We start from the raw sequence: 913805 nt of genomic DNA, 5'->3' as shown, positions 1-913805 counted from the left end.
CCACGGACGAGCGCGCGCTCGGCGTGCCGCGCTGCTGCTGCAGCGCCACGGCGGGCGGCAGGCCGTCGATCGAATCGACGGCGGGCACGCCGACCTGATCGATGAGCCGGCGCGCGTACGGCGCGACCGATTCGAAGTAACGACGCTGTGCCTCCGCGTAGATCGTGCCGAAGGCGAGGGAGGACTTGCCGGAACCCGACACGCCGCTGAACACCACGAGCGCGTCGCGCGGCACGTCCACGTCGACGTTCTTGAGGTTGTGCTCGCGCGCGCCGCGGACCTGGACGAAGGCGGCGCGTCCGGGGTGTTCGCGCACGGCATCGGGCGCCGCGACGGGCGCGGACGCGGACGCGAACGTCTGCTTGGACGCGGGCGTGGACGACGAAGAGGACGGTGGGCGGGCGGTAGGGCGTTTGGCCAAGACGGAACCTCGGGTAATCAGCGCGACGCGCGCTGGGACGGCGGGGGCGAAGTATCGGTCGATGGCACCGATCAGCAAGCAGGATGCCCACCGGGACGGACATGGCCCTTGCCGATGCCGATGCCGATGACGGGTTCCACTCCCGAGCCACCATGAAGCGCTCGACCGATGTGATGCCCGTGCGATTCGCGCCTGTGCTCAGGCGGTTCGGCGGGCCGGGAGCGGGACTTGCTGCGAAGGAGGGAAACCTTTCCACCTTTCACAGGAGTCCCCATGACCGACAAACCCCTCTCCGACACCGAGCGACGCGAGAAGCTCTGGGACCTCATCAAGGACATCAAGGTCGGCCTGTTCACGACGCATCATGCGAACGGGCATCTGCACTCGCGCCCGATGACGCTGCAGAACAAGGCGCTCGACGAGGGCGAGTCGCTGTGGTTCTTCATGTCCCGCAGCGGCGAGCCCTTCAGCGACATCGTCGCGTCGCCGCAGGTGAACGTCGGCTTCGCCGACCGGGACGACGACACCTACGTCTCGGTGTCCGGCACGGCGGAGCTCAGCGAGGACCGCGCCAAGCGCCAGGAGCTCTGGAGCAAGGCGGCGGAGGCCTGGTTCACCCAGGGCATCGACGATCCCGACCTGGCGGTGGTGCGCGTGCGCATCAGCCACGCCAGCTACTGGGACGTGAAGGCGTCCAAGCTGACGCAGCTCTACGCGATGGCGAAGGCGGCCGTGACCGGTAAGCCGCCCACCGGCCTGGCCGAGACCGGCGAGGTGCGCATGAAGTGAGGCCGTAATGAGGCCACATTGAGGCCGGCGGATCGCGAAGGCGGTCTGCCGGATTTCCTGCATCGAACGACGATCGGAGGTCCCCATGCCCAGAGGCGACAAGTCGTCCTACACGGACAAGCAGAAGCGACAGGCCGAGCACATCGAGAGCGGCTATGAGCACCGCGGTGTGCCCAAGGATGAAGCGGAACGGCGCGCGTGGGCCACGGTCAACGCGGAAACGGGGGGCGGCAAGAAGTCCGGCTCCGGTCGAGGTCAGCCTGAGGACCACGCGCCCGCCCGCAAGGGCGGGCACCTGGGCGGCAAGGCCGCAGCGAGCCGCACGGCTGCGGAGCGCTCCGCGTCCGCGAAGAAGGCTGCGGCGACGCGCAAGCGCAATGCGGCGGCACGCGCCGGTCATCACTGACGACGGATCTTTCTCCCGGCCCAAATGACAACGCCGACAGGACGAAGGTCCTGTCGGCGTTGGTCGTTTCGGGCTCCAAGCCCGAGGGGCAGTCTTAGCGGGCGGCAATGCCTTAGGTCGCAACGCCCTTGGCTTCCTTGGCCGCATAGCGCTGCACCAGCGCGGCGTACGTCGGCGACGCCTTCATCTCCGCGTAGCGGGCTTGCGCCTTGGCGCGTTGACCGGCATTCAGGCTGAAGTCCTCGGTGCGGTCGACAGCGGCCAGGCCGGACTCGCGATAGATCTCCAGGTCGGCCAGCACTTCGGCGCGGCTCTTCTGGCCTTGCGTGATCGGGTCGAGGTGGCTGTAGCTCTGCGCGAAGGCCGGCACGGCGGCGGCGGACAGGGCGATCAGGGCAGTAGCGATCAGGGTCTTGGCGGTCATGATGGGTTCCTTTGAGAGAGCGGTGGATCGGGGTGTCTGAGAGTCTTTGGCCGGCGTCGTCTGCCGATGACTGAAGGTTAGGCGTGGGACTCGTCCGGATAAACGGGCTGCGTCGCAATGCCTCGTTGTGAGGCTCGCAACAATCGACCGTCCTTCGATACGCGCGATTCACAGGGGCTGCTCGACGTGCTCGGCACAAAGCAAGACGCCCGGCATGAGCCGGGCGTCTTGCGTGGGAGCGAACCGAAGGTCGTCAGTCCGTGGATCGCTCCACCGACACAGCGCAAGCTGAAGCGTTCATTCGGCCGAGGTGTCCTGGTCGACAGCCGTGCTGCGGCGGCCGGTCACGTACACCGTGGGCAACTGCTCGCGCTTCACGGTGACGACCACCGGGTCCAGCGTGACGATCGAGGCGCGCATCTCGCGTTGGCCTTGTGCATGAGCGATACCCAAGCCGAGGGCCAGCGCCGCGATGGCACCGAAGGCGACAGCCTTGACGGTGGTGCTGGTGGCGGAAGTGATGGCGAGGCGGTGGGCGGTGTTCATGTCGATCTCCTTGGGGGCGTTGGCTGTGTCGATGGAGTCAGTGTCGTCATCGAGCCCCTTCGTTTCGAGCGCTCAGCGACGAAGCTGCGCGGCGGCGGTGTGAGATGCATGCCAAGCGGACAAGCCGTAGCAGTTCACACGCCGTTTCGCCCCTCCCAGACGAAGACGCCGGCGGGACCGAAGTCCTGCCGGCGCTTGTGGCCGAGGAGGGCGAGGGGATCACTCAGCGGGCGGAGACGCCTTCGGTCGTCGAGCCCTTGGCTTCCTTCGCCGCGAAGCGCTGCACCAGCGCCGCGTACTTCGGCGAGGCCTTCAGCTCGGCGTAGCGGGCTTCTGCCTTGGCGCGTTGGCTCGCGTTCAGCGTGAAGTCTTCCGTGCGGTCCGCGGCAGCCAGGCCGGACTCACGATAGATCTCCAGGTCGGCCAGCACTTCAGCGCGGCTCTTCTGGCTCTGCGTGATCGGGTCGAGGTGGCTGTAGCTCTGCGCGAAGGCCGGCACGGCGGCGGCGGACAGGGCGATCAGGGCGGTGGCGATCAGGGTCTTGGCGGTCATGATGGTTTCCTTTGAGAGAGCGTTGGATCGGGTGTCTGGGGTCTCGGGCCGGCGTCGTTTGCCGATGACTGAAGGTTAGGCGCGGGCCTCGTCCGGATAAACGGGCGGCGCCGCAATGGGCCGTTGTGACGGCCGCAATAATCCTGGCCACCGTCGACGCCCGAGAGCCTTTGATCCATGCAGACTGCCCGACTCACACTGTCTCCGCTCGTCGACGCCGATGTCGATGCGCTGGCGAATCTGCTCTGGGACGAACGCGTCTACAAGCACATCGGCGGTCTGCCGTCAGGCGCGGCAGAGGTCGCGCTGGGTCTGCGGAGGGCGTTGGCCGGGCCTCCCGCCCATCGAGCTTCGGAGCGGTGGCTCAACTACGCCGTGCGACTGCGCGGAAGTCATCAACTGATCGGGCGGCTGGAGGCGACGGTGCACGCCGGCATCGCAGAGGTGGCCTTTCTGCTGGCACCGGCGTACTGGGGCCACGGCTACGCCAAGGAGGGATTGAGCTGGCTCCATGACGAGTTGTCGCGCGTGTGCCCCGATGCGCGATGCTGGGCCACGACGCTGCCGGTCAACCTGCGAAGCGGCCGGCTGCTGAGCGCATGCGGCTACGAGCGGGTCGATCCGGCCAGGGCTCCGGACTTGCTGACCTATGACGAGGGTGACTGGGTCTTTCGCCGGGCTCACGCCTGACTGCAACGCGGCAGCGTGGACCGCCGGCGAGGCGGATGAACCGTTGAGCTCACAAAGCCAAGACGCCGGCAGGACCGAAGTCCTGCCGGCGTCCATGGCCGGGGAGGCGAGCGGCGCTCAGCGGGCGGAGACGCCTTCGGTCGTCGAGCCCTTGGCTTCCTTCGCCGCGAAGCGTTGCACCAGCGCCGCGTACTTCGGCGAGGCCTTCAGTTCAGCGTAGCGGGCTTCTGCCTTGGCGCGTTGGCTCGCGTTCAGCGTGAAGTCTTCCGTGCGGTCCGCGGCAGCCAGGCCGGACTCACGATAGATCTCCAGATCGGCCAGCACTTCGGCGCGGCTCTTCTGGCTCTGCGTGATCGGATCGAGGTGGCTGTAGCTCTGCGCGAAGGCCGGCACGGCGGCGGCGGACAGGGCGATCAGGGCGGTAGCGATCAGGGTCTTGGCGGTCATGATGGTTTCCTTTGAGAGAGCGGTGGATCGGGGTGTCTGGGGTCTTGGGCCGGCGTCGTTTGCCGATGACTGAAGGTTAGGCGCGTGCCCTGTTCGGATAAACGGGCTGCGCCGCAATGCCTCGTTGTGAGGCTCGCAACAATCGACCGTCCTTCGACACGCGCGATTCACAGGGGCTGCTCGTCGTGCTCGGCACAAAGCAAGACGCCCGGCATGAGCCGGGCGTCTTGCGTAGGAGCGAACCGAAGGTCGTCAGTCCGTGGATCGCTCCACCGAAACAGCGCAGCCTCAGGCGTTCACTCGGCCGAGGCGACTTGCGTGTCGACCGCGTCGGCGCTGCGACGGCCAGTGATGTAGACCGTGGGCAGCTGCTCGCGCTTCACGGTGATGACCACCGGATCCAGCGTGACGATCGAGGCACGCATTTCGCGTTGTCCTTGTGCATGAGCGATCCCGAGACCCAGGGCCAGCGCCGCGATGGCACCGAAGGCAACGGCTTTGACGGTGGTGCTGGTGGCGGAAGTGATGGCGAGGCGGGTGGCGTTCATGTCGATTTCCTGAAGGGGTTGGCTGTGTCGATGGAGTCAGTGTCGTCAGTGGCGCGCCGTCTTTCGAGCGCTGCGCGACGAAGCTGCGCGGCGGCGGTGTGAGATGCATGCCAGGCGGACAAGCCGTCGCGCTTCACACGCCGTATCGCCCCTCCCAAACGAAGACGCCGACAGGACCGAAGTCCTGCCGGCGCTGGTGGCCGGGGAGGGCGAGGGGATCGCTCAGCGGGCGGAGACGCCTTCGGTCGTCGAGCCCTTGGCTTCCTTCGCCGCGAAGCGCTGGACCAGCGCCGCGTACTTCGGCGAGGCCTTCAGCTCGGCGTAGCGAGCTTCCGCCTTGGCACGCCGATTCAGTTCCAGCGACGAGTCTTCGGTGCGGTCCACGGCGGCCAGGCCGGACTCGCGATAGATCTCCAGATCGGCCAGCACTTCGGCGCGGCTCTTCTGGCTCTGCGTGATGGGGTCGAGGTGGCTGTAGCTCTGCGCGAAGGCCGGCACGGCGGCGGCGGACAGGGCGATCAGGGCGGTAGCGATCAGGGTCTTGGCGGTCATGATGGTTTCCTTTGAGAGAGCGTGTGATCGGGGTATCTGAGGTCTTGGGCCGGCGTCGTTTGCCGATGACTGAAGGTTAGGCGCGGGGCCGAATCGCATAGATGGCTCAGGCGCGAATGGGTTGTTGTAAGGCCCGCAACAATCGCCCGTCCCCACGCGCGCAGGGCGCTGGGGGCTGAAGCTCCAGCAATCGCACGGACATTCATGGACCCTTCCATGAAGCGGCTCTATGATGAGAAGAATTCTCATTTGCAACAAAGCCCGTCGTCCATGTCTTTCCCGGTCTCACGCCTGCGGGGCGCAGTACCGCTGATCTCGCGCATCGCCGCGGCGATCGGCGGCGGTTACGCGCTGGCGGCGCTGGTCAGCGTCGCGGTGCTCGCGCTGCCGGTGAACCGCATCCAGGCGGTCATTGGCGGCATGCTCGGCAGCTTCGCCGTCTACGCTGGCGCGGTCGTCTGGGTCTTCGCGGTGCGTAGCGCCACACGGGCCTGGGTCGGGCTGATCGTCGCCGCGCTGCTCCTGCTGCCTCTCGCGTGGTCCGTCTGGACCGCGGTCGAACCCGCCGCCTTGCCATGAGCGTCGACGTCCAAGCCCCCTCGGCCGCGCCGCGGCCGCACGGCATCCGGCAGACGATGTCGGACCTGCACATCTGGACCGGCCTGCTGCTGGGCTGGTTCCTGTTCGCGATGTTCCTCACCGGGACCGTCAGCTACTTCAAGGAGGAGCTGTCGCAATGGATGCGGCCGGAGATCGCGCATCAGGCCGTGACGCCCGAGCCGGCCGTCGTCGCAGGCCGCATCGCCAGGGAGCTCGAGACGCTGGCCCCGGGCACCACGCAGTGGAGCCTGCGCCTGACCGACGATCGCCACAGCGTGGCCAACGCCTTCTGGCGCGTGCCGCCGAAGGACGGCGCCAAGCGCGCATTCAAGGACGCGAACTTCGATCCGCAGACGGGGGAGAAGGTCAGCGCGCGTGAGACGCTGGGCGGCGAGTTCTTCTACCGCTTCCACTTCCAGTTCCACTACATGCCGGTGGTGTGGGGCCGCTGGCTCGCGGGACTGGCGGCGATGTTCATGCTGGTGGCGATCGTCAGCGGCGTGATCACGCACAAGAAGATCTTCACCGACTTCTTCACCTTCCGCTGGGGCAAGGGCCAGCGCTCGTGGCTGGACGCGCACAACGCGCTGTCGGTGTTCGGGCTGCCCTTCCACCTGATGATCACGTACACCGGCCTGGTGACGCTGATGACGCTGTACATGCCGTGGGGCGAGCAGGCCGGCATCAACTCGCCGGCGATGAAGAAGCAGCTGACCTCGGAAATGAACGCGTTCCTCCAGCCGGCCAAGCCCTCGGGCGAGGCGGCCCCGCTGGCCTCGATCGAGGCGATGGTGCGCGAGGCCGAGCGCCGTTGGGGACCGGGCAGCGTGGCGCGGGTCACCGCGGTGAATCCGGGCGATGCCGTGGCGCGCGTGGCGATCACGCGCGGCGAGGGCGGTCGGGTCTCGATGAGTCCGCAGTACCTGCTGTTCGACGGCGTCTCCGGACGACTGGTCGAGGAGAAGAACGGCGTCGGCGCGGCGGCGGAGACCCGCGGCGTGCTGTATGGATTGCACCTCGGGCGCTTCGGCGATGACGCGACCCGCTGGCTGTACTTCATCGTCAGCCTGGCCGGCACGGCGATGGTCGGCAGCGGGCTGGTGATGTGGACCGTCAAGCGCCGCCAGAAGCTGCCTGACCCGGACAAGCCGTACTTCGGCTTCCGCGTCGTGGAGCGACTGAACATCGCCGCCATCGCAGGCCTGCCGCTGGCGATGAGCGGCATGTTGTGGGCCAACCGGCTGTTGCCGACGGGGCTGGAGAAGCGCGCCGAGTGGGAAGTGCACGTGGTCTTCATCGTGTGGGCAGTGACGCTGCTGCACGCGCTGGTCCGGCCGGCGAAGCGCGCCTGGATCGAACTGCTGTGGCTGGGCGCGGTGTCGCTGGCGCTGCTGCCGGTGGGCAACGCGCTGACGACGGACCGTCCGCTGTGGCGCAGCGTCGCGCAGGGCGACTGGACCTTCGCGGGCGTGGAGCTGATGTGCTGGGCGTTCGCGGCGCTGCTGGCGTACCTGGCGATCCGCACGGGGCGCCACGCCCCTCGGGCGTTGAAGGGGCGGCCGGTCGCCAAGGACAGGCCGCATGCCCAGGCCTCGCGGGCGCCGCTGGCCGCGTCGTCGGCCTCGTCTTCCGGAGAGGTCGGCTTGGCGCTGCGATCCGGCGGGGAGGGCGCGCGGTGATGCACCTCCTCAGCCTGTTGATCTGCGTGGCCGCCTTCGCGGCGCTCGCGATGGCGACGGACCGCGCGCAGTGCGACGTCCTGGGCCGCGAGCTGCCCGCGGCGAAGTCCCGCGCGCTGCGCACCGCCGGCTGGGCACTGCTGCTGGCAAGCCTCGCGCTCGTCGTGACCGAACAAGGCTGGGGCCTGGGCCTCGTCAGCTACAGCGGCCACACCAGCGTCGCGGCGGGCGTGGTGTTCGTCGCGTTGATCGTGCATCAGCGGCGCCAGCCTCGGAAGCGCAGGCGCTGAGCCCCGGCGCGGCGTGAGCGAAACCCGTCGCCGTGTAGTCCTTCGCCTGACTTCCTGTCGGCCAGCGGGCCCACCCTGGCTGGGGGCCGGTCAGTCTCGAAAAAGATCCGCGCATCCACCATCATGGAGTCACACAGGGAGACAAGACATGAAGGTTGCACTGATCGAGGACAACGCGCTGCTCCGACGCCTGATGGTGTCGCGCCTGGAGTCCGAGGCGTCCATCACCGTGGTGAGCCAGGCCTCCAGCGAGAACGCCGCGATCAGCACGATTGCACTGAGCGCGCCGGACGTGGTGCTGGTGGACCTGAGCATCGACGGCGGCTCCGGCCTGGGCGTGATCGAACGCCTGCGCGCGGCGCGCTTCCGCGGCCGCATCCTGGTGCTGAGTTCGGAAGACCGCTCGGCCTACGAGCCACGCGTCCTGTCCTGCGGCGCGGACGGCTTCTACGACAAGGCCTGCGACTTCGAACGCCTCGTCGGGGAGCTCTGCACGCTGTCCAACAGCGCGTGGATGGCGGACTGAGCCGCCAATCCGAGGAAGCAGCGCTTCCTCAATGCGCGTGGTCGCCGTGACCACCGCCCTTGTCGTCCTTCGCCGGCATCGCCCCATTGAGCGCGCGCACCGGCGCCTTCACCTCGACGGTCTGTCGGACACCGCCGCGGTCCTCGAAGATCAGCGTCAGCGGCACCTGGTCGCCCGCCTTCACCTGCGCGGGCAGGTCCAGGAACATCACGTGATACCCGCCGGGCTTGAGCTCGATCGTCTTGCCCGCCGGCAGCTCGATCGCCGGGACCTGGCGCATGCGCATCACGTTGTCCTGCATCGCCATCTCATGCACCTCGGCCTTGGGCGTCAATGGCGTGGTGACGCCAATGAGCTTCGTGTCCTTCGTCGCCGTCAGCTTCATGAAGGCGCCGGTGGCCTTCTGCTGCGGCACGGTGGCGCGCACCCAGGCGTCGTCGATCTTCACCTGGGCATGGGCGATGGAAGCGAGCAGCGAGCCCGCGACGAGCAGCAGCGAGTGGATCTTGAAAGTCATGTCGGTTCTCCGGAATGGGTGTGTTGGGATATGGAGGGTCAGGTGTTGAGCAGTTGGCGCACGTCCTCGGCGAGGTCGGCGGCGCTCATCTCGTGCTTGATGGCCAGGCGCGCCTTGCCCTTGCGGTCGAACACGGTGCTCAAGGTCGAGTGGTCCATCGTGTAGCTGGCACCCGTGGGCACCTTGCCGTAATAGACCTTGAACTCCTTGGCGACGGCGGCGGTCCCGGCGAGGTCGCTGTAGAGCCCGAGGAAGCTCGGATGGAACGCGGCGGTGTAGGCCGCCAGCACCGGCGCGGTGTCGCGCTCGGGGTCGATGGTGACGAAGAGGACCCGGAAGTCCGCGGCGTCCGCGCCGAGCATCTGATGCACCGCCGCCGCGCGCGCCAGCGCGGTCGGGCAGACGTCGGGGCACTGCGTGAAGCCGAAGAACATCATCACGACCTTGCCGCGGAAGTCGGCCAGCCGATACGGGCGGCCGTCCGCGCCTTGCAGCGCGAAATCGCTCGCGTAGCTCACCAGCGAGAGATCGATGCCGTGGAAGGTCGGAGAGGGCTTGCACGCCGCCAACGGCAGCAGGCAGGCGGCGATCGTCAAGGCGCGACGACGCGCGTCGGGCTCGGCGACGGGATCGCCATGAGGGGAACGCGCGCGGAGCGCGAGGGAAGGGAGTCGCATGATCGAAAGGGCGTGGACCGACCTTGCCGCGCATGAGCGCATGAGCGCAGAGACGCAGAGGCGCATTCGCGCGAGCGAAGGCGACAGGTCAGTCGTGGAGTGCTTCGCGTCCGGGACGGAGCGAAGTGCGCATCGGCCGCGAGGCGGCGATCAGGCGACGGCGGGAGGTCCGCGAGCGAGCGAAGGCGCCCACGCGAAGAGTGGGCGCGGCGCGACGAGGAACAGGCGCGGACGCTCGAACTTCAACGCGTCGGGCGGCGTCCATTGCACCGTGGCCGGCGGCAGGTCCGGCGCGCCATGGTGGATGGCGCAATACGGGCAGTCCATCGACGTCTTCATCAGCGTCGGGCTGTCGCGACCCGGATCGACGTTGCCGGCGGCGTCGATCACCACGAGCCTGGCGCCGGTCGCGGAACAGATCTCCGCGAAGGTCGCGCCCTGATGGACCAGCATCGCATGCGACAGCGACGGCAGCATCGCCGCGAGCAGGATCGTGAGACTCACGAGCCATGCCCAGCGCCTGGTCGAAGTCCGCGTTGCATGCATGCGCTGGATTCTATGTTGCAGCGCCATTTGCTTCGAGCGCTGGCAAGTCCTGACCCTTATGGGGGAGGTGACTCCCACCGCATTCCCTCTGAGGAAGGGAGTGCCAGATGTCCTTGATCCAGATCAGAAAACGCAATCGAGATTGGATGGAGCATGGGCACCGGTGTTTCAGAAGCGCCGCGCTTTTGACATCTCGCCCGTCTCTTCGCTCGATCTGAAGTCATGCAGCCAAGGCATGGCTCCGGTTGCTTCAAGCCTGGACGGAAGCCCTTGTCACTCCGTCCGCACTGATGAAAAATTCCCTTGACGGAATATTCCTTTAAGGGAATGATTGAGCTCTTCTCAACTTCAAGAGGTGCGCTATGTGAGGTCCCGTGAATGGAAAAATGATGGACTGGGAAGTAGAAGTTACTGATGAATTTAATGCTTGGTGGGATGAGCTTGGCGACGGGGAGCAGGTGTCAGTTGCTGCCTCCGTTGCTCTCCTTGAGGCACGGGGGCCCAATCTGGGGTTTCCGCACACCTCTGGAATTCATGGCTCTCGACATGAACATATGCGGGAGTTGCGCACCCAGCACGCTGGCCGACCTCTGCGTACGCTATATGCCTTCGACCCTAGGCGAACCGCCATTCTGTTGATCGGCGGTGACAAGACCGGTGATGACAGATGGTATGAAACCATGGTGCCGATCGGCGACGAGCTGTACGACACCCATATTGAGCTACTTCGAAAGGAAGGGCTGATGAAATGAGCAAGAAGTTCAGCGAATTGCGCGCCAAGATGTCGCCTGAAGCGCAGGAACGAGCGGCAACTCAGGCCAAACAGATGTTGGCCGAGATGCCTCTCAATGAACTGCGCCAGGCTCGAGGCTTATCTCAAAAGATGCTGGCTGAAGCGCTGCATGTGCAGCAGCCTGCCATAGCCAAGCTGGAGCAGCGCACCGACATGTACATCTCCTCGTTGCGTGGCCATATCGAGGCAATGGGCGGGCAGTTGGATGTGGTGGCGAGATTCCCTGATGGCTCTGTGAAGATCACCAACTTCGGTGGACTCAAGGCCGCAGAGCGTCCCTAGCGCGCTGACCTGTGCCACGTGGGAAGACTCCACAGGAGGCAAGGAAGCCGTGGCCGCCACCTCGGTGCAGATAAGTTCGCCGATTCCGTCGGGGGACTGAGTTCTCAATACGTCTTGTACGGCAGGAACTTCCCGCTCATCACGATGCTGACGCGGTCGCCCTTCGGGTCGGGCTCGCGCTGCAGGTCCATGCGGAAGTCGATCGCGCTCATGATGCCGTCGCCGAATTCCTCGTGGATCAGCTCCTTGAAGGTCGTGCCGTAGACGCTGATCAGCTCGTAGAAGCGGTAGATCAGCGGATCGGTCGGGACCGACGTCGGCAGGCTGCCTTTGTAGGGCACGACCTTGAGCCACTGCGTCTCCGCCTCGGTGAGGTCGAAGAGGCCCGCCAGCGTCGCGGCCTGCGCGTCGTCGAAGGTCATCTGGCCCAGGCAGCCGGCCGTGACCCATTCCTTGCTCAGGCCGACGGCCTCGGCCACGTCGGACCACTTCAGGCCCTTGGCCACCTTGGTGGCGATGATCTTTTCGGTGACGTCGAGTCGGCTCATGGGATGCTCCTTGGAGGGGTGACGGGATGGCTGCGCTCCACCAGGAAATCCATCAGGTGGTTGCGCATCGGGTAGTACTGCGGGTCGTGATGCAGCGTGGCGCGCTGGCGCGAGCGGGGCATCGTGTTGACGACGATCTCCGCGACCCGCGCGTGCGGGCCGTTCGACATCAGCATCACGCGGTCGGCCAGCAGGATGGCCTCGTCGACGTCGTGCGTGATCATGAAGACCGTCTGCCGCGTCGCGGCGCAGATCTTGAGCAGCTCGTCCTGGATCGTGCCGCGCGTCAGCGCATCCAGCGCGCCGAAGGGCTCGTCGAGCAGCAGCATCCGCGGCTCGATCGCGAAGGCCCGTGCGATACCCACGCGTTGCTTCATGCCGCCGGAGAGCTGGCTCGGCTTCTTGTCGAGCGCCGGCGTCAGGCTGACCAGGGCGACGTACTTGCGGACCTGCTCGTCGACCTGCGTCTTCGACCAGTCCGGCCACTTGCTGCGGACCGCGAAGGCGATGTTCTGCCGCACCGTCAGCCAGGGCATCAACGCATGCCCCTGGAAGACGACGCCGCGATCGAGGCCGGGGCCGGCGACCTCGCGGCCGTCGACGATCACGTGGCCCTCGCTGGCCTGCTCCAGTCCGGCGAGCGTGTTCAGGATCGTCGTCTTGCCGCAGCCGCTGTGGCCGACGATGCAGACGAACTCGCCCTGGCGCAGCGTGAAGTCCACGTCCTCGAAGATGGTCGTGTCGCCGTAGCGCTTGGCCAGGCCCTCGACACGCACCAGCACCGGTGCCGCATCGACTGCCGCCGCGGCGCCCTGTTCCAGCGGATCAATCCGCATACGTCACCGCCTTCTGCGCGCGGGCGAAGAGCCCGTCCAGCGCCATGCCCACGAGGCCGATCACGAGGATCGCGAAGATCACGTTGGGCAGGCTGAGGTTGTTCCACTCGTTCCAGACGAAGTAGCCGATGCCGGTGCCGCCGACCAGCATCTCCGCCGCGACGATCACCAGCCAGGCGATGCCCATGCTGATGCGCATGCCGGTCAGGATGGTGGGCGCGGCGGCGGGCAGGATCACCTCGAAGGCGCGGCGCAGCGGCCGGACCTCCAGCGTGCGCGCGACGTTGAGCCACTCCTTGCGCACGCCGGCGACGCCGAAGGCCGTGTTGATCAGCATCGGCCAGACGCTGCAGATGAAGATCACGAAGATGCCGCTCGCCGCCGAATCCTTGATCGTGTAGAGCGCCAACGGCATCCACGCCAGCGGCGAGATCGGCTTGAGCACCTGGATGAAGGGATCGAGCGCGCGGTGGACCAGCGGGCTCATCCCGATCGCGAAGCCCAGCGGGATCGCGACGAGGGCCGCGAGCAGATAACCCAGCGCCACCCGCCCCAGCGAGTACGCCAGCTGCAGGCCGATGCCCTTGTCGTTGGGGCCCTTGTCGTAGAACGGATCGGCGAGGTGATGGACGACGGTCGCGCCCATCTGCGCGAGCGTCGGGAAGCCGCTCTTGGCCGCCACGGCGGAGGCGCCGCTGCCGCCCGCGTCGGCGGGCACGGGCTTGCCCATCAGCCTGGCGTATTCGATCTGCTCGGCCGTCATCGCCGGGCCCGCGGTGGACGCCGCGGACGAGGCGGTCCCCGTGCCCATCGTCGCCAGGTGCCAGATGCCCAGCACCAACCCGAGCATCAGCAGCGAGAGCAGGGCGGCGCGCGCGTTCAGCGAAGTCATCGCGGCTCCCGCTCAGGCGCGCTTGATCGCGAAGCCGGCCACGTAGGCATCGGGCTGCGCGGGGTCGAAGGTCTTGCCCATGACGCTGAACTTCGGATACGCGCCGTCCGGCACGGCCTGGTCGAGCGCCTTCATCTGCTTCTTCGCGTCGGTGAGCAGGAAGACCTTCTCCGCGATCTGCTTGTAGTTCACGTCGCCCTTCAGGTAGCCCCAGCGCTTCATCTGCGTGAGCATCCACACGGCCATGCTCTGCCAGGGGATGGGGTCGAAGTCGGCGCGGTCCGGCACGACCCGCACGTTGCCCAGGCCGTCGGCGAACTTGCCGGTCAGCACCTGCGCGATGACCGTCTCCGGCTGGTTCAGGTAGGCCTGCGGTGCGATGACCTTGGCGATGAGCTCGCGGTTGCGCGCCTCCCGCGCCATCGCGGCCGAGGTCAGCACCGCGCGGTACAGCGCGGCGAAGGTGTTGGGGTTCTTCTGGATGAACTCGGTGCTGGTGCCGAAGGCGCAGCAGGGATGGCCGTTCCACAGTTCCTTGGAGAGGATGTGGATGAAGCCGACCTCCTCGAACACGGCGCGCTGGTTGAACGGATCCGGGCCGAGGAAGCCGTCGATGTTGCCGGCGCGCAGGTTGGCCACCATCTCCGGCGGCGGCACGACGCGGATCTGGATGTCGCGGTCGGGATCGAGGCCCGCTTCCGCCACGTAGTAGCGCAGCAGGAAGTTGTGCATCGAGTACTCGAAGGGCACGGCAAATTTGAAGCCCTTCCACGACTTCGGGTCGCGCTTGTCCTTGTGCTTCATCGCCAGCGTGATCGCCTGGCCGTTGGTGTTCTGGATCGTCGCCACGTTCATCGGCGTGGCCGTCGCGCCCAGGCCCAGGCTGATCGCCAGCGGCATCGGGCTGAGGAAGTGCGTGGCGTCGTACTCCTTGTTGATCATCTTGTCGCGGATCAGCGCCCAGCCCGCGGTCTTCACGACCTCGACGTTCAGTCCCTGCTTGCTGTAGAAGCCCAGCGGGTGCGCCATGATCAGCGGCGTCGCGCAGGTGATCGGGATGAAGCCGATCTTGAGGTCCTTCTTCTCCAGCGCGCCGCGCTCCTGCGCCATCGCCTGCAGCGGCGCGATGGGCAGCACGCTGCCGATCGCGGCCATCGCGCTGCCGCGACCGACCGCGCGCAGGAAGCGGCGTCGCAGCGCGTCCTGCGGGAACAGCGCCTTCACCAACGCGGCCTCGACGAACTGGTTGGACTCGGCCTCGATGTCGGTCGTGTCCATCGCGTCGGCGCGTTGGCGCAGCGTCGCCGCAGCGCGGTCGCGGTCCAGCTCGCGGACATGCTCCGCCTCGCTGCCATGGCGTCCGCAGGCGCAGCGCATCAGCAGCGGGCGATCGGCGTCGTAAGGGTCGTGGCGGAGGTCGCTCATCGCTGCTTTCCAGGTCGGTGGACGGATGCATCCACTCTAGGAAAGCGCGACGGATCACGGCATCGTGCGCGCCGTGGTTCTGATGTAGGGCTGGAACTACACGACCGCGGGCGAGCCGTCCTCGGCCGCCGACAGGATCATCCGCACATACGCGAGCGCGTCGTGCGCGCCGCTGGTCACCGGGCGGCCGTTGATGATCAGCCCGGGGACCGCGTTCAGGCCCTGGCTGCGAGCACGTCGTTCGTCGGCTTCCACTTCGGACAGCCGCGACAGTGACCGCGTCACGGCACCCGGCGCCATGCCGGAGGCCGCCGCGATCTTCTCGAGCACGGTGTCGTCGCCGATGTCCTGCCCCTCGCTGAAGTAGGCGACGAACAGCGCCTCGACGAGGCGCGTCTGCAGAGCGGGTCCGCCCTCGACAAGCGCCTGGCGGACCAGCAGATGCCCGGCCAGCGTGTGGGACGTGCGCGTCTGCAGGTCGTACCGGAAGACCGCGCCCACGGCACTGCCGGCGGCCATCGCGCGGCTGTCCATCGCGACGGCGGCCTCCCAGCTGCCGAAACGCGCGCTGCGGAAAGTCTTGCGATCCATGCCCGCCTTGGGCAGCGTCGGATTGAGCTGGAAGGGCAGCCATTCGACCTGGACCGCGACGCCCTGGTCCTGCAGGACGTTCAGCGCCTTGTCCAGGTGCCGCTTCCCGATGAAACACCAGGGACAGATGATGTCGAACACCACTTGAACGTGGATCGCTTGCTGCTTGTCGGATGCCATGTCGGCCCTCTGTGGTCAGTGTCGCGGCATGCTATCGAGGGCTCCCCGGAGGCGGGAGCCGCGATCACTGCACAGCGGGTGAGCGAAAACGCACGGCGCCGCCGTCGACGTGATCGGGCGGTCCCGCTACGGCGCCAGCAGCTCGCGCCGGACGGCGAAGAGCGTCAGCTCCACGTCGTTGCGCACGCCGGTCTTCTCGAGGATGCGGGCGCGGTAGGTCGACACGGTGTTGGAGGACAGCACCAGCTGCTCCGCGATCTCGCCGACGCTGCGTCCCGCGACCAGCATCTGGAAGACCTGGTGCTCGCGGTGCGATAGCACCTCATGCAACGGCACCGTGTCGTCCGCGGCGAAGCCGTCGCCGATGGCAGCGGCCAGATGCTCGGCGACGCTGGGCGTGATGAAGCGGCGGCCCCGGGCGACGGTGCGCACGGCGTCGATCATCTGCTCGCTGTCCGCGCTCTTGTTGAGGTAGCCCGCCGCGCCCAGCTTGAGGCTGCGCACCGCGTACTGTCGGTCCGGATAGGTCGAGAGCATCAGCACCGGCAGCTTGGGGAACTCGCTCCGGAGCGCCTTGAGGATGTCGAGCCCGTCGCGCTGCGGCATGGCGATGTCCAGCAGCACGACGTCGGGGCCCGAGCCGGCCGCCGCTCCCGCGCGGACCTGCTGGATCGCCTCCGGTCCGTTGGCGGCCTCGCCCATCACGCGCAGGTCGCTGGCCTCGGCGAGGATCTGCTTGATGCCTTCGCGCACGATGCGGTGGTCGTCGCAGATCAGCACGCGGATCGTCATGACGGCGCTCCTTCGCGCCGTGGCGCTTCCCGCCCCGGCTCGTGGCGCCGCATCTCTTCCAACGGCGCGCCTTCCAGGGGCATGACCAGCCGCACCGTCGTGCCGCGCCCGGGCGCGCTGGCGATGCCGAGCAGGCCGCCGAACTGCGCCGCGCGCTCGCGCATGCCGAGCACGCCGTAGCTGCGCGCGTCGTTGAGCGCCTCGTCCGGCGCGCCGATGCCGTCGTCGCTGACCTGGAGGTAGAGCACGGGCTGCGGCGGCGCGTCGACGTCGATCCGGATGTCGACGCGCGATGCCTGCGCGTGGCGCGCGACGTTGGACAGCACCTCCTGGAAGATCCGGAACACCGCGATCGCCAGGCCGCCTTCGGGCGGAGCGACATCGGCGGCGACGAAGATGCGGAAGCGCACCTCGCGCTCGTCGCTGCCGGCGAGCTGGAACTCCTGCGCCTGCCATTCCAGCGCGGCCCACAGGCCCTGGTGGTCGAGGATGCTCGGGCGGAGGTCCGTGATGATGCGGCCCACGGCATCGACGGCCGTGTCGACGAGGCCGCCCATGCGGTGGCACTTCGCCACCATCGCGGCGCGCTGGCCTTCGTCGCCGACGCGGCGCTCCAGCCAGTTGACGTCCATCTTCAGCGCGACCAGCAGCGAGCCGAGTTCATCGTGGATCTCGCGCGCGATGCGCTTGCGTTCGGTCTCGCGGACGGCCTCGAGGTGATGCGCGAGCTCGCGCAGCTGCGAGGTCCGCTCGGCGACGCGTCGTTCGAGCTGATCGTGGCTGGCGCGCAGCAGCTCTTCCGCGTGCTTGCGCTTGGAGATGTCGACGAAGGTGACCACGGCGCCCTGGACCTGGCCGTGCTCGAAGAGCGGGTAGCTCGAGTACTCGGCCGGGAAGGCGCTGCCGTCGGCGCGCCAGAGCACCTCGTCGTCGATGCGGCAGGGATCGCCGCGGCGGAAGGCGTTGAAGATCGGGCAGTCGCACTCGCGGTAGTCGCTGCCGTCGCCATGCGAGTGGTGGATCAGCGCATGCATGTTGCGCCCGAGCACCTCGTCGGTGCGCCAGCCCAGCGTGTCGCAGGCGGCGCGATTCACGAAGGTGCATCGGCCGTCCATGTCGATGCCGAAGATGCCCTCGCCGGTGCTGGCCAGCAGCAAGGCGAGCCGGCGCGCGGCCTCGTCCGGCGAGGCTTGATCGACGGCATCGGCGGAAGCGGGCAGGGCGGTCGACGTGGACATGCCCCGCGTGAGTGCAAGGGATGTGCCACGTCGGGCCGCCGTGCGCACTCAAGCGCGGCGCAGCTTCACCGACGGGAAGTCGACCGGCACCGCGAAGGCGACGTTCACATAGTTGGTGAACAGGTTCAGCGCGACGTGCGCCAGGATCTCGACGATGGCGCCGTCGTCGAAGCCGACGTCGCGCAGCGACTGCACGTCGGCGTCGTCGACCTGGGCGCGGTCGCTGACGACCTTCAGCGCGAAGCGCAGCGCGGCGGCGGTCTTCGGATCGGCGGACTCGCCCATCTGCGCGGCGGCCATCTCATCGGCGCTGGCGCCCGCCTTGCGGCCGAGCGCGGTGTGCGCGGCCAGGCAGTACTCGCAGGCGTTGCGATCGGCGATGGCGACGGCGATCTGCTCGCCCAGCTTCGCGGGGATCACGCCGCCGCCCAGGGCGCCGAAGCTGCCCCACAGGCTCTTGATCGCGGCGGGCGAGTTGGCCACGGCGCGGAACATCGCCGGCGTGGCGCCGAAGGCGGCCTGGATCTGATCGAGCGCGACCTTGGCGTCGCCTTGGGCTTGCTTGGGATCGACGAGGGCGACGCGGGACGTGGTGGACATGATGATTCCTTTCGATGGTGGATGACGGGGGCTGTGTCAGGCAGCGTCTGGTGTTGGCTGCCGGACGTCAGTGTGGTCCTCGCAGGAGTACCATTGGCCGCGTTTCATCCATCAAACGCATCCAAACGTCCATGGCTGCCAAGTTCGCGTCCTCTGCCGGTGCGTCCCCCATAGCGACCACCAAGGCGCCCCCCGCATCGACGGCGTCGCTCCCGCCGATCGACCGGCTGTCCTCGCTGCTGGAGCATTTCCGCGTGCGTGCGCGGCTGTTCCACGTCGGGCCGCTGTGCGGGGTCAACCCGTTCGATCCGCTGCCGGGCCGGGGCTTCCTGCATGTGATGAAGCGCGGCGAGATGGAGCTCCGCCACCCGGCCAGCGCCGGCCTGCCGCGCAAGCTGCGCGTGGACGAGCCCTCGCTGCTCTTCTATCCGCGACCGGTCGCGCACGAGTTCCGCAACCCGCCGCGCGAGGGGTCCGACTTCACCTGCGCGGAGCTGGAGTTCGACGGCGGCCCGCTCAATCCGCTGGTGCGCGCGCTGCCGCCGCTGGTGCTGCTGCCGCTGGCGCGCGTGGAGGGGCTGGAGATGTCCTTGCAGCTGCTGTTCGCGGAGACCGAGCGGCTGCGCTGCGGTCAGCGCGTGCTGGCGGACCGGCTGTTCGAGGTCGTGCTGATCCAGCTGCTGCGCTGGCTCATCGACCACCCGGCGGAGGCGGGCGTGCAGCCGGGGCTGGTGACGGGCCTGTCGGATCCGCGCGTCGCGCTCGCGCTGGCGGCGGTCCACGAGGCGCCGGGCGAGCCGTGGTCGCTGGAGCGCATGGCGGCCCGCGCGGGCATGTCGCGCAGCGCATTCGCGGCGCGCTTCCGCGAGCTGGTGGGGCAGGCGCCGGCGGCGTACCTCGCCGATTGGCGGCTGAGCCTTGCGCAGGAGCAACTGCGACTGGGGCGCTCGATCAAGCAGATCGCCGACCAGCTCGGCTACGCAAACGCTTCGGCGCTGTCGCGCGTCTTCACGCAGCGGGTGGGGCGATCGCCGCGGGAATGGCGGCAGGGGATGGTGGCGCAGGGCGAGTCGAGCGCTTCTTCTTGAGACTTGCGTCCCCAGCCGACGGTGGAGCGTGGGCTTTGGGCTAGGCTTGCGGGCATGGATCTGCAGACGCTCATCGATACCGTGTATGAGGACCTTGATGCCTGCGTGAGCTCGGTGTCATTGGACGAGTCGGGCGACCTTCGCCTGCACATCGAGTACGACAGTTTCGTTGGGCCTGAAGAAGCGCAACGCGTCGAACTCAGGTGCCTGCGGCCCAAGGAATTCAATGTCACTGCGGGCTGCTTCAGATCGATTGATCAGTTCAAGGAACACGTGCTGCTGGCTGACCATCACGGACCGCAGTCGCAGATATTCTTTTCCTCTGCGCCGACATCGCCGGAAGAGGTGTTCTATCTGGCCCACGCCATGCTCACAAAGGAGTTCGGGCATTGGCGCGATCCAGCGACGTATCTGAACGGTCCACCCGAGCAACTGCGAAGGCACCTGGCTGGCGGCTACGGATTGCTGGCCCGCGGCCCCCGTTTCGCGATGGACGCGCTGGCTGCCGCCGTCGATCCACTCTTGACCGTCAAGACAATCGAGTCACATTCGCTGCAAAGCTCCGTCATGGTTTTGATACTCGACCGTCAATTCGTGATCTGCGAATCGGTCGAGGTTCTGCGCGGGGACCACTGATCGTGTCGCTGCAGCAGAGCGTCCAGCAACAGAGCGAGGAGTGCCGCTTCTGCCACATGGAGATCGCGCCGGATCCGGTCATCGAAGAGATCGCGCGCGAAGGCTTCGCGATCATCGATCGTCCTGACGGTCCCAGTCCTCCGTCCCTGCGCCTTCAGCCCCTCACACGCGGCGCGCAGCAGCGCGGTGGCTACCGAAGTCGATCCCCGAGTTTGGCGGACGGCAGGATTCGCTGACCTGAATTTGCGCGACAAGCCAGCCTCGGAGACGAAGCATGATCCGGGTATGACGATAAGCAGATTTGCACACGTCTTCCTGGCCAGCCTCCTGGCGGTGGGAACCCTGTGTGCCGCGGCCGCCGATGCGATCCGCATCCCGTTCAAGAGCGCCACGCCGGCCACCTTGTACGACGTCGCGCGGGAGAGGAGAGACCGGTGGCCCGTCACGGAGGTCTGGGGAGACCTCAGCTTGCCGGCCGGCACGAACGGCCCGATCCCGGCCGTCGTTCTCGCTCATGGCAGCGACGGCGTCACGCCGAGCCTCGCCCAGTGGGTGAATCTCTTCAATGACCTGGGTGTCGCCACGTTGGTCGTCGACAGCTTTGGCCCCCGCGGCGTGTCATCGACCGCCGCGGACCAGACATCAGTGCCTGCTGCTGCGAACCTCATGGATTCGTTTGCGGCGCTGCAACTGTTGGCTCACGATCCCCGGATCGACGCCACGCGCATCGGCATCATGGGGTTTTCGCGCGGTGGGACGGTGGCGTTTCAAACCGCTCAGCGGCCGTTCCTTCGAGCCGCCGTCAAAGGCGGGGAGACATTCGCCTTCCACATCGCTGCGTACGCGGGCTGTTTGCAGATCTACACCTCGCAGGACGTGACGCTGGCACCGCTGCTCAATCTCGTCGGCGCAGCGGACGACTACACCCATCCAGAGCCGTGCGAAGCCTTGGCTGCCGAGTACGCGGCCCTGGGAACACCGGTGAAGAGCATCCGTTACGAAGGCGCCCACCATGCCTGGGACAGCCTGCTTCCGGTGCGATGGCTCCCGAACGCCACCAGCGGGTACGCCTGCGGTGTCGTGCGGACCGACATACCCAGCTGGACCGTGACGGCCCTGCGCACCGGCGCCACTATCCCGACCGCGGACGTCGCGGCGTTCTACAGCAGCTGCGTCACGAGAGGTGCGCATGTCGGGCGCAACGCCGCAGCCTTCGAAGCGTCGCGCAAGGACGCTGCGCGCTTCGTCCTGGACCTTCTTTCCGCCCCGGGAAGATGACCAATCCTCGGTCCAGCCGCAGGTGCCCCGGCCAGCAGGCAAGGAATTTGCCGCCCTTGCCGTCTGGAGACGTTCCTGAAGCAGTTTTCAGACGGCCCGGCTCCAGCGGATCAGATGATGCGAAGACGCATCGCCACGGACGCCATTGATCGGACACCGGCCTTGTGGTCGACTGAGCTTCTGGGGGAAATCTTCCGATGCTTGACAAGCCTGCTGTACTCCACGGTCGATGCGCTTGCGGTCGCGTCGAGTTCGCGGCGCACGCGCTGAGCACGACGGCCTGCGTGTGCTACTGCGATACCTGCCGCCACGCGTCTGGTGGCGCAGGCATTGCGTGGGTCGCGGTGGATGAAGCGTCCTTGCGCATCAATGGAAATGCGACCTCGTGGCACTCCCGCGAGGGATTGCGGCGCTTCTGCGGTTGCTGTGGCAGTCAGCTCTTCGCAGTGGACCATCCAAGGTCGAGCACCTTTCAGGTCACCGTCGGCTCTCTGACCAACGATGAACTCATTGTGGGAACTCAAAGCGCCTCGGCGGAAACCCGCCGACGATGGGACGCCACGCACACCCTACGCTCCCGTAGCGAGGAGGTCTCGGTTGAGCAGGTCGTCTCAGCTCAACCACCGGACTTGCCGCAGGCGGGCGCGCGCTTCGACAACCTTCTCGCGAACGCGCCCGATGCGTTCGTGACGATAGACCCCAAGGGGCTCATCTCCGACTGGAGCCGACGCGCCCAGGAGACTTTTGGATGGAGCTACGCCGAAGCCATCAGACAACCGTTGCACGAACTCATCATCCCGCCCGAACATCGGTCCGCCCATGTACGAGGCCTCTCGCGCTTGCAACTGACCGGTCATGGACCTGTGCTGGGTCGGCGTTTCGAGGTGGACGCCCTTCGCAAGGACGGCAGCAGAATTCCCGTGGAGCTGTACGTGGCACCCATGAGCATGAATGGTGGCATGGGAGCAACCGCGTTTCTGAGAGACCTCAGCGCGCAGCGCGCCGCGCAAGCGAGGGCGGAAGCCGAGGTCCGCTCCACGACATCGTTGCTGCAGCGCACTGGAGAACTGGCATCCGTAGGAGCGTGGGTCGTCGACCTGGTCGCCGAGCGCATCACGTGGTCACCGGTCGCCAGGCAGATTCATGGGGTCGACGACGCGTTTGAACCCACGGCCCAGAGTGTCGCGAAGTTCTATTCGTACGAAGCGCTGAAGACCCTGCAGGCCGCCTTCAAGCGGGGTGTGGAGACTGGAGAACGCTGGGCACTCGAACTTCCCATCGTCACCGGCGATGGCGAGGCACGTTGGGTGCGCGCCATTGGCGACACTGAGTTCGATGCGAACGGCTCCGCGATTCGGGTCGTGGGCGCCGTCCAGGACATCACCGAACACAAGCGGCTGGAGGAAAGGATCGCGGCCAACGAGCAGTTCATGCGCAGCATCACCGACAACTTGCCTGTTCGTATCGGATATCTTGACCCGCAGGGGCGTTACCGATTTTCCAACCGCGCCAACTGCGAGCGTCTGCGGGCTGCGCGGGAGATGGTCCTGGGCCGGACTCGCGTCGAACTGTTGGGGCACAAAGGGAACGAGGCCGGCACTGCTCATCTCGATGCGGCGCTCAAGGGCATTCGTCAGCGGTTCGAGCAGACGGAGAGGGTGGATGGAAAGCTCGTTCACACGGAGAGCCAGCTCATCCCCGATCTCAACAGCGCGGGCGAAGTGCAGGGCATCTTCACCATTGGCGTCGACATCACCGAGCGCAAAGCCGCAGAAGAATCGCTGCGTGTACTGACTCAGATCTTTGATGCCACGCCGGACTACGTTGTCCAGGCAGATCGAGATGGACGCGTGACCTACATGAATCCTGCCGTGCGCAGGGCTGTGGACATTGCCGTCGACGCCGACATATCGAAGTACAGCTTCCTGGACTTCAATACGCCCGAGACCACCAGGCGATACAGAGCCGAGATCATCCCGGAGGTGCTTGCCCGAGGCGTGTGGATCGGCGAGACGTCCGTGGTCGTTGCGTCAGGCGTCATCCCCGTCAACCATATGGTTCTGGCTCACAGCGATGCGTCCGGGGAGGTCGTTCGTTACTCATCGGTCATGCGCGACATCTCGCAGGTGGCGGGACGCGCTCACCGGACTGGCCAACCGCCAGGGCCTTGAGTCCTTCCTGCGCAGCATTCCGCCAACGCAGGTCAGGGGCACCGCCATGCGCTACGTGGACCTCGCCGCCAAGTCGCGCCACCCAAGGTGGCCTGACCGATTCGAAACGTTGGCCGAGGGTCGGCGCGGACAGGGCATCGATCTTGCCCGTTCTATCCATCACGCAACGATCCAGACCGTCGCACTGGCCGGGACGCGATTGCCGCGAGACATCAGCGTTCGAAGGATCCCATGTCTCCAGCGCAAGCTTCACGACGCGACTCGACCGAGCAACGGTGCCGGCATCCGACGGGTTTTCCGCTCCACTTCCTTGTCGCCGCCAGGTCGTGGACGCCATTGCGCAGGGCGGCGCGAGAAGGACGCAGCCATGACGCTCAAGTCGAAGCTCAATTACTCGTTCGTCGCACTGGTGGGGTTGGTCGTCCTCATGGGCGCATTTGGCCTGGTGCAGCTGGCTCAAGTGAACGCGGTCGCCAACGACATCGCGAGTGAACAGTTGCCCAGCGTCACTTCGCTGGCCAACATACGCGCAACCGCCAATCAGCTCCGACGCGCCGAGGCGGAGCACGTGCTCAGCAAGAACGAGCCTGAGATCAAGGCAGCGGATGCGCGAATCGCAAGCCTGCGAGCCGCGCTCGCCAAGCAGGAAGAGGACTACAAGCCCCTCGTCGCTCCCGGCGAGGAAGCGCAAGGGTTCGCCGACTATCAAAAGCTTCGAGACACCTTCATCAAGTCCATGGACGCGGTGCTGGCGCTATCTCGCGCCGGGGAAGACTCGTTCTCCCAGGCGAGAGAAGCGCACCTCACCACGTCCAAGCCCACGTTCGAAGCCTGGGTCGCGGCAATCGGTCGCTTGGTCGACATCAACAACGCGAGCGCGGCGGCCGCCGCGCACCAGGCGTCGGCCACCTACAGCTTTGCCAAGGGCGCGTCGTGGAGTCTCATGGCCCTTGCGGTCGTGATCGGCGCCATCCTGTCCACGGCCATCGTCCGCAACGTGCTCGGCCAGATCGGCGGCGACCCGGAGGTTGCCGTATCACTGGCAAGGAAGGTTGCCGACGGGGACCTCACGACTGACATCCAACTCGGCGCAAGCGATGAACGGAGCGTTCTTGCGGTGCTCAGGCAGATGCAGGGAAAGCTCAGCGGCGTCGTTTCCTCAGTCCTCGAGAACGCCCACGGCGTGGCCACGGCTTCCGCGCAGATCGCACAGGGCAACTCCGACCTGAGCAGCCGCACGGAACAACAGGCGTCCGCGCTGGAGGAGACCGCCTCCTCGATGGAACAGCTCGGCGCGACGGTGCGCCAGAACTCGGACAACGCCATGCAGGCCAACCAGCTTGCAAGTAGCGCTTCGGAGGTCGCAAAGCTGGGAGGTCAATCCGTCTCCGAGGTCGTGGCGACCATGCGCGATATCAACGAATCCTCGCAGCGGATTGGCGACATCGTTGGAGTCATCGACGGCATCGCCTTCCAGACAAACATCCTCGCGCTGAACGCCGCGGTCGAGGCCGCGCGCGCCGGAGAGCATGGCAAGGGTTTTGCGGTCGTGGCGCAGGAAGTTCGTACATTGGCCCAGCGAAGCGCTACCGCGGCAAGAGAGATCAAGACGCTCATCGCCACCAGTTCCGAACGCGTTGAGCGGGGAACATCGCAGGTGGATACGGCCGGACAGAAGATGCAGGAAATCGTCACCTCGATCCAGCGGGTCACGGACATCATGGCAGAGATCAGTGCCGCATCGCTTCAGCAGAGCCAAGGTGTCGCCCAGGTGGGCGAAGCCATCGGGCAGATGGACCGGACCACACAGCAGAACGCCGCACTGGTCGAACAGAGCGCCGCAGCCGCAGAGAGTCTGCGCGCCCAATCCGAGCGCCTGGTGGGGCTTGTTGCCATGTTCAAGGTTCGGTAGACATCCGAACACGCTGCCTTGGATGTCCGCAGTTCCTGTCGGCGACCACCGCGACCCAAGCCTTTCACGATGACGCACCGGACCCCAAGGCAGAATCCGGACGAACGGGGCGAGCCCGGCGTCAAGCCTGCCGGGAAGCCCATCTTGAGGAATGGAGCAGCATCAATGGCACTGACGAAGAAGGGCGAGTTCTGGTACGGGACCACGTCCGGCGACACCCAAGCCGAACTGCGCAGCTACAGCGTTGCGAATCGCCATGAGGCCGTCAGGTTCGCCTCGTCCAAATGCGATTGCGGATGCCGGACCTTCGCGCTGCAGACTGATGAAGAGGCCGGTGTGGCAATCCGCACCTGCACCGACTGCGGACAGGAACACCTGATGGGCGACAGTGAGGACTACGTTGAAGAAGCCTCGCCTGAGGCGCACGAGTGCGTGTGCGAGAACGAGGTGTTCGAGCTGGTGTCCGGCGTCTCCGTGTACGAAGGCACGCATGACGTGCGCTGGTACTACATTGCTTGCCGCTGCGTGGAATGCAACCTGGTCGGGGTCTTCGCAGACTGGAAGTGCGAAGCAGGTGACGCAGCGGCCTTCCTCGCCAAGGTCTGAGATGACGTCATCGATGGACTGGGCTGCATCAATGATCCCCAGCGCAGCAATGCCGCCGCGGCTTTAGGCTGGAGGCGGGCATTGCGGCAACTTCGAGGCTTCCTCGCAGCGACTTCATCAATCCTCAGATGGCTGATGATGAAGACCAAGGCGCACCCTTTGTGCGCCGGACTGACAGGTGGCGTCTCGCAAGCAGGAAGCGGTTGGGTCTCCTCAGGAGTGATACGGGCGCATAGGACCAAAAGCCAAATGGGGACACGACAAGGCTCCACCGGTCATTGGTCCCAAAGTAGCCGAAAGCTATCTCATTCTCCGAGACAAGGGTCACGTCCTGAATAAATCCGAACTCGTCTGGCATTCGCAGTTGATCGATGGGATGACCGTCCGCTCCCAAAAGGTAGATCCAGTGGTGACATCCATCGAAGTAGTCGTAACTAGTGCCTAACAGCGTGTAGCGACCGACCGTCATCTGGAGGCCAATTTCGTCACCGTTCACTATGCAGATCGGCCCGTCTTTCCCGACCAGGCGGGTTCCAAATTGGCCAAGAGGATGCCAGTGCGGAAGCTTCTGTAGCGAGTAGAAGGATGACTCAATCACACGAGTGGAACTGAAGATTCGCCGGGGCGGTAAGCTCTGACGCACCATCGAAATGGAAGCACGGTCGTCAGCAGCGGTCTGGGGACCGAGTCTAATGTCTGCTTCCGCTGCAAAACTGAAGTCCACTTCAGGCTGGGCGCGGTCCTTCACCGGGGCTGGGTGGACAATCGCTCTCGAACCGCTGCCGCCCTCCGCCTCACGGATTACGTCGGCCGCTGTGCAACGGATTGTCGCCAATCGCAGATGGCGGACGAACTCAGGCTTCTCGGCGACAAGCAGCCGTTGGGCCTAGGGCTGCTACCACGCGCTCCGACCAATCTTCTCTAGATTGCTGAGCGCGCTGAATGAGGTGATTCAGGTCGCGTCCGACAAATTCCTCGCTGGCGGAGCCGCGCCGAACCAGCGAAGTGCCGCAGCGACACGCTCTTTCGAAGGGAAACGAGGTTGCATTGCCACGATGCGCCAAAAAACCGGATCCTCCGCGGCCTGTTGCACGACGGAATGCTCCACGTTGATGGCGGCGCGAAGGTCGACGAGAGCGCTTGCTTCGCCTCGCTCCTGTTCCATGGTGGCAAATGAATCGGCTGCTGTCTGAAGCCTCGCTGCCAAGCCCGCATCGCGCACGAGTTGGCCGAACACGCCGGAGTTGCGATAGGCCAGAAGCGCCAACTTTAAGAAGAGCGGCCGGTCGCCGACGCGAAGTGGCCAAGGTGCTGGCACATCAGGGGCTGGTGCAGCTCGTGCCAACGCCCAAAGCAACGAAAGAGATCGCCCGATGCGCTTCAGACGCCGCGGATTGGTTCCAAGAAGCTCGACAGTGAGGGCGACTTCCTCAGGTGTGAGGTCGACGCCTGTCGCGCAATCTGCCAGCATCCGCTGGGCGTCAATTGCTCCAAGCGGCGGCAAATCAAAGGAAAGACTGATTGTCTTCTCGATGTACTCGTCGGGTTCTACCATGCCGGCCCCTGCCTCCCGATAGCGGATCGCCAGACCGCGGCGAATGACATCCCTGTCCAGCGCCACGACATAGATGCACTGCGGCGCATCGAGAAAAAGCTTGATGGCCTCGAAGACCTCCAGCGCGGACTCCGGCAAGCAACGGTCGAGGTCGTCCACCAGGACACACAGGCGTCGTTCGCCAGCAAGCTTCACCAGATCACGAAAGCCGTTCAGAAACTGCTCGATCGATACGACCTGATGAACTTGCTTCTCGGTCACGGCACGGGTGAGAACCTTGCCGACTCGCTCGACGCTCTTGGCCACGTCGTCGTCCTCACCCTTTCCGACCTCTCGTCCGAAAAAGCCGTTGATGAAGTCACCGATGCGATCGATCGCGGTTCCCGGGACGAGGTTCGTCGTCCCCACCCGTATCGCTAGCAGCATCGCTTCGGTCGCCGCAGCGCCCCAATCCACCTTCAGTGAACCCGATTCCTTCATCGTGAAGCCTGCGTACAAGGCGCGCTCCAGGCAGTCGATCTCCTCAGGCTCACCGACACCCGCAGCGCGCAGCGATTCAAGGACCTGGATGATGAGGGCGCGCCAGAGCGTCTCCCGCGCTTGGTATTTCCACGCATTGAAGGGGACGATGATCGCTGGGGCGTCTGTGTTCAACCGCGCCTCGATCGCTGCCATCAATGTCGTTTTGCCGGCACCCCACGGCCCGTGGATGCCGAGCACGAACGCGCCTTTCCTCTCTTCTCGGAGAATCCCGATCAACGTTTCTGCCAGAAGCGGATAGCCGTATCCCGGCGCTGGCGCCGGAATGTCTTCGGTGAGAACTTCGCTCATGGGTCACGCTCCCGGCAAAAGAGTGGTCAAGGTTGCGGAACGGGCTGGTCGCGTACTTCTTCCGGCAAATCACTGTTTGCGTGCTCGATCGCATTCTTGAAACCGCCTGATGCGTCGGGAGCGTCAATGAGCCGGTTTCTCACGCGCATCAACTCGTCACTTGGTGTCATCCTGATTAGGAGTTCCTCCATCTTCTGGCGGCCCCAGCGTTGGTAGCGCACGAACGCTCGTCGCTCTTGCTGGTAGCGGCGAAGAAAAAAAAGCATTCCGATGAACAAGAAAACGATGGCCTCCAAAAGGAATATCGAGACCATTGTTCGCGAGGAAAAAGGGAGGATCGAATAGATCCATTCACGGTCGACCACGCTCGAAAGTACGAAGGCGGAGCTCGCGATCAAGATGACGAGGAAAGGGAAACTTGTTGGTGCAAGCACGGTGGACACGAGAGTGGGTTCCTGCGCGCGCATGCTCTCTGAGAAACTATCAAGCGTTGCCGCGTCTGCACCGTAGGCAGAAGTGCTGGCCGCAGGCGAAGTCTCCCTCGCCAGAGTCGCCGCTGCGATACCTCGCTCATCGGATCCGAAGTCGATATTCAATATACGGTCTCGAGTTGCCTCGGCCTCTATATCGCGTGCCACCCGCGCTTGGCGCAGCGACTCGCGGGCGGCCTCATCTTCTTCCAAGACTCTCTCGCTGTTTGTCCCTGGGGTGTCGAGACTCTCTTCCAGCGCTGACATCACGGCCCCGCGCAACGACTCCTCCCAACGCGGCCCCTCGCCAGGCAGAGCGTCGACCCCATTGAGTCGATCGAGCAGCGCAAGCGCAGCTCCGTCCAGCGCGCCTGTCGCGACGACGAGGCCACGCACCTTCGGATGTCGAGTGCGAAGCGCACGGATCGCTATGCTGAAGTCATCGAGAATGCGAGTCAGTTCTGCAGACGATGACGCGTGGCGAACGTCCACGACCAAACGCAGCTCCTGTCCACGTCGCACCGTCAGGTCGAAATGAAGACGGCCCAGTAGCGCCTCGTTCCTGCTGACGCGACCGCCTGTTGCGCGCGCGGTCGACTCCACGACTGCGTCGGGACGTGCAGTTTCGGATGCCAGGCGTCGACGCCGATCGACGGCCGCGTCCGCTTGCACGATGCCGATTGGCTCGGTACCGACGGCCGTGTCGGCGTGCAATTGGTGTAGCACTGCCATCACTCGCCGAATGTTCCGCCCCCCACCCTCGGCCACAGCTTCGAGCGCGTCGTCGTCAAGTCGCCGTCCCCATTGCGGGGCATATTGCATGACAAGTTGGCCAATCTCCTTTCCGCTGAGCGTCACCAGGTCAACGGCAGGTCGCCCGCCAAAGCGCGCCTTAAAGTCCGGCAGTTGCTCCCATGCGCGCCAGTGCCCTGCAATCACAACCAATGCGCCTGCGGCCGTCATTCCCTCCAAGAGACGCTTGACCGTCGTTGCATTGCGTTGAGTGTCAGTGCGGCGATCTTCCGCCATGAGGTGTTCAAACTCATCGATCATTAGTACGAAGAGGCCGCCGCCGCGTACCGCGGCGCCCGCGATTGAGACCAGCACGCTCGACGCTTCAGCAACCACATCCAATTCGCGTGCGACACCCAGCAGGTCACGCTCGTGGGCGCTGAGCGAGCCACCCGTCAGCCATTTCATCGCCCCGCCTTGCCGTTCCGGCCACGCCAAGGCTGCCAGTACCGTACGAAGTTCTTCCGATCCCCGTGGAGCAATCTCGGCAATCGCTTTGCGAAGACCCCTCTCAACATCCGTCTCGCTCAAGAGACCGTCGCGCAATGCTGGGTAGACCTCCATGGGGTCATTTCGGATGTCATCCGCGATACCCAGCGTGAGTGGCACTTGATCGGCAACGTCGCAGGCCACCGTTGCAAGCAAATTTTCGAAAATTCTCTCGATGCCAAGGTGGCCCAGAAGAGGGACGACCGTCGTGAGAAACCAAGCAGAAAACGGGGCTTCGGTCGCTTGGGCGGAGAGCACCGTCACCTCGTCTGGACTACCGGGCCAGAGCTTGCGCAACTGCGCCTTGGAAAAGACCAATAGATGCGTCTTGCCAGTTCCATAGTCGCCGCGTACGGGAATGGCAAGTCCTGTTCGATGGCCCCCCGTCGCTTGTTGAACGTAGCCGCGGATGGCGCCATCAAGCGTGCTCACCGCCTCAGTGAAAACCGTCTTCTCCAGAATGTCAGGCGCGATGTCTCGCAGCGCCGACACGGGGTAGACCGGAAAAGGGTTCTGGAGCGATGCGTCCGACGTGACTTGCATGTCAAGCCTCGGGCATCAAGTAGTCGATCAAGGACTCCGCGGGCGCCTGTGAAAGAGGCACGTGGCCTGGGCGCGCGCGCAACTTCTTATCGTGGCGCACGAGTTGCCCGCGGAAATGGGTGTTTAGCTGTCGCAGAACGATCGGTACATCGCCGTCGTTTGCCGTCCTCTGAACGACGCGGCCGGCGAACCCTTGCGGCAGAGGAAAAGTCGGGGACAGCGCATCAAGTTCCTGACGCATCGGGTCACGAAACTGCGGCATTCGGTGAGCAACGTAGGCGTCGGCGTCGGCCGGCGTGATCTGACGCAGCGTAAACACTTCGATCCTCGCCGAGCCCCCCAGAGTCTTGGCGTCGGCATCCAGTAACTTCAAGTTGCTTGTGGTCAACACGAACAGACGTGGCCACGAGACTAGTTCTTTGAAGCACGCGATCGCTGCAGTCATGCTTGCTGCAGTAACATTTTCGATCAGCGCGGCGACATGGTGGCCTCGAGGAACTGCAGCTATCCGTTCGCGAAGTCCATTCATCGACGCAATCCGCGCAGCATCGCTGTCTTCGGCCGGATCGGGAACGTACGCGCAAGCCAATGGGTTGCCAGGCAGCCGCGCCAACTCCGCCACCATCCACGAACCGAGCGTCGTCTTACCCGAGCCGATGGCGCCACGGATCACTACCAGGGCGCTGTCCATGGCTCGCGCTCCCTCGCCGTCAAGCACGTAGCCTCGCTCGCTCATCAATTCGTGGAACCGTGCCTGATGCGTCTCCAGACCAAGGATTTGTGCGCAGAAAAGCGGCCGCAGCAAATCGCCGCATTCGTCAAGGCGTAACGGCTGTCGATCGAGATCCATCAAGAACGCGAGCCGATCGAGGTTTCCTGGACTAGCTGGAAAGCTCGGACCGAACGGATTTGTGTTCAAAGCCAATGTGTTCTGAAACACGGTCTCCCCCTCGTAGTGCAGAGATTCAAGAATGTCTACGCCACCAATGCGACCAGGCCGAGAGCGGCGCACGGCCATCTGCGCGACGCAAGCGCCGTCATGGTCGGCAACACCGCATCCGCAGAACTACTCGAGAGCCGCCCGGATACTGGACAACACATCGAGCGTGAACTGATCTATACCAATGTGGGGTTGCGTCATCAAAGCCGCAACGCATCGAAGCCGCTCACATCTTGGAGCAAGAACGTGCTGTGGTGCCTAGCTCAAGATCACTTTCTCCACAGTCTTGAGGATGGCGCGGCCGGCGCACACGTACCTGGCTATCTGTATCGATTAGCCAGTGCCGATCGGCGGCCCAGCCATCCGGCTGTGTAAACACACGGAGCGAGTGTCCGCTCACCGGATGAGCGCCCTAGAAATCGAGGAACAGAAATGGATCGCTATGGATAGCTCTGCATAGCGACCTTGACCGCTCATGGGTCTGAACGCCGCGTACGGCTGCTTGTGGCCGATAGGTGCCACGCGAGCAGCTAACCTGACTGACCGCAATCGCTGCGATGCCGTCGCGGCTCCAGGCTGGTTGCGGTCCTCCGCACAGCGGCCGCCGGCTGACTCCTATCGACCCTGAGCCGACATCCACTGTCCTGACCTCGCCGCCCTGAAGCTGCCGGTCAGACACGCCCACAGTCACCCGTAGGAGGCCCCGCAGCGCAGGGCACACGTCGGCGGACAGCACTCAGGGGGATTGAGGCGTAGCGCGCGCTCGCTGTTTCAGCTGATCGAGGGTCTGAGGTACGCGTTCCTCCAGGCGGCCGAGCGCACCCTGGCGCGCACGCCGCGCATCGTCGAGCTGCACGAGCGGGTGGCCGAGCAAGCACGGATGACGGCCTATCTGCGCAGCGAGCGGCGCATTGCGTTCAACGAGCAGGGCACCTTCCGTCGTTACCCGGAGCTCGACCTTGCCTGAGTGGTGGTGATGCTGCTGGCGCGAATCAGATCTTGATCAGGCGAACCCAGGTCCGGATGAAGGTGCGGGGGCGTTGCGCTTCTTCGTTCAGACCGTTCTGAAGCAGAGGGCTCTCATTGAGCTTGACGCTCAGCGGCCTTCGCTTGGCCTTGACGGCTTCAGTCAGCTCGGGGCCGTTCTGCGGGGCGATCTTGTCCGAGATGCCGTGTTTGTTGTACTTGTCGATGCTGCCCGTGCCCGGGAGCGCCTTCCAGAAGCTCAATGGGCTTGGGTAGCGGTCGCGCCAACCGTACAGCTCCCGAAAGGCGTAGCCGAGCTTGCTCAGCTCGGGCGCCAGTACATCCCAAGACTCCACGGTGACCTGAGCCTTGCTTCCCTTCTTGTCTCTGAAGAAGTCAAAGATGCGCTGGGGCTCGTAGTTGACCTTGTAGTACTCGACGATGCCGCGGTAGAAGTGCGGGGCGTGGCCAGCTCGGCCCAGGTACTTCTCTACCGTTTCAACGTCGTCCGTGGGTGGGGCCTCATGCTCGATCCGGTGCCCGAGCAGGGGCGTGCTGTGCCAGACACTCGGGTCGCTGAAGCTGATGCGCGCATACGGGTCGACTTCTTCTTCCTTGATGTCCCCCGAGGCGAGGCCCTTTTGCGCATAGCCCAGGCGTCGAGCCTTCAGGTCTTTCTGCACCTCGTCGGGCAGCCCCTCTTCGAGCTTGGCCTGCCCTTCGAGGTCGGGCTTGGTGGAGGCGCCTTGCATCTTCAAGGCGTTGTCGTAGGTGAGGTTCACGAACAGCGTGGTGCCGCGGCTGTCCTTGTGGAAGCCGACGTCGCTCTGCGTGCGTTCGCGGTACCAGTCCACGTCGACGATCACTTCGTGGGTCTTGCCGATCTCTTCTGAATTCTTTTCGAGGTACGCCAGTTGCCCGGCGGCCTGAAGAGTCGAATGAACCAGCAGCTTGATGTCTCCCAGGTTGTCGTCGATGTCGGCCGGCCAGGGCTTCATGCCGTGTTCTTCGTCGTGGGTCTTGCGCTCGTCCTTCTCGAATTCGCCCGCTCGATAGCTGAGCGAGACCAGCCGGTAGCCGAAGCCAACTTGTCCCACTTCCTTGAGCTTGTCGATCAGCCTCCTTTGCAGCCCTTCCGCAGTGATCTCCTTTTCGCCTTTCACCGGCATGTCTTTGAGCGAGCCGACCGAATCATCAGGGAGCTCCTTCAACTGGGCGCTCGGCACCCAGGGGGACACACGCCGTTCGCCGAGCAGATGGCTGAGCTGCCGGCGCTGCAGGGCCATGCGCGGCCCGTGGTGGATGCCGTCGATCAAAGCCCGCTGCACCGAGGCGCGTGCACCGGGCTCGAACCCTCCTGAGGAGGCGTCTGCAGCCTGGGACCGCGCACCCGCAGTCGCGGCGGGCTCGGAGGGGAGCTGGCGGGCGGCTGCCTTGTCTGCATGTTTCATGCAGCCAGCGTGGCCTTGCGAGCCCATTGCAGCCATCGGCAGATTGCGGACAACGCGCTTCAGGATTGCTGATGCCCTCCCGCCGATGCGCCGTGGCCGCAGGGCACCCGCTTCGGGCGCGAGTCTCGAACGGGCCGCGTGGCAAAGCGCGGCGACCCACAGCCAAGGCCTACAGCACCCCCGGCGGTGGCAATGGGGTTACCTCAGTTCAACTTCCGATTGCTTCGATATCGGCGTGACGGTGTGCAAGGCCCTGCAGCGGTATCAGGTCACCGGTGACGCACCGTCATCTGCAGATGCCCCGAAAGCTGCCGCTTGTCGATGACTCCTTGCGGCCGGTTGCTGACATTGGCGTCCATCGCTCTCAACGGCTGCACCCGCTGCGATGCCGTCGCGGCTCCAGGCTGTGTGCAGCCGTTCAGTGTCGGCAGGTGACGGTCAGCTCGCACCTCAGGCAGACGCAAGTATCGAGGCCCTGTGAGATCGAGCCGACGCCTGCGAGAACGGGGGGGCCAGCAACGCGTCGGACGTGATCCCTCCCTGATCCTGCAGTTCAAGGGCCTCGGGTTCATCGTCGAACTGGAAGGCTGGATCAACAGAACTCTGGCGGATTCTGACCGGGCCGCTGAGCCGAGCGCCGCTCCTGCTCAAACCTTGGTAGGGGTTGGATAAACCTACCTCCGATGGTGAGGCCGTGTCGAACCTGATGTCATGCGTCAACTCCTCTGAAGAGCAACCATGATCCGCACGAACCCATCCACTTACGCGATCTCAATGCCCAGTTCGCCTGCGAATCGCGCATCTCTGTCGACGCTCTACCTGTGCCGCGGCTTGCTCGCGCTGTTGTGGGCAGCCGCCTTCGCCCCGGCACACGCGACCTTGGGCCCCGCGGCGACGGCATTGCTCGTGAGCTATCCGCTGATCGACGCAGTCTCATCGCTGGTCGACTACCGCGCGCTGAAGCGCGACGCGGAGCGCCGCATCACCGCCTTCAATGCGGCTCTGAGCACTCTTGCGGCGATCGCCACTGGCTCTGCGTCAGCCTACGGCCCCGCCGCCGTGCTCGCCGTCTTCGGCGTCTGGGCGGCCATCGCCGGTGCGGCGCAGTTCGCGCTGGGCATTCGCAGGCGTGGCCAGGAACTCGGTCAACAGTGGCCGATGCTCATCTCCGGTGGCCTGTCCTTTCTCGTCGGCATCGCGTACTGCATCCAGGCCACGGGGCCCATGCCGTCCCTGGCCGTGCTGTCGGTCTATGCGACCGGAGGCGGTGGATTCTTCGTCATCCAGGCGGGACTGCTGGCATGGCGCTCGCGCCGCCAGCGCTGATCCCGACACCTCGTTCGTTGATCGCCGGCCTGCCGACTCGTCTGCAGAACCCTTTCAGCACCCCATCTGTCTCCACGTCGGAGCAATCAAAGGACACCCAATGCACAAGCAGCCCGTATCGACATCCGATGCACCGACTGCCATCGGCATCTACTCCCAAGCTGTTCGAGCTGGCAGCACCATCTGGCTATCGGGCCAACTCCCATTGGATCCGCGGACCCACAGGATGGTCGACGGCAATCCCGAGTCGCAGATCCGGCAGGTCTTCGAGAACCTCCGCGCGGTCGTCACGGCAGCCGGCGCGACGTTCGACGACGTCGTGAAGGTCAATGTCTACCTGACCGACCTTGCCCATTCCGCGCTCCTCAACAGCGTCATGGCGGAGTACTTCCAGAAGCCTTACCCCGCACGCGGCACGGTCGGCGTGGCGGCACTCGCTGGCGGGGCGCTGGTCGAGGTCGAGTGCGTCGTCGCGCTGTGAGGCGCCAGATCCAGTTCAAGACGAATACACCATGACAAGAACCGTTGCAGATCAGTTCGTGGACACCCTTCGGGCTGCTGGCGTCAAGCGCATCTTCGGCGTCGTCGGGGACAGCCTGAACGGGTTGACCGACGCCGTACGCCGTCGAGGCGACATCGAATGGGTGCCCGTCAGGCATGAGGAGGTTGCCGCCTTTGCCGCCGGGGCGGAAGCACACCTGACGGGATCGCTCGCCGTCTGTGCCGGAAGCTGCGGGCCGGGCAACCTGCATCTGATCAATGGACTGTTCGATTGCCATCGCTCAGGCGTGCCAGTGCTTGCCATCGCAGCTCATATTCCTTCACCGGAAATCGGCACAGGCTATTTCCAGGAGACTCACCCGCAGACACTCTTCCAGGAGTGCAGCCACTACTGCGAATTGGTCTCCGACCCCGAGCAGATGCCTCGGACCCTGGAGATCGCGATACGCGAGGCAGTGAGCAAGCGGGGGGTCTCTGTCGTGACGATCCCGGGCAATGTCGCGCTTCTTCCGGCCACCGAGGCACCCACGGCGAGGACGTCGAGCCTCCTGCCGGCGGCGCCCTTGGTGACGCCCGCCGGAGACGAGTTGGTCAAGCTCGCGGAGATGTTGAACAGCGGTCGGCGGATCACGGTGCTGTGCGGCTCCGGATGCCAGGGTGCCCACGATCAACTGATCTCTGTCTGCGAGCGATTGAACGCGCCCGTGGTGCATGCGCTCCGGGGCAAGGAACACGTCGAATGGGACAACCCCTACGACGTCGGCATGACGGGCTTGATCGGCTTCTCGTCGGGCTACTACGCCATGCTCGATTGCGATGTCCTGCTGATGCTGGGGACCGATTTCCCCTACCGGCAGTTCTATCCCCGCGAGGCGGGTGTGCGCATCGCCCAGGTCGACATCAGAGCGGAGCACATTGGACGTCGTGCACCGGTCGACCTCGGAATCGTGGGAGACGTCCGAGCGACGCTGGAGGCCTTGCTGCCGCTGCTTCAGCAGAATCCCGACGCCGCCCACCTGACGCAGGCGCGCGAGCATTACCGGAAGACTCGCAAGGGTCTCGACGATCTCGCGGCGCCTGGTCGACGGGGCATCCATCCACAGCAGATTGCCAAGGCGCTCAGCGACCAGGCCGCCGACGATGCGGTCTTCACCTGCGACGTCGGCCTGCCGACCGTGTGGGCCTCTCGATATCTCGCCATGAACGGCACGCGCCGATTGATCGGCTCGTTCTGGCACGGGTCGATGGCGAACGCGATGCCACACGCGATCGGCGCGCAAGCCGCATTTCCTGGCAGACAGGTGATCTCGCTTTCAGGCGATGGCGGGTTCACGATGCTGATGGGTGACTTCCTGAGCCTCGCCCAGTTGGGACTGCCGGTGAAGGTGGTGGTCTTCAACAATTCGGCCCTGGGATTCATCGAGCTGGAGCAGAAGTCGACCGGCACGCTCAACGTCGGTACGGAACTGAAGAACCCGTCCTTTGCAGCAATGGCGGAGTCCGTCGGCGTGCGCGGAATCCGGCTCGAGCATCCCGACGAGGTGGACCGAGGCATCGCGCAAGCGTTGGCACATGACGGGCCTGTCCTTGTCGATGCGGTCGTGAACCGAAGCGAGCTTGCGATGCCTCCCGCCATCACGCTTGAGATGGCCAAGGGCTTTTCGCTCTACATGCTTCGGGCCGTGATGAATGGCCGCGCTGACGAAGTCATCGAGCTCGCACGCTCGAACCTGTGGCGCTGAACTGCGGGAGTGAAATGAAAAGAGATGTTGAAAGCGCGCCCACGGATGCAGCCTGGGACGCTGCGCGAATCACGCGGGCATCGTCTGAACTCTGGCGGCTTCCCGCGACCGAGCTTGCGCAGCTGGTGCGGCTGCGCAAGGTCTCCGCTCGGGAAGCTGCGGCGGATGCACTGAAGAGACTGGACGAGGTCAATCCGCGGATCAACGCGGTGGTGGCGCATCGACCCGAACAGGTGCTCGCGCAGGCAGATGAGTTGGATCGCAGGATCGGACGCGGCGAGGACGTGGGGCCATTGGCCGGCGTTCCCGTGACGGTCAAGATCAATGTCGACATGGCGGGCTTCCCCACGACGAACGGGACCCACCTTCAGAAGGACTTCGTCGCCAAGGTGAACAGTCCCGCGGTCGAGAACCTGGTACGTGCAGGCGCGGTGCTCCTGGGACGTAGCAACGCGCCGACCTTCGCGCTGCGCTGGTTCACGAGCAATTCGCTCGACGGCGCTACCCGCAATCCGCGCGGTTCCGCGCTGACCCCTGGCGGCTCGTCGGGCGGTGGTGCCGCCGCCGTCACCGCCGGCATCGGACACCTCGCCGTAGGTACGGACATCGGCGGATCGCTGCGCTATCCGGCCTACGCCTGCGGCATCCATGGTTTGCGGCCCACGCTCGGGCGGGTTCCCGCCTACAACGCCTCCTCTCCTGAGCGCCCCATTGGCCCGCAGATGATGTCGTCCACGGGACTGATGGCCCGAACGATCGACGACCTCCGGATCGGCCTCGCGGCCATGGCGGCGCCCGATCTGCGGGATCCCTGGTGGGTGCCGGTGCCCCTCGAGGGGCCCGAGACGCCACTGGTTGCGGCGATGTGTCTTCGCCCCGGGGGCATGGAGATAGACGAGCACGTCGAGGCGGCCCTGCTGGACGCGGCACGACGCCTCTCTGACGCCGGGTGGACCGTGACGGAGATCGACGATGTGCCGCTCATGCGAGAGGCGGCTGACGTGCAGATGCAACTGTGGCTGGGCGACGGCTTCGCCAACCTCGTCGATGCCGCTCGCCGCGACGGCGATACAGCCGCACTCGCCGTGGTCGATGCGGTCAGGGGCATGGCCGAGGCGCTGCCTGGCGATGTCGTCAGCCGCGCGTTGGTGTTGCGCACCACCGTGCAACGGGCTTGGCGGCGGTTCTTCACCGAGTATCCGGTACTGTTACTGCCGGTCTCTGGCGAATTGCCTTTCCAGGACGGACTCGATCTACAGGGACAGGCGGGATTCGAGCGCGTATGGCGAGCTCAACTTCCCATGAGAGCGCCGCCGGCGCTTGGCCTGCCTGGGCTTGCTGTCTCCACCGACCTTGTCGGCCCGGTACCCGTCGGCGTGCAGATTCTCGCCAGTCACTACAGGGAGGATCTGTGCCTCCTGGCCGGCAAGGCCATTGAGGCTCGCGGGACGCCTGCCTCGCCCATTGATCCGATCGTCTGAGCGAGGGCAATCGATTCATGGGCAACTGCCTGCTGGTGCTGGGGGATATTGCCCCCTGCCTGTTGGCATTGACCACATCCGCAGAGGCGGATTCAACCGGTCGCCAAGCAAACCTACCCGCAGGACGAGAACCTCCACGTGTCTCACGAGACCATCTATCGCCGCCTATTTGTTCAAGTGCGCGGCGCATTGAAGAAGGAGCTGCTGGAGCACCTGAGGCGCACTCGGGGAATGCGGCGATCCCGCCACCATACGCAGAAGACGGTGAGCCAGGTCTACTTCTGCGACCCGCGGAGCCCGTGGCAGCGCGGCAGCAACGAGAACGTCAACAGTCTGCTCAGGCAGTACTTTCCAAAGGGCATGGACCTTTCCGAGTACACGCAGCTTGAGCTCGACGCCATTGCCCGACAATTGAACGAGCGGCCGCGCAAGACGCTCGTCTATCAGACCCCGGCAGAGATGTTCAACCCATGTGTTGCATCCACCGGTTGAATCCGCCCTGCAAAGCAGCCGTCAGCGCCAGGCCGAGCCCGATCCTTCGCCCCGTCACGGATTGGCGTACTGCGCCACCCCATTCCCGAACGACCAGTTCTCGCGCTTGACCTCGACCAGGTTGATGAAGACATCCTCCGGCCGGACGTCCAGCGGTGCCAGGCGCTCGACGATCGTCTTGTACAGCGCGCGCTTCTGATCCAGCGTCCGTCCCTCGTTCAGCGTGATCTGGATGTAGATCAGCCGGCTCGAGCGTGGGATGTCCAGATAGCCGGGGTCGAAGACGAAGTGCGTCTCGTCGTGCTCGGTCAGGATCTGGAAGTTGTCCTTGTCCGGGACATTGATCGTGTGGCGCATGGCCTCGTAGACCGCGGCTCCCACCTGGCGCGGATAGCTGGGGTCGGACTGGCGCTGCATGTCGATTCGAACCAAGGGCATGACGGCATCCTGTTGTTCACCGGAATTGGCCCCCTCATCCTGTCATGCCCGGGAATGCCCAGCGGGCTCAGGGCCATTGCATGGGGTCAGGCCGTGCGCCGTCACGTCGACCGCCTGCAGTCGCCGTGCTCGGTGGCAGCCATGATGGAGCGCCGCGCGCAACGTCTCCTCCGGTGGCTCGTGGATCACGCCTTTCCCACCCCCGATCTCAGCGAATCGCCGATATCCGCCACCGGCGACCGGTCACAGCATCAGGTGTCCCGACGGAGTCGACACCCATGCCCGAAGAGAACCCCTTTCGTCCGTCCGAGTACACCGCCGCGTTGCTGCGGCAGTTGCGGCTGATCGGGCCCTTCAGCGGCCGCGCGCTGGAAATGGGCACCGGCAGCGGCGTCGTGCTGGCCGCGCTGGCGGCGGCCGGCGCGCGCGAGCTGGTCGGCGTCGACATCGAGCCCGAGGCCGTCGACCATGCCCGCGCGCTGCTGCGGGCGCAGCGCATCCCCCATGCCACCGTTCATCACGGCGACCTGTGGGAGCCGCTGCGCGGGGAGCGCTTCGACCTGATCGCCTTCAACCCGCCCCAGTTGCCCTTGCAGGACGACTGCACCGACGGCGCCCGGCTGCGCAGCTGGAGCGACGGCGGCCGGGAGGGCCGCGAGGTGCTGGACCGCTTCCTCGACGGCCTTGGCGACCACCTGGCGCCGGCGGGCGTGGCCGTCCTCACCCACAGCAGTTTTGTCGGACTGGAGGAGACCACCCGGCGCCTGGCGGTCCAGGGCCTGCGCCTGGACGTCGCGCAGACCGTGTCGGCGCCGGTCCCGGCCTGGAAGGTGCGCCTGCTGCCTCCGCGATGGCTGGAGAGCCACCTGGGCCGCGCGTTCCATGTCGTCGGCCCCTACGTGTTCTGCGACTTCCATGTCGTCGAGATCCGGCATGCCTTGCTCGACCCGTGCGCGTGACTGGCGGCTGACGCTCCCGTGCCTCGTCCTGGCGCTGAGCGGCTGGGCGGCACAGGCGGCGCCCGACACCCCGGACGCCCGCGACGCCCGCGACCTCCCGTCCACCGTCCATTGCGACGCCGCTCCCGACACGCTGTCACGCGTGCGCTGCCGCGGCGAGGTCCGCATCGGCGTGCGCGCGTTCTACCCGCCGTTCAGTCAGTCGACGGCGGACGGTCCGCAGGGCTTCGAACCCGCGCTGGCGCGGCTGTTGGCGGCGCGGCTGGGCGTCGGCGTGCGCTTCGTGGAGGTCGACGCCGCGAACCGCATGGTGACCCTGGGCGACGGGCGCGTCGACCTGCTGATCGCCACCACCGGCCATACCTCGCAGCGCGACGGCCAGGCGCTGTTCGTGCGGCCGCACTACTACGAATCGCATACCGTTGTCGTGGGACTGCGCGGCACCGGGTCGCCCGAGTTGCGCACGCTGTCGGCACTGGCGGGGCGCACGGTCTGCGTGACCATCGGCAATTCAACCAATGCCGAGCTGGCGGTCAACGGCGCGCGACTGATGCTCTTCGGCACGGCGCGCGCGCTGGTGGAGCAGCTGCAAGCGGGCACCTGCCCCTTGGCCGCGCATGACGACAGTCTGCTGTTGCCCTTGCTGCCGGCGAGCTACGAGGTGAAGCTGTCCTTCGCGCCGCTGCCGTGGGGCGTGGTCGTGCGCCGCGACGGCGCGCCGCTGGCATCGCTGCTGGCTCGCGAACTCCGCCAGTTGCACGCCGACGGAACCCTGCTGCGCCTGGCGCATGAACACGGCGTGCCGGAGGACTGGCTGGAAGCACAGCGACGGCGATGGTCGTCGCCTCCCTGCGATGCGCCCGCGGCGCTCGAGCCGGCGCCTTGTCTCGACCCGCCGCGCGACAACCACCTGGCCCCGACGCCGATTGCCGACGCTGTCGAACGGCTGGAGGATTGGCTGCAGGAGCACTGGCGGCTGGAGGTGACGCTGGCCATGCTCAAGACGCGGGTCGCGCTGCGCCTCTTCCTGGAAGGCATCGGCTACTCGGTCGCGCTGGTCGTCGGGGCGGTGCTGTCGACGGTGCTGCTGGCGCTGGGCTTCGGCGCCGGTCTGACGGCACGCGCGCGCGCGCTGCGCTGGCCTTTGCGCGGCGTGCTGCTGACCACCCAGTCCACGCCGATGGTGTTGATGATGACCGTCGCCGGCCTGCTGCTCAGCGGCGCCGGCCAGTCCACGCCGGCGACGGCCTCGCTGGTGGCGGTCGTCGTGCTGGGCCTGTTCAACGGCAGCAACGCCGGGCAGGCGGTGGCCGAGGCCCGGCGGGCCCTGCGCGACGAAGGCCGCAGCGCCGGCCTGCGCGCGGCGGCGCTGCGGGCGAGGGCGCAGATCGCGGCCTTCGCGGTCAACGCCACGCGCGGCACGCCGGTGGCATCGCTGATCGGTGTGCCGGAGCTGCTCGCGGCGCAGACCGACATCGCGTCCTTTTCCTCCCGGTCGACGACGACCTTCGCGCTGCTGCTGGTCTTCTACATGGCGCTGGTGTCGCTCGTCGTGGCGCTGCTCCACCGCGTGGAGTCGCGGCTGCAAGCGGCGCCAACCGCGCCGCGACCGACACAGGCGCCGCAATGAGCGCGCCGGACGCCTCGCTGCTTCAGGTCCTGTCGGTCTTCGCGCCGACCTTCGTGCGCGCGCTCGGCACGAACCTGTCGCTCGCCCTGGAGGCGCTCGCGATCGGGCTGCCGGCGGGGCTGGCGCTCGGCGCGTTGCGCCTGCCCGAGACCCACGGCGAGCCATCGACGTGGCGGCGGCTGAGCGCGAGCGGGGCCGGCACCGTGGTCGCACTGCTGCGGGCGGCGCCGGCCTTTGTCGTCATGCATGTGCTGCTGCATGCGCTGCCGGCGCGCTGGGCGATGTCGCCGGGCGGCGCGGTGGCGTGGTCGCTGTCGGCCTATGCCGCCGCCTACGTGGCGGACAACCTGCGGGTGGCCGTCCTGGACTGGCGGGCCGGCGCGCGTGGCGGCTTGCCGCTGTTCCTGATGGGGCTGGCCCGGGCCTATTTCGTCATGGTGCTGTCCAGCGGCTTCGGCGCCGCCGTCGGCGTCAAGGAAGCGACCGCCGTGACGCTGCGCGCGCTGGAGCAACTGCCCCAGGCCGCCGATCGGCTGTGCCTGATCGGTGGCGTGGTGCTGGTGTTCGTCGCGCTTCGCCAGGCGGTGGACGCGGCGATCCTGGCCGCGCAGCGGGCGGTGGAGCGCCGCTCCGGCTAGGCGCCGCTGAAGGGCGCTCGCCCGGGCTCAGCCCGCCGACATGTGCGGACGCAAACGCTCCAGCCGATCACGCGCGATCTGCTCCTGGCCCTGGCGCAGGATCACCGGCTCGACCATCCGGAACAGCATCCGTCCCCCCCAGCCGGGGCGTCCGCCGCGATCGACACGCCGCTGCAGCCAGCCGAGCCACCGCAGTGCGATGCCGAGCAACGCGGCCTCGATGAAGCCGGTCAGCGAGGTGAGCGTGCCGAAGGCCGACACCACCGCCACCAGGACCAGCACCGGTCCCCAATAGGCATCGACGACGCCGGCCACCGCGGCGGGCAGGTGCTCATACAGCCAGGGCGTGCCGCTTTTGGCCCATTCCAGCGCCAGCGGATGCACCGGCAATGCCGCGCCGGTCTGGCGCGGGTAGTCGCCCGGATCGGACACCAGCGTCTGGCCCTTGTGAACCTCGTTCATCGCCTGCAGCAGCGCATAGAGCACGGCGGGATGGAGGTCCTCGCGGACGACGACGTTGACCGTCGCGCCCACCAGCGACACGTCGCGCGGCGGCAGCGGCCCCTGCAGGTCGAAGGCGCCGCGCACCAGCGTCGCGGGTTTCAGGTAGTCCAGGTTGCGGGCGATGCCCCGGCTGTCGCTCAGCGAGAACATCTGCAGCCCCGGATCGACCGCGAGCTTGCGCACCAGCGCGTTGTCGGGCGCCAGCATGAAGAAGCCGGCCTCGTGCTCGCCGCGCTGCAGCGCGTCGACGGCCTCGCTCATCTGCCGGAATGAGAAGGTGGCATTGGCCGCGCTGACGCCGTAGCGCGCCAGCACATCGTGGGCGGCTTGCGCGGTCGCGCTCCCCTCGAGCGGCATGACCAGTCGGCGGCCCTTCAGGCCGGCCAGCGTGGCCGGCTCCGACCCTTCGCGGCGCAGGAACAGGAACAGCGGCTGCAGTTCGACCACGCCCGCCGACAGGACCTGCGGATGCCGCGCCGCATCGACGCGCTGCGCGGTGAAGCCGATGTGCACGCCGGTGCTGGACGTGTCGAGCTTGTCGATGATGCGCAGGCTGTCGTTCTGGTTGCGCACCTCGGCCTGCAGGCCATGCGCGCGCAGATGCTCGGCGTAGCGGTGGGCATGGTTGTCGAACGATCCACCGGGCGGCCCCGCCTGGATGACGACGCGCTGCGGCGGCAACGCACGTCGGACGCCGCCCGACACTGCCCAGCACAGCGTCGCCAGCACGATCAGAACCCAGAGACTCAAGCGCGACATCGTGACCTCCCGGACTGCGCCATCGCGGCGCCGTGGCCATGATGATTGCCAACGCCGCGTCTGGCGCGGCCCACGGCGCGATCGCGGCATTCCGGAGGCGAAGAATCAGATCGGTTCCTAGGCCGACGGGGCGATCCGTTGCGAAGGCGCCGCAAGGCGCAGGCCCGATTCAGACCGTGACCGCGCTGGTGCCGTGCCGGTGCTCTCGACGATGTGGCTGAGCGGCCAATCGCGGGGCGTACCTCTGGGGCTGGAACGCCGGCTGGCGCCTACTCACGCTCGATGGGGGAGCCATCGCTTCTGGTGAAACGGCGTCCGCTACCGTCGTGATGCAGGACCACGTCGTGGTCCGGGTAGTGGACGGTCCCTGTCAATGCCCGGGTGCCCACAACGAGGTACACGGCATCGGAGGTGGTTCGATTCTCCAGGCAGTGAGCCACAGGCGACCCCGCGGCCCAGGCGGCGGCCTCTCCGGCATGCAGAACGGACTCTTCGTTCTCGATGAGCACCAGCTCGCCGGAGAGCACGTACACGAATTCATCTTCCGTTTCGTGCCAGTGTCGATGCGAGGAACGAGAACCCGCCGGGAGGCGTTCGAGCCGCGCGCCGAACTGCGTCAGGCCGGCCTGGTCACCGAGGACAAGCTCGGCATAGGGACCATCGTTCTGTCCGGAGAAGCGATTGACGACGCCGGGATGGTCGGTCCAGAGAGCGGTATTGAGCTTTGGCATTGCAGCGGCTCGGTGATGCGCGGGCTGGGAGGCGATGCGCGGGCCGGGTGTTCGGCGCCTTGAATCGCGAATGTACTAGCGCGGAGTCGGACCGACCGACTTGATGCAGCAATGCAGTGATGCCGCGCGGACCCTATCCGGCCGAGACGCGTAGACGCGGCTGAATCCGTTCAACGTCGCCAGCGCTTCGGGGCTCGTCCTCATCCACGGCAATCACTTGCTCCGCGGCTCGCAGATAGGCCAGCGCCGCGTCGGGATCGCGTGAGCCACGCGCCACCTCTTCCAGCGAACCGGAGCGGCGCAGCGCCTTGTTGAGCTCGGGCACCTCGTCGCCCAGCTTGCGGGCCGCATCCAGCGCGCTCATCAGGTCGAGCAGGCCGCCGTGCTTCGGACGCGAGACGTCGGGGCACAGACGGCGCACCAGCTCCGGCTGCGTGCGCAGCGCGTCGGCCAGCGCGATGGCCTCGCGGTCGCGCAACGGGGCGAGGTGGCCGGTGCCGTGCAGCAGCATCGGCGCCACCGCGCGCAGCAAGCGCGAGGGCAGGTTGGCGTAAAGCTCGCGCAGCAGCGTCGCGGCCTCATGCAGCTGCAGACGGATCGCCGCCCGCGCCACCGGCAGCGTCGCCGGGTCGTTCTCGACCTGGTAGCGCCACACGCAGGCGGCCGCGAGGTAGAGCGCGGCGAGCACGTCGCCCAGGCGCGCCGACAGCAGCTCCATGCGCTTGAGCTTGCCCCCGAGCAGACCCATGGCGAGGTCGGCGGTGAGCGCGTAGCGGGCCGACAGCGAGGCGATGAGCGTCGCCTCGGCGCGCAGGTCGGCGGGCGGCTTCCCGCGCAGCGGCGTGTGCGCCAGGCTGCGCCAGAGGTTGCGCATCACATGGCCGACATGGCCCGCGAGCGCGCGGCCGAGTCGCTCCTCGTCCTTGGCCTGCACGGCCGACATCTCCTCCAGCACGAAGGGATGGCAGCGTGTCGCGCCCTGGCCGAAGATGATCAGCGCCCGCGAGAGCAGGTTGGCGCCTTCCACCGTGATCGCGATGGGCGCATGGCGGTAGGCCACGCCCAGCAGGTTGCGCGGCCCGGAGATGATGCCCTTGCCGCCGAGCACGTCCATGCCGTCGTTGACCGCGCGGCGTCCCGCCTCGGTGAGCTGCACCTTGAGGATCGCGCTGGCGACGCTGGGCTGCTCGCCGGCATCGAGCGCCGCGGCGGTGTAGCGCCGCGCGGCGTCGGTGGCGTAGAGCCGCGCGGCCATCTGCGCGGTGATGCCCGCGATCGCGTGGAACCGTCCGATGGGCAGGCCGAACTGCTCGCGCACCTGGCCGTAGCCGTTGACCACGAACAGCGCCGTCTGCTGCATCGCCGCGCCCAGCGCCGGCAAGGAGATGGCGCGGCCGGCGGCCAGGCATTCCATCAGCATGCGCCAGCCCTGGCCGACACGTTCCTCGCCGCCGATCACCCAGTCCATGGGCACGAAGACGTCCTCGCCGCGGATCGGGCCGTTCATGAAGGCCGAGTCCATCGGACGGTGGCGGTGACCGATCTCCATGCCGGGCGTGGGCACGGGCAGCAACGCGCAGGTGATGCCGAGTTCCTGCTGACCCTCGGGCCGCGAGGGATCGATCGCCTGGAAAGCGAGGCCCACCACGCTGGCCACCGGCGCGAGCGTGATGTAGCGCTTGTCGAAGCGCACGCTGAAGCCACGCACCGAGCGGCCGTCGATGACGCGCTCGGTGAGTACGCCGCGGTCGGGGATGGAGGCGGCGTCCGACCCCGCGTACGGCGAGGTGAGGCCGAAGCAGGGCAGCTCGCGGCCATCGGCCAGGCGCGGCAGGTAGTGCTGCTGCTGGGCCGGCGTCCCGTAGCGCAGCAGCAGTTCGGCCGGGCCCAGCGAATTGGGCACCATCACCGTCACCGCGCAGGCGGTGTTGACGGTGGCGATGCGGGTCACGACCTCGGCGTGCGCGTAGTGGCCGAAGCCCAGGCCGCCGTATTCCTTGGGAATGATCATCCCGAAGAAGCGGTGCTCGCGCAGGTACCGCCACACCTCTGGCGGCAGGTCGCCGGCCGTGTCGATGGCGTGGTCGTCGAGCATGCCGATGAGCGTGCTCACCTCGTGATCGAGAAAACGACGCTCCTCGTCGGTGAGGCGATTGGGACCTCGCGCGATCAGCACGTCGAAATCGGGCTGGCCGGCGAAGAGCTGGCCCTCGAAGCCCACCGTGCCGGCTTCGAGCGCGGCACGTTCCGTGTCGCCCATCGCGGGCAAGGCCTTGGAGAAGGGCGTCATCGCCAGGCGCCCGAGGAGTCGGTGGAATCCCATAGGCACAGCCTAGGTCCCCGTGCCCGTCGGCGACGTCAGCCTGGAACGCAGGCGCGCGTAGGACGCACGGCCACGATGGGCGGCCGCCAGGCACGCGGGAGCCGGTGGCACACTCCGCCGACCTGTTCAGGAGGGGCGCATGGGTTTTGTGACGACGCGCAACATGGCGCGCGACTACGACGTCATCGTCGTCGGCTCGGGCGCCGGCGGCGGCCAGACGGCCTACACGCTGGCCCTCGAGGGCGTGAAGGTGCTGATGCTGGAAGCCGGCCGGTACTACGACTTCCGCACCGAGACGCCGATGTTCCAGGCCTCGCACGACGCCCCGCTGCGCGGCGCGGGCACGCCGGACAAGCCCTTCGGCTTCTACGACGCGACCGTGGACGGCGGCTGGCAGGTGCCGGGCGAGCCCTACACGCAGGCCTCCGACAACGAGGAGCAGCGCTTCGACTGGTGGCGCGCCCGCATGCTGGGCGGCCGCACGAATCATTGGGGCCGCATCTCGCTGCGCAACGGGCCCTACGACTTCAAGCCGCACAGCCGCGACGGCCTGGGCTTCGACTGGCCGATCGGCTATGAAGACCTGGCCCCGTACTACGACAAGGTCGAGAGGCTGGTGGGCATCTACGGCAGCAACGAGGGCCTGGAGAACACGCCCGATTCGCCCGACGGCTGCCTGCTGCCCGCGCCCGCCGCGCGCGTGGGTGAACGCCTCATCGCCCAGCGCGCCGGCAAGCTCGGCATCCCGGTGGTGCCCATCCACCGCGCGGTGCTGACGGCGAAGCTCGACGACACCCGCCTCCCCGCGCTGCTGCATCCCGGCAACCCGCGCGCGCAGGCGCTGGTCGCGCAGTCCATGCGCGAGCGCGCCGCCTGCTTCTGGGCCACGCCGTGCTCGCGCGGCTGCTCCATCGGCGCGACCTACCAGAGCCCTGCGGTGCACCTGCCGCCGGCGCTCGCCAGCGGCAACCTCGACGTGCTGTGCGACGCCATGGTCTACGAGGTGACCACCAAGGACGGCAAGGCCAGCGGCGTGCGCTTCGTCGATCGCAAGACCGGCAAGCACATCGAGGCCAGGGGCCGCGCGGTCGTGCTGTCCGCCAGCGCCTGCGAGTCGGTGCGCATCCTGCTCAACAGCAAGACCAGCGCCTATCCGCAGGGCCTGGCCAACAGCAGCGGCAAGGTCGGCAAGTACGTCATGGACACCGTCGGCAGCGACCTGTCCGGTCAGGTGCCGCTGCTGGAGAACCTGCCCCCGCACAACGAAGACGGGGCAGGGGGCTCGCACATGTACGCCCCCTGGTGGCTGTACGGCCGGCAGGGCAAGGGCTGGGCCGAGAAGGGCCTGGGTTTCCCCCGCGGTTATCACATCGAGCTGGGCACCGGCCGCCGCATGCCCGGCGCCAGCACCGGCGCGAACCTGGAGTGGCTGACGAAGGGCAGCTACGGTGCGACGTTCAAGCAGGACGTGCGCCGCACCTTCGGCTCGTTCGTGTACCTCTCCGGCCGCGGCGAGATGATCCCCAACGAGCACTCGTTCTGCGAGATCGACCCGACGACGAAAGACCGCTTCGGCATTCCCGTGCCGCGTTTCCACTGGCAGTGGGCCGAGCACGAAACCCGCCAGGCCGCCCACATGCAGAAGACCTTCGCCGAGATCATCGCGGCCATGGGCGGCCGGGTGCTCGAGGGCGGTCCCGAGCTGGACGGCCGCAAGGCCATCGCGCCCGGCGGCTCGATCATCCACGAGGTCGGCGGCGCCATCATGGGCGCGGACGCCAGGACCTCCGTCACCAACGGCTGGGGCCAGACCTGGGACGTGCCCAACCTGTTCCTGTCCGACGGTGCGCCTTTCGCCTCCAATGCCGACAAGAACCCCACGTTGACCATCATGGCGCTGGCCTGGCGCCAGGCCGACCACATCGTCGACCGCTTCCGCAAGAAGGAGCTCTGAGCATGGACCGCAGAACGACCCTGCAATGGATGCTGGCCGCCGCCGCGGCGCTCAGCGTCGACGTGTCGGCCGGTGCCACGCCCGCCACCAAGGGTGGCAAGGCGGGCATCGGTGGCAAGCCCAAGGGCTACGGCACCGACCCCACGCTGACGAAGAGCTACCAGTCCGGCGAGCTGTGGCCGTTGACTTTCAACGCCGCGCAGAACCGCACCGCGCAGGCGCTGTGCGGCCTGATCATCCCGGCCGACGACCAGTCGCCCAGCGCCGCGCAATTGCAGGTGCACCGCTTCATCGACGAATGGGTCAGCGCGCCGTACCCGAACCAGGCCAAGGACAAGCCCGTCATCGTGAACGGACTGGACTGGCTGGAGGCCGAGAGCCACCAGCGCTTCGGCGGCAAGCGCTTCGACCAGCTCGATGTCGCCCAGCAATCGCAGATCGCCGACGACATCTGCTGGACCGAGACGGCCAAGCCCGAGTTCGCCACCGCCGCGCGCTTCTTCAAGCGCTTCCGCGACCTGACCGCCGGCGGCTTCTACACGACGCCCGACGGCATGAAGGACGTCGGCTTCGTCGGCAACATCCCCTCCGTCACCTTCGACGGCCCGCCCCTCAAGGTCCTGCAGATCGTTGGAGTCGCCTGATGCGCCTTGCCCCCGTTGTCGCCGCGGCTGCTGCCGCCTTCACCCTGTCCGCCACTGTCCACGCCGCCGACATGCCCAACACGCTCACCGCCGAAGAGACCGCCGCCGGCTGGCAACTGCTGTTCGACGGCAAGAGCCTGGACCACTGGCGCGCCAGCGACCAGCCCGGCTCCTTCAGCGTGAAGGACGGCGCCATCGTCGTCCGCGGCCCGCGTTCGCACCTGTTCTACATGGGGCCGGTGCAGCAGCACGACTTCAGGAACTTCGAGCTGAAGGTCGACGTGATGACCTTCCCCAAGGCCAACTCCGGCGTCTACTTCCACACCAGGTGGCAGGAGGTGGGCTGGCCCGAGCTGGGCTACGAGGTGCAGGTCAACAACTCCCACAGCGACCCCAGCCGCACCGGCGGCCTGTGGGGCGTGCAGGACTACATGAAGGTCGTGTCTCCGGACCACCAGTGGTTCACGCTGACCGTGCGCGTCGAAGGCAAGCACGTCACCACCTTCGTCAACAGCGAGAAGACGGCCGACTACACCGAAGAGTCGCCCCTCGTCCGCAAGAAGGGGTTGGAGAAGCGCTACCTGGCCAGCGGCACCTTCGCGCTGCAGGGCCACGATCCGGAGAGCGAGGCGCACTTCCGCAACATCAAGGTGAAGGTGCTGCCCTGACGGATCGGGAGCGCGAAGACGCGGAGGCGTTCAGCGTTCCTTCTGGCCCTGCTGGCCCTTCTGGCCCTTTTCCACGTCCATCTTGCTGTCCGGATCCAGCGTGCGCACGAGGTAGCGCGTGCGCGCGTCGAAGGACCCGCGGGCGATGACGACGCCGGGGTTCTCCGCGTGATAGACCGCCGCCTCGAGGATCACCGGATCCTTGGACGGCGCGATCAGCCAGCCGCCCGGCGCCACCTTGGGCAGCGGCGAGCACGGCATCGGTCCGGTGTGTTCCGCGATGCCCTTCTCGGGATACCAGATCACGCACTGGCCCTTCTTGAGCGGCAGCAAGGGCGCAGGGATGCGGTTCTTCGCCGTGACGTTGAAGTAGGAGTTGTCCTGTCCCGGCGCGGCGCGGCCGACGTCCCGCTCGGGGTCCGAGGCCTTGCCGACGGACTGGGCCGCGGCACCGAGGCCGGTCAGCAGGGCGGCAGCGCCGAGGACGGCGGCGGCCAGGTGGCGATGGGTCATGACGATCTCCTGTTGTGCTGGCGGCCTCCTCCTGAGGCCCTCGCCGACAACAGGCAACCGGCATGCCAGCGCCGCGGTGCCGGGGGAACCCGGCCCGGCGTGCCCGGGCGCCCGACCTATCATCGTGCCCGCGCCGCCGGCAGGGAGTGAGCAGCCGGCGCGTTCACGACGACTTCGGAGCCGCCTGCAATGACGCCTCTCTCTCCGGCCCGCCACCCGACCCCCGGCGCCGCGACCTGCCACAACTGCGACCTGTCGCTCCAGCCGGGCGGGCACTTCTGTCCCCATTGCGGTCAGGAGGCGCATCTGCATGCGGCCTCGATGCGGGAGTTCATCCACGAGTTCGTCGGCCACTACGTCGCGCTCGAAGGGCCGTTGTGGCGGACCTTGTGGGCGATGCTGTTCCTGCCGGGGCGTCTGACGCGCGAGTACTTCATCGGCCGGCGCCGGCGCTATGTCCAGCCACTGCGCCTGTACCTGAGCCTGAGCTTCGTGTTCTTCATCGCCGTGCATCTGCTGCCGGGCGATCACATGCTCACGGTCAAGCGCGACGAACAGGCCATGGCGCAGGCGCGTCAGGGCAGTTGCTCCAGCCCGGGCAGCACCTGCAACTGGTGGGAGCGCCGCCTCGACCACGTCGGCGAGCGTCTGGCCGGCGGCTCGGTCGCGCAGGTGCAGAAGCGCATGGACAAGCTCGCCCCCTACGCAATGCTGCTGATGCAGCCGATCTTTGCCGGCCTGCTGGCGCTGATGTTCCTGCGACGGCGGATGAAGTATGCGGAGCACTTCGTCTTCGCGCTGCACCTGCATGCCTGCTGGTTCGTCGCCTACCTGCTGGCGCTCGTGATGCCCGCGCTGGCGACGGTCATCGCCGCGCTGGTGCTGCTGCATGGCGTGATCGCGCTACGGGTCGTCTACGGCACGAGCTGGTGGGGCGGGATCTGGCGTGGCGGGCTGCTGGCGGGGCTCTATCTGCCGCTGCTGCTGATGGGCGTCGTTGGACTGGTGATCGGGGCGGCGCTGCTGGCTTGAGCAGTCGGCCGGTCAGTGGCTGGCGTCCAGCAGCTCCTGCATCACCTGCTCCAGCTCGTTGAACTCCACCGGCTTCACCAGGTGGGCGTCGAAGCCCGCGGCCGCCGTGGCGTCGCGATCGGAGCGCTGGCCCCAGCCGGTGATCGCGATCAGCGCGAGCGGCTCGGCGCCGCGCGTCGCTCTCAGCCGCCGCGCGACGTCCGTCCCGGAGAGCCCCGGCAGCCCGATGTCCAGCAGCACCACGCGCGGCTGCGTGTCGTCGAACACCGCCAGCGCCTCCTCGCCGCTGTACGCGACCGTCGCGCGATAACCGACGCCGCGCAGGACCTCGGCCAGCGTGTTGGCCGCGTCCACGTTGTCGTCGACGACCAGGACCAGGGTCTGCGCCTGCGTCGCCGTCGGGCGTGTCCCATCGCCGCCGGTCCCGGGCTCGTTCGCGTGCGGGGTCTGCCCGTTGTCCGCCAGCGGCAGGGTGACCGTGAAGCGGCTGCCGTGCCCCAGGCCCTCGCTTGCCGCGGTGATCGTGCCGTTGTGCAGCTGCACGAGCTGCTTCGACACGGCCAGGCCGATGCCCAGCCCCGACGGCGCCGCCCCGCGCGCGTCGATCCGCGTGAAGAGCTCGAAGACCCGCGGCTGCATCGCCGGCGCGATGCCCACACCCCGGTCCGTCACCGTGATCTGCGCCCGGTCCGCGACCACCGCCACGTGCACGTGCACCTCGCCCGGCTCCGGGCTGTACTTGGCCGCGTTGTCCAGCAGGTTGCCCAGCACCTGCTGCAGCCGCGTCGGATCGCCGTCGACCGGCACCGGCGTCGGCGGCAGCGACAGCGTGACGCGGTGCTTCATCTCGCTGTACAGCGGCTCGATCGCCTCCAGCGCCTGCCTCACCACCGTGCGCAGGTCGATGACCTGACGCTTGAGCTCCACCACGTTGCGCGTGATGCGGCTCATGTCCAGCAGGTCGTCGAGCAGCCGCGCCATGTGCGCCGACTGCCGCGCGATGATGTCCGTGGCCTGCGCGCGGGTGTCGTCGGACGACGACTGCCGCAGCATCGCCACCGCGTAGCGGATCGGCGCCATCGGGTTGCGCAACTCATGCGCCAGCGTCGCCAGGAACGAGTCCTTGCGCTCGCTCTCGCGACGCAGTTCCTCCTGCGCGGCGGACAGCTCGGTCACGTCGACCGTCGCGCCGATCACCCGCTGCACCTGCCCGTCGTGCGCCGTGATCGGCCGCAGCGAGGTCAGCAGCTGGTAGGTCCTGCCGCCGTGCGTCGTGCGCTGCGCCAGGTTCATCGCCTGGCCCGTGATCACCGCCTCGCGGACGATGCCGGCGAACTCCGGCTCGCCGACCAGGCTGCCGACCTCCGCGCCGATCAGCGCCTCGCGCGTGAAGCCCATCGGCGTGTTGAAGGCCCAGGTGTAGCGGCCCTGGACGTCGCATTCCCATGCCATCACCTTGCCGCTCTGCAGTGCGAGGTGGAAGCGCTCCTCGGCCGCCTGGCTCGCGCGCAGCGCCTCCTGCTGCGAGGTGACGTCGACCGCGACCCCGTAGGCATGCACCGCGCGGCCCTTCGCGTCCAGGCTCACGTAGCCGTCGAACTGCGTCCACACGACCTCGTCGTTGTCCGCGCGGGTGATCGGGCAGGCCAGGCTGAAGCGGCCGCCGCTCTCCGTCGCGTAGCGGTAGCGGTCGCGGAAGCGCGCGGCGTCCTGCGCGGACATGCCGGCGAGCATGTCGTCCATCGACGCCCAGTTGCGCCCGAACAGCTGCTTCGCGCCGCCGCCGGTGGTGGCGAATCCGGTGACCGCGTCCCAGTCCCAGGTGATCATGCGGCCCGCCGCCAGCGCGAGGTTGAGACGGCGCCGGCTGTTGCGCTCCTTCTGCATCAGCCGGCCCGCCCACGCCGAGACCGTCGCGACCAGCGAGCCGGTCAGCAGGAACAGCACGACCATCGCCGCGTCCGCGAACGAGTTGACCGGGAACATCTGCCCGACCGGCTCGATCCAGAAGTAGAGGATCGCCAGGCTGGCCGCCACCAGGAAGGTCAGCGCCGGGGCGAGGCCGCAGACCAGCCCGACGATCACCAGCGACGGGAAGTAGGGCAGCAGCGGCTCGCGGCTGTTGAGCGCGGGCTGGAGGAACAGGTTGAGCCAGGTCGCGGCGACGAAGACAAGCACCGCCGCGGGCCAGCGTAACCAGAACCTCTCGATCACCATCTCCCTGCCCCTCCCCCGTGCTGCCGCGGCGCCGCTTTGGGCGCACCGCGTCGTTGCAAATCCTCGCCATAGCCCCGCTATGGCTCCGGTTTGCGCCTGGCGCTGCATCCCAAATCGGAGCCGCGTCAGCGCGGGGGAATCATGCGGGACTTTGCTGTGGGGCGAGCATACAGAGGGTGGGCGGGGTTCGAACGCTCGGCGTGTCACCGACGTGTGTCGAGGGATGACAGCGGTGCAGGCAGGCGAGTGGGTCAGGACCGGCGCGCGCGTCGCCGCGCCAGTCCGCCGACCGTCAGCAGGCCGGCAACCATCAGCGCGTAGCTCGACGGCTCGGGCACCGCGCTCGCAGTCAGGAAGCCGCGGATCTCGCCGCCCGGCGCGAAGGTCGAGTGCACGTTGAGGTAGGCACTGCCGCCCGCCAGCCCCGTCGACAGCGCCGCGAAGGCGCCCGCGATCGTGCCGCCGTTGGCGTTGATGAAGGCCGCGTTCCAGCTGCTGGTCTGCGTCAGGTCGAAAGTCTGGTCGTAGCTCCCGGAGCTCACGCCGAGCGGGAAGTTCGGGAAGGTCGGCGTCGTCGTCGCGACGCCCGCGTTGCCGGCGCCCGCCACCGCCGTGCAGCAGTGGATGTGCGCCGCCGTCGTCGTGCCGGTCAGCCCGGCGAAGCTGACCTGCACGCGCATCGTGAAGTCGTCGTCGTTGAAGGTCACCCGCGCCAGCCCGGTGCCGGCGGAGGCGTTCGGCGGGAACTCGGCCGCGCCGCTCAGCGGCGCGGTGTAGACGATGTCGTGCGCGACGGCGGGCATCGCAAGGCTCGCGGCCGCGATCGCCAGCGCCGCGAGGGGCAAGGACTTCATGGACTTCAAGCACTTCATGGACGTCGTCATGACGGTCTCCTGGGTTCGGCTCCGCAACGGGCTGCGCGGAACTCAGGCGGCGGTATACGTCGATGCCATCGGGCTTGTGCGCGACCGGCAGCCCGGCGTGGGGAGATGAAGTCCCTGGCGGGGACGGGAGGCAACCGGATCGCTGAAATCAGGCACACGGTCCGATGTAACGGCGTGTGCGTGGCGGGCACGCGGATTGCGCGAGCCATCGTTGGGACAGTCTCGGACGGCGGTGGAGACGGACGAAAAAACGGCGCCTTGAAGGCGCCGTTGTCATCGAGGAGCGCGGCGGCTCCCGTGTCGTCAGGCCGGCTTGACCAGCAGCGAACGCGCCCAGGCGTCCGCTTCGCGGGCCGGCGTCTGGCCACTGACGCGGATGCGGTCCAGCAGCTCGGCGACGCGGCCGCGGATCTGGCCGACCTCGGCCATCACGGCGTTCTCTTCGCCTTCGTTGCGGAACTCGCGCGCGACGCTGATGATGCCGCCGGCGTTCACGAGGTAGTCCGGCAGGTAGGTGATGCCGCGGGCCTGCAGCGCGTCGCCGTCGGCGGCGGTCGCGAGCTGGTTGTTGGCGGCGCCGGCGATCAGCGCGGCCTGCAGCGCGGGGATGGACTGCGCGTTCAGCGTCGCGCCCAGCGCGCACGGCGCGACCACGTCGACGTCGGCGGCCAGGATCTCATGGATGCCGACGGCCTTCGCGCCCAGCTCGGTCTGCGCGCGCGCGACCTTCTCGGCGTTCACGTCGGCGACGACCAGCTTCGCGCCGGCGCGGTGCAGGTATTCGGCCAGGTGCCAGCCCACCGCGCCCAGGCCTTGCAGGGCGACGCGCACACCCTCGAGCGACTCTCGGCGCAGCACGCGCTTGACGCCTTCGTCGATGGACACGAACACGCCGTACGCGGTCTTGGGGCTGGGGTCGCCGCCGAAGGCGCCGTCGCGCGGGATGCCCGAGACGTACTGCGTGTGCGCCATCATGCCCAGCATGTCGGCGGTGGTGGTGCCGACGTCCTCGGCGGTGATGTAGGCGCCGTCCAGCGACTGCACCGCGCGACCGAAGGCCGCGAACAGCGCGGCGCGGTCGAAGTCGCCCTGCGGCTTGATGATCACGGCCTTGCCGCCGCCGAAGGGCAGGTTGGCCAGCGCGTTCTTCAGGCTCATGCCCTGCGACAGGCGCAGCGCGTCGTTCAGCGCGGCCAGTTCGTTGTCGTAGCTCCAGAAGCGGCAGCCGCCGAAGGCCGGGCCGCGCGCGGTGCTGTGCACCGCCAGGATGGCCTTGAGGCCGGTCACCGGATCGGCGGCCAGCAGCACGCGTTCGTGCGGGGCCTGGTCGGGCAGGCCGAAGAGGGAGGAGGGGATGGCGTCGGTCGAGCCGGCGGCGAGCGCGCGGGCGATGTCGGTGATGGCGTTCATGGGAACCTGCACTTGTGATGCTTGAAGAAGACCGGATCGCGGCGATCCGGCGGGGTCCGCTGCGCTTGTGGCGCGCCGGCCCCGGAGTTTAAGCCGCCCTGTCGCGCCCGCGCCGCAGCACCCCGAGGTCCCCATGTCGGGCGATTGGCGCACGAGCAACGACGTGTTACACCTATCCATCGGAGAAGGACACAAGACGAATCCAATCGTCAGGGAGGCTCCGCATGTCAACTGATCGCAGCGACGACCGGTACCGGTCGATCGTGGAGGCGATCCCGAGCGCCATCGTGCTCGTGGATCGCCAGCGCCGGATCCGGCTGGTCAACCGCAAGGCCGAGGAGCTCTTCGGCTACGCCCGCGACGAGTTGCTCGACGCCTCGGTGGAGCTGTTGATCCCCAACCGCTTCCATGGCGACCACCCGCGTCACGTCGCGCAGTTCTTCGCGCAGCCGGAAACGCGGCCCATGGGCGCGGGGCGGGACCTCTTCGGACGGCGCAAGGGCGGCGAGGAGGTGCCGATCGAGATCGGCCTGAGTCCGATCGAGACCGCCGAGGGCCTGTGCACGCTCGCCTCCATCATCGACATCACCGAGCGCAAGAGCGCGCGGGAACGTTACGAGGACGAGCTCCGGCGCAGCAATGCGGACCTGGAGCAGTTCGCCTACGTCGCCTCGCACGATCTGCAGGAGCCGCTGCGCATGGTCGCCAACTACACCGAGCTCCTGGCGCAGCGCTATGCGGGCCAGTTGGATGAGCGGGCCGACAAGTACATCCGTTACGCCTCCGACGGGGCGCGCCGCATGCAGCGGCTGGTGGCGGATCTGCTGGCCTACTCGCGGGTGGGATCGCAGGGCAAGCCGCTGGCGCCGGTCGCGGCGGACGAGGTGCTCGCCGCGGTGACGCACGGCCTGCAGCGTCTGCTGAGAGAGTCCGGCGGCACCGTCGACGCCGGGCCGCTGCCGCTCGTGCTGGCCGACGAGGTCCAGTTGCATCAGCTGCTGCAGAACCTGGTGAGCAATGCCATCAAGTTCCGCTCGGAGGCGGCGCCGCGCGTGCGCGTCGAGGCCCAGCGCGAGGGCCCGCGCTGGCGGTTCAGGGTCGGCGACAACGGCATCGGCATTGACATGCAGTACGCGGAGCGCGTCTTCCAGATGTTCCAGCGGCTGCATGAGCAGGGGCGATACGACGGCAGCGGCATCGGCCTGGCGATCGCCAAGCGCATCGTCGAACGGCATGGCGGCACGATCCGGATCGACTCGGAGCCGGGGCGCGGCAGTGTCGTGTCCTTCACGCTGCCCGCGGCCCAACCGGAGCAGCTCTCGTGAGCCGGCCGCTGAGCGTGCTCCTGGTCGAGGACAACCCCGGCGACGCCGATCTGGTGATCGAGACCCTGGAGCAGGGCAAGCTGATGCTGGACATCGCGGTGGCCGTCGACGGCGCGCAGGCGCTGGCGCGGCTGCTGCGCCAGCCGCCGTTCGAGGCGGCGATGCCGCCCGACCTCATCCTGCTCGATCTGAACCTGCCCAAGGTGACCGGCCGCGAGGTGCTGGCGCGCATCAAGCAGGAGCCCGGCCTGCGGGAGATCCCGGTGGTGGTGCTGACCTCGTCCGACGCCGAGCACGACATCGTCCGGAGCTACCAGCTGGGGGCCAACTGCTACGTGACCAAGCCGGTGGGGCTGGTGGCGTTCCAGTCCATCGTGCAGGCGATCGAGGGCTTCTGGTTCACCGTGGTGAAACTGCCATGAGCGCCTTGCCCGACGACCTGGCCCTCGAGCCTCGACGCGCGCCCTGGCCGATCCTGCTGGTGGAGGACAACGACGGCGACGCCGACCTGATCACCGACCTGCTGGCCGAGGGCGGCACGGTGCCGCCCCGTCCGGTGCTGCGGGCCGCGCGGCTGGACGAGGCCGTGCGCGCGCTGCAGCAGCAGCGCATGTCGGCCATCCTGCTGGACCTGCGCCTGCCCGATGGGGAAGGCATCGACTGCGTGAAGGCCGTGCGGGCGCAGGCGCGCGACACGCCGATCGTCGTGCTCACGGGCATGGAGGACGACCAGCTCGCGCTGTCCTGCATGACGGCCGGCGCGCAGGACTATCTGTCCAAGCAGGACGTGCGCCCGCGCTCGCTGCTGAGGGCCATCGACTACGCGATCGTCCGCGCCCGCGAGGGCCGCGAGCGGATGCGCTCGCAGGCGCTGCGGCTGCGCAGCGCGGAGCTGGAGCTGGAGAACAAGCGCATCCTGGAAGTCAGCCGGCAGAAGGGCCGGGTGCTGGCCAACATGTCGCACGAGCTGCGCACGCCGCTGAACGCGATCATCGGCTTCTCCCAGCTGCTGACCGACGGCGCCGCCGGCCCGGACAGTCCGGCGGTGCAGCGCTACGGCGGACACATCCTGGCCAGCGGCCGCCATCTGCTGGCGTTGATCAACGACATCCTCGACATGGCCCGCATCGAGGCCGGCGGGATCGACCTGCATCCGGAAGCGACCCCCGTCGCCGAGCTGGCGCGCGAAGTGGTCGACGTGGTGGCGGGCAGCTTCACCGACAAGGCGATGACGGTGCGGATGGAGATCGATGACGGACTGGGGAGCGTCTGGACCGATCCGCTGCGCTTGCGTCAGGTGCTCTACAACTACCTGTCCAACGCCTGGAAGTTCACGCCGGCGAACGGCGAGATCGTCGTGCGCGGCCGGCGCACCGGGGCACAGGGCTTCCGGGTGGAAGTCTGCGACACCGGCCTGGGCATCGCGGCCGAGCATCTGCCCCGGCTGTTCACCGAGTTCACGCAGCTGCCTTCGGAAGAACGCCGCCGCTATCGCGGGACCGGCCTGGGTCTGGCGCTGAGCAAGCGCATCGTCGAGGCCCAGGGCGGCAGCGTCGGGGTGATGAGCTCGCCGGGCAACGGCTCGACCTTCTTCGCCGAACTGCCCGACCCGGGCGTGCCGCTCGTCAGCGCCCCATGAACGCGTCCGCGCGCAGCGTCACGACCAGCGTGTCACGATGGCCGGCATGCGCGGGATCGATGGGCTGGATGGGCGTGGTCTCGTGGATGACGCGTTCGTCGTCGAGCAGCAGCAGCGTCCACGGCTCCATCATCGTGAAGCGTTGGCCGCGCGGGCCATCCGCTTCGAAGACGCGCGACTCGCCGCCCTTGATGCCGTGGCGCGCCAGCATGAACACCGCCACCAGGTCCACGCCGTCGCGGTGCGCGCCCTCGGGCGTGGGCCGGCCGATGCCGCCCGCCGTGTCGATGCGGAACTGGTGCGCCTCGATGAACCAGGGCCGCGCGCCCTTGAGCCGGTCCGCGACCGAGGCCAGTCCCAGCAGCAGCCGCGGCCAGATCGGCAGGTCGACGGCGGCGGGATCCATCGGCTCGAACCAGCGTTCGATGCCGCCGTGCAGCGCGTTGTAGTCCACCGGCTGCCAATGCGCGCGATGCGGCGCCAGACGCACCGACGGCTCGGCCTGCGAGTCCACGACGAAGCTCGCATGCCGCCGGAACCGGTAGCGGCCGCCGTCGCGCAGGTAGGCGTCCGGGGGCAGGTCGTTCCAGTAGGTCTGCAGCGCGCGCAGATCCCCGGCCTGGCAGTGCAGCCAGTGCGTCAGGCTCTCGGGCGCGATGACGGTGTGGCCGAGGTTCTGCAGTTGATGTTCGAACTGCGCGGCGCTGGAGTACGGCGGCGGGAAATGCTTCATGCGCGAAAGTATGGAGCGTCGCGCCCGGGATGGCACATGTCACGCCGTGAACGCGGGATTGCCGGGGCGCTACGTGGACCGGATCAGCCCGCGTGTTTATCCAATTCGGACGTGAACGCGTCGGCGTAGAACTCTTCGGCGGGCAGGCCGCAGGACGCGACGAAGTCGCGCTGGGCGGACTCCACCATCACCGGCGCGCCGCACGCATAGACCTGGTGCTTCGACAGGTCGGGCAGGTCCGCCATCAGGACCTGGTGGACGAAGCCGGTGCGGCCGGTCCAGCCGTCCTCGGCCTTCGGCTCGGACAGCACCGGCACGTAGGTGAAGGTCGGCATCGCGGCGGCGGTCGCCACGGCCCAGTCGTGCAGGTAGAGGTCGGCCTGGGACCGGCAGCCCCAGTACAGCGTCACGGGCCGGGTGATGCCCTCGTCCTGGATGCGCTCCAGGATCGCCTTGATCGGCGCGAAGCCCGTGCCCGAGGCGAGCAGCACGATCGGCTTGTCGCTGTCCTCGCGCAGGAAGAAGCTGCCGAACGGGCCTTCCATGCGCAGGATGTCCTTCTCCTTGAGCGCGCCGAAGACGTGGTCGGTGAACTTGCCGCCGGGCATGTGGCGGATGTGCAGCTCGATCGCCGGCGGCGTGCCGAGGCGGCTCGGCGCGTTGGCCATCGAGTAGCTGCGTCGCGCGCCGTCGCGCAGGATGAATTCGACGTACTGGCCGGCCCGGTACTGCAGGTTCTGCGTGGCCGGCAGCTGGAGCTTGACCACGGCGACGTCGCCGGCCGGCTTCTCGACGGTGATCACGCGGCTGGGCAGCTTCAGCACCGGGAACTCGCCGGCGCCGGGCACGGTGCGGGCCTCGACGGTGCAGTCCGTCTGCGGCTTGGCGCAGCAGGTCAGGATCAGGCCGGCGGCTTCTTCTTCAGGCGACAGCGCCTTGGTCTGGTGCTCGCCGTGCACGACCTGACCCTCCATCAGCCGGCTCTTGCAGGAACCGCAGGCGCCGTCCTTGCAGCCGTAGGGCAGGCCGATGCCCTGGCGGATGGCCGCGGCCAGCACGGTTTCGTCGTCATCGACGGTGAAGTTGCGGCCGGCGGGCAGGACGGTGACCTGGAAGCTCATGATGCGGAGTCGGCGCGGCACGGGGCCGCGCGATGTCGTAAGAGGAGAGGGCGGAAGCGACACGGCCCGCGCGGTCCGCAGACCGGGGCGCGAGCCGTTCGAGCCATGAAGGCGATCTAAACTGGCCCGCCATTTTGCCCCAGCCCCGCTTCGACCCGCCATGTCCGGTGCCAATCCCGCCTCGCCTTCCGTCAACCGCCGTGGCCGTCGCAGCCGTCTGCTGATCGTCGGATGCGGCGATGTCGGGATGCGCGTGCTGCGGCAACTGGCCGGGCGCTGGACGGTGATGGCGTTGACGAGCAGCGCCGCGCGGGTCGATGAACTGCGCACCGCCGGCGCGATCCCGCTGATCGGCAACCTCGACGACGGCGCGACGCTGGGGCGGCTCGCGGGGCTCGCGGATCGCGTGCTGCATCTGGCGCCGCCGGCCGCGCAGGGGCGGACCGACGAGCGCACCCGGCGGCTGTTGCAGGCGCTGTTGCGCTCGGCGGCACCGGCGCATCTGGTCTACGCGAGCACGAGCGGGGTCTACGGCGATTGCGGGGGCGCGCGCATCGACGAGACGCGCCGTCCCAATCCGTCCAATGACCGCGCCTGGCGCCGGGTCGATGCCGAGGACCAGTTGCGCCAGTGGGGCCGCGCGACGGGCGCGCCGGTGACGATCCTGCGCGTGCCCGGCATCTACGCGTTCAACCGCGACGGCGGGCATCCGCGCGAGCGCCTCGGCAAGGGGTTGCCAGTGCTGGCGCGCGAGGACGATGTCTACACCAACCACATCCAGGCCGACGACCTGGCGCGCGCCTGCGTGCTGGCGCTGATGCGCGGCCCGACGCAGCGGATCCTGCACGCGAGCGACGACAGCGAGCTGCTGATGGGCGACTACTTCGAGCTGGCCGCCACCGTGTGCGGCCTGCCGCCGCCGTCCCGCGTCACGCGGACCGAAGCCCCCGGCGTGTTCTCGCCGATGCAGATGAGCTTCATGAACGAATCGCGCCGGATGGACAACCGGCGCCTCAAGCGCGAGCTGCGCCTGCGGCTGCGCTACCCGACGCCGCGCGAGGGGCTGCTCGCCGTCGAGGACTGAAGAGGGCGCGACGACTGAAGGGAAGGGCCGAGGGCGAGGGCGGCTCAGCGCCGGCGGCTGCCGCGCCAGTAGTTGATCATCAGCCAGGCGCCGAGCATGCCGCCCAGGTGCGCGAAGTGCGCGATGCCGCTGCCGCCGGTGATGCCCAGGAACAGTTCGAGCGCGCCGAAGATGGCGACGAAGTACTTGGCCTTCATCGGGATCGGCGGGAACAGCGGCATGATGACCCGGTCGGGGAACAGCAGCCCGTAGGACAGCAGCAGGCCGAACAGCGCCCCGGACGCGCCGACGGTGGGCGCGAGCGATCCCATCAGCAGCGTGAACACCAGTTGCGCCGCGGCGGCGGTCAGCGCGCTGGCCACCAGCAGTTGCGCGTAGCGCTTGCCGCCCCACACCGTCTCCAGCTCGGAGCCGAACATCCAGAGCCCGAACATGTTGAAGAACAGATGGGCGACGCTGCCATGCAGGAAGGCGTAGGTGATCGGCTGCCAGAACTCGAATCTGCCGGAATTCAGCGGCCACAGCGCCATCTCGACATTCATCAACGCCAGCGGCGTGATGACGATCGGGAGACAGAACAGGCCCACGCAGATCAGCATGAAGGCCTTGGTCACCGGAGGAATGAAGGGCATGGGGCAGGCGTCTTCAGAAGGCACCGCGGACGGCGCGTTGGGAAGGCGCAATGGACATGAGGTCAAGCCAATGCGTTCGGACCAGTGTAGCCCGGGCATGCGCAAGACCCGACCCGGGCCGCGCACGGCTTTCCCTTCAGCGGGATGACGGGAACCTGACAGAGGCGGCCAGGACGTCCGTGGCGTGGCTTGGCATGCGGAACGGCCTGCCGAAAAACGCGGAACGATTGGAAGAGGAGTCGCGGAAGAGGAGTTGCCAAGACCTGACCACCTGAAGGGTGGTGCCCGGAGCCGGACTCGAACCGGCACACCTTGCGGCGGGGGATTTTGAGTCCCCTGCGTCTACCGATTTCGCCATCCGGGCGTCACGGCAACTTTCTGCGTGCGAAGCCACCGGGGGGTGGCCTGCATGATCTGTTTCGGGGTTCGGAAGCGTTGCCGTGGAGGCAACGGTGAGCCGCGAAATGAGAAAGACATTATGCCACGCAGGAACACGCCTCCACTGAGAGAATGCATGCTTATGAGTGATGCAAGCGCCTTCGACCCCACGAGCTATCCGACCCTGGAAGACGTCATCGGCAACACGCCGCTGGTTCGGCTGCAACGCATGCTGGGGCCCGAACTGGCGGCGCGCGGCAACGTGCTGCTGGCCAAGCTCGAAGGGAACAACCCGGCGGGCTCGGTCAAGGACCGCCCCGCCATCAGCATGATCCGGCGCGCCGAGGAGCGCGGCGAGATCAAGCCCGGCGACACGCTGATCGAGGCGACGTCCGGCAACACCGGCATCGCGCTGGCCATGGCCGCCGCGATCCGGGGCTACCGCATGGTGCTGATCATGCCGGAGGACCTCTCGGTCGAACGCGCCCAGACGATGAAGGCCTTCGGGGCCGAGCTGATCCTGACGCCGCGTTCCGGCGGCATGGAATACGCCCGCGATCTGGCCGAACAGATGCAGCGCGACGGGAAGGGCCGGGTGCTCGACCAGTTCGCCAACAACGACAACCCGCGCATCCACTACGAAACCACCGGGCCCGAGATCTGGCGCGACACCGGCGGGCGCATCACGCATTTCGTCAGCGCGATGGGCACGACCGGCACGATCACCGGCGTGTCGCGTTTCCTGAAGGAGAAGAACCCCGAGGTGCGCATCGTCGGCGCGCAACCAGCCGAGGGCTCGCGCATTCCCGGCATCCGCAAGTGGCCGGCCGCGTATCTGCCCAAGATCTACCGGCCCGAGACCGTGGACGAGCTGGTGCTGGTCGGCCAGTCCGACGCCGAGGACATGGCCCGCCGCCTGGCGCGCGAGGAGGGCCTGTTCGGCGGCATCTCGGCCGCCGGCGCCTGCTGGGTCGCGATGCAGATCGCGCGCCAGGTCTCGAACGCGACGATCGTCTTCGTGGTCTGCGACCGGGGTGATCGATATCTGTCGACGGGCGTCTTCCCGGCCTGACGGCGCGCGGCCAATCAGGGATGATGGCCGCATCGCGACACGCAGGCGCCACCGCGCCCACGCCTCATGAGCTTCCGCTTCTGCCCGCAATGCGCCAGTGAACTGGCATGGATCGAGCTGCCGGAAGACGGCGGCCCGAAGACCCGGCTGCGTTGCCCGAACTGCGACTTCACCCACTGGAACAATCCGACGCCGGTGCTGGCCGCCGTGGTCGAATGCGTCGACCGCGAGGGCCAGGTCTTGCTCGCGCGCAACGCGGCGTGGCCGGGACCGTTCTTCGGCCTGATCACCGGATTCATGGAAGCCGGCGAGTCGCCGGAAGAGGGCATCCGGCGCGAGGTGCTGGAAGAGACCTCGCTGGAAGCGCTGGGTGCGACGCTGATCGGCGTCTACGACTTCCAGAAGAAGAACCAGGTCATCATCGCGTACCACGTGCCGGCGCGCGGCGAGGTCACGCTGTCGCCGGAACTGGTCGAGTACACGCTGACGCCGCCGGGGCAGCTCGAGTGCTGGCCCGCCGGTACCGGCCAGGCACTGGCGGACTGGCTGCGCGGGCGCGGCATCGAACCGAAGTGGATGGCGCCTCGCGGCTGAGGGGGCTGACTAGAATCCGCTTCATCGCCCCCGGTCATCGGCGGCAAGGACGCTCTCATGGACATTCACAAGGAACTCGACACCCGCGGCCTGAACTGCCCGCTGCCCATCCTCAAGGCCAAGAAGGCCCTGGCGGAGATGGAAAGCGGCCAACTGCTGAAGGTCGTCGCGACGGATCCCGGCTCGACGCGCGACTTCCAGGCCTTCGCGCGACAGACCGGCAACGAGCTGGTCGAGCAGAGCTCGGCGGGCGACGAGTACATCCACGTGCTCAAACGACGCTGAGTCGAAGACATCCCCGGAAACGAAGAAGGCCACGCGATGCGTGGCCTTCGTGCTTCATGACGCGGCAGTGACGGGAAGTCCTGCCGTCAGAAGTTCAGCGCGGTCAGATTTCCAGGGCCTTGAGGTACTCGCGGAAGCTGGCGCCCAGTTCCGGGTGCGCCAGCGCCAGTTCGACGTTGGCCTGCAGGAAGCCTTCCTTGCTGCCGCAGTCGTAGCGCTTGCCTTCATAACGGAAGGCGAAGACCTTCTCGCGGCGCATCAGCGCGGCGATGCCGTCGGTCAGCTGGATCTCGCCGCCGACACCGCGCGGCTGGGTCGCGATCTCGCGGAACACGCCCGGCGTCAGGATGTAGCGGCCGGCCACGCCCAGGCGCGACGGCGCGTCCTCGGGGGCGGGCTTCTCGACCATGTGGGTGAGATCCATCAGTCGGTCGCTGATCGCCGCGCCGGCCACGATGCCGTAGCGCTTGGTGTGCTCGGGCGGCACTTCCTGGACCGCCAGGATGGACGCCTGCCATTCGGCGAACTGGTCCACCATCTGCTTGAGCACCGGCGGCTTGCCGACCATCAGGTCGTCGGCCAGCAGCACGGCGAAGGGCTCGTTGACGACGACGCATTGCGCGCACAGTACCGCATGGCCCAGGCCAAGGGCCTTGGGCTGGCGGATGTAGATGCACTCCATGTCGTCCGGCTTGATCGAATGGACCATCGCCAGCAGTTCCTTCTTGCCGGCGGCTTCCAGTTCGGTCTCGAGTTCGAAGGCGGTGTCGAAGTGATCCGGAATGGCACGCTTGTTACGGCCGTTCACGAAGATCATCTGGCGGATGCCCGCCGCGTAGGCTTCCTCCACCGCGTACTGGATCAGCGGCTTGTCGACCACCGGCAGCATCTCTTTGGGCTGCGCCTTCGTGGCGGGCAGAAAGCGTGTGCCGAGTCCGGCAACCGGGAAGATCGCCTTGTTGATGAGGGCCATTTACGTACACTCCGACGGTAATTGCGCCGGCATTCTTGCACGGCGCAGCTGAAAGAAAATCAAACAAACCTCTCCAAACCGCTCATGGCAGTGCTAGTCCTGGAACCGCTGGAGGCTGACGTCCTGGAATGGCTGGCGGAGCGCCACGTCATCCAGGCCGCACCCGATCTGGCGGAGGCGCCGCACGCCTTGAGAGAGCATGTTGCGCAGGCCCAGGCAATTTTCTTGCCCGCCTCGATCGCGCTGGATGCGGAGATGGTCCGGCGCGCGCCTCGCCTGCGTGCCGTGGGCCGCATCGGCGCCGGCGCGGAGAACATCGATCTCGAAGCCTGCCGCGCCGCCAACATCGAGGTCGTGCGTGCGCCGACCGCGGCGGCATCGGCGGAAGCCGAGTTCGTCATCGGCGCGCTGCTGGCGCTGCTGCGCCGCGTCCCCGTGCAAGGGGCGGATGGCAACTGGGTGGGACGCGAGCTGGGTTGCGCCACGGTCGGCCTGGTCGGCCTCACGCCGTCGGCGCGCCAACTGGCGACGCTGCTGCCGGCCTTTGGTGCGCGCGTGATCGGTTATGACCCCAGCCTGCACCATGCCGACCCGCTCTGGGGTCAGTGGGGCATCGAGCCCTACGGCTTGCGCGAGTTGATGCAGGCCGCCGACGCGGTCAGCGTGCAGCTGGCCTACTTCCCGCGCTACCGCGGCCTGATCGGCGAGCGGGTGCTGAACTTCTGCAAGCCGTCGCAGGTGCTGGTGTCGACCTCGCACTCGGCGCTGTTCGATGAACAGGCGCTGGCCGACGCGCTGCAAGGCGGCCGGCTGCTGGCGGCCTGGCTGGATCTGATGGAGCCCGGCCTCATGGAAGCCGGGCGTCCCTTGCATGGCGTGCCCGGATTGCAGGTCACGCCGCGGATCTCGGCGACGACGCGCGAGTCACGCATGCGCGCCGCGTGGAGCGTGGCGCGGCGGATCTCGGAGATCCTGGCCACGCCCGCTGTCCAGCCTGAGTTCAGGCCGACCCACCCAGGCGCGCTGCCTGATCTTTTAGCCGAGCCACGGTGGCGCTGAAGTCGGCGATGCGCTGACGTTCCTGCTCCACGACGGCCGCTGGCGCGCGCGCCACGAAGCCTTCGTTGTCCAGCTTGGCCTTGGCCTTGGTGATCTCGCCTTCCAGACGGGCGGTTTCCTTGGCGATGCGGGCGCGCTCGGCCTCGACGTCGATCTCCACCTTCAGCGCCAGACGCGCCGCGCCGTGCACCAGGACCGGCGACATCGCGCTCTGCGCGTTGAAGGCGGTCTCGTCCTCGATCAGTTCGACGCTCTGCAGCTTGGCCAGCACCTTCAGCGCGGGCGCCGCCTCGCGCAGGAAGGACAGGTCGCCGCCAGCCAGCAGCGGCACGCGGTCGGACGGGCTCAGGCCCATCTCGCTGCGCAGGCTGCGGCAGGTGCCGACCACCGACTTCAATTGCTCGACCCAGGCCACGGCCTGCGGATCGATGCGCTCCGGCTGGGCGACGGGGTAGGCGGCCGTGACCAGGTACTCGGTGGACTTGCGACCCGCGATCGGGGCGACGGTCTGCCAGAGTTCCTCGGTGATGAACGGCGCGATCGGGTGCAGCAGGCGCAGGATGGTCTCCAGCACCCGGATCAGCGTGCGGCGCGTGGCGCGCTGCGCGGCGTCGTTGCCCTCGGCCTGCGCGGTCTGCAGCTGGACCTTGGCCAGCTCCAGGTACCAGTCGCAGTACTCGTCCCACACGAACGAATAGATCGCGTTGGCGACCTGGTCCAGGCGGTAGTCCGCGAAGCCTTGCGCGACGGCCTGTTCGACCTTCTGCAGCTCGCTGACGATCCAGCGGTCGGCCTGCGAGAACTGCAGGTAGCCGTGGGCGCTGCCGCCGGGGGCGCATTGTTCCTTCGTGTGCTCCACCAGGCCGCAGTCCTGGCCTTGCGTGTTCATCAGCACGAAGCGCGTGGCGTTCCACAGCTTGTTGCAGAAGTTCCGGTAGCCCTCGCAGCGCTTGCTGTCGAAGTTGACGCTGCGACCCAGCGTCGCCATCGCCGCGAAGGTGAAGCGCAGCGCATCGGCGCCGTAGCCGGGGATGCCTTCGGGGAATTCCTTCTCCGTGGCCTTGCGGACCTTGGGCGCGGTCTCGGGCTTGCGCAGGCCCTGCGTGCGCTTGTCCAGCAGCGGGGCCAGCTCGATGCCGTCGATCAGGTCGACCGGGTCGAGCACGTTGCCCTCGGACTTGCTCATCTTCTTGCCCTGCGCGTCGAGCACCAGGCCGTGGATGTAGACGTGCTTGAAGGGCACCTGGCCGGTGAAGTGCGTCGTCATCATGATCATCCGGGCGACCCAGAAGAAGATGATGTCGTAGCCGGTCACCAGCACCGATGACGGCAGGAAGAGATCCTGCTCCAGCGTCTTCGCCGGCCAGCCCAGCGTCGAGAAGGGCACCAGCGCCGACGAGTACCAGGTGTCCAGCACGTCCTCGTCGCGCGTCAGCGGGCCGGTGTAGCCGGCCGCCGTGGCCTTGGCCTGGGCTTCGGCCTCGTCATGGGCGACGAAGACCTCGCCGTTGCTGCCGTACCAGGCGGGGATCTGGTGACCCCACCACAGCTGGCGCGAGATGCACCAGTCCTGGATGTTGTTCATCCACTGGTTGTAGGTGTTGACCCAGTTCTCGGGCACGAACTTCACCTCGCCGCTGGCGACGACGTCGATCGCCTTCTGCGCGATGGACTTGCCGTCCTTGCCCGGCTTGCGGGTGGCGACGAACCACTGGTCCGTCAGCATCGGCTCGACGATCTGGCCGGTGCGGGTGCAGCGCGGCACCATCAGCTTGTGCTTCTTGACCTCGACCAGCAGGCCCTGGTCCTCGAGCGCCTTGACGATCAGCTTGCGCGCGGCGAAGCGGTCCAGGCCGCGGTACTCGGCCGGGATCTCGTCCATCGTGTCCACGACGGTCGCGTCCAGCGTGAAGATCGTCAGCATCGGCAGCTGGTGACGCTGGCCGACCTGGTAGTCGTTGGTGTCGTGCGCCGGCGTGACCTTGACGACGCCGGTGCCGAATTCCTTGTCGACGTACTCGTCGGCGATCACCGGCACCAGGCGGCCCGTGATGGGCAGCTTCACCTGGCGGCCGATCAGGTGCTTGTAGCGCTCGTCCTCCGGATGGACCATGACGGCGGTGTCGCCCAGCATGGTCTCGGGACGTGTGGTCGCGACGACCAGCGACTCATCGCCCTCGGCCATCGGATAGCGGATGTGCCACAGCGAGCCGTCTTCCTCCTCGCTCTCGACCTCGAGGTCGGAGACGGCGGACTTCAGGATCGGGTCCCAGCTCACGAGGCGCTTGCCGCGGTAGATCAGACCCTCGTCGAAGAGCTTGACGAAGGTGTCGACGACGACGGGCGAGAGCTTCTCGTCCATCGTGAAGTACTCGTGGCCCCAGGACACCGAGTCGCCCATGCGGCGCATCTGCTGCGTGATGGTGGAGCCGGACTGCTGCTTCCACTCCCAGACCCGGGCGACGAAGTTCTTGCGGCCCAGGTCGTGGCGGTTCTGGCCTTGGCCCTGCAGCTGGCGCTCGACGACGATCTGCGTGGCGATGCCGGCGTGGTCGGTGCCGGGGACCCACAGCGTGTTGTGGCCGCGCATGCGGTGGTAGCGCGTCAGCGAGTCCATGATGGTCTGGTTGAACGCGTGGCCCATGTGCAGCGTGCCCGTCACGTTCGGCGGGGGCAGCTGGATGCTGAACGACGGCTTGGCCGGATCGAGCGTCGGCTCATAAAGGCCCTTGGACTCCCACAGCGGGCCCCAGTGGGCTTCCAGGGACGCGGGTTCGAAGGACTTGGCGAGTTCGGTCATGGGGGCGCTCCGCCGTGAGGCGGTGTCATCTGGGCGAGGGACAAGGTGAGCCGGCGATTGTAGAGGGGCGGGGCCCTGCGACGCCCCTGGCGGGCGGCCGGAGACGGGGGACACCCCACAGGGGGATCAGAGGGGATCAGAGGGGGGGCGGCGGCCCGCCGGCGGACCGCGTGTCGAATTCCGACTCCCTGACGCGTCGTGTCAGCAGGGACGCTGTTTCCGCCGCCTTTCCTCCGTGCTTCGCCCAATTCCCCCCTTGGAGGCATTCCCTCGGACAGGGCAACGGCGATACAAAACGAAAAACAGCGATACCGCGGTGAGATGCCCTGGCGAGGGGGCATGGGAATCATGGCGACATGGATTCACCGCCCGGACACCCGGGCTTTACCGAGGAATTGCAACATGCATCTGTTTCGACGCTGGAGCCACCACCATGAACGTCAGCACGCTCACTTCGACCACGATGGTCGTTTCAGTCCTGTCGGCCCTGTGTGTGACGATGGCTACTACGGCCCGCTGCCCGTCACCGGCCCCTGGTACCGCTTCGGCGGTTTCGGCGGCTTCCCCTGGGGGTGGGGCGGTCTTGGATACGGGCATGGCGGTGGGCATGGCGGTGGACATGGACGCGGACACGGTCGCCACGGCCACCACGGTCGCCATGGTCACCACGGCGGTCATGGGTGGGGCGGCTTCGGCGGGGGCCTGGGATCCGATGCCCACCACGCCGGCCGCGGCGAGAGGCTGCAAGCCCGGGCCCGCGCCTTTCTGGACCTGAGCGACAGCCAGGCCGAACTGCTGGAGCGGCTGATCAGCCAGCTCGCCGCGGCGCGGCGCGCGGTCAAGGCGCTGGCGCGCGGCCCGGAGGTCGCCCGCCTCGTCGAGACCGAGAACTTCCGTCGCGACGAGGCGCAGGAGCTCTTCGACGGCCAGATCGAAGCGCTGCGCGCGACCGGTCCGGCGCTGGTCGCGGCCTCCGGCGACTTCTTCGACGCCCTGGATTTCGACCAGCAGCAGATGCTGCGCTTCCTGCTGCGCCGGCTGCGTCGCCGGGCGGGGCGGGGAGAGGGCCGCGACGGACGCGAGGGACGCGATGGCCGCGACGGTCGGGACCGTCCGGACCCGCGCGACGCCGCCGACGACCGGAGCCTCTGATGGACAGCCGCGACTGCCGGCAGCCCCCCGGGCTGCTGCGGCCGGTCATCGACCGCAACCGCTGCGAAGGCAAGGGCGATTGCGTCGAGGTCTGCCCCTACGGTGTCTTCTCGGTCGGCACCTTGCCGGTGGAACGGCGCAAGGAGCTGAACCTGTTCGGCAAGCTGCGCGGCTACGCGCACGGCTGGCAGCAGGCGTTCACGCCGAATGCCGACGTGTGCCGCGCCTGCGGCCATTGCGTCAAGGCCTGTCCCGAGCGGGCGATCACGCTGGTCCGGCACGGCCACAATGGACGCCACGATGCATCGATTGCTGCTGATTGACGACGACGAGGCGCTGGCCGCGCCGCTGGCGAGCTACCTGGCGCGCTTCGACTTCGCGCTGAGCGCCGTGACGCGGCCGAGCGCCGCGCTCGCGCGCCTGGCCGAGGAGCGCTTCGACGCGCTGATCCTGGACGGCATGCTGCCGGAGATGGACGGCTTCGCGTTCTGCAAGCGCGTGCGCGGCGGGACGGAGCCGTGGCGCGAGATCCCCATCCTGATGCTGACCGCGCGCGGCGACCTGACCGACCGCGTGGTCGGCCTGGAACTGGGCGCCGACGATTACCTGTCCAAGCCCTTCGAGCCGCGGGAACTCGCGGCGCGGCTGCAGACGATCCTGCGTCGCACGCGACTGTCCCCTGCGGCGGCGCCGGCGCCGGCCGCGACGACATTGCGCTTCGTGGGCCTGGACATCGATACCGCACGCCGACAGGTCACCGTGGCCAGCGGCCCCGTCGAGCTGACGAGCACCGAGTACGAACTGCTCGTGATGCTGGCGCGAGAACCTGGGCGCGTGTTCTCGCGTGACGAGATCCTGAACCAGCTGCGCGGCCAGGAGGCCGACATCTTCACCCGGGCGGTCGACATCCTGGTGAGCCGGATGCGCCGCAAGCTCGAACCGCTGGAGGCGCTCAAGACGCTGCGCAACGCGGGCTACTGCTTCGCGTTGCCGGCCGCGGGCGAGGAGGGCGCATGAACGATCCGCGCCATCCCTACGACCACTGGAACGATCCCCGCCACCATGAGCGGCGGCGCGACGACTGGCGTCGCCGGGAACGGCAGGTCCGGCGCCTGCACAAGCTGGAGAAGATGCGCCGCTGGGCGGAGATGGAGGCCAAGGGCATCCCGTTCCCGCGCGAGCGCGGCTGGCGCTGGCACATGCGGGCGCGCAACCGCTGGCACCAGCGCTGGCATCGGCATCATGCGCATTTCAAGCATTCGCTGGGCGCGCGGCTGATCGCGATCTTCGTCGTGCTGGCCTGTGCCGGGATCGGCATCCTGTGGGCGTCGATGCAGGTCGAGTACGGCCTGCTCTGGGCGATCCCGCTGCTGCTGCTGGTGACAGGTCTTGCCTACGGCGGCATCCGCCACCTGGTGGGGCCGCTGCGCGAGCTGGCGGCGGGGGCGGAAGCGTTCGGGCGGGGCGACCTCGCGCATCGCGTCCCCATCTACCACCGCGACGAGATCGGCGACCTCGCGCACCGCTTCAACCAGATGGCCGAGGACATCCAGGCGATGCTCGACGGCAAGCGCGCGCTGCTGCTGGCGATCAGCCACGAGCTGAGAAGCCCGCTGACGCGGGCGCGGCTGCATGCGGAACTGGTCGACGAGGGCGCTTCGAAAGCGGCGTTGCTGGACGAGCTGGGCCAGATGCGCGAGCTGATCTCGGCGCTGCTGGAGAGCGAGCGCCTGGGCAGCGGCCACCGTGCGCTGCAGGTCAGCGATTGCGACCTCGGCGCGCTGGCGCGGGAGCAGGACCAGCCGGGCGTCGCGCTGCGCGTCGACCGTGACCTGCCCGTGCTGAAGCTCGATCGCATGCGGGTGCAACTGCTGCTGAGAAATCTCGTCCACAACGCCCTGCGGCACAACGACCCGGACGTCGGGCCGGTGATGGTGAGCGTCGAACGTGATGGCGACGGCGCGACGCTCACCGTGCGCGATCACGGGCCGGGCGTGCCGGCGGAGGCGCTGCCGCAGCTCGGCCAGCCGTTCTTCCGCCCCGACGAGGCGCGGGCGCGCAGCGAGGGCGGCGTGGGTCTGGGCCTGTCGCTGTGCCGGCTGGTTGCCGAGGCGCACGGCAGCCGGCTGGAGCTGCGCAACGCGCAGCCGGGCTTCGAGGCGGTGGTGAGATTCCCCTGAGCGGCGGGCTCACCCACTCGTGCTCACCCACTCATGCAAGTGGGATCCGGCGATTCGCCTACCGAGACAGGTCGGTCCTCCTGCGAGAACCCGTGTGGCGCCGATGCCAACGATTTCATTGAATCGATTTCATTGATCTTTTCGTGCCAGGTCTTGCGGGTGCCGCAGGAAGATCCCTCTCCCGCGTCGTCAGGCGCGGTCCATGTCATCCCGACGAAGGTGATGTTTATGAATTGATCCGATCTGACTGGAGTTGTCCATGTCCCCGATGTCCTCGTCTTCCTCTTCTCAAGCCAGCCCTTGCGGCGCTTCCAACCCTTCCTTCTCTTCGGCCGCCTCGGCCACCTCGACCCGCTTCCGTGTCCCGGCCGGCTTCCACGCCAGCCTCGATGACGAGCTCGACGACGATCCCGGCGCCGACCTCGCCGCGAGGGCGCTCGACGCGATGTCCCTCGATGCGGGCGCCGGCGGCGGCATGCCGCCTGCGCCGCCCGCGCCGCCACCGGCGTCCGCCGCCGCTTCGGCTCCCCGTCGCGCGAAGACGCTGTTCATGCAGCGCCGCCTGATGGAGCTGCGACCGCTGCTGCGCCTGAACGGCGAGGAGTTCGAAGCCTTCCTCTACCAGTCGCGCATGTACCCGACGCTGAGCCGCTTCGCGCCGGGCAACGTCGAGTACTGCGTGCCGCGCCGCGACATCACGGTCGGCGTGGCGATGAAGACGCTGCGCGAGCGCATCGAGCATGCCGCGGTCATCGCCGAGCTGGTCTGTCGCCTCAAGCGCGACGACGACGAGGAGGGCGCGCTGTGCAACGACGACGAAGCGGTCGTGGCCACCGCCGCGATCCGCGACGACCTGCGCGAGGCGCTGGGCATGCTCGGCGTCTACGAGCAGGCGATCCGCGACGGCGTGCCGGTGGTGCAGTACCACGAGCCGGTGGAGGACGACGCCCGGTAAGCCGCGGGTAAGTCGGGGGAACGGAGGATGCGCCCTTAACATCCGCACTTCCGCCCCCGCTGCCCATGAACCGAATCGCCCTGGTCGAGGACCACGTCCGGCTGGCCGGCCTGATCCGTCAGGCCCTGCAGGCCGCCGGCATTCCGACCGATGTCTTCCACGCGATGGAAGCCGCCTGGGTCGCGCATCGCGACGTCGGCTACGCGGCGCTGGTCATCGACCGGGGCCTGCCGGACGGCGACGGCCTGTCGCTGGTCAAGCGCCTGCGCGCCGCGCATCAGGGCACGCCCTGCCTGATGCTCACGGCGCGCGACGCGCTGCACGACCGCATCGACGGACTCGAATCCGGCGCCGATGACTACCTCGCCAAGCCCTTCCCGATGGAGGAACTCGTGGCGCGCGTGCGGGCGCTGATGCGCCGGTCCGTGGCGGTACGGCCGTCGCGCGCCGTCTTCGGCGACATCGAGGTCGTCATCGAGGAGGCGCTGCTGGTGCGCGGCGAGGTCTCCGTGGCGCTGGCGCCGGCGGAGCTTCAGATCGCGATCGCGCTGGTGCAGCAGCAGGGGCGCACGGTGCGGCGCGCGGCGCTGGAGGCGGCGGCCTGGGGCCTGTCCGAGGCGGTGACGCCGAACGCGCTCGACGTCGCGCTGCATCGCCTGCGCAAGAAGCTGAATTCCCTCGGCTCGGCGCTGCGCATCGTCAATCTCAGGAACCACGGGTATGCGCTTCAAGATGCGGTGGCCGAATAGCCTACGCAACCGCGTGCTGGCGGTGCTGGGGGCCAGCATGGTGCTCAGCGCGGTACTGGTGGGCGTGGCGTCCATGGTGCTGTGGGAGCCCTTCACGCGCTGGGTGCTGCGTGACCAGATCGAGGACAACGGTGATGCACTGGCGCGCAATCTGCGCTTCGATGCGCAGGGCTGGCCGGTCGGCATCAACGAGAAGGCGATCGAGCCCTGGGTCTTCGACAGCCTGCGCAACGAGGTCATGTTGCGCGTGGCCGACCGCGAGGGCCGGGTCGCGTATGCCCCCGACGGATTGAAGACCACGTTCGCACCGGACTGGAAGCCCTTCGAGCCGCGACGCCAGTCCTTCACCTTCCACCGCAACGGCGTGGCGATGCACGCGGCCACCGTGCCCTACGACCATGCCGGGCGCCGCTGGTACATCCAGTTCGCCGTCACCGATCGTCTGGTGCTGCTGATGCGGAAGTCGATCGGTTTCGACGTGTTCCGGCAGGGGGTGATCGCCCTGGGCGCGACCTTCGTGCTGGTGTTCCTGATCACGATCCACGTGGCGCTGCGGCAGGCCTTGCAACCGGTGCGCGAAGCCTCCAGCGCCGCACGTCGCATCGAACCGCGCACGCTGGCCGACCGGCTGCCGGCGGCGGGTCAGCCGCGGGAACTGCGCCCGTTGATCGAGGCCTTCAACGCGGCGTTGGACCGCCTGCAGGGCGGCTTCAGGACGCAGCAGGAATTTCTGTCGAATGCCGCGCACGAACTGAAGACGCCGCTGGCGCTGATCCGCGCGCAGGTGGAACTGGTCGAGTCCGGCGCGTGGCGCGACCAGGTGCTGGACGACATCGACCGCGTCGCGCGGCAGGTGCAGCAACTGCTGCTGCTGGCGGAGGCCAGCGAGCAGCGCAACTACCGCGTCGAGGCGATCGATCCGACGCCGGCGCTGCGTGAGGTCTTCGAGTTCATGGAGCGCGTGGCCGCGAGGCATGACGTGACCCTGGGCCTGCACGTGAGCCCGTCGCTGCGCTTCTGGCGGGCGGATCGCGGGGCGCTGTTCACGCTGCTGAAGAACCTGCTGGAGAACGCGATCCAGCACAGCCCGCGCGAAGGCGTGGTCACGCTGATGGCGGGGCCGGACGGCTTCGCGGTCGCGGACCAGGGCAAGGGCGTGGCCGAGCAGGACCTGCCGCGCATCTTCGAGCGCTTCTGGCGCGGTGCCGACCGGCGAGAGCAGGGGGCCGGCCTGGGGCTGTCGATCTGCACCGAGATCGCGGCGGCGCACGGCTGGCGGCTGAGCGCGCATCGGCGGATGCCGGGGCCTGGGCTGGAGCTGCGGTGCGCCATGACGGCGGCGACCGATGCCTGGCCAGACCGAGGGGCTGCGCCAGCGATGCCCGGACGCGGCATCGAGCCACCGACGGCGCCGGAGACCACCGTAAGCCCCTCGGGCGCCGGGGTCCAGGCGGGCTACTCGCAGGCCTTGGCGCGCGCGTTGTTCTGAGCGGGGGCTGTCAACCGGCACACGCCGGGCTGCTTCGTGGCTATCATCGCCGCGATCAAGGAGACGACATGACCACACGCTTCTGGATGGCGCTCACCGCGGGCGCGCTCTTGGCCCTGACTTCCCTGTCTGCGGCGGCTCAGGAGGTCACGTTGACGCGGCTCGATTGCGGCAACGGGACCAACGACCCTCGGCGCTTCAGCGACACCTTCGCCTACACCGAGACGAGCAAGCCCTTCACCTTCAGCTGCTACGTCATCCGGCACGGCTCGGACGTGATGGTCTGGGACACCGGCTACCTGCCGGGCTCCGCGCCCAACGCGACCAACAAGCCGCTGGGCGATCTGCTCAAGCAGATCAAGGTCGATCCGGCCGACGTGAAGTACGTCGGCATCAGCCACTTCCACGCCGATCACACTGGCCAGGTGAGCCTGTTCAAGAACGCGACCCTGCTCATCGGCAAGGCCGATTGGGAAGCCATCAACGCGACGCCGCCGATGGCCGGCGCGAACGCCAAAGGCTTCGCCGAGTGGATCGCCGAGAAGCGCAAGGTCGATGCGCTGACCGCGGACAAGGACGTCTTCGGCGACGGCACCGTCATGGTCCTGCGCGCGCCCGGCCACACGCCGGGGCACAGCATCCTGCTGGTCCGCCTCAAGGAGATGGGGCCGGTGATCCTCAGCGGCGATTCCGTCCACTTCCACGAGAACTACGAGCACGACGGCGTGCCCGGCTTCAACGACGATCGCGCGCAGACGCTCGCCTCGATTCAACGCGTCAAGCAGATCGAGAAGAACCTCAAGGCGACGGTCATCATCCAGCACGACCCGCGCGACATCGGGAAGCTGCCGGCCTTCCCGGCGGCAGCGAAGTAACGGCTTCGGAGCGCCGAGACCGAGGCTGAAGCCAAGGCCGAAGCGCTCCGGATCGAGCCTCGATCAAGCGCCGCTCAAGCGCCGCTCAAGCCCTGCGTCAGGCTGACCTGCTGCCGCCAGGCATGGTCCACGCGACCGTCCTGCGTGCTGCGGTGCTCCGCGAAGTAGCGCGACGGGCAGTCGCCATAGCAGCGCATCCACACCTTCGCCAGGTGGGCGGAGTCGGTGAATCCCGACGCCTGCGCGATGGCGGTCAGGGCGCGTCCGCTGCCGAAGAACATCGCCGCGCGCTGGATCTTCACCGCCAGCGCGTATTGCCGCGCGGAGATGCCCAGCGATCGCAGGAAGCCGCGCGACGCCTGCGCGGCGGTCATGCCGACCGGCGCGCCGAGCGCGGCCAGATCCTGTGCGGGGTCGAGCCGGAGGCCTGCCATCATCTGCGCCACGCGCGGATCGAGCGGACGATGCGGCGCGACGCTGTCCGCCACGCTGCCCACCAGCATCTGCACCGACGCCCGCAGCCGCCGTCCGCTCAAGGCATCGCGGGCAAAGGCGGCGGCGCAGTCCAGCAGGCCCGCGAAGTGCTGGTCATCCAGCACCCGCACCGGCGCGCGATCCGGCCAGCGGCTGAAGGTGTTGTAGCGCGGGTGGGACGGCTCGAGGTCGATCAGCACGACCGGCTGCCCGCCGGAGTCGATGGCGCGCGATGCAAACGGACGCACCGCCACGAGGCGGCCTTGCCAGTGCTGGCCGTCGACGCTGACGCTCAGCGGTTGCGGCGTCAGCGCGCAGGCCAGCGTCACCGAGTGCCGCCGCACCCGCGAGCGCACGGCGCCGCTCGCGTAGATGAAGCTGTCGCCCAACAGGCCCAGGCGAGGGCCGACGAAGTTGCCAGACATCATGGCGGCATGCTGCGTCCTGCGACGCCGCCGCGTCAAGGCTGAACCGCGCCGCGCTCCTGGTCATAGCGGACCTGCGCGCGCATGGCCTTCTCCTCCATGCTGCGCGCCGTCGAGGTGTCCTCGCGCATGAGCTCCAGGATGCGACGCGCGACGGCGTCGTCCTGCGCGAACATCTGCTGGGCCGCTTCCGCGCCGAAGTGGGCGGCTCGCAGCGCCTGCATCGTCCGCAGTTGCGCCAGTCCCTCTTCGGGCACCAGCGGCGCCTGGCCCGGCGGGAATGCGGCGGCCTGGGCGGTCTGGTAGGCCTCGAACTGCGCCACCAGCTCGCGGGCGCGCGCGGCGGCCGGCGCCGGCAGGCCGGCGAGCTCGGCGTCCATGCGGGCGGCCAGCGCATCGCCTTCGTTGAGCGCCAGCATCGATTCGGCGCGCAGGCGCATCGGCTGGTCGACGACGAGCCGCCCCCGTGCATCGGTACGGAACACGCGTTGCGGCTTCCCCTCAAGACCTGGCACCGCTGCGGGCAATGGGACCGCGGCGCCCGCGTCGACCGGAACTCGGGCCGACGCTGTCGGCGTGCCGACCGCCTCGGAAGCGGCGGTCGAGCGGGACCAGGGGAATACGGTCTTCGGGTCCTCGACGACCGCCGGCGCGTGAGCGCCGGCGGCCAGCCAGGCGAGGAGGGCCACGGCGCCGAGGCCGGCGGCGAGGGCCAGCGCGACGCGCCGACCCCGTTGGCGATCGGACATGTGCGACATGGCGTCCTCCATCGGGCTCAGTAGGGGCAGTTCTGGTTGTAGCGGTCGAAGACCAGCGCGGTCGCGTAGGCCGTGTGCGGCGCGCCGCACAGGAACGGCGAGTAGCGCGTGTCCGCGTCCACGAAGCGCTTCATCCAGGTCACGCCGTAGCGGCCGATCGGTGTGTTGGTGCTGTTGGGCGTGAAGTGGGTGGCACCGTTGAGCTCCGCATAGGCCTTGAAGGTCGTGGCCGGCAGGCTGGCGTAGAAGGGCCGCGCATGCACGGCGACCGAGGCCACCGTGTCGCCGTCGGCGCCGACGATGAGTGTCGGCACCCGCACCTGGGTGAAGCTGGTGCTGAGGTTCCACGGCGTCAGCGGCAGCGCGGCCTTCAGCGTCGGGTTGTCCTCGGCCGCGATCAACGCGCCGCCGCCGCCCATCGAGTGGCCGGCCACGGCCAGCCGCGTGCTGTCCACGCGGCTTCTCACGGTGCTGCTGGCGCTGTTGACCACGTGGTTGAGCGCCGCCATCAACTGCGTGGCGCGGCTGGCGGGCTGGTCCAGCGTCGTGTTGGTGTTGATCGTGATCACGACCAGGCCGTGGGTGGCCAGGCGGCGGCCGAGCCAGGCGATGCTGGATTCGGTGGCGGTGAAGCCGGGGCTGATGGCGACCACGCCGTAACGGCCGGCGGTGGTGGGGTAGTAGATGGTGCCGCCACCGAAGCCGCGTGCGAGCGTCACGTTGCTGGTCGCGACCGCGAAGGATCCCGAGGTGGCGTTCAGGCTGGCGGAGGTGGGGTCGGGACCGATCTGGGCCGAGGCGCTGCCGGCCCCGAAGGTGGCGAAGGCTGCGCACAAGGCTGCGGTCCGCCAGGCGGTCCGCAGCGAAGCTGGCTGAGTCATGGTGTCTCCCTTGATGAGGTGCCGCGGTGCGAGATGCACCGGGCCAGCCCAGTCTAGGAAGCGCACCGTCGGAGTGCCTTGTATGCATCCGGGGGAGGCACCCCCTAGGATCGTTGAGGGAAAACCCTGAGCGGATCTCGCCGCTAGGATGCCGGCATGCCCACCGTCGCCCCTGAGGTCGCAGCCACGCCCGACGCCGCCAGCACCCGCCTGCGCGACCTCGCGCGCCTGCGGCGCGTGCGTGACCGCATCGACCGCGAGTACGCCCAGCCGCTGGACGTCGAGGCGCTCGCGCAGGGCATCGGCATGTCGTCCGGGCACCTCAGCCGGCAGTTCCGGCTGGCCTATGGCGAGTCGGTCTACGCCTACCTGATGACCCGCCGCATCGAGCGCGCGATGGCGCTGCTGCGCCGCGGCGACCTCAGCGTCACCGAAGTCTGCTTCGAGGTCGGCTGCTCGTCGCTGGGCACCTTCAGCACGCGCTTCACCGAGCTGGTCGGCATGCCGCCGAGCGTCTACCGCCGCGACTCGGCGGCCGAGGCCGAAGGCCTGCCGTCCTGCGTCGCCAAACAGGTGACGCGTCCGATCAGGAATCGAGAAGCGCCGGAGAAGACGTCCACCTAGACTGCCTTCCAAGGGTCCGGACCCCGGCGGCGACGGCCGCCGACCCCTCTGACACCACCCATCTGGAGACACGCATGGACATCACCATTCATTCGACCTTCCTGCCGCACACGGACGCCGAGGAGTCGCTGGCCTTCTATCGCGACGGTCTGGACTTCGAGATCCGCAAGGACGTCGCCTTCGGCGGCAACCGCTGGATCACGATCGGGCCGAAGGGCAAGCCGGACACGTCCATCGTCCTGTTCCCGCCCAACGCCACGCCCGGCCTCACCGACGAGGAGAAGCGCACCGTCGCCGAGATGATGGCCAAGGGCACCTACGCGATGCTGCTGCTGGGCGCGAAGGACCTGGACGCGACCTTCCAGCGCCTGCAGTCGCGGGACGCGGAGATCGTGCAGGAGCCCACCGACCAGCCCTACGGCGTGCGCGACTTCGGCGTGCGCGACCCGGCGGGCAACATGATCCGTATCCAGCAGCTCAAGAACTGACCCCGGAGACTCGAATGCCCAGCACCACCGATCCGAAGAAGAAGCCCTTGACCGGCGCCGCCAGGCACGCCGCGAAGTACGTGGCGAAGAAGGCGGTCACGCCGGTCGCCAAGAGCACCTTCAGGAGCGCCGCGCCCAGCGACGACAACGTGCCTGGCGTGGACGCTTCCAAGATGATCGATGCCCGCATCGCGGAGCTCGGCGACTGGCGCGGCGAGTTGCTCGCGCGGCTGCGCCAGCTTATGAAGGAGGCGGTGCCGGGTGTCGAGGAGACGTGGAAATGGCGTGGCACGCCGGTGTTCGAGCACAACGGCCAGATCTGCACCGGCGAGACCTACAAGGAGGTCGTGAAGATGACCTTCGCGAAGGGCGCGAAGCTGGCGGATCCGGGCAAGCTCTTCAACTCGAGCCTCGACGGCAACGCGCGCCGCGCCATCGACATCCGCAAGGGCGAGAAGATCGACGAGACGGCGCTGAAGGCGCTGTTCAAGGCGGCCGCGGCGCTGAACAACGCGGCCGCCAAGCCGAAGAAGGCCAAGCCGGCGGCTTGAGGCCGCCGGCTCGGTGCTTCAGCTGTCAGCCGTTGTCACCGGTCAGCCGTCGGTCTTCAGGCCTGCTGACTCGCGAAGGTCCTGCGGAACTCCGGCGCCGCGTCCTCGCGGGTGTTGACCTCGAGCATCAGCCGTCCCGGCATCCAGCAGAAGAAGCGCGAGCCGCGCGCATGCGAGATCAGCTCGGTCTCCATTGGCACGCCCGCGCCGAGCATGTCGGCGTGGATGCGCTGCAGATCCGTCAGCGTCGAGACCTCGACCCCGATGTGGAAGTTGCCGGGCCAATGGATGTCGCGATCGCGGGCGTCCTCGATGACGATGTCGAGGGCGTCCTTCTTCACGACGCGGCTGCTGCCCATCGAGAGCACGGCGAAGCCGAGGAAGTGTTCGAAGAACGCGGCGGTCGCGGGAACGTCGTGGGAGGGGAAGCTCAGATGGTTGAGCGTGGAACGGACCGTGGTGGTGTGCGTGGTCATGAAATGCCTATGCGCAAGCCGGCACGACGCTGAGGCGTCGGAATGCCAGTGGGGTTGCGCGTTGGCTGACGTAAACGCTTACGGCCCGGTGCCAGGGTGATGGCTGCGGAGCGGTTGTCATCGTAGTGGCGCCGCGCGAACGCGGTCAAGCGCGAGGATGCCGAGCGGCCCGTCGTCGTGCGATCAGCGGATGAGCGCCTTCATCGATCCCGTCGCGCCGTCCGGAACGTGATCGACCAGCGCAGTCGTTCCACCGGCGCGACGCTGTGCTGCCACGCCCATCGCGACGGTCCTCGCAGCGCGTAGATCGATCGCGGCTCGACGCTCACCTTGATGACGTCGGCGCGCTTGGGCGCATCGGGCGGGTAGGGGCGGAAGCGCAGCGTCGCGGCCGCGCCCAGCGAGACGCCGAAGACCTCCTCGAAGTCCGGCACGTCGCGATGCCAGCCCAGCGGCGTGCCGTGCGAGTACTCGGCCACCAGCGCGTGCACGAGCGCCTCCGGCGCAATACCTGCCCATTCCGCGACACGCTGCCGCAGTGGCTCCAGTTCCTCGATGAGCGCCTGTGCCGGGCGCAGCCGGTTGGTGTCGTAGTCGAAGCTGCCGCCGTAGCTGATGACGCGGCGCCGCGCGGTGTACTCCTTGTACTGCGCGGCCTCCAGCGGCAGCGAGCGGATCAGCTCGATCAACGTTTCTTCCTCCTCCGACGACAGGAAGCCCGAGCGATACGTCATGCCCTCGGGCAGCGCGTCGGCGGGCGGGTCGAGATCGTCGAAGAGGTTGGACTGAGCCATGACGGCAGGCGGGGCGCGGAGTGACGCGGAGAGCAGGGGGACCGGCGAGCCGGAGACGTCGCTCAGCCTTGCAGGTAGTTGTCCTTCACCCGGATGTAATGCTCGGCGGAGTACTTCAGGTAGGCGATCTCGTCGGCGGTCAGTTCGCGCACGGGCATCGCCGGTCGGCCGATGTAGAGGTGGCCGCTCTTGAGCACCTTGCCCGGCGACACCAGGCTGCCGGCGCCGAGCATCACGCGGTCTTCGATGACGACGTCGTCCATCACGATGCTGCCCATGCCGATCAGGCATTCGTTGCCGATGCGGCAGCCGTGCAGGATGACGGAGTGACCGACCGTCACGTGGTCACCGATGATCAGCGGCGAGCCTTCCGGCTTCTTCGGGTTCTTGTGCGAGACGTGCCCCATCGTCAGGTCCTGCACGTTGGTGCCGGTGCCGATCACAATGCGGTTCACATCGCCCCGCAGCACCGTGTTGCACCAGACCGAGCTGTCGGGACCGAGGGTCACGTCGCCGATCACCTGGGCGGATTCATGGACGAAGACGCGCTCGGCGAGCACCGGGGCGGTATCGAGGTAAGGGGACAGCGGCATGGCGGGCGAGGGCGGGCAGCGGAAGAAGAAGGCCATTGTCGCGGCGTCGAAGAAGACCGCCGCGAAGCCTGCTGCCAAAACCACAGCCAAGCCGGCTGCGAAACCGGCTGCGAAACCGGCTGCCAAACGGGCAGTCAAACGCGCGACGAAGCCCGCCGCCAAGGCGCCGCGCGAGAAGCGCCATCACCACTACGTCTACGTCGTCGAGCTCGCCGACCAGGTCTGGAACGAGCCGCGCTTCCGCAAGTCGAATCCGGACTATCGGCTCGGCATGCCCTTCGTCTACGTCGGCATGACGGGGCTCGATCCCGACCTGCGCTTCGACAAGCACAAGGCCGGCATCCAGTCCAACCGTTTCGTCTTCGACTACGGCCTGCGCCTGCTGCCGCAGCTGTATGAGGTCTACAACCCCATGCCCTACGAGGCCGCGCGGGAGATGGAGGTGGAGCTCGCCATCGGCCTGCGCGAGGCCGGGTACGGGGTCTGGCAGGCCTGAATGGCCGGCCCGACGCTGTTCCGATACAGCCCTGCGGCATGATGGCCCGGCCCTTCGTTCAGGAGCAGAGATGACCGCCACGTCCCCCGCCGCCGCCACGCCCGTGGCGCTCCCGACCTACGCCGACGTCGAGGCCGCCGCCCGCCGCATCGACAGTCACGCGCATCGCACGCCGGTGCTGACCTCGCGCACCGTCGACGAGCTGCTCGGCGCGCAGGTGTTCTTCAAGTGCGAGAACTTCCAGCGCATGGGCGCCTTCAAGTTCCGCGGCGCGTTCAACGCGCTGTCGCGCTTCACGCCGGAACAGCGCCGCTTCGGCGTGGTCACGTTCTCGTCGGGCAACCATGCGCAGGCGATCGCGCTGTCCGCGCGGATCCTCGGGATGCCGGCGACCATCGTCATGCCCAAGGACGCGCCCGCGGCCAAGATCGCCGCCACGCGCGGCTACGGCGGCAACGTCGTCCTTTATGACCGCTACACCGAGGACCGCCAGCAGATCGGCCGCGACCTGGCCGAGAAGCACGGCCTGACCCTGATCCCGCCGTTCGACCACCCCGACGTGCTGACGGGGCAGGGCACCGCCGCGAAGGAGCTGTTCGACGAGGTCGGCGCGCTCGACGCCGTCTTCACGCCGTTGGGCGGTGGCGGCCTGCTGTCGGGCACGGCGCTGTCGACGCGCGCGCTCTCGCCGAAGGCGACGCTGTACGGCGTCGAACCCGAGGCGGGCAACGACGGCCAGCAGTCGTTCCGCAGCGGCGCCATCGTCACCATCGACACGCCCCGCACCATCGCCGATGGCGCGCAGACGCCCCACCTGGGCGACATCACCTTCGCGCTGATCCGCCAGCACGTCGACGACGTCCTCACCGCGACCGACGCGGAACTGGTCGACGCGATGGGCTTTTTCGCGTCGCGGATGAAGATGCTGGTCGAGCCGACCGGCTGCCTGGGTTTCGCCGCCGCGAAGGCGATGAAGGATCGGTTGAAAGGCCAGCGCGTCGGCATTGTCATCAGCGGCGGCAACGTCGACATGGCGCGTTTCTGCGAGCTCGTGGGCGCCGCCGCGGGGGCTTGACCGGGGGGCGCTGGGCGCTCCGCGTTACCGTCCGTCACAGCTGAAAGGGACGCGAGCCCGTCGGCGTGACCTTGGTCAATGTCGCCGCCGCAGGTCGATGCCCAGAATGCATCTGCCATCCGACATCAGACAGCAAGGGGATTCCCGCGTGCAAGCTCATCTCATCGACTCCGTCGGCGCCGCCGGCAAGAATCGCAAGGCCGACGTCGAATCCGTCCAGCGTCTGCTGACGGCTCGTCATCTCTATCGCGGTCGCGTCGACGGCCTGTGCGGCCCGCTGACGGTCGACGGCATCCTGCGCTTCCAGCGCGGCTTCATGAGCAAGCCTGACGGCCGCGTCGACCCCAACGGCCGCACCTTCAAGCGCCTGAGCGCGCCCGCCGAGTCCGCGAGCACGCACGCCGCCACGCCGGCCGCGCGCGTCGCGCCGGCCGCCGCCGCCCGCCCGGTCACCGCCGCTCGCCCCACCTCCACGGCCACGCCCACGCACACCGCCACGGCGGCGTCGACCACCAGCGCCGGCAGCACCTCCGCCGCGACACCCCAGCATGTCGCCGCCAGCGGCGACGCCGGCAGCGCCCGCGCCCTGCTGACCACGCTCGTGCCGCGGCCCGACGCGCACACGATGAACCCCGGCCTGGTGGCCGTGTCCTCGTCCTACATGGTCCAGGCGCTGGGCCAGCCGCGTCACTCGTACTCGCAGGACTGCCAGCCGCTGACCAACGAGAAGCTGAAGAAGCACATCGTGTCGAAGTCGGTGGGCCCGTTCAAGGCCACCGGCCTGGACCTGGCCGTCGACAGCCTGGCTGCCGTGATGGAAGACATCCGCAAGGAGCAGCCCGCCGTCTACGCCGCGCTGGGCACCGCCGGCATGCTCTGCTGCCGCAACATCCGCGGCTCGACGACCGGCATCTCCAACCACTCGTGGGGCACGGCGATCGACCTGACCCTCAACGGCGTCCTGGACCGCCGCGGCGACAGCAAGGTGCAGGTCGGCCTGACGCTGATCGCGCCGATCTTCAACCGCCACGGCTGGTACTGGGGCGCTGCGTTCCGCACCGAGGACGCGATGCACTTCGAGGCCAGCCGCTCGCTGGTCGCGCAGTGGGCGCCGCGCCTGGTCTGAGCCACCTCGCCTGATCTGCCGGCCGGCGACCGCGGTCGCTGGCCCCGTGCGTCGGTCCCGACCACCGGGGGTGCCGCCCGCCGCGACACCCGTTGTTTCAATCTCCGCGACGCGCGCCCACCGGTGCGCGTCGCCGCATGGATACTTGTCGTCATGAAGCTCCGCCTGATCTCCGCCTTCCGCCTGCTGGCCCTGTCGGGCCTGGTGATGACCGCCGCCTGCCAGCCCACGCTGGCCGCCTGCAACGTGGCCACGCTGCCCGACGGCTGGGCCGCGGGATCGGCGCGCTGGGACGGCGCCTGCGCCGCCGACCGGGCCGACGGCCTGGGCGTGCTCAAGGAGCAGCAGGGCGCCGCCGTGAAGCGCATGTTCCTTGGCCGCGTGGCCAAGGGCGAAATGGCGCTGGGCGTCGTCGACATCCCCGACCAGGGCTACATGGCCGGCCGGTTCGAGCAGGGCAAGCTCGTCCCCAGCGACGACCGCCAGGTCTTCATCCAGGCCTTCGACGAGGCCGCGAAGGCCGCCACGTCGGTCGCGGACCGCTTCGAGAAGGCCGGCAACGCCGCCTCGGCGAAGTTCTACCGCGCCAAGGCCAAGGCCCTGCGCGAGCAGATGGACTGAGCCCTGCTGACAGGGCGCGCCGCGGCGCTCGCTACAGTCGATCGCATGACCGACAGCCCCCGCGCCTGGATCCGCCTGCCCTCCGGGGCGGCGCTCGACCTGATCAATCCGTCCCCCGACGCCTGGACCGACGAGGACCTCGCGCTGCGCCTGGCGCGCACCTACCGCTGGGGCGGCGAGTCCGTCTGGCCCTGGCCGCTGTCGGTCGCGCAGCATTCGCTGCTGGTGCTCGCGCTGCGCCGGTCATGGGCTGACGAGGGCGGCGAACCCTTGTCGCCCGCGCTGCAGCGCGCGGAGCTCCTGCACGACGCGGAGGAGGGCTTCCTCGGGTTCGATTGCATCTCGCCGCTCAAGCGCGTGCTGGGCGAGCCCTTCCGCGTCGTCGGCGACCGGTTGATGGCGGCGATCGCCGTCCGATATCAACTGCCCGCGTGGACGCCCGACACGCACGCCACGCACAAGCGCGCCGACAGCACCGCCGCCGCGACCGAAGCCGTGCGCTGCACGGGCTGGTCCGAGCGCGAAGTCCGCGAGGTGCTGGGCATCACCCACCCGGTGCTGGACGCGGATCCCTTGCATGCCGCGTACGGTGGGACGCCGTGGGAACCTTGGCCGTCGGATATCGCCGCGGGGCGGTTCCTGGAAGAACTGCGCCGGCTCAATACCTGACCCCAGGCGCTTCCCGGCGAGCAGGCGCCGCGCACCTGGCGGACGCGGCTGCCGCGATGGAATTCAGATGTGCCGCGCGATCGACCGCCAGGCGGCTTCGGCCAGGATCGCCCCCCGGTCCGCCGGGCTCGCCAGCCGGCGTCCCGCCAGCCACGAGCGGCTGTACCACTCCGCCGCGCCCAGCACGAGCGCCGGGATCAGTTCCTCCGGCAGCGGCATCACGCGCCCGTACTTCACGTCGCGCGCGAAACACGCGTCGATCGGCGCATATCGCGCCGCGATCCGCACCCGGAGGTCGTCGCCGAACGGCCCGCCCGCGACCACCTCGCGGGCGATGAAGTAGAAACGCGCCAGCTCCGCATGCTCGGTGATCCAGTCCACATAGGCGGTGATCAGGGCGTCAACCACCGCATGGCTGTCCTCCAGCCCGCCGATCCGCGCCGAGATGGCGCGGCTCTGGTCGTCCACCGCCGCGAACAGCAGCGCCGCGACCACGCCTTCCTTGTTCTTGAAGTGGTGATAGATCGTGCCCACACTCTGGCCGCTGGCCGCGCGCAGGTCGTCGATCGTCGTGGCCTCGATGCCGCGGGCGTTGAAGGCCGACAAGGCCTGCGCCAGGATCAGCCGCTTGGTCTCGGCACGGTCCTCCGGATAGGCGGCCTTCAATACTTGCTCGGTCCTCGCGACGGCCTTGGCGGTCTTCGTGGGCATGATTAGAATAATCTTCTAGAGTTGTCGGCGATCCCGTCCGGGGATCTGGAGATCGCGGGGCTGTAGCCGCGATCATCTCTCAAAGAACATGGTGTTCGCGCACGCATGAAACCCTCGTTGCTGCCCGTCCTGAATGCCCTCGGTGTCCTGGACAACCCAAACCGGCCATTGCTCCCGCATCTGCAGCCGACTTCCGGCGATCGTCGCGCGATGGCCTACGCCAGCAGCGCGCAGCACGTCGATGCGCGCTCGCTGGACGACGCGTTGGCGTCGGGGCTCTATGCGGTCAACGTCACGCTGGGTCATGTCGCCGGCAGCGACGATGCGCGTTCCGCCACGGAGCGCGACATCGCCGGCTGGGACGCGTTCATCGCGGCGCATCCGCAGTTGCTGAAGGTGGGCACGGGCGAGGACCTCGCCGCGGCGCGCCGGGACGGTCGCATCGGCGTGATCTACGGTTTCCAGAACACCGAGATGCTGGGCACCGACGTGGCGGCCGTGGACCACTTCGCCGACCTGGGCGTGCGGGTGATCCAGCTGACCTACAACGGCCGCAACGCGGTGGGCTGTGGCGCGACGGTGCCGGACGACGACGGCCTGAGCGCCTTCGGCGCCGAGGTGGTCGAGCGCCTGCAGCAGCGGCGGGTGCTGGTCGACCTGAGCCACAGCAGCGAGCGCACCTGCCTGGACACGCTGCGGCGGGCGCGGCAGCCGGTGGCGATCACGCACACCGGCTGCCGCGCGATCGCCGATCATCCGCGCAACAAGAGCGACACCGAGCTGCGGCTGCTCGCCGAGCGGGGTGGGGTGGTCGGGCTGTACTTCATGCCTTACCTGCGGATGAGCGGGCAGCCGCATGCGGAAGACCTGATCGCGCACCTGGAGCACGCGATCGACGTCTGCGGCGAGGACCACGTGGGCCTCGGCTCCGACGGCGGCAGCACGCACTACGACGACATGGCCGCCTACCGCAAGCACCTCGAGGACGAGATCGCGCTGCGCCGCAGCCTGGGCATCGGCGCGCCGGGCGAGACGGCGGACGTGGGGCTGTTCCTGCCGGACCTGTGCGGGCCGGACCAGTACCAGCAGTTGGCGCGGCTGCTGTCGGCGCGGGGACACCGCGCGGCGCGCATCGAGAAGATCCTGCACGGCAACTTCCGCCGGCTGATGACGGAGACCTGGGAATGACAAGAACGACGAAATGCCGGCTGACCGCCATGCATGCCGCGACGCGGGCTGCGGTGGGTGTGGCCTTGTGTGCGGCGCTCTGGGCACCGACCGCCCGCGCGCACGACGATCACGAGCGCCAATGGGCGCCGACGGCCGCCGATGCTCATGCCGCCCAGGCCGCGTTGCCCGCGCCGCAGGTGCTGCCGGGCGCGAAGGCGCAGCTGTCGCAGGTCCAGATCCACGGCATGACCGTCGGCCGGCAGGCGCTCAGCCGGCAGGGCGACGAGGTGCTGGTCGACTACGCCTTCAGCGAGCGCGGCCGCGGCGATCAGCTCCGCGCGCGCTGGACGCTCGATGCGCGCGGCCTGCCGCTGCGCTACGAGGCCGAAGGCAATGACTACTGGAAGGTTCCGCTCACCGAGCGCTTCGACCGCGCGGACGGCAAGGCGTCATGGAAGAACCGCGTGGAGCAGGGCGGCGCGGCGTGGCCGGAAGCGGGCGCCTTCTACCTGCCCGCCAACGCGCCGCCGGAGTTCACCGGCGTGCTCGCGCGCGCGCTGCTGAAGGCGCCGGGGCAACGCCTGGCCCTGCTGCCGGCGGGCGAGGCGACGCTCGCGAAGGGACCGACGATCGCGGCGGGCGGACGTCGGCTGACCTTGCATCTGATTTCGGGCATCGACTTCACGCCGGTGGCGGTGTGGCTGGACGAGCGCCTGCAGACCGCCGCCGTGATCGACGACTGGTTCGAGGTGCTGGAGGCGCGCGACGTGCCGGCGCTGGCGCGGCTCTCCGCGGCGCAGCGCGACGCGGACAAGCGCTGGTCCGCGGACCTGGCGAAGCGGATGACGCATGTGCCGCAGGGCGACCTGCTGATCCGCCATGCGCGGCTGTTCGAGCCGCGCGACCTGACGGCGCGGGAAGACATGCGGGTGCTGATCCGCGGCGGCTTCATCGTGCGCGTCGAGCCCGACGATGCTTCCCCGGCGCCGGCGGGCACCGAGGTCATCGAGGCCGCCGGCCGATTCCTGATGCCGGGGCTGTGGGACGTGCACCAGCACTTCTCCGGCACGGACGGTGTCTTCGACCTGATCGCCGGCGTGACGAGCGCGCGCGACATGGCCAACGACAACGTCCCGCTGATCGAGCGCGTGAAGCGATTCGACGCGGGCACCGAGCTCGGCCCGCGCGTGGTGAAGGCCGGCATCGTCGAGGGCGTGGGTCCGCTGGCGGGCCCGACCGATGTGCGCGTCGAGACGGTCGAGCAGGCGCGCAAGGCGGTCGACTGGTACGCCGACCGCGGCTACGAGCAGATCAAGATCTATTCGTCCTTCAAGCCGGAGCTGGTGCGTCCGATCGCCGACATGGCGCATGCGCGGGGGCTGCGCGTCAGCGGGCACGTGCCGGCGTTCATGCGCGCGGGGCAGTTCATCGACGCGGGCGCGGACGAGATCCAGCATCTGAACTTCATCGTCCTGAATTTTTTCCCCGAGGTCGCCGACACGCGCGGCAAGGACCGCTACACGGTGATGGCGGAGAAGCTGCTGCAGCTGGACCTCGACAGCGCGCCGGTGACGGGATTCATCGCGGAACTGAAGCGCCGGCACACGGTGCTCGATCCGACGGTGGCGATCCTGGAGGGCTTGTACTCGGGCGCGCCGGGCGAGCCGCCGGCGGCGCTGAAGGGCATGGTCGAGCGCTTCCCGCCGATCGTGCGAAGGCGGCTGCTGTCCGGCGCGGTGGCGGTGCCGCCGGGCAAGGAGGAAGCGTACCGCCAGGCGCTGCCTCGGCTGTTGCAGCTGATCAAGCGACTGCACGACGGCGGCGTGACGCTGATGCCCGGAACGGATGCCTTCGCGGGCTACACCCTGCACCGCGAGCTGGAGCTCTATGTGCGCGCCGGCATCCCCAACGCCGAGGTACTGCGCCTAGCGACGCTGACGCCTGCGCAGGTGCTGGGCGTGGCCGGCCAGCGCGGCGAGATCGCCGCAGGCAAGCAGGCCGACATGGTGCTGCTGGACGGCGATCCGCTGAGGGACGTCGCCGCGTTGCGGCAGGTGGTGAAGACGATCAAGGCGGGACGGGTGTTCGATCCGACGCAGCTCGAAGCGGCGATGGGGATGACGAAATGAGTCGATCCCAAGCGACCTTGGCGGCCAATCGACTGACGGGTCTGCGTCGCTTCTGGTTCACGTTCCGCGATCCTCCCCAGTTCAGTCCGCTCGGTCTGGGCTGCGGCGTCACAGCGCAGAACTACGAAGACGCGACCAGCATTCTGACGTCGACGGTGTTTGCGGGCGGCGCGATGCCCCCCGTCGAATCCGTCGTTGCAGACGTCGATGTCCAGACGCTGGATCGCGATCATGTGCTGCCAAACATGGGTTCGGTGTCGACGAGAGGCGTGTGGTTTCCGCTGGGCTACGGATCGGGATCTTAAAAATGGAATACACCTGCAAGTTGGTCTACCGGAACTCATCGCACAAGGCGGTGCTGCTGGTTCTGGAGCCGTGGGCCGAAGAGCACACGTTGGCGCCTGGTGGATGCGTGGAGGTGGCGGGAAGGGGTGGTGCAGAAAATTCGGCGTTTGAGCTCGAACAACTGGACGATCGCCTGATCATCTACGCGTGGCCGGGTTCGATCGCGGACATCATTCCGCTGGAACGTATCCCGCGGTGACGCGCGTTTCGCGACACACACGGAGAAGAGTGATCATGCATACGAACGAAGAGCTCGACGTCTATGTCGATGAATGCCACGCACAAGGCCTGACGATCGTGGAAACGATCAAGGCGGTGGTGGTCAAGTTCTCGATCGGTTTGCGGCAGGCCAAGGAAGTCGTCTCCTCACGACCCTGCTGGAACGACATCGTAAGTGCGTCGGAACCGCTTCAGCGTGAGGCGATCGCCATCGTGACGGGTGAGGTGGAGCGCTTCAACAGCGGCCTCGTCCTCCCCGCCAGCGTGCCGTTCCCCGAGGGCACTGCCTTTGGGCCGTTCGTCTTCCTGTCGGGTCAGCTGGGCAACAAGCCCGGCACGCTGGCGCTGGTCGAAGGAGGCATCCGTGCCGAAACGTTGCAGACGCTGCGCAACATCGAGACCGCGCTCAAAGCGCAAGGCCTCGGCGTCGAGCACCTGATGCGCTGCACCGTGATGCTCGCCGACATGGCGGAGTGGGGCGTCTTCAACGAGGTCTACCGCGCGTTCTTCGGCGACCGGCCGCTGCCGGCGCGCAGCGCGTTCGGCTGCAACGGACTCGCGCTGGGCGCGCGGGTCGAGGTGGAGTGCACCGCCGTCCGCGCGGCGCCTTAACGCGGTGCCTTAACGCCGCGCCGCGCCGCGCTCATTGCGTCGGACGGAAGACCAGCGCCGTCGGGACGCGCGTGCTCTTGTTGTATCGATCGGACGTGACCAGCACAACGTAACGCCGGTCCGTGAGCGTGTAGCCCTCCGGGCAGACGCGACCCGTCGACATGGGACCGGATTCGGTCGCGTTGCCGACCTTCCGCTCGCAATTGCCTTCGACATGACGCGTCATGACGCCGCTGTTGATCGCACCGGTGGCCGCATCGATCGTGAAGCCGGCCGGCAAGGGCGCGTCGTTGTCACGCAGTTCGACCTTTACGCCGCTCAGGCAGGCCGCGGTCATGCCGCGGGGCTGCGGGGTCCAGGTGTTGCGCTGGTTCAGCGCGTAGGTCAGTGCGTCCTGCGCCACCGTCCCCATGACCGGGACGCTGGGAGTGAAGTACACGTCGGCGCGTTCCCCGGTGACCTCGCAGTCGTCACCGCCTCCGCCGCAGCCGTTGAGCATCGCGGCGACAACCAATGACGCCAGAACGGACGTCACGCCGCGACCCCAGGACTTCGAATTCCGCGCCATCACTCACTCCCCGACTTGTCGTGTTTGTTGCTGAAGGGGCGGAATGCTAAAGGGCGCGCGTGTGGCTTCCGCGCGAAAGCTTCCCCCGCGTCGGGGGGAGGCGCCGTGATGGATGCCGCAGTGGCATCGCTACCAGTCAAGCGGGGTGCGATTGAAGGGCCGCGCGAGATTCGTCGCGCGGCCTCTCCTGCGACCTCATGCAGCTTCGAGCGGCTCAGAAGCCCTTCATGTCGTACCGCACCCCGACCCAGGCCTGACGGCCCAGGCCCTGGTACGAGTAGACCGGCTGCACATCGCGGTCGGCGACGTTGAGGACCTTGGCCTCCAGGCGCCACTGCGGCAGGAAGCGCCAGGTCGCGCGCAGGTCCGTCACCGCGTAGGCGCCGAGTTGCGCGCCGACATCGGGCCGCGCGCCGACTTCCGTCAGCGACGCGCCGACGCTCCACACGCCGGTGTCGTAGTCGGCGGAGACGCTCTCCTGATGCGCCGCGCGACGCGGCAGGCGCGCGCCTGTCTCCACATTGCGCGCGTCGAGGAAGTCGACCGTCGCGGTCAGGCTCAGGTTGCCGAAGCGATGCGCGCCGGACAGCGTCGCGCCCTGCAGCTTGGCGCGACCGATGTTGTCCGCGCAGCCGAAGAAGCCCGCCGGGCATTCGGTGCCGGTGGGATCGGGGTTGTAGACGATCAGGTCGCGGACCTTGTTGCGGTACACCGTGGCCGAGGCGCTGCTCGCGCCGGAGCGCCAGTTCACGCCGAGTTCGATGCTGCGACCGCGTTCGGGCTGGATGTCCGGACGACCATAGAACGGGAAGTACAGGTCGTTGAAGGTCGGCGCGCGGAAGCTGGTGCCGGCGAGCGCGCGCACCTTGAGGGTCTCGGTGATCGCGTAGCTCGCGCCCAGCGTGCCGGTCGTGAAGCCGCCGTAGGCGGAGTTGTCGTCGCGGCGCAGGTTGGCCTGCAGCGAGGTCGCGCCGAACTGGCCCGTGTAGCCGGCGATGTAGGCGTTGTTGTTGCGCTTGAGCGCATCCGTCACGACGCCTTCGGCCTTCTCCGACAGATGCTCGTAGGCGAGCAGCAATTGCTGGTCCGGCGCCAGGCGCAGGGCGTTCTGCCAGGTGGCCTGATCACGGGTCGTCTTGAACGGCACGGGATCCGGCGCGCCGGAGCGCGAGTCGTCGATGCCGTGCGTCGCCAGCACGGTCGTCGTCCAGATCGGCGACAGCGTGCCGCGGTAATCAGCGCTGACCACGCGGGTCGTCAGCCGGTTGCGGAAGTCCGGCGACGCATCCGGCAGGAAGTCCGGCGGATTGAAGTTGGCGCTGTCGTACTGCGCGTTGAGCTTGTTCTGCGAGGCACTGACGCCGATGCGATGCCCCTCGGCCGGCGTGAAGCCCAGCCGCGCCGTGGCCGACGTGCGGCGGAAGCCGTCGCGGTCGGGGTTGTAGTAGCCGTTGATGTCGTTCGGGCGGATCGACGACACGCCGTCGCTGGTCTCGCGACCGATGCTGGCCGCGTAGTCGAAGCCGGCCTGCGCGCCGCTGAGCGCGAAGTCCGCCTTGCGCGAGTCGTACTCGCCGACGGCGACGCCGGCGGTGATGTTCAGCGGGCCTTGACCCCGCTTCGTGAAGATCTGGATCACGCCGCCGACCGCGTCCGAGCCGTACAGGCCCGAGGCGGGACCGCGCAGCACCTCGATGCGCTCGATCTGGTCGAGGCTCATCGACTCGAAGGCCGCCTGGCCCAGCGTCGCGGAGCCGACGCGCAGACCATCGATCATCACGATGGTGCTGTTGGTGTTGGTGCCGCGCAGCAGGTAGCCGGCGGTCTGTCCGGGACCGCCGTTCTGCAGGACCTGCAGGCCGGCGTAGCGGCGCAGGACCTCTTCGACGCTGGCGGCGCCGCTGTCGCGCAGGGTGTCGCGGTCGATCAGGACGACGTCGGCCACGCTCTTGCTCAGCGCCTGCGGCTCACGGGTGCCGATGACGACGACGGGATCGAGGGAAGACTGCGCGAAGGCGCCCGTCGAGACGATGGACAGGGCGGGCAGGGCGACCAGCGCGGTCGCGGAAGCACGGGCGACGGCGCGCAACGCGGCGCGGGGAGAAGAGGCTTGCATGTCGGAATCGGATGAGCAGCGGCAGACGGCCGCTTCCCCGCGGCCGCATGCGGAATGGACGCACCGTCCCCCTGGAGGGACGGCGACGATCCGCCTGTTGGCCGGTATCCGGGCTGTCGGAAGAATGAACCCGTGTTGCCTTCCCGGACGACCGTCCAGTGGTTTTCAGACACGAGCCGCACGCTCTCAGCTTTCAGAAGAGGCGCGCCTTCCGCTTACCGTTGCGGGGGCAGCTCAGGTTGGGGCCACGACCGCGCGGGTGCGGCCCCTCCTGATTCCCGTTGAACTGCGCCGGCGGAAGGCCGGGCGCGAGCACCAACGGGCGGCATCATAGCCGGAGGGGCGGGGGCGCCGCGCCCCTGGGCTGCAGGAGGGCTGACGCCGACCTCAACGACGCAGGAAGGCATACCTGCGGCATCCTCCGATTGCAACGAAGAAGGAGCAGGACGACTTCCAGATTGGATGCACATGGGGCCGCCGCGCTAGAGGCGTGGGCATCCGCCAGGTGCGTTCCCGCGACCCGGACCGCAGCCATTTTTTCAGGCGGGGGTTGGTCGATAGTTGAAGAGGCCATCGACGATCAGCCAGTGGATGTCGGCTTCGAACGTTGGCGGGTCATAGAAGCGGTGTCCATTCACCACGTGGCTGGTTACCAGCCGTCCCGAAGGCTCCCTGCGACTAAGCACTGTGAATCCTATGACGCCAAGGACGTGCTTCTTGGAGACTCGTGCACGGATGCTCCGCAACTGCGCTTCGAAGACCTGCCCAAGATGGTGAAGTGAGAGCTCGTTCGTGGCGTCGAGTTGGAGCTCGGGGCGATTGCTGAAGTAGTCCGCCTGCGTCGGTGAAAGATCCAAGGCGATGATCCCCGGCATGCCGGACCGATCGATCTGCCCCTGAGCCTCTTTCGCACGCGTCAACAACTGCGCCATTGATTTCAGCCGCTTCGCCGCCACGCAAAAGCGAAAGCCATCTCGGTCGCAGAGAAGATCAGGCTCACCAGGTCGCACAGACACTCCTGAGGCCGCCAACCGGCCGGCGACATAGAGCTCAAACAGTGTGTCCCTGGACTTTGATGCCTTCGCGGGATTGCTCGGGATATGGCTCTCGGAAGTGGTCGCTTTGACAATGTGAGACCTCCATTCTTCGAGGTCGCTCAAGTTGGCGATGGCCGTGTGCAGTTGAAAGACTTCTTCGGTCCCGACCGAATCAAGGGTTGCGTTCTTTAAGCCAGCTCCCTCGTCCTTTAGATAGATCGCGAATCGGGACTGCTTTGGGAGCTTGATCTTCAATCGATCAAGGGCATTGACAACAGCTGGACCTAAGTCATCGAAGGGGGTGAGTTCATCGCTTCTCGCGTTCTCGCGAACTCGATAGCCATTTGGGGTATCAAAGAAGCGCATTGCGGTGAGGCAAAGGTTGGGACCCAACGATTGTGACCGGGCCATGCCAAAGATGGCAGGCCGGTCCGTCTGAGAACTCGCCCGGTCGTCTCAACGGCTGGCCCTGTGATTGCGCGTTCCTCTCGGCTTAGTCGCGAAGCGTAGGGGCCTCGGGCTCTTGGCTTACATGAACAGGTGTTCGCCGGCGTTTTCTCCGCCGAGGACCACGTAGTTCACCTTGCGCAGGTCGCCGAGGCTGCGGCCGCCGGCATAGGAGATCGAGCTCTGCAGGTCCTCCTCCATCTCGCGCAGCGTGTCGGCGAGGTGGCCCTTCACGGGCTCGAGGATGCGCTTGCCTTCGACGTGCTTGTACTCGCCCTTGTTGAAGTCGGACGCGGAGCCGTAGTACTCCTTGTAGCGCTTGCCGTCGACCTCGACGGTGTTGCCCGGCGATTCCTCGTGACCCGCGAAGAGCGAGCCGATCATCACCATCGCGGCACCGAAACGCACGCTCTTGGCGATGTCGCCGTGATGGCGGATGCCGCCGTCGGCAATGATCGGCTTCGTCGCGACGCGGGCACACCACTTCAGCGCCGAGAGCTGCCAGCCGCCGGTGCCGAAACCGGTCTTCAAGCGCGTGATGCAGACCTTGCCCGGACCGATGCCGACCTTGGTCGCGTCGGCGCCCCAGTTCTCGAGGTCGATGACGCCCTCGGGCGTGCCGACGTTGCCGGCGATGACGAAGGTGTCGGGCAGCTTGTGCTTGATGTGGCCGATCATGCGCTGCACGGCATCGGCGTGGCCGTGGGCGATGTCGATGGTGATGTAGTCGGCGCCGAGGCCCTCGGCGGCCAGGCGGTCGATGAGGGCGTAGTCCGCCTCCTTCACGCCGGCGCTGAGCGAGACCAGCAGGCCCTTGTCGCGCATCGTGCGGGCGAAGGCGATCGCGTCCAGGTCGAAGCGGTGCATCACGTAGAAGTAGCCGTTGGCGGCCAGCCATTCGGTGATGGACTCGTCGACGACCGTCTTCATGTTCGCAGGCACCGCCGGCAGCTTGAAGCGGCGGGGGCCGAACTCGACGGAGGTGTCGCACTCGCTGCGGCTGTTCACGCGGCACTTGCGCGGCAGCAGCAGGATGTTGTCGTAGTCAAAGATTTCCATGGTCCAAAGTCGCAAAGTCGGGCTGCGTTGATGCAGTGCACGCCCTGGGCTGCGAGCGCTTGACTTGGGACCCGGCCAAAAAAAACCGAGTCCCAAAATTTGGGCCCGGTGACCCATTCTACGCGTGCTGCGGGAAGTCCGCGCCGCGCTGCGGTGCAGCATGCATCGATCGGGGGCTTTTGGGCGCAGTTCGCTAAACTTCGCCCCCTTGGCCCTGCAACGGGCGACATCAGAAGACAAGCCACATGCATTCCGTCGTCATCAGCGGCACCGGTCTCTACCAGCCCCCGCACGTCATCACCAACGCCGAGCTGGTGGACTCGTTCAACCGCTACGTGGACCTGCAGAACGCCGAGCACGCCGAGGCCATCGCCGCCGGCACGCGCGAGGCGCTGGTGCACTCGAACGTGGAGTTCATCGAGAAGGCCTCGGGCATCAAGCAGCGCTACGTGATCGAGAAGGAAGGCGTGCTGGACCCGACGCGCATGTACCCGCGCTTCGAGGAGCGGGCGGACGACCAGCTGTCGCTGATGGCGGAGATCGCGGTCGACGCGTCGCGCAAGGCGCTGGCGGCTGCGGGCAGGAAGCCCGAGGACGTGGACGCGGTGTTCTGCTCGGCGGCGAACATGCAGCGCGCTTATCCGGCGATGGCGGTGGAGATCCAGCAGGCGCTGGGCGCGGGCGGCTACGGTTTCGACATGAACGTGGCGTGCTCGTCGGCGACCTTCGCGTTGGAGCAGGCGTACAACGCGGTGCGCTCGGGCGCGTCGAAGTGCGTGCTGATCGTGAATCCGGAGATCACCTCCGCGCATCTGGAATGGAAGGACCGCGACTGCCACTTCATCTTCGGCGACGTGTGCACGGCGATCGTCGTCGAGCGCGCCGATCTGGCGACGGCGCCTGAGCAGTGGGAGATCCTGGGCACGAAGCTGGCGACGCAGTTCTCCAACAACATCCGCAACAACTTCGGCTTCATGAACAAGGCCGAGGACAGCGATCCCGACGGTCGGGACAAGACCTTCCGCCAGGAGGGCCGCAAGGTCTTCAAGGAAGTGGTGCCGATCGCCGCGGCGCACATCGAGAACCATCTGGCCGCGCTGCACATCCAGCCCAATGACGTGAGCCGCTACTGGCTGCACCAGGCCAATCTGGGCATGAACCAGCTGGTGATCAAGAAGCTGGTCGGCGGCGAAGCCGGCGCCGAGATCGCGCCGCTGATCCTGGACACGTATGCGAACACGGCGTCCGCCGGCTCGGTGATCGCGTTCCATGAGCACCGCGCCAACCTCAAGCAGGGCGACCTGGGGGTGATCTGCTCGTTCGGGGCGGGGTACTCGGTGGGGAGCGTGATCGTCAAGAAGCGCTGAGCTTCCGAGGGGTCAGGCCTGAACGTCCACCAGGACGCCCTTGGCCTGGTCCGGCGCCTCCTGCGGCGCCTTGCCGACCGCACCGTCGTAGGTCACGGGCGTGGCGGTGCCATCGGACGTGGCGTCGTCCGCGGATCCCTCCGCCAAGGCCCCGTCGACTTCGGTCCCCGTCGCCGGGTCCGCCGCACCTGCCGTCGAATCGACCAGGTCGCTCTTGCTGGCCGCCTCCGTTTCGGCCTGTGCCATTGCGAGCGCCTGCTGCGCCTTGGGCGACAGGGCCTTCAGCTTCTCATCCTTGACCGCTTGCGGGATCGTCGTGTCCTTGTTGATCAGTTGCGCCTGGAGGCCGGTTTCGAGCAACGCGGCGGCGGCGCCCTTTAGCGCGGTGCCAGGTCTTGCCGGCCCGCTGTCTGCAGACGGCTTGAAGGCGCTCAGGGTCGAGGTGAGGGAGATGTTCATGGTCGCGGTTGAAGAGGCGAAAGCCTCGTCCCTCGTCGCAAAGGCGGAGGTCCTGCCATGACATCGGCGGGAACCTGCCAAGGCTGAAGGTCCCATTCGAGGTAGACCGTTGCCGGGCGGCGTGGTCAGGTCAGCAGTGGCTTCAGGTCAGGATCGCCCTTCGCCATGGCCCGTCGATAGGCCGGCCGTTCGCCGATGCGCTGCAGGTAGGCCCGGATGTTCGGATACGGCGCCAGATCGACCGGCATGAACAGCCGCATCGTCGTGAGCGAGAAGACGCTCATGATGTCGGCCGCCGTGAAATCGGCGCCGGCGAAATAGGGCGCTTGGCCGAGTCGTTCTTCAACGAGCGCCAGCACCTTGTCGAGCCGCTCCTGCGTTGCCTCCAGGACCGGATGATTCGCCGGCAACGCGCGCCCCAGCGTCATTCGTCGCAGCAGCACCGGCTGCAGATTGCCGTTGGCGAAGTGGAACCAGTACAGGAACGGTGCGTAGTCCGGATGATCGGCGCCGGGCTTCAAACGTCCATCGCCGTGCCTCGCGATCAGGTACTCGACGATCGCCGCCGATTCGGCCAGCAGCAGGTCGCCGTCCTCGATCAGCGGCGCGGCGCCGAGCGGATGCAGCGCCTTGAGCTCGGGTGGCGACAAGCGCGTCACCGCATCGCGCGTGTAGCGCTTGAGCTCGTAGGGAATGCCGAGCTCTTCGCAGAGCCACAGGATGCGTTCCGACTGGGAATGGCCGAGGTGGTGGAGAGTGATCATGTCGTTCCGATGAGGGCGTTGAAGCGGTTGAGTCAGTCCGCGCGCTCGTGCCCGCGGACGGAAGTGGGCGCGAAGCCGAATCGCTCGCGGAAGCGCACGGCGAAGCGGGAGGGCGACTCGTAGCCCACGGAACGGGCGATCTCAGACACGGGCTGTGTGGTCGCCTGGAGCAAAGTCAGCGCGGAGGCCATGCGGGCGTCGACGATCAAGGCTGTCATCGATGCGCCTTCAGCGGCCAGTCGGCGCCGCAGCGTTGCTTCGGACATCGCCAGCGCGTCGGCGACGCGGGAGGCTGTCCAGCCGTGATCCAAGCGGCCGGCGATCAACGCGCGCACGCTGATGGAGACACTGGCATCGACGGGCGCGGATCGCAGCACGACTCCGTCCTCCAACAACCAATGCATCACCTCCAGCACGCGCTGACGGGCGATGGCATCGGGCAACGCAGGGTCAGGTGCCAGTGCTTGCGTGGCGCGCTCGAAGGCGTCGGACAGGCCGGGCCGCACCTTCGACAGCAAGCGCACCGGGGAGGGCGGTGTGCCCCTTCGCTCGTGCTGAGCGACGCGAGCCGCGTAGTACGCGTCGTCCAGCAATTGGGCGTCGAAGAGCAGCCAACGCGCTTCGTACTGCGTTCCCTCGGCGACGAGGTTGGTGAAGTCGACGGTCTGGTTGCCGCTCAGCAGGATGGCCTGCCGGGGCTGCGCACGCACGCTGGCCCCGCGTGCCGGCTTGACGGTCTTGATGCCGCGATCGACGAGGATCAGTGCGGGCAGATCGACGCGCATCCGCAGGATCTGCAGGCCGCGCCCTTGCAGCACGTGAGCCGCGACACCGACGCCGGGGCGGATGTGCAGCTCGCGGGCCAGCGCGGACCCGTCGGGGGCGTAGATCGTGCTCGGCTTCAAATCGATTCCTCGTGAAGGGATGAATCGATCCTAGCGGGAGAGCCTCACGCCGCCGGTGCGGCGGCGATCAGGTTTGGTGCCGATCCGATCAGACCCGATCAAGCCGGGTCAAACGCGCCGACGGCGCCATGCGGCCACTCCGACCGCGATCCCGATGGCCGCAGCCAAGGCTGGCAACCACACCCACACCAGCTCCGACTGCAGCACCTCCCAGCCCCGCCCGCTGAGCACGCGCTTCAAGCTCAGCGGCGACACCTCGATGACCTGCGCGGAGAAGAAGACGCGTTCCTCTGAGAACGGCCACCACAGCGCGACGCCGTGGCCGCCGTCGGTGATCATGTCCAGCAGGCCGTGGGACAGGCCGGACAGAGCGACGAAGACGAAAGCCCACCAGCGCGGCGCCCGCAGTGCCCGCGCCGACAGGAACGCGATCAGTCCCATCAGCAGCGCAAAGACCAGAGAGTGCGAAGCCCCTCGATGTCCGAACGCATCCGCGTACGGGATGCCGATGCGGAAGGCGATGACGTCGAGGTCCGGGATCACCGAGGCGGCGATGCCGGCCATCAACAGGCGGTTGGAGACGAGCGGCTTGCCCAGGCCCAGTCGCGCGGCGACGGGGATGACGGCGTGGGTGAGGATGGTGGGCATGTTGGGGGGCTGGACCTCAGATGTCCAGGTCATCCACCATGTTGAAGACGAACTCCCGCTCCACGATCGCGGGGATCGGCAGTCCGGCGTAGGTGGCCGGCACGAACCTGGATCGCTTCATGGCCGCGATGCACAGCTTGTGGAACGCGCTCGGCGCGTCCGAGATGACCAGGAAGTCGGAGGCCGTGCCGTCAGTGTTGAGCAGGAACATCAGCTTGACCTTGAAGGTGCCGGCGTAGAGCGCTGCTTCCGAGTCCAGCTCGACCGGCGCGTCGTCGAGGATGCCGATATCCCCGTAGGCCTGGAAATCCATCGCCGGCAGGCTGATCAGCGCATCGACACGCGTGGGGAAGTGCTCGCGGATGAAGGCGTTGTGGGCATGCACGGCGTTGCGAGCCGGACACGCGCTGGCCGCTGGCGTCGACCGGCGCATGCGGCCGCAAGACCCGGTCGCAGTGGAGGGGCTTCTGAACCTCCGGTCCGCCCGCGTGCGCCGATGTCATCGCGACGGTCGTCGCCCAGGCCGCCAGCCAGAATGGGAAAGATCTGCTCGTCCGTAGATCGCTTCGAGCTTGCGCCCGAAGATGGGCCAGGGCGAGGCGACCGGACACCCGCACGCGAAGGCGCCGGGTTGCGATCAGGTCCTCCCGGGAGACTTCTTCCAGCAGGTTCTTGGACAGGCGCTCGCCCAGCTGTCGACGGACGCTTTCCCAACGCCCGATGGCCGTCGCGGACGACGGTTCGATGGCCGCGGCCATGCCTCACTCCCTGGATCGTTTTATTGGACGTGGAGCATACAAGCAGCGTTCATCGCGTTGCAGTAGGGCTTCGCCGTGTTCAGCGGCCGCTCGCCTCGATCCGGATCTCATCCCTGCGGCAGGTCCCGCCGCCGCTGCCGCTGGGCTGATCGCCCAGCAGCTCCTTCAGTGTTCCGCCGGCCTTGTAGTCCCTCGGCAGCTTCACCTGGATCTCGGTGAGGTACTGCCCCGAGCACATCAGCTTCACGCTGTCGCGGTAGGCGTCGCTGCCGGTTTCCGCCTTCAGCTTCTCGTAGAAGGTGTTGCGCGAGATCGCTCCGCCGATGTTCTGACGGATGTACTTGCCAACGCCCGAATCGTTGAACTGCTTCACCAGGTCCACCGCCCGGCGGAAGTACGCGTCCGGATTCAGCGTCGTCTGGCAGGTGCCGTGCTTGCGCCACTCGTGCTCGCCGAAGCCCTTCTCGTAGAGGAAGTTCGGCATCCACGGTCCGATGTACGACACCGTCTCCTTCGAGAGGTTCATCGGCGCATTGCCGCAGTCGCCGTAGCTGATCCCGCATTGCTGCCGGTTGGGCCACAGGCCGTGCAGCGTCAGGTTGGTCACCTTGAGCTTGCCGTCTTCCATCGCCTCGCACTCGGGCTTGCCGCGCCGGCCGCCCGCCGTCCATTCGCAGAAGCCGGGCTGCCACGACATCGCCAGCACGAAGCTGTCGTATTGATCCGGCGTCTTGCACATGCCCTGACCGGAGTTCGCCGCGGCGGTGTCGCCCGACGGCGCGCGGGCACCGGGCGATGTCGCGGTCGATGTCGACGGGGCGGCACCGCCCGCGGCCGCGCCGCAGTCGTTCTGCACCCAGCGCTCCGGCGGTCGCGCGCCGGGCACCTGCACCCGCGTCCAGCCCGCGTTGTGCGACTCCAGGATCGTGTAGCCCGTGCCCGGCGACAGCTTCGCGCCGTCGGGGTTGGTGCTCTTCCTGAAGGACTGGAAGGCGTCGCAGGCGCGCGAGGCGGTGAAGGTGCCGCTCGCGGGATCGGCCCACGCCGAGGGCAGGGCGCTGATCACCAGCGACAGGGCGGCGATTCGGAGAACGAGGCGCATGGGAGTCAGGCGATGCTGTCAGGACAGCCGGCTTTGTACGTCATCTCGGCGTCGACGGGAATGAGCCCGTGGCTCACATGACATAGCCCGTGGCTAACGGACGATCAGAACCCGATCGACACACCGACGCCCAGCACCCAGTCCGCCGTCTGCTTCGTCAGACCACGGTTGATCGACGCGTCCAGCTGGAGCTTCCGGTCGACCAGCCATGTGACGCCGGTACCCGCCGAGATGCTCCGCCCGCCGTTGCGGTTGGACGCGAGCTGGTCGCCAGCGACTTCGACGTAGCCCTTCCACGCCTCCGCGATCGGCCAGCCCAGCGACGCGCCGAGGATGCCGCCGACGAAGTGCTTGCCGTCGTCGCGGCTGTCGCGGTACAGCCCGCCGATGAGGCCGGCCGACCAGTCATGCGGCAGGTCCCATTCCGACGTCAGCCGCAGCGACGGGCGCAAGCCCTGACCCCGGAACGCGGACGAGCCGCTGTCCATGTCCACGTTGAACAGCCACGCGAGCCCCGGCTTGCTGCGCTCGGCGTCGCCGTCCTGCACGTGCCACTTCACGCCGAGCGCCGTGTCGGCCCAGCCGCTCACCTTGGCGGTGCCGCTGCCGTCGGACGCGCGCAGGCGCTGGTAGCCGTCGGTCTCGACGCGGAATTCCCAGTCCTCGGCAAAACCGAAACGCAGCAGCGTCGGCGTCGACCACAGCCGGCTGCGCACGCCTTCGCTCTTGTCGCGTTGGTAGCCCAGGCCTGTCTCCAGCAGCGCGCGGCCCTTGCCGACGGTGCTGCTCGATTCGACGATGCCCGGCTGGTCCGGTTCGATGGCCTCATCCGCCGCCCGGGCGGCGCCGGACGCCGCCGTCAGCAGCGCCGCAACGATCACCAGCGTTTTCGTCATGGAAGGGATCCTCTCACTGTCCGCCGCTGCGATCGCCGCCCATCCACCAGGACGGCGGCACGCCCGAGGCGCCCGTCGCAGGCCCCGAGGCCGCGTCCGACGCCGGCAGCGGCGGCGGCATCGGCCCGATCGTCTTCAGGCCCGCGTCGCCCGCATACTCGCTGAAGACCCAGTCGGGACCGAACGGGCCTTCCTCCTGCACCAGGCCGCCGTCCTTCGGCGGCTCGATCTCGGAGGGCTTGATGTCCTTCAGCGCGACCTGCATGTAGTCGATCCACGCCGGCAGCGCGATGCCGCCGCCGGACTCGCCCGCGCCCAGGCTGCGCGGCTGGTCGTAACCGATCCAGACCACCGTCGCCACGCGGCGCTGGAAGCCCGCGAACCAGGCGTCGACCGCGTCGTTCGTCGTGCCGGTCTTGCCGTAGAGGTCGTAGCGCTTGAGCGAGGCGCTCGCCTTGTAGGCCGTGCCGCGGATCGCCACCTCGCGCAGCAGCGAGCCGGTGATGAACGCGTTGCGCTCGCTGATGGCGCGGCGGTCGTCGGTGAGTTTCTCCGGCTCCGCCTGGAACAGCACCTGGTTCTGCGAATCCACGATCTTCGTCACCAGCAGCGGCTTGAGCAGGTAGCCGCCGTTGGCGAAGACCGAATAGGCGCTCGCCATCTGCAGCGGCGTCACCGAGCCCGAACCCAGCGCCAGGGTCAGGTTCTCCGGCTGCTTCTCGAGGTCGACGCCGAACTTGGCGGCCCAGGCGCGCCCGCGCGCCGGCGTGAGCTGCTCCAGCACCCGGATCGTGACCATGTTCTTGGACTTGGCCAGCGCCTGGCGCAGCGTCATCGGGCCGTCGAAATTGCCGTCGGAGTTGCGCGGATTCCAGTCGCCGACCGAGATCGGCGCGTCGTCCACCAGCGTCGCGGGGCTCGCGCCGACTTCCATCGCGCCGGAGTAGATGAAGGGCTTGAAGCTCGAGCCCGGCTGCCGCCATGCCTGCGTCGCGTGGTTGAACTGGTTGCGGTTGAAGTCGAAGCCGCCCACCAGCGCCAGGATCTTGCCGCTGTCGGGCTCGACCGACACCAGCGCGCCCTCGGCCTCCGGCGACTGCGTCACCGCCCACGCGCCCTTGGGGAACTCCTTGGTCGGCGCGCCGCGCAGCACGCGGATGATGGAGCCGCGCTGGATGCGCAGGTCGGGCTTGGCCTTGGCGGAGAGGGCCGACTGCACCGAGCGCAGGCCTTCGCCCTTGATCTCGATGTCGTCGCCGTCGGACAGGCTCGCCTGGAGCTTGTTGTTCGCGACCTGCGTGACGACCGCGGCGCGCAGGTCGTCGTTGTCCTGGTGCTCGTTGAGCGCCTGCGCGATCGCGGCGTCCTGGTCCTGCGCGTCCATGCCGTCGGGCAGGTCGACGTCGCCTTCCGGACCGCGCCAGGCCTTGCGGCGTTCATAGTCCATCAGCGTGCGGCGCAGCGCCTTGTATGCGGCGACCTGGTCGTCCATGCGCAGCGTCGTTGTCACGCGCAGGCCGCGGCTGTAGGCCTCGTCGCCGTATTGCGCGTGCACCACCTGGCGGACCATCTCCGCCGCGTACTGGCCGTAGGGCAGGCGCTGGTCCTGCGCGGTGCGCAGCTTGACCGGCTCGTCGCGCGCGTGCTGCGCCTGCTCCGGCGTGATCATCCCGACGTCCACCATCCGCTGCAGCACCACCGCCTGGCGGCGCTGCGCGCGGGGCAGGTTCATGATCGGGTTCGCGTAGTACGGGTTCTGCGGCAGGCCCGCCAGCATCGCCGTCTCCGCGGTCGACAGGTCCTTGAGCGACTTGCCGAAGTAGGCCTGCGCCGCCGCCTCGAAGCCGTAGGCCCGCTGACCCAGATAGATCTGGTTCATGTAGACCTCGAGGATCTTGTCCTTGGACAGCTGGCTCTCGATCTTGAAGGCCAGCAGGATCTCGACGAACTTGCGGGTGTAGAGCTTCTTCTTCGTCAGGTACAGGTCACGCGCAAGCTGCTGCGTGATCGTCGACGCGCCCTGGCTGCGCGACGAGAACAGGTTGGCGATCGCCGCCCGGAAGATGCCGGTGAAGGACACGCCCTGGTGGTCGTAGAAGTTGGCGTCCTCCACCGCGAGCAGCGCCTGCTGCATCTGCTTGGGGATCTTGTCCAGCGGCAGGTAGCTGCGCCGTTCCGCGCCGAACTCGGCCAGCAGCTGGCCGTCCTCGGTGTAGACGCGCAAGGGCTGCTTGGGGTTGTAGTCGGTCAGACGGTCCAGGTCGGGCAGGCCCGGCCAGACCACCGCGGCCGCGCCGGTGACCAGCAGCGCCAGGGCGAGCACGCCGGCACCGGACCAGACGGCGATGCGCTTCCACGTGGGCAGTTCACGCAGCGAGTCCCGGATCGGCGCGGTACGGCGCCAGAGCGCCAGGAAGAAACCGGCCAGGGAGCGGGCGACGGTGCGAGCGAATTGAGCGATCTGCTGCATGCGGGGCGCACGAGTTCAGGTCGGCGGATTATCGTCAGACATCCGGGGTTGTCCCGGCATCGCTGCGCACGGCAACAATCCGTACACAGAAGACACACGGCCGACTCACATTGATGGGAATCGGCGGGCAGGGCATCAACCGTGCCCGAGGTTCAAGGTCAGGAAGACCAGCGCGTTGAGCGCGAAGTGCAGCAGGATGGCGAGCTCGATGCGGCCGCTCAGCGTGTAGGCCAGGCCGTAGCCCAGTCCGGCCAGCATCGCCAGCGCCACGTAGGCGGTGCCGCCCGCCGCATGGGCCAGGCCGAACAGCAGGGCGGCCAGCAGCACCGGCAGCCAGCCGTTCATCGTGCGCAGGTCGGTGCCGAGGCGGCGCGCCAGCAGGCCCTGGATGACGCCGCGGAAGGCGGCCTCCTCGGCCACGCAGGTCAGGAACAGGTTGGCCGCCAGGTACAGGCCGGCGTTGTCCGGCCAGCGCAGCGTCGGCCGGCCGAGGCCGCCGACCACCGCCAGCAACCAGGGCAGGGCGAGCGTTGCGGCGACGACCGCCCCGAGCGCCCAGCCCGGCAGGCCGGGCAGGCCGGGCGAAGGCGCCAGCGCGACGCCTTCCGACCGCCTGCGCTGCTGCGAGGCCAGCACCGCCAGCATCAGCATGCCGGCGACGCCCTTGTCGAAGTTCAGGTACTTGAGCGACGGCGGCCGGGCGTCGGAGGTGGTCGCGAGGTAGGTCGGATTCAGGAACCCGGGCAGCAGGTGCAGCGCCAGCGCGAGGCCGATCACCAGCATCAGCAGCATCAGCGTGGCCTCGCGGCGTGGGCGGTGGCGGGCCTCGATCGCCATCCAGGCGAGCGACGCCAGGGCGGCCACCGGCACCATCGCGGCGACCGTGAGCTGCCCGTTCACCAGCCCGGCGGTGACCGCCATGATCAGCAGGGACAGCCAGGGCCAGGGCGCGCGCACCGGCAGCAGCGTGGCGGCAATCGACAGGCACAGGAGCAGGTGGCTGAGCGGCATCGGGGTCCGGGTTGTCATGGGGCAATCGCGCCGCAGTATCCGCGAAGCGGAGCGGCGTCCTTTCCAGGCGCGGTACGCACGCCCGTTGCGCGCCCTGTGGCGCCTCCCGTCGCCCGCCCGGATGCCCGCCCGGATGCCCGCCCCGATGCCCGGCATCGCCGCCCCGCTGAGGTATCGTCCCGCCCCATGCATGAGATGACTTTCTACTGGCACGACTACGAGACCTTCGGACGCGTGCCGCGCCGCGACCGGCCGGCGCAGTTCGCCGGTATCCGCACCGATGCGGACCTGAACGAGATCGGCGATCCGCTGATGGTCTACTGCCAGCCGCCGACGGACTCGCTGCCCGATCCGGAGTCCTGCCTGCTGACCGGCATCCTCCCGCAGACCTGCGCCGAGCAGGGCCTGGCCGAACACCGCTTCGCCGCCGACATCCACGCCGAGCTGTCGCGCCCGGGGACCGTCGGCCTGGGCTACAACACGATCCGCTTCGACGACGAGGTCACGCGCTTCCTGTTCTGGCGCAACCTGATCGATCCCTACGGTCGTGAATGGCAGAACGACTGCGGCCGCTGGGACCTGCTGGACGTCGTGCGCTGCGCCTACGCGCTGCGCCCGGAAGGCATCGAGTGGCCGAAGCACGAGGACGGCCGCCCGTCCTTCAAGCTGGAGCACCTGACCGCCGCCAACGGCCTGGCCCACGAGGCGGCGCACGATGCGCTGTCCGACGTGCGCGCCACGATCGCGCTGGCCCGCCTGATCAAGCAGAAGCAGCCCCGGCTGTGGGACTTCTGCCTGAAGCTGCGCCGCAAGGACGCCGTCTGGGCCGAGATCGGCACGAACCGGCCCTTCCTCCACGTGTCGGGCATGTACGGCACGGAGCGCGGCTGCATCGCGCTGGTCTGGCCGCTGGCGCCGCATCCGACCAACAAGAACGAGCTGATCGTCTGGGACCTGGGCAGCGATCCGGCCGAGCTGCTGGCGCTGGACGCCGAGGCGATCCGGTTGCGGATGTACACGAAGCAGGAGCTGTTGCCCGAGGGCGTGACGCGGCTGCCGATCAAGACGATCCACGTCAACAAGTCGCCGATCGTGATCTCGTCGATGAAGATCCTGTCGCCCGAGATGGCCGCCCGCTGGGGCCTGGACCTCGCGCAGGGGCAGGCGCATGCGCAGACGCTGGCGACGCGTGGCGGGGAGCTCGCGCGGCTGTGGCCGCAGGTGTTCCAGCGCCCGGCCGGTGAGGGCGCTGTCGACGTCGACGAGGACCTGTATGGCGGCTTCGTCTCGAACGACGACCGCCGTTCGCTGGAACGCCTGCGCGGGCTGTCTCCCGAGGCGCTGGCCGACCGCGTGGCGCAGGGCAAGGTCGCCTTCGAGGACGCCCGGCTGGACGAGATCCTGTTCCGCTACCGCGCGCGCAACTTCCCGGACAGCCTGACCGCGGACGAGCAGGCCCGATGGGAACACCACCGGGCCACCCGGCTGCACCTGGGCGAAGGTGGGGCACAGACGCTGGAAGCCTTCTTCGAACGCATCGACACGCTAGCCCAGGCAGCCGAAGAGTCGGAGGACGAGCGCGCGGGCGAAATCCTCTCCGCCCTGTACGACTGGGCCGAACAGATCGCCCCGCCGCCGCCCTGAGGCAACCCCGCTTTGGGCGCCCCGTGTCGTTGCAAATCCTCGCCATAGCAGGGCGATGGCTGTGGTTTGCACCTGACGGTGCATCCCAAACCGGGGTCGCCTCAGGCGGCGGCACACCGTGGCGGCACTGCGGCGGCACCGCGGCGGCACTGGAACGGGGGCCTTCCGGGGTTTCCAGGACCGGGTAAAACGGGTACACCTTCGTCAAACGCCAGGAGACGACATGCAATCCCAACACGACGCCGCCGACCCGATCGCCGCCCGCATGCGGGCGATGATGGTGCGGGCGCCGCTGGCCGTGGCCTTCGTGGCCGCCGGCCGCTTCGAGGTGGTCAGCGAGCACTTCAACCACCTGTTCGGCCACGGCGACGAGACCGACCTGACAGGCACCGACCAGCGCGCGTCGGTCGTGTCGGATTCGGCGCACCAGGCGCTGCAGGCCCGCATCGGCACCGCCTTCGGCGCGGGACGGCCGCTGGACGAGGAAGTGGAATTCGTCCGCCGCGACGGCTCGCGCTTCTGGGGCCGGCTGCAGGCGACGCCCGTGCACTGGGAACAGCCGGCGGGCGAGGCGATGTGGATCCTCGACGACGTCACCGCCGCCCGCCAGCAGCGGTTGCAGCCGACCTGGTCCGCCAAGCACGACGAGGTCACCGAACTCTCCAACCGCCGCGAGATGGAACGCCGCCTGGCCGAACACGTCGGCAGCCGCCGGCATGAGCCGGTGTCGGTGCTGTTCGTCGACATCGACAAGTTCAGCGAGATCCTGCAAGGCATGGGGGCGGAAGTCGCCGACCATTTCCTGTACGGACTGGGGCAGATGCTGATCACGAAGGTGCGGGCCTCTGACACCGTCGCGCGGCTGGAGAACGACCACTTCGTCGTGCTGCTGCCGGACTGCGACCAGCATTACGCCCAGATCGTCGCGGAGAAGATCCGCTCGTCCATCGCCGGCTATCGCCTGCGCTGGGGCCTGCACCGGGCGCGTGTGAAGGCCAGCCTGGGCGTGGTGCAGCTGCAGCCGTCGCTCGATACCGTGGATGCGGTGCTCGGCGCCGGGCAGTTGGCCTGCGCCGAAGCCAAGGCGGCCGGCGGGGATTCGGTCCGGGTGTTCATCTCGAGCGGAAGCTACGAGGAACTGGCGGGGGCTTGAGGCTCGCTCGTCGCTGGAGGCCCACGGACTTCGCAACGCCAGGCGCGGCCCATCACAGGGCATGAGGGCTCCCTCCAGGACCCTCACGCCCTGTTCCGGGCCCAGTGGCGTCTCTGCCCTCGTGAGAGGGCTCGTGGCCTGCGTGGGGGCGTCCTGGCTCAGTACTCGAACGAGGCGTTCACGCTGACCGTGCGCGGCGTGCCCAGCACCAGGTAGCCGCTGCCCGGGAAGCCGCCCGAGGACGCCCAGTAGTTGCGGTCCGCCACGTTGTCGACGCGGGCCCGCAGCGTGACCAGGTGGCCGCGGACGTCCATCGCATACCGCGCGCCGACGTCCACGCGACCCCAGCCCGGCACGCTCAAGGTGTTGGTCGCATTGGCGTACATGCTGCTGGTGGCGATCACCCGCGCATCCAGCGACAGGCCCTGCGCGCCGGGCACGTTCCACTCGGTGCCCAGGTTCAGCATCGCGCGCGGCACGCCGATCACGCGCTTGCCGTCGGTCGTCGCGACGCCGGTGCGCTTCTGCTCGGCATCCAGCCAGGTCAACCCGCCCAGCAGCTTCAGGCCGGGCATGGGTTCGCCGAAGGCGGTCAACTCGATGCCCTGGTGACGGTCCTCCCCCTCGGCGGTGAAGCTCACGTTCGTGACTACCACGGACCGCGGCTTGGCCGTCGAGAAGAAGGCGACGCCGCCGCCGATGCGGCCGCCATCGAACTTCAGGCCGACTTCCTTCTGCTTCGATTGATAGGGCGGCAGCATCGTGCCCTGCAGCGATGGGCCGGCCGACACGCCGGCCGTGTCGCCCTGCGTCAGCCCCTCGATGTAGTTGGCGTAGGCCGACAGCGACTTGCCGAGCTTGAACACGACGCCCGCCATCGGGCTGGTGCGGCTGAGGTCGTACGGCGCCGCCGGCGCGCCGGTGTTGTACGCATAGCTGCGGATGTCCATGGACTGGTGGCGCAGGCCCAGCGTCAGGCGCAGGGTGTCGTCGAGCATCACCAGCGTGTCCGCGAGCGCCGCGCTGCGCAGGCGCGTCATGCCGGTCGTCGCCGGGTCGTCCAGCTGGTTGCTGACGGAGAGCAGCGTCGGCAGCGGCGCCGCGCCACCGTCGTACAGATTCGTCGGGATCAGCCGCACTTGCGTGCTCGTCGTGGACACGCCGAAGGCGGCGCGCTTGTCCAGCCGGAAGGCACTCACCGAGGCCACCAGCTCATGCTTCACCGGCCCCGTGGTCAGCAGGCCCCGCACGCCGACCTCGCCGGTGCGGACGCGGTCCTCGCGCGTGTTGTCGAAGCGGGAAGTGGTGCCCGCACCGGTCGTGCTGTTGGTCAGGGTGAGGTTGGCCAGCGAATTGGCTTCGTCGCTACTGCGCGCGCCGGCGGCGAACCACGCGGTCCATCCCTCGCCGAGCCAGCGGTCCAGGTCGACCTCGCCGCGCAGCGTGCCAAACAGGTCGCGCTCGTTGGAGTAGGTCCACGGCTGCGCCCAGTTGGAATCGCTGTCGGGCGCCTTGGGCACCGCGGTGGCGGTCGCGCCCAGCGTGACGTTGGTGCGGGTGCGCTTGAGCTTGTGGTCCTGGTAGCCGACGTCGGCGGACAGGCGCACGTCGCGGGCGCGCCAGTCCAGACCGATGGAGGCCATGCCCAGGTTGACGCTTTCCTTGTCCACGCTGGTGTCGCCGGCGCGCGAGGCCAGGTTGACGCGCACGCCGGTGGCGTTGTCCGGGCCGAAGCGCCGAGCCACGTCGACGGCCAGGATGGTCTGCCCGCCGCTGGCCGTGCCGACCGTCATCTGCGTCAGCGGCAGGCTGGGCGCGCGCTTGGGCAGCAGGTTGATCGAACCGCCGATGGCGTCGCTGTTGGGCGTCGCGCCGTTCAGGAAGGCCGAGGCGCCGCGCAGCACCTCGACGCGCTCGAAGAGCTCGGCCGAGATGTACTGGCGCGGCAGCAGGCCGTACAGCCCGTTGTAGGCGACGCTGTCGGAGTTCAGGATGAAGCCGCGGATGAAGTAGCTCTCCTGGAAGTTGCCGAAGCCCCGCGCGACCCGCACGCCGGGGTCGTTGAGCAGCACGTCGCCCACGCTGTGCGCCTGCGTGTTCTGGATCAGTTCGTTGGTGTAGGCCGTCGTGCTGAACGGCGTGTTCATGAGGTCCTGGTTGCCGAGCAGGCCGACCCGGCCGCCGCGCGCCACCTGGCCGCCGGCATAGGACTTGATCAGGCCGCCGCGCGAGGCGTCCGCGCTCGCTTCGACGACCACCTTCTGCAATTGCGTCGTGGCAGCTGTTGAAGCTGCGGACGACGCCGCGGTTTCAGGGGCTTGCGGCGTCGACTGGGCGAACGCGCCACCATGCAACGCGGCGGTCAGGGCGAGCGCCAGCGGCGCAAGGGCGGGTCGGAAAGCGGCAGACGGCATGGCGATGAGAAGAGTTCGCAGATAAGAATATTTCGCATTATCTGGAGGCCAAGCCTCTGTCCGATGCGGCCGGCAGGTACGGCGCTGCAAACACCCCATCCGGGGTAGGTGGGACGGGCGTTTGGCGATCGAATTGCCCTCCGATGGCGCATTCGGCGTCGTTTTCAGGGGAAACCCGGACGGATTCGATCCAGAAAAATGAGCCGAAAACCCATTTCTTTTCTAAAGATCGGCTGGAAAGTGCCGATGACGGCGGGATGCCTGGTCGCTTGAGACCGGGATCCTGGGAAGAACGCCATGTCCAACGTCAGCCTGTCGACCGCCTTGTCCGGCATGTCCGCCGCCAACGAGCGCCTGCGCGCGTCCGCGAACAACGTCGCCAACGCCGCCACGCCGGGCTACCGCCGCGAGCGGATCGAGGCCCAGACGGCCGAGGACGGCAACGGCGTCACGACCAAGGTCGAGAAGCTGCCGGAACCCGGCGCCGACCTCGCGGCCGACATCGTCGAGCAGAAGTCGGCGACCTACGCCTTCGTCGGCAACCTGCGGGTGCTGCAGACGCAGATCCGGGCCGAGGGCGCGCTGCTCGACATCCACGTCTGAGCGTCCCGGCAAAGACTTCCCCGCCTCAATGACAAACGGCCGCTTCGAGCGGCCGTTGTCGTTTCCGGAACGCGGTGCAGGCGGCTGCCTTCGCCCGGCCAGGGCCTCAGCGCATGGGCTCAGCTCATGGCTTCAGCTCGAACAGCGACGAACCGTCGCCGTTGTCCTTGACCCGGGTTACCTGAGGCGTCTCCTTGAGATGCGCCGCGGCCCCGTTGCCGGACACGAACTGCATCGCCACGCCCGGGACAGGCCGGATGCGCCAGGACGACGCCGCGACCGCCGCGCTCAGCGACGGCTGCGCCGCGAGGAAGTGGGCCAGTGCCTCGCGCGTCTCGTCCGGCGCGTCGACGACGACCTTGTCCGCCGCCAGCGCCGGGAAGTGGCCGCCGCCATAGGCACGGTAGTTGTTCGTGACGACGAGGAAGTCCGCGCGCTCATCCAGCGGCTGGCCGCGCCAGGTCAGGTTCACGACGCGCTGTCCGTCGCCGAGCCGCTTGCCGTCCTTGTCGAAACGCGCCGGCTGCGTCACGTCGAGCTCGTAGCGCAAGGCGCCGTCCTGACCCAGCATCATGTCGAAGTTGAAGCTCGGGTAGCTCGTGTCCACGAGGTCCTGCCGCGCCGGCCCCTGCGGATCGATGCGGCGGAACTGGCCGGCGGACATCTCCAGCCAGTCGCGCACCTGGGCGCCGCTGAGCTTCACGACCTTGATCGTGTTCGGGTAGACGTAGAGGTCGGCCACATGCTTGATCGCGACCGGCCCGGCGGGGATGTCGGTGTACTGCGTCCAGCCCTGGCGGCCACCGGACTTGAAGGGCGCGGCGGCGCTCAGCATCGGCAGCTTTTCCAGCGCCGTGCCCTGGACCGCCTTCAGCGCGTAAGCCAGCTGCGCCTGCGCGACCAGCCGCACGGCGGTGCCGTCGAGCACCTGCGAGAAGTAGCTCTGGATCGGCTGGTCCGCCATCGCGACCTGGCTGCGGACGTAGTTGAGCGTCGCCTGATGCTCGCCAGCGATCACGACCGCGGGCATCGGGTCGGCGTCGACGAGCGGCTTGCGCGTGGCGCGGTCGAAGATCGGGCGCAGGCTGGACTGGCTGTCCACGACCTGCCACCGCTTGCCGCTCTTGCCGCCCTTGGCGTCCTTGCTGTCCGTCTGCTTCAGCGTCAGGTCGACGATGCCGAGGTGATCGCCCCAGCGGCCCGGCATCACGGCGGGCGTGCCGTAGAGCTGGCCCTTCGCGAGGTCCACGCCCGGGTAGCCGGCGAAGCCGGGGCCGGGGAACTCGGTATGCGCATGACCCAGCAACAGCGCGTCCACGCCCTTCACGCGGGCGAGCTGGGCGGCCATGTTCTCGGACAGCTTGGGCAGCTCGGTCTTGTCGATGCCGGTGTGGGCGATGACGACGATCAGGTCCGCGCCACGTCGGCGCAGGTCCGTCACCTGCTCGGCGGCGGCGTCGACCATGTCGCGCACCCGCACCTTGCCGGCGAGGTTCTGGCGGTCCCACTCCAGGATCTGCGGCGGCGTGACGCCGACGACGCCGATCTTCAGCGCGTGGTCCTGGCCGGCCTCGTCGCGCATCGTGCGCTCGAGCATCACACTGGGCGTGAACGCATGACGACGGCCGTCGGCCTCCATCACGTTGGCGTTCAGGTAGGGGAAGCTGGCGCCGGCGATGGCCTGGCGCAGGAAGGGCAGGCCGTAGTTGAACTCGTGGTTGCCGAGGTTGCCGGCGTCGACGTCCAGCAGGTTCAGGATCTTGTAGGCGGGATGGATGTCCCCGGCCTTCAGCGGCTTCACACGCGCGACGACGTCGCCCAGCGGATTGCCCTGCAGCAGGTCGCCGTTGTCGAACAGCAGGCTGTTGGGCGCCTCGGCGCGGGCGCGGTGGATCAGCGTGATCGTCTTGGCCAGGCCGAACTCCTGGGCCGGGCGGTCCTGGTAGTAGTCGTAGTTCAGCAGGTTCATGTGGATGTCGCTGGTCTCCAGCACGCGGAGCTTGACCTCCGCGGCGGACAGCGGCATCGACAGGACGGACAGGGCCGCCAGCCCCAGCGCCAGGACCAGGGGGCGCGTCGAGCGCGTGCGCATCGGGGTCAGGCCCAGTCGGTGCCGTCGACCAGCACGGCGATCGCGCGCTGGAAGCCGTCGGCGTCGATCGCGTCGAAGCGGGCGGGCTCGGGGCTGTCGAGGTCGAAGACCCCGCGCAGTTTCCCGCCGGCGACGATGGGCAGCACCAGTTCCGAACGCGAGGCCGCGTCGCAGGCGATGTGGCCGGGGAAGGCGTGCACGTCCTCGACGAGCTGGACCTCGCGCGTCCGCGCGCAGGCGCCGCAGACGCCGCGGCTGAAGGCGATGCGCACGCAGGCGACCTTGCCCTGGAACGGGCCGAGCACGAGCTCCTGGTCGTTCGTCGCGTTGACGAGGTAGAAGCCGGCCCAGTTCAACGTCGGGACGGCGTTGAAGACCAGCGCGGAGAACTGCGCCAGGTTGGCGAGCCAGTCGCGCTCGCCATGCAGCAGGGCCTGGGTCTGGGCGACCAGCGTGTCATACGAGGCGCGCTTGGCCTCGGGGCTGGACATGTCCAGCAGCGCGGTGGGTTCGAAGCTCATGGGGCGGGATTGTGGCGGAGGTCATGCCGGGCGGTCGTCCGTCACGGCGAGAATGCGCCCCGTTTCAAGGGAGATCGGAACGATGAACGCACGAGGGAAGACGGCGCTGCTGGCCGTCGCGACGGGTTGGATGATGGCGGTCGGCGGTCACGCGCAGGCCGACGAGGTGAAGGCCGCGGCGATCCCCGCATCCGCGGCGGCGCCGGCCTCGCCGCTGCTCGGTCCCGATGAGCAGGTCGGCTGGGTGACGCAGGGCGAGTGGTCGCGCCGCTGGTGGGAATGGGCCTTGTCCTTCGAGGACGACCTCAGTCCCGTCGCCGATCGCACCGGCGTCCAGTGCGGCAATCGCCAGTCGGGGGACGTGTTCTTCCTCGCCGGCACCTACGGCACGGCCCGCACCGTGCGCACCTGCCGGGTACCGGCCGACAAGTACCTGTTCTTCCCGCTGATCAACTACGTCTTCACGCCGACGCGTACCGGCATGCCGAGCTGCGCGCAGGTCACGCGCGACGCCGAGCGCATCACCGAGGGCGCCGAGATGCTGGTGCTGGAACTCGACGGCGTGCGCTACGACAACCTGCGGCGCCATCGGCAGGCCAGCCCGGAGTGCTTCAACGCCTGGGCGCGACATCCCAGCGGCGCGCGGCTCTTCCCGTCGGCGTCGAACGGCTACTACGTGATGCTGAAGCCGCTCGCGCGCGGCCGGCACACGCTGAACTTCGGCGGCGCGTTGCCGCGCATGTCGCAGGCGGTCAGCTACACCTTGATCGTCGAGTAGGTCTCATCCCGCAAGCGCCCGGCTGACCGGGCGCGCCGGGCCGCTCAGCCCCACAGCGCCGGCTTGTTCACCATCAGGTAGAAGACGACGAGCACCGCGATGAAGGCCGGGTAGCCCAGGCCTTCCCACCAGCGGGCATAGCGCCAGTACAGGGCCGGCAGCGGCTGGCCGCTGGCGAGCGCCGCGTCGGCCATCCGCGACAGCCGGATCTGCAGCCACACCACCGGCAGCCAGCAGGCGCCCGCGAGCAGGTACAGCACGATGGACAGCGCCAGCCACGGCGTGTCCAGCGACCAGCCGGCGGTCATCGCCAGCCACACGCCGGTGAGCGGCTGCACGATCACCGCCGGCGTCGTGAACCAGAGGTCCGCGCGCTTGACCAGCCGCGCCACCACGGCCTGAGCGGCGAGCGAGCCGCTGCGGTTCGCGAAGAACAGGTAGAAGGCCGAGCCGAAGCCGGTGCCCGCCAGCAGCACGCTCGACACGATGTGCAGCCACTTGATCACGAGGTAGGTGTTCATCTTCTTTCCTCCAGGATTCTTGTTCTTCGAGATGTCCGGTGCCGTCAGGCCGGCGCGTCCTCGTCGAGGATCAGCAGCAGGATCGCCACCGGCAGGTTCTTGGTCAGGCAGCCCAGCGGGTCCAGCCACAACGTGGGCAGGATCACCGTGGCCACCGCCGTCATCAGCAGCATCATCCCGCCCGCCAGGCGGTACACCCAGCGTCGATGCCAGCGCCACATCGCCGCGCCGATCAGCAGGTCCACCAGCGCGCCCGCCACGATGACCGGCGCGATCCAGGCCTCGGGCGTCTGCGCGGCGACCATCAGGTCGCGGCTGCGGCCGTCGAGCTCGATCAGGCTGGCCGCGCCGGTGGCGAGCCACAGCGCGATCAGCCCCGCCCGCGCGACGACGCGCGTGCGGCGATGCCGGAAGTTCACAAGTCCGATGCCCATGCGGCCTCCACGAATCGTTCGACGGGGACCGCCGGCCGGCCGAGCACGCGCTCGAACGCGACGGCGTCGCCGATGTTGTCCTGCTCCAGCAGGGCCAGGCTCTCGCTGCTCCACGGCTGGCTGCTGACGTGGTCGCCCAGCCGGGCGCTCCAGCGGCTGGGGGCGTCAGGCAGCGGGATCACGCGCGCCGGCTGCTGTCCGCGCTGGCGCCGGAGTTCGCCGATGAAGGCCGCCAGGCTCAGCGCCCGCGGGCCGACGGCGGTCACGATCTCCGGCCCGCCGTCCTGCAGCAGCCGCAGCACCGCCTGCGCGACGTCGGGCACGGCGACGGGTTGGACCTGGGCCTGGACGGCCGCGCGCGGCAGCACCAGCACCGGCAGTCGGGCCAGGTTCATGAACAGCGAGGCGCTCGCGCCGCCGCGGCCGTAGACGATGCTCGGGCGCAGCACGATGCCGTCGAACCGGCCCTCGGCGCGCAGGCGCAGCAGCACCTCGTCCGCGGCGCGCTTGGTCGTCGCGTAACGCGTGGGGCTGTGTGCCACGCCGTTCGCGGAGATCTGGATCACGCGCGTCACGCCCGCGCGGGCACAAGCCTCGAACAGCGCCGCGGGCGCCCGGTGATGGACCGGTTCGAGCTGGCGGCGCGGCGTGTCGCGCAGCAGGCCGACCGCGTTGACGACGGCATCGAAGCCGGTGACGCGCGGCACCCAGAGGTCGGGGGTCAGGTCTTGCTGGAAGTCCTGCGTGCGGGAGTTCCCCTCGGTGACGGCCAGGCCCGCCTCGCGCAGCGTGCGCACGATGCGGCGACCGACGAAGCCGCTGGCGCCGCAGACCAGGACCGATCGGATGGATGTCGGGTTCATGACGCGTCTCCGGTGTCGTCGCGCCGCACATGATGCGGATGCGGGTGGGGGTGGTATTCGCAGGCGTCGTCGCGGCACGCGGCGCGTCCGGCTCGGCGTTCCGCCGCGCGGCGCAGGCCGGTCTCGAAGACCATGCGCACGATCGGCCGGGGAATCCGGTAGCGGTTGCGGGCGACGACCGGATAGGTGCGGTCGCACACGGTCCGCAGCACAGGCAGGTCCATGATCCGCGCGATCCATCCGAGCTGCGCGCCGCGGTAGGCGAGCCGAATCGCCTCGGCACCGATCGCGAGCTGGCCATCGGCGCGCAGACCGTGCATCAGGTCCATCAGCGCGGGCATGTCCGTGCCCGGCGGAAACGCCGAGAAGCCTGGCTCGCAGATGTCTACGAAGCGCAGCAGGCCGGCGGTGTTGCGCAGCATCAGGTTGTGCATCTCGCCGCTGCAGATGGGGCAGGCGCCGTCGAAGTAGAGGGTCAGCGGATAGATCGACGGATCGGGGCCGGTGGTGGGGGCCGCGGGGAAAACTCGCATGGTGTTCTCCGGTTTGTGGTCTTGTTTGATATTTCAGTAGAGACAGAAATTCGTGTTCAAAAAAAAGGGCGGGTCAGGACCCGTCCCCGCGCACGAAGCGCTGCACGCTCGCGCCGAGCTTGAGCACCTTCTCCAGCGTCGACGGCGAGAGCCGCATCATTTCCTCTGACCAGGCGCCCAGCGTCTGCATCAGGCGCAGGCATTCGCGCACGCGGTCCTGGGCGTCGGGCGATTCGTTCTGGAAACCTTCGTCGGCGACGAGTTCGGCCAGCATGCGCACGGTGGGATCGAACTCGCGGTGCTTGCGCTCGCGGACGATGGTGCGGAGCAGTTCCCAGACGTCCGCCGTCGTCTCGAAATAGTCGCGGCGATCCCCGAGCACGTGGGTCACGCGGATCAGGTTCCAGCTCTGCAGTTCCTTGAGGCTGGTGCTGACGTTGGAGCGGGCGACCGACAGCGTCTCGGCCAGTTCCTCCGCGTTGAGCGGCCGGCCGTGGAAGTAGAGCAGGGCGTGGATCTGCGCCACGGTGCGGTTGACGCCCCAGGCGCTGCCCATCTCGCCCCAGTGCAGGACGAAGCGGCGGGCGGTGTCGGTGAGTTCCATGCGCTGGACTGTAGCTTGACAGAAATTTCTGTCAAGACAGAAATTGCGTGTTCGAGAACTTGGATGACTGAAATCTGGCGCCGCGCGCCAAGACGGAACCGGCCGGCGGCGGATTCAGGCAATCCTCGACGAGTGCCACCAGACGGCACCGTTTCGATACTGCCGGGTTTGATTCGTGGAGATACCGGATGACGGCGAAGGCAGTGAAGCAGCGGCGCAAGGATGGCGAGCAGGCGCAAGAGCAGGAGGATGGACAAGCGCACGAGCATGAGCACGAGACGCCGCCACGGGACCAGGCGGGCGACGTGGACAGGCAGGACGTGCCGGTCGCTGTCGATGAGGAGGGGCAGGACTCGGTCGTCGTGGCGGCGGCAGGCGTCATGACTGCCTTCGCGGCATTGGGGGCGATGTCGGGGACAGGCGGCGCGAGGACGGCGGTGTTCCAGCCGCCGCCGTCGCGAGTGCCGACGATGCTGACCATTCCGAAACCGATGATCGCCGATGAATCGATGCCGTTGAACGCTCGGCTTGTGCCCGTTCACGAGCGAGTGCCCGAGGCGGCGGTGGATGCCAGGGCAGACGTCGACGCGTCACCGGTTCCGACGATCGCGCCAGAGCTTGAGCTCACGCCTCCGACAGTGCTTCCACCATCCGAGTCCGCAGCTGCGTCCGACGCAGAATCCGAGTCCGACCGCAAGCCCGAGCAAGTTCACGCACCCGTGCCAGCAGCCGAGCGCGAGCACGAGCACGAGCACGAGCACGAGCACGAGCAGGTGGATGTGGATGAGGCGGGCAGAGACGAGGGGGAGGAGAGCCACGAGAGCGACGAATTCGATGAGCGCGACGACAGCCCGACGCCGATCGAGGTCGCGGGCCTTCTCCGACTGAGCCTGCAGAACGACACGGGCTTGACCGATTCGCAAAGGAAGGACTTCGTCACCTCCGATGCCACAGTGAGGGTTGACGGCGTGACCGAGGACCACGACAAGGTCGAGTACCGCATTGATGAGGGGCCCTGGATGCTGCTTGGGGATGAGCACGTCATTCACGAAGCGCAGTTTCAGGGCGATGGCGTGAAGCGGGTCGACGTCCGGTCTTTCGATTCGCACGGAGGTCCCTTGTCAGCGGACAGCCTCCACTTCGAGCTGGACACGACGGGGCCAGTGCCACTTACCCATCAAGTCATGCATCCAATGGGAAGGGTGAACGAGGCCGGTGATCCGGAACCCGATGGCAGCTTTTGGCTCACGAAAGACGCGCAGGTAAAGCTGCTCGGATTGGAGGACGGGGCCATGTGGGCAGCCCATCAGTACACAGCGAAGGGTACGCGTCAGGTTGCCGGGGAATCAGCCGAGGGCCAGGACAGCATGCTCACGGAGCGCTTTTTCAAGGAAGGCCCGCAACTTTTCGTCGTGGGCGTCACCGATCGGGCAGGCAACTCGGGAGCCTACAACGGCGCGTCCCTCAAGTTGCAAGGCCTTTGGTTGGACACGACGCCGCCACCGGCCCCGCAGTGGTCGTCCATTGGCGAGGCCCTGGGCGTCGAACAGTTCCAGCTCGACAATCTCGAGCGACATGCGCATCTGGAGCATCGTCGGGACGAGCATTCGGACTGGCAGCGCGTGCGGGAGGGCGTGCTGACAGGACCGATGGAGGTCCGGCAAGTCGACCTCGCGGGGAATTCCAGCCTGGAGTCCGCTCGGCTTGGGATCAATCAGATCCTGACGATCGGTGCAGCGAGGTCTGATCCGGCGTCGCTCCCGGATCGGGAGGAGACCCATGCCGAGAGCCTTGCCCCCCTTCGACTCCGCCTGTTGAACGACACCGGCGTCACCGAGGAGCAGAGGTCCGATCTCATCACCCGCAATGCCACCGTGTGGGTCGAAGGGGTCGATTCAGAACATGGGCAGCAGGCGCAATACCGGATCGATGCCGGGGAATGGCGTCCTCTCGGGGAGAGGGACCTCATCAGCGACGCGGATTTCCCGGGGGATGGTGCGAAGCAGGTGGACGTGCGAACCCTGGATCCGGATGGCCGTCCCCGGTCGGAGGCGAGCTTGGCGTTCAAGGTGGACAGAGGCAACGACGAGCCGAATTCTCTGACCGTCGTCCACGATCGAGGGCTGGTGTTCGACGCAACGCCGGAGGGGTGGCGGGAGAACTATGTGTTGACCAATCAGCCGCTCGTGCGAATCAGCGGTATCGAGCCTGGCGCCCGTTTTCGTGTCTGGCAGTCCGATCCCCATACCCACAGGGATATCTCGGGAGACGATGGCGTCGAAGGCAGCGGCGAGCTCATTCCGGAAGGGGCGTTCCGGGAAGGGGGACAGACCATCCGGGTCAAACTGTATGACAGCGCGGACAACATCAGCCAGGAAGCTCGCTTGGTGTCCGTCTGGCTGGACACCACGCCTCCGCCTGCGCCGGAGTTTCTCAGCCGGCCCACCGAATGGGGCCACGAAACGATGCTGGCCACCAATCGCGAACACGACAGCCACTTCCAGTACCGAGGGAAGGGGGGCGGCGAATGGACGACCGCCCGCTTTGGCGAAAGCATCCTGGGGCCGGTCGAAGTGCGCCAGGTCGACCGCGCGGGAAATCCGAGCCAGGCCTCCGATCTGTCCGCCAACCAGCAGCTTCTTGTCGCTCACAAGACCGCGCCGCCGGAGGCGCCACAGTTCAAGCTCAGTGGGGACGACGACATCCTGATCCCTGCCAACCTCGAAGAGGGCGGCGTTCTCGATTACCGCGTCGACGGCGTCGGTCGTTGGAAAATGCTTGGCGAGGGCAAAGTCGTCGTCGGGCCCGCGGAGGTCCGCCAGAGGGACCAGGACGGCAATGTCAGCCAGGACAGCTTTTTCCTGGCACCTGACGTTCCGCTTTCAATGCCGATGCCCTCGAGCACCGTCCTGTGAACGTCTGAGGCTGCCGAGGGCGCCCAGCCAGGTGTCGACAGGTCCGGCCAGCCACGCGCGAGCCGCTTCCGACTGTTTGAGTTGCTGGTCCAGGAACGCCACGCTGACCTGTTGCGCGGCCGTCATGCCGAGCTGCTGCTCGTGCAACTGCCGGTAGTCAGGCACGGCCGGGACCGGCGCCATGCGCGTCGGTCCTTCCTGGCCGCGTCCGCCGCGGCCGCCACCGCCTCGGCGGCCCTGGGGCTGCGACTGCGCCTGCTCCTCGGCGGCGCGGATCCGTTTCTGTTCGCGCTCGGTGTCCTCGGGACGCGGCTCGTTGCCGCCGAGCGCCGCATGGCGGACCTCGTTCGCGCTGAGGAGCCAGCCTCGTCCCGCCGGCATCGCGGCGAACGGCGCCTGGCGCCACTGCACGTCCCGCACCAGGCCGAGCACGTCGCTGTCGTCCGGCCCCGTCAGGCCGAGCACCGGGATCGAGATGTCGCGATACCGCGCCGCGTCCGGTGAAGCGAAAACCTGGGGGCTGATCACGATCGCAGCCACCGGCTGCACCGTCTTCAGCGCCAGCACCGAGCCGTCGGATTGCCGCTCGCCCGCCACCGCCATCGCGGTCTGTGCGCCGAGTTCATACCCCGCAACGACCGTCTTCGACCAGTCCAGCGAGCGCCACGGCGGATCGCCCTGGCCTTGGCCCTGCCGGCCCAGCCGCTGCGCCTCGGCAAGCAGCTCGTCCAGCCGCGCCAGCCGCTTGCGCATCTGCGCATCGGCGTAGTGACGCCGACCCAGTTCGGTGAACTCCGCTGAGCGCGCCAGTTCCGATGACCAGGCCGTCGCGTCGTCGTCCAGCGCCTGCAGCGAGAGCACCGCATAACCGGCCGCCGCCCAGGCGCGGCGCCAGCGGATGCCGGCGGTGTCGGACTCGCCCAGGCCGGGCAGGTACACGACGACCGGGCGGGGCGTGGTCCCCGCCGTCGCGCCCATGCTGGCCGGCATCGTCAGGCTCACGCGCACGTCGTCGCCGCGGATCCGCCACAGGATCGGTTGCATCGTCACCGGCTCGCCTTGCGGCGCGTAGCCGCGGGAAGCGAACTCGCGTTGCTGCTGCTGTTCCTCGATGCGCGCCTTCGGCGGCCCGCCGCCGCAACCGGCGAGCAGCAGCGCCGAGCCAAGCACGGCAACGCCCGCGAGGGTCAGGGAGCGGGCGCTGGCGCGCGGGCGAGGACGGGTCGGTTCGATCATGGGCGGCGACGCTAAGCGGACGATGTAAAGCGGCGATTGCTGGGCGGCCTGGCACCTCGGAGGAGGAAAGACGGGCCTGAAGGACGGGCAAGAAAAAGCGACCCTGGAGGGCCGCTCATCATCGCCGCGTCGGAGCGGGTCCTGGCGATGGCGTCCGTGCGCTCAATGCGCCGGCGCCGCCACCGGCGACAAGCCCTCCGGGATGTCCGCGTTGAAGCGCTGCAGCACGTGCCGGCTCATGCCCTTGGCGAGTTCCTCCTCGCCGTAGAACACGGTGCCGAGCTGCTCGCGGCGCAGCAGTTCGGATTCCTCCTCGCCGTGGGTGCGCAGCACGATCTCGATGCCCGGGTTCAGCTGTCGCGCCGTGTCGGCCATCTGCCGCGCCTTCATCGAATCGGGCACCGCCACCACCAGCATCGCCGCGTTGGCGATGTGGGCCTGGACCAGCACCATCGGCTCGCTCGCGTCGCCGCTGACCGCCGCCATGCCGCGCTTGCGCAGCGCCTCGACGGTCTCGCGGCCCTGATCCGCGACGACGAAGGGGATGCCGCGCTCCGTCAGCGCGTCGGCGATGCGCCGCCCCACGCGACCGTAGCCGACCAGCACGACCTGACCCTCCAGGTATTGACGCTCGGTCGTCTGCGGCAGCTCGGCGTAGGGGTCGTCCCGCGCCTCGAGCTCGCGCGCGAAGGACGAGCGCGCCAGCACCCAGCGCTGCAGCGGCTGGATCATCGCGAACATCACCGGGTTCAGCGCGATCGAGATCAGCGCCGCCGCCAGCACCAGGTTCATCCCGGCCTTCGGCAACAGCCCCAGCTGCACGCCCAGGCCGGCGAGGATGAAGCTGAACTCGCCGATCTGCGCCAGGCTGGCCGATACCGTCATCGCCGTGTTCAGCGGATAGCGGAACACGATGACCAGCGCCGCCGCCGCGATCGCCTTGCCCAGCATCACGATCGCGACGACGCCCAGCAGGTGCAGCGGCTGGTCGACCAGGGTCATCGGGTCGAACAGCATCCCCACCGAGACGAAGAACAGCACCGAGAACGAGTCCCGCAGCGGCAGCGATTCCTGCGCGGCGCGGTGGCTGTATTCGGACTCGCGCATCACCGTGCCGGCGAAGAACGCGCCCAGCGCGAAGGACACGTGGAACAACTCCGACGCGCCGTAGGCGATGCCGATCGCCACGGCGATGACCATCAACGTGAACAGCTCGCGCGAGCCGGTCCGCGCCACCTGCCACAGCATCCACGGCAGCACGCGCCGCCCGACGACCAGCATCAGCACGACGAACGCGGCCATCTGGGCCAGCGTCTCGGCGATCGTGCGCCACAGCGGCGCGTCGGCGGAGGCGCCGGGCGCGGCGTTGCCGCCCAGCACCGTGGACAGCGGCGGCAACAGCACCAGGATCAGCACCGTGGCCAGGTCCTCGACCACCAGCCAGCCGACCGCGATGCGGCCGTTCATGGATTCGAGCGAGCCGCGCGACTCCAGCGCCTTCAGCAGCACCACCGTGCTGGCGCAGGACAGCGTCAGGCCGAACACCAGCGCCTGACCCGCCGGCCAGCCCCACCACATCGCCAGGCCCATGCCCAGCGCCGTGGCGGCGGCCATCTGCACGACCGCGCCCGGCAGCGCGATGCGCTTGACCGCCATCAGGTCCTTCAGCGAGAAGTGCAGCCCGACGCCGAACATCAGCAGCATCACGCCGATCTCGGACAGCTGCGCGGCGATGCCGACATCGGCGACAAAGCCCGGCGTGGCCGGGCCGATCGCGATACCCGCGAGCAGGTAGCCCACGAGCGCCGGCAGCTTCAGCCGCTCGGCGATGAAACCCAGGATCAGCGCCAGGCCGAAGCCCGCCGCCAGCGTCGAGATCAGGGAGACGTTGTGTTCCATCAGTGCGCCGCTCCCGGACCGGCGACGGCGGCGAAGGCCTCGCGGTGACGGGGGCCCTGCGCGAACGCGCCCAGGGCGGCGGCGATCCGGCGTTCCGCGTCCGCCGCGTCGGGTAGCTCGGGGCCGTAGATCTCCATCCAGGTCTGGAAGACCGGATCGTTGTCATGGCGCTGGAGCAGCCGCACCGGCTGCGCCTCACGCGCCTGTTCGAAGGCGGCCAGCGCGGCCGTCAGCTGGTCCGCATGGACGCGGTAGTAGACGTAGAGCTCGACCGGCGCGGTCGAGCGCGGAACAGGAGGGCGGGGAGGCGCGGCGGCGCGCGTCGGCGGCGATGCATTCATTCAGGTTCTCCGATGACGTAAGGCAGGGGACGCGGGGTAAGGACAGCGCCTTGCGCGCTGCCCAGATGCAAGCTGCCGGACTCGAGCGCGGCGAGCTTCACTTCCGCCAGCAGCAGCGGGCGGCCTTCCTGGCGGCCGAAGCCGGCGACCATGCCGGCGGGCTGCTCCGGATCGGCGCTGTGGAAGATCTCCTGGCCGGGCGTGGCGTCGGCATCGCTGCCTTCCAGCGCGAACAGGTGGGTCCGTCGCTTGATCGTGCCGCGGTATTGGCTGCGCGCCACGACTTCCTGGCCCGGATAGCAGCCCTTCTGGAAGTTCACGCCGCCCAGCAGCTCCAGGTTGAGCATCTGGGGCACGAACTGTTCCACCGTCCCCTGGCGGATCCAGGCCAGCCCGGCGGTCACGTCCAGGCCTTGCCATTCCTCGGGATCGATGACAGGCAGCGCCGGCGCCGGCGCGTCGGCGGGCTGCAGCAGCAGGAAGCGCGGCGTCAGGCCGTCATCGGGCAGGCGCGTGGCCAGCGCCTCGCGGCCGTCGGCCAGGGCGACGCGGCCCACGGACCAGACCGTCGCCGGGGCGGCGCCCGCTGCGGCCCCCGCCAGCCAGTCGCGCGCCTGCGCGCCGGACAAGCCCCACACGGCCCAGGCCGCGCTGTCGTCGCTCAGCTTGCACTTGGCGCGCAGCACGAACATCGACAGCCGCTTCACCGTCGCCGGCAGCACCTCGGCGGGCAGCGCCAGCAGCACGGTCTGGTCGTCGGGCTTGACCGCCAGCATCGTCGCCAGCAGGCGGCCCTTGGCCGAGCAGAAGCCCGCCAGCCGCGCCTGCGCGCCGGTCTGAAGGGCCAGGTCTTGCGTCAGCTGCGTGTGCAGGAACTTGGCGGCTTCCTCGCCCTGGGCGCGGATCACGCCCCAGTCGGCAAGCCGGACGGCGCCCAGCGCCGAGGACGGCACGGGCGGCGGAGCGTGGTGGAGGTCTTCGATCATGGGCCGATTATCATCAGCCCCCGCATTTCACGAAGGGCGTCGGGTCTTGTCACGCGCGAAAAACAGATCTCGCGGCACCGCGAGAAAAACGAAGAAGCAGTCGGGCCGGATCGGGCGCTGGCTGCTGTCCGTCCTGGTGGCGGGCGTGGTGCTGGTCGGCGGCGGCGCGGGCGCGCTCTGGTGGTGGCTGCAGGCGCCGCTGGCGCTGGAGAAGCCGGGCATCGAACTCTCCATCGAACCGGGCACGCCGCCGCAGCAGGTCGCGCAGGCCTGGGTCGCGGCCGGCGTGCAGACCGATCCGCGCTTCCTGTACGCGTGGTTCCGGTATTCGGGCCAGGCGAGGAAGATCCGCGCCGGCAGCTACGAGATCCATGCCGGCATCACGCCGCGCGAGCTGCTCGACAAGATGGTGCGCGGTGACCAGGTGCTGGAACAGCTGCGCCTGATCGAAGGCTGGAACTTCCGCCAGCTGCGCGCCGCGATCGCGGCCGCGCCGGCCTTGAAGCAGACCACCGCGACGATGACGGACGAGCAGATCATGGCGGCGATCGGCGCGCCCGGGCAGGCGCCCGAGGGGCGCTTCTTCCCGGACACCTACGCCTACAGCCTGGGCGTCAGCGACCTGACGGTGCTCAAGCGCGCCCATGCGTTGATGCAGAAACGGCTGGAGAGCGCCTGGGCCGGCCGCGGCGACGGCCTGCCGCTCAAGAGCGCGGACGAGGCGCTGATCCTGGCCTCCATCGTCGAGAAGGAAACCGGCGCCGCCGCGGATCGCGGCCTGGTCGCGGCGGTGTTCGTCAACCGGCTCAAGGCCGGCATGCCGCTGCAGACCGATCCGACGGTGATCTACGGCCTGGGGGCGGACTTCGACGGCAACCTGCGCAAGAGCCACCTGCAGACCGACACGCCGTTCAACACCTACACCCGCGGCGGCCTGCCGCCGACGCCGATCGCGATGCCGGGCCTGGCCGCGCTGCAGGCCACGCTGCATCCGACGCCGTCCAAGGCGCTGTACTTCGTGTCGCGCGGGGACGGCACCAGCCAGTTCAGCGAGGACCTGGCCGCGCATAATCGCGCGGTCAACAAGTACCAGCGCGGCCGCTGAAGCGACCGCGCTTCGCTTTTTCCGCTTTTTTCCCCATCCGGGTTCCGAGAGAGCACCACGCGTGAGCGGTCGTTTCATCACCTTCGAAGGCATCGACGGGGCGGGCAAGTCCACCCACATCGAGTCCGTCGCGCAGCACCTGCGCCAACGCGGCGCCGAACTGGTCCAGACCCGCGAGCCCGGCGGCACGCCGCTGGCCGAGTCGTTGCGGGGCCTGTTCCTGCACCAGGACATGGACGGGCTGACCGAGGCCTTGCTGGTCTTCGCCGCGCGGCGCGACCATGTGCAGCGCGTCATCGCGCCGGCGCTGGCGCTGGGCCAGACGGTGCTGTGCGACCGCTTCACCGACGCGAGCTTCGCCTACCAGGGCGGCGGCCGCGGCATGGACGTCCAGGTGCTGGCGACGCTGGAACAGTGGGTGCAGCAGGGGCGCCAGCCGGACCTGACCTTCTGGTTCGACGTGGACCCCGCCGTGGCGGCGCAGCGCCGGGCGCAGGCCCGCGACGCGGACCGGCTGGAGCAGCTGGATCTCGACTTCTTCGCCCGCGTGCGGGCCGGTTACCAGCGTCGCGCCGAGGCGGCGCGGGGCCGCATCGTGCGCATCGATGCGGGCGACACCATTGCGGGCGTCGCGGACCAGATCCGCGCGGAACTGGAGCGCCGGGGATGGTGAGCGATTCCTCCGTCACGGCCGACGGCGCCGCGGCCTTGGCCGAAGGCGGCCAGTTGCCGCTGCCCTGGCTGGCCGAGCCGCTGCATCAGGCGCTCACACAAGGCCGCAGCCATGCGCTGCTGCTGCAGGGGCCGGCCGGTGTCGGCCAGTTCGACCTGGCGCTGCTGCTGGCGCAGGCCTGGCTCTGCGAGGCGCGCACCTCGACCGACCAGCCCGGCTGCGGCCGCTGCCCGAGCTGCCACCTGCTGCGCTCGCGCTCGCATCCCGACTTCCAGGTGCTGCTGCCCGAGGCCTTGCGCGAGCCCCTGGGCTTCGGCGCGATGGACGCCGAGGGGGACGGCGCCTCCTCGGCCAAGGCCAGCAAGACCAAGCCCAGCCGCGAGATCAAGATCGAGGCCGTCCGCCAGATGCTGTCCTTCGCGCAGGTCAGCGCGGCACGGGGCAAGGCCAAGGTGGTCGTCGTCTATCCCGCGGAGGCGCTGAACACCATCGCCGCCAATGCGCTGCTGAAGACGCTGGAGGAACCGGCGGGGCTGCTGCGTTTCGTCCTGGCGAGCGCCGCGCCGCAGCAGTTGCTGCCGACGATCCGCAGCCGCTGCCAGCCGCTGCAGATGGCGCTGCCCGGCCGCGAGGCCGCGCTGGCCTGGCTGACCGGGCAGGGCGTCGATCAGCCCGGCGTGCTGCTGGACGCCACCGGTGGCCGCCCGCAGGAGGCGCTGCAGTGGAGCGAGGAGGGCATCGCCGCCAGGACCTGGCTGGAGCTGCCGCGCCGCATCGCCAAGGGCGAGGCCGTGGCGCTGACCGACTGGCCGGTGCCGCGCGCGATCGCCGCGATGCAGCGCCTGGTGCACGACCTGATGCGCATCGCCCACGGCGCCGGGCCGGCCTACTTCCCGCGCGATGCGTTGCCCAAGCTGCCGGCGGTGCGCGCCGCGCTGGACCAGTGGGCCCGGACGCTGCAGCAGGCGGCGCGGCACGCGGACCACCCGCTCAACGCCGGGCTGCTGATGGAGTCGCTGGTGGCCCAGGGGCAACAGGCGATGCGGCCGGCACGCTGATCAAGGCGGTAACCAAGTCTGACCCCGGGGCGCCGCGAGTAGACTTGGCGCCATGAGCGAACTCAGCCTGAAACCCATGAGCACCACGCCGCCCGCGTCCGCCCCCGTCCCGGCTCCCGCCGGCGGTGCCCGACCCAGCGTGATCCAGCTGGTGTTCAAGGAGAAGGGCGCCCTCTACGCGGCCTACATCCCGATCTTCTCGGAGGGCGGCGTTTTCGTGCCGACCACGCGCGACTACAAGCTGGGCGAGGACATCTACCTGCTGATGACGCTGCCCGAGGATCCCAACCGTTATCCGGTCGCGGGCAAGGTCGCCTGGCTGACGCCGGCCAACGCGTCGGGCGGCCGCACGCAGGGCGTCGGCGTGCGCTTCCCCGGCGACGAGAAGACCCGCGTGATCAAGCTCAAGATCGAGGAACTGCTGGGCACGGCGATCTCCTCGGCCAAGCCGACGCAGACGATCTGATCCCCGCAGACCGGCGGCACCGTGGCCGTCCCGCCGCGGCGTCGGCGCCGCTTCAGCGCCCGGCCACGAGCCCGGCGGAGTTGTTCCCATGTACATCGATTCCCATTGCCACCTGAGCTTCCCCGAGCTCAAGTCCCAACTCCCCGACCTGCTCGCCGCAATGGACGCGGCCCAGGTGACGCAGGCCGTCTGCATCTGCACGACGATGGAGGAGTTCCCCGAGGTCCGTGCCATCGCGGACGCGCACCGGCAGCTGTTCGCGACCGTCGGCGTCCATCCGGACAGCGACGAGGTCCATGAGCCCAGCGTCGACGAACTGGTCGACGGCGCCGCGCATCCGAAGGTCGTCGCCATCGGCGAAACCGGACTGGACTACTACCGCCTCAACGGCCGGACCGTCGAGGAGATGGAGTGGCAGCGCGAGCGCTTCCGCCACCATATCCGCGCCGCGAAGCGCACCGGCAAGCCGTTGGTGATCCACACCCGCTCGGCCGCCGAGGACACGCTGCGACTGATGCGCGAGGAGGACGCCGGCCAGCCCGGCGGCGTCGTGCACTGCTTCACCGAGACCATGGACGTGGCGAAGGCGGCGCTGGACCTGGGCTTCCACATCTCGTTCTCCGGGATCGTGACCTTCAAGAACGCGGCGGACCTGCGGGAGGTCGCGAAGATCGTCCCCGCCGACCGGATCCTGATCGAGACCGACAGCCCCTATCTGGCGCCCGTGCCGTACCGCGGCAAGCTGAACCAGCCGGCCTACGTGCCGCACGTGGCCAAGCTGATCGCCGAGGTCCGCGGCGTGCCGGTGGAGACCTTGGCGGCGCAGTGCACGGCGAACACGCGGCGGCTGTTCCAGCTGCCGGAGGCCGCCTGAGATGGCGGCCGGTTCGCTCCGGAAGACGTCGAGCATGGGCGTGTCGTCCGCCGTGGGCGCTGCCCTGGTAGGCCTGATGCTGGCCGCGGCGCCGGGGGCGACGGTCCTGGCGCAGGGGCGCTTCGGATCGCCGTCGCAGGCGGCGTCGTCGGACAGCTCGACATCGCCCGAATTGCATGTCGCCGCCCGCAACGACCACGCCAGCACGGTGATGAAGCTGCTGCTGGAAGGAGTCGATCCCAACGTCCGCGACAAGCAGGGCAACACGGCCCTGCACGTGGCGATCCGCGAGGAGTCCGGCAAGGCCTTCGAAGCCCTGCTGAAGAGCCCCGGCACCGACGTCAGCGCGATCAACCAGGCTGGCGAGACGCCGCTGATGCTGGCGGCGCTCAAGGGCCAGCTGGCGTGGGCCAAGGAACTCGTGAAACGCGGCGCGCTGGTCAACGAGCCCGGCTGGTCGGCGCTGCATTACGCGGCCGCCGGACCGAACGAGCATCTCGTGCGCTGGCTGGTGGAGCAGGGCGCCGACATCGACGCCCGGTCGGACAACGGGACGACCCCGCTGATGATGGCGGCCGGTTACGGCGGCCTCAGCGGCGCCGAGGTGCTGATCGCCGCCGGCGCCGACGTCACGCTGAGCAACGACCACAAGATGACGGCCGCCGACTTCGCCCGCCGCGCCGGCCAGGACGAGATGGCCGACAGGCTCGACAAGCTGGCCCGGGCGCGGCATCCGTCACGCCCGCGCACGTCGCCGTGAGGCGGCTGCTGGCATACCCCTAGGAATCCGTCTGACACGCGGTTTGGCCCGCCGCCCACTGTTGGCGGCGCGGGTCGGTCCCTACAGTTCATTCCATGCCGACACGGTGTCGGCGCCGCCCTCAGGCCCTCGCAAGCTGGCCCTCGGAATCAACTGAATCCCCCTGGAGACCGACATGCAGACCACGACCCAAGACTTCGCCGCCAACCCGTTCGCGATGCTGCTGGATCCCGAGCGCGTCGCCCACGAAGTGGCCGCCTCCGAGCGTCTGTCCCGTCTGCGCAGCCGCGTCTACCGCCCGCTGGACAAGCCGCTGATCGCGCATCGCGGCGCCGCCGACCAGGCCGCCTTCGACGAGGAAGTCGACGCCGCCGAGCTCTCCGAAGCGGACCTGCTGCCGCTGGACGATGAGCCGTCCGACGGCATCGCGCTGAGCGCCTGATCCCTGCCGGGGCAAGGAATCGTCTGCCGACGCGTTGTCAGCCCTGTCTGACTTCCGCTTCCGACAGCCGACTACACCCGACGCCCCGCGATCTCCCTAGCATGACACTCAGCAAGGTCCATTTATCGTGTGACCAAGCCCCACAGCCCTCCTGGAGACTGTCATGCGCCGCCCCCGAGTCCTCGCCATCCACGTCGCCAACGCTTCGCGCGTTTCCGTCGAGAGCCGCTGGCGGCTGACGGCGGTGGCCGGCTTGCCGGTCCTGGCGGTCGGCATGCTGCTGGGCCTGGGCGGCTGCGCCTCGATGGACGGCCGCACGGACGGCAACGTCCCCGGCGCCACGACCGGCGCCACTTCGGGTACGGCGCCCGCCGTCCTTGGCGGCAACCTCTGGTCGTCCCGGATGGAAGAGCGTCGCCAGGCGCTGGTCCAGGCAGGCGCCGGTGCGGGCATCAGTGTTGCCCGTACGCCGGACAACCAGCTCAAGCTGAGCGTGCCCGCCGATGTCTCCTTCGACATCGGCCGTTCCGAACTCAAGCCGGCGCTGCGCCCGGTGCTTGACGAGGTCAGCCGCAACCTGGACGACAGCGTCCGCGTGACCATCGTCGGCCACACCGACAGCTCGGCGGGTGATGCGGTCAACGGCCCGCTGTCGCTGGACCGCGCCGAGGCCGTGCGTGAGTACCTGGTCCATCACGGCGTCCGGCGCGGCCGGTTGCTGGTGGAGGGCCGTGGCGGACGACAGCCGGTGGCCAGCAACGCCACTGAGGCCGGGCGGGCCGCCAATCGTCGGATCGAGATTTTCCTGTCGCAACCCGCGTCCTAAGTTGTCTGCAAGAACGGGAGTTGAGTCATGAACGCCTTCTGCCCCCGAAATGTCCTCCGCGCGGCGCTGATGCCGGTGACCCTGTCGCTGGCCTCCGTCGTCCAGGCGGCACCCGCCGTCACCGCGACGCCGAGTTCGCTCGATGATCATGTCGAGCTGTCGGGCCGCAGCCTGTCGGAACGGACGCGCCAGCAAGCCTTGCGCGACACCTCGTCCGGCTCCCGCTACACGGTGACGCAGAGTGCCGCCGAGCCGTTGGCGACCGCCAACCAGTCCCCGGGCGCCGCCGGCTGGTATGGCCGTGCGCCGCAGGCCACGCAGACGATGTTGTGGGCCAGGCCCTTGTCCGGCAGCGGGCTCCGGCTGGGCGTCGGTGTGGAGCAGCGAGGCGCCGCGTTCGGCGGCGGGTTGTATGCGACGCCCTACCAGAACCTGCGCCCCGGCGCGGCCGGCGACGCCGGCGTGCTCGTCGGACTGGCGATGCCGACCGGGCCACGATCCCACGCCTTCGTGCAGACGCCGCTGATCGACGCACAGCGCGCCCAGATCGATGATCTGAACGTGCCGGGACTCAACAACCGCGATCAGCGTCAGGTGCGCGTCGGCCTGGCGTTCAACAGCCGCAAGCCGTATGCGGACCTTCGCAAGGGCTTCAAGATGGAACTGAGCGGGCAGTCGTCGCTGACCTTCCGTCCGCGGGGCGGGCGCGTCGGCGTGACCTTCCAGAAGATCTGGTGAGACGGCCGCCTTCGCGCGCCTCGTCCACCCTCCACGAAAGCCGGCGCGAGCCGGCTTTTTCGTTGCGGCCTCGCTGCTGCTTCATTGAGGCCTCGTCGGCGTCACCTTGATGCCGCGTGGTGCCAGTCGTCGACATCCGGTCTTCGGTCCCGCTGCGTGGGACCTTGGCGGGTCGGTAGGTCCTCTCCTACAGCGCATCGGTTGCGGCTCCGACGCAGGGTCGCGGTGCGGGACTGCCTCTGGCGGACGGGCCAGTCCCTAAAGTTCATTCCATCGCGGCACGGTGCCGCGCAGGAGAACCGAGATGCTGCACTACGCCGTCGTCTTTTTCGTCATTGCCTTGATCGCCGCGCTGTTCGGCTTCGGCGGCATCGCCGCCGGCGCCGCGAGCATTGCGAAGATCCTTTTCTTCGTCTTCGTGATCATGGCCGTCGTGACCTTCGTGATGAGCCTGCTTCGAAAGTGACGGTGCCGGATCCGACCGCCGCCGATTCACTGCCTCTCCCAACAACAAGCAAAGGATGACCATGAACAAGCACGCAACCACCGCACTGATCGCCGCCGCCCTGAGCCTGTGCGCCGGTATGGCGCAAGCCGCCAACTTCTCGAAGTCGGTCTACGACGGCGCCAAGGACGACATCAAGAAGACCTACAAGGTCGACAAGGACGGCTGTGATCAGCTGTCGGGCAACGCCAAGGACATCTGCGTCAAGGAGGCCAAGGGCCGCGAGGACGTGGCGCTGGCCCAGCTCGAGTACAACTACAGCGGCAACGCCAAGGACGAGGCCAAGCTGATCGAGGCGCGTTATGAGGCCCGCTACGACGTGGCCAAGGAGCGCTGCGACGACCGCTCGGGCGAGGCCAAGGACGTGTGCCAGCGCGAAGCCAAGACCTCGTACGAAAAGGCCAAGGCCGAACTCAAGATGAACAAGAAGGTGGCCGCGGCCGTCGATGACGCGGAGGAAACCCGCGTGAAGGCGGACTACAAGCTGGCCGCCGAGAAGTGCAACACGCTGTCCGGCGATGCCAAGGACGTGTGCGTGAACTCGGCCAAGGCGCGTTACGCCCAGCGTTGATCGGCGGAGCAATTCCACCCCGGCGGGGGGCGCCGTCGACCCGAGGTCGTTCGCGCCTGACGTTGCACCGGCGGATCCGGGCCCAGAACTCGAACATTGCCCGGATCCCCCTGTCGACACCACTGCAACGGCGCCCCGAGGGGCGCCGTTTTTCTTGGGGTCAGCCCGGGGCGGGGCAAGGTCAGGCGAGCCCGGCCTTGTCCAGTCCGAAGGCCTTGTCCTGCGAGCCGGGAATGCTCTGGAACGCGACGTTGAGGCGGTTCCAGGCGTTGATCGAGGACACCAGCCAGGTGAGGTCGGACAGTTCCTTTTCGTTGAACTGCTCGCGGACTTCGGCATAGACCGCGTCGGACACGCCGGACTCGGGGATGCGCGTGAGCGTCTCGGTCCAGAGCAGCGCGGCACGTTCGCGGCTGGAGAACAGCGGCGACTCGCGCCAGATCGCGACGTGGTGCAGGCGCAGCGGGCGCTCCCCGCCGATGACCGCCTGCTTGACGTGCATGTCCAGGCAGAAGGCGCAGCCGTTGAGCTGCGAGGCGCGGATCTCGACCAGATATTGCAGGGCGTGCTCGAGTCCGCCCTCCTTCAGGGCCATGGACAGCTCCACCAGCTTCTTGAAGGCGGCGGGCGACTGCTGCATGTAGTTCAGACGTGGGCTCATGGAAGGCTCCGTGTTGAGGAAGTGAAGGGTAGGTATCCACAAGACGGCGCAGCCGTCGCACTTGTGACATCGCTTTGCGCCCAAGCGCCGGTGTCGCCTCGCTAAACTGGCCGGCGCCCGCCCAAGAAGGCCTTGAACACCTCGTGCCGTGACCGCTCCAGCCTCCCCGTCTTCCCCCTCCTCCGGCGCCGCGCCGGTCCCCAAGACCAGCGTCTTCCGTCATCCCGGCTTCACGGCGTTCCTGATCTGCCGCCTGGCGGCGGTATTCGCCGGGCAGATCCAGGCGGTGGTCGTCGCCTGGCAGGTGTACGACCTGACCCGCGAACCGTTGGCGCTGGCCTATGTCGGCCTGGCGCAGTTCATCCCGATGCTGCTGCTCCTGCTGCCGGCCGGTGACCTGATCGACCGTTTCAGCCGCAAGCCGATCCTGGCGATCAGCTGGGCCGTGAGCGCGAGTTGCAGCCTGGCGCTGTGGTGGCTGTCCGGCCACGGCCACGCGGGCGTGACCGGGATCTATGCCGTGCTGGTGCTGTTCGGCTGCGCGCGGGCCTTCTCCGGTCCCGCGTTGCAGAGCCTGTTGCCGCAGATCGTCCCGCGCGAACAGCTGGCGCAGGCGATCGCCGCCAACAGCATGCTGCTGCGCGTGGCCAGCATCGGCGGTCCGTTCCTGGGCGGGATCCTGTACGGATTCGGTGGCTCCGGCCTGACCTATCTCGTCTGTCTGGCCTGTTTCGCGCTGGGCACCGCGCTGCTGGTCGGCGCCGTGCCGGTGCGCTTTGCCGCGCCGCCTTCGCCCGCGGGCGGCAACATCTGGCAGCGCTTCGGCGCCGGGATCCACTTCATCCGCTCGCGGCCCATCATCCTCGGCACGATCTCGCTGGACCTGTTCGCGGTGTTGCTGGGCGGCGTCGTCGCGCTGCTGCCGATCTACGCCCACGAAGTCCTGCATGCCGGTCCGGAAGGACTGGGCGCGCTGCGCAGCGCGATGGCCGTGGGCGAAGTCACCGCCGGTCTTTATCTCAGCCTGCGGCCGTTCAACCGGCATGTCGGGAAAGTGATGTTCGCGGCCGTGGCGGTGTTCGGCCTGGCCAACCTGGTGTTCTCGTTGTCGACCACCTTCTGGCTGTCTTTCGGGGCGCTGGCGATTGCCGGCGCGGCGGACATGGTCAGCGTCTACATTCGCGGCGCGCTGGTGCAGTTCTCCACCCCCGACGAGATGCGGGGCCGCGTCAACGCGGTGAACATGCTCTTCATCGGCTCGTCGAACGAGTTGGGGGAGTTCCGCGCCGGGAGCGCCGCGGCCGCGCTGGGGGCGGTGCCCGCGGCGGTGACGGGGGCCGTCTGCACGCTGGGCGTCGTGGCGGCCTGGGCGGCGCTGTTCAAGCCGCTGCGCACGGTCGACCGCTTCGAAGAAGCGACCCCGGCCGTCACGCGCTGACTGTCATCACGCCCACAAAGAAAAGGCGCGCCGACCCGGAGGGTGCGACGCGGCAACAGGGAGGATGCAGGGAGGGAGTGGCAAACGCCAGGCCCGCCTTGAGCGCAGGCCTGGGGGCCGGATGCCGTCAGGTCGTCAGTGGCTGTTGCGACCGCGCACGGCCGGCGGAAGGTAATCCTTGCCAACCATGGCGCGGGCGAACAGGTAGTTGTTGCGAGCGCGGGCGGGCAGGCTGTCCAGATCGACGTGACCTTGCGGATCGCACGGGAAAGACATCCCGCGGCCAGCGTCGAAGATGGATTCAAACCGGATCTCGAATTGCGACGCAGCGGCGTCGGCGGCGATCTGGAGGTTCATTTGGGTTCTCCTGCTGAGTGCCTTTGCTTTCACTATCGGCGCTGGGGCGTTCGCTTCCCATAAGCGCAGCACGGTGCGTGGTGTCGGTGCGCGGAGGTGGTCCGTGTCCGACGTCGTCCTACAGCATGTGGGCACAACGGAAGTGCGTCGGATGACGTTGACGGTGCGGTCGAAGTTCGCCCGGAACTTCACACAGTTTTGCAGTCCTGCACGGCACTCCGATGGCTGTGGGACAGCGCCTACAGCGCGTCGCGGTGGCCGCCGCTTCGCTGGCGCTCCGGTGACGACGACGATGCCTTCATCGCAACCTGATCCCGCTCCGGTTCGAGGTCACCATGGACGACAACATGCTCATGCTGATGACATTGGCCACGTGTACGGCTACCGCGTTGGCGGTGCGCATGTGGCAATGGCTCGACGAACTGCCGCGGGACGACTTCCAGGAGGACCTGCCATGAGCGCCCGACCACCCCTGCCGCCCGAGCATCCCGCCGACGCTTCCACGGTCGATCCTTCCGTCGAACGTCTGGCCAGTGAAGACCAGCCGCTGAGTCAGTCCGCCTTCATCTGCGGCGAAGTGACCTACCGGACCGGTGACGGTCCGATGATGGCCATCCGTCCCGGCGCCGTGCAGGTCGAGATCAACGAGCACGACGTGACGCTGGGCTGGGAGGAGGGCGACTCGCGCCTGAGTGCCCTCATGCCCCGCAGCGAGTACGCGCGCTTCATCGGCACCGGCGCGATCAAGCCGGTCGTGACGCACCGACCGGACGACGTGGCTGCGGCGGGCGCTGCAAGTGAGGCGCCGAGCGCATCGAACTCGCAGCCGGAACTGGACAAGGCGCAGGGCAAGCCCGGGCACTGAGCCGGGCCGGTACCACGCACGCGCGGTTGGTGCCGCGCAATGAAAAACGCCTCGGAGATTCCGAGGCGTTTTTGCGTGCGGCGAGACGATCAGTCGCGATCGCCGCCGACGATGCCCAGCAACTGCAGCAGCGCGGTGAACACGTTGTACAGGTCCAGGTAGATGTTGAGCGTCGCGCTGATGTAGTTGGTCTCGCCGCCGTCGATGACGCGCTTGACGTCGACCAGCATGAAGGCCGAGAAGATGCCCAGCACGGCGACCAGCAGCGCCAGGTGCACGCCGGTGGATTGCAGGAAGACGTTGGCGATGCCGGCGATCATCGCGATCACGGCGCCGACGAACAGGAACTTCTGCAGGCCCGAGAGGTCGCGCTTGACCACGGTCGCCAGCGACGCCATCGCGAAGAAGATCCCCGCGGTGCCGCCGAAGGCCGTCATGATCAGCGTGCCGCCGTTCTTGAAGCCCAGGATCGCGGCCAGCAGGCGCGACAGCATCAGGCCCATGAAGAACGTGAAGGCCAGCAGCGAGGCGACGCCGGCGGCGGAGTTCTTGGTCTTCTCGACCAGGAACATCAGGCCGAACGCGCCGACGAAGAACAGGATCATGCTCGCGCCGTTGCCCATGGCGGCGAGCAATCCGGTGCTCACGCCGATCCAGGCGCCGAGCACGGTCGGGATCAGCGAGAGCGCCAGCAGCGCGTAGGTGTTGCGCAGCACGCGCTGGCGGTCGGCGGACAGCGACGAGCCGAAGCCGCCGGGGTTGAGGTCGATGATGCGGTCGTTCATGTGCGTGCGCCCCATGAAGTGAGAGTTGCTGTCGATTGTAGGCATGGGTCTTAAGGCTTCGTTAAAGTGATCGTCTTTCCTTCAATGACCCCGACGAGGCCGCAGATGAAACAGAAGCCCTTCCTGACCCTGGACGACGTCAAGCGCATCGCCGCCGCCGCGGAAGCTGAAGCCGTCAAGAACAACTGGCCCGTGACCATCGCGATCGTCGACGACGGTGGTCATCTGCTGTGGCTGCAACGCCTGGACAACGCCGCAGCCACGTCGGCCGTGATCGCCCCCGCGAAGGCCAAGACGGCCGCGCTCGGACGCCGCGAATCCAAGGTCTACGAGGACATCGTCAACAACGGTCGCAACGCCTTCCTCAGCGTGCCCCTGGAAGGGATGCTCGAGGGCGGCGTGCCGGTGATCGTCGACGGCTTCTGCGTCGGCGCAGTCGGCGTCAGCGGCGTGAAGTCCAACGAGGACGCGCAGGTCGCCAAGGCCGGCATCGCCGCCCTGGGTTGAGTCACAAAGTGCTCAGCCCCCATCCGGGGCAGTCCTCGGTCCCAGACCGTGGAAGTGCTGGATGGTTCAGGGACGGGAGGCCTTGGGGTTTTGGCGCTTGCCGCCAAGGCCCCATGGCCTCGCGGCCAATCGCTCAAAGGTGGCAGTCGAGGACTCTCAAACCATGACCACGCGATGACCCGTTTGCGCAAATCTTCTCCGTGAATACCCCGACGGGTTATACTCGTCAGGTTTACCCGCAACCTACCGCGTCCCGCACACTTCACCCCCGATCGCATCGGATCCCACTCGGATCGACTCCCTCACAGGAGACCCGGTCGCACCCGCGCGCCAGCCGTCCATGGCGCGTGCCGGCGGCGATGCCAGGGCCCTGAAGCAGAGCCGGGCGCGCGCACAACAACGGAGTTTCCCGTGCTGCCCGATCTGCTTTCCGCTCCCCCCGCGATTCTTGCCCTGGCAGACGGCACGGTCTTCAAGGGTTCCGCGCTCGGTGCCGCCGGCCGGACCGTTGGTGAGGTGGTGTTCAACACCGCGCTCACCGGCTACCAAGAAATCCTCACCGACCCCAGCTATTGCCGCCAGATCGTCACGCTGACGTATCCGCACATCGGCAACTATGGCGTCAATGACGAGGACGTCGAGGCGTCGAAGATCTTTGCCGCAGGCCTGATCATCAAGGAGGCGCCGGTCCTCGACTCGAACTTCCGCAAGGGCCGCACGCTGCGCCAGTACCTGAAGGACGAGGGCACCGTCGCCATCGCCGACCTGGACACGCGCCGCCTGACGCGCGTGCTGCGCGAGAAGGGCGCCCAGAACGGTTGCATCCTGGCGCTGGGCGCCGGCGAGCAGATCACGCAGGCGCACATCGACGAAGCCGTCTCGCTGGCCAAGGGCGCGCCGAGCATGGCGGGCCTGGACCTGGCGAAGGTCGTCAGCCGCACTGAACGCGAAACCTGGACCGAGACCGAGTGGACGCTCGGCAAGGGCTACGGCGAGCAGACCGCCCCGAAGTTCCACGTCGTCGCCTACGATTTCGGCGTCAAGAGCAACATCCTGCGCATGCTGGCCTCGCGCGGCTGCCGCATCACCGTGGTGCCGGCGCAGACGCCGGCCTCGGAGGTCTTCGACCTCGAGCCGGACGGCGTGTTCCTGTCCAACGGCCCCGGCGATCCGGAGCCTTGCGACTACGCGATCAAGGCCACCGCGCAGCTGATCGAGGCCGGCATCCCGACCTTCGGCATCTGCCTGGGCCACCAGATCATGGCGCTGGCCTCGGGCGCGAAGACCTTCAAGATGAAGTTCGGCCATCACGGCGCGAACCATCCGGTGAAGGACCTCGACAACGGCCGCGTCAGCATCACCAGCCAGAACCACGGTTTCGCGGTCGATCCCGACACGCTGCCGTCCAACCTGCGCGCGACGCACGTCAGCCTGTTCGACGGCACGCTGCAGGGCCTGGCCCGCACCGACAAGCCCGCGTTCTGCTTCCAGGGTCACCCGGAAGCGAGCCCCGGCCCGCACGACATTTCGTATCTGTTCGACCGCTTCATCGGTCTGATGTCCAAGGCCTGATGAAGAGGGAGACGACTCATGCCCAAGCGTTCTGATATCAAAAGCATCCTCATCATCGGCGCCGGCCCGATCATCATCGGTCAGGCCTGCGAGTTCGACTACTCGGGCGCCCAGGCCTGCAAGGCGTTGCGCGAGGAGGGCTACAAGGTCATCCTGGTGAACAGCAACCCGGCGACGATCATGACGGACCCGGACACCGCGGACGTCACCTACATCGAGCCGATCACCTGGCAGGTGGTCGAGAAGATCATCGCCAAGGAGCGCCCCGACGCGATCCTGCCGACGATGGGCGGCCAGACCGCGCTGAACTGCGCGCTGGACCTGCACAAGCACGGCGTGCTGGACAAGTACAAGGTCGAGATGATCGGCGCCAACGAGCACGCGATCGAGAAGGCCGAGGACCGTCTGAAGTTCAAGGACGCGATGACCAAGATCGGGCTGGGGTCGGCCCGCTCGGGCATCGCGCATTCGCTGGAAGAGGCCTGGTCGGTGCAGAAGCGCATCCATGCCGAGATCGGCGGCGACGGCTTCCCGATGGTGATCCGTCCCAGCTTCACGCTGGGCGGCACCGGTGGCGGCATCGCCTACAACCCGGAGGAGTTCGAGGAGATCTGCAAGCGCGGCCTCGACCTCTCGCCGACGAACGAGCTGCTCATCGAGGAGTCGCTGATCGGCTGGAAGGAATACGAGATGGAAGTGGTCCGCGACAAGGCGGACAACTGCATCATCGTGTGCTCGATCGAGAACCTGGATCCGATGGGCATCCACACCGGCGACTCGATCACGGTGGCCCCGGCGCAGACGCTGACCGACAAGGAATACCAGCTGCTGCGCAACGCCTCGATCGCGATCCTGCGCGAGATCGGCGTCGACACCGGCGGCTCCAACGTGCAGTTCTCGATCAACCCGGTCGACGGCCGCATGGTCGTGATCGAGATGAACCCGCGCGTGTCGCGCTCGTCGGCGCTGGCCTCGAAGGCCACGGGCTTCCCGATCGCCAAGATCGCCGCGAAGCTGGCCGTCGGCTACACGCTCGACGAGCTCAAGAACGATATCACCGGCGGCATCACGCCGGCCTCATTCGAGCCGAGCATCGACTACGTCGTCACCAAGATCCCGCGTTTCGCCTTCGAGAAATTCCCGATGGCCGACTCGCGTCTGACGACGCAGATGAAGTCGGTCGGCGAAGTGATGGCCATGGGCCGCAACTTCCAGGAATCGTTCCAGAAGGCGCTGCGCGGCCTGGAAACCGGCATCGACGGCCTGTCCGAGATCAGCACCGACCGCGAGGAGATCGTGCAGGAGATCGGTGAGCCCGGTCCGTCGCGCATCCTGTTCCTGGGCGACGCCTTCCGCATCGGCATGACGCTGGACGAGGTCTTCGAGGAAACGAAGATCGATCCGTGGTTCCTCGCCCAGATCGAGCAGTTGATCAAGATCGAGCTGTCGCTGGCCGGCCGCACGCTGGCTTCGCTGAGCGTCGACGAGCTGCGCCTGCTGAAGAAGAAGGGCTTCTCGGACAAGCGCCTGGCCAAGCTGCTAGGTACGAACCAGCACGAGGTGCGCAAGACGCGTCACGCCCTGAACGTGCGCCCGGTCTACAAGCGCGTCGACACCTGCGCCGCGGAGTTCGCGACGCAGACGGCCTACATGTACTCCACGTACGACGAGGAGTGCGAGGCCAACCCGACCGACAAGAAGAAGATCATGGTGCTGGGCGGCGGTCCGAACCGCATCGGCCAGGGCATCGAGTTCGACTACTGCTGCGTCCATGCGGCCCTCGCGATGCGCGAGGACGGCTACGAGACCATCATGGTCAACTGCAATCCCGAGACGGTCTCGACCGACTACGACACCTCGGACCGCCTGTACTTCGAGCCGGTGACGCTCGAGGACGTGCTGGAGATCGTGGCCAAGGAGAAGCCGGTCGGCGTGATCGTGCAGTACGGCGGCCAGACGCCGCTGAAGCTGGCGCTGGACCTCGAGGCCAATGGCGTGCCGATCATCGGCACCTCGCCGGACTCGATCGACATGGCCGAGGACCGCGAGCGCTTCCAGAAGCTGCTGCATGAGCTGGGCCTGAAGCAGCCGCCCAACCGCACGGCGCGCAATGAAGATCAGGCCGTCGCGCTGGCCAACGAGATCGGTTATCCGCTGGTCGTGCGCCCGAGCTACGTGCTGGGCGGCCGCGCGATGGAGATCGTCCACGGCGACAAGGACCTCGAGCGCTACATGCGCGAGGCCGTGCGCGTCAGCGAGAAGTCGCCGGTGCTGCTGGACCGCTTCCTGGAGGACGCGGTCGAGGTCGACGTCGATTGCATCTGCGACGGCACCGACACGATGATGGGCGGCATCATGGAGCACATCGAGGCGGCCGGCATCCACTCGGGCGACTCGGCCTGCTCGCTGCCGCCGTACACGCTGTCCAAGGAGCTGCAGGACGAACTGCGCCGCCAGACCGCGGAGATGGCCAAGGCGCTGAAGGTCGTCGGCCTGATGAACGTGCAGTTCGCGATCCAGGGCGACGTGACCAAGGGCTTGTCCGAGAACACGGTCTACGTGCTCGAAGTGAACCCGCGCGCGTCCCGTACGGTGCCGTTCGTGTCCAAGGCGACCAGCCAGCCGCTGGCCAAGATCGCCGCGCGCTGCATGGCCGGTGTCAAGCTCAAGGACCAGAAGGCCGCCGGCGGCAAGCCGCCGGTCGAGATCCAGCCGCCGTACTTCAGCGTCAAGGAAGCCGTCTTCCCGTTCAACAAGTTCCCCGGCGTGGACCCGATCCTCAGCCCGGAAATGCGGTCGACCGGCGAAGTCATGGGCGCCGGCCGGACCTTCGGCGAAGCGATGCTGAAGAGCCAGCTGGGCGCTGGCTCGCGCCTGCCGCGCCAGGGCAACGTCCTGATCACCGTCAAGAACAACGACAAGGATCGTGCCGTCGCATTGGCGCGTGATCTGGCGGCGCTGGGCTTCGGCGTGGTGGCCACCAAGGGCACGGCGGCCGCGATCGAGGCGGCGGGCGTGCCGGTGCGCGTGGTCAACAAGGTCAAGGACGGCCGCCCGCACATCGTCGACATGATCAAGGGCGGGGACATCCAGCTGGTGTTCACGACCGTCGACGAGACGCGCACGGCGATTGCCGACAGCCGCCACATCCGTCAGGCGGCGCTGGCCAACCGGGTGACCTACTACACGACGATGGCCGGCTGCGAGGCCGCCGTCGAAGGCATGAAGCACAAGGACGGCCTGCTGGTGCAATCGCTGCAGGAACTGCACGCCGAACTGCATTAAACTGCCTCATCCCATTCCGCCGCCGCTGCTCAGCGATCCTGAGCGGCAGCGGCGGTTTGTTTTGTTACTCAAGGTTCTAGAGACATGGCCACGACGATCCCACTGACCAAGCGCGGCGCTGAGAAGCTCAAGGAAGAACTGCATCGGCTGAAGACGGTCGAGCGGCATGCCGTGATCAACGCCATCTCGGAAGCCCGTGCGCAGGGCGACCTGTCGGAAAACGCCGAGTACGAAGCCGCCAAGGACAAGCAGGGCTTCATCGAAGGCCGCATCCTGGAGATCGAAGGCAAGCTGTCGTCGGCGCAGGTGATCGATCCGTCGTCGGTGAATGCCGGCGGCAAGGTGGTGTTCGGCACCACGGTCGACCTTGAAGAGGAAGAGTCCGGCAACGAGGTCACCTACCAGATCGTCGGCGACGACGAAGCCGACCTGAAGCAGGGCCTGATCTCGATCAGCTCCCCGATCGCGCGCGCGCTGATCGGCAAGGAAGCCGGCGACGTCGCGGAAGTGGTGGCGCCCGGCGGCATCAAGCGCTACGAGATCGTCGACGTCCGCTACATCTGAAGCGCTGAGCCATGCTGCTGCGGATCCGCGCGCTGCTCGCTGCGCTGTGGGCCGGCGAACTGCTGACGGTCGCCCTGCTCGCGGCCCCGAACGCGTTCGCGACCCTCGAGCGGGCCGTGGCCGGCAAGTACGTCGCACGGCTGTTCGAGATGGATGCCCGAGTGGCGCTCGCCGCTGGCGTATTGCTGATCCTCATGGAGCGGCGACTGCACCGCGACGGCGCGGTCCGCGGGTCGGCGATGAGCCCGGATTTCTGGCTGCCCCTGGTGGCCATCGGATGCACCGCCGCCGGCTTCTATGCGTTGCAGCCGCTGATGGAGGCTGCGCGGCAAGGGCAGGGGAGCTGGACCTTCCTGCAGTTGCACGCGGTGTCGCTGGTTCTCTTCGGGGTGAGAACCCTCGCGGTCCTGGTGCTGGCCTGGCGGGTGAACGGGACGGCGTCCCGCTGAGCACTCAGATTCGGACGGCGAGGACAAAGAGAAAGACGGCCCGTGGGCCGTCTTGTCGTTGGCGCCCTGGCGCCGTCTCGGGCATCAGCCCTGGCTGGACTTCTTGACGCTGGTCTGGCGCGGCTTCTTGGCGCGCTTGACCTCACCGCCCTGGGTGACGCGCTGGTTGCCCAGGACGGTGACCTTCTTGATCTGCGGACGGTTGTTGCCGCTTTTCGAGAACTTCACGATCTTGACGACCTTGGGGGCCGAACGGGCGTCTTCCTTGACGGCGGCCTTTTCCTTCTCGGGCATCGGGCGCCACAGGACGAGCAGCTTGCCGATGTGCTGGATGGGCGCGGCGTCGAGTTCCTCGGCCAGCGTGGCGAGGATGGCTTCGCGACCGTCGCGGTCGTCCGACATGACGCGCACCTTGATCAGGCCGTGGGCCTTCAGCGCGTTGTCGACCTCCTTGGTGACGGCGGCCGTCAGGCCATCGCCGCCTATCATCACCACGGGGTCGAGGTGATGAGCGTCGGCGCGTTTTTCCTTGCGCTGGGCAGGGGTCAATTGAATAGCAGGCATCTGCTTATTATCCGTGCAATGAAAGTCGATACCAAAAGCAAGAAGGTGAACAAGGCGTGGTTGAACAACCACGTCAACGATCCCTACGTCAAATTGGCCCAGAAAGAGGGCTACCGCTCGCGCGCGGCCTACAAGCTCAAGGAAATCGACGAGGAATTCCAGCTGATCCGCCCCGGGCAGGTGGTGGTCGATCTCGGCGCATCGCCAGGCGCGTGGAGTCAGTACCTGCGCCGCCGTTTCGCGCCCAAGGAGGCGGGCGCCGGCGGCGCCGCGGTGGGTGAGCTGAACGGCCGCATCATCGCGCTGGACCTCCTGGAGTGCGAGCCGATCGAAGGCGTGGAGTTCCTCCAGGGCGATTTCCGCGAGGACGAGGTCTTGGCCCAGCTCGAGGCGATGCTCGACGGAAAGAAGGTGGATCTTGTGGTCTCGGACATGGCGCCCAACCTGTCCGGCATCGAAAGCACCGACGCGGCGCGCATGGAGCATCTGATCGAACTGGCGCTGGACTTTTCCCAACAACACCTGAAGCCCGAAGGTGCGCTCGTTGCCAAGGTGTTCCACGGCAGCGGTTATGACCAGCTCGTGCATGCCTTCCGTGCGCAGTTCAAGCGGGTGAAGACCGCCAAGCCCAAGGCCTCCCGGGAAAGATCGGCCGAGAATTTCCTGGTCGGCATCGGATTGAAGAAGGTCTGAAACGGCTTGAAATGGGTCTGTGGACCCTGCCAAAAAGGCAGGAGACAAACGCCGGGATGAGCCGGAAAGCGGCTGGATGCGACTGAAAGCGCGATGAGGCGTCAAAGTCGGGGGCGCTTCGAGCGGTTGGTCGGCGTTGCCCGTGGCAATATCTATCGTCGTGTATGGGAATGCCAATCAGGTCTGGGGACTTGACTGGCCTAGAATCCGCCCCATATGCCGTGAAAGTCCGCTGCCCGAGGCTGTATCGGTGGGCGTGCGGTGATGGAATGACAAAGGAGTCGCGGTGAACAATCAGTGGTTCTCGAAGGTGGCTGTATGGATGGTGATCGCCTTGGTGCTGTTCACTGTCTTCAAGCAGTTCGATCGCAGCGCAACCCAGGGTACCCAGACCGTTTACTCGGAGTTCCTCGAAGAGGTCCGTGCCAAGCGCGTCAAGCAGGTCATCCTGCAGGAGACCCCCGCCGGCACCGAGATCCAGGCGACGACCAGTGACGGCAACAAGCTGCGCACGACCGCCCCGTTCATGGATCGCGGCCTGATCGGTGACCTGATCAACAACGGCGTCAAGTTCGACGCGAAGCCGCGGGAAGAGCCCTCGGTGCTGATGAACATCCTGCTCAGCTGGGGCCCGATGCTCCTGCTGATTGCCGTGTGGGTGTACTTCATGCGCCAGATGCAGGGCGGCGGCAAGGGGGGCGCGTTCAGCTTCGGCAAGTCGAAGGCGCGCATGCTCGACGAGGCCAACAACACCACGACCTTCGCCGACGTCGCCGGATGCGACGAGGCCAAGGAAGAGGTCAAGGAGCTGGTCGACTTCCTGAAGGACCCGCAGAAATTCCAGAAGCTCGGTGGCCGGATCCCGCGCGGCGTGCTGCTGGTCGGCCCTCCGGGGACCGGCAAGACGCTGCTGGCCAAGGCCATCGCCGGCGAGGCGAAGGTCCCGTTCTTCACGATCTCCGGTTCCGACTTCGTCGAGATGTTCGTCGGCGTGGGCGCGGCCCGTGTGCGCGACATGTTCGAGCAGGCCAAGAAGAGTGCGCCTTGCATCATCTTCGTCGATGAAATCGATGCGGTCGGTCGCCATCGCGGTGCCGGCCTGGGCGGCGGCAACGACGAGCGCGAGCAGACCCTCAACCAGATGCTGGTGGAGATGGACGGCTTCGACACCAACCTCGGCGTCATCGTGATGGCCGCGACCAACCGCCCGGACATCCTGGATCCGGCACTGCTGCGTCCGGGACGTTTCGACCGTCAGGTCTACGTGACGCTGCCCGATGTGCGCGGCCGCGAGCAGATCCTGAACGTGCACATGCGCAAGGTCCCGGTCGGCCAGGACGTGCGCGCCGACATCCTGGCGCGTGGCACCCCGGGCTTCTCCGGTGCCGATCTGGCCAACCTCGTCAACGAAGCTGCATTGTTCGCTGCCCGCCGCAATGGCCGCGTGGTCGACATGCAGGACTTCGAGAAGGCCAAGGACAAGATCATGATGGGCCCCGAGCGGAAGTCCATGGTCATGCCCGAGGAAGAGCGCAAGAACACCGCGTACCACGAAGCCGGCCATGCACTGGTGGCGCGCCTGCTGCCCAAGACGGATCCGGTGCACAAGGTGACGGTGATCCCGCGTGGTCGCGCGCTGGGCGTGACGATGCAGCTGCCCGAAGGCGACCGCTACAGCATGGACAAGGACCGCATGCTGTCGACGATCTCCGTGCTGTTCGGCGGCCGGATTGCTGAAGAAGTCTTCATGAACCAGATGACGACCGGCGCCAGCAACGACTTCGAACGCGCCACGGCCATCGCCCGCGACATGGTCACCCGCTACGGCATGACCGACGAGCTGGGCCCGATGGTCTACGCCGACAACGAAGGGGAAGTCTTCCTGGGCCGTTCGGTCACGAAGACGACCAACATGTCGGAAGAGACGATGCGCAAGGTCGATCAGGAGATCCGCAAGATCATCGACGAGCAGTACACGATTGCCCGCGACCTGATTGAAGGCAACAAGGACAAGATGCACGCGATGGCGACGGCGCTGCTCGAATGGGAGACCATCGACGCCGACCAGATCAACGACATCATGGAAGGCCGTCCGCCGCGTCCGCCGAAGGACTGGACGCCGCCGGCCAACAAGCCGGACAGCGGTGGTACCCCGGCAGTCACCACGGGCAGTGCTCCGGCAGCCGCCTGATCGACGGGGCGTCAGATGACCCGCAAGGGTCTCTGATTCCTGATGGATCCCCGAAGGGCCGGTCTCGCGACCGGCCCTTCTGCTTTTGCGATCTACCCCGACCTGAAGCACAGGCGCTTCCGGGCTTGCGTCATACTTGCCGTCTGGCGAGGCAGTCCCTGGCGCAATCGAGCGCGCGGCCGCGCCCTCGACACTCACCCGTCCATGACTTCTCCCTCGATCTGGCAGACCACGCGCTTCGACCTCGATTTGGCAGAGCGGCCGTTGGTGATGGGCATCGTCAACGTGACGCCCGATTCCTTCTCGGACGGCGGGCAACATGCCGACGCGCTGAGCGCGATCAATTTCTGCGAGCGGCTGCTCGGCGAGGGCGTCGACATCCTCGATCTGGGCGGCGAATCGACGCGCCCCGGGGCGCCGCGACTCGATGCCGACGAGGAGTGGAAACGACTGGAGCCAGTGCTGCGTGCCGCGCTGAACTTCGGCGTCCCGGTGTCGGTCGACACCTGCAAGACCGAGGTGATGCGCCGTGCGCTGGACCTGGGCGTCGACATCATCAACGACGTGCAGGCCCTGCGCGACGAAGGCGCCGACAGGCTGCTGGCCGAGCACGGCAGCGCCGGCATCTGTCTGATGCACATGCGGGGCCAGCCCGCAGGCATGCAGCAGCTGACCGAATACGACGACGTTGTCCTCGAGGTGGCCGATTTCCTGCGCGAGCGGATGCGGCATCTGGTCGATATCGGCGTCGCGGCCGAGCGGATCACGCTGGATCCGGGTTACGGCTTCGCCAAGACCGTGGATCAGAACCTTGAACTGCAGCGGCGTCAGCGCGAATTGCTCGCGCTGGGACGACCTCTGCTGATCGGCTGGTCGCGCAAGTCGACGCTCGGGGCCGTGACCGGCAAGGCCGTCGATGAACGCATGCCGGCCAGCGTCGGTGCGGCGCTGGCATCGGTGGCCCTGGGCGCGCGCGTGGTACGCGTGCACGACGTCGGGCCGACCGTCGACGCGCTCAAGGTCTGGCAAGCCTTCGGCGCATCGCAGGGCTGACCTCCGTCCAGGCAGGACCGTCGAGCGCTCCAGCGCTCCCCCGATCGGGTGCCCCAAGGTGGGCGAGCAGCGACCACCTCGGCATCGGCGACAATCCGCGGATTCAAGATCGAGAAGTCGCAGGAGATCGCCTCAATGAGCCGGAAGTATTTCGGAACCGACGGTATTCGCGGAACCGTGGGCCGCACCCCCATCACCCCTGACTTCATGTTGAGGCTGGGCCATGCGGTGGGTCGCGTGCTCAAGCGCAGTTATGCCAAGCCCAGCGTGCTGATCGGCAAGGACACCCGCATCTCCGGCTACATGCTCGAGTCCGCGCTGGAAGCCGGCTTCGCGTCCGCTGGCGTCAACGTGCTGCTGACCGGCCCGCTGCCGACGCCCGGCGTCGCCTACCTCACCCGTGCGTTGCGCCAGCACCTGGGCGTGGTGATCTCGGCATCGCACAACCCGTTCGCGGACAACGGCATCAAGTTCTTCTCGTCCAAGGGCGAGAAGCTGCCTGACGCCTGGGAGCTGGACGTCGAGGCCGTGCTGGACGAGCCGCCGGTCTGGGTCGATTCCGCCAGCCTGGGGCGTGCCCGCCGCCTGGACGACGCACAAGGCCGCTACATCGAGTTCTGCAAGGCCAGCTTCAGCAGCGACCTCAGCCTGCGCGGCATGAAGCTGGTGATCGACGCGGCGCACGGCGCGGCCTACCAGGTGGCGCCGTCGGTGTTCCATGAGCTCGGGGCCGAGATCATCACGATCGGCAACAAGCCCGACGGCTACAACATCAACGACAAGGTGGGCGCCACGGCACCGCAGGCGCTGGTCGCCGCGGTCAAGGAGCACCAGGCCGATTACGGCATCGCGCTCGACGGCGATGCCGACCGCCTGCAGATGGTCGACGGCGAAGGGCGGCTCTACAACGGTGACGAGCTGCTCTATGTGATGGTCGCGGACCGGCTGGCTCGCGGTGAGCGCGTTCCCGGCGCGGTCGGCACGCTGATGACGAACATGGCGGTCGAACTGGCTTTGCGCCAGCGGGACGTCGAATTCGTCCGCGCCAAGGTCGGCGATCGCTACGTGCTGGAGGAACTGGCCGCCCGCGGCTGGCAACTGGGCGGGGAGGGCTCGGGTCATCTGCTGTCGCTGGATCGGCACACGACCGGCGACGGCATCGTGAGCAGCCTGCTGGTCCTCGAAGCGGTCTGCCGCAGTGGCCGCCGCCTGGCGGACCTGCTGGACGGTGTCACGCTGTTCCCGCAGACGCTGATCAACGTCCGCCTGCAGGCGGACCATCAGGACTGGAAGAGCAACCCTGCGCTGGCCCGCGTCGAAGCCGAAGTCACGGCCGAGCTGGGCGACCGGGGGCGGGTCTTGATCCGCAAGTCGGGCACCGAACCGCTGCTGCGGGTCATGGTCGAGGCCAGCGACGCCGACCTGGCGCAGCGCTGCGCCGAACGCCTGGCGGACGCCATCCGCGGCGGCTGACCCCTCCACCTCCAGCAAAAAGAAGGGCCGCCGGCGCGGGAGCGTCGGCGGCCCAATTTGCATTGGTCGGGTCGCGTCGAGCGCGACTCTTCGGGAGCGGGGCGGGCAGATCCTTTCGCCTCATCCCCGTCGCCGTGGCGCCGTCATGAGGTCCGGAGGGTTTTCCCGCACGTCCCGAAGGCTAGAGATCGAAGATGACAGCGAGGTGAATCGAATATGACAATGATCGATCGACGACCGCCGAAGTGCCGTTTCTCCTCTGGGCGCTGTACGTAACGACATTTTTCCGGATCCTGGGTGGCGTCACGGATGTGTCACATTGAGGTCATAGCATCCGCTCCGTTCGCCAACCAACCCAAGCGATAGGACTGAATGATCATGAATCAACTGCGTGCTGGCCTGCTGTTCGCCGCGTGCGCCGCGATGTTCTCCGCGGCCCATGCTCAAGAGGTGACCGGTGCGGGTGCTTCGTTCCCGGCCCCCGTGTACGCGAAGTGGGCTGATGCCTACAACAAGGCCACCGGCGTCCGCATCAACTATCAATCGGTCGGTTCCGGCGCCGGCATCAAGCAGATCCAGGCCAAGACCGTCGACTTCGGCGCGTCCGACGCCCCCCTGAAGGACGACCAACTGGCCAAGGACGGCCTGGTCCAGTTCCCCACCGTGATCGGCGGCGTGGTGCCGGTGATCAACGTCAAGGGCATCGCCGCGGGCCAGCTCAAGCTGGACGGCAAGGTCCTGGGCGACATCTACCTGGGCAAGGTCACGAAGTGGAATGACCCGGCCATCGCCGCCCTGAACTCGGGCGTCGCGCTGCCGGACGCCGCCATCGCCGTGGTCCGCCGCGCCGACGGTTCGGGCACCAGCTTCCTGTTCACGAACTACCTGTCCAAGGTCAACGCCGATTGGAAGGACAAGGTCGGTGAAGGCACGGCCGTGAACTGGCCCACCGGCGCGGGCGGCAAGGGCAACGAAGGCGTGTCGGCCTTCGTGACGCGTCTGCCGAACTCGATCGGCTACGTCGAATACGCCTACGCCAAGCAGAACAAGATGACCTACGTGCTGCTGAAGAACGCCAGCGGCGCCTTCGTCAGCCCGAGCGACGACGCCTTCAAGGCGGCCGCGGCCGGCGCCAAGTGGGAGCAGTCGTTCTACCAGGTGCTGACCGAGCAGGCCGGCAAGGACAGCTGGCCCATCACCGGCGCCACCTTCATCCTGATGCACGCCGCCCAGGACAAGCCGGCCCAGGCCGCCGCGTCGCTGAAGTTCTTCGACTGGGCCTACACCCAGGGCGACAAGATCGCCGACGAACTGGACTACGTCCCCCTGCCGGCGGCCGTGAAGGACCTGGTCCGCAAGCAATGGGCCGGCCAGGTGAAGGACACCGCCGGCAAGGCGGTCAGCTTCAAGTGATCTTCGTCTGACGAAGCGGCCCGGTGCTCCTGTTGCGGGACACCGGGCTTTCGTTCAAGACGAGTTGAGGCGCGAAGGTGCAAGGGCGCCAAAAGAAGAAGATCTCGACAGAGACATCGTGACGGACGCGTCGGACCGGCCGGAGGAGGCGGGCGGCGCGCAAGATTCCAAACATTTCAGCGGAGGCCCCGTGGCCGCAATACTTCCAGCCAATTCCCTCGATCGAGGCCAGGAGCGCGCCAAGCCGGACGGACGTCCGCCGCAGCGCCGCCGCGTCGCTCCCTGGGCCGACACCGTGTTCTCGCTGCTGACGCATGCCGCGGCCTGGATCACGCTGGCGCTGCTGGTCGGCATCATCGGCTCGCTGCTGGTGGGCGCCGCGCCCGCGATCAAGCAGTTCGGCCTGGGCTTCCTCGTGTCCACGGACTGGGACCCGGTGCAGGAGAAGTTCGGCGGACTCGTGATGATCTACGGCACGCTGATGACCTCGTTCATCGCGCTGCTGATCGCCGTCCCGGTCAGCTTCGGCATCGCGCTGTTCCTGACGGAACTGGCCCCGGGCTGGCTGCGCCGCCCGCTGGGCATCGCGATCGAGCTGCTGGCCGCCGTGCCGTCCATCGTCTACGGCATGTGGGGCCTGTTCGTGTTCGGCCCGCTGCTGGCCACCTACGTCCAGGCGCCGCTGCAGAGCCTGCTCGGCGGCGTGCCGGTCCTGGGCGGACTGGTCTCGGGCCCGCCGGTGGGTCTGGGCATCCTCTCGGCCGGCATCATCCTGGCCATCATGATCATCCCGTTCATCGCCTCGGTGATGCGTGACGTCTTCGAGGTCACCCCCGCGATGCTCAAGGAGTCCGCCTATGGCCTGGGCTCCACCACCTGGGAGGTGGTCTGGAAAGTCGTGCTGCCGTACACCAAGACCGGTGTGATCGGCGGCATCATGCTGGGCCTGGGTCGCGCGCTGGGCGAGACCATGGCGGTCACCTTCGTGATCGGCAACATGAACCAGCTGAGCTCGCTGTCGCTGTTCGAGGCCGCCAACACGATCACCTCGGTGCTGGCCAACGAATTCGGCGAATCCGGTCCCGGCAGCCTGCATCAGGCCTCGCTGCTGTACCTGGCCCTGGTCCTGTTCTTCATCACCTTCGTGGTGCTGGCGTTCTCCAAGGTCCTGCTCAACAAGCTCAAGAAGAACGAAGGAGCCCGCACATGAGCGCCACCACCGCCGACCGCATGGCGATGTACCACAAGCGCCGCCGGGTCAACATCATCGCGCTGACGCTGTCGCTCGCGGCGATGTCGATGGGCCTGGTCTGGCTGATCTGGATCCTCTTCGAAACCATCACGCAGGGCATCGGCGGCCTGAACTGGGCCACCTTCACCCAGATGACGCCGCCGCCGAACACCGACGACGGCGGCCTGGCCAACGCGATCTTCGGATCCGCGCTGATGGTGGCCCTGGCCACCCTCGTGGGCACGCCCATCGGGGTGCTGGCGGGGGTCTACCTGGCCGAGTACGGCCAGAAGACCTGGCTGGGCAGCTGCGTGCGCTTCATCAACGACATCCTGCTGTCGGCCCCGTCGATCGTGATCGGCCTGTTCGTGTACAGCCTGATCGTGCTGCGGTTCAAGGGCTTCTCGGGCTGGGCCGGCGTGATGGCGCTGGCGCTGATCGTGATCCCGGTGGTGATCCGCACGACGGAGAACATGCTGAACCTGGTGCCGAGCGCATTGCGCGAGGCCGCCTATGCGCTCGGCACGCCGAAGTGGAAGGTCATCATGACGGTGACGCTGAAGGCCGCCCGCGCCGGTGTCCTCACCGGCGTGCTGCTGGCCCTGGCCCGCGTCTCCGGCGAGACCGCGCCGCTGCTGCTGACGGCGTTCAACAACCGCTTCTGGTCGACCAACCTGTCGGGTCCGATGGCCAACCTGCCGAAGGTGATCTTCGACTTCGCCATGAGCCCGTACCAGAACTGGCAGAAACTGGCCTGGGCGGCGGTGTTCATCATCACCATCGGCGTGCTGCTCCTGAACATCCTCGCGCGCTTCGCCTTCAAGCAGAAGCATTGATCCGAACCCGGTCCACGAATCCAACGAATCGAGAAACAACATGGACGTCAAAGTCGACATGCCGGTGACCGAGAAGGCGAAGCTCTCGGTGAAGAACCTGAACTTCTACTACGGCAGCTTCCACGCGCTGAAGAACATCAACCTGGACATCCCCGAGAACAAGGTGACCGCGTTCATCGGCCCGTCGGGCTGCGGCAAGTCCACGCTGCTGCGCACGCTGAACCGCATGTTCCAGCTCTATCCGGAACAGCGCGCCGAAGGCCAGATCCTGCTGGACGGCGAGGACATCCTCACCAGCAAGGAAGACGTGTCGCTGATCCGCGCCAAGGTCGGCATGGTGTTCCAGAAGCCGACGCCGTTCCCGATGTCGATCTACGACAACATCGCCTTCGGCGTGCGGCTGTTCGAGACGCTGTCGCGCGTCGAGATGGACGAGCGCGTCGAATGGGCGTTGAAGAAGGCCGCGCTGTGGAACGAGGTCAAGGACAAGCTGAACCAGAGCGGTTCCGGCCTGTCGGGCGGCCAGCAGCAGCGCCTGTGCATCGCGCGCGGCATCGCGATCAAGCCGGAAGTCCTGCTGCTGGACGAGCCGTGCTCGGCGCTGGACCCGATCTCGACCGGCAAGATCGAGGAGCTGATCCACGAGCTCAAGCACGACTACACGGTCGCGATCGTGACCCACAACATGCAGCAGGCGGCGCGCTGCTCGGACTACACGGCCTACATGTACCTGGGCGACCTGATCGAATTCGGACCGACCGCGGAGCTCTTCATGAAGCCCAAGCGCAAGGACACCGAAGACTACATCACGGGTCGTTTCGGCTGATCAACAGGGAGCACACACCATGACCGACAAGCATCTCTCTACCCAATTCGACGCCGAGCTGAGCGGCATCTCCACGCGCGTCCTCGAGATGGGCGGCCTGGTCGAATCGCAGGTGGCGCAGGCCGTCGAGGCGCTAGGCAGCTTCAGCGGCGACATCGCCAGCCACGTGCTCAAGCAGGAAGAGATCGTCAACACGATGGAGATCGAGATCGATCGCGACCTGTCGACGATCATCGCCCGCCGCCAGCCGACCGCGCGCGACCTGCGCCTGCTGATCGCCGTGTCCAAGACGATCGCCAACCTCGAGCGCGTCGGCGACGAGGCGGCCCGCATCGCCCGCACCGTGCAGCGCCTGATCAACACCGGCGTGTCGAGCCGGCTGCGCCTGCCGATGTCGGATCTGTCGTACGAGGCCGAACTGGCCACCGCGCAGCTGCGCAAGGCGCTGGACGCGTTCGCGCGCCTGGACGTGGACCGCGCGCTGGAAGTGCTGAAGGCCGACGACCAGATCGACAAGGAGTTCGACGGCCTGATGCGCAAGCTCATCACCTACATGATGGAAGACCCGCGCACCATCTCGTCGTCGATCGACCTCGTGTTCGTCGCCAAGGCGATCGAGCGCGTCGGCGATCACGCCAAGAACCTCGCCGAAGTCATCATCTACGTGGTCAAGGGCACCGACGTCCGCCACAACTCGCCGGACGCCGTCGAGAACATGGTGCGCTGAGCACCGACAAGCGATCACCCGTCCGGCCCGCCCGCTACGGGCACGCCGGCGGGACCCAATAAGAGGAGTTACCCCGCATGAGTCGCATCCTGGTCGTCGAGGACGAATCCGCCATCGCCGAGCTGATCTCCATCAACTTGCGCCACGCCGGTTACGAGGTCACATTGGCCGGCAATGCCGAGCAGGCCCAGCTGGAAGTGGACCGCGTGCTGCCCGATCTGGTCGTGCTCGACTGGATGCTGCCGGGCCAGACCGGCCTGGCGCTGGCGCGCCAGTGGCGCGGCGCCACCCGCACCCGCGAACTGCCCATCATCCTGCTGACGGCGCGCGCGGAAGAGGTCGACAAGGTGTCGGGCCTGGACGCCGGCGCGGACGACTACCTGACCAAGCCGTTCTCGACGAACGAACTGCTGGCGCGCATCCGCGCGGTGCTGCGCCGCAAGGCGCCCGAAGCGCTGGACACGGCCGTCGAGGTCGGCGGTCTGGTGCTCGATCCCGGCACGCGCCGCGTCAGCCGCGAAGGCGTCGAGGTGAAGCTCGGTCCGACCGAGTTCCGCCTGCTGCACTTCTTCATGACGCATCCGGAGCGCGTGCACAGCCGCTCGCAGCTGCTGGACCGTGTCTGGGGCGACCATGTGTTCATCGAGGAACGCACCGTGGACGTCCACGTCAAGCGCCTGCGCGAGGCGCTCGAGAAGGTCAGTTGCGCGCGCATGATCGAAACGGTCCGTGGCGCCGGCTACCGGCTGACCCAGCAGAGCAGCAGCGCCCTGTCGGCCTGAGGGCGCATCCATGGCATGGATGTTCTCTCGCGTCCTGATGCTGGTGCTGGGCACCAGCGTCGCGGGCGGCCTGGGGTACTGGTTGGGCGAGTGGACAGGGATGCCGCATCTGGCCGCGGCGCTGGCCGCGGCGACGGCCGTCATCCTGATGGCGGTCTGGGACGCGGCCCGGGCGCACCGGCTCGTGCACTGGCTGCGCGGCGATCAGGACGACGATGCGCCGCGCCTCGGCGGCCTGTGGGGCGAGATGGCCTACCGCGTCGAGCGCGGCCTGCGCGACCGCGAGCGCCGTTATGAGCGCGAACGCCAGCAGCTCGAGCAGTTCCTGCTCGCGATCGAGGCTTCGCCCAACGGCGTGATCCTGCTCGACGGGCAGGACCACATCCAGTGGTGCAACGTCGTGGCGGGCGATCATTTCTCGCTGGATCCGCAACGCGACAAGCTGCAGCGCATCACCAACCTGGTCCGTTATCCGGCCTTCGTGTCCTATCTGCAGAACGGCAACTTCCAGCAGCCGCTGACGCTGACCAACACCCGCGCGAAGTCGACGCTGCAGGTGCTCGTCCGCGACTACGGCGTCGGCGGGGAGTCGCGCAAACTGGTCCTGTCGCTGGACGTCACCGACCGCGAACGCAATGAAGCGATGCGGCGCGATTTCGTCGCGAATGTCTCGCATGAGATCCGCACGCCGCTGACGGTGCTGGCGGGCTTCATCGAGACGATGGCCAGCCTGCAGTTGACCGAGGCCGAGCGCAAGCGGGTGCTGCATCTGATGCAGCAGCAGACGACGCGGATGCAGACGCTGGTCGGCGATCTGCTGACGCTGGCGCAGCTCGAGGGCAGTCCGCGGCCGGGCGCGGATCACTGGATCTCGCTGGATCCGCTGTTGCAGCGCGTCGGCGCGGACGCGCAGGCGCTGTCGAACGGGCGGCATGAGCTCGTCTGCGAACGTCATACGGGCGTCGAGCTCGCGGGCGTGGAGACGGAAATCCTCAGCGCGATCGCCAACCTGGTGAGCAACGCGGTGCGCTACACACCTGAGGGCGGGCGCATCGAACTGCAGTGGCGCTGGCTGCCCGACAACGGCGGCGAGATCTCGGTCATCGACAACGGACCCGGCATCGCGCGCGAGCACCTGCCGCGACTGACCGAGCGCTTCTATCGCGTCGATGGGAGCCGCTCGCGGGACACCGGCGGCACGGGTCTGGGACTGTCGATCGTCAAGCACGTCGTGCAGCGCCATGGCGGTGAGCTGCGCATCGAGAGCGAGCCCGGGAAGGGCTCCAGGTTCAGGTTGCTGTTCCCGGCGGCGCGTGTGCGTCTCGTCGATGCGTCGGCCATGGGCGATGAAGCGGCGCCGGCCGCACTGGCGGGGGGCGACGATCTCTGAGGTCGCTTTTGAGCGTCCACGAAAGAATGGCTCCGCTCGGAGCCATTCTGCTTTCGGGAGGTCGGCGCGCTTGGCCGCGGATGCATGGGGCCCGGACGGCAAGCGTCCAAACCCCATGCATCCCCGTCCCTGAACCACCGAGGACTTTCACGGTCTGGGACCGAGGGATGGCTCGATGTTGGATTGAGGACCGCGCGGGAGGGGCGCTGATCAGCGATCCTTCTGCATGACCAGGTAAGTGCCGAAACGGTCGGTCGGGCGACGGACTACGCCGAGTACGCGCCAGCCGCTCGGCGGCATCGGGGTGCTCTCCGCCTGCACGGTGATCGCGAGGGGGCAGGTCGTGCGGTCGAGACCCTGCGTCGCGTCGACCTTCCAGTGGCCCTGGAACTCCAGGGCCGCCAAGGCATGGGTCGGGAGGCCGGGAGCGGCGATGCACTCGACGTTCGCCGGCACATGCGCGGCGATGCGGTCGATCAGCGGCTTGTTGCTGCGCGCGTAGTTCAGCGTGTGCAGTCCCAGCGTCATCGCCAGCAGCCAGGCGAGCGCCACGCCGCCGGCCGGCAGCGCGAGGCTCTTCCAGAGCGCGTGACGGTGCCGCGCAGTGCGCCAGCGCACCAGCCACAGCCAGGCCAGCGTGCCCAGCACGGCCACCACGAAGGTGAGCAGGCTGAACTGCGGCTCATAGCCCTGCGCCAGCTTGCGAACGTTGGCAAGGAGCTTCGCGGGCCAGCCGATCTGCAGGGCCATGTAGTACAGCCACAGGAAGATGGCGCCGACGGTGAAGAAGAAGACCGAGAACCAGTCGAGCAGGGCACTCGCGCTGCGCTGGAAGGTCGGCAGCGCGAAGCTGGCCAGCACCGCGAGCGGCGGCAGTGCGAGCAGCATCGCGCGGTCGTCGGCCCCCATCAGCAGGCTGGTCAGCAAGGGCACCAGCGAGGCCAGCAGCGGCACAGACAGGTGGCGGCGCATCAGGTGAGCGCGCCAGCGCCACAGCGACCAGGCCGCCAGCGGCCAGGCCGGCCAGCAGAACCAGCCCAGGAGCCGCAACCAGTCCAGCACGCTGCGTTCGCTGGCCTTCACGCGCCAGGCCCAGCCGTGCATCGGCCATGCGACCAGCGCGGCCAGCACCATCGCGGCGAGGATCCAGGGCAGGAACTTGCGGGCGTCCTCGTAGGTGGAACGGAAACACAGCCACAGGGCGCCGACGGCCAGCGCCAGCGCGACGACGGGCGCGCCGCTGGTGGCGAGCACCGGCAGCGCCACGAGCATCGCCGTGCGGGCCTTCCAGGCCCGGAAGGGCAGCGCCGCAAGGCTGTAGACGAACAGCGTGATGCCGAGCAGCTGGAGGATCTCCGGCGTGATCTCATGCCCCAGGCGCAGCAGTCCCAGGCTGGCGATCAGCGCGAGCAGGCAGCCGTCGGCCATGGCGCGGGCGTAGTCGACCGCGTGGGCCTCGCCGCCGAAGGCAAAGGCCACCGGTTGCGCGGCCTCGGTGCGCGCCAGGTGCAGGCAGCTGTACCAGGCCAGCGCCAGCACGGCGGCCAGCATCAGTCCGAAGGGGATGCGCGCCGCGACGGAGGGATCGAGGAAGGGCAGCAACTTGACGCCGAGCGCGCCGACCCAGTACGGCAGGAGGCCGCCATCCGCGGGCAGGCCGGCGATCGCGGGCTGCAGCCACGGGGCGTGGCCTTGCGCGATGCTGGCGATGAAGCCGAAGGCGGTGAGGTCGGCATTGCGCCAGGGATCGCGGCCGAACAGGCCGGGCAGCACGTAGGCGGCGCACAGCAGCAGCAGGGCCCAGCGCGGGATCGGGTGCGTGCTGCGCTCGGCCACGACGGCCGGGGTGGGCAGATTCATGCGCGTCTGTCTCGTTGTCGTTGTGGATGCCGGTGCGCATCATGCCGCAGCTTCGCCGGGCTCAGGACGAGTCTCCTGACACCCTGCGGTAAAGGCGGGGCGAAGCCATGTCCCGGGACGCGACGACGTATCGCGCCCCTCAGTCCGGCGTGGCGGAGGCGAGCTCCGGAGCGGCCATGAAAAAAGGCAGCCGGTGGGGCTGCCTTTTTGCGGTGACCGGATCAGATCCGGTCGGGGAGGGCCGATCAGGCCTTCTTGCGCAGGTTCGCAAACTTGTTGCGGAACTTCTCGACGCGACCGCCCAGGCTGTCGACGCTCTTCTGGGTGCCCGTGTAGAACGGGTGGGATTCGCTGGAGGTTTCCAGCTTGACCAGCGGCAGTTCGCGGCCGTCGTCCAGCTTGATCGATTCCTTCGTCTGCACCGTCGAGCGGATCACGAACTGGGAACCATTGGACTGGTCCAGGAAGACCACGTCGCGATAGTTGGGGTGAATGCCTTCTTTGGCCATTTGAAAATCCTCGCTGCAGTGCCGCCAGCCACACTGCCCCTTGCAGCGCACTTGTCGACAGCGGAAAAACGCGGAGTATAGCTGAAATGAGAGAAGCCGCCCAGGGGCGGCTTCCGTGAAGTCCGGAGACCGGGCTGAATCAGCCCCCGCGTCTCATCATGTCGAAGAAATCGTGGTTGTTCTTCGAGGACTTCATCTTGTCGAGGATGAACTCCATCGCCTCGATCTCGTCCATCGGGTACAGCAGCTTGCGCAGGATCCAGGCCTTCTGCAGGATCTCGGGCTTGAGCAGCAGCTCCTCGCGGCGGGTGCCCGACTTGTTCAGCAGGATCGACGGATAGACGCGCTTCTCGGCCATGCGACGGTCCAGATGGATTTCGCAGTTGCCGGTGCCCTTGAACTCTTCGTAGATCACCTCGTCCATCTTGGAGCCGGTGTCCACCAGCGCGGTGCCGATGATGGTCAGCGAGCCGCCTTCCTCGATGTTGCGCGCGGCGCCGAAGAAGCGCTTGGGGCGCTGCAGCGCGTTCGCGTCCACACCACCGGTCAGCACCTTGCCGGAGCTGGGCAGCACGTTGTTGTAGGCGCGGGCCAGGCGGGTGATCGAGTCCAGCAGGATGATCACGTCCTTGCGCAGTTCCACCAGGCGCTTAGCGCGCTCGATGACCATTTCCGCGACCTGCACGTGGCGCGCGGCCGGTTCGTCGAAGGTGGAGCTGATGACCTCGCCGCGCACGGTGCGCTGCATCTCGGTCACTTCCTCGGGGCGTTCGTCCACCAGCAGCACCATCAGGTGGGCGTCGGGATAGTTGGCTGCAATCGAGTGCGCCAGATGCTGCATCATCATCGTCTTGCCCGACTTGGGCGGGGCGACGAGCAGCGCGCGCTGGCCTTTGCCCAGCGGGGCGATCAGGTCGATGATCCGGCTGGTGATGTTGTCGTCGCCGCGGATGTCGCGCTCGAGCTTGAACTGCTCCTTCGGGAAGAGCGGCGTCAAGTTCTCGAACATGATCTTGTGCTTGGACTCCTCCGGCGTCAGGCCGTTGACGCGGTCCACCTTGACCAGCGCGAAGTAGCGCTCGCCGTCCTTGGGCACGCGCACTTCGCCTTCGACCATGTCGCCGGTGTGCAGGTTGAAGCGGCGGATCTGGCTGGGCGACAGGTAGATGTCGTCCGTCGAGGCCATGTAGCTGGCCTCGGGCGAGCGCAGGAAGCCGAAGCCGTCTGGAAGGACTTCCAGCACGCCGTCGCCGAACACCTGCTCGCCGGCCTTGGCGCGCTTTTTCATGATCGCGAACATCAGCTCCTGCTTGCGCAGGCGGGCGACGTTGTCGATCTCCAGCTCTTCGCCCATCTGGATCAGGGCGGAGACGTGAAGCGCCTTCAGTTCAGAAAGATGCATGGGGGGTTTGACCCGGTCTGTCGTCCAGGGCCTGCCAAGGCCAGAGACACAAACAACGGCGAGCCCAAGGGACGCGCATCCGCGTTGCGGCGGACTTGAGGAAAGCGTGGAGACTTGGGCGCCGAGTCCACGCGCTCACCCGGAAGATCGACGGCGTCCGGAAGACGCCGTTGGGCCCGGGAGGGCGTGGTGGCAAGTTGTTCGCCAGGACCGCTTGGGCCCCGACGAATGGAATCATTATAGGTTGGCGTCGAGGAAGGACGTCAACTGGGCCTTGGACAACGCGCCGACCTTGGTCGCGGCGAGCTGGCCGCCCTTGAACAGCATCAGGGTCGGGATGCCGCGGATGCCGAACTTGGCGGGCACTTCGCGGTTGTCGTCGACGTTCAGCTTGGCGATCTGCAGGCGGTCGCCGTAGTCCTTGGCGACTTCGTCCAGGATGGGGGCGATCATCTTGCAGGGGCCGCACCACTCGGCCCAGTAGTCGACCAGCACGGGTTTGTCGGACTGGATGACGTCGCTGTCGAACGAGGCGTCGGAGATGTGTTTGATCTGTTCGCTGCTCATGGGAATGGTCCTTGCGTGATGTCCCTGCCGGGCGGATGCCACGGACGGGCGGCCAGCCGGGCGACAATGTGTACCGCCTCGGGGGCCCCAGGGTTGCAGGGTGAGACGATTCTCACACAAGCCCGGAAACCTCGGCCCGAGTAGGCGCTCATCCGACATGCAGGTGCGCGGGCGGATCTCAAGCCGCCGGGCGCCTGGTTTTCGCTATCGTCGCGATGCGCGGAATCTTCGGCGGCGCCTCCGGGCCCGCCGCCGTTGCCGCCATTGCCGCCATTGCCGCTGTTGCCTGCCGCCACCGCCACCATCGTCACCGCCAGTCCCACCGCCTTGTCGACCACGCCGCCGCCCTCGATGACGTCTCCGCCGCCGGTCGGCTTTCCCCAGTCGCCGGTCGACTTTCCGCAGTCGCTGGCCGACTTTCCGTTGTCGCCGGCCCACACCAGCGCCGCGATCTGGGATGGCGTCGCACGCCGCGCGGCCGAATGGCTGGAGGCCAACGGGCTGTCCGCGCGGGACGCCGTGCTGTTGCTGCCCTTCGCGCAACATCTGGCACCGGCGCGGCGCGCCTGGATGAAGCTGTCGCGCTGGCAGCCCCGCATCGAGACGACGCACAGCCTCGCGTCGGCGCTGGGGCCGAGCGCGCTGCCCCAGGCGGACCAGTTGACCGGCGACGCCGCAATCGATGCGCTGGCCGCCCGCGCGCTGATGCGCGGCCAGAGCTGGGCCGAGGCGCTGCGCAAGGAAGATCCCCGTGCCTATGACGCCGCGGTGCAGCGGCTGGTCGAAGCCGCGCATGCGCTGGCGCGGGCCGCCGCGCTGCGCGATCCGGTGCATCGCCATGAGTTCTGGGAACAAGGCCGGGCGGCGCTCGCGCTGCAGAGCGGCGTCGGGCACCTGGAGCGCGCGCTGCTGGCGGTGGCGCTCGAATGGGCCGCGGCCGACCCCCGCGCGCCGGCCACCGACGCGCTTTTCACGCTGCGTCCGAGCGCCTGGCTGCACCTGCAGTGCGGTGGGCCGGATCCGCTCGCGCAGGCGCTGCTCGCGAGCGCGGAGGCTGCCGGCGTGCCCTGCCTGCGCCTGAACGCCGATCTGCCGCTGGACGCCGCGTTCGATGGCGGTGCGCCGGTCGGGCGCATCGAACAGGCCGTGTGCGACGACTTCGAGGACCTGGCGCAATGCAGCGCCGCGTCGGTGCTCGATCACCTGCAGGCGGGCCGCGCGCCGGTCGCGCTGATCGCGCAGGACCGCGTCCTGCTGCGGCGCGTGCGCGCGCTGCTGGAGCGCCAGGGCCTGGGCATCCAGGACGAGACCGGCTGGACCCTCGCGACGACCGCGCCGGCAGCCCAGCTGATGGCGATGCTGCGCGCCGCGCGCCGCGAGGCGACCGTCGACGATTGGCTCGCCTGGTTGAAGACACCGCTGGCCTCGTCGCTGCGCGAGCGCGGCGGCAGTGCCTCGCTGAGCGCGCTGGAGGCGCACTGCCGCAAGCGTGGCTGGTCCACGCCGCAGGCGGTGCGCGCCGATCGTCTCCCTCCGGGCAGCGAGCGGCTCTGGGAGGCCGCGCGCGAGGCGCTGGTGCCGCTGCAACTGCGCGGCGCGCAGGCGCTCGACGCCTGGATCGCCGCGCTGGGGCAGACGCTCCAGCAGCTCGGTGCCGACGAGCAGCTCAAGCGCCAGCCCGCCGGCGGTCCGCAGGTGTTGGAAGCCCTGTGGCTGAGCAAGACGCCCTGGCCGGGTTCCGGCCACGAAGCGGTCCTGCGAGGCGCGCAGCTGACCGCCTCCGAGTTCGTCGACTGGGTGTCGCAGACGCTCGAGGCCGGCGAATACAAGCCGCCGCTCGAAGGTGGACTGCAGATCATGATCACGCCGCTGGCGCGGACGATGCTGCGCCCGTTCGGCGCCATCGTGCTGCCGGGCGCGGACGCCGCGACGCTGGGACCGGTGCCGCCGGGGCCGGTGCTGATCGGCGACACGTTCGCGCGCGAGCTCGGCCTGCCGACCGTCGAAGGCAAGCGTCATGCGCTGGCCTGGCAGTTCGCGCAGCTGCTGCGCGCGCCGGCGGTCACGCTGCTGCGTCGCGGGCATCTCGGCAGCGAGCCGCTGGCGGCGAGCCCCTTGCTGGACCGGCTCGACCTCGCACTGCAGGCGGCCGGCCACGTGCTGCCGCATTGGCACGATCCGCGCCTCGACGCGACCGTGCCGGCCGCGCAGGTCGACCGCGCCGCCGCGCAGGCGGAAGGTCGGCTGCCTGCCGCGCTGAGCGCGAGCGCGGTGGAGTCGCTGCGCCAATGCCCGTACCAGTTCTTCGCCCGCGTGCTGCTGGGCCTGCGCGAAGCGGGGGAGCTCGATGTCCAGGCCGACAAGCGCGACTACGGCACCTGGCTGCACGCGGTGCTGCACCAGTTCCACACCGAGCGCGCGGAGCGCCGCGATCCCCATCTCGACGACGACGCCCGCCTGCAGCGCGCCGCGCAGGACCAGATGCGCGAGCTGGGCCTGGCGCCGGCGGAGTTCCTGCCGTACTCGGCGAGCTTCGCGCGTTTCGTGCCGGCCTACCTCGGCTGGCTCGCGGAGCGCGAGGCCGAGGGCCAGCGCTTCGAACGCGGCGAGGTCGACCGCCGCGTGCGTCCCTGGGCGGAGATCGAGCCCGCGCTCGCGGAACTCGCGCTGCTCGGACGCATCGACCGGATCGACGACGCGCCCGATGGCCGGCTGCTCGTCGACTACAAGACCGGTAGCGTGAAGGGGTTGAAGGACAAGGTCGCCAATCCGCTCGAAGACACACAGCTCGCCGTCTACGCCGTGCTCATGGGAGTCGGCCAGTTGCACGACCTCGGCCCGCTGCGTGCGCAATACCTGGCCCTGGACGACGCCAAGGGCATCGCCGAGATCGAGCACGACCACGTGGAAGAGACGGCGGCCGTGATGCTGGACGGCTTGCGCCGGGACCTGATGGCCATCCACGCCGGCGATCCGCTGCCGGCATTGGGCGAGGGCGTTGCCTGTGCCTACTGCGAGATGCGCGGCCTGTGCCGTCGCGACGATTGGGATGGAGCCGCGCCGTGACCGCTCCGACGAGTGCCCCGATGAACGCCCCGATGACGAATGCCGCCACGTCGAACGCCGCCACGGCGGATCCGCTGGGCGCGGCCGCCTACACGCTCGACGGTGCGCCGGTCGCGCGCGAGCGCTTCTACGAGCTGGCCTGCGACCCGGCGCGCAGCGTCGTCGTCGAAGCCTGCGCCGGCGCGGGCAAGACCTGGATGCTGGTTTCGCGCATCCTGCGCGCGCTGCTGGACGGCGCGCGACCGCAGGACATCGTCGCGATCACCTTCACCCGCAAGGCCGCCGGCGAGATGCGCGCGCGCCTGAACGAATGGCTGCACGAGTTCGCCCACTGCGACGACGCGGGTCGCGTGCTCGCCCTGCGCCAGCGCGGGCTGCCGCAGGCGCAGGCCGTCGACCTCGCGCCGCGCCTGGCCACGCTGCAGCAACGGCTGCTGCAGGACGCGCGGCCAGTGGAGATCCGCACCTTCCACGCCTGGTTCTCGCAGCTGCTGCGCGCCGCGCCGCTGGAACTGCTGCGCGCGCAGGGCCTGTCGCCGGAACTGCAGCTGCTGGAGGACGAAAGCGACCTGATGCCCGAGCTCTGGCAGCGTTTCCACGCCGCGGTGCTCGAGGACGAGGCGCTGCTGACGATCTACCGCGACCTGAGCCTGATCCACGGCCGCAACAAGCTGCTGGACTGGCTGACGTCGGCCTTCGAGAAGCGGGTGGAACTGCGCCTCGCCCACGCGCACGGCCGGCTGATGGACAGCATGCCGACGGCGGCCGAGGTCGTGCCCGAACTTGCCGCATTCGCCGCGCCGATCGAGGCCTTCGCGCCCCTGCGCGCCGAGTTGCAGGCGCTCGCGATCGAGCTCGGCCAGTCGACCAAGGTCACGCCGAAGAAATGCGCGACCGCGCTCGAGCAGGCGCTGCAGCTGCCCGACGAGGAGGCGCTCGTCGGCGTGCGCCAGGCGCTGTTCACGGCGGAAGGCGCGCCGCGCAAGAACCTCGGCGACTCGCCCGCGTTGTCGTCGGCGATGGACCGCCTCCAGCGGCTGCTGCTCGCGATCGAGCAGGACCGCGCGCGCCTGTGGCACCAGCAGATGTGCGCGCTGGCCTTGACGCTGCTGGATGCGTTCGACCGCCTCAAGCGCGAGCGCGGCATCGTCGACATGAACGACCTGGAGCGCGGCGCCCTGGCGCTGCTCGGGGACGCGGACCTGTCGGGCTGGGTGCAGGAGCGGCTCGACAGCCAGGTCCGGCACCTGCTGATCGACGAATTCCAGGACACCAGCCCGCTGCAATGGCATGCCTTGCATGCGTGGCTGTCCGGTTACGTCGGCGCGGGCGGCGGCGCCAGCGGACAGCGGCCGCCGTCGGTCTTCATCGTCGGCGACCCGAAGCAGAGCATCTACCGCTTCCGCCGCGCCGAGCCCCGCGTCTTCGCGGCGGCGCGCGATTTCGTGCGCGAAGGCCTGGACGGCGTGCTGCTCGCGTGCGACCACACGCGGCGCAACTCGGTCCCGGTGCTGGCGGCGGTGAACGCCGTCTTCGAATCGGCGAGCCTGGCGCAGCAGTACAGCGGTTTCCGCCCGCACACGACGGAGTCGGGCAGTGGCGATCCGCTGGACGGTGTCTTCTTCATCGCCGGCGACCAGACCTCCGATGACGAAGCGACCGAAACGACGCGGGAGGAGGGCACCTGGCGCCCGAGTCTGACCGAGGCGCGGCGCGAGCCGGAGCTGCATCGCCGCGAGGCCGAGGCCGGGCGGATTGCCGCCTGCATCGGTGATCTGCTGGCCAAGCGCGAGGTGCAGCCGGGCGAGATCTTCGTGCTGGCGCGCAAGCGCGAGGGCCTGCGCGTGCTCGCGCAGATCCTCAAGGGCCAGGGGATCGCGCATGCGGCGCCGGAGGACATGGCGCTGCTCGACGCGCCGGACGTGCGCGATCTGCTGGCGCTGCTGGATGCCCTGGCGTCGAGCGGCCATCAGCTGTCGCTGGCGCACGCGCTGCGCAGTCCGCTGTTCGGTGCGAGCGAGGCGGACCTGCTGTGGCTCGCCGCCGAATCACGTTCCGTGAAGTGGCTCGGTCAAGAGCAGCAGGAGCAGCAAGCGCAGCAGGCAGAACAGGAGCAGCAGGAGCAGCCCCCCGCGGACAGAGAACCAACGCAGGCAGCGGGTGCTGCAGGACCGGCATGGGGCTTGGGGGTCCTGGAGGGATCCCCCATGCCCCGTGGAGGGACCGCTGAGCCGGAGCAGGTGGGCGATCTCTCGCCTGCGGACCCACGTCCGGAGGCGCCGCAGCAGGAAGGTCCGACGACCCGCTCCTGGTGGGAGACGCTCCTCCAAGCCGATCCTGAGGCCCTGAGCGAGCCGCTGCGCCGCGCGCAGGGGTTGCTGTCGCGCTGGGCGTCGACGGCGGTGCTGCGCAGCCCGCACGACCTGCTCGACGCAATCGTCCATGAGGGCGACCTGATGGCGCGCCTGGCGGCTGCCGTGCCGGCCAGTGAGCGCCGCGCGCGGCTGCATGCGGTGGAGGCGCTGCTCGCGCTGGCCCTGGAGCTGGATGGTGGCCGGTACGCCGGCCTGTACGGCTTCGTCCGCGCGCTGAAGAGCCGCGCGCTGAAGCTGGCGGCCCCCGCCGAGCCCGATGCCGTGCAACTGCTGACGGTGCACGGCGCCAAGGGGCTGGAGGCGAAGGTCGTGATCCTGATGGATGCGGAGGCCGGCCCGGCGCGCTCGGAGAGCATGGCGCTGGCGATCTCCTGGCCGGTGCAGGAGGCCGTGCCGCGGACGGTGGCCTTCCTCGTGTCGGAGGCGAAGCCGCCGCCGTCGCTGCAGGCCCTGCTCGACGACGAGAAGGACCAACGCCAGCGCGAGGAGCTCAACGCGCTGTATGTCGCGATGACGCGCGCGCGGCACCGGCTGCTGCTCAGCCGCACGCCGGCGAAGCGCCAGAGCTCATCGGGGACGTGGTGGACGCGGGTGCAGCCGCAGGCCGAGGCGATGGCGGTGCCGGAGGTCGCGGACGGTCTGCGCGTGCCGGACGAGGACGTCGCGTGTCTCAAGGTGCTACCGCGGGTCGAGCCGCTGCCGGCGGAGGTGGCGAACGCCGGCGCGGACGTCGGCCAGAGTCCCGACGAGGTCGACGACAGCGCCGCCCTCGGCGAGGCGCTGCATCGCGTGCTCGAATGGCACAGCGGGCCGCAGGGCGGCGCGCATGCGCTGGACCGGCTGATGGCGGCCGCGGCGCAGATGTACGGCCTCGACGCGCGCCGCACGGAGCGCCTCGAGCGCAGCGTGCGGGCGATCCTCGGCAGCGGGGACTGCGCGCCGTTCTTCGATGCCGCCGCGGTCGACTGGCACGGCAACGAGGTGCCGCTCAGCTGGAACGGCCACGACATGCGGCTGGACCGGCTCGTCAGCCGCCGCGACGGCGCGGGCGTGCGCACGTGGTGGGTGCTCGACTACAAGCTCCACCCGGCGCCGCAGCGCAATCCCGAGTACATCCAGCAGCTGTGGCGCTACCGCGAGGCCGTGATGGCGCTGCAGCCCGGCGAGCCGGTGCGCTGCGCCTTCATCACGGGCCAGGGCCGGTTGGTCGATTGCACCGAGGCGGTGGCCGGCGCGGCCGATCTCTTCGCCTAGATTCGATGCCTTCTTGCTCCCTCTCCCGCTTGCGGGAGAGGGCAGGGGTGAGGGCGAGCCGCGGTGGAAGTACGCCAGCTCAGGCCGGCGAGCCGTAATCCCCTTCGGACGGCCGGCTGTGCCAGGCCACCGACGTGGTCGTCGGCCACGGTCCGCCGTCGCCCAGTCGCTGATGCACCGCCTGCGCGCTCAGCGCCGCGGCCTCCAGCACGCGCGTCAGCGCCTGGAGCTCCGCCATCGCCGGCTCCGCCATCGACGTGCGCAGATAGACGTTGCCGCGCAGGCTCAGCAGCACGAACGGACGTCCCTCCACGAGGATGTCCTGCGTCGCCTGGGCCAGCCGCTCGGACAGGTCCTTGTCGAGCCAGGCCATGACCAGCTCGCGGTTGATGCCCACCGCGCCGAAGCGTTGCCGCACGAGCTTGGACTCCATCTGCGAGTGCTTCGGGAACATCACCAGCCAGCGCATCTCCTCGGGCGTGTCCGTGTCCACGCGCGTGCGCAGCGTGTCGGTGTAGGCCTCGAAGACGCTGCTCTCCAGACGCTCCATCAGCTTGCGCTCGATGAGCATCATCTGCATGTCCGGATTGATCTTGAGCTCGCAGCGCATGCGCAGCTCGAAGCCGTCGATGTAGCTGCGCTGCGAGGGCCCCCACTCGATGCGGGTCAGGCCGGGCAGCGTGCGGGGCAGGTCGATGACGAACCCGCGCCCGTCGCGGGCGTGGCGCAACTGGCCGCCGCGTTCCGAGGCCCACTCGCTCAAGGGACGCCACCGGGCCGCGTTGGCACGGGCGGCGAACCACTGTTTGATTTGTTTGATTACCATGAGGCGGGACGATGCGCGTGGGGCCCGGGGTCCGTGCATTGAAGCGTCGACGGAGTGGTCGATCGACATGTGGACGAACAGGGCTTCGCGCCCGAACGGAGAACGCTTGATGATCGAAGTGTATTCATGGCCCACGCCCAATGGCCACAAGGTGCACATCATGCTGGAAGAGTGCCGCCTGCCTTACCGGGTGATTCCCGTGGACATCGGCGCCGGCGACCAGTTCGATGCGAAATTCCTCGCCATCAGCCCCAACAACAAGATCCCCGCGATCGTCGATCCCGACGGGCCGGACGGGCAGCCGATCTCGCTGTTCGAGTCCGGCGCGATCCTGCTGTACCTCGCCGGCAAGACGGGGCAGTTCCTGCCGCCGGACACGCGCGGCCGCTACGAGGCGCTGCAGTGGCTGATGTTCCAGATGGGCGGCGTCGGGCCGATGCTGGGCCAGACGCATCACTTCCGCATGTACGCCCCCGAGAAGATCGAGTACGCCATCGACCGCTACACCAACGAGGCCAAACGCCTCTACGGCGTGATCGACCGGCGGCTGGCGCGCAGCAAGTACATCGCGGGGCCGGCGTACGGCATTGCCGACATGGCGATCTTCCCGTGGCTGCGCGGCGCGAAGAACCAGGGCGTGGAGATGGCGGACCATCCGCACCTGAAGGGCTGGTTCGACGAGATCGCGAAGCGGCCCGCGGTGGTCCGCGCCGTCGAGGTGCTGGCCGAGAAGCGCCGTCCGCTGGTCGACGACAAGGCGCGCGAAGTGCTCTTCGGCAAGACCCAGTACGAGCGGCGTTGAGGACCGCAGACCCGGTCCGGCCGGGCGCCGGCGCACGCTGATGTGGCCGGATCGACCGAGGCCGCGCCGCTTCGTCGGCGGGGTCAGATCTTGCCCAGCCGCGCGCGGTCGCCGAGCTCGGTGAGCCAGCGGCGGCCGTCCTCGCGGATGGCCGTCGCCAGGCCCTTGTCCTGCAGCCGCTGCTGCATCTCCTCGCTGACCGGCATGCCGCCGGGCGATTGGGGGAGGAAATAGAGCGCGGCGCGCTCGTCCTCGGTGATCACGAGGTCGGGGGGCGGGACGGGGAAGCTGAAGGTCGGCGGCGTGGACATGCGCCGCAGTATCCCTCAGGGTCGGGCTCCGTTCAGGCCGTGGCCGCGGCCTTGATCGCGCGGGTCCGGCGACGGCCCGCGAGGCCCGCCGCCAGGGCGGCGATGCCCAGCAGCGCCAGTGAACCCGGCTCCGGCAGCTCGCCCGCGGCGAAGGCCAGCGAATTGGCCATCAGCAGCGCGCCGTCACTCGACGGGACCCAGCCGCCGGGCGACACGTCGCTGGAGGTGGGGAACATGTTCAGCCCGACGACCACGCCCTTGTGGTCCATGCGGTAGCCGGCCAGCGCCTGTCCGTTGCTCCAGTCGGCGACGATCTCGGTGCCGGCCTTGGCCGTGAGGCGGTAGCACAGCGCGGACGCGCCGCCGTTGAAGCTGGTGATGTCGCGCATCAGCGGGCTGTCGGACCGGACCACCTGGCCCAGGCCGCCGCAGGAGTTCTGGTTGTTGCTGGTGTTGAAGACGTCGTAGTTGGCGGAGACGAAGCGGCCTTGCATGCCCTTGAATCCGGAGGTCGCGTGCGACAGGCCGGCTTCCACGACGCCGCCGCCGAGGTCCACGTAATCCGCCAGCACGTTCCCCAGCTGCAGGGCGCTGGCGAAGGGCACGGTGGCGCTTTCGTTGTAGACCAGCACGGCGTCGTAGGCCGTCAGCATGGCGAGCGTGGGGGTGCCCGTGGCGACGTTGAAGACGTCGACCACGCCGCTGACCACGCCGGTGGCGGCGATCTTCGACTGCACATCGGTCAGGCTGCCCGCCTGCACGGGCGCACCGAGGATCAGCACCGAGGCCTGCGCGGCCGCGGCGGTCGCGCACAGCAGGGTCGCGGCCAGGGTGGCGCGGAGAGGGGGAAGGAGGGTCGAGCGCTTCATCGGGGGTTCTCTCTCGGACGGTCGTTCTTGTGGTCGTTGGCGGGAGGCCACGGAAACGGGAGGCTAAAGCAACATCCAAGCCATTGGGTGCGAATTCCCGGTGCCTCAAGCACTTGCGCCGGTTGTCCCTGGAGCAGGGGTCAGCGGGTGTAATGAATCCCGACACTTCCGGCGTGGAAGTTGCTTCGCGGAGCGCCCGGCCGGGCGCTTGCCGGCCTCCCTTGTAATGCGGGGGTAAAACACCGTCGGCGCGCGTGGCGCCGGGCGACGGTTGGAGGGAAACTTGCCCAGGCGTGAAGGTGCAACCTGCTTGTCAGCGGGGAGCGATCCTGATCACACCGCGATCACAACGCAAAAGGAGTCCTCATGTCAGCCAAGCCAGACCACACCGACGCCGTCGGCGGCGTCGAGAGTCACAACGGACGCTGGTTCGTCCGCGAAGTCGTCGGCGAGGCACCGCCGTTCCGGGCCCGTTACCTGGTGATCGCCGCGCACGCCGCGAACGGGGGCAAGCCGGAACTGAACGGCTACTGGCACGAGCTCGAACGCAGCTTCGACACCTGGAGCTATGCGGCCGACGCGGCCTTGGAGGCCGCGCAGCGGACGATCGATTTCAGGCCCTGAATCAGGGCCGCGTCGCTCGGCTTGGCATGTTCTTCGGCGCTCGATGAGCGTCTCAGGCCAAGCGGCGCGCGCAACATCGCGCGGCCACGCCTCGCGGCGCCGGCGCGCAAGGCCGCAGTGCCGTCACATGCCCGCGGTGATCTTCTTCTGCAGCGCCTTGTACTGCTCCAGGCGCGGGCCGCCGAGCGCGACCGCGCGCTCGATCGCGAGCGAGGCCTTGTAGCGCTCGCCCTGTTCCATCAGCACCTGCGCCAGGTTGTTCCAGCCTTCGGGCAGGTCGGGTCGCACGTCCGTGAGCCGCGCATAGTGCCGGGCGGCAGTGCGGCGGTCCTTGGCCGCGTAGGCGGTGTTGCCGGCGCCCAGCAGCAGCACGGGCTCGCCGGGCCAGCGCGTCAGCGCGGCCGTGTAGCCCTTGCGCGCGGCCGGCGCGTCCAGACGTTCAAGCGCCGCCAGCGCGGCGCCCGTCCCCGCTCCGTCCAGCGAGGCCGGCAGCAGGTCGGGCGGGAGCGTCGTCATCGCCCAGTAGTCGCCACGCGCCCAGGTCCGCTCGAAGACCGGCAGCTCGATCTCCTGCCGCGCGGTCTTGCCGCTGTGCAGCAGGATCGTCCGGCGCTGCTTGTCGTAGCCGACGGCGACGGCGTAATGCCACACCGGCGCGACGTCCAGCGACAGGTTCTGGAACACGATCACCGGATGCCCGGCGGCGACCTCGGCCAGCAGCGCGTCCAGCCGCGGCGGCAGCACATAGGCCGGCAAGCCCTGGCGGCGCGTCGCGACCAGCATCTCCGTCTGCAGCGAGCCCTTGCGGCCCGGCAGGAAGACCTGCGGCTTCAACTGCTCGACCGTCGTGGACTTGCCCGCCGTGCGCAGCAGCATCGCGAGCGCGGCCGGGCCGCATTCGTAGTCGTCCTGCGCGATGAACGGCGTCTTCGCGGACAGGTCCACGCGCGCCGGCAGGTCGGCGGGCCATTGCCGTTCCAGCGCCTGCAGCTGCGGCGGCGTGCTCGCGCAGCCGCCCAGCAGCAGCGCCAGCGCCAGCATCGGCGCGGCCAGCGGAATCAGCGGGCGGGAAGTCCGCGCGGAGCGGACGAGCCGGACGGGCCGCATGATCGACATGAAGACCTCAGCGGATCGATCGCGTGAACGGGAAGACCTTGGTGAAGCCCAGGATGTCGGTGATCAGCAGGATCACGAACACGGTGAAGATCAGACCCAGCACCTCGCCGCCGGCGGGGGCTTCGGCGATGCGGCCGTCGAGCGAGCGGATCTCGTCGTCGGACATCGCGTCCACGCGCGCCTGCGCGGCGGCGGCATCGACGCCTTCCTTGACCATGGCCTGACGCACGTCCTCGCGGGCGAAGAAGGCGTTGACGCGGACGCGGCTGTCGGCGGCGGTGCCGGTGGGCGCGGCGGGCTGCACCAGCGCGTCGGTCGGCACGACCTGCGCGCTCGCGTGCATCGGCAGCGCCATCAGCGTGCAGGAGGCGATCAGCATGGACGCGATCGCGCGTTTGGCCAGTGAAGGACGCGAAGCGGTCACGGTGGCGATGGCGCCGGAGCAGGCGGCGTGGGAAGCTTGTTCTTGTCGGTTCATGGTCGGACCTGGAGGGAGGATGGAGAAATCCTAGGTCCGCGCCCGATGCTGTTACAAGTTCGATTACCGGGCGTCACATCGGATGCAATTCCCGGGTGATCGGGTGTCAGGACAGGCTTGAAGAACGTGATAAGGCGATGCCGCGCCAACGCGGGTCACGCTCCGCGCGCTGATGCGCCCATCGGGCTTCAGTGGCTCAGTGGCTCTGTACTTCAGCGCTTCATCGATCGCAGCGTTGGCCGCTGGCGCTGCGCAGGATCCAGCGCTCGCCCTGGCGGGACAGCAGCGCGGTGGAACTGAGCGTGCCGAGGTCGCAGGTCGTCGCATCGACTTCGGCGAACTGCGCCAGCTCGACGGTGTCCGCGTCGCGCCAGCGCATGAAGCGGAAGCTGATCGCGGTCTGCTCCGGCGTGGGCTGGAATCGGTAGCGCTCGACGAGGCGGCCGTCCTCGCGGCTCCAGAGGACCACGCCGTTGAACTCCTGGCCCGGCGACGCGTGCGTCACCACCAGGAAGCGACCGTCCGGCGACGGGTTGACGTTGCCATGCATCTCGTAACGCGTGCCGTCGGCGCGGGAGATCCACAGCAGTTCACTGCCGGCCGGCAGCGTCGCGCGCACGACGTAGAACTGGCCGTCGGGCGACAGGCCGTCGAGGCGGAAGTCCACGGAAGGCAGCGCCGGATCGGCGGGATCGGATCGCTGGCTGTCGAGGACCACCGGGCGGCCCTTGACGACGGGCAGCCACAGGCGCAGGTCATCGCGGCGTGCCGCCACGCCGAGCCGGCGCAGCACCTCGGCCTCGGCCTGGGCGCGGAACTGTTCGTCGGAGCCTTCCTCGGCGACGAGTCCGCCAGCGGTCGCGGTCGAGGGCGCGAACAGCATGCCGCGCGGCGCGAGTCCCACCGAACCGACTGGGCGGGGCGGCGCGGGCCAGACGTTGGAGGAGGCTTCGGCGGCGACGCCCGTGAGCATCAGCGCGACCGCGATGGCGGCGCGAAACGCGCGGCCGACGCGGACGGCGGGAACCATGGCGGAAGCGGCGGCCAGGAGAACGGCTGGCAGGGCAGCCGGAACGGCGGGCGAGGCGGACAACATCGGACGAAGGCGCGGGCGCGGGCGGAACGGGGGGACGGGGTGACTAGGCGCCGCAGTCTAAAAGGGCCTCCGTGCGCTGGCCCACACACGTTACGCATGGTGACAAGACCTGCCCCCGGGCGGGGTCAGGTCGTGAGGTCGGACTCCTCGAACGGGCGGGTCAGCGCTTGCAGCGCGGCGCCGTGACGTCCTTGAGCGACCAGTTGTCGCCCTCGCGGGTGAGCACGACCAGCGTCTCCTCCATCGCGTCGCGGCAGGTGAGGGGATCACCCTGCGTGGTCCGTTCGAGCTCGATGGTCCGGTTGTCCTTCCAGCGCATGAAGCGGTAGAGCGCGTAGCGATCGCCGGGTTCGTGGCGGAACTTCTCGACCAGCCGGCTCGAGGCGCGCTCCCAGATCAGGATGCCGTTGAAATCCATCAGCTCGGAGGCGCTGACGACCGCGAGCAGGCTGCCGTCCGGCGAGGGCTTGGGCGTGGCGCGCAGCCGGTAGCGCTCGCCGTCCTGGCGCGAGACCCAGATGACGTCGCTGCTCTCGTAGTAGGTCGCGCGCACGACGAAGAACTCGCGATCCGGCGACAGGCCGTCGAAGCGGTAGTCCTCGTAGGCGGCCTCGCTGTGACCGCTGGCGTTGGGCCAGACGCTGTCGAAGATCTCCGGCCGGCCCGACACGGTGGGCAGCACCAGCCGCGAGCCGGTGCGCTTGATGAGGTCGTGCCGGCCCGCCGCGTTGGCCTTGCGGATCGCGTCGGCCTCGGCCTTGGCGCGGAAGGCCTCGTCGGAGCCTTCATTGCCGGCGGCCTGGCCCGGGTCCGCCTCCGGCCGCGCGCGCTGCAGGTCCTTCGTGAAGTCGCCCTTGGGCGCGATGCCGGACGGCTTCGGCAGCGGGGGCGGCTTGTAGGGCTGCTGCTGCGCGGACGCGGGACCGGCGGCCGCCGCCACCAGGACGGCGAGCGCGGCCAGCGCGGTCGACACAGTCGACGCGCGCGGGGCGGCGGAGCGGGCAACGGATCGGACGAAGGAGCGCATGAAAGTCTGTTCAGTTCAACCGTGGATCGCCGCGGCGACGATCTGGCCGATGGAGATGCACATCGCCGCGACCACGACGGCCAGGGCCATGTTCTTGTGCTCGACGATCTCTTCCCACAGCTTGTACGGGGTCAGCTTGTCGATGACGACGAAGCTGATCCAGAACACCAGCACGCCGATGAGGGCGTACAGGATGGAGCCCAGCACGATCGCGGGCTTGAGCCATTCGAAACCTTCCATGTCGTTCTCCTGATCGGTCCTGATGTCGGACGTGAAGTCGGTGGGGAACGGCGGGCGGAGATCCGAGCTGCCGGAGTGTCTCCGCGATTGCCGTCGTCGTCGTGGTGACTCTGGGTGACTCTGGGTGAGACTGGTGACTACTTGTGGCCGCCGCCGCCGCTGCTGTAACCGCCGTACGAGCCGCCGCTGGAGCCCACGTAGCCCACGCCGGAGCCGCGGCTGCTGCGCTTGCACTGCTGGTACTCGGCGCTGGTCTCGCCGTAGGTGTCCTTGTAGCGGTCGCAATCATCCTTGCTGCAGGCGCGCAGCATCGCGAACAGCACCGCGATGATGAAAATCCCGATGATGATGTTGCGCAGCAGCTTGCCCTGGTCCATGCCCGACGTCACGTCGCGGCGCAGCGCCGGCATCTTGTCCTCGGGCAGCGCGGAGAAGCGGCGCACCTCCGCGGCGTCCACGGCGCGGCCGTGGCTCCAGGTGACCTCGTTGCCGGCCTGCTCGCTGCTGAGCAGCTCCAGCCGGGTGCCGTTGCGCCATTCGTAGTCGCGGACGAGGGCGCGTTCCTCGCGCTTGACGCGCCAGTAGAACTCGCCGAGCACATAGGTGACCTTCGCGGTGTAGGTCCACTTGTGCTTGAAGTCCTTGTCCTTGTAGCGGACGGATTTCGCCCCCGCGTTCGACGGCGCGCCGGTGATCGGGCGCACGACGCTCCAGCCGTCCTCGGTGTCGACGAGGAAGGCGAAGCCCTCCATGCGGCTGAACAGCAGGTACTCGCGCCAGAAGGTCTGTTCGTCCTCGCCGGACTCGGGGAGGTCGCAGCGCTCCAGGTAACCGACGACCTGCCAGGGCTTGGGCGTGCCGCCCTCGATGGCGAGCATGCCGGTCGTGCCGAGCGGGATCTGCGGCTCGCCGCCGGTGTTCTGGCGATAGGCGGCCAGGTCGGCGCCGGCGCCTTTCGAAACATCGACGACGGACTTGCACTGGCCGCAGACGATGGACTGTGTCGTGCCTAGTTTCGGTTCGAGCGCCGCGCCGCAGTTGGGGCAGGGCAGCGCCTTGGATTGCAGCGTGGCGCCGCTTTCCTGGCGCAGACCGGTCAGCGCGAGGTCGGCGAGCTGGACCGCGCGTCCGATCGACCAGGTGGGCTGGGCCGGATCGCCGTATTCGAGTGTCGCGACCTCATCGGCGGTGTTGCGCAGGTCGACGACGGGATAGCTCTTCGCGAGCTGCGGCGGGTGCGGCAGTTCGCCTTCGGCGGCGGCCAGCGTCGCATCGACGATGGACGCGACCTGCCACGCCGTGCCGGCCAGCATCTGCAGCCCGCCGGGCCGCAGCGTGGCGGGATCGGGCGCGCGCTCCTGCAGCGGCGCCTCGAAGCTGATGACGAAGCTGCCGTTGTCCTCGGCCAGCCAGCCGCTGCGGGGCGGCTGGTCGGCGCTGGCGTCGAAGAGGATGTGCCACTCGTTCCAGCTGCCGTCGGCATAGGCCATCTGCAGCCGGCCGGCCACGACGAAGCCCGCGCCCGCGTAGCGCCCGGCGGCGCCGAGCTGCAGCGGCGAGTAGTCCTCGAACAGTTCCGAACTGGTGCCGATCTTGCGCAGCGCGTCGCCCTCACGCAGCAGCGTGGAGCGGCAATAGCTGCAGACCGCGCTGGCGGACGCGGCCGAGGCGAACTCGACCGGCGCCCCGCAGTTCGGGCAGTGCGCCTGCCAGCGGCGCTGGGGGGAAGCGGTAGCCAATCAGGACCCGGAACGAGACACGCCGGGTGGCGTCAGCTGAGCTTCTTGAGCAGCTCGGCCTTCTTGGTCGCGAACTCCTCGTCGGTGAGGATGCCCTTGGCCTTGAGGTCGCCGAGTTTTTCCAGCAGCAGGAGCACCTCGTCGGCGCTGGCGCTGACGGGTTGCGGCTGCACGGGAGCGGCTGGCTGCGCGGCGGCTTGAGCGGCCGCCTGGTTGGCGCCGGTCAGGCCCTGCTGCAGCTGTTGCGCCATGGTCTGGCCGAGCGCCAGCCCGGCGCCCAGGCCCATCGCGTCGCCCGCGATGCCGCCGCCGCCCGAGCCCACGCCTTCGGCGAGCTTGGGGATGGCCTGCGCGGTCTGGTACTGCATGAACTGGCCCATGTTCTGGCCGATCATGCCCATGCCGATCTTCTGGTCGAGGATCTTCTGCAGCTCCTCGGGCAGGGAGACGTTCTGCAGGGTGACCATCTCGAGCTTGAGGCCGAGCGCGTCGAAGGACGGCGCGGTGGCTTCCATCAGCGCCTTCGCGAACTCGACCTGGTTCGCGGCGAGGTCCAGGAAGGGGATGCCGGACTGGGCGACCGCGTCGGAGATGTGCTGCAGCATCAGGCCGCGGAGCTGGCCGTCGAGCTCGGTGACGGTGTAGCGCTCGCGGGTGCCGGAGATCTCGGTGTGGAACTTCTTCGGATCGACGATGCGATACGAGTAGTTGCCGAACGCGCGCAGGCGCACGGCACCGAAGTCCTTGTCGCGGATGGTGACGGGCTGGGTGGTGCCCCAGCGCTGGTCCACCTGCTGGCGGGTGGAGAAGAAGTAGACGTCGCTCTTGAAGGGGGACTCGAAGAGCTTGTCCCAGTTCTTGAGGTAGGTGAGGACCGGCAGCGTCTGCGTGGTCAGCTTGTACATGCCGGGGCCGAACACGTCGGCGACCTTGCCTTCGTTGACGAAGACGGCCATCTGCGATTCGCGGACGGTGAGGGAGGCGCCGTACTGGATCTCGAAGTCCTGCATCGGGTAGCGGACCGCGAGGACGCCGTTGTCGTCCTCCGTCCACTGGATGATGTCAATGAACTGTTTCTTGATGAAGTCCATCAGGCCCATGGCGCTGCTCCACGAAAGGCACGGTCCAAGTCGACCGTCGCGAGGGAGTATCCCTCAGCGGCGGGGCGACCTTGGTCACCCTGAGGGGGGAGGTTTGTGCGGATGGAGCGACGCCGTCCGACCTACCTCGAGGTTCCGCAACCGGCCGCCGTCGGCGTCCACAGCGTCGGTGTCGAGGCCGGGTTCCAGCCGGCGCCGGCCCACGCGGTGTGCGTGACCAGGGCCTTGTAGGTCTTGCCCTGGTAGCTGACGACGGTGCCGACGTTGAAGGTCTTGCCTTCGCTCCATGCGGGGCAACTCGGCGCGGGCGCGGGCGAAGGGGCCGGTGCGGGCGACGGTGCCGGGGCCGGTGAGGGGGCTGGAGAGGGTGCCGGAGCAGGAGACGGCGCTGGGGACGGCGCAGGAGAAGGTGCGGGCGCAGGCGGCGGCGGTGGCGGCGTGGCCCCGCTGGTGTCGGTGCCGTGGGTGGCGGTGGTCCAGCCGAGGAACTCGTACCCGCCCTGGTCGGGGCCATGCGAGCGCACGTACGACTGGAAGTTGGGGATGGCGACGCCGCGGCTGACGTAGCCGTTGAGCGCCAGTTCGGTGTAGCCCGATTCGGTGTGATAGCTGCGGCAGTCGCGCACGCCAGAACCGTTGCTCAGCGATTTCGCCATGTACTCCAGGCCCATGGCCAGACGTGGCAGCGCGTCCTTGGCATTGGGCTTGTGCATCCAGACCGAGTTGTCGCCCTGGTTCGCGGCCATCTCGGCGGCTTGCGCGATGCCGATCAGGTTGTACTGCGGGTGCCAGCAGTCGCGGGCCTTCAGCTCGTTGATCTCGCCGTTGCCGTAGATCGACACCGGGATCATCTCGATCAGCCGCGTCAGCCCCGCGGCGTAGCGCGTCGGGTTGTCCTGGAAGACACCGGTGGCCATCATGCCGAGCGCGGCCGAGACGGCCCAGTTGTTGACACGCGATTGCGCCTTCGCGGTCTCGGTGTAGAGGCGGTCGACGAAGCCGTTGAAGCGCGTGACTTCGGCGGCCGGCCAGTTGCCCAGGCCGCCGCCGTGATGCCGCAGGATCTCGGCCGCGCTGATCCACACCGGCAGCATCCACGCCGCTTCCAGCTGGACCTGTGCGGCGTTGGTGCCGGAGGCGACGGTGAAGCCGCGGAAGGTCGTGGCCCAGTCGTTGAGGATGGCGACGGCCTTGTCGCGATGGCGCACGTCGTTGGTCTTCACCCATCGCAGGGTGTTGAGGTAGGCGGCCATCGCATCGTTCTTGAAGCGCGATTCCTGCGGACCGCGGGCGCTGCCGACGACCTCCACGGTGGTCAGGGCCTGATGCGCATACGTGTAGTTGCTGCGCGAGTCGGCGAGGACCACGGCATAACCCGTCTTGATGCCGCTTCCGGACGGGGAGTTGGCCGAGGCCTTGAACGTGTCCAACCGCGCCTGGCTCATGAAGATGCCCGGGTGCCGGAACTTCGCGGGGGCCTTGGCCTGGATCGTGGCGCGATCGCCGTCGTCCTGCGCGTCGGGCGCGGGCTCCGCGTCCTGTGCGGCGACGCGCGGGTCGAATCCCTCGCCACCGCCACAGGCCGTCAACGCGGCCAGCAGGATGGGCGTGAGCGTCCATCGGAAACGTCGGGCCAAGGTCGCTTGTGGCGAGCGTGCGTGGCGCTTGGAAGTGTCCAGTCCGATCATGTTCGTGAAGCTCCGCTGATGAGGGCGAGGCGACTTTACGAACCTGAAATCCTGAGGGATGTGACGGTGGGTAATGAGATGCGAGCGGGGAAACGACTGCGCGAAGGAGCTACCGAAAAAGGGGTAATCGCCGGATGCCTTGCCGGCCTTTCGCCGAGCAATGGCCCTGTCAGGCCAATCGCCCTTGCGCCGCTTCCGCCCGCGCGAGCACAGCGGCCACCTCGAAGAAGACGAGCCGGCGCCGCGTCTCGATGCGGGTGAACTCTTCCGCCGACGGAACGAGCTCCAGATCGCCGAAATGGGCGTGGCGCAGCCAGCCGCTGAGGCAGGCCTGCGCGATGAGCAGGGCGCGGTCCGTCGACACGCCGTCGGCGGCTTCCCCCGCGATGCCGAAGATCGCGCGCAGCGGGATACCGGCCGCGTCGGCGGCGAAGAACTCCTGGGGGACAGGCGCCGGCGCTCGTCGTGACGAGTCGCCGGGGAGGCGGTCGTTGGCAGTCACTGGCGGCGCCCGTTGGGAAGGGATCGCCAGTCTGTCGGGCCGCCGCCCGCCTCGCGTCCGTGGAAACCCGCCGCAAGCGTTTGGCTTTGAGCGTTGCCCGCACGGAGCGGCGCGACGGAGCGACCGGCGCACAGAGCGCGCCTCGACATCGTCATCCGGAGGGCGCAGTCGTGACGATCCTGGGGAAGGTCAGTAGCCGCTAGTCTCCACCGGCGGTTTCCCTCGCCGCACCTGATCGCGAGCCAGGGCCTCTTCCTTCATCAGGCGGCCGTTCGCGACGTGCCGCACCAGCCACGGCAGCGTGCGCAGCTTGGCGCCGCTGGCCGTCGCCGGGATCCAGGCCTTCGCGCATTTCTCGAAGAGCTCCGCGTTGAGCGCGAGCCGCGATGGCGTCATCCCCAGCAGCAAGACCTGACCCGCGTGCAGCGCCACATTGCCGCCATCGGCCAGCGCGGCCGGCAGTTGCGACAGGTCGTCGGTGGGCCGCGCCATGTGGCCGAGCTGTCGGATCTGTTCGTCGAAGACCGGCGGCATCCATCCGCCGAAGGCCGCCATCTGCCGGCAGAACGGGCCTCCGCCGACGAGCACCGCGCAGACGTCGGGCCGAGCGGCGTAGACCGTTCGATGAAGCGCCGGCGCGCCCGTGCCGCGGCCCTCGGCCGGCGCGAGCGGCATCGTCCGCATCGAGGCGTCCGTGGCCGTTCCCCATCCCAACTGGCCGTTCGCGGGATCGCGCAGCGAGAGACTGTCCGCGGCGTCCGGCATGAGTCCGCGCGCCAGCAGCCGCTGCCGGAGGCTGAGCCACGCATCGCGGAGCGCGTCGTCGCTCATACCAGCGCCATCACGTCGTCGAAGCGGTTCAGCGCGTCGTCGATGACCTCGTCGGTGTCGGCCAGGCTCGTGTAGAGACGGCTGCCCGCGACCGAGATCAAGCCGTGCGCGGTGAACGCCGCACCCATCTCCTCCATCATGTGCTTGCGACGCTTGGCCTCGTCCTTGACCTTGATGAGCTTCCACAGGCTGCTCGTGTCGAGCAGCAGCACGCCCGAGGTCTGCAGATGCACGATGGAGCCGAGGTTGTAGGCCACATACGGCAGACCGCGCCGCTGGATGATCTCCTCCAGTCCCATGCGCAGGCGCTCGCCGGCCCGACCGGCCACGGCCGGCGCGTTGGTGCGCTCCACCTCCAGGAGCGAGTGATAGCCCGCCACGCAGCTGAGCGGATTCGCCGACAAGGTCCCGCCGACGAAGGCGCGCCGCGAGGTCGTCCCGATCCCGCCGACGAGCGACATCATGATCTCCCGCTTCCCCCCGATCGCGCCCGCCATCGGGTAGCCGCCGGTCAGGCACTTGCCCAGCACCGTCAGGTCGGGCGTCACGCCGAAGTAGGCCTGCGCGCCGCCCATGCCGGCGCGGAAGCCGGTCACCACCTCGTCGAAGATCAGCAGCGCCCCGAACTCGTCGCAGAGCGCGCGGACCTGCGCATTGAACTCGCGGTGCACGGGCCGCGTGCCGCTCTCCGGCCCGAACGGCTCCAGAAGCACCGCCGCCGTGCCGCCGCGCAGGCGGTTCCAGCGCAGCAGCCGGCGCAGCGCCTCGGGATCGTTGGGCAGGCACTCCTGCGTGTGCGCCGTGGCGCCGCGCGGGATGCCGATCGCTTCCATGCGGCCCGTCTTCGGCAGCCGCATGCCGTAGACGAGCTGGTCGCTCCAGCCGTGATACGCGCCGCCGATCTTGATGACGCGCTGACGCCGGGTGAAGGTGCGGGCCAGCCGCACTGCGCCCATCACCGCCTCGGTGCCGGAGCCCAGCATGCGCAGCATCTCCACGCCGGGCATGTGGCGGCAGACGAGCTCGGCCAGCTTGACCTCGTACTCGTGCAGCAGGCCGGTGACCGGACCGCAGTCGTCGAGCAGCGCGTGCACCGCCGCGCGCACCGCCGGCGGATTGCTGCCGAGCAGCGTCGGGCCGCCGGCCTGAAGGAAGTCGATGTAGCGGTTGCCGTCGATGTCGGTGAGGTGCGCGCCCTCGGCGCGCGTGATCGCCAGCGGGAACGGATGGTTGAAGGCGAGGTTGTGCTGCACGCCGCCCGGGATCACGGTGGCGGCCTGCTCCGCCAGGCGCTTCGACCCGGCGCAGTGATCGTCGAACCAGCGCAGGACCTTGGGCATCGCGTCCGGCCGGATCGGCCGCATCGGCTGGTTCACGAGCGCCGCGAAGCGCTCGTAGAGCGCGTGCGTGTCCGGCCAGGCGGGAACCGCGGGTGCGTTCGGCGGCAGGGTGCCGGATGGCGAAGCGGCATGGCGCTCGCCTTGCGCGGGCACAGCGATGCCGGCGGCGGTGGGCGAGGTGGGGGTGGGGGCGGAGGCAAGCGTAGACATCACGGTCCCTTGAGATGAAGCAGCAGATCGCGCACCGGGGCGAGCCTGGCCCGCAGGCCGGGCTCGCGGCGGACGCGTTCGTCGATGCGCGCCGCCAGCAGGTCGCGGGCGAGCGTCTCGAGGCGCTCGACGGCTTCGAGCGCGGTGGCGCTGTCCGCGGCGCAGCACAGGATGCCATGGTTGCGCAGCAGGTAGGCCTGGCGGTCTGGGCGGACGGCCTTGGCGAGCTTGCCCGCCAGCCAGGCGGTGCCGGACGGCGCGTAACCGACGACCGGCACCTCCGCGCCCAGCCAGCGCCGCAGCGCCTCCGGCACGACCAGCGGCTGGCCGATCAGCGCGCAGGCGCTCGCCAGCGGCTGGTGCGTGTGGATGCTGCAGCCGACGTCCGGTCTGGCGCGCAGCACGCGGGCATGGAGGGCGGTCTCGACGGAGGGCTTGCGCGCGCTGCGCCCCGCATCGGTGTTCGCGTCAGTGTTCGCGTCGATGCGCGCGGTCGTGCGCGCATCGTCGACCACGGCCAGGTCCGACAGCCGCAGCACGCAGACGTCCTCGGGCCGCATGACGAGGTAGTCCGTGGCCGACGGCGTGACGGCCACGAGCTCGTCATCGATGCGCAGCATCAGGTTGCCGCCCGTGCCGGCGAAGTAGCCGCGCTCGGACAGGCGCAGGCAGAGGTCCACCACGTGCCGGCGCTCGACCTCGTGCTTCATGTCGCGGCTCCAGTCGCCGGGGCGGTCCTGACGCCTGCCGCCGCGTCCGTCTCGGGGACCCGGTTGATCCGGTGGTACAGCGGCGCCAGGCGCATGCGGACTTCCTTGAAGGCTTCGAACTTGTCGCCGTAGAGCCGGCTCAGCGCGGTGGCCGGCTCATAGATGCGGCGCGTGCGGCGCAGCGTCGCCAGATCGCCGAAGCGCAGCGCGCCGGTGCCGATGCCGGCGAGGAAGGTCGCGCCGATCGCGTTGGCCTGGATCGGATGCTCGAGCTGCCGGATCGGCTGGCCGGTGACGTCCGCGAAGATCTGGCACCAGACGTCGCTCTGCGCGCCGCCGCCCACCGCCGCGATCGTGCCGGGCGAGCGCCCCAGCAGCCGGGCGAAGGGTTCCATCATCCAGCGCGTGTTCAGCGCGACGCCCTCCAGGAAGGCGCGGAAGATGTCCTCCCGCGAATGTTCCAGCGAGAGGTTGATCAATCCCGCCCGCAGCAACGGATCGTCGACCGGCGTGCGCTCGCCGAAGAGCCACGGCGTGTAGATCAGCCCGCGCGACCCCGGCGGCACGCGCGCGGCGATCTTGTCGAGCAGCTCGTAGACGGCGGGGTGTTCCTCGTCGGAGGCCAGCTCGTCGGGGTGGTACAGGATGCGGTCGCGCAGGAAGGACAGGTTGGCGCCGGCCGTCGACTGCAGCGCGAGCGCGAGATAGCGATCGTCGACCGCGCAGGGCACCGCGGCGATCTTGTGGCGGACGTCGGTCCGCATCTCCGGCACGTGCGCGCCCAGCCACGACGAGGTGCCCAGGTACAGGTGGGTCTCGAAGTCCGACACCGCGGCGCCGACCGCGACGGCGGAGGTGTCGACGGCGCCGGCCACGACCGGCGTGGACGCGGAGAGTCCCAGCGCCGCGGCGACGTCGGGGAGCAGCGGGCCCAGCACGTCGGTGGACCGCACGATCGGCGGCAGCTTGCCGGCGTCGAGTCCCAGGCCGCGGATCAGCCGGTCGTCGTAGCGGATGCGCGAGGGATCGCGGTTGTCCGTGACCCAGCTGGTGAGGATGGAATCCTGCGTCGCGCAGAGTCGCCCGCAGAGACGGTAGTTCAGGTAGTCGAGCGCGTTGAGGAAGCAGCGCGTGGCGTCGTGGACGGCGGGCATCTCATCGCGGATGAAAGTCATGTGGCCGGCGGCATCGCGCCCGCTGAGCGACGGCGCGCCGCCGGTGAGCCGCAGCCAGCGCCAGAGCTTGTGCGGCGCGTAGCCCTCGATGTTGAGCCAGCGCCCGCGCAGGCGACGCTTGATCGCGGCGGCGCCGCGCGCGTCCAGCCAGCTGAAGGCCGGACCGATCGCGCGGCCGTCGTGGCCCAGGCAGACGGTGACCTCGGTCTGCGTGGAGCAGCACACCGCCGTCACGCGCCGCCGCCGCGCCGCGTCGGGCGCGAGCACTTCGCTGGCGGCCTCGAGCAAGGCCCGCCACCAGGCTTCCGGATCCTGCTCGGCCCGCGCGCCGTCGACCACCAGCGCAACGGGACGGAAGGCCCAGGCCAGCACCTCGCCGTCCAGGCTCACCAGCGCGCATTTGCAGCCGCTGGTGCCGAGGTCCACCGCCAGCACGAGCGGCGAGTTCGGCGAGGTGAACGAGGGGGACGAAGGGACCGACGATGTCATCAGAACTTGCGCGACACGGAGACGACCAGCGTGTTGTTGTCCTGGCGCTTCCATCCGTCGCCGTCGGGGATCATGAAGAGTTCGGGCCGATGCGTGCTGGTGGCGACCCATTCGGCGGTGAAGTTGAGGCCCCAGCGCTGATGGGTGATGCCGATCGAGTAGTCGCTGAAGTCCGCCTCCTTGAAGTGGCGGATCTTCTGCGTGCCCGCGTGCAGGTTCAGCGTGGTGGTGGGCGTGAGCGGATGGCGGTAGGTGAGGTCGTAGAGCAGGCTGCCGCGCGAGTTGTGGTCCCCGCGCGCATAACACTCGAGCGCCGGCGTGGGATCGACGGCGGCGACGAGGATCTGGCCGCAGACGCCGCCAGTGTCCGCGCCGCGGTAGGTGCGCGAGAGCACGTTGAGGACGCGCCCTTCGAGCCTGCCCCAGCCGATCTCCAGCACGGCGTAGGCGGTGTCGTAGCGGGTGCGGCGGAAGTCCACCGGCACGCCGGCTTCCATGTCGATGCCGCGCGGCGCGTCGAACTTCGCGCCGGGGAAGAACTCCTTGGCCAGGCCCACGCCGAAGTGCCAGCCGTCCGGATCGCCGAAGCGGTAGCCGGTGCCGAGCAGCAGGTTGACGCCGTCGCCGTCGGTGAAGGCCTTCTTGCTGACCGTGGACAGCTGCGCGAGGCCGATGATCCCGGACTCGTGCGCGAGCTGCACGCCCAGCTGCAGCGACGGCTTGCGGCCGGAATCCGACACGCCGCGGTTGCGCAGGTCGGAGAGCAGCTTCACTTCGGTCTCGACGCCCATCGTGGCGGTGCCGGTCTCGTCGGCGCGGGCGGTCAAGGGGCAGAGCGCGCCGACGGCGGCGGCGAGCAGGAAGGCGGAGGTCGTGCGGGTCATCTCGGGTCTCCTCGTTCTGGTGTTCAGGATTTGCAGACGGGCGAGCCGGGCAGCTCCGCCACGCGCTTCATCTGCTCGGTCTGGCCGAGGATCTCGGTCCCGATGTAGGCGCGGATGTAGAGGTCGCCGCTCTTCACGCGCAGCGCGCCCTTGTATTTCTTCTTGTCGCGCGGGTCGTAGACCCAGCCGTCGCGCCAGGCCTCGTTTTCGTAGCGGTCCAGCTGCGCGATCTGGATGCCGCAGGTGTCGTTGGACTTGCCCGCATCCTTGTCCCAGACGATGCGGCCGCACAGCGCGGCCGGCTTGTCGTCGCAGGGCTTGAACTCGATGACCGCGCCGCCGTCGGCGCTCAGCCATCGGCCCTTGGCGTCGTCCGGGCCGGCGGCCATCGACAGGCCGGGGATCAGCGCGGCGCACAGCGTCGCGATCACGATTCCCGTGGCGGGCCAGGGCCGGATCCCAGGGAAGCTTCGTCGAGAAAGGGCTGGTCGAGCTGCCATCGCGTCCTCTCCGGAGGGGTTCGCCCTCGCGTCATTTGGATAGTGATGGCTATGGTATAGCGATGACTATCTAATTTGATTTGCGGAGAAACCCTGGCGGACTGCGGTCGTCGGTCGCTGTGGCAGAGCTGAAGCCTTCTTGCTGACTGCGCAGGCTGCTGGCCCTCACCCCCACCCTCTCTCGCAAGCGGGAGAGGGGGCAAGAGGAGCCAGCGCCGCGAGTCGAGCCGGTCGGACTCCCTCTCCCGCTTGCGGGAGAGGGCAGGGGTGAGGGCCAGCGGCGGTGGAAGTGCTGAAGCCTTTTCGATCAATCCGCCAAAGGCCGGGCGGGCGCGCGCGTCAGCGGCAGCGCCAGGATCGCCAGCGTCGCGAAACCGGCAGCCACGAAGGGCACCGGCGCGACCTCGTCGCCGGTGACGACCAGCGAGGCCATCAGCGGCCCGAACGCGCTGCCGAAGAGCTGGGCGGCGGGCACCAGGGACGCGACGCGTCCGCTGCCGTCGACGCGGAAAGCGAGCGCCATCTGGAAGGGCAGCATGAACAGCCAGGTGAAGGTGAACAGGCCGCACAGCGCGGCGAAGACAGCAGTGCCGCCTGGCCCGGTTCGCGCGATGCCGAGGGCGCAGAGCCCGAGCACGACGGCGCATCCCAGCAGCACGGGCCGCACCGGCAGGCGCCGCACGAGCCAGGTGCCGACGCTGCCGCCGACCACCTGCATGCCGAGCCCCGCGGCGATGAGCGTCTGGACGGCCAGCGCGGAGAAGCCGGCGCGGGTGCCGAGCGGCTCGGCATAGGCCCACAGCGCGCCGAGCGTGGCGAGCTGCAGGAAGACGACCAGCAGCGTGCCGATGCGTGGCCGCGTCCAGGTCATGCCGATGCCGACCTGGCTGACCGTGGGCGTGAGCGGGCCGAGCGGCCGCGCGAACAGCAGGGCGAGCAGGGCGGCCAGACCGCAGAGCCCGGCGAGTACCGCGAAGCCGCCCGGCCATCCGTGCGAGGGAATCACGAGATGCGCCAACGCGAGGCCGAGCAGCGATTGCGCCAGCGTCTGCACGACGAAGAAGAGCCCGGCCAGCCGCTCGGGCACGGCGGCCCTGACGATGACGGCGGTCGTGCTCCAGACCATGAGACCTTCGGTGAGACCGGCGCCGGCGCGGACCAGTCCCACCGCCAGATCGCCCGCGACCCGCATGGTCACGAGATCCAGCGCCGCGGCGGACAACGCGGCGATGACGGTGATGACGCGCAGCGACCGCACCGGCAGCGCCAGATCGCCGATCAGGACGCCGAGGCCCAGGGCCACGATCTCTCCCATGGCCACGAGGCCGACGCCCTCCAGGGTGACATGGCCGGCTTCCAGCAGCGCGCCCAGCAGCAGCGGCTGCAGGCCGAGCATCAGCAGCGCCACCGAGCCGACGACGATCGCCAGCGTCTGCGCGCCACGGGTGCTGGTCGAAGCCGCGGCCGGAGTCGTGAAGGGGAGTGTGCTCATCTCGGCGCAAACCATGCGTTGGAAGATGGCTGGAGATCTTATAGTCATGGCTATCGTTCCGGGGTGCTCGCCAACCCTGGAACAATCCCGCAGAGCCCACACCCGCCCATGCCCATGCCTGCTTCGCGCCGCAAGACCTCCGAACCTGCTCCGGCTTCAGCCCTCCCGATGGGGGCGGCGATCGCGCTCGGGTCCGGCACCGAGACGGACACCGAGTCCACGCCGGATGCCGTGACGGCGCCGACGCTGGCCGCCAAGAAGCTGCCCGCGCAGCAGCGCGCCACGGAGACCTACGAGCGCATCCTGGAGGCGGCGGCGCAGACCTTGATCGAGGTGGGGGTGGAGCGGCTCTCCACGAACCTGGTCTGCATGCGGGCGGGGCTGTCGCCGCCGGCGCTGTACCGATACTTCCCGAACAAGTACGCGCTGCTGTTCGAGCTCGGGCAGCGCCTGATGCAGCGCCAGAACGAATGCGTGGCGAAGTGGATGTCGGTGGAGGTGGTCCAGCGCGGCGTGCCGGCGCTGGAAGAGGCGCTGGAGGGGCTGCTGCTCGACACCTACGCGGCGACGCGCGACACCCCGGCGGGCGTGTGGATCATGCGGGCGATGCGGGCCGTGCCCGCGCTGCAGGAGGTGCGGCTGACGTCGCACGCGGCGGTGACCGAGGCGCAGACGCGGTTGCTGGTGAAGGCCTTGCCGGGGGCGAAGCGCGCGGAACTCAAGCTCGCGAGCCGCATCGTCGTGGAGCTGATCTACGCGACGGTGGAGATGCTCTTCGACGAGAGCCTGAAGCCCAAGGAAGTCGCGCGCATCGCGGCGGGGATGATGGCGAGTCACCTGGCGAAGGTGATGCGCTGAGAACTCAAGCTGCGCCTCTTGCTCCCTCTCCCGCTTGCGGGAGAGGGTCGGGGTGAGGGGCGCGCTCAGCGCGCGGGCTCTCGGCAGTCATGCAGCGAAGCTGCTCTCCGAAGCCTCAGCGGCAAACCTCGTCGATCCACTCGCGGGAGCCGGGTTTCAGCGGGACGAGCCGCTGGCCTTGCGCGCCGTCGGCGGCGAGGCAGAACTTGGTGCCGTAGCCATGCGTCGGATCGGACGGATCCGACGGGCGGCCGTTCAGATAGACCAGATAGACGCGGTCGGGCTGCAACGGGGCCGGCGGCGTGTTGGTCTCCGCGCCGGGCGGCACCTGGCCATAGGCGATGCAACTGGCGTTCGACATCGGTGCGCCCTGCGCAGGATCCACGCTCAACGACCACACCTTGGCCACCGGCTTGGAAGAGGCATCGGAGACGACCACCGTCTGCAGTCTCACGCCGGGATCGCGCTTCGCTTCCTTGGCCGTGAGGGTGAAGCAGGGCTTTCCGCCTTCCATCCGGACCTCGGCCTCACCGCGGCGGGACGTGGCGCAGGCCGAGCAGATCCAGGCGGACAGCGCGAGCAGCAGAAGCGGCTTCAGCGGTTTCATCGACTTCATGGACGTCATGGGCTCAGGGCAGGTTGGCCTTGTCGGCGGGATTGGCGATGAAGGTCTGGAGCACCTCTTCGAAAAGGGGCAGGCTCTTGGCGTATTGCTTCTGGCTCATGGCATCTGACGAACCCAGGTGCTTGAGCGCGAAGTAGTCGGCGAGCAGGTCGCCCTGGGCTTCCATGTTGTAGTCGCCCAGGCTCTGCCCGGACTTCAACTCGTACTGGTAGGACAGGCCGATGCGGATCGCGCCGCGCAGGCGCACCCAATAGCCGAGCTGGTGTTGCCACACGTGGACCATCTCGTGCATGAACCAGTGCTTGTCGCCGTCTTCGCCCTGGGAGAAGTCTTCCTTGAAGTAGCTCTTGTTGAAGTACATCTCGCCATTGGGCGTCATGGCGGTGTCGTCGGGCTGCAGGCCGAAGGGCAGGTACTCGTCCTTGTGGACCTTGATGGTCGTGTAGTCGAGCGCGTCCTTGAAGAGCAGGCGCGCCATCGCGATCTCGCCGGTGGTGAGCCCGCGGGCGGCGCCATCGGGCGTGGCGATGGGTCTCTGTGGCGCGGGCACGTACGGGGCGTTGGCCGGTGGCGTGAAGTCCGCGGCCACGAGCAGCCAGTTGTCGCCCGCGGACGCGTCCAGGCCGATCGGCCCGGGGCGGGGCGAGTCGCCAATCCACTTCGTGCCCGGATCGGACATCAGTCGAGCGACGTCCAACCCGATCGGACCAGGAACGACGGCACGTGCCATGTGAAGCTCCCTGCAGGGCGCCGCGGAGAAGTCCGGCGGCGAGCGGCCCATGTTGCCCGCTCGGCGGGGTAGGCGCAAATGACTCTTGGCTAGTCGCGACGCGGCCCGCCGGGCAACGGCGGCGGCCAGGGCGTTGGGGGGCGTCGACGGCGGGTTTTGCCGACCATTCGGGACGGGGAGCGGAGGAGATACTCCGCGCCGTAGCCGCGCGTCGCGGCGCTCGTCGGGGTAGGGAGTCATGAGTATCCAAGTCGAGGCGGCCGGCGAGATGCTGGTGGGAGCCGCCGTTGCCCAGGAGATCGCTGGCGGCAGCGGCGCCGGGGCCGAGGCCGATGCCTCCAGGCATGCGCACGGGGCCTGCGCCAACTGCACCGCGCCGCTGCAAGGCGCGTTCTGCCACCGCTGCGGCCAGGCCGCCCACGTCCACCGCTCGCTCGCGCACCTGGCGGAGGAGCTGCTGCACGGCCTGCTGCATTTCGAGACCAAGGCCTGGCGGACCGTGCCGATGCTGCTGCTGAGGCCGGGCAAGCTGACCCGGGAGTACATCGACGGCCGACGCGTCCGATACGTCTCGCCGCTGGCGCTGCTGCTGTTCCTGCTCTTCCTGATGTTCCTCGTGTTCTCGCTGACCAGCCCGACCGTGACGGTGGGGGGAAGCCTGAATCCGGATCAGCTCGGCAAGCTGAACCAGACGCTGGAAACCAGCCGTGCAAAGCTGGGTGAGCTGGAGGCGCAACTGGCCGCATTGCCGACGGGGGATGCGTCGCGCCGCCGCGTCGAGTCGGCCATTGCCGAGCAACGGGAGGAGGTCGCCGGGATCGAGCAGGCGCAGCTGTTCCTGGACCCTCAGCAAGCCGCGAAGGATCCCGAGGCCGCGCGTGCCGCCGCGCAGCAGGTCCGAGCCTCGCTCGCGCGTTATCTGCCGTGGCTGTCCGCGCCCGGCATCGAAGGCCGGATCGACCGCGCGCTGAGTCAGGCGCAAGGGCCGATGCTGCAGATCGAAGGCACGTCAGGGATGCCGGTCTTCGAGCGCAAGCTCAAGCATGCGCTGGAGAACAAGGAACTCGCGCTCTACAAGATCAAGGGCGCGGCGGCCAAGTTCGCATTCCTGCTGATGCCGATCTCGCTGCCGTTCCTCTGGCTGCTGCTGGTGACTCGACGCCGCTTCGGCATGTTCGACCACGCCGTGTTCTCGCTGTACTCGTTGTCGGCCATGGCGCTGCTGATGAGCGCTGTGGCGATCTGCGGGTATTTCGGGTTCGCAGGCATGGCGGTCCTGCTGGCGACGGTGGTGCCGCCGCTGCACATGTTCGCGCAGCTGCGCGGCACCTACGCGCTCGGCATAGGCGCCGCGGCGTGGCGCACGGTGGCGCTGCTCTTCATCGCCGGAGGATCGATCCTGATCTACAGCCTGATGATCGTGCTGGCGAGCATGTGAGCGGCGTTTGGATAGAGCCTTTGGCAGGATCCGCCAAGGAGTTGTTCATCAGGCTGGTCTGCGTCGAATATGGAGAAGAAGATGCCGAAACCGCTGCAGTCCTGTGTCCTCCGGGAACCGCGATCGAGGTGGTTGAATGAGTGTCGACGTGGCGCAAATGAAGCGTCTCTCGACGCTGCACACTTACCTGCGATCCGCGGCAGGCTACCTGAGAGTGCCCATTCCCCCTAATATCCCCGACGGACATGTGAGTCTCACGCATACGTTGGAGATGCTCTCGGAGCAAGCGTTGCTCGAGTGGATGACGGAGCTCGCCGAGGTGGGCGCCGTCAGGAGGCCCGACGCAGCCTTCTGGCGTGGCCTTGAGCGGGGAGCCGAGGCCGTCGGGATGCAAGGGCGGGCGGCTTACTACCGCACTCAATTCCTAGTGGCGATCGCAGCCAACGATGGCAGGTAACTACTCTCCAGGGCTGCGCCAGCGGTCGGAAGGCTATTCGCGCCGCGCCCGCAGATAGCGCCGCGCGGTTGAACGTCGGTGGCTCGAAGCTGCTGCGCTTGGCTGGCTCTGAATACTCGCTTCAGTTGCCACTGAACAAGCTGTGCGACATCGCCGCAACGGGCGCTAGACATGGGCGCAGGGCGCGCTTTAGGCCAAGAGTGGCTCTCGTTCGCTCAAGCCACCTGGACGAAGCATGCACGGATAGCGCGTTCTTGATCCACGGAAATGTCGTCACACGTCGCCGCACATACTTGAAGGTCGCGGGTCAATTCGGTTGATAACTCCCCATGCTTGTACACGTGACCTGCAACGAGCTTCGCTTGGAGGGCAGCTTCTGCGATCTCGTAGAACTCGTCGAGGCACACCCAAGTGTTCTTGGGAAGGCAGCAGCATCCGACGGTGAGCAAAAACGCTGCGAAGCGATTGCTGGCCTGGCAGCCATGATCGATTCTGTAGCGCGCGCCCTTGGACGTGGTTTTCGCGACGATCGCGACACCGCCTTCAGAGCCGAGGATGATCAAATATTTGTCTGCCGTCGTCCCGTCCGCAAAGACGAAATCCTTGTGCAGCAAGATCGTGCCCGGTTTCATTTACTTGGACAGGATCCCAAGGATTTCATCGCGATCTGCAACGAGACCTTTCATTTGGTCGGCTTCTTGCCCTCGCAGCGCGTACTCGTAAGGGATGAGACCCTGCTTGCGCTTCTCTCCGGCCCAGACCTTGTCCCAAGGCGAATTCTCAAGGTGCGTCGCCTCGACCATGTCTTCCGCCTCTGAGTCTCGAAACTCTTCGGCAAGCCTTGTCAGCAAACGCAGCTCCCGGCGCGAGAACAAGGATGCGTCGAACGGCGCCAGAGGCTGCACAGTCAGCATCCAGCCCTTGTCGCCGCCCAGGACCTTTTTCTTGAACCGAACGGTCGAGTCCCACACCACGTCGCCCGCGTCTAGCTCTTCGAAGAGCGACTTCGGTACCGGCCCCATCTTCCAGGCGAAGTAATCGAGACCCGTGACCGACCGTCCGGTGTCGCGGAAATGCTCGAAGTCGAGAAAGTAGAGAAGCTTGAACAGCTTTACTTTCCCAAGCTTGTGCACGTTGTGTCCAAAGAACACAACGGCCTGTGCAAGCTTCTCTCGTTGGTGGTTGACGATCATCGATCAGGTTGGAGCGAGCCGATTCGGCCGCAAGCTTGTGATTATCCTCCAAGCCCGCTCCGCACGCGGATGCTCGACGATCGTCGACGGCGGATGGTCGCGTCGGAACAGAACGCTGAGGCTCGTGCAACCAAGAACGGCTGCTTCCGCGGCGAAGGGCAACCTACGCTTTACAGGCTGTCAACTCCAACATCGTCGACAACGCGGGAACGTCAACTCGAGACGAGCTGCGCTGTCGTCTAGACCGACCTGACAAGCCCTGACCCTCAAAGGTAGGAGCCCATCCCCCGCATTCCCTCTAAGGAATGGATCGCCGGAAGTCTTTGATATGGATCAAAGAACGAAGTCCCGATTGGACGGAGCATGGGCTCAGGTGCTTCAACCCACCGTGAAGCCGGCGCTGGTCTGAGACTGACGTCGGGCCCTTGATCATTTGGTCATGGGCGAGATGGGCCTATCCGCGAGGACGGCCGCACGTCCCTTCGCCGTGAGTTGAACATCTCGCCCACCTCTCCGGTCGATCCGAAGGCATGTCGCCTTCAACGTCGGAGCCGGTGGTGTCCAACATTGACCGGGGTACGACGACATGGCAAGTTTCCAACAAGCACGCATCGACGAGTCCGACAAGCCGATGCGCCAGCGCCATCCGCTCGCGGGCTGCGATCAGCAGACGCTGATCCACCTGCAACACGACTGGGGCATGACCGAGCCGCAGATCTTCGGACCGCGACTCGGCTCCGATGCGATCTGCCTGCGCGCGGATCTGACGATGGGCTCGGCGCTGGCCAACCTGCGCGCACTGCTGGTGAGCGGCGCGTCGATGCTGTCCATGCTCGCCGACAACTGCGCGGAGGGCGATCCGGCCAAGCACGTGGCCAACGCAGTGAAGGAGTCGCTGCGCGAGGGCCTGGGAATGCTCGGCGTGGTGGAGCGCGCGGTGGATGAGGATCGGAGGAAGGTCGCGTCTTGAGAGCGAGTTCCGGAGGCCGCGAGGTGAGGGGAGTTCACCTCGCGTGGGTCAAAGGCTCAGCCTCGCGAATCCGGAACGAAAAGCCCCGATGCCTCGTCACGCTTGAACGCCGAACCCGCCGGCTCGTCCAGAAGGTGAAGGACCGAATCGTCCCTCGACAGCACGGCGCCCAGGGACACGTAGCCGATGTTGCCGGTGTCCTCCATGTACTCGTCCGTCTCGTCGCCGGCCGTGAACCGCCAGCCGCTGTCCTGGTCTTCGTCCGGTGACTCTCGATAGAGGAAGCAGATCGCCTGGCCGTCATGAAGAATCCGGTTCGTCACGAAGGCGCGCTTGATGAACCTGGCGGTGAAGTCGTGGGGATCGCGGTGCTCGGTATTGATGATGTGCCGCGCCTCGAAGCTCACCGGATCGCCAGCCTGGAGACCCCTGATGTGGCGGGGCTCGTTGTCCAAGCGGCCATCGAAGCGTGCGCCAGGGTGGACAGCGTCGACCAGGACCCACATGCGCTCGACGTGGACGTCGTCAGCGTCGTCGCCACGACCTCGGAAGATCAGCTTCACGACCTCGCCGACCGCGACCTTGGCGAGGACTTCCGGCGACGGCTTGTAGAAGGTGTACCTGTTCGCCGCCGCGGTCTCGGTGGGATCGTCGAGCTGCCAGTTGAGCATGGGAAAGGAACGGTAGAGCGGACAACGCAGCCATTGTGATCGCGCTGCGGCGCAGAGGATCAGCGGTGCCCCAGCCTCGTTGGCTACGGCACCGCGACGCGCAGCGTGCGGAACTGCTGCTTCGCCTTGTCGGTTGAACCACAGGTGGCCTCGGGCTGCTTTGATCCGTCATCGCTGAGTAGGTCGACCTGCTTGGATCCAGGGACCGGGAGGAGGGCCTCGGGGAAGTAGCCTGCAGGCAACTTGAGCACCCTCTCGGGCCGCTTGCCGGGATCGCCTGACCAGCGGAACAGGGCGAAGCTGCCTGTGTCTGCGACCGGCCCGCCGACGATCAGGTAGGTGTTGCCCACCTTGTCGATGCTGCGGATGCCTCGGCCACCGAGGTCGACAAGAATGGGCCTCTCGAACTTGGCCGGGATGCCCTCTCCCTTGATCAATTCAGCGGGGTTCCTCAGCGGCACGAGGGGCGCCTTCCCTTTGACCAGCGGGTTCCGGAACCCGATCAGAAGGCCGTCGCCCTTCCAGGTCGCGAGCCCTTCGATGTTGAGGCCGCCGGGCTGTTCGGGCAGTTCCTTCGCTGCGGCGGCGAGTTGAAGCTCGCTCAACTCGGGAGACCGGATCATGGCGTCGAGCAGGCCGGTGTACGGGTGCAGGTGCGCGACCAGGGACGGTGTGCCGTCGACCTTGGCGACCCGGGTGGCGAAGAACTGCTTGCGCCAGTCGCGAGGCTTGCCGGACTTCGGCAGGCTGTGCGACGAGATCCAGTAGACGATGTCGCCGATGATGGCTCCGCCCTCGATGTCGGAGGCCTTGTCCCCGGTCTTCAGGAACTCGGCAAGGTCGAGTCCGGAGCCGATCGGCTGGGACTGGCCGCGCGCATAGACGAGCAAGGTGTTGCACTCGTCCTCGGCCACTGCGAAGTGACGCTCGTCAAGCATGACCGCCGCCGAGGCCTCGGCCATGCCGCGGTAGGACGTGCCCGCCGCTGGTTGGGCGCTGCCATGGAGGGCAACGAGCGCCAGCGCCGCGGCTGGCCAGTGCGCCCATGGCGCCCGTTGACTTCCTGCTGCCATGGGACCTCCCTGTCTGGAGCCTTCGAGCGGACTCAGAACTTGAAGTTTCCGTCAGAACGGGCCTGGGAGCCACTCGCGCAGCTCGTGAACTCGCGGTTGCCGCTGCTGGTGGTCTGGTTGCTTTCCCAGACGGCGGTCGAGCCGTTCCACTTCACGTACTTGTATTGGATCGCCGTGCCGGCGGGCACGTTGACGGTCCCCGTCCATGGCACGTTGGCGCCCGAGCCCTGGATGGTCAGCGCGAAACCCGAGCCCGGCGCCCAGGCGCCCAGGCCGGTCACGTTGCCCACCACGCGCAGGTTCTGGCCGACCACCGTGTTGGCGTTGGCGATGGTGAAGGTCACGGCGCAGTTGCCGGTGCCACCACCACCGCTGATCTTCTGGCCCGTGTAGATCGCCACCGCGGGCGTGCTGCCGCTGTTGTTGGCCGGCACCGTGAAGCTGGCGTTGCCGCTGCCGTCCACGGTCACCGAGTCGGCCGTGCAGCCGGTGCCGGCGGCGTTCCTGGTGCCGTTGATGACGTTGCAATACGTGCCGGCGGGCAGGCCGGTGGCGAAGCCTCGGGTCCAGGCGCTGCCGCTGTTGTTCAGCGCGACGAAGCCGACGTTGCCGCGGCTGAAGGCGACCTGGTTGCCGTTGTCGCCGACGATCCAGTTCTGCTGTGCCTGCCCGATGCTGGCATTGCGGAAGCCCACCATGTTGGCCAGCGGCGTCCAGCGGTGGGCGAAGTCCCACACCACGTTGATCTGCGGCACGCCGCCGCTGTAGGGGCTGGTCGTGGGGCGGTCGGCGTCGGTGTTGCTGAACTTGAAGCCGGAGTACAGCTGCGCCTCGGCATAGCCCTGCGCCAGCATGAAGATGTTGGCCAGCGTGTAGCGCTGGTTGGCGGCGTCGTTGCTGGCGGCGTTGTTGATGTTCAGTGAACTGCCGTTGCGCTCGGTGTCCCAGTTGGTGATGAAGACCGTGGCGTTCTGCGGCTGGATGAAGCCCCAGCTGCCGCCCCAGTTGCCCCACGTGCCCATGATGCTCGGGATGCTGGACAGGGTGTTGCCGTTGTTGCTCCGGAACACGTCGCGCATCGCGTACGGGAACTGGAACTCGTTGATCGTGCCGATGGGGAAGTAGCTGGGCCGGTCCACTTCGCCGTCGTTGATGATCTCCTGCGTGACCCAGATGTTCTCGCCCTGCAGCGTCGTGGGGTAGGTCGCCTTCACGGCGCTCATGATGGACGTCCAGGCACCGGCCGGCATGTGCTTGGCCGCGTCGATGCGGAAGCCGTCGATGCCCAGCGCCAGCAGGGCCTTCAGGTAGTTGGCGATCTGGCCCTGCACGTAGCTGCTTTCGGTCGCCAGGTCGGGCAGGCCGCCGAGGCGGCAGTTCTGCACGTTGCTGCGGCCGGCCGGCGAGTTGTAGTCGGCGTCGTTGATGCTGCAGTTGGCGTGGAAGTCGCTGGCGCTGAAGAAGGGGTAGCTCAACGTCGCGGCGTTCCAGGTCGATCCGTCGGTGGCCGTGCCGCTGCCATCGGCCATCTGGTTGACGACGATGTCGGCATAGACGCGCACGCCGGCCGCGTGGCAGGCGCTGATCATGCTCTGCAGCTGCGCGGGCGTGCCCATGCGGCTGGTGAGGTTGGCGTAGTTGACGGGCTGGTACACGCCCCACCAGCCGTTGGCGTTCTTGGACGCGCCCGGCGGCGAGATCTGCACGCCGCCGAACCCCTTGGGGCCCAGCCATTGCGTGCATTCGGTGGCGATGTCAGGCCAGGCCCATTCGAACATCTGCACCGACGTGGCGTTCGGGTTGAGCGCCTGCGCGGGGCTGGCGAACGCGGCAAGCGCGACGCTGGCGGCGGCTGTCAAGGCGTGGGCGAGCCTGCGGCTCGAGAAGGGCAGCTGGGGCATGTTGTCTCCGGTATTGATAGGCCGCCGCCCTCGTCGCGGGGCGGCTGGTTCAGGCCATTCGACTGCATGCCATGGCCGGCTTCCCGAGGTCGGAAAGTGGCTCGACTTTAGACACGCTCTTGCCAGAATTCCGTAGGAAAACTACTAAGTCGCGCCGTTTGCCCCTGGTAAAGAGACTGATGAGTTGTTTCTGCCCGTAGTTTCGCTACTCAACGGCAGCCGCAGGCTCGTGCTCCATATGCCGCTCAGGCTCCGTGGTCCGGAGGATTTCGTTCAGGACGGACGTGGCGTAGTTCCCCGCGGGCAAGGAGAACGTGAGCACCAGTTGATCGGCTTGCGGCCATTCCCATGTCATGTCCACCGGGCTCGCCACCAGGGAGCGGCGCTCCTGATCCAGACCCGCGTGTTCCATGCCGTCGCACAGGGTGGCGTGAGGTTCAGCTACGCCGTTCTCCAGGGCTTGCGCCTCATCGGTCGTCGTCACGCGGCCGCGTCCCCAGAGCGGTCCGGTGGGCCGGCCCGCCTCGTCCATCACATCGCCGGGCAGGGTCTTGCCCCAGAGTCCCTGCCGGATGCGCAGCGCCAGCACTTCATTGAAGACGAAGGAGCGCACCGCCGACAGGTAGATGCCTTTCTTCTTCGGGTTGCGCACGCGGATCTCGCGCGCCAGCATGGCCCGGCCCTGCTCGACGTTGCCGCCGTCGTGGCCGAAACGCTGAGCGCCGAAGTAGTTGGGCACGCCATGCGCCGCCACGGACTTGAGATTGGTCTCGATGGCGTCGCGGTCGCCGGTCACGTCACGCAGCACGATGCGGAAGCGGTTGCCCTGCAAATCGCCCGGGCGCAGCTTCTTCACGTGGCGGGTCTGGCTCAGCACCTTGAATTCCGGGTGCTGAAGCAGGGTCAGGTCTGGCGTCTCGCCCTTCGGCAGGTAGATGCTGAACCACTGACGGGTGATGGCGTAGCGGTCCTTGAGGCCGGCATAACCCACGTCCCTTTCCTGCACGCCGGTGGCATCGGCCAGTTGCAGGGCGATGAAGGCGGTGTTGGCACCGTTCTTCTCGATGTCCAGCCAGATGTGCTCGCCCTCGCCGGAGGGCAGTTGCAGCGGCAGTTCGGTCACGATGAAGTCCTCGTTGTGGAGCTTCAGCGTGGCGCTGGCGCCGCTGGCCGGGTAGGCGTTGGGCCACTGCGGCAGGGTCGTGTATTGGGCGTCGGTCATGGGCCGGGATTCTCTCCCGGCACGCATGCCTGTCGAACGTCCTCGTCCGACAGGTGAAGCGCTAGCGCACGAGCGCCTTGGCAATCTGACCCAAGGTCCTCAGCGCGCCCTCGACCTGCGCGTTGTCGGGATGCCCGAAGTTGAGCCTCAGGTGGTGCGTGAAACGGTGATCGGCCGAGAACAGATGCCCCGGCGCGATGCTGATGTCATGAGACAGGGCAACCCTGTGCAGTTCCAGCGCGTCGATCTCGGCGGGCAACTCGACCCAGACGCAGTAGCCGCCCTCTGGTTGCGTGACGCGGGTGCCTGGAGGAAAGCACTTGGCGATGGTCCTCAGCATGGCTTGACGGTTCGTGACGAGCGCTTGCCGGAGCTGCCGCAGGTGCCGGTCGTAGCCGCCCCGACTGAGGTACTCGCTCAAGCCCTCCTGCATCGGCACAGGCGTGGCCAATGAACTCATGAGCTTGCGACGGCTGACGTCCCGGGCGAACCGGCCCGCGGCCGCCCAGCCGACGCGGAATCCGGGCGCCAGCGACTTCGAGAATGAACTGCAGTGCAGCACCAGGCCGGCCTTGTCCCAGCCCTTGGCGGGCCTGGGGCGTGATCCGAAATACAACTCGCCGTAGACGTCATCCTCGATGAGGGGAATCTCGCGCTCGGCGAGCAGCGCCACCAGCGCCGCCTTGGCGGCATCGGGCATCAGGCTGCCCAACGGGTTCTGGAAATTCGGCATCAGCCAGCACGCCTTGACGGGATGGCGATCGAGGACGGCCGCCAGCGCCGCCACGTCGACGCCGGTGCGCGCATGGGTGGCGACTTCGACCGCCTTGAGCCCGCGGCGCTCCAGCGCCTGCAAGGCGCCATAGAAGGTCGGCGACTCGATGGCGACCAGGTCTCCCGGCTTCGTGACCGCCTCCAGGCACAGATTCAGGGCCTCCATCGCGCCGTTGGTCACGACGATCTCGTCCGCGTCGACCTTGCACCCCGCGCCCAGATAGCGCAGGCCGATCTGGCGCCGCAGTTCGGCGCTGCCCGGCGACAGGTCCTCGACCGTGCGCCACGGGTCCAGCCCGCGCGCGGCCTTGCCAAGCGCCAGGGCCAGCTTGTCGAGGGGGAACAGGGTCGGGCTCGGAAACGCCGAGCCCAGCGGCACCACGGCCCGGTTGCGCGACAGCCCGAGCACCTGGAACACCAGCTCCGACACCTCGATGCTTCGCTCCTCGGCCAGCGGATCCGACGCGTGGGGCTCAGGGTGCGGGATCGCCGCCTGGCTGACGAAGTAGCCGGACCGCGGCCGCGCTTCGATCAGGCCGCGGGCCTCCAGCAGGTAGTAGGCCTCGAAGACGGTGGAGGGGCTGACACCGCGGTCCTTGCTCGCTTGGCGGACCGAGGGCAGGCGGTCTCCGGGACGCAGCTGCCCCGCGGCGATGGATGCCGCCAGGTCATCGGCCAGGACTTCGTAGCGCTTCATGAGGTGGGGTGCTGATATGGCCCGTTGCGCGGAACGGCTGCACTGTATCGGCTACATCCCGGTCACCGTGAGTTCTCTCCCGGATGCCCATCTGATCCGGTATTTTTAAAGGATTCTGAATCTGTACTTTTCATGCCGCCGAGCGCACAGTGAGGTCATGGAATGGGTCCCCACCGTCTTCATCGCCTTCAAGGCCAGCGTGCTCTGCATCGGCATGTTTTTCGCCATCAAGTGGCATTACGACAAGGCGAAAAAGGAGCAGGGGGCAGAGAAACAGCGCGCGGTGCTGCGCACGAGCGCCATCGTGGCCGCTGTCTTCGTGCTGTTGGTCGTCGGGCTGGTGGTCCTGACCTTCAGCCTGGGCACGATGCTCGGCCTGGACTTGAGCTTCTGATGATGGGAACGCATGGTCAGCGCGAACGACCGGGATGCCGATCACGCTGCTGTCGCGCTCGTTGCCGTGCAGAAGGCGACCCGGGGATCGGGTCGATGCTGCGCACGCCCGGAAGTCGTCCGGGTCTGGCCGCTCCCGCGACCGAACTTGACGATGCCGTTCCCGTCAGCGCCGGACCTTGCCATCCTCGGTGAGGATGGTCATGTCCACATACCGCGATCCGGCGTGGCGTTGTCCCGAGAAGCTGATGAAGAACCCGCCCAGGTCGAGCTGGCTCTGCGCTTCCAGGCCGGTGATGATGTTGGCCGGCGTCGGGTCGTTCCCGGCGCGCTTGAGGCCTTCCACCATCGTCTTGGCGGCGACGAAGCCTTCCATGCCGGTGTAGCTCACGTCCACCTTCGCGGCCTTGGCGCGTTGCAGGTATTCGCCGGCGATCGGCGTCAGGCCCGAGAACGGGAAGGGCACGACCTGTGACACCACGACGCCGCGCGCGTCCTTGCCCAGCTCCGACGCCAGCGCCTGCGCGCCGACGAACGAGAAGTTGTAGAAGTTGCCCAGGAAGCCGGCCTTGCGCGCGCCCCGGATGAAGGCCGCGCAGGACTTGTAGGCCGCCACCTGCACGATGCACTCGGGCTTGCCCGCCATCACCGCCGTCAGCGACGCGGCCACGTCCACGGAGTTGCGCTCCACCGTGCCTTGCGACACCGGGGCCAGGTTGTGCTGCTTGAGCGCCGTGGTCACCGCCGCCAGACCGGCTTGGCCGTAGGCGTCGTTCTGGTAGAAGACCGCCACGCGCGTGATGCCCACCGAGGTCAGCTGCTTGACGATCTCCGCCGCCTCGTCGTTGTAGGACGCGCGGATGTGGAACAGGAAGCGGTTGAACGGCGTGCGCAACGCCTCCGCGCCGGTGAACGGCGCCACCAGCGGGATCTTGGCCGCCGTCAGCAGCGGCACCGCCGCCAGCGTCGTGGGCGTGCCCACGTAGCCGAACAGCGCGTTGACGCCGTCCTCGATCAGGCGCCGCGTGTTGGCGGCGCAGCGCTCGGGCTCGTAGCCGTCGTCCATGCTGCGCAGCTCGATGCGCTTGCCGTTCACGCCGCCGCGCTGGTTGACCTGGTCGAAGACCAGCATCGCACCTTCCTTGAACTGCTCGCCCAGTTCCTTCGCCGGGCCGCTGAAGGGCGCGGACTGGCCCAGCACGATGCGCGAGTTGTCGGCGAAGGCAGGCAGGCTGCCGGCGCCGGCGAGGGCGGCGAAGTTCTGAAGCAGGTGGCGGCGGTTCATGGGGCTGACTTCCTGGCGCTTTTGGAAAGGCCAGGATCTTCGGTGACGGCGTTGACGGATTCGCTATGCAATAACCGCAACCCCGGATTTTCCCGTTCAGGTGTGGACAACGTCACATCCGCTTCATCTTGAAACATGTCCCCTCGGGCGGGGTATTGACGCGCCGCCGGCGGGCGACCACCGGCGACAACGGGTGGTCTTTATGCAATCTTGATACCCCCGCCTCCAGCTTCTACAGGCCCTTGAGGCCGCCGTTCCTAGAGTTCATCCATCCCATCACGCCCTCATGGAGGGGGCATGGGACCCCAAAAAAATGGATGCACTCTTTCTCGGATTGAGCGTCGTGCTGTTCCTCATGGCGGTGGGCCTGGCCGTGGCCAGCCATCGCCTGGAGGCCAAGCCATGAGCGCGCTCTACTGGTTGACCGGGCTGATCTCCGCCGGTCTGTTCGTCTATCTCCTGGTCGCCTTGTGGCGGGCGGAGGAGTTCTGACATGACGAACCTCGCCTGGGCCAACCTGGCCCTCTACCTCGCCGTCACGCTGCTGCTCGCGTGGCCGCTGGCCCGCTGGATCACCGCGCTCGCCAAAGGGCAGATGCCCGGCTGGATCGCCGCGATCGAGCGCCCGATCTTCCGCCTCGCCGGCGTCAAGCCGGAAGAAGGCATGGGCTGGAAGCAGTACGCCATCGCGCTGCTGATCTTCAACTTCATCGGCGTGATCGTCGTCTACGCGCTGCAGCGCCTGCAGGGCGTGCTGCCGTTCAACCCGCAGGGCATGGGCGCCATCAGCCCGGACTCGTCCTTCAACACCGCCATCAGCTTCGTCGCCAACACCAACTGGCAGGGCTACGGCGGTGAGTCGACGATGAGCTACCTCACGCAGATGCTCGCGCTGACGGTGCAGAACTTCCTGTCCGCCGCCACCGGCATCGCGGTCGTGTTCGCGCTGATCCGCGGCTTCGCTTCGCGCCTCTCGGGTCACGTCGGCAATTTCTGGGCCGACATCACGCGCTGCACGCTGTGGCTGCTGCTGCCGCTGTCCATCGTGATCGCGGTCGTCTTCGTCCAGCAGGGCGTGATCCAGAACTTCGACGGCTACAAGACCGTGCAGACGGTCGAAGCGCAGGACTACCAGACGCCCAAGCTCGGCGCCGACGGCCAGCCGCTGAAGGATGCCAAGGGCGAGCCCGTGATGGAGAACCAGCACACGCAGGAGCAGTCGCTCGCGATGGGCCCGGTCGCGTCGCAGGAAGCCATCAAGATGCTGGGTACCAACGGCGGCGGTTTCTTCAACGCCAACTCCGCGCATCCGTACGAGAACCCGACCCCGTTCACCAACCTGCTGCAGATCGTCGCGATCTTCGTGATCCCGGCCGCGCTGTGCCTGAGCTTCGGGCAACTGGTCGGCGACCGCCGGCAGGGCGCCGCGATCCTCGCCGCGATGAGCGTGCTGTTCATCGCCGGCGTGCTGGTCGCCACGCCCGCCGAGCAGGCCGGCAACCCGCTGGTCGCCGCGCAGGGCGTCGACATCCAGGCCACCGAGCTCCAGGCCGGCGGCAACATGGAAGGCAAGGAAACGCGCTTCGGCATCTCGGCCAGCTCGCTGTTCGCCGTCGTGACCACCGCCGCCTCCTGCGGCGCGGTCAACGCGATGCACGACAGCTTCACCCCCGTCGGCGGTGCCGTGCCGCTGGTGATGATGCAGCTCGGCGAGGTCGTCTTCGGCGGCGTGGGCACCGGCCTGTACGGCATGCTGGTCTTCGCGATCCTGGCCGTCTTCATCGCCGGCCTGATGATCGGCCGCACGCCCGAGTACCTCGGCAAGAAGATCGAGCCCTTCGAGATGAAGATGAGCGCCGTCGCCATCCTGGTGACGCCGATCGTCGTGCTCGCGGGCACGGCCATCGCGGTCCTCGCCGCGGACGGCAAGGCCGGCATCGCCAATCCCGGCGTGCACGGCTTCAGCGAGATCCTCTACGCCTTCACCTCGGCGGCCAACAACAACGGCAGCGCCTTCGCCGGCCTGTCCGCCAACACGCCGTTCTACAACACGCTGCTCGGCATCGCGATGTGGCTCGGCCGCTTCCTGGTCATCGTCCCCGTGCTGGCCATCGCCGGCAGCCTGGCCGCCAAGAAGCGCATCCCCGTCGGCGAGGGCACGCTGCCCACCCACGGCCCGCTGTTCGTCGTCCTGCTCATCGGCACCGTCCTCCTGGTCGGCCTGCTGAACTACGTGCCCGCGCTCGCGCTGGGTCCCGTCGTCGAGCACCTGATGCTCTGGAAGTAAGCCTTCGGAGCCCGTCATGACCAATCAACTCAAGACCCTTCATACCTCGGTGCCTGCCTCGGCACGCACCGAGGTCCTCGGCGGCGCCAAGGTCTCCACGGGACCGCAAGGTCCGCAAGGATCTTCCGGCCCGCAAGGACAGGACCCGCAGCCCCCGCGCCCCAACGCCAAGACCGGCATGTGGGACCCCGCGCTGGTGAAGCCGGCGATCCGCGATTCGTTCGTCAAGCTCGCGCCGTCGGTGCAGTTGCGCAACCCGGTGATGTTCGTCGTCTACGCCGGCAGCATCCTCACCACCGGCCTGTGGCTGGCGAGCTTCGCCAAGCCGGAGCTGGCCGGCGCCGAAGGTCCCGGCTTCATGCTGGCGATCGCGCTGTGGCTGTGGTTCACCGTGCTGTTCGCCAACTTCGCCGAGGCGCTGGCCGAAGGCCGCTCCAAGGCGCAGGCCGCGTCGCTGCGCGGCTTGAAGGCCAAGACCTGGGCGAAGAAGCTCGAGACCCCGCGTCACGGCTCGTCCTGGCATCCGGTTCCGTCGGAGGAACTGCGCAAGGGTCACGTCGTGCTCGTCGAGGCCGGCGACCTGGTGCCGCTGGACGGCGAGGTCATCGAAGGCGTCGCCTCGGTCGACGAGAGCGCCATCACCGGCGAATCCGCGCCGGTGATCCGCGAATCCGGCGGCGACTTCTCCGCCGTCACCGGCGGCACGCGCGTGCTGTCGGACTGGGTCGTCGTGCGCATCGCGGTCAACCCGGGCGAGGCCTTCCTCGACCGCATGATCGCGATGGTCGAGAGCGCCAAGCGCCAGAAGACGCCCAACGAGATCGCGCTGACCATCCTGCTGGTCGCGCTGACGCTGGTGTTCCTGGTCGTCACCGTGACGCTGCTGCCGTATTCGCTGTTCAGCGTGGAAGCGGCCGGCGCCGGCACCGTCGTGTCCATCACTGCGCTGGTCTCACTCCTCGTCTGCCTGATCCCGACGACCATCGGCGGCCTGCTGTCCGCGATCGGCGTGGCCGGCATGAGCCGGCTGATGCAGGCCAACGTGATCGCCACCTCCGGCCGCGCGGTCGAGGCCGCCGGCGACGTCGACGTGCTGATGCTCGACAAGACCGGCACGATCACGCTGGGCAACCGCCAGGCCAGCGCCTTCCTGCCGGCGCCGACGCTGCAGGAGCAGCTGCTGGCCGACGCGGCGCAGCTCGCTTCGCTGGCCGACGAGACGCCGGAAGGCCGCTCCATCGTCGTGCTGGCCAAGCAGCGCTTCAACCTGCGCGAGCGCGAGCTGGCGACGCTGCAGGCGCACTTCGTCCCGTTCACCGCGCAGACCCGCATGAGCGGCGTCGACTTCGGTGATCCCGCGGCGCCCAAGCGCCAGCTGCGCAAGGGTGCGGTGGAGGCGATCCGCCGCTTCGTCGAGCAGCACGGCGGCCAGATGCCGGCGCAGGTCACCGCGGTGGCCGAGGAAGTCGCGCGCCGCGGCAGCACGCCGCTGGTCGTGGCCGACCTGAACGAGGGCCAGGCCCGCGTGCTGGGCGTGGTCGAGCTCAAGGACATCGTCAAGGGCGGCATCAAGGAGCGCTTCGCGCAGCTGCGCAAGATGGGCATCCGCACGGTGATGATCACCGGCGACAACCGCCTCACCGCCGCGGCGATCGCGGCCGAGGCGGGCGTCGACGACTTCCTCGCCGAGGCGACGCCCGAGGCCAAGCTCAAGCTGATCCGCGACTACCAGGCCGAAGGCCGCCTGGTCGCGATGACCGGCGACGGCACCAACGACGCCCCCGCGCTGGCGCAGGCCGACGTGGCGGTGGCGATGGCCAGCGGCACGCAGGCCGCGAAGGAGGCCGGCAACATGGTCGACCTCGATTCGAATCCGACCAAGCTGCTGGAGATCGTCGAGACCGGCAAGCAGCTGCTGATGACGCGCGGCTCGCTGACGACCTTCTCCATCGCCAACGACGTGGCCAAGTACTTCGCCATCATCCCGGCGATGTTCCTGGGCGTGTATCCGCAGCTGGCCGCGCTCAACGTGATGGGCCTGCACAGCCCGGCGTCCGCGATCCTGTCGGCCGTCATCTTCAACGCGCTGATCATCGTCGCGCTCATCCCGCTGGCGCTCAAGGGCGTCGCCTACCGGCCCATCGGCGCGGCCGCGCTCCTGCGCCGCAACCTGTGGATCTACGGCCTGGGCGGCCTGATCGTGCCGTTCGTCGGCATCAAGGCGATCGACCTGCTGCTGGTCGCGCTCCACCTCGTGTGACGCGGAGGACTCCATCATGACAACCACGCAATCCACCGCTTCGTCGGCCTCGCATCCGACGTCTCATTCGCCGTTGCGCATGCTGCGCCCCGCGCTCGTCGGCTTCGTGCTGCTGAGCGCCGTCACCGGCCTGCTGTATCCGGCGCTCGTGACCGGCGTCGCCAAGACGATGTTCCCGTTCCAGGCCGAGGGCAGCCTCATCCTGCACGACGGCAAGGTGGTCGGCTCCGAGCTGATCGGCCAGAACTTCTCGTCGCCGCGCTACTTCTGGGGCCGCCCGTCGGCCACCGCGCCGATGGCCAACAACGCCACCGGCTCCAGCGGCTCCAACCAGGGCCCCACGAACCCGGCGCTGGTCGACGCCGTGAAGGGCCGCCTCTCGGCGCTCAAGGCCGCCGATCCGGGCAACACCGCGCCGGTGCCGGTCGACCTGGTCAGCGCCTCGGCCAGCGGCCTGGATCCGCACATCAGCATGGCCGCGGCGCGTTACCAGGCCGCCCGCGTGGCCCGCGAACGCGGCCTGCCGATCGAGGCCGTGCAGCGCCTGATCCAGGCCAACACCGAGGCCCGCGACCTCGCCGTCCTCGGCGAACCGCGCGTCAACGTGCTCAAGCTCAACCTCGCGCTCGACAAGGCGCAACCCGCTCATTGAATTTCATGAAAACTCGTCTTCTCTCGCTGTTCCTGATCTCGTCCTGCTTCCTGCACGCCGCCGCGCGCGCCGAAGGCGAAGCCCCGGCGGCCGCGCCCGCGCCGACGCCCGAGCACACCTTCACCGGCAACGTGGCCTTCGTCAGCGACTACCGCTTCCGCGGCATCAGCCAGACCTGGAAGCGCCCGGCCGTGCAGGCCGGCTTCGACTACAGCCACAGCAGCGGCCTGTACCTGGGCACCTGGGCGTCCAACGTCTCGGGCAACAGCTACAACAACGGTGCCGGCATGGAGTGGGACCTCTACGGCGGCTACAAGCTGCCGGTGACCGAGGCCGTCACGCTGGACGTCGGCGCGCTGGCCTACGTCTATCCCGGCGCGCGCCTGAACGCCGCGCCCGGCCAGCCGACCTCGAACAAGTACGACAACGTCGACGTCTATGCCGCCGTCACGGCGGGCACGTTCTCCGCCAAGCTGTCGGTCGCCGCGACCGACTACTTCGGCCTGGACAGCGAGACCGCCGGCTACGCCTACTTCAACGCGCTGCCGGCCAAGGGCTCGTCCAAGGGCACGGCCTACCTGGACCTGAACTACGGCTTCGAGCTGGGGCAGGGGGTCAACGCCGGCGTTCACCTCGGCCACCTGTGGGTGCGCAAGTACGGCGACCTGTCCTACACCGACTGGAAGCTGTCCGTGAGCAAGGAGATGAAGGACCTCGGCGGCCTGACGCTCAGCCTGGCCGTCGTCGGCACCGACGCCGACAAGGCGCTGTACCAGGCCGGCGACTCGTCCGCGCAGCGCGCGAAGCGGCTGGGCGACACGGGCGTCGTGCTGAGCGTGTCCAGGACCTTCTGACGCGACTCGCGCAACGCCGCGGGGCATTCGCACACTGATGCGCGATGGATCGACTCGCGAGCCCCGTGGCATGAACCCCAGTTCCTTCAGCAGCTCGTTCGACCGCTCGTTCGACCGCTCGTTCAACAGTTCGTTCAGCAGCTCGGACGACAGCTTTTGCGACAGTCCGCATGACGGCCCGCATCACAACCCGCAGGGGCGCTCGTTCGAAGAGACGGCCGGCGACCTGCCGTCGAGGCGCGGGCCGTTCCTCTCCGGTGCGCGCCCAGGGGCCGTGGAGGTGTTCGGCTCGACCTTGGGGCCGCCTCATGCGTTGATGCTCGAACGACCCGCGCTGTGCGTCGATCCGGACTCGCGATCCGGCGACGAGGCGGTCCGCATCCGGGCGGACGGGGCGCGCTGGGACCTGTCCACGGAAGGGCAGGCGGCGCTTCACGCCCGCGTGCCCGTCGAGCAGGCCGCCTGGACGCGCCGCCTGGTGTTCGCGGAGATGCCCGATGCGCAGGACTGGCGATGGCTGCCCGCGTATGTGCAACGTTGTCCGAACCTGGTGGAGATCGTGCTGCCCGGCGGCAGCGAGCGGGTGGTGCCCGATCTGCGCACGCACGGCGACCGGACACCGGACGGTCGCTGGCTGCTGCGCATCGCCAGGCGCGAGGACGGCGTGGGCGGTCATGACCTGCTCTGCGCCGCGCTGCGCCGCACGCTGGGCGATTCGGTGCGACGGCCGCAAGTGCTCGGCGCGATGGGGCGCCCTCCGCTGTTCGAGCGTCTGGCGCGCGATGTCGAGGCGATCCGCGCCGCGGCGCCGCCCGATCCCGCCTTGGGCGATCGGATCGCCGCGTTGGTGCGCGCCATCGTCGATGACGATCAGATCGCCATCCATTGCGCGCTCATCGCGAAGGAGCAGCGGACCCCCCGGGACCGTCTGGCGGCGATGGAGGAGATGGTCGCCGAACTGCAGCGCGCGCCGCTGGTCATGCTGCCATCTCCGCGCGTCGAGGGACTGGCGTTCGGGAGTTCGCATGCCGCCGTCGGCTTGATCGTCCGCATGAACGCGACGCATGCCCGTCCGCGCGGGCGCGCGGCCCATGGCCGGATCGGCAGCGACGAAGCGTCGCGTCCGACATCGCTGACCGCCACGGAGCGCTGGACAGCCGTGGAGTTCCTGAATCGCGTGCCCGCGTCGGTCATGACGGCGACGATGCGTTTCGTTCGCGACTGCGCGTTGCGGATCCTGCGGGCGGACAGGGCCTTCGCCGACACCGTGTTCCTCTCCTTCGCGGAGGAGGATGTCCTGATCGACGCCCTCCATCTGGCCCTCCAGCCCGAGTGCCGCGTGATCGGAAATCCCTGGCTCGAACGCGCCAGGCTGGAGGCGCTTCCTCCAGAAGTGCGCGCGGCGTTGGCGGCGTTGACGGACTGGGTGGCCGGCGCGACCGGCATGGACGGCCTCCGCCGCGAGCGGTGGCATTGGCACATCCTCAGCCAGACGCATTGGCACACGCGGGAGCGGACACCGGTGCCCGGCCTGCTGCGTGGCAAGCCGGGCGAGCCGGATCTGGATGCGCCGCCGAGCCCGCCCATCGCCAGCATCGCGACCTTCTGGGGGCGGGCGCTCTGGTTGGATCTGCACTGGCTGGGAGAGCCCGTGACGAGTGCCGCTGCGGTGAATCGCGTGCTGGCGGAGCGCTTCGCCTTCGGGTTGGGGATCCGGCGCGCGCGTCTCGTGGGCGACCGCATCCCGGAGCGCTTGCGCTGGGAGGATGCGGAACGGGTGGAGATCCACCTGACGGAGCAGGAATTCACCTGCCCGGACCGCCTTCTCTACATTCAAGCGATCAGGCAGGCCGTGGCCGCCGATCTTCCGAACGCGGTCGCGTGTCAGTTCTGCTGTCCGACCCAGGACGTCACCGTGGTGATGGACACGCTCGTGACCCTCGAGCGGGCCACAGGGGACAAGCGGGTGGACGACATCGGCGGACGGCTCCCCGGCGTCCTGTGGAATGGCCGGCAACGCAATCGTCTGAGGACGCAAGCGGCATTCCGGGACTGGTTGCACGGGCTCTATGCGCTGTCGGACAGGTCGAACGCCGGACCACCCCTGGCGGCATGGGTCGCGCCCGTGGTGCTCCGCGTCATCGAGGACGAGGCCTTCGCGGCGCGTGGCGCGGACCAGATCCTCCAGCAGGACGGGGGATGCGTCGATGCCTATCGCCGCTCGCTGTATCGACTGGTCGTGTTGAGTCACGGCGGCCTGACCGGCGATGCCCACACGGCCGTGCTGGCCGCCTTCCAGCTGGCCTGCATGCTGCGCGCCGACGGCGCGGCCCAGGCGGCCGACCCCGAGTACCACGAGAACCTGGAGGACGCGCTGCTGCTGCGTGTGGCCGTCGCGCAGCGCCTGCGCGACCGGCTTGGCGACGATGTCCAGGTGCTGGAGGACGTGAGCTTCGGCCATCTGGGCAGGGAGGGCGTCCGGTGGAACGACGCCTCCGGGCGCGCGGCGCGATCGCGGCGGGCCGACGCGATCATCGAGGCGGAGATCGCCAGCGGCTTCGCCACGTCCTTCGATTGCCTGGACCCCGACGGCCTGATCGGCGACCTGTTGACGAGGCGTCTGGATCAGGAGATCGGCAATGCCGCGCTGGAGGAAGGGCTCCGCGCGGAGGCGCGGGCGCGCTATGAGCACGCGTCCGCGCAGGCCGGCGACGATGCCGTGGCCCAGCAGGCCGCCGACGATGCCATGACGCGGGACCTGGACGGCCTGAGCGCCGCGCTGCAGGCCCGGCGTCGACAGCATCTCGACGGCGCCATCCGGACGCTGAAGGACCGCCTGTCGGCCACCCGACCCACCGACACCTTGCCGCCCGCGATCTGATGCATGCCGCTGCGTCGATCCGGCCACTGACCCTGCGTCGATCACCTCGATCGCTCAGCAGGAGACTCCGCGTGCATCCGATGTCCAACAACCCCTTGTCCCCCTGGATGGTCGACGCCTCGCCGCGGACGTCGGCGGGATCTTCCGGTCCGGTCCCCGCAAAGAGGCCCCGGCTCGAACCGGGACTGGCGTGGCAGTCGACGCTCCAACTGGAGCGGCCGGCCCTCATCCAGCCTTTGGGGTCGACCGCCGCCACGATCGGCAACAGGACGACGGGCAACACGACCGGCAACATGGCGAACGACCCGGCGGACGACTCAACGGACGACTCGGCGGACGATTGGCTCTCCACCTTCATCCGCCATCGCCACCCCAACGCCCCGGAGAACGATCGAATCTCTCCGGCTGGCCGGGCCTGGCAACTGGGCACCGCCGCACTGGACACGCTGTCCGGGCGGCTGCCCGCGACAACGGCGGCCTGGACACGACGCCTGGAGTTCGACGGATGTCCGGACGTCCAGGACTGGCGATGGCTGCCCGCCTATCGGCAGCATTGTCCGAACCTGGTGGAAATCGTGTTGCCGAAGGACAGCCACCTGGTGGTGCCAGCGCTGATGGACCATGCCCGTCGCGAGGAGGACGGTCGATGGGTGCTGGGCAGCCCGGGTCGCCACGACGGCGTCGGCCAGTTCCAGCGCCTCTGCGAGGTCCTGGGACGATCCCTTCGCGATGTCGTGGATCGACCGGACGTGCTGGGGTCCTGCGGGCGTCCGGGGGTGTTCGACCGGCTGGCCCGGGACGTCGTGGCGCTGAGCGGCACGGCGCCGGTCAAGCCCGCGCTCGCTCAGCGCATCGAGAGGCTGCTGTCCGCCATCGTCGACGACAGTCAGGTCGCCCTGCGATGCGGGCTCGTCGCGCAGGCGCCAGGGACCCCCGCGGATCGGCTCGCGGCCATGGAGGCGATCGCCGCCGAACTGCGAAGGGCGCCCTTCGCCCTCCCGAGGAGTACCTGCCCCTTGGACGTGCAGGACGAGGTGGCCGGCATGATCGACGGGCTGTCCCGCGCCACGGACGTCGGCGCGTACACCAGCGAGACGCTCTTCTCCCCGAGGCGACCGCGGTGGCTGGACCGCGCCGAGGCCGCCGCCATGTCCCGATGCCTGAAAGCCGTGCCGGCCGCGGCGCTGACCCCCGCCCTGCAGGCGCTCCGCGATGCCGCCGTGCAGGTGTTGAGTCCTGACCCCGTCTTCGAGGATCTCGTGTTCCTGTCCCGGGAGGAGGAGGACGTGGTGAGCGACGCGCTCCATCTCGTCCGCCTGCTGGGCCTGCGCATGGTGCTGCGGACACCCGGCGGCCTGTCGCCGGAAGCGATGCCCGGCAGCTCGAGGCAGGCTCTGGCGGCACTTCGCCGGTGGATGGACGAGGCCCCGTCCGGGGACGCCCTGCGGCGGGAACGCTGGTATGTCCATCTGGCCGGCCAGGCGCATCACGGCGCGTGCCAATCCTTGCCGACGGCGGGACTGCTGCGCGGCAACGCCTGGGTGGCCGACCTCGATGCGCCACCGGCGGCCTTGATCGCGGACATCGCCCGCTCACGTGGCGAGGCGCTGGGATTGACGCTGGACTACCGGGGAGAGGCCGTGTTCGATCCCGGCGAGGTCAACCGTGTCCTGGCCGAGCGGTTCTCCTTCGGCATCCGGTTCAGCGGCGCGCACCTGGAGGCGGAGCGCGCGCCGGCAGCCCTGCGATGGCCGGAAGCGGACTCGCTGGACATCGACTCGGCGGGCGAGGGATGGCCCCGGGACGCCTGGCGGCGGCGCGTGGTCGCGGGGCTGGTGAGCGACTTCCCCCGACTGTCCCGACTGTTGTTCGGCGGCGGCGAGTTTCCTCGCGGCGACGATCCGGAACTGGTCCGCGACCTGGATGTGCTGTCGGTACGGGGCCGGATGCTGGACGAAATCATCCGGCTGACGCCGAGCCTGATCTGGACAGGCAGGCAACGCGGTCAACTGACCGATAGGCCGCACTTCCTGTCCTGGCTGGTGCGGCTCATCCTGTGGCACCGGGGGGCGACGGAGCGCGACGAGAGGGCCTCGCTGCGTGCGCGCGTCGGTCCGGTGCTCCTGCGCGTACTGGACGACGGGGCCTTCGCGTCGCAATGCGAGGCGATGATCCGCTCGCAGGACGGCGGCTGCGCGGACGCGTACCTGCGGGTCCTGCATCAGATGGCCCTGCTGAACGACGCCGGGGAGGCAAGCGACACCGCCGCGGCGGTCGAGATCGCGCTGCGTTTCGCCTGCGGGTTGCGCGCCGATCAGTGGGTGGTGGAGACGCACGGCGACTTCAACGAGACCCTCGAGGAGGCCATGCTGCTCCGCCAGGCCGTGCGGACCCGCCTGGGAACGCGACTGGGGCATGCGCCGGCCGAGGCCGCCGAGGCCGGCGACACGCCGATCTATGCCCACCTGGGCATTGCCGGCGACCGGTGGCGCGATGACGAGGTGACGCGACGACGCGACCGGCAGGCCGACGCCTTGATCGACGCGGAGATTGAGAGCGGCTTCGCCACCTCGCACGACTGCCTGGTGCCGGGCGGACTGGTCGGCGACCATCTCTCGAAGGTGTTGGACCGCGAGGCGGGACATCGCGCGCACGAGGCTCGCCTGCTGTCCGAGGCGCAGGCCCGGTTCGACGCCGCGATCGACGCCGCCGGGGACGATGACGAGGCGGTCCGCGCCGCCAACGGCGCCGCGTCGCAGGCATACGCCGACATGGTCGCCGCCCTGGCGAGGAGGCGGCGGGAACAGGTCCTCCCTCCTCTGGCGGCGCTGGCCGCACGCCTGTCGCCACGACGAACCGATGACGCGCCGTCCGCGGCGCCCTGACACGACAATCACCTTCCATGCGCAGCCCCACCGACGACCGACCCGACCCCGACGCGCTGCTGGCCCACCTCCAGCGGCAGGAGCAGTCCGAGGGGCGAGGCCGCCTGCGGATCTACTTCGGCGCCTCGGCGGGCGTGGGCAAGACCTTCGCGATGCTGCAGGCGGCGCGGCACCTGGCGGACCAGGGCCGCGCGCCGCTGATCGGCGTCGTCGAGACGCATGGCCGGGCCGACACCGCCGCGCTGCTCGACGGCCTGCCGCGGCTGCCGATGCGGCAGGTCGACCACCGCGGCCGCGCGCTGCCGGAGTTCGACCTCGACGGCGCGCTGGCGCGTCTGAAGGACCAGCCGGACGCGCTGATCCTGGTCGACGAGCTGGCGCATTCCAACGTCGCCGGATCGCGGCATCCCAAGCGCTGGCAGGACGTCGAGGAACTGCTCGCCAACGGCATCAGCGTCTACACGACGGTCAACGTCCAGCATCTGGAGAGCCTCAACGACGTCGTCGGCGGCATCACCGGCGTGCGGGTGCAGGAGACGCTGCCCGACACCTTCTTCGACCGCGCCGACGAGGTCGTGCTGGTCGACACGCCGGCCGACGAGCTGCTCGCGCGGCTGAAGGCCGGCAAGGTCTACCAGGGCGCGCAGGCGGAGCGCGCCGGCCAGCACTTCTTCCGCAAGGGCAACCTGATGGCGCTGCGCGAGCTCGCGCTGCGCCGCACGGCCGACCGCGTCGAGGACGACGTGCAGGCCTGGCGCAGCAACGAGCGCATCGCGCCGGTGTGGAAGACCGAGGCCGCGATCCTCTGCGCGATCGGGCCCGGCGACGAGGCCGAATCGGTCGTGCGCAGCGCCGCGCAGCTCGCGCAGCAGCTGGCGGTGAGCTGGCATGCGGTCTACGTCGAGACGCCGGCGCTGCACCGCCTGCCCGACGCGCGCCGCGAGCGGTCCCTGCGCGCGGTGCGGCTGGCGCAGGACCTCGGCGCCACGACGGCGGTGCTGGCCGCGCAGGATCCCGCACAGGCGCTGGCCGAGTACGCGCGCGAGCACAACCTGTCCAAGCTGCTGATGGGGCGGGGCGCGCCCTCGCCGCGGCGCTGGGGCAGCCGCGACCTGGCGGCGCACCTCGGCCGCGCGGCGCCGGAGCTGGACCTGATCCAGGTCGGCGCGTCGGCGACGCAGCGCAGCAACGAGGACGACCCCGGCCCGACCTTCGGCGCCGCGCCGCGGCGCTACGTCTGGGCGACGCTGGCCTGCGTCGGCGTGGCCGCGGTCTGCTGGCCGTTGTCGCACCGCATCGCCAACGACAACATCGTCATGCTGTTCCTGCTCGGCGTGGTGGGCGTCGCCATGCGCTGGGGGCGCGGACCGGCCGTGCTGGCCAGCTTCCTCAGCGTCGCGCTGTTCGACTTCCTCTTCGTCGCCCCGCGGCTGAGCCTGGCGGTCAGCGACGTGCAATACGTGATCACCTTCGTCGTGATGCTGGCGGTCGGCCTGATCACCGGTCAGCTGACGGCGGGACTGCGCTATGAGGCGCGCGTGTCGTCGGAGCGCGAGGCGAGGGCGCGCGGCCTGTTCGAGCTGACCCGCGAACTCGCCGGCGCGCTGCAGACCGAGCAGGTCGTCGCCACGGCGGAGCAGCAGCTCGCGTTGCAGTTCGGCGGACGGGCCCTGCTGCATGTGCTCGACGACGACGACCGCCTGCAGCCGTCGCCGACGGAGGAGATCCTGGCCGTCGGCGATCGCTCCGATGCCGGGACCGCGCGCTGGGCGCTGGATCACGAGCAGGCGGCGGGCCTGGGCACGGACACGCTGCCGGGCAGCCAATGGTTCTATCTGCCGCTGCGCGCGCCGATGCGCACGCGCGGCGTGCTCGCGCTGCGCCCCGGCGACGCGCAGACGCTGATGCTGCCGGAGCGCCGCGCGCAGCTGGAGACGGCCGCGCGCATCGCGGGGCAGGCGCTGGAGCGCGTGCACTACGTCGAGGTCGCGCAGCAGGCGCTGCTGCAGATCGAATCGGAGCGGCTGCGCAACTCGCTGCTGTCGGCGCTGTCGCATGACCTGCGCACGCCGCTGGCCGCCCTGCAGGGGCTGGCCGAGACGCTGGCCAAGCGCGATCTGGACCCCGGCGCGGCCGAGACCGCGCAGGCGATCGAGCAGCAGTCGCTGCGCATCAATGCCATGGTGCACAACCTGCTGGACATGGCCCGGCTGCAGAGCGGCGCGCTCAAGCTCAACCGGCAGTGGCAGCCGGTGGACGAAGTCATCGGCAGCAGCCTGCAGCTGATGGGCACGGCGCTGGCGCGGCATCGCGTGGTGCTGGACGTGCCGGCGACGCTGCCGCTGGTGGAACTGGACGCGGTGCTCATCGAGCGCGTGCTGGCCAACCTGCTGGAGAACGCCGCGAAGTACACGCCGCCGGGCAGCGAGATCCGCGTGATCGCGCGCACGCACGGCGCGGGCGATGCGGGCGACTTGAGCGTCTTGAGCGTCTCGCACCGGTCGAGCGGCTTGAACGTCGACGGCGACGTCGTCGCCGGCCGGGGCGAGATGCGCCTGTCCGTCGAGGACAACGGCCCCGGCCTGCCGCCCGGTCGCGAAGAGGCGCTGTTCGAGAAATTCACGCGCGGCCACAGCGAGTCGCACCTGCCCGGCGTGGGGCTGGGGCTGGCGATCTGCCGTGCCATCATGCAGGCCCACGGTGGTCGCATCTGGGCGGAGCGCGCGACGCCGCAGGGCGGGGCGCGTTTCAGTCTGGCGCTGCCGCTGGGCGAGCCGCCGGCGCTGCCGGCGTTCGAGGAAGACAGGGAACTCCAACCGTGAGTCAATCGTGAGCGAGTCGCCGCTGAGCGTCGTCCCCGTGGCGCTGATCGTCGAGGACGAACCGAACATCCGCCGCTTCGTGCGCCTGGCCCTGGAGGGCGAGGGCTGGTCCGTGCACGAGACCGGCACCTTGCGCCAGGGCCTGATCGACGCGGGGACGCGGCGGCCGGATCTGGTCATCCTCGACCTGGGCCTGCCGGACGGCGACGGCCAGGACTTCCTGCGCGACCTGCGCGCGTGGTCGGCGGTGCCGGTGATCGTGCTGTCGGCGCGCGGCGCCGAGGACGACAAGATCGCGGCCCTCGACCACGGCGCCGACGACTACCTGAGCAAGCCCTTCGGCGTCGGCGAGCTGATGGCGCGCGTGCGCGTCGCGCTGCGGCGCAGCCAGGCGCGGTCCGGCGAGCAGCAGGACCCGGTCTTCCGCTTCGGCGACGTCGAGATCGACCTGGCCGCGCGCCGTGTGCGCCGCGCCGCCGAGGACGTGCACCTCACGCCGATCGAGTACCGCCTGCTCAGCCACCTGATCGGCAACGCCGGCAAGGTGCTGACGCACCGCCAGCTGCTGAAGGCGGTGTGGGGGCCGTCGCAGGTGGAGCAGAACCACTACCTGCGCGTCTACATGGGCAACCTGCGCCAGAAGCTCGAGGCGGAACCGGCCAGTCCGAAGCACCTGCTGACGGAGACCGGCGTGGGATATCGGCTGATGCCGTAGGCCATCGTTCCCACCGTTGCCACCGCGGCAGTGGTCATGCGGGAACCCTGACCGCCGAAGTTCTCACTGGACAACTTTCGACTCTTCGAAGTTGTCTTCATGCGAATTGCCGGCGGGACATGGATAGTCCCCGATGACCCGACCGATCCGGTCCGCGAGGCCGAGGCGAGGGCGGTGAAGGACAAGTTCCTCCGCCAGGCCTATGACCGGATGGAGATGGCCGTGGATGACGAGCCGCTCGGCCGGCGCGTCAAGTACCCGTCGCCGGCGGACACCACCCTGGCCGGGGTCAACGCCCGGGCCGCCGACGCTGCGCTTCTTGCGGTAGGGCGCTCGCTGCACGACCGTTTGGCGGGGTCCGCCAAGTCGACCAACAAGTGGTCCGCGGGTCGGCCCGATCCGTTCATGCCCGTCGAGCAGAGACTGGACCTGAGCGAGCTGCGGGAGTTGTTGAACGACGATCCCGCGCTGAAGCGGCGTTTCGAGGTCGCTGGCTTGTCGGCCAATGCCTGGGCGGGCCTCAGCCGCAACTGCGGAGGGCTGTGCCGCGCGGTCGAGGACTTTCTCGGCGACGGTTTCCAGACGGTGCAGACGACGCGGGTGGAACTCCAGCCAGAACATGTGATGGTGGTCGTCGGTTCCTTCGATCCTGAACTCGCCCATCGGCCCATGAGCTCGTGGCCGCCCCATCTGATGGTCTGCGATCCCTGGGCCGGCATCGCCTGCCCGGCGCCCGACTATCCCCGACGCTTCGAGGACAAGATGAGGAAATGGGCGGCTGCGGGCAAGAAGCTGCTGATCACGGGGACGGCGGGATGGCAGTCGCCGACACTGCCGGCCTGGCTGCGCTGTCCTGAGCGCATCGACCGGGTCTTCATCGGGCAACGCCACGTTTCGGGCCAGTCCACGGCGAAGGTGATCGTGGTGGAGAAGGGGAAGAAGGGCGACTGTCCCGCTGAGGGGGCCGGGCGCTGTAGCATTGCCCGCACGCCCAAGCCCTGGGCGCGGCCCGACAACACTAGGAGACAACTCATGATCCAGCAGGCCCAGGTTGAACTCGCCAAGACCTTCTTCGAGCAGTCGAAGAAGGCGTTCGAACAGAACTACGCCGCGTGGAGCACCGTGCTCTCATCGCAGAAGGCCATCCTGGAATCGATGCGCGCAGGCGGCCCGCCCTTCGACGTCGCCGCCGACCAGTTCCAGAAGCTGATCGATTTCCACGAGCAGCAGTTCCGCGTCACCTCCGACTTCATGACCAAGCTGCAGGCGGACTACGTCAAGGTGGTGCAGCAGAAGACCAAGTGAACGGATCGAGCGCGTGAGCGCTCGAACACCATCCGTGGAGCGAACTGCGGCGGGTGTCGTTCGACTACGGGATCTCCATTGCAGGAGATCCCATGCGCATTCCAGTTTCATCTCTTGAGGTCGTCGGGCACCGCTTCGGCGAACCGGTGGATCGTGCGCCCGCCGCAGATGTCGCCGCGGATGTCGCCGTGGTGGACGTCGCTTACGGCGGGCTGCCTTTCAAGGTCCGCGCCACCCATGATGCTGCGGTCGCCGAGCGATTGCGAAGGCAGTTCGCCGGACGCGCTCACCGGCGTTTTGCCCAGATCCTGCAAGGCCAGCCCGCCGGCCCTTTGAGGACGTACGGCGCCTGCGCGCAAGATGCGAAGGCGACAGAGTCGGCCAGCGGGGAAGCGCTGCGACAGGTGCATCTTGCGCTCTACAACCGCAGCTTCGGAGCGCTCAAGTCGGACAACAAGATGAGGTTGGGGGAGGCGCCGCCGATCTTTCCGAGGGAGTGTTATTCGGAAGCCACCAGCTTCGGCTACTCGCGGGTCGCCGCCGTGGCTCACTCGGCCAGCGTCTGGCGGGCCACCGCCCACAACTGCACCGAGCTGGCGATCGCTGCACAGGACGTGCTGGCGCATCGCCGTCCCGAGCTCCCGACCAGCCTCGTCATGCTCGCGGGAGCGCATTCCCTGGCCGTGATCGGAGCCCTCGACGCGGAGACAGCGTCCCGCCCCATGGCGACCTGGCCGCCGCATCTCCAGGTCTGCGACCCCTGGGCCAATCTCAACTGCCGCGCCTGCGACTACCCCCGCTTTTTCACCGAAAAGATGGAGCAATGGGCAGCAGGCAGGAAGCTGATCCGTGAGGGGAGCGATTGGCACCCTGCGAATGACAAGGCGTGGCTCGACATCGTGAACCAGGCCCCGCAGGTGCTTGCGCGCCTCACCCATCGGAACGGGCAGTTCAGGAACGTGCTGCTGCAGAGCAGTGGCAGCTCACAGGAGCGGGATACTGGCATCTGAGGCGATGGCGCTGGCGATCTCCGCAACAGCGACGATGCCATGGATCGAATGAACTCTTCCCCGTTCTCCTTTCCGTTCAACCGCGCGCATGCTTGCGTCTTTCGGCCCGGCCGGCTCACGGTCGGACTGATGACGCCCGTCGACGCCAACCCCGGCCGGATGGCCGACTTCGGCGAGGCGCTCGCGCTGGCCGCGCTCGCGGACCGGCTCGGCTTCGCGGCGCTGTGGACGCGGGACGTCCCGCTGATGGTGCCGCAAGGCAGCGACAACACGGCGAGCGCGCTCGACGATCCCTTCCTCTGGCTGGCCGCGCTGGCCGGCGCGACGCGCGACATCGCCGTCGGCGCCGCGGCGATCGTGCTGCCGCTGCGGCATCCGCTGCATGTGGCGAAGGCCGCGCTGTCGCTGGACCGGCTCAGCCGCGGGCGCTTCATCCTCGGCATGGGCTCGGGCGACCGGCCCGCGGAGTTCGCGGCCTTCGGCGAGGACCTGGACCAGCGCGCGGAGAGCTTCCGCAGTCGTTGGGCCATCGTGCGCGCGGCGCTGTCGCCCGACGCCGATGAACGCGCGGCGGTGGTCGCCGCGACCGGTGGTTTCGAGGTGCTGCCCGCGCCGGCGCAACGGATCCCGATGATCGTCGTGGGCTCGGCGCGGCAGTCGCTGCAATGGACGGCGACGCATGCGGATGCGTGGGCCACCTATCACCGCGAGGAAGCGCGGCAGGAAGGCCGCATCGAGCTGTGGCAGCGCGCGCTGGAACAGAAGGGTGTCGGCGCCAAGCCGTTCGTGCAGTCGGTGCAGCTGGAGCTGCTCGCCGATCCGGACGCGTTGCCGGAGCCGCTCGAACTCGGCCTGCGCACGGGCCGCAACGCATTGATCGGATATCTGCGGCGCCTGCAGGCCATGGGTGTGGCCCATGTGCTGTTCAACCTCGGACGCGGACGTCCGGCGCGTGATGTGATCGAGGAGCTCGGCAGCGCGGTGTTGCCTGAACTCGACCGTTGAACCCGACGAGCACCTCTGGGTCGTCCCCGATCCGGGTGTCAGATCGATGCATCAACGACGCCCGGCGCGGGTTGACGCGACGAACCCCGCGTTGAAGAATCGCGCCCACGCCGGACGGCTCCGTCCTTGCGTGCATCAACCTCTTCACTCTTCCGGAGGTGCCCCCATGAAGACCCCGACCTTCCCCCTTCGCTGATCGCCGACGGCTGTCCGGATCCTTCCGTATTCCTGCCGCGATGCCTCTGACCGGTCCACCTTCGGACTTGCATCGCGCGCGCCTCTTCCGCTCTCCGTCGGTCTCCTGACCTCACCAGGACCTCCGCGCGCCAACAACGCGGGAGGCCGACGGATTCATGCATCTGACCTCCTTGCCGCTGCCGCAGATCCTGCGTGCGCGGGACCCTGCGGGCCTTCGCCCGCTGCCCTCCGATCTCTCCGGCGCAGACCTGCCGATCGCAGCCCTGACGGGGCGGCACGTGCGCATCGAAGCGCTGATCGACGGCGCTGCGGCCGATCTCTCCTTTGATCCCCGCGGCGAATTGATGCTGCGAGCCGGCGGCCGCCCGCTGGCCGGTGGCTTCGGCGAACGTCCCTTCATCCCGATGAAGATCTGGGCGATGGCCCATGAGCGGCGCCTGCTCGAGCGGCTCGGCGACCGCTACGAACTGCACGGCGTGTGGAGTTACGCCATGCGCCGCGTCTGGTACGACCGGCTGCCTCACTACTTCCACGCGACGGAGGTGCTCGACCGTGCGACGGGGCGCTGCCTGACGGCGTCGCGGCGAGAGGCACTGCTCGCCGGCTCCCCCGTCCTGTCGGTGCCGGTCCTGTACGCGGGACCGATGCCGACTCAATCGCAGTGGCTGGAGACGCTGATGCGACGCCCGGTCGCGCGGTCCGCCGGATGGCGGCGCGCATTCGAGGCCGCCGCTTTGCGCGAGGCGCTGCCGGCGGACCTGTGGCCATCGCGCCCCGGTGAGGATATCCGTCCGGCGGAACTCCTCGTCACCGTGGAAGAAGCACACGGCGTGGTCGCCCGCTTCCGGCTGAGCGCGGGCGACGACACTCCCGCCGATCCGAGGGTGCCGGCGGCGGCCATGCCGACCCGTGCGCCGCTGGCACCGATGGGCGCGCTGTTGCCCAACGCGCTGGCGCCCGGCGCGGACCTCTTCGCCGCGGAGCCGACTGTCACCTGGCGGGACGTCGGCGTGAAGTCGCTGCGATCGCTCGGCGCGTTGAAGGCGATGGCGGTCGAGGCCGCGGAACAACGCTGCGCTTGAGGCCTGCGGAGAACGGGGTCGAGACGTCGACCCGCATCGGGTCGGCCGATCGGGGCCTCGTCTATTGCCCGACAGATGGAGGCCAGTCCGCCATCCAGCCGTCGACCACCGCGCCGAGCGCGGCCCGCAACCCCGCGCCATGCGTGGCGGCGTCGCGCCGCAGCGCGTCCAGCGGCACGCGCGCCTGCGCGAGCTCGCCGGCGTGGCCGATCAGCCATTGCTCCAGGCGTGCGGGATCGCTTTCCAGATGGAACTGCAGCGCGAGCGCGAAGCCCTCGATCGCGAAGGCCTGGTTCGGACACAGCGGCGTGGTGGCGAGGCTCGTCGCGCCTGCCGGGATCTCGAACTGGTCGCCATGCCAGTGCAGCACGGGTTGGTCGACCACGCCTCTCGCACCGCTCGCGAGCGGCGCGAGCGCGGAGTCGCGGCCGGACTCGGTGAGCGTCAGCGGCGCGAAGCCGATCTCCTTGCGGCCATGCGCCATCGGCCGCACGTCGGCACCCAGCGCCCGCGCCATCAGTTGCGCGCCGAGGCAGATCCCGAGCAGCGGCCGCCGCGAATCGAGGCGTCGGCGGATGAGCGCGATCTCGTCGTTCAGATACGGATACAGCGCGTCGTCATAGGCGCCGATCGGGCCGCCGAGCACGACCAGCAGATCGACCGCATCGAGGTCTACGTCGCGCAGATCATCGACACCTGCGTCCCGCGTGAGGAAGCGCTCGAAGCCGCGCTCGGCCAGCACGGGCTGCAGCAGGCCGAGGTCTTCGAAAGCCAGATGGCGGACGGCAAGGACGGTCTTGGGCGTGGACATCGGAATGACGCGACGGGCGCGCGAGGAGGTGAGGACGGGCGCAGTATCCGTGCCCGCCACGCCCGTCACCGTTCAGGACGCATCCGATCGTCCAGCCGACGCGTCCATTCGTCCATCGGACCCTCCGCCAATTCGGCAACTCGTCCTCGCGTCAACTCGTCGATTCGTGCCGACGCTGCCCGACGTAATCTTCAGCGGTCCGGACCGGGAGGTGATCCGGATCGGATCAGGCGGGATGCGGCTGCCGTCCCGCCGAGGGGCCCTTGCGGATGCGCCAGGCCTGCACGGCCATCAGGATCACGAAGAGCAGGAACACGACCCCGATCGCCTTCTGCAGCGCCGGGTCGTCGGGGCCGGTGAACAGCGGGGCGCCGACCGGCACGCGGGTGAAGGTCTCGTTCAGGCCGGGGATCATGTGGCAGAACAGCGTGAAGCTGTAGCCCAGCGTCTCCGCATACGGCGAGAGGCCGCCGAGGAAGCGCGTGCGATGCGCCGCAACGGCGACGGCCAAGGTGACCAACGTGACGATCGCCAGCACGTGGGCGATGTTGAAGCCGCCATGACGGAAGATGCCGAACGCCGTCAGGCAGGTGATGACGGTGCACCAGAGGTAGGTGCGACCGAGCGTGGACTGGCCCTCGATGCGGCCGGTCCGGAAGATCAATGCGTAGCCGGCCACCAGGGCCACCAGTGCGAACGCCGTGTGGACAGCGCCAAGGAGGGTCAGACCGAACATGTGTGCTCCCTGCTGAGCCGCGTCGCCGCGGCGGGCCGGAGCGCGGCGCGCTCCTGCGGACACCTTAGGGGGTGCCCGGGGGCGCGCGCATCGGTCGGATGGGGGAGGACTCAGGGCGGGGTTTCCCGGAGGCGATCACCCGCAGTAGACGGTGCCGCCCGGCCGCCGGTTCAATCGATCTCACTCTGGCGATATCGGCGAGCGGGGAGCTCCGGCCCGTTGCCGCGACCGACATCGCCAACGACGCCGAGTCGCCCCGTATTTCGCAGGGCAGCGTCCTCGAAGACGCTCCCATGGCGACGCGCTTCGTCAACCCGCGGGGTCCGTGCCGGCCGCAACGTCGCGGGACGATCTTTGCTCGGCGTGGGCGCGGCATACGCGCCGGACGCGCGGTTCGAGATGCTGGGAAGAACGCCATTGCCTGCAGGCAGCGCGGCGAGGCCCGACGGCAGGTGGGTGGCTGGCGCATTTTTCGGTCGCATCGGGTCGTTCTGCCCGTTGGCGACTCGGCCTTGCTCGCCGGGCACCTGGTTGGACAGCAACCCGGCTGCCCCCCGTTGCTCCCACGGTGTCCGACAGTCGCTTTCGGCCTGCTGGTAAGGGGCCATGTCCTGGTAGTCGGACAGGGAGCTGTAATCGGTGGTGCGGCTGGTTTTCATTGATGATTTCCTGCTGGTTGATGACACGCGTGCGTCACTCATGGGCGGCGGCGCACGGGGTCAGTGGAAATCCATCGACGTTGATTCGACCGCTGCCCCGTCGGAGCAATCAATTCCGATCAGGCCGGTCGGATGCCACAGGGGAGGGGTGCAGGTACTCGACCGCCATGCGAAGAAGACCGGTCAGGATCAGGCGGCGCGTGCGCGGCCGAAGACGGGTGGCCGATCCAGTTGTCCGATCCAGTGTCGATAGACGCTCGTCGCCGCGCCGCGCAGGCGCGCGAGGCGCTCGGGCAGGGCGGCCAGGATCTCGGCCTCGCTCTGCACCGTCACGCCGCGTCCGCGGCTCAGCTCTTCGCGTCCCTGCGCGCACCAGTCGCGCAGGCTTTGCTCGGTCACTTCCAGGTGGCTCTGGAGTCCGATGTGCGGGCCCAGCGAGAACCCCTTGTTCAGACAGTTCGAGCCGAACAGCGTCCGTGTCGCGCCCGCCGGGATCTGGAAGCTGTCGTAGTGCCAGTTGAAGCTGAGCAGGCGATCCTCGCCGCCGAACAGTCCGCGCGCGGCGGGCGTGATCCACAGCTCGCGCCAGCCGATGTCGGGCCGCGGATTGCGGGCCACGCCCGCGCCCATGGCGCGCGCCAGCTGCTGCGCGCCGAAGCAATGGCCCAGGATCGGCCGGCTCAGCCGCAGCGCGTCGATCAGCAGGGCCTGCTCCGCCCGGATCCAGGGCGTGCCGTCGTTGACGCCGTGATCGCTGCCCAGCAGCACCAGGCCGCTGAACGCGCCTGCGGTCCGCGGCAGGGTGTCGCCCAGGTCGGGCCGCAGCAGATGCACCGGCACGTCGTGCGCGCGCAGGCACTGGAGCAGGTAGCCCGGACCTTGCGCGGGTTCGTGCTGAAGGATCAACACCGGTCTCATGCGAAGGGGCGCGGCGTGCGCGCCGTTGTTGCGAGGTCTCCAGCGTAGGGAGCCGCGCATCAAGGTCGGGGCAAGACCCGGCCCTCGTGTCTCAAGAATGCATCAAGAGCCCGGGCCAGCATCACTTCTCGGCCCAGACAGACAGGAGTTCCTCGAACTCTCGCGCCAGACGATCGTTCTCGATGACCAGGGCCGCGTTCTCATCCTTTAGGCGGAGCAATTGTTCGTGAGAGCCGGTCTTGATCTGCATCACATCGCGAGGGCCGCGAATCCGTTGGTTGCCGGGATAGAGGTTGTGCGCCGGATCGAACCAGACCAAGTTGAATGCTGTATTCCATAGGAACCCGTGCAGGCGCCCCTGGTTCTTGCCCATGCTGACCTCAAAGGCCTGTTGAACGATGTGGAGCGCGTCCTGTTCAGGGTCCAGGGAACCCTGTTCCCTGCTCAGCATCGTGGCGATGCGGGCAACGATACGTCGTGGAAATGCGTCGCGGCTGCCAGTGTCCGTCTTGAAGATCGCTTTGCACCCGAGGCCGGGAATATGCCGCTTCGACATCTGCTCAACCGTGCAGGTCTGGATGGTCTGAAGGCAAGTGAATAGGCGCACGTAGAACTCGGCGTCGAATCCATGCAGGAAGAACAGGTCTGTCTCCCAGTCAATGAACTCAAATGAAACGCGCAGGAGCGGCGGCTTCTGTTTGTAGGTGGCGGCTCGATCGAATCGAGGGAAGCTATCGTTCATCTTCGGGGAGCTGCGTGAGGAAGTACTTCCGCATGGCGTCCTTGCTGATGAGTTCGCGGCTGCCCATGTTTTCCGGCAGGCCATTGCGCGCATCGAGCCAGGGAGCCTCGTTGTGGGTCATGTTCGACAAGGCTGCCCCGTCGAACCGGCCAAAGGCGGCAACGACTTCTCTCACGGTCTGATAGCCCGGAGCGTCTTCCAGCGGCGTGTGCCACTGCGCATCGATCGGGTGCCATTGAAGACTCCCATACTTGGCGTGAAGCTCCGCGATGGTGGGGCCGTTCTGACGCGCCTCGAAGTCCTCCGGAAACAGTGCGCGACCCTCCGCCAAGCTGTAGCCCTGGGCGTAGTAGCAGAGCTTCTGCAGCTTGTTGGGGGAGGGGCTTTCGTCGAAATACTTGCGATGGCATTCGATGATCAGTCGGTGGATGGCGTCCAGTTGCGGTGAGATCGACATGAGGCTTCCTTGAAGACTGGAACGGCAGATCTTGAGAGCTGTTGGTTTCATGCGAAATGGCTCGTACAAGTGCAATCCACTCGTCCACCCACTGATGTCGATGGCGACGCCCACTTGAATCGGTGGGCGAGCGGGCCTGCGGACGTCAGGCGCGGTCGACGCAGCGCCCGAGGCCTTGAGGGCGCAATGCCACAATCCCGGAATGAACTTGCAGTCCCCGCGCCCGCCGCGCGCCATCGTCCAGACCGCCGACTTCGACCTCAGCGCCGAGACGCTGGCGCTGCGCGCCGAGGACGGCGGCGTCGGCGCGGTGGTGAGCTTCGTCGGCACGGTGCGCGATGGCGCGGACGGCACGCCCGTCTCGCTGATGGAGCTCGAGCACTATCCCGGCATGACCGAAGCCGCGATCGAGGCCATGATCGACGAGGCCTTTCGGCGCTTCGACATCCGCGGCGCACGGGTCATCCACCGCGTCGGGGCGCTGCAGCCGCGTGACCAGATCGTGCTGGTGCTCGTGAGCTCGCGCCACCGCGGCCAGGCGTTCCAGGCCTGCGAGTTCCTGATGGATTACTTGAAGACGCAGGCGCCGTTCTGGAAGAAGGAACACGGACCGGACGGCGCCCGCTGGGTGGACGCGCGCGTCGCCGACGACGAGGCACTCGCGCGGTGGGGCATCAACGTGGAGGGGAACGGTCGATGAGCTGGATGCAGGTAGCGGCGGTGTCCGTCGGAGCGTCGGGCGGCGCGCTCGCGCGCTGGGGCGCAGGGTTGATGCTCAACACGAAGTGGCAGGGTTTTCCGCTCGGCACGCTGGCCGTCAACATCGTCGGGGGCTTCCTCATCGGCATGGCGCTGGAGTGGTTCGGGCGCTATCCCAACGACATGCTCAAGCTGCTGCTGGTCACCGGCTTCCTCGGCGGCCTCACGACCTTCTCGTCCTTCTCCGGCGAATCGCTGTCGCTGCTGCAGCGCGGCGAGTTCCTGATGGCGCTCTCGCACTCCGCCGCCCACGTGGTGGGATCCCTGGCCGCCGCGGCGGCCGGGCTCAAGGTCATGCAGATGCTGACCCAATCCCTCGCATGAAGTGAATGGCTCCCGCCCCGTGGGGGCGGGTGGGGGTGGGGTGGCTGCGCCCCGCCCGCTTGGAGGGCGGGGATGGGGTGGGAGCTCACGGTAAAGAGCAGGGGTGAACCGCAGCGGCGATCGAAGGAGAGGGTGTCCCCATCGCTCCTCCGGTAGCCGTCGCCACGTTGGGCATCCTCCTTGCCGCGTTCCGCAGCGTCTTGAAATATGGGGACACACTCCCCACTTCGGTCGCAACGGAGGTTATTTCCCATGCGAGTCGACAAGCTCACCACGAAGTTTCAGGAAGCGCTGGCCGAGGCCCAAAGCCTGGCGGTGACGCGCGAGAACCCCTACATCGAACCCGTCCACGTGCTGGCCGCGATGCTGGCCCAGGACGAGGGCCCGAAGGCGCTGCTGGAGCGCGCCGGCGTGAAGGTCCCGGCGCTCAAGAGCGCGCTGGACGGCATCCTCGGCGGCCTGCCGCAGGTGCAGGGCGAGGGCCAGCAGGTCCAGCCCAGCCGAGACCTGATCGGGCTGCTCCAGAACGCGGAGAAGGAAGCCTCCAAGCGCGGCGACCACTTCATCGCCAGCGAGATGTTCCTGCTGTCCCTGGCCGACGCCAAGAGCGACCTGGCCGGCATCGTGCGCGGCCACGGCCTCACCCGCAAGGCGCTGGAGACGGCGGTCCAAGCCGTGCGCGGCGGCCAGAAGGTCGACAGCCAGGAATCCGAAGGCCAGCGCGAGGCGCTGAAGAAGTACACCCTGGACCTGACCGAGCGCGCCCGCGCCGGCAAGCTCGACCCGGTGATCGGCCGCGACGACGAGATCCGCCGCGCGATCCAGGTGCTGCAGCGCCGCACGAAGAACAACCCCGTGCTGATCGGCGAACCCGGCGTCGGCAAGACCGCCATCGTCGAAGGCCTGGCGCAGCGCATCGTCAACGAGGAAGTGCCGGAAAGCCTGAAGGGCAAGCGGGTGTTGTCGCTGGACATGGCCGGCCTGCTCGCGGGCGCCAAGTTCCGCGGCGAATTCGAGGAACGCCTGAAGTCGGTGCTCAAGGAAGTCGCCGCCGATGAAGGCCGCATCATCCTGTTCATCGACGAGATCCACACCATGGTCGGCGCCGGCAAGGCCGAGGGCGCCATGGACGCCGGCAACATGCTCAAGCCCGCGCTGGCGCGCGGCGAGCTGCACTGCATCGGCGCGACCACGCTCGACGAATACCGCAAGTACGTCGAGAAGGACGCCGCGCTGGAGCGCCGCTTCCAGAAGGTGCTGGTCGACGAGCCCACCGTCGAGGCCACCATCGCCATCCTGCGCGGCCTGCAGGAGAAGTACGAGGTCCACCACGGCGTCGAGATCACCGACCCGGCCATCGTCGCCGCGGCCGAGCTCTCGCACCGCTACATCACCGACCGCTTCCTGCCCGACAAGGCCATCGACCTGATCGACGAGGCCGCGGCCAAGATCAAGATCGAGATCGACTCCAAGCCCGAGGCGATGGACCGGCTCGACCGCCGCATGATCCAACTCAAGATCGAGCGCGAGGCCGTGCGCAAGGAGACCGACGAGGGCTCCCAGCGCCGCTTCTCGTTGATCGAGGAAGAGCTGCTCAAGCTCCAGCGCGAGTACAACGACCTGGAAGAGATCTGGACCACCGAGAAGGCGCAGGCCCAGGGCTCCGCGCACGTCAAGGAAGAGATCGACCGCATCAAGTTCCAGATCGAGGAACTCAAGCGCAAGGGCGACTTCAACAAGGTCGCCGAGCTGCAGTACGGCAAGCTGCCCGACCTGGAGAAGCGCCTGAACGAGGCGCAGGCCAAGGAGATGGGCAAGGCCAAGGACAAGAGCCAGCCGCAGCTGCTGCGCACGATGGTCGGCGCCGAGGAGATCGCCGAGGTGGTCGCGCGCGCCACCGGCATCCCCGTGGCCAAGCTGATGCAGGGCGAGCGCGACAAGCTGCTGCAGATGGAAGAGAAGCTGCATGAGCGCGTCGTCGGCCAGGACGAGGCGATCGTCGCGGTCGCGGACGCGATCCGGCGCTCGCGCGCGGGGCTGTCCGATCCGGACAAGCCGCTGGGCAGCTTCCTGTTCCTCGGCCCGACCGGCGTCGGCAAGACCGAGCTGTGCAAGGCGCTGGCGGGCTTCCTGTTCGACAGCGAGGACCACATGATCCGCATCGACATGAGCGAGTTCATGGAGAAGCACTCCGTGAGCCGCCTGATCGGCGCGCCTCCGGGCTATGTCGGCTATGACGAGGGCGGTTACCTGACCGAGGCCGTGCGCCGCAAGCCCTACAGCGTGCTGTTGCTCGACGAGGTCGAGAAGGCGCATCCGGACGTGTTCAACGTGCTGCTGCAGGTGCTGGACGACGGCCGCCTGACCGACGGCCAGGGCCGCACGGTCGACTTCAAGAACTGCGTGATCGTGATGACGTCCAACCTGGGCTCGCAGCACATCATGGCCTTGCAGGGCGAGCCCGACGAGGTGATCCGCGACGCGGTGTGGGGCGAGGTCAAGGCGCATTTCCGGCCCGAGTTCCTCAACCGCATCGACGAGACCGTGATCTTCCATGCGCTGGGCGCGGACCACATCAAGTCGATCGCGCGGATCCAGCTGCGTCAGCTCGAGCAGCGGCTCGACAAGCTGGAGATGAAGCTCGACGTCAGCGAGGAGGCGCTCGCCGAGCTGGCCAAGGTCGGCTTCGATCCGGTCTTCGGGGCGCGGCCGCTCAAGCGCGCGATCCAGCAGCGGATCGAGAACCCGCTGTCCAAGCTGATCCTGCAGGGCCGCTTCGGTCCGAAGGATGTGATCCCGGTGAGCGTCGAGACCTCACCCGCCGGAGAGCCCGGCGAGTTCAACTTCGGACGCGTGGTGCATTGACGCCGCGGGGCGCCGGTGCCGGGTCTTGCCCGGCTCGGCGCCTCAACGCAGTTTTTCGAGCACTTCCGATCTGAACTCTCGCTGGTACAGCACGTAGAGCACGCCGGCGGTGGACAGGGCCAGCGCCCAGGGCGAGAAGAACCAGGCCACGACGGGGAACGCGAGGTAGTAGCCGCGCAAGCCGTCGTTGAAGGCCTCGGCCGCCATGCCGACGACCGCGCCGGCGCGGTCGGCGAATTCCTCGCGCGCATCCGGCCCCAGTTGCGCGAACTGGCCCGCCTCCGGCGCGGACGCCACCAGCAGCGCGCCGAAGGTGTACTGCCGCATGCTCCAGGTGAAGCGGAAGAAGGCGTACACGAAGATGCCGGTCAGCAGCGCGAGCTTGATGTCGAAGACCAGCGTGCTCGTCTTGACCGCGAACGGCAGCCCCAGCACCAGGGCGCTGGTCTGCTCGCTCGCGCCCAGCGCGGCCAGCAGGCCGCCGATGATCAGGATGGTCGTGGAGGCGAAGAAGGACGGGCTCGACAGCAGCGCCTGACTGACCGCGCCGTCCAGCACCCGCATCTCGCGGTAGGTCAGCTGCAGCATCCACTGGCGCCGCACGCGGTTGGTGATGGCCAGCAGCGAGCCGCGCCCGTCCGCATGGCGCTTGGAGAACTGGGCATAGCCGATCCAGGCCAGGAAGAACAGGCCCAGCGAGGCCCAATCGAGCAGCGGCAGCGCGGCCAGCAGTTGTCGAAGCGATTGCATCGCGCGAGTGTAGAGGCGCCCTGAGAGCGCCAAGGGGTGCTTCACGGATGCGCTCCCAGGGCGCGGTGCCAGGGTCAGCGCCAAGGCTGCGCTCATGCGGCGCTCAGTCGGCGTTCAGGCGGCGCGCTTGCGGCGCACGGCGTCGGGCAGGACCGCGGAACCCGCGTCGTCGAGCGCGATGCCGCCGGCATCGGCCAGCGCGGCCCAGTGGGGCCAGCACGGCTCGAGCAGCGCGATGGCGGCGTTCAGAAGGGCCGTCGCCGCCGCGGCACTCAGCCCGCGGATCACCGCGACGACGAAGCTGCCTTGCGCTTCGTCCGGTATCGACGTCGGCAGCATGAAGTCGATCGCCTGGCAGTTGGTGCACTCGTAGTGGCCGGTCGAGGGATCGAACAGGATCTCGACCACGTGCCTGGACGTGGCGACCCGCGCGTACACCAGCGGCGTGTACTGCCCGCGCAGGCGGACGCGGATGCCATGGTCCTCGGGCCAGTCGGCGAGGCCCGTCAACTGGCGGATCAGTGACGGCAAGGCGGCCGGGAGGGCCGCACCGACGGGATCAGCCGTGAGGGGAGGCATCGGGAAGGTCAAGGCGCCGGGCTTCATCCGCAATCTCCATCCGTCGGCGGCCCGCCGCGGCATGCGACGGGTCCGCCTCTCGGAGTGAAGCGACGAAGTGCCGGGCCCGGGCGGGCAGGTTCACACCCGCCCGCCGGGCTCAGACCGGCAGGTCGAACACCAGCACCTCGGCGTCCTGGCCGGCTTCGACCGTCACGCCCGCCTCCTTGGCCAGCTGGAGCGCGTCGCCGGCGCCCAGCGCTTCGCCGTTCACGGTCGCCTGCCCGCGCACGACGTGCACGTAGGCGATGCGGTCCGCGGCCAGCGGCAGCTCGGCGCGTTCATCGCCGTTGAACAGTCCGGCGTACAAGCGCGCATCCTGATGGATGGACACCGAGTCCTGCGCGCCGTCCGGCGAAGCGACCAGCCTCAGCTTGCCGCGCTTGTCGGCGTCGGCGAAGTGCTTCTGCTCGTAGCCCGGCGTCACGCCCTGGCGGTCCGGCATGATCCAGATCTGCAGGAAGTGGGTCTGGCCGTCCTTCGAGTGGTTGAACTCGCTGTGCCGCACGCCGGTGCCGGCGCTCATCCGCTGCACGTCGCCGGGACGGATCACGCCCGCGTTGGCGCCGCCGGGCGTGCCGTTGCCCATGCTGTCCTGGTGCGCCAGCTCGCCGCTGAGCACGTAGCTGATGATCTCCATGTCGCGGTGGCCGTGCGTGCCGAAGCCGGTGCCGCCGGCGATGCGGTCCTCGTTGATGACGCGCAGCGGGCCGAAGCCCATCCGGCGCGGGTTGTGATAGTCCGCGAACGAGAAGCTGTGGAAGCTCTTGAGCCAGCCGTGGTCGGCGTAGCCGCGATCCGAGGACTTGATGACTTCACGCATGTCGATGCTCCTTGTGTAGCCCCCCCGGTGTGGTGGAGAGGGCCTGCTGGTTGGCGATGGACTCACTGTAGGGAAGCAGGCCTCTGCCGAGGGGGAGGGGGCTTGAAGCCAGCATTCAAATAAGATGAAGGAATGGCTCAACAAGACAAACGACGGGTGCTGACGCCGGAAGCGCTGGCGATGATGGACAGCATCGCGCGCAGCGGCAGCTTCGCCGCGGCGGCGCGGGAGATGGGCAAGGTGCCGTCGGCGCTGACCTACTCGGTGAGGCAGCTCGAGGACGCGCTGGACGTGCTGCTGTTCGACCGCAGTTCGCGCCAGGCGGTGCTGACGGCGGCCGGGCACGAGCTGCTGACCGAAGGTCGCCGGCTGCTCCAGGAGATGGATGCGGTCGCGAACCGCGTCAAGCGCGTCGCCACGGGATGGGAGAGCGAACTCACCATCGCCTTCGACGATGCGATCGCGCGGCGCGCGATCTTCGACCTGATGGAGGCCTTCTATCTCCAGGCCGAGGACGGCAAGCCGCCGCCGACGCGCCTGAAGCTGCGCACCGAGGTGCTGTCGGGGACCTGGGAGGCGCTGATCTCCGGCCAGGCGGATCTGGCGATCGGCACCAGCGCGCAGCCGCCGGGCAGCTCGGTCGTCTGCGAGGTGCTCGGGCCGATGGAGATGGTGTTCTGCGTCGCGCCGCATCACCCCCTGGCGGGCTTCGAGGGGGTGCTGACCTCGGCCGAGATCGCGCGGCATCGCATCGTCGCCGTGGCGGACACGGCGCGCAGCCTCGCGCCGATGACCGTCGGCGTGGTGCCCGGGCAGGAGGTGCTGACCGTGCCGTCGATGGCGATCAAGCTCGAGGCGCTGCTGCGCGGTCTGGGCGTGGGTTCGCTGCCGACGCCGATGGTGCGGCGGCACGTGGACGCGGGGCGGCTGGTCCAGAAGGAGACCTTCCAGGGCAAGCGCATCTCGCCCATGCACTACGCGTGGCGCAACGGCCATCGCCCGGCCAAGGCGCTGGCCTGGTGGCTGGACCGGCTCCGGAGCGAGACGACGCGGCGCTCGCTGATCGAGCAGCACGAGGGCCTGCTGCTGTGATGCTGGCGGACCGAGCGGCGGACCGGGCGGCGGGCCGCGGCTACGTCGGCCGGTTCGCGCCGTCGCCCACGGGGCCCTTGCATGAGGGCTCGCTGGTCGCGGCATTGGCGAGCTGGCTGGATGCCCGGGCGCATGGCGGGCGGTGGTTGATCCGGATCGAGGACGTCGACCGGCCGCGCTGTCCGGCGGGTGCCGATGCCGTGGTGCTGTCGCAGCTCGCCCAGGTCCGGCTGCTGCCGGACGAGCCGCCGATCTGGCAGTCGAAGCGTGATGCGGCCTACCAGGCTGCGTTGGGTCGGCTGATCGCCGCGGGCTGGGCCTACCCGTGCGGATGCTCGCGCAAGGACATCGCTGAAGCGATCGCCGCCCTGGGCGGCCAGCGGGAGCGGCATGGGGAGCTCGTCTACCCGGGTACGTGCCGGCACGGGCTGCACGGCAAGCCCGCGCGGGCGTGGCGGCTTCGGAGCACGTCGACCGTCGATGGCGAGGCGCCTCTGCGCATCGACTGGCGGGACCGCCGCCTCGGCGGGCAGTCCCAGGACCTGACCGACGAGGTCGGCGACTTCGTCCTCCAGCGCGCGGACGGGCTCTGGGCGTATCAGCTGGCGGTCGTCGTCGATGACGGCTGGCAGGGCATCACCGACGTCGTCCGCGGCGAGGACCTCGCCGACAACACGCCCCGGCAGATCCGGCTGCAGGAATTGCTCGGCCTGCCCCGGCCCCGCTATCTGCACACGCCGCTGGTGCTCGGCGAGAACGGCGAGAAGCTCTCCAAGCAGAACGGCGCCCAGGCCCTGGACCTGGGCGACCCGCTTGCCGGATTGCGGCGCGCCGGCGCTCGACTCGGGTTGCCGGCGCTGGAGGCGCGGACGGTGCCCGAGTGGCTCGCCCGCGCCGTGGCGGCGTGGCATGTACGGCAGCGCCCGGTGTAAGGACCTTCGGCGGCTGGCATGATCACGCCTTTGCATTTCGGGACGCGAACCAGCGTCCCCCTTTCAAGGAACCTTCGATGAAGACGACCGACAGCGGCCTGCAATACGACGACACCACCGCCGGTACCGGCGCGACCGCCCGCGCCGGCCAGGACGTGAAAGTGCACTACACCGGCTGGCTCTTCAAGGACGGCGAGAAGGGCACCAAGTTCGACTCCAGCAAGGACCGGGGCGAACCGTTCGAGTTCGAACTCGACGGCGGCATGGTCATCAAGGGCTGGGATGAAGGCGTCCAGGGCATGCAGGTCGGCGGCACGCGCGTGCTCGTCATCCCGCCGCAGCTCGGGTATGGCGCGCGCGGCGCCGGCGGTGTGATCCCGCCCAACGCGACGCTGATGTTCGAGGTGGAATTGCTCGGCGTGTCCGGCGGCGTGGAAGCCATCGAACTGAACAAGCTGGCGACCACCGCCAGCGGACTCCAGTTCGAAGACGTCAAGGAAGGCGAAGGCGCCGTCGCCGAAGCCGGCAAGCGCGTCACCGTCCACTACACCGGGTGGCTCTACAAGGACGGGCAGCGAGGCCGCAAGTTCGATTCCTCCAAGGATCGGCGGGATCCGTTCCGCTTCCACCTCGGCGCTGGGGAAGTCATCAAGGGCTGGGATGAAGGCGTCCAAGGGATGAAGGTCGGGGGGACCCGCTTCCTCGTCATTCCGTCGGAACTGGGCTACGGCGCGTACGGCGCAGGCGGTGTGATTCCGCCGCATGCAACGCTGCTGTTTGAAGTGGAATTGCTGGCCGTTTGATCGGGTGAGGGAACCGGTCGATCGGCTGATCGGCTGATGCTTGATCGGCCTGTCGGCTGAACTTTCTGCTCCCTGCACCCCGCCGGGTCTCGGCCCGGCAGCCGAGTCCCTTTGTCAGCCGACAAAGGAACCAAAACGGCTCTGACGACGCTCATATGCGCTCGCTGTGTGGCCGTCGTCGCTCTCACGCTTCGCTCGCGAGACTCCTCCAACGATGCCCTCAAACGGCCACCACCGGAGTCCTCGCACCACCTCTCTCTACAGGCTTGCTCGCTTCGCTCGTCGCGCCAGCCACTCAACGCGGTCCGCGTCCGCCTTGCACGCTCGCCCCTAGCGGGGTCTCGCAGCGAAGCGGTCCTCTGTCGTTGTCGTTGTCGTGGCGGTGGCCGTTGCGGTTGCCGCTGCCGCTGCCGTTGCCGTCGAGTCGTGGTGTGAAGAATGGCATCCGCCATCGATGGTGCGAGACTGGCTGGTGACGCTCTGATGGCGTCAGCGGGGAGGCGTCATGAAGCAACGGATCATGTACATCGAGTCGAAGAGTGGTGGACTCACTGGGCCAGCACGCATTGGTCGCGTCACGTTCTCGAAGACGGGCGCGACGCTGTACTACGACGGCAGGTCATTCCAGAGTCAGAAGGGCCAAGGCTTCAAGTCGAACTATTTCGACGTGGAAACGGGCGACATCTACTGGATCTCCGGTCCGCGCAAGGATGGACAGGACAGTCTCTACGCGACCCATCAACGACCTGCGGTCGATGCCGATGTCTGGGACGAGTACTGGACCACGATACGCGGACACGAGCGGCCGCCGAAACGTAAGCGGACGGGCATGTCATGTTGACTTCGTCCAGCGCCCGTGTCCGGCGCCTTGTTGCGGAGCCGCCAGTGTTTGCTGCTGTGCCTCAGAGACCGAGACCCAGGACCTAAGCGGTCTTTGCGCTTTCAGCTGACCGATTTCGAAACCAGAACCACCAGGTCCCAACACACACCAATGCGTAGCCGGCCAAGGCGCCTACGAGGCCATGTGCTTCTTCTTCAGTGCGTACCTTGCCGTCTTCTTCAATAACGGTGATCGTCTTCAACGTAGGCATCACCGCATAGGTCTGTTCACGCCTCTGGCGGGTTACGGTGCCAGAGGATTGAGCGCGGTAAGACCAGCCGATCAAAACGGTCTCCCGCGCTGCGCTTGGACCAAGCGCCTCTTGAGCCACCGACCATGGTGACATTGCGCCCACTGCCATAACGCACGGGAGCAACACAACTAGCAGCGGACACGCGTACTTCAGGATGGTGGACAAGAACTTGATCATGGCGGCAGTCCAAAGCTCACAGTGTGAGAGTGCTTCACTTGGCGTACTTCTGTGATTGTGGGGCTCCCCACCGGACGGCCGCGAATTCCGAGACGGCGCGTGTGGCCGTCAAATCGCTCGCCCGTTGAGCTTGGCTGTCTGGGTGAGGCTCATGAGGGCCGCGGCGCGCCGCCCTGCGAGCAGCGACCCAGCGAATAGCCAGTTCTTGCGCCCCGTGGTCCACGGCCTGATCTGCGGTTCGTCGACATTGTTGTCGATGGGCAGGCCGGGGTTGCTGAGAAGGCGCGTGAGCGCCGCCCACCGGTTCAGGCTGTAGTCCATTGCCTTGGCGGTCGATGATCCATCCGGTACCTTCGGCTGGCCACCAGCACATGGGCGAGCAGGTCCGAGGTGGGCAAGCCCTTGTCGGGTTCGTGGTGGCGCTCCGCGCGCGGCAGGTGGGCGGGTAGCGCCGCGCGCTTGGGCCGCTCGGGCGCGGGCTCAGTGTCCTTGCGCTTGACCATCATCAGCTCGACCAGCTGTGCTTCCAGCGCAGCGAGGTCAGCATCGACCGCCTCGTCGAAGAGCGCCTTCTGCTCGGCATTGCCACGGCTCAGTGGATCAACATGACTTGCCAGGACGTTTACGCCGATACGGCGAAACCTGGACGACCTCTGAGCCAGACATCGAACGGTGAGACGTTGCGAGACCCCGCTAGGGGCGAGCGTGCAAGGCGGACGCGGACCGCGTTGAGTGGCTGGCGCGACGAGCGAAGCGAGCAAGCCTGTAGAGAGAGGTGGTGCGAGGACTCCGGTGGTGGTCGTTTGAGGGCATCGTTGGAGGAGTCTCGCGAGCGAAGCGTGAGAGCGACGACGGCCACACAGCGAGCGCATATGAGCGTCGTCAGAGCCGTTTTGGTTCCTTTGTCGGCTGACAAAGGGACTCGGCTGCCGGGCCGAGACCCGGCGGGCTCTCACGCGGTGAGCAAGCCTGATTTCACCCGCGAGCCAACGCGATGACTTCTTGAGCGGCCTTGCCGGTTTCCCCCCCGCTACCGTCGAGCATGGTGACCCGCGGCGCATTGGCGAGTTGCGGAAAGTGGTTGGTGAGCGATCGTTCATATCCGGGGTCGTAGTGATCCCGCATGAGCTCCCCGAAGACTTCCGCCCACTGTCCGCTGAGGGCCATGGCTTGCCACCGTCCCACGCGTTCCCGGCCGCGCAGCGCGACCAACCCTCCGATGAGCGAGTTGAACGCCTGCGGATCCGCCTTGAAGTGGGCGTAGTCTTCCAGCAGCAGTTGCACCCGCCCTGGGTCGGCCATGTCGATCCAGACGCAGCGCCCGTGCTGCCTCAATCGCAGATGAAGCGGTTCGGGCAACTGCACCCCGCCGATCTTGCGGCTCTCGCTTTCGACGAACACCGGCCGTGACGGATCGAGCTTCACCATCGTCTGCCACAACGCCGTATCGAAGGCCTTCTGGCTGGGCTGCGGCTGATCGGGCAGGGCGCCTAGCACCGAGCCGCGATGGCGCGCGATGGCCTCCAGGTCCAGCACCTGCTCGCCGCCGGCAGCAAGCGCCTGCAGCAGCCGCGTCTTGCCCGATCCCGTCCGCCCGCACAGCACGACGAAGTCGAATCTCGCCGGCTGCTCCGCCAGGGTCTTGATCACCTCGCCGCGAAAAGCCTTGTAGCCCCCCACCAGTTGCAGCGACTTGAACCCGATCTGGTTCAGGAACCAGTTCATCGCGCCGGACCGCTGGCCGCCGCGCCAGCAGTAGACCAGCGGCCGCCAATGCTTGCGCATCAGCGGCCGATTGGCATCGAGCTGGTTGGCGATGTTGCGCGCGACGATCGCCGCGCCGAGCTTGCGCGCTTCCAGCGGATCCTGCCGATAGAGCGTGCCGACGACGCGCCGCTCGTCGTTGTCGAGCACGGGCCAGTTCAGGGCGCCGGGCAGGTGGTCTTCCTCGAACTCCCCGGGCGACCGCACATCGATCACGCTGCTGAACTCGTCGAGCCGGGCGAAGGCCTCGGCCGACGGGATCACGTGGTACTGGCTCATCGCCTCACTGCACCGCGAGCGCGTCCAGCAATTCCGTTTCGATCTGCAGCTGCATCCTGTTCTGCTGCAGGGCCGCGCCGTCGAGCAGGAACGTGTCTTCGACGCGCTCGCCGAGGGTCGAGACCTTGGCGAGCTGCAGGTTGATGCCATGCCGCGCCAGCACGCGGGCGATGGCGTACAGCAGACCCGCGCGGTCGGTGGCGCTGACGGACAGGAGCCAGCGTTGCGCGCGTTCATCGGGCCGCAGCGCGATGCGCGGGGTGAAGGGGAAGCTCTTCACGCGCCGCGAGAGCCGACCCTTGCGGGGTTCGGGCAGCGGCCCCGGGGCGACCAGCGCCTGGCCGAGCTTGGACTCGACCAGCGCGGTCAGGTCGCGGTGGTGCAGATCGAGCTCGGGCGCGATCACCTGGAAGGTGTCCAGCGCATAACCGCTGCGCGTCGTGTGGACCTTGGCGTCGAGGATGTTGAAGCCGGCGCCGTCGAAGTAGCCGCAGATCCGCGCGAACAGGTCCTGCTGGTCCTTCGCGTAGACCAGCACCTGCAGGCCTTCGCCGACCGGTGACGGCCGCGCGTGGACCACGGGCACGGTGCTCTCGACATGGCGCCACAGCGCCCGCGCGTGCCAGGCGAGGTCGGGCGCGTCATGACGCGCGAAGTAGCTCAGGTCCAGCGTCTTCCACAACGCGTCCTCGGTGCCCGGCAACTGCGCCTTGAGCGCCAGCTCCTGCCGCGCCTCCTGCTTGCGTGCCTCGATCTCGGCGGCCATGTTCAGCTTCGCACCGCCCAGCGCGCGCAGCGTCAGCCGGTAGAGGTCCTCGAGCAGCTTGCCCTTCCACGCGTTCCAGACCTTGGGTCCGGTCCCCCGGATGTCGGCCACGGTCAGCAGATAGAGCGCCGTCAGCGTGCGCTCGTCCTTGACGAGCCGGGCGAAGTGCTGGATGACCTCGGGATCCGACAGATCCTCCTTCTGCGCGACGCGCGACATCGTCAGGTGGTGCTCGACGAGGAACACGACCAGCGCCGCGTCCGCCTTCGGCAGCCCGTGCGCGCGGCAGAAGCGTTTGGCCTCGGCCGCGCCGAGGTCGGAATGATCCCCGCCGCGACCCTTGGCGATGTCGTGGAACAGCGCCGCGACATAGAGCGCCGACGGCCGGTCGAACTGCGCCGCCAGCTGCGAGCAGAACGGGTACTCGTGCGTGTGCTCGGGGATGAAGAAGCGTCGGATGTTGCGCAGCACCATCAGGATGTGCTGGTCCACCGTGTAGACGTGGAACAGGTCGTGCTGCATCTGCCCGACGATGCGCCGGAACACCCACAGGTAGCGCCCCAGCACCGAGGTCTGGTTCATCAGCCGGAAAGCGTGCGTCTGGCCCTGCGGCTCCTCCAGGATGCGCATGAACATCGCGCGGTTGGCCGGATCGCGCCGGAACGCGCTGTTCATCTGTCCGCGCGCGTTGTAGAGCGCGCGCAGCGTCTTCGCCGACAGCCCCTTGATGCCGGGCGTCTGCTGGTAGATCAGGAAGGTCTCGAGGATGGCGTGCGGCTCGCGCTCGTAGAGATCGTCGCTCGCGATCTCCAGCATGCCGCTGCGTTCCAGGAAGCGCTCGTCGACCGGCCGCAGCTCCTTGCCGAGGGTGCCGTTGATCTGTTCTTCCAGGTTCAGCAGCGTGATCTGGTTCAGCTGGGTGACCGCCTTGGCCGCCCAGTAGTAGCGGCGCATCAGCTTCTCGGAAGCCCGCAGCGAGCGCGTCGACTCGTAGCCGAAGCGTTCCGCCACCGAGGTCTGGAGGTCGAACACCAGCCGGTCTTCGCGCCGCTTCGCCGCCAGGTGCAACTGGCAGCGGATGCTCTTGAGCACGCCCTCATTGCGCTGGAGCTGCCGCGCCTCGAAGGGCGTGATCAGGCCTTTGGCGGCCAGCTGTGGCCAGGTCTTGCCCAGTCCGGCCCCTCGCGCGATCCAGATCAGCACCTGCAGGTCGCGCAGACCGCCGGGGCTTTCCTTGATGTTGGGTTCGAGCGCGTAGGGCGTCTCTTCGTACTTGGTGTGGCGCTGGCGCATCTCCAGCGTCTTGGCGCGCATGAACGCGCGCGGATCGACGGCCGCGCGGAAGGCCAGGTCGAAGCGCTTGACCAGCGGCCGGGCGCCCGCCAGCCAGCGGGACTCCAGCAGCGCGGTCTGGATCGTGACGTCGCCGGCGGCCTCGTCCAGGCATTCCTTGACCGAGCGCACCGAAGAGCCGATCTCCAGCCCGATGTCCCAGCAGGCGGTGATGAAGGCCTCGATCGCGTGCTTGAGCGGACCGGGCTGGTCGGATGTGACGCCGTCCGGCAAGGTGTCGGGCAGCAGCAGCAGGACGTCGACGTCCGAATGCGGGAACAGCTCGCCACGTCCGTAGCCGCCGACCGCGACCAGGGCGGCTTCAGGCGCCGCCGCGGCGATGCCCGATTGCGTCCACAAGGCCTGCAGCGTGCCGTCGACGTGTTTGGCCAGCAGCCGCATCAGGCGCGCTGCCGCGGACACGCTGGCCTTGGCGGCCGCGAAGTCGTCCAGCAGCAGCTGCTTGCCGCTCTTGAAGTGCTGGCGCAGTTCGGCGACCGACAGGGCGGCGGACGGAACGTTCGACGGAACGCTCGACGCGACGTCTGAAGAAACGCCGACCTCGCCGGGCGTCCTGGCGTTCATGGGCGACCTGCGCGGATCAGGCCGGAACGGCCTGGGGCTGGACGAAGGCCGGCGGCGGCGGCGTGCCGGCCGACTGCGTGAGGATCTCGAAGCCGGTCTCGGTGACCAGCACCGTGTGCTCCCACTGCGCCGACAGCGAACGGTCCTTGGTGACGATGGTCCAGCCGTCGCCCATCTCGCGGATCTCGCGCCGGCCGGCGTTGATCATCGGCTCGATGGTGAAAACCATGCCGGGCACCAGTTCCTCGAGCGTGCCGGGGCGGCCGTAGTGCAGCACCTGCGGCTCCTCGTGGAACTTCTGGCCGATGCCGTGGCCGCAGAATTCGCGCACGACGCTGAAGCCGGCGTTTTCCGCGAAGGTCTGGATCGAATGGCCGATGTCGCCCAGTCTGGCGCCCGGCTTGACCTTCTGGATGCCCTTCCACATGGCCTCGTAGGTGAAGCTGCACAGCCGCTTCGCCGCGATCGAGCCCTCGCCGACGACGAACATCCGGCTCGTGTCCCCGTGCCAGCCGTCCTTGATGACGGTGACGTCGATGTTGACGATGTCGCCGTTCTTCAGCGGGCGGTCGTTGGGGATGCCGTGGCAGACCTGATGGTTGATCGAGGTGCAGATCGACTTCGGGTAGGGCGTGTAGCCGGGCGGCTGGTAGTTCAGCGGTGCGGGGATGCCCTGCTGCACGTTCACGATGTAGTCGTGGGCCAGCTTGTCGAGGTGGTCGGTCGTGACGCCCGGCTTGACGTGCGGGGTCAGCATGTCCAGCACCTCGGACGCCAGTCGGCCGGCGATGCGCATGGCGTCGATGTCGGCGCCGGTCTTGATCGTGATGGTCATGGGACCAATTTTAGCTGCCGCCGGATGAAATCGCCGGGCCACCGGCGGAGGCCCCGGCGGTGGCCGACTTTTCAAGCGGAGCCCGGAGATCTGGCGCTGCCAGGCTCACAGGCGCTCCCCCTTGGGGAGGGGCGGCGAAGCCGGCAGGGGGAGCCTCATTCAGCCCAGACGATGACGCCCGTGTAGGCGGTGACGAGCACCACGATGCCGAAGGCGATCCGGTACCACGCGAAGGGCACGAAGCTGTGGCTGGCGATGTACTTCAGCAGCCAGCGCACGCAGATCCAGGCGCTGACGAAGGAGAAGAACAGCCCGACCGCGAACAGCGGGATGTCGCCGGTCGACAGCACCGAGCGCTCCTTGTACAGGCTGTACAGGCCGGCGCCGATCAGCGTCGGGATCGCCAGGAAGAAGCTGAAATCGGTCGCCGCCTTGCGCGACAGGCCCAGCAGCATGCCGCCGATGATGGTCGCGCCGGAACGGCTGGTCCCCGGCACCATCGCCAGGCACTGCACGAGACCGACCTTCAGCGCGTCCATCGGCGACATCTGGTCGACGTCCTGGATGCGCACGGCGGACTGCTGCCGGCGTTCGGCCCACAGGATGATGAAGCCGCCGATGATGAAGGTGCTCGCCACCACGATGGGGGTGAACAGGTGTTCCTTGATCACCTTGCCGAACAGCAGGCCCAGGATGACCGCCGGCAGGAAGCCGATCGCCACGTTCAGCACGAAGCGCCGGGCGCGGACGTCGCTGCCCAGGCCGGCGGCCGTCTCGCGCAGGCGCTGCCAGTACACGATGATCACCGCCAGGATCGCCCCGGTCTGGATCGCGATGTCGAACACCTTGCCCCGGGCGTCCTCGAAGCCGCCGAGCAGCGCGCCCGTCAGGATCAGGTGACCGGTCGACGAGATCGGCAGGAATTCGGTCAGGCCTTCGACGATCCCCATGATCGCGGCCTTGATCAGCAGCACAGTGTCCAAACTACGACTCCAGAATGCCGCCTCGCTCGGGGTGGAGGCGGGTCGGCGGGGATCATAGCCGTGGCTCGAACCGGGTTTGCGGCGGTGCAGCACCCGGATGGGCGGTCTCGCGTGAGGGGGGCGTGAAGGTCCGCAGTCCCTTCCGCAGTCCCTTCAAAAGGGCGCCCTGCGGGGAGGGCGCTTGACCGGCCCGAAAGCCGGCCGCTACATTACTGACCGGTTAGTCAGTTAGTCCCCCGCCGTCCACCATGCCTCGCGCCCCCGCCAAGCCCGCCGCCCCGGCGCCGTCGTCCCCCCGACAGCGGCGGAAGGAGGCGCGGCCGCAGGAGCTGCTCGAGGCCGCGCTGTCGTTGTTCGTCGAGAAGGGCTTCGCCGCCACCCGTTCAGAGGAGGTCGCCGCCAAGGCGGGGGTATCCAAGGGGACGCTGTACCTGTACTACCCCTCGAAGGAAGAGCTCTTCAAGGCGGTGGTGCGCGAGGCCATCGGCACCAAGATCGCCGAAGGCGTCTCGGAACTGGGCAAGCACCAGGGGTCGATGGCGGAGCTGCTGACCTGGATGCTGTGGAGCTGGTGGGAGCGCATGGGGCTGACCCCCGCGGGCGGCATCCACAAGATCATGATGAGCGAGGCCGGCAACTTCCCGCAGCTGGCCGCGTTCTACAACGACGAGGTCATCGAGCCCAGCTGCGCGCTGCTGGCCGAGGTCGTCCGGCGGGGCGTCGCCTCGGGCGAGTTCCGTGACGTGGACCCCGATGCCTGCGTGATGGTGCTGATCGGTCCGGTGCTGCATCTGGTGCTGCATCAGCATTCGATCGGTGCGGCGGGCGTGGTGCACGATCACAAGCCCGAACCCGAGACGGTGCTGAAGCTGCAGCTCGAATTGATGTTCGAGGGACTCCTCAACCGCCCGCACCACCCGATCGATCCGGCCACGCCCCGGCCGGCCGCCTAGAATACCGCCCGCATTCCCGACCGCATTGGCGCGCCGTGCGGCGCCAGAGGACTGAACATGAATTTCGAACAAGCCCGCTTCAACATGATCGAACAGCAGATCCGCCCCTGGGATGTGCTGGACACCTCGGTGCTGGCCCTGCTGGCGGTGGTCAAGCGCGAGGACTTCGTGCCGGCCGCCTACCGCAACGTGGCGTTCACCGACGTCGAGCTGCCGCTGGCCCATGGCCGCAAGATGCTGCCCCCGCGGGTCGAGGCCCGGTGGATGCAGGAGCTGCAGATCGAGCGCCACGAGAAGGTGCTGGAGATCGGCACCGGCGCCGGCTACCTGGCCGCGCTGCTGGGCCACAAGGCGCAGCAGGTCTTCAGCGTCGAGCAGGACCCGCAACTGGTCGGCGCCGCCCGCGACGCGCTGCGCCGCAACGGCGTGCTGAACGTGACGGTGGTCGAGGGCGACGGCGCCAAGGGCCTGCCCGGCGAGGCGCCTTTCGACGTGATCCTGCTGTCGGGCTCGGTGGCGCAGGTGCCTCAGGTGCTGCTGGACCAGCTCAAGGTCGGCGGTCGCATGGGCGTGATCGTCGGGGAAGAGCCCGCGATGACCGCGCGCATCATCACCCGCACCGGCGAGCGCGAGTTCGCGACGAAAAACCTGTTCGAGACGGTGGTGCAACGACTGGACGGTTTCGACACGGGCTCGCACTTCACGTTCTGAGGACGCTGCAGTCGGCGCTTGCAGCCCGTCGCGCGTAATTGCCGTCAGGGGGTGCGAAGACTGCAAGTCGTCGCATTTCTTTCGAGAGAGGCGGGGGAGGTGATCTATAACCTCGCCCGCGGCACCGGGGCCGGATCGGAGGCGATCGATCCGGCGGTGCCGAGGTACTGAATCCCGGTCGCGGCCTGTCCGCGGCCGGTCCGCAGTTGGATCGATCCGAAGAACATCACATCGACACGAGGATGCCTCATGGCCGCTGAACGCCGTCCGTCTCCGATCTCCCGCCTGCCGTGGGTCACGCTCCTGGCCGCGGCGCTCGCCTTCGCGGCCGGCGCGGCCCAGGCGCAGAGCCTGCAAGAGCTGTACGACGCGGCCCGTGCCTACGACGCGACCTTCCTCGCCGCGCGCGCGGTGGCGGATTCGGCGCAGTACCGCTACGGCCAGGCGCAGGCGCTGGCGCGTCCCAGCGTGGGCCTGGGCGTGGGCGCGACGCGCAACGAGGTGGACCTGCCGGCCATCTCCAACGGCCAGGGCGGCACGGTCAATTCCGGCTGGCAGGGCAACACGGTCAGCAACGCCGGACTGAGCGCGAAGTACGCGATCTTCAACCGTCCGAACGCCGGCAGCATCGAGCAGGCCCGCCTGGGCGTCGACGTCGCCCAGTCCGACCTGGAGACGGCGGAGCAGGATCTGATCGTCCGCGTGGCGCAGGCCTACTTCGACGTGCTGGCCGCCAAGGACACGCTCTCGACCTCCAGCGCCAACAAGGCCGCGATCGCGGAGCAGCTCGCCTCGGCCAAGCGCAACTTCGAGGTCGGCACCGCCACCATCACCGACACCCGCGAAGCGCAGGCCCGTTATGACCTGGCGACCGCGCAGGAACTCGCCGCCGACAACGACCTGCGCGTCAAGCGCGTGACGCTGGACCAGCTGGTGGGTCGCGTCGGCGTCGAGCCGCGCCCGTTGGCCGTGCCGGTGGCGTTGCCGCCGGTGGCGCCATCGTCGGTGGAGCCTTGGGTCAGTCAGGCCGAGGGCGCCCATCCGGCCATCCGCAAGGCCCAGTTGGGCCTGGACATCGCCAGGATCGAGATCGAGCGCGCCCAGGGCGCCCGTTGGCCGACCGTCGACCTGAACGCCTCGCTGGGCGTGCAGCGCCAGACCGGCGAGGGCGTCAGCTACACCGGCAACACCAAGCAGGGCTCGCTGGGCGTGTCGGTGAACCTGCCCGTGTATACCGGCGGTCAGATCACCAATCGGATCAAGGAGACGATGTCGCTGGAGGAGAAATCCCGCAACGACCTCAACTTCGCCCGCCGCAGCGTCGAGGAGAGCACCAAGCGCGCGTTCTTCGGCGTGCAGTCGCTGCAGGCGCAGGTGAAGGCGTATGAGGCGGCCGAGTCGTCCTCGAAACTGGCGTTGGAAGCGACGCAGTTGGGCTACAAGGTCGGCGTGCGCGTCAACCTCGATGTGCTCAATGCGCAGACGCAGCTGTACACGACGCAGCGCGACCTGGCCAAGGCGCGCTATGACGTGCTGGTGAACAGCCTCAAGCTGCGTCAGGCGTCGGGGCAGTTGCGCCCTGAGGACATCACGGCGATCAATACGCTGCTCGCGAAGTAATCGCGACCGAGCGCCGGCGGAAGATCACCCGGGGCCGGCGGAGCGGCCTCGCTGGGCGCCAACTCGCGCCGCTCACCTGCGGTTCGCTTTGCTCGAACAGACGGCGCCCCAGTCAGTCCAGGGCTCGGCCACTCCGCCGGCCCCGGGTGATCCTCCGCCGCAGTGGCACCGTTCAGGCCGCCTTCGGGCGACTTTCGTCCATCAAGAGGGATGGTGACAGGTCTTGCGTCGTGGACGCGCGACAATCCGGCCATGCTTTTCGTGATCTCCCCCGCGAAGTCCCTGGACTACGACACTCCGACACCCGACGCCGTCGCCGCGCTGGCCAGTCGTCCCCAATTCGTGCCGCAATCGGCCGAACTGATCGAGATCCTCAAGACCCGCTCCACCTCTGACATCGGCGGGCTGATGGACATCTCCGAAGCCCTCGCAAGCTTGAACGTCGCCCGCTACCACGCATGGTCGACACGCTTCACCGACAGGAACAGCAAGCCGGCCGTGCTCGCTTTCAATGGCGACGTGTACGACGGACTGCAGGCATCGACCCTGTCGCTGGACGACCTGCAGTGGGCGCAGCGCCATCTGGCCATCCTGTCCGGCCTTTACGGCGTGCTGCGGCCGCTGGACCGGCTTCAGCCCTACCGTCTCGAGATGGGCACGGCGCTGAAGAACGACAAGGGCGGCAACCTCTACGCCTACTGGGGCGACACGATCGCCGAGCACCTGAACGCCCAGAGCGCGCAGTTGCAGTCGCCAGTGATCGTGAACCTGGCGTCGCAGGAGTACTTCAAGGCCGCCGCACGCAAGGTGCTGAAGCCGCGCGTCATCGAATGCCAGTTCGAAGACTGGAAGAATGGCCGCTACAAGATCATCAGCTTCTTCGCCAAGCGCGCGCGTGGCCTGATGGCGCGGTATGCGATCCAGCATCGCATCGGCACGCCGGCCGGATTGCAGGACTTCGCCGTCGACGGCTACGCCTATGCGCCCGACGCGAGCGAGCCGGAGCGGCTGGTCTTCCGCCGTCGTATCGTCGAGTGATGGCAGAGTCATGGCCGAGCGTCATGGCCCAGCGTCATGGCCCAGCGTCGTGGCCGGGTGCTCGACGACGAATGCGCAGCGAAGCGTAAGCGGCGCCCCTTGTCGGGCACACCGGGATACAGGCAGACACCGATCAGTTTGATACCGTCGCGGATATGAGTAACTCGCAATACCTCACGCCGGAGTTGCGCGAATGGGTGGCCGCGCAGCTGCGCAACGGCATCACCCGCGAAGCGCTGTACCAGGCCATGCTGACCAGCGGCTGGCAGTCCGACTTGGCGCAGCAGGCGCTGGCCGAGCATCGACCCTTCGAGGCGCCGTTGACGCTGCCCGAGCTCCCGGAGCCCGCGATCGAAGCCGGCTCCCTGCCGGAGCCCGACCTGGGCGAGCAGCGCAGCGTGCTGCTGCCCGACGGCCACCGCGTCGAGATCCTGATGGCGCTGCAGCGGCCACGGGTGATCGTGTTCGGAAACCTGCTGTCGGAGCAGGAGTGCGACGCGATCGTCACGAACGCCGGCCAGCGTCTGGCGCGATCGGAGACCGTCGCGGCGCAGCGCGAAGGCAGCGAGGTCAACTCGGCCCGCACCAGCGAGGGCATGTTCTTCGAGCGCGGCGAGAACGAGGTCGTCGCCCGCATCGAGCGTCGCATCGCGACGCTGCTGAACTGGCCGGTCCGCAACGGCGAGGGCCTGCAGGTGCTGCGCTACCGCGCCGGCGCCGAATACCAGCCGCACTACGACTACTTCGACCCGCGCCACGCCAGCAGCAAGGCGATCCTGGAGCGCGGCGGCCAGCGGGTCGCGACGATCGTGATGTACCTGAACACGCCGCCGCGCGGCGGCGCGACGGTGTTCCCCGACATCAAGCTCGACGTGATGGCGCAGAAGGGCAACGCGGTCTTCTTCAGCTACGACCGGCCCGATCCCGCGACGCTGACGCTGCATGGCGGCGCGCCGGTCGTCGAGGGCGAGAAGTGGGTCGCCACGAAATGGTTACGTCAGGGCGAGTTCGTTTGACGCGGCCTTCACCGGCCGCCCGCTAGACTCCCCTCATCATCACGAGCGCCGGCCCCGGTCGGCGCGTCCCGAAGAAGGAAATCCACATGAAGTCGTTGATCGCCGTCCTGGGCACCGCACTGCTGACCACGCTCGCGCAGGCGCAAACCCAGCCGCAACCGGCGCCTCCCGCCACGGCGCCGATCGCGGCCGCGCATGCCGACATGGCCGCGCCGGCGTCGCCCGCGGCCAAGCCGGCCAAGGCCGGCGGCAAGCACAAGGCCACCGGCAAGGCCGCGAAGCAGGGCGGCAAGCACGCCACCGCCAAGAAGTCCGGCGCGAAGAAGAAGCCGGCGCAGCATGCCTCGTCGGGCAAGTCGGGCTCGAAGAAGGTCGCGAACGCCAAGCCGAAGAAGAGCAAGCAGCGTCACGCCGCCGCTTGAGGCCGGATCCCGGAAAGCAAAAAAGCAGCCCTCGGGCTGCTTTTTCGTTGGTGCCGGGCCGCTGGGCCCGGGCACGGTGCAGGCGTCTCAGACGCGCTTGCGGTACTCGTGCGTACGCGTGTCGATTTCGATGTTGTCGCCTTGCGCCACGAAGATGGGCACGGGGATCTCGAAACCGGTGGCGATCTTGGCGGGCTTCAGGACCTTGCCCGAGGTGTCGCCCTTGACGGCCGGCTCGGTCCAGGTCACTTCACGCACGACGCTGGTCGGCAGTTCCACCGAGATGGCCTTGCCGTCGTAGAACACCACTTCCACTTCCATGCTGTCCTGCAGGTAGTTGATGGCGTCGCCCATGTTCTCGGCTTCCACCTCGAACTGGTTGTACTCGGTGTCCATGAACACATACATCGGATCGGCGAAGTACGTGTAGGTGCACTCCTTCTTCTCCAGGATGATCTGGTCCATCTTGTCGTCGGCCTTGAAGACGACTTCGGTGCCCGAGTTGTTCAGCAGGCTCTTCAGCTTCATGCGCACGGTGGCGGCATTGCGGCCACCGCGGCTGTACTCGGTCTTCAGCACGACCATGGGGTCCTTGCCGTGCATGATCACGTTGCCGGCGCGAATTTCTTGAGCGATCTTCATGATGATTCCGGGAGATTGGGTCCGGGCACAGTCATCTGGATGCTTGGAGATCCGAACTGTTCCGGCGGTGTGAGGCGTTCCGTATCGGATCCCGCAGCCCGTGGCCATCGCCTGGAGCTGTTCGAGGAGCCGCGCAGTCAGAACGCGGAAAAGCCGCGCATTCTAGCCCGAAAGGCCCCTCACGCGCCACTCGACAGCCCGGCGAAGGCCTGGAGCCGTGAGCTCAGATCCGGTTGCCCGCCCAGTTCCGCACGCCAGGCCCGGGCGTGCGCCGTGGCGGCGGTCAGTTCGCGGAGCGCGTCGGCGGCCTGCGATGTCCACGGCGCCAGGCCGTTCCAGGCGCGGGAGAGGGCGCTCCAGTTCGTGCGCAGCGCCTCGGGGGCGCCGGCCAGCGACTGCGCGAGGAAGGCCTCCAGCTTCGGCCCATGGGCGCCGTCGTCCTGGAAATAGATCTGCCAGAGCATGGGTTGGCCGGCCCATTGCGCGCGGACGAAGGAGTCCTCGCCACGTACGAGGTTGAGGTCGCATGACCACAGCAGCCGGTCGTAGTCGGCTTGGCTGAGGTGGGGCAGGGCGATCGCGCGCTGCCCCGTTCGCAGCAGCGGCGGCGCTTCCGCCTGCGGCGCACCGGGGCAGAGGAGGAGCAGCCAGCCCGGGCCCAGCGCTTCCAGGAACTCGGCCAGCGGCGCCCGCGGATACGCGAACAGGCTCAACACCCTTTCGCCGGGCTGGCGCCCCCAGCCGCGCGCGGCGAGCCAGGCGTCGCCGTGATGCGAGGTCGCGGCCTCGATGAGGCCGGGCTCGCGCAGCAGTCCGCCGGTGCGCTCGTTGAAGCCCGGGTAGAAGAAGCGCTTCTCCAGGCCGGCGCCGGGGCCGGAGAACTGCGGCGACCTCAATCCGTGGCTGCGCTCGACGTAGCTTTCCGCGCTGAGGTACTCGAGGTTGATCCACGCCGGCGTCACCGGCCGTGCGGCCATCGCCGCGACGAACGCCTCCGGCAGCTCGCAGCCGAAGGTCTCGACGACGACATCGCCCGGCTCGGCGCGCGCGCTGTCGGCCCAGGGCCGGCAGGACAGTCCCTCGACCGGCTCCGGCTGCATCCAGGCCAGCGGCGAGAGGTCGTCGCTCCACAGACGCGCCTGCGCGCCGCGTTGCGCCAGATCGCGCGCCAGACGCAGGCACACGCCGAGATCCCCGTAGTTGTCGATGACGCGGCAGAAGATGTCCCACGTCGGCTTGTCAGGAGTCTGTGCGGCGGAAGAGGATTCGGCGCGGGTGTCGGGCATCGAGGAATTATCAGGCGGCACAATCGCCCCCCATGAGCACGACCCCCGCCGGCACCAGCGAAGTGCCGGAGCCGATCCCCGATCCTTCCCCCGCGGCCGCTGCGCCTGACGCCTCGCACGCCGACGAGTGGAACGCCCAGTCCGCGGCCATCGAGGCCGCCGAGTCGCGCCGCGTCGCCGACATGGAGCGCGCCGCGCGCGAGGGCCGCGACCGCCTGCTGGCCGAGGTGCTGGCGCTGCCGGCGCTGCCCGGCGTCTACCGCTACTTCGACGCGCAGGACCACGTGCTCTACGTCGGCAAGGCGAAGAACCTCAAGCGCCGCGTCTCGAGCTATTTCCAGAAGGACCACGGCGGCACGCGCATCGGCATGATGATCGCGCGCATCGCGCGGCTGGAGACCACGGTGGTGCGCACCGAGGCCGAGGCGCTGCTGCTCGAGAACAACCTGATCAAGGCGCTCAATCCGCGGTTCAACATCCTGTTCCGCGACGACAAGAGCTACCCCTACATGCGCCTGTCCGGCCACGCCTGGCCGCGCATCAGCTACTACCGCGGCGCGGTGGACCGGCGCCATCGCTACTTCGGCCCCTTCCCCAGCGCCTGGGCGGTGAAGGAGTCGATCCAGCTGATCCAGAAGGTCTTCCAGCTGCGGACCTGCGAGGACACCGTCTTCAACAACCGCAGCCGGCCCTGCCTGCTGCATCAGATCCATCGCTGCACCGCGCCCTGCGTGCCCGAAGGGCAGAACGACGACTACCGCCGCAACGTCAGCAACGCGGAGCGATTCCTGCTCGGCGAGACGCAGGAGGTGATGGACGCGCTGCAGGCGCAGATGATGACGCACGCCGAGCGCTTCGAGTACGAGCAGGCGGCGGGCATCCGCAACCAGATCACCGCGTTGTCGAAGGTCCTGCAGCAGCAGGCCGTCGACGAGAACAGCGCGACCGGCCGCGACCGCGACGTCGACATCCTCGCGGTGAAGCTGCAGGGCGGGCGGGCCTGCGTGAACCTGGCGATGGTGCGCGGCGGGCGGCACCTGGGCGACCGCGCGTATTTCCCGAAACACGTCGACGACGCGACCGCCGTCCAGTTGCTGGACGACGACGAACTGACGCCGGTCGAAGGCGAGGACGGCGGCATCCGCGTCGAGCCCGCGAGCCCCGAGCGGCTGGTGCTGGAAGCCTTCATCGCGCAGCACTACCTCGAGATGGCGGTGCCGTCGCTGCTGGTGCTGTCGGAGGCGGTCGATCCGGCGCTGGCCGAGGCGCTCAGCGCGCAGGCCGGTTACCGCGTCACGACGCAAGCCCAGCCGCGCGGCCAGCGCCGCATCTGGCAGGAGATGTGCGTCAAGGGCGCGGAGATCGCGCTGGCGCGGCTGCTGTCGGAAGAGGGCTCCCAGCAGGCGCGCACGCGGGCACTGATCGAGGCGCTGGACCTCAGCGTCACCGAACTCGACAAGTTCCGCATCGAGTGCTTCGACATCAGCCACACGGCCGGCGAGGCGACGCAGGCCTCGTGCGTCGTCTTCGAGGGCCACCAGATGCAGAGCGCCCAGTACCGGCGCTTCAACATCGAAGGCATCACCGGCGGCGACGACTACGCGGCGATGCGCCAGGTCCTGACACGCCGTTACAGCAAGATGGCCGAGGCCGCCCAGAATGGCACCGGTCGCATGCCGGACCTGGTGCTGGTGGACGGTGGCAAGGGGCAGGTGTCGATGGCGCGCGAGGTCTTCGAGGAACTCGGTGTCGACCTGAGCCTCATCGTCGGCGTTGAAAAGGGCGAGGGACGCAAGGTCGGCCTTGAGGAACTCGTCTTCGCCGACGGGCGCGAGAAGGTGTACCTCGGGCGCGACTCGGCGGCGTTGATGCTCGTGGCCCAGATCCGCGACGAGGCTCACCGCTTCGCCATCACCGGCATGCGGGCCAAGCGCGCGTCGATCCGCACCGGCGGTTCGCGCCTGGAGGACGTGCCCGGCGTCGGGCCGAAGAAGCGCGCGCAGTTGCTGCAGCGTTTCGGCGGCGTGCGTGGCGTGGCCGGCGCCAGCGTCGAGGAGCTCTGCAGTGTCAAGGGCATCTCGCGCGAGCTGGCGGAAGAAATCTATCGCGCGCTGCATTGAACGGCGCGCGGCTTGTTGGGAACAGACATGACAACGATCGATCAGATGACCCCGGTGAGCCTGCGACGCGTCGCACGCTGGAGCGGCAAGCTGGTGCTCGCGCTGTCGCTGGCCGCATGCGGCTCGCCGACGCAGCGTCAGCCGGTGCGTCCTCCGGTGCAGGACGCGCCGCGCGAACCGGCCGCGACCCCCATCGCGCCCGCCGGGCCGGTGCCGACCTCGCCGGCCGTGCGCCGCGGCTTGCCGCTGCCGGCGCCGCATGCGGTCAGCACGCATGAGGACCTGCGCCGCCAGGCCGCGCAGCGCATGGTCGCCGCCAACCCCGACGGCACCTACATGGGCGAGGTGCCGTCGGAGCTGCTGGCCATTCCCGTGCTGGAGGTCGAACTCAACCACGACGGATCCATCAAGCACATCCGCGTGCTGCGCAAGCCGACCCAGGCCGAGGACACGATCGAGGTCGCCATCGCGGCGGTGCGCCGCGCCGCGCCGTTCGGCGACGTGAGCCGCCTGCCCAAGCCCTGGAAGTTCGTCGAGGTCTTCCTCTTCGACGACGACCGGCGCTTCAAGCCGCGAACGCTGGACGATTGAGGCTCGACGATTAAGAAGCGGCCGACGGTTTCGCGCCGTGAAACCTGGGCACAATGCCGCCCATGTTCTGGACGCTGCCAACCCTGCTGACCTGGGCCCGCATCGTGGCCATCCCGCTGATCGTCGGGGTGTTCCACCTGCAGATGTCGCCCGCCCATCAAAACCTGCTGGCCACGGTCCTGTTCATCACGGTGGCGCTGACGGACTGGGCGGACGGCTACCTGGCGCGCAGGCTCAACCAGACCTCGTCCTTCGGCGCGTTCCTCGATCCGGTGGCCGACAAGTTCCTGGTCTGCGCCGCCTTGCTGGTGCTGCTGGAGCAGCAGCGTGTGGACGCGCTGGTGGCGCTGGTCATCGTCGGGCGGGAGATCGCGATCTCCGCGCTGCGCGAGTGGATGGCGCAGATCGGCGCCTCGCGCTCGGTGGCGGTGCATGTGCTGGGCAAGCTCAAGACGACGGTCCAGATGGTGGCCATCCCCTTCCTGCTGTTCGACGGCAAGCTGTTCGACGTGATCAACACACGGATCTGGGGCACCTGGCTGATCTATCTGGCCGCGGTGCTGACCATCTGGTCGATGGTCTACTACCTGCAGAAGGCGCTGCCCGAGATTCGGGCCAAGGCGCGCTGAGCGCGCGGCTCAGCGGCCGCGCCATCCGCACTCATCCCCCGTCGTGCCGCATCGGACCTCATCGGGCCTCACCGGTCCCGGTCCATGCCAGTCCCAATTTCCGGACGATCCCCCGTTCGCGGGGAGCGATGAAACAGCGTGTGACGAGTGCGTTCGAATGCGGCGTTTCAAGCGGGGCGCTGTCCCCTGGGCGACTGTCGGTCGCCCCCCTTGTATCGGGACTTCCCCCTTGTCTGAGCCCGAGGGCAATGCGTCTAGAATCCGCTTCCCGCGCCGTTCGGGCGGCCTGGCAAACCAATGAGGGGGTACCTTCGTGAACAAGTCCGAATTGATCGAGCACATCGCCAAGCAGGCGGACATTTCCAAGGCGGCCGCGGGGCGCGCACTGGAAGCCGTGATCGGCGGTGTGAAGACCACGCTCAAGAAGAACGGGACCGTGTCGCTGGTGGGCTTCGGCACCTTCAGCGTCACGAAAAGAGCGGCGCGCACCGGCCGCAATCCGCGCACGAACGAGGCGATCAAGATCAAGTCGGCCAAGGTGCCGAAATTCCGTCCGGGCAAGGCCCTCAAGGACGCCGTGAACTGAACAGATTCCGGGCGCTTAGCTCAGTTGGTAGAGCACCTCCCTTACACGGAGATTGTCGGCGGTTCGAGCCCGTCAGCGCCCACCAGAAAACCGAGGCGTGTCCACGTCATCCGTGGACTAGAATGCCGCGGCCCAAAGGCGAACCCCGGTTCGCCTTTGTCGTATGTGAAATGACCTGAGGTTGTTGATGTTTGATTTCGTACGCAAGCACACGCGGTTGTTGCAGTTCCTGCTGCTGATCCTGATCGTGCCGTCCTTCGTGCTGGTCGGCCTGGAGGGCTACAGCCGCTTCATGGAAGGCGGCAACGCGGCGGTCGCGTCCGTCGACGGCCACAAGATCACGCAGGCCGACTGGGACGACGCGCAGAAGAAGCAGGTCGAACGCATGCGCATGGAAGCGCCGACGATGGACCCGAAGGTCTTCGATTCGCCGGAAGTGCGCAAGGACGTGCTCGAGAACCTGCTGCGCGAACGTGTGCTGGCCGCCAAGGCGGCCGACGAGCATCGCACCATCAGCAACGACCAGCTGCTCGAGCTGATCCGCACGGATCCGCAGCTCGCGCCGCTGCGCGACGTGGAAACGGCCAAGCGCATCGCCGCGCAGCAGGGCATGACGGTCGACGGCCTGTTGCAGAGCGTGCGCCAGAACCTGCAGATCAACGGCGTGCTGGCCCCGATCGCGCAGAGCGCGCTGCCCACGCAGTCGAGCGCCGGCCTGGCCTTCGACGCGCTGCTGCAGCAGCGTGAACTGCAGTTCCAGACCTTCGCCGCGAAGGACTTCGCCGCGACGCTGACGCCCAAGGACGCGGACCTCGAGGCCTACTACAAGGACCCGAAGGTCGCCGCGAAGTTCCAGCTGCCGGAAAGCGCGGACATCGAGTACGTCGTGCTGGACGTCGGCGCGCTGCAGGCCGGCGTGACGATCAATCCGGAGGACGTGGAGAAGTACTACAAGGCCAACGAGCCGCGCTTCACGACGGACCAGGAACGCCGCGCGAGCCACATCCTGATCAAGGCCGGCGCCGACATGTCGGCGGCGGACAAGGCCAAGGCGAAGGCCAAGGCCGACGAGCTGCTGGCCGAGGCGCGCAAGAACCCGGCCGGCTTCGCCGAACTCGCGAAGAAGAACTCCGAGGATCCGGGCTCGGCCCCGAACGGCGGCGACCTGGACTTCTTCGGCAAGGGCGCGATGGTCAAGCCTTTCGAGGACGCGGTCTACGCGCTGAAGAAGGGCGAGATCAGCAACGTGGTCCAGTCCGACTTCGGTTATCACATCATCATGCTGACGGACGTGCGCGGCGGTCAGCTGCGTCCATTCGAGACGGTCAAGGCCGGCATCGAAGCCGATCTGCGCCGCGAGCTGGCGCAGAAGCGATTCACCGAGCAGGCGGACAGCTTCACCGATGCGGTGTACAGCGATGCGGACTCGCTGAAGCCGGCGGCCGACAAGTTCAAGCTGCCGATCCAGAAGGCGACCGTGCAACGCAAGGCCGCGCCGGACGCGACCGGTGTCCTGGCTTCGCCGAAGCTGCTGGAGGCGGTGTTCGCCGCAGACTCGCTGAAGGACAAGCACAACACGGCCGCCATCGAGGCGGGCGGCAACCAGCTGGTGTCGGCGCGCGTCGTCGCCTACAAGCCGGCGCGCGTGCCGCCGCTGGCGGAGGTCAAGCCGCTGCTGACGATGGCCTGGGTGCAGGACAACGCCGCGCAAGCCGCGAAGAAGGCCGGCGAGGCCCGACTGGCCGAGCTGAAGAAGAGCGGCGATGCCAAGGGTCTGGGCGACGCGGTGACCGTGTCGCGCGCCAAGCCGGGCGTGCTGCCGCAGAAGGCGCTGGACCAGGTCCTGCGCGCGGATGCGTCCAAGCTGCCGGCCTACGTCGGCGCGGATGCGGGCAACGGCGACTACCTCGTCGTGAAGATCGACAAGATCCTGCCGCGCGATCCGGCGCTGATCGACGCGAAGCGGGCGGCGGAGCAGTACGCGCGTGCCTGGAGCGCGGTCGAGATGGCCAGCTACTACAACGTGCTCAAGGCCGAGTACAAGGCGGCGATCAAGCCGGCTGTGCTGAAGGCGACGGCCGCTTCGGCGCCGGCGAACTGAGCGCGCGGCGACGAAGGAAAAAGGGCGGCACTCGCGCGATTCAAGCTATTTGCAGAAGAATCGCAGAAAGTGCTTCCCACAGAGGAGAATTTTGGCCATAATCTAAGGCTTCTCCAGTGGTGGCTGTAGCTCAGTTGGTAGAGTCCCAGATTGTGATTCTGGTCGTCGTGGGTTCGAGTCCCATCAGCCACCCCACCGAATAAAGAACGCCCGCAAGACGCAAGTCCTGCGGGCGTTTTGTTTGGTACTTCCAGCTTGGTGCTTGGTGCTTGGTGCTTGGTGCTTGGTGCTTGGTGCTTCGGAAATGGATCGGACGGGATCGCAACTGTCCCGACCGAGTCGCCATCACCGTTCTGGCGGCGGCTCCCAGATCGGCAGCGTGAGGCAGAACTCGCTGCCCCGACCCGCGCCCGCGCTGAAGACCTTGAGCGAGCCGTCGTGCAGCTCCACGATCGCCCGGGCCAGGGCCAGTCCGAGGCCCAGTCCGCGATACACCGCGCCGGGCGGGCGATGGCCCTGCACATACGGTTCGAAGATGCGCGAGATCTGCTCGACGCCGATGCCTTGGCCGTTGTCCTTCACATGCACCACGCACTGGCCGGCGTCCTGCGCCGTCCACAGTTCGATGCAGCCGTCCTCGGGCGTGTACCGCGTGGCGTTCGAGAGCAGATTCCCGACGACCTGCGACAAGCGCGTGCTGTCCCCGCGCACCTGCACGGACACCTCCGGGAGGAAGGCCATCAGCCGGTGCCGCTTCGTCTCGCGTCCGGGCGCGGTGGCCTCCAGCGCGGTCGACAGGAAGCCGCGCACCGGGATCGGCAGGCGATGGACCGTCAAGGTGTTGCGCGAGACCAGCGATTGATCCAGCAGGTCGCCCACCACGCGCAGGCAGGTGCCCAATTGCCGCTCGATGATGGCGCGTTCCGCGGCGTCCTGGGCATTCGCCCTGAGCTGAAGCACCTTCAAGGCGGAGCCGATCGCCGCCAGCGGATCCCGCAGCTCATGCGCGACGAGCGCCAGGATGTCGCTGCGCTTCTGCTCCGCGACGTGCACGCCCAAGGCGCCGGGCTTCAGGCCCTGCTCGTAGCGCGTCCAATGCTGCGACAGCACCGCGGCGCCCTGATCCAGCAGCCATTGCTGCCGGCCATCGCCCAGCGTCACCATGGGCGTGTCCGACGGATCCACCGCCAGGAGCTCCGCGACAAAGGGCCGCCAGGCACCCGGGCGGGTGAGAAAGGCCGATGGCAGCGCGGCCACCAGGCGCCGGGCCATCTCGTCGGGATCGTCGAGGGAGGCGCAGGGCGCGTGGCCCGCCTCCACGCCGAAGACGCGAGGCGAGGTGGATTCCTGGAGCAAGGACATCGAGGTTCCTGAAGCGAAGACACCTCACCTTGAGTCCCAATCGCCGCCGAGTCTGTACGGCGGCGAACATCCCCCGGATTTGCTCAGATCCCCCGGACGAGCGGCGCCTGCAGCAGCCGGTTGTATTCGTTCTTGACGACCGCGTAGCACTCGCAGGTGCGCAGCTCCAGCCCCGGACGGTCGAGCACCGTGATGTGGCCGCGTCGATAGCTGATGAGACCCGCGTCCTGCAGGTTGCCCGCCGCTTCCGTCACGCCTTCGCGGCGCACGCCCAGCATGTTGGCGATCAGTTCCTGGGTCATGACGAGGTCGTCGCCGCGGAGCCGGTCCAGGCTCAGCAGCAGCCAGCGGCAGAGCTGCTGATCCAGCGAGTGGTGGCGGTTGCACACCGCCGTCTGCGACATCTGCGTCAGCAGCGCCTGCGTGTAGCGCAGCAGCAGCTGCATCACCTTGCCGGCGCGGTTGAACTCCGACAGCATCAGATCGGACCGCAGCCGCAGCAACTGGCCGGCGCTCTGTACCACCCCGCGGCTCGGCGTGGTCTGGCCGCCCATGAAGAGCGACACCCCCAGCACGCCCTCGTAGCCCACGACGGAGATCTCGGCCGAGCCGCCGTCCTCGAGCACGTAGAGCAGGGACACGATGCAGGTCGTGGGGAAGTAGACATGCGACAACTGCCCGCCCGATTCATAGAGCACCTGCCCGAGCGGGGCGTCCACCACTTCCAGGTCCGGCAGCCACCGGGACAGCTCTTCATCCGACAGCGCGGCGAGGAGCCGGTTCTCGCGCGCCAACTCCATGCTCACCATCAGCGCATCCTTGCGGCGTAAGGCCGTTGATCGAGTATAGGGCGCGGGTCCGGAGCGCCAGCCGGCGAGGGCGCGCGAGGGCGCCCGCGGCCGACCCGCCGGATGGGTACGGTGGCGCACCGACCCGGCGGGCGGATCGGCGCAGGCTCCAGGCTCAATCCCTCATCCGTCCAGGAGCACCCATGTCCAAACGTCAACACGGCAACAAGGAAGCGAAGAAGCCCAAGCAGGCGAGGCCGCGCACGCCGTCGCCCGAGTTGCCCGGTCCCGTGACCCCCCCGGTGGCGCCGTCGCGCGTCGGCCGGCGGTAGATGACCGCGTCCTGCCGCGGCCGATTGAACAGCCTGAGCCTGCTCCAGCGCTGCAAGGTGACCGGCAACGACGGCGACATCGGGCATGTGCGCCTGGCGCTGTTCGACACGGTGGACTGGCGCATCCACTTCCTGGTGCTGGAGTCCAGCCCCTGGCTGTTCGGCCGCTGGGTGCTGATCCTGCCGTCCCTGCTGCTGCAGCCGATCGAGCGCGGCAGCATGCACATGGATGTCAGCCGGCGCACGGTCAGGACCAGCCCGACGCTGCATCCGCTGCAGGGCATCTCGGTGCAGCAGGCGCGGAGCGCGTTGCTCCACTACGGGCAGCCGGTGCCGCCGGCGGCGGACGTCCCGCTCCTGATCGAGACCGCGCTGCTGGATTGCGAACTGTCCTCGGGCGGCCTTGGCATCGGCCGCGTGGTGGACCTGGTCTACGACGACGTGGACTGGACCCTGCGCTATCTGCTGGTCGACACCACCGCGTGGTGGCCGGGCGGCCATCGCGTGCTGATCGGCGTGCGCTGGATCGAGGCGATCGACATCGAGGCGAAACAGCTCCGCCTGTCCGTCGATCGCGCGGCCATCCGCGCCAGCCCGCCGTTCCAGGACATCGCCTCGATCGACCGCGAGTACGAATCCCAGCTGCATCGCGGTCACGGCCGCGACCGGTACTGGATCGAGCCGCCGCTCGCCGCCTGAGCGCCGGCGGTCCGCAACGGGAGACCGTCGAGTGAGCTTCCCCGCGTGGATGCTGGTCCTGGGCGTGCTGCTGCTCGGCATGGTCCTGGTCGGGACGCTGCTCGGCCGCATGCAGCTCACCAGCGCCATCATTTATCTGGGCGTCGGTTGGATGCTCGGGCCGCAGGTACTGGACATCCTCCGACCCGATCCCTTTGACGACGCCGGCCTGCTCATGCGCCTGGCGGAACTGGGGCTGATGATTTCGCTGTTCGCCGTCGGGCTGCGGCTGGGCGTCCCCTTGCGCGATCGCCGATGGCGCCTGCCGCTGCGCCTGGCCTTCTTCTCGCTGGCCGCCATGGTGGGACTGACCGCCCTGGTCGGCGTCACGCTGCTGGATCTGCCGCTGGGCGCCGCGGTGCTGCTGGGCGCGATCCTGGCGCCCACCGATCCCGTACTGGCGTCCGGCGTGCATACCGACGCGGGCGAGGACCCGGAGCGCATCGGCTTCAGCCTCGCCGCGGAAGGCGGACTCAACGATGGCGCCGCGCTGCCCTTCGTCCTGCTCGGCCTCGCGCTGCTGGCGGGCGGTTCGACGACCGGCGTCGACTGGCTGCAATGGATCGCCGTGGACCTGCTCTGGACCCCGGTGACCGGCGCGGTGCTCGGCGCGACGCTGGGCGCGGCCGTCGGCTGGTGCGTGGTGTTCCTGCGCAGCCGCTATCAGCAGGCCGTCGGGTTCGACGCCTTCCTCGGTCTCGGCCTGATCGGCGTCGCCTACGGCGCGGCGCTCTCGATCGACGCGTCGGGCTTCCTGGCCGTGCTGGCCGCGGGCATCGCCTTCGGGCGGGTCTCGGAGCAGCCTGCGCCGCGCGAAGCTCCGCTGGGCCGTCCCGAGGACGTCGCGGGACATCCGCATGAATCGTTGGAGACGCACTCGCACCATGCGAGCGCGACGATGAAGGACTCCGTCGGCCGCTTCAACGATCAGGTCGAGGAGGTCGCGGAGATGGGGCTCGTGCTGATGGTGGGCGCGATGCTGCCCTACGCGCCGCTGTCGCCGTCGGTGCTGGGCATGGCCCTGCTGGGCCTGCTGGTGCTGCGCCCGGCGTCCGCGCTCGTGGCCACGGTGGGCGAGCGCCTCACGCGCCGGGAGCACTTGATGCTGGGCTGGTTCGGCATCCGCGGCGTGGGCTCGGTGTACTACCTGCTGTTCGTGCTCCACCACGGCATCCCCGGCGTCCCCGACGAAGTCGGGACGACGCTGGTCAGCGTGACGCTGTGGACGGTGGCCTTGTCGATCCTGCTGCACGGGCTGACGACCCGCACGCTGACGGACTGGCACGACGGCCGGCGCTGAGCGCCGCCGTCGCGCGACGCGTCACTCCTCGGCGGCCTCGCGGTTCACGGCCGCTTCGGCGAGCTCCGACATCAGCTCGTCCGCGTCGTACATGTCGTCGACGGCATCCTTCAGCTGACGGCTGTCGTCATCCAGCTGCAGCGCGTTCGCGAACGCCGCCACCGTGCCGAAGCCGGTGATGCCGTAATGCGTCATGCGCTGGTACTGCGCAATGATCGCGGCGTCCAGCACCGGGCCCTGTTCCGGCGCGTCCTCCACGGTGTGCTTGAGCGCCTCCTTCACCAGGCCCTCCATGCCCTTGCAATGCTCCTTCGACACGTCCTCGCCCTGATTGGCGATCAGCGCCTTCAGAAGGTCGGTGTGGTCGGCGATGCCGGCCTGCGCGTCCTCGAGCATCTGCGTCAGCTTCTCGTTCGTGGCGCGCGGCGCGATGGCCTTGAGGGCGCGTGCCATCTGGTCGTTGGCGGACCAGAGGTCTTTCAGTTCGTCGATGTACAGGCCGGACAGGTTTGAGATGTTGGCCATGGTGGCGCTCCAGAAAGTGGGGGGAGGAAAGGGAAGGGGAAGGGCAGGCGAACGGGCGGGCGCCGCGGGACCGGGCGCGCGGGGACGACCCGACGCCGACGGTCCGCCGCGATCACGCGTCGCCGGTGCGCGGATGCGCGGAGAAGAAACAGATCATCTGGCCGGCCGCGTCCGGGCCTTGCCAGTCGGCATGCGAGCCGCGCCGGTCGCCGCCGGACCAGGCGTGGCCGGCGCCGTCGATGAGCCAGAGCTCGGCGAGCGCGCGTCCGTCCGTCGCGACGGTGGTCTTGCGCGTGTAGGCCCGTCCGCCTTCGCGGCCGTGCTCGACGCGCTCCGTGCCCGTGAGGCCCGTGATGGCATCGGCGTAGACGTGCTCGCCGTTGAGCGGGTGGACCGTCATGTCCCGCGTGCCGTGGAAGACGATGGTCGGGATCGGTCGCGGCGGCGAGGTGGTCCTGCGCGCGGTGCTCCGCGTGTCCTGGCCGGTCCGCATCATCGCGAGCGCTTCAGGCGCACTGGCGACCGCGCCGCTGGGCAGTCCCGAATGCACGCCGACCGAGGCGAACAGCTCCGGATAGGTCTGCCCCAGCACGGCGGCCATCGCGCCGCCGGCGGACAGGCCCGCCACGTGCACGCGCCGCGCATCGACGCGGTGCTGGGCCATGACGTGATGCGTCAGCGCCGCGAGCAGCGCCGGCTCACCGCGACCGCGCTCCTGGTGGCTGGTCTTGAACCAGTTCCAGCAGCCTTGCGGGTTGAGCTTGGTGGACTGCTCCGGATAGAGCACCAGCCAGCCGTTGCGCCTGGCGACCTCGTTCATGCGGGTCCCGATGGCGAAGTCGTCCGGGTTCTGCGTGCAGCCATGCAGCATCAACAGCAAGGGACGCGGCACCGACGGATCGCCGGGCGGCACGTAGAGCTTGTAGTCGATGGAGGCGCGGCCGCGCGCGTAGGTGGCGGCGAGGAAGCGCTCCTCGTCCATCACCGGCGCCCGGGCTTCGCGAGGCGGCTCGTGATGTTCACGAGTCGTGGACCGCGACCGCAGGCTCTCGGTGGCGCCGATGCCGATGGGATGATCCTCGATCACGCGCGCGTCGACATCGATGACGTCGCGGTCCTGCGTCGCTGCCTCGGCCTCAGCCGCCGCCTCGACCGTGCCGGCCAGCGCGTCCTGGATGGAACGCGTGGCCGCCATCAGGTCGCCGCCGCGCGTCTGCTGCGCGGCGCGCGCCATCATTCGTTGAAAGTCGGGATTCATCAGGGTTCTTTCTTGACGCAGGGACAGCGGGCGAACCCTGCAAAGGCCGCCGAGGCGGCAGAGAAGGCGAGGCGGGCGCGACGCATCACCGCGCCACGTGCTGGCCGTTGGCGGCGGTCCAGCTGCGTTCGAAGTGCTCCGCGTCCTCGTCGTTCTTCGCGCGCAGGCCCATCAGGATGCCGCCGTTGCGCACGCCTTCCTCGTATTGCTTGACGCGTTCCTCCGGCATGCTCCAGCCGATCAGCGCGCCGATCAGGCCGCCGCCCGCCGCGCCGGCGCCCGCGCCCGCGGCAGCCGCCGCGAGCGGACCCGCGATCACCAGGCCCAGGCCCGGCAGCACCAGGCTGGTCCCGACCGCGGCGACCGCGGCGGCGATCGCACCCACGGTGCCGCCGATGGCGCCGCCGATGCCCGCGCCTTCAGCGGCCTTGTTGCCGAGTTCGGTCTCCACGCTCTTGTCGCTGAAGTGGCGCTGGCGGGTGTCGTCGGACATGACCAGGTCGATGTCCTTCGGGTCGTAGCCGCGCTCGCTGACCGAGCCGTACGCGGACTCCGCGCTGGCGCGATCGGGGAAGAGGCCGGTGACCAGGCGGTCTTGGGAAGTGGTGCTGTTCATCGTGTTTCCTGAGGGTTGAGAGGACCGAATGTGGCCCGCATGCCCGGACATGGCATACCAGGCCCCCGCCCGTCCGCGCCGGCGTGCCCGGCCCGTTTGCCTATGAGCGCGGCCCATCCGGCGAGCGTCGACCCGGGAAGTTCTCTCTGCGGTTTCCTGGTATCGGTGCCGATTACCGATTGCGCGCGGACCTCGCGATCGGTCGCGATGTCGTTGCACAGGCAAGGGTTGACGACGCGAGGCATGACGCCAAGCGCATCGCGTCTTTACACGATGAACACGGGGAACGGCCTCGATCTTGCGTATGGGAGGGCACCGGACTCTCCGGACGCTCAGAGGCCTGCGCCTCATCGCCTTCCCCTCCCACCCACTCACGCCAGGCAAGCCCGACGGGCTTCCCAGCCAAGGAATTTCCATGCCCGCAAGCACCACCAAGACCGCCAGCAAGACTCCCGCAAAGACCGGCCCCGCCAAGTCCTCGGCGTCTTCCGCCAAGACATCGACCCAGGGGGCCGACAAGCCCAAGGCCGCGACCCGCGACGCCGACGGCGGGGTCGACGCGATCAAGCTGCTGACCGATGACCACAAGGAAGTGCAGGCGCTGTTCAAGGCCTACCAGAAGCTGGTCGACGACGATGGCGAGGACGATCTGCGCGAGCAGCTCGCCCAGGACATCTGCGCCAAGCTGACCATCCACGCGACCATCGAGGAAGAGATCTTCTATCCCGCCGCGCGCGACTCGCTCGAGGACGATGACGGCGACGACCTGCTGGACGAGGCCGAGGTCGAACACGCCAGCGCCAAGGAGCTGATCGCGCAGATCGCCGAAGGCTCCGCCGCCGACGAGCTCTACGACGCCAAGGTCAAGGTGCTCGGCGAGTACATCGCCCACCACGTCAAGGAAGAAGAGAAGGAGCTGTTCCCGAAGGTGCAGCAGTCCGACCTCGACCTCGACGCGCTCGGCGACGAGTTGAGCGCCCGCAAGGCGGAACTCCTCGTCGAGTTCGAGGAAGAAGCCGCCTCGTGAGGCTGTCGCCCACAGGCATGACACCGACCGGCGCTGCCGGTCTCGACGCGCTCGGCAGGAACGGTTTCTGCCGCATGCCGTCGAGCTTTCCGCAGAACCAAGAGGACGACCATGCCTAAATCACCCACTCCGCCCGCTGCTCCCTCCCGCAAGGGAGCGGCCAGCAACGCCCCAGGTAATGCCGGCCCGAAGGCCGCCGCCCGCAACACCGACAGCGGTCCGTCGACCGCGCCGTCCGATGACGGCGGCGATGTCGCGCTTCAGAAGGCCGTCGAGACCGGCCAGCTCGCCGCGGCCTTTCCGTTCAACGCCAACAAGGCCGGCGAGCACGGCTTCGACCAGGGCGTGCGCCCGCAGGCCGGCGCCACCGCCACGCCGCCGTCACGCGTGCCGCTGGGCAGCACGCTGTCCGAACGCCAGACCAACGACAAGGTCGGCACGCAGGCGCCCGAAGGCCGCAACGCCGCCATCGCGCCGCTCGACCGCGTGCGCGTCGATTCGTCCGGCCAGATGCTCACGACCAACCAGGGCGTGCGCATCGCCGACAACCAGAACTCGCTGAAGGCCGGCCCGCGTGGCCCGGCCCTGCTGGAGGACTTCATCCTCCGCGAGAAGATCACCCACTTCGACCATGAGCGCATCCCCGAGCGCATCGTGCATGCGCGCGGCTCCGCGGCCCACGGCTTCTTCGAGTGCTACGACGCGCTGACCGACCTCACCAAGGCCGCGCCGTTCAAGGAAGCCGGCAAGCAGACGCCGGTCTTCGTCCGCTTCTCGACGGTGCAGGGCGAACGCGGCAGCAAGGACACGGCACGCGACGTCCGTGGCTTCGCCGTCAAGTTCTATACCGACGAAGGCAACTGGGACCTGGTCGGCAACAACATCCCGGTGTTCTTCATCCAGGACGCGATGAAGTTCCCCGACCTGGTCCACGCGGTGAAGCCGGAGCCGCATCACCAGATGCCGCAGGCCGCCAGCGCGCATGACACCTTCTGGGACTTCGTGTCGCTGATGCCGGAGTCCACGCACATGCTGATGTGGGTGATGAGCGACCGCGGCATCCCGCGTTCCTACGCCACGATGCAGGGCTTCGGCGTGCACACCTTCCGCCTGGTCAACGAGGCCGGCGACAGCGTCTTCGTCAAGTTCCACTGGACGCCCAAGGCCGGCACGCACTCGCTGGTCTGGGACGAGGCGGTGAAGATCTCCGGTGCCGATCCGGACTTCCATCGCCGCGACCTGTGGGAACGCATCGAAGCGGGCGCCTTTCCCGAGTACGAGCTCGGCGTGCAGGTCTTCACCGAGGAACAGGCGGACCAGTTCAGCTTCGACATCCTCGACGCGACCAAGCTCATCCCCGAGGAGCTGGTGCCGGTGCGTCCGGTCGGTCGCATGGTGCTGAACCGCAACCCCGACAACTTCTTCGCCGAGACGGAGCAGGTCGCGTTCTGCACGGCCCACATCATTCCCGGCATCGACTTCAGCAACGACCCGCTGCTGGCGGGGCGCATCCACTCCTACGTGGACACGCAGATCACGCGGCTGGGCGGGCCCAACTTCCACGAGATCCCGATCAACGCGCCGGTCGCGCAGGTCCACAACAACCAGCGCGACGGTGCCCATCGGCAGGCGATCCCGCGCGGCCGCGTGTCCTATGAGCCCAACTCGCTCGCGGGCGGCTGTCCGTTCCAGGCGGGCGCGGCACAGGGCTTCACGTCCGTCGCCGCGCGCCAGCGCGGATCGGACGAGCAGGCCAAGGTGCGCGCCAAGCCGGAGCTCTTTGCCGAGCATTACAACCAGGCCAGGCTCTTCTTCGACAGCCAGTCCCCGGCGGAGCAGGCCCACATCGCGGCGGCCTTCCGCTTCGAGCTGAGCAAGGTCACGGTGCCCGCGATCCGCGAGCGCATGCTGGCCTCGCTGCGGAACGCGTCGGAAGAACTCGCGGCCAAGATCGCCGAGGGCCTGAACATGCCGCTGCCGCCGGCGATGCCGCTGGCCATCGAGCAGGCGCCCGAACCCGAAGTGCGCGTGTCGCCGGCGCTGTCGCTGATGGCGCGTCCGGGCGACGGCTCGATCGCGGGGCGCAAGGTGGTGATCCTCGTCGCGGACGGCGTCAACGGCCAGGGCGTCACCGACGTCCATGCCGCGCTGTTCGCGAAGGGGGCCGTGCCGCGCTTCGCGGCGCCGCGCATCGGGCCGGTGCAGACGGCCGACGGCGTTGCCGTGGAAGCGGACGTGTCGTTGGAGAACGAACCCGGCTTCCTGTTCGACGCGCTCGTCGTGCCGGACGGCGAGGAAGCGATCCGCGCCCTCGGCCGGGACGCCCACGTCTACGAGTTCATCCGCGACCAGTTCCGGCATTGCAAGCCGATCCTGGCGCTGGGCGCGGGTGTCTCGCTGCTGCGCGCGGCGGGTCTCGGACCGGCCCTGGAGCCGGACGTCATGACGCCGGGGCTCATCACCAGCGACTCCGCGGCTGCCGGCGCCAAGGCGCTCATCGAGGGCCTGGCGACGCACCGCCACTTCGAGCGCGAATCCGACCCGCCGAAGGTCTGATGCGTCCGTCTTGAGGCCCTGTGAGAAGGGCTTTCTGACTGCCTGCGCCGTTGGCCCTCACCCCCACCCTCTCCCGCAAGCGGGAGAGGGAGTGAGAACGCACTGAGATGACCGTGTCGCTCCCTCTCCCGCTTGCGGGAGAGGGCAGGGGTGAGGGCCAGCGGCCGTGGCAGTGCACCGGCCTTCTGGCTCCCTCTCCGCATCCCGTCACGAGGGCGGCGCCGCGACGGGATGCTCCGACACGTCGAAAGACGTCGGCTTCTCCAGCGGCATCCGCACGAGGAACTCGCTGCCCTGGCCGACGCCTTCGCTCTTCGCCTCCACGGTGCCGTGGTGCAGCGACACGATCTCCTTGACCAGCGCCAGTCCGATGCCCAGCCCGTCGCCGCGATGCGTCGTCGCGCCGTCGGCCTGCGTGAACATGTCGAAGATGCGCGGCTGCAGTTCCGGCCCGATCCCGTTCCCGGTGTCCTGCACCTTCAGCACGAGGTGCGACTGATCCACGTTCAGCAGCACCGACACCTGACCGTCTCGCGGCGTGAACTTGATGGCGTTGTTCAGCAGGTTCATCACGACCTGCTGGAAGCGGCCCGGATCCACTTCCACGACGACCGGCATCGGCGGCAGCACGCCGATCAGGGTGACGCCGCCCGTCTCGGCAATGTCCCGGCTGGCGTCGATCGTGTCCTGAAGCAGCCGCTGCAGGTCCACGCGTTCGTAGACGAGCGTCATCTTGCCCTGGCCGGCGCGCGTCATGTCGATCAGGTCCTCGACCAGCCGGTCCATGAGCGCGAGCTGTCGCGTCAGGATCTTCACGGCCTGATCCTGCCGCACCGGTTCCGTGGGCGGCGACAGCAGCCGCGTGGCCAGCCGCATCGGATGCAGCGGGTTGCGCAGTTCATGCGCGATGGTGGCGAGGAAGACGTCATGCTCCTGCCGCTCGCCCGTGAGGCGCTGCGCCTCGTTCTCCAGCCGCAAGGTCCGCAGCTGCAGGTGGGTGGCATCGCGGAACAGCTTCGCGAAGCCGTGGAAGCGTTCGCCGTCGTGCATCGGCAGCGTGAGCCCGCTGGCCCAGAAGCGCGAGCCGTCCTTGCGCATGTGCCAGCGCTCGTCCTCGGCGGCGCCGAGGGTCCGCGCCGCATTCAGCTCGTGGAGATCCTGACCGTGCGCGACGTCCTCGGGGACGAACAGGATGGCGAACGCCTGTCCGATGACCTCGTCCGCCGTGAAGCCGGTGACCGCGTGCGCGCCCTCGGTCCAGCCGGTGATCGTGCCCGCCGGATCCAGGAAGGCGATCCCGTACTGGCATTCGTGCACCGTGAGCAGTGCCAGCACCAGGTCGACGTCGGTGGGCGACCAGGCGCCGTGTTCGGTGCGATGCAGCGTCATGGCTCTGCTCCCGGGAACTTCTCGAGGATGAACGACCCGATCGCCAGCGCATCGATCGGCGTGCTGAAGAAGGCTTCGATGGCGGCCTTCGGCGTGCCGACGATGGGCTCGCCGCGCACGTTGAAGGAGGTGTTGACCAGCACCGGCACGCCGGTCGCGGCACCGACCGCCGTCAGCAGGCGGTGGAACAGCGGATTCGTGTCCGCATGCACCGTCTGCACGCGGGCCGTGCGGTCGGTGTGCAGCGCGGACGGGATGCGCGCGGCCTGTCCCGGCCGCACGCCGTAGACGAAGAGCATGAACGGCGAGGCGCCGCCGTTGGCGTCCGGCGGCTCGAACCAGTCCGCAAGGTCCTCGTGGTTCACCGACGGCGCGACCGGACGGAAGTCTTCGCGGTCCTTCAGGTCGTTGAGCCGGGCCTGCATCGCCGGATCCACCGGCGAGGCCAGCAGCGAGCGCGCGCCGAGCGCCCGCGGGCCGAATTCCATCCGGCCCTGGAACCACGCGACGATCTTGTTCTGCGCCAGCAACGCCGCGGTCTCCGTCGCCACATCGTCGACGCGCCGGTAGCGCAGCCGCGCCCACTGGAGCAGGCCCTCGATGTGCTCGTCGTCGAAGGCCGGACCGAGGTAGGCATGGTCCATCTGCCAGCGGCGCGGACCGAGCGCGAAGATGCCGCTGTCGCTGCTGTCGCTGCTGTCGCTGCTGGTGCCGACGTCCGCATCGAGCCCGCGCCGCGCCCGCGCATCCACCCACAGCGCGGCGCCCAGCGCGGTACCCGCATCGCCTGCCGCGGGCTGCACCCACACGCGCCGGAAGATGCCGGCGTCGCGCAGCTTCGCGTTCATCACGCAGTTGAGCGCGACGCCGCCGGCCATCGCCAGCTGGTCCTCGCCGGTGCGCTCGCGCAGCCAGGTGGCCAGGCGCAGCACGGTCTCCTCCAGCACCAGTTGCACGGAGGCGGCCAGGTCCAGGTAGCGCTGGTCCATCGTCGAGCCCGGCACGCGCGCCGGACCGAACCGCGCCACCAGGTCCAGCGGCAGGTGGCGGTACTGGCCGTCGGCATCGACGACCAGGTGCTGGCGCAGCACGTCGATGTGGCGCGGCTGGCCCATCGCCGCCATCGCCATCACCTTGTACTCGTCGCTCGAATGCAGGAAGCCGAGGTAGGTCGTCACCCGCTCATACATCAGGCCGAGCGAATGCGGCACCTGCACCTCGCCCAGCGATTCGTAGCGGCCGTCGCGATAGCGGCCGTAGGCGGTGGTGGCCCGCTCGCCCCGGCCGTCCAGCGTCATGACGGCGCAGCGCGAGAACGGCGCGGCGAGGAAGGCGCTCGCCTGATGGCACAGGTGATGCGGCACGAAATGCCAGCGGTACGGCGCGTCGGCGTGACGGACGCCGGCGAAGCGCCGCCGCAGGTGATGCGGCACGCCGTCCGTCAGCAGCCGCGGCGCGCTCAGCACGTAGGCCGCGAACAGCGGGTCCCAGGGGTTCTCCCAGGCGTGGCCTGATGCGTGCTTCGACGCGTTCCCGGCCGCGGCGTCCGACGGTCGCAGCGGCAGCGTGAACCTGCCCTCCGGCGCCCGGTCGCCGATGAAGCGCTGCGGATCGAAGCTGTAGGCCACGTCCGTCACCTCGGCCAGCGTCGCGCCGGCCTGCTTCAGGCAGTCGTCGATCGCATGCCAGGGCAGCTCCCAGGCGGTGAAGGGCAGGGGACGCTTGCCGTGCTTGATCCGGGTGAAGCGTTCTTCCTCGACGGCGGCGATGACCTCGCCGTCCCGCATCAGCGCGGCGGCGGAGTCGTGGAAGCTGGCGTTGATGCCCAGGGTCAGGACGCGCGGGGTCGAGGCGGCGGGGACGGCCGGCGGCGGGTGGGGTTTCATGAGTTCCTCGCAGTGTTCGTCAACTGGGCACGAGCGCCATGTCGTGCAGCGCGCGGATCAACTCCTGCGGCATGACCGGCTTGGCCATGTGGCGCTGGAAGCCGGCCACCAGCGCGCGCAGGCGGTCCTCGGGCTGCGCCATGCCGGTCAGCGCGATGGCCGGCAGGCGCCGCCCGAGCGGCACCTCCCGACGGGCCTCCAGCACCCGGATGCCGCGCACGACGGCATGGCCGTCCTCGTGCCCGAGGGCGATGTCGCACACCAGCGCCTGCGGCCAGGCGCTGGGGTCGCGTTCGTTGAGCCGGCGCAGGGCCTCGTGCCCGCTGTTGATGCGCTCCGTGCGCGCGCCTTCGAGTTCGAGCAGCAGGCCCAGCGATTCCAGCGCGTCCTCGTCGTCGTCCACGCACATCACCTGCAGCCCGGCCAGCGGATGCGGCGACAGCCCGAAACCGGTCTCGATCGCCGTCGTCTCGGCTGCCAGCGCGGCCTCCACCACGGCTTCGGGAGAGGCGCGCAGCGCCTCGCGCGACAGCGGCGCGTCGGCCAGCGCGGGCAGGGGCAGCTCGAGTTCGTACCGCTGCTCCCCACCGGCCGCATCGCGCTCGATGGCGAGGTGGCCGCCGGCCTCGTTGATCAGCGTGCGCAGCTCCAGCGTGTCCGGCGGCGTGGTGCCGGCATCGAGCCGGCCCTGGACGCCGACGGTCAGCCGGCTCGCGCGTTCCTCGCGTGCCAGCCGGCCTTCCATGCGGCCGCGGCTGGCGCCGTGCAGCGCGAGCAGGCACATCAGCTGCACGATGCGCGCCAGGCGGCTCGCGTCGCCATGGACGCTGGCGACGTCCAGGTCGATGTCGGTGTAGAGATCGATGTCGGCCTCGGCCAGCGTCTCGCGCAGCGCGTCCAGGCTCAGCACCAGCAGGCCCGCCAGGTTGACGGGGTGGTGGGCGATGCGGCGCTCCAGCGTCTGCGCCTGCTGCTGCTGGCGCTGCAGCTCCCACAGCTGCGCGTAGAGCCCGCGATGGGCCAGCAGCTCCTCGTGACGTCCGCGCTCGGCGATCTCGCCGCGGTCCATCACGATGATCTGGTCGGCGTCGACGACGGTGGACAGCCGGTGCGCAATGATCAGCGAGGTCCGGTCCCGGGCCACGCGCGCCAGCGCGCCCTGGATGGCGCGTTCGGCCTTGGAGTCCAGCGCCGAGGTCGCCTCGTCCAGCACCACGATGGGCGGATTCTTCAGGAAGGCCCGCGCGATCGCGATGCGCTGCTTCTCGCCGCCGGACAGCCGCGCGCCGCGCTCGCCGACGCGGGTGGCGTAGCCGTCGGGCAGCAGGGCGATGAATTCGTCGGCCTGCGCGGCCTGCGCGGCGGCGACGATCTCGTCCTCGCGAGCGTCCGGACGGCCATAGCCGATGTTGTAGGCGATGGTGTCGTTGAACAGCACGGGATCCTGCGGGACGACGCCGATGGCCTCGCGCAGGCTGCGCTGCGTCAGGCCCTTGAGCGGCTGGCCGCCGATGCTGACCTCGCCGCCGTCCGGGTCGTACAGGCGCATCAGCAGCCGCGCCAGCGTCGACTTGCCGGAGCCGCTGCTGCCCACGACGGCATAGGTGTGCCCATGGGGAATCTCCAGCGTCAGGCCGTGCAGGATGCGCCGCTGGCGGTCGTAGCCGAAGTCGATGCCGTCGAAGCGCACCGTCGTGTCCGCGCCCGCCAGCGGCCGGGCATCGGGTGCGTCGCGGATGTCGGGCTCGCGGTCGAGCAGCGCGAACAGCGTCTCCGTGTTGAGCAGCGCGTCGCGCGTCTCGCGGAACACGAATCCCAGCGTGTTCAGCGGCAGGAAGACCTGGATCAGATAGGCGTTGACCATGACCAGGTCGCCGATGCTCATGCGGCCAGCGACCGTGTCGCGCCCGGCCATCAGCATCACCGCGCCCACGCCGACGGCGATGATCGCGGCCTGGCCCAGGTGCAGCAGCGACAGCGTCCTCTGGCTGCGCACGCTGCCGTCGATCCAGCGCGAGAGCACGCCGGCGTAGCGGTCGCGCTCGCTGGCCTCGCGGCCATGCGTCTTCACCGCCTCGTAGTTCAGCAGGGTGTCGACGAGCAGCCCGTGCGCCTGGGAGTCATGCGCGTTCATCACGCGTTGCCGGGCCACGCGCGTGCGGGTCATGGTGGTGGTCCATGCACCGTACGCGAGCATGCTCGCGCCGATGACGAGCACGTACGGCACGCCGAAGCTGGCCAGGATGATCAGCAGCACCGCGGCGAATTCCACCGCCGTCGGCACGACCGTGAACACACCGGCACCGAGCAGATAGCCCAAGCCATCGGTGCCGCGCTCGACCTCGCGGATCAGCGCGCCGGTGTTGCGTTCGGCATGGAAACGCGGGCTCATCGCCAGCAGGTGCGCGAAGGCGCGTTCGGAGAAGCTGCCGACGACCTGCTTGCCGACGCGCGCGAACGCGAGGTCGCGCAATTCGGTGAACAGGGTGCTCGCGTAGCGCAGCAGCGCGTAGCCGATCAGCAGGGCCACCGGGACGGAGAGGCCGATGACCAGGCCCTGCGCGGCGGTGCCGGGCGACGACATGGACGACGCCATGGACGACGACATGGACGACGTCGGCTGCATCGCCTGCAACGGCGTCAGGTGATCGACGATCGCCTTGAGCATCGCCGGCACGCCCACCGCCGCCAGCTTGGACAGCACCAGCAGCAGCACGGCCAGCAGCGTGCGCGCACGCCACCGCCACAAGGCCCGCCCCAGGCCGAGCAGGGCGCGGCGGCTGGGCGAACCGGAGGAGCTGGGGGAAGCGGACGAACTGGCAACGGGGGTGTCCATCGTCCTGGTCCTTCGCAAGACGGATGCCCGGGGAAGTCGGTTCAGATGACCGAGAACCCCGATGGAATCGGTAATTCGAGCCGATCGACGATTTCCGGATGGGCATGTCGACGGCCGATCCGACGCGCATCGCGGCGCGTCGGCGCGGCATGCCGGCACGGGAGGCGAGCAGGTCGCCGACGCATCGAACGGGTCAGCGCTTCTCTGAGAACCGGTACTCGCCGCAGGTCATCGAGCCGACGGCATCGCGAGGCATGACCGGGCATGGGCCCCGCTCTTGCCAAACCGTTGTTCACAAGCCCTCCGTGGCGTCCCCCCACATCCAGACGGGGCCGCCGGACAACGAGGAGGGACCTTGCCCCCGTGGTCGGTGCCCCGGCCCGCCACGTCCTTCACCCAGGCGCAGCGCCAAGCGCGCCAACGGGAATTCCAATGTCACCCTTGATCGTGTTCTCGCACCTGCGATGGAACTTCGTGTTCCAGCGTCCGCAGCATCTGATGTCCCGCCTGACGGCCGACCGTCGCGTGATCTTCATCGAGGAGCCCATCCTCGATGCGACCGCGCCCCCGCGCATCGCGTCGAGGTGGGAAGGCGTGCGAGGCGCGGAGGTGGAGGTGCTGGTGCCCTTCACGCCGGTCGCCGCGCCCGGCTTCGACGATGCCCAGCTGCCCGCGCTGCTGCCGCTGCTGGAGCGCGAGCTCGCCCGGCGCGACGTCGTCGATCCGCTGGTGTGGCTGTACACGCCGATGGCCTTGCCGCTGATCGCCAGCCTGGGCCCGAGGGCGCTGATCTACGACTGCATGGACGAGCTGTCCGCCTTCCGCTATGCCCCCGCGCAACTGCGCCAGCGCGAACGCGCGCTGATGGCGTCGGCCGACCTGGTGCTGTGCGGCGGTCCGTCGCTGTACGAGGCACGCGAGGGATTGCATCCGAACCTGCACTGCCTGCCCAGCGCGGTCGATCCGGCCCACTTCGCGCCGACGACGCCAGCAATGGGCGGAGGCGAGGATGAAGGCGAGACCGAGACCGAGACCGAGGCCGATATCCTGGCCGCGCGGGCGAACGAGCTGCAAGGCGACCTGGCGCACCCGCGGCTCGGCTACTTCGGCGTCATCGACGAACGGATGGACCTCGAGCTGGTGGCGGCCCTCGCGGACGCGCGTCCCGACTGGCAGATCGTCATGGTCGGCCCGGTCGTCAAGATCGACGAGGCCTCGCTGCCGCGCCGTCCCAACCTGCGCTGGCTGGGCATGCAGAGCTACGCGCAGCTGCCGCACCTGCTGGCCGGCTGGGACCTGTGCCTGATGCCGTTCGCGCTCAACGAGTCGACGCGTTTCATCAGTCCGACGAAGACGCTGGAATACCTGGCCGGGGGCAAGCCCGTCGTCAGCACCGCGATCCGCGACGTGATCAGCCTGTACGGCGGCGCGGTCCGCATCGGGCGCGACGCGGCGGGCTTCATCGCCGCCTGCGATGCGGTGCTGTACGAATCGCCCCAGATGCGTGCGAGCTGGCGGAAGGCCGCGGCCGCCGTCGTGGCGGCGGGCACCTGGGACGTGGCCGCCGATCGCGTGCGGGGCTGGCTGGCCGAGCTCCCCGCCGCCGCCCGGCCGAGTGCGCCCGCGGCGACCGCGCCGGTCCCGACCGTGCCTGCAGCGGCGCCCGCAACCGCAACCGCAACCGCGCTGCGGGCCGCCTGATCATGATCATCGACGCCCATCTCCATTGCACCGGCCGCGAGACGGCGGACGACGTGCTGCGTACGCTGGACGAGGCGGGTATCGACGTCGGCGTACTGCTGGCGCCGTTCCTCGGCGATGGGTATTCGCTCGACGATGCCGCCTCGCTGCGACGCGGCAATGCCCACCTGTCCCGCCTGGTCAGCGATCACCCGGACCGGCTGATCGGCCTGGCCGTGGTCGATCCGCGCGATCCGGACGCGCCGGCGGACCTGCGGCATGCGATCGAGGACCTCGGCCTGCGCGGCGCGAAGATGGTGCCGACCGGCTGGTATCCGCATGAGGAGCGCGTGCAGCCGGTCTTCGCCGTCGCCGACGAGCTCGCGCTGCCGCTGCTGTTCCACAGCGGCATCTTCATCGACGGGCGGTCTGGCCGCTTCTGCCGGCCGACCTACTTCGAGGCGCTGCGCGACCATCCCCGCACGCGGGTCGCGCTGGCCCACATGGGCTGGCCGTGGACCGACGAGGCCCTGGCCGTCGCGCTGATCGACCGCATCCACGGCGTGCCGCATGCGCAGGCGCAGTTCCGGCTGGACATCTCTTTCGGCCCGCCGCCGCCGTACCGGCTCGAGGTGCTGTCGCGGATGCTGGCGGTGCTCGGCGCGGGCTCGCTGCAGTTCGGCAGCGACTGCTTCCTGCCCTGTTCCGGCGCCGAGCTGCGCGAGCGCAGGCAGTGGGTCGCGGACCTCATGGACCAGCTGGCGCTGGGCGAGGGCGATCGCCAGCAGATCTGGCGCGGCACCGCGGCCGCGTGGCTGGGACTCGACCAGTCTGAACGTCCCGCGGATCCCCTCCCCAGTGCTCACAGCGTCGATCCCGCCCAGTCGTCCGCATCCGTCGACCCTGTCCCGACTGGCGCATCCATCGACGCCGTCGCCTCTGCCGTGCCGCGCGCGTCCTTCGCTTCCCTCGTGTCCCGCGCGTCGGAGGGCCTCGAACGCCTCGACGCCGGCGCCCGGCGCTGGCGGCCCGTGTGCTGCTGACCGTCAAGGCCCGATCCCCCGTCACCCACCAAGACCCATCATGGACATCGCTTCCCCCCACGCCGTCGCCGCCTTGATCGAGGACGGCCACGCCTCGCTGCACCCGGTGCCGAGCACGCAGGCGCCGCTGCATGTGCTGGAGGTCGTCGGCAACGACATCGTCGGCGGCATGGAGCGTTGCGTGGAGCGCCTGGTCGCCCACCTGGGCCGCGAGGGCGGTTTCCGCTTCACCGCGCTGTGCCCGTCGGAGGGCGCCTTCGCGGAGCGGCTGCGCCAGGCCGGCGCGACCGTCGTCATCGTCGCGATGCCCGACGATCCGCCGTGGTCCGCCATCCAGATGGTGGCCAGCCTGATCGCCGCGGAGCGCGTCGATCTGCTGCATGCCCACCTGCCCAACGCGCATGTGCTGGCGGGACTCGCGGGTCGGCTCGGCGGCGTGCCGGTGATGGCGACCATCCACGCGCGACAGGCGGGACTGTCCGACCTCGAAGTGCATCGCGCGACCGACAGCTTCCTCAGCGTGGTCTGCCGCCAGAGCTACTACCACGCGCTCGGTCTCGGCGTGGAGCGCGGCCGCCTGAGCCTGGAACCCAACGGCGTCGACGTCGACGCCTTCCGGCCCGGCGCGCGACCGGCCCAGGGCTTGCGCGCCTCGCTCGGGCTGGAGGGGCAGGTGATGCTCGCCGGGCTCGTCGGCCGCCTGTCGCCCGAGAAGGCGCCGGACGTCTTCGTGCGCGCGGCGGCGATCCTGCGGCAGACGCTGCCCGACGCGCACTTCGCCCTCGTCGGCGAGGGGCCGATGAAGTCCGGGCTGCGCGAGGCCGTCGAGCGGCAGGGCCTGGCCTCGCATGTGCACATCGTCGGCGGCGTCGACGATGTGCGGCCCATCTATCACGACCTCGACCTGCTGGTGTCCAGCTCCCATTCCGAGGCGATGCCGCTGGCGCTGATGGAGGGCATGGCCAGCGGGCTGCCGGTCGTGGCGACCCGCGTCGGCGGCGTGCCCGAGATCGTCGAGCACGGCGGCACCGGTTGGCTGGTCGCGCCGCGCGACGCCGAGGACCTGGCCGGTCGCATCCACCAGATGCTGACGCAGCCCGAGTTGCGCCAGCGCATGGGCGAACAGGCGCGGGCCCGCATGGTCCGCCATCACCGGCTCGACCGGCACCTCGACGCGCTCGGCGATCGCATGCGGCACATCACGCGACCGGGCAGCGCGCTGGAAGTCGCCCGCGCCACGCGCGTCACGGCACCGGCGCGCAAGCGCTGAACCTTCTTCGAATCCCCACCCCTGGAGCCGTCCATCATGGAAGCACCTTTGAGAGTCGCGCTGATCAGCGAACACGCCTCCCCGCTGGCCCAGCAGGGCGGGGTGGACGCCGGCGGCCAGAACGTCTACGTGGCGCATGTCGCCGCGGCATTGGCGCGGCGCGGGCATCACGTAGACGTCCTGACGCGGCGCGACCAGCGCGCGCTGCCGACCGCCGTGGACATGCGGCCCGGCGTGCGCGTGTTCCACATCGATGCCGGCCCGGCCGCCTTCGTGCCCAAGGAGCAGCTGCTGCCGCACATGCGCGCCTTCGGCGCCGCCGCGCTGCGGCTGATGCGCGGCAGCGTGCGCCATGACGTGATGCACGCCAACTTCTTCATGTCGGGACTCGTGGGCCTGCGGCTGCGTCGCATGCTCGGCGTGCCGCTGGTGCAGACCTTCCACGCGCTGGGCGCCGTGCGCCGCCTGCATCAGAAGGAGTCGGACCGCTTTCCGCAGGAGCGCATCGCGATCGAGCGCCGCATCGCCGAAGAGGCCGATTGCGTCATCGCGGAGTGCCCGCAGGATGCCGACGATCTGATCCGCCATTGCGGCGCGCCGCCCGATCGGATCGCGCAGGTGCCTTGCGGCGTCGACCTGGACGAGTTCGGCCCCGGGGACCGCGCCGAGGCGCGACGCAAGCTGCACCTGGCGGGGGACGAGTTCATCGTGCTGCAGCTCGGCCGGCTGGTGCCGCGCAAGGGCGTCGACAACGTGATCCGCGCCGTCGCGCGCCTGCCGTCGGGGGTGCCGTGGCGGCTGCTGATCGTCGGCGGCGAGTCGACGTTGCCGGACGAGGCCCGCACGCCCGAGATCGGCCGGCTGCGCCGCGTCGCGCAGGACTGCGGCGTGGCAGCGCGCGTGACCTTTGTCGGGCGCCGCGACCGCGACCAGTTGCGCGACTACTACCGCGCCGCCGACGTCTTCGTGACGACGCCGTGGTACGAGCCCTTCGGCATCACGCCGCTGGAGAGCATGGCCTGCGCGACGCCGGTGATCGGCGCGGCGGTGGGCGGCATCCAGCACAGCGTCGTCGACGGGCTGACCGGCTTCCTGGTGCCGGCGCAGGATCCGGCGATCCTCGCGCTGCGCCTGGACGACCTGCGCCGCCAGCCGGAGCTCGGCCGCCTGATGGGCCGCGCCGGGCTGCAGCGGGCGCAGCGGGAGTTCACCTGGGACAGCGTCGCCGCGAAGCTCGCCGCGGTCTACGGCGGGCTGGCCGCGCGGCGCGCGCCGCGGCAGGCGCAGGGCGTCCACCGCCTCGCGGCGGCACGTGTGCCGGTCGGCGCCGGGTCGTCCGTCGTGGAGGCGAAGGGATGACGCTCGAGGCCGAAAGGACTGACGAGCGCCGCGCCCATCGCTGGCGCGCGGCGCGCCGCGTGCTGCTGATCCGGCTGGACAACCTGGGCGACGTGCTGATGACGACGCCCGCCATCGCCGCGGTGCGGGAGTCGCTGCCCGGCGCTCACCTGACCCTGCTGGCCGCGCCGTCGACGGTGGCGCTGGCGCCGCATCTGCCGATGGTCGACGAGGTCATCGGCTTCGACGCGCCATGGACCAAGGCCGGCGCGGCGGCGGCGGACCGCGGCGAGACCCCGCGCGGCTGGACCGAGCGGCAACTGGTGCGACGCCTGTCCGGCGCCGACGGCGGCGACCGGGAGCGCCCGGACGCCGCGATCATCTTCACGGTGTGCACGCAGAGCGTGTTCCCGGCGGCGACGCTGTGCCGGCTGGCCGGCATCCCGCTCGTGCTCGGACATGCGCGCGAGCGCGCCTATGGCCTGCTCAGCGACGAGGTGGCCGATCCGGACCGCATCGGACCAGGCATGCGCCATGAGGTGCGACGCCAGCTGGACCTGGTGGCGCGCGTGGGCTGCCGCACGCAGGACGAGCGCCTGCGCTTCGCGCTGGTCGCGCGCGATCGCAGGGCGGTCCGCGCGACCTTGCGCGGGGCAGGCCTCGCGGACGGGCGGCCCTATGTGCTGTTCCATCCGGGCGCGAGCGCCCCGTCGCGCCGCTATCCGGCGGACCGGCTGGGCGAGGCCGCGGACCGGATCGTCCGCGAGGACCGCACCGGCCGCACCGTGGCCGTCCTGTGCGCGGGACCCGGCGAGGTGGCGCTGCTCGCTGAGATGCGGCGCGCGATGCGCGGTCCCGCCATCGTGGTGGCGACGTCCGCCTGCATCGGCGAACTGGCCGCGCTGATCGCGGACGCGCGCTTGCTGGTGGCGAACAACAGCGGCCCGGTGCACCTCGCCGCGGCGCTGGGAACACCGGTGGTGGACCTGTACGCGCTGACGAATCCGCAGCACACGCCGTGGCAGGTGGCCTCGCGGGTGCTGAGCCACGACGTGCCCTGTCGCAACTGCCAGCAGAGCGTCTGCCCGGAACTGCACCACGCCTGCCTGCGTGGCATCGCGCCCGGCGAGATCGCCGAGGCGGCCGGCGCGCTGCTGCTGCCGGCGATGGGAGCCGTGGCATGAGCGGGCGCGGGCTGGACGTCTCCGTCGTGATCCCGACCTATGGGCGGCCCCAGTTGCTGGAGCGCTGCCTGCTGGCCTTGCTGGCGCAGACCCTGGCGCGCGAGCGCTTCGAGATCATCGTCGTCGACGACGGGCACGACAGCCGTTGCCGCGACCGGGTGCAGGCGATCGCCGCGCTCGACGGCGCGCCGCTCATCCGCTACCTGTGTCCCGTCCGCGGGAAGGGGCCGGCCGTGGCGCGCAACGCCGGCTGGCGCGCCGCCACCGCGCCCATCGTCGCCTTCACCGACGACGACACGCGGCCGGAGACCGGCTGGCTGCGGCTGGGTCTCACCGCGATGGCGCGGCATCCCGACTGGGTCGCCGCGTCGGGCCGCGTCCGGGTGCCGCCGACCTCGCGCCGCCGGCGCGGCGTGCATCGCGCGCCGACCGACCATGAGCTGATGACCCGCGGCCTGGAGACCGCCGAGTTCGTCACCGCCAACGCCTTCGTCCGGCGCGCCGCGCTGGTGGCGATCGACGGCTTCGACGAACGCTTCCGGCGCCCGTGGCGCGAGGACTCGGACCTGCAGTTCCGCCTCGAACGCCTGGGGCCGGTGGGGCACGCGACGCGCGCGCTGGTGTGGCATCCGGTCCGGCCGGAGCGATGGGGCGTGTCGCTGCGCCAGCAGCGCAACGTCTTCTTCGACGCGCTGCTGTATCGCAAGCATCCCGCGCTGTACCGCCGCCGCATCCGCCGCGTGCCGCCGTGGGACTACTACGCGATCGTGGCGCTGACGCTGGCCGCGGCCGTGCTGGCAGGGTCGGGGCGCATCGGCGCGGCGGCGCTGCCCATGACCGTCGCGCTGCTGCTGATGCTGCGCATCGCCGCGCGGCGCCTGCTGCACACGTCGCGTTCGCCCGCGCACGTGGTGGAGATGCTGTGCACGTCGGCTGCCATCCCGTTCCTGTCGGTGTACTGGCGCCTGCGCGGCGCCTGGCATTTCCGGACGCCGTTCCTGTGATGACCGCCGCCATCACGTCCCCGATCGAACGGTCGATGGAAGTGTCGACCGACGCGGCCGTCGACTCGGTCATCGACGCGGCTATTGAACCGGTCATTGAACCGGTCATTGAAGCGCCCATCCTGCGCGTCCTCGTGCTGCGCGCGCTGGTCTTGGGCGATCTGATCTGTGCGGTCCCCGCGTTGCGCACGCTGCGCGAGGCGTGGCCGCATGCGCATATCGCCTTGATGGGCCTGCCCGCGGCGCGCGAGTACGCCTCGCGCCTGGACTGCATCGACGAGTGGATCCCGTTCCCCGGCTGGCCGGGCCTGCCCGAGCACCCGCCGGACCTGCGCGAGCTGCCGACCTTCCTCGCGGCGATGCAGGGCGGCAACTGGGATCTCGCGATCCAGCTGCACGGCAGCGGCGAGCGGACCAACCCCTTCCTCGCGCTGCTCGGCGCGCGTTGCAACGCCGGCTTCCACGGCCCTCAGGCCTGGGTGCCGGCGCGGGATGCCGCGCGCTTCTTCCCCTGGCCCGAGGTCGGTCACGAGACACAGCGGCTGCTGTCGCTGTGCCGCCATCTCGGCCTTCCGCCGACGAGCGAGCACCTGTCGTTCCCGCTGCGCGACGACGACGAGCAGCACCTGCGTCAGGCCTGGCCCGGTCGGGACGAGGTCGCCTCCTATGTCTGCCTCCACGCCGGCGCGCAGCTCCCGTCGCGGCGCTGGCCGGTCGCGCGCTTCGCCGCCGTCGGCTGGGCCTTGCATGAAGCCGGCCACACGGTCGTGCTGACCGGCACCGCCGACGAAGGTCCGCTGGTGGCGACGCTCGCATCACGGCTCGCGGCGTTCCACGTGCCCTGCGTCAACCTCGCCGGCCAGACCTCGCTGTGGGCCTTCGGCGCGCTGCTGCGCGGCGCGCGGCTGCTGGTCTGCAACGACACCGGCGTGTCGCACGTCGCGGCGGCGCTGCGCGTGCCCAGCGTCGTGACTTCCTGCGGCGGCGATGCCGAGCGCTGGGCGCCGGTTGATCACGTGCTGCACCGCGTGCTGGCCAAGCCGGCGCCGTGCCGGCCGTGCGCGTTTTCCGACTGTCCCTACGGCCATCCCTGCGCAGAGGCACTGACCGTGGCCGAGGTGCTCGTCGCGATCGAGGACCTGCTGCGGCAGCCGCGCCTCGCCACCGGACCAACGATCAAGGAGGGCCACCATGCCCCGACGCTTGCGCATCCTGACGTGGCATGTCCACGGCAACTACCTCTTCAACCTCACGCAGGTTCCGCATGACTTCTACCTGGTGACCGATCCGGGGCGCACGCCGGGCCAGACGCCGGGCCAAACGCCGGGGCGTGCCGGCCGCGTGGGCGCGCTGCCGTGGGGCGACAACGTCCACGAGGCGCCGATCGCCGAGATCGCCCGCATGCCCTTCGACGTCGTGCTCTACCAGCACCGCGCGGGATGGGACGAGGACCGCGAGCGCTGGCTCGACGCGGCGCAGCAGCGCCTGCCGCGCATCTACCTGGAGCACGATCCGCCGCAGCGGCATCCGACCGACACCCGGCACTGGGTGCAGGACCGGGGCGCGCTGCTCGTGCATTGCACCCACTTCAATGCGCTGATGTGGGACGCGGGCGACACGCCGTCGCGCGTGATCGAACACGGCGTGCAGCCGCTGACCCGGCAGACCTGGACGGGCGAGGTCGAAAAGGGATTGGTGGTCGTGAACCATCTGGCCCGACGCGGCCGACGCCTTGGCGCCGACCTGTATCGGGAACTGGGCGGGCGCCTGCCGCTGGCGCTGGTGGGCATGGGCAGCGAGGAGATGCCGGGCGGGCAGGGCGAGGCGTCGCCGCTGGCGCTGCCGGCGTGGATGGCCTCGCATCGCTTCTTCTTCCATCCGGCGCGCTACACCAGCCTGGGCCTCGCGCTGATCGAGGCGATGCTGGTCGGGCAGCCGGTGATCGGCCTGGCGACCACCGAGCTGAGCACGGTGATCCGCAGCGGCGAGAGCGGCTTCCTCGACAACCGGCCGGACGTGCTCGAGGACGCCATGCGGCGTCTGCTGCGCGATCCCGGACTGGCGCGGGAATGGGGACAACGCGGCCGCGCGCTGGCCCGCGAGCGCTTCAACATCGACCGCTTCGTCGCGGACTGGATGCAGACCTTGCACGAGGTGAGCACATGAACGACTCCGCGCAGGGCGCATCCGCATCCACATCCGAGAGCGCCGACACGTTGCCGGCCGAGTCCCGCCGGTCCGCTCACACCGTGCTCGTCACCGGCGCCGCCGGCTTCGTCGGCAGCCACCTGTGCGAGGCGCTGCTGCGGCGCGGCGACCGCGTGATGGGCGTGGACAACCTCAGCACCGGCGACGCCGACCATCTGGAGCACCTGCTCGGACACCGCGGCTTCACCTTCCAGCGCCGCGACATCTGCCAGGAAGTGACGCCGGAGATGGCCGGCGCGGACCGGATCTTCAACCTGGCCTGTCCGGCGAGCCCGGCGTATTACCAGACGGCGCCGGTGGACACGGTGCTCAGCAGCGTGCTCGGCGTGTGGCGGCTGGCGACGATGGCGCAGGCCAGCGGCGCGCGCCTGCTGCAGACCTCGACCAGCGAGGTCTACGGCGACGCCGAGCGTCATCCGCAGCGCGAGGACTACTGGGGCAACGTCAATCCGAACGGCGCGCGCTCCTGCTACGACGAGGGCAAGCGCTGCGCGGAGGCGATGCTGATGGCCTACCACCGCGAGCAGGGCGTCGACGTGCGCCTGGCGCGGATCTTCAACACCTACGGCCCGCGGCTGCGGCCGGGCGACGGCCGCGTGGTCAGCAACTTCATCGTGCAGGCCTTGCAGGGCGAGGCGCTGACGGTCTACGGCGACGGCGGGCAGACGCGCAGCTTCTGCTTCGTCGACGACACCGTGCGCGCGCTGATCCGCATGATGGACGGCCCGCACATCGGCCCGATCAACGTCGGCAATCCCGGCGAGCACACGATGCTGGCCCTGGCCGAGATGGTCCTGCGCCTGACCGGCAGCCGGTCGCCGCTCGTGTTCATGCCGCTGCCCGAGGACGATCCGCGGCGCCGCTGCCCGGACATCGACCTCGCGCGGACCGAGCTGGGCTGGCAGCCGGAGGTCAGCCTGGAGGACGGGCTGCGCCGCACGATCGAGCACTTCCGCGTCGTGCTGGGTGCACGCACGCGGACGGTGGCTTGAAGACAGTCTCCGATCAATCGCATTCCCTTTCTGGAGAACATCAATGCTTGCCATGGAATACCGCGGCCCGTACCGCATCCGGACCGTGCACAAGCCGACACCGGCGATCGAGCATCCGCAGGATGCGATCGTTCGCGTGGTGCGCAGCTGCATCTGCGGCTCCGACCTGCATCTCTATCACGGCCTCGTGCCTGACACCCGCGTCGGATCGACCTTCGGCCACGAGTTCATCGGGCAGGTCGTCGATGTCGGTCCCGGCGTGAAGCAGCTCCGCGTCGGTGATCGCGTGCTGGTCCCCTTCAACATCTTCTGCGGCACCTGCTTCTTCTGCCAGCGCGAGCTCTACGGGAACTGCCACGCTACGAATCCGGAGGCGACCGCGGTGGGCGGCATCTACGGCTACTCGCACACGACAGGCGGCTACGACGGCGGGCAGGCGGAGTTCGTGCGCGTGCCGATGGCGGATGTCGGGCCGACCAAGATCCCCGATGACCTGCACGCCGAGGATGCCGTGCTGCTGACGGACGCCTTCCCGACCGGCTATCAGGCGGCGGAGATGGGCGACATCCGCGAGGGCGACACCGTCGTCGTCTTCGGCGCCGGTCCCATCGGCCTGTTCGCGGCGAAGAGCGCCTGGCTGATGGGCGCGGGCCGCGTGATCGTGGTGGACCACGTCGAGTACCGGCTCGACTTCGCGCAGCGCTTCGCGCAGTGCGAGGTCATCAACTTCCGCGAGGTGCGGGACATGGCCGAACACATCAAGCGAATGACCGATGGGCTGGGCGCGGACGTGTGCATCGACTGCGTCGGCGCCGAAGCGGCGGGCAACTTCCTGCAGAGCCTGACCGGCGTGCGCATGAAGCTCCAGGGTGGCGCCGCCACCGTGCTGCACTGGGCGGTGAACGCCGTGCGCAAGGGCGGCCGGGTGTCCATCGTCGGCGTCTACGGCCCGACCTTCAACGCCTTCCCGATGGGCAATGCGGTGAACAAGGGGCTGACGCTGCGGATGAACCAGGCCAGCGTGAAGCGCCATCTGCCGCGCCTGTTCGAACACATCCGCGCGGGGCATATCCGGCCGCGGGACATCATCACCCACCGCCTGCCGCTCGAGGAAGTGGCGGACGCCTATCACCTGTTCTCCAGCAAGCTCGACGGCTGCATCAAGACGGTACTGATTCCGCCGGGGGCCGACGAGCTGGGCTGGCCCATCGGGAGAGCCGCATGAAGAACGACGAGTCCTACGCGCCGGACGCCGGCGCCCGCGACGCGCACGAGCAGGCGATGGCGGCCGGCCATGTGCATCGACCGCCCATCGACCGGAGCCGCTACGCCCACATCCCCGGCTGGGGCGTGGACCGCGACAAGAAGGATCGTCCCGCAGTGCCGATGGAGCGCACGCCGCCGCGGCTCGACGGCATCGACTGGGACATGCCGTCGCAGCAGCAGTCCGACGTCGAAGTGCTGCACTCGACCGAACGCTCCGGACTGACGCCGGTGTACGGCACCAGCGCGCCGCCGCGCGGGCTCAGCGGCATGCTGCGACGGACCGGATTCCGATACAGCGAAAACGACCTGCGACGTTGGCTGATCCTGCTGCTGGCGGATCGCGTCGACGTGGTCGAGGGCCTGTTCAGCGATGTCGCCTCGGGCCATGTGCCGCGCATCTACAACGAGATGGGCGGGCGCGCGGAGCTCAGGCACAACCCCGCCGGCGCCGCCCGGAAAGTGGTGGCGGTCGCGGCCGTGGCAGGGGTGGCCTATTGGCTGTGGCGCCGGCATCAGCGCGACGAACAGGACTGAGTCCGGCGGCCGGCCGCGTCACGGAGATCTCACGCCGCCCCTCCTCGGCGTGAATCGAGCGATGCACGCGGCCGCCACCCGCGTGCGAGCGCGACGCCGCACTACAGGTTGGCGGCCTTGAGGATGCGACCCGTCTTCGCCGGGTCGGCCGGTTGGCCGAGTCCGTCGACGCTCCCCGCGCCCAGCACCCGCTGATAGGGGTCGGCGGAGACCCGCAGGGCGGCGATGCGCGCCGCCGCGCGTCGGGAGGCCACGGCGGCCTGCCGGCCCTTGGGCGTCACCGCCCGGGCGGCGAGCTGGCCGATGTAGTCGATATCGAATGGATGCATGGATCCTCGCCATGATGAACACGGGCCATCAGGGCAGGCGGCGTGCCAGGGTCGGCCGGATCAGCAACGCCGGACCGGAGCGAACGACGCCCTCATTGACGGCTCAGCGCCGCCAACGCGCGCGCGTATCGATGCACCACGCGCCGGCCGTGGACCTCGCCGCGCGCGTCGCGCGTCGCATGCCACACCCCGCTGCGGTGCCAGCGTTCCGGCTCGTTCCAGTCCGGCCGGTCGAGCAGCGGATAGAAGCACACGCCCAGCAGCGGCAGGCCGAGTGCCGAAGCGCGTCGGGCCTCCGCCGCGATGTCCTCGAGCCAGTCCGCGCGGCCGCGTCCGAAGTGGCCGGTCTCGGCGACGACCATCGGCCTGCCGTAGCGCTCGAACACGAGCCGCAGCATCTCCGACAGCGGCATGCGCCGCGGATCCTGCAGATGCCAGGCGAGCCGCCGCTCGGTCGGCACTTCCCACTGGCTGCTGTGGTAGTGGTTGAGGCCGATGAGATCGAGCGCGCCGGGATGCCCGCCGATCTCCGGCGAGAGGCGGCCCGAGAGCATGTCCAGCGACTGCCATTGGTAGGACGCGATGCGATCGGCAAGCGCGCGCAGCTCGTCCGTGTCCTCCGCCGGCACGACGTGCACGACCGGCTCGATGTGGAGGAAGCGCGCCTCGGGGTCGACCTCTCGGATGGCGGCCATGCCGGCGAGCGCGGCATGCGCGAGCCGCCGCTTCATTTCGAAGCCGCTCACGCCCGTGTCCTCCTGACCGGCGTCGCCCAGCACGCCGGCCGGTCCCATGCCGTTGGTCGCCGACGCCGCCCAGGCGAGGAAGCTGATCTCGTTGACCGGCGTGTAGATGCGCGGCGCGGGGCAGAGAGGCATCAGCGCGCGCGCCGCCTCGGCCGCGAATCGCGCGAAGCGCGGGATCAGGCGGTCGTCGCGCAGCGAGAGGTCGGGCGGGACCCCGTAGTGCATCAGCGTCCACAGCACCTGCAGGCCTTCGCGCCGCGCGGTGCGTGCCATCTCGCAGGCGCGTGAGAAGTCCCAGCGGCCGGGCTCGCGTTCGCTCAGGCGCCAGCCGACGCTCTCGCGCACGCAGCGCAGGCCGAGGCCGCGGGCCGCGGCGTAGTCGCCGCGCAGCTGGCGGTCGTGGCCGGTGACGCGCACCATGTCGAGCGCGTCGCCGCGTGCGTTGACGTGATCGGCGCCCTCGTAGCCGCCCATCCAGAACGACCGGAACGGCGACGCGATGTCCTCCGGCGGGCCGCTCACGACGGCGTGGCGAGCGCCTGCTCCACCAGCGCACACCAGCTGTGCCCGATGAAGATGTGCGCCTCCTGGATACGGGCGGTGTCGCCGTGCGGCACGACCAGGCAGAGGTCGCACAGCGCGTTCATCGCGCCGCCGTCGCGTCCGCTCAGGCCGATGGTGCTCATGCCGAGCTGCCTGGCCTGCGTCAGTCCCCGCAGCACGTTCGCGGAGTTGCCCGAGGTGGAGACCGCGATGACGCAGTCGCCCGCGACGCCGAGGCCCGCGATCTGCCGCGCGAACACCTCGGCGAAGCCGTAATCGTTGCCGATCGCGGTCAGCGCGGAGCTGTCGGTCGTCAAGGCCAGCGCGGCCAACGGCGCGCGTTCCGCGTGGAAGCGGCCGACGAACTCCGCGGCCAGATGCTGGCAGTCGGCGGCCGATCCGCCGTTGCCCATGAGCAGCAGCTTGCGTCCGGCGCGCAAGGTCTCGGTCATCAGGATCGCCGCGTCGGCGATGTCCGGCCACATCGTGTCGAGGCGGTCGAACAGCGCGCGGTGGTCCCGCAGGCCTTCGTCGAAGAGGGCCGTCGCCGGCGACGGACCGGGCGGTGGCCGCGGCGACGCGCGCCGGCCCCGCGCGGCCGGCAGCACCGGCGTGGTCGAGTAGGGCGCCGGGAACGGCGCGGGGAAGGACAGGGCTTTCATGCAGGCACTCCGAGTTCGTCCAAGGTGACCGAGGCCGTCCCGAACTTGCCGACGACGAGACCCGCCGCCCGGTTGGCGGCGCGCACGGCGTCCTCCAGCGTCTCGCCGCGGGCGAGGAAGCAGGTCAGCGCGGCCAGCACGGTGTCGCCGGCGCCGCTGACGTCGTAGACCTCGCGGGTCTGCGCCGCGATGTGCAGGCCGCCGCGGCCGCGCGAGTACAGGCTCATGCCGTCGTCGCCGCGCGTCAGCAGCAGGTGCTCGATGTCGAGCCGCGCCAGCAGCGAGGCGACGCGGTCGCCGAGCTGGGCCTCGTCCGGCCAGTCGCCGAGCACCTCGTGCAGTTCGGCCAGGTTGGGCTTGATCAGCCAGGCCCCGGCGTAGGCCGCCAGGTCCCGGCGCTTGGGATCGACGAGCACCTGGCGCGATGTCCCGCGGCAGCGCTCGATCAGCACGCCCGCGTCGCGCAGCGCGCCCTTGGCGTAATCGGACAGCACGATCCAGCGGTGGCGTTCGGCCAGCGTGCCGGCCAGCCGGGTCAGTTCGTCGACGGCGTCGGCGGGCGGCGCGGACTCGACGTCCATGCGCAGCAGCTGCTGGCGCCGGCTGACCATGCGCATCTTCTGGGTCGTGTCGACGCCGGGACTGCGCACGAAGTGCTGCGTGATGCCCGGCTGGTCCAGCAGCGCGATCAGGCAGGCGCCCGCGTTGTCCGCGCCGACCAGGCCGGTGAGCGTGCACGGGCAGCGCAGCTGCGCCAGGTTGAGCGCGACGTTGGCCGCGCCGCCGGCCCGCTGCGTCTGGCGATGCAGCCGCAGCACGGGCACCGGCGCCTCGGGGGAGATGCGCTCCACCGCACCTTCGAGGTACACGTCCAGCATGCAGTCGCCGACGATCAGGACCTCGGGCCGCGCCAGCTCGGGGATCATCGCGCCGTCGCCTGCAGATGCTCGATCAGGCCGGTGCTCGAATGCCCCGGCAGCAGCGGGCCGATCGTCACGCGGCCGCCCCAGCTGCGCACCAGCGGGGTTTCCGGCAGGTCCTCGATGCGGTAGTCGCCGCCCTTGACGTAGACCTCCGGCCGCAGCGCCTGCAGCAGCAGGGCCGGCGTCGCTTCGTCGAACCAGGTCACCCAGGACACGCAGGCCAGCGCCGCCACGACGTGCGCCCGGTCGGCCAGCGTGTGGAAGGGCCGATCGCCGGCATGGTCCGATTTGCCGAGGCCGCGCGCCGAGCGGTCGCTGTTGAGCGCGACGACCAGGCTGCTGCCCTGCGCGCTGGCGGCTTCCAGGTAGGCGACGTGGCCGGCGTGGAGGATGTCGAACACCCCGTTGGTGAACACCAGCGGGCGCGCGACCCGCGAGACCGTTTCCCGCAGCCGCTCGGGCGGCAGGACCTTCAGCGCGCTGTTCCACTTGTCGAGCATGAGGAGCTCCCTTGCCATGAATCGCCGAGCCGCGCCAGCAGGTGTGCCGCCAGCGCGTCCCAGTCGGTGAAGACGGCGTCGGGCTCGCGCAGCGGCGAGCGGCGCCAGACGGTTTCCCCGCCGCTGTCGAACAGCAGGCCGCCAGCGCCGGCCCGGTGGCCGGCCTCGACGTCGTCAAGCGTGTCGCCCACCATCCACGAGCGCGTCAGGTCCAGGTTCAGCCGGCGCGCCGCGCCGATCAGCATGCCCGGCGCGGGCTTGCGGCACAGGCAGGCGGGACGGCCCTGGGCATCGGGTTCGTGGGGGCAGAGCATGAGATCGTCGATGGCGACGCCGGCCTCGTCGCGCAGGCGTTGCAGCAGCACCTCCTGCAATTGCGCAAATTGCGCGCGCGAGAAATGGCCGCGCGCGATGCCGCTCTGGTTGGTGACGATCACCAGCGCCAGTCCGGCCGCCTGCAGCCGCGCGAGCGCCGGGCCCACGCCGGGCATGAAGCGCAGTTGCCGGGGATCGACGTTGTAGGGCACGTTCTCGATGAGCGTGCCGTCCTTGTCGATGAACAGGCAGGGCCGCAGCGGCGCACCGCGGGCGCGCTCCGCGGCCGGCGCGGCCAGGTCCAGGTCCTGGACCGGCAGCATGCCGAGCGGATCGAGGGGCAGGCTCATGGCCAGGAGCTTTCGCGCATCGGCAGCACCGTCACTTCGGGGATGACGGTGCCGGCGGGCTGCGTCAGCACCCAGCGCACCGCGCGCGCGACGTTGATCGGGTCCTGCAGCGTGGCCACGTCGATCCCGGGGAATCGGTCGAGCAGGAAGGGCGTCTTCATGCCGCCGGCGACGATCGCCGAGACGCGCACGTTCCGGTCCCGCAGCTCCGCATGCAGCGCATGCGACAGGCCCAGCAGGCCCCACTTGGTCGCGTGATACGCGCTGGCATTGGGCCAGGCGCGCTTGGACGCGGTCGAGGCGATGTTGACGATGTGACCGCCGCGCGGCTGTCCGAACATCCGCGCGGAGGCGAACTTGGCCATCAGCAGCGGCCCGGACAGGTTGGTGGCGAGCACGCGCTGCCAGTCTTCGACGCTGAGTTCGGACAAGGGCGCGGTGACGTCGATCGCGGCGTTGTTGATCAGCACGTCGAGCCGGCCCAGGTCCCGCACCGTGTCCGCGACCGCCTGCTCGCACTGCCGCGGGTCGGACACGTCCAGCGCCAGGGGCACGGCCTGGATGTCGAGTTCCGCGAGGACCGCGGCGCGGTTGCGGGCGCGCTCCACGTCGAGATCGGCCAGCACGACGCGCATGCCCGATTCGCCGAGCACCTGCGCGATCGCCGCGCCCAGGCCCCGGCTGCCGCCGGTGATCAGGGCGACCTGGCCGGCCAGCGACGGCGTGTCGGCGGTTTCAGCCGCAGAGGCCGGTGGGGAGGGGCGGTCGTCGGACGCGCGTGGCAAGGGGAACGACGGGGTCGTCGCGGCGGTGTCGATCATGGCGAGGCTCCAGGGAACGGGCGGCAGGCGGGCAGCCATCGCCGGCCGGAACTGCGCACGATGGAAGGAGGCGAGGGGCGGACACCAGTGACCCCACGGTCTACCCAGCAGAAGCGGCTCGGATCGATCTCCCTTCAGCAAGGGGCGTACCCGGGCCTTCCACGCCGGCGATGACGCCCGCGACGCCCGCGACGCCCGCGACTGCCTGCGATGGCCCGCGCCTACGCCTACGCCTACGCCTGCGCCTGCGACTATCTGCGCCTATGCCTGCGCATGCTGTCCGAGCAGATGCGCGATCTCATCGGGATCCGCGGGCTTGGTGAGGTAATGCGTGACGCCGGCCTCCCGGCCCCGATCGACGTCGTCCAGCTGGCCGTAGCCGCTGACCGCGATCACCAGCGTGTCCTCGTGGCCGGGCATCTCGCGCAACTGGCGGCAGACCTCGTAGCCGTTCATGCCCGGCAGGCCGATGTCGAGCACCACGGCGTCCGGCCGGAAGTCCCGCATCTGCGCCAGCGCGGACGGCCCGTCGTCGGCGATCTGCACGTCGTGCCCGGCGAGCGTCAGCAAGGCCGCCGTGCTCTGGCTCGCGTCGGCGTTGTCGTCGACCACCAGCACCCGGCGCGGCGACTTCGCGACGGGCTCGGCCGGCGGCTGCGGTCGCGCATTGGGCAAGTTTGCGGCCTCCTCGCGGTACGGCAGTCTCACGACGAAGCGGCTGCCCTGGGTCAGGCCCGCGCTGAAGGCGCTCACCTGGCCGCCGTGCAGCTCGACGAGCCGGCGCACGACCGCCAGCCCGATGCCCAGTCCGCCCATGTTCTGGCCCGCCGAGCGGTCGGCCTGGACGAACACGGTGAAGAGCTCGGCCTGGAACGCCTCGGTCATGCCGATGCCGTTGTCGGTCACGGTCAGCACGGCTTCCTGGTCGCCGCGTTGCAGCGACACGTGGATGACGCCGCCGGCCGGGGTGTACTTGATCGAGTTGCCGATCAGGTTGGCCACGATCTGCTCCAGCCGCACCGCGTCGCCGTCGACGAAGACCGGCTCGGGAGGCAGGGTCACGGTGAGCTCGTGGCGACGCGCCTCGATGGGCTGGCGCAGCGCGTCATGCGCCTGCCGCACGATCTGCGACAGGTCCAGGCGCTCCATGTGCAGCGACACCATGCCGCGGCTGATGCGCGAGACATCCAGCAGGTCGTCCACCATGCGGACCTGGTTGCGCAGCTGCCGCTCGATGGTCGCGACCGCCTTGTGCCGCGTCGCGTCGTCGGCGCCTTCATGCCGCCACAGGTGCATCGCGTTGGTCATCGCGGCCATCGGGTTGCGCAGCTCGTGCGCCAGCATCGCGAGGAACTCGTCCTTCTGCCGGTCCGCCTGCGTCAGCCGGTCGAAGGCGCGGTGCTTGGTCGTGACGTCGTCGATCGTCAGCAGGATCAGGGTGCGGTCCGGCCAGGCCACGCGGGCCGCGTTGAGCTTGACCGTGCGCGTCCCGATGTGGGGGAAGGCCGCGGTGAGCTCGTAGTCGCGCACCCGCGTGTGCCGCGGGACCAGGGTCTCGAGCAGTTCGCGCAGCGCGGGGATGTTCCATTGACCGTCGCCCAGTTCGTACAGCACGTGCTGGAGGGTCTCGCGCGGACTGGTCTCGTAGGCGGCGTAGAAGGCCTGGTTGGCGCGCGTGACGCGCAGGTCCGTCGTCAGCACCAGCAGCGGCTGGGACATCGTCTCGATGATCGCGTCGGCGAAGTCGCGCCCCTGCGTCACCTCGTCATGCAGGACCTTGAGCTCGCGGTTGCGGAAGCGCAGCTCGTCGTTGGTCGTGGACAGCTCCTCGTTCAGGGACTGGAGCTCCTCCTTGGCGGTCTCCAGTTCCTCGTTGGTGCTCTGGAGCTCCTCGTTGCTCGACTGCGTCTCCTCTTCCAGCGCCTTGAGCGACTCCATGGCGCGATCGTGTTCCTCGAGCATCACGCGGGTCTGCTCGCGGGTCGCGCGCAGTTCGTCGGTCAGGCGGCGGATCTCGCCGCGGTCCACGTCGTTGCGGCGCGCGGAACCGCCCGCCAGCCGCGCCAGCACCGCCGCCTTGACCGTCTGCGTCAGCCCCGTCCGGACGACGGTGTCCGGCAGCGGCAGGGGCGTGTCGGACAGGAGGAAGAACACCAGGAACCAGCGCGGCCCCGTCTCGCCGGGGTACAGCGGCACGACCTCGATCGCGGCGTCGCGCAACTGGCCCGGGCCGGTCTCGACGCGCAGTCCGGTGCGGCGCACGGGCGAGGCCTCGGTGCGGGCCTGGCGCAGCGCCTCGCTGACGGCGATGAACACGCCCGGCCGCGCCAGGCGCTGGAGCTGCTGCGTCGGCGCCCCCGCCGGCAGGGAGAGGAAGGCGCCGGTCTCGCCGCGGAATTCGAGCACGTTGAGGTCGTCGTCGCAGAGCACGCACGGCGGCGTGAAGCGCGCCATCGAGATCCGGTCGATCTCCCGCCGCAGCGTGTCCCGGTCCGGCGGCAGGGACGTGCCGTTGCGGCGCGGGCTCGGCACCGCCGTCATCGCGGGTCGCACGGGCTGGCCCATCGCGGCCAGGACGCGATGCGGCACGGCCTTCTTCAGGTAGAGCCGGGTGCGTTTGCCCTCCAGCGCGCTGAAGAGTTCGGAGTAGGCGCCGACCGTTTCCGACAGGCCCAGCATCAGCATGCCTTCGCGCTGCAGCGCGAAATGGAAGGCCGGCATGATGCGCTTCTGCAGCGTCGGGTCGAGGTAGATCAGCAGGTTGCGGCAGCTGATCAGGTCGATGCGGGAGAAGGGCGGGTCGTAGGCGACGTTCTGGCGCGCGAAGGTGCAGCAGTCGCGCAGGCTCTTGGAGACGCGGTAGTGATCGCCGTCCTGGATGAAGAAGCGGGCCAGGCGCTCGGCGGTGACGTTGCGGGCGATGTTCTCGATGTAGCGGCCGTTGCGCGCGATGGCGAGCGACTCCTCGCTGACGTCGGTGCCGAAGAGCTGCACCTGCCGGTGCGGCGCGTGTTCGGCCAGGTGCTCCAGCACGCAGATGGCGATGGAATAGACCTCCTCGCCGGTCGCGCAGCCGGGCACCCAGATGCGCAGCGGCAACGCGGGGTCCACATGCTTCAGCAGCCGGGGCAGCGCGGTGTCCGACAGCGCGACGAAGGACTCGGGGTCCCGGAAGAATTCGGTGTAGCGGATCAGCAGGTCGTGGCACAGCGCATGCGCTTCCTCGGGGTCCGATTCGAGGACCGGCAGGTAGGCCGCCAGGTGCTCGAGCCCGTGGAGCGCCAGGCGACGGCCCAGGCGCCGCTCGACGGTGCCGCGCTTGTAGTGGGTGAAGTCGATGTGGCAGACGGCGTGCAGCCGGCGGAACACGCGGTCCATCTGGGCGCCGTCGTGCGAGCCGCCGCGGTCGTCGGCATCGAGCGCCTGCACGTCGAGGAAGGGGTTGCGCACCAGCCGCAGCAGCGCGGCGGCGATCTGCGCGGGCGGGAGCGTGCGGTCGACGCCGCCCAGTTCCACCGCGGCGCGCGGCATGCTCGTGTACCGCGCCGAGTCGTCGTCCTGCGCGAAGCCGATGCCGCCGCAGCCCTTGATCGCCTGCATGCCGATGGCGCCGTCGGTGCCGCTGCCGGAGAGGATGACGCCGATGGCCTTGCTGCCCTGGTCCTTGGCCAGCGAATCCAGCATGTCGTCGATCGGCATGGGCGGGCCCAGGGTCTCGCCGCGGGGGCGGAGCACCAGGCGGCCGTGGGCCACCGACATGCTGGTGTCGGGCGGGATGACGTAGACGTGGTTCTCCTCGACGAGCTGGCCGTCCGTCGCTTCCTCCACGGCGAGCGGCGTGCGCTGGGCGAGGATCTCCGTCAGCAGGCTCGGATGCGAGCGATCGAGGTGTTGCACGACGAGCAGCGCCATGCCCGCGTCCGCAGGCAGCAGGGAGAGCAGTTCGCTCAGGGCATCCAGACCACCAGCGGAGGTGCCGATGCCCACGATGGGGTAGGCCTGCTGGGTCACATCGGCGCTTTCGAGAGGGGATGAGCCGGACCGGGGGTGGTCAGGGGGAACGCCGCTTGTCCCGATCGGGCACTGCGGCTTGTCTTTCAGTCGACTGCGATGCTACGCCACTAACGGCGATGCCAGGGGATCAAGTGCCGCCGGCATCGGCGTCAGGCGGTGAGGGGCCTCCGGTCGGACGAGGCCTCGCCGTGTCGGGAGGTCCGGGTGTCCTCGGGGACCGGCGAGCGGACGAACAGCACCGGCACGGCGCTGTCGCGCAGCACGATTTCGGCGTCGCGGCCCAGCGGCAGCCTGCTCAACGGGCGACGGCCATGCGTGCCCAGCACGATGAGACCGCAATGCTGGGCCACCGCCTGCGCGACGATGATCGCCGCGGCATGGGACTCGACGGTCTCGTGCAGGAAGTACGACACCTGCAGTCCGCGGTCCTGGACGGCCACGGCGGCCTTCCCGAGCAGTTCTTCCCCGTAGGCGCGGAGCGTGCGGCGATGCTCGTTGAAGTCGTCGGCGGTCTGCAGGAAGAGCGGCTCCGCATCGATCACGTGCAGCAGCACGACGCGCGCCTTCAGCGCGACGGCCAGGCCGAGCGCGTAGGCGAGGCTGGCGTCGGCGGCCCGGCTGCCGTCGATCGGCACGAGGATCGCATCGTTCATGGGGGTCATCGGTGTCATCGGTGTCATCGGTGTCATCGTTGTCATGGCGCGCTCCTCACGCGATGCGGCGGATGCAGGTCATGAAGGCCGCGTACAGGGACAGCGCGGTGGCGTCCTGGCGCTTGTATTCGGCCCACACGTCGGCCAGGAAGCTCACCTGGCTCAGCGAGATGGCGACCAGCCAGAGCGACATGCCCCAGCCGAACGAGCCGTAGGCGATGAGCACGGCGCCCAGCACGGCGAGGGGCGCGACCGACAGGATGAGCAGGGCGTTCATGAGCGGGACTCCGGCGATGGGATCGAGGGGACAGCCGCAGCTTGAGGTCGCGGCGCCGCGGGGTCTGTGGGCTGCCGCACGCTGGAGGTCCCCGCGATGTCCTGCCTGCTCCGAGCCGGGACGCGGCGCCGGAGGCGGTTCCGTCTCCGTCCCGGGCAGAAAAGAATGGCAATGCCTGCCCAGGCATCCGTGCTTCAATGATCGCCACTGACCGCACGCGCACCTGGGCCTCCCAGACCTCGCGTCAGCCAGGCGCTGCGGGGGAACGGACGATGAGCCAGTCACTGATGGTCGACTTCCAGCATACGTTTGAAGACACGGGCCGATCCGTCAAGGTCTGCGCCGACGTCATCGCGAGGGACAGCTTCCTGACCTGGATCGCCACCTTCCACATGGCCCCGAAGGTCTTCGAGATGACGGGCTGCGTGTGCAAGGCCGACGACGAGAGCGCACGCCACGCCGTGATCTGGTCGATCGGCCAGGCGCTCGACGTCAGGCGCTTCGACTGAAGTCCTGGCGGTCGCTCACGGGGTTGTGTCTTCTGCGCCAGGTCTCGGCGCAGGCCTCGGCGCCAGTCCTCGGCGTGCAGGCCATTCGGGCCGCTACGTACGGCGCCGGACAGACGCGCCGTGCCGCGCGCCCCATGCTGGGTGCTCACTGCCCTTGGAGGCACCCCCATGAATATCCCCCATTCGCTGACGCGGCATGCCGCGTTGACGCTCATCACCTTCGCTGCGCTGGTGCTTGGCGCCTGCGCCACCACGCCGGATCCCGTCGCCCAACTGGCGGTCGCCGAAGCGGCCGTCCAGGGCGCCAACACGCCGGACACCGCGCGGCTTGCCGGCGCGCAACTGCAGCTGGCCGTCGGCAAGCTCAGCGCGGCGCGCGCCGCCCAGACGGCCAAGGACTACGTCGGCGCCCGCAGGCTGGCCGACGAGGCCCAGGTCGACGCGCAGGCCGCGGTGGCGCATGCGCAGTCCGCGCGCTCGCAGCAGGCTTCGGCCGAATCGCAGGCCGCCGCGCGCGCCCTGGACGAAGAGGCGGCCCGCCGCACGCCGCGTTGATCCGCCCCCATCGAATTGAAGGACTCTCCATGAATGCCTTGACCCCGCTCCATCTCCTGCTCGTGTCGACCCTGGCCGCATCGCTGGCGGCATGCGGCGCCTTGCCCGATCGCCATGCGTCCCTGGACCGTGCGCACGCGCGCCATGACGCGGTGCGCGCCGACCCGCAGGTCGCCAGCCTCGCCCCGAACGAGCTGATGCGTGCCGACGCGGCGTTGACCCAGGCGGACGCCGCGGCGAAGGCCGGCGCCGACAACGCGGACGTCGACCACCTGGCCTACGTCGCGCAGCAGCGGGTCGTCATCGCGCAGGAGGCCGCGACGTCCCGCGCCGCGCAGGCGCAGGTGGACCGCATCGCCGCCGAGCGTGATCAGAAGCGGCTGATGCTGCGCACGCAGGAAGCCGAGACGGCCCAGCGGCAGCTGGCCCAATCGCGACGCGACAACGTCCGGCAGGACGTCGCGCTGAACGCGGCGAACACGCAGATGTCGCGCGATCAATCGGAGCTCGCGAACAAGGACGTGCGGGTGAGGGAGCTGGAAACCCAGCTGACCGACCTGCATGCGGTCCGTACCGATCGCGGCATGGTGCTCACGCTGGGCGACACGCTGTTCGAGACCGGCCGATCGACCTTGAGCGCCGAGGGAGGGCGCAGCATGGGAAAGCTCGTCGACTACCTCAAGCACGATCCGACGCGCGGTGCCGTCGTCGAAGGGCACACGGACAACGTCGGCTCCAAGGCGTCCAACCTCGCGCTGTCGGAACGGCGCGCGGAAGCGGTGCTGAACGCGCTGGTCCGCCAGGGCGTCCGCAACGATCAACTCAGCACGCGTTCCTACGGATCCGCGCAGCCCGTGGCCTCCAATGAGACGGCGGCCGGCAGGCAGATGAACCGGCGCGTGGAGGTGTTGTTGAGTCCGGTGAAGGTGCAGTGAGGGCGGGAGGGCCGACAGGCCCTCAGCCGACGACTCACCGACGCGCGGTCCGCGCGTGCGCGTGGGCGCGGCGCGTCCGGAGGCCGATGACCCCCAACCCCAGCAGCACCAGCGCCGCGGTCGCCGGCTCCGGCACCGCCGACGCCGTCACATCGAACGTCAGGCTGCCTCGCAGCCATTCGCCTTCCGCGACGTCGAGCGCGAAGTCCTTGTACGCCTCGCTGAACTCGAGGCGCAGCAGACCGTCCGCGCCGACGCTCAGCCCGAACGGGCTCAGGTCGAGCGAGCCGTTGTAGCTGCCGGCGCCGCTCGCGAAGTCCGCGCCGCCGGGCGCGAACGTGAGCAGGTCCAAGCCGCTCGATCCGCCGAAGCTCACCTGCATCTCCGACAGCACGCTCGGCGCGAAGGCGTTCAGATCGAGCGACCACGACAGCGAGTTCAGCACCGCGTTCGCGCCGACATCGATGAACCAGACCGTGTTGCCCGCTTCGCCCTGCAGGTTGATGCTTTGCGCGCCGCCGACGTCGATGACGACGGGCGTCGCCTGCGCGGGCGCGCTGGCGAGACCCAGCAGCGCGGAAGCAGCCACGACGGACGCGGCGACCAGGTGTTGGAGTGTCTTCATGACGTCGGCTTTCAGTGGGAAGCGGAGGAGGGGACCACGAACACGACCGCCGTGCGCGCCGGCACGTTGAAGCGGCCGGTGGTCCGGTCGAAGCTGGCCTGGCGGGCACGCGAATCGGCGGCCGTCGGCGCCGTGTGGACCGGATGCAGCGCCAGCGCATGTCCCGCGAGCGCCGGCAGCGTCAGTTCCTTGGCCGTCTTGTCGACGTTGATCAGGTAGACCAGCTCGTCGAAGTTGGCGCCGGGATAGCCCATGCCCTCGAGCTTGCCGACCAGCACCGTCGCCTCCTGCGACGAGCCCGTGTTCAGGAACGTGAGCCGCGCCTTGATGTCCTCGGCCGTGCGCAGCCGCAGCAGCGTCGAGCTCTTGCGGATGCGCAGCAGGTCGCGGAAGGCGTCGCGCGTCCATGCGATGTCCGCCGCGGCCGGCTTGATCAGCGGGTTCGCCAGCAGCGGCTTCGCATACGGCCAGTTGTCCGCGTTGTCGCGCGATGGCGGCAGGCCGACGCCGAAGTTGTTGTCCGCGTAGGTCCAGTCCAGGCGGTTGAACCAGTCACCGCTGTCGTAGCTGTTCCGGTCCAGCGACTTGCTGCGCAGCGTGTCCGTGCCCGCGTGGAAGTACGCCACGCCCTGGCTGAATGCGTTGATCGCGCTGGCGAGGATCTGCACGCGCGCGCGGTCCTCGCGGCTCGTGCCGACCGGCAGCCGGAACGCGTTGTTGTCGAACAGGGTCAGGTTGTCGTGGTTCTCCACGTAGTTGACGACCTCGCCCGGCTCCAGCACCCAGCCCGCCGGAATGCCGCCGACGTCGATCTGCTCCAGCCGCAGCGTGGCGTCCCAGCTCGTCTGCATCTGGAAGCTGCGGATCGAGCCCGCCAGCGCCGCACGGATGCGGTCGGCCTGCCACATCAGTTCCCCCCGGGTCTGGCCGCCGTTGTGGCCGTTGCCGTCGTAGAAGAAGCCGTTCACGTAACCCTGGCTGGCGAGCAGCGCCTCGCCCGAATCGCAGCAGCCGCCGCCGCGCACCGCGTCGCGGATCAGCGGGTTGAAGCTGCCGATGCCCGAGCCGTTCAGCGACAGCATCTCCGCCTGCACGAAGCGCGCGCCGTTGGCGACCTCGCCGAAGTTCCAGCCCTCGCCGACGATCTGCACCTCGCGACCGGCGGCCTGCTTCACGCGCGCCTTCAGCGCCTCCATGACCGCGCGCGGGTGGTGGCCCATGATGTCGAAACGCAGCGAGCTGATGCGGTAGTCCCGCGTCCACGTGACCGCCGAATCGATCATCAGCTTGGCCATCATGAGGTTCTCGGAGGCCGTGTTCTCGCAGCAGGTCGATCGCTCGATGCCACCGGCCGCGTTGTAGCGGAAGTAGTAGTTGGGCACGACCTTGTCGAGCACCGACGTGGCGTTCTGCCCCGACGAGGTGGTGTGGTTGTAGACCAGGTCCATGCCCACACGCAGGCCGGCGGCGTTGAGCGCCTGCACCATGCGGCGGAACTCGACGACACGCGCGACCGGGTCGTTCGCGTTGCTCGCGTAGCTGCCCTCCGGCGTCGAGAAGTGCTGCGGGTCGTAGCCCCAGTTGAAGCAGTCGGTGCCGGCCGTGGCGGCGACGGCGGCCTGCTGCGTCTCGCCGTCCGGCGCGCCGGCGGGCGAGGGCGTGACGCAGCCCTTCTCGTTGACGGTGGCGAAGTCGAACACCGGCAGCAGGTGCACATCGGTCAGGCCCGCGGCGGCGAGGGCGCTCAGGTGGCGCATGCCGTTGGAGCCGCTCTCGGCGAAGGCCAGGTACTTGCCGCGCCGGGCGGCGGGCACGGTGGCGTCGTTGATCGAGAAGTCGCGGACGTGCAGCTCGTAGATGCTCAGGTCCGACGGCGCGGAGACCGTGGCCGGCGGCGCGCCGGCGTCCCAGCCCGCGGGCTTGGTCGACGCGGACTGCAGGTCCATCACCACGCTCTGCTGGCCGCCGAGCGTCACGCCCAGCGAGTAGGGATCGGCGACCAGGTTGCGCACCAGTCCCACCCCCTTCACGAAGACCTGCACCTGGTAGCGGTAGGTGGCGCCCTGCAGGCTGCCCGCCTTGGTGAGGCGCCAGACGCCGGTCGCGGCGTCGCGCGTCATGGGCTCGGTGGTGGTGCGCGTGAGCGTCGAGCCGGCGATCGGCGTCGTCAGCACCAGGGCCACGTCTTGCGCGGTCGGCGCCCACAGCTTGAAGCTGGTCGAGCCGTTGGCCACGACAGCGCCGAGGTCCGGCACGTCGACGGCGGCCGCGTAGAGGTCGTCGAGCGCGCCGGCGATCTGCGCGGTCGTTGCGTTCTGGACGCGGCCGTCCGCATCCTCCTGCACGAGCACGAGTTGCCGCTGATGCAGCGACGGCAGCCGCGCGACATCGGCCGCGCGGACGGCGAAGACCGCGCCGCTGGCCACGTACTTGAAGCGTTGCGCATCGGCCGGCGGCACGGTGCCGGTGAAGGCATCGAGCGTGATGAAGCCGTCGGCGCCGCTCACCGGCGCGTTGGCGGCGACGCTGATCTGTCCCGTCGCCGAGTGGTACAGGCGCACGGTGCCCGAGGCGCTGATGCGCGGCCATTTCACGAGCGTCTTGTTGAGCCACACGGCGCGCGCGTCGGTGCTGGACACCTGGCGCAGGTCCGGCGTCGCGGTGTAGACCGTCGCATCGCGCTCCACCAGCCACACCTGGCCGACCTGGTTCTGGATCGTCAGCGCGGAGAACTCGACGCGGATGTTGTTGTCACGGCCGTCCTTGTCGTTCTCGTTCGGCGGCATGCCGTGGACGATGAATTCCAGTCCTTTGCGGCTCGCGTCGCCTTGGGGATTGAGCACCGGGATGTCGAAGACGATCTCGTCGCTGCCGGCCGAGTAACCCGGCATGGCGCTGAAGGCGACGGGCTGGTTCCAGTTGTCGATGGTGACGCCGCCGGGCAGCGCCGCCACGTTGAGGCCGCTGCCGTTCCACAGGTGCAGGCCCCAGGCGCTGTAGGCGCCGTCGAAGCGCTTGTAGTGGACCCGCAGCGTCGTGATGTCGGGCGTGGCCAGCAGCAGCGGATTGCCCGGGTAGTTGGTGCTGTCGCCCTGCAGGCGCCAGACCTCGTTGGCGCCGGCCTGCAGCACCAGGCTCTGGTCGGCGCCGCCGTTGTCCTTGTTGTCGCCGTTGTGGAAGAGGAAGCCGACGGTGCCGCTCGTGGCGGCCAAGGGCACGTCGTAGTAGACGCCGAAGTCGTCGCTGCCCGCGGCGTTCCAGCCTTCATTCCAGTTGGGGCCCTGCGCGGCGCCCCAGGTGTGGATCTGCCAGCCGGCGTGGTTGCCGTCGGCGCGCCGGTAGTGGACGCGCAGCGAGGTCGCCGGGGTGTCAGGTGTTGCCACCGCGGTCGCCCGCGCGCGCGACGAGGTGGGTGTCTCGGGAACGCCCGCGATCAGCGCGACGCCGTTCTCATCGACCACCGCCGCGCCGGTGCCGGCCGCCTTCTGCTGCGCGAGGCCGGCCTCGCCGCCGCCGCATGCCGACAGCAGCCCGCACAGGCCGATCGTCAAGGCGCCCACCACCCGTCGCGCCGTGCGCGACCAACCGTCAGCCCATGCCTGCATGTCCAGCCCTCCTCAAAGGTGGCTGGATGCTAAGGAAGTAAAACTACATCACAAGACGGTGGAATCCCGAAGTCGGATTACATGTCGATGGTTCATGGGACAGTCAGGAGGCAGGCGGGAGACAGGGTTTGGGCGTCCCGCCAGGACCGCCGGACGAGGCTTGATGTAGTTTTGCTTCATAGAGAGGGCACTCCCTCGCCCGCTTGCGGGAGAGGGTGGGGGTGAGGGCCAGCGGACGCGGCAGTCATCCGGCGCCTCCCGGCGCCCCCCGGCGCCCCTCACGTCAACGCCGAGTACCCCGACACGAATCGATGCGGCGTGCCATCGGCGTCGTAGGTCGACCGCTCGATGCGGCCGATGTCGGCGCCATAGACGTGGATGCTGATCGAGACCTGACCCTCGATCGCGTTGTGCACGCGGTGGATGTCGCCCAGGCGCGGCGAGACGGCCTCGACCTGACCCGGTGACAAGCGCACCGGCGGGCCGTCCGGCACCAGCTCGTGCGGGCCGGTGAAGCGGTAGCCCTGCGAGTCCTCCGCGCCGCGCAGCATGCCGATCAGGCCCCACACGGTGTGATCGTGGATCGGCGTGGCCTGGCCCGGTCCCCAGACGAAGGACACGATGGAGAAGCGCCCCTGCGGGTCGACGTGCAGCGGGTACTGGCGGTAGCGATCGGCGCCTGGCCGCGCGTGGGTTGGCGGCAGCCAGTCGTCGCGCGCGACAAGCTCGGCGAGCAACGGGCGCAGCGACGTGAGCAGCTCCGGCTCGCGCAGGCCCTGATCGAGCAGATCCACGGTGCGATCGATGAAGCGGGCCAATGGCACCGACACGGCGGACTTCGCCGACGCGGCCTCGTGCGCCTCGACCTCGAGCTCTGGCATGTCGATTCCCCTCATGTGCCGGACCCAGTGTGGACAAGGCCCTGACCGCTGTGAATCCTGCATTCCGAGCATGGAAAGTCGGATTCGTTCTTTGCGGACAAGCGCGCCGGTCTCTACGTTTCGGTCCTGTCCGACCCACGCAGAGGCCACCAGCATGAGCATCCAATTCATCGGCATGATCCAGTCGCAGAAGACCTCCGAGATCCACCCGGCCAGCGGCCCGGTCGTCGATCCGGACTACGTGGCCGCCTTTGCCCAGGCGCACGAGGCGGCCGGCTTCGACCGGATCCTGGTGCCGCACCATTCGACCGGGCCCAGCGCGCAGCTGACGATCGCCCACGCCGCGGCGCACACCTCGCGCATCGGCTTCCTGCTGGCGCACCGGCCCGGCTTCGTCGCGCCGACGCTCGCAGCGCGGGAACTGGCGACGCTGGACCAGTTCACCGGCGGACGTCTCGCGGTGCATGTGATCTCCGGCGGCTCGGACGCCGAGCAGCGCCGCGACGGCGACTACCTCGACCACGATCAGCGTTACGAGCGCACCGACGAATACGTCGGCCTGCTTCGGCAGCTCTGGACCAGCGACCAGCCCTTCGACCACGAAGGCACGCACTACCGCTTCGACGGCGGCTTCAGCGAGGTCAAGCCGCGCCAGCAGCCGCACATCCCGGTGTTCTTCGGCGGCGCGTCCGACGCGGCGTTGCCGGTGGCCGGCAAGCATGCGGACGTCTACGCGCTGTGGGGCGAATCGCTGGAGCAGACCGCCGAGCTGACGCGGCGCGTGCGCGCGGAGGCGGCGCGGCATGGGCGCAGCATCGGGTTCTCGGTCTCCTTCCGACCGATCCTCGCGGACACCGAAGAGGCCGCCTGGGCGCGTGCCGAGCGCATCCTGGAGGACACGCGCCGCCTGCGTGTGGCGGCGGGCTATAGCCGCGGCGGCCCGCAGCAGAGCGAGGGCGCGCGACGCCTGCTGGCGGCGGCGGAGAAGGGCAGCCGCGTCGACAAGCGGCTGTGGACCGAGATCGCGCGCGAGACCGGCGCGCGCCACAACAGCACCGCGCTGGTCGGCACGCCGGAGCAGGTGGCCGAGGCGCTGCTCGACTACTACGACCTCGGCGTCACGACTTTCCTGATCCGCGGCTTCGATCCGCTGGAAGACGCGATCGACTACGGCCGCGAGTTGATCCCGCGCACGCGGGCGTTGGTCGAGCAGCGGCTGGCGCAGCGGCAAGCCGCTTGAACCCGACCCGCTCTTCCCTCTCCGATTCGAGGACCGCATGAGTTCCCATTCCAACGACTTCTCGCGCCGTCGAGCGCTCACCGGTGGTGCCGCGCTCGCGGCATTGGCCGCGATTCCGTATGCGCGCTCCGTGCGCGCGCAAGGCCGCGTGGTGGTGAAGGCCGGCGACCAGAAGGGCAACCTGCGCGCGCTGCTGGAAGCGGCGGACGAGCTGCGCCAGCTGCCCTACGACATCCAGTGGAGCGAGTTCCCTGCCGCCGCGCCGCTGGCCGAGGCGCTCAACGCGGAGGCCGTCGACTTCGGACCGATCGGCGATGCGCCGCTGCTGTTCGCGATCGCCGCCGGCACGCGCATCAAGGCCTTCGCCGTGAACCGCTCCGATGCCTACGGCACGGCGGTACTGGTGCGGCCGGACTCGCCGTTCAAGACGGCGGCGGACCTCAAGGGCAAGTCGATCGGGACGAACCGCGGCTCGATCGGGCACTTCATCGCGCTGAAGGCCCTGGCATCGGCGGGCTTGAAGCCGGACGACGCGCAAGTCCGCTTCCTGCCGCCGGCGGAGGCCAAGCTCGCATTGACGCAAGGCTCGCTCGACGCATGGGCGACGTGGGAGCCGTACACCGCGCTGGCGGAAACGGCCGGCCATGCGCGCGTGCTGGTCAGCGGGCGAGGGCAGTGGTCGGGGCTGAGCTTCCTGGCGGCGACGGACAAGGCGCTGGCGACCAAGCGCGAAGCGCTGGCGGACCTGGCGCAGCGCGTGAAGCGCGCCCAGGCCTGGTCCTATCAGCACGTGCCGGAGTTCTCCGCGACGCTGGCGCGGATCATCGGCATCCCTGTCGAGGCCGCGCGCCTGCAGTTCGAGCGTCGCGCCACGCGCTGGATCGCGCTCGACGACCAGGTGCTCGCGGACCAGCAGCGCAGCGCGGATTTCTATCTGCAGGCGGGGCTGCTGAAGCAGCGGCTGGACGTGCGGCCGACCATCACGCTGGTCTGACCGCGACACGCGTCAGAAGGACTTGTTGTCCGGCGTTCGCGCGCGGGGCTTGGCCCGACCGTGCCAGGCCAGCGCGGCGCTGCAGGCGAGCAGCAGCGCCGACCCCAGGAAGTTGCCCAATGCCTCTTCCGGCTGCGACGGCTGGAGTTCCCACCCCACCTGCGCATTCCATACCGCGATCGCCGCCATGGCCACCGCCGCCAGCCCGTGCGTGACTCGCATCCCGACCCCTCGTTCTTGTCCGGCGATCGTATCGGGAAATGTTCGGTAGCGAACATAGGGAGTGGCACGGGTGCCTCGCGGTTCCCTGGATACGATGAGCGACCATGCGCTCCAGCGTCCCCATCCAGATCTCGCGGTTCGTTGACGAACACTTCCCGGGCTTTGTCGAGTGCGTGCTGGTCGACGCATTCGGGAAGTCCCACGTCTTCATCGAGAAGGTGCCCGTCGTCACGACGGAAGCCCTTCTGTCGACGAGCAGTTACCCGCGGCTGGGCTCCATCGACTGCGAAGTCGTTGCCGAATGGACCGACGACAGCGGGCGGGCGCTGATTCGGGTCAATACCGAACGACCGTGGGGCGTCGAGTCCACGGAGGGCCTGACGGAATTCGCCGTGGCGTTGCTGACTCCCTCTCCCGCTTGCGGGAGAGGGCAGGGGTGAGGGCAAGCAGCCTCACGCAAGAACCGACCTCAAAGCTCGATCTTTGCGTTCACCCCCAGCGTCCTCGGCGCTCCCACGAACGTGTAGCCCGACGCCAGGAACCCCCAGTAGTTGCGGTTGAACACGTTGTCCACGCCCGCGCGCAGCGTCACCGGGTGATGCGCAACGCTCGTCTGGTAGCTCACGCCCAGGTTCACCAGCGAGTAGCTCGGCAGCCGGTACTTGTTGTTGGCGTCCGCGGTGAGGCCGTCGAAGTAATGCACCTCGGCGTTGGCGCTCAGGCCCTCAACGCCTGGCACCTTCTGCGTCACCCCCACTGACGCCTGCCACTTCGGAATGCCTTCCAACCGGTTGCCCTCCAGGCTCGGATCGGTCCGGCGATAGGTGCCGGTCGTGTACGCGGCGCTGGCGGTCAGGCGCGTGCCCGTGTCCACGTTGACGTAGCCGTTGAGTTCCGCTCCGCGCAGCCGCACCTGGCCGTTGGAGACGTAGTAGTTCTGCGCGTTCGCGTATTCCGCGCCGCGGTCGATCTCGAACAGCGCGCCCGTCACGCCCCAGCCGCGGCCGTCGTGCTTGGCGCCCACCTCGTACTGCTTGCTCTTCAGCGGCGCGAGCACCTCGTCGGCGTTCGCGTAGGTCGTGCCCACCGTGCTGCCTTGCTCGAGCGCCTCCACATAGCTCGCGTACACCAGCGTGTCCGCGCGCGGACGGAACATCACCGCCACCGTCGGCGTGACCGGCGTCTTCCTGTACTGGTTGGTCACCGCGCCCGCGGTGTTGTACGAAGTCTGGTCGTAGTCCGAGTAGCGCAGCCCCAGCAGCACCGACCACTGGTCTGAGAACCCCACCGTGTCGCTGGCGAAGACGGCCTTCTGCGCCGAGTGGTAGTTGTGATACTGCAGCGAGTCGTCGTAGCTGCCGTTCCACGGCAGCGGCGTGATGGGCTGGTAGAGGTTCTCATCGCCGATCGGCGTGTACAGCGACTTGGGCACCGTCTGCTTGTTCAAGCCCTGCCACGCGAGACCCGCCGTGACTTGATGCTGGAGGCCGGCCGTCGAGAAGCTGCCTTCGATCAGCGCCTGCGCCTGCTCGTAGGTCGCCGCGCCTTGCGCCTTGTTCAGGTAGACCGTGTAGTCGCCGGCCTCGTTGAGCAGGCCCATCCATTGGCCCGAGTAGCGGCGGCGGTCCTGGCTGCGGCTGACGTCCAGCTTCGCGGTCCAGGTGGGATCGATCTCCCACTGCAGGCCCGTGGACACGAAGAACACGTTGGAGTTGAAGAAGGTCGTGTCGTGCGCGTTCAGGTCCTTGCGGCCACTCGGCGCCTTGGGGATCTGCGAGCCGGTGAAGTCGTCGAGGAAGAAGTCCTGCACGCCGCCCTGGACGCGTCGCGATTGGTAGATCGCGTCCGCGGTCCAGGTCAGCGACGAGGTGAGCCGCGTGTCCACCGACACCGAGCCCGAGTTGCGCTGCACATGCGCGCCGTTGTAGGTCTCGCCCTGTTCGTGCGTGAGGTTCAGGCGGTAGCCGTAGCGATCGTCGGCGCCGACGCGGCCGCCCGCGTCGACGTGCTCGCTGAAGACGCCGTCGGAGCGATAGCCCACGTCGAAGCTCAGCAGCGGCTTGTCGGTCGGCTTCTTGGTGACGAAGTTGATGATCCCGCCCGGCGCGCCGAAGCCGTACATGAAACCGGACGAGCCCTTGAGCAGCTGCACCGATTCGAAGGTCTCGATCGGCAACTCGACGGTGGTCATGAAGAACGGCAGGCCGTTGATCTTGTAGCCGTTGTAATCGTCCAGCGGAATGCCGCGCACGTTGATCGAGTACGCGTTGAACGAATAGGTGTCGCCCAGCGACATCACCGATGCGTCGTTGGCGAACACCTTGCCGAGCGACTTCACCTGGCGGGCGTCGAGGTCCTCCGCATCGACCTGGCGGGTGGAGAAGGGCGTCTCCAGTTCAGACCTGGCACCGAGCGCGCCGGCGCCGAGCGAGCGCTCGCGCGTTCGCGAGCCCTGCACGGTCACGGTGGACAGGGCCGTGCTGGCGGCGGTGGTGGGGCCAGCGGCTTCGGATGCGTTCTGGCCGCCCGTTGCGGCATCGGCGTTGGACTGGGCCGAGGCGTTGCCGACCGCGCCGAACGAGCCGGCGACCAGCGTGGCGACAGCCAGGGAAACTGCTTTCAAATGGGTGTGCATTATTCTTTGGCGTTAATAAGACGTGAATATGTGCGATTACTGCAAAATGCTTTGCGGCTCACGTTTCACTCTATTCAGGCGCCTGGAAATGCAGAGAAACCTTTCGGCGTATCGATATTCGAATGCGGTGTCCCGATGTGCGCTAGCCCAGGGGAAAACGAGCCGCAGAGCGCCCGAGGCGGCCGCTTGTGCGTATATCGATGCGCCGATTCCTTCGTCGCACGGAATCCGCGCGATTCCTAAAGTCGCCGCTGGCCCGGAAATACAACGGCCACCTTCGGCGCCCGCCACGGACGTGCACGGGACCCGCCGAGGTCAGATCAACAAATGACGAAGATCGGGATCGGTATGCGAGTGGGTATGCGAGTGGGTGTTCGAAGTGAATTGAAAGCGGTGTCCGCGGCCGTGCTGGCCGTGCTGGGCACCTCGGCGATGGCGCAAGGCGCGCCTGCGACGGCCGCTTCAACGGCGACGCTGGACCGCGTCGAGGTGACCGCGCAACGGCGCGTCGAATCGGCGCAGGAGGTCGGCGTGGCGGTGAGCGTGCTGTCCGGCGACGAGCTGCGCGCCAAGGGCATCACCAGCGTCAACAAGCTGCAGAACGAAGTGCCGAGCCTGGAGATCGAGCCCGCCTTCGGCAGCGGCCAGCCGCAGTTCCGCATCCGCGGCATCGGCTTCCAGGACTACGGCAGCAACAACTCCTCGCCGGTCGGCGTCTACCTGGACGAGGTGTCCTTCGCCTTCCCGGTGCAGACGCAGGGCCTGCTGTTCGACCTCGAACGCGTCGAGGTGCTGCGCGGCCCGCAGGGCACGCTCTACGGCAAGAACACGACCGGCGGCGCGATCAACTTCGTGTCCAAGGCGCCGACGAAGCAGACCGAGTTCGGCGGATCCATCGGCATCGGCTCCTACGGCGCGAAGACGGCGCAGGGCTTCGTCTCCGGCGCGCTCAGCGACACGGTACGCGGCCGGCTCTCCGTCGCCACCGAGCAGGACGGCGGCTGGCAACGCAACCGGACCACCGGCGAGAAGCTCGGCGACAAGAACATCAGCGCGCTGCGCGGCCAGCTCGAGTGGGACGTGACCCGCGACCTCAGCGCGAAGCTCAGCGTCAACCACAACGTCGACAAGTCCGATGTCCAGGGGCTCTACCTCTTCACCGCGCGGCCGAGCTACGGCTTCGCCGCCGATGCGAGCCGCCGGTCGACCGGCTGGGGCTTCGCGAGCGACTTCGCCGCGCTGGTCGGCGAATCGGCCGACGCGAAGCCGCACAAGGACAACAGCGCCACCAACGTCGCGCTGACGCTGAACTGGGACCTGGGCGCCACGCAGCTGACGAGCATCACCGCGCACCAGCGCTTCGACCGCAAGGAACTCGCGGACTGGGACGGCACCGAGATCAACCACTCGGACGTGTTCTGGAAGGACAAGGCCACCACGCTGAGCCAGGAGTTGCGGCTCGCCTCGAAAGGCACGGGCAGCTTCAACTGGGTCGGCGGCGTGTATGCGTCGCGCGAAAAGCTCAGCGAGGACTGGACCACCGACTTCCGCCGCGACTACGGCCTGATCACGCGCACGCGCTACGACCAGACCGGTCGCACCTGGGCCGTGTTCGGGCAGGTCGACCAGGCGCTGAGCCGCGACCTGAAGCTGGTCGTCGGCCTGCGTCAGGAGCACGAGAAGCGCGCCATCGACGACTTCAGCACCAACACCACGCCGGTCGTCCCGGGCCTCGGCGTCAACGGCGCGGCGCAGTCGCTGTCGAAGAACAACACCTCGGGCAAGCTGGCGCTGGAGTACACGCCGGCGGCGGGACAGCTGCTGTACGGGTCGATCAGCCGCGGCGTGAAGTCCGGCGGCATCACCGCGCACAACACCTTCAACACGCTGGCGCTGGCGCCCTTCCAGCCCGAGAAGCTGCTGGCCTTCGAGCTCGGCTACAAGGCCGACCTGAGCCGCAGCCTGCGCGTCAACACGGCGATCTTCCATTACGACTATCGCGACCAGCAGTTCCAGGACGTGACGACGACCGCCACCGGCGCGCTGGTCGGGAAGATCATCAACATCGACAAGTCCAAGGTCGACGGCGGCGAGGTCGAGCTGCAATGGCGCCCGCTGGCCGGCCTGACGATCGGGCAGGCGCTGGGCTACAAGCGCGCGAAGTTCGACCGCTTCAACTCGCCGCTGCTGGGCGACCTGTCCGGGCGCGATCAGTTCCTGCCCAAGGTCAGCTACGGCGGCAACATCGCGTATGCCTGGACGGCGGCCAGCCTCGACTGGCGTGTGGCGGCCGATTACAGCTATCACGCAAAGTACCCGTCCTGGCTGAACCTGCTCAACGTCGACGGCGGCAAGACCTACGACATCCCGAGCTACTGGCTCGCCAACGCGCGGGTGGAGGTGGCGCCGGTCAGCTCGCCGTGGTCGGTGCAGCTCGGCGTGCAGAACCTGTTCAACAAGCAGTACGACCTGACGCGCAACTTCTTCGGCAACCGGCCGAGCACGCAGGATGATTTGAATGTCGCCGCAGCAGGTTCCCCTCGCACGGTTACGCTGACGCTCAGCTACAACTATTGAACGCAGCTTCGCCTCGGGCGCCAGACGTCCGAGGCGTCGATGTTCACGAAAGGATCGTCATGCTGCTGAATGACGAGCTGGGCAATGCGTTCCGTGCCATGTCCGCGGACGTGCGTACGGGGATCAACGATTTCATCGGCGGTCTGCTCGCGTACGAGACGCGCGCGGAAGGCATCCTGGCCGCCGCGCAGGCGCATCCGGATGCCGTGCTGGCGCAGGTCTACGCCGGCTGGTTGTGGATGTTCCTGGAGTCGCCGCAGGGGCCGCCGCAAGCGCGGCCCTTCCTCGAAGCCGCGGAGCGGGCGCTGCGCGACCAGCCGCCCGTCGCCGCCAGCGGATCGCCGGACGAGCGCGCGGCGGCGGAACGGGAAGCGCGCCATGTCCAGCTGCTGGCGCATTGGGTGGACGGCGACGCGCCCGCCGCGCAACGCGAAGCCGACGCGTTGATCGAGCGCTTCCCGCGTGATCTGCTCGTGGTGAAGCTGCGGCAGTACTTCGCGTTCAACCGCGGCGACTCGCCCGCGATGCTGCGCGCGATCCTGCGCGTGCTGCCGCTGCACGCCGAGAACCCCTCTGCCCATGGCATGGCGGCCTTCGCGTATGAGCAGTGCCACCTGCTGGAAGAGGCTGAGGCGGCGGCGCGTCGCGCGCTGGCGCTCAGCGCGAACGAGCGCGAACCCTGGGCGCAGCACGCGCTCGCGCACGTGCTGCTGACGCAGGGCCGGATCGAAGAGGGCACCCGCCTGCTCGAAGGCTGGCGCTCGGGCTGGACCGGCTTGAACTCGTTCATGTCGACGCATCTGGCCTGGCACCTGGCGCTGTTCTACCTCGCGCGCGGACGCGACGCCGAAGCGCTTGCGCTGTACGACGGCGCGGTGTGGGGCGTGTCGCGGAGCTACTCGCAGGATCAGGCCGGCGCGGTGCAGTTGCTGGCGCGACTGGAATGGTGCGGCGTGGATGTCGGCGATCGATGGTCGGAACTGGCCGGCTTCATCGCCGAACGCGGCATCGATACGGTGGAGCCGTTCCTCACGCTGCTGTATCTCTACGGCCTCGCGCGTGCCGAGCGCCCCGAAGCGGAGGCGCTGCTGGCGGCCGTGCGCGAGGCCGATCAAGGCCGACGCGACGTGTGGTCCGACATCGTCTGGCCCGCCGCCGTCGGACTGGTCGCGCATGCGCGCGGCGAGCCGGAACGGGCCTGGCATCCGTTGAGCCAGGCGCTGCCCGGCCTGGTGCACATCGGCGGCAGCCATGCGCAGCGGGATCTCTTCGCGCTGCTGCACGTCGACGCGGCCGCGCATGCCGGCGCGCTGGTCGATGCGCAGCAGGCGCTGGAATCGCGGCGCCGCGTCGATCCGGACGAGGTGGCGGTCAACCGCCGGCTCGCCGACGTCTATCGACAGCTCGACCTGCCCACGCTCGCGGATGAGGCACGACGGCGCGTGGCGCGCGTGACGGCGGAATCGGGATGGCGCGCATGACGAGGGGAGAGGGGATGACTGCTGCCTTCCGGCGCCGTGCGCAGGTGATGATCGCCAGCGTGCTGATCGCGTTCTCCGGCGCGTTCTTCGGCGCGTTCTCCGGCGCGCTCGCGGCGGCGCCCGACGATCGCGAGGTCCGCATCGCGATGCAGCTGGAACCGCCGACCCTCGACCCCACCTCCAGCGCCGCCGCGCCGATCGGGGAGCTGGTCTACGGCAATCTCTTCGAAGGTCTGCTCACGCTGGGTGAGGACGGGTTGCCGAAGCCGCGCCTGGCAGAAAGCTGGGACGTGCTCGACGGCGGTCTGCATTACCGCTTCCAACTGCGCGACGGCGTGCGCTTCCACGACGGCACAGTCTTCGATGCGAGCGTCGCGAAGTTCGCGCTCGACCGCGCCAGGGCGCCGGAGTCGCCCAATCCGCAGCGCACGTCGCTGGCCGCGATCACGCGTGTGGTCGCGAGCAGTCCGCGCGTGCTCGACATCTGGCTGCGCGAGCGCTCGGGCCGCCTGCCGATCGCGCTGTCGAGCGCCGCGCTGGTGATGGTCGCGCCCGCCACCGCGGACAACAACCGCACGACGCCGGTCGGCACCGGGCCTTGGCGTTTCGACCAATGGCGCCGCGGCGACTCGGTGACGCTGCGACGCAATGCCGACTACTGGGGGGTGGCATCGACGCAGACGTCGACCTTGGAGCGCCTGCGCTTCCGTTTCATCGCCGATCCCACGGCGGCGTATGCGGCGCTGATGGCCGGCGACATCGACCTGTTCCCCAACTTCCCGTCGCCGGAGAACCTGGCGCAGTTCCGCGCGGACCGGCGCTTCGCGGTGGAGATCGGCAGCAGCGAGGGCGAGACGATCCTGGCCTTCAACCACCGCAACCCGCTGCTGGCCCAGCTCGCGGTGCGGCGCGCGATCTCCCATGCCATCAACCGCCAGGCGCTGATCGAGGGCGCGATGTTCGGCTACGGCGAGCCGATCGGCAGCCACTTCCCGCCGCGCAACGCGGCCTACGTGGACCTGACGGCCGCATCGAACTTCGACCCCGCGCGTGCGCGGGCGGTGCTCGCGGAGGCCGGCATCGCGCCGGCGACGATCCCGCCGCTGCGGATGAAGCTGCCGCCGACGTCCTACGCGCGGCGCTGCGGCGAGATCCTCGCGGCGCAGCTCGCGGCGATCGGGCTGCGGGTGCAGATCCAGAACCTCGAGTGGGCGCAGTGGTTGGACCAGGTCTACACGCGCCACGACTTCGACCTCACCGTCATCGTCCATGCCGAGCCGCAGGACTACGACATCTACGGCCGCGACGGCTACTACTTCGGCTATCGGAGCCCGGCCTACCAGGCGCTGCTGCGCGCGCTCGACGCGACCAGCGATCCGGCGGAACAGCGCGAGCGGCTCCACGCGATCCAGCGCCGGCTCAGCGACGACGCGGTCAACGGCTTCCTGTTCCAGTACCCGCGGCTGTTGGTGCGTCGCGCGGACCTGCACGGGCTCGGCACCAACGGCATCGGCGGCGTGGAACTCGCGGGCGCGTTCTTCGAGGGCGCCAGTGTGGACGGGCAGGGCGCGTCGGTCGGGAGCGGCTCGCGCGCCGCGAGTGGCCCGGCGGGCGCGCGCTGGTCGTTCCTGGCGCTCGCGCTCGTCGGCGCGGCGCTGGCGGCGGCGTGGCTCGCGTGGGTCGGTCGCCGCTGCGATCCCGGCTGGCTGGCGGCACGCGGCGTGAGCCTCGCGCTGACCCTGGTGCTGGCGAGCTTCGTCGTCTTCGCGCTCGTGCAGCTGGCGCCGGGTGATCCGGCGCGGCAGATCCTCGGGCTGCAGGCCGACGAGGCGACGGTCGCGCAGTTGCGACGGGAGCTCGGCCTCGACGCGTCGTGGCCGAGTCGCTACCTCGACTGGGTCGCCGGGCTGCTGCGCGGCGACTTCGGCAACAGCATCACCTACCGCGTGCCGGTGTCCGTCCTGCTGCTGGAGCGCCTGCCGCTGAGCGTGCCGCTGGCGCTGTACGCGCTGCTGCTGGCGGTCGCGATCGCGGCTCCGGCAGGCCTCGGCGCCGCATGGCGGCCCGGTAGTCGCCTGGATCGCTTCATCGACCAGCTCAGCCAGTTGGGCCTCGCGGTACCGAACTTCTGGCTGGGCCTGCTGTTGAGCCTCGTCTTCGCCGTCGGGCTGCGCTGGGTGCCCGCCGGTGGTTTCGAAGGCTGGGGTCAGGGCTTGTCCGCCGGGCTCGCGTCGCTGACGCTGCCGGCGATCGCGCTCGCCTTGCCGCAGGCGGCCATCCTGGCGCGCGTGCTGCGCGGCAGCCTGCTGGACCTCGGCGGAGAGGATTTCCTGCGCACCGCGCGCGCCAAGGGCGCCGGCGACTGGCGCGTGCTGTGGCGCCACGCGCTGCCCAACGCGGCACTGCCGCTGCTCACGCTGCTGGGTCTGCAGCTGTCCTTCCTGCTGGCGGGGTCCGTGATCATCGAGAACGTCTTCTTCCTGCCCGGCCTCGGCCGGCTGCTGTTCCAGGCGGTCGCGCAGCGCGACCTCGTGCTGGTGCAGAGCGTGGTGCTGCTGCTGGTCGCGACCGTGGTGCTGCTGTCCTTCATCGTCGATCTCAGCGGGCGTGCCGCCGATCCGCGCCTGGCGCGCGCGGGAGGCCGGTCATGAGCGCGCATCCGTCACGTCCCTCACGTCCTCCACATCTTCCGGGCAGGCTCATCGGCGGTCTCGTCCTGAGCGCCGTGCTGTCGGCGCTGGCGCTGCTGTCGCTGTGGTGGACGCCGTGGGACCCCGCCGCGCTGGATCTGCCCGCGCGCTTGCAGGGACCGTCGTGGACGCACTGGCTGGGCACCGATGCGCTCGGCCGCGATGTGTTGTCGCAGTTGATGCGCGGCGGCGCGACCTCGCTGGGCGTGTCGCTGGTCGCGGTGGCGCTGGGGGCCGGCGTCGGCGTGCCGCTGGGCCTGTGGGCGGCGGCGCGGGGCGGCGGGGTCGACGAGCTGCTGATGCGCGGCAACGACCTCGTCTTCGCGTTTCCGTCGCTGCTGCTGGCCGTGCTGCTGAGCACGGCGCTCGGGCCCGGCGCGATCAACGCGATCCTGGCGGTGGGCGTGTTCAACATCCCCGTCTTCGCGCGGCTGACGCGCGGCGCGGCGCTGCCGCTGTGGCAGCGGGAGTTCACGCTGGCCGCGCGCGTGGCCGGAAAGGGCGCGTGGCGCATCTCGATCGAGCACGTGCTGCCCAACCTGGGCGGATTGCTGCTGGTGCAGCTGAGCATCCAGCTCGCGCTCGGGCTGCTGGCCGAGACGGGGCTCTCCTACCTGGGCCTGGGCACGCAGCCGCCGCAACCGAGCTGGGGCCGCATGCTGGCCGACGCCCAGACGCTGACGGCGCTCGCGCCGACGCTGGCGGTGTTTCCCGGTTTGGCGGTGGCGCTCTCGGCGCTGGCCTTCCAGCTGGTGGGCGACGGGCTGCGTGAGCGGCTGAACCCGCGATCCGCCCGATCGCATGGATCGCATGGATCGAACGGATCACTCGGATCTCATGCATCACTTGGATCGGATCGATCGAATCGATCTGACTGGACCTTCCCATGACGGTGACTCTTTCCCCGCCCGGCGCGGCGCTGCTGCGCGTGCGCGATCTCTCGCTGCAGGCCGGCGAGCGCCGCCTGCTCTTCGTTCCGGAACTGGACGTGGCCGCGGGCGAGATCGTCGGCCTCGTCGGCGAGTCCGGATCCGGGAAGTCGCTGACCGCATTGGCCCTGCTGGGCCTGCTCCCGCCGGAGCTGTCGCGGCGGGGCTCGTTGCACTTGGAGGGCGTCGATCTGGGCGCGCTCGACGAAGCCGGTTGGCGGCGCGTGCGCGGCGCTCGCGTGGGACTCGTGTTCCAGGAGCCGATGACGGCGCTGAACCCGTTGATGCCCATCGGCGCGCAGATCGAGGAGGCGCTGCGGCTGCACGGTCGGGGCAATGCCGCCGAACGGCAAGCGGAGGTGGACCGGTTGCTGGAGCGCGTCGGTCTGCGGACTTCAGGCGTCGCAGCGGACAAAGCGACGGGCGTGGACTCGCGCCGCTATCCGCATGAGCTGTCCGGCGGTCAACGCCAGCGCGTGGCCATCGCGATCGCGGGGGCCTGCCGGCCGCGCCTGCTGATCGCCGATGAGCCGACGACGGCGCTCGACGTCCGCAGCCAGGCGCAGATCCTCGATCTGCTCAGGCGCCTGGCGCGGGAGGACGGCTGCGGGCTGCTGCTGATCACGCACGACCTCGGCGTGGTCGCGGAGATGGCCGATCGGCTGGTCGTGCTGCGACAGGGCGAGGTGCAGGAACAAGGTCCTTTGCGCCAACTGCTCGATCCGCCGCGTCATCCGTACACGCGGGCGCTGGTCGAGCAATCGCGGCTGACCTCGGCGCTGCCGCGTGAGACGCCGATGGCCGAGACCAGCGAGCGCGACGTGCCCGTCGTGCCCTTGCTGTCGCTGCGCGCGATCGTGTGCGAGTACCCCGCGGCCGACCGCAGCTTCTTCCGTCCGCGCCGGCGCGTGCGGGCCGTCGATCATGTGAGCTTCGACGTGCTGCCCGGCGAGCGCGTCGGCCTGGTCGGCGAGTCGGGCAGCGGCAAGTCCACGCTGCTGCGGACGGTGCTCGGATTGCAGCGGCCGGCGTCGGGCGAGGTCCGACTGGCCGGAGAGCGATTCACCGGCGCCGAGACGGCCTTGCGGCGGCGCGTGCAGATCGTGTTCCAGGATCCCTACGGCAGCTTCGATCCGCGCTGGCGCGTGGAGCGGGTGCTCGCCGAGCCCTTGCATCTGCTGCGACCGGCGTTGAGCGAGGCACAGGCGCGCGATCGCGCCGTGCATCTGCTGGAGCAGGTCGGACTGGGCGCCGATGCGCTGCGGCGCTTCCCGCACGAGTTCTCCGGCGGACAGCGCCAGCGGCTCGCGATCGCGCGGGCGCTGATGGTCGAACCCGACCTGCTGGTGCTGGACGAAGCGGTCTCCGCGCTGGACGTCTCGCTGCGGGCGCAAGTCCTGACCCTGCTGGAGCGCCTGTGCCGCGAGCGCGGCGTCGCCACGCTGTTCGTCACGCACGATCTGGCGGTGGTGCGCGCGGTCACCGATCGCGTGATCGTGCTGCAGCAAGGCCGCGTGGTGGAAGAGGGCGCCACCGCCGAGGTCTTCGCCGCGCCGCGGCATGCGTACACGCAGGCGCTGCTCGCGGCGGCGCCGGACCTGGACCGCGCGCTGGCCTCGAGGCGACGTGCGGAGGCAGACGCCGCGTAGAGGCCCGGGCGCTCAAGCGGGCGCCGAAGGTCGCTGCCGGCCATTTCGAAGTGACGGCTGTGCGATTGCCATCAACACGGCACGACTCCCTCCTATACTCCGCGCCCATCACGCCAAAGCGGTCCCGTTCAGAGGACTTCGGCGACCGATCTTTCAACGGGGAGGAACCCATGATTTCAGCGAAGCGCACGCATGCCGCCATTCTGGCGGCGATCTCGACCCTCATCGTCGCGGCCTGCGGCGGCGGTGGCGACGCCGGTCCGGACTCGGTCGCCCGGGCCTCGTCGGTGCCGACGACGCTCAGCGCCAACCAGCAGATCTTCGAAAGCTTCATCCTGGCACCCGCCGAGGGCAGCTACTTCCTGCACTGGAACCTGAACTACTCCGGCGCGCAGACCGCCGGCGTGAGCTACGCGTATTCGGACTTCGGCCTGCTGACGGCGTCGCCGTTGACGAGCGGTCCGCAGCCCAGCCCGCAGAGCGCTCCCCACAACATCACCAGCACACTGGCGCTGCCCACGCCGGGCGCCACGCGCGTGCTGAAGAACGGCGCCGTGCTGGTCGCGAGCAGGTCGAGCACGGTGTCGTACGTCGGCGACGACGTGCGCGTGGACTCGCTCGCCGCGGACGGCGTCACCGTGGTGTTCTCCGAGGTTCGCAGCAACTACGAAACCGTGGCGCTGACCGGCCTCGTCAAGTCGGCGCCGGCGGACTTCGCGCACTTCCACAACTCGTTCTTCTCGAACGCGAACGTGCTCGACGCTACCGCGACGTATCTGCCCGGCGCGGCCTACCTCAAGTTCGACCAGACCAACAAGGGCGACCGCTACAACGCCTTCGACTGCACGACGGCGACCACCGGCACCAACATCACGCCGTGCCGCACCGCCACGACGCTGACGGCCGCGCTCACTGCGGGCATCACGTCCAACAGCGACGGCACCACGTATCGCCTGGCCAACGGCACCATCAGCACGGTCGACGGCGTGTCGGTCTGGGTGGCGACCAATCCGCGTCCGCAGTCGGCCACGATGACCTCGACGGTCCAGTACCGCGTCTACTTCGAGCTGAACGGCAACGTCTACACCGGCGGACTGACCAAGGACGGCGCGCTGATGGGCGACAGCTACTACGTGTCGAATCCGGCCGGCACCACGGTCACCCAGCGGCTCACCTTCCTGCCCTTCGACATCCGCATGAACAAGGCCGCGCATGACAGCATCGCGGCGGCGATGAAGATCTGATGGGGGCGCCTTCGGCGCCGCCCCTGAACGCATGGCGCCGGGCACTGCTCGGCGCGATCATCTTCTGGGGCATTGCCGCTGTGCTGTTCCCCATGCTCCTGATGACCGGCATTCCGCACTACCAGGCGCACGGGCGACTTTTCGAGATCCTTCCCGGTCTGGCGACGCCCGCGCGGTAGCTGACGACCCGGGTCAGCGGACCGGGCGACGCCGGCCGTCCTCATCGACCCAGTACCGGCCGCCGTTGCCGTCGGAGTAGACCTCGCGCTCGCGTCCGTCGACGAGCAGCCGTCCGATGACTGCGCCCGCGACGGCGCTGAGGAACGCGGCTCTCACTTCACACACGCAAAACAAAGAGAAAAACAAAGAGAAATAGTGCGCGCCTGGCTCGCGGAATGGGCGATATCCGCCTCCTATACTCGCCGCCGCAAAACGCCGGAGCGGTCCCGTCGATGGACCGCCAGGCAGTCGATTTCAACGGGAGGAGGACCCCATGGTCTCAGTGAAGCGCAAGAACGCTGCCGCATTGGCAGCCCTGTCGGTCATCGTCGCGGCCTGCGGCGGTGGCGGTTCCGACGACGGCCCGGCGCCCGTCATCGCCACGCAGCCGATGAACGCCACTGTGCTCACCGACGGCACGACGATGTTCACGGTCGTGGCCACGGGCAGCGGTCTCGGCTATCAATGGCAGAAGAACGGCGTGGCCATCGCGGGCGCCACGTCCGCGTCGTACCAGACGCCGGCCGTCACGTCCGCGGACAGCGGCGCGAAGTACACGGTCGTGGTGACGAACTCGTCCGGCAGCGTCACGAGCTCGGCCGCGCAGCTGACGCTGCAGCTGAGCGCCAACCAGCAGGCCTTCGAGAACCTGATCCTGTCGCCCAACGCGGGCAGCTACTTCCTGCACTGGAACCTCAACTACTCGGGTCCGCAGATCAATGTCACGAACTACGCCTACTCGGACTTCGGCGTGCTGACAGCGTCGCCGTTGACCAATGGTCCGCAGATCAACGCGCAGAGCGCCCCTCACAACATCACGAGCACCTTGGCGCTTCCCTCGCCGGGACCGACGCGGGTGCTCAAGAATGGCGTCGTTCTCGTCGTGCCGGCCACGGCAGGGTCGAACAAGGTGAGCTACGTGAACAGCGACGTGCGCGTCGACTCGCTCGCCGCGGACAACACCACGGTGGCGTTCTCGGAGATCCGCAGCAACTACGTGACCGTGCCGCTGACCGGCACCATCGCCGCGACGCCGGCTGACTTCGCGCATTTCCACAACTCGTTCTTCTCGAACGCGGGCGTGCTCAACGCCGCGGCCACCTATGCGGCGGGATCGAGTTACGTCAAGTTCGCGCAGACCAACAAGGGCGACCGCTACAACGCCTTCGACTGCACGACGGCGACCACCGGCGCCGCGGTCACGCCGTGCCGCACGGGCATGACGCTGACGGCCGCGATGACCGCCGGCATCGTGTCCAACAGCGACGGCACGACCTACGTCCTGGCCAACGGCGCGGTCCGCACCGTCGACGGCGTGCCGGTCTGGGTGGCGACGAATCCGCGTCCGCAGTCGGCGACGCTGAGCTCGACGGTCCAGTACCGCATCTACTTCGAGCTCAACGGCAACGTCTACACCGGCGCGCTGATCAAGGACGGCACGCTGCTGGGCGGCAGCTACTACGTGTCGAATCCGAGCGGCGCCACGGCCGTCGACCGGCTCACCTTCCTGCCCTTCGACATCCGCATGAACAAGGCCGCGCATGACAGCATCGTGGCGGCGATGAAGATCTGATGGGATCGCCGTTGAGCTGAAGGCATTCGGCTCCTCCGTCGCCGCCGGCTTGCGCATCGACTGCGCAACACCGGCGGCGATTTCCTTTCAGGCCGTCAACAGACTCGGCCGCACCTGCTGCCAGCGCTTGCGCTTGGCATCGGCCTCGCCGAGCTCGGTGGCCGCCACGTAGGCGATGAACTCGTAGCGCGGCAACTGCTCGGTGTTCACCTCGCCGCGCAGCACGTACGTGGGCACGAGCACGCTCTGCACCTCGGTGGGCGGGATGGCGAGCAGGCCCAGTTCCACCGAGGCCACGGTCACCTTGGCGCGTTCGTCCAGTCGCGCCAGCGCCTCGCTGGCGGCGAAGCGGCGCATCGCCTCCTCGGGCTCGACGCTGGCCCGCGCGCCGATGCGCTCGACCGCCCGGGCGAAGCGGTAGGCCTGCATCATCTGCCCGTCCGCCGCGACGGTGACCTGGGCCTTGGCCCCCGGTCCCACGAGCGGCAATCCGTCAAGCGCGTAGCGGTAGTTGACCTGCAGGCCGACCACCTTGCGTTCGCCCTCGCGCTTGTCTCGCGTGGCCTGGAGCACTGACAGCTCGGTCACCGAGTGGACGTCCGGCCGTGCGTATTCGTCGCCGATCATCGCCATCACGCGCTTGGCCGTCTCGAGCGCGCGCTCGCGGTCGGGCGGATCGAGCACCAGGTGGCGGCCTTCCGCATCGATGTCCAGGCGCTCGATGCGCAGCGAGTGGCTGGCCTGGTAGACCTCGAGCGCCGAGGTCTCGTTGCGGCAGACGTACCACGCGCCGGCATCGGCGACATCGCCCTTCATGTCGAAGCGCGCGGCCAGGCGGGCGACCTTGTCCGGTGTCCAGGTGGGCGGCAGGGCCGCATACACGGGCAGCTCGCGATTCACGCGCGGCAGGTCGGGAAACTGGATCTTCACACTCATCTCGTACTCCTTGAACTCAGCAGGCGCCGCGGGCGTAGTAGAGGACGTTGGGGCTGTCCGGATCCGCCGAGACGCTGCCCTTGCCCCACCAGTGGTCGTTGTAGGTGTCGGTGCCTTCGGCGTCGGCGCGCAGGTAGGCCCATTGCGTGTCCGAGCCCTCGGTGTCCTGACAGGCCTTGATCCAGGCGCGGCGGACGGTCTCGCCGTTGTTCAGGTACTGCGCGAGGATGCGGCCGCGGTCGGCCTCGTCGGAGGTGGTGGTGTGGAAGCCGAGGATGTAGTGCAGGCCCTTGAAGACCGGCCATCCCCAGCGGCTGAACACGCCGCTTTCCTCCAGCACGTTGCAGGCGTCCAGCGCGATCCATTCGAGGTCCTGGTCGCCCCAGCGGATCTCGGTGGGTCGGGCGAGCGCATCGTCGATCTTGACGCCGAAGTGGAAGCCGCCCGGCGAGCCGTGGCCGGAGAAGAACACCATGTCGACGTTGTCGGCCCAGATCGTGTCGGAGCCCGAGGCCGGCGAGCCGACGCCCTGCTGCTCGAAGTCGCGGTCCCACGCGAGGTCGTCGCCCCACTGGAAGCGGCGCGTGGCGCTGAGCGTGTTGTAGAACCCTTCGGCCTGAGGCTTGGTGTTGGTGAGGTCGGACGCCAGCCCGTGGTACTGGCGCACCCATTCGATTCCGATACTGCCCATGTGAACTCCCCTTTGAACAGCGCGACGGCTGTGATTGCGAGGGCGCAAAGATGCGCCGGGGAGGGCAGGGCGGGCAACGCTGGAACTAGGGAGGCGGCGCGGGAGTCGGGGATCAAGCTAGGGGGGCGTGTGGGCAGCGACGACAGGATCGGCGTCATGCCGGGCAACACGTTTGCCCCGATCGGATCGGGCCGCTCCACGGTGGAGAGCCGCCGGAAAGGAACACGACGATGTTGATCATCATGGGTGCATTCGGGCATGTGGGATCCGAGGTGGTGAAGGCCTTGCTGCGCGATGAGCAGGACGTCATCGTCGTGACGCATGACCCGGGGCACGCGTGGCGATGGGAAGGGACCGGCGCGCAGGTGGCGCTGGCGGACGTGAACGATCCGGATGCCATGCGCGCGGTGTTCAGGCAGGGACGACGAGCGGTCGTCACGCCGCGGGAGCAGTGGGAGGCGTCGTTCCGCGGACTGGGGTTCTCGCAGGCGGCGGCGGAGTCCTATGCGCGGATGACCGGCGCCACGCTGGATGGCCTCGATCTGCCCGAGGTGTCCGTCAAGGGCCGCGTCACGATCGACGAGTACGTTCGCGATCTGGTGGCGGCGACGCGTCCTTCGGCGTGAGCAGCGTTGGGGGCAACGCCTCCAGCGCGTGACGCGCGAGGACACGAAGCGGAATCCAGGCCGGGTGCTGCATGGCAGCGAGGTTCGACGCCCGGCCTGAGCCCGCTGGCAGCGTCGTCGCGGGCACCGCGTCGAGCGCGCACACGAGGGCCAAGATCCAGGCTTCCTGCTCGGCGTCGAGATGGCCCTTTCCAACGAGGTACTGACCGGCTTGCACCTCGTCCTTGAGCTCCCAGGCGACATTGAAGTCGCTGACGGATTCGCATTGCTCCTCGGCTGTGGAGGCGAGGATGGCGATCGCTTCGGCGAAGACGCGATAGGTGTCGGGGACGTGGTCGTCGGACATGCGCGATCGATCGTTGCTCACAAACATTGCCCCTGCACCGCGCATGCCGCGATCAGGAGAAGCACCGGGGCCATCGCGCCGGAGAAAGCCGAGAGGGTCAATCCCGCGGCGATCTTTCCCGGCAAGGACCAGCCTCGTAGCAGCGTCCGCATGAGGACGGACGCGCCTAGCAAGGGAACGGCATACGCCGCGGCAAGCGTCGGGAAGTGAATCAGGCCGTCGTTGGGCGTGACCGCCCGCATCGTGACGTAGAGCAATGTGGCCGACGCGAGCAGTATGGCCATCGAAGCGGCGCCGTACGCCAGGAGCGTGGACCTGCGCATGTCAAACCAGGCCAGGCCGATCATTGCGATCGCGAGCGGCACGAAGAAGAAGAGTTGCGCACGGAGCATCAGCAGCCGAACGCCGTCAGATAGGTCGTCGGCGGGTTCTTTCCTGGCCGGGCCCGGCTCGACAGCACCAAGGCCTCATGGGACGAGTTCGGGCCGTTGAGGTGGAACAGGAAGTCCGGCCGTCCATCGCCGTCGAAATCGCCCATCGCTTCGATCGTTACGTCCCAGCCATAGCCGCCAAGGTCGTACTCATACCGTTGGCCTTCGATCTCCAGCGTGAATTGCGTGCCCTCGCCATACGGGCGGCCATCGGCGGTCCGCAAGCCGTTCTGCAGCGTGAAGGCATAGGACAGTCCGCCGAGTTTGAGCTGGAAGCGATGGCCAAGTTCCGGCACCAGGCGCGTCGTGCCGTTCTTGAACCGATGCAGCGGCACGACGCCCGCTTTCAGTCGAGAGCCGGGAAGTCGAACGTAGAGATCCCCGTCGTCGGAAGCGCCACCCCGATCGTCCAGCTCGATCTCCTGTTGCTGCTCGGCGATCTGTCGATGCGCGAGGATGGACTTGAACGCGGTCTTCGCCTCGTTGGTCGGGAGCGGCGTCAGCGTCATCGTGGCGGCCTTGGCGTCGACGCGCATCGCCACCCAGCCGTCCATCGGCCACTGCGCGGCGGGGAGCTTGTCGAACGGAGCGGGCACCTCATAGCTGCCCACGGAGCCACGCCACTCGCCTTGTTGCAGCATCACGCCGGGCGGCGCGAGTGGGGGATCCGCGGCGTTGACTGCCGTGACCGCAGCGATCAATCCGACGCTCCACGCGAGGCATCGCACCCGACGGTGGCAGGCGAGAGAAGACAGGGGTCGAATGAAGCGGTTCATGCGGTCCTGGGGTGCTGACATTCAGTGGTCGGGATCGGTCCAGCTTGGGCGCAAACCACGGGCGGACTCGTCCCGTACTTTATCCAGCGATTGCGGGTCGCCCATGCGGGCTTCGATCTCGCCGACACATCCCCAACAGTCACCGCCGCAGTCGGTTGACAGCGGATCGTCGGGCTGGCCGAGCAGCCGGTCGCAGAGCTGGCACTTCATCGATCTCTTGGGCCGGAGTTCCGCACTGTGTCGTCCGTCACCACGTCATTGCCGCCGTCGAGTGCCATCTCCCGGCCCGTCCACCGGGTGATGCGGGCTCCGTCGAGCTGCATCACGCTCATCTCAGGATTCATGGACCGCTCTTTACCAGTTGATGTTGGCCGAGCGGCATTCACACAAAGACACGCCTTTCGGCACCACACGTCCGCACTTGTGACAGGCATCGTCCACCGCGAGATGAAGGGCCAGGGCTTTTGCCGCTCGCGGTTCGAGCCCGAGGACTGTCTCGGCATATTTCGCAGCTTCCAAGCGACTCCGTCGAGCGAATACACCAAGCCGTACCGCGTCTTCGGGCTTCAGCTCCGAGGGCTACACGACGAAGGTTCGACATTTGAGGCACTTGATGTGCGGGCGGCCGGCGGGGTCGATCAACGGCGCGCGCGTTGAAGTGATGCTGCTCATCGCGGTTCCCAAAGCGTCTGGTCGCGCCACGTGAAGATCACGAACCACGGCAGTCCGCCGATGTCGACGAGGATGGCCGATGTACCCAAGGTGCCCGAGCCCACGATGACGGCCATGATGGCGATCACGTTGCCGACAACGGGAATGCCGGAGACGTGTCGATGCTCAAACTGTGGATGCCGCCAGCTCAAGTACAACGGCCGGCCGAACGCAAGCCAGATGTTGAAGAGCGCGAACACCAATGCCAGAGTCGCCAGGCCCAAGGCGGTCCAGGAAAAAGAGGCGGGGAGCGTCGCGGTCGCCATCGAGTGCAACACCAACGCGAAGGGTAAAACGCCCAGCGCTATCCCGGCGAGTCTGCGAGCGATCGTCATGCATCGAGTGTCGAAGGGGGCATGGCGATAGAGTTTATCGGTGGCGACCTTAGAGCAATCCGTGTTTCCGAACCGGTCTCCTCAAATCACCGCTGCGCCGCGAGGAACTCCCCCACATCCTTCGCCGACCGCTCCGGAATCTCCCGCTGCGGCAGGTGCCCGACGTTCGGATAGACGATCAGCTTCGCGCCCGGGATCGCCGCGGCGAAGCGGCGCGAGTGCTCGACCGGGATCAGCGGGTCGTAGTCGCCGTGCAGCACCAGCGTCGGCACCTTCACGGTGGCGAGGAGCTCCTTGGTCGCCGTCGCATGACTCGCGGGCGAGGCCGACATCAGGATGTCCCGATGGCCCGGATAGCGCTGGTAGCGGGCCCAGCGGTCGATCACCGCGTCGTTGATCAGTGCCTTGTCGTGGACCTGCGCGGTCAGGCCTTGCTTGATCAGCGGACGGTTGTCGATGCTGGCGAGCAAGTCCCGACCCCACTTGTATTGCAGCAGCCGGAAGGCGAGCGACGGGCTCGTGCCGGTGGCATCGCTGGGCCAACCGGCCGCGGACACCAGCACCAGCGCCTGCACGCGCTCCGGCGCCGCCAGCGCGAGCTTCCACGCCACGCCGCCGCCCATCGAGTTGCCCGCCACGGCGAAGCGCTTCACACCGATCTTGTCGGCGAAGCCCAGCACGATCGCGGTGAACGCGCCGCCATCGAGCACGAAGCCCGCCGGCGCGGCCGTCAGGCCGTGGCCGGGCAGGTCCAGGCTGATGACGCGCCACTTCTCGCGCAGCACCGGCGACCAACCTTCCCAGGTCGCATAGGAATCGCCGTAGCCGTGGAGCAGCAGCAGGATCGGCGCGTCGGCCGGCCCTTCGTCGCGGTAGTGCAGCCGCAGGCCGGGGCTGACCTCGAGGTAGCGCTCATGAGGTGTCTGGAACTCGCGCTCCAGCTGCTCGGCGGGCAGGTCGGGCGCGCGCAGCGACCACCACGCGATCGCCGCCAGCGCGACCAGCGCCAGCAGCACGACGAGAACGACATACGAAAGGATCTTCAGCAAGGCGGGACTCCAGTAGGAGGCGAGAGCCTAACCACCTGCGCGCCTGTCGCGCCAGTGCCGCTTGGACGCATGCCGCATATGCAGATGCGGACGGCTTCCTTGGGCGCTGGGGCGGCGCTGCCCAGAATCCCGGCCAGCGCCGCTTGCGGCATCACGGCCTCGTCCGTCCGGTCGACCGATCGACTGATCGACCGACCGATCGACGGATACACAAATGGACGGGGCGAGCTCTCCGACTTCAAGGGAATGCGATGAAACGATCCTGGATCCGCCTGCTGACTGGTGCGCTGGCGGGCGCGCTGGCACTGTCGTCGAGCGCGTGGGCGCAGACGCTCGAGGTCACCTTCGCCTATCAGGACATGCTGGTGCCGCTGCGCACGCTGATCGAGTCCGGCGAGCTGGAGAAGAGCACCGGCTACAAGATCCAGTGGCGGCAGTTCGGCGGCGGCGGCGACGTCATCCGCGCGATGGCCTCCGGCGACGTGCAGATCGGCGAGGCCGGCTCCAGTCCGATCGCCGCCGCCGCGAGCCAGGGTCAGGACCTGCGCCTGTTCTGGATCCTGGACGACATCGCCGACGCCGAGGCGCTCGTGGCCCGCAACGGCAGCGGCATCCAGTCGTGGAAGGACCTGAAGGGCAAGAAGGTCGCGACGCCCTTCGTCAGCACCTCGCACTACCAGCTGCTGGTGGGATTGAAGCTGGAAGGCGTCGACCCGAAGGACGTGCAGATCGTCAACCTGCGTCCGCCCGAGGTCGCCGCCGCCTGGGAGCGCGGCGACATCGACGCCGCCTTCGTGTGGGACCCGGCGCTGGCGCGCATCAAGGCCAGCGGCAAGGTCATCGCCACCTCCGGCAGCATCGGCCGCAAGGGCCATCCGACCTTCGATGGACTCGTCGTCAACGCGCAATGGGCGGCGAAGCACGAGGCCTTCGTCGTCGCGCTGGTGCAGGCGCTGTCGCGCGCCGACGCGGCCTATCGCACCCAGGGCGCGCGCTGGACGCCCGACACGCCGGAGGTCCGCGCGATCGCGAAGTGGAGCAAGGCCGATCCGAAGGACGTGCCCGCCGCCATCGCGCTCTACCGCTTCCCCACGCCGCAGGAACAACTCTCGCCCCAGTGGCTGGGCGGCGGCGCCGCGAAGGCGCTGGCCAACACCGCGGCCTTCCTCAAGGAACAGGGCCGGGTGCAGGAGCTCAAGCCGGACTACGGCGCCTTCGTCACCGGTGAATACGTGAAGAAGGCGCTGGCGGCGCGCTGAGGCGCCGACGACGACGCCCAACGATGACGACGCTCGAACTGCGCGGACTGGAGATCCGCTACGCCGGGCCGGATGGCGCCGCGGTCCAGGCGCTTGCGCCGGTGGACCTGCGCGTCGCCGGCAGCGAGTTCGTCGTGCTGCTCGGCGCGTCGGGCTGCGGCAAGACCAGCCTGCTCCATGCCGTGGCCGGCTTCCTGCCGCCGAGCGACGGCGAGATCCTGCTCGACGGCCAGCCGGTGGCAGGTCCGGGCGCCGATCGTGGCGTCGTGTTCCAGCGCCATGCCTTGCTGCCGTGGCTGAACGTGCGCGACAACGTGGCCTTGCCGCTGCGCATCCGCGGTGTCGGCCAGGCCGAGCGACATGAGGCCGCCGAGCGATGCCTCTCCCGGCTCGGGCTCGCCGGGCAGGGCGCGCGCCGCATCTGGGAACTTTCGGGCGGCATGCAGCAGCGCGTGGGCATCGCGCGGGCGCTGGCCAGCAATCCGGCCTTGCTGCTGATGGACGAGCCGCTCGGTGCGCTCGACGCCTTCACGCGCGAGCAGGTGCAGGAGCAACTGCTGCGGGTCTGGCAGCGGACCGACAAGCTGGTGCTCTTCATCACGCACTCGGTCGAGGAGGCGCTGTTCATGGCCACGCGGCTCGTGTTGATGAGCCCCGGCCCGGGCCGCATCGTGCGCGAGTTCGACGCACTGCCGTTCTCGCGCCGCTTCCTCGCGCACGGCGATGCGCGCGCCGAGAAGTCCAGCCGCGAGTTCATCGAGCTGCGCGAGGAGGTGCTCGCGCAGTTGCACGGGCGTCACGTCGCGCCGCTGTCCGCGCCTCCGGATCCCGGTGAGGCCTCTCTCCCGGGCGTCCGCCCGGACCCGCGCGTGGAGCTGCGGCATGCCGCCGCCTGAGCGCGCGGCGGCGACGCCGGTGAAGACCGCGCCGGCCGCGCGGGTCAGTCGCTTCATCGGATTGGAGGAGGGGTCCACCCGATGGATCAGTGTCGGCACAATCGCCGCGCTCCTGCTGCTGTGGTGGCTCGTGACCGCGGCGGGTTGGGTCAAGCCCTTGTTCCTGCCGTCGCCGCAGGCGGTGGGTCGACAGTTCGCCGAATACCTCACCGGCCAGGCCAACGACCTGCCGCTGTGGCGGCACCTGGCCGCCAGCCTGGCGCGCGTGATGGGTGCCTTCGTGCTGGCGTGCGCGACGGCGATCCCGATCGGTCTGGCGATGGGCATGTCGCGTTGGGCGCGCGGGCTGCTCGATCCGCCGCTGGAGTTCTACCGCCCGCTGCCGCCGCTGGCCTATCTGCCGCTGATCATCATCTGGTTCGGCATCGACGAGATTCCGAAGGTGCTGCTGATCTACCTGTCGTGCTTCGCGCCGCTCGCATTGGCCGCGCGCTCCGGCATGCGCAGCGCTGCGCCGGAGCAACTGCAGGCTGCGCTGTCGATGGGCGCGAGCCGCTGGCAGCTGCTGCGCCACGTCGCGCTGCCGGCGGCGTTGCCCGAGATCCTTGTGGGCATGCGCATCGCGGTCGGTTTCGGCTGGACCACGCTGGTCGCGGCCGAGATGGTGGCCGCGTCTTCCGGGCTCGGCCAGATGGTGCTCAACGCCTCCAACTTCCTGCGCACCGACATCGTCGTGATGGGCATCCTGGTCATCGGCGGCGTGGCCTGGGCCTTCGATCTGCTGATGCGCCGTGTCGAGCGTCACCTGGTGCCCTGGCGCGGACGGGCCTGAGCCCCTTTTCGCCAAGGCCCGCGTGCACGGGTCTCAGTGGGGCCGGAATGGGGCTTGAGGGTCCAGGAGGGAGCCCTCATGCCCCGTGGAGAGCCCGCGCCTGGCCTTCCGAAGTCGGTCGGCGCTGACGCGGGCATGGCGCTCATTTGATCGAGTAGCTGTCCCCGTACACCTTCCAGTTCAGCGGTGTCTTCAGGTTCAGGTTCCCCGCCTTGAGCCACACGCGCTGCGCGGTCTCCACGCGGCTGACGTCGCTGTGCGCCTCTTCGGTCTTCATCGCGGCCACGCGGGCATCGAGGAAGGCGTTGAGGTAAGTGACCTCATTGCCGCCCTGCGCCGGCGTCTTCGCCTTGGCCATTGCCGCCTTGCGGATGCCGCCGAAGCTCACGCCGCTGTTGCCCGGGCCGTGCATCACGATCGCGTCGTAGTAGATGAACTGGCCGAGCGCCTTCAGCCCGTCGTTCTTTGCCTGCTGCACCGAGGGGTTGAAGTAGGACCGGTCGCGCTCGTGGTCCTGCGCCTGCTGGAAGACGGTGTCGCTCGCCGCCGTCTTCCAGTCGCTCTGGAAGTTGGGATCGAGGCCGGCATGCGAGTCGCTGCCGTTGACCGATCGCAGCGCGTTCAGGTACTTCGCCAGCACGTTGCCCGGCTTGACCGAGTTGTAGTACTGGACCAGCTCCAGCATGTCGCCGGTGCCCGAGCAGAAGCCGATGATGCCCGCCGTGTAGCCGCGGCCGTCGCGGATGTCCTGGATGTAGCGGTACTGCGCCTTCCAGTCGAGTGACGAGTTCTCTGCGCTGGAGACGATCTGCATGGCGATGTCCTTGACCTTCGGGTCGGACAGGCCGGCTGAAGGTGCCGGAGCGGGCGCAGGGGCCGGTGCCGGGGCGGGAGCAGGTGCCGGAGCGGGAGCGGGAGCGGGAGCCGGCGATGGTGCGGGCGCCGGAGCGCCTACCGCTTTCAGCTTCCAGCGCTGGTTCGCGCCACCGGTGCAGTCCCATTGCTGGATCGCACCGCCGGCAGCCGTCGAATGGTCCTTCACGTCGACGCACTTGCCGCTGTGGCGCGCCTTCAGCGTGTAGCCGTCGGCGGAAGGCGCGACCAGGAAGCGCTGGTTGTCGGTCGGCGCCGTCGCCCATTGCTGGATCAGCGCGCCGTTGGCGGTGGAGACGTCCGTCACGTCCAGCGACTTGCCGCTGGCGACGTTGACCAGGCGATAGCTGCCGCCGGTGTCGGCGCGCAGCTCGAAGCGCTGCGAGGTCTGCGTGCCACAGCGGTTCTGCTGCAGCTTCGTGCCGTTGGCGCCGACGGTGCCGGCGATGTCCAGGCAGAGACCGGACTCGCCGGATTCGATGGTGTAGAGGCCGGCCGCGACGGTGACCGCGCCGGCGGCGAGGGCACGTGCGTCGGGCGCGTTCTCGCTGGCGGCGTCGGAGGCGGCCGGCGCCGCCGCATCGGTGGACTGCGCGAAGACGCTCTTGCCGGCGTCGTCACCGCCTCCGCCGCCGCAGGCGGTCAGGCAGGCGCTGGCGACCGCGAGCAGCGCGGGCGTGGCCAGGAAACTCGAAGCACGCGGTGGCCGCGGAGCGGCGGGAAAGTGATGGTTCATGACGGAGGCTCCTTATTTCCACTCGGAAGATTGCAGCAGCGGATCCGCTGTGAGGCCGAACGTCGATCCGACCTTCTGGCCGACGGTGCCAGGTGTTGCCAACGGCGCGGCGCCGCAGTTGCCGCCCCCTGTCTTGATGATGGCCCACAGCATTGCGCCGTCCCGCGCGTTGCGGTTGGGCGCGCTGCCGTTCAGCACCGCGTTGGTATAGCGCTGCACCGAGTACGGCTGGTTGAGGGTGGCGCCGTACTGGCTCTTCAGGTTGCGCGAACCGGTGCACTGCGCGTCGCCGTCGTTGACCACCAGCAGACCGCCGGCCCAGCCCTCGGGCGCCGGCTCCAGGCCGATGGACACGATGGTCTTGGCCGGGAACAGCGAGCGGTAGTCGTTGTACGCGGTCACGCCGTCGTAGTTCTCGAAGCGCGCGTCGTAGCTCATCACGTTGACCATGTCGAGCATGTTGGCCACGGCCGGGAACTTGCGCACCACCGCGCGCTCGCGGCCCGCGTTGCCGCCCCAGAACGAGACCTTGCCCGCGCAGGACGCGTCGGCCGAGGTCGCCGCGGTGCAGTCCGCGCCCGTCGACCAGCCGGCCAGCGTCAGCACGCGGCCGTTGCCGGCGATGTCCACCGCGCGGCGCAGCGCCTTGATGACGTTGGCGTAGCGGTCCACGTCGCCGTCGGTCTCGTAGTCCACGTCCAGGCCGTCGAAGCCGAGCTCCGTCTGGATCTTCGCCAGCGCGTTGATCGTCGGTCCGTTGCCGGCCGCGCCTTCCGCGGCGAGCGTGCCCCAGTTGTTGTAGGTCGCGCCGCCGACGGCCAGGATGACCTTCTGGTTGCGCTGGTGCAGCACGTCGATCGCGGCCTTGATGTCACGCGGCGTCGCGTTGAAGTTGATGCCGGTGCCCGAGAAGGTGTTGGCCGACAAGCCGGCCCATGAGAAGGCCGGATCCGCGAAGGACACCATCACATGCGTGTAGGTGGCCGGCGTGCGCGCGAACTTGCTGGCCTTGTAGACGTCGTTGGCGGACTTGCCGGTGGCGTCGAACCAGTTGTCGCTCCAGGTCGGGTAGTAGCCGACGTAGACGCGGCGCGTCTGCGTCGCCTTCAGCGCTTCGGGCAGCGTCAGGGCGCCGCCGGGCGAGGGTGCCGGCGCGGGGCTCGGCGATGGCGCGGGCGAGGGCGACGGGGCCGGAGAAGGCGAGGGTGCCGGGGACGGCGACGGCGCGGGCGTCGGTGCGGGCGCAGGCGCCGGCGAGCCGCTGCAGCTCGCCGAGGTCGGCGTCCACAGCGACGGTGTCGCGGCCGGGTTCCAACCGGTGCCGACCCACGCGGTGTGCGTCACCAGCGCCTTGTAGGTCTTGCCCTGGTAGCTGACCACCTGGCCGGCGGTGAAGGTCTTGCCTTCGGCCCAGGCCACGCAGGTGCCGGGGTTCGGCGCGGGAGCGGGCGAAGGACTCGGGGCAGGGCTCGGGCCCGGAGCAGGAGTGGGCGACGGCGCGGGCGCCGGCGGCTGCGGCGCCGGAGAAGGCGCGGGCGAGCCGCTCTTCGCCGCGGCGAAGGCCTGCCAGTATTCGAAGTCGCGCGTGTTGGCGCGGCTGTACTCGCCGAGAGCGCCGTTGCCGACGCGGTCGCGCTGCGCGGCCCAGTAGGACAGCAGGCCCACGCCCTTCTGTTTGGCGAAGTTGGCCACCGTCACGGCGTCCGCCGGGGTGAAGACCTCGGACGCCACGTCGTTCTGGCCGATCATCGGCGTGATGCCGATCATGGCCCACAGCTGCGCGTCGGTCTTGCCGGGATACAGCGGCTTGAGCTGCGCCACCGTCTGCGTCGCGGCGGAGACCGCCAGGTCGCCCATGCGCTTGCCGTTGCTGTAGTAGCCGCCGTAGTCCATCGTCATCAGGTTGACGATGCTGATCTTCACGCCGGCGTTGACGGCGCTGCGCAGCAGCTCGACCGCCTCGCGCTGCAGGCCGCCGGTGTCGTTGGCGTTGACGTAGGGAACGACCGGCAGCGTGAACGAGGTGTACAGGTCCGGATAGATGGACTGCAGCTGCTGGATCGCGGCGTTGCGCACGTTGTTCAGGCGCGTGTCGCCGAGCTGGCCGCCTTCGATGTCCCAGTCGATCGAGCGCGTGCCGTTCGCGTCGATCAGGCGGCGCAGCTGCGCGACCAGGTCGTTCACCGAGCAGGCCGATTCCAGGTAGGTGCCGTTGGCGCCGCCCAGTGACAGGATGACCCGGCCGCCGGACTTGATGTAGGCCTTGATGTCGGCTTGGAAGCTGGGGTTGCTGATCGTCGTTTCCAGACCGCCGCCGACCGTGCAGCCGCCGCCGGACACGCCGAAGGCCAGCGTCACGGCGTCGATGCCGGCCTTGGACTTCGCCTCGCTCAGCGTCTTGATGCCGTACGCGCCGCTGCCGAAGCCCCAGGTGAAGAAGTTGGGCGCGACGATCGTGGCCGCCTGGGCCTGCGATCCCGCGGCCAGCAGCGCGGCGGCCAACGCCACCGCCTTGATTTGTCCAGTACGCATGTGCAATCACTCCTGCTGTCTCGCACCGGTGGGCGTGCGGGCTTGTTGTTCGCGATAAAACCACCATGAAACCAGTGGCGGAATGTAGGAACAGCAGGAAAGTCACGCTGTGACAAGCAGTATGCGGATGCGGTGTCGGAGTGTGTCGAATACTGCAAAACATCACGTCGCCGTCGGCACTCCCTATTTTCCTGTGGCTGGAATATGGGACGACGGCACCCGAGCGGTGCATTCACGCCGACGAGCGGCGAAAGTCCTTGATGTGTAAGGGAGTGAAGGCGATCCGACGAACGGCGAAGCAAGCTGGAAACCGTGTGGCGAATCCTCCTACCTCTTTCGGGCGAAGAATTGACAGGTTTGAAAACATTTGTGCGGACCGGTCCCTTCATTGCGGGGAAGAAGGGGTATTTTCGACCGCTGATCGGAAACAGCCGGACACGGTCGAAGTATTGGATTGGTATTTCTTCTTCCTAGACTCGCGCCACTTTCAGAAAGGAGATTCGTCATGGCATGGAATCAAGGACGGGCGTGGCCCCTGCACGCGCTGCTGGCGGCGGGCTGGATCGCCGCGTTGACGCTGTCGGCGGAGGACGCCGACGCGGCCACGCTGCGCGCGGCGGCCAACAACAACTTCGTCAGCGCGACGGCGACCGGCTCCTCGTACCTCACGGCGACCGCCGGCGCGGCCAACAGCTGGGAGCAGTTCGACGTCGTCAACAACGGCAACGGCACGGTGTCGTTCCGGGCGCGCATCAGCGGCAACTTCGTCTCCGCCGACATCGGCCTGGCCGCGCCCAACACCGGCCGCTTGATCGCCAACCGGCGCACCGCCGATGCGTGGGAGCAGTTCGTCGTCGTGCCGCAGGCCAACGGCACGGTGGCGCTGCGCTCGGTGGCCAGCGGGCTGTACGTCAGCGCCGATCTGAACCTCGGCGGTGTGCTGGTGGCCAACCGCAACGCGGTGCAGGCCTGGGAGCAGTTCGTCATCGCGGACCAGCCGACGACGCCTCCGACGCCGCCCACCACCGGAACGCCGCCGGACTTCGGGTCCAGCGTGCACATCGTCAGCCCGACCACGCCCAACCTGCAGGGCGTGATCGACGGCATCTACAACGCGCAGCAGCCGAATCATTTCGGCCCGCGCCGCGACGCCATCCTGCTGACGCCGGGCACCTACAACAACCTGCGCATCCCGGTGGGCTTCTACACGCAGGTGCTGGGCCTGGGCAGCCATCCGGACCTGGTCCACGTCAACGGCGACCTGCGCTCCAATGCCTTCCTGGGCGGCGACAACGCGACGCAGAACTTCTGGCGCGGCGCCGAGAACTTCTCGGTCACGCCCAGCCTGGGCATCGGCAACAACACGATGCAGTGGGCGGTGTCGCAGGCGATCCCGTTCCGGCGCATGCACGTGCGCGGCAACATCAAGCTCAACCAGAACAGCGGCTGGTCCAGCGGCGGCTGGTTCTCCGACGTGCTGGTGGACGGGCAGGTGAACTCCGCCAGCCAACAGCAATGGATCTCGCGCAACAGCCAGTGGGGCAGTTGGACGGGCTCCAACTGGAACATGGTCTTCGTCGGCGTGCCCAACGCGCCGGCGGGCAGCTTCCCGACCGCGGGCCAGCGCTATACCAAGATCGCGCAGACGCCGGTGATCCGCGAGAAGCCCTTCCTGTTCATCGACACCGACGGCAGCTACGCGGTGCGCGTGCCCGCGCTGCGCCAGAACAGCAGCGGCATCTCCTGGAATAACGGCGGCGCGACGCCGGGACGCACGATCCCGATCGGGCAGTTCCACATCGCCAAGCCGGGCGACACGGCGGCCGCGATCAACACGCAGCTGGCGGCCGGCAAGCACCTGCTGTTCACACCTGGCACCTACGTGCTGACGCAGCCGCTGCGCGTGAACAATCCGGACACGGTGGTGCTGGGCATCGGCTTCCCGACGCTGCGCTCGGACAACGGCCAGCCGCTGATGCAGACGGCGGACGTGGACGGGTTGACGATCTCGGGCCTGTTCTTCGACGCGGGCGCGGTGGAATCGGGCGTGCTGCTCGAGGTCGGCCCGAACGGCGCGGCCACCAACCACGCGGCCAATCCAACGGTGCTGCACGACCTGTTCTTCCGCGTCGGCGGCGCGGCGGCGGGCAGGGTCCGCATTGCGCTGAGCGTGAACGCGAACAACACCATCGTCGACCACACCTGGGTCTGGCGCGCCGACCACGGCGCCGGCGTGGGCTGGACGCAGAACCCGTCGGAGAACGGCCTCTGGGTCAACGGCAACGACGTGACCATGTACGGGCTGTTCGTCGAGCACTTCCAGAAGCACCAGGTGGTCTGGAACGGCAACGGCGGCCGCGTGTACTTCTATCAATCGGAGATCCCGTACGACCCGCAGAGCCAGGCCGGCTGGAACAGCCCGACTGGCCGCGGCTGGGCCTCGTACAAGGTGGCGGACAGCGTCACCAGCCACGAGGCCTGGGGACTGGGCGTCTACAGCGTGTTCACCAACGGCGGCATCCTGCTGGATCGCGCGATCGAGGCGCCGGTCAACGGCAACGTGCGCTTCCACAACATGATCTCGGTCTGCCTGGGCAACAACGGCGGCATCGTGCACGTGATCAACAACACCGGCGCGCAGACCGGCTGCAATGCCTCGTTCACGCCGACGGTGACGAACTTTCCCTGAGCGGAAGTCCACACGTCGTTCACGGGTGAGGACGCCGGGAGGCGGTCCGCCGTGAGCGAAGGCGCCGCGACGGCCTGAATGGCAACGCCCGCACGACGCGAGTCCTGCGGGCGTTGTCGTCGGCGGGCGGTGGCGGGATCAGGGCGCGTCGGTCGCGCCTTCCAGCGCGTCGACGAACTTCGTCATCAGGCGCACCAGGTCGTCGAGCTCTTCCTTGCTCCACTCGCCGAAGATCTGACGGCCCATGCGCTGGCGCGCATCGTCGATGCGATCGGTCATCGCCTGACCCTCGGCGGTGACGACGGCCTCGCGGACGCGGCTGTCCTGAGCGCTCTTCTGGCGGCTGACCAGGTTCAAGGACTCCAGCTTCGCCACTTGGCGGCTCACCGTCGTGTAGTCGCGTCCCACGCGATCAGACAGGTCCACCACGCCGATCGGTCCGAAACGCTCGATGCCCACGAGCAAGGGGAACAGCGCCCGGTCCAGCAGCACGCCCGCTTCCTCGATCAGGCGCTCGTCATTGCGCGGGCGGTTCATCACGCTCGCGATGCGGATCAGCGCGCCGTGCAAGGCCTTCAGTTGGGTCGACATATGTGCATCTTGCACATTTTTTCGAGCCGGCATACCATCCCTTCAGTTATGTGCAAACTACACTCAATTGGAGCGACATGAACGAATCCTTCCTCCCGGGCGCCTTGCCTGCTACCACCCAGGTCCTCATCGTCGGCGCCGGCGCGGCGGGCTTGACGCTCGCCCTCGACCTCGCCCGTCGGGGTGTCGATTTTCAACTGATCGAGCAAGCCGCCCGGCCATTCCACGGCTCGCGCGGCAAAGGCATCCAGCCACGCACGCAGGAGGTCCTGGAAGACCTCGGCGTGCTCGACCGGCTGGTGGCGACCGGCGCGCCGTATCCGCCGCAGCGCCACCATGCGGCGGACGGCAGTTTCACCGAAACGAGCTTCGAGACCTCGCCGTCGACCTCGTCCGAGCCGCATCAGATGCCGCTCATGGTGCCGCAGTTCCTGACCGAAGCGGTGATGCGCGAGCGGCTGGCGGAACTCGGCCACGCGCCGCGCTACGGCTGCGCGCTGGTGGACTTCGAGCAGGATGAAGAGGGTGTCACCGCACGCGTGGCGGTCGGGACCCACGAGGCCGACGAGGCCGACGGGACCGTGGGCGGGGCGGATCTCCGCCATGAGCGGATTCGTGCGCGCTACCTCGTCGGCGCCGATGGCGGCCGCAGTGACGTGCGCAAGCAGTTGGGCATCGATTTCCCCGGCAAGACGCTCGGTGTGCGCGCGGTGGTGGCGGACGTGACCCTGAGCGGACTGCCGCGCGACGCGTGGCATCAGTTCAACGACGGATCGATGGCGCGGCAGCTCGCGCTCTGTCCGCTGGCGGGGACGGCCTTGTTCCAGCTGCAGGCGCCGGTCCCGCTGGAGGGCGAGGTCGACCTCGGCGTCGACGGGCTCAACGCGATGGTGAAGGATCGTTCGGGCCGCGACGACATCCGCATCGAGGCCGTGTCCTGGGCCTCCGCGTACAACATGAACGCGCGCCTGGCCGATCGCTATCGCGTGGGGCGGGCGTTCCTCGTCGGCGACGCGGCGCACATCCATCCGCCGACGGGCGGTCAGGGCCTCAACACCAGCGTGCAGGATGCCTACAACCTCGGCTGGAAACTGGGCGCCGTGCTGCGCGGCGCGGCGCAGGCGCTGCTGGAAACGTATGAGGAGGAGCGCAGGCCCGTGGCCGAGGGCATGCTCAAGCTCTCGACCCGGCTGCTCGACGCGGCCAAGCGCGGCGACAACCGCCGCGGTCGCGAGGTGCATCAACTCGACATCGGATATCCGGAGTCCTCGCTCGCGCTGGAAGTGCCGGCCCGCGAGCGCGGCCCGCTGGCCGGCGAACGCGCGCCCGATGCGCGCCTGCGTGGCGCGGCGGGGCAGGGGACGCGGCTGTTCGAGCTGTTCCAGGGACCGCACTGGACGCTGCTGCCGTACCGCAGGTCGCGGACTTCATTGAACTCGTGCAGGGGCCTGCCCGCGCGAGCTGGTCTTCGTATCCACGCGATCGGCGAGGCGGGCGAAGGCGGCGACTACGTGGACGAGCACGGCGACTTCCGCGACGCCTATGCGTTGCAGCCCGGCGACTGCGCGCTGGTGCGTCCTGACGGCTACATCGCCGCGATCGTGTCGTCGTCGAACCTCGAGGCGCTCGAACGCTTCCTGAGCGCCTGCGGCCTGCCGCGGCCCTGAGGCAGGCGAAAAAAAGACCCGGGACTCAGCCCGGGTCTTGAAGTGCAGGAGCGTCAGGGCGCTCTCGAACGCGCGTTGACCGCACGTTGACCGCACGTTGACCGCGCCTCGATCGGCGCTGGTCAGAGCTTGTAGTCCAGCGACACGCCGTAGTTGCGCGGCGCGCCGTAGATCGCGCCGTAGGCCAGCCCGCCGATGTACTTCTTGTCGAACAGGTTGTTGACGTTGGCGCGCAGCGTGGCGGCCTTGGACAGCTCGTACGACGCGAAGGCGTTGGCCACGACGTAGGCGCCTTGCTTGGCGCTGCCGATCTTGCTGACTTCCGACTGCCAGCGGCCGCCCAGGCCGACGCGCAGCGCCGGCAGCATCGGCACGCGGGTGTCGACGCGGAAGTTCAAGGTGTGGCGCGGCACCCATTCGTAGATGTCGTTGCCGTCCGGGCCGGTCAGCATCAGGCGGGTGTAGCCCGCGGTCAGCTTCGTGTCCTTGCCGATGCGGCCGGTGGCCTCGACTTCCCAGCCCTTGGACTTGACGTCCTTCGGCACGTACCAGTACTGGCCGCCCGAGGTCATTCCGCCGTAGGTCGCCAGGCCTTCCTGCTTCGACGTGAAGACGGCGGCGGTGGTCAGCAGCGCCTTGTTCAGCCACTCGGCCTTCACGCCCACTTCGCCGTTCACGCCCTTCATCGGCGCGAGGTAGGTGCCGTTGATGTCGTACTGGTCCTGGTTCTGGAAGATGTTGGAGTACGACGCGTAGGCCAGCACGTCGGACGTGATGTCGTAGGTCACGCCGAAGTAGGGGCTGGTCTTCTTCGTGTCCGGATAGTCCGTGCCCGTGGCCGGATTGCCGTAGACCGTCGAGCCTGCACGTTCCAGCTTGACCGCGTTGACCCCGACGATGGCCTTGAGCGAATCGGTCACCGCGATGCGCGACGCCGCGTACAGGCGCGTCAGCGTCTGCTCGCCGCCTTCGCCGGCGGCGCGCGGACCCCATTGCGGCTGCGTGTAGGCGTCGCCGTCGTACGGGAAGGCCGGCAGCGGATCCAGCATGTGGTCCAGCACGGCGTAGGTGTCGGTCTTGGTCTCCTGGTGCGACCGGCTCAGGCCCACCAGCACCGTGTGCTCACGGCCGAACAGGTTGAACTTGCCGTTGACGTTGGCGTCCAGCACGTTGTTGTCCGAGCTGCTCAGGCTGCGGTACGGCCATCCGACCAGACCGGTGTTGTCCGGGTTCAGCACGCCGCTGTTGGAATAGGCGTACAGCAGGCGCGTCGCCTCGTTGCCATGGCGGTAGTTGTAGGTGACCTTGGCTTCCCAGTTCTTGCTCAACTGGTGGGTGTATTCGGCGAAGGCGTTGTAGGACTTGGTGTTCCAGTAGGTCCACTTCTGCGAGGTCGACGAGCCCACCGGGAAGTCGGCCTGCGTGCCGTCCGAGCGCAGCAGCGTCAGCGAGCCCCACATCGGCGAGTCCTGCTTCGCGTCCACCGCGGTGATGCCCACGGTCAGCACGCCGTTCGTGCCGATCTGGCCGTCCACGACGCCGTAGACCGAGGTGCGCTTGTCCTTGAGGTCGCGCAGGTAGGAGTCCTTGTCCTCGGTCGCGACGACGAAGCGTCCGGCCCACGAGCCGTCCTCGGTCAGCACCTTGTTGTAGTCGAGGGCCGCGCGCTTCTTGCCGTAGGAGCCGAAGGAGACGTTGAACTCGCCGCTGTCCTCGTTCTTCGGGCGCTTGCGGATGTAGTTGATCGTGCCCGACGAGTTGCCCACGCCGGTCAGCAGGCCGTTGGCGCCGCGGATCAGTTCGATGCGCTCGAACAGGAAGGTGTCCTCCCTGCCGACGACCGTGCCCCAGGAGTTGGTCATGCCCAGGCCGTCGACCTGGGTCAGCTGGATCTCGAAGCCGCGGGCGTTGAAGGTCGCGCGGTTGGTCTCGTACTGTTCGACGTTGATGCCGGTGGCCAGGGCCAGGGCCTCGTTGCTGCCGGTCAGGCCGAAGTTGGCCATGTCTTCCTGGTCGATCGAGCTGATCGTCTGCGGCGTGTCCTTCACGTCCATGGGCAGGCCGGTCGCACCCTTGGAGACGCGGTTCGCGCGCTTGCCGGTCACGACGATCTTGTCGAGCGTGGCGTCCTGGGCGTAAGCCAGATCGCCGATCGCGAGGGACGCCGCCAGGGCGCACGCGGTCATCAGGAATTGCTGCTTCATCGAGTAGTCCGGAAGAGGTGGGAGGTGACTTTCGGCCGGGACTCTAACGCAGGTGAGAGTGATTCGCATTAATGGAAATGACAAAAACGAGTCATGTCAGCTCACGCGTGGTAGCGATACCACGGTGAGGGAGGATGGGGAGCGAGGGGCTGGGGCGACAGGTGGCGGGTGCTCAGCTGTGACCCCAGCGGCGGGCTGGACCTAGTGCAGGTCTACTACGTCGCGTCGCAGATCACCGATGGCGACGGCTGGATGAAGGCGTTCAACGCGTACGGGGACGCGATGGATGCGCAGGTCAACGAGCAGATCCGCTCGACGAAGAAGTCGTTCGTGCTGCTCGACGCGGCGTCAGGCGCCGACGGTCACGCGCAGGTCAACAACCGGCTGCGCCTGTGCCAGGAATGCGTCGGACGGATGTATCCGATCCATGCACGAACGCGCGGTGCGGGTCTTGCTGAAGAGCAGGCGGACGAAGTGGGTTGTCGGTGCGGGCGTGATCGTGAAGGTCGGGCTGTCAGTCGTGGCGGCGACGGGTGCGATGGGATGGTGATGGCTTGGCTGACCACGGCGTGGTCACGCCGACGAGAACCTGCTCATGACTTCAGCCTCTTTGAATCCATGTACATCAGGTACGGGAGAATGACAACCAAGAAGACGATTTCGCAGAGGCCCATCCATTTGGCAAACGAAATGTCGACCTCACCAAAGACGCTGGCGATGAGATACAAGACAGCAAAGAGTAGGTTGAACTGCAGCGTATAAAACGCAAATCGCCTGACCCAGTTCGGAACTCTCATCATTGAAACCATTTCCTTTCTGCCCTTGGATGGGAGAGTTGCGTGTGGCCTCTCATCGCTTTGCTTTTGGTTCCTGTTCAATATTGGTGGAGTTCGACACAACATCCCCGGTTCGATTGGCGACGGCTTGCCCCGCTGGCGGAGCGTAATTGACTTGTTTGCCCGCGCTGGATGTAGTTTGTCGAATGCTCTCAACGATGTTTTTGGCGCCAACCTGTGCTGCAGTTCCGGGAACCTGATTGGCAGCGGCCACTCCAGCCGGCACCGCAGTCACGGCTGCAGCGGCAACTGAGGCAGCACCGCCAAGCGCCGCAGCCCTTGCGACATCCCCAGTTGAAGCTGACTTGCCGTCCACGGCCGCTGCTGCATGCGCACCTCCAGCGCTAATTGCCGCACCTGCAACAGCATTCGCTCCGATCATTCCACCAGTGGTCGCAGCCGTCGAGGCGATGACACCTGCGCCGCCAGCCAGCGCGCCACCAACAGCGGCCACACCAACTTGTCCCCAGCTCACGCGAGAGAAGTCGCCTCCAGACCGGATCAACTGAGCACCCAGATTGATGCCGCCACCAATGATCGCACCCGCGGCCATCGGAACCAGGAAAGCAAGACGGCCATCGGGGTCCGTATAGAGATACGGGTTGTTCTCGGCATACGTGTAAAGCCCGAAGCCCTTACCGGTATCGGCATCGGTGACGACGGGGTCGACACTCAGGAACCTGCTGGCAACCGGGTCATAGTATCGCTGCTGCATGTATACGAGGTCCGTATCCGCGTCGTTCACGTGACCGGTGAAGCCGATGACACTGGTGGCGGAGCTGGGCTTGGTGCCTTGAGCGGTGAAGCCGTAGGGCTCGTAGCGCGTTCGGTTGAGCACCGACCACTGCGGCTGGTTCGTCGTATGCGCCACCGGGCTGCCCAGGGCATCTGTATGCGCGAACTGAGTGATGCCGTTCGTCGTCTCGGCGATCTGTTTTTTGCCGAGGTAGATGTAGGCCGTGGTCGACGTGGTCGTTCCGCCGACGCAGGTGGTACCAGACAAAGTGCCACCGCTGCAGCCATAGACCGGCGTGGCCGCCGACTGCGTGGTGTGCGTGCAGGTCGCACCGCTGAGCGCGTCGCCGCTGTTGCAGGCATAGCCCGACGGTGACGCCGCATAGTTTGATCCGATCACGCTCGTGCAGGTCTGCCCGCTCAGCGAGTCGCCTGGATTGCACACGTAGATCGGTGTCGCGCCATACGTGCTGATCGTCGTTTGGGAGCATGTGCTGCCGCTCAAGCCGTCGCCCGGATTGCAGAAGTAGCTCGACACCGACGCGCCGTACGTGCTCGTCGTGAGGCAGCTTGAGCCTGACAGCGATCCCGACGGGCAGGTATAGCTGCCGATCGTGGCGGCCTGGCTGGTCGAGCCCGTGCACTGCGTGCCGTTGAGCGTTGTGCCTGCGGGACAGGAGTAGGTGACGAGCGCCCGGAACACGCAGGAAACCAGCTTGTTGGTCTTGCGTTGGTAGGTCTCGTATTGAAGTCCGAACCCGCCGTAGTTCTGCATGCATATGTCGGCAGGATCCTCGTCGCCAAACTGATCGGCCGCGGCGTCGCCTCGACAGGCGTAGAAGCCGGTAAAGATGGCCGGTGATCCCATGCCATTGCAGTTGGGGTTCTCCGTCGCCCCCGTGGAGGTCGACGTCGTGCAGGTCGTTCCGCTGAGCGACCAGCCCGAGGGGCACGTATAGACCGGCGTCGCCGCAGACGACGACGTGTGCGAGCAGGTCGTGCCGCTCAAAGAATCGCCGGAGTTGCAGGCATAGACGGGCGTGGCGCTATAGGTGCTACTGGTCGAATGGCTGCAAGTCGCACCGCTCAGGCTGTCGCCCGGGTTGCAGACGTACGAGCCGACCGACGCACCATAGGTCGAGCTCGTCGTGTGCGTGCACGTCGTGCCGCTCAGCGAGTCGCCCGGGTTGCACTGGTAGCCCGTCACAGATGCGTTGTAGACGCTGGTGCTGATGCACAAGGAGCCCGACACCGTCCCGGCGCTGCAGGTATAGCCGGTGACCGTTGCCGGGACGTCGGGCACGGTCTGTGTCCGGTCGCCCCACAGCATCTGACCGGCCTGCGTGTACATCTGCAGGCGCTTCGTTCCGTCCGGCGCGGTGATGAAGACACGCCGTCCATGGCCGTCGTAGACATAGGTCCCGCCCAGGCTGGCAGCCCACATGCGGTTGCCGATGTCGAATGAGTAGGTCTGTCCGCCCTTGGTGCGGATGTTGCCTTGAGCGTCGTATGTGTAGCTCGACAGCGTGCCGTTGGTCATCACGCTTTCGAGCCGGTTGCGCGCGTCGTAGCTCATCGTGCTCGAGCGGCTGCCCACGACCGCGGTCCGGATGTTGTCCACCGCGTCGTACGTATAGGTCGCCGTGCCCCACACGTTGGGCGCTGTCGCGGTCCACAGACGATCGAGATCGTCATACGTCATCGCGCGTGTGGTGACGTTCTCCTGCTGGTCGGAGATCGCCGAGACGTTGCCGTTCTGGTCATAGGCGTACAGGTCGTTGGTCACGCCGACGTCCTGGATGCGCTCCGGCAGACCACGCAGGTTCTGCGTCTGCGTGTGCACGATGCCGTTGGCGAGTGTGTAGCTGGCTACCGCCCCGTTGGGGTGATAGCTCACGCCGCTCGCATAGCTGCCGACCTGCGTGGCCTCGCCCAGTGCATTGGGGCTGTACGACACGGAAGGACCGCCCGCCGGATACGTGACGCCGGACAGATGCCCGTCGGCGTTGTAGTTCCACGTCGCGGTCGCCGCCTTGCCGCCGTAGCTCAGCGTTTCTGTCGTGGGCAGGCGCAGCGTGTTGTAGTCGTAGGACCACGCCGTGCCGTCGCTGGTGTTGATGGTCTTGAGCTTTCCGTCGGGCCAGTAGGTCCGCGCGATGTTGGTGCTGCCGTCGCCGTAGGTCGTGTCCATCAGGCGGTTGAGCTGGTCGTAGGAATGCGAGATCTTCGTGGCGCCAGGGATGACGTCACGGTCGCACGCTGCATTCGGCAGGTCCCGTCCCGGCGCGCGCCAGGCCAGGTTCCCGGCACCGTCGTAGTCCTGCACCGTCGCGCCGACTTCCGGCTCGATCGTCTTGCACAGACGCTGACCGGCGTCGTAGACGTAGTTGCGTGTGACCGTGACGCCGTTGCCGAACCGCGAGATGGTGAGGGGCTTTCCGAAAACGTCGCGGCTGATGGTCACCTGCATGCCATCAGGGATTCCGGGTCCAGCGGGTACCGCGATGCCGGCCAGTTGTGTCCTGTCCGGGTTGTCCAGCACCCAGAATCCCTGCGTGCTCTGCTTTCCTCGGGCGTTGGTATTACGGGTCTGGAAGCCGGTGAGGTAATCGACGGAGGACGTCAGCACGCCGAGTTCGCTCTTGGCCTCCGTGCGGATTGGCCGCGACAGCGCGTCATAGAAGGTCTTGGTGCCGTCGGGATCGGCGGTCACGCTCGCGATGTCGCGCCGCGGATAGCTCTCGAACGTGACCTTGCTGTCCGAGTCATAGCGCTTGATCACAACCTTGCGCGTGTTCGCCTCGTCGTTGGCGTCGAAGGTCCGTGTCATCGCCGGACGCCACAGTCCGTCGAGGTAGGTGACGATGCGCGACGTGCCGGTGCTCTCCGTCACGCGCCAATGCCCGGCATCCAGGCCGACGTCGGCCTGCAACGATTGGACATAGGACACCGTGGTCGGTGTCCATCCCGACGGCGGCGTGATGCTGGTGAGACGACCCGCCGCGTCATAGCCGTACGACGTCGTGATGTTCATCTCGTCCGTGAGGCTGGTGACGCGACCGATATCGTTGATCACCGCGCTGCGACTCGCGCCGGTCGGCAGACTGACGGATTGAGGAATGCCGCGCTTGAAGATGCCGAAGGTCGTCGTGTTGTTGCGCCCGTCCTTGCGCGTTTCGAGCGTGCCGTCGGCGCGATAGGTGTAGCTGTTCTCCAGCACGCCGAACTTCGTCGCGCTGGTCAAGGTCGCCGTATTCGGGTCGTAGACGTTGCTGACCGAGATTAGGCCGTTCGTGGTGACCGTGGCGACCTGGCTCAGCACCCACTTGCTCAGGTGATCGCTGTAGGTGGTGACTTCGGTCCGGCTGTAGCCCAGGCTGCTGGAGCGGGTGACGCTTGTCGGGCGCGCGGCGCCATCGAAGCTGTTCACGAGGTAGGTGAAGGTCGAGTTCTGCTGCGTTGTGATGCGACGGTCCACCGGCACATGTCGCGTGGTGATGCCGCCGTCGCCGACGTCCTGCTCGCTGATGCCGACCGGGCCGAAGCCGTTGTAGTAGCGAGTGTCTATGGTCCGCGCTGCGGAGCTGCCGTTCCAACCGGTCTCGACTTTCAGGGGTTGCCCCTCGTTGACCTGGAACGTGTTGCCGAAGGTGTGCCGGGTGACATCGCCTTCCGGGTCTGTGACCAGGACCGTGGCGACCTGTCCCGTGCAGACGCCGCAGGATTGCCAACCTGGGTACCAGGTGTCGTAGCTGTACTGCCAGGTCATCGCCGGAAGGCCGGGCCCCCAGATCTCCTTCTTCGTCAGCGCATAGACGCTGCTGAAGCGCGACTTGATGGCCTTGCCGACCGAATTCGCATAGCCCTCGCTGATGCAGCCCTCCGGCACGCCGTTGCGGCCGTGCTCCGTCGGCGTGAGCCAGAAGCGGCCCACCGCGCCTGATGGATGGACCATCTGGCCGTAGGGCTGCGGATTGGGCATGCCATTGATCGCGCCCGCGTCGCATTGGGTGGGGACGTTCTCCTGGATCTCGGGCGACTCGATCTCGATGTCCACGATGCCGTTGGACATCTGCTGGAAGCCGAAGGGAAGGTGCATGCCCGCAAAGTCCCAGGCGGAGCCGTCCGGGTTCACGACGCTTGCCAGGCTCCGCCAGTCGACCATCCGGTTGGGAAAGAGGTAGTCCGCGTAGTTGTACGTCCAGGTGCGTGTGCCGTCGGTCACCGTCTTGATGCGGCGGCTTCCCGGCTCGTAGGTGAACGACAGCGATCGCCCGTCGCTGCTCTGGATGCTGAGCACCTTCCACTTGTCGGCGGCGTCGTAGGTATAACTGACCGTATTGCCGAAGCGATCGGTGATCAGTGTCGGGTAGATGTGCACCTCCTGTCGCGAGATCGACAGGTGCGACCCCGCGGCGCTGACGACCTTGGTCAGACCCGTCTGCGCACGCGTGACCAGCCAGTCGAAGCGATAGCGGGTGCCGTCCGGCGAGATCGCCAGGAAGCCTTCACCTTGCTCCTGCGTCGGTGTCGAAGCTGTCGTGCTTGCCAGCGAGCCAAGACAACGGATTGCCCAGAGCCCCGTCGTGACCAGCGGTGTCGCCACGCCATCGTCGGGAACGTTGTTGTTGGGGAAGGAAGGATCACGCAGCAGCACCTCCTGCTGGCCTCCGCCGGGAACGCTCAGGAAGTTGCCCTGCCAGAATTCCTTGGCACGCCACTTCTGCCCGGTAGCGATCGGATTGCCGTCGGGTGGCGCGCCGAAGTTGGAGCAACGCTGATTGGTTGGCGTTCCGGACGAGGTCTGTCGAACCCATCCCGCGGCGGCGTTGAAGATCCCTTGCATGTGCGGGATCTCGAGTTCCCACTCGCTGAACAGTCCCTGGCCGAGATTGCCTCGACTGCCGGTCGTCAGCTTGCGTGTGACCGCCACCGGCAGGGCGTTGTTTCCTTCCAGGCTCACGTCCGTCTGAACGAATTCGAGCGTGCCGCGGTAGAGGTTGACCCGATCACCAAAGAGATCGTTGCCCACGGCCGCGATGGCCTTGGGCGCACGGATCAGCTTGCCGTTCTCGAAATAGTTGGCAGGGTCGATCTTCGCGGGCTCGTCGCCGCCTCCGGGCTCGACCATCAGGCGTGGTGTGCCCGTGCGAGCTGTCGTCGTGGCGCCCTTGGCCGGCGTGGAACGCGTCGCCTTGAGGTTGGCCATCGCCTCTTCGAGGGTCGCACCCGACTGGGCCTGAGCGCCGAACGCGATCGCGGCCAGCGCGATCAGACCCAGGCGTGAGGTCCATCGCGAACCGTTGGCGACCAGGCGGCCAAGGAGGGCCGGAGCGAAATCGTGCGTGTCGTTCTTCATGGCAGACCCTCCGGAGCACCGTCGGGTAGGCCGCCCTCAAGACACACGCTGACGCTCCCGGTCGCGCATGCGGCGGCCGGTCGGCATGTCCTGAGGTTCCTCCCTGCTGGAACTCAAACTGTTGGTTGTCTTTTCGCCGGACGCCGCGCTATCGCGCTGTTCGATTCCGGCCGCGCCGATGCTAGGCGAGGGCACCGCGAATACTGGATCGGGGAAACCCTCTCACTCCGATGGGGGCAGGGCTTGCCTGGGGGCAGGCGTTGCCAGATGCGGGCGGGACGAACCATCCTGGTGCCACTTCCGCGGGCGATGGGGATGACGGAGCTGCACCGAGCCGTGTGCGAAACGACCTATCCTCGCGCCTACTCATTGGAGGCCTCCTCTTGTCCCGTTCCGCCCGCCTGCTCGACCTGATCCAGACCTTGCGCCGCCATCGCCATCCCGTCACCGGCGAGGCACTCGCGACCGCGCTGGACATCAGCCTGCGCACGCTCTACCGCGACATCGCGACCCTGCAATCTCAAGGCGCGCGCATCGACGGCGCTCCGGGCCTGGGGTATGTGCTGCGCGAAGGTTTCGTGCTGCCGCCGTTGATGTTCACCGTCGACGAGGTCGAGGCGCTCGTGCTCGGCTCGCGCTGGGTCGCGGGTCGCAGCGACGCGCGATTGAGCATCGCGGCGCGCGACGCGCTGGCCAAGATCGCGGCCGTACTGCCGCCGGCCATGCGCCATGAACTGGACAGCACCTCGCTGCTCCCCGGGCCCTCGGATCCGCCGGACATCGACCGCGATGTCCTCTCGCTGATGCGCCGCGCCATACGCCACGAACACAAGCTGCGCATCGCCTATCGCGACCTCAAGGGCAAGGACAGCGAGCGCACCGTCTGGCCGTTCGCGCTGGGCTATTTCGACCGGGTCCAGGTGCTCGTGGCCTGGTGCGAGTTGCGCAAGGAGATCCGCAGCTTCCGGACCGATCGCGTGACCGCTCCCGAGCTGATCGAGGAGCGTTATCCCCAGCGCAAGGCTGCCTTGCTGAAGGCCTGGCGGGAACGCGAGGGCATCGCTGCTGCTGACGGAAATTGACAGACCGGGTTCCTAGCATCCGCTGCATCAACACAGCCAGGAACCCGTCATGAGTCATCCCAACTTCATCCTTCTGTACGTCGCCAGCCCGGCCGAGAGCGGCGCGTTCTACGCGCGCCTGCTCGGCAAACCGCCCGTCGAGAGTTCGCCCACCTTCGCGATGTTCGCGCTCGATTCGGGCGTGATGCTGGGCCTGTGGGCGTCGGCAGGCGTTGAGCCCGCGGCCACCCCGGCGGGCGGCAGCGAACTGGCCTTCGCGGTGCAGGACGCCGCCGCCGTCGATGCGCGATTCGAAGCCTGGAAGAACTTCGGCCTGGCCATCCTGCAGACGCCGACGGCGATGGACTTCGGCTACACCTTCACGGCGACCGATCCCGATGGCCACCGCCTGCGCGTGTTCTCGCCGGGAGAGCGGGGATGAGCGGCCTGTTCGACGACGCGGACGGCCGGCAACCGCGCTCGTGGATCGCCGTGGCGTCGGCGGAGCACGTCCGCCGTGGCCGTGCCGAAGGCTTCATGCAGGTCTGCCACGGCAAGGTCGCGCCGTTGCGCCGGGTCCGGCCGGGCGACCGCGTGGCCTACTACTCGCCCGCCGTGCAGATGGGCGGCAAGGACCGTCTCCAGTGCTTCACGGCACTCGGCACCGTGCGCGACGGCGACGCCTACGAGGTCGACATGGGCGGCGGTTTCCGACCGTTCCGGCGCGATGTCGATTGGCATCCCTCTATCCGCGAGGCGCCGATCCAGCCGCTGCTGGACCGACTCGCCTTCACGGCGGGGAAGACGAACTGGGGCTATGCGTTCCGCTTCGGCTTGATCGAGATCGCCCCTGCCGACATGGGTCTGATCGCCGCCGAGATGGCGGCGAGCTGAGCCACGGCGGCAGGGATGAGCAGCGGATCGTTGCGGACCGCGGCGACCAGGGCCGCGCCCGGCGACTCAGTTGCCCAGGCCGATCTGCTTCATGAACTCGCCGTTGTCCCAGAACAGGAACTCTTCGAACATGATGCCTTCCTTGTTCCAGCGACCGATGGTGGCCATCGGGATGCGGTACGACTTCCCCGTCGGGGGGATGACCTTGCCATCGGGCAGCACCATGGGCTTCGTGAAGGTGCCTTCCAGCCATCCGGTCACGGCCGTGTAGCTGCCGTCCTGCGAGCCGAAGCGGACCGGGTGTTCCGTGATCCGGTTGTCCGGCGCGAAGGTCCACAGGTACTTCAGGTCTTCGATGTGCTTGTCGATGCCCTGGGTGATGTGCCCATCCGGCCAGTGCACGATGACGTCCTTGGTGTGGGACTTGTGCAGGTCCTTCCAGGCCTGCCCGGTGTAGACCCGGAAGTCCAGATCGTCGAAGTTCGCGAGGTTGCGGGCCAGGTCCGCCGGAAGGCCCGCCATCCTGGGCGTCGGCGCGCCGGCCTTCGTGGCCGGCCACTTCGGGTCGGGCGTCTCGGCCGTCGCCGCAAATGCGGCCAACGAGAGTGCGGCGATGGCCGCGAGGTGCAGGGAACGGTTCATCTCAGGTCCTTGTGTAGCGCTGGGGGGCAGCGGTGACTACACTTTATTTGTCCCGTTCAACGGGATAAATATGCGCAAGAGAGATTGATGGTCTCGCCAGGAGAGTCAATGGACCGTTTTCAAGAGATGCAGACTTTCATGCAGGTCGTCGACGCGGGCAGCTTCATCGCAGCCGCCGAGCCCCTCGGACTGTCGAAGGCTGCCGTGTCGCGGCACGTCGCCGAGCTTGAGTCGCGTCTGAAGGTGCGCCTCCTGAATCGCACCACCCGCAGGCTCTCGCTCACCGAAGAAGGCGAGCTCTTCTATCTGCGGTGCAAGGAGATCGTCGGCGCCGTGGAGTCCGCCGAAGCCGAACTCTCATCACGCACCGGCGAGGCCATCGGTCTGCTGCGGATGAGCGCGCCGGTGAGTTTCGGCAATCTGCACCTGGGCGAGCTGTGGGGAGACTTCAAGTCGCTGCACCCCAGGATCACCTTCGACGTGGTGCTGTCCGACCGCGTGATCGACATCATCGAAGAGGGCTTTGATCTGGCCGTGCGGATCGGCGTGCCGCAGAGCTCGAGCCTGATCTCGAGAAGATTGGCCACGACCCGGGTGGTGGCCTGCGCGTCGCCCCGGTATCTGGCGGCGCGTGGGACGCCGAAACATCCCGGCGACCTGGCCGCCCACGACATCGTGGCCTACAGCCTGTGGTCCCAGCGGGACGACTGGGAGTTCCAAGGTCCGGAGGGGCCCGTGCGTGTTCACACGACCCCCTGCATCCGCGCCAACAGCGGCGACACCTGCCGCGCGATCGCGCTCGCGTACCAGGGGATCATCCTCCAGCCCACCTTCCTTGTCGGGAAGGACCTGGAGCGCGGGGACCTGGTCGAACTCTTCCCGGCGTACCGCTCGCTCGAACTGGCCGTCTGCGCCGTCTACGGCAGCAGGAAACACCTGGCACCGAAGGTTCGCCTGCTCATCGACTTCCTGGCGGAACGGCTCGCGTCGGCGCCGTGGGTGAACTGATCACCCATTCCTTACCCCATCCCTCCATCCCCCCATCCCTCACGCATCGCGCCCGATGCTCATCGCCTGATCCCCCATCCGATCCGCCTCCGCCTCCAGCCCGGTGTCGTCGTTGATGTCGACACCCTGCATCTGCATCGTCGGCTGCACGCGGCCCTCGCGCTGCTGCACCACGTGCCACGCCTCATGCGGGAGGTGCTGCTCCTGACCCGGGCCGAGGTGGATGTCGTTCCCTTGCGCGTACGCGAGCGCATTCAGCTGCGCCGGCTGCGACGAGTTGCGATGCACCCGCACGTCCGACAGGTCCGTGCCGGACAGCGACTCGATGCCGGACTTCAATCCATCGGGCATCCCCGTCCGGTTCTCCTGGCGCTGCACCGGCGCGGCCTTGGCCTGCGCCGTGCCGAGCTCTTCGTCATCGAGCATGCCGGTCTCCCGCTGAGCGACCTTGGCCTGCGCCGTGCCCAGCTCGTCCTCCTCCAGCCCGGTCTCGCGCTGCGCGACCGGCCCGAACGCCGCATCGATGCGCCGGCGCTGCGCCAGCTGCCGCGGCGATCCGTCCAGCATCGCGGACAGGTCGCCGCCCTCCAGCGCCCGCCGCTGCACCGGCGAGGCCGCCGGCGCATGCTCGAACGCGCCGCTGTCGTTGGTCGAGTCCTTCATCGGAGGCTCCTCTCGTGATCGATCTGCGTGGCTTGTGCGTGACTGGTGCGTGTCCTGCGTGTGTCTTCCGGGCGCTCAGGGGGCTTCGACCCTGGGCTTGAACGTGACGATCAACCCGCCCACGATCAGCACCAGGATGATCACCACCAACAAGGTGTTCCCCGTCCTCAGCTGATTCAGCGACGGGTCGCAGGAGAAGATCGCGCTGGCCACCGCGAGCGTCACCAGCGCCCCTGCCCACAGCACCATCAGGATCACGCGACCCATCCGCCGCACGCGGCAGTTCCAGCCGTAGAGCAGCAGCGTCGTGCCGACGATCACCAGCAGCGCCTCGAGTCCCAGCCGCAGCGGCATGCGCATCGGGCAGACGATCTTGCAGAAGCGGGTGTCCTGGTCGAGGAAGGACCAGAAGCGCGTGTCCAGCAGCTCCACCACGGTCTTGCCGGCGCCGATGCTGGACACCGGCAGCGGCCAGAACGCCACGCCGCCGAAGGACCAGCCGATGTAGACCAGGTCGCGGTCCATGCTCTCGGCCCCCGCGAAGTCGACGGGCTTGCCGCCCGGGTACACCAGCACCGGCATCACGCTGACGAGCAGCGCCATGCGGTCCGGCCCGCTGAGCTCGTCGGTGAAGTCGGTGCGGTTGCGAAGCTGCATCTTGTTCACGTCCGACCCCATGCCCAGCGGCGTCAGGATGCGCACCGTGATCGGGCTCTTGCCGACGTAGTCGGGCGTCGACTTGTAGGAGGCCGTCGCCGCGCCGCGCTCCTTGTATTCGCCGGGGGAGGCCTCCGCCCGGTTGCGCTCCGCCGTCTTCATGATGGCCAGCAGGTTCCTGAACCGGAATGCCGTCCCCTTCTCGCCGAGCAGGTGCTGCGGGATCACCAGGTTCAGTTGGAAGGCCCGCGGCGCCCGCTTCTGCATCTGGGTCACGAGCGACTGCACGTAGTCGATGAAGAAGCGCTCGAAGCGCGGGTCCTCCGCCTCCGCGTCCGTCGGCTCGAAGAACACCGTCAGCCCGTCGTAGACATGCGCCTCCTCGCGCCAGCCCGGCGGCAGCAGGGCCTCGAACCGGCCCTGCAGGTCGCTGTGCCGGATGTCCAGCATCGCGCCGATGGCCGCCGCGCTGTTGGCCAGCACGTCGTCGCGCGCCGGCTTGACCAGCCGCATCAGCACGTGGAAGTCGCGGCGGTACAGCACCAGGTCCAGGCCGACGTCGTGCTGGTTCACACGGCGCGCGAAGCCGCCCCCCGGGCTCTCGACACCGGGCGGCGCCTGATAGCTGCCGTCGTTGCGCAGGACCGCGCCCATGTATTGCATGCGCGTGAACTTGTCGAAGCGCACCGGGATGGCCGCATCGCTCGCGCCCTGCATCCAGAAGGGCAGGAAGGCGTACACGTCGGTCTCGATGGCCTGCAGGCTGCAGCCGCAGTCCTCCGGGACGAGGTTCAGCGGCTTGACGCCCGTCATCGGATGCTCGACGCCGGCCGCGTCGGTGATCTCCTCGCGCAAGGTCGCCGGCATCAGCATGTCGAGGAAGGTGTCCACCGCCAGCCGTCCCGGCGGCTGCGCCGGCACGTGGCCGGGCTTCGCCGCCTTCTCCTCTTGCTTCTGTTGTTGTTTCTCCTTCTCCAGCTGCTGCTTGCGCTCCAGCTCCGCGGCGGCGATGCGGCCGTCGATCGCGTTGTCCTGGTCCGGCGCGCGCCCGCTCCCCGGTGACGGTCGCGGCGGCGGCGGCTCGCGGTCGCGTTCCGCCAGATCCTCCTTGCGCGGGCAGCGCTGGATCTGGTCCTTGTCGAGCTCGCGCGTGAGTTCGTTGACGTGGCGCAGGAAATACTCGCACTGCCGCGCCCGCAGCGAGTCCTGGAACACCGCGCGTGTCGGGTGTTCCACGTCCTTCAAGGGCATCAGCATCTCGCGCAACTGGTCGAGCGTGGGCCCCATCACCGGCGGCTTCACCGCGAGCGCCTTCGGGCCTGCCGGCTCGCCTTCAGCCGCGGCTTCGCCCGCGGCGGCCGCCGTCATCAGCGACTCGCCCGCCGAGGCCTCCGCGTTCTTGAAGATCTCGGCCAGCTTCGCCTCGGTGAGCACGTAGGTCATCGGCATCGGCGGATCCGCCGGCACGACGCGGTTGGTCTGGTCCTCGGTGATCGACGTCAGCGGGTTGGGCGGGCGAGCCCGTCCCGTCGCGGGCGCGCGCGCCGGGACCGATGCCGGCGCCGTGGCCGGCCGTGCGACCGGCGCGGGCTTGGGATCGACGACGCGGATCTCGTACAGCGCCTGCTCGAGGTTCCTCGTCCGCGAGGCGTCGGTCGCGGTGAGCAGGAAACGGAACGTGCCGGTCTTCGTCGGCGTGCCGGCGAGCGCGCCGTCCTCCTCGACGAACATGCCCGGCGGCAATGCGCCGTCGATGGCGATGCGGTAGGGCGGCCTGCCGCCGCGCACGAGATCACGCGCCTTGTACGGGCGGTCGAGCCGGCCGGATGGCAGTGGAATCGTCTGGTAGACCAGCCACATCGGATCGCGACCCGCGGCAGAGGCCGCGGCCGAAGCGGCTGAAGCAGGCAGGGGAGCCGAGGCGATCGGCTGCTCGGGCCGAGGAGGCAACGGACGCGGCGTCGCGACGTAGGTCGTCTTGTCGGACGCCGAGGACGCCGAGGACGCCGGCGCTGCCGCCGGCGACTGCGCGCTCGCGTGCAGCACCAGCAGCGCCGCCGCGAGCAGCGTGCCGCCGACGAACCAGCGCACGCGGGCGCAGTGACGGCAAGGCGACGACACGCGCCCGGTGTCGGGCGCGTCATCGGCCCATTCGTCGACGGACGACCGCCGACGCATCGATTGGAAGAAGGAGCGTGTTCCCATGGCGCCTACACCGTGCGTCCTTCCTTGCGCAGTTCCTTGGCGATGCCGCGGCGCAGGTCGGCGGCCAGGATGCGGTCGCGTCCCGCCTGCATCGCGTTGATCGCGCCGAAGCGCACCACGTTGGCGATCGCGCCGCCGGCCAGCTCATGCCGCTCGGCGAATTCCGCGAGGTCCACGTCCACGTCCAGCCGCCCCGTGTGCCGCACCATGCCTTCCCACAGCCGCAGGCGCTGCTCGGCGTCCGGCATGGGGAAATACACCGCCGACTGGAAGCGCCGCGCGAACGCGTCGTCGATGTTGCCCTTGAGGTTGCTCGCCAGGATCACCGTGCCGGGGAAGTCCTCGACGCGCTGCAGCAGGTAGGACACCTCCTGGTTGGCGTGCCGGTCGTTGCTGCTGGAGGTCGCGGTCCGCTTGCCGAAGAGCGCGTCCGCCTCGTCGAAGAACAGGATCCAGCGCCGGTGCTGCGCCTGGTCGAAGACCTGGGCGAGGTTCTTCTCCGTCTCGCCGATGTACTTGGAGACCACCATCGACAGGTCGATGCGGTAGACGTCCGCGCCGACCTTGTCGCCGATCAGCGTGGCGGTCAGCGTCTTGCCCGTGCCCGGCGGGCCGAAGAACAGGCAGCGGTAACCGGGCTTGAGCGCCTTGTCGAGCTGCCAGTCCCGCATCAGCGTGTCGCCGTGGCGGGCCCAGGTGATGATCGCCTCGACCTCGTCCATCACGTCGGGGTCGAGCACGAGGTCGTTCCAACCGAGCTTGGTCTCGATCAGCTTGGCCGGGAACTGCGTGCTGTAGTCGGGCTTGCGGGCCTCGCCGGTGCACAGCAGGTCCAGCGTGTCCGCGCCGGCCAGCAGCGCGGAGCCGTACCAGGGCTCGCCCGGCGCCTCATGCGCGAGCCGCACCATGCCGAGCCGGCGCAGCGGCGCCGTCTCGTCGAGCATCTGCCGCAGCGCGAAGCGGCGCGCCAGGTCCTCGCCCGCGATCAGGAAGGCCGCCGTCTCCACCGTCGGCAGGAAGCCGCCGTGGTGCCGGCCCTTCCAGCCGCCGAACTCGCAGAAGCCGCGATCCAGGTTGCGGTTGCTGACGAAGAGCAGGTCCATCAGCTGCGGCCGCAGGTGCGGCGCGAGCGCGAGCGCGAGCACCAGCCGCTCCGCCGGGCCGAGATCACCTTCGCGGATCAGCCGCGCGAGGTCGTTGTCCGGCTCGCCCGCCGGCGGCGGCAAGGCGGGAGGAGGGGCAGCTCGCCGCGATCCGGGAACCGCGGCGATGCCGACCTCGGCGGCGCGACCACCTCTTCCTGCCCGAAGTGCCCGGCCAGGCGCAGCTGCAGCACGCGGTCCAGCCAGTGCAGCTCGGCCTCTAGCGCGCGCGCGTTGTTCGTCGCGCGCGGCGACGGGTCAGCGCCAGTCCACATGAATCACCCTTTCCATCCACGGGTGCCGCAAGGTCGCGTAGCCCCAGGGCAGTTGATCGATCAGCATGTCGAAGGGGCCCGGCTCGACCGACAGCTGCCACGCGTCGTCGCCGCGCTCCAGCTGGCCGGCGCGGCGCAGGAAGCTGCCGCGCAGGCCGTCGATCGACGTGGTGCCCAGGATCCGCCAGTGCTGGATCACGGCGCCGAGCAGGCCGTCGATCGCTTCGCGCTCGGCGTCGGAGAGCTCGATCAGGCGCGGCACCGTCGTGTCCAGCGGCACGCCGCACAGCAGCTTGTTGAGCACGAGCTCCGGCTCGGGTGCCGCGGCATGGCCGGTCGCCAGCGCCTGCAGCAGCAGCACGGCGCGCGCGGCGGCCTCCGGTCCGGTGAAGGCGCGGTCGTCGGCGAGGCCGAGCATCGAGAACAGCCGCGGCAGGTAGGGCGACACCAGCACGAGCCCCGCGTTGCCGACGGCGATCTGCGCGCTTGACGCGTGGGCATCGGCATCAGCGCCGGCATGAGCGTCGACGTCGATCGACGAGCCGGGCGTCCTCGACGCATCGGAGTCTCCCTGTCCCCGCGTCGCGCGTGACGTGGCGGAGGACTTGCGCCACGGCAGGCGCAACACGGACAGCGCGGCCGCCAGCACGGCCGTAGCCGCGCGCACCGCGCGGTCGAACCAGCGCGCGGGCGGCTCCGATCCGGGCGGGGCATGGCGCTCCAGGTCTTCGCGGACTTCCGCCTCGTAGCGGGCCGGATCGAAGCTCGACGACGGATGGCGCACCGCGTGGCCGAGCGTCGCCTGCCAGAGCCGACGCCGACGTGCTTCGATCGTCGCGCCGTCGGCGGTCGATGGAGCAGGGTGCTTCGATGAAGGAGACCGGCCCGTCGCATGGGACCCCGACATCCCCGCCGCAACGTCGCTGAATCTATCGCCTGCCATGTCGCCTGCCATGTCGGCCGACACCTGGCCGGCCGCGACGGCGGCGATCCACGCGGCGACGGCTTCGGCGGCGGGCTCGGCCATCCACAGGCTGAGCAGGCGCGGCAGCAGCCGTTCGGGCAGGGCCTGCACCAGGCGTTCGCGCACGATCGCCGTCTCACCGACGCGCTGCAAGGTGGCGCGCAGCCAGTCGCGGTCTTCGCGCAGCAGCGGTGCCCACGCATGCGCGACGCCGTGCAGCGGATCGCTGCCGCTCGAGAACGCCGCGCCCGCATCCAGCGCCGCGAGCAGCTGCGCGCGCAGCAGCATCAACGCGGCGGGCCGCGGAGCCACCGCGTGGTCCATCGCCTGGCCCAGCACCGATTCCCACAGCGCCGCTTGCGTACGTGGCGAGCGGCCGTTGCGACGGGCCTGCGCGACGATGTCGAGCAGTCGCGCCGCCGCCGCCGGCTCGCCGGGCATGAAGGCGTGGACCAGCGTGCCCAGCAGGTCCTCGTCGAATTGCGCAGCCAGCCGCTGCAGCAGCGCCGCGCGGTCCGGCGTGGTGCGCAACGCGGCGACGAGCGCGCCCGCGTCCTCGCGCAGCGCGTCGCGGGCGAGGCTGACCGGATCGTCCCCGCGTCCCTGCCAGGGCAGCCGGCCATGACGCAGGAAATGCAGCAACGCGTCGCGTCGCGCCTGCGGCCGCGTGCTGACGCGCAGGCCGGTCGCGCGGCCGGACGCGCTGGTCGCGCCGGGGCCGCGCAGTTCCTGCAGCACGCGGCGCAGGCGCTCGCGCAGCAGGCGCGGCGCTTCGGTCTCCCACTCGGCGGCGGGCAGCTCGCCGAGGTCGATCTCCAGCTCGTCCAGGCGCCAGTGCTCCTCGGCCGGACAGCATTCGTCGAAGACCTCGTCGATCACGCGCAGCAACGGCCCCTGCACGCACGCGACCAGGCGCGCCTCCGTCTCGCCCGGCGTCATGCCGAGGGCCTGGCCGACGCCCTGGCCGAGCCCCAGTCCGGTGCCGAAGTCCGCGTCGACCGTCATGCGCTCGACCAGATGCGGCAAGGCGTGGTCGGCGTCACGCATGGCCTTGCACGATCGGCCCGTGGCCGTCGTCCTCTCCGCGTGGTCCGCGGCCGGCATCGCCGCCGTCGCCGGTCATCGCTGCGTCGTCGATCCCCAGGCGCTCGATCACGCGGCACGCGGTCTCGTCCGCCAGCGTCCGCGCGCGCTCGTCGTCGGGAGAGTCGGCCCACGCGAGTCGCGCCTCCAGCCAGGCCGCATAGGTGTCCTCGAATCGCTGCATCGGCTCGGCGTCCAGCCACACGCAGCGCAGCGTCAGGTGGGCGGGGCAGCTGATGCGCAGCGTCTCTTCCGCGAAGTGGCGAAAGGCCGGTTGCGACGTGCGATGCGTCCACCCCGGCAGCACCACCGTCACGCGCAGTTGATGGAAGTCCTTCGACAGCCCCAGGCGCGCATGCGAAAGCGCATCCTGGCGCAGCGGCCGCAGCAGCACGTGCTCGACGACGTGCATGCCTTCGCTCTCCTGGTCCAGATGACGCAGGAACAGCCGCAGGCTGGCGGCACCGCGGCGCGCGGCGGCGGCGTCGGGGAACTCGCCGAGCAGCCACCATTGCTGGTTCTCATCGGGCCCGAGGATGAGGCGGCGCGCTTCGCCGCCGCCGCGGTTCCCTCCGTCTGGGACGCCGCCTTGGCCATTGCCTTGGCCGCCGCCGCCGCCGAAACCCCTCGTGGCCGGCATCAGCCGGTAACGCGCGCTGTGCTGACCGGCGCGCAGCAGCCCCGCCGGAATCGGCAAGCGCAGCCAGGGCATGCGTTGCAGGTCCTCGCGCACCTGTGCGCGGTCGGACGGCTGCACGGCGTGGCCCGCGGACGGCGCCAGCCGCACGGCGTCGTCCTGGTCGTCGAGCAGCCAGGGCTGATGTCCGGCGCCCGGCCTGGCGACGAGGGTGAAGCGCTGCTCGCGCAGCGCGCGCGTCAGCGGTCGGTCGTGCCACTGCTTGAAGCCCAGCAGCAGGCTCGCGCGGCGCTGCAGCCCGCCGCAGTTGTCCGGCACGTCCCACGACGGCCGGGTGGGATCGAAGCCGCCCGCGCGGTCGCGCGTCAGCTGCACGATGTCGCGCAGCCAGGTGGCCTTGTTCTCCAGCAGCAGCGTCTCGGACTCCTCGGGGCTGAGGTGGCCGAGGAACTGCCGCATCGAGTTCTGCGTGTAGGTCTCGCCGTGCAGCGCCAGCAGGTGGTCGAGCGCGCGGTTCTTGCGCCGCGCCGAGCGGTCGAACGGGCGGTACACCGCCTCGGCCACGGCCTGCGGCGCTTCCTTGTAGAGCTGGTCCAGCCCCGGCACGGCGTCGGCGCCGATCATCTGCGTCCACAGGCCCTGACGTGCGCCGGGCGTGACGGAGAACAGTTCGCGCAGATGCTGCAGCTGGGCCAGGCCTTGCGCGATGGCCTGCTCCTGCATCACCAGGTAGGCCTTGAGCTGCCGGGCGCGCGCCTGCCGCTGCGGCGGCGCGGTGGACGGCACGCCGTAGCGCCCCAGGCCGTAGATCGCGGGCAGGTGGTCCTGCACCGAGACGTAGGTGTCGAGCCGGCGGTGCACGCCGCGCGGCAGCAGTTCGGCGGCGCGCGCGGCCTGCTCGGTGCGTCCGCGCGCCTGATGGGAGCGGCCGGCCGAGCGCAGGTCCTCCAGCCGCCGGCGCAGGTCGTTCCAGGCCACCGGCACCACGTTGCCGCGCCGGCGCACGCTGATCGTCGGCGGCACGTCGCGATCGGGCAGGCGCAGCGACAGCGCCCAGTCCCGGCCGCGCCATTCGACCGAGCCGGCGTTCGTCTCACGGCCCTCGGCGCGCAGGGCGACCACGCGCGCGTCGACGACGCCCGGCACCGACAGCACCACCGTCGTCAGGTCCGAGAGGAACAGCCAGTCGACGGCATAGCCCGCCTCCGGTGCCGGCGCGTCTTCGATGAAGCCGTTGCGCAGCTCGGGCCCGGTGTAGATGCGCTCCAGCGACTGGCCTTCGCGCAGCAGCTCGTCCAGCGTGCGCGAGACCGCGGCGCGCGCGATGTGCCGCGCGCAGCGGTCGTAGACCTCGGCCAGGATGTCGACGCCGTCGCGCGGACCGGCGATGTCGATGTCGGCATGCAGGTCGCAGGGCACGTCGCGCATGCGGACGATGTCGGGATGCAGGTCCTCGCCGAGGTTGCGGCGCTCGAAGTAGGCCGCGCGCGCCGCGGCGATGCGCTCGGCCGCGACTTCGTCCGACAGGACGGCACGGCCGGACGATCCGGGCGCGGAGCCGCTGGCCGAGCTGCTGGCCGAGCTGCTTGCGGAGCCCTTCGTCGACCTGTTCGTCGACCCGTTCCCCCAGCCGTTCGTGGCAGCGCCCGTGTCGCGCGTCAGCTGCAGCTGCAGCCGGTACAGGCCGGTGCCCGGCTCGGCCAGCAGCGTGGCGTCGTCGAGTCCGGGCGCCGCGTCGAGCAGATGACGCCGATAGTCCGCCGGCGTGGTCGGCCGGCAGGGGAAGACCTCCGCCGGCGGATGCAGCGACAGCGCTTCGTAGTCGATGGTGCCGTCGGGTCCGGTCAGATGGTCCGCCACCGGGAAGCCGGCGCGGTAGACGACATCGGTGAGGCCGAAGCACAGCTGCTCCAGCATCGTGATGCCGGGGTCGTGCAGGTTGTGGTCGGTCCACACGCCGCCGCTGAGCTGCTGCAGCAGGGCGATGCCGCGCGCGCGCAGCCCGTCGAAGCCGACGTCGCGCTCCTCGTCGGTCGTCGGCGTCAGCTTGACCGGCGTCGTCGGCATGACCGGAGGCGCGGACGGCCCCGGCAGATCGGACGGGAACGCCGAAAGATGCGACGTCGCGCCGCCCGCGCTCATGTCGAGCCTCCCGTCATCTCGGGGTCGAACCACAGCTGCGACACGGAGGCCTGGATCACCTTGCCCTCGCCGTAGTCGCACTGCGTGCGGATCTGCAGCCGGTAGCTCGCGCGCCGGCCGTGGCCGCCCGTCCAGCGCAGCTGGATGCGGTCGCAGCGGCGGCCGTACCAGGCGTGCTGGCTGCGGATGCGCTTGCGCGGCGAGAGGAACTCCAGCCAGCCCGGCAGCGGGTTGTAGGTGTTCATCGCGATCGCATGCAGCATCGCGAAGCGCCCGCCGTCCTTCTGCCCGACGCCGGCCATCACCTCGAAGGCCTGGCAGCCGCTCAGCGCGCCGGTCAGGTCGTGCCACTCGCCGTCGGCCTTGAGCGGCTGGCCCGCCTCGTCCTCGCGGCGCAGGTCGCCGAGCCGGCCCGACGACGCCACCACGCCCGCCACCTCCAGCGCCTGTCGCGGCTTCGCCGTGCCGATGCCGACGCGGCCCTCGGTGTCCAGCGCCAGCACCGGGTCCCGCGTGCCGGCGGCGCGCGCGTCGCCGTGGTGGAACAGCAGCTGGTCGCGGTCGCCGCCGTAGGCCATCGACCAGATCGCCTCGCGGCCGCTCTGCTCGCGGTAGAAGCTGATCAGCGCGTCGTGGCTGACCGGCGTGGAGACCTCGAAGCCGTTCTCCGGCGTCTTGCGGAAGCCCTCGTCGCTCATGTTGAGCATCGAGTCGATCAGGTCGCCGAAGTGGTCGCTGGTGGGCAGCCGACCCTCCTGGAAGAACTGCTTGAGCGTGTCGCGGTTGCGGGTCGTCATGGCGCGCCCCTGCCGATCACGACGGCGGGCCCGGCGTCCTGCCGCTCCGGTCCGCCGATGATGAAGGTGCTGCCGACCGCCAGCCGGTCCACGCCGGTGGCGCGCGGCGACACCGTCTCCGGAAAGCGGTCGACCGCGGTGAGGATGTGCTGCGGCATCGGCAGCGCGATGCTCCACGGCAGCCGCGCGCGCGCATGGGCCGCGCCGGTGGCCGGCGGCGCGCTGGCACGGCCGCCATGGCCGTTCTGTCCGTCGTTGCCGCGCCGACCCGGCGGCGGGACGTCCAGCGGCCCGCGGGCGGTGTCGGACAGAGTGTAGACGTCGCGGTCGTCGCAGGCCACGGTGATCAGCGACAGCTGCGTCACGAAGCTCACGCCCTCCAGCGCGCGCAGCCGGGCCTCGAGGTCCTCGCTGCGCACCAGCCAGTCGAAGCGCGCGCCGTAGCCGTCGTCGAACCACGGCGACAGGTAGTGGACGATCGCCTCGTTGACGCGGCGCAGCGTCGCGCCTTCGTGCGCGCCGCGCGTCAGGCCGAGCGTCGCGCGCAGCTGCAGCCGGTCGTAGGCGGGATTGCGCACCTGGAAGCGCGCGAAGGGCGAGCCGATCTCCGTCAGCGCGGCGGTCATGCGGGCCAGCTCGACCGCGTTGAAGCGCGGCGCCGCGCAGGCCAGCGCGGGCAGGTTGCGCGGCAGCGTCGGGATCACCACGGCCGTCACGCCGCCGCTGCCGTCCTGCGCGGGCAGGCAGCGCGCCTTCATCACATCGGGGAAGCGCGACAGCAGCAGCCGCTCGACGTCCCAGCCCAGCGACGCGCGGCCCTTGTGCTGCAGCCGCTCGCCGGCGCGCGTGATCATGGCGCGTTCGTCCTCCTCGCGCTGCAGACTGAAGGAGCGTCCGACCTGCGTGACCGAGGCCAGCCCCGGCAGCGTCGCCGACGGCCGCACGATGGCGCCGTCCACCAGCGGCACCGGCGGGGCGGGCGGCGCGCTGCCGGTGCGCGGCGGTGCAGCGCCCGTCATTCCCGTATCGCCCGGCATCTGCCGCCGCAGCCGCACGCCCTGCGTGCGCACGGACACCAGACCGGCGAAGGAATCGAACTCCGCGGCCGCCGACAGCCGCAGCCAGTACAGCCCGGCCGGCATCACGGTGTGGTCGGTGCTCATGTCGCGCGGCAGGTCCAGCGTCACGATGCCGGAGGTCAGGCAGCCGTGCGTCGTGTCGCCGAGCACGCGCGACGGGGCCAGCGTCCGCCACTCGTCGTTGGCCAGCGTGGCCCATTGCACGGCGCGCGGCCGCGACCCGTTCAGCAGGCTGCGCGCCGAGGACTCGCGCAGCTGGAACAGCAGCGTCAGCACGCCGCCGGGGTCGCAGGAGGACAGGCCGATGTAGAGGTTGCCGTCGACGCCCAGGCGCGGCAGCAGGTCGTGACCGCCGCCCGACATCGCCGAATACAGCGTCTGCAGGCCGAAGGGGTGGAGGTGGAACAGCCGCTCGCCGTCGACGCCCTCGGGCGGATCGTCGTCGCGGTCGAGCGCGATGACGCTGGCGGCCTCGTAGTTCAGCGAGATGCGCTCGATCACCGGCGTGTACGGCGGATTCGGCAGCGGGCTCGGGCGCTTGGTGCGCGCGTTGGCGGCCACCGTCGCGGCCAGCTCGACCGGATAGGCCGCATGGCCGAAGGCCGCGCGCGGGCCGCTCAGCTGCAGCCGGCACAGGCCGTTGCGGGGCATCGGCATCGTCGACCAGTCCTCGTCCGTGGCGCGGCTGAGCTTGCGCACCGAGCCGGGATCGATCTCGATGTGCTGCGTCGCGATCAGCTCGCCGGCCGCGTTGGCGCCGGCGAACAGCGGCTGGTGGGCCGAGCGGTTCGCGCAGGCCTGCCATTGGCTGTCGCGCAGCCAGGCGATCTCGGTGCTGAACTGGCCCTGGCGCAGCTCCTTGCCGGCGGTGCCGCCGTAGCCGGCGTAATGCGTGTCGAAGCCGCCGGGCTCGAGCGGCAGGCCGCCCCATTCGATGTCCAGCGAGAGCCGGTCCAGGGTCTTGCGCGCCGCCTCGGGCGAGCCCACGACCAGGTAGGAGGACAGGCCCGGCAGCGGACCGAAGGGCGCGAAGGCCTTGGTCGGATCGAGCGGGCCGAGGTTGTTGGCCAGCCGCACCTCGCGCACGCCGCGCACGCACACGCGCAGGTCGACCTCCGCCAGCGGCAGCCGCGCGAGCAGCGAGTACGGATAGAGCCGCCCCTGCGTCGCGACTTCCAGCTGCAGCACCGGCAGCCGCGTCGGCCACTCCGCGCCGTGCACGGCGGGATCGCAGCCGGTGATGGCCGGCGCGTCCGCGCGCAGCCGGATCAGCAGCGACAGACCGGCGCCGGCGGCGCGGTCGAGGCGGCTCTCGACGGTCCACCAGCCGGCCGCCGTGCTCAGGCTCAGGCGGAACGCGCCCTGCAGCAGCCGGTCGAAGATCAGCGCGCGGTTGGGCGCGCCGGAGCCATCGAACATCGCAGGCAGGCCTTCGCCGAGCAGGCGGTGCGCGGCGTTGCGCATGGAGACCCAGTCGGTGTCGCGCAGGTCCTGGTTGACCTCCACCGTGGTGCCAGGTCTTGCGTCGCCGCCGGCCAGCAGCCATTGCGGCACCAGGTCCCCGAAGGCATCGCGGAAGGCGTCCGCGGTCTTGGCGCGCAGCACCGCGTCGCGCAGCCCGCGCAGGTCCGGCGCGGCGCCGGACGAGGTCTGACGCAGGATCACGCGGATCTCGCGCTCGCCTTCGCGCAACAGGAGCAGCGGCGACGCAATGGCCAGGCCGATGCGCGCATCTTCGGCCCCCGCGCCGCCGGCCGCGCCGAACAGCGGCCAGACGGTGCGGCCGTCCGCCACCGGCTGCGCGACCTTGGCGCGGGTGACGTAGTTGAGGTCCCGCTCGGGCGCGATCAGCCGGTCCCGTTCCAGCCGCAGCGTGCGCAGCGTCTCCACGCGCGCATCGGTGACGGTCAAGGGACCCTCGCTGACGAAACGTACCGGCCGGCCCGCCGCGTCCTTGCCCGCGTCGAAGGCGGTGCCCGCCGGCACGTGCACGTCGCCGGGCGCGCGCAGGTCGCGCTGGCAGGCCAGGTAGACGGTGTCGGCGCGCGACGGCGCGAGGTCGAAGCCCAGGCAGTCGCGGTAGTAGAACGCGGTGTGCCGGGCGGGGAAGCGGTTGACCTCGCGCTGCGCCGTCTCGCAGACCTTCAGGAAGGCGACCAGCAGCGCCGCCGCGGGCTCGTGGTTGGCCGTGGCGATGCTGTCGGGCAGCAGCTCGCGCGCCAGCCGGCGCACGTCGTCCACCGCGCTGAGGAAGGCGAAGAAGCGTTCGCGCAGCCGCTCGCGGTCCTCGCGCTCCGCGTCCGGATCGACGGCCGGCTCCTCGCTGATCTGGCGGTGCCACATGCGCGAGAGCTCGCGCTCCACCGGCCCCGGCGGACGCGGCGCGGCCGGCGCGTCCTGCCTGTCCTCGCCCTGGAGGAAGCGCCGCTCGACCCAGCGCAGGTCGGCCGCCAGCTGCTGGTCGACCAGCAGGTGGATGCGCTCGCGCAGCACGCGCGGCGCGGTGTCGTGGATGCCGGCCAGCGCGCGCCACCACAGGTCCAGCCAGCCCGCCAGCGTCAACACCTGGCGCGCCAGGTGCGGCAGCGGCGCCGAGTCCACCTCGCGTCCGAAGCGCTGCTGCAGCGGCCACGGATCGACCGCCGCGATGCGCGCCATCACCAGCGTCGGATCGGTGGCGAAGAGCGAGCTCCAGTCGCCCGCGTCGTGGTCGTCCAGGTCGATGAAGCGCAGATGGCGCGCCAGCTGCGCCGTCATCTCCACGCGCTGCTCGAAGTCCAGGTCGTCCGGGCGGAAGTAGCCCGGCGCCAGGGCCATCGGGAAGCGCTCGCGCTGTTCGGTGCCGGTGCTCATGCGGCGATCCTCCCTGGCGCGTCGCGCCCCGGGTCCTCGGTCCCCAGCACCTCGCCCTCGCGCAGGTAGAGCGGGAACACGAAGTTGTAGCGGCTGTTGCTGCTGCGCAGCGTGTAGTCGAGCTGGATGCGCAGCACCCCGTCGTACAGCCCGGAGGTGTCGATGTCGATCGCGTTGAGCGCGATGCGCGCCTCGAAGAACAGGATGGCCTGCTGGATGAGGCTGCGGATCTCCGTCAGCGTGCTGTCGTTCATCGTCTCGAAGACCATGCGCCGCAGGCCGCAGCCGTAGGTCGGGTGCATCACGCGCTCGCCCGGCGCGGTGGTCAGCAGGATGCGCAGGCTCTCCTCGACGTCGGTCACGCCGCACACCATCACGCCGCCGCGCGTGCGCCGGTCGAAGGCCGGCGGGAAGGCCCAGCCGGTGCCGAGGAAGTCGTGTTCGCCGTCCATGTGGAGGTGTCCGTGAGCGGGTCCGTGGAGGAGTCGGAGGGAAGTCCGGGCGGCGGCGTCATCCGCCGATCAGCACGGTCGGCAGGCCGATCGCGATGTTGCCGCCGTGCGCGGTGGGGTCGCCGACGCGCGCCGCCGGCTTGTTGCCGATCAGCACCGTGGTGGAGCCCATCACGATCGCGTCCGGCGGGCCGACGCAGGTCGCGTTGTCGCCCAGCACGGCGGCGGGCAGCGAGCCGATGAGCACCGTCGGCACGCCGGGCCCGATGACCGGGCCGCCCACGTGCGGGATCGGCGGCAGGCCGGGCGTGACCATGGGGCAGACATGCAGGTCGGTGAGTCGGGCGGCGGGCGGCATGGCGTGTCCTTCCTCAATTGATCATGACCATCGCGCCCTTGACCACGGTCTGACCCGAGGCCGAGAGTTCCGCAGAGGCGTTGCCCTTGGCGGAGAAGGCGATCTGCGCCTCGTTGTTCACGTTCATGCCGGCGGTCTTCACGTCGGCCTTGGACGTGATCGACACCGCGCCGACGGCGTCCAGCTTGATCTGGCCCTTGGCGGTGACGGTGATGTCCTTGGGGCTGTCCAGCGCGATGCCGGAGGGACCGAGCTCGACCGTGTTGCCGTTCTGGTCCGCGAGCAGGATGGACTTGTCCTTGTCGCTCAGCACGATGCGGTTGTTGCCCGGCGTGGTGACGGTGATGACCTTGTCCTTCTCGTCGAACTCGAGCTTGTGCTTGCAGCGCGTGACGAAGGCCTTGGTGTCGTTGGGCGCGGCCAGCGCATAGGGCGGCGTGCGGCTGCTGCTGTAGAGGCTGCCCAGGATGACCGGGTGCGAGGGGTCGCCGGCGAAGTAGCCCAGCACGACCTCGTCGCCGACCTCCGGCAGGAAGAATGCGCCGAAGCCGCTGCTGGCGTGCGACTGCAGCAGCCGCGCCCAGACGCCTTCGGTCTCGGCCTGCAGCACGGGGACCTTGACCTGGATGCGCTGCTCCCCGGCCGGGTCGGCGTCGAGCTTCATCACCACGCCGACCTGCAGGCCCGGCACGGGCGGCAGCAGGCCGGCCGCCGGCAGCGCCGGCACGTCGGGCCGCGCGCTGAACCAGTCGGGATCGAGGCCGAAGTCCGCCTCGGTCGTCCACGCGCCGTCCTCGATGTGGTGGCGCAGCCCGGTGATGAAGACCGTGCCGCTGAAGCGCTTGCCCACGCCCTGCAGGTCGATGAGCCCGCCGACCTTGGCCTTGGCGCTGCCCTGGAAGCTCAGGTGGCCGCGCAGGCGCGCCAGGCCCGACTTGAGCTGCTGCGCCTTGGCCCACTGCGTCAGCATGTCGCGCGACTGCGGCGCGCCGGCCTGCAGCCGGAAGCTCGCCAGGCCGATGACCTCCGACAGCGTGCTGGTGTCGAGGTCGCCCTGCACCGGCAGCGTGGCGGGATCGGCGGCGGTGCCTTCCAGCGCGGCCTGCGCCTTGGGGTCCCAGGACACCGCCATCGCGCTGCCGTACTGGTGCCGCGCGTCGACGTCGCCCTCGAACGAGATCAGGTCGACGCCGTAGGTGACCGACAACGCCGCTTCGCCGCCGGCCTTGGGCGCGGCGACGGCCAGCGCGCCGTCGTTGACGAGGACCAGCATGCCGTTGGCGTCGGCCCGCGTCAGCAGGAAGTCCCAGTCGCTGCAGAAGTGCTGCACCAGCTCGGGATGCGTGATCGTGGTCGCCTCGACGTCGGCGGACAGGCCGTGCGCGCCGGCCAGCGTGCTCATGATGTCGCTGTCGAGCTGGTCGATGTAGTTCACGTTGCGCCGGCCCACCGTCATCTTCACCGCCTTGTCGCGGCAGTCGACGACCAGGCGCGCGTCGTTGTCGCCCTCGACCCGCAGGCCGTGGCGCACGACCAGGCCTTCGAAGATCGTCTCCTCCTGCCGGCCGTAGCCGGCCTGCACGGTGAGCGCGGCGCCGGGCTTGAAGTGGGCCGCGTCGCTGAGCGGGAACTCGCGGTCCGGCATGTCGCCGTCGTTGAAGACGAGCCGCGCGCTGGGCACGGTGTTGGCGGCGCGGCGCACGGTCACCGACATGAGGTCGGCGCTTTCGGGCAGGCGCTCGCCGTCGACGAGCACGCTGAGCGTGACGACGCCGACGGTGTCCTGGAGCGGGGAGACGCCGGGCATGTCACTTCCCCACCGGTGGAAACTTCAGCACCGTCCCGGGCGGGATGGCGCGGAAGTCGTTCAGGCCGTTGTAGCGGGCGACCTTCATGAAGGCGGAGGAGTCGCCGTAGATCTTCTCGCAGAGCGCGCCCAACGAATCGCCTTGCTTCATCTTCACCGTCTGCGTCAGGTCGGAGGTGCTGGCGCGGCTGGTGACGCGGCGCTCCTCCTCCTTGCTCATCGCGCCGACGAAGGCCAGGTCCACCTTCGCGCGCAGCGGATCGCCGCCCGGCTTGAACAGCGTGTACTGCGCCTTCAGCGACTCCAGCCGGCCGAAGAAGATCAGCGTGCCCCACAGCACGCGGACGTAGGGCGGCTCGGTGCGCAGGTCGATGTACTCGTACACGACCTTGTTGAGCTGGGCGAGCTGGCCCTTCACGTCCGTCGGCTGGCCCGGCACGGGCGGGACCACGCCGGTGCTGTCCAGCACGATGGAGAAATTGACGCGCTCGTCGTCGATGGCGCTGAACTTCGGCTCCACGCCCGGCGAGCCCTGCGACTTGGTCTTGTCGTAGCGGATGCCGAAGCTGTGGCTGAACTCGGACGGGTTGATCTGCGCCTGGAAGGTGACGTCCTTGTCCAGCTCGACCGTGCCGGTCTTGCTGAGGTTGTAGCGCGTCAGCAGCAGCCGGGTCAGCTGCGGCGAGGCGGACATCGACGATGACGACTTCGATGAGGACGACGACGAAGTCGAGGACGACGAAGCGGTGGCGGGCGCCGGCATCTCAACGCTCCCGCTGCGCGCGCAGCCGGTCGGCCAGCCAGGCGCGGCATTCGGCGAGCAGCTGCTCGCGCAGCCGCTGCAGGTCCCGCTGGGCGATCGCGGGCGCGGGCGGCGCCGGTGCGGGCGTCACTTGCGAGCGGATCAGCAGTTGTCTGACTTCGATGCTCATGGTCTTTCTCGATCGGGGGTCAGGTCTTGATCCCGGGGCGGTCGTGGTCGTCCTGCCGTGCCGTCACACCAGGCGGCTCGATCCGGCGTAGGCCAGCTCGACGCGTTCGATGGCGACCTCGTTGCGGGTGGACTGGAAGGCCTCGACCGACCACTTCACCGGATACGCGTTCCGCACCGACCACACCCGCAGCGGACCGCCGTCCTGGTCGAGCAGGAAGACGTGCAGCAGCTGCGGCACGATGGGCTGCGCGAAGCCGCCTTCCAGCACCTCCTGGCACCACTGCAGCAGGCCCGACTCCATCGTCGCGACGCCGCGCGAGAGCACCAGCTTCGGATGCTTGGCCGGCTTGGGCAGCTGGTGGACGAAGGTGTTCTGTCCGCCTTCGACCACCGTCTCCGTGTCCAGCTCCGGCCCCAGGCCCGTGACCTCGCGGAAGGCGTTGTCGCTGTTCCTGCCGGCCGACCCGAAGGTCACCGCGAAGCGGAAGGCCGGCGGCGGGTAGAGCATCTCCGCCCGCAGCGCGGCCGAGGCCGACGCGGTGCCGGGCCCCGCCGCGCCGGCCGCCGCGGACGGCCGCTTCGCCGCCGCCGGCGTCGGGCTCACCCGCGCCGACGGACGGGCCGCGGGCGGCAGCGGCGGCGCGGGCGGGACCGGCGGCATCAGGCGTTGGCGATGACGAGGCCTTCGTGCGCGATCACGATGGTCTCGATCGCCACCTCGTTGCCGGTGGACTTCAGGTCGGTGCTGGTGATCTTGGTCGGCCAGGCGTTGGCCAGCGTCCAGACCATCGTGGGCTTGCCGGCCTCGTCCAGGAGACTGATGGTCACCGGCTTGCGCTTGATGGTGTTCATCTTGATCTCGTTGAACCAGTCCCAGAACTTGTTGTCGCCCTTGAAGACGCCTTTCTTCATCGTGACGTCGCTGTACTTCTTCATGCCCGGCATCTTGAGCACCGAGAACGCGGGGCTGTCCCCGTGCCGGTACTCGATGGGCTGGGCTTCCACGTCCAGGCCGGAGACCTCCTGGAAGGACATCACCGCCGAGTCCCACTTCACTTCGAAACGGAACTTGGGGAGGGGCCACACCGTGCCCGATTGCGCTGATCCGTCGTCTGCCATTGCCTGCCTCCACGAGGGTTATGAGGTCGAAAATTGAAGGTGCGCGCGATACGGCGCCGAGATCCGGGGACGCCCGCGATGCCGATGGCATCGGGGACGCGCGGCATCACGACTTCTGCATCTGCTGCTGGAAGGTGATCTCGATGAACTCGGCCGGGCGGCTGATGGCGACCAGGACGGTCACGCGCAGGATGCCCTCGAGGATGTCCTCGGCGGTCATCGTCTCGCCCAGGCCGACGTGGACGCTGAAGGCGTCGTCGGGGACCGCGCCGGCCAGGCCGCCGCGCTTCCAGATCCCGGTGAGGAAGCTGGAGATCATGCTCTTGATGGTCACCCAGGTATTGGCCACGTTGGGCTCGAACACCATCGCCTTGGACGCCAGCCGGCAGGACTCCTCCAGCATGATCATCGTGCGGCGCACGTTGATGTAGCGCCAGTCCAGGCTGTTGCCGTCCAGCGTGCGGGCGCCCCAGACGAGCACGCCCTCGCCGATGAAGGACCGGATCGCGTTGATCGACTTGCCCTGCGTCGTGACGTTGAGGTCTTCCTGGTCCTCGTGCGAGATGGTCACCTCGGGCGACACCACGCCGTTGAGGCTGACGTTGGCGGGCGCCTTCCAGACGCCGCGGCTGTTGTCGACCATCGTGTACACGCCGGCCATCGCGGCGGAGGGCGGCAGCAGGTTGAGCCGGTTGCGCGCCTCGGTCATCACGGTGTTGTAGAGCGGGCTCATCGAGACCAGGCTCTTGTGCAGCAGCGACTTGTGCGTCTCCACCGCGACGGCGAGCGCGGCGGGCGTGAGCGCCTTCTGCTTCTCGAGGTCGGACTTGGTGGAGGTGTTGACCAGGTCGGTGACGTACTTGGTCCAGTCCTCGTCGGTCTTGAGGATGTCGGCCACGGCCTGCGTCTGCTGCGCGGCGCGCGGGGGCATCGCGGGGTCGACGGCGTCGGGCAGCGACAGCTCCTTGCGCAGCAGCTGGGCCAGCAGCGCCGGGTTGGCGATGCGGGTGTAGTCCAGGTCCTTGTCCTGCACGACGGTGGTGTTGACCCACGGGTAGTAGGCCGCGGCGAAGTCCAGGAAGTTGACGCCCAGGTCGTTGCGGAAGCCCTCGATCGGATCGCCGCCCGGGTCCTTGCGGTCCAGGTAGCCGTTCCAGACGTCGAGGAGGGCGATGCGGTTGCGCATGCGGCCGCCGCAGTGCTGCAGCATGGCCTGCTGGACCGCGACGCAGTCGGCGCGCTTGAGCAGCACCGCGTCGGGGATGACCAGCATGGTCGGTTCCTGCTCCTTGATCAGCGTGTCGATGCCGTCGGTGAGCGCCTGCGCCTCGACCAGGCCGCCGTAGTTGCCCACGGAGACGACGTAGCAGGGCCCGCCGCCGTTCTGGAAGAAGTGGACCATGCCGTGGTACAGCAGGAAGCGGCCGCCTTCGGCGCCGTCGGCCTGGGTCAGGGCGTAGTCCTTGTCGTCGCCGCGGAAGTCGGAGCGCGTGTTGGGCGGCGCCTCGGCGATGGTCAGGTGGGGGTCGGGGCCGTGGCCGAAGTAGGTGTGGTACTCCGCCATCGAGCTGATGCGCCAGGGCTTGTTCAGCAGCGACTTGCCGCCGTTCTCGGCCCGGCGGGTGTAGCCGACGAAGGCGGGCACCGCGGTGGCCACCTCGACGACCGAATTGGGAAACGCATTCTTCTCGACGATATAGACACCGGGTGTCTTCATAGCCATGGCGGCCTCCTCTGCGGGTTAGCGATGCACGTGGATCTCGGAGACGATCGCCGGTTGGCCGTCGATCATTTCGCGGGCGAGCAGTTGCGCCGCTGCCGTGGGCAGGCGGCGGATCAGCACCTTGTCGTTGCCTGCGCCCGCCTCGATGCGGCTGCGCAGCTGGAATCGGCGCGGCGAGCGCTGCGCCAGCGGCACGCGGCCGCGGGACCGGATCGCCAGCATCGGCGTGCCGTCGTCCAGGCGCTCCAGCGCGGGCGCGGTGAAATCGGTCTCGCCGGCCAGGTCGACGACGGCGAGCGCGGGCTCGGTCCAGTCGCCGAGCAGGCAGTACTTCCAGACCGTGGCGCGCGGCGCCAGCGGCCAGCGGTGGCGCACCGGCCAGGCCGCGGGATCGCGCGAGGGGCCTTGCGCCGGCAGATGTGCCAGCGACAGGTGCAGCAGCGCGAAGGGCGGCAGGCGACGGTCGCGCTGAGTCAGCAGCGGCTGGCATTCGGGCGCGTCGATCGCTCTTGGCGATGCATCGAGGACGACCGAGGGATCGCCGTCCGATCGGCCCGGCTCGACCCACAGCAACTCGCGTGGCCGGTCGGCGGCGTCCTCGGTGCCGCAGGCGAAGTCGTCGTCGGTGGCGAACACGCACCAGCTCAACGCGGCGTCCTCGGCATCGGCGCGCAGATGCTCGACCGCTTCGGCCGGGCCGTCGATGCGGAGCGATCCGCCGTCGGCCCGCACCAGCGCGTCGGCGCGGCGCAGCCGCTCGGCGGTGGATCCGGCGGGGACGAAGCGCAGCCCGCGGCAGCGGCCGTCGGCGTAGTAGCCGTGGTCGACGTCCACCTGCAGCAACGGGAAGTAGGGGCCCCTGTGACTCATGCCGTGCTCCCGCCCGTTCAGCCGTGGACACCGACCGCCGGCGTGCGCACCGGCGGCAGTTGCGCGTCGGGCTTGCGGGCGTCGATGGTGAGGAGCCGCACGCGGTAGAGCACCGACGGCACGTAGCGGCCGCCCAGCACGCCCCACAGCGTGGACAGGTCGTGCAGGGTGAGCGGCTCGATGTTCAGCGTGAGCTTGTCGATGCGCGGGTCCAGGCCGGGCGAGTTCTGCGGATCGAGCACCGGCGTGGCCTGGAAGCAGGCGATGGTGCTGGAGACCAGCTTGAGCGCCTCCGGATAGGTGCTGCCGCCGTAGTTCGCCGCGAACATCACCAGCAGGTTCAACTGGACCGGTGGGGCGGAGCGCGCCATCCGGTCGCCGCTGGCCAGCGTGTGCGCCGGCATGCCGGGGACGGCGTCGCGTTCCAGGTTGACCAGGAAGGCGCAGAGCCGATGCGCCGCGCCGGCCGCCGGGGCGCCGTCCGCTTCATGCAGCGCGGTCACGGCGACGAGGTCCTCCGCCGACTGGTGCGAGCGGCGCAGCACGGCGTTCAGGTGGCCGGCGATGTGGAGGAGGGCGGCGTCGATCATGGTGGGCCGGTGGGTTGAGGCTGCGGGTGAGGGCGCGGATGAAGGAGCGGGTGAAGGGGCGGCGAGGCGGTGGCGAAGGGGCGAGTGGGGGAACGGCTGGAGGTGCGGAGGCACCGGGCTGTCGATGCGTTGAACGATAGGAGCGCGCGCCCTCGCGTCCCATCCGACGGATGCCGATGTTGAGGGCCGGGTTTGCGGAGATTCGGCTCGGACCGCCGCACTGGCGGATCGCGGTTGCGGCGCAAGCGCGCGTTGTCCCCTGTCAAGCTGTCAACCCTTTCGGGGTGGACATGCACACGTGCGGGGCCGCCGCTCCTAGACTCCGCGCTCACGGTCCGAAGAGGCCGGGCTCAGGAGGTGAAGCAATGGATCCGAGGACCGAGGAGGGTCCGCCGCCCGCGACGTCCGCTCGCGGGATGAAGGCGGGCGAGCCGCTGAGCTTCCTGCTCGGCGACTGGATCGTCGACGTGCCCACGCGCCGGCTGCGTCGCGATGACGAGACCGTGACGCTGGAGCCGCGTCCGATGGCGGTGCTGGCCGCGCTGTGCCGTCATCCGGGCGAGGTGGTGTCCGCCGAGGCGCTGCTGCAGGACTGCTGGCCGGAGGCCACGACGCTCGGGGACAACCCGGTGCACAAGGTGGTGGCCGGCCTGCGCCGGGCGCTCGGCGACAGCGCCACCTCGCCGCGTTATCTGGAGACCATCCGCAAGCAGGGCTACCGGCTGGTGGCGCCGATCGGCGTGCTGTCGGCGGAAGGGCCGCGCAGCCACGCCGGCGGGTGGCGCGGGCTGTCGCCGTTCCGCGGGCTGGAGCCGTTCGACGCGGCACATGCGAGCGTGTTCTTCGGCCGCGACGATGCCGTCGCGGCGCTGCACCTGCGTCTGACACGGCAATGGCGCTCGGGCCACCCGCTGGTGGTGCTGCTGGGGCCGAGCGGCTCGGGCAAGACCTCACTGGTGCAGGCGGGCCTGGTGCCGGCGTTGACGCGAGGGGCTTCGGGGTCGACCTCGACCTCGACCTCGGGCTCGGGCTCGACGCCGTTGGTCGGCGTTGCGCCGGATACCGGCCTGGGCGGCTCCAGCGGCCCGTTGCTGCGCGTCAGCGCGGCGGCGCTGGTGGACCTCGGCGCGTTGGGCGGGTTGGACGCCTGGGCCGGGGTGGCCGGTGCGATGCTGGACTGGGAATGCCAGGGCGTGCCGCTGCTGTCCGGCTACAGCATCGACACGCTGGCCGCGGATCTGCGCGAGGCACCGGGCGAGGTGCTGCGGCAGCTCGAGATCGGGCTGGACGCCACGCGCGCGCTGCGCAGCGGCGCGCAGGCCCCGCCGCTGCTGGTGCTGGACCGGCTGGAGGCGATCTTCCAGGACGACGACGGGCATCTCCGCGCGTGGCTCGCGATGCTCGACCGCCTGGTGACCAGCGCGCGGATGGTCGTGCTGGCGATCTGCCGCAATGACTTCTATGCCGCGCTGGCCCGCTGGCCGTCGCTGATGCGCGGCAAGGAGGACGGCGCCCACCTGGACCTGGCGCCGCCCGACGCGCGCGCGATCGCGCAGATGATCCGCCTTCCGGCGCGCGCCGCGGGCCTGAGCTACGGTGCCGACGAGAGCGGCCTCAACCGCCTCGACGACCGGCTGTGCATCGACGCGATGCAGGCGGCAGATGCCTTGCCGCTGCTGCAGTACACGCTGCAGCAGCTCTACCTGCACCGCGCGCCGGGGGACGTGCTGACGTGGTCGGCCTACGAGGACCTCGGCGGCCTGGAAGGCGCGATCGGGCGCCGTGCGGAGGCGTTGCTCGGCGAGCTGCCGGCGGCCCAGCAGGAGGCGTTGCCGCGGCTGCTGCCCCGGCTCGTCACGCTGGGCGGCGAGGAGGCGTCGCCGACCAGCCGCTGGATCGCCGCGTCCGAGCTGACGGACCCGCAGGAACAGGCGTTGGTGCGTGCCTTCGTCGATGCGCGACTGCTGGTGGCGGACCTGGCCGGCGGCAACGCAGGCTTGAACGCAGGCACGAACGGGGCGATCAACGGAGGGTTGAGCGGAGGGGCAAGCGCAGGCGTGAGCGGCTACCGCGTCGCGCACGAAGCGCTGCTGCGACGCTGGCCCCGCGTGACGTCGTGGGTCGCGCAGCACCGCGCGTCGCTGGCCGCGCGCGACGAACTGCGGCCGTGGGTCGCGCGCTGGATCGAGGCGGACCGGGCCGGCCCGCTGCTGATGCCGCGCGGCTCGACGCTGTGGACGGCGGCGCGCGCGCTGGCGGAGGCGCCGCAGCTGTTCGGCGATGAGGAGCGGGATTTCATCGAGCGCTCGCAGCGGCGCCTGCGCCGCCAGCGCTGGGGTCTGGGCGCGGCGAGCACGGGCGCCTTCCTGCTGGCCGGCATCGCGGGCATCGCCGCGATCGGCTATGCGCGGCAGGCCGAGGTCGCGGCGGAACGCCAGCGCCAGAGCCGGCAACTGGCGTCCTTCATGCTGGGCGAGCTGGCGGACAAGCTGCGGCCGATGGGGCAGCTCGACGTGCTCAGCCGCATCGGCGAGCAGGGCGTGAAGCTGCTGGCGCCGGCCGAGGGCGGCCGCGAGACCCCCGCCGACGCGCTGCAGCGCGCCCGGGCGCTGGTGGTGATCGGCGAGGTCAACAGCAGCCGCGGACAGGGTCGCACCGACATCGCGATCGATGCGCTGCAGGCGGCGCGGCGGCTGCTGGCGCCGCTGTCGCTGGCCGCGCAGCAGGATCCCGCCGCCTACTACAAGACATTGGGCGCCGCGTCGTTCTGGCTCGGCCAGATCGCCTACGACGCCGGTGACTTCGACACGGCTTCGCAGGAGATGACGCGTTACCGGCAGGCGTCGCAGACCTGGCGCCAGGTCTTGCCCGACGACGCGGACGCGCCGGTCGAACTCGCGTTCGCGGTGAACAGCCTGGGCTCCATCGCGGTCCGGCGCGCGGCCTGGGACGAGGCGCAGCGCTGGTTCGAGCAGGCGCTCGCGATGAAGCTGGCGACGCTGGCGCTGAAGCCGGAGAACGCGGAAGCGCAGGAGTCGGTGGCGAGCTCGCGCATCTGGCTCGGGCGGGTCGCGTATGTCCGGGGCAATCCGGTGGAGGCGCTGGCGCTGTTCGATCTGGCCCGGCAACCGCTGGCGACGCTGGCGGCGCGCTCGCCCGACGCGCTCGTGCGCCAGCGCGATCTGGCGACGGTGGAGGCGCGGCGCGGCGATGCGTTGTGGGCGATGGGCCGTGTCCACGAAGGACTCGCGGTGATGAGCGCGGCCGTGGAGCTCCTGCGCGATGTGGAGCGCCGCGATGCCAGCAACCGCTACTGGTCGGCGGACCGGCTGCATGCGCAGGCCAGCCTCCTGCTGCTGCAGACGGACGCGGGGATGGCGGTGCGCGAAGCGCTGGACGCGCTCCGCGGCCAGGTGCCCGCGCGGCCCGACGCGGAGCCGAGCCGCGAATTCATGCGCCGCGAGGTGCTGGCGCGATTGGCGGTCGCCGAGACGATGCTGGCGGCGCGCGGTGGCGCGCGCGAGGACTTCCAACGGCTGCATGCGGCGGCCGGTGACGAGGTGCAGTCGCTGCTCGCGCTGGCGCCGCGGCATTGGCAGACCCTCGAGCTGAAGGCGCGGCTCGGGCTGATGGCGCTGGCGATGCCCGAGGCGCACGGACCCCGCGACGGCCTTCGCGACGGCGCGCGAGACGGAGCGCGAGTCGGCGCCATGACCGGCTCGCGAGGCGTCTGCCTGCAACTGCGCGACGGTCTGGGCTCGGCGGTGATGGCCGGGCAGGGCGGCCTCGTGCTGGAGGCCTGGCTCGCGGCCCGGCGCTGCCTGGGCGAGGCGGCGGCCGACACCGAGGCGGCGGCGCGCCTGCGCGCGGGCGGCTACGCGCCGAGCCGGATCACGACGTCCGCACTTCCTTCGACCCCCATGTCGACCCCCACTTCAACCCCCGCTTCAACCTCAACGACGACAAGGAAACCTGTGTCATGACTGATTTCGCAATGATCGATGAATCGACGGCCGGCGTGCCCCTCGACACCCCGGGCGTGGCGACGTTCTACGTGGTGCCGTGGACCCTGGAGACGGTCAATCACAGCAGCGGGAAGACGACCCTCGTGGCGTGCCGCTACTACGACGACCAGTGGAACCAGATCGAAAGCGGCACGCCGATGCAGAGCGGCGCGCCCTTCTTCCAGCTGGCGCAACGCGCCACGACGCAAGGCGGGAACGAGAAGCCCCCGGCGGAGCTGGACCTCACGCTGGTCTCCGCGGTGGCCAAGACGCTGAACTCGGCGTGCAACCTCAACAACAGCTTCATCGCGACCGGCAAGCCGAAGGCGACCTCGCTGATCATCCCGGTGATGCCGGACACGAAGCGCGGCGTCATCCTGGTGTTCCGCTCGCCGTCGGACGGCGACAAGGTGGACTTCCTGGTCGCGACCTCGGATCCGGAGATCAAGAACGGGAGCAATTGACGGCGAGAACGGCGCGTAGGCTTGTCTCGGCTCCGGCACTGACCGGACGCGTCTCGCCCTGTGTCCGCTAGAGTCAACCTCATCCACTGACTCTCGGTTGGCCTGCCCATGGACCGTGCTTCCGCACTCGCGTACTTTCGTTCGCTGTCTGAAGGCGACCTTGCCGCATTCATTCACGAGACGGCTCTCCCTCTACGGTAAGGCGACCTGAGGGAATGCCTGTCGATCTATACGCTCGCAAGTGTGTTCTACGTCGATCAGGTGGCGGATGATCGCTATCCACCTGTCATCCGAGTGGTGGCACGGTCGGTCGAAGGACTGACCACCGGCGACCTCGATCAATCGGGTACTTGCAATGTGTGCAGCCTGGAGGTGGCGAGCAACGCGAAGCTCGCCCGGTGCCCGCTCTGTGAATCAATGCCGGTGAGGATTGGCGGCAGCCTACGAAGCCGTAGTCGCCCACATCCGTCGGCTCGACGAAAGCCGGCGGATTCTCGACGCCCTTCAGGTTCGCCAGCGTCTCTCGGTGCTCCGCCTTCGCCTTACTCGGCCTGGCCGACCCACTGGAACGCGAAGCCGATGCCGTGGCAGTTCCGGCAGCACGTGACGACGTACTCCATGAGCTCGCGTGGATCTGCCAGCACGATGTTGCTCAGCTGCTCCAGCAGCGTCTCGCGCGTCATTTAGAGGCGATCGCTCGTCTTCTTGCGCGCTGCAGCGATCCGTTCCTCAACCAGAGGATTGGCAAGGAGCCGCCCTGATTCGACGCGGGCCGTCGTCATCTTCAAGCCAGGGTGCGATCGAACGTAGGCCTGTGCGCCGTTTAAGTCGATCAGGTACTCCTCGATGAAGCGCTTGACCTCCGTGGCGGTGGACACGGTTTTCGCCGCCGCGGGCTTGCGCGGGGCCTTCCTGACAGGCGCCTTCTTCGCCGCGCCTTTGGCGGGCTTAGCGGTCGTCATCGCGGTCGTGCTGCTGCTGGCGCTCCGATCGGCCACGTTGCGCCTGGCTGCCGCGGCGGTCCTGCACCTGCTTCAGGACCTGCTCGTAGATGTTCGGCGTGGGGGTATCGGTGCTCATGCACATGCGCGTTGGGCATGCGTGCATTGCAAGTGCGAAAGGTCGAAAGTCAACCCGTCCAGAATGACAAACCCCGGCACTTGGCCGGACTGGTGGGAATGGCCGGCGCTGATCTCGGCACAAGGTGGGGCGGCGTTTTTCATTGCAGGCGGCGATCCACCTTAGGAGCCCTGTCCACGCTGGTTCGCGTCCATACCCCACGCATCAGCCTACGCATTCACTCCCATGTGATTCATGGCTGTCGTCACTCGCGCGGGTACGGCTCCAGCGGATCCTTGTTCGGTCGGCCCGGCGAGCTCGGCACGTAGCTGCCGCGCTTCCAGAAGCCATTGAGCCAGACGATGAAGCCGACGGTCGCGACCACCGCGAAAGCGGCGACCACCAGGTCGGCCGTCGCGTAGCCGGTGACGGTCTTCGCCTCGGGCGACTGGTCGGCGGTCGCGGTCGACGCGGCGAAGACCGGCGGATCCGTGGCGGCGTGCACCGCCGACGAACTCATGAAGGCGGCCGCGGCGAGGGCGAAGGCCATCAGCGGACCCAGGATCAACGAACGTTTGGACAACATGGTGCTTCTCAACGACTGCCGTTGCTGGCGGCGGTATCCCTCACCTTGGCGGGAGGAGTCCATCGCAGTCGTCGTTTCGTCGAAGTCAACCCGTGCAGAATGGGGCAGTGGGAGGAACCTATGCCAGATCAAATTCCATTTCGCGAATTCGTCCACCAGATTCCAGACGCCGGAGCTCGTCGGCTGACGTCCTCGATGTTGGAGGCCGCGTTTAACGCGATGGCAGCACGACACAGGCACTACGTCGGCGAGGCGCTCGCGCCGGAGCTGTTCGTGATCGATATGGATGAACAGATTGGCGGCGCATCGATTTTCGGCCAGTGTGGGATCACGCTCGGCTTGATGACCCGCGCATGCACCTACAGGCCGTCGAATGACTGGCCGTCAGACTTCGGCGACTACCCAACACCCCAGGGGCCAATGCACGCGTACGTGCCGATCGTTTGGGCGGCGCTTCATGAGTATCACCACGCCCTGCGCAGACATTCGGATGTGTTGATCAGGCTAGGGCCAACCACCGCGACCACGAAGGCGACCGAGATGGACGCTGATCTTTGCGCAGTTGCCGCTGTCTACCGGATGTTCAAGGTCGGCGAACCGGATCTTGGCGATCTTCGCTTGCGGATGTTGATCCTGTACTTCATCCACGAGTTCATGGTGGAAGTTCCCTTCCATCCAGATAGCCTTTCGCATCCCACGCACGCAACGCGGATGAGGCTTATCGCCGACAAGCTCGCGCAAGTAGCGGAGGATCCGGATCCGAACGGAACTGTAGCCGACGAACGCCTTGAATGGCCTGAAACGATAGCTCGCCTCGAAGTGCTTCGACCCTTTGTGGGAACTCTCCTTCAGCGTTCCGCCACCGATTCGACCGACTCTTCCGTTGAACGTGCGGAGATCAATCAGGCGTGGCAGGACATACGGGGTGACGTCAGGGACGAATCGGGCACGAAGGCGTGAAGGAGCCCGCTCGCTAGTTCCCCGCCGGGCACGGGGCATGAGAAGGCCCCGCTTGCCGGCGAGCTCGATCGCCGTCGCATCAATTCACCTGACAGGACACATCCGACTAGCCGTAGTGCTCCCGCCCTCTTCATCATGCCCCTGGGTGGGGACCCTCCGGATAAAAGGATGGGTCCTATTTCAAGGCAGAAGCGGCACAAGTCAACCCGTGCGTTTTTTCGGGCGTAGCGCGTGCAGTGCTTCGTCGGCTTCGGCGTTGAAGAGCACCCTGCCCATACCCAGCGCAGTAAGGGCACTTCGGTCGATGAGCGAGTTCAACAGCGCTCCCCGCACAAGGCCGCTGTTGGCGCTAATCGTCTCGCGCTCCGCGTCACATTGCTCCGCGAGGGAGTGCCACCTAGTCCGATCGATGTATTGATCAAGATCAGCCAGTTCCCAGTTCAGCGGCACGTCGTGCGGAACCACAACCCACATTTTCTCGCCAACCCTTCCCAGGGCTTCCGCGCAGATTTGCAGGCTCGTGAGCGTGCCTCCAAAGGAAACAAGCAGGGTTATGTGCCGTCCTGTCAGGCGGTGACAGGAGACCATCCTCCGGCGAATCTCATTGCGCGCATTGATGAATGCGGCCACGTCCGCCAAAACTACCCGAAGCTTGTTTAGGCGGTTTACACGATCGTGTGGAGGAATTCGTTCCAATTGGTCAACCGCATCCACCACTTGCTCGATCCAGATGGACATGTTCATCAACGCTTCTGTTGCTATTGCGTAGAAGTCGTCGATCTCGTCAGCGATAGCATGGAGGCGCGTGAGGCGGGCCTGCTGGATCCAAACAGCTTGAGCAGTACGAAACGCGATGAAGAACCCGAGGACAGTGATAAGCGCGGTGGCGACACCCGTCTGAGTCTCCCCCGAAAGCTCTGAGAACCAAACTAACAATTCGCCGCCAGAGAATGGCCGCACAGTGGTGAACGAGGCAACTGCCCAGTACATCAACGTTGACATGATCAATAGTCCCAGCAGCGTCCCCGTGAGCGCTGCCGTGATTGCAAATGTCGGCAGGAGGACGTAATTTGTCCATCGAAAGAGCCGAGGCGGCATTCGCTGAAGCAGTGAGGCGATCATCCAGGCATTCTATGGACACATGACGGGAGGTTTTATCCACGCTGGCCAGTCTCCCTGCTTTATCAGCAGCAACACCGATTTGCGATGCGCTACCTCCCAGATGCCCCGCCGCTCCTCGCCCGTCAGTCCTGAGCCCTGGTCGATCGCGTGGTGGCAAATCGAGCACTGGCTGGCGCCGCGCGTGTCGCATGCCTTGATGCTCTTCCCCTTGCCGTGCTCCGCCCTGTTGCTGTGGGCGCAGCAGACCGTGCCGTCGTCGCGGCCCTAGTTCTGGTATGGGATCTGGCGATAGACCTCGCGCAGCTTCTTGCTGCGGACGTGGGCAGTCTTCGTGGCCGCTTCCGCCGCTGCGATGATGGGCTGGCCAACCAGGAACCGCTCCGGCCGGGACAGTTGCATCGGCAGTCGCTCGGCGCGCGCGGTGATCACTGTGGGCTCGCGCTTGAAGTTGGCTGCTTCATCGGCGCCGAGCGCTTCAGGGTGCTGGTGCGGATCACTGATCGAGTGCACTTGAGGCGATCTCAAGCGGACCGAGTCGCCTTCGTTCTTGAACGGGTAGCGAGGTCGTCCACGTCCAATGTCTTGAACTGCGCGACAGGGACTCGATTTGTGTCGAACGCGGCGTCGGTCTCCCGCCAAAGACCGTTCGATCCATCGTTTGGGGGTTCAAGGAGGGGCGTCTGCACCGGCTCAGCTTCCCAGCGCCACTTGCTTGAGTGACACCGACAACTCGTATTCAAAGAGGGACACGGACGGCACTTCGGAGCACGCGATTCGCAGGTCTTCGCTGATCTCCTTGGCCACGATGATTCCTCGCACCGGTTGACCCGCATCTGCATGGTGGCGCTTGATCCAACCGACATATCGGAGGATTTGCCCCACGACACGGTCATACCCCTTGGACACCTTGAGCTCGATCACGACGTACCCGAGGCCATCCGTGGCGAGAATGTCAATGAACCGCCCGCCAGCAGGGAACTCGATGCCGCGGATGCCTTCGTCCTCATAGAGACGCAGCGATGGGTCAATGAGATGGAGGTTGCGGGCAAGATAGTCCCGCAGGTCATGCTCGTAGGCGAACTCCGACGTTGCTTCGACCCCTGTGAGCGTCGGCCCGACCTCGTCGGTGACTGGAGCGCCTTCGCGGAGGGGCGTCGGGTCTTCTGCGGGCCGATAGAGGCGGAAGGTGCGGCTGTCGATCTTGAAGAACCGGTCGTCCGACCCGTCTGCCTTCGCGCTGTACTGCAGGCGCGATGGCGCATTGGTCGAGAGCCGGATCAAGTGGGCAGTGACAGTCCCCTCCTTGACGTTGGGGTAGTGCTCCTTGAACCACTTGATTGCCTGTTCGCGCGTAAACGTATCGTCCGGGCCCAGCCCCATTGAAGTTGCCATGTCCTGCATGAGCAGACGGACGGGCTTTGCATTCAGGGTTGCCATGCAGGTATCTCCAGGTCGCGTTTCAGCGCCATTCAGGATGAACTTTGGCGACGATGGTTGAACGAGGTAGCCGATGTGGCTAGTTCATCCGCAGATCGTCGACGGTCTGATCGAAGCCATCCAGCTCCGGATCGTCACCCGTCTTGCCGCCCACGCTCATCATGATCAGCATGGCCCCGAACGCGTATTTCGGATGTCTGCACATGGCGACCCTGGTCTTGGCCATCATCGGCTTCTCACTGGTCAGCGAAGGACGGGCGACGCCCTCGACGCACAGGTACCGCCGCTTCCTGGCGGGCAGGATCTCCAGGCGGCCGCCGTCGATGGAGTCCGGCAGGACGCGCATGCCACTGGACGCCTCCTCGAGTTCCCGGATCATTTGCTCTCTCGTTTCGGAGGGCTTGATGGTGATGGCCGTCAGCTGGATGTTCCAGGACCTGAAGCGTTCCTGGTCTTGCCATTGGTAGGACAGGGAGGTCTGGGTTGAGTCACGCAGCTTCCACTCCGGCCCTGCGGGGATCGTGCTGGAGAACAGATCCCGCTTCACGGGAACGCGCCCTGCGGGCTGCGCATTGGCCGTCAGTGCTGCTGTCAACAGCAACAGGGACGTGACAAGACGCTTCGTCGTATGAGCCATGTCTTCCTCGAGAAGGGGCGATCGTTCAGGGCGCCGATGCGGCGCGGCTCGGTGGTGTGGTGCCAGGGATCGGCGCCGGCAGGACCACGACCTGCTTCCCGCGGGACTGGTAATTCGTCGGGAGACCGATGACCTTGAGATACAAGGCAGGGCCGCAGGATTCGCGATCCCAGGCCGGCTTGCTGAAGCATGCCTGCATCTCGGATTCGATCTCCTTCAGTGGTCGCACGGGAACGTCATGCGCCAATGCGTGACAGGTCCAGAGCGTATAGAGCTGCGTCCCGTCGCGAGGCATCTTCGGAAAGTCGTAGGCGATCTGCACCGCGCGCGTCGAGATGATGGCGCCACCCGCGCGCTCGGCGATGGCCATCGCCTGCTCCCGTGTCATGCCTTCATCCCGGCGATCGAAGAGGGGCGGCAGATTCACCATTTCCTTCTGGCATCGGGGCAGCGTGGGCGTCTGCTCCAGTTCCTCCGGCGTCATCGCCCACGCGGCGACGGGCATGCTCAGCAGTAGAGGCAGGACAATGAGGGTCGGTCGGAAGCGGCGCATGAGGGCGGGTGCTTGTACAGGCGGGTGAGGCGACGGAATATAGCGTTGCCTCATGTCGTGCCGAACCCTCGTGTGGCTCTCGCGCCTCAATGAGCTTCAAGCTGCTGGCCGTGGACGGGCGGCCCGTGGATGCCGGGGGCGGCGACCTGTGGGTCGTGGACGTGCTGCCGGGGAGGCACGAGTTGAAGATCTGGACCAACAAGGTCCTCAGTGCCGACACGGTGCGGCAGGGCGACGGCGTGCTGAAGCTGGAGGTGAACGCCGGTGAGGTCGTGGGGATCTGCTCGGACGGATCCCGGATCTACATCAAGCGGCTTGAAGGCGATCCCACCGGCGAGCGTCGCAAGAACGCCCAGGTGCCGCGTCCCGTCTGTGATGTGTATCGCTAGAGTGGCGATCCGGAACTTGAAACACCTCCGATTCGGGAAGCTCTGCTGGCAAGTCATGACCCTTGGGGAATAAGCCCGATCGGCCATTGCATGCGCGCATCTACACGGATGTGACCGAATCTGAATCATTCACGCACCATGTGAGGATGCGGACCATGACGAATCATTGGTTCTTGAAGAAGAAGCTGGGCTACGGCTGGAGCTTTCCCGTCACTTGGCAGGGCTGGGCGACGGTGATCGGCTACGTGGTCTTGCTGGCTGTGGACAGGCGCTTCTTCCCGCCGGCGCAGCACCCGATTGCGTTCTACGTTGGTGTTGCGACCTTGACTTCGCTGTTTGTCTTGATCGTCTCGCGCAAGGGCGAGCCGCTTGATCGCCACTAGGGCCCTGCGCTCACGCGCCGCCGCCTGCTCTGAGGCCTTTCAACGCGAATGTCATGGCGCCTCGGTGGCAGTCGGGCTTGGATCCGCTTCGCTGAGGAAGCTCGCCAGCGTCCTCTCAACGACAAGCAGCTCGGCATCCGACGGATCGCCGAGGAAGGGCGCGACCCGCAAATGCGATCTTGGCTGGCGGGCAATCTTCTCTGGGCTGTCATCGACGATGATCACGTCGTCGACCAGATAGCCGAAGCGCTGCAGCTTCCGGAGGTCCTTGGCGAACACGACCAGCCGCTTCGGCATGATTTCCTCCAGTCGCCCAGCTGCAAATGGCCCGCTACTTGCCCTGCGGCCCGGTCCGGAACCTCCGGAGATGGCGTTCCCTGATCGGAGCCAGCCCCAGCCTGGTCTGGTATTCCTCCGAGAGCACATACCTGCGCGTGAGCTCGTTGGCGTTCGAATTGAAGCTGAGCTTCCAGGTGAGCCCGCTGCCTTCCTCCCGCAAGGATTTCTCTTCGGTCCGCCACCAGTCAAGATCGACTCCCTTGGGGGCGCTGTCGATGAAGGCGGGATCGCGCAGCAGGGTGATCAGATCGAAGCGCTCCATCTGGGCGATGGTGCCCGTGGACATCTCCATGAGTTGCTTGTATTCGACGTGGTTCACCCGGAAGGGATCGGGCGGTCCGAAGAGGTCCGGAGCGATCAACTTCGCCGTCCGGTACGCATTGCCCAGCACGACGCTCTTCCTGAGGAAATCGGTCTCCCGCTTCAGCCACGACATGACTTTCGCGTCGCCGAGGACGCGGGACATGTCCGTATCGAAGCCGGGCAATTGAGCTGCATAGATCTCGACGACGAGGGCGTCCTTGCCCTTGAACGCCGACTGCACGTCGTCGCAGAACGAGCGCATGAGCCCGACGTACTCGGTCAACGCCTCTTTCAGGGTCGCGCGGGGCGATGCCGCCGACCGGACCTTGTCGGACCACCTCGCCACGAATGCCGGGCGCATCTCAGCCTCGGCAAAGGCGCCGCACGTGTACTCCGCGACCAGAGGCACGGGGAGGATTGCCGCAGCGACGTCGCGAATGTCGCTGGGGGCGCCTTGCGCGAGCGCCGTCGAGAGCATCAGTGCAAGGGGCAGGGCGGCTTTGCGAATCAAGGGCATTGGCGTTGTCGGCGGCGAAGGCGGTGCTCAGTCTATTCGTACCGACAAGGCCTGACCCTCAGGAGTCCGGCGACCGGTGAAAAGAGCAGATTCAGAGCGCCGATGCGGCGCGGCTCACCGGCGTGTTGCCAGGGATCGGCGGCGGCGGGACCACGACCTGTTTCCCGCGGGACTGGTAATCCGCTGGGAGACCGATGACCTTGAGATACAAGGCCGGACCGCATGATTCGCGATCCCAGGCCGGCTTGCTGAAGCAGGCCTGCATCTCGGCTTCGATCTCCTTGAGCGGTCGCACGGGAACGGAGTGCGCCAACGCGTGACAGGTCCAGAGCGTATAGAACATGCTCGCAAGACACCACGCCCGCCGCGCCGTCCGCTCAGCGCGCGGCCTGCACGCCCTGCTGCGCCGCCCGGTGCACGACGTCGGCCACGACCTTTGCCTGCGTCATGAACACCGCGTGACTGGCCTTCACCTCCGTCACGGACGCGCCGATGCGCTTGGCCATCGACTGCAGCATGCGCTGATCGAAGGCCTTGTCGTCGGTCGCGATGACCGCCCAGCTCGGCCTGCTGCGCCAGGCGGTGTTCTGCAGCTTCGTGCCGAACGAGGCCATGTTGATCGGCACCTGGCTGTCGCGAAGGAAGGCGGCGTCCGCATCGCTGGCGTCCGCGGCGAAACCGGCCTTGAACTTGTCCGGACGGACGATGCCGAAACCGTCGGGCAGCGTGTCGAGCACGAACTCCGGCGGCGTGGTGAAGCCGGCGTACTGCTGCGCCGTCGTCTCTCCGGCGTCCGGCGACAAGGCCGACACGTAGACCAGCGCCGTGACCTTGGGATCCACGCCGGCTTCGGTGATCACGGTGCCGCCCCAGGAATGTCCCACCAGCACGGTCGGGCCGTCCTGCTGCGCCAGTGCGCGCCTGGTGGCGGCGACATCGTCCGCCAGCGACGTCAGCGGGTTCTGCACGATGGTGACGCGGTAGCCGCGCTTCGTGAGGTCGTCGTGGACACCGCGCCAGCCCGACCCGTCGGCGAAGGCGCCGTGCACCAGCACCACGTTCCGGGCAGGCTTGACGTCCGAGCTACTCCGGGCCGTCTGCGCGGACGCGAGGTCCGACAGGCCGGCCGTGGCGGAAACGGCCAGGACGGCGGAAAGGATGGCTTGTCTGCTCATGATGAATCTCCTTGGGTGGGGGAACTGCATGCGGGCCAACATGGCCGGTGGATGACCGACGACACGGTCCGATCGGGTGGAAGGATCCGGCGAGGGGATCCGGTCAGGGAAGTCGGAGACCGTGGGTCGACACGAGCTCCTCGACGGCGCGCTCCCCGATGACGACGCAGGGCGCCATCGTGTTGCCGCTGGTCACGTGCGGCATGACCGAGGCATCGGCGATGCGCAGGCCGTCGATGCCGTAGACCTTGAGCTGCCCGTCCACCACCGCCATCGCGTCGCGGCCCATCTTGGCCGTGCAGGACTGATGCCAGTAGGTCACGGCGGCATTGCGGAGGTAGTGCGCCAGAGCCTCGCCCTGCATCCGGCCGGGCAGCGATTCGCCTTTGACAAGCCCCTTGAAGGCCGGACTCGCGCCGAGTTCGCGGACCAGTTCGATGCTCCGGATCGCGCTGCGAAGGTCGTCCGGGTGCGACAAGGTGCCGGTGTCGATCACGGGGGCGTCCGTGAACTCGCGTCCGGAGAGCGTGATGCGGCCGCGGCTCTGCGGATGGGCCAGTCCGGCAAACATCGTCCAGCCATGGGCGGGAACGCCGAGCGAGGCGTTCTCCGCGCTCGGCACCGGGAACTCCACCTGGCAATGGAACATGTCGGGCAGTCGCAGGGCGCTGCTGCTGCTCCAGTACAGCGTGGCTTCCGATCCGCCGTAGCCCACGGCCTGCGGTTCCTCATACTCGAAGATCGCCGCGAAGGAGACATGGTCCTGATGGTTCTCGCCGACGCCGGGGAGGTGCTGGACCAGGGGAATGCCGTGACGGTGCAGTTCCGCCGCGGGGCCGATGCCGGACTGCATGAGGAGCTTGGGCGTGTTGACGGCGCCCAGGGACAGGATGACTTCGCGATCGGCGTTGAAGCGCTCGATGCGGCCGTGGCGCTGCGCTTCCACGCCCACGACGCGGCGGCCGGAGAACTGCAGGCGGCTCACCACGGTGCCGGTGAGCACCGTCAGGTTCGACTGGCCGCGTCGGGGGTGGACGTAGGCGCGGTAGATGGAATGCCTGCGGCCGTCCTTGACGATGAGGTCGTTGAAGGCGACGCCGCCGAGGCCTTCCATCATGGCGCCGTTGGGGCTGTCGAAGTGGGGGATGTCGCTCGCGCGCGCGGCCTCCACCAGTGCCCGGGCGATCGGCTGCGGATCCTGCACGGCGGCGACGTGGACGGGACCGCCCGCGCCCCGCCGCAGCGGATCGGCCGGCCCACGGTAGTCCTCCACGCGCCGGTAGATCTTCAGCACGGATTCGTAGTTCCACGCGGGGTTGCCGGACTCCTCGGCGAAGTCCTCCCAGTCGTTCTTGTGGCCGCGCGCCCAGAGCCCCACGTTGATGCTGGATCCGCCGCCCAGGACGCGACCCATGTTGAGCGGGATCGACCGGTGGTTCAGATGCGGATTGGGCGCGCCGCTGAAGTTCCAGTCACGCGCCGATCCGAGATTCAGCGGCCATTGGCCGGGCGTCATCACTTCCGGCAGATCGTCGTCGCCACCCGCTTCGATGAGAAGCACCTTGACGTTGGGGTCCTGCGCGAGACGACCCGCGACGACGGAGCCGGCCGTGCCGGCGCCGCAGATGATGAAGTCGTAGGTCGTTCCGGCAGCGTCGGCGCTGACCGGGTTCGGATGCGAATGTTCCATTGCTTTCTGATCGGCCAAGGCCGATGGCTTGTGACGCGGAAGTGGCCGCGACATCGATCAGAAAGGAAGGACTTGGCGGCTACGAAATGGTAGGAGGAGTGCCGCGAAATGAGGTTGTGAACATCGTCGTTCGAACAAGCCTTGATGCGATCTTCATGCTTGATCGCCTAAGAAGATTAGAGGATTGATGGCTGAGAAGAAATTTAATTCCACGCGCCATTGAGGGAAGACCTCAGGGGGAATCAAGCGGGCTTCAACGAGGTGCAAATGGAGTCCGAACGGGATCCGGGCGAACTCAGGCAATCGGAATCGCGGTGGTGGAGAGCACTTCCTTGAGGACCATGAAGGACCTCACCTGCCGGACGCCGGGCAGATGCAGGAGGTGCTCCGCATGCAGGCGGTTGTAGCCGGCGTTGTCCTTGGCGCGGACCACCATGAAGTAGTCGAACTCCCCGGTCACGACATGGCATTCCTGGCAGCCGGGGACCTTCTGCACGGCCTTCTCGAACGCCGCGAACGATTCCGGTGTCGAGCGGTCGAGCACCACGCCGATCACCACCAGCATCCCGGCATCCAGCGCGGACGGATTGAGGAGCGCCACGATGCCCTTGATGTAGCCGGCCTCCTTGAGCCGTTCCACGCGCCTCAGGCAGGCTGGCGGACTCAGGTTGACCTTGCCGGCGAGGGCCACGTTGGAGATCGACGCATCCTTCTGCAGCGCCCTCAGGATCGCCTTGTCGATCTTGTCCAGGGTGGCCGGCGAGAGATCCGTGGCGACGACACTCTTGCTCTGCACTTTTCTTGCGTTCATTCTGACCTTCGAGAGGGTTTGTGATTTGAATCGACTGTACGGAGAACTATCGACTCGTGAAAGGCCGTGATGTTGCAGCAACATTGTTCAGGCTTGTTCCTATCATCGATGGACCCGCAATCAGGAGTGCCTGCGATGAATCTGTCGAAGTTTCCCCGTCATCCGCTGACCTTCGGGCCCACGCCGATCCAACCGCTCAAGCGCCTGTCCGAGCACCTCGGCGGCAAGGTCGAGCTCTACGCGAAACGCGAGGACTGCAACAGCGGCCTGGCCTTCGGCGGCAACAAGACGCGCAAGCTCGAGTACCTCATCCCGGAGGTCCTGGCAGGCGGCTATGACACGCTGGTGTCGATCGGCGGGATCCAGTCCAACCAGACCCGCCAGGTCGCCGCGGTCGCCGCGCACCTGGGCCTGCGCTGCGTGCTCGTGCAGGAGAACTGGGTCAACTATTCCGACGCGGTCTATGACCGGGTCGGCAACATCGAGATGTCCCGCATCCTGGGCGCCGAGGTCACGCTGGACGCGGCGGGATTCGACATCGGCATCCGTCCCAGCTGGGAGCAGGCGATCGAGGACGTGAAGCGCGCCGGCGGCAAGCCCTATCCGATCCCGGCGGGCTGCTCCGAGCATCCGCTCGGCGGACTGGGCTTCGTCGGCTTCGCGGAGGAAGTGCGACAGCAGGAACAGGCCCTGGGCTTCCGGTTCGACTACATCGTGGTCTGCTCGGTGACCGGCAGCACGCAGGCCGGCATGGTGGTCGGCTTCGCCGCGGACGGTCGTGCCGACCGGGTCATCGGCATCGATGCCTCGGCCAGACCCGACAAGACCCGCGCGCAGATCCTGCGCATCGCGCGCCACACTGCCGAGATCGTGGAACTGGGGCGCTCCCTCCAGGACAGCGATGTGGTGCTGGACGACCGCTACGGCGGACCGGAATACGGCCTGCCGAACGACGGCACGCTAGAGTCGATCCGTCTGTGCGCACGGCAGGAGGGCATGCTGACCGACCCGGTGTATGAGGGGAAGTCCATGCACGGCATGATCGACAAGGTGCGCAAGGGCGAGTTCCCGGAGGGCTCGCGCGTCCTCTACGCGCATCTGGGCGGCGTGCCCGCGCTGAACGCCTACAGCTTCCTCTTCCGCAACGGCTGACGGCAGGCGCGAGAGCTCGTTGCGCTAACGGCCAGCCTAAGCCGGAGTCAAGTCGCGATCCAGCAGGCAGTCGATGAAGGCGCTCAACGCCGCGGGGCGATGGCGGCGGTTCGAGTAGTAGAGGAAGAGCCCGGGCCGCGTGATCGTCCAGTCGGCGAGGACCTGCACCAGACGCCCCTGGGCGAGCCACTCGTCGACGTGCTCGCGGTCGAAGGCATAGGTGATGCCCAGCCCTTGCAGCGCCGCGGCGACACCGATGTCGGAGTGGTTGGTGACCAGGGGGCCTTCCGCCGCGACCTCGACGCGTTTGCCCTTCTTCTTGAACTCCCATCGATACACGCGGCCGTCGAGCTGCAGCCGCCAGTTGATGCAGGCATGGCCGTGCAGGTCGGCGGGTGACTGCGGCGTGCCGCGGCTCGCCAGATAGTCGGGCGACGCCACCGCGATCATGCGCACGTCGGGGGTCAGGCGCACGGCGACCATGTCCTTCTCCAGCTGAGCGCCCACGCGGATGCCGGCATCGAAGCGACCGGCGACGATGTCGCTCAACGCGTCGTCCACCACGATGTCGAGCGCCACATCCGGATGCGCACGATGGAACCGGCCGAGTCGTGGCGCGATGACGGTTCGTGCCGCCATCCCCAGCGTGTTGATGCGCAGCGTTCCGCCCATCTGGCCGGTCGCCGCGCTGGCCTCGGCGACGGCGTCGGCCATTTCCCGGAAGAGCGGGGCGACGCGCCGGTAGAGCTGCTCCCCGCTGGTCGACGGCGCCACGCTGCGGGTGGTGCGGTTCAGCAGCCGCGCGCCGAGCCGTTCTTCCAGTTGCCGGATCGTCTGGCTCAGCGCCGAAGGGGACAGGCCGAGATGCTCGGCGGCGCGGGCGAAGCTCTCCCGCTCGACCACCGCGACGAAGGCCTTCAGTTCGGCGAATTCCGATCCACGCATTCTGTATCCGTTGCTACATGGCCTATCCAGATTCTAGGTGATTCTCTAATGTCTCCATCGGGCGGAAGCTAGGGACTTCGAAGCCTGAAAGGAGTCTCGTCATGAACGAATCGATCCTTCCCGATCCCATCGCCGCCTACTTCGCCGCCGACAGGCAGAACCCGGACAGCCTTGCCCGATGCTTCACCGCCCAGGCGGTCGTGAAGGACGAGGGGCGCACCTACACGGGCCGCGATGCCATCAAGGCGTGGAAGGCCGAGGCGGCGGCCAGGTACACGTACACGAGCGAGCCGTTCGCCGTGGCGCCGGAGGAGGGCGGTCACGTCGTGAGCAGCCATGTGGTCGGGAATTTCCCCGGCAGCCCGGTCGATCTCAGGTATCACTTCCGCCTTGAGCGCGGCCTGATCGCACAGCTGGAGATCACCGCATGAGTTTCGATCTCCAACTGGACGGCCTCCGGGCGCTGGTCACGGGCGGTACCAAGGGCGTGGGAGCCGCAGTCGTGCAGAGCCTGCTCGATGCCGGCGCACGGGTAATGACCACGGCGCGGTCCGTGCCGGCGTCATCCACGGACGGCGCGTTCTACGTCGCCGCCGATCTGTCGACGGCCGAGGGCGCGAGCCGCGTCGCGCAGATCGCGCTCGAGCGGTGGGGCGGCGTCGACATCCTGGTCAACCTGCTCGGTGGATCCAGCGCGCCCGGAGGCGGGTTCGCGGCGCTGGACGATGCGCAATGGTTCAGCGAGCTGAACCAGAACCTGATGCCCGCGGTGCGCCTGGACCGCGCGCTGCTGCCCGCCATGCTGGCGCAGGGGTCGGGCGTCATCGTTCATGTGAGCTCGATCCAGCGGCTGCTGCCGCTGCCGGAGTCGACGACGGCCTACGCCGCGGCCAAGGCGGCCCTGTCCACCTACAGCAAGGCCCTGTCGAAGGAGGTGACGCCGAAGGGCGTCCGGGTGCTGAGCGTCGCACCGGGCTGGATCGAGACGGAAGCAGCCGTGGCGCTGGCGCAGCGGCTGGCGGCCCAGGCCGGCACGGACTACGAGGGCGGGAAGCGGATCATCATGCAGTCGCTCGGCGGCATTCCACTGGGCAGGCCGGCCAAACCTCAGGAGGTGGCGGATCTGATCACCTTCCTGGTGTCGCCGCGCGCCGGCTCGATCTCGGGGTCGGAGCATCTGATCGACGGCGGGACCGTCCCGACGGTGTAGGGCGACGGGGCGTGCCGTTCCCGGACGGGGGGTAGCAAGTCCTGACCCCAAGAGACTCAAGTATTTGCGTGGTCCGCAAAGGCGGACGCTTGCGGAAGACGGGCGATTGAAGTCTCGGAAGCTGCGGCTTCACTCCGCCGGGAGGTGGTAGCTGAATTCGTAGAAGTGTTTGCCGTCCCGCACGTCGATGCTGAGCGTGCCGCTCAGGCCGACCAGTTTGCCGGTGCCGGAATCGGGCACGACCTGGACGATCAGCTTGGGCGTGCCGCGATTCATCTCGCCGAAGTGCATCAGCATGAACGAGCCGCTGCGGCCCGCCACCCGGCCCTCGACGCGCTCCATGGCGATGTAGCCGGCCGAACTTGGCTCCGCGCTGCGGAAGGCCAGCATGTGGCCGAGGCCGGTCGCGTCGAGTTCGCCGTGGAACTGCTTGCGAAGCAGCAGATGGCCGAGGTTCGCCTCGGCCTCTTCAGGCGCCGGGGTCAGCGGCGTCATCTGCACGTCGAAGGTGCCGCGGAGGGTGTGGGTCTGGGTCATGGTGGCCTCGGGGTCGATCTACCAATCGATGATGACGGGCCGCTTCATCCTGGCATGACGGGAATGCTGAAATCCCTGCTCCAGGCGGCTCAGAACGGACACCGCAACGGCGGCGTCGTCATCCGGATAGTCTAGTCATTGGATATGCTCGGCACGAGACGCTGACCGGACCGGGAATGAGCAAGCTCCACTTTTCCGAACACGCAGAGCCCACGCGCTTCATCGCCGCGAGCACGGCGCCCCTCGGCGGCGTGCTGCTCGCCTTGTTGGCGCTGTGGATGGCGGCGGTTCCTCCGTCGCTTCATGAGATCGGCTTTGATCTTCCCGGCGACGGTTGCCTGGGTGCGATGGGTCCGGAGGGGCCTCCAGTCCACATCGTCATCATCGACCAGGCCGGGGACGTCACCTGGGATGGCGAGGTGCTGGCCGATCGCGCGGCCCTCGAGCGCCGGATGAGCGCCATCGGTGCCGAGGCCATCGCTCAGCAGCCGGCGATCCATGTCGTGCCGCACAAATGGGCCCGCTACGGTGCGTTCATGGCCGTCATGGCTGCCGCTCAGCGCAATGGCGTGGCATCGGTCGACCTGATCGGAGAGGGGCCGATGCGCATCCGCGGCGTGCCGGCCGACGCCCCGAGGGTCATCGACCATCTCTGAGCCTCACGAGCAGCTGGGCAAGACCTGACACCGCCGCTCACCGAGCGTGTTGTGGGACCGCCGTGATCCGCGCTTTCAGCACGTCCTTCATCCAATCGAGCGCCTCGTGCTTTCGCTGCTCCGATTCGGAGGCCGTGCAGTCGGCGGGGACTGCCACGCGATAGCCGCGGACATACGCGTCCATCGCCGTGCACTTGACGCAATAGTCCGTCGCGAGACCCGTGATGACGAGATCCTTGGCGCCCAGCTGCGCCAGGAGAAGATCCAGCGGCGTCGCGTAGAAGCCGGAATGCCGCGGCTTGAGGATCAGCAGGTCGGCCTTGGCGGGCGGCAGCAGCCGTGCCAGTTCGGCGGCGGCGCCGCCCGCTTTGCGGCATTCGCGCAGCAGCGTCTGCACATCCGACCGCCACTGGCCGAAGTTGTCGTTGACGTAGATGACGCACGACCCGTCGGCATGGAACTGCTTCCTCAGCCGCGCGGTGGCGCGCGCCGCTTCCACCGCCGCGTCGGCGATGTCCCCGGCGCCTTCGAAGCGAAGCGGATTGATGAAGTCCACCAGCAGCAGCACCTTGCGTGAACGCGGCATGCCCGTCCCGCTCGCGACCTTCCGGTCGATCGCGCGGGCGCTGGAACGGGATGGCATGGTCAACGCGCTTTCATGGATCGCCGCGTCCGCCCGACGCGCCGTAGACCTGCCCGGTGGCGTAGCCGGACTCCGCCGACGCCAGCAGCACGTACACCGCCGCCAGTTCCGCGGGCTGACCCGCCCGCCCCATCGGCGTGTCGGTGCCGAATTTCTGCAACTTCTCCTGCGTCTGACCGCCGCAGACCTGCAGCGGCGTCCAGAACGGCCCCGGCGCGACCGCGTTGACGCGGATGCCCTGCTTGGCCAGCTGCTTCGCGAGCCCCTTGGTGAAGATCAGGATCGCGCCCTTGGTGGACGCGTAGTCCAGCAGGTTCTCGCCCGGGTCGTACGAGTTGACGGACGCCGTGTTGATGATCGAGCTGCCCGGCGCGAGATGCGGGATCGCCGCCTTGGACAGCCAGAACGGCGCGTAGATGTTGGTCTTGAAGGTCCAGTCGAACTGCTCGGTGCTGATGTCCAGGATCGATTCGTGGCTCTGCTGCCGGGCCGCGTTGTTGACGAGGATGTCCAGGCCGCCGAGCTCGCGCACCGCGTCCGCCACCAGCCGCTGGCAGAAGGCCTCCTCGCGCAGGTCGCCCGGCAGCGCGATCCCCTGGCGTCCGGTCTCCCGGATGAGCGCGATCACCTCGCGCGCGTCGGGCTCCTCGTCGGGCAGGTAGTTGATCGCGACGTCAGCGCCCTCGCGCGCGAAGGCGATCGCGGCCGCGCGGCCGATGCCGCTGTCACCGCCGGTGATCAAGGCGCGGCGACCGGCGAGTCGGCCATGCCCCACGTAGCTCTTCTCGCCGTGGTCGGGCGGCGGCGTCATGTCGCGGGCGAGGCCCGGCCATGGCTGTGACTGCTTCGGAAAGGCGATCTTGTCCGTCATCGGAATACTCCTGGGAAAGACGCGGCGACCGCGTTGCCGCATCCGCAGTGACGCAGATGCGGCAACGCGGATGCCTGTGGCGCCGATCTCGCGCCGCGATCAATGCTTGGCCTGCTCCTGCGCCATCAGTTCCTGCTTGCGCTGCAGGATCCGTTCGCCGAGCTCGGCCATGTCCAGTCCGGACTTCTTCGCCTTCGGGAACATCTCGTTCTGTTCTTCCTTGACGTGATGCTTGACCCATTCGCTCATGACCTTGACCTTGGCGTCATAGTCCTCGCCGCCAGGCTCGACGCCTTCGACGGCGGCGATCAGGTCCTTGATGCTCTGGTGCTCGACACGCGCCTCGGGGACGAGCTCCTTGTCCTTCAACGCGGCCTGGACTTCCGGGTAGAAGATCTCTTCCTCGACCTGGGCGTGCACCGTCAGCTCCAGGCAGATCTGCGAGACGAGCTGCTTCTTCTTCGCGGTGGAGCGCGACTTCTCGAATTGCTCGAAGAGCCCGGCGACCAGCTTGTGATCGGCGCGCAGCAGGCTCACGGCGTCCGGTGTCTTCGTGCGCGCGGTGGTCGTGCGGCGGGTGGTCGATTTGCGGCTGGTGGTCGCGGTCGTCGTGGATGGCATGGAAGTTCTCCTGGCGGTGATGGCTGGGGCGGCGAGCCCTCATGGCTCGCCGCAGCAAGTTCATTGGCAAAGGCGATGCCCGCCGCGCGTCCGCTAACCGGGATCGTCCGACGCCGCAGCTTCTTCGTCCTCCTTCTTGTTCTTGCGCACGCCGCGCAGGTTCATCGCGAACAGACCCAGCTGCAGGACGATCAGGGCGTACGACTGCGTGAAGGCGCCCCAGACGCACCACAGCAGATTGCTGAGCACGAAGACCCAGAAGCCCCAGGTCCGGCGCCGCGCGCTGCGACCGCCGACCAGCCAGGCGGCGACGAGCGTGACGACCATCGCGGGCCATTGAAGCGCGTTGAGCAGTGGGTCCATCACCCGCCGAGGCAAGCGGCTCGCCAGCGATGGTCCACGGCATTCAGCGGAGGACTGCGGAGGACCTGCGGCGGGGGGACGAAAAAAAGCCCCGGCGGGCCGGGGCTGGTGACGCGGGCTGGCAGCGGCAAGGCCGTCGCGAAGCCGTTCGAAAGGACGAGCCTTCAGCGATCGTCGCGCGACGAGTCGCTGTCCTGGCCTTGATCGTCCTTGGAGGCGCGGTTGGACTGATCGCGGGAGGTCTGCGGGTTCTGCTGCTGCTGCGAACCTTCGTTCATCTGGCCTTGCCGGCCGCTGCCGGGCTGGCCCTGCTGCGGCGACTGCCGCTGGCCTTGCGATCCTGATCCTTGCTGCTGGCCGCCGGGCTGGTTCTGTCCTTGCTGGCCTTGCTGATGCTGCTGTTGTTGCTGCTTCTGCTGGCCTTGTCCGCCCGGGGCCTGCTGCGGGTTCTGCGCGTTGGGTTGCTGAGCCATGATGGTCTCCACGTTGTGCGCGTCGGCAAAGACACCGACAGCAGGAAATGGGCAATGCGCATGCCGGCTCGGCCATGCCGGTTGCCATCGCCGGGGCGGTGCGCCGCTTGCCACCGTCCGGCAGAACCTGTCGTCCCGGAGTCGCCCGCATGCCCGTCACCGTCCGCATCGGCACCGCCGGTTGGAGCATCCCCAAGGCCGTCGCGTCCTCCTTCCCCGGCGACGGCAGTCAGCTGACGCGTTATGCCCGCGTCCTCGAATGCGCCGAGATCAACACGACCTTCAGCCGCACCCACCGGCCAACGACGTTTGAGCGCTGGGCGAACGAAACGCCGGCGGACTTCCGCTTCTCGGCGAAGGTGCCGGAAGCGATGACGCACGGCGCTCGGCTGAAGGTGCCTCGCGCGGAGGTCCGGGCCTTCACCGCGTCGCTGGCCGGGCTGGGCGATCGGCTGGCCGCGTTGCTCGTGCAACTGCCGCCGTCGCTCGACCTGGACACGAGGACGGCGCGCGCCTTCTTCCGTTCGATCCACGCTGGATTCGAAGGCGCCGTGCTGTGCGAGCCCCGGCACCCGAGCTGGTTCACCGCGGCCGCCGAGCGGCTGCTCATCGAGGAACGTGTCGGACGCGTCGCCGCGGATCCCGCGAAACCGGACGGTGCGGCCGCGCCGGGCGGATGGCTGGGGGAGAAGGGCGACGGTCGCGGCGCCACGGTCTACTACCGCTGGCACGGCTCGCCGCGCATGTACTGGTCGCGGTATGAGGATGACTGGCTCGCCGCGCAGGCATCGGAGATCTCGCGGTGGCCGACGGGCACGCAGGTCTGGTGCGTCTTCGACAACACCGCCTCCGGGGCGGCCGCCGACGACGCGTTGCGACTGCAGGCCTTGCTGAGCGGCGGTCTCAAGGGTCCGTGATCGCTGGCGCGGGATCGTTCAAGCGAAGACGCGCCACGGGCCGTGGCTAGAGGCGATCGATGCCGGCGACGGACATGGCCGATACCACCAGCACACGCACGGGCTTCGTATAAGCCGGACTGTTTGCGCGCAGGGTGGCGAGCAGTGCCGCGACGACGGCAGGGTCCGATTCATGCACCATCAACAACGTGGGCCGGCGCGGTCGGAACGCCGCGGCGGACTCCAGCGGACCCGCTCGCCACCAACCGCAATCCCACGGGTCGTGAGGCTGAGCGCCTCGCTGCATCACGCATTCGCGCCACAAGATCTGCAAGCGCCATTGCAGGCCTCGCCAGCGGCCCAGGCGTGCCAGTTCATGGCTGCCGTCGAGTTCGCACGCGACGCCATCCAGGCCGTTGTGAGGCGCGATGCTGGCCGCGCGCAGCGGCTCCGTGACGACCGGGAAGGCGCCGCTCTCGCACCAGGCGCGCAGCGACGAGAGCAAAGGCGCATCCATCGCGCCGAGCGCATCGGGCGGGATCATCAGGGCGTCGTCGAAGCGGCGCGACAGGCGCATGGCAGGGCGGGTCAACCGCCGCTCGACGAGCGCCTCGCGGGGGCCGAACTCGCCTGGGGCGCGACGCCGATGGGGATGACACGCACGCCGGAGGCGGTCGCCGTGGCGTCGGCCTGACGAGTCGTCTGCGCCGCCGGTGGCTTCTTGCGGGCCGCGAACATGTTCACCACGCCCTGGCGAGCCTCGGAGAAGTAGAACAGTCCGGTCACGGCCAGGACGATGGCCGCGATGCCGGCGGCGATTTTGACGGGGGAGATGTGCAGCATGAAGAAGCCTTCGACGGGGCCAGGAGGGTAACAGCCCGCGCCTGGCGTCCCGAGGTCACTCCTTCGCGACGGCTTCCACCTGGATGCGCAGGGCCACGTCCATCTTGAAGCCGTAGTCCTTGCCCGCAGCCAGTCCGAACTCCTCGCGGTTGAAGCTGCCCGAGGCGTCGGCGCCGCAGAAGTCGCGCTTGAGCATCGGGTGCGGCATGCACTTGAGTTGGTGGATCGTCAGCGTCAAGGGTCGGGTCTTGCCGTTCAGCGTGAGCTCGCCCACCACCTGGGTCGGCACGCCGCCCTTGGCGCCGTCGAAGCGGCCCTTGAACGTGGCGCTCGGGTTCTTCTCGACGTTGAAGAACTTGTCGCCGGTGGCCCAGGCGTTCATTGCGTCCAGGCCGAAGTCGATGCTGGCCAGGTCCATCTTCACGTCGACGCTGCCCGCGCCGGTGGCCTTGTCGTAGACGATGGTGCCGGCGCTCCTGTTGAGCTTGCCGCGCCAGTGGGACATGCCCATGTGGTCGGCCTCGAAGCTGGGGTAGGTGTGCGACGGGTCGATGTCGTAGGTCACGGGCGCGGCCTGCGCGGCGGCGGCGGAGAAGAGCAGGGCGGGGACGAGCAGCAGCGAGTTCATCGGAGTTCCTTGAGTGGGTTGGGCCGGAGTGCCTGTCTGACGACGAATCGGGTGGACGGATTTCGACAAGGTCGGATCATCATCCAGCCGCCGCGTTGCGGCGCAATCAGCCGTCGACATTACTGTCATGACGTGCCAGCAGTGCGGTGGATCGGCTCGTCGCCTGTGTCACGGCGTGCGTCTGCGATTTCCTGAAGGCCGGATTCGGCATCCCTCCGATGCCGCACGGCGGCGCTGCTCTCTAGATTCGATCAGTCCGCTGGCACGCCGTGCAATGCGGATCCCTTCGATCTGGAACCTGGAGGCCCATGCGATGGAACATGCGGCGAAGCCTCGATCCGCTGAACAGAGCCGCCAACCCGCTGCCGAGCGCGTCTTCCAACCGGGCGAGGCCCTGACATTCCCTGGCAGCAGCCCGGCCACCGTGGCTCAGCGAGCGCTGAGGGAGGCGATCGAGCACAGTCCTCGGATTGCTGCCCAACGCGCATTGATCGCCTCGATACGAGACGGCTCATCCGCAACGGCGCCGGATGGGCGTACTTCGAAGAGCGATGGGGACATCGCGCAACTCGCGGGCGTGGTGCCCGGCCAATGGCGCCTGCCGCATCTCCGGCACCCGCCGACACCCACGGTGCAACGGGTGATCAAGATCGGCACCGACACATTCACACATGCCTCTCGACGCATCAACGCTCTGCACAGCGAGGTTGTCGTTCCCCATCTCGAAAAGAACGACTTCAAGTCGTACGGCATCAAGTCGCAGCTGGTGGCCTACATCCGCGAGCACAACATCAACTTCGCCGACGCGTCCGAATTTCTGGGCGCCTTCATGACCTGGCTGGCGGGGCGAGAACGGAAGACAAAAGGCGACAAGACGACGCCGGTCCTCAAGAAGTTCACGGTGACGGGCCTCAGTCGTCCGACATGGAGCGGTGACCTCAAGACCAAGCTCGGTTTCGGAGCAGGCGACAACATCCGTCATGTGATCCGCAACGCCAGCCTGAAACGGGCGCTGGAGGTGGAGTACGGCAAGTACACGGCCGATCCGCCTGCGCGCAAAAGAAGGATGATGGAAATCGGCAATGCCGTTGGCGTTTCGACGGATGGTGAAACGGTGCACGACATCACCAAGAAGGTCTACGACACGGTGTACTTGAATGAAGCCAATCTATTTTCCGGTCAGGGGCCCTACAACCAGATCATCGGATTCTCTGCCGATCGTGTGGAAGCCCTCGGTCAGTCCCTGGTTGACGAGGATGAGATGGTGGACCCCGTTGCAACCTTGAAAGCGGTCTCCGGGTTGATCGAAACGGCGAGCCGGCAGGCCAACATCCCGGTGCCAAATCCCGTCACGGACGATCTGAATGCCATTCTTCAGGAGATGCAGAAGCTGTTCATCAATCCGATCAACCAGAGGCCTTTCGATTTTGTGCAAGGGGCCGAGATCGGCGACCTCATCACCGACATCGGCATCAACTTCGGGTTCGACATGATCGACGGCCGAGTGGCTTCCGACCAGCAGGATCATGCGGAAAGGCAAAAGAAGCTGGTGCTGTGCGAGATGCAGTTGCGGGCGTTCACCGCCAGCGCGGGGACGGAGGGAAACCTGGCGAGCATCTTCTCCGAGTTCCTGGCAATCACGCGCAACTGATCCTCAACCCACCTCGATGACGACCTTGCCACGGAGCGGTTGATCGCCGTTCCGACCGTTTTCGAGGGCCGTGTGCGCCGCGCCGATCCGGGCCAGCGGGAAGGTGGCGCCGATGACCGGCCGGATGCGCTCTCGCTCCATCAGGTCCTTCAGCGCGAGCAGCTTGCCGCGGTTCTGCCTGGTGAAGACGAAGTGGTACTCCGCATTCACGCCCCAGGCGGCATTCAGGTTCTGAGGCGTCGCGATGTCGACGATCGACACGACGCGTCCCGCATCCGCCAGGACCTGCGGCGAACGCTCGAGCGTCCTGCCGCCGATGGTGTCCAGCACGACGTTCACGCCGCGGGCACCCGTCAGCTCACGCACGTGGTCGACGTAGTCGCCGGACTCGTAGTCGATCGCCTCATCCGCGCCGAGCGAGCGGACGAAGTCGGCCTGCGGGGCTCTGCAGGTGGTCAGCACCCGTGCGCCCATCGTCTTGGCGAGCTGAATGGCGATGGAGCCGACGCCGCCGGCGCCGCCGTGGATCAGGACGGTTTCAGCAGGCTGCAGACGGGCGCGCGACACCAACGCTTCCCAGGCGGTGCCGCCGACCAGCGTGGTCGACGCCGCTTCGGCGTGCGTCAGGTTGCGCGGCTTGTGCGTCACCAGCTCCTGCGGGACGACGTTGAACTCGGCGTAGCTGCCGCCCTTGGGGCCGAAGATCTTCGGTGTGTAGAAGACCTCGTCGCCGGGCTTGAAGTCGTGCACGCCGGCGCCGACGCGCTCGACCACGCCGGACACGTCGTGCCCGATGACGGCTGGCAGGGGCACGTACGCCGGGTAGTCGCCGCGGCGGATCTGATAGTCCAGCGGATTGATGGACGTGGCGATGACGCGCACGAGGAGTTCACCGGGATCGACGTCCGGCACGGGGATCTCCTGCAGCTGCAGGTGCTCGACGTCGCCGAAGGCGGTCAGGACGATGGCTTTCATGGGGGCTCGCAAAGGTTGAGGTCTGTCTCGCTCCGCCGATTTCTGCGGAACGTCGCCATTGTCATATCGCAAATCGTCGATATGTTGAGGCGATGAACTTCAACCCTCCTGCCGGCGATGGTGATGGGTCAGGCCTTGCGCGTCCCGGCGCGCGCTGCTATCCGTCGCGCGAGCCGCCCGTACACTGGCCGTTCAAACGCTCGATTCCGCCCATGTCCGAAGAAGTGCCCCTGCTCCGCGTGCTCGAAGTGCTGGCCAACGCGCAGCGCCTGGAGATCCTGCGCAAGCTCAAGACGCCCGGGAGTTTCCCGCCGCAGGACGAGGGCGACCCGCTGGTCGACGGCGTCTGCGTGTCGTCGATTCAGGAAGGGCAGGGACTGGCGTTCTCGACGACCTCGAAGTACCTCGCCGACCTGGCGAGCGTCGGTCTGGTGACCGTCAAGCGGGCGGGGAGGTGGTCGTACTACCGGCGCGATGAGCGGGCGATTGCGGCGTTGGCGAAGCGGATGGCGCGGGAGCTGTAGAGAGTTCGGGTGCCGCTCCGCGCCGGGGTTTCCAGCTTTTTGGGGACGTGGCGCCAACCTTCCGATCGACTCACCCATGCCCTCCGGCAAGTCCTGACCCCGGCAGGCAGGCCATCGTCAGAGCCTGCACCTCGGCCGTCCATCACCTTGTGGATGTGGCGTCTCACGCCCCGGCGTACAAACCGACGACTGCGCGACGTCCGCGTTGGAGTGTGAACCGATGTCGACCGCCTCTCGTGCCATCTCCCTCCTGCTCATCGCCTGCACCGCAGGCCTGTCCGGTTGCGCCACCTGGTACAGCGAGACCCGCGACCAGCAAGGCAAGGCCGCCAAGGACGCCTGGCAGAAGGTGGATCTGTCCGCCCAGATCGCCACGCCGCGCAAGAACCACGCGGCGCTGCTCGCCAAGCAACTCGAAGTCGAGGACAGCCTTGCGATGGCGCGGCGCAACGAACTGGCGCGCGCCATGGTCACCGGCGGCACCTTGAAGGAGAAACTCGCCGACCCGCTGGATCTGAAGGTGACGCAACTGGCTGGAGCGTCTCCTCGGCCCAAGGCGTGGCTCGACGCCGTCGACAACGAGGCTTTCGCCAAGCGCAGCCTGAAGAAATACGAGACCGAGTTCCGGCGTTTGGGCGTCGAGATGCCGGCATGCGACAAGATCAATTCGACGCCCGCGCAGAGCGCGATGCAGGCGTGGATAGACGCTCATCCGGGGACCGCCCATGCTCAATGAGTGGCCGGCGAATCCTCGTCCGGCCATTCGAAATGCAGATAGCCCATCTTGTTCTGGACGTCGTCGTAGATTCCCAGCCAGTGCCGGATGCCGGCGTCCGTCAGCGCCTTGGAAACGAGGCGGGCGTCTCTCCACAAGACCTCAGGGCGGGCCGCGGTGCCGTCCAGCGTCCAGTCGCCCGGCGGCATCCAATTCTCGAAACTGAAGACCTCGCAGTCCGTGGCGTAGATGCTGTATTGGCCCAGCGACACCGCGAGGCCATGTCGAGCAAGTAGCTGAGCCATCTCCTCCTGCTCGGGGCAGTTGGTGCATTCGCCATGGGCGAACATGCGGTCGGACGGCGTCTCGTCGACCTTCGCCGGGGACGGCGTCTCGGGCTTCGACCAACCGCGGGGAGGAATCATCACGGCATTCGTGCAGCCCGCAAGGAGCAGTGCAGCAACCCACAGGTAGCCGCCTGCGGCCAGTCCTGTGGACAGGTTGGGGGTGTCCATGCCCGTGCAACCCAGAGCGGGAAAGATCACCGACGCCACGGCCAATACGCAGGTAACCATCGCAAGCGCGGGGCGACGGGTCGGCACGGGCCTCAAGGTCGAGACCAGTACGAGGACCATGCCGATATTTCCGAGCCACCTCGGATCGAGGCCTGTCCACCCCATGAGGAGAATCATGTATGCGGGAAAGCTGGCCGTGCTGGCGCAGGTGAACGGGGGAAGGCCCAGGCTGGCCGCGTACATCGCGGCGGCCGTCAGGGCGAGCAGGAAGGCGGGGGTTGGGCGGGAGGACATTCGACCTCGAAATGTCGGAGCAATGACTGCGTTGCGGATTTCAGGACCACGGGCATCTCACCGTGGAAGTACGAAGCCCGTCGGAGTCCGTATCAGGCGCCCTCGGTGGATATAGTTGTTGTCGCACACCGGGCACCCGAGTCGCCACGTATAAAGGTTGTGCAGCGTGCAAAAGGGCGCTCCCGCCCTGGGGGCGAACGACGTCACAGTGAGCTGGCCGGTGCCTTCCTCAATGAATGGTGGCAACGCCTGAAGTTCGCTTTGAGCATCCTCCCATCCCAAGTGCATGAAGAGCTCGATGGGCTTGCCTGAGGCAACGTCTGGCCCCAGGAGCCGCTCCACGTCGATCTCACGCCAGCCGGTTCCCTTCGCCATCCACTTCCGGAAGTCCCGTTTCGCCTCCGGAAGGACTTTTCCCCAGACTGAGAATTCAGCGATCTCGGTCATGTTCTTTGTTTCCGTCGATTGATGGCGGCGGATGGTAGCTGAGGGCGGTGACGTTCGAAGTCGCCCTTGCTCCACAGAACGGTGGCAACCCCTGACCCTCAGAAATCGGTCGCCACGAAGGCCGAAGCTCAGATTTAGGAAGCGATCCGGCCAAGCACGTGGCCAATGAGGTGAAGGAGTCGCTCCGCGAAGGACAGCGGATGCTCGGGGTGATAAACGTCGGGAAACTCCTCCCTCGCCCTCCTTAGATTTGATGACGGGACAATTGGCAGCATCAGCTAACGTGGCCACAGGTATCTGGAGGTGCCTCGTGTCTGAAAAGAGGAAGCTCGTTGTCGCGATCCGCGGCTGGATCAATTCCGATGACTTCCTTCTCGCAGGACAGCCCGGAGGCGAGTTTCCTGCCGAGACCTTGGATGCCCTTCGGGCTGACCTGCCCGATGTGGAGGTGTGGGCGCCAGACGTGGACCTCACGATGTTCAGCATGCGATGCCCAGACGAAGTCGCTGCGGAACTCTTCCACTTGATCGACGATCAAGTGTCCAGGATGCCCAACCTGGAGTCCATCGTGCTGATGGGCTACAGCTCAGGATCTGTGCTTGCGAGGAGAGTGTTCTGCATGGCGCATGGCGCCGGCATGGATGCCCGTCTTCGTTCGGAACATGCCGCGCCGTGGGCGCCGCTTGTCCATCGACTGGTCGTGCTCGCCGGTATCACGCGGGGCTGGCAACTGACCACCGCGTCTCCGGACCATGTCCGATTCTTGTCGCCGCTGCTCTTCGGATTGGCGCGCCTGGTCGGATGGCTGAAGAGTCTGAAGGTGGTCTCCCGCGGTCGGCTGCCATTCATCTGGGAACTCAAACGCGGATCTCCGTTCATCATTTCAACGCGCTTGCAATACGTCGAGGTCATGCGACACCTTCGGGCGCAGCGCGATGCTGGCTTGCTGGCCGCCGACCCTTTGAGGGCGAACGCGATCCCCAGCACGGTCTTCATGTTGGGGGCGAAGGACGAGTACATCTCGCCCGCCGACTGCACCGAACTTGGCCCCCGAGCCGAGTTCGCCTATGTGGAACTGCCCGGGAGCAACCACGCCAAGGTCATGCATCTCGTCCCGGTCGATCATCCGAAGGCCGACGCCGACACACGAGCGACCGAGAGGGCTGCTGCCGAACTGCGGCGAGATCGGATCGTCAAGGCACTGAAGCTGTCGTTCGATGAATTGCTGGAGGAGGATTGGGTGCTTCCGCCGGGGGACATCGATGATTACCTTGATCCGATGGACGTGGCAGAGGCCGGTGCGGAAGGCGTGGCGGATGCCGATCAGGTCGCTCAGGCCGTCATGGTGGTGCACGGCATTCGCGACAACGGCTTCTGGACGAAGCGGGTCGCGCGGGAGGTCAAGACCCAGGCGCGCGCCGCGAAGATCAATGTCCGCGCGCCGAGTCCCAGCTATGGCTTCTTCTCGATGTGGGACTTCGTCAAGCCGGGTGGACGAAAGAATGCCACCTATTGGTTCATGGAGCGTTACGCGGACGTTCGCAGCCACTTTCCCAATGCAGCGGTCAGCTTCGTCGGGCACAGCAACGACACGTACATCGCCGCGCACGCGTTGGAGATATGCCCGGCGATCAGGTTCGAGCGCATCGTGTTCGCCGGAAGCGTCGTCAGGCAAGACTACCCGTGGGGGCGTCGACAAGACCAGGTGAAGAGCGTGCTCAACTACGTCGGCAATGCGGACTCCGTCGTCGCATTCCTTCCCGCAGTGTTTGAGTATTTCGGCCTGCGTTGGCTGGACGTCGGGGGCGCCGGAGCCTTCGGCTTCGCGGACACGAACTCGCCGCCGGCCAGAAGACGGCTGCTGGGAACCGGACCCGACCCGGTCGAGCTGACGGAGGTGCGCTACGTCTCCGGCGGACATGGGGCGGCCATCGACGAACAGTTCTGGCCCGAGATCGCCACCTTCGTGTTGACGAACCAGCCGCCATCGCGGCCCTCGATTCCCAGGGGCAGGCATCTCGCCGCGTTGTTTGCCTGCGCGCCTGTCGTGACCTCGTTCTTTGTGCTGATGGCCATCGCGGTGCTGATCCTGCCCGTATTCGCTGTCGCAGCGGTCGCCGCGCTCGCAGGGGACGGCTGGAATCGTTTTCTTTCCATGTCCTTCGGCGACTGGGTGATGAGCGACATCATCGCCAATGCATACCTCTGGAGCGCTCTGCTCACGGTCGCCGCCACGGTGAGCGTGTCGTGGTTGGTGGGACGATTTCTCCGGGCTTGGTGAGACTCAGCGGTCTCCCTGAGGAACTAGGGATGTCCGTCCTCGCTGGCTGGTGCACGATCCACCGGCACAGGGAGGAGGCCAAGATGGCTCATTCAATCATCCGCATCCGGGCTTGGGCTTTGGCAATCGCCATGGCATCGATGGCAGCGCCTGCCTGGGCCACGCTCACCGTGGGCAAGGACGCCGCGTGCGGCAAGGACCAGTGGATCACAGGCCTCACCGGGAAAGCCGGTCTCTGGATCGACGCCGTCGGCCCGACATGCGCCGGCTGGAACGAGAGGACCCACCTTCCCATCGAGGGGCGGGCAGGGCGCCCCGTTGGCGGCAAGGGCGGCGGGGCGGTCACGCAGAGCTGTCCTGCGGGCTCCGCCGTCAGCGCGTGGGAAGTCGCGAAGGTGCTTCAGGGGGATGCCGCGTTTGCCGACAGGGTGACCCTGCAGTGCAGCACGCTCGCACCGCCGCAGACGGTGACCGGGTCGGCCATCGCTTTCGGAGGAAGCAACAACCTGCCGCGTGGCAAAGGCAAGCCAAACAAGGGCAGGTGCCCAGCGGGCGAACTAGCCACCTCGTTGTCGGTCTGGACCTCCAGCGACGGGCGCTTCGTGACGGACGTGAACATGAGGTGCGCCCGTGCACCGCGCGCGTATTCGGAGATGTCGACGCAACGCGCGGCGGATGGATCCCTCACCGTCTTCTCTCCAGAGCTGAAGCTCAAGAGCGGCGACAGCGTCCAGCTCGATTGGTGCCGCGAGTGGGCCACCAATTGCGGCAAGCCGGCCGCGGACGCCTTCTGCGCATCGAAGGGCTTGGGACCATCGAGCAATGAAGTCGCGAAGCCGAACTACGGCCTGACCGTCGTGATCTCTGATCAGCGGATCTGCAATGGTCGCGACTGCACGTCGTTCCAGAAACTCACCTGCAGTCCCCGCAGCTAGGAAAGCGATGCCCTGGCGCAATGCGGGCGATGCCAGTTGTCAGCTAAAGGAATTTCGGAATCGGTCCATCCTGCGGGGTCGTATCCGCTCCCAGGTCCACGATGGTCTTGTCGACGAAGCACCATCCCCATCCCTCTGGCGGGTCGTAGCCTTCGATGATGGGGTGCTGGGTCGCGGTGTAGTGGGCTCGTGCATGCCGATGGGGCGAGTCATCGCAGCATCCGACGTGCCCACAGGTGCGACAGATGCGGAGATGCACCCATTCGCTGCCAATCTTGAGGCACTCCTCGCAGCCTCGCGCGCTGGGAATCACCGTTCGAATGCTGTCCCGGTGTGTGCAAGAACGTGCCACTGTGATCTCCTCAGAGTCGCCTTTGAACGGCGAGCTCATCCTAGCAGTGGCCCATGGCGTCGGACCTCGCTCGGCCTGCCTGAGTCGTCCCGTCTCCGGAAACACTGCGTTCCGCCATCGGCACGAGATGAACAGCGCCGTGCCGGGGGTCGAGCTGGCGGCTTTGAGCCAACAGACCGCTACCTCGCCGGCACCGGCAAACTTCTCGCATCCCACCGCTGCATGTTCGCGAGCGCGTTCTCGATCGGATCTGACGTGACGCGTTCCGCGCCGAGGAATGGCCGGTCCATCGCGGCGACGAAGTGGAAGACCAATCCGAGGGCAATCGCCAGCACCACGATCGCCCCGCGACTGCACGCGGTGACCGGCAGCACCGCCACCGGAGCCAACGTCAGCAGCGAGCTCACCAGCACCACCACCCACAGCGTCGTCGGCACCTTGCCATCGCTGGCCTCCAGCCGGGCGCGGCGCTGCATCAGCAGGTCATTCACCTGGCTCCACATCTGCTCGACCAGCACGGTCTCCGCCGCGCTCCCCGGTCGCAGGGCGCCCAGCGACCGGTAGACGTCGTCGAACGCGTCCTGCGTCTGCTGACTCGGCTGCTCGTGCTGCATCGCCGCCCATTCCTTGCCGATGACGCTCCGGCCATAGCCGCGCAGCCGTTCGCGCGCGAGCGTCGACTCCGGCGTCCCGTACACCGCCAGCGACCGGCCCAGCTGCGCCATCGCCGTCGCCTCCCGGCTCACCGCCTGCTCCGCCGCGCTGAACGAGTCCCACACCGACACCGCCGAGAACGCCAGCAGCAGCGAGTTGATCGTCGCGATCACGCCCAGCGACGCGAGCGCGACGTTGCGATCCGCCTCGGTCGCATGCTCGCGCCACCGCCGCGGAAGCACCGCCTGCGCCCCCAGTCCCAGCAGCACCCAGGTCAGCACCAGCCCCATCCCGAGCGCCCAGTTCGGCACGTCGTAGACGATCACCGGCATGGCACGCCTCCCTCGCTAAGGCCTTCGCTCAGCGCATACCGCGTCATGCCCGCCACCCCGCGCACGCCGAGCTTGCGCGTCACGTTCTCGCGATGCGTCGCGACCGTCTTCGCGCTGAGCTTGAGCCGGTCCGCGATCTCCTGCGTGCTCAGGTCCTCGGCGAAGAGCTGGACGATCTCCCGCTCGCGCGCCGTCAGCGCGGGGCCGGCCGGGATCGGCGTGCCGGCCTCGGGCAGCCGGTGCCGCGTACGGATCTCGTCGACCAGTCCGCCCATCAGCCCCGGGCTCAGGTAGATCCGCCCGCTGGCCACGTCGCGCACCGCGCGTAGCAGCTCCTCGCTCGACGCGTCCTTGAGCACGTAGCCCGACGCCCCCGCCTGCAGCGCCGTGACCACGCTGCGCTGATCGCCGTGCATCGACAGGCAGATCGCCTGCACCGACGGATGGTGGGCGCGGACGCGGCGCGTGGCCTCGATGCCGTTGAGGCCCGGCATCGCGATGTCCGTGATCAGCAGATCCGGCTGCAGATGGCGCACGAGCTTGACGGCGGCGGCGCCATCCTCGGCCAGCCCGACGACGTCCAGCTCGGCGTCTCGGGACAGGAGCGCGCGCAGGCCTTCGCGCACGAGTTGGTGGTCGTCCGCCAGGACGATGCGGAGGGTCATCGGAATCTCCCTGAAATGGAACGTGAAAGAGGAACGTGAAAGCGGAACGAGGAAGCGGGCGTGTGATCGCTCGGCACTCCGCGTGATCACGCGGAGTCGATCGGAATTAGCAGAGTCGCGCAGGTGCCGCGACCCGGCTCGGAGCGCAGCACGAGCGCGCCGCCCAGGGCCTGCAGTTGGGCGCGCGCGCCGCTCAGGCCGAGCCCTCGCGCCTCGGTGTCGCCCTGGCCGGTCGCGAAGCCGCGCCCGTCGTCGCGCACGCGCACGCTCAGCCACCCGGCGTCGACCGTCGGCACGATGTCGACGCGGGACGCCGAGGCGTGCTTCTGCACATTCAGGCAGAGCTCCCGCACCACGCGGCAGGCGACCGCGCGTTGCGCGGCCGGGATCTCGACAGTGCCGGGGGCCGCCATCGCGCTGCCGTCGACATGGATCGCCAGCGGGCCGAGCAGGCCCAGCTCCGCCGCCATGGCGGCCAGCGCCGTCGGCAGGTCGCCGTGCCAGTCCGGCGGCGCCAGCGCGAAGGTCAGCGTGCGGACCGTCTGCGACAGCTCGCCCAGCAGCGCGGTGACCTGGGCCAGCGCCGGATCCGCGCCGGCCGGGGCGGTCGCGCCCTGGCGCCACTCCCCGAACGCCAGCCGCAGCCGGACGATCAGGCCGCCGACCTGGTCATGCAGCAGCTGGGCGACGCGCTCACGCTCGCGGAGTTCGGCGTCGGCGTGCGCTTCCGCGAGCGTCATCTGCAGACGGGTCAGCCGCTCGAGCCGGTGCTCGCGGGCGAGCCGGCCGGTCGGGCCGGTGGAACGGGGCCGCGTCGGCGGCGGGGACTCTTCACGCTGGCGGGGACGGTGTGGGGTGAGGTTCATGCGAGCTCCCTGTGCGCCTGGACGGCGTCGTCGTGTGGATGCCGACCCCGGGGGATCGGTGCCGCAGACGGTAGTCGGCGCCGTCTTCCGCGACCTTCCGGAAACCTTCCGGAAGCGCCGTCAGGTTCCGGAAGGTCCGGAAACAGGCGCTTGCGGGCGTCTGCACGCCCTTGCACGCCCTTGCACGCGCTCGCGACCGACCGGCCAGGCCGTTCATTCGCGGGGGCAGTGCGGACGCTGGTGCGGCGTGGCACGGCTGAGGTCGTAGCAGCGCTTCAGGTAATCGATGTTGGCGCCCAGGTCCGGCAGCGGCCGGCCAATGCCTTTCCAGTGCTCGGCCAGCGCCTTGCGCAGCGGATCGACGGCCGCCATGTAGTCGTCGGGGAAGGGGACGACCTCGTAGACCAGCGGGAACTCGATGTACTCCAGCTTCACCAGCGCGCCGAGCTGCTCGTAATGGAAGTGGACGGCGGCGAAGTTCTCCATGTCCTGGCTCAGGTAGAGGTCCTCGCCCGAGCCGGCCAGGCGGATGAGCTCCTGGGCGTGCGGGCCGATCTCGGGCAGCAGCTCGCGCTGGAACGCGCGGGCGCGCAGCCGGATGCGCTCGTCGCGCTCCAGCAGGTGGGCGACGTGCTGCAGCGACTGCAGCCGCTCCGTCAGGTTGGCGCGCTTGCTGTCGTCCACCCAGGCGACGAGCTGGGTGACCGAGATCAGCACCCCGACGATGACGCTCAGGCCCGTGGCCAGCCCGACCGCCGCCTGCCAGTAGCCGAGCACCGCCGCGCGGCGGTCGCGCGGCATCCTGACGTTGTCGGCCGCGCTCAAGGCGGCGCTCCCTTCTGGCGCAGCAGGACCGTCCAGGCGCGGTCCGGCGTCGCGATCAACCGGCCCCCGGCGTCCAGCGGGGCGCGCGTCCAGCTGACGCTTTCGCTGACGTTGCCGCCGATGGCGCCCAGCTCGCCGCCGTCCACCTGCACGACCAGGTCGCAGTGCCAGGTCCAGATGCGGCCGCGTTGCGCGCGGGGCAGGGTGCTCCATTGGGCGAAGCCGGTCGGTGCGTCGGGCTGCGCGTCGCGCGGCGCGCAGATGACGTCGCCCGGTCGCGGCGGCGTGACGGCGGCGTCGCGGGCCTCCAGGCCCGGACGGCTCCCGTCCAGCGCCGCGCGGATGTAGTGCCAGTGCAGCTCGCTGGCCTCGAACTGGCGATCGCCGAAGCCGGCATTGCGCATCAGCCAGGAGATGAAGACCGCGCTCCACGGCTTCAGCGAGCCGTCGTCGAAGCGCGTGCGCTGGAGCGGGTAGTCGGGGCCCTTCACGCCGATCCAGTACAGCAGCACGCGGGTGTGGAGGTAGGGCTCGGTTTCCTGCCGGCGCGGCACGTCCAGCCGGCGCTCGGTGAGGTTGGTGGCGGCATCCCAGCGACCTCGACCCCAGAGCTCCCATTCCTGCAGCGCGAGCGCGAGCAGGCGCTCGGTCGACGGCGCCGGCGGCGCGGTCTCGCCGCCGAGGCCGGTCGTCGGGCTGACGTCTGGAGTGGCTTTCGAAGCGGCGTTCGCACTGAGGTTCGACGTGGCGGCCGGACGCGGCGGCTCCACTTCATAGACCGGCGCCGGATCGTCGAGCGGCCACGGCGGCGGTGCCGCGATCGGCTTCGTCTGCGCGCAGCCCTGCAGCCAGAGCGCGACGAGCGCGAGCAGCGCCAGCAGCACGGCGTGCGAGAGATCGCGAGGAAACGGATCGTGGCGGTACACCCGCCGGGGCGGACGCTGTGACATGAGGCCTCCTGCGTCGCGGAACGGGGACGCGGAAGGCTCATCGTCGTGGCGGCCCGGCGCTCAGGGCATCGGAGGAAGGCTGAGCTTGGGGGTGAGAAATCCGGAACCGCTCCCGCGATCCCGGCGCTGGGTCACAAGCCCCAGAACGCCTCCTTCACCGCCACCTTCGCTGGAATGATCTTCTGCGCGAAGAAGGCATCGGCGATGCGCTGCTGGTCCGCCGCGATCGCCGCCGTCAGCGGACGCGCGCCGTAGCGCAGGCGCTTCTGCAGCTGCAGCAGCTGCGCTTCCGGCACGCCGAAGAGCGGCGCCACGAGGCGCGCGCTCTCCTCGCGGTGCTCGTTGGCCCAGGCCCCGGCCTCCGCGAGCAGCGGGATCACCTGCTCGCGCAGCAGCGCGCCATGCTCGGCGGCGAAGGCGCGGCGCGCCTCGTAGAAGCTCCACGGCGGGGACTCGGGGGCGAGGGCGCTGAAGTCGGCCAGCACGCGCGCCTGCGTCGCCGCCTGCGCGAAGGTGAGGTAGGGATCCCACACGACCCACGCGTCGATCGCGCCGCGCTCGAAGGCCGCGCGCGCGTCCGCCGGCGAGAGGAACACCGGCGACACGTCACGCAGCTGCAGTCCTGCCTTGGCCAGCGAGGCCAGCAGCAGGTAATGCGAACTCGACCCCTTCTGCAGCCCGACGCGGCGGCCCTTCAGGTCCGCGACGCCGCGCAGCGGGCTGTCGGGTTTCACCAGGATGGCTTCGCTGTGCGGCTGGCCGGGCTCGGCGGCGATGTAGACGAAGTCGGTGCGCGCCGCCTGCGCGAAGATCGGCGGCGGCGCGCCCGTGACGCCGATGTCGACGGCGTCCACGTTGAAGGCTTCCAGCAGCTGCGGGCCGGCAGGGAACTCGAGCCAGGCGACTTGCCAGCCGAGCGGGGCCAGTCGTTGCTCCAGTAGCCCTCGAACCTTCACGAGCGGCAGCAGCCCGCCTTTCTGGAACCCGACGCGCAGCGTGCGCCTGGTGCGCACCGAGCGCTCCGTCGTGGCGCCGCTCGGTCGGACTCCCTCTCCCGCTTGCGGGAGCGGGTGGGGGTGAGGGCCAACGGCCGCGGCCCGTGCACCAGTGCCGTCGGCGATCCCCGTCGACAACAGGGGCACGGCGGCGAGCAGGGTACGGCGCTTCATGGGGACTCCTTGGCGAGGGTGTTGGCGATGGCCTCGGCGTGACGGGGATGAGCCGGCCGTGCCAGCCCCAGGTGATCGCGCAGCGTCGTGCCTTCATAGCGCGTGCGGAACAGCCCGCGCCGCTGCAGCTCGGGCACGAGCAGGCGCGTGATCGCCTCGAAGCCGGTCGGCAGCAGCGGCGGCATCAGGTTGAAGCCGTCGGCGGCGTCGTGCTCGAACCAGTCCTGCAGGATGTCGGCCACGTCGCTCACGCTGCCGATGGCGGACAGGTGGCCGCGACCGCCGGCGATCTTCATCGCGAGCTGACCGAGCGTCAGGCCACCGTCGTGGCCGAGCTGCGTCAGCAACTGCTGGCGGCTGCGCTGGCCGCTGTCGGTGAGCGGCAGTTCGGGCAGCGGCGCGTCCCAGTTGAGGCCGCGCAGGTCGATGTTGCCGATCATCCGGGACAGCAGGCCCAGCGCGGTGTCGCGGTGAACCAGCGATTGCAGCTCGGCCTGCCGGTCCTCGGCCTCGGCACGCGTCGGCGCGACCAGCACGTAGGCGCCGGGGAGGATCTTCAGCGCGTCGCGCGGGCGACCGGCGGCTTCCGCGCGGGACTTCAGGTCGGCGTAGAAGGCCTGCGCACGCGCCCGGGTCGGCTGCGCGGTGAAGACCAGCTCCGCGCTGGCCGCGGCCAGCTGCCGTCCCGGCTCGGACGCGCCCGCCTGGACGATCACCGGCCGGCCTTGCGGCGAACGCGGCACGTTCAGCGGCCCGCGCACGCGGAAGTGCTCGCCGCGATGGTTCAGCACGTGGCGTCGCGTCGGGTCGTAATAGAGGCCCTGATCGCGGTCGTCGATCAGCGCGTCGTCCTCCCAGCTGTCCCACAGGCCTTGGGCGACGGCGAGGAACTCCTGCGCGCGCCGATACCGGTCGCCGTGTGCAAGGTGCGCGTCGCGGCCGAAGTTGCCGGCCTCGTTCGCGTTGTCCGAGGTGACCAGGTTCCAGCCCACGCGACCGCCGCTGAGGTGGTCCAGCGATGCCAGCTGGCGCGCGACCGTGTAGGGCTCGTTGTAGCTCGTGGTCACCGTGCTGACGAGTCCGATGCGCGAGGTGCCCGCCGCCAGTGCGGACAGCAGCGTCAACGGCTCGAAGCGCGAGGACCGCGACAGGCGCTCCGCGCCCGGTCCGTCCTCGGTCGCCACGGAATCGGCCAGGAAGATCGCATCCAGGCAGGCGGCCTCCGCCTCGCGTGCCAGGTGTTGATAGAGCGCGAGATCGACGCCGGCATGCGGCGGCACGTCGGGATGCCGCCACGCGGCGACGTGATGGCCGGACTCGAGCAGGAAGGCGCCGAGGTGCATGCGGCGCCCCTGGCCGCGATGACGCGCCGCAGCCTCGGAGACCTCGGAAGGGGACGCTTCAGAAGTCATGCCGCGCCTGCACGCCGAAGTAGCGCTGGTCGTCGCGCGGGACCCAGCGGTTCACGTAGCTGCCCCCGCGACCGAGGAAGGAGGCATACGACTTGTCGAGCAGGTTCTTCGCCACCAGCGCGACGCGCCAGCCCTGGCTGGGCTGCTGCAGCGCGATGCTCGCGTTCCAGATCCCGTACGCGCCCTGCCGGGTGTCGGCGAACTGGCCGATGTCGTACTGCACGCGGCTCTGCCAGGCGTAGTCGCTGCCCAGCTCCAGTTGCCGTCCTCCCGCCAGCGGGATGCGGTAGCTCGCGCGGACCGTGCCCTTCCAGTCCGGCGAGAACGGCAGCGGCTTGCCGTTGACGTCGCAGCTCGCGGCCGCGCCGACGGGGCAGTTGAAGCGGTCGATGCGCGCATGCACGTAGGCGACCGACGCGGCGACGCTGAAGTCGCGCGTCACGCGCGCATCGAGATCGAGTTCCGCGCCGCGGCTCGCGACATCCCCCGCGTTGATCAGCCGCGTGATCACGGTGCCGTCGACCGTGTCGAAGAAGTTGGCCTGGTAGTTGCGGTAGTCGGTGGAGAACACCGCCAGGTTGACCCGCAGCCGGCGGTCCAGCCATTCCGACTTCAGGCCGGCTTCGACGCTGTTCGAAGTCTCGGGCTTCAGCGCCAGCGCGTCGCGCGCCAGCATGTTGAAGAACACGTTGAAGGCCGGTCCCTTGTAGCCGCGCGACCAGGTGAGGTAGGTGCTGAGGTCCTCGTCGACCGCATGCTGCACGCCGACACGGCCGGAGCGCCCGACCGCCGTCGTGTCGCCGCCCAGCGCCACCGCGCCGTTCACGCCCGGGATCGCGCCGGCGAACTGCGCATCCGGCGTGCTGCGGGCGCGCTCGTGCGTGAAGTCGAGGCGGTCCTGCGTCCAGCGCGCCCCGGCCAGCACGGTCCACGCCGGGGTCAGGTGCCAGCGGCCCTCGCCGAAGAGCGCGGTGCTGTGGCTGTCGGTCCCGTAGTGCGCCTCGCCCCAGTCGGCGTAGGTGCCGGTCGCGGTGACGCGCGCCACGTCGCGGCGGTAGATCTCCTTGTCGCGCGTGTGCATCGTGAAGAGCCCGGCGACGTAGTCGATCGGCAGCCCGAAGGCCGAGCCCTGCGGCGAGGCGACGCGGATCTCCTGCGACAGCTGCTCGAAGTCCACGATGCCGCGGTCATGCGATTGCGGCAGTCCGGCGGCGGGCGCGGCCAGGCGGTCGCCGTCCTGCACCTGCGTGTTGTCCCAGCCGCGCCAGCCGGTGATGGCGGTCAGCTGATGGCCGGCGGGGAGCTTGCGCTCGTAGGTCAGCGAGGCGCCGCGGTTGCGGTCGTGGACGGTGGTCGCGAGGTTGGTGTTGATGCGACGGTTGTCGTCGCTGGCCACGACCGGCGCGAGCGCCGACGCGAAGGCGGGGAAGTCCGTGACCGCGCCCGACGGATACGCGATCAGGCGCGTGCGGGTCACGACGCCGGTCGGGATGTCGTCCTTGGACTTGAGGTAGTCGGCGGTCAGCGCAAGCCTGCTGAGCGCGTCGATGTCCCAGTCGACGCGCGCCCGCACGCCGCGCTTGTCGTAGCCGTTGACGCGGCTGCCGTCCTGCACGTTGGTCACGTTGCCGTCGTAGCGGGCGCCCAGCGCCGTCAGCGAGGCGCGCACGCCGCCGGCCAGCGGGCCGGAGATGCCGCCGCGCAGCCGCGTCTCGTTGCCGGCGCCGTAATGGCTGAGGTCGACGAAGCGCTCCAGCTGCGAGGCCGGCTCGCGGCTCACGATGTTGACCACGCCCGCCGACGCGTTCTTCCCGAACAGCGTTCCCTGCGGGCCGCGCAGCACTTCGACGCGCTGCACGTCGAGCAGGTCCAGCGTGCTCTGGCCGGGGCGCGCGAGCGGCACGCCGTCGATGACGGTGGAGACCGTGGGCTCCACGCCCGGCGAGGTCGAGATCGTGCCCACGCCGCGCACGAACAGCGAGGTGTCCTTGTTGGACGCGCCGGTGCGGAAGTTGAGGCTGGGCACCGCGGCGGCCAGGCTGCCGAGCGTGTTGCGATTGGCGTTCTCCAAGGTCTCGCCGTCGAGCACGGACACGGCGACGGGGACGCGCTGCAGCGACTCGCTGCGCTTGGCAGCGGTGACGGTCACGGCGGGGAGGGCGTTCGGCGCGGCCGCGTCGGCCCCGCCGCCGACTGCGGCGCCGGCCTGGGAGGCGGCGCCGGACGCCGCGGTCTCGGATGCCGCTGCTCCCGCGGTGTCCTGCGCCAGCACCTGCTCGGCCGCCATGGCGCACAGCAGGCTGCAGGCCGCGGCGAGCATCCGGTGCTGCCGGTCGTGGCGCCGCCGGGCGGGGCGGTGTGGGGCGATGGTCGGGCGGCGCATGGCGTTCTCCGTTTTCCTCAGAAGCGATTGAGATGGCCAACAAGCTGTTAGCGCTAACATGGTTCGCATCATCCGAATCGGCGCCAAGGCGCGTCAAAGACCAAAAGATGATTTCCTTAAACGGTTTCCGTTCTGGCCACGGCGTCGTGGCGGGTGCTTCTTCGGCGCGCGCGTCCCACGCAGACGCAGGCGGCGGAGGCACCGATGCGTAAGCGCAAGACCACGCAGCGGACCACGCTGATGGATGTGGCGGCGGCGGCGGGGGTGTCCGCGATCACGGTGTCGCGCTTCTTCAACGAACCGCATCGCGTCGGCGCGGAGGCGGCCGCGCGCGTCAAGGCCGCCGTCGACGCGCTGGACTACGTGCCCAACCTGGCCGCCGGCGGACTGGCGTCGGCGCAGAGCCGCGTCGTGGCGATGGTGGTGCCCAACATCTCCGGGCCGATCTTTGCCCACACGCTGGAGGCGCTCTCGGACGGGCTGGCGGCGGCGGGGTATCAACTGCTGCTCGCGTCGAGCTACTTCTCGAAGGAGAACGAGGAGCGCGCGGTGCGCGCCTTCCTCGGCTGGCGGCCGGCCGCGCTGGTGCTCACGAGCCGGCACCACAGCGCCGCGACCGAGCGCTTGATCGAGGCGACGCAGGTCCCCGTCATCGAAACCTGGGAGCTGACGCCGCGCCGGCCGACGCTGCAGATCGGGTTCTCCCATCGGCAGGTCGGGCGCGATGCCGCAGCGCATCTGTGGGCGCGCGGGTATCGCAAGCTGGCGTTCGTGCACAACAGCGCGGCGGGCGACCTCAGTGCTCAGGAGCGGCACGAAGGCTTTGCCGAAGCGCTGCGTGAGCTCGGCCATCGCGGCGAGCCGGTGGCCCTCCGCCCGGTTGCGCCCGCGCCGATGGAGGCGGGCGCCGAGGCGCTGCGCGCGCTGCTGGCGCGCAAGCGGCAGCGGCCGGATGCGGTGTTCTTCGCCAACGACAACCTGGCCTGCGGCGCGCTGCTGGCGGCGCAGCGCGAAGGCTGGTCGGTGCCGGGCGACGTGGCGGTCTTCGGCTTCGGCGACTACGCGTTCGCCGACAAGCTGCTGCCCAGCCTGAGCACGATCCGCCCGCCGGCTCGCGAGATCGGCGAGCACGCGGCGGCGCATGTGCTCAAGCTGGTGGCGGGCGAACAGCCGGAGCGCCTCACGGCGCTCCAGTGCGAAGTCATCGCGCGCGAGAGCGCGTGAACGCGGTGTCCTGCGAGGGCAAGGGCACGGGTAAGGGCGCCTCGGTGGTGCCTCAGCCGCGCTTCACTCGAAAGGAAAGCGGCCTTCCGCCGCGATCGCGCTGAGCGGCAGGCGCGTGTTGGGCTGCTCGCGCGCCTGCAGCGCTTCGGGCAGCACGGACTTGTCGCCGCGACGGCCCAGCGCCACGATGACCTGCGGCGCGTAGTCCTCGGGGATGTCCAGCGAGCTGCGCGCCAACGCGCGGTCGAAGCCGCCGATGCTGTGCGCGTGCCAGCCCGACAGCGAGGCCTGCAGCGCGAGGTGCGACCAGGCGGCGCCGGCGTCGAAGGCGTGGGTGGCGTTGGGTTCCAGCGCGGACTTGCCCGGCGGCAGCCAGCGCTGCTGGGACACGACCAGCACCAGCGCCGACGCGCGGTGCGCCCAGCTCTGGTTGGTGATGCTGAGGGTCTCGAACAGCGTGGCCCAGGCCGGCGTGCCGGCCAGCGCATAGACGAAGCGCCACGGCTGCACGTTGTAGCCGGACGGCGCCCAGCGCGCGGCCTCGAGGAAGCGCAACAGCGTGGCGGTGTCCAGCGGCTCGCCGGTGAAGGCGCGCGGCGACCAGCGGTTCAGGAACAGCGGATCGATCGGATGGTCGGCCTCGCGGACGGCGGACACGGCTGCGGGAACGGCGGTGGGCTGTGCGGTGGACAGGGCTTGGGACATGACGAGACTCCTTGGAACGGATCGCCGGACACCAACCGCCGGCGCGGGATGGCCCGGACCTTGGCATGTCGCCCGCCGGCGCGCCACGCAGAAAGACGCATAAGCAACTGCGTGACCTTCAGGGCGCCGAGGACATCCCGCGGTGGCCGGCGTTGTCGCGTCTGACCTTTCTCGTCCGTCCGCTCTCGCCCGTCCTTTCTCGAAAGAGGTAGTGATCCCGGCACTGTTCGACATGAATCAAGGAATTCGGCTCAACCTGGGCGGTCCGCGCCCAAGCGGTGCGAAGCGCCCTCAGGGACGGCCCCGACGTGCCGATCCCATGGGCACACACAACAAGGGAGTCACGATGTCTTCGGTTTTCAATCTCAGGATCGGCGCGCGTCTGGCCGTCGCGTTCGGCCTGATGGTGCTGCTCATGCTGCTGATGGCGGGCGCCTCGCACGGCGGGTTGACGTCGGTCGACGGCCGGCTGGGGCAGGTGATCGGTGACCGGTACGTGAAGGTGCGCTCGGTGGGCCGCATCTTCGACGAGCTGAACCTGCAGGCCCGCAACGCGCGCAACGTGCTGCTGCTGGACACGGCGCAGGAGCGCGGGGTGGAGCTGACGTCGATCCGCGAGTCGCGCGAGCGCGCGACCAAGGTCTATGACGCGCTGACCCCCACGATCCACGACACGAAGGCCAAGGCGTTCCTCGAGGAATCGCTGACCGCGCGCAAGACCTACGGGGAGGCGCTCGACGCCTTCTTCGCGCAGGTCGGGTCGGAGGACATGGACGGCGCGAAGCTGGTGCTGATGCAGAAGCTGCGCCCGGCGCAACTGGCCTACGTGGGATCGCTGGGCAAGCTGGTGGAGCGGCAGGAGCAGCTGATGGAGGAGTCCGGCTCGCTGGCCAAGGAGGCGGTGCGGGAGACGACGCTGGTGCTGTGGATCGCGGTGATCGTCGGCGTGGGGGCAGGTATTGCCTTCGGGGTGCTGGCGACGCGGTCGGTGACGCGGCCGCTGGCGGACGTGCGTCGCGCGATGGAGGCCGTGGCGGGCGGCGACCTGACGACGGACGTGCGCGTGACGCGTCGCGATGAACTGGGGGACCTGCAGCAGAGCCTGGCGCGCATGGTGGAAGGCCTGCGCGGGCTGGTGCGCGAGGTGCGCAGCGGCGTGGACTCGGTGACGACGGCGTCGAGCCAGATCGCGGCGGGCAACCTGGACCTGTCGAGCCGCACCGAGGAACAGGCGAGCAGCCTGCAGCAGACGGCGAGCTCGATGGAGGAGATCACCGGGACCGTGCACCAGGCGGCGGACAGCGCGCGTCAGGCGACGGCGCTGGCGGAGGAGGCGTCGGGGACGGCGCGCCGCGGTGGGGAGGTCATCGGGCGCGTGGTCGCGACGATGGATGCGATCACGGACAGCAGCCGGCGCATCGAGGACATCATTGGCGTGATCGACGGGATCGCGTTCCAGACGAACATTCTGGCGCTGAATGCCGCGGTCGAAGCGGCGAGGGCGGGCGAGCATGGCCGCGGTTTCGCGGTGGTGGCCGGCGAGGTGCGGGCGCTGGCGCAGCGCAGTGCGAGCGCGGCACGGGAGATCAAGACGTTGATCGGGACGTCAGGCGTGTCGGTGGCGTCGGGCGGCCGCGAGGTGGCTGCGGCCGGCGAGACGATGCGCGAGATCGTCGAGCAGATCCGCCGCGTGAGCGAGCTCGTCAACGAGATCTCCGGCGCCGCCGGAGAGCAGAGCCGCGGGATCGAGCAGATCAATCAGGCCATCACGCAGATGGATCAGGTGACGCAGCAGAACGCGGCGTTGGTCGAAGAGAGCGCCGCGGCCGCAAACAGCCTGGAAGCGCAGGCGCAGAGGTTGGCGGAGTCGGTGGCGACGTTCAGAGTGGCGTGAGGAGACCGGGCGCGACGCGGCTGATAGCCGCCGGTCGTCCAGATTGAACGCTCTCGAAGCTACAACATCAGAGATTTATGTCCATCCCAACCAGATTCCTATACATCGGTGCTGCTGGCGAGCACCACGTCATGTCGGAGTGTTTCCGTCACAACATGGAGGCCTTCAAGCTCCCGATTGATAAGGGTTTCGATCTCGTCGTCACGCGGGCTAGCCAACATATCGGGATCAGCGCCCCTGCGGATGCGCCTGCCGTTGATCGTCCAATCCTTCTTCAGGTGAAATCCGTCCAGATCACTGATCCTCCGCGGCAGGAAAAGGATCGTGTTGTCTGGCCGTTCAGCTTTTCGATCAAGGCGGAAGACGTGGATCTGATCTGCAACGTGCCGAATTCGGCGCTGGTGTGCGTCGTATTCATGCTCGATACGAACGACTACTCCAGCGGCAGAACGGCTTATGCCTGGTGGATTCCAAGCGCGGCGGTTGCAGCCATGAAGTCAAAAGGGTACTTTCTGACGAATCCAAAGAATCCGGAGAAGTTGCAGCTGATGGGAGAGTTGCGCAAGAACAAGCAGCTTTACGTCACGATGCTTCGGGCGAGCAAGACGTCTGCAGGAACCGCAACTGGCTATACCGTGAAGGCCAGTCAGTTCGATTTCGCCAAGCTGTGTGCAGAAGCTCTGCATGCCTTGCCGTGATCTCTTGCGATGAGGGGATCTGCGCAGGCCTCTAAGGACAGTCTGCAAAACCCCTCGTCACCCCGACTGGCGATTTGATCGTCGGTCAGCGACGATGAGGGCATGAATCAACGCTCGCTTGGTGTTGACCCGCTGCCCAAGAAGACCCGTAAGGAGGTCTTCCTGGACGAGATGAACAGCGTCGTGCCGTGGGCCGAGTTGGTCGCGCTGATCCAGCCGTACGCCCGCGGTGCGCATCAGGCCTTGGGCGGACGTCCACGTTTCCCATCGAGACGATGCTGCGTATCCATTGCCTGCAGCTCTGGTGGAACCTCAGCGATCCGGCCATGGAAGAAGAGCTTCATGAGCGTCCGCTTTATCGACGCTTTGCCGGTCTGGACGGCGCGGCGCGCATGCCCGACGAGACGACGATCCTGCGCTTTCGGCACCTCTTGGAGAAGCACCAGCTGGCGCCGCAGGTGCTGGCCTTCATCAATGCCGGACTGGCTCAACAAGGCTTGATGCTCAAGACCGGCACGGTGGTCGATGCCACCATCATTGCCGCACCGAGCTCGACCAAGAACAACGATGGCGAGCGCGATCCGGAGATGCACCAAGTCAAGAAGGGAAATGAATGGCACTTCGGCATGAAGGCGCATATCGGCGTGGACGCCGAGTCTGGACTCGTGCACACGGTCATCGGCACGGCGGCCAACGTCAACGACGTGACCCAGGCTGCGGGGCTGTTGCACGGCCAGGAGACGGACGTATTCGCCGACGGCGGCTACCAGGGTGTGGCCAAGCGCGAGGAGCTCAAAGACAGCGCGGTCCGCTGGCACGTCGCCATGCGTCCGGGGAAGCGCCGCGCGCTCAACGCCAGGAACCCAGCGGACCAATTGCTGGAACGGGTCGAGCAACTCAAGGCCAGTGTGCGAGCCAAAGTCGAGCATCCGTTCCGATTGATCAAGCAGCAGTTTGGCTATGCCAAGGTGCGCTATCGGGGCCTGGCCAAGAACACGGCGCGACTGACGATGCTGTGCGCGCTGGGCAATCTGTGGATGGCGCGCCGACGGTTGTTGGAAGCGCAGGGATGAGTGCATCTGCAACGCGTCAGACGGACGCCGCGGCGGTAAAAGCCGCATCAAAACCGGACTGAAACTCCACACGACCAACCGCGCTCGAGCCGCTCATGAGGCCAGGCCAAACGCTTGGGCGCAGAGTGCGCGACGCGCGGGGTTTTGAAGACCGTCCCTAGGGCGTTTGGCGCCTGGGTGATTCAAGAATTCAGTCCGACGCGGCCTCGTTGCCTATCGACTCGAGCATCTGAACGATGCTTTGAAGCGAGGTCCATTCGGGAGGTGGGCTGGCAAACCAGGAGAGACTGCAGGAGAAGAACAATGATGAAACCGTCAGCCGAAACTTAATGGCATGGAGGTAAGCGTACTGGCCTTCTACAGCGACACCTACGCTAGCCGAGCGAATCAGACTCCACAAGGAGGTCGCCACTTCCTCAGTCAGCGGAGTGGGCGGCCCCACTCGAATTGCCGGCTCGTGCTGATGTTCCATCCACTGCATCGCATGGGTGGTACCTCTCCAATATTCTGCAGACCGCAGGCCAGATTCGTCGTACAGGATTTCGACGCGCACGGAAAATCCTCGCTGCTCAACATGCTCATCCGCAGGAACAGTGGTCAGTTCGACGATGCAAACATCCATAGGGCGGGGCGCAGTCTTTTGGGAGCTTTGTACGGCCGGCTGTGGCCGGAAGCAGTCTAAGCGCATCTCGGCTTTGAGCTTCCGCTTCCGCTGCAGACCAGACCGTGGCTGCGCACGCTGCCGAACGCGGCGAGCAACTGGTCTGAGATGCGCAGGCAGCACCCATCCAAACCGGCGACCCTGGGCACGATCAGCAACATAGTCACGACCAGCAGCTCCGGTCACCACAGCATGGAGCGGTCACGACCAGCGCATATGGTCAAGGTTGGCCGGCGCGGTGGTCACGGGGTACCAGCACGAGCAGCGAGTCCGCCACCGGTTTCGTATACAGGGGCAGCCCATCTCGCGGTGTCGCCGTTGCGAGCAAGCCATCTCTTGCGACTGGCTCGATGTGGACATCTGTCATTGCGGACAACGCCCGCTGCCGAACGTCCCGCTGTTCCTCATAGACTGCGACATCTCCCACGGAACACGTCACCATGCGAAGGAAACCGAAACCGCTTTATCCCACCCGGCTTGCGCGCACGATTGATGCGTCGGAGATCCCGGGCTTCGAACCATGGAGCGATCGGGGAGGCGACTACCAGGCGGGACGGCCTTATGGCGAACTCACTCGTGAAGGCCGAGTGCGCTTCCTCGTCATGTCGCTTCACATGCAGATGCGTTGGCGAGGAGAGGACGGACAAGATGAGCTGCAAGTCTTCGGACCGGCCGGACATGTGCAGGCCCGCTCCAGCTATCCGGACGTGGATGAGCTACTTCCGACCGTGCTGACGGCGTTGGCCTATTTCTGGAACATCCAGCCCGCCGTATTTGTCGGGCTTGTCAATGACATCTTTGGCGCAGACTTCGGTGTTGACCCAACGGTTCCGCAGGACTGCTATCGACGTGCGGGAATGCTTCCAGGTACCCCACTCGCCGACCATTGGCTGCGAACCAGGTCGTAACGGCTTCTTGTCGACGTTGGAATCGGTCGGAGGCCACGGCTGATTCTGTGGGCCGCCTCATACCCGTTGCGGAAGACTGAGTGGAGGGCAGCTGAGGGTCGAGTGTGGCTGTTCGCTACCGAAGGCAGCGGTCATTCGAGCGACGCTAGCGCGCCTCGGAACTCGCCATGTCGGCTGCAAATCCATCAGCGGCCATTGAGATCGCGCGATCCGCGCCGGTCCGATGTCTGCTGAGCACCATTGACTGTGCGCGGAAGTCGCGTCGTCCATCGGCCGCAACCGCTGCGATCCGGCCAAGGCATCAGGCTGGAAGCGGTCAACCCAGTTAGGCGCGAATCAACCATCGTGAAAGCCGATCCACGAGCCGACCAACGTTGATTGCCGAAGAGTACGGGTAAGTCTGGCGTGGGGCGTTCTTCACCAGCCCCGGTGCTGACTGACAAGCCCTGACCCTCAAGGGGGATGCCATCCCCCTCACTCCCTCTAAGGAACGAACCGCCCGAAGTCTTTGATATAGATCAGAGAACGAAGCCGCGATCGGACGGAGCATGGACCCCGGTGATTCAACCCACCACAACTTCGGCGCCAGTGGCAAGACTGACGTTCGAGCCCTTGATCATTCGTTCATGGGCGAGATGGGCCTATCCGCGAGGACGGCCTCACGTGGTTGTCGTGGTTGAACATCTCGCCCACCTCTCCGGTCGATCCGAAGGCATGTCGCCTTTAACGTCGGAGCCGGTGGTGTCCAACATTGACCGGGGTACGACGACATGGGAAGTTTCCAACAAGCACGCATCGACGAGTCCGACAAGCCGCTGCGCTCGCGCCATCCGCTGGCGGGCTGCGATCAGCAGACGCTGATCCACCTGCAGCACGACTGGGGCATGACCGAGCCGCAAATCTTCGGACCGCGACTCGGCTCCGATGCGATCTGCCTGCGCGCGGATCTGACGATGGGCTCGGCACTGGCCAATCTGCGCGCACTGCTGGTGAGCGGCGCGTCGATGCTGGCCATGCTCTCCGACAACTGCGCGGAGAGTGATCCGGCCAAGCATGTGGCCAACGCGGTCAAGGAGTCGCTGCGCGAAGGGCTGGGGATGCTCGGCGTGGTGGAACGCGCGGTGGATGATGATCGGAGGAAGGTGGTTGCTTGAGCGAGCGAGGCGATGGCGATCGAAGATCGCCTCGCATCGGACCTCAGTCTGGAGTCTCTGCCTCGGATCGTCATGACCATACTTCGCGCAGAATGGTGACCCGTCCATTGAAGGTCTTCCATGCCAGAGCTCGCTTGGACCAGTTGATTTTCTGGAGGTGCTTGACGTCGTGCCGATTGAAGGGGAGTACGGCACGTCCTACCTCTACCTATTCACGCGGGATGCGATCACGGTCGAGCTCGGCGTCTATCCGCTTGCAGGAGACGTGTCTCTCAGGATCGTCCACGGCCAGCAGGATGAGCCGGTGCTCAATCTCCAACTGCTCGGGTGCCCAGCCGCACGCGTCATACGGGACAAGCAAGGTACCTGCATTGAGTTCGCGGCAGCCAATGTCTTCACTGGCCGCTTTGACGAGACGACAGCCGCGCCCTATGGATTTCGACTCCGAATTAGGCCATTGCTCCAGGTCGAACCGTACTCGTATCCCGTCTAGTCGCATCACTCCTGTCGACGCGGGTTGAGCGTCTCGGCAGTGTCTGGACCACGCCGATGAGACACCTGATCCGATCCATTGCGTCCTTGCTTATCGCAGGATGTGCCACCTACACCTTTGCGCAGTCGGCGGTTCGGCAGGACACGCAGCCAGCGCCGGCCAACGACCCCATCGACTGCCCGAAGAAGTACCAGGAGATCGGTTCGATCGCGATCAAGCTGCCCTATTGGGATTTCGACCAGACCGAGAAGGGCTGGCGCTCGCTGGGCAACTGCAATCGGGAACAGACGCAACTGCTCAAGCGGTACGTGAAGCGCCAGGAGAACGAGATGCGCGGTGTGCGCTGGCATCTCGCGCAGACACTGGCGATGGAGGGCGACGACGCCGCGGCCGCGGCCGCGGAGCAAGCCTTGTTGTCGGTCAATCCGGACGAAGCATTTCGGTCCGGTTGCACGCCATGTCGGCAACGTGTGCAGCCACGGTCCGGCTTGCCGGAACGGACGTTGGCAGGCAACACGTGAAGGGCATGAATCGGCCATCAAGAGTCGTTCGCGACCGGCTGCTTGGGGGCAGTCCAACCGGTCGCTGGCAGAGATCGGAACGGCCAATCTTTTGGAATCCATCAGGGCCTCACATCCCGTCTACACGCCCTAAGTCTGCTGCCGCACCAACGCGTGAGCGGAGCCAGTTGTCGAGTGCGTCGACCCGCACAAACTCTGTCGGCACAACGTATGGCGGATTTCTCATCCACCAGTAGATGTCTCGACTGACATACACCTCTAAGAACCTCGGCTCGAGCCCTGCCGCACCTTCCGGCCACTTCAGAAGCTCGCGAAGCTGCGCCACGTTCTGGGAAAGAAAGACACGCCGTCTTTCGATCTTCTGGAACTGGCCGTGGTCCTTGCCAGCACCGAAGATCCGCTCTCGCAGCCTTCGCCCGTCCTTCAGACAGAACGGTGGCTGGTTGTACTTGCACTCCACGCTGAGCCAAAGATTGCGTGCTGGCCAGTAGGCCAAGACGTCGAAGTCACCGACGTCATCGAACCCTTCCTTCGGAAAGCGCCGCTTGAAGTCAATGCCAGGGATCGCAAACGGCGTCGCTCGCGAGCAAACCTCAAAAGCCCTAACTTCGAGTTTCGCTTCGAGCTTGGCCTTGATGCCTCTGACTTGGGGTATGACGTTCGGCCACGCGAAGTCGGCAGGCAGGTAGCCATTGGTGAGGGTTCCCAGCCAGATGGCCGAACTCCGCTTGACCGTCGCGGCACCCCAGGCCAGTAAGTCTTCTTGAACCTTCACCACAGGTCGGATGAGGTACCGATGGACTCGCTTGTTGTGCTCCCAGGTCGGCACATCCGGCTCGTCAGTGTCCTTGCCTGGCAACCTTCGTATCCCAGCCGGGTCCAGAGTCAGGAACTCAACGATGCGCTCGGCCGTACCCATGGTGACTTCTGGCAGCCTCTCAACAAGTTTGCTCGCAACAGCCGCGGGGGACGCTTGGTAGTAGAACTGCAGATCCTGCGCGCCACCCGCTGAGTACCAGCTTGACAGCACTTCCAAAGTTTGGACGAGATGTGAGAGTGAAAAGCCAACGTCGGCGGCGAAGGCGTCATTGATGGCTTCCAAGTTGACGCCATCCTCCTGCTCAGAGGTCACCTCATCATCTTCGTTGAGGTCGATCCCGAGCTTTGCGGCCGCAAATTCTTCAAGGAAGAGCCGCTCCTGCTCTTCGCGTCCCTCGGAGAAGAACACAGTCGGGATGAATTGGTCATCCACTTCGATTCCGCCCACGGCGATGTCGTTGTGCAACGTATCGCTTGCGCCATACAACACTGCCAACCAGTCGACATCGGCTATCAGCTGCACGACATCTTCCGATCGCACGGTGGCATTTCCGACGGCTGGCAAGCTGAGGCAGCACTCCAACAGGTATCGATAGTTCCTGCCAGCAGTGGTCAGCTCCTCGTGCACCTTCGCGAGCAGTTCCGTTCGATCGAACGAAACCTGGTGCTTCATGCTCAGCTGAAGTCTCGTTACTTCGTGCCGATACTTCGCGGTGACCTGGTCATGCTGTGCGATGCAGAAGAGAAGCAGCTTGCTTCGGTCGAAACGAGCGACGCGCTCGTGGACGAGCTTGCGTAGCGCATCGCGCGCGCCGTTGATGACGAGCTTCGCCGGCTCCAGCTCATGCCTGGACGGTGCCTCAACTCCCTGGTCTTTGAGCACTAAAGCAAGGTCGCGCCGCGCCAGCTTGTACTGCTGAGGCTTTGGCAGGTCGGGGTCGGCATGCTCGGGGACGTCGACAGTGCGACGTGTCGTCTGCATCCTGAACCTCGGTTGTCTCGATGCTGTCTCCCGGACTAGGCCCAACACTTCCGGCGACGGTTGAACGCCCAGCAGACCGCAGATTCCGACCATCAGACTCTCAAGGCACTCCGCTTCAAAGGATGCGTCGTTCGCCTGGTCGAGCTTGGTCCTGAGGCGCGCAAGATTGACGCGCACAGAGACCGCCAAGCCGTCACCGCGGCTTGCGGGCTCAATCTTCCAGCCGCTAAGCAATGGACGCGACGCAACTTCGGACCTTGGTTCTTGATCCTCTTCCACCAACGTGTCGGGGTCGGCATGGCAGCGAACGACGATGTGATCGCGAAGGAAGGGTTCGCTCTTGTCGATGAGAGCGCTTCGCTGCGTTGTCGCATCCGCCAGGCAATGCACGAAGAGTTCGACCAGGCGGCCATTGGCCGGATCCACATCGTCACTGACCTCGAGAACGGCCTGTACGGTGCACGTACCTGCGCTACCAGACCAGGCCAGGGCTAGCGGCCCCTTGGCTCTCAGCACCGTGAGGCCATCACTCTTCTCATCGATCACCCAGGTGGCCTTGCCATCGGGGAAGTAGCGAGGCGCGCGCTCCCAGAACTCGGTCAGTACCTTGAAGCGCCAGCTCGAATTCCAATGCGGATCTAAGCCGATGAAGTCAGGCTGCGTCGCGCCACCCATCAGCAGTTCGTCGGTGTCCCGGAACGACGCAAAGTGGTCTGCGATGCCGCTCATGCCTCCGACGATTGGATTGAGCCCGTCGACGTACCCCCAGAGGCGCCGCAACTCATCGACGTCCTCCAGCGAGTCGAAGATGGTGACGAAGTCCGGCAACGCCAGCACCCGAACCTTCTTCCCTGGCGAGACGATTCGATAGGGTGCGGTCCCAACCTTAGCCAGGACCGCCAAGACGTCGAAGTGCTCAGCCGCGGGGCGCGATCCATCTGCTCCGCGGAATTCCACGACCTGACCGCGATCTCGGAGCAGCAACCCCCAGCGCTTCGGCTGACTCGCAAGCCGCTTCACGCGGCGCTCAATGTGCCCGACTGCTGGAAGGTCCTGCGGCTGAACCGGAACGACGAGATGGATCCTGTCGCCGCACAACAATGCAGCGGCGACGAACCAGTCCCGACCTTCGATCTGAAATGGGAGCTCCAAAGGCCCAACCATCAACTCGCGGTCCCGGAGCCTTCGAGACACGAATCGAGCGACCCTGCGACTCAGGTTCAGTGCCCGCGCCGGAGAAGCTGCCGGCGGGACCGCATCCCAGTGATCAACAACGGCGCTTGGGCCGCTCCTGAGTGAAATCGGCACATGCCGCGAGCCGACTCTGACGGCAAGCACGGGCACGACTGAGCCCGTCATCACGGCATTGCCAAACTCTGCGAAGCTCCGGGGCTGCCGCAGAAAGCCAAGTTCTGCCGCTACCAGGGACGGGCTGGCAGTGTCGAACGAAGCGAATGGCGCATCCGCAGTCGACAGCAGTGCCGAACTGCATGCGCCCCAGAACTCGGCCGTTGGCGTCTCCAAGTGACCGGGGTCGATGTGCTCCCTGTGACCCACAGCGTCTGCATCTACTCCACGAATGATGTGTCCCTGGATTGCCAGTGCGAGATGCATGTCACGGAGCGCCTGGGGATCGTCACCGCGCAGAACCCGGAACGCCTCGATGAAGTCGGGTATTCGCTCGACGCTGCCGCCGAAGAAGGCCGGAGCGAAGCCTTGAGGCGTCTCCACGCACACCTCGCCCCAATCGGCCTCCGTGACGAAGTCCTCCATCATGGGGAACCGCGGCAGAAGCCGCTGAAGCTCGGCGTGGAACTCGCAAAACTGTTCGTAGGTCGCGAGTCGTACATCCCGGGCGAAGGCTGGCTCTGGCGTCGCCAGGGCGATGTTCAAAGCAAGCAGATGTTTGACCTGGCTCGACCGATTGGGCAGCCAAAGTTCCGACACCCCAATGGAGACCAGTACATCGAGAGCATTGAACCGGCACAGGAACTCCCGCAGCGCGTCCCGCCGCCTCTCGAACTCGACATCAGGAGCATCAGAGCTGACCAGCTCGTCCTGCCGTAGCTCCCGCGGTCGGCCCGTTCGCTGCTTCTTTCGCTTACGCGACGAATTCTTTGGCATTCGTTCCCCTTGCGCTACTGGCCCCTTCGAACCTTGGCATTACCCCTGTCGGTCCTTAACGCTACTCGGACATACCGAACTGTGCTCCGCCAGGGATCGCGACGATCAATCAGATCCCAGCGAAACTTGACTGCCTGAAGAACACTCGGTGGCTGGTGAGCCGTAGCGTCAGCCAAGGCAGCACTTCTTGTACTTCTTGCCGCTGCCGCAGGGACAGGGGGCATTGCGGCCGACCTTGACTCGCGCCTTGGCGGCTTCGCGGAGCAAGGCCCTCAAGTTGCCCGGCTTGCCCATGTTCTTCGTCAGCGCGTCCATGGCGTCGTCTTGCTCCCATGGGAAGTCCAGATTGAGCCCGAAGCGCAGCGCCTGATCGCTTGGCCGCACACAGACCCCAAACCAGGTCTGGGCATGCTCGGTGTACTTCCTGGCATGGCAGTGCCTTTGTAGCGTCGGTCCGGCAACTTCTATCGGGTCGTCGTTGCAGTGAATCGTGAGGCCGGTGCCACCACTGCCCAGCCCCACGGTGACATCGTGATTCTTGCCATCAGCGATGCCCTGCTTGGCAAGCTGATCGATGCCCGCGCTGACCTCAAGCACGGTGTCCTCGCCGAGCGTCAGCAGCGTGAAGCCAAGGTCGATAGTTGCGGGATCAGGCCGGGCTTCAATTGCCTTGACCATGCGCCCCAGGGCCGTCGCGCTGAACCGCGTCAAGATGCCTTCAGGGGTGCCCTTGCCTGGGATGCCCTCACGCCGAACCAACATCGCCAGATCGAGGTCGGCGGAGATGTCGTCCTCCAGCATGACCATGTCATGCTCGTCGTCTACCCAAAGATTCTGCTTGAGGTGGTAGGACAGGATCGTCAGCTCATGCGACGCCATCAGTTTGTCGGTGTACCCGGTCCGGCGATCCACATAGCTCAAGAAATGCAGCGGGGAGCCGAGCATTTCGGTCATCGCGTCGAGCGCGAAAACGTCCATGACGAAAGGCGGCGAGATCGTGTCGGTCGCCGCGAACTTCAGGAACTGTCGGGCCTGGAAGCTCAAGGCCGGGTAGTGATCTGAGATCAGGCAGATCACGTAGATTCGCTTGAGGCCTGTCGGTAGCGTCACGGCATTGCCGGCGGCGTCTTTGAATGTGCACTTGCCTTCCTCGATCAGCTTCGCGCAGCGATAGGCTTGATCGCTGGAATCCTGAATGCTCTTCTTGAAGTCGTCTTTGATCTGGAGGTCATTACCGCGCCGGGCCTCAAGCGTCAGGCGTTTGGATTTGGCCTGCAGGACCAGGGCACGATTGCCGAACAGCACCAGCACGTCGATTTCAGCGAGTTTGGTGTCCTTTGACTCATAGATGTCGATGTTGGCAAGCACGTTCTCCGAGCCGAAGACCTGCCGCAGGCGTTCGACCGCAAACTGCTCGGTGAAGACGCCGCGGTTCTGCATGGCGGTGCTGACATAGGCCTTGTCAGCACCCATCCAGTAGAACGGCGCTTCATACAGCGCTTCCACGAGGCTGTAGATGTGGAAGAGCAGGAAGTTGCCATCCGGCATGCGGATGAGTGGACTGGCGTTGGCAACATTGAAATCGTGCAGCGCCTTGAACTGCTCGTTGTGAGCGCCCGGCGGGACGGCAAATGCCGATAGGACTTTATCGACGATTGTCGGATCGATGTGCCCGAAGTCGGCGACCTCTTGCACCGAGAACGCATCCCCGGGCAGGAAGGTCCATGTCTCTTGGGGCGTTCCGTGCATGGCGCGCATGATTCGGATCGCCTTTTCATCCTGCAGTCGCGACACGGCAAGGACGACGTTGCGGGCATCCTGTACTGAGAAGCCCTTGTTGGCGTGGAGCCAAGGGTCATCATTCGCGTACTTGGCAGGGGAGAAATCACGGTACTGAAAACTGTAGGCGGACTCCCCGCCATAAAGATCGGTTCGCGCAGCGCGGCGCCGTTGGTGAAGGGATTGAAACCTGGTTCGGCGATCTTGGCAGGATCAATGTCCTGCCAAAACGACGCCGTCATCGTGTGATGGATCTCCTCCAGCAGAGCTTCCGTGGCTTCGATGTACTTTTCAAGGACCGGGGGTGCCGGGAGCGTGTAGTCAATCGGGTTCTTGAGCATCAGCCCGATGAGGGTCGATGTCTCGGTACGGATCAGCCGGCTCTTCGAGAAGAGGTGCTGCATATCCTCGGCCTTCATCTCGCCCGAGTACCGGATCATGTTGTCGCGGGAGCAGAGATAGGCGATGGCATGCGCGTAGCCGGGCGAGGCGCAGAGGCCGGCCAACTCGTCAAAGATTTCTTGCTCAGCTCGCATCGTCTTCGCCACCCATGGCCCCGTGAAACATTGCAATCATGTCGCAGCTTCCACCGACCGCCCGATCATGGGCTGCCCAGCTCGTTTCCCACACTGGCAAGTGTCGTCTATGCACGGCGTAGGCGGACTGCGCTGCTCGCCTATCTGCGACTTCGAATAGCAGCTTCGGGTCGCCGATTTCAGGGCTGTGGAAGTCGCCTGTGGGTCGATCGCCGATGCTCATCGGCGCTCAGCGAAAGACCGAACCCAGCCTACACCGCGCCTTGGACACGGTTGGCGCCTGTGTCCGCAGTGCCGCACTGCTTGTGTAGCAGCAACCGAATCGGGTGTTCAGAAGCCCCCGGAATTCGCAGCAAAGAGTGCTTCGACACCGCATCGGTTTCATACCGGACGCGGGCATTCTTCGGTTCGTGACGTCACCATGCGATGGATCCGGCCGAGTTGGAGACGCACCCAAAGCACCCATCGAGTCCTGCATCCCTGGGACGCCGTCACCCCTGGCGACACGGCGGTGCTAGCCTGCGCAAGCCCTCAGGACGTCAGGAGTGCTGCCATGCGCATCGCGACACGTGTCTTTCGAGCCTTCACGCTTCGCAGGTCCTTGGTCACCGTGCCGGGCCTGCTGGCGATGATCCTGGTCGCCACCGGGTCCGCAGCGACGGCCGCCACCTACAGTGGGGAGGCGCGCAGCGAAGCCCGGACGCTGAATCTCATCGCCCCGGTCGACGCCCGATCGGTGGTGGACAACGTGCCCACCGGCACTTTGACCTCTGCGGAGATCGCGGAATATCGGCCGAATTTCAATGGCGCGGAGAGCAGCAGCAGTGCCGGCGGCGGTGCGCTCGCGGGGCTGGTGTTCCTGTCCGCCAACGCCACGACGCGCACCATCGGGCATGACGACTCGGCGTCCATCGCCTCATCGAGCGCGTCGGCCCGGTTGACCGACAGTTTCATCATCCATTGCGGCGGCTGCGCGGACGGCACGGTCGGCACGATGCTGTTCCAGGTGGTGACTGCGGCCAAGCTCTCTTCGACCTCCTTTGCCGGCGGCATCATCGGCACACCGCCTTTCGGCCTCGCGCGCAGCGAGATGACATGGAACACCTCGCTGCAGGTGAACAGCACCGGACTCGACGCGGTGACCGGTGCCTGGCCGACGACCGTCACGGCCGGGTCGGGGATCTCCCGCGTGACCGACAGTACCGGGCTCGACGACCTCAGCGTGACCGGCCTGCACGGCGCGAGGCATACCTTCGCGTTGACCTTTGCCTTCGGGCGGCCGATCGAGCTCGATTTCGCCGCCGCGATGCAAGCCAATGGATCCGCCATCCCGACGGGGCTCGAGTCGCAATACGCCTATGGCAACTGGGGGATGGGGGAGGCGTTCACCGCGTGGGGCGGCATCCTGTCGGTGCGGGACTCGTCCGGGCAACTGGTGAGCGGGTTCTCGGCGCTGACCTCGCAGGGGATCAGCTACGCACAGTCTTTCTCCGACGTGGTCCCCGAGCCCGCCACCTGGGCGCTGATGGGGCTGGGCGCCCTGGTGTTGCCGCTGCTGGCGCGCCGGGCAAGACGCATTGACTCGATTCCACCGGTTGAATGAATGCGGGCTCCCCAGGATCCCGCATGAGGGATCCAGCCCTGGATGAGTTGCTGCGGTCCATTGGGGAGGGAGGAGAGCAAAGCCGCAATCTTCTGCTTCGCCGCGCGGTCGGACTTCGCGGATACTGCCCGCGCAGCCGTTGCATGCTCCTTCATGATCCTTCGCCGCATCCGCTTCGCCGCTCTTTCTGTCCTCCTGGTCGTGGTCGTCCTGGCCGCGGGCGCCGCGCTGGTCTACATGTCGCAGCGCATGGCCGCTGATGGGAGCTTCAGGACCCGATCGACGCTGATCACGGCAACGGATCGTCCGGTGTACTTCTGGACGATGGTCGCGATCCCCTGGCTCGCGGGCGTCGTCTTTCTCGCAAGCGCTCCACTGGTGGCATGGCGCGCATGGAAGTCCACCCCGGAAGAGCAGGACGAGTTGGAGCGCCAGAATCCGCGCATCTATGGTCAGACTCGCCGCTCGTTGACCATTGCCTTCTGGGTCCTGGTCGCAATGATCTGCACGATCCCCGCGTGGGCGGTGACCTGGCCACTGTCCGATGCTCAGCGTCCGTCTGCGCCCCTCGATCTGCGGCTACCTCCGCATGCGGCGCGCGATGCGGCTCCGGCCGCGCAGCTTCCGGCGGCAAAGCCTGTCGCAGGCACCGGCCAGTCCATGCGCGTGCAGCCGATCAGGACCCTCTTCGAATGGGGCGTCGAAGGAAGCCGCGAGGCGCTCATCGCTTGTCAGCGGGGCGCCTATCCAGGCGCGGCGGTCGCGGCGTACCAGACCTGGACGCCGAAGAGCAACGCCCAGCCGGATCACTGCGACAGGTTCTGAAGCCTCCTCGTCGGCTGAACCGGCGGCCACCGCTCAGAGCGTCAGCCACCCCACCAGCACCGCGCACACCACCAGGAAGGGGAGGCTGATGCGATGGAATTCCGCCAGCCCGCCCGGCACGCGCGCCAGGCGCAGGGCGATGAGGTTGGCCATCGATCCCAGCACGAAGCCGAAGCCCCCGACGTTCACGCCGATGGCCAGCACGGCCGGTTGCGGCAGGTGGTCCGCCAGCAGCAAGGTGGCCGGCACATTGCTGATCACCTGCGAGCTCACGATCGCCGCCAGATAGGCCGGCAGCGGCTGGTCCAGCGGCAGCCGCGCCAGCAGGCCGGCCACCTGGGGCAGGGCGACGAGCTGGTGCAGGTCCACGAACATCAGGGCGAAGGTGGCGAGCAGGGCCCAGTCCAGCCGCTTCAGCACCTCCCGGTACCAGAGCGCGTAGACCGCCACCACCACCGCCAGCGCGGGCACCCACTGGTGCAACTCCAGCGACAGCACGAAGCCCACGAACAGCACGACGGACAGCGTCAGCAGCCGGGGCTGCGTGGCCGTCTTGTGTCGCGCCGGCGCGATCGTGATCGGCGTGCCCGGCATCGTGAGGAGGATGGTCGCCGTCAGCAGGACCAGCATCACGCCCACCGACGGTCCCATCATCGCGATGAAGCCGCCGAAGGACTCGCCGGAGCGATGCCAGAGGTAGAGGTTCTGCGGGTTGCCGATCGGCGTCAGCGACGAGCCGGCGTTCACCGCCAGCGCCTCCAGCGCGACCAGTCGCGCCAGGGGCAGCTTGGCCTGCGCGGCCAGCTCGCGGGTCAGCGGCACCAGCAGGAACAGGCTCACGTCGTTGGTGACCAGCGCGGCAAGCACTGCGGCGACCGCGCACATCACCAGCGCCAATTGCCGCGCCGTGCCGGTGCGGGCCAGCAGCGCGCGGGCGGCTCCCTGCAGCACACCGCTGCGTTCGACGCCTTGCGTGATGGCCAGGAGGCCGGTCAACGCCCCCAGGGTCTGCCAGTCGATCAGGCGCAACCAGTCGCCCGGCGAGATCGGCCGCAGCAAGGCGAAGGCGACGGCCACCAGGGCCAGGAAACCCAGCAGACGGTTGCCGCCGGGGCCGGCATCGTGATCGCCGGGCGGGAGGTCCGGTGCAGGGTCCGACGGATCGGGGCTGGGGCGTGAGGAGAGGGGGGCGCTCATGAAACGATGGGGGGCGAGGGCTCGACGCCCGGGGGAGTGGCAGGATGACGCGCAGTACCGGTTTCCGGCATGCGTGTCGCGAAGAGGGGCAGCGCGGCGCAAGCGATCAATGCCAGCAGGCTGAAGGCCCACGCCGGTGCCCGTGACGGCCAGCGCCAGACGGAGGCCAGTACGGCCTGGAGTGAACGGCGCGCCCGGCGGCGACTAGCCGTCGCCCAGGTTGACCAGGCGTTGAATCTCCTTGCGGCGCGCGCCGATGGCCGAGTCGATCCGGGGCAGCCACGCCGCGAGCGGACTGTCCTTGGCCGCCGCGAAATGCACGTCTTGCGCCGACAGCGGCTGTCGTCCGACCTGCAGCGTCTGCAGATTCCCACCCGCCGCGCGCAGCCGGGCATGGACGCTGTCGGCGGAGCCATGAAAACTGGTCACGAGCAGCACGTCGCAGTGTCCGGCCTCGAGCGTGCGAAGCCGACGCGACAGGTCACCCGCCACCGGTCGCACGTCCAGACCATCCGCGGCGGGATTGGCCAGCGCGTTGCCGTAGGTCGCCATGCGGGACATGCAGACCACCCGACCGCGCAGGTCGTCGACATGGCGGACATCGAGCTGGCGGTCCCGCCGGCTGACGGTCCAGATCGCGCCGCGGAAGAGGGGCACCGAGAAGCTCAGCCGCTCGCTGCGCTCTTCGGTCGGGCTGACGCCGAAACCGATGGTCTCGCCCCGTTCGACCAGCCGGAGCAGGCGGGAGAAGGGCACGGCGCTCCGCTCCCAGCGCAGCTTGGCGGCCTGTTCGACGACCGTCAGGATCGGGGTCAGGAAGGTGGCATCGACGGCCTCGGACAGGGCCAGCGGGACGACCGGGGGCACGCGCCCGGACTGCGCGACGGCCGGCGTCGCGGCGACGAGCGCGGCGCCAAGGAAGCTCCGGCGCTTCAGGGGCTGGCCTGCCGTCAAGGCCAGGTCGGCGAGGTGTTGCATGCGTTGATTCCTCTGTCCCTTGAACGGGTCTGAGGAACATTGTCGGGCAGTCATGCGACAGCAGGATGCTTCCTCCGCCTCGGTCCGGACGCAACACCTGGCACCAGGCCCCGACGGACACCTGTTCCGCGATTGATGACAATGATTCTCAATTGAGATCAATTCTCATCTATAGTGCCGACCGACTCAACCCGGCACGAATCGCGATGTCCCTCTTCACGCTCGACAAGATCGGCCCCTGGCTGACCCCGCTGCTGCTCTGCGCGGGCGCCCAGGCCCATTCGCCCTATCTCAAGCCCAATACCTTCAGCGCCGAGGAGCAGCGCAAGCAGGTGACCGTGGAAGCCTCGTTCGCCGAAGGCGACCTGCGGCCCGACGTGGCGATGAAGTCCGACGCCTTCCACGTGATCGGGCCCGACGGCAGGAAGCTGGCGCTGACGCCAGCGGCCGCGCTGAAGGAGGCGACCTATCTTGAGGTGCCGCTGGGCGCCGGCAACGGCACCTATCTCGTGTCGTCCGGGGTGCGCAAGGGCCGGCTGGCCAAGGGCGTGCTGCGCGACGGCAAGGTGCATTTCGCCGAACGCGCGGAAGACACGCAACCGGGCGACAAGCCGATCGAGGTGCAGAGCATCACCCGCGCCGACGTCTACGTCAGCCGCGGCCGTCCGAGCGCGGCGGATTTCGACACCGACGGCGTCGGCATCTATCCGGTGACCCAGCCCTATGACCTCTATGCCGGAGACCCCGTCACCGTGCGCGTGCGCGACAGCCGCCAGCCCCTGGCCGGCGAGACCGTGACCGTCATCGCCGACGGCCAGAACTACGTCAGCCACAAGCAGGCGGAGCAGGACTTCACCACCAATGCCGCCGGCGAAGTGAGCTTCAAGCCGAAGACGGCGGGTCTCTACCTGCTCCAGGTGCGCGTGCGTCGCGCCTCGCCGGACAACCCCGCGCTGTGGATCAGCACCACGGCCACCCTGACCATCGAAGTGCAGCCCCAGCCATGAAGACCTCCCTCCCACGTCACCTGTTCGTCGCCCTGCTGGGACTGGTCGCGCTGCCTGCGCTGGCCGCGTCGCATTCCTCGACCACCTTCATCGCCGAGCAGGACCTCAACGGCGACGGCAAGGTGCTGCTGGCCGAATTCAAGCTGGGCCGCGAGGTCGAGTTCGTGCGCATCGACTTCAACGCCGACGGCCAATTGAGCGAGGCCGAATACCTCGGTGAATTCGAGGGTCGGCTGATGCAGCGCGTCGGCAAGATCGCCGACCCGGAGAAGCGCCGCGAGGAACTGCAGCGCCAGATGCGTCAGGCCAAGGTCCGTTTCGGCGTGCTCGACACCGACAAGAACGGCAGCATCAGCCTGGAGGAGTTCCAGGCCGCCGGCCTGCGCATGTTCACCCTGCACGATCGCAACAAGGACGGCGCGGTGGACGAGGCGGACGTGAAGATCGCCGAGGACGAGAAGAAGGCGGGCAAGGAGAGCTTCGTTTCGCCTTGAGTTGAATGAGGCGTTCGACCTCAGCCGGCTCAAGATTTGGCAGCTGCGTTGGCCCGCGCGGTGACTTCCGCGCAGGCTTGCATGAGGTCTTCGAAGGGGAGGGCGCTCCCCACCATGACTTGATCTTCGAGCATGCTCGAATAGTCCGCGGCAAGAGCATCTCGTGCGGTGCCTTCGGGCACGAGATGCAAGGCGCCTCCGACGGCGGCGAAGTAGTCGACCGTATTGCCGGCGGCATCCTTCTCGCTGAAGAAGCTCGATTTGTGCTCAGCTACTGCGCGCGCGACGCTGCGGTCTTTGATGGCCGCTTCGAAGTGTGAGCTCCGCATGATGGCTGCGAGGTCGTGCCAATGCCGCGCATAGCGCTCGCCGCGGATGCGGCCTTGGGCGCAATACACGTGAGTGGCGGTCGCCTTCTCCCAGAATGTCCGAGCGACGCTCATCACCACGGGGGACGCGGTCGGAAACGTGATGCCATCGACTTGGCCTTCGATATCGCAAGTCACCGGCATTGCCGCGTGTGGCTCGCCGGTCGCGCGACCTCCGAATTCCAATGTGACGAGCGGGGCAACATATCCGGTGCCTTGCTTGATCGCCGGGTAGTGGAGCAGCAGCTTGTCGCTTTCCGTCCCCGCGAGTTCCAGCCTTGCACCCAGATTGGCCCGGTCGAGCGCTTCCTGGATCACTGGCTGAACCGTTTCGGCGATCCAACCCGGCAGGCGGCCGCGAACGGCTTTGGTCCACTTGCTCGCCTGGCTGCGGCTGGTCGGCAAGAACTCCTCACCGCCCGTCAGGTCAGCGATCAGCTTGCGGATGTCATAGGTCAGATCGAGGTCTTCCGAAAACCTGTCGATGATCCTGTACGCCTTGGAGAGCGACGTTCCACCCTTGAATGTCAGGTCTGCGCCGACCGACGAACCGAACAACGTGCCAAGCGTCCAGACGACCCAAATGTCTTTTTCCAGCAGATGGGCCGGGCGGCCGGTGCGCTCTCGGCCCACCTCGAGGACTTCGATCTGGTCCGCGTCGCTGAGGGAAAAGTAGGTTTCAGCCACGAATCGTTTCTTCGCCAATCGCGCGAGCCATCCAAGAGGGGAGGCTGGCACGCCCCGACGTCAACGCCTGCCATTCGGTGGACGGTAGTGTCCGCCGCAAGGTGACCAGCGAGTCGCGCACATGCGACGGCCCCATCCAGGCGAGAGCCCGGACCGCCGCACCGGCCTGGCCGGCTCCCAGCGCCAGCATCCAGCGGGGCGCATGCTTGACCGTCACTTCGTGTCGACCCAGCGTGAGCTTGCGGCTGCGCCCCGAGGTCAGGTAGACCTCGCGAACCGGCACTTGCTGTGTCAGGCCCAATGCGTTGGCCGCGTTGGCGCCGTGCGGTGTGACCATTTCACCGCTTTGGGCGGCCAGCGACTGCATGACCTTTTCAGGGGCGGGTGCGCGCGTCCCGAACCGACTCGACACCGGTGTCACGTAGATGCCGCGAGCCACTCGTAGCAACTTGCCTTCCTTGGTGAGCCGCGAGAACGCCTGATCAATCGCTGCTCGGCTGCCGAGATGCAGAAATTCCTTGGGCGACACCACGCCACCCTCCGGCAGGGACTGGGCGTGCGACAGGATGGATCGGGGAAGCGCGCTCATGATTGGATTGAACCTCAATAGTCAGAATTTTATCAACGTTTCTGACATTTTGCTTGAGTGACTCTATTGATGAGGGTCGGCGCGAACGCTGAGAACGATGAAAGGTTCCTCGACCCCTCGGCTGAACAGAGGCGAATCAGGTCTCGTCGAGCCTGAACGGCTTGCCGGTGTCCACCACCGGCGTAGCAGGCGAGCTCTCGTCCTTGAGCGCAATACCTGTCACCTCACGCGCTCGCGCCTCGTTGAGCAACCACGCGAGGCGCGCCGCCGCCGCCTCGGGCGCCAGACCTTCCGGCCTCACGTTCGAGATGCAATTGCGCTCCGCGTCCACGCGGCCGGGCCGAGGCGCCCAGGTGACGTACACGCCCATGCTGTCGGGCGAACTCAGGCCCGGGCGCTCGCCGATCAGCACGACGGCGAGCTTCGCCCCCAGCGCGTGACCGATCGGATCGCCGATCGCGACGCGCGCCTGGCGGACGACGGCCACGGGCGCCCAGCGCCAGTCGCTCGCCAGCAGCGGCCTGAGCGCCGAGATGAACGCGAGGGCATGACGCTCGATCGCCAACGCGGACAGGCCGTCCGCCACGATCAGCGCCAGGTCTGGCGGACCTTCCACCTCACACCCGGCCAGCAGCGCGGTCGACCTGTCGTCGAGCCGACGACCGAGATCCGGCCGCTGCAGGTACATGGCCCGATCGGTGGCGGCGCTGTGAAGATCGAGTGTCGCGAGCCCCGCCGCGCTCAACGAGGCGGCGAGCGCCTCGTGATCCAGCTCGCGATGCACCGCGTCCCGCGCCTGCGCATGGGCGAGCTGGAACGCCAGGTGCGCCGCCGTGGGCTGACTGACGCCCGCGCGGCCCAGGCCGATGCGCGCCGGCGTGTGCCGGCGCAGCGTGCTCCAGGGGTTGGAAATGAGGGTGTCGCTCACGGTGTCGCTCGCGGGATCGCTCATGGTGTCGTCGCTCATGGCTGTCCTCACGACGACGGCAGCAAGGCCGCGAAGGCCGGGGACATGCCGTCCACCAGATGACCCGGCGCGCCGGGGCGGGCGATGCGCATGCGCTCGAGCCAGCGCTCGAACTCCGGCGCGGGGCGCAGTCCCAGCACCCGCCGCGCATACAGCGCGTCATGGAAGGAGGTGGTCTGGTAGTTGAGCATCACGTCGTCCGAGCCCGGGATGCCCATGATGAAGTTGCAGCCCGCCACGCCCAGCAGCGTCAGCAGCACGTCCATGTCGTTCTGGTCGGCCGCGGCATGGTTGGTGTAGCAGATGTCGCAGCCCATCGGCAGGCCGAGCAGCTTGGCGCAGAAGTGGTCCTCCAGTCCCGCGCGGATGATCTGCTTGCCGTCGTACAGGTACTCGGGCCCGATGAAGCCGACCACCGTGTTCACGAGCAGCGGCTCGAAGTGCCGCGCCACCGCATAGGCCCTGGCCTCGACGGTCTGCTGGTCGCAGCCGTGGTGTGCGCCGGCGGACAGCGCGCTGCCCTGGCCGGTCTCGAAGTACATGACATGCCGGCCGCGTTGTCCGTCGTCGAAGACGGCGCCCCGCGCCAGCGACAGCGCCGCCGCGCGGGCCTCGCCCAGCAGCTTCAGGTCGATGCCGAAGCTGCGGTTGGTCGCCTCCGTGCCGCCGATGGACTGGAATACCAGGTCGACCGGCGCGCCGCGCTCGATGCACTGCAGCGTGTTGGTCACGTGGGTGAGCACGCAGCTCTGGGTGGGAATCTCGAAGCGCTCGATGACCTCCGCGAGCAGGCCCAGCAGGTGCGAGACCTGGGTCACGTTGTCGGTCGCGGGATTGATGCCGATGACCGCGTCGCCGCTGCCGTACATCAGCCCGTCCAGCACGCTGGCGGCGATGCCGCTGGCATCGTCGGTCGGATGGTTGGGCTGCAGCCGCGTGGACAGCCGGCCCGGCTGGCCCAGCGTGTTGCGGAAACGCGTGACGACCTTGCACTTCCTCGCCACCAGGATCAGGTCCTGGTTCCGCATGATCTTGCTCACCGCGGCCACGATCTCGGGCGTGAGCCCCGGAGCCAGGCGCGTCAGCGCGGCGGTGTCGGCCGCGTCCGAGAGCAGCCACTCGCGCAGCCCGCCGACCGTCAGGTGGCCGACCTGCAGGAAGGCCGCGGCGTCGTGCGTGTCGACGATGAGGCGGGTGACCTCGTCGTCCTCGTAGGGGACCAGCGCCTCGTTGAGGAAGGTCTTCAGCGGCAGATCGGCCAGGGCCATCTGCGCGGCGACGCGCTCCTGCTCGGAGCCGGCGCCGACGCCCGCGAGCCGGTCGCCCGAGCGCTCCGGCGTGGCCTTGGCCATCAGCTCGCGCAGGCTGTCGAAACGGTAGCTGACGGCACCGACACTCTCGCCGTAGGCCGAGGCCCTGGAAACGTTCATCGCTGGCTCCTTGCGCGCCAGCTTAACCGCCGCCCGGGACGCCCGTCCGCCTCCCCGCCCGGAACGCCACGGCGGTGCCCGGACTCATCAACACGGATGATGCGACGGCTCGATGCATTGCCTACGCTGATTCTTTCGGTGCAGCCCGCAGGCCGCGGTGATCGCCGGGGGATCGATCCCTGATCGCTCCCCTCCCGATCTCCGCCTGATCTCCCTCGGATCGCTGCCTCATCCCCCTGCGCGCACCGAGGGAGTCATCGCCATGTCCGTCCGATTCCAGGATCGTCCCTTCACGCTGACCCAGCCCGACGGCAGCACGCTGGCCGTGCGCGGCAGCGGCAACCAGTTCCGCGCCACCTTCGAGACCCTCGACGGCCGGCCGGTGGTGCTGAACCCGCAGACCGGCTGGTACGGGCCGGTCGCGACACCGCCGCCGGGACTGGCGGCGGCGCTGGCCGCTGCTCCGGGCGGGACCGGCAGCGCCGGACTCGTGCAGGTGTCGCCATTGCAGCGTGAAGCCGCCGGCAGTCCGCTGGCCCGCCGCTGCGATCAGCGCCGCGCGGAACGCCAGCAGGAGCTGCGCTCGCTGCGCAATCTGGGCTCGTCGGGCGGGCCGCTGCTGGCCCCGCCGCAGCGCCAGACGGTGGGCGACTTCGTCGGCCTGTGCCTGCTGATCGACTTCGTCGACGAGCCGGCGACCATCCCCCGCGACGAGGTCGATCGCTTCTGCAACCAGGTCGGCTACAACGGCTTCGGCAACCAGGGCTCGGTGCGCGATTTCTTCCTCGACAACTCCGCGGGGCGCTGCAAGTACAGCAACGTGGTGGCGCCGTACTACCGCGCCAAGCATCCGCGCACCTACTACACCGACGAGTCGATCCAGATGCCGATCCGGGCCTGGGAACTGATCGGCGAGGCGCTGGCGCACCACAAGGCCACGGGCTTCGACTTCACCCCGCTCACCGCCGATGCGCAGGGCTTCGTCTACGCGATGAACGTGTTCTATGCCGGCGAGGTGCGCAACAACTGGTCCCGCGGGCTGTGGCCGCATGCGCACCGGTTGCAGGCGACGGTGCCGCTGGCGCCGGGCAAGGGCGCGCTGGACTACCAGTTCACCGCCATGACCAGCGAACTGACGCTGGGCACCTTCTGCCACGAGAACGGCCACATGCTGTGCGACTACCCCGATCTCTACGACGACGAGGAGGACGCGCAGTCCAGCGGCGTGGGCATGTACTGCCTGATGTGCGCCGGCAACTTCGACGAGAAGAATCCCATCGCCATCAGCGCCTACCTCAAGCGCCTGTCGGGCTGGGCGAACCAGGTGATCCCGCTGGAACACGACCGGATCGTCGAGCTCAAGGCCGGCAGCAACGACATGGCCATCCACAGCCGCGGCGGGCGCGAGTACTTCCTCGTCGAGAACCGCCAGCGCAGCGGGCGCGACGGCTCGCTGCGCGACAGCGGCCTCGCCATCTGGCACGTGGACGAGACCGGCGACAACAGCCGGGAACAGATGACACCCGCCAGCCATTACGAGCTGTCGCTCGAACAGGCCGACGGGCTCTTCCAGCTCGAACGCGGGCGCAACCAGATGGGCGATGCCGGCGACCTGTACAAGGGACCCGCCGCGCGTTTCGCCGACGACACCACGCCCTCCAGCCGCTGGTGGAACGGCACGGCCTCCAACCTGACCATCGACCAGATCTCCGCCTCCGGGGCGACGATGAGCTTCCGCAGCCGCTTCGGCGCCGGCACGCCGCCGGCCGCGGTGCGGCACGTCGCGCAGCCCGACCTTGCCATTCCCGACAACGACGCCGCCGGCATCCGCAGCACGATCCAGGTGCCGGAGGACGTGACGCTGGCGTCCATCAAGATCGGGCTGACCATCGCCCACCCCTATGTGGGCGACCTTCGCGCCTCGCTCGCGACGCCCTGGGGCGCCGTGGTCGAGTTGCATCCGAAGGGGCAGGGCGGCAACGCGAAGAACCTCGACCTGACCTACGACGAGTCCACGCTGCCTGCGTTGGCCACGCTGCGGGGACGCAGCAGCCGCGGCGCCTGGACGCTGACCGTGCAGGACCTCGCGCCGCAGGATCGCGGCCGTCTGCAGCGCTGGGGGCTGGATCTCGCCGCCGCGGCCGCGCTGCCCGACGTCGTGGTGCTGAAGGAATCCCCCGGGACCGCGATCCCGGACGGCAAGGCCGCCGGCATCGAGCGCACGCTGAGCAATCCCCGAGCCTTCGTGCTCGCGAGCGTGGAGGTGTCCGTGGAGATCTCGCACAGCTGGGTCGGCGACCTGGAAGTCAGCCTCGTGTCGCCGGCCGGCACCCAGGTGCCGCTGCATGCGCGCGCCGGCGGGTCCTCGCACGATCTCGCCGTGACCTACACGTCGGCGACCACGCCGGCGCTGGCGGCCCTCGCCGGGCAGCCCGCGGCCGGTGCCTGGAAGCTGCGTGTGGCCGACCGCGAGGCGCAGGACGTCGGCAAGCTCAACGGCTGGCGTCTGACCTTGAAGGCCTGAGGGGGAGCGTGTCGGCCCGCGCCTGCGCGGGCGGCCGCTCCGTGCGGCCGTCCGCGTGCCGGGCGAAGCGGTCGTCGCCGTCCCCGCCTTCTTCCTTGCCGTCCCCGTGGACCGGCGCGGCGTCGGGCCAGGGCCAGCCGCCGAACTCGGTGCGCCGGTAGTCCTCGAAGGCCTGGCGCAGCTCCTGCTCGGTGTTCATGACGAAGGGACCGTACTGCGCCACCGGCTCCCCGATGGGGCGGCCTTGCAGCATCAGCAGCTCGCCCGGTTCATCGCCGTTGGTCAGCACGACCCTGGCGCCCGCGCGCACTTCGATGCCGGAACCGACGGGCACGACCTGACCCTCGATGGTGATCCGGCTGCCGGCGAAGAAGTACAGCTTGCGCCGCGTGCCATCGCCCAGCGCCGCGGGCAGTGTCCATGTCGCACCGGCTTCCAGGCGCAGCGTCCACATCGCCAGGTCCGAATGCAGGCGAGAGCCCCACGAGTCCGGCGGCGGCGCGAGCGGCCTGGCCGCGCCGGCATGGCCGTCGCCATCGACGGCGGCCGGCAGGCCGCCCGCGATCACCACGACCTCGGTCGCGCGTCCCGCTTCGTCGACGAAGGTGTGCCGCGGGATGTCCTGCGACCAGAACATCGTGAAGTGCGGCTCGACCATCTTGCTGTCCGCCGGCAGGTTGAGCCAGATCTGGAACAGCTCCAGCGGGTTGGGCCGGTCGGTGTGCAGCAGTGGGAACATCTCCGCGTGGACGATGCCCTTGCCGGCGGTCAACCACTGCACGTCCCCGCCGCCGAAGCGCGCGCCGGCCCCCAGCGAGTCGGCATGGTCGATGCGGCCCTTGCGGACGATGGTCACCGTCTCGAAGCCGCGGTGCGGGTGCGCCGGGAAGCCGGGCACCTGCTGCCCGTGGTACATGCTCCAGCCGTCCTGGCGTGAGAAGTCCGAGCCCATCTTCCGGCCCGCCAGCAGCGACGCGTCCGGTCCGTAGCGGCCGTTGCCGCGCGGATAGGCGTCGTCGTGGTGGACGCAGAACAGGAACGGATCGATCGTCTCCCAGGGCATCCCGAGCGGCTGGATGGAGACGATGGCGGAGGAGGGCGCGTCGGTGGCGGTGATGGCGGTCGTTGCTGTCATGGCTGTTACGGCGTTCTGGCGTTGGCGTTGGCGTTCTGGCGCTTTGGCGCTTTGGCGCTTTGGCGCTTTGGCGCTTTGGCGCTTTGGCGCTTAGGCGATTACCCGGATATCCCTCCACCCTAACCCGAACCGGCCGTCCGCGCTCGAGGCGAGGCATTCCTGACGATCTGCCGGGGCAGGCGGGCCTCGTCAGTCGTCGCCCTACACGAGCTTCATCCAGTCCCGGATGGTGCGTCCCAGGGGGCCCGCGTACAACGTCCACCATGGACCAAGGGCGTGAATTCCCCGCCGATGGCTCCGCTCGAAGGAGGCCTTGCCGTGCAGCAACAACGAACGAAAGCGACGACGTCACTGACCCGCCTGCGCCGCTGGCTGGCCGCGGGCAATGTGGCGCTGGGACTGATGCTCTGCGTGGCGGCCGGTCTGAGCCTGCACAACGCCCGCGAAGGCGATGAAGGCGCGGCGCAGCTGACCGCCGAGAATCTGGCCACGAGCATGGGCAGTGAAGTGGCCGCGGAGCTGCGCCTCATCGACAACGCCCTGGCCACGGTGGCCGAGCGGTATGCCAAGACGCCCCGCGCGGCGGACCGGGCGGACGTCCTGGCGGCAATGGTGGCCGAGCAACGGCAGCTGCTCCAGCACGTGAGCGCGATTCGCGTGGTCGATGCGACCGGTGCGGTGGTCGCCGACGAGGGCGCGGGCACAGGCACGGCGCCCATCCACCTGGGCGACCGGCCGTACTTCGAGCGCGCGCGGGCGCGCGACGCCACCGTGGTGTCCGAGCCGCTGAAGAGCCGCACGGCGGGCGTGTGGTGCATCGTGCTCGCACGGCGCCTGATCAACGGCGACGGCGGCTTCGACGGCGTCGTGCTGACGGAGGTGACCTCGGACCACTTCGCGCAACGCTTTGCCGGCATGGAACTCGGACGGTCCGGCGCCATGGCGATGCGCATGAACGACAACTTCCTGCTGGTGGCCCGGCATTCCGCGTCCGAACCCCGATCCCTCAAGGGCCTGGGCGAAGCGAACGTCTCCAAGGCCCTGCGCGAGAACATGCAGCGCGACGCGAGCCACGGCTGGTACGTGACCCCGACGGCCCTGGACAAGGTCGAACGCATCACCGCCTACCACCGCGTGCCGGGCTACCCGTTCACGATCTACGCCGGCCTGAGCACCGAGGAGTATCTCGGGGCCTGGTACCGCCAGGCCGCCGAACTGTCGGGGCTGGTGGCGCTGATGATCGCCTTGGTCGGCGGCGTCTCCGTGCTGCTCTATCGCGGGCACAAGCGCGAGAGCGAAGGCCGCATGGACGCGGACCGCACCGCGCGCGAGCAGTCGCTGATGCTGGAGAACGACCTGGTGGGCATGGTGCGCCTGCGGTCGCGCGTGATCCTCTGGGACAACCGCGCCCTGGCGCGCATCCTCGGCTACGACGCCGGCGAACTGCGCGGCATGTCGATGCGCGACCTCTACCTGGACCAGGCCACCTTCGACCACATCGGCCGGGCCGGCTACGGCGCCCTGCATGCCGGCGAACGCTTCCGCACCCAGGTGCAGATGCGCAGGAAGGACGGCTCCGCGCTGTGGATCGATCTCAGCGGCATGCTCGTCTCCGAGGACGAAAGCCTGTGGATGCTGGTGGACATCGACGCGCTCAAGCAGAGCGAGGAGAAAGCCTATGGCATGGCCTTCCGGGACGCCTTGACCGGCCTGCCCAACCGTCGCCTGTTCGAGGAAAAGCTCGCCGACGCCCAGGCGACCGCGCTGCGGGCGGACACGGGCCTCGCGGTCTGCTACCTGGACCTGGACGGCTTCAAGCCCGTCAACGACCGCCATGGGCACGAGGCCGGCGACGAGGTGCTCAAGGAGGTCGGCGCGCGGCTGCAGCAGACCTTGCGCGCCAACGACATCGTGGCCCGCCTGGGCGGCGACGAGTTCGCGATCGTGCTGACCGCCAACAGCGAGGTGGGCGGGGCCCGCGCCGTCCTGCAGCGCTGCCTGGCGGAGATCGAGCGGCCGATCGAGGTCGCGGGCGGCCACCGCGTGACCGTGAGCGCGAGCATCGGCATCGTCCTGGCCCGCGGGGCCTGCGAGACGGCGGCGATCCTGCGCGGCGCCGACGAGGCCATGTATGCGGCCAAGCGGGCCGGCAAGGGGCGCATCCAGATCGGATCGACCTTCTCGTCGGCCGACGCGAGCACCTTGACGCCCCGCTCGACCGTGCCTGCCGCGCTGGTCGAGCGGCCGTTTCGCGTGGCCTGAGGGGTGAGGTGCCCGGCGCTGGCGCCGGGCGGGAGCGGAAATTGCCGCGGCGCGTGATCCACCCTGTCCAGGCGGCGTTCGCGCGGCTCGGGGCAGGCCTGACCGCCTCCCGTCCGCTCCTTCCGACTCATGCCCCCACCACGCTGTTCCACCGGTATTTCCGGCCTCGATGACATCCTCCAGGGGGGCCTGCCCCCCGGCCACCTCTACCTCTTCGAGGGGGAACCCGGTACCGGCAAGACCACGCTCGGCATGCATTTCCTGCTCGCCGGGCTGGCCGTCGGGGAATCGGGTCTGTACGTCACGCTGTCCGAGACCGGCACCGAGCTGAAGGAGGTCGCCAAGTCCCACGGCTGGGACCTCGATCAGGCCGGCCTGGAGGTGTTCGAGCTGGTCAGCGCGGAGCAGCTGGGCCCGGAGGCGGAGCAGTCCATCATCCACCCCGCCGAGCTGGAGCTGAACCAGACCGTCCAGGGCGTGATGGCCCGGATCGAGGCGACCCGTCCGAAGCGCGTGGTCTTCGACAGCCTGTCGGAGATGCGTCTGCTGGCGCAGGACCCGCTGCGGTACCGGCGCCAGGTGCTCGCGCTCAAGCACTTCTTCGCCCACCACGACTGCACGGTGCTGATGCTGGACGACCTCAGCGCCTCCACCGGCGACATGCAGCTGCGCAGCATCGCCCACGGGGTCGTGTGGCTGCAGCAGATCGTGGGCGAGTACGGCGCCGACAAACGCTTCCTGCGCGTGGCGAAGATGCGCGGCATCGGCTTTCGCAGCGGCGAGCACGACTTCACCCTCAAGACCGGCGGCCTGGAGGTGTTCCCGCGCCTGGTCGCGGCCGAGCACCACAAGACCTTCATTCCGGAGAACGTCAGCACCGGCAACGCGGCCTTCGACGCCGCGCTGGGCGGCGGGCTGGCGCGCGGCAGCAACACGCTGTTCGTCGGACCGTCCGGCGTCGGCAAGACCACCACCGCCATCGCCTGCGTCCACGCGGCGCTGCGGCGCGGCGAGCGGGCCGCCTACTACCTGTTCGACGAGGGGCTGGGCACGCTGCTGCCGCGCGCCAGGACCCTGGGTTACGACCTCCAGGCCGACATCGACGACGGGCGTTTCCTCCTCAGCGCCCTGGATCCCGCGGAGGTCACCGCGGGCGAATTCGCCGCGCGCGTCCGGCAGTCGGTCGAGCAGGACGGCGCCCGCACGGTGGTGATCGATAGCCTCAATGCCTACCTCCAGGCCATGCCCGGCGGCAAGTTCCTGATGCTGCAGATGCATGAGCTGCTGACCTACCTCAACCAGCGCGGCGTGATGACGATCCTGGTGCTGGGCCAGCACGGCATCCTGGGCCAGGGACGGATCGACATCGACCTCAGCTACCTGAGCGACGCCGTGGTGCTGTTCCGCTACTTCGAGGCGCGCGGCAACCTGCTGAAGGCGATCTCGGTGGCGAAGAGCCGCACCAGCCGCCACGCCAACACCATCCACGAGTTCCGCCTCGGCGACCAGGGCGTGGAAATCGGCGAGGCGCTGACGGACTTCGAGGGCGTGGTGTCCGGCGTCTCGCGCTACGCCGGGGACATCGCGTTGCTCGGCGATCGCGACGACGAGCGGCAGCGGCGCTGAATGACGAGTGCCTTCGAATCCCGCGTGATCATCCTGGCCCCGTTCGGCCGGGATGCCCAGGTGATCGCCGAGGTGGTGACGGGCATGGCGCCGGCCCAGCCCGTCCAGGCGCCGGAGCAGCTGCTGGCGGCGCTGAACGAGGGGGCGGCCGCCGCCGTCGTGACCGAGGAGGCGCTGTCCATCGCGCCGGGCAGCCCGGTGCACCTGTGGCTGAGCCGGCAGCCGTCGTGGTCGGATTTCCCCTTCGTCGTCCTGACCAGCAAGCGCACCGGACGGCGCCCGCCCAACGCGGCGACCTCGCTGCATCTGATGGGCAACGTCATCCTGCTGGAGCGTCCGCTGAGCCCCGACACGCTGCACACCGCCGTGGAGGCGGCCGTGCGCGCCCGGGCGCGGCAGTATGCGAACCGGGCGATGCTGGCGGAGCTGGCGGTCGCGCACGATGCGGTGGAGCGGCTCAATCGCGAGCTTGAGGACCGCATCGAGAGTCGCACGCGCGAGCTCTCGATGGCCAACAACCGGCTCATGAACGAGATCGCCGAGCGCGAGCGGGCGCAGGCGGCGCTGCTGCAGGTCCAGAAGATGGAGGCCATGGGGCACCTGACCGGCGGCATCGCGCACGACTTCAACAACCTGCTGCACGTCATCGGCACCAACCTCGACCTGCTGGCGCGGCTGGACTGCCCGCCGCCGGCCGGCCGGATCGTCGAAGGCGCGCGGCGGACGGTGAAGCGCGGCGCGCGTTTGACCGAGCAGCTGCTGTCCTTCGCCCGCAACCAGTCGCTGGTGCCGCAGGCCACCGACATCCACGCGTCGATCAACGGCATGCAGGAACTGCTGCTGACCTCGGTCGGTTCGCGCGTGCGCATCGCCCTGGAGCTGGCGCATCCGAAGCCGATCGTGCTGCTGGATCCCAACCAGCTGGAGATGGCCGTGCTCAACCTCGCGCTCAACGCGCGCGATGCGATGAAGGAGGGCGGCACCATCGCCATCACCACGCAAGAGGCGGAATGCGAGCGCGAGGGTCAGGTCGTGCCCTGCGTGCGGGTGACGGTGGCCGACAGCGGTGCCGGCATTCCGCCGTCGATCATCGAGCGCGTGTTCGAGCCCTTCTTCACCACGAAGGCGATGGGCAGCGGCACCGGCCTGGGCCTGGCGCAGGTGTACGGCTTCGCGAAGCAGTCCGGCGGGCAGGTGAGCATCGAGAGCGCGCCGGGGCAGGGGACGCAGGTCCACCTGCTGTTCCCGCTGGCGACGGAGTCGCTGGCGGAGGAGTCCGAGGCGGACCGGTCCAGCCTGGTCACGCCGCGCCAGGACATCCTGGTCGTCGAGGACGACGACGAGGTGCGCCATTCCATCGTCCAGAGCCTGGAGCTGCTGGGCCACCAGGTGTCGGCGGTCTCCAACGGCGCGGATGCGCTGCGCACGCTGGGCGAGCGCCGGCCCAGCCTGCTGATCGTGGACTACGTGATGCCGGGCATGAACGGCGGGGAACTGATCCGCCGGGTGCAGGACGCCTGGCCCACGATCCCCATCATCCTGGCGACCGGTTATGCCGACATGGAGAAGGTCGGCCAGGTGCTGGGCGCCAGGTCCATCCTGAAGAAGCCGTTCCGCGTCGATGCGCTGGCGGAGGCGGTGCATCTGGCGGTGGCGTGAGGGGCCGCGCTCAAACGCGGCTGCGGGTCAGGACGCCGGATCGAAGAAGAACACGCGAAGCTCCTGTTGGCAGCGGCAGGCCTTGGCGATGCGCGCGGCCCAATCGACGGCCGCTTCGCGAGAAGGCAGTTCCAGGACACAGAATCCGCCGTTGAGCGTCGGCGCCCACGGATAGCCGCCTTCAGCGACCGTGCCGTCCGCCGAGACGAGCACGGGCGGGACGCTCTCGTCGATGCCGCCGCCGAAGACATAGACGCGGGCCGACTTCGCCTCCTCGATGACGGCATGCGAGTCGCGGACCACGGCGTCCCATTCGCCGTCGGGGACGACCATCGCGGCGCTGGGGAAGGAGATCAGGTACTTGGCCATGGGGTGGGTGCTCCTCTGTGCTGGACCCGCGATCATGCCCAGGATCGGCGTGCGCGCCATCCGTGCTCGCCAGAGTCGCCGCCTGAGGGGCGACGCCTGCGATCACGCGGCAGGAATGATGTTGAAATCGCGGTGCCCGTCCACCTCCCATCTCGAATCGCCACGTGATCACCTTGCACATCACCACCGACAAGTCGGACCTGGACATCGACCTGATCCACGCGTTCCTCGCGAACGAGTCGTCGTGGGCAAAGGGAATCTCGCGCCAGGTCGTCGAGCGATCCATCGAGCATTCGCTGTGCTTCGGCGGTTTCGTCGACGGACGGCAGGTGGCCTTCGCCCGGGTCATCACGGATCGCTCGACCTTCGCGAACCTGGTCGATGTCTTCGTGCTGCCCGCGCATCGCGGCAAGGGCTACAGCAAGCGACTGATGGAGGCCGTGATGTCGCACGCCGATCTCCAAGGGCTTCGGCGGTTCACGCTGGCGACCGGTGATGCGCATGGCCTCTACGCGCCATTCGGATTCACGTCGCCGTTGAAGCCGGCGACGCTGATGGAGCGCTACTTCCCCGGCTTGTACGAGTCGACAGCGGGCGAGAGGTTGAACGAATGACAGCTCCCTTCTCCGTTCATCGCGCCTTCGAGCGGATGGCGCGCCACCGTCACGCGCAAGGCTATGTCGCGCTCGTGCTCGCCGGCGGCTACGTGGAGGCGGGCGATCGTGGCCGGGTGCGTGTCGAGGCCGGCCAAGTCGTGTTCCATGGCGAGCACGAATCGCATCAGAACGAGTTCTTCCGCGCCGGCGCGCGTGTGCTGAATCTGCCGGCGCTCGGGAGCGATTTCCACGATCCGTTCGGACATGTGGACGATGCGGACGCGATCGCCCGGCTGGCCGAGCGCGATCCCCACGAGGCCGCCGCGCTGTTGCGCCGGACCTTCCGCCCTTTGGCCATGCGGCTCAACGATTGGCCGGACTTGCTGGCCGCGGCGCTCGCAGCCGATCCGGCCCTCAGCCTCGCCGATTGGGCCGATGCCATGGGCATCGCGCCGCAGTCGCTCAGCCGGGGTTTCGGCCGGGCCTTCGGCACCAGTCCGAAGCGCTACCGGCTGGAACTGCGCACGCTGCAGGCGCTGCGCCGGCTGCCGGGCTGGCAGGGCTCGATGGCGGCGCTCGCCGCCGAGACCGGCTTCGCCGACCAGGCCCACCTGACGCGCGCCATCGTCGCGCTGACCGGGCGGACGCCGACCCGCTGGGTGGGTTAAGTCCGTTCAAGAACGGAGCGCCTCGCTTGCCTAGCATCGGGGCATGCAACGACGAACCTTCCTGACCGTGCCGCTGATCGCTTCGGTGGCGTCCGTGCTTTGCACTCTGCCTGCCGACGCCCGGCCCGATGCCCGAGCTGCCAGCCGCACCCGATGGAAGGTGCGCGCTTCGGAAGGCTTCGATGCGATCGCCTTCCTCGGCCCGCTGTCGGGCACGCAGCTTTACCTGGACTTCTACGGCGAGGACGCCGCCGCCTTCGCGCCGCGTCTTCCCGAGGCGGTGCGCAGCGACGTGCCCCGGCTGTGGAACGAGGCGACGAAGGACGGCTTCGGCTTGCTCGGTCCCAACCTGCAGGTGCTGTTCTCGGCCAACGGCAACGACGCGACGATCGCCACGCTGCTGACCGCGCTGCGGTCGCGGCAGACGGCCATCCTGCCGAGCTACAAGGCCAGCAGCTACTGGAGCGAGGAGGACTGGGCCTGGTTCGATCGCGCGGCGCCGCGGATCGATGCGATCTTCAGCGCGATGCAGCGCGCCGGGTTCGCGGCCTTCCGCAAGGAGCGGATCGGCAACGATCTGGACCAGCGCATCGCCGAGGTGCAGCGCGCGCTCGCCGGCTTCGACGTGATCTCCTGGCAGGAGAAGCTGACCGGCCGGAGCTTCGATCCCGAGATCCAGATCGTGCTGCTCCAGTTCTCGAAGCCGCACGGCATCAAGGTGCAAGGCCAGACCTTCCTGCAGGCCGCCGACTACGACACCGCGACCACGGTGCGCATCGCCGCGCACGAGATGCTCCATCCGCCCGTGCCGATGGACGGCCCGGCCGCGACGGCGGCGCTCGCGGCCCTCGGTCGCGATCCGCTGATCACGAAGATCGTCCGCGACCACGATCCCCGCTGGGGCTACACGACGCTGCCGGGTCTTCTGAACGAGGACCTGTGCCAGGCGCTGGACCAGTTGATCAGCGAGGCGCTCGGCGTGGCCCGCAATCCGGCGGACCGCTGGCGCAAATCGGACGACGGCATCCACGTGATCGCCGCCGGCCTGTACGGCTTGCTGCGCCAGGATCGATGGGCGGAGAAGGGCGGATCGATCGAGCGATGGCTCGCTGCCGCCGCAGCCGAGGGACGATTGGATCCGGCGGTGTTCCATCCGGCGGCGGCGCGGGTGCTGGAGCGGCCTATCGATGCCCTGTGGCCGTTGTAGTTGCCGCTCAGAACACCCACTTCGCCCTCGCGTAGTAGTACGCCCCGTTGAACCCCACCGGCGACAGCACGTCGTAGGGGAAGTTGCCGAAGTACGCGATGTCGGACGTCGATCGGCTGGGGTAGCGGTCCGTCGCGTTGACCGCGCCGACGCTGACGCTCAGCGCGCGGGTCGCCTGCCACTGCGCCTCCAGGTCCAGCTGCCAGACCGGCGCGTAGGTCTGCGTGGGCACGAAGCCGTCGCCGAAGTCGAAGACGCGCGTCGTGCTGCCGTGACGCGTCAGGCGGCTCAGCAAGGACCATGCGCCGCCGCGCCATTGCGCGGTCAGGATGTGGCGCTGGCGCGGGGCGGCGTTGGTCAGCGTGTTCAGCTCTTCCAGGCCCACGTTCGCGTCGGCATGCGGTCTCGCCGTCGTTTTGCTGAACGAGGCGGCCCACGACAGCCGCAACTCCCCGTCGAGTGCCGCGCCGTTCCACTCGGTCACCAGGTCCGCGCCGCGCGTGCGCGTGTCCAGCGCGTTGGTGAAGAAGTTGACCCCGTCGATGCCCGGGGCGCCGAAGAGGGACTCCAGCGTTTGCGACAGCCCGTCGCCGCTGATCCGCTGCGACAGCGTGACGCGGTCCTTGACGCGGATCGCGTAGGCATCGAGCGTCGCCGACCAGTGACGGTCGGGCTGCCAGGTCAGGCCGAGGCTCGCGTTGCGCGAGCGCTCCGCCTTCAGGTCCTGCGCGCCGAGGTAACGAGCGATCGGACTGTCCACCGGAAGCGTGCGGATCTGGCTGAGCTCGCCGCCGTCGCCGCGGTCGGTCACGGTGAAGCTGAAGCCGCGTTGCGCCAGCGAGGGCGCGCGGAAGTTGGTCGAGATCGCGCCGCGCAGCGCAAAGCCCCCGGCGAGTGCCAGGCGCGAGGACAGCTTGGCCGTCGTGGCGTTGCCGAAGTCGCTGTAGTGATCGTGGCGCAGCGCGGCTTCGGCCTGCCAGTCGCGGGTGAAGGACGCGCTCAGATCGACGTAGGCGCCGATCACGCGGCGCGACAGGCTCGCCGCATCGCCCTGCTGAAGACCCGGCCCGGCCTGTGCGCCGGCGGGGCCGTCGAAAGCGCCGACCGCGTAAGAGGCCGCGTCGCCCGCGCCGGTGACGAAGCGCTCATGACGCCCGTCGAGGCCGGCCGCCAAGGTGGCCGGGCGGCTCAGTCCGGGGATCGTGACGGAGCGCGTCAGATCGAGGTTGACGGTCGTGAGCCGCGTGCCGAAATCGCCGAGGTGGAACTCGGTCGGACTGGCCGCGCCGAGCGAGGTGTTCAGCGAATGCCGCACGCCGTAGTCGAAGTCGTTGCGACCGTGGTCGAGCGACAGGTCGTAGTCCCACCCCGCCCAGTCGCCGCGCAGACCGGCGACGAGCTGCAGGTCGCGGTTGTCGCCGGTGGTCTGCGGCCGGTAGCCGTCCGGGTAGACGCTCTTGAGGTTGGCGAAGCTGTCCGGGTAGCGGTAGTACGCCGCGCCCGTGGAGCGCCGCTGCTGCCAGGTGCCGAAGGCGTAGGCCTGCTGCTGCGGCGTGAGGTCCACGGCGCCGTTGAAGAAGGCCTGCCACTGGCGCGTGGCGGGTTCGCCGGCGGCGTAGTTGCGTTGGCCGACGGTGGCGAGGTTGGCGGGCGTCGCGTCCTCCCACGGCGGCAGTTGATCGAGGCCGCTGCGGTTGGTCGCGTTGCGGTGCAGGCCTTCGAGGCCGGCGCGCAGGAAGCCGCGTTCGCCGATGGCCCAGCCTTGCGACAGGCTGGCCGACTGGGCCTGGCCGTCGTTGATCGTGCGGCCGGTGGGTTCGAACTTCGTGTGGAAGAGACCGGCCTCGGCGCCGAGTTCACCGCCGCTGCGGCGCTCGTCGAGGATCACGTTGACCACGCCCGCGATGGCGTCGGAGCCGTACTGCGCGCCGGCGCCGTCGCGCACGACCTCGATGCGCTGCACGGCGGCCAGCGGGATCGTGTTGAAGTCGACGGGGTTCGTGCCCTTGCCGGTCTTGGACTCGAGGTTGACGAGCGCCGAGCTGTGACGGCGCTTGCCGTTGACGAGCACCAGCACCTGGTCCGGCGACAGGCCGCGCAGCTGCGCCGCGCGCACGTGGTCCGCGCCGCCGGAGTTGGACTGCCGCGGGAAGTTGAACGACGGCAGCAGCGCCTGCAGCGCGGCGGCGAGCGTGCCGTCGGGACCGGCGGCGCGAAGGAGCTCGTCGCGCGAGAGCACGTCCACGGGGACCTGGCTGTCCGCGAGCGTCCGGTCGCGGGCGCGCGTGCCGGTGACGAGGACGGGACTGAGCGCGGGACTGAGGGCGGTGTCGGATTGGGCGAACGCGGGGACGCCGCTCGTCAGCAGGGTCAGCGAGGCGAGGGCGGTGGCTTGGAGCTTCAGCATTGGGCGCGGCGCAAGTGCAGGCAGACGGGCCGCCAGCCTATCGACGCGCACGCCGCAAACCCGCATTCCGCTTCAGACGACTCCCTCATAAGCTCATGCCGTCGCGTCGCCACGACGAAGTCCGCCGCGCGGGCCGGAGCGCCAGTAGCATCGCGCGTCCCCCGTCCGAGCCTCCCCTCCATGTCCCCGTCCGTTCCTGCCGGCGATCCGCCCGGCGCGCAGCCGCAGCGCATCCTCGACGTCCGCCACGCGATGGCGCTGTGCATCGGCATGGTGGTCGGCGCGGGCATCTTCAAGACCTCGCCGATGGTGGCGCAGTTCCTGGCCACGCCGGAGCAGCTCTACCTGGCCTGGGCGTTGGGCGGCGTGCTGTCCTTCATCGGCGGGCTGTGCTTCGCGGAACTCGCCGCGGCCTTCCCGGACGCCGGCGGCGACTACCACTTCTTGCGCCGCGCCTTCGGCGCGCGGCTCGGCTTCCTGTTCGCGTGGTCGCGCTTCGCGGTGATCCACACGGGCTCGATGGCCTTGCTCGGTTTCGTGTTCGGGGACTACCTGGCGCAGGTGGTCGACCTCTCGCCCTGGCTCGGCGAGCACGTGAGCGCATGGCTCGCGGGCGGGCTCATCGTCGCGCTGACGGGGCTGAACCTGCTCGGCGTGCGCGTGGGGCTGGGCACGCAGCTCGGGCTGACGACGCTGGTCATCGGCGGGCTGTTGCTGCTCGGCGTGAGCGCGGGCGTGCAGCAGTGGCAAGGCCTGGCACCGGCCACGTCCGCCGCGCAGGGTGCCGCGGGGGCGGTCGGCGCCGCGAGTGCCGCGACCGTCTCGTGGGGCACGGCGATGGTGTTCGTGTTTCTTGCCTATGGCGGCTGGAGCGATGCCGCGACCTTGTCGTCCGAGATGAAGGACCCGCGCCGCGGCATCGTGCGCGCGCTGCTGCTGGGGTTGGGAACGGTCACGGCGCTCTACCTGCTCGCCAACTGGGCCTATGTGCGCGTGCTCGGTCTGGGCGGCCTGGCCGCGAGCGCGGCCCCGGCGGCGGAGTCGATGCGGGTGGTGTTCGGCCGCGGCGCGGAAGTCGCGATGGTCGGCGTCGTGACGCTGACGGCGCTGTCGGTGATGAACGCGATCCTGATCGCCGGTCCGCGCACGACCTACGCGGCGGCGCGCGATCTGGCGGCGGAGCTGCAGCTGGCGCGCTGGGACGCGGATCGCGGCACACCCACCGTGGCGGTGATCGCGACCAGCGGCATGGCCCTGGCGCTGGTCGCGTTCGGCGCGGCGACGCGGGGCGGCTTCTCGACGATGGTCGACTACCTGTCGCCGGTGTACTGGTTCTTCATGACGCTCAGCGGCTTGGCGGTGCTGGTGCTGCGCCGCAAGGCGCCGGCGCATCCGCGGCCGTTCCGCGTGCCGCTGTACCCGGTGCTGCCGCTGGTGTTCGTCGGCTGCAGCGCGTACGTGCTGTGGGCCAGCGTCGTGTACGTCAGCGCCGGCGCGATCGTCGGCGTCGCGGTGCTGGCCGCGGGCGCGCTGCTGCTGTGGGGTTATGGCCGGCTGCGGCGGCCCGCATGAAGCCGGCTCAGAACGCGACGACGAGCGAGTCCGCGAAACCCTCCGCGACGAACTGCCGGACCTCGGGCGACTGGAACGCCCGGACCAGCTTCGGCACCCAGGGTCGGTCCTTGTCCCGCGTCCGCACGGCGATGAGGTTGGCGTAGGGGCTCTTCGCGTCCTCGATCGCGATCGCGTCGCGTTTCGGGACGAGCCCGGCCTGCACCGCGTAGTTGGTGTTGATCGCGCTGGCGTCGACGTCGTCCAGCGTGCGCGGCAACTGCGCGGCGTCGACCTGGACGATCTGCAGCTTGCGCGGGTTCGCGGCGATGTCGAGCGTCGTGGCCGAGATGCCAGCGCCCGCCTTCAGCGTGATGACGCCGGCCTTGTGCAGCAGTTGCAGCGCGCGGCCGCTGTTGGTCGGATCGTTGGGGATGGCGACGCGGGCACCGGTCGCCAGCTGATCGAGCCGCTTGATGCGTTTCGAGTAGAAGCCCAGCGGCGCCGTGACCGTGACGCCGACCGCGCTGAGCTGGTAGCCGCGCGCCTGGATCTGCGACTGCAGGAAGGGCAGGTGCTGGTAGCTGTTGGCCTGCACGTCGCCGGCGTCGAGCGCGGCGTTGGGCTGCACGTAGTCGGAGAACTCGACGATCTGGAGCGTGAGGCCGTCACGGGCGGCGACCTTCTTCGCGACCTCGGCGATCTGCGCATGCGGGCCGTTGGTGACGGCGATCCTGATGATCTCCTCGGCGCGGCTCGTGCCGGAGAAGAGCAGGGCGGCAATGCCGGTGAACGCGAAGAGGGCGTGACGTCGGGTGGTCATGTCGGTGAGGGACGAGAAAGAGCCCGGGAGGCGGGGCTCCCGGGCTTGAAGATGCTCGGTAGAGCACACGGCAAAGGTCGACGTCAGGATCGCCGAGGTGGACCCGGCTGCCTACGAAGGGATGCGCAGGTGCTTATGAGTTCCCCTCTAAGATTCCCTCACCAGCTTTCGGGGAGGGGCTCGCGTTGAGCAAGCAGAAGCAACAGGCGCTCGCGGGCGGCAAGGGTCACAAGGACGATCAGGGCACCAAGGCTCTCCGGGAGAGAGAGGCGGCCGACGCCCTGGTCGACCGGGGCCTGTGGCAGGACGCGGCGACGCGTTACCGCGCCCTGGCCGAGGCGGGCAGCCAAGATGCTGTGCTCTTCCACAACTGGGGCGTGATCTTGCGGGAGCTCGGTCAGCCCCAGGCGGCCCTGGACGCGTTCGAACGGGCCATCGGCCTGCAGCCGACCTATGCGAAGGCGTTCCACGGCCTGAGTCTGGCCTACCGGGACCTCGGCGCCGCGGACTCGGCGCGGATGGCCATCGAGCTCGCCATCGAGCACGATCCCCAGCGCGACACCTTCCGTCTGGCGTTGATCGACCAGTTGATCACTGCGGGCGAGTTGGACGCCGCCCTCCAGCAAGCCGATCGATTCGAACGCGGCGCTGCTGGTCATGCCGTCGCCCAGAACCTGAAGGGGATGGCGCTTCGCAAGGCCGGGTCACTCGACGGCGCGCTGGAAGCCTTCGGCAACGCGATCGAAGCGGACCCGCAGCTCGCCGCGCCGCTTCAGAATCGCGCGAACCTGCATCTCCGGGCCAGGAGGTTCTCGCTGGCCGTGGCGGACTTCGATGCGGCGATCGAGCGGGCGCCGCACACGACGTGGCTGGCGGGCCTGAGGCTGTACGCCGCGATGCATCTCTTCGATTGGCGCCGCCATGCGCAGGACCGACAAGAACTCCTGACGCGCGTCGAAGCGGGCGAATCCGTCGCGCAGCCGCTGATCGTCCAACACCTGACGGACGATCCGGCGCTGCAGCAGCGGGCGGCGAGAACCTGGGCGGCACAGACGCTGCCGCGACCGCAGCCGGGTCCGCAGGCGCTGGGCTTCCCGACGGGGCGCAAGATCCGCATCGCCTACGTCTCTCGCGACTTCCACAGTCACCCCGTCGCCTACCTGATCGCGGAGGTGCTGGAGCTTCATGACCGGCAGGTCTTCGACGTCGCGATCCTCCACTACGGCCGCGCCAGCGACGATCCCATGCAGCGCCGGCTGCGCGCCGGCGTCGATGCGTTCATCGATGTCCAGCACCAGACCGATGAGCAGATCGTCCAGATCTGCCGCGAACTGTCCATCGACGTCGCCGTCGACCTGACGGGCTACACCGACAACTCCCGCAACGCGATCTTCGCGAGCCGGATCGCACCGGTGCAGGTGCTCTATCTGGGCTATCTCGGGACCTCGGGATCCGGGCTGTATGACTACGTCGTCGCGGACCGGCACCTCGTCGACGATCGGACCCGCAGCTTCTTCGATGAGAAGCTGCTGATCCTGCCGTCGTACCAGGCCAATGATCGACAACGCCCGAGGCCTCCGGCCGGTGGGCAGCGCGCCGCTGCCGGGCTGCCCGAGGATGCGTTCGTGTTCTGCTGCTTCAACAACCCGGCGAAGCTGACGCCATCGATGTTTGCGGCGTGGGCGCGGATCCTCGAGCGCGTGCCTGGCTCGGTGCTCTGGCTGCTGGCCGAGGGGGACGAGGCCATCCGCAACCTCCGCGGCCATGCCGCGGAGCTCGGCCTCGCACCGGATCGACTGGTCTTCGCGAGTCGATGCGATCGCGAGACCTATCTCGCTCGACTGGCGTCGGCGGACCTCTTCCTCGACACGCTCCCGTACAACGCCGGCACGACGGCCAGCGACGCGCTGTGGATGGGCCTGCCGGTGCTGACGCAGGCAGGGCAGTCCTTCGCCGGCCGGATGGCGTCCAGCCTGCTGCATGCCGTGGGCATGCCGGAACTGGTGATGAGCACGCGGGACGAATACATCGACACCGCGGTGGCGCTCGCGACCGAGGCCAACAGGCTCAACGAGCTTCGCAATCGCCTGCGCGAGCATCGCGACTCGGCGGCGCTGTTCGACACGCCGGCCTTCACGCGCAGCCTGGAGTTGGCCTATCTCACGGCGCTTTCAGGAACGCAGGAGGGAGATGTGGTTGTCGGCGAATGACGAGTGACCTCAGACGCATCGTTTCGACGTGCACCTGCATCACTCTGACCAGGGCCACCTAGGGATTGCGGCGACAGCGTGGATCGGCGAGGGTCCGGGAAGATCCACCCACCCGGAGAAACTCATGAGCTGTCGTCTCTCGAAGGCCGCATTGGCGGTTGGCGCGCTGTGCCTGGCTGCGACCGGTCAGGCGTTCGCGCAGACCTCCACCTTCTACTTCGGCGGCCAGCCGCCAGAAGCGACCCGGTGGGTCGCGGGGCAGATCACCTACGACTTCGCCACGGCCAGTTCGGCCGTGGACATCCGGGGCCAGTTCGACGAGGGGCAACGGCTGCTGTACAGCGGCATCACCATCACCTTCAGCAGCGCGGAACTCGGCACCGTCACCTGGACCGACGGGCAGGTGGTCGTCTACAACGACTACGACTACTGCTTCGCCCCCGGCGTCTCCAGCTGCAATGCCCCGTTGCAGCATGAGGCCGACCGGATCGATTTCCGGCACAGCTCGATCGAGTTGGAGCACAACTTCCAGCTCGTCATCATGGGCGACGGTCAGAACTTCCTGGGCACGGGCGACTTGAATGCCTCGGTGCTCAACCTGCCGTACACCAGCGTCGCCATCTACCAAGGGATCGCGGTGGCCGGCAACGTGCTGCTGGCCGCGACACCGTTCGCGGTCCCGCCGCCCATCCCCGAGCCCGCGACCGCGGCGATGAGCCTGGGCGGCCTCGCGCTGCTGGGGCTGATCGGCCGGCGGCGTCGGCAGGCCGCGCGCGGCTGATCGGCGAGTCGTTCCTCGCCGCCCTTGAGGGGGCTTCCTGCCGTCGGAGAGAATCGGCCCGCCGTGCGCGACGTGGCTGATCCTTCTGTCCTGTCGCCACAGTTGTCGACTCGGGATGACCAACAGGAGCCCCCCACCATGGGACATCGGGAACACCACTACCACGTCACCGTGACGTGGACCGGCAACCAGGGCAGCGGCACGTCGGGCTACAAGGCCTACCGCCGCGACCATGCGATCGAGGCGCCGGGCAAGGCGCCGATCCTGGGATCGTCCGATCCGGCCTTCCTCGGGGACAGGACCCGCTGGAATCCCGAGGACCTGCTGGTGGCTTCCACCAGCGCCTGTCACAAGCTCTGGTACCTCCACCTCTGCGCCGAAGCCGGCATCGCCGTGCTCGCCTACGTGGACGAGGCCGAGGGCACGATGGTGGAAGGCGAGAAGGGGCGCTTCACGCAGATCGTCCTGCGCCCGCGCGTCACCGTGCGGGCGGGTGACGATGTCGAGCTCGCCCAGCGCCTGCACCACGACGCGCACGAGCAGTGCTTCATCGCCAACTCGCTGAACTTCCCGGTGCTCTGCGAGCCGTCGATCCAGACGGCGTGAGCGGAGGACGCCCGGCAAGGCGTTCCCGCGCAGCGCGTCAAGTCCCTCACCGACGCTTCCCCGTCCGGGCCGTGGCCCGGGACGCCGGACGCGGGCAGGATGCGGTCCTCCGAATTTCCGGATCCGATCGCATGTGTTTCCAGACTCTCCGATCCGCGCTGGCCGTCGCCTGTGCCACTGCCGCTTTTGCCGTCGCCTGTGCGGCCGCGCTGATCGCCAGTCCTGCCCAGGCCGCGCCCGACGCGAAGAGCCTGGTCACCGATGCCGCCGCCATGAGTCAGCTCGTCGAGGCCGTGAGCTTCGACGTGATGTCCGAAGCCGCGATCAACGCGTGCCAGGAGATCGGCGCCCCCTCCGTCACGCCGATGCGGGACGCGTGGGTCGTCTGGCGCGGGCGCTACCAGATCGCCCCGATGCGGGTGGTGCTCACCCGCATGATGCAGCGGCGCAGTGGCGATGCGCCCTGGGACAAGCTCGTCGAGCCCATGCGCCAGCGCGTGCTGAGCGACCCGCAAGCCTGCGCCACGCTCGCGCGCGAGTGGCAGGGCGGCGGCAAGGACGTCGACGCGCGCTATCCGCAGGCGGGCGCCGTGGCGCGCGCGATCGTGCAGGCCAATCTCGTGATGCCGATCACCCCGCTCCCCGTGGCCGCCGAACCCGCCCGGGGCCAGGTCTTGCTGCCCAGCCAGGTGATCGCCCTGACGGAGCAGCGCGGCAACTGGCTCGTGATTTCCGAGGAAGCCGCCCGGCGCAAGCTCGGACTGGTCTACGTCAAGGGCCGGGTGGCGCGCGACATGAGCCGTCCCGAAAACTTCCATCTTGTGCAGGAGCAGGGCGACCGGATCGGCGAGCAGGTCATCCACCTGAAGTTCAACGCCGAATCGTGGCTTGGCAAGGAAGTGGTGCTGCGCGGTGTGGTCACCTCGCTGAACCGCTTGTCGATGGACCTGGCCGATGCCGCGCTCGTCAACGATGCGTCGGGCCTGACACCGTCGCCGTTGGCGCAGACGCCGCTGGCGCGCAAGACGGTGTCGCTGCAGCGCGTGTCGACCGCGCCCGGCAAGGGCCTGGGCGACAAGGACCTGGCGGCCGTCGTGATCCACGGCGAAGCCAACAACATCAACGGCACCCGCTGGGAGGAGGACGTGCGCTTCCTGCTGCGGGACGGCAGCGTCTACCGCCGCACCGAGATGCCGCCCGATCAGCTCGACGTCGCCGCGTCGCGCCAGCTCGAGCCGCAGCGCTGGGGGCGTTGGCGCAGCGCCGGCAAGGGTTACGCCATGCAGGCGCAGGACGACGACGGTCGACCCGTCGGCGACTGGAAGCCCGAGGGCCACGAGGCGGTGCGGCCCTGGCCGAAGGATGCGCGACTGGACGGCAGCTTCAGCCGGCGCAGCTTCACCGGCAGCATGATCACCGGCGGCACGTCGGCCACGCACGGCATCCGCTTCACGAAGGACGGGCGCTTCGAGCGCAGCTTCAGCGCGACCTCCGGCACGGGCAGCCTGCAGGCGATCACGGGCACCGTGGTCGCGGGGTCGTCGCATGGCGACGGCAAGGGCAGCAGCAGCACGGGCAGCAGCACCGTCGGGACGGGGCTGGGGACGGTCGGGGTCAGCAGCGGCACGCGCACGAAGGACGATGGCGCGAGTCGCCGCGGCAGATATCAACTGGACGGCTTCGCGATCACGCTCGAGTACGACGACGGCCACAAGGAGCGGCTGCTCAGCTTCCCCGTCGACGGTGACAACCGGTCCGTCTACTTCGGCACCGGCAGCTACGATCGCGACAAATGATGCAGCTTCAACCTTGGCGACCGCAGCGAGGCCCCGCGCTGCATCACGTGATCGCGATCCTGATCGTCGCGCTGGGCGGCGTCGCGCACGCGCAGGCGGCCTCCGGCTGCCTGGGCGTCTACGTCGATCCCCAGAAGCGCTTTCTCCACAACGAGGCGCCGGCCGCCGCCGTCCCGCAGGCCTTGCCCGCGGGGACGCCATTGGGCGCGGTGGCGTACAAGCCGCGCGGCGCGGCGACAGCCGTCCCGCTCGAGGACTACTTCGGCAGGTTCTGCACCACCGGATTCCTCGTGATGCACGAGGGTCAGGTCGTGTTCGAGCGTTACCTCCAGCAGGCGAAGCCGTCGACGGCGCTGCTGTCCGCGTCGATGTCCAAGACCGTCCTCGCGCTGCTGATCGGCATCGCGATCGACGAGGGCCGGCTGTCCCTGGACGAGCGCGTCGCGACGGTGCTGCCCGACTTCCGCGACAGTGCCTTCGCCGACGACAGCGTCGAAGACCTGTTGCGCATGAGCTCGGGCGTGGCGCTGAAGAACTCCTTCCGGCCCGGCGAGGTCTCGGACAACCAGACCACGAATCCGATGATCGAGCTCTTCACCGACATGCGCGTCTATCTGGCGGGCAAGAAAGACAAGGATCCGGCCGGCAAGGTCTTCAACTACAACGGCGCGGTGACGGCCGTGCTCGGCCTGATGCTGAGCGCGCGCACCGGCGTGAGCAATACCGACTACCTGTCCACGCGCCTGTGGGGGCCGATGGGCGCCGAGTCACCCGCCTACTGGATCAAGAACCGGGCGGGGCAGGAGGGCGTGCAAGGGCAGTTCGTCGCCACCTTGCGGGATTACGCCCGACTGGGGCAGCTGATCATGAACCTCGGCCGCGTGGGCGAGCGTCAGGTCGTGCCCCAGGCCTGGATCGCGCAGATGACCGCGTTGCGCAAGGACAAGCCCCAGCCCGCGAACGTGCCCTTCTACGGCCTGCACGTCTGGATCCCGCAGGCGGCGGGCGGGCGCTCCTTCGCCTGGGGGACGAACGGGCAGAACATCTTCGTGGATCCGACGGCGAAGGTCGTGATCGTGCATACCGGCAACAGCCCGGATGCGGAGTTCAACGGCAACGACCACCTGTTTCCGATCCGGGATGCGATCACGGCAGCGCTCCGGGCCGTCAGGAACTGAGCATCCGCAAGCGTCGCGCGGCTTCCTCGTCCGCCGCGTCGTCGATCTCGCGGATCACTTCGCCGAGGTCGACGGGACCGGCCGCATGCTTGAAACGACCGGTCAGCGGCGTGTCGGGCGTGAGGCTGCCGCTCTCATACAGGGCCCAGATCTCGTGCCCGTAGTCGGTGCTCAGCAGGTCCGGGGCAAAGCCGCCGAAGAAGTCGCGCAGGTTGTTGACGTCGCGCAGCAGCATGCGCTTGGCGTGGTTGTTGCCGGCGGCGTCCACGGCCTGCGGCAGGTCGATGATCACGGGGCCGTCGCCGGCCAGCAGGATGTTGAACTCGGACAGGTCGCCGTGGACGACACCCGCGCCGAGCATGCGCACCACTTCGACCAGCAGGCTCTGGTGATGGGTGCGGGCTTCCTCGGCGGTGAACATCACGTCGTTGAGCCGCGGCGCCGCATCGCCGTGCTCGTCCACGACGAGTTCCATCAGCAGCACGCCGTCCATGAAGTTGTAGGGCTGCGGCACGCGCACGCCGGCGCCGGCCAGGCGATACAGCGCGTCGACCTCGGCGTTCTGCCAGGCGGCCTCCTGGGCCTGGCGTCCGAACTTCGTGCCCTTGGCCATCGCCCGCGCCTGCCGGCTGTTCTTGGTCTTGCGGTTCTCGGTGTAGTCCACGGCCTGCCGGAAGCTGCGCTGCGTGGCCTCCTTGTAGATCTTGGCGCAGCGGGTCTCGTCGCCGCAGCGCACCACGTAGACCAGCGCCTCCTTGCCGCTCATCAGCTGACGCACGACGGTGTCGATCAGGCCTTCCTCGATCAGGGATTGGAGTCGCGGGGGTGCTTTCATTAGGACCTTGAGAGGGAGACGCGTTGGCTGCCGCGAAATGGTGCGGATGCCATCGAACGATGGGCGGAATGGCATCTTCGCATGGTGGCGCTGGGAGCTGGCGCGGTCTCCGATCGGCTCGGCGCGCCAATTGCCATGCGGACGAGATTTCGGAAGACAGGAGTCGTCGGGATGAATGGTTCAGAGAGCTCTACGCGAATCGAAGAACGGGCGCCTGCATGTCCTGGTTGCGCAATTCCCACGGCCAGCCGCGTCTGAGTGCGCTGTTGCGTTGGGCCCGGCGCGCGGTCTTGCGCACGCCCGTCCTCGGCGTCCTGCTGCTCGCCATCCGCAACTACGTGCTGCATCAGAGCGCCAACCAGGCGGGGAGCATGGCGTTCTCGATGGTGCTGTCGATGTTCCCGTTGCTGCTGCTGCTCTCGGCGGGCGCCGCCTACATCGGGTCGCCCGGCGACGCGGCCGCGCTGGCGAGCCGCGTCGTGGAATACGCGCCGCCGCTCGTGCGCAGCGCGCTGCAGCCGGTGGTCAACCAGGTGCTGGCCCAGCGCAGCCAGGCGCTGCTGGCGATCGGTCTCTTCGTCACGCTGTGGACGGCGTCGTCGGGCATGCAGGCGGTGCGCACCGCCCTGAACCGCGCCTACGCCATCGAGCGCGGCCTGCCGTTCTGGCGGGCGCGCCTCAAGGTCACGCTGTTCACGCTGATCGTCGGCGGCGGCATCCTCGCCATCTTCAGCTCCGTCATCGTCATGCCGTATGTGTGGGACGCGCTGGAGAACAGCGTCGGCAAGGGGCGCGAGACGCTCTGGCTGCGCAACAGCGTGCGCTACGGCGTCGCCTTCCCGGTGCTGACGGTGCTGTACGCGCTGCTCTACGGCTGGCTGCCCGACATCCGCCAGCGGCTGCGCACCGTGCTGCCCGGCGCCATCGTCGGCGCGGCGCTCTGGGTGGCGTCGGCGGCGACGCTCTCGTACACGCTGCGCAGCGCGGGCAAGCTGGCGCTGCTCTACGGCAGCTTCGCCGGCGTGGTCGCCACGCTGGTGTTCCTCTACATCAGCGCGACGACGCTGATCTACGGCGCCGAGGTCAATGCGGTGATCCGCGAGCGCTTGACGCAGGAGCAGGAACCGGAGCCGGCCTGAAAGCGTATCTGAAGGCGGACCTGAAGGCGGGGCGGTCCCGCCAGGACATCGTCACGACACGGTGGCGTCTTCCCTGGGCGTTTCCGGTATCCAGACCTGGAAGGTCGTCCCTTCGCCCGGAGCGCTGATCACCTCGATCCGGCCCGCGTGCTTCTGCACGATGGAGTAGGACAGCGACAGGCCCAGGCCGGTGCCTTTGCCCACCGGCTTGGTGGTGAAGAAGGGCTCGAAGATCCGGCGCCGGACCTCTTCGCTCATGCCGCATCCGGTGTCCTCCACTTCCACGCACACCCACCCGTCCTGCGCGCGCGTGCGCAGGCGGATCTCGCCGCGCTGCGGGATCGCATGGGCGGCGTTGACGATCAGGTTCATGAAGACCTGGTTCAACTGCGCCGCGATGCAACGCACCGGTGGCAGGACGCCGTAGTCCTTCTTCACCTCGGCCTTGTACTTGACCTCGTTCATGACCACATTGAGCGTCGAGTCGAGCCCGGCGTTGAGGTCGGCGTCCTGCCACTCCGCGTGGTCGACCCGCGAGAAGTCCTTCAGGTCCTGCACGATCTTCTTGACCCGCACCAGGCCGTCGTCGCTCTCGTCGAGCAGTTGCGGCAGGTCCTCCTTCACGAAGGCCAGATCGATGCGCTTGTCCAGTTCCCGCAGCGCGCGGTCGACGGACTCGGGCAGGGCGCCGGGCGTCAGCGCCTGCATCGTCTCGAGCAGCTCGAACATCGGTTCCACGTAGCTCCGAAGGGTGCTCATGTTGGAACTGACGAAGCCGATCGGATTGTTGATCTCGTGCGCGACGCCCGCGGCCAGCTGGCCGATCGAGGCCATCTTCTCGGACTGCAGCAGCTGGTTCTGGGCTTCTTCGAGCCGGCTGTTGGTCAACTTGATGCGCCGGTAGTTCTCTTCCAGTTCGCGCTGCACCTGGCGCTCCTTGCTCCGGTCCTGCAGCAGCCACCAGGTTTGCGCCAGGCGGTCATGGGGGTTGGCCACATACGCGATCATTTCGATCCACAGTCGCCGGCCGCGCGCGGACACCATCTCCATCTCGTGCTGCAGGGACTCGCCGCGCGTGAGCACCGGGTAGGCGACCGCGCCCAGCGACTGGAAATCCTCGTCGCTGACGAAGAAGGAACGCGTCGGGATCCCGCTGGGCGACGCGCCGTCCAGTTCGAAGGTCTCGCTGAACTTGCGATTGCCTCGCACGATCCGCTGGTTCAGCGTGGTGACGATGCCCACCGAAGCGTTCTCCAGGAAGGCCTCCAGCTCATGGTGCGTCAGCAGCAGTTCGGCGGTGCGCTCGCTGACCAGTTCCTCCAGCTCGGCGCGATGGCGGCGCAATTCCTCTTCCGCGCGACGACGCTGTGTCACGTCCTGCAGCGTCTCGATGGCGCCGATGACGGTCCCGTTCGCGTCCATCAGCGGCGCGGCGGTGAAGAACAGCCAGCGACCGCCCTGGTCCATCTGTGGGAAGAAGGACTCGACCTCGTAGGCGTCGTCGATCGTCTCCGAACGGCGGCAGCGTCCTTCATAAAGCGGCCCGTTGTGCGCGTCGATCGCACCGTCGATGATCAGGTCGGCCAGCAGCGGGCGCTGTTCCACATAGAAGGCCGACCAGGCGTCCTGTCGCCCCAGCATGTCGAAGCGGTCGCGTCCGGTGAGCTTGCTGCAGGCGGCATTCCAGTGCGTGACCCGGTGCTCGGCATCGAGCACGAAGCTGGCCACGGGGTTGTTCTCGATGATCTGGTGCAGGACGCGTCCCACATCCAGCAGGCTGGTCTGCACATGGCGGATGTCGCTCAGATCCTGCACCGTGAGCACATTCAGGCGGCGACCCTGCACCACGATCGGTCGCGCGTTCAGTTCGAGCGACCGCGTCGAGCCGCTCGCGGTGAGGGCATCGATCTCGATCGCCGGCGGCGGACCCTCCGCGCCGAGGGCCTGCAGCCCGTAGGTCCGCAGCGCTTCCTGCTGCTCGGGCGCGGCCCAGGCGTCGAACGGCATCTCCGCCAGCGCCCGCGCGTCGTAGCCCAGCAGCCGGAGCATGGCCGCATTGGCATGCACGATGGACTGCTCGTCATGGACGAGGATCGGCGTCGTCACCGCTTCCAGGGCGATCGCCCAGCCGGCCGGCAGCCCGGTCGCCGTGTCCTCGGGCGCTGCGATGTGCGCGCTCATAGCTTCACTTCTCCGGGATCTTCCAGGATGAAGGAGCCGTCCTCGGCCCAGTTGACGTGGGTGATGCCGGGCTCCAGGCGTTCGAGTCGGCGCAGCTCCGCCTCCTGCACGCTGATCTGGCCCTGCTGCGTGCGGACGAGGTCGGCCAGCCGGCGGTTCTCGATCGTCAGCTCGCGGACCTGCAGCACCTGCCGCACCGCGCTGAGCAGCTCGAAGTCGGCCCAGGGCTTGGCGATGAAACGCGCGATGGCCGCCTCGTTGACGGCGCGCACCAGCGCGTTCAGGTCGGTGTAGCCCGACAGGATGATGCGCTCGCACTCCGGTTGCAGCGTGCGCAGCGCCGTCAGGAAGTCCACGCCATTCATCTCCGGCATGCGGTAGTCGGAGATGGCCAGCGCATAGCGATGGCGCCGCGCCTGTTCCAGCGCCAGCGCGCCGTTGGCGCACTCGTCGACGATGTAGCGGCTGCCGTCCGCGGCAGCCAGGCCATGCCGGAGCAGGCGATGCAGGGCATGCAGGATGCCGGGCTCGTCGTCCACGATCAGGATGCGTTCATCCATGGGGGGCTCCTTGGGTGGCGGTCGCCGCCTGGCGTGGTGCGCCGTCGTCATCCGGCAAGCGGACGTAGAGCGCCAGCCGGGCGCCCTCGCGACCGGCGAACTCGCGGATCTGCCGCACCATCCGCCCGTCGAAGACATGCCCCGCCGCCAGCAGCAGCGTGCCCTTGGGCGTGAGCAGGTCGCGCGCGAGCACCATGCCCGGCTCGACGTCCGACGGGCTGATCTGGCGATCGCGGGGCTTGTCCTCCGGCTCGTCGGTCAGCGCCAGTTCGAAGGCTTCGACCACTTCCGGCTCGTAGCGCGTGCCGGCGCCGCCGCGCACGAGTTGCAAGGCCTGGGCGGGGGAGAAGTGCTGCTCGGCCATCCGGCCCGAGTGTGCCGCGCAGTAGTCGCTGGCCACGCTGAGGACCTGCGCCGCCAGCGGTACCGCGTCGCCCGACAGGCCGTCCGGGAAGCCCTTGCCGTCCACGCGCTCGTGCTGCGAGCGCACCAGCCGCGCGACATGCTGCAGGTGTCCCAGCGGCAGCAGGGCGGCCTCGCCGTTGAGCGTGTGACGCCGGTAGCGCGCCATCTCTTCCGCGTTCATCGTCGACACCGGCTTGCGCAGCAGCGCGTCCGGAAAGCCCATCTTGCCGATCTCGTGCAGCAGGCCCGCGCTGTGCACGTCCTCCTCGACCCGCGGGCCCAGGCCCATGCGACGCGCCGTGCGCCGCGCCAGGTCCGCGACCTGCCGGGAGTAGCCGGCCAGTCCGCCTTCGCGCAACTCCAGCAGGCCCGAGAACACCTGGATGGACAGGAGGAAGGTTTCCTTCACCTGGTCGAAGGACTTCTCCAGCATGGCGTTGACCTGCTCCAGCTCCTGCGTGCGTGCGCGCACGCGGTGCGAGAGGTCGGCATTGAGCGACTGCAGTTCCGCGTTCTGGGTCTTGGTGAGCTGGAGCAGCGCGCGGTTCTCCACCTCGAGCCGGCGGCGCGCCAGCGCGTCGTCGATCGCCAGCAGCAGCTCGCGGTCGTCCCAGGGCTTGGCGATGTGGCGCTGGATCTGGCCGCGGTTCACGGCGGCCACCGTGGCCTGGATGTCGGCATAACCGGTGAGCAGGATGCGGCCGACCGATGGCCAGCGCTCGCGCACCTGTTCGAGGAACTCGGCACCATCCATCTCCGGCATGCGCATGTCGGAGACCACCACGTCGACGGTCTCCGTGGCCAGGATCTCCAGGCCGGCGGCACCGCCCGGTGCCAGCAGCACGCGATAGCCCTGCGGTCGGACCAGCCGACGCAGCGCGCTCAGGATCGACGGCTCGTCATCCACGAAAAGGACGACGGGCTGCGCGGTCTCTTCGGTCATCTGTTGATCTCCCTGATGTGACCCGGCGAAGGACGCCTGCTGAGTGTAGGAGCGCTTGCGATGGCACGCCAACCCCTTGGCCCGACGATCACGCCGTTGCCGGACGGGACGGGCATGGCCTGGCCGAGCCGGCGCGACGGAGACCGTCACGCCCCCGCATCATTCACCTGATCGGCTCCGCGACCGTTTCTTCATGTTTCAATGGAACGGAAGGAGCAGGCCCGATGAAAACCGCCGTCTTCAGTACCCGTCGATACGACCAGACCCTGCTGCAGCAGGCGAACCGGGAGATCGGCCACGAGCTCGTGTTCGTGCAGGACCGGCTGACCGTCGACACGGCGGCGCTGGCCGCCGGATGCAAGGCGGTGTGCGTGTTCGTCAACGACGCCGTGGATGCCGAGGTGCTGACCCGGCTCGCGGCGCAGGGCACGCTGCTGGTGGCGACGCGGTCGACCGGCTTCAATCACATCGATGCGGCGGCCGCGCGCCGGCTGGGCATCGAGGTCGTGCGGGTCACCGACTACTCGCCGTACTCGGTGGCCGAGTTCGCCGTCGGCCTGCTGCTGGCGGTCAACCGCAAGATCGTCCGCGCCAGCGTGCGCACGCGGGACGGCAACTTCGAGCTCGACGGCCTGATGGGTTTCGACTTGCACGGCAAGACGGTGGGGGTGATCGGCACGGGCAAGATCGGCACGATCTTCGCGCGGATCATGGCGGGCTTCGGCTGCACGATGCTGGGCCACGACGCGTTCCCGAAGCCGGCGTTCGAGGCACTCGGCGGCCGCTATGTGCCGTTGCCCGAGCTGATGGCGCGGTCGGACGTGATCTCGCTGCACTGCCCGCTGACGGAACAGACGCGTCACATCGTCGATGCGAACTCGCTGGCGCAGCTCAAGCGCGGCGCGATCCTGGTGAACACGAGCCGCGGCGGCCTGGTCGACACCGAGGCGGCGACGCAGGCGCTGAAGACGGGCCAGCTCGGCGGCCTGGCGATCGACGTCTACGAGCAGGAGGCCAGCCTGTTCTTCCAGGACCTGTCCTCGACGGTGATCCACGACGATGTGATCCAGCGGCTGGTGTCCTTCCCGAACGTGATCGTCACCGGGCATCAGGCCTTCTTCACCGTCGAGGCCATCGGGCAGATCATGGCCACGACACTGGAAAGCCTCAGCGCGTTCGAGCGCGGGGAGCCGTTGGTGAACCGGGTTCCGGAGGGCTGACCCGCTTCAAGGCGCCATCGCCTTTGTCGTCGCCATTGCCGTCGCCATTGCCGTCGCCTTTTTCGTCGCCTTTTTCGTCGCCTTTTTCGTCGCCCTTGCCCGGGAGCGCCGATTGCCGCATGGTCTGTCCGGCGCCGACGTCTCGCGCCACCCCGGAACTCCGTTCCCCTGGAGGACAGGCGATGAAGCACTTCAGCACCTTCCTGACCGCGTTCTGCGTCACCCTGGTCGCGGCGGCTGCCATCGCGCAGACGACGGAGCCGCCGGTCACGTCCAACGCCAGCCGGCGCCAGTCCGGGACCGTGGGCCCGCCGCTGGAGGCCGCCTCGATGAACCCGCCCGCCGCCTCGGCGTCGCGGCCCGCAGTGCCGACGCCGGCGCCGACAGTGACGCCAGCAGCGCCCGGACCGGCCGCCACGCCGACGACGGCCCAGACGCCGGAGGTCGAACCTGCAGACACCGCGTCGCCAGCGACTGCCACGCCAGGCGTCTCCGCCAAGCCCGCCGCCGGCAGCCGTGCCAGTCGCCGGGCGAGTGGCCGTGTGACGGAAGCGGATGGATCCTCCGGCGGGCTGCCGGTGCGGCCGGACCGGAACTGACGCGGTCGCAGGAGGGATTTCAGCCCGACGACGCCCAGAATCACCATCTGGGACTCGTCCTCGTGTGAGGCCGGCGCAAGACCCGGCCCCTGCGTGATCACCCGATGACAGCAATCCCCCCAGAGGGTGTGGCGGATCGCGTCCAGGTCGGTGATGCCCCCATCGACCACCCCAGTCAGCACTGACACAATGCCCCCCAAAATTCTGAGAGGGAGGGAAAGATGTCAGTTTCAACGGAAGACCGCTTCGCGCCGCCCCAGGCCGTGGTGGCCGACGTGGCTGCGCAGGAATCCGGCGAGGTCCTGGCCGGACGCGGCACCCGCCTCGTCGCGGCGCTCATCGATGCCGGCATCCTCTGGGCGGTCCTGATGCTGGCCGCATTCCTGGTGCCGGCCGTCAAGGACGTGCTCGACACCCGTGGACGGAACTTCTCCCTCACGGCCTTGAACCTGTCGTCGCTGTTCCTCGGACTGGCGGCCTTCCTGCTGGTTCAGGCCTGGCCCCTGCTCAAGCGCGGACAGACCATCGGCAAGATGCTCTTCAAGATGCGCATCATGCGCTCCGACGGCTCCAGGCCGGACGCCTGGCGGCTGCTCGGCCTGCGCTACGGCATCGGCTTCGTGCTGAACGCCAACGGCGTCACCTCGATGATCTACGCGCTGCTCGACTGCGTGCTGATCTTCCGCGAGTCGCGCAAGTGCCTGCATGACACGATCGCCGACACGAAGGTGATCAAGCTCTGAACCCGCATCCCGCCGTGCCCGCGCCGCGCATCGACACGCTGGCGCTGGCCGAGACCCCCGAAGGCATCGTCCTGTCCCTGCGGCCCGCCGGGCTGGTGGCGCGGACCATGGCCTTCCTGCTGGACCTGTTCATCCGGCTGGTCCTCGACCTGGTCCTGGTGATGTCGCTGGGCGCCTTCGGCGGCCTGGGGGGCTGGGCTTCGGCCTGATGCTGATCGGGATGTTCCTCGTGGAGTGGCTGTACCCGATCGCCTTCGAACTCGGCCGTTCCGGCGCCACGCCCGGCAAGCAGGCGGCAGGCCTGCGCGTGGTCATGGACACCGGCCTGCCGGTCACGCCGGCGGCGTCCGTCACCCGCAACCTGCTGCGCGTCGCGGACTTCCTGCCGCTGGCCTACGCCTTCGGCATCGTGACGATGCTGCTCCACCGCGATTGCAAGCGCCTGGGCGACCTGGCCGCCGGCACGCTCGTCGTGTACGCCCAGCCGGTGATCCTGCATGACGCGCCGCCCGCCGCGCCCAGCCTGGCGCCGGCACGGCCGCTGAACCAGCGCGAGCAGGCCGCCGTCCGCGCCTGGGCTGGCCGCGCGAAGCGGCTGACGCCGGAACGTTTCGAGGAACTCGCGTCCCTGGCCGTCCCCGTGTTGCCGGCGGAACAGCCCGGCGAGAAGAGACGCAGCGCGTCCGAACGGCTGCTCGGCGTCGCGCAATGGTTGATGGGGAAGCGCGCATGAGTCCGATGCATTTCGAGGCGACCTACGGCCCGCTGTGGGAGGCCTTCGCCGCGGAACTGGCGCTCGCCAAGCTGGGCAAGAGTGCGGACGGCGCGTTGCTCGCGTCGCAGTACCGCCGCGTCTGCGAACACCTGGCGCTGGCGCAGTCGCGCGCGTACCCGATCCACCTGGTGGCGCGGCTCGAAGCGCTGACGCAGGACGCGCACCAGCTGATCTACCGCCGGCAGGACTACGGCCTGCGGCAGCTGTCGCGCCTGCTGCGCGTCGATCTGCCCCGCGCCGTGCGCGCGCAGGGACGCTTCGTGCTGGCGGCGACCGTGCTGTTCGTGTTGCCGTTGGTCGTGGCCTTCCTGCTCGCGTGGTCGGGTCCCGATTTCGCGCTCCGCCTGCTGGACGCGAGCCAGCTGCGCGAGTACGAGTCGATGTACGGCGACGGCAAGCGCGCCTTCGGCCGCCTGCGCGAGGCCGGCGACGACTGGCGCATGTTCGGCGTCTATATCTCCCACAACGTCGGCATCGGCTTCCGCTGCTTCGGCGCGGGCATCCTGGCGGGCGTGGGCAGCGCCCTCGTGCTGCTCTACAACGGTCTGATGATCGGCGCGGTCGCCGGGCATCTGACGCGGGTCGGGCTCGGCCACAACTTCTGGCCTTTCGTGGCCACGCATTCGGCCTTCGAGCTGACCGGCATCGTGCTGTGCGGCGCGGCGGGATTGCGCATGGGGCTGGGCTGGCTGGCGCCCGGACGGCTCGGCCGCATCGAGGCGCTGGCCGCGTCGGCGCGCGCCTCCGTGCCCATCGTCTACGCGGCCTTCTTCCTGCTGCTGGTCGCCGCCGCCTTCGAGGCCTTCTGGTCGTCCGCGGCCTGGATCGCGCCGGGCGTCAAGTACGGCGTGGCGGCCGTGTGCTGGGGGCTGGTGGTGGCGTGGCTCGGCCTGATGGGTCGAGAGACCGGTCGAGAGGTGGGCCGGGAGACGGACCGGGTGACGGACCGGGTGACGGACCGGGAGCGCCCCCATGCGCGTTGACGGCCTGGCCATCGTCCTGCGCCCGCGCACCCAGGCCGAAGCCTGCGACCTGGGGCTGGCGCTGGTGCGTGCGCACGCAGCGTCGATCTGGCGCTGCTTCACGCCGTTGCTGCTGGCGGTCGCGGTGCTCGCGATGTGCACCGTGGACCTCGGCGGCACGCTGCCCATCCTGATCCTGTTCTGGCTCAAGCCGTGGCTGGACCGCAGCCTGCTGTTCGTGATGTCGCGCGCCGTCTTCGGCGAGGCGACGCGCTGGAGCGACCTGTGGCGCGCGCGCCGCCAGGTCTTCGGCGGACAGTTCCTGCGCACGCTGCTGTGGCGGCGCTTCTCGCCGTGGCGCGCCTACACGCAACCGATCGAGCAGCTCGAAGGCCAGCGCGGCGCCGCGCGACGCAAGCGCGCCAAGCTGATGCTCAACGACAACCGCGGCGCGGCCACCGCGCTGCAGGTCGCCTTCGCCCACGCCGAGGCGGTGCTCGGCTACGCGCTGATCGCGCTGGTCTGGTGGTTCGCGCCGGAGAACCGCAACGCCGGCGTGTGGGACTGGTTCTTCCATCCGGAGGCGCACGCGGCCGGTCAGATGGGGCTGGACATCGCGGTCGCGTCGGCCTACGCGCTGGTCGTGCTGTTCCTGGAGCCGTTCTACGTCGCGGCGGGATTCGCCATGTACCTGAACCGCCGCGTGGTCCTCGAGGCCTGGGACATCGAGCAGGAGTTCCGCCGTGCGTTCACGTGACCTGCTGCTGGCCGCCGTGATGCTGGCGTGCGGGGCTGTCCACGCGCAGCCGGCGGCTTCAGCGCCTGCGGCCGATGCGCCCTCTGCATCGGCAGCCGGACCCGGCGTGACGCCCGTGCCGGTCAAGGTCGCCGCGTCGGCGATCGATGCCGAGGCCGTGTGGATCGCCGAAGGCGAAGTCCGCGCCGATCCGCTGTGGGCGGGCGAGGAAAAGAAGAAGGTCCTGCGCTTCAAGAAGTCCAAGGACGAAGCGCCGGAAAAGAAGCTCGAGAAGCCCGAGGACTTCCGCTGGTGGGTCGAGATGTTCAAGAACCTGTCGGCGGGCCTGCGCGTGGCGCTGTGGCTGATCGGCGCCGCGGCGCTGGTCTGGGTGCTGCTGCGGCTGCGGGACTGGCTCAAGGGGCAGGAGGGCGGCAGCGCGCTGAAGGGTGCGCCGCCGACGCACGTGGGCTCGCTGGACATCCGCCCGGAGAGCCTGCCCGACGACATCGGCGCCGCCGCGCGCGCGCTCTGGCAGCGCGGCGAGCAGCGCGCCGCGCTCTCGCTGCTGTACCGCGGCGCGTTGTCGCGCCTGGTGCACGGGCACGGCGTGCCGATCCGCTCGGCCAGCACCGAGCGCGAATGCCTGGTCCTGGCGGCGGCGCGGGTGTCGCCGGCCGCGCTGGACTTCCTGTCGCGCCTGGTCTCGGGCTGGCAGACGGTGGCGTATGCGCAGCGTGAGCTGGCGGCGGATCGCTTCGAGGCACTGTGCGCCGACTTCGACGCACGCATGGCGGTCGGCCCGGTCAACGGCGGGACCGGCACGACCGCGGGCGGAACCGCCGTTTCGTCGAGCGGGGGCGCGGCATGACGCGCGAGCGCCTGTTCCTGCTGCTCGCCGCGCTGGTGCTGATCGCCAGCGGCTGGTGGCTCTCGGTCAACACCGAATGGGTGGAGGAGGACGTCCCGCGTCCGGCCACTGGCGAGGCCCGCAGCAACCCGGTCTACGCGTTCGAGCAGATCATGCGCAAGCTCGGCATGCACGCGGAGCATCACGAGCAGCTCGACCGCATGCCGCCGGAGGGCGCGCGGCTGGTGCTGCTGTCGGCCGACTGGGACCTGGTGCCGGAACGCGGCGCGCAGATCCGCGCGTGGGTCGAGCGCGGCGGTCACCTGGTGCTGCTGCAAGGCGCGGACTGGGACGACACGCGGCTGGAGAGCTGGGTGCCCGTCTTCGCGGCCGACATCAGCGAGAAGGTCAAGCGCCAGCGTGCGGCGGAGGCTGCCGCCAGGGCGCAGCGGCCGAAGTCGCCGATGCACGCGGCGTCGGCCGGCGCGAAGGCCGGCAAGGACGACGACGAGGAGGAGAACCGCGACGAGGCCGTCTCCGAGCCCCCGGTCTTCGGCGAGATCGAATCGCTCGACCTCTGCCACCGCTTCAACTGGAGCAAGCGCCTGAAGGTCAAGCCGGGCCGGCAGGCGGACTGGACGCTCACGCAGGAGCACGGTCAGCAGCTGATCCGCGCGGCCCAGGGCCGCGGCAGCGTGACGGTGCTCAACACGAGCGCGTTCCTCTTCCAGGGCCAGGCGCCTTTCGGTTGCGACACATCGCTGCTGCTGGCCGCCACCGTCCAGGCCGACCCCGGCGCCACGGTGTGGATCTACCTGAACGAGAAGCGCGAGGCGCTGACGCCCTGGCTGTGGCACAGCGGTTGGATCGCGATCGTGCTGGGCGGGCTGGCGCTGGTCGCCGCGCTGTGGCGCGCCGCGGTGCGCTTCGGTCCGCGCCTGGCCGCGCCGCCGCGGCTGCGGCGGTCGATCTCGGAGCAGGTGCGCGGCATGGGCGCCTACCTGCATCGCCATGGCCGCGACGCCTTGCTCGCCGCGCAGCAGCGCGCGCTCGCCGAAGCGGCGACGCGCACCCTGCGCGGCTACGCCCGCCTGCCGCTGGCCGACCGCGTGCATGCCGTCGCGACCGCGACCGGCGTGGCGCGGGACGAGCTGTACGCGGCGATGTCCTCCAAGTTCTGCACTCGAGCCGAGCTGCCCGCGCGGCTGCATCTGCTCGAGACCGCGCGGCGGCTCCTGCTCAGCCGCCAGTGATCCGCCGGCGACCCTGCGCTCAACCCTTCGCTCAACCCGCAGCCCGACCCGACCCCGATCCGAATCAGCACTGCATTCACGACGAAAGACCTTCGCAATGATCAAGCCCGAGGAACTCAAGCTCGCCGCGCACTGGCTGCAGGTGCTGCGCAACGAAGTCGGCAAGGCCGTGGTCGGCCAGCCGGACGCGGTCGAGCAGATGCTCGTCGCCGTGGTGGCGTCCGGCCACGTGCTGGTCGAGGGCGTGCCGGGGCTGGGCAAGACGCTGCTGGCGCGCACGCTGGCGCAGGCGCTGCAGCTGAAGTACGCGCGGGTGCAGTTCACGCCGGACCTGATGCCGGCGGACGTCATCGGCCACAGCGTGCTGGACGACACCGGCGCGGGCCTGGGACAACTGCGCGTGCGCAAGGGTCCGGTGTTCACCAACCTGCTGCTGGCCGATGAAATCAACCGCGCGCCGGCCAAGACGCAGAGCGCGCTGCTGGAAGTGATGCAGGAGTACCAGGCCACGCTGGAAGGCGAGAGCCTGGCCCTGCCGCGGCCCTTCATCGTGATGGCCACGCAGAACCCGGTCGACACCGAGGGCACCTACCCGCTGCCCGAGGCGCAGCTCGACCGCTTCCTGCTGCAGATCCGCATCGGCTACCCGACGCATGATGAAGAGACGGCCATCGTGCAGCTGGTGACAGCACACCGCGCCGGTCACGAGCTGCCGCTGGAGGCGGTGCAGCCGGTGCTGGACGACGTGCAGGTGCTGGAGCTGCAGCGCCTGGCGAGCCTGGTGCACGTGGACGCCAAGGTCATCGACTACGCGGTGCGCGTGGTCCGCGTGACGCGGAATTGGCCGGGGCTGGAGTTCGGCGCGGGGCCGCGCGCGAGCGTGGCGCTGATCCGCGCGGCGCGGGCCGTCGCGTTGATCGAGGGCCGCGACTTCGTCACGCCCGACGACGTCGCCAAGCAGGCGCTGGCGGTGCTGCGTCATCGCGTGACGATGGCGCCGGACGCCCAGATCGAAGGGCGCGATCTCGACGAGATCCTGGCCGCCGCGCTGGAGAGCGTGGAGGCGCCGCGACTCTGATGAACACCATGCGTCGCGTCGTCCTGCCCACCCAGTCCAGCATCGTGGTGCTGGCCGGCTTGGCCCTGACCGCCGCCCTCGCGTTGGCGGCCGGCGCGCCGCTGGCACTGGTGGCGCCGGCGGGCGGGGCACTGGTCGGGGTGCTGCTGATCGCGGCCGGCGTCGACCTGTGGCGCAGCCTGCGCCTGTGGCGCCGCAGCGGCGTGCGCGTCGAGCGCCGGCTGCCGGCGGCGTTCGCCATCGGCGCGTCGACCGAGCTCAGGCTGGACCTCGTCAACGCCAGCGAGTTGGCCTGGCGGATGCAGGTCTTCGACGAGCTCGACCCGCTTTTCGATTTCGAAGGTCTGCCGCGCTCGCTCGTGCTCGGCGCGCAGAGCCGCAGCCGCGTGAGCTTCCGCGTCACGGCGCGCCAGCGCGGCGTCGCGCAGCTCGGTCGCACGCAACTGCTGTGGCGCACCCGCGCGGGTTGCTTCGAGGTGCGCGACCGCGTCGGCGAAGCGAGCGAGCTGCGCGTCTATCCGAACTTCGCGGCGCTGGCGCGTTATGCCTGGCTGTCGGGCGATCGTCGGCTGGCGCAGATCGGCATCAAGACCTTCATCCAGCGCGGGCAGGGCACCGACTTCCGCCAGCTTGCCGAGTACAAGCGCGGCGATCCGCTGCGGCATCTCGACGTGAAGGCCTCGCTGCGGCATCGCAAGCCGGTGGTGCGCGAGTTCCAGGACGAGCGCGACCAGTGCGTGATGTTCCTGCTCGATTGCGGGCGGCGCATGCGCGCGGACGAGCAGTCGGCCGGCGTGGGCGAGACCAGCCACTTCGACGACGCGCTGGACGCGCTGATGCTGCTGGCCTACGTCGCGCTGTCGGAAGGGGACGAGGTCGGCGCGATGACCTTCGGCAACGAGGAAGGCCAGAGCCGCGACTGCGCGCCGCGCAAGGGCATGGGCACGCTCAACGTGCTGATGAACAAGATGCACGACCTGCAGCCGGGCGGCCACCATTCGGACTACCTGGCCGCGGCGGAGGCGCTGTCGCACCGGCTGCGCCGGCGCTCGCTGGTCATCGTGCTGACCAACTTCCGCGATGAGGACTCGCCCGAACTGCAGCCTGCGCTGCGCCTGCTGCGCCGCCGCCACCTGGTGCTGCTGGCCAGCCTGCGCGAGACGGCGCTGGGCCGCATCGCCGGGCAGCCGATCGCGGGGCCGGAGGACGCCGTCGCGGTCGCGAGCGCGCACCTGCTGTCCCAGGCCCGCCACGACGCCTTTGCCCGCGTGGTCGACCACGACCGCCTGTCCATCGATGTCGAGCCGCGCCAGCTCGCGTCCACGCTGGTCAACCGGTACCACGAGGTCAAGCGGGCCGGGTTGCTCTGAGTAGCGCTCGACGCGTTCAACGCATCCAATTCAACGACGGAGGGAACCCATGACTGAGCAGACCTTGAATCAATACGCCGCGCCGCGCGCGCATGTGGCCGACGTGGCCGCGTCCGAAGGACCGGGAGAGCTCAATCTCTTCTCGTCCAAGGGACGCATCGGGCGGCTGCGCTACCTGGCGTACGCGACAGGCGCCTCGCTGATCCATGGCGCGGTGTCCATGGGCCTGACCTTCGCGCTGGGGAACTCGACCGGGTTCGTCGTCTTCGGTCTGGCGGCATTCGCGGTGGCGCTGTGGTTCACGATCATCACCGGCATCAAGCGGTGCCATGACATGGACATGAGCGGCTGGTGGACGGTGACGGTCTTCATCCCGCTGATTGCGCTGATCTGGATCTTCGTGCCGGGCAGCAAGGGCGCCAACCGCTTCGGCCCGCCGCCGCCGGCCAACACCTGGGGCGTGCGCATCCTGGGGATCCTGCTGCCGCTGTTCTTCTTCGTCGGCATCATCGCGGCGATCGCGCTGCCGGCGTACAAGGGCTACGTCAACAAGGCGCGCGCGGCGCAGGCGGCGCAGCAGGTTCAGCCGGCCCAGCAGCCCTGATCAGCAGGCCGGACCAGCCCGACCAGTGGGCCTGGTCGGCGGGTCCGAGCGCTGTCAGCGGTGAGGCCGGTGCGCGCTCTGCGGAGCGGGATTGCCCGCGGGCGGTCAACGAGGGGGAGGGCGCGTCCGTTGCCACCTCCCAGGTGGACCTGTCCCCCGATCGGGACCGCCGCGGGAGCGTGACATGACGAGAGCGAATCGATGCCGCCGGACCCTCCGGGTCCTGGCGCTGGGCAGCTTGCTGGCGGCCGGGGCGGCCGTTCATGCCCAGTCGCTGCGCTGCAGCGATGGCGGTGTGCGCGAGGGTGATTCCAAGGTCTTCCTGCTGCGCGCCTGCGGGCAGCCGGCCATTGCCGATTCGTACTGCGCCCGGGTGCTGACGAACGCGCCGCCGCCCGTGCCGTACTACCCGGGCCAGCCGCCGGTGCAGCAAGTGCCGCAGGTCGCCTGCGTGATGACGGACGAATGGCTCTACGAGCGTGGCGACGGCTACCTGCCGGCGGTGATCCGGATCCGCGAGGGGCGGATCATCTCGATCCGTTTCGGCGAGCAGGGAAAGTCCGAGCCGCGCTGACGGCGAGACCGGCCGTGCCTCGCCGCAAGCGCGAGGTGTCTGTCCCGGATGGGGCATGCGTCGCGCGGCGTGAACGGCTACCCTGTGGTCCCCACGACTGCCTGCCACGCCATGACCACCGACGCTTGCCACCAACTCCGCCGAAGCCTGCTCGACCTCCACCGCGCGCTGGTCGAGCTGGAGCGCGGCGACTACCAGAAGACCCACGGTCCGCAGAGCGCGGGCGAGTTCCTCCAGGTCATGGCCTTCGGCGAGGAGATGAAGTGGCTCGAGCCGCTGAGTCGGCTGATCACGATGCTGGACGAAGCGATCGACGGCGCGGCGGATGCGACGCAGACGCCGCTGCCGGTGGCGCAGCGCCTGCGCGGGCTGCTGAGCCTGGACCGCGACAGCGCGGATCCATTCATGAAGCGATACGCGGAGCGCTTCGACCAGTCGCCGGAGCTGGTGAGCGCGCATGCGGGCGCGATCGCGGCGTTGAAGGCGGTGGGGACGGTGTCGCCTCAGGCGTGAGGTCGGGGTCGAGGCGGCGATACATTCGTCGACGCTGGACGCCTGCGGGATGAGTTCGAACCATTCAGTGCTCTTGGTGTCACAAACCCTCCCATGCGAATCTATCTGGATGATGAACGAACCACCCCCGAAGGCTGGACGCGCGCGTACTGGCCGGACGAAGTCATCGCGCTGCTGAAGGCCGGCGGGGTCGAGGAAGTCAGCCTCGATCACGACCTGGGCGACGACGAGCGGGGCACCGGGTACGACGTGGTGCTGTGGGTCGAGGAGGCCGTGGCGCTGCACGGCTTCGTCCCACCGCGGATGCGGGTGCATTCCGCCAACTCTTCGGCGCGCGAGAAGATGGAAGCGGGAATCCGGGCCATCGAGCGGCTGGACAGGGAGCGGTCGAACACGATCCAGGTGCGCGGCATGCCGTGACGGGTAAGTCTCCAGAAAGACCACCGCGCCGACCATGCTCCCGGCTCCATTTCCGGAGCGGGAGCATTTCCATGTCGTCTTTCCCCGTCCCCATCGGCGTGTCGCGCCGACTGCCGGCTCTCCTCATCGTTTCCGGCGTGCTGCTGTCGGGCTGCGCCACGCCGCAGAATCCCGATCCCATCGAGTCCGTGAACCGCAAGACCTTCGCCCTCAACGAGGGCATCGACAAGGTCGTGCTCAAGCCGGTGGCCACCGTCTACAAGACGGTCGTGCCCACGCCAGTGCGCGGTGGCGTGACCAACTTCTTCTCCAACCTGGGCGATCCGTGGTCCGGCGCCAACCTGCTGCTGCAGGGGCGCTTCAAGGACGGCATGTCCGACTTCGCCCGCTTCGGCACGAACACGACGGTCGGCCTGCTGGGTTTCATGGACGTCGCCACCGGCTGGGGCATGCCTCGCCACGGCGACGGCTTCAGCGACACGCTGGGCGTGTGGGGCGTCGGCGGCGGCGCCTACCTCGTGCTGCCCCTGTTCGGACCGTCCGACCTGCGCGGCACGGCGTCCATTCCCATCAACAGCGTCGGCAGCCTGACCGGGCAGTTGGAAGACGCCGGCGCGCGCAACGCACTCACCATCGTCAGTATGGTCGACAAGCGCGCCAATCTGCTCGACGTGACGAAGATGGTCGACGATGTGGCGCTCGACAAGTACCTCTTCGTACGCGATGCCTACCTGCAGCGTCGCACGCAGCGGGAGGTGGATCGGTCGGGCGCGCCGCGCGTCGAGAGCGAAGTCTCGAAGCCGGACGCGACAGAGCGTGAGATGCCGAAACCCTGATACGGTCGCGCGGTCGCAGAATCCGTTCCGGTCCACCGACTACGAAGAGGCACGGATCTGGCTGCTCGAGGATGAGTTCACGCAGGTGCGGGGACGGATGCTTGTTGATGACGAACCTCTGACCGCTTGAGAACAGTCCCCCCGGCGATGGAGCAGCGCAGCAGGGATCACCGTCGCTTCTCCGGTGCCCTGTCTTTCGACTTCTTGGGCGACCCGCCGACGATGCCATCCCATCCCGCCATGGCGATCTCCGCCACGGCCTGGAGTTCCGTCCGTTCGGCGCCGTCGCGCGCGCGGATGGCCATGCCGCTCTGTACGGTCTGCAAGTACCTCGCGAGGTGGGCGATGTCGAGGGAGGGAGGCAGCTCGCCGTCGGCGACTGCCTGCGCCAGGCGCGCCGACAGCACCTCGAACGCGCCGCCCCGGGTGCTCTTCATCAGATCGGCGAGCTCATCATGGCCGTCGCTGCCGACCACGCTCAGCGTGGCCAGGCAGCCGTGGGGGAGATCGATGTCCGATCCCGTCATCGCGGCGGCCGAGTCCCATAGATAGGCGAACGCCGCGTCGCGCGCCGTGGCCGCCTCGCGGAAGCGGCCCAGGACGAGGTGCTCGAAGGTGGCGGTGTACAGCCGGAGCGTCTCCGCATACAGGTCGTCCTTCGAGCCGAAGGCGGCATAGAGACTGGTCGAGCCGATGCCCAGCACCGCCGTCAGGTCGGCGATCGACGTCGCTTCATAGCCCTTGACCCAGAAGAGCTTCATGGCCCTCATCAAGGCGTCCTCCCGATCGAAGGCCCGTGGTCGCCCACGGCTGCGCGACGGGGTGCCCACGGGCTCCGCCGACTCCGGAAGTTCTTTTTGCAGCGATCGCTTCATAAATGGCTTGACCCCATCGTTGTCGACATTCTACGATTAATGCATCGATCACTGCATAAAGGACGGATCATGAGCACCCTTACTGGAAAACGCGCCCTCGTCACTGGGGGATCGCGGGGCATCGGAGCGGCCATTGCCGTTGCGCTCGCTGAAGACGGCGCGGATGTCGCGCTGACCTATCAGAACTCGCCGGAGCGCGCCCAGGAGGTCGTGGCAGCTATCGAGCGGCTGGGCCGTCGCGCCGTGGCCATCCAGGCCGACAGCGCGGATCCCGCCGCCATCAAGCGCTCGGTCGACGAGGCGGTCAGCACCTTGGGCGGACTGGACATCCTCGTCAACAACGCCGGGATCGCGCGCTACAGCGCGATCGCTGACTTCAGCGTGGAGGACATCGATGCGCTGCTCGCGGTCAATGTCCGTGGCCCTGTCCTGACCACCCAGGCGGCGATCCCGCACCTCGGCGCGGGCGGCCGCGTGATCACCATCGGCTCGGCCGGAGCGGACCGCATCGTCGGCTCGCCGGGCACGGTCTACTACATGACCAAGTCGGCGCTGCAGTCCTTCACCCGCGGGCTGGCGCAGGAGCTGGGTCCGAAGGACATCACGGCCAACCTCGTGCAGCCGGGCTCGACCGACACCGACATGAATCCCGCCAACGGCGAAAGCGCGGACTTCCAGCGCGGCCTCACGCCGCTGGGCCGCTTCGCCGCGCCGGCGGACATCGCCGCGGCGGTCACCTTCCTCGCGAGCCCGGGGGCAAGACATGTCACCGGCACCATCATCACGGTCGACGGCGGACTGCTTACCTGAGTCCTTCGCATGCGTCGGAGGCGATCCCGCGATCAAGCCGTGATCGCCTCCAACACATGCAGCACCGCGAAGATCATCGCCATCAGTCCGCTCAGCAGCGTTGAGTTCAGCAGGAACTTCAAGGTCCTGTAGACGCGCTGCCGCTCCGTCTTCAATCGCAGCGAACGCTCGCGCAGCGGCGCGAGCTTCGCGAAGAGCGCGCTGAACACGCCGCGCTCGTCCTCCGCCGTGTTGGCCACCAGCGTGCCGCGCGCGATCACGCGGTAGCCCGCGTGGATCACCCGCCCCAACGCATTCATCGGGCGGTCCACATCGCACATCAGGATCAGCCGCGGCCGATCCGTCGCGTTGTGCGCGCTGTGGGGATAGGTCTCGTCGAAGATGAAGTCCTGTCCGTCCCGCCACACGCAGTCCACGTCGTCCACCTGGATGCGACACGCCGGATCGTTGGGCGTCTGCAACCCCAGGTGATACCGGAACGAGCAGGCCATCGGATCCGCGTGCAGCGACAGCTCCGCGCCCGCCGGCAGGATCGAGAACATCGCCCCGCGGATCTGCGGGACCTGCGCCAGCAGGGCCACCGTGCGCGGGCACAGCCGCTGCGCGGAGCGGTGCGTCGTGCCGTACCACTTCAGGTAGAACTTGCTCCAGCCGCGCTTGTAGAAGGTGCGGAAACCGACGTCGTAGTAGCCCGCCGAACCCGCCGCCTTCGCGGCCTCGAACGCGCCCGCCGCCTCGAGCGTCAGCGCCTCGTCGCGGATCACGCGCCAGTTGGCGCGCAACAGCCGGATGCCGTCGAGGTAGTCGGCCTGCAACACCGGCTGGCGCGCCGAGGCCCGCGTCGTCATGTACATCAGGCAGTTGAGCGGCGCGAAGAGGGGCCAGCTCTTGCGCAGGTACTGCGTGAAGCTCTCGTAGCGGCGACGGCCGCGCCACCGGTAGACGTAGACGATGCAGGCGGCGACGTACGCCGCCACGGCCATCAGGCCGAGGGTGCTGAAGCTCATGCTCATGGGGCAGGGGTGACGCGTTGGGCGCTGGTGGCGCCCTGGGTAGGGTCGGTGGGATCGGTGCGCTTGGTGCGCTTGGTGTGCCCGAAGTGCTTGATGCGCACGATGAAGCCATCCACCAGGCTGAAGAGAGGAAGCGACTGTCCCGTCGCCCGTCTTTCCGGCTCCTTACCGCCGATGGAGGAGGGGTCAGTCCTTGCCGACCTGCTTCAGAGGGAGCTCAGAGGGAGCTCAGAAGGAGTTCAGAGGGAAACAAGCGGTGTACGGTAAGGAGTCAGTAAGACACCGGCGACGAGGATGCGGGCTCCAATCACCGCCCCTCTCGGGAACTTCTCATGGCACCGCAGACACGATTCCTCTCGCATGCGCCCCGGGCGCTCACCCGCGCCGTCTTCTCTTCCGCCGCGGTTCTCTGCGTGTCGGCACCGCTGTCCGCGCTGGCCGCGGGCGCGGGCGGTCCCGGCGGTCCTGGCGACAAGGACGGCGATTCGTCCTGGGGCCTGGGCGTCGGCGCGGTGATCTCGCAGAAGGCCTACACGGGCTATGACCGCAAGACCCGGGCGCTGCCGATGATCAGCTACGAGAACCGCTGGGTGAAGGTCGCCGGACCGGGTCTCACGGTCAAGCTGCCGAGCTGGACCATCAACCCGTCGCAGCGCGTCGACTTCGGCCTGGTGGCCAGGCTGGACCTGAGCGGCTACGAGCAGGACGACGCCCCCATCCTCAACGGCATGGCCGAGCGCAAGGGCGGCCTGTGGGCCGGCGCGAAGGCGGAATGGAAGACCGACCTGTTCGAGCTCGGCGGTGAATGGACGGCCGACGCCTCCGGCCACAGCAAGGGCCAGAAATTCGCGCTGACGCTGGAGAAATCCTGGCGCGTCGGCCAGCAGGTGATGCTGACGCCGCGCCTGGGCGCCAACTGGGTCGACAAGAAATACGTCGACTACTACTACGGCGTTCGCGCCGCCGAGGTCCGCGCCGGCCGCGCGTTCTACCAGGGCAAGTCGACGACCAATGCCGAGGTGGGCCTGCGCACGATGTACCTGTTCAACCCGCACCACGCGATGTTCCTCGACCTCAGCGTCACGGCGCTGGGCAGCGGCATCAAGGACAGCCCGCTGGTCGACCGTTCGACGGAGAATCGCCTCTTCGTGGGTTACCAGTACCGCTTCTGATGCCCGAGGGACGCCGCGCGGCGGCCGGAGACTGCTCGACGTGAAACCCGGATGGATGAAGAGCCTCGCCTTCAAGGTGATGGTGGCGTACGTCGCCGGGGTCGTGCTCACCGTCGTGACGCTCGCACTCGTCTTCAAAGGGCTGACGAGCCTGCGCGGCCCGCTCTACTTCGACGAGAACATCGCCGAGTTCGCCGAGGAACTCGCCGAGAAGCTGGAGTTCGACGCGTCCGGCGTCCCGGTCGGCTTCAATCAGCAGGAGCGGCAGCGCGACTGGATGTTCGGCGTGCTGAAGGACGACCTGGCGTACCGGCTGCTGGATGCGTCGGGTCGCGTGGTGCTGGCGTCGTCGACGCCGGAGGCCTTCTGGATCGCGAGCGGACCCGGCGCGCGGCAGCTCAAGCAGGGCAGCTTCGCCTTCGAGTACGCCGGCCAGCCGATGCGCGGCGCCACCGAGGTCGTCGTGCGCCATGGCCGCTCCTGGTACCTGCAGCTGGCCGGCAGCGCGCGGCTCTTCGAACTCTTCCACCTGGACTTCGCGCTGCCCTTCATGGGCATCGGGATGCTGCTGTTCGGCTCGACGCTGCTGCTGGTCTTCGGCGTCTGCGCCTACGTGATGCTGCGGCGCGTGCTCCAGCCGCTGCATGAGGTCTCGGCCTCGGCGGCGGCGATCTCGCCGCGCTCGGTGCACGGGCGCCTGCAGGTCGACCGCGTGCCGACGGAGATCGTCCCGCTGGTTGAGAGCTTCAACCGCGCGCTCGAGCGCCTGGAGCGCGGTTATCGCGTGCAGCAGGAGTTCCTCGGCACGGCGGCGCATGAGCTCAAGACCCCGCTGGCGCTGATCCGCGCGCAGGTGGAGCTCATGGCCGCGGGTCAGGGGCCGGACATGCTGCTGCAGGACGTCGAACACATGACGCGGCAGGTGCAGCAGCTGCTGTTGCTGGCCGAGGCGAGCGAGACGCAGAACTACGTCTTCGCGCCCACCGACGTGGGCGGCGCGGCGCGCGAGGCCGTGGACTACCTCACCCGGATGTCGACCGCGCGAGGGGTGGTGCTCGATGTCGTGGTCGGCGCCGCGGACCGGCCGGAAGATTCAGGCCAGCCGGGCAGGCTGCATGAGCCGGACAAGTTGGACAAGTCGCAAGCGCCGGTGATGTGGGACGCGGATCGGGCTGCGCTGTTCACGCTGCTCAAGAACCTGCTGGAGAACGCCATCCAGCATGCGCCGGCCGGCAGTCTGGTGAGCGTGGAACTCGAGGCCGACCGGCTGTCGGTCCGCGATCGCGGGCCGGGCGTGACCCCGCTCCAGCTGTCGAGAATGTTCGCGCGCTTCTGGCGCGGTGCGCATCGTCGCGACCACGGCGCCGGGCTGGGCCTGGCGATCTGCCAGGAGATCGCGGAGGCGCATGGGTGGACGCTGTCCGCGCAGCCCGAGGACCCGGGGCTGCGGATGGTGGTGGCGAAGGGCTGAAACGCGGAACGAGGGCCGTGCGAACGGACCGCGCCCCCCCGACTCAGTTGGCGGCGACGCTGACGCTGTCCTCGTCGCGCAGTTCCCCGGCGGCCATCTCGTCGAACGACGGGCGGTACTCGGGGGCAGGTCTTGCCTGGCGTTCCTCGGCCTGCGACCGGGCGAGCAGGGCGCGACGCGCGGGATCCGCCTTGATCAGGCGTCTGGCGCGGCCGATCTCCGCCGCATGCTCGGGCCGGCGGCGCTCCCAGTCGGCCAGCAAGGGGCCGTGACGTTCAGGGAAGATGCACCACCATTCCACGATCGAAGCCGCGTTGTTGAGGTCGAGCAGCATGCCGGTACTCCGGGAGTTGGATGGCTCGATGATACTGTATTTTCATACAGTAGTGACTCAAAGATGTGGGTTCGTGGCCGCCGCCCCCTGTTGGGAGGGCTTGCGCGGTGGCCTCAGACGGCGCTGGCCCTGATCCGCGATTGGCCGAAGGTCACGGGCGCCTGCGCCAGCACGCTCACCGCCTGGAGCAGTCGCTCCATGTCGTAGGTCTTGTCGTAGAAGCCGGTGATGCCGGCGTCCACGCATCGGGGGCCGTATTCCGCCTCGTCGGCCGAGGTGACCATGTAGGCGATGCCCTCGTACCCCGCGGCGCGGAGCCGCTCCATCATCGCGAAACCGCAGCCTCGTCCGAGGTCCAGTTCCGTCAGCACCAGGTCGGGCGCGCACAACGCCGCCAGGAAGACCGCCTGGTCCTCATCGGAGGCCTGGCCCACCACGGTCGCGGTGGGCACTTCCCGCAGGCGCTCGTAGAGCGTCTTGCGGAAGGCGGCGGAAGGATCGGCGAGCAGAATTTTCATGGCGGTGTCCTTCGCGCATATTGGCACCGCTCCGCCACGATGTCTGCACCGTGGATGCCTCTGCGGGTGTCAGGCGTTGCCCTACTCGGCGGGTCCGCGTGAAGACGTTCACGATCCCTTGATGGGCGAGCATCGCACCGCCACGCCGGGCCGCTTCGGTCCTTCGGTGGCCCAGCGCCACAGCGACTCCGCCATCGCCTGCGCCGAGGCCGACAGCGCGCGGTCGCGCCGGCAGATCAGGTAGATGTGGCGCTGCAGGCCCTCGTCGGCGATCGGGCGCGCGATCAGGTCCGGGTGGTTGAAGTGGAACAGCGTCAACGCCGGCACCAGCGTCACGCCGTGGCCCGCGAGCACCATGCCGGCCACCGAGCTGAGCTGCTCGAACTCCAGCACCGGCCGCAGGGGCTGGAAGGGCATCGCGGCGTCCAGGGCCTGCCGGACGCTGCTGGGCCGCGCGGCGTCCAGCGCCTGTCGCACGCTGCTGTGGCGCGCCAGGCCGATCACCGCATGGTTCGCGCACTCCTCCAGCCGGGGCCGGCGGCGGCGCGCCATCGGATGGTCCCGCCGGCAGACCAGGTAGAAATCGTCGGACAGGAAGGGCTCGACCGACAGCTCCGGCGCGGTGGCGCGCACGGCGGCCAGCGCCAGGTCGGCACGGCCCGTGCGCACGCGCTCCACGCAGCTTTCCGACAGCACGTCCGCGAGATTGAGCTCGATGCCCGGGTATTCCTTGCGGAAGGCCGCGAGGTACGGCGGCAGCCAGCCCGCCACGAGCGCGGGCAATGCGGCCAGCGCCACGCGGCCGCGGCGGCGCGCCACGTGATCGCGCACGTCGTCGGTGGCGAGCCGCATGTCCTGCAGCAGGCGCCGCGCCGGGTCCAGGAACAGCGCCCCTTCGACGGTGGGCTCGACCGCGCGGGTCGTCCGGTCGAAGAGGCGGGCGCCCAGGCTGTCCTCCAGCGACCGGATCAACGCGCTGAAGGCCGGTTGCGACAGGTGGCACTGCGCGGCGGCACGCGTGAAGCTGCGCAGCTCCGCCAAGGCGACGAAGGCGGCGAGCTGCCTGGCCGACAGGTTGGCCACCGCGGATCGATAGGTCGAAACGGTCGATGACGGACTCATTCGCTTCTCCGATCAGTTGATCCAAACAATCAAATTCTCCTATAGGCGGGTCAACTCTACAGTCGACGGCATGGAATCCGCCGCTGCGCCCGCTTCAACATCCCCGTCCACCTCTCTGCTTGTCGGCTGCGCCGCCGGCTTCTCCGGCGATCGCACCGACGCGGCACGCCCGGTCGTCAACACGCTGATCCGTCTCGGCGGCCCGGCGGTGCTGATCTTCGAGACGCTGGCCGAGCGCACGCTCGCGCTGGCGCAGCTCGCGCGGCAGCGGGATCCCGAGGGCGGCTTCGAGCCGCTGCTCGACGAGATGCTGCTGCCGGTGCTCGCGGACTGCCTCGCCCATCGCATCCCCATCGTGGGCAACTTCGGCGCGGCCAATCCGCCTGCCGCCGCGCGCCGCGTGCAGGCGCTGGCGGCCGAACTCGGCGTGCGGGCGCCGGTCGTCGCCGTCGTCGGCGGCGACGCGCTGGAATCTCCCGAGCAACGTGCGCTGCTGACGCAGACCTTGGCGCGCGAGGGCCACGCGATCGCCGAGGACACCATCGCCTGCGCCAATGTCTACCTCGGCGCGGAAGGGATCGCGGAGGCGCTGCGCCTGGGCGCGGATGTCGTCGTCACGGGCCGCGTGGCGGACCCGTCGTTGACGGTCGGTCCGGCGCTCGCGTATTTCGGCTGGGCGCCCTACGACTGGGACCGGCTGGCCGGCGCGACGATGGCCGGTCATCTGCTGGAGTGCGGCGCGCAGGTCTGCGGCGGCTACTACGCGGACCCCGGGTTCAAGGAAGTACCGGATCTGCCGAACGTGGGCTTTCCCATCGCCCGGATCCACGCCGACGGCAGTTGCACGGTGTTCAAGGCCGACGGCACGGGCGGCTGCGTCGACGAGCACACCGTCAAGGAGCAGCTGCTGTACGAGCTGCACGACCCCGCGGCCTACCTGACGCCGGACGTCGTCGCGGACATCGGCGAGGCGCAGGTGCAGGGTGTCGGTCTAGACGCGGTGCGGCTGTCGGGCGTGCGGGGTCACGCGCGGCCCGAGGCGCTGAAGGCGAATGTGTTCTTCGCCAACGGCTGGCTGGCGGAGGGCGAGATTTCCTACGCCGGCCCGGGGGCGGAAGCGCGGGCACAGCTCGCCGCGACCGTGCTCCGCGCCCGGCTCAAGGCGTGGGAACGGCAAGGTCCGCTGCGGGTCGATCTGATCGGCGTGACGAGCGTGCTGGGCGACGACCGCGGCGACGCGTTGGCTGGCCTGGACGTCGGCGACGCGCGCGACGTGCGGCTGCGCATCGCGGCGAATCACGCGGAGCGCGCCACCGCCGAGCGCCTGACGCGCGAGGTCACGGCGCTGTACACCTGCGGTCCCGCCGGCGGTGGCGGCGTGAGGACGAATCTGCGTCAGCGCCTGGGTCTGAGTTCCTGCCTGTTCCCTCGACAACTGGCCTACCCGACGGTGACGCTCTCGTCGGAAGGCAGCGAGGGGGGCTGGGGCCGGAATGGTGCTTGGGGGTCCAGGAGGGATCCCCCATGCACCGTGGAGAGCCCGCGCTTGGCGACACGCACGACGGCGATGTTCCGCGGCGCCTGCGCATCGACCCCCCGCACCGTTGAACTCCGTCTCGTCGCCCACGGCCGCACCGGCGACAAGGGCAACCGCTCCAACATCAGCGTGATCGCCTGGCACCCGGCGCTCTACCCGTTGCTGGTGGAGCAACTCACCGAGGAGGCCGTCGCCCTCAGGTTCGCGTCCCGCCGGCCGAGCCGTGTGACGCGGTACCTGCTGCCGCACCTGCACGCGATGAACTTCGTGCTGGACGACATCCTGGATGGCGGCGTCAACGATGCACTGAATCTCGACAGTCACGGCAAGGCGCTGGCCTTCGTCGTGCTGGCGATGCCCCTGGAGGTGCCGGAGTCTTTGCTGCCGCTGCTCCGGCGACCGGTCCTGAATCACAACGACATGATGGAGATGACGCCATGACTTTTCCGACGCCGATCAGCCGAAGACAGACCCTGATGATCGCTGCGTGCGCCGCGGCATTCTCGGTGGGCGTGCCGGGTCACGCGCAGGCCCAGACGCAGGCCCAGCATCAGGCATCAGGCGCGGGCGGCTACCCGAGCCGGCCGATCACCTTCCTGGTCCCCTTTGCGCCGGCAAGCGCGACGGACCAACTGGCGCGGGCGCTGGGGCAGTCGGTCACGGAGCAGACGAAGCTGGCGGTCGTCGTCGACAACAAGGCCGGCGCCAGCGGCATGCTCGCGGCGCAGCAAGGCGCGCGCGCCGCGCCGGACGGCTACACGGTGCTGATCACGACCAACACGACGCAGGCCGCCAATCCGCATCTGTACCGGAAGCTGCCCTACGACCCGGTGAAGGACTTCGCGCCGGTGACCGGTCTGGGCAAGGGCGGCCAGGTGATGGTGGTCAAGGCCGACGGCCCGTACAAGTCCGTGGCGGACGTGATCGCGCACGCGAAGCGCGAGCCGGGCAAGGTGAGTTTCGGCAGCGGGAGCGCGTCGAGCCGCGTCGCGGGCGAGCAGTTCCAGCAGCTCTCGCACACGCAGCTGCTGCACGTGCCGTACAAGAGCAATCCCCCGGCGCTGACCGACCTGATCGGCGGGCAGGTCGACTTCATGATCACCGACACGGCGACCGGGCTGCCGCAGATCAAGGGCGGGAAGGTGAGGGCGCTGGGCTTCTCGATGACCAAGCGTTCGCCGCTGCTGCCGGAGGTGCCGACGATCGAGGAGGCCGGCGTCAAGGGCTACGACATGAGTTACTGGTTCGCGGCCTACGTGCCGGCGGCGACGCCGGCGCCGGTGGTGCAGCGTCTGCGCGAACTGCTGATCGCCGCGCTGCGCAGCGTGCCGGCGAAGACCTTCTTCGATGGTGCCGGCGTGGACGCCTGGGCCAGCACGCCGGACGAGCTGCGCGTGTTCCAGGAGGCGGAGACCCGCAAGTGGGGGCTGATCATCAAGGCGGCGGGGATCGAGCCGGAGTGACGCCTCCCGGAGTCCGCCCGGCGCTCCTGCGCATGAAGGGACGACGCGCCCGGCCTACTTGCCTTTCTCGGACCACAGCACGCCGCCGGTCGCCCAGTCCTGACGCTTCACGTCGAAGAACAGGACGTCGACGCCGTCAGCGCTACCGCCAAGCACGCGGACGCAGGCCTCGGTGAGTTCCCTGGCCAGATCGGCCTTCTGCTGCGGGGTCCGGCCTTCGAAGAGTTCGACGCGGAGGGTGGGCATGGGTGTTCTCCTGGGAGTGTGGGGGATTCAGTTCCGGAAGCCGGGCGACAGCCGGTCCACGCGGCGCAGCAGCGCGGGCCATTCGGCGTCGCCGTCGCGTTCGGTGCCGTCGCCGATCCATTGGTGGTGGGTGAGCTTTGCAAGTTCGTCGCTGACCTGCAGCACGCGGCCGCCGGTCGCGGCCGCTGCGGCCATCGCGCGCAGCTGCGCCTGCGCGGCGCGCTCGAGGATGTGCATCAGCAGGTAGGCCTCGGCCACCGAGCGGCCGACGGTCAGCGTGCCGTGGTTCTCGAGGATCAGACCGTCGAGCGCGCCGAGATTGGCGACGAGGCGGGCTTGTTCATCGGCGCCCAGCGCCAGTCCTTCGTAAGCGTGGCGGCCGAGCCGGCCGTGCAGACGCATCGCCCATTGCGAGGTCGGCTGCAGTCCGCCCGGGAGCATGGCCAGCGCGACGCCCCACGGTGCGTGCAGGTGGATCACGCATTCGACGTCGGGGCGGGCGGCGTGCACGGCGCCATGGATCGCGAAGCCGCTCGGATTGACGCGCCGGCCGGTGCCGTCGACGACGCGGCCGCCTACGTCGACCTTCACCAGGCTGGAGGCGCAGACCTCGTCGAAGCCGAGACCGAATTCATTCAGCAGGTAGACGCCGGGCTCGCCGGGAACGGCGGCGGACAGGTGCGTGTAGATCGTGTCGTCCCAACCCGCCAGCGCGGCCAGGCGATAGGCGGCGGCGAGGTCGATGCGGACGTCGGATTCGGTGCGGGGGCGGGAAGGAGTGGGCACATTCATTTCTTGGCGGCGCAGAGATGCTTGCTCTTGGGTGACCAGCAGGTCACCTTTTCGGCATTCACCGCGATGTAGAGACCCACGGCGATCAGGGGAATACAGACGAAGGCCTTCTTCCATCCCCTGACTACGCCGACCACCGATTCGCCCAAGCTGATTGGAATCCCGCCCCCGAGGGCGAACACGACCGCGACGAGCATCGCCGTGATGCCAAAGAAGCGGGTGAATGCGAACGGGCCCAGGAAGATGGCGACACCAGCACCGATCAGGGCAACGATGAACGCCGCGGCCCGAAGAAGGGGATGGCTGTCCGCCACCTCAGGAGCGGGCTGCTTACGGGTCATTTCACACCCCCGACATTGCCGGGACAGGTCGAGCCGCGCAGCCGGATCTCCGAGAGCCGCACGTCGTCGGCAGTGAAGTTGAAAATCCGGTCCCCATGAACCCCAGTCATCGGCGTGTGGTGTCGAAAGATGGCAATGCTGCGGAGTCTATTCGACGCACGACGCGCTGGGCGGGCGCTGGCGCGCGCCGATGACGAGGGCCGGGAGATGTCCGAAATGATGGCGAAGGTCCGAGGGAAGCGCGGGAGGTCAAGAGCCCTCGCGATGAACCTTGTTCGTGCCGATGGACCTCAAACCCCCGGCACGCACACCATCGCAATGCTCGCCCACACCCCGAAGCTGAAGTACGGCGTGAGCCACAGCGCATCGGCCTTCCACGCGACCCAGCTGCCGCTCGGGACGCGGCGGTGCCAGGCGTCGCGCGCGCCTTCGTCCAGGCGCATGTAGACGAGGCCGCGCGCGCGGCCCTCGCGGTAGCGGCGGCAGTACATCGGCACGTCCACGCTGAGCACATACGCGACGAAGCCCATCGCGCCCACGATGCCGAAGAGCGCCACCGCGTGGACCCAGCCGCTGCTGTTCAGCGCGATGACGCCGAGCAGGATCGCCATCCAGCTGAAGCCCGCCGCCCAGAGCGAGGACTCGACCGCTTGCGTGATGTGATTCAGCGTCAGCACGCTGTGCCAGCAGAAGCCTTGCGCGATCACCATGAACAGCGGGATCGCCCACGCCGCCTTCTGGACCGCCGGCATGCCGGCGTGCCCGGCCAGTTGGTGGACCAGCAGACCCAGTTGGAACGCGAAGCAGATCTCCGCGATCGTGGCCGCGGTGCGGCCCAGGAAGATGCTGGAGAGGTGGGTGTCCACGACGACCAGTCGCTCGAGGTCCACCCGCGGAAACAGCGAGCGGTAGGCGCAGACCAGCACGTAGACGCCGGACAAGGCCAGGTGCAAGTGAGCCTGGAAGCCGTCGATCGGCGCGAATTGCAGCACCGCCAGCCACAGGCAGACGTTGAGCACGGCGATCGCGCGAAGGGCGCGCCACCAGGACAGCACGCCGGGATCGGCGCCGGCAAGTCCTACAGAAGAAATATTGCGAATTGATGACATCTCGCAGTGAGGGTAACCGCGACTCGATGGCCCAGGGAATGGCCCGGATGGCTCATTCGGCGCTATCGATGGCCGGCCGACGGGCTTGGCGAAAGCGCCGCGGAAAAGGCGCCGGTGAGCCGCCGATGAGCCGCCGATGAGTCGTCGATAGGCCGCCGACAGATGGCGCGATGATGGACACCCCCTTTTCAGGAGAGCTCATGTTCGACCACGTCAAATTCGGCGTCCGCGACTATGCCGAGAGCAAGGCGTTCTATCTGCAGGCGCTCGCGCCGCTCGGCGTGACGATCGGCGGGGAGAGCGTTCCGACCTACGGCATCGAGATCTGCGGCAGCAACAACGCATCGCTGTGTCTGTTCCAGACCGAGGAACGGACGGCGCCGCTCCACATCGCCTTCGTGGCCCAGACCCGCGACCAGGTCGACGCGTTCCATCGCGCCGCGTTGGCGGCCGGCGGCAAGGACAACGGCCCGCCCGGACTGCGTCCGAAGTACCACGCGAACTACTACGCGGCCTTCGTGATCGATCCGGAGGGGCACAACATCGAGGCGGTCTGCCACGCACCAGGCTGACCGGGCCTCGACGCTGCTTTCATAGCGCGCTCCTCGAAGCGAGAGCGCGATTGGGAAGCCGCTGGAGGGCCGCCGCGAAGCGGCGCTCAGAACCCGTACAGGCTCAGCGCGTTGTCGGTGAGCACGACCTCGCTCATCGTGTCCGAGGCCAGCCAGTCGGCGAGCCACCGTGGCGATGCGGACGTCGCCTGCGCCTGCTCATGGGCCGTGCACGGCCAGTCGCTGCCCCACACCAGCCGCATCGGACCCACGCGGTCCAGCCAGCGGGCCGCCAGGTCCTGGGCCTCGCACCCGGCCGCGAGGCGGTAGGGCGCGCTCAGCTTCACATAGAGCCGGTCGTGTTGTCCGGCGACCAGGCCGCTGAACTCGGTCGGCGACGCCGGCTTGCCGAAGTGGTCGACGACGACCGTCAAGGACCCGGGGAGCTGGCGCAGCACTTCCGCGAGACGCCCGTGGTCCGTGTGGATCTGCAGATGCCAGGACAGCGCCTCCAACTGATCGAACAGCGGATGCAGGTCCTCGCCGATCCGGTGATCGGTGCCGACCAGGTTGAGCCGGACGCCGCAGACGCCCAGCGCGTCCATGCGGCGGAGCTCGTGGACCGCGAAATCCGGCGAGACGACGGCCACGCCGCGGAGCTGCGCGGGCCGCTCGGCCAGCAGCTGGAGCAGGTGGCTGTTGTCCGTGCCGAGGAAGCTCGGCTGCACCAGCACGCCGTGCGTGATGCCGTTCGGCGCGACCGCCGCGTCCCAGGCCTCGATCGGCGCCGCGTAGTCCGGCACATAGCGCGATCCCGGCGCGCCCGCGGTCGTCAGCGCAAACGCGTGGAAGTGCGTGTCGACCACGCCCGAGAGGGGCTGGCCGGTGACCGCGCCCGAGCCGGGCGTGGCGGCGGCCTCGCTCGGGCCGGTGGGGTTGACGGCGGGGTGGGGCGTCGGCATCATGAGCGAATTCTAGTCCTATAGAGGACTGCATGAAAGCAGCTTTGCGAACACCGAGCACATCAGGTCCGTCGGGCGCCTCCGACAGGGGGCTCGCCTCCACCGCCGGCGTCAGCCGCTATGCGCAGCTCGCGCAGGACCTCCGCCAGCGCATCATCGGCGGCGAGTGGTCCGCGGGCGCGGCCATCCCTTCGGAGACCGAGCTCGCGCAGCGCTTCGGCGTGGCGCTCGGCACGGTCCGGCAGGCCGTCGCCATGCTGGCGGCCGAGGGCATCATCCAGCGCGTGCACGGCAAGGGCACCTTCGTCACGCAGGGCTTGAACGGGCCGTCGCTGCTGCGCTTCTTCCGGTTCCGCGGTCCGGCGGACGGTCCGCCCACGGCGCAGGTCCGGCGCTGCCAGACCGTGCGCCTGCGCGCGGCCGAGGCCCAGGCGCTCGGACAGGAGACCGGCGACGCCGCGCTGCGCGTGAAGCGGGTGCGGCTGCTCGACGCGAAGCCGGTGCTCGCCGAGGACCTCCTGCTGCCGCTCGCCCGCTTCGCCGCGTTGCGCGAGCTCCCGCTCCGCGAGTGGGAGGACCTGCTCTATCCGATGCTGGCCCGCCTGTGCGGCGTGACGGTCGCGCGGGCCGCCGACGAACTGACCTTCGGCCATCTGGACGCCGCGACCGCGGCCCTGCTGGACCTGCCCGAGGGCGCGCCCGGGATCCGCGTCGACCGCAAGGCCTTCGACCTCGGCGGCCAGTGCATCGAACTGCGCACCACCTGGGGCGACGCCACCGCCTTCCACTACAGCGCCGAGACGCGCTGATCCCCTGCGCCGAGAAGCGCGGGTTCCTTTTTCCCCTGGAGACCCACGATGATCCAACGACGCCATGCCGTGCTGACGGCGCTGGCCCTGGCCGCCCTGACCAGTTTCTCCGGCGGCGCCTCGGCGCAAGCCTGGCCGACCAAACCGGTGACCTTCATGGTGAGCTACCCGCCCGGCGGCGGCGCGGACCTGATCGCGCGCCTGATCGCGCCCAAGGTCGGCGAGGCGCTCGGGCAGACCATCATCATCGAGAACCGCCCGGGCGGCAGCGGCCAGATCGCCGCCGGCGCCGTGGCGCGCGCGCCGGCCGACGGCTACACGCTGCTGTTCGACGCGTCCTCGTATGCCGTCACGCCGACGCTGTTCCCCAACTCGCCCTACAAGCAGGGCAAGGCCTTCAAGACGGTCGCGGTGACGGCGCTGTTCCCCAACGTCGTGCTGGTGAACGCGCAGTTCCCGGCGAAGAACGCCGCAGAACTTGTGGCGGCGGCCAAGGCGAAGACGGATGCGGTGGCCTTCGCCTCATCGGGCAACGGCTCGGCGCAGCACATCGCCGGCGTGCTGTTCGAGCAGTCGGCGAAGGTCGAGATGATGCATGTGCCGTACAAGGGCGGCGGCCCCGCGCTGACCGACGTGATCGGCGGCCAGGTCCCCGTGTTCTTCGGCAACGTGGCCTCGACGCTGCAGTACGTGAAGCAGGGCAAGCTGCGCCCGCTGGCGGTCAGCGGGAAGAAGCGCTCCGCGGCATTGCCGGACGTGCCGACCGGCGCCGAGGCAGGACTGCCCGGCTTCGAGATGTACGAATGGAACGGGCTGTTCGCCCCGGTCGGCACACCCGCGCCGGTCGTCGACCGGCTGTCCAAGGCCGTGCAGCAGGCGCTGGCCTCGCCGGAGGTGAAGGCGCGGATCGCCGAGCTCGGCGGCGACGCCTTCCACGGCGGCGTGGCCGAGTCGGAGAAGTTCGTCAACGCCGAACTCAAGCGCATGGCCACGCTCATCAAGGAGCGGAGCATCACCGTCGAGTGAGCGTTGCGCGGGCTGTTGCGCGCGCTACTTCGCGTCGCGCAACATGCCCAATCGGATGAGGCTCTCGGCGGTCGCCACGATCGCCTCCTCGTTGGACCGCGGCCGCCAGCCGAGCACGCGTCGCGCCTTGTTGCCCGAGGCGTTCATGTTCCGGTCGAGCAGCCAGGCGACGCTGCGCCCCGCGGGCGTGCCGCGCCCGATCAGCTTCACCAGCCAGCTCGGCAGCACCCGCGTCTTCACGCGGTGCGCGTCGGCGCCGAGCCGCCGCTTGAGCAGCTTCGCGATGTCGACCATCCACAGGCTGTCGCCGGCGGTGGCGAGGAAGCGCTCGCCGTTCGCGGCCGGGTCGACCATCGCGCGCAGATGCAGGTCGGCGACGTCGCGGACGTCGACGACGCCGGTGTTGATCTTCGGACAGCCGGGCTGGCCGTTCATCATCCGCTGGATGAGGCCGATGGAATGGGAGGTGTCGGGACCCAACGCCGGGCCCAGCACCGCGACCGGGTTGATCGCCGAGAGCTCGAGCCCGCGACCTTCCTTCGCGATGAAGTCCCAGGCGGCGCGTTCAGCCAGCGTCTTGGACTTCTGATACGGCCAGACCTGGCCGGAGAGGTCGCTCCAGTCCGTCTCGTCGAAGGGACGGGACATCGGCCCGTGGCCGGCGCAGATCGCGCCGAAGGCGGAGGTCAGCACGACGCGCTGGACGCCGGCCTCCCGCGCCGCGCGCAGCACGCGCAGGTTGCCGTCCACCGCGGGGCGGATCCAGTCCTCTTCGCTCGCATACGTGCCCGAGGGCGTCGGTGAGGCGCCGTGCAGCACGTAGCGGCATCCCGCCACGGCCTCGCTCCAGCCGGCGTCGTCCGACAGGTCGGCGACGACGAAGGACAGGCGATCGCCGGGATCGGCACCACCGACGCGCAGATGGGCGCGGACCTCGGCTTCGCGCTTCGCGGTGCGCAGGGTGGTGCGCACGCGGTAGCCGCCGGCGAGCAGCGCGAGGATGCAGTGCTGGGCGATGAAGCCGGTGCCGCCGGTGACCAGGACGAGGTCGCCGCGTGGGTCCTTCGGATCGTTCCGATGGTCCGGGCGGCCGTCGAGGTCGTTCGAGTTGCTCATGTCGTTCATGCTCTTCAAGTCTTCCACGGGGGTGGCCTCGTCGAGCGGTGCAGTCCGCTGCCCCGAGGCCGAAGACCGGCACGATAGGAGGCGGCGTCCGAACTGTGAATGCTTGAGCGTACGCATCACTTGCGTGATAGTTCGGAAATGCAGGCTGATCCGTTTTCCGACATCCTCAAGTTCACGCGCGCCGAGTCGCTGGTCACCGGAGGCTTCCGGGCCGGCGGGCAGTGGGCGATCCGCTTCCCCGCGCCCGACAAGATCAAGTTCTTCGCCGTCGTGAAGGGCCGCTGCTGGGTGCGCATCGAGGGCGAGCCCAACGCGGTCCTCTTCGAGACCGGCGACGTGGGGCTGCTGGCAGCGAAGCGGGCGTCGGTGCTGGCGAGCGCCCTGGACATCGAGCCCGTCGATGCGATGGGACTCTTCTCCGGCGCCGGCCGCTCGACGGCCACCTTGGGCAACGGCGAGGACTTCGCGCACCTCGGGGGTCATGTCTTGCTCGACCCGGCGAGCGGACGCCTGCTCGAGGGCGTCCTGCCGCCGTGGATCCACATCCGGGCGGCCTCGCCTCGGGCCACGGTGTTCCGATGGGTGCTGGAGCAGCTCGTCGAGGAGCGGGCCCATCCGCTGCCCGGCGCGCAGCTGGTGACGGAGCAACTCTCGCAGCTGCTGTTCATCCAGATCGTGCGCGCGCATCTGGAGGCGTCGGGCCCGATGCCCGCCGGGTGGCTGCGCGCGCTGGCGGATCCGCGCCTCGCGCCGGCCTTGCGCCTGATGCATGGCGACCCCGCGCGAAGCTGGCATCTCGAAGAACTGGCGAGCGCCTGCGCGATGTCGCGGACGACCTTCGCCGTGCGCTTCAAGGACATCGCGGGCGTCGCTCCGCTGAGCTACCTCGCCGACTGGCGCATGCGACTCGCGGAGCGCGCGTTGAGGGAGGAGGACACGCCGGTGGCGGTGCTGGCGCGCTCGCTCGGTTATGCGTCCGAGAGCGCCTTCAGCAACGCATTCAAACGTGTCACGGGGAAGTCGCCGACGACGTGGCGGAACGCCGTGGCGGACAGCATGCGCTGAATCAGCCGCGCAGGCTCTTCATCACCACACTCGTGATCAAGGCATGGGCGGCATCGAAGTCGCCCTCCGACAACTGCCGCTTGCCCATCACCACGGCGAACTGGGGGCCCAGGTCGGCATAGGCCTGGGTCGAGGACCAGATCAGGAACATCAGGTGCGTGAAGTCCACGCGCGCCACCAGGCCCTGCTTGGCCCAGCGCTCGAAGGTGCGCACATTCGCGCGCAGATGCGGCACGACGCTCTTGGCGAGCTTGTCGGCGTAGCGCGGCGCACCGGCCATGACTTCGCGCGTGAAGACCGCCGAGCCGCCCGGACGCTCGCGTGAGAAACGCAGCTTGGCGCGAATGTAGGCGCTGATCGCCGACTCGGGCTCGTGCTCCCTGGCCAAGGTGTCCATGCTCTCGAGCCAGGACGCCAGCACGCTGTCGAGCACGGCACCGTACAGCTCCTCCTTGCTCGCGTAGTAGTACAGCATGTTCTGCCGGCTGATCGACAGCGCCGCGGCAATGCTGTCGAGCGAGACGCCCTCGAACCCGAAGCGCGCGAACTGCTGCTCGGCCTCGGCCAGGATCTGCGACTGCTTCCGGATGCGGGCCGCACTGACCTTGCGCGGCGGTGTCTGCAACTGTTTCTCCATGCACCGATTGTGGGCGGCAACGCCCCAGGACGTCTTCATCGGGTTTTTACGCGATGGTCAATTTTTTACTTCTCAGTAAATATCGCCGCCGTACTGACCGCCAACGGATGAGGTCGAGATGACGAACGAGCCATCGCCACACACATCGGACGACAGCCCTCCGGGCGGGATCCGCGCCGGACGGCTCGATGCCGCCGCCTACGCCCGCAACTTCGGCGACGCCCACCCCGCGCTGACCCGCGTGCAGGCGCTGATCGAGGCCGAGCGCTGCTACTACTGCTTCGATGCGCCCTGCATCGCGGCCTGTCCCACCGGCATCGACATCCCGACCTTCATCCAGCGCATCGCGCAGGACAACCTCCGCGGCGCGGCGCGCGCCATACTGGAGGCCAACCCGCTGGGCGGCCTGTGCGCGCGGGTCTGTCCGACCGAGGTCCTGTGCGAGCAGGCCTGCGTGCGAGACAGGAACGAGGACAAGCCGGTGGAGATCGGCCGCCTGCAGCGCTACGCGACGGATGCTCACTTCTCGGCGCCCGGCGCGCCGCTGTTCACACGTGCCGCCGTGACCGGCCGGCGCGTGGCCGTCGTCGGCGCGGGCCCGGCAGGCCTGGCCTGCGCGCACGGCCTGGCGCGACGCGGCCACGCGGTGGTGCTCTTCGACGCCCAGCCCAAGCTGGGCGGACTCAACGAGTACGGCCTGGCCACGTACAAGACGGCGGGCGACTTCGCGCAACAGGAGATCGACTGGCTGCTGTCCATCGGTGGCATCGAGCCGCGCTGCGGACAGCAGCTCGGCCGTGACTTCACGCTCGACGAGCTGCTCGCGGGCTTCGACGCGGTCTTCCTCGGCATGGGCCTGGCGGGGGTGAACGCGCTGGGCATCGAGGAGCCGCCGCTGGACGGCCTGCGCGCCGCGGTGGACTTCATCGCCGAGCTGCGCCAGAGCGATCCCGCGCAGGTGCCGGTCGGCCGGCGCGTCGTCGTCATCGGGGGCGGCATGACGGCGGTGGACGCGGCGGTGCAGGCCCGCCTGCTGGGCGCCGAAGAAGTGACGATGGTCTACCGGCGCGGGCCGGAGTCGCTCTCCGCCTCCGACGTCGAGGTGCGTTGGGCGCAGACCAACGGTGTCACGGTGCGTCATTGGGCGAAGCCCACGGCGGTGCTGGGCGACAGCGGGCGGGTCATCGGCGTGCGCTTTGCCGCCACGGCGGAGCAGGGCGGCCAGCTCGTGGAGACCGGCGAGGCCTTCACGCTCGCCGCCGACATGGTGCTCAAGGCCATCGGCCAGACCTTCGTCGCGGAGCCCGTCGGCGCCGCGATCACGCTCGTCGGCGGACGCATCGGCACGGACGACGACGGGCGCACCAGCCACCCGCGGGTCTGGGCCGGCGGCGATTGCCGCCACGGCGGCCGCGATCTGACGGTGGAAGCCGTCGAGCACGGCAAGCGCGCGGCCGTGTCCATCGACGCCGCGCTGCGCGACGCGGCCGGCAGTTCCCCGGCACGCCCCCAGGAGGTCCACCGTGGCTGATCTCACCACCACTTTCGCGGGCATCAAGAGCCCCAACCCGTTCTGGCTGGCGTCCGCGCCGCCGACCGACAAGGAGATCAACGTCACCCGCGCGTTCGAAGCCGGCTGGGGCGGCGTGGTGTGGAAGACGCTGGGCGAGGATCCGCCCGTGGTCAACGTGAGCGGCCCGCGCTACGCCACGCTGATGTCGCAGGACCGCCGTGTCATCGGCCTGAACAACATCGAGCTGATCACCGACCGGCCGCTGCGCACCAACCTCGAGGAGATCGCCCGCGTCAAGCGCGCCTGGCCGGACCGTGCCATGGTCGTCTCGCTGATGGTGCCCGTGGACGAGATGGCCTGGAAGCGCATCCTGCCCATGGTGGAAGACGTGGGCGCCGACGGGATCGAGCTCAACTTCGGCTGCCCGCACGGCATGAGCGAGCGCGGCATGGGCGCGGCCGTCGGCCAGGTGCCCGAGTACATCCAGCGCATTGCCGAGTGGTGCAAGCACTACTCCCGGCTGCCCACCATCGTGAAGCTCACGCCCAACATCACCGACGTGCGCCACCCGGCGCGTGCGGCCAAGGCGGGCGGCGCGGATGCCGTCAGCCTGATCAACACGATCAACTCCATCATGGGCGTGGACCTGGATCGCCTCGCCATGCTGCCCAGCACCGACGGCTGGGGTTCGCACGGCGGCTACTGCGGCCCGGCGGTCAAGCCCATCGCGCTGAACATGGTGGCCGAGATCGCCCGCGATCCGCTGACCGCCGGCCTGCCCATCTCCGGCATCGGCGGCATCACCACCTGGCGGGACGCGGCGGAGTTCATCGCCCTCGGCGCCGGCAATGTGCAGGTCTGCACCGCGGCCATGGTCTACGGCTTCAAGATCGTGCAGGACCTGTGCGACGGGCTGTCCAACTACCTCGATTCGCGCGGCATGCGATCCGTGGAGGAACTGCGGGGCCGCGCCACGCCGACGGTGAAGGACTGGAACGCCCTGAACCTCAACCACGTGGAGAAGGCCGTCATCAACCAGGACAGCTGCATCCAGTGCGGTCGCTGCCACGTGGTCTGCGAAGACACCTCGCACCAGGCGATCAGCGCGACGAAGGACGGCAGGCGCCACTTCGAGGTCAAGGACGAGGAGTGCGTGGGCTGCAACCTGTGCGTCTCCATCTGCCCGGTGCCCGACACGATCACTATGCGCGCGCTCAAGCCCGGCGAGATCGATCGTCGTACCGGCCAGCCGGTCACCGGTACCTACGCCAACTGGACGACGCACCCGAACAACCCGGGCAGCCAGTGCGCGAGCGCGCCCGAGACCGTGCAGGGGGCCGCATGAACACGCCGGGCAACGATCAGCTCTCCAACGCCGACCTGGCGCCCACCCGGCCGGAGCAGCGCACCTGGCGCTGGTACCACTTCGCCGCGCTGTGGGTGGGCATGGTGATGTGCATTCCCGCCTACACGCTGGCGGCGGGACTGATCGAGGCCGGCATGTCCTGGCGGCAGGCCGTGCTGACCGTGTTTCTCGGCAACTTCATCGTGCTGATCCCGATGCTGCTGATCGGCCACGCGGGTGCCAAGCACGGCATCCCCTACGCGGTGCTGGCCCGGGCGTCCTTCGGCACGCGCGGCGCGCGGCTGCCGGCGCTGCTGCGGGCCCTGGTGGCCTGCGGCTGGTACGGGATCCAGACCTGGTTCGGCGGCATGATGATCTACACGCTCATCGGCACGATCCTGGGCCGCCCGCTCGACGCCGATCCGTTGCCGGGCCTGGGCATCACGGCCGGACAGCTCGTGTGCTTCCTGGCGTTCTGGGGGTTGCAGTTCTACTTCATCGTCCACGGCATCGAATCAATCCGCAAGCTGGAGACCTACACGGCGCCGATCAAGATCGCGATCTGCTTCGTGCTGCTGGGCTGGGCGTGGCAGCGTGCGGGGGGCTTCGGACCGATCCTCGACCAGCCCTCGCAGTTCGTCGACGGCGGCAGGAAGGCCGGGCAGTTCTGGGCCGTGTTCTGGCCCTCGCTCACGGCCATGGTCGGTTTCTGGGCCACGCTGGCGCTGAACATCCCCGACTTCACGCGCTTCGCCAGATCGCAGCGCGACCAGTTCGTCGGCCAGGCCATCGGCCTGCCGGCGCCGATGGGCCTGCTCGCCGCGCTGGCGGTGATCGTGACCTCGGCCACGGTGGTCATCTTCGGCAAGGCGATCTGGGACCCGGTGGACCTGGCCAGCCGCATGACGGGCGCGGCCGTGCTGATCGCGCTGATCGTGCTGCTGATCGACACCGTGAGCGTGAACCTCGCGGCCAACCTCGTCGGCCCGGCCTTCGACTTCTCGGCGCTGGCGCCCCGGCGAATCTCGTACCGCACCGGCGGCTTCATCACCGCCGGCCTGGCGCTGGCCATGATGCCCTGGAAGATCCTCGAGTCGACGCAGGGCTACATCTTCACCTGGCTGATCGGCTACTCGGCGCTGCTCGGTCCCGTGGCCGGCATCCTGATCGTCGACTACTACCTGATCCGGCGCACCGAGCTGCAGGTCGACGACCTTTACCGCGAGGGCGGGCGCTACAGCTACGGCTCGGGCTGGAACCGGGCCGCGCTGCTGGCCTTCGTGCTCGGTGTCCTGCCCAATCTCCCGGGCTTCCTGAACGCGGCGCTGCCGGCGCGGTTCGGCGATGTGGCGGAGCCCTTCAAGCTGATCTACACCTACGCCTGGTTCGTCGGCATGGCGATCGCGGCGGTGGTCTATCGCGTGGCCATGGGCGCGCGCGCAACGCCGGTACCGGCCAATGCCTGAGGAGATGTCGAGATGAACAACGCCTTGCTCATCCACGGCGCGACCGTGGTCAACGCCGACTGCGAAACCCGGGCCGACGTGCTCTGCGTGGAGGGCCGCATCGCGGCCGTGGGCGCCGCCGCCGCACGCGAGGCGCCGTCCGGCTGCGAGCGGCTCGACGGTGCCGGCCAGTACCTGCTGCCCGGCGGCATCGATCCGCACACCCACATGCAGCTGCCCTTCATGGGCACGGTGACGCAGGACGACTTCTTCAGTGGCACCGCCGCGGGCCTGGCCGGCGGCACCACCAGCATCATCGACTTCGTCATCCCCAATCCGCAGCAGCCCCTGATGGAGGCCTACCGGCAATGGCGCGAATGGGCCGGGAAGTCCGCCGCCGACTATGGCTTCCACGTGGCCGTCACCTGGTGGAGCGAGAGCGTGCATGCCGACATGGGCCGGCTCGTGGCCGAGGAGGGCATCAACAGCTTCAAGCACTTCATGGCCTACAAGAACGCCATCATGTGCGACGACGAGACGCTGGTGAACAGCTTTCGCCGCGCGCTGGAGCTCGGCGCCATGCCCACCGTGCACGCCGAGAACGGCGAACTCGTCTACCTGCTCCAGCAGGAGGTGGCCAAGATGGGCATCACCGGGCCCGAGGGGCACCCGCTCTCGCGCCCGCCGATGGTCGAGGGCGAAGCCGCCAACCGCGCCATCGCGATCGCCGATGTGCTCGGGGTGCCGATCTACATCGTCCATGTCTCCTGCATCGAGGCCGCCGAGGCCATCGCCCGCGCTCGTGCGCGCGGGCAGCGCGTCTACGGCGAGGTGTTGGCGGGCCATCTGCTGATCGACGACAGCGTCTACCGGCACCCCGACTTCGCCACCGCCGCGGCCTATGTGATGAGTCCGCCGTTCCGACCCAAGATCCATCAGGAGTTCCTCTGGCGCGGCCTGCAGAGCGGCCAGCTCCACACCACGGCGACGGACCACTGCACCTTCTGCGCCGGGCAGAAGGCCGCGGGCAAGGACAACTTCGCCAGGATCCCCAACGGTTGCGGCGGCATCGAGGAACGCATGGCCGTGATCTGGGATGCGGGCGTCAACACCGGCCGGCTCACGCCGAGCGAATTCGTCGCGATCACCTCGACCAACTGCGCCAGGCTGTTCAACCTCTATCCGCAAAAGGGCGTGATCGCGGAAGGCGCCGATGCCGACCTGGTGCTCTGGGACCCGCAGGGCACGAAGACGCTTTCCGCCAAGACCCACCACAGCCGCAACGACTTCAACATCTTCGAGGGCCGCACGGTGCGCGGCGTGCCGAGTCACACGATCTCCCAGGGCCGGCTCGTCTACGCGAACGGCGATCTGCGGGCCGAGCAGGGGAAGGGCCGCTACCTCAAGCGCCCTCCCTTCGGTCCCAACTTCAAGGCCGTGCAGGCGCGCGCGCAAGATCTCGCGCCGACTGCCGTGGTGCGATGAGAAGGGGGTTTGCGATGGACATGAAGACACCCACCCAACTGGACGCGCTTCGCGTCAACGGCGAGCGCCTCTGGGAGTCGCTGATGGCGCTCGCGAAGATCGGCGCCACGCCCAAGGGCGGCGTGTGCCGCCTGACGCTGACCGACCTCGACCGGGACGGCCGCGACCTGGTCCTCCGCTGGGCGCGAGAGGCCGGCATGACGGTCACCATCGACAAGATCGGCAACGCCTTCATGCGCCGCCCGGGCCGCAACAACGCGCTGGCGCCCATCATGACCGGCAGTCACATCGACACGCAGCCCACGGGCGGGAAGTTCGACGGCAACTACGGGGTGCTGGCCGGGCTGGAGGTGGTGCGGACGCTCAATGACCACGGCATCGAGACCGAGGCGCCGATCGAGGTCGCCTTCTGGACGAACGAGGAAGGCTCCCGCTTCGTGCCGGTCATGATGGGCTCGGGCGTGTTCGCCAAGGCGTTCACGCTCGACCATGCGTACGCCGCCACCGACATCGAAGGCAAGACCGTGCGCGGCGAGCTCGAGCGCATCGGCTACATCGGCGAGCAGGAACCCGGCGACCATCCGATGGGCGCCTATTTCGAGACCCACATCGAGCAGGGGCCGGTGCTGGAGGACAACGACAAGACCATCGGCGTGGTGCAGGGCGTGCTGGGCATCCGCTGGTTCGACTGCACCGTCACCGGCATGGAGGCGCACGCCGGCCCCACGCCGATGGCGCTGCGCAAGGACGCGCTCCTGGCCGCCACGCGCATCATGCAGGACGTGGTGACCGCCGCGCACCGCCATCCGCCGCACGGCCGCGGCACCGTCGGCATGGTGCAGGTCTTTCCGAACAGTCGCAATGTGATCCCGGGCAGGGTGAAGTTCAGCATCGACCTGCGCAATGCGACGGACGCGCTGGTCGACCAGATGGTCGAGGAGGTGAAGTCCTTCGCCGCGCAGGTGGCGTCGGAGCACGGCGTGGAGGTGAAGATCGAGATGGTGTCGAGCTACTCGGCCATCGGCTTCCACCAGGATTGCATCGATGCCGTGGCGCGTGCCGCTGAACAGCTCGGTTATTCCAGCATGCCCACGGTCTCCGGAGCGGGGCATGACGCCGTCTACATGTCGAGACTCGCGCCGACGGGCATGATCTTCATCCCCTGCAAGGACGGCATCAGCCACAACGAGATCGAGGATGCCAAGCCCGAGCACATCACGGCGGGCTGCAATGTGCTGCTGCACGCCATGCTTGAGCGGGCCGTCCCGGTGAACACCGACTCCACCCGTTGACGCTTCACCGCCGGGCGGCCAGCTGAGCCTGGTCGAAGAAGCGCACCAGGCTGTGCGGCGCCTCGTCGCCGAGGCAGGCGTCGAGCACCTCGACCGCCCCCGCCGCCGCCGCGGCGCTGCGGGGGAAGAGCTTCTCCTCATAGGCCGCGAGCGCCGCTTCGAGATCATCGGAATGCCCGGCGATCGATGCACCGAGCTCGGCGCCGTCGAGCATCGCGAGATTCGCGCCATCGCCCGCCGGGGCCATCAGATGCGCCGCGTCGCCGAGCAGCGTCACGCCGGGAAGGCGCGCCCATCGATGATCTGAGGGCAGCGCATGGATCGGCCGCAGCACCGGATCGGTTTCGCCATCGGTGATGAGCGCGGTGAGCGCCGGATCCCAGCCCTCGAATTCCACGGCCACGCGATGCCGTGCGGCGGCGGGCCCGGCGGCTTCGATCTCGGAGACCCAGGCCATCGGCTTGCGCAGCGCCACATACGTGTGCAGCACGCCGTCCGGCTCGCGGTGCGCGAAGAGGCCCTTGCCCGGCGCCATCGCGAAGAAGGTACCGCCGCCGACCGCCTGCGCGCTCGCGGGATGGCGGACATCCGCATCGGACAGATGGGTCTCGACGAAGGTCGTGCCGATGTACGCGGGCTTCGCGTCGGAGAGCAGGGGGCGGACTTTCGACCAGGCCCCGTCGGCGCCGACGAGCAGATCCGTCATCGTCGTAGATCCGTCGGCGAAGCTCACTGCATGCCGGCCGCCGCCGAGCGCGGTGACCGATGCCAGCTTGCGACCCCATTGCACCGTGCCTGCCGGCAGCGAGTCCAGCAACAGGCGACGGAGTTCACCGCGGCGCACTTCGGGCCGCCCGCCGTTGCCGTGGTCGGGCTGGTCGAGCAGCACCGCGCCGGTGCTGTCGAGCACCCGCGACGCCTGCCCGCCCGGATGGATGAGGCGGATGAACCCGTCATGCAGCCGCGCGGCCTTCAAGGCGATCTGGCCGCTGTCATCGTGGATGTCGAGCATGCCGCCTTGCGTGCGCGCGGTGGCGGAGGCTTCCGCCTCGTAGACGGTCGAGGGGATGCCGTGGACGTGGAGTACCCGGGCGAGCATCAGGCCGCCGAGGCCGGCGCCGACGATCGCGATCGTGCGTGTCATCTGGAATCCTTCAGGCTGGAGTGACATCGCCCGACAAGGAGGGAACAGGCCGATGTGTGGAATGACGTTCCATGATGATGGAGCGACGTTCCAGTTGTGTCAAGATGCGGCATGGTCAAGAAGACACGTGCGCCTCAACGGCGCGAGGATTCCCTCTCGCGCGATCGCATCATCGACGCGTCGATCGAACTGCTCGACAGCGCCGGGGAGGGCGGGCTGACCTTCCGCGCGCTGTCGGAGCGGCTTGCGACCGGACCCGGCGCGATCTACTGGCACATCGCGAACAAGGGCGATCTGATCGTCGCCGCCTGCGACGCCGTGATCGCCGGCGTGATGGCCGTCCATGCGGAAGCGCAGACGCCGGAGGACACGATCCGCGCGCTGGCGCTCGGCATGTTCGACGCGATGGACGAGCACCCGTGGATCGGTTCGGCGCTGTTCCACTCAGCCGGCGCGCTGCCGACGGTGCGTCTGCTCGAATGCATCGGACAGCAGGTGAGGGCGCTCGGTGCGCCGCCTGCGGGGCAGTGGTCGGCGACATCGGCGCTGCTGCACTACATCCTCGGCGTCGGCGGACAGAACGCGGCGAACCGGCTCTCGGCGCAGACGCGCGAGCTGGATCGGGAAGACTTCCTCGGCGAGGTGGCGGACGCGTGGTCCGCGCTCGACGAGCGCGACTACCCGTTCACGCGATCGGTGGCGGCGCAGTTGCGGGACCATGACGACCGCGGCGACTTCCTTGCGGGCATCGATCTGATCCTGGGCGGGATCAAGGGGATGTCGAAGGCGACGGGGCGGAAGCGGTAGCTCCCCGCCGAAAAAGTCCGAGGCCTCGGCCCCGGTGATGAATGCAGGCCCAGGCAACGACCGGGCATGCGCCGCGCGCCTCGTGCGCGACGCGTACGCAGCCCGTCGACTTCTGGATTCATCGGAAACCTGCAGGGCCTGTCCCGCCCATCGCTGACGCGATGACGGGCTGACAGGGCGCGTCCTTGCCCTCCGGGAGGAGCGGTGGACATCAAACCCGCGACACGGACGGGGACGGCGCATCCAACGCGCACTCCGCCGCGTAAAGGGACCCGGGTGGCGCTGATCCGCGCCCGCCTCCACCACATCGTTCCCTCAACAACGAGGAGCTTTCCATGACCCAGTTCCCATCGACGCCCCTGCGCGTCGGGCTGTTCGCCGCGAGCGCGCTGTGCGCCGGCCTGGCCTTCGCGTCCAGCCACCGCGAGGCGCCGTTCATCACCACCGTCCCCAAGGCGGATGCGACCGACTTCTACCTGTTCATGAGCTACGAGGCCGGCCGCACCGACTACGTCACGCTCATCGCCAACTACCTGCCACTGCAGGACCCGTACGGCGGCCCCAACTACTTCTCGCTGGACCCGAACGCGCTCTACGAGATCCACGTCGACAACAACGGCGACGCCAAGGAAGACATCACCTTCCAGTTCCGGTTCAAGAACTCCTTGAAGGGCACCGCGCTGACCATCGGCGACAAGAGCGTGCCGATCCCGCTGATCCAGTCCGGCCCCGTGTCCGACGTGAAGGCCGCCACGCTCAACCTCAACGAGAGCTACACCGTGGACGTCGTGCGCGGCGACCGCCGCTCCGGCACGCGCGCGGCCATCGTCAACGCCAGCGGCGGCGGGACGTCCTTCGACAAGCCGGTCGACAACATCGGCAAGAAGACGATCGCCGATTACGCGGCCTACGCGGCCAAGCACATCTACTCGGTCACGATTCCCGGTTGCGGCCAGCCGGCCAAGGTCTTCGTCGGTCAGCGCAAGGACCCGTTCGCGGTCAACCTGGGCACGATCTTCGACCTCGTCAACGCGCCGGTCGGCGTCATCACCGATCCGGCCCAGATCAACGCGGCGCCCAACACGCTGGACGGGAAGAACGTCACCACGCTCGCGCTGGAGGTGCACAAGAGCTGCCTCGTCTCCGGCACCGAGCCGGTGATCGGCGGCTGGACCTCGGCCAGCATGCGCCAGGCCCGCATCCTCGATCCCGCGCCCAAGCCCGGCCACCAGAACAGCGACAAGGCCGGCGGCGCCTGGGTCCAGGTCTCGCGCCTGGGCATGCCGCTGGTCAACGAGGTCGTCATCGGCCTGCCCGACAAGGACCGCTTCAACGCCTCCAGGCCGAAGGACGACGCGCAGTTCGCCAACTACGTGACCCACCCGACGCTGCCGGCGCTGCTGTCCACCGTGCTCAACCTGCCGGGCACCGCGCCGACCAACCTGCCGCGCAACGACCTGGTCACGACCTTCCTCACCGGCATCAAGGGCGTGAACCAGCCCGCGAACGTGGTCGCGTCGGAGGAGCTCCGGTTGAACACGTCCATCGCGGCCGTGCCCTTCGCGCAGCAGAACCGGCTGGGCATCGTCGGCAACCTGCTCGCGCAGGGCAACGACAACGCGGGTTACCCCAACGGCCGCCGACCCAAGGACGACATCGTCGACATCTCGCTCGTGGCGGTGATGGGCGGCCTGTGCGTGGCCAACGGCGACACCGACGCGCTGGGCTTCGGCGCGGCGTGCAAGCCGGCCGCGGTGCCGCTGGGCGCCACGGCGTTCAAGCTGCATGACGCGGTCGACCAGGCGGTGGTGCCGCTGCTGCCCGGCTTCCCCTACCTGTACACGCCCCTGGGCGGCACGCAGTGACTGAGGAGACCATCATGAGCGAATCCTCTTCGAGATCGTCCCCGACTGCCGATCGCCACGATCGGACCCGCGTGGCGCGCCTGCGTCGACCGGCGCTCGCGCTGACGGCGATCGCCGCCGCCGCGATGGTGGCCGGCTGCTTCGGCGGCGGCGACGATGGTGACGGCGGCGGGCCGGTCGACGCGACCCCGACGTCGGTGCCCGACAGCGCGCTCGGGTCTTCCGCGGCCTACACGCAGTTCACGCTGACGACCTCCCAGTCGAGCAGCGAGACCGCGGAGCCGCTGACGGCCGACAACGTGACGACGCCGCCCGCCAGCGAGACCGACGAACCGGTGTCCGTCAGTTGAAGGCCGCGCGAGCCCTCGTGCTCGCGTGCGTGGCCCCCTTCGCCGCGGCGGTGTGGGCGGAGCCCTTCACACCTCGTCAGGACGACGAGGTCGTGGAGCGGCTGCCGCTGCGCGCCGGATCGGCGGGAGAGCGCGCGCGCCAGCGCGCCGAGCAGCGGGTGCTGGCGCAGCAACCGCGCGACCTCGGGCTGGCGCTGCGCGCCGCGCGCGAGGCCATCGAGCGCAGCCGGCGCTACGGTGATCCTCGTGACCTCGGCACCGCGCAGGCGTGGTTGCAGCCCTGGTGGAACGATCGCGACGCGCCGCCCGCGGCGCGCCTGCTCAAGGCGACGGTGCTGCAGGCGCGGCATGACTTCGATGCGGCGCTGGAGGAACTCGATCGCCTGCTCGGCGCGGGCGGACTGCCGGCCGCGCTCCAGGCCCAGGCGGAACTCACGCGCGCCGGCATCCTGCAGGTGCGCGGCCGTTGGGACGAAGCCAGGCAAGGGTGCGAGCGATTGGCGGCGCCGCCGCTGGCGCTGTCGCACGGACACGCCTGTCTGGCCGAGCTCGACAGCCTGCAGGGCAGGGACGCGGCCGCCACGCAGCGCTTGTCGGCGCTCGATCGCGCGCCGGGTGCGCCGCATGCCTGGATCGCGCTGCTGCGGGCCGAGCTTGCCGAGCGCCAAGGGCTCGCGACGGCCGGGCCGCTGTATGCGCGGGCGTTGCAACTGGACGACGAGCTCTATGTCCGCGCGGCCTATGCCGACTGGCTGCTCGATGCGGGCCGTCCGAGGGATGCCACGGCCATCGTGCGCGCCGGACAGCCGGAGGCATTGGACCAACTTCCCGACGCGCTGCTGCTGCGTCTGGCCATCGCCTGGAAGCGGTCAGGCGATACCGGCGCCGCGCGCGCGGCGGTCGAGATGCAGCAGCGTTTCGACGCAGCGGCGTTGCGCGGCGACACCGGCCACGCGCGGGAGCGGGCGCGCTTCGCGCTGGACGTGCAGGGCGATGCGGCGCTGGCGTTGAAGGAGGCCACGACGAACTGGGCTCAACAGCGCGAGCCGGCGGATGCCGTGCTGCTCCTGCGCGCCGCGCGGGCGGCGAAGCGGCCGGACGCGGCGGAGCCGGTTCGAGCCTTCATCCGCGAGCGGTCGATGCAAGACCGGCGTCTGAAGGAGCTCGAATGAACGGCGCTCGGATGAACTGGGCTCGGATCAACGGTGCTCGGGTCAATCGGATCAATGGGGCTCGGAAGAACGGGGCAGCGATGACAGGCTCCCGGATGGGCGCGTGGCTTCGACTGGTCGTCGTGGCGTTCGTCGTGCTCGGGGGCGTCATGGGCGCGTCGATCGTGCAGGCCCACAAGGCCAGCGATGCCTACCTGCAGCTGCGCGTGGCGGACACGACGGCGACGCTGCGCATCGACATCGCCCTGCGCGACCTGGATCGCGATCTGGTCCTCGACGCCGACGACGACGGCCTGCTGCGGTGGGGCGAGGTGCGATCGCGGGCGGCGGACATCGAGGCGCTGGTGGATCGCAGCGTGCGCCTGGAGGTCCGCGACACCCAGGGCTTCACCTGCCGACCCGGGCCGCTCCCGCCGCTGCAGCTGGAGCAGCACAGCGACGGCCGCTATGCGGTGCTCGTGCAGACGTGGACCTGTGGGCGGGCGCCGGCGGTCGGCACCTTGTCCTATGGGCTGTTCGCGGCGACCGACCCGACGCATCGCGGCGTGCTGGTCTGGCGCCAGGGCGGGGCGGCGAAGACCGCCGTGGTCGCGCCGGGAACGGCGGGCATGACCGTGCCGCTCGGACCGGACCGCGCGACCGCCGCGGGCCTTGCCGGGAGTGACGCCGCGGCGAGCCAGCCCGGCGCTGTCGGAGCGGACAGCGGCCAGACGCAGGGCCTGGCGGGCATCTTCCGCGACGGCGTGCATCACATCTGGATCGGCGTGGACCATGTGCTGTTCCTCGTCGTCCTGCTGCTGCCGGCGGTGCTGCGGCGCGAGGCGGGGCAGTGGCGTCCCGACACGGCGTGGCGGCCGGCGCTGTGGCGCGTGCTCGGCGTGGTCACCGCCTTCACCGTGGCGCATTCGATCACGCTGGCGCTGGCGGTCTTCGACGTGCTCAACCCGCCGTCGCGCTGGGTCGAAAGCCTGATCGCGCTGAGCGTGCTCCTCGCGGCGCTGAACAACCTGCGGCCGGTGCTCGTGGAGACGCGCTGGCGGCTCACCTTCGCTTTCGGGCTGGTGCACGGCTTCGGCTTTGCGAGCGCGCTGAAGGACCTGGGACTCGCGCGGTCCGAACTGGCGGCACCGCTGGTGCTGTTCAACCTCGGCGTGGAAGCGGGGCAACTCGCGATCGTCGCCGTGCTGGTGCCGCTGGCGTGGGCCGCGCGGCGCTGGCGCGGTTATCCGCGATGGGTGCTGGGCGCGGGATCCGTGATCGTGGCGCTGATCGCGATCGTCTGGCTGGTCGAGCGTCTCTTCGACCTGCAGCTCCTGGGGGTGGGCGCATGAAGACATCTCACCTGGCGACGACCGCGCTGGCCATCGCACAGATGACGTCGTGGGCCTCTGCACTCGCGTCTGAACCGGACACCACGACCGCGCAGATCCTCGCGCTGCAACGCGTGGAGGTGGAGGGGCGCCACTACGACAACGGCGTCGGCAGCAGCGATGCGGCCTCGCAGGGGACGATCCGCGCGGGCCTTCTCAAGAGTCGGCCGGTGCTGCGGCCTGGCGAAGTGCTGGAGTTCGTGCCCGGCCTGATCGTCACGCAGCACAGCGGCGACGGAAAGGCGAACCAGTACTTCCTGCGCGGGTTCAACCTCGACCACGGCACCGACTTCGCGACAACGGTGATGGGGCTGCCGGTCAACATGCCGAGCCACGCCCACGGGCAGGGCTATGCCGACCTCAACTTCCTGATCCCGGAACTGGTCGAGCGCATCGATTACCGCAAGGGACCGTACTTCGCCCGCAACGGCGACTTCGCCGCCGCGGGGTCGGCGGACATCGACTACCTGCGCGAGCTCGACGCCCCCTTCGTCAGCCTGACGCTGGGCGAAGGACGCTACCGTCGCGCGCTGGCGGCGGGATCGACGCGTGTCGCGGAGGGCGTGCAACTGCTCGGCGCCGTCGAGGCGATGGGCAACGACGGTCCGTGGCGGCTGCCCGAGGACTTGAGCCGACGCAACCTCGTGCTGAGCCTGTCCGGCGCGTCGGGCGGCGATCGCTGGCGCATCGGCCTGATGGACTACCGCGCCGACTGGACGTCCACCGACCAGGTGCCCCAGCGTCTCATCGATGCGGGCAGCTTCGACGGCCGGCCGTTCGGCCGCTTCGATGCGATCGATCCGAGCGACGGAGGCAGCACCCGTCGCAGCAGCCTGTCGGGCGAGTGGTCCTGCGACAAGGGCGGCCGCAGCACGCGGGTGGCCGCGTACGCGATGGCGTACCGGCTGTCGCTCTACTCCAATTTCACCTACGCGATGGAGCGCCCCGAGACGGGCGACCAGTTCGCGCAGAAGGACGACCGCAAGATCTACGGCTTCAGCGCCAGCCACGCGGTGGAGACGACGCTGGGCGGGCTGCCGGGGCGCGGTGAAGTCGGCGTGCAGTTGCGCCAGGACCGCGCGCGGGTCGGGCTCTTCGACACGCAGGCGCGGACGACGATTGGCACGACGCGCGACGATCGGGTGCGGGAGACGCTCGCGAGCGTCTACGGCGACCTCGGCGTGGAGCTCACGCCCTGGGCGCGTACCGTCGTCGGCGTGCGGGCGGACCAGGCGCGATTCCGCGTCGACAGCCTCGGCAACGCGATGAACTCGGGCTCCGCGCGGCAGACCCTGACGTCGCCGAAGTGGTCGCTGGTGCTCGGGCCGTGGGCGCGCACGGAGCTCTTCCTCAACGCCGGTCGCGGCTTCCACAGCAACGACGCGCGCGGCGTGACGGCGCGCGTCGATCCGCGCAGCGGCGATCCTGTGGACGCGGTGCCGGGACTGGTCAAGGCCAAGGGCTACGAGCTGGGCGTGCGCAGCGAGATCGTGCCGGGGCTGCAGAGCTCGCTGGCGTTGTGGAAGCTCGATTTCGATTCCGAGCTGGTCTACGTCGGCGATGCCGGCGCGACCGAAGCCAACCGGCCCAGCAAGCGGCACGGCGTCGAATGGAACAACCGTTTCGTGCCGATGCCGTGGCTGCTGATCGATGCCGACCTGGCCTGGACGCGGGCGCGGTTCTCGGATGCCGACCCTTCCGGCGCGCGCATCCCCAATGCCGTCGACAAGGTGGCCTCGTTCGGCGTGACGGTGCGCGAATTGGGTCCGTGGTCGGCCAGCCTGCAATGGCGTTACCTCGGCAGCGCGCCGCTGATCGAAGACGACAGCGTGCGGTCCCGCGCCTCGCTGACGACCAACCTGCGCGTGAGCCGGCGCTTCGGGACGAAGACGGAGGTGACGCTGGACGTGTTCAACCTGCTCGATCGCCGGGTCAACGACATCGAGTATTTCTACGAATCCCGACTCCCGGGCGAGGTGGCCGCCGTGGCCGATCGCCACGTGCATCCGGCGGAACCCCGCACGCTGCGCGTGACCTTGCGCCGCAGCTTCTGACGCGGTTCCGAATCCTTTCCGAAGCCATTCCAACGCCGCTCTGATCCCCTTTTTGATCCAGATGCGCATCGCCTGCGTAGAAGGGGCCATGACCACCTCCTCCGACGACTCCGGTCCCGATCCGCTGGCCGATGCGGCGCCGTCCGCCCATGCCGAGCGCGACGAGCGGCTCGCGGCGCTGATGACGCGCGTGGCGTCATCCGACCGCGGCGCGTTCGATGAACTCTATCGGGCCACCAGCGCGACGCTGTTCGGCATGGTGCTGCGCATCAACCGCGACCGCGGTCATGCGGAGGAGGTGCTGCAGGAGATCTACATCACCGTCTGGCGGCAGGCGCCGAGCTTCGATGTCGCGCACGGCAGGGTGCTGACCTGGCTCACGACGATCGCGCGGCACCGGGCGATCGACAGCCTGCGGCGCCGGGCCGCGCAACCGGCGACCATCAGCCGTTTCGGCGCGCTGGACGGCGGCGAGGGCGGCGACGGCGAGCGCGACCTCCTGGACCACATGCCGAGCGAGCAGCCCAGCCCGCTGGACCTGCTGGACGATGCGAACCGTGCCCATGCGCTCGAGCGCTGCATGTCGCAGCTCAGCGGCGAGCAGCGCAGCAGCCTGGCGCTGGCGTACTACCAGGGGCTCTCCCATTCCGAGGTGGCTGAACACATGAGCCAGCCGCTGGGCACGGTGAAGAGTTGGGTGAGACGCGGGCTGTTGAGCCTGCGCGGTTGCCTGGATCGGGCCACCGGGCGCCTGGGCGAGATGGGCCGGGTGATCTGATGGACTACGGACATCCGGAACGCGCCGAGCGACTTGCCGCCGACTACGCCGTGGGCACGCTGCGAGGCGGCGCGCGCCGCCGTTTCGAACGCCTGCTGCCGGCGCACCCCGCGCTTGCCGCGGCCACGGAGGCGTGGACGGCGCGGCTGCAGCTGCTGGCGGGGCAGGTGGCTCCGGTCGAGCCGCCGCCACGCGTGTGGACGACGATACAGACGCGCCTCTTCGGCGCGGCGGAGGGCGGGGCCGTCGTGGCCTCGTCGGCCGCATCGCCGTCGACCTCACCATCGACCTCGCCTTCGCCTTCGGAAGTGCGTTCGGAAGTGCGTTCGACCGCACAGGGTCGCTCCGGCCCGCTGCGCTTCTGGCGAGGCCTCAGCGCCGTGGCCCTCGCGGCCTCGGTCGTGCTGGGCGTGATGGTGGCCCGGCCCGTGCCCGAGGCGGCACCCATCGTGGTGGTGCTGCGCAGCACGCCGGAGGGCGTCGAGCTCGTCAAGACGGGCTTCGTCGCCAGCGTGTCCGCGGATGGCCGGGCGCTGGTGCTCAAGCCCTTGGCGCCGGTGGTCATCGACGCCGCTCACGCACTGGAGCTCTGGGCCGTCCCGAGGGCCGGCGCGCCGCGCTCGCTCGGCCTGATCGCGGCGGGCGACGTGCCGACCACCGTGACGCGCGCGAACCTGCTCGACGACACCCAGGCCTTCGCCGTCAGCCTGGAGCCGAGCGGCGGCTCACGCACCGGCAAGCCGACGGGTCCCATCGTCTCTGCGGGAGGCATCTGAGGGCGCGAGGCCGCCAGGCGGGGTGTGTTCTGTCGCCGCACAGCGACCGTGTCCCTCATGCGGAGGACCGTGTCGAAAATGCGGCGCACCGCTCGTCGTGCATAGGATGTCCCACCAACCCCAAGGAGACCCTCATGCAAGCGAAGAACACGATCTGCGTCTGGTACGACCGCGATGCCGAGGAAGCCGCGCGCTTCTACGAGAAGACGTTCCCGGACAGCAAGGTGGGCCGCATCGCCCGCGCGCCGGGCGACTACCCCTCCGGCGTGGAGGGCGACGTGCTGGTCGTCGAGTTCACGGTGATGGGCATTCCCTGCATCGGCCTCAACGGCGGCCCGGCCTTCAAGCACAGCGAGGCCTTCTCGTTCCAGGTCGCGACCGATGACCAGGCGGAGACGGACCGGCTGTGGAGCGCGATCGTCGGTAACGGCGGGCAGGAAAGCGATTGCGGCTGGTGCAAGGACAAGTGGGGCCTCTCGTGGCAGATCACGCCCCGCGTGCTGTCCGAGGCGCTGAACAGCCCTGACCGCGCCGCGGCCAAGCGGGCCTTCAACGCCATGATGGAGATGAAGAAGATCGACGTGGCGAAGATCGAGGCGGCGCTGAAGGGCTGATCCCTCGGCGCCGCCGGGCGATCAGGCCGGCGAACAGGCTGGCGTGACCCCGGCCGGTTGCGTCGCACTGGCGCGCCGGCGACGCACCAGCAAGGCGCCGATACCGGCGACGGCCATCCAGGCGGCAGAGGGCTCAGGCACCGCGGCGGCCGGCGCGAAAGACCGGGTCCAGTCCGTGCCCGAGTCGGACGTCAGCGTGTAGTCCACCAGACTGCCGTCGGCGCGGGTGACTGACGAGATGCCACCCCAGTAGATCCCTTGCGTGAACAGCGATCCGCCGTTGCCCGACACGGCGTAGTCAAGCATGTTCAGCGCCACTCTGCTCTGGAGGGACAGTTCGATCATGCTGCGCGCGCCCGAGCGGATCATGGTCTCGAAGGTGAAGACCTGGCCGATGGTCGACGAGGGCTGGCCGGGCGGCAGCTGGGTGGGCGTGGTGCCGTCGTAGAAGATCCACGTGTATGCGCTGGCGCGCGAGGTGCTCTGACCGAAGGTCTGGGACGCCTGCCAGAAGGTCTCGCCACCGAAGTTCGAGTTGCCGGGTTGCGCATCGATCGTGCTCCCGGTCCCGCCGAAGATGGCCACGCTGTAGCGCACCTTCAGGAGCTCCGACGGCGTACCGCTGTCGATGCTCACGAAATCGTAGAGGCTCGCCGATGCGGTGGACGACACCGTTCCCGGGCCGTCGAACGAGGCAAAGGTCGATGCGGTCACCGCACCGGGATTGACCGACGTGGCAGCCCAGGACTCGGTCTTGAAGGTCACACCGCCGGCGCCGGTGCCGGACTGGGTGCCGTGATCGGCCAGCGTGCCGAACGCGCTGGACGAGGTCGTCCGATCCAGACCTTCCGACACCAGCCGGGTCGATTGATCCTGTCCCGCTTGGGCGCCTGCCACGACCGCCGACAACCCGACGGCAAACCAGATCTGCTTCATGTGTTTTCTCCCTGGATGGGATGCGCACTCGCGCATCGCGGGCGCGAGCATACCCAGACAATCTGCATGAAGCGGTGACATTGCATGTCAAACCGCAGGCTGCTCAGCGGCCGCCGCGCTCAGCGCCTGGCAATCACCTTGTCGGCCCTCTTCTCCAGCAGAGTCAACAGCTTTGCTCCGATCGCTCATGACATGCGATTATCCGAGCGCATCCCTGCGGCCCACTCGAATCCTCGGGGGAGACGAACTCCCTCTCGCGGGGGAATCGTGCAGTGCAAATCGACGGACTTCTGAACATGAGTGACAAGAACGAGTGGGGCGACCTACCCACAGCACTGAGTCAATTGCTGGATCGCCGTTTCGAGCACGTCGTCGTGTTCAGCGGTGCCGGCATGTCGGCCGACAGCGGCATTCCGACGTTCCGCTCAGGCAGCAACGGGCTGTGGGGCGAGTTCGATCCCCAGCAACTGGCAACACCTGACGCCTGGCAGCGCGACAAGGAGACCGTCTGGGGCTGGTATGAATGGCGCCGCGGTCATGTGATGGCCGCGACACCGAATCCGGGCCATGTCGCCGTCGCTCGCTTGCAGCGCGAATTCGGCGCGCAGGTCGTGACGCAGAACGTCGACGACCTGCATGAGCGCGCGGGCGTCGAAGGCGCCTTGCACCTGCACGGCAGTCTCTTCGCCGCACGATGCGACCGCTGCGGCGCACGCGCGACCTTGAACGCTCCGCCGCCTGAAGCGCAACGCCGACTGGCGCCGCCGACCTGCGCGGTGTGCGGCAAGGGCTCGATCCGTCCGGGCGTCGTGTGGTTCGGCGAGCAGCTCGACGACGATGTCGTGAACGCGGCGGCGCAACGCATCGCCGACTGCGACCTGCTGCTGATCGTCGGCACCTCTGGCGTCGTTTATCCGGCGGCGGGCATGGTGCGGCTCGCACCGGAGGATGCGGTGATCGTCGAGATCAATCCGCAGCCGGGCGAGGTGGCCGCGCGGGTGGATTTCCGTTGGCAGACGACCGCGGCGGCCGGACTGCCGGCCATGGCGGCGTGGCTCGCTGCACGGCACTGAGCGAACGTCGCTGCCGACGGCGTATCGCGGCACACGGCGCGCAGGCGCCCGCGCGAGCGGCGCTCACTGCGGCGGGCGTCCCGTCTTGTAGATCTGATCCAGGCTGTTGTCCGAGTCCTCGGGCTTGATCAGCGTCGTCTGCGACCGCGTGTCGTCGATCCCGTTGCCGAACTGGATCAGCGAACGCACGAAGAAGGCCTGGCTCGGCGTCTCGCCGGCCACGCAGCGCGCGCTCATCAGCACCTTGTCGGGATTGAGTACCGCCACGCCGGCCTCGTACGGGCAATTGCCGCCGACGCATTCGGTGAGCAGGTAGCGGATGTCGCCGCGGTTGAACCAGAGCTGGTGCACCGATGCGCCCGGCGCCGCCGGGGAGGCCGTCGCGCCGAAGCTCCTGCCGTTGTCCGCCGAGGCGACGTACTCGAGCTCCACCTTCTTCGCCGTGCCGTAGCGGTAGGTCAGCGTCCTGGCGCCCGGACCGGCCTCCGGCTTCGCGCACAGCGACACGACCTTGGTCGCCGTCGGGCACGAGAAGGCCACCACTTCGTCGGGCTGGCACAGCGTCGCGTTAGCCGCGTTAGCCGCGGTATCTGCGTGCGCCGACGCGCAGGCCGCGAGGGTCAGCAGCGCCGCCAGGCCGCCCTGGCGCAGCCGGCCATGGCCGGGGGCGTCATTCGAATGCCTTGTAGGCCGTATTGAAGTGCGTGCGCCGTTGTGCATAGCTCTCGGTGGAGATTGACTTTGGTCCATCCGCCCCGCCGTCCGCGTTCAGGCCTTGGGCGGCCGTTTCACCCCGTAGCGCGGTCCCATCTGCGTCCACAGGAACTGCGCGTCGTAGACCTTCTCCGACGCGACACCGGCGGGCTTGTCCGCGAAGCACTGGATCGTCAGCGTCGTCGCCGGCTGCTTCTGCGTGACCGTCTTGGCCTCGTTGTAGGTGGTCGTCGAGACCGACTTCGTCTCATTGCCTTCGACCTTGCTCGTGGTCTCGGTCGTCTGCGTCGCCGGCACGGTGTAGCTGCTGGTCAGCACGTCGTTGCGCTCCTCGACGACGACGAAGTAGCGGTAGCCCTTCGTCAGCGTCACCTCGGCGCTGCGCAGCAGGGCCTGATCGGCCGCCTTGGACGGCACGTCGCCCTGGTAACCGGCGAAGGTCACGCGGTACCGGTCCGGCGAGAGCGGCGCGTCGCTGTAGCCGTAGCCGCCGAACATGCGGGTGTAGGACGTGAAAGCGCAGGCATTCAGAAGCGCCAGCGCGCCGATGGCGATCCATTTCTTCATTCAGGGTTCCTCCCGGGAATCGACTGTCCGAAAGCGCCGTGACCGTCTCATTGCGGTCATGTTGCGGAACGCTTCGGAGTCGTCAGCAATTGCTCGTTCGAATAACGCGGCGGTTCGTCGCTCGTTGACTGCCGAGTCCGCTGGCCCTCACCCCCGCCCTCTCCCGCAAGCGGGAGAGGGAGTTCGGCACTGCTCCTCTTACCCCCTCTCCCGCTTGCGGGAAAGGGAGTTCGGCACTGCTCGTCTTACCCCCTCTCCCGCTTGCGGGAGAGGGCAGGGGTGAGGGCCAGCGGCGCCACGAACCGCGCAGTGCGGATTGGACCATTGGTCCAGGCAAGACCTGTCACCGCTCGAAACGGTAGCCCACGCCGTAGATCGACCGGATCCGGTCCGTGCCGGCGCCCGCACGCTCCAGCTTGCGCCGCAGGTTCTTGATGTGGCTGTCGACCGCGCGCTCGGTGACCTCGCGGCCGTCGACGTGCAGCAGGTCCAGCAACTGCGTGCGCGCGTACACGCGCCCCGGCTGCGCGGCCAGGATGTGGAGCAGGCGGAACTCGATCGGCGTGAGGTCCAGCGGCTCGCCGCGCCAGCTGGCGGTCCAGCCGGCCTCGTCGATGGACAGCGCCTCGCTGCCCGCCGCGAAGGCAGCCACCGCGGCGGCCGTTGCCATCTCGTGCGCGCGGCCGCGGCGCAGCGCCGCCTTGACCCGCGCCATCACCTCGCGCGGACTGAACGGGTTCTTCGCGATGTAGTCGTCCGCGCCGGTCTCCAGGCCGGCCAGCCGGTCCGACTCGTCCGCCCGCGCCGTCAGCATCAGGATCGGCACGCTGCTCATCGCGCGCAAGCTGCGGCACAGCGTCAGTCCGTCGATGCCCGGCAGCATCAGGTCCAGCAGGATCAGGTCGTGCCGGCGCGCCGTCCACGCCGGGATCACGTCGCGGCCATCGGCCACGCACTCCGGCTCGTGCCCGGCCGCGCGCAGGTAGTCCGCCAGCAGCGCCGCGAGCTTGGGCTCGTCCTCGACCACCAGCACCCGCGACGGACCCGGCTCCATCGGCATCGGCGCCAGACCCGATGCCGCGCCAGCGCCCGATCCTCCGCTCGATCCCGCACTCGATCCCGCGCCTGATACCGCACCCGATCCCGCGCCCGATCCCGCGCCCGATCCCGCGCTTGATACCGCGCCCGATCCGGGGGGCGATCCCGCGCCGTTCTCAGACATGGACCGGCAGCTCCACACGCATCCAGAGACCGCCCAGCGGCGAGGGGCGCGCCTCGATGCGACCCTCGTGCGCCTCCGCGATGCGCTGGCAGATCGACAGCCCCAGGCCCGATCCGCCGCCGCGCCGGCTGCGCGAGGCGTCGACGCGGAAGAAGCGTTCGAACAGGCGCGGCAGATGCTCCGGCCCGACACCGGGCGAGGTGTCCTGCACGTCGATCACCGCGTGTTCCCCGCTGCGGCGCGCGCTGATGCTCAGCGCGCCGCCCGCGTCGGTGTAGCGGCAGCTGTTCTCGACGAGGTTGCCCAGCAGTTGCCGCAGCCGGCGCTCGTCGCCGAAGACGCGCAGCGGCTGTCCCGGCAGGTCCAACTGCAGCTTCAGGCCGCTGCCGTGCAGCCGCTCCCCGAAGGCGCCGGCCGTCACGTCGATCAGCTCGCGCAGGTCGACCTCCGACTTGCGATAGGCGAGGGCGCCGACGTCCGCCATCGACAGCTCGTGCAGGTCGTCGACGAGCTTGTGCAGGATCGCGACCTCGCCCTGCAGCGAGCGCAGCGCCTGCGCGTCGAGCTTGCGCACGCCGTCCTCCAGCGCTTCCAGCTCGCCATGCAGCACGCCCAGCGGCGTGCGCAGCTCATGCGACACGTCGGCGAGGAATTCGCGCCGCATCGCCTCGTTGCGCTGCAGGGTCAGCGCGAGCTGGTTGAAGTCGCGGCCCAAGCCGGCGATGTCGTCGTTGCGGCGCGTCTCGGGCACGCGGACCTCGAAGTCGCCCGCCGCCAGCCGGTGCGTCGCCACGGCGACGCGTCGCACCGGGCTCAGCAGCCGGCGCGAGATCCAGTACGCCACCGCCCCCGCGAGCAGCACCGCCGCGCCGCCGACCACCCAGGCCGAGCGCAGTTGCGCGTCGTAGAAATGCTTCTCCGCGCCGGGGCTCACCGATTCGATCGGGGTCAGCGTCAGCCAGCCGACGGTCAGGCCGTCGACGATGATCGGCCGCTCCACGGTCGGCTCCACCGGACCCGCATAACCGGCCACGCGCTCGCGGTTCTCGTCGAACAGCGTGAAGCGCCGCGTCGCGCCCGTCAGCTCGGCGGGGCCGTGCTTGACCGCGGGCATGTCCGCCTCGGGCACCAGCGGGCGCAGCAGCCGCCCCCAGAGTTCGGGCTTCTCGCGCAGGAAATCCCAGCTCCTGCCGTTCTCGCGATAGCCGGCGGTGACGCTGGTCCGGGCCAGTTCCAGCCGGTTCACGCCCTGTTCGTTGAGGTAGCCGATGAAGTCCCGGTTCAGGTTGATGTGCGAGAACACGCCCATCGCCAGCGCCACCGCCATGGCGGTGCTGAAGACGGCGGCGAAGAGCCGGGCGGTGAGGGTGAACGAGAGCTTCATCCGGAGGAGCGGGGCAAGGACGGACAACAGACCGCGAAGAGAGGGTGGCGTGGAGCGACGGGGTGCCGAAAGTGATGGCAATCCCTCGACGCAGCGGATCATGGCGCCGCCGCCGTGCGGCCGGCAAGCCCTCTGGGCGGAGGCCGCGCGCCCGACGCGATCTTCAAGGTCTCTCCACATTCATGGCCGAGCATCCCCCGCCATGCCGAAGAAGATTCTGACATCCGCGCCCCTGACGTCGTCGACCGCCTCGTTGCTGCCGTCGCGCACGCCGCGCGCCCCGACCCTGGGCCCGATCGCCGCGGCGCTGGCCGCCCTGGCCGTGCTCGTGCTCGCCGGCTGCGGCGAGAAGAAGGACGACACCGCCAAGCGCGCGCCGCCCGAGGTCGGCGTGATCGTGGTCACGACGCAGGACGCCCCGCTGTCGTTGGAGCTGCCGGGCCGGCTGTCGGCCAGCCAGGTCGCCGAGATCCGCCCGCAGGTGACCGGCATCGTGCAGAAGCGGCTCTTCGAGGAAGGCAAGCTGGTCCGCGCCGGCCAGCCGCTGTACCAGCTGGACGCCGCCACGTACGAGGCCGAGCGCGCCCGCACCGCCGCCGCGCTGCAGAAGGCCGAGGCCCAGGTGGCCGTCGCCCGCAGCCGCGCCGAGCGCGACGCCGAGCTGCTCAAGGCCGACGCCCTCAGCCGCCAGAGCGCCGACGACAGCGCCAGCGCGCTGCGCCAGGCGCAGGCCGACGTGGCCGTGGCCCGTGCCGCGCTGGACGCCGCGCGCGTGCAGCTGGACCGCACCCGCATCACGGCGCCGATCTCCGGCCGCATCGAGGTCTCCACGGTGACCGCCGGCGCGCTGGTCACCGCCGCCCAGACGCAGGCGCTGACGACGGTGCAGCAGCTCGATCCGATGCACGTGGACATCGTCCAGAGCAGCGCCGAGATCCTGCAGCTGCGCCGCCAGCTCGACGCTCGCAGCGGCAGCAGCCAGGTCAGGCTGATGCTCGAGGACGGCACCGAGTACGCCCGTCGCGGCACGCTGCAGTTCAGCGGCGTGACCGTGGACCGCGGCACCGGCGCGGTGACGCTGCGCGCGATCGTCCCCAACCCCGACGGCACCTTGCTGCCCGGCATGGTCGTCCGCGCGAAGCTGATGGCCGGCATCGACAGCGGCGTGATCCTCGTGCCGCAGCAGGGCGTGACGCGCTCGCCCACCGGCGAGGCGACCGCGTTGGTCGTCGGGCCGGAGAACAAGCTGCAACTGCGCCAGCTCGTGCTGACCCGCGCGGTCGGCAACCAGTGGCTGGTCGCCAGCGGCCTCAAGGCGGGCGACAAGCTCGCCATCGAAGGCCTGCAGCGCGTGCGCGCCGGTCAACCGGTCACGCCGGTGCCGGCCGGGGTGAAGAAGGGCGCACCGGGGGCCCAGGGCCCGACGGGCGCCACCGGCACCGCCGCTTCGGCGGCGGCGTCCGCCACGGCCGCGGTCGCGGCGGAGATCGGCGGCCCGGCCGCTTCGGCGGCCACCACCGCCTCCGGCGCGGGGCGCTGACACCATGGCCTCCTTCTTCATCGACCGGCCCATCTTCGCGTGGGTCATCGCCATCGTGATCATGCTGGCGGGCGCCGCCGCGGTGCGCATCCTGCCGCTGGAGCGCTACCCGGACATCGCGCCCACCCGCATCTCGATCAACACCAGCTATCCGGGCGCCGCCGCCAAGGCGATCGAGGACTCGGTGACGCAGGTCATCGAGCAGAACCTCAAGGGCATCGACGGGCTGTTCTCGATCGAGTCCAACAGCAACGCCTCCGGCGGCGCCAGCACCGTGCTGAGCTTCGTCGCCGGCACGGACCCGGACCTGGCGCAGATGCAGGTCCAGAACAAGGTCTCGCAATCGCTGTCGCGCCTGCCGCAGGCGGTGCAGGCACAGGGCGTGCGCGTGACCAAGGCCGGCACCGAGAACCTGATGGTCATCATGCTGACCAGCGACAACCCGGCCGTGACCTCGGCCGACCTGGGCGACTACCTGTCCAGCACGCTGGTCGACATCATCAGCCGCATCGAGGGCGTGGGCGACATCAACGTCTTCGGCTCCGGCTACGCGATGCGCATCTGGCTGGACCCCGCGCAGCTGCAGCGTTACGCGCTGGTGCCGGGCGACATCCGCAACGCGCTGCTGGCGCAGAACACCGAGGTCTCGGCCGGCCAGCTCGGCGCCCAGCCGGCGCCTGAAGGCCAACGCCTGACGGCCATCATCACCGCGCGCGCCAAGCTCACCACGGCGGAGCAGTTCCGCAACATCGTGCTGCGCGTGCAGCCGGACGGCTCCGCACTGAAGCTGGGCGACGTCGCCCGCGTCGAACTGGGCCGCGACAGCTACACCACCAACGTCAAGAGCACCGGCCAGACGGCCGCGGGCATGGCCATCCTGCCGGCCAGCGGCGCCAACGCGCTCAAGACCGCGGAGCTGGTGAAGGCCAAGCTGGCCGAGCTCGAACCCTTCTTCCCGCACGGGATGAAGTCGACCATCACCTACGACACGACGCCGTTCATCAGCGTGTCCATCGAGAGCGTGGTCCACACCCTGATCGAGGCGATGGTGCTGGTCGTGGCGATCATGTACCTGTTCATGCAGAACCTGCGCGCGACGCTGGTGCCGGCGATTGCCGTGCCGGTGGTGCTGCTGGGGACCTTCGGCGTGCTGGCGCTGGCGGGTTACTCGATCAACTCGCTGACGATGTTCGGCCTGGTGCTGGCCATCGGGCTGCTGGTGGACGACGCGATCGTCGTCGTCGAGAACGTCGAGCGCCTGATGCGCGAGGAGGGGCTGAGCCCCCGCGACGCGACCCGCGAGAGCATGAAGGAGATCAGCGGCGCGCTGGTCGGCATCGCGGTCGTGCTGTCGGCGGTGTTCATCCCGATGGCCTTCTTCGGCGGCTCGACCGGCATCATCTACCGCCAGTTCTCGATCACCGTGGTGAGCGCGATGATCCTGTCGGTGCTGGTGGCGATGAGCCTGTCGCCGGCGCTGTGCGCGACGCTGCTCAAGCCCGTGCACAAGGGCGAGCACGCGGCCCACGGCGGCCCGTTCGGCAAGCAGCTGGACTGGTTCTTCGGCGGCTTCAACCGCCAGTTCGACAAGTTCACCGAGCGCTACGTCGTGCGCGTGCGCTGGCTGACGGCGCGCGGCGTGCGCAGCTTCCTCGTCTACCTGCTGCTGATCGGCGGACTGGCGGCGCTCTACAAGACGCTGCCGACCTCGTTCCTGCCCGACGAGGACCAGGGCAGCCTGCAGATGCAGGTCCGCATGGCGCCCGGCGCCACGGCCGAGCGCATGGAAGCGGTGGCGCAGGCGATGGAGACCTACCTGGCCGAGCAGAAGGAAGTGCAGTTCTACAACCTCGTGCGCGGCGCCAACGGCGACCAGGGGTCGGGTCAGGGCTTCATCCGGCTGACCGACTGGAAGGACCGCCCCGAGAAGCAGCAGGGCGCCGCGGCGCTGGCCGAGCGCTTCAGCCGCGAGCTCGGCAAGAAGGTGCGCGACGCCAACATCTTCATCGTGCAGCCGCCGACGGTGCGCGGCCTGGGCGGCAGCGCCGGCATCCAGCTGTTCCTGCAGGACCTGGGCGGCGTCGGCAACGCCGCGCTGGCCGAGGCGCGCGAGCGCCTGATCGACGAGGCCAACAAGCATCCCGAGCTGGCGCGCGCGCGCATCAACAGCCTGACCGAGACGCCGCAGCTGCAGATCAACATCGACGACCAGAAGGCCGGCACGCTGGGCGTGGCGACGACGACGATCAACGACACGCTGTCGATCGCGCTGGGCAGCAGCTACGTCAACGACTTCATCGACCGCGGCCGCGTCAAGCGCGTGCTGGTGCAGGGCGAGGGCGCGTACCGGGCCGATCCCGACGCGCTGCGCCACTGGTACGTGCGCAACGCCGCCGGCACGATGGTGTCGTTCAACGCCTTCGCCACGGCGACGTGGCAGAACGGTCCGCGCCAGCTGGTCCGCTACAACGGCAGCGCGGCCTATGAAATCCAGGCCGACGTGCCACCGGGCGTCAGCTCCGGCGCGGCGATGAAGGCGATGGAATCGATCCTGCGCGAGATGCCGCCCGGCATCGGCTTCGAATGGTCGGGCCGCAGCTACCAGGAGCGGCTCTCGGGCGACCAGGCGCCGATGCTCTATGCCGTGTCGGTGCTGTTCATCTTCCTGTGCCTGGCGGCGCTGTACGAGAGCTGGTCCGTGCCCTTCAGCGTGATGCTGGTCGTGCCGCTGGGCATCATCGGCGCGCTCGCGGCCAGCCACCTCGGCGGGCAGCAGAACGACGTGTTCTTCCAGGTCGGCTTGCTGACGACCGTGGGGCTCTCCGCGAAGAACGCGATCCTGATCGTGGAGTTCGCCGAGACCTTGCGAGGGCAGGGGATGAGCGTGCTCGACGCCACCTTGAAGGCGTGCCGGCAGCGCTTGCGTCCGATCCTGATGACCTCGCTCGCCTTCATGATGGGCGTGCTGCCGCTGGCCTTCGCGAGCGGCGCGGGCTCGGGCTCGCAGCGCGCCATCGGCGTCGGCGTGCTCGGCGGCATGGGCAGCGCGACGCTGCTGGGGATCTTCTTCGTGCCGCTGTTCTATCTGTGGGTGAAGCAGCGCTTCAGCCGCGACAAGCCGAAGCCGGCACCCGACGATGCGGCTGAGCCGTCGGAGGTGAAGCCATGAAGCCGGTCGTCCTGCTTCCTCTGCTGCTGGGCCTGAGCGCCTGCGGCAGCCTGGTGCCGAACACCGACGCACCGCGTCCGCCGATGCGCGAGGACTTCCGTCCGAACGCAGCCGCTGCGTCATCGACAGCGGCCTCCACGGCAACGACACCCGCGGCCTCGCATGAATGGCGCGGCTTCTTCGCCGATGCGCGGCTGGACGAGGTCGTCGCCACGGCGCTCGACCAGAACCGCAGCCTGCGCGCGAGCGCGGCCGCCGTCGAACGCGTGCGGGCGCAGTACCGCGTGACCGCCGCGGACCGTCTGCCCGAGATCGGCGTCGGTGGCTCCGTCACGCGCCAGCGCACGATCAACGGCGAAGGCGCGACGACGGCCTACGGCGTCAACCTCGGCCTGGCGAGCTACGAGATCGATCTGTTCAACCGCCTCGGCAGCCTCGAGGGCGCGGCGCTGTCGCGCTTCCTCGCGGAGCAGGAGACGCAGCGCAGCACGCGGCTGAGCCTGGCCGCGGAGGTCGCGACCGCGTGGCTCGGCCTGGCGGCGGCGCAGCAACGCCTGACCCTCAACCAGGAGCTGCGCGACAGCCAGCAGCGCTCGCTGGATCTGGCCGAGCGGCAGTACGCGCTCGGCGCGGCGTCGGGGCTGGATCGGGCGCGGGCGCGCGCGGCCTTCGAATCCGCACGCGGCGACGCGGCCGAAAGCGTCAGCGCGGTGACGCAGGCGCGATTGCAGCTGGAGCTGCTCGTCGGCCAGCCGCTGCCGGATCGGCTCCTGCCGACCGCGCCAGGCACGACGTCCACGCCGGGCGGCGTCGACGTCACGGTGCTGCCGGCGGTGCCGGGCGGTCTGCCCGCCGACGTGCTGCTGCAGCGGCCCGACCTGCGCGCGGCCGAGCAGCGTTTGCGCGCGGCGGCCTTCGACGTCGGCGCGGCGCGCGCGGCGCGATTCCCGCGCCTGACGCTGACGGCGAGCGCCGGCACGCGCAGTCCGGACCTGGACGGCCTCTTCAAGAGCGGCAGCGGCGTGTGGAGCATCGTGCCGCAGATCGACCTGCCGATCTTCGACGGCGGACAACGCCGCGCGCAGGTCGAGGTCAGCGAGGCCAGCCGGCAGGAAGCGCTGGCGAACTACGAGTCCGCCTTGCAGACCGCGTTCCGCGAAGTCGCGGATGCGCTGGCGGTGCGCGATCAGCTCGCCGAGCGGCTCGACGCGCAGCAGGCGCAGGTCGATGCGGCCGAGCAGTCGCAACGCCTCGCCGAGCGCAGCTACCGCCTGGGCGGCAGCAGCCAACTGGAGCTGCTCGATGCTCAACGCCAGGCGACGACGGCAAAGCGCGCGCTGGTGACGCTGCGACAGACCGAGCAGGCCAATCGCGTGGCGCTGCTCAGGGCGCTCGGCGGACGTTGGACGCAGTGATTGGACGGTGCGCCCGGTCCCGATGATGACTTTCGCTTTCGTATAAATCGAAAATAAAACTTTCGATTTATGTTGTAAGGAAAGAAAAAAACGTGGCGTAAACGATATTCGAAAGAATTCGATGGCTTCCTAGACTCCGCTGGTCATTCACCACGACCAGGGGATCTCATGAAGCAAGCCACACGGCTGACCGCGCGTCCGACCACGCTTTTCAACACGTTCTCCCGACTTTCTGCCGTCGTCGCGCTCGCGGGCGCGGCGGCCGGCGTCGCGACCACGGCCACGGCGGCGCCGACCGGTTTCGGCCTGATCGCCTACTGGGGCGAGACCGCCAGCACCTACGGCGGCCAGGTGCCGACCGGCAGCTACGTCGTCATCAATCCCAACAGCGGCGCGCAGGGCCTGAGCGCGAGCCAGATCACCAACTGGAAGGCGGTCATCGCCAACATCCGCGCGCAGGGCGGCAAGGTGCTGGGCTACGTGCCGACCGGCTACGACCGCAACACCGCCGACGAGCTGACCCGCTACAACGCGATCCCGACGGAGCTCTCCGCCTACAAGAACACGCTGGGCGGTGTGGACGGCTTCTTCTTCGACGAGGCCGCGCACGACGACGCCGCGCTGACCGACGCGCAGAAGTGCAGCGGCACGCCGACGAAGTGGGCCAACGTGCGCTCGATGGTGTCGGGCTCGGGGGCCGGCGGCATCAAGGTCTGGAACGCGGGCTGGCCGGGCGCGAGCGGCTGCTTCGTCAGCGCGGCACAGTCCGGCGAGCACATCGTGATGTACGAGGCCGCGTATGCGGACTACCTCAACGGCGCGAGCTGGCTCAACGGCGACGTGCAGAACCTGGCGACCTCGCTCAACGTCAAGACCTGGCTCCTGATCCATTCCGCGACGCAGGCGCAGATGCAGGCGACGCTCAAGGGCACGACGGCCAACTACGTCTACGTGACCAGCATGACCTACAACCCCAGCCTGCCGTGGGGCGGGCCGATCTGGAACTACACGCCGACGTATTGGGGCAATGACACGACCAGCGGGACGGAGCGGTGGTGTCTGAAGAGCTTGAAGAGCGGCGGGAGCTGCTGATCCGCCGAACTGCAAATTTGCCGCACAGTAGATCGGCGTCAGCCATGGCTTCGGCGGGGGTATTGAAACTCCCGCTCACCCTGGTTGCATATCGCCTTACCAAAAGGCTGTCCGTTACCTCTAAAGCAAGAGCGGATGCCCATGTTTTGGCCTGAAGTCTTTGGTATTTTCCCGACACCCTCTCAGGTGGGGTAGCTCGCCCCCTGCCGACCCTTTAGCATCGCGCCCGCTTTACAGAGGCCGCTAAAGACGGCAACAAAATGGCTACAAATCAGGGAGTGGCGGACGCGCTCGAGCGCGCGTCCGATGCCGCCGCCGCATTGCCGACCGGGGAGGGGGGCGACGCGACATCGACGACCGTCGATTTGGACGGGGCGTTGCGAGCGTTATGCATCGTCGCGCGCATGCATCACGTGGCGGCCGACGCGCCGTCGCTGCGGCACAGTCTCGGCCTCGGGGCCAGCGATGCGCCGACGACGCAGGACCTCCTCCTGGCCGCCAAGCGGCTGGGGCTCAAGGCCAAGCGTTCAAGCACGACCATCGACCGGTTGAGCCTAGCGGCGCTGCCCGCGCTCGCGACGCTGCGGGACGGCCGCACGGTGGTGCTGGCGCAATGTGACGGCAAGCGCGTGCTGTTCATGGATCCGACTGGCGACGAGGCGTTGGCACGGCCCACGATCGAGCCGGTCGAGATCTTCGCCGCCGAATGGGCTGGGGAACTGATCCTCGTCACCAGCCGCGCCAGTCTGGCCGGCGATCTCGCCAAGTTCGACTTCTCCTGGTTCATCCCGAGCATCGTCAAGCACCGGCGCCTGCTGGGCGAGGTGCTGTCGATCTCGCTGTTCCTGCAGCTCTTCGCGCTGGTCAGCCCGCTGTTCTTCCAGGTCGTGATGGACAAGGTGCTGGTGCATCGCGGCCTCACCACGCTGGACGTGCTGGTGATCGGCCTGGTCGTGATCATGGTGTTCGAGAGCGCGCTCAATATCCTGCGCTCCTACGTCTTCAGCCACACGACCAGCCGCATCGACGTGGAGCTCGGCTCGCGGCTGTTCCGGCATCTGCTGAGCCTGCCGCTGGCCTACTTCCAGGCGCGGCGCGTCGGTGACTCGGTGGCGCGAGTGCGCGAGCTCGAGAACATCCGCCAGTTCCTCACCGGCAACGCGCTGACGCTGGTGCTGGACGTGCTGTTCTCGGTGATCTTCATCGCGGTGATGTTCACCTACAGCGCGACGCTGACGCTGATCGTGCTGATCTCGCTGCCGCTGTACCTGGTGCTGAGCCTGTCCATCGTGCCGGTGCTGCGCGGGCGGCTTAATGAGAAGTTCGCGCGCGGCGCGGAGAACCAGAGCCTGCTCGTCGAGACGGTGACCGGCATCCAGACGGTGAAGGCCAGCGCGCTGGAACCGCAGATGGCGCGCAAGTGGGACGAGCAGCTGGCGGCGTATGTCTCGGCGTCGTTCCGGACGCAGACGCTGGCGCAGTACGGCAATGAAGGCATCAACCTGATCGGCAAGCTGGTGAACGCCGCTACGCTGTGGTGGGGCGCGCAGCTGGTGATCGAGGGCCAGTTAAGCGTCGGCCAGTTCATCGCGTTCAACATGTTCGCGGGCCGCGTGGCGCAGCCGATCATGCGCATCGCGCAGATGTGGACGGACTTCCAGCAGACGGGCATCTCGATGGCGCGGCTGGGCGACGTGCTGAACACGCGCACGGAGCTGCGCTCGCAGAGCGCCGGCGCGATGCCGCGCGTGCGGGGCGACGTGACGCTGGAGAACGTCACCTTCCGCTACCGGCCCGACGCGCAGCCGGTGCTGCACGGCGTGGACCTGACGGTGCAGGCCGGGGAGATCATCGGCATCGTGGGGCGCAGCGGCTCGGGCAAGAGCACGCTGACCAAGCTGCTGCAGCGGCTGTACGTGCCGGAGTCGGGGCGCGTGCTGGTCGACGGGCAGGACATCGCCGTGGCCGACGCGACGCAGCTGCGCCGACAGGTGGGCGTGGTGCTGCAGGAAAACATGCTGTTCAACCGCTCGGTGCGGGAGAACATCGCCATCGCCGATCCGGCCGCGCCGATCGAGGCGGTGATGCAGGCGGCCAAGCTCGCCGGCGCGCACGACTTCATCGCGGAGCTGCCCGAGGGCTACGACACGATGGTGGGCGAGCAGGGGACCGGCCTGTCGGGCGGGCAGCGGCAGCGCATCGCGATCGCGCGGGCGCTGTTCGGGCAGCCGCGGGTGCTGATCTTCGACGAGGCCACCAGCGCGCTCGACTACGAGAGCGAGGCCATCATCCAGAAGAACATGCGGGCGATCTGCCAGGGGCGGACGGTGTTCATCATCGCCCACCGGCTGAGCGCGGTGCGCCACGCCCACCGGATCATCGCGATGGAGAAGGGCCGCATCGCGGAGATGGGCAGCCATGACGAGCTGATCGCCATGCCGCAAGGGCTTTACGCGCACCTGTGGCGCATGCAGGGCGAAGGAGGCTCGGAATGAGCGCGGAACTTGTGGAGGGCGCCGGCGCGCCCGGGATGAGCGCGACCCGCGAGGGGGCCGAGGCAGCGCCGAAGCCGCGTCATCCGGTGCGTGAGCTGCTGGGGCGGTATGGCGCGGTGTTCCGGGCGGCGTGGGAGCGGCGCGAGGAGCTCGCGGGCCCGCGTCGCATGGCCGACGAACGGGCCTTCCTGCCCGCCGCGCTGGAGCTGCAGGAGACGCCGCCGCATCCGGCGCCGCGCCGCGCGGCGATCGCGATCTGCACGCTGTTCGTGATCGCGCTGCTGTGGGCGCTGATCGGGCAGATCGACGTCGTCGCGGTGGCGCAGGGGCGGGTCATCGTCAGCGACCGCAGCAAGACCATCCAGCCGCTGGAGACCAGCGTGGTGCGCGAGGTCTTCGTGAAGGACGGGGACAAGGTGAAGGCGGGGCAGCTGCTGATCGCGCTGGACTCGACGATGACGGAGGCGGACAGCCACCGCGTCGACAAGGAGCGGGTGGCGGCGCTGTCGGAGGTGCTGCGCTCGCGCGCGCTGCTGCAGGCGCTGACGGGCGGCGGCGCGCCGCAGTTGGCGGAGTCGGCCATGAGCTCGATGCCGCGCGAGGACGCCAACAGCGCGCGCTTCCAGCTGCAGAGCGAGTGGGCGGACATTTCCGCGAAGCTGGCGAAGCTGCAGGCGGAGCTGGAGCGCCGCGATGCAGAGATCGCGACGGCCAAGCAGGTGGTCGAGAAGCTGCAGAGCACGGTGCCGATGGCGCAGCAACGCGAGCGGGATTACAAGGCGTTGAGCGATCAGGGCTTCGTCGCGGGCCATGCGGGGCAGGACCGGACGCGGGAGCGGATCGAGCAGGAGAAGGACCTCGGCACGGCGATCGCGCGTGAGCGCGAGACGCAGGCGGCGCTGGCGGAGTCGCGCGGGTCGACGGCGTCTTTCCGGGCGGAGACGCTGAGGACGTTGCGCGACCGAGAGGCACAGGCCGATCTCAAGTTGAAGCAGCTCGCCGAGGAAGGCGCGAAGGCCAACAAGCGCAATCAGCTGACGAAGCTGACCGCACCGGTCGACGGCACGGTGCAGCAGCTCGCGGTGCACACGGCCGGCGGCGTCGTGACCGAAGCGCAGGTGCTGCTGGTGCTCGTGCCGGATGAAGCCGAGGTGACCGCGGAGGTCGTGCTCGAAAACAAGGACATCGGCTTCGTGCGCGCAGGGCAGGAGGCGGAGATCAAGCTCGAGACCTTCCCGTACACGCGCTACGGCACGGTGGCGGCAACGGTGAAAAGCGTGAGCGCGGATGCGGTCAATGACGAGAAACGCGGGGCGATCTTTCCGGTGACGCTGGTGCTGGGGAAGGGCGTCATCGATGTCGACGGAAAGCCGGTGCGCCTAGCTCCTGGCATGAATGTCACGGCCGAGATCAAGACCTCGCAACGCCGCGTGATCCGGTATATGTTTGATCCGGTGAAGCAGCATGTGGATGAAAGTATGAGGGAACGCTAAGACATTCTTTGCGCCCTTTACATATTTACTTTTTGGAGATTGATGTGTCTTATCAGTTAAAGAAGCTTGAATACGCGGATTTTCTGCAATTGTGCGCGGACGCCGAGAAATCGCCGGAGTCAGGGGATTTTGCTCAGGCCTGGAATGATGGTCGCATTTTTAAAGGTTTCGCGACCGATGGGCGAAATTATCTTTCGCGTGTTCCAGAGGTGGTTCAGGAACACATTCTTGATCTCAGTTATCTGTTCCGGTTTGAGGGCCGAATCTACGAAATTCTGATACCTCAGCAAGGGAGTGTCGGGGTTGTTTTGAACGGCAGCGATCTTTCGCCTGAAGAGAAACATCGGATTTCTGATCAATTGATAGAGGTGTTTTCCGTCAATGGATACTTCGGGCGCGGTGCTCGCGATGCCATTGGTGAACTTCTGATCGAGTGGGCTTGAAAATGGCGACTATTACCAATCCGACAAACTTGCAAGACGCGCTCAAGGGCCTCAGCGATCAAGAGCGATTCTTCACCGTTGCAGAACTTCTTGATTATGTGAAGGATGTTACTGGTGAAGTGAAGAATCGCGGGGATATTAAGAATTTCATCGTTTATGCAGGAACGGTCCTTGACGCGGATGACAATGCGGTTAAATCGTTTCTTCTGACCAAGGCGATGCGAAACGCCGGAGCCGCGGTGACCATTTGGGATTCCGACATTGGCCAGTTGATGGTCGAAGCTGATTTCCAAGAGAAGCTCCAGCAAGCAATCAGTGTCGAATTCAATCTTTCAAAGGACACTGATTGGGCAGCGTATAAAAAAATTGATAAGAGCTTGGTCGAGCAAATGGAGGCTCGAAAGAATTTTCTGATGACTGGGGATGTGAAAATTGATGGAAAGCCAGTCAGAATCGACGGCGGCTCTTTCTGGGATATCGCCTCCGCAAACTATGCAGCCAAGGTTGATGGGAACCTCAAGATAATTGCGAATTCTGTTCGGGAATATGCAATTATTCTCACTACCGAACTCCCAAAATTTGTTAGTGTCAACATCGGCAAGATTGGCGGAGTACCTCTGTCGGAACTGGTCGTTCCGGGTGTTCCGCTGAGCGAAACTGTTAACGCCTTGCTGGCGCTTGGACAGTTGGAAGCTCGTATGGCGGGCTTGAGTCTTACCAATACCGCAGATTTTGCAAAATCGAGCATCAAGGGTCTGGTAGATGCTCTCAACTCTTCGGACTCGAATATCCGGTTGGCGGCGCTTGAAGGGTTCTCGTCCATGGAAGTGGATTCCCTGAAACGCGCGCAGGCCTACTACAAGGCCGGCAAGGAAGGTGGATTCGCTTCCTTGGAAATGATAGGCGTCATTCTCGATGTCGGGGTCAGTGCCGTCCTGATGATGAATATCATGAAGGAAGCCCGGCTTGCGAGCGACGCAGGAAACGACCAACTTGCTGCCCAAATCATCAAGGAAAAGACGATCGCACTCGCGGGAAGCGTGGCGGTAGGGGCGGTGGTCGGATCCATCGCTGGCTCGGTGTTGCTCGGCGTCGGCGCGCTTGGTGGCCCCATCGGCATCGCCGTGGCGTTTGCGCTCACCATGTACGTGAGCGGAAAAGCCGACGACATCTCCGAGAAGTACATCGACAAGCTGATTCGCGGCGGGGAGATGCCGCCGCCCACGGTGTCGGAGGATGCGAACTACTACGTGACCACCTATGCCAACGGGGTCACGATCTATCAGGCGAAGGACAAGGCCAAGGTCGACTACGACGTCGTCTTCAAGGTGCCTTCAACGGAAGGGCCGACGCTCAACGTCGTCCAGCAGAACTCCACCACCGGCAAGGTCGTCGACTCTACCTATGCCAGCAATGCACCGGAGGCTGTACTTCTCAAGCGCACGATCCGCGAGCAAGCCAATGGCAAGGTGACCGACAGTCGATACGAGTTCGATCCAGCGGATGGCACTGTCGTCCAATCCTCGGAGATCAGGACTGTCGGCGGCGAGTTCGTGCAGTCGGTGCGACGAGTCACGTTGGCCAGCGGAACGTCGGTGGTGGATGCGCGCGACGCCGCAGGCAACTGGCAGCGCGAGACCTTCGACGAAGGCAACTTCAAGATTCGCGAGGAATGGCGCAAGCCCGACGGATCCGAAGGCTTCACCCAATGGACGTCCGGATCGACCGCGTTCGACAGCTTCCGGCGAGATGCTGATGGCACGACGATCTCCCTCAAGGACGACGGCGCCGGCTACCGGCGCGAGCAGGTTCAGAACCCCCACGGCGAGCTGATCAAGGAAACCTGGAAGAGCACGCTCGGCAGCGGGAAGACGGAAGTCGAGCCCGCCACCGGTACACGCACAAGCGTCGAGTTCCGCCCCGATGGCACGCTGCGCGGCAGTACCGTCGTCAAGCTCAACGGCGACACCACCATCGGCTCGTACGACGGCGCCGGTAAGCCCATCACGCTGGTCACCACCTCGACCAACGGTCAACGCGTCGAGCAGGACTTCAACGCCGACGGGTCCAGCCTCATTCACATCGACGACGCCAAGGGCAACACCCGCGACCAGGTCGTGTCCTCGGCCAACAAGCTGGTCAGCGAGACCTGGCGCAACCAGAAGGGCGAGTCCGGCAGCACGCAGTTCAACGTCGACGGCAAGGGCACCAACACCGGCACGATCCAGCTGACCACCGGCGACCGCCTCTCGTTCAGCGAGAACGGCGGCGAGCGCAAGCAGACGCTGACCGACGGCGGCGGCGTGGTCCGCCAGATCGTCACCTCGAGCGAGCGCAACGGCACCACCGTCGTCGAGAGCTTCCAGGCCAACGTCACTACCCGCGTGACGACCAACAAGCTCGAAGGCTCCAAGGAGGAGTACGTCAAGGACCTGCTGGGCAACTGGTCGAAGAAGCTGACCGTCGACGGCAAGCTGCAGAGCGAGAGCTATCAACAGATCGACGGCACCTCCGGCCAGTCGATGCGCCAGCCCAACGGCACGCTGATCGGCGTCAAGATCAAGGCGGACGGCAGCTATGACCGCACCGTCGTCGACGGCTATTCCCAGACCACCGTCAGCTATGACGCACAGGGCAACTTCGTCAAGTCGGAGCGCAAGTCCGAGATCACCGGCGAGACGATCACCAAGACCCTGAATCTCGAGACCGGCATGGTCAAGGTTGTCCAGGAGTCCGCCTATCTCGGCAAGGTCGAGGCCACCCACGCCCCGAACGGCGCGGTCCGGATCGAACACAAGAAGCCCGACACCACGGTCACCGGGATCATCGACAACCTGGGCGGCGAGCGCATCATCACCGAGTACGGCCAGGGCGGCGCGGGCATCGTGTCCAACACCGTCATCCAGTACAACGCCGACGGCAGCGGAAAGGCCACCGTCACCGACGCGCAGGGCCGCGTCACCGAGACGATCTATCCCGCCGGCTCGCTGAGCCCGCTCGCTCGTCCGGAAGCGCCGCACGACAGCCTGGACAAGAGCCAGATCGAGCTGGACTACAGCCCGATCACGGTGACCCTGCATCCCTTCGCGCCTATCCTGGTCACCACGCGGGAGAACGTCGGCCAGATCGATCCGGTACGCGCGGCCTTGATCGATGAGATCGACAAGGAGCGCGACGCGGCCGAGAACATCTTCAGGGAAGTCATCTCGCCGCTGATCCTCGACCTCGACGGCGATGGCGTCGAGACGCTGTCCATCAAGGACGGCGTCCATTTCGACCACAACGGCGACGGCGTCTACGAGAGCACCGGCTGGGTCGGACGCGACGATGGCCTGCTCGTGTACGACGCGAACCATGACGGACGCATCGACAAGGGGTCCGAGCTGTTCGGCAACAACACCTACCTGCCGGACGGCTCGCTCGCGCCGAACGGCTTCTTGGCGTTGCGGCAGCATGATATGAACGACGACGGGCAGATCGACGACAAGGACGTCGATCAGCTGTTGATCGGCACCTACATCGATTACAACCTGGACGGTTTCTACACGCCGAATGAGCTCTACCAGCCGATCTATGACGGGTTGCGTGTCTGGCGTGACGCCAATTCCAACGGCGTCGTCGACAGCGGTGAACTGTCCGGGCTGCGCGAGCTCGGCGTTGAATGGATTTCGACCGTCTACGAAGACTCGAAGAAGGTAGATCCGAAGAACAACCTGGTCCGCCAACTGGGCCAGTACGGTCTGGTCGACGGCACGGTCCGTCAGGTCCACGACATCTGGTTCGAAGTCGGGAACTCCGAGGCGACGCCGACGGGCGAGTCGGCTATGGAACTGCCCGACAGCATCCGGGCCTTGCCGAACATCGCCGGCTTCGGCGCCCTGCGCAGCCTGCACCTGGCCATGGGCGCGGACGCGGCACTCACGTCGATGGTCCAGCAGTACGTGGCCGCCACCGACGATGCCGCACGCGCCGATCTGGCGAGCCGCATCGCCTTGCGCTGGACGAATGCAGACACCTACCGTCCGCCGCTCGACAGTCCGTTCTACGACGAGCAGAAACTGGTTGCGATCGACGTCGCCTCCGGACGCGCTCAATACGACTGGAACTACAACTACCGGCCCAATGCCGGCCCGCAAGCCTCTCCGCACATCGAGGCGGGTTTCGCCGCGCTGGTGCAGTTGATCCGTAACGGCCTGGATTCGTCCTCGAACAGCGCCAGCATCGCTACGGCCTTCGCGGTCACGCGCAAGCCCGACGGCTCCCTGGCGCTCAACTGGGACGGCTATACGGCCCTGAAGGCGAAGGATCCGAAGGCTGCGCTGTTCACGCTGCTGAGTTTCGTGCGGGACGGCGCCCAGGCGGACGGGCTGGTGGGCGAGTCGGCCGCACTGCTGCGCGCGGAATGGCCTTCCTTTGCCGCCAATACCGAGTTGGCCGCCTACGCGCGAAGCCTGGGCTTCGCCCCAGGCAGCACGACCGGACGGATGGCCGGGCTGTGGGGTCTGGTGTCCGCCACGTCTGGTGACGACACCCTCTCGGGTACCCTGGGCAAGGACGTGTTCGACGGCGGCGCCGGCAACGACCAGTATGTCGACGTCGCCAAGGGCGACCTGCTGAAGTTTGGGTTCGGGTCCGGCCAGGACTCGGCCCGCGCGACAGGTGGTGCCCGGCTGCTCGTGGGTCAAGGCATCCGGCCAGAAGACCTCCGTGTCGCGATGACGGGCAGTGCGTTGACCCTGAGTCTGAGTACCGGCGACAGCCTGACGCTGACGCAATGGGGCGAAGGCGTGCTCGAGGCGATCCAGTTTGCCGACGGCACCGTCTGGGGCACCGACATGCTGCGTCGCATGACGCAGCAGGGGACCGACGCCGACGAGACGCTGCGCGCCTGGCGGGACGACGTTGCCTTCGACGGCAACGGCGGACGGGACATGATCGGCGGCAGCAGCGCCGGACGCACGCAGGTCCTGCGCGGCGGCGACGGCGATGACACCGTGCAGTCCAGCGGGAAGCACGACATCGTGCTCGGAGGCCGAGGCAACGACACGCTCTTCGGCGCCACCATGGTGGGCGGCGAAGGCGACGACGTGGTCTACGGCCTCTTCGAAGCGGGCGGCACGCTCCATTACGAACTCGGCGACGGGGTGGATCGGCTGGGTTCGGAGCATCTGACGATCGCCTTTGGCGCGGGCATCACCCGCGAGGCGCTGCGCTTTGCCTACGACATCCAGACGTCCACGCTGAAGCTTCGCTTCGACGGCCCGCAAGGCGTGGAGGGCGGCCTCGACATCCCGAACGGGCTGGCGAAGGAGATCCGCCTGAGCGACGGTACGGTGCTGACCAAGGCGGACCTGGCCGACGCCATGCGGCTTGCCCGGCTGCGCGCCACCGAGGACGGAGAGTTCCTCGAAGGGTCTGACACCGCGAATGACCGGATCGACGGTCTGGGCGGTGACGACTACCTCCACGGCAACGGCGGGAACGACACCCTGATCGGCGGCGCCGGCAATGACAACCTGCGTGGCGGTGTCGGCAGCGACGTCTACGTGCTGAACGACACGAGCGGCCAGGACATCATCCACGATGCCCTGTATGGCGAGGGGACGCTGCGAGGTGCCGACGTCGACACCATCGAATTCGACGGCACGCGGGACCAGTTGGTCCTGTCGCAATCGGGCGGGTATCCCAACTCGCTGGTGATCGGCAAGGCGGGGACGACGTCCACTGTGATGGTCTATGACTGGTTCGCGCAGGAGAGGCTGGACACGCTGCGCATCCGCTTCTCCGACGGCTCCGTGCTGGAGGGTGACGCGCTGGGGCAGGCCGCGACGCCGCCGGGATCGGCCGATCGACATGGAACGGAAGGCGCAGACGCCCTGACGGGCACCTCGGCCGCCGACAACCTTCGCGGGGGCCGGGGCAATGACACGCTCGACGGCGGGGCCGGCGACGACGTGCTCATGGGGGGCGACGGCGCCGATGTCTACCTGTTCGGGCGCGGCGACGGCCGGGACATGATCCGCGAGCGTCCGGATGCCTTCCTGGATCGCGACGTCATCCGGTTCAAGGAAGGCGTGGCGCTGTCGGACCTCGACATCGCGCACGTGCTCCTGGATCGCTACGAGATCCGCATCCGCGGCACCGACGACATGCTGACCGTGGATGCTGCGGGCGGCCTCAAGCGGATGGAGTTCGCGGACGGAAGCGTGGCACCATTGACCGCCAATCCCGGCGGGACCATCTTCGTTTCCGCCGGGGGAACGATCAACACCATTGTTCGCGTCGGAACCGAGGAGGACGACGTGATCGATGCGCGGCAGACCTTCGCATCGATCGTCGTCGGCGCCGGCGATGACCACGTGCTCGCCAGCGCCTATGGCGGGTACGTCTATACCAACGATGGCAGCGGCCGCGACACCGTCGTTGGCGGCGGATCCATGGGCAGCCTCTTCGTGGACGGCAATGACACGGTGGTCCTGGGCAGGACCGCTCAGGTGGACCTGGTGTTCGGCCGGCCGGCCGCGATCCGGCTCGCCGACGGCCTGACCTTCGACGACCTGACGTTCGTCCCTTCGGACGGCGACGGCAGTGGCTTGGCCCTGAAAGTGGGGACCGGTGGCCTGGTGATCGCCGACATCGTGAGCATCCTGGGTCGAGACGGCTGGAACCCACGCATCGAGACCGCCGACGGTTCGGTGATGGACCGCGACACCTTCGTTGCCAGGTTGCCCGACGCCTTCCGGCAACGCCTGATCCGCGAATACGGCACAGTCTTCGCTGACGACATCGCAGGCACTGACGCTGCGGACCTTCTGAAGGGCGGCGCCGGTGCGGACACGCTGCGCGGCGGTGCCGGCAACGACACGCTGGACGGCGGGCGCGGCAGCGACTGGCTGATCGGCGGAGACGGCAACGACACCCTGCTGGACTCGAACGAGGACGGCAAGGGCAGCGGCGACAACGTCTTCGACGGCGGCGCGGGCGATGACCGGATCCAGTCCTGGGCTGACGGCAATCACCGTTTCCTCTTCAACGAGGGATTCGGGCGGGATGTCCTGGACCTGCGCGGCACGGGCCGCAAGGAGATCGTCTTCGGCGCGGGGCTCACCGTCGACAACATCGTGGTGACGGGCGACGGCTTCGAGCGCGGCGGCGGCAGTCTCTACCTGACCCGCCTGGGGACGCGGGACCGCGTGCAGGTCCCGGGCTGGTTCGGTGACGAGCTGGGTGACCAGGTGACGGTGCGTTTTGCCGACGGCACTGTCTGGGATCGCTCGGAGCTGCTGCGCCGGTTCTACCTGCTGGAGCGGGGCGGAACGATGCCTGGCAGCAGTGGCGCGGACCTGCTGATCGGGGATTCGACGGACGACACGCTGATCGGCCAGGACGGCAACGACACCCTGCGCGGCGCGCAGGGCGACGACGACCTGCTGGGCGGTCGCGGCGACGACGAACTTCAGGGCGGCACCGGTGACGACCGCATGGTCGGCGGTGAGGGCAACGACCTGTATCTCATCGCCGAAGGCCAGGGCCGCGATGCGATCGTCGAATTGACCGGCACGGGACAGGGCGACCAGGACGTGCTGCGCTTCGTCGGCGGCATCGAGCCGCAGGACGTGCTGGTGCGGTGGTCGGGACAGGACCTCCTGTTGAAGCTGCCCAAGGGCGGCGAGGTCCTGGTGGTCGGTTCGGGCGAACGGCGTTTCGGACTGGAGCGCGTGGAGTTCGAATCCGGCGCGACCTGGACCTTGCAGGAACTCGTCGTGCGGGCGGATGCTGCCGTGGTCGGCCTCGTGGGCACGGCGCAAGACGACCTGATCGTGGGGACCTCGGCCAGTGAGCGCCTGGTCGGCGATCTGGGCGCCGACACGCTCGACGGCGGCGCCGGTGCCGACACGCTGGAAGGCGGTCTGGGCGACGACGTCTACCGCGTGGACCGCGCAGACGACGTCATCAACGAGCGCTTCGGCGGCGGCACGGACACCGTCGAAGCCAGGATCGACTGGACGCTGGGCGAGAACCTCGAAAACCTGAAGCTGATCGGCAGCGTGGGGTTGAAGGGCACGGGCAATGCCGGCGACAACCTCATCGTCGGCGGCGACGGCAACGACACCCTGACGGGCGGCGGTGGCCGGGACACGCTGATCGGCGGCGCGGGCGACGACACCTACGTCGTGACCGAGGGCTCAACGGTCAGCTTCGGCGAGTCTGACGAGGGCGTCGACACGATCCTCAGCGCCGTGGACATGACCCTGACCTGGGGCCAGGAGAACCTGCGGCTGACCGGCACCGCGCGCAACGGCTACGGCGGCTACGAGAACAACGTGATCGTCGGCAACGACGTGTCGAACTGGTTGGAAGGCCTGGACGGAGACGACCGTCTGGAAGGCGGCAACGGCGACGATGTGCTGATGGGCGGTGTGGGCAACGACACGCTGATCGGCGGCGACGGCCTGGACGATCTGGCAGGGGGCGTCGACGACGACCTCTACATCATCGAACGCGCCGACGAAGAGGTCACCGAGTGGGCGAACCAGGGCATCGACACGGTCCAGTCGTCGGTGTCGTACACGCTGCGCGACAACTTCGAGAACCTCGTGCTGACCGGCGCGGCGCTCACCGCGACCGGCAATGCGCTCGGCAACGTGCTGACCGGCAACGCGCTGAACAATCGTCTCGACGGACTGGGTGGCGCCGACACGATGAAGGGCGGTGCGGGCGACGACACCTATGTCGTCAATCACGCCGGCGATCAGATCGTGGAAGCCGCGGGCGAGGGCTATGACGCCGTCGAGTCGTCGGTGACGCACACGCTGTCGGCCAACGTCGAGAAGCTCACGCTGACCGGCAGCTCGGGTATCGGCGGGACGGGCAATGCCTCGGACAACCTGCTCATCGGCAACGGCGGTGCAAACCGTCTGGACGGTGGCGCGGGCAATGACCGCCTCGACGGCGGCGCGGGTAACGACACGATGATCGGCGGTGCCGGCGACGACGTGTTCGTCGTGGGCAGCACTGGCGACGTCGTGACCGAGTCGGCCAACGGCGGCATCGACACCGTGGAAAGCAGCATCACCTACACGCTCGGCAACGACGTGGAACGGCTGCTCCTGACCGGCACCGCGGTGATCAACGGGACCGGCAACTCGCTGGCCAACGTGCTGAACGGCAACTCGGCGGCCAACACGCTGACGGGCGGCGCCGGCAACGACACGCTGCAGGGTGGGTTGGGGAACGACTCTCTGGTCGGCGGTACCGGCGCGGACGTGTACGTCTTCAACAAGGGCGACGGCACCGACACGATCCAGGACAGCGACTCGACGGCCAACGTGCTGGATCAACTGACATTCGGGGCCAACATCACGCGTTCGGGATCGACCTTCAAGAAGGTGAGCAACAACCTGGAGATCACGTTCACGGGCACCACGACGGACAAGGTGGTGGTCAAGGACTGGTACCTGGGCGCGGCCAACCAGGTCGAGCGCATCGTCTACGCCGACGGCACCGTGATGACCAATGCGCAGGTCAACACGGCGGCGGGACAGGCGGCCAGCGCGAAGACGGCGATGGTGAAGACCAGTGCCGATCGCGAACTGGTCGAGACCTATCAGGAGCGATTGATCGCCGCCGGCGCGGACGACGCCGGATTCGACCAGACGGTGACGCGTCAGGCCGATGCGCTGATCGAGGCGATGGCATCCTTCTCCGGCTCGTCGGGCATGGCCACGAACGCGTCGTTGCCCGCTTACACGGGCGAGTTCCGCGATCAGTTCGCCGTCTCGGCACGCTGAGGAGCGAGGTCCGCGCGGCCCTTGGATTCGTCCAGGGGTCGCGCGGCGTCGCTTTGGTTGACGTTTGGATCCGAGGAAGCGCTGATGCGCGTGCTGATCATTCATCAGAACTTTCCGGGGCAGTTCCGGCATGTGGCCAAGGCTTGGTCGGAGCGGCCGGGCTGGCAGGTGGTCGGCATCGGCCGGGACACGGCGCCGGGCATGCCCGAGCTCGAACGCCGCGGTCGGCTCACGCTGATTCGCTACAAGCCGCATCGCGACGTGGGCAAGGACCAGCACCACTACCTGCGCAGGATGGAGGAGGCGGTGCTGCACGGCCAGGCGGTCGCGCGGTTGCTGCTGAAGCTCAAGGCGAAAGGCTTCGTCCCCGACGTGATCCTGGCCCATCCCGGCTGGGGCGAGACGCTCAACGCCAAGGACGTGTTCCCCGACGCGCGGCTCGTGCATTTCTGCGAATGGTTCTACAACGCGCCGGCCAGCGGCAACGGGCTCGACCCGGACTGGCAGGGCGCGGACATCGGCTTCGATCCGGAGTTCCCGGTGAGCTTCGACGACCGGGCGCGCATCCGCGCGTGGAATGCGCTGCACCTGCTGAACCTGGAGAACTGCGACGCGGCGATCAGCCCGACGCAGTGGCAGAAGGCGCAGCATCCGAAGGCCTACCTCGACAAGATCACCGTGGCGCACGAGGGCATCGATCTTGACGGGCTGAAGCCCGATCCCGAGGCGCGGATGGCGATGCCCAACGGCGCGATGCTGAAGGCGGGAGATCCGGTGATCACGTATGTCGCGCGCAACCTGGAGCCGTATCGTGGCTTCCATCAATTTATGCGGGCGCTGCCGGCCATCCAGCGGGAGCACAAGACCTGCCACACGGTGATCGTGGGTGGGGACGACGTGAGCTACGGCAAGGCGCCTGCGGCAGGCAAGACCTGGCGCCAGGTGATGCTGGAGGAGGTTGGCGATCGGCTCGATCCGGCGCGCACGCACTTCCTCGGCAAGGTGCCCTATGCGGACTACAAGCGCGTGCTGCAGCTGTCAGCGGCGCATGTGTATCTGACCTATCCGTTTGTGCTGAGTTGGTCGATGCTGGAAGCGATGGCGTCCGGGGCTGTGGTCGTCGGTTCAGATACCGCGCCTGTTCGAGAGGCAATCGAGGACCGCATCCATGGCAAGTTGGTCAACATGTTCGATCAGGAACAGCTGGAGGCGCGGACACTGGAGGCGCTGGCGATGCCGGCGGCGGAGCGCCAGCAGGTTGGCAGCGCTGCGAGACATCGAGCGATGAGCTTTGGGACCGCGGCTGGCATCGGTGCGGTGGAAGCACTTTGTCAGCGCCACCAGTTCGCCGTCGCGGCACGCTGAGGCCGATCGCTCACGCGGTCTCCGAGGGGCTCGCGGGCTATCACGTCCGCGCGCCCCTTTTCTCATGGATCGACCCGGTACACGCGGCGATCGACCTCACGAAAAATGCGCCCATTCAAAAAGCACATTTTCGATTCAGGGAGAGAGGGATGAATCAATCTCGTGGGTGGCGCCGTGCCACTTGGGCGAGCCTGTGCGTGCTCGGCGCGCTGGGTGCGATGCACACCGGTCCGCGCGCGCAGAGTGTGTCGGCGCCCGCGGCCGCGGCGACGTCGGCAGGCAAACCGCCTTCGGTCGCCGACTTCTTCCGCGACCCGATGATGCGGCGCCCGAAGATCTCGCCGGACGGCCGCGCCATCGCGCTGGTCGTGAGCAGCGCGCAGCACGAGCGCAGCGCGCTCGCGGTGATCGAGCTGGACCAGGGCAACCGCATCAAGCAGGTCGCGAGCTTCACCGATTCCGACATCGCCCACTTCGACTGGGTCGGGAGCGATCGCCTGGTCTACACCTCCGGCAAGGACGAGGCCGGCAAGCGCCGCGACTACAACACCGCCGGCCTGTGGACCGTGAAGCGCGACGGCTCCGAGGGCCGGCAGCTGATCCTGACGCGCTACGCGCAGGAGAGCCGCATCGATTCGCGCATCATCACGCGGGCGCTGCCGTTCGAATGGTTCCTCTACGACGTGCCTGACGACGACAGCGGCGAGGTGGTCGTCGGCTATGGCCGCTACGACGCTCGCTGGGACCTGAAGTCGGTCCAGTTGGCCCGCCTGAACGTGCAGACGCAACAGCGCCGCACGCTGGAGGCCAAATCGCCGGACTTCGCCGTCAACTGGGAACTGGACCCCGCCGGCGAGACCTGGGCGCTGCAGACGCTCAACGAGAACCGCCAGGCGCTGTACTTCAAGACGGCGGACGGCGCCTGGACGCTGGCGCAGGAAGGCGACTGGGTGGCTTCGCCGACCGTGCGGCCGTTCGCGTCCGACGGCCGTGATCTGCGGCTGGTCCTCGCCAGGTCGCCCGCGGGCACGCAGGCGCTGTACCGCATCGACCCCAAGACGCTCAAGAAGGAGGCCGAGCCGCTGGTCTCGCTGCAGGGGTTCGACTTCGACGGCGCCGCGATCTTCGACGCCGACAGCCGGCGTCTGCTCGGCCTGCACTTCGAGAGCGACGCGCCGTCCACGCACTGGTTCGACGCCACGCTCAAGGAGATGCAGGCGACGGTCGACCAGGCGCTGCCCGGCCGCGCCAACACGTTGGAATGCCGCCGCTGCCTCAAGACCGGCCGCGTGATGGTGACCTCGATGTCGGACACGCAGCCGGCGGAGTACTTCCTCTACGACCACCGCGCGAAGAAGCTGCGGGAGTTCGGCTCCTCGCGGCCGTGGATCCGCGCCGCCGACATGGCGCAGGTGGAGCAGACCCGCATCCGCGCGCGCGACGGACTCGAGTTCCCGGTGACGGTCACGACGCCGCGCGGCAAGGCCGACGGCCCGAGGCCGGCCGTGGTGCTCGTGCATGGCGGGCCTTTCGTGCGCGGCACGTCGTGGGGCTGGAACGCGCTGCCGCAGTTCCTCGCCTCGCGCGGCTACGTCGTGATCGAGCCGGAGTTCCGCGGCAGCGAGGGCTACGGCGAGCAGCTGTTCAAGGCCGGTTGGAAGCAATGGGGCGAGGGGATGATCGACGACGTCAGCGATGCGCTCGCGTGGGCGGTCAAGCAGGGCGGGGTGGATGCGCGCCGGGTCTGCATCGCGGGGGCGAGCTACGGCGGGTACGCGTCGATGATGGGCCTGATCAAGGACCCCGGGCAGTACCGCTGCGGCGTGAGCTGGGCCGGGGTCACCGACCTCGACTACCTGTTCAGCCTGGATTGGAGCGACGCCAGCGACGCGTCGCGGCGCTTCGGCATGACGGCCATGATCGGCGACCGCGTGAAGGACGCCGAGCGTCTGCGCCGCACTTCGCCGCTGCGCCGCGCGGTCGACATCAAGGCGCCGGTGCTGATCGCGCATGGCATCGACGATCGGCGCGTGCCGATCGATCACGCGACGGACTTCCGCCGCGCGCTCGAGAAGGCCGGCCACAAGGAGATCGAGTACGTCACCTACGACGGCGAAGGCCACGGGTGGCGCAAGCTGTCCACCGACGTCGACTTCTACGGGCGGATGGAGAGGTTCCTGGCGAAGCACCTCGCGGTGGGGACGACTGGCGCTCAGTGATCTTCCACTTCGGGAGGCCAGGCGCGGGCACTCCACGGCGCAGGGGGCGTCCCTCCGGGAACCCCCAGCACCATTCCGGCCCCACCAGCGCCCGCTGTTTGCGGGCCTTGGGAATGCGATTGGGGGACAGGTCTTGCGCTTGGGGATCGACTTACCAGCCGATCGTGTACGTCACCGTCGTCGGCGCATTCGTGTGCAGCGACGGGCTGAAGCCGCCGACGTCGTCGTACGCGAAACCGTAGGCCAGACCGTAGCCGTTGGCGTTGCCTTCCGTGCCCTTGATCGAATGGTCATGCCAGAACTTGGCGAACCAGTTGCCGCGCGTGCCGGCCGGGTAGAAGGCCGCCGGACGGTACCAGTCGGCCGGCGTCGCCAGCACGTGGCGGTTCAGCGCCGCGCACACCTGCGCCTGGATCTGCAGCTGGATCGACTTGGCCGCGTCGGCCGGCGTGTCGACCTGGAAGCTGCCGTCCGGCTTGCGCGGATCGTCCAGCTTGCCCGCACCCAGGAACACCTCGGCCGTGTTGGGCTGGCCGTTGATGTAGTACGTGCCGTTGGAACGCCCGCCGGTGAAGACGAAGCGGTTGGTGCTGCTGTCGACGCGGCCGCGGAAGGTGCCCAGGTTGTCCAGCGTGAAGACCAGGTCCTGCGTCTTGAAGCGGTTCCACATCTCGCCGATGTAGCCGTCCAGGTAGGCGCCGTTCACGTCGCCCGGGCGGAAGGTGAAGTGCGCCGGCGCGAGGATGCGGGTGCGGTAGGGCACGTTCGTGAAGTTGGGCTCCGCCAGGCTGCGGAACTCGACCGGCACCTCCTGCTGGAACTTGGTGAACAGCGTGTCGCGCGATTCTGTCAGCGGCTCGCCGACCGTCTTGTCGTAGCCGCCCAGGCCCTGAAGGCGCAGCTTCAGCGGGAAACCGAAGTGGTCCACGCGGGTCGTGTTGATGAAGATGCCTTGGTCCGGCTGGCCCTTGGGGATCAGGGCGAATTCACCGAAGTCGAAGATGACGTCCAGGTTGGGATCGCTCGAGTTCTCGATGTTGGCGCCGGCGTAGGCGATGTTGCCCGCGCCGTCCGTGTTCACCTCGATGAACATCGGGCTGCCCACCGACATCAGCACGCGCGCCGAGTTCACCGGCGGGATCGTGATCTGCTTGGTCTGCGACAGCGGGAAGAAGTAGTTGGCGTACTTGCGGCCGTTCTTCGTCACGGTGTTGTCGGACAGGCGCATCGGGACGAGGTTGCCGCCGGCGTCGACGTGCACGAACTCGCCCGTCTGCCAGCTCTTGCCGATGATGGCCCAGTAGACCTGCGAATCGGGCCAGCGGCCGTTGGTCGCGTTCTCGATCTTGAAGGTCGTGCGGGCGTTCCAGTCGGCCGGATTGCCGGGGTTGCCCGGGTTCTGCGGCGTGCCCGGGTCGGTCGTGCCGCCGCCGGTCGTGACGGTCGCGGTGAAGCGCGCGCTGTCGTAGGCCGGGTTGCCGTTGTTGTACGTGAACCAGTAGTCCACGCGTGTGCCGGCGACCGCGCCGGGCAGCGCCAGCTCGTAGCGGGCCGCGCCGCCGTTGAAGGGCATGCGCAGGTTCTGCTGCGCGCCGCCGTTCAACTGGTAGTGCGCGTCGACCCAGGTCGTCGCGACGTTGGACTTGAACCAGAGCGTGGCCTGGCTGCCGTTGAACGCGACGCCGTGCGAGAAGCTCGCATTGGACAGCGCCTGCGTGGTGGGCGCGCTGACGCTCAGCACGAGAAAGGCCAGGCATGCGCCCAGCCAGGAGAGGAGGCGATTCATGAAGTCTCCAAGAGGTTTCGATGGTGTGCTGGAGGCACCGATCGACGCGGTCCGGCCAGCGCTCTTCGACGCCCGTCCGGGACTGCGACTTCTCTCCTGCGCCCACCATCCTAGGCAAAAGCCGCGCATTCTGAAAGCGCTTTCACAATTTGGAGGTATTCGATTGCAACGGCATGAAAGCGACGGTGGCGACGCGTCTCGCGCCATCGGGGCGTGAGGGGCGGTGCGATGTCCGGGCGATGGGCGGGGAGCGACGGGCGAGGAATGCGCGCGGCACGGTCCTGCGGGCGAGGAGCGTCGACGCCTGGCACGGACCTCGCTTATCGTCCTGCCAGCCTTTGCTCCACGCCTGACCGCCGATGTCGACACCTTCCGCAACGTCTGATGCCGAGTTCTCGTTCCGCCGGATCGCGGTTCCCGCGTTCGGGCCGTCGATGCTGTTCGGCTTGGGCGAGGGCGCGATCCTGCCGATCGTGCCGCTGATGGCGCGGGACCTGGGGGCGTCGGTGTCGATGGCGGCCTTCGTGGTGACGCTGATCGGGCTGGGCTCGCTGCTGAACAACATCCCGGCGTCGGTGATCACGATGCGGTGGGGCGAACGCTGGGCCATCGTCGCGGCCGGCGTCTGGAGCGCGTTGGGTATGGCGCTGTGCGTGCTGCTGCCGGGCGTGCTGGCGCTGGGCATCGGCTGCTTCATGGTGGGCATGTCGCAGGCCGTCTACAACCTGGCGCGCCAGAGCTATCTGACCGAGGCGGTGCCCGCCGCCTACCGGGCGCGGGCGCTGTCCACGCTGGGCGGCGTGATGCGGATCGGCATGTTCATCGGGCCGTTCCTGTCGGCGGCGGCGGTGCATGCGTTCGGGCTGGAGGCGGCGTTCGGCGTCGGCATCGCGGGCGTGCTGGCCGCGGCCGCGATCGGCGCGCGGCTGCCGGACCTGGAAGCGCCGCCGCATCCCGCGGGCGCGGCGCCGGCGCCGGTGTCGCTGAAGTCCATCGTGGCCGATCACCGCCGGGTGTTCCTGACCCTGGGCCTGGGCGTGATGCTGGTCAGCGCGGTGCGGGCATCGCGCCAGGCGGTGATCCCGCTGTGGGCGGACCACCTGCTGCTGGCGCCGGCGGTGACCTCGCTGATCTACGGGATCTCCGGCGGCATCGAGATGCTGCTGTTCTATCCCGCGGGCCGCGTGATGGACCTGAAGGGCCGGCGCTGGGTGGCGGTGCCGTCGATGGCGATCATCGGCATCGCGCTGCTGCTGATGCCGCTCACCGCCGGCTTCACCACGCTGCTGATCGCCGCGACGGCGATCGGTTTCGGCAACGGCATCGGTTCGGGGCTGATCATGACGCTGGGCGCCGACCACGCGCCGCGCCATGGCCGCGCCTACTTCCTCGCGGTGTGGCGCTTCCTGTCCGACGTCGGCGGCTCCTGCGGGCCCGCGCTGCTGTCGGCGCTGGTGGCGACGGCGTCGCTGGCCGGCGGTATCGCGGTCACCGGCGGGCTGGCGATGCTGGCGGCGACCTTGCTGGGGATGTGGATCCCGGCGAAGCAGGCGGTCGAGCGATCGCGTTGAGGTCAACACACCAGGCGGCCGGATCGGGCGACTACAGTTGCGCCATGCCTGTTCCCCCTGACGACTCTCCGGCCGATTACCGTCCTGGATCACCGCTCAAGCTGCTGCGGACCGATCGCCTGCTGATGCGGGCCTCCGTGCCCGCGCTGGCCGAGGCCGCGGTCGACTACCAGTCGCGCAACCTCGCGCACTTCGCCCGCTGGGATCCGACGCGTCCGGCCAATCATTGGGAACTGGAGGTCACGCGAGCGCGACTGGCCCGCGAGGAAGCCGCCTTCGATGCGGGCACGATCTGGCGCTACTGGCTGTCGCTGGCGGAGGCGCCCGGTCGCGTGATCGGCGTCTGCGCGCTGTCGGATGTGGTGCGCGGCGTGTTCCAGAGCGCGATGCTGGGCTACAGCCTGGACGAGGACTGCGTCGGCGCCGGTTTGATGCAGGAGGCGCTGAAGCAGCTGATCGACGAGGCCTTCTCGCCGGCGGTGTCGCTGCACCGCGTGCAGGCGTCGGTGCGGCCGGAGAACGCGCGCAGCCGGCGCGTGCTGGAGCGGCTCGGGTTCCAGCGCGAAGGCCTCAGCCCGCGCTACCTGTTCATCGACGGCGAATGGCGCGACCACGAGACCTTCGCGTTGATCAATCCGCAGTGGGGCGAGACCCGGCGGCCGGCGGGCTGATGGGGGCGCGGATGAAACAACAGCCTGGGGACGTGGTCATCGGCGCGGGTGTCGTCGCTGCGGTGGTGACGCTGACCTACCTTGTGTCGGGACCGGGCGCGGTGGTCGGACTCCTCTGGACAGTGCTCACTGCCAAGTTCGTGCTTCATCTCCTGTCGCGCGACGATGAAGGCGCCCGGCTCCTCGGCACGCTCCTGTTGCTGGCCGTGCTGCTGCGCCACCTGATGCCGCGGCGCTACAAGCGCATGTTCGAGCAATGGCAGCGGGACGGCGTTCCGCCGAAGCTCGACCCGGCCGATTGACTTCATGCCCGCGACGCCGAGCAACGTCCTCCCGCTCGTCGGACTGATCGCTGTTGGTTACTGCGCGAGGCGGCTGTCTATCGAGGGGACGTCGGCGTGTCGTCGACCGCCACGCTGGTGTCGACGGTGCTGTTGCTGGGGATGCTGGCGGTGGTGCCGACGCAGCTGCGATACCACGACTTCGGCTGCCGCCAGATCAACGGCGCGCGCTGTTGCGTTCTTGCCGACTCGTTGAAATGGACCTGTTCCGAGTCTGCCTAGACTGGTCATCAATCTCGAGAGTGCTGAAGGTGGCGCACATGACGAAGTTGATGACGGACGAATCGATCAAGGCCTTGATCGAGATGCCCAAGACGGTTCGGAACCCTCGAACCCGATGGATTGAGCAGAAGAGGTCGATGCGCAGGACATTCGATGCGGAGAGTGTCGACGGCCGGTTCAAGTTCCGTGTGTATCAACGGCAGAACCTGGAGGATCCTGATGCCTTCTCTTGCGGATTGAGTCTCCTTGACCTGGACGGCGAGGAGGTGACACTGGTTCGTTGCAACGGCCCCTATCACTCGCATGGCAATCCCCTGGAGGGGGAGCGCCTTGACTTCCTGAGCCACGTCCATTTCGCGACCGAGCGATACATGGCGGAGGGGAGGAAGGCGGAGCATTTCGCCATTCGATGCGATGCGTACGTCGACCTTTGCGGGGCCACTCGCCACCTGGCCGGTCTTTGCGCCATTGCCAATCTGCCGTTGATCGCTCACGCTGGCGGCGAGCTGGTTCAGGGTGTGTTTGACCTGGAGTACTGAACATGACTGTCGCGGACATTCAAGAACGACTATGCAAATTGATGTGCCTGGAGGTACGGGTCGTCGAGCGACGTGGACAACTTGTGGTCTCCCTGCCGTTCGAGGGCCGGGATGGCGATCACCTCGTCGCGCACTTGAAGCACCAGGGCGATCGCTGGCGGATCAGCGACCGGGCGAACACGTTGATGCGACTGAGCTACGAGAACGATCTCTCGAAACTGCTGAGCGGCGCACGCGGCAAGCTGTATGAACAGGTACTGCGTGAGTCCGGCATCGCTGAAGACGACGGAGAACTGTTTGTCATCGTCGACGCCGATGACCTGGCCCGCGGTCTGTTCCGACTCGGGCGTGGCATGTCGCGACTTGAGGACTTGGGACTGTGGAGTCGGGGGCGGGTCGAATCGACCTTTTACGATGACCTGAATTCGGTCCTGCGCGACGTTGTCGGACGTGAGCGATTGATCAGGGACTACGTCGATCCGGACGTGCCCGAGAGCGACAACTATCTCATCGACTTCTTCGTTCAAGGGATTCATGCACCGTTGTACGTGTTCGGTGTCAAAGGCGCGGACAAGGCGCGATTGACGACCATCACCCTCCAGCACCTGAAGGCACATGCAGGGAGTTTCGACTCTCTGGTGGTCGTCAATGATCTGGGCGACATCACCAAGCCTGATATCGAGCGCTTGGCGAAGGTGGCGAACGACATGGTGTTTGGACTCGACGACACCTGCGCCATTCGCGAGAAGATCGATCACCGGCTTCGCGCCTGATGTTGAGATCGGCGCTTGAGCATCGATCGGGAGCCAAGGCGATTTCAGTGTTTGCATGAGCATGTGCGCGGAGCTTCGTTGGCCGGGCACGCCAACGCCCGCAGGCTATTGGGTTGTCGTGACTGATGAATCCCCGAAAGCCCCCATGTCCCTTCGTTCGTCCTTCCGCCCGCTGATCTCCGGAATCCCGCTGAGCGCCGTGGCGCTCGCCGCCATCGCCAGCCTCGCGTCCGCCGTCCAGGCCCAGACTCAAACTCAGCAGGCGTCGGCGCCGGCCGCCGCCTCCGGCGATCAACTCCAGCAGGTCGTCGTCACCGGCACCCGTCGCGTGAATCGCACGGTCGCGGAGTCGGAATCGCCCGTCGACGTCCTCAGCGTCGCCGACCTGCAGCGCACCGGCACCTCCGAACTCGCGACCGCGCTCGGCCAGTTGCTGCCGTCGCTGAACTTCCCGCGTCCGTCGCTGACCGACGCCTCCGATGCCGTGCGGCCCGCCCAGTTGCGCGGGCTCTCGCCCGACCAGACCCTCGTGCTGATCGACGGCAAGCGCCGCCACACCACCGCCGTGGTCAACATCAACAGCACGCAGGGCCGCGGCTCCGCGCCGGTGGACCTGAACACGATCCCGTTCGCCGCGATCGAGCGCGTCGAGGTCCTGCGCGACGGCGCCGCCGCGCAATACGGCTCCGATGCGATCGCGGGCGTGATCAACATCGTGCTGAAGAAGGGCGCCAAGGGCGGCAGCGTCAACGCCGAGGTCGGCCAGACCGATGCGGGCGACGGCTTCCGCCACACCGAGGCGGCCAGCGCCGGCTTCGCGCTCGGACAGGACGGATGGGTGCGCTTCGCGCTCGAGAACCGCCATCAGCAGCGCACCAACCGCGCCGGCGTCGACACGCGCGACGCGGCGACCGAGCCCCGCTTCGGCCAGGTCAACAACCGACTCGGCGATCCGGACAGCCATCAGCAGTCCGCGGTGATCAACGCCGAGGTCGCGCTGACCGGCAGCCTGCAGGCCTATGCCGTCGCCACGCTCAGCCATCGCGACACGGTCTCCGCTGCGTTCTGGCGCACCCGCGCGACGGCTGTCGCCAACAACGTCGCCGGCCTGTACCCCGAGGGCTTCCTGCCGTTGCAGGACAGCACCACGGTCGACACCGGCATCGTCGCCGGCGTGCGCGGTGAGTTGGCCGGATGGTCCTGGGACGCGAGCGTCAACCATGGCCGCAACCGCTTCGACATCGACGTGGCCAACACGGCCAACTACTCGCTCGGCAACGCGAGCCCGACGCGCTTCGATGCCGGTCGACTCAGCAACCAGCAGACGGTGCTGAACCTGGACCTGTCGCGCGAGGTCGACCTCGGTCTGGCCGCGCCGTGGACTTTGGCCCTCGGCGCCGAGGCCCGTCGCGAGCGCTACGAGATCGATGCCGGTGAACCGGCGTCGTACCAGAGCGGCGGCGCTTCCGGTTTCCCCGGCTTCCAGCCGAGCAACGCCGGCGCGCATTCACGCCATGACATCGCCGCCTACGCGAGCCTCGAAGGCCAGGTGACGAAGGCCTTCAGCGCCTCCGCCGCGCTGCGAGCCGAGCACTACAGCGACTTCGGCAATGCGACCTCGGCGAAGCTGTCCGGCCGCTACGTGTGGTCCCCGGCCGTGGCGCTGCGCGGCACGGTGTCCACCGGCTTCCGCGCGCCGTCGCTGGCGCAGCAGTACTTCGCCACCACCTCGACCAACCTGATCAACGGCGCGCTGGTCGATGCCGGCACCTTCCCGGTGGAATCGGCGGCCGCGGCGGCGCTGGGCGCCAAGCCGCTGAAGGCGGAGAAGTCGCGCAACCTGAGCCTCGGCCTGCTGTTGCAGCCGCTGGCGCAATGGCAGACCACGGTCGACGTCTACCAGATCGACATCGACGACCGCATCCTGCTGTCGGCCAACCTGACGCTGCCCGCCGCGCTCCGCAACCAGTTGGCGGCGCAAGGTGTGCTGGTCAGCGCGGGGCGTTACTTCACCAATGCGCTGGACACGCGCACGCGCGGCGTGGACGTCGTGAGCACCTGGCAGCAGGATTGGGGTGGCGCGGGCCGCGGGCAGTACACGGTCGCGTACAACCACAACAAGAACTCGATCCGGCATGTCGACGACAACCCGGCGATCCTCACGGCCAACAACCTGGAGCTGATCGACCGCGTCTCGCTGGCGCGCGCCACGATCGGGTCGCCGAAGGACAAGCTGGTGCTCGGCGCCGAGCACCGCTGGGGACCGTGGATCGGCCGCGCGGCGGCGAGCCGTTACGGCAGCTTCGTGATCCGCCAGTCCAATGCGGCCAACGATCAAACCTTCGGGCCGGCGTGGCTGCTCGATCTGTCGGCGGGGTGGGAGCAGGGCGCCTGGTCGCTCAGCGCTGGCGTCGACAACGTCACCAACCGCTACCCTGATCGAGTGATCACGCCGAACGCCGTCGGCGGGATCCTGGCCTACAACCAGTTCTCGCCGTTCGGGGCGAACGGGCGGCAGTACTACGCGAAGGCGGGGTATCGGTGGTGAGCGCGCGGCGTCGGCAATCGCCGGCGTTGTCGCCCGACCGGAACATCGTGCGTCAGGTTGTCACTCAATCGGACAAGTCGACGGGGACTGCGACGGCGAGCGCACGGAAGTCGAGGCCGGCAATGATCTCTTGAAGTCGAGCCATGGGGTCGCCGCCTTCTTGATACCAGCGCAATGTCAACACGCGCTGCGTCGATGCTTCGAAATCGATCTGATCAGCAACGACAGCCTCCCAGCGCTCGTTCGGGCCCCACACCGCGTGACGACTGTCAATCGCTGCAAGCTCGCGCTCGATCTCGTCGATCGCGTGAACCAGGTGACCTGGCTGTTCCATCCATTTCCTGCCCATCACAACGCGCCACTTCCGTTCGAGGTAGGGGTTGCCCTCGATCACTCCGTCGTGGGTGTTCCTGGCAGTGACGGAGAGCAGGTGAACGGCATAGCCGTTGACGTCCAAGGTACTACGCATGCGTGGGTCAGGGTTAGAAGCGCAATGACGATCTCGGGTTACAGGTCGCCAACCAGCGCCTCGACGCCCGCGACCATTGCCCTAGCGTCCTGCTCAGAGTAATCGGTCCACTTGCCGTGCGCGGCCTTGTTTCCGATGTCGGCCCATGCTGTAACTTGCTTCTGCTTGACCATGTTGTACGCACCTGCTCGACAGAGGTCGGCGTTCATCTTGTCTAGCTTTCCTTCGGGCACGCCAAATCTCGCGGCCAGGTCCTTGAGAGAAGACTCAAGCGCAACCCTGGCCAGAATGCATGCGGGATCTTTGTAGCCTGCTGAGAGCAGGTCTCGCGATTGGCTAAGAGCGTCGGCAAGCACCTCGGCTTTTGCGAGCGTCCTCAAGTGAAACAGGTAGCCGCCTTCATAGTCCTCCTTCGCCGCGCTAAAGATGGCAAAGCTGTCCTTGCATTCCGAAAGCCATCCTTGGAACGCACTGTAGTGCTCAGCGAAGTTTCGGTAGTGAACGCTTTCGTCTCCAAAGGTCCGGTGCAACAGATTGAGGACATTGGTTGCCCATGCCTTGTATGCATCTGTGGGGACGGTAAAGACCTGACGGCCCTCATGCGAGGTGAAGTCCAGTTGCTTGGCAGCGATAACAGCTTCCCCCTTTTGTTTGAGTTCTTCGAAGCGGCGCGTGACGACTGGATCGAGATGCATGGAGCGAATCGACAGGCAGTTGCGATGAACGATCCTATGCGATGCAGTGCGCGCCTCGCTTAGTCAATGCCGCTCTATCCGCTATAAGGAAGAGGCGACCCAGTGTGAGAGTCTTCATGTGAGCAATCCATGTCCTGCCACGCCAAACGCATACCGTGAGAGGCTCCTGCTCTCACCCCTGGAGGCGCGTTGCTCTCACCGTTCGGCGCCTTCGAGGCAGGCATTGATGGAACTGGAATCAAGCGGGCCAAAGCCCTTGCCTTCACAGGCAATTCAGACCAGCCCTTGCTTCGACGCCAGCACCGCCGCTTCCGCGCGGCTCGACACATTGAGCTTCTTGTAGATGCTCTTGATGTGGTCGTTGACGGTGAACCACTTGATGCCCATCAGGTTCGCGATCTCCTTGATCGTGAACCCCTTGCTGAGGTAGGTCAGCACCTCGTTCTCGCGCGGGGTCAGGCGTTCCCATTCGGGCACCGGATCCAGCGTGACGCCGCGCGTGCTGGGCGTGGCCGTGGACGTCAGGCTGCCGAAGCCGGAGTTCAGTCCCATCGGACCGGAATCGCCGGTCGATCCCGGACGGAAGTGCGACAGCAGCCGGCGCGCGATCGCCGGCGACAGCGGCGGCTGGCCGCGCACGATGCGCTGCAGCTCTTCCACCAGCACCTCGAAGCGGTCTTCCTTCAGCAGGTAGCCGTCCGCACCGCGCTGCAGGGCAGGGAAGAGGTGGTCATCGTCCGAATAGAGCGTGGTGACGATCTTGACCGCCGGCTTGCCGGCGAGCTCGCCCAAGAACTCCATGCCGTTGCCGTCCGGCAGTTCCAGATCGATCATGATCAGCTTGTAGCCCGTGGCGGGCGACTCGGCCTCCACCTTGGCCAGCTGGCGGCGCGCGCCTTCCAGGTCGCCGGCCTCGGTGATCTCCATGCCGTCGCTGAAGCTTTCACGCACCACGCGGCACAGGAAGCTGCGGGCGACGGGGTTGTCTTCGACGATGAGAACTTTGACGGCCATGGTGTGGGGAGCGATAGCTGGCCGCATCCTAGCAGCGCCCCCCGGGCTTGCATGCCCCGTGAAACAGGGTGTCGCCGGACGATCGTCCGGCGGTCGACGGACGGTCAGCCGTTGACGACCACCAGCTTGCCCACCACCTGCCGCGAGGCCATGCGCTCGAAGGCCTTGGGCAACTCCTCCATCGGCAGGACCTGGTCGATCACCGGGCGGATCTTGCCGGCCGCGTACCACTGCGCCAGCGTCATCATCATCGCGGCGTTGCGCTTGGGTTCGCGCTTCGCGAACTCTCCCCAGAAGACGCCGACCAGCGAGGCCCCCTTCAGCAGCGCCAGGTTCAGCGGCAGCGCCGGGATGCTGCCCTGCGCGAATCCGACCACCAGGTAACGCCCGCGCCAGCCGATCGAGCGGAACGCCGCCTCGGCCAGGTCGCCGCCGACGGGGTCGTAGATGACGTCCGGGCCCTTGCCCTCGGTCAGCGCCTTGATCTCGTCACGCAGCGAGCCGCTCGCGTAGTTGATCGTGGCATCGGCGCCGATCTCGCGGCAACGCGCGCATTTCTCGTCCGACGAGGCCGCCGCGATCACGCGCGCGCCGGCCGCCTTCGCGATCTGGATCGCCGCCGTGCCGACGCCGCCCGCCGCGCCCAGGATCAGCACCGTCTCGCCGGCCTGGAGCGCGGCGCGGTCGATCAGCGCATGGTGGCTGGTGGCATAGGTGCAGATGAAGGCCGCGGCGTCCTCGAAGGGGAAGCCGGGCGGCAGCGGCAGCGCCAGCGCGGCGGGCACCAGCGCCTCGGTGCCGAAGCCGCCGGTGCCGGTGAAGGCCGCCACCGCGTCGCCCGGCTTGAAGCCGGTCACGCCGTCGCCGACCGCCTCGACGATGCCGGCGAACTCGGTGCCCGGCACGAAGGGCAGCGGCGGCTTCATCTGGTACTTGTTCTGGACGATGAGCAGGTCGGGGAAGTTCAGGCTCGCCGCCTTGATCGCCACCTTCAGCTGGCCGGGGCCGGGCTGCGGGGAGGGCAGCTCCTTCCACTGCAGCGCCTCGACGCCGACCGGGTTCTCGCACAGCCATGCCTTCATGTCTCGTCTCCTCTTTCTGATGGATCCGCCAATCGTCGCGGGGTGGTCCAGGGGTCGCCGGGCGCATGATAGGCAGCACGGGTGGACCCTCGCGTCACCGGGGTGACGGCCTGCCTACAATGCCGTCCATGCGCATCCTCATCGCCAACGACGACGGCTATCTGGCCCCCGGTCTTGCCGCCCTGGTCCGTGCCTGCGAAGGGCTCGGCACGGTGGAAGTCATCGCCCCGGAGCAGAACGCCAGCGGCACGTCCAACTCGCTCACGCTGCACCGGCCGCTGTCGGTGTACACGTCCTCCAACGGTTATCGCTACGTCAACGGCACGCCGTCCGACTGCGTCCACCTGGCCCTGACCGGGCTGCTGGACTACAAGCCCGACCTGGTGCTGTCCGGCATCAACAACGGCGCCAACATGGGCGACGACACGCTCTATTCGGGCACCGTCGCCGCCGCGACCGAGGGCTACCTCTTCGGCGTGCCGTCGATCGCCTTCTCGCAGGTCGAGAAGGGCTGGGGCGACCTCGATGCCGCCGCCGCCGTCGCGCGCGCGCTGGTCCAGGACGTCATCGCCGGCGGACTGGGTCAGCCCTTCCTGCTCAGCGTCAACATCCCGAACCGTGCCGACGCCGCTTCGCTGCCGCGCCGCATCACACGCCTGGGACGACGCCACGCCAGCGAGGCCACGATCCAGCAACGCAGCCCGCGCGGCGAGATGATCTACTGGATCGGCCCGGCCGGCGCCGAGCGCGAAGCGGGCGAGGGCACCGATTTCCACGCGACCGCCAACGGCGCCGTGTCGGTCACGCCGCTGCAGGTCGACCTCACCGAGCACGCGACGCTGGGCCACTGGCGCCAGCAACTGCAGACCGACGGCCGTCCATGACCTCTCTGCCGCCCCGGCCCAAGCGCTTTCCGCTGTCGCTGGACAAGCTCGGAGCGACCCGCCCGGGAGCGCCCGGCGCGGCCGCGGCCGCCGAGGCGCGCGAGCCGCTCAAGCCGCAGGGCCATTGGCAGCAGGCCGCCGCCATCAAGGCCCGGCAGACGACGCCGATCGGGCTGGGCCTCGATTCGGCCGGGGTGCGCCAGCGCATGGTCGAGCGGCTGCGCCGCGAAGGCCTGTCCGACGAGCGCGTGCTGCAGGCGCTGGCCACGGTGCATCGCCATCACTTCGTCGACTCCGCGCTCGCCACCCAGGCCTACGAGGACACCAGCCTGCCGATCGGCCACGGGCAGACGATCTCCAAGCCGTCCGTCGTCGGGCGGATGATGGCGCTGATGCTCGACGCGCCCGGGGCGCGGCAACGCGGCCATCTGGGCAAGGTGCTCGAGATCGGCACCGGCTGCGGCTACCAGGCGGCGCTGCTGATGCAGTTGTCGAAACAGGTCGTGTCGGTCGAGCGGCTGCGGCCGCTGCACGACAAGGCGCGCGCCAACCTCGTGGGGCATCACCAGATCCGGCTCGTCTACGGCGACGGCATGCTCGGCCATCGGCCGTCGGCCCCGTACGACAGCATCATCTCCGCCGCCGGCGGCGACGACATCCCGCAAGCCTGGCTGGACCAGCTCGCGCCCGGCGGCCGGCTGGTGGCGCCGATGACCGCGCCCAGCGGCCGGGGGCAAGTCCTGGTCCTGATCGATCATGTCCGCGACGCCGCGGGCTCGCGTTTCCTGCGCAGCCTGCATGAGGCCGTCCTGTTCGTACCCCTAAAATCAGGCGTCCTGTAGCGCGCCAGCCCGACTGTGGCTTCCGCGCTTCGGCTTTCCAAATGACAACTTCGCGCATGCAACAACTCTTCCGTTCCCCGCTGCTCTGGGTCTCCGTGGCGGTGCTCGCGCTCACGGGCTGCCAGAACACCCCGCACCGCGCGCCGGTGGAGGACCGTCCTGTCGGCAAGGCGACTGCGCCGGCCATTCCTGGCACGGCAGTCACGCCCGCCCCGGAATCGAAACCGCTGCCCGGCGCCGAGAACGCCGGCAAGCCCGGTTACTACACCGTCAAGCCCGGCGACACGCTGATCCGCATCGCGATGGACAACGGCCAGGGCTGGCGCGACGTGGCGAGATGGAACGGCATGGACAACCCCAACCTGGTCGAGGTGGGTCAGGTCTTGCGCGTGATTCCGCCGGGCCTCGACCCGAACGCGGCGACGACCCGGCCGCTGACGACTTCCAAGGTGGAGACGCGTCCGCTGGATGGCAAGTCCCCGGCTCCGGCGACGACGACCGCCGCGGCCGCGTCTTCCTCCTCGCCCGCCAGCGGCGCCGCGACGCCCGCCGCGCCGGCCGTCACCAAGGACGACGACGACATCAGCTGGGGCTGGCCCGCGTCCGGCGCGGTGGCCGCGGGCTTCGACGAGGTCCGCAACAAGGGCATGGCCTTCTCCGGCAAGGCCGGGGATCCGGTCTTCGCCGCCGCCGATGGCCGCGTGATGTATGCGGGCGCGGGGTTGCGCGGATACGGCAACATGATCATCATCAAGCACAGCACGAACTATCTGACGGCTTACGCGCATAACCAGACCCTGCTGGTGAAGGAGGACCAGGTGGTGCGCAAGGGCCAGAAGATCGCAGAGATGGGTTCCAGCGACGCGGATTCGGTGAAGCTGCACTTCGAAGTGCGCAAGCAAGGCAAGCCGATCGATCCGTCCAAGTTGTTGCCCGCGCGCTGAGGCGCTCAAGGAGGCGCCGCAACATGACCTTGCATCGCGCCTCTTCGACTGACGGACTTCTGCCCGACGGCCTGGATCGACCCGTTCATCCCGGCCGCTTCAAGCTGCCGCCCGAGCTGGCGGTGGACGGTCACGATGTCGCGCAGGCTGCCGGCAATGATGCCGGTCATGACGACGGCCTCGACCCTCACGACGGCGACGAACGCGAACACGCCGCGCGCGACGACGCTGACGCGCCCGGTGCGGCGGAGGTCGCGACCGATGACGACGACGAGGTCCGCGTCCTGCGCAGCGTCGAATCCGAGGACGGCAAGGGCAAGTCCAAGTCCGGCAAGGGCGATCTCGGACCCGCCGACGGCGACGCCACCAACGCCCTGCAGGCCTACCTGCGCGACATCCGCCGCACGCCGCTGCTGACGCCGCAGGAGGAGTACGACACCGCCGTGAAGGCGCGCGCCGGCGACTTCGAGGCGCGGCAGGCGATGATCGAGCACAACCTGCGCCTGGTCGTCAGCATCGCCAAGAACTACCTGGGCCGCGGCCTGCCGATGAGCGATCTCATCGAGGAAGGCAACCTCGGCCTGATGCACGCGATCGGCAAGTTCGAGCCCGAACGCGGCTTCCGTTTCTCGACCTACGCCAGCTGGTGGATCCGCCAGGCGGTGGAGCGCGCGCTGATGCATCAGGCGCGGCTGGTGAGGCTGCCGGTGCACATCGTGCGCGAGCTCAACCAGGTGCTGAAGGCGCGCCGCGCGCTGGAGGCGGTCGCGGCGCAGCGCGGCGGCGAAGGCGGCGTGCGCGCCGAGGACGTCGCCCAGGCGCTCGGACGGCCGGTCGACGAGATCGCCGAGCTGCTGGCCTATGCGGAGCTGCCGAGCTCGCTCGATTCTCCGGTCGACCGCAACGGCGAGGGCGGCGAATCGATGCTGGACCTGGTCGCGGACGAGCAGGCCGTCGATCCGGCGGGACATCGGCTGAGCCATGAGCTCGAGGACCTGCTCAAGAGCGGTCTGGCCTCGCTCAGCGACCGCGAGCGCGAAGTGCTCGCCGGTCGTTACGGCCTCGCGGACCGCGAGCCCGAGACGCTGGACATCCTGGCCGTGCGGCTCAGCCTGACGCGTGAGCGCATCCGGCAGATCCAGATCGAGGCGCTGGCCAAGCTCAAGCGCAACATGATGCGGCAGGGCATCAGCCGCGATTCGATCTTCTGAGCGCGGACCGGCTCCCCCCGACGGCGCTGGGATAATGCGCCCCCATGACTGATGTATCGGAATGGCTGAAGGTCGACTCGCTGGACCTTGAAGCGCAGGGCGTCGCCCACAACAGCGAAGGCAAGGTGGTGTTCATCGAGGGCGCCTTGCCTGGCGAGGAAGTCCAGGTCACCGTCGGCCGCAAGAAGAACAAGTGGGAGCAGGCCGCGATGGTCGCGATGCGCCGCGAGAGCTCGCAGCGCGTGCGCCCGGTCTGCCCGCATTTCGGCCTGCATCCCGGCGCCTGCGGCGGCTGCAAGATGCAGCACCTGCATCCGGGCGCCCAGGTCGCCGTCAAGCAACGCGTGCTGGAGGACAACCTCTGGCACCTCGGCAAGGTCAAGGCCGAGGCGCTGCTCCGTCCGATCGAGGGCCCGGCCACCGGCTACCGCTATCGCGCGCGCCTGTCGGTGCGCTACGTGCCGAAGAAGGGCCACGTGCTGGTCGGCTTCCATGAGCGCAAGAGCCGCTACATCGCCGACATGCAGGTCTGCAAGGTCTTGCCCGAGAAGATCAGCGCGATGCTGATGCCGCTGCGCGAGCTGGTCGGCGCCATGGACGCGCGCGACCGGCTGCCGCAGATCGAGCTCGCCATCGGCGATACCGACGGCACGCAGGTCATCGCGCTGGTGCTGCGCCACCTGGAGCCGCTGAGCCCGGGAGATGTCGCGAAGCTGCGCGCGTTCGCGGCGGAGCATGGCGTGCAATGGTGGCTGCAGCCCAAGGGGCCGGACACGGTGCACCTGCTCGACGCGGGCGGACCCGAGCTGGCCTACACGCTGCCGGAGTTCGGCGTGCTGATGCCCTTCAAGCCGACCGACTTCACGCAGGTCAACCACCACATCAACACGGTGCTGGTCGGTCGCGCGCTGCGCCTGCTGGGCGTGCAGTCGGGCGAGCGCGTCATCGACTGGTTCTGCGGCCTGGGCAACTTCACGCTGCCGCTGGCCACGCAGGCGCGCGAGGTGCTGGGCATCGAAGGCAGCGAGGCGCTGGTGCAGCGCTCGCGCGAGAACGCGGCGCGCAACGGCCTCGATCACAAGGCGAGTTTCGTCGCCCGCAACCTGTTCGAGATGACGCCGCAACTGCTGGCCGCCGACGGCGTGTCCGACCGCTGGCTGATCGATCCGCCGCGCGAAGGCGCGTTCGCGCTCGTGAAGGCGCTGGCGGATCTGGTCAAGGATCCGTCGCTGGCGCCGGGCTGGACGCCGCCGGAGCGCATCGTCTACGTGTCGTGCGCCCCGTCGACGCTCGCGCGCGACGCGGGCCTGCTGGTCCACGTGGCCGGCTACCGCTGCACGAAGGCGGGCGCGGTCAACATGTTCCCGCACACGGCGCACGTCGAATCGATCGCGGTCTTCGAGCGCGATCCCGACGCGCAGGCGCGCATCGCGCGCGGCGAGGTGGCGGCCGTCGTCATGGCGGATGTCATGGCCGGCGCCGATGCGCAGACGCTGGCCGATGCGGGCGCGGACGCATCGTCATCTCCGAGCGCTGAGTTGACTGCTTAATGAGGTCGCAATGTCGGAGACGGGGCGCATGACGAGCCGCGAGGGCAGGGGCCGCTCGTAGAATCGACGGCTTCGGTTTCTCCCGCCTTGGCAGGTTCCCAGATGTCCGGCAGCACTTTCGGCAGCTTGTTTCGCGTCACCAACTTCGGCGAGAGCCACGGTCCGGCCATCGGCTGCGTGATCGATGGCTGTCCGCCGGGACTGGCGCTGTCGGTGGCGGACATCCAGCCCGAGCTGGACCGTCGCCGTCCGGGCACCTCGCGCCACGTGACGCAGCGCCAGGAACCCGACCAGGTCGAGATCCTGTCCGGCGTCTACGAGGGCCTGACCACCGGCACGCCGATCTGCCTGCTGATCCGCAACGTGGACCAGCGCAGCAAGGACTACGGCAACATCCTCGACACCTTCCGCCCGGGCCACGCCGACTACACCTACTGGCGCAAGTACGGCTTGCGCGATCCGCGCGGCGGCGGGCGGTCGTCGGCGCGGCTGACGGCGCCGATGGTGGCGGCCGGCGCGGTCGCCCGCAAATGGCTGCAGCAGGAGCTCGGCATCGGTTTCCGCGGCTGCATGACGGCGCTCGGCGAGATCGACCTGGCCTTCGAGGGCTGGGAACACGTCGGCCAGAACCCGTTCTTCGCCGCCAATGTCTCGCAGATCCAGGCGCTCGAGGACTACATGGACGCGCTGCGCAAGGACGGCGACTCGGTCGGCGCGCGGCTGATGGTCGAGGCGACCGGCATGCCGGCCGGTCTGGGCCAGCCGCTGTTCGACAAGCTCGACGCCGACATCGCCTACGCGATGATGGGCATCAACGCGGTCAAGGGCGTCGAGATCGGCGCCGGCTTCGAGAGCGTGCGCCAGCGCGGCAGCCAGCATGGCGACGAGCTGACGCCCGCGGGCTTCGCCAGCAACAACGCCGGCGGCGTGCTGGGCGGGATCTCGAGCGGCCAGGACCTGCGCGTGTCGATCGCGATCAAGCCGACCAGCTCGATCCGCACCCCCAAGGCCTCGATCAATCGCGCGGGCGAGCCGACCACGGTCGAGACCTTCGGCCGCCACGATCCCTGCGTGGGCATCCGCGCGACGCCGATCGCCGAGGCGATGCTGGCGCTGGTCGTCATCGACCACGTGCTGATGGACCGCGCGCAATGCGCGGACGTCGAGCTCCCGATCCCCGCCATCGCCGGCCAGCGTCCGACCGCTGAATGAGCGTTGGATGAGCGGCGGATGAGCAGTGGATGGCTGGTGGAACGCGGCGGTGAATCTTCGGCGAATGACCGGTGACTGACAGCCGCCGCGTGCTGCGCGCAAGCGCGCTGCTCGGCTGCGCCTACTACGGCAGCATCGGGCTCTTCAACCCGTTCGCGCCGCTCTGGTACAAGTCCCTCGGCCTGCCGGTCGTCGCGATCGGGCTGTTGGTGTCCATGCAGAGCTGGACGCGGCTGTTCGCGCCTTATCTCTGGGGCCTGGTGGCCGATCGCAGCGGGCGGCGCGTTGAACTGATCCGCGCCGCAGCGCTCGCCTGCTGGGTCAGTTCGCTCGGCTTGTTGCTGACCTCCTGGTCTTCGGACGTGCCGCCGGTCATCGGGCTGACGCTGGTCGTCTTCCTGATGTACTTCTTCAACGCCTGCGTGACGCCGCTCAACGAGGCCTTGATCGCGCATGAACTCGCCGCCAGCGGCGGCATGGATCCCAAGCGATACGGCCGCGTGCGCCTCTGGGGCTCGGTCGGTTTCCTGGCGACCGTCGTCGGTGGGGGCTGGTGGTTCGACTGGGCGGGGATGTCGGTGTTCCCGTGGACCATCGTCGTCGGACTGTCGGCCCTGGTCATCGCCGCCTGGCGCCTGCCCAAGCGCGCGGCCATCCAGCACGACGCCGCCGAGCCGGTCTCCATCGCCGACACGCTGCGCCGGCCCGAGGTCGGCTGGTTCTTCCTCGGCATGTTCTTCACCGTGCTCGCGCACACGGCGATCTACGCGTTCTACAGCCTCTACCTGGACCGGCTCGGATACGGCAAGGGGCAGGTGGGGGCGCTGTGGGCGGTGTCGGTCGCGGCGGAGATCTGCTGGTTCGCGTTCCAGGGCCGCTGGGTGCGGCAGCACCATCTGCACCACTGGCTGGTCGCCGCCGCGCTGCTGGCGGCGCTGCGCCTGGCCGGCACGGCGTGGCTGGGCGCGAGCCTCGCCGCCATGGTGCTGCTGCAGTGCTGCCATGCCGTCACCTTCGCGGCGCAGCACACCGCCTGCATCGGCTTGATCGGGCGCTACTTCCCGGGTCGTCTGCAGGGCCGCGGGCAGGCGCTCTACGCGGTGCTCGGCTACGGCGTCTCGGGCGTGCTCGGCAGCCTGGGCGGTGCGTGGCTGGCTGAAAGTCATGGGTACGCCGCCTGCTTCTGGGCCGCCTCGCTCTTCGCGCTCGTCGGCGCCTGGAGTCATTGGCGCTGCGCCCGGCGCGATCCGCTGCACGCGGTCTGACGCTATCGCCACGGCGACGCTGAGAGAGGAAAACTCAGCGGTTTCCAAGAGCGCGTCATCGCGCATCAATGTCATTCCATCGGGCCGACCCGCCATCCGTCCTCGGCCGCGCCAATTTCAGTCCCGGAGAAAAGCAGGCCATGACGCGCAATCTGCAATTCGTCGCGTCCGGCCATCGCATCAATTTGGGGATTCCTACACTCCGCCGCATTCAAGGATCATCAATTGGGTGATCCCGTGTCGACGGATGGGGGAGATCATGCGCAAGCAATGGTGGTTGGGTGGTGTGGCGGTGGCGGTCCTCGCGGGCGGCGCCGGTGTGTACGCCACGAGCGGGGGCAGCGCTCCCGCCGCGAAGAAGGACGAGGCCAAACCCGCCCTGGAGTTCCAGGCCGGCGAGATCGTCAAGCCGTCGATGGCGCCGATGCCCGGTGTCATCGAGTTCTCCGGCCCGCTGGTCGCGCCGAACACGGTGATCGTCCGCGCCAAGGCCTCGGGCAGCCTGGACCGCCTCGCGGTCGCCGAAGGCAGCCGCGTGAGCGCCGGCCAGTCGCTGGGCCAGCTGGACCTGGAGGAGCTGCGCCACAAGGTCGCCGAGCGCAACGCCAGCGTCGAGGCGATGCAGGCCATGTACGAGCAGTCCGAGCGCCAGTACAAGGCCAACCAGGGCCTGGCGGCGCAGAACTTCATCGCGCCGACGGCGCTGGACAACTCCCGCGCCCAGCTCGAATCGGCGAAGGGCCAGATGCTGTCCGCCAAGGCGCAGCTTGGCACGAGCGAGGTGCTGCTGCGCCAGGCCGCGCTGGTCTCGCCGATCAACGGCATCGTCGCCAAGCGGCACACGCTGCCCGGCGAGAAGGTGGCCGCCGAGCAGCCGGTGCTGACCATCGTCGACCTGTCCAAGCTCGAACTCGCCGGCCTGGTCGGCATGCACGAGGTCAGCAAGCTGTCGCCCGGCATGACGGTGCAGCTGAGGATCGAAGGTTTCGACGATCCGGTGACGGCCCGCATCGCGCGCATCTCGCCGGCGGCCGAGCCCGGCACGCGGTCGATCGGCGTGACGCTGTCGCTGGACAACCCCGGCGAGCGTTTCCGCGCCGGCCAGTACGCGGTCGCCCGCGTGGAACTGGCCGACGACAAGCCGCGCCTGACGGTGCCGGTGACCGCGATCGGCGCGGTGTCCGGCCAGGAGCATGTCTGGCTGATCGAGAAGGGCACGCTGGTGCGCCGCATCGTGACGACCGGCCGCCGCGATCCGCGTGAGGGCCGCGTCGAGATCCTCGCCGGCGTGACGCCGCAGTCGCAGGTGCTGGGCGCGCGCTTCGACAACCTCAAGGAAGGCGAGCGCGCCGAGATCCGCGTGCCGAAATCGGGGGTGGCCAGCGTGGCCAGCGCCGCCGCGAGCGGCAGCGCCGCTCAGTAAGCACAACAACAAGAACAACTTCTGCCGAGGAGCTTCCCATGTGGATGACCCGCGTCTCGATCCGCAACCCCGTCTTCGCCACCATGGTCATGGTCGCGCTGTGCGTGCTGGGGCTGGTCGCCTATTCCAAGCTGGGCGTCGAGCAGTCGCCCGACATCACCTTCCCCGGCGCGCAGATCGACATCCAGTACCCCGGCGCCTCGCCCGAGGCCGTCGAGCGCGAAGTGGCCAAGCCGCTCGAGGAGGCGCTCAACACCATCGCCGGCGTGGAGCGCGTGCAGTCGCGCAGCTTCGAGGGCCGCGTGCAGACCTCGGTCGAGTTCTCGCTGAACGCCGACATGAACCGCGGCATGCAGGAGATCCGCGACCGCGTCGCGATCGCGCAGGCGCAGTTCCCGCGTGACGTGAAGCCGCCGATGGTGCAGCGCTTCCAGGGCGAGAACGCGCAGCCGATCATCGTGGCCGCGCTGATGAGCTCGAACCGCACGCTGCGCGAGCTCTCGATGCTGGCCGACCTGACCGTCTCCAAGCGCCTGGGCCGCGTCGAGGGCGTGGCCAAGGTGGACGTCGGCGGGATGGCCGTGCGCGAGGTCCGCATCGACCTCGACCCGACGCGCCTGCGCGCCTACAACATCACCCCGGCGGAGATCTCCACCGCGCTGAACGCGGCCAACACCGACGCGCCGGTGGGCCTGATCTCCAACCGCTACGACGACGCGATGCTGCGCGTCGAGGGCAAGGTGAAGGATCCGAAGCAGTTCGTGAACGTCGTCGTCGCGCGCCGCGGCGACTTGGCGCTGACGCTCGGCGACCTGGGCACGCTCAGCGAGCGCGAGCGCGAGCTCGATTCCATCGCCCGCATCAACGGCCAGCCGGCCGTGACCTTCAACATCTTCAAGCAGCAGGATGCCAACATCGTCCAGACCGGCGAGGCGGTGAAGGTCGCCGTCGAGGAACTGCGCAAGACGCTGCCCAAGGACATGGAGCTGCGCCTGGTCTACGTCAACAGCGACTTCGTGAAGCACTCGCTCGACGGCCTGCGCCACACCCTGATCGAGGGCGCGCTGCTGACCATCGCCATCGTGTTCCTGTTCCTGCACAGCTGGCGCTCGACCATCATCACCGGGCTGACGCTGCCGATCTCGGTGATCTCCAGCTTCATCGCGATCTACGCCTTCGGCTTCACGCTGAACTTCATGACGATGATGGCGCTGAGCCTGTGCATCGGGCTGCTGATCGACGATGCGATCGTCGTGCGCGAGAACATCGTGCGCCACGTCGGCATGGGCAAGGACCACCACAGCGCGGCCGAGGACGGCACCAACGAGATCGGCCTGGCCGTGATGGCCACGACCTTCGCGATCTGCGCGGTGTTCGTGCCGGTCGCGTTCATGGGCGGCATCGTCGGCAAGTTCTTCTATCCGTTCGGCATCACCGTCGCCGTCGCGGTGCTGGTGTCGCTGTTCGTGAGCTTCACGCTGGATCCGATGCTGTCGTCGGTGTGGCCCGATCCGCCCAGCACCTACGTCAAGAAGGTGCCCGTCATCGGCCACCTGATCCGCGCCACCGACGCCGGCATGGACCTGCTGCACACGGTCTACGAGAAGACGCTGCGCTGGGTGTTCTCGCCGCGCCGCTTCCGGTTCCCGCTGCCGGCCTTCGGCCGTCCGTTCGGGGCCGATGGGCAACGCCTGAAGCAGGCGCCGCGCCGGCTGCGCATGGCGACGATCACGCCGCGCGGCATCGTCGCGTGGTCGGGTGTCGGCAGCTTCGTGCTGGCGATCCTGCTGGTGCCCGCGGTGGGCAGCGAGTTCCAGCCGCAGATCGACCAGGGCTTCACCCACCTGACGCTGCGCATGCCCGTGGCCACCAGCCTGGAGCGCGGCGAGGCCAAGGTCCGGCAGGTCGAGGAGATCCTCGCGACCTTCCCGGAGATCAAGACCGTCGCGACCGTCGTCGGAAGCAGCGGCGAAGGCCTGGCGACCGGCCGCAACCAGGCCAACCTGGACATCGCGCTGGTCGATCGCAAGCAACGCAAGCGCACGCAGACGCAGGTCGAGGACGCGATCCGCGCCGAGATTGCGCGCATCCCCGGCGTCGAGGTCAGCGTCGGCTTCAACCGGCCGGTGTGGGTGACCATCCTCGGCTCTGATCCGGAGGTGCTGACGCAGGTGGCCAAGGACTTCGCGGAGAAGGTCAAGAAGATCAAGGGCGCCGTCGACGTCGACACCACCGTCAAGCCCGGCCTGCCGGCCTTCGCGGTCAAGCTGCGCGACAACGCGGTGCGCGAGCTGGGGCTGAACGCGGTGCAGGTGGCCTCGTCGCTGCGCGCTTATGTCAACGGCGACATCGCCACCTACTGGACCACGCCCGACGGCAACCAGGTCGAGGTGCTGCTGCGCCTGCCCAAGGCGCAGCGCCAGAGCATCGAGCAGATGCGCAACCTGCCGGTGGCCTTCGCCAAGGACGGTTCGCCGATCTCGCTGGAGCAGGTCGCGACGATCGAGCCGGTGTTCAACCCCGAGGTGATCCGCCGCCAGAACCTGCAGCGCCGCGAGGCGGTCTACGCCGGCGTGCAGGGACGCCCGGGCGGCGACGTCAACGCCGACGTGCAGAAGCTGATCAGGGAGACGCAACTGCCCCCGGGCATCAGCTTCATGGTCGACGGCGACGGCAAGCAGCAGGCCGAAGCCTTCAACGGCCTGCTGATCGCGATGGGCCTGGCGCTGATCTTCATCTACATCGTGCTGGCCAGCCAGTTCGGCAGCTTCGTGCAGCCGATCGCGATCATGGCCTCGTTGCCGCTGGCCTTGATCGGCGTCATGGTGGCGTTGCTGCTCTGGAAGACGACGCTCAACATCTTCTCGATGATCGGCCTGGTGATGCTGATGGGCCTGGTGACGAAGAACGCGATCCTGCTGGTCGACTTCGCCAACCACCTGCGCAAGGACCAGAGCCTGTCGGTGCCCGAGGCGCTGCTGCAGGCGGGCCTGATCCGGATGCGGCCGATCATCATGACGACGGCGGCGATGGTGTTCGGCATGCTGCCGATGGCGATCGCGCTCAACGAGGGCGGCGAGATCCAGGCCCCGATGGGCCGCGCGATCATCGGTGGCGTGATCACGTCGACCCTCCTGACGCTGGTGGTGGTGCCGGTGATCTATTCGTACCTGGTGCGGGGCCGCAAGGTGTTCTCGGCGGTGGATGCCGATGCGACGCCCGACACGTCCGGCCCGGATCAGGCGGTCGTGATGCCTGTCACGCCGGCGCCTGGAATCGCGGATTGAGACTGCACCAATGAGTTGGTCGACATCGCCGGATGACTCATTGAGGCTGTGGTGTCTCTCAAGGCGGGCGGGCAGATTAGCGGCATCGTGTTCAACGCGCTCTGCCGCCGCCTCCCGTGTCCACGTCGCCGCCCAACCCGCCGATCGCGCTGCTGCGCCGCTCCTCGTCGACACGTGAGTTCCGCGCGGCGTTCGCGCCGTGCGTTTCCGCGCCGCGCGCCGCCACCCCGGCGGCCAACGACGCTGATTTCAAGGCCGGAGAACAGGATCACGCCGTCCTGCGCCTGCGCGACCTCCACATCGTGCCCACGCCGCTGTTCTTCGCGATGCTCGCCTGCGCCATGCCGCTGCTGATGCTGGGGTTGACGGCGCACTCGCTCGAGTCGGCGACGGTCGGCGCGCTGCTGCTGGGTACCGCGCTGGGATGCCTGTGGCACGGCGTGCAGACGCTCAGGGGCCTCGAACTGCGCTGCGGCTCGCCGCTGCCTTGTTTTGCGGGGGACGAGGTGATGGTCGATCTCGACGTGATCAATCCCTCCGGCCGCTCGCGGTGGGACATCGTCGTATCGCTCGTCAGGACCGCGACGCCGTCGGCGAGCTGCTGGATCGATGTGTCATCGCGCGCGCGCCGGCAGGTGCTGATGCCGCTGGTGGCAGACGGTCAGGGCCGGCAGGCGTTGCCGCTGATCCGGTTCGAGACCCGGCATCCGTTCGGCCTCGTCCGCGTCAGCGCGTTCTGGGCACCTCGCAGGCATCTGCTGGTGAGCGAGCGGCCGGCGCTGTCACCCGTCTGACAAGGCGCTCAGCAGCTCTCTCGCAGGACCAGTTGGAAGCCCAGGTCCATGCAGACCTCGGGCACCGCCTCGTTGCGCATCAGTGCCACGAGCATCCGTGCCGCCTCCAGGCCGATCTCCCGTCTCGGCGTCCTCACGGTGCTCAGCGGCGGCAGCATCTGGTCGCCGCCGGTCAGGTCGTTGAACCCGACGACGGCCACGCGTTCCGGCACTTTCACGCCCTGGCGCAGCGCCTGCAGGAGCGCGCCTTGAGCCAGGTCGTCGTTGTTGAAGAAGATCGCATCGACGTCGGGGGCTTCGCGCAGCACGCGTTCGAACATCGTCGCGCCCAGCGCCAGCGATGAGGGCGCGGCATCCATGAACTCCAGCGCCGGATCGTGCGCCGCGCCGAGTGCCGCGCGATACCCTTCGGCGCGTTGCAAGGTGCGCGGATCCAGCTGCGCCGCAGCGAAGGCGATCCGGCGGTAGCCGCGCCGGACCAGTTCAGCCGTCATCGCATGGCCGGCGGCCTGCTGGGAGAAGCCGACCGAATGCAGGCCCGTTTCCCCGCGGTTCTCCATCACATGGACGAAGGGCACGCCGCTGCCCTGGAGCAGGGCACGGGAGGCGTCCGTGCGGTCGAAGCCGGTGACCAGCAGCCCGGCGGGCCGGTTCATGAGGTAGGTGCGCAGCAGCGCTTCCTCTTCCTCCGGGTGGTAGTGCGTGACGCCGATCAGGCTCTGGTAGCCGGCGGCCAGCAGCGTGCGCTGGGCCGCGTCGAGCAGGTCCACGAACAGCGCGTTCGACAGCAACGGGATCAGCACCACGACCTGGTTGCTGCGCGACGAGGCCAGCGCGCGCGCGGCCGGATCGGGCACATAGCCGAGTTGCGCGACGGCGGCGGTGACGCGCTCGACCAGCTCGGCGGCCACGCTGCGCTCGCCGCGCAGCGCGCGCGACGCGGTGATCGGGCTGACGCCGGCGGCAAGCGCGACGTCTTGCAGCGTGGCGCGACCGGTGGCGCGCCGGCGCTTGGAGGAGGGCAGGGAACTCATTGGTCGGGAGGATAGCGCTGTCCTCCTGGGAAGCCGCGCACCTCGATACCCCGCGTAATCCCTGATCTGGTGCCTCCATGCACCATCTAAGATAGCGCTATCCCGTCTGCTTCCCTGTGCGACGAGGACTCGACGGCGAACCGGTTCATCCGATCGCCGTCTCTTTTCAGACTTCGGGATAGCGCTATCCAATGACTTCGCCGACCGTCACCGCCGCCTCGACCGCCGCCCGCGCCATCGTCGTGATGGGCGTTGCCGGTTGCGGCAAGACCAGCGTCGGACAGGCGCTCGCTCAATCGCTTGGCTGGACGTTCATCGAAGGCGACGCGCACCACGCACCAGCGTCGATCGCCAAGATGCAAGCCGGTCAGCCGCTCACCGATGAGGACCGCTGGGGCTGGCTGGAGCGGCTCGGTCAGATGCTCGCCGAGCAGTCGCCGGTCGTCCTCAGCTGCTCCGCGCTCAAGCGGGCGTATCGCGACCGTCTGCGTCGTGCATGCCCGGCGCTGCGCTTCGTGTTCATCGACATCGATCGAGCACTGGCGCTCCAGCGCGTCGCCGATCGCGCTGACCGACACTTCTTCTCGACCACGCTGGTCGACAGCCAGTTCGCCACCTTGGAATCGCCCATCGGCGAACCCGGTGTCATCACCGTGCCCGCCGCCCTGACGCTGGCGGAACAGGTCGATCAGGCGCTCGCGCTGCTGATCCCGAACAACAATCAGGAGACCGGACCATGACGCCCCCCGCATCGGACGCTCCCGCCACCACGGCGGCCCCCGCGCGACGCTCCCGCCTGCAGACCCTCAGCGAAGCCGCGATGGCGCTGTGTCTGGCCGTGATGGCGCTTGCGGTGTTCATCAACGTCGTGCTGCGCTACGGCTTCGGCAGCGGCATCAACGCGAGCGAGGAACTCTCGCGCCTGCTCTTCGTCTGGATGGTCTTCATCGGCGCCACCGCCGCCTATCCGCTCGGCGAGCACATGGCCTTCACCAGCCTGTTGCTGCCGCTGCGCAAGAAGCCCGCCGCGTTGCGCGTCATCACCGCCGTGATCCGCATCGCCGTCATCGCCGCGGCGGCCCTGGTGGGGTGGGGCGCGTGGCAGCAGGTCGTCGTCGGCCTGGACAGCCGGTCGGTCGTGCTGGGCTATTCCAACGCGCTGTTGCCGTTGCCGGCGCTGCTGTCCTGCGGCGCGATCGCGCTCATGGCCGTGTGGGAGTTGATCCGGAACAAACCGATCGATCTCGACCACGAGTCGGACGTCGAATAAGGGCAGGGTGCACCGATCATGAGCAACGAAGCACTCGCCTTCATCGTCTTCTCCGTCGGCATGCTGCTGCTGATGGGTCTGGGCATCCCGATGGCCTTCGCGCTGGTGCTGACCGGCGCCGGCATGGCCTGGGCGCTCGACTTCTGGGACACCCAGCTGCTGGCGCAGAACCTCGTCGCCGGCATCGACAGCTTCCCGCTGCTGGCCGTCCCGTTCTTCATCCTCGCCGGTGAGCTGATGAACGCCGGCGGCATCAGCCGGCGCATCATCGAGATGGCGCAGGCCTGGGTCGGCCACATCCGCGGCGGGCTCGGCTTCGTCGCCATCGGCGCCGCCGTCCTGATGGCCAGCATGAGCGGCTCCGCACTCGCCGACACCGCCGCGCTCGCCACCATCCTGCTGCCGATGATGCAACGCCACGGTTATCCGATGGGGACCTCCGCCGGCCTGATCGCCTCGGGCGGCATCATCGCGCCCATCATCCCGCCGTCCATGCCCTTCGTGATCTACGGCGTGACGACCAACACCTCGATCTCCGCGCTCTTCGTCTCGGGCATCGTGCCGGGCCTGGTGATGGGCCTGGGCCTGCTGATCGCGTGGAAGCTGCAGCTGCGCAAGATCGATCTGCCGCCGGGCACGCCGATGCCGATGGCCGACCGGCTCAAGGCCACCGCCAAGGCGTTCTTTGCGCTGCTGATGCCGTTGATCATCATCGGCGGCATGAAGACGGGCATCTTCACGCCCACCGAGGCCGCCGTGGTGGCCGCCTTCTACGCCCTGGTCGTCAGCTTCGCGGTGCACCGCGAGATGAGCCTGCGCGACCTGCACGGCGTGCTGGTGCGCGCGGCCAAGACGACGGCGATCGTGATGTTCCTGTGCGCCGGCGCGCAGGTCGCGAGCTACATGATCACGCTGGCGGACCTGCCGGGCGTGCTGACCGGCTGGCTCGGCGGCCTGATCGATTCGCCGCGGCTGCTGATGGCGCTGATGATGCTGATCCTTGTCGTCATCGGCACCGCGCTGGACCTGACGCCGACCATCCTGATCTTCGCCCCGGTGATGCTGCCCATCGCCGTCAAGGCCGGCATCGACCCGGTCTACTTCGGCCTGATGTTCGTGCTCAACGGCGCCATCGGCCTGATCACGCCGCCGGTGGGCACGGTGCTCAATGTCGTGGCCGGCGTCGGCCGGCTGTCGATGCACCAGGTCATCAAGGGCGTGAACCCGTTCCTGATCACGTATGCGCTGATCCTCGCGATGTTCACCGCGTTCCCCGAACTCGTGACCGCGCCCATCAAGTGGATGCGCTGAGCCCGTCGAGCTTCCCGTCGAGACCCGTTCCCCCAAGGAGACAAGCATGAGCCTGAAGAGCCTGAACACCCGCCGCAACATCCTGGCCGTCGCGACGGCGCTGAGCGCCGCGATGCTGGCCGCCGCGCTGCCCGCGCAGGCCGCCGACATCAAGCCGCGCCTGATCCGCTTCGGCTACGGCCTGGCGGAGAACAGCAACCAGGGCCGCGCGGTGAAGGTCTTCGCCGACGAGGTGAACAAGCTCTCCGGCGGCAAGATGAAGATCCGCGCGATCGGCGGCGCCGCGCTCGGACCGGACACGCAGATGCAGCAGGCGCTGATCGGCGGCGCGCAGGAGATGATGGTCGGCTCGACCGCGACGCTGGTCGGCATCGCCAAGGAGATGGCGCTGTGGGACACGCCCTTCCTCGTCAACAACGTCCGCGAGGCCGACGCGCTGCTGGACGGTCCGGTCGGCGACAAGGTCAAGGCCAAGCTCACCGACAAGGGCCTGGTGGGCCTCGTCTACTGGGAGAACGGCTTCCGCAACCTGACCAATAGCAAGCATGCGGTCAACAAGCTGGAAGACCTGAACGGCATCAAGCTGCGCGTGATGCAGAACGCCGTGTTCCTGGACAGCTTCAAGCAGTTGGGCGCGAATGCGGTGCCGCTGCCGTATTCGGAGCTGTTCACGGCGCTGGAGACCAATGCGGTCGACGGCCAGGAGAACCCGTACAACACCATCCTGTCGGCCAAGTTCTACGAGGTGCAGAAGTACCTGACGGTGACGAACCACGTCTACAGCCCGTGGATCGTGACGGTGTCGAAGAAGTTCTGGGACGGCCTGTCCAAGGACGAGCAGGCGGTGCTGCAGCAGGCCGCTGTGAAGAGCCGCGACTTCGAGCGCAAGGACACGCGCGACGAGGCCGCCAAGGCGCTGGCCGAGCTCAAGACCAAGGGCATGGCCGTCAATGAACTGAGCCCCGCCGAGATCGCGCGCATGCGCGACAAGCTGACCCGCGTGAACGCGGGCGTCGCGACGCAGGTGGGCATGGACCTGTGGAACGAAACGCAGGCCCAACTGGCGAAGTTGCGCGGCGGCAAGTGAGCGCGTGACGCGCACGATGCGCATGACGCGCATGACGCGCAGGTGACAGCGCGGCTCGGTGTTTTCCCCGGCTGCGTCTGCGCACGAATGCGCATCGCCGCCGTGGCTTTCGTCTCCACGCGAAAGAGACGTTTCGTTACCGCCGCCTATCATGGACCGGACATTTCCTTCCTGATTCGCGGATGCATCGACGACATCTGACCCTGGCGGGTCTGGCCTGGTTGGGCGGCGCACGGGCCGCTGGCCGCGCCACCCTGCCGACTCCGGCCCTCGGGCCGGGGCCGGCGTCGACACCGCCCACGCCGATCTCGGCGACTCCGGCCACGGCGTCGTCCGGCGGCACGCCGTCCGCGTCGCTGCGCCTGCTGAGCGAGGAATTCCCGCCGATCAACTTCACCGAGGCCGGCCAGCCGCGCGGGCTCTCCGTCGACATCGTGCAGGCGATCCAGAAGCGGCTCGGCCAGTCGCTGCCGATCGAGTTCATGCCCTGGGCCCGCGCGTTCCGCGAGGCGCAGGACGGCCCGCCGGCGGCGCTGTTCGCGATGGCCCGCATCCCCGAGCGCGAGAAGCTGTTCCAGTGGGTCGGCCCGATCGTCACCTTCCAGAGCACCTTCTATGCGAAGGCCGGCAGCGGCATCCGGCTGCGCTCGCTGGCCGAGGCGAAGCTGGCGGCCAGGGTGCTGGTCGTGCGGGACTGGTACACGCTGACGCAGCTCCAGTCGGCCGGCTTCCACAACCTGCAGCAGATCAGCGATCCGATCCAGGGGGTGCGGATGCTGGCCGCCGGCCGGGCGCCGCTGTTCGCGGCGGAGAAGCTGTCGATGCCGCAAACGCTGGTGCAGGCGGGCGTCGCGCGCGACGCGTTGGAGGAAGTCTTCAGCTTCGCGGCGAGCGAGGGCTACATCGCGTTCTCCCGCAGCACGCCGATGGGGACGGTCCACGCGTGGCAGTCGCAGCTCAACGAGCTCAAGCGCGACGGCACGTTCCAGGCGATCTACAAGCGCTGGCTGCCGACCGACGCGCCGCCGAAGTAGCGCAGGGCGCTCTCGCCGCATTTCCCGGCAACTTGTCACGGCATCGCGTCCTGCCGCTGTTCGAGCGTGGATCTCAAACGGCGCGTTTTCGAACTGTCCTGTCATGCGAACACTTCGGCATGACCAATGAAATTCACTTCTCTTGGCGCGGCGGGCGACCCGGCATCGGCTTCGGACAACGACATGGCCATGGCGTCGGCCACGGACCCCAGCCGGGGTCCGAGCGTCGCCGGAAGCCAGCATGTCCTCGGCGTGGACTTCTCACAGTCCCGTCGTCTGAAGCCGGCAAACAGTCCGATCGCCTTTCAGCCAGGGGAGGAACTTGGACGTCTGCCCCAGATGCCCGCATCCGGCGATGCGCGGCACCTGATCGGCGAGGTCGCGGCGGCGTTGGGGCAGAGCCTGCTGGAGCGTTATGACTGGGATCGACCGGTCGCCATCGACTCAAAAGCCGTGGCGACGTTGCTCAAGTCTCCGCACGTTCAGGGCAAGCAGGATGTGCAATGGGAATTGAAGGCGGATGCGCGGGCGGACAAGGTCCTGCTCGTGGCCCGGTCTGGCGGCAAGCCGGTGGCGCAGGCGTCCGTGCTGGATTTGAGCAAGATTCCCCCGGGGATGGTGATCCTCTGTCTGGAACCCGATGACAACCAGATAAAAACGGCGCAGGGCCGCTTGACGGACCGCTACAACGCGGGAGGGCACACGCTAGGTTGCCTCAGCGTGCCGGAGCATTTGAAACACCATGCCGCTGCCGTAAGACCTCTGCACGGGTTGCCTTCCCAGTCGCGCATCATGCTCGTCGGTCATGGAAAGGGGCGACCGGATCGTGATCCAAACACGCCCTTCTCGATCGGTGAATTGGCCCACATGAACGTCCGCCAGATTGCGGATCGATTGGCGAAAGACGGCCTGCAGCAGAGCTTTGCCGGCACGCTGTACCTGGAGAGCTGCGGCAGCGGATCGGGCTTCGGCGACGGGTCGAGTTTTGCGCAATCGCTTCAGGCTGAGCTGTTCAAGCGAGGATATCGGCAAGCCTGCGTCGCGGGGCTGCCCGGCAAGACCCACCTTTGGGAATCGGGGCAGAACGAGTCCCAAGTCGATGCGCTGTCCACAGACGTCAACATCGCGTTGCAACAGTCGAAGCGCACCGTCGGAAACCTGAAGGAGACGCGCCAGCAGCACTCGGAATCCCTGACCACGGGCAAGCTGACCTCGGGTGGTCGACGTCAGGATCAGGTGACGCAATCGCTCACGGCCGCATTGAACAAGGAGAAGAAGCACATCGCCGCACTGAAAACCCTGAAGGGACTGGTCAACCGCGGTCTCAAGAAGGGGGAGACGGACGCGCAGCGACGCGACAAGATCCTAGCCAGCTCCGGCGTGCTCAATTGGTGGGGACGACTCGGGCCCGGGGCGTCGAAGCCGAAACCGCCCAAGGCCTCGAAGGGCTAAGGCCCAAGCGCGGCGGCTTATATTCCATGCGACCCCGAGAAAGGTTCGCATGGCTTCGTCCTCGCTTGTTTCCAAGTCCCACCGCCGTCCCAGCCTGGATCTCGCCCTGCAGGGCGGCGGCTCCCATGGCGCCTTCACCTGGGGCGTGCTGGACCGGCTGCTCGAGGACGGCTCGCTGAGCATCGACGGCGTGTCCGGCACCAGCGCCGGCGCGATGAACGCGGCGGTCATGGCGACCGGCTTCGCACAGGGCGGCGCGCTGGGCGCGCGGCAGGCGCTGTCGCGGTTCTGGCAGGACGTCTCCGGTGTGCCCGCGTGTTTCGGCGTCGTGGGGGAGATGAAGGGCCTGACGGACACCGCGCGGCTCGAGACGCCCGCCTGGGTCTTCAATCGCAGCGCGTGGCCGGGGATGGCCGCCTGGGACGCGTGGTTGCGGCTGTGGAGCCCGTATCAGCTCAACCCCTTCAACCTCGATCCCCTGCGGGACATCGTCCGCCGTCACGTCGACATCGACGCCGTGCACGCAGGACCGGTCAAGGTGTTCGTCACCGCGACCTCGGTGCGCACCGGGCAGCCGCGCGTGTTCAGCGGCGACGACCTGAGCATCGAGGCGCTGATGGCCTCGGCCTGCCTACCGCACAGCGCGCAGACGGTCGTCATCGACGGCGAGCCGTTCTGGGACGGCGGCTACTCGGGCAATCCGGCGCTGTGGCCGCTGGTCTACGGCACCGGGTCGGACGACGTGCTGCTGGTCCAGATCAACCCGCGCCAGCACGACGGGATCCCGCGCACGTCCGCCGAGATCGACGACCGCATCAATGAGATCACCTTCAACGCGAGCCTGGTGGCCGAGCTTCGGGCGATCCACTTCGTGCAGAGGCTGCTGCGCGACCAGCGCGTCGATCCCACGCGCTACAAGCAGATGCGACTGCACCGCGTGGCCGACGAGGGCGGGCTGGCGCAGTTCGGCGCATCCAGCAAACTCAACACCGATCCGCGGCTGCTGACGACGCTGTTCGGCCTCGGCCGCGCGGCCGCCGACGGCTGGCTGACCACGTGCGCGCAGCACGTCGGCCACGAGAGCACGCTGGACATCGGCGAGGTGTTCCTGGCCAACCGGGTCCGCAATGCGCGGCCGGCGATCAAGCCGCCGACGAAGGCCGTCGACAAGACGGTCGACAAGGCGGTCGGCAAGCTCATGGGAAAACCGGGCAAGTCCTGACCCCGCGATCCCCGGCCGCACCCCGGCCGCATCCGGGCCCACGTCCCGGCGCCTGGGGACAGGGAGAACCCCGGCGTCGCACGAATTCTTCACCGGATCGTCATGCGTTTCCCCGAACATCCGTCCCCATATGTCGACGTGCGGAAAGCACGCGGTTTTCGGGACCATCAGGGAGACTTCGATGCGATCCATCCTGCTTCTGACCGCCGTGGCGGCGGGCCTCGTCCATCAGACCGAGGCCAACGCCTTCGCCCAGGACACCCACAAGCGCATCGCCATCGATGCGGTCCGCTACATGCAGCGGCATGCGGACAGCACCAACTACGCGAAGCTGCTGGCCGGCGTGACGCGCGCGGGCTACACGATCGACCAGTTCGCCGAGCAACTGGGCCAGGGCGCGTATGACGTCGACGACTTCGCCGACACCTACCTCTGCGGCGCGGTGACCGGCGATTGCGTCCTCGCGCCGGTCTGGGGCCTCGGGTCGGGGATCGTCAACTACACGTCCTACTGGCATTTCCAGAATCGCACGCAGGGGCCGGACGTCCACGGCAATCCCTTCGGCGGCTACAACTACGCCAGGCTCACGGTCAAGGGCGACATCGACGACCTCGCCGCGGCGTGGCTGGTCGGCGACCACCTCGACGACGGCAAGGGCGGCATGAAGGGCTGGTTCAGCGACGGCAGCAAGTACAACTCGTACGGACTGACCGAAGCCAACTACCGCCAGGGCGGTTCGTCGAGCGCGTCGATGTACGCGGACTTCGAGAAGGCTCCGTTCCAGCCGATCGACAACCTCGGCCAGTACTGGTGGTCGCAGTTCCTGGCGCGGCCCACGGTGCAGAGCCTGGGCTTCGTGATGCACACGACCGACCTGCTGCAGCCGCATCACACCTGGACGACGTCGGCGCTCAACCACTCCGGCTGGGAGACCTGGGTCAAGGACTACTACGACAGCGAGACGCTGAACGCCGATGCGCTCGTCACCACGGCGCTGGGCAGCTACACGCCGCTGGCCCCGACCGCCGCCGACATCCGGCCGCTGCTGCGCCAGGGCGGTCAGATCTCTTACAGCCGCGGCGGGCAGGTGCTGTCGACGACCGATCACGCGGTCCGTCGCGACGTGGGGCGCGTCGTCGTGCCCCATGCGATCGCGATGGTCGTCCACCTGCTGAATCGCGCGGCCGAGCGGCTGTGAAGGCGCGAGGCTCGCGCGCCACGGCGGCGACCGTGGCCGCGCTGGCGCTCGCGTTCGGCGCGCCGTTGCTGCCGGTGAGCGGTGGCATCGCGGCGACGACGGTCGAGGCGCATGCCGCATCGTCCTGGATCGCCCGCGTCGGCGGCGACACGATCCCGCGTCGTCCGACCGAGGCGCTGCTCATGCTCGCCCGCCGCGAGCAGCCGGACCTGACGCTGCAGGAACTGGCGCGCCAGCTCGCGATCGATCTGCTGATGGGCGACGCGGCCTCGCGCGAGGTCGGCGACGCGGCGCTGTTCGCGAGCAGGCGGGTGGCCTTCGCGCCCGAGGTCGACGTGCGACGCCAATGGCTCGCGACCTTGCAGCAGGTCTGGCCCGAGCGGATCGAGCGCGACTGGCAATCGGCGGCACCGGCCTTGCCGTCGACAGTCGACGCCCGCGCGTGGCAGGCGCTCGGGTCGGGCGGGCAGGGCGACCGCCTGCGGATGGACGAGGACCTGGACGACGCGCAGCGCGAGGGCGCGACGCGCCTCGTGCTGCTGCGACATCGCGGGTTCGGCGGCGGACCGGCCGGCGCGATCACGCTGGCCGATGTCTGGCCGTTGCAGAACGTGCAGGGCCGTCGCCTCTTGCGCGCGGGCGATCTCGACTTTGCGCGGGCCCAGGCGCGGCAGTTGCTGCGGGAACGCTTCGTCGAGGCCTGGTTGCATCGCAGCAGCGGCTGGAGCGAGGCCGAGCTCGACTTCGTCCGCCGGGTCATCGAAGCCAGGCAACGCAAGCTCGCCTGGCAACGCTGGCAGGGACTGACGGGCGATCCGCATGGGGACGCACCGCCTCGGGACGCGCTGGCGGCGGCGGTGACCGCGGAGGAGATCGCCGCGTACTACCGCGCGCATCTGGATCGTTTCGAGCGCCTGGAGTCCGTCGAGGGGCTGCGCCTGCGCTGCGTGCCTGCCGGGTGCGGGGAGGATGCACAGGGGCAGGACCTGCGGGGGCGGCCGGGAGTGGCGCCGGTCGAATGGCGCCTCGGTGATCCCAGGCCCACGGCCGGTATCGACGCATGGGTGCTCGACCTGTTGCAGGCGTGGCCCGCGGGCCCCGCTTCACCGCCGATACGGCACCCCGATGGCGAGGGTTGGGAACGGGTGCAGGCGCTGTCGGTGAAACGCGGTCATCATCCCGCCGACAGCGAGACCGTCCGGCACGAGGCGCGGCAGGCCGTGGCGCTGCAGAAGTTGGAAGCGCGCTGGCGGCAACGGCAGGTCGAGCTGCTGGCATCCGCCGGCTTGCAGTGGGCGCCGGGCATCGCGGCGCCCGATGCGCCGTTCGATCCGCAACGGCTGATGCCTGCGGGCGGGGAGCACGGACATGCGCACTGAACCCTGGCAGCGGCAACGCGACGCCCGAGGTGTCCGGCGACGCGGTCGCATCGATCTGAAGGTCGCGGCGGCGGTCGCATTGGCGCTCGCGGGCGCCCTGGTCGCCTGGATCGCCGCCGGTCGCTCCTCCGGCATCAGCGAGACCGCGCCTCAGGCGCTCGCGGCGCCACCGCCGGCCTCTGCCTCGGCGGCCATCCGGACGGGTGAGGGCGAGGAACTGGCCATGCGCGCTGCGGGTGGCTCGCCGACGTCCGGCGAGCTCTCCGCAACGGTGACCGTCGCATCGGCCTCGGCGCCGGCGTCCTCATCGGGCACGGAAGTCCCGGCGGCATGGAGCCTCGCGGACACGCGCATCGCCGGCGACGATCGCGCGCCACCGATCCAGAGGTCGGCGGCGGAGGCGGCAACGCCAGCGTGGCAACTTGACGATCATCAGGCCTACACGCGCCGCGAGCAGGATCGGCATCAAGCGGTGCAGCGCGCCTTCGTCGATGCCGCCGACCGCGAGCTGCCGCTGCTCGACCAGCAAATCGAGCAGGGCCGCGCGATGGGCGTGTCACCGGAGCAGCTCGCCAAGGGCGAAGAGAAGCGGCGTCGCATCGCGGAGATGCGCGCGCGGATGCAGGCAGACCTGGCCGCGAGCGCGCCCGCGCCCGCGCCCTGACGCGTCGGCGCCCGCGCACGCGCAAGGGCCGCCGACCTCGGCGCCATTTACGTCGCCATTTACGTCGCCATTCACGGCGCCATTCACAGCGCCATTCACAGCGCTATTCGCGATGCCCGGCGAAGGGTCAGGTGATGCGCCGGAAGCGCAACTCCTCGATGAGCGCGTCGTCGCCGACGGTGCTCACGCGTTGCGCGACGACCTCGGCCCGGCCGTCGGCGGCAAGCTGATGGATCTCGCGCGCCGCGCTGTCGAAGACCAGCGGATGCTCCAGGGCGGAGCCGGCGTGCGGCAGATCGACGAGCTCCCCGGGCGCGGAGTCGAGGAACATCGTCATGGCGATCGAACTCATGCTGGACCTCACGAGTTGGCTGAACACCCGCAGACTCTATAAGGCATCGCAGCAGGTTCAATGTCGATCGCATCAGGTTTCCGCGCTGGCGTCCGGCGTTCGCACCGACGGCCCTTGTGCACCTGATTGAAGCCGGGCTGGAACGAAAAACGGGAGCCTGATCGGCTCCCGCTTCGGTTTTGTCGACGGCCGACAGGCCGGGACTGACCCTCAGGCGCCCGCCATCCCGCGCACCTTGAACCGCGCGATCGCTTGCGTCAGCGCCATCGCCTGCTGGCGCAGACTCTCCGCCGCGGCGGCGCTCTCCTCGACCAGCGCCGCGTTCTGCTGCGTGCCGCGGTCGATCGCCGCCACCGCCTCGTTGACCTGCACGATGCCGTGCGTCTGCTGGTCGGTGGAGGCGCTGATCTCGCCCATCAGGTCGGTGACCTTGCGGACTTGCGTCAGCACCTGGTCCATCGTGCGACCCGCTTCCTGCACCTGCACGGCGCCGGCGTCGACCGTCGCGGCCGAGTCCGAGATCAGCGTTTTGATCTCCTTGGCCGCCTGCGCGCTGCGCTGCGCCAGCGCCCGCACCTCGCTGGCCACGACCGCGAAGCCGCGGCCCTGCTCGCCGGCCCGTGCCGCCTCGACGGCCGCGTTCAGGGCGAGGATGTTGGTCTGGAACGCGATGCCGTCGATCACGCTGGTGATGTCGCTGATCCGCTTGCTGGAGCCGGTAATGGCTTCCATCGTCGTCATGACACGGTGCACTACCGCGCCGCCTTGACCCGCGACCTGCGCCGCGGCGTCGGCCAGGCCCGTCGCCTTGCGCGAGGACTCGGCGTTGACCTGCACCGTCTCGGTCATCTGCGCCATCGAGGACGCCGTCTCCTGCAGCGCGCTGGCCTGGGTCTCGGTGCGGCTGGACAGGTCCTGGTTGCCGCTGGCGATCTGCGTCGACGCCGTGGCGATGCCGTCCGCGGCCTGGCGCACGTTGGTGACCATCGTCGACAGGTTGCCGCTCATGGCCTTCAGCGCCGTCAGCAACTGGCTCAGTTCGTCGCGGCCGTCGACCTGGATCTCGTCGCGCAGGTCGCCGTCGGCCACCGATTGCGCGACCTTGATCGCACGGTTCAGCGGCGTCGTCACCGCGCGGCTGATCAGCCAGCCCAGCAGGCCGGCCACCGCCGCCGACAGCACGGCCGTGGTGACCAGCATCATCCGGTCGGTCGCGAAGAGTTCGGCCGCTGCCTGGGTCTCCGTGGCGGAACGCTCGTCCTCATAACGGATGAAGTCGTCGGTGGCCGTCAGCAGCGCTGCCAGCAGCGGGCGGCATTCCGCGTTCATCTTGGTGACGGCGTCGTCGCGCTTGCCGTCGTTGGCCAGGCCGACGATCGTCAGGGCGACCTTGCCGTACTGGGCCTCGATCCCGGCGACCTTGTCGAAGAGGGTCCGGTCCTGGGGCGTCGCGTCCTGCGCGGCGGCCAGGTGCGATTTCAGCTGCGCGAGCGACCGTTGCACCGCTTCATGGGATCTGGTGACGGCGTCGAGCTCGGTGGCGCGGTCCTGCGGCGTCGTCACGAGCACCAGGTTGCGCGCCGCGATGGCGCGCGACTTCGCGGCCGACTGCACGGCGATCACCAGCCGTTCGCGGGCGGCGACGCCCTGCAGGTAGTCATCGACGCGCGAGCTCGACTGGTTCAGCCAGTGCAGCGCCGCGCCGGACACGGCGGCGACGATGACCGCCATGACGCCGAATCCCGCCCACAACTTGGTCTTGACCTTGAGGCCTGAGAAGTTCATTTGTGTTCCCCCTGATGGATGCCGGAACCCGTGCTTGCAGTCCCGCTCTCATCTTCGGCGCTGGGCCGCCGTTTCTCAATTGGCGTGCCGCCGAATCGCGTGTGCTGCGATCACCTACATCCGGGGAGGGAGGCGGGACGGGATCGGTGGAAACCCGATCCTGTCAGCGCCGGCGGGCTCAGGCGCCGAAGGCGTGCGCCAGGCCGGCGACCTCGCGCTCGAAGATCATCCGCTCGCGCTGTACCGCCTGCCGGGCGGGACGCGAGAGCTCGAGGTAGAGCGGGAAGTCGCGCATCAGCCCGTGCGCGCCGGCGAAGACCTGGTCGACCTGGTCCGGCTTGAAGTAGCACTCGTCGGGCAGCGCATAGTCGCGGGCCGCGCCGACATCCAGCGCGAAGACGCAGCAGTCGCGCATCAGCGCCTCGCGCGCCAGGCGGTCCTTGCCCGGGAAGGTGCCCAGGTCGATGAAGAGCCGGCTGCGCCCCAGCGCCTCGTAGACCTGCGCCCGCGTCAGGCCGCGGATCAGGTGGACCTTGCAGCCGTTCTCCGCCTCCAGCCGCGCCGCGATCGCGCCGACGTCGTAGACGACCTTGTGGTTGGCGTTGAGCGCGATGTCCGTCTTGGCGGCGGTGTCGAAGACCGGCTCGCCATCGGCGGGCGTCGGCTTGGCCGGCGTGTAGTCCGACAGCGGCAGCGTGCGCAGGCAGCCCAACGCGCGGATCACGTCGTGCGCATAACCGGACTGGTAGGTGTGCAGCACCCGCTCGCTGCGCAGCAGGTTCATGTTGATCTTGTTGACCGACAGGTATTCGAAGGCGTTGTCGATGCTCAGCCACCAGACCATCGGCGTGCAGGGCTGGAAGTAGCGCAGCCAGTGCACGTAGGTCTCGGCCAGGACGACGCAGGTGTCGGGCGTCATCGCGATCTCCTCGGCCAGCCGCACCTGGTACTTCTGGTAGTCGGCCACGGTGTTCGGCCGCGGCTGCAGCTTCAGCGCCGTGCCTGCCGTCAGGCCGTTGCGGCGGAAGAGGTCGTCGATCGCGGGCAGGTCGGTCGGCAGCACGTACCAGACGCGCGCGTCGTGCCCCTGGCGGATCAGCGAGTCCGACAGCTGGTGCAACGCCTCCGGGCCGCCGGTCTGCACGCCGTGGGGGATCAGGATGACGATCTGCTTCTTCGCGTTCATGGGGAGGCTTTCAGGAGGTCTCGGATCGTTGTTGTCGTCGCCGTCATCGTCGTCGGGGCGGGCGCGCGCGGTTCAGCCTAGAGCCGCCAGCCGCGCCTGCAGCTTCTGCGCCGCGGCCGGCGAGACCGCCTGCAGCCCGGGCAGCAGGAAGCCGCTGCGGGTCTTGACGATGCGGTCGGAGAGGTGGTCCAGCAGGAAGTCGGGCATCTCGCGGTAGACGCTGGGCAGATGGAAGATGCCGTGGAAGCCGAAGGTCGGGTAGGGCACCGCCGGGAACTCGACCGAGAAGTGCGAGGCGATCGCCTTGGGCGCGAAGCGGCAGCCGGCGCGCTCGAGCGTGTCGCGCATCGTGCGGCAGATGTAGAGGTCTTCGGCCTCGGTGGGATCCGGGTAGTCGAGCTGCGCGACCGCGTGGACTAGCCGCTTGGAGCGCCACGAGAAGCCGCCGTTGCCGACCTCGTTGACCTCGTAGTTGGGCCAGGGCGCGCCGATGTAGTCGTAGTGCAGGAAGTGCGGCGAGAACTGGTCGGCGTTGAGCACGAAGCCGTCGTACTGGATCACCAGCACATGGTCCGCGCTGAGGTGCCGGGCCAGTTCCTGGGTGATCAGCAGGTTGTATTCGGTGATCGAGCGCAGCGTCGGCACCGGGATCACCGGCAGGCCGGGCCAGAGCTCGGGCTTGTCCGAGTAGATCAGCACCTGGCTGAAGGGCAGGCCCTGCTGCTCCATCGCCCGCATGCTGTGCAGCAGCGCCTGCCGCGCCAGCACATGCAGGTCGGTGTCGACGATGGCGACGGCGATGCTCGGCTTCGTGGCGCCGAGCGTGGCGGAGGGCGCGCTCATGTCACAACAGGTCCAGCAGCTGCTTCGTCACCGTGGCCCACGAGAAACGCTTCTCCAGCCGCTGGCGGGCCGCCTCGCGGCGCGGGGCGGGGGTCAGGCGTTGCTCGACGACCTGCAGCATCGCTTCGCGCAGGTCCTCCAGGTCGGGGACGACGAAGGCACCCACCGGCTGCGGCGCATCGGCGTCGGTGCCGGGACGGCTGTGCAGGCGATGGCAGAGCTCGGGCGGCGTGAAGTCATCGGTGGCGCCGCCGCCGCTGACGATCACGTGCGTGCCGCACCCCATCGCCTCCAGCACCGGCAGGTTGAAGCCCTCGGCGCGGTAGGGCGAGACGTAGGCGTCGGACAGCGCGTACAACGAGCGCAGCTGCGGCAGGTTGAGGCTGGTCGACAGGATGGAGATGCCGTCCCGCACCTGCGGCGTGTTCAGCTGCGGCGCGCGTGCCGCGAGTTCGGCGAAGACGCGCTCCACGCCGATGCCGTACAGGCCCTGGTGGTCCTTGAGGATCAGCCGCACCGGCAGGCCTTGCAGCCGCAGCTCGGCGAAGGCCAGCAGCAGCAGGTCGATGCCCTTGTTCCAGGTCGCGACGCCGACGTTGGTGAAGACGGTCTCGTGCGGCAACATGCCCAGCGCCGCGCGCGCGGTCTGGCGCTGCTCCGGCGTCATCGGGAAGAAGGTGTCGGTCTTGTAGCCGTGCGGGACGACCAGGACCTTGTCCGCGTCGAAGCCGTAGTCGACCAGTCGGGCCTTGGACCAGCGGGTCGGCGTCACGACGATGTCCTCGCCCTGCGTCAGCGCGGACGGCGCCATCTCGGGCGGGTCGAAGCTCTTGCCCGACAGGCCGAATTCGGTGACCACGAAAGTGGCGTTGCGACGCGCGGCGACCGCATCGCCCAGGCGCACCGGCGACGCGATGCGCAGGCGCACGTCCATCACGCGATCGCCGGGATCGGGCAGGCCGTCGATGATGGCCCGCTCCTCGGGCGCGAAGCCGGAGTCCAGCTTGCTCTTGTCCCAGTGCGGCATGAAGAAGGGCGCGTCCTTGTGGAACAGCTCGAACCGCGGGTCCTTCACCATCTCCAGGATCTGGTTCTGGTTGACCATCGCGATGGAGTGGTTCACTCCCCGCCAGCCCTCGATGCACAGTGTTTTCAACGCGGAATCCCCTTTGGATGCTCAGGTCGGGCACCCGCGCGGGCGCCGTCCTTCCCATCGATCTTTGAGCCATTGTGTCGCGCCGTGGGCGCGGCCATGCCAGGATAAGGGGGACAGGGAGCGGTCAACTCTTCGCGGTGAGCGGGGGCTCGCGTCGTCGCTTCCCGAGGCCCGTGCCGGCGGCGGGGCACGGTGGGGGAAGGCGGCGCGATTCAGTGCGCCATGGCCATCGTGTCGTGCATCGTCGAGTCGGAGAAGGCCGGGATCGCGGACAGACGCGCTTCGTGCGGCCGGCTGGACGCGGGGTTGCCTGGTGTCGCGCCCGGGCGAGGGGGGACGTCCAGCGCGAGCAGGATCTTCCCGCCCACGGCCGTCCGGATGCTGCCGCCCAGGGCCAGGCGGCCGCCGCCGAGCAGCCGGTCCGCGCCGTCGCCGTGGCCGCTGCCCGGCTGCATCGTGACGCTGGCGTCCACGCCGCCGGACCAGGCCGCCGCGGCCTGCATCGGCTGGACCACGTCCATGCCCGCCGGCAGCCAGTGGGCGGGGTTCGCCACATGGGCGGCGATCCTGCGCTGGAGGTCTTCTACCTGATCGAGGGCGCCCGGATCCTGCGGCACGCCCGGTGGCAGGGGCCGCTGCAGCACCGCGAGCCGGTCCATGCAGGCGTTGATCACCTCCGCGGCCTCGGTCGTCAGCGTCTGATGTTCGCGGTAGACCCGCGAGCCGGCGGCGCGCAGGTTGACCAACCTGTCCATGAACTCGTCGTACTGCTCGTCTCCGCCGCGGGGCCGGCCGTCGGGGCCGCGGGCGTCCAGCGCGGCGACCCATCGCGCACGCTGGGCATTCATCGCCTGGATGAAGTCTTCACGGACGCCGAACTCCCGGTCGCGGCTCGAGAGTTCCGGTCGAAGCCGGCCCCCCTCGGTGACGAGGCGCACGAGACCGTTCTGCGACTGGATCACCACCTCCGTCTCGACGCCGACCCGATGGCGTCCGAACACGGCGATGCTGCGGCCGGACGGCGTGGTGAACGCGGGGCTGCTGATGCCCAGCCCCGCGCCCACGCGCAGCGCACTGCGCGACCCTTGCTCCGCCTGCATGCTGCGGGCCGTGCCGGCCGCGTCCCGCGTCCCCTTGCGGTCGAACAGGGTGCGCTTCAGGCTGATGCCCGCCGAGGCCGAGACGGCGACGCCGGGCGCCAGCGTCGCGGAGGCCGTCGCATCGAGGGTCACGGACACGTCCGCCGTGACCGCCTTGCCCTCGTTCCAGCCGAACGAGATGTCGCGGTAGTCGCCCAGCTTGTCCACCAGCTGTGCCCACATGGCGCCGCCGTGGGCGGGGCGGTCGGCCTTGTCCCGATCGGCGATCTGGAAGATCGAATTGATCACGAGTTCGTTCATCCGCTGCCAGTCGGTGGACTGGAGTCCGGCGGTCTGGCCGGCCGACAGGGCCTCGTGGTCACGCCCCGCCTTGCGGGTGCGGATCATCAGCCCCCGCGAGACCAGGTGCGATCCGCCGATCCGGGCCATGGCCTGGGCGGAGACACCGGCGATCGGACCGGCTTCCGCGCCGGCCCGCACACCCGCCCCGACGGCACCGCTCAGCTTGCGTTCGCTGCCGAGGTAGAGCGTTCCGGTCCCGGCGATGCCGGCCTTGAACACCGCGGTGCGGGAATGCTCGGCGCCGACCTCCACCACCGGCGTGATGCCGACGCCCACCCCGCCCAGGCCGCCGATCTTCGCAAGGCCGTACCCCGCCGTCACGCCGATGCCATGACGGCGGCTGTCGCTGTAGGTGCCGAGGCGACCTCGGGTGACGGCGTTCATCACCTGACGCAGGATGTCGCGCCGCTCGGCCGGCGATGCGGCTTCGAAGATGTGCTGGAGGCGCTTCGCATCCTGGCGCGTGTCCATTTCGCCTTGCGGGGTCTTGATGGTGGCGGCCGTCTCGATGGGGCCGGCCTTCAGCAAGGTTTCCAGCGGCGACTTGCCTTTGCCGGCCAGATGTCGTTGCAGCAGGCGTATCGGCAGCCGGGCCTTGTGCATCGCCGTCGGCAGGTCGCCGTGGGGCGTCTTGCAGGCCAGGTCGATGTAGGTGATGAACTTGCGCAGGCGCTTGGCCATCAGATGGAAGTCCGAGCCCTGACCGCTGGTCGTGAAGCCGTTGCGCAAGGCGACGTAGGCCGGTTTGAGGTCGCGATGCTGCTCGCCCTGGCCGGGTGCGCGCCGGAGATTGTCCGTGGCGTAGAGGAAGGCCTGGGCAGCGAGCGTGGCGGGATGTTCCGGCTCGTGCGGCCCCCGGGGACGACGGCGCGCGTTGCCGGTGCCGAGACGGCCCGGATCGAGCAGTTCGCGCCGCTGCGGGTGGGCGTCGAGCGCGGCGCGGATGTCGGCCATCGACTGGGTGCCGCCCACGTCGAGACCCGCGGCGAGCAAGGCCTCCTCGGCATGGAGTCCGAGCTGGTAGTACTCGATCGCCTCCTCGGCATGGCCGAGGTGCGGATCGCCGGGCCGCGGCAGCGCGAGGCCCTGCAGGTCGAGCAGCGCCTGGAAGCCGCCGGCCGTCACCGCCAGCGCGCGCCGCGCCGCGTGCGTCATGCGCGCGACGGCCGGCGAGGCTGTGCCCAGGTCGGCCAAGGGGGGCGTGGGGCCATCGGAGCCGCGGGTGCACAGGTCGTCCAGCGCCGGCGGCGTCTCCAGGCGCAGACGCTGGTAGACCTGCGAGGCCTGCACCGGATCCGCGGTGACGGAGCGGAGTACCGTGGCGATCAGCAGGGATTGCTCGTAGCGCAGCGGGTGACCGTCGGGTCGCCGGCCGGGGTCCGGGTTCGGGTGGTCGAGCAGCGTGGCCGCGAGCCGGATCGTGGCGAGCCGCGTCGATGGCGAGGCTGCAGGGAACATCCGCTCGATCTCGGCGTTGAAGTCGACCGCGCTGCCGGCGGCGGCTGGCGCTGCAGCTCGACGGCCGTTGTCGACGCCGTCCTGCCCGGTGGCGAGCGGCGATCCTTTCGTCAGTTCCTGTCCCACGCCGTGGGCGGCGGCATCGACGAGGCGATCGACGGCCTTCAATCCGCGCTCGCTGGCGGTGGTCGTGGCCTGGAAGATCCGGGGACGTTCTTCCAACGAAGGCTCGGACGTCGAGTTGCTGCGGGACAGGTTGAGCGGCCCGATGACGAGCTCGACACGCGGCACCGCCGTGCGCAGCCGCAGCGCGTCGAGCGGACCGCGCAGTCGATCCATGAACCGCGGCTTGGGCGCCGGGTCGGCGCCACCCGGCGGAAGCGGCGGCGGCTGGAGCGCTTCGGCCATCATGTCCGACGCCTGCGCATCGGTGGCGGTCTGCAGGCAGGTGAGTTCGTCTGTGGCCTGTCGCTGCGCCGCAAGCGCGGCGGCGGATGACGCGTCGATGCGTGCCAGCATCCGCGCATGGGCGCTGGCGGCGAGGGCGGCGGCGCGCTCGATCTCGGGGTCGACGGGAGGACGCTGGATCGAGGCGGCGGTTCGATGTCGGGAAAGCAGCCCCGATGGTCGAACCCGGGACGAGGGCAGGAGCTTGGTCCGGTCGTCGGCCGCAGGCGGCGGCGATCCTGCAGTCTCGGACGTCGCCACCGCCGCCGCGGTGTCGACAGGCGTGGCGCTGCGGGGGCTCCATCCAAAGAAACTGATCGGCATCGTCGTGTTCCATGGCGAGACCACGCGCCGAACGTCCCGGACCACTGTCGGATCGCCCTACATCGACGCGTAGCGGTCTGATGACGGGACAGTGCCGAGGTTGTCGTTCGCGGTTCGTTCGCGAACGGCGAAACCGGGCGAGAGGCGGACGTATTGCGGGACGCCCGCGAGCGCGGTCAGAGCAAGGGCGTGCTGCCGTTGTTCTCGTCGTCCTGGCGCTTCAGGGCGGCCAGCGTCGTGTGCGTCACGGCCGCATGGGCGAGCGCGTCCGTCCCCGTCGGGACGGCGGCCGGCGTCGATCCCGACGCCCCCTCGGAGAGCAGCGCGGTCTCCGAAGTCTTCGGCGACGCGAGCAGTTCCGACGCCGCCGGCAGGGGCGTGGCCGCATCCGCCGTGGTCCCGCCGCCGTCCGCCGTCTTCGAGAACCAGACGTCGCCCATCTGGTGCGTGACGCCGTCCGCGGTCTTGTAGCCGGAGATCAGCCCGATCAGGTTGCCGTGATCGACGGTCGAGGTCGACCGGGCGTTCAGGTCCAGCTCGACGATGCCCAGCTCCGTCAGGGACTTGAGTTCGCCCACATCGGTCTTGCCGTTGCCGTTGGCGTCGGCCCAGATCCGCAACTGGCTGAAGCCGGCGTCGAGCGCGTTGAGGGCATGGTCGCCGTTGGCGTCCAGAGCCTGCATCGCCTCGTAGCCGTTGGCCGCGTGCTTGCCGTTGGCCAGCATGGTGCCGGTGCCGAAGAGTTCCCCGCCGGAGTCGATCTGCCCGTTGCCGTTCAGGTCGCGAGCCAGCAGGCCGTTGCCCTGCGCCATCCATCCCCATTGCTGGGCGTGGCCGGTGTTGTTCATGTCGAAGCTGACGCCCTGCGCCGCGGACACCGTCCCGAGGCCGTGGCCGTCGAGGTTGAGCATGATCGGCGTGGCCAGGAACAGCGCGTCCAGCTGCGCGCCGGACATCGCATGGATGGTCTCGGTGCTGAACGCCATCACCTGGTCCATGCTGAGCGCGGCCAGGTCGCGGGTCTCGAAGCCCACGATCGCGTCGCTGCCGATCGCATGGATCTGGTCCACCGTCAGCGCCTTGGCCTGATCGCGGCTCAGCGCGGTCAGGTCGTCGCTGGACATCGTGGCGAAGGCCTCGGACGTGATCGCCGCGAGTTGCTGCGTCGTCAGCGCGGCGACCTGCCGGCTGTCGAGCGCCTCGATCGCGTCGGAATTCATCGCCGCGATCGCCTCGGTGTGCAAGGCGCGCAGCGTCTGCGTCGTCAGCCCGTGGATCTGGTCCGAGCCCAAGGCCGCGAAGACGTCCGTGGACAGCGCGTTCAGCGTCGCCGTGCCCAGCGCCCGGAAGGCCGTCGAGGTCAGCGCCGCGTAGTCCTCGGTGCCGAAGCCGCTCAATTGCGAGCCGGTCATTTCAACCAGCTGCGTGCTGGTCATCGCATGGACCTGATCGGTGGACAGCGCCGCGAAGTCGCCGGCGTCCATCACCCGGATCGCCCGACCCGGCAGCAGCGCCACATCCTGCGCGTCCAGCGCGGCGATCTGGTCGCTGGTCCATGCCAGGACCTGCACGTTCGTCAGGCCCAGGACCTGTGCCGTGCCGAGCGCCTGGATCTGCTCCGTGTGCATCGCCGCCGCCTGCTGGAAGGTCAGCGAACCGACCTGGTCCGGCCGCAGCGCCGCGATCTGATCGGTGTTGAACAGCGCGATCTGGTCGGAGCCCATCGCCTTCAGCGCCGTGGTGTGCAGGACGGCGAGGTCCTGCGTCTCCAGCGCGGCGATCTGCGTGCCGCTGAGCGCCGCGAGCTGCGACGACCGCAAGGCCGCGAACTGCAGCGTCGTCAGCGCCGCCAGCGCCGTGGGGTCCAGGGCCGCGATCTGCAGCGACGTCAACGCCGCGACCTGCCTGGCCGAGAGCGCGGCGATCTGGTCCAGGTCCAGCGAGCCGAACTGGTCGCTGCTCAGGCCCAGCAGCGCCTGCGAGCCCAGGCTCGCGAGCTGCGCGGTGCTCAGGTGGTCGATCTGGTCCGCGGTCAGTCCCAGCAGCTGCTTCGAGCTGAGCGCCGCCAACTGCGCGCTGCTCAGCGAGGCGATGCTGTCGACGTTCATCGCGCCGAGCTGGGCGGAGGTCAGTCCCAGCAGCGCCCGCGTATTCAGGCCGACGACGTCCTGGAACTCGAGCTGACTGATCTGGTCGGTCGTGAAGGCCGCCAGCTGTTTCGACGAGAACACCGAGAACTGGGCCGAGTCCAGCGCGTTCAGGTCGGCCTGCTCCATCGCCGACAACTGGGTGGTCGTCAGCGAGGCGACCTGGTTGGTGCGCATGGCCGCGAACTGTTCGGGCACGAGGGCATTGAGCTGATCGGTGGTGAAGCTCTGCAGTGCCTGCACGCTCAGTCCGCGCACGCCGTCGGTGGAGAGCGCGTCGATCTGCGACGGCGTCAATGCGGCGACCTGACCGGTGCCCAGCAGCGCCGTCTGCGCGCTGCCGAGGGCGCCGACCTGCTCGCGGCTCAGCACGTGGATCTGGTCGGTCGTCAGCGCGGTCAGGTAGATCGGCTTGACGCCGGCGAGCAACTCGGGCGCCAGGGCGCCGATCTCGTCGGTGGAGATCGCCGCCAGCTGGAACGAGGTCAGCGCAGCGAAATGGGCCGAACCCAGCGCGTTGAAGCTGTCGTGGTCGAGGCTGCGCACCTGGGCCGTGCTCAGCGCGGCCAGTTGGCCGTCGCGCAGCATGGCGACGCCGGTCGGCCCGAGGGCGTCCAACTGGTCCGCGGTGAGACCGCGGATCGCCAGCGTGGAGATCGCCTGCAACGCCTGCGGAGACAGGACCTGCAGCTGGCCGGCAGTCAGCGCGCCGATCTGGGCCGCGTTGAGCGCGCCCGTCTGCGAGGTGCTGAAGGCGGCCACCAGGTTGATGTCCAGCGCCTGCACCTGCGCGCTGCTCAGCGAGCGGATCACCGATGCGTTCAGCGCGCCGAAGTCCTCGGGCTCGAGTTGCGAGACCTGATCGGTCGTCAGGCCGCGGAACTGCGCCGACGTGAAGGCGGCGAACTGCGCCGACGTCAGCGTGTTCAGGTCCTCCACCGTCATCGCGGACAACTGGGCCGTGGTGAGCGCGCGGATCTGCGCGCTGGTCAGCGCCTGCAGCTGGTCGGAGTTCAGCACGTCGAGCTGGTGATCGGTCAGCGTCGCGATCACGCGCGTCGTCAGCGCCTGGATCGCGCCGGTGCCGAGCGCGGACAGCTGTTCGTCGCTCAGGTCGCGCAGCTGCGTCGTCGACAGCGACGCGGTCTGGGCGCCGCTCAGCGCGGCGAGCTGCTCCGAGCTCAGCGACGCGAGCTGCGCCGGCGTCAGCCCCCGCAAGGTCGCGCTGCTGAGCGCGGCGAGGTCCTCGGTCGTCAGCGAATGGAACTGGTCCGGCGTCAGCGACTGCAGCTGCTTGGAGTTCAGCGCCGCGATCTGTCCGGTCGACAGCGCGGCGAGGTCGTCGGTGTCGAACGCGGCCAGCTGGCGCGTCGTCAGCATGGCGATCTGCACCGTCTTCAGCGCGCCGAGCTGCTCGGCGCTCATCGCGCCCAGCACTTCGGGCTTCAAGCCCACGAGCGCGCTGCTGCTCAGCAGCCGCAGTTCATCGGTGCTGAAGGCCGGCAGCTGAGCGCTGCCCAGGCCGATCAACTGGGTCGAGGTCAGGCTCTGCACCTGACGCGAGCTCAGCGCGTCGACCTGGTCGGAAGACAGCGCGGCCAGCTGTTGCGAGTTCAGCGCGCGCAGACCCTTGGTGCCGATGGCGGCGAGGTCCTCGCCCTCGAGCGCCGCGACCTGCGTGGTGCTCAGCGATTTGATCTGCAGCGTGTTGAGCGCGCCGGCCTGCTCGGTCGTCAGCGCCACGAGGGCGTCGGTGCTCAGCGTGCGGAACTGCTGGCTGGTCAGCGCGGCGATCTGCCGGCTGTCCAGCGACTGCACGGCGTCGGAAGAGAGGTGCGACACGGCGGCGGTGCTGAGGCCGCGCACCGCGCCCGTGGTCAGCGCCTGCAACGCGTCGGTGCTCAGCGCGCTGAGCTGTTCGCCGCTCAGGCCCTTGGTCTGGTTGCCGCGCAGCGCGCCGATCTGGGCGGTGTCGAAGGCGTTGAGCTGGTCCACGCTCAGCGCGCCGATCTGCACCGTGTTCAGCACCTGCATCGAGGCGGTGCTGAAGACGGCCACCTCGTCGGTGGTCAGCATGCCGATCTGCTGACTGCCCAGGCCGCGCACCTGCACCGACGACAGCGCCGCGATCTGCGTGCTGTCGAGCGCGGTGAACTGGTCGCTGTCCATGCGGCGCAGCCGGTCCACGGTCAGGGCCGGGATCTGCGTCGTGGTCAGCGCGTGGATCTGGTCGGTGGTCAGCGCCGCGAGCGAAGCCGTCGTCAGCGTGCGGATCGCGGCGGTGTTGATCGCCTGGACGTCCTGCAGCTCCATCGCCGAGAGCTGTCCCGAGGCGAGGTAGTTGAGCTGGCGGGCCGACAGCGCGGAGACCTGGACCGTCGTCAGCGCCACCACCTGCTCGGCGGTCAGCAAGGCCCACTCCGACCCCGTCAGCGTCGCGAGCTGCGTGGTGGTGAGCGCTGCGATCTCCGCGGGAGTGAGCGAACCGACGTCGAAGGTGGCCATGCGGGAAAGGAGAGTACTTCTGAAACCTGGCGGTCTGTCGTTTGCGGCCGCTCGACACGCGTCGCGTGGGCGAGGGCCGCAAACGGCAAACCGGGGGCGCGAGGCCCCCGGTTCCGCACTGCCGCTTAGATCAGCGGAGCAGCGCCGTTCTGGTCGTCTTCATGCAGCTTCTTGTAGGCCGCGCTCATGACGTCGTGGTTCACCGTGTCGGTCGCCGCGGCGGTGGTCGCCGCCGTGGTGGCCGTCGCGGTCTGGGCCGTCGCGCCGCCGAGCAGGTTGGCTTCCGGCTGGGCGAGCAGGTCGCCCAGGTGCGGCGTCGCCGCCGTGGCGCCGGTCGCCGCGTGCTGCGAGCCGTCCTTGGAGAACCACACGTCGGTCATCTCGTGCGTCGTGCCGTCGGCCTTGGTGAAGCTCGACACCAGACCCAGGACGTTGCCGTTGTCGACCTCAGTGCCCTTCGTGGCGCCCAGGTTCAGGTCGGTGATGCCCAGGTCCGCCAGGGTCTTGAGCTCGCCCGTGTCGGTCTTGCCGTCGTGGTTGGCGTCGACCCAGACCTGCAGCTTGCTGAAGTCCACGTCCTTGCCGTTGACGTGGCCGTCATGGTTCGAGTCCAGCGAGGCGAGGGCGGCGAAGCCGTCCAGGCCCTTGCGGCCGTTGACCGTGGTGCCGGCCCCGAAGAGCTCCGCACCGCTGTCGATCGAGCCGTTGCCGTTGCGATCCATCACCAGCAGGCCGTCGTTGCCGCCGACCCAACCCCACTTGTCGTTATGACCGGTGGCGTTCAGGTCGAAGTTCACGCCGTGCGACGCGGACACCGTCTGGATGCCGTTGCCGTCCAGGTCCAGCACGATCGGCGAGGCCAGGAACAGCGCGTTGGTCTGTTCACCGCTGAAGCCCGCCGTCTGGTCGGAGGTCATCGCCAGCACCTGCTGCATGTTCATGCTGGCCAGGTCCTGCGTGTCCCAGCCGATGAACTGGTCGGACGTCATCGCCACGATCTGGTCCGTCGACAGGCCCTGCACCTGGATGGAGGTCAGCGCATGGATGTCGCTGGAATCCATCGCCAGGATCTGGTCGGTCGTGAACGCGTGGAACTGCGAGGACGTCAGCGTCGCGAAGTGCGTGCTGGTCATCGACGCGATGTCCTCGGTCGACAGGGCCGCGATCTGGTCCGTGCCCAGCGAGCGCAGTTGCGCCGTGCTGAATTCATGGACCTGGTCGCTGGTCAGCGCCGCGATCTGGTCGGTGTTGAACGCGTGCAGGGCGGTCGTGCTCAGCGCATGGATGCCGTCGGTGGTGATCGACGCGATGTCGGCGGTCTCGATGCCGGCCACCTGCGTGGCGCCCACCGCGCTCCACTGCTGCGAGGTCAGGGCGTGGATCTGATCCGAGGTGAAGGCCTCGAAGTCCGCCGAGCCGAAGGCCACCATGTTCGCGCTGCTGATGGCCGCGAGGTCGCCCGTGTCGATCGCCTGCACCTGGTCGGTGGTGAAGGCGTGCAACTGGGCCGAGCTCATCGACACGATCTGCTGCGAGGTCAGCGCCTGCACGTCGTCGGTGGCCAGCTGGCTCACCTGCAGCGTGCTCAGCGCGGCGACCTGCTGCGTGCTCAGCGCCGCGATCTGGTCGGAGCCCAGGGCTTCCAGCTGCGCGCTGTCCAGCGAGCGGATCGCCAGCGTGCTCAGGCTGCGCAGGTCACCGGTCTCGAAGGCCGCCATCTGGTCGGTCGTCAGGCCGTCGACCTGGGTCGAGCTCAGGGCCGCGGCTTGCGACGAGCTCAGGGCGACGATCGCGTCGGTGCTCAGCGCGCCGACCTGGGCCGAACCGAAGGCCTGCAGCTGTGTCGAGGTCAACGCGGCGACGTCGTCCGTCGTCATCGTCGAGATCTGCGCGGTCGTCAGGGCCTGCAGCTGGGCGTTGCTCAGCGAGCGGATCTGGCCGCTGGTCAGCGCGTTCAGGTCGTCGCTGGTCAGGTTGGCGATCTGCGCGGTCGTCAGCGAGGCGACCTGCAGCGTCGTCAGCGCGGCGATCTGGTTGCTGTCGAGCGCTTCCAGCTGATCCGTGCCGAGGGCGCGCAGGGCGACCGTGGACAGTGCCCGCAGGTCGGCGGTTTCCATCGCGGCCATCTGGTCCGTCGTCAGGCCCTTGACCTGCGCCGAGGACAGCGCGGCCACCTGGGCGGAGCTCAGCGCGATCACCGAGTCGGTGCTCAGCGCGCCGATCTGGGCCGAGCTGAACGCCTGGACCTGCAGCGAGGACAGCGCGGCGACGTCGTTGCTTTCCATCGTCGAGACCTGGGCGGTCGTCAGCGCGGCGACCTGCTGGGTCGTCAGTGCCTTGACCTGGGCGCTGGTCAGCGCGTTCAGGTCGTCCGAGGTGAGGTTGCTCACCTGGCCGGTCGTCAGCGCGGCGACCTGCTGGGTCGTCAGCGAGGCGACCTGGTCGGAACCGAGGGCCGCGAGCTGGTCGCTGGTCAGCGCACGCAGCGCCACCGTGGACAGGGCCTTCAGATCACCGGATTCGATCGCACCGATCTGGTCCGTCGTCAGGCCGGCGACCTGCTTGCTGGTCAGCGCGGCGACCTGCAGCGAGCTCAGCGCCACGACCGCATCGGTCGTCAGGGCGCCGACCTGGTCGGAACTCAATGCGGCGACCTGGTTGGTGGCCAGCGCGGCCACGTCGGCGGTCTCCATCGTCGAGACCTGCGCGGTCGTCAGCGCGGCCACCTGGGCGGTGCTCAGCGCCTTGATCTGCGCGCTGGTCAGCGCGTTGAGGTCGTCCGACGTCAGGTTGCTCACCTGGCCGGTCGTCAGCGCGGCGACCTGCTGGGTCGTCAGCGCGGCGATCTGGTCGGAGCCGAGGGCTTCGAGTTCCGCCGAGGTCAGCGACGCCACCTGACCCGTGGTCAGGGCGCGCAGCTGGCCGGTGGTCAGCGCGGCGAAGTCGTCCGTGGCGAACTGGCTGATCTGGCCGGTCGTCAGCGCGGCCACCTGGGTGGTGGTGAGCGCTTCGACCTGGTCGGAGCTCAGCGCCTGCAGCTGGTCGCTGGTCAGGGCGCGCAGGGCGACCGTCGACAACGACTTCAGGTCACCGCTTTCGATCGCGGCCATCTGGTCGGTCGTCAGGCCGGCGACCTGCTTGCTGGTCAGCGCGGCGACTTGTGCCGAGGTCAGGGCGACGATCGAGTCGGTGCTCAGCGCGCCGACCTGGGCCGAGCTCAGCGCGGCGACCTGGTTGGTGGCGAGCGCCTGCACATCGGCGGACTCCATCGCGGCGACCTGGGCGGTCGTCAGCGCGGCGACCTGCTGCGTCGTCAGGGCCTTGATCTGGCCGCTCGTGAGGGCGTTCAGGTCGTCGGAAGTCAGGTTGCTGACCTGGGCGGTCGTCAGTGCGGCGACCTGCTGGGTCGACAGCGCGGCGACCTGGTCGGAGCCCAGCGCTTCCAGCTGGGCCGAGGTCAGCGCCTGCAGGGCGTTGGTCGACAGGGCCTTCAGGTCCCCCGTTTCCAGGGCGGCCATCTGGTCCGTCGTCAGGCCGGCGACCTGCTTGCTGTTCAGCGCGGCGACCTGCGCCGAGCTCAGGGCGACCACGGCGTCGGTGCTCAGCGCGCCGACCTGGCCGGAGCTCAGCGCGGCGACCTGTTGCGAGCTCAGCGCGGCGACGTCGTCGCTGGTCATCGTCGAGACCTGACCGGTCGTCAGGGCGGCGACCTGCTGGGTCGACAGCGCCTTGATCTGGCCGCTCGTGAGGGCGTTCAGGTCGTCCGAGGACAGGTTGCTGATCTGAGTGGTCGACAGCGACGCGACCTGGACGGTCGACAGCGCGGCGATCTGGTCGGAGCCCAGCGCGTCGAGCTGGTCGGTGCCCAGCGCACGCAGCGCGACGGTGGACAGGGACTTCAGGTCGCCCGTCTCGATCGCGGCCATCTGGTCGGTCGTCAGACCGGCGACCTGCTTGGAAGTCAGCGCGGCGACCTGCGCCGAGCCCAGGGCGACGATCGCCTCGGTGCTCAGGGCGCCGACCTGGGCCGAGCCCAGGGCCTGCACCTGCGCGGTGGTGAGCGCGGCGACGTCGTCGCTGGTCATCGTCGAGACCTGGCCGGTCGACAGCGCGGCGACCTGCTGGGTCGTCAGCGCCTTGATCTGGCCGCTCGTGAGGGCGTTCAGGTCGTCCGAGGACAGGTTGCCGACCTGCGCGGTCGTCAGCGCGGCGACCTGGACGGTCGACAGCGCGGCGATCTGGTCGGAGCCCAGCGCGTCGAGCTGGTCGGTGCCCAGGGCACGCAGCGCGACGGTGGACAGGGACTTCAGGTCGCCCGTCTCGATCGCGGCGATCTGGTCGGTCGTCAGACCGGCGACCTGCTTGGTCGTCAGCGCGGCGACCTGCGAGGAGGTCAGCGCGACGATGGCGTCCGTGCTCAGCGCGCCGACTTGCGACGAGCTCAGCGCGGCGATCTGGTTGGTCGCCAGCGCGGCGACGTCACCCGATTCCATCGTGTTGATCTGGCCGGTCGTCAGCGCGGCGACCTGCTGGGTCGTCAGCGCCTTGATCTGACCGCTCGTGAGGGCGTTCAGGTCGTCCGAGGACAGGTTGCTGACCTGGCCGGTCGTCAGCGCGGCGACCTGCTGGGTCGTCAGCGCGGCGACCTGGTCGCTGTTCAGCGCGTCGAGCTGGGCGGTGCCGAGCGCGGCGATCTGGGCGGTACCCAGGGCGCGCAGCTGGCCGGAAGTGAATGCACCGAAGTCGTCCGTGGCCAACTGGCTGACCTGGCCGGTCGTCAGCGCGGCGACCTGGGTGGTCGACAGCGCCTGGACCTGATCGGTCGACAGGGCCTGCAGCTGGTCGCTGGTCAGCGCACGCAGGGCGGTCGAGGACAGCGAGCGCAGGTCAGCCGTCTCGAGGGCGGCCATCTGGTCGGTCGTCAGACCGGCGACCTGCTTGCTGGTCAGCGCGGCGACCTGGCCCGAGGTCAGGGCGACGATCGAGTCGGTGCTCAGCGCGCCGACCTGGGCCGAGCTCAGCGCGGCGACCTGGTTGGTGGCGAGCGCCTGCACGTCGGCCGATTCCATCGTCGAGACCTGGGCGGTCGACAGCGCGGCGATCTGCTGCGTCGACAGGGCCTTGATCTGGCCGCTGGTCAGCGCGTTCAGGTCGTCCGAGGTCAGGTTGTTCACCTGGCCGGTCGTCAGCGCGGCGACCTGCTGGGTCGACAGGGCAGCGATCTGGTCGGAGTTCAGCGCCTCCAGTTGGGCGGAAGTCAGCGACTGCAGGGCGTTGGTGGCCATCGCCTTCAGGTCGCCGGATTCGAGCGCGGCCATCTGGTCGGTGCTCAGGCCCGCGACCTGCTTGCTGTTCAGCGCGGCGACCTGCGTCGAGGTCAGCGCGACGATCGAGTCCGTGTTCAGCGCGCCGACCTGGGCGGAGCCCAGTGCGGCGACCTGCGCCGTGGTCAGGGCCTGCACGTCGGCGGATTCCATCGTCGAGACCTGCGCGGTCGTCAGGGCGGCCACTTGCGCGGTGCCCAGCGCCTTGATCTGCGCGCTGTTGAGCGCGTTGAGGTCATCGCTGGCCAGGCCGGCGACCTGCGCGGTCGTCAGCGCGGAGACCTGGACCGTGCTCAGGGCGGCGACCTGGTCGGAGCCCAGCGCGTTCAACTGATCGGTGGTGAGGGCGCGCAGCGCGGTGCTGCTCAGCGCGCGGAGGTCACCGGTCTCGATGGCGGCCATCTGGTCGGTGGTGAGGCCGGCGACCTGTCTGGTCGTCAGCGCGCCCACCTGGGCGGAGCTCAGGGCGACGATCGCGTCCGTGCTCAGCGCGCCGATCTGGGCCGAGCCCAGCGATTGCAGCTGCGTGGTGGTCAGCGCGGCGACGTCGTCGCTGGTCATCGTTGCGATCTGGCCGGTCGTCAGCGAGGCGACCTGCGCGGTCGACAGCGCCTTGATCTGGCCGCTCGTGAGGGCGTTCAGGTCATCGGAGGTCAGGTTGCTGATCTGACCCGTCGTCAGCGAGGCGACCTGGGCGGTCGACAGCGCGGCGATCTGGTCGGAACCCAGGGCCTCGATCTGGTCGGTGCCCAGGGCGCGCAGCGCGGCGGTGGACAGCGCCTTCAGGTCACCCGTTTCCAGGGCGGCCATCTGGTCGGTGGTCAGGCCGGCGACCTGCTTGGTCGTCAGCGCGCCCACCTGGGCGGAGGTCAGCGCGGCGACGTTTTCAGTCGACAGCGCACCGACCTGCGCCGAACCCAGCGCGGCGACCTGCGCCGTCGTCAGGGCCTGCACGTCGGCGGATTCCATGCCGTTGACCTGGCCGGTGGTCAGCGCGGCGACCTGGGCGGTCGACAGCGCGCGGATCTGGGCCGAGCCCAGCGCGTTCAGGTCGTCGGAAGCCAGCGCCTGGACCTGGGCGGTCGTCAACGCGGCGACCTGGGCCGTCGTCAGCGCGGCGATCTGGTCGGAGTTCAGCGCATCGATCTGCGCGGTCGTCAGGGCGCGCAGCGCGTTGGTCGACAGCGCGCGGACGTCCACCGTCTCGATGGCGCCGACCTGGTCGGTCGTCAGGCCGCCGACCTGCTTGGTCGACAGCGGGGCGACCTGCTGCGAGCTCAGCGCGGCAATGTTCTCGGTCGACAGCGCGCCGACCTGGTCGGAGTTCAGTGCGGCGATCTGCTGCGTGGACAGGGCCTGGACGTCGTTGCTCTCCATCGTGGAGATCTGCGTCGTCGTCAGGGCGGCCACTTGCTGGGTCGACAGCGCCTTGATCTGGGCGCTGGTCAGCGCGTTCAGGTCGTCGGAGGTCAGGTTGGCGATCTGACCGGTCGTCAGCGCGGCGACCTGGGCGGTCGTCAGCGCGGCGATCTGGTCGGAGCCGAGCGCGGCGATCTGGTCGGTGGTCAGCGCGCGGATGGCCGCGGTGCCCAGCGCCTTCAGATCGCCCGTCTCGAGGGCGGCCATCTGGTCGGTCGTCAGGCCGGCGACCTGCTTGGTCGACAGCGCGGCGACCTGCGAGGACGTCAGGGCGACGATGTCGGTCGACAGGGCGCCGACCTGGTCGGAACTCAGCGCCTGCACCTGGCCGGAGCTCAGCGCCTGCACGTCGGCGCTTTCCATCGTGGAGACCTGGGCGGTCGACAGGGCGGCGACCTGGGCGGTGCCCAGCGCGCGGATCTGGGCCGAGCCCAGCGCGTTCAGGTCATCGCTGGCCATCGCTTGGACCTGGCCGGTCGTCAGGGCGGCGACCTGCTGGGTCGACAGGGCGGCGACCTGGTCGGAATGCAGCGCATCGAACTGGTCGGTGGTCAGCGACCGGATTGCGGCCGTGGACAGGGCGCGCAGATCCTGCGATTCCATCGCAGCCATCTGGTCGGTCGTCAGACCGGCGATCTGCTTGGTCGACAGCGCGGCGACCTGCGCCGAGCTCAGCGCGGCGACGTTGTCGGTCGACAGCGCGCCGATCTGGGTCGAGCTCAGCGCGGCGACCTGCGCCGTCGTCAGCGCCTGCACGTCGGCGCTTTCCATCGTGGAGACCTGGGCGGTCGACAGGGCGGCGACCTGGGCGGTGCCCAGCGCGCGGATCTGGGCCGAGCCCAGCGCGTTCAGGTCATCGCTGGCCATGGCCTGGACCTGGCCGGTCGTCAGCGCGGCGACCTGGGCGGTCGACAGCGCGGCAACCTGGTCGGAGTTCAGCGCGTCGAACTGGTCGGTGGTCAGCGAGCGGATCGCGGCCGTCGACATGGCGCGCAGGTCGGCGGTCTCGATGGCGGCGACCTGGTCGGTCGTCAGACCGGCGATCTGCTTGGTCGACAGCGCGGCGACCTGGGCGGAGCTCAGGGCGGCGATGTTTTCCGTGGACAGCGCACCCACCTGGCCCGAGCTCAGGGCCTGGACCTGACCGGTGGTCAGGGCCTGGACGTCGGCGCTTTCCATCGCGGAGACCTGGGCGGTCGACAGCGCGGCGACCTGGGCGGTGCCCAGCGCGCGGATCTGGGCCGAGCCCAGCGCGTTCAGGTCGTCGCTGGACATGGCCTGCACCTGGCCGGTGGTCAGGGCGGAGACCTGTTGGGTCGTCAGCGCGGCGACCTGGTCGGATTGCAGCGCATCGAACTGGTCGGTGGTCAGCGAGCGGATCGCGGTGGAGGACAGCGCACGCAGGTCCTGCGACTCGATGGCGGCGATCTGGTCGGTCGACAGGCCGGCCAGTTGCTTGGAGGTCAGGGTCGCGAACTGGCCGGAGGTCAGCGCGACGATGGCGTCGGTGGACAGCGCGGCGATCTGGGCCGAGCTCAGCGCGGCGACCTGGCCGGTCGTGAAGGCCTGGACGTCGGCCGACTCCATGCCGGAGACCTGGTCGGTCGACAGCGCGGCGATCTGGGCGGTGCCCAGCGCGCGGATCTGCGCGCTGCTCAGCGCGTTCAGTTCATCGGTCGACAGCACGGCGACCTGGCCGGTCGTCAGCGAACCGATCTGGGTGCTGGTCAGCGCCGAGACCTGGTCGGAATTCAGCGCCTGGACCTGATCGGTCGTCAGCGCGCGGATGGTGGCGGTCGAGAGCGCCTTCATGTCATCGGAGCTGATGGCCGCCATCTGGTCGGTCGTCAGGCCCTTGACCTGGGTGGAGCTCAGGGCGCCGATCTGGCCGGAGCTCATCGCCTCGATCGAGTCGGTGCTCAGGGCGCCGACCTGGGCCGAGCTCAGCGCGCGGACCTGCGCCGTGGTCAGCGCCTGCACGTCGGCGCTGTCGACGCCGGCCAACTGGTCGGTGGTCAGCGCGGCGATCTGCTGCGTGGTGATGGCGCGGATCTGGTTGGTGTCCAGGGCGGCGATCTCATCGCTGGCCAGCTGGCGGATCTGCTGCGTGGACAACGCGCCGATCTGCGCGGTGGTCAGCGCGGCGACCTGGTCGGAGTTCAGCGCGGCGATCTGGTCGGTGCCCAACGCCTTGACGGCGGCGGTGCTCAGCGCGTGCACGGCGTCGGAGGTGAGGGCGGCCGCCTGGTCCGAGGTCAGCGCGGCGGTCTGCGTGCTGCTCAGCGCGGCGGCCTGGTTGGTCGCCAGAGCGGCGACGCCCTCGGTGGAGAGGGCGGCGACTTGTTGCGAGCTCAGGGCCTTGATCTGGTCGGTCTTCAAGGCCTGCAGGTCGTCGGAGGCCAGGCTGCCCATCAGGCTGGTGGAGATGGCGGCCACCTGCTGCGTGGTCAGCGCACGGATCTGGTCGGAGGCCAACGCGTTCAGGTCATCCGATTCCAGGTTCTTGACCTGCTGCGTGGTCATCGCGCCGACCTGCCGGGTCGTCATCGCGCCGAACTGGTCGGAACCCAGGGCATTCAGCTGAGCGCTGGTGAAGGTCTGCACCGCGGCGGTGGTCAACGCGCGCAGGTCGTCAGTCTCGATGGCGGCGATGTTGGTCGTCGTGAACAGCGACACGGCCTTGGTGCCGAGCGTGGCGAACTGCGAGGTCGTCAGCGCCTGGAACTGCTCGGTGGTGAACGCGGCCCAGTCTTCGCTGGTCAGGCGCGCCAGGGTCGTCGACGTGAGGGCGGCGATCTGGTCGGTCGTCAGGTTGGTAATCAGCGATGCCATCTTGGAACTCCGTGAACCTATGGGGGGCGGATGCGCCCATAGGCGCGAGGTGGGGTTGGGTCAGCTTGTTGTTGCCGGGCACCCGAACTTCCGGATGCCGTCATTCGGTTTTCGGTCGCCGATTGACAAACTTGAGCTAGCCCAGAAATGTTATTGGCGGCTTGCTTAACGTGAACGGAACAAAAGGGCCGGGAGTCGGCCTCAGTTCACGGTTACAGAAGCGGCGTAAAGCCCGCGAACGCGGGGGGAGGGATGCTTGCCGAGGCAAGGGATTTCGGCGCCGTTCTCGAACGATCGTTCACTTGTCACGCGCCAGACATCCAATGGTGATCGGCACTTAGGCGTGATCCTGAAGTCCGGATGCACGACGAGGCCCGGCTCGATGAGCGACGGATTGCTGCAGCGCGCACCTGAAACACGATGTAAGCAGTGTGAACGAAGTCTGAGGAAACCCTGGGCAGGCCCTGGGCTCGACCGGGCTTGGCGTGTGTCGGGCGTGATAAGTTCACGGGTTTCCAGCTGGCTGGTCACGCTCAGTTTCCAGGGTATGACACCCCTATTAGTTATTGACGGCCAATCAATATGACGATGAACGCAACGAAGCCTTATCGGATCCTCGGCATCCAGCAGATCGCCATCGGCGGGCCGGACAAGGCAGCGCTGCGCCGGCTGTGGGTGGACGTGCTGGGGCTGGAGGTCACCGGAACGTTCGTGTCGGAACAGGAGAACGTCGACGAGGACATCTGCGCGATCGGCGCCGGGCCCCATCGCGTCGAGGTCGATCTGATGCAGCCACTGGATCCGGAGAAGCGGCCGGCGGTCCACGCGACGCCGCTCAATCACGTCGGGTTGTGGGTGGACGATCTGCCCAAGGCGGTGGAGTGGATGACCGCGAACGGGGTGCGTTTCGCGCCGGGCGGCGTCCGCAAGGGCGCGGCAGGCCACGACATCTGCTTCATTCACCCGAAGAGCAGCGGCGAGTTCCCCATCGGCGGGGAGGGCGTGCTGATCGAACTGGTGCAGGCGCCGGACGACGTGGTGAAGGCTCTGGGCGGGCCGTCCGGCTCAGGCGCCTGAGCCGCACGGCCGGGGCGTCGCGTGCGCCACGGCCAGCACCGTCACCAGAACTTCCACCAGGGCGAGGGCTCGGACGTCTCTTCCGCCGCCGCCTTGCGCCGCGTGCCCGAGCGCTGAAAGTGCAGCAAGGGGATCGAGAACGGATCGACGCTCGCTGCGCCACTGCCCTCGAGCTGATATCCGAACCGGGCGAGCAGGACCTCTTCGCCCAGCTCCAGCGGATGGAAGGGCAGGGGGTAGGCGTCCTCGCCCGGGTCGCTGGTCACGCGCTGCTGCTCCGCCCAGTACGGCGCCTCGAAGGGCAGCGGCTCGCCGATGTCCTCCAGGATGCCGCTGTCGGGGGACAGGCTCAGGGAGCGGATCAGGCGTCCGTCTTCCCAGACGGCAAAGGCGAACCAGTCCACCACGCTGTGCATCGCGTGCAAGGTGATCCGGCGTTTGCCGGCGATGTCGAGGAAGCGGCCCGGCAGCTGCGACGGGTGGTCGACCGCAAACTCGCTGGCCGCGATGATGGAGACGCCGGGGAAGCAGCCGATGAACATCAGCGGGTCCGGCGGATTGGTGTAGCTCAGATCGCCTTCGCCGATCAGTTCGAGCGACTCTCCCGGGAAGAGCCGTTCCGCCAGCGCGCGCGTGGCATCGCGGTCGAGCGCCGGCTGCCCTTCCAGGGCCGCGCGAGCGTCGCCGTCCGAGATGACCAGCATCCAAGTCTTGGCCCCCATGCGCCATCCTCTCCGTTCAGTGGCGAGGATGGTAATCGCGTCAACCCTCGTACGGCCCTTTCCCGGGCAGCGCCCACAGCAGGCCGAGCGTCGCGCCGGCCGGCGCGACGGTGAGATGGTCCTCGCCGGCCAGAACGCGGCTCTCGATGCGCAGCGACTTGTAGCGGCGCCTGCGCAGCTGTGTCTCGAACCGGCGCACGTCGGCGACGAGGTCGCTCTCCTTGTTGAAGCGCGGTCCCGGCGCGACGGCCTCGTAGGCGCCGACGTACTGGAAGACACGGGCCGCCAGGTCGGTGTGCTGCTTCGCGTAGGCCGCTTCCTGCTCGAACACCAGGTGACGATCGAACCAGAACGACGGACTGCCGAGGATGTAGTGGCTGAACAGCGCCGGCCTGGCGAACAGGACCTGCGCCGCGAACAACGCGCCGTAGGAATGCCCGAGCAGCACGCGGCGGGCCGGGTCGAGCTGGTAGCGCGCGGAGATCGCCGGTACTGCGATGTCGGCCAGGTACTTGAGATAGGCCGCCCCTTCGCCGTAGCGCGGGGCGCCATAGCGATCGGCGGGCCGCCCGGGCCGCGTCCGGGGATCGCTCGGGGTGTAGTCGCGCGAGCGCATCTCCACGGCGGATTCATCCGCGGGCCCCGCCAACCCGACGACAGCGAAATCGGCCAGGTTGCGACCCTGTTGACCCACGCGGTTGCGGAGCGCCCGCACGAGCGGGAAGGCATAGGGCGCATCGGTCACGAACACGGCCGGTCGGGGACCGGTGTTTGGAGGCGCATTCGGCGACAGGTCGATCCAGACCTCGTAGCGGCGGCCGGTGGCCGGATCGGGCAGCGGATGGACGAAGGTGCCGGGCAGGGCGTAAGGCCCGGTGGCATCCGGCAGCGCGGGCGCGGCGATGGACCGGGTGGTCGGCATCAGCAGCGAACCCAGCGCCGCGGCGAGGACTTGCCTGCGGTCGGTCATGCGAGGGAGCGGGAGCAACGAAGGGTCGCGAGTGTCTCGCGGCGTGGCGGCGGGGCACTCCCTGGAAGCCGTTACGTGCGTTACGTGCGTCGGATCCCCGTCAGGTGCGCGCGCCAGGCCCCGCGCGTGCCTCAGTCGACCAGGATGTTCCGGTTCTTCAGCGTCAGGTGGATCTTGTCGCCGACCGTGTCCTTGTTGAAAGGCTTGACGATGTAGCCGGTCGCGCCGAGCTGGGCGGCGCGGATGATGTCTTCCTTGCGGCCCTCGGCGGTGACCAGCAGCACCGGCACCTTGCGCAGCGGATCGGACTCCGGTTTGGCGCGCAGGGCCTCGAGGAGCTGGAAGCCGTTCATCACCGGCATGTTCACGTCGCTGAGGACGAAGTGGACCGGTTCGCCCGACTCGGCACAGAGTTCGAGCTGGCGCAGCGCGGCCTTGCCGTCCTCGGCCTCGAGGATCTTCTTGAAGCCCAGCTCGCGGAGCAGCCCGGAGATGATGCGGCGCATGGTCGAGAAATCGTCGACCACCAGGAAACAGAACTCTTCGCGTTTGATCGTCGTGACCATGTGGAACCCCTTCAGGGGTGGAATCCTAGCGTGAGGAGGCTCAGGCGTATTCGTCGAGGAAGGCGCCCAGCGACGCGTGAGCGGGAGAGCGCCTCGCGCCGGCCTCATCAGCGTCCCGATCGTGGTCCCGGTCCTGAGCCTGCGTCGAGGCCTGGGGCGCGGCGCTCTGGCCGGATCGCTCCGCTGCCTTCGCTTGCGCGGCCTCCGCCGCCTGTTTCTGGATCTGGGCGATCTGGTCCATCACCATCTGCATCTGGGTTTGCAGGAGCTTCTGGCGTTTTTCCTTCGCCTGGGCGTCCATCGTCGAGTCCGAGGCGAGATCCTTCATCTGCTTCTGCAACTGCTTGAGTTGCGATTGCAGACGTGCGATCTGCGCGTCGGGGCCGGTGCCGGAGGCCGCGGAGGAGGTCCCCGTCGAGGTCGATGCCGAGGAGGCGGAGGGGATGGCGACGTGCATGATGGATTCCCGGGCGATGCTCCGATATCGGCCCCCGGGGCCGGGTCTTGAGGGGGCCCGGGGCGACCGCGTGCGTGCAGCGGCTGCCCGGACCCGCGCCGAGGCTCACGCCGGGGTCATGGCACTGCGGGTAGCATCCCCGGATGACCTCGACAACGCCTGACCCCGTCGCCGCACTGCTGCGCCACGCCGCCGCCACCTGGATCGCGCCGCGTTTCCGTCATCTGGCGGACGAGGAGGTGATGGAGAAAGCCCCCGGCGAGTGGGTCACGACCGTCGATCGTGATGTCGAGGCCTTCCTCACCCCCGAACTGCGTGCGCTGGTGCCCGGCTCGCGCGTCGTCGGCGAAGAGCAATGCGCGGAGACGCCGGAGCTGCTCGACCAGCTCGACGAGGGCGCCGTGTGGCTGGTCGATCCGCTGGACGGGACCTTCAACTTCATCTCGGGGCGCGAACCGCTGTCGTCGATGGTGGCGCTGCTGGAAGACGGCGTGACCGTCGGGGCCTGGATGCTGGATCCGATCTCGGGCGTGCTGCATCACGCCCGGCGCGGGCAGGGCGCCTGGCGGGAGACGGAACGGCTGCACACGGCGCCGGGCTCCGGGCTGAAGCGGGCCGTCGTCAAGACGCGCTTCCTTCCGCAGGAACACCAGGACCGCGTCGCGACCTGGCAGGGCGTCGAGATCCTGCCCGGACTCAACTGCGCCGGCGCGGAGTACCCCGCACTCGCCGAAGGCGCCTTCGACGCGACGCTGTATTGGCGCAAGCTCGCCTGGGACCATGCGCCAGGCACGCTCTTCATCACGGAAGCCGGCGGTTTTGCGGCGCGGCTGGACGGCACGCCCTATCGCGCTGGCGACCGGCAGCCGGGGTTGCTCGTGGCTCGCAGCCCCGACGTGTGGGAAGAGGCTGCGGCAGCTTGGAAGAAGACGTCGTGAGGCCGGGCGCGGGCGCTCCAGGGGGCATGGGGGATCCCTCCAGGACCCCCAAGCACCCTTCCGGCCCCAGTCGCGCTCGTTGACTTCGGTCTTGCTGGCATGCGCTGACTGAGGGTCGCGGCGTTTCCGCCGATTGGGGCGGTCAGGAGCGGCGGCTCCGGTTTGGAACGCCGATTGCCGCATCTGGCGTCGATGACAGCCTCCCTCGATATCGCACGCCGGCTTGACCGGCTGCCCTGGTCGCGCTGGCACTGGCGCGTGGTGCTCGCGCTGGGCGTGGCATGGGTGCTTGACGGGCTTGAAGTCACCCTGGTCGGCTCGGTCGGCGCCGTGCTGGAAAGACCTGACACCCTCGGCCTGAGCGCGGTCCAGGTCGGCTGGTCCGGATCGCTGTATCTCGCCGGGGCGATCGTCGGCGCACTGGTCTTCGGCCGGATGTCGGACCGGCTCGGCCGCAAGCGGCTGTTCCTCGCGACGCTCGCGATCTACGCCGTGGCCACGCTCGCGACGGCCTTCTCCACCGACTTCACCTTCTTCGCGCTGTGCCGCTTCGTCACCGGACTGGGCATCGGCGGCGAGTACGCCGCCATCAATTCCGCGATCGACGAGCTCGTGCCCGCCCGCGTGCGTGGTCGGGTGAACCTCGCCATCAACGGCAGCTTCTGGATCGGCGCCGCGCTGGGCGCCGCCTCCAGCCTGCTGCTGTTGCATCCGGACGTGCTCGGCCCGGTGCAGGGCTGGCGCGTGGGCTTCGCGATGGGCGCGCTGCTGGCGGTCGGCATGGTGCTGGTGCGCCGCCACGTGCCCGAGAGCCCGCGCTGGCTGCTGCGCCATGGCCGGGGCGAGGAGGCCGGCCGGATCATCGACGCCATCGAGGCCGAGGTCGCCGCCCAGCACGGGCCGCTGCCGCCGCTGCCGCCGCCGCCGGCGGATCGGAGCGAGCACCGCCGCGCCGTGCCCACGATGCGCGAGGTGCTGCGGGTGCTGCTGCGCCGCTACCGCGTCCGCAGCGGCGTGGCCTTGTCGCTGATGCTGGCGCAGGCCTTCTTCTACAACGCGATCTTCTTCAGCTACGCGCTGGTGCTCACGCGCTTCTATGGCGTCGCCGATCATCGGGTGGCGCTCTACATCTTCCCGTTCGCGCTCGGCAACGTGCTGGGCCCGCTGCTGCTGGGGCCGCTCTTCGACCGGGTCGGCCGCCGTCGCATGATCGCGCTGACCTACGGTCTGGCCGGCGTGGGCCTGGCGGCGACCGGCATCGCCTTCGTCGCGGACATGCTCGACGCGCGCTCCCAGGCGTTGTGCTGGTCGGCGGTGTTCTTCTTCGCGTCAGCGGCGGCCAGCTCCGCCTATCTCACGGTCAGCGAGGTCTTCCCGCTCGAGATGCGCGCGATGGCCATTGCGATCTTCTACGCCGTGGGCACCGGCGCGGGCGGCTTCGTCGCACCGCTGCTGTTCGGATGGCTGGTGGAGAGCGGCGACCGCGGCAACGTCGCGATCGGCTACGGCATCGGTGCAGTGCTGGTGATCGTGGCAGGCCTGCTCGCGCTGCGCTTCGGCGTGGACGCGGAGCGCAAACCCTTGGAGGACATCGCGCCCTCGATGCACGACGCGGACTAGCGACGCCTCAGCGCTTGCCGAACCAGCGCCGCACGCGGCGCTTCCAGTCCAGCCACTGGCGGTGGCGCGAGCGGTCGATGCGCTTCACGTCGATCAGCGTGACGTCGCCGCAGGCGGACATCGTGTGCAGGCCGCTGGCGAAGTCGCGATGCGCGAGGTCGCCGGTGAAGGTCGCCGGCAGTGCCTGGACCTCGACGGCGTCCGGCGTCAGACGGTTGAAGCGCAGCCAGCGCGTCGCTCCACCGTAGCCGTTGCGGCTGTCCTGGACCGGCAGCGTCACAAGACCGTCCGCGCCTACGAAGGGCGTGCCGGCGGGCCGCGCGCCATCATGCGCGCACCTCACCGGATTCGCGCGATGCGGCGTCCACGGGCCTTGCAGCGACTCGGCATGGGCGACGTGCAGCTCGCGCTGGTCGCGCTTGTCCGGGCCGATGACCGCATAGAACATCCACCAGACGCCGTCGTGCCGCAGCAGCGAGGCGTCGACCGCGCGCACGCCCGGCAGCAGCGCGCAGATCCGCTCCCACCGTTCCCAGCGCTCGGCGCCGTCCACGGCGCGGTAGAGCGCGACTTCCTCGGCCTGGCTCGTTTCGGGGACCATCCACACCTGCCCGTCGTGTTCGAACACGAACGGGTAGGACAGGTGGAAGGGCGTCTGCAGCACCGGCTTGGGCGCGCTCCAGGCGCCGTTGCTCAGATCCAGCGTGAGTCGCTGCAGGTCGGCGCGCTTGGTGCGGTAGTCGAAGTTCTCGACGAACACATGCAGCGCGTCGCCGTCGCGCAAGGCGAAGGGATCGGCGTAATAGCGCCAGTCGCCGGCCTCGGGCATCCAGACGATCTGGTCCCGCAGTTCGCGCAGGCGCGCCGGGCTGAGCAGATCGATGCGTTCGGGAACGACGCCGACGGTCCAGAAGTCCGACTTCGGACGCTTAACCACGAACGTCTTCCACGCTCAGGCCAGCCAGGTTTTTCTCCCGGGCGCCCTGGCGCGTCAGAACGTCCTGATAGAGCCCCAGCGTGGCCCGCACGGCGGTCGAGCGGTCGTAGCGTTGCATGTCGTAGTCGATCGGGCGACGGTGGTCGCGTTGCCGTTGATCGAGCGCGGCGGCGATCGCCTGACCCATCGCCGACGCGTCGTCGATCGCCACGATGGCCGATTGCGCCGGGTCCAGCATCTCGCGCGCGCCCAGCGTGGCGGTCGCCACGATCGGCAGACGGGCACGCATGGCTTCGAGGATGGCCAGCGGGAACTGCTCCTCGCGCGACGAGGACACGTACAGGTCCATCTCGCCGAGCAGCTCGTCGACGTTCCAGCGGAATCCGAGCAGGTGGATGCGCTTGTCGTTGCCGCGCAGCGCCTCGAGCTCCGCGCGCTGCGGGCCTTCGCCGATCAGCACCAGGTGGGCGTTCGCCGGCGCGTGCTGCTGGAAGGCCTGGATCAGCGTGTGCATGCCCTTGGCCGCGTGCAGCCGGCCGACGCAGCCGATCACCGGCGCGGCGGCGGGGATGCCGAGCTCCATGCGCAGCGAGCCGGACGGTGCCTTCGCGGCGCAGGAGCCGGGCGCGCGTTCCGGGGCCCAGTTGTAGATGACGCGATGCATGCCGTCGAATTCCTTCAGGTGACCGACCTGCGCCGAATTGACGCACACCAGCGCGTCCATCCGCGCATGGTGATGCGACTTGTACCCGACATGCAGCGTGCCGACCCGGGCGCTGTGCTTGGCCGCCGCCACTGCCTTGCAGGCGGGGCCGAGGTGGCCGTGGACCACGTCCGCGCCCAGCTTCGTGGCCAACCGGCGCACACGCGCGCCGCGCAGCAAGGGCAGGCGCAGGCCGTGGTAGCTCACGCGCTGGTCCAGCGCGTGACGCACCGCGGATCCCGCCGGTCCGATCACGTGGACCGTGTGACCCAGCGCGGCCTGGGCGTTGGCCAGGTCGACGCAATGATGCTCGCCCCCGGCGATGCGAGACGAGAAGACCACATGGACGATGGAGAGTGCGCGCATGACGTCGAATCGGCAAAAGGGATAAATAACGTTTGGAGTCTATTTCTTAACATTCAGCAATAGAGCGGGATTTCCCCCGAGATCGTGGGGTGTACGGTGAGCCCTCGCCAAAAGGTGTGCGCAATTCCCTGCCCAGTGTTGACGCGGGCCAAACACTAGGAGCGGAAGTGGCGCGCGCGACGGCGCGGACAGGGCTGAGTGGCCCCGAGTGGGATGAAACGCCACGTAACCAAACCGGCAGTGGCGGACCTGCGGTCGTCGGCGCGACGAACCGCTGTTTCCCTGGGATGAACTGCGAGGCGTGACCACCTGCATGCAGGGTCATTGAAGTTAAGCTAGCGCGCCTTTTTGCGGCTTTCGCACGAAGGACACCTCTTCACGCCAACTGCCACGTTCCCCCGGAGCCCGCTTCATGCTGCGTCTGTCGCTGATTGCCCTTGTCGTTGCGTCCCTGCTCGCCGGTTGCGGCAAGTCCTCTCCCGACAAGAAGGCGTCGCCCGCGGCCGAGGCAGCCAGCGCGCCGAGCCTGCTGGTCTCGCCCGAGGACGTCCAGACCCTGGGCGTGAGCGCCTATGCCAGCGGCCCGGTCATCACCGGCTCGATCCAGCCGGAACGCCGCGCCGACCTGCGCGCCGAGCTCCAGGCGATCGTGCTGCAGGTCTACAAGGAGAACGGCGAGCGCGTGAAGCGTGGCGACCTGCTGGTGCGCCTGGACGACACGGCCATCCGCGACACGGTCCAGTCCGCCGACGAGTCCGCCCGTGCGTCCTCGCAAAGCTTCGAACAGGCCGAGCGCCAATACCAGCGCCTGAAAACGCTGCAGGCGCAGGGCATGAGCTCCATCCAGGCGATGGAAGACGCGGAGATCCGCCGCAACAACGCGCAGAGCGACCTGGTCGCCGCCCGCGCCCGCGTGGCCACGGCGCGCCAGCAGCAGCAGCGCACCGAGGTGCGCGCGCCGTTCGACGGCGTCGTCAGCGACCGCAAGGTCTCGCCGGGCGACTCGGCGCAGATCGGCAAGGAACTGATCAAGGTGATGGACCCCGCGTCGATGCGCTTCGAGGGCCTGGTCTCCGCCGACCGGATGTCCGAACTCAAGCTGGCGCAGACGGTCTACTTCCGCGTCAACGGTTATCCGCAGGTGGACTTCCAGGGCAAGGTGCGCCGCATCGCCCAGGCCGCCAATGCCAACACCCGCCAGGTCGAGGTGCTGGTCGACTTCGCCGGCGCGCAGCAGCCCGGCGTGGCCGGCCTCTACGCCGAAGGCCGCGTGCAGACCAACAGCATCTCGGCGCTGATGGTGGCCGACAGCGCGCTGGTGCGGGAGGGCGACAAGTCCTTCGTCTGGCGCGTGGAGGGCGGCAAGGTCGCGAAGACCCCGGTGAACCTGGGCGCCCGGGACGACCGCCAGGGCTTGTACGTGGTCACGAGCGGGGTGAAGCAGGGGGATCGCATCCTGCGCAGCCCGACCAGCACGCTGCTCGACGGGCAGCGCGTCGAGCTGGGCAAGACGGCCGTGTCCGCCAGCGGGACCGCCAGGACGGCGACCGGCATGACGAACCCGAGCGGCGCCCCCGCCGCGGGATCGACCACGTCGGGCGCCACCGCCGCGCCGCTGCCGGTGCTGCCGGTGGCTTCGGCCGCGTCGGCCCAGTGATGCGCACAGGAGCCTGAACCATGTTCCTCTCCAATTTCTCGGTCAAGAAGCCGATCGCGATGATCGTGATCATCATCGGCTTGATGGCCCTGGGCCTGCTGGCCCTGTCCAAGCTGCGCGTCAACGAGCGGCCCGACGTCGACCTGCCGCTGCTGGTGGTCAGCATCAGCTATCCGGGCGCCTCGCCGGAGACCTCCGAGCGCGAGATCGTCAACCGCATCGAGAAGTCGCTGCAGAGCATCTCCGGCGTGAACGAGGTCCGTTCGACCTCGGGCGAAGGATCGGCCCAGCTGCTGCTGTTCTTCAACTTCGACAAGAACATGATCGAGGCGGCCGACGAGGTCCGCAACGCGATCGCCGCGGTCCGCCACAAGCTGCCGACGGAAATGCGCGAGCCGGTGCTGCAGCGCGTCGATCCGTCGGCGCAGCCGATCATGCAGCTGGCGCTGTCGTCCAGCAGCCAGTCGCATGCCGAGATCTCGCGGATGGCCGAGGACCAGTTCGCCGACCGCTTCCGCGCCATCCCCGGCGCGGCGACGGTGACGGTGAACGGCTCGCTCAAGCGTGAGCTGTCGGTGTTGCTGAACGCGCAGAAGCTGCGCGAGTTCAACGTCTCCGTGACCGAGGTCGTCAACGCGCTGCGCATGCAGAACACGACGGCGCCGGTGGGCAAGGTGCGCGGACAGCTGGAGGACCAGAGCATCCGGCTGCTGGGCCGCATCGAGTCGCCGGCCGACTTCAACCAGATCGTCGTCAAGCGCTCCGGCAGCGAGCTGATCCGCCTGGGCCAGGTGGCCACGGTGCAGGACGGCTTCGCGGAGCAGACCGGCCTGTCGGTGCGCAACGGCCATCCGAACGTCGGCATCATGGTCACGCGCTCGCGCGACGCCTCGACGGTGAGCGTGGCCAAGGAGGTCCGCAAGCTGGTCGAGGAGATCGACAAGTCCTTGCCCAAGGGCACCAAGCTCGAGGTCGTGCAGGACGGCGGGCAGGACGCGCAGGACAGCCTGAACAACGTGATCCACGCGCTGGTGTTTGGCGCGGGCCTGACGATCTTCGTCGTCTACGTGTTCCTGAACTCCTGGCGCTCGACGATGATCACGGCGCTGTCGCTGCCGACCTCGGTGATCGCGGCCTTCATCGCGGTCTGGCTGTGCGGCTTCACGCTGAACTTCATGAGCCTGCTGGGCCTGTCGCTGGCGATCGGCGTGCTGATCGACGACGCGATCGTGGTGCGCGAGAACATCGTGCGCCACATGGAGCGCGGCGCCGACCGCCGCACCGCCGCGTTGAAGGGCACCGCGGAGATCGGCCTGGCCGTCGCGGCGACGACCTTCTCCATCGTGGCCGTGTTCATCCCGGTGGCCTTCATGCCGGGCGTGTCGGGCGAATGGTTCCGGCCGTTCGGGCTGACGGTGGTCGCGTCGGTGCTGGTGTCGCTGTTCATCTCGTTCACGCTGGACCCGATGCTGTCGGCGTTCTGGGGCGATCCCCCGGGGCATCACGAAGCGCCCAAGACCGGCATCTCCAAGAAGCTGCAGGCGTTCAACGAGTGGTTCGACCGCCAGGCCGACGGCTACGGTCACGTGATCGCCTGGGCGCTGCATCACCGCCGCTGGATGGCGGTGTTCGCGGTCCTGAGCTTCGCGCTCGCGATCTTCCTGCAGGTCAAGCTGGGCGGCACGAGCTTCCTGCCGGCGTCGGATTCCGGGACCATCGCCATCGAGGTCCGGACGCCGGCCTCGTCCAGCCTCGAGTACGCGCGGCTGAAGATGGGCGCCGCGTCCGCGCTGGCGCGCGAGATGCCCGAGACGGTGGCCACCAACGAGAGCGTCAACGCCAGCGGCGGCCGCATCTACGTGGACCTGGGCAAGAGCACCCAGCGCAAGCGCAGCGCGGCGGAGATCGCCGCCGACCTGCGCACGCGGGTGGCGCGGCTGGTCGGGGCGGAGTACGTCGTGCTCGACGACCTGAACAACGGCGCGCAGAAGCCGGTGCAGATCCGTTTCTCCGGCGCGGACTCGCGCAAGCTCATGGAGATCACGACCGACTACATGGAAAAGCTGCGCCGCGTGCCGGGCGCGGTGGACGTGGGCCTGTCGGAGCAGGATCCGCAGAACGAGCTGCAGATCGAGCTCAACCGCGGCCTGGCCAACACGCTGGGAATCTCGGTGGGCGACGCGGCCAACTCCTTGCGGGTGGCCTTCGCCGGCGTGGAGGTCGGCGACTGGATCGACCCGAGCAGCGAGACGCGCGACGTGGCGGTACGGCTGGCGCCGGAGGACCGCGTCGACGCCAGCAACATCGAGCGCCTGCCGATCGCCGTGACCGGCGCCGGCGTGATGGTGCCGCTGGAACAGATCGCGACGGTGACGATGGGCAAGGGCCCGGCCAAGATCCAGCACGCGGACGGCAAGCGGATGATCGCGGTGTCGGCCAACGCGCACGGCCGCTCGCCCGGCGAGGTCACCAGCGACGCGCTGAAGCTGGCCAAGGCGATCAACTTCCCGCCCGGCTACGGTATCGAGCTGGCCGGCGCCGCGAAGGACCAGCAGGAGGTCTTCAGCGCGATGGCCATCGCGCTGTTCTCGGGCATCGGCCTGATGTACCTGATCCTGGTGATGCAGTTCGGCAGCTTCACGGCCCCGATGGGCGTGATGCTGTCGCTGCCGCTGTCGCTGATCGGCGTGGTGGTGGCGCTGCTGCTGACGAAGGGCACGCTGAACCTGATGAGCTTCATCGGGATCATCATGCTGGCCGGCCTGGTGGCGAAGAACGCGATCCTGCTGCTGGACGCGGCGCGTCAGGAGGAGGCCGCCGGCGTGCCGCGCGAGGAGGCGCTGATGCACGCGGGCCGCAAGCGCTTCCGGCCGATCCTGATGACGACCTTCGCGCTGATCGCCGGCATGCTGCCGGTGGCGGTGGGCATCGGCGAAGGCGGCGAGTTCTACCGCCCGATGGCGGTGGCGATCATCGGCGGCACGATCACGTCGACCTTCCTGACGCTGCTGATGGTGCCGAGCTTCTACGACAGCATCGAGATGTTCCGCGACAAGCAGCGCGCCCGCGTGGCGAAGGCAGCCGATGGCTGGGGCAAGGTGGGCGCGATGGCGATCAACCGGCTGGTCGAGCTGGCGGTGATCGTCGGGTTCCTCACCACGCTGATCTTCGTGTGGTGGCTGATCGCCGGGCTGATCAACCGCGGCCGCCCCGTCGCGCACCACGAGGCCGTGCTGGGCGCGGGCGACGATTGAGGTGCGCGGGCCGGGGCTGAGCGCCGGCGACGCCTGACGGTGAAGGGAAGGGCGCCTCGACCAGGCGCCCTTTCCGTTTCCGGCCGGTCAGCCGCGCCGCAGGCGGCGCCACCAGGCGTCGCCGGACGCGCGCGACGCGGCATCGCCGGACGCGGCGTACGCCTGCGTGGCCGCCGCGCGCAGCTCGACCTCCGTGCCCGCGCCGGGGCGGGACGTGAGGCGGTAGACGATGCCGGCGAGTTCCGCGCGTTCCCGCATGCCGGACAGGCCCCAGTGGCCCGGCCGGCCGCCGCGGTCCTGCACCTCGTCGGGTACGCCGACGCCGTCGTCCCGCACGAACAGCGCGAAGCTGGCGTCGTCGAACCGGAGCGTGACCTCGATGCGCTCGGCCTGGGCGTGCTGGAACGCGTTGAAGATCGCTTCGCGCGCGATCAGGCAGATCGACGCGGCCAGCGCTGGCGCCAATGGCCTCGGCGTGCCCTCGACCGTCAGCGCGAAGGCGGCGCCGTGCGTGTGCGAGAGCTCGCGCCCCAGCGCCTCCAGCGTGTGCTCGAGCAGATTGGTGTCGGGCGGCGGCAGGCGCAGGTCGGTGACCCGGTCGCGGCCCTCGACGAGCAGCGCATCGGCGTCGGTCAGCACGCGTTCCATCGCGGCACGCTCGGTGCCGGGCAGCCTGCGAGCGATGGCCTCGAATCGAAGGATCAGTCCGTAGACGCCTTGCAGCAGCGTGTCGTGCAGGTCGCGCGCGATGCGCTCACGCTCCTGCACTCGGGCGGCGAGGCGGTCCTGTTCATGCAGGCGGCGTTGACGCCCGCGCAGCGCGGCCAGCCCCCCCAGCGCGCCGAAGCCCGCGAGCACGGCCGCCGCGCGGAACCATGCGTTCTGGGTCAGGGTCGGCGCGATCTCGAAACGCAGCGTCGCGGGCGCGGCGCTCCATGGGCCGCCGTCCTGGGAGGACTCGACGTGGAAGTCGTAGGTCCCGGGCCCGAGGTTGGTATAGAAGGCGCGACGCCGCGTGCCGGCGTCCTGCCAGTCCCGGTCCTGGCCGATCAGGCGATATCGGAAGCGCGTGCGCTCGGGCTGGGCAAGGCTGATGGCGGTGTAGGCGATCTCCAGGTCCCGCGTGCCGGCGGCCAGGCGTTGGGGGCCGTTGCCAGCGTGCCCGTCGCTCGCGCCGTTGCCGCCGCTGCCGCCGACCGGCACGGGCTCGCCGTGCACGAAGAGCCGTTGCACCTCGACCGGCGGCGGGGCCGGCTCGCCCTTGGGCAGACGGGCCGGATCGATGCGGACCACGCCATTGCTGAGCGAGAACCAGAGCACGCCATCCGGCGTGCGCGCGGCCGTGCGCAGCGGCCACGACTGCTCGGCGCGGCCCGAGAGACCGTCGATCAGATCGAAGCGGCGCCCCGACGGGCGCGCGCCGTCGCTGGACGCGGTCAGCGCGCGGCGGACTTCGTCGGCGGTGAGCCGCGTGATCCCGTTCGCGCCGTTGAGCCACAGCTCGCCATCGGGTGTTTCGACGATGCCGGAGACGCCGTCCAGCGCTTCGGGGTCCTTCAGGCGCAGCATCGGCATGCCGGCCTCGGACGCGAGCTGCACGCCGCGTTCGCCGCCGATCCACAGGTGCGATCCTTGCCGCGCGATGACCTTGATCGCGCCGACCTTCAAGCCGTCGGCCGACGACAGCGCCGTCGTCTTGCCGGCCTCGTGCCGCAGCACGCTGCCGTCGTTGTAGCCGATCCAGACGCGGCCGCGATCGTCCGTGCCGATGGCGTCGGGCCCCTTGAGCGGGAACCCCTCGCTGCCGGACAGTCGCGTGACACGACCATCGGCGTAGCGCATCAATCCGTAGCGATGCGCGTTGAACCAGAGCGCGCCGGTCGTGTCCTCGGTGATCTCGAAGACCGGGACGGTCCACGGCTGCCCGTCGGGCGTGGGCACCTGGACGAAGCCGGTCCCTTCCTGCCGCCACAGCCCGGTGCGGCCGCCGACCCAGAGCCGCTGCCGGCTGTCGACGAACACGGCGGTGAAGGTTTCCATCCGAGGGTCGGTGGGCATCTTTTCCGGCGTCGATTGTCCGGGCGCCAACTGCTGGATGGAGTTCCCGGAGGCGATCCAGACGCGCCCCTGCGCGTCCGCCGTCATCGCGATGCTGGCGCTGCGGTCGGGCAGCTCGACGCGGTCGACCGCCGCGCCGCGGAAGCGGTCCAGCCCGCCGTTGGTGCCGACCCAGATCGCGCCGTCGCGGTCCTGGAAGACGCGGGTCACGAGTTCGCCGGACAGCCCCTTGTCGGTGCCCAGGTACTGATGCGCCGCCGGCGCGGAGGCCGCCGCGCCCTCGATCGCCAGACGATTGAGCCCGTCCTTCGCGCCGAACCAGAGCTTGCCGTTGCGGTCGAACGCGGGCACGAAGAAGCTTTTCGGCACGGCGACCGGTGGCGCGGCGGGGTCGGTCGACTCGCCGGGCAGCGGCAGAGGCCGCAGACCCCCGACAGCAGGCGACATGTCGTTGGCCCAGGCGCGGCCGCCGCCGATCACGAGCTGCGACTGGCCGAGCGCCGGCACATCGACGACGGTGAAGCGCACGGCGCCTGCCGGTTTCACGAAGATGGCGCGGTCGGTGACGACCCAGATGTTGTTGCTGCCGTCCACCGCGACGTTGAGCGTCGGCGGGGGATGGCCGCTGGCGTCGACGTAGCCGGATTCCGGTCCGACGGGGATCCAGGCGTCGCGCTGGCGCTTCAGCAGCGCGCGACCGGTGGCGACCCAGAGCGTGCCGTCGCGTTCGGCGGCGAAGGCCCGCGTCGAGTAGGAGAAATGCCCGCCGGCCGGATCGACGTGGAGGACGCGGCCCTGGCGCACCAGCGCGGCGCCGCCGTCGAGCAGGCCGACCCACAGCGCGTTGTCTTTCGTCGCGAAGAGCGACAGCACCTGCCGGCTCGGCAGCGATTCACCGGCGAGGGCGTCGAAGCGCTCGAAGCGCACGCCATCGAAGCGGAACAGTCCGGTGCCGGTGCCCAGCCACAGGTAGCCGTCGGTGGTCTGCGCGATCGCCATCACCGGACCCGGCATGCCGTCCTTGAGCGTCCAGGTCGTGTGCTGCAGGTGCGCGAGGGGCTGCTCGGACGGCGTCGCGGACTGCGCGTGCGCGGCAGGCGTCAGCAGCACGGTCAGCGCATGACCGGCGGCCAGCCCGAGCAGATGAAGACGGATCAGTCGTGAAGGGGGCGGGGGCGTCGGAAGGGGCATCGAGGACAGGCGGGCGCGGAAGCGCATGGATTGTGCCTGCGGGGTGGCGGTGCCGAAGTTCTCACACTTTTCCTGTTCAGTTTTGGCAACCAAAACATCCGTCTCGCGAACTCTCTGTGCGCCAGTGAGACTTAGGCAGCTCCTAGCAACTTTGGAGCAACGCGATGCATTCGATTCAAGTCAAGGCGCCGCGGCGAGCGGCACTGAATACCGTGAAAGCGGCGGTGTCGATCTGTCTATCGGTGAGCTTGGCGGCTTGCGGCGGCGGCGGCGAGCCTGTTGACCCGGCGTCTCCTCCCGTGGGCACCGATCCGACGACTCCGACGACACCGACCACGCCGACCACGCCGACCACGCCGACGACGCCGACGACGCCGACGACGCCGACGACGCCGACGACGCCGACGACGCCGACGACACCGACGACACCGACGACACCGACGACACCGACGACACCGACGACACCGACGACACCGACGACGCCGACGACGCCGACGACACCGACGACGCCGACGACACCGACGACACCGACGACGCCGACGACACCGACGACACCGACGACACCGACGACACCGACCACGCCGGTTCCGGATCCTGCCCGCCCCATTGGCGGAAACGTGATGGGTCTGGATGCTGGCAATGACCTGATTCTGAGCAAGAACGGTAGCGAAGACCTGCGCGTGCAAGGCAACGGTGCCTTCAGCTTCGCAACGCCGGTCACCAATGGCGCAACCTATACCGTCACTGTCAAGGCGCAACCGCTGTGGCAGAACTGCGCCGTCACCAACGGCAGCGGCAGCGCGACCTCCCCGGTGAGCAACGTGACCGTCGTGTGCACCGCAGCGCAGGCGAACGTCACGACGTTTGCGGGCTCAGGGGCGAATGGTTCCGCCAATGGCAATGGCGTCAATGCACAGTTCTCTGCGCCAGGCAGCGTGACCGTGGACCGTCTGGGAGTCCTCTATGTGCAGGATGGCCAACAGATCCGCAAGATCACATCCACAGGCGACGTCACGACGCTGGCGGGCTCGGCGACGTCGGGTTCGGCCAATGGCAATGGTGTCAATGCAACATTCACCAATCCAGCAGGCGTGGCCGTCGACGGCAACGGGAATGTCTATGTGGCGGATTCGAACAACAACCTGATCCGCAAGATCACGCCCGCAGGCGATGTCACGACCTTGGCAGGCTCGTTGGCAAGTGGCGCGACCGATGGCAATGGCGCCGCTGCGCGCTTCAGCGCTCCGTTTGGCGTGGGCGTGGACGGTAGCGGGAACGTCTACGTGGCGGATACGAGCAACAACCTGATCCGCAAGATCACACCCGCAGGCGATGTCACGACGCTGGCAGGCTCCGGAGCGCAGGGCGCGGACAACGGCTTTGGCGTGTTGGCCAAGTTCACGCTGCCGGTGGGCGTGGGCGTGGACAGTGTCGGGAATGTCTATGTGGCGGATACGACTAACCACCTGATCCGCAAGATCACGCCCGCAGGCGATGTCACGACGCTGGCGGGTTCGGGGCAAGCGGGCGCCGCCAACGGCAATGGCCTCAGTGCCGCATTCAACTATCCAGCTGGCGTGGCCGTGGACCGGGGTGGGAACGTCTATGTGGCGGATTCGGGAAACAACCTGATCCGCAGGATCACTCCGGCGGGCGATGTCACGACGCTGGCGGGCTCCGGGGCGAGCGGATCGGTCAACGGCATTGGTGCCAATTCGTCATTCCGTCAGCCGGAAGGCGTGGCCGTGGACAGCGACGGGAACGTCTATGTGGCGGATCAGAACAACAACCTGATCCGCAAGATCAGCCCTGTTCGCACGCCGTGATCCGTCGCGACCGGCGGTGTGCCGGTGCGAGGTGCCAGGTCTTGACGTGCCCTGGGGCCGCTGACCGATCCTGATCGTCGACCCTCGCCGATCAAGGACGCCCGATGCCGTGCATCGGGCGTTTGCACTGGCGGGTCCGCTGTTCAGACCACCCGACCCGGATTGAGCAGGCCGCGCGGATCCAGCGCCTGCTTGATCTGCCGCATCAGCTGCATCGCCACCGGGCTCTTGCGTTGCGCCAGTTCCTCGCGCTTGAGCTGCCCGATGCCGTGTTCGGCGGAGATGGACCCGCCGTGCGCCGTCACCTGGTCGTAGACGAGCGCGTTGACCCCGGCCTCGTGCTCGCGCAGGAAGTCTGCGGGCGCGACCCCCTCCGGCGCCTGGACGTTGTAGTGCAGGTTGCCGTCGCCCAAGTGGCCGAAGTCCACCAGCCGCGAGCCTGGGAAGTGTTCCGCCAGCTGCGCGTCGCAGCGCTCGACGAAGGCCGGGATGCGCGACACCGGCAGTGCGATGTCATGCTTGATGTTCAGGCCTTCCTCGCTCTGCGCCAGCGGGATGGACTCGCGCAGGTGCCACATCGCCTGGCTCTGCGACAGGCTCTCCGCCACCGCCGCGTCGTCGATCGCGCCGCGCTCCAGGGCCTCCTCGAGCAGGCCCTCGAACTGCGTGCGGGCGTGGTCCTCGCCTTCGCTGTCCGACAGCTCCAGCAGTACCGTCCACGGCCGCGGACCGAGCGGCTGCGTCAGCTGCGGGAAATGCTTGCCGACCAGCGCCAGCGACAGCGCGTTCATGACCTCGAAACCGGTCAGCGCCGCGCCGCAGCGCGATCGCGCCAGGTCCAGCAGCGTCACGGCGTCGCCCAGCGTGTCGCAGGCGGCCAGCGCCGTCATCCGCGCGCGCGGTAGCGGATGCAGCTTCAGCGTCGCCGCGGTGATCACGCCCAGCGTGCCTTCCGAACCGATGAACAGGTCGCGCAGGTCGTAGCCGGTGTTGTCCTTGCGCAGCCCGGACAGCCCGTCCCAGACCGTGCCGTCGGCGGTCACGACCTCCAGGCCCAGGCACAGCTCGCGCGCGTTGCCGTAGCGCAGCACCTGCGTGCCGCCGGCGTTGGTCGCGAGGTTGCCGCCGATGGTGCAACTGCCCTCGGCCGCGAGGCTCAGCGGGAACAGCCAGCCCGCGTCGCGCGCGGCCTGCTGCACGTTCTGCAGCACGCAGCCGGCCTCGACGGTCATCGTCAGGTTGGACGGATCGATCTGGCGGACTCGGTTCAGACGCTGCAGGCTGAGCAGCAGTTGCGCGCCCGAGTCGTCGGGAACGCCGCCTCCGACCAGTCCGGTGTTGCCGCCTTGCGGCACCAGCGCCACGCCGTGCTCGCGGGCGAGCGTCACGACCGCGGCGACCTGCGCCGTGTCCGCCGGTCTCACCACCGCGAGCGCACGCCCCACATAGCGCTTGCGCCAGTCGCGTTCGTAGCCGGAGAGATCGTGCTCCGCCGGCAGCAGGACGTGCGCCTCGCCCAGCGCCGCGCGCAGCGCATCGATCAGGGCGGCACTCATGCAGCGTCCTTCGCGGTGTCCTTCGCGGCGGCGTCCTGTCTCGACGCCCCGACTGCCCCGGCGGCATCCGGCCGGGTGTCAGCCAGCCGGGCCTCAGCCAGCCGCTGCCGGATCTGCGCGGCGCAGGCGACGAAGATCGTCACCGACAACACGACCTCGACCCACGCGAGCGCCATGCCGACGCCGCCCTCGGACGTGCCGCGCACCAGCCCTTCGGTCACGTAGAGCCAGATCATCAGGCTGAGCCAGCGATAGGTGTACATGCGATAACGCCACAGGCCGGGCAGCGGCAGCAGCAGCGGCAGCGCCTTGATCGCCAGCGTGCCGCGCCCGGTCGGCGCGAGCCAGAGCTCCCACGCCAGGCACACCAGCGCCAGCGCCAGCGTGGCGAAGAACGCGAGCTGCCGGCTGCCGCGTTCGCGCGCGGTCGGGGCCGAGCGGGACGTCGGCGAGGCGGGCGCGGCGCTCATCGAAGGGGCGGCATCGAGGCTTGACATGGCTGGCATCATAGCCAGCATGATCAGTGAAGTTCAGGCGCAGACGCAGAGCTGGCGCGAGGGAATCCGGGAGCTCGGACGGGAGCTGTTGACGTGGCCGTATGCGCGCACGCTGCGCCTGTTCGTGCAGCGTTTCCGCGAGGAACGCCTGGGCCTCACGGCCGGCAGCCTGACCTTCACGACGCTGATCTCGCTGGTGCCGCTGCTGACCGTCGCGCTGGCGCTGTTCACCGCGTTCCCGATGTTCTCCAGCTTCCAGTCCGCGCTGGAGAAGTACTTCCTCAAGTCGCTGATCCCCGACAACATCGCGCGCCCGGTGCTGATGTCGCTGACGCAGTTCGCGGCGAAGGCGAACCGGCTTGGCGTCGTCGGCCTGATCCTGCTGGCGGTGACGGCGCTGTCGCTGATGCTGACCATCGACCGCACGCTCAACCAGATCTGGCGCGTGCAACGGCCGCGGCCGATCGCGCAGCGCGTGCTCGTGTACTGGGCGGCGCTGACGCTGGGCCCGCTGCTGCTGGGCGGCAGCCTCACGGTCACCAGCCTGCTGGTCTCGGCCGGCCGCGACCTCGTCGACAACCTGCCGCGCGGGCTGGTGGTGCTGCTCAACAGCGTGGACCTGCTGGTGCTTTGGGCCGCGATCGCGGGGCTCTTCCACTACGTGCCCAACACCGACGTGCGCTGGCGCCACGCCTTGACCGGCGCGGCCTTCGTCGCCGTGGCCTTCCACCTGGCCAAGCTGGCGCTGGCCTGGTACGTGAAGCAGGTGCCGACCTATTCGACGCTCTACGGCGCGTTCGCGGCGGTGCCCATCTTCCTGATCTGGATCTATGTCGGCTGGTCGATCGTGCTGCTCGGCGCGATCCTGGCGGCCAACGCGCCGGCCCTGGCCGGCGGCGTCAGCGTGCGCGGCAACAAGCCCGGCATGCAGATGGCGCTGGCGCTGGACGTGATCGGCGAGCTCGACGCGGCGCGCGACGGCGGGGAGTCGGGCCTGTCGATGCTCGGCCTGTCGCAGCGCATGTCGGTCGACCCGCTGCAACTGGAACCTGTGATCCAGCACCTGCAGAAGCTGGACTGGATCGGGCGCCTGGAAGAGGAGGGCGCGCAGCGCCTGGTGCTGCTCTGCGAGCCGTCCTCGACGATCGCCGAGCCCCTCATCCGGACGCTGCTGGCGGACCGGCAGCCGGGCCTGTCGGCGCTGTGGGAGCAGGCCGGCTGGGAACAGACGACCGTGGGCGTGCTGATCGGGCGCGGCGCACCCGCCGGGTCCGGCGGGGCGGCAGGGCTCGCGACGCCCTTGACGCCCGCGGCGTCCTCGACCGCGTCCGCTACCGCAGCCACGTGACGGCCGCGCCGCCGATCACCGCCAGCAGGGCCACCACGGAAAAGATCGCCCGCCGGTAGGGCGGCTTGGGTCGCGTCGCGCCCGTCGGTTTCATGCCGTACTTCGGCGTGGCGCCGAGCGGCAGCGCGGCCTTGTCGATCAAGGGCGTGGAGCGATGCTCGCGCGCTCTCTGCTCGGCGACGCGCAGACGCGCGGATCCATCCAGCAGCTGGAGCTGCTTCGCCTGGGTTTCGGTATCGATCGTGGCCGGTTGGGTCGGGGTGGGGATGTGGGGGTGCTTGTCTGAAAACGAGCGTTGCTGCATGTGGACTGCCTTGACTGCAATACGCTCCCTCGCCTCCGCGAATGCGGCCCATTGTGACGACGCTGACGCAGGGGTCAAGTAACAGGGGGTTGATTCTGCCGTTCGCAAGGCGTCCGGGAAGGGGTCTTGTGGGGGGACGAGTCTGATTGAGGCTAGACTTGATAGCAATCTCTCATCGGAGTGATATCAATGGCAGCGGTGACGATCAGGAATCTTTCGGATGTCGCCCATGAGGCGCTCAAGCGTCGTGCTGCGCGTCATGGACGAAGCACTGAGGCTGAGATTCGCCAGATCCTGGAGGATGCGGCAGCTCCCGCGGAAGGGCTGGGCACGGCGCTGGCGCGCATCGGTCAGCGGATGGGGCAACCCGGTTTGAAGCTTCCACGGCGCACGACGAAAGTGACGCCGGCTGAGTTCGAATGATCCTGCTTGACACCAATGTCGTGTCCGAACCGCTCAAGCCGCGGCCAAGCGCGGCGGTGTTGGGCTGGTTGAACGCTCAGGATCCCTGGGATCTTCATATTTCCACCATCACCGTGGCCGAGTTGTTCGCGGGCGTGGAGGTCTTGCCCAAGGGGAATCGCCGCTCAGGGCTGCAGCGTCTCATTGAGCGCGAGCTGCTTCCGCTCTTCGAGGGTCGTATCCTGCCGTTCGATGAAAGTGCCGCACGAGAGTTCGGCAAGATCGTTGGGCTTGGAAAGGTAAAAGGACGACCGGTGAAGTTTGACGATGGCGCCATTGCAGCGATTGCAAAGGCCAATCGCATGACCGTGTCGACTCGCAACATCAAACATTTCGAGACGACTGGGGTCCACGTTGTGGATCCATGGCTCTGGACGTCCTGACGACGAGCCCAGACCCGTTGCGTCAGGCGTGCAGCACGACCAGCAGCGCCGTCGCCGCTTTCTTCGACAGGTTGCGGATGGCGTGCGCGCCGTCGACCGCGTAGCGCGCGGTCTCGCCGGTCTTGACCATCTGGCGGCTGCCGCCGGCCGTCACTTCGAGTTCACCACCCAGCACGCTCAGGTGCTCGCGGGAGCCCGGCTCATGCGCCGCGGACTCCAGCGCGCCGCCCGGTTGCACGGTCAGTTCGTACCACTCGAAGTTGCCGGCCAGGTCGATGGGACCGAGGATCCGCAGCCGGCACAGGCCGTCGGGGCTCGACAGCCCGGGCGTCCCGTGCGACGCGACGATCTCGATCGGCGGCGCGGCGGGTCTTTCGCCGCCCAGCAGCTCGGACAACTCCACCCGCAGCGCATTGGCCAGCCGCCACACCACGGCCACCGTGGGATTGGCCTGGTTGCGCTCGATCTGCGAGAGCATCGACTTGGACACGCCCGCTCTTCGCGACAGTTCGTCCAGCGACAGACCCTGCGATTGCCGCAGCGTCTGCAAGGTCGCGCCGACGCGCGGCGGTTCCAGTTTCTCTGAAGGATTGGCGGACATCGGCGGCTTGGGCAAAAGGGCGGCGGGAGTTCGGGACATTCAGGGAAACGGAGGAACTCGGGTAGCGTTCCGGGAAGCGCCGACGCCTTGACCGGTTGTGGCACTTCCTTGATACTGCACGGCTGTTCGATATAACGAACACGTTCGATTTAACGGATTGTGCCGCAGGAGCACCGCATGACCAACATCGTCCCCCTGTCCACCGACGACTTCTATCGCCACCTGCAGAACGAGCTGCAAGGCATCCGCGACGCCGGCCTCTACAAGAGCGAGCGCATCATCACGGGCCCGCAGGGCGCGATCGTGAGGACGAACGACGGTCGCGAGGTGCTCAACCTGTGCGCCAACAACTACCTGGGCCTGTCCTCGCATCCGAAGGTCGTGGAAGCCGCGCATGAGGCGCTGCGCACGCACGGCTACGGGCTGTCGTCGGTGCGCTTCATCTGCGGGACGCAGGACATCCACAAGGAACTCGAGCAGCGCCTGGCGCGTTTCCTCGGCACCGAGGACACCATCCTGTACGCGGCCGCCTTCGACGCCAACGGCGGTCTGTTCGAGCCGCTGCTGGGCGAGCAGGACGCGATCATCAGCGACGAGCTGAACCACGCCTCCATCATCGACGGCATCCGCCTGTGCAAGGCCAAGCGCTTCCGCTACAAGCACAACGACATGGCCGACCTGGAGGCGCAGCTGACGGCCGCGCGCGCCGCCGGCGCCCGCCACGTCATGGTCTTCACCGACGGCGTGTTCTCGATGGACGGCACGATCGCGCAGCTCGACAAGATCCGCGAGATCACCAACCGCTTCGGCGCGCTGCTCGCGATCGACGAGTGCCACGCCAGCGGCTTCATGGGCAAGACCGGTCGCGGCACGCATGAACACCGCGGCGTGTTCGGCAAGGTCGACATCATCACCGGCACCCTGGGCAAGGCGCTGGGCGGCGCGTCCGGCGGTTTCACGACCGGTCGCAAGGAAGTGATCGAGCTGCTGCGCCAGCGTTCGCGCCCCTACCTGTTCTCCAACACCGTGGCGCCGAGCATCGTCGGCGCATCGATCGCCGTGCTGGACCTGCTGGAAGGCAGCACCGCGCTGCGCGACAAGCTGGAGGCCAACACGACCTACTTCCGCGAGGCGATCCAGCAGGCCGGTTTCCAGATCAAGCCGGGCACGCACCCGATCGTGCCGGTGATGCTGTTCGACGCGGTCAAGGCGCAGCAGCTGAGCGCGCGCCTGCTGGAGCTGGGCGTCTACGCGGTCGGCTTCTTCTACCCGGTGGTCCCGAAGGAGCAAGCCAGAGTGAGAGTGCAGATCTCCGCCGTGCATGAGCGCGAGCATCTGGAGCAGGCGGTGGCCGCGTTCGCGCAGGCGGGCCGCGAGCTGGGCCTGGTGAAGTAAGAAGCAGCGTTAGAAGAAGATCCCATGACGACGAAGATCCTGTTGATCGGCGCGAACGGCCAGATCGGTTCCGAACTGGCGGTGGAGCTCGCGAAACGCCACGGCAACGCCAACGTGATCACCAGCGACGTGGCGCCGCAAGGCCGCGTGCCGCAGCTGACGCACGAGATGCTGGACGTGACGGACGCGGCCGCGCTGGCGGCGGTGGTCAAGCGCCACGGCATCACGCAGATCTACCACCTGGCGGCGGCGCTGTCGGCCACCGGCGAGAAGCACCCGATGTGGGCCTGGGACCTGAACATGAAGGGCCTGCTCAACGTGCTGGAGCTGGCGCGCACGGTGAAGCTGGAGCGCGTGTTCTGGCCGAGCTCGATCGCGGCCTTCGGTCCGCAGACGCCCAAGCGCGACACGCCGCAGACGACGGTGATGGACCCGACGACGATCTACGGCATCTCCAAGCTGGCGGGCGAGGGCTGGTGCCGCTGGTACCACGCCAACCACGGCGTGGACGTGCGCAGCCTGCGCTACCCGGGCCTGATCAGCTGGAAGACGCCCCCGGGCGGCGGCACGACCGACTACGCGGTCGAGATCTTCCACGAGGCGCTCAAGCACGGCCGCTACACCTGTTTCCTGAAGGAAGACCAGGCGCTGCCGATGATGTACATGCCCGACGCGCTGCGCGCGACGCTGGAGCTGATGGAAGCGCCGGCGGAGCGCATCACCGAATGGGGCAGCTACAACCTGGCGGGCGTGAGCTTCACGCCGGAGCAGATCGCCGCGTCCATCCGCCGGAAGATCGCGGGCTTCGAGATCGACTACGCGCCGGACTTCCGCCAGAACATCGCGGCGAGCTGGCCGCAGTCCATCGACGACTCGGTCGCACAACGCGACTGGGGCTGGAAGCTCGGCTACGACCTGGACGCGATGGCGGATGACATGCTGGCGTCGCTGAAGGCGCAGGCGGAGCAGGCTCCGCCGTCGGCGCAAGGCTGAGCGGTCAGGCGGACAAGGACGTAGAGTTCGGGGCTGATTCCTTCAGTCCAGTTCATCCAAGTGTCCCGACTCTCCACTGAACTTCAACGTCTCTACGCCGCCGGTCCTGACGGATCGGTGCGCGCGCTCGTGCTCGACGTCGGGCGCCCCTCGGATTGGGACCTGCTCGGCGCCGTGTGGCGCGGTGTGCAGCTCGATCTGTCGCTGCCCGCGCCGGGCATCGCCATCGCGGGGGAGAACAGCTATCAGCTGTGGTTCTCGCTGCAGCAGGGCTGTTCGCCGGACGAGGCGAGGGCGTTCTTCGACGGATTGACGGCGCGCTACCTCAGCGACGTCGCCGCGCCGCGCATCCGATGCCTGACGGAGCCTCCGGCGGTGCCGGCCGAAGTCAAGGAAGGCCAATGGTCCGCGTTCGTCGCGCCGGACCTGGCGCCGGTGTTCGTCGAGGCGACCTGGCTGGACATCCCGCCGGGCGTCGAAGGGCAGGCGGACCTGCTGAAGACGTTGAAGAGCATCACCCCGCAGGAGTGGGCGGTGGCGATGGGGCAGCTCGCGCCGACGCTCCCGCAAGACCTGGCACCGGCAACCGCGTCGTCGACGCCGGACGCCTCCGGCCCAGCGTCTTCTTACGCGCTCGCCACCGGCTTCAGCGATCCCCGCGCATTCCTGCTGCAGGTGATGAACGATGCGACCGTACCGATGGCGCTGAGGATCGAGGCGGCGAAGGCGTTGTTGCCTGTCATGGCGACGCCCTGACTTCAGCCGGTCAAGGTCAGCACGCCCTCCGGATACCTGGCGCACATGAAGTCCACAAACGCCTTGACCTTGGGACTCGCGAGCCGGCGCGAGGTGTGCAGCACCCACAGCTCGACCTCCTTGCCGCTCACTGCGCCCCATTGGACGAGTTCGCCGCGCGTGAGCTGGCTCCAGACGATGGATTGAGGCAGCAACGCGACGCCCGCGCCTGCGAGCGTGGCGTCTCTCACCATCAGCATCGACGACAGCCGCAGCACCGGTCTTGGTGCGAGCCTCAGCGCGCCGCCGTCGAGTTCCCAGACCTCGCCCTCCCGGGTCGCGCTGACCACCGCGGGCACCTCCACCGGGGCCTCGCTTGAGGCTGCCGGGTCCGAAGGCGGCTTGCCTGCGGCGGACCTGCGAGAGACGGCCTTGCCCGGGACGGGCCTGCTGGATGCCGGCATCGCGAACGACGGCGCCGCAACGACCACCAGCCGGTCCTTCGCAAAACAGCGTCCCACGAGCGCGGTGTCCATGCGCGGGTTGGGCCGGATCGCCACGTCGAACCGTTCATCGACGAGGTTCACCACCCGGTCCTCACCGACGACCTCGACGGTCACGCCGGGGTGGAGCGCGCGGAACTCGGCACTCAGGCGTCCCATCGCGAGCTGCGAGAACAGCAGCGGCGCGGCGATGCGCAATTGCCCGCGCACCTGATCCGCGCCTTCGCGCGTGGACGCGAAGGCATCGGCCACCTCGTTCATCGGACCTTCCGTCCTGCTGAGCAAGGCCTGACCCGCTTCCGTCAGCTCCAGACCCTTCGCGCCGCGCTCGATGAGGCGCACGCCGAGCTGCTCCTCCAGATCCGCGACGCGACGCGACAGGGTCGCCTTCGAGCGGCGGCTGGCGCGGCTCGCCCGCCCGAAGCCGCCATGCGTCGCGACCAGATTGAAGTCCGCCAGTGCGTTCAGGTCCATGTGTTCCACCAGTGAGACAGACAGTATCGATTTTGGCGTCTGTGTTTATCGAATGCAACGGCCTATCGTTCATCCATCGCCACCCACCGATGGAAGGAACTGAACCATGACCACCGTGCAAGCCCTGACCCTGAATGCCTACGGCGGCGCCGAGGCCACCACGATGTCCACGATCGCCGCCCCGGTCGCGCAGGCCGGCCAAGTGCTGGTGCGCGTTCGGGCCGCCGGCCTCAACGCCCTCGACTGGAAGGTGCGCGAGGGCGACGTTCGCGACGCCTTTCCGATCGCCTTGCCGGCGGTGCTTGGCATCGAACTGGCCGGCGTTGTCGAGGCCGTCGGCCCCGGCGTGTCGCGCTTCCAGGTCGGCGATCGTGTGATGGGGCCGCTCGGCGCTCTGGGCGCCTACGCCGAACTGGTCGCCGTGAACGAGGCGAATCTGGCGCCGACGCCCGAAGCGCTCGATGACCTGACCGCCGCGTCGCTGCCCGTCGCCGTTCTGGCCGCCTGGCAGAGCCTGCACTTCGCCGGCCCCCTCTGGCCGTCCCAACGCGTGCTGGTGCATGGCGCGGCCGGTGGACTGGGGCGCTTTGCAGTCCAGTTCGCGAAGCGGGCCGGCGCTCATGTCATCGCGACCGCCGCCAGCGACGACATCGACGCGGTCCGCGCGCTCGGCGCTGACCAGGTCATCGACTACCGGACGGAGCGCTTCGAATCGGTGGTGCGCGACATCGACCTGGTGCTCGACTACGTCGGCGGCGACGTGCTCGACCGCACGTGGCAGGTCTTGTCCCGCAACGGTGTCGTCGTCGGCACCTCGTCGCCCGGGATCCTGGCCAGCACGCCGTCAGGCCTGCGAGGCCTGTGGTTCGTCATGAAGCCCGACGCGGCGCTGCTGGGGCACGTCGCGCAGCAGGTCGCCAGGGGCGAGCTGCAGGCCCGCGTCGGCGAGGTCGTGCCCTTCACGGCGCTGCCCGCCGCCATCGAGCGCCACCGCAATGGCGCCATCCACGGCAAGGCCGTCGTCGACTTCGGCGCCTGATCGATTCCCCGTCACCCCGTTCTCCCGTTCCCTTTCACCACCCACCATCCCCACAAGGAGTCCCCCATGAGCATTCTCGTCACCGGTGCCAGCGGCACCATCGGTTCCCTCGTCGTCCAAGGTCTCGCGCGCGAAGGCGCTTCCGTCAAGGCGCTGGTCCGCAAGTCGGGCAGGGCGCAGTTGCCGGACGGCGTCACCGAGGTCGTCGCCGACATGTCCGACATCCCGTCGATGCGCCACGCGCTGTCGGGCGTGCGCACGCTGTTCCTGCTCAACGCGGTCACACCGGACGAAGTCACGCAAGGCCTGCAGACGCTGAGCCTGGCGCGGGAGGCCGGCATCGAGCGCATCGTCTACCTGTCCGTGATCCACGCGGACCGGTTCACCGACGTGCCGCACTTCACCGGCAAGCACACGGTGGAGCGGATGATCGAGAGCCTGGACCTGCCCGTGACGGTGCTCCGCCCGGCCTACTTCATGCAGAACGATCAGCAGGTGCAATCGGTGATCGAAGGCTACGGCGTCTATCCGATGCCGATCGGCACCGCGGGTGTGGCGATGATCGACACGCGCGATCTGGCGGATGTCGCCGTCGCGGAACTGCTGCGCCGTGATGCAGCGCCCGGACCGCTGCCGCGTGTGGTGCTCGACGTCGTCGGCCCGGAGGAACTGTCGGGCGCCTCGGTCGCCGAAGCCTGGAGTCGCGTGCTGCAGCGGGAGATCCGCTACGGCGGCGATGACCTCGCGGCCTTCGAGGCCCAACTGGCCAACGCGGCGCCGTCCTGGATGGCCTACGACATGCGGTTGATGATGGCCCGCATCCAGCAGCACGGCATGAAGCCGGCCGCCGGCACCGTCCAGCGCCTGGAGACCCTGCTGGGTCGACCGTTGCGGCACTACGAGGCGCTGATCGGAGAACTCGCTGGCGCGGCGTGACGCCAGCGCGCAGGGAATCAGGCAGGTCGTCGTCAAGACGACTCGCCGGGTTCCTGCAGCCAGCGACGGAGGCAACTCGGGGCGTTGATGCCATATCGCTTGGCGACCGCTTCCACATCTTCCCCCGCCTTGACGGCCTCCCCGGCAGGACCCTGGCAGGCCAACTCCTGCAATCGGAAGTGGTAGCTGACGTTGCTGAAGCCATGGCGGAGGAAGACATCCACCACCCTCTCGCCCGCCAGGACGGCCTGGCTGGCTGGCCCATCGAAAACCATCTGGTCCAACCTGCGGATGGCACCTTCACTGAAATGAAATTGATATCCCCTGCGCTTGTTACTGAAGAAACTGCCGGACTGATACACCTCCTGAATGGGTTGCCCCGCCAGCGCGGCGGCCCCGGCAGGTCCGTCGACGGATCGATGCGCCAGATAGTCGTAGCCCATCCTGTCCAGATCGAACGCGCTGGCGGTCTCGGAGACTGAAGCGCCAGCGCCTACGAGTGCGCTTGCCTCCTTGTGAGCGACGGTCCATGCCAATCGCTTCATCTCCCGAGGCGACGACAGTTGGAAGGCGGCGGCGACCGCCTCCTCGCTTTCTCCTGCTTCCACGGCGGACCAGGCGCTGTCATGACATGCCAGTCTCAACTTCAGGGCCAATGGGGGCTGGTCCGCGATGTGAGGCAAGGAGGCGACGACAGCGTAAAAGTCGGCGACGCGGTCGGACCGCCGCACCGCAGGCAATTCGCGGAGGCGCGTCGCCCAATGCTGCAGGGCGTCGACCTGATGCGCGGGCCGCAAACCCTGGATCGATGAGGTCAACACGGCGAGGTCGGTGGAGCGTTCGCACGCTTTTCTCACAGCGTCGAGCGTGCGCGCCTGGTTCAGCTGGTAGGCGAAGGACGCGGCGATGTGTCTGGAACCTGTGCGGGTGAGTGCGACAAGATCCTTTGCGCCGAGATGGCTGCCGATCCTTTCGAGCAACTCCGGGGGCAACTCGGCCAAAGAGCGCTCGGTACCAGAGGCCGCATCCTGCGCCGCTGTCTCCGTGGCGGCATGAACTTCAGCAAACGCACTCAATCCTTGCGCCGCGCCGTCGTGCGCGTTCGTCGTCTTCATCATTGGCCTGTCCTGGTTGACCTCGATTTGAACCTCCACTCGCGACACGGCGAATGGAAGGGTCCTTTGTCAACCAAGTCCAGCGTGGGTTCGGGTGCCTGGGACGATCCGGAACGAGGCGGTGTCCGCCCCCCCATCAGAACCGGATCTTCCCGATCCAGATGTCCTTGTACATGACCCAATCGCCCATGAAGCTGTACAGCGGCCGCTTGAACGACGCGGGCCGGTTCTTCTCGAACCCGAAGTGCCCGATCCACGCGAACGCGTAGCCGCACAGCAGGCCGATGAGCACGAAGCTCCACGTCTGCGTCGCCAGCGCATAAGCCAGGCACAGCAGCCCCAGCGTCGAGCCGACGAAGTGCAGCCGCCGGCAGGTCCGGTTGCGGTGCTCGCCGAGGTAGAACGGATAGAACTCGGCGAAGCTGCGCATGGCCTTCACGCGGTCAGCGTTCGGGTCCGAATCCTGGGGCGCGTGGGGCAGGGGGCTGGTGCTCATGGTCGTCTCCTGGCGCGGCCCTCGCGGGCCGTCTGCTTGGCTGAGGTCGTCACCGTACGGCGCTCAGACCAGCGCCGCCTTCAATGCATTCAACATCCCCTCCGGCGCCTCGGTCATCAGTGAATGCCCGGCCGGCAAGGTCTGCACGCGCGCGCCGAGCATCTCGGCCAGCTGCTTTGCCGCCTTCGGCGGCGTCATCGCGTCTTTCGCGCCAAGGATCATCTCCGACCGGATGCCGGCCGCGGTCACTTGCGCGACAGCCTCCGGCGCGCGCTGGTAGCGATCGCAGACCAGGAAGTCGTGCTCGAAGAGATTGCCGTGCTCGCCGTAGCCGTCCTGCATGCGCTCCATGAGCGCCAGGTTGCCGCCGTGCATCCACGCGCCCGGTCCGGGATAAGAGGGCTTGCCCGCCGTCGTCGAGTGCGAGAACGCGTTGACCATCGCCATCGCCGCCCGCGGCCGTTCGCGCGAGGTGCTCAGCAGCGCGTCCGAGACCTTCATCGGCCACGCGGTGCCGACCATCACCAGCCGCGACACGCGCGCCGGGCGCCGTGCCGCGGCTTCGAGCGCGATCAGCGAGCCCATCGAGTGACCGACCAGCGACACCGTGCCGTTCGCGCCCGGCGCGCCGGCGCCGGCGGCGTCGAGCACCTCGTTGATCCAGTCACCGAGCGCCTCCACATCGCCCAGCGCGGGGCCTTCGCTGCGGCCGTGCCCGGGCAGGTCGACCGCCAGCACGCCGTGGCCGTGGTGGGCGAAGTGGCGCGCCAGCAGCGTCCACACGCTGTGGTCGTGCAGCGCGCCGTGGATGAACACGACACACGGCAGGGTCGCGTCGAAGCGCTTGCCGCCGGTGTACGCATAGGCCGACCGGCCTTGGACCTTGAGCTTCTTCGCACTCATTTCGACGCCACCTTCAACGCGGTTTTCAGATCGGCGATCAGGTCGTCGGGATCTTCCAGTCCGATGGACAGGCGGATCGTCCCGGCCCGGATGCCCGAGGCCGCGAGCGCCGCGTCGTCCATCCGGAAATGCGTCGTCGATGCAGGATGGATGACCAGCGAGCGGGCATCGCCGACATTCGCCAGATGCGAGAACAGCCGCAGCGCTTCGATGAAGCGCCGGCCCGGCTCGCGTCCGCCCTTCAAGTCGAAGCTGAAGACGGCGCCACTCCCCTTGGGCAACAGTTTCTGCGCCAGCGCGTGATCGCGATGCGAAGCCAGTCCGGGGTAGTTCACGCGCTCGACGATGTCCTGGGCCTCGAGGAACTCCGCGATCTTCTGCGCGTTGCTCACATGGCGCTGCATCCGCAGCGGCAGTGTCTCGATGCCCTGCAGGATCAGCCAGGCGGTGTGCGGGCTCATGCAGGCGCCGAAGTCGCGCAGGCCTTCGCGACGCGCGCGCAGCAGGAAGGCGCCGACGGTGCTTTCCTCCGAGAACACCATGCCGTGGAAGCCGTCGTACGGCTCGCAGAGTTCGGCGAAACGGCGACGCTCGCCGCTCGCCGCATGGGCGCGGTCCCAGTCGAAGCGCCCGCCGTCGACCAGCAGTCCGCCCACGACAGTCCCGTGTCCGCACAGGAACTTGGTGGCCGAGTGGTAGACGAGGTCCGCCCCCAGCGCGATCGGCTGCTGCAGATAAGGCGTCGCGAAGGTCGCGTCGACCAGCAGCGGCCGGTGCGCCTCATGCGCGATCTGCGCGATCGACGGGATGTCCAGCACGTCGAGGCCGGGATTGCCGAGGCTCTCGCCCAGCAGCAGCTTCGTCTGCGGTCGGATCGCCGCGCGCCAGGCGTCCAGGTCGCCGGGCCGCACGAAGGTCGTCTCGATGCCGAAGCGCTTCAGCGTGTAGTGCAGCAGGTTGTGGGAACCGCCGTACAGCGCGCTCGACGCCACGATGTGGTCGCCGGCCGCCGCGATCGTCGCGATCGCGAGGTGCAGGGCCGCCTGGCCGCTGGCGGTGGCCAGGCCGCCGATGCCGCCGTCGAGGGCGGCGATGCGTTCCTCCAGCACGGCCGTCGTCGGGTTCGACAGCCGCGAGTACACGTGCCCGCTGCGTTCCATGTTGAACAGGCCCGCGGCCTGCTCGGCGCTCTCGAACACGAACGAGGTCGTCAGATGCAGCGGTACGGCGCGGGCGCCGGTGGTGGGGTCGGGCGCGGCCCCGGCGTGTAGCGCCAAGGTATCAAAGCCCGGGTCGGATGGACCTGACATGGGTGTCTCCTGCTTGTTATGGTGTCCAGTCGTGTCTGGCGCCGGGCATTGTGTGCTATGTTGCCAGTCAAGCTTTTTCTCCCACGTCCATGAAAGTCTCCGACATCCTGCGCGTCAAGGGCAGCACGCTCTTCACCGTCTCTCCCGACACCCCGCTGGCCCAGGCCGCGGAGACCATGGCCGAGCGCGACATCGGGTCGCTGGTGGTGATGGAGTTCGGCGATCTGGTCGGCATGCTGACCTTCCGCGAGGTCATCCAGGCGGTGGTCGGCAACGGCGGCAGCGTCGGGACCCGGCTGGTGCGCAGCGTCATGGACGACGCGCCGCTGACCTGCACGCCCGAGACCGAGATCGACGAAGTCCGCCGCATGATGCTCGGCCGTCACGCGCGCTACATGCCGGTGCTCAACGGCCGGCAGCTGATGGGTGTGATCTCGTTCTACGACGTGGCCAAGACGGTCGTCGACGCGCAGGACTTCGAGAACCGCATGCTCAAGGCCTACATCCGCGACTGGCCGGCCGAGGACGGCGCCACCGCCGCCTGATCGCCCGCTCAATTGAAAACGCCCCGGAGTTCCGGGGCGTTCTTCATTGCAGGTTGGATTTCAACGCTCGATGACGACCTTCGTCGTCACATCCATGCCACGCCGTAGTAGTCGTAGACCTTGCGGCCGTACTCGTCGGAATACTCGGGGCGGTCGGTCTGCGCGTAGCGCGGCGCCTTCTCAAGCTGGTCTTCGCGCAGCGGCACGACGTAGCCATCCAGGCTGGTGTCGTACTTCAGCATGTTCCACGGGATCGGATACCGGTCGGTGCCGATGCCCAGGAAGCCGCCGAACTCCAGCGCCGCATAACGGACCAGACCCGAGCGCTTGTCGATCACGAGGTTGTCGATCGAGCCGAGCTTGTCGCCGTTGCCGTTGTAGACCTTGGTGCCTTCGACGCGATCCGAGGCGATGGTGGTGCTTGCCATGAGGGGTCTCCTGGTGGTTGGGATAAGACCTTCGAGGCAATCGCCGTGCCGGTGCCCGCGGGAATTTCTCTTGCCTCGACAAAGAAAATCCTTCCCGCCCTCAACGCCGCCCTCAACGCCGCCCTCAATGCCGCGCTCCGCCGCGGCCGCCCCGCATGCCCAAGCTGCCCCACGCCGTCCAGGAAGCCGTCGACATCGTCAGCGAAGCCGCGCAAAGCTGGAGCGACGACAACGCGCCCAGCATGGGCGCGGCGCTCGCGTACTACACGCTGTTCTCGATCGCGCCGCTGCTGCTGATCGTCATCAGCGTGGCGGGCCTGGTGTTCGGCGAGCAGGCCGCGCGCGGCGAGGTCATGGAACAGCTTTCCGGACTGCTCGGGACCGACGGCGCCGCGGCGGTCGAGGATCTGCTCAAGCGCGTGAACCGGCCGGAGGAGGGCGGTTGGGCCGCCGCGATCGGCACGATCGTGCTGCTGGTGGGGGCGACCTCCGTCTTCGCCGAACTGCAGAACTCGCTCAACCGGATCTGGAAGGCGCCCACCGTGCGCAGCGGGCCGGTGTGGCAGGGGCTGGTCACGCTGCTGCGCAAGCGTCTGCTGTCGCTGGGCCTCATCCTCGGCCTGGGCTTCCTGTCGATGGTCTCGATGGTGGCCAGCGCCGCGCTCGCTGCGATCAGCAAATGGTGGACGCCGTGGCTGGGCACCGAGTTCGTCCTGCTCGCGCAGATCCTGAACGGGACGCTCGCCTATGCGCTGATCACGGTGATGTTCGCCGTCATCTACAAGTGGGTGCCGGACGTCCCCGTGCGCTGGCGCGACGTCTGGGTCGGCGCGCTGATCACGTCGGCGCTCTTCAGCCTCGGCAAGACGCTGATCGGGCTGTACATCGGCCGCAGCGGCGTGAGCTCGGCCTACGGCGCCGCGGCCTCGCTGGTGGTCATGATGCTGTGGGTCTACTACTCGACCCAGGTCTTCCTGATGGGCGCCGAACTGAGCTGGGCGTTCGCCAAACGCCACAGCCTGCGGGAGCAGGCCGCCGAGACGGCCACGCGCACGCTGGCGCCGGGCTGACGCGCGCCCGGCGAGAGCACGCGATCACCCGCCAACCCGCGCCGATCCTCGCTCTGCGTCCGGCACGTCGCTTGCCACGTCGACGGGATGATCGCGACGTCCCTCGAACAGCGCGCCCGCCCGCCGACCGCTCCGGAGTCGGGCGACGCGGGCGTGCTCGCGCTGGACGCGCTGCCGGTCGACGCGCACACGCAGGCCGAGGAGCGTCACCGCCGATGGTGCAACGTGCGTCGCGTACTGCTGGTCCGCCTGGACGGCGTGGCGGGCGTGCTGGCCTCCACCGCGTCCTTCGCGGCGGTGCACGAGACGATGCCGTGGACGCAGTCGACGCTGCTCGCCGCGCCCGAGGCGCTGGCGTTGCGGCCGCATCTGCAGGCGGTGGACGAGGTCGTCACCTTCAACGCGCCCTGGACCGCCAGCGGCACTGCCGCGCTGAACGCGGAGCCGTCGACGATGCGCGGCGACGCCGAGATGCACCTGGTGCGCAAGCTGCGCCGCAGCCACTTCGATGCGGCCGTGCTGTTCTCGCCGTCGTCGCAGAGCGCGTTGCCGGCGGCCCTGCTGTGCCGCATGGCAGGCATCCCCTTGACGCTGGCCCATGTCCGCGAGCCCGCGCATGGCCTGCTCAGCGACGAACTGCTGGACGACACGGCCGCCGACGACGACACCCGCCGTCAGCTCGCCCTGGTGGCGCACGTCGGCATGCGCACCGCCGACGAGCGTCCCCGCCTGCGGCTGCTGCCCAAGGACACCCACCAGATGCGGAACGCCTTGCAGCAAGCGGGATTGCGCTTCGGTCAGCGCTACGTCCTGGTGTGCCCGGGCGGGGGCGGCGCGCGCCACTGCCAGCCCGCGGCATTCGCGGCGGCGGCCGACGTGCTGCTCGACGCCTGGGCGGACGACACGGCGGTCGTGCTGTGCGCGTTGCCCGGCGAAGAAGCGGCCCTGGCCGAACTGCGCGCGACGATGCCGCAGCGGGGCCACGTCTTGCTGCCGACCGTGTCGATCGGGGAACTGGCCGCGCTGGCGGCCGGCGCCCGCGTGGTCGTGGCCACGGACGACCTGCCGCTGACGGTGGCCGCCGCGGCGCGGGTGCCCGCCGTGCTGCCCGGTGAGGCCTTGCGACGCGAGATGAACTTTTCCTGAACCGCTGAGGGTTCGGCAGCGACACATCGCGATCGAGCCCTGATCGAGCCCCGATCGAGGGGTGGCGCCACTTCAGCGAAAGGAATTCCATGTACAACCATTTCGGATCGACTTCGGCGTCGTCGCGGGCGTTCCCCGGCGGCGCAGATGAGTCGATGTTTCCCTCCTCGATCCAGATCACCGAGCTGCCCGATGACGCCGAGGTGGACGACGGCAAGGACGCGGTCGACAAGGACAGCCCTGACGTGAAAGCCTTCCTCAGCGAACTGAAGGCGAAGCAGCACAAGGAGCAGGCTCGCCTGTTGGCCGGATTCCGCCGGCAGATTGCCGGACAGCAGGAGCCCTCCACGCAGCCCACTCTGCAGCCCACTCTGCAGCCGACCCTGCAGAACGAGGCCCGGCACGAGTTGCTGCAGGCCCAGAAGCAACTGCGAGCGGCCCAGCAACAGCTGAAGCAGGCCTACCGGCAGGTGCAGCAATTGCAGCGATCGTTGTCGCCCTGGTCTGTGCCGGACCCGTTTGCCGCGTCCGGCCCATGGGCCATGCCGAATCAGTGGGCCATGCCGGACCGATGGACGCGCTTCGATCCTTACGGCTGCAGCTCATTCGGTCCCAGGTTCCACCCCCCGTACGCCCCGCCGTTTGCGTCGATCTGCTCGCCTTATGGCATGAGCTTCGCGGACCGCTGCGCGTTTTCGCCCTTCGATGCATGCGGTGCCTTCGGATCGACGCTCCAGGCCGGACTGGCCGGCCTGATCGGTTTCGAATTGGGTGCGGCGCTGTTCTGACCGCCTGACCTCCTGCGGGATGTCCCGCATGCCCATGTCGCGGCAACTAAATCGTCACAGGACGTTCGTGCGGGCACGGTGCTTGCCTCTCCTGCGAGCCGCGCGTGGACGCTCGGCGACCGCGCGGACCGGACGGATGCCCGACTGCGCTCCCGTTTCCATCACAGGAGGTTTTCATGCACCTGCACAAGCTTGCTTGGGCGATTCCGCTGACGTTGGCCGCGACCGTGGCCCACGCGGAGAGCTCCGGCAGTTTCCTGGAGGGTGCCAGGCTCGCGGCGCTGGTCCGTCCGGAGGCCGCGGCCCCGGCGAACGGCCCGTCCCGCCACGCTCCCGCCGGTGTCCGTCCCGCCCCGCAGGGTCAGACGCCGTCGCCGAGCACCTCTGCGTCTCCGAGCCCGTCCTCCGTCATCGACGCCGATAGCGAGTCTTCCGGCGCGTCGTTCGAGATCCGCAACTTCCTCACCCTGGTCGTCGCCTTGGCCTTGGTGGGATGGGTCCAGCGCCGCCGTCGGGATGCCTGAGTTCCCCGTCGATTTCAGCGGTCCCGCAGACCGCTTGCCGGCACCGGCGTGGTTCTCGGACCGCGGCCGGTGTCGTTTTGTGGGGCGTGTTGTTCGTATGCCGTTTGCGTGCGGACGCTCATCGACCAGCTCTCACCGGAATATTTTTCAAATCGAATCGCCAAGGGGCTGGCAAGCGGGCCGCTTGCTGCAAGAATGAGTTAGATGAGTTCGGTTGACCTAGTTCACGAAAGTCCCGCCTCAAAAGAAGTGACCACCCCCCATAACGAAGGATGTACCGGTGACCCATGCGTTGATCGTGGATGACGATATCGATTCCGTCGCCACCCTGCAGGAACTGATCGCGAGCGAGAAATTCACCGTGTCGGTGGCCCATACCTTGCGCGATGCCCGGCGGCACATTGCGCTGCAGCAGCCCGACGTGGTGCTGCTGGATCTGCAACTCCCCGACGGCAACGGCATGGAGCTGTTCCAGGATCCTCAGTTGGTGGCCAACTCCGAGGTGGTGCTGATCACCGGTCACGCCAGCCTGGACACGTCGATCCAGGCGCTGCGCCTGGGCGCGGCCGACTACCTGGTCAAGCCGATCAACATCAAGCAGCTGCAGGGCGTGCTGTCGCGGGTGATGAAGCCCGCCGCGCTGCAGGCCGAGGTCTCCGAGCTGAACGCCAACCTGGCCAACACCGGTCACTTCGGGCTGCTGTGGGGCCGCACCCAGCCGATGCAGCGGATCTACGAACAGATCTCGCGCGTGGCGGGGACCAGCGTGTCGGTCTTCATCAACGGCGAGAGCGGCACCGGCAAGGAGCTGGTCGCGCAGACGGTCCATGACCTGAGCCGCCGCCGCAAGAAGCCGTTCCTGGCCGTCAACTGCGGCGCCATCTCGCCCAACCTGATCGAGAGCGAGATCTTCGGCCACGAGAAGGGCGCCTTCACCGGCGCGGACAAGCAGCACGAGGGCTTCTTCGAACGCGCCAGCGGCGGCACGCTGTTCCTCGACGAGCTGACCGAGATGCCGATGGAGCTGCAGGTCAAGCTGCTGCGCGTGCTCGAGACCGGGCGCTTCATGCGCGTGGGCTCGACGACGACGCTCGATGCCGACGTGCGGGTCATCGCCGCGTCCAACCGCCCGCTGCTGCAGGCGGTGCAGGCGGGCAAGCTGCGCGAGGACCTGCTGTACCGCCTCAACGTGTTCCCGATCGAGATGCCGCCGCTGCGCGACCGCCTCGATGACGTGCCGCTGCTGGCCGACCATTTCCTGCGCCAGATCGCGGCGAAGGAAGGCAAGAACAAGCGCTTCACGGCGAAGGCGCTGGCGCAGCTCCAGACCTACCACTGGCCCGGCAACGTGCGCGAGCTGCGCAACGCGGTCCAGCGCGCGTATGTGATGGCGGTGGCCGATGTCGTCGACGAGCAGTGGCTGCCCAAGGGCGAAGGCGCCGACCCGCAGTCCACGGCTGCGTCGGCCGCGGCGGTCACCAGCCTCGGTGGGGGCGTCCCGGCAGCCGCGCCGGCGCCGGCCTTCGTGACGGCGGCGGAAACCTCCGGTCCGTCGATCACGATGCCGCTCGGCAGTTCGATGGCGCAGGTGGAGAAGGCCTTCATCCTGGCCACGCTCCAGCACTACAAGCACCACAAGGAACAGACCGCGGCCGTGCTGGGCATCAGCCTCAAGACGCTCTACAACCGCTTGAAGGAATACGCCGCCGAAGACGCGGCGGCGGCGGACAAGGCCGAGCAGTAAGCCTTTCCTCGGCCCCCCTCTCCCGCTTGCGGGAGAGGGCCGGGTGAGGGCCAGCGGTGCTGGCATGCGGCCTGCCTTGGGAAAGGCAGGAGGACTCGTATGTCGTTGCGTTGGGTATCCGATTGCGAACCCGGTCTGCGCCGCAAGCGCGCGGCCAAGGGCTTCCGTTATGTCGATGCCGCCGGGCGGCCGGTGCGCGACGCATCGACCTTGAAGCGCATCCGCGCATTGGCGATTCCGCCTGCCTACGAGGACGTGTGGATCTGCACCCGCGACGACGGCCATATCCAGGCCACGGCGCGCGACGCGCGCGGTCGCAAGCAGTACCGCTATCACGCCGACTGGATGGCCCTGCGCGGCGAGAACAAGTTCAGCCTGCTGCTGGACTTCGGCCAGCGCCTGCCCCGCCTGCGCAGGCAGGTGCAGCGTCGGCTGCGCCCGGACGGTGTCGATCGCAGCCTCGACCGCGAACGGGTCATCGCGGCGCTGGTGCGGCTGCTCGATCGCACCTGGATGCGCATCGGCCATCGCGAGTACGCGCGCAGCAACGGCTCCTACGGCCTCAGTACCTTGTTGTGCCGGCATGTGAAGGTGAAGGGCGACGCGCTGCTGTTGAGCTTCCCCGGCAAGAGCGGCGTGCGTCACCAACTCGCCGTGCGCGACGACCGCGTCGCGGCCCTCGTGCGCCGTTGTCGCGATCTGCCCGGGCAGGAGCTGTTCGGCTACGAGGACGAGGCGGGTGAGCCCCATCGCATCGATGCCTCCGACGTCAACGACTGGCTCGCCACCGCCGGCGGTCCGACCTGCAGCGCCAAGGTCTTCCGCACCTGGCACGCGAGCGTGCTGGCGCTGGACCTGCTGTCGGACCACGCCCGCGCCGGCACCGCGCCGGTCGACGCACTGAAGCAGACGGTGAAGGAGGTGGCCGCACGGCTGGGCAACACCGTGGCGGTCTGCCGCAAGTCCTACATCCACCCGGCGGTGCTGGCATGGGGGCAGTCCGACCGTCTGGCGACCTTGCCGTCGCAGCGCTGGATCGGCAAGCCGCCGGCGGTGACCGGCCTGAGCGTCGCGGAGCGGCGGCTCATGGGGCTGCTCCGGACGCAGCCTCGCGTGGAGGTTGCTACGCCTGCGCCTGCGCCTGAACCTGTGAAGCCTTCGGCGAGGAAGTCGACGCCCCGTTCGCCGGGCTCAGCGGGGCGTCGAGCGCCTCGTCCGTCAGCGCCGTCGACGTCGCGGCCGACGCCGCCTCGCGCAGCAGGTGCTCGGCCAGCGACGGCCAGTCGCTGAAGACGCCCGCCGGCTCGCGCAGCGGCGAGCGCCGCCAGACGGTCTCGCCGCCGGTGTCCAGCAGCAGCCCGGTGGCACCGGCGCGATGACCCGCCTCGACGTCGTCGAGCAGGTCACCCACCATCCACGAGCGACCCAGATCGAGGCCGTGCGCCCGCGCCGCGCGCGTCAGCATGCCGGGCGCGGGCTTGCGGCACAGGCAGGCCGGACGGCCCTGCGCATCGGGCGCGTGCGGGCAGACCGCAACGTCGTCGAGCGCCACGCCGAATTCGTCTTTCAGGCGGCGCAGCAGGGCCCCCTGCAGATGCGCGAACTGGACACGGGTGAACGCGCCGCGCGCGATGCCGCTTTCGTTGGTGACCAGCACCAGCGCCAGCCCCGCGGCGCTCAGCCGCACGAGCGCCTCGCCCGCGCCGGGCATCAGCCGCAGACGCGAAGGATCGTGGATGGCTGCGTCGTCGGGTTCGACCAGCGTGCCGTCCTTGTCGAGAAAGACCGCCGGGCGCAGCGATCCCGGCAAAGGGCCATCGGGCCGCTGGCGGGAGAAATCCAGGTCGTGGAGGGAGAGGGTGGCGAGGGGAGCGTCGAGCCAGGCGGTCACAGGGGCAGCCTCCGCGACGCGCTCAGCGCACCCAACCGTAGTCGGTCTGGCGCGGCGCCAGCGACTGTTTGTGCCGGGCCATCAGGCCCGGCTCCCGTCTGGCACTGTCGGCGGCCGGATCGATCATGACGCCGGTCTGCAGTCCGTCGGCGGGCGCGGCAATCGCATCGGCGGGTCGCAAGCCGCGTGGCGGCGGCAGCAGTTCGGCCAGGCGGGCCAGCGTCCTGCGCACATCCAGCGGCTTGGCCCACAGCTCGAGGAAGCCGCAGCCGAGGGCGTCGAAATCGGAATCGGCCGTCACCGCGATCGCCGGCACCTGCGCCCAACCGCGCCGCATGCGCAGCAGCTTCAGCAGGTCCGACCCGTGGCAGTCGGGCAGGTGGAGATCGACCAGCAGCAGCGATGGCTGCAGCTGCGCGCTCAGGCGCCAGGCGGGCATGCCGGCCTCGGCGACGTGCAGGCGCAGGTCGCGGCGCTGCTCGAACATCGCCTCCATCACGATGACGTTGAGAGGGCTGTCTTCGACGTACAGCACCGACGTAACACCGTCGTTCATCGTTTCGCTCCTTCCCTGTTCGAATACGGTTGGTCGCGAGAGAGGGCAATTGCCGTGCCTGAAAGTCTCCCCAACCCTGGGGATTCCATGCGGGGGCACCGGACCTGCACCGGGTCGATATCGACGCTTCCCGGAGGCAGTAGGCTCGTCCGGTGTAACCGGTCGATGATCCATCCGTCAATCTCGGTGACACGTTGAGTAGGCCTTCTTTTTTCTCCGGTTCGCCTGCGGGAAAGGCGCTGCTTGCAATGGGTACGAGGCTTGCCTTGCCGGGAAGACTCACGCCTCACTTCAAGGAGCTTCCATGGCCACCAGCCTCCGACCCGGCGCCGCCGACAAGCCCGATGACGACGAGCGTCCCACCAGTTTCGGCGTGTACAAGCCGGTGGATCACCTGGTGATCAGCTTTCCCGGCGCGGCCGATGCCGGCCAGGCGCGCGCGGCGCTGAGTGCGCACGGCATCGCCGACGCCGACCTGCATGCGATCACCGACCGCGAGATGATCGAGCTGGTCGAACGCGACCTGAAACGCGCGAGTCCGCTGGCCGCGATCGGGCAGGAGATCAACCTGCTGCGCAGCCAGGGCGAACTGGCCGAGCGGGGCTACCACTTCCTCGTCGTCAAGGCCAGGGACGATGCGCAGGCGCGCGAGATCGCCGAGATCGCGCGCCGCAACCACGCCGAGCGCGCGCAGTACTACGGCCACTTCATCATCGAGGAGATGCTGGAACCCGAGGGCGGCCGACCGCAGGTGTCCGAGTCGCCGCACCGCGGGCTAGACACGCATCCCAAGCCGCCGCTGCCGCGCTGAGCCGGTCTTTCCCCCGGTCGCGCCGTCGAGGCACGCCGCTTGCCATCTTGCTCTCCACCGATCCATGCCCTTGCTGCCACTGCGCACCACGAAAGGAAACTTCCCATGAGCACCACGCCCAACAACGAGAAGAGCGACAAGACCGTGCCGTTCACGACGGCCGAAGACGCCGCCAAGCTGGCCAACGGCACGGGATCGTCGAGCGCCACGCCGTCGAGCACCGCAGCCGCCGATCTGGTGAGCCGCGTCGCCGACAAGGCGCACGCGACGATCGACCGCCTCGCAACCACCGCCGCGCCGAAGGCGCAGCAATTACAGAAAAGCCTGGAGGACACGAACGAACTGCTGCACGAGCGCGCCGAGCGCCTGCGCACGACCGGCAACGAGTGGTGCGACAGCCTGCGCTCGAACGTGCGCGAACATCCGCTGATGGCCGTCGGCACCGCGCTGGCGGTCGGCCTGCTGATCGCGCGTCTGACGCGCTGATCGCGGCGCGCTCATGAGCGACGTGCCGCACGCCTCGCCGTCCTTCCCGCCCCCGTTCCCGCCGCCACCACCACCACCACCGCCGTTGTCCGAGGGGCCCCGAGGGGCCTCCGGCACGGCGGGTGCTGCGGGCGCACCGGGCGCACCGGGTGCATCAGGCCCGACGGGCGGGCCTTCGCCTTCGGGCGGGGTCCCGCCCACCGGTGCCGGCTGGTTCGGCGATCTGCAGGGCATGGCCCGCGCGGCGCGCGGCATGTTGTCCGGGCGACTGCTGCTGCTGGCGCTGGAGCTGCGGCGCGCCAAGCACGGTCTGGTCAGTCTGGCGATTCTCGGCGTCGTTGCCGCGATCGCCGGCGCCACGGCCTGGCTGGCGCTGTGGGCCTTGCTCGTCGCGGTGGCCGTGCACTTCGGGCTGAGTTGGCCGTGGGCCTTCGCCGGCGTGCTGGTCATCAACCTGCTGCTGCTGGTGTGGGTCGTCGCCGCGATGAAGGCGCTGACGCCGATGCTGGCGCTGCCGGCGTCCCGCCGCCAGTTCCACTGGCTGTTCAACGATCCGATGGATCCCGAGGAACCGAGCCCCGATGCCAGCCACCCCAGACCGTCCTGACCCCCGTCGCATCCCGGACGTCCCCGATCACGGGGGCGAACCGGCGTCGATAGAGGAACTCACGCTGCGCATCGAGATGGCGGAACTCCGCGTCGTGCGTCGCGACCTGGAGTTCCGGCTGCACTGGGATTCATTGCAGCATCGCGGCAAGGCCGTGATGACGCCGGGCCGCTGGCTGCTGCCGGCGCTGGGCACCGGCGCGAGCTGGATCTTCTGGCGCCTGGTGCGCGGCAAGCGGCGTCGGCACGACCGGCACCGCGCCGACGATCCGCGCGCCCACGCCTTCCAGGCGCCGCGCGAAGCCCGGGGCGCTCACGCCGAGTCGGGCGCCGAACGCCCGGAACTCGGCACGCTGCAGTTGCTCACCGTGCTCTGGGGGCTGGTGCCGACGCGCCTGCGCGGCCAGGTCGGTCCGGAAGTCGCGCAGCTGCTGATGGGCGTGCTGGCGGGCTTCCTGCAGGGCCGCAAGAAGCAGCGCGAAGAGACTCGAGAACAGACCCGTGCGGAGACACGAGAAGCCGCGCGTTAGAACGAATCCCGATGAAACGGAAAAGCGCGCCCGAGGGCGCGCTTTGCGTTGGTGGGAATCGAGACCGCCTTACACCTTCTCGGCATTGCGCGCCTGGTCGCGCAGCAGCTTGATCTGGTCGTGGTTGCGCAGCGTCCCGGCCAGTTGGCGCTGGACGACTTCCAGCACGCCGGCCGGCAGGTCCTTCTGCGCCGCCTTGCGGTAACGCGCGACGGCCGCGTCCTCGCCGCGCTCGCATTCCTCGAGCATGGCCTTGTCGCTGTAGCCGGTCAGCGTGCCCTTGACGGCGACCCAGCCGCGGTGGAGCGACCCGGCGGCGCTGCCGTCGTCCTCGGGCGTGCCGCCGTGCTGGCGCACGAGCTGCTGCAGTTCAGACGCGGCCTGGCGGCAGTCGGCCGCGCGCTGCGCGAAGACTTCACGCAGGCTGGCGCTCTTGACGTGTTCGGCGGAGCTCAGGAATCCGTACTCGCCGTCCTTGCAGGTCTCGATCAGCGTGTTCAGTTCGTCGATGACGTCCTTGTTGTCCATGGCAGTCCTTTCCGATCGGGGGAGTGGTGATGCCATGAATCAGCAAGTCACGTACCCGTCGGCAACCCCATCGCGCGCCGCAGCGCCTCCAGGATCTGCGACGGCGACGCGGGCTTGCGCAGCACGATGAACGAGGACTCGGCCGTCAGCGCCTCGCTGTAGCCGCTGATCAGCACGATGGGCAGTCCCGGGCGGCGCGTGCGCAGCTCGCGGGCCAGCGCCTGGCCGTCCATCGAGCCCGGCATCACCACGTCCGACAGGACGATGTCCACGGCCGCGCCGCTGCCGAACAGCTGCAGCGCCTCGTCCGCATCCTTGGCGCTGAGCACCTGGCAGGAGAAGCTGCGCAGCAGGCCGGCGGTGACGCGGTTGAGTTCCTCGTTGTCCTCGACCAGCAGCACCCGCATGCCGGCCAGGCTGTTGGTGCGCCCGTCGTCGCGCGTGCGCTCGGTCCCGTCGACGCGCGTCGCGTCGGGCACGAGACGCGCGCTCGTCTGCGCCGGCAGCAGCAGCGTCACCGTCGTGCCGGCGCCGAGCTGGCTCGCCACCCGCGCCGTACCGCCGGCCTGGACGCAGAAGCCCAGCACCTGGCTCAGGCCCAGGCCGGTGCCCTTGCCGACGGGCTTGGTGGTGAAGAAGGGCTCGAAGACGCGCGCCAGCAGGTCGTCGGGGATGCCCGGACCGCGGTCGGTGACGCTGATCGCGACGTACTCGCCGGGCGCCAGGTCCTGCACGTCGCCCGGCGACGCACGGCCGGCCTCGACGGTGATCTCGCCCATGCCGTTGGTCGCGTCGCGCGCGTTCAGCGCGATGTTGATCAGCGCGAGCTCCAGCTCCGACGGGTCGACGCGCACGCTCGGCAGGTCCGGCGCCATCGTCATGGCCAGCTGCATGCGCTTGCCCAGCACCGTGACCAGCAGTTCCTTCATCTCGCCCAGCGTCGAGCGCAGGTCCACCACCTGCGGGTGGACCGGCTGGCGGCCCGCGACGCGCAGCAGATGCTGGGTCAGGCGGCTGCCGACGTCGACGGACCGCATGATCGCGCCCAGCGGCATCGCCAGCGATTCGGCATGCGGGCTGCGCTGGATCAGGTGGGCGCTGTTGCTGATGACGCCCAGCAGGTTGTTGAAGTCATGCGCGACGCCGCCGGTGAGCCGGCCCAGCGCCGCCGTGCGCTGGGAGCGGGAGCTCAGTTGCTCGGCCTCGCGCGTGCGGTCGATGGCCTCGTTGACGCGCTCCTCGAGCTCGTAGCGCCCCTGGTGGATCGCGGCGCTCGCATCCTCGAGCGCGAGCGCGACCTCGTCGCACTCGACCATGCCGGTCTTGCGCGCGCGCACCGGCTCGCCGGCGCGCAGCTCGTTGGCGATCTCGTTGAGCGCGTGGATCGGCCCGGAGATGCGCCGGCTGATCCACAAGGCGCCGAACATGCCGACCAGCACCAGCAGCAGCGCGCCGATCGCGATCGGCTGCAGCGCCGCGCGGGCGCCGAAGCCGCCCGGGCCGCCGTCGCGCGGCACCGCGGTGACCACCGTCCAGCCCTGCGGCGACTTGCTGAAGTAGCCCAGCACGGGCTTGCCATCGAGGTTGACCGACTCGAACTGCGCCTCGTCGCGCGTGGCCATCAGGCGCTTGAGATCGTCGGTGCCCGGACGTCCGGCGTAGCTGATGCCGCCGGGATGGCGTGCCACGACGGTGCCGCGGCCGTCCATGATCGTCGCGGTCCAGTCGGGCGGAAGCCGTTGCCCATCGATGATCTGCTGCAGCTCCTGCGGCAGCACGGCGATGCTCATGTTCAGCCAGACATGGCCGCCGCGCTCGATCGGCTGGATGATCTGCGCCCGCAGCTGGCCGGTGGCCGGATCGGGACCGAGGTCGCCCATGACGGCCTGCTCCACCAGCGGCACGCCTTCGCGAACGAGCACCGGGCGTGAGGCGGCGGCAGTCGGCAGGTCCGGCGGCAAGGCCGCTGCTGCGGCGGTGCCGGCGGTGCCCGCGATCGTGCCGGGGGCCGCGCCGACGGTCGGGGACGCGGCCGGCGGCGCCGAGGCTGCGGTCATCGCGGACGGCACCGTCGAGGTCTCGGGCAGGCGGCCCGGCGCCAGGCGCGTGCTGAACAGCGTCCGGTCGGGCGCGTTCAGTTCCACCCAGCCCGACAGGCCCTGCATCGCGCGACGCGACTGCAGTTCCAGCATGGCCAGGTCATCGGGCGGGATCTGCGGCGACGCGTCCAGGATCTGCGACAGCGACAGCACCCGCGCGATGCCGGCGCGGCGGGCCAGCTCCTTGTCGACCACCATGGACAAGGCCCGCGTGCTGTCGCGCATGTGGCGCACGGTGGCATCCTGCTCGTCGCTCCAGGTCTGCCAGCTGACCCACAGCGCCGCGATGATGCCGGGCAGCATCACGGACAGGACGAGCACGAGCAGGCGGGAGCGGATCGGCAGGGGCATGGGCGGTCGGGCGGAGAAACGGTCGGGCCGCCACGGCCAGAGGCCGGCGGCGAGGACGAGCCAGCGAGGGCGGGCGCGTCGAGGCGGCAGATTATGGGCGGTGCTGTTCAAGGGCGTTCGGATGGACGACCGGGGCGCCATCGGCAAGGGGCGGGGGGACCTGCGGCGAGATCTGCGGCGACATCTGAGGCGACATCTGCGGCGAAGCGAGGGACGCGGCGTGCTGCGGCCGCGGCGGCCGCAGCAGCGTGCTCAGCGGCGTGCAGGGGCGGTCGCTGCCGCGCAGGTAGACGGCGACCGGGCGCATCTGGCGGTTGCGCTGGCTGATGCTGCGCAGGCAGATCAGCAGCGGCACGGCCAGCACCGCGCCGGCGACGCCCCAGAGCCAGCCCCAGAACATCACCGACAGCAGCACCGAGAGCGGATTCATCGACAGGCGCTTGCCGATGACCATCGGGGTCACGAAGTTCGATTCGATCGCGTGGATGCAGAGGTAGGACAGCACCGGCGCGGCCAGCGCCGCGAAGCCCGCGTCGCCGAGCGAGGCGGCCAGCGACGCCGCCAGCAGCAACCCGCACATGATCAGCGGCCCGAGGTAGGGGATGAAGTTGAACATCGCCGCCAGCGCGCCCCAGAAGCCGGGGTTGGGCAGGTCCACGAACCACATGGTGCCCGACACGACCAGACCGACGCCGATGTTGATCGCGCTGACCGAAGCCACGTAGCGCGAGATGTCGCGCTGCGCCGCGCGCAGGCCGCCCAGCACCATGGCCCGCAGACGCGGACGATGCGGCAGCAGCTCGATGCAGCGTGACAGCACCCAGTGCTCGGACGCGAGCAGGAAGTAGAGCAGGATCGTGGTCGCGGCCGTGGACACCAGGAACTTCAGGCCGATGCCCAGCGCCTGCGCCGTCAGCGCCACGCCCTCGCTGGCGATGCGCTCGCGCACCGGGTCCGTGGGCGGCGTGGGCGCCGCCGCCCGGCCCGAAGTCCGACGCTCGACCGGCGGACCGAATCCCGGAATCGCCGCACGCCACCGGTCCACCTGGTTCAAGGCCTTGGAAACCGCCACCGGCGCACGCTGCCACCACTGGGCCACCGGCTCGGCCAGCAGCGCCACGCTCAGCACCGTGCAGCCCACCACCGTGGTCACCAGCATGGCGGCGCTCACCGATTCCGGAATGCCGTGGTGACGCATCGTCCGCACCGCCGGCGCGAGCACGAAGGTCAGGATCAGCGCCACCAGCACCGGCAGCACGATCGCGCTCGCTTCCTTCAACAGGAAGACCAGCGCAATCAAGAGCAGGCCTCGCGTCGCCCAGCGGCGCATCGTGGTCGGGGGCAGGGCGGAGGGGCGCAAGATGGTAAGGATGACGGGAGAGGGGTCCGGGCAGGCTCTCGAAGCAAGGGCTGGGCCAGCGGGGGAGCGGTACCACCGGGTTTCGGGGGAGGTACAGGGCGGTTACGGCGGTGGTGGTGGGGCTGGGGAGGTCTCTGGACCCCGGTCGGCCAAGCGCGGGCGCTCCACGAGGCAGGGGCATCACCTCCGCGAACCCCCAGCCTCATTCCGGCCCCCATCGCCGCTCTGGGACTTCCGGCGAGTCGTCGTGCCGGGATCGGCGCGGTCGACGGGGCGAGCAGAGTCCGGCCGTCGGTAAAAGGTGCCGAAAGCCTTGCGGGGCAAAGACGGTTGGGACGGGCGGGTGGACGGTCGGCGAACCTGAGTGGCCGGTGGGTGAGGCGGTCGGGTTCGCTGCGCGTCGGCGCGCCCGATCCCCGGCAGGCCCCATGCCTGCTGCGTTTGCGGCATTCGGGCGGGCACGCCGAATGACGGACGCTCCGCCATATGAAACATCGGCGGCGAGGTGGCATGGTCCTTGCGCTGATGGCTCCATCAGGCCGGTTCGCCGGCACTGCCTACAACCCGTTCCCGTCCTCGTCGGCGGGGACCCTCCGGAACCGGTTGCAGGCAGTTTCACCCTCTACCGGACAGGAGTGTCACAAGTGGGAGCAATGGAACTCAGGCACGAGCACAGGCAGACACAGACGCTGTCGCCTCGCCTCCAGCACGCCGTGCGGCTGCTGCAGATGTCCTCGCTGGACTTCACCACCATGGTCACCGACATGCTGGGGCGCAACCCCTTCCTCGAAGTGACCGAAGGCTCGGACGATGCCTCGCCGCTCGACGCCGACGTGCCGGTCGCGTCGTCGCCGGTGATGTCGGACACGCCGGAACCGTTCCCGGACGACCGCGAGATCTGGCGCGCGGAGAGCTCCGGCTCGATGCGCCGCGCCGAGGACGGCGAACTCAGCGCGCTGGAGATGACCGCCGCGCAGACCTGCCTGCGCGAACACCTGCGCAGCCAGCTCAATGTGCTGCGGCTGTCGCCGCGCGATCTGGTGCTGGCGACGATCGTGGCCGAGTCGGTCGACGACGACGGCTACCTGCGCTCCTCGCTGGAGGAACTGGCGGCGGTGGCCCAGATGCAGCCGCCGGTGGCGATCGAGGAAATGCAGATCGCGCTCAAGCGCGTGCAGGCGCTGGACCCGCTGGGCGTGGGCGCGCGCAGCGTCGCCGAATGCCTGCTGCTGCAGCTGCCCAAGATCGAGGACGCGCGCAGCCGCATGCTGGCTGAACGCATCATCTCGCAGCACTTGAACCTGCTGGCGTCGCGCGACATTCCTTCGCTGGCGCAACTGCTGGACGTGAGCGTCGCGGAGGCCGAGACGGTGTGCCTCAAGCTGCGCCGCTTCGACCCGCGGCCGGGCTGGCGCTACGAGACCACGCAGGCCGCCTACATCGTGCCGGACGTGCTGACCACCAAGGTCCGCGGCCAGTGGCGTGTGCAGCTGAATCCGGCGGTGATCCCGAAGGTGCGGATGAACCAGGTCTACGCCGAACTGTTCCAGCGGCACCGCCAGCAGGGCCACGCGGAGATGGCGACCCATCTGCAGGAGGCGCGCTGGACGATGCGCAACATCGAGCAGCGCTTCTCGACCATCCTGGACGTGGCCGACGCGATCGTGCGCCGCCAGCGCCACTTCCTGGAGTTCGGCGCGATGGCGATGAAGCCGCTGGGCCTCAAGGAGATTGCCGACGAGGTCGGCATCCACGAGTCGACGGTCTCGCGCGTGACCAACAACAAGTACCTCGCGACGCCGAGCGGCGTGTACGAGCTGAAGTACTTCTTCTCGCGGGCGATCGTGAGCAGCAACGGCAGCGCGTGCTCCGGCACCGCGATCCGCGGCCTGATCAAGGACATCATCGAGGCCGAGCGCGCGGACAACCCGCTGTCCGACGCCGAGATCACCCGTCAGCTCGCCCGCCAGGGCCTGGTGGTGGCACGCCGCACGGTGACCAAGTACCGCCAGATGCTGCGCATCGACGCGGTCGAACGCCGCAGACAACACAGCTGACGAACCGATTTTCCCGAGGCGCGATGGAGACAAGGACGGAGCCCGACGAGGCTCCGTTTTCATTGGCGTCGCGGGAACCGGGCGTGGCCGGTCGCAACTCATGCCGCCTGATGTCGCCCCGATCGCGGACGGCCAGAGAAGCGGGAGTGCCCAGGCCATGTGGAATGACAGTTTCGTTGCGCGGTTCGCCGGCCCGTACCGTGCGCAGACCATGCAGGACGATCTCGACGAATGCAGGGTCGGAGACCCTTCGTCACGCCATTGTCTCGACGTGGGATGTCACGATCGCGTGGACTACGCGCGCGTGCTGCCGGAGGTCGACCGGCTGTGTCGGTCCACGGCCCGCTATCGGGACCAGTCGAGCGGTCGGTCGAGCGGTCGGTCGAGCGACCCTTCCAGCGGCGACTGGCAGCGGCAATGGAACCAGTGCGCCTTCGTGTGGGATCAATGGGCCACCTTGATCCGGAGCGATCTGGAGGCCTTCCAGCGGAACATGGGCGGAGCGACGAGCGCCACGGGCATCACCGCGAGCAATCTCGGTCACGACTACCGGGCCTTCCTGGCACTCGAATCCCGGTGGTTGCGATCGTCGCGCCGTCCCCCCTTGCCGGAATCCTGGCTGGTTGAAGCGGAACGTCCTTCGACACCGAGGCCCCCGATGTCATTGACCGGCAGCCCGCTCCCGTCGCGCCTGGTGCCGTCGGCGCCGCCGCTGTCGATGCCCTGGATGGACGATCTCGGGGTGGCCTGGCCGCCGTCGTTCGTCAGCGGGCAGGACCCTTCGCCGGCGCCGTCTTCCTGGCGTCGTTGACCATCTGGTCGCGTCGTTCGGCGTCGAGGCCCGGCGTCGAGCGCAGGTCGGTGTCCACCTGACCCTGCTTCAGGTCGTCGTGAGCCTGGCCGATGACGGTGCGCTGGTTGTCGCCGGCCGCGCCGCTGCCCATGCCGCCGGTCGAGTCGCCGCCGGTACTCTGGTCGCGCTCATGCGGCAGCTGCGCGTCGTCGTTGTGCGTCGGGGCCACGTCGGGCTCGACCTGTCCGGGCGAGACCGGGGCCTTGTCCAGCATGCGGCGCGGTGCCTGGCCCTCGGTGGGACGGTCGGTCTTGTTGTCGGTGGTGCTGGCCATGGCGAGCTCCTGGTTCATTGCGATGCCTGTCCGAGGCAATCGGCCCACCCGCGCCGGAGCGTCCGACAACACGCGCGTCCAGGCTGCGCCGGAACGGCTCTTGCCCGCCCGCCGGCATGCAAGCCTGGAAGACCCGTTTCACGATCCTCGACGCCGACCTCATGCTCTGGGGTCAGCTGTTGCTCGGCGCCCTAGTGATCGTCGCCGGCGCGCTGCTGGTGCACGCGATCCTGCGGCCGATCGCGGTGCGCCTCACGCGCTTCTCGCCGCTGCTGAGCTCGGTCGTGCGGCGTTGCGACAACCCGGCCCGATGGGCGCTGCCCGTCATCGGCCTGCTGATCGCCGCGCAGGGCGTGCCGGACACGATGCCCGGCATCAATGGCGTGCAGCATCTGCTGGGCGTCCTGTGCATCGTCGCGATCGCGGCAGTGGCGGCCGGGGCGATCACTGGCGTCGCCAACGGCGTGGCGTTGATGAATCCCGCGGACGTCGAGGACAACCTCGCCGCGCGCCGCATCCAGACGCAGACCAAAGTGCTGGCTCGCGTCGCCAAGGGCGCGGTGATGCTGACCGCGCTGGCCTTCATCCTGATGACCTTCCCGCGCGCGAAGCAGGTCGGCGCCAGCCTGCTGGCCTCCGCGGGCATCGCCGGCCTGGTCTTCGGCCTGGCGGCGAAGTCGGTGTTCGGCAACCTGCTGGCCGGTCTTCAGATCGCGATGGCGCAGCCGATCCGGCTCGACGACGTGCTCATCATCCAGGGCGAGTGGGGCAGGGTGGAGGAAATCACCTCGACCTATGTCGTGCTCAAGATCTGGGACGAGCGCCGGCTGGTCATCCCGCTGCAGTGGTTCATCGAGAACCCGTTCCAGAACTGGACACGCACCAGCTCGAGCATCCTCGGCACGGTCATGCTATGGGTCGACTTCACGCTGCCGGTGAACGAGCTGCGCGAGAAGGCCACGATCATGTGCAAGGGCTCGGCGCATTGGGACGGCCGGGTCTGCGGCGTCCAGGTCGTCGAGACGACGGAACGCACGATGCAGATCCGCGTGCTCGTCAGCGCCAAGGACTCCGGCAAGGCCTTCGACCTGCGCTGCGAGTTGCGGGAAGGTCTGATCGCCTGGCTGCAGAAGACCCACCCGCAATCGCTGCCGCGCGTGCGGGCGTTGGTGGAAGACATCCCCGCACCGTCGGCACCCGTGCTCAAACCATCGCTGCCGCCGTCGCCGGCACCTTGATCGGTATTGCTCCCTCTCCCGCTTGCGGGACAGCAACCGTGTCAAGCGCTTCTTGCTCCCTCTCTCGCTTGCGGGAGACCCACCGTGTCAAGCGCTTCTTGCTCCCTCTCCCGCTTGCGGGAGAGGGCAGGGGTGAGGGCCAGCGGCCGTGGACGTGCTGACGCCGCTTGGCATCCTCGCCAGCCCTCGACTGCCAGGGCCGTGCACGGTTCGGGGCGACCGGGTCCCCTTTTCTCCATCTCCCTCCTTTGTCGGCCGCCCCGGCCGACAAATTCCCTCCCTAAGTTCCGAAAAGGGGACCCGGTCGCCCCTCTCCCGAATCACCGAGGTGCTCCAGCATCAGGCGGAGCACGACGTCGATCTCCGCTTGCTCGTTGAGGTAGTACCTCGCGTGGCTGTGGTCGAGTCTCGGGCCCACGCGCACGGTGACCCAATCGGCCTCGGCACGCTGGAAGGCCGGCTCGTCGTTGGTGTCGTCGCCAACGTAGAAGCCCGCATCGGCGCCGTAGCGCGCCGTCAGCCGAGCCATCGCGTCTCCCTTGTCGGGGGCACCCTCGACCAGCACGTTGACAACACGCTTGCCAGGCTCGGTGGCAATGCCCGGCGGCAGATCTGCGATCAGCTCGGCGATCGCCTCGCGCGCGGCAACAGGATTCGGCGCCATCCGGTAATGGATCGCGATCGACGCACCCTTGTCCTCGATTGTCGCGCCAGCTTGGTTGAGCCCCGGCTCCATGCGCAGCATGCGTTCCCGGAAGGTGCCGAGCGTCGTCACCACGTGCGGATCGGGGCCGTCGAACTCGTCCTCCGCGCCGTGGTTGCCGACGATGTGCGTGGGCTTGAAACCCAACCGGTGCCGCACGTCCAGCACCTGCCGGCCGCTGACCACCGCGACCGGCACGCGCGCGACCAGTCGTTCCAGCAGCTTTGCGGTGGGCTCGGGCAGCCGCGCCTCGTCCGGATGCATGACGATGGGCGCGAGCGTGCCGTCGAAGTCGAAGCCCAGCAAGGGACGTCGCGTCATGAGGCGGGCGACCGCGGCGCGGCCCTCCGCGTCGAGCAGATATCGCACCGGCATCATGGCGTCAGGGCCTCCTCTCCCGCCTCTCTCGATCGCCGCTGCACGCGACGCGTGATGCGCTCGCGCAGCCGCCATTGACCGGCGTCGGTCAGCATGCGCCCGGCCCAGCGGTAGACGTTGAACTCGCGCACCGTCATGCGCAGGCTGGCCATGCGTTCGCGTTGCTCCTGCGGCGGCATGAGCGCCGCGCGGTGCAGGGCATCGGTGGTCTCCTCGACGTGGTACGGATTGATCACCAGCGCCTCGGGCAGCTCGCGCGCCGCGCCGGCGAAGCGGCTCAGGATCAGCACGCCCTGGTCGTCGTCGCGCGCGGCGATGAACTCCTTGCAGACGAGGTTCATGCCGTCGTGCAGGCTGGTCACGACGCACATGTGCGCCGCGCGGTACAGCGTCATCAACGCCGCATGGTCGTGGTGCTCGGCCAGCAGCAGCACCGGCTTGTAGCCAGGCCCGCCGAAGCGCAGGTTGATGCGCTCGGTGACGCGGTGGATGCGGTCCTGGAACTCGCGGTACTCCTCCAGCGCGCTGCGCGTGGGCGCGGCGACCTGCACGAGGACGAATCGACCCTGCCACTCGGGATGCTTCTCCAGCAGGCGCTCGACGGCGTGCAGCCGCTCGAGGATGCCCTTGGTGTAGTCGAAGCGGTCCACGCCGACGGCCAGCACCGTGTCGGGCGCCAGGTGCAGCCGCTCGAAGATCGCCGCGCGCGCCTCGGCCGGCGAGTCCCACGCGGCACGCTCCTCGTCGGTCGGCCAGGCGATCGAGATCGGGTAGCTCTGCACCAGCGTCGGCTCGCCTTGGTAGCTGATGGTCGAGTGCTCGTGCTCGATGCGCGCCTCCAGGTAGCGGTCCACGGTCTCGGTGAAGTTCTTGCAGTGGAAACGCGTGTGGAAGCCCAGGATGGTGCTGCCCAGGATGCCCTGCAGCAGTTCGCGTCGCCACGGGCAGATGCCGAAGGACTCGGGGTTGGGCCAGGGGATGTGCCAGAAGGTGATGATGGTGGCCTTGGGCAGCTTCTCGCGGACCATGGCCGGCAGCAGCGCGAAGTGGTAGTCCTGCACCAGCACCACCGGATCGTCGCCGCGCGCCTCGGCGACGACGGCATCGGCGAAGCGCTGGTTCACCGCGCGGTACTGCGCCCAGTCCGACTCGCGGAAGACCGGTCGCACGTGCGCCACGTGACACAGCGGCCAGAGGCCTTCGTTGGCGAAGCCCTGGTAGTAGCCGCGCTCTTCCTCCTCGCTCAGCCAGACGCGGCGCAGCAGGTAATCCTGCGTGTCCGGCGGCACGGCGACGCGGTCGTGCGCATCGACGACGTCGCGGTCGGCGCTGCCGCTGCCGTGCGCGATCCAGGTGCCGGAGCAGGCGCGCATCACCGGTTCGACCGCCGTGACCAGGCCGCTGGCGGGACGGCTCACGGTGATGCCGTCGGGACCGCGCTGGTGGATGTAGGGCTCGCGGTTGGAGACCACGATCACCTGGTCGCCGCGCAGCTGCGTGCGCAGCAGGCCGCGCAGCCGCTCGGGATCCCAGGGCGTCAGCGGGCCGTGCTCGCGGTAGAGGTTGTCCTCGAGCTCGCGGATGTGCTGGCGGATCTCGACCTCCAGCGGTTGCAGCTCGGGCGGCGGCGTCTCCGGTCCGCCGCGGAAGCCGGAGGTGTTGAGCAGCGGCCGCACCAGGCCCTCGCCGCGCAGGATGGCGCGCATGCCGGAGACCCAGCCGCGCCAGCTGAGCTGCGCCACGATCATCGTGATGCCGGCGATCGCCAGGCCCAGCACCGTGATGAAGATGATCATGTAGCGCCGCGTGTCCAGGCTGCGGCGGTCGGGCAGGCTGAGGTCGTGCAGCAGCACCAGCCGCTCGGCGTCGGGCTGCTGCGGATTGACCGGGAAGACGCCGATGTGGACGGCGCCGCTGGCCAGCTCCAGGCGCGGGTCCTTCTGGGCGGCGCTGACCTCGGCTTCCTTGCAGCTGAGCGAGCCCGGGAAGCCCTTGGTGCTCATGACCTGCGTGCCGTCGGGCGCGCACAGCGCGATGCCGACGAGACGCTCGTCCAGCACGCCGCGTTCAAGCAGATTGCGCAGGCGCTCGCGCTGGGCGCTCGGGTCGATGTCGCTGATCGCGACGGAGAGGGTCTTGGCGACCATCGCGCCGCGCAGGCTCAGGTCGCGCGAGAACCAGCGCAGCGTCATGCGGTCCAGCAGCGGCAGCGCCAGCAGCGCCGCGAGGGTCAGGGTGATCAGCAGCGGGACGAGGAAGCGGATCTGGAGATGCAGCGACTTCATGCCCGACCCCCGGCGCGACGCGGCGCAGGGTCTGCAAGGAAGAGGTCCCCGTAACCGTCGTCGTCCGCATCGTCGCCGTCATCGGCGTCGATCTCATGGTCGACAGCGGCTGGATGCCGCTTGAGCGCATGCATGCCGCCAAGCGCCAGCCCTGCCGCGAAGGCGCCGTAGACCAGCAGCAGGCTGGCCACCGACGGCGGTCGCGTGCCGGAGGCCGTGGCGCGCTTGTCGGCGCCGGGCGTGAGCACGCTCGGCGTGACGACGCGGTCGACGCCGACGGCCACCGCCGTGAGCAGCAGCGCATCGGTGACCGCGTTGCCGCGGGTGGGCCGGCGGCGCGTCGCGCGCAGCCGGTCGTAGAGCGCGCCCCACACCAGGCCGGTGGCGGCGTGCAACGCGATGTCGGCGGCGGAGGTCTTCAGCGGCGGGCGGCCGACACGGTATTCGGAGCGACCGACCAGATGGGCATGATCGGACCGGCTGCCGCGCAACAGCGCCAGTCCTGAGAACAGGCTGGCCAACACGCCATCGGCGCATGCCCGGCGCAGCGCCGGGAGCAGCAATGCATTCAAAGGCGACTCCTGTGACAGAGGGAAACAACCCCCCAGGGACGGCAATCGCCGTGCCGCCCACGCCAGGGGTGGGCCGGCATGCGCCCCCGCTTCCCCCGGCGCCTCAGTTCACGGCCGTCGGCGGCGGCATGTAGGGCGGTTCGCGCACGGGCACGGGGTTCTCGCCGGGGATGGGCGGATCGATCACGCCGGGCGGGTCGTCGCCGGGTTCCGGCGTGGGGCCGTGCGGCGGCGGCGGAACGAAGGGGGCCTCGTTCGGATGCGGCGGGTTCGGCGGAACCGTGTGAGCCTCGAAGGGCAGCGGCAGCTGGTGCATGGCGTTCCTTTTGTCTGCGCAGGCCCTTGCAAGCGGCGCGCCCGATGGCATCGCGGTTTCCGCGCCCCGATGGCGCGCTTCCTCGCCGCGCGGGCGCAGGACCGGGAGTTCTGTCGGCAAGCACTGCAGAAGGCCGTGCGGATCGGCCAGCCAGGTGAGGACCCGTGGAGGCGCCCGGATGTGCACGCATGTGCCCGCATGTGCCCGATCCGGCTGTTCCTTGGAGCCGGGGCGGCACCGCATTTGCCAGAACTCGACGGAACTCAAGTGAACCCGGTCATCGGTCCAACCCACTGCACCTTACTGCCGAGGAGGCTCGCTCCATGAACGACAAGGCATTCGAGACGCCCTGGCAACTGCTCTGGACGGCGATGACGGCCTCCCCCAAGCCCGATCAGCCGCGACGCCCGGACGAGGGGCGTCCCGCCCAGCCGCCCGCGCCCGGGCCCGACCAGGCGCCGCATGAGCATCCTGACGACCCCGGCGTGCATCCGGATGGTCCGAAGCGCTACCACGACGACCACGCGGCGCCCGCGCGCCAGCAGCTCGAGCAAGGGGAACCCGCATGAGATCGCACGTCCTGCCGCAGGCCGATTTCCGCGCGGACCTGATGGCGCGCGACGAGGTCGTGGCGCTGCTGGTCGACGACCACCAGCGCGCGCAGCACGCCTTCCACCAGTTCGACCGGCTGTGGGCGCTGGGGGACCACGAATCCTGCGAAGCGCTGGTGCGCCGCACCTGCGCGCTGCTGACGGTGCATGCGACGCTGGAGGAAGAACTGTTCTACCCCGCGGTCCGCAGGTGCCCGGAGATCGGCGCCGTCGAGCGTCGCCTGATCAACGAGGCCGAGATCGAGCACCTGGTCGTGCGCATCCTGATGTCGCAGCTGCGGCGCATGCGCGCGGAGGACACGCAATTCGCGCCCCTGGTGGGCGTGCTGGGCCGCTACGTCAGCCATCACGCGCAGGACGTGGAGCAGGGCATCCTGCCGCGCCTGACGCATGCATCGTCGGTGGACTGGCGCGCGCTGTCCACCGCGCTGCGCCGTCGCCGCGACGAGCTCGACCGCCAGTGGCGCGACGAACTCAGCCAGGAGAGCGCGGAGTACGAGCGCCAGCAGGACGCGTGAGCGTCGGCCGGCGCGAGCTCAGGCGACTGCCGGGTCCGACGGGGGCGCTGCCGCCGCCGCTGCCGCCGCTGCCGAGCGTGCGGCCGCGCGCTCGGCACGGCGCGCGAGCGACATCACCAGCGGATGTGCCATGAAGTGCGCCAGCAGCCGCGCCTTTTGCTGGGCGGTCAATGTCGACGACTCGATCATCGAGGGCCAGGCGGCGAATGCCGCCTTCACGCAGCGCGCGATGGCCGTGTCGGCCGGCTTGACGGGAATCCTCAGCCGATCGCAGAAGATCCGGAGCAGCGCGGGCGACATCGACTGCCGCGGGAGCGGCGCCTGCGCGACCTCCGGCGTGGCGGCGCGGCGGGGAAGCAGCGTCGGCGGCAGGATGTGCAGGGCATGCCCGCGGATGCGCTGGAAGGCCGCATACGCCACCAGGTCGTAGGCGGGCGAGAGCGTCGGGGTGATGCCGTCGAGGTAGCGCACGCCGAGGTTCTTCAGGTGCATGTCGGCATTGCCGATCATCTCGTTGACGACGATGCGCCGCAGCAGTTCGTGCACCGCCGGCTCGCCCATCGACGGCTCGGTCATGAGTACCGCGGCGATATCGAGGTAGCTGATCCGCAAGCCGTCCGGCCCGCGGCCGTACTTGTCCTCGGGCGCGCGGCCGAGGACTTGCGCGAAGTCCTCGACATGGATCCGTCCCGCGGGTGAGCGGTCGAAGCGGGTCACCGCGAGGAATCGGGTCTGCGCCGTCGCGTCGCCGAGGTCGTAGCCATGCTGCAGACCCAGGCGCTCCAGTGGCTCCAGGGTGGCCTCGCAGGTGTCCACGCCGGCGGCGCGCGCCAGCCGCAAGCTCAGCGCCTCGACCTCGGGCAGCAACGGCTGGCCCACCACCGGCAGCTTCGCGATGATATGGGTGTCGTGGTCCTTGGTCCTGCCGACATAACGCTCGCCGTCGCGGATGACGCCGAGCTTGGGCTGCACGCCCGACAGCGATACGCCTTCCTCGAGCGGGTCCGCCGTGACCGACATCTCCAGCGCATCCTGACCCTGCGTGACGTAGCGCGCGAGTTCCTCGCGGGTCAGCTCGATCGGGAGTGCGCGGACGTTGCCGGGCAGGTCCTTGCCGCAGGCGGCGAGCATCTCGAAGTGGTCGTCGGGCGCGCAGTCACGAAGTTCCGCGACGTGATGGCGGAACACGCCTTCGGGCAGCAGGTTCTGGAAGAAGCTCGGCAACATCCAGCCGGCCGACGAGGAACGGCGGCCGTTGAAACTGACCGAGCGGATGTCGCGCCACAGGGCGGCCTGCGCCTCGGGCGTCGTCGCCCGCATGGACAGCGACAGCGTCGGCGCGTCGGCGCCGGCCCGCGTCATGAGGTCTTCGTCGGCAACGAACCGGTTGATGACTGAGTCGTCGTTCAGGACGTACTGGAACAGCACCCCCAGACGCAGCGCGCCCAGATGGATGGCCAGGACCTTGACGTTCATGGGCGGCCCTTGGCGGCCTGGCGGGCGTCGCGCTGCGCGTGCAGCGCTTCCAGGGCTTCCGTGACCACGGAACGCACCGGCGGACCGACCGCATCTCCCGCGGCGACCGCCCTCGCGGCGCCCTTGGGGACCAGCACCAGTTCCAGGCCCAGCTGATGGGCCACGGCCACCAGGGTGGACACGCGGAAGTCCTCCTGACCGCTGAGCACATGCGTCAAGGTGCGGGCGGAGATGCCCGCCGTGTCGGCCAGGCGCGCCTGCGTCAGTCCGTTGCGGCGGGCCGTGTCACGGAGGATGCCGGCGATGTCAGGGAGGGTAAGCATGGCAATAAAGTTCCAATTCCTTCTGAAAAGGTACTTTATTGCCAGACTTCGGTCAAGCGAATTGGAAATAAAATGCCATATCCACAAGATATAGAACTATGTTGCCATATCACTTCCTCGTTCAGAGGCGGCGCGATCTGCCGGCATGACGGTGCCCTGCACGGCGCCGCCTGATCGGCAGGCAGCACAGGAGTTGCGCGAGCTGCGCGAGCAGCGACGGCGCCGGACGAGCGCGCGGACGGAAGACGCGCCGGCCGTTCAGCCGATCCAGGAGGGCCTGCGCCAGTTCGCGGTTGCTCTGGAGCTTGGCCGTGGGCGGCAGGGTGGCCGTCGTCTCGAGGTAGGCCCGTGTCCGGTCACGCAGCCGGTCCGCGCGGTCCTTGCCGCCATGGCGCATCCAATCGGCGCGCAGGCGCTCGACCTCCTTGAAGTGGACCGGCTTGCCCTTGATCCGGGCGACCCAGGGCCATCGGGGGGCGGCGGCAGGCGGCACGGCCGGCGTCCGTCCGCGATCCAGGACGCCCTCGACAAAGCGGCGCTGGGCATGGTCGAAGGGCGAGGGCGCGGCGTCGTCATTCGCCGCGCGCGAGGCGGGAGAAGTACGGAACAGGTGGCCGAGGGTGTTGAACATGACGCAGGGACTCCTCGCGCCTGCCGCCGACCCGATCGGGTTGTCGCGGGGCGCGAGGGCTGTGTCGAGTCCCCGGCGGACCGGGTTCCCGTGAACCGGATGCCCGTGGACCGGACGCCCGTGGACCGGACGCCCGTGGACCGGACGCCCGTGGACCGGACGCCCGTCAGCGCGAGGCGGGCGCGCTGGCCGCGCCGGCCGCCGGCGGGAACGCCGACTGCGGACCCGAGCCACCGGCCGCGGTGACGCGCCAGATCACGTTGCCGACGTCGTCCGCCACCAGCAGGGCGCCCTGCCGGTCGAGCGCGACGCCGACGGGGCGACCCATGGCCTGCCCCTGGGCATCGAGGAACCCGGTCACCACGTCGACCGGCAGGCCGCTGGGCTTGGCGCCGACGAAGGGCACGAACACCACCTTGTAGCCCGCCGGCACCTTGCGATTCCACGAGCCGTGCTGGCCGATGAACATGCCGTGCGCGAAGTCCTGCGTCAGCTTGTTGCCGTCCGCCGAGGCCAGCCCCAGCGAGGCCGTGTGCGCGCCCACCGCGAAGTCGGGCACGAGCGCCTTCTCCACGAGTTCGGGCCGCTGCGGCTTGACGCGTTCGTCGACGTGGTTGCCGTACCAGCTGTACGGCCAGCCGTAGAAGCCGCCGTCCTGCACGGAGGTGATGTAGTCGGGCACCAGGTCGTCGCCAAGCTCGTCGCGCTCGTTCACGGCGACCCACAGCGCCTTGCTCGTGGGCTCCCACGCGAGGCCGACGGGGTTGCGCAGCCCGGAGGCGAACACGCGCGTCGACCCGCTCTGCAGGTCGATCTCCAGGATCGCGGCGCGGCGCTGTTCGTTCTCGATGCCGTTCTCGGCGACGTTGCTGTTGGAGCCGATGCCCGCATAGAGCTTGGTGCCCTCGGCGTTGGCGATCAGGCTCTTGGTCCAGTGGTGGTTGATCGTGCCGCCGGGCAGGTCCGCGACCTTCGTCGGCTGGCCGGCGAGCCGGGTCTGGCCGGTCGCGTAGGGGAAGCGCACCACCGCGTCGGTGTTGGCGACGTAGAAGGTGTTGCCCACCAGCGCCATGCCGAACGGCGAGTTCAATCCTTCCGCGAACGCGAAGCGCTGGTCCGCGACCCCGTCGCCGTCGGTGTCGCGCAGCAGGGTGATGCGGTTGGCGCTCTTGGGCGTGGCGCCGGCCTTCTTCTGGAACTGCTTGGTGATCCAGGCCTTCGGGCCCTTGCCGTCGTCCGGGCGCACGGGGGCGTTGGTCTCGGCGATCAGCACGTCGCCGTTGGGCAGCACGTAGACCCAGCGCGGGTGGTCGAGCTTGTCGGCGAAGCGCGTGACCGTCAGCCCGGCCGCGGCCTGCGGTTTCGCACCCGCGGGCCAGCCGACGGCCTTGGCGACGTTGATCGTCGGCACCAGGGACTTCTGCGGCTCGGGCAGCACGGGTTTGGGGCCGTAGCCGGGCGGGGTCGCGGGTTGCGCTTCGAGCGCCAGCACCCCGCGCGCGCCACCCGCCAGACCGGCCAGCGCGGCGACGACAGCGACGGCGCGGGTGATCCGACCGGCGCGGGGCGACACGAGGCGTGACACGTGGGGCGCCAGGGACGAGGGCAGGGAGGACGCGGGCATCTTCTTGTTCATCGGCTTCTCCGTCGAGGAGCCGCCCCGGACGGGGCGGCGGCAGCGGACGGACCAGCAAGCGGGATGCCCGGCGCCCCAGCGCTGCGGCGGCCCGCCCCCTCAACGCCGCAACGCCGCAACGCCTCAGCGCCTCAGCGCCGGAACTCCAGCGCTTCAATGTCCTCCAGGCAATTGGCGGCATCGCGCATCAGCATCTCGAGCGGCAGCCGCGGATCGGCTGCTTCCACCGCGCGTTTCAGCGCACGAAGCGGCGCCAGCAGCTGGGGCACCAGCTTCAAGGAGAGCAGCATGTCGTCGGGAAGGTGGCCCTCCAGTTCCCGCTTGCCGTGCACGAGCGCCTTCTCGACGTCGAGCCGCTGGAGTCGAAGGATCGCGTCGCGCAGGTGCCCCTCCAGCGGTTGGCCGGCGAGGGGGCTCACATGCCGTCCGTCGGGGGTGCGGAAGAGCTTCGACACACCGCTGTCCGCCGCCCTGCAGATGTCGCGCAACGACCCTTCCGGCGTGGTGAACTCGCGAGCCACGATCCCGCCGTCCGGACCGCGTTCGAAATCGCTCCAGTCCGGTGTCGGGCGCCCGAGGATCCATTGACCCAGCAGCGCCCGCTGCAGTTCCTGCCTGTCCGGTGGATCCTCCTCGTAGGAAGCGGCCAGCGGCGCGCCGACGACCGCGTCGACGATCACCACGGGCGACTCACGCGGGGACTTCCTCGAGCCGTCGATCGTGGCCCGGGGCAGACAGAAGTCGATGCCCGTCGATTGTTGCGCCGCCTGATGCAGCGTCGACGCCATCGCGGCCCTGACCGCGCGCGCGGTCGTGTCCCTGGCGCTTTCCACCCCGGTGATCGGCAGGAGTCGATACACCGGCGCGTCCTCGCCAGCGTTGACCAGCGCCTCGCTGCAGCCCACCGGCGGATGCAGATCGGGGTCCGCGGCCCGGAGCCTGCGCACATGCGCGGCGCGCGCGAGCGGCGAGTGTTCCTGTTCCATGCGAACCAAGGGTTTCGGGGCCACGGTCGCGCGAGGCGCGGACACGGGCGCGGACACGGGGGCGGACGCGGGCGACGGTGTGGTCCGCGGGTCCGCAGCCTGCTTGCCCGCCGGTCGATGCGGGATCAGGGCTCGGACCTCCTTGGCCACCTTGTGGGCGGCGCCCTTCAATCGGGTCTTTGGCGCCTTCAGTGTCTTCTTGAAGGCGCGCAAGGGCCGGCCCAGCAGGCGCTTGGTGAAGCTCGTCTGGCCCGAGGTCAGCGGTGTGGACGGATCCGAGGGCGCCATGGGCGTCTCCTGGACGTGGAAGATCGATTTGAAGACGGTCGGCATGCGATGGAACTCCTGGCCGCCCGGCCGCCATCCCGGTGGGATCGATGCTGCGGGCATGACCATATGTCTTCATCCGACAACCGGTGGTTCCGCGAACCGTCTTGCCACGAACAACACCTGGCACCCCGCTTGCTCTGGCAGCTGCCTGTTCGAAATGCGGTACACAGGCATTCCTGGGAGGATGATGAAGACGATTCGATACACCGCCTGCGCGAGCGCGGCCCTGGGACTGCTGGGCGGACCGGCCTTCGCCCAGCAGGCGCCAGCGCCGGCACCGAACGCGCCGGCACCGAACGCGCCGGCGCTGCCGACCGTGGTCGTGTCCGGCAGCGTGGCCGAGCGCCGGCTCGACGAGGCGCCGTATGCGGTGTCCGTCATCGACGCCGACACGCTGCGCGGCGCCGGGCCGATGATCAACCTGTCCGAGGCGCTCAACCGCGTCCCCGGCCTCACCGCCAACAACCGGCAGAACTACGCGCAGGACCTGCAGCTGTCCTCGCGCGGCTTCGGCGCGCGGGCGCCGTTCGGGGTGCGCGGACTGCGGCTCTACACGGACGGCATCCCGGCCACGATGCCGGACGGGCAGGGCCAGGTCACGCACTTCGACCTCGCCTCCGCCGCGCGCATCGAGGTGCTGCGCGGGCCGTTCTCGGCGCTCTACGGCAACAGCTCGGGCGGCGTCATCGCGCTGGTGAGCGCCCCGGTGCGCGAGCGCTTCGCCGAACTGGACCTCGACGCCGGCAGCGCCGGCTTGCGCCAGGCGCGCGTCACCGCCGGCACGCCCTTCGGCGACGGCTGGGAAGCGCAAGGGGGCGTGTCGCACATGGAGACCGACGGCTTGCGCCCGCACAGCGCCGCGCGACGCACCCTGGCCAACGGGCGCCTGGCCTGGACTGGCGCGCGCGACCAGGTGCTGCTGCTCATCAGCGACATCGACCAGCGCGCGCAGGATCCGCTCGGACTGACCGCCGCGCAGTTCGCGGCGGATCCGGACCAGACCGCTTCGCAGGCGGAGCAGTTCAACACCCGCAAGAACGCGAGCCAGACGCAGCTCGGCGCGCGTTGGCGGCATCGTTTCGACGAGGCGGGCGCCTTGTCCGAGAGTGTCCTGACCGCCTACGGCGGGCGGCGTTCGGTGACGCAGTGGCAGTCCATCGCCGTGGGCGCGCAGACACCCGCCGGCAGCGGCGGCGGGGTCGTGGACTTCAGTCGCCGCTACGACGGTGTCGACGCCCGCCTGCTGTGGCGGCTCGGACCGGCGACGCTGGTCACCGGCGTGAACGTGGAGCGCCAGACGGACGACCGCCAGGGCTACGAGAACTTCGTCGGCACCGGCGCGTCGCAGCAGCTGGGCGTGACCGGCGCGCTGCGCCGCAACGAGGAGAACGAGGCCGTCACGCGCGAGGCCTACGCGCAGCTGGAACTGCCGCTGACGACGACGCTCACCGCCAGCGCCGGCGTGCGCGCGGGACGCGTGTCGCTGTCCGCCCGCGACCGTTTCCTGGCCAACGGCGACGACTCCGGATCGCTGCGCTACGACTACGCGAATCCGGCGGTGGGCCTCGGGTGGAAGCTCGCGCCGTCGCTGCTGCTGCACGCCGCGCTGGGACGCGGCTTCGAATCGCCGACGCTCAACGAACTGGCCTACCGCGCCGACGGGTCGGGCGGCTTCAACACCGCGCTGCGGCCGCAGAAGAGCCTGCAGCAGGAGATCGGGGCGAAGTGGCGCGGGGGTGATGTCGAGCTCGACGCCACCGCGTTCCACGTCGCCACGCGCGACGAGATCGGTGTGCTGTCCAACAGCGGCGGGCGCTCGAGTTTCCAGAACGTCGGACGCACGCGGCGCAGCGGCGTGGAGCTGTCCGGCGCCTGGGACCTCGCGCCGCGCTGGCGCGCGCAGATGGCGCTCGGCACGCTGAAGGCGCGCTACCGCGACGGCTTCCTGACCTGCACCGGCACGCCGTGTCCGACGGCCAACGTGCCGGTTGCCGCGGGCAATCGCATCGCGGGCACCAACGGCGGCAGCGCCTACGCCGAACTGGCGTGGCGGCCGTTCGAGGCCGCACGCGACGGGGAGCTCGCGCTCGAATGGCGCGGTGTCAAGCGCACCGCCGTCAACGACATCAACAGCGAGGCCGCGGCCGGGTACGGCCTGCTCCATCTGCGCGCCCGCCACGGATGGACCATCGGCGCGATGCGCGCGGAGCTGACCGCGCGCATCGACAACGCCGCCGACCGCCGCTACGTCGGCAGCGTCATCGTCAACGACGGCAACGGCCGGTTCTACGAGCCGGCGCCAGGGCGCTCGTTCTGGGTGGGACTGTCGTTGCGGCTGTAGCGCGACTCGGCGGCGACGATCATTTCCGTCAGCATGTTCAGCCGGTCGCGCACGACCTGTATGCGGACGGTGTCGTGTTCATCGAGATCGTCCACGGACTGGGCGGTCTCCGCCATCCAGCGGCGAAGTCCCTCGATCCGGCGATCCTGCCCGGCAACGGCCCAGGCGGGCATCGTCACCGACGGACCGGGTGTCAGCGTGGCCCAGGGTGCCAACGGGGTCAGCGGGACGGCCGCGTGCGGCCAGAGCCGCCGGTCGAAGGCGCGGAGCTCGGCGAGCGGGTCCGCTCGACCTGCCGGGCGGCGATCGTCTGCCCGAGGGCGAGCCGTGGCGCGGGCCGCCGGCGTGGTCAGTTCGCTCAGCCGTTGTCGATAACGGTCGACGAGGTTGCGCAGCGACAGCGTCGGATCCTCCTCGACCAGCTGCTGCACGAGGCGCAGGCTGCGCACGCCCAGGCGGACGGCGTCGCGGCTCAGGAGTTCATCGGGGAAAGCGCGCGGATTGGCGGCGCACAGGTGGAGCTCGTGGCAGTCCCGCACCTGCCGGCGCACGCTGAACAGCCGCGCCTCCAATTCGTCCGGGTCGATCGACCGCAGGCGAGCGACCAGGCCGACGTCCAGCGGCGCATCGGCGGCGGCGAGCGGCGTCTCTCGCAGCGGATGCCTGAGCAGGCCATTGATGCGGACGGGGCGGTGATGGACGGCGGCCATGCCCATCGGTTCGGGAAACGCCAGACCGAAGTCGATGGCATGACAGCGACCGTCGTCCTCGACGCAGAGGTTCTCCCACTGCAGGTCGAGGTCGCCCAGCATGAGCTTGGCCAGCACGGCGCGCTGGAGTTCCGGCGCGGGGATCCGCGAGGCCGTCTCGCCGTCCGCGTCGATCCAGCGGCGGTACTGGACCGCGTCGATGGCCCCGCGCTCGGCCGCGGCGGTGGCGGCAGTGCCCAGGGTCCGCCCGGGCAGACCAGTCTGGATCAGCGCCGGGGCGTCATCGAAGCGGGCGATGCAGGCGCGGTTCTCCGCGAAGCGAAAGCCCGTCTGCCGGGTGATCTCCGCGTGCGCCGCCGCGGCCATCACTTCGCGGAACGCCGCCGCCCCCGCGGGCAGGCCGCTCTGGTCGGATTCAGCCGCCAGCGGCTTGACGACGTGGGCGACACCGCCGGCGGCGTTGTGGATCAGCAGGACCTGGCTCGATCCGGTGTCCGCCGCCGTGGCGCCGAATCGCCTGCGCATCGCGCCGGCATGTGCCGCCGTCTGCCGCGATGCCACCTCGGTCCGGGACAACGACGCGGCCCGGGCCAACGACGCGTCCGGGATGGCGGTGGCGGGCCGCGCGGCGTCGTGGCGCAGCGGGAACTCCCGGTCGATCCGTCGCTGCTGCGCGCGTCGACGGGCCGGGCCGACGCCGAGCCGGCTCAGCAGTGCCTCGACGAATCGGCCTTGCGGCTTGTCCAGCGCACGGTGTCGCCGCGGGTCGGTCTCGCCGGGGCCCATGGCGGATGCGGTTGTGGTTGCGGTTGCGGGCGGGTCGAGGTCGCGCGGGCGCGCAAGGAACGGGAGGCGCATGTCGTCGATGTTCCGTGGTGTGTGCCGTCAGTCGTCCCGGTCAGTCGTCCTGGTCGTTCGTCCCGCTCAGTCGGCGCGAGGCGGTCGGCCTCGACCTGAACCAATCCAGCACCTCGGGATAACGCGCCAGCAATTGACGCAGCGAGAGGGAGGGTTCCTCCGCGATCAGCGTCTGCACGGCGTCGATGGCGTCAATGGGACGGAACAGCGCGTCGCTGATCGCCGCCGCGCGCGGTGCGCCTTCATGATCGGCTTCCGGGGCCACCGATCCGGTGGCCGGCCAGGGCCGCAGGGCGGTCATGCAGAGACACCACGTGAGGTCGTCCGTGTCGATGTCACGCACCTTGGCGACCAGCGCGGCGTCCAGCGGCGCATCCCATGCCGTCGACGACCGATCGACCGGCGGGGGGCTGAACAGCGCCGCGCGGGCGCCGCCGGCCTGAATCTCGTCCAGAAGCCAGACGATGCCGTCGTTCTCGGGGAAGGTCTCGGCGCCGTCCAGATGCCAGCACCGGCCGTCGACGTCGACCAGCAGGCCGTCCCAGCCCGCCTGCCAGTTGTCGGTGAACAAGCGCGTCAGCGCGATCTGCTGCAGCGCGGCCGGTGCCAGTCCGTCCATCGCTTCACGAGCCGCCTGCTGGAGCTGTGCCGCGCCGCCGGCGCCTGGGCGGTGGAGGGCCTCGTACGCGATCCGCAGGGCGGGCGGGAGGGGGCCCGGGGCGGCGGTGAGCACGCCGGGGCCGCGGCCGGCCAGCTCATGCGCGACAGGACGCGGAAGACCCAGCGAGAGACCGACGCTCGACCGCAGCAGGTCGTCCAGCGTGGCTGCCATCCGTTCCCGCAGCACCGACGCATCGTCTTCGGTCGGACGGAAGGCGATGCCGGGCTGCCCGTCGGCATCGCAGAGCAGCAGCACATGGGACCGTCCGGGAGCCGGAACCACCGCGGACGTGCGACTCCAGTCATCGGCGAGCGCCCGCAGGCGCTCGTCGAAATCGGGGGCGTCGGCGTCCGGGAGGGCCGGGCGGGGCGACGTGGGACCGAGCGTCTTCGCCAGACATCCCTCGAGGAGTTTCACCTCGTTGAGCCGGCGCAGGTCGCTGTGGAAGCGATCCGAGGCCATCCGGCCATCGGCGGTGGCCGCCATCACCGTCGCGGCGCGCTCGTTGAGATAGTCCCGGCAGCGTTGGCGTACCTCGGCGATCGACATCGGCGTGCCTTTCCGATGCGCGCCCTTCCGATGCGCGCCGTCTCCTGGCGTGGCGGATTGGACGGCCTGCTTCGCCGCCTGGAGGACCGCGACGTAGGCGGCATCCTTGGGTCGCCTGAGGATCCGGCTGACCGGGCTGCGGGCCATCAGCGCGTCGAGCCGCGGCGGCGGGAACACCTCGCGGAGGTTCTCTTCGGCCGTCAGGTCGGGGCCCGGCGGGAGGGCGTCGTCAGGCGGAGCCGATCGCTGCAGCAGGCGCTCGCAGAAGTGGCTCCCGTCCCATTCGAGGCCGTTTCCGTCGTCGGGGCGCGCGGTCCCCGGTGCGGTCCCGCCGCACGGCGTGCCGATGCGGGACGGTGAATCGATGGAGGAATGACGAGGCATGGGGTCAGGTCTTGAAGGGCGAGAAATGCGCGGTGGGCGAGGGCGTGGACACGGACGCGGACGAGGACGTCGGAGAGCGCGGTGGCGTGCTCCCCAACTGGCGCGAGATCTCGACGAGCGCCGCGTCCAGTCCCGATCGCAGGCCCAGTTCGATGAAGCCGTTGGTGTCCATCAGTTCGACCAGGTCGTCGGTGGCGAAGCGGGTGCGGCCGTCGGCGACATGGGCGCCGACGCGGCGCAGCACGTCGTCGCGGACCTCGCGATCGGAGGTGGTCTCGACGGCCTCGAGCAGTTCGATCAACGGCCCGTCGAAGCCGTCGATCAGCGTCTCCAGGTCCGCGACCGCGTCGTCGAGCGCCACGGTGAGGCGCGTGCGATCGGGATGCGACTCGCAGCGTTCGATCACCGCGCGCCGCAGGTCGTCCACCGCGAACCGCAACCGGCGTCGCGTCTGGAGCCAGGTCTGGCGGGGCGGAGGAGAGGGCGCCTCGGGGCGCCCGGGGCGCGACTTCAGCGGGGGAGCATCAGGGAGCGCAGCGCGCGCGGGGTGCAGAGGCGTCATTCCCGTTTGTCGCGCGGCAATGCACTGCGGTTCACGCGTCTGCGCGATCTCCCGGGCGGCTGCCCACATCGTCACGGGCGACTCTCGACAGGAGCCAGCGGATCGACGACTGCTGGGACAGCGCGTCGCTCAGGTCCTCGACCTCCGTCGCGTCCTCGGCGGCCAGCAACTCGTCGTTGCTGCGATCGCAGGAGGCCGCCCAATGCTGCACGACCTCCAGGCGATCCTTCAGGTGCGCCACGGCGGCCGGGTCGGGCCACAGGCGATCCGTCGCGGCGATGTCGGCCTTGCTGGTCTTGCCGAGCGCCTCTCCCAGAAGCCGTCGCTCACGATCGGTGGCCTGCCAGGTGGCGGCGAGACGCCGGGTCAGCTGGGGCACGTCGAGTTGACCGAGGGCGTGAAGCCGACCCGGGCGCATCGGCAGGTCGGCCGGGATGCGCCCCTCCGTGGGTGAAGCGCGACCCTGGCCGGTTCCGATGGCCGTCGAGTCGAGGCCCGCGTGGCGATCGGCAAGCAGGTGTTCGTGATCGAGCACCCAGGCGCGCCCGCGTTCGTCGACCAGCACCCCGTCCAGACGCAAGCCCTGCCCCCCGGCGCACAGCGCGGACAGGGCCAGATGGTCGAAGGCAAGGTCGTTCAAGGGGCGGGCCAGCGCGTCGGCCAGCCGCTGGCGGCCGACGTCCCTGCCTTCGCCCGGGGAGTCCAGGCAGAGTTCGAAGCCTGGCGGCGGCATCATGAGCAGACCGAGCGCTTCGTCGACATCGTCGACATCGCCGGTGGGAGGAGCAGGACGTGCCGGCATCGACACGATCATCGCCGTCGACGAGGGCGTCGCGTCCTTCCGATAGCCCAAGGCCGGGAACATGGCGGCATGAAGTCTGGACATGCAGACCGACTGCACCGCCGCCGATGCCGCCATCGGCTTGAAGGCATAGGCGACCTTGCCGTGGGCGTCGAGGATGAAGTCGACGCCCGGCACGTCCGGCGTTCGATGCATGCCGAGGAACTCGGCCATCAGCCGCGCGCGTTCGCGCGTCACGAGGACGAAGGCGTCGGACCGCGCCGTGATCGCGGTCGCTTCGCCCCGCTGCTGCGGTTCCCGTTGGATGCGTTCCTGCATCGTCTCCCGGGCGCGGAGCCGGACCTCGAGACCGAACTTCCTCAGCCGCGGGTCGCGCGCCTCCGACGAGTCCAGGAAGACCTCCGCCGCATCCGCCGTGCGTCGCGCAGCCAGTGCGACCGCGCCGTCATCGGCGTCGCGGTTCACACGCAGCAGGTCGATGCCGCGCATGCACATGGCCCTGAACGCGGGATCCTTCGACAGGAGGTGCCGTTCGATCAGACGGCGCGGCTCGAAATGCGCGGAGAACGCCGTCTTCGTCGTCTTGGCCCGCTCGTCGATGCGCTCGACGAGGCGATCGACGAACTTGAGCTGGTGCTCGTCCAGTTCGCATCCGTCATTCAGACCGACGGTGACTTCATACCCCTCCACCTCCATCGAGGTGTGGTCATAGGGGTCGATCTGCCCGGTGCCTGGCGAGGGCTTCTGGAAGGATGGCATGGCGGAAACGCAGCCGGCTCCGCGGTCGCGGCCGGCAACGCCTGGAAGTTGCACATGCCGCATTTGTCATGCGCCACCCTCGAACAGGTTTGCCAAGCGAATTGACATTCGTCATCGGCTGCTCCTGCATGCAGGAAATTTCTGCCGAACCGGTGCTCCCGTTCCAGCAACGGCAGCGGCTCAATGCGCCGCGAGCTGCTCCACCAGCCGCATCAGCAGTTGCGGCTTGAGCGGCTTGGCCAGATGCGCGTCGAAGCCGGCCTGCAGCGCCTGCTTCCGATCCAGATCGCGCGAGAAGGCCGTCAACGCGATCGCCGGCAGGCGTTCACCGGGCGTTTCCAGGGCGCGGATGTCGCGGATCAGCTCGTAGCCGTCGCGGCCCGGCAGGCCGATGTCGCTGATCAGCAGTTCGAACGCGTTGCCGGCGAGCGCCAGCAGCGCCTCGTCCGCGCCGTGGACCACGGTCACCCGCGCCTCGCGGTCCTCGAGGATCAGCTTCAGCATCGCGCCCGCGTCCACGTCGTCCTCGACCACCAGGACGCGCAGCCCGGTCAGGGGGACCGCCGTCTCGTCCGCCGTGCCCGCCTCGCCGAGCGCGCCGAAGGCGCTCAGCCCGCCGGAGGCGGTGTCGGCTTCCAGCGTCGTCGGGGCCGTTTCCTCGCCGGGCAGCCAGAACCGGATCGCCGCGCCGCGCCCGCGCCCCTCGCTGCGCACGTCGACCCAGCCGCCGTGCGCCTCGATCAGGCTCTTGACGATGGCCAGGCCCAGCCCGAGCCCGCCGTGCTGGCGGCTGCTCGCGGCGTCGCTCTGCGTGAAGCGGTCGAAGACATGCGGCAGGAACTCGGGCGCGATGCCCTGGCCCTCGTCGCGCACCTCGACCAGCACGCCCGCGTCCCGCGCCCGCAGCGACAGCGTGATCGCGCTGCCGCGCGGCGAGAACTTGGCCGCGTTGCCCATCAGGTTCCAGATCACCTGCTGCAGCCGGCCGCTGTCGGCCAGCAGGACGGTGGACTCGTCGTGCAGGTCGAGTTCGATCCGATGCCCGCTGGCATCGAGGTTGTGCTGGATCACCGCCACCGCCGCGCGCAGCACCTCGCCGGCCTCGACGCGCTCGCGCGCCAACGGCAGCTTGCCGATGTTCAGGCGCGACATGTCGAGGATGTCCGTGATCATCCGCGCCTGGATGGACACGTTGCGGTCGATCGCCGCCAGGCCTTTCGCCAGCAGGTCCGGCGGGCTGTGCCGCTGCAGCACGTGCGTCCAGCCCATGATCGCGTTCAGCGGCGTGCGCAGCTCGTGCGACAGCACCGCGATCAGGTCGTCCTTCATCCGCGACAGCGCCTCGGCCTCGCCGCGCGCGCTGCGCTCGCGGTCGAGCAGTTCCTGGCGCTGGAGCGCGAGCAGCTGCTGCTGCGAGATGTCCGCGGCCATCGCCATGCACACCCCGGGTTCGATCGGGGGCGAGGCGGTCCATTCGACCGGCACGCCCGCGCCGTCGCCCGATTGCAGGGAGAACTCGGCCTGCAGGCCGTCGTTGCCCAGCGCGGCGACGAAGTCGCGCGCGGCGGGCAGGTCGGCGGCGTCGACGAAGTCCGTCAGCGGCCGTCCGATGACGGACTCACCCTCCTCCGGACCCAGGCCGAGCAGCGCGAGCATCGCCGGATTGGCGTCCAGCACTGTGCCGTCGCCGGCCTTGAGCAGGCAGATGCCGCCGGGCGCCTGGGCGTAGACGGCGCGGAACTTGGTCTCGCTGCGCCGCATCGCGTCCTCGGCCGCGCGCGTGCGCACCAGCGCCTGGATCGTCGAGACCAGCACCGCCGGCTCCACCGGGTGCGTGAGGTAGGCGTCGGCGCCGGCATCCAGGCCGCGCACCTTGTCCTCGTCGGTGAGGTAGGCCGCGGTCAGGTGGATCACCGGCAGCCGGAAGGTGCTGGCCTGCGCGCGCAGCCGGCGGCACAGCTCGAAGCCGTCGATGTCGGGCAGGTGGATGTCGAGCACCACGGCCGACAGGCCCTGGTCCGCGACGCGCAGGGCGTCCGCGCCGGTGCCCGCTTCCAGCGTCGGGAAGCCGGCCGCGTTGAGCAGGCGCACCGTCGTGTAGCGGCCGATGGGGTCGTCGTTGACGACCAGCAGCCGGTGACGGGAGCGGTCGATGACGCGCGGCTCGCTCATGCGTCGGGCACCTCCGTGGCGACTCCCGGTGCGGCGGCTCTGGCCGCGTCATGGCCGGCGTCCGGCGCGCCGGGAAGCCGCAGCGGCAGCGTCACCGAGAACACCGATCCCACGCCCGGCTCGCTGCGCAGCCCGACGCGGCCGCCGAGCAGCTCCGCCAGCCGCTTGCTCAGCGACAGGCCCAGGCCCGTCCCGCGCAGCCGCTTCTGGATCGGCGAGCCGATCTGGGTGAAGTCCTGGAAGATCGCCTCATGGAACTCCGGCGCGATGCCGATGCCGGTGTCCGCCACGGCGAAGGTGATCTCGTCCTCGCCGCCGTCCGCGCCCGGGGCGGTCACGGCGCTCACCCGCACCTCGCCCTGCGCGGTGAACTTCAGCGCGTTGGAGATGTAGTTGCGCAGGATCTGCGAGAGCTTGGCGTCGTCGGTGAAGAGCTGCGAAATGCCGTGCGGCTCCTCGAAGATCAGCTGCACCTCCGGATTGACCAGCACCGGCTTGAACATGCCGCGCAGCGCCGCGAAGAGGTCGACCAGCTCGAACCAGGCCGGCGAGATGTCGATGCGGCCCGCCTCGACCTTGGCCAGGTCGAGCAGGTCGTTGACCATGTCGGCAAATTCTTCCGAGGTGGTGCGGATGAAGTTGATCTGCTTTTCCTGCTCGTCGGTCAGCGGGCCGTCGACGCGGTCCAGCAGCAGCCGCGTCAGGCTGCGGATCGAGGAGATCGGCGTGCGGAACTCGTGGCTCATGTAGGCCAGGAAGCGGCTCTTGAGCTCGGTGGCCTGGCGCAGCTGCTGCGCCTGCGTGTCGAGTTCCGCGTACAGCGCCAGCACGCCGCGGTTGGTCTCGTCGAGCTCCGCCTGCAGCGCCTCGACCTGCGCCTGCGAGGTGGCCAGCGCGTCGATCAGGGCGGCGGGGTCGTCGGTGGGCATCGTGTCCTTCATGGGCGTCTCATGCGCGTTCGATCGGCGCCGCGGGGCTCCGATCGTCGCCGCGTTGGTGGCGCGGGTCCCGGCGGCGGACCACCACCACGGTCGCATCGTCCTTGCCGCGCAGGTGGTCCCGCAGGATCCAGCCGGCGATCACCGCCGGGTCGGCCTGGAGCAGGCCCGGCGTGTCCTCCAGCGACCAGCGGCTGACGATCCCGTCCGAGTGCAGCACCAGCACCGCATGCGGCGGCCAATCGTAGACGACATCCTGCAGCCGGCGGATCTGCAATCCCAGCGTGCCGTGTTGGGACAGCAGCGTCCGGTCGGACACGCCCGAGATCAGGCGGCCCGAGATGTTGCCCGCGCCGGCGAACAGCAGCGGGCCGTCCGGCGTGAGCGACAGCGCCGCCGACGCCGCACCCCGCGTGCTGCGCAGGCTGTCGTGGGAGCGCTCCAGGAACGCCGCCGGCGAGACGAGGTGACCGGGCTCGGCGCGCGCGAGCAGCGTCATCAGTTTGTCCGCCGCCGCCGCCGCGTCGACGCCGTGACCGAGCCCGTCGGCCACGGCGAGCGACCAGCGGTCGTGATCCTGGTCGCGATCGCGGCGCAGCGCCCAGGCGTCGCCGCTGACGGTCTCGCCCGGGGCGGCCAGCGACAGTCCGCCGACGTCGAAGGCGGTGTCGGCGGCAGCGGGGAAGCCGGGTGAAAAGGCGGAGGGGAAGCTGGCCGGCGCGCCGATGCGGCTCCGGTCGGTGCGTGGCCCGAAACGCGCCGCCAGGACCGTGCCCCGCTGCGGCGCGGAGAAGCCGCCGAAGCGGTCGGCGCTGCGCCGGATCGCGCCGAGCCCGGTCCCGGACGTGCCGCCGGTGCTGTAGCCGTCCTGCAGGCAGCGAGACAGGTCCATGCCGCTGCCCCGGTCCAGCGACAGCACCTGCACGGCGGCGCCGGCGATGTCGTCAAGGGGGCCGGACTCGTCCACGCCGATCAGCAGCGCGGCCTGGCGGCCAGGTCCGACATGGCGGAACAGGTTGGTGCCGAGCTCGGTCACCGCCAGCGCAAGCCGGCCGGCGGCCTCCTCGTCGAAGGCCAACTCCGACGCCAGCGCCTGGGCGGCACGCCGGGCCTCGCCCACCTGACTCGCGTCGTCGATGGGGAAGCGTCGATACGCGCGCATGGCTACTTCCAGCGCGTGATCGTCACGCGCGTCCCGCGTCCTGGTGCGGACTCCAGTTCGAAATCGTTCACCAGCCGCTTGCTGCCGGACAGGCCCATGCCCATGCCGTTGCCCGAGGTCCATCCATCCTTCATCGCCAGCTCCAGATCCGGAATGCCCGGTCCCTGGTCGACAAAGGCAAGTCGCAGTCCCGTGCGCACGCCCGACTGGACGAAGGCCCATTCCATCGCGCCGCCGCCGCCGTAGATCAGCGTGTTGCGCGACAGCTCGCTGGCGGCCGTGATCATCTTGGTCTGGTCGACCAGCGAGAACTTCAGTTCCTGCGTGAGCTTGCGCACCAGCTGGCGCGACAGGACGATGTCGGGTTCGCTGCGGATGGGCAGCGAGCCCGAGGCGGTGTCGGACGCCGTCACCGGCCAGGCCCCCGGTCGAAGCCGTGACCGGCATCACCGACGTCGCCGAGGTCGCTCGGGTCGCCATCGCCGGCCGCCAGGTTGCTCTCGAGGTCGGCGTCGGCCTCGTCGGCCTGGCGCAGCAGCGCCATGCCGCGTTCGACGTTGAGCGCCGTGCGCACGCCGTGCAGCGACAGGCCCAGCTCCACCAGCGTGATCGCGACCGCCGGCTGCATGCCGACGACGACCGAATTGGCCCCCAGCACCTTGGCGATGCTGGAGATGCCGGCCAGCATGCGGCCGATGAAGGAGTCCACGATCTCCAGCGCGGAGATGTCGATGAGGACGCCGGTCGCGCCGGTGTCCTGGATCCTGTTGGCGAGGTCGTCCTGGAGCGCGAGCGCGGTCTGGTCCTGCAGGTCGACCTGGATGGTGACCAGCAGGGTCCTGCCCATGCGCAGGATCGGGATGCGTGTCGTCATGCCGCGCCCACGAAGCCAGTGCCGCCGGCGGGCCTGCCCTTGGTGACCACGAACCCGGCGCGCTTCATCGCCAGCGACAGCGCGTCCGCCAGCGTCGCCTTGGTGGTGATGCCTTCGAGGTCGATGCCCAGGTGCACGATGGTCTGGGCGATCTGCGGCCGGATGCCGCTGATGATCGCGTCGGCGCCCATCAGCCGGATCGCGGTGACGGTCTTGAGCAGATGCTGCGCGACCAGCGTGTCCACGGTCGGCACGCCGGTGATGTCGATGATGGCCAGCGCGGAGCCGGTCTCGACGATGCGCTGCAGCAGCGCCTCCATCACCAGCTGCGTGCGGCCGCTGTCCAGCGTGCCGATCATGGGCACGGCCAGCACGCCGTCCCACAGCTTGACCACCGGGGTCGACAGCTCCAGCAGCTCCTGCTGCTGGCGGCCGATGATCTCCTCGCGGCTGCGCTGGTAGGTCGTGACGGTGTACTGCGCCATGTGGTCCAGCAGCGTCGAGATCGCCCAGGTCGCGTCGCCCAGCGCCGCCGCGTCGCCGGCAAACTTGCGCTGCACGCCGCTGAAGAGCGGCTTCTTCAGCGCGAGCACGAAGCGGCTGGTGTCCGCGGCCGTGGAGCCCTGCGCGGCGCGCGAGGCCGACAGCTGGGCCAGCACGGCGCGCACGTTGGACCAGGCCGCATCGTCGAAGTTCTCCGTGCCGCCGCTGGCGCGCACGCCGCCGAGGATGGCGTTCAGCAGTTCGCCGGTCTCGCGACCTTCGCTGGACAGCGTGCGGCCGCCGCTGCCGGAGGCCAACTCCGCCTGCCATTCGGCCAGGACCTGGTCGCGGTGGACGGACAGGAGTTCTTCGACGGCGGCGCTGTTCTGTTTCATCGGGTCCTCTCGGGGCGCGGGTGGGCGCATGTGATGCGGGAAGGCGGAACGGGAATCGGGAAGGGGGAGGCAATCGGGGCCGGCGCGGGGGACCGCGCGGCGGGCGCGATCGTACTCTTGGCGGCATCCGCCCAAGCCCCTCCTCGGGCGAGGATTGGGGGCGGGTATCTCCCAAGTCGGCGTGGGCATGCCGGTTGCCCAATGGCGCTGTCAGACATTCAAGACCAAGATTGGGAGAACGACGTGGCGGATCAGATGAGCGTGCTGGTGGTGGACGACAAGCCGCAAAACCTGCTCGCGATGAAAGCCTTGCTGGCCGATTCCGGCCTGGGGGTGTTGACGGCGGATTCCGGGCCCGCCGCGCTGGAACTGCTGCTCACGCACGATGTGATGCTGGCCCTGCTCGACATCCAGATGCCGGGCATGGACGGCTTCACGCTCGCCGAGCTGATGCGGGGCACGGAGCGTACCCGGCATGTGCCGATCATCTTCCTGACCGCCGGCTCGCAGGAGGCGCAGCGCAGCTTCAAGGGCTACGAGGCCGGCGCGGTGGACTTCATCTACAAGCCGGTCGACGCGCACGTGCTGCGCAGCAAGGTCGCCGTCTTCGCCGACCTGCACCGCCAGCGCCAGCTGCTGGCCGAGCGCATCGTCGAGCAGGAGCGGCTGGCGCGCGTCAACGCGCTGATGCTGAGCGCGCTGAGCCACGACATCCGCAGCCCGCTGTCGGTCATGATGCTCAACGCCGAGCTGCTGATCCGTCAGACCGAATCCCCGTCGCTGCAGAAGGCCGGCCAGCGGGTCAAGGCCGCCGCGACGCTGCTGGGCCGCCAGGTGGACCACCTGGGCAGCCTGGCGCGCCGGCCCTGCGAGCTGCTGCAGGTCCAGCCCGAGCGCAGCGATCTGGCGACGCTGGCCGCGCAGCGACTGGACATCGAGAGCAACCAGGCCGTGATGTGGGCGCCGCCCGCCTTCGACCGCATCGGGGACACGAGCGGCGACTTCGACGTCGAGCTGATGGCGCAGACCCTGGACCAGCTGCTGATGCAGGCGGCGACGCACGCCGGCGACAGCACGATCCGCATCCAGGTCGACGGCAGCGCGCAGCGCTCGCTGATGCTGCGCATCAGCTTCGACACGGTGCTCGCGCCGGAGGCCTCCATCCACCTTTTCGGCGGCAACGAGCCGGTGTCGGGCATGTCCTCGGCGCAGGTCGGCCCCGGCCTGCAGGAACCCGAGCGCGTCGCGCGCGCGCACGGCGGATCGCTGATCGGCGTGTCGCGGGCGCGGCAGGGCACGATGTTCGAGCTGCTGCTGCCGCGGCTCCAATCGGAACGCTGAGCGGGACCATCGATGCCGCAGTGCAGCAGGCATGCAGGCCGAAACGCGCGTGGCGCGGCGTCCTACACGCGACCCCAGCGCGGCCCGACAGACCCGGCGCTCGCGCCGGCCCACAGTGGTGACATCACAGCAACCACGATGGGGACTGCCATGAACCGCTCCTCCACACCCGGGAACTCCAGGAAGACGCTGGCGCTCAAGGCCGCCGTCGCGGCCGCCGCCTGCGCGCTGGCGGGCCACGCGATGGCCGACATCACGTTCTACGAGAACGAGAACTTCCGCGGCCGCAACGCGGGCGCCGACGCGCAGATCAACTTCCTCAAGGACATCGGCTTCGACGACCGCGCATCGTCCATCGAGGTCCGCGGCGAGCGCTGGGAGGTCTGCGAGGACCCGGGCTACACCGGCCGCTGCCGCGTGCTGCAGCCGGGCAGTTATCCGTCGCTGCGCTCGATGGGCTTGGACAACCGGATCAGCTCGGCGCGCCGCGTCGGCGAGGACGTCAGCCGCGACCGCTACGGCCCCGATCCGCAACCGACCTACCTCCGCCGCGGCGATGAAGGCCTGTACCAGGCGCAGGTCGTCTCGGTGCGCGCCGTGATGGGCGACGAGCAGCAGCGCTGCTGGATCGAGCAGAAGGAAGTGCGCGACCGGCCCAACGTCGGCGGCGCGGTGATCGGCGGCGTGCTCGGCGGCATCCTGGGCCACCAGTTCGGCGGCGGCTCGGGACAGGCCGTGACGACCGCGGCCGGCGCCGTCGGCGGCGCGGTGGTCGGCAGCAACGTCAACCGCGACAAGGACGTGCGCAACGTGCAGCGCTGCGGGGCCTCGCCCAGCAGCGGCAACCCCCAGTACTGGGACGTGACCTATCGCTTCAAGGGACAGGACCATTACATGCAGACCCGGCGACCGCCGGGAGCGACCGTGACCGTCAACGCGCGCGGCGAGCCGCGCGAGTAGGCGGGACACGGTCATCGATCGATCGACCCAGTGAGGACTCCTGGGGCCGGCCGGGGTGGCGCGCGCTAGCATGCGGCGCCACCCCGGCCGCCCCGTTTTCGCTTCCATGACTATCACGACGTCCACCGCCGCCTCCAAAGCCTACTCGGGCAACGACCTCCACCTGGCCCACGGCGTGCGCCGCCACGATTGGCTGCCGCTGCCGACGATGCTCGGCTTCGCGGTGGCGGTGGTCACCATCCTGATCACCGCCTGGTTCTCGTGGCGCTCGCAGCAGGCGCAGTCCGACTCGGCCGACGCGATGGCGCGCACGCTGGTCGTGCAAGAGCAGATCCAGACGCTGGGCTCGGCGATGAAGGATGCCGAGACCGGTCAGCGCGGCTACCTGCTCACCGGCATCGACACTTACCTGGTGCCCTTCAACACGGCGCAGGTGACGATTCCCGCCGCCGCGGAGCGGCTGCGGGCGAGCTTCCAGAACTACCGCCCGCAGCTCGCGCGGCTGGAGGCGGCGGAGCAGCTCTTCAAGGCCAAGCTGGCCGAGATGGAAGAGACCATCGCGGCCCGCCGCAATGGCGACAACGTGGCCGCCGTGGCGACCGTGAAGGGCGACCGGGGCCGCATCCTGATGGAGCGCATCCGCACGCTGCTCGGCGAGATGGAACGCGAGGAACGCGACCGCGCCGCCGAACGCCGCGCGCTGTGGGACGGCGCGGTGCAGCAGACGGTCGGCGTGATGTGGGGCGGCTCGGCCTTGCTGCTGTTGCTCACGGCCGTCGCGGCGGTGCTGAGTTCGCAGGGCTACCGGGCCGCCAAGACCGAGGCGTGGCTGAAGGCCGGCCAGGCCGGACTGGGCGTCGAACTGCAGGGCGATCCGCACGTCGAGCGGCTCGCCGACATCGCCACCAGCTTCCTCGCACGCTGGACCGATGCGCGCGTCGGGGCGTTCTACGTGGCGCACGAGGACGGCAGCTTCCTGCGCGTCGGCGGTTATGCGCTGCCGGTGGCGACGGGCACGGACGCGGCGCCGCCGGTCGTGCGCGGCGGCGACACGCTGCTGGGCCAGGCGGCGCGCGACCGCCGACCGGTGCATGTGACCCAGTTGCCGGCGGACTATCTGCCGGTCACGTCGTCGCTGGGCCGCGCGGATGCGACCGAGCTGCTGATCGCGCCGGCCGGCCTGGACAAGCGCGTGCAGTGCGTGATCGAGCTGGGCTTCCTCCATCACGTCGGCGAGGCCGAACGCGAACTGCTGGCGCGCGTCGCCGAGCCGATCGCGATGGCGCTGCGCGCCGCCAAGGACCGCAGCCGGCTGGAGGCCCTGCTCGAAGAGAGCCGCCGCCAGGCCGAGGAACTGCAGATGCAGCAGGAAGAGCTGCGCGCCAGCAACGAAGAACTCGAGGAACAGGGCAACGCGCTGCGCGACTCGCAACTGCGGCTCGAGAAGCAGCAGACCGACCTCGAGGAGAGCAACACCCAGCTCGAGGAACAGGCGCGGCAGCTGGAGCTGCAGCGGTCCGAGCTGACGCAGGCGCAGGCCCTGCTGACGGAGCGCGCCGAGGCGCTGGAGCGCTCCAACCAGTACAAGAGCGAGTTCCTGGCCAACATGAGCCACGAGCTGCGCACGCCGCTGAACTCGACGCTGATCCTGGCCAAGCTGCTGTCCGACAACAAGGAAGGCAACCTGAGCGACGAGCAGGTCCGCTTCGCGCAGACCATCAGCTCCGCCGGCAACGACCTGCTGATGCTGATCAACGACATCCTGGACCTGTCCAAGATCGAGGCCGGCAAGGTCGACATGCAGATCGAGCGCGTCTCGGTGCCGCGCCTGCTGCAGCAGCTGACGCAGGTCTTCGCGCCGGTCGCGGCGCAGCGCAACCTGGCCTTCGGCCTGCAGCTCGCGCCGGGCGCGCCGGAATGGATCGAGACCGACGAGGCGCGGATCGGCCAGGTGCTCAAGAACCTGCTGTCCAACGCGCTGAAGTTCACCGAGCGCGGCTCGGTGCGCATGGAGGTCGGCGCCACCACCGACGGCCGGCTGGCCTTCACGGTGAAGGACACCGGCATCGGCATCCCCCAGCACCAGCAGGCGCTGATCTTTGACGCCTTCCGTCAGGCCGACGGCAGCACCCACCGCAAGTACGGCGGCACGGGGCTGGGCCTGTCGATCTCGCGCGATCTGGCGCGGCTGCTGGGCGGCGACATCCACCTGCAGAGCACGCCGGGGCAGGGCTCGGTCTTCAGCCTGGTGCTGCCGCTGGCGCACGAGGCGCCGGTCGATGACGAGCGTCCGCGTCCGTTGTCGCCGGCGCAGGCGCCGCAGCATGGGCCGTTGAGGGCGCCGCCGGCGGTGCCCGCCTTCGATGCGGTGCTGCCCGCGATGCAACCGGCCCGGAGCGCGGCGGAGGAGGCGACGGCCACGACCGAGTCCCTGCTGCGCGAGCCCGCGCCGGCCGCGCCGGAACCGCGGCTGCCGCAACTCGACGACGACCGCCTGTCCTGGGTGCCGGGCGACCGCGCGATCCTCATCATCGAGGACGACCAGCGCTTCGCCCTGATCCTGCGCGACCTGATCCGCGAGATGGGCTTCGTCTGCCTGATGGCGCACACGGCCGAGAACGGCCTGTCGATCGCGCAGCGCTACGCGCCCAGCGCGATCCTGCTCGACATGAACCTGCCCGACCACTCCGGCCTGGGCGTGCTGGACCAGCTCAAGCGCGAGCCCCTGACGCGTCACATCCCCGTGCACGTGATCTCGGTGGCCGACTACACGCACGAGGCGATGGAGCGCGGCGCGATCGGCTACGCCTTCAAGCCGGTCAAGCGCGAGGAACTCGAGGTCGCGCTGCACAAGCTCGAAGCCAAGTTCTCGCAGCGCCTGCGCACGGTGCTGGTGGTCGAGGACGACGCGCGCCAGCTCGACAGCATCCGCCACCTGCTGGCCGCCGACGAGGTCCGCATCGAGGGCGTCGCCACCGCCGCGGAGGCGCTCGAGGCGCTGCGCCGCTCGACCTTCGACTGCATGGTGATGGACCTGAACCTGCCCGACATGAGCGGCTACGACCTGCTCGACCAGATGGCGGCGCAGGACGACGTGTCCTTCCCGCCGGTGATCGTCTACACCGGCCACACGCTGACGCCGCAGCAGGAGCAGCAGCTGCGGCGCTACTCGCGCTCGATCATCATCAAGGGCGCGCGCTCGCCCGAGCGGCTGCTCGACGAGGTCACGCTGTTCCTCCACCAGGTCGAAGCGCAGCTGCCGCCCGAGCGCCAGCGCATGCTCAAGGAGGTCCGGGCGCGCGACAACATGCTCGAGGGACGGCGCGTGCTGGTCGTCGAGGACGACGTGCGCAACATCTTCGCGCTGTCGGCGGTGCTGGAGCCCAAGGGCGTGAAGGTGGACATCGCGCGCAACGGGCGCGAGGCGCTGGAGCGGCTCTCCGCGCCGCTGCAGGGACCGGGCGCGATGCCGCCGGTGGACCTGGTGCTGATGGACATCATGATGCCGGAGATGGACGGCTACACCGCGATGCGCGAGATCCGCGCGCGCGCCGACCTGCGCCGGCTGCCCATCATCGCGCTCACCGCCAAGGCGATGAAGGACGACCAGGAGAAGTGCATGGCCGCGGGCGCCAACGACTACATCGCCAAGCCGCTGGACATCGAGAAGCTGCTCTCGCTGGTGCGGGTGTGGATGCCGCGCTGAGGAGCGGCGGACGATGACGCACGGCCCGCATGAGTCGGACCTCGAGGTCCGGCTGATCCTGGAAGCGATCTACGAGCGCTACCACTACGACTTCCGCGACTACGCGGGCAGTTCGCTGCGGCGCCGGCTGAAGGCCGCGCAGCAGCGTTTCGGCTGCGCGAATCTCTCGCAGCTGCAGGGCCGCGTGCTGCATGAGCCCGAAGTCTTCCGCTCCGTGCTGGGCGATCTCACCGTGCAGGTCAGCGAGATGTTCCGCGACCCCGAATACTTCCGCGCGCTGCGCGAGCAGGTCGTGCCGGTGCTGCGGACCTTCCCGTCGCTGCGGATCTGGGTGGCGGGCTGCAGCGGCGGCGAGGAGGCGTACTCGATGGCCATCCTCATGAAGGAGGAAGGCCTGCTGGACCGCACGCTGATCTACGCGACCGACATCAGCCAGGAAGCGCTCGCGCAGGCGCAGGCGGGGGTCTACCGCGTGGACCAGGTGCCCCTGTACTCCGAGAACCACCGGGCGTCGGGCGGGCGGGGCTCGCTGTCGGAGTACTACACCGCCGCCTACGACCATGTGCTGATGGACAAGTCGCTGAAGGAGCGCATCGTCTTCAGCGACCACAGCCTGTCCACGGACAGCGTGTTCGCCGAGGTGCAGCTGGTGTCCTGCCGCAACGTGCTGATCTACTTCAACCGTGCGTTGCAGGACCGCGCGCTGGGCCTGTTCACCGAGGCCCTGTGCCGCAACGGCTTCCTCGGCCTGGGCGCGCGCGAGACGCTGCGCTTTTCCACGCACGCCGGCGAGTTCGTCGAGATCGCGGCCAAGGAACGCATCTACCAGAAGCGGTCGGGCTGAACGTCGGGCTCGGGGCTTGCCGAACTCCTGCATCGACCCGTTCGGGTCTCACAGGAGAAGCACCATGGCCACCAGCAGCATCCTCGGCGGAACGCAGGCGCCCGCGCAGGCGAAGGGGCGGGGCACGGACTCGCTCGGTCCGAGCGACAGTTCCGACAGCGGCAGCGACGTCTCGGGCGAGCGTCAGATGAGCACCGGCGCGGACGATCCGGACGAGCTGGGCGCGACGCCGTCGAATCCCTCCAGCGACACCGATCGCTTCGGCACCGGGGAGCGCGCGTCGGCGACGCCGGGCAGGGATCACGAAGCCGCCGACATCCTGCCCGACCGCGTCAGCCGCTCGCCGACGCCGGACGACATCGACGCGAGCATCGATGTGGAGGACCTGGCCAGCGGCGACGATCCGTCGGCCGGTCCCGATCCGGAGCATGCGGATGAAGAGGAAGACGTCGACGAGTGATGTCGATGAGTGACATCGACGGTGCCGTCGACGAGAGGCAGCGCAGGCTCGAGGCACCGTCGACGGGTGAGCTCAGCGACGCCGGGAGGCGTCGCTGCACGGGCTCAGAACGAGCCTGCGACGACCATGGACGCGAACACGCCCAGCGCGAGCGCGCCGACCCACAGACGCAGCGGCGCGGGTTCGCTCCTGGGGCGACGTTGCTGATGGCGATGCGCGAGGAAGCAGGCCACGGACGCGCCGCCGGCCAGCAGGAACACGAGCGCGTAGCCCAGGCCCTCGACGGAGCGGCCGTGATGCAGCGCCAGCGCCAGGACGATCTGCCCGAGCATCAGCCCCGCCACGCCCGAGACGGCGGTCGAGGAGAGGGCAGCGGAGGCGGCGGTGCGGCTGGACGGGCGGTCGGGGTGGGACATGGTGCGGGGCTCGTGGAAGTCGTCGGGAGGCGATGCCGGATTGTCCCGTCGGCCCCGTGCCGCAAGCCCCCCGAAAAGCGCCGCGCGAGCGCAGTAATTCGCGTCCGCGCGCTTCGTGCCGCGTCGAGGCGCTCCGCGGGCCTCTCCGACCACGCGGATGCGCGCGCATCGAAGCCCTTTTTCCCCAGATGCCATCGAGGATGTCGTGTTTTTGCTGCACCGCAGCACCCCCTGGATGCGGGGTGTTTTCAGGCACGACCGGGGCTGTTCGTAGCACCTTCCGGGTACATGCGGAAGAGGGCCAGTTTTTATGTGGGTGGACGAACAGACTCCCTCTGTGGCGGGTGGTGAACTGCGGTGTCCGCAATTCGCGGATTTCCCTTTCGGAGCAACCACCATGACCCTGCCTTTGCTCGCCCGGAAGCCCATCGCGTTCCAGCGTACCCTGCTGGCTCTCGCCTTGGCCGCCGTCAGCGCCAGCGCATCCGCGCTACCGCAATTCACCTGGGACCCGGGTACCGCCGGATTGAACGGATCGGCCTTCACGGCCGACAACCTGCTGGTGTCGAACTATTCGACCATCACCTTCGGGGCCGGCAACTCGTTCACCGAAGCGGGCTACCTGTCGATCAGCGCGGCCCAGCTGGGCGGCCTGACGCTGCCGTCCAACGGTCTGAATTCGGACTATGGCTTCTACATCCAGTTCAGCGGTACCGGCACGCTGACGACGCCAGGCAACCCGGGCACCACCCCGACCCTGGGCGCGCTGAATTCGCTGACGTACACGCTGTACGGCTACAACGGCACCTCGTCGTTCGGCTTCGCCGGCAACACGCCGACCGAAACCGCGACCGGCGAAGTGGCCCTGGCCACCGGTTCCCTGGTGCTGGGCACGGTGGCCACCACGCCGCTGGGCGACGGTACCTTCAATCCGTCGGCCAACGCCAAGCTGACGATCGACTGGCTGGTACCGGGCTTCCAGAGCTCGTCCCCGGCCTACACGATCGCGCTGACCTCGTTCTCCAACACGACGTCGCAGGTCGAGCCCTTCGCGGGCGGCTTCCGCATCCGTCAGGGCGGCGGATCGATCAACTTCGCGGCCGTGCCGGAACCGTCGACCTACGCGATGCTGCTGGCCGGCCTCGGCGCGGTCGGCTTCATCGCGCGTCGCCGCCGTTCGGAGAAGTGATCGGACGGCCGGTCCTTCGGGACCGGTCGCGGTTCCGGAACGCGAGGGCATGCGGGTGCCCGGACGAGCCGGAACGTCAGGTCGGACAGGGATGTCGGCGCAAGCCGGCTTCTCGCCGTGCCTCACGGAGCGCCCAGCAGGCGCTCCACGGGCGCCCGTTCACGACGGGACGCCCGCTGCGATGCTCGAATCAGCGATGCAGCGCCCTCAGGCCTGCACGGCGACGGATGCGAAGGTGGCAGAGGTGGCCGCGTTCTCGTCGTCCAGGTCCTGAGGCAGCAGACGCTGGAAGTCCTGCTTGAGCAGGGCGTAGCACTCGCAGGCCCGGGCTTCCAGCCCCGGCCGGTCCAGTACCGCGATATGTCCGCGGGAATAACGGATCAGGCCGGCGGCCTGGAGGCGCTGGGCGCTCTCGGTGACGCCTTCCCGGCGCACGCCCAGCAGGCTGGAGATCGACTCCTGCGTCACCGACAGCTCGCAATGCCCATGCTGACGATCCAGGCACAGCAGCAGCCAGCGGCACAGTTGCCGTTCCAGCGAGTGGTGCCGGTTGCAGACCGCTGTGTGCGCGATCTGCGCGATCAGCGATTGCACATAACGCAGCATCAGCGGCATGGACGCGCCGGCGCGCAGCAGCTCCTCCCGGACCAGCGGCACCCGCATGCGGAAGGCCAGGCCGGCCCGCTGGACCACCGCGCGGCAGGCGGGGGACTCGCCGCCCATCGCCGCGGCCAGACCCGCGGCGCCTTCGGAGCCGATCATCGCGACCTGCGTCGCGTCGCCCGAATGGGTCGTGTGGATCAGCGAGACGATCGCGGTGATCGGGAAATACACGTGGGTGGCGGGCGTGCCGGCCTCGAAGAGCACGCGGCCCTTCAGCAGCTCGACAGTCTCGAGCTGCGCGGACCAGCGCGCCTGGTCCTCGGCGGGCAGCTGCACGAGCAGCAGGTTCGCGCGAGCTTGCGTGGCGGCAGGGTTTGCGGCAAGGGACAGGGACATCGATAGGCTCCGGGAACTGCACATCCGTTCCAGCGGACCACTATGGCAATCACCGTGCCTGTCGAGGTATCGGAGCGTGTCTTTGGTGCCATTGCGTACGCGTTCCCGCAAGGGTTGCGGGAATGTCCCGATGTCTCGGCACTGTCCCCGCCTGGGTGCGCCAGCGCACCGGGTTGTCGATGCTGGCCGCACAGCGTTCTAGGGGGGCCGCCGTCGCGGGCCTGTCGGACGGTGTCCCGGTCCCTATAACGGGGAAGCGCACGGGCATCGGACCCGCGCGCATCCACGACTCCAACCGAGGAAGACAAATGAATCGATCCACCACCCGGTTCCCAGGGACTCTGCGCAGGCTCCGCCCGCTGGCGGGCATGGTCCTCGCGCTGTCGATCGGCGCGGCGCAGGCCGAGAGCATCCTGTTCGTCGGCAACAGCTTCACCTACGCGCAGGGCTCGTCGGTGATGCAGTTCAACCCCGGCTCCGTGACCGACCTCAACGGCACCGGCATCGGCGGCATCCCGGCGCTGTTCAAGGCCTTCACCGCGCAGGCCGGGCTCAGCTACGACGTCAGCCTGGAGACGGTCGGCGGCAGCGGCCTGGACCTGCACTACAACACCAAGATGGACCTGATCAACAAGCCGTGGGACCGGGTCGTGCTGCAGAGCTACAGCACGCTGGACGCGTCCCAGCCCGGCAATCCGGCCAAGCTGATCCAGTACTCGGGCCTGCTGGCCGACGCGCTGCACGCGCAGAACGCGGACGTGAAGATCAACCTGATGGCGACCTGGTCGCGCGCGGACCAGACCTATCCGCCCAGCGGCGCCTGGTACGGCCAGTCGATCTACAAGATGGCCGAGGACGTCTACACCGGCTACCTGCAGGCGGACCAGGCGTCCGACAAGATCGACGGCGTGATCCCGGTCGGTCTGGCCTGGAACCGCGCGATGTCCCAGGGCTTCGCGGACACCAACCCTTACGACGGTATCGACGCCGGCAAGGTCAAGCTGTGGGCCGGCGACAACTACCACGCCAGCATGTACGGCAGCTACCTGGAGGCGCTGACGATCTTCGGCAAGATCACCGGCCTGGATCCGCGCAGCCTGGGCGCGGGCGAGACCTCGGCGGCGCAGCTGGGCATCTCCGAGGCGCAGGTGCGGGTGATGCAGCAGCTGGCCTTCGAGCAGCTCGCCGCGCCGGTGCCGGAACCGTCCACCTGGGCGATGCTGATGGCGGGCGTCGGCCTGCTGGCGCTCTGGCGCCGCAGGAGCGCGGTCGCCGCTCACCCGTCGCGTCTCTCCAGCACGTAACCCATGCCGCGCACGGTGTGCAGCAGCTCGACGTCGAAGGGCTTGTCGAGCTTGCCGCGCAGCCGTCGCACGGCGACTTCGACGACATTGGTCTCGCTGTCGAAGTTCATGTCCCAGACCTGCTCGGCGAGCTCGGTCCGGGACATGACCTGACCCTGGCGCCGCAGCAGCAGCGTCAGCAGGCTGAATTCCTTGGGCGTAAGGTCCAGCCGCTGTCCCGCGCGGTGGACCTTGCGGCGCAGCAGGTCGACCTCCAGGTCGGCGAGCTTGAGCACGGTGGCCTCGGCCGGCGCGGCGCCGGCCGCGCGGCGCAGCAGCGCCTGGATCCGGGCCACCAGCTCGGAGAACGCGAAGGGCTTGCACAGGTAGTCGTCGGCGCCGGCCTGCAGGCCGCGGACGCGGTCCTCGACCTCGGCGCGCGCCGTCATCATCAGCACCGGCAACGCACGCGTGTGGTCCTGCTGGCGCAGCGCCGCCAGCACGGCCAGTCCGTCGATGCCCGGCAGCACGCCGTCCAGCAGCACCAGGTCGTACTGTCCCTCGCTGGCCTGATGCAGGCCGTCGACGCCGTCGCGCACCAGGTCGACGACGAATCCCTCCTGCGTCAGGCCGCCGCGCAGGTAGTCGCCCAGCTTCTCTTCGTCTTCGATCACCAGCAGTTTCATCGTGCGTGCTCCCTGCGGCGTGCGGGCAAGCGGCGCACCGGGCCGGCGGACGGCGGCGGACCGCGCCCTCTAGAATCCGACCACCATGCCCCTCCGGACCCCGTCTCTCTCCGCATCGCGCGCCGGGTCCGTCAGCCGCAGGCTGCGCGCCATGGTGTGGCTGATCGTGCTGCCCACGCTGCTGCTGTCGGTGATCGCCGGCATGGCGGTCTTCCATACCGAACGTCGCGCGGCCGTGGCCGCCGCCACCGAGACCGCCGAGGCGCTGAGCCTGGTCGCCGACCGCGAGATGGCCGTGCGCACCGCGCTGCTGCAGGCGCTGAGCGTCTCGCCCAGCCTGGCGGAGGGCCGGCTCGAACAATTCCATGGCGAAGCCGCCCGGCTGGTCGCCGGTTCGCCCAACACCATCGTGCTGACGACGGCCGAGGGCCGTCAGCTGATCAACACCCGCATCGCCTGGGGTCAGCCCTTGCCTGCGGCGAACGGCTTCAAGGACGGCATCGACACCACGCGCCGGCTGCTCGTCTCCAATCTCTACGTCGGCCCGGTGGACCGCAAGCCCAGCTTCGCCGTGCGCGTGCCGGTGACGGTGCTGGGCCAGCCGATGTACCTGGGCTACGGCAGCCCCGTCAGCGAGATGCAGCAGATCTTCCGCCAGCAGCCGCTGCCCGAAGGCTGGCTGGGGGTCGTGCTGGACCGCAACGGCGTCGTCATCGCGCGTACCCGCGATCCGGAGAAACGCGTCGGCCAGCGGGCCAGTCCGAACATGCTCGCCGCGTTGAGCCGCGGGGACCAGGGCGTCGTCGACGCGCGCACGCTCGACGGCGAGCCGGTCTTCACCGTCTTCAGCCGCGCGCCCGACTCGGGCTGGGTGGTGCTGATCGGCCTGAGCCAGGCGGAACTCGCCAAGGGTGCCTGGACCGCGTTCGCGATGATGCTGTCGCTGTCGCTGGCCTTCATCGTGCTGGCGCTGGTGCTGGCGCGGCGCGTGAGCCGCGAGATCGCCGATCCGCTGCGGCGCCTGCGCAAGGACGCCATCCGCATGGGCGGCGGTGCGACGATCGCCGAGGTCGCCGGCGGCATCGACGAGATCGACGTCGTCCAGCACGCGCTGGCCACGGCCAGCCGCGAACGCGCAGGCAACGAGCAGCGCCTGCGCGAGGAGATTGACGCCGCGGTCGAGCAGACGCGCCGTGCGCAGCAGGCGGCGCTGCGCAGCCAGAAGCTGGAGGCATTGGGCCGGCTGACCGGCGGCATCGCGCACGACTTCAACAACCTGCTGCAGACCATGACGACGGGGCTGCAGCTGGCGCGCCGGCTCAGCACGGACCCGCGCGCCGACACGGCGCTGGACGCCTGCCAGCGCGCGACCGGCCGGGCGGCGCAACTGACGCGGCAGCTGCTGGCCTTCGGACGTCCGCAGGTGGGGCATGAGACGGTCATCGACCTGCGCCGCCAGTTGCCCGAGCTGATGGCGCTGGCCGGCGGCGCGGTGGGCAGCGCCGTCGAGGTCGAGCTGCACATCGACGAGGACCTGTGGCCCGTGCGCACGGACCCGGTCCAGCTGGAGCTGGCGGTGCTGAACCTCGCGCTGAACGCGCGCGACGCGATGCACGGGCGGGGACGCCTCACCGTCTCGGCGCGCAAGCGCGTGCTGGCGGAGGGCGATCCGGTGGGACTCGCGCCCGAGTTGCGGCCCGGGGACTACGTCGCGATCGCGGTGCGCGACACCGGCGACGGCATGACGCAGGAGCAGATGGAGCGCGCGTTCGAACCCTTCTTCACCACCAAGGCGGTGGGGCAGGGCACGGGCCTGGGGCTGGCGCAGGTCTATGCGCTGGCGCACTCGGCGGGCGGCACGGCCGGCATCGTCAGCAAGATCGGCCTGGGCACGGAGGTCACGCTGTGGCTGCCGCGTTCGCACGGCAGGACGGAGGCGGAGGAGGGTCAGGTCGTGCGCGCGGCCTCGCCCGGCACGGAGCGGCGCTTCGCCGGGACGGTGCTGCTGGTGGAGGACGAGCCGTCGGTGCGCGAGCTGACCGCGCAGGCGCTGGAGGAACGCGGCTTCACCGTGAAGACGGCGCCGACCGCCGATCACGCGCTGGACCAGTTGCGCGGGGGGCTCGCCGCGGACGTGGTGCTGACCGACATCGTGATGCCGGGCGCGCGCAGCGGCGTGGACCTGGTGCGGACCTTGAAGGTCCTCAAGCCGACGCTGCCGGTGGTGCTGGCCAGCGGCCACCCGGTGCGCATCGAGGAGGCGCCGAACGTCCCGCTGGTGCCCAAGCCCTATGACGTGGACGTGCTGGCGGCCGTGCTTGCCGAGGCCATGAATCCGACGCGCGAAGCCGTCTGACGCGCTGCCTGTGCGCGAACCGTGCGAACCGTGCGCCTGCAGGGCTGATTGAATCGACGCTCGAACCCCGGAACTGCGATCAGTCAGGCGCGACTGAAGCGCCCTTGCAACTTGATTCCGGAGCGTTTCATGTGGGAAGTAGCGGTAGGCGATGACATCTGGGTGGGGGAAGGCTGGCACCGGGAGTTCGACACCGGACGACTGGTGGTGACCGACGAGGACGCCTACCGGCGCTACCTGGAGGAGTACCGGCCCACCCGCGAAGAGGCGGGTCTCATCATCCCTCGCCACTTTTTCGCTGACCACGAGGTCGCCGAAGGCATGACCACTTCGCGCGAGGTCGCGGAGGCATTGGACACCTTGGCGTCGATCGCGAAGCTGCCGCCCGAGGACGTCGACCTGGACCGGCTGCTGTCCGGTTTCAGCACGGCAGCGGCGGTGCTGGGTCCCGACGGCAACACGACCGACATGCTGCGGAAGGCATCCGACGACGACCATCGGGAGTTCGTGAGGCGGCGGCAGGGCCATGCCGCCGCGTGGGGATTGCGGCTCCTCGAAGAACTCGATGCCGATTCGTCCCAGTCCGAGCTCCCCGGGTCGACGCAGGACCGGGAACAGCGCGCGCGGACGCTTCAGCAAAGGCTGTCCGATTCGCCGGTGTTGCTCAAGGAGGCCCTGCCGATGGCGTTCTTCGGCAGCATGCTGGCGTTTGGCATCGACCATGAATCGCCGGGCGGACAGCGACTGCTCACGCTGTGCAAGGCGTTGAAGGACGATGATCTTCCGTCGATCGCTGCCGCCCTGGACCACTATGAAGGACGTCGGAACGACGGTTTCCTGCCGCGCGCACTGGCGGATGCCGTCGTCTCGTGGCGACGCCTCAATGCCGGTCGCATGCAAGGCCTGACCCATCAGATGTACGACGCGCTTGAACTGAAAGTGCTTGCGTCGCGATAGGCAACGACGTTCACGCCACCTTGGGCAAGTCCTTCAGTCGCTTGTCGAGCGTGTTCGCCTGCATGAACCGGTGGATCTCGGGGACGACTGAAGCGCCATCTTCCACGGAGTCAACCGAATGTTCGGAATCACGCCCAGCGGCGCGGCGCCAGGTGCCGCAGACATCGTCCCTTCCTCCTCCAGTACGTCGACCCAGCGCGCCGACATCGAGGGCGCCGATGCGTCTCCCAGGCGTTCGACATGGCAAGCCCATTCGGACGACCTGAAGGCGCTGTTCAACGACGACGGGGCCAAGCCCGAGTCGACACGCCTGCTGAAATCCTGCGCGCTCGGCGGGCTGTTGAAGGCCGCGTTGATGGACAGGCAGCGCGGCGGTCAGGCCGCGGCCGATCTGGCGGGGCTGGAGCCCGGCTGCCGCGCGGACTGGATCGCCGCGCTGGTCCTGGACGGGTACGGGGTCAGTCACGAGAGCCGCGATGACGTGAAGGACCGACCCACCGTCGCGGCCTGCAAGGCCGCTGCGTCGCTGGCCCCGGAGGTGAAGCAGCGTCTGAGCCGGCTGCTCGGCGCCTCGGAGGTCTATCGCATGGAGGCGCAGCCCTACAGGCTGACGCACGCGACGCGCGTCATGCTGGAGGGCCTGGGGATCTGCCCGGAGCCAGGCCAGCCGTTGCCGGAGTATCGGCCAATGAAGTCCCCGAGGCAGCACCGGCTGGAGCAGTTGGAAGCACAGCTGCGCGCGCAGGTCCCCGATTACGCAGAGCTGGCGCAGCACTTCATTCAAGGGCGGATGCCGCCGCGCCCCATGCCGGCCTGGATTGCCGAACAGGCACCGGTGGAATCACCCGCCGGACCGGGGTGGCCGGCGCGGTTGCAGCAGGCGGCGCGGGACATCGTCGGACCGCTCGGATGGGGCATGCAGATGCGCCTGGGAGACCGCCTCTGCCAGAACCTGGGGAATCTGTTCGGTGCAGGAGGCGGATTTCCGCGCACGCCGTTCATGTAGACCCCTGGGGGCGTGTCCGCTGGATGGCATCGGCGAACCGACCGGTGAACTGCGGCACTGATGCCCCCTTCTGCAACGCAAGAAGGACGACATCCATGTACTGGCAATCAGGCGAGATCCAATTCGACGTCGAGGTCGTTTACTACGACGATTCCGACGAGGAACTGGATCGTGATCGGCCGTCTCCGGCGGCTTCGGCCCCGCTTTGCCCCAAGACACGCGACGCCATCGATCTGGTGGACGAGCGTTCGGCGCTGCCTGCGGACGGCATCGCCGGCAAGGCGCTCTGCAAGGCCTTCCTGCTCCCTGCCGTCGCGCTCGATCTTCGAGATCCGCCGACGCACAACGACGTCTACAGCTCGACTTTGGTGCCAGCGGCGATGGCGTCTCCCGGCGGTGCCATGCCGACTTTCGAACTGGTCCGCCGTCGCATCGACGACTGGGGCTGTCGGCTTCTTCAAGGGCTCAATGCCGACGATCCCGGAAGCGAGTGCAACGGTTCCCTGGCGGCACGCACGGCCTCTGCCGAGGCGCTGTATTCAGAATTCCTCGAAAGCCCCATGCTGTTGGAACGGGCGCTGCCGATGCTGTTTCGGGCGAGCATGATCGACAGCGATGTTGATCACCACAGCGCTGGCGGCAGGCGCGTATTGCACTTGTGTGGGGCCCTGCCCAAGGAGAAGCGTACGGTCCTGATCGGATTGCTCAATGGCTATGAAGGCGTGGATACGATGGGCCGACCGATTCACCGTGATATCGAGCACCGCCAAGACACTTCCTGGCTCACGCTCAACGCGAAACGAATGCCCAATCTGACGCGGGAAATGTTCGAGGCCCTGGGGCTTGAGCAACTGCGCCAAGCCACAGGGATCTCCTACGTCAAGCCACCTTCGGCAAGTCCTTGAGCAGCTTGTCGAGCGTGACCGGATAGTCCCGCACGCGCACGCCGGTCGCGTTGTAGATCGCATTCGCCACCGCGGCGGCGACGCCGCAGATGCCCAGCTCCCCGACGCCCTTGGCCTTCATCGGCGACGACAGCGGATCGGTCTCGTCGAGGAACACGACCTCCTGGTGCGGGATGTCGGCGTGCGCCGGCACCTCGTAACCCGCGAGGTCGTGGTTGACGAAGAAACCGCGCCGCTCGTCGACATGCAGCGCCTCCATCAAGGCCGCGCCGACGCCCATGGTCATCGCGCCGATGACCTGGCTGCGGGCCGACTTGGGGTTGAGGATGCGTCCCGCCGCGCAAACGGCCAGCATGCGCCGCACGCGGACCTCGCCGGTGAAGGCATCGACCGCGACCTCGACGAAGTGGCCGCCGAAGGTCGACTGCTGGTACTTCTTGTCGAGGTCGCCGAACTCGATCTTGTCCTCGGCGGCGAGGCCCTCGTTGCCGGCGACTTCGCCCAGCGACACGCTGCGTCCGCCGCCACGCACCTGGCCGTCGGCGAAGACGGCGTCCTTCGCATCGACGCCGGCCTTTTTCGCGACCAGCTCGCGCAACGCGACGCAGGCCGCGTACACGCCCGACGCCGAACTGTTGGCGCCCCATTGCCCGCCCGAGCCCGCCGACACCGGCAGCGCCGAATCGCCCAGCCGCACCACCACCTGGTCGAGCCCGACCCCCATCATCTCCGCCGCCGTCTGCGCCAGCACGGTGTAGGTGCCGGTGCCGATGTCGGTCATGTCGGTCTCGACGGTGACGATGCCGCGGCGGTCCAGCCGCACCCGCGCAGCCGACTTCATCACGATGTTGTTGCGGAACGCCGCCGCCACGCCGAGGCCGATCAGCCAGCGCCCACCGGGACCTTCACGCCGCTGTCCCGGCGCGGCGCGTCGGCTCCAGCCGAAGCGCTCCGCGCCCGTGCGCAGGCACTCGGTCAGGCGGCGCTGCGAGAACGGCCGTTCCGGCTTCTCCGGATCGACCTGCGTGTCGTTGATGACGCGGAACTGGATCGGGTCCATGCCGAGCTTCTCGGCGAGCTCGTCCATCGCGATCTCCAGCGCCATCAGCCCCGGCGCCTCGCCCGGGGCGCGCATCGCGTTGCCTTCGGGCAGGTTCAGCTCGGCGAGCTTCATCGCGGTCATCCGGTTCGCGCCCGCATAGAGCAGCCGCGTCTGCGCGACGGCGGTCTCCGGCCCGCCGCCGGGCAGGTCGCCGGACCAGCTCTCGTGCCCGATCGCCGTGATCTTCCCGTCCCGCCCCGCGGCGATCCGCAGGCGCTGGATGGTCGCGGGCCGATGCGTCGTGTTGTTCATCATCAAGGGCCGCTGCAGCGCCACCTTCACCGGCCGGCCGCTGGCCTTCGCGCCCAGCGCGGCCATCAGCACGTCCGCGCGCAGGAACAACTTGCCGCCGAAACCGCCGCCGATGAAAGGCGAGATCAATCGCACCTTGTCGCGCGGCAGCCCCAGCGTCTTGGCCAGATCGCCCCGGCCCCAGTCGATCATCTGGTTGGCCGTCCAGACCGTGAGCTTGTCGCCCTCCCAGACGGCCAGCGTCGCATGCGGCTCCATCATCGCGTGCGACTGGTCCGGCGTCGTGTAGGTCTGATCGATCTTCACCGCCGCCTGCGCGAAGGCGGTGTCGAAGTCGCCGACCTTCGTCGAGGGCGGCGTGTCGTTGGCCTCCTTCGGCGGCTTGGCCTGGTCCTTGGCCTTGGCGAGACTGAAGGCGCCGGTCTCGCGCGCGTACTCGACGCGGATCAGCGCCGCGCCCGCGCGCGCCTGCTCGAAGCTTTCGGCGACCACCACGGCGATCGCCTGGTGGTAGTGCTCGATCTCCGGCCCGCCGAGCAGCCTGGCGGTGTTCATGCTGCCTTTGCCGAGCTTGCCGGCGTTGTACGCGGTGACGATGGCCAGCACGCCCGGCGCGGCCTCCGCCGCCTGGACATCCATCGTCGAGATGCGGCCCTTGGCGATGCCGGCGCCGACGACGACGCCATAGGCGACGTTCTTCGCGACGTCGTGACGCTCATACGCGTAGGGCGCGGTCCCGGTCGTCTTGCGCGGCCCGTCGATGCGGTCGGTCGGCTTGCCGACGATGCGCAGCTGGTCGATCGGGTTCGTGGTGGCGGGGGTGTCGAATTTCATGCGGTCCTCCCGGTGACCTTCGCTTGCGCGAGCACCGCGGCCAGCGTGCGCTCCACCAGCGGCAACTTGAAGGCGTTCTCGGCGGTGGGCGTCGCGCCGGCCAGCAGCGCGCCCGCGGCGGCGGTCGCGCCTTGGCGCAGGGCGCGTTCCGCGGCTTCGGCCCGCCAGGGCTTGGGCGCGATGCCGCCGACGGCGAAACGTCCGCTGCCGTCGCGCTGGACGATCGCGCCCACCGAGACCAGCGCGAAGGCGTACGACGCCCGGTCGCGGACCTTGTGATACAGGTGCGTGCCGCCGACCGGCTTGGGCAGCGTCACCGCGGTGATCAGCTCGCCGGCCTCGAGCGTGGTCTCGATGTGCGGCGTGTTGCCGGGCAGCCGATGGAAGTCCGCGATCGGGATGCGGCGCGCCTGGCCGTCGGGCCGCAGGGTCTCGACGGTCGCATCCAGCACCCGCATCGCGACGGCCATGTCGCTGGGATGCGAGGCGATGCAGGCCTCGCTGACGCCGATCACGGCCAGCGGCCGGCTCATGCCGCCGATGGCCGAGCAGCCGCTGCCCGGCTTGCGCTTGTTGCAGGGCTGATCGGTGTCGTAGAAGTAGGGGCAGCGCGTGCGCTGCAACAGGTTGCCCGCGGTCGTCGCGCGATTGCGCAACTGGCCCGACGCGCCGGCGAGCAGCGCCCGCGACAGCACGCCGTAGTCGCGCCGCACGCGGGCGTCCGCGGCGAGGTCGCTGTTGCGCACCAGCGCGCCGATGCGCAGACCGCCGTCGGCGCTCGCCTCGATGCGGTCCAGGCCCAGACCGTTCACATCGATCAGGTGCGTGGGGGTCTCGACCTGCAGCTTCATCAGGTCGAGCAGGTTGGTTCCGCCGGCGATGAAACGCGCGCCGGGCTGCTTCGCGGCGGCGGCCACGGCGGCGACCGGCGAGGCCGCGCGCTCGAAGGTGAACGGCTTCATGCGGACCTCCGCTCGCCGGTGCCCGGCACAGGGACGCCGGCCACCTCGGCCATCGCGTCGATGATGTTGGAGTAGGCCCCGCAGCGACAGAGGTTGCCGCTCATGCGCTCGCGCAGCTCGTCGATGGACAGCAGCGGACGGACGTTGAGGTCGGGCGTGACGTGACTGGGAGCGCCCGCCTTGATCTCGTCGAGGACGGCGACCGCCGAGCAGATCTGCCCCGGCGTGCAGTAGCCGCACTGGTAACCGTCGTGCTTCACGAAGGCCGTCTGCATCGGGTGCATCTTCTCGGGCGTGCCGAGTCCCTCGATCGTCACGACCTGGGCGCCCTCGTGCATCACGGCCAGCGTCAGGCAGGCGTTGACGCGCCGGCCGTCGAGGTGGATGGTGCAGGCGCCGCACTGGCCGTGGTCGCAGCCCTTCTTGGTGCCGGTGAGCTGCAGGTGCTCGCGCAGCAGGTCCAGCAGCGAGGTGCGGTTGTCGACGACCAGCGTCTGCGGCTGGCCGTTGACGTTGAGCGTCACGCGGGAGGTGGCCACGAGGTTCTCCTGGGGCTTGGGTCCGGCGGATGAGGTGGGCGAGGGCGCTTGCGCGGCGGCCTCCAACGGCGCGCCGGCGGCCACCGCGGCGGACGCGCCCGCGCCGGCGATCAGCAGGCCGCGGCGCGAGATCGCGCAGCGCTCAGCGTCGCACGGGGGACTGCCGGGTGGGGGCAGGGAAGACGCGGTGTCCGCGTCCGATCGATCCGTGTCGAGATCCATGCTGGGGACTCCTGGCTGGCCGGGATCGGCAAGCTGGCGAGTCGGCAATCCCTGTTCCCAGCGGACACCCCCGCATCGGGATTCGCACGGTGGCGATCATCGATGCGCCTGCAGCCACTCCTCGACGGACTTGGCGCTGGTGCCCACGGCATCGACCGCATGGCGCAGCAGCTCGGGCGACACGCCGAAGCGTTCGCCCCAGTAGCGCAGCTCGTAGTCGTCCTGCACGTTGACGCGATGGCGTTCGCTGTTGTGGGGACTGGAAGTTTCCTCGGACATGACGATCTCCCTGAACCGGGCCCCGAGGCCCGGAATCTGATGAGTGTGCAGGCTGCATCGACCGACGCGCAGGCCGGTGCCCCTCAGCGCGAATGCCGAGCGTGAGGAGGCGATTGAGCGGCGAGGGGCACCGGCCTGCGCGTCGGTCCGCCCGGTCGCCGCACGAGACGACTCAGCCCGGCTTGCGCGACGGCGGCACCCGGCTGCTGTCTTCCCCGTCGAGCGTGGCTCCGGGATCTTCCTCCCCGGCGACCGATTCGTCGAATGAATGATCCGGCACGGTCGGCGGACCGGGGTCGTGCGGACGCGGTGTGCCTGGCGTCGCGCCCGGGCCCGCCTTGTCGCTGGCCTCCTTGCCCCGGGCCCCTTCGGTCCCCGGTTCCGGTGCGGGTCCCGACGGCGTGTCGATCGCGTCCACCGGCGTGGGGGCGTCGGGGCCGACGGAGGTGGACGGCGAATTCGGTGCGTTCATGGCAATTCCCGGCAGGCTGCTGGCCGACACGAAGCGGCGTTTGCCCGCGCGCTTGGCCGTCGTCATCGCCGTTTCGGCGAGCCGCATCAGCGACTCCGCCTGGCGGCCATGGTGAGGGGCAAACGCGATGCCGATGCTGGCGGTGACCGACGCATGGTCGCCGTCGGGCAGCCGGATCGGTTCGGCCACCGACTCCAGCATGCGCCGCAGCGCCGGCCCGGCCTCGTGCTCGGCGCGCAGCGCGGTGAGCAGGATGGCGAACTCGTCGCCGCCCATGCGCGCGACCAGGTCGTGCGTGCGCACGCCCGCCAGCAGCCGCTGCGCCACCACCCGCAGCACCACGTCGCCGGCCTCGTGGCCGAACTGGTCGTTGAGGTCCTTGAAGCCGTCCAGGTCCACCCAGCACACCGCCACCAGGCCCACGCGCTCCCCCAGCAGCGTCATCGCGCCCGCCAGCCGCTCGGTGAAACGCACGCGGTTGGGCAGCCCGGTCAGCGCGTCATGCACGGCCAGGTGCTGCGCGGTGGCTTCGCTTTCCTTGAACGCGGAGATGTCGATCATCATCCAGAGCGACTCGCGCTCGGACACCGACGCGCCGCTGAGGTCGATCCACACCGGCGTGCCGTCCTTGCGCCGCATCCGCAGCTGCTGGCGGTAGCGCCGGCCCGCGGCGATCGCGGGGTAGGCGGCGTCGCCGACCTCGCGGAAGCTCTCGTCGTCGAGGTAGAGCGGCCGCGTGGTCTGACCGTTCAGCTCCCCGGGCGCGTACCCGAACAGCGAGGCCAGCGCGCGGTTCTTCCAGACCACCGTGCGGTCGCGCAGGCGCATCATGCCGACCATGTCGTTGTCCAGCATCAGCGCCTGTTCCAGCGCCAGCTGCTGCAGCCCGATCGCGGCGCGGCGGTCGCGGCGCTGCTGGAGGAAGATCAGCACCGAACATCCCAGCACCGTCAGGATGACCACGCCGGCCAGCGCGCTCTGCTGCAGGACCTCGCCGCGCCAGGCGGCCAGGAATTCCGCCGTGCTCGAGCCGGTGAAGATCGTCAGCGGATAACCGCGCACCTGGCGGTAGCAGGTGATGCGCTCGATGTTGTCGAGCCGGGTCCGCGTCATGTACCAGCCCTGCTGCGGGTTGGCGGCGATCTTGCGCATGAGGTCCTCGGACACGATCACGTCGCCGACGCCGCGGATCGAGTGCGGCTCCGTGGCCGAGTAGCGCGCGATCAGGCGCTGGCTGCGCGTGCGCAGCGAGATCGCGCCTTCCGCGCCGATCGTCAGGCCCTTGAAGCTCTCGATGAAATGTTCCGTCGACAGCGTCGTGTAGACCACGCCGGCGAAGCTGCCGTCCTCTCGCTCCAGCCGGCGCGAGACGGCGATGCCCCACTTGTGCAGGACGCGGCCGAACAGCGGTTCGGAGATGACGATCGCGTCGCCGCCGTCCTTGGCGTCCCTGGCGCGCTGGAAGTAGTCGCGGTCCCCGACGGTGAGCGCGCCTTCCTCGCCGGCCAGTCCGTAGACGACCTGGCCGCGGGCGTCGGTGATCCGGATCGCGTCGACCTGCGGCAGCAGGCTGCGCTGGTCGGCCAGCGCGCGCTCCACCGAGCGCCGGACCTGCTCCGGATCGCCGGTGGTCCGCCGGAACTGCAACGCGAGCGTGGACAGCGCGTTGTCGACCTGCTTGAGCTCGGCGCCGATCTCGATGCTGAGGCTGGCGGCCAGGTTCTCGGTGGTTTCCCGGGCGCGGGTGAGGTCGGAGTCGCGTCCGGCCTGCAAGGCCAGCCAGGTGGCCGTCACGACCGCCGCGGCGATGACGAGGTTGCCCGCCGCGAGCCACAGGGCCAGTCGCGTCAGGGAGCGGGGGGCGTAGAGAGGCGGTCGGTCCATCGGAGGCACGCGGGCGAGGCGGTCATCCTAACCGCGACGGACGCCCCGCGACTCATCCGCGAAGCTGGCGCTCCAGCCCGTCCAGCACCTGGTAGCAGGGCAGCACCTGCGCCACGCTGGCATTCGGCTCGCGGCCCTCGCGGATCGCGGCGACGAATTCGCGGTCCTGCAGTTCGATGCCGTTCATCGACACGGCCACGTGGCTGACGTCGACGGTCTCGTCGCGCCCGGTGACGAGGTCGTCGTAGCGGGCGAGGTAGGTGCCGGTGTCGCCGATGTAGCGGAAGAAGGTGCCCAGCGGCCCCTCGTTGTTGAAGGACAGCGACAGCGTGCAGATCGCCCCGTTGGCGGCCTGCAGCTGGAGGCTCATGTCCATCGCGATGCCGAGCGTGGGATGGAGGGGCCCCTGCAGCGCGTTCGCCCGTACGACGGGGCTGCCGCATTGCCAGGCGAAGAGGTCCACCGTGTGCGCGGCGTGATGCCACAGCAGATGGTCGGTCCAGCTGCGCGCCTGGCCCAGCGCGTTCGTGTTGGTGCGGCGGAAGAAATAGGTCTGGACATCCATCTGCTGGATGTTGAATTCGCGAGCCTCGATGCGGCGGCGGATCCACTGGTGGCTCGGATTGAAACGGCGCGTGTGGCCGCACATGGCGACCAGGCCGGTCTCGCGCTGGCGGCGCACGACGGCCTCGCCGTCGGCCAGCACGTCGCACAGCGGGATCTCGACCTGCACGTGCTTGCCCGCGTCCAGGCAGGCCAGCGCCTGCCGCGCATGCAGCTGCGTGGGCGTGCAGAGGATCACCGCGTCGACGTCGTCGCGCGCGAGCGCCTCGTCGAGCTCGGTCGTCGCGTGGGCGATGCCGTACTTCGCGGCGGTCTCGCGGGTCTTGTCGAGATCGCGGCTGATCAGCGACACGACCTCGACGCCGTCGATCGCCTTCAGCGCGTCGAGGTGCTTCTGGCCGAAGGCGCCGGCGCCGGCCAGGGCAATGCGGATCGGTGCGGACATGGGGACTCCATTCAAGGGTTCTCGAGGATCAGGTGACCCACGGCGGTGTTGGACGCGGGCACGTGATAGAAGCGGTGCGCGACGCGCGGCGTGCCGCCGCCATCGAGGTCGGCCATCGCGCCGCGGGCGATCAGCCACATCACGAGTTCGATGCCTTCGGACCCGGCCTCGCGGACGTAGTCCAGGTGGGGCATCTCCGACAGGCCGCGTGGGTCGGCGATCAGGCGGTCCATCCAGGCGTTGTCCCACTCGCGGTTGATCAGGCCGGCGCGCGGCCCCTGCAGCTGATGGCTCATGCCGCCGGTGCCCCAGACCTGCACGTTCAGCGGCGCGTCGAAGCTCTCCACGGCGCGGCGGATCGCCTGGCCGAGCTGCAGGCAGCGACGGCCCGACGGCACCGGGTACTGCACGACGTTCACCGCCAGCGGGATCACCGGCACCGGCCAGCCGGGCGCGCCGGCCGGCTGCTCGCCGAACATCAGCGACAGCGGCACTGTCAGGCCGTGGTCGACCGTCATGCGGTTGATCAGCGTCAGGTCGAAGTCCTGCTGGATCACGCTCTGCGCGAGGTGCGCCGCGAGCTCGCCGTGGCCGTGAACCGTCGGCACGGCGCGCGGTCCCCAGCCTTCGTCGGCGGGTTCGTAGCGGTCCGCGGTGCCGAGCGCGAAGGTCGGGATGATGTCCAGGCTGAAGGCGTTCGCGTGGTCGTTGTAGACCAGCACGATCGCGTCGGGCCGGTTCGCGTCCATCCAGCGGCGCGAGGGCTCGTAGCCGGCGAACAGCGGCTGCCAGTACGGGTCCCGCGTGCGGCCCTGGTCCATCGCGACGCCGATCGCCGGCACGTGCGAGGTGTAGACGGACGCGGTGATCCGCGCATGCGTGCTCATCGGGTGCTTCCCTTCGTGTCCTGCTTCTTGTCCTGGCGCATGTCGTGTCGAGTGTCCTGCCGCGTGTCGCCCTTCGTCGCGGTGCCCGCGTCGGCGGCGAGCTCCGAAGCGACGGCGGCCTGTCTCGGCGTGCCGTCGGGCCGGCGACCGCCGGCCAGCATCATGTCGCGGTAGTCGCTTTCGCTCATGCCGGTCATGCCGGCGGCCATCTGCTGGTAGCTGCGACCGTCGGTCGCGCCGATCTTGGCCAGGAAGTAGATGTTGCCGCCCAGCCGGATGCACTGGTTCAGGTCGCGCGCCAGCACCGCGTCCTTCTGCGCCGGCGTCATCGGCCAGTCGGCCAGGTAGGCGCGCTCGTCGGCCTTGAATCGCTCGCGGTTCTCGGCCTTCATCAGCGACATGCAGAACTGGTTGAGCCAGTAGCCCTTGCGGGCCTGGTCGGCGTCGAAGATGGTGGTGCCCGGGATGTCCTGGTAGGGCTTGTCGATCGGCATGACGGTCTCCATCAGCGGATGGCCTCGGGCCAGTAGAGCCGCATCGGGTTGTCGACCAGCAGGCGCTGGCGCAGCTCGGCGGTCGGAGCGATGCGCGGGATCACGTCGACCAGCAGGCCGTCGTCGGGCATGTGGTCCTTGAGGTTGGGGTGGGGCCAGTCCGTGCCCCAGAGCACGCGGTCCGGGAACTCCTCCACCACGCGCCGCGCGAACGGGATCACGTCGCGGTAGGGCTCGGGCTCGCCGTTCAGGGCCGGCGGGCCGGCGATGGACAGGCGCTCCGGGCAGGTGACCTTGCTCCAGACGAAGGGATGCTCGCGCAGGAAGCGCAGGAACAGCGCGAACTCGGGCCCGTCCACCGGCTTCGTCACGTCGGGCCGGCCCATGTGGTCGACGACGACGGTGGTCGGCAGCGCGCTGAAGAAGTCCCACAACTCGGGCAGGTCCGGGGCCTCGAAGTAGATGACGACATGCCAGCCCAACGCCTTCACGCGCTGCGCGATCTCCATCAGCTCGTCGCGCGGCGTGAAGTCGACCAGCCGCTTGACGAAGTTGAAGCGCACGCCGCGCACGCCGGCGTCGTGGAGCTCTTGCAGCTGCTCGTCGGTGATGCCGCGACGCACCGTCGCGACGCCGCGCGCGCGGCCGCCGGACGCGCGGCAGGCATCGACCATGGCGCGGTTGTCGTCGCCGTGGCAGGTCGCCTGCACGATCACGTTGCGGCTGAAGCCGAGCCGGTCGCGCAACGCGAAGAGCTGCGCCTTGCTCGCGTCGCAGGGCGTGTACTTGCGCTCGGGCGCGTAGGGGAACTCGCCGCCCGGGCCGAAGACATGGCAGTGCGCGTCGACGGCGCCCTCGGGCAGCTGGAATCGCGGCGTCGACGGGTCGGCGTACCAGTCGAGCCAGCCGGGGGTCTTGTCGAAGCCACCGGAGGTGGGGAGCGTCATCGCGGGTCCTTCAGGAAAGCTTGGGTTTGGCGAGCTGCGCGAGCAGCCGGTCGGCCTCGGTCCGCCAGTCCGGGCTGCGGCCGAAGTCGGCGTCGCCACGCTGGCCGAAGACGCCGTCCTCGGCCAGGTCGGCCATCCAGGCCTGGCGCTCGGCCGTGCCTTCCGCGCTCCAGGGCGTGAGACCGGCATCGCGGACCGTCTCGGCGACCTCGCGCACTTCCTCGCTGCGGCGGCGCCCGTGCTGGATCACGCGCTGGAAGAAGTAGGCGGCCTGCTTCTCCCAGTCGATGCCGGGGAAGGTCTCCTTCAGCGAGGCGAGCACCGCGTCCTCCACGCCGTAGTGGCGGGCGGCGGTGAGGCTCTCGATGACCATGGCCTCCAGGCCCTTGATCATGACGCTGCGGCACATCTTGGTCGCGCTGACGATGCCGAACCCGGCGCTGCCGACCGTGGGCGCGAAGCCCAATTGCTTCAGCAGCGGCTCGGCCGCCTGCGCATGCGGGCCGCCGAGCAGCAGCGGCACGCGGATGCGGTAGGGCGGGACGCTTGTCATGACGGCGCCTTCGACATAGCGACCGCCGTGGGCATGCACCGCGTCCGCCGCCTCTCGCTTGGCCTTGGGCGACGCGGAGTTGATGTCGAGCACGAAGGTGCCGGGCTTGAGCCCGGCGGCGGTCGACCGCGCGGCGTCCAGCGTCTGGCTCGCGGTGACGGCGATGACGACGAGGTCCGCCGGCGTCGCGACCATCGTGGCCGAGCTCGTCAGCTCGACGCCGAATTCGACCGCGTGCTCGCGCATCGTGTCGGCGTCGGTCGATGGCGACTCCAGCTTCAGGTCGTAGGCGCTGACCGTGGCGCCGGTCGCGCGCAGGTCCTCGGCCAGGATCCGGCCGACCTCGCCATAGCCGACGAGGCCGATCCGGAGCGACTGCGACTGCGGTACTGCCGTGCTCATGTCAGTCCAGCGAGATGTTGAGCCGCTTGATCAGGTCGGCGTACTTGGCGGACTCGCTCGCGATGAAGGCCTGGTACTGCTCCTTCGTGGTCGGGAAGACGTCGTAGCCGAAGGTGGCGTAGCGCTCGCGGATGTCGGGCTCGGCCAGGGCGGCCTCGATGTCGCGCTGGATCTTTTCCTGCACGGCCTTGGGCAGCCCGCGCGGCGCGGCGATCGTGGTCCAGCCGGTCACCTCGTAGCCGGCGGGGCCGCCGGATTCGCTGACGGTGGGCAGGTCGGGGAAGGCCGGATGGCGCTTCGGCCCGGTGACCGCGATGAAGCGGATCTTGCCGGCGCGCTGCAGCGGACCGGCCGTCGCCATCGAGCCGAGCGCGAAGTTGAGCTCTCCGTTGGCCACGGCGGTGTAGAGCATTGTCGTCTCCTTGTAGACCACGTGCGTCATCTGCGTCTTCGTCATCGCCTCCAGCTGCGCCGCGCCCAGGTGCACCGGGTTGCCGACGGACCACGAGCCGTAGTTCAGCGCGTTGGGATGGGCCTTGGCGTCGGCCACGATGTCGCCGACGGTCTTGTACTTGCTGTTGGCCGGGACGCCGACGAAGAAGTAGGTCTTGAACAGCGGCGCGATCGGATCGAAGTCCTTGACCGGGTCGTAGGGCAGCTTCTTGAAGAGGTGCGGGTAGACCACGAGGTGGACGTTGTCCAGCTGGAGCAGGTCATGGCCGTCGGTCGCGCCGCGCTTGAAGGCGTCGATCGCGATGAAGCCGTTGGCGCCGGGCTTGTTCTCGACGATCACCGGCTTGCCCCACTTCTTCGAGAGCTTCTCGGCGACGACGCGGGCCACCGTCTCCGGACCGGCGCCGGCCGGGAAGGGCGTGATGATGCGTACGGGCTTGGTCGGCCAGTCCGTGGTCGGCGCTCCCGGCGCGCTGGCCTGGGCGGCGGCCAGGCGCGGCAGCACGGCACTCATGAGCAGGGCCGCGAGGGTCAGTCCTTGCCCGGTGCGGACGAGGGCGGAGGCGAGGGCAGTGCGGCGGGTCTTGCCCCCTCTCCTGCCTGCGGGAGAGGGCAGGGGTGAGGGCCAGCGGCGGTGGCAGTACGGAACTCCGGTGCTGGAATCCAGCGAGAGGGTGGGGGCAGTCATCGTCGTTGTCTCCGTCGATCTCTTGTCATCGGCGCCCTCTGCAAGGCGGGGCGCTCGGGTGGATGGGAACTGCTGCTCGGGTACTTCGGGTACTTCGGGTATTGCGGAAATCGGTGCTCAGTCGATGTATCGCAACCCGGCCTTGGCCAGCGGCTCGCGCATCTTGTACATGTCCAGGCCGAGCACGCCGGCGGCGAACTGCTCGCGCTTGGCGCCCTCGTTGGCCTCCCGGGCGGCGGCGGCGTCCAACGTCTTCGGCGCCAGCGCGGCCGGCACGCAGACGATGCCGTCGTCGTCCGCGACGATGACGTCGCCCGGATGGATCAGCGCACCGGCGCAGACCACGGGGATGTTCACCGAACCCAGCGTCGCCTTGATCGTGCCCTTGGCGGAGATGCACTTGCTCCAGACCGGGAAGCTCATCTCGTTGAGCGTGCGGACGTCGCGCACGCCGCCGTCGATGATCAGCGCGCGGGCGCCGCGGGCCTTGAACGAGGTCGCGAGCAGGTCGCCGAAGTAGCCGTCCGTGCACTCGGCGGTGACGCCGGCGACGACGATGTCGCCCTCGCGGATCTGCTCGGCGGCGACGTGCAGCATCCAGTTGTCGCCGGGCTGCAGCAGCACCGTGACGGCGGTGCCGGAGACGGCGACGCCGGACTGGATCGGCCGCATGTAGGGCTTGAGCAGGCCGACGCGGCCCAGCGCCTCGTGGACCGTCGCCGCGCCGAAGTGCCCGAGCGCGTCCGCGGCGATGCGGTCGGCGCGGGTGATGTTGCGATAGACGACGCCGAGTTCGTACATGGTGGGGTCCTTCTTCTGGGGAAACGGGGGATCTGGGGGATCGGAGGGCGGGATGGGGACGTCGGCGGGAGCGCGTGGCGGGCGGCGCGTTTCGGGCGCTCAGACGCCCGGCGAGGCGAGACCCAGCCGGCGACGCAGCGCATCGTGGCGGGGGGCGGCGAAATCGTCGACGACGCGCTGCGCGGTGGCGGGTTCGGCGGACGTTGCGGCGACGGCGGCGGTGAAGCGGGTGACGATCTCGAGTCCGGGCGGCATCGGACCGAGGATCGTCAGGCCGCCGTGGCCCAGGAGCTCGCTCAACTGCTGGAAGCCGAGGTCGACATCGCCCTGGGCGACCATCTTCGCCACGGGCACCCCGGCGGGGGACTGGTGCAGGCGGTCGGCGAGGGCGTTGCGCAGGTCCCAGCGCTCCAGCAGCTTCAGCAGCGCCTGGCCGCTGGGCCCGGTGGAGTAGCCGATGGCCCGCGCGCCGAGCAGGGCCAGGCGCAGCGTCTCGGCGGTATCGACGGCCGGCCGGGCATGGCCTTCGGGCGACGCGATGAACATCGGCGAGTCGGCGATCGGACGCAGCGAGCCGGCGCGCAGGCGTCCGGCGTCCAGCAGCCGCGCCATCGCATCGTCGGCGAGCACCACGAGGTCCAGCGATTCGCCCGACTCGACCCGCTGGGCGGCATCCACGCCGCCGATCGATTCGATGCGGATCTCCAGGCCGTGTGCCGCGGTGTACGCGGCCGACAGCTCCGCCAGCAGGGCGCGGGTGGCCATGGAGGAGATGCCGGCGAGGGGTGCGATCACGGGTGGGTCCGGAGGAGGGAAGGGCCGAAACAAGGCTGAGAAGGGCCGCGGGAACGGGTGGAGGATCTTCGCGGGTTGCGGCGGATTCTGGTCCCGCCGGCCCTGCCGATCCAGTTCTAGCTTCCACTAGCTGATATTCCGATCCGGCATGCCACGGATGCAGGGCCATGCCGGTTCGTGAGAGCATGCGCCGCATGAACCTGACGCAACTGGAGACTTTCGTCCATGTGGCCGAGCACGGCAGTTTCAGCAAGGCCGCGATGGTGCTGGGCGTGGCGCAGCCGGCGCTGAGCCGGCAGGTGCGGGCGCTGGAAACGGAGCTGCACGAGACGCTGCTGCTGCGCAACGGCCGCGGCGTGGAACTGACCGAGGCGGGGCGGCGCCTGCTGCAGCACGGGCAGGACATCCTCAACCTGGTCAGCCATGCCAAGGACGACCTGCGCGCCCGGCGCAGCGAGCCGGTGGGGCAGATCACGATCGCGATGCCGCCGACGCTGGCGCGGCTGCACACCCTGGCGCTGATCCGGGCCTTCCAGGCGGAGATGCCGCAGGCACGGTTGACGATCATGGAGGGGTTTTCGGTGCACCTGACCGAATGGCTGCTGACCGGGCGCACGGACCTGGCGCTGGTCTACAACCCCGAGCCGGTGCCGGCGCTGGAGATCCTGCCGCTGCGGCGCGAGCGGCTGTGCCTGGTCAGCCCCAAGGACCAGGCGCCGGCTCGGCCGCCGACCTTGTCGCAGCTGTCGCGGTATCCGCTGGTGATGCCGCAGCGGGGGCACATCTTCCGCGCGCTGATGGAGCAGGCGGCGGCCATGGCGGGCGTGCAGCTCGACGTGCGATGGGAGGTGGCGAGCGTACCGGCGATCCTGGATTGCGTCGCCGCCGGCATCGGTCATGCGGCGCTGGGCGAGGATGCGCTGCAGATCTACGAGCGGCCTGAGCGTCTGGTCACGACGCCGTTTGCGAAGGCGGACATCCAGAGCACCTTGTGCCTGGTCACGCCGACCAGCAAACGGGCGACGCCGTTGATGCAGAAGACGGCGGGGGTGCTCATGAGGATGGTGGGGGAGGCGCGCTGATCCGTCGTCAGACGGCGGGGTCTGTCCTCATCGATGGATGCGGCCTTGGGCGCACGCCCGAATGAAAGCATCAGCAGCAGCGGCGCAATGGGCGACGTCGAGAATCCCTGGCTGGCATAAAAGGCTTTGGCACGCGCATCGATGGCATGGCACATCAGGCCCTTGCCACCGACGATGCGCGCCGCCGCCTGCACTCGCTGCTGCGCGTCACGAATCATGGATGAGGCGATGCCGTTTCCTTGCCAGTTGTTGTCCACGGCCAGACGACCCAACAAATACATCGGGACCGGCGAAGGAGCATTCCGACGAATCGCACCGATGGCCAGTTTGCTCTCAAGCGCCGAGGGAGCGAGTGAGTAGTAGCCCACGACAGCGTCGCGTGACGTGGTCACCACATAGGTCCTGGATGATCCGTTGTTCTGATTTGATATGGCGTGCTGACCAAGCCAGGTATCGAGGACCTCTTGACCGCAGCAGAATTCGCCAAGCTCATGCGACGGCAATAGCAATTGCGGTGGCTGCACCGCGCCGCGCGTCAGAGTTCCCATGGCGCCTTCCTCGTCATCATGCGTTGGTAGGCTGCGTTGTCGCTGAGCGGTCGATCCAGGATGTCCTCGCAAGCCTGCAGTTGGTCTTCGGTCAGTCCCTTCGTCGCTTTATGCAGAATTGCGCCTTCGGCCGCGTCCAGCATGGCGTCGCGCACAAAGGCGGCCCGCGTCTTGTTGGCGCATTCGGCCGCGCAATCGATCAGTTCACGAAGTTCGACCGGGATCTGAAGCCAGTGCCCTTGATCGCTCTCGATCAGAGGGGCGCGTTCGACGGCGGCGATCTGCGCCGCGATGTCGGGAGGCGCGGAAGCGTTGTGGTCAAGATTGAGTGCGGTCATGAATTGAAATGGCATTGAAGTTCAATCGGTCGACATGCTGCTGCCCATGCAGCCCCGAAGCAAGCCAGCCGGCGGGTGTCGCGACAGAAATCCGGCGTTCCGTTGACGTGCCTCAAAGAATCTCTGCGCGACGACGTCATGCTCCATGAAGCCGCCTCCACGCGCATCGCCCCGAGTGGGGCGATGAAGAGGGCCGACCAATGGGGGAAATGCGGGGGCTTTGGGGGACGGAGAGAGACCGCAGCGACGCTCAGGCCGCCTTCGCCGCCGGCGGCTTCGCACGCTTCACATACTGCGGCAGGAAGCTGCGCTTCTCCTGGCCGAATGCGACGGTCACGCTGTCCGCGCTGGCCTCGACCACCACGCCGCCGCCGTAGCGCTTGACGCGCACCGCGTCGCCCGGCTGGAACACCGCCGCGATCACGGGCCGCCCATCGCGCGGTGCGTCGGGCGGTGCATCCGGCGTCGATTCGGCGCCGTGCGTCGAAGACGCCCGCTCGTGCGCATCGATGCGCTCGCAGTTGTCGCAACCGTGGCAGCGGTCGAAGCCCGCCGCCTCATCGAACGCCTCCAGCATCACGCGCCACCGGCACAGGCCGCTCTGCGCGTAGAACACCATCTGCTCGAGCCGGCGGCGGTCCTGCCGGGCCTTGGCTTCATACCGGGCCAGGGCCTCCATCAGTGCGGCGACATCGCCAGGCGCGGGATCGGCGAGCTGGAAAGCGTCTCCGTCTTCCGTCAGCCATCCCTCGCGGACCAGCAGCCCCGTGAGCACTTCGAGCTTGTTGCGCGGCCGACTGAGCCGTTCCCTCAGCGCATCGAGCGTCCAGCCGGCCTCGTCCGGCGCTGGCGTTCGCAGCGCCTCCGTCACCGCCTGCGCGTCGGCCGGCACCGGATACCGGCCGTTCAGAAAGAACTGCTGCACGGCGCGGTCGCCGGCGACGAACAGCAGCGTGCAGTCGGCGCGCTCGCCATCGCGACCCGCGCGGCCTGACTCCTGGTAGTAGACGTCGAGCCCCGCCGGCACCTGGTAATGGACGATGCGACGGATATCCGGTTTGTCGATGCCCAGCCCGAACGCGTTCGTCGCCACCATCACGCGCACGTCGCCGCGCATGAACCGGTCCTGCGCTTCATGGCGCTGCCCGGCGCGCAGACGACCGTGGTACTGCGCAGAGGAGACGCCCGCACCGACCAACGCGTCGTGCACCGACTCCGCCGCCTTCACGGTGGCCGTATAGACGATGGTGGCGGGCAGCTGGAACGCCGCCTCTGCCTCTGCCTCTGCGTCGGCGCCGATGGCCGTGTCGGCGTCCACCGGGGACTCGTCCGATCCATCGGGGCCGCTTGAGGGCTTCGCCGTCACGAGCGCCAGCAAGCGCCGGAGCTTGTCCTCGTCGTCCGCCAGCGGCTCGACGCGATAGTGCAGGTTCGAGCGGTAGGTGCCGCCGATGAGGCAGCCGGCGGAGGGGATGTCGAGCTGCCGCGCGATGTCCTCGACGACTTCCGCCGACGCCGTCGCCGTGAGCGCGAGCACGGCAGGCCGACCCAGGCGCTCGCGGGCGTCGCCGACGCGCAGGAAGGCCGGGCGGAAGTCATGGCCCCATTCGGAGATGCAATGCGCCTCGTCGACGACGAGCAGGTCCGTCGGACGCTGCGCGAGGCGCTCGACCCAGTCGGCGTCGTCCAACCGTTCTGGCGTCAGCAGGACGACCCGCGCGGTGCCCTCGAGCGCTGCCGCTTCCTGCGCTGCGAGCGCCGCCGCGTCGAGGCCGCTGTGCACTTGCGCGCATCGGATGCCGAGCGCGCCGAGCCGCTCGCACTGGTCTTTCATCAGCGCGATCAGCGGGGACACGACGACCGTGCGCCCCGACAGCAGCGCCGCGGGCAGCTGATAGCACAACGACTTGCCGGCGCCGGTCGGCATCACTGCGAGCGTGTTCAGTCCGCGCAGCACGCGATCGATGACGTCTTTTTGACCGGGCCGCCAGACGCGCAGCCCGAAGCGGCGCAGTTGCTGAAGCAGGAGGCGTTCTGAAGGAGCTTGTCGACGCGTGGTCATGGCGGTGTCTAGGCGTGCAGGTCGGAATTTCCGCGATGGCATGAGCAAGCCGCGCGCCCAAGCGGTACTTCCTTCGCAGGGCGGGCACAGGGGTTGCCTAGAGCCTTCATGCCGCTCGCGTTCGGCCTCTTTCGCCGCTCGCCGGGCCCGACCCACGTCACAACATTCCGGAGATCGCCATGATCAGCACCATCCTGCTCGTCATCCTCATCCTGCTCCTGATCGGCGCGCTGCCGTCCTGGCCGCACAGCCGAAGCTGGGGTTACGGCCCCAGCGGCGGCCTGGGCCTGGTCGTCCTGATCCTGATCGTCCTGCTGCTGTTGGGCTACATCTGACCGCACCCCGCCTGGGCCTGCGGACGAGCGCCCCTCACGGGCGTTCTCCGCGTGCCTGGCGGGCGCCGGAACGTCGGGCGTGCCCGACGCTCACGCGCCCAGCAGCGACTGCCCGCAGACCCGCAAGACCTGACCCGTGAGCGGGTGCGCGCCCGGCGACGCCAGGAAGGCGATCGCCTCCGCGACGTCCGCCGGCGTGCCCCCTTGCTTGAGCGAATTCAAGCGGCGGCCAGCCTCGCGCACCATCAGCGGCATGCGGCGCGTCATCGCGGTCTCGATGAAGCCCGGGGCGACGGCGTTGATCGTGCCGCCACGCTCGTCGAGCGTCGCCGCCCGTGCGCCCACATAGCCGATCAGCGCGGCCTTCGAGGCGCTGTAGTTGGTCTGCCCGGCATTGCCGGCGATGCCGCTGATCGACGACAGGCAGATCTCGCGCGCGCCGGCGTTCAGCAGTCCGGTGTCGTCCAGCCGCGCGTCGATCGCGAGGATCGCCGCCAGGTTCACCGCCATCACCGAATCCCACTCCGCCGGCGACATCCGCGCCAGCGTCCGGTCGCGCGTGATCCCCGCGTTGTGCACCAGCACGTCCACGCCGTGCAGACGCCGCACCGCGTCGAGCAGTTCGTCGACAGCCCCCGGCGCCGTCAGGTCCGCCGCGAGCAGCGAGCCGCCGATCTCGCGCGCCAGCGCCTCGAGCGGCTGCCGCGCCGCGGGCACGTCGACGCACAGCACGCGCATCCCGTCGAGCGCCAGCCGACGGGCCGTGGCCGCGCCGATGCCGCCCGCCGCGCCCGTGACCAGCGCCACCGGTGCGCGCTCATCGTCGATCCGCGGCTCGACGTCCTTGCGCCAGGACAGGACCTGCCCCGATACATAGGCGGAGCGATCCGTGCCGAAGAATCGCAAGGCACCCGCCAAGGATTCCATCGACGCTGCGCCTTCCTGCAGCACAAGGGCGTTGGCCGTCGCGCCACGCCGGCCGGCTTCCTTGGCCAGCGCGCGGACGAAGCCTTGCACCGCGTGCAGGCAGGCCGCTTCCGCCGCGCTCATGACGCCGGCCGAGGTCAGCGCCAGAACGCGACCGCCCGGCGCGAGCCGGACCAGCGCCAGCTGGGCCTGCTCGAACAGCGCGCGCAGACCCGCGAGGTCGCGGCAACCGGTCGCGTCGATCACCAGCGTCCGCACCGGACCGTCGCCGCTCGGCGTGCCGCCTTGCGCGACGATCGCGGCCAGCAGGGACGGCAACGGCGCCGCGCTGCCCGGCGCGATCGCAAGCACGGACCGGCCCGCGAGTTCCTCGTCGACCCAGGCGTTCTGGCGCCGCGGCAACGGCACCGGTTGCGGCAGGTTGAACAGGCGTGCGATGCGACGGCCGAACGGGTGCTGGACGAAGTGGAGCAGGCGATCGGTCATGGCGGCGAGGTGGGCGACGTCGGCAAGGTCGCGGGGGAGGGCTGGGAACGGCGCGCAGTGTAGGCGCGCCCGGACGTGCCGCCGCTCAACGTCAACCCGATGCGCGTCTCCCGTTCGTCCGATCGCGCGAAGGGGGCGCCGCCGTGCATGCGCGCGATCGCGTCGACGATCGACAGGCCCAGACCGAGGTGATCGTCGCCCGTCGCCGCGCTGCTGGCCATGGACCGGTCGGCACCGTTCGCGCCGTTCGCTCCGCTTGACACGTTCGAAGCGTCCGCAGCGTTTGTGGCTTGCGCATCGCCCGCGCGATAGAACCGGTCGAACAGCCGCGGCAGCCGCTTCGCGGGAATGACCGGCCCCAGGTTCGCGACCCACAGGCGGACCTGACCCGACCGCGCGCCCTCGATGCCGACGCGCAGCACGCTGCCGACGGTGGCGTAGCGCGTCGCGTTGGCGATCAGGTTGGACAGCGCGCGCTTGAGCAGCGCGGCGTCGAAGTCGCCGACCGCCTCGCCCTCGACGCGCAGCGACAAGCCCGCCTCCTCGATGGCGGCGTCGTGGTACTCCGCGACCTCCGCGGCCAGGGCCGCGAGGCTATCGACGCGCTGCCGGCGCGCGCGGTGTCCCCCATAGGCCCGTGACAGGAACAGCATGTCGCCCACGATGCCCTGCATGCGGCGCAATTCCTCGAGGTGGGTGCCGAGGCGATCCCTGGCCTCGGGCGGCAGGCTGGCGTCGCGCATCGTGAACTCGGTGCCGGTGATCAGCGTGGCGAGCGGGGTCCGCAACTCGTGCGCGACGTTGGCGCTGAACGCTTCCACCTGGGCCTGCGTGCGACGTTGGCGCTCCACCATCGCGGTCAGCTGGTCGACGCGCTGGCGCAGCGCCCGCAGCAGTCCGCCGGCGCTGCGCAACGATGACAAAACGGTCATCCGCATGTCCGCCTCATGTCGGTGTCGCGGACATAGAGTGGGATCCAAGGCGTTTGAAACGCGCGCCGACGCAGCGGGATCCGACCGTCTTCCGACACACGGATGCCGCGTGCAGGACCACTTTCAATCCAAGGAGTTTGACCATGAACCACTTCAAGAAGCTCTCCCTTCCGATCGGCGCCGTCGCCCTGGCGGCTGCCCTGACGGCGCCGGCTTTCGCACAGGTCGAGGAAGAGGTCGTGTCCGGCCCCAAGTCCCGCGACCAGGTCATCGCTGAACTCGAGGCCGCGCGCCTGGACGGCAGCCTCGACAAGTTGCAGGGCGAACACAGCTACGCGCCGGACTTCGACGAAGCGAAGGGCATGGACGTGCAGTACTCGAATCACCAGGCCGATGCCGACGTGACGGTGGGCATGTCCGCCGACACAAGCACGCAGGTGCAGTTCGCCGCACCTGCCGCGGGCGGCAAGACACGTGCCCAGGTGATGGACGAGTTGGAACAGGCGCGCGCCGACGGGTCGCTGGACCGCGCCTGGAGTGAACAGGGATATGCGCCGGAGCTCGAGGCGGCGCATTCGTACCGTCGCTGAACGCTCCCGATGCCCGGCACGGGCCGCGACGATCCACGGCGATCCGCCGAGGGTTCCGAGCGGGACAGCGCCGACCTGACGGACCGATCGACGGACGCGGGATGACCTGACCGAGCAGGGACGGTCATCCGGCTTCGAGCAACGGGGTTCCCATGTGGGAACCCCGCTTTCGTTGAGAGCCCCGGCGGAGCCCTCACGTGGCATTCACAGACGCGTGAAGGTCACAGACGCGCGACGTCCAGGATCGCCTGCGCGAAGGCCTTCGGCGCTTCCTGCGGCAGGTTGTGGCCGATGCCGCCGCTCAGGTCGCGGTGCTCGTACTTGCCAGCGAACTTGCGGCGATAGGCGGCCGGCGCGGGATGCGGCGCGCCGTTGGCGTCCCCCTCCAGCGTGATCGCGGGGATCGTGATCTGGGGCGCCGCGCCGATGCGGGCCTCCACCGCGTCGAAGCGCGATTCGCCATCCGCCAGTCCCAGGCGCCAGCGGTAGTTGTGCACCACGATCGCGACGTGGTCCGGGTTGTCGAAGGCCGCGGCGCTGCGGGCGAAGGTCGCGTCGTCGAAGCGCCATTGCGGCGAGGCCAGTTGCCAGATCAGCTTCGAGAACTCGGCGCGGTGCTTCTCGTAGCCCAGCCGGCCGCGTTCGGTCGCGAAATAGAACTGGTACCACCATTGCAGCTCGGCGGCCGGCGGCAGCGGCTGCTCGTTGACCTTGCGGTCGACCAGCAGGTAGCCGCTGACGGACACCAGCGCCTGGCATCGCTCCGGCCAGAGCGCGGCGAGGATGCCCGCCGTGCGCGCGCCCCAGTCGCAGCCGCCGACGATCGCCTTCGGGATGCGCAGCGCGTCCAGCAGCGCGATCGCGTCGCGTGCCAGCGCGCCTTGCTGGCCGTTGCGCGCCGTGGCGGCGGACAGGAAACGCGTCGTGCCGTAGCCGCGCGCGTAGGGCACGATCACGCGATAACCGGCCGCCGCGAGCAGCGGCGCGACGCCCTCGTAGGTGTGGACGTCGTAGGGCCAGCCGTGCAGCAGCAGCACCGGCGGGCCGTCGGCCGGGCCGGCCTCGACGTAACCGACGCGGAGATCGCCGGCGTCGACGTGCTTGAGGGTGCCGAAGGACGGCGCGATCGCGATGGCCGCGCCGTCGGCCGGTGCTGCCGTCGGTGTCGCCGCCAACGCGGCCGACGGCAGCAGGCCCGACAGCGGCAGCGCGGCGGCGGCCGTGGCGGCGCCCAGCGAGGCGCCCAGGCGCAGGAACTGACGGCGGGGCAGGGCGCCCCCGGCGATGCCGAGGCCGTCGGTCAGGTCGTCGTGCCCGTCGGGGCGGGTGCGGTCGGTCATGGGGATCTCCGTGTGTGGTGGGACCTCCGCAGTGGACGCCGGCGATGTATCTCCGCCTTGTCGATGAGGACGTGGGATTGCATGCGGGTGTCGCCGCCCGAAGCGCAGATACAGGGGCATACAAAGCCGATCTCTGACATCGATCAAACCAACCCCTGGCTTTCCGGCCGCGTCCTTCCTAGCCTGCCGGGACCGGGCGCGCGGGGCGTCCGGATTCGGGCCGCGTGCCCGCAGGAGGTATCGATGAATGGGGTCGTGCTGGACGAGGTCGTCTACTTTCCGTCACTGCAGACATTGCCGGCCGAGATGCGCGGGCTGCGCGAGCTCGACCGCCTGCGCAAGCGCCGGACCCTGCCGCTGATCACGCTGTCGACGCAGCAGCGGGTGCCCGATGTCGTGGACTTCCGCCGCGCGGCGCAGCAGGCGGGCGAGGCCATGCAGGAGCTGCCGCATTTCATCGACCTGGGCCGCGTTCCGCTGGACCACGCGCTGGCGTGGCGCCGGCTGGCCGACCCGACGCAGGGGTTCCGGACCTGGCGCGAGTTCGCCCAGGCGCACAGGAACGCGGTACCCGTGGTGCTGATGCCCGACGGCGCCAGCGAGCGCAGCATCGTGCTGCAGGCGGTCATGATCGAGCGCGAGTTCGGCCGGGTGCTGTTCCGGCTGCGCGGCGCGGCGCCGTTGACGGCGCCCGCGACGGCGCTCGTGGAGCGGGCACTCGACGGGCTCGAGGACCGGCGCCGCGCGCTGGTCGTGCTGGACTTCGGCACCGAGCGGGAGTGGCTGCTGGGGTGTTCCGGCGTCGGCCGGGACCTGCTGGCGCGCTGGCGGACGCGGTGGCCGGGGGTGCGTGTCGTGATGATGGGCAACAGCTTCCCCGCCACGGCGCAATGGATCGGTGCCGCGGTGTCGGAAGACAACCCGAGGTCGGGCCGTCTCGCGATCCTCGAGCGCGAACTGCATCGCCGGCTCGGCGGCCCGGCGCTCGTCGGCTACGGCGACCATGGCGCCATCCATGCGCCGAGCGAGCCCGGCGTGGAGCTGCCGACGGGTCATGTGCGCTTCGACTATCCATGGCAGGGCGTGTGGCGCTTCGAGCGCCGCCGCCGCGCGAATCCGGACGAGGCCAACCGCGAAGCCGCCGCGGCCCTCATCGAGGCGGCGCCGTCGTTCGGCACCCGCGGCCTGTGGGGGGAACATGAGATCCAGGAAGCCGCCAACGGCCGGATGTTCGCGCGGGGTCGCGAGGCCCTGACGGCCCTCCGCGTCAACCTGCATCTGGCGACGCAGGTCGACGAGATGCTGATCGAACATCGGAGCATCCGGACCGTGCTGCCCGCCTCGACTTCGTGAAAACCACGGGCCGGCGACAGGGCGCGGCGAAGCCGGTTGGCGGGGAAGGGCATGCGGGTCTGCCTATACTCGCGCCCCATGCGCCGCTGGCTGACCGTCTTCCTGCTGATCCTGCTGCCGCTCCAGCTGAGCTGGGCGGTGGCGGCGACCTATTGCGCGCATGAAGCCGATCCGGCGGTGAACCACATCGGTCACCACCAGCACCAGCACGACGGGGCGGAAGGGGCGCCGGACGCGTCCGGCGCGCCCGAGAAGACGGCTGACAAGGCGCCGGAGAAGGCGACCGACAAGGCGCTGACCTGCGTCGATGACGACTGCGGCTTCTGCCATCTGGGCCACAGCCAGCCGGTGGCGAGCACGCCGATCGTGCTGCCGGCGGTGGCCGGTCCGGTCGTCGAGGGCTCCGTGCCCGATGCGTGGTCCTCGCGCGGCCCCGATCGCCGCGAACGACCCAACTGGCAGCCCGCCTGATCGGCGGCCGCCCCCGCGGCGCCGAGTTGGGCGCCCCGCGTCGTTGCAAATCCTCGCCATAGCGCTGCTATGGCTCCGGTTTGCGCCGGGCGGTGCATCCCAACTCGACGCCGCGTCCATCGAAGGCAGTCAGGGATGACTGGCCTCGCATCGAGCGCTCGCCGATTCCTCGTTGAACCTCTTCCTGCCCGGCCGCCTCTGCGGCGGCGGGCACAACGCCGGAGTCTCCGATGCCCAAGTTCCTGGTGCCGCTGTGCAGCGCGGCACTCCTTTCCCTCGTGCCGATGACCGCGCGTGCCGCGCCTGAGGCGCCACCTGCTTCCTCGACGTCATCCTCGTCATCGACTTCATCGTCGACCTCATCGTCGACCTCGTCATCGGCCCCGCCATCGGCCGCGTCCTTGCCGTCGCCCTTGCCACTGCTGACGCTGAACGCCGCCGTCGACCGCGCGTTGGCCACCCATCCAAGGATGCGCGCCGCGGCCTTCGACGTCGAAGCCGCCGACGGCGCGGTCCAGCAGGCCGCGCTGCCGCCCAACCCGTCGCTCGGACTCGAGCAGGAAGACACCCGCCGCGAGACGCGCACGGTCACCGTGCTGCTGAGCCAGCCGCTGGAGATCGGCGGGCAGCGCGCGGCGCGGACGGCGCTGGCCCAGCGCGGTCGCGACATCTCGCAGGCCGAGCTCGACGCGATGCGCGCCGACGTGCGGGCCGACGTGGTGCAGGCCTTCTTCGCCGCGCTGGTCGCGCAGGAACGGGTCGGCGCCGCCGAAGAGTCGCTCCGCATCGCCGGCGGCGGCGCCGACGCGACCGCGCGTCGCGTGGCCGCGGGCAAGCTCTCGCCGAACGACGAGACCCGGGCGCGTGTCGCCGAAGCCACCGCGCGCATCGAGCTGCGCCAGGCGCAGGCGGACCGGCTCGCCGCGCGGCATGCGTTGGCGGCGGCGGTCGGGATGGACGAAGCGACGATCGGGGCGCTCGATGGCAGCGCCGCGTCGCTGCCGGCCTTGCCCGCCGAAGCCGAGATCGCCCGCCGTCTGGCCGATGCGCCCGCGCTGCGACGCGCCCGGCTCGAGGTCGAGCGCGCCCAGGCCGCCTACGACCTCGAACGCGCGCGCCGCATCCCCGATCTCACGGTGACCCTCGGCGCGAAGCGCGCGCAGGAGATCGGCCGCAACCAGGCGGTGATCGGCGTGTCCATGCCGCTGCCGCTGTTCGATCGCAACCAGGGCGCGCAGCGCGAGGCCCTCAAGCGCCGCCAGGCGGCCGAGCAGCTCGCGGAGGCCGAGTCCCTGCGGTTGCGCGCCGAGGTGCTGAGCGCGGCCGACGAGTTGAACGCCCGCGCCGACGAGGTCGAGGCCCTGCAGCGCACCGTGCTGCCCGGCGCGCGTGACGCCTACACCGCCGCCACGCGCGGCTTCGAACTCGGCAAGTTCGGCTTCCTGGACGTGCTCGACGCGCAGCGCACCTGGCTGCAGGCGCGGATGCAGTGGCTCGATGCGCTCGCACGGGCGCATCGCGCCAACGCCGACCTCGAGCGCCGCCTCGGCGCGCCCGCCCAGCAACCGTGAGAACGACGATGAACTTCAACAAGCAAGACGACAAGACGTCCTCCGGACGCGGACTGCCCAAGCGGCAACTGATCGCGATCGCGGTGCTGGTGGCCATCGGCCTCGGCGGCGGCGCGGCCATCCTGGCCTCCGGCCCCAAGGCATCGTCCGAGGGTGGCCATGGCGAGCACGCCGCAGGCGGACATGACGATCACGGTCCCTCCGCCGGGAAAGAGTCGGGCGAACACAAGGACGAACCCAAGGGCGGGCACAAGGACGAGCACAAGGACGAGCACAAGGACGAACCCGAAGCCATCGCGATGACCGAGGCGCAGATCAAGTCGGCCGCGATCGCCCTGGAGACCGCCGGCCCGGCGACGATCCGGGCGACGACGCGTCTGCCCGGTGAGATCGGCTTCAACGAGGACCGCACCGCGCACGTCGTGCCGCGCGTGGCCGGCGTCGTGGAGGCGGTGCCCGCGACGCTCGGGCAGGCCGTGCGCAAGGGCGATCTGCTGGCGGTGATCGCGAGCGCGCAGGTGTCGGACCAGCGCAGCGAGCTGCTCGCCGCGCACAAGCGCGAGCAGCTGGCGCGCACGACCTACGACCGCGAGCGCAAGCTGTGGGAGGAGAAGATCTCGCCCCGCCAGGATGTGGACGTGGCCGAGCAGGCCCTGCGCGAGGCCGAGATCGCCGTCGCGAACGCGCGCCAGAAGCTGCTCGCCATCGGTGCCACGACCGGTGCCACCACCGGTGCCACGACCGGCGGCGCGCTCACCCGCTTCGAGCTGCGCGCGCCTTTCGACGGCGTCGTCGTCGAGAAGCACCTGACGCTGGGCGAGCAGGTGAAGGAGGACGCGAGCGTCTTCGTCCTGTCGGACCTGCGCACCGTGTGGGCGCGCATCGACGTGCCGGCCGGGGATCTGGCCAAGGTGCGCGTGGGCGAGCGCGCCGTCGTGCGCTCCGCCGCCTTCGAGCAGTCGGCCGACGGCAAGGTCGCCTACGTCGGCGCGCTGATCGGCGGACAGAGCCGCACCGCGCAGGCGCGCATCTCGCTGGCGAATCCGGACGGTGCCTGGCGGCCCGGGCTGTTCGTCAACGTCGACGTCGTGACCGGCGAGGCGCCCGCGCCGATCACCGTGGCCGCCGACGCGGTCCAGGTCTTCGAGGACCGGCAGGTCGTCTTCGTCCGCACCGCCGACGGCTTCGCCGCCATGCCGGTCAAGACCGGTCGCGGCGACGGCCGGCGTATCGAGATCGTCGACGGCCTGAAGGCCGGCGCGAGGGTCGCGGCGGTCAACGCCTTCGTCATCAAGTCCGAGGCCGGCAAGGGCTCGGCCACCCATTCGCACTGACGGAGGACGCATGTTCGAACGCATCATCCGATTCGCCATCGAGCACCGATGGCTGGTGCTGGTGGCCGTGCTGGGCATGGCGGCGCTGGGCGTCTTCAGCTACCAGAAGCTGCCCATCGACGCCGTGCCCGACATCACCAACGTGCAGGTGCAGATCAACACCGGCGCGCCGGGCTACTCGCCGCTGGAGGCGGAGCAGCGCGTGACCTTCCCGATCGAGACTGCGATGGCCGGTCTGCCGGGGCTGAAGCAGACGCGCTCGCTGTCGCGCTACGGGCTGTCGCAGGTGACGGTGATCTTCCGCGACGGCACCGACATCCACTTCGCGCGGCAGTTGGTCAACGAGCGGCTGCAGGCCGCGCGCGAGCACCTGCCCGACGGTCTGACGCCGGCGATGGGGCCGGTGTCGACGGGCCTGGGCGAGATCTACCAATGGACGATCGAGGCCGAGGAGGGCGCGCGCAAGCCCGACGGCTCGCCCTACACGCCGATCGACCTGCGCGAGATCCAGGACTGGGTCGTCAAGCCGCAGCTGCGCAACGTGCCGGGCGTGACCGAGGTCAACACGATCGGCGGCTTCGCCAAGGAGTTCGAGGTGGCGCCCGACCCCGGGCGGTTGTCGTCGCACGGGTTGACGCTGGCGGAGGTCGTCGAGGCGCTGGAGCGCAACAACGCCAACGTCGGCGCCGGCTACATCGAGCGCCGCGGCGAGCAGTACCTGATCCGCGCGCCGGGACAGTTGCGCGACCTGGCCGACATCGGCAACGTCGTGCTGCGCACCGACGCCGGCGTGCCGGTGCGGGTGCGCGACGTGGCGCAGGTCGGCATCGGCAAGGAGCTGCGCAGCGGCGCGGCCACCGACAACGGCCGCGAGGTCGTGCTGGGCACCGTCTTCATGCTGATCGGCGAGAACAGCCGCAGCGTCGCGCTGGCCGTCGATCGCAAGATGAAGGAGGTCGCGACGACGCTGCCGAAAGGCGTGCACGTCGTCACCGTCTACGACCGCACCGTGCTCGTCGACAAGGCGATCGCGACGGTCAAGCGCAACCTGATCGAAGGCGCCGTGCTGGTGATCGCCGTGCTCTTCCTGTTCCTGGGCAACCTGCGCGCGGCGGTGCTGACGGCGCTGGTGATCCCGCTGTCGATGCTGTTCACCTTCACCGGCATGGTCGGCCAGAAGGTCAGCGCCAACCTGATGAGCCTGGGCGCGCTGGACTTCGGGATCATCGTGGACGGCGCGGTCGTCATCGTCGAGAACTGCGTGCGGCGCCTGGCGCATGCGCAGTCGCGCCTGGGGCGGCCGCTGACGCGCGGCGAGCGCTTCCACGAGGTCTTCGTGGCGGCGCAGGAGGCGCGCCGGCCGCTGCTGTTCGGGCAGCTGATCATCATGGTGGTCTACCTGCCGATCTTCGCGCTGACCGGCGTGGAAGGGCGGATGTTCCATCCGATGGCGGTGACCGTGGTGATGGCGCTGCTGGGCGCGATGATCCTGTCCATCACCTTCGTGCCGGCGGCGGTGGCGCTGTTCATCGGCGACAAGGTCCAGGAGAAGGAGAGCCGCCTGATGGCATGGGCGCACCGTGCCTACGAGCCGCTGCTGGTCAAGGCGATGGCCGCGCGCCCGGTGGTGATCACCGGCGCGGCCGTGGCGGTGGTGCTGTCGACCTTGCTCGCGACGCGCCTGGGCAGCGAGTTCGTGCCCAGCCTCAACGAAGGCGACTTCGCGGTGCAGGCGTTGCGGCTGCCGGGCACCAGCCTGTCGCAGTCGGTGGCGATGCAGCAGCAGCTGGAGGCGCGCCTGAAGCAGAAGTTCCCCGAGATCGAACGCGTGTTCTCGCGCACGGGCACGGCGGAGATCGCGGCGGACCCGATGCCGCCCAACATCTCCGACGCCTACGTGATGCTCCTGCCGCAGGACCGGTGGCCCGAGCCGCGACGCACCCGCGACGAGTTGATCGCCGCGGTGCAGGAGGAACTCGCGACGCTGCCGGGGCAGAACTACGAGTTCTCGCAGCCGATCCAGCTGCGCTTCAACGAGCTGATCTCGGGCGTGCGCTCGGACGTGGCGGTGAAGGTTTTCGGCGACGACATGGACCAGCTGAACGCGGCGGCGGCGAAGATCGCCGCGGTGCTGGGCGGGCTCGATGGCGCGGCGGAGGTCAACGTCGAGCAGACGACCGGGCTGCCGATGCTCACCGTCGACATCGACCGCGAGAAGGCGGGGCGTCACGGGCTGAACCTGCAGGACGTGCAGCAGCTGGTGGCGACGGCGACCGGCGGGGCGCATGCGGGCACGCTGTTCGAGGGCGACCGGCGCTTCTCGATCGTCGTGCGCCTGCCCGAGGCGCTGCGGACGGACCTGGCGGCGATCGAACGGCTGCCGGTGCCGCTGCCGAAGGGGGCCGACGGCGCCGCGCGTTTCCTGCCCCTGTCGGAGGTCGCGACGCTGTCGCTGGCGCCGGGGCCCAACCAGGTCAGTCGCGAGGACGGCAAGCGGCGCGTCGTCGTCAGCGCGAACGTGCGCGGCCGCGACCTCGGATCGTTCGTCGCCGAGGCGCAGCAGGCCGTGACGTCGCAGGTCGCCTTGCCGTCCGGCTACTGGCTGGGCTGGGGCGGGCAGTTCGAGAACCTGCAGTCCGCCAGCGAGCGCCTGTGCGTCGTGGTGCCGGTGGCGCTGGGGCTGGTCTTCGTGCTGCTGTTCGCGATGTTCGGCAACGCGCGGGACGGGCTGCTGGTGTTCTCGGGCATCCCGTTCGCGCTGACCGGCGGCGTGCTGGCGCTGTGGATGCGCGGGATACCGCTGTCGATCTCGGCGGCGGTGGGGTTCATCGCGCTGAGCGGCGTGGCCGTGCTGAACGGGCTGGTGATGATCTCCTTCATCCGCCAGTTGAGGGAGCAGGGCCGGCCCTTGGGGGACGCCATCCATGAGGGGGCGTTGACACGGCTGCGGCCGGTGCTGATGACGGCGCTGGTGGCGTCGCTCGGTTTCGTGCCGATGGCGCTCGCGACCGGCACCGGCGCCGAGGTGCAGCGACCGCTGGCGACGGTGGTGATCGGCGGGATCCTGTCCTCGACGGCGCTGACCCTGCTGGTTCTGCCGGTGCTGTACCGGTGGGCGTATCGCCGCGACGAGGCCGATGCCGGGACCGGCGTCGCGCGCGGCCGGGGCGAGGACGTGATGTCGGTCGCGACGTGATGTCGGCTGTCCCGCCCGGATGCGGGGGCGCCCCGGGGAGGGGCGCCTTCCCCTTTTTCCTAGAATCGCGCTTCCAAAAAGGACGAGTCTCCAGGAGGGAGCATGAAGAAGTTGGGAGTGGCCGCCGTGGCGGCCTTGGCGCTGAGCGGTTGCGCGATTCATCAGAACGTGACGCCGGTGCAGGTCCGTGTGGAGGATCGGCAGATCTGCGTGATCGACAACCCGTCGGTGCGCAAGGGCTTCAGCGACGGCTACAAGCGCGCCTTGGAAAGCAAGGGCTACGTGGTGCGCACGCTGCCGCAGGTGGCGGCAATCACGGACTGCGCGGTGACGAGCACCTACAACGCCACCTGGCGCTGGGACCTCGCGCTGTACATGGCGTATGCCGAGATCCGCGTCTTCAGCGCGGGCAAGCAGGTCGGCGAGGCGAAGTACGACGCCACGCACGGCAGCGGCAGCATGAACAAGTTCATCGACGCCGACAAGAAGGTCGTGGAGCTGGTGAACAGCCTGTTCCCGGGCGGCGCCGCCACGGCGGCCGCACCCACGGCTGCGGCCGCGGCGTCCGCGCCGCAATGAACGGACGCTGACCTTCGGGTCGGCAGGAAGGCGGAGCGGCCCGCGTCGCTCCGCCGGAACCCCGGGCGTCGGGAGACGCTCGCGGTTGTCATGCGGATCCACTCATCCGCGTGAGTTCGCTGCCTCGTGAAAGTGACGTCGACGCGATGTCGACAAGTCGAGGTCATGGAACCCGGATCGACGTTTCCCTAGAGTGGCTGCATCGCCTCGCAAGGAGAGTGGTGTGCCGATGTCGAAGATGGAAATGAACGGGCGGATCGTCGTCCCCAAGGACATCCGCAAGGCCGTGAAGGCCGTTCCCGGTACGCAATTCCTCTGGGTGCCGATGCACGACGGAACGATCCGCGTGATCGCCAAGACCGTGACGCTGGAGGACCTTGCCGGCATGCTCAAGCCTGCGCCTGGGATCAAGGTGTTGTTGGACGAGATGAATCCGTTCCGCTGAGGTGTGTCGTGGCCAAGAAGGACGGTCAGTTCATGTCGAGGATGGAAATGAACGGACGGATCGTTGTCCCCAAGGACATCCTCAAGGCCACCGGCGCGAAGCTCGGCACGCGCTTCATCTGGGAACTGATGGAGGACGGCAGCATCCGTGTGAGCGCCAAGTGCAAGCGTCCCGCCGAAGCGGACGATAGGTCGTCGACGATGACCGACGAGTGCACGAACCAGTGATCAACTAGGAGAGTGAAATGGAAGAGTCCCTGCTGAATGCCAAAGGACAACTGACCTTGCCGGCGTCCATTCGAAAGAAGTTGGGCGCGAAGGCCGGCATGCGTTTCCTTTGGGGCCTGATGCCCGATGGAACGCTGATCGTCCAGCCGAAGAACAAGTCTCTGTTGGACATGGCCGGCATGTTGAAGCCCAGGAAGGGACTTCATGTGTCGATCGAGGAAATGAACCCCTGGATCTGATGTCAGCGATCGATACCAATATCTTGGTCCGCTTCATCGTTCGGGACGACGCAAGCCAATGCGACAAGGTGAACCGGCTCATCCGAATACACGCTGAACTGGGCGAGCCGATCGCCGTGCCTGTGACCGTGGTTCTTGAGCTCGAGTGGGTGCTCCGCGCAAGATTCAAGTTCAGCAAAGAGGCTGTTCTCTCAACTTTCGACATGCTGATGGCGGCCGAAGAGATCGGCTTCGAATCACTGCTCGCCGTGAAAGTCGCGCTGTTTGCCTATAGGCAATGTTCTGCCGATTTCGCCGATTGCCTGCATCTCGCGCTTGTCGCATACGCGGGCGAGTGTCCGATGCTGACCTTCGACCGGAAGGCTGCCCAGATGAACGGATCGCGCCTGTTGTCATCGGAGCTGCTTGATGACCTGGAGCTTCTTGCTCGGCAGTCCAGAGAAGGTTTCGAATCGACTGGCGTTGGGGGACCCGTTTCACAGTCATCGACCACCTCCCACTGACCGTGGTTGACAAGCTGGCTTGTGGCCAGGCCCTCGAAATCGCCTTGAGTGATAAGGTAACCGACCATGACCCGCAAGCCATCAAGACCGACTGCCGTGGCGCGCAAGGGTGACCATGACGTGGTCCTGCTCTCCGGCGGCAACCCGCAGATCCCGAAAGGGCATGGCGACGCGCCGGTGCAGGCCTACATCGCCGCGCTCCAGGACTGGAAGCAAGCCGTCGTGCGGCGCATGGATGCGCTGATCGTCGAGGCCGTGCCCGACGTGCGCAAGGCCGTGAAATGGAACTCGCCGCTGTATGGCGTCGACGGCACGACCTGGTTCCTCGGCCTCCATGTGATGACGCGCTATGTGAAGGTCGCGTTCTTCAACGGCAAGTCGTTGGACCCGATGCCGCCCGTCGATTCGAAGACCGCCCACGCCCGTTATCTGCATGTGAGCGAGCAGGAGCCGCTCGATGAGGCGGCCTTCGTCGCCTGGGTGAAAGCGGCCAGCGCGATCCCCGGCGAGAAGATGTGAGTGGACTGAACCGCTGAACCTGCTGGGCCTGCTGATGCGTGTCGCTCAGCTCGCGGCGCGCCAGTCGAGCAGATCCTCGTAGGTCGCGCCGGCGCCGCCGCAGAGGATCACCAGCACGTTCCTGGCGTCCCGCAGCGCGGGTACCTCCCGCTTGAGCGTCGCCGCGACCGCGGCCCCGCACGCGGGTTCGACGATCAGCCGGTGTTCCTTCGCCACGTCGAGGCAGGCCTGCACCGCTTCCGCATCGGTCACCGTCGTGGCGACGACCGGATGCTGCTTCGTCCACGCGAAGGCCCGCTCGCTCACCCGACGAGCCCCCAGCGAGGTGGCGAGGCTCGTGATCGCGTCGAGCGTCACCAGCTCGCCCGCGGCGATCGCCGCTTTCAGCGAATCGGCTCCGAAGGTTTCCGCCGCCACCAGGGGCACGTCCTGCCACCCGACCGCGTGCATGCCCTGCAGCACGCCGCTCATCAGCCCGCCGCCGCCGACCGAGAGCACCACCGCGTCCGGCTTCGGGCCTTGCGTGGCAGCCTCCGCGATCATCGTCGCGTGCCCGTCCCACAGCAGCGGATCGTCGAACGGGTGGATGAAGGCGTCGGTGGGCTGGCGCAGCGACATCAGGTGGTCGTTGGCTTCCATCCAGCTCTTGCCGTGGACGACGACCTCGGCGCCCTGGCGGCGGATCAGCGTCTTGGGCCACTCGCGCGTGGTCTCCGGCACGACCACGACGACCGGCAGTCCGAGCCGGCGCCCCGCATAGGCGACCGCGATCCCCGCATTGCCGCCCGAGGACGACAACAGCCGCGTCGCACCGCGCGACGCATGGACTTCGCAGGCGTGGCCGATGCCGCGCAGCTTGAACGAGCCGCAGGGCTGGAGGGCTTCGAGCTTCAACCAGACGCGCTGGTCGGGGGTACTGAAGGCATCGGACTCGACGGTCGGCGTGGTGATGTGGATGGCCATGCGGGAATCGTAGCCTGAGGTGGCCCGGGGGCCGCCAGCCGCTACCATCCAGCGCACATGAATGCTCTCTTCGAACGATCCTGGCAGCGTGCCTGGTCCAGCATTGTCGGCGCAGGCGCAGGCGCAGGCGCAGGCGCAGGCGCAGGCGCAGGCGCAGGCGCAGGCGCAGGCGCCGGTGAACGCGACGGGCACGCGCTGCGCGACGACCTGCTCGCGCGCTACGCGGAGCCGCAACGCAAGTACCACACCCGTCAGCATCTCGAGGAATGCCTCGCGCTCTTCGACGAGGTCGGCGCGCTGGCCGTCCATCCCGCCGAGGTCGAGATGGCGCTCTGGTTCCACGACGCGATCTACGACGTGAAGGGCTCGGGCAACGAGGAACGCAGCGCCGAGTGGGCGCAGGAGGCGCTGCTCGCCGCCGGCGCGGAGCGCGACGTCGCCGATCGTGTCCGGCGACTGGTGCTGGTGACGAAACACGACGGCGTGCCGGCCAGCGTGGACGAGCAGGTGCTGGTCGACATCGACCTGGCCATCCTCGGCGCCGGCCGCCCGCGCTTCGACGAGTACGAGCGCCAGATCCGCGATGAATACGCGTACGTGTCGGGTTTCCTGTTCCGTCGCAAGCGCAGGCAGATCCTCAGGACCTTCCTGGAGCGGCCGGTGCTGTACAGCACGCCCGCGCTGCGCGAACGGCTGGACGCGCGCGCCCGGGAGAACCTGCGGCGCGCGATCGGCTGATCAACGCGACGCGGCCACGACCGCCTGCGGCACGTTGCGGAAACTGATGGCCAGCCGGTTGTACGTGTTCATGAGGCCGATCGCGATCGTGAGGTCGACGAGCTCCTTCTCGCCGAACACCGCGACGGCGGCGGCGTAGTCGGCATCGGGCACGCCGGTCGTCGCGACGCGCGTGACCGACTCGGCCCAGGCCAGCGCCGCGCGCTCGTGGGCGTCGAACAGCGCGCCGCCTTCCTGCCAGGCCTGCACCAGGGCGAGCTTCTCGACGGGCACGCCCTTCTTGAGCAGGTCGCGGGTGTGCATGTCCAGGCAGTACGCGCAGTTGTTGATCTGCGAGACACGCAGGAACACGAGGTCGACGAGCGCCGGCGGCAGGCCGCTCTGGGCGACGTAGGCGTAGACACCGCCGAGCGCCTTCACGCCGGCGGGAGAGATCTGGCTGTAGTCGAGACGTTGGGTCATGGGGGGCTCCTTGGGATCGATGACTGGATTCTTCTCCCGCCGTGGTGCAAAGTGGAGTCCCAAGAATCGCAAGAATTGCTGTACCACGATGAGCCCACCGTTGAGCCCGCCGTCAAGCCCGCCGCTGAGCCTTCCGCTCGACAAGTCCTCCGCCGTCCCGCTGGCGGACCAGATCCATCGGGGCATCGCGACGGCCATCGAGCAGCAGGTGCTCCTGCCCGGCATGCGATTGCCGTCCTGGATCGACCTGGCGGCGCAGTTGGGCGTGGCGCGCGGCACGGTGCGCGTGGCCTATGAGAAGCTGGCCGCCGCGCAGATGATCGAGGCGTCCCGCGCCGCCGGGACGCGAGTCGCGGAGCGGCCCGCCGCCTCACGTCGCGGCGAGGCGGCCCTCGACCCCGGCCCCTTCATCGCGATGTACCGCGAATTGACGGCCGGGCCGGGGATCTTCCAGCCCGGCATTCCGTCGCGCGACAACCTGCCGTCCAAGCTGATGCATCGTCTTCGCGCGCGGGCGCTGCTGGCGGAGACGACCGGCGCGGCGCTGTATCCCGACCCCCGCGGCGAGCTGGCGCTGCGGCGCGAGATCGTCGCTTACCTCGCGGTCGCGCGCGGCGTGGTCTGTTCGCCGGACCAGGTGCTGGTCACCGGCGGGTACGCGGCGGGGCTGGGGATCACGCTGCGCGTGCTCGGGCTCGACGGCGGGTCGGCATGGATGGAGGAGCCCGGCTTCTTCTTCACGCGGCACGCGCTCCTGGTCGGCAGGCTGACGCCGGTCCCGGTGCCCGTGGACGAACAGGGGATCGATGTGGAGGCCGGCTGGCAGCGCGCGCCGGACGCGGCGCTCGCCGTCGTCACGCCGGGGCAACAGGCGCCGCTGGGGGTGACGATGTCGCTGCAGCGCCGGCTGCGCCTGCTCGACTGGGCCGCCAGCACCGGCGGCTGGATCGTCGAGGACGACTATCTGAGCGAGCTGCAACTGCAGGGGCGCGCCGCCCCGGCGCTCGCGTCGCTGGACCGGCACGGGCGAGTGATCCACATCGGCTCCTTCAGCAAGACGATCGATCCGCGGCTGCGGCTCGGGTTCGTCGTCGTGCCGGCGGCGATGGTGTCGCGCTTCGCGGAGGCGGTCGCCTGCCTGGCGCCGCCGCCGGGGCCGGCCACACAACAGGCGATCGCGGCGTTCATGCGCGACGGGCACTACCTGCGCCATCTGCGACGCACCAAGCGGCTGTACCTGGCGCAGCGCGACGGTCTGCTGAAGCGCTTGCACGAGCGGGGCCTGGAGACCCTGCCAGCGGCCCTGGCGGTGCTGGTCCGCACACCGTCGGGGGTTTCGGACCTCGCGATCGCGCGGGACCTGTTCGCCTACGGCATCTCGCCGGCGCCGCTGTCGGTCTGGTTTGCCGAAGCGGGGCGGGCGCAATCGGGGCTGATGCTCAGCGTCGCGACGGCGCCGCAGTCGCAAGTCGCGCGCGCCTGCGACCGCCTGCAGGAGGTGATCGCCCGGCACGCGCCGCGCTGAAGGCGCCCTGGCGGCAGAAGTCGCCAGCGCTGCGATGCGAATACCGATCCGGCGCCAACGCTGTGGCCGATGCCGGCAACACGTCATCCCGGGAGGAACGACCCTTGCCACAAGGGCGGCTCCACTCCGACCTTGACGGGACTGCCATGGACCTCCACCACCGCCCGCCGCGCGACCTCTGCGTGGGCACCGCTTCCGGACTGCTCGGCGGCCTGATCGGCGCCGCCGCGATGACCGCCTTCCAGGCGGGCCTGGCGCGAGTCGGCATCACCTCGGGGGTGCGCGGCATGCCGTCGACCGAACGTGCCGCCGATCGTCTCGCGGCATTCACCGGCCGCCGTCTGCCGTCCCGCGAGCGCCCTGTCGCCGGCGAAGCCGTCCACTACGGGATGGGATCGCTGGTCGGCGGCCTGTACGGCGCGGCGGCCGAACTCGATCCCCGCGTGACCTGCGGGCGCGGCACCGTGTTCGGCGTGGCGGCGGCGACCGTCGTCGACGAGACGCTCGTGCCCGCGTTCCGCTTCGGCGACCCGGTCACGCGGGCGCCGCTGCCATCGCATCCGTACTCGTATGCCTCGCACCTGGTCTACGGCGCCTTCACCGAGTCGGCCCGCCAGCTGTTCCGCCGCTTCTTCGGCCGGGTGCGCGCGGGGGCGCAGGTCGTGCGCGAGGCGAGGGCGCAGGGCGTGCCGGTCGTCGCGGTCAAGCCGGCCGATTCCCGGCGCACGCTGCTGATGGCCTTCCTGCTCGGCAGCACCGCCGGTCCACGGACCAGCGCGCCGCTCACCGTCGCGAGCTGGGCCGCCAAGCTCGGCTGGATCGACGTGAAGGACTCGCCGCTGGCCTTCCTGGCGTCGACGCACGCGGTGGCGGTCACCACGCCGATGGCGATCGGGGAACTCATCATCGACAAGCTGCCGTCGACCCCCGACCGCACCGACCCGCCGGGGCTCGCGGCGCGTGCCGTCAGCGGGGCGATCTCGGGCGCGGCGCTGGCGGGCGGACGCTCCTGGCCGGCCGCCCTCGCGGGTGCGATGGGCGCCGTCCTCGCCACCTATGCGGGGTACACGCTGCGCGAGAAGCTGTCCGACGCACTCGGCCACGACTTCCCGGTCGCGGCCGTCGAGGACCTGATCGCCTTCGGCGGCGCGACGATGGTGTGCCTGGCGCAGGTGGGCAGCAGTGAGGAGGCGACGTCCTCATCGGCGGGCACGGCGGCGGCTCATGATGACGCCTACGACGACGCGCTCTCGGCGCTGGGCTGGCCGCACAGCTGAAGCGCTGCGCCATCCGTCCCCGCGGGGCGCGCAGGAGATGGTCGACGTGGCAGCGCGTCAAGCCATCAGGTCAGGTCTATCTGATCAGGGTGACGATCATCGCCACGCAGAGCGCCATCGCGCCGAGGTAAAGCCCCCAGCCGCTCAGGCGGCGGCGACGGAGAAGACGCTCGTCGCGCTCGTCGCGAAGGAATTCCTCGTCGTCGCCTCGCGCCAGCAACGCGCCCGCCGCATAGAGCCCCGCGGCGATCACCGCCGCCGCGATCAGGTTGCGGCCTTCGCTCATGTCGTCGCTGACATCGAGCCAGACCGCCGACGCCACGCCGGTCATCACGACGAGACTGACCGCGCGCCAGCGGTCCAGCCGGCTGACGGCCGGATCGAAGCGCGGCTGTCGCAGCCGATCGCCGTCCGGCTCGGCGGTGGTCGACGTGCCCGGCGGCGACCAGCCGGGCGACTTGAACAGCACGCGGATCCGGTCCGCCCAGCGCGGCGTGGCGCGGGCGCGGTCGAACAGTTCGCCGTAGAACTGGCCCACCGCCTTCAGCGGGTTCCAGCTGTGCAGCGGCTTGACCGTGCCGTAGACGCAGGGCTCGGTCTCCTCGGCGAAGGTGCCGAACATCCGGTCCCAGATCACGAGCACCGCGCCGTAGTTCCTGTCCAGGTAGCCCGGATTCACCGCATGGTGGACGCGGTGGTTGGACGGCGTCGAGAACACCCGGTCCAGCCAGCCCAGTCGCCCGATGTGCTCGGTGTGGATCCAGAACTGGTACAGCAGCACGAACAGCCCCGCCGCGACGTACTGCTCCAGCGGCAGGCCCAGCAGCGCCATCGGCAGGAAGAACGGCCAGCCCATCACCGCGTAGAAGCTCTCCTGGCGCAGCGCGGTCGTCAGGTTGAAGTGCTCGCTCTGGTGATGCACGGTGTGGGCCGCCCAGAAGAGGGCGCTCTCATGGCTGACGCGGTGCAGCCAGTAGTCGCAGAAGTCGTAGACCACGATCGCCGCCACCCAGCCCCACCAGCCGTCCCAGGCCGTGGTCGGAACGAGCGCCAGATGCGGCTGCAGCCACGCGTACATGCCGTTCTGGAACAGCGGCGTGATCGCGGCGACCGCCAGGCTCATCAGGCCCTGGCTCAGGCTGCTGAGCGAGTCGGACAGCCCGTACGTGTCGCGCCCCTTCAGCCGTCCCCACAGCCATTCGAGGGCAATCAGGAGTCCGAACAGCGGGACGGCGATGAGGAGGACACGGTGCATGAAGGACGGCCGGGAAGGAGAGGGTCAGGACTTGCCTGCTCAGAACCGATACCAGAGGCTGGCGCTGAAGGTCTGCTGGGTCTTGGCGGTCGTCAGCGGGGACCGCGACGCGTCGCCCACCAGCCGCGCATTCAGCCATTGGCCGCTGACGGACCAGTGCTCGGAGAACTTGTGCTCGCCGCTGAGGGCGATGCTCCAGTCCATCAGGCCGGCGCGCGGACGCCATTCGGGCAGGCCGCTCGCGCGGGATTCGCCGGGACCGATGCCGTAGCTGCTGCGCAGGTGCGCGCCATTGGCCGCCGTGGCCCCCAGCGTGATGGCGATGAGGTCGTCGCCGACCGGGATGCCGGAGGTCAGGCCCAGCTCGAGCTGCTCGCCGTCATGCCGTCGGCCGCTGCCCCACGAGAAGCCCGACTGCAGCATGAGCCAGGAGGTCGCCTGGACGTTCGCGAACGCTTCCGTCGTGACGCGCGAGCCCAGCCGGTCGATGCCCTGGGGCGTGACCCGCGACGGCCGTCCGAACTGCGGCCACAGCCGGGCGCCGACCTGCCAGACCGAGGCCGTGGCGGCATCGGCCAGCACGGGCACGAGGTTCCAGCCGATGCCGAGGTCGGTGGAGACGAAGGCGCCTTCGGGCGTCAGCACTTCCAGGGCCGGCAGCAGGTCATTGCTGCGCGCGCGGCTGCCGGGCGCGGAGGGCCAACTGCGCGTCGACGCGCCACCGGACCAGCTCGTCTGCGCCGGCGGCGCGTCCATCAGCACCAGGCTGCCCGCCGCCCAGACCGGTACCGCACCGCCCGCCAGGCCGGCGCAGAGGAGCGGGATGAAAGACCGTGCGGCGCCGCGGGCCGCGGCGGGGCGGCGCGTGCGAGGCAGGGGGAGGGGCGGATGGACAGCGCGGCGCATGGGGACGGAAGCTGCCGGAATTCTAGGGAGCGGGGTCCGCCGCGACCTTGCAGGAATCTGTCGGTCCGCACTCCGAGTGCCGTGCGGAGTACGTTTGCAACTCCCACCAGATGGGGGATAGCGCATGCACCTGGGGCCCTATAAATAGGGATGGCGGGTGACAACGTTGCCGATCTATATCGGCAACATGTCGTCACAAGTGTTTCAGGCATCCCCCCTCAGGGTTCCCCCTGAAGAGGGGGCGACGCAAGTGACCATCGGCCTATTATCCGGGCCTTCTCCGGCGTGCAGTGAGGGGTAGCGACGACCGAGCCGGAGACCCATCGGTCAGTCGAAAAAATGGGAGGCCCTATGGAAACAGTGTCCGTTGCCCGCACGTTCGAGGCGGCTGGAAGTGGTGGCTATGCGATGCCGGCGGTGAAACGCCGGGTACTGCTGGTCGACGACCATGAACTGGTGAGGGCGGGGATCCGCACCCTGTACCAGTCGCTGGATGAGATCGACATCGAGTGGGTGGAGGCGGCGTCGCTGCAGGAAGGTCTGCAGGCGTACGCCGGAGGAGGCGCGGTCGACGCCGTGCTGCTGGATCTGAACCTGGGGGACTGCAAGGGCCTGCAAGGGCTGCGGCAGTTCATGGAGGCCTATCCCGAGGCCCGCGTCGTCGTCTTCAGCGGCACGCAGGATGAATTCGTGGTCCGTCAGGCGCGGGCGCTGGGCGCCGTGGGCTACCTGCCCAAGGGCGCGCTGATGGCCGAGATGCGCAGCACGCTGCGTGCGCTGCTGGCCGAGGGCCAGCGCCACCGACAGTCGCAGTCGGGCACCTTGTTCCCGCGCTTCCCGTCGTCCGCGATGTACGACCGCGTGGCCGAGCTCGGCCCGCGCCACCTGGAGATCCTCGAACTGGTGCTGTCCGGTTGCAGCAACCAGGAGATCAGCAACTCGACGCAGCTGTCGCTGGGCACGGTGAAGAACTACGTCTCCTCGCTGCTGCTGGCGCTGGACGTCAAGTCGCGCTCGCACATGATCAGCCTCTTCCGCTGACGAGGTGGCCACGGTCCACCGAGGCGATCCGCGGGGCGATCACCGGGGCGAGGAACAAGCCCCCGACACCACCTTTCCGCCGACCGAGATCTTCATCGACTCGCCGGACGTCCCCGACGTGCCGGCGAGCGCCGTTTCTGGCGTGCCGTCCGGCGCTGCATCGAACGGCGGCCCCGCTGCGTCCGGCGCGGAGCGTTCAGTCGCCCCGTCGGCGTCCGGCACGCCAACGGCGCCGGGCCCGCGTCCGGGTGAGGCCGGTCCCGGCCCGTCCACGCCGTCGGGCGCGGGCGCTCCGCCGCCTGCCGACGGCATGGGCGCCCGGCCGAAGCGGTCGCGCCGTCCGCCGCGACCGAGCCTCTTCGTGGCGGTCGCCGGCGCGGTCCCGGAGAACGACGAGTCCGTCCAGGAAGGACGCCGCCGCGAACGGCGGGCGATCGCGCGCCGGCTGCAGGATGCGGGCTTCGACGAAGCCTGGAGCCATTGGCCCTGGCTGCTGACGGCGGTCGCCGTGCCGCTGGTCTCGGCGCTGCTGCGCGGCATGCCCGCGACGGGCCTGGTGGTCTGGGTCTTCGGCGTCATCGCGCTGGCGGTGGGCTGTGTCTTCACCGCGCGGTCGCTCTCCCACCGCGGGTCCCGGGTCGACAGCAGCCGCATGGCCTTCTCCGACCGCGAGGGCCGGCGCCTGCTCTACCTCCAGGCCGCGGGCTGCCTCGCGCTGCTGAGCCTGCACCCGTGGCTGGCCGAATCGCCGGGCGCGCGCGGCTTGCTGACCGGACCGCTGCTGGCGGCCACGGCGGCGGTGGTCGGCGTGCTGCTCGCGCCGATGGGGCGCTGGTCGGCCGTGATCGCGGTGCTGCCGGCGTCCGAGGGCCTGGCGCGGCTGTTCGATCCCGCCGCGCGGCCGGGGGCCGGTCCGGTGTGGTTCCTCGCCGCGGCGGTGGTCGGCGGGCTGGCCCTGCTCGAACACCATCGCTGGCAGCGGGCCAAGCGTCTGCTGATGGAGCAGGACCTGCACGTCAGCACGCTCGAACAGGACCGTGACGGCGCCATCCGGGCCGACCAGGAGAAGAGCCGTTTCCTTGCGATCGCGAGCCACGACCTGCGCCAGCCGGTGCATGCGCTGGGGCTCTTCGCCGCAAGCCTGGAGCGCCGCCTGCAAGGCACGGAGGAAGAGCCGCTGATCCGCAACGTGATGCGCTCGATCGAAGGCCTGGAGCGTTCCTTCAACGCGATGCTCGACATCTCCCGGCTGGACGCCGGCACGGTCGAGCCCAACCTCCAGCACTTCCCGCTGCGCGACCTGTTCCGGCGCCTGCACATGCACTACGCCGGCCAGGCGGAGGGGGCGGGGCTGGGGCTGCGCTTCTCGCCGGGCGGCAAGTCCGTCACCAGCGATCCGCAGCTGCTGGAGCGCATCCTGGGCAACCTGATCCAGAACGCGATCAAGTACACGGAGGAGGGCGGCGTGGTGGTGGTCGCGCGGTCGACCTCGACCCACCTGAACCTCGAGGTCTGGGACACCGGCATCGGCATCAAGTCCAGCGACCTGCCGCGCATCTTCGCGGAGTTCTACCAAGTGGGCCAGAGCGAGCGCAGCCGCACGCAGGGCCTGGGCATGGGGCTGGCGATCGTCAAGCGGCTGGCGCACCTGCTGGGGTACCGGCTGATGGTGGCCTCGCGGCCGGGTCGGGGGACGATGTTCCGGCTCAGCATCCCGCTGGGCGGGCTGCCCGAGATCCCGGAGTTCACGACGGCGGCCGACACCGTGCCGATGCCGGTCATGGAGCCGCGCTCCGTGCTTGTCATCGACGATGAGGAGCCGATCCGCATCGGCCTGCAGCTGCTGCTGGAGGAATGGGGTTATGAGTCCATCATCGCCGCCACCGCGGCCGAGGCGGCGGAAGCGGTGCGCGCGCGGGCCGAGCCGCCGGACCTGATCCTGTCGGACCTGCACCTGGGCGACGGGCCGGACGGCATCGCTGCGATCCGCGCGGTGCGTGAGCTCTGCCGCACCGAGGTGCCGGCGATCCTGGTCACCGGCGACACCAGCCGCGAGGAACTGCGCCGTGCCACCGAAAGCGGCCACACGGTGCTCTTCAAGCCCCTGCAGCCGCGCAAGCTCTTCAACGCCCTGCGCGGCATGGTCTCCTGACGCAAGACCTGCCCCCATCCCGACATCGACGAGACATGGACGTCGCATGTTCCCGCGTCAAGCGCAGGGACGCTGTCAGCGAGCGCGAGTGGGGCCGGAATGAGGCTTGGGGTCCCTGGAGGGGTGCCCCATGCCTCGTGGAGAGCCCGCGCCTGGCCAACCGGGGGCGACATCCGCGCGAGGTGCGCCCGGTGGGGCCTACAGTAACGAGCCCTTCACGCCGTTCCACGATGACCACGATCTCTGACTCCTTGACGCCACGCCGCCTGACTTCGGCTGCCTGGGCGCTGCGCATCCAGTTCTTCGTGTCTGGGGCGTTGTTTGCGACCTGGGGTGTGCATGTGCCGACGGTGAAGGCGAATTACGGTCTGGGCGAGCAGTCGCTGGCGATTGCGATGCTGGCCTCGGGTGTTGGCGCGTTGCTGGCGTTGACGCAGGCGGGGCGCGTCGTGGCGCGATTCGGGCCTCGGGGCGTGGCGGGGCTGACCGGCGTCCTGTGTGCTGCCGGCGTCTCGATGCTGATCGCGCCCAGCGTGTACCTCGGGCTTGTCCTGCTGCTGATGCTTTTCGGCGCGACGGCCAGTCTCTTCGACGTCGCCATCAATGCTGAAGCGACCGAGATCGAACACCTGGCCGGCCGCCCGCTGATGAGCGGTTTCCATGCGATGTTCAGCCTCGGCGGCATGGTTGGCGCGGGTGTGGGCAGCCTGCTGCCGTTGCTGGGCTGGACGCCGCAGACGCATCTGCTGGTGGCCTGCGGCACGGGCATGGTGCTGATCCTGGGCGCCTGCGCCGCGATGCTGAAGATGAAGACCGATGCCGGCGAGTCACAGCCGCTGAGCCTGCCGCGCGGCGTGCTCGCGCTGATCGGCACGCTGGCGGCGCTGGGTCTGATCGCCGAAGGCGCGATGTACGACTGGAGCGTGCTGTTCATGAAGCAGGAGCGCGCCAGCGACGCCAGCCTGTCGGCGCTCGGTTATGCGAGCTTCAGCCTGGCCATGGCGCTGGGGCGTTTCGGCGGGGACTGGGTGCGGGCGCGCGTCGCGCCGGTGCCCTTGATGGTCGCGAGCGGGTTGCTCGCCGCTGCGGGCATGGCGACCGCGCTGCTGGTGCCGATCGCATCGGCGGGACTGCTGGGCTTCGCGCTGGTCGGGCTGGGCCTGTCGAACGTCGTGCCCGTGCTGTTCAGCGCGGCGTCGAAGGTGCCCGGCGTCAGCGCCGCGCACGGCATCGCGGCGGTCTCGTCGCTGGGCTACCTGGGCATGATGGCCGGCCCGCCGCTGATCGGCATGATCGCGGAACACACCTCGCTGACGGCCGGTCTGTCCTGCGTCGTCTTCTTCGCGCTGTTCATGGCCGCCAGCGCGCAACGCGCGTTGGGCGGCACGGCCCGAACGACCGCGCCCGCGGCCGCCGATTGACCTCGCGCTCCGAGACCGCCTCGGACCGGCTGCGAGAGGCCGGACAACCCGTGCCAGGTGTGTAGGCGAACGCCCGACACGGGCATCGGGCGATCACCGAGGCGACGATGCGCCGTTGGCCTCGTGTCGCCGAACGCCATCGTCCCTACAGTTGATCCTGACAACGGAATTCGAGCTTCCGTTGTCCATGCTTCTCTCTCGCATGGTCCGCCTTTTCCCTCTGCAGGCGGACGAACTTTCGGCCCCGGTCTCACGACCGGGGCCTTTTCTTTTTTGGGATCCAGCCCGCCACGGCCACGGCCGTCGCGTCCGGCGCGGCGCGTCTGCGCTGACCTTGCCTAAGATGCGTGCCCATGAACAGCACGACTTCGACGCCGCGCCTTCGTATCGAATGGCGCGGCAGGGCCACCGACATCGAATACACCTGGGTGAATGGCGGGGTCGACGACGCAGCCGATGCCTCAGCAAGCGCCGCGCCGGTGATGGTCTTCCTGCACGAGGGCCTGGGCTCGATCGCCATGTGGCGGGACTTTCCGGCGCGCCTGTGCACGGCGATCGGCATGCGCGGCCTCGTGTACTCGAGGCCCGGCTACGGGCGCTCGACGATGCGCGCGCCGGACGATCGCTGGGGCGTCGACTACCTGCATCGCCAGGCGCATGAGGTGCTGCCCGCCGTGCTTGCGGCATTGGGCGTGACGTCGCCGCCCTGGCTGTTCGGGCACAGCGACGGCGGCTCGATCGCGCTGCTGCATGCGGCGAAGCTGCCGACGGCGGGGGCAGTCGTTGCCGCGCCGCACATCGTCGTCGAAGAGCTCTCCCTCGACGGCATCCGCAAGACCGTCGAGGTTTACCAGGCGGGCCCGTTGCGCGAGCGCCTGGCGCGCTTCCATGACGATCCGGACTCGCCCTTCGGCGGATGGAGCAGCACGTGGCTGAGCGCCGCCTTCCGCGACTGGTCGATCGTCGAGGAGATCCGCGCGATCCCCTGTCCGGTGCTCGCGATGCAGGGCGTCGACGACGAGTACGGCACGCTCGAGCAGATCCGCGGCATCGCGCGCGAAGTCCCCCAGACGCGTCTCTTCGAGATTCCCGCCTGCGGCCACTCGCCGCACAAGGACAAGCCCGCCGAAGTGATCAACGAAGTCAGCGACTGGTTGGGGACGGTGGTCCTTGGGGTTCCGGCCCTTGCGGCCGGGGCCCCATGGTCCAGCGGCCGACGCCCGAACGACGGCAGGTAGGCGGCCTCAGACCGTCAGCAACCCCATCGTCATCGCCTTCAACGTCGCCGCGGCCCGCGTGCTGCATTCGAGCTTGCGAAACGCGCTTTCCAGATGCGTCCGCACGGTCGCCGGGCTGATGCCCAGCACCTTCGCCGCTTCCTTGTTGCTTTCGCCGATGGCGATGCGGCCGAGCACCTCGGTCTCGCGCGCGGAGAGCGTGATCGCTCCGGGCGAGGAGGGCGGTGCGGCAATGCGGCGCCGTTCCGCGCCGCAGACGGCGTCGGCCGCTTGCGGGTCGAGGCGTCCGGCGGCCACTTCCTTGCCCATGGCGACGCGAGCCGCGTCGGTGTCGAGGGCTGGCGCTCCCGGGCGCGGTGTCCGCACGGTCACCCACGCGGCCGCCGCGGCCAGCACCCGTGCGGGCATCGGAATCGCGGCGCCTGCCGCGCTGCGGAACGCACCGGAGCCATCCATGCGTTCGTCGACATAGGACGCGAGCTCCGCTTCGGCGTGCAGCGCGGTCAGGCGCCGCGCCGCGCGTCCGGTCCAGTACGGCATCAGGCGAAGCTTCTCGCGGTCGGCCTCGCCGAGCCGGCGGCCTTCGCTCCAGATCGCGTTCGGCACCGACGCGCGGCCGATGCCGTGCAGCAGCCCCGCGCGATGGAGCCGCTCCTGCGCCGCGGCGTCGAAGCCGAGCACCGCGCCCGCCTCGCGGGCCGCATCGGCCACGCGGCGTGACAGGCCGGTCATCCACGGCAGCTTGAGGTCGATGACGTCCGCGACCAGTTCGAGCGGTGTGTCGAGGGCGGCCAGCGCGGCATCCAGGTCGGCGGCCTCGTGGCGCGGGGCGCTGCCATGCCCGCTTTCCTGTGTGCTGCTTCCCTGCGCCCCGCCTTCATGCGCGCCGGCCTCCAACGCAACCATCCACGCCTGCGCGTTCCTCGTCACCAGGTCCACCAGCGCTTTCGGATACTTCGCCTCCGAGCGCTCGCCGATGTAGCGCAGGGCCGCGGGCACGCCGTGCACGCGCGAGAAGATCTCCAGATCCCCCGCCAGCGCCACATGGAAGACGACGGCCGGGATTTCGTCGCCGCGCAGTCCGGCGGGTTTGCCGTGACCGTTCCAGGTCTCGAAGAGATGGCGCATCGCGCGCTCGATGTTGGCGGGCAGACCCAGCAGCCGGGCGATCTCGCCCGCGACCTCGCAGTGGATGAGCGCCGCCTCGCCAAGCGTGCCGGCCAGCGCCGACGCTGCTTCGGCCGATCCGTTGGAGAGCATCGCGTCGCGCCCGCCGACGTCGTCGCCCATCAGCACCGAGAATTCCGGCGCGTTGGCCGTGCAGCCGGACCATCGCAGCAGCGCCACGCAGGCGGCGTGGCCGGGCGCCTCGTCGGCATCGCGACCGAGCGCGAGGCCCTCGGCGCGGGCCGCCGCGGCGATGCGCGCGGCGAGCCACGCCGTCCGCGTCGAATGGTCGACCGGCTGGCCCATGCTGAGGTCGCCCACGAATGCGAGCGCGCGCACGGCGTCGAGCACCGGTACGCGCGAGGCCGCCGGGCCCGCCGTCGTGGCGGAGGGCGCGGAGGAAGTCGAGGGGATCGGAAGGAGCGGGGAGGAAGAGTCGGTCACGGCGTCCCAGGGGCAAGGTCGAGCGCGCCGCGGGCACCGCGCCATGGGTGCCCGCGGCCGGCGCGGACCTTACCGGGATTGCCGGACCGCGTCCAGGATGACCTTGGCGACCGCTTCCGGCTGGGACTGCTGCGGCACGTGCGAGCTGTCGACCTTCGTCACCTTCGCGCCGGCGCGCTGCGCCATCGCGGCCTGCGCCTCGGGCGCGATCATGTGGTCGGCGGTGGCCAGCAGGTAGTACGAGGGCTTGGTCTTCCACGCCGCGGCGGACACCGTCTGCTCGAAGGCCTTGGCCTGGATCGGGCCTTGCGTCGCCGTCATCACGGCGGTCGTCGCGGCGGGCAGGTCCTGCGCGAAGTGGTTCTTCATGCCTTCGGCAGTCAGGCTGAGCCAGCCTTGCGCGTCGGCCTTGAAGTGGGCCGAGCCGGACGGCGTCGGGAAGCCCTTGCCCTGTTCCGCCGTGTTCTGGCCGACGTTGGGTGCGAACGCGGCCACGTAGACCAGCGAGGCGACCTTGTCCGAGGTGCCGGCTTCGGTGATCACCGTGCCGCCCCACGAATGGCCGACCAGCACGACCTTGCCCGGCTGGGCATCGATCGCGCGGCGCGCGGCGGCGACGTCGTCGGCCAGCGAGCTGAGCGGGTTCTGCACCGCGGTGACCTGCACGCCTTCGCGCTGCAGCAGCGGGATGACCTTGGCCCAGTCGGAGCCGTCGGCGAAGGCACCGTGGACGATGACGACCGAGGGCTGGGCCGAGGCTGCCGGCGTGGCGGCCAGTGCGGCGGTCGACAGTCCGGCCGAGGCGGCGAAGGCGCTGGCGGCAACGGCGGTGGCGATGAGGCGGCGGGTGATGTTCATGGTCTGGCTCCTGGTGGTTGGGAGGGTGGCGGGACAGGGCTCTACTGTCGCGATTGACGCCCCGCACCGGTATCGGACGAATGTCCGAGGGACAGACCGCCGGAACGACGGAGGCGGTCGACCCTGTGACACGCAGGGGACAGCGCCGCCTTGCCCATCGGTATTTACGCTGAGGCCGCCACAGTCCCTGCGGGCGATGTCGTCATGGCGTCAAGCGCCCATCGCCCTGCGTGGGTGGAGCTCGCCACCGTTGAGCGACCGGCCCGCGGGGCCATGCCTTCCCGCATCCCCAATGCGGATGCGTTTGCGCGGCGTTTGCGTCCCGCCGCGGGGGCGCCTCCCGGCAAGTCCTGACCCCGCCCCCTGCGCGGCGACTGCCTCCAAAGGGTGATCCCTTAGGGAAAGAACCACCCCCGCACCGAGGGGGAAACGCGGCCCGACCCCCTCGTGCTCTCCGTGACAAGAGTCACAGAATCGACACGCCCGAAGGTCGTCCTCCCGCCGGCCATCAGCAGTCAAGACGGCGCCCCGCATCACGGTGCGCCGTCGTCCAAGTCCAGGTGGACATCCCACCTTCATCCTGAAAAGGACGCAGCAATGTTCAAGAAGACCTGTCTGGCCCTGGCGCTCGTCGGCGCCGCGGCCGCGGCCCACGCGGGGCCCACCCTCATCAACGAGGGCTTCGACGACGTCACCGCACTCCCTGGCTGGATCATTTCCAACCAGGGCACGCCGGGCGGAACGACCCAGCCGTGGGTGCAGGGCGATCAACAGATCTTCACCGCGCTGAGCGGTGCGGCCAATTCCTACATCTCCTCCAACTACAACAACGCGCCCGCCGGCGGCACGTTGTCGAGCTGGCTGGTCAGCCCCGTGTTCTCGACCGCCGAGAACCTGGAAGTGTCCTTCTGGGCGCGCGGCGACATCCAGCCCGGCTTCTTCGACCAGTTGACCTACGGCCTGGTGAATGCCGCGGGCGTCTTCAGCAGCTTCGTGCCGCAGGCGACGGTGACGGTGGCGGGCGCATGGACCCAGTACAGCTTCCTGCTGGCGGGTCAGGGCGCCGGTTCCACCTCGCGCTTCGCGATCCAGTATTTCGGTGACGCGGACAGCGCGAACTACGTCGGCGTCGACAACGTCAGCGTCAACGTGCCCGAGCCGTCGACCTGGGCGCTGGCCGGCGTGAGCCTGCTGGGCCTGGTGGCCGCGCGCCGCCGCCGCGCACAGTCTTGAGCCGCGTTTCGAGTCATCGGAACCTCCGAGTCATCTCCGCAAGGACAACGACCATGATCACCCGCATTTCCCTGGGCCTGGCGATCGCCGCGGCCCTGCCGCTGGCGGCGCAGGCTCACGAAGCCGCCGCTCCGGCATCGCTGCCCGTGGCCGACGCGGCCGCCATCGCGGCTGCCGACACCAACCAGATCGTCATCGTGCGCGACGCCGATACCGGCCGCCTGCGTCCGGCGACCCCCGAGGAGCACAACGCCCTCAAGGCGCTGCCCGCCAACGCCAACGCCCGGGCGCGCGTCGCCTCGCGCGCGGCCGCGATGACGCCGCTGCTCAAGCAGCATCGCAGCGGCGCTGTGGGTGTCCGCCTGACCGACGACATGGTGAGCCAGTCCGTCATGGTGCGCGGCGCCGACGGCAAGCTCATCGAAGCCTGCTTCGCCAGCAAGGAGGAGGCCGAGGCCTTCATGAAGAACGGCGGCGCGGTCGCCAAGTCGGCCCTGCCCACGGAGTAAGCCATGCAGACATCCTTCAAGAAGACCGTCCTTCGCACGGCCCTGCTGGCCGCGCTGTGCGGCGCCGGCGTCGCGCAGGCCGCCACCATCGTCATCCAGAGCCGTGACCCCGCGGGCGTCGGCTTCAACGACACCACGCCGGTCGCGCCCGTCGGCGGCAACCCCAAGACCACGTTGGGCGAGCAGCGCATGTACGTCTACCGCTACGTGGCGGACGTGTGGGAAAAGGCGCTCGACAGCGACGTCACGATCACCGTGAACGCGGGCTGGGAAGCGCTGACCTGCACCTCGTCGCAGGCGGTGCTCGGCAGCGCCGGCGCCTGGAACATCTGGCACGACTTCCCCGGCGGCACGCCCGGCACCTGGTACCCGCAGGCGCTGGCCAACAAGCTGGCCGGCGAGAACCTGAGCGCGGATCAGCCTGCCGGCCCGTCCGGCTACGACAACGTCGACATCAAGACCCAGTTCAACATCAACCTCGGCAAGACGGGTTGCCTGGACGGCTCGCCGTTCTACCTGGGGCTGGACGGCAACTTCGGCACCGGCGTGAACTTCGTCGAAACGCTGCTGCATGAACTGGGCCACGGCCTGGGCTTCTCGGTGCTGACGGTCTACACCGGCTCGGTGGCGTCCGCGGTGGGCTACCGCCTGAATGCGGACGGCACCGCCTACGTCGCCAACGGTGGACTGCCCAGCGTCTGGGAGCAGTACATGTATGACAACACGGCAGGCAAGAGCTGGCTGACGATGACCAGCGCCGAGCGCCGTGTGTCGGCGGTCAACCCGCTGGGTCTGGCGTGGACCGGTCCGAACGTGCTGGCAGGCGCCGGCATGCTGTCGGCCACGCCGGTGCTGAAGGTCGCGTCCTCGGCGCCGGGCCAGTCCGGTCAGTATGCGTATGGCACGGCCTCCTTCGGTCCGGCGGTCAGCAGCGGTCTGACGCTGGGCGCGCTGGCGACGGTGTCGGCGGATGCGGTCAACGGCGCGGGTTGCCTCCCGTTCAGCCCGGCCGACACCACGGCGGTGGCGGGCAAGGTGGCGATCATCGATCGCGGCACCTGCGGCTTCGCGGTCAAGGCCAAGAACGCGCAGAACGCAGGCGCGATCGGCGTGATCATCGCCAACAACGCGGCCGGCGCGGCGCCGGGCCTGGGCGGTGCGGACCCGACGGTGGTGATCCCGACGGTCAGCGTGTCGCAGGCCGACGGCGTCAAGCTGCGCGCGGCAATCATCGCGTCGGTGCCGTACGGTACCCGCGGCAAACCGGGCCTGGCGACCTCGTCGTTGTCCACCGATCCGAGCAAGCGTGCCGGCGCTGACGTGCTGGGTCGCCCGCTGCTGTACACGCCGAACCCGATCGCCTCGGGCTCGTCCGTGTCGCACTGGGATGTGTCGGCCTCGCCGAACCTGCTGATGGAGCCGAACATCAGCCCCGACCTGGGCCTGATCCTGGTGCCGCCGAAGGACCTGACCAAGCCGCTGCTGAAGGATCTGGGCTGGTAATCTGCCCTTGTCCTGACGCCGGACCGGCCACCGACCGTCGAGTGGGTGGCCGGCGCGGTAGGATCCCCCTCGAAAGCCTGGTGCGCGAGCGCCAGGCTTTTTTCTTGCAAGTGGCCGCCCGAAGTGGGCTTCGATTCGCTCGAAGGTCGTCAGCAGGCGCGGAGATGTCGCTCAAACGGGCGATGAAATCCGCCATGCGGACGTTTGAGCGGGGTGAAGGGGGCGGCTGGTTGCGTCTTCAAACAGGCGGGTGGTCAGGACTGACTGATAATCGCCGGCCCCGGCTAGCCGGACCCTGGTTTTTTACTGGAAGCATTGATGAACAAGAGTGAACTGATCGAAGGCATCGCCACCAAGGCTGGCGTGACCCGTGCCGTGGCCGCGACCGCCCTGGACGCGACCCTGGAAACCATCACCGAAGCGCTGGCCGCTGGCGACCAGATCGCCCTGGTGGGCTTCGGCACCTTCAAGGTGAGCGACCGTGCCGCGCGCACCGGCAAGAACCCCGCCACCGGCGAAGCGCTGGACATCCCGGCCTCGAAGGTCGCGAAGTTCACCGCCGGCAAGGCGCTGAAGGATGCGGTGAACAAGTAAGCCTCCCGGCTTCTTGTCACTCAGGCGGCGCCCGCTCCTGCGCAAGCAGGGCGGGCGTTGTCGTTTGTGGTTCAGCCCTCGCGGAAGAACTTCAGCGCCGCAAGATCCGGAAACGCCGTCGGCCTTTTCGCCTGAGCGGCCGCGAATGCCTCCATCAGGTTCTTGTTCTGCCAGATCGCCGCCTGCAGCCAGCCCATCTGCTGGAGGCTGTCCTTGACGCCGTGATCGCGGGCGTAGTGGATCGCCTGCTTGCTGCCCCAGATCGCGACGGGCGGCTTCTGCGCGATCTCGCGCGCGCACTGCAGCGCGGCCTCGACGCAGTCCGCCTGCGTCGCGAAGACATCGTTCACCAGGCCCACCGCCTGCGCCCGCGCCGCGGGCATGCGACGTCCCGTGTAGGCCAGCTCCTTGACCACCCCCAGCGGCACCAGCTTCGGCAGCCGTTGCAGCGTGCCCAGGTCCGCGACCATGCCGATGTTGATCTCCTGGATGCAGAAGAACGCGTCGGTCTCCGCATAGCGGATGTCGCAGGCCGCGACCAGGTCCACCGCGCCGCCGATGCAGCCACCGTGGATTGCCGCGATCGTCGGCACGCGCAGGTCGTCGAGCTGGTTGAACGCCCGTTGCATGTCCGCCAGCAGATCGACGATCGCCGCGCGGCCTTCGGCGCTGCGGTCGTCGAGCTGGATGCCGCCGTTCTGGAAGACCTCCAGCGACATCCCCGCGCTGAAGTGCTTGCCCGTCGACGAGATCACCAGTGCTCGCAGCGTCGGGCTGCGATGCAACTGCTCGAGCACCGCTTCCAGCTCGCGCCACAGCTGCGGCGACATCGTGTTCATCGCATCGGGCCGGTTCAGCACCAGGTGGCCGACGCCGGCTTCTTCGGTCAGGGTGAGGCAGTCCATTCGAGTCTCCTGTTGTCGTTCCGATCGTTTTCGGCGTCCCGGTCTTCGTGGTGAAGCGGGCCGGGGATCGGACGATGCTAGCGGGAGACCGATGGACGCCGCGTCAAGGACGCGACGCCCGATGCCGATTGGAGAGCGCTCTCAAGCGCCGACCAGTTCCTCCGCCGGGCCGAAGAACTCGTAGCGGAGTTGCCCCGCCGGCACGCCCAGCGAGCGTCCCGCCCGGTACACCGCCTGCATGAACGGCTTCGGGCCGAGCAGGTACAGGTCGACGTCGCGATCCTCGGGCAGGTGGCGCGCGAGCAGCGCATCGGTGACGTAGCCGACCTCATGCGGTTCGTCGCCGTCGCGCGGCGCGTCGTAGACGTAGAGCGCCTCGACGTTCTCGTGCGCGGCGGCGAGCACATCCACGCGCTCCCGGAACGCATGCACGCCGCCGTGACGCGCCGCATGGATGAAGCGGATCGACCGCCCGCTGGCCGCGGCCGATTCCAGCATCGCCATCGCCGGCGTGATGCCCACGCCGCCCGTGACCAGCACCAGCGGTCGCGTGGCCTCGGCGTCGAGCGTGAACTCGCCCGCCGGCGCCTGCACGGAGAGGCGGGTGCCGACCTCGGCCGTGTCATGCATCCAGCTGGACACCAGCCCGCCGTCCTCGCGCTTGATGCTGACGCGGTACCAGGGCTTGCCCGGCGCGTCCGACAGCGAGTAGTTCCGCCGCACCGTCCTGCCGTCGATGGTCAGCACCAGGGTCAGGTATTGCCCCGGATGGAAAGGCGGCAGCGGCTGGCCGTCGACCGGCTCCAGGTAGAACGAGGTGATCAGCTCGCTCTCGCGTTCCTTGCGCGCCACGACCATCTCGCGCTGTCCGCGCCAGCCGCCCGGCAGCGCGGCCGTGGCGGCGTAGACCTGCTCCTCGGCGTCGATCAGCAGTTGCGCCAGGGCGCCGTAGGCCTCGGCCCACGCGTCGATGATCTCGTCGGTGGCGACGTCCGCGCCCAGCACCTCGCGGATCGCGCCCAGCAGGCATTGACCGACGATCGGGTAGTGCGCGGGCTGCACGCCCAGCGCCACGTGCTTCTGGATGATGCGGGGCAGGGCAGGGGCGAGTTCATGCACGCGGTCGATGTGGCTCGCGTAGGCCAGCACCGCGCCGGCCAGCGCGCGCGCCTGCGTGCCTTCGGCCTGGTGCGCCTCGTTGAAGAAGGCCTTCAGCTCAGGATGATCGGTCAGCATCACGCGGTAGAAGTGCCGCGTGATGTCCTCGCCGCGCGACTTCAGCAGCGGCACCGTGGCCTGGATCAGGGCGATGGTCTGGGGCTTGAACATGAGCTTCTCTACTCCGGATTCGTTGAGGATGACTTCCTCTATTCACGATCCATGCCAGCGCGATTCAACTTTCAAAGTCATCGATAACCCATTGATATACAAATGGCTCAATGACCCTGATGTTGAATCGGTGTCGAAATGACCGAAGATGCGTCCATGTCCAATTGACAACATGCAGGTCGAAGTGACTCCAGATTCCCGCTACCGCCAGCTGCTCGCCGCCGTGCGCGGCCTCGTTCGATGCGACGCCGCCGCGCTGCTGCGGCTGCTGCCCGACGAGGGCGCTCCGGTGCTGCAGCCCGTGGCCGTCGACGGACTGGCGGAAGAGGCCCTCGGCCGGCGCTTTCCGGCCGCGGCGCATCCGCGTCTGGCGCGCCTGCTGGAGAGCGGCCACGGCCTGCGCTTCCCGTCGGATGCCGGTCTGCCCGATCCCTACGACGGGCTGCTGGAACACCAACAGGAGCTCGAGGCCGTGCACGACTGCATGGGCGCGCCCTTGCGCGTCGACGGACGGATCTGGGGCCTCGTCACGCTGGATGCGCTGGATCCCCACGCGTTCGACGGCGTCGACGACGGCCGCCTGCAAGGCATCGTGCGATTGCTCGAGGCCGGCGTCGTCGCCGAGGAAACCATCGCCGAGATGGCGCGTCGCGCCGAGCAGGAACAGGCCCTGGCCCGCGCCGCGTCACGCGGCGGATCGCGCGAGCTGCTCGGCCGCAGCGCCGCGATGGTCCGGCTGCGCGAGGAGATCGACACCGTCGCCGGCTCCGACCTCACCGTGCTGATCCTCGGCGAGACCGGTGTCGGCAAGGAACTGGTTGCGGAGCGGCTGCATGCGCGCTCGCCGCGGCGCGATCGACCGCTGGTGCAGATCAACTGCGCGGCGCTGCCGGAGACGCTCGCGGACAGCGAGCTCTTCGGCCACAAACGCGGCGCGTTCACCGGCGCGGTCGCGGATCGCCGCGGCAAGTTCGAGCTGGCCGACGGCGGCACGCTGCTGCTGGACGAGGTCGGCGAGCTGCCGCTGCCGGTGCAGGCCAAGCTGCTGCGCGTGCTGCAGAGCGGCGACGTGCAGCGGCCCGGCAGCGATCGGGTGCAGAAGGTCGACGTCCGCGTGATCGCGGCGACCAATCGTGACCTGCGCGAGGAAGTCGCGCGGGGCCGCTTCCGTGCCGATCTGTATCACCGGATGTCGGTCTACCCGCTGCGCGTGCCGCCGCTGCGCGAGCGCGGCCGCGACGTGCTGGCGCTCGCCGGCGGCTTCCTGGAGGAGAACCAGCATCGCCTCGGCGCGCGCAACCTGCGCCTGTCGCCGGCGGCCTCGCAGGCGCTGCTGGCCTACGACTGGCCGGGCAACGTGCGCGAGCTGGAGCACCTCATCAGCCGCGCGGCGCTGCGCGCCTTGTCGTCGGCCACAGGGGCCGGGCGAGGCGGGCGATGGATCGCGATCGAGCCGGAGCATCTCGGATTGAGCTTCGCTCCAGGCCCGGGCCAGGGCCTGGGACCGAATCCCGGCGTTGGCGTCGGCGTCGGATCGGTCATTCCTGCTCCCGGCGCCGGGGTCGGGGAGGCATCCGGTATGCCCCTGTCAGAGACTGCCGCCACGCAGCCGGTAATCGCTGCCGGTCCCGGGCTGCGCGAGGCGACGGACCGCTTCCAGCGCCAATGGATCGAGGACGCGCTGCGACGTCACGACGGTGCCATGGCCGCCGCGGCGCGGGACGCCGGCATGGATCGGAGCAACTTCCTGAGACTGCTGAAACGGCTCGGCGTGCACGCGCCGTCGCGATAGCGTCGTCCGCCCGGGGCGGTCAGGACTCACGGTACAGTGGGACGGACAAGGGACGACATGACGGCTGACAGGCGAGAGGACGATCAGATACCCGGCGAGGCCGACGACGTCAGGCGTCTGCAGCAGGCCGGTGACGCGGTCTACCGCCGCCTGGTCGAGGGCGTGCTCGACTACGCCATCTTCCTGCTGACGCCCGCGGGCCGCATCGCCACCTGGAATGCCGGCGCGCAGCGCATCAAGGCTTACGCGGCCGACGAGGTCATCGGCCGCCACTTCTCGATCTTCTACACGCCCCCGGACATCGACCGCGGCTGGCCCGCGGAGGAACTCAAGCTGGCCCGCGCGCATGGCCACTTCGAGGATGAAGGCTGGCGCGTGCGCAAGGACGGCTCGACCTTCTGGGCCAACGTGGTGATCACCGCGATCATGAATCCGGACGGCGAGCTGCTCGGTTATGCCAAGGTCACCCGCGATCTCACGGCCCGCATGCAGCAGGAGGCCGAACGTCTGCGCATGGTCGAACTCGTCGACGAAAGCCGGCGGATGACCGAGTTCATCGCGATGCTCTCGCACGAGATCCGCAACCCGCTCGCGCCCATCATGAACGTGCTGTCGATCATGGGCCGCGAGGCGCTCAGTCCGCGCGGCGAGTGGTGCCTGTCGGTCGCCAACAAGCAGGTGCGTCAGATCAACCGGCTGGTCGAGGATCTGCTCGACGTCAGCCGCGTCACGACCGGCAAGGTGCGCTTGAGCGTCCAGCCGCTGGAGCTCGGCGTCGTCGTCGATGAAGCCGTCGAAGGCATGCGGCCGGCGGCGGACGCACGCGGGCATCTGCTCCACGCGACGCTGCCCGGCGAGCCGATGCGCCTGAACGGCGACCGCACGCGGCTGATCCAGCTGGTGTCCAACCTGCTCAACAACTCGATCAAGTTCACGCCGGCGGGCGGGCGCATCGACCTGAGCCTGCGCCGCGAGGAGGACGTTGCCGTGCTGACCGTGTCGGACAACGGCATCGGCATGACCGAGGACACGCTGAGCCACGCCTTCGAGCCGTTCTCGCAAGGCGAGGACCACGCGCGCGGGCACGGGGTGCACGGCGCGCAGGGTGTGCAGGGCGGGCTGGGCGTCGGGTTGGCCCTGGTGCGCAGCATCGCGGAACTGCACGGCGGCATCGCCGTCGCGAGCAGCGCGGGGACCGGGCAGGGGAGCTCGGTGACGGTCCGGCTGCCGTTGCGCGGTGGCGAGCGGCCCCAGCATCACGCGTGACTTCAGGGCTTGCCCAGGTCCGGCGCCTATAACGATTTCAGCCAGGCCAGCAGCGCGTCGCGATCCGCCTTGGACAGCTGCTCGAAGCGCTGACGCGACTTCTCGCCTTCGCCGCCGTGCCACAGGATGGCTTCGGTCGGCGTGCGGGCTCGGCCGTCATGCAGATAACCGACCGGCTGCGACTGCGCGATCTTCGCGGTGTAGCCGATCCCCCACAGGGCCGGGGTGCGCCACATCGCGCCTTGCGCCTGGCCTTCGGGCAGGTTGTCCGCCAGGGCCGGACCCATGTCGTGCAGCAGCAGGTCGGTGAAGGGATGGATCGTCTGGTCGCGCAGTTCCGCGAACGGATGGTTCCTGCCCGTCTTCATCTCCGGCGTGTGGCAGGCCGCGCAACGCAGCGCGTCGAACACCTTGCGGCCATTGGCCACCTGGACCGCGTCCACGCGATGCTCTTGCGTCGGCGCCACGCCCTTCGGGAATCCGCTCGGGAGGCTCCGTTGAGCCGGCACCGACAGCAGCTGCAGGTACTGCGTCAGCGCGCTCAGGTCCGCTTCCTGGATGCCCTTCTGCGCGGGCGCCGTGCGACAACCCACCGGGTCGGTCGTGCAACTGCGGTTCGGATACACCGGCGAGGTCACCGACATCTCGTTCAGCAGCGCATGGGCCACCTGGTGACGGACGCTGGCCTTGGACGCCTTCCAGCCGAAGCGGCCCAGACGCGTCGCGCCGGTTTCCGGATCGAAGCTGAAGTTGGCCTTGCCGAGCACACCGTCCTGATCAGGGGCTGATCGCACGCGAGCCAGGATGTCCGCTTCAGGCACCGCTTCCAGCAGGCCGACGCCGATCAGCGCTTGAGCGGCGCGCGCCGACCACAGCTGCGGCATCGGGCCGTCGAACCTGAATCTCGGCTTGCGCAGCTCGACCTGGGTGCCGTCCGCCAGCGTGACGCCGCGGGTCTCGAAGCCCACGACCCGGACGACATAACCCCCTTCCTCCGGCGCGCCGGAGGACGACATGGCGTTCATCTGGATCGACGCGCCGTAGAGCGGGTCGGGACGGAGGGCGCCGCCGGCGTCCTTCATGGCCACGCGGAAGGCCATCCGGTCCAGGCGCTGGTGCAGCGTGGACGGCGCCGGACCGCGGCCGTTGTTGACGTGGCACTGGACGCAGGTCGTGGCGTTGACGTGCGGCCCCGCCAGGCCGGCGATGGTGGCCATCGGTTCGTTGCCGGGCTCGATGTGCGCCCCCGTCATGAAGCTGCTGTGGGCCGTGCGGCGACCTTCGACGAATCGCTGCATGTTCTGCATGCCGATGTTGTTGGCCGGCTGCTGGTACATCCGGAAGCCTTCGTCCGAATAGTTGTACGAGATGGACCCGATGCCGCCCGACAGCGTGGAGGCCGGCAGCGGCGCGCTGTTCAGGCGCGGTGCCATGCCGTACCACGGGGTCAGGCCTTGACCGACGACGTAGACCCATTCGTTGGCGTAGTAGCGGGTACCGCCGTTGTCGCCCCTGGCCTGCATCGACGCCGTCGTCGTGAACATCGACGGCGCCATCTCGATCGGGTCGCCGACCTTCAGCGGCCGTGCGTCGACGCGCGTGCCGTCGGGGAATCCGTCGGCGCCCAGGCCCGCGTGTCCCGGGTAGTCCCTGATCACGACCGTGCAATGGTCGGTGCCGGGCTGACCGTTGGCCGGATAGTCCACCGGCGAGCAGACCGAACCCGTCGTGTCAAGCAGTTCGCCGTTGTCCATCCACCCGTAGCCGGTCACGCCGACGCGGTCGAAGGCGCGGAAGAACGCGGTGCCGCCCGGCAGGAAGTCCACCGTGGGGTTGTAGGTGTTGACCTTCAGCGAGGGCCTGGCGATGCCGGTCACGCGGCTGTTGTCGATGATCTCCATGCCCCAGGTGCGATTCCTGAAGGAGTTCGGCACGAAGCTCAGGTAGGCCCCCTGACCCTTGTCGACGGGGGCGCCCGACGCATCGACGGTCTCGTTGGGGCCTTGGCCGATCTCGTTCCACTCCTCGCCGCGCTCGCGGGCGTGGTGGCCCACGCCGCGGTTGCCGAAGCGCGTGATCAGCGTGCCGTCGGGCAGCGTGAACTGCAGCGTCTCGATCGGCGACTGCGGCGCGAACAGCGGCGCCAGGTGCGCGCCGTCGGCGGGCGCGAGGAAGGGCGTCGTGGTCGTGGTGTCGCCCGGCGCGGTGTCCGAGGCGATCTGGATGCCGCCGTCATGCGGCCCGTGGCCGCCATCGCCGCCGCAGGCGGCCAGCAGCGCGCTGCCCAGGAGGGCGCGGACGAATGCCTTGCCCATCGTGGTGACTCCCTCCCGTGTCCGTGCCTGTGTCCGTGCCTGTGGGTGTGATTGGTGATGTCCCTCCTGGGGAGGGTCAGGCGGCAGGAGTGTCCACGTTTGTTTTGCCGGTCGGCAAGTTTTAATGTGTGTCGAATTGATGCGCCGTCATGCGCGGCTCATGCGCGGCTTATGGGCGGCTTATGGGCGGCCCATGAGTAGTTGATGGGCGCGTCAGGCATGGGAGAGCGCCGACGGATCCGGCGCCCTGGGGCCTCCGACCGCGCCGAGCGCGCCGCCCCACACGTGATAGAGCGCCTGCAGCACCACGTACTTCAGCATCTGCGTGGTGATGTTGGCGTCCTTCTCGCTGAGGCCGTGCTGCTGCATGAGCGTCGTCGGCAGGCTGGCCACCATGGCCGTGAGGCCGCCGAACCCGGCGCTGAGGATGGCGTGGGAGGTCCAGCCGACCTTGCTCGCGAAGACATCGCCGAGCGCCTCGGGGAAGGTGTCCTTGAGGTTCTTCACGTGGGCGCCGACGCGCGCGGCGGCACTGAAGATCTGCTCCGCCGCCGGCTTCTGCAGATGGTCGAGGCAGGCGCCGAGATCGTCGCGCGCCAGGAAATGCTGGAAGCCCGCGCGGCCGGCGCTGACGTCGAAGTCGTTCTTGATGACCCGCATGCCGCCGCCGCCCACCGGCATGCCGAAGGCCGGATCGAGGATCCCGTCCATGGCGGCGCGCTGCTTCGGCTGACCCTTGAGTTCGTAATTGAGCATCGCCGGGATGCGCACGAGGCCGTTGCGCGCGGCCCCGTAGCTGAGGCCTGCGGCGATCGAGTTGTCCGCGGCCAGGCTGGCCTTGGTCGGCGGGTTTGCGCTGGCGATGGGTTCGGGCAACTGCTCGCCCGGCGGGCGGGTGAAGTAGGCGTCCTGGAATGTCTTGCCCGCGGCGGCGCCGGAGGCGACATCCAGCATCGACAGCGCGAAGCCCATCACCGCGCCGGTGATCAGCGCCGGCACGGCGACCGGCAGGGTGGGCATCGCCTTCATCAGACCGGCCAGGGTCAGGTCGGCGAGCTTCAGGTTCGCCGGAATCGTCCCGAGGTTGAAGCCGCTGGCCGAGGCCATGCCATGCATCATGGCCGTGCCCTGGTCGCGCCACTGCACCTGCTTGAGCACGGAGACGAGATCGTCGCGGGTGTGGATGCCGCGCGATTCCAGCACCGCGGCCTGCTGCGTGGCCAGGCGCTCGAGCGCGGGGATGTCGTCGGGGCTCTTGCGCATTGCGCTGAGCATGTAGGCGACGCAACCGGTGATGTCGTCGGGCAGCTTCTGCGCGAGCGAGTCGATGTCGATGCGCGGGTTGACGTCGCGCGGGCTCGGCACGGTGGCCGCGTGCAGCGACGCGAGTCCGCCGGGCGCGCGGGGGCCGCGATCCGGCGCCGTGCGGGGCAGGGGATCGAAGGAGCCCGGCATGCTGCGCGTGAGCTGGGAGATCTCGTCATGCGCGTCGTGGCGTGGGAGCGCGGCCGAGTGTTCGGTCTCGGTGGCCACGGAGCGGCGCTGCTCGGCGATGGAAGGCGCGCCGCCGGCCGGCCGTTGCGCGTCGCTGGACACTGAGCTGCTGTTGCCGTTGAGGTTGGGGGTCAGCGGCGTCATGGGGATGTGTTCGCCGCTGCCCTGCGGATCCGGCAACCGCCCGGCGCCGCCGGTGCTGTTCGTGGACGAGGTCCGGCTGAGGACCTTCGGCGCCGACTGGCGCGGCGCAGAGGACGGCCGGTAGCGGACCGGCGCGGCGTCGACGCCGCCGTCGCTCTTCGCCGCATCCACGGAGGAACGACGCGAGGACAGCCCCTCGGGGACGATGTGCTCGCTCGATGGCTTGAGCTGCGGATCGACGGCCGGCATCACGGGAAGCGTCGGCGTCTGCGGACCCGACAGCGTCTCGGCCGACGGGGGAGGGACGCTGATCGCGCGCCCGGTGGGAATGGTGCTGCTCATGACGCCTTGAGTGCCGTTACATCAGGGCGATATCGTCGGCAGGACGTCCCTTGTCGGAGCGCCACATCCGAAACCGTGCGCGGGGATGCGAATCAGGCGGGCTCCGCTGGAAGCCCGCCCGTCCATGTGCAGTCGGCCGGACTCAGGCCGCGAAGCCGCCATCGATCAGCAGGTCCGCCCCGGTGACGAAGCCCGCCTCCGGCCCGGCCAGGTAGGCCACCATCGCGGCGATCTCATCCGCCTTGCCGTGACGCCGCAGGGCCATCAGGTCGTGCAGGCTGGCGCCGAACTCGGTGTCCGCGGGATTCATGTCGGTGTCGACCGGACCGGGCGCCACGTTGTTGACCGTGATGCCGCGCGGGCCGAGGTCGCGCGCCAGGCCCTTCACCAGTCCGATCAGCGCGGACTTGCTCATCGCGTAGACGGCGCCGCCGGCGAAGGGCATGCGCTGGGCGTTCGTGCTGCCGATGTTGATGATGCGGCCGCCGTCGCCCATGTGCCGGGCCGCCGCCTGCGAGGCGACGAAGACCGAGCGCACGTTGACGGCGACGGTGCGGTCGAAGTCCTCCAGCGTGAACTGGTCCAGCGGCGCAACGGCCAGCACGCCGGCGCTGTTGACCAGGATGTCCAGGCGGCCGAAGCGTTCGGCGACGCCGTCGATGGCGCGGGTGAGGGCGGCGGCGTCGGTGGCGTCCGCCTTGACGGCGATCGCCTGGCCGCCGTTGGCCTTGATCTCCTCGACCAGCGCTTCCGCGGCGATCGCCGACGACGCGTAGCCGATGGCCACGGCCGCGCCTTCGCGGGCCAGGCGTCGCGCGGTGGCGGCGCCGATGCCGCGCGAACCGCCGTGGATGAAGGCGACCTTGCCGGTCAGGCGGGCGGTCGAGGCGGTGTTGGTCGTGTTGCTCATCATGTTTCCTTTCGAAGCGGGGTGGTTGATGAGCTCAACTATGGTCGTCGACACCTGATTGCGGTAGTTGGAAAGCGGCGTGTTCAGTTTCAACCGTTGGTATAAGCTGAGCGCATGTCGACCGAACTCCGCAGCCACCTCGATGCCTTCATCACCGCTGCCGACGAGGGCAGCTTTTCTGCTGCCGCGCGCCGGCTGGGGCTGACGCCCGCCGCGGTCAGCAAGAGCGTGGCGCAGTTCGAGGCGAGGCTTGGCGTGCGCTTGTTCCAGCGCAGCACGCGGAGCCTGGCGCTGACCACCGACGGCGAGCGGCTGCACGGCCAGGTGAGGCGCCCGTGGAGCGAGATCGGCGACGCCTTGACGGATCTGCGCCAGGGCGCCGGCAAGCCGGCCGGCACCTTGAAGGTCGCTTTGGCGCACACGGTGGGCCGCGAGTACTTCGTGCCGATGATGGACGGCTTCGTGCGTCGCTATCCGGACGTCGTGCCGGAGCTGCATTTCGACAACCGCCAGGTGGACCTCGTCGCCGAGGGGTTCGACGTCGCCATCGGCGGCGGCATCGAGTTGACGGACGCCTTGATTGCCCGGGAGCTGGCGCGCCTGCGGATCGTGCTCGTGGCGGCGCCGGCGTATCTGGCGGCGAATCCGGTGCCGAAGCATCCATCGGATCTGGCGCGACATCGCGGGCTGCTGCGCCGATCGCTGGGGTCGGGGCGGCTGGCGCCGTGGGCCTTGAAGAACAAGGCCGGCGAGCAGGTGGTGGCGAGCGTGCGTCCGGTGATGGTCCTGGACGATCCGGAGGCCATGGCTCGCGCGGCGGCGAGCGGCATGGGCATCGCTTTGCTGCCACTGCCGCATGCCTTGCCACAGCTGGAGCGCGGCGAGCTCGCGCGCGTGCTGCCGGCCTGGTATGCGGAGGCGCTGCCGCTGTCGATCTATTACTCGAGCCGAAGGCTGCTGCCGGCCAAGGTCCGCGTGTTCGTGGACCACGTCGTCGAGGAATTCCGCGCGCAGGGACACGCGGCGAGGTTCAGCCAGGGCTGAGGCTGCTCAGGTGCGGGACGAAAAAAACCGACTCCAGGGAGTCGGTTTCTTTTCTCGGGGCGCTGCGGGTTCAGTAGCGTCCGCCGCCGAAGCCGCCCGAGCCGTAGCCGACGTCCGAGCGCTTGGTGGAACGGAACTCACCCGTGCTGTGATTGCCGCCCGAGCCGCTGCCTGCCTCGCGAGGACGCGCCAGCGTGACAACGATCGAACGTCCATCCACCGACACGCCATTCAAGGCGGCGATGGCGGCCTGGGCCACTTCGGCCGACGCCATTTCCACGAACCCGAAGCCCTTGGAATTGCCGGTTTCCCGGTCCATCATGACCCGGGCCGAGGAAACACTGCCGAACTCCGCAAAATTGCTTTTGAGGCTGGAATCGGTCACCGAATAGGGCAGATTGCCCACGTAGATTTTGCTGCTCATGGAAGAGCCTTTCTTGATGGTGGCGCACCGTCGACGGAGGGATGCGCAAATGGGGGTCGCGGCGCGGACGCGGCGCGGAGAAAACGCGGACTGAATCTGGCGTGGCGCAGATTTGTCACTACGCCGGGGACTGCGGCATGGAGGTTTCCAGCCAGCCCTGGGTGACCGCGAAGAGCCGGGCGGCGTGACAGGAGGCGAAGGTCCTGTCGAAGCGGAACACACGGCAGTAGGTGCCGTTGCCCTCCGAGCGGCGAACCGAGAAGGAGGCGCTGAAGCGGCCGCAATCGGTTCGGTGTGTCGCGGGCGAAACGACGTATCTGCCCATGGAAATGGCGTTGTTCGGAATCTTTTTCAATCAGTGTCGCAGGCTCGAAGCTCGACCTGCGGGAGCGTGGTGCTGCTCAATCGGCTGCAAATTTGCAGGCCAAAAGAGCAAATTGAGGTCACAAAATCGTGACCCTTGAGAAGGGACCAGTTTCGTAAAACGTCTGGTCGCTTATCCCGAAAATGGTTATACCACTTCGGCGGCACGCGAGTCAATTTATATAAATTTCATATCTGGATTCAACGCGAAAATCCCGCGCCCTGCGACGCATGGGCAGCGGTCAAGGTAGTGACCAGTTCCGCGACGAACGGGTTGTGCAGCGTCTGCTCCCGCAGGCACACCTGCAGGTGACGCAGGGCCCAAGGCTCCACGAGACGCAGCACGGCGACACGCGGCAGGTCCGTCGCTTCCAGCGCGGACCGGGGCACGATCCCCAACCCCGCGCCGGTGGCGACGAGCTGGGCAATGGCGCGATACCCCGAGACCTGGACCCGCACGTCCAGTTGCCCGCCCAGTTGGGCGGCGTGGTTGACCAGGAAGGTGTGCAGGGCCATGCCGCTCTGCAAGCCCACGAACGGCTCGTCCAGGCAGACCTTGAAGCTGGCCTGCTTGCGCCGGGCCAGGCGCGATGACGTGGGGACCAGCAGCACCAGCTCGTCTTCACGGTAGGGGAGGTAGAGCAGGTCCGGATGCGCCTGCTCGACGGCCACGACGCCCAGATCGGCGCGGCCGGCGACCACCGCGCTGACGATGTCCTGGCTCGGCCGCTCCTCCAGTTGGATCCGCACGCCCGGATGCAGCACGAAGAAGCGCGCGAGGTCCGGGGGCAGGTGGCTGCTGATGGCGTTGTTGTTGGCGAAGAGGGTGATGTGCCCCGCGAGGCCCTGTGAGAACGGCAGCAGATCCGCATGCATCTGCTCCAGTTGCGCCAGACACCGCCGGACGTGCTCGAGCATGACGGCACCGGCGCGCGTGAGCGTCACGCCGCGGGCGCGACGCAGGAACAGCGGGCTGCCCAGCGACTCCTCCATCGCCTTGAGCCGCAGGCTCACGGAGGAGGGTGACAGGTGGCAGCGGGCCGCGCCTCGGGAAAGGTTGAGCTCCTCGGCCACGCTCAGGAATACCCGCAGATCGGTCAAGTCGTAGTGCACGGTGGCGGTCCTCGAGGCGGCGTCGGTCCGCGTGCGTTCTCCTCTGCGGAAGGCGCACGCGGTCGGCGGAAGCATCCGGTGGTTTTGTCTGCGACAAACGATCAGTTTGCCAGAACTCGCTTCTGCTCAGAGAGGCGCCTTCCCATACTGCGCCCCATGACTGAGCAGCTTTCACAAACACTCAACGCTCCGGAGCCCTCAAGGCCGCCGGTCGGAAAACCCCTGGCAGGCCTTGTCGTCGTCTCGCTGGAGCAGGCGCTGGCCGCGCCGCTGGCCACCTGCCGCCTCGCGGAGATGGGCGCGCGCGTGATCAAGGTCGAACGGGAGGAGGGCGACTTCGCGCGCGGCTATGACCGCGCCGCCTGCGGCGAAGCGTCCTACTTCGTGTGGATCAACCGCGGCAAGGAGTCGGTGGTCCTCGACTTCAAGCAGGCGGAGGATCGCGCGCTGCTCGACGCGCTGCTCGCGCAGGCCGATGTGTTCGTCCAGAACCTGGCGCCAGGCGCCCTGGCACGTGTCGGACTGGACAGCGAGACGCTGCGCCGGAAGCACGCGCGGCTGGTCACCTGCGACATCAGCGGCTACGGGGATGGCCAGGCCAGCGCGCTCAAGGCCTACGACATGCTGGTGCAGTGCGAGAGCGGCCTCGCCGGCATCACGGGCACACCGGAAGCGTGCGGCCGGATCGGCGTGTCCATCTGCGACATCGGTGCGGGTCTCAACGCCACGATCGCCATCCTGTCGGCGCTCGCGTCCAGAGAGCGGACGGGCATGGGCTGCGGCGTCGCGGTCTCGCTGTTCGACGGCGCGGCCGATTGGATGACGGTGCCTTACGTGCATCAGGTGTATGGCGCGGGCGCGCCGACGCGCCAGGGCCTTCAGCATCCCTCCATCGCGCCGTACAGCGCCTTCGCGACGAGCGACGGCGGCAGCGTGGTGATCAGCATCCAGAACGAGCGCGAGTGGGCCAGCTTCTGCGAGGGCTTCCTGGCGCAACCCGCGCTGGCCAAGGACGAACGCTTCAACAGCAACGACCGGCGCGTGACCCACCGGGAGGCGCTGCACGCCATCCTCGACGCGGCCTTCGGATCCTTGCCGCTGGACGAGGCGCTCGCCCGGCTGCAGCGCGCCAGGACCGCCTACGGGCAGGTCCGCACGGTGGCCGAGATGGCGACGCATCCGGCGCTGCGCACGTGGCCGATGCCGGTGGGCGACCGGCAGCTCGATCTGGTCGCACCGCCGGTTCGCGCGCCATGGGACAGCGGGCGTTTCGATCCCGCGCCGTCCCTCGATCAGCACGGCGCTGCCATCCGCGCCGAGTTCCTCCGCATCACCGACAGGGCCATCGCATGAGCCGCATCACCCACCACATCAACAGCGCCAACGACCCCACTAACGGCGGCGACGTGCACGGGGCCGTCATCGACCTGGACCATCTCCGGACGTGGATCGGCCGCGACACCTGGTCCGAAGATCACCTGTCGGTGCGACAGGCCCGACTCATGGCCGCCACGCTGGGAACGCCTCAGGATGAACTCGTCGTCGGCACGCCGTTGCCGCCGCTGTGGCATTGGCTGTACTTCCTCGAGGGACTGCCGCCGAGTGAACTCGGCCGCGACGGTCACGCCGCGCGCGGCGGTTTCCTGCCGCCGGTGCCGCTGTCCAACCGGATGTGGGCGGGCGGTGAATTGACCTTCCACCGGCCGTTGACCTTGGGCTCGTCCGTCGGGAAACGGTCCAGCGTCCGGTCCGTCGAGCACAAGCGCGGTCGCAGCGGCGACCTCGTGTTCGTCACTGTGCGCCATGAGCTGTTGAACGGCGACGAGCTGGCCGTCACCGAGGACCACGACATCGTCTACAAGGCGCCGACGCCGCCCGGGGCCTCGCGTGCCGCGCCGGTCACGATGCCGGAGGCGACGCATCGCGAGTTCTTCGCGCTCAACTCGACGCTGCTGTTCCGATATTCGGCGCTGAGCTTCAACGGTCACCGCATCCACTATGACGTCGACTACTGCCGCGAGGTGGAGGGCTACTCGAACCTGGTCGTCCATGGGCCGCTGCAGGCCACGCTGCTCTCAGCGCTGGCGCGGCGCCTGGGCGACCGACCGCTCCGGCTATTCCGTTACCGCGGCGTCCAACCCTGCGTGCTCGGCGCGCCCCTGACCCTCAACGCCGCCCCATCGCCGCAGGGGCTCACGCTCTGGACCGCGTTGGCGGACGGGGCGCCGTTCATGACGGCCGAAGCTTCCTACTGGAGACAACAACCATGACCTCATCGATCCGTCGCTGCTTCCTGTCCCGTGCGCTGGCCCATGCGCTGGCCCTGTCCGCGCTCGGCGCCTCGGCCGCCTTGTCGCTGGCCGCACCGGCCTTCGCGCAGACCTTCCCCAGCAAGCCGATCACGCTGGTCGTGCCCTTCGTGGCCGGCGGGACGACCGACATCCTCGGACGCATCGTCGCGGAGGCCCTGGGCAAGCGCCTGGGGCAGGTCGTGCTCGTGGACAACCGCGGCGGCGCCGGAGGCAACCTCGGCGCGGCGCTGGTGGCCAAGGCCGATCCCGACGGCTACACGCTGCTGATGGGCTACAACGGCACCAACGCCATCAACCCGTCGCTGTATCCCAAGCTGTCCTGGGATCCGCTCAACAGCTTCAGTCCGATCTCGCTGGTCGCGCGGGTGAACAACGTCGTCGTCGTGAACCCCGCGCTGCCCATCAGCAGCCTGCAGCAGCTGGTGGCGTATGCCAGGTCCCATCCTGGGAAGGTGAACTACGGATCGGCGGGCGCGGGCTCGATCTTCCATCTGGCGGGCGAGATGCTCTCGCAACAGACGGGCGTGCAGATGACGCACGTGCCGTACAAGGGCGCGGCGCCGGCGCTGACCGACCTGATGGGGGGCCAGATCGATCTCATGTTCACCACCATCCCGAACGCGCTGCAGCACATCAAGACGGGGCGCCTGCGCGCGCTCGGCGTGACCGGCGAGCAGCGCTCGCCGCTGTTCCCGGAGCTGCCCACGGCCGCAGAGGCCGGCTACAAGGGCATGGTCGTGGATTCGTGGTTCGGGATCTTCGCACCGCACGGACTGCAGCCGGCCGTGCAGGCGAAGCTGAACCAGACCCTGCGCGCCGTGCTGACCGACCCGGAGGTCGTCAGGCGCATGAAGGAACAGGGCGCCGAGCCCCGGGCGTCGTCGCCGGCCGAGCTGCAAGCGCTGCTGCAGACCGACCTCAAGAGCTGGAAGGCCGTCGTGACGGCGGCGAAGGTGTCGCTGGACTGAGGAGCGTTTCGCTCGGGTGACCGGGGCGAAGCCGCCCCCCGCCGATCCATCTGAAAGACGGACAATGTGCATTATGTGACTATTGGGATAGAGCCCCGCCAGACTGCGACAAGCAAGGCGCAGCCGCGCCCCGCTTCAATCCATTTCAGCCGGAGCCGCCCGCCTGAGGCTGACCTGCACCCGGCCCGCGGCGTTTCTCAAGAGACCACGTCCGCACTCACCTCGGGAGGCAGCGCCACTCTGATGTCGGCGCTTTCGGGCAACGGAACATGAATGTCAGCGTCCGGCTCGCATGCACCGACGAAGCGCAGCGCATGCGCGGGGCCACGACCAGGTACCGGCACCTTCGGCCGCATACGATGGACGTGATACTCACCAGGCAGGATTGGAACGCGCCGACCGGCTACGGTGTAGCCGGCCAGCCGCACGCCTGGTGGCACCTTGACGCGATAGCACTCCATGGTCGTGCCGTCAGCAGTCCGATTGGTCTGTACCTTCAGGCCGTCGACACGGCGATGCGACGGGGTTGCGCATGCGCCTGCTTCGGGATGCGCAGCGTCAACACGCCGTCCTTCACTCCAGCCTCGATCCGAGCCATGTCGAGTTCGCGACTGAGGGTGAAGGCGCGACGATAACGAGGCACATTGACCTCGGCCCACACGCCGCGCATGCGCTCCGGGGCTGCGACGGCGACTTCGCCTTCGATCACCAGCGTCTCGCCGTCGAGCCGGACATCCAGGCCGTCGCGCGGAACGCCCGGCATGTCGGCCAGGAGCGTGATGCCCCCCGCGTCCTCGAAGATCTCAACGGCGGGTTCCGCGACCTCGCGGGACGTCGCCCGCTGTCTGGCCGCCGGCGAACTCGCATCGGACGAGGAGACTTGCGCGCGGTCGGACTCGGTGCGGGTGAGTTGGGTTTGAGCAGACATGGTGGTTCCTTCCGATCGTGATTCAAGCGTTCACTGGACGTTGATGCGCTGCGGCTGAGCCGCTTCGCGCAGCCCGACGCTGACGCGCAGCACGCCGTCGCGGTATTGCGCCTCGACGCTGCCGGTATCCGCCTCATCGGGCAGCGTCACCGCGCGGCTGAAGCGGCCATGCCAGCGTTCCGCGGCGTACACCTGCACCGAATCGGAGGAGCCGCGATCGGTCGGTTGGCGCTCTCCGGAAATCCGGAGAACGCCGCGCTCGACGGTCACGTCGATCGACTGGGCATCCAAGCCCGGCGCGAAGGCGAAGACCTCGATGGACCGTTCGCTGCGCCCGATGTTGATGGTCGGAAAGCTCCCGGCCATCGAGGAACGAATGCCGTCCGCAAGTCCGTCGGCCGACCGCGAACGCGAAAGCGCCTGTTGCAGCTGGGCAAGCTGCTCCAGCAAACCCTGGGGACGGTGGAACACGGTGTCGAACATCAGAAACTCCTTTCCTTGGTCGATGAGTCGATGATGGAGGCCGACGCTGGCGCGTCGACTCGCGAGATCCCTTTGGTGAGTAGACGAAGGCGTGGACCGTCGATGGCCCACGAGGCAAGAGGCTCGTGACCGGGCCCGTGCAGCGGTCGACGGTCAGGGGTCAGCGTTCTGCGGGCGGGCGCCTGTTGGCGCTCCTCAGTGCTGACGGGTCGCGCGCGAAACATGGGCGCGACGACGACTTCAGGCGACGCAGCGTCTCGCGTGCGATCAGATAGGCTTGAAGTTGCGACGGGCTCAGCGGGAGCCGAGGCCGTCGAGAGGCGCGCGCTTCTGGCGCGGGGGAGTTGTCGGGCAGCGGTTTGGCCATGATCCAGTCCTCATCCGAATCGATTGATGGCGGTTCGACACGGATTTAGGAACTCGGAGCGGCGAGTTCAAGGGTGAACCGATTAGGTGAAAACCCTGAATCCCTGCGAGGGCGATCGTTGGCCCGCGAATTGCGGTCTTTCGCGCGCGCGGCCAGCGAGGCCCCTTCTCCCTCCCCGGTTGACATTCCTTGGCTGCGATCGATGACAACGCTGACGAATTTTGTCAGTCCGGTTCGTCCGCCAGCGGGAACGTCGCCGCCTCGCGTGCATCGACGCTTCACCTCATTCGAAAGGCATCCATGTCGTCCACTCCGAACGCCACGCCTGCGGTCCAGCGGCTCGCGCTCGCCCTCCTGGTGGCAGGTCTTGCCTCCTGCGGTGGAGGCGGATCGACGTCCTCGCCAGGCACCGATGCGACAACGCCACCGCTCGGAACCGCTCCTGCGCCCTCGCCTGCGCCTTCACCCTCTCCAACGCCACCGCCCGCATCGCCGATCACGACGGCCCTGGGCGTTCCCAGCCGGATGCTGGGCGGCCTGGGCGCCGGCAATCCGATCGCGGAGATGACGAAGCAGCAGATCCGTCCGGACATCATCGACACCTACCTGGTCGGCGTCGGCGGCGGCTCCTGGCCCACCTGGAACAGCCCCGATGGCGCCTACGTCACGTATGTCTCGGCGAATGTCTCGGCCGCTGGCGCGGTGCCGATGTTCACGCTCTACCAGATGGCCTCCCGGGGTGAAGGCAACCTCGCCGCGATCAATGACGCGTCCTTCATGGCCAGCTACTGGGCCCAGGTCAGGCTGATGTACCAGAAGATCGGCGCGACCGGCCTGCCGACGCTGGTCAACCTGGAGCCGGACTTCTGGGGTTTCGTGCTCACGGGCGCGCCGGGCGCCGATCCGGCGAAGCTGCCGGCGCGCGTGAGCCAGGTGGCGGAATGCGCGAGCCAGCCGGACAATGCCGTTGGCATGGCGGGATGCCTGCTGGCGCTCGGACGGACCTACGCGCCCAAGGCCAGGATCGGCTTCCCGCCGTCCTTCTGGGGCCGCGATGCCGCCACCGTCGGCGCCTTCATGCTGAAGCTGGGCGCGGACAAGGCCGACTTCGTCGTGGGCCAGACCAGCGACCGGGATGCCGGCTGCTTCGAGGTCTCTCCGCCGCCGGCCGAATGCGCCGGGCGTGGCAACGGCCCGTTCTACTGGGACGAGACCAACGCGGCGACGCCCAACTTCCATCAGGACCTCGCCCAATGGGCCGCGGTGCGAAACGCGCTCGGCAACCTGCCCATCCTGTTCTGGCAGACGCCGATGGGCGTGCCCTCGTCGACGCCGGGTGGCACGCCGGGGCACTACCGGGACAACCACGTCCAGTACATGCTGACCCATGCGAGCGAGTACACGGCGAGCGGCGTGTTCGCGATCGTGTTCAGCGGCGGCGGCAGCGGCTCGGTCAACATCACGACCGATGGCGGCCAGTTCGCCCGACTGTTCAAGGCCTACCTGGCCAATCCCGCACCGCTGCCACGCTGAGGCCCCCTCGCCTCACGCCGCCGCTGGCCCTCGGCAAGTCTGTGGAACCGGGCGGCCCGAGTCACGTCGCGCCGCCCCGCGCCAGGACCGCTCAGAACTTCCCCAGGATGTTCAGGAACACCCCGCGACTGCGATAGCTCAGGTCGGTCAGGTCGTCCGAGAAGTCGGTGAAGTTGTAGCCCACGCCCACCTTGAGGTTCTCGTTCACGTGGTAGTAGCCGGCGGTGAGCAGGCCGGTCTTGCGCTCGCTCAGTTCGCCCGCGCGCAGCATGCGCAGTTCCAGCAGCCAGTCGTACTGCCGCACGACCTGCCAGTCCACGCGGGCAATCGCCAGCTGTGCGCTGCTCTTGAACCACGGCGCGCTGTCGTCCCGGCTGGGACGCAGCTCGCCGACGCGCCAGGCCAGCTTGCCGCCGATGGTCCAACGCGCGCTGAGGTCGTAGGTCGCATCCACGGCCGCCACCTGGCTGCGCTGCTGGTAGTCGATGCCGGTGGTGCTGATCGCCGTCTGCGTCACGTCGGTCGTGCTCACCTGCCCCGGCGACGACAGGTCGTACAGGTAGGTGTACTTGAGCAGCAGGTTGAGCTTGTCGTTGCTCACCGGCCGGAAGGCATACCCCAGCACCGCCTCGGTGTACTTTGCCGCGGCCAGCGCACCGGCCGCGCTGTCGCTGTCGGCCCAGTTGAGCTTGCCCAGCCAGCGGGCGTTCGGACCGTCCTGCACGCTGACCGAGTTCTTCAGCAACCAGCTGCGGCGGGTGTCCGTGTTGCTGTGGTCGCGCCGGTACTCGACGCCGCCGGCGTACTTCAGGGACGCATCGACGAAGCCGACGCTGAACCCCGCGGCGTCGCGGTCGGTCTGTCCCGCGTTCTCGGCCTCCAGCCGGCCGGTTTCGGCGCTGACGCCAAAGGTCCAGCGATCGTCCGGCGCGTACTGCACGCCGTAGGCATGCGTCAGGCCGCTCAGGGTGCCGGTGCTCTGCTTGTGCTCGGTATAGGCGCTCAGCCCGTCCGCCAGGCGCGACTTGATGCCCCCCACCAGCGTGCCGCCGCGCGCGTTCAGCGTCTCGTCGGTGCGACCGGTGTCCAGCGCATAGGTCACGTAGACGTTGGAGCGGTCGTCGTATTGGTAGTCGACCCCGGCCTTGCCGGCCGCGCCGCCGTCGCCCCCCGAGGCCTCGCCGCGCAGCGTCAGCTTGTCGTTGAGCCGGTAGCGCGCGCCCGCGCCCAGGCGGTCGTTGTCCTGCCGCGTGCCGGTGCGCTCCAGCGTCTTCTGACCGAAGCCGTAGACGCCCCAGCCCTCACCGCTGTCGTAGTCGACCTGCGTGGCCGCATCCGACCGCTCGCCGGTGACCACGCCCGAGCCCGGCAGCACGGGCGAGGTGTTGACCGTGTCGGTGGACTTGCGGTCGGCGCGCACGCCGGCGCTGACGGTCCAGTGCTCGTCGACGCGCGTGACCACCTGGACCTCGCCGGCATCGGTGTTGTAGCCGTTGAGCTCGTCCTTGTGGTCGCCCTTCAGGCGGACCTCGGTGCGCTCGCCCACCGGCGCGCTCACGGTGGCGCCGGCCTGCCGCGTCTCGTTGGACGCGACCTGCCCGGGCGCCGAGAAGCCGGCCTCCCGCAGCTGCGCATAGGCGCCGACATGGCCGCTCTTCGCGACGCCGAGGTCGACCAGATCCGCCTGTCCCTCCACGCGCCAGGCGTTCGCGCCGCGCGTGTCCCCGGCCAGCGTGTTCTGCGAGAACCCGAAGCCGCCGTCCAGCGACGTCGTCGTGCCGATGCCGGGACCGTCGCTGCGCGCGGCCTCGATCTTCAGCGTGGTGTTCTCGCTCTGGCGCAACAGCAGGTCGACGCCGCCCAGACGCTGGTCGCCACCGGTCTGGCGCTGCTTCGCCGCGGTGACGCCGACGCGCACGCCGTCGGTGACCCACCAGGCGGTGCGACCGCCCAGGGCCAGCGTGTCCAGATCGCCCGACAGCGGCGTGTACTCATAGTCCACCACCAGGTAGGCCGGCTGGCCGCTGAGCCCGCCGGCGCGCACCAGCAGCCCGTTGTCGGCCAGGCTGGGCAGCGGCGAGGTCAGCAGCACGCGACCCTGCAGGTAGTCGACGTCGTAGTCGCTGCCCGGGATCAGCGCCCGACGCTGGAGGACGAAGCCGGAGTCGCGGTCGCGGATCTCCAGCCAGACCTTCTCGGCGCCGCGGCTCACGTCCTGGTGGCGCAGGTAGTACAGCGAGCCGCCGGTGCCGCGGAATTCCTCGCGCGCGGCCAGCGTGCCGGGTTCGGCCGCGTAGACGTCCAGGGTCACGCGCGCATCGCCGAAACGGGTCGCGTCCTCGCCGACGTAGTGGCCCTTCAGGCCGTACAACCCGCGGTTGACTTGCGCCAGCGTGTTGTCCGCGCCCAGGTTGAGCTTGAAGTTGCCCCACAGCGCCTGCGAGCGGCCGTCGTCCACGCGCAGGTACACGCGTCCCTGGGTGGGCGCGTCCTCGATGCTGGTGGAGTCGTCGCCGAAGGTGCCCCAGCTGTCCACCGGATCCATCCGCCGGAACAGCGACGTCGGGTCCTTGCGATCCAGGTTGCGGAACAACTCGCCGAGCGGCCGCTCCTCGGTGTCCAGGCTGGCGGTCAAGGTCCAACGATCGTCCAGCATGCCCTTGCCGTAGAACGCCAGCCGGCCCTCGGTCCAGGTGTCGTTGTTGTAGCGGTTGCGCTCCTGCGTCACCAGCGCGGCCGGGCCGGCGGTGCGATCGCGGCCGACGGTCAGGTCCGCCTGGCCGACGAAGAAGAAATCGCGCCGCGGCAACTCGAAGTCCCGGCGATAGATGCGCTCGTGGCCATCGGTCCCGCGCACCGCGATCTCACCGGTCTGCACGCGTCGCGGCACCAGCTGCTGCATCACGAACCGGCCTTGCGCATCCACCGGCACCGCGAATCCGAGCGCGCGCACCTGTTCTCCCGGCGCGATGCCCTCCCCGCTGGCCGTCACGGTGCCGCCCGCGATCGGGATGTTGGCGACGGCCAGCCGGCTCTCGCCGTAGCCGGCCAGCAGGCGCTGCGCCGCATCGGGCTCGCGCTCACCGGTCGGCGCATGGCGATCGGCCAGCGCGAGCGGGATGTCCTCGGTCTCGTCGAAGCGCCCCGCCCCGTCGTAGACCCGCACGCGCCAGTAGAGCTTGCGCCGCGCCAGCGGTCCTTGCGCCCACTCGGCGGGAACGGTCCACTGCGCGCGCAGCTCGCCATCCAGCGGCACGGTGGCCAGCAGCTGCGGGCGCATGTCGCCGTCGGTGCCGAACACCCTCAGCTCCGCGCGCATCAGATACGGCCGGTAGTTGCTGTAGCCGCTGAAGCGCACCGTGTCGCCCGGCACCGCGGTCGCGGGCCACGCCGTGCCATTGAGGCGCCTGGGCTGCGACAGGTTGTCGTACTGCAGGCGCAGGTGGTCGCGCTCGAGCCGCACGTCGATGCAGCGCTGGCGGTCGGCACTGGCGCTGTCCGCGCCGACCACCGGCTGACCGTCGATGGTCAGGCGCAGCGCGGCGTCGTCGTTCGCGTAGGGCGTGAGCATGCCGCAAGCGGTCGGATCCACGAGCTTGACGCTCGACGTCGTCTCCACCTGCGCCGGCGCGGTCTCGCGCCAGTACACGCGCACCTCGACGCGCCGGTTGGCGGACCAGTTGGCGCGGTCCTGCGGCGGCGAGGCCAGCGGCTCGTCCGGCCCGCGCGAGTCCGCCGCATAGGCGCTCGCCGGCAATCCCAGCTGCTGCGTCAGGTAGCGGCCGACCTGCTCCGCGCGGGCCAGGCCGAGCGCATGGTTGTCGGGGAAACGCGGACGCAGCTCGGGCTTGATGCGCTGCACGTCGGTGTGGCCGACGATCTCGAAGCGCAGGCCCTCGCGGCCGCGCACCTGCGCCACGATGGCGTCGAGCCTGGCCTTGTCCTCCGGCTTGAGCAGGTCCTCGCCGGAATCGAAATGCGGCGTGTGCGATTCCTCGCGCGGCCGCACGGCGCCGGGGACGCTGCGTGTTTCCTCCTCGAGCCGCTCCTGCAAGGCACGTGGATCGCCCAGGATCACGGTGAGCTTGGGCAGCTCGCGCTCGCTGGACGCGGGGAGATGGTCGCGACCGTCGATCTCGACGGCGCGATGGTCGGCCTGGCATCGGTCGCTGAAGCGGCCGCGCGCGTCGGCGCGGCAGCTGCCGTCGTCGCTGCTCGCGTCGGCGGCCGAGGCCGGCAGCCCGATGGCCAGGCAGGCGGCGGCCGCGGCGCTGGCGAGGGCCGCGCGGGGAAAGGTGGAGCGAGTCATGCGGGTGGCACAGATGAAGGTCGTGGACAAGGACGTGGACAGGGACGTGGTCATGGCGCGCCCCTGCATCAGCGGTTGAGCAAGGCCGGCACGCGCTCGACCTCGATGTCCAGGTTGAACAGCGCCCGGTCCTGCGACCGGCGCATCGACTTCCCGAGTTCGCGCCAGCGGTCGAGCAGCGCGGCCCGCATCGCGGCGACGCGGGCGTCGCCCAGCTCGCGCGCTTCGTCCGGCGCCGGCTGATAGGCCAGGCGCAGGATGGACGGACGCTCCACCAGGGCGGCGATGGTCTGGTCCAGGCGCGTCTCGTAGGCCGGCTGCAGCACGACCTGACCCTCGACGAAGGCGGCCGCCTTCAGGTCCAGGCGCACGACGCGGTGCACGGTCGCGCCGAAATTGACCTTCAGCGCCTTGCCGCGCGTGGCGCGCTCGGCGGCCGGGTTCTCGGTCGTCACGCGATAGCCCGAGGGCAGCGTGCGTTCGTCGACCTTGAGCACCAGGTTGCTGCCGGTCCCCTCCTTGGGCACCGCCGCGCAGGCGATGTGATAGCGGCCGTCGGCGTCGGTGCTGACGAGCAGGCCGTTGACCGTGGCCACGCGCACGTTCGGGATGCCGGGCTCGCCCTCATCCTGGACGCCGTTGGCGTTGCGGTCGTCGTAGACCTTGCCGATCACGTCGGTGCAGTCGAACAGCGCGTCCGGCACGACACGGACCGAGGCGCTGGCCGTGTTGGACAACACCCGTCCCGCGATGCCCTGCGTGGCGACCACCGTGTTGACGTACTGGCCCTCGCCCACGCCGACGCCCACCGCCAGCACCATCGAGATGCGCTTGGTCTCGCCGCGCAGGAAGGTCTGGTCGGCCAGCGTCAGCTGCCGTCCGACGACGGTCGGCTTGACCGTCACCACCGGCCCCGCCGGCAGGGTCTGCACCGTCAGCGATCCGTCCAGGTACTTGAAGCCCGGCGGCAGCGTGTCCAGCAACGCGACGTTGCCGATGGGGCCGCTGCTGGCGTTGCGCGCGGTGATCACGTAAGGCACGGGCTCGCCCTTCTTCACGGTCAGCTTGGACGTGGTCTTGCGCAGCTCGATGGCCGTGCCGCTGCCCTCGCGGTCCAGCGGGATGTGGTTGTTGACCACCTGGCGCGCGGCGCCGCCCGACTGCCAGTTCAGGAAGTACGGGGCCGCCGGACCGGCCGCCGGCGACGCGGCCGCGCTGATGACGCAGGCCTCGCTGCCGCGGGTGATGGCGGTGCCCGGCGCGCTGCAGGTCAGCGCGTCGAGCGGACCGGCCGCCGCCGGATAGGTCACCGACGGCAGGTAGCCGGCCGGCGGCGTGACCGTGACGGCATAGGCGCCGGCCGGCGCGCCGGGCAGCAGGAAGAACTGGTACGCGCCGTCCGGACCGGTGGTCAGCGCGGCGTTGCCGCCGAGCAGCTGCGTGGCCGCATCGAACCCCGCGGGACCGACCAGCGTCACCACCGCGCCGGGGATGGGCTCGGCGCTCAGGCTGTCGTACACCACGCCGCCGGGATCGAGCGGCAGGTCCTGGTTGGCCACCGCGGCGCCCGCGGTCACGGTCAGCGGGATCCAGCCGCGTGGCGCCATGCCGGAGACGGTCGGGAATGCGCCGCCCGCGCCGTTCAGCGTCGGATCGGTGGGCCACGTGCCGCCGACGAGCCGGCCTTGCGCGTCGCGGAAGCGCACCTGGTACGAGCCGGGCACGACGTTGTCGAATCGATAAGCGCCGTCGGCCGCGGTGGTGCGGGTGTCGAGCACCAGCGCGCCGCTGTTGGCACACGTGGTGCCGCCGTCGGCGCAGGCCACCAGTTCCACGGTCCATCCGGCCACGGCGGGTTCGCCGCCGTCGGCCTGACGGTCATGGTCGGTGTCGCGCCAGACCCGGCCGCTGACCGCCGCGGGCGCGGTGGAGCGCTCGAAGAAGTCGTAGGCCGTGCCGTGGGCCGCCACGGCGGGCAGCCTGACCTGGAGCTGGCGCGCGGCCGGCACGCTGCCGCCCAGCGAGCCGGGCGTCTCGCCGGCGTGGGTGGAGCTGGGCACCGGCGACTGCACGATCGTGTAGCCCGCGCCGTTGTCCAGCGGCAGATCGGCGAAGCGGTAGCTGCCGTCGCGCGCCGTCACCGCGGTGCGGCTCACCGCCTGCCCGGTGGCGTCGGTGCCGGCCAGCGTCACCGTCACGCCCGCCAGCGGCAGATCGCCGGCGTCGCGCCTGCCGTTGCCGTTGGCGTCGTTGAAGACGCTGCCCGCGATCGAGGCGCCCTGCTCGCCGAAGTCGTAGCCGTCGCCGGCGCCTCCGGTGTAGACCAGGCCGCCGATGCGGTCGTTGCCGCTCGCCACGCCGGTGGTCGCGCCGCCCAGGCGGCCGATCGTCTCGCCGCCGTCGGCGTAGGTGACCGGTTGCGTTTCGGCGATCACGTAGCCGGCGGCGTCCGAGGGCAGCACGCCGTCGAAGAGGTACTGGCCGTCCGCGCCGGTGACCGCGGCGATGCTGACGGGCAGCCCGCCCGCGCTGGTGCCGGTGAGCGTCAGCGCGACGCCCGCGATCGGCGGCTCGCCCGCGTCGCGTCGGCCGTTGCCGTTGCTGTCGGCGTAGACGTGGCCGGTGATCTGGCCGCCGCGCTCGCCGAAATCGTAGTCCGTGCCGGCCTCTTCCGAGGCCAGCGCGATGCCGCCGAACCGGTCGTTCACGCCGCCCGGGTTGGCCGCGCCGCGCGGGGTGCCGCTCACGCCGCCCAGGTGCTCGGGACCGTCGCCGGTGCCGGCGGGCTGGGCCTCGTCGATCTGGTAGTTGCCGGGCAGCAGGCCGGTGGCGGCATAGCCGCCGTCGGCCGCGGTGGTCAGCGCGACGGAGACCGCGCGTCCCAGGAAGTCCGTGCCGGTCACGGTGACCGTGACGCCGGGCATCGGCGGCTCGCCCGCATCGCGCTGGCCGTTGGCCGGTGCGATGTCGGCATAGACGTGCCCGGCCAGCGAGGCCGCGCGCACCGACGCGAAGTTGTTGCCGCTCGAGCTCGAGCCCGGAGCGCCGAGGCGGATGTTCTGCACCACCGGCGCGGTGGAGCCGTTCGGACCCACGCTGACGCCCGCGCCGACGGTGGGCACGCTGCCCGCGGTCGATCCGGCGCCCGTCACCGTGCCCGCCCGCGTCAGGCCGGGCAGATAACCCGCCGGACGCGTCTCGCTCACCGTGTAGGTACCGGGCGCGATGTTGTTGAAGACGTAGTCGCCGCTCGCGTCGGTGGTCGTCGTCGCGGAGACCGGACTGCCGTTCGCGTCGGTGCCGCTCAGCGTGACGCTCACGCCCGGGATGCCGGGCTCGGTGGCCGTCGCGCCCTGGCTGCCGTCGCCATCGCGGTCGTAGAAGCTGCGGCCTCGGATCTGGCTGCTGGTGAGCTCGCCGAAGAGATAGTCGCCCAGTGCGGCGGGTGTGCCGCTGAGCGGGATGAGCACGCCCTGGACGACGTTGCCGCCCGGCTGCGCCGTGCCGGCGTTGCCGTTCGGGTTGGCCTTGCCCGGCGCGTAGGTCGACGGCTGCGTCTCGGTGATCGTGTAGCCGCCGGCCGCCGAGGGTGGCACGTTGAGGAACTCGTAGCGGCCCGGCTGGCCGGCGACCGGCGTGGCGACGATGTCCACCGGCGTGCCGGTGGCGGACGTGCCGGTCAGGTGCAGCGTCACGCCGGTGATGCCGGCGTCGCCCGTGGCGGGCACGCCGTCGTTGTCGGCGTCCTCGAAGACGCGCACGCTGACGCGCGTCAGGCGCTCGCCGAAGTTGTTGCCGGTCGCGGCGGTGCTGCTGCCCAGCGTGATGCCGCCGATGCGGTCGTTGACGGTGGTGCTGCCGCCGGCCATGCCGGCCGTTTCGCCGCCATCGGCGAAGCCGTCGGGCTGCGTCGGCTCGATCACCGTGTAGCTGCCCGGCAGCAGGTTGGCGAAGCCGTAACTGCCGTCGGCCGCGGTGGTCGTGCTGGTGTTGACGGCGTTGCCCTGCAGGTCGGTGCCGATGAGCTGCAGCGTCACGCCCGCGATGCCGGGCTCGCCCGCGGTGTAGGCCCCGTTGTAGTCGGCGTCCTGGTAGACGCGGCCCGACAGCGACGCGGCATGCACTTCGCCGAAGAGGTTGCCCGTCGAGCTGCCGCCCGCGCCCAGCACGATGGTCTGGATCACGTTGGCGTTCGAGCCGTTGGGGCCGCTGACCACCCCCGCCCCGCCCGCCGGCACGTTGCCGGCGGTGCTGCCGACGCCGCTGGCATTGCCGGCGCGCGTGATGCCCGGCAGGTAGCTGGCGGGCTGCGCCTCGGTGACGGTGTAGGCACCCGCGGGAACGGAGAAGCTCCAGTTGCCGTTCGAGTCGGTCGTGGTCGTGCGCGTGACCGGATTGCCCAGGCTGTCGGTGCCGCCGAGCGTCAGCGTCACGCCGGCGATGCCGGGCTCGCCCGCGTCGGCCTGGCCGTTGCCGTTGGCATCTTCATAGACGCGGCCCGACAGCGTCGAGGTCTGCACGGTGATCGTGCCGCTGGCGAAGTTGTTGCCGGCCGCCGGGTCGGCGCCGCCGTTGGTGTCGCCGGAGCCGACCGTCACGATGGCGACGGTGTTGGTCAGCACCGTGCCGTTGGCCGGGTTGCCGGTCAGCTGCACCGGGATGCGCAGCGTGGCCGCACCGCCCGAGGGCATGCTGGCGATGGCGCAGGTCGTGCCCGTGCCGCCGGCCGTGCCGGTGCAGGTCGGCGCCGCGGGCGTGAAGGTCCCGGCGGTCACCGTCAGCGCCGGCGTGCCGGCCAGTTGCAGTCCCGCGGGCAGCGTGTCGCCGATGCTGGTGATCTCGGCCGCCTGCGGGCCGTTGTTGCGCACGTGGATCAGCCAGTCGAAGGCCTGGCCCTGCGCGATGGCGCTCAGCGGCGTGGTGGTGCCGGCGATCAGGGCCGCCTTGTCGACGGCCTGCACGTCGGCCTTGTAGCGGAAGGTGGTCGGCTCCGAGACGCTGTTGTTGGCCTGCGGATCGAAGGCGTCCTGCGCCGCGCTGGCGAAGCGCACCGAGGCGGCATTCGAGAAGGTGCCCTTGTCGGCGCCCTGCAGGCGCACGCGGACCTGGACCGAGTTGCTTTCGCCGGTGGACCCGCCGCCGGTGCCGCCCAGGCTGGCGATGGTGCAGCCGATGCTGCCGCCGGCCGCGCCGACGGTGACCCCCGAGGTGTTGCAGCTCACGCCCGCGGGCAGCGGCGTCACCAGGGCCACGAAGGTCGGTGCCCCCGCCGTCGACGGCAGGGTGTCGGTCAGGACCACGTTCTCGGCGGTCGACGCGCCGTTGTTGGTGACGGTGATGGTGTAGGTGACGTTGTCGCCGACGCTGACCGGGTCCACGTCGTCGGTCTTGTTGACGATCAGGTCGTAGGACGGCGCGATCACCGTGGTGCTCTGCGTCGCGGTGTTGTTGGCGGCGCCGCCGGCGATCTCGGGCGTGGACGTCGACACGGTCACCGTGTTGGTGATGGCGCCGCTGCCGCCCAGGGCCGCGGCCAGCGCGGCGGTGGCGCGCACCCGCACGGTCACCGTCTGCTGCGAGCCGCGCGCGATGGAGCTCCAGCCGCAGATCAGCGTGTCGTTGCCGGGGCCGGTCGTGGTGCCGGCCACGGGCGTGGCCGTGCAGCTGCCGCCGCCGTTGGCCGTGGCCGACAGGTACACCAGGCCGGCCGGCAGGCTGTCGTCGATGCCGACGTTGAAGGCGCGGCTGCCGCTGGTGGCGGCCGGATTGCTGGCGGTGATCGTGTAGGTCAGCAGCTGGCCGGCGGACACCGGGTCGGGGTTGTCGGTCTTGCTGACCGCCACGTCGGCGCGGGCGATGAAGTAGGCCGTCGCGGGCGTGTTGTTGTTGGCGTTGTTGTTGGCGAGGTCGGGATCGGCCTCGTTCTGGGCCAGCGCGAACGCCGTGTTGGTCGCGGTGAACTGGTTGTCCGAGGCGGTGCCGTCGCCGAAGTGGCGCACCGTGATCTGGAACCGCGGGCAGTCGACGCCGGCGGTGCAGACCGGGAGGCTCGCGATCGTGCAGTTGCTCAGCGACACCGCCGAGGCCGACGGCGCGAGGCCGCAGCTGCCCAGCGTGGCGCTGCCGGCCACCGTGGCCAGCGCATACTGGCTCGCGTTGGCGTTGAAGACGTTGTTGACGGTGTCGGTGACCGCGACGCCGGTCGCGGTCTGCGGACCGGCGTTGACGACCTCGATCTCCCAGGTGATCGGGGAGCCGGCCTCCTGGCGGTTGCCCGCGGCGTCGCCCAGCCCGACCACGCGCTTGAGCACCGACACGTCGGCCTGCGCGGCATTGGTCTGCGGGTTCACGCCGACGCTGGCGCAGTCGTTGGCGGACACGTTGTCCGCCGGCGCGTTGGCCGAGCCCACGCAGACCTGGTTGGTCAGCGTGCCGCCCGCGGCCGTGGCCTGCGCGTTGATGGTGACGTTCGAGGTCGTGGCGTTGACCGCCAGCGCCACGTTGGCGCTGGTGCAGGTGATGGTCACCGGGCCGGCCTGCGGGAAGCTGCCGCCGCCCGAGGACAGGCAGGTGAAGCCCGCCGGCGCCGCGATGCTGTTGACCCGCAGGTTGGCCGGCACCGTGTCGGTCAGCGTGATGGTGCCGCTGGTCGGGATCGCGCTCGGGCCGAGGTTGGTCGTCGAGATCGTGTAGTTGAACGCCTGGTTCACCGGCACCGCGGCCTGCGGCCAGCTCTTGGCCTTGTTGGCGCGCAGGTCCGCGGCGGGGTCGATCACCGTCGTGTTCACCGAGCCGTTGACCGGCGCCACGCCGGTGGCGCTGGCCGTGGCGGTGTTGACGATGCCCACGCCGCTGGTCAGCGCCTGCATCGGCGCGCTGATGGTGCCCAGCGAGACGTTGCTGCCCGCGCTGCCGGTGCCGCCGCGGGTGCAGCTCAGCGTTCCGCCCGCGGAGGGACAGGTGCTGGAAGCCGTACAGGTCCAGCCGCCGCTGCTGAAGGTCGCGGGCGCGACGGCGCAGAAGTTGGCGGGCAGGTTGTCCGTCAGTTGCGCGCCGGACGGGAAGTCCCCGCTGTAGCGCACGTTGAACTGGAAGTTGAAGGACTGTCCGGTCTGGACGGGGTCCGCGACGGACTTGGTCTTCGTCACCGACAGGCTGCTGCCCGCCGTGACCGCGGTATTGGCGTTGGCGATGTTGTTGCTGGTGTCGCCGTCGGCGACGCCTCCGCCATTGGTGACGTCCGCCGAGTGCGTCAGCGTGGAGTTGCCGCCCACGCCGATCACGCCGGTGACGGTGATGCTGGTGCTGCCGCCGTTGGCGATCGCGCCCAGGCTGCAGGTGAGCGTGTTGCCCGACAACGAGCAGCCGCCCGGTGTCGCGCTCAAGGCGAAGCCCGGCGGCACGTTGTAGGTCAGCGTCGAGGACGGCGAGGCGTCGGGCCCCGCGTTCGACACCGTGAGTTGCACGTTCTGCGTGCTGCCGGCCGCCACCGACGCCGGTGCGTTGATCGACAGGGCCAGATCCGCGCCGGTGTTGACCGTGGTCGTCTCGCTCTGCGAGGAGCCGCCGACGACGGTGGCCGTGACCGTCATCGTGCCGGCCGCGGTCGACCGCACGCGCACCGGCAGATGCGTCACGTCCAGCGACGGCACGTTGATCCCGGTGCAGGTCACCGTGCCGGGTCCCGCCTGGCCGACCGCCATGCCGCCGCAACTCACGCCCGCCGGCAGGGTGCCCGTGCCGGCGAAGCGCCCGTTGGCCGGCACGGCGACGTTCACCGTCACGCCGCTGCGGGCCACGCCCAGGGCGTCGCCGATGCCGATGTCGTAGGTCACGACGCCACCCGCCGCGACCGGATCGGGCGTGTCCGGCATGCCGGTCACCACCAGCTGCGCCTGGGCGGCACCGGCCAGGCCGAGGCCCAGGCCGACAAGCACGGCGGCTCGTCGGAAGGCGGCCCGGCAACGGGCGAGAGGATTCAACACGCGGGCAGACGTCATCGTTGTTTTACGGGCGGCGCGGGCCGGTCCGTGCTGAGACTGAAAGTCGGAGGAGAGATCCGCGCGAACCCGGGCCTGGCGGCCGTGGTCGGCGGATCGGTGGTCGATCGGTGGTGGTGGCGTCGCGCAACGGATGCGTCGTCGCGAGCGGACGGACTGTCGCGGGCGGACCGCGACAAGTCCTCACGAACGCATCACGCTGGCCTAACGGGCGCGAATGCACCCGGATGTGCACCCGATGTGCACCCGGATGTGCGCGCGCTCGTGCCGGCGCGACGCTGCGTCAATGCGGCGTCGGCGCGGGAGGATGGGCGGGCCGCGGATCCTGCCCGGCGAACAGGATCCGGCCGAGCAACGCGCCGCCCACGGCACCGACGATCGGCGCCAGCCAGAACAGCCACAGCTGGCCGAGCGCCCAGTCGCCGGAGAACAGGGCCACGCCGGTGCTGCGCGCCGGATTCACCGAGGTGTTGGTGACGGGAATGCTGATCAGGTGGATGAGCGTGAGCGCCATGCCGATCGCCAGCGGCGCGAAGCCGGCCGCGGCCTGGCGCGACGTCGCCCCCAGGATGACCAGCAGGAAGCCGGCCGTGAGCACGGCCTCCGTCAGCGCGGCCGCCGCCATCGAGTAGCCCCCCGGCGAATGCGCGCCGTAGCCGTTGGCCGCGAAGCCCCCGGCAGCCAGGTCGACACCGGGCTTGCCGCTGGCGATCACGGCCAGCACCGCCGCCGCGACCACCGCCCCCAGCACCTGCACGCCGATGTAGGGCAGCACGGCGCGTGCCTCGAAACGCCCCGCCACGCACAGTCCGACGGTCACCGCCGGATTGAAGTGGCCCCCGGAGACCGGCCCGACCGCATGCGCCATCGTCAGCACCGTGAGGCCGAAGGCCAGCGAGACGCCGAGCAGTCCGATGCCCCATTCCGGATAGGTGGCCGACAGCACGGCACTGCCGCAACCGCCCAGAACGAGCCAGAACGTGCCGATGAATTCAGCGATGAGCGCTTTCAATGCCTTCTCCCAATTCGTGCCGCAGGAACAGCGGCGGGCGGACTGTAGGAAGGCACGGCGAGGGGCACCAGCGCCGCTGACGATTGTTGACGTTTGAAGCGTCAGTCCGCGGCGCGCGGCAACTCGATGAAGAACACGTTCCCGTCGTCGTCGGGGCGCCAGCCGGCGTCGCCGCCATGCCGGCGAGCCACCGACCGGACGATGGCCAGGCCCAGTCCCGCGCCCGAGGCCGATGGCGCGCGACCTTCGGGCGCACGCGTGAAACGGTCGAACAGCGTGGCCGCCACGGCGGGCGCCAGCGCCTGGCCCTGGCTGCGGACGTCGATGCGCCAGCCCGCGCCGATCGCGTGCAGGTCACAGCGCACGGTGCCGGCCTCGCGGCCGTACTTCAAGGCGTTGTCGAGCAGATTGCCGACGGCGCGCACGAGCAGGGCCGCATCGCCGTCGCAAAGGGCGTCGTCGGCCGGCGCCTCGCTCTCGATCGAGATCCCGCGCTGCCGTGCGTCGGACCAGGCACCGTCCATGGCCTCGACGATCACGTCGCGCAGATCGAGCGGCGTGGTCCGCAACGCCTCCGGCGCCTCCGCCCGAGCCAGGTCGACGAAGCCCTCGGCCAGCGCCAGCGCCCGACGGGTCTGGGCCTCGATCGCCGCGAGCGTGCGTGCGTCCGCCACCGGCCCGGCCATCTCGATCAGCGCGAGCGTCGCGGACAGCGGCGCGCGCAGATCATGGGAGAGGAAATCCACCGCTTGCCGGCGCTGGACTTCCAGTTGACGAAGCCGGCTCGCCGCCGCCGTCAAGGCGGCCATGCGCCGCTCCATCGGGTCCCCGCCCGACGACGCGGTGGCGGCCCCGTCGCGCGGCGGCAGGCGCTCCCGGACGCGATGGAACTCGCGCTCCAGGTAGGCCATCGCGGTCTCCAGCCGTTGCCAGCTCCACAGCGGAATGACCAAGGCCACGCCGATCAGCGCCGCCGACGGCGCCCACAACACGCCGGCCAGGTGATGCAAGGCCCAGGCGAGCGCCACGATCGCCGGCATCAGTCCCAGCGTCACGCCCAGCCCCACGCGCGGCCGTGTCCGCCGCAGCACCGCCAGCGCCAGCAGCAGCGGCGCCACCGCCAGCACGGCGCCCTGCCACCGCGTCGGCACGCGCAGCGAGCGGCCGTCGCGCAGCGCGATCAAGGCCTGCGCGGAGATTTCCACGCCCGGCATGAGCGCCTCGTTGCGCGACACCGGCGTGGGATAGGCGTCGGTCAGGCCCGCCGCCGTGGCGCCGACCAGCACGATCGCGTCCTTGAAGGTCGCCGCGGGCACCCTGCCCTGCAGCACGTCGATGTAGGACACGCGCCGGACGCTGCCGGGCGGTCCGGAGAACGGGATGACGAATCGCGCCGCCCGGCGCCAGCGGCCGTCGTCCGCCCGCGCCGAGGGATCCGGGGCCGGCTCGAGGACCTCCTGCGAAGGACGTGCCTGCTTGAGCAGGGCCACGGCGAAATGGTCCCAGGTCACGTCGCCGAAGCCCTCCCTGAGGAACAACGCGCGCACGGCGCCGTCGGCGTCGCGGTCGACATGCAGCTGCCCCAGTCCGGCGGCCGCGGCGGCCAGCACGGGCACCGGCAGCGACACCACGCCGGCATGCGTCTCGGCCGGCGCGAAGTGCAGCGGCAGCACGATCCGCCCGTGGCGCCGCATGGCGGCGGCGAGCGCTTCATCGTGCGTCGGGTCCGGCTCGGCGAGGATCAGGTCCAGCCCGACCGCGCGGCTTCCCGACTCCGTCAGCACGTCCAGCAGCCGCGCATGGACGTCGCGGGACCAGGGCCAGCGCCCGAGCGCCGCCAGGCTGGCGTCGTCCACGGCGACGATGACGACGTCGTCCGGGATCGGTCGCGGGGAGTAGTGCAGGAAGGCGTCCGTGATGAGGGCGTCCAGCCGCCCCAGGCCGCCCGAGACACCCAAGGCGCCGGCACCGGCCACGATGCCCAGGAAGAGCGCCCACCCCAGGGCATGGAGCCGGCGCCGGAAGTTCCCGTCGGCGATCCAGCCGGTCCGCATCAGCGCTCGACGCGCACGCCGCCGCCGCCGCCTTCGACCGCCGCGCCGTCCTCGGTGCACAGGCCGGCATCGCCGCTGATCAGCCGCGGCGCGCCGAAGTCCGATCGGCGCCCCAGCGCGTCGATCGCCTGCAGTCGCACGGCCAGCGTGCGGCACCCCGTGGGCAGCGTCAGGCGGGCTTCCGGCACGTCGACGTCGACGTCGGACAGGACCTGCTCGAACGCGGCATCCGCCGCCACCTGGACCCGGTAGCGGCTGCCCGCCGCGCCGGCCCAATGGAGGCGGTCGCCCTGCAGGGACAGGTCGTCGCCCGCGGGCGCCACCGGCAGCGGACGGATCTCCAGACGGCTCCGATCGCTGAACGGCCCGCGTTCGAGACGGCCGTCCGGCTCGGGCGCCAGCGAGGCGACGCGCCAATACAGCGTCCCCACCGGCACCGGGCCGAGCGTGAACGCGCAGGCGTCCGGCGGGACTTGCTGCTCCGCCAGCAGGCGCTCGAAGCCGGGCTCGCTCGCGACCTGGAACAGGTAGCCCTGAGCGCCCGGCACTTCCGTGCAGCGGAACACCACCGGCGCGGGCGGCACGACCTGACCCTCGGACGGCGCGCGCGCGATCGGCGCGTGCGGCAGCGTCTTGACGCGCACCCGCGACGCGGTTTCGCGGCCGAACAGGCCCTCCGCGTCCAGCAGGCGGCCGCGGATCCGGTAGTGGCCGTCCGGCAGCGCCGGGACCGTCAACGGCGGCCTGCCTTGCAGCGTCGCGACCACCCGGGTGAAATCGTCGTCCTCCGCGATCTCGACGCGCACCTGTTGTCCGTCGCGCAAGTCGCCCATCGGCAGCACGCCGGGCAACTTCTCCAATCGGAGTTCCTCCGTCCAGGGCGGCGCGGGCGGCAGTGGCCGCAACGCCAGCGCCCGGCCGGGACGCACGACGGCGCCCTGCCCGATCGAGACCTCGGCTTCCTCGGCGCCCGGCGGGGCCGCACCGACCGCAGCGACCGCGACCAGGCCCTCGATCACGTCGGTGGCGGTGAGCGCGCCGTCCGCCGCCATGGTCACGCCGAAACGCGTGCCGCGCACGCCCGCGGTCGCCAGCGGCGTCTTGACCCGGAAGCGCGAGCCCGGCGTCTGAGGGGACACCCGCAAGTCGATCCGGCCACGATCCAGCTGGATCAGGGTATTGCGCGTCTCGCGCGGCAGATCGCGCAGGCGGACCAGGCGGGCCGTGGAGTCGGACTGCAGTTGCAGCAACGAGCCGTCGGCCAGCGTCACGCTGATGAATCCCTGCGACGGCACCGTCAGCGTCGCGGCCTCCTCGATGCGATCGCCGATGCGCAGCGCCGTGCCGTCGGCGAGCACGCCGCCCCGGACATAGGCGACCGTGGCCTGGCTGGCCTGGCCCTTCATCAGCGCCAGCGGCAGCAGCAGACGTTGTCCAGGCTGCAGCTTCGACGGGCGCGCGAGGCGATTGAGCCGCGCGACCTCGGGCCAGCGGGCGGGGTCTTCCAGTTGCTCCTGCGCGATGCGGTACAGCGATTCGCCCGGTCGCACCACATGCGCCACGGTGTCCCCGGCCTGCGCATGCACGGCCACCGCGCCCGCCGTCAGCAGCGCGGCCATCAACACGGTCACCACCGCATTCGTCGGCGCGCGCCTCATTCGGCGGCCTCGCGCGACGGCGCCTGCGTGTCCTGCCGCTCCTGGGCCTCCAGCGCTTCGAGCCGGTAGCCGTGTCCATACACGGCGCTCAGCCGATACCCGTGTTCCGGGCGAAGACCCAGCTTCAACCGGATCGCGGAGATGTGGGTGTCCAGGGTGCGCGTCGGCACCTCGTCGTCCCGTCCCCAGACGGCCTGCATCAGGTAATTCCGCGACAGCACCCGCCCGATCTGGCGGAACAGGCAGACGCACAGGTCGAACTCGCGCGGCTTGAGCTCGATCGGCTCGCCGTCCCTGGACCAGGCGCGCGTCGACACGTTCCACTCATAGGGCCCATGGCGCTGCAGGGTGGCCTGCTCCGGATAGGCGCGGCGGAGCAAGGCCAGCAGCCGCGCCTTCAACTCGGCACCGCGCACCGGCTTGACGACGTAGTCGTCGGCGCCCTTGGTCAGGCCCTGCACCACGTCGCGCTCGCCGTCGCGATGGGTCACCATCACGATCGGCATGGCGGCCCCCTCGGCGCGCAAGGTCTGCACGATGTCGACGCCGGAGAGGTCCGGCAGCTCCCAGTCCACGAGCAGCAGGTCGAAGGTGCTGCGTCGCATGGCTTGCAACAAGCCCTGGCCATCGGTGAATCGGTGGCTCACATGCCCCATGGTTTCCACAGTTCGCGAGAGCAGCTCCAGCTGATGGAGGTCATCGTCCACAACCGCGATTTGCATGAGTGCCATCCCCTAAACCTGCTAGTGGCGGCGGATTGTGCACAAGAACGTGGGAGTGGCAGCCCGATTGGGCGATTCACGAACAGCACGGTGCGCGCGACGGACGCACCGACTTCAACTGAAGAGGCCGACGCTCCGGTAGGTGTCGATGATCCGATCGAAGGCACCGACGTCCTTGCGTCCGCGTGCGATCAATTGCGCGCCTTCGATGGCGGCAAAGATGGCCACCGCGCGCTGTTCCAGCTCCGCGGGCGGCGCCTTGCGGTGGCGCGGCCTCAGCGTGGCGGCGAGCCACTCCGCATTGATCTGCGCAAAGCGGTCCACCTCCGTGCGGGCCTGCGCGGGCAGATCGTCGTACTCGGCGGTCATGATCCCGCACAGGCACATGCGGTTGTCGTTCTCCAGCGCCACGCGGAAGGCCCCTGCGTAAGCGCGCATCAGATCGTCATGCGGCATGCCGCTGGCACCGAGCTCGCCGAGGAAGGCCTCCGCCTCGTCCGCGTAGCGGCCGGCGAGTGCCGCGGCCAGGTCGCCCTTGGTGGGGAAGTAGTAATGGACGCTGGCGCTCTTGATGCCGACCTCCTTGGCCAGCTCCCGGAAGCTCAGCGCGTTGTAGCCGTGGGCCTGCACCGCCAAGCGGGCGGCGGCCAGGAGTTCCTCCCGGGTATCCGTCTTGGCGGCACCTGCGTCCGCCGCTTGCGTGTGGCTCTTCGAGGACATCGGCGCCCTTTCACAGTTGAATCTATCTATCGATAGATTAGTTTGACACAAAGTCAGGCGAGCCCTTAGAGTCCGCTCCCATGCTCATCTATCTATCGATAGATAGGCATCTCGACCCACAATGTCAACCAGCACTGTCAACCGACAAGGATGAACCATGAAGATCTATGACCGCCCCGGCTTCCCCAACCCCGCCCGCATCCGCATCGTGCTGGCCGAAAAGGGTCTGGACGACCAGGTGGAATTCGTGTCCGTGGACCTGATGGCCGCCGAGCACAAGCAGCCGGCCTTCCTGGCCAAGAACCCGGCCGGCATCGTGCCCGTGCTGGAACTGGACGACGGCACACTGATCTCGGAATCGACGGCCATCACGGAATACCTCGACAACCTCGACGGCCGCCCCACGCTCACCGGCCGCAGTCCCAGGGAGAAGGCGCTGATCCACATGATGCAGCGGCGCGCCGAGTCCTTCGTGCTCGATCCCGTCGGCCTCTACTTCCACCACGCGACACCTGGCCTCGGCGCGGCCTTGCAGGTCTACAAGAGCCCCGACTGGTCGGCCCGCAAGGAAATGGGCCTGCAGGAGGCCCAAAAGGTGGTGCAGGGCTACCGGTACTTCGACGACCTGCTCCAGCACCGCCCGTTCCTGGCCGGCGATCACTTCTCCATGGCGGACATCACGCTCTTCGCCGGCTTGATGTTTGCCGACGCGGCGGGGATCCCGGCACCTGAAGACCACCAGGCCCTTCAGGCGTGGCGTCGGCGCGTGGCGGCGCTGCCCAGCGTCCGGGAACGCAGCGGCCAGCAGTTCGTGCAGGAGGACCTGACCCGCATGGGCTTCTGATCCGCCCTCAGCCGTTGAAGCTTTTCGGCAGCGTGACGACAGCCCGCAGCCCGCCGCCTTCGCGCGGCGCCAACACCAGCATGCCCGCATGGGCACGACAGATCGCCTCCGCGATGGCGAGGCCGAGGCCCGAGCCGCCGGAGTCCCTGGATCGGGACTGGTCCGCGCGCCAGAACCGGTCGAGCAGGCGCGGCAACTCCTCGTCGGCAACGCCCGATCCGCGGTCGGCCACGACCAGCTCCACGCTCCGATCGACGGCTGTCGCCCGGATCTCCAGCACGCCGCCCACGGCGGCGTGCCTCACCACGTTCTCCATCAGGACGAGCAAGACCTGACCCACGCGGTCCCGGTCACCGTGGAGGGTCAGGTCGCCTTCAAAGGTCGCTGTCGCGAGGACGCCTGCTTCCTTCATCGCGACTTCCAGCCAGGACACGCGTTCTCGGACCAGCTCGGCCAGGCTGAACGGCTCATGCGCCAGCCGCAACTGCCCGGCCCGGGCCAACGACAACAGATGCAGGTCACCGACCAGTCGATTGATCTGCGCCAGCTGCCGGTGGACCAATGCCAGTTGCGCCATGTCGCGCGGAAACACGTCGTCCAGCATGCCCTGCACACGTCCCATCGCGGCGTTCAGCGGCGTGCGCAACTCGTGCGCCAACATGGCGCTGGACTCGCTCAACTCCCGCTCGTATTGCTCCAGCTTGGCCGCCATGTCGTTGAAGTCCCCCGTCAACTCGACCATCTCGCGAGGCGGTGCGCCATGGACCGTCGCGCGCACGCGGAAGTCTCCGCCCGCGACGCGGCGAGCCGACCGCGCCACCTGCCCGAACTGGCGTGACAAGGTCCGCGACGCGAGGACGCCGAACAGCACCAGGAATGGCAGCTCGCAGGCCGCCAACGCGCCGACCATCAGCCAATCGGGATTGGACAGGCCCGGCACGAACTGCTCGACCGCATAGTGCTGCTGGATCAGCGACCACAGGCGTTCCTCGTTGCCTTGGGGCTGCGCGCGCAGTCGAAGGATCTCCTCGCGCGCGGTCGGCGGCAGGCGGTTCAGGATCGCCTGGTCGTGGAGGCTGAAGTAACCCCACATGCCGATGGCCACCGCCGCGATGGCGCCGAAAGCCAGGGCGCTCATGCGCAAGCCCATCCACAACCACAAGGGCATGGGCCCCGCGCGGCCCGGGAACAGGCGCCGCATCATTGGAAGCGGTAGCCGACGGCCCGCACGGTGACCAGCACCCCGGTGATGCCCTGCTGCTCGAGCTTGCGGCGCAGGTTGTGCACGTGGGTGTCGACCACGCGCTCGAGCGCGTCGCTGTCGGGCAGGCAAGCCTCCAGCAGCTCGCCCCGCGTGAACGCCTTGAACGGCGTCCTCAGCAGCGTCACCAGCAGGTTGAACTCGGTCGGGGTCAGGTCGAGCAGCTGGCGCGAACTGCCGTCCGGGGCCTCGACCGCGGCGACCACGGCGTCGACGTCGACGCTCAAGCGGCCGTGGCGCAACGGACCATCGGCGACTCGCGCCGGCGAGGAGCGACGCAGCACCGCATGGACGCGGGCGACGACCTCCTTGGGGCTGTAGGGCTTGACCACGTAATCGTCGGCGCCGTAACGCAGCGCGCCGAGCTTGTCAGGCTCGTCACCGACGGCGGTGACCATGATGACGGGCGTGTCGCCGGCACGGCGGATGCTGGACAGCACCTCGATGCCGCTGAGCCGCGGCAGCATCACGTCGAGCAGCACGATGTCCGGTCGCCATTGGGCATGCAGCTGCACGGCCCGCTGGCCGTCATGCGCCAGCGTCACGGCGAAACCGTCCTTGCGCAGGTAGGCCTCCAGGATGCTGGCGCTGTCCAGGTCGTCCTCGACGACGAGCACCTTCTTGTCGGTCATCACGATGGGTCAGCCGAATTCAGGAAAGGAAAGACGCCGTGGAAACACGGCAACGGTGGTGGGGCGACGGCGGAATGAGGGGTGGCATCCCCGAGGGTCCTTGATGAAATCTTGATGATTCGCCGAACGTGCCTTGAAACTCCTCGTCGACGCTTCGGGGCATGGACACCTTCGAGCGCTCGCGCATGATTCCACACTTCGCCCTCCGCCCGGGGCATCGCGTTCAACGCACGGCCGCGGCCGGCCTGATCGCGCTGACCGTGGCGGGATGTGCCCTCGCCCCGCCTGCCCAGCGTCCCGAGATGCGCTTGCCGGCCCGCCTGTCCGACGACGGGATCCCGCTGAGCACGCAGACCCGCCCGGACGTGGCCCTCACACCGCAGGAGCGTGATTTCATCGCTGCGTTGGCCCCCGACCGTGACCTCGCGCCGCTGGTCTCGCGAGCGCTGGCGGCCAACACCGACTACCGGCTGGCGGTGCTCCAGGTCGACCAGTCCCGGGCCCAGTACCGGCTGCAGCAGGCCGATCGGTGGCCGACGGTCGGCCTCTCGGCGACCCAGTCGCGCCAGCGTTTCGACAGCGCGGAGCAGGACGCGCGGTATGGCCAGAAGCTGGTCTCGGCCACCCTCGGTCTCGACGACGTCGAACTGGACCTCTTCGGCCGGCTGAAGTCGCTGTCCGATGCGGCACGCGAGCGTTATCTCGCCTCGTCCCACGGACAGCAGGCGGTGCGAGGCGCGCTGGTCGCCGAGGTGCTCCGGCTCTACATCCTGGAACGCAGCGCGGCGCAGGCGCTCGATGTGGCGGCATCGCTCCATGCCCACAGCGCGGACCTGCTGGCCATCGGGCAGCGTCAACGCGCGGTGGGCCTGGCCTCCGACGACGACGTCGACCGCCTTCGGGCGCAGGACGACCGGGCGGCCGTCGCCGAGGCGCAGTCGCGCGAGGCGCATCTCGGCCTGCTGCGCGCGTTGCGGCTGATGACCGGATCGGACGTCGTGCCGGTGGGGCCGCTGGCGCCGCTCGCCAACGCGTCAAGCCCGTCGGCCGCCTTGCGCGACCTGGACTCGCGACTGCTGCTTCAGCGTCCGGACGTGCAGCAGGCCGAGGCCGAATTGCGTGCCGCGCATGCGGACATCGGTGCCGCACGGGCCGCGTTCTTCCCATCGATCCGCCTCAGCACCGGCATCGGCACGGCCAGCGAGGGCCTGCGCGGTCTTTTCGCGAGCGGCAGCGGCGTCTGGAGCTTCATGCCGCAGTTGACGCTGCCGCTGTTCGACCACGGCCGTCGCCAGGCCGCGCTCGATCTGGCCCAGCTGCGGCGCGAGGCGGGCGTCGTCAGCTACGAACAGGCGGTCCAACGCGCGTTCCGGGAGGTGCTCGAGGCCCTCGACGCGCAGTCCACCTGGCGTGAGGCCGAGCGCCGTCAAGCCGATCAGGACGATCGCACGCAGCGCCGCGTGCAACGCGCGACGGCCCGCGCCGAGGCCGGCTGGGTCGATCGCGCCGACCTGCTGGCCGAGCGCATTGCGGCTGGGCAATCGGCGCTGGCGCGGCTCGAAACGCAACGCGATGTGGCGCTGAACCGGGTGCTGCTGTTCCGAGCCTTCTATGGCGTCGCGCTGCCCGCTTCCGCCGCCGCCCTTTGAACCGTCCCCCGATGCGCCCGGCGCATCAGCCCCTGTTTCGCCTCCCCTGTTTCGCCTCCCTGGAGCACCCATGCCTCATCTGTCTCCTCTGCCTCATCGCGTTTCCCTCCTTCTCTCGCGCACCGGCGCGGCACTCGTCGCGTCGATGACCGCATCCGGCGCCGCCATCGCCGCAGATGGCCTGACGCCCTCCCCGCTGCTCGGCGACAAGACCGAGATCACCGTCGGCGCCGCGGCGCAGCTCGCGCCACGCTACGCCGGCGCCGACCGCACGCGGCTGCAGCCGGCCCCCGTGCTGGTCGTTCAGCGCGGCGTGTTTTTCCTCGACACGACGCGCGGCGCCGGCCTGCAGTTCCAGACGGACTGGGGACTGTATGGATCGCAGTCGATGTTCTACGACTTCGGGCGCCTGCAACGTGACAGCGACTGGCGCCCCGGCGACCGCCGCCTGGCCGGCATGGGCGACGTGCGGGGCTCGCTGACCACGCGCAGCCTGCTCGTGCAGGACCTGGGTCACAGCCTCTCGGCCAGCGTCGAGGCGGAATTCGCGCTGCGCGATGGCGCGCGCCGGAACCGATACCGCACCGGCGTCGAGTACGACGTGCTGAAGGCCGGGCGCGAACACGTGACGCTGGACGTCGACGCCTTGTGGGGTGACCGCCGCTACAACCAGGCGTACTTCGGCGTCACGGCGGCGCAGGCGGCCAACAGCCGTTTCGCCGCCTTCCAGGCCGGTGGAGGCCTGTATGCGGGCAGCGTGGCGGCCACCTGGGAGCACCGCTTCGACCCGCACTGGACGGGATCGCTGGAACTGCGCGGAACGCATTACCTCGACAACGCGGCACACAGCCCGGTCGTCGAACGCCGCAATCCCGTGTCGACCACCCTGGCAGTCACCTACGCCTACTGATTCGATGCAAGCAACGATGAAACTGCCCTTGAGCACACGCCCTTCCCGTCGCGTCGCGAGTGCCTGCCTGCTGGCCGTGGCGGCCACGGTGCTTGCCGGCTGCGGCCGCGCGAACGTGGCGCCACCCGCTGCGCCGCGCACCGTGAAGCTGGAGACAGCCGGCATCGGCGCTGCAAGCAGCGACACCCGCTTCATCGCCATGGTCCGGCAGGAGCAGCGTGCCGACCTCGCCTTCGAACAGGGCGGTCGCATTGCGGCGATTGCCGTCGATGTCGGCGACCGCGTGCGCCAGGGCCAGGTACTGGCACGGCTGGACCCGGCACCGATGCTGTTGAAGCTGCGTCAGGCCGAGGCGCAGCTGCGTGCCACGGCCGCGCAATGGCGCGAGCGCGACAGCCAATGGCGGCAGCAGCAGGCCATGTTCGATGACGGGGCAACGTCGCGCGCGACGCTGACGGCGGCGGAGGCCGCCCTCGATGCCGCGGCTGCTCAGCGGCAGACGGCGGAAGCCGACCTGGCGCTGGCGCGGCGCACGGTGCATCAGAGCGAGATCCGCGCGCCCTTCGACGGCAGCGTGGTCGCGCGGCTCGCACAGCCGCAGGGCGATGCGGCGGCGGGCCAGGTCTTGCTGCAGCTGGAGGGCCTCGGGCGGCCACAGGCAGTGGCCGTCCTCCCGGGGGACATCGCCAGCCGGCTGCAGCCGGGCGCGCTGGTGCGCGCGCGGCGTGCCGGTGCCGCCGAGCCCTTCTCGCTGCGCTTGCACGGTGTCTCGTCGCGCCTGGACGCCGGCGGCAGCGCCCAGGTGATCCTCGACTTTCAGGGCGCCGCCAACGCACTGCGCAGCGGCGACAGCCTGTCGCTCGACCTGATTGATGCGCCCGCTGGCGCCCCGGCCGGAGCGCTCACGGTGCCGCTGTCGGCGGTGATCGCCGACGCCCGCGGCGTCAACGCCGCCGTCTTCGTTTATCAGCAGGCGGCCGGACGCGTCACCCGTCGCCCGGTCACCCTCGGCCCGATCGCCGGTGAGCGCTTCGTCATCAGCGCCGGCCTGAAACCCGGCGAGCAGATCGTGACGGCGGGGTCGGCCTTCCTGAGCGATGGGCAGGCGGTCCAGCCGCTGCCCGTGGCATCGCGCCTCGCCGACGGAGGCCCCCTGTGAAGCTCACGCACTCCGCCCTGGGGGCCAGCCGGCTGACCCTGTTGACCGCCGTGCTGCTGCTGTTGGCCGGCGTGGCGACCTTCCTGGATTTCCCTTCGCAGGAAGAGCCCTCCGTCACCGTGCGCGACGCGCTGGTATCGGTCGCCTTCCCCGGCATGCCCAGCGAGCAGGTGGAGCAACTGCTCGCCAAACCCACCGAAGAGCGCCTGCGCGAGATCGGCGACCTCAAGCGGATCGTCACCACGGTGCGGCCCGGCAGCGCCGTGCTGCAGCTCACCGCCTACGACCGGGTGAGCGATCTGCCCGCGCTCTGGCAGCGCGTGCGTGCCAAGGCCGGTGAGGCCGCCGCCGAGCTGCCCGCCGGCACGGTGGGCCCGTTCGTCGAGGACGACTTCGGCCGCGTCGCCGTCGCGTCGATCGCCGTCACGGCGCCAGGCTTCGGCATGAGCGAGATGCGTGAGCCGCTGCGCCGGCTGCGCGAGCAGCTCTATGCGCTCCCGGGCGTCGAGCATGTGTCGCTCTACGGCCTGCGCGAGGACCGCGTCTACGTCGACTTCGACCGCGCCCGCCTGGTCGAGGCCGGCGTGGCGCCGGCCGCGATCGCGCAGCAACTGCAGGCGCAGAACGTCATCGCGCCCGGCGGGCTGATCTCGGCGTCCGGACTCGCCATGACGGTCGCGACCTCGGGCGAGATCCGCGGCCTCGACGATCTCCGCCACTTCCTCGTCGCGGTGCCGGCGGCCGCCGGCAGTCGTCAGGTGCCGCTCGGCCAACTGGCGCGGATCCAGGTCTTGCCGGCCGATCCGCCGGAGAGCGCCGCGGTCTATCAAGGGCAGCCGGCGGTTGTCGTGGCGGTGTCGATGGCCCAGGGGCGCAACATCGCCGCCTTCGGCAAGGCGCTGCGGGCAAAGCTGGAAGAGACCCAGCGCCTGCTGCCGGTGGGCTTCGAGCAGCACGTGGTCACCTTCCAGGCCGACGTCGTCGAGCGCGAGATGGGGAAGATGCATCACGTCATGGGCGAGACGGTGCTCATCGTCATGGCCGTGGTGATGCTGTTCCTGGGCTGGCGCACCGGACTGATCGTCGGCGCCATCGTGCCGCTGACCATCCTCGGCGCGCTGATCGCGATGCGCGCGCTCGGCGTGGAGCTGCAGACGGTGTCGATCGCGGCGATCATCCTGGCGCTGGGCCTGCTCGTGGACAACGGCATCGTCATCGCCGAGGACATCGAACGCCGCCTGGTCGCCGGCGAGGAACGCCGCCACGCCTGCATCGAGGCCGGCCGCACGCTCGCGGTGCCGCTGCTGAGCTCGTCGCTGGTGATCGTGCTGGCCTTCTCCCCCTTCTTCTTCGGCCAGACGGCCACCAACGAGTATCTGCGCTCGCTGGCGGTCGTGCTGGCGGTGACGCTGCTCGGCTCCTGGGTGTTGAGCCTCACTGTCACGCCGCTGCTGTGCCTGTACTTCGCTCACGTGCAGGCGACTCATGGCGCCTCGGACGATCAGGTCGGATCGCGCTTCTATCGCGGCTATCGCGCGCTGATCGGATGGGTGCTCGATCACAAGGCGCTGTTCATCGGCAGCATGGTCGCGTTGCTGATCGCGGCGGGCGCGATGCTGTCGAACATCCCGTACGACTTCCTGCCCAAGTCGGACCGGCTGCAGTTCCAGATGCCGGTGACGCTGCAGCCGGGCAGCGACTCCCGCCAGACCTTGCGTACCGTCGAGGCGATGAGCCGCTGGCTGGCCGACCGCAACGCCAATCCCGAAGTCGTGGACAGCATCGGCTATGTGGCCGATGGCGGCCCCCGCATCGTCCTCGGGCTGAATCCACCGCTGCCAGCGGCCAACATCGCGTACTTCACCGTCAGCGTGCAGCCGGGGACGCGGATCGACGACGTCATCGCCCGAGCCAAGCGGCACATGCGCCTGCACTTTCCCGAGCTGCGAGCGGAGCCGAAGCGCTTCTCGCTCGGCAGCACGGAGGCCGGCGTCGCGATCTATCGCGTGTCGGGGCCCGACGAGGCGGAACTGCGGCGCATCGGCGGCGAGATCCAGGCCGCGCTGGCCTCGGTGCCCGGCAACGTCGATGTCTACGACGACTGGATGACGCGCGTGCCGCGGCGCGTGATCCAGGTCGATCAGGCGCGGGCGCGCCAGGCGGGTGTCTCCAGCGACGACATCGCCCGGGCCTTGCAGATGCGCTACGGCGGCGTCGCGGCGTCGGTCGTTCACGACAACGGCGTGTCGGCGCCCATCGTGCTGCGCGGCGGCGCGTCCGAACGCGCGGCCAAGGGCTCGCCCGCCGACACGCTGGTGTATCCGTCTGCGGGCGGCGCGCCGGTGGCCCTCTCGGCCATCGCCTCGGTGACCAGCGACACCGAGCCGTCGACACTCGTGCGTCGCAATCTCGTGCGCACGCTCACCGTCACCGGGCACAACCCGACGCGGACCACCAGCGAGCTGGTGCAGACGATCGCGCCGCGGATCGCCGCCATCGCGCTGCCGCCGGGCTACCGCATCGAACTGGGCGGCGAGATCGAGGACTCGGCCGAGGCGAATCAGGCGCTGCTCGAGTTCATGCCGCATGCGCTGATCGCGATCCTGCTGCTCTTCATCTGGCAGTTCAACTCGTTCCGCAAGCTGTTCATCATCGTCGCCAGCGTGCCCTTCGTGCTGATCGGCGCGACGCTCGCGTTGCTGCTGACCGGATATCCGTTCGGCTTCATGGCGACCTTCGGCCTGCTGGCGCTGGCCGGGATCATCGTCAACAACGCGGTCCTGCTGCTGGAGCGCATCGAGGCGGAACGCGCCGCCGGTCTCGGTCGGCGCGAGGCGGTCGTTGCCGCGGCGGTCAAGCGCCTGCGGCCCATCGTGATGACCAAACTGACCTGCATCGTCGGCCTGATCCCGCTGATGCTGTTCGCGGGGCCGCTGTGGACCGGCATGGCGATCACGATGATCGGCGGACTGGCGCTGGGCACGCTGGTGACGCTCGGGCTGATTCCTGCGCTCTACGACCTGCTGTTTCGTCGGCGGGGCGGGTGAACGCTGGAGGCCCCACCTGCGCGCTCATTCAACGGTCTGCGGCAGTGAAAATCGAAACGTGGCGCCTTCCCCGGGCGCGGAGGTGGCCCAGACCCGTCCACCGTGGCGCTGCACGATCCGCTGCACGATCGACAGGCCGAGGCCGTGGCCTTCGACCTTCTCCGCGCCCTGCAGGCGGATGAACGGTTCGAACAAGCGCTGCGCGTCTGCTGAATCGAAGCCGGGGCCGTCGTCGCTGACAGAGAAGACGATGGCGGCGCCGTCCCGTTCGCCCCCGATCGAGACCGTCGCTTCGTGTCCTGACGCCTGCTGAACGGAGAACTTCGCAGCGTTGGAGATCAGGTTGGCGAACACCTGCCGAAGCATCGGCGCGTCCGCCACCACGCGAGGCATCGCGCCAACGTCGAACCGCGGCACCACGCCGGATCCTGAGGCCAGAAGTTCCCCGATCACGCTGCGCACGAGCGCCTCCACATCGACTTCGGTGAGCGCCAGCGCGCGCCGGCCCATGTGGGACAAGCGCATCAACGCGTCGATCAGATCCGTCATGCGTTGTGCCGCCAGCTGCATGTCGGCCAGCCAGCCGCGCTGGCGCGGCGACAGCACCGGGCCCGCCTGCGCCGCAAGCAGCGTCGAGAAGCCGACGAGGGCGTTCAGCGGCGTGCGGAGGTCATGCGACACGGTGCGCGCAAAGGCGTCCAGCTCCCGGTTGGTGGCCTCCAGTTCATCGGCACGGCGTTGCAGGCTGAGGTGGAGTCGGGTGTTCTCACGCCGCAGGCGGCCGATCTCCACCGCACGGCCCAGCACCGGCAGGATGGACGCGAGCCGGAACGGCTTGAGCACGTAGTCGGTGGCCCCGCTGCGCATGGCCTCCACCGCGGTGGCGATGCTGCCCTCCCCGGTCATGACGACGCCCACCAGCTGAGGATCGATCTCGAGCGCGGCGCGCAGCAGTTCGATGCCAGTCTTCCCGGGCATCACCAGGTCGGTCAGCAGAACGTCGAAGACGCCGCGCCTCAGTTCGTTCAAGGCGCCCTCGGCGTCGGCGTGGCCCACGACCGCGTAGCCGTGCCCGGCCAGCGTGTCGCACAGGGCCTCCATGTGCCGCGCCTCGTCGTCGACGACCAGCAGCCGGGCGGGCTCGGCCCCGGAGGACCCGGATGACAGGACGGAGCCGGTCGACCCGGCGGGGCTGTGGGTGTTCACGCGTGTTCTCCCTTCGGGGCCGCGAGCAGCCGGGCCAGCGCCGTTCGCACTTCCCGGAGCTTGGGCGGCTTGCTCAACACAAGATCGACCGCGGGCGGCATCTCGCCGTCCGCGATCATCCGCTGGCCCCATCCGGTCAGCAGGATGACCGGCGTGCCGGGCGCGCGCGTCTTGACCTCGGCGGCCACGCGCCGTCCGTCGACATCGGGCATGCCGAGGTCCGTGATGACGGCGTCGAAGGCGGCCGTGTCCTCGCACAGCGCGGCGATGCCGGCCTGCCCGCCGTTGGCGGCCGTCACCGCGTGCCCGTCGCCCTCGAGCGCTTCCTGCATCGACCGCAGGATCAGCGGATCGTCGTCGACCAGCAGGATCCGCAACGGCCCGGCGGGCACCAGGCCCGGGGTGTCCGCCGCCGTGGCTGCGGACGCCGTCCGCCGCACCGGGAAACGCAGTCGGAAGGCGGTGCCCTTCCCGACCACGCTGTCGATCTCCAGGGCCGCGTCGTGGCGCTGGACGGCGCCGTAGACCATGGCCAGGCCCAGGCCGGTGCCGCGCTCGCCCTTGGTCGTGAAGAACGGCTCCAGGCAGCGCCGACGCGTGGATTCATCCATGCCGACGCCGGTGTCCGAGACCTCGATCACGACCTCCTGGCGGTCCGGATGTCCGTCGTCCGCTCCGATGTCGCGCAGGGCCGTCCGCAGCGTCAGCAGGCCGCCCTCCGGCATCGCGTCGACGGCGTTGAAGACCAGGTTGATCAGGGCTTCGCGGATCTCGCTCTCGCCTCCGAGGACTTCGGGCAGGGCCGGTGTCAGGTCGACCGCGAGCCGGATCACCACGCCCCGCTGCTGGGGCATGTCGCTCCAGCGCGCGCGCGTGAGGTCGACGACCTGCGGCACCAGGTCGTTCAGCTGCAGCGGCAGATGCTGGGCGCACGATTCCCGTTGCCGGTAGAACTCGCGCATGCGGGCGACGGTCGCCGCCACATCGTCGATCGCGCGGGCGATGACCGCGAGCCGCGAGCGCGTCTTCTCGCTCAGCCCGGGCGTGCGTTCGAGCAACTCGTCGGTGTACAGCACGATCGGCGAGATCGCGTTGTTGATGTCATGCGCGATGCCGCTCGCCATCTGCCCGAGCGCCCGCAGCCGCTCCTGCTGCATGACCGTCTGCTGGGATTGCGTCAGCTCGTCATAGGCACGCTGCAGGTCCGCGTGCAACTGCGCCTGACGCGCCGCCAGCGCCACGTGGGCGCTCAGCTGGCGCAGGAACTCGCAGTCGCCGCTGCCGAATCCGTTCGTCGCGCGTCGCGCCACCAGCAGCAGCCCGAACACGATGTCGCCGGCCCGCAGCGGCGCCAGCACCATCGAGCGCAGGCCTCGCTGCGAGAGCCGCCGCGCGAGGGGCAGCGACAGGCCGGTGAGATCCGGCTCGTACACCAGCGTCCCCTGCAGCACGCGCGTGACGTCCGTGCCATGAAGCGCGGGGACGGCGTCGGCGCCCTCCGCGTCAGGGCCGTCGGCGCCGCCGTCCCGGCCGGCCAGGATCTCGAAGCTCTCGCCGATGCGGACCGGCGTCAGCGTGCGTCCCGCCGGGTCCAGGATCAGGACGCCGGCCACGGGCGCCGGCAGCCGGTCCTCCAGGGTGCCGACCACGACCTGGTAGATGCTCGGCAGATCCTGCCGCTCGGCGATCGCGGCGGTGATGTGGTCGAGCAGCTGCAGCCGCTCCAGCTGCGACTGCAGTCGGCGCTCGACGCCTTCGCGCTCGGCCACCTCGGCGCTCAGCGTCGCGGTGCGCTCGCGCACGCGCGCCTCGAGGGCGTCGTTGGCGCGCTCGAGGTGGCCGGCCTTGGCCTGCAGGTCCTCGGCCATCGCGTTGAACGCCCGGATCAGGTCACCGATCTCATCGTCGCGCCGGCTCTCCACACGGACGGACATCTCGCCGCCCGCCATGGTCCGGGCGGCGCGCGCGAGCGAACGCAACGGACGCAGGATCGTGCCCGCCAGCAACAGCCCGGCAAGCCCCGCGCCGAGGATGATGGCCGCGGCCAGCCCGAAGCGCTGCCACGTCATGCGGTCGATGTCCGCGACGAAGGCCCGCTCGGGAATCATGTAGAACACGGTCCAGTCCACCGCATGGAAGCGGCGTGCCACGCCATAGTTCCATTGCGCGTTGACCGGCGCCCAGCCGCGGAAGACCGCCGGATCCGGCGACGCCGCCCGCGCGCGTTCGAACTGCTCCGGGAACGGACGGATGTCCGCCAGCAACTCCCGCGTGCGTTCGCCGAAGCGTTGATTCGCGACCAGTCGCTCGACGACCTCGGGCGGCAACTTCCCGGCCGGGCGGAAGACGATGTCCTCGCTGTAGGTGTGGGCGATGCGGATCCCCTCCCGGTCGAACACCACGGCGAAACTGCCCTTGCCCGCCTGCTCGTTGGAGCTCCGGACCGCGGTCCAGAAGGCTTCGGCCCGCACCCAGATCACGCCCACGCAGCGCAGGCCGTCGGCCTCCGACAGGGGCGCGAAGTAACCCAGCGACGGCTGGGCGCTACCGCGTCGGGACGCGACGTAAGGATCGGAGACCACCGGGACACCGCCCAGCGCGGCCTTCACGTTCGGATCCTCGCCCAGGTCCACGCCGACCATGGCGTGCTCGGTCGCCGCGACGACCCGCCCGCGCGGGTCGATGAGCGCCACGCCGCGCACGGCCGCGTCGCTGTCGGGAAAGCTCGCGAGCGCGCCCTGGAGGTCCGCCTGCAGCGCCGCCCGCCGTGGCGGCGTCGCACTGCAGAACTCGCGGGACGAGGGGAGCCGCACCAGGCGCTCCGAGGCATTGCGGTAGCCGCGATGGAAGGCGTCGATCTCCCGGACGATCTGGTCGGCACGCGCCTCCAGCAGGCTCCTGAGGCCGTCGAGCATCCGCTCCCGGTCGTCGCGCAGGTCGACATAGGCCCACAGCGCCAGCGGCAGCGAGGACACCAGCACCAGCATCGCGACCACCTGCAGGCGCAGAGGCCAGCGGCCTGGGTGCCAGAACGCGCGCATCAGGACGGCTCCTTCATCCCGGAACGCCGCGGCCCCCCGGGATCCCCGGGATCCCCGGGATCAGGCGCCGCGCCGGGCGGGTCCGCCGGCGCGGTCGCGCGTCGCAGGGCGCGACGCAACTCGCGCAGCTTCGGCGGCTTGCCGAGCACCTGGTCGACATGCGGCGGCTTCTCGTCTTCGTCCACCAGTCGCTGCCCCCAGCCCGTGAGCAGGATCACCGGCGTGGCCGGCGAGGCCGCCTTCACCGCCGCCGCCACCTGCCGTCCGTCGACGTGCGGCATGCCGAGGTCGGTCACGACGACCTCGAAGCCGCGCCCGTGCCGGTCCGCGCCGCGAAGGGCGTCCCGGAACGCGTCGATCCCGGCCTGTCCCGCATGGGCGCTGGTGACCGCGTGGCCGTCCGCCTCCAGCGTCTCCTGCAGCGATCGCAGCAGCAGCGGGTCATCGTCGACGAGCAGGATCCGCAGCGGCGGCGGCTTCTCGTCGGGGTCGCTGCGGAGCGACGTGCCGGCCCCCTCGTCCGGCGTCGGCACGGTGAAGCGCAGCGACACGCGGGTGCCCTGCCCCGGCGCGCTGTGCACCTCCAGGTCGGCGCCGTGGCGCTGCGCGATGCCGTACACCATCGCCAGCCCGAGGCCGGTGCCGCGCTCGCCCTTGGTGGTGAAGAACGGCTCGAGGCAGCGGCGGCGCGTCGCCTCGTCCATGCCCATGCCGTCGTCGGCGACCTCCAGCATCACGGCCGCGTGGGCGCCCTCGCCTTGCTGGCCCGTGCGGATCGTCACCGTCCCGCCGTCCGGCATCGCGTCGACCGCATTGAAGACCAGGTTGATCAGCGCCTCCCGGATCTCGTTGTCGGTGCCCAGCACCACCGGGTCATCGGTCGCCAGGTCCGTGCGCAGACGGATCACGACGCCGCGCTGCAGCGGCATGTCGCTCCAGCGCGCGCGCGTGAGCTCCACCACCTGCCGCACCAGTTCGTTCAACGACACCCGCGTCAGCGCCGATCCACTCTCGCGCTGGCGGTAGAACTCGCGCATGCGCGCCACGGTCGCGGCCACGTCGTCGATGGCGCGGGCGATGTTGCCCAACGCGCTGCGCGCCGACGGGCTCAGCCCAGGCTCGCGCTCCAGGAGGCTCTCCGTGTAGAGCATGGCCGGCGAAATCGCATTGTTGATGTCGTGCGCGATGCCGCTGGCCATCTGCCCCAGCGCCCGCAGCCGCTCCTGCTGCAGGATCGCCTGCTGCGTCTGGCGCAGGTCCTCGTAGGCCTGCTGCAGCGCGCCGTAGAGCTGCGCCTGGTGGCTGGCCAGGCTGACGTGCTCGCTGAGCTGTCGCAGGAATTCGCAGTCGCTGCTGCTGAAGGCCTGAGGGGCCAGACGCGCGGCGACGAGGATGCCGAACACACGGTTCTCCGACTGCAGCGGCGCGATCACCAGCGATCGCAGGCCGCCGCGCGCCAGCCGCTGCGGGAAAGGGAACGGGACCGTCGTCAGGTCCGGCTCGTAGACCAGGTGTCCGGCCAGGCATTGCGACAGGCCGTCGCCGTCGATCGACAGGTCGGCCTGTTCGGACAACGCGAGCTCCAGGGCCAGCGGCGCGCTCTTCACGCCGACGCCCGTCACCCGCAGCGTGTCGCCGGCGGCGTCGCGCAGGCAGACGCAACTGAAGTCCACCGGCGCGTTGTCCTCCAGCCCGCGGATCACGGCCTGGAAGATGCTGTGCAGGTCCTGGCGTTCACCGACGGCGCGGGTGATCTGGTTCAGCAGGTCCAGCCGCGCCAGCTGCTCCTTGAGCCGGGACTCGCCGAGCTTGCGGCTGGTGATGTCGCGCAGGAAGGCGTTGAAGCTCACCACGCCGTTGGACCGGATCGCGGTGATCGCGAGCTCGATCGGGAACTCGGTCCCGTCGCGTCGCGTCGCCCGCAATTCGACGCGCCGGTCGAGCACGGTCGCCACCCCGGTGTCGAGGTAGCGCCGCAAGCCGGCCCGGTGCGCCTCGCGGAAGCGCTCGGGCACGACGAGCGCTGTCAGGAGCCGCCCGACGGCTTCGTCGGCGGACCAGCCGAACACCGCCTCCGCCTGCGGATTCCAATGCGTGACGCGTCCCTCGCCGTCCATGCCCACGACGGCATCCAACGCGGCATCGAGGATGAGTCGGGTGCGCGCCTCGCTTTCCGCAAGCCGGTCGCGGGACACGGTCGTGGTCCTGAGCAGCGTGCTCATGCCGTCGAACTCGCGCGCCAGCTCGGCGATCTCGTCGGCACCGGTACCGCCGACGGCGTGCTCCAGGTCGCCCGCCCCCACGCGCCGCATGCCCTCGCGCAGTCGGGCCAGCGGACGGGCGATGCCGCGGAAGATGAAGAACATGCTGGCCGCCACCGCGACGGCCAGCATGGCCGACAAGCTCAGGACGATCGCGACCGCGCGCCGCTGGGCGGTCGCCACCTGCTCGCGGCTGATGTCCTGCAGCCGGAACGACTCGCTCATCATGATCAGCGTCTTGCGCGCCATGGCGGCCGTCAGGCGTCCGGCCCACTCGTCGAGGACCTGCCGTTGGCCGTCACCGGCCAGGCGGGCCTGCTGGGCCCGGACCAGTTCCGCGAAGACGGCGGGCGCCTTGTCATGGGCTGCGCGGATCTGCGAGATGCCCTCCTGCTCGTCGCGCGATTCGAAGCCCTGGGCGCGGTCCAGCGCATGGCCCAGCGTGCGGTAGGCGCTGGCCCATTGCACCTCGACCCGCGCCTCGGGCTGGCGTGCGTACTCCAGCGTCAGGTAACGCAGGCCGGCCGCCGACTCGACCAGGTCCGCGGCGGCGCGGTTCTTGCGCATGCTCTCGGCGACCTGCCGGCCGGACACGCCCAGCGACACCGCGATGGCCAGCGTGACCAGCACGCAGGCCGAGCCGATGATCGCGAGGCGGGTCGATATCTTCATGGCCTAGCGGATGATCGTGACCGCACGCGGCTTGACCGCGGCCAAGCCGTCCAGATAGACGGCATCCAGGAAGTTCGGCGCACGCGGCGCGTCCACGACCCGGTTCTTCATCGCCCAGCGCCCTTCGTCCTCGAGGACCACCAGCAGGTGTTGTTCCAGCGACAGGGAGAAACGGCTGCGCGAGAGCAGTTCATGGATCTCCTCGGGCGGTTTGCGCAGCGCCTGCGCGACGATGGACTCGCTGGCGGCCAGGTCGTGTTTCAGCAGATCCTCGGCCTGCAGCAGCGCGACGAGCAGGTGACGCACCACCTCGCCGCGCTGAAGCGCGAAAGCGCGCTGCGAGGCCAGATTGAAGCTGGAGTCGTACACCCCCTCGCTGGGGAACACCGCCGCCCGGTCGCCCAGGCGCCGTCGTGCGTCGGCGACATAGGGCTCCCAGGTCACGATGGCATCGACATCGCCGCGCACGAGCGCATCGGCCAGGTCGCGCGGCTTGTGGTCGACGACCTGGACATCCGCGCGCGACAGGCGCGATCGGACCAGCAACACGTCGAGCACGAAGTCGCCGCTCGTGCCCACGCTGGCGCCGATGCGCTTGCCTCGCAGCGCGTCGGCGGACCAGATGCCGCGGTCGGTACGGCCGACGATGGCATGGTCGCTTTGAGTGGACAAGGTCGCGAGGATGGTGACCGGATGCCCTTTGACCACGGCCAGCGCGACGGGCAGTTCGGCCACCGTCGCGACGTCGGCCTTGCCCGCCAGCACGGCGTCCAGGGCCTCCTTGCCGGAACCGTGGTGCTGCACCGTCACGGACAGGCCTTCGCGTTCGAAGTAGCACCTGGCAACGGCCACAAAGGCGGGCGCCGCGCCGGCATAGGGCGTCACCGCCAGCACGACGGCCTCCCGCGAGGCCGCGGCCTGCGGCGGGTCCGGCCTGCCGCAGGCGGACAGCGCCGAGCCGAGCGCGGTGAGCAGCCAGAGGCGGCGCGTGGCGTTCAGGCGCCACGACCCCGCGAAGACATTCGCCCTGCTTGCGTCAGACATCGCAGCCCCCCTGCGTCTCGAAGGTCCGGGGGACTCGACGTTCCCTCTCCGGCTCGCACCTCGCGCTACCCGCCCCTGCGCAACGACGGTCGAAGGGTGACCCGGCCTGCGCGCTGCCACATCGGCGCACTCACCGGATTCCTGGGTAGTCTTTCTGAATGACAGCGACCATTAGAGGCCGAAGCCCGCGCCATGTCCAGGGTCGGCAGCCTGGCGGTCTCGCGGCCAGTTCGCCGGGGACGCGGGCCCTCGCACTCAGCTGGGAACGGGCTCGGACAACAAGGCTTCGATGTGGGAGACGCTCTCGGGTCTGCACAGGCCGAAGCCCTGCATCAGATCGCATCCCATGGCCACGAGCGCCGCCTCGTCCGCCTCCAGTTCAACGCCCTCCGCAACGACCGTCATGTGCATCGCATGCGCGACCCGCACCATCGACTCCACGAGCATTCGGGAATCGTCGCTGGCGGCAAGCCCGTGCACGAAGAGCCGGTCGATCTTGATCTTCTTGCAGCGCAGCCGGCGCAGGTAGGCCAGCGAGCTGTAACCCGTGCCGAAGTCGTCGATCGCCAGCCCGTAGCCCAGGCCCTGCAGCGTGAACACGAAGGAATCCGGCTTGTCGATGTCCTCGAAGTTCAGGCTCTCCGTCAGCTCGAATTCGACCTCCAGCGGCGTGAGCTGGAGGGTCTTGAGCTGCTGCAGGAAACGTTCGCGATGCTGCGGCTTGCGGCACTGTTCCCAGGACAGGTTGATGGCCACCGGCGGGCACCGGAGTCCGCGGGCCTTCCATCGGTCCAGGTCTTCGCGCAGCCGGGCAAGCATCGCCAGCCCGAGGTCCACGATCATTCCCGACGACTCGGCCACCGGAATGAACGCCGCGGGCGACACCGGGCCGCGCTCCGGGTGCTGCCAGCGTGCCAGGGCCTCCAGGCCTCGGATTCGACGCTGCGCGTCGTATTGCGGCTGGTAGGCCAGGTGGAACTGACCCTCGATCAGCCCGGCTCGCAGGTCGTTCTCCAGCGCGATCCGCGACTGCAGCTGCTCGCCGAGTTGAGGCGTGAACATCTGGAAGCCGTCCTTGCCCAGGAGCTTGGCCTGGCGCATCGCCGCATCGGCGCAGCGCAGTGCGTCACTCGCGGTGCCGGCTTGCTCCGGCAGCAACACCGCGCCGGTGCTGGCGCGCAGGTGCAGCCAATGACCATCGAAGAACAGCGGTTGGGTCAGTCCGATCTGCAACTGGACTGCAAAGGCCTGCAGCGAGGCGGCGTCCGGCCGCGGCGTCAGCAGCACGGCGAACTCGTCCGCCGACAGCCGCGCGGCGGCATCGCCCGGGCGGCAGAGCTGGCGCAACCGTTGACCGGTCGCCTGCAAGGCCGCGTCGCCCGCCGCGTGTCCGAACTGGTCGTTGATCTGCGTGAAGTTGTCCAGGTCCAGCAACAGCAGCGCTGCGCCGCCTTCGTCAGTGATCGCCTGGTCCAGCAACAGGCGCAGATGCTCACGGTTGGGGAGATCGGTCAACGCGTCGAACCGCGCCAGGTATCGAGTGCGCCGCTGTGCCTCCTGCATCCGCACACGCAGGCGTTTGGACAGCAACCAGGCCAGCGCGGCCGTGGCCGTCAGCGTGGCCAGCGTCGCTCCGATGAATTGCGCCAGGTCGCCCCACATGGGCAGGCGGCTCGCGCTCAAGACGAGGGTACCCACCACCTGTCCGTTGGCGGACACCGGCTCCACCAAGGTGATCTGGCCGGCCCAGTCCTCGAGCCGGGACCGCTGCGCCGGCGGACGCACGTAGATCGTGAACACGCTGCCGTCCCGCTTGAGCAACTGCGCGCGCAGCGTGGCCGGGTTCTGTTGCAACGCCTGCAGGATCTCCGCGGCGTCCTCGCGGCTGTCGAAGACCAGCGCGGCGGACGCCGTCTGTCCCACGATGCCGGCCTGCAGGCGCAGATCCTCCCGCTGCCGGTCCTGCAGGCGCCAGAACTGCATGGCACTGAGCAGCAAGGCAAAGACGAGCAGCACGGTCAGCGACACGGCGAGTTCGCGCCAGCGCTCCACGGTGTCGAAGATCTTGGCGTTCATGGCGAAGTCGATTGATGCCGCACGAAACGCGCCAGTCGCAGCAACTTGGCGCTCACCGTCAGCCCGGCGCTCCGCGCCGCATCCAGGTCGACGTCGAAAACGATACGCCCATCCTCCACCTGCAGGTTCACCATCGCCCCGAAGTCCAGCATGCCGGCCTCGTCGGCCAGCACCAGGACGTGGGCGCGCTCGAGTGCCGAGCGCCAGGCCGGCTGCGGCTCCCCGACGTAGAGGACGTGGCAGCCGACGAGCTGCTCCGGGCGCGAGACGCGGCGCACCTCGATCGTGAACTGCCGGATTGGCCGGGCCGCCAGCGCTTGCAGGAAAGGTCCAAGCCGACTGTCCCCCGCGATGCACAGGTGCAACACGCGGCCGGCTTCCCGCTCCGCGGGCCAGGTGATGAACATCAGCGTCCGGTAGATCACCTCGGCCTTCAGGACCTCCGGGCCAGAGGCTTGCGCGAGCGCGGGAGCACCGATCGCGACGCCCAGGAACGCCAGCATTCCGGACATCGCGAGGCGCCGGAAGCGGCCGCGGTCACCCGATGCCGGCGCACTGGCGCGCCCGATCGAAAGCGGGGACATGAGCATCCGCACCACGGTCAGAAGGCGATCCGCCAATCCAGACGCCAGGTTCGGCGTGGCTGGGGAATCGCGTCAAGTGAGGCGTCGGGTGACGACGGGTCCTGGTTGGCGCGATCGAGCAGGTTGTCGACGTGCATCGCGACGGTCTGGCGCTCGTCGACGCGGTAGCGCAAATGCGCGTTGAGGAAGGCCGACGGCGAGACCCGCACGCGGCCCAGTCGCGCGCCAAGTGCGGTGCCTTCCACGCCGAACTGCCATTGATGCCATTCGGACGTGACGAGATGGCCCTTGACCATCCAGGTCGGCGCGTTGCTCAGCCGCGCGCCCCGGTCGTCGCGGGCATCCATCCACGAGGCGCTCGCGCGCCAGAGCCAGCCGTCCTGCCGCCGATGCTCGACGGAGAGGTCCACGCCCCGCATCCGCGCGCGGCCACGATTGACGAATTGCACCACCGCGTCCGACTCGGCGCTCAGCGGTACCTGCTCGATCAGGCGATCCAGGCGCGTGTCGTAGGCGTTCACGCCCAGCGCCTGTCCCGACGGCAGCAGATACTCCCACGCGATCTCCGCGGAGCTCAGCCGCTCGGGCCGCAGCGCCGGATTGGCCAGCTGCGATTGACCGCCGTCGTCGTAGAAGCGCTCATAGAGATTGGGCGAACGGAAGGAGCGCGCCCACATCAACTTGAGGGTTTGGCGCTCGCTGGGTCGGTAGACCAGCACCGCCCGCGGCGACAGCGCCGGCGAGAAGCCTCGCGCGTGGTCCACCCGCAGCCCGGTCGTGAGCTGCCAGGCCTGCGACAACCGCCATTGGTCCTGCGCGAACAGTGCCGCCGAATCCTGCGTCACATGCGAGTCCAATCGCGATGCGTAGGGCTCGACCCGGTAGTTGCGTTGCACGCCGTAGGGCGAAGTCCTCACCTCGGCGCCGGTCATCAACTCGTGGTTGAGCAGGCCGCGCCACAGCACGCGTGCATCGACGGTGATCCATTGGGCATAGGCCTCGTCCTTGTCGATGACCGCGGGGGATTCGCCGAAGACGTAGCGGCCGCGAAAATCGTATTGAGACAGGTTGAATCGCAGGCTGCGGCGCAGGTCCCCTTGCCAGCCTTCGTCGTAACCGGCCTCGACCATCAACTCGCGGTCCGTGTAGCGGGTGCCCGATGCGCCGGGCAAGGTGCCGTAGGGCGCGGTGGGCACCTCCTTGTCGCGTTGCACCGCGGACAGCGACAGCCGCCAGCGGCCAACGCGGTACTTCGCGAGCATGGCCACCTGGCGCTCGCCGTCCAGTCCGCGGACCCAGCCGTCGGCGGTGCCCAGCGAGGGCAGGAACAGGTCCTCGCCGCCAGTGCGTTGAAGGTTCACGCCAAGGAACAGGTCGCCGCCCGCGACGTCGACGGCGCCGTAATGCAACTCCGCGCGGCGCATGCCGTCGCCGCCGGCGCTGGCGAGCGCGGACAGGCCCGGCGCATCGATGCCGTCCAGCGTCACCACGTTGACCACGCCCAGCAGCGCGTTGCTGCCGTAGATCGAGGAGCCCGGGCCCTGCACGAGCTCAACCCGCTTGACCCAATCGGCGACGACGGGGAACTCGAGTTGCGGCAGTCCCTGGTCGTAGATGGCGTCATTGACACGCTGACCGTCGATGGACATCAGCACGCGGGAGTTGTAGTCGCCCGGCCGGTTGAAGCCGCGAACGCCCAGGTTGCTGTAGCTGCGCGTGTTGCCCAGATAGACGCCGGGCAGCCGGCCGAGCATGTCGCCGATGGTCACGTGGCCGAGCGCCGCCGCCTCCTGGCGAGTGATCACGCTGACGGCGGCGGGCGCATCCATCAGGCTCTGCGCGTAGCGTGAGGGTCCCTGCACTTCGCGCTTCAGCAGCGCTTCCAGCTGGTCCTCATCCTCGCCGACCGGTGCTGCGGTCGCGCCCAGACTGACCAGCGGTCCGAGCAGGCCACAAACGGCCCAGGCAATTGCGTGTTTCACGGGGAAACGCCGTAGGGCGGCGACGGCGGGTACAACAAAGGGGGGCCAGCTTATCGGGCAGCGTTGACCGGATGGAAGTCAAACTTCACATCATTGAAAACTTGCTGCGATACCCCTATAAGCAAACCGTCGCCCCGGACTTAGTGCACGCTCCCGCAGGCGCCGGACTCAGATCGGCGCGTTGGCCGACGGAAAGTCCGGGAAGGCGCCGTCACAGCCGAGGGGCGCCCGGGGTCCGGCGCGCACGTCGTTGAGCTTGAAGGTCGACGACGTGGCGAACGGGATCGTCACCGGTCCCGGTCCGAGCGTCAGCGTCGCATAGTCCGGCTGCGTCGGCCCGCCCTTCTTGCCGTCGGAGGTCAGGAAGTTCGTCGAGTCGAAGACCACGTTGTCCAGCGTCATCGTCAGCGTGTTGGTGACGCTGCCGTTGTGATAACCGCGGAAGACCAGCTTGCCGGCGCCGAACTTCGCGCTGCTCAGCACGTGGATGTTCTGCAGCAGGATGTCGGTGATGTTGGGCGCGGTGCTGTGATTGCCGCTGCTGTAGTACGGCGTGAAGATCAGCGGCTGCTTGACGTTGCGCATGCAGGCGTTGGCGAAGATCACGTTGCTGACCGGACCGCCCACGCTGTCGTAGGTCTTGATGCGCAAGCCATTGACCTGGGCGTCGTCGAAGCCGTCGATGCTGACGTCGTCGACCCGCACCTGGCTGACGCCCCGGGTGGTCTCGCTGCCGATCGACACGCCGTGGCCGTAGTACAGGTGGTTGTGCGCGATGTAGATGTCGGAGCTCGGCGCATCGGCGGCCTTGATGGCGATGTGGTCGTCCCCGGTGCTGATGGACGCGTGCGCGATCCTCACGTTGCTGCTCTCCACCACGTCGATGCCGTCGGTGTTGGCCGCCGTGTCCGGCGTGAAGCAGGTGCTGGGCCTGGTGGCCGCGACGTCGGGATTGGGCGTCGTGCCGGCGGCACACGCGTAGTGGGCCACCGAGTAGGCCAGCGACGGCGCCAGGACCTTCGTGTTCCAGGCGACGAAACCGGTCAGCCCGCTGACCACGACGTGCGCGTTCGGTGAGTTCTGCAGCGTGACGCGATACAGCGTGAAGTTGCTGCCGCCGATCAGGTTGATCAGGCGCGGGTTGTTCTGCTTCTTGCCCGTCGCCTCCAGGAGATTGGCGACGTCCCACCAGGTCATCTTGCCGGCATTCGCGCCGGAGGTCAGCACGCTGCCGCCGCGGCCGTCGATGATGCCGTCGCCGACCACGCGGCTGTCGGCCGCATTCTTCAAGCGGATCAGCGCGTAGCAGGACTTGCCGTCGCCACCCGCGGTGCCGCAGTTGCCGCCGCCGTTGTCGAAGTCTTTCGGACTGCGCGACGCGAAGAGGGTCACGCCGTTGTCGACCCACAGCGTGACGCCGCCCTTCAGCACCAGCGGCCCCGACAGGAAGGCGTTGGCGTTCCCGCTGATGACCAGGCGCACCGCCTGGCCGCTCGGGCAGGCATCGATCGCATCCTGGATCTGGCGCGTGTCCGGTTGCGAGTGCGCGGAGTCCGCGTCGACCGCGTCCGGCAGCAGACCGCCCGACTGCGTCAGGGATGCGTTCAGGGTCTTGCAGACCGCCGTCGCGGCGGGCAAGGCCGGCTCCGCGGGCAGCGTCGGGTTGTAGGACGCCGCTTGCGCGGCGGAGGCGGTGATCGCGCCGAGCGCGGCCACCACGGCGAGGTGGCGTCGGGAGAGAACGGGAGTCATCAGGATCCTTGGCGGGAGAGGCTCGCCGGACCGGCGGAGAACACGGACCGGGGGCGGGTGGACAGGCCGTGCTGTGTACCGTGGTGCCAGGTCTTGCGGTTGCGTTCGACGCGAGTCCAGACGTAAGCCAAGGATTGCGATTGCAGCGGAATGCAAGAAGGGCGAAAGCCGTTCCGTTTTGCAACCGGGAGATCACGCCAAGCCAACCAGGCCACAACCCCCTCAAGCGTCCCTCGAGGATCCCGGCCCTACGCGGACACCGCGCCCTCGCCTCACTGCGCCGCGTCCAGACTCGCCTGCGTGAACGCGGGATAACCCGCCGGGCGGTAGTTGTTGAGGTTGTTCAGGAAGTTGCTGTCCTTGACCGGGACGTTCGCCGAGCCATAGTCGAAGGTGTTGAGCAGGCTGCGCATCGTGGCGTTGCTCACGCCGTCACCGGTCATCGATGTCCAGCTGACGATGGCGGGTGTCAGCCATTGGCCGTACGGGTTCTCCGCGGCGACCTCGGTGGCGCCGGCGAAGCGCATCGCATGCGTGAGCGCGCCGTCCTTGTGATAGACGAAACGCACATGCCCGTTCTGCACCGCCAGCGTGTCCACCGTCGCGTTGTTCAGGTCGCCGTGGGCGCTGTAGCCGCCGTGGGTGACCGCGCCGTTGGTCGTCCAGATGGCCACGTGCTCCCAGTCGTGGCGGTGCCCGCCGCCGAGCCCCGTCGTCTGGTCCTTCAGGAAGTACAGGGCGTAGAAGTGCCCGCAGTACACGTTGCCGCCGCTGGTCACGCAGGCATGGCGATGCAGCGTGTTGGCGTAGTCCAGGAAGTCGGTGCGACGGCAGCCGCCGGTGATGCTGCCCGAGGTCTTGAGGCCGCCGTTCTGCTGGCCGCCGCGGCTGATGCCGGCGCTGGGCAGGCAGCCGTCGGTGTCGAAGTCGAACAGCGGATAGGTGGCCGCGATCTGGACGTTGACCGGCCAGGCGGCACTCAGCGCGGGGAAGTCGTCGGCGCGCGCGGACGCGGTCGCGAGCGCGGCCAGGAGCGCCAGGGCGGCGATGCGGATGCGATGCATGGTGGACGTCCTCGGGTCAGTTGATGCGGATCTGGAGACCGGTGGCGGTGTAGGTCGGCGTGGCCGCGAAGCCGTCCACGACGACCTTGTCGAACCTGCCCTGCAACGCGGCGGCCTGGATCACCGTGAAGCTGTCGCCGCTGCGCGGCGTCGTGCCGGACTGGAACTTCACGGCCAGCGTGCCGCCCGCGATCACGACCTTGCCCTGCGCGGCCAGGCTGCCGGCGTTGCTCGCGCCGAGGTGCAGCTCCAGCGTGCCGGTGGCCAGTTGGGTGTAGTTCGTGACCGCGACCGGCACCGGCGCCTGCGTCGTCAGCGTGCCGGTGTCGACATAGACGTCCCCGGTGCCCAGCGCCTTGGCGCTGTCGGCGCGCAGGACGCCGGCGGAGACCTGCGTGCCGCCGCTGTAGCTGTTGCCGCCTGCGAGGGCGAGCGTGCCGCTGCCCAGCTTGGTCAGCTTGCCCGCGCCGCGGATGTCGTTGCGCCAGACGTCCAGCGCCTGGAAGCCGCCCTTGGCCGCGTCCATCGTGACGCCCACATCGCCGTCGAAGGCGGCGTACCCGTCCGCCGCGGCGAAGAGGTTCAGACGGCCCCAGCCTTCGGCGTCGTCCATCACCGGATAGCCGGAGCTCAGCGCGGTCGTCTTCAACACGACCCGACGCTGGTCGGCGCTCAGGTAAGGGAGGCGCGTCTCGAGCAGCACTTCCGCGCCCTTGGGCACGACGGCGCCCTGGGTGGTCGCGCCGATCGGGCTCAGGCCGAAGGTCATCAGGCGCTGCACCGTCGCCTTGTTGGTCGCGTAGTCGGCGTAGGCGTCCTGCGCCGCCGGCAGCGAGTGCGCATAGGCCTGCAGCGCCGCGGCGTCCTTGGCGCCCACCGCCGCCATCAGGGCCGTGCGGGCCTGGTCGTAGGCCGCCTGGCGGTTGGTCTTGTTGGGATCGTTGGCGAGGTTGGCCGCCGCGGCCGCCACGCCCTGGATGCGTCCGCCCACCACGTCGAGCGGCGAATGCATGCCGGCGAGGATGCGGTTCTCGCCCAGCACGAGGGCGCGGGTCACCATCTCCTGGTAGCGCTCGGGCACCAGGTAGGCCATGGCCAGCGCCTTGCGGACACCTTCCGCCGTGTGGCCGCTGACGAAGCCGCCGTCGGTCGTCGGCGTGGCGCTCTTGGCGGGCTCCAGCGCCGGCACGACCTTGACGCTGGCGCTCCAGCGCCATGGCCGCGCGTACTTGTAGAAGCGCTTGGCCGGCTCGGTCGACGCGTTGGCGCCGATGGCATTGACCAGGTCGATCGCCGCGCCAAAGCCGTGGCTGTTGGCGGCGCCGGCATTGCCGATGTCATTGCCCTGGTCGTTGTAGAGCACGGTGGTCGCATCGGGCGCGACGCCCGTGATGGTCGTCGTCTGCTCGCTGAGGGTGCGCCACGCCGAGGTCAGCGGCCCCATGCCGTCGCTGACGCTGTAGCCCTTGCCCCGTCGATCGTCGAGGTAGGCGGCCAGCTCCTGGGCCGCGGTCCGACGGCCCGTCGCGTCGACGACGTACTGCACGTTGGCGGCGTGGACGGCGGCGTTGAGCACCTTGCCGTCGGTCGCATCGCCGGGAATGCCGCTCCACGTGGAGGCCGCCACGGCCGCGAAACCATCGCGGGCCGGTGCGCTCGATCCCGCGTCGACCAGCTGCGTGCTCGGCTGCCAGATGTCGAGGAAGCCGGCGACCACGCGCACGCCCGCATTGGTTTGCAACGTGGCGTAGCGAGCGTCACCGCGCTGGTTGGTGGCGATGGTGTCGACGAAGGGCGGGGTCTTCGCCTCGTCCTGCACCGCCGCGGTGTCGGTGGTGCCCAGCCCCTTCGGTGCCGCGGGCACCACCAGGGGTGTGTCCTGTTCGTCGTCGTCGGACGAGGAGCAGGCGCCGAGCAGGAGCGCCGGCACCAGCACGGGAAGAATGGCCAGGAGCAGTCGGTTGCGTTTCGGTTGGGAATTCATCATGGGAGTCGTCGACAAGGAATGGTCGCCGGCGACTCTAGAAAGGCGCGATGTCGAGGTCATGACAGCGTAGTCATTCGTTACCCATTTTTGCGAGACACGCACATCGGAACTTCGGACACTGCATGCGCTCACCCGCCCCTGCACTTCGTTCACGGACCGCCATGCATCCAGTTCCACGTCGATTCGTCCAACGAGCCAGCCTCGTCGCCCTCGCCTTCGGCGCCATCGCGCCCGCCTATGCGGCGCTCAGCCTGAACGTCACCCAGGACCTCTGGTCCGGCGGCTTCTGCTCCCGGGTCAGCATCCGCAATCCCGGCACCACGGCCAGCGGCGTCTGGACCTTGCGCTTCGAGCTGCCCAACGGGCAACTGAACGGCAGCTGGAACGGCCAGTTCAAGAACGAGTCCGCGACCACCGTGGCGGTCACCGGCACGAGTTGGAACTCGCCGGTCGCCCCGAGCCAGAGCTTCGAGGTCGGCTTCTGCGGCACGGGCACGGCACCCAGCGCCGCCTCCTTCCGCATCGCCGAGGCCAGTGCCCCCGCGCCCGCGCCTGCACCTGCGCCTGCACCTGCACCTGCACCTGCACCTGCGCCTGCGCCTGCACCTGCGCCTGCGCCTGCGCCTGCACCTGCACCTGCGCCTGCACCTGCGCCTGCACCTGCACCTGCGCCTGCGCCTGCGCCAGCGCCAGCGCCAGCGCCTGCCGGCGATCTGTCCGTTCCGGCCACGGGGCAATTCAAGCTGCCGTTCAGCGTCGCGGCCGACGGTCGCATCCTGGACAACCAGGGCACGGCGGTCTCGATCCGGGGCGTCAACTGGTTCGGCTTCGAGACACCGGACCTGGTCGCGCACGGCCTCTGGCAGCGCAACTACAAGGACATGATTGCCCAGATGAAGGACCTGGGATTCAACGCGGTGCGCCTGCCCTTCTGCCCGACGACGCTGCGTTCCACGGGCCGCCCCAGCGGCGCGCTGAACACCAGCGTGAACCCCGACCTGGCCAACAAGACGCCGCTCCAGGTGATGGACCGCATCGTGGCCGAGTTCGCGACGCGCGGCTTCTACATCCTGCTCGACCACCATCGGCCGGACTGCAACGCGATCTCCACGACGCCGCAGATTCCCGGCTATTCGCTGGACCAGTGGGTCGCCGACGTGCAGTTCGTCGCCGACCGTTACCGCAACGTGCCCAACGTCTTCGCGATCGACCTGAAGAACGAGCCGCACAGCACCGGCGGCTCCGGCGCCTTCTGGGGCACGGGCAACATCGACAACGACTGGAAGCTCGCCGCCGAGCGCGCCGGCAGCGCGGTGCTGGGCATCAACAGCAAGCTGCTGGTGTTCGTCGAGGGGGTGTCCGACAACCAGGGCCGTTGCGAGAACCCCGACCCGCACTGGTGGGGCGGCAACATCGAGCCGGTGGCCTGCTATCCGATCGACGCCACCCGGATCCCGCGCAACCGCCTGGTGCTGTCGCCGCACATCTACGGGCCGTCGGTGAGCGCGCAGCCCTACTTCGGCGACGGCACGGGCTTCCCGAACAACATGCCGGCCATCTGGCAGAACCAGTTCGGCCGGTTCATGGGGACGAATGCCGTGGTGCTCGGCGAGTTCGGCGGCCGCTTCACCGACAAGGATCGCCAATGGCAGATCAAGATGGTGGACTGGATGAAGTGCAAGGGCGTGCGCAACTTCTTCTACTGGTCGTGGAACCCCAACTCCGGCGACACCGGCGGCATCCTGCTGGATGACTGGCAGAGCGTGTCGCTCGACAAGTACAACAACCTCAAGCGCCTGTGGGACGGGTCGGCGATCGACGCGAACGTCTGCAAGTAGGCGCCTTCGAGGCGGCGCTCGGCATCGCCCGTGTCAGCGCGCGCGGGCCGCCAGGAATCGTTGCAAGGCCTCCTCGCGAAGGCGGGCCACGATGCCCTGCCGCTTCATGTTCTGGAGCGTGTCGGACAGCGTCGGCACGAAGGCCTCGTGCCGGCGATGCAGATAGGCATGGCCGGTCGTGGATTCGACGATGCGCAGCAGACTCGGCGCCGGACCGGCCCGGACCTGCGGACTGGCATCACCGAACGCGAGGTAGTCCTGGACGGCCTCCTGCACGTCGAAGTAGAGCGCGACACGCTTGAGCTGCAGCCGCCGGACGCCTTGTTCTATGGTGGTCACGGTCGACACATGCCCGGGTGCGGCCTCGCGGGCCAGCAGGGCGGCGAGTTCCTGGATGCCTCGCCGGTGCTCGCACGTCAACCCCTGGGCCCGCACCGCGGACCACCCGGGAAAGTCGGCCAGGCCGGAATCGCCCGCCGCGTACACGGCGAACTCGACGGTGTTGTTCGCTTCCGGCACGCGCACCAGCGACGGATAGAGGTCGCCGTAAGCCCGGGTCCTGCCGAGCTCGCCGTCCGCCTCGCCGGCCTCGATGGCGAGCGGCGCCCGCCCCGCGGGCACGTCCAGGAACTCGAACCCCACGCCGAGTGAAGCGAGCGCCTCGCGGTAGACCGCAATGAGCCACTGCGTCCGCGGATCATCGAATCGTCGCGAGAAGGTGAAGCGCAGGAGGCGGGGCCGCGCCGCCAGCGCCGGAACGGAAACACACAGGGGCGCCGCCAGCGATGCCAACGCGCGCAGGCAGTCCCTTCGCCCCAGCAATCGAGTCGTGCTCGCGCTCATGGATCAAGGCGCTGGTCGGCTTGCCCCCTGCCGTGCACGCCAGGCTCTGCGGTGGTCGTGCGCCCAGGAACGACTGTAGTCCAAGGCATGGGGCTCCGGTAGCCGCCCGGCCTGGAGGACACGCGGGCGAGCGGCCTCACGGGGCCTCAATCCTCTCGGTCAACTGCGCCCGGTCATCGGCCCGTGGGCTGTCACACGGGACGTCCTCGTGGAAGGCCACCCGGTTGCGTCCGCTGTTCTTGGCGCGATACAGCGCCTGGTCGGCGGCCTCGAGCAGCGTCTCGCCCGTCGTCAGCGCTCCACCGAACATCGCCGCGCCGAAGGAACTCGTCACCCGGCCGATGGCGGTCGGCTCGCGGTTGACCTCGACCTGCATGCGGCACAGCCGCTCGCGGTCCGCCGCTTCGTTCAGGTCCATGCCCGGCAGCACCAGCATGAACTCCTCGCCGCCCAGACGCCCGACCGCGTCGTACGGACGAATCTCGCCGCTCAGCCGCTCGGCGAAGGTCCTCAACACCGCATCGCCAGCCGGATGTCCGTACGTGTCATTGACGCGCTTGAAGTGATCGATGTCGATGATCACGACGCTCAACGGCAAACGCTCGCGCCCCGCCCGCGTCACCTCGCGGTCGAGCACCTCCAGGAGCGCACGGCGATTCCACACGCCGGTCAGCGCGTCGCGACTCGCCAGCACTTCGAGCTGGGCACGGGAATCCTCCAAGGCCTGCGTCCGCTCGCGGACCACGGCCTCCAGTCGCAGCTGCTGATGGTGCCACTGTCGCCGGCGCCATCGATGGATGCCGTAGACCAGCCCGAGCAGCAGCAGCAGCCCCAGCGCGCGGGCCCAGCCCGTGGCCCACCAGGGGGGATCGAGCGTGAAGGAAAAGGAAATCGGCTGCGACCGCGCACCGCTGTCGGGATCGGCGCTGCGAGCCTCGATCTGGTACGACCCGGGCGCCAGCCCGGTCAGTTCGATCTCCGCATGTGGCGCCGGAAACCAGAGTTCATCGCGCCCCGCCAGGCGGTACTCGATGCGCAGGCTGGGGTCCGAGAACTGCGCGGGGGCCAGCAGCAGGTGGAAGCGGTCCTGCGACCAGGGGAGCGCCTCGCCATCCCGCACGGGGCGGGGATCGCTGCCATGCAGGGCCGACAGCAGCAGCGGCGGACGGATCGCCTTGGCGAACACCGCGGAGGGATCCACCAGGTGAGACAGCCCCCGGCTGGTGCCCACCCACAGCGAGCTGTCCGAGTCCTCGTACAGCGCGAAGCCGGAGGTGTCGTTCCCGATGAGCCCATGGGACTGATCCAGCACCTTCCATTGCGTGCCGTTCCAGACGACCAGGCCGGCATCGGTCCCGAACCAGAGCCAGCGCCGGCTGTCCGCGAGGATCGACATCACCTGCCGCCCTTCGAGCGCCGGACTGGCGATGCGTTCGGCCTTGAGGGTCGAGCCGTCGCGTCGGAGATGCCAGAGTTCGCCGTATCCGCTGACGGCCATCACGGTGCCGTCCGCCAGACAGGCCAGCATGCCGGCGCCTTCCTTCATGGGCACCTGAGGTGACCAGACATCGTCGCGCTGGCTGGCGACGCCCTGCCAGCCGGCCATCCACACGGTGCGATCGTCCGTGTCGCAGAGGTCCTCGAAGCTCTTGGCCTGCCCGCGGGGGCCGGGCAGGACCTGCGGCTGGCCCACCGGACCTTGTGGCCATCTCAAGGTCTGTTGCGTCGTCATCAGCCAGAAGGCACCGTCCCGGGCCCGCATCGCCCGCAGAAAACCGTCCTCCGGACCGCGCGGGGCGATGGGGACGCCCTGCGCACGACGATCCCGTATCCGATGCAGCGCGCCGCCCGGCGTGATGCCCCAGAGCCCGCCCTCCCCGTCCGGCACCAGTTGCGAGATGTCGCGCTTGTGCCGGAGGGCGACCTGGCGGAAGCGTTCCGCCTTCGGATCGAAGACGCCCACGCCGCGTCCGGTGCTCACATACAGGTCCCCCGCTCCGGTGCGGCCACCGCCGCCGCCGACCCGCAGGATCGACCAGACCACATCGTTGGGCAGACCATCGGCGGCGCTCCAGTTGACCCAGCGGCCATAGCCCTGCCAGTGCAGGAGACCCGTCCCGCGCAGCCCCATCCAGAGTTCGCCTTCGCGGTCGCTCATCAGCGCGATGAGACGCCCGTCCCCGGGCAAGCCCTGGTGCCGGCCGAACAGCGCCCAGCCCTGCCCGTTCCACCGCAACAGTCCCTCCTGGGACGCGGTGAGGACGCGGCCTGAGGCGTCCTGCACCAGCGGATACTGATTCATCGCATCGTCCCGCGTGCCAGGCGGCGTCCTGTCCGCGAAATTGCCCGCTGGATCCACGAGCTGGATCAGCGCCCCCCGCGCGCGGGCCCAGATGCTGCCGTCCTCCGCCTGCAGCAGCGAGGACCATTCCCGCCGGTCCGGAACGCCGCGATCGACGGCCCACTGGGTGAGGACATCGCCCCGGAGTCGGCAGATCGCTTCGCCGCAGCCCAGCCAGAGGCTGCCGTCGCGATCACGCAGGACGCTGAAGACCTGCAGCGGCCGGTTCAGCCGGACGCCGAGCTGCTCGGGCGTGCGGGCGACGGTCGTCTGCAATGTCCCGGCCGTCGGGTCGAAGGACACGTGCAGTAGCCCCTTGTCGGTGGTCAGCCAGGCCTCGTCGTCGACCGCCGCCAGGGACTGCGCGTAGACGCCGATCTCCGTGTCCTTGGGCAATGGGGCGGATCGCAGCCGCCCTTCCCGCCAGAGCCACAGTCGGGACTGGGAGCTGATCCAGAGATTGGCGCCGCCGGCCGCCAACGAGGTGACGCTGCGGATCTCGCTCGAGCCCACGCGGACGATGCGAGCGCCGTCATGGCGATACAGGCCGTTGTCCGTTCCCGCCCACAGCAGCCCCGGCGCGTCCTGCGCCAGCGCGTTGATGGACAGGTTCTGCAGTCCGTCCGCCTGGCCGAATTCGCGCAGGTTCATCTGCTCCGCAGAAGCGCTCCCCACGCCGAGCGCTGCGAACCACGCGATCGCGCCCTGCATCGCTCGGTGGCGCCAGGCATTCACCATCTGTCCTCCTGTCGGGCTCCTCGGATCCTTGCTCGCGTCGTCAACGACGCCGCACCGTCAGCCCGGAAGACTAGCCGCCTGTGCGGCTGGCGCCCCGCGAGGGTCGTCCGGGCAGGTGATCAATTCCACGCCTTCTCCAGCCGGATGTCATGGCGAGCGGCGAAGCATCGGGAGGCGACGAATGCCGGCGACGGCCCGCCTAGGCCGGACTGTCGTCGAGGCGGTAGCCGAGTCCCCGCACCGTCTTGAGCAGCGGCAGCGGATTCCCTTCGTCGATCTTGGCGCGCAGCCGGCGCACGTAGACGTCCACGATATTGGTCAGCGGATCGACGTTCACGCCCCACACGTTGGACAGGATGCGCTCGCGGCTGAAGAGCCGCCCCGGGGCGCTCATCAACAGCTCCAGGAAAGCGAGTTCCTTGGCCGTCAACGCCACCGGCCGGCCGGCGCGGCTGACCTGCATCTTCTCCCGGTCGAAGACCAGGTCGGCGACCTGCAGCGTGGTCGCATCGATGCGCTGCTCGCGCCCGCGACGCTGGAGCGCGACCAGGCGCGCGAGCAGCTCCTCGAAATCGAAGGGCTTGGTCAGGTAGTCGTCGGCGCCCAGGCGCAGGCCGCGCACCTTGTTCTCCGCGCCGTCCATGGCGGTGAGCATCAGGATCGGCACCTGGCATCCTTCCGCGCGCAGCGTCTGACAAAGTTCCAGGCCGCCCAGGCCCGGCAGCATCAGGTCGAGGATGACCAGCCTGAAGTCCCCGGCGCGCACGCGGGCCAGGCCGTCGGGACCGGTGGTGGCGATGTCCACGGCGTAGCCCTCCGCGGTCAGGCCGCGCGAGAGGAAATCGGCGATGCGAGGGTCGTCCTCGATGACGAGCAGATGGCGGTTCATGGTCGATGGGTGCGGGGAATCGGGGCGGACAGGGGAAGGTGGGGAAACAGGGAACCGGACGGAAGGACCCGGCGGGGAACGAGGGTGTCAGACGGGCCGTGAGAAAGGAAGCACCAGCCGGACCGTGGTGCCGACGTCGACCCGGCTGTCGATGTCGATGCGCCCGCCGTGGGCATCCAGGATGGCTTTCGCGATGGACAGGCCGATGCCGGTGCCGTCGGCCCGATGGCGCCGTGCGCGCGCGCCGCGGACAAAGCGCTCGAACACCTGCCCCAGCTCTTCGGCGGCGATGCCGATGCCCTCGTCGCGCACGCTCAGCACGATGTCGTCGTCGCGCAATGCCCAGTCCACGCGCACCGTGCCATCAGGGCGGGAGTAGCGGACCGCGTTGTCGATGACGATCATGAGCGCCTGCCGCAGCCGGACCGGGTCGACGTGCACGACGATGTCGGCCTGCACCGGGCTCGTCTCGATGCGCTGCCGATGCGTCGCGGCCAGCGTGCGCGCCTGCGCGACGGCATCGTCCATCAGCGGCGCGAGCGCGATGCGTTCCAGCACGAGATCGAGCTCGTCCGCCTCGGCGCGAGCGACCAGCATCAGATCGTCGACCAGACCGGTGAGCTGCTTGACCGCCGAGACGATGCGGCCGAATGCGACGCGGTAGTCGGCCGCCGGCAGCGTCGCGGCGCGCAAGGCGAGGTCGGCCTCGCCGCGGATGACGGTGGCCGGGGTGCGCAGTTCATGGCCCAGGTCGGCGAAGAGCTGACGCCGGCGTTGATCGAGGCCCTGGAGACGTTGATGCGCCTCCTCGAGCTCGTGGGTACGGGCGCGGACCTGGTCCTCGAGGCGCTGCCGCACGGCCTCGGCCGCTTCACGATGCAGCTGGAGCTCGTGCGCCATCGCGTTGAAATGCGCGGAGACGCGACCGAACTCGTCGCTGGATTCCACCGGGATGCGGTGGTGGAGGTGCCCGGCCTGCAGCGCCTGCGTGCCGGCCAGCAGCGCGTCCAGCGGGCGCTTGAGATGGCGGCTCAGATGCACGTACAGCGCGAGCGCCAGCGCGAAGGTCACGCCGATCATGAGCACGGCCTGGCCGCGCAGCCGCGCGATCCCGTCCTCGGTCGCGGCCCGCGCGATGGGCACCGCGCGGCGCTGATGCTCGATCGCCCGGTTGAGCAGATCGCGCAGGTCCCGACCGTGGGTCATGTCGAAGACCTGGTTCAGCTGGTGCCAGACCGCGTCGAACGCCGTGCGGTCGCGCTGCGGCTGCAGGTCGTGCAGCTGGCTGTGCAACTGCGCGATGTTGTCACCCAGCAGTCGGCTGATCTCCACCAGTTGCGTGACCTCTTCCGGAATCGTGCCGCCGTCCGTGGCGGCCATGCGCTGCCAGGACGCCAGGTGGCGGCGCGACATCTCGGCCAGCCGGTCCGCGCCGGCTTCCATGTCCCCGAGCAGCTTCTCGCGCGTCGCGGGCAACGCGTCGGCGCCCATCACCTGCTGCGCGGCCCAATTGCGCAAGCGCTGCTTGTTGGCCGACAGGTCGAGCAGCTCCGACAACAGATCGCTGGTCAGGCGGCTGTGCGCGGCATAGCTGTCCACACGCACCGCGCCCCAGTGGACGAATGCGGCCTGCACGCAGACCAGCGCCAGCATGGCGGCCAGGGCCAAGGTCAATCTCAGTCGATACATGGGCGCGGATTCTAGGAACTCGCGCATCGAGCGCCTTGTGCGCCCGCCGCCATCGCCGAGGATCGCGGCGGGCGCCGTCTCATCGGGACGCCGTCTCCGGCATCGCCGACGAATGGTGATGCGCGATCAGCCATTGGCCGTCGTTCCACTCGTACACGTAGGTGTATCGGGCCTTCACGGTCGCGCCACTGCCGAAGCGGAAGGTGTAGGTGCCGACGTCCTGCGCCACGTTGCAGCCGATCTTGATGAAGCGCTTGTCGATCGTGCCCTGCGGCTTGTCCTTCAGGAACTTCACGAAGTAGTCGCGAATGTCGGCCGGCGTGGCGCGCGGCTCATTGGTGACGGTGGGCAGCAGCACGGCGTCGGGCGCATAGTTGGCCGTGACGCGGTCCGGGTTGCCGGTCGCGAGCGAGGCGTTCCAGCGGTCGAAGAGCGCCGCGATCTGCGCCTTGTCGGCGCTGGCGCAGACAGGCGCGGACGTCGCGCGATCCTGGGCCGAGGCGGAAGTGCCCATGGCGCCGAGCATCAGCGCGGCCAGCGCGGGGGCCCACAGGGCTCGCGGCACGCGGCCCGAAGCGGGGCGGACATCGGTGGCGTCGCGGTGACGGGCGGAAACGGTCATGTGAGGAAACTCCAGATCGGTCGTTGAGCACGGGCACCGTGAGGTGCCGCGCCGGGAACAGGCTGTCCCTGGCGCACCATCGATTCTGGAAATCCCTCATGAACCCGCCATGAGTCGAAAATGAACCGCGAATGAACAGCGCCGCCGCCGGACGCGACGGCACGCCGGCCGTCAGCCCGCGCCCGTCAGCCCGCGCCCGTCGGCGCCTCGATCCACTGCAGACCGAGCTGTTCGCCGATGTGGACCTGCAGTTCCTTCAGGGACCCCGCTTGGTCAGGAACACGTTCACGCCGGCCTGCAGGCAGGCGGCGCGGTGTTCGGCCGTGGCCGAGGCCGAAATCGCGATCACGGGCACCGTCGACAGATCGGCATCCCGACGCAGCCGGCGCGTGGCCTCCATGCCGTCCATCGACGGCATCAGGCTGTCGATCAGGATCAGGTCCGGCCGGAAGCGCGTCGCGGCCACCGCCAGTTCGTCGCCGTCGGCCGCCTGCGCCACTTCAAATCCGGCGTTCGTGAGGAAATCGCACATCAGCGTGCGGTTCCCCTCCACGTCGTCGACCACCAGCACCCGCCTCGGCGCACCCAGGTAACGCGGCACGCCGGCCGTCGTGTGGGGCGCGTCCTGCGCCGGGGCCTCCGCCGTGGGCAACGGCAGCTCCACGCAGAAACGCGTGCCGCTGCCGAAGACGCTGCTGACCTGCATCTGCCCGCCCATGTCGTTCACCAGCGCTCGCGTGATCGCCAGGCCCAGACCGCTGCCGCCGGTGCGATGCCGCGCGTCGCCCACCTGCACGAAGGGCTCGAAGATGCGTCCCAGGTCCTCCGGTCGCATGCCGACGCCGGTGTCCTCCACCTCCAGTCGCAGCAGCACGTGCGCGGCGTTCCTCGGCCCGGCGGAGGCACGCAAGCAGACCGTGCCGCTGTCGGTGAACTTGATCGCATTGCCCAGCAGGTTGAGCAACACCTGGCGCAGCCGGCGCTCGTCGACGAGCACGCCCGCCGGCAGGCCCGTCCCGGCGTCGAACTGGAACGCCAGGCGCTTCTCGTCCGCCTTCACCCGCATCAGGTTCACCACGCGCCGCAGCGCGTCGGACAGGTTCACCGGCGCCGGATTCGACGCCGTGTGGCCCGCCTCGATGCGCGCCAGGTCGAGGATGTCGTTGATCAGCGCCAGCAGGTGCAGGCCGCTCTGGTGGATCGTGTCCAGCCCGCGCGCCTGACGGGCGCTGAGGCCCCCTTCCATGCTCAGCAGTTGCGCGTAGCCGAGAACACCGTTCAGCGGCGTGCGCAACTCGTGGCTCATGCCGGCGAGGAACTCGCTCTTGGCGCGGTTGGCGGCCTCGGCCGCATGCCGGGCGGCCCGCTCGGTCTGGAGCATCCCGCGATCGAGCTCGGTCCTGTCGGCCTGCGCGCGATCCTGGGCGTCGAGCTTCGACAGGATGCTTTGCACCTGCCCTTCGACCGTCGCTTCGCTGAGGCCGAGCGCCGAGGCAATCTCCTGGTAGGCGTTGCCCTGCGCGATGAATCGCAGGACGCTGATCTCGGCCGGGGTGAGCGCCTCGTCCGTGACCTGCCCGGCCAGCTCGAACGAGGCTTCGGAAGGCAGCGCCATGCGGCCGGCATGCACGGCGCGGATGGCGTCGAGCAGCTCCTTGTGCAGGGCGTTCTTCAGCAGGTAGCCCCGGGCGCCGGACTGCAGCGCGCGCTGCGCCTGGGCGTCGTCGGCAAAGGTGGTGAGCACGATGATCCGGGCGTCGGGGAACTCGGCCCGGATCGCGGCGATGGCGTCGAGACCGCCCATCCCGGGCATCTGCAGGTCCATGAGCGTGACGTCCGGCCGGTGTGTCCGGAACTGCAGGATCGCCTCGCGACCGTTCGACGCTTCCGCCACGAGGGTCATGTCCGACTCGACGGAAAGCAGTGTCGCAATGCCTTGCCGCACGATCGGATGATCGTCGACACAGAGCACCTGGATGCGCGTCAGAACTTCGGTCATTCGCCGACCTCGTTGGGCGAGAACTTCTTGTGATGGAGCCACGACCGTGCCGATGTGACAGGACTATACGCCCGCGATGCGGGGGTGCTGAACACCACCTCCGTGCCCGCGTCGGGGCTGCTGCGAACCTCGAGCCTGCCGCCGACCAGCGCGGCGCGCTCGCGCATGCCGTTCAAGCCGTAGTGCCCTTGCTTCTCCCCCATGCGCAGCACCTCCGGGTCGATCCCCTTGCCGTCGTCGCGTACCCGCACGCGCAACTCGCGCACGTCGTAGTCGATCTCCACGTCGACGCGTCCGGCATCGGCGTGGTGGACGGCGTTTCGCATCGCCTCCCCGGCGATGCGGAAGGTCTCGGCGCGCACGAGCGGATGCAGCGACCGCGGCGAGCCTTGCACCTTGACCTCCACGTCGACCCGCGCCTCGACCCGCGATGCCGCCATGTGACCGTCCTCGTTCGCGAGCTCCTGCGCCAGCGCGCGCAAGGCGTCCGGCAGGTCGTTCTTCTCCTGGGCCGATGTGCGCAAGCCTTGCACGGTGTCGCGGCCTTCCGTGATCGCCTCGGCCACCTGGTCGATCGCGCCCGCAAGGACCTGCTTCGATTCACGCGGGCGATCGGGCAGGAGGTTGAACGCGGCCTGGAACTGCAACAGCAGGCCGTTGAAGCGCTGCAACAGGGTGTCGTGCAGGTCGCGGGCGATGCTGGTGCGTTCGGCCACGCGCGCCTCCAGCGTCGCTTCGAACTGCTGATGCAGGCGCCGGATGCGCATGTGAAGCCAGGCCTGGAAGCCGGCCCAGGCCAGGGCGACGAGCACGGCCGCGGCGGCCACGCGGAACCAGGTCGTCTGATAGAAGGCCGGCTGGATCGAGAACGCCAACTGCGCGCCCTCCTCATTCCAGACGCCGCTGTTGTTGGACGCCTTCACATGGAAGCGATAGCTGCCCGGCGCCAGGTTCGTGTAGGTGGCCTGGCGCCTGTCGAAGGCTTCCTGCCAGTCGTCGTCGTGTCCCTCCAGCCGGTAGTGGAAGCGGGTGTTCGTCGGATCGACGAGACTCAGCGCGACGAAGTCGATCGTGATGTCGCGGATCAGCGGAGGCAGACGAAGCCCGTCCTTGACCTCATGGGGCGTCTGATCGGCCACGAGCGTCACGATGTGCACCGGTGGCGGCAGCGGATTGATGGGCAGGTGATCGGGGTCGACCACGTGCACGTCCGCCCCCGACACGAACCAGAACCTGCCGTCGCGGGCCTTCGCCACCGGCGGGTTGAAGTAGGCCGGCGAGAAGGCCAGCAGCGGGACGCCGTCCGTGGCGCCCCAGACCTTGGCGGCGATCTTGCGGGTCGGGTCGGCCACCCAGGCGGCCAGATCGTCCTTCAGCACCCGGACGAGCCCGCAGGCCGCATACATCCACAGCGATCCGTGGTCGTCCGACAGCGACCAGTGGATCGTGTTGCAGGGCAGGCCGTTGCCCACCGTGAGCGTCGTGACGCGGCCGTCCTGGATCCGGCTGAGGCCGCCCTCCTCCGTGGCCGCCCACAACGCGCCGTCGGCATCGATGCGCAGACCCGCGACGTGGCCCGCACCCAGCCCTTGCGCGGACGTGTAGGTCGCCTGGATCTTCCCGTCCTTGACGTACAGGACGCCGCCGTCCTGCCAGAAGGCCAGCCAGACGCCGCCTCGATCGGCCACGACGACCTTGGCCTGTTGCCGCCGGCCGAGCGCGGTCCATGGCATGTTCTCGACGAAGCGGCCCTGGTGCAGGCGTGTCAGACCCTTGTCGCCCGACAGCCAGAGGTTGCCCGCCTCGTCTCCGGTGATGGAGTAGATCTCCTTGGCGGGCACGCCGGGGACGGCGACGAAACGGTCCTTCTCCAGGTAGGCGAGTCCGCCGCCCGTGCTGACCCAGAGCCGTCCGTCCACGTCCTCGTACAGGGACTGCACCTTCGGATCCGGCAGCCCGTCGCGCTCCTTGTAGACCGTGGGTCTGGCGTCCTTCCACCGGGCCAGTCCATCGTTGGTGGCGACCCAGACGCTGCCGTCCGTCGTGGCCAGCACGGATTTCGTCCCCTCGTTGGGCAGCCCCTGTTGCGTGGAGAGGGTGGTGATCGGGAGCTTGCGAAAGCGGTCCACGCCCTTCTCGCTGCCGAACCAGATGTTGCCCTCCCGATCCTGGAACAGGCTGCAGGCGATGTTGCCCGAGAGACCCTCCGCCCGGGTGAAGGTGTCCACCCTGCCCGCCCGCTCATGGAGGATGCCCCGGCCCTCGGTGCCGATCCAGAGACCGCCGTCGCGGTCCCGCAGCAGCTTGTTGGACTTGATGTCGCGGTCGGCGATCGGCTCCTCCTGCCTGAGGACGCTTCGCATCGGATAGTCCACCAGCTGGTCGTCCACGATCCGCTTGAGCCCCGCGCCGCGGATGCCGATCAGCAACTGGCCGTCGGTGGTCGTGCTCAAGTCGCCCACGCGCATCCCGGGGGTCTCGAATCGCCGGGGGGCGCCGGGCTGCCACCGCCAGAGGCCGGATTCCGCGCCCGCCCACAGGGTCCCGGCGCCGTCCTCCGCCAGGCTCCAGACGAACGCTCCGAATCCACCGTCCTGCGTCGTGCATCGCGCCTGTCCGTCGCGGACCGAGCAAAGCCGCCCAGGGTTCGCGAGCAGCCCGGCCCAGATCGTTCCGCTGCTGTCTTCGAGCAGCGAGGTCACGAAGCCTTCGGTCTGCGGATACTGGGTCAATGCCTGGCCGTTCCAGCTGGCCAGGCCGTTGAAGGTGCCGATCCACAGCGTGCCGTCGCGGGACACCAGCAGGGCGTAGGGATTGTCTGGCAGCGACTGGCCCTTCGGCGGCTTCCAGGGAACGAAGCGCAGGCCGTCGAATCGGAACAGGCCGAAGGACCCGGCGACCCACAGATAACCGTCCGGCGTCTGGGCCATGGCGAAGACCAGGCCCAGCAGGGCCCCGTCCCGCGCCGTCCAGGACGTGTGCGCGTATTGCGTGATCTGCAGGGGCGGATCCAGCGCGAGCGCCGGGGACGGCGGGAGGGACAGGACCGATGCCAGGAACAGGCCCGTCAGGAGGGACGCGTGCCCTTGGCCTTGCAGTCGACTCACAGGGATCCTTTGCCGCATGCACTCCGGGCAGCGTATCGCGAAAGGATCGCGGAGGGGTGGCCTCAAGTGAGGGGGAGAAAACGGGGGAAAACAGGAGAAGACCGGGGCGCCCCGGCCTCCGGGTTAGCTCTCATTAATTCGTACAGCGCTCGAACTAACATGAGCCAGTGCCGCGATCGACAGATCGCCTTCGAGGCGACAGGCGGCAAGGAGACACGACCCATGTTGACGTTCACCCGACGAGCCGCCGTCCAGGCGACGCTCGCCTCGGCCGCGGCAGGACTGACCGCCATGCCGGCCGCCGCCGCGCCGGTCTTCGGGCAGGGCCGCGAGGGCCAGCGCAAGGCCGATCTGGGCAACGGCCATTACCGCAACCCGATCGTTCCGGGCGACCGTCCCGATCCGACCGTCCTCAAGGACGGCAGCGACTACTACCTGACCTTCTCCTCGTTCACCTCGTATCCGGGCGCGGTGATCTGGCATTCGACGGACCTCGTCAACTGGGCGCCGGTGACCGCCGCGCTGCATCGCCCGATCGGCGCCGTCTGGGCCATGGACCTGGTGAAGCACGACGGCCGCTATTTCCTCTACATCCCTGCCATGCAGGACGACGGCTCGCGGATCTACGTCATCCATGCCGACGACATCCGCGGTCCGTGGAGCGAGCCCGTCGACCTGGGCCTGACCGGCTGCATCGATCCCGGCCACGCCGTCGGCGAGGACGGCCGGCGCTACCTCTTCGTCAACGGCGTGCGCCGGATCCGGCTCAGCGACGACGGCCTGTCGACGGTCGGTGCGCTCGAGCCCGCCTATACGCCGTGGCAATACCCCCAGGACTGGGTCGTGGAGATGTTCGCGCCGGAAGGTCCGAAGCTCCTGCGCCGCGGCGAGTGGTTCTATCTGATCGCCGCGGTGGGCGGCACCTCGGGCCCGCCGACCAGCCACATGGTGACACTGGCCCGATCGCGCTCGATCCACGGCCCCTGGGAGGACAGTCCCCACAATCCGATCGTGCGCACGCAGAGCGCCGACGAGCCCTGGTGGTCGCGCGGCCATGCCAGCGTCGTCGAGGGCCCCGCCGGGGACTGGTGGATGGTCTATCACGGCTACGAGAACGGCATGCGCACCCTGGGCCGGCAGACCTTGCTGGAGCCCGTGGCATGGACGAAGGACGGCTGGCTGAAGGCGCGCGGCGGCACGCTCGCGCGGCCGCTGCCCAAGCCCCGGGGCGGCCGGCCCTCCCCCGCCGGCTTCGACCTGTCCGACGACTTCGAGACCGACCGGATGGGGGTGCAGTGGACCCTCTTCGCGCCCGACGCCCGGGACGCCGCGCGCGTCTCGCGGCGGGACCGCGCGCTGGTGCTGAAGGCCAAGGGGACCTCGCTCGCGGACTGCTCGCCGCTGACCTGCCTGGTCGGCGACCGCCGCTATGAAGCGAGCGTCGAGATGGAGATCCCCGGCGACGCGCACGGCGGCCTGGCGCTGTTCTACGACGGCCGCTGCTTTGCCGGCATCGGCGCCAGCGCCCGGGAGATGCTCACCTACAACTACGGCCAGGAGATCTCGTGGATGCGCCAGCCGCTGCCGGCCGCCTCCGGCCCGCGCGTGCTGCACCTGCGGGTCACGAACCGCGAGAACATCGTGAGCTTCCATACCTCGCCGGACGGCCGGGCGTGGACACAGCATCCCTGGCAGATGGAGGTCTCCGGCTTCCACCACAACGTCTTCGGCGGCTTCCTCAGCCTGAAGCTGGCGCTGTTCAGCGCCGGGACCGGCGAGGTGCGCTTCCGCCGTTTCCGCTATCGCGGCCTGGCCGCCTGATCCTTTCCACGGAGCGCCCTTCCCCATGTCCCCCAAGCTTTCGAGACGCAAGATGGCCGCGCTGGCCCTCGCGCTGGCGCCGGTCGCCGCCTGGAGCGCCGGCCCGACCGCCAGGCCCGGCCGCGGCATCGACGTGGACGTCCAGCGGGCCGCCCAGCCGGTGGATCGCAGCTTCGACTACGCCGTCGGCGCCGACTTCCCCGGCACGCTGATCCGCGACGACAGCCAGGCGCAGCTCAAGACGGTCGCCGACGAGCTCGGCTTCCGCACGGTGCGTTTCCACGCGATCTTCCACGACGCGCTGAAGACCGTCACGAAGGACGCCGACGGCCGCCTGCGCTTCGACTTCAGCCGCATCGACACGCTCTACGACGGCCTGCTGGCCAAGGGCATCCGGCCCTTCGTCGAGCTCGGCTTCACGCCGGACGCGATGGCGACCTCGCCGCAGACGATCTTCTACTGGAAGGGCAACACCTCGCATCCGCAGGCCGAGGCGTGGACCGCGCTGGTCGACGCCTTCGCGCGCCACCTGATCGCGCGTTACGGGGCCGAGGAGGTGCGGCGCTGGCCTTTCGAGGTCTGGAACGAGCCCAACCTCGCCGGCTTCTGGGAACGCGCCGACCAGGCCGCCTACTTCGACCTCTATGCCCGCAGCGCCCGCGCGCTGAAGGCGGTCGATCCGCAGTTGAAGGTCGGCGGCCCGTCGACGGCCGGGGCCGACTGGGTCGTGCCCTTCCTCGCGTTCTGCAAGGACAAGGGCGTGCCGGTCGACTTCGTCACCACGCACACCTACGGCGTGGACGGCGGTTTCCTCGACGAGTTCGGCCAGGACGACAACAAGCTGTCGCGCTCGCCCGACGCGATCGTCGGCGACGTGACGCGGGTGCGCGCCGAGATCGAGGCGTCGCCCTTCCCCGGGCTGCCGCTCTACATCACCGAGTGGAGCGCCAGCTACAACCCGCGCGACCCGATCCACGACGACTACCTCAGCGCGCCCTACATCCTCGAGAAGCTGCGCCTCACGCGCGGCCTGGCCCAGGCGATGAGCTACTGGACCTACAGCGACCTGTTCGAGGAGGCCGGCCCGCCGCCGGCGCCGTTCCACGGCGGTTTCGGCCTGCTCACGCGCGAAGGCGTGCGCAAGCCGGCGTTCTTCGCCTACAAGTACCTCGGACAGCTGCGCGGCCGCGAGATTCCGCTCGTCGACGCCGGCGCGCTCGCCGCGGTCGATGGCGCCAAGGTCGCCGCGCTGGTCTGGGACTGGCGGCTGCCGGACCAGGCCGTCAGCAACCGCCCCTTCTTCGGCGCGGTGCGTCCGGCCGCGAAGCTCGCACCGGCGACGGTCCGCTGGCAAGGCCTGACCCCCGGCACCTACACCTTGCGCCAGTACCGCACCGGCTACGAGGCCAACGACGCCCACACCGCCTGGTTGAAACTCGGCAAACCGGGCACGCTGTCCGCCGCGCAACTGGCGAAGCTGCAGGCGCTGACCGTCGACCAGCCGGAGCGCGTACGCACGGTGCGCGTGGGCCGCGACGGCCGCCACCGCGAGTCCGTGCCGATGCGCACGCACGACGTGGTGCTGCTCACGCTGGAGCCCGCGCCGCGCTGACACGGCGTCGGGCAGAGGACGACAGGACGACGACCGGACGAGGGCCGCATGGCGGCCGCGCGAAGATCCGCATGAAGATCCGAATGAAGAGCCATCGACAGACAGGACAACGAGAAGGAGCCCCATGAAGTTCACCGACGGGCAATGGCTGCTGCAGCCGGGCGTCTCGGCGCACTACGCCACCGAGACCTATGCCGTGGACATCCACGACGACCGCGTCGTGCTGCTGGTCCCCACGCGCCCCATCAAGCACCGCGGCGACACGCTGCAGGGACCGACGCTGACCGTGACGCTGCGTTCGCCGCTGCCGGGCGTGATCCGGGTCAGCGTCGAGCATTTCAGCGCCTCCCAGGCGCCGAGGCTGCATGTCCCCATGGTCGGCGCCGACCCCCAGCGGCTGCAGATCACCGAGACCGATCAGCTGCTGACCGTGACCTCCGGTCCGCTGTCGGTCGACGTGAAGAAGGGCGAAGGCTACGGCTTGGTCTTCCGCGAGGGGGACAAGGTCCTCACGCGCAGCGACTGGCGCTCGCTGGGTTACGTGCAATGGGCCGGCAAGGCCAACCACGTCCATGAACAGTTGACGCTGGCGGTCGGCGAATACGTCTACGGCCTGGGCGAGCGCTTCACCCCGTGGGTGAAGAACGGCCAGACGGTCGAGAACATCAACAAGGACGGCGGCACCGCCTGCGAGCAGGCCTACAAGAGCGTGCCCTTCTACCTCAGCAGCCGCGGCTACGGCGTGCTGGTCAACGAGGCCGGTCCGGTGTCCTTCGAGGTCGCCTCGGAAAAGACCTCCCGCGTGCAGTTCAGCCGCGAGGGCGAGACGCTCGACTACTGCGTCATCGCCGGTCCCACGCCCAAGGCCGCCGTCGCGCGGCTGACCGAGCTGACCGGACGCGCGCCGCTGCCGCCGGCCTGGACCTTCGGCCTGTGGATGACGACCTCGTTCACGACGCAATACGACGAAGCCACCGCGACGCACTTCATCGACGAGATGGCGCGCCGGGAGCTGCCGCTCAGCGTCTTCCACTTCGACTGCTTCTGGATGCGCGAGTTCCAGTGGTGCGACTTCGAATGGGACCGCCGCGGCTTCCCCGATCCCGAGGGCATGCTCGCGCGGCTGCAGGCCAGGGGCCTGAGGATCAGCCTCTGGATCAACCCCTACGTCGCGCAGCGCTCGCCGCTGTTCGCCGAAGGCGTGCGCGAGGGCTACTTCCTCAAGCGCCCGAACGGTCTGACGTGGCAGACCGACCTCTGGCAGCCGGGCATGGCGATCGTCGACTTCACCAACCCCGCGGCCAAGGCCTGGTACCAGGGCCACCTGCGCCGCCTGCTGGCGATGGGCGTGCACTGCTTCAAGACCGACTTCGGCGAGCGCATCCCCGACAAGGACGTTGTCTACTTCGACGGCGCCGATCCGGTCGAGATGCACAACCTCTATGCGCTGCAGTACAACGAGGCCGTCTTCGACCTGCTGCGCGAGGTGCGGGGCGAGGACGCCGTGGTCTTCGCGCGCTCCACCTACGCTTCGGGCCAGCGCTTCCCGGTGCACTGGGGCGGGGACTGCTGGTCCAACTTCGAGTCGATGGCCGAGAGCCTGCGCGGCGGCCTGTCGCTGACCGCCTGCGGCTTCGCGTTCTGGAGCCACGACATCGGCGGCTTCGAAGGCAACCCGCCGCCGGCCGTCTACAAGCGCTGGATCCAGTTCGGGCTGCTATCCTCGCACAGTCGTCTGCACGGCAGCAGCTTCTACCGCGTGCCCTGGCTCGTCGACGAGGAGAGCTGCGTGGTGCTGCAGCGCTTCACGCGGCTCAAGCATCAGCTGATGCCGTATCTCTACGCGACCGCGATCGCCGCGAGCGAGACCGGCGTGCCGACAATGCGCGCGCCGGTGCTCGAGTTCCCCGACGATCCCGCCTGCGCGACGCTGGACCGCCAGTACCACCTGGGCGACGCGCTGCTGGTCGCGCCCGTATTCACCGACAGCGGCGAGGTCGACGTCTACCTGCCGGCCGGCCGCTGGACGCACCTGCTCAGCGGCGAGGTCGTCGACGGCAGCCGCTGGCGGCGCGAGACGCACGACTTCATGAGCCTGCCGCTCTATGTCGCGCCCAACACCGTGCTGCCCTGGGGCCTGCAGACCGAACGGCCCGATTACGACTACGCCGACGGCGTGGTGCTGCGGGTGTTCGCGCTGGACGACGGCGCGACCGCGCCCTTCGCGGTCGCCTCGCTGGACGGCTCGATCGCGGCGCGCGGGACGGTGACCCGCAGCGGCGCGGACTACCGCGCCCGGATCGTCGAAGGCGCGCTCTACGACTGGACGGTCGAGGTCGACGGCCGGCGCAGCCCGCCGCAGACCGGCAGCGCCCTGGACTGGAAGGCCGAGTGATGCGGACCCGGATCCTGGCCATGCTGATCGGGCTCGCGATCTTCGCCGTGGGCGCGACCGCCGCCTATGCGCAGGGCCAGGAGGCCCCGCGCCAAGGACGCGACACGCGCATCGAGGTGAACCAGGTCGGCTACCTGCCCGGCGCGGCCAAGCGCGCCACCGTGCCCGCCGGCGCGGCGACGCGCTTCCAGCTCGTCGACGCCGACACCGGCCAGCCGGTGTGGAGCGGCAGGCTCGGCACCGCGTCGCTGTGGGCACCGTCGCGCGACAAGGTCCGGATCGCCGACTTCTCCGCGCTGGTCCGGCCGGGACGGTATCGGGTGCGCGTCGCGGGCCTGCCCGACTCCGACGCGGTGACGATCGACGCGGGCGTCTACGACGCGCTGGCCGCCGCCTCGATCCGGGCGTTCTACTTCAACCGCGCGGGCCTGGCGCTCACGCCGGCACTCGCAGGCCCCTACGCGCGCCCCGCCGGGCATCCCGACACGCAGGTGCGGATCCACGCCTCGGCCGCCGGCCCCAGGCGCCAGACCGGCGACGTCATCAGCAGCCCCAAGGGCTGGTACGACGCCGGCGACTACAACAAGTACGTCGTCAATTCCGGCATCACCGTCTACACGCTGCTGGCCGCCTACGAGCAGATGCCGGCGCGCACGCGCGCGTTGACGGTCGGCCTGCCCGAGAGCGGCAACGGCCTGCCCGACCTGCTCAACGAGGCCTTGTGGAACCTCGACTGGATGCTGACGATGCAGGATCCGGACGACGGCGGCGTTTATCACAAGCTGACGAATCCGAACTTCGACGGCGTCGTGATGCCGGACGCGGCGACGAGCTCCGGCGAGCGCCTCGTCGTGCAGAAGACGACGGCGGCGACGCTGGACTTCGCCGCGGTCATGGCCGTCGGCAGCCGCGTGTTCAAGGACTTCGAGGCCCAGCGGCCCGGCCTCTCGGCGCGCATGCGCCAGGCCGCCCTGCAGGCCTGGTCCTGGGCGCTGGCCCACCCCGACGCCGTGTACCGCCAGCCGCCGGACATCCACACCGGCGACTACGGCGACGCCACGCTCGACGACGAGTTCGCCTGGGCCGCCGCCGAGCTCTACATCGCCACCGGCGACGACGCGTTCTACGTCGCGATGAAGCCCGGGCAGACCACGATGACGGTCCCCTCCTGGGGCGACGTGCGCGGGCTGGCCTGGATGTCGCTCGCGACCCATCGCGAACGGCTGACCGCCGCCGCCGACCGCGCGTTGATCGAGCGCCGCATCCGCGCGCTGGCCGATGCGCTGGTCGAGAAAACGAAGCGCTCCGCATGGGGTGTCGCGCTCGACGACAAGGACTTCCACTGGGGCAGCAACTCGATCGCGCTGAACGAGGCGATGGTGCTGCTGCAGGCCGACCGCCTCGAGGCCTCGCGTGCGGCGGCCGGCGGCGCCGGGCGTCGCGCCGCTCCCGCGGGCGGCGTCTATCGGCAAGGCGCGCAGGCGCTGTTCGACTACGTGCTGGGCCGCAATCCCCTGGGCCTGTCGATGGTGACCGGTTTCGGCGCCCGCTCGCCGATGCACCCGCATCACCGCCCGTCGGAGGCCGACGGCGTGCCCGGACCGATCCCCGGCTTCGTCGTCGGTGGCGCCAACAGCGGCCAGCAGGACCTGAAGGGCTGCCCGGTGCCCTACCCCTCGGCGCTGCCCGCGCGGTCCTACCTCGACCACTTCTGCAGCTACGCGAGCAACGAGATCGCGATCAACTGGAATGCGCCGCTGGTCTACGTCTCGATCGCGCTCGGCGCGGACAGGGCCCCGGCATCGCCGCGATAACCGCGACCACGCCAGCGATGCCCAAACTGAGATCGACAACGCCGCGGTGTCGCAGTACAAACGCCCGGCGTTCATAAATTATTCAGGAGACGACAATGTTTCATACAGGTATGAATCGCCGGACCTCGCTCGCCAGGACCCTGCTGGTGGCGGGCGCCACGACGCTGTCCCTGCTGGCCGGCGGCGGCGCCCGGGCCGAGGACAAGGGCCTGGTGGGCATCTCGATGCCCACCAAGAGTTCGGCGCGCTGGATCGCCGACGGCGAGAACATGGTCAAGGCCTTCCAGGCCAAGGGCTACAAGGCCGACCTGCAGTACGCCGAAGACGACATCCCCAACCAGCTCGCGCAGATCGAGAACCTGATCACCCGCAAGGTCAAGGTGCTGGTGATCGCGCCCATCGACGGCTCGGCGCTGTCGCCGGTGCTGCAGAAGGCCGCGGACCGCGGCATCAAGGTGGTCGCCTACGACCGGCTCATCCGCGGCACGAAGAACGTCGACTACTACGTCACCTTCGACAACTTCCAGGTCGGCGTGATGCAGGGGCGCAGCATCGTCGACAAGCTCGGACTGGCGCAGGGCCAGGGCCCGTTCAACGTCGAGCTGTTCGGCGGCTCGCCCGACGACAACAACGCCGCGTTCTTCTACGACGGCGCGATGTCGGTGCTCAAGCCCTACCTGGACAGCGGCAAGCTGGTCGTGCGCAGCAAGCAGTTCGGCATGGCCAAGGTCGGCACGCTGCGCTGGGACGCGTCGACGGCGCAGGCCCGCATGGACAACCTGCTGTCGGCCTTCTACGGCAAGGACCGGCTGCACGCGGTGCTGTCGCCGTATGACGGCATCAGCATCGGCATCCTGTCGTCGCTCAAGGGCGCCGGCTACTGCACGGCCAAGCTGCCCTGCCCGATCGTGAGCGGCCAGGACGCGGAGCTGCCGTCGATCAAGTCCATCCTCAAGCACGAACAGGCCAGCACCGTCTTCAAGGACACGCGCCAGCTCGCGCTGGCCGCCGCGACGGTGAGCGACGAGATGCTCTCGGGCAAGGCGCCCGCCGCCGTCAACGACACCAAGACCTACAACAACGGCGTCAAGGTCGTGCCCAGCGTGCTGCTCAAGCCGGTCGCGGTGGATGCGGCCAACGTGAAGCAGGTCCTCGTCGACAGCGCGTACTACAAGGACACGCAGCTGCGTTGATGCGGTGCGGACCCCGTCATGAACGCGATCCCCGAGGACACGGGCGCCCTCCCGCTGCTGGAGCTGCGCGACATCACCAAACGCTTCCACGGCGTGGCGGCGCTCGCGGAGGTCCGGCTGCGCGTGCGCGCCGGCGAGATCCACGCGCTGTGCGGCGAGAACGGCGCCGGCAAGTCCACGCTCATGAAGGTGGTCTCGGGCGTGTACCCGCACCCCGACCACGGCGGCGACTACGGCGGCGAACTGCGCTTTGAGGGCGAGGTCCGCCGCTTCGCCGGCATCGCCGACAGCGAGCGGCTGGGCATCATCATCATCCACCAGGAGCTGGCGCTGGTGCCGCAGCTCTCCATCGCGGAGAACCTGTTCCTGGGCCATGAGCCCGCGCGCCTGGGCGTGATCGACCGCCTGGCGATGCACGACCGCGCGGTGGCGCTGCTGGCGCGCGTCGGCCTGCGCGTGTCGCCCGAGACGCCGGTGGGCGAGCTGGGCGTGGGCCAGCAGCAGCTGGTGGAGATCGCCAAGGCGCTGGCCAAGCGGGTCCGTCTGCTGATCCTGGACGAGCCCACCGCCAGCCTCAACGAGACCGACAGCGACGCGCTGCTGGCGCTGCTGCTGGAACTCCGCGCCCAAGGCATCGCCTGCATCCTGATCTCGCACAAGCTCAAGGAGGTCACGCGCGTGGCGGACGGCCTCACGGTGCTGCGCGACGGACGCTCGATCCTGAGCGTGGACTGCGCCGCCGAGCCGCTCAGCGAATCCCGGATCATCCAGGCCATGGTCGGCCGCGACCTGGCGGACCGCTATCCGCGCCGCACGCCCGCGATCGGGGAGCTGCTGTTCGAGCTCGAGGGCTGGCGCGCCTTCCATCCGGTGCAGGCGGGGCGCGAGGTGGTGAAGGGCGTGGACCTGACGGTGCGCCGCGGCGAGATCGTCGGGATCGCCGGGCTGATGGGGGCCGGCCGCACGGAGCTGGCGATGAGCGTCTTCGGCCGCAGCTACGGCCGGCGCATCAGCGGCCGCGCGCGCCTGGACGGGCGCGAGGTCGACCTGTCCACGGTGCCCAAGGCGATCGCCGCCGGGCTCGCGTACGTGACCGAGGACCGCAAGTCGCTCGGCCTGCTGCTGGACGAATCCATCGCCGTCAACACCTCGCTGGCCCATCTCCGCGGCGTCTCGCGCGCCGGCGTGCTGGACGCGCCGCGCGAGCACGAGGTGGCGCAGAACTTCCGCCGGCAACTGGCCACGCGCTGCGCGGGCGTGGACCAGCGCGTCATGCACCTGTCGGGCGGCAACCAGCAGAAGGTGGTGCTGGCCAAGTGGCTGTTCTCGCAGCCCCGCCTGCTGATCCTGGACGAGCCCACGCGCGGCATCGACGTGGGCGCCAAGTTCGAGATCTACAGCCTGATCGCCGGCCTGGCCGCGCAAGGCTGCGGGATCCTGCTGATCTCCTCGGAGATGCCGGAACTGCTGGGCCTGTGCGACCGCCTGTATGTGATGAACGAAGGTCGCATGGTGGCGGAGTTCCCCGCCGCCGGCACCACCCAGGAAATGATCATGGGCGCCATCGTGGGCGCCGGAGAGAGCGCTCATGTCTGAACCGATCGCGGCGGCCGTGACGCCGCCGGCCCATCCCCTGGCCCAGCCGGCCGGCATCGCCCACTTCCTCAAGCGCCACCTGCGCGACTACGGCATGCTGCTGTCGCTGCTGGCGATCATGACCCTCTTCGAGGTGCTCACCGACGGCACGCTGCTCGAGCCGCTGAACCTGACCAACCTGGTGCTGCAGAACAGCTACATCGTCATCATGGCGCTGGGCATGCTGCTGGTGATCGTGGCGGGGCACATCGACCTGTCGGTGGGCTCCGTGTGCGGCTTCATCGGAGCACTGGCGGCGGTGCTGATGGTGCAGCACGGATGGGGGGCCTTCCCCGCGGGACTGGCCTGCCTGGCGGCCGGCGCCGCGATCGGGGCGGCGCAGGGCTGGTTCGTCGCCTACCTGGGCATTCCGTCCTTCATCGTGACGCTGGCGGGCATGCTGGTGTTCAAGGGGCTGGCGCTGGCCCTGCTGCAGGGACAGTCGCTGGGGCCCTTCCCCGACGGCTTCCAGGCATTGAGCGGGGGCTTCCTGCCCGAGCTCTTCGGCCAGGAGGACCCGCGGCCCACGACGCTGGGCCTGGGGATGTTCCTGGCGGCGGTCTCGCTGACGGTCACCTGGCGGCACCGCGCGGCCGCGCGCAGCCACGGCATGGAGACCGAGCCCGGCCTCATCTTCTGGTTCCGCCAGGCGCTGCTGACGGGTGCGATCGGCGCGATGAGCTGGCTGATGGCGTCCTACAAGGGGCTGCCCACGGTGATGGTGGTGATGGTCGTGCTGACGCTGCTCTACGACTTCGTCGCGACGCGGACGACGCTGGGACGCCGCGTCTACGCCGTGGGCGGCAACGAGAAGGCGGCGCGGCTGTCGGGCGTGCGCACGCAGCGCATCGCCTTCCTGACCTTCGTGAACATGGGCGCGCTGGCGGCACTGGCCGGACTGGTCTTCGCCGCGCGGCTCAACACGGCCACGCCCAAGGCCGGCCTGGGCTTCGAGCTGGACGTGATCGCCGCGTGCTTCGTCGGCGGCGCCTCGGCCTCGGGCGGCGTCGGCAAGATCATGGGCGCGGTCATCGGCGCGTTCGTGATGGGCGTGATGAACAACGGCATGTCCATCCTCGGCGTGGGCATCGACTACCAGCAGGTGATCAAGGGTCTGGTCCTGCTGGCGGCCGTGTTCATCGACGTCTACAACAAGCGCAAGTAATCCTGGCTCGGCCTCACGGGGCCTAGGTGTTTTCCTCCTATTTATTAGTTCATCGCCCCAACTAATATGAATCCCATGGACGCGCGATGAGCGCGGACCATCTACAACAAGACAAGCAGGAGACAACGCGCATGCAAGCCGACACCAGCGGTGGCCAGCAACTGTTGAAGTCCATCAACCGGATGGCCCTGGTCCGCCACCTGTGCGCGCATCCCGGGCTCTCGCGCGCCGATCTCGCCACGGACATCGGCCTGACGAAGTCGACGATCACCAGCCTCGTGCGCGAGCTGATCGCCGAGGGATGGCTGATGGAGAGCAGCGTCGTCGCCACCGGCGATCTCGGCCGCCGCCCCACCCCGCTGTTCATCAGCCCGGACCACCTGCTGCTGCTCGGGGCCGAAGTCGGCATCGACGGCGTGCGCGTCGTGGCCACCACGCTGACCGGCGAGGTGTGCGCCCGGGCCGTCTCGGGTTTCGGCGCGAGCCGCAGCGCCAAGGCCTGCATCGGCGTGCTGGCGACGGTGCTCGCCAAGGTCCGCGCGCAGCTGGATGCGTCGCAGCAGATCATCGGCATCGGCGTGGGACTGCCCGGCGGCGTGGACGAGGAACGCGGCGTGCTGCACTTCGCGCCCAACCTCGGCTGGCATGACGTGGCGGTGGGTCAGTTGCTGGCGGAAAAGCTCGACGGCGGCCCGCTGTCCGGCATCCCCCTCTTCCTGCAGAACGAGGCCGACGTCGCGGCGCTCGGCGAGATGGAATTCAACGCCGGCGCCCCCGTCGACCCGCTGCTGTATGTGTCGATCAACCAGGGCGTGGGCGCGGGCGTGATCGTCGGCGACCGGCTGCTGACCGGCGCCAGGGGCTTTGCCGGCGAGGTCGGGCACATGATCCTGCAGATCGACGGCCCGTTGTGCTCCTGCGGCCGGCGCGGCTGCGCCGAGGCGCTGATCGGGATGCGCGCGATGCTGCGTCCCGGCGAGGCCGAGGAGCCCGGCCCGCATTCGCTCCCCGACATCCGCGGGCGCCTGATCGACGGCGACCGCAAGACGGCCAAGGCGGTCGAGTCCGCGGGGCGCTACCTGGGCGTGCTGCTCCAGAATCTGGCCACCGCTTACGACCCCGCCTGCATCGTGCTCGGCGGCAGCGTGGTGGAGTTGGGTGACGCCTTCCTCGATCCCGCGCTGACCACGCTCAACGAGTACGCCGGGGCCGCCGGTCTCGCGCCGACGCCGGTGCGCACCTCCCGTTTCGGCGCCGACGCCGTCGCGGCCGGCGCCGCGGCGCTGGCCCGCTATCGCGTCACCCGGCCCCAGCTGCCGCTGGCCGGCGGCGGCGCGCGTGCGAGCGCCACGACGCCGGCGGAGAGCGAAGGCGAGGAGACCTCGCTGTGACGTCCGGCCCGACCTTCCTGGGCATCGACCTCGGGACGTCCGACCTCAAGCTGCTGCTGATCGACGCGGCGGGTGCCGTGGTCGGTCGCGCCGCCTCGCCGCTGACCGTGTCTCGGCCCGAGCCGCTGTGGTCCGAGCAGGATCCCGCCGACTGGTCGAGCGCCCTGGTCGCCGCGGTCGGGCACCTGCGCGCGACGGCGCCCGCGGCGTTCGCGCGCCTGCGCGGGATCGGGTTGTCCGGTCAGATGCATGGGGCCGTGCTGCTCGACGCGCAGGACCGCGTGCTGCGCCCGGCCATCCTCTGGAACGACGGCCGCAGCCATGCCGAGTGCGACGAACTGAGCGCCGCCGCGCCCGGCCTGCATGAGATCGCCGGCAACCTGGCGATGCCCGGCTTCACCGCGCCCAAGCTGCTGTGGGTGCGCAAGCATGAGCCGGAGATCTTCGATCGCACCCGCAGCGTCCTGCTGCCCAAGGACTACCTGCGCCTGCTGCTGACCGGCGACAAGGTCAGCGACCCGTCGGACGCCTCCGGCACGCTGTGGCTGGACGTCGCGCGTCGCGACTGGTCCGATGAACTGCTCGCCGCCACCGGCCTGACGCGCGCCCACATGCCGCGGCTGGTCGAGAGCAACGCGCCCTCGGGGCTGCTGCGCGCCGAGCTTGCCGACGCCTGGGGCGTGGCGGGCGACATCGTCGTCGCCGGCGGCGCGGGCGACAACGCCGCCAGCGCGATCGGGATCGGCGCCACGGCGCCGGGGTTGGGCTTCGTGTCGATGGGGACCTCGGGCGTGCTGTTCGTCGTCAACGATCGATTCCGGCCGAATCCCGCCTCGGCGGTCCACGCGTTCTGCCATGCGCTGCCGCAGCGCTGGCACCAGATGAGCGTGATGCTGAGCGCGGCCAGCGCGCTGCGCTGGTTCTGCCAGCTCTGCGGCACGACCGAGGCGGCGCTGCTCGAGGAGATCGAGGCGCTGGACCCCGCGGACCTGGCCACGGCGCCGCTGTTCCTGCCCTACCTCGCCGGCGAACGCACGCCCCACAACGATCCCTTCGCGACGGGCTCCTTCCATGGCCTGACGCACGACACCCGTCGCGCCCATGCCGGCTACGCGGTGCTGGAGGGCGTCGCCTTCGGCCTGGCCGACGGTCTGGCCGCCTTGCGCGCCGCGGGCACCGAGGTGTCGCGGCTGTCCATCGTCGGCGGCGGCGCCCGCAGCGGCTTCTGGGCGCAACTGATCGCGGACGTGCTCGACGTCGAGATCGTCCGCCACGCCGATGCCGATGCCGGCGGGGCACTGGGCGCCGCGCGCCTGGGCCGCATGGCCGCCGGCGACGGCATCGACGAGTCCTGTCCCCCGCCGCCCGTCATCGAGCGCTGCACGCCCTCGCCCGCGCGCCGGGAGCAGCTCGCCGGACGACTCCAGGTGTTCCGCGCGCTCTATCCGTCGCTGCCCTTGCGGCCCGCCTGATCCACCGACTCCGCCCCGCGCCCGGCCCCGACGGCCTGGCGCCGGCCCTTGCCACATCGACCCGCAGGTGCTCCATGACCAGCTACTTCTCGCACATCGACCCGATCCGCTACCAAGGCCCCGACACCGATCAGGCGCTCGCCTTCCGCCACTACGACAAGGACCGCGTCGTCCTGGGCAAGACCATGGCGGAGCATCTGCGTTTCGCCGCCTGCTACTGGCACAGCTTCTGCTGGACCGGCCTGGATCCGTTCGGCGGCGGCACCTTCGAACGCCCCTGGTTCCAGGGCGGCTCGCCGATGGAACTCGCGCGCCAGAAGGCCGATGCCGCCTTCGAGTTCTTCCAGAAACTCGGCGCGCCGTACTACTGCTTCCACGACCGCGACGTCGCGCCCGAAGGCGCCACGCCGAAGGAAAGCCACGACAACCTGCTGCGCCTGGTCGACGTGCTCGGCGAGCACCAGCAGCGCACCGGCATGAAGCTGTTGTGGGGCACCGCCAACCTGTTCAGCCATCGCCGCTTCATGGCCGGCGCCGCGACCAATCCGGATCCGGAGATCTTCGGCCTGGCCGCGCTGCAGGTGCGCGACGCCATGGACGCCACCATGCGCCTGGGCGGTGAGAACTACGTGCTGTGGGGCGGCCGCGAAGGCTACGAGACCCTGCTCAACACCGACATGGGCCGCGAGTTCGACCAGATGGGCCGCTTCCTGTCCATGGTCGTCGAGTACAAGCACCGCAAGGGCTTCCAGGGCACGATCCTGCTCGAACCCAAGCCGCGCGAACCGGCCAAGCACCAGTACGACTTCGACACCGCCACCGTCTACGGCTTCCTGACCCGCTACGGTCTGGAGAAGGAGGTCAAGGTCAACATCGAGGCCAATCACGCCACGCTGTCGGGCCACAGCTTCGAACACGAGATCGCCACCGCCTCGGCGCTGGGCATCCTCGGCAGCATCGACATGAACCGCGGCGACCCGCAGCTGGGCTGGGACACCGACCAGTTCCCCAACAACGTGCCCGAGCTGGCGCTGGCGATCTATCACATCCTGCAGGCCGGCGGCCTGGGCGTCGGCGGCTTCAACTTCGACGCCAAGGTGCGCCGCCAGTCGATCGACGCCGAGGACCTCTTCCACGGCCACATCGGCGGCATGGACGCCTGCGCCCGCGCGCTGCTGGTGGCCGAGCAGATGATCCTCGACGGCGGTCTGGCGCGCCACCTCGCCCAGCGCTACGCTGGCTGGGAGGCGCCCGAAGCGCGCGCGATCCTCGACGGCCGCATCCCCCTGGATCAGTTGGCCGATCGCGTGCTGACCCGCAACACCGATGTCGCGCCGCGATCCGGGCGGCAGGAGTTCCTCGAAAACCTCGTCAACCGCTTCATCGGCTGACGTCGGCCTGCTGTTCCCCAGAGGTCGCGATGCACACGCCCTTCTCCCCGATCCCCTCCCGGCCGCGATGTTGACCGGGCAGGCGGCCCGTTCCCGATTTCCCTCCCCGATCCCGAGCAGTACGCCCTCCCGCATGAGGTCACGCCGACAGAGCGGACCCACCCAGAACATTGGAGACAACATCATGAGCACTTGCCAGCGGACACCCGTGTCCCTCGCCGCCGCGCAGGCGGCCGTCCTCCTCGGCGGCCTGGCCGCCGGCATCGCTGTCGCGCAGACCGCGCCGACGGCGCCCGCCCCTGCCGCCTCCGCGGCCTCCGACGCGAAACCGGACTCCGCCCGCCAGATCGAGACCGTCGTCGTCACCGGCAAGCGCGCCGCGCTGAGCTCGGCGCAGAAGATCAAGCAGAACTCGGACGAGATCGTCGACTCCATCGTCGCCGACGACATCGGCAAGCTGCCCGACCGGTCGGTCACCGAGGTGCTGCAGCGCATCGTCGGCGTCACCATGGATCGCACCATGGCCAAGAACGACCCGGAGCACTTCTCGGTCGAAGGCTCGGGCATCTCGGTCCGCGGGCTGACCTACGTCCGCTCCGAGATGAACGGCCGCGATTCCTTCTCCGCCAACGGCGGACGCTCGCTCAACTTCGAGGACGTGCCGCCCGAGCTGATGGCCGCGGTCGACGTCTACAAGAACCCCTCCGCCGAGCAGATCGAAGGCGCCATCGGGGGTCTCGTGAACCTGCGCACGGCCCTGCCCTTCGATTTCTCCGGCCTCAAGACAGCGTTGTCGGTCCAGACGACGTATTCGGACCTGAAGGAGAAGTCCTCGCCCAGCCTGTCGGGCATGGTCAGCAACCGCTGGAAGACGGACCTGGGCGAGTTCGGCGCGCTGATCAACATCGCCAGCTCGCGCAGCGGCACGCGCACCGACGCCTTCCAGGTCGAGCCCTACTACCCGCGCTCGGACGCCGTCGACGGCCAGCCCGCCGGCACCACGCTGTGGGTGCCCAAGGGATCGCAGTGGCGCACGCTGGAGTTCGACCGCAAGCGCGAAGGCCTGTACGGCGCGCTGCAGTGGAAGAAGGACGACGTGGACACGAACCTCACCTACTTCCGCAGCAAGTACCGCATGCAATGGGACGAGCGCGCCCTGTTCGCCCAATCCGACCCGTACAAGCTGAAGGTCAGCAACGGCGAGTTCGGCGACAACGGCCAGTTCCTGTACGGCACGCTGCGCAACAGCGACGGCTCGGGCATCAACTTCGGCGCCGACACGCGCAGCGCCTACCGCAACTCCGAAACGCAGGACCTGGCCTGGAAGCTGAACTGGCGCGCCAATGAGCGCTGGTCCTTCTCGTCGGACCTGCAATACATCCGCGCCACCACCGACAGCTTCGACTCCACGGTGGCCACCGGCGTGCAGCTGCCCGAAGAGACGGTCGACCTGCGCAGCGGCCGGCCCCAGCTGATCTTCAGCGACGCGCAACGGGCCGCGCTGGCCGATCCGTCCCAGTACTACTGGGCCTTCACGATGGAGCACAAGGACAAGTCCAAGGCCAGCGAGAAGGCGTGGAAGGGCGATGCGCGCTACAAGTTCGAGGACGGCTTCCTGCAGGACCTGCGCTTCGGCGTGCGCTTCACCGAGCGCGACGCCACCACCACCAACACGGTGCCGGGCTACAACTGGTCGCCGATCACCCAGCCGTGGCAGATCGGCTGGGACATCAACCACCTGGCCTTCCTGAACGACCCGCGCTTCAGCCAGAACACCTACGTCCACAACTTCAACAACTTCTTCAGCGGCAAGGCCTCGGTGCCGTCGCTGATCTTCCCGACGGTCAACACCACGTCCGGCTATCCGGACAGCTACGCCGCGCTGCACAAGTACCACGACATCCTGTGCGCCGAGCAGCACGGCGGCGACGCCTCGGCCTGCGCGCCGTGGACCCCGGCCTCCTTCGGCACCGATCCGGCGGGCACCAACGACCAGCGCGAGCGCACGCAGGCCGCGTTCGCGCAACTGCGCTTCGCCATGGACGACTGGAAGTACCCGGTCGACGGCAATGTCGGCCTGCGGGTGGTCCGCACCGAGTCGCGCGCCAGCGGCTACACCGTCTTCTCCGGCAAGCAGGTGCCGGCGGGCGCCACCGGCGTGCCGGTGCCGGTGATCCCGAACTTCTCGGAGGCCGGCAACTTCCAGAACAACTACACCGATGCGCTGCCCAGCCTGAACCTGCGCCTGAAGGCCAGCGAGAAGCTGCAGTTCCGCTTCGCGCTGGGCAAGGGCATCTCGCGGCCGGACTTCAGCCAGCTGCAGGCCTACACGACGCTGTCGCAGGACTTCACCTCGACGACGGTGAACGGCCAGACCGTCGTGAGCAACGTGACGCAGACCGGCACCGCCTCGGGCAACCCGATGCTCAAGCCGATCAAGTCGACGCAGGGCGACCTCACGGCCGAGTGGTACTTCGACCGCACGGGCTCGCTGACCTTCGGCGCCTTCCACAAGCAGCTGCGCGACATCATCCTCAACCAGACCTTCGTCAAGCAGATCCCCGACGCCTCGGGCCAGCTGCAGAACTTCATCACCACCGGCCCGATCAACGGCGCCAAGGGCCGCGCCTCCGGTTTCGAGGTCGCGTTCCAGACCTATTTCGACAAGCTGCCCGGCTGGCTGTCGGGCTTCGGCATCCAGGCCAACTACACCTTCGTCGACAGCAAGACCAAGCTCTACGACCCGGTGTCGCAGGCCTACTGCTCGGGCGGCAACTCCGCGGGCAACCTGAACCTCAACCTGAACGGCTGCGACACGGACGGCCGGACCTTCGGCAACCTGCCGCTGCAGAACCTGTCCAAGAACGCCTACAACCTGGCCCTGCTGTACGACCGCGGCGACATCTCGGCGCGGCTGGCCTACAGCTGGCGTTCGAAGTACCTGCAGGCGGTCAACGTCAACGGTACGCAAGGCGGCGACGGGCTGGACACCAACCCGGCCAGCCCGACCCAGGGCCAGACCAACGTGGCCTGGGGGCTGCCGGTGTGGGCCGATTCGTACGGGCAGCTCGATGCCGGCGTGTACTACAAGTTCAGCGAGCACGTGACCTTCGGCGTCGAGGCGCAGAACCTGACCAACGCGACCTACAAGCAGCTGATGCAGCAGCAGATCGGCACCGTGGGCCGCGCCTGGTTCGACACCGGCCGCCGCTACACGGTGACGGCGCGGATGAGCTTCTGAGGCCGGGCGCCGCAAGACCCGACCCCGTCCTTGGTCCCTTGTTCCCCGCCCGTCCGCGGCGCCCCCGCGTCCGGACGGGCCCTTGCAGGAAAGGAATGTCTCCGATGACCGCACGCCTTCGCCCGACCGTCGCGTCGGCGCCTTCCTCCGGGCTGGCGCTGGCCGTGGTTGCCGCCGTGATCGGCGCCCTCGCGGCCGTCTGCGGCGGCGGCGCGCTGGCGGCGGAGCTGCCGCGCCTGGTCGAGCGCGACGGCCGCCATGCGCTGCTCGTGGACGGCAAGCCGTTCCTGATCCTCGGCGCGCAGGTGCACAACTCCAGCAATTCGGCGCCGGCGCTCGAGCGCGTGTGGCCCGCGGTCGCCGACGCCAAGGCCAACACCGTCGTCGTGCCGGTGGCCTGGGAACAGGTCGAGCCGACCGAGGGCCGCTTCGACTTCTCCTTCGTCGACACGCTGCTGGCGCAAGCCCGCGAGCGTCAGCTGCGCGTGGTGCTGCTGTGGTTCGCCAGCTGGAAGAACACCAGCCCGCAATACGCGCCGGCGTGGGTCAAGCTGAACAATGCGCGCTTCCCTCGCATGCTCGATGCGCAGGGGAAGCCGAGCTACTGCCTGTCGCCCCTCGGCGCGGACACCCTGGCCGCGGACAAGCGCGCCTTCGTCGCGCTGATGACCCACCTCAAGCAGGTGGACGAGGCGACGCGCACCGTGATCCTGGTCCAGGTGCAGAACGAGGTCGGCACCTACGGCCTGGTGCGCGACCACGGCGCGGCGGCCAACCGGGCTTTCGCCGCCGACGTGCCGGCGGACGTGCTGCGGCTGCAGAAGCCGGTGGCCGGCGCGGGCCGCAAGCCCCGGGGCTCCTGGACGGAGGTCTACGGCGACTACGCCGACCAGTACTTCCACAGCTGGGCGATCGCGCGCTACATCGGCGAGATCGCCGAGGCCGGCCGCCGGGCCTACGACCTGCCGATGTATGTCAACAACGCCTTGCGCGACCCGCTGACGCCGATGGCGCCGTGGAAGTCGGACTTCGCCAGCGGCGGGCCGACCTACGACGTGCTCGGCCTCTACAAGGCGGCCGCGCCGAAGATCGACATCGTCGGCCCCGACATCTACATGCCGGAGTCGGCCAAGGTCGAGGCGGTCCTCACGCAGTTCCAGCGACGCGACAACGCGCTGTGGGTGCCGGAGATCGGCAACGCCGAGACCTACGCCCGCTACCACTACGCGATCCTGGGCCGCGGCGCGATCGGGATCGCGCCCTTCGGCGTCGACTACGCGGACTACAGCAACTACCCGCTGGGGTCGCCGTACACCGACGCGCGCATGACGGCGCCGATCGCCGCGGTCTACGGCAGCTTCGCGCCGATGGCCTCGCAGTGGGCGCAATGGGCGCTGGAAGGCCGCACGCACGGCGTGGCCGAAGGCGACGACCGCCAGCCCCAGACCCTCGCGCTGAAGGGCTGGACGGCCCGGATCAGCTTCGGCGAATGGCAGTTCGGCGAACGCAGCTGGCCGCAGCTCAAGGACGATGCGCCGCCCTCGGCGGCCAGACCCGGCGGCGGCGTCGCCATCGCGCAGATCGGCGACGACGAGTTCATCGTCACCGGCCAGCGCGCGCGGCTGCGTTTCGAGCCCGACGCCGCCTTCAAGGGTCTGGGCACGATGCTGGTCCACGCGCAGGAGGGCCGCTTCGGCCCGGACGGGCGCTGGATCACCACCCGCAACTGGAACGGCGACCAGGTCGACTGGGGCCTCAACCTGACCGCGACGCCGACGGTGCTGCGCGTCAAGCTCGGCCGCTATTGACCGGCCCCCATTGATCGGCCGCTGACCGGACACACAACCCCGAGACATCGCGCATGCAACGCCGCCGCTTCATCTCCCGCACCGCCGGTCTCGCCGCGCTCGGCGGCGCCATCGCGGGGCCTTTTCCCGCCGCCTTCTCAGGCGCGCTCGCCGCCACCGGCGCTTCCGCCGTGCCGTCCGTCGTGCCCTACGACTGGCGCAGCGTGCCCTTCGGCGGCGGCGGCTTCGTCGACGGTTTCGTCTTCCACCCGCGCGAGGCCGGACTGCTCTACTGCCGCACCGACATCGGCGGCGCCTACCGGTTCGATCCGAAGGCGCGGCGCTGGTGGCCGCTGCTGGACCACCTCGACAAGGCCGACGCCGATCTGATGGGCGTGCTGAGCGTCGCGGTCGACCCGAACGATCCGGACCGCGTCTACCTGGCCTGCGGCCTCTACCTGTCCAAGGACGTGCGAGACGGCGCGCTGCTCGCCTCCAGCGACCGGGGCCGCACCTGGACGACGCACCCGCTCGGGCTCGGCCTCAAGATCGGCGGCAACTCGCCCGGCCGCGGCAGCGGCGAACGCCTGCAGGTCGATCCCTGGGTCGGCGAGGTGCTCTACCTCGGCAGCTCGCAGGACGGCCTGCTCAAGAGCACGGACCGCGGCCGCAGCTTCCAGCCGCTGGCGTTGCCGGCGCGGCATGTGTCGCTGGTGCTGATCGACGCGGCCAGCGGCGCGGCCGGCAAAGCGGCGTCGCGGATCTACGCGGGCAGCCACGACCAGCCGGGCCTCTACGTCTCGGACGATGGCGGACGCAGCTTCGCCCGCGAACCCGGCACACCGGCGATGGCGCCGCAGCACGCGGCGATGGGACCTGACGGCGTGCTCTACGTGAGCTTCGCGGGCGGCGATGCGGGACAGGCGGTCAACCCCGGCTACGCGTCGCGTGGCGGCGTCTGGAAGCGCGAATCGCGCGGCGGTCGCGCCGTCTGGACCGAGATCACGCCGGTCAAGCCCGGCCAGGGGCTGCAAGGCTTCGGCTACTCCGGTCTCGATGTCGACCGCGCGCGGCCGGGACGTCTGATCGTCTCGACGATCGAGCGCTGGGTCGACGGCGACGATCTCTTCCTCAGCGAGGACGGCGGCGCGAGCTGGACCGCGATCGGCGCGCGCTCGACGCACGACGTGGCGTCGCGCCCCTGGCTCGCCGACTACAAGCGCGCGACGCGACGGCCGGATCCGATGGGCCACTGGATCGCCGACGTGAAGCTCGATCCCCACGACGGCAGCCGCGCGATCTACGGCACGGGCTACGGCGTGTGGATGACCGACACCCTGGCCGCGGCCACGCGCACGCCGGCCGGCCGGGTCGCGTGGCGTTTCGAGGTCGAGAACATCGAGGAAACCGCGACGCTCGAGATCAAGAGCCCGTCCGGCGGCGCGACGCTGCTCGCCGCGATGGGCGACGTGTCCGGCGCGGCCTGGGACGACCTCGCGAAGAACCCGTCGGCGGGACTGTTCTCGCCGAGCAACGAGACCAACCGCTCGATCGACGCCGCGCAGCTCGAGCCGCGCGTGCTGGCGCGCACCTCGGACCACGCGCCCACCGGCGGCTACGTGTCCGTCGACGGCGGGCTGAACTGGCGCCCGTTCGGACCGTCGCCGAGGCAGGCGGCGGACGCGCGGGGCCATCGCGCGCCGACGGGCCTGGTCGCCGTCAGCGCCAAGGGCGGCTTCCTCGTGTGGGCGCCGGAACGGCAGCCGGCGATGTGGTCCAGGGACAAGGGACGCAGCTGGTCGCGCAGCGAGGGATGGCCCGACGATCGCAGCCCGCTGCTCGCACCGATCGCGGACCGCGCGGTCGAAGGCGTGTTCTACGTGCTCGACCGCGCGCAGGGCCGCGTGCTGATGAGCACCGACGGCGGCCAGCGTTTCCAGCCCGCGGTCGACGGGCTGCCGAAGGTCGGCGACTGGCAGGACGCGCAGCTGGTGTGCGCGCCGGGCCGCGGCCGCGACCTGTGGTTCGCGCTGCCCAACGGCCTCTTCCATCTGCCCGCCGTCGATCAACCGATGCAGACGATCAAGCCGGTCGCCGAGGCCTGGATGATGGCGCTGGGCAAGAGCGCGGCGGGCGCGGCGTACCACGCGATCTACGTCTGGGGACGGGTGTCGGTGGGCGGCGCCTCGCCGCTCGAGGGCCTGTTCCGCAGCGACGATGAGGGCCGGAGCTTTGTCCGCATCGGCGACGACCTGCACCGCTACGGACGCCTGCTCTCGATGGCCGCCGATCCGCTGGAGCACGGCACCGTGTTCCTGGCGCCCCATGGACGCGGCGTGGTCGTCGGCAAGCCGAGGGCCTCGGCGTGAGCGAACGGCGCGCCGCCTCCTTCGCAGGCCGCGTCTCCGCGCGGTTGCTGATCGCGGCCGTGACCGTGATCGGTGCCGTCATCGCACCGATGGCATCGGCATCGACGGCGACCGAGACTGCGGCCGCGGCGCCGGCCGACCTGCGCCTGTTCGAACGTTCGCCCGCGCCCGACACGCCGGACGGCTGGGAGCGCCAGGCCTTGCCCATCGGCAATGGACGACTCGGCGCGATGCTCTTCGGCGGCCTCGCGCGCGACCGGATCCAGTTCAACGAGAACACGCTGTGGACCGGTGACAGCCGATCGATGGGCGCCTACCAGCCCTTCGGCGACCTGATCCTGTCGCTGCCCGGGCACGACAGCGGCGTCCAGGACTATCGACGCGAACTCGACATCGGCAACGCCGTCCATCGCGTCAGCTACACGCGGGGCGACGTGCGCTTCACCCGCGAGACGTTCGCGAGCCATCCCGCGCAGGCGATCGTGCTGCGCCTGAGCGCCGATCGCGGCGGCCAGTACAGCGGCAGCCTCGCGCTGACCGACCGCCACGGCGCGCGCCTGATCGTGGACGGCGCCCATGGCACGCGGCTGACGACGACGGGCTCGCTCGCCGGGTATGCGCCGCCCGGCCCCGACGGCCGGCCCGGCGACCAGCCGCCCACCGCCAACCGCATGCGCTACGCCGCGCAGGTGCGCCTCGCCGCGGAAGGCGGCACGGTGCGTGTCGAGGGCGACCGGCTCGTCTTCAACGATTGCGACGCCCTGACGATCGTGCTGGCCGCCGGCACCAGCTACCTGCCCGACGCCTCGAAGGCGTTCGACAGCGGCATCGATCCGCTGCCGCGCGTCGTCGCGCAGCTCGACGCGGCCGTCGAGCAGCCGTGGGCCACGCTGCTCGAGCGGCACATCGCGGACCACCGCCGCTTCTTCGCCCGGCTGGCGTTGAACCTCGGCCGCAGCGACGACGAGCGCCGCGCGCTGCCGACCGGCGAGCGCCTGCGCCGCTACACCACCGAGGGCCGCGATCCGGAGCTCGAGGCGCTGCACGCGCAGTACGGCCGCTACCTGCTGATCGCCAGCTCGCGCGACTCGCTGCCCGCCAATCTGCAGGGCCTGTGGAACGACAGTCTCACGCCGCCCTGGAATTCGGACTACCACACCAACATCAACGTCCAGATGAACTACTGGCCGGCGGAGACGGCCAACCTGGCGGAGATGGCGCGCCCCTTCCTCGACTTCGTGCGACGCCAGATCCCGATGTACCGGCGGGCGGTCGCCGAGGTCGCGGCGCGAGCTTCAGCTTCAGCATCGACATCGACATCGACATCGACATCAGGCGGCACGACCGCGACCGGCGCCGTCGTCTCCCGCGAGCCGATTCCCATCGGCGCGCATGCCGGCGAGGTCCGCCCGCCCGAAGCGCGTTTCCTGACCGCGCAGGGCCGACCGGTCCGTGGCTGGACCGTGCGCACGGAGTCGAATCCGTTCGGCGGCATGGGCTACCTCTGGAACAAGACCGGCAACGCCTGGTACCTGCAGCACTTCTGGGAGCACTATGCCTTCGGCGGCGACCCGCGCTTCCTGCGCGAGGTCACGCTGCCGCTGATGAAGGAGGTCGTCGCGTTCTGGGAAGACCAGTTGGTGGCGCTGCCCGACGGCCGGCTGGTCGCGCCGATGGGCTGGTCGCCGGAGCACGGTCCGGTCGAGGACGGCGTCAGCTACGACCAGCAGATCCTGTGGGACCTGTTCAACAACGCCGTCGCCGCGGCCGACGCGCTCGGCGGCGAGCGGGCCTGGCGCGGTCACGTGGCCGCGCTGCGGGACCGGCTCGCGGGTCCGCAGGTGGGCAGCTGGGGCCAGTTGCTCGAATGGCTGGACGAGAAGCGCGATCCGGTGCTCGACACGCCGGGCGACACGCACCGCCACGTGTCGCACCTGTTCGCGCTCTTCCCGGGCCGGCAGATCTCGCCCGCGCGCACGCCGGCCTGGGCGGCCGCCGCGCGCCGCACGCTGGAGGCCCGCGGCGACGCGGGAACCGGCTGGTCGATGGCCTGGAAGATGGCGTTCCGGGCACGGCTCGGCGACGGCGATCAGGCCTACCGCATGCTGCGCGGCCTGCTCGCGACACCCGGCGCCCGCGCCGCCTTGCAGGCCGGTCCCGGCACCGAATCCAACAACGCCGGCGGCACCTATCCCAATCTGCTGGACGCGCATCCGCCGTTCCAGATCGACGGCAACTTCGGCTACACGGCCGCGGTGCTCGAGATGCTGCTGCAGTCGCAGGACGGCGAGCTCCAGTTGCTGCCCGCCCTGCCCTCGGCCTGGCCCGACGGCCGCGCGACCGGACTGCGCGCCCGCGGCGGCGTCGAGGTCGATCTTGCGTGGTCCGTCGGCCGCGTGACGGCGGTGACGCTGCGCGCCGCCCGCGACGGCTTCGCGGCCGCGCGCCGCGTCGTCGTGCGCACCGGAGACCGACGCGCGACGGTCGTGCTCAAGCCCGGAGACACCCGCCGCCTCGACGGCGAGCTCCGCCCGATCCGATGAACCCGCTCTTCCCACAGTCCCGCCCATGTCCAAGTTCACCATGACCGCCGCCCTCCTCTCCACCGCGACCTTGTCCGGCGTCGTGCCGGCCGCGCTCGCCGCCGACGCGCCCCCGGCCGGCGCGGTCGACGAGTTGCGTGTCTTCGTCGACCAGCCGCTGCCGGGCCATCAGTGGACGATCGCCGACTTCGAGCTCAGCGCGCCGCTGACCGGCGATCGCGCCGAGGTCCCCAAGCCCGCCAAGCCCCAGGTCGAGGCGAGCCGGGTCTCGGCCCGCCGCAGTGCCAAGGACGGCGCGCGCGACGCCGTCACGATGACGTGGCAGGAAGCGTGGTTCGCCAACCTGCGCATCGACGGCGGTCCGCCCGTCGATCTGCGCCCCTATCTGGCGCACGGCACGCTGGAGTTCGACATCAACGTCAAGGCGCTGTCCCAGGCCGGTCTCGGCTTCAAGCTGGCCTGCGGCGACGGGTGCGAACGCAAGGTCAACTACCTGATGCCCGGGCGCGCGCTGGAGGGCAAGGGCTGGCAGCGGCTGTCGTTCTCGCTGTCGTGTTTCCATCGCGACGGCGACGACTTCAGCCGGGTGCGGCAGCCTTTCTCCGTCGAAGCCAGCGGCAGCGGCGAGCTGTCGATCGCCAACGTCCGTTTCGTGCGGCGCGGACAGGCCAACGCGGTCTGCGCGGACTACCGCACCGAGTCGCTGACCCCGTCGCCGCTGATGCAGGCCTGGGCGCTGGAGTGGTGGATGCCGCGTCATGAGCAGAAGCTGGCCGCGGTCCGCGCGCTGCGCGAGAGCGGCAGGAGCCCGGAGGTCGTCTTCATCGGCGACTCGATCACGCAGGGATGGGAGGACGCCGGCAAGGCGGCCTGGGCCGAGTACTTCGCCCGCTACGACGCGCTGAACCTGGGCTTCGGCGGCGACCACACCGAGAACGTGCTGTGGCGTCTTCAACATGGCGAGATCGACGGCATCGCGCCGAAGGTCACCGTGCTGATGATCGGCACCAACAACACCGGCGACCGCCAGGACGTGCCCGCCGTGACCGCCGCCGGCGTGCGCCGCCTGATCACCGAGATCCGCATGCGGCAGCCCTCGACCCGGATCCTGCTGCTGGCGATCTTCCCGCGCGATGCCAGGCCCGACGGCCGCGCACGCGCGATCAACAACCAGGTCAACGCCATCATCCGGGACTTCGCCGACGGGCAGGTGATCCATTTCCTCGACGTCGGCGCCTCGCTGACGAACGCCGACGGCACGCTCTCCCCGGACGTGATGCCCGACTTCCTGCACCTCAGCGAGCGCGGCTACCGGCAACTGGCGCAGGCCATCGAGCCGACGCTGACGCGTCTGCTGAAGACCGCCCGCTGAGCCGGCCCGCACCGCGTCGCGCTTACCCCCTCCGACCCTCACACCACGAGCAGTCCCTTGACCTCCACGCCTGACCCCTCCCCCTCCGTGTCGCCCGCCGTGTCGTCCGTCCTGTCGCCGCTGCCCGCCTTCGGCTACGCGTCGCCCTTCCCCGACACCTTCGTGTTCGGCGTGTCCGCCTCCGCGCCGCAGATCGAGGGCGCGGCCTTCGAGGGCGGCAAGGGCGAGTCCAATTGGGACCGCTTCAGCCGCCAGCCCGGCGCGGTCCACGGCGGCGACACGCTGGACGTGGCCGTCGACCACTACCACCGCTTCGACGAGGACTTCGCGCTGATGGCCTCGCTCGGCGTCAAGGACTACCGGATGTCGATCGCCTGGCCGCGGATCATTCCCGACGGCACCGGCGCGGTGAACGAGGAAGGACTGCGCTTCTACCATCGGCTGTTCGCCAGCATGCGCCGGCACGGCATCACGCCGTGGGTCACGCTGTTCCACTGGGACCTGCCGATGGCGCTGGAGACGCGCGGCGGCTGGACCTCGCGCGAGACCGTCGACGCCTTCGCGCGTTATGCGGAGGTCGTCGTGAAGGCCTTCGCGAGCGAGGTGACGCACTGGATCACGCTCAACGAGATCCGCTGCTTCACGATGCTGGCCTACGGCTACGGCACCAAGGCGCCGGGCCGCCGCGAGCCGGAGGCGGTGGTCAACCAGACCTATCACCACGCGATCGTCGCCCACGGCCATGCGGTGCGCGCGGTGCGCCTGCACGGCGGACCGGGGGCGAAGGTCGGCCTGACCGACAACTGCGACGTCAGCGTGCCCGTCAGCGAGACCCCCGAGGACATCGCCGCCGCGACCGCGTGGTTCCGCGACCGCAACGCCCACATCCTCGGCGCGATCCACGCGGGCCATTACCCCGAGTCCTACCTCGCGCGCGTCGGCGACGCCGCCCCGACCGTGCTGCCGGGCGACTTCGCGCTGATCAGCCAGCCGACCGATTTCCTCGGGCTGAACATCTACACCGGGCACTATGTCCGTGCCGCCAGCAACGCTGCCGGCTACGAACAGCTCGCGCTGCCGAAGAACTACCCGCGCGCCGATCCGCCGTGGCTGCACCTGGTGCCGCAGTCGATGTACTGGGCGCCCCGCATGGCGGCGGAGCTCTACGGCCACCGCTCGATCTACATCACCGAGAACGGCTGCGGCTACGACGACGAGCCGCTCGTCGGCGGCGAGTGCCACGACCTGCACCGGCGCGACTTCCTGCGCGGCCACCTGCGCGAACTGCATCGCGCGATCGGCGACGGCGTGCCGGTGGACGGTTATTTCCTCTGGTCGTTCATCGACAACTTCGAATGGGAGGACGGCTACCAGCGCCGCTTCGGCCTCGTGCACTGCGACTACGACACCTTGGCGCGCACGCCCAAGCTGTCCGCGCGCTACTACGCGCGGATCATCCAGGAACGGCAGATCCTCTGAGCCCGCGCCCCATGAGTGCCAACAGCCTGAACTCCACGTCCGCCGCCGACGGCGCCGCGCCGATGCCTCACGCGATGCGCCCGCACGACCGCGTCCCGATGCCGCAGAAGCTCGGCTACGGGCTGGGCTCGATGATCGACCTGTGGGGGCACTGGCTCTACGCGTCCCTGGCCTTCCACGTCTTCAACGTCTTCCTGGGCGTCGCGCCGGGGCTGATCTCGACGGCGCAGATGATCAAGATCATCGTCGACGCCGCCTCGGACGCGATCTTCGGCTGGATCTCCGACAACACGCGCACCCGCTACGGGCGGCGCCGGCCCTTCATCCTGATCGGCGGCGTCCTGGCCGGCATCGGTCTGCCGCTGATGTTCGCGGTGGGGCGCGGCTGGACGGACATGCAGTACTTCATGTTCATGGTGCTCTCGACGGTGATCTACGTGCCGGTCATGAGCTGCTTCAACATGCCGTGGCTCAGCCTGGGCTCGGAGATGACGCCCGACTATCACGAGCGCACCAACGTGATGTCGATCAAGAACGCGATCCAGAAGGTGCCGGAGCTGGCGATGTTCTTCGCCGCGCAGTTCACCACGCTCGCGTGGTTCCACGGCGCGGACGGCAAGCCCGACATCCTGCGCGGCGCGCAGACCTATTGCGCGCTGCTGGGGGCGGTGATGGTGGCGGTGTCGGTCGTGATGTTCATGACCGTGCGCGAGCGCTACTACGAGAAGCTGGTCGCGCATTCGCAGACCCACATCCCCTTCGCCGACACACTGTGGCGCACCCTGCGCTGCCGGCCGTTCCGGCATCTGCTCGGGATGATGCTGGCGTACGGCATCGGCACCGCGATGGTCGCGGCGCTCGGGTACTACGCGACGGTGTACTACGTCTGCAAGGGCGACGTGACGCTGGCCACCCAATGGAACACCGCGATGGGCCTGTCCGGCATGGCGTTCGGCTTCCTGGGCATCCCGTTCTTCAACCTCGTCGCACGGCGGCACGGCAAGCGGGCGGCGCTGGCGCTGGTGCTGTCGCTGGCGATCTGCGCGTTCATCGGGGACTGGTGGCTCTACGACCCGGAACGCCCCGCGCTGCAGCTGCTGGCCTGCGGATTCGTCGCCTTCACCGGGGCCGGCTTCTGGACGATCTACGGCTCCGCGGTCGCCGACGTCATCGACTACGACGAACTCCAGACCGGCCAGCGCCGCGAGGGCTCCTTCGCGGCCTGCCAGTCCTGGATCTCGAAGGTCGGCATCGCGCTGGGCGTCGGCGCCTCGGGCTGGATCCTGCAGTTCACCGGCTTCGATTCGAAGGTGCCGGTGCAGAGCGAGCACGCGATCTTCATGATCCGCCTCCTGCTGTCCGGCATCCCCGTGGCCGGGCTGCTGATGGCGCTGGTGGCGGTGTTGCGGTTCGAGCTGACCGAGCGCGGCATGGAGGAGATCCGGCAGCGCCTGGAGGCGCAGCGCGGCACCGTGTGAGCGGTACGCCATCCATTCACCCACAAGACGGAGACACGATGACGACACGAGCTTCCCTGATCGCGCTGCTCACCGCGGCTCTCGGCCTGATCACCGGCCTGGAGGCGGCGGCGCAGAGCTGCACGCCGACGGCGATCAAGCCCTATGTCAAGGTCGGCAGCGGCGCCTGGACGCAGGGCGCGGCGGCCACCGTCGCCGCCGGCGGGACGGTCACCCTGGGTCCGCAACCGACCAGCGGCGGCGCGTGGAGCTGGTCCGGCTGCGGCGCATCGTCCGGCAGCCGGGAGCTCGGCCTGACCGCCAAGGCCAGTTGCGCGGCGGTGGCGACCTACACCAACGCCTGCGGCGCCAAGACCACGCAGAGCTTCGCGATCACCGTGCCCGGCATGCGCGACCTGACCAGCCTGCAGCTGTCCAAGCTGATGGGCGCGGGCTGGAACCTGGGCAACTCGCTCGAGGCCATCGGCGGCGAGACCGCCTGGGGCAACCCGGCGGTGACGCAGGCCATGTTCAACGCGGTGAAGGCGGCGGGCTTCAAGACGGTGCGCATCCCCGTGTCGTGGAAGCAGTACGCGGACGCCAACGACAACATCGGCGCGACCTGGATGGCGCGGGTGAAGCAGGTGGTGGATGACGCGCACAACGCCGGCCTGTATACGATGATCAACATCCACTGGGACGGCGGCTGGATGCAGCCGACCTATGCGCAGCAGGCGACGGTCAACGCGCGCATCACGAAGTTCTGGACCCAGATCGCCAACACCTTCAAGGGCTACGACGACACGCTGCTGTTCGCGGGCACCAACGAGGTCATGGTGACGGGCGACTACGGCACGCCGACGGTCGAGTACTACACGGTGCAGAACAGCTTCAACCAGACCTTCGTCAACGCGGTGCGCGCGACCGGCGGCGGCAACCTGGCGCGGCACCTGGTGGTCCAGGGCTTCAACACCAACATCGATCACACCGTCAATTTCGCGACGGTGCCGAGCGACTCGGTGGCGCGCCGGCTGATGATGGAAGTGCACTTCTACGACCCGTACAACTTCACGCTCAATGAAGGCAGCAGCATCTGGCAATGGGGTGCGGGGGCGACCAGCGCCGCCAACACGGAGACCTGGGCCAACGAGGCCTACGTCGACGGGCAGTTCCAGAAGATGAAGACGCGCTTCGTGGACCAGGGCATCCCGGTGATCCTGGGCGAGTTCGGCGCGATCCGCCGGACCGAGTTCCCCGGTGCGGAGACGTATCGCACGGCGTGGGACCGCTACGTCGCGCGTTCGGCATGGACGCACGGCGCCGTGCCGGTCTACTGGGACGCCGGGGCCGCGGCGTCCAACCACAGCACCGGGCTGTTCGATCGCGCGACCGGCGGCCAGGTCTATCCCGGCGTGATCAGCGCGATCGTCGACGCGGCGAAATGACGCGGCCGGATCCGGCGAGTCCGGATCCGCTTTCTCCGCGTCTTCCGCCGTCGCCACCCGATGCCCGCGATGCCCGAAGCGGTATCGCCGCCGGCACCGAATTCATTGGTCCCTGCCTGGCCCGTTTCCTAGCATCGCCAGCGGGCACGCAGAGCGCCTGCGTGCTCCCGCGCGACCGCGCGGCCATGAGAACCAATACATACGGACCGGAGACAAGACATGACCCTCGCATTCCCGCGCCTGGCGATGGCGGCACGCTGGCTTCACTCCACCCGCGCCGCGCTCGCCCTGCCGCTGGCCGCCCTGTCGATGGTGGCGACGAGCGCGGCCCTGGCCGCGCCCTGGACGCTCAGCGGCTCGCTCGGCACGCACGATCCCGACATCTACAAGACCAGCGCCACGTGGTGGATCTTCGAGACCACCGACAACGGCGGCATCGGCGTCAAGTTCTCCAGCGACGGCCACGCCTGGACGCAGGGCCAGCCGATCTTCAGCGGCGGCCTGTCCTGGTGGAAGTCCTACATCCCCGCCAACAAGACCGCCCAGGTCTGGGCGCCGGGGTGCGGCGAATGGGGCTCGCTGGGCTACTGCTATTACGCGGTGTCGAGCTTCGGCTCGCAGAAATCGGCGATCGGGCTGACCACCTCCGCAGGCGGCATCGCCGCCGGGAAATGGGTGGACCAGGGCGCGGTCGTCAGCTCGCAGGCCGGCGACACCTTCAACGCCATCGACCCCGCCCTCGCGAAGACCGTCGGCGGCAGCCCCTACCTGGTCTACGGCTCGTTCTGGAACGGCATCTTCATCCGGCCGGTCAGCAGCACCACGCTGAAGCCGTCGGGCAATCCGACCAACATCGCGCGCGACACCGTCAACGGCATCGAGAACGGCTTCGTCATCTCGCACGCGACCAACGGCACGACCTGGTACTACCTGTTCGCGTCCAAGAACGCCTGCTGCCAGGGCGCCAACAGCACCTACCGCATCGTCGTCGGGCGATCGAGCGCCATCACCGGTCCCTATGTCGACAAGGCCGGCGTGGCGATGATGTCGGGCGGCGGCACGGTGCTGGCGTCCAGCGGCTCGCGCTTCAAGGGACCGGGCGGACAGTCGCTGCTCGCGGACGGCTCGGTGATCGCCTGGCACGCCTACGACGCGCAGAACAACGGCGCGCCGGTGCTGTTCATCAACAACGTGACCTGGGGCAGCGACGGCTGGCCGCAGGCGGTCTGGTGAACCCCGCGCGGCTCACGCTCGGGGCCGTGCTGGGCGGCGCGCTGACGGGCTTCGTCGCGGGCTGCCTGGTGGACGAAGGCCGTGAGCCGGTCGTTCTGGCCGTCGCGCATCAGGCGCCGATGCCGCCCCTCGACGTGGGCCGGTCCGCCCGTGCGCCGGGCACGGTGAGGGTCGCCGAGGCGGCCGCCGCGATGCCGGACGCCGACAGGCCGGATCTCCCGGCCTTGCTGCACGCGCCGCCCGGCGAGTTGCGGGCCAGCGTCCTCACCGCGCTGCGCCACCGCGCCGACGGCGGCTGGCTGTACGCGCGGGCGCTGGTCCAGCCCTGCGCGACGCTCGAGCTGATGGCGGTGCGGGCGCAGGTGGCTGAGCCGGTGTCGCTCGACCTGAACAATCCGCGGGCGCAACGGGCCGCGCGCCAGCGCGACCAGCTCGCCGCCGCGTGCGCGCAACTGCAGCCCGAAGAGATCCAGGAGGCGATGAACGTCCCGCCGGGATCGATCGATCCGCTCATCGCGCTGAGGGACCGGCAGGTGCAACCGGGCAGCGCCGAGGCGCGTGACCGGATGGCGGCCATCCTCGACCGCCCCGATCCGCTGATGCTGGCGGCGCTCGGTCCGGGCCTGCTGCAGCGTGACGGCGAGGCGTACGTCTTCGACGGTCGGCGCCACGGGGACGAGACCGAACGCCGCGAGATGGAGGCCGCGGCGGTGCTGCTGGCCTGCTCGCTCGGCCTGCCTTGCGACGACAGCAACGAACTCGTCTGGGCGCCCTGCCTGATCGACGGCGACTGCCGCCATGCGACGCTCGCCGACGCCGTCATGGACGAGCTCGGCGCGGCGGACCATCCCGAGCGCCGCGCCGCTGTCATGGCCTGGGTGGGGAGGCTGCGCGGTGCTGTCCTGGCGCGCGAGGTCGACCGGTTCGTGAATCCGCCCGCCCGGTAATCCGGGCCTGCCCTGATGCCGAATTTGGCATTGCGCAACTGGAAAATGTGATTGGCTCTGAATCGCACGCTTTCCTAGCATCAGCTCCGCTCGACAAAGGACCCTGAGGGGCTTGTGGGCGTCGTCCGGGACCCTGCCGGTGCGACCAGCCATAAAAACGACGGAGACAACATGAGCAAGATTCCTTTCGCGTTGCGCGGCACCGCGGCTGCCGCCACCGTTCTGGGCCTCATCGCGGGCGCCCACGCCCAGCAGGCGCCTGAAGAGAAGAAGAAGGCGGACGACAACCAGCTCGAGACGGTGGTCGTCACCGGCATGCGCCGCTCGGCCGAGTCGGCCCAGACGATCAAGCAGAACAGCGACCAGGTGGTCGACTCGATCGTCGCCGAGGACATCGGCAAGTTCCCCGACAAGAACGTGGCCGAGATCCTGGGCCGCGTCACCGGCGTGCAGATCCAGCGCAACAACGGCGAGGCCAGCGGCGTGATCGTCCGGGGCCTGGGCGGCGTGGTCACGCTGCTCAACGGCCGCGAGTTCTTCTCGGACTCGGGCCGCAGCCTGTACCTGTCCGACGTGCCGGCGACCATGCTCAAGCGCATCGACGTCTACAAGACGCAGGAAGCCTCGCTGCCCGAAGGCGGCACCGCCGGCGTCATCGACGTGCGCACCAACCGCCCGCTGGACTTCAAGGACGCGCAACTGGTCGTGTCCGCCCGCGGCGAACGCCGCGACAAGGCCAAGACGAACAACCCGGACATCTCCGGCATGGCGTCCAACCGCTGGAAGACGGACCTGGGCGAGATGGGCGCGCTGATCGGCCTGTCCTACCAGCGCGGCCAGTACCACGATGAAACCGGCTTCGTCGGCAATCCCGAGCAGATCGTCGTGCCGGGACGCACGAACCCGGTGCTGGGCACCGACTCGATGGGCCGCGTCTTCGCCCTCGGCGACCGCAAGCGCGTCGCCGGCAACTTCGCCCTGCAATGGAAGCCGAACAAGGATGCCGAGATCTACCTCGAAGGCTTTGGCACCCGCATCGACCACCGCTATCAGCTGTCGTTCCTGGTGGGCGGCATCGGCATGTTCAACGACGGCGCCTGGCGCCCGGCGCCCGGCACCGTGATCACGACCAAGCCGGGCACCGACAACCTCGACACCGCCACCAACACCAACTATCCGGGTTGGGGGTTCACCTCGACGCAGGCCAAGCACGACGAGGTCGGCAACAACCAGCTGGCCCTGGGCGGCAACTGGCGCATCACCGATCGGCTGAAGGTCAGCACCGAGCTGGCCCGCACCCGCAGCGAGATCGACTGGGTCAACCGCATCCTGGACACCGGCTACAACCCCACCAGCACCGTCGCGATGGTGCGCGGCGGCGGTGGCTACATCGACTATCCCGGCCTGGACCTGACCGACGCCGCGAACTTCCACGTCAACGGCGGCGTCGACGTGCGCGGCCGTCGCGAGGGCCGCTCCACCGACTGGCGCGCCGATGCCGACTACGACATGGGGGACGGCTTCCTGAAGGAGCTCAGCACCGGCGTGCGCCTGGCCAAGCGCGATGCGATGTCGATCAACACCAACATGCCGTGGACGACCTCGTTCTCGGCGGTGGGCCAGACGCTGACCAACTTCCCCGGCGTCTACGAGGTGTCGCCCAAGACCTACGGCGACTTCGGCGTGAAGCGCTACGTCTTCGCGTCCCGCGACTGGCTGCTCGACAACGGCGACGCGTTCCGCCAGATGCTGACCGGCAGCACGACGCTGACGCCCTACGACCCGATGACGCTGTTCGACGACACCGAGAAGACCAGCGCCGTGTATGGCCGCGCCAAGTTCGGCTTCGACGCGTGGGGCGTGCCCGTCTCCGGCGTGGCCGGCGTGCGCCTGGTCCGCACCGAGCAGACGCTGCGCGGCAATTCCCGGGACGTCTCGTCCAACGTGATCACCCCGGTGCTGGTCGACACGTCGCGCACCGACGCGCTGCCGACCCTGTCGTTGCGCGCCGACCTGACCCCGCGCCTGGTCAGCCGGCTGGTCTGGGGCAAGACGATCGAGCGTCCCAACTTCGTCGACTACAACCCCGGGCAGACCAACTCGCCGCCCGGCGGCGGCACCACCTTCGGCACGCTGTCGGGCGGCAATCCCGACCTGAAGCCGACCGAGTCGAACAACACCGACGTCGCGCTCGAGTACTACTTCGCCAAGACCGGCTCGGTCACCGGCACGGTGTTCGAGCACAAGTTCAAGAACCGCGTCATGACGCAGACGACGCAGACCACGATCAACGGCGTCCCGTACAACGTGACGCAGCCGGTCAACGTCACCCGCGCCAACCTGCACGGCTACGAGCTGAGCTACCGCCAGTTCTACGACTTCCTGCCGGGCTGGCTGGGCGGCTTCGGCATGGAGGCCAACTTCACCTTCATGACCGGCAAGCAGACCCAGCCGGACGGTACCGACGGCCCCTTCCTCGGCCAGTCGAAGAAGGCCTACAACCTGGTGGGCATGTACGAGCGCAACGGCATCTACGCCCGCCTGGCCTACAACTGGCGCGACAAGTTCCTGGCCGAGTTCCCGTACCGCAGCACGCAGCACGCGCTGTGGGTGGCGCCGCTCAAGACGCTGGACCTGTCGCTGGGCTACGACGTGACCCGGCAGATGACGGTGTCCCTGGACGTGACCAACCTGCTGAACCAGGCCTATCACGACTACTTCGACAAGGACCCGTCGCTGGTGCGTGACGTGCGCTACTACGACCGCACGGTGGCCCTGGGCCTGCGCTGGAAGCTCTGATCCCGCCCGCCGACGACCTCGCAGCTCCCCCCGTACCGATGACCGGCACCACCGACGCGCCCGCGGCGCAAGTCCTGACCCCGCTGATCCTCCAGCGGGCGGATCCCCACCTCACCCGTCACGTCGACGACGCGGGCCGGGCGCGCTATTTCTTCACCGCCTCGGTGCCGGCCTACGACCACATCGAGCTGCGCGCCGCCGACCGCTGGGGCGACCTGTCCCAGGCCGAGCCCCGCGTGATCTGGCGCAAGCCGGACACCGGGCCGTGGTCGGCGCTGATCTGGGCGCCGGAGCTGCACTTCCGGCAAGGCGCCTGGTACGTGTACTTCGCGGCGGCGCCGAGCCGGGAGATCGTCGACGGCCTGTTCCAGCACCGCATGTATGCGCTGCGGACCACCTCGGCGGACCCGATGGCCGGCACCTGGGAATTCCTCGGCCAGGTCGACAGCGGGATGGATACCTTCTGCCTGGACGCGACGACGTTCGAGCACCGGGGACGGCTGTACTACCTGTGGGCTCAGAAGGACCCCGCCGTCCCCGGCAATTCCAACCTGTACATCGCGCCGATGCGCACGCCCTGGCAGCTCGCCGGCGCGCCGGTGATGCTCAGTCGTCCGGAGTTCGACTGGGAGTGCCGCGGCTTCCTGGTCAACGAGGGGCCCTCGGTGCTGAAACGCCATGGCAAGGTCTTCATCAGCTACTCGGCCAGCGCCACGGACGAGAACTACGCGATGGGTCTGCTGTGGATGGACGAATCGTCCGATCCGATGGACCCGGCGAGCTGGACCAAGTCGCGCCGGCCGGTACTGACGACCAGCGCGACGCAGCCGGTCTTTGGCCCCGGGCACAACAGCTTCGCGCTGGACGAGGACGGCGAGACGGTCCTGCTCGTCTATCACGCCCGCACCTACACCGAGATCGTCGGCGATCCGCTCTGGAACCCCGACCGCCACACCTTCGTCAAACGCCTGGCATGGACCTCCGACGGCATGCCGCGTTTCGGCGACGCCGGCCTGGCCACCTGACGGCGTCCTCGGTCGCAGAACCGTGGAAGTACGGCGCTGGTGGGGGACGGCATGGCGTGGGGTTTCGGCGCTTGCCGCCGGGGCCCCACGCCATGGCGGCCAACGCCCCGGCCGAAGAAGGACGGACAAAGAAGGACAGCTGAAGAAGGACAGCCGAACCCCAAAAACAGATACCGATCTCGACATCGAAACCATGGAAGTTTTGATTGGATCCGAATCACCCATCTCCCTAGCATCGTGCAACGGAGACATCACAGAACACTGCAATGACCGAGGCCAGGAAGAAGATCAAGCTGCGTTCCGCCGAGTGGTTCGGAACACAGGACAAGAACGGGTTCATGTACCGGTCCTGGATGAAGAACCAGGGCATCCCGGACCATGAATTTGAGGGGAAACCGATCATCGGCATCTGCAACACGTGGTCGGAACTGACCCCGTGCAACGCGCATTTCCGCAAGCTGGCCGAGCACGTCAAGCGCGGCATCCTGGAGGCTGGCGGCTTCCCGGTGGAGTTCCCGGTGTTCTCCAACGGCGAGTCCAACCTGCGCCCCACCGCCATGCTCACGCGCAACCTCGCCAGCATGGACGTCGAGGAATCGATCCGCGGCAATCCGATGGATGCCGTCGTGCTGCTGGTCGGCTGCGACAAGACCACCCCTGCCCTGCTGATGGGCGCGGCCAGCGTGGACCTGCCGACCATCGTCGTGACCGGCGGGCCGATGCTCAACGGCAAGCTCAACGGCAAGAACATCGGCTCGGGCACCGCCGTCTGGCAATTGCACGAACAGGTCAAGGCCGGCGAGATCTCGATGCACGAGTTCATCGGCGCCGAGGCGGGCCACTCGCGCTCGGCGGGCACCTGCAACACCATGGGCACGGCCTCCACGATGGCCTGCATGGCCGAGTCGCTGGGCACCTCGCTGCCGCACAACGCCGCGATCCCGGCGGTCGACTCGCGCCGCTACGTGCTGGCGCACCTCTCCGGCATGCGCATCGTGGACATGGTCTGGGAGGACCTGAAGCTGTCCAGGATCCTGACCCGCGAGGCCTTCGAGAACGCCATCCGGACCAATGCCGCGATCGGCGGCTCGACCAACGCGGTGATCCACCTGAAGGCGATCGCCGGCCGCATCGGCGTGCCGCTCGAGCTCGAGGACTGGACCACCATCGGCCGCGGCACGCCGACGCTGGTGGACCTGCTGCCCTCGGGCCGCTTCCTGATGGAGGAGTTCTATTACGCCGGTGGCCTGCCGGGCGTGCTGCGCCGGCTCGGCGACCACGGGCTGCTGCCGCACAAGGACGCGCTGACCGTCAACGGCCGCACCCTCTGGGAGAACTGCCACGACGCGCCCATCCATGACGAGGAGGTCATCCGCCCGATCGACCGGCCGCTGATCGAGGACGGCGGCATCTGCGTGCTGCGCGGCAACCTGGCGCCGCGCGGCGCGGTGCTCAAGCCCTCGGCGGCGACGCCCGCGCTGATGCAGCATCGCGGTCGCGCCGTGGTCTTCGAGGACTTCGACGACTACAAGCGGCGGATCATGGATCCGGACCTGGAGGTCGACGCCGATTCGATCCTCGTCATGAAGAACTGCGGCCCCCGCGGCTACCCCGGCATGGCCGAGGTCGGCAACATGGGCCTGCCGCCCAAGCTGCTGGCGCGCGGCATCAAGGACATGGTCCGGATCTCCGACGCCCGCATGAGCGGCACCGCCTACGGCACCGTGGTGCTGCACGTCGCACCGGAAGCCAAGGCCGGCGGACCGCTGGCGGTGGTGCGCGAGGGTGACTGGATCGAGCTGGACTGCGCCGCCAACCGGCTGCATCTGGACATCGGCGACGAGGAGCTGGCGACCCGGCTGGCCGACTGGGCCGCGAAGCAGACGCCCGATCCCGCGGACCAGAGCGGCTACCGCAAGCTCTACGTCCAGCACGTGCTGCAGGCCGACGAGGGCTGCGACTTCGACTTCCTGCGCGGCAGCCGCGGTTCCGCGGTGCCCCGGCACTCGCACTGAGCGCGCATCGAGGACAAGCGAAGGACCGGCGACGGTCCTTCGTCGTTTGAGCGGGCGAGCGCCCGGAGACGAGACGACACCAGACGGCCGCAAGCCCGCAAGTCTGCGACGACGGGACGACGGGACGGCAGGCGCCGCCCCACAGGGCCGGCCACGACAACGACAACAGGAGACAGACATGAGCATGAAGAACAAGGCCTGCGGCCTGGTCGCGGGCGCGCTGCTCGCGGGCGCCGCGCAGGCGGCGGACGTGACCCTGAGCATCGACGCGGACAAGCCCGGACCGCGCATCCATCCCGAGGTCTACGGCCAGTTCGCCGAGCACCTGGGCACCGGCATCTACGAGGGGATGTGGGTCGGTCCCGACTCGAAGATCCCCAACGTGCGCGGCTGGCGCAAGGACGTGGTGGGCGCGCTCAAGGCGCTGCACGTGCCGCTGGTGCGCTGGCCCGGCGGCTGCTTCGCCGACGAGTACCACTGGCGCGAGGGCATCGGCCCGCGCGGCAAGCGGCCGGTGAAGGTCAACACGCACTGGGGCGGCGTGGCCGAGAACAACGCCGTCGGCACGCACGAGTTCTTCGACCTGGTCGAGCAGCTCGGCGCCAAGGCCTACGTCAACGGCAACCTGGGCACCGGCAGCGCGCGCGAGATGGCCGAGTGGCTGGAGTACATGACGGCCGAGGGCAACTCCACGCTGGCGCAGGAACGCCGCAGGAACGGCCGCGACAAGCCCTTCAAGGTGGACTACTTCGCCGTGGGCAACGAGGCCTGGGGCTGCGGCGGCAACATGACGCCGGAGTACTACGTCAACCAGTATCGGCAGGTCGCCACCTTCCTGAAGACGCCCGAGAACAACCGGCCCAAGTTCATCGCCAGCGGCGGCAACGCCAACGACACGCGGTGGACCGAGGTGCTGAGCACGCAGAACATCAAGTTCAACTTCGACGCGATCGGCCACCACTACTACGTCTTCCCCACCGGCCAGTGGGAGGGCAAGGGCCCGGCCGCCGGCTTCAAGGAGGACCAGTGGCTCTCGCTGCTGTCCTACACGCAGGACTTCGAGAAGACCGTCGCCGCCAACATCGCCGTGCTGGACAGGAACGACCCGCAGAAGCGCCTCGGGCTCTACCTGGACGAATGGGGCAGCTGGTATGACCCGGAGCCGGGCACGAACCCGGGCTTCCTCGTCCAGCGCAACACGCTGCGCGACGCGGTGCTGGCCGCCCTGCACTTCCACATGTTCCACCGGCATGCGGACCGCGTGCACATGACCAACATCGCGCAGATGGTCAACGTGCTGCAGGCCATGATCCTGACGGACAAGACCCGCATGGTGCTGACGCCGACGTATCACGCCTTCGCGCTGTATGCGCCCTTCCAGGACGCGACCGCGCTGCCCGTGACGCTGGGTGGCAATCCCGAGTACGCGCTGGCCGGCAAGGCCATGCCGGCGGTGAGCGCCTCGGCGGCGCGCGGCAAGGACGGCCGGCTGTACCTGGCGCTGATCAACGTGAATCCGCGCGAGGCGCAGACGGTGACGCTCGCCGTGCAAGGCGCCGCGGCGCGACGCGCGGTCGGCCAGGTGCTGAGCGCCGACGCGATGGACGCCGAGAACAGCTTCGCCAGGCCGGACGCGGTCAAGCCCAAGGCTTATGAGGCGCAGGCCAAGGACGGCCGGCTGAGCCTGCCGCTGCCGCCGAAGTCCATCGTCGTCGTGTCGCTGGAGGGCTGATCCATGAGCGACCTCACCCGACGCACCCTGCTCGCGCAGGGCGGCGCGGCGGCCCTCGTCCTCACGGGTTGCGGCGGGGGCGGCTCGTCCGGCGCGGACGCGAGTCCCGCCGCCCCGGCACCAGGCCCTGCGGTTCCGCCGCCGCCCCCTCCTCCGCCGCCGCCCCCTCCTCCGCCGCCGCCCCCTCCTCCGCCGCCGCCGCCCGCACCGCCTGCCCCCACGCAGACGCCGGTTCCCTTCACGGAGGTCTCGGTGCACGACCCGTCGGTGATTCGCGCCGACGGCAGCTTCTACATCTTCGGCTCGCACCTCGGCGCGGCGAAGACCTCGGACCTCATGAACTGGACGAGCGTGGCCGACGGCGTGAACAACGCCAACCCGCTGTTCAACCAGGTCACGACCGCGCTGGCCGACACCTTCGCGTGGGCGCAGGTCACCGACCTGTGGGCGCCGGATGTCGCGCGGCTCGACGACGGCAAGTACCGCATGTACTACTGCGCCTGCAAGGGCGACTCGCCGCGCTCGGCGCTGGGCGTGGCGATCGCCGACGCGGTCCAGGGCCCCTACGTGAACCAGCAGATCCTGCTGAAGTCCGGTCAATGGGGCCTGCCCAGCGAGGACGGCACGATCTACGACGCGACGGTGCATCCGAACGTCGTCGATCCGCAGGTCTTCAAGGACGCCGCCGGGCGGCTGTGGATGGTCTACGGCTCGTACTCGGGCGGGCTGTTCATCCTCGAGCTCGACAGGACGAGCGGCCTGCCGCTCGCGGGCCAGGGCTACGGCAAGCACCTGATGGGCGGCAACCATGCCCGCATCGAGGGCGCCTACGTGCTCTACAGCCCGGCGTCGCAGTACTACTACCTGTTCTGCAGCTTCGGCGGGCTCGACGCCAACGGCGGCTACAACCTCCGAGTGTCCCGCTCGCGCCTTCCGGACGGCCCGTACGTCGACGGCCGCGGCACCGACATGGCCACCGTCAAGGGCGCCGCCGGCACGCTGTTCGACGACGCGAGCATCACGCCGCACGGACAGAAGCTGATGGGCGGCCATCAATGGGCGCTGGCGAGCGGCGAGACGGGGACGGCACCCGGTTATGTCTCGCCGGGGCACAACTCGGCCTACCTCGACGCGCCCACGGGCCAGTTCTTCCTGATCTTCCACACGCGTTTCCCCGGCACCGGTGAGCTGCACCAAGTCCGCGTCCACGAGATGTTCCTGAACGCCGACGACTGGCTGGTCGCCGCGCCGTTCCGCTACGCGCCGCTGTCGCTGGCGGTGCCGGCGGTGACGGCCGCGGTGAGCGCCGCGGACGCTGTCGGCGGCTACCAGCTGATCAATCACGGGTTGGACATCACGGACACGTCGAAGACGTCGGTCGCGATCCGGCTCGCGGGCGACGGCACGGTCAGCGGCGGCGCGACGGGGACCTGGACGCACCAGGGCAACAACCGAGTGTCGGTGGTCTTGAACGGCAGCGGCACGGCGGGCGGCACCTTCGCCGGCGTCCTGTCCCGGCAATGGAACACCAAGGCGGGCGCCTTCGTCGTGACCTTCACGGCGCAGTCGAGCGGCGGCGTGTCGCTGTGGGCCGCGCGCACGGGCGACTGACAGGGCCCGGCTGATGCGCCGCGACTTCCTCCGTCGGTGCCTGTGCGGCACCGCGGCCGCCTCGGTCGGGACGGTCTGTGGGCCGGCCTTCGGCGCGCTGTTGGCGGGCGAGTCCGCCGCCGCGCCCGCCGATCCGTCGCCGGCAAATCCTGCCCGGGCTGGGGCCGGCGCGGTCTCGCGCTTTCCGTTGTCGCGGGTGCGCCTGCTCGACGGCCCCTGCCTCGACGCGCAGCGCACCGACCTGCGCTACCTGATGGCGCTCGATCCGGACCGGCTGCTCGCGCCGTTCCGCCGCGAGGCCGGCCTGCCATTGCCCAAGCCGTCCTACGGCAACTGGGAGAGCAGCGGGTTGGACGGCCACATGGGCGGGCACTACGTGTCGGCCCTGGCGATGATGGCCGCCGGCACGGGCGACGACGCAGTGCGTGTCCGCCTGCGGCAGGTGCTGGCCGCCCTGCGCCACTGCCAGCTCGCCCACGGCGACGGCTACCTCGGCGGGATCCCCGACGGCAAGCTCGCCTGGCGCGAGATCGCGCGCGGCGAACTGAAGGTCGACAGCTTCTCCGTCAATGGGCGCTGGGTGCCCTGGTACAACCTGCACAAGACCTTCGCCGGGCTGCGCGATGCGTGGGTCCTGACCGGGGAAGCGCTGGCGCGCGTGATGCTGACCGACTTCGGCGCCTGGGCGCTGACGCTGCTCGAGCCGCTGAGCGATGCGCAGCTGCAGGACATGATGCGCGCCGAGCACGGCGGCATGAACGAGATCCTGGCGGACGTGGCCGCGATGACCGGCGACGCCCGCTTCCTGCGCCTGGCGGAACGCTTCTCCCACCGGGCGGTCCTCGACCCGCTGCGTGAGCGGCGCGACGCGCTGACGGGCCTGCATGCCAACACGCAGATTCCCAAGGTCATCGGCTTTGCACGGATCGCCGAACTGCGGGTCACGATGCCGGGCGGACCGCGCGCAGGCGGCGATGCCGCCGCGGACGGCGACTGGCTCGACCCCGCGCGATTCTTCTGGCACACGGTGCGCGAGCGTCGCAGCGTCGCGACCGGCGGCAACAGCGTGAAAGAGCATTTCCACGCGCTGGAGGACTTCCAACCCATGCTCGACGAGGTGGAAGGTCCCGAGACCTGCAACACCTACAACATGCTCAAGCTGACCGAGCTGCTGCATGCGCATGCCGCCGACGATCGCGAGCGGGCCCGGTACGCGGACTACTACGAGCGCGCGCTGTTCAATCACATCCTGGCGTCCCAGCATCCGTCGGGCGGCTTCGTGTACTTCACGCCGATGCGGCCGAACCACTACCGGGTCTATTCGCAGGTCCACCTGGGCATGTGGTGCTGCGTCGGGTCCGGCCTGGAGAGCCATGCGCGGCATGGTCAGTTCGTCTACTCGCGCGTGGAGGACACGGGCGACGGTCCGGCGCTGTTCGTCAATCTCTTCGTTTCCTCCTCGCTGGACTGGCGCGAACAGGGCCTGCGCCTGAGCCAGCACACCCGATTCCCCGACGAGGGGGCCACGCGCCTGCGCATCGACGCCGTCGTTGCCGCCGACCGCGTCGTTGACAGTGTTCGCGCCACCGGCGCGGCCGAGGCGCCCGCATCCCGGCGTTTCGCATTGAAGATCCGCCATCCCGGCTGGCTCGCGCCGGGCGCGCTGCGCGTGAAGCTCAACGGCCGGCCGATCGCGCTGTCCGCCGACGACGCGCGCCCGGGCGGATACCTCACGATCACGCGGGACTGGCGCGCCGGCGACGTCGTCGACCTGCGCCTGCCGATGCGCACGACGCTCGAGCCGATGCCCACGCGCACGGACTACGTCGCGGTGCTGCGGGGACCGATCGTCCTCGCGGCCCGCACGCGCCCGATCGCGGGCGAGCGGCTCGTCTTCCGCGCGGGCGAGGCCCGCATGGACCACATCGCGCAGGGCGCGGTCGTGCCGCTGTCGCTGGCGCCGCTCTTCGTGAGTGCCGCGCCGGACTTCGGCGATCGGCTCGCGCCGGTGCCCGGACGCCCGCTGACCTTCAGCGCCGGATCCCTGCCACAAGGGCCGGACGGCGCCCCGGTGAAGGACCTGGTGCTGGAGCCCTTCTTCCGCCTGCACGACACGCGGTATGTCGTGTACTGGCCGTACAGCACGCCGGCCGAGGCCAGAAGCCGCCGCGACCGGCTCGCCCGGGACGAGCGCGAGCGCCTCGCGCTGCAAGCCCGCACCGTCGACGCCGTCGCGCCCGGCGAGCAGCAGCCCGAGAGCGATCACGGCTTCGCGGGCGAAGGCGTCGACACCGGCCTCCACAAGGGCCGCCGCTGGCGTCACGCGACCGCGTGGTTCAGTTATCGCCTCAGCGATCCGAAGCGGGAGGGTCAGGTCTTGCGGCTGGCGTTCTCCGCGCTCGACGACGGCCGGCGGTTTGCCCTCCAGGTCAATGATCGTGAGCTGGCCGAGCTGACGCTGCGTTCGTCCGCCCTGCCACCCGGCGAGGAGATCTACACCCGCGACTTCGCGCTGCCGGCCGACTGGCCCCGGCCGGCGGACGGATCGCTGCGGGTCAGGCTCGTCGCCTCGCCCGGCTCGATTGCGGGCGGGGTATACGACCTGAGGCTGTTGAAGGCCGCCGATCCGGATCGGGACTAGAACGCGTCGGAGTCCTGGTTGTCTGGTGGCGACCTGTCATTGCATGACGGCGACCCTTGCCGGGACCAGGTCGCCGAGCGTCCCCAACGACAGCCGGGCGCGGTCGACCCATCGGGTCATCGTCGCCGCAACGACGGTAGACCTGCGCCCTTGTTCCCTCCAAGAGACGGGTCCCTCAATCTTCGCGTCGCGCGACGGCCCATTCGAGGCGATCATCCTGTCCACACTTGGCACCAGAGGGAGTTCATCGTGACTGCTATCTCCAACCTGAAGATCGGCGTCCGTCTGACCGTGGGCTTTGCGGCCGTGATCGCGCTGCTTGTCCTCCTGGCCGTGATCGGCGTCACCAAGATCAGCGCCATCGACCACAACGCCGAGACCATCCTCCATGACCGCTTCGTCAAGGTGAAACTGGCCCAGACGGTCGAGAACGAGGTGAACAACCAGCTCCGCGCGATGCGGACGGCGCTCATCGTGTCCGATCACACGATGGCCGAGCGGGAGATTGCCAAGCTGGAGACCTCGCTGCCCGTCGTCGCGCGCGCGGTCGAACAACTGACCGCGACGGTGCACAGCGAGCGTGGCAAGGCGGCCCTCGATCAACTGGTCGAGAGCCGCGCCAGGTTCAAGGAAAAGGAACTCCAGCTGATCGATCTGGTGAAGGCGGGAAAGATCGACGAGGGTCGCCAACGACTCGTGTCGGACATCCTGCCGCTGCAGAACGTCTATCTGACGGCGGTCGAGGCCTTCTCGAAGTCGCAGGCGGACAGCATGGAGGAGTTCGGCGCGCAGACCACGGCGCTGGCCCGCAGCGCCAGGACGCTGATGGCGCTGCTGTCGGTGATCGCCGTGCTGCTGGCGGTGGTGATCGCGTATCTGCTGACGCGCTCGATCACGCGGCCGATCGCCGACGCGGTCCGTGTCGCCGAGACCGTGGCCGCCGGTGACCTCTCCGCGTCCATCGAGGTGCGCGGCCGCGACGAGACCGCTCAGTTGCTGGCGGCACTCAAGTCGATGAACGAGAGCCTCATCGGCATCGTCGGGCAGGTGCGGCTGAGCAGCGACTCGATCGCCACGGGCTCGCATCAGATCGCGACCGGCAGCGCCGACCTGTCGCAGCGCACGGAGGAGCAGGCGTCCAGCCTCGAGCAGACGGCCTCGGCCATGGAGGAAGTGGCGGCGACCGCGCAACGCAGCGCCGACTCCGCGCGCAGCGCGACGACCCTGGCCGAGTCCGCCAGCATCGTGGCCAGCCGGGGCGGCGCCACCATGACCGAGATCGTCGCGACGATGGGCAACATCAGCGCGAGCGCCCGCAAGATCGCCGACATCACCGGCGTCATCGACGGCATCGCGTTCCAGACCAACATCCTGGCGCTGAACGCGGCGGTGGAGGCGGCGCGCGCGGGCGAGCAGGGACGGGGTTTCGCGGTGGTCGCCAGCGAGGTCCGCACCCTGGCCCAGCGGGCGGGAACGGCCGCCAAGGAGATCCGCGTCCTGATCGGCGAGAACGTCGGGCGCGTCGAGACCGGATCGCGACTCGTCGAAGGCGCGGGAAGCACCATGGACGAGATCGTGCGCCAGATCCGGGAGGTGGCCCTGTTGATCGCCGAGATCGACACGGCGACGGGCCAGCAGAGCCTGGGGATCGGCGAGGTGAGCAAGGCCGTCAACGTGCTCGACCAGGTGACCCAGCAGAACGCCGCGCTGGTCGAGGAATCGGCCGCGGCAGCGGACAGCCTGAGTCAGCAGGCGCGGCGCCTCACCGAGGTCGTCGGGGCGTTCAAGCTGGGCGCCGCAGGCTGATCATCCACCGACGTCGGCCACGCTGGCTCGACGACGGAGGACGTGCGAAAAGTCTCACCCTCCAATGCCCCCGGGTCGTCGGTTCGATCCGGGTGATGAATCAGTGACGACAGCGACCGGGAGGTCCGAAAGAATCTGGTTCAAGGCAGACAGAGATGAACGATGAGTAGATCCGGGGTGTGCGTCGTCGACCTGACGACGCGGCTGGGCGAGCAGGCGATCGGTCAGGTCCGGACGTCGCCGTCGACCACCGGGCCGCGTCGGTCCATCGCCCTGAGCGCGGATCCCGGCGCCCCGGTCCTGGACTGGTGGCGGCCCCCGCCGCACGGCGAGCACCTGACCCTGGACGACAGCCCCGTCCTGCTCATCCTGCTGCTCGGCCCCGGCTCGGTCCAGGCGGCCAGGGCGATCTTTCGGCAGGCCGTCGCCGCGGGGGTGCCGCGCATCCGCGTGCTCGTCATGCCCAGCGCCATCGTCGAAGAGCTGGCGATGCAATCCCTGGTCGCGCCGGACGATCCCGTGGCGCGCCTCCATCGTCTGCCCGACAGCAGCCCGGAGACGCTGTGGTTCGTCCTGATCGAAGAACTCCCCCCAGGGTCCGGCACGCAAGGCCTGACCCCTTCACCCCCCGCCGAGAACCTGAGAACACCGATGAGCACCAATCTCAAGCAGTCGATGAGCACGGCCATGACGATCGACGGCGCCCTCGCGGCCGCCCTCGTGGACTTCCGCAGCGGCATGTGCCTGGCCCAGGCCGGCACCGCCATGAACCTGGACCTGGCCGCGGCCGGCAACACGCAGGTCGTGCGCGCCAAGCTGCAGACGATGGAGGCGCTGGGCCTGCGCAAGGGCATCGAGGACATCCTGATCACGCTGACCGACCAATACCATCTGATCCGCCTCGTGACCAGCAACGCCGGGCTGTTCCTCTACCTGGTGCTGGACAAGAACAAGAGCAACCTCGCCCTGGCCCGCTACAAGCTGACCGACATCGAACGCGCCCTCATGGCGTGACCTGCCCCCGCTCAACCGGAAGAACGCCATGCAATCGCTTCGCGCACTCTGCGGGCTCCTGGCCGCGATCACCCTCGTGCCTGCCTTCGCGGCCGACCCGCCGGTCACCGGCACCCTCCTGCTCGGTCAGGTCGCGCCGTTCAGCGGCCCCTCGGTCAAGCTGGCCGAGGAGTTCAACCTCGGCGCCCGCACCTACTTCCAGGCGCTCAACGAGCGCGGCGGCGTCAACGGCCACCGCGTCGAGCTGCGCACCCGCGACGACCGCTACGTCCCCGCGGAGACCGCGAAGTTCGCCAAGGAACTGATCGAGCAGGACGGCGTCTTCGCGCTGTTCGGCACCGTCGGCACCGGGACCACGCTGGCCGCGGTGCCGGTGGCCGTGGCGGAGGGCGTGCCGCTGTTCGCGCCGTCCACCGGCGCCGACGCGCTGCGCACGCCGCTCAACCGGCTGGTGTTCCACATCCGCGCCGGCTACCACGAGGAGGCCGACTACATCGTCGAGCAGCTGGCGGTCAGCAGCCTGCGCCAGATCGCCGTGTTCCACCAGAACGACGCCTACGGCAAGGCCGGCCTGGAGGCCGTGACGAAGGCGCAGGACAAGCGCGGCTTCAAGGTCGCGGCCCTGGCCACGGTCGAGCGCGACGCCACGGACGTCGCCGACGCCGCCCGCGCCCTGCTCGCGGCCAGACCGCAGGCGGTGATCCTGATCGCCTCGTACACCTCCAGCGCGGCCCTCGTGAAGGCGATGAAGAAGCTGGGCTACGCCGGCCAGTTCGTCGCGACCTCCTATGTCGGCGGCAAGTCGCTGGCCGACGAGCTCGGCGGCGAAGGCAGCGGCGTGTGGGTCTCCGAGGTCGTGCCCTTCCCCTGGAGCGAGGGCACGCCGCTGCAGCGCGAGTACAACCAGGCGATGCAGCGCGCCGGCGTGCCGCATCGCAGCTTCGGCTCGATGGAGGGCTACCTGGCGGCCAAGGTCTTCACCGAAGGCCTGCGGCGCGCCGGCCGCGATCCCACCCGCGCCAGGCTGATCGCCGCGCTGGAATCGATGCAGGGCTGGGACGCCGGCGGCCCCAGGATTTCCTACTCGGCCACCGATCACAGCGGCAGTCACCGCGTTGAGATGACAATGATCGGTCCCGGAGGCAAGTTCCTGCACTGACCATGTCCCTCACACATCCCTGCCACGCCCGCCGCGTGCCCACCGCTCCCCGTCCCGTCACCGCCAGTCCGGCGGCGCCCGCCGCCGGCCACCGGCGGGCGCGATGAGCGCCGGCGACAGGATCCGCGTCCTGATCGCGGACGATCATGCGCTGGTGCGCGAAGGCCTGCGCAAGGTCCTGGAACTCGACGACGGCATCGCGCTGGCCGGCGAGGCCGCCTCGGCCACCCAGGTGCTGGAGCGCCTGGCGCAGGGCGGCATCGACCTGCTGCTGCTCGACCTGCTGATGCCCGGCTGCAACGACGTCGACCTGATCGAGCGCGTCCACCGGGCGCATCCCGACCTGCCGGTGCTGGTCCTGACGATGCATGCCGATCCCCACATCGCCCGGCGCGCGCTGGAAGCCGGCGCGGGCGGCTACCTGACGAAGGACATCTCCACCGAGCTGCTGATCGACGCGATGCACCAGGTCGCGGCCGGCCGCTCCTACGTGGATCCCTCGCTCAGCGCCGCGTTGATCCGGCCGCAGCCCAGGACGCCGGAACCCCTCGACTCGCTCTCGCCGCGGGAGCGGCAGGTGCTCGTCGCGCTGGTGCGCGGCAAATCGCTGGTCGACACCGCCGCCGACCTGAGCGTGGCGCCGAACACCGTGAGCACGTACAAGACGCGCCTGATGGACAAGCTGGGCCAGGCCTCGCTGAGCGACCTCGTGCGCTATGCCGTGCGCCATGGCATCGTGGACTGACGGACGGCGCGTCCGCCGCTCCCTCGGGGCGGGGGTCACACGACTCACACTTGCACGACTGGCGCGACTGGCGCGACTGGCGCGGGTCTGGCGCCTGTCGCTGCTGGCGATCCTCGCGCTGCTGGCCCTGGCGCCTCGGCCCGGACGGGCTGCCGAGCACATCGTGCTCGCGTCCTACCAGGAGCGCGAGGGGCTGCTGAATCTCACGCCCACCTGCCTGACACGGGATCAGCGTTCGATCCTGTGGATCTGCACGGAGAACGGGCTGTTCCGCTTCGATGGCTTCCGGGTGCGCGCCGAGCCGCTGCCCGGCTCCGTGGGCACCATCGTGTGGGGCGGACGCGTCGACCCTCGCGGCCGTCTGTGGCTCACCACCGACCGGGGGCTGTTCGTCCGCCAGCCGGCCGGTGACGCCGCCGACGGCGAAGGCGGCGGCACGCCGCGCTGGGTCGAAGTCCTGCGGCCCGACGGCAAGACGATCGACGTCGTCCTGGACCAGCAGTTCGACGTGGACGAGCACGGCATGCTGGTCGCCTTCGATCGCGACCACCGGTACTGGACCGCCACGGTCGACGAGCGTCAGGCAGGCCCGATACGGGTCCAGGAGTTGCCCGTCGCCGCCCATGTGCGGGCGCGCGGCACGCCGTATGTGGACTCCAGCCCGCTGCGGCTGCGCGGCGGCAGCCTGTGGTTCGGCTGCGGCGAGGGCCTGTGCTCCTGGGACCGCCGGCAGCCGACGGTCACGCAGTGGTCGGCCGGCCAGGGGTTGCCGCCGGAGGCCTGGTCGACGCTGTTCGTCGGCCGCGACGGCAGTCTGTGGGCGCGCGGTCGCCAGCACCTCGCTCGCCTGGCGCCGGGCGGGCAACGCTTCGAGGTCGTCGCCGCGCCGCCGCCGAACCGCCTCTGGGAGGCGTCCAACCCCATCGCCGAAGACCCGCGGGGGCGGATCGTCACGGCCACCGACCGCGGCCTCGCGCGCTGGGACGGCGCCGCGTGGCAGGAATGGACGCACGAGGACGGACTGCCCGACGCGGCGATGCGCGTCCTGCTCTTCGACGCCGGCGGCGCCCTCTGGCTGGGCGCCTCCGGCCAGGGCATCCATCGATGGATCGGCTATGGCGAAGTCGACCATTGGACGCGCGCCTCCGGCCTTCCCTCGAGCGTCGTGTTCAACCTGCTCCAGGACGGCAGTGGCCGCATCTGGGCCTTCACCCGCCAGGGCCCGGCCTGGTTCGATGCCGCCGCGCGCCGGTTCCGGCCGATCCGGACGACGCTCGCGACGGGCGACGACGTGCCGTCCGGCGCCGCGATCGACGCGGCGGGCGACCTCTGGTGGATGGACAACGGGCAGTTGATGACGGTCAAGGCCGGCGGCACGGCCGCGCGCCGGGTCCTCAGCGACCCCTCGCTGCTGGCGCTGTTCCAGGGCCACGCCGGGACCGTCTACGTCGCCAGCGACGAGCGCGTCGAGCGGCTGGTGCCTTCGGGTGCCGGCGTGCGCAGACAACCGGTCGCGACAGGGGTTCCGGGCGGCAGCCCGCCCATCGAGGTCTTCAGCGACGGAGCCGTCGACTGGTTCGTCAATGCGCGCTGGAACGCCTTCCGCGCCGAAGGCACCGGCTGGGTGCCGCTGCGCGACGAGCAGGGCGCGCTCGTCAAGGGCATCTCCCAGGTGCTGCTCCCGGACGGGGTGCTGTGGATGACGGACGACGCGGGCCTCGCTGCCTACGCGCTGTCCGGGTCCGAGGCACGACTGCGCCAGCGCGTGTCGAGGGCCTCGCTCGGCCAGACCGCCCCGATGTGGCTGGGACGGGGACCGGACGACGGGCTCTGGCTGGGGACGGACCGGGGCGTCTTCCTCTTCGACGGCCAGGGCGCCTGGCGGGAGATGATGGACCGCGACACGGGACTGGTGTGGAACGACACCAACAGCGGGAGCTTCCTGCTCGACGCCGCCGGAGACGCCTGGATCGGCACGAGTGCCGGGCTCACCCGGGTGTACGGGAACCGGCGCCCGCCCCCCGTGCCGGCCGTGCTGCGCGCGGACTTGCTGGAGTTCGGCACCCTGCGCTTCGATGCCGCTCCGCGCGACCCCGTGCCCTGGAGCGATCGCCAGTTGCGCATCACGCTGGGCACGCCGGCCTTCTCGCTCGCGCGTGCGCAGCGGGTCGAGTACCGCCTCTCGGCCGACACCCCGTGGCGCGTCGCCGAAGGCGCGTCGATCGAAGTCGGCGCGCTGGACACCGGACGGCACGTGCTGGAGATGCGTGCCGGCGGCCGCGTCCCGCTCGAGCCGCCGGGGCCGTCGCTGAGCGTGCCGGTCGAGGTGGCGCCGCCCTGGTGGGACACCACGGGCATGCGGCTGGGGTATGCGGCCGCGCTCGCGGCCCTGTACTGGCTGCAGGCGGTCTGGACGCAGCGCCGCGCCCGCGCGCGACGGCGCGAACTCGAACGGGCCATCGAGGCGAGGACGGCCGAACTGGAAGCGTCCCAGGCCGCGCTGCATCGGCTGAGCGAGTACAACGCGCTGGCGCTCGAGGACGAACGCAAGCGGGTCTCCCGGGAGCTGCACGACGAGCTCGGCCAGCAATTGGCGGCCTTGCGCCTGGAGATCTCCGTCATGCGGGCACGGGCCGCGAAGGCGGCCGCCGCGACCGGCACGGCGCCCGGCACCGACCAGTTGGACCTGTTGCACGAGCGCGTCGACAGGCTCGTGGCCACCGTGCGCAGCGTGGTGTCGCAGCTGCGCCCGCCGGCGCTCGACGGCGGGCTGGAAGCGGCGCTGCGCTGGCTGGCCTCGGCCTTCATCCGCGACACCGGCCTGCCCTGCGCGGTCTCGATCCCTGCCGAGGCGAACCAGTTGAGCGCCGAGGCCGGCACCCTGATGTTCCGCATCGTGCAGGAGTCGCTCAACAACGTGCGACGGCACGCCGAGGCCTCCCATGTCGTCGTGAAGCTGGCCTGTCACGACGCCCAATGGACGCTGACGGTGCGCGACGACGGCCGCGGCTTCTCCCCGGCGAGCCGGTCCGCCGGTTATGGCCTGCTCGGGATGGAAGAACGCGCGCGCCTGCTGGCCGGCAGCCTGCGTGTCCTCTCGGCGCCGGGCCAGGGGACGACGGTCGAGTTGAACGTCGTTCCCGGGGCGCCTCCGGTGCCGCCGCCCTGATGTAGGGGATCCATGACAACCCGGGCCGCAACCGTGAAGGATGTCACGCCCGTTTGCGCAAACGTCCTGTAGAGTTTCACCTACATTGTCGTAGTGCACCTACAGGAGGGCCTGATGCTCATCGCCGCGCCACCGCATGTCATCCCCGGCCCCCTGGCCGAAGTCGACATCGAACTTGAACTCGAACTCCAACTCGGCCTCGATGGGGATCTCGACCCCCTGGCGCGCCGCGATGCGTGGGCGACGACCGAGTTCTCCGACAGCTGCTGGCGTTTCGGCGCGTGCGTCGTGCGGCCGGCGTGCCGCGAGATCGTCGTCGGCGGCGAACCCCGCTATCTGCAGCCCCGCCCCTTCGATCTGCTGGCCCACCTGATCGAGCACCGAGGCCGGGTGGTCTCCGCCGACGAACTGCTCGACGCGGTCTGGGGCGACCAGGCCGTGCAGCCCGCGGCGCTGACGATGGCGATCGCCCGTGTCCGCGCGGTGCTGCAAGGCGCCATGGCGGATCACTGCGAGATCATCCGGACCTATCACCGCGTCGGCTACCGTTTCGTGGCGCCGCTGGACCCCGGCATCGACCTGCTGCGCTGAGCCGGCGCGGGGACGGCCCCCGAGGGCCCCCGAGGCCCCCGATGGCCCCGCAAGACCTTTGATGGGCCCCCGGTGGGCCCCTGATGGATCCATCAGGCCCGCGATATCGATCAGGACATCGCCCGCGCAAGAAATGTGATTGGTCCGGCATCCCTGCCCTCCCTACGATCGCTGTCACCTCACGAGGCGCGTCGCCGCTGGACGCGAGCTCCACACCAACACCAACGAGGAGACAACGAACATGAAGACGACCCGTCGTCATCTGCTGGCCCTGGCCGCGCTCGGTCCGGGCCTGGGCCTGGCCGGCACCGCCGCCTTCGCCGCCGACAAGCCGCTCGTCATGGGCTTCTCCCAGGTCGGCGCGGAAAGCGAATGGCGCACCGCCAACAGCAACTCGATCAAGGACGCGGCCAAGCAGGCCGGCATCACGCTCAAGTTCGCCGACGCCCAGCAGAAGCAGGAGAACCAGGTCAAGGCCATCCGCAGCTTCATCGCGCAGCGCGTCGACGTGATCGCGTTCTCGCCGGTGGTGGAGTCCGGCTGGGACACCGTCCTGCGTGAGGCGAAGAACGCCCGGATCCCCGTCATCCTCACCGACCGCGCGGTCAAGGTCAGCGACCCGTCCCTCTACGTCACCTTCATCGGCTCCGACTTCGTCGAGGAGGGCCGCAAGGCCGGACGCTGGCTCGTCGACTGGGCCAGGAAGAACGCCCCGGCCGGCGACGTCAACATCGTCGAACTCCAGGGCACCGTCGGCTCGGCGCCGGCGCTCGACCGCAAGCGCGGCTTCGAGGAAATCCTCGCGTCCGAGCCCCGGCTGAAGATCGTCCGCTCGCAGTCCGGCGACTTCACCCGCGCCAAGGGCAAGGAGGTCATGGAAGCCTTCCTGAAGGCGAAGGACAAGAAGATCCACGTCCTGTTCGCGCACAACGACGACATGGCCATCGGCGCCATCCAGGCGATCGAGGAGGCCGGCCTCAAGCCCGCCAAGGACATCGCCATCGTCTCCATCGACGGCGTGCGCGGCGCCTTCCAGGCCATGGCCGCGGGCAAGCTCAACGTCACCGTGGAGTGCAACCCGATGCTCGGCCCGCAGCTGATGCAGCTGGCCAAGGACGTCGTTGCCGGCAAGTCCGTCGCCCGTCGCATCACGACCGAGGAAGGCGTCTTCACCGCCGACGTCGCGGCCAAGGAACTCCCCAACCGCAAGTACTGATGGACGCCCAGGCTCCGCTGCTGTCGCTGAGCGGCATCGACAAGGGCTTCCCCGGCGTGCGGGCGCTGTCGGGCGTCGGACTGCGGCTCTTCGGCGGCGAGATCCACGCGCTCATGGGCCAGAACGGCGCCGGCAAGTCGACGCTCATCAAGGTCCTCACCGGCCTGTACGCGCCCGACGCCGGCGTCATCGAGCTGGCGGGCCGGCCCATCGCGCCGCGCTCCACCGCCGACGCGCAGGCCCTCGGGATCAGCACGGTCTACCAGGAGGTCAACCTCGTGCCCAACCTGTCGGTGGCCGAGAACCTCTTCATCGGCCGCTACCCGCGCCGCTGGGGCCAGATCGACTGGAGGCGCATGCGCGCGCGGTCGCGTCAACTGCTCGCCGAACTGGAGCTCGACATCGACGTCGACGCGCCGCTCGCCCGCTGCTCGCTGTCCGTCCAGCAGATGGTGGCGATCGCGCGGGCGCTCAACATCTCGGCGCGGGTGCTGATCCTCGACGAGCCCACCTCCAGCCTCGACGAAGCCGCCGTCCAGCACCTGTTCCGCGTGATGCGGCGACTGCGCGGGCAAGGCCTGGCCATCCTCTTCGTCACGCATTTCCTGGATCAGGTCTACGCCGTCTCCGACCGCATCACCGTCATGCGCAACGGCTGCACCGAAGGCGAATATCCGGCCCGGGAACTCGGCCGGCTGGCGCTGGTCCACAAGATGGTCGGCCCGAACGTCGCGTCCTCGACACCGCCGCCGGCCTGCGCGCAGACCACCGAACCCGCGCTGACCACGCACGGCCTCGCCCGGCGCGGCGCGTTGCAGCCGCTCGACCTGGAGATCCGCCGCGGCGAGGTCCTGGGCCTGTGCGGACTGCTCGGCTCCGGCCGCACGGAGACGGCGCGCCTGCTCTTCGGCGCCGACGCCGCCGATGCCGGCGACATCGAGGTCGACGGGCACCGGCAGCGCTTCGCCTCGCCGCGCCAGGCAATCGCGAAGGGCCTGGCGTTCTGCTCCGAGGATCGCAAGCTCGAAGGCGCGATCCTCGCGCTGTCGGTGCGGGAGAACATCGTGCTCGCGCTGCAGGCGCGCCAGGGCTGGTGGCGCGCGATCGCGCTGAAGCGTCAGCAGGCCATCGCGGACGACTACGTGCGCCGCCTCGGCATCAAGACGCCGGACATCGAGACGCCGATCGGCCTGCTCTCGGGCGGCAACCAGCAGAAGGCGCTGCTGGCGCGCTGGCTGCTGACGCAGCCGGGCCTGCTGATCCTCGACGAGCCGACGCGCGGCATCGATGTCCGCGCGAAGGAAGAGATCATGGACGAGGTCCGCCGGCTGTGCGCCGAAGGCGACGCGAACGACCGGCGCATGGCGGTGCTCTTCATCTCCTCCGAGCTGCCCGAGGTCCTGCGCTGCAGCGACCGCATCGTCGTGCTGCGCGACCGCCAGGCCGTGGGCACCTACGCGCGCGGAGCGCTCGACGAGCGCTCCGTGCTGGAAGTGATTGCCGGTGAGAGACCCGCCCGTGATTGAGACCCTTTCCCTGCGCGGCGCCGCGGAGGCGTCGAAGCGGCGCGCCCGTCTGGCGCTCTTCGTCGAGCACCCGCTGCTGCGCCCGGTCGCCGCGCTCGCCGTCCTGCTGCTGCTCGACGTGATCTTCCTCCCCGGCTTCTGGCACCTGGAGATCAAGGGCGGTCATCTGTACGGTCCCTTGATCGACATCCTGAACCGCGCGGCGCCGCTGATGCTGGCGGCGCTGGGCATGAGCCTGGTGATCGCGACCCGCGGCATCGACGTGTCCATCGGCGCGGTCGTCGCCATCGCCGCGACGGTGGCCGCGTCGCTGGTGGCCGCGGACCAGCCGCTGGCCGTCGCGTATGCCGGCGCGCTCGGCGCCGCGCTGCTGTGCGGCGTCTGGAACGGCGCGCTGGTCGCGGGACTGAAGCTGCAGCCGATCATCGCGACGCTGATCCTCATGGTCGCCGGTCGCGGGCTGGCGCAACTGCTGTCGGACGGCCAGATCCTCACCGTCTATCGCGAGGACTTCTTCGTCCTGGGCGGCGGCTACCTGCTCGGCCTGCCGGTGTCGCTGTGGATCGTCGCCGTGCTGGCGCTGGCCACCTCCGCGCTGCTGCGCAGGACCGCGCTGGGCCTGTTCATCCAGGCCGTGGGCTTGAATCCGGTCGCGTCGCGCCTGACGGGCCTGCGCACCGCGACGCTGATCTTCGGCACTTATGTCTTCGCCGCTGCCTGCGCCGGCCTGGCCGGCCTGATGATCGCCTCCAACATCCGGAGCGCCGACGCCAACAACGCGGGCCTGCTGCTGGAGCTCGACGCCATCCTGGCCGTGACGCTGGGCGGCGCCTCGCTGGCCGGCGGCAAGTACCACCTCGCCGGCGCGCTGGTCGGCGCGCTGATCATCCAGACGCTGACCACGACGATCTACTCGCTCGGCGTCCCGCCGGAGGTCAACATGGTCGTCAAGGCCGTCGTCGTCTTCATCCTCTGCATCCTGCAGTCGAGCGAACTCCGCCCGATGCTGCGCCGCCTGCGAGGGCCCGCCCGATGAACCCACCTGCCCTCCTCCACCGCTGGCTGCGGCACCCGGCGTTCAGCGCCCAGATCACGGTCGTGCTGCTGCTCGCGCTGATCGCGGCGGGCGGCGCGCACTACACCGGCTTCGCCTCGCCGCAGGTGATGCTCAACCTGGTCATCGACAACGCCTACCTGCTGGTGCTCGCCGTGGGCATGAGCCTGGTCATCCTGTCGGGCGGCATCGACCTGTCCGTCGGCGCGGTGCTGGCGCTGTCCACGACGGTCGCCGCCTGGCTGCTGCACCACGCGCACTGGCCCGCGTGGGCCGTGATCGCCCTGGTCCTGGGCGGCGGCGCGGCCTTCGGCGTCCTGCAGGGCGCGCTGATCCACGGCTTCAAGCTGCAGCCCTTCATCGTCACGCTCGCCGGCATGTTCCTCGCGCGCGGCCTGTGCTACCTGGTGAGCATCGACTCGATCACCATCGAGGATCCGACCTTCGTCGCCGTCTCGCAGACCCAGTGGCGCGTGCCCGGCGGCTTCGTCTCGCCGAGCGCCGCCATCGCCGTCGCGGTGCTGGTCGCGGGCATCTGGCTCGCGCACCGCAGCGCCTTCGGGCGGGCGGTCTACGCGCTCGGCGGCAATGAGCAGTCGGCGCTGATGATGGGCCTGCCGGTCGGTCGCACCAAGCTGACGGTCTACGGTCTCAGCGGCTTCTGCGCCGCGCTGGCCGGCCTGCTCTTCGCGTTCTACATGCTCAGCGGCTACGGCCTGCATGCGCAGGGGGCCGAACTCGACGCGATCGCCGCCGTCGTCATCGGCGGCACGATGCTCAGCGGCGGCTACGGCTACGTCGCCGGGGCCTTGTCCGGCGTGCTGATGCTGGGCGTGATCCAGACGCTGATCGCCTTCGACGGAACGCTCAGCTCGTGGTGGACCAAGATCGTCATCGGCGCGCTGCTGTTCGTCTTCTGCGTCGTGCAACGGCTGCTGGCGCGTCCCGCCGCGCCGGTCTGAGCCCATTCCCCGCTTCCCCGCCCTCGTCCCTTCACTGCCCACGCGCCCATGCTCCGCTTCCCGATCCATTCCCTGCGCGCCACTCTCGCTGCCGTGACGGCGGTCGTGCTCGCGCTGGCCGTCCCGGCGCAGGCCGCCAACCCGCTCTTCCCGCGGCTCTACACGGCCGACCCCGCCGTGCTGGTGGACAACGGCCGCGTCTATCTCTACGTCGGCCACGACGAGGCCGCGCCGGACGGCAAGGACTTCGTCATGAACGAATGGCGCGTCTACTCGAGCTGCGATCTGGCGACGTGGACCGACCACGGCGCGGTGATGAAGGCCGTGGATTTCCGATGGGCCAAGGGCCGGGCGTGGGCGTCGGACATCGCCAGGCGCGTCGTCGACGGCAAGGCGACCTACTTCTTCTACACGACGGTCGAGCACGCGACGAATCCCGGCTTCGCGGTCGGCGTGGCGAGCGCCGACAGCCCGACCGGTCCGTTCAAGGACGCGCGCGGCTCGGCGCTGATCACCAACGACATGACCCGGCAGACCGACATCGCCTGGGACGACATCGACCCCGCGGTCTTCGTCGACGACGACGGCCAGGCCTACCTCTACTTCGGCAACACCGTGCTCAAGTACGCGCCGCTGAAGCCGTCGATGACGGCGCTCGCGGGCCCGATCACGGCCGTGCCGGTCAAGGACTTCACCGAGGCGCCCTACCTGCACAAGCACGGCGCGACCTACTACCTGTCCTACTCGCAGCACTTCCCCGAGGAGACGGCCTACATGACCGGACCCGGACCGACCGGTCCGTGGACGCCGCGCGGCGTGATCATGGCCAGGAACGAGAAGACGCCGACCATCCATCAGGCGATCTTCGACTTCAACGGCAGGAGCTACATCGCGTATCACAACGCCAAGCTGCCCGGCGGCGGGGAGTTCCGCCGTTCGGTCGCGATCGAGGAACTGCACTACGCGCCCGACGGCACGATCCGCTTCGTGCCGCAGACCGACGCCGGGCCCGCACCGAACCCGTCGCCCGGCTGCCAGGGCCCGTCCCGGCCCGGCGCCGCTCAGTCCTTGTAGAGCTCCTTCGCCACGCCCTGGACCTCCCGCAGCAGCGCCCGCGCGCCCGGCGACAGCAGGTGGCCCTCGCGCGTGATGATGCCGAACGGGTCCATGCTGCACGGCAGCTCGATCGGCAGGATCGCCAGCGCCCGCAGGGACGCGTAATAGCGCGCGACCTCGGCCGGCATCACATGCAGCGAGTCCGTCTGCTGCAGCAGCGCGGTGATCACCAGCAGCGCCGTCGTGTCGACGGCGTTGGCCGGCGGATCGATGGCCGCGCGACGGAACATCTGCTCCCAGCGGTGGCGCAGCACGCTGCCCGGCGGCGGCAGGATCCACGCCTGCGTCGCGAGGTCCGACAGGGTCAAGTCGTCGCGGCTCAGCAGCGGATGTCCCAGGCGCGCCACCGCGCAGGCGGGTTCGCCGCTGAGTTCCTCGTACTGCAGGCCGGCGCCGCTGTCTTCCTCCAGGATGCGCCCGATCATGAAGTCCAGCGTGCCGCGCTGCAGCTGATCGAGCAGCACCTTGCTCGTCTCCAGCTGCACGCCGATGCGCAGCAGCGGCGCGCTGGCCTTCACGCGCGCGATCGCGCGCGGCAGCAGCGACATGCCCGGCGTCATGATGACGCCGACCTCGACCTGGCCCGTCAGTCCCTTCTTCAGCGCGACGATGTCTTCGTGCGCGGCCGCCAGGCTGGTCAGCGCCATGCGGGCATGACGGATCATGGTCTCGCCGAACAGCGTGGGCTCCATGCCGCGGGGCAGGCGTTCGAAGAGCCGGACCTCGAGCATGTCCTCCAGGTCCTTGAGCTGCTTGGACGCCGCGGGCTGGGTCATGCACAGCGCCTCGGAGGCGCGATGGATGTTGCGGTGCTCGTCCAGCGCGATGAGCAGCAGCAGCTGCCGCGTCTTCAGCCGCGCGCGCAGGAACCAGTTGGGATTGGGGGCGTCGTCCATCGGGTCCAGGTTCGCTCAGGCGAGATCCACGATGCCCTTGGCGGACAGCACGTTGCTCAGGTCGTCGCCGGTCTCCTGCAACTGGACCAGCGTCGCCTGCCGCGCGCCCAGCGGGTCGCGGTTGCGGATCGCCGTCAGGATCGCCTCGTGGCGGGGCAGCGACAAGGCGTGCGTGTTGGGCAGCTGGCTGCTCAGCAGGATCGACTCCCGCAGCGCGAGCGACAGCATGTTGCCGATGTAGGCCATCAGGTCGTTGTTGGTGGCCTCGGCGATGTGGCGGTGGAACGCCAGGTCGGGCTCGAGCAGCTGCTTGGTGTCGGTCGCCGCGGCCATGCCGTCGAACGCCTCCTCGATGCGATGCAGCTGGTCGGAGGTCGCGGCCTTGGCGGCCAGCGCGGCGGCGGCCGGCTCGAAGACGCGCCTCACCTCCATGAGGGTGTTCAGGAACTCCTGCTGAGGCTTGGACTGGATCAGCCAGTAGAGGACGTCCGGATCGAGCAGGTGCCACTCGTTGCGCGGCCGCACGATCGCGCCGGCGCGCTGGCGCGAGACGACCAGTCCCTTGGCCACCAGCACGCGCACCGCCTCGCGCAGCACGGGACGGCTGATCTCGTAGCGGTCGAGCAGTTGCTGCTCGCCGGGCAGCCGGTCGCCGGGCTCGAGTCCGCCCGAGACGATGGCCAGCCCGAGCTCGCTGACGATGCGACCGTGCTGGCTCTTGCCCTCGGCGCGGCGCGCGCGCGGGCTGTAGGTCGAATGGTCGGCGCGGGTCTTCATATCGGGCGGCAGGCTATCACGGGTGGCCGGGCTCGAAACTTGCGACAAATCCCCCCCTCGCGGGCAGCGTGATGCGCTGAACGCCCCCGCCACGCAGCGCCTCGGTCCGGAAATCGCGCGGGCCGTCGCCTTCGCCGATCAGCGTACCGACGCGACCGGCGAGAAAGCGCAGGTCGAGCGACAGCGTGCGGGGTTCCGCCTCGGCGTTGATGGCGGCGACGACCCACCGATCGCCCGCGCGGCGCGCCAGCGCCACGGACTTGCCGGGCTCGCCGGCGAGGAAGCGGACATCGTCCCATTGCCGCGGCAAGCCGCGCAGGAAGGCGCGGACATACTCGGGGACCGCCGCCATGCCCTCCGGTGTTTCCGCGTAGTGCTGGACGCCCGACAACAGCAGCACCGACAGCGCCAGCTCGAAGCCGTTGCGCGTCGCGCGCTTGAGATTGGGGATGTCGCCGAAGACCACCGGCGTGAAGTCCATCGGATCGAACAGGTTGCGCGCGAACGGCAGCATCGCGAGATGCGCCGGCACCGCGTCCTGATCGGCCTGCTCGAAGGTCGCGAACTCAAAGCCCTTCACCGCTTCCGCCGTCATCAGGTTCGGATAGGTCCGGTTCCATCCGCGCGGCAAGGTGGCGCCGTGGAAGTTGAGCAGCAGGCCGGCCCGGGCGGCGTCCTCGAGGAGGTCGACGTAGTACCGGATCACGGACTGGCCGTCGCCGGCGAAGAAGTCGATCTTCAGGCCCTTGATGCCGGCGTCGGCCAGCTTGCGGAACTCGGCGCGACGCTGGGCGGGATCGATCAACGCGCCCTTGGGCGAATACTCGGTCTCGTTCCAGGCACCCGAAGAGTTGTACCAGAGCCAGAGCCCGACCTGCCGGGTCCGCGCATGGGCGATCAGCGCCTGGATCCGCTCCCAGCCGATCTTGCGGTCCCAGTCCGCGTCGATCAGCGTGTAGGGCCAGCGCATGTCGGCGGCGTAGTCGATGAAATGCTTCTGCACGTCGTAGACGGTGCCGTCGTCCTTCAACAGCGCCCAGCTCCATGAGGCCGGGCCGGGCTTGATCCGGTCCGCCGCAAACGGCACGGCCGGCGCCGCCAGGTCGGTGCCCAGGGTCGACGCCATCAGCGCGGGCAACGGCGCGGCGGCGATCACGCGCCACGGCGTCGTCATCGGGCCCGCCACGTCGGCCAGGCGGCCGCCGCCGGTGACGACCTCCGCGGCCATGGGCTGGCCGAGGCGGTACTCGCCGCCCTCGGACGCGGCCTGCAGACGTGACGCATGGAAGGACCCGTCCATGCCGGCCTCGGTCAGCGCGACCCAGGTCGCCGACGGATCGGTCGCGTCGCCGACCCGGTACAGCGCCGGGAACACCCACCCCGCCGGCGACGGGGACGGCTCGCCGACCGGGATGTCGCGACGGTAGTGTTCCTCGTAGGCCGGATTGGTGTTCTTCCAACCGGTCTGGGCCACCTGCATCGGCTGCAGCCAGGCGCGCGCGGCGGCGGGGAAGCGGAAGCTCGTCAATTCCTCGACGAAGCGCTTGCGGACCGGCACGGCCTCCGCAACGACGTAGCGGAAAGCCACGCCGTCGTTGAACGCGCGCCACTCCACGCGCAGCACCTGGCCGCGGCTGTTGACGATGCGGCAGGCGACGGCGCGATACGGCTGATCCACCCGGCGCTTCTTGCCGGTCAGCGCGTAGCGCTCGCGGCCCGAGGTGACGGGCCCGCAGCCCTTCAGCGCCAGCCCGTCCACCCACTCGACGCCGTCCAGACGGAGACCGAGCCGCGACGGCAGCAGCACGTCGCCGCCGGCGCGGCTCACCGTGTAGCGCAACGCGGTCGTCTCATCGAGCGCCATCGACACGCTGAGCGCGCCGTCCGGACTCGTCAGCACCGGCGCGGCCTGAACGGCCAGCGGTGCCAGCATCGCGAGCAGCCAGGTCCTCATGCATCCCCCCACGGCACCGGTCCATCCGGCAGCGGCTGAGCGAAGTCCGGCAAGCCGTCCGCGCGCCAGCGGAAGGGCTGCACGCGCGCATGCCGATTGGGATCGTGCAGGGGATCGCCGACGATGTCGCGGTAGTTGCGGGCGTGATAGACGAGCAGGTCCGTCTGCCCGTCGGGGGTCGTGGTGAAACTGTTGTGCCCCGGTCCGTACTGCCCGTTGGCGCTGGCGAAGACCGGCGTCGGCGACTTGTGCCAGACCGAAGGATCCAGCAGGTCCGCCGCCGCGTCGGCCCAGAGCAGGCCCATGCAGTAGTTCGCGTCGGTCGCGGCCGCGGAGTAGGCGATGAACACGCGGCCGTGCCGCTGCAGCACCGCCGGCCCCTCGTTGACCGAGAAGCCGATGCGCTCCCAAGGCAGCAGCGGCTCGCTGATCCGTGTCGGCGCGCTCCTCAAGGTCCAGGCATTCGCCAGCGTCGCCAGGTAGAGGTTGGTCTTGCCGTCCCGGGCCGTGTCCGCCTCGGCCCAGCACAGGTACTGCTCGCCGGCGTGGCGGAAGGTGGTCGCATCGAGCGCGAAATCGTCCAGCGGCGTGCGGATCTGGCCCCGTTCGACCCATTCGCCGCGCGTCGGATCGTCGTGGGCGTTCTCCAGCACATGCATGCGGATCTTCCAGATGTCGTCGCGCTGACCACCGGCGAAGTAGATCAGCCAGCGGCCGTCGACGCGATGCAGTTCCGGCGCCCAGATGTGCCAGCTCGCCGGGCCGTGCGCATGGCGCGTCCAGACGATCTTCGGCTCGGCATGTGGGAGGTCCCCGATGCGCGCGGCGCCGCGCAGCTCGATCGCATCGAAGCCGGGCACCGACGCAGTGAACCAGTAGCGGCCGTCGTGCAGCGACAGGTGCGGATCGGCGCGTTGGGGAATGAGCGGGTTGGACCAGTTCAGCGACATGGCATCAGCGCGCGCGGCGCGGTCAGGAGGGAGGAAGGACGATCACGTTCCGGGACACGGGCGGGCGACTCATCTGGCGACTCATCTCGGCGCTTCATCTCAGCGCCTCACCTTCTTCAGCGCCTTGTTCACCTGCTTCTCGACGTCGGCCTGCACCTCGGCGACCGGCTTGCCGGAAATCAGCAGGTTGCTGACGTCCTCGCCGATCAGCAGCTCGATCGCGCGCTGCGTGGGCACGTTGCCGGGCATCGCGGCGCCGGTGCGCGTGATCTCGGTCAGGTTCTCGCGGAAGGGCAAGGCACGGAAGGCCTCGCTCTGCGCGACCGAACGCCGCACCGGCAGATGCCCCGTGCGTGCCCACTCGGCGCTGTGCGTCCAGATGAAGCGCAGCAGCTTCAACGCGGCGGCGTGCTGTTCCGGCGTCGCGGCGCCGCCCTTGAGCAGCGCCCAGCTGTGCCCGTCGGCGAAGACCGCCGGCCGCTGGTACAGCTGCGGGAACGGCACGACCGTGTAGCCGCCCCGCAGCGCCGATCCGGGCCGCTTCGCCTCGCGCAGGAACTGGTCGATCGTCCAGGTGCCGACCACCACCACGCCCGCCTCGCCGTTCAGGAAGGCCTGGTTGGCCGCGCCGTAGTCGAGATCGGGCTTCACGTGGCCCTCGGCGTACAGCCGCTGCATCAGCGTCAGCGCGTTGACGACCTGCGGCTGATGCATGTCGATGCGGCGGCCGTCGTCGCTGAAGAGCCGCGTGTCCTGCTGCGCGATCAGCGTCTGGAAGGTGCGATTGGTCGCCGCCGTCTCCTTCACGATCGCCCAGGCGAAGAACGGCTTGCCGGTCCGCTGCTTGAATTGCCGGGCCATCGCCAGCAGCTCGTCCGGCGAGTGCGGCAGCCGGGGTCTGCCGTCCGCCCCCATCAATCCCGCCTGGCCCATCAGCGTCGTGTTGACGTGCCACAGCCAGGCCCAGGTGTCGAACGGCAGCGCATAGATCTGGCCGTTCAGCGTCACGCCGCGGCGGGCGTGATCGGTGAAGTCGTTCACGTCGATGCCCAGCCCGGGCAGCTCGGCGTCCAGGGGCTCGACCAGCCGCCGGCGCACGTAGTCGCCCAGCGCCGATTCGTGCATCACCGCCACCGTCGGGATGTCCTTGGCGACCAGGCGGGCCGTCAGCTGGTCGTAGTACGGCGCCCATTCCGCCACCTGCGTCTTCACCCGGATGCCGTCGGTGTTGGTCGCGTTGAATTCGTTGATCAGCGCGGTGACGATCCCGCATTCGCCGACACCCTGGCTCGTTTCCTTGACCGCGCCGAACTTCGCGTCGCAGCTGCCGAAGAAGCGCATCAAGGTGATCTCGGTCCTGGGCGGGACGGGGGCCTCGGCGTCGTGCTTGCCGCAACCGGCGAGCAGCGCCGCGCACGTCGCGTACGCCGCGAGCGCCATGAGCAGGGACTTGTTCATCACGAGCGCCCCGTCCCGGCCACGGCCGTGACCAGATGCTTCTGGAAGAAGAGATAGATCATGAGCACCGGCGCGCCGGCGAAGACCGCCTGCGCCATCAGGAAGCCCAGTCCCTCGGACTGCGCGAAGTTGGTCTGCGTCGACGCCAGCCCGCGCGTCAGCGTGTACATCTCCGGCTGGGTCGCGATGACCAGCGGCCAGAGGTAGTCGTTCCAGCAGGCCAGGAAGGTGAAGATCCCCAGCGTCGCCTGCGCCGGCAGCGTCAGCGGCAGCACGACGCGCAGGAAGGTCTTGAAGCGCGAGGCGTTGTCGAGCAGCGCGGCCTCCTCCAGGTCGATCGGCACGGCCTTGAAGTACTGCGTCATCAGGAACACCCCGAACGGGGCCGCCAGGCCCGGCAGCGCGAGCCCGGCGATGCTGTTCTGAAGGCCCCAGTCGGAGAACAGCCGGTGCAGCGGGATGAAGACGCTCTGCGACGGCACGGCCAGGCCGAACAGGACCAGCGCGAACAGCGCGCGGCGGCCCGGGAACTCGCAGCGCGCGAAGCCGTAGCCCGCCAGCGACGACAGCACCAGCACGCCCAGCGTCTGCAGCGCGGCCACCAGCGCGCTGTTGCCGAGCCAGCGGAACACCTGCGAGGTCTGCAGGATGTCCGCGTAGTTGGCGAGCGTGTACGGCGGCGCCAGGAAGACGTCGGTGCGGACCATCAGCAGCTCGTTGGGCTTGAACGACAAGGCCAGCACCCACAACAGCGGCAGCATCCACAACGCGGCCAGCAGGACCAGGGCGGCCATGACCGCGCGGTCGAACCAGCCCTTGCACAGCATCGGGGTCATCGGCCGCCTCCCTGCGCGGCGTCGCGCCGTTCCAGCCACATCTGCACGGAGACCCCCACCAGCATGACCCCCAGCAGCACCTGGGACGCCGCCGTCGCATACCCCAGCGAGAGCTGCATGAAGGCCTGCTCGTAGATGAACTGCACGATCGGCCGCGTCGTGTTGTTGGGGCCGCCGTTGGTCATCAGCATGATCTGCGGGAAGACCTGGAACTGGCGGATCACCTCGATCACCGCGACCAGGGCCACGGTGCGCCGCAGCGCCGGCAGGGTCACGTGCGTCAGCGTGCGCCAGCGGCTGGCGTTGTCCAGCGCGGCGGCCTCGTAGACGTCCGACGGGATCTGCTGCAGCGCCGACAGGAACAGCATCATCGGCAGGCCGACGATCCACCACACGGTCACCAGCGCCAGCGTCGGCAGCGCGAGCGCCTCGCTGGTCAGCCACGGCAGGGACGGCAGACCGACCGCGGCGCTGCCCTGCGCGACGAGGCCGCGCTCCGGCATCAGCGCGAGCTGCCACACCAGCGTGATCAGCGTCACCGAGAACACGCTCGCGCAGAAGAACACCGCGCGCAGGAAGGCCGCCAGCCGGCCCGGCCGGTTCAGGGCCAGCGCCAGCATCAGCGACAGGACGACGAAGACCGGCACGCTGATCAGCACGAAGCGGATCGTGTTCCAGACGACCTGGTGGAAGACGTCGTCCTCGATCAGCTCGCGGTAGTTCTGCCAGCCGATGAAGAAGCTGTCGTTGGACAGCAGGTCATGGTCGTGGAAGCTGATGAACCAGCCCTTGGCCAGCGGCCAGAGGAGCAGCAGCACGTAGACCGCGACGAAGGGCAGCACGAACAGCGCATGCGCCGGACGCGACGCGCGCCATCCGACGGACGGGGACGCGGTGCTCATGCCGGGGTTCCCTGTGGCGCGGCCGCTTCCGCGTGGGGCGTCGCATGGTGGGCGCGCCCCTTTCCGTCGAAGAGATGGGCCTCCTCCATCGACAGCGACAGCTGGACGGACTCGCCCACGGCGGGCGACACGCCCGCCACGGTCGCGATCGCCCGCGTGCCGTCGACCAGCCGCACGTGCGCCAGCGTGCGCTCGCCGAGGAACTCGACCATCTCCACCTGCGCCGCCAGCGGACCGCGCGCCGCGGTGACCAGGTGCTCCGGCCGCACGCCCAGCGTCAGCTCGCTGCCGGGCACGGCGTCGCCGACCTGCGTCACGACCTCGTGACCGCCGGGCAGTTCGACGACGGCCCGGCCCTGCCGATCGGCCAGGCGGCGCACCGGCACGAAATTCATGCCCGGCGTGCCGATGAAGCCGGCGACGAAACGCGTCGCCGGGCGACGGTACAGCTCCGACGGCGACGCGACCTGCTCGATGCGTCCGGCGTTCATGACCACGATGCGCGTGGCCAGCGTCATCGCCTCGATCTGGTCATGCGTGACGAAGATCATCGTCGCGCCCAGCCGGCGGTGCAGTTGCGCCAGCTCCAGCCGCGTGCGTCCGCGCAGCGCGGCATCGAGGTTGGACAGCGGCTCGTCGAAGAGGAAGATCGCCGGCTCCTTGACGACCGCGCGGCCGATCGCGACGCGCTGCCGCTGGCCGCCGGACAGCTGGCCCGGCTTGCGCGCCAGCAGCGCGTCGAGCTCCAGCATCCGCGCCGCCTCCTGGATGCGCCGGCCGATCTCGTCCTCGGGCAGCCGGATGTTGCGCAGGCCGAAGGCCAGGTTCTCGCGCACCGTCATGTGCGGATACAGCGCGTAGTGCTGGAACACCATCGCCAGCCGGCGCTGTCCCGGCGCGGCGTGGGTGACGTCCTGGCCGCCGATCCGGATGCGGCCGGCGGTGACCTCCTCCAGCCCGGCGATCATGCGCAGCAGGCTGGTCTTGCCGCAACCGGACGGGCCGAGGAAAACGATGAACTCGCCCGGCGCCACGTCGAGCGACAGGTCGGGGATGACCTGCACCGCGCCATAGCGCTTGCAGATCTGCTCCAGCGTGAGAGCTGCCAAGGGAATGTCTCCTGATGCTTCTGGGTTCGCCGGGGATCTTCTCGGATCTTCTCCGGCGGCGGTGTCGGGGCGCTGAGGGGACGGGTCTACAGTCCCGGCCAGCCGTCCTCGGTCCAGCGGAGTTCGCCGAACCGCAACTTGGGCTTGCCGCCGTCCTCCGCGTCATAGGCGTGCCGGACGATCCAGCGGCCGACCACGTCCTGGTGCCCGGGCCCGATCCAGCGGCCCGCGCCCTGCTCCACCGGCGTGCCGCCGCCGTCCATCAGGTCGCGCCCATCGCGGTCCAGGAACGGCCCTTGCGCCGATCGCGCCCGGCCGACGCGGATGTTGTACGTGCTGGCCAGGCCGCGGCAGCAGAAGTCGTGCGAGACGAACAGGTAGACCCAGTCGCCGTGCCGCACGAGGGTCGGCGCCTCGATCGCCCCCCCGGCGCCGGCGCCCGCCTTGGAGGCGCCGCGGGCGATGAAGCGCGTCGGTCCGGTCGGGCGCATCGTCGCGGGATCGAATTCGACGACACGGATCCCGCCCCAGAACGAGCCGTAGCTGAGCCACAGCCGGCCGTCGCCGCCGGCGTCCGCGACATCGATGAACAGATCGGGATCGATCGCGTTGAAGTCGTCGCGCTCGACGCTCGCCACGACGAGGCCGTCGTCACGCCACGGCCCGTCGAGCGACGCGCTGCTCGTCAGCCCGATCGCCGAGCGGTTCCTGCCGAAGGTCGAGATCGAATACAGCAGCCAGTACCGCCCCTTCCACGCGAAGACCTTGGGCGCCCAGACGTCCAGTCCGCGATGCGCGGGCACCGCCTCGGCCCACCAGACCGGGGCTTGCGTCAGCGCCGGCGCCAGGCGCCGCCAGCGGCGGCCATCCTCGGAGCGCAGGTGCTGGATGCCCTGGCCCGTCGCGAAGACGTGGAAGACGCCGTCGCGCTCGATCAGCGTCGGATCGTGCGCGCCCGCGGGATCTTCCATCGCCGCCGCGGCGTCCGCCGGGGACGGGCCGGAGGGCACCGCGTTCGAACACGCCGCCGCCAGGGCGACGAGCCACGCCGCGCCGGCCGACAGGGCCAGACGCGCGAGGCGATGCGGGATCGGCGTCATCGCGAGCTCGGCGCCATCAGCCGGGGAAGGTGTAGGCGGTCTTGACCGTCGTGTAGAACTCGCGGGCATGGCTGCCCTGCTCGCGCGGGCCGTAGCTCGATCCCTTCGTGCCGCCGAACGGCACGTGGTAGTCGACGCCCGCCGTGGGCAGGTTGACCATCACCATCCCGGCCTGCGCGTGCAGCTTGAAGTGGGCCGCGTGTTTCAGGGAACGGGTGCAGAGGCCGGCGGACAGGCCGAACTCGGTGTCGTTGGCCAGCGTCAGCGCCTCGTCGTAGTCGCGCGCGCGGACCACGTTGGCGACCGGACCGAACACCTCCTCGCGGTTGATCGTCATGGCGTTCGTCGTGCCGGTGATCAGCGCGGGCACCTGATAGAAGCC

At 69.0% G+C, this 913805-nt stretch carries 787 protein-coding genes, 3 tRNA genes, 8 pseudogenes and 1 riboswitch (2 of these 799 running past the window's edge); of the genes and pseudogenes, 413 read left to right on the top strand and 385 right to left on the bottom strand.

Going from position 1 to position 913805, the window contains the following annotated elements; all coding sequences use genetic code 11:
- On the bottom strand, window positions 1–316 hold the start of the coding sequence (locus tag AC1VNM_RS11530) for an excinuclease ABC subunit UvrA (RefSeq protein WP_483109264.1). 2261 nt of this gene lie to the left of the window's left edge; only the first 316 of its 2577 coding nucleotides appear in the window; its start codon is at window positions 314–316; the stop codon falls past the left edge of the window.
- Window positions 317–694: 378 nt separating this feature from the next.
- On the opposite strand from AC1VNM_RS11530, the gene AC1VNM_RS11525 reads away from it, so the two are divergent.
- Window positions 695–1210: a pyridoxamine 5'-phosphate oxidase family protein gene (locus AC1VNM_RS11525; RefSeq protein WP_377153761.1), complete on the top strand. Its 516-nt coding sequence runs from the start codon at window positions 695–697 to the stop codon at window positions 1208–1210.
- A gap of 85 nt (window positions 1211–1295) precedes the next feature.
- The gene (locus tag AC1VNM_RS11520) at window positions 1296–1616 is read left to right on the top strand and encodes a plasmid stabilization protein (RefSeq protein WP_377153763.1); all 321 of its coding nucleotides are present in this window, start codon (window positions 1296–1298) and stop codon (window positions 1614–1616) included.
- A gap of 112 nt (window positions 1617–1728) precedes the next feature.
- Here AC1VNM_RS11520 and AC1VNM_RS11515 read toward each other — a convergent pair whose 3' ends face one another.
- The 3 genes from AC1VNM_RS11515 to AC1VNM_RS11505 all read right to left on the bottom strand — a co-directional run bounded on the left by AC1VNM_RS11515 (window position 1729) and on the right by AC1VNM_RS11505 (window position 3139).
- Window positions 1729–2040 carry a DUF4148 domain-containing protein gene (locus tag AC1VNM_RS11515; protein ID WP_483107011.1) on the bottom strand — a complete coding sequence of 104 codons (312 nt, stop codon included), beginning with the start codon at window positions 2038–2040 and terminating at the stop codon, window positions 1729–1731.
- Between the two features lie 297 nt (window positions 2041–2337).
- A complete protein-coding gene (locus AC1VNM_RS11510) occupies window positions 2338–2586 on the bottom strand; it encodes a hypothetical protein (protein ID WP_483107010.1) in 249 nt (82 codons plus the stop codon).
- A 223-nt stretch (window positions 2587–2809) separates the two neighbouring features.
- Entirely contained in the window at window positions 2810–3139 is a 330-nt protein-coding gene (locus tag AC1VNM_RS11505; RefSeq protein ID WP_377153773.1) for a DUF4148 domain-containing protein, read from the bottom strand.
- Window positions 3140–3316: 177 nt separating this feature from the next.
- Between AC1VNM_RS11505 and AC1VNM_RS11500 the strand changes: the two genes are divergently transcribed.
- The gene (locus tag AC1VNM_RS11500; RefSeq protein ID WP_483107009.1) at window positions 3317–3829 is read left to right on the top strand and encodes a GNAT family N-acetyltransferase; all 513 of its coding nucleotides are present in this window, start codon (window positions 3317–3319) and stop codon (window positions 3827–3829) included.
- 117 nt (window positions 3830–3946) lie between these two features.
- On the opposite strand, the gene AC1VNM_RS11495 is transcribed toward AC1VNM_RS11500, so the two are convergent.
- From AC1VNM_RS11495 to AC1VNM_RS11485, 3 genes are all read right to left on the bottom strand, one after another.
- The gene (locus tag AC1VNM_RS11495) at window positions 3947–4276 is read right to left on the bottom strand and encodes a DUF4148 domain-containing protein (RefSeq protein WP_377153773.1); all 330 of its coding nucleotides are present in this window, start codon (window positions 4274–4276) and stop codon (window positions 3947–3949) included.
- 296 nt (window positions 4277–4572) lie between these two features.
- Window positions 4573–4824 (bottom strand): hypothetical protein, encoded by a 252-nt coding sequence (locus AC1VNM_RS11490; protein WP_377153775.1) that lies wholly within the window; start codon window positions 4822–4824, stop codon window positions 4573–4575.
- A 222-nt stretch (window positions 4825–5046) separates the two neighbouring features.
- Complete coding sequence (locus AC1VNM_RS11485; RefSeq protein WP_483107008.1) at window positions 5047–5376, bottom strand: DUF4148 domain-containing protein; 330 nt, start codon at window positions 5374–5376, stop codon at window positions 5047–5049.
- 270 nt (window positions 5377–5646) lie between these two features.
- Between AC1VNM_RS11485 and AC1VNM_RS11480 the strand changes: the two genes are divergently transcribed.
- The 4 genes from AC1VNM_RS11480 to AC1VNM_RS11465 all read left to right on the top strand — a co-directional run bounded on the left by AC1VNM_RS11480 (window position 5647) and on the right by AC1VNM_RS11465 (window position 8471).
- Window positions 5647–5955 (top strand): DUF3649 domain-containing protein, encoded by a 309-nt coding sequence (locus tag AC1VNM_RS11480; RefSeq protein WP_377161856.1) that lies wholly within the window; start codon window positions 5647–5649, stop codon window positions 5953–5955.
- A complete protein-coding gene (locus tag AC1VNM_RS11475) occupies window positions 5952–7655 on the top strand; it encodes a PepSY-associated TM helix domain-containing protein (RefSeq protein WP_483107007.1) in 1704 nt (567 codons plus the stop codon). The genes AC1VNM_RS11480 and AC1VNM_RS11475 overlap by 4 nt, the downstream gene beginning before the upstream one ends.
- Window positions 7655–7945 (top strand): DUF3325 domain-containing protein, encoded by a 291-nt coding sequence (locus tag AC1VNM_RS11470; RefSeq protein ID WP_377153781.1) that lies wholly within the window; start codon window positions 7655–7657, stop codon window positions 7943–7945. The genes AC1VNM_RS11475 and AC1VNM_RS11470 overlap by 1 nt, the downstream gene beginning before the upstream one ends.
- 148 nt (window positions 7946–8093) lie before the next feature.
- A complete protein-coding gene (locus AC1VNM_RS11465; RefSeq protein ID WP_377153783.1) occupies window positions 8094–8471 on the top strand; it encodes a response regulator in 378 nt (125 codons plus the stop codon).
- 28 nt (window positions 8472–8499) lie between these two features.
- Here the strand turns inward: AC1VNM_RS11465 and AC1VNM_RS11460 are convergent, their stop codons facing one another.
- The 3 genes from AC1VNM_RS11460 to AC1VNM_RS11450 form a co-directional block, all read right to left on the bottom strand.
- Entirely contained in the window at window positions 8500–8988 is a 489-nt protein-coding gene (locus tag AC1VNM_RS11460) for a copper chaperone PCu(A)C (protein ID WP_377153787.1), read from the bottom strand.
- A 38-nt stretch (window positions 8989–9026) separates the two neighbouring features.
- Window positions 9027–9665 carry an SCO family protein gene (locus tag AC1VNM_RS11455; protein WP_483107006.1) on the bottom strand — a complete coding sequence of 213 codons (639 nt, stop codon included), beginning with the start codon at window positions 9663–9665 and terminating at the stop codon, window positions 9027–9029.
- A gap of 150 nt (window positions 9666–9815) precedes the next feature.
- Complete coding sequence (locus AC1VNM_RS11450) at window positions 9816–10169, bottom strand: DUF2946 domain-containing protein (protein ID WP_483107005.1); 354 nt, start codon at window positions 10167–10169, stop codon at window positions 9816–9818.
- Window positions 10170–10600: 431 nt separating this feature from the next.
- On the opposite strand from AC1VNM_RS11450, the gene AC1VNM_RS11445 reads away from it, so the two are divergent.
- Complete coding sequence (locus AC1VNM_RS11445) at window positions 10601–10963, top strand: type II toxin-antitoxin system RelE/ParE family toxin (RefSeq protein ID WP_483109263.1); 363 nt, start codon at window positions 10601–10603, stop codon at window positions 10961–10963.
- Window positions 10960–11286, top strand: coding sequence for an XRE family transcriptional regulator (locus AC1VNM_RS11440; RefSeq protein WP_483107004.1), 327 nt, complete (start codon window positions 10960–10962; stop codon window positions 11284–11286). Before AC1VNM_RS11445 ends, AC1VNM_RS11440 begins: the two co-directional genes overlap by 4 nt.
- A gap of 104 nt (window positions 11287–11390) precedes the next feature.
- On the opposite strand, the gene cynS is transcribed toward AC1VNM_RS11440, so the two are convergent.
- The 8 genes from cynS to AC1VNM_RS11400 all read right to left on the bottom strand — a co-directional run bounded on the left by cynS (window position 11391) and on the right by AC1VNM_RS11400 (window position 18388).
- Window positions 11391–11834, bottom strand: a complete 444-nt coding sequence (cynS, locus tag AC1VNM_RS11435) for a cyanase (RefSeq protein WP_377153793.1) — start codon at window positions 11832–11834, stop codon at window positions 11391–11393.
- A complete protein-coding gene (locus tag AC1VNM_RS11430; RefSeq protein ID WP_377153795.1) occupies window positions 11831–12670 on the bottom strand; it encodes an ABC transporter ATP-binding protein in 840 nt (279 codons plus the stop codon). The genes cynS and AC1VNM_RS11430 overlap by 4 nt, the downstream gene beginning before the upstream one ends.
- Window positions 12660–13562, bottom strand: coding sequence for a nitrate ABC transporter permease (ntrB, locus tag AC1VNM_RS11425; protein WP_483107003.1), 903 nt, complete (start codon window positions 13560–13562; stop codon window positions 12660–12662). The genes AC1VNM_RS11430 and ntrB overlap by 11 nt, the downstream gene beginning before the upstream one ends.
- A 12-nt stretch (window positions 13563–13574) precedes the next feature.
- Complete coding sequence (locus AC1VNM_RS11420) at window positions 13575–14987, bottom strand: CmpA/NrtA family ABC transporter substrate-binding protein (protein ID WP_483107002.1); 1413 nt, start codon at window positions 14985–14987, stop codon at window positions 13575–13577.
- A 96-nt stretch (window positions 14988–15083) separates the two neighbouring features.
- The gene (locus AC1VNM_RS11415) at window positions 15084–15758 is read right to left on the bottom strand and encodes a DsbA family oxidoreductase (protein ID WP_483107001.1); all 675 of its coding nucleotides are present in this window, start codon (window positions 15756–15758) and stop codon (window positions 15084–15086) included.
- Window positions 15759–15884: 126 nt separating this feature from the next.
- Entirely contained in the window at window positions 15885–16550 is a 666-nt protein-coding gene (locus AC1VNM_RS11410) for a response regulator (protein ID WP_377153804.1), read from the bottom strand.
- Complete coding sequence (locus AC1VNM_RS11405; RefSeq protein ID WP_483107000.1) at window positions 16547–17788, bottom strand: sensor histidine kinase; 1242 nt, start codon at window positions 17786–17788, stop codon at window positions 16547–16549. The genes AC1VNM_RS11410 and AC1VNM_RS11405 overlap by 4 nt, the downstream gene beginning before the upstream one ends.
- A 48-nt stretch (window positions 17789–17836) precedes the next feature.
- Complete coding sequence (locus AC1VNM_RS11400; RefSeq protein WP_431104312.1) at window positions 17837–18388, bottom strand: carboxymuconolactone decarboxylase family protein; 552 nt, start codon at window positions 18386–18388, stop codon at window positions 17837–17839.
- Window positions 18389–18519: 131 nt separating this feature from the next.
- On the opposite strand from AC1VNM_RS11400, the gene AC1VNM_RS11395 reads away from it, so the two are divergent.
- The 7 genes from AC1VNM_RS11395 to AC1VNM_RS11365 all read left to right on the top strand — a co-directional run bounded on the left by AC1VNM_RS11395 (window position 18520) and on the right by AC1VNM_RS11365 (window position 26079).
- Window positions 18520–19476, top strand: a complete 957-nt coding sequence (locus AC1VNM_RS11395) for a cupin domain-containing protein (RefSeq protein WP_483106999.1) — start codon at window positions 18520–18522, stop codon at window positions 19474–19476.
- Between the two features lie 54 nt (window positions 19477–19530).
- Window positions 19531–20112, top strand: a complete 582-nt coding sequence (locus tag AC1VNM_RS11390) for a hypothetical protein (protein ID WP_483106998.1) — start codon at window positions 19531–19533, stop codon at window positions 20110–20112.
- Between the two features lie 2 nt (window positions 20113–20114).
- Window positions 20115–20348 carry a DUF2024 family protein gene (locus AC1VNM_RS11385; protein ID WP_483106997.1) on the top strand — a complete coding sequence of 78 codons (234 nt, stop codon included), beginning with the start codon at window positions 20115–20117 and terminating at the stop codon, window positions 20346–20348.
- A 7-nt stretch (window positions 20349–20355) separates the two neighbouring features.
- Window positions 20356–21390: a dienelactone hydrolase family protein gene (locus tag AC1VNM_RS11380; protein WP_483106996.1), complete on the top strand. Its 1035-nt coding sequence runs from the start codon at window positions 20356–20358 to the stop codon at window positions 21388–21390.
- 197 nt (window positions 21391–21587) lie between these two features.
- Complete coding sequence (locus tag AC1VNM_RS11375) at window positions 21588–23561, top strand: PAS domain S-box protein (protein WP_483106995.1); 1974 nt, start codon at window positions 21588–21590, stop codon at window positions 23559–23561.
- Between the two features lie 367 nt (window positions 23562–23928).
- On the top strand, window positions 23929–25473 hold the full coding sequence (locus tag AC1VNM_RS11370; protein WP_483106994.1) for a methyl-accepting chemotaxis protein: 1545 nt from the start codon (window positions 23929–23931) through the stop codon (window positions 25471–25473).
- A 165-nt stretch (window positions 25474–25638) separates the two neighbouring features.
- On the top strand, window positions 25639–26079 hold the full coding sequence (locus AC1VNM_RS11365; RefSeq protein ID WP_431101581.1) for a hypothetical protein: 441 nt from the start codon (window positions 25639–25641) through the stop codon (window positions 26077–26079).
- A 952-nt stretch (window positions 26080–27031) separates the two neighbouring features.
- On the opposite strand, the gene AC1VNM_RS11360 is transcribed toward AC1VNM_RS11365, so the two are convergent.
- The 3 genes from AC1VNM_RS11360 to AC1VNM_RS11350 are packed head-to-tail and all read right to left on the bottom strand — an operon-like array spanning window position 27032 to window position 31699.
- The gene (locus tag AC1VNM_RS11360) at window positions 27032–28465 is read right to left on the bottom strand and encodes a KAP family P-loop NTPase fold protein (protein ID WP_483106993.1); all 1434 of its coding nucleotides are present in this window, start codon (window positions 28463–28465) and stop codon (window positions 27032–27034) included.
- Window positions 28466–28491: 26 nt separating this feature from the next.
- Entirely contained in the window at window positions 28492–30759 is a 2268-nt protein-coding gene (locus tag AC1VNM_RS11355) for a hypothetical protein (RefSeq protein WP_483106992.1), read from the bottom strand.
- Between the two features lies 1 nt (window position 30760).
- Window positions 30761–31699: a hypothetical protein gene (locus tag AC1VNM_RS11350; RefSeq protein WP_483106991.1), complete on the bottom strand. Its 939-nt coding sequence runs from the start codon at window positions 31697–31699 to the stop codon at window positions 30761–30763.
- 99 nt (window positions 31700–31798) lie between these two features.
- On the opposite strand from AC1VNM_RS11350, the gene AC1VNM_RS11345 reads away from it, so the two are divergent.
- Window positions 31799–32074, top strand: a complete 276-nt coding sequence (locus AC1VNM_RS11345) for a hypothetical protein (protein ID WP_483106990.1) — start codon at window positions 31799–31801, stop codon at window positions 32072–32074.
- Window positions 32075–32444: 370 nt separating this feature from the next.
- Window positions 32445–32666, top strand: coding sequence for a glutathione S-transferase family protein (locus tag AC1VNM_RS11340; RefSeq protein ID WP_377153822.1), 222 nt, complete (start codon window positions 32445–32447; stop codon window positions 32664–32666).
- A gap of 25 nt (window positions 32667–32691) precedes the next feature.
- Here AC1VNM_RS11340 and AC1VNM_RS11335 read toward each other — a convergent pair whose 3' ends face one another.
- The gene (locus tag AC1VNM_RS11335) at window positions 32692–34116 is read right to left on the bottom strand and encodes a hypothetical protein (RefSeq protein ID WP_483106989.1); all 1425 of its coding nucleotides are present in this window, start codon (window positions 34114–34116) and stop codon (window positions 32692–32694) included.
- Between the two features lie 738 nt (window positions 34117–34854).
- Here AC1VNM_RS11335 and AC1VNM_RS11330 point away from each other — a divergent pair.
- From AC1VNM_RS11330 to AC1VNM_RS11310, 5 genes and pseudogenes are all read left to right on the top strand, one after another.
- Window positions 34855–35442, top strand: coding sequence for a DUF308 domain-containing protein (locus AC1VNM_RS11330; protein WP_483106988.1), 588 nt, complete (start codon window positions 34855–34857; stop codon window positions 35440–35442).
- A 100-nt stretch (window positions 35443–35542) separates the two neighbouring features.
- Complete coding sequence (locus AC1VNM_RS11325) at window positions 35543–35923, top strand: Rid family detoxifying hydrolase (protein ID WP_483106987.1); 381 nt, start codon at window positions 35543–35545, stop codon at window positions 35921–35923.
- A gap of 31 nt (window positions 35924–35954) precedes the next feature.
- Window positions 35955–37685, top strand: coding sequence for a ubiquinone-dependent pyruvate dehydrogenase (gene poxB / locus AC1VNM_RS11320; protein ID WP_483106986.1), 1731 nt, complete (start codon window positions 35955–35957; stop codon window positions 37683–37685).
- Window positions 37686–37699: 14 nt separating this feature from the next.
- Window positions 37700–39166, top strand: a complete 1467-nt coding sequence (locus AC1VNM_RS11315) for an amidase family protein (protein ID WP_483106985.1) — start codon at window positions 37700–37702, stop codon at window positions 39164–39166.
- Window positions 39167–39271: 105 nt separating this feature from the next.
- Window positions 39272–39658: pseudogene (locus AC1VNM_RS11310) on the top strand (IS30 family transposase); the annotation flags it as partial.
- Between the two features lie 54 nt (window positions 39659–39712).
- Here AC1VNM_RS11310 and AC1VNM_RS11305 read toward each other — a convergent pair.
- Window positions 39713–40096, bottom strand: a complete 384-nt coding sequence (locus tag AC1VNM_RS11305) for a tautomerase family protein (RefSeq protein ID WP_377153838.1) — start codon at window positions 40094–40096, stop codon at window positions 39713–39715.
- Window positions 40097–40374: 278 nt separating this feature from the next.
- Between AC1VNM_RS11305 and AC1VNM_RS11300 the strand changes: the two genes are divergently transcribed.
- From AC1VNM_RS11300 to AC1VNM_RS11290, 3 genes are read left to right on the top strand one after another with little or no spacing between them, the layout of a single operon-like run.
- Window positions 40375–41055 (top strand): HemK2/MTQ2 family protein methyltransferase, encoded by a 681-nt coding sequence (locus tag AC1VNM_RS11300; RefSeq protein ID WP_483106984.1) that lies wholly within the window; start codon window positions 40375–40377, stop codon window positions 41053–41055.
- Window positions 41030–42685, top strand: a complete 1656-nt coding sequence (locus tag AC1VNM_RS11295) for a transporter substrate-binding domain-containing protein (RefSeq protein WP_483106983.1) — start codon at window positions 41030–41032, stop codon at window positions 42683–42685. Before AC1VNM_RS11300 ends, AC1VNM_RS11295 begins: the two co-directional genes overlap by 26 nt.
- Window positions 42682–43323 (top strand): hypothetical protein, encoded by a 642-nt coding sequence (locus tag AC1VNM_RS11290; protein WP_483106982.1) that lies wholly within the window; start codon window positions 42682–42684, stop codon window positions 43321–43323. Before AC1VNM_RS11295 ends, AC1VNM_RS11290 begins: the two co-directional genes overlap by 4 nt.
- 27 nt (window positions 43324–43350) lie before the next feature.
- On the opposite strand, the gene AC1VNM_RS11285 is transcribed toward AC1VNM_RS11290, so the two are convergent.
- From AC1VNM_RS11285 to AC1VNM_RS11275, 3 genes are all read right to left on the bottom strand, one after another.
- Window positions 43351–44577 (bottom strand): TAXI family TRAP transporter solute-binding subunit, encoded by a 1227-nt coding sequence (locus tag AC1VNM_RS11285; RefSeq protein WP_377153850.1) that lies wholly within the window; start codon window positions 44575–44577, stop codon window positions 43351–43353.
- A 278-nt stretch (window positions 44578–44855) separates the two neighbouring features.
- The gene (locus AC1VNM_RS11280) at window positions 44856–45317 is read right to left on the bottom strand and encodes a cupin domain-containing protein (RefSeq protein WP_483106981.1); all 462 of its coding nucleotides are present in this window, start codon (window positions 45315–45317) and stop codon (window positions 44856–44858) included.
- Window positions 45318–45450: 133 nt separating this feature from the next.
- Window positions 45451–47640, bottom strand: coding sequence for an acyl-CoA dehydrogenase (locus AC1VNM_RS11275; protein ID WP_483106980.1), 2190 nt, complete (start codon window positions 47638–47640; stop codon window positions 45451–45453).
- A gap of 139 nt (window positions 47641–47779) precedes the next feature.
- Between AC1VNM_RS11275 and AC1VNM_RS11270 the strand changes: the two genes are divergently transcribed.
- The 3 genes from AC1VNM_RS11270 to AC1VNM_RS11260 are packed head-to-tail and all read left to right on the top strand — an operon-like array spanning window position 47780 to window position 50906.
- Entirely contained in the window at window positions 47780–49594 is a 1815-nt protein-coding gene (locus tag AC1VNM_RS11270; RefSeq protein WP_483106979.1) for a GMC family oxidoreductase, read from the top strand.
- 2 nt (window positions 49595–49596) lie between these two features.
- The gene (locus tag AC1VNM_RS11265) at window positions 49597–50238 is read left to right on the top strand and encodes a gluconate 2-dehydrogenase subunit 3 family protein (RefSeq protein WP_483106978.1); all 642 of its coding nucleotides are present in this window, start codon (window positions 49597–49599) and stop codon (window positions 50236–50238) included.
- Window positions 50238–50906, top strand: a complete 669-nt coding sequence (locus AC1VNM_RS11260) for a 3-keto-disaccharide hydrolase (RefSeq protein ID WP_483106977.1) — start codon at window positions 50238–50240, stop codon at window positions 50904–50906. Before AC1VNM_RS11265 ends, AC1VNM_RS11260 begins: the two co-directional genes overlap by 1 nt.
- Window positions 50907–50936: 30 nt before the next feature.
- On the opposite strand, the gene AC1VNM_RS11255 is transcribed toward AC1VNM_RS11260, so the two are convergent.
- Window positions 50937–51419: a hypothetical protein gene (locus AC1VNM_RS11255; RefSeq protein WP_483106976.1), complete on the bottom strand. Its 483-nt coding sequence runs from the start codon at window positions 51417–51419 to the stop codon at window positions 50937–50939.
- A 189-nt stretch (window positions 51420–51608) separates the two neighbouring features.
- Between AC1VNM_RS11255 and AC1VNM_RS11250 the strand changes: the two genes are divergently transcribed.
- Complete coding sequence (locus AC1VNM_RS11250) at window positions 51609–52451, top strand: DUF3667 domain-containing protein (protein WP_483106975.1); 843 nt, start codon at window positions 51609–51611, stop codon at window positions 52449–52451.
- 12 nt (window positions 52452–52463) lie between these two features.
- Here AC1VNM_RS11250 and AC1VNM_RS11245 read toward each other — a convergent pair whose 3' ends face one another.
- The gene (locus tag AC1VNM_RS11245; protein ID WP_483106974.1) at window positions 52464–54668 is read right to left on the bottom strand and encodes a hybrid sensor histidine kinase/response regulator; all 2205 of its coding nucleotides are present in this window, start codon (window positions 54666–54668) and stop codon (window positions 52464–52466) included.
- 251 nt (window positions 54669–54919) lie between these two features.
- Entirely contained in the window at window positions 54920–55522 is a 603-nt protein-coding gene (locus tag AC1VNM_RS11240; protein ID WP_483106973.1) for a CHRD domain-containing protein, read from the bottom strand.
- Between AC1VNM_RS11240 and AC1VNM_RS11235 the strand changes: the two genes are divergently transcribed.
- Complete coding sequence (locus tag AC1VNM_RS11235) at window positions 55521–55661, top strand: hypothetical protein (RefSeq protein ID WP_377153869.1); 141 nt, start codon at window positions 55521–55523, stop codon at window positions 55659–55661. The genes AC1VNM_RS11240 and AC1VNM_RS11235 overlap by 2 nt on opposite strands.
- Window positions 55662–55855: 194 nt before the next feature.
- Here AC1VNM_RS11235 and AC1VNM_RS11230 read toward each other — a convergent pair whose 3' ends face one another.
- Window positions 55856–56962 (bottom strand): Glu/Leu/Phe/Val family dehydrogenase, encoded by a 1107-nt coding sequence (locus AC1VNM_RS11230; protein ID WP_377153872.1) that lies wholly within the window; start codon window positions 56960–56962, stop codon window positions 55856–55858.
- Between the two features lie 224 nt (window positions 56963–57186).
- Here AC1VNM_RS11230 and AC1VNM_RS11225 point away from each other — a divergent pair, with 224 nt between their 5' ends.
- The 3 genes from AC1VNM_RS11225 to AC1VNM_RS11215 are packed head-to-tail and all read left to right on the top strand — an operon-like array spanning window position 57187 to window position 59926.
- Complete coding sequence (locus tag AC1VNM_RS11225; RefSeq protein ID WP_377153875.1) at window positions 57187–58287, top strand: sensor histidine kinase; 1101 nt, start codon at window positions 57187–57189, stop codon at window positions 58285–58287.
- The gene (locus AC1VNM_RS11220) at window positions 58284–58709 is read left to right on the top strand and encodes a response regulator (protein ID WP_377153878.1); all 426 of its coding nucleotides are present in this window, start codon (window positions 58284–58286) and stop codon (window positions 58707–58709) included. Before AC1VNM_RS11225 ends, AC1VNM_RS11220 begins: the two co-directional genes overlap by 4 nt.
- Entirely contained in the window at window positions 58706–59926 is a 1221-nt protein-coding gene (locus AC1VNM_RS11215) for a hybrid sensor histidine kinase/response regulator (RefSeq protein ID WP_483106972.1), read from the top strand. The genes AC1VNM_RS11220 and AC1VNM_RS11215 overlap by 4 nt, the downstream gene beginning before the upstream one ends.
- On the opposite strand, the gene AC1VNM_RS11210 is transcribed toward AC1VNM_RS11215, so the two are convergent.
- Window positions 59913–60659, bottom strand: coding sequence for a 2OG-Fe dioxygenase family protein (locus AC1VNM_RS11210; protein ID WP_377153883.1), 747 nt, complete (start codon window positions 60657–60659; stop codon window positions 59913–59915). The two genes, AC1VNM_RS11215 and AC1VNM_RS11210, sit on opposite strands and share 14 nt — an antisense overlap.
- An 83-nt stretch (window positions 60660–60742) precedes the next feature.
- Window positions 60743–61780, bottom strand: a complete 1038-nt coding sequence (locus AC1VNM_RS11205; RefSeq protein WP_483109262.1) for a CDP-6-deoxy-delta-3,4-glucoseen reductase — start codon at window positions 61778–61780, stop codon at window positions 60743–60745.
- A gap of 160 nt (window positions 61781–61940) precedes the next feature.
- Between AC1VNM_RS11205 and AC1VNM_RS11200 the strand changes: the two genes are divergently transcribed.
- Window positions 61941–62864, top strand: coding sequence for an NAD-dependent epimerase/dehydratase family protein (locus AC1VNM_RS11200; RefSeq protein WP_483106971.1), 924 nt, complete (start codon window positions 61941–61943; stop codon window positions 62862–62864).
- Window positions 62865–62908: 44 nt separating this feature from the next.
- Here the strand turns inward: AC1VNM_RS11200 and AC1VNM_RS11195 are convergent, their stop codons facing one another.
- Both AC1VNM_RS11195 and AC1VNM_RS11190 read right to left on the bottom strand, forming a co-directional pair.
- A complete protein-coding gene (locus AC1VNM_RS11195) occupies window positions 62909–63496 on the bottom strand; it encodes a rhomboid family intramembrane serine protease (RefSeq protein ID WP_483106970.1) in 588 nt (195 codons plus the stop codon).
- 279 nt (window positions 63497–63775) lie between these two features.
- A tRNA-Leu gene (locus AC1VNM_RS11190) sits at window positions 63776–63860 on the bottom strand.
- Window positions 63861–64016: 156 nt separating this feature from the next.
- On the opposite strand from AC1VNM_RS11190, the gene cysM reads away from it, so the two are divergent.
- From cysM to AC1VNM_RS11175, 3 genes are all read left to right on the top strand, one after another.
- Window positions 64017–64946, top strand: a complete 930-nt coding sequence (gene cysM, locus AC1VNM_RS11185; protein WP_067274271.1) for a cysteine synthase CysM — start codon at window positions 64017–64019, stop codon at window positions 64944–64946.
- Between the two features lie 66 nt (window positions 64947–65012).
- Window positions 65013–65540, top strand: a complete 528-nt coding sequence (locus AC1VNM_RS11180; protein ID WP_377153893.1) for an NUDIX domain-containing protein — start codon at window positions 65013–65015, stop codon at window positions 65538–65540.
- Window positions 65541–65597: 57 nt separating this feature from the next.
- Window positions 65598–65825, top strand: coding sequence for a sulfurtransferase TusA family protein (locus tag AC1VNM_RS11175; RefSeq protein WP_067274265.1), 228 nt, complete (start codon window positions 65598–65600; stop codon window positions 65823–65825).
- Between the two features lie 103 nt (window positions 65826–65928).
- On the opposite strand, the gene galU is transcribed toward AC1VNM_RS11175, so the two are convergent.
- A complete protein-coding gene (gene galU / locus AC1VNM_RS11170) occupies window positions 65929–66798 on the bottom strand; it encodes a UTP--glucose-1-phosphate uridylyltransferase GalU (protein ID WP_377153896.1) in 870 nt (289 codons plus the stop codon).
- 84 nt (window positions 66799–66882) lie between these two features.
- Here galU and AC1VNM_RS11165 point away from each other — a divergent pair, with 84 nt between their 5' ends.
- Window positions 66883–67857 carry an NAD(P)-dependent oxidoreductase gene (locus AC1VNM_RS11165; protein ID WP_377153899.1) on the top strand — a complete coding sequence of 325 codons (975 nt, stop codon included), beginning with the start codon at window positions 66883–66885 and terminating at the stop codon, window positions 67855–67857.
- Here AC1VNM_RS11165 and AC1VNM_RS11160 read toward each other — a convergent pair.
- The gene (locus AC1VNM_RS11160; RefSeq protein ID WP_483106969.1) at window positions 67799–70657 is read right to left on the bottom strand and encodes a valine--tRNA ligase; all 2859 of its coding nucleotides are present in this window, start codon (window positions 70655–70657) and stop codon (window positions 67799–67801) included. The genes AC1VNM_RS11165 and AC1VNM_RS11160 overlap by 59 nt on opposite strands.
- A 402-nt stretch (window positions 70658–71059) precedes the next feature.
- On the opposite strand from AC1VNM_RS11160, the gene AC1VNM_RS11155 reads away from it, so the two are divergent.
- The 8 genes from AC1VNM_RS11155 to AC1VNM_RS11120 all read left to right on the top strand — a co-directional run bounded on the left by AC1VNM_RS11155 (window position 71060) and on the right by AC1VNM_RS11120 (window position 78057).
- Window positions 71060–71809, top strand: a complete 750-nt coding sequence (locus tag AC1VNM_RS11155; protein WP_483106968.1) for a hypothetical protein — start codon at window positions 71060–71062, stop codon at window positions 71807–71809.
- The gene (locus tag AC1VNM_RS11150; RefSeq protein ID WP_377153906.1) at window positions 71809–72132 is read left to right on the top strand and encodes a 4Fe-4S binding protein; all 324 of its coding nucleotides are present in this window, start codon (window positions 71809–71811) and stop codon (window positions 72130–72132) included. Before AC1VNM_RS11155 ends, AC1VNM_RS11150 begins: the two co-directional genes overlap by 1 nt.
- On the top strand, window positions 72110–72826 hold the full coding sequence (locus tag AC1VNM_RS11145; protein ID WP_483106967.1) for a response regulator transcription factor: 717 nt from the start codon (window positions 72110–72112) through the stop codon (window positions 72824–72826). Before AC1VNM_RS11150 ends, AC1VNM_RS11145 begins: the two co-directional genes overlap by 23 nt.
- Window positions 72823–73989, top strand: a complete 1167-nt coding sequence (locus tag AC1VNM_RS11140; protein WP_483106966.1) for a HAMP domain-containing sensor histidine kinase — start codon at window positions 72823–72825, stop codon at window positions 73987–73989. The genes AC1VNM_RS11145 and AC1VNM_RS11140 overlap by 4 nt, the downstream gene beginning before the upstream one ends.
- A gap of 259 nt (window positions 73990–74248) precedes the next feature.
- Entirely contained in the window at window positions 74249–74944 is a 696-nt protein-coding gene (locus tag AC1VNM_RS11135; protein ID WP_483106965.1) for a hypothetical protein, read from the top strand.
- 65 nt (window positions 74945–75009) lie between these two features.
- Window positions 75010–75693, top strand: a complete 684-nt coding sequence (locus AC1VNM_RS11130; RefSeq protein ID WP_483106964.1) for a response regulator transcription factor — start codon at window positions 75010–75012, stop codon at window positions 75691–75693.
- Complete coding sequence (locus AC1VNM_RS11125; protein WP_483106963.1) at window positions 75665–77182, top strand: sensor histidine kinase; 1518 nt, start codon at window positions 75665–75667, stop codon at window positions 77180–77182. The genes AC1VNM_RS11130 and AC1VNM_RS11125 overlap by 29 nt, the downstream gene beginning before the upstream one ends.
- Before the next feature lie 68 nt (window positions 77183–77250).
- Window positions 77251–78057: an N-acyl homoserine lactonase family protein gene (locus AC1VNM_RS11120; RefSeq protein WP_483106962.1), complete on the top strand. Its 807-nt coding sequence runs from the start codon at window positions 77251–77253 to the stop codon at window positions 78055–78057.
- A 74-nt stretch (window positions 78058–78131) separates the two neighbouring features.
- Here the strand turns inward: AC1VNM_RS11120 and AC1VNM_RS11115 are convergent, their stop codons facing one another.
- The 3 genes from AC1VNM_RS11115 to AC1VNM_RS11105 are packed head-to-tail and all read right to left on the bottom strand — an operon-like array spanning window position 78132 to window position 80595.
- Window positions 78132–78959: a helix-turn-helix domain-containing protein gene (locus tag AC1VNM_RS11115; RefSeq protein WP_483106961.1), complete on the bottom strand. Its 828-nt coding sequence runs from the start codon at window positions 78957–78959 to the stop codon at window positions 78132–78134.
- Between the two features lie 32 nt (window positions 78960–78991).
- On the bottom strand, window positions 78992–79714 hold the full coding sequence (locus AC1VNM_RS11110; protein WP_483106960.1) for a lipase secretion chaperone: 723 nt from the start codon (window positions 79712–79714) through the stop codon (window positions 78992–78994).
- A 17-nt stretch (window positions 79715–79731) separates the two neighbouring features.
- Window positions 79732–80595 carry an alpha/beta hydrolase family protein gene (locus AC1VNM_RS11105; protein WP_483106959.1) on the bottom strand — a complete coding sequence of 288 codons (864 nt, stop codon included), beginning with the start codon at window positions 80593–80595 and terminating at the stop codon, window positions 79732–79734.
- Between the two features lie 156 nt (window positions 80596–80751).
- Here AC1VNM_RS11105 and AC1VNM_RS11100 point away from each other — a divergent pair, with 156 nt between their 5' ends.
- From AC1VNM_RS11100 to AC1VNM_RS11090, 3 genes are all read left to right on the top strand, one after another.
- Window positions 80752–81219, top strand: coding sequence for a helix-turn-helix transcriptional regulator (locus tag AC1VNM_RS11100; RefSeq protein ID WP_483106958.1), 468 nt, complete (start codon window positions 80752–80754; stop codon window positions 81217–81219).
- 74 nt (window positions 81220–81293) lie between these two features.
- Window positions 81294–81707 carry a VOC family protein gene (locus AC1VNM_RS11095; RefSeq protein ID WP_483106957.1) on the top strand — a complete coding sequence of 138 codons (414 nt, stop codon included), beginning with the start codon at window positions 81294–81296 and terminating at the stop codon, window positions 81705–81707.
- A 173-nt stretch (window positions 81708–81880) separates the two neighbouring features.
- Entirely contained in the window at window positions 81881–82258 is a 378-nt protein-coding gene (locus AC1VNM_RS11090) for a DUF1801 domain-containing protein (RefSeq protein ID WP_483109261.1), read from the top strand.
- A 56-nt stretch (window positions 82259–82314) separates the two neighbouring features.
- Here AC1VNM_RS11090 and AC1VNM_RS11085 read toward each other — a convergent pair whose 3' ends face one another.
- From AC1VNM_RS11085 to AC1VNM_RS11075, 3 genes are all read right to left on the bottom strand, one after another.
- Window positions 82315–82734, bottom strand: coding sequence for a VOC family protein (locus AC1VNM_RS11085; protein ID WP_377153941.1), 420 nt, complete (start codon window positions 82732–82734; stop codon window positions 82315–82317).
- Window positions 82735–82934: 200 nt separating this feature from the next.
- Window positions 82935–83528 (bottom strand): alpha-ketoglutarate-dependent dioxygenase AlkB, encoded by a 594-nt coding sequence (locus tag AC1VNM_RS11080; RefSeq protein WP_483106956.1) that lies wholly within the window; start codon window positions 83526–83528, stop codon window positions 82935–82937.
- 62 nt (window positions 83529–83590) lie between these two features.
- Window positions 83591–84121, bottom strand: a complete 531-nt coding sequence (locus AC1VNM_RS11075) for a gamma carbonic anhydrase family protein (RefSeq protein WP_483106955.1) — start codon at window positions 84119–84121, stop codon at window positions 83591–83593.
- 175 nt (window positions 84122–84296) lie between these two features.
- On the opposite strand from AC1VNM_RS11075, the pseudogene AC1VNM_RS11070 reads away from it, so the two are divergent.
- The 5 genes and pseudogenes from AC1VNM_RS11070 to AC1VNM_RS11050 form a co-directional block, all read left to right on the top strand.
- A pseudogene (locus tag AC1VNM_RS11070) lies at window positions 84297–84617 on the top strand (hypothetical protein); the annotation flags it as partial.
- 70 nt (window positions 84618–84687) lie between these two features.
- Entirely contained in the window at window positions 84688–85692 is a 1005-nt protein-coding gene (locus tag AC1VNM_RS11065) for a threo-3-hydroxy-L-aspartate ammonia-lyase (RefSeq protein ID WP_483106954.1), read from the top strand.
- A gap of 148 nt (window positions 85693–85840) precedes the next feature.
- A complete protein-coding gene (locus tag AC1VNM_RS11060) occupies window positions 85841–86818 on the top strand; it encodes a M15 family metallopeptidase (protein ID WP_377153949.1) in 978 nt (325 codons plus the stop codon).
- Window positions 86819–86971: 153 nt separating this feature from the next.
- A complete protein-coding gene (locus AC1VNM_RS11055) occupies window positions 86972–87439 on the top strand; it encodes a hypothetical protein (protein ID WP_377153951.1) in 468 nt (155 codons plus the stop codon).
- 45 nt (window positions 87440–87484) lie between these two features.
- Window positions 87485–88108, top strand: a complete 624-nt coding sequence (locus tag AC1VNM_RS11050; protein WP_483106953.1) for a phosphohydrolase — start codon at window positions 87485–87487, stop codon at window positions 88106–88108.
- A 63-nt stretch (window positions 88109–88171) separates the two neighbouring features.
- On the opposite strand, the gene AC1VNM_RS11045 is transcribed toward AC1VNM_RS11050, so the two are convergent.
- Complete coding sequence (locus AC1VNM_RS11045) at window positions 88172–88819, bottom strand: TetR/AcrR family transcriptional regulator (protein ID WP_377153955.1); 648 nt, start codon at window positions 88817–88819, stop codon at window positions 88172–88174.
- A gap of 105 nt (window positions 88820–88924) precedes the next feature.
- On the opposite strand from AC1VNM_RS11045, the gene AC1VNM_RS11040 reads away from it, so the two are divergent.
- From AC1VNM_RS11040 to AC1VNM_RS11020, 5 genes are read left to right on the top strand one after another with little or no spacing between them, the layout of a single operon-like run.
- Window positions 88925–90007 (top strand): dipeptidase, encoded by a 1083-nt coding sequence (locus AC1VNM_RS11040; RefSeq protein WP_483106952.1) that lies wholly within the window; start codon window positions 88925–88927, stop codon window positions 90005–90007.
- Window positions 90004–92118 carry an amidohydrolase family protein gene (locus AC1VNM_RS11035; protein WP_483106951.1) on the top strand — a complete coding sequence of 705 codons (2115 nt, stop codon included), beginning with the start codon at window positions 90004–90006 and terminating at the stop codon, window positions 92116–92118. The genes AC1VNM_RS11040 and AC1VNM_RS11035 overlap by 4 nt, the downstream gene beginning before the upstream one ends.
- The gene (locus AC1VNM_RS11030) at window positions 92115–92423 is read left to right on the top strand and encodes a hypothetical protein (protein ID WP_421033735.1); all 309 of its coding nucleotides are present in this window, start codon (window positions 92115–92117) and stop codon (window positions 92421–92423) included. The genes AC1VNM_RS11035 and AC1VNM_RS11030 overlap by 4 nt, the downstream gene beginning before the upstream one ends.
- A gap of 2 nt (window positions 92424–92425) precedes the next feature.
- Window positions 92426–92662, top strand: a complete 237-nt coding sequence (locus AC1VNM_RS11025) for a hypothetical protein (RefSeq protein WP_483106950.1) — start codon at window positions 92426–92428, stop codon at window positions 92660–92662.
- 35 nt (window positions 92663–92697) lie between these two features.
- Complete coding sequence (locus AC1VNM_RS11020) at window positions 92698–93294, top strand: RidA family protein (protein WP_483106949.1); 597 nt, start codon at window positions 92698–92700, stop codon at window positions 93292–93294.
- A gap of 31 nt (window positions 93295–93325) precedes the next feature.
- On the opposite strand, the gene AC1VNM_RS11015 is transcribed toward AC1VNM_RS11020, so the two are convergent.
- The 4 genes from AC1VNM_RS11015 to AC1VNM_RS11000 all read right to left on the bottom strand — a co-directional run bounded on the left by AC1VNM_RS11015 (window position 93326) and on the right by AC1VNM_RS11000 (window position 98521).
- Window positions 93326–93862, bottom strand: a complete 537-nt coding sequence (locus AC1VNM_RS11015) for a hypothetical protein (RefSeq protein ID WP_483106948.1) — start codon at window positions 93860–93862, stop codon at window positions 93326–93328.
- 214 nt (window positions 93863–94076) lie between these two features.
- Entirely contained in the window at window positions 94077–95978 is a 1902-nt protein-coding gene (locus tag AC1VNM_RS11010; protein ID WP_483106947.1) for a TonB-dependent receptor domain-containing protein, read from the bottom strand.
- 82 nt (window positions 95979–96060) lie between these two features.
- Window positions 96061–96313: riboswitch (cobalamin riboswitch) on the bottom strand.
- A 204-nt stretch (window positions 96314–96517) separates the two neighbouring features.
- The gene (locus AC1VNM_RS11005; protein ID WP_483106946.1) at window positions 96518–97381 is read right to left on the bottom strand and encodes a hypothetical protein; all 864 of its coding nucleotides are present in this window, start codon (window positions 97379–97381) and stop codon (window positions 96518–96520) included.
- Between the two features lie 162 nt (window positions 97382–97543).
- A complete protein-coding gene (locus tag AC1VNM_RS11000) occupies window positions 97544–98521 on the bottom strand; it encodes a GMP reductase (protein WP_483106945.1) in 978 nt (325 codons plus the stop codon).
- A gap of 245 nt (window positions 98522–98766) precedes the next feature.
- Here AC1VNM_RS11000 and AC1VNM_RS10995 point away from each other — a divergent pair, with 245 nt between their 5' ends.
- The gene (locus tag AC1VNM_RS10995; RefSeq protein ID WP_483106944.1) at window positions 98767–99888 is read left to right on the top strand and encodes a beta-ketoacyl-ACP synthase III; all 1122 of its coding nucleotides are present in this window, start codon (window positions 98767–98769) and stop codon (window positions 99886–99888) included.
- A 12-nt stretch (window positions 99889–99900) separates the two neighbouring features.
- On the opposite strand, the gene AC1VNM_RS10990 is transcribed toward AC1VNM_RS10995, so the two are convergent.
- The 9 genes from AC1VNM_RS10990 to AC1VNM_RS10950 all read right to left on the bottom strand — a co-directional run bounded on the left by AC1VNM_RS10990 (window position 99901) and on the right by AC1VNM_RS10950 (window position 108919).
- The gene (locus AC1VNM_RS10990; protein ID WP_483106943.1) at window positions 99901–100347 is read right to left on the bottom strand and encodes a hypothetical protein; all 447 of its coding nucleotides are present in this window, start codon (window positions 100345–100347) and stop codon (window positions 99901–99903) included.
- A gap of 125 nt (window positions 100348–100472) precedes the next feature.
- Window positions 100473–101111, bottom strand: a complete 639-nt coding sequence (locus tag AC1VNM_RS10985; protein ID WP_483106942.1) for a glutathione S-transferase family protein — start codon at window positions 101109–101111, stop codon at window positions 100473–100475.
- 32 nt (window positions 101112–101143) lie between these two features.
- Complete coding sequence (locus tag AC1VNM_RS10980) at window positions 101144–102016, bottom strand: helix-turn-helix transcriptional regulator (protein ID WP_483106941.1); 873 nt, start codon at window positions 102014–102016, stop codon at window positions 101144–101146.
- 108 nt (window positions 102017–102124) lie between these two features.
- Window positions 102125–102664 carry a metal-dependent hydrolase gene (locus tag AC1VNM_RS10975; RefSeq protein ID WP_483106940.1) on the bottom strand — a complete coding sequence of 180 codons (540 nt, stop codon included), beginning with the start codon at window positions 102662–102664 and terminating at the stop codon, window positions 102125–102127.
- 16 nt (window positions 102665–102680) lie between these two features.
- Complete coding sequence (locus tag AC1VNM_RS10970) at window positions 102681–103049, bottom strand: energy transducer TonB (protein ID WP_483106939.1); 369 nt, start codon at window positions 103047–103049, stop codon at window positions 102681–102683.
- 452 nt (window positions 103050–103501) lie between these two features.
- Complete coding sequence (locus tag AC1VNM_RS10965; RefSeq protein ID WP_483106938.1) at window positions 103502–104524, bottom strand: ribonuclease T2 family protein; 1023 nt, start codon at window positions 104522–104524, stop codon at window positions 103502–103504.
- A gap of 104 nt (window positions 104525–104628) precedes the next feature.
- Window positions 104629–105420: a transporter gene (locus AC1VNM_RS10960; RefSeq protein ID WP_483106937.1), complete on the bottom strand. Its 792-nt coding sequence runs from the start codon at window positions 105418–105420 to the stop codon at window positions 104629–104631.
- A 13-nt stretch (window positions 105421–105433) separates the two neighbouring features.
- Window positions 105434–107890: a penicillin-binding protein 1A gene (locus AC1VNM_RS10955; RefSeq protein ID WP_483106936.1), complete on the bottom strand. Its 2457-nt coding sequence runs from the start codon at window positions 107888–107890 to the stop codon at window positions 105434–105436.
- 135 nt (window positions 107891–108025) lie between these two features.
- On the bottom strand, window positions 108026–108919 hold the full coding sequence (locus tag AC1VNM_RS10950; RefSeq protein WP_377153984.1) for a CPBP family intramembrane glutamic endopeptidase: 894 nt from the start codon (window positions 108917–108919) through the stop codon (window positions 108026–108028).
- Window positions 108920–109087: 168 nt separating this feature from the next.
- Between AC1VNM_RS10950 and sbcB the strand changes: the two genes are divergently transcribed.
- Window positions 109088–110545 carry an exodeoxyribonuclease I gene (gene sbcB / locus AC1VNM_RS10945; protein WP_483106935.1) on the top strand — a complete coding sequence of 486 codons (1458 nt, stop codon included), beginning with the start codon at window positions 109088–109090 and terminating at the stop codon, window positions 110543–110545.
- 223 nt (window positions 110546–110768) lie between these two features.
- Window positions 110769–111698, top strand: coding sequence for a GGDEF domain-containing protein (locus tag AC1VNM_RS10940; protein WP_377153989.1), 930 nt, complete (start codon window positions 110769–110771; stop codon window positions 111696–111698).
- Between the two features lie 158 nt (window positions 111699–111856).
- Here AC1VNM_RS10940 and AC1VNM_RS10935 read toward each other — a convergent pair whose 3' ends face one another.
- A complete protein-coding gene (locus tag AC1VNM_RS10935) occupies window positions 111857–114112 on the bottom strand; it encodes a TonB-dependent receptor (RefSeq protein WP_483106934.1) in 2256 nt (751 codons plus the stop codon).
- A 297-nt stretch (window positions 114113–114409) separates the two neighbouring features.
- Between AC1VNM_RS10935 and AC1VNM_RS10930 the strand changes: the two genes are divergently transcribed.
- Window positions 114410–114715, top strand: coding sequence for a flagellar basal body protein (locus AC1VNM_RS10930; protein ID WP_331614553.1), 306 nt, complete (start codon window positions 114410–114412; stop codon window positions 114713–114715).
- A 124-nt stretch (window positions 114716–114839) separates the two neighbouring features.
- Here the strand turns inward: AC1VNM_RS10930 and AC1VNM_RS10925 are convergent, their stop codons facing one another.
- Together AC1VNM_RS10925 and AC1VNM_RS10920 are read right to left on the bottom strand one after the other, a co-directional pair.
- Window positions 114840–116807: a bifunctional 2',3'-cyclic-nucleotide 2'-phosphodiesterase/3'-nucleotidase gene (locus tag AC1VNM_RS10925; protein ID WP_483106933.1), complete on the bottom strand. Its 1968-nt coding sequence runs from the start codon at window positions 116805–116807 to the stop codon at window positions 114840–114842.
- Window positions 116808–116812: 5 nt separating this feature from the next.
- Complete coding sequence (locus AC1VNM_RS10920) at window positions 116813–117328, bottom strand: GAF domain-containing protein (protein ID WP_377153995.1); 516 nt, start codon at window positions 117326–117328, stop codon at window positions 116813–116815.
- A gap of 82 nt (window positions 117329–117410) precedes the next feature.
- Here AC1VNM_RS10920 and AC1VNM_RS10915 point away from each other — a divergent pair, with 82 nt between their 5' ends.
- Window positions 117411–118106 carry a hypothetical protein gene (locus AC1VNM_RS10915; RefSeq protein ID WP_377153997.1) on the top strand — a complete coding sequence of 232 codons (696 nt, stop codon included), beginning with the start codon at window positions 117411–117413 and terminating at the stop codon, window positions 118104–118106.
- A 44-nt stretch (window positions 118107–118150) separates the two neighbouring features.
- On the opposite strand, the gene AC1VNM_RS10910 is transcribed toward AC1VNM_RS10915, so the two are convergent.
- The 5 genes from AC1VNM_RS10910 to AC1VNM_RS10890 all read right to left on the bottom strand — a co-directional run bounded on the left by AC1VNM_RS10910 (window position 118151) and on the right by AC1VNM_RS10890 (window position 121061).
- Window positions 118151–118627 carry a DUF2269 family protein gene (locus AC1VNM_RS10910; RefSeq protein WP_377154000.1) on the bottom strand — a complete coding sequence of 159 codons (477 nt, stop codon included), beginning with the start codon at window positions 118625–118627 and terminating at the stop codon, window positions 118151–118153.
- Between the two features lie 44 nt (window positions 118628–118671).
- Entirely contained in the window at window positions 118672–119061 is a 390-nt protein-coding gene (locus tag AC1VNM_RS10905) for a DoxX-like family protein (protein ID WP_483106932.1), read from the bottom strand.
- Complete coding sequence (locus AC1VNM_RS10900; RefSeq protein ID WP_483106931.1) at window positions 119043–119924, bottom strand: NAD-dependent epimerase/dehydratase family protein; 882 nt, start codon at window positions 119922–119924, stop codon at window positions 119043–119045. Before AC1VNM_RS10900 ends, AC1VNM_RS10905 begins: the two co-directional genes overlap by 19 nt.
- Window positions 119921–120457, bottom strand: coding sequence for a thiol-disulfide oxidoreductase DCC family protein (locus AC1VNM_RS10895; protein ID WP_483106930.1), 537 nt, complete (start codon window positions 120455–120457; stop codon window positions 119921–119923). The genes AC1VNM_RS10900 and AC1VNM_RS10895 overlap by 4 nt, the downstream gene beginning before the upstream one ends.
- A 73-nt stretch (window positions 120458–120530) precedes the next feature.
- Window positions 120531–121061: a GbsR/MarR family transcriptional regulator gene (locus AC1VNM_RS10890; RefSeq protein WP_431104217.1), complete on the bottom strand. Its 531-nt coding sequence runs from the start codon at window positions 121059–121061 to the stop codon at window positions 120531–120533.
- Between the two features lie 188 nt (window positions 121062–121249).
- Here AC1VNM_RS10890 and AC1VNM_RS10885 point away from each other — a divergent pair, with 188 nt between their 5' ends.
- Window positions 121250–123976 (top strand): hypothetical protein, encoded by a 2727-nt coding sequence (locus tag AC1VNM_RS10885; protein WP_483106929.1) that lies wholly within the window; start codon window positions 121250–121252, stop codon window positions 123974–123976.
- Here AC1VNM_RS10885 and AC1VNM_RS10880 read toward each other — a convergent pair.
- The 4 genes from AC1VNM_RS10880 to ygfZ form a co-directional block, all read right to left on the bottom strand.
- Window positions 123944–125212 carry an alpha/beta hydrolase family protein gene (locus tag AC1VNM_RS10880; protein WP_483106928.1) on the bottom strand — a complete coding sequence of 423 codons (1269 nt, stop codon included), beginning with the start codon at window positions 125210–125212 and terminating at the stop codon, window positions 123944–123946. The two genes, AC1VNM_RS10885 and AC1VNM_RS10880, sit on opposite strands and share 33 nt — an antisense overlap.
- A 162-nt stretch (window positions 125213–125374) precedes the next feature.
- Window positions 125375–127111 carry a cation:proton antiporter domain-containing protein gene (locus tag AC1VNM_RS10875; protein WP_377154013.1) on the bottom strand — a complete coding sequence of 579 codons (1737 nt, stop codon included), beginning with the start codon at window positions 127109–127111 and terminating at the stop codon, window positions 125375–125377.
- Window positions 127111–127452 (bottom strand): DUF4936 family protein, encoded by a 342-nt coding sequence (locus AC1VNM_RS10870; protein WP_377154015.1) that lies wholly within the window; start codon window positions 127450–127452, stop codon window positions 127111–127113. The genes AC1VNM_RS10875 and AC1VNM_RS10870 overlap by 1 nt, the downstream gene beginning before the upstream one ends.
- Window positions 127449–128438 carry a CAF17-like 4Fe-4S cluster assembly/insertion protein YgfZ gene (gene ygfZ / locus AC1VNM_RS10865; RefSeq protein ID WP_377154017.1) on the bottom strand — a complete coding sequence of 330 codons (990 nt, stop codon included), beginning with the start codon at window positions 128436–128438 and terminating at the stop codon, window positions 127449–127451. The genes AC1VNM_RS10870 and ygfZ overlap by 4 nt, the downstream gene beginning before the upstream one ends.
- Before the next feature lie 109 nt (window positions 128439–128547).
- On the opposite strand from ygfZ, the gene mltG reads away from it, so the two are divergent.
- The 11 genes from mltG to AC1VNM_RS10810 all read left to right on the top strand — a co-directional run bounded on the left by mltG (window position 128548) and on the right by AC1VNM_RS10810 (window position 136456).
- Entirely contained in the window at window positions 128548–129543 is a 996-nt protein-coding gene (gene mltG / locus AC1VNM_RS10860; protein ID WP_377161862.1) for an endolytic transglycosylase MltG, read from the top strand.
- A gap of 61 nt (window positions 129544–129604) precedes the next feature.
- Window positions 129605–130216, top strand: a complete 612-nt coding sequence (tmk, locus tag AC1VNM_RS10855) for a dTMP kinase (RefSeq protein ID WP_377154019.1) — start codon at window positions 129605–129607, stop codon at window positions 130214–130216.
- Window positions 130210–131274 carry a DNA polymerase III subunit delta' gene (holB, locus tag AC1VNM_RS10850; protein ID WP_483106927.1) on the top strand — a complete coding sequence of 355 codons (1065 nt, stop codon included), beginning with the start codon at window positions 130210–130212 and terminating at the stop codon, window positions 131272–131274. The genes tmk and holB overlap by 7 nt, the downstream gene beginning before the upstream one ends.
- Before the next feature lie 76 nt (window positions 131275–131350).
- Entirely contained in the window at window positions 131351–131740 is a 390-nt protein-coding gene (locus tag AC1VNM_RS10845; protein ID WP_088407064.1) for a PilZ domain-containing protein, read from the top strand.
- Window positions 131741–131828: 88 nt separating this feature from the next.
- Window positions 131829–132614: a TatD family hydrolase gene (locus AC1VNM_RS10840; protein WP_377154023.1), complete on the top strand. Its 786-nt coding sequence runs from the start codon at window positions 131829–131831 to the stop codon at window positions 132612–132614.
- 34 nt (window positions 132615–132648) lie between these two features.
- Window positions 132649–133374 (top strand): ankyrin repeat domain-containing protein, encoded by a 726-nt coding sequence (locus AC1VNM_RS10835; protein WP_483106926.1) that lies wholly within the window; start codon window positions 132649–132651, stop codon window positions 133372–133374.
- Window positions 133375–133549: 175 nt separating this feature from the next.
- Window positions 133550–133816, top strand: coding sequence for a hypothetical protein (locus AC1VNM_RS10830; RefSeq protein WP_377154027.1), 267 nt, complete (start codon window positions 133550–133552; stop codon window positions 133814–133816).
- A gap of 163 nt (window positions 133817–133979) precedes the next feature.
- Complete coding sequence (locus AC1VNM_RS10825) at window positions 133980–134642, top strand: OmpA family protein (RefSeq protein WP_483106925.1); 663 nt, start codon at window positions 133980–133982, stop codon at window positions 134640–134642.
- A gap of 27 nt (window positions 134643–134669) precedes the next feature.
- Window positions 134670–135380 (top strand): hypothetical protein, encoded by a 711-nt coding sequence (locus AC1VNM_RS10820; protein ID WP_377154032.1) that lies wholly within the window; start codon window positions 134670–134672, stop codon window positions 135378–135380.
- Window positions 135381–135684: 304 nt separating this feature from the next.
- The gene (locus AC1VNM_RS10815; protein WP_067270282.1) at window positions 135685–135846 is read left to right on the top strand and encodes a DUF1328 domain-containing protein; all 162 of its coding nucleotides are present in this window, start codon (window positions 135685–135687) and stop codon (window positions 135844–135846) included.
- 61 nt (window positions 135847–135907) lie between these two features.
- The gene (locus AC1VNM_RS10810; protein WP_431104203.1) at window positions 135908–136456 is read left to right on the top strand and encodes a hypothetical protein; all 549 of its coding nucleotides are present in this window, start codon (window positions 135908–135910) and stop codon (window positions 136454–136456) included.
- A 181-nt stretch (window positions 136457–136637) separates the two neighbouring features.
- On the opposite strand, the gene AC1VNM_RS10805 is transcribed toward AC1VNM_RS10810, so the two are convergent.
- Complete coding sequence (locus AC1VNM_RS10805; protein WP_483106924.1) at window positions 136638–137117, bottom strand: carboxymuconolactone decarboxylase family protein; 480 nt, start codon at window positions 137115–137117, stop codon at window positions 136638–136640.
- Between the two features lie 148 nt (window positions 137118–137265).
- On the opposite strand from AC1VNM_RS10805, the gene AC1VNM_RS10800 reads away from it, so the two are divergent.
- Window positions 137266–138555, top strand: coding sequence for an MFS transporter (locus AC1VNM_RS10800; protein WP_483106923.1), 1290 nt, complete (start codon window positions 137266–137268; stop codon window positions 138553–138555).
- Between the two features lie 135 nt (window positions 138556–138690).
- Here AC1VNM_RS10800 and AC1VNM_RS10795 read toward each other — a convergent pair whose 3' ends face one another.
- On the bottom strand, window positions 138691–138912 hold the full coding sequence (locus AC1VNM_RS10795; RefSeq protein WP_377154039.1) for a hypothetical protein: 222 nt from the start codon (window positions 138910–138912) through the stop codon (window positions 138691–138693).
- A gap of 335 nt (window positions 138913–139247) precedes the next feature.
- On the opposite strand from AC1VNM_RS10795, the gene AC1VNM_RS10790 reads away from it, so the two are divergent.
- Window positions 139248–139370, top strand: coding sequence for a hypothetical protein (locus AC1VNM_RS10790; protein ID WP_377154041.1), 123 nt, complete (start codon window positions 139248–139250; stop codon window positions 139368–139370).
- A complete protein-coding gene (locus AC1VNM_RS10785; RefSeq protein ID WP_483106922.1) occupies window positions 139367–139777 on the top strand; it encodes a hypothetical protein in 411 nt (136 codons plus the stop codon). The genes AC1VNM_RS10790 and AC1VNM_RS10785 overlap by 4 nt, the downstream gene beginning before the upstream one ends.
- A gap of 89 nt (window positions 139778–139866) precedes the next feature.
- On the opposite strand, the gene AC1VNM_RS10780 is transcribed toward AC1VNM_RS10785, so the two are convergent.
- Entirely contained in the window at window positions 139867–140562 is a 696-nt protein-coding gene (locus AC1VNM_RS10780) for a Bax inhibitor-1/YccA family protein (protein WP_377161866.1), read from the bottom strand.
- Window positions 140563–140667: 105 nt separating this feature from the next.
- On the opposite strand from AC1VNM_RS10780, the gene AC1VNM_RS10775 reads away from it, so the two are divergent.
- The 5 genes from AC1VNM_RS10775 to AC1VNM_RS10755 all read left to right on the top strand — a co-directional run bounded on the left by AC1VNM_RS10775 (window position 140668) and on the right by AC1VNM_RS10755 (window position 146939).
- Complete coding sequence (locus AC1VNM_RS10775) at window positions 140668–141069, top strand: GlcG/HbpS family heme-binding protein (protein WP_377154045.1); 402 nt, start codon at window positions 140668–140670, stop codon at window positions 141067–141069.
- Window positions 141070–141480: 411 nt separating this feature from the next.
- A complete protein-coding gene (carA, locus tag AC1VNM_RS10770; protein WP_431104197.1) occupies window positions 141481–142641 on the top strand; it encodes a glutamine-hydrolyzing carbamoyl-phosphate synthase small subunit in 1161 nt (386 codons plus the stop codon).
- Between the two features lie 18 nt (window positions 142642–142659).
- Window positions 142660–145926, top strand: a complete 3267-nt coding sequence (carB, locus tag AC1VNM_RS10765) for a carbamoyl-phosphate synthase large subunit (RefSeq protein WP_483106921.1) — start codon at window positions 142660–142662, stop codon at window positions 145924–145926.
- Between the two features lie 84 nt (window positions 145927–146010).
- Complete coding sequence (gene greA, locus AC1VNM_RS10760; RefSeq protein WP_088406621.1) at window positions 146011–146490, top strand: transcription elongation factor GreA; 480 nt, start codon at window positions 146011–146013, stop codon at window positions 146488–146490.
- Between the two features lie 11 nt (window positions 146491–146501).
- Window positions 146502–146939 (top strand): DUF4149 domain-containing protein, encoded by a 438-nt coding sequence (locus AC1VNM_RS10755; protein WP_483106920.1) that lies wholly within the window; start codon window positions 146502–146504, stop codon window positions 146937–146939.
- Between the two features lie 84 nt (window positions 146940–147023).
- On the opposite strand, the gene yhbY is transcribed toward AC1VNM_RS10755, so the two are convergent.
- Window positions 147024–147503: a ribosome assembly RNA-binding protein YhbY gene (yhbY, locus tag AC1VNM_RS10750; RefSeq protein WP_483106919.1), complete on the bottom strand. Its 480-nt coding sequence runs from the start codon at window positions 147501–147503 to the stop codon at window positions 147024–147026.
- Between the two features lie 18 nt (window positions 147504–147521).
- Here yhbY and AC1VNM_RS10745 point away from each other — a divergent pair, with 18 nt between their 5' ends.
- The 11 genes from AC1VNM_RS10745 (at window position 147522) to phoR (ending at window position 160118) form a co-directional block, all read left to right on the top strand.
- The gene (locus tag AC1VNM_RS10745; RefSeq protein ID WP_377161868.1) at window positions 147522–148196 is read left to right on the top strand and encodes an RlmE family RNA methyltransferase; all 675 of its coding nucleotides are present in this window, start codon (window positions 147522–147524) and stop codon (window positions 148194–148196) included.
- A 286-nt stretch (window positions 148197–148482) separates the two neighbouring features.
- The gene (gene ftsH / locus AC1VNM_RS10740) at window positions 148483–150387 is read left to right on the top strand and encodes an ATP-dependent zinc metalloprotease FtsH (protein WP_377154051.1); all 1905 of its coding nucleotides are present in this window, start codon (window positions 148483–148485) and stop codon (window positions 150385–150387) included.
- 204 nt (window positions 150388–150591) lie between these two features.
- Window positions 150592–151440, top strand: coding sequence for a dihydropteroate synthase (folP, locus tag AC1VNM_RS10735; protein WP_377161870.1), 849 nt, complete (start codon window positions 150592–150594; stop codon window positions 151438–151440).
- A gap of 135 nt (window positions 151441–151575) precedes the next feature.
- The gene (gene glmM, locus AC1VNM_RS10730) at window positions 151576–152913 is read left to right on the top strand and encodes a phosphoglucosamine mutase (RefSeq protein WP_483106918.1); all 1338 of its coding nucleotides are present in this window, start codon (window positions 151576–151578) and stop codon (window positions 152911–152913) included.
- Window positions 152914–153291: 378 nt separating this feature from the next.
- Entirely contained in the window at window positions 153292–154326 is a 1035-nt protein-coding gene (pstS, locus tag AC1VNM_RS10725; protein ID WP_483106917.1) for a phosphate ABC transporter substrate-binding protein PstS, read from the top strand.
- 190 nt (window positions 154327–154516) lie between these two features.
- Window positions 154517–155536 carry a phosphate ABC transporter permease subunit PstC gene (gene pstC, locus AC1VNM_RS10720; protein ID WP_431104190.1) on the top strand — a complete coding sequence of 340 codons (1020 nt, stop codon included), beginning with the start codon at window positions 154517–154519 and terminating at the stop codon, window positions 155534–155536.
- Window positions 155533–156393 (top strand): phosphate ABC transporter permease PstA, encoded by an 861-nt coding sequence (gene pstA / locus AC1VNM_RS10715; protein ID WP_377154057.1) that lies wholly within the window; start codon window positions 155533–155535, stop codon window positions 156391–156393. The genes pstC and pstA overlap by 4 nt, the downstream gene beginning before the upstream one ends.
- Window positions 156394–156433: 40 nt before the next feature.
- Complete coding sequence (pstB, locus tag AC1VNM_RS10710) at window positions 156434–157219, top strand: phosphate ABC transporter ATP-binding protein PstB (RefSeq protein ID WP_067270340.1); 786 nt, start codon at window positions 156434–156436, stop codon at window positions 157217–157219.
- 19 nt (window positions 157220–157238) lie between these two features.
- Window positions 157239–157946, top strand: a complete 708-nt coding sequence (gene phoU, locus AC1VNM_RS10705) for a phosphate signaling complex protein PhoU (RefSeq protein ID WP_067270342.1) — start codon at window positions 157239–157241, stop codon at window positions 157944–157946.
- Window positions 157947–158023: 77 nt separating this feature from the next.
- Complete coding sequence (gene phoB, locus AC1VNM_RS10700) at window positions 158024–158728, top strand: phosphate regulon transcriptional regulator PhoB (RefSeq protein ID WP_067270346.1); 705 nt, start codon at window positions 158024–158026, stop codon at window positions 158726–158728.
- Window positions 158729–158738: 10 nt separating this feature from the next.
- On the top strand, window positions 158739–160118 hold the full coding sequence (gene phoR / locus AC1VNM_RS10695; protein ID WP_483106916.1) for a phosphate regulon sensor histidine kinase PhoR: 1380 nt from the start codon (window positions 158739–158741) through the stop codon (window positions 160116–160118).
- 210 nt (window positions 160119–160328) lie between these two features.
- Here phoR and AC1VNM_RS10690 read toward each other — a convergent pair whose 3' ends face one another.
- The 4 genes from AC1VNM_RS10690 to trxA form a co-directional block, all read right to left on the bottom strand.
- On the bottom strand, window positions 160329–161978 hold the full coding sequence (locus tag AC1VNM_RS10690) for a hypothetical protein (protein WP_483106915.1): 1650 nt from the start codon (window positions 161976–161978) through the stop codon (window positions 160329–160331).
- Window positions 161979–162223: 245 nt separating this feature from the next.
- Entirely contained in the window at window positions 162224–162487 is a 264-nt protein-coding gene (locus AC1VNM_RS10685; RefSeq protein ID WP_431104186.1) for a type B 50S ribosomal protein L31, read from the bottom strand.
- A gap of 139 nt (window positions 162488–162626) precedes the next feature.
- Complete coding sequence (rho, locus tag AC1VNM_RS10680; protein WP_067270357.1) at window positions 162627–163889, bottom strand: transcription termination factor Rho; 1263 nt, start codon at window positions 163887–163889, stop codon at window positions 162627–162629.
- Between the two features lie 237 nt (window positions 163890–164126).
- Window positions 164127–164456, bottom strand: a complete 330-nt coding sequence (trxA, locus tag AC1VNM_RS10675) for a thioredoxin TrxA (RefSeq protein WP_088406647.1) — start codon at window positions 164454–164456, stop codon at window positions 164127–164129.
- Between the two features lie 282 nt (window positions 164457–164738).
- Between trxA and AC1VNM_RS10670 the strand changes: the two genes are divergently transcribed.
- Together AC1VNM_RS10670 and AC1VNM_RS10665 are read left to right on the top strand one after the other, a co-directional pair.
- Window positions 164739–167522, top strand: coding sequence for a PD-(D/E)XK nuclease family protein (locus AC1VNM_RS10670; RefSeq protein WP_483106914.1), 2784 nt, complete (start codon window positions 164739–164741; stop codon window positions 167520–167522).
- 20 nt (window positions 167523–167542) lie between these two features.
- Entirely contained in the window at window positions 167543–171151 is a 3609-nt protein-coding gene (locus AC1VNM_RS10665) for a UvrD-helicase domain-containing protein (RefSeq protein ID WP_483106913.1), read from the top strand.
- A 79-nt stretch (window positions 171152–171230) separates the two neighbouring features.
- On the opposite strand, the gene AC1VNM_RS10660 is transcribed toward AC1VNM_RS10665, so the two are convergent.
- The gene (locus AC1VNM_RS10660; RefSeq protein WP_483106912.1) at window positions 171231–171914 is read right to left on the bottom strand and encodes a hypothetical protein; all 684 of its coding nucleotides are present in this window, start codon (window positions 171912–171914) and stop codon (window positions 171231–171233) included.
- A 172-nt stretch (window positions 171915–172086) separates the two neighbouring features.
- Here AC1VNM_RS10660 and AC1VNM_RS10655 point away from each other — a divergent pair, with 172 nt between their 5' ends.
- Window positions 172087–172779 carry a glutathione S-transferase N-terminal domain-containing protein gene (locus tag AC1VNM_RS10655; protein ID WP_377154076.1) on the top strand — a complete coding sequence of 231 codons (693 nt, stop codon included), beginning with the start codon at window positions 172087–172089 and terminating at the stop codon, window positions 172777–172779.
- An 83-nt stretch (window positions 172780–172862) separates the two neighbouring features.
- On the opposite strand, the gene AC1VNM_RS10650 is transcribed toward AC1VNM_RS10655, so the two are convergent.
- Together AC1VNM_RS10650 and AC1VNM_RS10645 are read right to left on the bottom strand one after the other, a co-directional pair.
- A complete protein-coding gene (locus tag AC1VNM_RS10650) occupies window positions 172863–173090 on the bottom strand; it encodes a hypothetical protein (protein ID WP_377154078.1) in 228 nt (75 codons plus the stop codon).
- Between the two features lie 32 nt (window positions 173091–173122).
- On the bottom strand, window positions 173123–173959 hold the full coding sequence (locus tag AC1VNM_RS10645) for a PEP-CTERM sorting domain-containing protein (protein WP_483106911.1): 837 nt from the start codon (window positions 173957–173959) through the stop codon (window positions 173123–173125).
- Between the two features lie 366 nt (window positions 173960–174325).
- On the opposite strand from AC1VNM_RS10645, the gene AC1VNM_RS10640 reads away from it, so the two are divergent.
- Window positions 174326–174583 carry a hypothetical protein gene (locus AC1VNM_RS10640; RefSeq protein ID WP_377154082.1) on the top strand — a complete coding sequence of 86 codons (258 nt, stop codon included), beginning with the start codon at window positions 174326–174328 and terminating at the stop codon, window positions 174581–174583.
- Window positions 174584–174706: 123 nt separating this feature from the next.
- Here the strand turns inward: AC1VNM_RS10640 and AC1VNM_RS10635 are convergent, their stop codons facing one another.
- The 16 genes from AC1VNM_RS10635 to AC1VNM_RS10560 all read right to left on the bottom strand — a co-directional run bounded on the left by AC1VNM_RS10635 (window position 174707) and on the right by AC1VNM_RS10560 (window position 191200).
- Window positions 174707–175699 (bottom strand): PA2778 family cysteine peptidase, encoded by a 993-nt coding sequence (locus AC1VNM_RS10635; RefSeq protein ID WP_483106910.1) that lies wholly within the window; start codon window positions 175697–175699, stop codon window positions 174707–174709.
- 7 nt (window positions 175700–175706) lie between these two features.
- Complete coding sequence (locus tag AC1VNM_RS10630) at window positions 175707–176177, bottom strand: PA2779 family protein (protein WP_483106909.1); 471 nt, start codon at window positions 176175–176177, stop codon at window positions 175707–175709.
- A gap of 220 nt (window positions 176178–176397) precedes the next feature.
- Window positions 176398–177207 carry a hypothetical protein gene (locus tag AC1VNM_RS10625; RefSeq protein WP_483106908.1) on the bottom strand — a complete coding sequence of 270 codons (810 nt, stop codon included), beginning with the start codon at window positions 177205–177207 and terminating at the stop codon, window positions 176398–176400.
- Between the two features lie 226 nt (window positions 177208–177433).
- Window positions 177434–178300, bottom strand: a complete 867-nt coding sequence (locus AC1VNM_RS10620; RefSeq protein ID WP_483106907.1) for a hypothetical protein — start codon at window positions 178298–178300, stop codon at window positions 177434–177436.
- A 15-nt stretch (window positions 178301–178315) separates the two neighbouring features.
- Window positions 178316–178540, bottom strand: coding sequence for a DUF350 domain-containing protein (locus tag AC1VNM_RS10615; protein WP_297525741.1), 225 nt, complete (start codon window positions 178538–178540; stop codon window positions 178316–178318).
- Window positions 178541–178677: 137 nt separating this feature from the next.
- Window positions 178678–180279, bottom strand: a complete 1602-nt coding sequence (locus AC1VNM_RS10610) for a DUF4178 domain-containing protein (RefSeq protein WP_483106906.1) — start codon at window positions 180277–180279, stop codon at window positions 178678–178680.
- A 32-nt stretch (window positions 180280–180311) separates the two neighbouring features.
- Window positions 180312–181379, bottom strand: coding sequence for an SPFH domain-containing protein (locus AC1VNM_RS10605; RefSeq protein ID WP_483106905.1), 1068 nt, complete (start codon window positions 181377–181379; stop codon window positions 180312–180314).
- Window positions 181380–181501: 122 nt separating this feature from the next.
- Window positions 181502–183016 carry a carbohydrate-binding protein gene (locus AC1VNM_RS10600; protein WP_483106904.1) on the bottom strand — a complete coding sequence of 505 codons (1515 nt, stop codon included), beginning with the start codon at window positions 183014–183016 and terminating at the stop codon, window positions 181502–181504.
- A 220-nt stretch (window positions 183017–183236) separates the two neighbouring features.
- A complete protein-coding gene (locus tag AC1VNM_RS10595; RefSeq protein WP_483106903.1) occupies window positions 183237–183569 on the bottom strand; it encodes a hypothetical protein in 333 nt (110 codons plus the stop codon).
- Window positions 183570–183758: 189 nt separating this feature from the next.
- Window positions 183759–184400, bottom strand: coding sequence for a class II aldolase/adducin head domain-containing protein (locus AC1VNM_RS10590; protein WP_483106902.1), 642 nt, complete (start codon window positions 184398–184400; stop codon window positions 183759–183761).
- Window positions 184397–185950: an aspartate aminotransferase family protein gene (locus AC1VNM_RS10585; RefSeq protein WP_483106901.1), complete on the bottom strand. Its 1554-nt coding sequence runs from the start codon at window positions 185948–185950 to the stop codon at window positions 184397–184399. Before AC1VNM_RS10585 ends, AC1VNM_RS10590 begins: the two co-directional genes overlap by 4 nt.
- Window positions 185950–186660 (bottom strand): class II aldolase/adducin family protein, encoded by a 711-nt coding sequence (locus AC1VNM_RS10580; protein WP_483106900.1) that lies wholly within the window; start codon window positions 186658–186660, stop codon window positions 185950–185952. The genes AC1VNM_RS10585 and AC1VNM_RS10580 overlap by 1 nt, the downstream gene beginning before the upstream one ends.
- A complete protein-coding gene (locus tag AC1VNM_RS10575; RefSeq protein ID WP_483106899.1) occupies window positions 186657–188324 on the bottom strand; it encodes a xylulokinase in 1668 nt (555 codons plus the stop codon). Before AC1VNM_RS10575 ends, AC1VNM_RS10580 begins: the two co-directional genes overlap by 4 nt.
- Window positions 188324–189208 (bottom strand): TorF family putative porin, encoded by an 885-nt coding sequence (locus AC1VNM_RS10570; protein WP_483106898.1) that lies wholly within the window; start codon window positions 189206–189208, stop codon window positions 188324–188326. Before AC1VNM_RS10570 ends, AC1VNM_RS10575 begins: the two co-directional genes overlap by 1 nt.
- A 23-nt stretch (window positions 189209–189231) precedes the next feature.
- The gene (locus AC1VNM_RS10565) at window positions 189232–189639 is read right to left on the bottom strand and encodes a DUF2147 domain-containing protein (protein ID WP_483106897.1); all 408 of its coding nucleotides are present in this window, start codon (window positions 189637–189639) and stop codon (window positions 189232–189234) included.
- 376 nt (window positions 189640–190015) lie between these two features.
- Window positions 190016–191200 (bottom strand): MFS transporter, encoded by a 1185-nt coding sequence (locus AC1VNM_RS10560; RefSeq protein ID WP_483106896.1) that lies wholly within the window; start codon window positions 191198–191200, stop codon window positions 190016–190018.
- Window positions 191201–191308: 108 nt separating this feature from the next.
- Here AC1VNM_RS10560 and AC1VNM_RS10555 point away from each other — a divergent pair, with 108 nt between their 5' ends.
- Window positions 191309–192058: a TetR/AcrR family transcriptional regulator gene (locus AC1VNM_RS10555; RefSeq protein WP_483106895.1), complete on the top strand. Its 750-nt coding sequence runs from the start codon at window positions 191309–191311 to the stop codon at window positions 192056–192058.
- 115 nt (window positions 192059–192173) lie between these two features.
- Here the strand turns inward: AC1VNM_RS10555 and AC1VNM_RS10550 are convergent, their stop codons facing one another.
- Window positions 192174–192674 (bottom strand): hypothetical protein, encoded by a 501-nt coding sequence (locus tag AC1VNM_RS10550; protein ID WP_377154125.1) that lies wholly within the window; start codon window positions 192672–192674, stop codon window positions 192174–192176.
- Between the two features lie 13 nt (window positions 192675–192687).
- Window positions 192688–193413 (bottom strand): hypothetical protein, encoded by a 726-nt coding sequence (locus tag AC1VNM_RS10545; protein WP_483106894.1) that lies wholly within the window; start codon window positions 193411–193413, stop codon window positions 192688–192690.
- 238 nt (window positions 193414–193651) lie between these two features.
- Between AC1VNM_RS10545 and AC1VNM_RS10540 the strand changes: the two genes are divergently transcribed.
- On the top strand, window positions 193652–194851 hold the full coding sequence (locus tag AC1VNM_RS10540; protein ID WP_483106893.1) for a DUF3667 domain-containing protein: 1200 nt from the start codon (window positions 193652–193654) through the stop codon (window positions 194849–194851).
- Window positions 194852–195523: 672 nt separating this feature from the next.
- On the opposite strand, the gene AC1VNM_RS10535 is transcribed toward AC1VNM_RS10540, so the two are convergent.
- The gene (locus tag AC1VNM_RS10535) at window positions 195524–195940 is read right to left on the bottom strand and encodes a hypothetical protein (protein ID WP_483106892.1); all 417 of its coding nucleotides are present in this window, start codon (window positions 195938–195940) and stop codon (window positions 195524–195526) included.
- Window positions 195941–196501, bottom strand: coding sequence for a Panacea domain-containing protein (locus AC1VNM_RS10530; protein WP_483106891.1), 561 nt, complete (start codon window positions 196499–196501; stop codon window positions 195941–195943).
- Between the two features lie 586 nt (window positions 196502–197087).
- On the opposite strand from AC1VNM_RS10530, the gene AC1VNM_RS10525 reads away from it, so the two are divergent.
- Complete coding sequence (locus AC1VNM_RS10525; protein WP_431104151.1) at window positions 197088–197471, top strand: hypothetical protein; 384 nt, start codon at window positions 197088–197090, stop codon at window positions 197469–197471.
- A 56-nt stretch (window positions 197472–197527) separates the two neighbouring features.
- Here the strand turns inward: AC1VNM_RS10525 and AC1VNM_RS10520 are convergent, their stop codons facing one another.
- The 5 genes from AC1VNM_RS10520 to AC1VNM_RS10500 all read right to left on the bottom strand — a co-directional run bounded on the left by AC1VNM_RS10520 (window position 197528) and on the right by AC1VNM_RS10500 (window position 203809).
- Window positions 197528–198142, bottom strand: a complete 615-nt coding sequence (locus AC1VNM_RS10520) for an immunity protein Imm33 domain-containing protein (RefSeq protein WP_377154138.1) — start codon at window positions 198140–198142, stop codon at window positions 197528–197530.
- 83 nt (window positions 198143–198225) lie between these two features.
- The gene (locus AC1VNM_RS10515; protein WP_483106890.1) at window positions 198226–199215 is read right to left on the bottom strand and encodes a DUF3616 domain-containing protein; all 990 of its coding nucleotides are present in this window, start codon (window positions 199213–199215) and stop codon (window positions 198226–198228) included.
- Between the two features lie 32 nt (window positions 199216–199247).
- Window positions 199248–201116: a carbohydrate-binding module family 20 domain-containing protein gene (locus AC1VNM_RS10510; protein WP_483106889.1), complete on the bottom strand. Its 1869-nt coding sequence runs from the start codon at window positions 201114–201116 to the stop codon at window positions 199248–199250.
- 205 nt (window positions 201117–201321) lie between these two features.
- A complete protein-coding gene (gene truD / locus AC1VNM_RS10505; protein ID WP_483106888.1) occupies window positions 201322–202338 on the bottom strand; it encodes a tRNA pseudouridine(13) synthase TruD in 1017 nt (338 codons plus the stop codon).
- Between the two features lie 61 nt (window positions 202339–202399).
- Window positions 202400–203809: an aminotransferase-like domain-containing protein gene (locus AC1VNM_RS10500; protein WP_483106887.1), complete on the bottom strand. Its 1410-nt coding sequence runs from the start codon at window positions 203807–203809 to the stop codon at window positions 202400–202402.
- A 157-nt stretch (window positions 203810–203966) separates the two neighbouring features.
- Here AC1VNM_RS10500 and AC1VNM_RS10495 point away from each other — a divergent pair, with 157 nt between their 5' ends.
- On the top strand, window positions 203967–204203 hold the full coding sequence (locus AC1VNM_RS10495; RefSeq protein ID WP_483106886.1) for a hypothetical protein: 237 nt from the start codon (window positions 203967–203969) through the stop codon (window positions 204201–204203).
- A gap of 165 nt (window positions 204204–204368) precedes the next feature.
- Here the strand turns inward: AC1VNM_RS10495 and AC1VNM_RS10490 are convergent, their stop codons facing one another.
- Entirely contained in the window at window positions 204369–205487 is a 1119-nt protein-coding gene (locus tag AC1VNM_RS10490) for an ABC transporter substrate-binding protein (protein WP_483106885.1), read from the bottom strand.
- Window positions 205488–205889: 402 nt separating this feature from the next.
- Between AC1VNM_RS10490 and kdpF the strand changes: the two genes are divergently transcribed.
- The 13 genes from kdpF to AC1VNM_RS10425 all read left to right on the top strand — a co-directional run bounded on the left by kdpF (window position 205890) and on the right by AC1VNM_RS10425 (window position 225443).
- A complete protein-coding gene (kdpF, locus tag AC1VNM_RS10485) occupies window positions 205890–205979 on the top strand; it encodes a K(+)-transporting ATPase subunit F (protein WP_297525706.1) in 90 nt (29 codons plus the stop codon).
- Between the two features lies 1 nt (window position 205980).
- Entirely contained in the window at window positions 205981–207774 is a 1794-nt protein-coding gene (kdpA, locus tag AC1VNM_RS10480; protein WP_483106884.1) for a potassium-transporting ATPase subunit KdpA, read from the top strand.
- 178 nt (window positions 207775–207952) lie between these two features.
- Window positions 207953–210034 carry a potassium-transporting ATPase subunit KdpB gene (gene kdpB, locus AC1VNM_RS10475; protein ID WP_483109260.1) on the top strand — a complete coding sequence of 694 codons (2082 nt, stop codon included), beginning with the start codon at window positions 207953–207955 and terminating at the stop codon, window positions 210032–210034.
- Between the two features lie 16 nt (window positions 210035–210050).
- Window positions 210051–210686 carry a potassium-transporting ATPase subunit KdpC gene (gene kdpC / locus AC1VNM_RS10470; RefSeq protein WP_483106883.1) on the top strand — a complete coding sequence of 212 codons (636 nt, stop codon included), beginning with the start codon at window positions 210051–210053 and terminating at the stop codon, window positions 210684–210686.
- A 5-nt stretch (window positions 210687–210691) separates the two neighbouring features.
- Window positions 210692–211540, top strand: a complete 849-nt coding sequence (locus AC1VNM_RS10465; protein ID WP_483106882.1) for a TorF family putative porin — start codon at window positions 210692–210694, stop codon at window positions 211538–211540.
- Window positions 211541–211610: 70 nt separating this feature from the next.
- Complete coding sequence (locus tag AC1VNM_RS10460; protein WP_483106881.1) at window positions 211611–214421, top strand: hypothetical protein; 2811 nt, start codon at window positions 211611–211613, stop codon at window positions 214419–214421.
- A gap of 71 nt (window positions 214422–214492) precedes the next feature.
- Window positions 214493–217306: a hypothetical protein gene (locus AC1VNM_RS10455; protein WP_483106880.1), complete on the top strand. Its 2814-nt coding sequence runs from the start codon at window positions 214493–214495 to the stop codon at window positions 217304–217306.
- 17 nt (window positions 217307–217323) lie between these two features.
- The gene (locus tag AC1VNM_RS10450; protein ID WP_483106879.1) at window positions 217324–220128 is read left to right on the top strand and encodes a DUF4118 domain-containing protein; all 2805 of its coding nucleotides are present in this window, start codon (window positions 217324–217326) and stop codon (window positions 220126–220128) included.
- Window positions 220129–220135: 7 nt separating this feature from the next.
- Entirely contained in the window at window positions 220136–220843 is a 708-nt protein-coding gene (kdpE, locus tag AC1VNM_RS10445; RefSeq protein ID WP_377154173.1) for a two-component system response regulator KdpE, read from the top strand.
- Window positions 220844–220942: 99 nt separating this feature from the next.
- On the top strand, window positions 220943–222148 hold the full coding sequence (locus AC1VNM_RS10440) for a hypothetical protein (RefSeq protein WP_483106878.1): 1206 nt from the start codon (window positions 220943–220945) through the stop codon (window positions 222146–222148).
- Window positions 222149–222240: 92 nt separating this feature from the next.
- Window positions 222241–223158 carry a hypothetical protein gene (locus tag AC1VNM_RS10435; RefSeq protein WP_483106877.1) on the top strand — a complete coding sequence of 306 codons (918 nt, stop codon included), beginning with the start codon at window positions 222241–222243 and terminating at the stop codon, window positions 223156–223158.
- 39 nt (window positions 223159–223197) lie between these two features.
- Window positions 223198–224163 carry a TIGR03571 family LLM class oxidoreductase gene (locus AC1VNM_RS10430; RefSeq protein ID WP_483106876.1) on the top strand — a complete coding sequence of 322 codons (966 nt, stop codon included), beginning with the start codon at window positions 223198–223200 and terminating at the stop codon, window positions 224161–224163.
- Window positions 224164–224516: 353 nt separating this feature from the next.
- Window positions 224517–225443 carry an RNA ligase family protein gene (locus tag AC1VNM_RS10425; RefSeq protein ID WP_483106875.1) on the top strand — a complete coding sequence of 309 codons (927 nt, stop codon included), beginning with the start codon at window positions 224517–224519 and terminating at the stop codon, window positions 225441–225443.
- A 61-nt stretch (window positions 225444–225504) separates the two neighbouring features.
- On the opposite strand, the gene AC1VNM_RS10420 is transcribed toward AC1VNM_RS10425, so the two are convergent.
- The 6 genes from AC1VNM_RS10420 to AC1VNM_RS10395 all read right to left on the bottom strand — a co-directional run bounded on the left by AC1VNM_RS10420 (window position 225505) and on the right by AC1VNM_RS10395 (window position 229766).
- Window positions 225505–226254, bottom strand: coding sequence for a glutamine amidotransferase (locus AC1VNM_RS10420; protein WP_483106874.1), 750 nt, complete (start codon window positions 226252–226254; stop codon window positions 225505–225507).
- A 226-nt stretch (window positions 226255–226480) separates the two neighbouring features.
- Window positions 226481–226990 carry a DUF2306 domain-containing protein gene (locus AC1VNM_RS10415; RefSeq protein ID WP_377154194.1) on the bottom strand — a complete coding sequence of 170 codons (510 nt, stop codon included), beginning with the start codon at window positions 226988–226990 and terminating at the stop codon, window positions 226481–226483.
- 170 nt (window positions 226991–227160) lie between these two features.
- On the bottom strand, window positions 227161–227649 hold the full coding sequence (locus AC1VNM_RS10410) for a hypothetical protein (RefSeq protein WP_483106873.1): 489 nt from the start codon (window positions 227647–227649) through the stop codon (window positions 227161–227163).
- Window positions 227650–227838: 189 nt separating this feature from the next.
- Complete coding sequence (locus AC1VNM_RS10405) at window positions 227839–228558, bottom strand: type 1 glutamine amidotransferase (protein WP_483106872.1); 720 nt, start codon at window positions 228556–228558, stop codon at window positions 227839–227841.
- A gap of 130 nt (window positions 228559–228688) precedes the next feature.
- A complete protein-coding gene (locus AC1VNM_RS10400; RefSeq protein ID WP_483106871.1) occupies window positions 228689–229309 on the bottom strand; it encodes a hypothetical protein in 621 nt (206 codons plus the stop codon).
- Window positions 229299–229766, bottom strand: a complete 468-nt coding sequence (locus tag AC1VNM_RS10395) for a Panacea domain-containing protein (protein ID WP_377154206.1) — start codon at window positions 229764–229766, stop codon at window positions 229299–229301. The genes AC1VNM_RS10400 and AC1VNM_RS10395 overlap by 11 nt, the downstream gene beginning before the upstream one ends.
- 202 nt (window positions 229767–229968) lie before the next feature.
- Here AC1VNM_RS10395 and AC1VNM_RS10390 point away from each other — a divergent pair, with 202 nt between their 5' ends.
- The 3 genes from AC1VNM_RS10390 (at window position 229969) to clpB (ending at window position 233714) form a co-directional block, all read left to right on the top strand.
- Window positions 229969–230466 carry a molybdenum cofactor biosynthesis protein MoaE gene (locus tag AC1VNM_RS10390; protein WP_483106870.1) on the top strand — a complete coding sequence of 166 codons (498 nt, stop codon included), beginning with the start codon at window positions 229969–229971 and terminating at the stop codon, window positions 230464–230466.
- A complete protein-coding gene (crcB, locus tag AC1VNM_RS10385; protein WP_377154211.1) occupies window positions 230463–230849 on the top strand; it encodes a fluoride efflux transporter CrcB in 387 nt (128 codons plus the stop codon). Before AC1VNM_RS10390 ends, crcB begins: the two co-directional genes overlap by 4 nt.
- A 252-nt stretch (window positions 230850–231101) precedes the next feature.
- Window positions 231102–233714 carry an ATP-dependent chaperone ClpB gene (gene clpB, locus AC1VNM_RS10380; protein ID WP_483106869.1) on the top strand — a complete coding sequence of 871 codons (2613 nt, stop codon included), beginning with the start codon at window positions 231102–231104 and terminating at the stop codon, window positions 233712–233714.
- A 42-nt stretch (window positions 233715–233756) separates the two neighbouring features.
- Here the strand turns inward: clpB and AC1VNM_RS10375 are convergent, their stop codons facing one another.
- The 3 genes from AC1VNM_RS10375 to AC1VNM_RS10365 all read right to left on the bottom strand — a co-directional run bounded on the left by AC1VNM_RS10375 (window position 233757) and on the right by AC1VNM_RS10365 (window position 235905).
- Entirely contained in the window at window positions 233757–234464 is a 708-nt protein-coding gene (locus tag AC1VNM_RS10375) for a DUF599 domain-containing protein (protein WP_377154217.1), read from the bottom strand.
- A 114-nt stretch (window positions 234465–234578) separates the two neighbouring features.
- On the bottom strand, window positions 234579–235070 hold the full coding sequence (locus AC1VNM_RS10370; protein WP_483106868.1) for a hypothetical protein: 492 nt from the start codon (window positions 235068–235070) through the stop codon (window positions 234579–234581).
- Between the two features lie 112 nt (window positions 235071–235182).
- Window positions 235183–235905 (bottom strand): pirin family protein, encoded by a 723-nt coding sequence (locus tag AC1VNM_RS10365; protein ID WP_377154222.1) that lies wholly within the window; start codon window positions 235903–235905, stop codon window positions 235183–235185.
- A gap of 132 nt (window positions 235906–236037) precedes the next feature.
- Here AC1VNM_RS10365 and AC1VNM_RS10360 point away from each other — a divergent pair, with 132 nt between their 5' ends.
- The 5 genes and pseudogenes from AC1VNM_RS10360 (at window position 236038) to AC1VNM_RS10340 (ending at window position 239573) form a co-directional block, all read left to right on the top strand.
- Window positions 236038–236997 carry a LysR family transcriptional regulator gene (locus tag AC1VNM_RS10360; RefSeq protein WP_377154224.1) on the top strand — a complete coding sequence of 320 codons (960 nt, stop codon included), beginning with the start codon at window positions 236038–236040 and terminating at the stop codon, window positions 236995–236997.
- Window positions 236997–237929 (top strand): tRNA glutamyl-Q(34) synthetase GluQRS, encoded by a 933-nt coding sequence (gene gluQRS, locus AC1VNM_RS10355; protein ID WP_483106867.1) that lies wholly within the window; start codon window positions 236997–236999, stop codon window positions 237927–237929. The genes AC1VNM_RS10360 and gluQRS overlap by 1 nt, the downstream gene beginning before the upstream one ends.
- A gap of 77 nt (window positions 237930–238006) precedes the next feature.
- Window positions 238007–238351: pseudogene (locus AC1VNM_RS10350) on the top strand (FKBP-type peptidyl-prolyl cis-trans isomerase); the annotation flags it as partial.
- Window positions 238352–238384: 33 nt separating this feature from the next.
- Window positions 238385–238732, top strand: coding sequence for an FKBP-type peptidyl-prolyl cis-trans isomerase (locus tag AC1VNM_RS10345; RefSeq protein ID WP_231993353.1), 348 nt, complete (start codon window positions 238385–238387; stop codon window positions 238730–238732).
- Window positions 238733–239237: 505 nt separating this feature from the next.
- Window positions 239238–239573 carry a 1-deoxy-D-xylulose-5-phosphate synthase gene (locus AC1VNM_RS10340; RefSeq protein ID WP_483106866.1) on the top strand — a complete coding sequence of 112 codons (336 nt, stop codon included), beginning with the start codon at window positions 239238–239240 and terminating at the stop codon, window positions 239571–239573.
- 82 nt (window positions 239574–239655) lie between these two features.
- Here AC1VNM_RS10340 and AC1VNM_RS10335 read toward each other — a convergent pair whose 3' ends face one another.
- The 7 genes and pseudogenes from AC1VNM_RS10335 to AC1VNM_RS10305 all read right to left on the bottom strand — a co-directional run bounded on the left by AC1VNM_RS10335 (window position 239656) and on the right by AC1VNM_RS10305 (window position 246586).
- Window positions 239656–240042, bottom strand: coding sequence for a hypothetical protein (locus tag AC1VNM_RS10335; protein ID WP_483106865.1), 387 nt, complete (start codon window positions 240040–240042; stop codon window positions 239656–239658).
- A gap of 120 nt (window positions 240043–240162) precedes the next feature.
- Window positions 240163–240393 (bottom strand): annotated as a pseudogene (locus tag AC1VNM_RS10330) (IS66 family transposase); the annotation flags it as partial.
- A complete protein-coding gene (locus AC1VNM_RS10325; RefSeq protein WP_483106864.1) occupies window positions 240348–240914 on the bottom strand; it encodes a transposase domain-containing protein in 567 nt (188 codons plus the stop codon). The pseudogene AC1VNM_RS10330 and the gene AC1VNM_RS10325, both read right to left, overlap by 46 nt.
- 103 nt (window positions 240915–241017) lie before the next feature.
- Window positions 241018–242085 (bottom strand): tRNA 2-selenouridine(34) synthase MnmH, encoded by a 1068-nt coding sequence (gene mnmH, locus AC1VNM_RS10320; protein ID WP_483106863.1) that lies wholly within the window; start codon window positions 242083–242085, stop codon window positions 241018–241020.
- A 4-nt stretch (window positions 242086–242089) separates the two neighbouring features.
- Complete coding sequence (locus tag AC1VNM_RS10315; RefSeq protein WP_483106862.1) at window positions 242090–244768, bottom strand: [protein-PII] uridylyltransferase; 2679 nt, start codon at window positions 244766–244768, stop codon at window positions 242090–242092.
- A gap of 16 nt (window positions 244769–244784) precedes the next feature.
- Window positions 244785–245603, bottom strand: coding sequence for a type I methionyl aminopeptidase (map, locus tag AC1VNM_RS10310; protein WP_377154237.1), 819 nt, complete (start codon window positions 245601–245603; stop codon window positions 244785–244787).
- 155 nt (window positions 245604–245758) lie between these two features.
- On the bottom strand, window positions 245759–246586 hold the full coding sequence (locus AC1VNM_RS10305; RefSeq protein WP_377154240.1) for an undecaprenyl-diphosphate phosphatase: 828 nt from the start codon (window positions 246584–246586) through the stop codon (window positions 245759–245761).
- A 248-nt stretch (window positions 246587–246834) separates the two neighbouring features.
- Between AC1VNM_RS10305 and AC1VNM_RS10300 the strand changes: the two genes are divergently transcribed.
- The 6 genes from AC1VNM_RS10300 (at window position 246835) to AC1VNM_RS10275 (ending at window position 252346) form a co-directional block, all read left to right on the top strand.
- Window positions 246835–247539 carry a TetR/AcrR family transcriptional regulator gene (locus AC1VNM_RS10300; RefSeq protein ID WP_483106861.1) on the top strand — a complete coding sequence of 235 codons (705 nt, stop codon included), beginning with the start codon at window positions 246835–246837 and terminating at the stop codon, window positions 247537–247539.
- Window positions 247540–247596: 57 nt separating this feature from the next.
- Window positions 247597–248250 carry a protein-L-isoaspartate O-methyltransferase family protein gene (locus tag AC1VNM_RS10295; RefSeq protein WP_377154245.1) on the top strand — a complete coding sequence of 218 codons (654 nt, stop codon included), beginning with the start codon at window positions 247597–247599 and terminating at the stop codon, window positions 248248–248250.
- Window positions 248251–248499: 249 nt separating this feature from the next.
- Window positions 248500–249870, top strand: a complete 1371-nt coding sequence (locus AC1VNM_RS10290) for a TolC family outer membrane protein (protein WP_483106860.1) — start codon at window positions 248500–248502, stop codon at window positions 249868–249870.
- A gap of 252 nt (window positions 249871–250122) precedes the next feature.
- Complete coding sequence (yaaA, locus tag AC1VNM_RS10285; protein ID WP_377154249.1) at window positions 250123–250908, top strand: peroxide stress protein YaaA; 786 nt, start codon at window positions 250123–250125, stop codon at window positions 250906–250908.
- Window positions 250909–251063: 155 nt separating this feature from the next.
- Complete coding sequence (locus AC1VNM_RS10280; RefSeq protein WP_483106859.1) at window positions 251064–251924, top strand: 2OG-Fe(II) oxygenase; 861 nt, start codon at window positions 251064–251066, stop codon at window positions 251922–251924.
- Between the two features lie 86 nt (window positions 251925–252010).
- A complete protein-coding gene (locus tag AC1VNM_RS10275; RefSeq protein WP_483106858.1) occupies window positions 252011–252346 on the top strand; it encodes a hypothetical protein in 336 nt (111 codons plus the stop codon).
- An 87-nt stretch (window positions 252347–252433) separates the two neighbouring features.
- Here AC1VNM_RS10275 and efp read toward each other — a convergent pair whose 3' ends face one another.
- Window positions 252434–252988, bottom strand: a complete 555-nt coding sequence (efp, locus tag AC1VNM_RS10270; RefSeq protein ID WP_088383725.1) for an elongation factor P — start codon at window positions 252986–252988, stop codon at window positions 252434–252436.
- A gap of 179 nt (window positions 252989–253167) precedes the next feature.
- Window positions 253168–254274 (bottom strand): elongation factor P maturation arginine rhamnosyltransferase EarP, encoded by a 1107-nt coding sequence (gene earP / locus AC1VNM_RS10265; RefSeq protein WP_483106857.1) that lies wholly within the window; start codon window positions 254272–254274, stop codon window positions 253168–253170.
- A gap of 182 nt (window positions 254275–254456) precedes the next feature.
- Here earP and uvrC point away from each other — a divergent pair, with 182 nt between their 5' ends.
- The 7 genes from uvrC to AC1VNM_RS10230 all read left to right on the top strand — a co-directional run bounded on the left by uvrC (window position 254457) and on the right by AC1VNM_RS10230 (window position 260496).
- Window positions 254457–256394, top strand: a complete 1938-nt coding sequence (gene uvrC / locus AC1VNM_RS10260; RefSeq protein ID WP_431104907.1) for an excinuclease ABC subunit UvrC — start codon at window positions 254457–254459, stop codon at window positions 256392–256394.
- 27 nt (window positions 256395–256421) lie between these two features.
- Window positions 256422–256985 (top strand): hypothetical protein, encoded by a 564-nt coding sequence (locus AC1VNM_RS10255; protein ID WP_483106856.1) that lies wholly within the window; start codon window positions 256422–256424, stop codon window positions 256983–256985.
- 62 nt (window positions 256986–257047) lie between these two features.
- Complete coding sequence (gene pgsA / locus AC1VNM_RS10250) at window positions 257048–257614, top strand: CDP-diacylglycerol--glycerol-3-phosphate 3-phosphatidyltransferase (protein ID WP_377154260.1); 567 nt, start codon at window positions 257048–257050, stop codon at window positions 257612–257614.
- A gap of 313 nt (window positions 257615–257927) precedes the next feature.
- Window positions 257928–258200, top strand: a complete 273-nt coding sequence (locus AC1VNM_RS10245; RefSeq protein WP_067270581.1) for an HU family DNA-binding protein — start codon at window positions 257928–257930, stop codon at window positions 258198–258200.
- Between the two features lie 9 nt (window positions 258201–258209).
- A tRNA-Val gene (locus tag AC1VNM_RS10240) sits at window positions 258210–258285 on the top strand.
- A gap of 102 nt (window positions 258286–258387) precedes the next feature.
- Window positions 258388–260301 (top strand): peptidylprolyl isomerase, encoded by a 1914-nt coding sequence (locus AC1VNM_RS10235; RefSeq protein ID WP_483106855.1) that lies wholly within the window; start codon window positions 258388–258390, stop codon window positions 260299–260301.
- Between the two features lie 119 nt (window positions 260302–260420).
- A tRNA-His gene (locus AC1VNM_RS10230) sits at window positions 260421–260496 on the top strand.
- A gap of 150 nt (window positions 260497–260646) precedes the next feature.
- On the opposite strand, the gene AC1VNM_RS10225 is transcribed toward AC1VNM_RS10230, so the two are convergent.
- Both AC1VNM_RS10225 and AC1VNM_RS10220 read right to left on the bottom strand, forming a co-directional pair.
- On the bottom strand, window positions 260647–261663 hold the full coding sequence (locus AC1VNM_RS10225) for a sensor histidine kinase (RefSeq protein WP_483106854.1): 1017 nt from the start codon (window positions 261661–261663) through the stop codon (window positions 260647–260649).
- An 83-nt stretch (window positions 261664–261746) separates the two neighbouring features.
- On the bottom strand, window positions 261747–262472 hold the full coding sequence (locus AC1VNM_RS10220) for a Crp/Fnr family transcriptional regulator (protein ID WP_377154267.1): 726 nt from the start codon (window positions 262470–262472) through the stop codon (window positions 261747–261749).
- Window positions 262473–262654: 182 nt separating this feature from the next.
- On the opposite strand from AC1VNM_RS10220, the gene AC1VNM_RS10215 reads away from it, so the two are divergent.
- From AC1VNM_RS10215 to AC1VNM_RS10205, 3 genes are read left to right on the top strand one after another with little or no spacing between them, the layout of a single operon-like run.
- Complete coding sequence (locus AC1VNM_RS10215; protein WP_483106853.1) at window positions 262655–262783, top strand: hypothetical protein; 129 nt, start codon at window positions 262655–262657, stop codon at window positions 262781–262783.
- Complete coding sequence (locus tag AC1VNM_RS10210) at window positions 262784–263482, top strand: hypothetical protein (RefSeq protein ID WP_483106852.1); 699 nt, start codon at window positions 262784–262786, stop codon at window positions 263480–263482.
- Window positions 263483–263513: 31 nt separating this feature from the next.
- Entirely contained in the window at window positions 263514–264821 is a 1308-nt protein-coding gene (locus AC1VNM_RS10205; RefSeq protein WP_483106851.1) for a cation:proton antiporter, read from the top strand.
- A 21-nt stretch (window positions 264822–264842) separates the two neighbouring features.
- Here the strand turns inward: AC1VNM_RS10205 and AC1VNM_RS10200 are convergent, their stop codons facing one another.
- The 3 genes from AC1VNM_RS10200 to AC1VNM_RS10190 all read right to left on the bottom strand — a co-directional run bounded on the left by AC1VNM_RS10200 (window position 264843) and on the right by AC1VNM_RS10190 (window position 267220).
- The gene (locus AC1VNM_RS10200; protein WP_483106850.1) at window positions 264843–265346 is read right to left on the bottom strand and encodes a YciE/YciF ferroxidase family protein; all 504 of its coding nucleotides are present in this window, start codon (window positions 265344–265346) and stop codon (window positions 264843–264845) included.
- Between the two features lie 112 nt (window positions 265347–265458).
- Window positions 265459–266604 (bottom strand): extracellular catalytic domain type 1 short-chain-length polyhydroxyalkanoate depolymerase, encoded by a 1146-nt coding sequence (locus AC1VNM_RS10195; protein WP_483106849.1) that lies wholly within the window; start codon window positions 266602–266604, stop codon window positions 265459–265461.
- Between the two features lie 85 nt (window positions 266605–266689).
- The gene (locus tag AC1VNM_RS10190) at window positions 266690–267220 is read right to left on the bottom strand and encodes a hypothetical protein (RefSeq protein ID WP_377154280.1); all 531 of its coding nucleotides are present in this window, start codon (window positions 267218–267220) and stop codon (window positions 266690–266692) included.
- Between the two features lie 415 nt (window positions 267221–267635).
- Here AC1VNM_RS10190 and AC1VNM_RS10185 point away from each other — a divergent pair, with 415 nt between their 5' ends.
- Both AC1VNM_RS10185 and AC1VNM_RS10180 read left to right on the top strand, forming a co-directional pair.
- Entirely contained in the window at window positions 267636–268247 is a 612-nt protein-coding gene (locus tag AC1VNM_RS10185; protein WP_483106848.1) for a hemerythrin domain-containing protein, read from the top strand.
- Window positions 268248–268358: 111 nt separating this feature from the next.
- Complete coding sequence (locus AC1VNM_RS10180; protein ID WP_483106847.1) at window positions 268359–270803, top strand: catalase; 2445 nt, start codon at window positions 268359–268361, stop codon at window positions 270801–270803.
- Window positions 270804–271010: 207 nt separating this feature from the next.
- On the opposite strand, the gene AC1VNM_RS10175 is transcribed toward AC1VNM_RS10180, so the two are convergent.
- The 3 genes from AC1VNM_RS10175 to AC1VNM_RS10165 are packed head-to-tail and all read right to left on the bottom strand — an operon-like array spanning window position 271011 to window position 276914.
- Entirely contained in the window at window positions 271011–272192 is a 1182-nt protein-coding gene (locus tag AC1VNM_RS10175) for a PAS domain-containing sensor histidine kinase (protein WP_483106846.1), read from the bottom strand.
- Window positions 272189–274078, bottom strand: a complete 1890-nt coding sequence (locus tag AC1VNM_RS10170) for a carbamoyltransferase family protein (protein ID WP_483106845.1) — start codon at window positions 274076–274078, stop codon at window positions 272189–272191. The genes AC1VNM_RS10175 and AC1VNM_RS10170 overlap by 4 nt, the downstream gene beginning before the upstream one ends.
- A 19-nt stretch (window positions 274079–274097) precedes the next feature.
- The gene (locus AC1VNM_RS10165) at window positions 274098–276914 is read right to left on the bottom strand and encodes an ATP-binding cassette domain-containing protein (protein ID WP_483106844.1); all 2817 of its coding nucleotides are present in this window, start codon (window positions 276912–276914) and stop codon (window positions 274098–274100) included.
- A 432-nt stretch (window positions 276915–277346) separates the two neighbouring features.
- On the opposite strand from AC1VNM_RS10165, the gene AC1VNM_RS10160 reads away from it, so the two are divergent.
- Genes AC1VNM_RS10160 through AC1VNM_RS10110 form a run of 11 tightly spaced genes read left to right on the top strand, consistent with a single transcriptional unit; the run spans window position 277347 to window position 289433 of the window.
- Window positions 277347–278615, top strand: a complete 1269-nt coding sequence (locus AC1VNM_RS10160; RefSeq protein ID WP_483106843.1) for a glycosyltransferase — start codon at window positions 277347–277349, stop codon at window positions 278613–278615.
- Window positions 278616–278617: 2 nt separating this feature from the next.
- Complete coding sequence (locus AC1VNM_RS10155; protein ID WP_483106842.1) at window positions 278618–279637, top strand: amidohydrolase family protein; 1020 nt, start codon at window positions 278618–278620, stop codon at window positions 279635–279637.
- A gap of 40 nt (window positions 279638–279677) precedes the next feature.
- The gene (locus AC1VNM_RS10150) at window positions 279678–280907 is read left to right on the top strand and encodes a glycosyltransferase (RefSeq protein ID WP_483106841.1); all 1230 of its coding nucleotides are present in this window, start codon (window positions 279678–279680) and stop codon (window positions 280905–280907) included.
- A 36-nt stretch (window positions 280908–280943) separates the two neighbouring features.
- Window positions 280944–282266 carry a glycosyltransferase family 4 protein gene (locus AC1VNM_RS10145; RefSeq protein ID WP_483106840.1) on the top strand — a complete coding sequence of 441 codons (1323 nt, stop codon included), beginning with the start codon at window positions 280944–280946 and terminating at the stop codon, window positions 282264–282266.
- Complete coding sequence (locus AC1VNM_RS10140; RefSeq protein ID WP_377154298.1) at window positions 282263–283429, top strand: glycosyltransferase family 9 protein; 1167 nt, start codon at window positions 282263–282265, stop codon at window positions 283427–283429. Before AC1VNM_RS10145 ends, AC1VNM_RS10140 begins: the two co-directional genes overlap by 4 nt.
- Entirely contained in the window at window positions 283426–284433 is a 1008-nt protein-coding gene (locus AC1VNM_RS10135) for a glycosyltransferase family 2 protein (RefSeq protein ID WP_483106839.1), read from the top strand. The genes AC1VNM_RS10140 and AC1VNM_RS10135 overlap by 4 nt, the downstream gene beginning before the upstream one ends.
- 35 nt (window positions 284434–284468) lie before the next feature.
- Complete coding sequence (locus AC1VNM_RS10130; protein WP_483106838.1) at window positions 284469–285701, top strand: glycosyltransferase family 9 protein; 1233 nt, start codon at window positions 284469–284471, stop codon at window positions 285699–285701.
- Window positions 285625–286599 (top strand): glycosyltransferase, encoded by a 975-nt coding sequence (locus AC1VNM_RS10125; RefSeq protein ID WP_483106837.1) that lies wholly within the window; start codon window positions 285625–285627, stop codon window positions 286597–286599. The genes AC1VNM_RS10130 and AC1VNM_RS10125 overlap by 77 nt, the downstream gene beginning before the upstream one ends.
- Complete coding sequence (locus tag AC1VNM_RS10120) at window positions 286596–287633, top strand: UDP-glucuronic acid decarboxylase family protein (protein WP_483106836.1); 1038 nt, start codon at window positions 286596–286598, stop codon at window positions 287631–287633. Before AC1VNM_RS10125 ends, AC1VNM_RS10120 begins: the two co-directional genes overlap by 4 nt.
- 43 nt (window positions 287634–287676) lie before the next feature.
- Complete coding sequence (locus AC1VNM_RS10115; protein WP_483106835.1) at window positions 287677–288858, top strand: zinc-dependent alcohol dehydrogenase; 1182 nt, start codon at window positions 287677–287679, stop codon at window positions 288856–288858.
- On the top strand, window positions 288855–289433 hold the full coding sequence (locus AC1VNM_RS10110; protein ID WP_483106834.1) for a hypothetical protein: 579 nt from the start codon (window positions 288855–288857) through the stop codon (window positions 289431–289433). Before AC1VNM_RS10115 ends, AC1VNM_RS10110 begins: the two co-directional genes overlap by 4 nt.
- A 101-nt stretch (window positions 289434–289534) precedes the next feature.
- Here the strand turns inward: AC1VNM_RS10110 and AC1VNM_RS10105 are convergent, their stop codons facing one another.
- The 10 genes from AC1VNM_RS10105 to AC1VNM_RS10060 form a co-directional block, all read right to left on the bottom strand.
- Entirely contained in the window at window positions 289535–289762 is a 228-nt protein-coding gene (locus AC1VNM_RS10105) for a hypothetical protein (RefSeq protein ID WP_483106833.1), read from the bottom strand.
- A 92-nt stretch (window positions 289763–289854) separates the two neighbouring features.
- On the bottom strand, window positions 289855–291030 hold the full coding sequence (locus AC1VNM_RS10100) for a hypothetical protein (RefSeq protein WP_483106832.1): 1176 nt from the start codon (window positions 291028–291030) through the stop codon (window positions 289855–289857).
- Window positions 291027–291713 carry a D-sedoheptulose 7-phosphate isomerase gene (locus tag AC1VNM_RS10095; RefSeq protein WP_483106831.1) on the bottom strand — a complete coding sequence of 229 codons (687 nt, stop codon included), beginning with the start codon at window positions 291711–291713 and terminating at the stop codon, window positions 291027–291029. Before AC1VNM_RS10095 ends, AC1VNM_RS10100 begins: the two co-directional genes overlap by 4 nt.
- Entirely contained in the window at window positions 291710–292639 is a 930-nt protein-coding gene (locus AC1VNM_RS10090) for a bifunctional heptose 7-phosphate kinase/heptose 1-phosphate adenyltransferase (RefSeq protein ID WP_483106830.1), read from the bottom strand. Before AC1VNM_RS10090 ends, AC1VNM_RS10095 begins: the two co-directional genes overlap by 4 nt.
- Complete coding sequence (locus AC1VNM_RS10085) at window positions 292636–293136, bottom strand: adenylyltransferase/cytidyltransferase family protein (RefSeq protein ID WP_483106829.1); 501 nt, start codon at window positions 293134–293136, stop codon at window positions 292636–292638. Before AC1VNM_RS10085 ends, AC1VNM_RS10090 begins: the two co-directional genes overlap by 4 nt.
- A complete protein-coding gene (locus AC1VNM_RS10080; RefSeq protein WP_483106828.1) occupies window positions 293109–293801 on the bottom strand; it encodes a D-glycero-alpha-D-manno-heptose-1,7-bisphosphate 7-phosphatase in 693 nt (230 codons plus the stop codon). The genes AC1VNM_RS10085 and AC1VNM_RS10080 overlap by 28 nt, the downstream gene beginning before the upstream one ends.
- The gene (locus AC1VNM_RS10075) at window positions 293798–294622 is read right to left on the bottom strand and encodes an SDR family oxidoreductase (protein ID WP_483106827.1); all 825 of its coding nucleotides are present in this window, start codon (window positions 294620–294622) and stop codon (window positions 293798–293800) included. Before AC1VNM_RS10075 ends, AC1VNM_RS10080 begins: the two co-directional genes overlap by 4 nt.
- A gap of 261 nt (window positions 294623–294883) precedes the next feature.
- Window positions 294884–298633, bottom strand: a complete 3750-nt coding sequence (locus AC1VNM_RS10070; RefSeq protein ID WP_483106826.1) for a chemotaxis protein CheB — start codon at window positions 298631–298633, stop codon at window positions 294884–294886.
- Between the two features lie 152 nt (window positions 298634–298785).
- Window positions 298786–299334, bottom strand: a complete 549-nt coding sequence (locus AC1VNM_RS10065; RefSeq protein ID WP_483106825.1) for a universal stress protein — start codon at window positions 299332–299334, stop codon at window positions 298786–298788.
- A 10-nt stretch (window positions 299335–299344) separates the two neighbouring features.
- Window positions 299345–299566 carry a hypothetical protein gene (locus AC1VNM_RS10060; protein WP_483106824.1) on the bottom strand — a complete coding sequence of 74 codons (222 nt, stop codon included), beginning with the start codon at window positions 299564–299566 and terminating at the stop codon, window positions 299345–299347.
- Between the two features lie 272 nt (window positions 299567–299838).
- Between AC1VNM_RS10060 and AC1VNM_RS10055 the strand changes: the two genes are divergently transcribed.
- The 3 genes from AC1VNM_RS10055 to AC1VNM_RS10045 all read left to right on the top strand — a co-directional run bounded on the left by AC1VNM_RS10055 (window position 299839) and on the right by AC1VNM_RS10045 (window position 301565).
- Entirely contained in the window at window positions 299839–300075 is a 237-nt protein-coding gene (locus tag AC1VNM_RS10055; RefSeq protein WP_377154330.1) for a hypothetical protein, read from the top strand.
- 168 nt (window positions 300076–300243) lie between these two features.
- Complete coding sequence (locus AC1VNM_RS10050) at window positions 300244–300630, top strand: DUF4398 domain-containing protein (protein ID WP_483106823.1); 387 nt, start codon at window positions 300244–300246, stop codon at window positions 300628–300630.
- A 29-nt stretch (window positions 300631–300659) separates the two neighbouring features.
- The gene (locus AC1VNM_RS10045) at window positions 300660–301565 is read left to right on the top strand and encodes an OmpA family protein (protein ID WP_483106822.1); all 906 of its coding nucleotides are present in this window, start codon (window positions 300660–300662) and stop codon (window positions 301563–301565) included.
- A 34-nt stretch (window positions 301566–301599) separates the two neighbouring features.
- On the opposite strand, the gene AC1VNM_RS10040 is transcribed toward AC1VNM_RS10045, so the two are convergent.
- The 3 genes from AC1VNM_RS10040 to AC1VNM_RS10030 form a co-directional block, all read right to left on the bottom strand.
- Complete coding sequence (locus AC1VNM_RS10040) at window positions 301600–302190, bottom strand: PEP-CTERM sorting domain-containing protein (protein WP_483106821.1); 591 nt, start codon at window positions 302188–302190, stop codon at window positions 301600–301602.
- An 11-nt stretch (window positions 302191–302201) separates the two neighbouring features.
- The gene (locus AC1VNM_RS10035; protein ID WP_483106820.1) at window positions 302202–305795 is read right to left on the bottom strand and encodes an alpha-1,6-glucosidase domain-containing protein; all 3594 of its coding nucleotides are present in this window, start codon (window positions 305793–305795) and stop codon (window positions 302202–302204) included.
- 278 nt (window positions 305796–306073) lie between these two features.
- Window positions 306074–306676, bottom strand: a complete 603-nt coding sequence (locus AC1VNM_RS10030) for a cysteine dioxygenase family protein (protein ID WP_483106819.1) — start codon at window positions 306674–306676, stop codon at window positions 306074–306076.
- Window positions 306677–306830: 154 nt separating this feature from the next.
- Between AC1VNM_RS10030 and AC1VNM_RS10025 the strand changes: the two genes are divergently transcribed.
- Window positions 306831–307916 carry an LLM class flavin-dependent oxidoreductase gene (locus AC1VNM_RS10025; RefSeq protein WP_483106818.1) on the top strand — a complete coding sequence of 362 codons (1086 nt, stop codon included), beginning with the start codon at window positions 306831–306833 and terminating at the stop codon, window positions 307914–307916.
- Between the two features lie 37 nt (window positions 307917–307953).
- Window positions 307954–308910, top strand: coding sequence for an ABC transporter substrate-binding protein (locus AC1VNM_RS10020; RefSeq protein WP_483106817.1), 957 nt, complete (start codon window positions 307954–307956; stop codon window positions 308908–308910).
- Window positions 308911–308922: 12 nt separating this feature from the next.
- On the opposite strand, the gene AC1VNM_RS10015 is transcribed toward AC1VNM_RS10020, so the two are convergent.
- Complete coding sequence (locus AC1VNM_RS10015; protein ID WP_483106816.1) at window positions 308923–309132, bottom strand: hypothetical protein; 210 nt, start codon at window positions 309130–309132, stop codon at window positions 308923–308925.
- A 104-nt stretch (window positions 309133–309236) separates the two neighbouring features.
- Here AC1VNM_RS10015 and AC1VNM_RS10010 point away from each other — a divergent pair, with 104 nt between their 5' ends.
- Entirely contained in the window at window positions 309237–309572 is a 336-nt protein-coding gene (locus AC1VNM_RS10010; protein WP_483106815.1) for a hypothetical protein, read from the top strand.
- Between the two features lie 29 nt (window positions 309573–309601).
- On the opposite strand, the gene AC1VNM_RS10005 is transcribed toward AC1VNM_RS10010, so the two are convergent.
- Complete coding sequence (locus AC1VNM_RS10005; RefSeq protein ID WP_483106814.1) at window positions 309602–311755, bottom strand: TonB-dependent siderophore receptor; 2154 nt, start codon at window positions 311753–311755, stop codon at window positions 309602–309604.
- A gap of 405 nt (window positions 311756–312160) precedes the next feature.
- Here AC1VNM_RS10005 and AC1VNM_RS10000 point away from each other — a divergent pair, with 405 nt between their 5' ends.
- The 7 genes from AC1VNM_RS10000 to AC1VNM_RS09970 all read left to right on the top strand — a co-directional run bounded on the left by AC1VNM_RS10000 (window position 312161) and on the right by AC1VNM_RS09970 (window position 322516).
- Window positions 312161–314344 carry a TonB-dependent receptor gene (locus tag AC1VNM_RS10000; RefSeq protein WP_483109259.1) on the top strand — a complete coding sequence of 728 codons (2184 nt, stop codon included), beginning with the start codon at window positions 312161–312163 and terminating at the stop codon, window positions 314342–314344.
- 59 nt (window positions 314345–314403) lie between these two features.
- Window positions 314404–315825, top strand: coding sequence for a tetratricopeptide repeat protein (locus AC1VNM_RS09995; protein ID WP_483106813.1), 1422 nt, complete (start codon window positions 314404–314406; stop codon window positions 315823–315825).
- A gap of 14 nt (window positions 315826–315839) precedes the next feature.
- A complete protein-coding gene (locus AC1VNM_RS09990) occupies window positions 315840–318476 on the top strand; it encodes an ABC transporter substrate-binding protein (RefSeq protein WP_483106812.1) in 2637 nt (878 codons plus the stop codon).
- Complete coding sequence (locus AC1VNM_RS09985; RefSeq protein ID WP_483106811.1) at window positions 318473–319405, top strand: ABC transporter permease subunit; 933 nt, start codon at window positions 318473–318475, stop codon at window positions 319403–319405. The genes AC1VNM_RS09990 and AC1VNM_RS09985 overlap by 4 nt, the downstream gene beginning before the upstream one ends.
- A complete protein-coding gene (locus tag AC1VNM_RS09980; protein ID WP_483106810.1) occupies window positions 319402–321093 on the top strand; it encodes a dipeptide ABC transporter ATP-binding protein in 1692 nt (563 codons plus the stop codon). The genes AC1VNM_RS09985 and AC1VNM_RS09980 overlap by 4 nt, the downstream gene beginning before the upstream one ends.
- Window positions 321094–321263: 170 nt before the next feature.
- Window positions 321264–322337: a hypothetical protein gene (locus AC1VNM_RS09975; protein ID WP_377154367.1), complete on the top strand. Its 1074-nt coding sequence runs from the start codon at window positions 321264–321266 to the stop codon at window positions 322335–322337.
- Window positions 322337–322516, top strand: coding sequence for a hypothetical protein (locus AC1VNM_RS09970; protein WP_483106809.1), 180 nt, complete (start codon window positions 322337–322339; stop codon window positions 322514–322516). Before AC1VNM_RS09975 ends, AC1VNM_RS09970 begins: the two co-directional genes overlap by 1 nt.
- Before the next feature lie 13 nt (window positions 322517–322529).
- Here AC1VNM_RS09970 and AC1VNM_RS09965 read toward each other — a convergent pair whose 3' ends face one another.
- Entirely contained in the window at window positions 322530–322673 is a 144-nt protein-coding gene (locus tag AC1VNM_RS09965; protein ID WP_377154369.1) for a hypothetical protein, read from the bottom strand.
- A 157-nt stretch (window positions 322674–322830) separates the two neighbouring features.
- Between AC1VNM_RS09965 and AC1VNM_RS09960 the strand changes: the two genes are divergently transcribed.
- Window positions 322831–324129, top strand: a complete 1299-nt coding sequence (locus AC1VNM_RS09960; RefSeq protein ID WP_483106808.1) for an immunoglobulin domain-containing protein — start codon at window positions 322831–322833, stop codon at window positions 324127–324129.
- Window positions 324130–324216: 87 nt separating this feature from the next.
- Here AC1VNM_RS09960 and AC1VNM_RS09955 read toward each other — a convergent pair whose 3' ends face one another.
- The gene (locus tag AC1VNM_RS09955; RefSeq protein WP_483106807.1) at window positions 324217–325065 is read right to left on the bottom strand and encodes a hypothetical protein; all 849 of its coding nucleotides are present in this window, start codon (window positions 325063–325065) and stop codon (window positions 324217–324219) included.
- A 16-nt stretch (window positions 325066–325081) separates the two neighbouring features.
- On the bottom strand, window positions 325082–325756 hold the full coding sequence (locus tag AC1VNM_RS09950) for a DUF6345 domain-containing protein (RefSeq protein WP_377154377.1): 675 nt from the start codon (window positions 325754–325756) through the stop codon (window positions 325082–325084).
- A 230-nt stretch (window positions 325757–325986) separates the two neighbouring features.
- Between AC1VNM_RS09950 and AC1VNM_RS09945 the strand changes: the two genes are divergently transcribed.
- A complete protein-coding gene (locus AC1VNM_RS09945) occupies window positions 325987–326382 on the top strand; it encodes an NAD(P)H-binding protein (protein WP_377154379.1) in 396 nt (131 codons plus the stop codon).
- Here the strand turns inward: AC1VNM_RS09945 and AC1VNM_RS09940 are convergent.
- From AC1VNM_RS09940 to AC1VNM_RS09910, 7 genes are all read right to left on the bottom strand, one after another.
- A complete protein-coding gene (locus AC1VNM_RS09940) occupies window positions 326327–326728 on the bottom strand; it encodes a hypothetical protein (protein WP_483106806.1) in 402 nt (133 codons plus the stop codon). The genes AC1VNM_RS09945 and AC1VNM_RS09940 overlap by 56 nt on opposite strands.
- Window positions 326729–326745: 17 nt before the next feature.
- Window positions 326746–327120: a hypothetical protein gene (locus AC1VNM_RS09935; protein ID WP_377154384.1), complete on the bottom strand. Its 375-nt coding sequence runs from the start codon at window positions 327118–327120 to the stop codon at window positions 326746–326748.
- Window positions 327120–327860, bottom strand: coding sequence for a hypothetical protein (locus AC1VNM_RS09930; RefSeq protein ID WP_483106805.1), 741 nt, complete (start codon window positions 327858–327860; stop codon window positions 327120–327122). The genes AC1VNM_RS09935 and AC1VNM_RS09930 overlap by 1 nt, the downstream gene beginning before the upstream one ends.
- A gap of 96 nt (window positions 327861–327956) precedes the next feature.
- Window positions 327957–328145 carry a hypothetical protein gene (locus AC1VNM_RS09925; protein ID WP_483106804.1) on the bottom strand — a complete coding sequence of 63 codons (189 nt, stop codon included), beginning with the start codon at window positions 328143–328145 and terminating at the stop codon, window positions 327957–327959.
- On the bottom strand, window positions 328142–328279 hold the full coding sequence (locus AC1VNM_RS09920) for a hypothetical protein (RefSeq protein ID WP_377154393.1): 138 nt from the start codon (window positions 328277–328279) through the stop codon (window positions 328142–328144). The genes AC1VNM_RS09925 and AC1VNM_RS09920 overlap by 4 nt, the downstream gene beginning before the upstream one ends.
- A gap of 324 nt (window positions 328280–328603) precedes the next feature.
- The gene (locus AC1VNM_RS09915; protein WP_483106803.1) at window positions 328604–328981 is read right to left on the bottom strand and encodes a hypothetical protein; all 378 of its coding nucleotides are present in this window, start codon (window positions 328979–328981) and stop codon (window positions 328604–328606) included.
- A gap of 86 nt (window positions 328982–329067) precedes the next feature.
- Complete coding sequence (locus tag AC1VNM_RS09910) at window positions 329068–330030, bottom strand: alpha/beta fold hydrolase (RefSeq protein WP_483106802.1); 963 nt, start codon at window positions 330028–330030, stop codon at window positions 329068–329070.
- 251 nt (window positions 330031–330281) lie between these two features.
- Between AC1VNM_RS09910 and tauA the strand changes: the two genes are divergently transcribed.
- From tauA to AC1VNM_RS09895, 3 genes are read left to right on the top strand one after another with little or no spacing between them, the layout of a single operon-like run.
- The gene (gene tauA / locus AC1VNM_RS09905; protein WP_483106801.1) at window positions 330282–331289 is read left to right on the top strand and encodes a taurine ABC transporter substrate-binding protein; all 1008 of its coding nucleotides are present in this window, start codon (window positions 330282–330284) and stop codon (window positions 331287–331289) included.
- A 23-nt stretch (window positions 331290–331312) separates the two neighbouring features.
- Window positions 331313–332185, top strand: a complete 873-nt coding sequence (locus tag AC1VNM_RS09900; RefSeq protein WP_483106800.1) for a taurine ABC transporter ATP-binding protein — start codon at window positions 331313–331315, stop codon at window positions 332183–332185.
- Complete coding sequence (locus AC1VNM_RS09895; protein ID WP_483106799.1) at window positions 332172–333017, top strand: ABC transporter permease subunit; 846 nt, start codon at window positions 332172–332174, stop codon at window positions 333015–333017. Before AC1VNM_RS09900 ends, AC1VNM_RS09895 begins: the two co-directional genes overlap by 14 nt.
- Window positions 333018–333159: 142 nt before the next feature.
- On the opposite strand, the gene AC1VNM_RS09890 is transcribed toward AC1VNM_RS09895, so the two are convergent.
- Both AC1VNM_RS09890 and AC1VNM_RS09885 read right to left on the bottom strand, forming a co-directional pair.
- Window positions 333160–334626, bottom strand: a complete 1467-nt coding sequence (locus tag AC1VNM_RS09890; RefSeq protein WP_483106798.1) for a chitosanase — start codon at window positions 334624–334626, stop codon at window positions 333160–333162.
- 12 nt (window positions 334627–334638) lie between these two features.
- Entirely contained in the window at window positions 334639–337158 is a 2520-nt protein-coding gene (locus tag AC1VNM_RS09885; protein WP_483106797.1) for a glycosyl hydrolase family 18 protein, read from the bottom strand.
- Window positions 337159–337663: 505 nt separating this feature from the next.
- Between AC1VNM_RS09885 and AC1VNM_RS09880 the strand changes: the two genes are divergently transcribed.
- Entirely contained in the window at window positions 337664–339847 is a 2184-nt protein-coding gene (locus tag AC1VNM_RS09880; protein ID WP_483106796.1) for a hypothetical protein, read from the top strand.
- 138 nt (window positions 339848–339985) lie between these two features.
- Here the strand turns inward: AC1VNM_RS09880 and AC1VNM_RS09875 are convergent, their stop codons facing one another.
- A complete protein-coding gene (locus AC1VNM_RS09875; protein WP_431104066.1) occupies window positions 339986–340438 on the bottom strand; it encodes a MarR family winged helix-turn-helix transcriptional regulator in 453 nt (150 codons plus the stop codon).
- 77 nt (window positions 340439–340515) lie between these two features.
- On the opposite strand from AC1VNM_RS09875, the gene AC1VNM_RS09870 reads away from it, so the two are divergent.
- A complete protein-coding gene (locus tag AC1VNM_RS09870; protein WP_483106795.1) occupies window positions 340516–342105 on the top strand; it encodes an FAD-dependent oxidoreductase in 1590 nt (529 codons plus the stop codon).
- Between the two features lie 122 nt (window positions 342106–342227).
- On the opposite strand, the gene AC1VNM_RS09865 is transcribed toward AC1VNM_RS09870, so the two are convergent.
- Window positions 342228–344309, bottom strand: coding sequence for a TonB-dependent siderophore receptor (locus AC1VNM_RS09865; protein ID WP_483106794.1), 2082 nt, complete (start codon window positions 344307–344309; stop codon window positions 342228–342230).
- Between the two features lie 204 nt (window positions 344310–344513).
- Here AC1VNM_RS09865 and AC1VNM_RS09860 point away from each other — a divergent pair, with 204 nt between their 5' ends.
- Window positions 344514–345071 carry a hypothetical protein gene (locus tag AC1VNM_RS09860; RefSeq protein WP_483106793.1) on the top strand — a complete coding sequence of 186 codons (558 nt, stop codon included), beginning with the start codon at window positions 344514–344516 and terminating at the stop codon, window positions 345069–345071.
- Between the two features lie 87 nt (window positions 345072–345158).
- Here the strand turns inward: AC1VNM_RS09860 and AC1VNM_RS09855 are convergent, their stop codons facing one another.
- On the bottom strand, window positions 345159–351239 hold the full coding sequence (locus AC1VNM_RS09855; protein ID WP_483106792.1) for an RHS repeat-associated core domain-containing protein: 6081 nt from the start codon (window positions 351237–351239) through the stop codon (window positions 345159–345161).
- A 383-nt stretch (window positions 351240–351622) separates the two neighbouring features.
- Between AC1VNM_RS09855 and AC1VNM_RS09850 the strand changes: the two genes are divergently transcribed.
- The 3 genes from AC1VNM_RS09850 to AC1VNM_RS09840 are packed head-to-tail and all read left to right on the top strand — an operon-like array spanning window position 351623 to window position 353194.
- On the top strand, window positions 351623–352321 hold the full coding sequence (locus AC1VNM_RS09850) for a helix-turn-helix transcriptional regulator (protein WP_483106791.1): 699 nt from the start codon (window positions 351623–351625) through the stop codon (window positions 352319–352321).
- A gap of 49 nt (window positions 352322–352370) precedes the next feature.
- Window positions 352371–352742 (top strand): VOC family protein, encoded by a 372-nt coding sequence (locus tag AC1VNM_RS09845; protein WP_483106790.1) that lies wholly within the window; start codon window positions 352371–352373, stop codon window positions 352740–352742.
- The gene (locus AC1VNM_RS09840) at window positions 352739–353194 is read left to right on the top strand and encodes an EVE domain-containing protein (protein WP_483106789.1); all 456 of its coding nucleotides are present in this window, start codon (window positions 352739–352741) and stop codon (window positions 353192–353194) included. Before AC1VNM_RS09845 ends, AC1VNM_RS09840 begins: the two co-directional genes overlap by 4 nt.
- A gap of 66 nt (window positions 353195–353260) precedes the next feature.
- Here AC1VNM_RS09840 and AC1VNM_RS09835 read toward each other — a convergent pair whose 3' ends face one another.
- The gene (locus AC1VNM_RS09835; RefSeq protein WP_483106788.1) at window positions 353261–353836 is read right to left on the bottom strand and encodes an ester cyclase; all 576 of its coding nucleotides are present in this window, start codon (window positions 353834–353836) and stop codon (window positions 353261–353263) included.
- A gap of 108 nt (window positions 353837–353944) precedes the next feature.
- Here AC1VNM_RS09835 and AC1VNM_RS09830 point away from each other — a divergent pair, with 108 nt between their 5' ends.
- The gene (locus tag AC1VNM_RS09830) at window positions 353945–354844 is read left to right on the top strand and encodes a LysR family transcriptional regulator (protein ID WP_483106787.1); all 900 of its coding nucleotides are present in this window, start codon (window positions 353945–353947) and stop codon (window positions 354842–354844) included.
- A 39-nt stretch (window positions 354845–354883) separates the two neighbouring features.
- Here the strand turns inward: AC1VNM_RS09830 and AC1VNM_RS09825 are convergent, their stop codons facing one another.
- The 18 genes from AC1VNM_RS09825 to AC1VNM_RS09740 all read right to left on the bottom strand — a co-directional run bounded on the left by AC1VNM_RS09825 (window position 354884) and on the right by AC1VNM_RS09740 (window position 377194).
- Complete coding sequence (locus AC1VNM_RS09825; RefSeq protein ID WP_483106786.1) at window positions 354884–355507, bottom strand: eCIS core domain-containing protein; 624 nt, start codon at window positions 355505–355507, stop codon at window positions 354884–354886.
- A 75-nt stretch (window positions 355508–355582) separates the two neighbouring features.
- The gene (locus AC1VNM_RS09820; RefSeq protein WP_483106785.1) at window positions 355583–358369 is read right to left on the bottom strand and encodes a putative Ig domain-containing protein; all 2787 of its coding nucleotides are present in this window, start codon (window positions 358367–358369) and stop codon (window positions 355583–355585) included.
- Window positions 358370–358374: 5 nt separating this feature from the next.
- Window positions 358375–359595 (bottom strand): ATP-binding protein, encoded by a 1221-nt coding sequence (locus AC1VNM_RS09815; protein ID WP_483106784.1) that lies wholly within the window; start codon window positions 359593–359595, stop codon window positions 358375–358377.
- On the bottom strand, window positions 359550–359786 hold the full coding sequence (locus AC1VNM_RS09810) for a hypothetical protein (protein ID WP_483106783.1): 237 nt from the start codon (window positions 359784–359786) through the stop codon (window positions 359550–359552). The genes AC1VNM_RS09815 and AC1VNM_RS09810 overlap by 46 nt, the downstream gene beginning before the upstream one ends.
- On the bottom strand, window positions 359770–361797 hold the full coding sequence (locus AC1VNM_RS09805) for a contractile injection system tape measure protein (protein ID WP_483106782.1): 2028 nt from the start codon (window positions 361795–361797) through the stop codon (window positions 359770–359772). The genes AC1VNM_RS09810 and AC1VNM_RS09805 overlap by 17 nt, the downstream gene beginning before the upstream one ends.
- A complete protein-coding gene (locus tag AC1VNM_RS09800) occupies window positions 361790–364612 on the bottom strand; it encodes a hypothetical protein (protein ID WP_483106781.1) in 2823 nt (940 codons plus the stop codon). The genes AC1VNM_RS09805 and AC1VNM_RS09800 overlap by 8 nt, the downstream gene beginning before the upstream one ends.
- Window positions 364609–365409, bottom strand: a complete 801-nt coding sequence (locus AC1VNM_RS09795) for a hypothetical protein (RefSeq protein WP_483106780.1) — start codon at window positions 365407–365409, stop codon at window positions 364609–364611. Before AC1VNM_RS09795 ends, AC1VNM_RS09800 begins: the two co-directional genes overlap by 4 nt.
- Window positions 365406–369341 carry a hypothetical protein gene (locus AC1VNM_RS09790; protein WP_483106779.1) on the bottom strand — a complete coding sequence of 1312 codons (3936 nt, stop codon included), beginning with the start codon at window positions 369339–369341 and terminating at the stop codon, window positions 365406–365408. Before AC1VNM_RS09790 ends, AC1VNM_RS09795 begins: the two co-directional genes overlap by 4 nt.
- Window positions 369338–369793: a GPW/gp25 family protein gene (locus tag AC1VNM_RS09785; RefSeq protein WP_483106778.1), complete on the bottom strand. Its 456-nt coding sequence runs from the start codon at window positions 369791–369793 to the stop codon at window positions 369338–369340. The genes AC1VNM_RS09790 and AC1VNM_RS09785 overlap by 4 nt, the downstream gene beginning before the upstream one ends.
- Before the next feature lie 58 nt (window positions 369794–369851).
- Complete coding sequence (locus AC1VNM_RS09780; RefSeq protein WP_377154458.1) at window positions 369852–370151, bottom strand: PAAR domain-containing protein; 300 nt, start codon at window positions 370149–370151, stop codon at window positions 369852–369854.
- 13 nt (window positions 370152–370164) lie between these two features.
- Window positions 370165–371958 (bottom strand): type VI secretion system tip protein VgrG, encoded by a 1794-nt coding sequence (gene vgrG, locus AC1VNM_RS09775; RefSeq protein WP_483106777.1) that lies wholly within the window; start codon window positions 371956–371958, stop codon window positions 370165–370167.
- 1 nt (window position 371959) lies between these two features.
- Complete coding sequence (locus AC1VNM_RS09770) at window positions 371960–372652, bottom strand: CIS tube protein (RefSeq protein WP_483106776.1); 693 nt, start codon at window positions 372650–372652, stop codon at window positions 371960–371962.
- 70 nt (window positions 372653–372722) lie between these two features.
- On the bottom strand, window positions 372723–372890 hold the full coding sequence (locus AC1VNM_RS09765; protein ID WP_297526290.1) for a DUF5908 family protein: 168 nt from the start codon (window positions 372888–372890) through the stop codon (window positions 372723–372725).
- 63 nt (window positions 372891–372953) lie between these two features.
- Window positions 372954–373553 (bottom strand): phage tail protein, encoded by a 600-nt coding sequence (locus AC1VNM_RS09760; RefSeq protein WP_377154465.1) that lies wholly within the window; start codon window positions 373551–373553, stop codon window positions 372954–372956.
- Complete coding sequence (locus AC1VNM_RS09755; protein ID WP_431104049.1) at window positions 373553–374011, bottom strand: phage tail protein; 459 nt, start codon at window positions 374009–374011, stop codon at window positions 373553–373555. The genes AC1VNM_RS09760 and AC1VNM_RS09755 overlap by 1 nt, the downstream gene beginning before the upstream one ends.
- Window positions 374012–374117: 106 nt before the next feature.
- Window positions 374118–375734 carry a phage tail sheath family protein gene (locus tag AC1VNM_RS09750; protein WP_483106775.1) on the bottom strand — a complete coding sequence of 539 codons (1617 nt, stop codon included), beginning with the start codon at window positions 375732–375734 and terminating at the stop codon, window positions 374118–374120.
- Between the two features lie 18 nt (window positions 375735–375752).
- A complete protein-coding gene (locus AC1VNM_RS09745) occupies window positions 375753–376604 on the bottom strand; it encodes a hypothetical protein (RefSeq protein WP_483106774.1) in 852 nt (283 codons plus the stop codon).
- Between the two features lie 17 nt (window positions 376605–376621).
- Window positions 376622–377194, bottom strand: a complete 573-nt coding sequence (locus tag AC1VNM_RS09740; RefSeq protein ID WP_483106773.1) for a Pvc16 family protein — start codon at window positions 377192–377194, stop codon at window positions 376622–376624.
- Between the two features lie 365 nt (window positions 377195–377559).
- Between AC1VNM_RS09740 and AC1VNM_RS09735 the strand changes: the two genes are divergently transcribed.
- Together AC1VNM_RS09735 and AC1VNM_RS09730 are read left to right on the top strand one after the other, a co-directional pair.
- The gene (locus tag AC1VNM_RS09735) at window positions 377560–381177 is read left to right on the top strand and encodes an nSTAND1 domain-containing NTPase (RefSeq protein WP_483106772.1); all 3618 of its coding nucleotides are present in this window, start codon (window positions 377560–377562) and stop codon (window positions 381175–381177) included.
- Window positions 381174–381662: a hypothetical protein gene (locus tag AC1VNM_RS09730; RefSeq protein ID WP_483106771.1), complete on the top strand. Its 489-nt coding sequence runs from the start codon at window positions 381174–381176 to the stop codon at window positions 381660–381662. Before AC1VNM_RS09735 ends, AC1VNM_RS09730 begins: the two co-directional genes overlap by 4 nt.
- 542 nt (window positions 381663–382204) lie before the next feature.
- Here AC1VNM_RS09730 and AC1VNM_RS09725 read toward each other — a convergent pair.
- From AC1VNM_RS09725 to AC1VNM_RS09710, 4 genes are all read right to left on the bottom strand, one after another.
- Window positions 382205–382345 carry a hypothetical protein gene (locus AC1VNM_RS09725; RefSeq protein ID WP_483106770.1) on the bottom strand — a complete coding sequence of 47 codons (141 nt, stop codon included), beginning with the start codon at window positions 382343–382345 and terminating at the stop codon, window positions 382205–382207.
- A complete protein-coding gene (locus tag AC1VNM_RS09720) occupies window positions 382346–382624 on the bottom strand; it encodes a terminase small subunit (RefSeq protein ID WP_483106769.1) in 279 nt (92 codons plus the stop codon). It lies immediately after the preceding gene.
- Complete coding sequence (locus tag AC1VNM_RS09715) at window positions 382611–382742, bottom strand: hypothetical protein (protein WP_483106768.1); 132 nt, start codon at window positions 382740–382742, stop codon at window positions 382611–382613. Before AC1VNM_RS09715 ends, AC1VNM_RS09720 begins: the two co-directional genes overlap by 14 nt.
- A 244-nt stretch (window positions 382743–382986) precedes the next feature.
- Window positions 382987–383307, bottom strand: a complete 321-nt coding sequence (locus tag AC1VNM_RS09710) for a hypothetical protein (protein ID WP_483106767.1) — start codon at window positions 383305–383307, stop codon at window positions 382987–382989.
- Between the two features lie 120 nt (window positions 383308–383427).
- Between AC1VNM_RS09710 and AC1VNM_RS09705 the strand changes: the two genes are divergently transcribed.
- Window positions 383428–384267, top strand: a complete 840-nt coding sequence (locus tag AC1VNM_RS09705; protein WP_483106766.1) for a hypothetical protein — start codon at window positions 383428–383430, stop codon at window positions 384265–384267.
- A gap of 201 nt (window positions 384268–384468) precedes the next feature.
- Here AC1VNM_RS09705 and AC1VNM_RS09700 read toward each other — a convergent pair whose 3' ends face one another.
- The 5 genes from AC1VNM_RS09700 to AC1VNM_RS09680 form a co-directional block, all read right to left on the bottom strand.
- Window positions 384469–385389, bottom strand: a complete 921-nt coding sequence (locus tag AC1VNM_RS09700; protein WP_483106765.1) for a hypothetical protein — start codon at window positions 385387–385389, stop codon at window positions 384469–384471.
- A gap of 264 nt (window positions 385390–385653) precedes the next feature.
- Window positions 385654–385899 carry a hypothetical protein gene (locus AC1VNM_RS09695; RefSeq protein WP_483106764.1) on the bottom strand — a complete coding sequence of 82 codons (246 nt, stop codon included), beginning with the start codon at window positions 385897–385899 and terminating at the stop codon, window positions 385654–385656.
- A gap of 180 nt (window positions 385900–386079) precedes the next feature.
- A complete protein-coding gene (locus AC1VNM_RS09690; protein WP_483106763.1) occupies window positions 386080–386826 on the bottom strand; it encodes an endonuclease NucS domain-containing protein in 747 nt (248 codons plus the stop codon).
- A 79-nt stretch (window positions 386827–386905) separates the two neighbouring features.
- A complete protein-coding gene (locus tag AC1VNM_RS09685; protein WP_483106762.1) occupies window positions 386906–387463 on the bottom strand; it encodes a hypothetical protein in 558 nt (185 codons plus the stop codon).
- A gap of 25 nt (window positions 387464–387488) precedes the next feature.
- Window positions 387489–388016, bottom strand: a complete 528-nt coding sequence (locus tag AC1VNM_RS09680; RefSeq protein WP_483106761.1) for a hypothetical protein — start codon at window positions 388014–388016, stop codon at window positions 387489–387491.
- Between the two features lie 89 nt (window positions 388017–388105).
- On the opposite strand from AC1VNM_RS09680, the gene AC1VNM_RS09675 reads away from it, so the two are divergent.
- Window positions 388106–388405, top strand: a complete 300-nt coding sequence (locus AC1VNM_RS09675; protein WP_483106760.1) for a hypothetical protein — start codon at window positions 388106–388108, stop codon at window positions 388403–388405.
- A 173-nt stretch (window positions 388406–388578) separates the two neighbouring features.
- Window positions 388579–388788, top strand: a complete 210-nt coding sequence (locus AC1VNM_RS09670) for a hypothetical protein (RefSeq protein ID WP_483106759.1) — start codon at window positions 388579–388581, stop codon at window positions 388786–388788.
- A 51-nt stretch (window positions 388789–388839) separates the two neighbouring features.
- Here AC1VNM_RS09670 and AC1VNM_RS09665 read toward each other — a convergent pair whose 3' ends face one another.
- The 6 genes from AC1VNM_RS09665 to AC1VNM_RS09640 all read right to left on the bottom strand — a co-directional run bounded on the left by AC1VNM_RS09665 (window position 388840) and on the right by AC1VNM_RS09640 (window position 393623).
- Window positions 388840–389085, bottom strand: coding sequence for an NIF family HAD-type phosphatase (locus tag AC1VNM_RS09665; RefSeq protein ID WP_483106758.1), 246 nt, complete (start codon window positions 389083–389085; stop codon window positions 388840–388842).
- Between the two features lie 34 nt (window positions 389086–389119).
- Window positions 389120–389947: a hypothetical protein gene (locus tag AC1VNM_RS09660; RefSeq protein WP_483106757.1), complete on the bottom strand. Its 828-nt coding sequence runs from the start codon at window positions 389945–389947 to the stop codon at window positions 389120–389122.
- A 91-nt stretch (window positions 389948–390038) separates the two neighbouring features.
- Window positions 390039–390290 carry a hypothetical protein gene (locus AC1VNM_RS09655; RefSeq protein WP_483106756.1) on the bottom strand — a complete coding sequence of 84 codons (252 nt, stop codon included), beginning with the start codon at window positions 390288–390290 and terminating at the stop codon, window positions 390039–390041.
- Between the two features lie 34 nt (window positions 390291–390324).
- Window positions 390325–391122 (bottom strand): alpha/beta fold hydrolase, encoded by a 798-nt coding sequence (locus AC1VNM_RS09650; protein WP_483106755.1) that lies wholly within the window; start codon window positions 391120–391122, stop codon window positions 390325–390327.
- Window positions 391123–391225: 103 nt separating this feature from the next.
- Window positions 391226–392812: a GMC family oxidoreductase gene (locus AC1VNM_RS09645; RefSeq protein WP_483106754.1), complete on the bottom strand. Its 1587-nt coding sequence runs from the start codon at window positions 392810–392812 to the stop codon at window positions 391226–391228.
- A 295-nt stretch (window positions 392813–393107) separates the two neighbouring features.
- Entirely contained in the window at window positions 393108–393623 is a 516-nt protein-coding gene (locus tag AC1VNM_RS09640) for an Lrp/AsnC family transcriptional regulator (RefSeq protein WP_377154485.1), read from the bottom strand.
- 135 nt (window positions 393624–393758) lie between these two features.
- On the opposite strand from AC1VNM_RS09640, the gene AC1VNM_RS09635 reads away from it, so the two are divergent.
- Window positions 393759–394775 (top strand): 1-aminocyclopropane-1-carboxylate deaminase, encoded by a 1017-nt coding sequence (locus tag AC1VNM_RS09635; RefSeq protein WP_483106753.1) that lies wholly within the window; start codon window positions 393759–393761, stop codon window positions 394773–394775.
- A gap of 36 nt (window positions 394776–394811) precedes the next feature.
- Here the strand turns inward: AC1VNM_RS09635 and AC1VNM_RS09630 are convergent, their stop codons facing one another.
- Complete coding sequence (locus tag AC1VNM_RS09630; protein ID WP_377154489.1) at window positions 394812–395720, bottom strand: LysR family transcriptional regulator; 909 nt, start codon at window positions 395718–395720, stop codon at window positions 394812–394814.
- A gap of 101 nt (window positions 395721–395821) precedes the next feature.
- On the opposite strand from AC1VNM_RS09630, the gene AC1VNM_RS09625 reads away from it, so the two are divergent.
- The gene (locus AC1VNM_RS09625) at window positions 395822–396151 is read left to right on the top strand and encodes a nuclear transport factor 2 family protein (protein WP_483106752.1); all 330 of its coding nucleotides are present in this window, start codon (window positions 395822–395824) and stop codon (window positions 396149–396151) included.
- A complete protein-coding gene (locus tag AC1VNM_RS09620) occupies window positions 396148–396930 on the top strand; it encodes an SDR family oxidoreductase (protein WP_483106751.1) in 783 nt (260 codons plus the stop codon). Before AC1VNM_RS09625 ends, AC1VNM_RS09620 begins: the two co-directional genes overlap by 4 nt.
- A 129-nt stretch (window positions 396931–397059) precedes the next feature.
- Here AC1VNM_RS09620 and AC1VNM_RS09615 read toward each other — a convergent pair whose 3' ends face one another.
- Complete coding sequence (locus AC1VNM_RS09615) at window positions 397060–397467, bottom strand: DUF3224 domain-containing protein (protein ID WP_483106750.1); 408 nt, start codon at window positions 397465–397467, stop codon at window positions 397060–397062.
- Window positions 397468–397643: 176 nt separating this feature from the next.
- On the opposite strand from AC1VNM_RS09615, the gene AC1VNM_RS09610 reads away from it, so the two are divergent.
- Window positions 397644–398123 (top strand): ExbD/TolR family protein, encoded by a 480-nt coding sequence (locus tag AC1VNM_RS09610; protein WP_483106749.1) that lies wholly within the window; start codon window positions 397644–397646, stop codon window positions 398121–398123.
- Between the two features lie 37 nt (window positions 398124–398160).
- Here the strand turns inward: AC1VNM_RS09610 and AC1VNM_RS09605 are convergent, their stop codons facing one another.
- From AC1VNM_RS09605 to AC1VNM_RS09585, 5 genes are all read right to left on the bottom strand, one after another.
- Window positions 398161–398691, bottom strand: coding sequence for a cysteine hydrolase family protein (locus tag AC1VNM_RS09605; RefSeq protein WP_483106748.1), 531 nt, complete (start codon window positions 398689–398691; stop codon window positions 398161–398163).
- Between the two features lie 88 nt (window positions 398692–398779).
- Entirely contained in the window at window positions 398780–399637 is an 858-nt protein-coding gene (locus AC1VNM_RS09600) for an SDR family oxidoreductase (RefSeq protein WP_483106747.1), read from the bottom strand.
- Between the two features lie 99 nt (window positions 399638–399736).
- The gene (locus AC1VNM_RS09595; RefSeq protein WP_483106746.1) at window positions 399737–400258 is read right to left on the bottom strand and encodes a hemerythrin domain-containing protein; all 522 of its coding nucleotides are present in this window, start codon (window positions 400256–400258) and stop codon (window positions 399737–399739) included.
- Window positions 400259–400351: 93 nt separating this feature from the next.
- Window positions 400352–400621, bottom strand: coding sequence for a hypothetical protein (locus tag AC1VNM_RS09590; protein WP_431104029.1), 270 nt, complete (start codon window positions 400619–400621; stop codon window positions 400352–400354).
- Between the two features lie 164 nt (window positions 400622–400785).
- Window positions 400786–401094, bottom strand: coding sequence for a hypothetical protein (locus AC1VNM_RS09585; RefSeq protein ID WP_377154507.1), 309 nt, complete (start codon window positions 401092–401094; stop codon window positions 400786–400788).
- A 149-nt stretch (window positions 401095–401243) separates the two neighbouring features.
- Here AC1VNM_RS09585 and AC1VNM_RS09580 point away from each other — a divergent pair, with 149 nt between their 5' ends.
- On the top strand, window positions 401244–402011 hold the full coding sequence (locus AC1VNM_RS09580) for a DUF72 domain-containing protein (protein ID WP_483106745.1): 768 nt from the start codon (window positions 401244–401246) through the stop codon (window positions 402009–402011).
- 46 nt (window positions 402012–402057) lie between these two features.
- Here AC1VNM_RS09580 and AC1VNM_RS09575 read toward each other — a convergent pair whose 3' ends face one another.
- The 3 genes from AC1VNM_RS09575 to AC1VNM_RS09565 are packed head-to-tail and all read right to left on the bottom strand — an operon-like array spanning window position 402058 to window position 403461.
- Window positions 402058–402567: a hypothetical protein gene (locus tag AC1VNM_RS09575; RefSeq protein ID WP_483106744.1), complete on the bottom strand. Its 510-nt coding sequence runs from the start codon at window positions 402565–402567 to the stop codon at window positions 402058–402060.
- An 11-nt stretch (window positions 402568–402578) separates the two neighbouring features.
- Window positions 402579–402833, bottom strand: a complete 255-nt coding sequence (locus AC1VNM_RS09570; RefSeq protein WP_377154513.1) for a hypothetical protein — start codon at window positions 402831–402833, stop codon at window positions 402579–402581.
- Between the two features lie 55 nt (window positions 402834–402888).
- A complete protein-coding gene (locus AC1VNM_RS09565) occupies window positions 402889–403461 on the bottom strand; it encodes a YceI family protein (protein ID WP_483106743.1) in 573 nt (190 codons plus the stop codon).
- Between the two features lie 274 nt (window positions 403462–403735).
- Between AC1VNM_RS09565 and AC1VNM_RS09560 the strand changes: the two genes are divergently transcribed.
- The gene (locus tag AC1VNM_RS09560) at window positions 403736–405112 is read left to right on the top strand and encodes a hypothetical protein (protein ID WP_483106742.1); all 1377 of its coding nucleotides are present in this window, start codon (window positions 403736–403738) and stop codon (window positions 405110–405112) included.
- A gap of 3 nt (window positions 405113–405115) precedes the next feature.
- Here the strand turns inward: AC1VNM_RS09560 and AC1VNM_RS09555 are convergent, their stop codons facing one another.
- Window positions 405116–406087 carry a zinc-dependent alcohol dehydrogenase family protein gene (locus tag AC1VNM_RS09555; RefSeq protein ID WP_483106741.1) on the bottom strand — a complete coding sequence of 324 codons (972 nt, stop codon included), beginning with the start codon at window positions 406085–406087 and terminating at the stop codon, window positions 405116–405118.
- 212 nt (window positions 406088–406299) lie between these two features.
- Between AC1VNM_RS09555 and AC1VNM_RS09550 the strand changes: the two genes are divergently transcribed.
- Together AC1VNM_RS09550 and AC1VNM_RS09545 are read left to right on the top strand one after the other, a co-directional pair.
- A complete protein-coding gene (locus tag AC1VNM_RS09550) occupies window positions 406300–406611 on the top strand; it encodes an ArsR/SmtB family transcription factor (RefSeq protein ID WP_377154525.1) in 312 nt (103 codons plus the stop codon).
- Window positions 406612–406831: 220 nt separating this feature from the next.
- Complete coding sequence (locus tag AC1VNM_RS09545; RefSeq protein ID WP_483106740.1) at window positions 406832–407347, top strand: hypothetical protein; 516 nt, start codon at window positions 406832–406834, stop codon at window positions 407345–407347.
- Here the strand turns inward: AC1VNM_RS09545 and AC1VNM_RS09540 are convergent.
- Window positions 407341–408135 carry a hypothetical protein gene (locus tag AC1VNM_RS09540; RefSeq protein ID WP_483106739.1) on the bottom strand — a complete coding sequence of 265 codons (795 nt, stop codon included), beginning with the start codon at window positions 408133–408135 and terminating at the stop codon, window positions 407341–407343. The genes AC1VNM_RS09545 and AC1VNM_RS09540 overlap by 7 nt on opposite strands.
- A 57-nt stretch (window positions 408136–408192) precedes the next feature.
- Window positions 408193–408582: a hypothetical protein gene (locus AC1VNM_RS09535; protein ID WP_483106738.1), complete on the bottom strand. Its 390-nt coding sequence runs from the start codon at window positions 408580–408582 to the stop codon at window positions 408193–408195.
- 310 nt (window positions 408583–408892) lie between these two features.
- On the opposite strand from AC1VNM_RS09535, the gene AC1VNM_RS09530 reads away from it, so the two are divergent.
- A complete protein-coding gene (locus tag AC1VNM_RS09530) occupies window positions 408893–410863 on the top strand; it encodes a hypothetical protein (RefSeq protein WP_483106737.1) in 1971 nt (656 codons plus the stop codon).
- Between the two features lie 29 nt (window positions 410864–410892).
- Entirely contained in the window at window positions 410893–411798 is a 906-nt protein-coding gene (locus tag AC1VNM_RS09525) for a hypothetical protein (protein WP_483106736.1), read from the top strand.
- 43 nt (window positions 411799–411841) lie between these two features.
- On the opposite strand, the gene AC1VNM_RS09520 is transcribed toward AC1VNM_RS09525, so the two are convergent.
- From AC1VNM_RS09520 to AC1VNM_RS09480, 9 genes are all read right to left on the bottom strand, one after another.
- Entirely contained in the window at window positions 411842–412189 is a 348-nt protein-coding gene (locus AC1VNM_RS09520) for a UBP-type zinc finger domain-containing protein (protein ID WP_483106735.1), read from the bottom strand.
- Between the two features lie 140 nt (window positions 412190–412329).
- Window positions 412330–413136: a bestrophin-like domain gene (locus AC1VNM_RS09515; protein ID WP_483106734.1), complete on the bottom strand. Its 807-nt coding sequence runs from the start codon at window positions 413134–413136 to the stop codon at window positions 412330–412332.
- On the bottom strand, window positions 413127–413801 hold the full coding sequence (locus AC1VNM_RS09510; protein ID WP_377154539.1) for a response regulator: 675 nt from the start codon (window positions 413799–413801) through the stop codon (window positions 413127–413129). Before AC1VNM_RS09510 ends, AC1VNM_RS09515 begins: the two co-directional genes overlap by 10 nt.
- A gap of 86 nt (window positions 413802–413887) precedes the next feature.
- Window positions 413888–414667, bottom strand: coding sequence for a sensor histidine kinase (locus AC1VNM_RS09505; protein ID WP_377154541.1), 780 nt, complete (start codon window positions 414665–414667; stop codon window positions 413888–413890).
- A gap of 213 nt (window positions 414668–414880) precedes the next feature.
- Window positions 414881–415492, bottom strand: coding sequence for a hypothetical protein (locus AC1VNM_RS09500; protein ID WP_483106733.1), 612 nt, complete (start codon window positions 415490–415492; stop codon window positions 414881–414883).
- Window positions 415489–416442, bottom strand: a complete 954-nt coding sequence (locus AC1VNM_RS09495; RefSeq protein WP_483106732.1) for a DUF2272 domain-containing protein — start codon at window positions 416440–416442, stop codon at window positions 415489–415491. The genes AC1VNM_RS09500 and AC1VNM_RS09495 overlap by 4 nt, the downstream gene beginning before the upstream one ends.
- Before the next feature lie 131 nt (window positions 416443–416573).
- Complete coding sequence (locus tag AC1VNM_RS09490; RefSeq protein ID WP_483106731.1) at window positions 416574–417455, bottom strand: aliphatic sulfonate ABC transporter substrate-binding protein; 882 nt, start codon at window positions 417453–417455, stop codon at window positions 416574–416576.
- Window positions 417456–417607: 152 nt separating this feature from the next.
- A complete protein-coding gene (locus AC1VNM_RS09485) occupies window positions 417608–419023 on the bottom strand; it encodes an LLM class flavin-dependent oxidoreductase (protein ID WP_483106730.1) in 1416 nt (471 codons plus the stop codon).
- Window positions 419013–421406, bottom strand: coding sequence for a TonB-dependent receptor (locus tag AC1VNM_RS09480; protein ID WP_483106729.1), 2394 nt, complete (start codon window positions 421404–421406; stop codon window positions 419013–419015). Before AC1VNM_RS09480 ends, AC1VNM_RS09485 begins: the two co-directional genes overlap by 11 nt.
- A 204-nt stretch (window positions 421407–421610) precedes the next feature.
- Here AC1VNM_RS09480 and AC1VNM_RS09475 point away from each other — a divergent pair, with 204 nt between their 5' ends.
- Window positions 421611–422630 (top strand): LacI family DNA-binding transcriptional regulator, encoded by a 1020-nt coding sequence (locus AC1VNM_RS09475; protein WP_377154553.1) that lies wholly within the window; start codon window positions 421611–421613, stop codon window positions 422628–422630.
- Between the two features lie 63 nt (window positions 422631–422693).
- Here AC1VNM_RS09475 and AC1VNM_RS09470 read toward each other — a convergent pair whose 3' ends face one another.
- Window positions 422694–423335 (bottom strand): nitroreductase family protein, encoded by a 642-nt coding sequence (locus tag AC1VNM_RS09470; protein WP_483106728.1) that lies wholly within the window; start codon window positions 423333–423335, stop codon window positions 422694–422696.
- Between the two features lie 346 nt (window positions 423336–423681).
- On the opposite strand from AC1VNM_RS09470, the gene AC1VNM_RS09465 reads away from it, so the two are divergent.
- The 3 genes from AC1VNM_RS09465 (at window position 423682) to AC1VNM_RS09455 (ending at window position 427000) form a co-directional block, all read left to right on the top strand.
- Window positions 423682–425229: a methyl-accepting chemotaxis protein gene (locus AC1VNM_RS09465; RefSeq protein WP_483106727.1), complete on the top strand. Its 1548-nt coding sequence runs from the start codon at window positions 423682–423684 to the stop codon at window positions 425227–425229.
- Between the two features lie 77 nt (window positions 425230–425306).
- Complete coding sequence (locus AC1VNM_RS09460; protein ID WP_483106726.1) at window positions 425307–425927, top strand: hypothetical protein; 621 nt, start codon at window positions 425307–425309, stop codon at window positions 425925–425927.
- Window positions 425928–426029: 102 nt separating this feature from the next.
- Window positions 426030–427000 (top strand): IS5 family transposase gene (locus tag AC1VNM_RS09455; RefSeq protein ID WP_483106725.1). Its coding sequence is split into 2 segments (ribosomal slippage): window positions 426030–426186 and window positions 426186–427000, totalling 972 coding nucleotides; the frame shifts between segments, so codons are not numbered across the junction.
- Between the two features lie 190 nt (window positions 427001–427190).
- Here AC1VNM_RS09455 and AC1VNM_RS09450 read toward each other — a convergent pair.
- Window positions 427191–427622, bottom strand: a complete 432-nt coding sequence (locus AC1VNM_RS09450; RefSeq protein ID WP_483106724.1) for a hypothetical protein — start codon at window positions 427620–427622, stop codon at window positions 427191–427193.
- A 479-nt stretch (window positions 427623–428101) separates the two neighbouring features.
- Between AC1VNM_RS09450 and AC1VNM_RS09445 the strand changes: the two genes are divergently transcribed.
- The 3 genes from AC1VNM_RS09445 to AC1VNM_RS09435 all read left to right on the top strand — a co-directional run bounded on the left by AC1VNM_RS09445 (window position 428102) and on the right by AC1VNM_RS09435 (window position 430737).
- Window positions 428102–428569, top strand: a complete 468-nt coding sequence (locus AC1VNM_RS09445; protein ID WP_377154565.1) for a hypothetical protein — start codon at window positions 428102–428104, stop codon at window positions 428567–428569.
- Between the two features lie 770 nt (window positions 428570–429339).
- A complete protein-coding gene (locus AC1VNM_RS09440) occupies window positions 429340–429723 on the top strand; it encodes a hypothetical protein (protein ID WP_377154567.1) in 384 nt (127 codons plus the stop codon).
- 549 nt (window positions 429724–430272) lie between these two features.
- Window positions 430273–430737 carry a hypothetical protein gene (locus AC1VNM_RS09435; RefSeq protein WP_483106723.1) on the top strand — a complete coding sequence of 155 codons (465 nt, stop codon included), beginning with the start codon at window positions 430273–430275 and terminating at the stop codon, window positions 430735–430737.
- A 109-nt stretch (window positions 430738–430846) separates the two neighbouring features.
- Here the strand turns inward: AC1VNM_RS09435 and AC1VNM_RS09430 are convergent, their stop codons facing one another.
- Entirely contained in the window at window positions 430847–434662 is a 3816-nt protein-coding gene (locus tag AC1VNM_RS09430; RefSeq protein ID WP_483106722.1) for a hypothetical protein, read from the bottom strand.
- A 168-nt stretch (window positions 434663–434830) separates the two neighbouring features.
- The gene (locus AC1VNM_RS09425) at window positions 434831–436420 is read right to left on the bottom strand and encodes an SEC-C metal-binding domain-containing protein (protein WP_483106721.1); all 1590 of its coding nucleotides are present in this window, start codon (window positions 436418–436420) and stop codon (window positions 434831–434833) included.
- 1110 nt (window positions 436421–437530) lie between these two features.
- On the opposite strand from AC1VNM_RS09425, the gene AC1VNM_RS09420 reads away from it, so the two are divergent.
- Window positions 437531–438580 carry a PEP-CTERM sorting domain-containing protein gene (locus tag AC1VNM_RS09420; protein WP_483106720.1) on the top strand — a complete coding sequence of 350 codons (1050 nt, stop codon included), beginning with the start codon at window positions 437531–437533 and terminating at the stop codon, window positions 438578–438580.
- 153 nt (window positions 438581–438733) lie between these two features.
- Window positions 438734–439405 carry a hypothetical protein gene (locus AC1VNM_RS09415; RefSeq protein ID WP_483106719.1) on the top strand — a complete coding sequence of 224 codons (672 nt, stop codon included), beginning with the start codon at window positions 438734–438736 and terminating at the stop codon, window positions 439403–439405.
- A gap of 33 nt (window positions 439406–439438) precedes the next feature.
- On the opposite strand, the gene AC1VNM_RS09410 is transcribed toward AC1VNM_RS09415, so the two are convergent.
- The gene (locus AC1VNM_RS09410) at window positions 439439–440602 is read right to left on the bottom strand and encodes an SLC13 family permease (RefSeq protein WP_483106718.1); all 1164 of its coding nucleotides are present in this window, start codon (window positions 440600–440602) and stop codon (window positions 439439–439441) included.
- Window positions 440603–440806: 204 nt separating this feature from the next.
- Window positions 440807–441580, bottom strand: coding sequence for a substrate-binding periplasmic protein (locus AC1VNM_RS09405; protein WP_483106717.1), 774 nt, complete (start codon window positions 441578–441580; stop codon window positions 440807–440809).
- Between the two features lie 206 nt (window positions 441581–441786).
- Here AC1VNM_RS09405 and AC1VNM_RS09400 point away from each other — a divergent pair, with 206 nt between their 5' ends.
- Window positions 441787–442587 (top strand): DUF4198 domain-containing protein, encoded by an 801-nt coding sequence (locus tag AC1VNM_RS09400; protein ID WP_483106716.1) that lies wholly within the window; start codon window positions 441787–441789, stop codon window positions 442585–442587.
- A complete protein-coding gene (locus AC1VNM_RS09395) occupies window positions 442584–443081 on the top strand; it encodes an EF-hand domain-containing protein (RefSeq protein ID WP_483106715.1) in 498 nt (165 codons plus the stop codon). The genes AC1VNM_RS09400 and AC1VNM_RS09395 overlap by 4 nt, the downstream gene beginning before the upstream one ends.
- A gap of 29 nt (window positions 443082–443110) precedes the next feature.
- Here the strand turns inward: AC1VNM_RS09395 and AC1VNM_RS09390 are convergent, their stop codons facing one another.
- The 4 genes from AC1VNM_RS09390 to AC1VNM_RS09375 form a co-directional block, all read right to left on the bottom strand.
- Complete coding sequence (locus AC1VNM_RS09390; RefSeq protein ID WP_483106714.1) at window positions 443111–444136, bottom strand: nucleotidyl transferase AbiEii/AbiGii toxin family protein; 1026 nt, start codon at window positions 444134–444136, stop codon at window positions 443111–443113.
- A complete protein-coding gene (locus AC1VNM_RS09385) occupies window positions 444129–444725 on the bottom strand; it encodes a DUF6088 family protein (RefSeq protein ID WP_483106713.1) in 597 nt (198 codons plus the stop codon). Before AC1VNM_RS09385 ends, AC1VNM_RS09390 begins: the two co-directional genes overlap by 8 nt.
- 136 nt (window positions 444726–444861) lie before the next feature.
- Window positions 444862–445692, bottom strand: coding sequence for an ethanolamine ammonia-lyase subunit EutC (gene eutC / locus AC1VNM_RS09380; protein ID WP_483106712.1), 831 nt, complete (start codon window positions 445690–445692; stop codon window positions 444862–444864).
- An 8-nt stretch (window positions 445693–445700) separates the two neighbouring features.
- A complete protein-coding gene (locus AC1VNM_RS09375; RefSeq protein ID WP_483106711.1) occupies window positions 445701–447122 on the bottom strand; it encodes an ethanolamine ammonia-lyase subunit EutB in 1422 nt (473 codons plus the stop codon).
- A 262-nt stretch (window positions 447123–447384) separates the two neighbouring features.
- Here AC1VNM_RS09375 and AC1VNM_RS09370 point away from each other — a divergent pair, with 262 nt between their 5' ends.
- Window positions 447385–449646: a M6 family metalloprotease domain-containing protein gene (locus AC1VNM_RS09370; protein ID WP_483106710.1), complete on the top strand. Its 2262-nt coding sequence runs from the start codon at window positions 447385–447387 to the stop codon at window positions 449644–449646.
- Here AC1VNM_RS09370 and AC1VNM_RS09365 read toward each other — a convergent pair.
- Window positions 449615–450781 (bottom strand): pirin family protein, encoded by a 1167-nt coding sequence (locus AC1VNM_RS09365; RefSeq protein WP_483106709.1) that lies wholly within the window; start codon window positions 450779–450781, stop codon window positions 449615–449617. The two genes, AC1VNM_RS09370 and AC1VNM_RS09365, sit on opposite strands and share 32 nt — an antisense overlap.
- A gap of 318 nt (window positions 450782–451099) precedes the next feature.
- On the opposite strand from AC1VNM_RS09365, the gene AC1VNM_RS09360 reads away from it, so the two are divergent.
- The 3 genes from AC1VNM_RS09360 to AC1VNM_RS09350 all read left to right on the top strand — a co-directional run bounded on the left by AC1VNM_RS09360 (window position 451100) and on the right by AC1VNM_RS09350 (window position 456328).
- On the top strand, window positions 451100–453043 hold the full coding sequence (locus AC1VNM_RS09360) for a diguanylate cyclase domain-containing protein (RefSeq protein ID WP_483106708.1): 1944 nt from the start codon (window positions 451100–451102) through the stop codon (window positions 453041–453043).
- Window positions 453044–453172: 129 nt separating this feature from the next.
- Window positions 453173–454669: an ATPase domain-containing protein gene (locus tag AC1VNM_RS09355; protein ID WP_483106707.1), complete on the top strand. Its 1497-nt coding sequence runs from the start codon at window positions 453173–453175 to the stop codon at window positions 454667–454669.
- On the top strand, window positions 454670–456328 hold the full coding sequence (locus AC1VNM_RS09350) for a response regulator (protein ID WP_483106706.1): 1659 nt from the start codon (window positions 454670–454672) through the stop codon (window positions 456326–456328). It begins immediately after the preceding gene.
- A 27-nt stretch (window positions 456329–456355) separates the two neighbouring features.
- Here the strand turns inward: AC1VNM_RS09350 and AC1VNM_RS09345 are convergent, their stop codons facing one another.
- Window positions 456356–456697, bottom strand: coding sequence for a YciI family protein (locus tag AC1VNM_RS09345; RefSeq protein ID WP_483106705.1), 342 nt, complete (start codon window positions 456695–456697; stop codon window positions 456356–456358).
- A 164-nt stretch (window positions 456698–456861) separates the two neighbouring features.
- Between AC1VNM_RS09345 and AC1VNM_RS09340 the strand changes: the two genes are divergently transcribed.
- From AC1VNM_RS09340 to AC1VNM_RS09330, 3 genes are read left to right on the top strand one after another with little or no spacing between them, the layout of a single operon-like run.
- The gene (locus AC1VNM_RS09340; RefSeq protein WP_483106704.1) at window positions 456862–457311 is read left to right on the top strand and encodes a GNAT family N-acetyltransferase; all 450 of its coding nucleotides are present in this window, start codon (window positions 456862–456864) and stop codon (window positions 457309–457311) included.
- Window positions 457308–457961: an AraC family transcriptional regulator gene (locus AC1VNM_RS09335; RefSeq protein WP_483106703.1), complete on the top strand. Its 654-nt coding sequence runs from the start codon at window positions 457308–457310 to the stop codon at window positions 457959–457961. Before AC1VNM_RS09340 ends, AC1VNM_RS09335 begins: the two co-directional genes overlap by 4 nt.
- 43 nt (window positions 457962–458004) lie before the next feature.
- On the top strand, window positions 458005–459168 hold the full coding sequence (locus AC1VNM_RS09330; protein ID WP_483106702.1) for a hypothetical protein: 1164 nt from the start codon (window positions 458005–458007) through the stop codon (window positions 459166–459168).
- Between the two features lie 7 nt (window positions 459169–459175).
- Here the strand turns inward: AC1VNM_RS09330 and AC1VNM_RS09325 are convergent, their stop codons facing one another.
- Entirely contained in the window at window positions 459176–461575 is a 2400-nt protein-coding gene (locus AC1VNM_RS09325) for a TonB-dependent receptor plug domain-containing protein (RefSeq protein WP_483106701.1), read from the bottom strand.
- A gap of 180 nt (window positions 461576–461755) precedes the next feature.
- On the opposite strand from AC1VNM_RS09325, the gene AC1VNM_RS09320 reads away from it, so the two are divergent.
- Window positions 461756–463147 carry an APC family permease gene (locus AC1VNM_RS09320; RefSeq protein WP_483106700.1) on the top strand — a complete coding sequence of 464 codons (1392 nt, stop codon included), beginning with the start codon at window positions 461756–461758 and terminating at the stop codon, window positions 463145–463147.
- Between the two features lie 7 nt (window positions 463148–463154).
- Here AC1VNM_RS09320 and AC1VNM_RS09315 read toward each other — a convergent pair whose 3' ends face one another.
- Entirely contained in the window at window positions 463155–463949 is a 795-nt protein-coding gene (locus AC1VNM_RS09315) for a MetQ/NlpA family ABC transporter substrate-binding protein (RefSeq protein WP_483106699.1), read from the bottom strand.
- 185 nt (window positions 463950–464134) lie between these two features.
- Between AC1VNM_RS09315 and AC1VNM_RS09310 the strand changes: the two genes are divergently transcribed.
- From AC1VNM_RS09310 to AC1VNM_RS09290, 5 genes are all read left to right on the top strand, one after another.
- Window positions 464135–466159, top strand: coding sequence for an O-linked N-acetylglucosamine transferase, SPINDLY family protein (locus AC1VNM_RS09310; protein WP_483106698.1), 2025 nt, complete (start codon window positions 464135–464137; stop codon window positions 466157–466159).
- Window positions 466160–466283: 124 nt separating this feature from the next.
- Window positions 466284–466940, top strand: coding sequence for a PEP-CTERM sorting domain-containing protein (locus tag AC1VNM_RS09305; RefSeq protein ID WP_483106697.1), 657 nt, complete (start codon window positions 466284–466286; stop codon window positions 466938–466940).
- Window positions 466941–467078: 138 nt separating this feature from the next.
- On the top strand, window positions 467079–467546 hold the full coding sequence (locus AC1VNM_RS09300; protein ID WP_483106696.1) for an OsmC family protein: 468 nt from the start codon (window positions 467079–467081) through the stop codon (window positions 467544–467546).
- A 131-nt stretch (window positions 467547–467677) separates the two neighbouring features.
- The gene (locus AC1VNM_RS09295) at window positions 467678–469342 is read left to right on the top strand and encodes a hypothetical protein (RefSeq protein WP_483106695.1); all 1665 of its coding nucleotides are present in this window, start codon (window positions 467678–467680) and stop codon (window positions 469340–469342) included.
- Window positions 469342–470520: a serine hydrolase domain-containing protein gene (locus AC1VNM_RS09290; protein WP_483106694.1), complete on the top strand. Its 1179-nt coding sequence runs from the start codon at window positions 469342–469344 to the stop codon at window positions 470518–470520. The genes AC1VNM_RS09295 and AC1VNM_RS09290 overlap by 1 nt, the downstream gene beginning before the upstream one ends.
- Here AC1VNM_RS09290 and AC1VNM_RS09285 read toward each other — a convergent pair.
- Window positions 470510–471355: a PA4780 family RIO1-like protein kinase gene (locus AC1VNM_RS09285; RefSeq protein ID WP_431103966.1), complete on the bottom strand. Its 846-nt coding sequence runs from the start codon at window positions 471353–471355 to the stop codon at window positions 470510–470512. The two genes, AC1VNM_RS09290 and AC1VNM_RS09285, sit on opposite strands and share 11 nt — an antisense overlap.
- Before the next feature lie 218 nt (window positions 471356–471573).
- On the opposite strand from AC1VNM_RS09285, the gene AC1VNM_RS09280 reads away from it, so the two are divergent.
- Window positions 471574–472494, top strand: coding sequence for a YihY/virulence factor BrkB family protein (locus AC1VNM_RS09280; protein WP_483106693.1), 921 nt, complete (start codon window positions 471574–471576; stop codon window positions 472492–472494).
- A 51-nt stretch (window positions 472495–472545) separates the two neighbouring features.
- On the opposite strand, the gene AC1VNM_RS09275 is transcribed toward AC1VNM_RS09280, so the two are convergent.
- From AC1VNM_RS09275 to nosR, 3 genes are read right to left on the bottom strand one after another with little or no spacing between them, the layout of a single operon-like run.
- Window positions 472546–474675, bottom strand: a complete 2130-nt coding sequence (locus AC1VNM_RS09275; protein ID WP_483106692.1) for an ATP-binding protein — start codon at window positions 474673–474675, stop codon at window positions 472546–472548.
- Window positions 474672–475235 (bottom strand): response regulator, encoded by a 564-nt coding sequence (locus tag AC1VNM_RS09270; RefSeq protein WP_377154627.1) that lies wholly within the window; start codon window positions 475233–475235, stop codon window positions 474672–474674. The genes AC1VNM_RS09275 and AC1VNM_RS09270 overlap by 4 nt, the downstream gene beginning before the upstream one ends.
- Window positions 475228–476583, bottom strand: coding sequence for a response regulator c-di-GMP phosphodiesterase, NosR family (gene nosR, locus AC1VNM_RS09265; protein ID WP_483106691.1), 1356 nt, complete (start codon window positions 476581–476583; stop codon window positions 475228–475230). The genes AC1VNM_RS09270 and nosR overlap by 8 nt, the downstream gene beginning before the upstream one ends.
- A gap of 224 nt (window positions 476584–476807) precedes the next feature.
- Here nosR and AC1VNM_RS09260 point away from each other — a divergent pair, with 224 nt between their 5' ends.
- A complete protein-coding gene (locus tag AC1VNM_RS09260) occupies window positions 476808–477803 on the top strand; it encodes a 2-hydroxyacid dehydrogenase (protein ID WP_483106690.1) in 996 nt (331 codons plus the stop codon).
- Here AC1VNM_RS09260 and AC1VNM_RS09255 read toward each other — a convergent pair.
- Window positions 477751–478449 carry a hypothetical protein gene (locus tag AC1VNM_RS09255; RefSeq protein ID WP_483106689.1) on the bottom strand — a complete coding sequence of 233 codons (699 nt, stop codon included), beginning with the start codon at window positions 478447–478449 and terminating at the stop codon, window positions 477751–477753. The genes AC1VNM_RS09260 and AC1VNM_RS09255 overlap by 53 nt on opposite strands.
- Window positions 478450–478623: 174 nt before the next feature.
- Between AC1VNM_RS09255 and AC1VNM_RS09250 the strand changes: the two genes are divergently transcribed.
- The 14 genes from AC1VNM_RS09250 to AC1VNM_RS09185 all read left to right on the top strand — a co-directional run bounded on the left by AC1VNM_RS09250 (window position 478624) and on the right by AC1VNM_RS09185 (window position 489116).
- Window positions 478624–479145 (top strand): RDD family protein, encoded by a 522-nt coding sequence (locus tag AC1VNM_RS09250; RefSeq protein ID WP_483106688.1) that lies wholly within the window; start codon window positions 478624–478626, stop codon window positions 479143–479145.
- A 14-nt stretch (window positions 479146–479159) separates the two neighbouring features.
- A complete protein-coding gene (locus AC1VNM_RS09245) occupies window positions 479160–479354 on the top strand; it encodes a hypothetical protein (protein WP_483106687.1) in 195 nt (64 codons plus the stop codon).
- Window positions 479354–479878 carry an RDD family protein gene (locus tag AC1VNM_RS09240; protein ID WP_377154635.1) on the top strand — a complete coding sequence of 175 codons (525 nt, stop codon included), beginning with the start codon at window positions 479354–479356 and terminating at the stop codon, window positions 479876–479878. The genes AC1VNM_RS09245 and AC1VNM_RS09240 overlap by 1 nt, the downstream gene beginning before the upstream one ends.
- Window positions 479875–480903: a stage II sporulation protein M gene (locus AC1VNM_RS09235; RefSeq protein ID WP_483106686.1), complete on the top strand. Its 1029-nt coding sequence runs from the start codon at window positions 479875–479877 to the stop codon at window positions 480901–480903. The genes AC1VNM_RS09240 and AC1VNM_RS09235 overlap by 4 nt, the downstream gene beginning before the upstream one ends.
- Entirely contained in the window at window positions 480893–481639 is a 747-nt protein-coding gene (locus AC1VNM_RS09230; RefSeq protein ID WP_431103954.1) for a hypothetical protein, read from the top strand. Before AC1VNM_RS09235 ends, AC1VNM_RS09230 begins: the two co-directional genes overlap by 11 nt.
- Window positions 481626–482489, top strand: a complete 864-nt coding sequence (locus tag AC1VNM_RS09225; RefSeq protein ID WP_483106685.1) for a DUF4129 domain-containing protein — start codon at window positions 481626–481628, stop codon at window positions 482487–482489. The genes AC1VNM_RS09230 and AC1VNM_RS09225 overlap by 14 nt, the downstream gene beginning before the upstream one ends.
- The gene (locus AC1VNM_RS09220) at window positions 482486–483721 is read left to right on the top strand and encodes a DUF4350 domain-containing protein (protein ID WP_377154643.1); all 1236 of its coding nucleotides are present in this window, start codon (window positions 482486–482488) and stop codon (window positions 483719–483721) included. The genes AC1VNM_RS09225 and AC1VNM_RS09220 overlap by 4 nt, the downstream gene beginning before the upstream one ends.
- Window positions 483722–483818: 97 nt before the next feature.
- Window positions 483819–484799: an AAA family ATPase gene (locus AC1VNM_RS09215; RefSeq protein ID WP_377154645.1), complete on the top strand. Its 981-nt coding sequence runs from the start codon at window positions 483819–483821 to the stop codon at window positions 484797–484799.
- A complete protein-coding gene (locus AC1VNM_RS09210) occupies window positions 484799–486169 on the top strand; it encodes a DUF58 domain-containing protein (RefSeq protein WP_483106684.1) in 1371 nt (456 codons plus the stop codon). Before AC1VNM_RS09215 ends, AC1VNM_RS09210 begins: the two co-directional genes overlap by 1 nt.
- A 49-nt stretch (window positions 486170–486218) precedes the next feature.
- Window positions 486219–486773 (top strand): DUF805 domain-containing protein, encoded by a 555-nt coding sequence (locus AC1VNM_RS09205; RefSeq protein ID WP_377154649.1) that lies wholly within the window; start codon window positions 486219–486221, stop codon window positions 486771–486773.
- 184 nt (window positions 486774–486957) lie between these two features.
- The gene (locus tag AC1VNM_RS09200) at window positions 486958–487347 is read left to right on the top strand and encodes a DUF2845 domain-containing protein (RefSeq protein ID WP_483106683.1); all 390 of its coding nucleotides are present in this window, start codon (window positions 486958–486960) and stop codon (window positions 487345–487347) included.
- 111 nt (window positions 487348–487458) lie between these two features.
- Entirely contained in the window at window positions 487459–487860 is a 402-nt protein-coding gene (locus AC1VNM_RS09195; protein ID WP_483106682.1) for a hypothetical protein, read from the top strand.
- Between the two features lie 93 nt (window positions 487861–487953).
- Window positions 487954–488280 (top strand): cyclic-phosphate processing receiver domain-containing protein, encoded by a 327-nt coding sequence (locus AC1VNM_RS09190; RefSeq protein ID WP_377154657.1) that lies wholly within the window; start codon window positions 487954–487956, stop codon window positions 488278–488280.
- Between the two features lie 71 nt (window positions 488281–488351).
- A complete protein-coding gene (locus tag AC1VNM_RS09185; RefSeq protein WP_483106681.1) occupies window positions 488352–489116 on the top strand; it encodes an MlaA family lipoprotein in 765 nt (254 codons plus the stop codon).
- Window positions 489117–489283: 167 nt separating this feature from the next.
- Here AC1VNM_RS09185 and AC1VNM_RS09180 read toward each other — a convergent pair whose 3' ends face one another.
- Window positions 489284–489991 (bottom strand): TetR/AcrR family transcriptional regulator, encoded by a 708-nt coding sequence (locus tag AC1VNM_RS09180; protein ID WP_483106680.1) that lies wholly within the window; start codon window positions 489989–489991, stop codon window positions 489284–489286.
- Window positions 489992–490060: 69 nt separating this feature from the next.
- Between AC1VNM_RS09180 and AC1VNM_RS09175 the strand changes: the two genes are divergently transcribed.
- Entirely contained in the window at window positions 490061–490801 is a 741-nt protein-coding gene (locus AC1VNM_RS09175; RefSeq protein WP_483106679.1) for an SDR family NAD(P)-dependent oxidoreductase, read from the top strand.
- 32 nt (window positions 490802–490833) lie between these two features.
- Here the strand turns inward: AC1VNM_RS09175 and AC1VNM_RS09170 are convergent, their stop codons facing one another.
- Entirely contained in the window at window positions 490834–491808 is a 975-nt protein-coding gene (locus AC1VNM_RS09170) for an aspartyl/asparaginyl beta-hydroxylase domain-containing protein (RefSeq protein WP_483106678.1), read from the bottom strand.
- A gap of 338 nt (window positions 491809–492146) precedes the next feature.
- On the opposite strand from AC1VNM_RS09170, the gene AC1VNM_RS09165 reads away from it, so the two are divergent.
- Window positions 492147–492986 (top strand): MipA/OmpV family protein, encoded by an 840-nt coding sequence (locus AC1VNM_RS09165; protein WP_483106677.1) that lies wholly within the window; start codon window positions 492147–492149, stop codon window positions 492984–492986.
- A gap of 55 nt (window positions 492987–493041) precedes the next feature.
- Entirely contained in the window at window positions 493042–494457 is a 1416-nt protein-coding gene (locus AC1VNM_RS09160) for a HAMP domain-containing sensor histidine kinase (RefSeq protein WP_483106676.1), read from the top strand.
- A gap of 43 nt (window positions 494458–494500) precedes the next feature.
- Here the strand turns inward: AC1VNM_RS09160 and AC1VNM_RS09155 are convergent, their stop codons facing one another.
- The 3 genes from AC1VNM_RS09155 to AC1VNM_RS09145 all read right to left on the bottom strand — a co-directional run bounded on the left by AC1VNM_RS09155 (window position 494501) and on the right by AC1VNM_RS09145 (window position 496431).
- On the bottom strand, window positions 494501–494791 hold the full coding sequence (locus AC1VNM_RS09155; RefSeq protein ID WP_483106675.1) for a hypothetical protein: 291 nt from the start codon (window positions 494789–494791) through the stop codon (window positions 494501–494503).
- Window positions 494792–494904: 113 nt separating this feature from the next.
- On the bottom strand, window positions 494905–495309 hold the full coding sequence (locus tag AC1VNM_RS09150; RefSeq protein ID WP_377154667.1) for a response regulator: 405 nt from the start codon (window positions 495307–495309) through the stop codon (window positions 494905–494907).
- A gap of 108 nt (window positions 495310–495417) precedes the next feature.
- Window positions 495418–496431, bottom strand: coding sequence for a LysR family transcriptional regulator (locus tag AC1VNM_RS09145; RefSeq protein ID WP_377154669.1), 1014 nt, complete (start codon window positions 496429–496431; stop codon window positions 495418–495420).
- 70 nt (window positions 496432–496501) lie between these two features.
- Between AC1VNM_RS09145 and AC1VNM_RS09140 the strand changes: the two are divergent.
- The 3 genes and pseudogenes from AC1VNM_RS09140 to AC1VNM_RS09130 all read left to right on the top strand — a co-directional run.
- Window positions 496502–497881, top strand: a pseudogene (locus tag AC1VNM_RS09140) (acyclic terpene utilization AtuA family protein); the annotation flags it as partial.
- A 117-nt stretch (window positions 497882–497998) separates the two neighbouring features.
- Window positions 497999–498409 (top strand): AtuA-related protein, encoded by a 411-nt coding sequence (locus tag AC1VNM_RS09135; protein WP_377161879.1) that lies wholly within the window; start codon window positions 497999–498001, stop codon window positions 498407–498409.
- Window positions 498406–499431 (top strand): Bug family tripartite tricarboxylate transporter substrate binding protein, encoded by a 1026-nt coding sequence (locus AC1VNM_RS09130; protein ID WP_483106674.1) that lies wholly within the window; start codon window positions 498406–498408, stop codon window positions 499429–499431. Before AC1VNM_RS09135 ends, AC1VNM_RS09130 begins: the two co-directional genes overlap by 4 nt.
- 54 nt (window positions 499432–499485) lie before the next feature.
- Here the strand turns inward: AC1VNM_RS09130 and AC1VNM_RS09125 are convergent, their stop codons facing one another.
- The 4 genes from AC1VNM_RS09125 to AC1VNM_RS09110 all read right to left on the bottom strand — a co-directional run bounded on the left by AC1VNM_RS09125 (window position 499486) and on the right by AC1VNM_RS09110 (window position 501865).
- A complete protein-coding gene (locus AC1VNM_RS09125; protein ID WP_377154671.1) occupies window positions 499486–499677 on the bottom strand; it encodes a 4-oxalocrotonate tautomerase in 192 nt (63 codons plus the stop codon).
- A 27-nt stretch (window positions 499678–499704) separates the two neighbouring features.
- Complete coding sequence (locus AC1VNM_RS09120) at window positions 499705–500469, bottom strand: class II aldolase/adducin family protein (protein ID WP_483106673.1); 765 nt, start codon at window positions 500467–500469, stop codon at window positions 499705–499707.
- The gene (locus AC1VNM_RS09115) at window positions 500466–500810 is read right to left on the bottom strand and encodes a hypothetical protein (protein WP_483106672.1); all 345 of its coding nucleotides are present in this window, start codon (window positions 500808–500810) and stop codon (window positions 500466–500468) included. The genes AC1VNM_RS09120 and AC1VNM_RS09115 overlap by 4 nt, the downstream gene beginning before the upstream one ends.
- Window positions 500811–501100: 290 nt before the next feature.
- Complete coding sequence (locus AC1VNM_RS09110; protein ID WP_377154677.1) at window positions 501101–501865, bottom strand: hypothetical protein; 765 nt, start codon at window positions 501863–501865, stop codon at window positions 501101–501103.
- A gap of 254 nt (window positions 501866–502119) precedes the next feature.
- On the opposite strand from AC1VNM_RS09110, the gene AC1VNM_RS09105 reads away from it, so the two are divergent.
- Window positions 502120–502491, top strand: coding sequence for a VOC family protein (locus AC1VNM_RS09105; RefSeq protein ID WP_483106671.1), 372 nt, complete (start codon window positions 502120–502122; stop codon window positions 502489–502491).
- Window positions 502492–502577: 86 nt separating this feature from the next.
- Here the strand turns inward: AC1VNM_RS09105 and AC1VNM_RS09100 are convergent, their stop codons facing one another.
- Window positions 502578–503435 (bottom strand): amidohydrolase family protein, encoded by an 858-nt coding sequence (locus AC1VNM_RS09100; RefSeq protein ID WP_483106670.1) that lies wholly within the window; start codon window positions 503433–503435, stop codon window positions 502578–502580.
- Window positions 503436–503464: 29 nt separating this feature from the next.
- Between AC1VNM_RS09100 and AC1VNM_RS09095 the strand changes: the two genes are divergently transcribed.
- Both AC1VNM_RS09095 and AC1VNM_RS09090 read left to right on the top strand, forming a co-directional pair.
- Window positions 503465–504241, top strand: coding sequence for a GntR family transcriptional regulator (locus tag AC1VNM_RS09095; protein WP_483106669.1), 777 nt, complete (start codon window positions 503465–503467; stop codon window positions 504239–504241).
- A gap of 48 nt (window positions 504242–504289) precedes the next feature.
- Window positions 504290–505267: a tripartite tricarboxylate transporter substrate binding protein gene (locus AC1VNM_RS09090; RefSeq protein WP_377154685.1), complete on the top strand. Its 978-nt coding sequence runs from the start codon at window positions 504290–504292 to the stop codon at window positions 505265–505267.
- 24 nt (window positions 505268–505291) lie between these two features.
- On the opposite strand, the gene AC1VNM_RS09085 is transcribed toward AC1VNM_RS09090, so the two are convergent.
- Entirely contained in the window at window positions 505292–506383 is a 1092-nt protein-coding gene (locus AC1VNM_RS09085; RefSeq protein WP_483106668.1) for an SDR family oxidoreductase, read from the bottom strand.
- Between the two features lie 147 nt (window positions 506384–506530).
- Between AC1VNM_RS09085 and AC1VNM_RS09080 the strand changes: the two genes are divergently transcribed.
- A complete protein-coding gene (locus tag AC1VNM_RS09080; RefSeq protein WP_483106667.1) occupies window positions 506531–507457 on the top strand; it encodes an AraC family transcriptional regulator in 927 nt (308 codons plus the stop codon).
- 1 nt (window position 507458) lies between these two features.
- Here the strand turns inward: AC1VNM_RS09080 and AC1VNM_RS09075 are convergent, their stop codons facing one another.
- The gene (locus tag AC1VNM_RS09075; RefSeq protein WP_483106666.1) at window positions 507459–508094 is read right to left on the bottom strand and encodes a TetR family transcriptional regulator C-terminal domain-containing protein; all 636 of its coding nucleotides are present in this window, start codon (window positions 508092–508094) and stop codon (window positions 507459–507461) included.
- A gap of 118 nt (window positions 508095–508212) precedes the next feature.
- On the opposite strand from AC1VNM_RS09075, the gene AC1VNM_RS09070 reads away from it, so the two are divergent.
- The 5 genes from AC1VNM_RS09070 to AC1VNM_RS09050 are packed head-to-tail and all read left to right on the top strand — an operon-like array spanning window position 508213 to window position 515174.
- Window positions 508213–509625 carry an NAD(P)-dependent oxidoreductase gene (locus AC1VNM_RS09070; protein ID WP_483106665.1) on the top strand — a complete coding sequence of 471 codons (1413 nt, stop codon included), beginning with the start codon at window positions 508213–508215 and terminating at the stop codon, window positions 509623–509625.
- Window positions 509618–510952, top strand: coding sequence for an NAD-dependent dihydropyrimidine dehydrogenase subunit PreA (gene preA / locus AC1VNM_RS09065; protein WP_483106664.1), 1335 nt, complete (start codon window positions 509618–509620; stop codon window positions 510950–510952). Before AC1VNM_RS09070 ends, preA begins: the two co-directional genes overlap by 8 nt.
- On the top strand, window positions 510949–512418 hold the full coding sequence (locus AC1VNM_RS09060) for an NCS1 family nucleobase:cation symporter-1 (protein WP_483106663.1): 1470 nt from the start codon (window positions 510949–510951) through the stop codon (window positions 512416–512418). The genes preA and AC1VNM_RS09060 overlap by 4 nt, the downstream gene beginning before the upstream one ends.
- 12 nt (window positions 512419–512430) lie before the next feature.
- The gene (gene hydA / locus AC1VNM_RS09055; RefSeq protein WP_377154699.1) at window positions 512431–513882 is read left to right on the top strand and encodes a dihydropyrimidinase; all 1452 of its coding nucleotides are present in this window, start codon (window positions 512431–512433) and stop codon (window positions 513880–513882) included.
- Between the two features lie 14 nt (window positions 513883–513896).
- Entirely contained in the window at window positions 513897–515174 is a 1278-nt protein-coding gene (locus AC1VNM_RS09050) for a Zn-dependent hydrolase (RefSeq protein WP_483106662.1), read from the top strand.
- 4 nt (window positions 515175–515178) lie between these two features.
- Here the strand turns inward: AC1VNM_RS09050 and AC1VNM_RS09045 are convergent, their stop codons facing one another.
- Window positions 515179–516318: an FAD-dependent oxidoreductase gene (locus tag AC1VNM_RS09045; RefSeq protein ID WP_483106661.1), complete on the bottom strand. Its 1140-nt coding sequence runs from the start codon at window positions 516316–516318 to the stop codon at window positions 515179–515181.
- A 111-nt stretch (window positions 516319–516429) separates the two neighbouring features.
- On the opposite strand from AC1VNM_RS09045, the gene AC1VNM_RS09040 reads away from it, so the two are divergent.
- The 9 genes from AC1VNM_RS09040 to AC1VNM_RS09000 all read left to right on the top strand — a co-directional run bounded on the left by AC1VNM_RS09040 (window position 516430) and on the right by AC1VNM_RS09000 (window position 526104).
- Window positions 516430–517125: a TetR/AcrR family transcriptional regulator gene (locus AC1VNM_RS09040; RefSeq protein ID WP_483106660.1), complete on the top strand. Its 696-nt coding sequence runs from the start codon at window positions 516430–516432 to the stop codon at window positions 517123–517125.
- 335 nt (window positions 517126–517460) lie between these two features.
- A complete protein-coding gene (locus tag AC1VNM_RS09035) occupies window positions 517461–518990 on the top strand; it encodes a DUF4331 domain-containing protein (protein ID WP_483106659.1) in 1530 nt (509 codons plus the stop codon).
- Between the two features lie 14 nt (window positions 518991–519004).
- Window positions 519005–519340 (top strand): hypothetical protein, encoded by a 336-nt coding sequence (locus tag AC1VNM_RS09030; RefSeq protein WP_483106658.1) that lies wholly within the window; start codon window positions 519005–519007, stop codon window positions 519338–519340.
- 29 nt (window positions 519341–519369) lie between these two features.
- Window positions 519370–520512 (top strand): hypothetical protein, encoded by a 1143-nt coding sequence (locus tag AC1VNM_RS09025; RefSeq protein ID WP_483106657.1) that lies wholly within the window; start codon window positions 519370–519372, stop codon window positions 520510–520512.
- 80 nt (window positions 520513–520592) lie between these two features.
- Window positions 520593–521843, top strand: a complete 1251-nt coding sequence (locus AC1VNM_RS09020; protein ID WP_483106656.1) for a HupE/UreJ family protein — start codon at window positions 520593–520595, stop codon at window positions 521841–521843.
- Complete coding sequence (locus AC1VNM_RS09015; RefSeq protein WP_483106655.1) at window positions 521840–523936, top strand: TonB-dependent receptor; 2097 nt, start codon at window positions 521840–521842, stop codon at window positions 523934–523936. Before AC1VNM_RS09020 ends, AC1VNM_RS09015 begins: the two co-directional genes overlap by 4 nt.
- An 88-nt stretch (window positions 523937–524024) precedes the next feature.
- Window positions 524025–524714, top strand: a complete 690-nt coding sequence (locus AC1VNM_RS09010; protein WP_483106654.1) for a sigma-70 family RNA polymerase sigma factor — start codon at window positions 524025–524027, stop codon at window positions 524712–524714.
- On the top strand, window positions 524714–525490 hold the full coding sequence (locus tag AC1VNM_RS09005; protein ID WP_483106653.1) for an anti-sigma factor: 777 nt from the start codon (window positions 524714–524716) through the stop codon (window positions 525488–525490). The genes AC1VNM_RS09010 and AC1VNM_RS09005 overlap by 1 nt, the downstream gene beginning before the upstream one ends.
- Before the next feature lie 134 nt (window positions 525491–525624).
- Entirely contained in the window at window positions 525625–526104 is a 480-nt protein-coding gene (locus AC1VNM_RS09000; RefSeq protein WP_483106652.1) for a VOC family protein, read from the top strand.
- Between the two features lie 21 nt (window positions 526105–526125).
- On the opposite strand, the gene AC1VNM_RS08995 is transcribed toward AC1VNM_RS09000, so the two are convergent.
- Entirely contained in the window at window positions 526126–527040 is a 915-nt protein-coding gene (locus AC1VNM_RS08995; RefSeq protein ID WP_483106651.1) for a hypothetical protein, read from the bottom strand.
- Between the two features lie 296 nt (window positions 527041–527336).
- Between AC1VNM_RS08995 and AC1VNM_RS08990 the strand changes: the two genes are divergently transcribed.
- Complete coding sequence (locus tag AC1VNM_RS08990; protein ID WP_483106650.1) at window positions 527337–528113, top strand: SIR2 family NAD-dependent protein deacylase; 777 nt, start codon at window positions 527337–527339, stop codon at window positions 528111–528113.
- A 63-nt stretch (window positions 528114–528176) separates the two neighbouring features.
- Here the strand turns inward: AC1VNM_RS08990 and AC1VNM_RS08985 are convergent, their stop codons facing one another.
- From AC1VNM_RS08985 to AC1VNM_RS08970, 4 genes are all read right to left on the bottom strand, one after another.
- On the bottom strand, window positions 528177–528833 hold the full coding sequence (locus AC1VNM_RS08985; RefSeq protein WP_483106649.1) for a hypothetical protein: 657 nt from the start codon (window positions 528831–528833) through the stop codon (window positions 528177–528179).
- A 48-nt stretch (window positions 528834–528881) separates the two neighbouring features.
- Entirely contained in the window at window positions 528882–529394 is a 513-nt protein-coding gene (locus AC1VNM_RS08980; protein ID WP_483106648.1) for a CC0125/CC1285 family lipoprotein, read from the bottom strand.
- Between the two features lie 343 nt (window positions 529395–529737).
- Window positions 529738–530448 (bottom strand): response regulator, encoded by a 711-nt coding sequence (locus tag AC1VNM_RS08975; protein ID WP_483106647.1) that lies wholly within the window; start codon window positions 530446–530448, stop codon window positions 529738–529740.
- Between the two features lie 160 nt (window positions 530449–530608).
- A complete protein-coding gene (locus AC1VNM_RS08970; protein WP_483106646.1) occupies window positions 530609–532000 on the bottom strand; it encodes an ATP-binding protein in 1392 nt (463 codons plus the stop codon).
- 202 nt (window positions 532001–532202) lie between these two features.
- Here AC1VNM_RS08970 and AC1VNM_RS08965 point away from each other — a divergent pair, with 202 nt between their 5' ends.
- From AC1VNM_RS08965 to AC1VNM_RS08920, 10 genes are all read left to right on the top strand, one after another.
- Window positions 532203–533540, top strand: coding sequence for an efflux RND transporter periplasmic adaptor subunit (locus tag AC1VNM_RS08965; RefSeq protein ID WP_483106645.1), 1338 nt, complete (start codon window positions 532203–532205; stop codon window positions 533538–533540).
- Window positions 533541–533544: 4 nt separating this feature from the next.
- Window positions 533545–536709 carry an efflux RND transporter permease subunit gene (locus tag AC1VNM_RS08960; RefSeq protein ID WP_483106644.1) on the top strand — a complete coding sequence of 1055 codons (3165 nt, stop codon included), beginning with the start codon at window positions 533545–533547 and terminating at the stop codon, window positions 536707–536709.
- Window positions 536706–538124: an efflux transporter outer membrane subunit gene (locus tag AC1VNM_RS08955; RefSeq protein WP_483106643.1), complete on the top strand. Its 1419-nt coding sequence runs from the start codon at window positions 536706–536708 to the stop codon at window positions 538122–538124. The genes AC1VNM_RS08960 and AC1VNM_RS08955 overlap by 4 nt, the downstream gene beginning before the upstream one ends.
- A 168-nt stretch (window positions 538125–538292) precedes the next feature.
- Window positions 538293–539216 carry a spherulation-specific family 4 protein gene (locus tag AC1VNM_RS08950; RefSeq protein WP_483106642.1) on the top strand — a complete coding sequence of 308 codons (924 nt, stop codon included), beginning with the start codon at window positions 538293–538295 and terminating at the stop codon, window positions 539214–539216.
- Window positions 539217–539476: 260 nt separating this feature from the next.
- The gene (locus tag AC1VNM_RS08945; protein WP_483106641.1) at window positions 539477–541711 is read left to right on the top strand and encodes a type I secretion system permease/ATPase; all 2235 of its coding nucleotides are present in this window, start codon (window positions 539477–539479) and stop codon (window positions 541709–541711) included.
- Window positions 541708–543204 (top strand): HlyD family type I secretion periplasmic adaptor subunit, encoded by a 1497-nt coding sequence (locus tag AC1VNM_RS08940; RefSeq protein ID WP_483106640.1) that lies wholly within the window; start codon window positions 541708–541710, stop codon window positions 543202–543204. The genes AC1VNM_RS08945 and AC1VNM_RS08940 overlap by 4 nt, the downstream gene beginning before the upstream one ends.
- A 44-nt stretch (window positions 543205–543248) precedes the next feature.
- Window positions 543249–543647 carry a hypothetical protein gene (locus tag AC1VNM_RS08935; RefSeq protein WP_483106639.1) on the top strand — a complete coding sequence of 133 codons (399 nt, stop codon included), beginning with the start codon at window positions 543249–543251 and terminating at the stop codon, window positions 543645–543647.
- A 2-nt stretch (window positions 543648–543649) separates the two neighbouring features.
- Entirely contained in the window at window positions 543650–553438 is a 9789-nt protein-coding gene (locus AC1VNM_RS08930) for a calcium-binding protein (protein ID WP_483106638.1), read from the top strand.
- A gap of 84 nt (window positions 553439–553522) precedes the next feature.
- The gene (locus AC1VNM_RS08925) at window positions 553523–554803 is read left to right on the top strand and encodes a glycosyltransferase family 4 protein (protein ID WP_483106637.1); all 1281 of its coding nucleotides are present in this window, start codon (window positions 553523–553525) and stop codon (window positions 554801–554803) included.
- A 149-nt stretch (window positions 554804–554952) separates the two neighbouring features.
- A complete protein-coding gene (locus AC1VNM_RS08920; protein ID WP_483106636.1) occupies window positions 554953–557022 on the top strand; it encodes a S9 family peptidase in 2070 nt (689 codons plus the stop codon).
- A 151-nt stretch (window positions 557023–557173) separates the two neighbouring features.
- Here the strand turns inward: AC1VNM_RS08920 and AC1VNM_RS08915 are convergent, their stop codons facing one another.
- On the bottom strand, window positions 557174–558808 hold the full coding sequence (locus tag AC1VNM_RS08915) for a glycoside hydrolase family 64 protein (RefSeq protein WP_483106635.1): 1635 nt from the start codon (window positions 558806–558808) through the stop codon (window positions 557174–557176).
- Window positions 558809–559167: 359 nt separating this feature from the next.
- Between AC1VNM_RS08915 and AC1VNM_RS08910 the strand changes: the two genes are divergently transcribed.
- From AC1VNM_RS08910 to AC1VNM_RS08880, 7 genes are all read left to right on the top strand, one after another.
- On the top strand, window positions 559168–560379 hold the full coding sequence (locus AC1VNM_RS08910) for an MFS transporter (RefSeq protein WP_377154743.1): 1212 nt from the start codon (window positions 559168–559170) through the stop codon (window positions 560377–560379).
- Between the two features lie 44 nt (window positions 560380–560423).
- Window positions 560424–561050, top strand: a complete 627-nt coding sequence (locus AC1VNM_RS08905) for a GNAT family N-acetyltransferase (protein WP_483106634.1) — start codon at window positions 560424–560426, stop codon at window positions 561048–561050.
- 11 nt (window positions 561051–561061) lie between these two features.
- The gene (locus AC1VNM_RS08900; RefSeq protein WP_483106633.1) at window positions 561062–561352 is read left to right on the top strand and encodes a hypothetical protein; all 291 of its coding nucleotides are present in this window, start codon (window positions 561062–561064) and stop codon (window positions 561350–561352) included.
- Window positions 561353–561448: 96 nt separating this feature from the next.
- On the top strand, window positions 561449–561613 hold the full coding sequence (locus AC1VNM_RS08895; RefSeq protein ID WP_377154747.1) for a hypothetical protein: 165 nt from the start codon (window positions 561449–561451) through the stop codon (window positions 561611–561613).
- Window positions 561614–561651: 38 nt separating this feature from the next.
- Window positions 561652–562152 (top strand): hypothetical protein, encoded by a 501-nt coding sequence (locus tag AC1VNM_RS08890; protein ID WP_483106632.1) that lies wholly within the window; start codon window positions 561652–561654, stop codon window positions 562150–562152.
- A 2-nt stretch (window positions 562153–562154) separates the two neighbouring features.
- Window positions 562155–562925 (top strand): DUF1828 domain-containing protein, encoded by a 771-nt coding sequence (locus AC1VNM_RS08885; protein ID WP_483106631.1) that lies wholly within the window; start codon window positions 562155–562157, stop codon window positions 562923–562925.
- A gap of 145 nt (window positions 562926–563070) precedes the next feature.
- The gene (locus tag AC1VNM_RS08880; RefSeq protein ID WP_483106630.1) at window positions 563071–565473 is read left to right on the top strand and encodes a TonB-dependent receptor plug domain-containing protein; all 2403 of its coding nucleotides are present in this window, start codon (window positions 563071–563073) and stop codon (window positions 565471–565473) included.
- 64 nt (window positions 565474–565537) lie between these two features.
- On the opposite strand, the gene AC1VNM_RS08875 is transcribed toward AC1VNM_RS08880, so the two are convergent.
- The 4 genes from AC1VNM_RS08875 to AC1VNM_RS08860 all read right to left on the bottom strand — a co-directional run bounded on the left by AC1VNM_RS08875 (window position 565538) and on the right by AC1VNM_RS08860 (window position 568733).
- Window positions 565538–565930: a hypothetical protein gene (locus AC1VNM_RS08875; protein WP_431103897.1), complete on the bottom strand. Its 393-nt coding sequence runs from the start codon at window positions 565928–565930 to the stop codon at window positions 565538–565540.
- Window positions 565931–565980: 50 nt separating this feature from the next.
- Window positions 565981–566637 (bottom strand): DUF4145 domain-containing protein, encoded by a 657-nt coding sequence (locus AC1VNM_RS08870; protein ID WP_431103896.1) that lies wholly within the window; start codon window positions 566635–566637, stop codon window positions 565981–565983.
- A 273-nt stretch (window positions 566638–566910) separates the two neighbouring features.
- Window positions 566911–567651, bottom strand: a complete 741-nt coding sequence (locus tag AC1VNM_RS08865; RefSeq protein ID WP_377154755.1) for a LuxR C-terminal-related transcriptional regulator — start codon at window positions 567649–567651, stop codon at window positions 566911–566913.
- Between the two features lie 104 nt (window positions 567652–567755).
- Window positions 567756–568733, bottom strand: a complete 978-nt coding sequence (locus tag AC1VNM_RS08860) for an NADPH:quinone oxidoreductase family protein (RefSeq protein ID WP_377154757.1) — start codon at window positions 568731–568733, stop codon at window positions 567756–567758.
- A gap of 128 nt (window positions 568734–568861) precedes the next feature.
- Between AC1VNM_RS08860 and surE the strand changes: the two genes are divergently transcribed.
- The 10 genes from surE to AC1VNM_RS08810 all read left to right on the top strand — a co-directional run bounded on the left by surE (window position 568862) and on the right by AC1VNM_RS08810 (window position 582145).
- Window positions 568862–569617: a 5'/3'-nucleotidase SurE gene (gene surE, locus AC1VNM_RS08855; protein WP_377154759.1), complete on the top strand. Its 756-nt coding sequence runs from the start codon at window positions 568862–568864 to the stop codon at window positions 569615–569617.
- Entirely contained in the window at window positions 569614–570459 is an 846-nt protein-coding gene (locus AC1VNM_RS08850; protein ID WP_377154761.1) for a protein-L-isoaspartate(D-aspartate) O-methyltransferase, read from the top strand. Before surE ends, AC1VNM_RS08850 begins: the two co-directional genes overlap by 4 nt.
- Window positions 570460–570515: 56 nt before the next feature.
- The gene (locus AC1VNM_RS08845; protein ID WP_377154763.1) at window positions 570516–571403 is read left to right on the top strand and encodes a peptidoglycan DD-metalloendopeptidase family protein; all 888 of its coding nucleotides are present in this window, start codon (window positions 570516–570518) and stop codon (window positions 571401–571403) included.
- Between the two features lie 23 nt (window positions 571404–571426).
- A complete protein-coding gene (gene rpoS / locus AC1VNM_RS08840) occupies window positions 571427–572614 on the top strand; it encodes an RNA polymerase sigma factor RpoS (protein WP_377154765.1) in 1188 nt (395 codons plus the stop codon).
- A 44-nt stretch (window positions 572615–572658) separates the two neighbouring features.
- Window positions 572659–574164: a 23S rRNA (uracil(1939)-C(5))-methyltransferase RlmD gene (rlmD, locus tag AC1VNM_RS08835; RefSeq protein ID WP_377154767.1), complete on the top strand. Its 1506-nt coding sequence runs from the start codon at window positions 572659–572661 to the stop codon at window positions 574162–574164.
- A 102-nt stretch (window positions 574165–574266) separates the two neighbouring features.
- Window positions 574267–575376: a chorismate synthase gene (gene aroC, locus AC1VNM_RS08830; RefSeq protein WP_431103891.1), complete on the top strand. Its 1110-nt coding sequence runs from the start codon at window positions 574267–574269 to the stop codon at window positions 575374–575376.
- Window positions 575377–575447: 71 nt separating this feature from the next.
- Window positions 575448–576641, top strand: a complete 1194-nt coding sequence (locus AC1VNM_RS08825) for an MFS transporter (protein WP_483106629.1) — start codon at window positions 575448–575450, stop codon at window positions 576639–576641.
- Window positions 576642–576900: 259 nt separating this feature from the next.
- The gene (locus tag AC1VNM_RS08820) at window positions 576901–578064 is read left to right on the top strand and encodes an efflux RND transporter periplasmic adaptor subunit (RefSeq protein WP_377154773.1); all 1164 of its coding nucleotides are present in this window, start codon (window positions 576901–576903) and stop codon (window positions 578062–578064) included.
- Between the two features lie 38 nt (window positions 578065–578102).
- Window positions 578103–581351: an efflux RND transporter permease subunit gene (locus tag AC1VNM_RS08815; protein WP_483106628.1), complete on the top strand. Its 3249-nt coding sequence runs from the start codon at window positions 578103–578105 to the stop codon at window positions 581349–581351.
- A 116-nt stretch (window positions 581352–581467) separates the two neighbouring features.
- Window positions 581468–582145 carry a hypothetical protein gene (locus AC1VNM_RS08810; RefSeq protein WP_483106627.1) on the top strand — a complete coding sequence of 226 codons (678 nt, stop codon included), beginning with the start codon at window positions 581468–581470 and terminating at the stop codon, window positions 582143–582145.
- 8 nt (window positions 582146–582153) lie between these two features.
- Here the strand turns inward: AC1VNM_RS08810 and gntR are convergent, their stop codons facing one another.
- Window positions 582154–583179 carry an HTH-type transcriptional regulator GntR gene (gene gntR, locus AC1VNM_RS08805; RefSeq protein ID WP_483106626.1) on the bottom strand — a complete coding sequence of 342 codons (1026 nt, stop codon included), beginning with the start codon at window positions 583177–583179 and terminating at the stop codon, window positions 582154–582156.
- A gap of 191 nt (window positions 583180–583370) precedes the next feature.
- Between gntR and AC1VNM_RS08800 the strand changes: the two genes are divergently transcribed.
- From AC1VNM_RS08800 to AC1VNM_RS08755, 10 genes are all read left to right on the top strand, one after another.
- The gene (locus AC1VNM_RS08800; RefSeq protein WP_431103885.1) at window positions 583371–583919 is read left to right on the top strand and encodes a gluconokinase; all 549 of its coding nucleotides are present in this window, start codon (window positions 583371–583373) and stop codon (window positions 583917–583919) included.
- Entirely contained in the window at window positions 583916–584449 is a 534-nt protein-coding gene (locus AC1VNM_RS08795; protein WP_483106625.1) for a TRAP transporter small permease, read from the top strand. Before AC1VNM_RS08800 ends, AC1VNM_RS08795 begins: the two co-directional genes overlap by 4 nt.
- 18 nt (window positions 584450–584467) lie before the next feature.
- A complete protein-coding gene (locus tag AC1VNM_RS08790) occupies window positions 584468–585760 on the top strand; it encodes a TRAP transporter large permease (protein ID WP_483106624.1) in 1293 nt (430 codons plus the stop codon).
- Between the two features lie 46 nt (window positions 585761–585806).
- Window positions 585807–586847 carry a TRAP transporter substrate-binding protein gene (locus tag AC1VNM_RS08785; protein ID WP_483106623.1) on the top strand — a complete coding sequence of 347 codons (1041 nt, stop codon included), beginning with the start codon at window positions 585807–585809 and terminating at the stop codon, window positions 586845–586847.
- A gap of 182 nt (window positions 586848–587029) precedes the next feature.
- Window positions 587030–587881, top strand: coding sequence for a substrate-binding periplasmic protein (locus AC1VNM_RS08780; protein WP_483106622.1), 852 nt, complete (start codon window positions 587030–587032; stop codon window positions 587879–587881).
- A 126-nt stretch (window positions 587882–588007) separates the two neighbouring features.
- Window positions 588008–589333 (top strand): hypothetical protein, encoded by a 1326-nt coding sequence (locus AC1VNM_RS08775; RefSeq protein WP_483106621.1) that lies wholly within the window; start codon window positions 588008–588010, stop codon window positions 589331–589333.
- 49 nt (window positions 589334–589382) lie between these two features.
- Window positions 589383–590555, top strand: coding sequence for a patatin-like phospholipase family protein (locus AC1VNM_RS08770; protein WP_483106620.1), 1173 nt, complete (start codon window positions 589383–589385; stop codon window positions 590553–590555).
- A 181-nt stretch (window positions 590556–590736) separates the two neighbouring features.
- On the top strand, window positions 590737–591753 hold the full coding sequence (locus AC1VNM_RS08765) for a phospholipase C/P1 nuclease family protein (RefSeq protein ID WP_377154796.1): 1017 nt from the start codon (window positions 590737–590739) through the stop codon (window positions 591751–591753).
- On the top strand, window positions 591750–593132 hold the full coding sequence (locus tag AC1VNM_RS08760) for a hypothetical protein (protein WP_483106619.1): 1383 nt from the start codon (window positions 591750–591752) through the stop codon (window positions 593130–593132). The genes AC1VNM_RS08765 and AC1VNM_RS08760 overlap by 4 nt, the downstream gene beginning before the upstream one ends.
- Window positions 593122–593796: a hypothetical protein gene (locus AC1VNM_RS08755; RefSeq protein ID WP_483106618.1), complete on the top strand. Its 675-nt coding sequence runs from the start codon at window positions 593122–593124 to the stop codon at window positions 593794–593796. The genes AC1VNM_RS08760 and AC1VNM_RS08755 overlap by 11 nt, the downstream gene beginning before the upstream one ends.
- Window positions 593797–593923: 127 nt before the next feature.
- Here the strand turns inward: AC1VNM_RS08755 and AC1VNM_RS08750 are convergent, their stop codons facing one another.
- The 8 genes from AC1VNM_RS08750 to AC1VNM_RS08715 form a co-directional block, all read right to left on the bottom strand.
- Window positions 593924–594148 carry a hypothetical protein gene (locus AC1VNM_RS08750; RefSeq protein ID WP_377154799.1) on the bottom strand — a complete coding sequence of 75 codons (225 nt, stop codon included), beginning with the start codon at window positions 594146–594148 and terminating at the stop codon, window positions 593924–593926.
- Between the two features lie 210 nt (window positions 594149–594358).
- Entirely contained in the window at window positions 594359–595933 is a 1575-nt protein-coding gene (locus AC1VNM_RS08745; protein ID WP_483106617.1) for a methyl-accepting chemotaxis protein, read from the bottom strand.
- Between the two features lie 178 nt (window positions 595934–596111).
- Complete coding sequence (locus AC1VNM_RS08740) at window positions 596112–597119, bottom strand: hypothetical protein (RefSeq protein WP_431103875.1); 1008 nt, start codon at window positions 597117–597119, stop codon at window positions 596112–596114.
- A gap of 72 nt (window positions 597120–597191) precedes the next feature.
- Entirely contained in the window at window positions 597192–597962 is a 771-nt protein-coding gene (locus AC1VNM_RS08735; RefSeq protein WP_377154802.1) for a DUF5672 family protein, read from the bottom strand.
- Window position 597963: 1 nt separating this feature from the next.
- Window positions 597964–599085 (bottom strand): glycosyltransferase family 4 protein, encoded by a 1122-nt coding sequence (locus AC1VNM_RS08730; RefSeq protein WP_483106616.1) that lies wholly within the window; start codon window positions 599083–599085, stop codon window positions 597964–597966.
- A gap of 245 nt (window positions 599086–599330) precedes the next feature.
- Complete coding sequence (locus AC1VNM_RS08725; protein WP_483106615.1) at window positions 599331–602789, bottom strand: hypothetical protein; 3459 nt, start codon at window positions 602787–602789, stop codon at window positions 599331–599333.
- Window positions 602790–602965: 176 nt separating this feature from the next.
- Complete coding sequence (locus tag AC1VNM_RS08720; RefSeq protein ID WP_483106614.1) at window positions 602966–607441, bottom strand: hypothetical protein; 4476 nt, start codon at window positions 607439–607441, stop codon at window positions 602966–602968.
- Between the two features lie 125 nt (window positions 607442–607566).
- Entirely contained in the window at window positions 607567–617016 is a 9450-nt protein-coding gene (locus tag AC1VNM_RS08715; RefSeq protein WP_483106613.1) for a hypothetical protein, read from the bottom strand.
- A 582-nt stretch (window positions 617017–617598) separates the two neighbouring features.
- On the opposite strand from AC1VNM_RS08715, the gene AC1VNM_RS08710 reads away from it, so the two are divergent.
- Window positions 617599–618093, top strand: coding sequence for a VOC family protein (locus tag AC1VNM_RS08710; protein WP_483106612.1), 495 nt, complete (start codon window positions 617599–617601; stop codon window positions 618091–618093).
- Window positions 618094–618134: 41 nt separating this feature from the next.
- On the opposite strand, the gene AC1VNM_RS08705 is transcribed toward AC1VNM_RS08710, so the two are convergent.
- The 4 genes from AC1VNM_RS08705 to AC1VNM_RS08690 form a co-directional block, all read right to left on the bottom strand.
- Window positions 618135–618815 (bottom strand): DUF6928 family protein, encoded by a 681-nt coding sequence (locus tag AC1VNM_RS08705; protein ID WP_483106611.1) that lies wholly within the window; start codon window positions 618813–618815, stop codon window positions 618135–618137.
- A 40-nt stretch (window positions 618816–618855) separates the two neighbouring features.
- Window positions 618856–619785, bottom strand: coding sequence for an alpha/beta hydrolase (locus AC1VNM_RS08700; protein WP_483106610.1), 930 nt, complete (start codon window positions 619783–619785; stop codon window positions 618856–618858).
- Window positions 619786–619916: 131 nt separating this feature from the next.
- Window positions 619917–620351 carry a response regulator gene (locus tag AC1VNM_RS08695; RefSeq protein ID WP_377154810.1) on the bottom strand — a complete coding sequence of 145 codons (435 nt, stop codon included), beginning with the start codon at window positions 620349–620351 and terminating at the stop codon, window positions 619917–619919.
- 40 nt (window positions 620352–620391) lie between these two features.
- The gene (locus AC1VNM_RS08690) at window positions 620392–620808 is read right to left on the bottom strand and encodes a FlxA-like family protein (protein WP_483106609.1); all 417 of its coding nucleotides are present in this window, start codon (window positions 620806–620808) and stop codon (window positions 620392–620394) included.
- Window positions 620809–620951: 143 nt separating this feature from the next.
- Between AC1VNM_RS08690 and AC1VNM_RS08685 the strand changes: the two genes are divergently transcribed.
- Together AC1VNM_RS08685 and AC1VNM_RS08680 are read left to right on the top strand one after the other, a co-directional pair.
- Window positions 620952–621746, top strand: a complete 795-nt coding sequence (locus tag AC1VNM_RS08685) for an inositol monophosphatase family protein (RefSeq protein ID WP_483106608.1) — start codon at window positions 620952–620954, stop codon at window positions 621744–621746.
- A 192-nt stretch (window positions 621747–621938) separates the two neighbouring features.
- On the top strand, window positions 621939–623366 hold the full coding sequence (locus AC1VNM_RS08680) for an MFS transporter (RefSeq protein WP_483106607.1): 1428 nt from the start codon (window positions 621939–621941) through the stop codon (window positions 623364–623366).
- 7 nt (window positions 623367–623373) lie between these two features.
- On the opposite strand, the gene AC1VNM_RS08675 is transcribed toward AC1VNM_RS08680, so the two are convergent.
- Together AC1VNM_RS08675 and AC1VNM_RS08670 are read right to left on the bottom strand one after the other, a co-directional pair.
- Complete coding sequence (locus AC1VNM_RS08675) at window positions 623374–624303, bottom strand: glucosamine inositolphosphorylceramide transferase family protein (RefSeq protein WP_483106606.1); 930 nt, start codon at window positions 624301–624303, stop codon at window positions 623374–623376.
- Window positions 624296–625372 (bottom strand): glycosyltransferase, encoded by a 1077-nt coding sequence (locus tag AC1VNM_RS08670; RefSeq protein WP_483106605.1) that lies wholly within the window; start codon window positions 625370–625372, stop codon window positions 624296–624298. The genes AC1VNM_RS08675 and AC1VNM_RS08670 overlap by 8 nt, the downstream gene beginning before the upstream one ends.
- 412 nt (window positions 625373–625784) lie before the next feature.
- On the opposite strand from AC1VNM_RS08670, the gene AC1VNM_RS08665 reads away from it, so the two are divergent.
- Entirely contained in the window at window positions 625785–627029 is a 1245-nt protein-coding gene (locus tag AC1VNM_RS08665) for an efflux RND transporter periplasmic adaptor subunit (RefSeq protein WP_377154815.1), read from the top strand.
- A gap of 20 nt (window positions 627030–627049) precedes the next feature.
- On the top strand, window positions 627050–630283 hold the full coding sequence (locus AC1VNM_RS08660) for an efflux RND transporter permease subunit (protein WP_377154816.1): 3234 nt from the start codon (window positions 627050–627052) through the stop codon (window positions 630281–630283).
- A gap of 87 nt (window positions 630284–630370) precedes the next feature.
- On the opposite strand, the gene AC1VNM_RS08655 is transcribed toward AC1VNM_RS08660, so the two are convergent.
- Complete coding sequence (locus AC1VNM_RS08655) at window positions 630371–633559, bottom strand: sensor histidine kinase (RefSeq protein ID WP_483106604.1); 3189 nt, start codon at window positions 633557–633559, stop codon at window positions 630371–630373.
- Between the two features lie 148 nt (window positions 633560–633707).
- Entirely contained in the window at window positions 633708–634112 is a 405-nt protein-coding gene (locus AC1VNM_RS08650; RefSeq protein WP_483106603.1) for a hypothetical protein, read from the bottom strand.
- Window positions 634113–634152: 40 nt separating this feature from the next.
- Here AC1VNM_RS08650 and AC1VNM_RS08645 point away from each other — a divergent pair, with 40 nt between their 5' ends.
- On the top strand, window positions 634153–635358 hold the full coding sequence (locus AC1VNM_RS08645; protein WP_483106602.1) for an NHL repeat-containing protein: 1206 nt from the start codon (window positions 634153–634155) through the stop codon (window positions 635356–635358).
- Window positions 635359–635501: 143 nt separating this feature from the next.
- Here the strand turns inward: AC1VNM_RS08645 and AC1VNM_RS08640 are convergent, their stop codons facing one another.
- Together AC1VNM_RS08640 and AC1VNM_RS08635 are read right to left on the bottom strand one after the other, a co-directional pair.
- Window positions 635502–636914, bottom strand: a complete 1413-nt coding sequence (locus AC1VNM_RS08640; RefSeq protein ID WP_483106601.1) for an FAD-binding oxidoreductase — start codon at window positions 636912–636914, stop codon at window positions 635502–635504.
- Complete coding sequence (locus AC1VNM_RS08635; RefSeq protein WP_483106600.1) at window positions 636911–637411, bottom strand: DUF2069 domain-containing protein; 501 nt, start codon at window positions 637409–637411, stop codon at window positions 636911–636913. The genes AC1VNM_RS08640 and AC1VNM_RS08635 overlap by 4 nt, the downstream gene beginning before the upstream one ends.
- Before the next feature lie 19 nt (window positions 637412–637430).
- Here AC1VNM_RS08635 and AC1VNM_RS08630 point away from each other — a divergent pair, with 19 nt between their 5' ends.
- On the top strand, window positions 637431–638759 hold the full coding sequence (locus tag AC1VNM_RS08630; RefSeq protein ID WP_483106599.1) for a YihY family inner membrane protein: 1329 nt from the start codon (window positions 637431–637433) through the stop codon (window positions 638757–638759).
- On the opposite strand, the gene AC1VNM_RS08625 is transcribed toward AC1VNM_RS08630, so the two are convergent.
- On the bottom strand, window positions 638743–639063 hold the full coding sequence (locus tag AC1VNM_RS08625) for a hypothetical protein (RefSeq protein ID WP_377154821.1): 321 nt from the start codon (window positions 639061–639063) through the stop codon (window positions 638743–638745). The genes AC1VNM_RS08630 and AC1VNM_RS08625 overlap by 17 nt on opposite strands.
- Before the next feature lie 189 nt (window positions 639064–639252).
- Between AC1VNM_RS08625 and AC1VNM_RS08620 the strand changes: the two genes are divergently transcribed.
- Together AC1VNM_RS08620 and AC1VNM_RS08615 are read left to right on the top strand one after the other, a co-directional pair.
- Window positions 639253–639486: a FitA-like ribbon-helix-helix domain-containing protein gene (locus AC1VNM_RS08620; RefSeq protein ID WP_377154822.1), complete on the top strand. Its 234-nt coding sequence runs from the start codon at window positions 639253–639255 to the stop codon at window positions 639484–639486.
- Window positions 639483–639908: a PIN domain-containing protein gene (locus tag AC1VNM_RS08615; protein ID WP_483106598.1), complete on the top strand. Its 426-nt coding sequence runs from the start codon at window positions 639483–639485 to the stop codon at window positions 639906–639908. Before AC1VNM_RS08620 ends, AC1VNM_RS08615 begins: the two co-directional genes overlap by 4 nt.
- A gap of 22 nt (window positions 639909–639930) precedes the next feature.
- On the opposite strand, the gene AC1VNM_RS08610 is transcribed toward AC1VNM_RS08615, so the two are convergent.
- Window positions 639931–640509, bottom strand: a complete 579-nt coding sequence (locus tag AC1VNM_RS08610) for a helix-turn-helix domain-containing protein (protein WP_483106597.1) — start codon at window positions 640507–640509, stop codon at window positions 639931–639933.
- Window positions 640510–640686: 177 nt separating this feature from the next.
- On the opposite strand from AC1VNM_RS08610, the gene kbl reads away from it, so the two are divergent.
- From kbl to AC1VNM_RS08595, 3 genes are read left to right on the top strand one after another with little or no spacing between them, the layout of a single operon-like run.
- Window positions 640687–641904, top strand: a complete 1218-nt coding sequence (gene kbl, locus AC1VNM_RS08605) for a glycine C-acetyltransferase (RefSeq protein WP_483106596.1) — start codon at window positions 640687–640689, stop codon at window positions 641902–641904.
- Window positions 641905–641928: 24 nt separating this feature from the next.
- The gene (locus AC1VNM_RS08600) at window positions 641929–642897 is read left to right on the top strand and encodes an NAD-dependent epimerase/dehydratase family protein (protein ID WP_483106595.1); all 969 of its coding nucleotides are present in this window, start codon (window positions 641929–641931) and stop codon (window positions 642895–642897) included.
- Window positions 642898–642957: 60 nt separating this feature from the next.
- On the top strand, window positions 642958–643653 hold the full coding sequence (locus AC1VNM_RS08595; RefSeq protein WP_483106594.1) for a hypothetical protein: 696 nt from the start codon (window positions 642958–642960) through the stop codon (window positions 643651–643653).
- 2 nt (window positions 643654–643655) lie between these two features.
- Here AC1VNM_RS08595 and AC1VNM_RS08590 read toward each other — a convergent pair whose 3' ends face one another.
- Window positions 643656–644609: a LysR family transcriptional regulator gene (locus AC1VNM_RS08590; RefSeq protein WP_483106593.1), complete on the bottom strand. Its 954-nt coding sequence runs from the start codon at window positions 644607–644609 to the stop codon at window positions 643656–643658.
- 106 nt (window positions 644610–644715) lie between these two features.
- On the opposite strand from AC1VNM_RS08590, the gene AC1VNM_RS08585 reads away from it, so the two are divergent.
- The gene (locus AC1VNM_RS08585) at window positions 644716–645648 is read left to right on the top strand and encodes an NADP-dependent oxidoreductase (RefSeq protein ID WP_483106592.1); all 933 of its coding nucleotides are present in this window, start codon (window positions 644716–644718) and stop codon (window positions 645646–645648) included.
- Between the two features lie 66 nt (window positions 645649–645714).
- On the top strand, window positions 645715–646584 hold the full coding sequence (locus AC1VNM_RS08580; protein WP_483106591.1) for an SDR family oxidoreductase: 870 nt from the start codon (window positions 645715–645717) through the stop codon (window positions 646582–646584).
- Window positions 646585–646616: 32 nt separating this feature from the next.
- Here AC1VNM_RS08580 and AC1VNM_RS08575 read toward each other — a convergent pair whose 3' ends face one another.
- From AC1VNM_RS08575 to AC1VNM_RS08560, 4 genes are all read right to left on the bottom strand, one after another.
- Window positions 646617–647699 carry an F-box protein gene (locus AC1VNM_RS08575; protein ID WP_483106590.1) on the bottom strand — a complete coding sequence of 361 codons (1083 nt, stop codon included), beginning with the start codon at window positions 647697–647699 and terminating at the stop codon, window positions 646617–646619.
- Between the two features lie 136 nt (window positions 647700–647835).
- Window positions 647836–648195, bottom strand: coding sequence for an Mpo1-like protein (locus AC1VNM_RS08570; protein ID WP_431103845.1), 360 nt, complete (start codon window positions 648193–648195; stop codon window positions 647836–647838).
- Between the two features lie 63 nt (window positions 648196–648258).
- The gene (locus AC1VNM_RS08565; protein ID WP_377154832.1) at window positions 648259–649098 is read right to left on the bottom strand and encodes an alpha/beta fold hydrolase; all 840 of its coding nucleotides are present in this window, start codon (window positions 649096–649098) and stop codon (window positions 648259–648261) included.
- Window positions 649095–650408: an O-acetylhomoserine aminocarboxypropyltransferase gene (locus AC1VNM_RS08560; RefSeq protein ID WP_483106589.1), complete on the bottom strand. Its 1314-nt coding sequence runs from the start codon at window positions 650406–650408 to the stop codon at window positions 649095–649097. The genes AC1VNM_RS08565 and AC1VNM_RS08560 overlap by 4 nt, the downstream gene beginning before the upstream one ends.
- Window positions 650409–650497: 89 nt before the next feature.
- Between AC1VNM_RS08560 and AC1VNM_RS08555 the strand changes: the two genes are divergently transcribed.
- On the top strand, window positions 650498–650953 hold the full coding sequence (locus AC1VNM_RS08555) for a CBS domain-containing protein (protein WP_377154834.1): 456 nt from the start codon (window positions 650498–650500) through the stop codon (window positions 650951–650953).
- An 86-nt stretch (window positions 650954–651039) separates the two neighbouring features.
- Here AC1VNM_RS08555 and AC1VNM_RS08550 read toward each other — a convergent pair whose 3' ends face one another.
- Window positions 651040–651381, bottom strand: a complete 342-nt coding sequence (locus AC1VNM_RS08550) for a PRC-barrel domain-containing protein (RefSeq protein WP_067272510.1) — start codon at window positions 651379–651381, stop codon at window positions 651040–651042.
- A gap of 155 nt (window positions 651382–651536) precedes the next feature.
- On the opposite strand from AC1VNM_RS08550, the gene AC1VNM_RS08545 reads away from it, so the two are divergent.
- The 6 genes from AC1VNM_RS08545 to AC1VNM_RS08520 all read left to right on the top strand — a co-directional run bounded on the left by AC1VNM_RS08545 (window position 651537) and on the right by AC1VNM_RS08520 (window position 657943).
- Complete coding sequence (locus tag AC1VNM_RS08545) at window positions 651537–652451, top strand: YihY/virulence factor BrkB family protein (RefSeq protein WP_483106588.1); 915 nt, start codon at window positions 651537–651539, stop codon at window positions 652449–652451.
- An 87-nt stretch (window positions 652452–652538) separates the two neighbouring features.
- Window positions 652539–653597: a glycosyltransferase family 9 protein gene (locus AC1VNM_RS08540; protein WP_483106587.1), complete on the top strand. Its 1059-nt coding sequence runs from the start codon at window positions 652539–652541 to the stop codon at window positions 653595–653597.
- 89 nt (window positions 653598–653686) lie between these two features.
- Window positions 653687–654385: a DUF2968 domain-containing protein gene (locus AC1VNM_RS08535; RefSeq protein ID WP_483106586.1), complete on the top strand. Its 699-nt coding sequence runs from the start codon at window positions 653687–653689 to the stop codon at window positions 654383–654385.
- A 176-nt stretch (window positions 654386–654561) separates the two neighbouring features.
- The gene (locus tag AC1VNM_RS08530) at window positions 654562–654909 is read left to right on the top strand and encodes a hypothetical protein (RefSeq protein ID WP_483106585.1); all 348 of its coding nucleotides are present in this window, start codon (window positions 654562–654564) and stop codon (window positions 654907–654909) included.
- Window positions 654910–655189: 280 nt separating this feature from the next.
- Entirely contained in the window at window positions 655190–656653 is a 1464-nt protein-coding gene (locus AC1VNM_RS08525) for a sigma-54-dependent transcriptional regulator (protein ID WP_377154840.1), read from the top strand.
- Window positions 656654–656752: 99 nt separating this feature from the next.
- Complete coding sequence (locus AC1VNM_RS08520) at window positions 656753–657943, top strand: DNA topoisomerase IB (RefSeq protein WP_483106584.1); 1191 nt, start codon at window positions 656753–656755, stop codon at window positions 657941–657943.
- A 61-nt stretch (window positions 657944–658004) separates the two neighbouring features.
- Here AC1VNM_RS08520 and AC1VNM_RS08515 read toward each other — a convergent pair.
- Window positions 658005–658544 (bottom strand): annotated as a pseudogene (locus tag AC1VNM_RS08515) (D-glycero-alpha-D-manno-heptose-1,7-bisphosphate 7-phosphatase); the annotation flags it as partial.
- A 22-nt stretch (window positions 658545–658566) separates the two neighbouring features.
- A complete protein-coding gene (locus AC1VNM_RS08510; RefSeq protein ID WP_483106583.1) occupies window positions 658567–659100 on the bottom strand; it encodes a response regulator in 534 nt (177 codons plus the stop codon).
- Window positions 659101–659404: 304 nt separating this feature from the next.
- Here AC1VNM_RS08510 and AC1VNM_RS08505 point away from each other — a divergent pair, with 304 nt between their 5' ends.
- The 4 genes from AC1VNM_RS08505 (at window position 659405) to AC1VNM_RS08490 (ending at window position 661533) form a co-directional block, all read left to right on the top strand.
- Window positions 659405–659911 carry a hypothetical protein gene (locus AC1VNM_RS08505; protein ID WP_377154843.1) on the top strand — a complete coding sequence of 169 codons (507 nt, stop codon included), beginning with the start codon at window positions 659405–659407 and terminating at the stop codon, window positions 659909–659911.
- A gap of 105 nt (window positions 659912–660016) precedes the next feature.
- The gene (locus AC1VNM_RS08500; RefSeq protein WP_377154844.1) at window positions 660017–660397 is read left to right on the top strand and encodes an ElaB/YgaM/YqjD family protein; all 381 of its coding nucleotides are present in this window, start codon (window positions 660017–660019) and stop codon (window positions 660395–660397) included.
- Window positions 660398–660650: 253 nt separating this feature from the next.
- Window positions 660651–661004, top strand: coding sequence for a hypothetical protein (locus AC1VNM_RS08495; RefSeq protein WP_483106582.1), 354 nt, complete (start codon window positions 660651–660653; stop codon window positions 661002–661004).
- Window positions 660979–661533 (top strand): hypothetical protein, encoded by a 555-nt coding sequence (locus AC1VNM_RS08490; RefSeq protein ID WP_483106581.1) that lies wholly within the window; start codon window positions 660979–660981, stop codon window positions 661531–661533. Before AC1VNM_RS08495 ends, AC1VNM_RS08490 begins: the two co-directional genes overlap by 26 nt.
- A 69-nt stretch (window positions 661534–661602) precedes the next feature.
- Here AC1VNM_RS08490 and AC1VNM_RS08485 read toward each other — a convergent pair whose 3' ends face one another.
- From AC1VNM_RS08485 to AC1VNM_RS08475, 3 genes are all read right to left on the bottom strand, one after another.
- Window positions 661603–662061, bottom strand: a complete 459-nt coding sequence (locus tag AC1VNM_RS08485; RefSeq protein ID WP_377154847.1) for a ferritin-like domain-containing protein — start codon at window positions 662059–662061, stop codon at window positions 661603–661605.
- 47 nt (window positions 662062–662108) lie between these two features.
- Complete coding sequence (locus AC1VNM_RS08480; RefSeq protein ID WP_483106580.1) at window positions 662109–664511, bottom strand: ATP-binding protein; 2403 nt, start codon at window positions 664509–664511, stop codon at window positions 662109–662111.
- A 91-nt stretch (window positions 664512–664602) separates the two neighbouring features.
- A complete protein-coding gene (locus AC1VNM_RS08475) occupies window positions 664603–665811 on the bottom strand; it encodes an AI-2E family transporter (protein ID WP_483106579.1) in 1209 nt (402 codons plus the stop codon).
- A 713-nt stretch (window positions 665812–666524) separates the two neighbouring features.
- On the opposite strand from AC1VNM_RS08475, the gene rpoN reads away from it, so the two are divergent.
- Complete coding sequence (gene rpoN / locus AC1VNM_RS08470) at window positions 666525–667928, top strand: RNA polymerase factor sigma-54 (RefSeq protein ID WP_377154850.1); 1404 nt, start codon at window positions 666525–666527, stop codon at window positions 667926–667928.
- A 157-nt stretch (window positions 667929–668085) separates the two neighbouring features.
- Entirely contained in the window at window positions 668086–668739 is a 654-nt protein-coding gene (locus AC1VNM_RS08465) for a hypothetical protein (RefSeq protein ID WP_483106578.1), read from the top strand.
- On the opposite strand, the gene AC1VNM_RS08460 is transcribed toward AC1VNM_RS08465, so the two are convergent.
- The gene (locus AC1VNM_RS08460; RefSeq protein WP_483106577.1) at window positions 668693–669055 is read right to left on the bottom strand and encodes a hypothetical protein; all 363 of its coding nucleotides are present in this window, start codon (window positions 669053–669055) and stop codon (window positions 668693–668695) included. The two genes, AC1VNM_RS08465 and AC1VNM_RS08460, sit on opposite strands and share 47 nt — an antisense overlap.
- A gap of 116 nt (window positions 669056–669171) precedes the next feature.
- Here AC1VNM_RS08460 and AC1VNM_RS08455 point away from each other — a divergent pair, with 116 nt between their 5' ends.
- Window positions 669172–670293: a mechanosensitive ion channel family protein gene (locus AC1VNM_RS08455; protein ID WP_483106576.1), complete on the top strand. Its 1122-nt coding sequence runs from the start codon at window positions 669172–669174 to the stop codon at window positions 670291–670293.
- 280 nt (window positions 670294–670573) lie between these two features.
- On the opposite strand, the gene otsB is transcribed toward AC1VNM_RS08455, so the two are convergent.
- The 4 genes from otsB to AC1VNM_RS08435 all read right to left on the bottom strand — a co-directional run bounded on the left by otsB (window position 670574) and on the right by AC1VNM_RS08435 (window position 674547).
- Window positions 670574–671374: a trehalose-phosphatase gene (gene otsB / locus AC1VNM_RS08450; protein ID WP_483106575.1), complete on the bottom strand. Its 801-nt coding sequence runs from the start codon at window positions 671372–671374 to the stop codon at window positions 670574–670576.
- Window positions 671371–673659: an alpha,alpha-trehalose-phosphate synthase (UDP-forming) gene (locus AC1VNM_RS08445; RefSeq protein WP_377154854.1), complete on the bottom strand. Its 2289-nt coding sequence runs from the start codon at window positions 673657–673659 to the stop codon at window positions 671371–671373. The genes otsB and AC1VNM_RS08445 overlap by 4 nt, the downstream gene beginning before the upstream one ends.
- Complete coding sequence (locus AC1VNM_RS08440) at window positions 673656–674231, bottom strand: hypothetical protein (protein ID WP_483106574.1); 576 nt, start codon at window positions 674229–674231, stop codon at window positions 673656–673658. Before AC1VNM_RS08440 ends, AC1VNM_RS08445 begins: the two co-directional genes overlap by 4 nt.
- Before the next feature lie 103 nt (window positions 674232–674334).
- Window positions 674335–674547, bottom strand: coding sequence for a hypothetical protein (locus tag AC1VNM_RS08435; RefSeq protein WP_377154856.1), 213 nt, complete (start codon window positions 674545–674547; stop codon window positions 674335–674337).
- A gap of 323 nt (window positions 674548–674870) precedes the next feature.
- Between AC1VNM_RS08435 and AC1VNM_RS08430 the strand changes: the two genes are divergently transcribed.
- Window positions 674871–675116: a hypothetical protein gene (locus AC1VNM_RS08430; RefSeq protein ID WP_377154857.1), complete on the top strand. Its 246-nt coding sequence runs from the start codon at window positions 674871–674873 to the stop codon at window positions 675114–675116.
- Complete coding sequence (locus AC1VNM_RS08425) at window positions 675113–675676, top strand: hemerythrin domain-containing protein (protein ID WP_377154858.1); 564 nt, start codon at window positions 675113–675115, stop codon at window positions 675674–675676. The genes AC1VNM_RS08430 and AC1VNM_RS08425 overlap by 4 nt, the downstream gene beginning before the upstream one ends.
- 18 nt (window positions 675677–675694) lie before the next feature.
- Here AC1VNM_RS08425 and AC1VNM_RS08420 read toward each other — a convergent pair whose 3' ends face one another.
- From AC1VNM_RS08420 to AC1VNM_RS08400, 5 genes are all read right to left on the bottom strand, one after another.
- Window positions 675695–677152, bottom strand: coding sequence for a type II toxin-antitoxin system HipA family toxin (locus AC1VNM_RS08420; RefSeq protein WP_483106573.1), 1458 nt, complete (start codon window positions 677150–677152; stop codon window positions 675695–675697).
- Window positions 677149–677475 carry a helix-turn-helix domain-containing protein gene (locus AC1VNM_RS08415; protein ID WP_377154860.1) on the bottom strand — a complete coding sequence of 109 codons (327 nt, stop codon included), beginning with the start codon at window positions 677473–677475 and terminating at the stop codon, window positions 677149–677151. The genes AC1VNM_RS08420 and AC1VNM_RS08415 overlap by 4 nt, the downstream gene beginning before the upstream one ends.
- Window positions 677476–677596: 121 nt before the next feature.
- A complete protein-coding gene (locus AC1VNM_RS08410; protein WP_483106572.1) occupies window positions 677597–678106 on the bottom strand; it encodes a hypothetical protein in 510 nt (169 codons plus the stop codon).
- Between the two features lie 166 nt (window positions 678107–678272).
- Window positions 678273–679742, bottom strand: a complete 1470-nt coding sequence (locus tag AC1VNM_RS08405; RefSeq protein ID WP_483106571.1) for a PQQ-dependent sugar dehydrogenase — start codon at window positions 679740–679742, stop codon at window positions 678273–678275.
- Window positions 679743–679873: 131 nt separating this feature from the next.
- Entirely contained in the window at window positions 679874–680941 is a 1068-nt protein-coding gene (locus tag AC1VNM_RS08400; RefSeq protein ID WP_483106570.1) for a hypothetical protein, read from the bottom strand.
- 304 nt (window positions 680942–681245) lie between these two features.
- On the opposite strand from AC1VNM_RS08400, the gene AC1VNM_RS08395 reads away from it, so the two are divergent.
- Window positions 681246–683399, top strand: a complete 2154-nt coding sequence (locus AC1VNM_RS08395; RefSeq protein ID WP_483106569.1) for a TonB-dependent receptor family protein — start codon at window positions 681246–681248, stop codon at window positions 683397–683399.
- Here AC1VNM_RS08395 and AC1VNM_RS08390 read toward each other — a convergent pair.
- The 10 genes and pseudogenes from AC1VNM_RS08390 to AC1VNM_RS08345 all read right to left on the bottom strand — a co-directional run bounded on the left by AC1VNM_RS08390 (window position 683345) and on the right by AC1VNM_RS08345 (window position 694708).
- A complete protein-coding gene (locus tag AC1VNM_RS08390; protein ID WP_483106568.1) occupies window positions 683345–684895 on the bottom strand; it encodes a hypothetical protein in 1551 nt (516 codons plus the stop codon). The two genes, AC1VNM_RS08395 and AC1VNM_RS08390, sit on opposite strands and share 55 nt — an antisense overlap.
- A gap of 112 nt (window positions 684896–685007) precedes the next feature.
- Window positions 685008–686561 carry a hypothetical protein gene (locus AC1VNM_RS08385; RefSeq protein ID WP_483106567.1) on the bottom strand — a complete coding sequence of 518 codons (1554 nt, stop codon included), beginning with the start codon at window positions 686559–686561 and terminating at the stop codon, window positions 685008–685010.
- Window positions 686562–686565: 4 nt separating this feature from the next.
- Window positions 686566–687123 carry a hypothetical protein gene (locus AC1VNM_RS08380; protein ID WP_483106566.1) on the bottom strand — a complete coding sequence of 186 codons (558 nt, stop codon included), beginning with the start codon at window positions 687121–687123 and terminating at the stop codon, window positions 686566–686568.
- 31 nt (window positions 687124–687154) lie between these two features.
- Window positions 687155–688684, bottom strand: coding sequence for a hypothetical protein (locus tag AC1VNM_RS08375; protein WP_483106565.1), 1530 nt, complete (start codon window positions 688682–688684; stop codon window positions 687155–687157).
- A 180-nt stretch (window positions 688685–688864) separates the two neighbouring features.
- On the bottom strand, window positions 688865–690856 hold the full coding sequence (locus AC1VNM_RS08370; protein ID WP_483106564.1) for a hybrid sensor histidine kinase/response regulator: 1992 nt from the start codon (window positions 690854–690856) through the stop codon (window positions 688865–688867).
- Window positions 690853–691797, bottom strand: a complete 945-nt coding sequence (locus tag AC1VNM_RS08365; protein WP_483106563.1) for a sensor histidine kinase — start codon at window positions 691795–691797, stop codon at window positions 690853–690855. The genes AC1VNM_RS08370 and AC1VNM_RS08365 overlap by 4 nt, the downstream gene beginning before the upstream one ends.
- Before the next feature lie 7 nt (window positions 691798–691804).
- Window positions 691805–692956: a SpoIIE family protein phosphatase gene (locus AC1VNM_RS08360; protein WP_483106562.1), complete on the bottom strand. Its 1152-nt coding sequence runs from the start codon at window positions 692954–692956 to the stop codon at window positions 691805–691807.
- Window positions 692957–692958: 2 nt separating this feature from the next.
- The gene (locus tag AC1VNM_RS08355) at window positions 692959–693369 is read right to left on the bottom strand and encodes an anti-sigma regulatory factor (RefSeq protein WP_377154874.1); all 411 of its coding nucleotides are present in this window, start codon (window positions 693367–693369) and stop codon (window positions 692959–692961) included.
- A gap of 104 nt (window positions 693370–693473) precedes the next feature.
- Window positions 693474–693830: pseudogene (locus AC1VNM_RS08350) on the bottom strand (STAS domain-containing protein); the annotation flags it as partial.
- Window positions 693827–694708 carry an STAS domain-containing protein gene (locus tag AC1VNM_RS08345; protein WP_377154875.1) on the bottom strand — a complete coding sequence of 294 codons (882 nt, stop codon included), beginning with the start codon at window positions 694706–694708 and terminating at the stop codon, window positions 693827–693829. The pseudogene AC1VNM_RS08350 and the gene AC1VNM_RS08345, both read right to left, overlap by 4 nt.
- 243 nt (window positions 694709–694951) lie before the next feature.
- Between AC1VNM_RS08345 and AC1VNM_RS08340 the strand changes: the two genes are divergently transcribed.
- The 5 genes from AC1VNM_RS08340 to AC1VNM_RS08320 all read left to right on the top strand — a co-directional run bounded on the left by AC1VNM_RS08340 (window position 694952) and on the right by AC1VNM_RS08320 (window position 702019).
- Entirely contained in the window at window positions 694952–696049 is a 1098-nt protein-coding gene (locus AC1VNM_RS08340) for a hybrid sensor histidine kinase/response regulator (protein ID WP_377154876.1), read from the top strand.
- Between the two features lie 150 nt (window positions 696050–696199).
- Window positions 696200–697009, top strand: a complete 810-nt coding sequence (locus AC1VNM_RS08335) for a beta/gamma crystallin-related protein (protein ID WP_483106561.1) — start codon at window positions 696200–696202, stop codon at window positions 697007–697009.
- A 106-nt stretch (window positions 697010–697115) separates the two neighbouring features.
- A complete protein-coding gene (locus tag AC1VNM_RS08330) occupies window positions 697116–700715 on the top strand; it encodes a response regulator (RefSeq protein WP_377154878.1) in 3600 nt (1199 codons plus the stop codon).
- Window positions 700716–700728: 13 nt separating this feature from the next.
- On the top strand, window positions 700729–701559 hold the full coding sequence (locus AC1VNM_RS08325) for a CheR family methyltransferase (protein WP_483106560.1): 831 nt from the start codon (window positions 700729–700731) through the stop codon (window positions 701557–701559).
- A 64-nt stretch (window positions 701560–701623) separates the two neighbouring features.
- Window positions 701624–702019, top strand: coding sequence for a hypothetical protein (locus AC1VNM_RS08320; RefSeq protein WP_377154880.1), 396 nt, complete (start codon window positions 701624–701626; stop codon window positions 702017–702019).
- A 104-nt stretch (window positions 702020–702123) separates the two neighbouring features.
- Here AC1VNM_RS08320 and AC1VNM_RS08315 read toward each other — a convergent pair whose 3' ends face one another.
- Window positions 702124–702435: a hypothetical protein gene (locus AC1VNM_RS08315; protein ID WP_377154881.1), complete on the bottom strand. Its 312-nt coding sequence runs from the start codon at window positions 702433–702435 to the stop codon at window positions 702124–702126.
- 397 nt (window positions 702436–702832) lie between these two features.
- Between AC1VNM_RS08315 and pepA the strand changes: the two genes are divergently transcribed.
- Window positions 702833–703624 carry a flocculation-associated PEP-CTERM protein PepA gene (gene pepA / locus AC1VNM_RS08310; protein WP_377154882.1) on the top strand — a complete coding sequence of 264 codons (792 nt, stop codon included), beginning with the start codon at window positions 702833–702835 and terminating at the stop codon, window positions 703622–703624.
- 207 nt (window positions 703625–703831) lie between these two features.
- On the opposite strand, the gene AC1VNM_RS08305 is transcribed toward pepA, so the two are convergent.
- A complete protein-coding gene (locus tag AC1VNM_RS08305) occupies window positions 703832–704623 on the bottom strand; it encodes a Crp/Fnr family transcriptional regulator (RefSeq protein ID WP_431103796.1) in 792 nt (263 codons plus the stop codon).
- A 308-nt stretch (window positions 704624–704931) separates the two neighbouring features.
- On the opposite strand from AC1VNM_RS08305, the gene AC1VNM_RS08300 reads away from it, so the two are divergent.
- Window positions 704932–705927 (top strand): PEP-CTERM sorting domain-containing protein, encoded by a 996-nt coding sequence (locus AC1VNM_RS08300; RefSeq protein ID WP_483106559.1) that lies wholly within the window; start codon window positions 704932–704934, stop codon window positions 705925–705927.
- Here AC1VNM_RS08300 and AC1VNM_RS08295 read toward each other — a convergent pair.
- A complete protein-coding gene (locus tag AC1VNM_RS08295) occupies window positions 705900–706592 on the bottom strand; it encodes a heavy metal response regulator transcription factor (protein WP_377154885.1) in 693 nt (230 codons plus the stop codon). The genes AC1VNM_RS08300 and AC1VNM_RS08295 overlap by 28 nt on opposite strands.
- A gap of 151 nt (window positions 706593–706743) precedes the next feature.
- On the opposite strand from AC1VNM_RS08295, the gene AC1VNM_RS08290 reads away from it, so the two are divergent.
- From AC1VNM_RS08290 to AC1VNM_RS08275, 4 genes are all read left to right on the top strand, one after another.
- Entirely contained in the window at window positions 706744–708948 is a 2205-nt protein-coding gene (locus AC1VNM_RS08290) for an ATP-binding protein (RefSeq protein ID WP_483106558.1), read from the top strand.
- A 129-nt stretch (window positions 708949–709077) separates the two neighbouring features.
- Window positions 709078–709905, top strand: a complete 828-nt coding sequence (locus AC1VNM_RS08285; protein WP_483106557.1) for a hypothetical protein — start codon at window positions 709078–709080, stop codon at window positions 709903–709905.
- Window positions 709906–710023: 118 nt separating this feature from the next.
- Window positions 710024–710911 (top strand): hypothetical protein, encoded by an 888-nt coding sequence (locus tag AC1VNM_RS08280; RefSeq protein ID WP_483106556.1) that lies wholly within the window; start codon window positions 710024–710026, stop codon window positions 710909–710911.
- Window positions 710912–711006: 95 nt separating this feature from the next.
- Window positions 711007–711816 (top strand): hypothetical protein, encoded by an 810-nt coding sequence (locus AC1VNM_RS08275; protein ID WP_483106555.1) that lies wholly within the window; start codon window positions 711007–711009, stop codon window positions 711814–711816.
- Here AC1VNM_RS08275 and paoC read toward each other — a convergent pair.
- From paoC to AC1VNM_RS08210, 13 genes are all read right to left on the bottom strand, one after another.
- Window positions 711791–714004 (bottom strand): aldehyde oxidoreductase molybdenum-binding subunit PaoC, encoded by a 2214-nt coding sequence (paoC, locus tag AC1VNM_RS08270; RefSeq protein WP_483106554.1) that lies wholly within the window; start codon window positions 714002–714004, stop codon window positions 711791–711793. The genes AC1VNM_RS08275 and paoC overlap by 26 nt on opposite strands.
- Entirely contained in the window at window positions 714001–714966 is a 966-nt protein-coding gene (locus AC1VNM_RS08265; RefSeq protein WP_483106553.1) for an FAD binding domain-containing protein, read from the bottom strand. Before AC1VNM_RS08265 ends, paoC begins: the two co-directional genes overlap by 4 nt.
- Complete coding sequence (paoA, locus tag AC1VNM_RS08260) at window positions 714963–715727, bottom strand: aldehyde dehydrogenase iron-sulfur subunit PaoA (RefSeq protein WP_377154893.1); 765 nt, start codon at window positions 715725–715727, stop codon at window positions 714963–714965. The genes AC1VNM_RS08265 and paoA overlap by 4 nt, the downstream gene beginning before the upstream one ends.
- Before the next feature lie 96 nt (window positions 715728–715823).
- Entirely contained in the window at window positions 715824–716006 is a 183-nt protein-coding gene (locus AC1VNM_RS08255; RefSeq protein ID WP_377154894.1) for a DUF3606 domain-containing protein, read from the bottom strand.
- Between the two features lie 172 nt (window positions 716007–716178).
- Window positions 716179–718362 carry a sensor domain-containing diguanylate cyclase gene (locus AC1VNM_RS08250; protein WP_483106552.1) on the bottom strand — a complete coding sequence of 728 codons (2184 nt, stop codon included), beginning with the start codon at window positions 718360–718362 and terminating at the stop codon, window positions 716179–716181.
- Between the two features lie 52 nt (window positions 718363–718414).
- Window positions 718415–719371, bottom strand: coding sequence for a Gfo/Idh/MocA family oxidoreductase (locus AC1VNM_RS08245; RefSeq protein WP_483106551.1), 957 nt, complete (start codon window positions 719369–719371; stop codon window positions 718415–718417).
- Between the two features lie 11 nt (window positions 719372–719382).
- Complete coding sequence (locus tag AC1VNM_RS08240; RefSeq protein WP_483106550.1) at window positions 719383–720258, bottom strand: class III extradiol dioxygenase subunit beta; 876 nt, start codon at window positions 720256–720258, stop codon at window positions 719383–719385.
- Window positions 720255–720752 (bottom strand): protocatechuate 4,5-dioxygenase subunit alpha, encoded by a 498-nt coding sequence (ligA, locus tag AC1VNM_RS08235; RefSeq protein WP_483106549.1) that lies wholly within the window; start codon window positions 720750–720752, stop codon window positions 720255–720257. Before ligA ends, AC1VNM_RS08240 begins: the two co-directional genes overlap by 4 nt.
- A gap of 11 nt (window positions 720753–720763) precedes the next feature.
- The gene (locus AC1VNM_RS08230) at window positions 720764–721699 is read right to left on the bottom strand and encodes an amidohydrolase family protein (protein ID WP_483106548.1); all 936 of its coding nucleotides are present in this window, start codon (window positions 721697–721699) and stop codon (window positions 720764–720766) included.
- Between the two features lie 10 nt (window positions 721700–721709).
- Complete coding sequence (locus AC1VNM_RS08225) at window positions 721710–722654, bottom strand: NAD(P)-dependent oxidoreductase (RefSeq protein ID WP_483106547.1); 945 nt, start codon at window positions 722652–722654, stop codon at window positions 721710–721712.
- Window position 722655: 1 nt separating this feature from the next.
- Window positions 722656–723621 carry a Bug family tripartite tricarboxylate transporter substrate binding protein gene (locus AC1VNM_RS08220; protein WP_483109258.1) on the bottom strand — a complete coding sequence of 322 codons (966 nt, stop codon included), beginning with the start codon at window positions 723619–723621 and terminating at the stop codon, window positions 722656–722658.
- Between the two features lie 291 nt (window positions 723622–723912).
- Complete coding sequence (gene ligK / locus AC1VNM_RS08215) at window positions 723913–724596, bottom strand: 4-carboxy-4-hydroxy-2-oxoadipate aldolase/oxaloacetate decarboxylase (protein WP_483106546.1); 684 nt, start codon at window positions 724594–724596, stop codon at window positions 723913–723915.
- A 99-nt stretch (window positions 724597–724695) separates the two neighbouring features.
- Window positions 724696–725391 carry a substrate-binding domain-containing protein gene (locus tag AC1VNM_RS08210; RefSeq protein WP_483106545.1) on the bottom strand — a complete coding sequence of 232 codons (696 nt, stop codon included), beginning with the start codon at window positions 725389–725391 and terminating at the stop codon, window positions 724696–724698.
- Between the two features lie 167 nt (window positions 725392–725558).
- Between AC1VNM_RS08210 and AC1VNM_RS08205 the strand changes: the two genes are divergently transcribed.
- Window positions 725559–726473, top strand: coding sequence for a LysR family transcriptional regulator (locus AC1VNM_RS08205; RefSeq protein ID WP_483106544.1), 915 nt, complete (start codon window positions 725559–725561; stop codon window positions 726471–726473).
- A 107-nt stretch (window positions 726474–726580) separates the two neighbouring features.
- On the opposite strand, the pseudogene AC1VNM_RS08200 reads toward AC1VNM_RS08205, so the two are convergent.
- The 3 genes and pseudogenes from AC1VNM_RS08200 to AC1VNM_RS08190 form a co-directional block, all read right to left on the bottom strand.
- A pseudogene (locus AC1VNM_RS08200) lies at window positions 726581–727021 on the bottom strand (GNAT family N-acetyltransferase); the annotation flags it as partial.
- Window positions 727009–727359 carry a type II toxin-antitoxin system TacA family antitoxin gene (locus AC1VNM_RS08195; RefSeq protein ID WP_483106543.1) on the bottom strand — a complete coding sequence of 117 codons (351 nt, stop codon included), beginning with the start codon at window positions 727357–727359 and terminating at the stop codon, window positions 727009–727011. The gene AC1VNM_RS08195 and the pseudogene AC1VNM_RS08200, both read right to left, overlap by 13 nt.
- A 250-nt stretch (window positions 727360–727609) precedes the next feature.
- Entirely contained in the window at window positions 727610–729421 is a 1812-nt protein-coding gene (locus AC1VNM_RS08190) for a RecQ family ATP-dependent DNA helicase (protein WP_483106542.1), read from the bottom strand.
- A 179-nt stretch (window positions 729422–729600) separates the two neighbouring features.
- Between AC1VNM_RS08190 and AC1VNM_RS08185 the strand changes: the two genes are divergently transcribed.
- Entirely contained in the window at window positions 729601–729756 is a 156-nt protein-coding gene (locus AC1VNM_RS08185; protein WP_421038055.1) for a DUF3309 family protein, read from the top strand.
- Between the two features lie 90 nt (window positions 729757–729846).
- Here the strand turns inward: AC1VNM_RS08185 and AC1VNM_RS08180 are convergent, their stop codons facing one another.
- Both AC1VNM_RS08180 and AC1VNM_RS08175 read right to left on the bottom strand, forming a co-directional pair.
- Window positions 729847–731169, bottom strand: a complete 1323-nt coding sequence (locus AC1VNM_RS08180) for a 3-oxoacyl-ACP reductase (RefSeq protein WP_483106541.1) — start codon at window positions 731167–731169, stop codon at window positions 729847–729849.
- Window positions 731166–732107 carry a histidine kinase dimerization/phospho-acceptor domain-containing protein gene (locus AC1VNM_RS08175; RefSeq protein ID WP_483106540.1) on the bottom strand — a complete coding sequence of 314 codons (942 nt, stop codon included), beginning with the start codon at window positions 732105–732107 and terminating at the stop codon, window positions 731166–731168. The genes AC1VNM_RS08180 and AC1VNM_RS08175 overlap by 4 nt, the downstream gene beginning before the upstream one ends.
- Window positions 732108–732244: 137 nt before the next feature.
- Between AC1VNM_RS08175 and AC1VNM_RS08170 the strand changes: the two genes are divergently transcribed.
- The gene (locus tag AC1VNM_RS08170) at window positions 732245–732691 is read left to right on the top strand and encodes a DUF4148 domain-containing protein (RefSeq protein ID WP_377154907.1); all 447 of its coding nucleotides are present in this window, start codon (window positions 732245–732247) and stop codon (window positions 732689–732691) included.
- 221 nt (window positions 732692–732912) lie between these two features.
- Here AC1VNM_RS08170 and AC1VNM_RS08165 read toward each other — a convergent pair whose 3' ends face one another.
- Window positions 732913–734031, bottom strand: coding sequence for an alpha/beta fold hydrolase (locus AC1VNM_RS08165; protein ID WP_483106539.1), 1119 nt, complete (start codon window positions 734029–734031; stop codon window positions 732913–732915).
- A 243-nt stretch (window positions 734032–734274) separates the two neighbouring features.
- Here AC1VNM_RS08165 and AC1VNM_RS08160 point away from each other — a divergent pair, with 243 nt between their 5' ends.
- From AC1VNM_RS08160 to AC1VNM_RS08110, 11 genes are all read left to right on the top strand, one after another.
- Window positions 734275–735384: a beta family protein gene (locus AC1VNM_RS08160; RefSeq protein WP_483106538.1), complete on the top strand. Its 1110-nt coding sequence runs from the start codon at window positions 734275–734277 to the stop codon at window positions 735382–735384.
- A gap of 78 nt (window positions 735385–735462) precedes the next feature.
- Window positions 735463–735855, top strand: a complete 393-nt coding sequence (locus tag AC1VNM_RS08155; protein ID WP_483106537.1) for a hypothetical protein — start codon at window positions 735463–735465, stop codon at window positions 735853–735855.
- 230 nt (window positions 735856–736085) lie between these two features.
- Entirely contained in the window at window positions 736086–737426 is a 1341-nt protein-coding gene (locus tag AC1VNM_RS08150; protein ID WP_483106536.1) for a TolC family protein, read from the top strand.
- Window positions 737427–737434: 8 nt separating this feature from the next.
- A complete protein-coding gene (locus AC1VNM_RS08145; protein WP_483106535.1) occupies window positions 737435–738760 on the top strand; it encodes an efflux RND transporter periplasmic adaptor subunit in 1326 nt (441 codons plus the stop codon).
- Between the two features lie 10 nt (window positions 738761–738770).
- Window positions 738771–741956, top strand: coding sequence for an efflux RND transporter permease subunit (locus tag AC1VNM_RS08140; RefSeq protein WP_483106534.1), 3186 nt, complete (start codon window positions 738771–738773; stop codon window positions 741954–741956).
- 102 nt (window positions 741957–742058) lie between these two features.
- A complete protein-coding gene (locus tag AC1VNM_RS08135; RefSeq protein ID WP_483106533.1) occupies window positions 742059–742535 on the top strand; it encodes an Sbal_3080 family lipoprotein in 477 nt (158 codons plus the stop codon).
- 223 nt (window positions 742536–742758) lie between these two features.
- Window positions 742759–742980 (top strand): AbrB/MazE/SpoVT family DNA-binding domain-containing protein, encoded by a 222-nt coding sequence (locus AC1VNM_RS08130; RefSeq protein ID WP_483106532.1) that lies wholly within the window; start codon window positions 742759–742761, stop codon window positions 742978–742980.
- A gap of 32 nt (window positions 742981–743012) precedes the next feature.
- Window positions 743013–743207, top strand: a complete 195-nt coding sequence (locus AC1VNM_RS08125; RefSeq protein WP_483106531.1) for an AbrB/MazE/SpoVT family DNA-binding domain-containing protein — start codon at window positions 743013–743015, stop codon at window positions 743205–743207.
- Between the two features lie 17 nt (window positions 743208–743224).
- The gene (locus tag AC1VNM_RS08120; RefSeq protein ID WP_483106530.1) at window positions 743225–743446 is read left to right on the top strand and encodes an AbrB/MazE/SpoVT family DNA-binding domain-containing protein; all 222 of its coding nucleotides are present in this window, start codon (window positions 743225–743227) and stop codon (window positions 743444–743446) included.
- A complete protein-coding gene (locus AC1VNM_RS08115; RefSeq protein WP_483106529.1) occupies window positions 743446–743949 on the top strand; it encodes a type II toxin-antitoxin system VapC family toxin in 504 nt (167 codons plus the stop codon). The genes AC1VNM_RS08120 and AC1VNM_RS08115 overlap by 1 nt, the downstream gene beginning before the upstream one ends.
- 66 nt (window positions 743950–744015) lie before the next feature.
- On the top strand, window positions 744016–744468 hold the full coding sequence (locus tag AC1VNM_RS08110; RefSeq protein ID WP_483106528.1) for a DUF1801 domain-containing protein: 453 nt from the start codon (window positions 744016–744018) through the stop codon (window positions 744466–744468).
- A 45-nt stretch (window positions 744469–744513) separates the two neighbouring features.
- Here the strand turns inward: AC1VNM_RS08110 and AC1VNM_RS08105 are convergent, their stop codons facing one another.
- Window positions 744514–745431 carry a pyridoxal-phosphate dependent enzyme gene (locus AC1VNM_RS08105; protein WP_483106527.1) on the bottom strand — a complete coding sequence of 306 codons (918 nt, stop codon included), beginning with the start codon at window positions 745429–745431 and terminating at the stop codon, window positions 744514–744516.
- 57 nt (window positions 745432–745488) lie between these two features.
- Here AC1VNM_RS08105 and AC1VNM_RS08100 point away from each other — a divergent pair, with 57 nt between their 5' ends.
- Window positions 745489–746169, top strand: coding sequence for an HD domain-containing protein (locus AC1VNM_RS08100; RefSeq protein WP_483106526.1), 681 nt, complete (start codon window positions 745489–745491; stop codon window positions 746167–746169).
- Here the strand turns inward: AC1VNM_RS08100 and AC1VNM_RS08095 are convergent, their stop codons facing one another.
- Window positions 746170–746631: a carboxymuconolactone decarboxylase family protein gene (locus AC1VNM_RS08095; protein WP_377154920.1), complete on the bottom strand. Its 462-nt coding sequence runs from the start codon at window positions 746629–746631 to the stop codon at window positions 746170–746172.
- Window positions 746632–746719: 88 nt separating this feature from the next.
- Between AC1VNM_RS08095 and pdxR the strand changes: the two genes are divergently transcribed.
- Both pdxR and AC1VNM_RS08085 read left to right on the top strand, forming a co-directional pair.
- A complete protein-coding gene (gene pdxR / locus AC1VNM_RS08090) occupies window positions 746720–748156 on the top strand; it encodes a MocR-like pyridoxine biosynthesis transcription factor PdxR (protein ID WP_483106525.1) in 1437 nt (478 codons plus the stop codon).
- Between the two features lie 146 nt (window positions 748157–748302).
- Window positions 748303–749433, top strand: a complete 1131-nt coding sequence (locus AC1VNM_RS08085) for a DUF4126 family protein (RefSeq protein WP_483106524.1) — start codon at window positions 748303–748305, stop codon at window positions 749431–749433.
- A 76-nt stretch (window positions 749434–749509) separates the two neighbouring features.
- Here AC1VNM_RS08085 and AC1VNM_RS08080 read toward each other — a convergent pair whose 3' ends face one another.
- A complete protein-coding gene (locus AC1VNM_RS08080) occupies window positions 749510–750688 on the bottom strand; it encodes a sterol desaturase family protein (RefSeq protein ID WP_483106523.1) in 1179 nt (392 codons plus the stop codon).
- 39 nt (window positions 750689–750727) lie between these two features.
- Complete coding sequence (locus AC1VNM_RS08075; RefSeq protein ID WP_483106522.1) at window positions 750728–751594, bottom strand: MipA/OmpV family protein; 867 nt, start codon at window positions 751592–751594, stop codon at window positions 750728–750730.
- A gap of 351 nt (window positions 751595–751945) precedes the next feature.
- Here AC1VNM_RS08075 and AC1VNM_RS08070 point away from each other — a divergent pair, with 351 nt between their 5' ends.
- The 4 genes from AC1VNM_RS08070 (at window position 751946) to AC1VNM_RS08055 (ending at window position 757446) form a co-directional block, all read left to right on the top strand.
- A complete protein-coding gene (locus AC1VNM_RS08070; protein ID WP_483106521.1) occupies window positions 751946–752635 on the top strand; it encodes a response regulator in 690 nt (229 codons plus the stop codon).
- Between the two features lie 4 nt (window positions 752636–752639).
- Window positions 752640–754787 (top strand): ATP-binding response regulator, encoded by a 2148-nt coding sequence (locus AC1VNM_RS08065; protein WP_483106520.1) that lies wholly within the window; start codon window positions 752640–752642, stop codon window positions 754785–754787.
- A 251-nt stretch (window positions 754788–755038) separates the two neighbouring features.
- Window positions 755039–756208, top strand: a complete 1170-nt coding sequence (locus AC1VNM_RS08060) for an MFS transporter (RefSeq protein ID WP_483106519.1) — start codon at window positions 755039–755041, stop codon at window positions 756206–756208.
- A 353-nt stretch (window positions 756209–756561) separates the two neighbouring features.
- Window positions 756562–757446 (top strand): alpha/beta fold hydrolase, encoded by an 885-nt coding sequence (locus tag AC1VNM_RS08055; RefSeq protein ID WP_483106518.1) that lies wholly within the window; start codon window positions 756562–756564, stop codon window positions 757444–757446.
- Window positions 757447–757452: 6 nt separating this feature from the next.
- Here the strand turns inward: AC1VNM_RS08055 and AC1VNM_RS08050 are convergent, their stop codons facing one another.
- Both AC1VNM_RS08050 and AC1VNM_RS08045 read right to left on the bottom strand, forming a co-directional pair.
- Window positions 757453–759057 (bottom strand): HD domain-containing phosphohydrolase, encoded by a 1605-nt coding sequence (locus AC1VNM_RS08050; RefSeq protein WP_483106517.1) that lies wholly within the window; start codon window positions 759055–759057, stop codon window positions 757453–757455.
- A gap of 69 nt (window positions 759058–759126) precedes the next feature.
- A complete protein-coding gene (locus AC1VNM_RS08045) occupies window positions 759127–759915 on the bottom strand; it encodes an alpha/beta hydrolase (RefSeq protein WP_483106516.1) in 789 nt (262 codons plus the stop codon).
- A gap of 597 nt (window positions 759916–760512) precedes the next feature.
- On the opposite strand from AC1VNM_RS08045, the gene AC1VNM_RS08040 reads away from it, so the two are divergent.
- The 4 genes from AC1VNM_RS08040 (at window position 760513) to AC1VNM_RS08025 (ending at window position 763754) form a co-directional block, all read left to right on the top strand.
- Window positions 760513–761148 (top strand): choice-of-anchor J domain-containing protein, encoded by a 636-nt coding sequence (locus AC1VNM_RS08040; protein ID WP_377154932.1) that lies wholly within the window; start codon window positions 760513–760515, stop codon window positions 761146–761148.
- Between the two features lie 53 nt (window positions 761149–761201).
- Window positions 761202–761657, top strand: a complete 456-nt coding sequence (locus tag AC1VNM_RS08035) for a post-PEP-CTERM-1 domain-containing protein (RefSeq protein ID WP_377154933.1) — start codon at window positions 761202–761204, stop codon at window positions 761655–761657.
- A 3-nt stretch (window positions 761658–761660) separates the two neighbouring features.
- Window positions 761661–763160 (top strand): PA domain-containing protein, encoded by a 1500-nt coding sequence (locus tag AC1VNM_RS08030; RefSeq protein WP_483106515.1) that lies wholly within the window; start codon window positions 761661–761663, stop codon window positions 763158–763160.
- A gap of 318 nt (window positions 763161–763478) precedes the next feature.
- Window positions 763479–763754 carry an HU family DNA-binding protein gene (locus tag AC1VNM_RS08025; protein WP_297524037.1) on the top strand — a complete coding sequence of 92 codons (276 nt, stop codon included), beginning with the start codon at window positions 763479–763481 and terminating at the stop codon, window positions 763752–763754.
- Between the two features lie 71 nt (window positions 763755–763825).
- On the opposite strand, the gene AC1VNM_RS08020 is transcribed toward AC1VNM_RS08025, so the two are convergent.
- A complete protein-coding gene (locus AC1VNM_RS08020) occupies window positions 763826–764659 on the bottom strand; it encodes an enoyl-CoA hydratase-related protein (RefSeq protein WP_483106514.1) in 834 nt (277 codons plus the stop codon).
- A 141-nt stretch (window positions 764660–764800) separates the two neighbouring features.
- Entirely contained in the window at window positions 764801–765988 is a 1188-nt protein-coding gene (gene hmpA, locus AC1VNM_RS08015) for an NO-inducible flavohemoprotein (protein ID WP_483106513.1), read from the bottom strand.
- 148 nt (window positions 765989–766136) lie between these two features.
- On the opposite strand from hmpA, the gene norR reads away from it, so the two are divergent.
- On the top strand, window positions 766137–767780 hold the full coding sequence (gene norR / locus AC1VNM_RS08010) for a nitric oxide reductase transcriptional regulator NorR (RefSeq protein WP_483106512.1): 1644 nt from the start codon (window positions 766137–766139) through the stop codon (window positions 767778–767780).
- A 57-nt stretch (window positions 767781–767837) separates the two neighbouring features.
- Entirely contained in the window at window positions 767838–769046 is a 1209-nt protein-coding gene (locus AC1VNM_RS08005; protein WP_377154939.1) for a PAS domain-containing sensor histidine kinase, read from the top strand.
- 26 nt (window positions 769047–769072) lie between these two features.
- Here the strand turns inward: AC1VNM_RS08005 and AC1VNM_RS08000 are convergent, their stop codons facing one another.
- The 3 genes from AC1VNM_RS08000 to AC1VNM_RS07990 form a co-directional block, all read right to left on the bottom strand.
- A complete protein-coding gene (locus tag AC1VNM_RS08000) occupies window positions 769073–771361 on the bottom strand; it encodes a di-heme oxidoreductase family protein (protein ID WP_483106511.1) in 2289 nt (762 codons plus the stop codon).
- Between the two features lie 213 nt (window positions 771362–771574).
- Window positions 771575–773341, bottom strand: a complete 1767-nt coding sequence (locus AC1VNM_RS07995; protein ID WP_483106510.1) for a hypothetical protein — start codon at window positions 773339–773341, stop codon at window positions 771575–771577.
- A 142-nt stretch (window positions 773342–773483) separates the two neighbouring features.
- On the bottom strand, window positions 773484–774251 hold the full coding sequence (locus tag AC1VNM_RS07990) for an SDR family oxidoreductase (protein WP_377161894.1): 768 nt from the start codon (window positions 774249–774251) through the stop codon (window positions 773484–773486).
- Window positions 774252–774365: 114 nt separating this feature from the next.
- Here AC1VNM_RS07990 and AC1VNM_RS07985 point away from each other — a divergent pair, with 114 nt between their 5' ends.
- Window positions 774366–775295, top strand: a complete 930-nt coding sequence (locus AC1VNM_RS07985; protein ID WP_483106509.1) for a LysR family transcriptional regulator — start codon at window positions 774366–774368, stop codon at window positions 775293–775295.
- A 70-nt stretch (window positions 775296–775365) separates the two neighbouring features.
- Here AC1VNM_RS07985 and AC1VNM_RS07980 read toward each other — a convergent pair whose 3' ends face one another.
- The 3 genes from AC1VNM_RS07980 to AC1VNM_RS07970 form a co-directional block, all read right to left on the bottom strand.
- A complete protein-coding gene (locus AC1VNM_RS07980) occupies window positions 775366–775719 on the bottom strand; it encodes an RNA recognition motif domain-containing protein (protein ID WP_483106508.1) in 354 nt (117 codons plus the stop codon).
- A gap of 118 nt (window positions 775720–775837) precedes the next feature.
- Window positions 775838–776044, bottom strand: a complete 207-nt coding sequence (locus AC1VNM_RS07975; protein ID WP_431104901.1) for a hypothetical protein — start codon at window positions 776042–776044, stop codon at window positions 775838–775840.
- Window positions 776045–776283: 239 nt separating this feature from the next.
- Window positions 776284–777195: a LysR family transcriptional regulator gene (locus tag AC1VNM_RS07970; protein WP_483106507.1), complete on the bottom strand. Its 912-nt coding sequence runs from the start codon at window positions 777193–777195 to the stop codon at window positions 776284–776286.
- 156 nt (window positions 777196–777351) lie between these two features.
- On the opposite strand from AC1VNM_RS07970, the gene AC1VNM_RS07965 reads away from it, so the two are divergent.
- The 3 genes from AC1VNM_RS07965 to AC1VNM_RS07955 are packed head-to-tail and all read left to right on the top strand — an operon-like array spanning window position 777352 to window position 780475.
- The gene (locus tag AC1VNM_RS07965) at window positions 777352–778548 is read left to right on the top strand and encodes a CaiB/BaiF CoA transferase family protein (RefSeq protein WP_483106506.1); all 1197 of its coding nucleotides are present in this window, start codon (window positions 777352–777354) and stop codon (window positions 778546–778548) included.
- Window positions 778545–779465, top strand: a complete 921-nt coding sequence (locus AC1VNM_RS07960) for an HTD2 family dehydratase (protein ID WP_483106505.1) — start codon at window positions 778545–778547, stop codon at window positions 779463–779465. The genes AC1VNM_RS07965 and AC1VNM_RS07960 overlap by 4 nt, the downstream gene beginning before the upstream one ends.
- Window positions 779462–780475: a Bug family tripartite tricarboxylate transporter substrate binding protein gene (locus AC1VNM_RS07955; RefSeq protein WP_483106504.1), complete on the top strand. Its 1014-nt coding sequence runs from the start codon at window positions 779462–779464 to the stop codon at window positions 780473–780475. The genes AC1VNM_RS07960 and AC1VNM_RS07955 overlap by 4 nt, the downstream gene beginning before the upstream one ends.
- Window positions 780476–780971: 496 nt before the next feature.
- On the opposite strand, the gene AC1VNM_RS07950 is transcribed toward AC1VNM_RS07955, so the two are convergent.
- The gene (locus AC1VNM_RS07950) at window positions 780972–781403 is read right to left on the bottom strand and encodes an Hsp20/alpha crystallin family protein (RefSeq protein WP_483106503.1); all 432 of its coding nucleotides are present in this window, start codon (window positions 781401–781403) and stop codon (window positions 780972–780974) included.
- 30 nt (window positions 781404–781433) lie between these two features.
- Window positions 781434–781886, bottom strand: a complete 453-nt coding sequence (locus AC1VNM_RS07945; protein ID WP_483106502.1) for an Hsp20/alpha crystallin family protein — start codon at window positions 781884–781886, stop codon at window positions 781434–781436.
- A gap of 892 nt (window positions 781887–782778) precedes the next feature.
- Between AC1VNM_RS07945 and AC1VNM_RS07940 the strand changes: the two genes are divergently transcribed.
- On the top strand, window positions 782779–783786 hold the full coding sequence (locus tag AC1VNM_RS07940; protein WP_483106501.1) for a hypothetical protein: 1008 nt from the start codon (window positions 782779–782781) through the stop codon (window positions 783784–783786).
- A gap of 91 nt (window positions 783787–783877) precedes the next feature.
- Here the strand turns inward: AC1VNM_RS07940 and AC1VNM_RS07935 are convergent, their stop codons facing one another.
- The 7 genes from AC1VNM_RS07935 to AC1VNM_RS07905 form a co-directional block, all read right to left on the bottom strand.
- Window positions 783878–788149 (bottom strand): OmpA family protein, encoded by a 4272-nt coding sequence (locus tag AC1VNM_RS07935; RefSeq protein WP_483106500.1) that lies wholly within the window; start codon window positions 788147–788149, stop codon window positions 783878–783880.
- A gap of 14 nt (window positions 788150–788163) precedes the next feature.
- Window positions 788164–796032 carry an SdrD B-like domain-containing protein gene (locus tag AC1VNM_RS07930; RefSeq protein WP_483106499.1) on the bottom strand — a complete coding sequence of 2623 codons (7869 nt, stop codon included), beginning with the start codon at window positions 796030–796032 and terminating at the stop codon, window positions 788164–788166.
- A gap of 346 nt (window positions 796033–796378) precedes the next feature.
- Entirely contained in the window at window positions 796379–797107 is a 729-nt protein-coding gene (gene aqpZ, locus AC1VNM_RS07925) for an aquaporin Z (RefSeq protein WP_483106498.1), read from the bottom strand.
- Window positions 797108–797208: 101 nt separating this feature from the next.
- Entirely contained in the window at window positions 797209–799161 is a 1953-nt protein-coding gene (locus AC1VNM_RS07920; RefSeq protein WP_483106497.1) for a CHASE2 domain-containing protein, read from the bottom strand.
- On the bottom strand, window positions 799161–800819 hold the full coding sequence (locus tag AC1VNM_RS07915) for a FecR family protein (RefSeq protein ID WP_483106496.1): 1659 nt from the start codon (window positions 800817–800819) through the stop codon (window positions 799161–799163). The genes AC1VNM_RS07920 and AC1VNM_RS07915 overlap by 1 nt, the downstream gene beginning before the upstream one ends.
- A complete protein-coding gene (locus AC1VNM_RS07910; protein WP_483106495.1) occupies window positions 800816–801550 on the bottom strand; it encodes a response regulator transcription factor in 735 nt (244 codons plus the stop codon). Before AC1VNM_RS07910 ends, AC1VNM_RS07915 begins: the two co-directional genes overlap by 4 nt.
- A gap of 105 nt (window positions 801551–801655) precedes the next feature.
- Window positions 801656–802261, bottom strand: a complete 606-nt coding sequence (locus AC1VNM_RS07905) for a TetR/AcrR family transcriptional regulator (RefSeq protein ID WP_377154980.1) — start codon at window positions 802259–802261, stop codon at window positions 801656–801658.
- Window positions 802262–802418: 157 nt separating this feature from the next.
- Between AC1VNM_RS07905 and AC1VNM_RS07900 the strand changes: the two genes are divergently transcribed.
- Window positions 802419–803105 carry a glutathione S-transferase family protein gene (locus AC1VNM_RS07900; RefSeq protein ID WP_483106494.1) on the top strand — a complete coding sequence of 229 codons (687 nt, stop codon included), beginning with the start codon at window positions 802419–802421 and terminating at the stop codon, window positions 803103–803105.
- A 7-nt stretch (window positions 803106–803112) separates the two neighbouring features.
- Here the strand turns inward: AC1VNM_RS07900 and AC1VNM_RS07895 are convergent, their stop codons facing one another.
- Window positions 803113–804243, bottom strand: coding sequence for a sensor histidine kinase (locus AC1VNM_RS07895; protein WP_431101231.1), 1131 nt, complete (start codon window positions 804241–804243; stop codon window positions 803113–803115).
- A 62-nt stretch (window positions 804244–804305) separates the two neighbouring features.
- Window positions 804306–804998 carry a response regulator gene (locus AC1VNM_RS07890; RefSeq protein ID WP_483106493.1) on the bottom strand — a complete coding sequence of 231 codons (693 nt, stop codon included), beginning with the start codon at window positions 804996–804998 and terminating at the stop codon, window positions 804306–804308.
- A 185-nt stretch (window positions 804999–805183) separates the two neighbouring features.
- On the opposite strand from AC1VNM_RS07890, the gene AC1VNM_RS07885 reads away from it, so the two are divergent.
- The 4 genes from AC1VNM_RS07885 (at window position 805184) to AC1VNM_RS07870 (ending at window position 811763) form a co-directional block, all read left to right on the top strand.
- The gene (locus AC1VNM_RS07885; RefSeq protein WP_483106492.1) at window positions 805184–806647 is read left to right on the top strand and encodes an efflux transporter outer membrane subunit; all 1464 of its coding nucleotides are present in this window, start codon (window positions 805184–805186) and stop codon (window positions 806645–806647) included.
- Window positions 806648–806792: 145 nt separating this feature from the next.
- Window positions 806793–807557 carry a MipA/OmpV family protein gene (locus tag AC1VNM_RS07880; RefSeq protein WP_483106491.1) on the top strand — a complete coding sequence of 255 codons (765 nt, stop codon included), beginning with the start codon at window positions 806793–806795 and terminating at the stop codon, window positions 807555–807557.
- Window positions 807558–807585: 28 nt separating this feature from the next.
- On the top strand, window positions 807586–808716 hold the full coding sequence (locus tag AC1VNM_RS07875) for an efflux RND transporter periplasmic adaptor subunit (protein WP_483106490.1): 1131 nt from the start codon (window positions 807586–807588) through the stop codon (window positions 808714–808716).
- Entirely contained in the window at window positions 808713–811763 is a 3051-nt protein-coding gene (locus tag AC1VNM_RS07870; RefSeq protein WP_483106489.1) for an efflux RND transporter permease subunit, read from the top strand. Before AC1VNM_RS07875 ends, AC1VNM_RS07870 begins: the two co-directional genes overlap by 4 nt.
- Window positions 811764–811787: 24 nt before the next feature.
- Here AC1VNM_RS07870 and AC1VNM_RS07865 read toward each other — a convergent pair whose 3' ends face one another.
- The 10 genes from AC1VNM_RS07865 to AC1VNM_RS07820 form a co-directional block, all read right to left on the bottom strand.
- On the bottom strand, window positions 811788–812969 hold the full coding sequence (locus AC1VNM_RS07865) for a sensor histidine kinase (RefSeq protein WP_483106488.1): 1182 nt from the start codon (window positions 812967–812969) through the stop codon (window positions 811788–811790).
- The gene (locus AC1VNM_RS07860; RefSeq protein WP_483106487.1) at window positions 812966–816010 is read right to left on the bottom strand and encodes a response regulator; all 3045 of its coding nucleotides are present in this window, start codon (window positions 816008–816010) and stop codon (window positions 812966–812968) included. Before AC1VNM_RS07860 ends, AC1VNM_RS07865 begins: the two co-directional genes overlap by 4 nt.
- Window positions 816010–818943 carry a PAS domain S-box protein gene (locus AC1VNM_RS07855; RefSeq protein ID WP_483106486.1) on the bottom strand — a complete coding sequence of 978 codons (2934 nt, stop codon included), beginning with the start codon at window positions 818941–818943 and terminating at the stop codon, window positions 816010–816012. The genes AC1VNM_RS07860 and AC1VNM_RS07855 overlap by 1 nt, the downstream gene beginning before the upstream one ends.
- Before the next feature lie 3 nt (window positions 818944–818946).
- The gene (locus AC1VNM_RS07850) at window positions 818947–819987 is read right to left on the bottom strand and encodes an ABC transporter substrate-binding protein (RefSeq protein ID WP_483106485.1); all 1041 of its coding nucleotides are present in this window, start codon (window positions 819985–819987) and stop codon (window positions 818947–818949) included.
- 255 nt (window positions 819988–820242) lie between these two features.
- On the bottom strand, window positions 820243–822063 hold the full coding sequence (locus tag AC1VNM_RS07845) for a putative bifunctional diguanylate cyclase/phosphodiesterase (RefSeq protein ID WP_377154986.1): 1821 nt from the start codon (window positions 822061–822063) through the stop codon (window positions 820243–820245).
- Window positions 822060–822683: a YfiR family protein gene (locus AC1VNM_RS07840; protein ID WP_483106484.1), complete on the bottom strand. Its 624-nt coding sequence runs from the start codon at window positions 822681–822683 to the stop codon at window positions 822060–822062. Before AC1VNM_RS07840 ends, AC1VNM_RS07845 begins: the two co-directional genes overlap by 4 nt.
- Window positions 822665–824629, bottom strand: a complete 1965-nt coding sequence (locus AC1VNM_RS07835) for a TonB-dependent receptor plug domain-containing protein (protein WP_483106483.1) — start codon at window positions 824627–824629, stop codon at window positions 822665–822667. Before AC1VNM_RS07835 ends, AC1VNM_RS07840 begins: the two co-directional genes overlap by 19 nt.
- A 168-nt stretch (window positions 824630–824797) precedes the next feature.
- Window positions 824798–826381 carry a glycoside hydrolase family 28 protein gene (locus AC1VNM_RS07830; protein ID WP_483106482.1) on the bottom strand — a complete coding sequence of 528 codons (1584 nt, stop codon included), beginning with the start codon at window positions 826379–826381 and terminating at the stop codon, window positions 824798–824800.
- A gap of 272 nt (window positions 826382–826653) precedes the next feature.
- Entirely contained in the window at window positions 826654–827445 is a 792-nt protein-coding gene (locus tag AC1VNM_RS07825; RefSeq protein ID WP_483106481.1) for an NPP1 family protein, read from the bottom strand.
- A 16-nt stretch (window positions 827446–827461) separates the two neighbouring features.
- Window positions 827462–829429, bottom strand: coding sequence for a phosphatase PAP2 family protein (locus AC1VNM_RS07820; protein ID WP_483109257.1), 1968 nt, complete (start codon window positions 829427–829429; stop codon window positions 827462–827464).
- 164 nt (window positions 829430–829593) lie between these two features.
- On the opposite strand from AC1VNM_RS07820, the gene AC1VNM_RS07815 reads away from it, so the two are divergent.
- Window positions 829594–831270, top strand: coding sequence for a cellulase family glycosylhydrolase (locus AC1VNM_RS07815; protein WP_483106480.1), 1677 nt, complete (start codon window positions 829594–829596; stop codon window positions 831268–831270).
- Window positions 831271–831303: 33 nt separating this feature from the next.
- On the opposite strand, the gene AC1VNM_RS07810 is transcribed toward AC1VNM_RS07815, so the two are convergent.
- From AC1VNM_RS07810 to AC1VNM_RS07780, 7 genes are all read right to left on the bottom strand, one after another.
- On the bottom strand, window positions 831304–832113 hold the full coding sequence (locus AC1VNM_RS07810) for a hypothetical protein (protein WP_483106479.1): 810 nt from the start codon (window positions 832111–832113) through the stop codon (window positions 831304–831306).
- Window positions 832114–832249: 136 nt separating this feature from the next.
- Window positions 832250–835192, bottom strand: a complete 2943-nt coding sequence (locus AC1VNM_RS07805) for a ligand-binding sensor domain-containing diguanylate cyclase (RefSeq protein ID WP_483106478.1) — start codon at window positions 835190–835192, stop codon at window positions 832250–832252.
- 199 nt (window positions 835193–835391) lie between these two features.
- Window positions 835392–836081: a response regulator transcription factor gene (locus AC1VNM_RS07800; protein WP_483106477.1), complete on the bottom strand. Its 690-nt coding sequence runs from the start codon at window positions 836079–836081 to the stop codon at window positions 835392–835394.
- A gap of 87 nt (window positions 836082–836168) precedes the next feature.
- Window positions 836169–837770 (bottom strand): sensor histidine kinase, encoded by a 1602-nt coding sequence (locus tag AC1VNM_RS07795; protein WP_483106476.1) that lies wholly within the window; start codon window positions 837768–837770, stop codon window positions 836169–836171.
- A gap of 79 nt (window positions 837771–837849) precedes the next feature.
- Window positions 837850–838296 carry an SgcJ/EcaC family oxidoreductase gene (locus AC1VNM_RS07790; protein ID WP_377161902.1) on the bottom strand — a complete coding sequence of 149 codons (447 nt, stop codon included), beginning with the start codon at window positions 838294–838296 and terminating at the stop codon, window positions 837850–837852.
- A gap of 352 nt (window positions 838297–838648) precedes the next feature.
- Window positions 838649–840391 carry a response regulator gene (locus AC1VNM_RS07785; RefSeq protein ID WP_483106475.1) on the bottom strand — a complete coding sequence of 581 codons (1743 nt, stop codon included), beginning with the start codon at window positions 840389–840391 and terminating at the stop codon, window positions 838649–838651.
- Complete coding sequence (locus tag AC1VNM_RS07780; RefSeq protein ID WP_483106474.1) at window positions 840388–843498, bottom strand: sensor histidine kinase; 3111 nt, start codon at window positions 843496–843498, stop codon at window positions 840388–840390. The genes AC1VNM_RS07785 and AC1VNM_RS07780 overlap by 4 nt, the downstream gene beginning before the upstream one ends.
- 222 nt (window positions 843499–843720) lie before the next feature.
- Here AC1VNM_RS07780 and AC1VNM_RS07775 point away from each other — a divergent pair, with 222 nt between their 5' ends.
- From AC1VNM_RS07775 to AC1VNM_RS07595, 37 genes are all read left to right on the top strand, one after another.
- Window positions 843721–845319: a family 43 glycosylhydrolase gene (locus tag AC1VNM_RS07775; RefSeq protein WP_483106473.1), complete on the top strand. Its 1599-nt coding sequence runs from the start codon at window positions 843721–843723 to the stop codon at window positions 845317–845319.
- A gap of 25 nt (window positions 845320–845344) precedes the next feature.
- Window positions 845345–846931 (top strand): GH39 family glycosyl hydrolase, encoded by a 1587-nt coding sequence (locus tag AC1VNM_RS07770; protein WP_483106472.1) that lies wholly within the window; start codon window positions 845345–845347, stop codon window positions 846929–846931.
- A 124-nt stretch (window positions 846932–847055) separates the two neighbouring features.
- Window positions 847056–849326, top strand: coding sequence for an alpha-xylosidase (gene yicI, locus AC1VNM_RS07765; RefSeq protein ID WP_483106471.1), 2271 nt, complete (start codon window positions 847056–847058; stop codon window positions 849324–849326).
- Window positions 849326–851140 carry a glycoside hydrolase family 9 protein gene (locus AC1VNM_RS07760; RefSeq protein ID WP_483106470.1) on the top strand — a complete coding sequence of 605 codons (1815 nt, stop codon included), beginning with the start codon at window positions 849326–849328 and terminating at the stop codon, window positions 851138–851140. Before yicI ends, AC1VNM_RS07760 begins: the two co-directional genes overlap by 1 nt.
- A gap of 110 nt (window positions 851141–851250) precedes the next feature.
- A complete protein-coding gene (chvE, locus tag AC1VNM_RS07755; protein WP_377161904.1) occupies window positions 851251–852333 on the top strand; it encodes a multiple monosaccharide ABC transporter substrate-binding protein in 1083 nt (360 codons plus the stop codon).
- 18 nt (window positions 852334–852351) lie between these two features.
- Window positions 852352–853929, top strand: a complete 1578-nt coding sequence (locus tag AC1VNM_RS07750) for an ATP-binding cassette domain-containing protein (protein WP_483106469.1) — start codon at window positions 852352–852354, stop codon at window positions 853927–853929.
- Complete coding sequence (gene mmsB, locus AC1VNM_RS07745; protein ID WP_483106468.1) at window positions 853922–855133, top strand: multiple monosaccharide ABC transporter permease; 1212 nt, start codon at window positions 853922–853924, stop codon at window positions 855131–855133. The genes AC1VNM_RS07750 and mmsB overlap by 8 nt, the downstream gene beginning before the upstream one ends.
- A gap of 131 nt (window positions 855134–855264) precedes the next feature.
- On the top strand, window positions 855265–856524 hold the full coding sequence (locus AC1VNM_RS07740) for an ROK family protein (RefSeq protein ID WP_431103673.1): 1260 nt from the start codon (window positions 855265–855267) through the stop codon (window positions 856522–856524).
- Window positions 856521–857996, top strand: coding sequence for a xylulokinase (xylB, locus tag AC1VNM_RS07735; RefSeq protein ID WP_483106467.1), 1476 nt, complete (start codon window positions 856521–856523; stop codon window positions 857994–857996). Before AC1VNM_RS07740 ends, xylB begins: the two co-directional genes overlap by 4 nt.
- A 74-nt stretch (window positions 857997–858070) precedes the next feature.
- Entirely contained in the window at window positions 858071–859387 is a 1317-nt protein-coding gene (gene xylA, locus AC1VNM_RS07730; RefSeq protein WP_483106466.1) for a xylose isomerase, read from the top strand.
- Between the two features lie 184 nt (window positions 859388–859571).
- A complete protein-coding gene (locus AC1VNM_RS07725) occupies window positions 859572–862628 on the top strand; it encodes a TonB-dependent receptor (RefSeq protein ID WP_483106465.1) in 3057 nt (1018 codons plus the stop codon).
- Between the two features lie 104 nt (window positions 862629–862732).
- On the top strand, window positions 862733–864436 hold the full coding sequence (locus tag AC1VNM_RS07720) for a DUF5597 domain-containing protein (protein WP_483106464.1): 1704 nt from the start codon (window positions 862733–862735) through the stop codon (window positions 864434–864436).
- Between the two features lie 53 nt (window positions 864437–864489).
- On the top strand, window positions 864490–866784 hold the full coding sequence (locus AC1VNM_RS07715) for a hypothetical protein (protein WP_483106463.1): 2295 nt from the start codon (window positions 864490–864492) through the stop codon (window positions 866782–866784).
- Window positions 866781–869327 carry a glycoside hydrolase family 95 protein gene (locus AC1VNM_RS07710; protein WP_483106462.1) on the top strand — a complete coding sequence of 849 codons (2547 nt, stop codon included), beginning with the start codon at window positions 866781–866783 and terminating at the stop codon, window positions 869325–869327. Before AC1VNM_RS07715 ends, AC1VNM_RS07710 begins: the two co-directional genes overlap by 4 nt.
- Window positions 869328–869352: 25 nt before the next feature.
- A complete protein-coding gene (locus AC1VNM_RS07705) occupies window positions 869353–870699 on the top strand; it encodes a GDSL-type esterase/lipase family protein (RefSeq protein ID WP_483106461.1) in 1347 nt (448 codons plus the stop codon).
- Between the two features lie 57 nt (window positions 870700–870756).
- Window positions 870757–872178 carry a GH1 family beta-glucosidase gene (locus AC1VNM_RS07700; protein WP_483106460.1) on the top strand — a complete coding sequence of 474 codons (1422 nt, stop codon included), beginning with the start codon at window positions 870757–870759 and terminating at the stop codon, window positions 872176–872178.
- Between the two features lie 11 nt (window positions 872179–872189).
- Complete coding sequence (locus AC1VNM_RS07695) at window positions 872190–873656, top strand: MFS transporter (RefSeq protein WP_483106459.1); 1467 nt, start codon at window positions 872190–872192, stop codon at window positions 873654–873656.
- 38 nt (window positions 873657–873694) lie between these two features.
- On the top strand, window positions 873695–875080 hold the full coding sequence (locus AC1VNM_RS07690) for a glycoside hydrolase family 5 protein (RefSeq protein WP_483106458.1): 1386 nt from the start codon (window positions 873695–873697) through the stop codon (window positions 875078–875080).
- Between the two features lie 219 nt (window positions 875081–875299).
- Entirely contained in the window at window positions 875300–876313 is a 1014-nt protein-coding gene (locus AC1VNM_RS07685) for a family 43 glycosylhydrolase (protein ID WP_483106457.1), read from the top strand.
- Window positions 876310–877260, top strand: coding sequence for a hypothetical protein (locus tag AC1VNM_RS07680; RefSeq protein ID WP_483106456.1), 951 nt, complete (start codon window positions 876310–876312; stop codon window positions 877258–877260). The genes AC1VNM_RS07685 and AC1VNM_RS07680 overlap by 4 nt, the downstream gene beginning before the upstream one ends.
- Before the next feature lie 171 nt (window positions 877261–877431).
- Window positions 877432–880059, top strand: coding sequence for a TonB-dependent receptor (locus tag AC1VNM_RS07675; RefSeq protein WP_483106455.1), 2628 nt, complete (start codon window positions 877432–877434; stop codon window positions 880057–880059).
- Between the two features lie 38 nt (window positions 880060–880097).
- Complete coding sequence (locus AC1VNM_RS07670) at window positions 880098–881084, top strand: glycoside hydrolase family 43 protein (RefSeq protein WP_483106454.1); 987 nt, start codon at window positions 880098–880100, stop codon at window positions 881082–881084.
- A 266-nt stretch (window positions 881085–881350) separates the two neighbouring features.
- The gene (locus AC1VNM_RS07665) at window positions 881351–883099 is read left to right on the top strand and encodes an IlvD/Edd family dehydratase (RefSeq protein ID WP_483106453.1); all 1749 of its coding nucleotides are present in this window, start codon (window positions 881351–881353) and stop codon (window positions 883097–883099) included.
- A 178-nt stretch (window positions 883100–883277) separates the two neighbouring features.
- On the top strand, window positions 883278–884831 hold the full coding sequence (locus AC1VNM_RS07660) for an alpha-N-arabinofuranosidase (protein ID WP_483106452.1): 1554 nt from the start codon (window positions 883278–883280) through the stop codon (window positions 884829–884831).
- Window positions 884832–884834: 3 nt separating this feature from the next.
- The gene (locus AC1VNM_RS07655) at window positions 884835–886442 is read left to right on the top strand and encodes a glycoside hydrolase family 43 protein (RefSeq protein ID WP_483106451.1); all 1608 of its coding nucleotides are present in this window, start codon (window positions 884835–884837) and stop codon (window positions 886440–886442) included.
- 13 nt (window positions 886443–886455) lie between these two features.
- A complete protein-coding gene (locus AC1VNM_RS07650) occupies window positions 886456–889083 on the top strand; it encodes a beta-L-arabinofuranosidase domain-containing protein (protein WP_483106450.1) in 2628 nt (875 codons plus the stop codon).
- Between the two features lie 249 nt (window positions 889084–889332).
- The gene (locus AC1VNM_RS07645) at window positions 889333–890889 is read left to right on the top strand and encodes a methyl-accepting chemotaxis protein (RefSeq protein ID WP_483106449.1); all 1557 of its coding nucleotides are present in this window, start codon (window positions 889333–889335) and stop codon (window positions 890887–890889) included.
- A 651-nt stretch (window positions 890890–891540) separates the two neighbouring features.
- Window positions 891541–891903 (top strand): hypothetical protein, encoded by a 363-nt coding sequence (locus AC1VNM_RS07640; RefSeq protein WP_483109256.1) that lies wholly within the window; start codon window positions 891541–891543, stop codon window positions 891901–891903.
- A 28-nt stretch (window positions 891904–891931) separates the two neighbouring features.
- Window positions 891932–893062 (top strand): ABC transporter substrate-binding protein, encoded by a 1131-nt coding sequence (locus tag AC1VNM_RS07635; RefSeq protein WP_377155022.1) that lies wholly within the window; start codon window positions 891932–891934, stop codon window positions 893060–893062.
- 103 nt (window positions 893063–893165) lie between these two features.
- Entirely contained in the window at window positions 893166–893807 is a 642-nt protein-coding gene (locus AC1VNM_RS07630) for a response regulator (RefSeq protein WP_377155023.1), read from the top strand.
- Window positions 893791–896976, top strand: coding sequence for a sensor histidine kinase (locus AC1VNM_RS07625; RefSeq protein WP_483106448.1), 3186 nt, complete (start codon window positions 893791–893793; stop codon window positions 896974–896976). The genes AC1VNM_RS07630 and AC1VNM_RS07625 overlap by 17 nt, the downstream gene beginning before the upstream one ends.
- A gap of 114 nt (window positions 896977–897090) precedes the next feature.
- Window positions 897091–897567, top strand: a complete 477-nt coding sequence (locus AC1VNM_RS07620; RefSeq protein WP_483106447.1) for a winged helix-turn-helix domain-containing protein — start codon at window positions 897091–897093, stop codon at window positions 897565–897567.
- A 241-nt stretch (window positions 897568–897808) separates the two neighbouring features.
- Window positions 897809–898783, top strand: coding sequence for an ABC transporter substrate-binding protein (locus tag AC1VNM_RS07615; protein WP_483106446.1), 975 nt, complete (start codon window positions 897809–897811; stop codon window positions 898781–898783).
- A complete protein-coding gene (locus AC1VNM_RS07610; RefSeq protein WP_483106445.1) occupies window positions 898783–900309 on the top strand; it encodes a sugar ABC transporter ATP-binding protein in 1527 nt (508 codons plus the stop codon). The genes AC1VNM_RS07615 and AC1VNM_RS07610 overlap by 1 nt, the downstream gene beginning before the upstream one ends.
- Before the next feature lie 10 nt (window positions 900310–900319).
- Window positions 900320–901345 carry an ABC transporter permease gene (locus tag AC1VNM_RS07605; protein WP_483109255.1) on the top strand — a complete coding sequence of 342 codons (1026 nt, stop codon included), beginning with the start codon at window positions 900320–900322 and terminating at the stop codon, window positions 901343–901345.
- Window positions 901342–902325 carry a galactofuranose ABC transporter, permease protein YjfF gene (gene yjfF, locus AC1VNM_RS07600; RefSeq protein WP_483106444.1) on the top strand — a complete coding sequence of 328 codons (984 nt, stop codon included), beginning with the start codon at window positions 901342–901344 and terminating at the stop codon, window positions 902323–902325. The genes AC1VNM_RS07605 and yjfF overlap by 4 nt, the downstream gene beginning before the upstream one ends.
- A 48-nt stretch (window positions 902326–902373) precedes the next feature.
- A complete protein-coding gene (locus AC1VNM_RS07595; protein ID WP_483106443.1) occupies window positions 902374–903399 on the top strand; it encodes a glycoside hydrolase family 43 protein in 1026 nt (341 codons plus the stop codon).
- On the opposite strand, the gene AC1VNM_RS07590 is transcribed toward AC1VNM_RS07595, so the two are convergent.
- The 10 genes from AC1VNM_RS07590 to AC1VNM_RS07545 form a co-directional block, all read right to left on the bottom strand.
- Complete coding sequence (locus AC1VNM_RS07590) at window positions 903387–904337, bottom strand: LysR family transcriptional regulator (RefSeq protein WP_483106442.1); 951 nt, start codon at window positions 904335–904337, stop codon at window positions 903387–903389. The genes AC1VNM_RS07595 and AC1VNM_RS07590 overlap by 13 nt on opposite strands.
- 15 nt (window positions 904338–904352) lie before the next feature.
- On the bottom strand, window positions 904353–905114 hold the full coding sequence (locus tag AC1VNM_RS07585) for a FadR/GntR family transcriptional regulator (protein WP_483106441.1): 762 nt from the start codon (window positions 905112–905114) through the stop codon (window positions 904353–904355).
- 16 nt (window positions 905115–905130) lie between these two features.
- Window positions 905131–907068 (bottom strand): glycoside hydrolase family 97 protein, encoded by a 1938-nt coding sequence (locus AC1VNM_RS07580; RefSeq protein ID WP_483106440.1) that lies wholly within the window; start codon window positions 907066–907068, stop codon window positions 905131–905133.
- Window positions 907065–908018 (bottom strand): glycoside hydrolase family 43 protein, encoded by a 954-nt coding sequence (locus AC1VNM_RS07575; protein ID WP_483106439.1) that lies wholly within the window; start codon window positions 908016–908018, stop codon window positions 907065–907067. The genes AC1VNM_RS07580 and AC1VNM_RS07575 overlap by 4 nt, the downstream gene beginning before the upstream one ends.
- Window positions 908019–908117: 99 nt before the next feature.
- Window positions 908118–909476: an extracellular solute-binding protein gene (locus AC1VNM_RS07570; RefSeq protein ID WP_483106438.1), complete on the bottom strand. Its 1359-nt coding sequence runs from the start codon at window positions 909474–909476 to the stop codon at window positions 908118–908120.
- On the bottom strand, window positions 909476–910312 hold the full coding sequence (locus AC1VNM_RS07565) for a carbohydrate ABC transporter permease (protein ID WP_483106437.1): 837 nt from the start codon (window positions 910310–910312) through the stop codon (window positions 909476–909478). The genes AC1VNM_RS07570 and AC1VNM_RS07565 overlap by 1 nt, the downstream gene beginning before the upstream one ends.
- Window positions 910309–911214 (bottom strand): carbohydrate ABC transporter permease, encoded by a 906-nt coding sequence (locus AC1VNM_RS07560; RefSeq protein WP_483106436.1) that lies wholly within the window; start codon window positions 911212–911214, stop codon window positions 910309–910311. Before AC1VNM_RS07560 ends, AC1VNM_RS07565 begins: the two co-directional genes overlap by 4 nt.
- Complete coding sequence (locus AC1VNM_RS07555; protein WP_483106435.1) at window positions 911211–912323, bottom strand: ABC transporter ATP-binding protein; 1113 nt, start codon at window positions 912321–912323, stop codon at window positions 911211–911213. The genes AC1VNM_RS07560 and AC1VNM_RS07555 overlap by 4 nt, the downstream gene beginning before the upstream one ends.
- 86 nt (window positions 912324–912409) lie before the next feature.
- Window positions 912410–913423 carry an arabinan endo-1,5-alpha-L-arabinosidase gene (locus tag AC1VNM_RS07550; RefSeq protein ID WP_483106434.1) on the bottom strand — a complete coding sequence of 338 codons (1014 nt, stop codon included), beginning with the start codon at window positions 913421–913423 and terminating at the stop codon, window positions 912410–912412.
- A gap of 16 nt (window positions 913424–913439) precedes the next feature.
- A protein-coding gene (locus tag AC1VNM_RS07545; protein WP_483106433.1) for an aldehyde dehydrogenase family protein crosses the window boundary here: on the bottom strand, window positions 913440–913805 show its 3' end. Its footprint extends 1083 nt past the window's final position; 366 of the gene's 1449 nt are visible here — the last part of the coding sequence; its start codon lies beyond the right edge, outside the window; its stop codon occupies window positions 913440–913442.

Source organism: Mitsuaria sp. MSU3D, from assembly GCF_056867975.1.
This window is presented reverse-complemented; position numbering and strand designations above follow the sequence as displayed.

Coding starts and splice junctions, on each gene's coding strand:
- AC1VNM_RS08300 (WP_483106559.1), top strand. CDS start 704,932: ATGAATCGATCCACCACCCGGTTCCCAGGGACTCTGCGCAGGCTCCGC.
- AC1VNM_RS08025 (WP_297524037.1), top strand. CDS start 763,479: ATGAACAAGAGTGAACTGATCGAAGGCATCGCCACCAAGGCTGGCGTG.
- AC1VNM_RS11015 (WP_483106948.1), bottom strand. CDS start 93,862: ATGGCGCGGAATTCGAAGTCCTGGGGTCGCGGCGTGACGTCCGTTCTG.
- AC1VNM_RS09145 (WP_377154669.1), bottom strand. CDS start 496,431: ATGAGTCCGTCATCGACCGTTTCGACCTATCGATCCGCGGTGGCCAAC.
- AC1VNM_RS09365 (WP_483106709.1), bottom strand. CDS start 450,781: ATGACAGCAACGACCGCCATCACCGCCACCGACGCGCCCTCCTCCGCC.
- AC1VNM_RS09050 (WP_483106662.1), top strand. CDS start 513,897: ATGGACATGAAGACACCCACCCAACTGGACGCGCTTCGCGTCAACGGC.
- AC1VNM_RS08415 (WP_377154860.1), bottom strand. CDS start 677,475: ATGCTTACCCTCCCTGACATCGCCGGCATCCTCCGTGACACGGCCCGC.
- AC1VNM_RS11315 (WP_483106985.1), top strand. CDS start 37,700: ATGAAAAGAGATGTTGAAAGCGCGCCCACGGATGCAGCCTGGGACGCT.
- AC1VNM_RS10890 (WP_431104217.1), bottom strand. CDS start 121,061: ATGGAACTCACCGACACCGCCCGCCGCTTCGTCCTGCACTGGGGCGAG.
- AC1VNM_RS07715 (WP_483106463.1), top strand. CDS start 864,490: ATGCAACGCCGCCGCTTCATCTCCCGCACCGCCGGTCTCGCCGCGCTC.
- AC1VNM_RS10410 (WP_483106873.1), bottom strand. CDS start 227,649: ATGAAAACCAGCCGCACCACCGATTACAGCTCCCTGTCCGACTACCAG.
- AC1VNM_RS07975 (WP_431104901.1), bottom strand. CDS start 776,044: ATGGGCAGATACGTCGTTTCGCCCGCGACACACCGAACCGATTGCGGC.
- AC1VNM_RS10300 (WP_483106861.1), top strand. CDS start 246,835: ATGCCTCGCGCCCCCGCCAAGCCCGCCGCCCCGGCGCCGTCGTCCCCC.
- AC1VNM_RS11055 (WP_377153951.1), top strand. CDS start 86,972: ATGAAGCTCCGCCTGATCTCCGCCTTCCGCCTGCTGGCCCTGTCGGGC.
- AC1VNM_RS09785 (WP_483106778.1), bottom strand. CDS start 369,793: ATGGACGGCGAACACGACTTCCTCGGCACCGGCTGGGCCTTCCCGCCG.
- ygfZ (WP_377154017.1), bottom strand. CDS start 128,438: ATGATCGAAGACCTCCACCACGCTCCGCCGCCCGTGCCGTCCTCGGCG.
- AC1VNM_RS09410 (WP_483106718.1), bottom strand. CDS start 440,602: ATGAGCGCCCCCCTCTCCTCACGCCCCAGCCCCGATCCGTCGGACCCT.
- AC1VNM_RS09465 (WP_483106727.1), top strand. CDS start 423,682: ATGTCTTCGGTTTTCAATCTCAGGATCGGCGCGCGTCTGGCCGTCGCG.
- AC1VNM_RS08155 (WP_483106537.1), top strand. CDS start 735,463: ATGCGCCGCTGGCTGACCGTCTTCCTGCTGATCCTGCTGCCGCTCCAG.
- AC1VNM_RS10520 (WP_377154138.1), bottom strand. CDS start 198,142: ATGCTCAACTGGCAGCTCGACGATCCCACCGAGACCGCGGCGGCGAAC.
- AC1VNM_RS08160 (WP_483106538.1), top strand. CDS start 734,275: ATGAATGGGGTCGTGCTGGACGAGGTCGTCTACTTTCCGTCACTGCAG.
- AC1VNM_RS07615 (WP_483106446.1), top strand. CDS start 897,809: ATGAAGACGACCCGTCGTCATCTGCTGGCCCTGGCCGCGCTCGGTCCG.
- AC1VNM_RS11240 (WP_483106973.1), bottom strand. CDS start 55,522: ATGAAGTCCTTGCCCCTCGCGGCGCTGGCGATCGCGGCCGCGAGCCTT.
- AC1VNM_RS08330 (WP_377154878.1), top strand. CDS start 697,116: ATGACTATCACGACGTCCACCGCCGCCTCCAAAGCCTACTCGGGCAAC.
- AC1VNM_RS10085 (WP_483106829.1), bottom strand. CDS start 293,136: ATGCTCGACAAGTGGAACAGCGCGCTGAAGGTCCTGCCGCCCGAGCGG.
- AC1VNM_RS09395 (WP_483106715.1), top strand. CDS start 442,584: ATGAAGACCTCCCTCCCACGTCACCTGTTCGTCGCCCTGCTGGGACTG.
- AC1VNM_RS08655 (WP_483106604.1), bottom strand. CDS start 633,559: ATGCGCTTCCGCGCCCGCCTGTCCTCGATGCCCCTTCCGACGCCCCCG.
- AC1VNM_RS07685 (WP_483106457.1), top strand. CDS start 875,300: ATGACCCTCGCATTCCCGCGCCTGGCGATGGCGGCACGCTGGCTTCAC.
- AC1VNM_RS08030 (WP_483106515.1), top strand. CDS start 761,661: ATGCAGACATCCTTCAAGAAGACCGTCCTTCGCACGGCCCTGCTGGCC.
- AC1VNM_RS07610 (WP_483106445.1), top strand. CDS start 898,783: ATGGACGCCCAGGCTCCGCTGCTGTCGCTGAGCGGCATCGACAAGGGC.
- AC1VNM_RS11205 (WP_483109262.1), bottom strand. CDS start 61,780: ATGAGCTTCCAGGTCACCGTCCTGCCCGCCGGCCGCAACTTCACCGTC.
- AC1VNM_RS08290 (WP_483106558.1), top strand. CDS start 706,744: ATGGTGTGGCTGATCGTGCTGCCCACGCTGCTGCTGTCGGTGATCGCC.
- AC1VNM_RS09480 (WP_483106729.1), bottom strand. CDS start 421,406: ATGCGCCGCCCGACCATCGCCCCACACCGCCCCGCCCGGCGGCGCCAC.
- AC1VNM_RS09270 (WP_377154627.1), bottom strand. CDS start 475,235: ATGGATGAACGCATCCTGATCGTGGACGACGAGCCCGGCATCCTGCAT.
- AC1VNM_RS09460 (WP_483106726.1), top strand. CDS start 425,307: ATGTCCATCCCAACCAGATTCCTATACATCGGTGCTGCTGGCGAGCAC.
- AC1VNM_RS07570 (WP_483106438.1), bottom strand. CDS start 909,476: ATGAACAAGTCCCTGCTCATGGCGCTCGCGGCGTACGCGACGTGCGCG.
- AC1VNM_RS08480 (WP_483106580.1), bottom strand. CDS start 664,511: ATGCCCCTGCCGATCCGCTCCCGCCTGCTCGTGCTCGTCCTGTCCGTG.
- AC1VNM_RS09250 (WP_483106688.1), top strand. CDS start 478,624: ATGTCAGTTTCAACGGAAGACCGCTTCGCGCCGCCCCAGGCCGTGGTG.
- AC1VNM_RS09545 (WP_483106740.1), top strand. CDS start 406,832: ATGTCGACCGCCTCTCGTGCCATCTCCCTCCTGCTCATCGCCTGCACC.
- AC1VNM_RS11480 (WP_377161856.1), top strand. CDS start 5,647: ATGTCTTTCCCGGTCTCACGCCTGCGGGGCGCAGTACCGCTGATCTCG.
- AC1VNM_RS10430 (WP_483106876.1), top strand. CDS start 223,198: ATGGATCGAATGAACTCTTCCCCGTTCTCCTTTCCGTTCAACCGCGCG.
- AC1VNM_RS09030 (WP_483106658.1), top strand. CDS start 519,005: ATGAGCGAATCCTCTTCGAGATCGTCCCCGACTGCCGATCGCCACGAT.
- AC1VNM_RS08580 (WP_483106591.1), top strand. CDS start 645,715: ATGAGCATTCTCGTCACCGGTGCCAGCGGCACCATCGGTTCCCTCGTC.
- AC1VNM_RS08505 (WP_377154843.1), top strand. CDS start 659,405: ATGGCCACCAGCCTCCGACCCGGCGCCGCCGACAAGCCCGATGACGAC.
- AC1VNM_RS11010 (WP_483106947.1), bottom strand. CDS start 95,978: ATGCAAGCCTCTTCTCCCCGCGCCGCGTTGCGCGCCGTCGCCCGTGCT.
- cynS (WP_377153793.1), bottom strand. CDS start 11,834: ATGAGCCGACTCGACGTCACCGAAAAGATCATCGCCACCAAGGTGGCC.
- AC1VNM_RS07935 (WP_483106500.1), bottom strand. CDS start 788,149: ATGACCACGTCCCTGTCCACGTCCTTGTCCACGACCTTCATCTGTGCC.
- AC1VNM_RS07550 (WP_483106434.1), bottom strand. CDS start 913,423: ATGACGCCGATCCCGCATCGCCTCGCGCGTCTGGCCCTGTCGGCCGGC.
- AC1VNM_RS10830 (WP_377154027.1), top strand. CDS start 133,550: ATGCAGACCACGACCCAAGACTTCGCCGCCAACCCGTTCGCGATGCTG.
- AC1VNM_RS09165 (WP_483106677.1), top strand. CDS start 492,147: ATGGCACCGCAGACACGATTCCTCTCGCATGCGCCCCGGGCGCTCACC.
- AC1VNM_RS09195 (WP_483106682.1), top strand. CDS start 487,459: ATGACCACCGACGCTTGCCACCAACTCCGCCGAAGCCTGCTCGACCTC.
- AC1VNM_RS11365 (WP_431101581.1), top strand. CDS start 25,639: ATGGCACTGACGAAGAAGGGCGAGTTCTGGTACGGGACCACGTCCGGC.
- AC1VNM_RS11150 (WP_377153906.1), top strand. CDS start 71,809: ATGGACAGCCGCGACTGCCGGCAGCCCCCCGGGCTGCTGCGGCCGGTC.
- AC1VNM_RS10165 (WP_483106844.1), bottom strand. CDS start 276,914: ATGGACACCCCCGTTGCCAGTTCGTCCGCTTCCCCCAGCTCCTCCGGT.
- AC1VNM_RS09635 (WP_483106753.1), top strand. CDS start 393,759: ATGAATCTGTCGAAGTTTCCCCGTCATCCGCTGACCTTCGGGCCCACG.
- AC1VNM_RS10885 (WP_483106929.1), top strand. CDS start 121,250: ATGACGGCGAAGGCAGTGAAGCAGCGGCGCAAGGATGGCGAGCAGGCG.
- AC1VNM_RS11130 (WP_483106964.1), top strand. CDS start 75,010: ATGAACCGAATCGCCCTGGTCGAGGACCACGTCCGGCTGGCCGGCCTG.
- phoB (WP_067270346.1), top strand. CDS start 158,024: ATGAGTCGCATCCTGGTCGTCGAGGACGAATCCGCCATCGCCGAGCTG.
- AC1VNM_RS08890 (WP_483106632.1), top strand. CDS start 561,652: ATGACGAAGTTGATGACGGACGAATCGATCAAGGCCTTGATCGAGATG.
- AC1VNM_RS11325 (WP_483106987.1), top strand. CDS start 35,543: ATGCACAAGCAGCCCGTATCGACATCCGATGCACCGACTGCCATCGGC.
- pdxR (WP_483106525.1), top strand. CDS start 746,720: ATGAGCCCACCGTTGAGCCCGCCGTCAAGCCCGCCGCTGAGCCTTCCG.
- AC1VNM_RS07890 (WP_483106493.1), bottom strand. CDS start 804,998: ATGACCGACAAGAAGGTGCTCGTCGTCGAGGACGACCTGGACAGCGCC.
- AC1VNM_RS11390 (WP_483106998.1), top strand. CDS start 19,531: ATGGATCTGCAGACGCTCATCGATACCGTGTATGAGGACCTTGATGCC.
- AC1VNM_RS08140 (WP_483106534.1), top strand. CDS start 738,771: ATGTTCGAACGCATCATCCGATTCGCCATCGAGCACCGATGGCTGGTG.
- AC1VNM_RS09715 (WP_483106768.1), bottom strand. CDS start 382,742: ATGAGCACCGATACCCCCACGCCGAACATCTACGAGCAGGTCCTGAAG.
- AC1VNM_RS09485 (WP_483106730.1), bottom strand. CDS start 419,023: ATGACTTCTGAAGCGTCCCCTTCCGAGGTCTCCGAGGCTGCGGCGCGT.
- AC1VNM_RS07940 (WP_483106501.1), top strand. CDS start 782,779: ATGCTGGGCGGCCTGGGCGCCGGCAATCCGATCGCGGAGATGACGAAG.
- AC1VNM_RS10950 (WP_377153984.1), bottom strand. CDS start 108,919: ATGACAACCCGGACCCCGATGCCGCTCAGCCACCTGCTCCTGTGCCTG.
- AC1VNM_RS09770 (WP_483106776.1), bottom strand. CDS start 372,652: ATGTCCGCCTCGCCGCAGCTGACCCGGCTGCTGCTGACGCGCTACAAC.
- AC1VNM_RS09505 (WP_377154541.1), bottom strand. CDS start 414,667: ATGAACCTCACCCCACACCGTCCCCGCCAGCGTGAAGAGTCCCCGCCG.
- AC1VNM_RS10215 (WP_483106853.1), top strand. CDS start 262,655: ATGTCCAAACGTCAACACGGCAACAAGGAAGCGAAGAAGCCCAAGCAG.
- AC1VNM_RS08640 (WP_483106601.1), bottom strand. CDS start 636,914: ATGAGTGCCGCCCTGATCGATGCGCTGCGCGCGGCGCTGGGCGAGGCG.
- AC1VNM_RS08695 (WP_377154810.1), bottom strand. CDS start 620,351: ATGGTCACGACGATCAAACGCGAAGAGTTCTGTTTCCTGGTGGTCGAC.
- AC1VNM_RS07895 (WP_431101231.1), bottom strand. CDS start 804,243: ATGAGCGCCCTGGCTTTCGGCGCCATCGCGGCGGTGGCCATCGGCATG.
- AC1VNM_RS09430 (WP_483106722.1), bottom strand. CDS start 434,662: ATGCCAAAGAATTCGTCGCGTAAGCGAAAGAAGCAGCGAACGGGCCGA.
- AC1VNM_RS10060 (WP_483106824.1), bottom strand. CDS start 299,566: ATGAACGCCCTGCTCATCCTGTCGGTCGCGCCCCTCGCCGTGCTGGGC.
- cysM (WP_067274271.1), top strand. CDS start 64,017: ATGAGTGATGCAAGCGCCTTCGACCCCACGAGCTATCCGACCCTGGAA.
- AC1VNM_RS08540 (WP_483106587.1), top strand. CDS start 652,539: ATGATCGCGACGTCCCTCGAACAGCGCGCCCGCCCGCCGACCGCTCCG.
- AC1VNM_RS11045 (WP_377153955.1), bottom strand. CDS start 88,819: ATGCCCACGAAGACCGCCAAGGCCGTCGCGAGGACCGAGCAAGTATTG.
- kbl (WP_483106596.1), top strand. CDS start 640,687: ATGACCAACATCGTCCCCCTGTCCACCGACGACTTCTATCGCCACCTG.
- AC1VNM_RS11215 (WP_483106972.1), top strand. CDS start 58,706: ATGAGCGCCTTGCCCGACGACCTGGCCCTCGAGCCTCGACGCGCGCCC.
- AC1VNM_RS10955 (WP_483106936.1), bottom strand. CDS start 107,890: ATGCAGCAGATCGCTCAATTCGCTCGCACCGTCGCCCGCTCCCTGGCC.
- AC1VNM_RS11230 (WP_377153872.1), bottom strand. CDS start 56,962: ATGAACGCCATCACCGACATCGCCCGCGCGCTCGCCGCCGGCTCGACC.
- mmsB (WP_483106468.1), top strand. CDS start 853,922: ATGTCTGAACCGATCGCGGCGGCCGTGACGCCGCCGGCCCATCCCCTG.
- AC1VNM_RS09575 (WP_483106744.1), bottom strand. CDS start 402,567: ATGCGCCTGTCGCGCCGCTTCGACGACGCCCTGATGATCCCGCCCGAT.
- AC1VNM_RS08990 (WP_483106650.1), top strand. CDS start 527,337: ATGAGTGACAAGAACGAGTGGGGCGACCTACCCACAGCACTGAGTCAA.
- AC1VNM_RS09555 (WP_483106741.1), bottom strand. CDS start 406,087: ATGAAAGCCATCGTCCTGACCGCCTTCGGCGACGTCGAGCACCTGCAG.
- map (WP_377154237.1), bottom strand. CDS start 245,603: ATGACCATCACGATCAAGACCGGCGCCGACATCGACGCCATGCGCATC.
- AC1VNM_RS10175 (WP_483106846.1), bottom strand. CDS start 272,192: ATGACGCTGCATCGCACCGAACACGGCGCCTGGTCGCCCACCGACGTC.
- AC1VNM_RS08255 (WP_377154894.1), bottom strand. CDS start 716,006: ATGTCCGAGGAAACTTCCAGTCCCCACAACAGCGAACGCCATCGCGTC.
- AC1VNM_RS09035 (WP_483106659.1), top strand. CDS start 517,461: ATGACCCAGTTCCCATCGACGCCCCTGCGCGTCGGGCTGTTCGCCGCG.
- AC1VNM_RS07880 (WP_483106491.1), top strand. CDS start 806,793: ATGACCGCATCCGGCGCCGCCATCGCCGCAGATGGCCTGACGCCCTCC.
- AC1VNM_RS10560 (WP_483106896.1), bottom strand. CDS start 191,200: ATGAGCACACTCCCCTTCACGACTCCGGCCGCGGCTTCGACCAGCACC.
- AC1VNM_RS07905 (WP_377154980.1), bottom strand. CDS start 802,261: ATGTCCTCGAAGAGCCACACGCAAGCGGCGGACGCAGGTGCCGCCAAG.
- AC1VNM_RS08550 (WP_067272510.1), bottom strand. CDS start 651,381: ATGGCAAGCACCACCATCGCCTCGGATCGCGTCGAAGGCACCAAGGTC.
- AC1VNM_RS10140 (WP_377154298.1), top strand. CDS start 282,263: ATGACGCTCGAGGCCGAAAGGACTGACGAGCGCCGCGCCCATCGCTGG.
- AC1VNM_RS10745 (WP_377161868.1), top strand. CDS start 147,522: ATGAAAGTCGATACCAAAAGCAAGAAGGTGAACAAGGCGTGGTTGAAC.
- AC1VNM_RS08980 (WP_483106648.1), bottom strand. CDS start 529,394: ATGAAGAAATGGATCGCCATCGGCGCGCTGGCGCTTCTGAATGCCTGC.
- hmpA (WP_483106513.1), bottom strand. CDS start 765,988: ATGTTCAAGCCCCAGACCATCGCCCTGATCCAGGCCACGGTGCCGCTG.
- AC1VNM_RS09810 (WP_483106783.1), bottom strand. CDS start 359,786: ATGTGGACTGGCGCTGACCCGTCGCCGCGCGCGACGAACAACGCGCGC.
- AC1VNM_RS08885 (WP_483106631.1), top strand. CDS start 562,155: ATGACTGTCGCGGACATTCAAGAACGACTATGCAAATTGATGTGCCTG.
- AC1VNM_RS08510 (WP_483106583.1), bottom strand. CDS start 659,100: ATGAACGACGGTGTTACGTCGGTGCTGTACGTCGAAGACAGCCCTCTC.
- AC1VNM_RS08965 (WP_483106645.1), top strand. CDS start 532,203: ATGCCGAAGAAGATTCTGACATCCGCGCCCCTGACGTCGTCGACCGCC.
- AC1VNM_RS09170 (WP_483106678.1), bottom strand. CDS start 491,808: ATGAGCTTCAGCACCCTCGGCCTGATGGCCGTGGCGGCGTACGTCGCC.
- AC1VNM_RS08110 (WP_483106528.1), top strand. CDS start 744,016: ATGACCCGCAAGCCATCAAGACCGACTGCCGTGGCGCGCAAGGGTGAC.
- AC1VNM_RS09820 (WP_483106785.1), bottom strand. CDS start 358,369: ATGGGAACACGCTCCTTCTTCCAATCGATGCGTCGGCGGTCGTCCGTC.
- AC1VNM_RS08425 (WP_377154858.1), top strand. CDS start 675,113: ATGAGATCGCACGTCCTGCCGCAGGCCGATTTCCGCGCGGACCTGATG.
- AC1VNM_RS08925 (WP_483106637.1), top strand. CDS start 553,523: ATGCGCGTGCTGATCATTCATCAGAACTTTCCGGGGCAGTTCCGGCAT.
- paoC (WP_483106554.1), bottom strand. CDS start 714,004: ATGAAATTCGACACCCCCGCCACCACGAACCCGATCGACCAGCTGCGC.
- AC1VNM_RS10495 (WP_483106886.1), top strand. CDS start 203,967: ATGGAATGGGTCCCCACCGTCTTCATCGCCTTCAAGGCCAGCGTGCTC.
- AC1VNM_RS08365 (WP_483106563.1), bottom strand. CDS start 691,797: ATGAAGGACACGATGCCCACCGACGACCCCGCCGCCCTGATCGACGCG.
- AC1VNM_RS11500 (WP_483107009.1), top strand. CDS start 3,317: ATGCAGACTGCCCGACTCACACTGTCTCCGCTCGTCGACGCCGATGTC.
- AC1VNM_RS08045 (WP_483106516.1), bottom strand. CDS start 759,915: ATGAACATCACCCGCCGCCTCATCGCCACCGCCGTTGCCGCCAGCGCC.
- AC1VNM_RS08125 (WP_483106531.1), top strand. CDS start 743,013: ATGTCGAGGATGGAAATGAACGGACGGATCGTTGTCCCCAAGGACATC.
- AC1VNM_RS10425 (WP_483106875.1), top strand. CDS start 224,517: ATGCATCTGACCTCCTTGCCGCTGCCGCAGATCCTGCGTGCGCGGGAC.
- AC1VNM_RS11405 (WP_483107000.1), bottom strand. CDS start 17,788: ATGTCCACGTCGACCGCCCTGCCCGCTTCCGCCGATGCCGTCGATCAA.
- AC1VNM_RS08705 (WP_483106611.1), bottom strand. CDS start 618,815: ATGGGGGCCAAGACTTGGATGCTGGTCATCTCGGACGGCGACGCTCGC.
- AC1VNM_RS09925 (WP_483106804.1), bottom strand. CDS start 328,145: ATGAAGTGCCAGCTCTGCGACCGGCTGCTCGGCCAGCCCGACGATCCG.
- aroC (WP_431103891.1), top strand. CDS start 574,267: ATGTCCGGCAGCACTTTCGGCAGCTTGTTTCGCGTCACCAACTTCGGC.
- AC1VNM_RS07670 (WP_483106454.1), top strand. CDS start 880,098: ATGACCGGCACCACCGACGCGCCCGCGGCGCAAGTCCTGACCCCGCTG.
- AC1VNM_RS09735 (WP_483106772.1), top strand. CDS start 377,560: ATGGATCCGAGGACCGAGGAGGGTCCGCCGCCCGCGACGTCCGCTCGC.
- AC1VNM_RS09085 (WP_483106668.1), bottom strand. CDS start 506,383: ATGAGCAACTCGAACGACCTCGACGGCCGCCCGGACCATCGGAACGAT.
- AC1VNM_RS08485 (WP_377154847.1), bottom strand. CDS start 662,061: ATGGACAACAAGGACGTCATCGACGAACTGAACACGCTGATCGAGACC.
- AC1VNM_RS07705 (WP_483106461.1), top strand. CDS start 869,353: ATGTCCAAGTTCACCATGACCGCCGCCCTCCTCTCCACCGCGACCTTG.
- AC1VNM_RS11335 (WP_483106989.1), bottom strand. CDS start 34,116: ATGAAACATGCAGACAAGGCAGCCGCCCGCCAGCTCCCCTCCGAGCCC.
- AC1VNM_RS08220 (WP_483109258.1), bottom strand. CDS start 723,621: ATGAGTGCCGTGCTGCCGCGCCTGGCCGCCGCCCAGGCCAGCGCGCCG.
- AC1VNM_RS10585 (WP_483106901.1), bottom strand. CDS start 185,950: ATGTCTACGCTTGCCTCCGCCCCCACCCCCACCTCGCCCACCGCCGCC.
- AC1VNM_RS08115 (WP_483106529.1), top strand. CDS start 743,446: ATGTCAGCGATCGATACCAATATCTTGGTCCGCTTCATCGTTCGGGAC.
- AC1VNM_RS10360 (WP_377154224.1), top strand. CDS start 236,038: ATGGCTCAACAAGACAAACGACGGGTGCTGACGCCGGAAGCGCTGGCG.
- AC1VNM_RS08660 (WP_377154816.1), top strand. CDS start 627,050: ATGTTCCTCTCCAATTTCTCGGTCAAGAAGCCGATCGCGATGATCGTG.
- AC1VNM_RS08815 (WP_483106628.1), top strand. CDS start 578,103: ATGTGGATGACCCGCGTCTCGATCCGCAACCCCGTCTTCGCCACCATG.
- AC1VNM_RS09655 (WP_483106756.1), bottom strand. CDS start 390,290: ATGTTCTATACGCTCTGGACCTGTCACGCGTTGGCGCACTCCGTTCCC.
- AC1VNM_RS08630 (WP_483106599.1), top strand. CDS start 637,431: ATGATCAGTGAAGTTCAGGCGCAGACGCAGAGCTGGCGCGAGGGAATC.
- AC1VNM_RS08880 (WP_483106630.1), top strand. CDS start 563,071: ATGTCCCTTCGTTCGTCCTTCCGCCCGCTGATCTCCGGAATCCCGCTG.
- AC1VNM_RS08545 (WP_483106588.1), top strand. CDS start 651,537: ATGCCCAAGCTGCCCCACGCCGTCCAGGAAGCCGTCGACATCGTCAGC.
- AC1VNM_RS10570 (WP_483106898.1), bottom strand. CDS start 189,208: ATGACCCGCACGACCTCCGCCTTCCTGCTCGCCGCCGCCGTCGGCGCG.
- AC1VNM_RS07825 (WP_483106481.1), bottom strand. CDS start 827,445: ATGCATCGCATCCGCATCGCCGCCCTGGCGCTCCTGGCCGCGCTCGCG.
- AC1VNM_RS10540 (WP_483106893.1), top strand. CDS start 193,652: ATGAGTATCCAAGTCGAGGCGGCCGGCGAGATGCTGGTGGGAGCCGCC.
- AC1VNM_RS09040 (WP_483106660.1), top strand. CDS start 516,430: ATGGTCAAGAAGACACGTGCGCCTCAACGGCGCGAGGATTCCCTCTCG.
- AC1VNM_RS09440 (WP_377154567.1), top strand. CDS start 429,340: ATGGGAAGTTTCCAACAAGCACGCATCGACGAGTCCGACAAGCCGCTG.
- AC1VNM_RS10200 (WP_483106850.1), bottom strand. CDS start 265,346: ATGGCCAACATCTCAAACCTGTCCGGCCTGTACATCGACGAACTGAAA.
- folP (WP_377161870.1), top strand. CDS start 150,592: ATGACTTCTCCCTCGATCTGGCAGACCACGCGCTTCGACCTCGATTTG.
- AC1VNM_RS11195 (WP_483106970.1), bottom strand. CDS start 63,496: ATGCCCTTCATTCCTCCGGTGACCAAGGCCTTCATGCTGATCTGCGTG.
- AC1VNM_RS11360 (WP_483106993.1), bottom strand. CDS start 28,465: ATGAGCGAAGTTCTCACCGAAGACATTCCGGCGCCAGCGCCGGGATAC.
- AC1VNM_RS10545 (WP_483106894.1), bottom strand. CDS start 193,413: ATGGCACGTGCCGTCGTTCCTGGTCCGATCGGGTTGGACGTCGCTCGA.
- kdpA (WP_483106884.1), top strand. CDS start 205,981: ATGACGAACCTCGCCTGGGCCAACCTGGCCCTCTACCTCGCCGTCACG.
- AC1VNM_RS10960 (WP_483106937.1), bottom strand. CDS start 105,420: ATGACGAAAACGCTGGTGATCGTTGCGGCGCTGCTGACGGCGGCGTCC.
- AC1VNM_RS07815 (WP_483106480.1), top strand. CDS start 829,594: ATGCATCCAGTTCCACGTCGATTCGTCCAACGAGCCAGCCTCGTCGCC.
- AC1VNM_RS09000 (WP_483106652.1), top strand. CDS start 525,625: ATGCAAGCGAAGAACACGATCTGCGTCTGGTACGACCGCGATGCCGAG.
- AC1VNM_RS08625 (WP_377154821.1), bottom strand. CDS start 639,063: ATGCAGCAACGCTCGTTTTCAGACAAGCACCCCCACATCCCCACCCCG.
- AC1VNM_RS11420 (WP_483107002.1), bottom strand. CDS start 14,987: ATGAGCGACCTCCGCCACGACCCTTACGACGCCGATCGCCCGCTGCTG.
- AC1VNM_RS10325 (WP_483106864.1), bottom strand. CDS start 240,914: ATGCGCTCGCTGTGTGGCCGTCGTCGCTCTCACGCTTCGCTCGCGAGA.
- AC1VNM_RS07785 (WP_483106475.1), bottom strand. CDS start 840,391: ATGACCGAAGTTCTGACGCGCATCCAGGTGCTCTGTGTCGACGATCAT.
- surE (WP_377154759.1), top strand. CDS start 568,862: ATGCGCATCCTCATCGCCAACGACGACGGCTATCTGGCCCCCGGTCTT.
- AC1VNM_RS08455 (WP_483106576.1), top strand. CDS start 669,172: ATGCAAGCCTGGAAGACCCGTTTCACGATCCTCGACGCCGACCTCATG.
- rlmD (WP_377154767.1), top strand. CDS start 572,659: ATGACTGATGTATCGGAATGGCTGAAGGTCGACTCGCTGGACCTTGAA.
- AC1VNM_RS11085 (WP_377153941.1), bottom strand. CDS start 82,734: ATGACCACGCACACCACCACGGTCCGTTCCACGCTCAACCATCTGAGC.
- AC1VNM_RS09315 (WP_483106699.1), bottom strand. CDS start 463,949: ATGACCACCCGACGTCACGCCCTCTTCGCGTTCACCGGCATTGCCGCC.
- AC1VNM_RS10155 (WP_483106842.1), top strand. CDS start 278,618: ATGATCATCGACGCCCATCTCCATTGCACCGGCCGCGAGACGGCGGAC.
- AC1VNM_RS11040 (WP_483106952.1), top strand. CDS start 88,925: ATGAAACCCTCGTTGCTGCCCGTCCTGAATGCCCTCGGTGTCCTGGAC.
- yjfF (WP_483106444.1), top strand. CDS start 901,342: ATGAACCCACCTGCCCTCCTCCACCGCTGGCTGCGGCACCCGGCGTTC.
- AC1VNM_RS08280 (WP_483106556.1), top strand. CDS start 710,024: ATGTTCGGAATCACGCCCAGCGGCGCGGCGCCAGGTGCCGCAGACATC.
- AC1VNM_RS08575 (WP_483106590.1), bottom strand. CDS start 647,699: ATGAAGACGACGAACGCGCACGACGGCGCGGCGCAAGGATTGAGTGCG.
- AC1VNM_RS10160 (WP_483106843.1), top strand. CDS start 277,347: ATGTCACCCTTGATCGTGTTCTCGCACCTGCGATGGAACTTCGTGTTC.
- AC1VNM_RS09620 (WP_483106751.1), top strand. CDS start 396,148: ATGAGTTTCGATCTCCAACTGGACGGCCTCCGGGCGCTGGTCACGGGC.
- AC1VNM_RS10135 (WP_483106839.1), top strand. CDS start 283,426: ATGAGCGGGCGCGGGCTGGACGTCTCCGTCGTGATCCCGACCTATGGG.
- AC1VNM_RS10685 (WP_431104186.1), bottom strand. CDS start 162,487: ATGGCCAAAGAAGGCATTCACCCCAACTATCGCGACGTGGTCTTCCTG.
- yicI (WP_483106471.1), top strand. CDS start 847,056: ATGAAGTTCACCGACGGGCAATGGCTGCTGCAGCCGGGCGTCTCGGCG.
- AC1VNM_RS09740 (WP_483106773.1), bottom strand. CDS start 377,194: ATGATCGACGCCGCCCTCCTCCACATCGCCGGCCACCTGAACGCCGTG.
- AC1VNM_RS10390 (WP_483106870.1), top strand. CDS start 229,969: ATGAACTTGCAGTCCCCGCGCCCGCCGCGCGCCATCGTCCAGACCGCC.
- AC1VNM_RS09940 (WP_483106806.1), bottom strand. CDS start 326,728: ATGTCCGACGACCACGTCCCCGACACCTATCGCGTCTTCGCCGAAGCG.
- AC1VNM_RS10185 (WP_483106848.1), top strand. CDS start 267,636: ATGCCCGCAAGCACCACCAAGACCGCCAGCAAGACTCCCGCAAAGACC.
- AC1VNM_RS07625 (WP_483106448.1), top strand. CDS start 893,791: ATGGCATCGTGGACTGACGGACGGCGCGTCCGCCGCTCCCTCGGGGCG.
- AC1VNM_RS07860 (WP_483106487.1), bottom strand. CDS start 816,010: ATGCGCGCGTTCTGGCACCCAGGCCGCTGGCCTCTGCGCCTGCAGGTG.
- AC1VNM_RS10415 (WP_377154194.1), bottom strand. CDS start 226,990: ATGTTCGGTCTGACCCTCCTTGGCGCTGTCCACACGGCGTTCGCACTG.
- AC1VNM_RS10530 (WP_483106891.1), bottom strand. CDS start 196,501: ATGATCGTCAACCACCAACGAGAGAAGCTTGCACAGGCCGTTGTGTTC.
- AC1VNM_RS08985 (WP_483106649.1), bottom strand. CDS start 528,833: ATGCACAACGGCGCACGCACTTCAATACGGCCTACAAGGCATTCGAAT.
- AC1VNM_RS08245 (WP_483106551.1), bottom strand. CDS start 719,371: ATGTCCGCACCGATCCGCATTGCCCTGGCCGGCGCCGGCGCCTTCGGC.
- AC1VNM_RS07980 (WP_483106508.1), bottom strand. CDS start 775,719: ATGAGCAGCAAAATCTACGTGGGCAATCTGCCCTATTCGGTGACCGAT.
- AC1VNM_RS08710 (WP_483106612.1), top strand. CDS start 617,599: ATGACGATGAACGCAACGAAGCCTTATCGGATCCTCGGCATCCAGCAG.
- AC1VNM_RS08265 (WP_483106553.1), bottom strand. CDS start 714,966: ATGAAGCCGTTCACCTTCGAGCGCGCGGCCTCGCCGGTCGCCGCCGTG.
- AC1VNM_RS08295 (WP_377154885.1), bottom strand. CDS start 706,592: ATGAAACTGCTGGTGATCGAAGACGAAGAGAAGCTGGGCGACTACCTG.
- AC1VNM_RS11400 (WP_431104312.1), bottom strand. CDS start 18,388: ATGTCCACCACGTCCCGCGTCGCCCTCGTCGATCCCAAGCAAGCCCAA.
- AC1VNM_RS09325 (WP_483106701.1), bottom strand. CDS start 461,575: ATGCTGAAGCTCCAAGCCACCGCCCTCGCCTCGCTGACCCTGCTGACG.
- AC1VNM_RS09980 (WP_483106810.1), top strand. CDS start 319,402: ATGACGGTGACTCTTTCCCCGCCCGGCGCGGCGCTGCTGCGCGTGCGC.
- AC1VNM_RS09330 (WP_483106702.1), top strand. CDS start 458,005: ATGCAACGACGAACCTTCCTGACCGTGCCGCTGATCGCTTCGGTGGCG.
- AC1VNM_RS08795 (WP_483106625.1), top strand. CDS start 583,916: ATGACGCCCCCCGCATCGGACGCTCCCGCCACCACGGCGGCCCCCGCG.
- AC1VNM_RS10845 (WP_088407064.1), top strand. CDS start 131,351: ATGAGCACCACGCCGCCCGCGTCCGCCCCCGTCCCGGCTCCCGCCGGC.
- AC1VNM_RS09100 (WP_483106670.1), bottom strand. CDS start 503,435: ATGATGCCGACGCCCCACCCCGCCGTCAACCCCACCGGCCCGAGCGAG.
- AC1VNM_RS11515 (WP_483107011.1), bottom strand. CDS start 2,040: ATGACCGCCAAGACCCTGATCGCTACTGCCCTGATCGCCCTGTCCGCC.
- AC1VNM_RS10235 (WP_483106855.1), top strand. CDS start 258,388: ATGTTTGATTTCGTACGCAAGCACACGCGGTTGTTGCAGTTCCTGCTG.
- AC1VNM_RS08230 (WP_483106548.1), bottom strand. CDS start 721,699: ATGACGCTCCCCACCTCCGGTGGCTTCGACAAGACCCCCGGCTGGCTC.
- AC1VNM_RS11290 (WP_483106982.1), top strand. CDS start 42,682: ATGAGCGCGCCGGACGCCTCGCTGCTTCAGGTCCTGTCGGTCTTCGCG.
- AC1VNM_RS11155 (WP_483106968.1), top strand. CDS start 71,060: ATGCATCTGTTTCGACGCTGGAGCCACCACCATGAACGTCAGCACGCT.
- AC1VNM_RS09415 (WP_483106719.1), top strand. CDS start 438,734: ATGATCCTTCGCCGCATCCGCTTCGCCGCTCTTTCTGTCCTCCTGGTC.
- kdpC (WP_483106883.1), top strand. CDS start 210,051: ATGACAACCACGCAATCCACCGCTTCGTCGGCCTCGCATCCGACGTCT.
- AC1VNM_RS08750 (WP_377154799.1), bottom strand. CDS start 594,148: ATGAGTTCGATCGCCATGACGATGTTCCTCGACTCCGCGCCCGGGGAG.
- AC1VNM_RS09260 (WP_483106690.1), top strand. CDS start 476,808: ATGAAAACCGCCGTCTTCAGTACCCGTCGATACGACCAGACCCTGCTG.
- AC1VNM_RS08100 (WP_483106526.1), top strand. CDS start 745,489: ATGAATGCTCTCTTCGAACGATCCTGGCAGCGTGCCTGGTCCAGCATT.
- AC1VNM_RS11455 (WP_483107006.1), bottom strand. CDS start 9,665: ATGCGACTCCCTTCCCTCGCGCTCCGCGCGCGTTCCCCTCATGGCGAT.
- AC1VNM_RS08075 (WP_483106522.1), bottom strand. CDS start 751,594: ATGCGCCGCGCTGTCCATCCGCCCCTCCCCCTGCCTCGCACGCGCCGC.
- AC1VNM_RS08535 (WP_483106586.1), top strand. CDS start 653,687: ATGTACAACCATTTCGGATCGACTTCGGCGTCGTCGCGGGCGTTCCCC.
- AC1VNM_RS10915 (WP_377153997.1), top strand. CDS start 117,411: ATGAACGCACGAGGGAAGACGGCGCTGCTGGCCGTCGCGACGGGTTGG.
- AC1VNM_RS11090 (WP_483109261.1), top strand. CDS start 81,881: ATGATCGATGCCCGCATCGCGGAGCTCGGCGACTGGCGCGGCGAGTTG.
- AC1VNM_RS07790 (WP_377161902.1), bottom strand. CDS start 838,296: ATGCTCGGCGCCATGGGCACTTCCGCCTCGGCCCAGGATCGCGCGACG.
- AC1VNM_RS09115 (WP_483106672.1), bottom strand. CDS start 500,810: ATGACCCGTAAGCAGCCCGCTCCTGAGGTGGCGGACAGCCATCCCCTT.
- AC1VNM_RS09885 (WP_483106797.1), bottom strand. CDS start 337,158: ATGCGTACTGGACAAATCAAGGCGGTGGCGTTGGCCGCCGCGCTGCTG.
- AC1VNM_RS10170 (WP_483106845.1), bottom strand. CDS start 274,078: ATGAAACCCCACCCGCCGCCGGCCGTCCCCGCCGCCTCGACCCCGCGC.
- AC1VNM_RS09950 (WP_377154377.1), bottom strand. CDS start 325,756: ATGGGCAGTATCGGAATCGAATGGGTGCGCCAGTACCACGGGCTGGCG.
- AC1VNM_RS09565 (WP_483106743.1), bottom strand. CDS start 403,461: ATGAACTCGCTGCTGCTCGTCCCCGCCCTGCTCTTCTCCGCCGCCGCC.
- AC1VNM_RS11110 (WP_483106960.1), bottom strand. CDS start 79,714: ATGTCGCACATGTCCGATCGCCAACGGGGTCGGCGCGTCGCGCTGGCC.
- AC1VNM_RS10440 (WP_483106878.1), top strand. CDS start 220,943: ATGCGAATTGCCGGCGGGACATGGATAGTCCCCGATGACCCGACCGAT.
- AC1VNM_RS08680 (WP_483106607.1), top strand. CDS start 621,939: ATGACAGCCTCCCTCGATATCGCACGCCGGCTTGACCGGCTGCCCTGG.
- AC1VNM_RS09710 (WP_483106767.1), bottom strand. CDS start 383,307: ATGTTGTCCAAACGTTCGTTGATCCTGGGTCCGCTGATGGCCTTCGCC.
- AC1VNM_RS07795 (WP_483106476.1), bottom strand. CDS start 837,770: ATGTATCGACTGAGATTGACCTTGGCCCTGGCCGCCATGCTGGCGCTG.
- AC1VNM_RS08670 (WP_483106605.1), bottom strand. CDS start 625,372: ATGCGCGCACTCTCCATCGTCCATGTGGTCTTCTCGTCTCGCATCGCC.
- AC1VNM_RS09010 (WP_483106654.1), top strand. CDS start 524,025: ATGACCACCTCCTCCGACGACTCCGGTCCCGATCCGCTGGCCGATGCG.
- AC1VNM_RS10195 (WP_483106849.1), bottom strand. CDS start 266,604: ATGAATCCCGACTTTCAACGAATGATGGCGCGCGCCGCGCAGCAGACG.
- AC1VNM_RS08170 (WP_377154907.1), top strand. CDS start 732,245: ATGAACCACTTCAAGAAGCTCTCCCTTCCGATCGGCGCCGTCGCCCTG.
- AC1VNM_RS09700 (WP_483106765.1), bottom strand. CDS start 385,389: ATGATCGCCTCACTGCTTCAGCGAATGCCGCCTCGGCTCTTTCGATGG.
- AC1VNM_RS07855 (WP_483106486.1), bottom strand. CDS start 818,943: ATGAAGATATCGACCCGCCTCGCGATCATCGGCTCGGCCTGCGTGCTG.
- AC1VNM_RS09345 (WP_483106705.1), bottom strand. CDS start 456,697: ATGGCCAAGTACCTGATCTCCTTCCCCAGCGCCGCGATGGTCGTCCCC.
- AC1VNM_RS10640 (WP_377154082.1), top strand. CDS start 174,326: ATGTCAGCCAAGCCAGACCACACCGACGCCGTCGGCGGCGTCGAGAGT.
- AC1VNM_RS10460 (WP_483106881.1), top strand. CDS start 211,611: ATGAACCCCAGTTCCTTCAGCAGCTCGTTCGACCGCTCGTTCGACCGC.
- AC1VNM_RS11525 (WP_377153761.1), top strand. CDS start 695: ATGACCGACAAACCCCTCTCCGACACCGAGCGACGCGAGAAGCTCTGG.
- AC1VNM_RS11255 (WP_483106976.1), bottom strand. CDS start 51,419: ATGACCCATCGCCACCTGGCCGCCGCCGTCCTCGGCGCTGCCGCCCTG.
- AC1VNM_RS10785 (WP_483106922.1), top strand. CDS start 139,367: ATGAGCGCCCGACCACCCCTGCCGCCCGAGCATCCCGCCGACGCTTCC.
- AC1VNM_RS10825 (WP_483106925.1), top strand. CDS start 133,980: ATGCGCCGCCCCCGAGTCCTCGCCATCCACGTCGCCAACGCTTCGCGC.
- AC1VNM_RS08360 (WP_483106562.1), bottom strand. CDS start 692,956: ATGCGCGCGTATCGACGCTTCCCCATCGACGACGCGAGTCAGGTGGGC.
- AC1VNM_RS08910 (WP_377154743.1), top strand. CDS start 559,168: ATGTCGACACCTTCCGCAACGTCTGATGCCGAGTTCTCGTTCCGCCGG.
- AC1VNM_RS08905 (WP_483106634.1), top strand. CDS start 560,424: ATGCCTGTTCCCCCTGACGACTCTCCGGCCGATTACCGTCCTGGATCA.
- AC1VNM_RS10340 (WP_483106866.1), top strand. CDS start 239,238: ATGAAGCAACGGATCATGTACATCGAGTCGAAGAGTGGTGGACTCACT.
- AC1VNM_RS08375 (WP_483106565.1), bottom strand. CDS start 688,684: ATGCCATCCTTCCAGAAGCCCTCGCCAGGCACCGGGCAGATCGACCCC.
- AC1VNM_RS08095 (WP_377154920.1), bottom strand. CDS start 746,631: ATGACCCAACGTCTCGACTACAGCCAGATCTCTCCCGCCGGCGTGAAG.
- AC1VNM_RS11415 (WP_483107001.1), bottom strand. CDS start 15,758: ATGGCATCCGACAAGCAGCAAGCGATCCACGTTCAAGTGGTGTTCGAC.
- AC1VNM_RS08285 (WP_483106557.1), top strand. CDS start 709,078: ATGTGGGAAGTAGCGGTAGGCGATGACATCTGGGTGGGGGAAGGCTGG.
- AC1VNM_RS08395 (WP_483106569.1), top strand. CDS start 681,246: ATGAAGACGATTCGATACACCGCCTGCGCGAGCGCGGCCCTGGGACTG.
- AC1VNM_RS09855 (WP_483106792.1), bottom strand. CDS start 351,239: ATGAAGAACGACACGCACGATTTCGCTCCGGCCCTCCTTGGCCGCCTG.
- AC1VNM_RS10655 (WP_377154076.1), top strand. CDS start 172,087: ATGATCGAAGTGTATTCATGGCCCACGCCCAATGGCCACAAGGTGCAC.
- AC1VNM_RS09290 (WP_483106694.1), top strand. CDS start 469,342: ATGCAGCTTCAACCTTGGCGACCGCAGCGAGGCCCCGCGCTGCATCAC.
- AC1VNM_RS09570 (WP_377154513.1), bottom strand. CDS start 402,833: ATGCTGCACATCTCCCCCGTCAAAATCGCCGCCGGCATCGCGGCCATC.
- AC1VNM_RS10400 (WP_483106871.1), bottom strand. CDS start 229,309: ATGAACGATAGCTTCCCTCGATTCGATCGAGCCGCCACCTACAAACAG.
- AC1VNM_RS07995 (WP_483106510.1), bottom strand. CDS start 773,341: ATGAGCAGCACCATTCCCACCGGGCGCGCGATCAGCGTCCCTCCCCCG.
- AC1VNM_RS09960 (WP_483106808.1), top strand. CDS start 322,831: ATGGTCTCAGTGAAGCGCAAGAACGCTGCCGCATTGGCAGCCCTGTCG.
- AC1VNM_RS09235 (WP_483106686.1), top strand. CDS start 479,875: ATGAGTCCGATGCATTTCGAGGCGACCTACGGCCCGCTGTGGGAGGCC.
- AC1VNM_RS08225 (WP_483106547.1), bottom strand. CDS start 722,654: ATGAGCACGGCAGTACCGCAGTCGCAGTCGCTCCGGATCGGCCTCGTC.
- AC1VNM_RS09175 (WP_483106679.1), top strand. CDS start 490,061: ATGAGCACCCTTACTGGAAAACGCGCCCTCGTCACTGGGGGATCGCGG.
- AC1VNM_RS07845 (WP_377154986.1), bottom strand. CDS start 822,063: ATGAACGCCAAGATCTTCGACACCGTGGAGCGCTGGCGCGAACTCGCC.
- AC1VNM_RS10790 (WP_377154041.1), top strand. CDS start 139,248: ATGGACGACAACATGCTCATGCTGATGACATTGGCCACGTGTACGGCT.
- AC1VNM_RS10835 (WP_483106926.1), top strand. CDS start 132,649: ATGGGCGTGTCGTCCGCCGTGGGCGCTGCCCTGGTAGGCCTGATGCTG.
- AC1VNM_RS10775 (WP_377154045.1), top strand. CDS start 140,668: ATGAAACAGAAGCCCTTCCTGACCCTGGACGACGTCAAGCGCATCGCC.
- AC1VNM_RS09070 (WP_483106665.1), top strand. CDS start 508,213: ATGACGAACGAGCCATCGCCACACACATCGGACGACAGCCCTCCGGGC.
- pstB (WP_067270340.1), top strand. CDS start 156,434: ATGGACGTCAAAGTCGACATGCCGGTGACCGAGAAGGCGAAGCTCTCG.
- AC1VNM_RS10120 (WP_483106836.1), top strand. CDS start 286,596: ATGAACGACTCCGCGCAGGGCGCATCCGCATCCACATCCGAGAGCGCC.
- rpoS (WP_377154765.1), top strand. CDS start 571,427: ATGACCTTGCATCGCGCCTCTTCGACTGACGGACTTCTGCCCGACGGC.
- AC1VNM_RS07560 (WP_483106436.1), bottom strand. CDS start 911,214: ATGAGCACCGCGTCCCCGTCCGTCGGATGGCGCGCGTCGCGTCCGGCG.
- AC1VNM_RS10555 (WP_483106895.1), top strand. CDS start 191,309: ATGCCCATGCCTGCTTCGCGCCGCAAGACCTCCGAACCTGCTCCGGCT.
- AC1VNM_RS09080 (WP_483106667.1), top strand. CDS start 506,531: ATGCAGGCTGATCCGTTTTCCGACATCCTCAAGTTCACGCGCGCCGAG.
- AC1VNM_RS10015 (WP_483106816.1), bottom strand. CDS start 309,132: ATGCGAGTCACGCACGGGCTGGCGGCGGTGGCCATGGCGGCGATCGCG.
- yaaA (WP_377154249.1), top strand. CDS start 250,123: ATGCTTTTCGTGATCTCCCCCGCGAAGTCCCTGGACTACGACACTCCG.
- AC1VNM_RS07695 (WP_483106459.1), top strand. CDS start 872,190: ATGAGTGCCAACAGCCTGAACTCCACGTCCGCCGCCGACGGCGCCGCG.
- poxB (WP_483106986.1), top strand. CDS start 35,955: ATGACAAGAACCGTTGCAGATCAGTTCGTGGACACCCTTCGGGCTGCT.
- AC1VNM_RS10930 (WP_331614553.1), top strand. CDS start 114,410: ATGTCCAACGTCAGCCTGTCGACCGCCTTGTCCGGCATGTCCGCCGCC.
- AC1VNM_RS11035 (WP_483106951.1), top strand. CDS start 90,004: ATGACAAGAACGACGAAATGCCGGCTGACCGCCATGCATGCCGCGACG.
- AC1VNM_RS07990 (WP_377161894.1), bottom strand. CDS start 774,251: ATGAGCAACACGACCAACACCGCCTCGACCGCCCGCCTGACCGGCAAG.
- AC1VNM_RS08765 (WP_377154796.1), top strand. CDS start 590,737: ATGCGATCCATCCTGCTTCTGACCGCCGTGGCGGCGGGCCTCGTCCAT.
- AC1VNM_RS09355 (WP_483106707.1), top strand. CDS start 453,173: ATGCCCCCACCACGCTGTTCCACCGGTATTTCCGGCCTCGATGACATC.
- AC1VNM_RS11075 (WP_483106955.1), bottom strand. CDS start 84,121: ATGCCGCTGTCCCCTTACCTCGATACCGCCCCGGTGCTCGCCGAGCGC.
- AC1VNM_RS10925 (WP_483106933.1), bottom strand. CDS start 116,807: ATGCGCACGCGCTCGACGCGCCCCCTGGTCCTGGCGCTGGGGCTGGCG.
- AC1VNM_RS08665 (WP_377154815.1), top strand. CDS start 625,785: ATGCTGCGTCTGTCGCTGATTGCCCTTGTCGTTGCGTCCCTGCTCGCC.
- xylA (WP_483106466.1), top strand. CDS start 858,071: ATGACCAGCTACTTCTCGCACATCGACCCGATCCGCTACCAAGGCCCC.
- AC1VNM_RS11490 (WP_377153775.1), bottom strand. CDS start 4,824: ATGAACGCCACCCGCCTCGCCATCACTTCCGCCACCAGCACCACCGTC.
- AC1VNM_RS10210 (WP_483106852.1), top strand. CDS start 262,784: ATGACCGCGTCCTGCCGCGGCCGATTGAACAGCCTGAGCCTGCTCCAG.
- AC1VNM_RS10780 (WP_377161866.1), bottom strand. CDS start 140,562: ATGAACGACCGCATCATCGACCTCAACCCCGGCGGCTTCGGCTCGTCG.
- AC1VNM_RS08690 (WP_483106609.1), bottom strand. CDS start 620,808: ATGCACGTCGCCATCCCCTCCGCCTCCTCGGCATCGACCTCGACGGGG.
- AC1VNM_RS09385 (WP_483106713.1), bottom strand. CDS start 444,725: ATGAGCGCGCTTCCCCGATCCATCCTGTCGCACGCCCAGTCCCTGCCG.
- AC1VNM_RS08960 (WP_483106644.1), top strand. CDS start 533,545: ATGGCCTCCTTCTTCATCGACCGGCCCATCTTCGCGTGGGTCATCGCC.
- rpoN (WP_377154850.1), top strand. CDS start 666,525: ATGGAACTCAGGCACGAGCACAGGCAGACACAGACGCTGTCGCCTCGC.
- AC1VNM_RS08020 (WP_483106514.1), bottom strand. CDS start 764,659: ATGGACTGCCTCACCCTGACCGAAGAAGCCGGCGTCGGCCACCTGGTG.
- AC1VNM_RS09450 (WP_483106724.1), bottom strand. CDS start 427,622: ATGGATGTTTGCATCGTCGAACTGACCACTGTTCCTGCGGATGAGCAT.
- AC1VNM_RS09750 (WP_483106775.1), bottom strand. CDS start 375,734: ATGGCTATGAAGACACCCGGTGTCTATATCGTCGAGAAGAATGCGTTT.
- AC1VNM_RS09300 (WP_483106696.1), top strand. CDS start 467,079: ATGGGACATCGGGAACACCACTACCACGTCACCGTGACGTGGACCGGC.
- holB (WP_483106927.1), top strand. CDS start 130,210: ATGGTGAGCGATTCCTCCGTCACGGCCGACGGCGCCGCGGCCTTGGCC.
- AC1VNM_RS07805 (WP_483106478.1), bottom strand. CDS start 835,192: ATGGTGAATGCCTGGCGCCACCGAGCGATGCAGGGCGCGATCGCGTGG.
- norR (WP_483106512.1), top strand. CDS start 766,137: ATGCGTCCATGTCCAATTGACAACATGCAGGTCGAAGTGACTCCAGAT.
- AC1VNM_RS11235 (WP_377153869.1), top strand. CDS start 55,521: ATGGACTTCAAGCACTTCATGGACGTCGTCATGACGGTCTCCTGGGTT.
- AC1VNM_RS09150 (WP_377154667.1), bottom strand. CDS start 495,309: ATGAAAATTCTGCTCGCCGATCCTTCCGCCGCCTTCCGCAAGACGCTC.
- mnmH (WP_483106863.1), bottom strand. CDS start 242,085: ATGAGCCAGTACCACGTGATCCCGTCGGCCGAGGCCTTCGCCCGGCTC.
- AC1VNM_RS07985 (WP_483106509.1), top strand. CDS start 774,366: ATGTCGACCGAACTCCGCAGCCACCTCGATGCCTTCATCACCGCTGCC.
- AC1VNM_RS07630 (WP_377155023.1), top strand. CDS start 893,166: ATGAGCGCCGGCGACAGGATCCGCGTCCTGATCGCGGACGATCATGCG.
- AC1VNM_RS08720 (WP_483106614.1), bottom strand. CDS start 607,441: ATGGCCACCTTCGACGTCGGTTCGCTCACTCCCGCGGAGATCGCAGCG.
- pgsA (WP_377154260.1), top strand. CDS start 257,048: ATGTTCTGGACGCTGCCAACCCTGCTGACCTGGGCCCGCATCGTGGCC.
- AC1VNM_RS10795 (WP_377154039.1), bottom strand. CDS start 138,912: ATGAACCTCCAGATCGCCGCCGACGCCGCTGCGTCGCAATTCGAGATC.
- AC1VNM_RS09805 (WP_483106782.1), bottom strand. CDS start 361,797: ATGCGTGACGCCGACCACGCCTTGCCGCATCTGGTCGAGCGCATGACG.
- AC1VNM_RS08585 (WP_483106592.1), top strand. CDS start 644,716: ATGACCACCGTGCAAGCCCTGACCCTGAATGCCTACGGCGGCGCCGAG.
- AC1VNM_RS07885 (WP_483106492.1), top strand. CDS start 805,184: ATGATTCCACACTTCGCCCTCCGCCCGGGGCATCGCGTTCAACGCACG.
- AC1VNM_RS08445 (WP_377154854.1), bottom strand. CDS start 673,659: ATGAAGTCGCTGCATCTCCAGATCCGCTTCCTCGTCCCGCTGCTGATC.
- AC1VNM_RS11065 (WP_483106954.1), top strand. CDS start 84,688: ATGACCGCCACGTCCCCCGCCGCCGCCACGCCCGTGGCGCTCCCGACC.
- AC1VNM_RS07585 (WP_483106441.1), bottom strand. CDS start 905,114: ATGAAGACCCGCGCCGACCATTCGACCTACAGCCCGCGCGCGCGCCGC.
- AC1VNM_RS08995 (WP_483106651.1), bottom strand. CDS start 527,040: ATGAAGCAGATCTGGTTTGCCGTCGGGTTGTCGGCGGTCGTGGCAGGC.
- AC1VNM_RS08930 (WP_483106638.1), top strand. CDS start 543,650: ATGGCGACTATTACCAATCCGACAAACTTGCAAGACGCGCTCAAGGGC.
- AC1VNM_RS10190 (WP_377154280.1), bottom strand. CDS start 267,220: ATGAACAGCACCACTTCCCAAGACCGCCTGGTCACCGGCCTCTTCCCC.
- AC1VNM_RS09590 (WP_431104029.1), bottom strand. CDS start 400,621: ATGGACCCACTGCTCAACGCGCTTCAATGGCCCGCGATGGTCGTCACG.
- AC1VNM_RS09240 (WP_377154635.1), top strand. CDS start 479,354: ATGCTGATCGGGATGTTCCTCGTGGAGTGGCTGTACCCGATCGCCTTC.
- AC1VNM_RS11300 (WP_483106984.1), top strand. CDS start 40,375: ATGCCCGAAGAGAACCCCTTTCGTCCGTCCGAGTACACCGCCGCGTTG.
- AC1VNM_RS09200 (WP_483106683.1), top strand. CDS start 486,958: ATGACGAGAGCGAATCGATGCCGCCGGACCCTCCGGGTCCTGGCGCTG.
- AC1VNM_RS09275 (WP_483106692.1), bottom strand. CDS start 474,675: ATGAGCGCGCACATCGCAGCGCCCGAGGACACGGCGACCGGGCTGCCG.
- AC1VNM_RS09725 (WP_483106770.1), bottom strand. CDS start 382,345: ATGACGCGCGAGACGCTGCTGGAGCAGCTGAGCAACATCGTGCTGGCA.
- AC1VNM_RS10575 (WP_483106899.1), bottom strand. CDS start 188,324: ATGACATCGTCGGTCCCTTCGTCCCCCTCGTTCACCTCGCCGAACTCG.
- AC1VNM_RS07955 (WP_483106504.1), top strand. CDS start 779,462: ATGACCTCATCGATCCGTCGCTGCTTCCTGTCCCGTGCGCTGGCCCAT.
- AC1VNM_RS11265 (WP_483106978.1), top strand. CDS start 49,597: ATGGACCGCAGAACGACCCTGCAATGGATGCTGGCCGCCGCCGCGGCG.
- AC1VNM_RS11165 (WP_377153899.1), top strand. CDS start 66,883: ATGGCAGTGCTAGTCCTGGAACCGCTGGAGGCTGACGTCCTGGAATGG.
- AC1VNM_RS07660 (WP_483106452.1), top strand. CDS start 883,278: ATGAGCATGAAGAACAAGGCCTGCGGCCTGGTCGCGGGCGCGCTGCTC.
- AC1VNM_RS07665 (WP_483106453.1), top strand. CDS start 881,351: ATGACCGAGGCCAGGAAGAAGATCAAGCTGCGTTCCGCCGAGTGGTTC.
- AC1VNM_RS07675 (WP_483106455.1), top strand. CDS start 877,432: ATGAGCAAGATTCCTTTCGCGTTGCGCGGCACCGCGGCTGCCGCCACC.
- gluQRS (WP_483106867.1), top strand. CDS start 236,997: ATGCTGGCGGACCGAGCGGCGGACCGGGCGGCGGGCCGCGGCTACGTC.
- AC1VNM_RS11270 (WP_483106979.1), top strand. CDS start 47,780: ATGGGTTTTGTGACGACGCGCAACATGGCGCGCGACTACGACGTCATC.
- AC1VNM_RS09595 (WP_483106746.1), bottom strand. CDS start 400,258: ATGCCATCCACGACGACCGCGACCACCAGCCGCAAATCGACCACCCGC.
- AC1VNM_RS11345 (WP_483106990.1), top strand. CDS start 31,799: ATGGTCGGCAACACCGCATCCGCAGAACTACTCGAGAGCCGCCCGGAT.
- AC1VNM_RS08175 (WP_483106540.1), bottom strand. CDS start 732,107: ATGCGGATGACCGTTTTGTCATCGTTGCGCAGCGCCGGCGGACTGCTG.
- AC1VNM_RS07830 (WP_483106482.1), bottom strand. CDS start 826,381: ATGACTCCCGTTCTCTCCCGACGCCACCTCGCCGTGGTGGCCGCGCTC.
- AC1VNM_RS08070 (WP_483106521.1), top strand. CDS start 751,946: ATGGAAACAGTGTCCGTTGCCCGCACGTTCGAGGCGGCTGGAAGTGGT.
- AC1VNM_RS09185 (WP_483106681.1), top strand. CDS start 488,352: ATGTCGTCTTTCCCCGTCCCCATCGGCGTGTCGCGCCGACTGCCGGCT.
- AC1VNM_RS07720 (WP_483106464.1), top strand. CDS start 862,733: ATGACCGCACGCCTTCGCCCGACCGTCGCGTCGGCGCCTTCCTCCGGG.
- AC1VNM_RS09425 (WP_483106721.1), bottom strand. CDS start 436,420: ATGCGCGCCATGCACGGAACGCCCCAAGAGACATGGACCTTCCTGCCC.
- AC1VNM_RS11370 (WP_483106994.1), top strand. CDS start 23,929: ATGACGCTCAAGTCGAAGCTCAATTACTCGTTCGTCGCACTGGTGGGG.
- greA (WP_088406621.1), top strand. CDS start 146,011: ATGGCCACGACGATCCCACTGACCAAGCGCGGCGCTGAGAAGCTCAAG.
- AC1VNM_RS11460 (WP_377153787.1), bottom strand. CDS start 8,988: ATGACTTTCAAGATCCACTCGCTGCTGCTCGTCGCGGGCTCGCTGCTC.
- AC1VNM_RS09130 (WP_483106674.1), top strand. CDS start 498,406: ATGACTTTTCCGACGCCGATCAGCCGAAGACAGACCCTGATGATCGCT.
- AC1VNM_RS09445 (WP_377154565.1), top strand. CDS start 428,102: ATGCGAAGGAAACCGAAACCGCTTTATCCCACCCGGCTTGCGCGCACG.
- pepA (WP_377154882.1), top strand. CDS start 702,833: ATGACCCTGCCTTTGCTCGCCCGGAAGCCCATCGCGTTCCAGCGTACC.
- AC1VNM_RS09375 (WP_483106711.1), bottom strand. CDS start 447,122: ATGAACGTTTCCAGGGCCTCGGCCTACGGCGAGAGTGTCGGTGCCGTC.
- AC1VNM_RS11440 (WP_483107004.1), top strand. CDS start 10,960: ATGAGCAAGAAGTTCAGCGAATTGCGCGCCAAGATGTCGCCTGAAGCG.
- AC1VNM_RS09660 (WP_483106757.1), bottom strand. CDS start 389,947: ATGCCCTTGATTCGCAAAGCCGCCCTGCCCCTTGCACTGATGCTCTCG.
- AC1VNM_RS10090 (WP_483106830.1), bottom strand. CDS start 292,639: ATGATCCCCGAGCTGGCGCGGCCCGAGGTCCTGATCGTCGGCGACTGC.
- AC1VNM_RS10025 (WP_483106818.1), top strand. CDS start 306,831: ATGAGCATCCAATTCATCGGCATGATCCAGTCGCAGAAGACCTCCGAG.
- AC1VNM_RS10535 (WP_483106892.1), bottom strand. CDS start 195,940: ATGAAACCGGGCACGATCTTGCTGCACAAGGATTTCGTCTTTGCGGAC.
- AC1VNM_RS09540 (WP_483106739.1), bottom strand. CDS start 408,135: ATGTCCTCCCGCCCAACCCCCGCCTTCCTGCTCGCCCTGACGGCCGCC.
- AC1VNM_RS10635 (WP_483106910.1), bottom strand. CDS start 175,699: ATGTCGATCATGCGGCCCGTCCGGCTCGTCCGCTCCGCGCGGACTTCC.
- AC1VNM_RS08850 (WP_377154761.1), top strand. CDS start 569,614: ATGACCTCTCTGCCGCCCCGGCCCAAGCGCTTTCCGCTGTCGCTGGAC.
- AC1VNM_RS10115 (WP_483106835.1), top strand. CDS start 287,677: ATGCTTGCCATGGAATACCGCGGCCCGTACCGCATCCGGACCGTGCAC.
- AC1VNM_RS07655 (WP_483106451.1), top strand. CDS start 884,835: ATGAGCGACCTCACCCGACGCACCCTGCTCGCGCAGGGCGGCGCGGCG.
- AC1VNM_RS08915 (WP_483106635.1), bottom strand. CDS start 558,808: ATGAATCGCCTCCTCTCCTGGCTGGGCGCATGCCTGGCCTTTCTCGTG.
- AC1VNM_RS07770 (WP_483106472.1), top strand. CDS start 845,345: ATGTCCCCCAAGCTTTCGAGACGCAAGATGGCCGCGCTGGCCCTCGCG.
- AC1VNM_RS10895 (WP_483106930.1), bottom strand. CDS start 120,457: ATGCGAGTTTTCCCCGCGGCCCCCACCACCGGCCCCGATCCGTCGATC.
- AC1VNM_RS08165 (WP_483106539.1), bottom strand. CDS start 734,031: ATGACCGACCGCACCCGCCCCGACGGGCACGACGACCTGACCGACGGC.
- AC1VNM_RS11080 (WP_483106956.1), bottom strand. CDS start 83,528: ATGGCTCAGTCCAACCTCTTCGACGATCTCGACCCGCCCGCCGACGCG.
- AC1VNM_RS09985 (WP_483106811.1), top strand. CDS start 318,473: ATGAGCGCGCATCCGTCACGTCCCTCACGTCCTCCACATCTTCCGGGC.
- AC1VNM_RS10065 (WP_483106825.1), bottom strand. CDS start 299,334: ATGACAACGATGACACCGATGACACCGATGACACCGATGACCCCCATG.
- AC1VNM_RS10420 (WP_483106874.1), bottom strand. CDS start 226,254: ATGTCCACGCCCAAGACCGTCCTTGCCGTCCGCCATCTGGCTTTCGAA.
- AC1VNM_RS08610 (WP_483106597.1), bottom strand. CDS start 640,509: ATGTCCGCCAATCCTTCAGAGAAACTGGAACCGCCGCGCGTCGGCGCG.
- AC1VNM_RS09975 (WP_377154367.1), top strand. CDS start 321,264: ATGATTTCAGCGAAGCGCACGCATGCCGCCATTCTGGCGGCGATCTCG.
- AC1VNM_RS08240 (WP_483106550.1), bottom strand. CDS start 720,258: ATGAGCACGCATGCGCGGATCACCGCGTCCGTCTACACCTCGCACGTG.
- AC1VNM_RS08845 (WP_377154763.1), top strand. CDS start 570,516: ATGCAACAACTCTTCCGTTCCCCGCTGCTCTGGGTCTCCGTGGCGGTG.
- AC1VNM_RS08615 (WP_483106598.1), top strand. CDS start 639,483: ATGATCCTGCTTGACACCAATGTCGTGTCCGAACCGCTCAAGCCGCGG.
- AC1VNM_RS10525 (WP_431104151.1), top strand. CDS start 197,088: ATGGCAAGTTTCCAACAAGCACGCATCGACGAGTCCGACAAGCCGATG.
- AC1VNM_RS08865 (WP_377154755.1), bottom strand. CDS start 567,651: ATGGCCGTCAAAGTTCTCATCGTCGAAGACAACCCCGTCGCCCGCAGC.
- AC1VNM_RS09835 (WP_483106788.1), bottom strand. CDS start 353,836: ATGAACCGTTCCCTGCACCTCGCGGCCATCGCCGCACTCTCGTTGGCC.
- yhbY (WP_483106919.1), bottom strand. CDS start 147,503: ATGCCTGCTATTCAATTGACCCCTGCCCAGCGCAAGGAAAAACGCGCC.
- AC1VNM_RS08250 (WP_483106552.1), bottom strand. CDS start 718,362: ATGGACCGACCGCCTCTCTACGCCCCCCGCTCCCTGACGCGACTGGCC.
- AC1VNM_RS11115 (WP_483106961.1), bottom strand. CDS start 78,959: ATGATGTCTGGCAACTTCGTCGGCCCTCGCCTGGGCCTGTTGGGCGAC.
- AC1VNM_RS09665 (WP_483106758.1), bottom strand. CDS start 389,085: ATGCCGAAGCGGCTGGTCGTGTTCGCCAAGGACCTCCGGAAGCTGCAG.
- AC1VNM_RS11145 (WP_483106967.1), top strand. CDS start 72,110: ATGCATCGATTGCTGCTGATTGACGACGACGAGGCGCTGGCCGCGCCG.
- AC1VNM_RS08145 (WP_483106535.1), top strand. CDS start 737,435: ATGAACTTCAACAAGCAAGACGACAAGACGTCCTCCGGACGCGGACTG.
- AC1VNM_RS10920 (WP_377153995.1), bottom strand. CDS start 117,328: ATGAGCTTCGAACCCACCGCGCTGCTGGACATGTCCAGCCCCGAGGCC.
- phoU (WP_067270342.1), top strand. CDS start 157,239: ATGACCGACAAGCATCTCTCTACCCAATTCGACGCCGAGCTGAGCGGC.
- AC1VNM_RS11200 (WP_483106971.1), top strand. CDS start 61,941: ATGTCCGGTGCCAATCCCGCCTCGCCTTCCGTCAACCGCCGTGGCCGT.
- AC1VNM_RS08945 (WP_483106641.1), top strand. CDS start 539,477: ATGGCTACAAATCAGGGAGTGGCGGACGCGCTCGAGCGCGCGTCCGAT.
- AC1VNM_RS09615 (WP_483106750.1), bottom strand. CDS start 397,467: ATGACCCAGACCCACACCCTCCGCGGCACCTTCGACGTGCAGATGACG.
- AC1VNM_RS11475 (WP_483107007.1), top strand. CDS start 5,952: ATGAGCGTCGACGTCCAAGCCCCCTCGGCCGCGCCGCGGCCGCACGGC.
- AC1VNM_RS10910 (WP_377154000.1), bottom strand. CDS start 118,627: ATGAACACCTACCTCGTGATCAAGTGGCTGCACATCGTGTCGAGCGTG.
- ntrB (WP_483107003.1), bottom strand. CDS start 13,562: ATGACTTCGCTGAACGCGCGCGCCGCCCTGCTCTCGCTGCTGATGCTC.
- AC1VNM_RS09730 (WP_483106771.1), top strand. CDS start 381,174: ATGACTGATTTCGCAATGATCGATGAATCGACGGCCGGCGTGCCCCTC.
- AC1VNM_RS09900 (WP_483106800.1), top strand. CDS start 331,313: ATGACGACGCTCGAACTGCGCGGACTGGAGATCCGCTACGCCGGGCCG.
- AC1VNM_RS08325 (WP_483106560.1), top strand. CDS start 700,729: ATGACGCACGGCCCGCATGAGTCGGACCTCGAGGTCCGGCTGATCCTG.
- AC1VNM_RS08745 (WP_483106617.1), bottom strand. CDS start 595,933: ATGAACTTCTCAGGCCTCAAGGTCAAGACCAAGTTGTGGGCGGGATTC.
- AC1VNM_RS09550 (WP_377154525.1), top strand. CDS start 406,300: ATGTCCGAAGAAGTGCCCCTGCTCCGCGTGCTCGAAGTGCTGGCCAAC.
- AC1VNM_RS10050 (WP_483106823.1), top strand. CDS start 300,244: ATGAATATCCCCCATTCGCTGACGCGGCATGCCGCGTTGACGCTCATC.
- AC1VNM_RS07960 (WP_483106505.1), top strand. CDS start 778,545: ATGAGCCGCATCACCCACCACATCAACAGCGCCAACGACCCCACTAAC.
- AC1VNM_RS09755 (WP_431104049.1), bottom strand. CDS start 374,011: ATGGCAGACGACGGATCAGCGCAATCGGGCACGGTGTGGCCCCTCCCC.
- AC1VNM_RS08600 (WP_483106595.1), top strand. CDS start 641,929: ATGACGACGAAGATCCTGTTGATCGGCGCGAACGGCCAGATCGGTTCC.
- AC1VNM_RS11330 (WP_483106988.1), top strand. CDS start 34,855: ATGATCCGCACGAACCCATCCACTTACGCGATCTCAATGCCCAGTTCG.
- AC1VNM_RS08700 (WP_483106610.1), bottom strand. CDS start 619,785: ATGACCGACCGCAGGCAAGTCCTCGCCGCGGCGCTGGGTTCGCTGCTG.
- AC1VNM_RS09630 (WP_377154489.1), bottom strand. CDS start 395,720: ATGCGTGGATCGGAATTCGCCGAACTGAAGGCCTTCGTCGCGGTGGTC.
- AC1VNM_RS11175 (WP_067274265.1), top strand. CDS start 65,598: ATGGACATTCACAAGGAACTCGACACCCGCGGCCTGAACTGCCCGCTG.
- AC1VNM_RS08335 (WP_483106561.1), top strand. CDS start 696,200: ATGAACCGCTCCTCCACACCCGGGAACTCCAGGAAGACGCTGGCGCTC.
- AC1VNM_RS09945 (WP_377154379.1), top strand. CDS start 325,987: ATGTTGATCATCATGGGTGCATTCGGGCATGTGGGATCCGAGGTGGTG.
- AC1VNM_RS07575 (WP_483106439.1), bottom strand. CDS start 908,018: ATGTCGCTGAACTGGTCCAACCCGCTCATTCCCCAACGCGCCGATCCG.
- AC1VNM_RS10615 (WP_297525741.1), bottom strand. CDS start 178,540: ATGGAAGGTTTCGAATGGCTCAAGCCCGCGATCGTGCTGGGCTCCATC.
- nosR (WP_483106691.1), bottom strand. CDS start 476,583: ATGACCGAAGAGACCGCGCAGCCCGTCGTCCTTTTCGTGGATGACGAG.
- AC1VNM_RS10370 (WP_483106868.1), bottom strand. CDS start 235,070: ATGAAGCCCGGCGCCTTGACCTTCCCGATGCCTCCCCTCACGGCTGAT.
- glmM (WP_483106918.1), top strand. CDS start 151,576: ATGAGCCGGAAGTATTTCGGAACCGACGGTATTCGCGGAACCGTGGGC.
- AC1VNM_RS10450 (WP_483106879.1), top strand. CDS start 217,324: ATGCGCAGCCCCACCGACGACCGACCCGACCCCGACGCGCTGCTGGCC.
- pstA (WP_377154057.1), top strand. CDS start 155,533: ATGAGCGCCACCACCGCCGACCGCATGGCGATGTACCACAAGCGCCGC.
- AC1VNM_RS09510 (WP_377154539.1), bottom strand. CDS start 413,801: ATGACCCTCCGCATCGTCCTGGCGGACGACCACCAACTCGTGCGCGAA.
- AC1VNM_RS09210 (WP_483106684.1), top strand. CDS start 484,799: ATGAACACCATGCGTCGCGTCGTCCTGCCCACCCAGTCCAGCATCGTG.
- AC1VNM_RS09645 (WP_483106754.1), bottom strand. CDS start 392,812: ATGGAACATTCGCATCCGAACCCGGTCAGCGCCGACGCTGCCGGAACG.
- AC1VNM_RS10075 (WP_483106827.1), bottom strand. CDS start 294,622: ATGATCGACACCGCCGCGACGACCCCGTCGTTCCCCTTGCCACGCGCG.
- paoA (WP_377154893.1), bottom strand. CDS start 715,727: ATGGATCTCGACACGGATCGATCGGACGCGGACACCGCGTCTTCCCTG.
- gntR (WP_483106626.1), bottom strand. CDS start 583,179: ATGAGTTCCCTGCCCTCCTCCAAGCGCCGGCGCGCCACCGGTCGCGCC.
- AC1VNM_RS10280 (WP_483106859.1), top strand. CDS start 251,064: ATGAGTAACTCGCAATACCTCACGCCGGAGTTGCGCGAATGGGTGGCC.
- AC1VNM_RS10040 (WP_483106821.1), bottom strand. CDS start 302,190: ATGAAGACACTCCAACACCTGGTCGCCGCGTCCGTCGTGGCTGCTTCC.
- AC1VNM_RS11125 (WP_483106963.1), top strand. CDS start 75,665: ATGCGCTTCAAGATGCGGTGGCCGAATAGCCTACGCAACCGCGTGCTG.
- AC1VNM_RS09090 (WP_377154685.1), top strand. CDS start 504,290: ATGATCCAACGACGCCATGCCGTGCTGACGGCGCTGGCCCTGGCCGCC.
- AC1VNM_RS09585 (WP_377154507.1), bottom strand. CDS start 401,094: ATGGCTCAGCAACCCAACGCGCAGAACCCGCAGCAGGCCCCGGGCGGA.
- AC1VNM_RS09560 (WP_483106742.1), top strand. CDS start 403,736: ATGCGGATCCCTTCGATCTGGAACCTGGAGGCCCATGCGATGGAACAT.
- AC1VNM_RS09650 (WP_483106755.1), bottom strand. CDS start 391,122: ATGAGCAGACAAGCCATCCTTTCCGCCGTCCTGGCCGTTTCCGCCACG.
- AC1VNM_RS09880 (WP_483106796.1), top strand. CDS start 337,664: ATGGCATGGAATCAAGGACGGGCGTGGCCCCTGCACGCGCTGCTGGCG.
- tauA (WP_483106801.1), top strand. CDS start 330,282: ATGAAACGATCCTGGATCCGCCTGCTGACTGGTGCGCTGGCGGGCGCG.
- AC1VNM_RS08900 (WP_483106633.1), top strand. CDS start 561,062: ATGAAACAACAGCCTGGGGACGTGGTCATCGGCGCGGGTGTCGTCGCT.
- AC1VNM_RS08120 (WP_483106530.1), top strand. CDS start 743,225: ATGGAAGAGTCCCTGCTGAATGCCAAAGGACAACTGACCTTGCCGGCG.
- AC1VNM_RS09580 (WP_483106745.1), top strand. CDS start 401,244: ATGCCCGTCACCGTCCGCATCGGCACCGCCGGTTGGAGCATCCCCAAG.
- AC1VNM_RS09435 (WP_483106723.1), top strand. CDS start 430,273: ATGAGACACCTGATCCGATCCATTGCGTCCTTGCTTATCGCAGGATGT.
- AC1VNM_RS09320 (WP_483106700.1), top strand. CDS start 461,756: ATGTCCCCGTCCGTTCCTGCCGGCGATCCGCCCGGCGCGCAGCCGCAG.
- AC1VNM_RS08035 (WP_377154933.1), top strand. CDS start 761,202: ATGATCACCCGCATTTCCCTGGGCCTGGCGATCGCCGCGGCCCTGCCG.
- AC1VNM_RS09215 (WP_377154645.1), top strand. CDS start 483,819: ATGATCAAGCCCGAGGAACTCAAGCTCGCCGCGCACTGGCTGCAGGTG.
- AC1VNM_RS07565 (WP_483106437.1), bottom strand. CDS start 910,312: ATGACCCCGATGCTGTGCAAGGGCTGGTTCGACCGCGCGGTCATGGCC.
- AC1VNM_RS08620 (WP_377154822.1), top strand. CDS start 639,253: ATGGCAGCGGTGACGATCAGGAATCTTTCGGATGTCGCCCATGAGGCG.
- AC1VNM_RS09005 (WP_483106653.1), top strand. CDS start 524,714: ATGGACTACGGACATCCGGAACGCGCCGAGCGACTTGCCGCCGACTAC.
- AC1VNM_RS10550 (WP_377154125.1), bottom strand. CDS start 192,674: ATGAAGTCGATGAAACCGCTGAAGCCGCTTCTGCTGCTCGCGCTGTCC.
- AC1VNM_RS09780 (WP_377154458.1), bottom strand. CDS start 370,151: ATGCCGCCCGCCGCCCGACTCACCGACCTGCATGTCTGCCCCATGGTC.
- AC1VNM_RS09640 (WP_377154485.1), bottom strand. CDS start 393,623: ATGAACGCAAGAAAAGTGCAGAGCAAGAGTGTCGTCGCCACGGATCTC.
- AC1VNM_RS11510 (WP_483107010.1), bottom strand. CDS start 2,586: ATGAACACCGCCCACCGCCTCGCCATCACTTCCGCCACCAGCACCACC.
- AC1VNM_RS09990 (WP_483106812.1), top strand. CDS start 315,840: ATGACTGCTGCCTTCCGGCGCCGTGCGCAGGTGATGATCGCCAGCGTG.
- AC1VNM_RS09765 (WP_297526290.1), bottom strand. CDS start 372,890: ATGAGCATCGAAGTCAGACAACTGCTGATCCGCTCGCAAGTGACGCCC.
- AC1VNM_RS11135 (WP_483106965.1), top strand. CDS start 74,249: ATGTCCCCGATGTCCTCGTCTTCCTCTTCTCAAGCCAGCCCTTGCGGC.
- AC1VNM_RS09280 (WP_483106693.1), top strand. CDS start 471,574: ATGTCCTGGTTGCGCAATTCCCACGGCCAGCCGCGTCTGAGTGCGCTG.
- AC1VNM_RS11160 (WP_483106969.1), bottom strand. CDS start 70,657: ATGACCGAACTCGCCAAGTCCTTCGAACCCGCGTCCCTGGAAGCCCAC.
- AC1VNM_RS09625 (WP_483106752.1), top strand. CDS start 395,822: ATGAACGAATCGATCCTTCCCGATCCCATCGCCGCCTACTTCGCCGCC.
- AC1VNM_RS08950 (WP_483106642.1), top strand. CDS start 538,293: ATGAAGCAAGCCACACGGCTGACCGCGCGTCCGACCACGCTTTTCAAC.
- AC1VNM_RS08190 (WP_483106542.1), bottom strand. CDS start 729,421: ATGACCACGCGTCGACAAGCTCCTTCAGAACGCCTCCTGCTTCAGCAA.
- AC1VNM_RS09760 (WP_377154465.1), bottom strand. CDS start 373,553: ATGCCGCCGGTCCCGCCCGCGCCGCCGCTGCCGCCCGCGGCCCGTCCG.
- AC1VNM_RS08800 (WP_431103885.1), top strand. CDS start 583,371: ATGACTTCGCCGACCGTCACCGCCGCCTCGACCGCCGCCCGCGCCATC.
- AC1VNM_RS10985 (WP_483106942.1), bottom strand. CDS start 101,111: ATGATCACTCTCCACCACCTCGGCCATTCCCAGTCGGAACGCATCCTG.
- AC1VNM_RS09400 (WP_483106716.1), top strand. CDS start 441,787: ATGTCCCTCTTCACGCTCGACAAGATCGGCCCCTGGCTGACCCCGCTG.
- AC1VNM_RS08955 (WP_483106643.1), top strand. CDS start 536,706: ATGAAGCCGGTCGTCCTGCTTCCTCTGCTGCTGGGCCTGAGCGCCTGC.
- AC1VNM_RS08005 (WP_377154939.1), top strand. CDS start 767,838: ATGACGGCTGACAGGCGAGAGGACGATCAGATACCCGGCGAGGCCGAC.
- AC1VNM_RS09720 (WP_483106769.1), bottom strand. CDS start 382,624: ATGACGACCGCTAAGCCCGCCAAAGGCGCGGCGAAGAAGGCGCCTGTC.
- vgrG (WP_483106777.1), bottom strand. CDS start 371,958: ATGCCCGGCGTCTCCCCGCTCCAGGACACCGTCGGCGTCGTCACGCTC.
- AC1VNM_RS09405 (WP_483106717.1), bottom strand. CDS start 441,580: ATGCAACACCTCGCCGACCTGGCCTTGACGGCAGGCCAGCCCCTGAAG.
- AC1VNM_RS10180 (WP_483106847.1), top strand. CDS start 268,359: ATGCCTAAATCACCCACTCCGCCCGCTGCTCCCTCCCGCAAGGGAGCG.
- AC1VNM_RS07950 (WP_483106503.1), bottom strand. CDS start 781,403: ATGTCTGCTCAAACCCAACTCACCCGCACCGAGTCCGACCGCGCGCAA.
- AC1VNM_RS09020 (WP_483106656.1), top strand. CDS start 520,593: ATGACAGGCTCCCGGATGGGCGCGTGGCTTCGACTGGTCGTCGTGGCG.
- AC1VNM_RS11225 (WP_377153875.1), top strand. CDS start 57,187: ATGTCAACTGATCGCAGCGACGACCGGTACCGGTCGATCGTGGAGGCG.
- ligA (WP_483106549.1), bottom strand. CDS start 720,752: ATGCCGATCGACAAGCCCTACCAGGACATCCCGGGCACCACCATCTTC.
- AC1VNM_RS11395 (WP_483106999.1), top strand. CDS start 18,520: ATGGCTGCCAAGTTCGCGTCCTCTGCCGGTGCGTCCCCCATAGCGACC.
- AC1VNM_RS09135 (WP_377161879.1), top strand. CDS start 497,999: ATGTTCCGCGGCGCCTGCGCATCGACCCCCCGCACCGTTGAACTCCGT.
- AC1VNM_RS08055 (WP_483106518.1), top strand. CDS start 756,562: ATGAACAGCACGACTTCGACGCCGCGCCTTCGTATCGAATGGCGCGGC.
- AC1VNM_RS09800 (WP_483106781.1), bottom strand. CDS start 364,612: ATGAGCGCGGGCGGCGCGACGTCGCATCTTTCGGCGTTCCCGTCCGAT.
- galU (WP_377153896.1), bottom strand. CDS start 66,798: ATGGCCCTCATCAACAAGGCGATCTTCCCGGTTGCCGGACTCGGCACA.
- otsB (WP_483106575.1), bottom strand. CDS start 671,374: ATGATGCCGGTGCGATATCTGCTCGACGCGGAGGGCCGCGCCGCGGTC.
- AC1VNM_RS07915 (WP_483106496.1), bottom strand. CDS start 800,819: ATGAGGCGCGCGCCGACGAATGCGGTGGTGACCGTGTTGATGGCCGCG.
- AC1VNM_RS09995 (WP_483106813.1), top strand. CDS start 314,404: ATGCTGCTGAATGACGAGCTGGGCAATGCGTTCCGTGCCATGTCCGCG.
- AC1VNM_RS09705 (WP_483106766.1), top strand. CDS start 383,428: ATGCCAGATCAAATTCCATTTCGCGAATTCGTCCACCAGATTCCAGAC.
- AC1VNM_RS07690 (WP_483106458.1), top strand. CDS start 873,695: ATGACGACACGAGCTTCCCTGATCGCGCTGCTCACCGCGGCTCTCGGC.
- AC1VNM_RS11000 (WP_483106945.1), bottom strand. CDS start 98,521: ATGGAAATCTTTGACTACGACAACATCCTGCTGCTGCCGCGCAAGTGC.
- AC1VNM_RS11430 (WP_377153795.1), bottom strand. CDS start 12,670: ATGCGGATTGATCCGCTGGAACAGGGCGCCGCGGCGGCAGTCGATGCG.
- AC1VNM_RS08430 (WP_377154857.1), top strand. CDS start 674,871: ATGAACGACAAGGCATTCGAGACGCCCTGGCAACTGCTCTGGACGGCG.
- AC1VNM_RS10255 (WP_483106856.1), top strand. CDS start 256,422: ATGACAACGATCGATCAGATGACCCCGGTGAGCCTGCGACGCGTCGCA.
- AC1VNM_RS10690 (WP_483106915.1), bottom strand. CDS start 161,978: ATGAATCTGCCCACCCCGGCCGTCGTGGCCGAGCGCAGCACGCACCCG.
- AC1VNM_RS10335 (WP_483106865.1), bottom strand. CDS start 240,042: ATGATCAAGTTCTTGTCCACCATCCTGAAGTACGCGTGTCCGCTGCTA.
- AC1VNM_RS08530 (WP_483106585.1), top strand. CDS start 654,562: ATGCACCTGCACAAGCTTGCTTGGGCGATTCCGCTGACGTTGGCCGCG.
- AC1VNM_RS10935 (WP_483106934.1), bottom strand. CDS start 114,112: ATGCCGTCTGCCGCTTTCCGACCCGCCCTTGCGCCGCTGGCGCTCGCC.
- AC1VNM_RS10580 (WP_483106900.1), bottom strand. CDS start 186,660: ATGAAGCACGAGGTCGAGCGCCGGCACGTGGTGGACCTCTGCCTGCGC.
- AC1VNM_RS10030 (WP_483106819.1), bottom strand. CDS start 306,676: ATGCCAGAGCTCGAGGTCGAGGCGCACGAGGCCGCGTCGGCGAAGTCC.
- AC1VNM_RS08785 (WP_483106623.1), top strand. CDS start 585,807: ATGAGCCTGAAGAGCCTGAACACCCGCCGCAACATCCTGGCCGTCGCG.
- AC1VNM_RS08780 (WP_483106622.1), top strand. CDS start 587,030: ATGCATCGACGACATCTGACCCTGGCGGGTCTGGCCTGGTTGGGCGGC.
- AC1VNM_RS08495 (WP_483106582.1), top strand. CDS start 660,651: ATGTTGTCCGGGCGACTGCTGCTGCTGGCGCTGGAGCTGCGGCGCGCC.
- AC1VNM_RS07580 (WP_483106440.1), bottom strand. CDS start 907,068: ATGAGGACCTGGCTGCTCGCGATGCTGGCACCGCTGGCCGTTCAGGCC.
- AC1VNM_RS10515 (WP_483106890.1), bottom strand. CDS start 199,215: ATGGCAGCAGGAAGTCAACGGGCGCCATGGGCGCACTGGCCAGCCGCG.
- AC1VNM_RS08975 (WP_483106647.1), bottom strand. CDS start 530,448: ATGGAGCCGGGTCCGTCGCGGGTGCTGGTGGTCGAGGACGAGCCCAAG.
- AC1VNM_RS08790 (WP_483106624.1), top strand. CDS start 584,468: ATGAGCAACGAAGCACTCGCCTTCATCGTCTTCTCCGTCGGCATGCTG.
- AC1VNM_RS09535 (WP_483106738.1), bottom strand. CDS start 408,582: ATGACCGAGATCGCTGAATTCTCAGTCTGGGGAAAAGTCCTTCCGGAG.
- AC1VNM_RS11260 (WP_483106977.1), top strand. CDS start 50,238: ATGCGCCTTGCCCCCGTTGTCGCCGCGGCTGCTGCCGCCTTCACCCTG.
- AC1VNM_RS09895 (WP_483106799.1), top strand. CDS start 332,172: ATGCCGCCGCCTGAGCGCGCGGCGGCGACGCCGGTGAAGACCGCGCCG.
- AC1VNM_RS10820 (WP_377154032.1), top strand. CDS start 134,670: ATGAACGCCTTCTGCCCCCGAAATGTCCTCCGCGCGGCGCTGATGCCG.
- AC1VNM_RS09515 (WP_483106734.1), bottom strand. CDS start 413,136: ATGCCGGTGATCGTCTACGACGTGCCGAACTGGGCGCTCGGGATGGGG.
- AC1VNM_RS08740 (WP_431103875.1), bottom strand. CDS start 597,119: ATGAACGCGAAGAAGCAGATCGTCATCCTGATCCCCCACGGCGTGCAG.
- AC1VNM_RS08000 (WP_483106511.1), bottom strand. CDS start 771,361: ATGGGCAAGGCATTCGTCCGCGCCCTCCTGGGCAGCGCGCTGCTGGCC.
- AC1VNM_RS08315 (WP_377154881.1), bottom strand. CDS start 702,435: ATGTCCCACCCCGACCGCCCGTCCAGCCGCACCGCCGCCTCCGCTGCC.
- AC1VNM_RS10295 (WP_377154245.1), top strand. CDS start 247,597: ATGAATTTCGAACAAGCCCGCTTCAACATGATCGAACAGCAGATCCGC.
- AC1VNM_RS09370 (WP_483106710.1), top strand. CDS start 447,385: ATGTCCGTCCGATTCCAGGATCGTCCCTTCACGCTGACCCAGCCCGAC.
- AC1VNM_RS07750 (WP_483106469.1), top strand. CDS start 852,352: ATGAACGCGATCCCCGAGGACACGGGCGCCCTCCCGCTGCTGGAGCTG.
- AC1VNM_RS07820 (WP_483109257.1), bottom strand. CDS start 829,429: ATGAATTCCCAACCGAAACGCAACCGACTGCTCCTGGCCATTCTTCCC.
- AC1VNM_RS10645 (WP_483106911.1), bottom strand. CDS start 173,959: ATGAAGCGCTCGACCCTCCTTCCCCCTCTCCGCGCCACCCTGGCCGCG.
- AC1VNM_RS07945 (WP_483106502.1), bottom strand. CDS start 781,886: ATGTTCGACACCGTGTTCCACCGTCCCCAGGGTTTGCTGGAGCAGCTT.
- AC1VNM_RS09875 (WP_431104066.1), bottom strand. CDS start 340,438: ATGTCGACCCAACTGAAGGCCTTGCACGGCGCGCTGATCCGCATCGCG.
- AC1VNM_RS10105 (WP_483106833.1), bottom strand. CDS start 289,762: ATGCATCCATTCGATATCGACTACATCGGCCAGCTCGCCGCCCGGGCG.
- AC1VNM_RS07920 (WP_483106497.1), bottom strand. CDS start 799,161: ATGCGGACCGGCTGGATCGCCGACGGGAACTTCCGGCGCCGGCTCCAT.
- AC1VNM_RS08820 (WP_377154773.1), top strand. CDS start 576,901: ATGCGCAAGCAATGGTGGTTGGGTGGTGTGGCGGTGGCGGTCCTCGCG.
- AC1VNM_RS09690 (WP_483106763.1), bottom strand. CDS start 386,826: ATGGCAACCCTGAATGCAAAGCCCGTCCGTCTGCTCATGCAGGACATG.
- AC1VNM_RS10275 (WP_483106858.1), top strand. CDS start 252,011: ATGAAGTCGTTGATCGCCGTCCTGGGCACCGCACTGCTGACCACGCTC.
- AC1VNM_RS08725 (WP_483106615.1), bottom strand. CDS start 602,789: ATGCCGATCAGTTTCTTTGGATGGAGCCCCCGCAGCGCCACGCCTGTC.
- AC1VNM_RS09795 (WP_483106780.1), bottom strand. CDS start 365,409: ATGACGACCCGCAACCGCGACACGCTCAAGCAGTTCTTCCAGGAGGGT.
- AC1VNM_RS10965 (WP_483106938.1), bottom strand. CDS start 104,524: ATGCGCCTCGTTCTCCGAATCGCCGCCCTGTCGCTGGTGATCAGCGCC.
- AC1VNM_RS09970 (WP_483106809.1), top strand. CDS start 322,337: ATGGGGGCGCCTTCGGCGCCGCCCCTGAACGCATGGCGCCGGGCACTG.
- AC1VNM_RS09160 (WP_483106676.1), top strand. CDS start 493,042: ATGAAGAGCCTCGCCTTCAAGGTGATGGTGGCGTACGTCGCCGGGGTC.
- AC1VNM_RS10055 (WP_377154330.1), top strand. CDS start 299,839: ATGAGCCAGTCACTGATGGTCGACTTCCAGCATACGTTTGAAGACACG.
- AC1VNM_RS09685 (WP_483106762.1), bottom strand. CDS start 387,463: ATGGCTCATACGACGAAGCGTCTTGTCACGTCCCTGTTGCTGTTGACA.
- AC1VNM_RS08645 (WP_483106602.1), top strand. CDS start 634,153: ATGGGTCTGGATGCTGGCAATGACCTGATTCTGAGCAAGAACGGTAGC.
- AC1VNM_RS09305 (WP_483106697.1), top strand. CDS start 466,284: ATGAGCTGTCGTCTCTCGAAGGCCGCATTGGCGGTTGGCGCGCTGTGC.
- AC1VNM_RS10995 (WP_483106944.1), top strand. CDS start 98,767: ATGCATTCCGTCGTCATCAGCGGCACCGGTCTCTACCAGCCCCCGCAC.
- AC1VNM_RS08370 (WP_483106564.1), bottom strand. CDS start 690,856: ATGAGCGAGCCGCGCGTCATCGACCGCTCCCGTCACCGGCTGCTGGTC.
- AC1VNM_RS11245 (WP_483106974.1), bottom strand. CDS start 54,668: ATGGTGATCGAGAGGTTCTGGTTACGCTGGCCCGCGGCGGTGCTTGTC.
- AC1VNM_RS10840 (WP_377154023.1), top strand. CDS start 131,829: ATGTACATCGATTCCCATTGCCACCTGAGCTTCCCCGAGCTCAAGTCC.
- trxA (WP_088406647.1), bottom strand. CDS start 164,456: ATGAGCAGCGAACAGATCAAACACATCTCCGACGCCTCGTTCGACAGC.
- AC1VNM_RS10975 (WP_483106940.1), bottom strand. CDS start 102,664: ATGCCCACCATCCTCACCCACGCCGTCATCCCCGTCGCCGCGCGACTG.
- AC1VNM_RS08390 (WP_483106568.1), bottom strand. CDS start 684,895: ATGGGCCCCGGCGAGACCGACCCGCGGCGACACCGTGCGCTGGACAAG.
- AC1VNM_RS10045 (WP_483106822.1), top strand. CDS start 300,660: ATGAATGCCTTGACCCCGCTCCATCTCCTGCTCGTGTCGACCCTGGCC.
- AC1VNM_RS08205 (WP_483106544.1), top strand. CDS start 725,559: ATGCCGGTTCGTGAGAGCATGCGCCGCATGAACCTGACGCAACTGGAG.
- AC1VNM_RS08565 (WP_377154832.1), bottom strand. CDS start 649,098: ATGAGTGCGAAGAAGCTCAAGGTCCAAGGCCGGTCGGCCTATGCGTAC.
- kdpF (WP_297525706.1), top strand. CDS start 205,890: ATGAGCGCGCTCTACTGGTTGACCGGGCTGATCTCCGCCGGTCTGTTC.
- AC1VNM_RS10020 (WP_483106817.1), top strand. CDS start 307,954: ATGAGTTCCCATTCCAACGACTTCTCGCGCCGTCGAGCGCTCACCGGT.
- AC1VNM_RS10625 (WP_483106908.1), bottom strand. CDS start 177,207: ATGGTTCCCGCCGTCCGCGTCGGCCGCGCGTTTCGCGCCGCCATCGCG.
- AC1VNM_RS08570 (WP_431103845.1), bottom strand. CDS start 648,195: ATGAGCACCAGCCCCCTGCCCCACGCGCCCCAGGATTCGGACCCGAAC.
- AC1VNM_RS09610 (WP_483106749.1), top strand. CDS start 397,644: ATGAGCAAGCTCCACTTTTCCGAACACGCAGAGCCCACGCGCTTCATC.
- AC1VNM_RS11375 (WP_483106995.1), top strand. CDS start 21,588: ATGCTTGACAAGCCTGCTGTACTCCACGGTCGATGCGCTTGCGGTCGC.
- AC1VNM_RS10395 (WP_377154206.1), bottom strand. CDS start 229,766: ATGTCGATCTCACCGCAACTGGACGCCATCCACCGACTGATCATCGAA.
- AC1VNM_RS08970 (WP_483106646.1), bottom strand. CDS start 532,000: ATGAAGCTCTCGTTCACCCTCACCGCCCGGCTCTTCGCCGCCGTCTTC.
- AC1VNM_RS11495 (WP_377153773.1), bottom strand. CDS start 4,276: ATGACCGCCAAGACCCTGATCGCTACCGCCCTGATCGCCCTGTCCGCC.
- AC1VNM_RS09220 (WP_377154643.1), top strand. CDS start 482,486: ATGACGCGCGAGCGCCTGTTCCTGCTGCTCGCCGCGCTGGTGCTGATC.
- AC1VNM_RS08460 (WP_483106577.1), bottom strand. CDS start 669,055: ATGGCCAGCACCACCGACAACAAGACCGACCGTCCCACCGAGGGCCAG.
- AC1VNM_RS09745 (WP_483106774.1), bottom strand. CDS start 376,604: ATGAGTCACAGGGGCCCCTACTTCCCGTTGCTGCAGGTGGACGTCGAC.
- truD (WP_483106888.1), bottom strand. CDS start 202,338: ATGACCGACGCCCAATACACGACCCTGCCGCAGTGGCCCAACGCCTAC.
- AC1VNM_RS11105 (WP_483106959.1), bottom strand. CDS start 80,595: ATGACTCAGCCAGCTTCGCTGCGGACCGCCTGGCGGACCGCAGCCTTG.
- AC1VNM_RS10605 (WP_483106905.1), bottom strand. CDS start 181,379: ATGGGCCTGATGGACTTCATCAAGAAACAGTTCATTGACATCATCCAG.
- sbcB (WP_483106935.1), top strand. CDS start 109,088: ATGCATGAGATGACTTTCTACTGGCACGACTACGAGACCTTCGGACGC.
- AC1VNM_RS08590 (WP_483106593.1), bottom strand. CDS start 644,609: ATGGACCTGAACGCACTGGCGGACTTCAATCTGGTCGCGACGCATGGC.
- AC1VNM_RS07775 (WP_483106473.1), top strand. CDS start 843,721: ATGTTGACGTTCACCCGACGAGCCGCCGTCCAGGCGACGCTCGCCTCG.
- AC1VNM_RS09495 (WP_483106732.1), bottom strand. CDS start 416,442: ATGTCACAGCGTCCGCCCCGGCGGGTGTACCGCCACGATCCGTTTCCT.
- AC1VNM_RS08150 (WP_483106536.1), top strand. CDS start 736,086: ATGCCCAAGTTCCTGGTGCCGCTGTGCAGCGCGGCACTCCTTTCCCTC.
- AC1VNM_RS07910 (WP_483106495.1), bottom strand. CDS start 801,550: ATGGCACTCATGCAAATCGCGGTTGTGGACGATGACCTCCATCAGCTG.
- AC1VNM_RS07760 (WP_483106470.1), top strand. CDS start 849,326: ATGCGGACCCGGATCCTGGCCATGCTGATCGGGCTCGCGATCTTCGCC.
- AC1VNM_RS09890 (WP_483106798.1), bottom strand. CDS start 334,626: ATGAACCATCACTTTCCCGCCGCTCCGCGGCCACCGCGTGCTTCGAGT.
- pstS (WP_483106917.1), top strand. CDS start 153,292: ATGAATCAACTGCGTGCTGGCCTGCTGTTCGCCGCGTGCGCCGCGATG.
- AC1VNM_RS10940 (WP_377153989.1), top strand. CDS start 110,769: ATGCAATCCCAACACGACGCCGCCGACCCGATCGCCGCCCGCATGCGG.
- AC1VNM_RS09920 (WP_377154393.1), bottom strand. CDS start 328,279: ATGAATCCTGAGATGAGCGTGATGCAGCTCGACGGAGCCCGCATCACC.
- AC1VNM_RS10650 (WP_377154078.1), bottom strand. CDS start 173,090: ATGTCCACGCCGCCGACCTTCAGCTTCCCCGTCCCGCCCCCCGACCTC.
- AC1VNM_RS09295 (WP_483106695.1), top strand. CDS start 467,678: ATGTGTTTCCAGACTCTCCGATCCGCGCTGGCCGTCGCCTGTGCCACT.
- AC1VNM_RS10080 (WP_483106828.1), bottom strand. CDS start 293,801: ATGAGCCTGCCCCTCGATCCGCTCGGCATGCTGCCGGTCCAGGACCTG.
- AC1VNM_RS09205 (WP_377154649.1), top strand. CDS start 486,219: ATGACTGAGCAGACCTTGAATCAATACGCCGCGCCGCGCGCGCATGTG.
- AC1VNM_RS09335 (WP_483106703.1), top strand. CDS start 457,308: ATGACAGCTCCCTTCTCCGTTCATCGCGCCTTCGAGCGGATGGCGCGC.
- AC1VNM_RS08380 (WP_483106566.1), bottom strand. CDS start 687,123: ATGACGCCTCTGCACCCCGCGCGCGCTGCGCTCCCTGATGCTCCCCCG.
- clpB (WP_483106869.1), top strand. CDS start 231,102: ATGCGAGTCGACAAGCTCACCACGAAGTTTCAGGAAGCGCTGGCCGAG.
- AC1VNM_RS07725 (WP_483106465.1), top strand. CDS start 859,572: ATGAGCACTTGCCAGCGGACACCCGTGTCCCTCGCCGCCGCGCAGGCG.
- AC1VNM_RS09830 (WP_483106787.1), top strand. CDS start 353,945: ATGGACCGTTTTCAAGAGATGCAGACTTTCATGCAGGTCGTCGACGCG.
- AC1VNM_RS08305 (WP_431103796.1), bottom strand. CDS start 704,623: ATGTCCCTGTCCCTTGCCGCAAACCCTGCCGCCACGCAAGCTCGCGCG.
- AC1VNM_RS10130 (WP_483106838.1), top strand. CDS start 284,469: ATGGAAGTGTCGACCGACGCGGCCGTCGACTCGGTCATCGACGCGGCT.
- AC1VNM_RS09015 (WP_483106655.1), top strand. CDS start 521,840: ATGAAGACATCTCACCTGGCGACGACCGCGCTGGCCATCGCACAGATG.
- AC1VNM_RS08940 (WP_483106640.1), top strand. CDS start 541,708: ATGAGCGCGGAACTTGTGGAGGGCGCCGGCGCGCCCGGGATGAGCGCG.
- rho (WP_067270357.1), bottom strand. CDS start 163,889: ATGCATCTTTCTGAACTGAAGGCGCTTCACGTCTCCGCCCTGATCCAG.
- earP (WP_483106857.1), bottom strand. CDS start 254,274: ATGCCCGACACCCGCGCCGAATCCTCTTCCGCCGCACAGACTCCTGAC.
- AC1VNM_RS11470 (WP_377153781.1), top strand. CDS start 7,655: ATGCACCTCCTCAGCCTGTTGATCTGCGTGGCCGCCTTCGCGGCGCTC.
- AC1VNM_RS10010 (WP_483106815.1), top strand. CDS start 309,237: ATGCGCTCCAGCGTCCCCATCCAGATCTCGCGGTTCGTTGACGAACAC.
- AC1VNM_RS09350 (WP_483106706.1), top strand. CDS start 454,670: ATGACGAGTGCCTTCGAATCCCGCGTGATCATCCTGGCCCCGTTCGGC.
- AC1VNM_RS08920 (WP_483106636.1), top strand. CDS start 554,953: ATGAATCAATCTCGTGGGTGGCGCCGTGCCACTTGGGCGAGCCTGTGC.
- uvrC (WP_431104907.1), top strand. CDS start 254,457: ATGGAGCGCGCCGCGCGCGAGGGCCGCGACCGCCTGCTGGCCGAGGTG.
- AC1VNM_RS08715 (WP_483106613.1), bottom strand. CDS start 617,016: ATGGCATCGCTGATTACCAACCTGACGACCGACCAGATCGCCGCCCTC.
- chvE (WP_377161904.1), top strand. CDS start 851,251: ATGAATCGCCGGACCTCGCTCGCCAGGACCCTGCTGGTGGCGGGCGCC.
- AC1VNM_RS09230 (WP_431103954.1), top strand. CDS start 480,893: ATGCGCGTTGACGGCCTGGCCATCGTCCTGCGCCCGCGCACCCAGGCC.
- AC1VNM_RS09935 (WP_377154384.1), bottom strand. CDS start 327,120: ATGCTCCGTGCGCAACTCTTCTTCTTCGTGCCGCTCGCGATCGCAATG.
- AC1VNM_RS11095 (WP_483106957.1), top strand. CDS start 81,294: ATGGACATCACCATTCATTCGACCTTCCTGCCGCACACGGACGCCGAG.
- AC1VNM_RS11295 (WP_483106983.1), top strand. CDS start 41,030: ATGCCTTGCTCGACCCGTGCGCGTGACTGGCGGCTGACGCTCCCGTGC.
- hydA (WP_377154699.1), top strand. CDS start 512,431: ATGAACAACGCCTTGCTCATCCACGGCGCGACCGTGGTCAACGCCGAC.
- AC1VNM_RS10225 (WP_483106854.1), bottom strand. CDS start 261,663: ATGTCCTTGCTCCAGGAATCCACCTCGCCTCGCGTCTTCGGCGTGGAG.
- carB (WP_483106921.1), top strand. CDS start 142,660: ATGCCCAAGCGTTCTGATATCAAAAGCATCCTCATCATCGGCGCCGGC.
- AC1VNM_RS09180 (WP_483106680.1), bottom strand. CDS start 489,991: ATGAAGCGATCGCTGCAAAAAGAACTTCCGGAGTCGGCGGAGCCCGTG.
- AC1VNM_RS11275 (WP_483106980.1), bottom strand. CDS start 47,640: ATGGGATTCCACCGACTCCTCGGGCGCCTGGCGATGACGCCCTTCTCC.
- AC1VNM_RS10875 (WP_377154013.1), bottom strand. CDS start 127,111: ATGGAACACAACGTCTCCCTGATCTCGACGCTGGCGGCGGGCTTCGGC.
- AC1VNM_RS07900 (WP_483106494.1), top strand. CDS start 802,419: ATGAAGATCTATGACCGCCCCGGCTTCCCCAACCCCGCCCGCATCCGC.
- AC1VNM_RS08185 (WP_421038055.1), top strand. CDS start 729,601: ATGATCAGCACCATCCTGCTCGTCATCCTCATCCTGCTCCTGATCGGC.
- AC1VNM_RS07635 (WP_377155022.1), top strand. CDS start 891,932: ATGCAATCGCTTCGCGCACTCTGCGGGCTCCTGGCCGCGATCACCCTC.
- AC1VNM_RS09470 (WP_483106728.1), bottom strand. CDS start 423,335: ATGTCCCAAGCCCTGTCCACCGCACAGCCCACCGCCGTTCCCGCAGCC.
- AC1VNM_RS10150 (WP_483106841.1), top strand. CDS start 279,678: ATGGACATCGCTTCCCCCCACGCCGTCGCCGCCTTGATCGAGGACGGC.
- AC1VNM_RS11520 (WP_377153763.1), top strand. CDS start 1,296: ATGCCCAGAGGCGACAAGTCGTCCTACACGGACAAGCAGAAGCGACAG.
- AC1VNM_RS10900 (WP_483106931.1), bottom strand. CDS start 119,924: ATGAACCCGACATCCATCCGATCGGTCCTGGTCTGCGGCGCCAGCGGC.
- AC1VNM_RS11210 (WP_377153883.1), bottom strand. CDS start 60,659: ATGAAGCATTTCCCGCCGCCGTACTCCAGCGCCGCGCAGTTCGAACAT.
- AC1VNM_RS09680 (WP_483106761.1), bottom strand. CDS start 388,016: ATGCGCCGCTTCCGACCGACCCTCATTGTCCTGCCTCTACTGCTGAGC.
- AC1VNM_RS11100 (WP_483106958.1), top strand. CDS start 80,752: ATGCCCACCGTCGCCCCTGAGGTCGCAGCCACGCCCGACGCCGCCAGC.
- AC1VNM_RS09525 (WP_483106736.1), top strand. CDS start 410,893: ATGTCCGTCCTCGCTGGCTGGTGCACGATCCACCGGCACAGGGAGGAG.
- AC1VNM_RS10125 (WP_483106837.1), top strand. CDS start 285,625: ATGCCCCGACGCTTGCGCATCCTGACGTGGCATGTCCACGGCAACTAC.
- AC1VNM_RS08385 (WP_483106567.1), bottom strand. CDS start 686,561: ATGCCTCGTCATTCCTCCATCGATTCACCGTCCCGCATCGGCACGCCG.
- AC1VNM_RS08080 (WP_483106523.1), bottom strand. CDS start 750,688: ATGCACCGTGTCCTCCTCATCGCCGTCCCGCTGTTCGGACTCCTGATT.
- AC1VNM_RS09870 (WP_483106795.1), top strand. CDS start 340,516: ATGAACGAATCCTTCCTCCCGGGCGCCTTGCCTGCTACCACCCAGGTC.
- AC1VNM_RS07640 (WP_483109256.1), top strand. CDS start 891,541: ATGAGCACCAATCTCAAGCAGTCGATGAGCACGGCCATGACGATCGAC.
- AC1VNM_RS09475 (WP_377154553.1), top strand. CDS start 421,611: ATGCGTAAGCGCAAGACCACGCAGCGGACCACGCTGATGGATGTGGCG.
- AC1VNM_RS11140 (WP_483106966.1), top strand. CDS start 72,823: ATGAACGATCCGCGCCATCCCTACGACCACTGGAACGATCCCCGCCAC.
- AC1VNM_RS09155 (WP_483106675.1), bottom strand. CDS start 494,791: ATGCTGCTCGACCTCAACAACGCGGCTTCGATCGTGGAATGGTGGTGC.
- ligK (WP_483106546.1), bottom strand. CDS start 724,596: ATGTACGAACTCGGCGTCGTCTATCGCAACATCACCCGCGCCGACCGC.
- AC1VNM_RS10510 (WP_483106889.1), bottom strand. CDS start 201,116: ATGCCCCAGCTGCCCTTCTCGAGCCGCAGGCTCGCCCACGCCTTGACA.
- AC1VNM_RS10905 (WP_483106932.1), bottom strand. CDS start 119,061: ATGGGCATCGGACTTGTGAACTTCCGGCATCGCCGCACGCGCGTCGTC.
- AC1VNM_RS08040 (WP_377154932.1), top strand. CDS start 760,513: ATGTTCAAGAAGACCTGTCTGGCCCTGGCGCTCGTCGGCGCCGCGGCC.
- AC1VNM_RS08685 (WP_483106608.1), top strand. CDS start 620,952: ATGACCTCGACAACGCCTGACCCCGTCGCCGCACTGCTGCGCCACGCC.
- AC1VNM_RS08870 (WP_431103896.1), bottom strand. CDS start 566,637: ATGCATCTCGATCCAGTCGTCACGCGCCGCTTCGAAGAACTCAAACAA.
- AC1VNM_RS08465 (WP_483106578.1), top strand. CDS start 668,086: ATGTGGAATGACAGTTTCGTTGCGCGGTTCGCCGGCCCGTACCGTGCG.
- AC1VNM_RS08345 (WP_377154875.1), bottom strand. CDS start 694,708: ATGAAACAGAACAGCGCCGCCGTCGAAGAACTCCTGTCCGTCCACCGC.
- AC1VNM_RS08135 (WP_483106533.1), top strand. CDS start 742,059: ATGAAGAAGTTGGGAGTGGCCGCCGTGGCGGCCTTGGCGCTGAGCGGT.
- AC1VNM_RS07800 (WP_483106477.1), bottom strand. CDS start 836,081: ATGAACCGCCATCTGCTCGTCATCGAGGACGACCCTCGCATCGCCGAT.
- AC1VNM_RS09520 (WP_483106735.1), bottom strand. CDS start 412,189: ATGAGCTCGCCGTTCAAAGGCGACTCTGAGGAGATCACAGTGGCACGT.
- AC1VNM_RS11020 (WP_483106949.1), top strand. CDS start 92,698: ATGCATACGAACGAAGAGCTCGACGTCTATGTCGATGAATGCCACGCA.
- AC1VNM_RS09125 (WP_377154671.1), bottom strand. CDS start 499,677: ATGCCCACCCTCCGCGTCGAACTCTTCGAAGGCCGGACCCCGCAGCAG.
- AC1VNM_RS08085 (WP_483106524.1), top strand. CDS start 748,303: ATGGACCTCCACCACCGCCCGCCGCGCGACCTCTGCGTGGGCACCGCT.
- AC1VNM_RS10220 (WP_377154267.1), bottom strand. CDS start 262,472: ATGGTGAGCATGGAGTTGGCGCGCGAGAACCGGCTCCTCGCCGCGCTG.
- AC1VNM_RS08635 (WP_483106600.1), bottom strand. CDS start 637,411: ATGTCAAGCCTCGATGCCGCCCCTTCGATGAGCGCCGCGCCCGCCTCG.
- AC1VNM_RS09955 (WP_483106807.1), bottom strand. CDS start 325,065: ATGAGTGTGAAGATCCAGTTTCCCGACCTGCCGCGCGTGAATCGCGAG.
- AC1VNM_RS09790 (WP_483106779.1), bottom strand. CDS start 369,341: ATGAGCACCGGCACCGAACAGCGCGAGCGCTTCCCGATGGCCCTGGCG.
- AC1VNM_RS10490 (WP_483106885.1), bottom strand. CDS start 205,487: ATGAACCGCCGCCACCTGCTTCAGAACTTCGCCGCCCTCGCCGGCGCC.
- AC1VNM_RS09190 (WP_377154657.1), top strand. CDS start 487,954: ATGCGAATCTATCTGGATGATGAACGAACCACCCCCGAAGGCTGGACG.
- AC1VNM_RS08735 (WP_377154802.1), bottom strand. CDS start 597,962: ATGAGCGCGCCCTCCGCCACGCTCGGCGCCACGAAGCCGAGCATCGCC.
- AC1VNM_RS10365 (WP_377154222.1), bottom strand. CDS start 235,905: ATGCGTGAAGTCATCAAGTCCTCGGATCGCGGCTACGCCGACCACGGC.
- AC1VNM_RS08105 (WP_483106527.1), bottom strand. CDS start 745,431: ATGGCCATCCACATCACCACGCCGACCGTCGAGTCCGATGCCTTCAGT.
- AC1VNM_RS09120 (WP_483106673.1), bottom strand. CDS start 500,469: ATGAATGTGCCCACTCCTTCCCGCCCCCGCACCGAATCCGACGTCCGC.
- AC1VNM_RS11030 (WP_421033735.1), top strand. CDS start 92,115: ATGAGTCGATCCCAAGCGACCTTGGCGGCCAATCGACTGACGGGTCTG.
- AC1VNM_RS10375 (WP_377154217.1), bottom strand. CDS start 234,464: ATGCAATCGCTTCGACAACTGCTGGCCGCGCTGCCGCTGCTCGATTGG.
- AC1VNM_RS09865 (WP_483106794.1), bottom strand. CDS start 344,309: ATGAAGCAGCAATTCCTGATGACCGCGTGCGCCCTGGCGGCGTCCCTC.
- AC1VNM_RS11505 (WP_377153773.1), bottom strand. CDS start 3,139: ATGACCGCCAAGACCCTGATCGCCACCGCCCTGATCGCCCTGTCCGCC.
- AC1VNM_RS10755 (WP_483106920.1), top strand. CDS start 146,502: ATGCTGCTGCGGATCCGCGCGCTGCTCGCTGCGCTGTGGGCCGGCGAA.
- AC1VNM_RS08860 (WP_377154757.1), bottom strand. CDS start 568,733: ATGAAGGCATGGCTGTGCGAGAACCCGGTCGGCGTCGAGGCGCTGCAG.
- AC1VNM_RS11305 (WP_377153838.1), bottom strand. CDS start 40,096: ATGCCCTTGGTTCGAATCGACATGCAGCGCCAGTCCGACCCCAGCTAT.
- AC1VNM_RS07590 (WP_483106442.1), bottom strand. CDS start 904,337: ATGGACGACGCCCCCAATCCCAACTGGTTCCTGCGCGCGCGGCTGAAG.
- AC1VNM_RS11485 (WP_483107008.1), bottom strand. CDS start 5,376: ATGACCGCCAAGACCCTGATCGCTACCGCCCTGATCGCCCTGTCCGCC.
- AC1VNM_RS09045 (WP_483106661.1), bottom strand. CDS start 516,318: ATGACACGCACGATCGCGATCGTCGGCGCCGGCCTCGGCGGCCTGATG.
- AC1VNM_RS11120 (WP_483106962.1), top strand. CDS start 77,251: ATGACCACACGCTTCTGGATGGCGCTCACCGCGGGCGCGCTCTTGGCC.
- AC1VNM_RS09255 (WP_483106689.1), bottom strand. CDS start 478,449: ATGGTGATTCTGGGCGTCGTCGGGCTGAAATCCCTCCTGCGACCGCGT.
- AC1VNM_RS09825 (WP_483106786.1), bottom strand. CDS start 355,507: ATGAAGGACTCGACCAACGACAGCGGCGCGTTCGAGCATGCGCCGGCG.
- AC1VNM_RS10805 (WP_483106924.1), bottom strand. CDS start 137,117: ATGAGCCCACGTCTGAACTACATGCAGCAGTCGCCCGCCGCCTTCAAG.
- AC1VNM_RS07595 (WP_483106443.1), top strand. CDS start 902,374: ATGCTCCGCTTCCCGATCCATTCCCTGCGCGCCACTCTCGCTGCCGTG.
- AC1VNM_RS07620 (WP_483106447.1), top strand. CDS start 897,091: ATGCTCATCGCCGCGCCACCGCATGTCATCCCCGGCCCCCTGGCCGAA.
- AC1VNM_RS10810 (WP_431104203.1), top strand. CDS start 135,908: ATGAACAAGCACGCAACCACCGCACTGATCGCCGCCGCCCTGAGCCTG.
- AC1VNM_RS09095 (WP_483106669.1), top strand. CDS start 503,465: ATGAAAGCAGCTTTGCGAACACCGAGCACATCAGGTCCGTCGGGCGCC.
- AC1VNM_RS10815 (WP_067270282.1), top strand. CDS start 135,685: ATGCTGCACTACGCCGTCGTCTTTTTCGTCATTGCCTTGATCGCCGCG.
- AC1VNM_RS11355 (WP_483106992.1), bottom strand. CDS start 30,759: ATGCAAGTCACGTCGGACGCATCGCTCCAGAACCCTTTTCCGGTCTAC.
- AC1VNM_RS11250 (WP_483106975.1), top strand. CDS start 51,609: ATGACGCCTCTCTCTCCGGCCCGCCACCCGACCCCCGGCGCCGCGACC.
- crcB (WP_377154211.1), top strand. CDS start 230,463: ATGAGCTGGATGCAGGTAGCGGCGGTGTCCGTCGGAGCGTCGGGCGGC.
- AC1VNM_RS08405 (WP_483106571.1), bottom strand. CDS start 679,742: ATGAACAAGAAGATGCCCGCGTCCTCCCTGCCCTCGTCCCTGGCGCCC.
- AC1VNM_RS08195 (WP_483106543.1), bottom strand. CDS start 727,359: ATGACCGCACTCAATCTTGACCACAACGCTTCCGCGCCTCCCGACATC.
- AC1VNM_RS08275 (WP_483106555.1), top strand. CDS start 711,007: ATGTACTGGCAATCAGGCGAGATCCAATTCGACGTCGAGGTCGTTTAC.
- AC1VNM_RS10435 (WP_483106877.1), top strand. CDS start 222,241: ATGCGCATTCCAGTTTCATCTCTTGAGGTCGTCGGGCACCGCTTCGGC.
- AC1VNM_RS08770 (WP_483106620.1), top strand. CDS start 589,383: ATGGCTTCGTCCTCGCTTGTTTCCAAGTCCCACCGCCGTCCCAGCCTG.
- AC1VNM_RS11280 (WP_483106981.1), bottom strand. CDS start 45,317: ATGCCAAAGCTCAATACCGCTCTCTGGACCGACCATCCCGGCGTCGTC.
- AC1VNM_RS09915 (WP_483106803.1), bottom strand. CDS start 328,981: ATGACGATCGCTCGCAGACTCGCCGGGATAGCGCTGGGCGTTTTACCC.
- AC1VNM_RS11410 (WP_377153804.1), bottom strand. CDS start 16,550: ATGACGATCCGCGTGCTGATCTGCGACGACCACCGCATCGTGCGCGAA.
- AC1VNM_RS08420 (WP_483106573.1), bottom strand. CDS start 677,152: ATGAACGTCAAGGTCCTGGCCATCCATCTGGGCGCGCTGCGTCTGGGG.
- AC1VNM_RS11180 (WP_377153893.1), top strand. CDS start 65,013: ATGAGCTTCCGCTTCTGCCCGCAATGCGCCAGTGAACTGGCATGGATC.
- AC1VNM_RS08755 (WP_483106618.1), top strand. CDS start 593,122: ATGCGCACTGAACCCTGGCAGCGGCAACGCGACGCCCGAGGTGTCCGG.
- AC1VNM_RS10990 (WP_483106943.1), bottom strand. CDS start 100,347: ATGAACATCTCCCTCACCTCGACCCTGAGCGCCTTCAAGCCGTCTGCA.
- AC1VNM_RS10880 (WP_483106928.1), bottom strand. CDS start 125,212: ATGATCGAACCGACCCGTCCTCGCCCGCGCGCCAGCGCCCGCTCCCTG.
- phoR (WP_483106916.1), top strand. CDS start 158,739: ATGGCATGGATGTTCTCTCGCGTCCTGATGCTGGTGCTGGGCACCAGC.
- AC1VNM_RS09420 (WP_483106720.1), top strand. CDS start 437,531: ATGCGCATCGCGACACGTGTCTTTCGAGCCTTCACGCTTCGCAGGTCC.
- AC1VNM_RS08490 (WP_483106581.1), top strand. CDS start 660,979: ATGCCAGCCACCCCAGACCGTCCTGACCCCCGTCGCATCCCGGACGTC.
- AC1VNM_RS08320 (WP_377154880.1), top strand. CDS start 701,624: ATGGCCACCAGCAGCATCCTCGGCGGAACGCAGGCGCCCGCGCAGGCG.
- AC1VNM_RS07650 (WP_483106450.1), top strand. CDS start 886,456: ATGCGCCGCGACTTCCTCCGTCGGTGCCTGTGCGGCACCGCGGCCGCC.
- AC1VNM_RS10665 (WP_483106913.1), top strand. CDS start 167,543: ATGAACGCCCCGATGACGAATGCCGCCACGTCGAACGCCGCCACGGCG.
- AC1VNM_RS07810 (WP_483106479.1), bottom strand. CDS start 832,113: ATGAGCGCGAGCACGACTCGATTGCTGGGGCGAAGGGACTGCCTGCGC.
- AC1VNM_RS09060 (WP_483106663.1), top strand. CDS start 510,949: ATGAACACGCCGGGCAACGATCAGCTCTCCAACGCCGACCTGGCGCCC.
- AC1VNM_RS10500 (WP_483106887.1), bottom strand. CDS start 203,809: ATGAAGCGCTACGAAGTCCTGGCCGATGACCTGGCGGCATCCATCGCC.
- AC1VNM_RS10870 (WP_377154015.1), bottom strand. CDS start 127,452: ATGAATGCATCGCCGCCGACGCGCGCCGCCGCGCCTCCCCGCCCTCCT.
- AC1VNM_RS09845 (WP_483106790.1), top strand. CDS start 352,371: ATGAGTCATCCCAACTTCATCCTTCTGTACGTCGCCAGCCCGGCCGAG.
- eutC (WP_483106712.1), bottom strand. CDS start 445,692: ATGAGCGACGACACCATGAGCGATCCCGCGAGCGACACCGTGAGCGAC.
- AC1VNM_RS07965 (WP_483106506.1), top strand. CDS start 777,352: ATGACTGAGCAGCTTTCACAAACACTCAACGCTCCGGAGCCCTCAAGG.
- AC1VNM_RS10095 (WP_483106831.1), bottom strand. CDS start 291,713: ATGAAAGCCCTGTCCTTCCCCGCGCCGTTCCCGGCGCCCTACTCGACC.
- AC1VNM_RS09840 (WP_483106789.1), top strand. CDS start 352,739: ATGAGCGGCCTGTTCGACGACGCGGACGGCCGGCAACCGCGCTCGTGG.
- AC1VNM_RS11005 (WP_483106946.1), bottom strand. CDS start 97,381: ATGCGCTTCTTTGATACCCCAAATGGCTATCGAGTTCGCGAGAACGCG.
- AC1VNM_RS08555 (WP_377154834.1), top strand. CDS start 650,498: ATGAAAGTCTCCGACATCCTGCGCGTCAAGGGCAGCACGCTCTTCACC.
- kdpB (WP_483109260.1), top strand. CDS start 207,953: ATGTGGGACCCCGCGCTGGTGAAGCCGGCGATCCGCGATTCGTTCGTC.
- AC1VNM_RS10145 (WP_483106840.1), top strand. CDS start 280,944: ATGGAAGCACCTTTGAGAGTCGCGCTGATCAGCGAACACGCCTCCCCG.
- AC1VNM_RS11050 (WP_483106953.1), top strand. CDS start 87,485: ATGACCGACAGCCCCCGCGCCTGGATCCGCCTGCCCTCCGGGGCGGCG.
- AC1VNM_RS08500 (WP_377154844.1), top strand. CDS start 660,017: ATGAGCACCACGCCCAACAACGAGAAGAGCGACAAGACCGTGCCGTTC.
- AC1VNM_RS10290 (WP_483106860.1), top strand. CDS start 248,500: ATGGCCGCTGAACGCCGTCCGTCTCCGATCTCCCGCCTGCCGTGGGTC.
- AC1VNM_RS08560 (WP_483106589.1), bottom strand. CDS start 650,408: ATGTCAGGTCCATCCGACCCGGGCTTTGATACCTTGGCGCTACACGCC.
- AC1VNM_RS08520 (WP_483106584.1), top strand. CDS start 656,753: ATGTCGTTGCGTTGGGTATCCGATTGCGAACCCGGTCTGCGCCGCAAG.
- AC1VNM_RS09285 (WP_431103966.1), bottom strand. CDS start 471,355: ATGAAAGCACCCCCGCGACTCCAATCCCTGATCGAGGAAGGCCTGATC.
- AC1VNM_RS08410 (WP_483106572.1), bottom strand. CDS start 678,106: ATGTTCAACACCCTCGGCCACCTGTTCCGTACTTCTCCCGCCTCGCGC.
- AC1VNM_RS10465 (WP_483106882.1), top strand. CDS start 210,692: ATGAAAACTCGTCTTCTCTCGCTGTTCCTGATCTCGTCCTGCTTCCTG.
- AC1VNM_RS07740 (WP_431103673.1), top strand. CDS start 855,265: ATGCAAGCCGACACCAGCGGTGGCCAGCAACTGTTGAAGTCCATCAAC.
- AC1VNM_RS08435 (WP_377154856.1), bottom strand. CDS start 674,547: ATGCACCAGCTGCCGCTGCCCTTCGAGGCTCACACGGTTCCGCCGAAC.
- AC1VNM_RS10110 (WP_483106834.1), top strand. CDS start 288,855: ATGAAGAACGACGAGTCCTACGCGCCGGACGCCGGCGCCCGCGACGCG.
- AC1VNM_RS10630 (WP_483106909.1), bottom strand. CDS start 176,177: ATGAACCGACAAGAACAAGCTTCCCACGCCGCCTGCTCCGGCGCCATC.
- AC1VNM_RS11445 (WP_483109263.1), top strand. CDS start 10,601: ATGGACTGGGAAGTAGAAGTTACTGATGAATTTAATGCTTGGTGGGAT.
- AC1VNM_RS09105 (WP_483106671.1), top strand. CDS start 502,120: ATGTTCGACCACGTCAAATTCGGCGTCCGCGACTATGCCGAGAGCAAG.
- AC1VNM_RS10315 (WP_483106862.1), bottom strand. CDS start 244,768: ATGAACGCCAGGACGCCCGGCGAGGTCGGCGTTTCTTCAGACGTCGCG.
- AC1VNM_RS09675 (WP_483106760.1), top strand. CDS start 388,106: ATGAGCTTCAAGCTGCTGGCCGTGGACGGGCGGCCCGTGGATGCCGGG.
- AC1VNM_RS11465 (WP_377153783.1), top strand. CDS start 8,094: ATGAAGGTTGCACTGATCGAGGACAACGCGCTGCTCCGACGCCTGATG.
- efp (WP_088383725.1), bottom strand. CDS start 252,988: ATGAAGATCGCTCAAGAAATTCGCGCCGGCAACGTGATCATGCACGGC.
- AC1VNM_RS08180 (WP_483106541.1), bottom strand. CDS start 731,169: ATGACCGATCGCCTGCTCCACTTCGTCCAGCACCCGTTCGGCCGTCGC.
- AC1VNM_RS10620 (WP_483106907.1), bottom strand. CDS start 178,300: ATGCGCTCCTTCGTCCGATCCGTTGCCCGCTCCGCCGCCCCGCGCGCG.
- AC1VNM_RS09075 (WP_483106666.1), bottom strand. CDS start 508,094: ATGGAGAAACAGTTGCAGACACCGCCGCGCAAGGTCAGTGCGGCCCGC.
- AC1VNM_RS11025 (WP_483106950.1), top strand. CDS start 92,426: ATGGAATACACCTGCAAGTTGGTCTACCGGAACTCATCGCACAAGGCG.
- AC1VNM_RS10590 (WP_483106902.1), bottom strand. CDS start 184,400: ATGAGCGACGACGCGCTCCGCGATGCGTGGCTCAGCCTCCGGCAGCGG.
- AC1VNM_RS10035 (WP_483106820.1), bottom strand. CDS start 305,795: ATGCAGGCATGGGCTGACGGTTGGTCGCGCACGGCGCGACGGGTGGTG.
- AC1VNM_RS07850 (WP_483106485.1), bottom strand. CDS start 819,987: ATGTCTGACGCAAGCAGGGCGAATGTCTTCGCGGGGTCGTGGCGCCTG.
- AC1VNM_RS09600 (WP_483106747.1), bottom strand. CDS start 399,637: ATGACGGACAAGATCGCCTTTCCGAAGCAGTCACAGCCATGGCCGGGC.
- AC1VNM_RS08775 (WP_483106621.1), top strand. CDS start 588,008: ATGAAATTCACTTCTCTTGGCGCGGCGGGCGACCCGGCATCGGCTTCG.